The following is a 922,746-nucleotide window of genomic DNA, read 5'->3' as shown; positions in this document are numbered from 1 at the left end:
CGTGGCTAACTCGGGACGGTCCGACAGGTTGCGTTGCTCGCTCACCCAGCGCACCTTGGCAAATGCGGCCGGCGCAGCAGCGCTGGTAATTTCCGCATTGGCACCATTTGCAGCAGCCTCAAACGAGGTCGCGCGTACGGTGACAACCTGCACAGCATCGCTGCTTTGCACGGTTGCCAGAATATTGCCGGCATAGATCGGGCGCACATAGGTAGCAGGCGCCTGAATCTCGACCACGTCCGACACCATGCCCACATCCAGCAGCGCCGCTACACGTGGCAGCACGCCTTTGCCCAGCGTGCTGTGCGCAGCCACGATCACCTGATACTCAGCGGCGATCTGTTGCACAGCAGCCGCCACATCTTCCGCCAGCAGATGCACCAGGTGCGGTGCTTCCACCTTGATTACCTTGGCCACACCGGCAATAGTGGCCGCTTCTGCAGCCACAGCCGATACATCGGCACCTGCCACCAGCAGGTGGATAGGGTGTTGCCACGCCGCCGCTGCGGTCACGGCCTGACGGGTGGATTGCTTAATATGCTGGCCATCGTGTTCGGCCAAAATCAATACGCTCATGCCAATACCTTTTCAATACGCAGTTTTTCGACCAGCTCAGCCACACTGTTGAGTATCACACCGGGCTTTCGCGGGGCAGGCTCGGCAACATTCAGCAGGCTGAGGTGCGAGGCAAAGTCCACGCCCAGCTCAGTGCCTGCAATCACGTCAATCGGCTTTTTCTTGGCCATCATCATGTTGGGCAGCTTGATAAAGCGCGGCTCATTGAGGCGCAAATCTGCCGTCACAATGGCGGGCAGTTGCAAGGCGACGGTTTCGGTACCGCCATCCACTTCACGGTTCACTTCGATTTCGTTGCCATTGACCTTGATTTCAGAAGCAAATAGGCCTTGGCCCGCGCCGAGCAAGGCGGCCAGCATCTGGCCTGCCTGACCGGCATCGTCGTCAATCGCCTGCTTGCCCAGCAGAATCAGGTCAGGCTGCTCGCGACCTGCCACCGCCTTCAGCAGCTTGGCCACACCCAGTGGCTGCAGCTTGCCTTCGGCTTGCACCAGCACGGCACGGTCCACACCCATCGCCAGCGCGTGACGCAAGGTGTCCTTGCTGTTTTCAGCGCCGATGGACACGGCCACGATTTCCGTGGCGATGCCTTTTTCCTTGAGGCGCAGCGCTTCTTCCACTGCGATTTCATCGAAGGGATTGATGCCCATCTTGACGCCGCTGATCTCGACGTCGGAGCCATCCTGCTTGACGCGAGGCACGATGTTGTAATCCACCACGTGCTTCACTGCCACCATAATTTTCATGCACATACTCCTGGACTGTATTGCCGTGTATTTTAAACGACACTAAAATATCTATTAAATTGATTATATTAATAATCTATATCTGCAAAACCTATATGCGCTATACCCTGAGACAACTGGAAGTATTTGTCGCCATCGCGCGCCTGGAGAATGTCTCCCGGGCGGCAGAGGCGCTATCGCTGTCGCAATCGGCTGCCAGCACGGCCTTGGCCGAGTTGGAGCGCCAGTTTGATTGCCAGTTCTTTGATCGTCTTGGCAAATTGCTCAAGCTGAACGATCTGGGGCGTAGCCTTTTGCCGATGGCGGCCGCATTGCTCGATCAGGCTTCGGAAATCGAACATGTTCTGCAAGGCAAGACCACACTGGGTCTGCTCAGGGTGGGCGCCACATTGACAATCGGCAATTATATCGCAACTCTGCTCATCGGTTCCTTTATGAAACAACATGATGAGTGCCAAATTGAGCTGCACGTACAAAATACCAATGCAATTTTGCAGCAAGTCGCCAATTACGACCTCGATCTGGGGCTGATCGAAGGCAATTGCCAGCACCCCGACCTTGCCGTGGAGCCGTGGCTGGATGACGAACTGGTGGTGTTCTGCGCCCCCGATCACCCCTTGGCCAACAAGCCCGGCGTCAGCCTGGAAGACCTGCTGGAAGAGACCTGGATTTTGCGGGAAGTGGGCTCCGGCACCCGCGAAACTTTTGACCATGCGATGCGCCATCATCAATCTAGGCTTAAAATACGCCTGACGCTGGAACATACCGAAGCCATCAAACGCGCGGTGGAATCCGGCCTTGGTATAGGCTGCATCTCGCGCCTGGCGCTGCGCGATGCCTTCCGGCGCGGCAGCCTGGTGCCGATTGAGATGCCCGAGCTGGATCTGCGTCGCCAGTTCATGTTTGTCTGGCACCGCAAAAAGTACCTCACCGCCAGCATCCGCGCCTTTCTGGATTACTGCCGGGCGTTTACCGTGGATGCCGGGCGCAGCGACCAGATTGCCTTACCCATTATCAAATAGCATTTTGATTTAAATACTGATTTAACTGAAAGACCACCATGCAACGCGATGTCATGAATTACGATGTACTGATTGTTGGCGCAGGCCCGGCCGGGCTCTCTGCCGCCATCCGCCTCAAGCAACTGGCCGCCGCCGAAGAACGCGAAATCAGTATCTGCATCCTGGAAAAAGGCAGCGAAGTGGGCGCCCATATTCTTTCGGGCGCGGTCATCGACCCCATCGCATTGAATGAACTCTTCCCCGACTGGAAAGCCCTGGGCGCACCCTTGCACACCCCTGTGAGCGAAGATCACTTTCTGTTTCTGACAGAAAAAGGCGGCTTTACCATTCCGGAAAAACTGCTGCCGCCGCTCATGAGCAACCACGGCAATTACATCATCAGCCTGGGTAACCTCACGCGCTGGCTGGGCGAGCAGGCCGAAGCGCTGGGCGTGGAAATCTACCCTGGCTTTACCGGCTACGACCTCCTGTATGACGAATCCGGCGCGCTTAAGGGCGTCGTCACCGGCGACATGGGCGTGGCACGCGATGGCACCGAAAAGCCTGGCTTCGCGCCCGGCATGGAGTTGCATGCCCACTACACCCTGATTGCCGAAGGCACCCGCGGCTCGCTCACCCGCAAGCTGGAGCAGCAATTTCAGCTGCGCGACAAGGCCGAACCGCAAAAGTACGGCATCGGCTTCAAGGAGCTATGGCAGCTTGACCCCAGCCAGCACAAGGCGGGGCTGGTCATGCACGCACAAGGCTGGCCGCTGGACAACGACACTGGTGGCGGCGCCTTCATCTATCACCTCGAAGACAATATCGCCGCCATCGGCTATGTGGTGCATCTGAATTACAGCAACCCGTACCTTAGCCCGTTTGAGGAATTCCAGCGCTTCAAGACGCACCCGAAAATCGCCCCCATGCTGGCAGGCGCCAAGCGCATCAGCTATGGCGCACGCACCATCAACGAAGGTGGCCTGCAATCGCTGCCCACGCTGGTGTTCCCCGGTGGCGCGCTGATCGGCTGCGCAGCGGGCCTGGTGAATGTGCCCCGCATCAAGGGCAGCCACAATGCCATGAAATCCGGCATGCTGGCCGCCGAATCCGTATTTGAAGCCCTGGGCAGCGAACGCTCGCACGACATTCTCAGCAGCTATCAGGAAAAACTGCGCGCCTCCTGGATCTGGCAAGACCTCGACGCCGTGCGTAACGTCAAGCCTGCCCTCTCGCGCTTTGGCAGCCTGCTCGGCTCGGCTTATGGCGGCTTTGAAATGTGGCTCGCCCGCGCTGGCATTCGCACGCCATGGACACTCAAGCACGGCAAGGCCGACAACGAATGCCTGCAAACCAAAGACCAGGCCACGCGCATCGCCTACCCGAAACCCGACGGCGTGCTGACCTTTGATCGCCTGTCGTCCATCTTCCTCTCCAACGTGCAGCACGATGAAGACCAGCAAGTTCACCTGACGCTGAAAGATGCTTCGGTGCCCATCACCGTGAACCTCGCCAAATACGACGCCCCGGAGCAACGCTATTGCCCGGCGGGGGTGTATGAGATCGTGGAAGAAAACACCGATCCGCGCCTGCAGATCAACGCCGCCAATTGCATCCATTGCAAAGCCTGCGACATCAAGGACCCGACGCAGAATATCGTGTGGGTAACGCCGGAAGGCGGCGGCGGGCCCAACTATGTGAATATGTAGGCATGTTCGCAACAGGGATGGCGGTGATGCCGCGCCATCCCTGTCCACGCTCTAATGACTGCATAGATGCCACATACCATCAACCCCATAAAATCAAAACGATAAGAGATCCAACATGAGTCAAATCCCTCCCTGTCCCCAATGCAGTTCCATCTACGGCTATGAAGACCGCAATATGCTGGTCTGCCCGGAATGCGGCCATGAATGGACGCCCGGTGAGGCAGCCCCTACCGCAGCCGATGGCCTGGTCGTGCATGATGCCAATGGCAATTTGCTGGCAGATGGCGATACCGTCACCGTGATCAAGGACCTGAAAGTCAAAGGCTCCTCACTGGTGGTCAAGGTCGGCACCAAGGTCAAGAACATCCGTCTGGTCGATAGCGACCACAATATCGACTGCAAGATTGATGGCGTAGGTGCCATGAAACTGAAATCGGAATTTGTTAAAAAGGCCTGATCAAGCGGCCATCACACCCGCCACCACCACAAAGGGATGATATGGAAGCCAGCTTTTGGCATCAGCGCTGGGAAAGAAACGAGATCGGCTTTCATGAAGCAAGCGCCAATGCCTTGCTGGTAAAGCATTTGCCCAGCCTGTCGCTGGCCCCGCAATCGCGCGTGTTTATCCCGCTCTGTGGCAAAACGCTGGATATTCACTGGCTGCTGAATCAGGGCTTACGCGTGGCCGGGGCCGAGTTGAGTGAATTGGCTGTCACACAATTATTCGCCGAGCTAAAGCTCACCCCGGAAATCACGCAGCGGGGCCAACTCAGACACTACCACGCGGAGCATATCGATATTTTTGTCGGGGATATTTTTGATGTCACGGCTGATATCCTGGGCCAGGTAGATGCCATTTATGACCGCGCTGCCCTGGTTGCCCTGCCCGCGCCACTGCGGGAGAAATACGCCGCGCATCTGACGGCCATCAGCCACGCGGCGCCGCAACTGCTCATCTGCTACGTTTACGAGCAGTCGCAATTATCCGGCCCGCCGTTTTCCGTAGAAGATGCCGAGGTAAAACAGCATTACCAGTCGCAGTACACGCTTGAACTTTTAGAAAGCCCGGAAGTTGCCGGTGGCTTCAAAGGCCGCGTTCCGGCGCAGGAACATGTCTGGCGATTGAGCCGCCAGACACCCGTTTAAAATTGCCTATCAGTATCAGGAAACCTGTCATGCGCGTCATTGCCCTGCTTTGCCTGTGTCTTTTCAGCCCCCTGCTTCTCGCCGCTGGACCCGCCTGGCAGGCGTTTGGCCAGAATCCGGATGGCTGCCAGGTCTTCAGCAACACTATGGTAGAAAAAGTCACGCTGGATAAGGATCAATACCTGCGCATCACCTTTCGCACCGAGTGCAAAGCGCCGCAGACCGAGACCATCGAAGGCAAAACCTATCGCTACTACACCAGCGAAATGCGCGTGTTTTTAAGCTGTGGCGAAGAAGAATGGTGGCCGGAATGGCATCGCTATTTTGACCAGACCGGCAGGGAAGTATGGTCAGGCCCGCATACCGTCAAGGGCGTGCCAGTGACTGGCCCAGAGCAGGCAGAGAACGCCATCATGGGCACAGCCATCACGGCAAGCAGCCCCATGAGTGACCTGCTCAATCGTTATTGCCCCTAGTGTAAAAACCATCATCCGCGCTGGTGTTTGCATTAAGCTGCCACATTGCGCAGTACGATCACCTTCAGATCAATGACACCTGATTTTTTCGCAACATTCATTTACGCAAAAGGCCTTCAGCATGAGTTACGTCATCGTCAAATACCTGCACTTCATCGGCATTCTGGTGCTCGCTTCATCCCTCATGGTCGAGCATATGCAGCTCAAGGCCGACATGTCCGCCGAAGCGTTGAAAAAGGTCGCCCTGATTGATCTGATTTACGGCATATCCGCTGGCGTGATTCTGATCACAGGCTTGCTGCTCGCCTTTGCTGTTGGCAAGCCCGCGGCGTTTTACACTGCCAATCCCGTCTTCCATGCCAAAGTGACGCTATTCGTGCTGATCGGCCTGCTGTCCATCCACCCCACGCTGTTCCTGTTGCGCCATCGAAACAGCACGGCGGCCAGTATCAGCGTGCCCAAAAGCATCATCATGGTCATCCGCCTGGAAATGTTGCTGCTGCTGATTATTCCATTGCTGGCGGTGCTGATGGCGCGAGGGATAGGCCTGGCACAATAAATCATCCGTCGCTTTTCCTGAAGAGGGGCTGGCACCGCTACAGCCCCGTCTAAAACCTGCTTTCCCATCAACACCCATTCGTCATCCTGCTGGTCAACCAGCAAGTCATTTTTGCATAAAAATTAATAACTTATTGATTTAAAACAAGCTTAAACATGGCACGCTCCGTGCCTATATACCCTCGATTTGCCAGCTTGCCTGCACCGCAGCATTTGCAGGCCACGGCGATGACGTTTTCACCATCACTATCAGGAGTTAATCAAGCGATGAAGATACCCACATCGCGGCCACTTGCGTGGTCTCAGGCTCTATACGCATAAACAAACCGCCAAAATCCGTTCTGTTTCAGCCTTTGCCCGACCGCCTCGCTGACTATGATGCAAGGCTGGCGCATGGTGTATGCGATCAACCAATAACAAGAAGTCGGGGAGTCCTGCATGAGTATCAGCCCATTCATCACTGCCACGCCGCTGGGAGCAGCGGCGGCTTATCGCACGCGCGTGGAGAGCAGCCAGGCAAAAGCGCTGGAGCTGAGCACGCAAACTGCCGAAGAGAGTACCCAGCAGACCACCAGCAGCGTGGTGGCCTCCGAAAAACCGCTGGAGAACAGCCAGGTCAAGAGTGATCCCGCCCAGGAGTTGCAGGATTACATGAAGATGTCGTACGCGGAAAAGCTGCAGTGGTCATGGATGAACGCGCACGGCATCAGCAAGGAAGAGTTTGAGGCCATGAGCCCGGAAGACAAGCAGAAGCTGCTGGATCAGATGCGCGAAGAGCTGAAGCAGAAAGCCACCAGCGCAGAGGTGGACCGCAGCCAGAATCCCCCTATTGATGTGTATGTTTAAGGCATAACACGCTTTGCCAACAAGTCCACTTGTCTCCCATGGCGCTCTGCAGTCATCTCAATTTGGCAGCCCGTTTTAAACGATCCATTCACGCCAATCTTTGCGACAAGGCCGTAACCACCTCCAGATAGAGTTTTTCAGGTCGGTGGTAGTGCCCTCATGGCCACTTTCTATCATGTCTGCACTTGTATGCAGTGCAGATAACGAAGTTCGCACGGCAAGCTTCCTGATAACAATCATCGCCAAAACATCTGGGAGATACCCCGACCAGGGGTTTTTTGCCGTAGCTAACGCTTAAAGTCCACCTTGCATAAGTCGTCACTTAAATCTTTGTAAAGTTTATTGATCAAACGTTTGTTTGATGTATGATCCCAGCTCGTCTATTGTCTGGTTGATGCCTCATGTCACCCCCCACCCCTCAAACAGCAAGCCGCACTGACGGTGCAGAAGCGCGGCAGAAAATCCTGCTCTGCGCCCTCAAGCTGTTCGCTGAAAAAGGCTATGCCAAAACCAGCGTGCGGCAGATTGCGCAGGCTGCCCAAGTCAATGTATCTGCCATCAGCTATTACTTCACGGATAAAGCGGGTTTGTATCGCACGGTGTTTTCCATGCCGGATCTGATTGCACGTCCCTGCGAATTTGCCTTTGCCGCCCCTGGCCTGTCCCTGGCCAGCGCCTTGCAGCAGTTCTTTGTGGAGTTCTTCCAGCCCCTGAAAATGGGCGATGTGGTGCACGATGTGGTGAAACTCCGCCACCGCGAGATGCTGGAGCCAACCGGCGTGTGGGAGCAGGAAATAGAATGCGAAGTGAAGCCACATCATCTCGCCATGGCGAAGCTGCTCTGCCAGCACTTGGACGTAAAAGAGCCGGATGATGAGATTCGCAGCCTGGTGATGGCTTGTTTTGGCATGGCCGTACATATGTATATCGGGCAGAAGGTCATTCGCCATATGTCGCCACAGCTAGTGGAAAACCATGCCGCGCTGGACCGCATGGCAGAACGCTATGGCCGCTATGCGCTGGCCATGGTGCTGGACGAAAAAGCGCGCCGCGCGGGCGCCGGGGAGCAAGCATCATGAGCACGACATCACGCAAGATTCTCCTGTCGGCGCTCATGGCGAGCTTGCTGGCAGGCTGCCAGGGCTGGCCCATGGTGGGGCCCGATTACCAGAAACCCAAGACGGTGACGCCCGATACCTGGCAGGTACAGACTCCCGTGCCAGCCGCCCAGACCGCGGACTGGTGGCGGCAATTCAATGACAATGTGCTGCTGGAGATCATCACCGCTGCCGAGCGCAATAGCGCCAGTGTGGCCGATGCCTACAAGAATATCGCGTCTGCCCGTGCCAATCTGGTGGCGGCGCGTGCCATGGGGTTTGATGGCCTGAGTGCCACGCCATCGATCAGCCGCAAGGCTTTCTCCTTCGGCGGCGATCCTACCCTGCTCACGCAGCAGCAGATCAGCTTTGATACCTCGTGGGAGATCGACCTGTTTGGTGGCTTGCGCCGCGAACGCGAATCCTCAATGGCCGATTACGATGCCAAACGCAATCTGCTGCAGGATGCGCGGCTGTCCGTTGCCGCGGAGAGTGCCAAGGCCTATAACGACTACCGCTTCTGTCAGCAGAAGGTGCGGCTGTACGAGCGCTATCTGGAATCCAAGACCCGCAGTGCAGAGTTGACGGCCTCGGCTGCTGCCCATGGCTTCAAGTCCGACTCTGACAATGCGCTGGCGCAAGCCACGCAGGCCCAGGCCGCCAGTGACCTCAATGACCAGCAGATGCAATGCGAATTGCAGATCAAGGCCATGGTGGCGCTGACTGGCATGGCCGAGCCACAGCTGCGCGAACGCCTGGCGCCGCGCGACTTTACCGTGCTGCAACCCGGCAGCTTTGACGTGCCCTCGGTACCGGCTGTGCTGCTGGAGCAACGCCCCGACCTGCTGGCCGCGGAACGTGACCTGGCCGCCGCTACGGCTCAGGTAGGCGTCAAGGAGGCCGACAGGTACCCCAAGATCACCCTCAGCGGTAATATCACGCCGGTACGCTACCTCAATTCCGGCGTCACCAATAATGCCCTGACCTGGTCTTTCGGCCCCACCATTGATATTCCGCTGTTTGACATGGGGCAGCGCAAGGCCAATGTCTCCGCCGCCTGGGAAAGCCTGCGTGCTGCGGACAGCAATTACCGCAGCAAGGCGCGCACCGCCATCAAGGAAGTCGAGCAGAAACTGCTGACGCTGCAAAGCTATAACGCACGCCAGCCCAGCCTGCAGCAGGCCGCCGACAATTACGCGCAAGCCTTGCAGGCCATCAGCCAGCGTTATGAAGCGGGGTTTGATAATGCCATCGACCTCGAAACCACGCGGCGCAATGCGCTGGAAGCCGACTATGCGCTCACCCAGCTGAACCAGAACCGCATTACCACCCTGATTGAACTCTACATTGCCGTGGGTGGTGGCTGGCAAGGTGCTGATACCCCACTTGCCGCCAACACTCCCGATTCCACCGAGAAACAACCATGAAAAACCGCGCTCCTTACGTTTCCCTGGCCCTGTTGCTGACCACTGCCTTGCTGACGGCCTGCCACCCTAGCAAATCCGGCTCGGAGGCCGGTGAAACCAAACCCGCGCTCACCGTACGACTGGTCAGTCCGCAGGAAACGGCAGCCGCCACCAGCATCACCGCCAATGGCAACATCCTGGCCTGGCAGGAAGCCATTATCGGTAACGAAGTCAGCGGTTTGCGGCTGAAAGCGGTGTACGTCAATGTTGGCAACAAAGTCAAAAAAGGCCAGCTGCTGGCCGAGTTTGACGATGAAACGGTCAAGGCTGACCTCGCCCAGAAAGAAGCGGACGCACTCGAAGCCGAAGCCAATCTGCGTCAGGCCGAGCTGGATGCCAACCGGGTAAAAGGGCTGGCCAAAGGCGCCCTCAGCGAGCAGCAGATCGTGCAATACCTCACCACGGAACAAACCGCCAAGGCCAAGTTTGAGTCTGCCGTGGCCGCGCTGGAAAGCCAGCGCCTGCGGCTACGCCGCACCCGTATCGTGGCGCCCGAGTTTGGCACCATCAGCAGCCGCACGGCCACCGTGGGCAGCGTGGTCAACGCCGGGGAAGAGCTGTTTCGCCTGGTGATGCAGGACAGGCTGGAATGGCGCGGTGAAGTCGGCGCCACTGAGCTTGCCAGCGTCAAACCTGGCCAGGCCGTAACCCTGACGCCAACTGGCAGCCAGGCCCAGGTAACAGGCAAGGTGCGTGTGATTGCCCCCACCATGAACCAGGACACCCGCAACACCCTGGTGTATGTGGATATTCCGCAAGGCGTGGATGGCCCGCTCAAGAGCGGCATGTTTGCGCGCGGCAGCTTTGCCGTCGGTGAGCAGCGTGGGCTCAGCCTGCCCAGCAGCGCCGTGCTCAACCGCGATGGCTATGAGTATGTGTTCACGCTAAGTGACCAGCAGCATGTGGAGCGCCGCAAGGTCGTCAGCGGCGGCCATGTCGGTGACCGTATCATCATTCGCGAAGGCATAGACCCCAAGGCCCGCTATGTGGAAAGCGGCGTGGGCTTCCTGATCGATGGCGACATAGTGCGCGTAGCGCAATAACGGGGCCGCCATGAATATTTCCGCCTATTCCATACGCAACCCGATTCCGGCGATCCTGCTGTTTGGCCTGCTCAGCATCGTCGGCCTGTTTGCGTTCAAAACCACCAAGGTGCAGGATTTTCCGGATATTGAATTACCGGCCGTCAGCGTCACCGCAACGCTGGAAGGCGCCTCGCCCAGCCAGCTGGAAAACGACGTCGCCCGCAAGATTGAAGACTCCATCGCCTCGGTGGATATGGTCAAGCACATCACCACCAAGATACTGGATGGCCAGGTGACGATCTCGGTGCAATTCCAGCTGGAAAAATCCGTCTCGGACGCTGAAAACGATGTGCGCTCGGCCGTGTCACGTGTGCGCTCCGAGCTGCCCGCGGATACCAAGGACCCCATCGTCTCGCGCATCACCACCTCGGGCTCGGCCATTGTCAATTACAGCGTCACCGCCAAGGACCTGGACGAGAGAGACCTGAGCTGGCTGATCGACAATGAAATTGCCAAGAAAATGCTGTCGGTGGTGGGCGTCGGCAAGTTTGAGCGCGTCGGCGGTGTGGATCGCGAGGTACGCATTTCGCTCGATCCGGACAAAATGCTGGCCTTGGGTGTCAGCGCGTCCACCGTCTCCTCAGAATTGCGCCGCATGCAGCTGGAAAGCTCGGGCGGCCGCACCGACCTAGGCGGCATACGCCAGCAGGTGCGCACACTGGGCACGGTCAAGGAAGCCCGCCAGCTGCGCGATCTGCAACTGCCCACGCTGACCGGTACTTACGTCACGCTGGGACAAGTGGCCGATGTGCAGGACACCATTGCCGAACGCAGTCATATCGCGCTGATGGATGGCAAGCCGGTGATTGGCTTTGAAATCACCCGCAGCAAGGGCGAGAGCGAAACCGGCCTCAAGGCGCGGGTTGACAAGGCCGTGGCCGAATTCAATGACAGCCACCCCGGTGTCAAGATCACCCCGGCCTGGGAAAACGTGACCCCAGTGCAGGACAATTTCGATGGCTCCATGCACCTGCTGTATGAAGGTGCAGTGCTGGCGGTGCTGGTGGTCATGCTGTTCCTGCGCGATTTCCGCGCGACCTTTATCGCCGCCGTGGCACTGCCGCTCAGTGTGCTGCCAACCTTTATCGGCATGAGCGTGTTTGGCTACACCATCAATACCGTCACCCTGCTGTCGCTGGCGCTGGTGGTGGGGATACTGGTGGATGACGCGATTGTAGAAATCGAGAATATCGCCCGCCACCTCAACATGGGCAAATCGCCGCGTGAAGCCGCCATGGAAGCAGCCGATGAAATTGGTATGGCGGTGATTGCCACCACCTTTGCCCTGATCGCGGTGTTTTTGCCGACGGCCTTCATGTCGGGCATCGCTGGCAAGTTTTTCAAGCAGTTCGGCTGGACCGCGGTATTCGCCATCTTCGCCTCGCTGGCCGTCGCCCGCCTGATTACGCCGATGATGGCCGCTTACTTTCTCAAGCCCAAGCCAGAAAAAGCCGAAACCGATGGCCGGATCACCCGTCGCTATCTGGCGCTGGTCGCGTGGTCAGTACGCCATCGCGGGATCACGGTCAGCCTGGCCCTGCTGTTTTTCGTGGGTTCGCTCATGCTGATTCCGCTGCTGCCCAAGGGCTTTGTGCCGCCCGCAGACCGCAGCATGACGCTGGTGAATATCGAACTGGCGCCGGGCGCCCATCTGCAGGAGACCGCCCAGGCCGCCGAACAGGTGCGTGCGCTCGTCAGCAAAAATCCCAATGTGCGCCATGTGTATAGCAGCATAGGCAATGGCACCTCAGGCCAGGGCTTTTCGGCAGGCTCCACCGCCGAAACCCGCAAAGCCGTACTGACCGTGGTAATGGTGCACCGCAAGGAGCGCAGCATCACCCAGCAGAAGATTGAAAGCGAGTTGCGCGAGGCCCTGGGCGCATTGCCCGGCATGCGCATCAAGGTGGGTTCGCTGGATACCGGCGTCAAGATGGTGTTGAACCTGCAGAGTGATGATCCGCTGGCGCTGAGCGAGGCCACCACCGAGGTCATGCGCGGCCTGCGCACCCTGCGTAATATCGGCAATGTGTATTCCAACGCCAGCCTGGTCCAACCTGAAGTCATCATACGGCCCGACACGGCACGGGCAGCGGCCCTGGGCGTGACGACTCGCGATATTGCCGATGTGGTGCGCATTGCCACCGCGGGCGATTACGACATCAATCTGCCCAAGCTCAATCTGGCTGACCGTCAGGTGCCTATCCGCATCCAGTTTCCCGAGAACTTCCGCACGGATATAGATGCGATTGCACGCCTGACCGTCAGCGGTACCAATGGCCCGGTGCGCATAGGCAACATCGCCGACATTCACCTGGGCAGCGGCCCGGCGCAGATTGACCGCTTCAAGCGCGTGCGCAATGTATCTATCGAGGTGGAGCTGGGGCAGCGTGAACTGGGCGCGGTGTATGCCGAAGCCATGCAATTGCCTGCCATCAAGAATCTGCCACCCAGCGTGCATATCGTGCCCTCCAGCGATGCCGAGAACATGAACGATCTGTTCCAGAGCTTTGGCCTGGCGATGGCGATTGGCGTGCTGTGCATTTATGCCGTGCTGGTGCTGCTGTTCCGCGACTTCATGCAGCCCTTGACCATCCTCATGGCCTTGCCGCTCAGCATAGGCGGCGCCTTTGTGCTGTTGCTTCTGACCGGGAAAAGCTTCTCCATGCCATCGCTGATTGGGCTGTTGATGCTGATGGGCATTGTGAGCAAGAACTCCATTCTGCTGGTGGAGTACGCCATCATGGCGCGCGGGCAGCGGCAGGATGGCCAGAATCCGCCATCCCGGCTGGAAGCCCTGATTGATGCCTGCCGCAAACGCGCCCGCCCCATCATCATGACCACGCTGGCCATGGGTGCTGGCATGGTGCCGATTGCCATGGGGCTGGGGGCCGACCCCAGCTTCCGCTCGCCGATGGCGATTGCGGTGATCGGCGGGCTGATCACCTCCACCATCCTCAGCCTGATCGTGATTCCCGCCGTGTATACCTTTGTGGATGATGCCGAGCAGTGGCTGAGAACCCGCTGGCAGAAGCGTAGCAAGGCAGCAAGTTAACTCTGCCATGCCGGGCCGAAATGCGGCCCGGTATATCAAGCCTTGGCAAAAGACGCTGTTTCGCTGGCGTCTGTCAGGGTAGCCGCTAACTGGTAGCGCGTTTGCGCCAGTCCTGCACAAAGGTCATGAACTGATCAAACGGCAAGGCCGGCGAGAACAGATAGCCCTGGGCAAAGTCACAGCCTGCGCGCTTCAGCAGTTCGAGCTGGGCTTCGGTTTCCACGCCTTCGGCAATCACGCGCATGCCCAGTCTGTGCGCCATATCCACAATCACTTCGCATAGCACCATGTCGTCATTGCCGGCGCCCAGGTTCTGCACGAAGGAGCGGTCAATCTTGACGAAGTCGATATGAAACTTCTTGAGATAGGCCAGCGAGGAATAGCCAGTGCCGAAGTCATCAATCGAGGTGGCAATACCGGCGTCGCGGAATTGGGTCAGGGTGGCTTTCACCTGATCAGACGCTTCCAGCAGCAGGCCTTCGGTAATTTCAATGGCCAGGCATTCCGCAGGCAGGCCTATCTGGTCGAGATAGGCTTGCCAGGTCTGCAACTCCTGGCTGCTCTGGAATTGCAGCGGCGACACATTGATGCTGACCTGGAAGATGGTCGCATCCACCACATTGCCCTCAGGCGGCGCACTGCGCGAGGCCAGCGATTCCTGCACCAGCGTCACCGTATCGCGTGCTGACTGGCGGAACACCCAGTCGCCCATGCGATTGATCATGCCGGTTTCTTCCGCCACCGGAATAAACTCGAAGGGCGGCACCAGTCCGCGTGTGGGATGCTGCCAGCGCACCAGCGCTTCGGCCTTGTGTATCTCGTTGGTCGCCAGATCCACAATCGGCTGGTAGTACATCACCAGCTCGTGCCGGTTGAGCGCATGCCGCAAATCATTGCTGACCTGCAACTTGTGTGCGGCCAGCTCCTGCATGGATGGCGAGAAAAACTGGTAACGGTTGCGGCCCAGACGCTTGGCTTCGTACATAGCCTGGTCGGCATATTTCATCAGTGTTTCCACATCCCGGCTGTGCTCGGGGAAAGACGCAATGCCTATGCTGGTGGTCACATACACCACGTGGTTTTCAATGGTGAATGGCAGCGAGACCTGGCGCAGAATGCGCTCACACAGCCACTCCACCTGCTGCTGGTTTTGCACATTGGAAAGCACAATGGTGAATTCATCGCCACCCAGACGTGCCAGCAGGGTGCAATCGCGGGCGACGGCGGCAATACGCGCGCCGGTTTCCACCAGCAGCTTGTCACCGATGGAATGCCCCAGCTGATCGTTGATCTGCTTGAAGTTATCCAGATCGAGAAACATCAGCACCAGCGGCTGCTGGTGTTGCAGCGATTTATGGATTTCTTCCGCCAGCTGTTTGTGGAACATGGGACGATTGGGCAAGCCGGTCAGAAAATCGTAATTGGCCTGTTTCCAGATCAGTTTCTGCGAGGCGGCCGCTTGCCTTGCCACTTCACGCTTGAGCCGGTAGCCGCGCAGCACAATGATGGTCGCCAGCAACAGCAGGCCTGCCAGCAGGAAAGGCAATAAACCGGTTTTGCTGCCAGGCTGCAGGCGCCAGTCATTCAGAATGTCGCTACGCTCTGGCTCCAGATGCTTCAGTGTTTTCTGCAGGATACTGGCCAGCTCTGGCCAGTCCTTGCGCACCGCCATGTTCACGCTGGCTTTGTAAGGCGTGGACCCAGCTTTGGCCAGATAGCGTATGCCCTGCACATTCGAGACATAATCCACCACCAGCGGATTGCCGATGTAGGCATCTACCTTGCCGGTTTCCAGCGCCACAAACGCCTCTTCGGCGATATCCACCTTGAATAACTCGATACCCTGCTGATCCTTGGTCAACAAGCCAGCCAGGGGACCATTCTTGAATACCGCGACGCGCTTGTGCTGGAGGTCGGCAAAGGTGCGGATGGTGTCGTTTTTCTTGTGGATATAGATGGTGTAAGGCACCGAAATCACAGGCTCAGGCAGCGCCACAAAGCGGCTGCCATTAAGCGATTTGACGCTGGCGATACCGGATAGCATGTCGGCGGTTTCGGTCGCCGGATTTTCAGAGTATTCGCTGCGTTGAAAACGCACGCCCAGAAGCCGCTCGAAGCGCTTGAGGTAATCCACGGTGATTCCGCGAAACTCGTTGCCCTCCGACAGGAACTCGATCGGCATCCAGCCGTGATGCACACCTACAGTAATGACCGGATGGGCCTTCAGCCAGGCAAATTCCTGCGTCGTCAGTTCCAGTGTATCTGAGGCCAAAGGCTTGCTGGCAAAGGGCAAGCCACCACTTTCCAGCTGCTCTGCACTGACCGCATAGACTGCGGCCGAAATGCATACCAGTGCCAGCAGGCTTTGCATCAGCATGCGCAGTGCAGAGCCTGCCGTGATGGCATGTCCTGAATATTTGAATTTAGCTAGTCGCATCCCGCACTCAATAGTTCTTGTTTTGCCGTTAAGACCGCGAGTCAACTTTGGCTACATAACACGCTGGCGTGTGATGAATTTACGGTCCGCAGGATTAAATCTTGACCCTGAATAATTGTGTCTTGAATCACATTTGAAGGATGGGAGGATTGTATTGCCGATTCAAATAATAGCAATGACTTATCGCATATGGGGTGACCAGACTTGCAGCCTGAGGGCCGCATATCGAAGACTCTGGATGATTTGATTCCCTTTAGCGCCCAAACAGGCTTAATATGCATCTGGCACCCAGCAGTAAGCAACTGAATAATATAAAATAAACCGGGTGCGCGCATGCACTGCATTTCTCATTTCAGCACACGCACAGAAGTTGCACCGCACCGGGGCAAAACGATACGCAAGACTTGAAGCTGCTTTACAGATCAACACTTTCAGGAGGATTGAGATGAAAACAATTTTAAGCATTGATGGGGGTGGTATCCGCGGCTTGATCCCGGCACTGATACTGACCGATATCGAGGCCCATCTGGGCAAGCCGGTCTGGCAATTGTTTGACCTGATTGCGGGCACGTCGACCGGCGGCATTCTGGCGATAGGCTGCGCCAGGAAAGATGCCTCGGGCAAGGCAAGATATGCGGCGAAAGATCTGGTGAATATCTATGAAACCCGTGGCAAGGAGATCTTCTCGCGCTCGCTGTGGAAGGGCGTGTCCTCCATAGGCGGGATTGCCGATGAGCTTTACTCCGCCGATGGCATTGAGCAGGTGCTGCAGGAGTATTTTGAAGACGACGCGCTGCAGGACTGCCTGACCAACACCCTGATCACCAGCTATGACCTGCAAAACCGCGAGCCTATTTTTTTCAAGAGCTGGAAAGATGAACACAAACCGCTGCTGCTCAAACACGTGGCGCGTGCCACATCGGCCGCGCCTACCTATTTTGAACCCACCCAGATCGAAGTAGCAGGCTCGCTGAAAACCCTGGTGGATGGTGGCGTATTTATCAATTCGCCCTCGGTATCGGCTTATGCCGAAGCCAAACGCATTTTCCCGGATGAAACCGAGTTTCTGCTGGTTTCGCTAGGCACCGGCGAGCTGATCAGGCCGATTACCTTTGATGAGGCGAAAGACTGGGGCAAGGCTGGCTGGGTGCTACCGCTGTTGAGCTGCATGTTTGATGGCGTGGCCGATGCCGCCAATTACCAGATGCAGATGATACTGGGCGACCATTACTACCGGCTGCAAACGGAATTGAGCATCGCCTCGGATGACATGGATAACGCCACCAAGGGCAATATTGAAAACCTGAAAGCGGAAGCCAAAAAACTGATCAAAGCCAACAAGGCCACGCTGGAGACGATCTATCAGGCGCTGGCGCGCTAAGCGCTGCCAGCATCACCATGCAATGCCCCGGCTAACTGCACAAACGTGACAGGGAATCAAAATCAAACGCCTGTCCGCTGATGCTCTTCTGAAACACATCCTGCTGCTGAATCCGCTGCGGGGTGTTGAAAGTCGCGCTATTCAGCTTGTCGATAAACCCATCGTCCACCAGCATGGCACAAGCCAGGCTGCGGGAGTATTCCGACTTCAACACGGACAGCATCTGGGCATGCTCAAAATCAAACTCCACGATCTTTTGCAGCGATTTCGCATAGGTCGTTCTGACCGAAATCACCTCAGGCAAGCTGGAGGATTGCGCAATCAGCGGCTCAATATCATCGCGTATGCCATCCCGGTTTTTGTCTGGCCCCGAGAGTGGGCTGGTCTTGACCTCAGTATGCAGCAAGGCAGCCGCCCAGCCGGGCAGTTTGTCGCAGGCAGATAGCGTCAACAGCAGTCCGGCAGCGCCAAATAGCGGCACCAGCCGGGCAAGCTTCGCGGATATAAACAGAAGGTTCATGCGCACAATAATTAAGAGAGTTTCACGAGCTGAAAGGCCTCATGTAGCCAGATCAAGACTTATGCAGAAAGTATACAGCCCATGCAAAATCCGTCGATCCAGGGGTGACAGAATTGTCACCTTCTCCTGCCAAAGGCCCACTGCGCGTGCCTCTTAACATTTCTTAATACTTATTCAAGCTTCCCCTTTATAATCTATGCACACTGCCAGGTGCCTGCCCTCTCGCTCGAGGGGAAAGGTGAAACGGGAAACAGGTGAAATGCCTGTGCTGCCCCCGCAACGGTAAGCGAGTATGGATGTGCCATCGACGCCACTGGGCCTTGTGCCTGGGAAGGCGGTGCATCAAGCCTCGCGAGCCCGGAGACCGGCCTGCCAGTCACGAAGGAACTACCGCGGGGCGCGGTGTTTGGGCAAGGCTGATCAGCCATCTCATACTCAGGCTCTGTGGTTTTTCCATGATGAATCGGCATGCGGGGTCGCATGCGAACATTTAGGAAACGCCCATGAAACGCACTGCCATGGCGAGCCTGACCGGCTTGCTTTTTTCCGTGTCCGCTTACGCTGAAGATATTCAGCCGCTGGAAGAAGTCGAAGTATCCGCACAAAGCCTCAAACCCGAATCCCGCCTCAAACAGCCACTTTCCACCGGCAGCCGCCTCGGCCTGACGCCATTTGAAACGCCCGCCAGCATTGAGGCTGTGGATGCCGACACCATACGCCGCCGCGGCGATATCAGTATCCGCGAAGCCATATCACGCAGCACCGGTATCAGCGACATCAGCAATCTCGGCGTGGGCAATGCCTTTTCAGCGCGCGGCTTTAGCGGCAATGATTCCATCGGTCAGGCAGAAGATGGCGTACGGCTCTTGACCGCCGCCAGCACGATCACGTTTCCCTCCGACACCTGGGGCTATGAACGCATCGAGGTGTTGCGCGGGCCAGCTTCGGTGTTGTTTGGCACCGGCACCGTGGGTGGCATCATCAACAGCATACGCAAGGCGCCGAGCCGTGAAGCTTCATTTGAAGCACTGACCGGCTGGGGCACCCGCGGCGAATACCGCGCTGGCGTGGGAGGCACCGGGGCCGTGGGCGAGATAGGCGCATTCCGCATTGATGCCTCCGCCACCGGCGGCAATGGCTATGTGGACCGTGGCGAGCATCAGAGCCGCAAGCTCATGAGCGGCCTGCAACTGGTCCCCAGCGATCGTCTGCGCGTCGATTTCACCTTTGATCATAGCAAAGACTCCCCGACCACCTACACCGGCATCCCTTTGCGCGATGGCCGCATCGACAGCAGCCTGCGCAAGCAGAATTACAACGTGCAAGACAGTGCCATGGATTTTGCCGATGACCGCCTGCGCGCCAAGGTGGAATGGGATATTTCAGATAGCCTGAAACTCACCAACATCAGCTACTGGTTTAACAGCCGCCGCCACTGGCGCAACCTGGAATACTATGCTCTCGATAGTGCCAGCAATACCGTAACGCGATCGGGCTATACCGAGATCAAACACCAGCTGAAACAGCTGGGCAACCGCTTGGAACTGGCCAGCATAGCCGATGCCTTCGGCCACAAGAACCGCTGGGCCATGGGCTGGGAAACCACGCGCGTGGATCTGCGTTATATCGACAACTTTTATGATGGCACGGATGGAAGTAACACCGTGCCGGCCAAGGGTTTTGCGCCGGGTTACTACTCCGATGCCGCGCTGGACCCGACCATCCCCGAATTCAAGGCACGCACCTTGCAAAACGCCCTGTTTGTGGAAGATGCGCTGGACCTGACCGAGCGACTGAAACTCACCGCAGGCTTGCGCCAGGACTGGATCAATGTCGATCATCAGAACTTCATCAAGGGCACTTCCTTCGACAAGGATTACTCGCCCTTTTCCTATCGCCTGGGCACGGTGTTCACCGCTACTCCTGGCCTGGCCGTGTATGGGCAATACAGCCAGGGCTCGGACCCGGTATCGTCCATCGTCTCCTTGCGTCCCGGCAGCAAAGCCTACAAGCTGACCACCGCCAAACAGGCCGAAGTCGGCATCAAGCACATGCTGGATCACGGCAAAGGCGAAGTGACGCTGGCGCTGTACCACATCGCCAAGGACGACATCCTGACACGCGACCCTGCCGATCAGCGGCTGACAGTGCAAGGCGGCAAGCAGTCTTCACGCGGTGTGGAGCTTTCCACCCTGCTGCTGCCAAGCGCACATTGGCGTGTAGACGCCAATGTGGCACTGCTGAAGGCGCGCTATGACGAATTGCTGGAAAGCGGTGCCTCACGCGCAGGCAATACGCCGACCAATGTACCGGAGAAAGTCGCCAACGCCTGGGTTTACTACCAGCTGGGTGACTGGTCCATGGGTGCGGGGGCCCGACTGGTAGGGCAACGCTACGCCGACACGGCCAACACCTCGGTCATGCCGGGCTATACCGTGTATGACGCCAACATTGCCTGGCGTGCCAACCGCCACACCACCCTGCGCCTCAACGCCCGCAATCTGGGTGACAAGCTCTACGCCAGCACCTATTACGACACCAGCCAGTTTATCCTCGGCCCCTCACGTAGTCTGGAACTAACGGCCGAAGTCAGCTACTGATTACTGCCGGAGAAACGCGACACTGACGCCCTGCCCTGCCGCCAAGCACCCCTTGCCGCAGCGCGGGGCGTTTTCTTTAGTGGGCGGCAGGCTTGAGCCAGCAGGCCATGCCTATCATTAACCCGGCAATGCCAATCAGCATATAGAGCGAACTGGCATAGCTGCCTGTTACATCGCGCAGATAGCCGAATGCCAGCGGACCAGTCGCGGCGACCAGATAGCCAATGGTGAGCACAAACGCGGTCCATGCGTTGGTTTCACTCGCGTTGGCGGTGTTATCCAGCGGCAAGGTCATGCCCAGGGTAAAGGCACCGCCCAGACCAAAGGCGGTGATGGCGATCACCGGCACAGGTGCCCATAGCGGCGCTATGGTCATCACCATCAGCCCCAGCAAGGTAATCACGGTGCTGGACACCAGCCAGACACGGCGATCCAGCGATTTGCTGTAAGCCCCGAACACCGGACTTGCCAGCATGAAGGCCGCAGTAAAGCACCCCAGCAGCACACCGGCCATGCTGCTGGAGAGGCCATGTTCCAGAAACACCGCCGCCGTCCACGTCACCATGGCATAAAAAATCAGGTTAACGCAGGCAAAAAAAGCGGCAACCCGCCAGGCCAGGGCATTGCGCCATGGCAAGGGCGCCCGCACAGCCACGGTCTTCTGGCTGGCATCGTGCGTGCGCACATGCTGCCAATAGACGTAGCCCCAGGCCAGCGTCGCCAGCAGCCCCAGCACAGACCATATACCGGCGGGCAGGCGCCAGCCACTCACACTCTCTGCCATGGGCGCGGTAATCACGGCAGACAGCGTGCTGCCAAAGGACAAACCTGTCACATAAATGCCCATCACCCACGCCGCGCGGGTCGGGTAATTCACCTTGATGTAGCCCGAGAGCAGCGTGCCGGTGACGGCGATGCCTGCGCCAACACCGACAGTACTCAGCAGCAAGGCCAGCGTATCCGGCGCAAAAGCACGGGCCAAGGTAGACAGACACAGTATCGCCAGGGCTGTCACGATGGTTTTGTCGCGGCCAAACCGGTGCGCCAGCCAGGGCGCGGGCAAGGCCAGCAGGCCCATCAACAAATCAGGTATCGCCGTCAGCAGAGAAGCCTGCGCATGCGACAAGGCAAACGCATCGATAATGCGCGGCAAAATCGGGCCGACAGAGACAATCGAAGGTCGCAGTGCAAGGGCCACCAGCACGATGGCGACAATGCCAAGGCCCAAAGCTGGCAAGGGGGATTCTTTTGTAGCTGGATGCATGCAAGGCCTCAACGGGGAGTTTCAAATGACGATGAATCAAGCCGCCCACAGGACGGTTCATCATGGAAAAGAAACTAACAGACGCCGGCAAATGCGCTCCATACGTCGAATGACTGAGCGCAAGCCTTATGCAGACGCAGGGCGGGCATTGGAGCCTGTCGATCACGCCGCGCCGACGCGCTAGCGCAGGCAACGCACCTTGCTTTCTGCTGTGGGAAATTGAAGAAAATATTTGGCATCCACCCCTTAATTCTCGGTGGATGCTGTCGTTATCAGTAAACAGCAAGGCCTAATAATAGTTAGTGACTTTTCAGGAGATCATCATGTCATCCGCCGTAGGAAGCTCAACCAGCACCAGCTATACACCGCCGCCGCCACCTGCGCAGCAGGCACAGCCCAAGCCGCCAGTAGACGAAAACGAAGCCAGCAAGAAAACGAATGAGGCTCCTCCTCCACCAAAGCCAGCGCCATCGGCTACGGTAGGAACGCAGATCGACACCACGGCTTAAGCCTGCCGCAATAAAAAACCGCCTGTTTGGCGGTTTTTTTATATCCCCTGACAAGAGCCCTCTCTGATTCCACAATCAAAGCAACCTCTGATTCATATCCTCAGTTAGTAATGCAGCTCCACGGAGATTTCCGTCGCGCCACTCAACTCAAATGCGCTGGGCTCAAACGGCGGCGGGCCGGATACCTTGGGATTGTTCGATAGCCCATAGCCTTCGGTGGGGAACATGCCAAAGCGGCGGTTCAGTTCGCCGTTGGCATCTTCGTCGTGATACACCACCACGGCGTAGCGGCCGGGCTTGAGATCATTCCAGCGCAAGATGACTTCGCCAGGGCTGGCAGCTTGCTGCACGACAGCGACAGCTTCGGCTTCCTTGCGGAAGGTTTGGGCCTTGTCATATAAAGCCGCCCGGATATTGCCCTTGTCATTCTTCACGCCTTCTACCTTGACCACCAGTGGCAGCCCTTCTGCCGAGGCATGCAGCGCAAGGCTTGCGAGGATAAGACCAATATATAAACGGGGGTAACGCACGTAACACTCCTTGCTGTGGGTATCTTTCGCCAGGGGCCAAGGCGGCATGATGGCCGCCTTGGCCTCATCCTGCATCAGCGTATAACGGTTTTGCTTTCCTCATGGTCGGCCAGTTGGCTCGATGGCAGCGCTGGCTGCTGAATCTCGCGCATGCCAGCGCGGAAAGTCGGATCGCCCACCCAGGTCGGCCGCTGCACAAAGGCGGTATTGACCAGGCTCTTGCTGGGGTCAAAACCGGTGTAATGCAGCCCAGCCAAGTCAGACCAGGTTTGCTCAAAATACGCCGTGCTGTATTCACGATTCAAGGCAAAGCCCAGATCCTGCGGGTTGTCCTGTTTCCACTGATCCGAGGTCCAGACAAACATGGGGATGGCAAACATGGGCAAGGTAGGATTGCCTTCATTGCGGCCGACAAACTCATGTGGCGGCGTATCGTAAACATCTTCGCCGTGGTCGGACATGAAGGTCAGCATGCTGCGCTCGCCCTTGGCCTGCAGGGTTTTCAACAGGGTGGCCAGCACGTAATCGTTGTAGCGCACGGCATTGTCGTAGGTGTTGACGACCTGGGCCTTGGGGTCATCCAGCCAATCGGGCAGACCGGTGCGATCCTTGAAGTAATCGAACTCGGGCGGATAGCGGTATTCGTACTTCATGTGCGTGCCCAGGAGGTGGACGACGATGAATTTGCGCTGTGCCGGGTCAGCCAGCGCGGACTCGAAGGGCTTGAACACATTGCTGTCGTATTCGCGCGAGTTCTGGTAGCGCGTGTTGTTGGTGTAGCGCTGCACATCGGCCAGCTGCGAGAAGTAAGCCAGCATGGTGTTGCGTTTGGTAATGGTCTGCTGGTTGGTGATCCAGAAGGTCTTGTAGCCCGCCTGCTTCATGAGATTCATGATCGAAGGCTTGGTCATGACGGCATCGGGGTTGTCTCGATCAGCAAAAGTCAGCGCCTGCTCCAGTACTTCGATAGTCGAGGCACGTGGCGACACCACACGGGTAAAGATGCTGAGCTGGTCTTTCATCTTGTCGAGATTGGGCGTGGTATCGCGCGGATAGCCATACAAACCCCAGTGCAGGCGGGTGGATGACTCGCCGATCACCAGCACCAGCGTGCCAGGTTTGCCTGCGTATTGATCCTGCAGGTTGGCGAGTGGCGGCAAGGCGCTGTTTTTTTCCAGCAGCGCCTGCATATTGCCGAGCTGGCGCCGATACTGGAAATAGCCCATGACCAGTTGCCACGGTTCGGCAGGCTCCATACGGCGCTGCATGTGGTCGATGACCCGGTCCCAGCTCTGATGGCTGATTAAGCGATCCTGTATGACCGGCAGCACGTGTATGGGCACAATGATCAACAGGCAGGCCACCAGCTTGCCACGCCATGAAAATTCCAGCGGCTGCACGCGCCGCCATAACAGCCAGGCTACCAGCGTGTGCGCCAGATACACCAGTGGCATCCACCACTTGAAGTACTGCGAGACATATTCGGAGGATTCGGCAGGGTTGGACTCAAACAGGATATACAGCACGCTCTGCGAGAACTCCTGGTGATACACGCAGAAATACGCGAGGCTCAGTAAAGACGTCACCCACAGCACAACACCGATGACGGCGGCGATCACCCTGGTATGGCGGGGGAACAGCAGCACGGGCACCAGCCAGAGAAAACTCATGTACACCGCCTGGCGGAAGCCGATAAAAATCGTCGCATCCGTCATTTGCAGGAGCACATGCGTGACCCCTGAAAAATAGAAAAAGAACAGGTACAGATTGATAAAGCGCAGGAAAGACGAACTCCCGGCCTTCTGCGCGTGCGTGTTGTCAGGGCTTGCTATTGTGTTCATGCATCACTCTTGGGTCAGTTGTTTTTATTGTTTTCAGGCGCTATCCCATTGATAGCCTGCAATATGTATCAAGGACCGTGCCCGCGAATGCTAAGAGAGCATGTCAATTAAATATCTTTAAAAATCATTATCTTAGTTAACAAAAAACCTGGTTGTGAAAAAATGAGACTGCAGATTGCCTGAAAATCCCGCAAAAAGAGGGAAAGCCACCCAGGCAAGCCTGCATTTATTGCAGGATTTCCGCCGCAAACCATCGGGCGCATGGTCATGTGAACATCCCTTGTCCTGACCATGCCTATGCAAGCGCGGGGCTTGCACTCAAGGCCATGAATTCACGCTATTATCTTTATCAACCGCGCTGCCAGCCGTAAGGCTGGTGGCACGATCTTCCGGCATCAATAACGTCAAATAACATCCGGTGGGGGCTTGGGGAATGGAGGTACAGCCACATATCAGGCATTCTTTGCGCATGCGGCGTGCGCTGCTGCTCGGCTCTGCTGTGCTAGCCGGCATTTCCGTGTTCTGGGGCATCTACTTTGCATTTCATCAAAACTGGCCCATCTGCTGCCTTAACCTGTTCTCCATTCTGGTCTCCGCCATCACGGCACGGCTGACCTATCTTGGACGCATCAAGGTTGCGGCCATCCTGCTTTTCTCCTCGGTATATACGGTGCTCTGCCTGTTTTGCCTGTTTCTGGATGTGCCCAGTGCTGAAGCACCGCGTTCCAATCAGAACTACTTTCTCGTCATTGCGCTGTTCGCATCATTAGCCTTCAAGGGAGAAAGCCCCTGGCTCAGGCACGGCATGGTCACGGCAGGCCTCATCGCCTTTGTCTGCTTTGCCAGCAGCAACTGGGGCATCACCTCCCCCTATATGCTGGGCAATGATGTGCGCATCCCCGGCACCTGGTTTCACAACATCATCATCACCGCCGTACTGTATGCCATGGTCTGGGTCATGCAGGCCAATCTCGCCGAGCGCAATGCGCTGGAATCGGACCTGCGCAAAGCTCTGCTCGCCAACCAGCTCATTCTTTACTACCAGCCACAAGCCGGTGACGATGGTCGTATTGTCGGCGCCGAAGCCCTGCTGCGCTGGCGGCATCCGGTCAAAGGCATGGTCTCGCCCGCTGACTTTATACCGCTGGCGGAAGAAACCGGGCTGATCTTGCCGATCGGGCACTGGGTGCTGGGCATGGCCTGCGCGCAACTCATGGCATGGTCAAAACATCCGTCTACCGCGCATCTGTCCATCGCGGTCAACGTCAGCGCCTTGCAATTCAAGCAGCCGGATTATGTGAGCCAGGTGGTATCGGTGATTGAGCGCTCCGGCATCAACCCGGCCCTGCTCAAGCTGGAGCTGACTGAAAGCATGCTGGTTAATGATGTGAATGACATCATCTCGAAAATGCACGCCTTGAAAGCAAAAGGCGTGGGATTGTCACTGGATGACTTTGGCACCGGCTATTCCTCCCTCAGCTACCTGAAAAAACTGCCGCTGGACCAGCTGAAGATAGATCAATCGTTTGTGCGTGACATGCTGACCGATGCCAACGATGTGGCGATTGTGCAAACGCTGGTGGCTCTGGGCCAGGCCATGCATCTGCATGTGATTGCGGAAGGCGTGGAAACCGAACAGCATCGCCAGTTTCTGGCGGATATGGGCTGCTTGTCGTATCAGGGCTATCTGCTCAGCAAACCGGTGCCGATTGCCGAGTTCGACGCGCTGTTGGCTGCGCATCAGGCCAGCCTCACAGGCTAAAAAAGAATGGCTGGGGGCGGCGAATCCCCCAGCCATCTTCTCCTTACTTTAGCGCAATCCATTCTATAGAAACCGCGGCGGTTGGGAATGCGGCATAGTGTCGCAGCCACCCACCCGCATTTTTAAGCGACCAGTGCTTGCGGCGCGGGACGGGCGAGCAATAAAGCCGCCTGCTCAAGCGCCACATCAATGCGCTGCTCGATGGCTTCGCTGGTCAGTTTGTAGTTGGTGAATTCCGAGTCCTTGGCATAGATGGCCGTGGGCACGGTGTAGAGACCGAAGAAGCTGGCCAGGATGCGCAACTGGTAATCGAGAATGGAGGCATGCTGATCGCTGCCGCCCGTGGCCGCCAGAATCGCCACCTTGCCATTCAGCGCCTTGGGGTCGAGCAGATCAAAGAAATGCTTCATCAAGCCGGTATAAGAAGCCTTGTATACGGGGCTGGCAATCACGATCAGCTCTGCATTGCGCAATTTGTCGTGCGCCGTCTGAATCGCCACCGGAAAGTCATTAAAACTGACGGTGGTTCCCAGTACATCAATCAGCTGCGCAATATCCACTACATCGCCGGATGCGTGCAGCCGCTGGGTGGCCTTGGTGACAATGGTTTCGACCAATGCCCTGGTTCTGGATGGGCTGGTAATGCTGCCTGACACCCCAATAATGTTTGCCATATATGTTTCCACTAAATAAATTGATCAACCCCAACTGCATGGCAAAGATCGTGCCTGAGGAAAAACCCACGTGAGTTCGGCATATTACCGAAAAAAACGGCCATGACTGTTCCTGTCGCAACAGTTTTTCTGCACCGCAACTGTTGCCATGGCAACAATTGACCAGGCGGGCAGCATCATAGTTGCTTCAGCATGAGCCAGTGCGAAATGCCGATCTCCATGAACGGCTCGCCTTGCAGGCGGTAGTCCAGGCGTTGATAAAAAGGCACGGCGTTTTCACGGGCATGCAGCCGCATCGTGGTATAGCCGTGCTGGCGGGCATAGGCCTCGGCATGGCTCACCAGTTGTCGGCCTATGCCCTGACCTTGCAGTGCCTGCTCAACCGCTACCTGGCGCATCTGCAGCTCACCGGACGCCAGCGGTTTGAGTAGCAGGCAGCCAACCAGGCGACCATCAAGAAAAGCACCCAGATGCCAGGCATCGGCCTCTGCCGCCAGCTGCTCCGCGGTGAAAGCCAACCCAAGCGGCGCGCGCAGGATGGCATGACGTAGCGCGACGGCTGCCGTATAGGCGGAGGAGTTGTGCGCGATGGGGATGAGTTCGAGCACGTCGGGCAGGCTTACTGCGGCCTTGCCTGTGGCGATATTTTCTTCATGCATGGGCTGGCTTTCGGCCCCGGCTTAACGGCAGCTTGCCGTCTGGCTGCTGGCCCATGCCTGCGCCTGCTCGGCTACACGGGCAGCCAAGGCCGCAATGCTGCGCTGCTGGGCTTGCACCAGCTCGGCATAGCCACCGGCAGCAGGCTCCTGAAACTGGCCGTGACAAAGGAAACGCGGATTGCCGGGCTGATGGGCCATGCCCAGGCTCCAGTCTGCCTCCAGTTGCACTGATTGGCCCGGCCAGGCATCCAGCCGACGCACCTGCACCTTGATGCGCAATACGGGCTGATCCTTGGGGGCGGCCAGCCCCGCCACATCCTGCGTCTGCAGGCGTTGGGTCAGTTGCGCGGAAAGCGCATTGCGGAATTCATCGGCCAGTGGTCCCGCCCAGCGTTCGCCATCCACCACGGCGACCTGGCTGCTGCCTTGCCTGACCACCAGCTGCGATTGATCGAGCTGCGGTGGAATGCCCACGGGCAGCACTTCAATCAGAAAAGGGGCACCAGCGGACGCCACTTGCGTGGGCGCCACCGGTGCCAGCAATGTGTGGTAATGCACTGGCGTCGAAGATGCACAGGCACCCAGGGCAAGGGCGGCCAGGCAACTCAGGGCAAGACGGTGGATCATGGCTTGGACTCCTCTTGTGGGGATGGTGCGACGGGCTTGCTCACCAAGGCAGGATCAGCCGGTCGCCCACGCAGCAGCGATTCAGGATGACGCCCCAGCAGATCGGTCAGCTCGCGCAATGAGCGGGAGGCGCGCTGCACCTCTTGCAGGGTTTGCCCCAGATTCTGCGACAGGGGAGCATCGTCCGCCAGCACATTATCCACCCCACTCAGGGTTTGTCTGGCTTGCTGCATGGTCTGGCCGGCATCCTGCATGGTTTGACGTGTTTGCTGCAGGGTCTGCGTGGTTTCGGGCAAGACATGCGTATTAACCTGGGTCAGGGTCTTGTCCAGATTCACCAGTGAGGCATCCAGGTGCTTGGCGATCGAATCCAGTGGCATTTTTTCGATTTTGGTGACGATATTGGCAATCTGCTCCTGCATGCGGTCAAAGCTGCCATTCACGGTGGGCATGCTGATCGGGCGGGCGTTGACATCCAGCTCCACCTTGGGCGCATTCGGCACAAAATCCATGGCGATGTAGAGTTGGCCGGTAAGAATATTGCCGAGCCGTGCCTGGGCGCGCAGCCCCTGCTTGACCATGCTATGCATGAACAAGGCGGCCTGCCTGTCGTTATCACCTTCCAGTTTCGGCAACTTGTCCAGCACGCGCCCCATGCGCTCCGGATACACCAGCACCCCGACTACCGTCGGAAAGCGATGTTTGACCGGGTCATAATCCAGGTTGATGGAAACCACCCGCCCCAGATCCACCCCTGAGAACTGCACGGGCGCCCCTACGGAAAGTCCGCGCAGCGATTGATCGAATTTGAGCTGGATGTATTGCGCCTGACCGTCGGGCGGCGCCATCGCCGTATCCTGATCGGCCGTCAGGGTAAATTCGGTATCCTTGTCTGCCGGACTGGCCTGACTGCCCATGGGCGAGGCAAAGGCCACGCCGCCCGCCACAATGGTCGCGACGGATTGGGTCTTGAGCTTGAGGCCATCGGCGCCCAGCGATACATCGACGCCACTCGCATTCCAGAAGCGGGTATCCGTGGTGACATAACGGTCATAAGGCGCGTCAATGAAGATTTGCAGCTTGATGTCCTGACCGGTTTCGCCCAACTGATAAGATGCCACACGTCCAACCTGAATCCGCCGGTAATAGACCGGGGAACCAATATCCAGCGAGCCCAGATCCTCACTCTTCAAGATGAAGGATTTGCCCGGCATATCGCCCACCACCGGCGGTGGCATTTCCAGTCCGGTAAATTCACTGGCGGTTTCTTCGGCCTGCCCCTTGTCCACGCCAATATAAGCGCCTGACAGCAGGGTATCCACCCCGGAAATTCCGCTGGCACCGATGCGCGGGCGCACGACCCAGAAGCGGCTATCCTTGCTGGTCAGGCTTTTGGCGCTTTGCATCAGGGCGACCTTGACCTTCACGTGCGAGCCATCTTCACTGAGGGTAATGGCGGTGACGGCACCGACAGTGACGTCCTTGTATTTGACCGGGGTTTTGCCCGCTTCCAGACCGGTGGCCGTGCGAAAGAGGATGGTGATCTCGGGCCCCTCTGACAGCCAGGCATGCACCAGCATGGAGATGCCGATGGCAGCCGCCACGATGGGCACGATCCATATCAGCGAAATCCCCCAGCGTCGGCGGTGGATGGCGGGTTGGCCAGGTTGCAGCTGTGTATCCGTTATGTTGGTCATTCGTTGTCACCATCCCATATCAAACGCGGGTCAAAACTCATGGCAGAAAGCATGGTCATGATGACGACCATGCCGAAGAAAAGAATGCCGATGCGCGGCTCAATGTCACTCAAGCCCTGAAACTTGACCAGGGCCGCCACAATGGCCACGACCAGCACATCCAGCATGGACCAGTAGCCTACCAGTTCCACCAGCCTGTAAAGCTTGGCGCGCTCCTTCATGGCCCAGCGGCTGCAGCGTTGCGATGTGGCAAACAGCACGCCCAGCACCACAAACTTGGTACACGGCACCAGCACGCTGGCAATAAAAATGACCAGCGCAATGCCATAGGAGCCGGATTTCCAGAACTCGATAACGCCTTGCATGATGGTGTTCTCGCTGCCACTGCCCATCAGGCTGGTGTACATCACCGGCAGCACATTGGCCGGGATGTAAAAAATGAGGCCCGCCAGCAGCAAAGCCCATGCCCGCGGGATATTGTTGGGGCGCCGCCGGTGCAAGGGGGCGCCGCAGCGCGGGCAGTCCACATGGGGGTCTGTCTCGGGCGCAAGACGGGATGACGCAGTCTGCCTGGTGAGCGTATCTTCGCACACCAGCCCGCAGGCATGGCAGCTGATAACACCCAGGCGATGGGCGGATACCGGGCCTGTCATGCCCTTGCCTCCTCGGCGGCGCGGGCCGGTTCGGTGATATCCCATAGCCAGTGAATATCGCGATTGGCGATGATGGTCAGCAAGATCATCAGCAAGGCGGTCGCCCAGATACCCGCGCCCGGCGCCACCTGCAAAAAGCCGGAAAGCTTGATGAACGCCACCAGTATGCCCAGCAGGCAGACTTCGACCATGCTCCATGGCCGCAATGCCACCAGCATGCGCATGGCGCGCTCAAAGCCCGGGGCACGTTTTCCAAAGCGCGCATACGACAGCACCCAGCCAAGCAGACTGATCTGCAAAAATGGCACGATAATGATGGACATGGCCGTGGGCACCGAAATCGGCGCCGCCGGGCCATGCGCCAGTGCTGCTGCGGATGCCCATAACGTGGCTTCGTTATGCAGGCCCTTGAAGCTGATGTAGATCACCGGACAAACATTCGCCATCACAAACACGATGGCTGCGGCGATGGTCAGTGCCAGCCAGCGATCCACATCCAGCCGGCTGGCGCGATAAAGAATCGCATCGCAGCGCTCACAGCGTGCGACTTGCCCGGCTGCCAATGGGGCACGCGTGTAAATGCTGTCGCAATGCTCGCAAGCCACCAGATGACGGTAAGTTTTCATCAGCGCGTGCGGGTCCAGTGCATCAGGGGTAAAAGCATCATCGTGATCGTGTTTTCCTTATGAAAGGGCAAGCGCATGGTGTTTTCTTCGGACGGCATCAAAGCGATTCTGCCAGCACACGGCATTGTGCAGTATGTCCGTTTTTCACGGCCTCAGTTCTGCCACGCGCCATTTTTACTCACCGCCACTCAGCTTGAGCGATCATTCTAGAATGATCGCTCAAGCTCGGCAACCGCTTATTTTGCTGTCCCGGTGGTATCGAGCGCTGACGCGCATTGCGGCATCATGGTGAGCAAGCTGGGCCACACGCCCTCCCACCCGCTCTGGTGATCCGCATCCGCCACATTGACTATGGTGTTATCGGGGCTGCATGCGGTGTGTGTGATAAAAGCGGCACTGATGGACGGCGGAATAACGCGATCACGCCCGCCAATGAAGTGCCGCTGCGGCAGATGGGCCAGCGCGCTGGCATAGGCAATGGGGTTTTGCGACAAGGGCATGGCGCTGACATGGTGATATTGATTCACCGCTTCTGAATCCAGATTACCCGCCACCGTACGCAGGCTGATGACATCATGACGCCGGGCTGCCAGCATCACGGCAATCGCTGCGCCTCCGGAGTAGCCCACCAGTTCCAGGCGCGGGGATGGCATGCCCTTGATCAGCTGGTCCAGCGCCTGATTCATGGCCGCCACCACCTCGGCAGAATAGCGTTTATCCGTCCAGTAGGCCTCGTTGCAGGCAGGACTTTTCTCCCGCGTATATTGGCAAGGCCGGGCAAGGTAGACCACATTCGGCAGAGGATCGAGCAGCGCGAGCCGCAAGCCCACGGCATAGCGTGGAGTAGGATCTGCGGCAGGTTCCCAGCGGGTCGACCAGGCATGTCCATCGCCTTCAATATAGACGCGGATCGGAGTATCGGGACGCTCCATGCGCTTATAGCTCTGCAAGACAAAACCATCGCTCTCCAGCTCCACGGGCGTCATGCGCGCAGCGAGCAACATGCCGGGGCTCACCGGCTGAGGAGGGTTCATGGCACAGGATGCCAGTATCAAGAAGCAGCACGCGAGGCTGAGGGGTTTCAACATGGCGTCATCCAAATGGCGCAATACAAAAAAAAGCGGGGTGTTGCCACCCCGCTTTGCTGACTTTACTTGAGTCGAGCTAATTAAAAATCAAACCTCGCCTGCAACAATGCAGTTTGGCCGAGGTATTGATTGCGGATTTCAGCATCGTAGCTCAACAGCAAGCTTTGCTTGAGGGTATTGTTGCCCACAATGCGGTAGCTGATGCCGAGATTGGCGCTATCACGCTCCTGGCTCACCGCCGAAGTACGGAAGGTGCTGCCACCCGCGGCAAAGCGTGCGGTCGTATCCTGATCCGTATTCGCAAACTCATGCTGCCAAAGGGCGCGGAGTTCGATGCCAGACTTCAGGCTGCCGATTTCCAGAGGCACAACGGCTTTGACACCCAGGCCAGAACGCAAGGAATCTGTGTCACGACCACTGATGCGCAATGCGCCTTCCCCATGCTCGGTGTAGCCATTTTCATCCAGACGGCTATAGGCAAGCGAAGCTACCGGAATCAGCGAAGACTTGCCGATGCTGATCGGCTTGCCAGCATCCACCTTGGCGGTATATTGCCATGCTTCATGGCTGCCACTGACGGTGTTGTTGATGATGACACGACGGCTGTCATACTCATGGCGGCCAAGACCTACTGCGCCATTCAGGTACCAGCCATCCATCAGGCGTGTGCCATACAGGGTAGCCTGATAGCTATCGATATCCAGACGGTTGGACGATGTCACGCCCTTGCCGCTGACATCGGAATTACCGTAGCTGATCGCAGCACCGACGCGCGTATTGCCGTCGCCCACCAAGGTATCAGCACCAGCCGCGAAACCAAATGCATCGGCATCATAACCATCCACCCCTTTGCGCTTATCCTGATCGCCGCGGAAACCAAAGGTCTGGAACCAGATGCCAGAAGACGTCGCCTGCTCACCTGTTGCCACGCCGCTCTTGCCACCGAGCTGGGCGATATTCAGGTTTTCCAGATGCTGACCAATCAGCCCGAACACCTTGTCGGTTGCAGATACTACGGCCTGGTAGCCTGCGTTATTGACCTCAGGCTTCAGTTGCTCCGCTGCCTTTTGTACCGCCGCATCGCCTTCCAGGTTTTGTACCTGGCTACCCAGCGTGCTGTCAAAGGTCAGCAGGTTGTTCAATGCGCTACGCGCACCCTGGGAAATACCGGTGATACCGGTTGTGCTGGTAGAGGACTCCAGTACCAGACTGCCATTTGCATTCACCTCGGCCGTCCAGTTGATCAAGCTGTTTGCGCTGCTGACTTCAGGTAGGGTAGTAGCGCCTGCGCTCACTGTGGAGCCATTGATTTGATAGGTATTGGCAACGGTGAAAAACTCGCCATTCTTCACCACGACACCGCTTGCGACTTTGGGAGCCAGCGTGATGTCAGATTCATCGCCGCCTGCGGTGGTGACGATATTGAGCGTGTCACCCATGCCAGCGATATTACCGGAAGGGTTCAGCAGGCTGCTGCCAGCACCACTGCCGAGAATGGTGGGTACCAGGGTAATGCTGCTTTCTACCAGACTACCGGATGCACTGCTGGATGCAGTATGGATCACCAGGTCTCCGTCAAAATCGCCTGCATTTTCAAAGGTGAATTGCTTGGTGCCGACCACGGTCCAGTTGCTGCTAACACCCGCTGTCCCGCCAACGGTATTTTCACCAGCGCTAGACGTGTTGCAGCTGCTGCATGTGGTATCCCGCTGATCAAGATCAATGTTTCCTGACAAGGTGCCCGTATTGACCAGGGTGTGCGTGCCATTGCTGTAGTAGAGATTACCGTTGATAGTGCCACTATTGGTAATCGCACTGTCAGCCTGACCCCATTGGCTATTGATGTTAAGTCGCGAATCAATGGTCGCGCTACCGGTCGCTTCGCCATTGGACAAAGACCACCAACGCAGGGCCGCGCCGTTGACGGAAAGGATATCGCCATTGATGGTGCCGCCGTTATTGAGTGTCATGCTGCGGACTTCGCCGCTGTCGGATACATGAGCAACACCGATTGCCGTTCCGGAAATAACACCATCATTGTTAATTACGGATTCAGCCGCGCGGGTATAGATACCACTGGCATAGGTACCAGTGCCGCTGATGGTGCCGGTGTTGTTGATGGTGACGCTGGCAGCCTCTTCTTCGGAATAGATACCTGCGGCCACCCCTATATTGGCAGCCGAAGTCGTGGAGGAATCGCTAAGGGTAACCGTGCCCTGGAATGAGGTTGCCGTGCTGGTTGTTTTGGTGATGGCATGCGATTGCACACCTGCAATCGTGCCACTATTGGTAATGACCATGCTCTCAACATCACCACCCACCTCGACACCATTGACCCGGCCAACGCCGTTATGAGTCGCGGTAATAGTGCCCGAATTTTTAAGCGTGTATTCGCCTTCGACATCGGTGCCGACACCGACGACTGCCGCTGTATTCAGCCGGGTCTTGTTGGTCAGCATATTGGCATCGCTGATGGTGGCACTAATGGTGCCGCTATTGGTAATGCGGTTAACTTCATCCCCAGTGGCCGAGCCAGAGCCGATGTATACGCCATATTTCTGCGAGGCATTGGCCGTGGTATTGGTATAGACAGAATCATTGACCAGGGTACCGGCATTCACAAATGTATTACCGTTCCCTTCCATCTGCACCACGCTGCTCGTGGTTCCTGTAGTCGAAATGGTGGCGGTATTGCTGAGCGTCGAACCTGCCGCATTGTTATACCGGCTGCCGTCGGTACAGGTGACATTATTCGCGTCTGTCGACGGTGCAGAGCCCGTTGTACAGTCGGCAAACGCTTCATTACCCAACACCATCATGGGCAATGCCATGGCTACTGCCAGCGCTATCCCCTTACGTTTTACTCCACGATCATGATTGTTTTGCACTGATTGTTCTCCACTGAATTTTTTTATAGGTTTACTTATGACGAAAAGCGGAGGGATTGTCAGAGAAGGTTCACAAAATACGTACAGATAAAATCCCGAATTAATTCGGGATAATTTCCCGGGAACTCACATGATGTGACGCCTGATCGATTTCTGGCCTGGCACCCACAAATATCGGCAGTTCAAAGGCCTGATTTGCCGGTCTCATGATGGTCATTCATGTGAAGAAAAGGGCGATGTAAGCCGGAAGCGCTTGCATACGCTATATTCATGGAAGGTGGCGCGCTGACATGCATGATCAGCACCATGGGACATTGACGCGCTTATTTAACGTTTAACGAGAACCCCATCATGATCTCATCCTCAAACTGGCTACTCTGGGCTTTGCTCTCCGCGGTGTTTGCCGCGATGACAGCCATTTTTGCAAAAATAGGCATACAGGGTGTCGACAGTGACCTGGCAACGCTGGTGAGAACCGGGTTCATCGTTGTGATTCTGTCGCTTTTTGTTGTCATGGCGGGCAAGTGGACGAATCCCTTGAACCTGTCTGGCAAAACCTGGGTATTTTTGGGATTGTCCGGCCTGGCAACAGGGGCATCCTGGGTATGCTACTTTCGGGCATTGCAGATAGGCGATGCCTCCAAGGTGGCGCCGGTGGATAAACTGAGCCTGGTGCTGGTGGCTATTTTTGCCTTTGCTTTCCTCGGTGAGCGCCCCATTGCCCGCGAATGGGCAGGCATTGCATTGGTAGCGGCAGGCGTTGTGTTATTGGCATTGAAGCGATGAGCGGCATCACCGATATCGGCAACATCGCCCAACAGCGGATCGGCCACCAAGCTTTCATGGCCACACTGTCACAGCAGCGTATAGGGAGCCGTAGCACATGATCAACAAACTGCAACGTAGTCTGGGAAAGCTTGGACCCGGACTGGTGACAGGTGCCGCGGATGATGATCCAAGCGGCATCGCGACCTATTCCCAGGCCGGCGCGCAATTTGGCTACTCCATGCTGTGGACCATGATCTTTACCTTGCCGCTGATGGTCGCCATCCAGATGGTGAGCGCCCGCATCGGCTATGTCACGCGGCAAGGCCTGGCTGCCAATATCAAGACCAGTTTCCCGCGATGGGTGTTGCTGACCGTGGTCAGCATGCTGCTGATCGCCAATACGCTGAATGTGGCCGCCGATATTGCCGCCATGGCAGAGGCTTTGCGCTTGCTGGTAGGCGGTTCAGCGCATCTCTATGCCGTGGCGTTTGGGCTCATTTGCCTGCTGCTGCAGGTGTTTCTGCCTTATCGCACTCATGTGCGCTGGCTCAAATGGCTGACATTGGCATTGTTATCGTACGTGGCGGTCGTTTTCACGCTGCATCTGGATTGGGGCATGGTCGTGGGGAAAGTGATCCATCCGGGCATCTCCATCAACCATGACATGCTGCTGATGATCGTGGCGGTGTTTGGCACCACCATCAGTCCGTATCTTTTTTTCTGGCAGGCCGCCCAGGAAATGGAAGATACGGCAGACCTTCCCGCCCCCACCACTCAGGAGGTAAAGCGCAAGCTGCGACACATCAGGCTCGATACCATTATCGGCATGAGCTTTTCCAATCTGATTGCATTTTTCATCATCCTCAGCACGGCTGCCACGCTGAATGCCGCCGGAATAACGGACATCCAGACCTCCGCACAAGCGGCAGAAGCCTTGAGACCTCTTGCTGGAGAATTTACTTTTATCCTGTTCAGCATGGGCATCATCGGCACTGGCATGCTGGCAGTTCCCATACTGGCGGGTTCAGCAGGCTATGCGGTAACGGAGGCAGCAGGATGGCAAGGAGGTCTGAATTCCAGACTGGACCGCAACGAGGGACGTGGTTTTTACGGCGTGATTGCCGCCGCGACCGTGGGTGGCGTGATTTTCTGCTTTACGCCCATGGACCCCGTTAAGGAATTGTTCTGGGCCGCGGTCATCAATGGCGTGATTTCTGTCCCCATTATGGTGGTCATGATGCTGTTGGCATCCCGGGGCAGCATCATGGGGCCTCATGTCATCAGCCTGCGCCTGTGGTGGCTGGGCTGGGCAGCAACGGCGGCCATGGCGCTAACCGTTGCAGGTATGCTCGTAACCTTATGAAGCCGTTCAACACATCGTTTCTGGTGTATCAGCCCCTTTGCATCTCACCCATAAGCCCCGCTAATAACCCCATACACATCGTTAACCATAACTTATTGATAAATATTGATTTTTCGGTGCAACACGCCCCAAACGTGTACTTTCCAGCCGTCCATGTCGATTTTATTTCCGCTAAAAATTACTGCAAGCAACTGATTTATATCCACTAACCCTTAGCATTCCCCCATGGCACACGCTTTGCTTACACAGGGCGGTAGCACGCTTCAATGACATTGAAATAAAAAACAACTTCATTCGGAAATGCCATATAACAAGGGGGTTCACCATGAAATTCACGATCGCAGCACTCGCTTTGCTATGCAGCCTCAACGCTCAAGCCACCACTATCGACTTTGAGTCGCTGGCAGTCGCAGACAGCGCCGTGCATTCACAAGGAGCAAGCTATACGGAGGATGGATACACATTGGTAGACAATGCATCCAGCCCTGACCTGCAAACATTGGGCACTCAACACATTTACTACACACAAAGCACCGCGTTGGTAAAAACCACTTCGTACCAGCAAAGCACAACCCTCACAAATAATGCTGGCAGCTCCTTTGATCTGCTTTCCCTTGATCTGGCTGAGTGGGGCGGTTTACCACCCACCCAGGTCAAAATCGTGGGTTACTTCGTGGCAGGCGGCAGTATCAGTCAGTTACTGACACTTGATCAGTTGTATGGCTTTCAGACATTTACCGTAGCCGGGTTTACCAATTTGCTATCCCTCACCATTACCCAATCAACCGGCAAGCTCTTTCAGCTGGATAATATCAAGGTTGTCTCTGCGGTGCCTGAGGTCGGCACCACGTTGATGCTGTTATCGGGATTAGGCCTCATTGGGACAATATCGCGTCGTCGTCGCACAAGCATGGCCAGCTAACTGGTTTAATTTCCTGCAACTCTTCAGCCTTGGCTGGCTGAAGAGTTGCCTCCCTAATCCAACGAGTTCGCCACTCATCGCGACTTTGACATCGATCGCAATGTAACTGCCTGCCAAATCATCTTGCTGCCTCTCAAAGGCCTGGCAATTAAACACAAAAGCTCACAGCAAAATAAAACTGAACTCGCCTTCGCTTATCAGTCAAATGAATTTGACCGGATAAGCTCATGATTACTGCCATATGTGATGTATTGAAGGAATGTTATAGCCGCGGATGGATATCGACACGGGATGGTAATGGATCTGTTCGCCGCAAAAACGAGAACTGGATATACGTCACGCCATCGGGTTCCAAAAAGCACCGGCTGGAAGCCGAAAGCCTGATCAAGCTTGAGTTTCAGCCTGACCACTCGCTGATACGACTCAACCCTGAGGATGGCGGCAAACCCAGCGGCGAAATCGAGCTGCACAGAAGGCTGCTGAAGGAGATTCCGGACACCCGTGCCATTATCCACGTGCATCCCACCTATACCATCGCCGCCATGTATGCCGGGCTGGACTTGCAGGCATTGTCACTGGATTTCCCCGAAATCCATCGTTACACGCGCGTGGCGCCCAATGTGCCGAACGTACCGGCGATCAGCCTGGAATTGGCCATGGCCACCTGCCAGGCACTCGATTTGCAGCCGGATGGGCATGTCTCGGCGGATATTGTGGGCTTGGACCGGCACGGCGTGATTGCCTTGGCGCGCGATCCCTGGGGAGCTTTTGAACATATTGAGCGACTGGAGCATATCTGCCAGATTGTGCTGGCCAGTGGCAATCTGCCCAAACATCGCATCGCCACAGACGTGCAAGCCCATGAGCCAGCCACGCACGCGCATGCCGATGTTGAAAAAACCGAGCAAGAAGAAACCCTTAACCCGGGCTTGAACAGCAGCAATGATATTTGACGGCATGGGCAGTGTTATCCGGGATGGATAACACTGCCCATGAATGACATCAAGCCTTGGCGTGAATATCTCGGTTGCAGCTGCTGCAGTCGTAAACTCGCGCCATACGGCTTGGAGTTTCAACCCAGCATAGACAATTGCTCAAGCTTGCCCTGTTGCAGGCTGCAATAATCGCTCTGGAGTTCCAGAGGCGACGACCTTTCCTCGCTCAAGTACCACTATGCGGTCCATCTTTTTCAAGAGAGCCAGGCTGTGGGTGGCGAGAATGACTGTTTTGCCCCGGGTTAATTGATCGACCGCGTCGACCAGCTTCGCTTCTGTCTCGCCGTCCACTCCGGCGGTAGGCTCGTCCAGCAAAAAAACCCGGGGGTCTTCGCTCAGGCTTCTTGCCAACACCACAATCTGGCACTGCCCGGCCGAAAGCCGTGGGCCCATGCCAGCAGACACGACCTGATCCCGCCGCAACTCGCCGCTTTTGAGCGCTGCTGCCAAGCCTGTCAGCAGCATGGCCTGCTCGGCGCGCAGGCTATCCATGCGCGCGAGATTATCCTGCAAGCAGGGGCCAAGCAGGTAAGGCTCCTGAGGTTTGTAGGTAATGGCGAGGGCACGCTGATCTGGGCTGTATGCCTCCACGCGCATCGCATTCAGCAATACCTGCCCTTCAGACGGGGTCTGTACACCGGCCATGCAACGCAGCAATGTCGATTTGCCCGAGCCTGGCCGGCCGATCACCGCAATGCGTTCGCCCGGGCCAAATGCAAGATTGACATGATCAAGAGTAACGTCGCCATCCTGGTTATGGCATGTCAGCTGGGTAACGGAAATATCGCCTTTGCCGCTGGCAATCGGCATCTGAACATAAGATGCATTTGCTTCAGGTTGCGCGGCAGCATCCAATTCTGCCTGCGTGCGGTTAAGGTCCTTCCACCCCAGTAGCAAGGAAGCCGCGGAGGATAATTGCAGCATGGCCCGAAGCTGAATCAGGGAGCAGGCAATCAGCGCGCCCACACTGATGGCGCCCGCCTCAATGCGGTAAACGCCGACGGCGAGCAAGGTAACCGAGGCCAGCCCAATACACATGCCCACCCAGGCCTGCCCAGCCGTTTGCCAGAATCGCTGGCGTCCGCGCAAGATGGCCCCTTGATACATTTCGCTCTCCCAGCGATCGGCCAGCAGGTGACGCAAGGGCGATATCTGCAGAAATGCGAGATTGCCCGCCAGCTCAGACAGCAAGGAGGCCTTGCGAGCCGCCACGCCCAGGGTGCGACTGCTGTAGTCGCGCTCAGGTTTATTGCTCAGCCACTGCCCCAGGAGGATAGGCAAGGCGAAAAGGATGGGAATCATCACCAGCCATCCTCCGATCAAACCTTGCGCGAGCAGAAAAAGCAACATGAAAGGCATATCGGCCGCCACCACAGCATACTGGGCCAACAAGGCATCCCGGGCACTGGCAAGATCGCGGTATCGCGACATCAATACCCCAGGCGATGCCACCTGCTGCGCGTTGGTAGTCAGCAAGCGATCGATGAAGCGCCCTTCCATATGCAACTCGGCTATCGCGCCCAACCGTTGCGTGACATAGGCACGGATGGTGCGCAGGGTAAATTCCAGTACTAACACCAGCAGCATGCCGGCGACCAGGGTCCACAAGGTTTCGACGTTGCCATTCCCCACGACCTTGTCATAGATCAGCATGGAGAATAGCGGCATTAGCAGACCACAGGCATTGATGATGAAACTGGAAAGTCCAATTTCGAGGCCATAAGGGGCCATGGCCCGCAGCACCTGCAAATGAAGAGATGACGGGACACCTGCCGCGGAAGGGACGCCAGACAAGGCGTCAGGCCGTGCTGACATTGAGCTGCGCAATCTGGGTCGCGCCTCCGAGAGTAGGGTCAGAATTATAGAAGGTGTACACAGAGCCGCTCGCATTCGTGGTGTAGTAGCTGCCAGACTCAATCACGATACTGTCATTGGAGTCCAACACCAGGCTGAATGTGGAACTAGTCCCCTGGCCCACGATGCTCTGAATGGCGGAAGCGGATATCTTGATAAACTCACTGCTGCCATCTGCCACGTCCATGGCTTCGGTATTGGTGACATTTGCCGCCAGGGAGCTCAGATTAATGACCGTGCTGCTTGCCAGACCGGTAATTTTGAGTGTGTCCGTTCCGCTCCCTCCATCGGCAATGGCAGAGAGATAATTACTGCTGTTGAATACCATCTTGTCGTTGCCAAGCCCACCGATGAGGGTATCGGCATATGTACTGGACGTCAGAACGTTATCCAGGGTGTTGCCCGTGAGCGTCTGCGCGCTGACGTTATTAAGCAGAGTTCCGTTCTCTACGTTATCCGCCAGCGTGCAAGATACGGTGGTGCAAATCAGATCAGTGCCCGCCCCAGCCGCTTCGGTGACCACATCACTGGTGCTGTCGACATAATAGGTGTCGTTACCAGCGCCACCGGCCATGGCATCAGCACCGGTACCGCCATCGAGAATGTCATTGCCTGCCCCGCCGGTCAGGGTGTCATTGCCGGCCAATCCATACAGGGTACTGCCAGCGCTGTTAGCGGTGAGGACATTGTCCAGCGTATTGCCAGTCGCGGTAAGTCCGGCGGTACTCCCACTCAAGGTCAGGTTTTCAACATTGGCACCCAGCGTGTAGCTAACGCTGCTGGATACCAGATCTGTGCCTTCCGATACATACTCTGTGACCACATCGCCGACGTTATCGACATAGTAGGTATCGTCCCCGGTTCCACCCAGCATGGTGTCGGCACCCGTGCCACCATTAAGGGTGTCGTTGCCTGCCCCACCACTCAGGGTATTGGCACCACTGTTACCAGTGATCACATTATCCAGCTCATTGCCTGTGCCATTCAGGTTGGATGAGCCCGTCAGCGTGAGGTTTTCAACATTGTTGCCCGCAGCCAGGGTATAGGTGATGGAGGCAGAGACCAGATCGGTCCCTTCCGACATATACTCGGTGACCACATCGCCGACGTTATCGACATAGTAGGTATCGTTCCCGGTTCCACCCAGCATGGTGTCGGCACCCGTGCCACCATTGAGGGTATCGTTGCCTGCCCCACCACTCAGGGTATTGGCACCACTGTTACCAGTGATCACATTATCCAGTTCATTGCCTGTGCCATTCAGGTTGGATGAGCCCGTCAGCGTGAGGTTTTCAACATTGTTGCCCGCGGCAAGGGTGTAAGTGATGGAGGCATAGACCAGATCGGTCCCGGCACTGCTGGCTTCCGTCACTACATCCCCCGCATCATCCACATAGTAGGTGTCATTACCCAAGCCGCCCGCCATGGAATCGGCACCCGTACCTCCATTCAGCGTATCGGCGCCCGCGCCACCAATCAGCGTGTCATTGCCCGCCAGGCCAGACAGGGTGCTGCCAGCGCTATTCGCCGTCAGGATGTTGTCCTGGGTATTGCCGGTGGCGGTGAGGCTTGCTGTGGTACCCGTCAGCGTCAGGTTCTCCACATTGGTCGACAAGGTATAACTCACCGTGCTGTATATCAGGTCGGTTCCCGCACTGCTGGCTTCGGTCACCACATCACTCGTGCTGTCGACATAATAGGTATCGTCTCCTGCACCACCCGTCATGGTGTCATTCCCGCCTCCGCCATCCAGGATGTCGTTTCCGGCGCCACCGATCAATGTGTCGTTACCCGTCAGGCCATACAGGTTACTGCCGGCGCTGTTGGCTGTCAGCACATTGGCCAGGGTGTTGCCCGTGCCGGTGAGACCCGCGGTTGTACCGGTCAGTGTGAGATTTTCGACGTTAGTTGTTAAGGTATACGTGATCGTGCTGTAGACAAGGTCAGTTCCGGCACTGCTAGCTTCGGTCACCACATCACTCGTACTGTCGACATAATAGGTGTCATTACCGGCACCGCCAGCCATGGTGTCGTTGCCGGCACCACCATCCAGAATATCCGCCCCAGCCCCGCCGGTCAGGGTGTCGTTGCCCGCCAGGCCATACAGGGTGCTGCCGGCGCTATTCGCTACCAACACGTTGTCCAGGGTGTTGCCCGTGCCACTGAGGCCCGCTGTCGTCCCCGTCAGCGTCAGGTTCTCCACATTGGCGGAAATAGTATAGGTCACCGTGCTGTATACCAGGTCGGTGCCTGCACTTGCTGCTTCGGTAATCGTGTCTGCCGTATTGTCGACGTAGTAGGTATCGTTACCCGCACCGCCCGCCATGGTATCCGTGCCCGCCCCTCCATCGAGGATGTCCGCCCCTGCACCTCCGTTAAGAGTGTCATTTCCGGCTAAACCATACAGGCTGCTGCCAGCACTGTTGGCGGTAAGCACGTTGTCCAGGGTATTACCGGTGCCGGTCAGACCGGCGGTAGTGCCAGTGAGGGTGAGGTTTTCCAGGTTGGCACCCAAAGTGTAGCTGATGCTGCTGGCTACGAGATCGGTGCCTTCGGCGGCGTTTTCAGTCACGAAATCGCCGGTGCTGTCGATGTAATAAGTGTCGTTGCCTAAGCCGCCTGCCATGGTGTCGGTGCCCGTGCCGCCGTCCAGAATGTCATTGCCCGCGCCGCCGGTGAGAGTATCGTTTCCGGCCAGACCATACAGGCTGCTGCCGGCGCTGTTGGCGGTGAGCACGTTGTCCAGGGTATTGCCCGTAGCAGTGAGGCCAGCAGTGGTGCCGGTGAGGGTGAGGTTCTCGACGTTGTTGGCGAGGGTGTAACTCACTGTGCTGTACACCTGGTCGGTGCCGGCATTGGATGCTTCGGTAATCGTGTCGGCGCTGTCGTCAACGTAGTAGGTGTCGTTGCCTGCACCACCGGCCATGGTGTCGGTGCCCGTGCCGCCGTCCAGAATGTCATTGCCGGCACCGCCGATGAGAGTGTCGTTTCCGGCCAGGCCATAGAGACTGCTGCCGGCGCTGTTGGCGGTGAGCACGTTGTCCAGGGTATTACCGGTGCCAGTCAGACCGGTGGTGGTGCCGGTGAGGGTGAGGTTCTCGACGTTGCTTGCGAGGGTGTAACTCACTGTGCTGTAAACCTGGTCGGTGCCGGCATTGGATGCTTCGGTAATCGTGTCGGCGCTATCGTCAACGTAGTAGGTGTCATCGCCAGTGCCACCGGCCATGGTGTCGGTGCCCGTACCGCCGTCCAGAATGTCAGCGCCAGCACCTCCTGTCAGCGTGTCATTCCCTGCCAATCCATAGAGGCTGCTGCCAGCAATGTTGGCTACCAGAACGTTATCTTGAGTGTTCCCGGTGCCTGCCAAACCAGCTGTCGTACCTGTCAGGGTCAGGTTTTCGACATTAGCAACCAGCGTGTAGCTGATACTGCTCAAGACCAGATCGGTGCCTTCTGCTCCACTTTCTGAAACTCCATCGCCGACATCATCCACATAGTAAGTATCATCGCCAGCGCCACCGGCCATGGCATCCGTACCAGTACCGCCATCCAGAATGTCAGCGCCCGCGCCTCCGGTCAGCGTGTCATTCCCGGCCAATCCATACAGCATGCTGCCTGCGGCATTGGCTACCAGAACATTGTCCAGAGAGTTGCCAGTGCCAGTAAGACCGGTAGTCGTGCCGGTTAAGGTCAGGTTCTCGACGTTGGCGACCAAGGTGTAATCGATGCTGCTGAAGACCAGATCGGTGCCTTCGGCGGCGTTTTCTGAAACGACATCGCTCACATTGTCGACATAGTAGGTGTCATTGCCTGCACCACCTGCCATGGCATCCGCACCAGTACCGCCATCCAGAATGTCAACGCCCGCGTCTCCTGTCAGCGTGTCATTCCCGGCCAGGCCATACAGGCTGCTACCAGCACTGTTGGCTACCAGAGTATTGTCCAGCGAGTTGCCGGTGCCGGTAAGACCAGCAGTCGTGCCAGTTAAGGTCAGGTTCTCGACATTGCTTGCAAGGGTATAACTCACCGTGCTGTACACCAGGTCGGTGCCTGCACTTGCCGCTTCGGTGATGGTATCTGCCGTATCGTCGACGTAGTAGGTGTCATTGCCTGAACCACCGGCCATGGCATCCGCACCAGTACCGCCATCCAGAATGTCATTGCCGGCGCCACCGGTTAACGTGTCATTCCCTGCCAGTCCATACAGGCTACTGCCAGCGCTGTTGGCGGTGAGCACGTTGTCCAGGGAGTTGCCTATGCCGGTAAGACCAGCCGTCGTGCCGGTTAAGGTCAGGTTCTCGACATTACTTGCGAGGGTATAACTCACCGTGCTGTACACCAGGTCGGTGCCTGCACTTGTCGCTTCGGTGATGGTATCTGCCGTATCGTCGACGTAGTAGGTGTCATTGCCTGAACCACCGGCCATGGCATCCGTGCCAGCACCGCCATCCAGAATGTCAGCGCCTGCGCCTCCTGTTAGCGTGTCACTCCCTGCCAATCCATACAGCGTGCTGCCTGCGGCATTGGCTACCAGAACATTGTCCAGAGAGTTGCCTGTGCCAGTAAGACCGGTAGTTGTGCCGGTTAAGGTCAGGTTCTCGACGTTGGCGACCAATGTGTAGCTGATACTGCTGGATACCAAGTCTGTACCCTCTGCTGCATTTTCTGAAACCACGTCGCTCACATTGTCAACATAGTAGATATCATCGCCAGCACCACCGGCCATGGTATCCGTCCCAGTACCACCATCCAGAATGTCAGCGCCCGCACCTCCTGTCAGCGTGTCATTCCCTGCCAATCCATACAGGCTGCTGCCAGCACTGTTGGCGGTGAGCACGTTATCCAGGGTATTGCCGGTGCCGGTCAGGCCGGCAGTGGTGCCAGTGAGGGTGAGATTCTCGACGTTGCCTGAGAGGCTGTAGCTGACGGTGCTGTACACCTGGTCGGCGCCTGCATTCGAGGCTTCGGAAATGGTGTCGGCGCTGTCGTCGACGTAGTAGGTGTCATTGCCTGCACCACCGGCCATGGTATCGGTGCCCGTGCCGCCGTCCAGAACGTCATTGCCAGCAGCGCCGGTCAGCGTGTCATTGCCGGCCAGGCCATACAGGCTGCTGCCGGCGCTGTTGGCGGTGAGCACGTTGTTCAGACTATTGCCCGTGCCGGTCAGACCGGCGGTGGTACCCGTCAGAGTCAAATTCTCCACATTCGATACCAGCGTATAACTGATGCTGCTCAAGACCAGATCAGTGCCTTGACCGGCGTTTTCCGTAACGACGTCGCCGACATTGTCGACGTAGTAAGTATCGTTGCCAGCAGCCCCCACCATGGTGTCAGCGCCGGTGCCACCATCCAGAGTGTCATTGGCGGCGGCGCCGTAAAGCACATCATTGCCTGCTCCCGCTTCAATACTATTGGGAAGCCCGCGGGCCGGCAGTACGAAGGTATAGTCTGAACCTGAACTTACCAGCAGATCGCTAGCGGAATTCACTTCCTTCACAATCACGGTGACTGTCTTTTCGAAGGTAACGGTGGCACCGGTAAGGTCAACCACGGTAATGTTGATGGTCAAGACAAAACTTTTTGCAAAGCCTGAGCTGTCTACATCCAGCGTCGTGGGATAAAGCAGATTATTTGTGATGACGTAAGTACCATCAAAAGACGAATCGCTTTGTGTAGTGGGGGTATTCAGCGTCCAGCTACCATCGGCATTCTGGGTGCCGCCTTCAAAACTAAAACCCGATGGCAAGCCGCTTACTGTATAGCTAGTGACACTTTTGGTGTTGTTGAGCGTAAGTGACATTTCCTTGGCAAAGCCGGACCCCATCCGCTGGGAGTCATCGCCATAAATAATGTCATCGCCGGAAGTCCCGGTAATGGTCTCGGCTGCGGACTGTGCTTCAAAACTGGCGTCTGTACCGCTTGAAGGGGTACCGCCGGCGCCGTATATCGTAGAGCCATCCACGCGTTCGCCGGTAACATTGAATAATGTAAATGTCCCTATGTCAGCAGGACCGACCGTGTGAACCGGGACAGGCACACTCCCCGCGCGCTCGGTCGGCAGGGTGATTTGCTGCACTACCCTCTCTGGCGTAAGTTGTGCAATTTCCTGATGATAGTTGAGACCGCTGACGACTTTCAGGGCATCAGCGGCCGCATTGTCTGTCTGCGTTATGTCGACCGCCTGGGCGGGAGGAGCAGCTGGTGCCTGAGATTGCTGTTGCTCATCGACCACTTGCTGATCGGATGGTGTCATTTGAGAGGTCGCTCCCCCCTGATGATCCGCATCAGGAGCAACAAAAGGCGAGTCCGTGGCAGTGGTTCCGAACTCACTCACCAGACCCAGCAACTTGCTGAGAAGCAGGGTTGATCCATCCGCGAATATCCCCTCTGGCGTTTTTACCGACATGGCATCCAATGCCCCACCCACCAGCACAAAGCGCTCCCCAGTCTTGAGTACGACCACCAAATCAATGTCCAGGACCGATACTTGCGAAATTTCGCTCTGGGCAAAGGGAAGCTTGAACTTGCCTTCGAAATTATTGATCATCGAGAGAGTAGCCATCAGAACGTCTCCTTCACTGTAGAATCAGTTTCAGAATAGTGTCTTGTTGCTTTGCGATGCAGTGCCAGCACGGCGCCAAGGCCGGTGCGTAACTCCACTTCCAGCCGCTCGAAAGCACGGGAAATTTCCTGCCCGATCTCAATCGTTACCAGATCGTGGCGCAGGGTTGAAAGACTGGCTTGAATTTTTTCGGTGTTGGCGACGGATTGATTGGCCATCTCCACGACAGCGAGCTGCAGATCCACGATGGCCTGTATATGAGCTTCTGATGCGGCTTTCTGATGTTGCAGCGTGGTAGCGTTGATAGCATGGGCTTCTGAAATTGCATTGAAAATGCGCTCAAAAATGGCATGCTGGTGCATGACCGCCTGCTGCGCGATATCCGCCTCCGCATTTCGCACTTCGACAGCGGAAATTCGCTGTTCCAGCATTTCACTGAAGAGCTGATGGCTTTGCCGGGCATGCTCGCCATACGCTGTTTCCACCTGCGCAACCAGCAGAGACAGGTGTTTGATCAGGGTTTGCGCCAAACTCTGCTGCTGTAAATCCGACTGCCGCTGTGCATGCACAACCGTCCCGGCGAGTTGCTCAACAGAGTGCCCCATCCTGTCCGTCAGCTGGATCAAGGCTGGCAGAGATGCCAGGTGTGCGTTCATGCTTTCCGCGTTTTGGGCCGATTTCTCGTTAATGGATACAAACCTTTCCATGCCTGCTAAAAGCTGGGAGATGCGCATTTCGTTGTCCGCGCCTTGTCTTGTCAGGGCACGCACTTCGCCTTGCAATCCCTGATGCAATCGTTGCAGCTCTGCCATGCGGGATAGGAGCAAGGCATGATCCGCTTCCATTTCCGTGCTGGCTGCGGGAGTGGCTTCTGCGATCATGCCTTCCGTCATGGCACGCGAAAATTGCATGAAATCGGCCTGGAACGCACGTACCGACAGCAGCATGATGCCCAGCATGAGCGAGCAGAGAAGACCAAACATCGAGGCGCTGAATGCCGTGCCCATGGCAGTCAGTGGGTACTGCAAGGTAGCTATCAGCTGGACCAGGGCCTGATCTATATTCTGCGAGGTGTCTGCCTTGCCAAAGCCGCCGATCAGATCCCCCACAGCAATCAGGGTTTCCAACAGGCCAATGAAGGTGCCGAGAAGACCCAGCGCAATCATCAAACCGACGATATATTGCGCGGCTTCCTGTCGGCTATCGAGCACCTCCTGCATGTGCTCCAGCGTCTCCTGGACTTGCCCCTGCTCAATGACGGATGCGTGCCGTGAAAGGCGAATTTGCTGAAGGCGCAAGATCAGGCCCGAGACAAGCGACTTGCCAGCAGATGGCTCGGCAGAGCCGCTGGAGACAAAGCTTTCAAATATCTGCCACTCAGATCGAATATCCCTGACTCTTAATAGCATCAGCATCACACCAAACGCTGCGGTGGCAATAATGATGCTGTTGATCGCGATATTCGTCAGAATCGAATGAATCACAAACGCATGAAAAGTGACGGCGCCGGCCATCGTCATTGCCAAAGGCAAAAGCACCAAAATAAGATGTTTTCTATACGTAGGCTTGAGAGTTTTCATCATGAAATTGGCTTCATTCAAATAGTAATGGGGCCTTTAGCGAGGCTCACTAAGGGCGGCTCGTGCAAAGCGGGTTAGCGGGGAAATCAGGTAGGCAAGCACCGTGCGGCTACCCACCACAATATCTGCGGTGGCGACCATGCCCGGCACAATAGGACGACCAGCAAAGGCGCGCTGGTTGCCATCCAGTCCAACACGCACGCGATAAAATCGCTCCCCTTTTTCATCAGGCATGGTGTCTGCGCTCACCTCGGTCAAACGCCCCTGGGTTGTGCCAAAAGAAGCATAGTCATAGGCTGACAGGCGGACATAGACCGGTAATCCTGGATGAAGCTCAGCACGATCTGCTGGCCTGACGCGAGCTTCAACCACAATGTGTTCATCGGAAGGTGTGATTTCAACAACGGCGTCGCCCGGGCGAATCACCCCACCTATGGTCGTCACATTGACGCGATTCACAATGCCTGAGACTGGTGCCCGCAACTCCGTGCGTTCTACCCGGTCGCTGCTGGCTTTCAGCTCTTCTTGCACGCGCTGCAAGTCAGTTTGCGCGGCCGTCAGATCGGTGCGGGCTTCAGCGCGAAACCGCGACTCCAATTCACGGCTCCGCCCTTCAGCTTCAGCGATGGCTGCTTTTAACCTGGGCAGCGATGTATCCGCATCGGATAACATGGTGCGCAAGCGTTGCACTTTTGCCTGGGCATCCAGCACCTCCAGCTTTGAAGCGGCCTCGCGCTGCATCATCTCATTCGAAATTTGCTGCTGGCGTTGTGCCAGCTCGAGCTCTGCCGCCAGGTTGCTGCGGCGCGCCATCAGCTCTGCGAGTTCAGAGCGCTTCTGCGCCACCTGTTCAGTGGTGACGCGCTGGTCCTGCTCCAGCCGTTGGCGACGTGCCAGAAAAGCCTCACGTTCTGCCCGTATGGCATCGGATGCGTCCAGCGCATGAAAATCAGCAATGGCACTGCCGCTTGCTTCCGCCTTTAGCCGCAATACTCTGGCAAGCAGGGCTTGCTCTCGAACCCGGCGCTCGCCCATTTGCGACGCCCCCTGCACATCGCTGATGCGCGCCAGCACATCCCCCTTCTGCACAAACTCGCCTTCTGCAACATCAATCGAAAGCACGACACCGCCTTCCAGATGCTGCACTACCTGGCTATGGGTAGACGGGATGACACGCCCCTCTGCACGGACCACCATACGAACAGGTGCCCAGGCCGCCCAAACAATCAACAGAACTACCATGACCGTAATAAGCACTACCCAGTGCCTGGGGGTACGAAGCTCCTGCAATAAATCCGCTTGCTGGCGATGACGGTTCGCCAGGCGTTGGGGGATATTGGGGAAATCCGGCGTCATTCAGTTGATCTTCTAATTTGAACGTCGACGTGACTGCGACTATCAGGACTTGGGGTATCAAGAATGACCGTTTCGATGTGTTGCGGTAATACACCCTGGGCAACCAGGTGATCCCGTATGACAGCAATACGGTAAAAAGCCAGGCGCCGAGCTTCGCTTGGAGCGGGCTCGGCCATGGTTGCCTGCAATAAAACGTGCCACTGACTGGCTTTATCAAAATCGCCGATCACTCCATCCAGCGCCTGCATCAGTTTTTTCTCCAGCGCCGTTACTCCAAGGGCGTAGCTCAGGCTGATATTCGGCATCTTTCCGGAAATCACGACCGCAGGAGCCATCTCGGAATGCGCCTGGCGCGGGCGTGCCTTCCCCACTGCTTGCTGTTGACCTATCAACTCGGAATGAAGACGCTGGTTCTCCTGCTGCAAAAGCTCGGCGCGTTCATGTTCCCGCTTGGCCTCAGCCCGGGCCTCCTGCAAAGACTGCTGAATGGATTGGTTTTTTTCATGCATCCGTTCCGCAAGGTTACGTTGCAGATGGGCATTCGAAAGCTTGATCAATGCACCAAACATCGAAATGGCAAAAACAACAATCACAAACACCATGACCAGCACAACGTTGGTCAAGGCATCAACAAAACCAGGCCAGTAATTTTGCTCGCGTGAAGAGGAGTCGCCCGCCATCGCTATCCCTCTCCATTCATGGGCAAGGTATTTCCCAAACGGCCCGTGACCCGCAGTATCTGCTGCTCAAGCAAAATTGCCTGGACGCTGGTACGCACCAGCTCGAGCTGGGACTGGTAATATTGTTGATATGCATCAAACACATCCAGCAGATTGCGGCTGGTAATGGCAAGCTGGGCATCAAAGGCCTCAACTACCTTTGCCTGGGCCTGCGCCTGTTTGGTAAGGGATTTGATTTTCTGTCGTGCCGAGCTCAAGCCACTATAGGCAATTTGCAGGCTGCGCCGCGCGGTGCGCTCTGAATCAAGACGTTCGAAGGCGTATTGCTCCTCCTTGTTATGCGAGGCACGCTGCTTGAAATAATCCCCACCACCAGCAAACAGTGACATATTCAACACCAGCATGGCCCGCTCATCCTTGCGCCAGCCCATGACACCGCCAGCATTGTCAATATTGGTGGTGGATAGCTCAAACTTTAAGGTGGGGGTGAAACGTGCCCAGTATCCCAAGCGCTCCTGCTTCGATGCCTCCTCGTTTGCCCGGGCAGTAAGCACCGCAGGGTTGGCATGGGAAACCATGGCCAAGGCATCTTCCAGGGAGCCAACCGGTTCATAGCTGCCCAGACTGGGAAGCACAAGTTGACGCGGAAGTGTGCCTGTCAGCTGGCTGAGGGTGATATAAGCCTGGTTGGCTTGTGAGATGGCATCTTCAACGTTGGACTTTGCAGACAGCACTCGCGCATTGATACGCTCGCGATCCGCCCCACTCGCCCCTCCAGCCTCGGCTCTGGCGGACATCCAGATACCCAAGCGCTCAAGCCGCTGCTGCTGGGCCAGGGCGAGCTTTAGTGACAGCTCTGCCTCCACTGCGCTGAAAAATGCCGCACTGCTGTCGTAGGTAACATCACCACGTACGCCACTTTCATCAAATTCGGACGCTTTCCTGACTGCCGCGGTACGACGAATCTCGGAGACGGCCGATAAATCAAGCAAGGGCTGGCTGATGACGGCATAGACCTCTTTGCGGATTTGAGTACTCTCTGCCAAGGCCTCCCCTGTCGTATCGTCCAGGCGTGAGGATGGGGTTGAGTTCTCGCGACCGCGCGCGGTGCGCAAATTCACAGACGGCAAGACTCCCGAATATGCCGCCCGCGCGAGATTGGCTGCAGCACTGGTCTTAGAGCGTGAGGCTCCCAGGGAGTAACTGGATTCATGGGCTTTGCGACGAGCGTCTTCCAGGGTCAGACTATCAACCTGCTGCTCCCCCATCAGTTCGGCAAGTGCTACTGGCTGAGAAATCGGCACATAGCCATCCGGCGAATTTGCGAACAATCGCAATTGCTGCAAACCGAACAGTGACTCATTGACATCAACATCCGCCACTGCCGTGTTTGAGAAAAGAAATAAGGGCAGCAGGAGCGATTTGGCGACCTTGCGCCAGAACACGCGCTTGAGTAAGCGGTAACGGCAGGCATACGCTTGTGTTGATCCCTGAATAGCCAGCTTACGGTGCATGACTACAGAAGTTGCGCTCACAAGATTCAATATGGCCTGATCTGTGTGGTGAGTGCAGGGGCTAATGTTGCCATGAGCACTCACCGTGATATTTCGGCATTCCACCATACCTAGCTTGCCAATTTCATTATTAACTACCCGTTCCCTGTGTCATTTCGCACGCTGTCAAAGCCGCGCCACTCGCCAGCATGAGCACTTCATGCCCCGGCAAATTTAATTAGTGAGCGATGATGCACAGGAATGGGAAGTTTAAACATTACCCCAAAGGGCGATAGCAAGCAGGTAACGAGGCGGCACTATGGCTTGGCTACCAGGCTTCAGTCTGAAAAATGCTGGGGTTACGCGCTAGTTTGGGAAATGCCGTATGGGCTTATGCATTCAAATTTATTCAGTGACTCATCCAGATGTTGCCAAATACAAACATACTAGTTAGTATGGTAAATAGCATACTAACTAGTATGCACCACTCAAAAACAACTACAGGAGAACAAGATGAAGCATGCAGTATTAGCAGCTCTGGTATTGGGCGGTCTTTCTTCCGGAATCGCATTTGCAGCAGGTAGTCTGAAAGCGGAACAATCGATTGAGATCAATGCAAAGGCAGACGATGTCTGGGCAACATCGAGTAATTTTGGGGACTTGGGTGCATGGCACCCTGCCGCAACCAAAACCGAAATCGTAGAAGGTACGAACAATCAAGTCGGTGCGGTGCGTGTGATTACCTTGCCAGATGGCGGAAAGCTGAAGGAAAAGCTCGAAGCCTATGATGCGAAAAAGCACACATACTCTTACACCATCCTTGAGGGTGTGCTTCCCGTCAGTAACTATCACTCCACTTACACCGTGCATGCCATCGGTGCCAATAAAACCAAGGTCACCTGGAAAGGCACATTCAATGCGGCGGGAGCAAGCAACGCCGATGCCGTCAAGACGATTAACGGTGTTTACAAAGGCGGCTTGGATAACTTGAAAAAAATCAGCGAAGCCAAGTAATCGCTGGGAAATGGCGCCTCCGACTATCGAGGCGCCATTTATCTAGGGGGCAGATGCTATCAGTATCCTGGCCATGTCTTTGGCATGCGTGATGGCCTCCGTCTTGATCTGTACTTCACTACTGACCGAAGCACCTTCGATCACCATCTGCAGTTGCAGGGCCAGAACATCGGCATTCTTTTTACCGGCGGCATTCGCCAATTTGGCAAGCTGGTTTCGCAAATTGCGTGAAAATTCGACCGATGTCTGATGCACCGCGCTATCACTTTGCGGAAACTCAACGCCAGCGTTGATAAACGCAAACCCCTTGAAATCAGGGTCTCCGATCAAATCCAGAAGATTGCTGACCAGATTAGTCAATTGCGTCTCGGCATCGGCGTGCTCATCGCCTTTGGCGAGGATACTCCATAGCTTATCGTCATAATCCTTCAGGTACTCAAGTATGAGTTGTTCCTTGGATTTGAAATATTTGTACAAGGTTACCTTCGCGATATCGGCTTTGGCGACGATCGCATCCACACTCGTGGCGTTGATCCCTTGCGTCAGAAAGAGATCCGAAGCGACCTCCAGAATATATTCGCGCATCTTAGTAGCCATATTGTTTTCCTGTGGGAACCCAAGAGACAGCCGTATGGCCGTTTGACGGAGGGAAGTAACACTCCCATTCACGATTCTGTTTATACCAAACCAGAAATTTGGTGAGCCTTTCGCTATCCTGCAAAGGATGCATGGATGCTCGATAGGTAATGGTATTCATGTAGGCAGCCGCCTGATCCTGCGGCATGGCAAAGAGTTGGGGAGCAGGACAATGCCCGGAATCGATCTCCGCTTGCAGAGCCATTACTTTGGCAAGCAAATCGGGACTGATGGGCGAAGTCTCCAACATGGCTCTGTTATATGCAGCTTGATAATCAGCAGAAGCTTCCACTGCTATCTGCGACCCGACCAGGTAGCCTCCCATGGCGATTAGCACGCCCGCCACAGCCCCACCGCTCCAGTACGTCCATGTTGATTTCAACTTCGGTCGTTTGACGGCATCCTCAAGTATTGCCTTTGCCGCAATTCTGGCCGCATTGAGCGCTCCCAGGCCCGGGTTGCGGACCTCCTCCGTCAATGCCCCTTGCAGAAGAATCAGCACTTGCGCCACGAACACATCCGGCTTTGCTATTCTGGCCTGGCTGGCCAGCTCTGTGAGCCTTGCCGCGAGCGCTGGGCATTGCTGGTTAAGCATATGCTCGGCTTTAAACTCGGAAACAAACTGCTCCCTGATGCCAGGCGCACCAAGCCATGTTTCCAAACAGGAAAAAAGCGAGAGAAGCTTATCGGCAGGTTTTTTCGCGCTGCTATCCAGCATGCGCAGCAACCATGAACTGTTCAGTATTTCCATGCGCAAATACTATACTGTTTAGTATGCTTTTTCAAATAGTATGAATACCGCATTCATTCAAAAAAAGAGATGGAAACTCACTCATGCGGATTCTTATCAATCCGGCCTCACCTCTGCATGAGACTCATGCGTTGGCGGCGAAATCATCGACAAACAATCCATCGAAAATAAGGAAACTTTTCACCACTAGCACTCTCAAAGAGGGAGTGCTAAAATCAATTTCATGAGCGAGATTAACCCTATGACAAATGCCCTGACAATTCCTTCAGTGTCTTCACTGGACAGTCTTGATCAGTACCTACGTACGATCAAGGCGTTTCCTGTATTAAGCGCCGAGGAAGAGTACGATCTGGCAACCCGCCTGCGCAAGGACAATGACATTGATGCTGCCAAAGGCCTCATCGTGTCGCATTTGCGTCTGGTCGCCAGCATTGCCCGCGGTTACTCTGGTTATGGTCTGCCACAAGCTGATCTGATTCAGGAAGGCAACGTCGGTCTGATGAAGGCTGTACGTCGCTTTGATCCTGATCGTGGCGTCCGTCTGGTCTCATTTGCCATGCATTGGATCAAAGCCGAGATTCACGAGTACATCGTGCGCAACTGGCGCCTGGTCAAAGTCGCTACCACCAAGGCTCAACGCAAGCTGTTCTTCAACCTGCGCAGCATGAAGAAAAACAGCCATACCCTGAGCCCAGACGAAGTAGCGGATATCGCCCGTGAACTCAAGGTCAAGCCAGAAGAGGTCGTGGAGATGGAGTCGCGCATGGGCGGCCATGAGATTTCGCTGGAAGGTAATAGCGATGATGACAGCGAAGACAGCTTCAGCCCGATTGCGTATCTTGAAGATCAACAGCCTGAGCCTTCCGAACTGCTGGCCGAACGCGAAGCGGAGCATAACCAGACCGTAGGCTTGGCTCACGCGCTGGAAAGCCTGGATGATCGTAGCCGCCGGATTGTGCAAGCCCGCTGGTTACAGGAAAACAATAGTGCAACGCTGCATGATCTGGCAGCCGAGTTTGGTGTATCGGCAGAACGTATTCGTCAGATTGAACAGAAAGCCATGCAAAAAATGAAGGGCATGCTGAGTGCAGCCTGAGCCTGGCATTTAAAATGCCGACTCAAAAAACCCGGCCTCGTGCCGGGTTTTTTCTTGGCCGACGGGGCCATGCATGGTGATCAAGTTTCGTAACAACACGCAATAAAAAAGCTGCCCGAGAGCAGCTTTTTTATATTCTGAATCCAGTACCGTCTTAGCCGAAAATCATGACCGACAAAGCGCTCATCCAGGACCATGTAATGAGCAAAACAACAATGGTCAGCGGCAGATTGGCAAAGGTGAACCAGGACTTGTAATCCTTCATTTCAAAAACCTCACAAGTTGTATTGTTATTCGTCGATTTTAGTATTTTTAGGCGCTTGCTTCAAGCGATTAAATGGAATCATGGGGTCATCATCGTCCATGAGGATACGCTGGGCGGGCCCTTCCATATCATCATACTGTCCACTTTTGATTGCCCACAGAATACCAAACGCGGCGATTACAATGAACACCACGGTCATGCCAAGCAGGAAAAGGAGCGTGGTGACGTTCATGCGGCTTGCGTCAAGGGAGCATCATCCTGCACGGATGCGAGCGCGGCATACATCTGCCGCCGCAGGTTTTCAAGATCGGCCAATTGCTGGCGGATACCGCTTTCAATACTCTCCAGCTCACCGATGCGGTCTTCCAAAGTATCCGTGGCTTTATAAATACGCTTGATGCTTTCCAGCCGGCGCTTGAGTTGCAGCTGGTGCTCGCGCACTTGCGATTCCATGGGCGCGATCACGGCCTTAAGCCAGTTTTCCACATCGCGATTGGCAATTTCATAGACGTGAATAACGCGGGTTGCCAGCGTTTCGAAAAACTTGGAGGTGAGCGTCATTTTTTCATTGGTGATCATGTTGAGCGTGGTATTGAACTGCTCCTTGTACGCACGCTCCAGCTTTGCCAGCTCTTTCTGGTAGCGCAGCATGGAGAATGACGGCGCATCGGACTTGCGCAGGCCATGATCCTGATTGAATTTCTCGTACATCGCGTCCATCATTTTCTTGATCTCTTCGATCTGCGTTTCCGAACTTTGCATGCGGGTTTTCAGATCCGCAAAAAACTCATCCATGGCACTGCGGATGTTTTTGGTAAAGGTGGCGGCAATCATCTTGTTGCGGGTGGTGGTCACCTGTTCGCGCAAGGCTTCCATGCCCAGCAGGCTGAACAGCCGATTGGTCTGCTGCGAAAATACGCTGCGTAGCGCCTGAAAGCGCTGCAAGCCTTTCTCGAAGTTTTCCTTGTCGACCTTCACCTTGTTCATCATGTGCTCAACCACATCCTCATTCTTGCCGCGCAGGCCCTTGAGCTCATCGAGCTGCTCGCTGAGCCCTTGCAGACGCGAATCCAGAATCAGGCTCGAATTGCCCAAGAGATCATCAATTTCGCTCTGGGTGGACTCCTGCACAATCTGTTTCTTGGAAGGGATAAGCTCATCCGACAACGCTTTTTCCAGCTCAGGCAAGCGACTGCGCTGCAACAGCGCCGCGTCGCCATTCACCTTGGCAAGCAGACCCTTCTGCGCCGAGATCGGAAAAATCTGGCCTGCGTCCAGCCCAAGCAATTCTGCGCTGGTCTGCACCTGCTTCTTGATTTCATCTTCGATACTCTGGCTATCCTTGAGTTCATCCCACAAGCCATCAATCTTGTTCAGCACCGCCAGACGGCCCTTCTGCTTCCAGCGGGTACCGCTGATGTATTGGCGCCAGACGTCGATTTCCGATTTGGTGACACCGGTATCTGCCGCCAGAATAAAGAGCACGGCATGCGCGTTGGGCAGCATATTCAGCGTCAGTTCCGGCTCGGTACCAATCGCATTCAGGCCAGGGGTATCCAGGATGACCAGGCCCTGTTCCAGCAAGGGATGGGGGAAGTTGATCACGGCATAGCGCCAGCAAGGCACATCTACGGTGCCGTTGGCATTCAGGTTAAGCGCATCTTCCGGGTTATTCCGGTCAAACAGGCCATAACGCTCGGCTTCTTCCGGGCTGACCGACTTGGTGGTGCTGACCTCCTTGAAGGCCTCGATCATGCTGTCGCTATCGTCAATCTTGAATTCGATCACACGCCACTCTTCAGGGTAGCGCTTGTATTCGGTGGTGGTCGCGTCAGAAGCGCGCGTTTCAATCGGCAACAACTGCAGGCAAGCGGGCTTGGCGGGGTCGTAAAGCAGTTCGGTCGGGCACATGGTGGTACGGCCAGCACTGGATGGCAGCAGGCGCTGTCCATAATCGGCAAAGAAAACGGCATTGATGAGTTCAGACTTGCCACGGGAGTATTCGGCGACAAAAGCGACATTCAGCTTGTCTTCACGCAGACGCTCGAGCAGCTGTTGCAAACGCTGATCAATCTGGGCGTCGTTCAGCTCCTGTTCGTTCAGCCATTGGCGGTAATCCTGCACCGTATTCATCAGGGCTTTGCGCCATTCGCTATAGGCCGCGAACTGATGCGCCAATTTACTCTCTGCCATGGTACCCCCACCACACTTTATTATTCACACCACTCTAGCATGCCCGATTTTTAAGTCAAACAAATCAGGCGTATATTGTCAGTTCCTGCCAATCTCCCGCAACACGAAAGTCCTTATCTGGCGTGCTTATGCACGGGCTGGAAAGGGGAGATATCTGAATCCAGATTCGATGATTCTGCTATCATCAACTTTTTAGCCCAGTCACACGTCTCATGAGTGGATTAACCCCGGATTCCCCACGCCCAACCGACATTCGCCTGCATCAGAAATCGCGCCTGCTCGAGATTACATTCGATGACAACACGACCTGCATGCTGTCCTGCGAATTCCTGCGTGTTTACTCCCCTTCCGCTGAAGTACGCGGACATGGGCCCGGGCAGGAAACCCTGCAAATCGGCAAGGAAGACGTCAACATCACCGCCATCAGCCCGGTGGGCAATTACGCCGTCAAACTGACATTCTCGGATGGCCACGACACCGGGCTTTACTCCTGGGATTATCTCTACGAACTCGCCAGCCACTACGAAGCCCTGTGGCGCGACTACATAGGCCGACTTGAGATGGCCGGCGTAAAACGCAAGACAGACAGCAACGCATAAGGAACACACGATGACCGATAAAACCCATTTTGGCTTCCAGACGGTGGAAGAACACGAAAAAGCCCGCAAGGTAGGCGAAGTGTTTCACTCCGTGGCACGCAAATATGACCTGATGAACGACGTGATGTCAGCGGGCTTGCACCGCACCTGGAAGCGTTTTGCCGTCGAGATCAGCGGTGTGAAGGCAGGCGACCGTGTGCTGGATGTCGCCGGCGGCAGTGGCGATCTGTCACGGCTTTTTTCGCGCAAGGTCGGCAGTGAAGGTACCGTGGTGCTCACCGACATCAACGCCTCCATGCTGGGCGTAGGTCGTGACCGCCTGATGGATGAAGGCGTTGCCGTCCCTGCATTGCAATGCGATGCCGAGAAACTGCCCTTCCCTGATCAGCATTTTGACTGTGTGATTGTCGCCTTTGGCCTGCGCAACATGACGCACAAAGACCGTGCCCTGGCCGAAATGCACCGTGTACTCAAGACCGGCGGCCGCCTGCTGGTGCTGGAATTCTCGCAAGTATGGAAGCCTCTGGCGCCGCTGTATGACGCCTACTCTTTCAAGCTGCTGCCGCTGATGGGCAAGCTGTTGGCGCAGGATGCCGCCAGCTATCAATATCTGGCCGAGTCCATCCGCATGCACCCCGATCAGGAAACCCTGAAGCAAATGATGCTAGATGCCGGTTTTGGCAAGGTGGACTACTACAACCTGTCTGCCGGTGTGGTCGCCCTGCACAAAGGATGGAAAACCGCATGATCAAACCGCTGCTGACACGTCTGCTGGGCCATCTCATCAAGCAGAACAGCTGGGCACGGCCGCACCTGCAACCTTACGCTGGCAAGCATATCCGCTTGCAGCTGTTTCCGGTCAGCGCCACGCTCGTGGTGCTGGAGGATGGCGGTCTCGCCATGGCTGGTGACACCGCGGTTTATGATGCCAGCATGCGCATCAGCCCTTCCCTCGCTTTGCGCCTGCTGGCAAAAGATGCCTCTGCCCATAGCGAAATTGTGCTGGAAGGCGACACCGAATTTGCCATCGCGCTGGGCAAAGTCCTGCAAGCCATGTCGTGGGATTACGAAGAAGACCTGAGCCACGTCGTGGGCGATGTGGCCGCCAGCCAGATCAGCCAACGCCTGCAGGAAGGCGTAGCCGCCACGCGCAAGCAGGCGGTGAATCTCACCGAAATGGCCGCTGAATTCTGGCAGGAAGAACAGCCGCTGATCGCCAAGAAGCGCCATGTGGAAGCGTTCAACCGTGATGTGGACACCCTGCGCGACGACGTCGGCCGCTTGGAAAAGCACATCGAAAAACTCAGCGCCCGGCTGGATGCCTTGCTGCAAAAGCAGTCCTGAGCGGGTCAACCTTTCACGCTCATTACCCCAACCAACCTCAAGAATAACGGCATGCGCTTTTTCAGACTGCTCAAGATTATCGTCATCACCCTGCGCTACGGCCTGGATGAATTCATCCTCGGCCACAGCCGCTTGCGCCCGGCACAAACGCTAATTCGCGCCCTGCTGTTCTGGCGCCCGATAAGCGCCCCGCGCGGTGAACGCCTGCGACTGGCACTGGAAGCGCTGGGGCCCATTTTCGTCAAATTCGGCCAGATGCTTTCCACGCGCCGCGACCTGATTCCGCTGGATATTGCCGATGAGCTCGCCAAACTGCAGGATCGCGTGCCGCCCTTCCCTTATAAACAAGCCGCCGCCATCATGGAAGCAGCCTATGGCATGCCGGTGGCGCAGGTGTTTGAGCGCTTTGACATTACCCCCATCGCCAGCGCTTCGGTGGCGCAGGTGCATTTTGCCAGCCTGCCTGGTGGTCGTGAGGTTGCCGTCAAGATTCTGCGCCCGGGCATAGGCACGATCATTGAAAAAGACCTGGCCCTGCTGGATAGCGCGGCATGGCTATTCCACAAAGTATCTTCCGATGGCCGCCGCCTGAAACCGCGCGAAGTGGTCGCCGAGTTCGCCAGGCATATACACAGCGAACTCGACCTGATGCTGGAAGCCGCCAATTGCAGCCTGCTCGGCCGCAACTTCAAGGACAAACGCCTGCTGCTGGTACCGGATGTTTACTGGGACTGGTGTCGCGAACAAGTGATGGTGATGGATCGCATGAACGGCATCCCCATCAGCCAGGTAGCCCATTTGCGCAGCATAGGCGTGGATATTCCCAAGCTGGCGCGGGATGGCGTGGAGATATTCTTTACCCAGGTATTCCGCGATGGGTTTTTCCATGCCGACATGCATCCCGGCAATATCCAGGTGGCACCGGATGGGCGCTATGTGGCGCTCGATTTCGGCATCATGGGTAGCCTGACAGAAATAGACAAGCAATATCTGGCACGCAATTTCCTGGCTTTTTTCCGCCGGGATTACCGTGAAGTGGCGCGCGCCCACATCGAATCTGGCTGGGCACCAAAAGATACGCCGCTAGAAGAATTTGAAACCGCCATCCGCGCCGTGTGCGAGCCGATTTTTGATAAACCGATCAGCGAAATTTCATTTGGCCGCGTGTTGTTACGCCTGTTTCAGACCTCGCGTCGCTTTGGTGTGGAAATTCAGCCGCAACTCACCATGCTGCAAAAAACCCTGCTGAATGTGGAAGGCCTGGGGCGCGATCTTGACCCGCAACTCGATCTCTGGAAAACAGCGCAGCCTTATCTTGAGCGCTGGATGTCGGAGCAGATAGGCTGGCGCAGTGTGTTAAAACGCGTACAACAGGAAGCGCCGACCTGGGGTGCCATCCTGCCCATGTTGCCGCGTCGGATTGATGATTTTCTGCTGCGCGAGCAGAACCCGCACCTGGTCAAGGAGCTGCATCAACTGCGCCGTCAGCAGCAGCGTCAGACCTGGGTGCTTAGCTTGCTGGCACTGGCGCTTGTCGGCCTGCTGGTACTGGAAGCCGTTCGGTTTTTCTAACAGGTTTTTTATAACAGACAGAATACGCAGCGGGCCTGGTATGACTACCAGGCCCGCTGTGATGAATCCGACTTCACTGACCCAGCCCATCACGACTATTCGCCGATGGCCGGGGCTCCCACCCAATGTCGCACCTTGGGTACATCCACCCGCAGCAACTCCGCAATATCGCGATAATCATCCGGCAAGGCAGCATCATCCCAACCATGCGCGGCATGGCGGGCAAGATTGACCGCCAGCGTGACATTGCGCACCCGCTGTTCACCACTGGCGCCATCTTTCATCAGCCTGAGCAATAGCGGGGGCAATTCGCACACCTCGGCCAGCTGCAGTTGCAAATCCAGCAGACGGAAGCCCAGAACCTCCTGTTGCACAGCCTGGCTGCGCAGGGTTTTATCGGCGTGCTGCCGTTCAAAAATCTCCATCATCTTGTCCGGGGCAAAGCACCACATCAGAATTTCGGAAAGGTCATGCAGCAAGGCTGCGATACGGATTTCTTCGGCGTGCAGGTCATACAGGCGCACGGCCCAATCCAGTGCATAATGCGCGGCTTTATGGGCCCGGTGCACCAAACGCAGCAAATGCGTCAGGGCTGGCAAATTGTCGTGCAGCACTTCTTCAACGATGGGTTTGGCCGGAATATCCTGAAAAAACTTTTCGGTCCCGAGCATCATGACGATATGCTCAATCTGCACCAGGTCTTGCAGCTGGCTTTTGTGCTTGTGCGTTTGCATATAACGCAGCAGGCGGAACACCATCATCGGGTCTTGAATCACCACAGAAAAAATGGCACGGCCACTCAGGGAATCTTCATCCAGCTGAAGTCTGGCAAGCTCTCGCGAGGTGTACTTCAGCACCGGGATATCCGCGTGGCTGAGAAAATCTACCCATTCGCTCAGAGATTTATTCGTGTTTGGCATGATGTCGTGGGCTCCTCATATACCTGTAACGACGTTTTTTCAGCACAGTTTAGACTTCGATCCATGCAATTCATTAGCATACCGCAGACCGCGTCCTGACATTTCATAAAATAGATGGGGAAACCGCATCAATTAAGGCGCGCAAAATACTCGCCCAAGCATAGTTTTTGCTAGAATCCATGTTGAAAAACAGCCCTCGAAAAACCAGCCTGAACTCGACATGAGACGGCGCACTTTGAGTGGCGAATGCCTTTACTTCCGTCAGTTTGAATGACGGCTTTATCAGGAATAAGGACATGAAAGCGTGCTGATCTGGTTTGTGGTTCTTTATCTGCTGGTTTCCATCAGCATCGGTCTCATTGCAGCCACCCGCGTCAAGAATACCAAGGACTACGCCGTCGCCGGCCGGCACCTGCCATTACCCGTGGTCATGGCAACCGTATTCGCTACCTGGTTCGGCGCCGAAGCCGTCTTCGGCGTTTCTGCCACCTTTGTAAAGGAAGGTCTGCGCGGCGTGGTGGCAGATCCCTTTGGCTCCAGTCTGTGTCTGGTGATCGCCGGTTTCTTCTTCGCTACCCAACTGTACAAACTCAACATCATCACCCTGGGCGATTTCTATCGCATGCGCTATAACCGCACGGTAGAAGTACTGACCACGCTAGCCATTGTGGTGTCCTACCTCGGCTGGGTTGCCGCGCAGATCAAAGCGCTGGGGCTCATTTTCAACATGATCACGCAAGGCGCTGTCAGCCAGGAGGCTGGCATGATACTCGGTACCGCCATTGTGCTGACCTACACCACATTCGGCGGCATGCTCTCCGTCGCCATTCTCGACTTTGTACAGATGACCGTCATCATCGGCGGCCTGCTCTACATCGGCTACATCGTATCTGGCATGACAGGTGGCGTGGCGCCGGTGATTGATCACGCCCGGGCCGCTGGCAAACTCGAATTTTTCCCGCCACTGGATATCTGGCAATGGGTAGGCTTCCTCGGCGCATGGATGACCATGATGCTGGGGTCCATTCCCCAGCAGGACGTATTCCAGCGCATCACCTCGGCCAAAAGCGCCAAGGTCGCCATCTGGGGTTCGGTACTTGGCGCATCGGTCTACTTCTGTTTTACCTTTGTGCCCATGTTTATTGCCTATGCGGCCACCATTATCGACCCCGCCTTCTTTAATGGCCTGATCGCCGAGGACTCGCAGCGTGTACTGCCAACGCTGGTCCTGCAGCACACACCATTGCTGGCACAGGTGATTTTCTTTGGCGCCGTGCTGTCGGCCATCATGAGCTGTTCGTCAGCCACGCTGCTGGCGCCCTCCATCTCGTTTGCCGAGAACATCGTGCGTGGATTTCTGCCACACCTCACCGATCGAGGCTTCCTTAAAGTCATGCGTATCTGTTTGATCGGTTTTGCAGGCTGCGTGCTGTTTTATGCGCTGAATTCAGAGCTATCCATTTTTGGCATGGTGGAGTCCGCTTACAAGATCACCCTGGCAGGCGCGTTTGTGCCGCTATTCTTCGGCGCCTTCTGGAAGCGCGCCAACAGTCAGGGCGCGCTGGCAGCGATTATCGGCGGCGTCAGCAGCTGGATATTGCTGGAAGTGCTGCTGGGAGAAGACAGCCTGATACCGCCGCAGATGATAGGGCTGGCCGTCAGCGCCATCGGCATGGTGGTGGGCTCCCTGTTACCGCAGAAGATAGGCAAACCTGGCCACACGGAAGCGGAATACCTGCATCGGCATGCGGCTCACCCACACACGCCGGCAGGCCACGCTGGCCAATCCGGGCATCTGCCAGGTCACTAAAAACTAGGGTTTGGGCTGGCAGCGCGGGCAGAAGAAAGTCGAGCGCTGCCCCAGCCGCACGTTCTGGATAGGCGTGCTGCATATCTTGCAGGCCTCGCCTGTGCGGGCGTAAGTGAAGTACTCCTGCTGAAAATACCCCGGATTACCATCTGCGCCAAAGAAATCACGCAGGCTGCTGCCTCCGGCTGCCAGCGCATCGGTCAGGGTAGCCTTGATCTCCGCGGCCAGTCGGTCACATGCCTGCCGACTCAGCTGGTTGGCAGGCGTTTGCGGATGTATGCGCGCGCGAAACAGCGATTCACTGGCGTAGATATTGCCCACGCCGACTACCAGATGACTATCCATGATGGCATTTTTAACCGGGGCACTGCGCGTGCGAAACTGGCGATACAGCCAGTCGCCATCAAAGGCGGATTCCAGCGGCTCCGGCCCCAGCACACTTAACAGGGCATGCTGCTCAGGCTCCGCACCCGCCCATAGCACTGCCCCAAAACGCCGCGGATCCCGCAACCGCAGCACCTGGCCATCGGCAAAATGCAGGTCAAAGTGATCATGCTTGGCGGCAGGCTCATCCTGCGCGAGCAGACAGATGCGGCCCGACATGCCAAGATGCAGCATGAGATAACCGGTATCAAATTGCGCCAGAATGTATTTGGCTCGACGCGTCAGCGATTTCAGGGTCTGCTGCGGAAGGGTATGCACCAGATCGGCCGGGATGGGCCAACGCAGCGTGGGATGACGGATGACAACCTTGGCTACCGGCTGGCCGACCAGCGGGGCCAGGCCCCGCATGGTAGTTTCGACCTCCGGTAGTTCAGGCATAAAGCTGCTTACTTGCTGTTGGTGGTAACAGGAGGGTTGAGCAGCGTAAAGCCAAAGTCGGCAGGCAGGTGATACATCATGCCTTCATCCGGGCGACCAAGGATGACCTCAGGCGCCTCCTGGATGCGGTCAAAATGCACCTTGGAGCCATCCTGCAGCTTCACCTCGAACGAGGCATAGCTCGCCTTGCGATCAGGGGTATATGGCTCCACCGATTTGACATCCACATTTTTCCAGTAGGTATCAAACCACTCGTTCATGTCGTTTTGCGTGAGCTTGGCATCCGGCACCGAGGTCGTCCACTTGCCGTCCTTGATATCCACATTCAGGCGCACAGACTCCCACTGCTCCAGGCGCGAGAAATCAAAACCGGCGACTTTTTCGGTGGGTTTCAGCAGATTCTTGTCGATGGCCTCTTCAACTTGCACAGAGGCAAAGTCGGAGTAAGAACTGGAGACGAGATACACCGCATCCTTGTATGCCACGTATTGATCACTGCTGACCGGGTTGTAAGTGCCGAACAGGAACTCTTCGTTATCCAGCTTCACCTTGATCTTGGGCTGATCCAGGCCATAACGCCCGAGATCGGTCGCCGGAAATTTATCGTTACTCTCGGCCGCAACGATGGCCAGAATGCGTTGCACCGCCATCTGGTCTGCGCGAGCCTTGAATGGTTTGACGATGTGCCAGTAGCCATCAATCTTCTCGAATTCCACGCCAGCCCGGGCCGGAAACTCGATGCTGACATGGCTAAAGCCACCAATCTTGAGATTGGAAATGGCGATGGCCTGCTGGGCTTTCTTTTCCTCCACCGGCTTGGGGCGCAGGTAAAGAAAGCTCACGATACCGGCAACCAGTGCCAGCAGAATCAGATTGACTATCCAGCGCGATCTCATGCCTTGCGTCTCCGCCACCAGATGCTCACACCAGCCACCAGCAAGGCGAGCGGCAGAATGAACTGGAACAGGCCCAGCGATACGCCAAACACAGGGATAAAGACCACTTGTGCAGCAAAGTGACCCCAGCCTTCCTTGGGAATGGAGATATTCACGTCCTTGAGGGGTTTGGGCTGAATGGTGATCAGGTTATCGTCACCCGCCAGCCAGTTCACGATATTGATGCCCAGGTCCAGGTTGCCGCCATTGCCAACAAAGGTGTTGGACAGGAAGTTGCCGTTACCGACCACGACCACGCGCTGGCCCTTCTTGCCATACTTGCGCTCCATGGCGACCGCCACATTGATCGGGCCGTGGATGTCCTTCTTGTCATCAAAGCTCACCTTGCCATCGATCTTGCCGGTTTCCAGCCAGCCGTTCGGGGCCACTTCCACCAGATGGCTGACTTGCCAGCCATTCTCATCGGTACCACGCGCATCCAGCATGCGTGCTTCAGGGAACAAGGTGCGCAGCATGAAGTTCTTGGTAATCGGATGTTCACCGTACTGGCTGGCAAAGGCGATCTTGGAATCCGCACCGTACTGGGCAGACGTCAGGTCAATCACCATGCCCGGCGTGATTTCCAGGCCCAGGTATTCGGCAATATTCTGCAAGCCATGGGTGTTTTCATCGTCCAGCAACCACAGCAGATTGCCACCTGCATCCAGGTATTCCTTGATCTTCTTGGCTTCAACTTCGGATACATCCACCTGCGGACTGGCAATCACCAGCATGGCGCCATTGGTTGGCACGCCCTGCGCAATGGTCAGGTCAGGATTGGCCAGCTTGAAGCCCTTCTTCTGCAGCTGACGGCCAAACTCGCCCAGATCATGATTCTTGATGCCGATCAGATTGCGCTCGCCATGACCATCCAGATACATCACGGCACGCTGGTTGGTACGCGACAGGCGCACCAGCAGATTGGTCATGTCCTGCTCAACATACGGTGGCGTCAGGTGTTCGGTACGCTTGTTGAAGTCCACCACCAGTTCGCCCTCGGCCTTGATACCGGCATCCTGTGCCAGCTTGGGTTCTTCGGCGGGGTTTACCCAGGTGATCTTGATATCAGGCTTGGAGCGCTGATAACGCGAAATGAAGTCATTGATGGTCTTGCGATAGGCCTCGTCCTTGGAGACGAACACGGTGATTTCCACCGGACCCTTCATCTGCTTCAGGACATTAACGCTGCCTTCGGTCAGGGTGTTGCGTGAACTCTGGGTGATGTCCTGCGCCACATGGTATTCATGCGACAGATAGCCCAACAGGAAAATAAGAGCCAGAAACAGCAAAACAAACACACTGTTTTGCATGAACAACTGGAAGCGGAGTTTACGATTCGTTTTCATAGGGGTACCCAGTTAGCCGCGCAGACGATCAGCGTCCAGGCGACGCACTGTCAAGGTCAGGAAAGTGACGATAAACAACAGGAAATAGGCCACATCACGTGTATCCAGCAAGCCGCGAGAGAACGGCTCAAAGTGGCGCATCAGCGACAGGTAAGACATGGTCCCGGTAGGATCGCCTGCCATGAAGTTATCCAGCAGCAGCAAGGCAAACAAGGCAATAAAACTGATGATGCCGGCGACTATCGGTTGCTGCGTCAGGCTGGAAACATACAGCCCCAGCGAAGAAAAACTCGCAACCAGCAGCCACAGGCCTATCACGTTGGCAGCAATATACCCAAAGTCGATCTCAGCCCAGAAATTCAGGGTGGACATCATGGCCGCCAGGAAGAAAATCACAATGGACAGAAACGTAACCAGGCCCAGGAATTTACCAACCACGATTTCCGTCAGCGACAAGGGTGCACTGAACAGGAAGGTCAAGGTCTGCTGGCGACGCTCATCACTGATCAGGCGCATCGACAACAAAGGCACGGCAAACAGCATCACAAACGAAGCAATGCCGAAAATACTGCCGCCGACGAACTCGGTCACGCCAATCCGCTGCTCAGGACGAATAGCCCCGGACATGGTCTGGAAGTATTGTTCGATACCATTCAGGAAGAAGGTACCGAAGACGAATTGCAACAAAGCCAGCACCACCCAGCCCATGGGCGAGGAGAACAGGCTCTTCAATTCTTTTCTGGTGATATTGAAAATCATGACAAACGCTTTCTATCAGCAGAGCGGGCTTAAGCAGCCTGCTCCTGGAAGGTGAGTTGAACGAAGACTTCTTCCAGACTGGTCTGGTCAGGATTGATCTGGTAAAGACCCCAGTTCTGATTAACCGCCGCCTGCACCAGCAATTCGGCCGGGGCGCCGCCTTCGGCATGACGCACACGCAAGAGGCCGCTAGGCAGGGATTCCACCGACGTGATTCCGGGGATTTTCAGCAATTCTTCATTGGCAGGAGCGCGGCTCAGACCCACCAGGAGGCGGTTGCCATGACGCTGCTGTTTCAAGATATCAATGGAGCCATTGAACACCATCTGACCTTTGTGAATGATCTGTACGCGGTCACAGACCATTTCAACTTCAGGCAGGATATGCGTAGAGAGGATCACGCTGTGCTCGCCACCCAATTCCTTGATCAGGTTACGAATATCACGAATCTGAATAGGATCAAGACCGACGGTAGGCTCATCCAGAATGACGACCATGGGATTGTGGATGATGGCCTGGGCAATACCAACGCGCTGCTGGTAACCCTTGGAGAGATTTTCAATCAGGCGGCCACCCATCTCTGTCAGACCACATCGCTCTTTGGCAATGCGCACGGCCTTTTTGACATGACTGCCACTCACCCGGTGCAACCGCGCCGCAATCGCCAGAAACTCATCGACGGTCAGCTCGCGATAAAGCGGTGGCTGCTCTGGCAAATACCCAATCAGCGCCTTGGCTTCCTTGGGGTTCTCGATCATGTCGATACCACAGATCTTGACGCTACCCTTGCTTGGCGCCAGGTTGCCGGTCAGCATTTTCATGGAAGTGGACTTGCCCGCACCATTCGGCCCGAGAAAACCCAAGACTTCCCCTTTGTTCAGGGTAAAACTCACATCGCGAACTGCTTCGCGCCCCCCATAGATGCGCGTAAGCTCGCGGGCCTCAACGGTTACAGTAGTCATAATTGAAGTTGGTACACTCCGGGTGAAGGGCTGCTAAATTAAAAAAACGCCTGACAACTGTCAAGCGTTAGGGGTCATATATTCAAAGTACATGCAAATAGAATTAAATTCTATTGGAAAGTTCTATCCAAAAAGCTATAGTCAGAAATCATTATGGATGAACTTGCCAACACTGTCACGGACTAAGCATTTAAGCCATCAGCCAGAATTTATCGCAACCACACCGAGTATCGAGAACACTTTTCACTCATGCCTAATCCCCGCAAACTCACGCTAGCTGTTTTGTTAAGTCTGGCCTCCATTGCCAGCCTCTCTGCTCAGGCAGCCGAACCATCCAAATCAGAATCTGCCAAGTCCAAGCCCGCCCCCGTTCCACAAACAGAGCTGACGGGCGCCTTCGTTTATAAGTATCTGATTGGCGAAGTCGCCGGGCAACGGGGCGATCTCGAACTTGCCAGCTCGATTTTTCTCGATCTGGCCAAATCCAGCCGCGACCCGCGCCTGGCTGAGCGCGCTGCCAAAGCCGCCGTGTACGGCAACAAGCCGCGCCTGGTCACACAAGCGGTGAGCCTGTGGAGCGAGCTGGACCCCAGTTCAACCGAAGCGCAGCAAGCCAGCACCGAATTATTCGTGAATGCGGGCAAGCTCAATGAAGCCAAGCCTTTCTTGCAGAAACTGCTGGCGAAAGAAGATACCCGTGCCAATGGCTTTCTTTACCTGAACAGCCTGCTGGCAAAGCAGACCGACAAAAACGCGGTGCTGACGCTGGTGCAGGAGCTGGCAGCGCCCTACCCTGATCTGCCGGAAGCGCATTTCACCATTGCCAATTCGGCACTTGCCGCGGGCAAGGTAGAGCTTGCCATGAGCGAGCTTGATACCGCAGAGAAGCTGAGCCCAGGCTGGGAAATGAGCGCGCTGCTCAAAGGCCAGATTCTGTATTTGCAATCGCCAGACGCTGCCATCAATTTCTACAAGCAATTCCTCAGCGCCAATGAAAATGCCAACGAAGTCCGGCTGACCATGGCGCGCCTGCTGATCAACCAGAAACGCTTTGACGAAGCCAAACCTGAGTTCATCAAGCTGATTTCCGCGTCCAAGAACAATCCTGAAATCATGGTTGTTGTTGGTCTGCTGTCGATTCAGGCGAATGAACTTGGCGATGCGGAAAAGTATTTCCAGGACGGGCTGGCCGCTGGTTTCAAAAACCCCGATCAGGTGTTTATCTACCTGGGGCAAATCGCCGAGAAACAGAATGACGACAAGCTGGCGCTGGCCTGGTACAACCGTGTGAAGCCGGGTGATCGCTATCTGGATGCGCAATTCAACATTGCCGGCATTGTGGCCCGCACCCAGGGTATTGATGCCGCCTTGCAGGTACTGCGCAATATTCCCGAGTTGACCAACGAGCAGGAAGCGCTTTCCATGCAGATGCAGGCCAGCCTGCTCGGCAAGATGAAACGCTATCAGGAAGCTTACGATCTGCTGGGGCAAACCGTTGCAACGCTGCCTAACACCCCCGAGATCATTTACGACTACGCCATGGCCGCCGAGCGCATCGGTCAGTTTGATATTGCTGAAAAAGAACTGCGCAAGCTGATCAAGCTGAAGCCGGATTTTGCGCAAGCCTACAACGCCCTCGGCTACAGCCTGGCGGATCGCAACCTCAAGCTGGATGAAGCCCACAAGCTGATTCAGCAAGCGCTGGCCTTGAGCCCGGATGATCATTACATCCTCGATAGCATGGGCTGGGTGCAATACCGCATGGGCAAGCTGGACGCTGCAAGCAATTACCTGCGCCAGGCCTACTCGCAGCAGCCTGACCCCGAAATTGCCGCGCATTTGGGCGAAGTTTTGTGGCACCAGGGCAAGAAGGACGAAGCCGTGCAAACCTGGGAATCCGCCCTCAAGGTATTTCCCGATAATGAAGTTCTGATCAAGACAGCGCAGAAGTTCAAGAACTGATGAACGTGCGTGTGCTTCTGCGGGGGCCGCTTTTCATGGCGGCCCTCTTGATTTCTGCCTGTACCACCACGCCATCGCGCCCGGTGGCCAATGAAGAGGTGCATCGCAAGCACCTTGCCAGCCTGCAAACCCTGCAAGCGTTCGACCTGAAAGGCCGCATAGGCGTGCAGACGCAAAAGCAGGGCTTCTCCGGCGGCTTTACCTGGAATCACCAGCCCGCCACTGACCAGGTGGCGCTATTTTCGCCCCTGGGCTCGCAAGTCGCGACCATAGATAAAGACCCAGGCGGCGTCACGCTAGTGACCAGTGACCAGAAAACCCTGCGCGCGCAGGATGCCGAAACCCTGACCGAACAAAACCTGGGCTGGCGCCTGCCCATGCAAGGTTTGCATGACTGGGCGCTGGGCCGCCCCACCGCTGCGCCCCATGAAGCGATATGGGATGAACAGGGCCGCCTCACCCGCCTGAAGCAGGATGGCTGGGACATTGAATACAGCCAGTACCAGCGCGTTGGCCAGTACGACCTGCCCCACAAAATTTACATGAAAAGCCTGCAACTGAATCTCAAGCTGATCGTCGAGCGCTGGAATATCGATGACAGCAATGACACCAGCGCATTGCAATCCAAGCCATAACGCCATGACCGACTTTCACACCTATCCGGCCCCGGCCAAAATCAATCTCTTCCTGCACATTACCGGTCAGCGCGCTGATGGCTACCATTTGCTGCAGACCGTATTCCGCCTGCTGGATTTTTCCGACACGCTGCAACTGCGCGTACGTGAGGATGGCGAGGTAAACCGCATTACCGACGTCCCCGGCGTGCCGGCTGAGCGCGATCTGTGCGTGCGCGCCGCCCGCCTGTTGCAACAGCACACGGGCTGTAAACGCGGCGTCGATATCAAGATTGAAAAGCGCATCCCCATGGGTGGCGGCCTGGGCGGCGGCAGTTCTGACGCGGCGACCATGCTGCTGGCGCTGAACCATCTATGGGATCTGCAGCTTGATCGCCAGACCCTGATCACCCTCGGCCTGCAACTCGGCGCCGATGTGCCGGTATTTGTTTTTGGACAGAATGCCTGGGCAGAAGGTGTAGGAGAAAAATTATCACCTATCTCCTTGAATCCAGCGTGGTATGTGCTGTTGACGCCACAAGTCAACGTCTCGACTGCTGAAGTTTTTGCGTCGAAGGAATTGACAAGGGATACAAAACTCACGACAATAGCGGACTTTTCAAGGGGCATGGTTCACAACGACCTTGAAACTGTAGTTTGCCAGCAGCATCCCGCAGTCGGCGCCAGTCTGAGTTGGTTAAATCAATTCTCACCGGCACGCATGAGCGGATCAGGCGCTTCAGTGTTCATCAGCGTTGATAGCCAGGCAGAAGCAGAAGCGATTCTTGCTCAGGTGCCATCGAAAATAGCGGGTCTTCCGGTGTTTTCATGTGTGGCAAAAGGGTTGGAAAAGCATCCACTTTATGACCTTGTAAAAAACGTGTAGATTTAAGATCAAATGGGGAGTCGCCAAGCTGGTTAAGGCACCGGATTTTGATTCCGGCATGCGAAGGTTCGAATCCTTCTTCCCCAGCCAGAATGCATTAAAAGCGTGTAGCTATACACGCTTTTTTATTTTTTTGACCTACAAGGAATCCCGACTGTGGCCAATGGCGACATGATGGTATTTACCGGCACAGCCAATCCAAAGCTAGCCGAAGCAGTAGTCAGCCACCTGGGTATCGGCCTTGGCCGTGCCACGGTAGATCGCTTTAGCGATGGCGAAGTCATGATTGAACTGCTCGACAATGTGCGCGGCAAGGATGTCTTCGTTCTGCAATCCACCTGCATGCCCACCAACGACAACCTGATGGAAGTCATGGTGATGGTCGACGCGCTGCGTCGCTCCTCTGCTGGCCGCATCACCGCAGCGATTCCTTATCTCGGTTACTCACGTCAGGATCGCCGCCCGCGTTCCGCACGTGTTGCCATTACCGCCAAGGTCGTTGCCAACATGCTCACCAGCGTAGGTGTTAACCGCCTGCTGACCATGGATTTGCACTCTGACCAGATTCAAGGCTTCTTCGATATTCCCGTCGACAATATCTACGCGACCCCTATCCTGCTGGATGATCTGCTGAAGCAAAAGCACGAAAATCTGGTGGTGGTATCGCCCGATGTTGGCGGTGTAGTGCGTGCCCGTGCGGCCGCCAAGCAACTGGGTTCCGACCTGGCGATTATCGACAAGCGCCGCCCCAAGCCCAATGTGGCCAAGGTCATGAATATTATCGGTGATGTTGCCGGCCGTACCTGTGTGCTGATGGACGACATGGTCGACACCGCCAACACCCTGTGCGAAGCCGCCATTGCCCTGAAAGAGCAAGGCGCATCCAAAGTGGTCGCCTACAGCACCCACCCGGTATTGTCCGGCCCGGCTGTAGAGCGCATCACCAGCTCGCAACTGGATGAACTGGTGGTCACCGACACCATTCCATTGCGCGCCGATGCCGCTGCATGCCACAAGATTCGTCAGCTTTCAACCGCTGAGCTGTTTGCCGAAACCATCCGCCGCATTAGCCGCGAAGACTCGGTCAGCTCGCTGTTTATGGATTAAGTTTCGAGCGCAGAGCTCACAAGGCCCTGCACTCACAACCCTGTTATCTGGTCGCGGATAGCAGTTAATTAAGGAGTAGTACCATGCAAATCGAAATTACCGCCGTTAAGCGCGAAAACCAAGGTACGGGTGCGAGCCGCCGCCTTCGTCGCGCAGGCAAGGTGCCTGGCATCGTCTACGGTGCAAGCAAAGACGCAGTTAGCGTTGAGTTTGACCACAAGGCGCTGTTCCTGGAATTCCGTCACGAAGCTTTCCACGCTTCCATCCTGACTCTGAACCTGGATGGCAAGAAGGAACAAGTTGTTCTGCGTGACTACCAGATGCACCCCGTACGCAACACCATTCAGCACATCGACTTCCAACGCGTAAGCGCTACTGAAAAGCTGCACGTTAAGGTGCCATTGCACTTCATCAACCAGGACATCGCTCCTGGCGTGAAGCTGTCTGGCGGTGTGGTAACCCACATCCTGACCGAAGCTGACGTAAGCTGCCTGCCAAAAGACCTGCCAGAGTTCATCGAAGTTGACCTGGCAACCCTGGAAGCCGGCCACAGCATCCACCTGTCACAAATCAAGCTGCCTAAGGGCGTTGAATTTGTACAACTGGCACACGAAAACGATGCAGCTGTTGCATCCATCTCCGTGCCACGTGGCGGTGCAGCTGCTGAAGAAGAAACCGCTGACGCACCAGCAGCAGAATAAGTTTTTTCTGCAAGCGGCTTAAAGCGCGCGTTCCGAGCCCATCACTGGCACACTCGGACCGCGCGTCTTTATTTATACTGCTGCACAGACAACCCAAGCTGATTTAACCCATGAACGGCATCAAACTCTTTGTTGGCCTCGGCAACCCCGGTAGCGAGTATGAAGACACGCGCCACAATGCCGGTTTCTGGTGGATAGACCGCGTGGCGGCATTATCCGGCAGCAAGCTCGCCAATGAAGCCAAGTTTCACGGGTTGGCAGGCAAACTCAAGCACAGCGGCACAGAAGCCTGGCTGCTCAAGCCCACCACATTCATGAACGCCAGCGGCCGCTCGGTAGGCGCGCTGGCCAAGTTTTACAAAATAGAGCCGCATGAGATCCTGGTGATCCATGACGAGCTGGATATCCCGCCCGGCCAGGTCAAAATGAAAAAAGGCGGCGGCCACGGCGGGCACAATGGCCTCAAAGATATTGCCGCGCACCTCGGCACCAATGAATTCTGGCGTTTGCGCCTGGGCATTGGTCACCCCGGCGAACGCGCAGCCGTGGTCAACTTTGTGCTGCATGCGCCAGCCAAGGCCGAAATGAGCCTGATAGAAACCACCATAGAAGATAGCGTGGCCCTGCTCGACCAGCTGCTGGCCGGCAGCTTTGAACAAGCCATGCTCAAGTTACACACCAAACCCAAAGCAGTTTAAGCAAAAAAGGCGAGCCATATGAAATGCGGAATTGTCGGTCTACCCAACGTTGGTAAATCCACCCTGTTCAATGCCATTACCCGTGCCGGTATTGCTGCGGAAAACTACCCCTTCTGTACCATTGAGCCCAATGTCGGCATTGTGGAAGTGCCCGATCCGCGCCTCAAACCGCTGATCGACATCGTCAACCCGCAAAAAGTACAACCCGCGATTGTTGAGTTCGTCGACATCGCCGGTCTGGTGGCAGGCGCCTCCAAAGGCGAAGGCCTGGGCAACAAGTTCCTCGCCAACATCCGCGAAACCGACGCCATTGCCCACGTGGTGCGCTGCTTTGACGATGGCAACGTCGTACACGTCGCAGGCAAGGTAGACCCGCTCGACGACATCGAAACCATCAACACCGAGCTCGCCCTTTCCGACATGGAAACCGTAGAAAAAACCCTGCAGCGCGAAGGCAAAAAAGCCAAGTCTGGCGACAAAGAAGCCATCGCCCTGTGCGCCGTACTCGAAAAAATCCAGAAATGGCTGGACCAAAGCAAGCCCGTGCGCACCCTGGGCCTGGATGCCGACCAGCTGCAACTGATCAAGCCCCTGTGCCTGATCACCGTCAAGCCAGTCATGTATCTGGCAAACGTGGACGAAAGCGGCTTTGAGAACAACCCGCTGCTGGATAAGGTTGTGAACCTCGGCAAAGCAGAAAACGCCCCCGTGGTCGCCATCTGCGCCAAGATCGAATCCGAAATCGCCGATCTGGAAGACGAAGACAAAGCCATGTTCCTCACCGAACTCGGCCTGGAAGAACCCGGTCTCGATCGCGTTATCCGCGCCGCCTACAGCCTGCTCGGCCTGCAAACCTACTTCACCGCCGGTGTGAAAGAAGTGCGCGCCTGGACCGTAAAACGCGGCTCCACCGCCCCGCAAGCCGCTGGCGTCATCCACACCGACTTCGAACGCGGCTTCATCCGCGCCGAAGTCATCGCCTATGAAGAGTTTGTGAAAAACAAAGGCGAGCAAGGCGCCAAGGAAGCCGGAAAAATGCGCCTGGAAGGCAAGGAATACATCATGCAGGATGGCGACGTCGTCCACTTCCGCTTTAACGTGTAATTCGCCGCCAGGCCAATAAAAAAGCGCAGTTTGGCTTTGACAAAGACCCGCTCAGAAAATACAATAGCGGGCTTGTTTCAACAGTACCCGGTGATGTAGCTCAGCTGGTTAGAGCACAGGATTCATAATCCTGGGGTCGAGGGTTCAAGTCCCCCCATCACCACCAATACCCTGTCTTAGGGTGTCCTAAGCAGTATCAAGAAGCCCCGTAAATCCTAGAGATTGCGGGGTTTTTTGTTGCCTGCCGTCTATTCCCGTCTATTGCTATGTACCAACTATTGTGGGTATATTTAGAGCACTTGTACCAACATTTCAATTTTGGTACCAACAAAGGGCTACCATGAAGCTATCAGATATAGCAGTCAGAAAGGCAAAACCAGAAGCCAGACCTTACAAAATGGCGGATGGAGGCGGTCTGTTTTTGTTGGTACAACCTAACGGCTCGAAGTATTGGCGGCTAGCTTATCGTTACCAAGCTAAACAAAAACTGCTAGCCCTTGGGGTTTACCCCGATGTTTCCATATCCTTGGCACGAGAACGGCGCGACGATGCGCGCAAACTGTTAGCCCAAGGCATAGACCCCAGCGAGACAAAAAAAGCCACCAAAGCAGCCACAACCGATAAAGCTGCAAATAGCTTTGAAGTGGTTGCGCGTGAATGGTGGGCTTCTCACATGGCAACCAAGGCAGATACCCACAAAGACAAGGTATTACGACGCTTCGAGCTGTATATATTCCCATGGCTAGGCAGCAAGCCTATTGCTGACATTACCGCCCCTCAAGTGCTGGAAGTCATCAAACGCATCGAGAAGCTAGGCATTCTTGAAACAGCCCACCGCGCATTACAAACATCAGGGCAAGTTTTCCGTTATGCGGTCCAGACAGGCCGAGCTGTCCGAGATGTAACAGCAGACCTTAAGGGAGCACTGCCGCCAACTTCGGTTAAGCACATGGCAGCATTTACAGATGCAAAGGATGTAGCAGAACTGCTGCGAGCCATTGAAGGTTTTAAAGGCACATTTACAGTGCAATGCGCCCTACGTATTGCCCCGCTTCTTTTCGTGCGCCCTAGCGAGCTGCGCACAGCTAAATGGTCAGACATAGATTTAGATGCTGGCGAGTGGCGCTATATCGTGAGCAAAACCAAAACAGATCACCTAGTACCATTGTCACGGCAGGCAGTAGAGATATTGCGAGAGCTGCGCCCTCTTTCAGGCCATGGGCAATATGTTTTCATGGGTGGGCACTCCCCCTTAAAGCCCATGAGCGAAAGTGCTATTAATGCGGCTCTAAAACGTATGGGCTACGACACTAAAACCCAGATAACCGGGCATGGCTTTAGAGCAATGGCGCGTACCATCTTGCATGAGCGTTTAAACATTGATCCGCATATCATTGAGCACCAGCTAGCCCATAAGGTGCCAGATGCGTTAGGGGCCGCCTACAACCGAACAAAGTTTATCGACCAACGTCGAGCCATGATGCAGCAATGGTCGGACTATCTAGACGAGTTAAAAGCCGGAGCAAAGGTATTGCCCTTCAAGCAGGCATAGACTAACAATTACTAACAGAGTATTACTGTCGCTCATACACGTTATCACGTGGATTTATTTTGAAGGTTTGAGATAAAGGGGAAAAGATGCGAAACATACACATAATACCGCTTGTATTACTTCTAACTGGTTGTGCAACAAGTAGTCCAACATATGCACCTGATGGATCAAAGGCTTTTAGCCTTGACTGTTCGGGAGCTGCTAGAAATTGGGGAATGTGCTACGAGAAAGCAGGACAGCTATGCAAGGAAAAGGGATATGAGATTGTTGCAGGCGGAAGCGACTCAAACTCAACCGTGGTTGCAAATCAAAATGGAGTATATGCAGGATCAACGCAAACAAGAAGTATGGTTATCAAGTGCAAACAATAATTTCACTTTACGAAAAAGCATTTAATGTTTAGCCGCACCTAGCCCGACGGCGTGAAAACTAGACACCCCTAGCCTAGCTAGGCGGTTTCCTTAATAGGGGGTGGGAGGGGAGTTATGGAAAGTAGCGAAGAAAAAACAAAATTTTATCACTTCTGCCCTATCAAGACCTATTCCCATCCTGAATCGAAATTTTTTATTCAGAAAAATGGAACGGAATTTTGTTTATCAAGAAATAGAAACTCTTCCGACCTTAATGAGATTTTTCGACTAGGGAAAGAAATATTTAGAAGAATTTCATTATTACAGAAAAACGGTAGTTTTGAGGATTTTCTATCCACTTATGATATGGATATTCAACTATTCAGAGAAATGGCGATTTATCTTCATCAATCTAAAAAAATAGTATTAATAGGAGATATTTCTGGAGAAAGAATAGAAAATCCTGATTGGTATGAAATGAACCATGCCGAGATAATTAATATATGCTGGAATGTCGCAACATCGACGGATTGGTTATCAGATAATGATTTCTCTTCTCTTTATTACTCTTGCTTATTAGGTTGCGCATTAATTGAGGTTGATCGAACACTACTTAATTTAATGATGGGTGAAGGTGCTGTTGAGTCTTCAATTTCTGCGGCAAATTTACTTTCTAATGCTATGTCCATTGATTCAAATAATAAAAGTTTTGAATTGTCCCGTAAAAACTTTGCTCTTTCTGGAGCTATTGGACGCTTAAATGCAGACCCTCGTCAAAAAGAAAAATCATTTGTTTTCGATTGCTGGAAAAAGTGGAAATTAGATACTAGCAGATACCAATCAAAAGCTTCATTCGCACGAGACATGTTAGAAAAATGTGAGCACCTTACCAGTCAAAAGAAAATCGAGGATTGGTGTCGAGTTTGGGAACGCAACACAAGTGTTTAGAAAATACAAAGACAAGCTATGACATACTTTAAACACTTTGATCCAGCTATTTATTTAGGGTGCGATGGTGGTTGCCCAGTGCATAACTCTGAGTGGGGAAATTGGTGTGCTGGCGATGAGCCAAAATTCCCTTCTGGATTTGCCCTTTTTCAGTGGTGGCATTTATGTGATGTAATATCCACTTATATTCAATGGGACGGGAAATGGCCCAAAGAATTTCATTATAGCAATCATGCAATTGCAAGGCTGAGATTGGAGTTTACAGCTTCATTATCTATTGTAAATAATTTGCTCGGAAAGTATCTAGAAATACCGCATCCATTTTTATTAGAAAGTAATCTACATGGAGATGCTAAATTTAACATCCAAACTATGTGTGTTTATTCATTATTTTGTTTGGATGAAGCTATTGACGGAATTATAAATAACATCTCGACGAAGGCTTCTTTAGGATTTAGTTACGCAAATAAAGCTCTAGAATTGGCGCATGAATATCGAAAAGATGCAGTAAATAATCAATCATCATCCTCTCTTAGTGCGGCTAGAGCGCAGTTTGCACGTAGCGGAGCGATTGCGAAACTCGCTAAAGACCCGAAACAAAAGGAAAAATCTTTTATCTATGAGTGTTGGCTAGAGTGGAAAAATAATCCTCTTTCCTACAAAAGCAAAGCATCGTTTGCCCGGGATATGCTTCAAAAATGCGAACATCTAACCAGCAATAAAATAATTGAAGATTGGTGTAGAGATTGGGAAAAAGCTCACTCTGCTAGCTGAGTGAGCATCAAGCTAGATCAGAGGTTTTTCATCTTTACGATAAGAATAAATATATGGACATGTTCAACCACACCCAAGGAGGGTGAGACATGTCGCAAACAGTCCAGCAGCCTACACCACAGTTCTATCGCCTACCTCAACTCAAAGCCCGCTTGAATGTTTCAGGGTCTAGCATATGGGCTTGGGTGAAAAAAGGCTCTTTTCCGGCTCCGGTAAAACTCGCTGAAAACACTACCGCATGGAGCGCGGCAGATGTTGAAGCATGGGCGCAATCTCGCATTGCAGCCAGTAAATAAGGGGCCATCATGGATAAGAAAAAAGGCCACCCAGAGGCAGCCCCAAACAAGCAATTACAGTTTAGCGATAACTCCGCCAGTTCTCAACGTCAAAGGCTGGTGGATTGGTTAAAGCGTATCGGCTCAATCACCACCATTGAAGCTAGGAGCCTGCTAGACATCATGGCACCTGCCCCACGCATATTCGAGCTGCGCGCTATTGGTTATGACATTGCAACTGTCTGGACCAATGGCATTACCGACCAAGGTAAAAAACACCGCGTAGCCAGGTATATCTTGCGAGGTGTCAGCCATGAGTGAGGAACACTGGCTAGAACGCCTAGAAACGCTCATAGCGCGCTTTTCATATCTTGGGGTAGCCTACGACCTAGGCAACCTGACAAAACCTGAAATATGGGCGCTATATCTTCACCTTTCCCGGCTGGTGGATAGCTAGGAATGGCTGCCAGCTTTTTATTCAGGCTGGGGCGGGTGAAAGGTAATACGGGCATTCTGGCAGCGCTAAAGCACAACAAGCGCACTCTGCAAGCTGAACGCGGAGCGGGGCAGAACATCGACCCTGCCAGAACCAGCCTCAATTACTGCCTATTGGGAGACGATACGCCAGAGCAAATAAACAAAGCCGCCAAAATAGCCTTGCTTGAGGCGGGCATTGAAAAGCCGCGCAAAGATGCCGTGATGGCGGTTGAGGTGCTTTTTAGCTTGCCAATTGGCCGTCACCAGCAAGATACACGGCAATACTTCGTGGACTGCCTGCAATGGACGCAAAAACATATCGCGGGGCAACTGCTATCCTTTGATGTTCATCTGGATGAGGCGGCCCCACATGCTCATGCAATCATCCTGCCGCTGGTGGACGGACGTTTAAAAGGCCGGGATGTCATCGGCAATATTGGCAATTTAAACCGCTTAATCAGTTTATTTAATATTGAGGTGGCGAGGCATTACGGACTAGCCCGCAGAGAAGATAAACGCCTATCTGCTGCCGAAGCAAAGACACTAGAACGGCAGATATTGCAAAAGCTAGCGGGTGATCCGGTGATGAAGTCAAATGTATGGGTGTGCGTGCGTGACGCCATCCACAGAGACCCTAAACCCTTTGCACAGACTTTGGGCATATCCCACCAGCGCCCAAGGCAGGAAAAGCGGTCAGCGGTCCAAATTATGACCTCGAAGGGAAAAGGCAAAGCATAAAACGCTATATAGCGTTTAGAGCATAAAAATGATCAAACGCTATCCTGTGTATAGCGTTCGGTTATCGGCACCTCAAAGACGGTAAGTAAACGGCAAAGGGAAGGCACCGTGCTCTCAACAAAATATAGGCATTTACTGAGGGGTAACATCTAAAGTAGATAAATTGTAGATAGATGAGATAATGATATAATATCGATAAATATCAATGCTTTGACCTTAGTTAAATGGCATTGTCAAACCAGTACGCGCGCGAGGGTATGTCAGTTGACAATAAACCAATACATTCATTAAGTTGCGAACTGACTCCCTAGCAATGCACTGCATTACGTGACCAATACACGCGCGTAGGAATGAAGCATCGTCACATTCAGTCACAGCACGTCACGAAGAAAATAATTTTCTGACTCGATAAAAGGTTTTCAGAGTCCTTAAAAGGTGAGTTTCCTTAGTCCTTAAAAGGGATAAGCATTATAAAAATGTTGGTACATTTGTTGGTATATCAATATTTAAAATCATCATAACCGTTGGTATTAAAGGCTTTCAAAGGTTTGTTCGGTTGACCCCATCCCACCAATACGCCTCAAGTTCTTGATCTACCTAGGACTTGAGGCAATTCAATAAGTTACATCTCGTTTTTCCCCGGTGGGTGTTACACTTCAACTCAATGAAAGAGCCAAAGTTGACAACACACCTATCCAAGCGTAACGGCGTCTACTACTTCCGCCGAAAAGTCCCCCTAGATTTGCAACACATATACTCGGGAAAAGCCGAGATCATCTTCTCGCTAAAAACCAAGAATCGGGCAGAAGCTGAGACGCTCGCCCGTAAGCACAGCGTGGAGTATGATGAAAAGTTCAGGCAGGCTCGCACAATCGCCGCCCAGGCCACGAACGGCCCCGCCCCTATACCATCCCCCACCTCAAGCTCATCCGTGCGCCCTAGCGTTGTTGACGGTCTTGCAATCGATGACTTTGATATTCTTGTTGCCCGTCATGTCAGACGACTGCGACAATTCCGCGAACGTTCTGCTGAGAACGGCACCTATGAGAATTTCAAAGCTCGCCTACGTTCCATCATCAATGAGAACAAGGAGTTCATCGAACTAGGTGAACATCCACTTGATGATGTTGATCGTCCCTTATGGCACGTCGAAGCAGAGCTTAAAGCAGCCAAGATAGTTCTCAAGGGTAAGGCTTTCAACTCTCCGGTACATGAGCTAGGTTCTCTAGCTTCTGACATTACTAAAGATACACAGTCATTATCGTTAACAGAACTGCTTAACAACTGGGCCTTGGAACGCAAACCTGATCCTCGTTCAATTACTTACTACGGAAGAGCAGTTGCCAAACTCATTGAGTATTGCAACGTACAGCATGTCCGGCAAGTAACAAAGAGCCATATCGTCACACTGAAGAATAGACTGCTCGAAGAAGGAACGACTACTGTAACAACCAATAACTATCTTACTAACCTGACTACGCTCTTCAGCTTCGCTACTGGCAATAATGTGATTGAAGTGAATCCGGCGAAAGACATTCGGGTGCAGGTAAGTAGAGATGATAAGAAGGAACGCCTTCCTTTCACGGTCGAGCAACTCAATCAGCTCTTTTCATCAGAGGTTTACAGTAAGGGCGCTCGACCATCAGGAGGCAAGGGCGAGGCGGCGTACTGGTTGCCATTGCTGGGCCTTTTCACTGGAGCTCGATTGAATGAGCTATGCCAATTATTAAAAGTCGATATTAGGCAGGAGTCATATTACGATCAAGCGCAGCAAGAGCATGTTTGCTGGGTAATGGAGATTACCGATGCTGGAGAAGGCCAGAAGCTTAAAAACTCCGCGAGCTGGCGCCGCATCCCGATACATCCAACCCTCATTGAGATGGGCTTTATCGACTTCGTGCGCTTATCTCCGGGACCCAGAGTTTTCCATGAGCTGACAGCATCAAAAGCATACGATTCCATTAGCGCAAGCTGGTCGAAGTGGTTCTCAAGATACCTTACCAATATCGGCCTTAAATCTGATGCACTCGTTTTCCATAGCTTCCGTCATACATTCAAATATTTTTCTCGACATAACTCATTACCGGATAGCCTACAGTACGCAATCTTAGGCCATACTAGCGGCAAAACTGGGGATCATTACGGTGGGCCCACTTTTCCACTAGCCCCACTCGTGCAAGCTATGAATAACTACATTTTACCGCGATTGCAACTACCTCCAAGACCTTAGTTATTTACATTTAAGCTAAACAGCTCACTATCAAATCATGAACAAATTGGATTATAAGTTCACACCTGAACAGTGTGATGTACCAGAGTCTCGAAGGAAGGCCCTCATAGTGTACAGAACTTTCCGGAGCCAATGCCTGGAATATTTGAATGGAGATTCGGATATATCTATCAGTAGACAAATTCATAATCTAGGTTGGTATACCGCAGTATTCAGAACGATAAATGAGGCGCGTAGAATTGAAGGCCATGACCGAGTTAATAGCGCACATTGGGACTTAACATCCGCCGGTTACGCCTCGCTTATTACCGTCGGTATTCGTAGGCTTGTAGATTACCACTCTGGCACTAGCTCCCTTCGCTGGCTCATTGGGAAACTACAGAAAAACTCACACCACCTAACGCGTGAAATGTTTGTATGCCACGATGGTTTACCTTTTGACTACGCAGCAACCGAAAGAAGGTTATTAGACTTACCTCCAGATCAAAGAACCAAAGTACGGTGGGGGAGCATGGAAGGTCCGGATGCATATAATGCATCAGGATTTGCGCATCGATCATTTGATGCCCTATCGTCAACTCCAGACCATTCATGGCGACTTGAGAAAGTCGACTCCCAAATCTTAGACTGGCTTCTTAAGCAACTTTCACACCCTGCCATCACCAAAGTTCACGATATGGTAGATAAGATAGTTGCTCATTCTGAGAGAATCCCCAGAGGTTCCAAGACCGTCGAAATAGCGACGTACAACGATGTAGATGAAGCTTTAAAACGGATAGTACAAGTTGCTACATTCGTATCAAAATTCTTCCATTCTGGGTTTGGGGATGTGGTACCTACACCCCAATTTAATGTGCTTGAATACCTTGATGAACCATGGGCAACATCATCCTCTTTAGATGCACTTCAAGACGAATGGGACAAGCTGACTACGAATATGAACTCATGGTCGAATGAAGAGCTAATCTACTCTCAAGAAGTAGTTGGAAATTGATGCAGCACTACTCTTTACTAGCGTTGCTACGAAGTAATTATCTTGCCACCTAAAGGAAAGAACAGTCGTATGTTAACGATGGGGTACCCCAGAGTAAAACATACATCTAAGTAATAAGTACTCTGCGAGCAAGGCAATACTTCTGCATAACATAATGCAAGGAATCCTGCGGTAGCTCTCAGGATAAGTAATGGCAATACAACCTAGCTAATTGAGATGCTTAACCAAATACTTCCATGCATGATAAGCTAACCTAATAGAGAGATATTCTCAGTAAGTAAAGCTGAAGTACTCCAATAATAAGTACATCACTCAACTCCAAAAATCTCTTCGCAATTCCGTACACTCACCTCAAGGATGCAGAGTACCTAACCCCCCCTCCGGCCTACTCTCTTGAACTCACCGCAGTACTGCTTAAGCACTCACTAAAGTACTTATATAAAACTATGCGGTATACATGCATGCGCTGTCTTAAAAGGTGTACTTCAGCTATACAGCTCACCAGCCTACTAGATGTGTATATTTAAAGTCACATTAAGTATTTATTGACACATTCTGTATAGAGCTATAGAGTTAATTAAGACACTATCGTCAATAAGCTGGGGTACTAAGATGAATAACAACAAAGGCCATCTCGTTGCCTACATACGGGTATCTACTCTCGATCAGAACATAGATAGGCAACGCGAGGTACTCTCTGATTACTCACTTGATGAAACATTTATCGAACATGCCAGCGGTAAAGATGCGGATAGACCTCAGCTCATCGCCGCAATGAAGCACTTACGCAAAGGGGATACCTTACTCGTATGCTCTATAGACCGACTAGCACGCAATCTAGATGACCTGCGTAAGATAGTTAGAGAGCTTACAGATAGAGGTGTTGTAGTTAAGTTCATCAAAGAATCCCTGACCTTTGGCGGTGATGATTCCGCTATGTCCAAGCTGATGCTATCAATGATGGGTGCCTTTGCTGAGTTCGAGCGCTCCCTGATTAAAGAACGCCAGCGAGAGGGCATTAAGCTAGCCAAGGAACGCGGTGCATTCAAGGGCCGTAAAGCTGCTTTAGACGCTGATAAGCTCATCGCACTCAAAGCGAGAGATAAAGCTAACCACCAGAAGAATCGCGCTCAATTGGCGAGGGAGTACGGCATATCAAGAGCGACCCTATACAAATACCTGAGCGCTGAGACTCAAAATTAATCCGCGGCAATACACTGCCCTAGGCATGGTCGAAATAATCGCTCTCAGGTCGATTTTGGAGGTCTGTTTTTTAGTGATTCTAGTAGAGAATTGAGGACTACCGCTCGTGTATTCGACGGGATGGCACTAAGGCTGAGATGTAGCTCTTGCTCGTCGCTTGGGCAGACAAACCAAGCAAGCGGCCTATTCAGCTCCTTAGCCAATCTCTCAAGCATTTGGAATGGAGGAGCATGCTTGCCATGCTCATATTGATGTATGCGTACTTTGGCAGTCTCCTCCTCGATACCCACCGCAACGCCAAGGGCTTGCTGAGACATACCCGATGCCTCTCTAGCCTCTTTCAACCTCGCCGCGATGACTGCCTCTAGTTTCATACCAACTCTTTAACTAAGAGTCAGTTTTGTACACTTTTAGGCTTGCGCATGAGTTAAGTTAAACTTAACATCAGTCCTCTTTGATACTTTTGGAACTGCGATGCCACGCTATATCCTACTTCTCGCTTTGGCACTTATCGGCGTCAACATCGCAGCTGCAAATGACACCGCACCCCCCACCCAACTGGAGAGTATTAACGGCATATTGGTTGTTCCGTCAGCAGTTGGAAAAGACGGAAAGCCCCTCACGGAGTTACAGCGTGAAATAGATGCAGCAGGGGAAATATCTATACCTGACACCGTAACAGCAGCCCCCTTGCCTAGCATCTACTCTCCATTAGCCCGCACAGATGAACAGCAACGTGCAGGAGAGCGGGAGCGTGTAAGGTACAACAGCTCGACGCCAGCATGGGATGCATTCAAGGCCACAGCCGGCGGCTATACCCGTTCAGCACTACGAATGCTTACTAAAGAGGAAGGCTCAACAAAGGATGCAGACCCATCTTACGATGTAGGTAAGGGCCGCTTCGACTTTCGTAGCAAGTACCCGATGGCCTATTGGGATGAGTACGAACACACAGTTAACGAGGGTCAGCGGCAGGTACTAGTTGCGAGCTTGGACATGGAGGCAGAACGCGAGGCAATAAAAAGCCGCTCTCTACTTGGCACTGCGCTAGGTTATTTATGTGATCCACTACTAGTCTTAGGAGCTGTACTCGTCTTTATGCACCGAAGGAAAACACGCAGCGCCCACTAATAAAACAACAGCAGCATCTTGCCAAGCTCTAGCAATGGCTATTGGCGATGCAATGCGTGTCTGGTAAATGATGCCACGTCCATTAACCAAGATTGCTGCTTGTTGCTATAGGTCGAATGCAACCCTCTTGGCAATACTAGCTGCACACGCTCCGCAATCATTTCATTGGTCTGGTTCTCACTAATGCTAGGCTCCAGAGTCAGGAGATGCTTGGTGGGTGTTCGTATGGCTTCATTAAGAATCTGACGCCATCGGTCCTTACAGGTGGATTTCGATGCAAGCATGGTAAGTCGGTCTTGCGGAAACAATGCATTGTGATAGTGATGAATACCGGGGAAAATAAAATCTGGTTTATGGTTCTTCTCGGTTACACCTGTCCGGGTATACGTCACACCATGATCAGCAAAGACCTGCTCTAGATGGTTCTCAAGCGCTGAGCCTGCTCGTGATTTTCGGCGTTGCAATGCGCTTTGAACCAGTTTTATAAAAGGCTCAGTATCATCTACTCCGTCTTGCGTAAGACGTCTTAACCTCTCCCCTAGCAGATGTTTTTCAAGAGTACGGAAAAGTATTTCTTCTCGCTCCATCCAAGCGACTAATGCCGCGTCGGGGTCATCCCGACTCGACAGATCATTTAGTGTGCTTCTTGCGTAAGAGGAGAAATCAACCGTTTTCGGAAAAGTACCTTTGAACTTCATGAGCATCTGATCGAGATAATTAGGGGCCTCCTCCTCGGGCTCAACACCAATCTGCTCAAGTACGACCCTTGCTGCGAATCCAATACGGTCCTGTTCTGTTTCCAGCTCAGACTTGATCGAAAAGCCAGGATGAGTAAGATCAGAAAATCCAAACAGCCAAGTAATTTGGCTTTCGATGGTTGTCCCCTTTTCAGCTACGATAGCCAGCAAGGTGCCGTCGGGATGCTTGGCAATAAGGAGCAGGTCCCCCTCTGCAGCGCTCTGAGAAACCAGATTTGTAGGAAAATACAGGCGATACTCCCAGCGCATAACCCCTCTTTCCTCGCGTGCTTTTTGACGTGCGTCATACCATGTAAGGAATCCGTCTTCAACAATTGGCTCATCGTCTTGATCACTAAGGTAAAGAAACTTGGCTGGAAATTGCTGCCTGCCTTGGGGATCGCCAAGCATGCTTCGAAGACCCTCAACTCCGTTAAACTCGTGCTGATTTGAGCGGATAACATCGGCTTCAACAGCACTAAGCCGCTTCATCGCCACGCCTTCGAAGTACTGCGATAGATACCCCCTCTTCATAACATCACCTCTATAGTTTGTTTTTCGCTTCTGATCCATTCGGCCAGCCGCAGCCCTATAGCTGCCACATCTTTTCCCGAGCCTCTAATAGCACACTCCCAGACCACGGCTACTCGCCAGCCCCCCTTTGACAGAGCATCTGCTGCTTTCTTATCATTTTGCTGGTTCCGGAATATCTTTTCTTTCCAAAAATCTTGGCGAGTACCGGGAAGCTTAAACAGATGGCAAGCATGTCCATGCCAGAAACAACCATGTACGAAAACAACCGCGTTATAACGAGGAAGGACTATGTCTGGCTTCCCCGGTAAATTCCGAACATGCAGCCTAAAACGAAAACCCAGCCGATGCAGAGCCTTTCTTATTTGAAGCTCGGGTTTTGTATTAGCCCCTCGAATACCGGACATCATCCGGCTCCGAGTTACTGGATCGACTATATCTGTCACGCGAATAGTGAATGCTGGGATATACCCACCTGTTCATGTTCAATCATGGAGTGAATGTGAGGCGTCATAATACGCGCCACCTCCTTCATAACAGGCATGACAACGCTATTACCAAACTGCCTATAAGCCTGCGTATCACTTACTGGGATCCTGTAGCTATCCGGAAAGCCCATGAGACGTGCACACTCTCGGGGAGTAAGCCGGCGAGGGCGTATTTTATCGCCCTGCCATACAAGAATTTCGGAACCGTCCTTGTAATACCTTGCAGATAAGGTGCGGGTTACACTATCGGGGTACGCCAATCCAAAGCCAAAACCATTTCCTGCAGCCTTATGTTTCTCAGCATAAGCCTGAAGGTAAGCCCAGAGCTTTGGGGTTAAAGTGTACTTGGCCTGAACCTTCTGTTTTTCGTGATCAAAAAATCTATTCTCATCCCAAGGCAGCACAGGTTCACTACCATCAGTCTTATGCAGGATGCTGCCCAATCGCGGACCTTCAGAAGAAAGCTGCAAGTCCTCCCACGAAAAATCTGTCTTATCCCTAAAACCAACGATAATGATGCGCTCCCGATGCTGAGGTGTGAAGTGCTGGCCATCAATAACACGGTGATGCACCTCATAGCCAAGCTCGTCACGCAACGTCTGCAAGATGACTGCAAACGTGTTTCCTTTGTCATGCGAAAGCAGGTTCTTTACATTTTCAAGAAGAAAAGCTTTGGGACGTTTTGCCGCGATGATACGAGCTACATCGAAGAACAGTGTTCCTTGTGTTGTGCATTCAAAGCCATGAGGACGACCTAAAGAGTTCTTCTTGCTGACCCCTGCGATACTAAATGGCTGGCAAGGAAAACCTCCCAAAAGCACATCGTGATCAGGTATGCTTTCTGCGGGGTATGGGACTATGTCGCCAACGAATTGATGACCATCACCAAAATTCTCAATATACGTTTTCTTCGAAAAATCGTTCCATTCGCTAGTAAAAACGCATTGCCCTCCATGAGCCTCGAAGCCCAACCGGATTCCTCCTATTCCTGCGAATAAATCAATGAACCGAAAATGAGCGTCACCACTGGACGTTGGTATGAGATTGGTATTCATAAGATTGCGCAATGCTGGTTCTAGTAATAATGGACATGGAGTTTCGCCTTTTTCCCAACGTCGCACGGTTTTGGTATCCCTACCTAAACGATCGGCTATCTCTCGCTGGGTATAGCGAGTGCGGGCTAGCTTAAGAAGCTCAAAGGACTGTGCAGATGACATCGCATTCTCATTCTGGGAATATTTGCGGACATTATGACCTGTTTCGTTCCCTTTTAATAGTCGCCTCTCGCGACAGCGGATTGTATTTTTCCAAGTAAAATTGATGCAGGACAGGCATTCATACTCCTTGGTTAAACACCTCTACTCTTAATTAACGGGCGTGCATGTGTATACATTGCTAGCTCGCACGAATACCCTTATCAAGCATAGGCATAACCGTTCTTGCATATGTCTTGATGTTGAAAGCAAAATCTCAAGATCAGTTTAAAAGATATGAGAGATACATCGAAAAAGCGTAAGTCTCAAGAATGCAAAGCACAGCTTTTAAAGCTAACAGCCCAGACCTACCCACTACAGAAAGGATGAGAAAGCGTGAACATAAATCTGAACGAACCAAAAGTAGGGGATTCAGTCAAATTTTTAACGTAACATTAGGTGGCCAGTAGGGCCTCGTTCGCACTGCTAGCTAGCATGACATCAATACATTCATGCATTCAAAGTTATTGTAAGTTATTGAGAAATTAGGTAATATCATCTCGTTTTAACCCTGCCATCCTGTAATGGCAACCTCTGGAGAAAAACATGGATGCATCAAAAGCACCCACCACCATCCGTGATGTTGTGGATTACATCATCGGGCGGCATGCAGATGAAGATGGAAGCCTTAGCATTCTGAAGCTCCAAAAACTTTTATATTATGTGCAAGCATGGCATCTAGCGTTCGGCCGCGGTCCATTATTCGCAGGTAAATTTCAGGCGTGGGTACATGGTCCTGTGAATCGCGAAGTATATGACCGATTCAAAGGCACACACTCTCTCTTTTCTACAGTAAGTCGTGCAGACATGACCGAAGGTTTTAATATCAGTTTGTTACCTACCGCGGCCCGAGATCACATAGACGAAATTCTTGAGGCCTATGGAGAATTTTCAGGAAACCAGCTAGAAAACATGACGCATGAGGAACGTCCTTGGATAGAAGCTCGAGGGAGCTTGAGTCCGTTTGATCGTTGCGAAAAAGAAATCAAAGAGGAACTGATGACGAGTTTTTACGCATCCCTTCTTCAAGAGGACTCAAAAGCAACTCAATAAATTACTTTCATGTCTAATGCAGCTGTTAACCGGATTGCCCGAACTCGTGCCCAAGCGCATCCGACGAATGATTCAGTTCAGGGCATCAAAAGGTTAACTCGGGCCACGAAAGAGCCCCGAGATGCCCTCTGGAATTTCTCTCTACGCTACTGGACTCAGCTTAACTTCTTTGGACTCAATGGCAACGGGATCGACTCTCAGTGGCTGGTGTCAGTGCTTGAGCGATTCAAGCACCTCTCATCCGAACCAATCGAAAGAGTCTTCAAAGACCCTTTAATGCGCGACAATATGCGTTTTCACCCCATTAACTGGAACGCACGAAAAATCCCAATCGAGAAAAAAGATATACCCGGAATCCCCAAACAGTATGCAGATAATCCAGAATTTGAACTTCACCAATTTCAGGTATCTATGGGCAAAGGCCGAATTGTTGGTTTCTTTGATGAGAAATGGGTGTTCAATATTGTACTTCTAGACCCTTTACACAATTTGCAGCCATCCAGATCTTTCGATTATAGAGTTGATCCCTGTTCACCCTTGAGCTGTGAAATAACAAGTTTGAGAGAGGAAATTGTGAGCAGCATTACCAAGTGTAAAGAGACCGACTGCGAAGCTGCACAAAAAGTTTTAGCTCTTGCGCAAGGTCATATAAAGCATGCTGAACAATTTGAAATCCTGATGGTACAGATGAAGGATCCGGAACAGCTAAAATGGGCAAAGGAACTTGTTGCTGAGGGATATGTGACATCATTAGTAGAGATTTTCGAAGCAGGTCTAGTTAGCCTCGATGATGCTAAAGCAAAGCAAGAAGTACTCAAAAGTAGTGCCGAATGACAATAAGGCACTATTCGCAACACGAAATTGATTTAAATCTCGTACGCAAATGCCGAGATGAGAAGTCCGCCGAAACCATAACCACCTAATTCCTAAATATATTAAAAAAATAAACAGTACAGATTAATCGCATATTTTCCCAATCATGTGCTTTAAATCATTCAAACATGAAAAGGACAGTGTTACACTGAGCCTTATCAAGCGTAACACCTCCATTTGGTAAGTATATGATTTATTGAGCATGGTGGAGTATCCCCCCATCACCACCAATACAGCTTCTTATGAAGCTATAAAAGGCCCAGTAACTTACAGTTACTGGGCCTTTTTCTATTTGAATCGAGCCACTAAAAGTTAATGAGCCCCCAAGCTCAGGTTGTTTATCTAAGGTGAACAGAATTCAGAATTAATTGATCATCTGCTTCTCGGGCGTCCCCATTTTCCCGTTAAAATTATCAGAGAAATCCTTAGCTAATAATTAAATTACTCATCCTTTGGGATAGATTTCTCCGTAAAGGTGAGACAATTTGAGATCTCTGGAGATGATTGCTTATAAAAATCATCTACGTTTGAAGTATTTTTCGAAATTGGATAAATGTGCCGGTAGCGTTAGAATCAACCATATAATACAAGCAATAGGAAGTGATAATTATGAGTCTGGACGATAAAACTGAAAACCTGTGTGAGGCATTTGCCAACCAATTATCTTTTCCTGCTTGGTATCAAACCGTAAATACAGATGAAGCCAAAAAACTAATAGATTTTATTGCTACCATAAAAAAAGATATTCTCGACCCTCATGATGCACATGAAGTATTAGTAGATTCGTTATTTCAATTAATAATTGTAAATAAAATTAATGTAAAAGAAAGCAAGCTCGAAGAGCTTCCAAAATATAAAAATTGGTTAAAAATATATGTTAAAGATTATATTCAAAGCCTACCAAGAAATTATAAATTAATTATTAATCTTCCGAGCTTTCAAACATGGGGGAAATTTGATTTTGAACTTATCGACTTTATACATTTTAGAGCCACTGAAAATTTAATTATTGATCAAGATGAAAAGAAAACATTAGCAAATTTCTTAAAGGATCAAGCAGTCTAAACTCCGAAGTAATAATTAGCTTTGATGGCTATACAAGCGCCGAGGTTTCTTCTAAGGGGATGATGTATGCCTTATCTGTTACCAAGCAGTTAGCGTTTTTACTCAATGCTTTCAAAATAACACATCCAGAATATAGTTTAAAAACGTCAAAAGCAGATCTTAAAATTTATGAAAGATCCACAAGCCGTGTAGAACCTATCTCACTACCTCATGGGATGAGTAAGACCTTTGGTGTAATGAAGATTAATGAATCAAAATTAACCATTCCAGACGACTCAAAAAAACTTCAGTCATTGTTAGCCATAGGGGCCACAAAGCCTGCTACCACCAATGAAGAGTATATAGAGGGATTTAAATCCAGCCTTTCTCCAATTAAAGAATATTTTTCTCATCAAGAGCATCCTGATTTTCCTGCTATTTCTGCAGCGATAGAATGGTATCAAGACTCAATTGAATCTGATAATCAAACTTTCTCATATTTAGCCGCATGTATTGGATTGGAGGCACTAATTGGAACAGAAGACCATATGGATGCAATGTCAAAACGCTTGACAGACAGGTATGCTGCGTTAATGGGTAAGGGTAGAACAGATCGCAATGCTCTTGCGATGAAATATCAAACGGTCTTACGCCTTAGAGGAGAAATTGTTCACGCAAAATCGGCAAGACTAACTGCGAAACATAGCAGCTCTTTAAGTGATGTCCAAAAAATGCTTTGGGATGTGATATGGCATGAAATAAAACAAATGTATAAAGGTAACGAAAAAATTTAAAAATTATAATAATTTCAGATTCCGCACTTTCCTGGAATCGGATCAAACACTACGTTAGCAGTGCCATACTTATAGATTTTTACCCAGATAAATTAATCTTAATTAAGCTGAGGAGCAATTATTTTTTGGTATCAACATGCCCGCGTGACCAAGTCCTAAGTTAAGGACATATACTCCGGCCTCCCCGCCAGCAATTTCTCCAACGCCTCAATCCGATGCCGGTGTGGCGTCGTAATCGCATAAAACCGCTCCTGCAATGCCGCTGAGTGGCCCACCGTCACCAGCACTCCAGCCCGTAATTCATCCTGTACTACCACTTCAGGCAATAACGTCAGCCATCCGCTATCGCGGGCGATCAGGCGCAGCATGGCCATGTCATCCACCTCGGCTCTTAGCCGGGGGGCGACGCCTGCGGTGGCGCACAGGGCATCGAACTGGGCGCGCAGGGCATGGCGTGGGCCAGGCAGGGCGATATCCACGCCATCCAGATCTTCGGGAATGCGCAAACTCTGCGATGCCCAGCGGCTGGCGGGGCCGACCAGCGAGATGGATTGGCTGCCCAGAAACAGGCAGTGCATGGGGCGGTCCGGGTCGGCGGGCACGGTTTCATTACTCAACACCACATCGAGCTGGTGTTGCACCAGGCGGGATACCAGGTCATTCAGCAGGCCAGACTCCAGGGTGAGTACCACGTCAGGGTCGGCGAGTAGCGGGCGTATCCAGTTTTCCTGATAGTTGCGCGACAGGGTACCCACGCTGCCTACGCGCAGGCGCGTTAGCCCGGCGGTGCGGCCTTGCAGGCGCCCGAGCATTTCTTCCCCCAGCCCAAAAATATTGTCGGCATAGGCAAGCACGAGCTGCCCGGTATCGGTGAGGATGAGCTTGCGGCCTTTGCGGGTGAAGAGATCATCGCCAAAGCGTTCTTCCAATTGGCGAATCTGTGCCGAGACGGCGGATTGCGAGGTATGCAGCTCCTCGGCGGCGCGGGTGAGGTGCCCGAGTTTTGCCACCCGCCAGAAATACAACAGATGATGAAAGTTGAGTTGGTCGAGCTTCATTGTTTTATTTTTAATATCAAATCGTTCTTATCAATGTATTTAACAGAACACGCAGTGTCAAGCATGATACGCCCCATCAACTTTGAAGGTTTATGGGATGGGATTTTTCCAGGTGTTATACAAGGTCAGTGCATTGGCGCCACTGGTGCTGATGGCTGGAGTGGCGCTGCTGGCATGGCTGGGGCGCTTTTCAGATGCCACATTATGGCGAATATTGCGCGTGGGCTCGTTTGCCGCGCTGGCGATGACGGGGCTTGCCATCGTCACGAGTTCTCAGGGCATGCTGTGGCCGGGCGTGATCAAGGCTACGGGCCTGAGCATGGTGATGGCCGCGCTGGTGCAAATGCTGGGCACGGTGATTGGCGGGTTTTCCAGCCGCTATCTGCAGGGGGAGTCCGGTCAGGCGCGTTATGTCGCTGCCCTGGCGGCGGTGCTGGCGGCCGTGCATCTGCTGGTGCTGGCAGATCACTGGCTGCTGCTGATAGGCGCCTGGGCCTTCGTCGGTGTGGCATTGCAGTCACTGCTGTGCTTTTACCCTGACCGGCCGTTTGCCTTGCTCGCCGCCCATAAAAAACGCATCGCGGATCGCCTGGCCGATGTCATGCTGATCATCGCGGCTGCGCTGGCATGGGTGGAAGTGGGCAGCGGCTCGCTCTCCGCGCTGATGGCGCACCTGAGCCAGCACACCATATCACCAGCATTGCAGGTCAGCGCCGTGGCGCTGGTGCTTGCCGTTATCCTGCGCACGGCTTTGTTGCCTATGCATGGCTGGCTGATACAGGTGATGGAAGCCCCCACGCCCGTCTCCGCCCTGCTGCATGCCGGGGTGGTGAATCTTGGTGGCGTGGTGCTGATCCAGTTTGCGCCTTTGCTTGAGCAGGCAACACCGGCGCGCCTGCTGCTCTTGGTAGTGGGCCTTGCCACCGCGGTGCTGGCGGGCATGGTCATGCTCACCCGCATCAGCATCAAGGTGCGGCTGGCGTGGTCTACGGTCGCGCAGATGGGCTTTTTGCTGATGGAATGCGCGCTTGGCCTTTACACGCTGGCGGCCCTGCATCTGCTGGGGCATTCGCTTTATAAGGCGCATGCGTTTCTTTCGGCATCGGGCATTGTGCGCCAGACCCGTTTGCAAGCATTGCATGGCGACAGCAAGCCGAATGCGCTTAGCCTGCTATGGGCGCCCTTGCTGACAATTTCTGCCGTGCAGCTGACCACGGGCCTCTCGGCACATGCGGCCTGGCCATGGTGGTGGAGTGCGGTGCTGGGCCTGGCCTGGGCACCCATGATCTGGCAGCCAGCGGCACCTGCCGGGTTTGCTTTTCGCGCGGGTCAGCTGCTGACTGGCTTATTGATGATATTAGGCCTTGCCTTGGCCGCCATGCTCGCCCATACCCTGCCCCTGGGTTTGCATAATGCGCCGCACCCGTTGCTGGGGCTGATCGCGCTCACTGGCATGGCCACCTTGTATCTCTGCCAGGCCATGTTGCAGCGCTGGCCGCACCTGCTCTCCCGCTGGCGGCGGTGGAGTTATGCCGGCTTTTATGTCGACGAGGCCTACACGCGCCTGGCCTTGCAGCTCTGGCCCACCCGGTGGATACCGCATGCGGGCACCCATATCAAGCAGGAGGCAATCACTGATGTCTCACGCTAACACGGAGGAAACCATGATGAATACAGCAGTCGCGCAGCCGAGCACCTCAAAAGCCAAAGCCGACAAAGACATATTGCATACGCAGATTGCCCAGGCCTGCGAACAGGCTTGCCAGGCTATCGCGCCCACCTGGCCGCTGGACCGCGCCATTGCCGTTAACCCCCATTGGTCGCGCATCGGCATGCCGGTGAGAAAAGTGGCTGCCCGCATGGCAGTGCTGGGGGGGATTCAGGTGTTCCCGCCGCGCAACTTGCAACGGCAAGCCTGGGATGAGGGGCGCATTAGCGCGGCTGACCTGGCGCAGGCGCTGCAGCAGCTGCCCGAGGCGCAAGCGGCGGGCCTTAGCCCCGGCGATTGCATCGCGGCAATGCACAGCGAGCCAGCACTGGAACATTTGCCCCTGCTGATTGACGTGCTGGATAACGACCCAAATCGCCATACCCGCTTGTCATGGCGGCAAGCGATTACGCATCAGGTGAGCCAGACCTGCGCCGCGTATTTTGATGAGCATCAGGCGGATTGGCACCCGGAGCGCACGCAAGGCTTGTATGCCTTCTGGCGCGAGACCCTGCAGCATGACCATGGCATCGGCTTGCTGATGGGCCTGCCGCACATTGGTCAAGCCATCGATGCGCTGCCCGTCACCGCCCAGGATGCAGAACACTGGGTGCTGGAAAGGCTGGGCCTGCCACAGGCGGTATGGGCAGATTATCTGGAATCGGTGCTGCTGACGGTGAATGGCTGGGCTTCGTGGTGCGCCTATCTCGGCTGGCAGGCCAAGCTGGAAAATGGCGAAGATGCCCACCTGGGCGAACTGCTGGCGATCCGGCTGGCGTGGGGCGCCCTGTTGCTGGAATGCAAGGATGACAAGGCCAATGATCAGGCTTTTGTGACATTGCAACGCGCCTGGGAACATGCGCCACTGCTCTTGCTGGCCGCCGAGCGGGCCTTGCTGGTGGATGAAGTGTGGCAAGTGGCGCTGGAGATAGGTTATCAACGCGAACTTGCTGGCAAGCTGATCTCGGCTGGCAAAACTGCGCCTGGGTCGCAAGCCATTGAAGTGCAAGCCGCCTTTTGCATTGATGTGCGGAGCGAACCCTTGCGCCGCGCGCTGGAAACCGCGTGGCCGGGCATTCAGACGCTGGGGTTCGCTGGTTTCTTTGGTCTGCCCGTGGCCTACACGCCGCTGGCGACACAAGCGCGGCGCCCGCAGTTGCCTGGCTTGCTGGCACCCGCGATGGAAGTGGTCGATAGCATCATCAGCGCTGAGCCGGAAAAACGCGATGCCGATGCCACCCTGCAACGCGCCTCCGTCCGCAGCCGGCAATACCGCTTTGCCGTGACGGATCAGTGGAAAGCAGGCAGCCGCTGGCCGGGTGCCGCCTTCTCCTTCGTGGAAGCGGCAGGCCTGGGTTATCTGGGCAAGATCGGCCAGTGGCTATGGCCAGGCTTGCAGCCCCGCTCGCGGGATGATCTGGCAGGCTTGCCTGCGCGTCACCAATCCATTTGCCGCCCGCACCTGATCGGCGTGGGGCTGGAAGCCAAGATTGATCTGGCCGCCCGGGTGCTGCAAGGCATGGGATTGACCCGCGAGCTTGCGCCCATGGTGCTACTGGTGGGACATGGCAGCCAGTCTGCCAATAATGCCCATGCCGCCGGGCTGGATTGCGGTGCATGTTGCGGGCAGACCGGCGAGGTCAACGCGCGCAGCCTGGCCTTGCTGCTGAATGAACCCGAAGTGCGCGATGGCCTGCAGGCAAAAGGCATCGCCGTTCCATCGCACACGGTATTTGTCGCGGCGCTGCATAACACCACCACCGATGAGATAGAGGGGTTTGATCTAGACCTGCTGCCGGAAGAGGCCCGCGCCCGCTGGGAAAAGCTGCAACAGGTGTTTGCGCAGGCAGGCGACCAGGTGCGCCGCGAACGCGCGCCCGGCTTGCAGCTGGATGCGCAAGCTTCAGATGATGCATTGCTGGAGCAATTGCGTCGCCGCGCCAACGATGGCGCCCAAACCCGCCCCGAATGGGGGCTTGCCGGCAACGCGGCCTTTATCATCGCGCCACGGCAACGCAGCCTGGGCATCGGGCTGGAGGGTCGCAGTTTTCTGCATGACTACGATGCCAGCCAGGACCCAGACGGTAGCGTGCTGGAGCTCTTGATGACGGCGCCCATGCTGGTCACGCACTGGATCAACTGGCAATACCACGCCTCCACGTGCGATCCGCAGCGGCTGGGCAGTGGCAACAAGCTGCTGCACAACGTGGTAGGTGGCATCCTTGGGGTATTTGAAGGTAACGGCGGCGATTTGCGGGTAGGCCTTTCGCGGCAATCGCTGCACGATGGCAAGCGCTGGATACATGAGCCTTTGCGCCTCACCGTGGTGATCGAAGCCCCTCAAGCCGCCATTGAGGCGGTCATTGCCAAACACGCGGTAGTGAAGCAGCTGGTGGACAATGGCTGGCTCCACCTCTGGCATGTTGAATCATCGCATCTGCAACGTTACGACCATGGCACGTGGTGCGAAGTGGAGCTGGAACAGGCTTGATGGCAGGGCGATCGCGTTATGACGGATGTCGTGTAGCCCTGCTCACCCAGCACGGCAAGGAAAAGGTGATCGCCCCCATGCTGGAGCCCGCGCTGGGATGCCGCATCGAACTGGTCACGGGGTTTGATACCGACCAGCTGGGCACCTTTACCCGCGAAACGCCGCGCCCAGGCACCCAACTGCAAGCGGCAAGACAAAAAGCGCGCAAAGGCATGGAGCTGGCGGGCACTAAACTTGGCATCGCCAGTGAAGGCAGTTTCGCTGCTGATCCGTTTTCCGGCATGCTGCCGTGGAATGTGGAGCTGGTGACCTGGATAGACGACGAGCTGGACATTGAAGTGACAGGCATCGCACAGGGCGCGGATCGCAAGGGACACATACTGAGCGGCCATTGGCAGGACATCGCCACCTTTGCCGAGCGCGAAGGCTTTCCCGAACAGCATTTGGTATTGCGGCCCGATAGTCAGGATGATCCCCGCATCTACAAATCCATTACAGACTGGGCGAGCCTGCAACAAGGCTTTGAGCACTGCCTGGCGCAATCTGCCAGCGGCCAGGTATTTGTCGAGCGCGACCTGCGCGCCTTTGCCAACCCGACCCGCATGCAACGCATACAGGAAGCGACAGCCGATCTGCTGCGCCGCCTGCAATCCCTATGCCCGGCGTGCGATACGCCCGGCTTCTGGATCAGCGAGCACCTGCCGGGGTTGCCGTGTGCAGCCTGCCGATGGCCGACTTCACTCGCGCATAGCGAGGTTTGGGCCTGCCTGCGCTGTGATCATCGGGACATCATCCCCCTGGCAGAGCGCTCGCTGGCTGATCCGGCGCATTGTGCGTACTGCAATCCCTAGGGTACTTTTGGCTGGCTAGTGAACACGTGAATGCAGCCGATAATTGTCAGCCCGCCTGTCGAGTTATCCATTAGCAGCTAAAATTCATGCTTACCATTCGATAAAGCAATCCTATGATGTTCTTGAAGAATGCATTGAGATTTCTGGCGCTCGCTAGCCTGCTGGCGTTGGTTGCCGGTTGTGGCGGAGATACTTACGACAGCTATGTGTACCCCGACAAGCTGGAGCTGGATGACCCCATCGCCCTGGGGCAATTCCCCTCGCTGCAAGCCTGCCGCGAAGCCTCGCTGGCCAAGCTGAAGGAGCTGAATGCCGAATCCGCCGGTGACTATGTGTGCGGGCAGAATTGCCATGACCATGCTTGCCAGTCGGCCCAGAAATAAACCCAACATACATGATTCACTACCGTGAAAACCATCCGCTGAACCCTGCCGATGTGGCGCGGGTATTCAAGGCGTCGGGCATTAAGCGGCCAGCGGATGACTTAGCGCGCATAGCGGCGATGTTCACGCATGCCAATCTGGTGTTTTCTGCCTGGGATGGCGACACGCTCATAGGTGTAAGCCGGGCGCTGACGGATTTCAGCTATTGCTGCTATTTGTCTGATCTGGCGGTGGATGCGGCGTATCAGCGCCAGGGCATAGGCGAGGAACTGGTGCGGTTGACGCGAGAAAAAACAGGCGATCAGGTATCGCTCATTTTGCTATCCGCACCGGATGCGATGGACTATTACCCCAGGCTGGGGTTTACACTGGCGGATAACGCTTACGTGATTCGCCGCCTGACCTGATGTTTGCCCTTCCCCCTATCCGTTTTGTATTGCCATGGCTGTGTTGCCTGGCGCTAACCGCGCATGCCGATGTCAGTGGCAAGGTGGTGTATATCGCCGATGGCGATACGCTCACCGTGAAAACTTCGGACAATCTGAAATATAAAGTGCGCTTGCAGGGCATTGATGCGCCGGAGCAAGCACAGGCCTTTGGCAACAAGGCCAAGCAGGCGCTGGCCGAGTGCGCGCGCGGCAAAGAAGCGATGATAGAGAGCCAGGAGACCGACCAATATGGCCGACTGCTGGGCAAGGTATGGGTGGATGGCACGGACTGCAATCTGCGCCAGCTTACGCTGGGCCTGGCGTGGCATTACAAGCATTTTGCCCGGGAGCAGACCGAGGCAGACCGTGTGAGTTATGCCGCCGCCGAACATGCCGCCCGTGATGAAAAGCGCGGCCTGTGGGCGGATGCCAACCCCACCGCGCCCTGGGATTTTCGCCAGCAGGAAAACCTGCAAAAGACGCAGGATGCCTTCAAGCAGCAATGGATGATGCATAACCACCGCTTCCGATAGCGCCAAGGTTTTCCGCCGCCATCTTTACCAAAATATGCAGGCTGTAAAAACAGGGTGTGAAGGTATTTGCAGGGTAAGCAGATAGCCTCTTCCAACACCGCCACACACACCTCATCAAGCCATTGATTTTTAAACTATAAAATCTTGGCACCCCACCCTGCTCTTTAAAGCGGCACTGGTACGAATCGTGCCACGTAGTAGTGAAGCCCAGCGCTAGCCGGGTGTTCACCACCCGTTTAAAGAGTCCCATGTTTTCTACTTGTAACCGTAAAACCTTGCTGGTTGCCCTGTTTCTGATGGCAACCGCCAATATCAGCCTGTTTCAACGCCTGCTGGAGGTGTATCCGCCCAGCCTGGGCAATGTGCCGCTCCTGATCTCACTGGGTTTGTTTTTCACGTTTGCCACCGCGCTGTTTCTGCTGCTGGTAGCGCATACCCGTGGCGCACGCTGGCTGCTGGCCTTGCTGGTGCTGGTGGCATCGCAAGCGGCGTATTACATGGATACCTACGGCGTGGTGGTCGATACGGTGATGATCGACAATATTTTTCATACCGATACGCAGGAGTTTGCCGGGCTGCTGAGCTGGGGACTGGTGCTGCGCACCTTGTTGCTGGGCGTGTTGCCCGCATGGCTGATTATTCGCTACTGGCCAGCGGGCAAGGGATTCAAGGCGGAATTCAAGTCCAAGCTGTCGCTCACGCTGCTGCTCGTCATTGGCATGGTGTTGGTCGTGGCGCCGTTTACCGCGCATTACGCCTCGTTTATTCGTGAGCATAAAATCACCCGCGCCTATTCCAACCCGATTTACCCCATCTACTCACTGTTTGGGTATGCGCGCGAAAAGTTGACGTCATCCGCGATTACCAAGCTGACAGCCACCGCGCCCGATGCGGTGATGATAGGCACGCCATCGCGGCATGAGCTGATTATTCTGGTGGTGGGCGAAACCGCCCGTGCCGATCGCTTTTCATTGAATGGCTACCCGCGTGACACCAACCCCGAGCTCGCCAAGCGCGACGTGCTGAGCCTGCGCAATGTCACCTCCTGCGGCACCTCCACGGGCGAATCCGTGCCCTGCATGTTTTCAGCCCTCGGCCGCAAGGATTTTGACCGCGAAAAAGCCCTGCATTATGAAAACGCCCTGGATGTGCTGTTTGAGCATGGCGTGCAGATTCTGTGGCGCGACAACAATTCCGACTCCAAAGGCGTGGCTACACGCATGACCTACGAAAACTTCAAAAGCCCCACGCTGAACAAAGTCTGCGACACCGAGTGCCGCGACATCGGCATGCTGGGCGGGCTGGACAAATACATCGACAGCCACAAAAACAAGGATATCCTCATCGTGCTGCACCAGATGGGCAACCACGGCCCCGAATACTACCGGCGCTACCCGCCCGAATTTGAGCGATTCAAACCCGCCTGCAAAAGCAACGAACTCAGCCAATGCACGCAGCAAGAACTCGATAACGCCTACGACAACGCCATTCTCTACACCGATTACTTCCTGGCGCACGTGGTGGATTTTCTCAAGCAATACAACGAAACCCACGCCACCGCCATGCTTTACGTGAGCGACCACGGCGAATCGCTAGGCGAACACGGCATCTACTTGCACGCCGCGCCCTACATGATCGCCCCGCAAGAGCAAACCCACATCCCCGCCATCGTGTGGATGGGCAAGCACTTTGACTACAAACTAAGCGACCTCAAACCCTATCAGGATCACCCCTTCAGCCACGACGACCTCTTCTGCACCCTGCTGGTCTCGTATGAACTCAACAGCAAAACCTGCGACAGCAAACACGACGTCCTCATGCACAACGCCGACGTCATCAGCATGCTGCAGCAACAAGGCCAGCTACAGCTACATACGGCCATGCAGTGAGAGTCAGCATCGTGCTGATGAGAAAAAGCCCGCTCATTGAGCGGGCTTTTTGTTTGGCTGAAAGACTAAAGGATTAGTCAGCTTTTACACTGTGCGGGCCGCTGCCATGCAGCAGCACAAACAGCAGGCCACCGGCCATGCTATTTGCACCCTCGCTGCTTAAACGCCTTGCGCGCATCGGGGATGGTCTCAAATTTGTTTGGGTTGCCCAGGCAACTATCGTCTTGTGTTACCACCAGCTCACCATCTTTCTCTTGCAGCCTGAACAGCAGCGTGCTGCGTAGCCAGTTGGAGCCCAGTTGTGAGGCGGTTTTGGCAACAGGGGATTCGGTATTGAAATACTGCACAGTGACCATCAAGGCAGGCGCTGTTTTATTGGCAGCCCCTACGCCTAATACCGTCTGGCAAAACGGCGGGCGGCTGGACTCAGGGATTGAGAGCTTGGCGATATGCACCGCCTTGATCTGACTATCGTCGTTGACGAAATAAAAGTGGCAGTCGTAGTGTACCCACTGTCCTTCGGCGCATTGGTAACGCGGCAGCCCCATATCGCGTCCCTTTTGCCGTGAGCAGACTTCGTCGGGCCAGGACTTATGCATGAACGTGTTAGAAAACATGGAGTACATATGCCCATTAAGAGAAAAACGCACACTTGAGCCGCCGGACCAAAGTTCCACCTCACTGGACAATGCTGGAAATATCGCGTCGTTTTTAAATACATACGGCTTAACGGTTTCCTCTCTCAGCATATCTAGTCGGGTATCGTATTTAGGATTCGGAGAGGACTTATCCCCAGCCCAAAAATCTCCCTTTTCATTTTGTGGTGTCATGATCATGATGTCATCAGCTAAAATAAAGCAGGGGTAAAACAATATAGCAACAATACATAGCGAAGATTTAAAGCTTTTCATAGGCTTCTTTCAGTTTGATCTGATAGTGATTTTCGGCATACTTGGGGCCGTTGTAGTGATAGGCGATTTTGTCCCAGTCTTTGTCCTGTACCGCCTTGCGCAGGCGAGAATTTTTATCAATAAACTGCCGGAGAATTGTTAATTGCTTTGCCTCTGATGTGCACATATCTCTGACAAATGTCTCAACAAAACGATATTCACCAGCAACCTCATAATTCATCCCCAATATCTGAAATGCACCCCAGGAGCAGGCCTTTAGGGCAGCCTCCGGGTTGAGTCGATAGGCTTTCAGCAATTTGAAATAGTTGGCCCGTTCATTTCCATACAGGTCGCTTTGCTCGACTACGCCATCCGGCATGCGGGCATTTTCTTCGCCCAGTTTTTTTCTGCTCAGAATGTAGCCGCTGGGCCAACAAATATCGGGGTCTTGATCATGCGGGGATTGGCAGCCCGGCACACCGATACCATGGCGCTTGTGTTTTTTGCTATTGGGCAAGGGGCCATTGCCACAGGTAAGGCGATGAAACAGATGACGCTCAAACAAAATTTTAGGCAGGCGTGTGCCATCTTTTAATTGCATCTGGCTGAAGCCTGAACCACTCGATTCGACATGGTGAATAGCCTTTAGCACTTTGGGATCGCATAACAGAGTATCGGCTTCGTCTTGCCAGTTTTTTTCCGTTACAGGCTCATCCCGATAGTGTTTAAACAGGTCGATCAGGCCTTGAGGGACTTCCATCTCTAGCACTTCGGTATTGTGTGCTTGGCTCTTGCGCTTTTTAACAGGGTGCCCGGGTTGGATGGCTTGCCCTTCGGCTTTTCCATGATGCAGTTTTTGCGGACTATTGGCGGGGGTGATCTTTTTCTGCGCTTGCCCCTCATCATGGGCGGCCAGTTCGGCCATTAACTTGATACCGGGCGAAATCAGCGTAAACCACTGATGCCCAAGCCCCGAGACGGTGCTGCCTATTTTTTTTAATGCGCTGGCCTTGTTTTCAACCCAGACCTCAACAGCAGACACGATGTTTGCCGTGATTATTTTAGGCAGCATGCCACGAGCGTCCGTCTTGGCAACGATAACTTTGTCGTCGAATTTAAGATGGCATGTCAGCCCCTCGATGGGATAACGAAGGGCGCTATGCAATTTCAAGGGGGGTTGGAAAATCACTAAAGCGCTTGTTATCATTGGACAAAAGCGTAATCAGCATTCTGTGGTAAAGATTATTTAGGATGTTTTACTCGCTCGATTTCATCCGCGCTAGGGGGGAAATATGTGAATACCAAAGCTCGCATGTCATCTGGATTTTTAGTATTTTCAGGAATGTCCGCACTAGTATCTGAGCGCGACTTATAAATACGCCAGCCATCTGGTGTATTTTTCAGATAAAAACGTACCCGACTTGGATCATGTTTGAAGAGAACCAACACCTCTGCAAGATTATCTTTGACAACTGGCATTTTAATAATCGGCTTAGGTAAGGGATTAAATGATGTTTCCTTGGAATAGTCTTCTGGCCCAGCCGTTGGATAAATTTCTGGAGTTAAACAAAACCCTTGATTATCTTTTAAAATAATCTCTTTCGCCAAGAACTCACCTACCAGCTGACAATGTTTTGTAGGAATATATTTCCCTCCAAAATTAGCGTTAATTAACTTATCAGTATCTGTTGAGTATAGTTTTACAATTAACGCTCTTGCTGACTGCTGATCTTCATTAAAACTTTCCGAGTTAGCATTCAATGATATTCCAGAAAATATAGAAATCACCAAGCCAATTAAAACACTTATATTTCTCATATCAAGCATCCTTTTTCATTTCTTCATTTAAGTAGCTATTAAATAGAGAACTAAAATAATCCATATCCATAGGTTTTCCATCTACTGTTTTGCGTCTAACATTCTCTTTAGCTCCAGGCAAGCTAGTCCACTCTGTTTGCAAAAGCTGAATCGCCTTTTCAATGTCACCGGTCCGAATACTAGCAAGCGCCTTCCTGCTCTCTAAGATAGCGACAGCAATACGGTCTTGCATTTTTTGATCGAAAAGCAACTCACCCGATTTGGGGACAATACGAATGGTTTGTGGATCAAAAAGAATTGCATTCCAAGTTTTAGGAATGATTTGATAAGCTCCAGCAGCCCCTGAGCTTTTAATGGGGAGCCCATCCCAAGGGTGTTTAGAAAAATCATTAAAGCGCTTGTTACCATTGGGGAGTGGCGTATTCAACATCTGGTAGCGCTTAGCATCGTCTCGCTCGGCCTGACATTCGTATTCTCGGAGACAATGTAGAAATGCCTTAATACGAAGCGTGGGCATCAGATCATATACTTTTCGATAAATTCTTATATCACTATAATTTTTCCATTCTGGATGTTTATTTCTTGGAGTGTAGTCACTGATGTAATCATCATAAGAACGTATGTCGATATGCCCGAAATTAGGTAATTTCGGATTTTGGTATTTGTCCTTTCTTTGCTTCCAAGCAGCTTCGTTCCATTGATACACAATAACGTCGCCTGCCGCTGCCCAGCGAGGGTCAGGAAGGGTGTCAGTTACATCACGGAAGCCTAGCTCCACCAATTGTGGCCCAGCCACAGAAGCATAAGGCAGATTCATATGGCCATTGATAATCTGCGCTTGCTTGAGCGCGATATTGACGTAACGAGCGCAGAAGCCTTTGCTGGTAGTTGCTGGCTTTCTAGCATATTTACTTCGGTCAAACTTGCCTTTTGTCATGTTTGCCAGCACGGTAGTGGCGCTGTCTGTGATGATGATGTTGGTGTTTTCGGTAGCGATATCTATCAGCTCTTTAACCGCTGCTGGAGCCGGTGGGGGATTTTTCAATACCAGACCAGCGCGTGTTGGCTTGCCTTTACGTTCCGGGGTGAAATCGGCCCAACTCCATAACCAATGAATACCGGCGCGCACGCCTGCCCCGGCTTTTTCGTACCAGTCTCCTTTGTTGTGCAACACGACTGCTAAAGGTTTGCCGGTTTTATCGCGGCCCTGCTTGATAATGGGTTTGGCAGAGGTACCGAGGTTTTGACTGAGCTTGCGCTCACGGGGCTTGGCTGGCTCTTTGCCCGGCGGTGCGGGTGGCGCTACATATATCTGATTGGGTTCTATGCTGATGATGTCTGGATCGCAAACGATATCGGGTATTTCATCTTCTATCGTGCCGGGCTCCCCCTCTCGTAACATCATCGGCGGCAAGGATATTTTGACTTTAGGGCTAATGGCAGTCGCTGTCACTAAAGCTGTATTCAACACGGCTTCACCGACTGTGCGATATTGACCTGCGTCGTTCTTGACTTCTATCAATGCGGTACTGCCGAAGGGAAGGTTTTCTATGGGGGCAAGATTTCCCTCAGCATCGGTGGACGCTTCCGTCACTTGTTGCTGCCCATCTTCCGCCGTGAAGGTTACTTTGCAGCTTAATCCCTCTATTGGCTCGCCAATAAAATCCAGAAAGTTGAGCTTGAAAGTGCAGCTTGCCACGTCCTCCCGCCCTTGCTCCTGATTTTCCATCTCCATTTCTGCTTCACTCATTTAGGCTGGCTCCCTTCCAAGATCAGGCACCATGTGCCGTGACCGACATAACTTTCAAGCTTGATTTCCTGATCGCGGAATACATCCACGCTGGCGCCCTCTTCATCTGTATTGCCATCGGCAACAAGTTGACCTGTAGCATTTTTGAATCTGGTAGTGGCGTCGTCATACAGCACCATGTTTTCACTGGCAGTTGATAGCAAAGAAGTCACATTCATACTCTGGCTATACGGCCCATCCGGATGAATATTCGGCAACGTGGGCATGCTGACCGGCTGGCTCTTGGCCTGTGGCATGCTTTGCGATGCGGAATACACAGACCATTTGCCCAGGGTGGCGCTCTCAATACTGGCTGCAGTCCAGTGCGTGCTGCTGCCACCGCCGTTGATGACGATCTCTTTGTCGGCGGTGAGGTGGATGCGGTTGGCGTGGTAGGTGATGTTGAGTTTGGAAAAAAGCCGGATATTGCGTTGCAGGGCTTTGAATTCGATATTCATGCCTGCGGCAATCAGGCGTAGCCCGCCGTTGTAGGCAAATAATTTGATCGCCTCTTTAAAGCTGCCAATCAAACTGCGATTCGCACTCAAACTGACATTGCTGCCCGTGGTAATGGCATGGTCTTCGCCGCTGTGCTGATGGGTGCTGCCCGGGGTGGTGCTGGCAATGCCGGATGGGCTCGCCAACACGAGGTGCGGTTGCTGCAGTTCGGGGAAGGCGGTGTCGGTGGTGTTTGTATTGCTGGTATTGCTGGTATTGTTGCCGGTAATACCGTCATTCTGCCCCTGCAGTCGCTCGCTCACCTTGCGCTGGTCGTCGTTGTCCTGCGCCTGGTGCTGGCTGGCGAGCTGGCCCAGGTCGGCATGCTGGGCTTGTGCCTGTGCTAGTCTTGCCGTGGTCTCGCTGAGGTCGGTCAGGTGGTTCTGCGCTTCTCTTCTCGCTTCGGTGGTGAGGATAAGCCCTTGTCTGGCGCGGATCGCCCCATGCCCATCGGTGCGGAGTTCCAGGCCTTCACCGCGGTAGTCCAGTCGTCCGGCATTGCCGTCGATACGGGTGATATGCCCCAGGCTTAAGGAAGAGCTGTCATGGTCGCTCTTGAGCTGCAGCTGGATCTTGCCATCGGTGTCATCCAGGATGAGATGATTGCTGCGGCCAGCCGCCCCATTGCCCCCACCAGGGATGAGCTCGCGCGAGCGGATGCCGCTCAAGGCCTGCTGAGCCGGGAGCTGCCACGGCGGCAGGTTGAGCTGGTTGTAGAGACGGCCGGTACATACGGGTAAATCCGGATCCCCGCCGAGGAAGTCAATCAGCACTTCTTCGCCTATGCGTGGCAGGTGCATGGCGCCCAGCTGGTTGCCTGCCCAGGCTTGCGATACCCGTACCCAGCAACTGCTGTGCTGGTTCTTCAGCCCATAGCGGTCCCAGGGGAACTGCACCTTGATGCGGCCATACTGGTCGGTGTAGAGGTTGCTCTCGGCGGTGTCGCCGGTGGGGCCGGTGACGAGGGCGGTCTCCGGGCCATGGGTACGTGGCTTGTGGCCGGGCGCATGCGGCAGCAGCACATCGGGGCGCAGCACTTCGCGGGTGGGCTGGCCGCTGAAGTGGGTTTCCATGCGCCAGGTGCCGGTGAGTTCTCCCGCGATGGCGCCACTCACTCTATCTACGATGGCGGCACGCACCGTTGAAGCTGAAGAGGACACGGTCTCTTCGCTCACGTTCTCAATCAACAAGGTGGTGCTGAGGATCAGGTACTCCTGATTGGCCTTTGCTCTGGGGTGCTCTTTGAGGGTAAAGGTATGGCCGGGCACCACACCCCGGATATGGCCTTCGCCGGCCACCCGGTGGCCGGGCTGGCGCAGGGCTTCCATGCGCAGCCGGGCCAAGAGCTCGCCTTGCGGCTCGGTCTGGTTGGCTTCGCGGTCCATGCCGGCATTGGGCTGGCTGTAGTCACTGCCATGGTCGGTGCGCCATTGGTAGACCTCGTTATCGACATGGGCGGTGTTACGGGGCTGGGCGTTGCGGGCGGCAAGTTCGGCCCTGGGACGGGTGTAGTCGTAATCGCGGCTGGCATAGCTGCCTGAAGTCAGTTGCTCGGCATCGCTGAAGTGGTGCAGGTACTCTGCATCGGTCTTATGGTCTGGCGGGTAATAGGCAATGGTGTGATAGCCACTGGCCGGGTCATCGGGCTGGAATGGCGTATAGGCGCCATTGTGATCGGCCAGTACCAGGGTATGGCGCTCGTCGTCATGGCGGAAATGAAAGCTGATGCCCCACTCCCGCCACAACCGGGTGAGGAAGGCAAAGTCGGATTCGTTGTATTGCACGCTGTAGTCCCGGGCGGGATAGGTCTCGATCAGCCGCTTCTCCAGCGCATAGGGATAGTCCACCAGTACGGCTTCGGTGATCTCCACCACGGTCTTGTCCTGAAACACCTTGCAGTCGGTGGTCAGCGTAGCAAGGTGGAGCCAGGGGCGTAGCGTAATGACATAGAGCGCATGGCGGCTGTCTTCGCCAGCGTGGCGTATGTCGGTGATGAGTCCACTGACATACCGTGTGCCCGCCCCCTGATTCGCCATGCCGAGATCGCCCAGCGCACCGGGCAGGAACTGGCCGTGGCCTTCGAGGCTGATGCCGCAGGTCAATACTTGACCCATCAGCGGACCGAAGTCGAGATCACTGCCGACCTCCTCCCCCAGACGGCTACGTACCGTGAGCTGGTAGTCAAACAGGGTGTTGATGCCCTCTCCCCCGGCAAGACGGACGGGCTCCAGCCCATCGGGCAGGATCTGATGGAGCGCGGGACATTGCAGGGTAAGCAGGCGACGGGAGGATAACAGCGAGGGCAGCATGACAGGGAATCCGTGGCTAAAGGCGGGTTCGATCATGCACAGGATTGCGAAATCAGGAAATTGCCCTTAAGGGTAGAAATGACGCCGGGCGTAGTCCTTTCAACACCGATAATAAAAAAGCCCGCCAATGATGGGCGGGCTTTTTGTTTGGCTGAAGACTAAACGATTAGTCAGCTTTTACACGGTGCGGGCCGCTGCCATGCACCAGCACAAACAGCAGGCCACCGGCCATGGAGATGTTTTTCATGAAATGGATCATCTGGTTTTGCGCCATGTCTGGGCTTGCTGCCCAGAAGTCATGGAACAGGAATGCGGCGGCCAGGGTGAACAGGAACAGGGCGGCGGCGGCCAGACGTGCACGGTAGCCGACGACGATCAGCAAGCCGCCACCCAGTTCAATGATGATGGTGAGGATGGTGACTAGATCTGGCAGCGGCAGGCCTTTGCTGGCGATGTAGCCGGAGGTGGCAGCAAAGCCGCCGATCTTGGAGAAGCCGGAGAGAATGAAGATCAGCGCGATGAGGATGCGGCCGATCAATGGACCGTGACGATGTAGTGCTTGCATGATAAAACTCCTTTTAAAAGTAAAAAATAAAAACCGAATGCTTCTGAAAATGGCCTGACTCACCCAGGTGAGGCTGAGTCAGGCAGTGCTAACACGATGGATAAACCCAGCATATTTTTTATGCCAGGCGGCCTTCGCGGTAATCGTGAATCGCCTCAAAAATCTGCTCCTGAGTGTTCATCACGAAGGGGCCATATTGCGCGATGGGCTCCTTGAGCGGACGACCGGCAATCAACAACAGACGCGTCGCTTCTGGCGCTGCAATAACAACGCCATCGCTGTCGTTCGTGGTCTTGAGTATCGCCATGCGCTGCTGTGGCACCTGCCGTTCGCCAATGACCGCCTCACCGCGATACACATACACCAGGGCATTGAACTCGGCAGGTATCTGCTGGGTAAAGCGTGTGCCTGCTGGCAAATGCACATCCAGGTAGAGCGGCTCGGTGGTACCACGCTGGATGGCACCGGCAACGCCGTGACTTTCGCCAGCGATCACCCGCACCGTGACGCCATCGGCCGTGATGATCTCCGGAATCTCGTCCGTTTGAATATCCCGGTAGGCGGGGTCCACCATTTTGTCCTTGGCGGGCAGATTGAGCCAAAGCTGGAAGCCTTCCATGGCGCCTTCTTCCTGCTCGGGCAACTCGGAGTGAATTACGCCCTTGCCAGCGGTCATCCATTGCACACCGCCGGGGGCTAGCAGGCCTTCGTTGCCAGCACTGTCGCGATGACGCATACGGCCTTGCAGCATGTAAGTCACGGTTTCGAACCCGCGGTGGGGGTGATCTGGAAAGCCGCCGATGTAATCTTCCGGCTGATCGGTGCCAAAGGCATCCAGCATCAGGAAAGGGTCAAGCCGGCGTTGCAGGTGTTGCGTCAGCACGCGTGTCAGCTTGACCCCGGCGCCATCCGACGTGGCTTGGCCGATGACGATCTGCTCAATCGCTCTTGGCTGTGTCACGACTTCGTTTTGCAATGCAACGTCAGGTCTTGTGCTCATGGTTGCTCTCCTTTTTATACGATTAAATAGGCCTTAGGCAGGCACCAGTTCTTCCAGTTGGCGATAGGCCGTATCCAGCGCGGCTTTTTCCGCGTCAGGGCCCATGGCCAGGCCTTCGGCATGAATGAACTCGACATCATGCATGCCCAGAAACCCCAGCACAATTTTCAGGTATGGCGTTTGGGTATCCGCAGGCGTATTGCGATAAATGCCGCCGCGTGCCAGTACCACATATACCTTCTTGCCGGTCAGCAAGCCTTTGGGCCCGTTGGCCGTATATTGAAACGTTACCTGTGCACGCGAGATGGCATCAATCCAGTTCTTGAGTTGCACAGACACCCCCAGGTTATACATGGGTACGCCCAAGACTACGACATCGGCAGCCTGAATTTCGCTAATCAGCACATCATCCAGCGCGACACGCGCAGCCTGCTCGGCATTGCGCTGGTCAGCTGGCGTAAATAAGGCCTGCAGGGCTTTTTCGTCCAGGTTTGGATGTGGGTTGCGGCCCAGGTCGCGCACCGTCAATGTGGCATCGGCATGCTGGGCAAGCAGGCGCTCCACCAGGGCATTAGCCAGATGCGTGGAGTGGGAGCCGACCGTACGGGCGCTGGAATTCACTTGCAGAATGTTCATGATGATCTCCTTGCTTAAGTTGAAATGACGATGGAGACACTTTACATATTCCCAAATAATTGATTAAGTCGTTAAAATGGATATTATTGTTCCATCAATGGAAATATAAAATGAAGCTGGAAGCCAATGACTTGCTCTTGTTTGCCCGTGTAGTGGATGAAGGAAGCTTCAGCCGCGCGGCGGACCGGCTGCATATTCCGAAATCTACCCTCTCGCGCCGCATGGCGGCCCTGGAGACGCAACTGGGCGAGCGCCTGCTGCTGAGAACCACGCGCAAGCTGACGGTGACCGACTTTGGCAATGCCGTGTTGGCGCATGCGCATCAGGTAACGGCGGAGGTAGAAGCCACGCTGGCATTGACGCAACACCGGCAAGTAGAGCCTAGCGGTCGCCTGCGACTGTCGATGCCGGGCGATTTTGGGATCGATATCCTGCAAGCCTTGCTTGCCGAGTTTGCCATGCGCTATCCGGCGATTTCTCTGGAGATGGATATCTCGCCACGGCGGGTGGATCTGATCGGCGAAAACTTTGACCTGGCGATTCGCATGGGCGATCTGCCAGACGACACATCGCTTGCGGCACGGCGCATCGCCACCTTTGAAACCGGGCTCTATGCCGCACCGGCTTATCTCAAAAAACGCGGCACACCGCACGAACCAGAAGCGCTGATGGAACATGATGCGCTGCATCTACTCACCCGACGCGGCGAACCCATGCTATGGCAACTCAAACGTGACCAAGCCCAATGGCAAGGCACGCCTATTGGCAAAGTATCCGCCAATTCGCCAGCCATTCTGGTACGCATGGCGATTTCGGGCCTGGGCATTGCCATGCTGGGTGAGCCGTTTGCCGAGCCTTACGTCAAGGCAGGTGAGCTGGTACGTATCCTTGAGGACTGGCATTTGCCCAGTGTCACGGCATGGGCCGTTTTTCCTGGCCGACGACTGATGCCAGCTCGCACCCGTGTTTTTCTGGATGCGCTCATGGCACGCTTTGCCGAGGCGGACTGCGAAAAGCACAAACGGTAACGTGAAATGGAGAAGCCGCCCCCAGGCGCCTGATGGGGTGAATCGTGCAAACGCATGCGTTTCGAGCACTCTGGAGATACCCATGCCCGCCCAGACACTTAAGCACACTATCCAGTATTCATCCGCGTAGTTATCCACAGAAATTGTGGAGTAGCCAGCAGGCAGGCAATGGCCTCAATGCCGCTTCCCATCAGGTGTTATGCATGGCGCCAAGCAACAAAAAAGCCTGGTCAGGTCTGACCAGGCTTTTTGAATCGGCGCTTTGATAGCGCCGGAATACAACTCGGAGCGCCGCTTTAATCGTATTTACGGAACTGGCCTACGACAACGCCAAAGATCTCCAGATTGCCTTGCGGGCGAATCACCGGATACGCTTTATTGGCGGGCAGCAATACAAACTGGCCTTTTTCGCGCCCCAGGGTTTTGAGGGTAAATTCGTTGTCCACAATGGCCACCACGATATCACCCACATTAGCCACCTGCCGCTTTTCCACGATCACCACGTCATCCGGCACGATGCCTGCATCGATCATGGAGTCGCCCTTGACCGTAATCAGCACGGTTTGTGAGGGGCGCTCGATCAGATAGTCATCGATGCTGAGGGTGTCGTGGCGATCGCCACTGGCGGCGGAAGGGAAACCGGCTTGCACGGTACTCTCAGCCAAGATGCGCTCGAAAAAGCGCTTGCCGGGCTTGAGCCGCCGGTCGGCCGTCGCATCAAGAAAGCCTTGCAGCTTGAAGCGGGCAACCAGCGCTGTCACCGCGTTTTTGGATTTGAAACCAAGCATATCCGCAATCACCGAATAGGATGGCAGCGTTTTATGCTCGGCGTAGTAGTCCTGGATGCGCCCCAGGTAGTCAATGTCGTTTCCCATACGCGTTACCATAATGTACGAACGTACACAAAGTCAAGCGTCGCGTGCTTGCTCAATCGCGCTAATTGGCGCGATAAGGCGCGCGCTCTTCCAGTTCGTCCTGATATTGCTGCATATTGCTGGCTTCCATGGCAACAAAGCGACGAATCGCGGATTCAAACTCGGGATTGGCAATACGGTGGAACGAACAGGTGGGCCGTGGCATGAAACCCCGCGCCAGCTTGTGTTCCCCCTGCGCGCCGCCCTCAAAAAAGCGGATGTTGTGCTCCAGGCAGAACTCTTGCGCCTGATAGTAGCAAAGCTCGAAGTGCAAGCCGGGTATATAGCTCAGCGCCCCCCAATAGCGCCCGTACAGAGTGTCTTCGTCGTACAGGTTAAGCGCCGAGGCAATGGGCTTGCCATCCAGCTCCGCAATAATCAGCAGCAGGTGTTCAGGCAGGGTATGGCCGATCTGCTCAAAAAATGCGCGAGTCAGATAAGGCGATGAGCGATGCTCATGGTAGGTATTGACGTAGCATTCATAGAAAAAATCCCAATCCGCAGGCTGGATATCCCGGCCTTGCAAGCGTCGGCATACCACGCCGGCACTGAGGATTTTTTTACGCTCCTGTTTGATTTTTTTGCGTTTGTCATGCGAAAGCTGAGCAATAAACTCGGGGAAATCGCGAAATCCGTCATTTTCCCAGCGGAACTGCACGCCATCGCGCTGCATCCAGCCTTCCGCTTGCAAAGCCTCTGCCGAGGCAGCATCGGGAAACAGAATATGACTGGAGGACAAGGCATTCTGCTCCATCTGCTGCTGCACTATGCGCGCAAGCAGTCGCTGCACCTCCTGCCGCTGACTCAGCAGCCGCGGACCGCTGATGGGCGTAAACGGAATCGCCACCAGCAATTTAGGATAGTAATCAAGGCCATTCTGCTCATAGGCATTGGCCCAGGCCCAGTCAAACACATACTCGCCGTATGAATGCTGCTTGAGATAAAGCGGCGCAGCGCCTATCAGCTTGCCCTGCTCATGCACCGTCACGGGATAAGATTGCCAGCCTGTGCCCTCGCCTATACAGAGCGTATCTTCCAGGGCGCTGAAAAAACGGTGACTAAGCAAGGGGGAACCATCGGTCAGTCCATCCCATTCTTGCGCTTTGATCTGCGAAAAGCCGGTCGCTATATTCACTTCTATCGTCATAGCATTCCCATCACATGGCGAGGTTACAGATGAAAGAGAGTTGTTGAAGGCAAGAGTTCATTGCCTTGCCATGCAAGATGACATAAAAAAGCGGCTGATGCATCACATCAGCCGCCCTGCTTGTCGCCAATTCACGACAGTGTTTTATATCTCATCAAAATACACATACACGTCAATAAGATAGGGTATGTGAAAAAACGACAGCCTATTTCTTCTTGCTTGTTGCGCTATCCACACCATGTCCAATGACCCCGCCGATGGCGGCGCCGCCCACTGTCCCAAGGGCACTTCCACCCGTGAGCACAGCACCTGCTACGCCACCAATACCAGCCCCGACAGCAGCGTTCTTTTGCTTGGTACTCATGCCTGAGCAGGCGGTGAGCACACCGATAAGCAATGTACTAATTACCAATTGTCTAGTAGCGACCATATTAATTCTCCTTATTACACTATCAATCAATCCTGAACAAAACCACTTTATCCAGGCACTGCTGACTGACTGTATGCAAGGATGATGCCAATAAAAAATGCCATTTAAATTCATATATTTAAATGGCATTTAAAATTCGGGGGATGAAATGAGGATTACAAGGCGCGCTTTCGGCTATTCACCATGGCGCCTTTTTCCTTTACCTTCGGGGAGGGCAATACCTGTACTTCTTCCCGGACAACCGGTATAGGACGTTGCTGGCGTTCAATGGCTTTTGCCTGCGCGGATTCCAGTTCTTCCATGGTAATCACGCCATCATTATTGGCATCTACCTGGCTGAAATGACGTGCGATCTGTGGCAGCAACTCAAATGCCTCGATACGGGAAATGGCGCCATCGTTATCCTTGTCCGCCTGGTCAAACCTTGCCTGCAGACGCTGGTGCATCACGCGACGACGTTCTTCAATCTGAATATGAGCAGGATCTACGGCGCGCGAATATTCATAGAGATCGCGGCGCAAACGCATGTTTTCTTCAATGCTGATGTTGCCGTTTAAGGATTTGGCAGGGGCACTGCTATCGGGGGCCACGACCAGGGATGGTTTGGGGCCATCATCGTCAGCGTTATCGTTTGCATCCTTGGGAGCGGCGTACAACACATCCATAGCGCCAATCACCAGACAGGCGGCAATCGCAACGTGCATGCATCCAAACCGGGAAACCGATGAAAGAGACATCATAGGATGGAAAATCAGGCCAGACAGGAGCGACAGTCAGACGCCCGACAAAGATTGAAATCAACTACGTTCATTGTTCCATTTCTCCACTTCTTGGGGGAGCCTTGATAGCTCCTCGCCTGATTCCGCAAACCATATTGCTTTGAGTGTTGGTGCGCTTGAGAATTCCGCATATTATTATTTGGCACTGCAGCCGTGATTATAATGAAGCAGGAATGTAAATCGAGTGTTTCACTGTGCCGTCCGAATGTAACAATTTGTGACAATCGCCACATTTATATTCCCCAACAGCAACTACCTAACCGTATAATATTCAACATAATAAATCTCGCCACATTAGACCACATATTGCTATGAACGCCATGCAGACCAATCCAAAAAAAATCCTGATGGTTGACGATGATTTGCGCATGCGTGAGCTACTGCAACGCTACCTCAGCGAACAAGGCTTCAGCGTAAAAACCGTTTCTGATTCAACCGAGATGAATACCGTATTAAGTAGCGAACATATTGATTTACTGGTGCTTGACCTGATGCTGCCCAGCGAAGATGGTCTGGCCATTTGCCGCCGTTTGCGAGCCGCAGGCAGCACCATGCCCATCATCATGCTGACCGCCCGCGGTGATGAGGTAGATCGCATTATCGGGCTGGAAATGGGTGCGGATGATTACCTGCCCAAGCCTTTCAACCCTCGCGAGCTGCTGGCGCGTATCAATGCCGTCATGCGGCGCAATGAGCGCCCTGTGCCCGGCGCACCAGCCAATAGCACCGAAACCATCAGCTTTGGCGAATTCGTCTTTGACCCTTCCACCCGCAGCCTGCTCAAAAATGGCGAGCAGATCACGATTACCAGCGGCGAATACGCATTGCTGAAAGTGTTTGTTGATCACCCGCGCCAACCCTTGTCGCGCGATCGTCTCATGCAGCTGGCGCGTGGCCGCGAACTGGATGTATTTGACCGCAGCATTGACGTGCAAGTCTCGCGCCTGCGCCGCCTGATTGAAGCAGATCCTACACACCCCCGCTATCTGCAAACCATGTGGGGCTTTGGCTATGTATTCATCCCCGACGGCGAAACCATCAAGCACTAATCAGGGCCGTGCCTTGATCACTGCTTGTCACGACTGTTTGTATTTCAATTGAGATTATTCCCGCGCACCCTGCTCGCCAGGGCCATGCTACTGATTGCCATTCTGCTGGTGATCGGCCAGTACGCTTCACTCAAAATCTTCGATTACTTCGAGCGCAAACCACGCGCCACAGCGGTTGCGCTGCAAGCGGTAACCGTCGTGAATTTCACGCGTGCATCGCTGCTTGCTGCTCATGAAAACCGCCGCCTGGCGCTTTTATCCGAGCTATCCGGCAAAGAAGGCGTGCGCATTTACGCCGCCGACCTGCTGGAAGAGATCGAAAAGCTGCCAGATGATCCGGTAATTGCGCTGATAGCCGCCAAGATCAAGGAAAAGCTGGGCAATGAAACCATTGTGGCGGTGAATCACTTCGGCATCCCTGGTCTGTGGGTGAGCTTCACCATTGGGCAGGACGATTACTGGGTGGTTATTCCGCGCATACAGGTGGATAGACCCTTCCCCTGGCAATGGCTGGGCTGGGGCGCGCTGGTCATCCTGCTGTCACTGGCGGGGGCCTATTTGCTGGCAGCCCGCATCAACCGGCCGCTCAGCCTGCTTATTCGTTCGGCAGACCGTCTGCGTAAAGGCGAGCAACCGCCGAAGTTGCCAGAAGATGGCCTGGATGAACTGAGCGATGTGAACCATGCCTTTAACGATATGATGGAGGCCCTGGCCCGGCTGGATTCCGAACGTACCCTGCTGCTGGCTGGGGTTTCGCATGATTTGCGCACGCCGCTGGCGCGTTTGCGCCTGTCAGTGGAAATGCTGCCGAATGAACTGGGCGACAGCCTGAAAAATGGCATGATCCAGGACATCACGGACATGGATAACATCATCCACCAGTTCCTGGATTTTGTACGTGGGGTGGAGGGCGAACCGACGCAGATGATCGATATCAATGCCCTGCTGAAGTCGATTTACGATCGCCACACTCGCGCTGGCCGCCGCATGATCTTGCGACTAGCACCCACGCATCTGATACCGCTGCGTCCCCTTGCCATGCACCGGCTATTGGGCAACCTGATTGATAACGCCTTCAAGTATGGCAGCAGTGAAGTCTCCGTTGAGACCAGAATCACCGCCGGCACCATTATACTGAGCGTACTGGACAATGGCCCTGGCATTCCTCCATCGCAGATCAGCCGCCTGCTGCGACCTTTTGAACGTCTGGATACCGCACGTGGCAATGAGAGTGGCAGCGGCCTGGGCCTGGCGATTGCAGACCGCATCGCCCGCCTGCACAAAGGTCACCTGGAATTGATCAACCGCCAGGAAGGCGGTCTGGAAGCGCGCCTGATATTGCCTATCGTCAAGAACGTGGCAAATTAACTTCGTAAAACGCATGCAAGGCGATTAACTCATCTCTGCAATTCCCTGCAGCTATCAGACTTCAGTCAGCCCTGCCTTCAAACCACGCCAGCTTGCTGCGCAAACCAACCACACCACCAATCACGATCAAGGATGGCGACTTCAAATGCGCCTCCGCCACCTTTGCTGCCAGATTCTGTAAGCTTTCTGTCACCACCCGCTGACTTGGTAAGGTACCGTGCTGTACAACCGCGGCGGGAGTATCTGCGGAAAGGCCATGGGCGATGAGCTGCTGGCATATCTCGGGCAGGGCAGCCAGGCCCATGTAAATGACGACTGTTTGCTGCGGCCGCACCAGTGCCGGCCAGTCTAGGTCCACCGTACCATCCTTCAGGTGTCCGGTGGTAAAGATGCAGGTCTGGGCAAAGTCACGGTGTGTCAGCGGGATACCGGCATAACTCGCCACGCCAGAAGCCGCCGTTACCCCAGGCACTACCTGAAAAGGGATGCCATGCGCCATCAGGGTTTCAATCTCCTCCCCACCGCGCCCAAAGATAAAGGGATCGCCGCCCTTGAGGCGCAAGACGCGCTTACCCTCTTGCGCCAGTCGTACCAATAATTCGTTGATCTCTTCCTGCGGGAGGGTGTGCTGATCACGCGCTTTGCCCACATACACCAGCTCGGCATCGCGCCGCACCAGTTCCATGACTTCCGGGCTCACCAGTTTGTCATACACGCATACATCCGCCTGCTGCATCAGGCGCAACGCCCGAAACGTCAGCAAATCGGGATCGCCAGGGCCCCCACCGACCAGATAAACCTCGCCTCGCGGAGCACGGGCAGGTTGTTCAAGCTTTTGCACCAACGCAGCCTCGGCTGCGAGTTCCTGTCCGGCCAGCACTTGTTCACCGATGGGGCCTTGCAGAACCTCCTCCCAGAACATCCTTCGTTGCTGGGTGGTAGGAAAATGCTGCTTCACCCGATCGCGAAAGCGCGCGGCGAGCGTCGCCAGCCGGCCATATGTCGCTGGCACCATGGTTTCGATCTTGCTGCGTATGCTGCGTGCCAATACCGGCGCTGCACCGCCGCTGGAGATCGCAATCACAATAGGAGAGCGGTCGACAATCGATGGCATGGTGAAGGTACACAAGGCTGGCGCATCCACTACATTGACCGGAATATTGCGCGCTTGCGCCTCCTGCGAGACCGCCTGATTGACGTCTTCATCATCGGTGGCAGCCACCACCAGGCGGGCACCATCCAGCTGCGGCGGTTGAAATGTATCTGCTATGTGCAGAATATCGCCCTGTTCAGCGAGGGTCTGCAATTCAGGATAAAGCTCAGGGGAGTACACCTCAACGGCGGCGCCCGCCTTGCGAAGCATCAGCACCTTACGTGCGGCAACCTCTCCGCCGCCTATCACTACGCAGCGCTGTTGCCGGATATTCATGAAAATTGGGAGTGCGTCCATCCCGCCATTTTACACTGCGGCTATTCTCCCTCGTTCCAATTTTTCTGGCGCGTTTGCCGTTACCGAAGCAGAAGATGGCTTGCACAAGCACCCTGAAAGCTATTGCATAGACATGTAGAGGTGGCTTGATAGCGCAACAAGCCACCCATGCCGCATTGTTGTAATAAGAACCATTCTCATTATATAATCATGCATCACCAACCCATGGCGCAGCCACTATCGCTAGCCATACCCGCACCAGCCAGCGCTTGCCAGCCCGTGACTCATCGGAGGACACCATGCACGCCAGGCAGGACGCCATCATTGAAGCTTTTAGCCGCATGCGGCGCGAAAGCAGCTTACGCCACAGAGAAATTGCCGCCACTCTCGAAATCAGCGAAGGGGAATTGATTGCCGCGCATTGCGGAGTGGATGCCATCGGCTCGGATAGCGACATGCACGCCACTCGGCTGCGACCGGAATTCCCCGCGATCATTGCCGCGATTGAACCCTTGGGTGAAGTCATGGCACTGACCCGCAATGAAAGCTGCGTACATGAAAAATCCGGTGTTTATCGCAAGGTAAGTCATCAGGGGCCGGTAGGACTGGTTCTGGCAGGCAGCATAGACCTGCGCTTGTTTTATCAGCAGTGGCGCCACGGCTTTGCGGTAGAAGAACACACCAGCAAAGGCTTGCAACAAAGCCTGCAGTTTTTTGATAGCACTGGCATAGCGCTGCATAAAATCTTTTTGAAACCCACCAGTCAGCAGGCGGCCTACCAATCCCTGCTTGCACAATTCCGGGCTGAGGATCAATCCGGCGACATGGTGGTGGAAACACCACGCCTGCCGCCTGCAGCCCTTGACGACAGCGAAATCGACATTGCCGGATTCCGCCGTGACTGGGCCGTCATGCGGGACACGCATGAATTTTTCGGGCTGCTCAAGCAATACAAGGTGACGCGCACGCAAGGCTTGCGACTTGCGGATACCCGCTTTTCAATCCCCGTGGCACCCGATGTCATCACCCGCCTTTTGCAGGATGCCGCCGCCGAAAATGTGTCCATCATGGTGTTTGTTGGCAACCCGGGCATCATTCAGATTCATAGTGGCCCGGTAAGCAATATCAAGCTGATGGGCCCCTGGATCAATGTGCTCGACGAAGGCTTTAATCTGCATTTGCGGCAGGATCTGATCGCCAACGCCTGGGTGGTAAAAAAACCTACCGAAGACGGCATCGTCACTTCGCTCGAATTGTTTGATGCACAAGGCGAAAATATCGCCATGCTGTTTGGGGAGCGCAAACCCGGCAAGCCCGAGCTGGAATCCTGGCGCGCCTTGATTGCCGATATTACCGAGGCCTGCACGGCATGAGCATCGCGCACCAACCAGCCATGCCCTCCCGGCGGGAACACTTGAAACAGTGGCTGGCCCTGGGGGCGCTCCCCGCATTAGGCTGGCTACCACAGCCGGCGCATGCCGCCAACCGACGCCTGGTATGCGTAGGCGGTGCTCTCACGGAAATCGTCTATGCCCTGGGCGCTTCGGCCGAACTGGCGGGCGTAGACACCACCTCGCTTTATCCGCCAGCGGCACAGGCGCTGCCCAGCGTGGGTTATGCGCGCACTCTGTCTGCCGAGGGTATTCTGGCGCTGGCGCCGTCCATGGTATTGGCAACCGAAGATGCCGGGCCATCCAGCGTATTGCGGCAGCTGGAAAATGCGGGTATTGCGGTGCATATCCTCGCCGCCAACCATCAATTTGAGGGCTTGCTGCAGCGCATACAAAAAGTGGGCGAACTCACGGGTCGCGTAGCGGAAGCGAGTGAGCTGCAAGCGCGCCTGCGCAATGAGTGGCAGGGGGTGCGCACAAGTGTGGAGGCGCATTCAGCGGCGTCGCCTCGCGTGCTGTTTATTCTTTCGCACTCCATGTCGCAAATCATGGTGGCCGGGCAGGAAACCAGCGCAGATGCCATGCTGCGCTATGCCGGTGCCAGGAATGCCATGCAGGGCTTCACCGGATTCAAGCCTCTGACGCCGGAAGCGGTGATCGCGGCGCAACCCGACATCATCCTGCTGACCGACCTGGGGCTGAAAGCGGCAGGCAGCAAAGCAGCGATTCTCAAGCTGCCTGGCCTGGCGCAAACACCTGCCGGGCGCAAGCAGCGCATCGTCAGCATGGAAACCATGCTGCTGCTCGGCTTTGGCCCGCGCTTGCCGCTGGCGCTGAAAGAGCTGGACCGCTCCCTGCAATCCGCCATGCAGGCAGGATAAGGTGGAAACCGGCGCTTTCAATCATGCATCTTGCATCTGCGGTATCCAAAAATTACCCCTCCGGGATTTGCCAGAAATACCACAGCGAAATAGCGACTTATGCCATCCGGATACTCATCATGCCTGCTCGCCATGGGCGACACCCCGCCGCAGATGCTGAACTTTTCTATGCATATGCATGACGAACATAGAGTGAAAATCGATGCAAGCTGCACAAGTGTTAGTCCGGCGCGGGCATGGCACAGGGCTGAACGATTGATCCGGGCCTGAGAAATGCGCATTCCCTTTCGCTTTGCCCCACGCTCAAAATGGGGTAACCCATGGCCTGTTGTATTACTGCTCGCCATCACCCTCTTGGCGCTTGCCATGGCAAGTTCCATAGGCGCTGTGCCCATAAGCTGGCGCGATTGGCTGACTCCCTTGCATGGCGAAAACACGGGCAATAGCTATGTCCTGTGGGAACTTCGCCTGCCAAGAACCCTGCTCGCCCTGTTGGCGGGCGGCATGCTGGGGATAGCGGGCGCGCTGGCACAGGGCCTGTTTCGCAACCCTCTGGCAGACCCCGGTTTGCTGGGCGTGAATAGTGGCGCCGCATGTGCTGCCGCCTTGACGATTGTTTTTGCGGACAGTTTGCCTTGGGCATGGCCAACGGGCCTGCGTCCGTGGTTGTTGCCACTAGCGGCGTTTGCTGGCGCATTGCTGGTCTGTTTTACGCTGGATCGCGTGGCGCGCTGGATTACGCCAGGCTCCATCGCCGGACTACTGCTGACGGGGATTGCCCTCAATGCGATCGCGGTAGCGGTGCTGGGACTATGCACCTATTTATCCACGGATGAACAGCTGCGCAGCCTGAGCTTCTGGACCCTGGGTTCACTGGCTGGCGCAGGCTGGGTCATCGTCGGTGTGGCGCTACTCATGTTGCTGCTGGCCACATGGCAGATTCGCAGGCTGGCCCGCGCCATGAACGCACTGGCGCTGGGAGAAGCGGCGGCAGCGCATGTGGGGATAGAAGTGGAAACATTGCGCGCCCGTACCATTTTGATGGTCGCGTTGCTGGTCGGCGCCACGGTGGCCTGGTGCGGCATGATCAGCTTTATCAGCCTGATCGCGCCGCATCTGGTACGCACTTTGCATGGTTCAGACCAGCGACGGGTTTTACCCTTGTCCATCGTATTTGGCGGATTGCTATTGCTGATCGCCGATACGCTGGCAAGGACACTGGCAACACCTGCTGAAATTCCGGTGGGCATCTTTACCGCCCTGCTTGGCGGGCCATTTTTTCTGATGCTGCTTAATCAAACACGTGAACGGATAGGATGAATCCAGCTACCATCAACCTGATCAACCAGCCACTCCTGGTCATGGAGGCAGCCAGCCTGCGTCTGGGGCGCCATCACTTTGGCCCTTATACCCTGACCTTGCATGCGGGCGAGCGTGTAGCGGTGCTGGGCCCCAGCGGCGCCGGCAAATCCACCCTGCTCAAGCTGGCATCGCGCGAGCTTCATCATTCAGGCGGCCACATCAGCCTGCTGGGGCGCGATATCCGCCATTACAGCCTGCGCGAGATGAGCCGTCGACGTGCTGTGCTGGCGCAAACCACCCATGTCGCCTTCGGCATGCAGACCGAGCTGGTGGTGTCTCTGGGCCGTGCGGCACTGGAGATTGACCCGCACCTGACCACCATCGTGCACAACGCCATGCAACTGGCGCATGCTGCCCATCTGGCGGGACGCAAGATGGATCAACTATCCGGCGGCGAGCAGGCCCGCATTCACCTCGCCCGGATATTTGCGCAACTATGGGATATAGAACAAGGGCTGGTGATGATGGATGAACCACTGGCAGCGCTAGACCCCGGTTTGCAAGGTGAGCTGCTGGACAGCATGCAGAGCTATGCCGAAGCCCGCGGTCATGCGCTGCTCGCCATCCTGCATGACATCAACCAGGCACTGCATGCGTTTGATCGCCTGCTGCTGGTGAATAATGGTCAACTGGAAAGCCAGGTAAAAGCTGATCTGCACGCACTGCCCGCCTTGCAGTCCCTGTACGGCATCCATCTGGGCAGCCTGATGACGCCAGACGGCCAGGCCGTGGTTTACCGCAAGAAAAACGCTGCCCCGACAGCACGCCCACAGGCACACAGCCACCTGAACAGCTGAGTGTATGCCTGCTGCCATGACCTTGATTGGCATTTAGCCTTGGGCTGGGCTACAATTAGGCCTTAGCGTACTGTTTTTTTAAGATATTTTGCACCGAAACCTCCAGCTCTCCCCCCTTGTGCCGGCCATGTGCACATCCTCTGACTTGCGGTTGTACACGCAATCATGAACACGCCAAAAAAAGTTTTCATCAAGACATTCGGCTGCCAGATGAACGAGTATGACTCGTCGCGCATGGCCGACATGCTGAATGCGGCCGATGGCATGCAGCCCACCGATAATCCGGAAGACGCTGACGTCATCCTGCTGAACACCTGCTCCGTGCGCGAAAAAGCCCAGGAAAAAGTATTCAGCCACCTGGGCCGTTTCATTCCGCTCAAAGAAAAAAACCCGAATCTGGTTATCGGCGTCGGCGGCTGCGTTGCCAGCCAGGAAGGCCAGCATATTGTCGACCGCGCGCCTTATGTCGATGTGGTCTTCGGCCCGCAAACCCTGCATCGCCTGCCGGAACTGATTGCCAACCGGCGCAGCAGCGGGCTGTCGCAAGTGGATATCAGCTTCCCCGAAATCGAAAAGTTTGACCATCTGCCACCGCCACGTGTGGAAGGTGCCGCCGCGTTTCTTTCCATAATGGAAGGCTGCAACAAGTATTGCAGCTTCTGCGTGGTGCCATATACCCGCGGTGAGGAATTCTCGCGCCCATTTGAAGATATTCTGGTCGAGGCCATCCAACTGGCGGAACAAGGCGTCAAGGAAATCACCCTGCTGGGCCAGAACGTCAATGCCTACCGCAGCACCAGTGCCGATGGCACGGCGGCGGACCTCGCCATGCTGATTGACTACATTGCCGAAATCCCGCAAATTGAACGCATACGCTTTACCACCTCGCACCCCAATGAAATGAGCGAAGCTCTGATCGACTGCTTCGCGCGCATTCCCAAGCTGGTCTCGCATCTTCACCTGCCGGTGCAGGCCGGGTCTGACCGCGTGCTGATGGGCATGAAGCGCAATTACACCGCGTTGCAATACAAATCCATCATCCGCAAGTTGCGCCGTGCGCGTCCGGATATCTGCATCACTTCCGACTTCATCGTGGGGTTTCCGGGCGAATCCGAGCAGGACTTCGCCGCCACGCTCAAGCTCATGCAGGATGTAGGATTCGACTTCAGCTACAGCTTTACCTACAGCGCACGTCCCGGTACGCCCGCATCCTATCTGCCGGATGACACCAGCGAAGAAATCAAGCTGGAGCGCCTAAGCCGCCTGCAGGAACTCAATGAAGCCCAAGGCAAAGCCGTGAGCGAATCCATGGTCGGCAGCGTGCAACGTGTGCTGGTTGAGAGCCTGTCCAAAAAAGACACTGGCGAACTGGCTGGCCGCACCGATAACAACCGTATCGTCAATTTCCCCGGTGACGCCAAGCTGATCAACCAGTTTGTCCATGTGAAAATCACCCAGGCCATGCCGCACACCTTGCGTGGAGAATGCCTTGCCTAAGCGCCTCCCTGCCCTTTTAACTGATGCACTTATTGCCCCACGGGCGGTCACCCCATAATGGAAATTACCCTTAGTCCCGAAGACAATCTGCGTCTTGCCAACCTGTGTGGCGCGCTGGATGAAAACCTCAAGCAGATCGAAGATGCCCTGGATGTTGGCATCGCACGCCGCGGTGCGCACTTCCGTTTTTCTGGCGAGCAAAGCAATGTGCGCATTGCCGCGCAGCTGATCGAAAACTTTTATGATCGCGCCAGCAAACCCGTGAGCCTGGAAGAGATACAGCTGGGGCTGGTCGAGATCGACCGCATGAAGCCAGAAGATGTACAAAAGGAAATGCCGGTGCTAATGACACGCCGTCAGGATCTGCATGGCCGCACGCCGCGCCAGGTCAGTTATCTGCAACAGATTCAGGACTTTGACATTACTTTTGGCATTGGCCCGGCGGGTACGGGCAAAACCTATCTGGCGGTGGCCAGCGCGATTGATGCCATGACCCGCGACAGGGTAAAACGCATCGTACTGGTGCGTCCGGCGGTGGAAGCGGGCGAGCGACTGGGCTTTTTGCCAGGCGATCTGGCGCAGAAAGTCGATCCCTATCTGCGCCCATTGTATGACGCCTTATACGACTTGGCAGGCTACGACACCGTAAACAAGATGTTCGAGCGCGGCGCCATTGAAGTCGCGCCATTGGCCTATATGCGTGGTCGCACCTTGAACCAGAGCTTTATCATTCTGGATGAAGCGCAGAACACCACGCCGGAACAAATGAAGATGTTCCTCACCCGCATCGGCTTTGGCACCAAAGCCGTGATCACGGGCGACGTGACCCAGATCGACCTTGGGCGCGGCCAGAAGAGCGGCCTGGTGGAAGCCAAGCAGGTACTGAAAGACGTGCGCGGCATTGCTTTTACCCACTTCCTGTCTGAGGATGTGGTGCGCCATCCGCTGGTGCAGAAGATCATCAATGCCTACGAAACCTTTGATAGCGAGCGCCATGCCCAACCGCATGACACAGATCGCCGAGGCCGTTCCGATGCCTAGACTGGCAATGGATGTGCAGGTGGCGAGCGAGGCTGCCAATATTCCCGCGGACAAGCTGTTTCGCAAATGGGCGCGTGCCACCCTGCGCGTTGACACGGAACTTGCTTTAAGAATTGTGGATGAAGACGAAGGCCGCGCGCTCAACCGCGATTATCGCGGCAAGGATTACGCCACCAATGTGCTGACCTTTCCGTTGACGGAAGAGCCGCACCTGATGGGCGATATTATTTTGTGTGCACCGGTGGTTGCCCGCGAAGCCGCAGAACAAGGCAAACCGATTGAAGCGCACTACGCCCATTTGACCGTACATGGCGTGCTACACCTGCATGGCTACGACCATGAAACCGAGCCGCAGGCCGAGCTGATGGAAGGCCTGGAAACAGAAATCGTCACAAAACTCGGCTACAGTGACCCTTACGCCGCCGAAAAAACAGAATTGACCAAGAAAGCAATCGCCTAAGATGGCCGAAACCGACAAACCACGATGGCTGGAACTGATCAGCAACTTTTTGCTGCGCGAACCGGAAGACCGTGAACAACTGATCGAGCAGCTACACTCTGCCTACGAAAAAAACCTGCTGGACGCCGACGCCCTCTCCATGATTGAGGGCGTGCTGCAAGTGTCTGAAATGCAGGTGCGTGACATCATGATTCCCCGCTCGCAGATGGATGTCATTGACATCACCGATGCGCCCGAGAAGTTTATTCCCTTTGTGATTGAAGCCGCGCACTCGCGCTTTCCGGTCATTGATGACGACAAGAACCATGTGATCGGCATTCTGCTCGCCAAGGATTTGCTGCGTTATTACGCTGGCGAAGATTTTGATGTACGCGACATGCTGCGCCCCGCGGTTTTCATTCCCGAATCCAAGCGCCTGAATGTGCTGCTGAAAGAGTTTCGCAGCAATCGCAACCATATCGCCATCGTCGTCGATGAGTACGGCGGTGTGGCAGGCATGGTCACCATTGAAGACGTGCTGGAACAGATCGTCGGCGACATTGAGGACGAATACGACTTTGATGAAACCGAGGACAATATCATTCGCGATGCGCAGGGCCGCTATCGCATCAAGGCGCTGACCGAAATCGCCGACTTTAATGAAGCACTGGGCACCCAGTTCAGCGACGAAGAATTCTCCACCATCGGCGGTCTGGTCGTCAGCAAGTTTGCCCATCTGCCCAAGCGTGGCGAACAGATCAGCTTTGATGGTTTGCACATCACCGTCTTGCGCGCAGACAGCCGCCGCCTGCATTCCATGCTGGTGGAGATTCAGGCAAAACCCGAGAGTGCAATCGAGTAGGCCAAGCTATTGAATAAGCTTGGAATTGATGCATGGAACCAAGCGTAAAAAAACATCTCATACCCTTTGAAGCTGTACCACATTTTTAAGGGGATACATCATGAAAACCTTGTTACTGGCACTGATGCTGGGAATTGCCGGGCAATCGATTGCAGGCGCTGCACAGGCGCCCAACATACAAGTACCAAACGCTAAAGCCCCGAATTCAGCCACTGGCGATATTGCGGTTTCGGAAAAAGAGTTCGTCGCCGGCATCTCCGGTATCGACAAATCGAAAATCGTGGAACAGTTTGGCGAGCCCAGCAAACGCGACGACATCACCAACCCCGATGGCAAGGTGATCGCCTCCGTGTGGCACTACCATTATCTGAATACCGATGAAAAGGGTGCTTATTACAAGACCACTGAACTGGATATCGTGGATGACAAGGTCGTCATGGTGGTGTTCATGAACCATGATGGTGAGAGCAGCCCAGATGCTTCACCTGCACCGGCTCCAGGCAGATCGACAGATTCGGATATCTGAACGCCAGGAAAACTTTGGCGCATTTATCGCTGATTCCAAGCCGTACTGTATGACAAACAACAAGCCCCGCATTGCGGGGCTTGTTGTTTATGAGGATATGGCAAGGGTGTCGTAACAATCACCCGCCGCCAGGACGCCTATTTTTTCAGCGAATCGCGAATCTCGCGCAGCAGCAGCACGTCTTCTGGTGTGGGTGGTGCCTCTGGCGTCAATTGATCGCGGAAGCGATTCATTTGCTTGACCAGCAGGAAAATCACAAACGCCAGAATCACAAAGTTAAGTGCCACAGTGAGAAAATTACCATAGGCCAATAAAGGCACACCAGCGGCCTTAAGGGCGGCATAGGTCGGCGGCACGCCAGCCGGGGCATCGGATAACTGGATAAACATATTGGAAAAATCGAGCTTGCCAACCAGCATGCCCACCACTGGCATGATCAGGTCACCCACCAGTGAGTCGACGATTTTGCCAAAGGCGGCGCCGATGATCACACCCACCGCGAGATCCATTACATTGCCGCGCAGGGCAAATTTCTTGAATTCTGTCAAAAGGGCCATGCGTGATTTCTCCTGTTGTGAATATGAAAAGGGATGTTTTTGACTGCTCTTTGACTCGAATATAGGGGCTGCCACGGTGAGCTGTCAACCAGACGGCACCAGATAATTCAGCTTCCTGCTGCCGGTTCAGCCGTCCGCCATCAGGTATACTGGCAGCCAATTTCATCTCTCTGCACTCACGACTTTGCTTACCCTATTCAAGCCCTTATGGGCCAGACATGTGCTGGCCATCCTGCTAGGCGCATCTACCGTCATCGGCTTTGCTCCCTTTTATATTTACCCGGCTGGTGTATTGTCACTCGCCGGATTTTTCTACCTGGTAACCACCGCGGCACATGGTCGACAGGCCGCATGGCTGGGATTCACCTACGGCCTGGGATTGTTTGGCGCTGGCATTTACTGGATCTACATCAGCCTGCATGATTTTGGCGGCATGCCGTTCTGGATGGCCGGGCTGGCGACGTTCCTGCTTTGTGCGTTCCTGGCACTTTTCCCGGCAATCGTCGCCGCGCTCGCGCGCAGTCGACCTACGCACCAAGTGCTGATCGCGCTACCCTTGCTATGGGCGCTTTCTGAATGGGTAAGAAGCTGGATATTCACCGGCTTCCCATGGCTGAGCATAGGCTATACGCAAGTACCCGACAGTCCGCTGGCAGGTTATGCGCCGATTATCGGCGCGTATGGCGTATCGCTGGTGGTAGCGCTGCTGGCCAGCCTGCTGGTTAGCGTGTACTTGCATCCGCCCCGCAGGCGCCCAGGCGTCGTTTTAATGGTCGTACTGATAGGCTGCGGCTGGGCCTTGAAACAGATCGAATGGAGTCAGCCTGAAGGTGAGCCGGTCAGTATCGCCTTGCTGCAAGGCAATGTGTCGCAAGATAAAAAATGGAACGAAGAAGAAGTGCTGCGCAGCATGCGCCAGTATTACGATATGGCGCTGGCGAGCCAGGCCAGACTCATCATCCTGCCGGAAACTGCCTTATCCGTTTTGCTGCAGCAAGTCCCGCAAAACTACCTTGATGGCCTGAAAAAGCATGCCCAGACCAATGGCGGCGATATTCTCATCGGGGTGGTGGAATACGAGCACGAGCAGTACTACAACAGCATGATGAGCGTAGGCAGTGCCGATACCCAGTTTTACCGCAAATCGCACCTGGTGCCATTTGGCGAGTTCATTCCCCTGAAGCGGGTATTCGGCTGGATCTACCGCGACTGGCTCAATATGCCACTGGCGGATGTGGCCCGTGGCGGGCTGGATCAGCAACCCATGCAGGTCGCCGGGCAGCGCGTGGCAGTCAATATCTGCTACGAAGATGTGTTTGGTGAAGAAATCATCCGCCAGCTGCCACAGGCCAGCGTGCTGGTGAATACCAGCAATGACGCCTGGTATGGCGAATCCATTGCGGCCTACCAGCATTTGCAGTTCTCCCAGATGCGGGCAATAGAAACGGCGCGCATGATGCTGCGCAGTACCAATACCGGCGCCACCGCCATTATCAACCCCAAGGGCGAGGTGCTGGCACATGCGCCGCACTTTATCGCCACGACACTTGAGGGCGAGGCGCAAGCTTACGTGGGCACCACGCCTTATGTGCGCTTTGGCAACTGGCCCTTGCTCATCCTGCTGGCGGGCAGTCTCGCTCTTTTGTGGGGCCGTAAAACCAAGTAGAATTAGCGGTTATTTGCCTTGCATGCAGGCCGTTAAAACACCATGAAAATCGGCCCGGCCAACACTGTCTGGCAGCCCGCTGGCTGCCGGATCATTCACCAAGATTCAGAAATGGAAATATGCTGACATTTCAACAGATTATTCTCAAGCTGCAGCAATACTGGGATGCCCAGGGCTGCGCCTTGCTGCAACCTTACGACATGGAAGTCGGCGCGGGCACCTCGCATACGGCCACCTTCCTGCGCGCCCTGGGCCCTGAGCCCTGGAAAGCCGCCTATGTTCAGCCCAGCCGCCGCCCCAAGGATGGCCGCTATGGTGAAAACCCGAACCGCCTGCAGCATTACTATCAGTTCCAGGTCGTGCTTAAACCTGCACCTGACAATATTCTGGAGCTTTACCTGGGCTCGCTGGAAGCCCTCGGTTTCGATCTCAAGAAAAACGACATCCGTTTTGTGGAAGATGACTGGGAAAACCCGACACTGGGCGCCTGGGGCCTGGGCTGGGAAGTCTGGCTGAATGGCATGGAGGTGACGCAATTCACCTACTTCCAGCAAGTCGGAGGCATCAACTGCAAACCGATCACGGGTGAAATCACCTATGGTCTGGAGCGTCTCGCCATGTATCTGCAAGGCGTGGAAAACGTGTATGACCTGGTCTATGCCAAAGGCCTGCATGGTGCCCGCGACCTGTCTTATGGCGACGTGTTCAAACAAAACGAAGTCGAGCAATCGACTTACAACTTTGAGCACAGCGATGCCGACTTCCTGTTCACCGCGTTCAACGCCCACGAGAAGCAGGCGCAACATCTGATGGAACATCAATTGGCGCTGCCCGCCTACGAGCAAGTGCTAAAAGCCGCCCATACCTTTAACCTGCTGGATGCGCGTGGGGCCATTTCGGTCACGGAGCGCGCTGCGTACATCGGCCGCATCCGCAATCTCGCCCGTGCTGTCGCCGCAAGTTACCTGGATAGCCGCGCCCGCCTCGGCTTCCCCATGGCCCCAAAAGCATGGGCAGATGAAGTATTGGCACAGTTGGATAAGAAGGCCGCCGCATGAAGCAGAATCTGTTAGTTGAATTGTTTGTAGAAGAACTCCCACCCAAGGCCCTTAACAAGCTGGGTGACGCATTCTCCACCACCCTGTTCGAGGTACTGAAATCGCAGGGCTTGACCAGCGAGACATCGCAGGTCACGGCCTATGCCTCGCCGCGGCGCCTGGCGGCGCATATCAGCGATGTGGTCGCCAAGGCAGCAGACAAGTCCTTGTCCCACAAACTGATGCCTGCCACAGTAGGCTTGGACGCCAACGGCAAGGCCACGCCCGCGCTGCTAAAAAAACTGACCGCACTGGGCGCGGATGAATCTGCTGTCAGCCAGCTCAAGCGTGAGCACGACGGCAAGGCAGACATTCTGTTTCTGGAAGGCACTGCCGCGGGCGCGCCCCTGAGCGAAGGTCTGCAGAAAGCGCTGGACGAAGCGCTTGCCAAGCTGCCTATCCCCAAGGTGATGACCTACCAGCTGCAAGATGGCTGGACCAGCGTCAATTTTGTACGTCCCGCCCATGGCCTGGTGGCGCTGCATGGCAGTGAAGTCATCCCGGCCAGCGTGCTCGGCTTGCAGTCTGGCAACACCACGCAAGGCCACCGCTTTGAAGCCAAGGTCAGCCCGGTGACGCTGCGTCATGCAGACCACTACGCCGAGCAACTGCACACTGAGGGCGCCGTGATTGCCAGCTTTGCTGAGCGTCGCGCCGAGATCGTTCGCCAGCTAACAGCCGCTGCCGCCAAGGCCGGTCCCCAGTTAACTCCCATCCAGGATGAAGCCTTGCTGGATGAGGTGACCGCGCTGGTAGAGCGCCCCAATGTCTTGCTGGGCCAGTTTGAAGACGAATTCCTGCAAGTACCGCAGGAATGCCTGATTCTGACCATGAAAGCCAACCAGAAGTACTTCCCGCTGCTGAGTGCAGATGGTCAGCTGAGCAACAAATTCCTGATCGTCTCCAATATTTCACCGGAGGATGCCAGCGCCGTCATCGGCGGCAATGAGCGCGTAGTACGCCCACGTCTGGCCGACGCCAAGTTCTTTTTTGACCAGGATCGCAAGAAAACCCTGGAAAGCCGTCTGGCTTCGCTGGATAAAGTGGTTTACCACAACAAGCTGGGCTCGCAAGGCCAGCGCACTACCCGCGTTGCCAGCATTGCCAGCGCCATCGGCCAGCAACTGGGCGGTGACGCACTGGCAAGCAAGGCCGCGCAGGCAGCACGCCTCGCCAAGGCCGATCTGGTAACGGACATGGTGGGTGAATTCCCCGAGTTGCAAGGCATCATGGGACGCTACTATGCGCAGCATGAAGGGCTGGACAATGATGTTGCCTACGCGATTGAAGACCACTACAAGCCCCGTTTTGCTGGCGATGAATTGCCGCGCAATCAGGTAGGCGTGGTGGTGGCGCTGGCGGACAAGCTGGAAACGCTTGTCGGGTTGATTGGTATTGGTGAAAAACCCACAGGTGATAAAGATCCTTTTGCATTACGTCGGCATGCGTTAGGTGTAATACGATTACTGATTGAAACAAACCTGCCTCTCAAACTGAATGAGCTTTTAACTATTGCTTATGATCAACTTGTAGGCGTTGATGCCCTACAAAATATTACTCAAAATAATGGGGCAAGCTCGACAACATTCTTCGCCCCAGAGACTCCTTCGATCCTTGCTGGCTTTATTTACGACCGCCTCTCTGGCAGCCTGCGTGAACAAGGCTATAGCGTGCAGGAGGTCGATGCCGTGCTGGCGCTTGAGCCACAGCAGTTATCCGATATTGCCAAGCGCCTGGAAGCTGTAAGAGCGTTTGCGGCCCTGCCCGAAGCCGAAAGCCTGGCCGCTGCCAACAAGCGCGTTGGCAATATCCTGAAAAAAGCGGAAGGCGATGTGCAAGCCAGCATTAATCAATCACTGCTTGTCGAGCCTGCCGAGCAGGCCTTGGCGCAAGCACTGGCCAGTGTTACGCCGCAGGCAGATGCCGCCTTTGCCGCCGGGGATTACCGTGCATCATTGCAGGCATTGGCCGCCTTGAGAACGCCCGTCGATGCGTTTTTTGATGGTGTGATGGTGAATGCAGAAGACCCAGCGCTGAAGGCCAATCGTCTTGGCTTGCTGGCCAGCTTGCACCAGGCCATGAACCGCGTCGCCGACCTGTCCAGACTGGCAGGCTGATCATGAAGCTGGTGATCCTGGACCGCGATGGTGTCATCAATCACGACTCCCCGCACTTCATCAAAAGCCCCAATGAGTGGGTACCCATTGCGGGCAGCCTGGAAGCCATTGCGCTGCTGAACCAGAGCGGATTCCGCGTCGCACTGGCCACCAACCAGTCCGGCATTGGGCGTGGCTTGTTTGATATGGCCACCCTCAATGCCATTCACGACAAAATGCACCGCAGCCTCAGCCAGCTGGGCGGCCGCATTGATGCCTTGTTTTATTGCCCGCATGCGGCGGAAGCCAAGTGCGATTGCCGCAAGCCAAAAGCTGGCATGCTGGAGGAAATCGGCCGTCGCTTTGGCATGGATCTAAAAGGTGTGGCATGCGTAGGCGACTCCCTGCGCGATCTGCAAGCTGGTGTGGCATGCGGCTGCCAGCCCATTCTGGTCCGCACTGGCAAGGGCGAAGCTACATTGCAAGCTGGCGGTCTGCCCGAAAACACCTGGATTTGCGCGGACCTGGCCGAGGCGGTTCAACGCATCATCGCTGAAGACAAATAAATGCTCGTTCTGCGCTCCTTACTTTATACCCTGGGCATGTGGCTGCTGACGCCCATCTATGCCTTCATCGCCATCCTGACTTTCCCATTTCCGCCCATCTGGCGCTATCAGATCATCTCGGGCTGGGCTCGCAGCATGCTCTGGTGGCTGCGCGTTACTTGCGGCATCCGTTATCGCATCATCGGTCAGGAAAACATCCCCACTACCCCCAGTATCATTCTTGCCAAACACCAGTCAGCGTGGGAAACGCTGGCCTTTCAGCAGATATTCCCCCCGCAGGTCTGGGTGCTGAAACGCGAGCTGTTGTGGATTCCGTTCTTCGGCTGGGGCCTTGCCATGACGTCGCCGATTGCCATCAACCGCTCGGCCGGTCGCGAAGCGCTCAAACAAATGGTAGCGCAGGGCAAGGACAGGCTGAAAAAAGGCTTCTGGGTAGTGATTTTCCCCGAGGGCACGCGCATGGCCCCGGGCACCAAGGGCAAATACCATATAGGCGGGGCCTGGCTGGCGACGCATACGCAAAGCAATGTGGTGCCTGTTTCGCACAATGCGGGCACGCTGTGGCCCAAGAACTCCTTTCTAAAAAAGCCTGGCACCATTACTGTTCACATTGGCCCGGCCATTGCCAGTGCAGGCTTGAAACCTGACGAGTTGAACCAGCGCGTAGAAGCCTGGATAGAATCCGCCATGACGGAGCTGCCTGCCAGCAATGCCTGAACTTGCATTGGCGGATGGCACTCGCTTGCCATATGAACTGAAGCGCAGCAGCAAGCGGCGCTCCATCGGGCTCCGTATCAGCGAGCAGGGCCTGGTTGTCTCTATTCCGCAGCGACTCAGCCTGCGCGAACTTGAAGCCCTGCTTTACAGCAAACGTGACTGGATACAGCAAAAAGTTCAGCAGCAGGCCGCCGCCAAAGTCCCCGCCCTGAGCTGGCAAAACGGCGAAACGCTATGGCTGCTGGGCAACAGCCTGCCGCTTTACCTTGCCGTAGATAGCCGCAATCGTGCGATCAGTTGCGATGGCAGCCGCATGGACGTCCGCCTCACGGACATCAGCGATACCAGCATGATCAAGCGCCGTGTCACTCAGTGGTATAAACAGCAGGCACTGGTCGATTTCACCCGCCGTACAGAATTGCTGGTGCAGAAACTGGGCCTGCCCATGCCGCCGATTGCCTTGTCCAGCGCGCGCAGTCGCTGGGGAAGTTGCAATTCCAAAGGTGAAATCCGGCTGAACTGGCGGCTAATTCAAGCACCGCCGCATATCATCCAGTATGTGATTGCGCATGAATTGGCGCATCTCAAGGAAATGAACCACTCTGCCCGTTTCTGGGCGATTGTCGGGCGACTGTACCCCAGCTACCGCGATGCCGAAGCTGAGTTACGGCAACTTTCGCGGCAACTGCACCGCATCGATTAATATCTCCGCATTCAATTGTTGCAATTTAAAAGCAACAATATTATGATGCCGCTCATGCAACTGACTAAATTCACCGATCTTGGCTTGCGGGCACTCATGTATGTGTCTCAGAGCACGCATACGCGCATGGTTTCCATTACCGAGCTGGCCCAGCAGTTGAATGTGCCGCGCAACCACCTTATCAAAGTCGTGACTTTCCTCAACAAGACCGGCTGGATACAGGCAACGCGCGGCCCAGGGGGCGGTTTGCGCCTGGGCATGGATCCCGCCAACCTGTCATTGGGATTGGTAGTGCGCACCCTGGAAGGAAAACAATCCCTGGTGGATTGTGCACAACCGGCCTGCCCTTTGGCCGGCAGTTGCGGCCTGAAGGGGGTGCTGGATGAAAGCCTGGATGTCTTTTACCGGCATCTGGACAACTACACACTGGCGGACGTCACCCCCAAACATACCAGTGAAATTATCGTACGCCTGCAACAGAAACACCTTCAAACCATGACGGCATAAGTACATGGACCAGTACCCCGGGATATCCCGGTTTTTTTATAGCCATATTGTTTCATATTAAATACAACATAAGGAGTGATGATGCTTTCAGCGACCGCCAGACCCTATATTGACGCCAGCGTACCGATACTTCGCGAGCATGGGCTTGCCATAACCACCACGTTTTATCGCAGCATGTTTGCCGCGCATCCCGAGTTGACCAATCTGTTCAATATGGGAAATCAGGCGAATGGCTCGCAGCAGCAATCGCTCGCCGCAGCCGTCTTTGCCTACGCCGCCAATATCGATAATGCCGATGCCCTTGCCCCCGTTGTGAGCCGTATTGTGCACAAGCACGCCGCGGTGGGATTAACGCCTGACCATTACCCTATTGTTGGCGAACACCTACTGGGCGCTATCAAAACCGTGCTGGGGGATGCCGCCACTCCCGCCCTGATCGATGCCTGGGGAGAGGCGTATTGGCTGCTGGCCAATCTGCTGATTGATGAGGAAAAGAAACTCTATGCCCAGAGTGGCGCGGAGGCAGGTGCACTCACCAGACTCAAGGTGGTGAGACGCGTACAGGAAAGTGCGGACATCGTGTCTTACTACTTGCAAACCGAAGATGGCAGGAGCCCCGGAGCATTCTTGCCTGGCCAATACATCACGGTAGAAGCTCAATTGGATGAAGATAAGCGTCAGTTGCGCCAATACAGTCTGTCGGATTCGCCGCAACAGCCATGGTGGCGTATCAGCGTAAAACGCGAGACCGAACATACTGGAAAACCGGAGGGTACAGTATCCAACTGGCTGCACACGCATATCAAGGAAGGTGATGTCATTAACGCCAGCAAAGCCTTTGGCGACCTTCAGGTGGATTTGTCTTCCGCAAAGCCTATCGCATTGCTGTCAGCAGGTATAGGCATCACCCCTATGCTCTCTATTCTGAATACCTTGCGCGACCTCGGCAGCACGCGCCAGATATTGTTCTGTCATGGCAATCGCGGTACAGAACAGCATATTCTGCAAGACGAACTGGAAGCTGCAAAACGCAAACTGCCCGGTTTAATTGTCGAGCGCTTTTACCAGGCGGGGAATGCCATATCGTCAGGCGATGAAATGCGCCCCACTGCAGCGTGGCAGCCGTTTCTGACGGATGGCGAGTTTTACTTGTGCGGGCCGGCCGGATTTATGCAGCAGCAACGCCAGTATCTGCTGCATGCAGGTGTGAGCGCTGAACGCCTGCACAGGGAAGTGTTTGGACCTGAGTTACTGGAGCACCTGCTTTAATTTTTGACAGGCTCACAAGCCGAATGCAAAACGCCAGCTTGAAGCTGGCGTTTTGCATGGAAAAAGGTAATGTAATCAGTCGAAAGACGAGATCTCGATATGCTAGGTTAAGCGTAGCCCAAGCCCGGCGCATGCAAAGGAATGATCTTGGCGACAGTCGCGGCCTCTTGATGTGCCTCGCGCAGGCAATCCTTGGCGCAGCTCGCACAACGGCCGCACTCGGCAGCAACGCCCAGTTCGCGCTTCAAGTCTTTGAGATTTTTTGCCCCGGCACGGGCTGCTTGAAAAATTTGACGCTCAGTTACCGCACGACAAACACATACATACATATAATTTTAGGCCGACTATATATCAGTTAAAATAAATTGAGAACCATTATCATTCATAGAGCAAAGCGTGTCAATATAGTTCCAAGTAACTGACATATTTGAGCAATAAAAAAACCGCAGACGGGCTGCGGTTTTTTTATTCTGCGACATCGACCGGATTAATCGGATTCGATATGCGCCTGCAGGTAATTCGGCAAGCTCACATCCGCAATCAGGGTTTGCTGGGTTTCCAGCCAGTCAATCGCTTCCTCGCAGTGCTCCAGCAGATCCTGCAGCAAATCGCGGCTGACATAATCCTGCACCTCTTCGCACAGGGCGATCGCTTCAATCAGCAGTGGGCGCTGAATGTCCTTTTCGTACTTGAGGTCACCATTCAGGCATTCCACCACGTCTTCGCCAATGAGCAATTTGCCGAGGTTCTGCAAGTTGGGCAGGCCTTCCAGAAACAGCACGCGCTCAATTACCTTGTCGGCTTCCTTCATTACGCGTATGGACTGCTTGTACTGGTAGTCATTCAGCTTTTCCAGACCCCAGTTGCGAAACATGCGAGCATGCAGGAAATACTGATTGATGGAGGTAAGCTCGTTCTTGAGCACCTTGTTCAGTATTTCAACGACTTTCTTGTCACCCTTCATCTTTTACTCCTTCACGCTCAAACCGCACCAGATGTCTTCATCTGGCTTTGCAGGTAGTTTTCCAGACCGACCAGATTGATCAGGCGCAATTGCTGTTCAAGCCAGTACGCATGGTCCATTTCGGTATCGTCGAGTTGGGTCAGCAGCATGTCGCGCGTGACATAATCCTGTGCTTTTTCGCACTCTGCCATCGCCTTTTTCAGCGAGCCCACCACATGGTATTCAAGAGCCAGGTCGGATTTGAGCATGTCGGGAATAGACTTGCCGATGTTCAGCGGGTCGCGCTTCTCGAGATTGGGCTTGCCTTCGAGAAAGAGGATGCGCTGAATGATGGCGCGCGCATGGGAGCGCTCATGCTCGGATTCATGCAAGCTTTTATCCGCCAGTTGCTGCAAACCAAAATCCGCATACATCTCGCCATGAATCAGATACTGATCGACCGCAGTCAACTCGCCCGCGAGCAAGTCATTCAGTATCCCGACTATTTTTTTATCACCTTTCATACCAGCCTCCATTCCAAATTTGCATCATGCAAAGCATAACATTGGGGTGGATGATAACGTAAAAAGCTTAAAAAAGCACTCGGAAAAATTCACTATCTTATTGTTTATAAATGGATTTTGTAACAATAACACCAATAGCAATCATTCCTGCTAAGATCAGGCAAGGGATGGGGTCGCGATGAATTCCGGACAAGCGCCTGATAAAACAAGCATATCCTGAACAAAGCTACCGAAGGCGTAAGGCATTGATCACCACGATCAGCGAGCTGATGGACATGCCAATCGCAGCCATCCATGGCGACAGCAACCCACTGGCCGCAAAGGGCAAGGCGACCAGGTTGTAGGCCAGGGCCCAGGCAAAATTCTGGCGAATGATCTGTATGCCGAACCGACTGGTTTGTAAGGCATGTTCAATTTCCGACATGTGTTCTGTCAGCAACACAATATCCCCGCTGGCTCTAGCCATTTGGGTACCGCTACCCATGGCAATCGAAACCTGCGCACCGGCCAGCACAGGCGCATCGTTAATGCCATCGCCCACCATGACCACCACTTCGCCCTGCTCCTGCAATGCCTGCAGGGCCTGCAATTTCATTTGCGGCGACATTTCAGCGCGTCGGTCTGTCACGCCCATTTCATCGGCAAAATAATCCACCGAGGCCTTGGCATCCCCGCTGAATATCGACACCCGCAGGCGTTGATTGAGCAGGCGCTGTATCAGCAAATCCGCCTCAGGACGTGGCTGATCCGCCAGCACAAAGGCGGCCAGCAATTGACGACTGTCACTCAGCCAGACAACCGAAGCCCCTGCTGGATATTCATCCAGTGGCAGTTGTATGCCTGCCGCCGCAGGATTAAGGCGCACATTACCCAAGCTGTAACGCTCTCCCTCAATCTCACCCACCACACCCTGCCCGGGAATATTGGCATTGTCAGTCACCGTGAATAAGGGCTGCGCCTGAATCGCTTCAATAAAACTGCGCGCCAGCGGGTGTTCAGAACTTTTTTCCAGGCTGGCGGCGATGCGCAGGCAAGTTTGCGCGTCCATATCGGCATAACACTGTGTATGCACCAGCACGGGCTTGCCCATGGTCAACGTGCCCGTTTTATCGAAGACAAAATGCGTGGCCCGGGCCAGGGTTTCCAGCGCATGTCCACGCGTGAACAAAACCCCGCGACTCACCAGATGCGAACCCGCAGCGGCAAATGCCGCGGGGGCCGCCAGTGAAAGCGCGCAAGGGCAGCTCACCACCAACACCGCCAGCACGATATCCAGCGTGCGCTCTGGGTCGATACGCCACCAGATCCAGGCAATCAGAATAACCGCCAGCAGCAGCGCCGTTGTAAAGTAGGCTGCAACACAATCGGCCACATGCGCTAGCCTAGGTTTTTCAGCTTGCGCGCGGTCCAGCAAGCGGGAAATACCTGCCAGCATGGTGTTCTCGCCCACACCGGTCACTTCAATGACGAGCGGGCTCTCATAATTGATGCTGCCCGCGTAAACGGTATGACCCATCGTTTTGTGAACCGGCTTGCTTTCGCCACTCAGCAAAGATTCGTCTGCACTGCTTTCACCCTCGATCACCACGCCATCGGCTGCCACGGATTCTCCCGGACGCGCCAGTATATGGTCTCCGGTTTTCAGTTCCACCACCGGCACGATTTCCTGCTCCTGCCCGCGCAAACGCGTCGCCATGGCAGGCGCCAGTCTGAGCAGATTTTCTGCTGCCTCTATGGATTTCAGCCGGGCATTTCGTTCCAGATAGCGCGTGGATAACAGAAAGAAAATCAGCATGGTCAGGGTGTCGTAATACACTACGCCATGCCCCTGCAAAGTGGCCCATATGCTGCCAGCAAACCCGGTCAACAGCCCCAGCACAATCGGTACATCCATGCCTGGGCTGCGATTGGCAATACTGCGCCAGGCAGCGCGATAGAATGGCCACGCAGCATAGGTCATGGCCGGCACGCTCATCAGCAGGCTGAACCACCGCAGAATCTGGGCAGTAGCAGGCTCCAGCCCCTGTGCAGGTCCGGCATACAGGGCCACGGCGATCATCATGACCTGCCCGGCAGACAGCCCGGCCACTGCCAAGCGACGAAAATCGCGTTTTTTCTGCTGCTGGCGGACTTCATCCTGCTGCTGGGCACTGAAGGGATGGGCGTGATAGCCCAGCTTGCGGATTTCGGCGAGGATTTCGCTCAGATGAATCTTGCTGTCATCCCAGCTGATACGGGCGCGCTGCGATGCGTAGTTGAAAGAGACACTTTGCACACCGGGCAATTGCTGCAGATGGCGCTCATTCAACCAGATACAGGCCGCGCAGGTAATGCCCTCGATGATGAGAGCCGCTTCTTTTAAAGAACCTGCCTCATGGACAAAGCTTTTCTGCACATCGGGATGATCATACAGGGAGAGCTTGCGCAGCTCATCGGGAACCAGTTCTTCGGCAGTTTTGGGAAGTTCGGTGCGATAACGGTAATAATCTTCCAGTCCATTTTCGACAATCGAACTCGCCACCGCCTGGCAACCGTGACAACAAAGGCGACGGCGCGCGCCCAATACATCAAGCGCATAACGCTCGCCCGTCATCACGGGCAAGCCGCAATGATAGCAATCCACCACGTCCGTCATACGCGCAGCTTAATCGCCATCGATGTAAAGGGTTTGCTGCTTGATGTAGGTATCTTCACCATGCTGGATATAGAGATCCAGTATCCATCGGCCAGAGTCATTCAATGTCATCGTGGTCTGATAAACGCCGGGGCTCACTTCGGACAAGGTAAACTTCTGATCATCACGGCTATTGGCCATACGCCACAAACCCATCGTCACTTCCGCACCGGCAATGCCAGCGCCTTGGGCATCATCAAGCTTGAGAGTAATAGTCGAGGGAGTCTTGCTTCTCATGGTATCCCAGCCCTCAATGCCAATTTTCCAGCCGAGATGACGCTGCTGCTCAAGTCTGGCAAGATGCGGCTCGTAAAGTTTGTTGCGATCATGAGGAATGAGGCCAGGAAAGGCGGTATGCACTGTTTCATTGGCCGGGTGCGGCAAGAACAGGTTGCTGATGCTATCCGGCAAGCCACGGCTGGAAATGGATAACAACACGGCATTCAGCACGACCAGGCCAATAAAAAACCCGATGATGAGTCGCGGCGCCCAGTGCAGCTTCTGCTTTTTCTGCTGCATGCCACCGAACACCATCAGTAGCCCCGCATTCGCCAGATAAACCGCAAAGTGGATTGCCAGCACATCTCCGCCAGTCCAGTGCTGCTGGCTATAGGCCAGATACAGCAAAAATGGCAAAGCACCACTCAGAATGCCCGCCCAGAAATTAGGCAAGCCCAGGCGTCGACTGACAAAAAACAACAGGGCCGCCAGTAGCAACCCGCCAAACAGGGTTTCCGTCATGGACACCTGCGGCAAGACAAACAAATTCACGGATTAACTCACTTACTGTTGAAGTTGGTAGGAAGAGTGATGGTTTCAGCACCGGCCGTCTGCGGCTGAACGACAAAGTTAAATGTCTTAGTCCGCTCGGCCAGCTCATGCTCAAGATTGACCTTGGCGTTCACCGTCAAATCCTTGCCCGCACGCACATGCACTTGGGGAATATTCCCCATATCCAGCGCATCTGCCGGTATTCCGCTGACACTGATCTTGTATGTCTCGTCGTGCTCGGTCTTGTTGACGATATGAATCTGATAGCGGTTACGGAAACTGCCATCCGACAACATGATGAACATGGGTTGCCGTACCTGTTGTACAGACACTTCGACATTGGTACGGGTGCCGATATTGTAAAAAAGCGTCCCGGTCATCACTACAATCGCAACGGCATAGCCCAGGACTTTCAGGCGCTTCCACTCCAGACGCGGAGCATGTGGCGTTGCATCTGCCAGGTTTTTCTCGGAGTCATAACGAATCAGACCTCGCGGATAGCCAACCGAGTCCATGATGTTGTTGCAGGCATCAATACACAGGCCGCAGGAAATACACTGGTATTGCAAGCCATTACGGATATCAATGCCTGTGGGGCAAACCTGCACGCAGAAGCCACAATCAATGCAATCGCCATGGCCTTTGGCCTGGCGCTCTTCGCGGGTTTTCAAGCCCGCGATCGGCAGCGTGCGCCCAGCCAAGCCTTCGCCACGTTTGGCGTCGTAACTCACCGCCAAGGTATCTGGCTCATACATTACGCCCTGGAAACGCGCATACGGACAAGCCAGCGTACAGATATTTTCACGTAACAGGCCAGCAGCCACATAGGTAGTCACTGTTAAGGCGGCTACCGTGATATAGGCGGCATCTGCGGCATGCCCCGTAAACAGGTTGACCAGAAAATCCGGAGCGTAATTGAAGTAAGCGGCAAAGGTAAATGCCGTCCAGAAGGAAATAAGCAGCATCAGGAAATGCGATGAGCCTATCTTGAGAATTTTTTCTGCATTCCAGGGTTGCTTGTATAAACGCAAGCGCGCAGGACGCTCCCCCTGAATGGCCTTTTCCACCATGATGAAAAGATCAGTCCACAAGGTCTGAAAACAGAAGTAACCGCACCAGGCACGGCCTATCAGGCCAGTGGCAAAAAACAGCAAGGCAGCCGCGATGAACAATAACATCGCCAGCCAGAAGATATCCTGCGGGTAAACAATCAGGTCAAAAATAAAAAACCGGCGGGTGCTCAGGTCAAACAGCAAGGCCTGACTAGGGGAGCTGGCGCGCTCCCAGGGCATCCACGGCAGCAGGAAGTAAACGCTATACGCCACGATCATGACCGCGGTCTTGAAGTTGCGGTATTTGCCTTTTACCGAGCGCGTGAAAATGGGAATGTGCTTGGCGTAAAGGGCAGATTGACTAGCTTTGCTTGCTTCCATGGCTGTTTCTGACTCGCTTTGAAAATTACCGCTAAAAAACGACAAAGGCCCACATTAGGGCGTGAGCCTTTGATTAAGTTGCATCGTTCAGATGGTACTTGGAGTAAAACGTATTACTTACCGCCACCCAGACTATCGTGCACGTACACGGTCAACAGTTTGATCTGCTCAGGCTTCAGGCGGTGATCCCAGTTAGGCATCACACCACGGTCCAGACCACCCGAAATCACATGCTTGACGGCATCCAGCTTGGCTGCTGCATCCTTGGCTGCAGGCACATCGGCCCATAACCAGATCTTGTCTGTCAGGTTGGCTGAACCCAGCTCGATGCGGCCTTTGGCATCAGCACCATGGCAGTAGTAACAAGCAGCAGAGTCGCCCTTGAAAATATTGGCACCAGCAGCGGCAGCCGTTTCATCATGCGGTTCGCCAGACAGGCTCAATACATAATTGGCCAACTGGGTAATCTGCTGATCATTCAAGACTTCCTTGAAAGGAGGCATATAACCGCGACGACCACCCACAATCGTGGTGTGAATCTGGTCATAGGTACCACCATATTGCCAGTGGTCATCGGTCAGGTTGGGCGAGAAGCCGACTTTACCCTGACCACCAGATTGGTGACATGGTGCGCAGTTGTCCGAAAACAGGGTCTTACCGGCCGAGTTAACGAACTGCATCAGGTCAGCATCCTTGGATACATCTTCATAAGAAGCACCCGCTACCTTGTCGAACCATTTCTTTTGCTCGGCTTGCTGTTCATTCATTTCATGCATGAACTTGGAGCGCATGTTCCAGTGCGTGGTTTTCTCTACTTCCTTGCCATCCACTGTTGTAGCCGTGTAGGTAATGCTGTTCCAGCCAGGGATACCCTTGGTGTAGGTATGACCAATCGGCCAGGCTGGGTAAAACAGCCAGTACACAATGGTGAATACAAACGTAATGTAGAAACCCCATACCCACCAGTTAGGCAATGGATTGGTAAGCTCCTGAAGATCGTCGTCCCACACGTGTCCTGTGGTGGTCGGTGTCTTGATTTTGTCCTGACTCATGATTCGTCCTAATTAAATCTAATCGTCTTGCAGAGGAATGTTCTTGAAGTTTTCCAGCTTCTCGCCGCGGGAACGGCTACCGTAAAGGTAGACCATGACCCCGCAGAACAGGACAAAGAAAATAACCAATGAAACCGGCTTGGTATTCTCAAACTTGGTAAACCACATCAACCATTCCATCATGAAGCCTCTTGCAGTCTATTAACGGAATTTAACGAAGTAATCGTCGTCGTATTTCTTGAAGTCGACCATGGTACCCAGCACCTGAAGGTAAGACACCAGGGCATCCATTTCACTCAACTTGCCAGGATCCGTGTCGTAGTTACCCAGCTGGGCCTGCGCTACCAGATTCTTTTCAGCATCAGGAATATGCAGGCTCTTGGCAACGTCTTCACCAAACTCCTTCACATTACGGTCGTATTCGGCCTGAGTGAGGGAGTAAGGCACGCCAGTCGTACGCAAGGCTTTCATGCGCAACTCGATATCGGAATAATCGAGATCGGTCTTCAGCAGCCATGGATAGTTAGGCATCACCGACTGTGGCACCAGCGAGCGAGGCGCATTCAAATGCTGGGTTTGCCAGTCATTCGAATATTTGCCACCAACGCGGGCCAGATCTGGACCAGTACGCTTGGAACCCCATTGGAACGGGTGATCGTACTTGGACTCGGCAGCCAGCGAGTAGTGACCATAACGCAGCGCTTCATCGCGGAATGGGCGAATCATTTGCGAGTGGCACAAATAGCAACCTTCACGCACATAGATATCGCGGCCACGCAGTTCAAGAGGACTATAAGGACGAACACCCTCTACCTTCTCAACCGTTTCCTTGATAAAAAACAGGGGAACAATCTCAACCAGGCCGCCAGCACTGATAGCCAGCATAGTCAGTACCAGCAGGATGCCTAGGTTGCGCTCAATATTATCGTGTTTCATTTTGACTCCAATACCCTCTATTCCGTATTAAGCAGCCACTGGGCTGATCTCAACCTGCTGCTCGGTACTGCCTTTGCGGATGGTTTTGTACATGTTGTAGCACATCAACAACATACCGCTCAGGAAGAACGCACCACCCAATGCACGCATGACATAGAAAGGATGGGCTGCCGCAACAGATTCCACGAAGGAATACTGGAGGTTGCCGAAATCATCAAACGCACGCCACATCAGACCTTGCATGATGCCGGAAATCCACATGGCAACGATGTACAGAAGGATACCGATGGTCGCCAGCCAGAAGTGAACGTTGATCAGCTTTTGGCTATACATAGGCGTGTTCCACAGGCGTGGTGCCAGGTGGTACAGCGAACCGAAGGAAATCATGGCTACCCAGCCCAGAGCACCGGAGTGCACGTGACCGATGGTCCAGTCAGTGTAGTGCGACAGGGCGTTTACATCCTTCAGGGACATCATCGGACCTTCGAAGGTGGACATGCCGTAGAACGACAGCGCCACAATCAGGAATCGCATCACAGGATCAGTACGCAGCTTGTCCCAGGCACCGGACAGCGTCAGGATACCGTTGATCATACCGCCCCAGGATGGCAGCAACAGCATGATGGAGAACGTGGCAGCCAGCGTGGATGTCCAGTCAGGAATCGCCGTCCAGTGCAAGTGGTGCGCACCGGCCCACATGTACAGGAAGATGATCGCCCAGAAGTGCAGCACTGACAGACGGTATGAGTAAACAGGGCGACCGGCCTGCTTGGGCACGAAGTAGTACATCATGCCAAGGAAAGCAGCCGTCAGGAAGAAGCCCACGGCATTGTGGCCATACCACCACTGTGTCATGGCATCCTGCGCGCCAGAGAACAGGCTGTAGGACTTCATGGAGAACAGGCTGATAGGCACGGCCAAGTTGTTAAAGGTATGCAGCAAGGCAGTTGCCAGGATGAATGCGAGGTAGAACCAGTTGGCAACGTAGATATGAGGTTGCTTGCGCTTCATCAGGGTGCCAACGAAGATGATCAGGTAGGTTACCCAGACAACTTCAATCATCAAGTCGATCGGCCATTCCATTTCCGCATATTCACGGCCCTGGCTGTAGCCCAGAACGTTACCCAGTGCAGCACAGACGATAATCGCTTGCCAGCCCCAGAAGGTAAAGCTTGCCATGCCATCGCTGAACAGGCGCGCCTGACAGGTACGCTGAACCACATAGTAAGACGTAGCAAACAGCGCGCTACCGCCAAAGCCGAAAATCACAGCACCTGTGTGTACAGGACGCAAGCGACCAAAGGTAATGTAAGGAATATCAAAATTGAGGAAGGGATAAGCCAGTTCCGAGGCGATATACACCCCGACAAACATACCTATCGCACCCCATACCAACGTCATGATGGTGAATTTGCGAATAACATCGTAGTTATATTGTTCGCTCACTGCACTCACATTGACGCCAGAAGTTGCGACGCTCGCCGTTGCCATTACTACGTCTCCCGATCAAAAACCGCTAAAGTAAAGAGTTGCGATTATATTCTGTAACAGCTTTACAGAACAACATAAAAACCCTTTTTACTACATGAGTTTTCACACATTCATATTCCAGACTTGTGCAGATTTGCCCAAAGGGCCCCTTGCGTCAGGCTTTTGCAAATCGTGACGGGCGTCACTTAAAGGCAACACCCGCCCCGCTGATGTCATGCGTGAAGTTTTTTTATATTAGAACTTCTTGCCGAAGCCAATGCCGACCACCCATGGGTTGATGTCGAGACTGTCAATTTTGGTCCATTGATTGCCGTTGCGCATTTTCACATCCGTATCAATCCAGAGGTATTTGACATCGGCATTGATCAGCCAGCCACCTTCCAGGTTGATATCAAAACCCGCCTGCAACGCTGCTCCTACGCTATCGCGATCAATCTTGATCTTGGTGCCGTCGGTAGCACCCGAAGAAAACTGCAGATTGCGATCCAGCATGGCGGTGTAATTCAAGCCAGCACCGACATAAGGATCAAATGTCTGATCAGGCCGGAAGTGCCATTGCACGGTCAAAGTTGGCGGCAACAAGTTAACCGAGCCCAGCTTCTGGTTGCCAATTACGCCAGCAGAATCCCCATGAACACTCACATCGTGACGTGTACCCAGTGCCAGAATCAGCTCGGCAGCGATATGCTTGGTGAAGTAGTAAGAGATGTCCAGTTCAGGAATAGTATTGCTATCCACCTCGAGCTTGGCGCCTGGGCTCATGATATTGCCCAAGCCGATACCGTTTACAGTACGGCCCAGCTTGCTATCTTCGTTTGGGCTGACATTCACCGCACGGGCGCGTACCACCCAGTCACCCGCCTCGGCCATCGCAGCCACGGGTGTCAGTAAAGCCAGCAAAGAAACCAGAATTTTTTTATGCATGATAATCCCCTCTTGAAATGACCATAAAAAGAACATGGATTAAACTTTACACGTATTAACCATATTTTAAAAGTGGTTTATACTTGACCATAATGCTCGGCTTTAGCCGTTCGAGCGGCAGACACCACATTCCCGACCAGTCAATCTTTGACTACACCGCTACATAGCGCCGATTTCCGCTATTCAAATACAAGGGCTTGCGATTACAATGATGCTTTTAATAGCTTTAGTATTGATGGAGAACTGAAGATGTCGATGGCTGACCGTGATGGTCTAATTTGGTATGACGGCAAAATGGTGCCATGGCGTGAGGCAACCACGCATGTTTTAACCCACACATTGCATTATGGGATGGGGGTTTTTGAAGGCGTGCGCGCATACAAAACCGATAAAGGCACGGCCATTTTCCGATTGAAAGAACATACGGATCGCCTGTTTCGTTCCGCGCATATTCTGGGCATGAAAATGCCTTTCGACAAAGCGACTGTTGTGGAAGCGCAAAAAGCCGCTGTGCGCGAAAATAATCTTGAGTCAGCCTACATGCGCCCGATGGCATTTTACGGTGCTGAAGCCATGGGCATTTCGGCCAAGACACTGTCTACGCACCTGATCGTTGCCGCATGGAAATGGGGCGCCTACATGGGTGAAGAAGCTCTTGAGCGTGGCATTCGCGTCAAGACCTCGTCTTTCTCGCGTCATCACGTGAACATCACCATGTGCAAAGCCAAGGCAAATGGCAACTACATGAACTCCATCCTGGCACATCAGGAAGCCGCCGCTGACGGCTATGATGAAGCCCTGCTACTGGACGTGGATGGTTTTGTTGCCGAAGGTTCCGGCGAGAATATTTTCATCGTACGTAATGGCAAGATTTACACGCCAGATCTGACCAGTGCGCTGGAAGGTATTACCCGCGACACCATCGTGCAACTGGCTGCCGAGCTTGGTTACACCGTGATTGAGAAGCGCATTACCCGCGACGAAGTCTACTCCGCTGACGAAGCGTTCTTCACTGGCACCGCCGCTGAAGTCACGCCGATTCGCGAGCTGGATAATCGCGCCATCGGCTTGGGCAAACGCGGCCCGGTTACCGAGCAGCTGCAGAAGATGTATTTTGATGTGGTTACCGGAAAATCCGCCAAGCACATGGACTGGCTCACCATCGTTTAAAGCAACAAAGGGAACATCATGGCATACGAAGCAAAAGAGATTGAAGTCACAGCTAGCGACCTGCCGCTGCACTGCCCGACCAAGGAAGTCTCGTTATGGTGTTCCCATCCCCGCGTATTTCTTGACATCACCGCTAGCGGTCAAGCCATGTGCCCCTATTGCGGCACCAAGTACAGGCTGAAAGCAGGCGAAGCTGTCGCCCAACATCACTAAAACAATATTGGCCAGTGCTTAAGCTGGCAAGCGCATCACTTCAACGGGTGTACCCCACAACAGGCTGGTCACCGACTGCGCTGATAACCCATCGGCGTTACTCCAGAACTCCGTTACGCCAGGCATCTTGTAAGAGTCATCTTTGAGCAAGTCTGCTTCTTGCAGACGGTGTTTCAAGTGCCGCGCGACTGCCGCTCCGGTATCGATAATGGCTACCTCCGGCCCGGCAAGCTCTTCAATCAGCGGTCGCACAAAAGGATAATGCGTACACCCAAGCACCAGGGTATCTGCACCAGCCTCGAGCAAAGGTTGGATATACTTTTCCAGTAATTGCCGTGTAGCAGCCGTTTGCAATTCCCCACGCTCAATACACTCTACCAGGCCAACGCAAGCCTGCGTTTCCACCCGCACCTGACGGCCGTAGCTCTCAAGCAAGGCGGCAAACTGCGCACTCTGCAGCGTACCACTGGTCGCAAGCACGCCGATCACGCCCGAGCGTGTGGCAGCAGCAGCTGGCTTAACCGCGGGCTCCATGCCAATAATCGGGATCGCATAACGGCTTCTTAGCTCGCTGATGGCCGCAGCCGTGGCCGTATTGCATGCCACCACCAAGGCCTTGGCGCCACGCGAAATGAGAAAGTCCGACAACTGGATGGCACGATCAATAATAAATGCCTGCGATTTGCTGCCATAAGGCGCATGCATGGAGTCGGCAGCATAGATCAGCGACTCCTGCGGTAGTGCCTGGCGAATATGGGCAAGCACCGACAAACCGCCAACGCCGGAATCAAAGACACCAACCGGGGAATCATGGCCGGCGGAAGATAAGGTAGCGACCACAGTAAAATATGTCGTGAAAAAATAATGAATCGCGCCAGTGTAGCTGAACTTGCAAAGGCGTGACACAGTCATTCAGCCGCGTACTACAATTCAGCCTTCTTCAGGAGATCATCATGGGCAATCGACTTAGTAAAATCTACACACGTACCGGCGATGAAGGCGATACAGGCTTGGGCGATGGCTCACGCATTGCCAAAGACAGCCTTCGGGTAAATGCCATGGGCACAGTAGATGAGCTGAATGCCATCATAGGCATCTTGCTGACAGAGTCACTACCCGCGGACATCGCCTCGCACCTGACGCGCATCCAGCATGACCTGTTCGATCTGGGCGGCGAACTCTGCATTCCTGGCCACAGCATGGTCAAGGCTGAGCGTGTAGATGACCTGGAACACACACTGGACGCGCTTAATGAGCATCTGAGTCCACTCAAGGAATTCATTCTTCCCGGGGGATCGCGCGCTGCCGCGTATTGCCACCTGGCGCGCACGGTCTGCCGCCGAGCTGAACGCGAGGTGGTCGAACTTTCCCGTACCGAACAAGTGACCCCCATCGCGCGCAGCTATCTGAATCGGCTGTCAGACTTGCTTTTCGTACTCTGCCGCTACCTCAACAAGGTGCAAGGTGTCGCTGATGTTTTATGGCAGAACGACAGCCGCCAATAAATACCCTATCAAGCACTAAAATTAAGAGCCAAGCCCAACAGATCTGTTGGGCTTTTATTTTGAGTTTAATATTCTTTTAAATTATAAAATTATAAAAACAAATTATTTTTTATTATTAAATTAGCTTGGTAAAGTGCGCAGCATTCGATTCATATTGCTGGAGCAACGTGCCATGTCCCAACCGTTCAATACCTCACTCTCTTCCGAGGTCGTACAGGAAATCCTGCGTGCCGTGGAGCAATTGCGCTTTGGCGCTGTAGAGATCACGGTACACGATGGTCGCGTCACTCAAATCGAGCGTCGCGAAAAAGTCCGCTTCGGCAATGAACAGCAAAAGTCCAAGCCTACTGCAACCGCAGCGGCCGCAATCTAGTTTAAAAATATCGATGACCTGACCGGACCGCCGGAAGCAATAAATTTACAGGGGCTCATCATGCAATTCAAAATCAACAAGATCACTTCCGCACTGCTCGCTAGCGGGCTTTTACTGGCCACGCACAGTGCATTCGCTGCCGATCCAGAAATCGAAGCATTGCGTCAAACCATTCTGGACCTTGATCAAAAGATCAAAGTCCTGGAGCGTAAAAATGAAATCGCTGCTGAAGAAGCAACCGCTAAAAAGAAAGAAACACCCGTCGTCGTAGCCGGCCCAACGGGTTTCGGTATCAAGTCTGCCGATGGTCAGTTTGAATACAGCCTGAAGGGCTTGATTCAGCTGGATTACCGTCACTTTGACAAGCCTGATCATACCGCAAATTCCGATGACGGCTTTACCGCTCGCCGTATCCGCCCCACATTCCAGGGCACCTTGTTTGGCAAATATGATTTCCGGTTCACCCCTGAGTTTGGTGAAACATTGAATAACAATGCAACATCACCATCCAGCAATAACTCGCGCGTCATTGATGCCTATTTCGATGCTCGCTTTGATCCAGCATTCAAAATCCGCGCTGGTAAATTCAAGCCGTTCGTAGGCTTGGAGCGCTTGCAAGGCGGCGGCGACATCAAGTTCATCGAGCGCAGTTATGTCAGCAACAACTTCCTGCCTAACCGCGGCCTGGGCGCCTCGATTTATGGCGATGTACTGGATAGCAAAGTGAGCTACGCAGTAGGCGTTTTCAACGGCACAGTAGATGGTGGCGAAGAAAACACACGCATCGACACTGACAATGACAAAGATTACACCGCCCGCATTTTCACTACCCCATTCAAGGGTAGCGATAGCGTGCTGGAAGGTCTGGGCTTCGGTATTGCCGGGACATACACCGACTCTGCCACAGGTGCATTGCCAAACTACAGAACCCCCTCGCAACAGCTAAACTTCTTCACATACACCACAGGTACCGTGGGTGATGGTAGTCGCGTACGCGTTTCGCCACAGGCTTACTACTACTACGGCCCATTCGGTGTGATTGCCGAATACGCCCGCACTTCCCAGGAAGTTCGCAATGCCGCAAATACTGTGCATGACACCCTGAAGAATAATGCCTGGCAGATCGCAGCCTCGTGGGTACTGACCGGCGAAGATGCTTCCTTCAAGAGCGTCAAGCCGAAGAACCCATTTGAAACCGGCAAGGATGGCTGGGGCGCATGGGAACTGGTGGCCCGCTACCAGGAAAACAGCATCGACAGCAGCGCATTCGGTACAGCCGCTTCTGGCGTGGCTGCACGTTTTGCCAACCCGACCACCAGCGCCAAGGAAGCAAAAACCTGGGGTATTGGTGTGAACTGGTACCTCAACCAATGGGTACGCCTGGCAACCAACTACGAGCAGACCAAGTTTGACGGCGGTGCTGGCACCTTTGCCAACATCCGCGACCGTGACGACGAGCGCATTCTGTTCAGCCGTTTGCAGTTCCAGTTTTAACCAGACAACTTGAAAGACAGGAAAATATCAATGAAAACGATTATTCAACATTTGCGTAGCGCTGCAGTAGCGCTTGCCCTGGCGGCGCCTCTGGCGGCGTCGGCGGCCGACGTCAGCCTGCTGAATGTGTCTTACGACCCAACCCGCGAACTGTATCAGGACTTCAACGCGGCATTTGCCAAATACTGGAAAGCCAAGACCGGCGACAATGTCACCATCAAGGCTTCACATGGCGGCTCTGGCAAACAAGGTCGTGCCATCATCGATGGCCTGGAAGCTGACGTTGCTACCCTGGCACTGGCGTATGACATTGATGCGCTGTACGAGAAAGGCAAGCTGATCCCAAAGGATTGGCAAAAACGCCTGCCACACAACAGCTCGCCTTACACCTCCACCATCGTATTCCTGGTGCGCAAGGGTAATCCGAAAAACATCAAGGATTGGGATGACATTGCACGCCCTGGCATCTCGGTCGTGACCCCCAACCCCAAGACTTCTGGCGGCGCACGCTGGAACTACCTGGCAGCATGGGCCTATGGTCAGCGCAAGTTTAACAACGACGAAACCAAGACCCGCGAGTTCATCGGCAAAATCCTGAAGAACGTGCCGGTACTGGATTCCGGTGCACGTGGTGCCACCACCACCTTTGTTGAACGTGGCATCGGCGATGTTCTGCTGGCCTGGGAAAACGAAGCCTTCCTGGCACAAAAGGAACTCGGTCCGGACAAGTTCGAAATCGTAGTGCCTTCGCTGTCCATCCTGGCTGAACCGCCTGTCACCGTGGTCGACAAAGTGGTCAACAAGCGTGGTACCCGTGCCGTAGCTGAAGCTTACCTGCAATACCTGTATACCGAAGAGGGTCAGGAAATTGCGGCCAAGAACTACTACCGCCCTACCCTGGAATCCGTAGCCAAGAAGTACGAAAAGAACTTCCCCAAGCTGAATCTGGTAACGGTGGATAGTGAATTCGGTGGTTGGCAAAAAGCGCAGAAAACGCACTTTTCTGACGGCGGTACGTTTGACCAGATTTACCTGAAGTAAACACACTTCCAACATCAGGGGCCTTCCGGACAAAATTCGGTGGCCCCTTTCAACAGGAGACTCTCACCATGAGTACAGCATTGATAGTAGGCGGCGACCAGATAGACGGCATTAAACAAGTGCTAGCCCAGCACGGCATTACCCGCATTGACCATTGGTCTGGGCGCAAAGTCGGCGATGGCAAGAAAACCATCCCACACAACACAGAACTCATTGTGCTAGTCACCAACTGGATCAGCCACACCTTTACCCACAAAATCAAGCAGACGGCAGCCAAACGTGGTGTGCGGATTGTCTACACGCCTAATGGTCCGGCTGCTCTGCAGGCCAGATTGGAAAAGCTGAATCTGGACAACCTGTCGGAGGGCGAATGTCCATCCGGCAAACATCACTGGGCCATCGCAGCCTGATCACCCTCAGCGCAACACCCCCGAACTGTCTTTTACTGCCGCAAAGGAGGCTCCCATGACCATCAAAGCCATTAATGTGCGCAACCAGCTACGGGGACGCATTGTTGAAATTCTCACCGGACCGGTATTATCCGAAGTGGATATAGAAACGGCTGGCGGCATTGTCACGTCGGTGATTACCACCCGTTCAGTCACCGAGTTGAATCTGCAAGTAGGAACGGAAGTGCTGGCGCTGATCAAGGCCACCGAAGTTTCCATCGCCAAGATATAAATCTCAGCGTTTAAATTAAGCAAAACAAAAAGCCGATGGCAATACGCCACCGGCTTTTTGTTTTGCTGCTTGATTTGTTTTGCTACTTGAGTAGCACAGCTGGAGAAGCTTGCTTAGCGGGTACGGGCCAGCTTTTGTAATACATCCACCATCACATCGACTTCCTGTGCGGTGTTGTAAAACGCCAGCGATGGTCGCACCGTCGTTTCCACACCAAAGCGACGCAGAATAGGCTGAGCGCAATGATGCCCGGAGCGCACGGCAATGCCCTCTTCGTTCAAGGCGGCACCGACTTCCTCACTCTTATACCCAGGCAAACTGAAGGACAACACGCTGGCCTTTTCACGTGCGGTACCAATCAGGCGCAAGCCCGGCACCTTGCACATGGCAGCCGTGGCATACACCAGCAAGTCATGCTCATACCGTGCAATGTTGTCGATACCCAGACGCTCTACATATTGCAGCGCCGCCCCCATGCCCACCGCATCGGCGATATTGCCCGTGCCAGCTTCAAACTTGGCGGGCGCTTCGTGATACACGGTTTTTTCAAAGGTGACATCCTGAATCATATTGCCGCCACCTTGCCATGCGGGCATCTCGGCCAGCACATCCGCTTTGCCATAGAGCGCACCAATGCCCGTCGGGCCAAACACCTTGTGACCAGAGAACACAAAAAAGTCACAATCGAGGGCCGTCACATCGCTACGCATGTGCGATACGGACTGCGCACCATCCAGCAGGACTTTTGCGCCAGCGGCATGCGCCATCTGGATCATTTCGCGGGCGGGCGTCACGGTACCCAGTGCATTGGAAACCTGGGTGAATGACACCAGCTTGGTACGTGAAGTCAGCAGCTTCTGGTATTCATCAAGCAATACCTGGCCACTATCATCCACGGGGGCCACACGCAGCCTGGCACCGGTTTCCTGACATAACTGCTGCCAGGGCACGATATTGGCATGGTGCTCCAGATGCGAAATCAGGATCTCATCTCCCTCGCGCAGATGCTTCTTGCCCCAGGTTTTGGCCACCAGATTAATCGCTTCGGTCGTCCCGCGCACAAACACCACATTATTGACCGAAGGTGCGTTGATGAATCGACGCACTGTTTCGCGCGCCTCCTCATACGCATCGGTAGCGCGCGCAGCCAACGCATGCGCGGCCCGGTGAATATTGGAGTTTTCATGCTGATAGAAATACGCCAGGCGGTCGATAACGACTTGTGGCTTTTGCGTGGTCGCCGCATTGTCCAGCCAGATGAGTGGACGGCCATTCACCTGCTCACGCAGAATCGGAAAATCCTTGCGGACCAGATTCGCATCAAAGGGAGGATGCGCCGAAGGTGCCAAAGCGCCGCCTTGCTGCACGCCAGGATTCAGTGAATTGACCGATGCACCCTGCAAAAAGTAATACGGACTGACCGCAGGCTGCGCGCTCGCCGTTGATGCAGGCGTACTCGACGGTGTCAGCAAGCCCTGCAGATCGCTCGCATAGGGAATCTCAACGCTGCCCAGCAAACGACTGATCTCCAGATCGCCGCCAAATGGCACGCTCAGTGCAGGTTGATATTGCCCAGCACTCGCTGTCGCCGCTGCACTTGCGATATCCAGTTGCGGCGGAACCAAGGATGGATCCGTTAACTGAATGCTTTCGAGTCCGACCGGAGAGGCATGTGGATGCGAAGTCACTGGAGCAGCAGGGCCTGGTGAGCCGGTACGAATCCCGGCTGCCTGGCCTGAGCTATCGGGCAAAGCAGTGGTGGTGTACACATCTGGCGTACTGCCAAAGGGCGCTCCTGCGGGAAAACCCTCGGCGTAAAGCTCATTGGCAATACGTGCCAGCTCGCTCACATCCAGGTGTCCGGACTCTGATGCGGCCCGGCCAACTGCCAGGCCCGCCGCCATGCGGGGATGCTCCCCCGGCAATGCAGCCAGAATGGCTTCCGGCTCAAAGGCCGAAAGATCGTTGAAGTTACTTGTAGTCATAGTAGTTGTCCACGCTGACATTCTCCAGCACGGCAATCGCATCATCGGTCAGCACAGCGACCGAGCAATACAGGGACACGAGGTAGGAAGCAATCGCCTTGTGGTTGATACCCATGAAGCGCACCGACAGGCCCATGCTTTGCTGACCTGGCAGATTAGGCTGATACAAGCCCACCACACCTTGACGGCTTTCACCCGTACGCAACAGCAGAATATTGGTTTTGCCCTTGGTGATCTTCAGCTTGTCGCAAGGAATCAGCGGAATACCACGCCATGTCAGGAACTGCGAGCCAAACATCGCCACGGTAGGTGGAGGCACGCCACGACGTGTGCACTCACGACCAAAAGCCGCAATTGCTTGTGGATGGGCCAGGAAGAAGGCTGGCTCTTTCCATACCTTGCTGATCAGCTCGTCGAGATCATCTGGCGTCGGAGCGCCAGTACGGGACTTTACCTTTTGCGAGTCAGCTACATTGTTCAGCAAGCCATATTCGGCATTGTTGATCAGTTCGCTTTCCTGACGCTCTTTGACTGTTTCAATGGTCAGGCGCAACTGTTCGCGGATCTGGTTGTGCGGGCTGCTGTACAGATCGGACACGCGGGTGTGTACATCGACCACGGTATTCACGGCGTTCAACACATACTCACGGCCCCATTCTTCGTAGTCAACAAAGGTGGCGGGCAACTCGCGCTCATCCTTGTTGGAACAATCCACTTCAATCGCATTCGGATTCTTGGCCTTGTTAACGCGATAGATACCAGCTTCTACAGGCACCCATTGCAGCAAATGCACCAGCCAGCGCGGTGTAATCGTGCTGAGCATGGGCACCGTTTTGGTGGCATTGGCTAGCGTACGGGCCGCTACATCTCCAAGTGCGGTTTGTCCTTCATGAATATCTGCCATTTAAATCTCCTGTCTAGTGTGGTTTAGTGTTTCAAGGGGTATAACAGGCCTAGCCGTATTGGGCAGGCCCAGAGGGATTGGCGCCTGGAATGGCATTGGCGGCCATCTGGCCTTCTGGCAGAGGCAGCACACCGCTGCGCATTTGCGCCTGGGTGATATTGCTGCCTGGTGGCACGCTGTGGGTCAGCCAGACATTGCCACCGATGGAGGAGCCGCGTCCGATGGTGATGCGGCCCAGTATCGTCGCGCCGGCATAAACGACGACGTCATCTTCCACAATTGGATGGCGTGCATTGCCTTTGATAAGCACACCACTTTCATCCGCAGGAAAGCGCTTTGCGCCCAAGGTCACTGCCTGATAAAGCCGTACGTGATTGCCAATGATGGTGGTCTCACCGATTACCACTCCGGTGCCATGATCGACAAAGAAACTGTCGCCAATCGTGGCGCCGGGATGAATATCAATGCCAGTACGTGAATGGGCAATCTCGGCAATCATGCGCGCGACGAGTGGCACACCCAGTTTGTAGAGCTGATGGGCAAGACGGTGGTGAATGATGGCGGTGATACCGGGATAGCACACGAGCACCTCATCGACGCTACGCGCAGCGGGATCGCCCTCATACGCTGCAAGAATATCGGTATCCAGGGTTTGGCGAATGCCGGGAAGCGCGGCAGCAAACTGACTGACGATGGCACGCGCTGAAGGCGCCTCCTCATCCGTGTTGTCAGACTCAAGAGTAGACGCAAATGCCAGCTCCAGCCGAATTTGCGTATGCAGGTCCTTTAATGCGACATCCAGGGTGTGGCCGACAAAATAATCGAGACCGTCTTCTTTCAAATCGGGCAAGCCGAGACGGTTGGGGAACAAGGCGGCGGCCAGGCCATCCACAATAGCCTCCAGCGCTTTGCGCGAAGGCAGTTTTGGCGGGTTTTGCCTGCGCTTGCGATGCTCCAGCGCATTCAGCCGCACCGTGCGAAGTGCATCCACAATACTGGCAATATCCCAATCAGCACCCGCTGGGGCGACTGTCAAATCCACTGCATCGGTCATCTCGTTATTCCCAAATTGGCGGCCCTAAAAAGCAAAAAAGCCAGCGGCCTCGGCATGAGGCGCACTGGCTTCCGGTTGTCCGGTCAGCAACTGGCTATAACAATCAGTTATAAGCTAATTCTATTTAGTTATTTAAAAAACCGCAAGGTTTATAGAAGTAAAGCTACGCTAAAAAATGCATTGTTTCATGACAAATTGAACGACTTATAATAAATTTTATGAATATAAATATATTTTTATATTCTTTTACATTATTACAATGGCTGATTATGATGGCGTCCATTCCAAATACAACATTCACGGAGTCCGCATGTTCAAGCGCATCGCCCTCATTGCCCTGCTGTTTTCACAATCTGCCTGGGCTGACACTACCCTGCTAAATGTCTCTTATGATGTGACGCGCGAATTCTATAAGGATTTCAACCCGGCATTTGCCAGCTACTGGAAGCAAAAAACCGGCGAGACGGTGACCATCAACCAATCCCATGGTGGCTCCAGCAAGCAGGCGCGTGCCGTGGCCGATGGCCTGGATGCGGATGTCATCACCATGAACCAGAGCAATGACATTGATATTTTGTACGAGCGCGGCAAGCTGATCCCCAAGGACTGGCAAAAACGCCTGCCTTATAACAGCTCCCCGACGGCCTCCACCACGGTATTTCTGGTGCGCAAGGGTAACCCCAAGAAAATTCAGGATTGGAACGATCTGGTGAAACCTGGGATTGCTGTCGTGGTACCGAACCCGAAGACATCCGGCAATGGTCGTTACAGCTACCTTGCCGCCTGGGGATATGCCGTGCGTAATGGCGCAGACGAAACCAAGGCCAAGGACTTTGTCGGCAAGCTGTTCCGCAACGTACCTGTGCTAGATACCGGCGGCCGTGGCGCTACCACGACCTTTGTGCAACGCGGCATTGGTGATGTCTTGCTGACCTTTGAAAATGAAGTGTTCCTGATCAAGAAGGAGTTGGGTAATGATCAATTTGATGTGGTGTATCCGTCATCCAGCATCCTCGCTGAAAATCCGGTAAGCGTCGTCGACAAAGTCGTCAACAAGCGCAATACCCGTGCAGTTTCTGAGGCATACCTGAATTACCTGTACTCAGAAGAAGGTCAGGAAATCGCAGCGCGCCACTATCTGCGCCCCAAGCTGGAGAGCGTGGCTGCCAAGCATAAGGCCGACTTCAAGGCGATAGACCTCTTTACGGTAGAAGACGTATTTGGCGGCTGGGCCAAAGCACAGAAAACGCATTTTGCAGATGGCGGCATCTTTGACCAAATTTACGCAAAATGAAGGAGCATCACTATGAGTATTCCCCCACAAGATCTGAGTTATCTTGAGACCCTGAAATCCCAACTGCGCGAATCGCTGCATCTGGACCTAGACGATTATGGCCTGGATGAGCTGTCACGCGGTGAGTTCAGCAATACCTTCCTGGGTATTCAGTTGCATACGGCTTTCCAGCCGATTTATGACAGCGAAGCAGGCGACCTGTTTGGCCACGAAGCTTTCCTGCGCCCGTCTCTGGGTGGCGTACAGGAAGTCAGCCCGCACTTTGCGTTTTACTACGCCGAGCAATCAGGCAAGCTGGTGAAGTTTGACCGCGTCAGCCGTACCTTGCACGTGCTGAATTTCCGCCAGCTGCATGCCGAAAACGGTCTGTTGTTCCTCAATGTGCACACCAAGCTGCTGGCGAGTGTAAATGCCCATGGCAAGGTGTTTGAGCGCATTCTGCACAGCAATTCGGTGCCGACCAACCGCGTGGTGATTGAGATTCAGGAAAGTGCAGTTGACCAGGAAAAGCCTCTGGTGGAAGCCGTGGAAAACTACCGCGATCGCGGCTACAAGATCGCGATTGATGGATTTGGCAGCAAGCATTCCAATCTGGATCGCTTGTGGACGCTCTCCCCTGATTTCGTGAAACTGGATATCCAGTTGATTCAGGAAGCGGAACGCAACCCACGCGTACGCAAGATCATCCCCAAACTGCTCGGCATCATCAGCGACCTGGGCACGCAACCAGTGATTCAGGGTATCGAAACGCAGACGCAATTTGATATTGCCATTGAATCGGGCGCCAGCCTGTTGCAAGGTTACTTCTTGGGCAAGCCAGTCACGGCAAAGGAACTGCAACCTGTGTCGGTTTTCAAGCCCACCATTCGCGTCGCCGCTTGATGCCCGTTTTTACCATTAACATCTCCTCCTCTGAACCGGTGTGCATGCCAGGCATGCCCCGGTCCTTTTTCACCGCATTCTAGTTATATCAATATAAAAACATAGTATTTTTACTATATAAGCCGATTTGTTACATTGACGGCCGATTCAAAGCAAAACTTATTGCAAAGACAACGACGATAAAAATGGCGAAAAGACACCACGTTCTACCTGGATTCAACCTCTCCCTCGGGTACACCATCCTCTATTTGAGCCTGATCGTGCTGATCCCGCTGGGGGCAGCATTCCTGAAAACCACCGAACTCAGCTTTGCCGAATTCTGGACCACCGTCACGGCGCCACGCGTGCTAGCCTCCTACAAGCTGACGTTTGGCGCCTCCTTGATCGGCGCCTTCATCAACGCGATATTCGGCCTGCTGACTGCCTGGGTGCTGGTGCGCTACACTTTCCCCGGCAAACGCCTGGTGGATGCTTTGGTAGATCTGCCCTTCGCACTGCCGACAGCCGTCGCTGGTATTGCGCTGACAGCGATCTATGCAGGCAACGGCTGGATAGGTTCATTGCTGGAACCGCATGGCATCAAGGTCGCCTTCACCCCATTGGGTGTAGTCGTCGCCCTCACCTTTATTGGCCTGCCGTTTGTGGTGCGCACGGTGCAACCCGTGCTGGAAGATCTGGAAGCGGAAACCGAAGAGGCCGCCGCCAGTCTGGGCGCCAACCGTTGGCAAACCTTCCGCAAGGTGATTCTGCCTGCGATCTGGCCTGCCCTGCTCACTGGTTTTGCATTGGCCTTCGCCCGCGCCGTTGGCGAATACGGCTCGGTGATTTTCATCGCCGGCAATATGCCCATGGTGTCTGAAATCACACCGCTGATCATCATCACCAAGCTCGAGCAATACGACTACACCGGTGCCACCGCGATTGCCGTGGTCATGCTGGTGATCTCCTTCATCCTGTTGCTGGCGATCAATGGCCTGCAGTGGTGGAGCAGCCAGCGTAACGCCAAATCCGCCGAATAACACATACCAAGTCAAAGGCAAGCACGCATGTCATCTACTGTTTCTCATCTCGGTCATTACCAGGCCAAGGTTGCCCGCAGCCGCGCCACCTCTGAACCAGCGTGGATACGCTGGTCATTGATCGCCATTGCACTGGCGTTCCTCAGCCTGTTCCTGTTCATTCCGCTGGCAGCGGTATTTACCGAAGCCCTGCGCAAGGGCTTTGAAACCTATATCGCGGCCCTGGTCGAGCCAGATGCGTTGTCCGCCATCAAGCTCACCGTGATCGCTGCGGTCATTTCCGTCCCCCTGAATCTGGTATTCGGTGTGGCAGCCGCCTGGGCCATTGCCAAATTCGACTTCAAGGGCAAAAGCGTGCTGATCACGCTGATTGATCTGCCATTTGCCGTATCGCCGGTGATTGCCGGTCTGATCTATGTACTGATCTTTGGGTTGCAAGGCTGGTTTGGCGAATGGCTGATCGATCATGATTACAAAGTGATTTTTGCCATCCCCGGCATTGTGCTGGCCACCGTTTTCGTCACCTTCCCGTTTGTGGCGCGTGAGCTGATTCCGCTGATGCAGGCGCAAGGCAAGGAAGAAGAAGAAGCCGCCCTGGTACTGGGTGCCTCCGGCTGGCAGATACTCTGGCGTGTGACCCTGCCCAATATCAAATGGGGCCTGCTGTATGGTGTCATCCTGACCAATGCCCGAGCCATGGGCGAGTTTGGCGCGGTGTCGGTGGTCTCTGGCCATATCCGCGGCCTGACCAACACCATGCCGCTGCATGTCGAGATTCTCTATAACGAATACAACTACGCTGCCGCGTTTGCCGTGGCATCGCTGCTGGCTTTCCTGGCGCTGGTCACCCTCGCACTGAAAACCTTCATCGAATGGCAATCCGCCCGCAGTGCACGCACTACCGAACAATCTTCTGAAGAATAAAAGAGGCCGCAATGAGCATCGCAATTCGCAATATCCATAAACGCTTCGGCAAATTCAATGCCCTGAACAACATCAACCTGGATGTTCCTACGGGTGAACTTGTGGCCTTGCTCGGCCCGTCCGGTTGCGGCAAAACCACATTGCTGCGCATTATTGCCGGTCTGGAAGCCGCCGATGAAGGCAGCATTCTGTTTCATGGCAATGACGCTACCAGCCGTGATGTGCGCGAACGCGAAGTCGGCTTTGTGTTCCAGCATTACGCCCTGTTCCGCCACATGACCGTGTTTGAAAATGTAGCCTTCGGCCTGCGCGTACGTCCACGCAAAACACGCCCATCCGAGGCTGAAATCCACCGTCGCGTGCATGCCCTGCTTGAGCTGGTACAGCTGGACTGGCTGGCTGGCCGCTATCCACCGCAGCTCTCTGGCGGTCAGCGTCAGCGTATCGCCTTGGCCCGCGCCCTGGCAGTGGAGCCCAAGGTATTGCTGCTGGATGAGCCATTTGGCGCGCTGGATGCCAAAGTGCGTAAAGACTTGCGTCGCTGGTTGCGTCGCCTGCATGACGAACTGCACATCACCAGCGTATTTGTGACCCACGACCAGGAAGAGGCGCTGGAAGTCGCCGACCGTATCGTGGTCATGAACCAGGGCAATATCGAGCAGATCGGCAGCCCGCAGGAGGTGTATGACAAACCGGCTTCGCCTTTCGTCTACAAGTTCCTGGGCAACGTCAACCAGTTCCATGGCCGTGTGCACGCCGGCAAGGCGCATATCGACACGCTCGCACTGGATATCGACGACCATCACGAGACCGACAACACGCCTGCCCATGCCTTTGTTCGCCCACATGATATTGAAGTGCTGCGCGAGCGCGGCACCCAGCCCGCATTCAGCGCCGTGGTCAACTATATCAATGCCATCGGCCCACTGGTGCGCATCGAGCTGCAGCGCCAGGACAACCAGAGCATCGTCGAAGCCGAGCTGACTCGCGAACGTTTCCGCGAGCTGGCCCTGCAACAAGGTGAAGCGGTGTATATCCAGCCGCGCAATGTCCGCGTGTTTCTGGATGTGCCCAATTAAACACACCAGCTAAACACCTGACCTGAATCCCAGGCCAACCAGACCACTGGAGGCTAGTACGCAAGTACTAGCCTCTTTTTTTTCGAGTCGCGCTATCAAAGCCGACCGCACATAACACCAATCAACAGGGAATCATCATGAGCAAATCACATCCGGTATTCCAGGCATTGTCTGCCTCTTCGTCTTCTTTACTATGGCTGGCTCTGGGCACAGCCATTCCCCTGCAGGCCCACGCCACCGATGGCTATTTTTCCCATGGCTATGGCGTCAAGGCACAAGGCGCGGGCGGCGTCGGCATTGCATTGCCGCAAGACACCTTGAGCATCGCCGCCAACCCGGCAGGCCTGGCCGCCATTGGCAATCGCCTGGACATCGGCGCCACCTGGTTCAGACCGGTACGCGATGCTGAAATCGAGGGCAGTACATTCCCCATCAATGGCAAGTACGACGGTAATGACACCAAGAACTTTCTGATCCCGGAGTTTGGTTACAGCAAGCAGCTGAGTGACACCACTACCATCGGTGTCGCCCTGTATGGCAATGGCGGCATGAACACCGACTACAAAAATGGCTTTCCCCTGTTTAATAACACCGGTAGCCGGGTAGGGGTCAACTTCATTCAGGCCTTCGTCACGCCCACCATTGCCTGGAAACTGAGTCCGACCCAATCCATAGGTATCGGCCTCAACCTGGCCTATCAGCGTTTTGAAGCCAAGGGCCTGCAAAACTTTGCCAATAGCTCCTTTTCATCATCGCCGGACCATGTCACCAATAAAGGCGCAGACAGCTCCTACGGCGCAGGCCTGCATCTTGGCTGGCAAGGCAAGATCAACGACCAGGTGACCCTGGGTGCGCATTACCAGACCCGCACCTACATGACCAGGTTTGACCGCTACAAAGGCCTGTTTGCCGAACAGGGCGATTTTGACATTCCCGCCAACTTTGGCGTGGGCATTGCCGTCAAGGCCACCCCTGCGCTCACGCTGGCGGGCGACATCCAGCGCATACGCTATAGCGAGGTCGATGCGGTCGGCGCCAGCATCGCCAACTTCTTTACCGCGCAACTAGGTACGGATAACGGCGCAGGCTTTGGCTGGAAAGATGCCACCGTCTTCAAACTGGGCGCGCTGTATGCCTACAGCGAACAACTGACCCTGCGCGCAGGTTACAACCACGTCAACCAACCCATCCCCAGCAGCCAGACCTTGTTCAATACGCTGGCCCCGGCAGTGGTGGAAGACCATGTCTCCCTTGGCGCCACCTGGAAATTTGCCAATAGCAGCGAGCTGTCATTCAGCTATACCCATGCCTTTGAAAACGAAATCAAGGGTAGTGGCTCCATTCCTGCCGCGTTTGGGGGTGGCGACGTCAACCTCAAGATGTACCAGGATTCGCTGGGCGTTGCTTACAGCTGGGCACTGTAAAAAGCATGGACAAGGTGTGCGGACAGATGGCGTGCTTTGGCCTAGAATAGCCGCCATCCGCCGTCCCTTTATTTAGGAACCCTCATGATAGCCTGGGCAAACTTCACCCCTGTCCCCGCCTTTGTTGGCGGCTTGCTGATTGGCGTGGCCGCCGCCATGCTGATCCTCCTCAACGGCCGCATTGCCGGGGTAAGCGGCATATTGGGCCGCCTGCTGCAAGGCTGGGGCAAGGAAAGCGCCTGGTCCCTGCTGTTTGTATTGGGCCTGGTGTTGGCGCCATGGTTTTACAGCCTGGCAGCCCCACTGCCGGAAGCCCAGATAGAAGCAGGTCATGCGCGCCTCATCATCGCCGGTTTGCTGGTCGGCATAGGCACACGCCTGGCTTCGGGCTGCACCAGCGGGCACGGCGTATGCGGCCTTTCACGGCTGTCATTGCGCTCCCTGGCGGCGACCATTACCTTCATGCTGGCAGGCATCGTCACTGTGTCTGTCATTCGCCACCTGCTGGCATAAGCTTCCCTGACTGGACAACCACCATGCGCTTATTGACCGCGTTTGTTTCCGGCCTGATCTTCGGACTGGGCCTCATCATTTCCGGCATGACCAACCCAGCCAAGGTCATCGGCTTTCTGGATATTTTCGGCCATTGGGACCCTTCGCTCGGCCTGGTGATGGGCGGTGCCATCCTGGTCGGCGTGTTTGCATTTGCTTATGCCAAATCGCGCAAAACCAGCTTATTAGGCAATACCATGCAGTTGCCCACCAGTCAGGAGATTGATAAAAAACTGCTGGGCGGCAGCCTGCTGTTTGGCATCGGCTGGGGGCTGGCTGGCTACTGCCCAGGCCCGGCCATTGCCAGCCTGTTGAGCGATTACACCCAGCCCCTGATTTTCACCGCCGCCATGCTGGGCGGCATGTGGGTCAGCAGCAAACTTTCCTGAGAGCCATCCCCCTCGCGAACCGGCGCGCAGGAATTAGCCTGCGCTGCCAACATATCCGCAACACCTTAGGCTATAATCGCATCATTTAGCGCTTCTGGACCTCAGGCTAAACTTCATAATGATCAGAAAACTGCTGCAACGCGTTTTTAAAGGCTCACCCTCTTCCCCCAAAGCTGGCACGCGTACCGCTAAAACCAGCGGTTCCGTCAATCGCATTCCGGTCAAGACGCATAAAATCAACCGCAAACTGCTGAGTACAGGGGCTATCAAAACCACCGAAGGCCTGCAAAAAGCCGGGTTTGAGGCATTCATCGTCGGCGGCGCCGTGCGCGATCTGCTGCTGAAAAAGCGCCCCAAGGATTTTGATGTCGCGACCAATGCCACGCCCGAGCAGGTAAACCGCGTGTTCCGTCGCTCGCGCATCATTGGTCGGCGCTTTCGCCTCGTGCATGTCCTGTTTGGTGATGAAACGGTGGAGGTATCCACCTTCCGCGGCAGCCACCTGAATGACGATGGCGATGCCAAGATTGCCGACAGCGGCCGCATTCTGCGCGATAACGTATTCGGCAGCCAGGAAGACGATGCCCTGCGGCGCGACTTTACCGCCAACGCCTTGTATTACGATCCCTCCAGCGAAGATGTGCTGGACTTTCACCATGGTTACGAAGATATCCAGGCCGGCATCCTGCGCATGATAGGTGACCCGGTCACGCGCTACCGCGAAGACCCGGTGCGCATGCTGCGCGCCATCCGCCTGTCGGCCAAGCTCGGCCTCAAGCTGGATAAAGCCACCGAAGCGCCTATCCCCAAACTGGCTGACGAACTGCAGGAAGTCCCCGCTTCGCGCCTGTTTGATGAAATGCTCAAGCTGTTCCTTTCCGGCCATGCCATGGAAAGCGTCAAGGCCTTGCGTCAGCATGGGCTGCATCATGGCTTGCTGCCTCTGCTCGATGTCGTACTGGAACAGCCCATGGGTGAGCGTTTTGTCACGCTGGCGCTGAAAAATACCGATGAGCGCGTGCTGCAGGACAAGCCAGTGTCGCCCAGCTTTCTGTTTGCCACACTGCTCTGGCATGAGGTTCTCACCGCCTGGCAGCAATATCAGGACAATGGCGAGCGCCCTATCCCTGCGCTGCATCTCGCCATGCATGAGGTGTGCGACATTCAGGCGGAGAAACTCGCCATACACAAGCGCTACAGCACCACCATGAAGGAAATCTGGGGCATGCAGCCGCGCTTTGAGCAACGTTCGGGCAAGCGTCCCTACGCATTGCTGGAGCATCCACGTTACCGTGCCGCTTATGACTTCCTGCTGTTGCGCTGCGAGTCAGGCGAGTTACCCATGGAACTGGGCCAATGGTGGACTGACTTTGCCAATACCGATGGCGAACAGCGCAGCACCATGCTGCAGCCTGCCACCGCCGAACCCAAGAAACGTCGCCGCCGTTCACGCAAAAAACCGGCGGCCAAACCTGAAGCGGCATGAGTCGCGCCTTTGTAGCACTGGGCAGCAACCTCAAGGATCCGCAAGCGCAGGTGAGTTCGGCGCTAACCGCGCTGAACACCTTGCCAGAGACGCAGGTGGTTCGCCCTTCATCGCTTTATCGCACCGCGCCTGTGGGTTACGACAACCAGCCTGATTTCATCAACGCGGTTGCCGAGGTAAACACCACGCTGACGCCGATTGCCCTGCTGCGCGCCCTGCTGGCACTGGAAAACCAGTACGGCCGCGAGCGGCCTTTCCCCAATGCGCCGCGCGTGCTGGACCTCGATCTGCTGCTATATGAAGATGTGCAGATGCAGACCACCGAGCTGACGCTGCCGCATCCGCGCATGCATGAACGTGGATTTGTCATGCTGCCGCTGGCCGAGATTACGCCTGAGCTCAGGATCGGGCAATACGGCACGGCCAGCGAGCTGGCTAAAGCTTGCGGCGATCAAGGCGTTATCAAAGTAAAGGCTGAAGGTTAGCACCATGAGTTTGATCGACAAATTTCCCTATATCGTCATTGAAGGCCCGATAGGCAGTGGCAAAACCACGCTTGCGCGCAAGCTGGCAGATAAATTCTCCGTCAATTTGCTGCTGGAAAATGCCGAGAGCAATCCCTTCCTGCCGCGGTTTTATCTGGATGCGCCACGTTACGCTTTGCCTACGCAGCTATTCTTTCTATTTCAGCGTTGCGAACAAATCCGCGACCTGAGCCAGCGCGACCTGTTTGGCAAAGCCACCATCGCCGATTTCTTTCTGGAAAAAGACCCGCTGTTTGCCCGCATGAATCTGGATGACGAAGAGTTTGCCCTCTATCGCCAGATCTACCAGCACCTGCAAGTGCAGGTATCGACGCCTGATCTGGTGATCTACCTGCAAACCCCCGTCGATGCGCTGGCTGAACGCGTCAATCAGCGCAATATCAGCTATGAGCAGGAGATTCCGCGCGAATACCTGAAGCGGCTGGCCGATGCTTACAGCGAATTTTTCCACCAGTACGATGCCGCGCCCGTGCTCATCGTCAATAATGAAAATCTCGACATCACCAAGCGCGAAGGTGCGCTGGACCTGCTGATCGAGCGCACCTTGCAGATGCGGGGCCGTCGCGAATTTTTCAACCCCAACCTGGAATAGGCGTGACCGTACACGATTTACAGACCATGGCAGCGCGCGGCGAAAAAATCGCCATGCTGACCTGCTATGACGCCAGCTTTGCCAAGCTGATGGAAGCCGCTGGCGTGGATGTGCTGCTGGTCGGCGATTCACTGGGCATGGTATTGCAAGGCGCAACCGATACCCTGAGCGTGAGCATGCAGGATATGGTCTACCACACCCGCAGCGTAGCCGCCGGTAGCCGCCACACCCTGATCATGACCGACATGCCATATGGCAGCTATGAAAGTAGCCCCGAAGAAGCGCTGGATAACGCCAGACAATTGATCGCCGCGGGTGCCCATATCGTCAAGATCGAAGGCGGCGGCCACATGGTGGCGACAGCCCGCCATCTGGTCGCGCATGGCATACCGGTGTGTGCGCATCTGGGCTTCACCCCGCAATCTGTCAAGCAGCTGGGCGGCTACAAGATTCAAGGCAAAACCGAAGATAGCGCCAGCCAGATCATGGCGGATGCCGAGGCCATGAGCGCAGCAGGTGTATGCCTGGTATTGATGGAAATGGTGCCCGCCGCGCTGGCTGCCGAAATTACCCGGCGCATTGCCGCGCCCACCATAGGCATAGGCGCAGGTGCGGACTGTAGCGGCCAGGTGCTGGTGATTCAGGATCTGCTGGGCATTTACACCGGACCGGCTGACAAAGATCCGGGCAGCTTCAAATCGCCGCGTTTCGTGCGCAATTTTCTGCAGGAAAGCACCAGCATTCAGGAAGCCGTTAGCCGTTACGTGCAGGCGGTCAAATCCGGCGAATTCCCCTCCGTGGCCCACGCTTACTAAGCCTGGCCATTCTCCATCGAGCATTTATGGACATCCTACACAGCGTTACCGAACTCCGCGCCCGCCTCGCTGGCGAAACCCGCATCAGCTTTGTGCCCACCATGGGCAATCTGCATGATGGGCACATCCATCTGGTCAACCTGGCGCGCCAACATGGCGACTGTGTGGTCGTCAGTATTTTCGTCAATCCGCTGCAGTTTGGCCCCAACGAAGATCTGGACAACTACCCACGCACGCTGGAGCAGGATTGCGCCCGGCTGCAAGCGGCCGGTGTCGATGTCGTGTTCGCGCCCTCGGTCAGCGAGATGTACCCCACCGCGCAAACCATGACCATCAGCGCCCCGCCTATCGCCGACAGCCTCTGTGGTGCCAGCCGCCCCGGCCATTTTTCCGGGGTCGCCACCGTGGTGATGAAGCTCTTTAATCTGGTACAGCCGCAAGTCGCCATATTCGGTAAAAAAGATTACCAGCAGCTCAGCGTCATTCGCGAGCTGGTGCAGCAATTCAATCTACCAATCAGCATCATCGGCGGCGATACCGTGCGCGAGGCCGATGGCCTGGCCATGAGCTCACGCAATGGCTACCTCAGCCCGGCGCAACGGCAAGAGGCCAAGCGCCTGCATGCTGCATTGCAGCTGGTAAAGCAGGCTATCCAGAAAGGCAATCATGATTACCCCGCCATCTGCGAGCAGACGCGCCAGTATTTGACGCAGCTCGGCTGGATCGTTGATTATATTGAGGTGCGTGCTGCATCTACCCTGCAGCCTGCTACCGCCAAGGATACCCAGCTGGTCGCACTGGCCGCGGCCCGCCTGGGCAAAACGCGGCTGATCGACAATCTGGAATTTGGCGCAAGCCACCAGGCTTGATGTATCGCAGCCGGCCGCGGCCAAAGCGGGCTGGTCGCGCTAACCCTCTCACCCGGGAGCTCACCATGCGTTTGCTGGCATTGGTTTTAAGCAGTCTGCTCTTGCTCAGCCATATGGCGGAGGCAGGCCCCCTGCGCGACCTGATCAACAAGCGCGCCGATGCCCGCAGCAGCGAGATGGAAGAGGAAGATGCCGCAGACGGCAGCACAGCACTTCCCGCAGGCGTAAAGCTACTGGCCGACATTGCCTACGGCCCGGACAAGCTGCAAAAAATGGATGTGTATCTGCCGCCGCCATCCGCGCAGGCGCCCACTGCTCAAGCCCCGATCATTGTCATGGTGCACGGCGGCGCCTGGCGCATAGGCGACAAAACCCACAGCAAGGTAGTCACCAACAAAATAGCCCGCTGGGTTCCCAAAGGCATCATCCTCGTCTCGCTCAACTACCGCATGCTGCCCGACACTGCGCCCCTGGCACAAGCTGAGGATGCCGCCCTCGCCCTCTCGGTGATCCAGCAAAAAGCGCCCGGCTGGAAAGGTGATTCCGGCCAGCTCATTCTGATGGGCCATTCCGCAGGCGCGCACCTGGTGAGCCTGCTTTCATCACAGCCGTCCATCGCCACCGCCTTCGGCGCCAAGCCCTGGCTGGCAACCATCTCGCTGGATAGTGCCGCACTGGATGTCCCCACCATCATGCAGCGCCGTCACCCACGTTTTTATGACCAGGCCTTTGGCAAAGACGCCAACTACTGGCGTGCCACCTCCCCGCTGCAGCAGCTCACCCAGCAGTCACTTCCCCTGCTTGCCGTATGCTCCACCCAGCGTCGGGACAACCCCTGCGAACAGGCCTATGGCTATCAGCGCCGGGCGCAGGAACTCGGGGTGCGCGTTGAGGTGCTGGAGCAGAATCTCAACCATGGCGAGATCAATGGTCAACTTGGCCTGGAAAACCCCTATACCAGGCGCGTGGAAAAATTTATATCCGCGCAATCCGCAGGCCTATCTGAAAAACTGGGCAGCAAGCCCTAGCCCTCCTGCAAGGCGGCATCCGCGCCATTCATGATGCGGCGATCATCAGGGGCAAGGCCGCGTTTGTCGGCGCCGCGCTAAAAACTTCGTTTATTCAGCGTGTTGTTTACCTTATAATGATCGGCCGAATTGAACAAACCCAGACCAACCATGCAAAGAACCATGCTCAAATCCAAATTGCACCGTGTGCGCGTGACGCACTCGGAGCTGGACTATGAGGGCTCCTGTGCGATTGACGAGGCATTGCTCGACGCCGCCGATATTCGCGAGTACCAGCAGATCGACATTTACAACGTCAACAATGGCGAGCGCTTCACCACCTATGCCATTCGTGCCGAGCGCAACTCGGGCGTGATCTCGGTCAATGGCGCAGCTGCACGCAAGGCAAGCCCTGGCGATTTGCTGATCATTGCGACCTATGCCACGTACAGCGAAGTTGAGCTGGAAAAATTCAAGCCCCAGCTGGTGTATGTTGATGCGCAAAACCGCATCAAGGACCAGCGTCAGGCAATCCCCGTACAAGTATCTTCACAGGCCGCCTGAATGTTAGAACTAGAAGCAATGAAACTGGCCGTCATCGACGCGCTGGAAGATATCAAAGCCTTTGATATCACCGTGATGGACGTGCGCAAGCTGACCTCCATGACCAATTACATGATCGTCGCCAGCGCCAATTCCACGCGCCAGGCCAAAGCGGTTGCAGATAACGTGCGTGAAAAGCTGCGCGAAAAAGGCGTGCCACTGCGTGGTACCGAAGGCGAAAAAGAAGGCGAATGGGTGCTGGTTGATCTGGACGATATCGTCGTTCACATCATGATCCCGACCGCCCGCGCCTACTACAATCTGGAACAGCTCTGGGGCGAAACCGAGAGCCGTCGTTCCGCCTCCCAGGCCAGCAACGCCTGAGTCTTTCCCCTTGAAACTGCGTATTCTCTCGGTCGGCCACAAAATGCCCGACTGGGTTGAAACAGCCTGCAGTGAATACCTGAAGCGCATGCCGCGCGAAGCAAGTGTCGAGATTGTTGAAATCAAGCCTGACAAGCGCGCCTCTGGCAAAAATGCCGAGGTAGTGCAGGAAGCGGAAGCCAAGCGCATTCTGGAAGCCGTGGGCAAAGACTATCTGATCGCCCTCGATGAGCGCGGCCAGGAAGTGACCACGGTGCAGCTCGCTGCCCGCATGGAAACCTGGCTGACCAGCGGGCGGGATATTGCCCTGGTCATTGGCGGCGCCGACGGTTTGCATGCCAGCGTCAAATCGCGTGCCGACTGGTTGTGGGGCTTGTCCAAACTTACCCTGCCTCATGGCATGGTGCGCGTATTGCTGGCCGAGCAACTTTATCGCGCCTGGACAGTCATTCAGCATCATCCTTACCACCGCGAATAGCGGGCACTCTCCTTATGACAACCTCGTCCTACGCCCTGGTCTGGTTTCGCCGCGACTTGCGCGACTTTGACCACGCCGCGCTCTACCATGCCCTGAAAGCGCATACGCATGTCTATTGCGCCTTTGTGTTTGATACCGACATTCTGGATGCCCTGCCAGACCGCGCCGACCGCCGGGTCGAGTTTATCTGGGAAAGCGTACGTGAGTTGCAACAGGCCCTGCGATCACAAGGCGGGGATCTTATTGTGCTGCATGCCTGTGCCAAAGAAGCCATCCCGGCATTGGCCGTTAAACTCAAGGCCAGCGCGGTTTACAGCAATCGCGACTATGAGCCTGATGCCGTCGCGCGCGATGCCGAGGTAGCAGCCAAGCTCGCCAGCCACGATATTGCGTTTCATCAGTACAAGGATCAGGTGATTTTTGAACAGGATGAGGTGCTGACGCAGGCAGGCAAACCTTATGGCGTATTCACCCCCTACAAAAATGCCCACCTGAAAAAGCTCAATGACTTTTATCTGCAAGCCTATCCGGTAGATCGCTATCGTCAGCATCTGGCCGCTGCTGACAAAACGGACATGCCGACTCTGGAATCCATGGGCTTTGCCCGTACCAATCTGGCGGAGATGAAATTACCCACCGGCATGTCCGGCGGCCAGCAGCTGTTTGCGGAATTTCAGGAGCGCATGGCCCGCTACAAGGACGCGCGGGATTTTCCCGCCGTCAAAGGCCCTTCGTATCTATCGGTGCATTTGCGCTTTGGCACGGTGTCCATCCGCCATCTGGCGCGCACCGCCTGGCAACAACACAATGCGGGCGCGGAAACCTGGCTGAATGAACTGATCTGGCGCGATTTTTATTTCCAGGTATTGCATCACCATCCACAGGTAGCCGCTGGCCGGGCTTTCAAGCTGGAATTTGATGCGATTGCCTTCCCCAACCAGCAGGCACTGTTCGATGCATGGTGCGAAGGCCGCACCGGTTATCCGCTAGTGGATGCCGCCATGCGCCAGCTCAACCAGACCGGCTACATGCACAATCGCCTGCGCATGGTCACCGCCAGCTTTCTGGTCAAGGATCTGCTGATCGACTGGCGCTGGGGCGAACGTTATTTTGCCGAACGATTGATTGACTTTGATCTTGCTGCGAATAATGGCGGCTGGCAGTGGGCGGCCTCGACCGGCTGCGATGCCCAGCCCTGGTTCCGCATTTTCAACCCCGTCACGCAATCCGAAAAATTTGATGCGCAGGGCAAATTCATCCGCAAATATGTACCGGAATTGGCAGCCTGCCACGAGAAGGAAATTCACGCGCCGTGGTTGATGCCACCCTTGCGCCAGCAGAGTCTGGGCTTGGTCATCGGCAAAGACTATCCCGCGCCTGTGGTAGAGCATAGCGTGCAGCGTGAAAAAGCGCTGGCGCTATACAAAAACGCCTCTGCCACCCAAGCGCCTGAGCGTTAATCGCCCAGCGAGCGCAACGATTTTCCACTGAAGAGATTGCGCTCGATGCGCTCCAGCGATACGCCACGCGTTTCCGGCACCAGCAGCAGAGTCAGCAAAATAAACAGCAGATTGCACCCGGCGTAGAACCAGAAGGTATGGGCACTGCCCAGCACATTGAGCATGGTGAGGAAGGTCGCACCAACCACCATATTGGCAATCCAGTTGGTGAAGGTGGACACGGCAATACCAAAATCACGGCCGCGCAAGGGCTGTATCTCGGAACACAACACCCAGACCAGCGGACCGGCAGACATGGCAAAGCCGGTGATAAAGATCAGCAGCATCGCCACCGCCGCCATCTGCTGCGCCTGGCTATCTATGCCGATATGCATCAGCAGGCCCAGCACGCCTATGCCCAGGCCCATGGTCAAAAAGCCGACATAAAGCACCGGTTTGCGACCCCAGCGGTCCACCAGCGCAATGGCAATAAAAGTGGCCAGCACATTGGTAAGCCCCACAATCACCGTGCCCCACATCTGGGCCACCGGGTCGTTAAAACCCGCCAGGTCAAAAATGCGCGGCGCGTAGTACATGACCACATTCATGCCGGTCAACTGCTGCATGATCTGCAACAGCATGCCAAGATATACGGCCCGGCGCACGTGCCGGTTGGCAAAGAACAAGCCCCAGCCCTGCTGTTTTTGCGCGAGCTGCTGGCGGATTTCATCCAGCTCGTGTTCAACCTCGGTTTCATTGACACGCAACTGCTGCAAGACGCGGCGGGCATGCGCTTCACGTCCGCGCAGCATGAGCCAGCGCGGACTGCGCGGCAGCAATAAAACCCCGAAAAAGAGAATCACGGCCGGGATGGCAATAATGCCCAGCATCCAGCGCCATGCGCCGCTATAACTGAAGAAGGTATTGGAAAGAAAGGCCAGCAGAATGCCGAGCGTGATCATGAGCTGATAAAGCGAGATCATGGAGCCGCGCACCTTGCCAGGCGCGATTTCGGACAAATACAAAGGCGCGGTAAACGAGGCAATACCCACCGCCAGCCCCAGCAGCACGCGCGCCAGTATCAGCGGAACTGGCCCCCAGGCGAGCGCGCATAACAACGAGCCCACCACAAACAGCAATGCGCCCAGCAACAGGGAATATTTTCGCCCGAGACGGTAGGATAACCAGCCCGCAGCCAATGCGCCGAAGGCGGCGCCAAACATCATGGAACTGACGATCCATTCCTGCACCTGGTCGGGCACATCAAACTCGCGGGCAATAAACGGCAGCGCACCGGAAATCACCCCGATATCGAGTCCGAACAACAAACCCGCCAGGGCACCTAGCAGGCCGGTCATGAACACCTTGCGCCTTACCTGCGTGGCATGACGGCTGGTAGCAGAGAGTATTTCGCTCACACAACAACTCCTGTGCCGGGATGATGCCGCATGTTAGCATGGGCTGCGTCAAAAGCTTCTGAACAAAGCGCGCTTTCCAGAGTCATTCAGACAACATTCGTAAACCTACAGGAGTCTTTATGTCACACAATCAAGCCGCCATTGAAGCCATTGCCGACCGTTTTACCGAACTGGTGCAGCAAGCCTTTGATAACGCCTATGAAGTCAACGATACCGACACCACCTTCAGCGAGTTTGTGGAAGAGCTGTTCGAAAACATTGAACAGGTATTCTCTGAACATGTCGCCACCGAGGTGCTGCAATTTACCGACAAAGAAGTCGAAAGCTATAACGGCGGCAGCGGTCTTTATCTGGACGACATTCAACCCCTGCTGGACGATGATGAAGACGACGAAGAAGTCGAGGATGATTACGACGACGAGACCGAGCACTAAATCGTACGCCGGTGCTTTTGTTACTCGGCGCTGAAATAGTCCTGCACACGCTCAACCTCATGGCGCGAGCCCAGAATCACCGACACGCGCTGGTGCAAGGCATGCGGCACAAGCTCCAGCAAACGCTGGCGTCCTGTGCTGGCCAAGCCACCAGCCTGCTCCACCAGCATCGCCATGGGGTTGGCCTCATAGAGCAACCGTAACCTGCCGCCCTGTGCGGCATTTTTATTGTCCATGGGGTACATGAAAATGCCGCCGCGCAACAGAATACGGTGCACCTCAGCCACCATGGACGCTACCCAGCGCATATTGAAATCCACACCGCGTGGCCCGCTGGCACCCTGCACGCACTCGTCTACATACCGCTTGATGGCGGGCGGCCAATGGCGCTGGTTGGACATATTGATGGCAAATTCGCGGCTATCATCAGCTATCCGCATTTGCGGATGCGTCAGCATGAATTCACCAGTGCCATGATCCAGCGTAAACCCATCCACCCCACTCCCGGTCGTGATCACCAGCATGGTAGAAGAACCATACAAGGCATAGCCCGCGCATACCTGCTGCACACCGGGCTGCAAAAAGTCTGCCAGTTGCGGCTGGACGACGCCTTCCGGGCAACGCAATACCGAAAAAATGGAGCCCACTGAAATATTGACGTTCACATTCGATGAGCCATCCAGGGGATCAAACAGCAACAAATACCGGCCATGTACTCCCTCCGGCATCAGGTATGGATCGTCCATCTCTTCGGAGGCCATGCCAGCCAGCAATCCACTTGCCTGATTACTTTCCAGGAAAATCGTGTTGGCAATCACATCCAGCGCTTTTTGTACTTCACCCTGCACATTCTGGCTGCCGAGGTCGCCCATGGTGCCCAGCAAGGCCCCCTGATTGACCGCCTGTGCCACGCGCTTGCAGCTGGTGACAATATCGTTAAGTATCAGCGTCAGTTCACCGGTCGCCCCGGCATGCTGCTGCTGGGCGCGCGTCAGGTAGTGTTGTATGGTCATCAATGACATGCGACAAGGTTCCTTGAATAGACAATAATGAGCGGCACTCACCAGCAAAAAGGATCACCCGGGGTGCAGTGACCATTCTCGTCACCAGTGTCAGATTTTCGCAACTGAATCTCTGGTGAAGCACAGCAAAAAAGTGGACAATGCACAGGCCGTCGGTTAAAGTCCGATGTGGTTTCCGGCCCGGGCCGGTCGTCCAACGCAATAATATCAATCATACAGTTTGGAACAACGCATGCGCACCAAATCATATGCCGTCATTGCCAGCCTCGTCTTGGCCTCCCTGTTATCAGGCTGTGCCTCGCAAGCCAACAAAGACCCGCTCGAAGGCCTCAATCGTGGCGTTTACAAATTCAACGACACCGCTGACAAAGCCGTCATCAAGCCAATCGCAGGGGCATACAAGGCCGTGATGCCATCTCCCGTGCGCTCTGGCGTAAGCAACTTCTTCAACAACCTGGGTACCTTTGTATCCGTGATCAACAATCTGTTGCAGTTCAAGATTGATAATGCCATGAGCGAAGCTGGCCGCTTCGTCATCAACAGCACCTTCGGTATTGCTGGTCTGATTGATGTAGCATCCAAAGACGGTATTGAGCGTCACCCTGAAGACTTCGGTCAAACCCTGGGTTACTGGGGTGTAGGCAATGGCGCCTATCTGGTGCTGCCTTTCCTCGGCCCAAGCACACTGCGCGACACTGGCGGTCTGGTCGTCGACACCGTGGCCTTTGATCCGATCAGCTACGTAGACAATCCACGCACACGTAACCAGGCGCGTCTGCTGAACCTGATCGACAAGCGTTCACAATATCTGCCAGCGAGTGACTTGCTGGACGATGCAGCACTGGACCCATACGCCTTCATGCGTGATGCCTACCTGCAACGTCGTGCCAACCAGATCAATGATCACGTCACCGCAACCGATGACGACGATGATGATCTGCCACAGCCTAACGTGAATGGCGACAAGAAATAAGTCAGACCTGATCTGACCCAGCAAAAAGCCCGGCATGCCGGGCTTTTTGTTTGTCTGGATACTTGCTTTCCCTGCTTGCGGGCAAGAACCTGCGCTTAATCCCCCGCCACCGTCATCTGCTCAATCAGGATAGAGCCAACCTGCTTGGAGCCCTGCACCAGCACATCATTACCGATGGCTACGATCTGCATGAACATATCGCGCAGATTGCCGGCAATGGTGATTTCTTCTACTGGATGAACAATCACACCATTCTCTACCCAGAAACCGGCAGCGCCACGCGAGTAATCGCCTGTCACCATATTGATGCCGTGCCCTAGCAACTCGGTCACCAGCAAGCCGGTACCCATTTGGCGCAGCAAGCCATTCAGATCTTCGCCAGGCTTGCCTTGCTGGCTCACCAGCAGATTATGGTTGCCACCGGCATTACCTGTGGTTTGCATGCCTAATTTACGCGCGGAATAACTGGAAAGCACATAGCCCTGCAGCACACCGTTTTCCACCAGCATGCGGGACTTTGTGGCAACGCCTTCGTTATCAAACGGGGCACTGGCGAGTGCGCCGCGAATATGCGGCTGCTCGCTGATATTCACAATTGATGACATCACCGGCTTGCCGAGAGAATCCAGCAAAAACGATGACTTGCGATACAGACTGCCGCCAGAAACAGCGCTGATCAGATGTGAAATCAGGCCGGATGCCAGCGAGGCATCAAACAGCACCGGCACTTGCGCGGTCTTGATGCGGCGGCAGCCCAGGCGACGCACGGTGCGTTCCCCTGCCAGTTGGCCAATGTTTTTCGGGCTATCGAGCCAATCTGCGTTGCGGGCCGTGCTGTACCAGTAATCACGCTGCATGGCATCGGCTTCTTCGGCGATCACCGAGCAACTGATGCTGTGCCGTGAACTCAGGTAGCCGCCGGAAAATCCATGGCTATTGGCATAGGAGAACAGGCCTTCATAGGTAGAGACAGAAGCCCCTTCCGAATTGGTAATGCGCTTATCCACTGCACGCGCCGCATCTTCACATTCGGTAGCCAAACGCACGGCATCATCCACCGAAATCGTCCAGGGATGATGCAGATCCAGATCCGGCACGTCGCGCGCCATCAGCGCCGCGTCAGCCAGACCACAAAACTCGTCTTTAGCGGTGTAGCGGGCGATATTGCAGGCTGCCGCCACGGTATCCTGCAAAGCTTGCGGATTCAGGTCCGAGGTACTGGCATGGCCTTTTTGCTGGCCAAAATACACGGTGACCGACATGCCTTTATCGCGGTTGTACTCAATGGTCTCCGTCTCGCCCATGCGCACGGACACATTCTGCCCGACACCAAAACTGACCTCCGCCTCAGCGGCACTGGCGCCCGCGGCCTTGGCCAGTGCCAATACGCGCGCACTCATCTCGCGCAGATCATCCAGCGTATGACTGAATCCGGTGGTTGGGGCAACGTGGGTTACGCTCACATTAAGTCTCTTGGGGAAAAACTGCTATCATACCCCAGCATGAAACCTAATGAGACAAACAACGCCGCCGAGGCGGATATCGAAGACAGCCCGCTCAGCAAGACCAAGCGCAAAGCGGCCATGGATGCACTGCAGGATCTGGGCGTGACGCTGGTCAGCCTGCCCAAGGAAAGACTGGCCAAGCTGGACCTGCCAGAAGCGCTGAATGATGCGATACGGGAAGCCAAGCGCATTACCGCCAATGGCGCGATCCGTCGCCAGATGCAATACATCGGCCGCCTGATGCGCAATGTGGATACCGCCCCCATCATCGACCAGTTGCAACGCTGGGAGGGCAAGCACAACGCCGAAACTGCCTATTTTCACCAGTTGGAGCGCTGGCGCACTCGCCTGATCGAAGAAGAAGCCGCGCTGCAAGACTTCATGTCGCATTTCCCGGCAGTCGATATCCAGCAATTGCGCACACTGATACGCAATGCCCGCCGTGAAGCCGCGGCTAACAAACCGCCGAAAAGCAGTCGCGAACTGTTCAAACTGCTGCGTGAAGTCACCGCGCCCGGCGCAGCGCCTGAGGAAGAACCCGAAGACGAAGCGGAAGAGTGACGAGCCAGCATACCCAGGCTCCACATCGCCGCATAAAAAAAGCCCGCTTGAACCAGCGGGCTTTTTTTACATGGCATTAATGCCCATGACCAGATTCCGTCTCCGGCTCACTCCTTGGCGGTGGCAGGAAAAACTTGCCGGGCTCATTGTTCAAGCGCTTGAGCAAGGTGACCAGAAAGCGGCGCCATTGCACAAAGCTCACCTTACGCGACTTCATCGCCACATACAGCGCCAGACTGAAACTCACCAGCAGATTGACCGTGCCGATCAGCAACACGCTCACGGCGGCAATGACAGCCAGTTGCCAGGTAATATTGAAATCGAGGGCGGTAAACGAGAAGCCGACAAACGCGGATGAAAAGGCAATATGCCGAATATCAATCGGCAGGCCCAGCAAGACGCCCAGACCTGACATGCCGCCCAACAGGCAACCGAAGTAAAAGTTACCCGCCAGCGCCCCCAGGTTGTTTTCCACATACTTCGCCACACGCTCCAGTCGTGCAGGCCCCAGCAACACCCGCAACCAGCCGAGGGCTTTCAGGCGTTGCGGGATCTTGTTATAGATGGCGAGATTGTCGTGATAGCCCGCAATCAGCCCAGAGAGGAACAGGCAAACCCCGGCGATACCGGCGTAAATCAGCGCGCCGCTGTGCCACGGGTGAATATCCGCCAGCAACTTGTGCGCTTTTTCCGGGGGAATAAAATGACTGCCGGTGAGGGTATAGATCGCCCAGCCAATCAGCATCGCCACCGGCACGGCGAGTGACACATTGCCGATAATGGCAATGGTCTGGCTGCGTATGGTTTGCGCGATGATATTGACCAGATTATCCATCTCCCGGCTCTTGCCATCACTGGCATCAATACTGGCGGCAATGGCGGCGGCGGTCATTGCGGGCTGCTTGGTCGCCACCGTAAAGTGCAGGATATGAATGATGACAAAGCCCAGCCCGTAATTGAGGCTGAACAGGATGGCCTCGGTCAGCGGGGCATAATGTTTGCCCGCGGTGAAGATCTTCAGCATCGCCATGAACGCGATGATAATGCCCGCCCCCATGGCCGAGCGCATCAGGCCATAGTATTCACGGCGATTGTTGGTGATGTAATGCTCGCCGGTGCGGCTGGCATTTTCGGTCACGCGCAGGGCCAGCAGCTCCATGTTCTCGCGCCAGTGCTTGCGCACATCATTTTTGTGGCACTCGGCGGAGACCAGCTCTTTCAACAGATGCACAAACTCAAGATTCGCGCTCTCCCCGGCGCGCTGGCTGGCAATAATGCGTAACAGGCGCTCCAGGCGGCGTATCTGCTGCGTCATGCGTTGCAGCAGAAAGGTCAGGTGAATGCTGGTCCCGGTTTGCGAGCTATTGCGGCGTATCTTGCCGATCACTTCACCACACTGATCCAGCATGACCAGAATATGCCGTATGTCGTTTTTGTCATCCTCGGGCGCCTCAAGAAAATTGCCCAGCTCCACATTCTGGATAATGAAGGGCGAAGCATGGTTTTCCAGCTCAGGATGACTGCGTATCAGCTCAGGCTCCAGGCCAGAGGCTGACAGGCGATAGGAAAGCACCTGCACGGCATCCAGCAGGCCACGTTTGCAGGCTTCCAGCAGGCGCGTATCCGCCTCGTCAAACCGCATGGCTTCCAACAGTTGCAGCCAGACCTCGTCGGGCACGGCAATGACCCACAGCTCATCCTGCCGGCGCCGGAAAATCTGCCCGAAAACATCTTTCACATATTGCGGGTCTACGGCTTCGGGCAATAATTTATGGCCCACGCGCCGGAACATTTCAGTAAAGAATCCGCTGCTGGGCTGAATGCCCGCATCCACATACAGCGAGACCGGGCGACGGCCGCCCAGCAAGCCCAGCACGGCTTCATGCAAGGCCTGGGCAAGCTCGGGTTCGCGATTCAGCACATGACATAGCGCCTGGATGGCATGCGCAGCATGGTCGCGGTGGTCGCCACGTGCCGGGCGTATCTGATCCACCAGATCGGCCAGCAGACGCACAGGCTCGCTTTTGTGTTGCAGGTAGTCGTGGAGGATTTTATCCATCATGGCTTATTGCTTTTGTTATGGGGTTAGCTGGATTGTAAGCATGCACGAACGTGCCTGCCAATGGGAATAAAAAGCGAAACAGGTCCGGCACACAGCGGATGTGCCGGACGGCAAAACACTACTGCGGACGCTGATTCAGGGTGATCATGGCTTTGCCCGGGCTGCCGCTACGGCGGAAATCCACCTCGACGGTTTTACCGGCATACTGTCTGGCGGCGCGCGTCAGGGACTCGGGCTTGTCGAGGTTGACTTCCCCCAGACGGGTCAGCACATCACCATCCACTAGCCCAGCCTTGTCGGCAGGCGACTGCTTCACCACGGCCACCACAGGCAAACCAGGCTGATCTGGCGCCACCGGGCCATTCACATGCACACCGATTAATGGCGGGGCCAGTTTCACCCAGTACGAGGCAAAGTAATGATAGCGCTGCTTAGCCTCATCCACGGGTGCAGGAGCATCGCCTGCCGCTTTCGGTTCTGCCGCTGCTGCTTTTTGGGCCGCAGCCTGCTGGCGCAATTGCTGCAACTTCATGCTGGCAGGCGTGCTGCCAGTCAGCTGGGTATAAACCAGCACCAGATCCGCCTTCACCTGCTTAGCCTGCTGGGTCGCAAGCTCTGGCGCCACGTCACCGGATTCAAAACTGGAATAGCCCAGCATGTCATAGCCCTGCTCCAGCATGCGCTTGTAATCGTCCTCTTTTTTATCGCCCAGATAGAGCTTGGGGCCATTTGGATCTGGAGCCAGCAGCGTCGCGGGCTGCGGATGGCTGACATAGGTCTCGGTATAGGGATTGCCATTGCTGGCACGGGTATTATCCACCGGCACCGGTTGCGGCTTCTGGCTGGCACAGCCCACCAGCGCAAGGGCTAGTAACAGGCTCGTGATGTAATGCATGGTGACTCTCCTCGGAGGTTCAGCCGAAAGCACATGTCGGCTGATGTTATGATAATGGCATTCTTGATTTTGTTATTACGATTGCGTAGACAACCACTATGTCAGAACAATTCCTTACTGTCGGCTTAGTTTCCGTGAGTGATCGCGCCTCCGCTGGCGTGTATGAAGACAAAGGCATCCCCAGTCTCAAGGCATGGCTGGACAATGTACTCATCACCCCCTGGCAGACGGTGGCACGCGTGATTCCTGATGAGCAAGCCGAGATTGAAGCAACCCTGCGCGATCTGGTCGACCATGAAGGCTGCGATCTGGTGCTCACCACCGGCGGTACTGGCCCAGCGCTGCGCGATGTGACGCCTGAAGCCACCCTGGCTGTCGCCGACAAGGAAATGCCAGGCTTCGGCGAACAGATGCGGCAAATCAGCCTGCATTTTGTGCCCACCGCCATTCTTTCGCGCCAGGTAGCGGTTATCCGCAAGCAGAGCCTGATCATCAACCTGCCCGGCCAGCCCAAAGCCATACAGGAAACCCTGGAAGGCCTGAAAGACGCCGATGGAAAGACCGTGGTGCCCGGCATTTTTGCCGCCGTGCCTTATTGCCTGGACCTGATCGGTGCACCGTATATCGAAACCAAAGAAAGCATCGTCAAGGCGTTTCGCCCCAAATCCGCCATCAAACCGCAAGCCTGAACACCCGCTGCATGACACCTGAATTCGACCTGATCGCCCGCTACTTTACGCGCCCACAGTTGCACACCGAGCTGGGCATAGGCGACGATGCCGCCCTGATCGCCGTGCCTCCAGGCCATCAACTCGCCATATCTGCCGACATGCTGGTCGCGGGCACGCATTTCTTTGCAGATGCCGCCCCTTACGGCATAGGCTGGAAATCGCTGGCCGTCAATATCTCGGACATGGCCGCCATGGGGGCGGAAGCCCGCTGGGCCACGCTGGCTATCGCCCTGCCAGAGATCAAGGAGGCCTGGCTGGCAGAATTCAGTCGCGGCTTTTTTGATTGCGCAGACCGTTTTGGCGTATCGCTGATCGGCGGTGATACCACCCGCGGCCCGCTCACCATCAGCGTACAAATCATGGGTATCGTGCCGCAGCAGCAGGCCCTTACCCGTAGCGGCGCCAAGCCAGGCGATGACATCTGGGTCTCAGGCTCACTCGGCACTGCCGCATTGGCGCTCGCCGCCATGCAAGGTCACTACCCGCTGACAGCCGATGCGCTGGCCGAATGCAGCATGGCGCTGCATCAGCCACAGCCTCGCGCAGCACTCGGGTTGGCATTGCGCCAGCTAGCCCACAGCGCCATTGATATTTCCGATGGTTTGCTGGCCGATCTCGGCCATATTCTGCAAGCATCGCGGCTGGGGGCGGATATCCGGTTTGCCGATATTCCCCTCTCACCCATCACTCGCCAGCATATTGCAGACAACGCGGTGCAATCCTTTGTGCTCGGCGGCGGTGACGATTATGAATTATGCTTTACCGCGCCATCCGCCAAGCGTGAACAGATTGCCACACTAGGCAGGCAGCTGGGCTTAAGCCTGGGCGTGATTGGCCAGACGAGAATTCAGGCAGGTGTGGATGTTTACGATGCAGATAACACGCGTCTGGAGATCAAAAAAACAGGGTTTGATCATTTCGAATGACTCCATTGACATAACAAATCAATACCTTACGTTTGATATATTCTTTTAGAGCAAGATTAGTGCATTAGGGCTATACCCGTAAACTTCAGACAGGCATACGATCAGTTTCTTGCGTTATCCGGGGAGACTTATCATGAAAGTGATTTCTGGAATTGCACTAGGCCTTATTGGACTGCTGGCGTCCGTCAGCAATCTGCAGGCTGCACCAAGTTACAACCTCACCTCGATTTACAACCCCTCCTTAAGCAATCCCTATGGCACCCCGTATATCAATGACTTGGGGGAAATTGCCGTCAGCAATGGCGTTCGCAGTGCGTCAGGCAATTGGAGCTACCTTAACCCCCTAGGCTCATTTGACTCCGGGGATGGATATGCCTATGTCACTGGCATTAATAATCTCGGGCAAACCGTAGGCTCATCGACGACCACGGGCATGTATATGGGTGCGGTGGTCTGGAATGGCACCACCCCCACTGGCATTGACGATGGCGCAGCTCGGGGAAGCACCCTGACGGACATCAACAACCATGGACACTGGGTCGGGTATGGAGAAAACCACGAGTTTGCCTACCCCTTGGCAGAAGGCATCACATTAGGGTCTGCCACCTATTATGGAAGAGCAACACTGCACGGTCTTAACGATATGGGGGTTGCGGTTGGCCAAGCCATTACGCATGAACAGATCCCCGCGACCCAGGCAATATCGTGGTCTGCTTCTGGCATGCAACTCTTGGACAATCGGGTTATTACGGATGTCGATAACAATATTGTGGCGTATTGGCAGAGTATAGCCAATGACATCAATAACGCCGGACAGGTCATCGGCCAGGCGGAATACGAAGCCGGTCTGCATGCCACCTTATGGGAAAACGGCAGCATGCTGGATCTTGGCACACTGGGAGCATCCGACTATAGCAATGCCTATAAAATCAATGAGGCGGGAATCGCGGTAGGCGACTCCAATGACCGGGCGGTCTCTTTTCATGCCGGTCAGGTGCTGGACCTTAACCTGCTGGTAGACCCGGCCATTCTGGCGAGTGGCTGGATACTCAGCAAAGCGACAGACATCAATGAGCTGGGGTGGATAGTCGGGATCATGAACAACACGCTTACAGGGCAATCCGAATTGTTTCTGCTCAAACCCATCAGCGCGGTACCTGAGCTCAGTACATGGCTGATGATGCTGATTGGGGCAATAGTGGCTTTGCGAAGACGCCCTATGGCATAAGGCCGCCCATGTCATATTGCTGAGCAGGGTTGGCAGCACCTGAGATGAATGCGCTATGATGACCAATCATGCACCTCATTCAGGAACAAAGATTGATCCACTGGCCAGACCGTCATTTTCTGCTGCGACACCCAGCGCACTTCCTGGCGCTGGGTTTTGGCAGCGGCCTGCCTCGCAAGGCGCCGGGCACCTGGGGTACGCTGGTTGGCATCCCCTGTTTTATCGGCCTGATGCAACTGGCCGAGCCCCTGCACTACCTCGTTCTCGCTGGCATGTTTCTGCTCGGCATCTATATCTGCGGCATTGCGGGCAAGGCACTTGGCGCCTCTGATCACGGCAGCATTGTGTGGGATGAGATTGCGGCCTTCATGCTGGTGCTGGAATTCACGCCGCTCAGCTGGCAGGCATGGCTCGCCGCGTTCCTGCTGTTTCGTCTGTTCGATATCTGGAAACCCTTCCCCATCAACCTGAGCGATCGGCATATCAAGGGCGGCCTGGGAGTCATGCTGGATGACTTGCTGGCAGCAGGGTATGCCATTGCCTTTTTGCAAGGCGGCTTATGGATAAAACTGAATTACTGGAGCTGACACGCAGCCTGGGCAACACCCTGCAGCAACAAGGCTTGCTGCTGTCGCTGGCGGAGTCCTGTACAGGCGGCATGGCCGCCAGTCTGATTACCGAAATCCCAGGCAGCTCAACCTGGTTTGAGAGCGCGCATATCACTTACAGCAACGCGGCAAAAATCAGCATGCTGGGGGTTAATCCGGCGACTCTGGAAACTTATGGCGCAGTAAGCGAACAGACGGCAATTGAAATGGCCCACGGGGCGTTACATCGTGGGCGCGCCCACATAGCAGCGGCGATTACCGGCATTGCCGGTCCGGGCGGCGGCACGCAGGCCAAGCCGGTGGGCATGGTGTGCTTTGCCTGGGCCACACCGGGTAATATTGTCAGCACTACCCGTCATTTCAGTGGCAATCGCCAGCAAATCCGGGCACAAGCCGTGCAAGCTGTTTTCGAAGGTCTGCTACAGCTGCTCAAGCAACCCATGCAAGCTTAAAAGCAGCTGAGGATCAGGCATAAAAAAAAGCGACTGCTTTTCAGGCAATCGCTTTTTTACCTTATGGGCGAAGACCGCCCTTTTTAGCGCCAGCCACCATGCCGACCACGGTCATGATGGTGGTAGCGGCCACCGTCATATTCCCGGTAGTAAATCCGAGGCTCATATGGCCGGTAGTACACAGGAGGTGGTGCGCCAAAATACACGACTGGCGGCGCACGATAAATCACTGGAGGGGGTGCGTAATAAGCCCCGGGCGGCGGACCGTAATAACCTGGCCCACCAATGTTGAGGCCAATACTGAAAGAATCGTGGGCGTGGGCAGCACCCATGCTAGCCAGTGTCAGCATCAGCCCCAGCAGCAAGCGTTTGAATAATCTCATGTTCATCTCCTCATCACTTCCATGGTGTGGAAGTCATGCTTAAAACGTGTTTGCCCCGAATTCTGTTTACAGCTTTAAAACGCAATACTTTAATTTTTTTATACCTACCGTTGTGTACCTATGACCGCAATCTGCGCATGAGGTTCGCTGGCAGTGACGCATGTCATTTATCTTGAGCCAGAAGAGCGGAAAGGCGATAGCAATGCGCGTCTTTGCTTACCTTAAGTACTGAATTATGAAATAATTACAGGCTTTATCAGGCACACCAACAAAGGCAGATTCATGGACGAAAACAAAAGCAAAGCGCTCGCCGCGGCCCTCTCGCAAATCGAGAAGCAATTCGGCAAAGGTTCTATCATGCGCATGGGCGATACGGATGTCGCAGCCGACATTCAGGCCGTATCGACCGGCTCGCTCGGCCTCGACATCGCGCTGGGCATTGGCGGCTTGCCTCGCGGCCGCATCATTGAAATCTACGGTCCGGAATCTTCCGGCAAAACCACACTGACACTGTCTGTCATCGCTCAAATGCAAAAAATGGGCGGCACCGCAGCCTTTATCGATGCCGAACATGCACTCGACCCACAATATGCCCAAAAGCTCGGCGTTAACGTTTCCGACCTCCTGATCTCGCAACCGGATACCGGCGAGCAAGCTCTGGAAATCGCCGACATGCTGGTACGCTCAGGCTCGGTGGATATCGTGGTGGTGGACTCGGTGGCTGCACTGACACCCAAAGCCGAAATCGAAGGCGAAATGGGCGACTCCCACATGGGTCTGCAAGCCCGCCTGATGTCGCAAGCGCTGCGCAAGCTGACTGCCAACATCAAGCGCACCAATACCCTGGTGATTTTCATCAACCAGATCCGCATGAAGATCGGCGTGATGTTCGGCAACCCCGAAACCACCACCGGTGGTAACGCCCTGAAGTTTTACGCATCGGTTCGCCTGGATATCCGCCGCACCGGCGCGATCAAGAAGGGTGACGAAGTCATTGGCTCCGAAACCCGCGTCAAAGTGGTCAAGAACAAAGTTGCGCCGCCATTCAAGCAGGCTGAGTTCGATATTCTGTACGGCGAAGGCATTTCGCGCGAAGGCGAAATCATCGAGATGGGCGTTAACCTGAAACTGGTTGAAAAATCCGGTGCCTGGTACAGCTACAAGGGTGAAAAGATTGGTCAGGGCAAGGATAATGCCCGCGAATACCTGCGCGAGCATGCTGACATTGCCAATGAAATTGACGCCAAAATCCGCGCCAATTCCAATCTGGCCGGTGCCGCCATGACCGTCGCCCCGGATGACGACGGCGAAGAGTAAAGCCATAAGCGCGCTGCGTGAGCGTGCCCTGGCCTTGCTGGCCAGGCGCGAACATACAGCGCTGGAACTGAAGCGCAAGCTGATGCGCAAACCGCAGCAGCCTGGCAGTAGACGTTTCCCCCGGCAAGATGCTGAAGATTTTTCGGCGGACGCCGATGTAGTAGCGCAGGCCGATGCCCCTGAGCAGCCCGCAATACCAGACGATGAGCTGGAAGAGCACGTGGATCAGCTGCTGCAGGACTTCAAACAGCGTGGCTGGTTATCCGAGCAACGCTTTACCGAGCAGGTGGTACACGCGCGCCAGCAGAAGTTTGGCAGCATGCGCATTGCGCATGAGCTCAAGCAAAAAGGCGTGGATGACACGCTGATTGCCGAAGCCATGCAGCAGGTAAAGCAGGATGAATTCAGCCATGCGCTGCAGATTTATCGCAAGAAATTTGCGCAGCCGCCAGCCAGCCGCGAAGAATGGGCGAAGCAGGCGAGGTTCATGCAGAGCCGCGGTTTCAGCATGGACATGATCAAGCGGGTGATCAACGCGGGTAATCAGGTCGAAACAACAGACAGTGAAGACAGGTAGCGCAGTGCGCTGCCAAGCATAAGGCACAACATGAAGAGCAAAGAAATACGTCAGCAGTTTTTGGACTTTTTCGCGTCCAAGGGGCATCAGGTCGTGGCATCCAGTTCGCTGGTGCCGCATGGCGACCCTACCCTGCTGTTTACCAATGCGGGCATGAACCAGTTCAAGGATGTGTTCCTGGGTTTTGACAAGCGTCCCTATACCCGCGCAGCCAGCAGCCAGAAGTGCGTACGCGCAGGCGGCAAGCACAATGACCTGGAAAACGTTGGCTACACCGCCCGCCACCATACCTTCTTTGAAATGCTGGGCAACTTCAGCTTTGGCGATTACTTCAAGCGCGATGCCATTGCCTATGCCTGGGAGCTGTTGACCGAAGTCTACAAGCTGCCCAAGGAAAAACTGCTGGTCACGGTCTACGCCGAAGACGACGAAGCCTATGACATCTGGACCAAGGAAATGGGCGTGCCTGCCGACAAGGTGATCCGCATTGGCGATAACAAAGGCGCGCGCTATGCCTCCGACAACTTCTGGATGATGGGCGACACCGGCCCCTGCGGCCCCTGTACCGAGATTTTCTATGATCACGGCGCGCACATCTGGGGCGGCCCTCCAGGCAGCCCGGAGGAAGACGGCGACCGCTTCATCGAAATCTGGAACAACGTGTTCATGCAGTTCAACCGCGATGAGCAAGGCGTAATGCATCCCTTGCCCAAGCCATCGGTGGACACCGGCATGGGTCTGGAGCGTATCTCCGCCGTGCTGCAAGGCGTGCATGCCAATTACGAGATTGATCTCTTCCAGGCACTGATCAAGGCCGCCGCCCGCGAAACCAAAACAACCGACCTGGAAAGCCCATCGCTCAAGGTATTAGCCGACCATATCCGCGCCTGCAGCTTCCTGATTGCCGATGGCGTGATTCCCGGCAATGAAGGTCGAGGCTATGTGCTGCGCCGCATCATCCGCCGCGCCATTCGCCACGGCTACAAGCTGGGCGTGCGGGCTGCCTTCTTCTACAAGCTGGTGCCCGACCTCGTGATCGAAATGGGCGAAGCCTATCCCGAGCTGGTGAGCAACCAGACTCGCGTGATGGATACCCTGAAGCAGGAAGAAGACCGCTTCTTTGAAACCATCGAAAACGGCATGGCGATTCTGGAAACCGAACTGGCCGACATCGCCGCCAAGGGTGGCAAGACCTTCAATGGCGAAACCGCCTTCAAGCTGCACGACACCTATGGCTTCCCGCTGGACCTGACCGCCGACGTCTGTCGCGAGCGCGACGTTACCGTTGATGCCGCCGCCTTTGACGCCGCCATGGCGCGCCAGAAAGATCAGGCGCGTGCCGCTGGCAAGTTCAAGATGTCCGCCAACCTGGAATACGACGGTGCCGCCACCCAGTTCCATGGCTACGAAAAGCTGGAAAGCGATGCACTGGTGCTGGCGCTGTACAAAGACGGCGCGGCCGTTGACAGCCTGAGCGAAGGCGAAGTTGGCGTGGTCGTGCTGGACAACACACCGTTCTACGCGGAATCCGGCGGCCAGGTGGGCGATAGCGGAGAACTGCGCGCCAGCGACGGCATCTTTAGCGTGGAAGATACCCAGAAAGTACAAGCCAGCGTGTTCGGCCACCATGGCGTGGTCACCACCGGCAAACTGAGCAAGGGCGATAGCCTGAAAGCTCGCGTCAACACCCGCGCCCGCGCTGCCACCATGCGTAACCACTCCGCCACCCACCTCATGCACAAAGCGCTGCGTGAAGTGTTGGGCGGCCACGTGCAGCAAAAAGGCTCGCTAGTGGATAGCGAAAAAACCCGCTTCGACTTCGTGCACACCGCGCCTTTAACCGATGACGAAATCCGTCAGGTCGAAGCACTGGTCAATGCTGAAATTCTGGCCAATGAAGCCACCCAGGCCCGCGTGATGGGCATTGAGGATGCGCAGAAAACCGGCGCCATGATGCTGTTCGGCGAAAAGTACGGCGATGAAGTGCGCGTGCTGGATATCGGCAGCTCGCGCGAGCTGTGCGGCGGCACCCATGTCAGCCGCACCGGCGATATCGGCCTGTTCAAGATCACCGGCGAAAGCGGCGTGGCCGCAGGCGTGCGTCGCGTGGAAGCCACCACGGGCGAAAATGCGCTCAAGCTCATGCAGCAGCAGCAAGCCTTGCTGGGTCAGATCGCCGCAGAGCTGAAAGCCCCGGCCAGCGAAGTCCCGGCCAAACTGGGCCAGCTGATGGATAACGTCAAAACGCTGGAAAAAGAACTCGCCCGTCTCAAATCCAAGCTCGCCTCTTCGCAAGGGGATGATCTGGTGAATCAGGCGGTGGATCTCGGCGGCATCAAGGTGCTAGCAGCCACGCTGGAAGGCGCAGACGCCAACACCTTGCGCGAGACGATGGACAAGCTGAAAGACAAGCTGAAATCGGCTGCCATCGTGCTGGCAAGCGCCAACGACGGCAAGGTCAGCCTGGCAGCGGGCGTAACGCCTGACTTGATCGCCAAACTAAAAGCGGGCGAACTGGTCAACTTCGTCGCCGGGCAAGTGGGCGGCAAAGGCGGCGGCAAACCCGACATGGCAATGGCAGGCGGCACCGACGCCAGCCAATTGCCACAAGCACTCAGCAGCGTTGAAGGCTGGGTAAAAGCAAAGTTGAATTAAGCTCCCGCATCGACAAGGCTTCACGCCCTGTCGGTAAAGGCGCGCATCTGCAGTTTAATTAATTAGGCTACAAGACACATGGCACTTATCGTACAAAAATACGGCGGCACTTCAGTCGCCAACCCAGAGCGGATCAAGAACCTGGCGAGCCGCGTGGCCCGCTACAAAGCGCTTGGTCATCAGGTCGTGGTCGTGGTTTCGGCCATGTCTGGCGAAACCAATCGCCTGATTGCCCTGGCCAAGGAAATCATGCCCACACCAGACCCACGCGAGCTGGATGTGATGGTCTCCACCGGCGAGCAAGTCACCATCGGCCTCACCGCCATGGCGCTGATGGACCTGGGCCTCAAGGCCAAGAGCTACACCGGCAGCCAGGTGCGCATTGTGACCGACAGCGCCTTTACCAAAGCGCGCATCCTGAATATCGATGAATCTCGCATCCGCGCCGACCTGAATGCAGGTTATGTCGTGGTCGTTGCTGGCTTCCAGGGCGTGGACGAGCAAGGCAACATCACCACCCTGGGCCGTGGCGGCTCAGACACCACTGGCGTGGCGATTGCCGCTGCGCTCAAGGCCGATGAATGCCAGATCTACACCGATGTAGACGGCGTCTACACCACCGACCCGCGCGTGGTGCCCGAGGCCCGCCGGCTCAAATCCATCACCTTTGAAGAAATGCTGGAACTCGCCAGCCAGGGCTCCAAGGTATTGCAGATTCGCTCGGTCGAGTTTGCAGGCAAATACAAGGTCAAGTTACGCGTGCTGTCCAGCTTTGAAGAAGAAGGCGACGGCACCCTGATTACGTTTGAGGAAAATGACAACATGGAACAACCTATCATCTCCGGCATCGCCTTCAACCGCGACGAAGCCAAAGTGACCGTGCTCGGCGTGCCCGACCGCCCAGGCATCGCCTACCAGATCCTCGGCCCCATCGCCGATGCCAATATCGACATCGACATGATCATCCAGAACGTCAGCGCCGATGGCACCACCGACTTCACCTTCACCGTTCATAAAAACGAGCTGAGCAAGGCCCTGGACATCCTGCGCGGCGTACAAGCGCACATCAACGCCCGCGAAATCGTGGGTGACGACAAAATTGCCAAGGTATCGGTAGTTGGTGTTGGCATGCGTTCGCACGTCGGCATCGCCAGCCAGATGTTCCGCACCCTGGCCGAAGAAGGAATCAATATCCAGATGATTTCCACCAGCGAAATCAAAATCGCCGTCGTCATTGACGAAAAATACATGGAGCTCGCCGTCCGCGTTCTGCACAAAGCATTTGATCTGGAAGAAGCTTAAAAAGATAAGCGCCACGAGCGTTGATTTTTGGGGCGTAATCAAGTATTGTTACGCCCTCGTGCGGAGAGCTGGCCGAGTGGTCGAAGGCACTTCCCTGCTAAGGAAGCATACGGGCTTAAACCTGTATCGAGGGTTCGAATCCCTCGCTCTCCGCCAAAGTTTCAAAGGCACATCATCAAGTTTTACTGGAATAAAATCCTGCTTCTTGTATAATGCACGCCTCACGCGCCCGTAGCTCAGCTGGATAGAGTACTTGGCTACGAACCAAGGGGTCAGGAGTTCGAATCTCTTCGGGCGCACCAAACAAACAAAAGGCTAGCTTATGCTAGCCTTTTGTCATTTCTGGCACTGCTGTTGCCTTGCGATGCGTTAACTTATCAGGCAACGTTTAAACACCCGACTTTTCATCTGACTTTTCCCGGTAGGTTTCAGACAGATCAATGCGCCTGGCTATTCCTTAGCTAAGTAATAGTCCGCCACTTTTTCCTCACAAATTTCCAAATTTGCAGAGGCCAAATCCAGGGATTGGTTCGGTGTCACGGTGTAATCATGGTAATGAAAGCTATCGGTTGCGTGGACATAGACCAGTTTCCCAACGATATTTTCATAAGAATAAGCGTCATAAATCTCATCTGCTATTTCTGAGTTTCTGACAAATTCCAAATGCTCTCTTGGATTGGATTCCATGGGTTCTCCTGAATTGGTTTAAATCGATTTCTAGAATTGTAGATCTGAGTAGGTTAATTATCTTTGCTAACTAAATCAAAACGCATCCAGCACAATATGATCATTCGTCCAATCTAACACCATTTGCGAGCGTCTGCTATTGACCGATAGCATATCCAAAGGGGCAGGAGTTCGAATCACTTCGGCGGCACCAATATAAAAAGCCACCTTCGGGTGGCTTTTTACTTTTGCATAATTTAAACGTCAGTCCCCTTCCCTATGCACAACACAGTACGACAAATACCTATTAAGCCAGATGCTCGGCTGAGAAATGTGCAGCTGCACTATCTCAGGCTAAGCCCAGCCGTCTAGCCGTCGCAATACATTCAATGGCGCTCCTTCCTGGGCGTGCCAACTTGCCCATGTATGACGAAAATCGTGTCACTAAAATCTGGGACATTTCAGCTGCTGTTTGTTGCACCCCGCCAGGTTTTAGTTAATTTCATGCGTTACATGACTACTACAATGTGGAAACATTCATGTTGAGCGTTTACCCTTCGCTCTCTTCAGGGTTGCCACAGCCTGATCCGACAAAGGGACGCAGATAGCTTATTCTCAACTTTCGCTTAATCAGGATGTATGCATGCAACGCGCCGTTGATCGTGCACGCATGGTAGCTATAAAAGGCATTAGCACTCTATTGATGACTACCGACCTGCAGAGGAAGCACTTCCCCTATTAAAAGCTTATTGCTGCACTTTCCATTTGAAGGTAGCTTGAAAATCCTCAAAGCAACTTTCGCATATCCAGTAATACGAATCGGCAGTCGAATACCCTGAATGCAGAGTTTCAGGTGTTGACTCAGTGAACATGGCCCCACAAAACTCACAATGGTCATGATCCCAGTTATCTTTATGCTTTCTGTACTGGTGTTTGAACAGACTTAAACCCAACAAGTATGTATCTTGACCTTGCATTCGCCAATCAGTCATTTCTGTCATTTAGCCACCTTAGTCAGCCTAAATAGAGGCTAAGCCATTTTCCATTTAAATAGTTATAACCCAAGTGCGGACCAATAGGCTCGGTTTGATTTAAATCCGGACTGCAACTCACCAGTACAGTGATTGTAACAGTTGCCATTGTCATTCAAGTGACGCCAAAATCTGAATATAGTGTGAATTGAGAATTTGTTTTTTGGATGATAAGCATTCATAATGTTTACACGTTCATGCGTAAGCTAACGATCGAAAGTGGAGATAACATATTTTTTTATGCCGCTATCCAACCAAACTACTTTATGAGTAGGCTATAATTTTCTAGAAGAGTATCAATAATAAAGAGTATCTAATTTGCAACAAATTAAACCATAGGGGATATATGAAATTATTTCTAGTAAGTACTACCACTCTATCACTCTTGTCTTCCCTGGCACTAACAGGATGCGCAAGCGACCCAGTTGCCATTTCAAAAATTTTACAAGACAAGAAGGCGTATTTTAATCAGAATTTCAGCAAGCAATCCATTTCGGAATCAGTATTAAAACAAATTCCAAAAGAGGATTATGCGACTTTAAATAAAGATACTAGATTTGATTTCGAAACCAAGCTCACCAATGGCGATAAAATCGTTAATAAAAAACAAACGATGAACTACTCCAGCATTGGTAATGGATTATTCCAACTTGAATCAGAGTATTCATCCAATGACATCACGACAGGCTTTAATTTCCTCCTCAATTACAGAGGTTTATTCAACCTTAAGTGGGTATCTGCATCTACCTCAAAAGGTTATTCAGACATGCCTTATGAGATAAAAAGTGTTGACAGATGGGACAAGCTTGGACTAAACCCGGGAGAAGAATCCATTATTAATTTCAAATGGGGAAATGTTGTTCAGTTGGTGAACTATCATGACGGACAAAATAAGTGCACATTGAGTAAATTAACGAAGGCAAACGAATTATACCCAAAACTATCAGGACAGATTAGGGAGTTTGAATGTCAATTGATAAAAGATGGAGCAATTTTCTCACGTTCCAAATATGCATATATTGCAGACTGGGGAGTTGCCATTCCACTCGAGATAGTTTATGCAGACTACAAAATAGAATATAAACTTGTCGATATTCATTAGCGTGGTAAAAAAGGCACCAGATAAAAGAATCTGGTGCCTTCGGAGCTATATCCCCGATACATCAACTACTGTTAATGTTTCTTTGAGACTTGAGGTAATAGTATCTACAGGTACAGCAAGTCCTAAATCCTGAATGAATACTTTGTGGCTTTTTAACGCAACGAGCCCATTAATTGAATAGATGCACTCAAGATTGAATGCATTTCCAGAAAATTTTGGATGTAAGTTTTTTGCGTTGAATTTTTCGCCAACTTCGCAAATGGTTTTATTACTATCATAATTAGCGATTTGCATTACCCTTCCCGATTTGAAAATGGCGGTATATTTCTTCCCAGTATCAAATCTACTCCATGTTGTTATTTCTTTTATTTCCATGGGCATACGTGTATTTAATTCCCCAGGTAATGCATCCAGCCATTTGATCTCTTCCAAACCTTCGTAAGAAATAGAAAATCTGTAGAAATTTGGTATCTCATTTGAAGAATACTCTTCCATAATTTGCACAAGGCCATTTCCAAGAATCGAATATTTATTTATTAATTTTCGATCCAAAGCTTTGCCACTAACACCCTCTACATGAGATTTAAAATATATCTCAATATCTTTTTTTTGTTTTTCGGTTCTATCTAGAGGCAGTTTTTTGAAAACACTCTCAGATATCGAGGTTGGAGCATAATTTTTATTTATGAATGAATTTCGATCGCTCAAAGCCTCTGAAATAGGAACTGGATCCCCTGCGCATCCAGTTAAGATTAACACACTACCAATAAGTAGAATTGAAGAACTCTTTTGATTGAATTTTTCCATTTTTTATCACTTTTTATATGTTTGTATACAAGTAGTAAATTTCATTTTTGCAAAAAATGTAATATTAAATTAAAGATTACCAACATTCCTTCTTCAGCCTAAGGTGACATTCCCTTCTTAGTCCCTCTGACTTCCCATAACTCCTGAACTGCTAGCTTGAGCAATGGAGTTAGGTAACGAGGGATAATATACGAAAGTTGTAAACTTTAATTACACATGTAGTTAAAAAAGCAAATTCATTTTTTTAAATGCATTCAAAAGTAACGTTCCCCCATAAAGTAGTTTTCTGCCCCCCATCACCAAATCCTCCTACACCCCTTTAAGGACTTTACCGATGAAAGGGCATGGTAGTTCCGCCTATGCTCGGGGTCTCTTGCGGCAACGCATTCCCAACTTCATAAGGAACTGTCATGGCGTCTCAACGTAAGGCTAAGAATTCTATTGGTACGGGGGCAGCGCAGGGCACGGTGTCGGGCCCTTCCACGCATACTCCGCCGGATACTCCCAAGGCGGCCGGGCCGGCCAAGCTGGTGGAAAAAGTCGCGGGTACCGATCAGCTGTCGGCTTCGATTCCGCACAACCCATCCAAGGCCGAGGAGTATGGCGAGGCGGCGCGTTGCCCTTACACCGGGGCATTCAGTTTGCCGGATTCACCTGCGGCTACCAGTAGCACGGTGAATGAAACGGTAGCATCGCCCAAGACTGGCGAGGGCAAAGCGCCTGCCGGTGAAAACCGCATGAAGGGCGATCTGGACCGAGTGCGTGTAGATTCCGCCGGGCAGATGCTGACCACCAATCAGGGTGTGAATGTCGCCAGCAATCAGGATTCGCTGAAGATCGGTCTGCGCGGACCGACGGCGATGGAAGACTTTATCCTGCGTGAGAAGCTCACGCATTTTGACCATGAGCGCATCCCCGAGCGCGTGGTGCATGCGCGTGGCTCCGCTGCCCATGGTTATTTTGAGAATTACAAACCGCTCACCGACCTCACCAAGGCCGCGCCGTTTAACGAAGCAGGCAAGCAAACGCCGGTGTTTGTGCGCTTCTCCACCGTGGCCGGCGAGCGTGGCTCCATGGATACCGCGCGCGATGTGCGCGGCTTTGCCGTCAAGTTTTATACCGACGCAGGCAATTGGGATCTGGTCGGCAACAACATCCCCGTGTTTTTCATCCAGGATGCGATGAAATTCCCCGACCTGGTTCACGCCGTAAAACCCGAGCCGCACTTTGGCATGCCGCAGGCCTCCAGCGCGCACGATACCTATTGGGATTTTGTTTCGCTGATGCCCGAATCCACCCACATGCTGCTGTGGCAGATGTCGGACCGCGCCATCCCGCGCAGCTACCGCATGATGCAGGGCTTTGGCGTGCACACCTTCCGCCTGGTGAATGACAAAAACGAATCTGTGTTCTGCAAGTTTCACTGGACGCCCGTCGCTGGCGTGCACTCGCTGGTGTGGGATGAAGCCGTGAAACTGGGCGGCGCCGACCCCGACTTTCACCGCCGCGATTTGTGGGAAGCCATCGAAGCAGGCGCCTACCCCGAGTGGGAGCTGGGCGTGCAGGTCTTCACCGAAGCCCAGGCCGAGGAATTCAGCTTTGACGTGCTGGACCCGACCAAGCTCATTCCCGAAGAAATGGTGCCCGTCACCCCCATCGGCAAGATGGTGCTAAACCGCAACCCCGACAACTTCTTTGCCGAAACCGAGCAAGTGGCGTTTTGCACCGCCCACATCATCCCCGGCATCGACTTCAGCAACGACCCGCTGCTGCAAGGCCGCATCCACTCTTATCTGGATACGCAGATCAGCCGCCTCGGTGGCGTCAACTTTCACGAGCTGCCCATTAACGCCCCGCTCAAGCCCGTGCACAACAACCAGCGCGATGGCATGCACCGCCAGTCCATCCCGCGTGGCCGTGTCGCCTATGAGCCCAACTCCCTGGCGGGCGGCTGCCCATTCCAGGCTGGCATGCAAGGTTTCACCAGCTTCCCCGAAACCATTACCGAAGACAAAGTGCGCGGCCGCCCAGAGAAATTTGCCGACCACTACTCACAAGCGCGGCTATTCTGGATCAGCCAATCCCCGCCCGAGCAGCAGCACATCATCAACGCCTTCCGCTTTGAGCTCACCCGCGTGCAAACCCAAGCCATACGCGAGCGCGTCGTCTCATTGCTGGTAAATGTGGATGAAGAGCTGGCCGCAGGCGTCGCCGCCGGGCTAGGCATTGCCCTGCCCGAGGCCGCCCCGCTCGCCAGCAGCACAGACTTCCCCGTGCCACCACCCTCCACCGCCCTCTCCGAGCAACACTTCCCCGGCAATGGTATGCTGCTCGGCCGCCGCGTCGCCATACTCGTGGCGGATGGTGTAGATGGTGACAGCGTACAAACGCTTTACGACGCCATTCTCGCCGAAGGCGGCGTGCCCCGCTTGCTCGGCCTGCAGCTAGGCCCGGTAAAAGCAGATAGCGGCGCAGCACTCAATGCCGAAGGAAGCATAGAAACCATGCCCAGCGTATTGTTCGACGCCGTCGCCCTGCCAGATGGCAAGCTCGTCGCCGAAAACCTCGCCGCCAGCGGCCAAACCCTGGAATTCCTGCGCGACCAATACCGCCACTGCAAACCCATGCTCGCCATCGGCGCCAGCCAACAGCTGCTGCAAACCGCCGGCATCCCGGAAACCCTGGTCGATGGCTCGCCAGACCCCACCCTGCTGGCGGTGAATGCTTTGGAAGATGCACTGCAGAACTTTGTGCAGCTAGTGGGCAGCCCGAGAAGCTTTGCGCGGGAGACGGATCCGCCTATGGTTTAGCTAGATTAGTTCGAACCACTTAAGCACCACCACAACGCCAAAGGGCTAGCTTCTGCTAGCCCTTTGGCTTTTGTTAGATTTGATGTTTATCTAACTACCCCTTATCAAGCATCTAGAAAAAAAACGTAATAAGCGTATAGTTTTTCTGTAGAAATTGTCTGAACATAAAGTTGAAGGCTTAATGCGATTGCCTCATTAAAGAGTTATTAAATGGATAAATCATTATTTAAAGATTTGCTAAAGAGTCTGAAGGAAGCCAATTCCATCAAGTCAAAGAAAATAGAGTTTGAAAAAAAATTAAAGCTCACACAAACCAAACAGCAGGGATATAAGAAATAAAATAGGATCCAGAATGAAATAGTTAGCTCGAGGGGATATAACCTTACCATTCCATCTACCAATGCATTAAAACGAAGTTATGAATTTTTTCATATCATCTCAAAATAATATCCAAAAATAACATTCTTTACACAGGGGATATCTTATGGCAACTCATTTTTCTACTGAATTTCCAATCGACAATAGCAAATCAATTTCGCAGGTAATTCAGTTAGCTTGCGATTGGATTTCCGGGAGCCCCCATACTCTTCTAGAGATAGAACCCTTGAATGATATATCAACAGATGTAGAGAAAGAGTTTAATAATAATGGAGAAAAGGCAACTATAATTATTGCTAATGGCCAACAATCATCAATCGCAGGTCTTCGTTATATAAAACAAGAAAAAGGATTAGAGTGGACAACATCAATCGTATGTCGAAAAAATATAGATTCTACTACCCTAAGCATTCAGGTTTCTTGCGAAGCATTACTAACTGCCGTACAGCTACCCCCACCTAAAAAACCAGTTTTTATTGGTCAGGCATTATCTAAACTAGGTGGTGGAATGGATGGCCAAGTTCCAGTAACTAATAGACCATTCACTTTGAGTAAAGGTGATGAGGAAATAGCTGCAGCATTAATAAATGGAAATGCGAACAACAAACTACCAATAATTTATGTAAGTGTTAATTTTGATAATACCGTACCCATAAATCCCGAAGAGCTTGCAAAATATGTTGCAGGAATGGCTCACGTGGTAGTCGAGCCAAGTCGAGAATTTTCACTTAAGCTAAAAACATTAACTTCATCAAAAAATGGATACGGTGGCTCAGTATGTATATATTGGCCTGATAGCAACATAAAAACCTCTCATTTCTTAAATGAAGAAACTCCAAACCCTAGATTACTACAGCTGGAGATTGCAAAAAATATTCGTCTTGCCTTAGCCAATAGGAGATTAATATCAAACTGCTCATGGTCACATCTTATTGAGGAATCATCTAGAAAGAAATTAGAGCAACTTAAATCCATAGGTTCTACAGAAATAAATGAATATATGGAAGCTTTTGACGCTGAAATTAACGCAAAAGACCGGAGAATATCAGAAGCAGAAAATGAAATATCTCGCCTTAATAGCGAGTTAAGAAAACATTCAAACTTCACCACGTCAACATCCTCTGGAATCTTAAAAATAGGAAGTGAAGTTGAATTTTATAGTGAGGAATTTCAGGACATTCTTGCTTGCAATCTAAGAGAAAGGCTAAATTCCTTACGCGAATCATCTCGTGACTACCACGTCATCAAAGATTTAGTTTCATCAAACACACCATCTTCAAAAAGAGATGAAATAAAAAGCAGCATCAAAAGAATATTTAAGTCCTATTCTGGATTAGATGCTCGCACAAGATCCGAGTTAAATGATATTGGATTTACAATAACTGAAGAGGGAAAACATTACAAACTAGTTTACAACAATGATGGTCGCTATACTTTCTCTATAGCAAAAACTCCAAGTGACCATCGTGCTGGGATGAATATCGCAAGCGATTTGAATAATATAATTTTTGGATAAAAACTCAAAGGGTGACATAAAGTGACACCTCCCCAAAGCTGAATACGCTCTTTCACACTTCTGTAACACCCCCTCCACAAACTAGTCTCCTAATCTGACCCCCTCCCCGCCCCTGCGGGGACTTAGGAGCACTATCATGAACATCCCCAAACTCACCGTGAACAAACGCATGCTGATCTTGCTGTTTGCGGCGTATCTCGGCCTGGCGGGCTTTGCGGGCTGGGCGTATGCGTACTTAAGCAAGTTGCAGGCGGGGGCGAGTGTGGTGAATCTGAATGCGGTGCCCAGCCTGGAAAGCCTGGGGCGGGAGAAGGCTTTGTTTGGTGATCTGCGTTTGCAGATTTCGGCGTTTATTCTGAATAACGACACGGCCAAAAAAGCCACGCTGGATAAGGAAATTCAGCAATCCATCACAGAACTCAAAGCGGGGCTGGCAAATTACCACCGCCTGATTGCGGACCCGCAGGATGCGGCGTTGCTGAAAAACGCCGAGCAGGCGATGCAGCGTTATCTGCCGCGCATTGATGAGTCGTTGCAGTTTTCGCGTGATAACTCGTTTTTTGAGGCGCGTGAATCGTATATGGATAACATGGAATACGCTGGCCGCGTGGATGCGGCGCTGAAGGCGCTGTTCAGCTACAAGAGCCAGCTGGCGCAGCAGGCGGTGGCGGCCACGCAGGCGGCGTTTGCGCGCACCATGCTGATAGGCGGCATTGTCACACTGGGCTTGCTGATTGTGCTGAGCCTGATTGGCTACTGGGTGATACGCTCGGTGGAGCGCGAGCTGGGCGGCGAGCCGCATGCGGCGGCGCAGATGGCGCGGCGCATTGCCGATGGCGATTTGTCGGCGCCCATTACCATTGCCGCGCAGGACAAGCAGAGCCTGATGGCCTCGATGCGGGATATGTCGTACACGCTGCAGCGGCTGATACACGATATGCGCGATCTCTCGGACCGCCACGAGGCGGGCGATATGGATGCGCGCATTGATACCACGCCTTACACCGGCGAATACCAGGCGCTGGCGGAGGGGCTGAACCGCATGCTGCTGAATTATGTGCAGCTCATGCAGCAATCCATGGCCTGCGTGCATGCCTTTGCCGAGGGGGATTTTGATGCGCGGCTGCCGGCTTTCCCCGGCAAGCAGGCGATGATCAACACCGGCATTGAGAAGCTGCGGCACAACATTCGCCAGCTGATGGCAGACATGCAGCGCATGGCGCAAGACCACGATGCCGGGCTGATGGATAGCCGGATTCCGGCGGCGAATTACCAGGGCGATTTTCAGCGGGTGGCCGAGGGCGTGAATGCCATGGTGGCGCAGCATCTCACCATTAACCACAAGGTGCTGGCCTGCATACAGGCCTTCAGCCGTGGCAATTTTGATACGCCGCTGGAGCGCTTCCCCGGTCAGCTAGCCTCGATCAACGACAATATTGAAGGCGTGCGCGCCCACCTGAAGGCAGTGATCGACTCGCTCTCGCAGCTGGCCGCGGCGCATGCGCGTGGCGAGATCGACCAGATGCTGAACCCGGAGGCGTTTGAGGGCGACTATGCCCTGATCATGCAGAGCATGAACCGCACGCTGGAAAACCACATCACCATCAACCGCAAAACCCTGGCCTGCATGGCGCAATTCAGCGAGGGGGATTTTGATGCGCCGCTGGAAAACTTCCCCGGCCAGCAGGCGTACATCAACCACACCATGGACACCATACGCCACAAGCTGCAGGCGCTGAACGAAGATGCGCAGATGCTGGCAGCCGCGGCCAAGGCGGGCAACATCATGACGCGGGCCGATGCCAGCCGCCATCAGGGCGATTTCCGCCGCATTATCGAGGGCGTGAACAACACGCTGGAGATACTGGTGCAGCCCATGCTGCAGGTAAAAACCTCGGCCGAGACTATTCACGTAGCCGCGCAGGAGATCGCGCAGGGCAATGCCGATTTGTCTGCCCGCACCGAGTCGCAAGCTTCGGCGCTGGAAGAGACGGCATCCAACATGGACGAACTGGCCGATACCGTGCGGCAGAACGCCGCGCGGGCCCAGGAGGCCAATGGTCTGGTGAAAACCGCCGCCAGCGTCGCCAAGCAAGGCGATATTGTGGTGAACGATGTGGTGGCGACCATGACGGCGATCAACCAGAGCGCGCAGAAGATTGAGGACATCATCGGCGTGATTAATGGCATCGCTTTCCAGACCAATATTCTGGCGCTGAATGCCGCCGTGGAAGCCGCACGCGCGGGCGAGCAGGGCCGTGGCTTTGCTGTGGTGGCGGGCGAAGTACGCTCGCTGGCGCAGCGCTCGGCCTCTGCTGCGACGGAGATACGCCAGCTGATAGAAGACTCGGTGAGCAAGGCCAACCAGGGCAGCGCGCTGGTGGCACAAGCAGGCAGCACCATGCAGGAGGTGATGACCGCCGTGCAGCGCGCCAGTGAATTCATGGACGATATTGCCGCCTCATCGCACGAGCAGAGCCTGGGCATACAGCAGGCGCGCATGGCGGTGAACCAGATGGATGGCGTGACGCAGCAGAATGCGGCACTGGTGGAGCAAGCGGCGGCCGCAGCGGAATCACTGTTGCAGCAATCGGATCAGCTGTTTGCCACGGTGAGCGCTTTCCGCCTCAGCGCACGCAGGCCGGAGCTGCCCATGTTGCGGGCGCCGCTCAAGCTGGTGAATAGCTAGGGTTCAGCGGGCGCGAGACGCCCCGGGTGCCATCACATCCAGCTTCCGTTCAAATATCAGCAGGCTTACGCAACCGCCGCTGCCATCTCGGCGCGGGCGGCCTCGGCTACGGCGCCCGCTACTTTCTCCAGCAATCGCGGGTCAAACGGCTTGGGGATAATGTAATCGCGGCCAAAGTGCAGCTCGCTAATGGCATAGGCATCGAGCACCGCCTGCGGCACCTCTTCACGCGCCAGTGCTGCCAGCGCATGGGCGGCGGCTACCTGCATGCCGGTGGTGATCTGGCGTGCCTTGGCGTCCAGCGCGCCGCGAAACAGATAGGGAAAACACAGCGCGTTATTCACCTGGTTGGGAAAATCAGAACGGCCGGTCGCCATGATCAGATCGTCACGTACGGCCATCGCGGTGGCGGGCAGTATTTCCGGGTCCGGGTTTGCCAGGGCAAATACCACGGGGCTGGGCGCCATCAGCTTGAGCAGGTCTGGCGGCAGCGCATTGGCAGCTGATACACCGATAAACACATCGGCACCCGGCATTACATCAGCCAGCGTGCGGGCGGAAGTCTGGCGCAACAGGTCGCGGCCATAGTCGCTGATGTCATCACGGCCGGAGTGCAGCACCCCGGCAATATCCACCAGCACAATATCCTGCGCGCCCATGGCCTTGAGCAGCCGGGCGGTTGCCATGCCAGCAGCGCCCGCGCCGAGAAACACGATGCGGGCCGTGGGGAGCGTTTTGCCTTGCAGCTCCAGGGCATTCAGCAGCGCCCCGGCAATAATCGCCGCCGTGCCGTGCTGGTCATCATGAAACACAGGGATATCGAGCCTGGCCCGCAGCTCGCGCTCTATGCGAAAGCAATGCGGGGCGGCGATATCTTCCAGATTGATGCCGCCAAAGGTGGGGGCAATATTGACCACGGTCTCGATAAAGCTTTCGATGCTGGGTGCGGTGACTTCAATATCAAACACATCAATATTGGCAAAGCGCTTAAACAGCACGGCCTTGCCCTCCATCACCGGCTTGCCCGCCAGTGCACCGACATTGCCCAGGCCGAGCACGGCGGTGCCATCGGTAATCACCGCCACCAGGTTGCCTTTATTAGTATAGCGGTACGCGGCGGCGGGATCCTGATAGATGGCCTTGACCGGCTCGGCGACGCCGGGCGTATACGCCAGCGCCAGATCAGCGGCGGTGGCGCAGGGCTTGCTCGACTCTACCGAGAGTTTGCCCGGCGTGGGTAATGCGTGGTAATCCAGGGCGCGCTGTTTCATATCCGGCATAAGCTTTTCTCCACGGCATTGATAAGACACCTTAGCCTGTAAGCATCAACCCTGCCAGCTTAATCGCGCTGCGTAGCAGGCGTGTATTGCCCGGCCAGCAACAGCGGCAACACGCGGTATTCCACGGGGAAAGACAGCGCGCCCTGCCCCAGCCCGGCGGCCAGTGCCTGCAGATCGGCAGCCTCGGCCTGCACGCTAAAGAGGCAGCGCCGCGTGGTGCCCAGCACTTGCTCGCGCAGGGAAAGCCCACCTTCGGGCTGACCATGCAGGCTGATCATCTGGCTGCTGAAGCGCACGCCGGGGAGCGTCTGGATCAGGTAATCCACCATCTGCTCTTCGTGCTCGGGCTGTACGCTTACTTGCAGCACAGCCATGGTTGTCGTCGACTCTTGCATTGTTGTTTTTCCTTATTTGGCATGCGCAAAGCGCTGGTAAAGCATGGGCAGAAGAATGAGCGTGAGCACGGTGGAGGTAAACAAGCCGCCGATCACCACAATCGCCAGCGGGCGTTGAATCTCCGAGCCGGGGCCGGTGGCAAACAGCAAGGGCAGCAGGCCAAAGGCGGCAATGCAGGCCGTCATCAGCACCGGCCGCAGCCGACGCTTGGCGCCTTCGGTCACTACCTCCAGCATGGGCAGGCCTTGCGCGTGCAACTGGTTGAAATACGACATCATCACTACCCCATTAAGCACGGCAATGCCCAGCAATGCAATGAACCCCACCGACGCGGGCACCGACAGGTATTCGCCCGACAGCCACAAGGCAAACACGCCACCTATCATGGCAAACGGGATATTGCACAGAATGAGCGTGGCCTGCCGCACCGAATGGAAAGTGGCAAACAGGATGAGGAAGATCATGGCAATGGCCGCAGGCACCACAATCGCCAGCCGCGCGGCGGCCCGCTGCTGGTTTTCAAACTGGCCGCCCCAGGTCATGGAGTAGCCTTCGGGTAGCTGCACCTCTTTTTGCACGCGGGCTTTGGCTTCTTCCACAAAACCCACCAGATCGCGGTCGCGCACATTGCTGGTGACGATCACCATGCGGGCGCCGCGCTGGCGGTCTATCTTCACCGGGCCTTCCACCCGCTCCAGCCTGGCGACGGCAGATAGCGGAATGTTGCGGCCATTGGGCAATGTCAGCATCAGGTTGCCAAAGTCAGCGGCGGACTGGCGCAGGCTCTCGCCACCGCGCACCAGCAAGGGCGTGCGGCGCTGGCCTTCCTGCACCACCGAGAGCACTTTGCCTTCGAGCTGCGCACGCAGGATGGATTCGATCTCGGTCATGTTGAAGCCCATGCGCCCTGCCGCAAGACGATCAATGGCAATGCGCATGTATTGCACGCCGCTGTTTTGCGGGGTGTAAACATCCTGACTGCCGGGGATGCCTTGCAGGATATGCACCAGCTGCTGCGCTTTCTGATCCAGCACATCCAGATCATTGCCGAAAATCTTGATGGCGAGATCGCCGCGCACGCCCAGGATCATTTCATTCACGCGCATATCAATCGGCTGGGTAAAGCTGTAAGCCAGGCCGGGCAGCTCTTCCATTACCTTGCGCAGGTCGTTGATCAGGGCGGCCTTATCCGGCTGGCGCCATTCGGATTGCGGCTTGAGGATGAGGAAGTTATCGGTCTGGTTCAGGCCCATGGGGTCCAGCCCCAACTCATCGGCGCCGGTACGCGAATAGATTTCCTTCACCTCCGGCACATTCTGCAAAATGGCGCGCTGCACATTCATGTCGGTGGTCAGGCTCTGCTGCAAATTGATCGAGGGCAGCTTTTCCACGCCGACAATAATGTCGCCTTCATCCAGCGTCGGCATGAAAATCTTGCCGATCTGCAGATACACCACCGCTGTCAGCCCCAAGGCAACAAACGCAGCAATGACAAGGGCTCGGCCGTGAGCAAGCGCCCACCTCAGCGCCGGTTCATACAGCGCCAACGCCTTGCGCACCACCCAGGGTTCTTCGTGGGGCATCTTGCGCAGCAGAAAAGACGCCAGCACCGGAATCACCGTCAGCGACAGCAGCAGCGAGGCGGAAAGCGCAAATACAATGGTCATCGCCACCGGGCGAAACAGCTTGCCTTCGAGCCCTTCCAGCGTCAGCAATGGCAGGAATACCGTGATGATAATAAGCACGCCCGCCGCCACCGGTAGGCTGACTTCGCGTACCGCACGGTAGATGAGATGCAAACGCGGCAAGCCGGCGCCACGTTTGTTATCAGCCAGATGCGAGGCGATGTTTTCCACCACCACCACGGCGGCATCCACCAGCATGCCGATGGCGATAGACAGCCCGCCCAGACTCATGAGATTGGCGGAGAGGCCAAACTCCTGCATGAGCAAAAACGTGGACAAGGCCGCCAGCGGCAGGATCAGCGCCACGGTAAGCGCCGCCCGCAGATTGCCGAGGAACAGCAGCAGCAACACCAGCACCAGCACAATGGCCTCCACCAGCGCCTTGGACACGGTGTACACGGCTCTATCGACCAGGCTGCTGCGGTCATAAAACACATGAATGCTGACACCCTTGGGCAAGGTCGGCTGCATCTCGGCCAGCTTGGCCTTGATGCCGCTCACCACCTGCCGCGCATTGGCGCCACGCAAGCCCAGTACCAGGCCTTCGACCACTTCTTCCCTGGCGTTGCTGGTCACCGCGCCATAGCGGGTCAACGCGCCTAGCTGGATGGCGGCGACATCGGCCACCCGCACCGGAATGCCATCTTCGGTGCGGATCACGGTGTTCTGCACATCTTCCAGCGTCTTGAGGCGGCCTTCGGCGCGCACCAGCAGCGATTCCTCACCATCATTCAAGCGGCCAGCGCCATCGTTGTTGTTGTTTTCGATCAGGGCATTTTGCAGGGCATCGAGCGTCACGCCGCGGGCATACATGCGCGAGTTATCGGGAATAATCTCGAAACTGCGCACCAGGCCGCCCAGCGAATTCACATCCGCCACGCCTTGCACCGTGCGCAGCTGGGGCCGTATCACCCAGTCGAGCAGACTGCGGCGCTCGGCCAGGCTGAGATGGGGCGCTTCCACCGTGAACATGAACATCTCGCCCAAGGGTGTAGTCATGGGCGCCACGCCACCCGACACATCTGGCGGCAGGTTGGGCAGCACCGCACTCAGCCGCTCATTGACCTGCTGGCGCGCCCAATAAATATCGGTGCCCTCGGCAAAGTCGATGGTGATATCGGTGAGCGCGTACTTCGCCACCGAGCGCAGCATGGTCTGCCTGGGCAAGCCCAGCATTTCCACTTCGATTGGCGCGGTGATGCGGGCTTCCACCTCTTCGGGGGTCATGCCCGGCGCCTTCATGATGATCTTGACCTGGGTGGATGAAACATCCGGAAAGGCATCAATCGGCAGTTGTTGAAACGCCTGCACCCCGGCAAAGGAGAGCATGGCGGTAAGGACCAGCATCAATACGCGCTGGGTCAGGGATAAGCGGATCAGGGCTGCCAGCATCACTCAGCTCCCAGTCCCAGCCAGCGCCCCTTGATGGCGGCCTGGCCGCTGACGGCAACTTGCTCCTTGCCGGTGAAATCGCCATTGATGACGACTTCTTCAAACTGCTCGGACACCACTTCCACCGGCATAGCGCGGAAACCCTGCGCAGTTTTTACAAACACATAGGTTTTGCCATCGTGGCGGGCAATGGCCGGGCGCGGCACGCTGAAGTGCGTGCTGGTGCCCAGCCCGCCAATTTCCGCCTCGACAAACTGGCCGGGCGCCAGCTTCTCAGTACCGGTGGTAATCGTGGCGCGCAAATGCACGGTCTGGTCGTTCTTGTTCACACTGCGCACGATGTGGATCAGCTTGCCGCTGGCGCCGTACTTGGGCACGCTCACCGGCATGCCAACGCTGACATAGGGCAGCACTTCCAGCGGTGCGCTGATTTCCAGCCAGAGCGGATGCAGGCGGCCGATACGGTATATCGGCGCCGACAGATCCACGCGCTGGCCAACGGCGGCGAGTTGCTCCAGCACCTGCCCGGCGGCCGGGGCGGTGAGCGTAATGCCACTCGTCATGCGGCCGGATTTCTCCAGCTGGGCAATCCCGCCCGCTCCCATGCCTGCCAGTTGCAAGGCCTGCTTGCGCTGATTGAGCAGCGCGCTCAGTTCTTCCTGCCCGCTTTGCGTGGTCTGGAAACGACGCTTGGCGATGATGCCATCCTGATAAAGCTCCTGATCACGCTTGAGGTTGTTTTGCGCCAGGCGATATTGCGTGAGCGCCTGCAGGTAATCACGCTGCAGGGCAATCAGCTCCGGGCTGCTGATATGCGCCAGTGGCTGCCCGGCTTTGACATCTTCACCCGCAGCCACATACAGGGTATCCACCAGGCCGGATTGCGGGGCGGAGACCATGCGCTCCTGCCCGATGGGGATCATGATTTCGGCAGGCAGGCGATGGCTGCTGACGGGGGTATTGCGCCCCAGAGCGGCCACGCGTATGCCCAGGGTATTCTGTTGTGTTTCGGTAAAGGCGATATCCGCCGCTTGCACCCACTGGCCGGGCAACAAGCCCAGCATCAGGGTGCATATCCACATGGTCTGTTTCATGGTGTTCTTAATAGTGTTCTTCATGGTAATACTCCAACCGCCTGGTTATATCGGGCAATGTCCCATTGCAGCTGTATGCGACGGGTAGTGAGTGCGCGCTCGGCCTCGTAGGCCAGCGCCTGTATGCGCATGAGGCCGACCAGATCGGTCTCGCCGAGCTGGAATGCCTTGTTGGCAAGGCGCAGGTTTTCCTGGGCCAGCGCCTGCTGACGCGTGACCATCTCCAGCTCGGCGCGGCTCACCGTGAGGTTGTGCTCGGCCTCGTGCATGGCGGTTTCGAGTTGATAGATCAGGCTGTCGCGGGCACTCTGGGCGCGGCCGACTTCCATCTCGGCGGCAGCCTCAATGGGTGCCGCGCGCACCGGGCTATCCAGCGGGATACGCAGCTTGAGGCCTATGCTGTCGTTAAAGGCATTTTCAAACGGGCCGCGCTGGCTGCGCGCATTGAGGATGACTTGCGGATTTTCGCGCCGCTCCAGCCGGGCCAGCTCGCGGGCCTGCTGGGTGAGGCCCAGCCGCGACATGGCTTCGCGGTAGTAGGGATGCTGCTCGCTGTAATCTTCCTGCGCAGACTGCGCTTCATCCAGCTGCTGCGGCATGGTGTGCAAGCCGGTGAGTATGATGTAACGATGCCGCGCATGCATGAGCTCAGCCTCGGCACGCAAGCGGCCGGTTTCGGCAATGATGCGCTCGTTCTGCGCCAGCATGAGGTCGGTCTTGGCGAGCTCGCCCGCCTCAAAGCGCCGCTGCACATCGTGCTCCAGCGCCATGGCGGTGTTCAAGCGCAGGTCGGCCAGTTCCAGGGCATTGGCATTCATGCGGATATCCCAGATGGCCTCGCGCACATAGCCTGCCACCTGCAACTTGAGGCTGTCGCGGCTGGCCGCGAGGTCTTCATCGGCGGCATCGGCCACATGTTTGCGGGCATTGCGCTGGCCCTGCAGCCAGACGGGCAACTCAAGCTCGGCCTGCCAGTCGCGCTCACCGCGGCCACTGCCAACGGCGTCGTTCTGCGCGCTCATGCCAACGGCAGGTGCCTGTGGCAGAAACGATGTTGCCACGGTGCGGCGCGCGCGCACTTCGGCCATGCGGGCGGCCAATATAGGCTGGGTGGGGTTACGGGCATACGCTTTTTCAACCACGTCATGCAGGCTCAAGGCCGCATCGGGGTCGACAATATCGGTATGCTGGATGTCGGTATGCCCGGCATCCGCGGCCAAAGGCGCGGCCTGCACAATAGGGGCAACCAAGCTGCTTCCCATGCAGAAAATACATAGGAAAGCACGCCCAAACAGGCGTTTCTGGTACATGTCATTCTCCTGAAGCTATCATCTGGCGCAGCAGTCGCTGCGTTCAAAGCAATAACTCAGGCGACAGGGGGCGCTCGGGAAAGATAAGGCGAATAAACCTGTGATCGACCGGCATGCGTGCCAAACACAGGCGAGAAAAGACGCTGAATGGCAGGCAATGCCAGCAGCAGGAGGAACACCAGCGCCATCATGGGCGCCTGGATCAGGAGATCCTGATCATTCTTGAGGCCATGCTCCACGGTCACGGTATGCAAGGCAGCATGGCCCATGCTGACATGGTCAGCCGCGCTATGCATCTCCGGCACATCAATATCCACCGCATGCATGTGCAGACCGTGGCCCTGATCTTCTGCATTCAATTCCAGATGCCCATGAATGAACGGCGCAAAGACTTGCAGCAGGGCAAGCCAGAGCACGATGACAACAGACATGGATTTGAATGGACGGCGCAACATGCGGCAAATCTACCAAATTCAGGGGGCACTGGCAAATGAAGTCTGCGTCACAAGGCCGTTTATTTTTTTATTAAAAAATAATGACATACCCAACAGTATTCAGGATGGCAGCCGATACTGCCTGTAATACCGCAGGTTTTGCAGGAGGCCCCGGTCTGCCTGTACCCCTGCCATGGCGCTTGAAGTAGCCAGGCTATTTGCTGCCATTATTTTTATGGGTAGCACGCAGGCCGCAAGTTGGCTACTATGGCGCTTGTAACAAATCTTTACAATTGGCTTTACCGCATTAGAAACAGCGTTACCTCATTGCAGGGAGATTGTTTTGACATGAATCCGGTAATCAAGCAGTTGCTCACCTCGATTGGCATGGTCGCCGCCATGATCCTGCTGGCGAGTATCGCCTATCTGTCCTACACCCGCACCGAACATTTTGTAATCAGCTCACGCTGGGTAGACCATACCTACACCGTGCTCATACAGCTGGATAAAGTCACGGCTGACATCAAGGAAGCCGAATCCAGCGAGCGCGGGTATCTGCTGACCAATGACATGCATTTTTTCCGGCTATATGAACAAGCGGCCCAGAAGCTGCCCGCAGACATGAAAACACTGCAGATGCTGACTGCCGACAACCCGGTGCAGCAACGTCAGGTGGAGGCATTCAATGCCCGGGTGCAGGACAAGATCGATTCCATCCATGCCATTATTAACACCAAACGCGAAAATGCGCGCCTGGCGACCGACCCGATCTTTCTCGGCATGCTGGATAAAGGCAAAGGGATCATGCAGGACATCCGGATTCAGGCCACAAGCATTCTCAATACCGAGCAGGCCCTGCTCCGGCAGCGGCTCAAAGCCATGGAGGAGGAAGCCACCTCCACCCGGCAATGGATACTGGTCGGCAATCTGCTGGCGGCCTGCATGCTGCTGCTAAGCTTCTGGCTATTGATCAAGGAAATCCAGAGCCGTGCCCTGGCACAACGCAAAGCCGAGGCCACCGCTTCGCAGCTGGAAATCACCAACCGCGAGCTGGAGAGTTTCAGCTACTCCGTCTCGCATGACTTGCGGGCGCCCTTGCGCGCGATTGACGGTTACTCGCGCATGTTTGAAGAGGACTACAGCGACAAGCTGGATGCGGAAGGCCTGCGCCTGCTGTCGGTGGTGCGCACCAATAGCCGGAAAATGGGTCAACTGATTGACGACCTGCTGCAATTTGCCCGCTCGGGCCGCAAGCAGATTGAAGCAGAACCAATCAATATGTCGCCTCTCATCAACGAAGTGTGGCAGGAGGTGACGGCGGATCAGATGGCGCACAACACCCAGCTGGAATTGCAGCAGCTGCTGACGGTGCATGCAGACCGGGCCTTGATCCGGCAGGTGCTCATCAACCTGCTTTCCAATGCGGTGAAGTACAGCAAAACCAAGCCGGAACCCAGGGTGATTGTGCGCTCCACCCACAACCGCGACATGGTGACTTACGAAATCGAAGATAACGGCGTTGGCTTTGACATGCGGTATTACAACAAATTGTTTGGCGTCTTTCAGCGTTTGCATAACGCCGATGAATTTCCCGGAACCGGCGTGGGGCTTGCCATAGTGCAGCGCATTATCGTGCGGCATGGAGGTCAGGTCTGGGGGAAAAGTAACTTAGGCGAAGGTAGTGTGTTTGGATTCAGCTTACCCTGGAAGGAACCTCATCATGGATGATTTGCAACAAGTACAGATCCTGCTGGTCGAAGATAGCGAGACCGACGCCGAAATGACCCGACGTGCCCTCAAGAAAATCGGCCTGACCAATGAAATACTGTGGCTGAAGGACGGGCAGGAAGCGCTGGATTACGTATTCCGGCAAGGTGCATTTGAACATCGCGTCAAGCACTCACCCAAGCTGATACTGCTGGACCTGAAAATGCCCAGAGTAGATGGCATCGAAGTATTGCAGCAGATCAAGAAATCCGAACAAACACGCATGATCCCGGTGGTGATGCTGACGTCCAGCGCTGAGGAACGCGATATCGTCAAAAGCTATGAGCTGGGCGTGAACAGTTATCTGGTCAAACCGGTGGAGTTTGACCAGTTTGTGGAGGAAGTGTCCAAAGTGGGTTGCTACTGGGCAATATTGAACAAGATTCCGCAATACCAGTAGGTGCCTGAAAAACATGCCTGGGCCACAGAGTCCGGGCAAGAGGGGGAACCAAATGTTGCGTATCCTGATGGTGGAGGATAGTCCGACTGATGCCGAGCTCTCGCTGCGCGAGCTGAAGCGCGCCGGGATGACGTGCGAATTCATGCGGGTAGAAACCGAGCAGGATTTTCGCGACCAGATTCAGGATTACCACCCCCAACTCATTCTTTCCGACTATTCCCTGCCGCAGTTTGACGGCATGTCAGCGCTGCACATTGCGCGAGAACTGGCGCCGGAAATCCCCTTCATCTTTGTTTCCGGCACCATAGGCGAAGAAACCGCCATCCACTCCCTGAAAAATGGCGCCGCCGATTACATCATCAAGAACAATCTGAGCAGACTACCCAGTGCGGTGACCTCGGCGCTGGAGCGCGCAGAAGAAAAGCTCATGCACAAGCGCATGGAGCGCGAGCTTGAAAACAGCAACCGCCTGTTCCGTGTGTTCATGCAAAATCTGCCGGCGATTGCGTTCATCAAGGATCAGCAGGGTCAGTATATTTTTGCCAATGCCAGCACGGTAGATGCCCTGCAATTGCCGCATGAGGAGATCATAGGCAAGCACGACACCATGCTGTTTCCGCCCCAGCTTGCGCAGGAAATGCGCACGGCCGAACAACAGACGCTAGCCCAGGGTGAAGCCATACAGCATGTCCGCCAGTTTCCCCAGGCAGATGATGTCAAGCTGTGGCTGCTCACCACCTTCCCCGTGCAGGACATGGATGGCAATTTCAATCACATCGGTGGCATCGGCATCGACATTACCGAGCAACGCAAGGCGGAAGAAGCCCTGTTGCTGCGTAACCATGCGATTGAAGCCAGTGCCACGCCCATCCTGATCGTGGATGTGGCGCAACCGGCCATGCCGCTGATCTATGTGAACCGCGCGTTTGAGCTGGTGACAGGCTATTCCTCGCAGGAAGCCGTCGGCCGCAATTGCCGCTTTTTGCAGGGGCATGACCGCGAACAACCCGAGCTGGAAAAGATACGCACGGCGATACGCGAGCGTTGTCCCGGCTATGCCATCCTGCGCAATTACCGCAAGGATGGCAGCCTGTTCTGGAACGAGCTGTATGTGGCACCCGTGCCTGACCCCCATGGCGGCGAGCCGCGCTATTTTGTCGGTGTGCAAAAAGATATCACCGAGATCCGGCAATATCAGGAAGCGCTGGAACGGCAGGCGAATTACGATACGCTGACCGGGCTGGCCAACCGCAACCTGCTGAAGGAACGCATGCAGCAGGCCATCAGCGAAGCGCGGCGGCATAACTGGACGTTTAGCGTGGCGTTTATCGACATCGATAACTTCAAGCGCGTGAACGACAGCATGGGCCACAGCGCGGGCGATGAGTTGATTCGCCTCCTCGGGCAGCGCCTGCAATCCTGCCTGCGCGATGGCGATACCGTGGCGCGGCTGGGTGGCGATGAATTTGTCCTGCTGCTCACCAGCCAGTCGCTGGATGAAAGCATTCATACCGTGGTGCAACGCATACGCAACACCATCATCAACCCGTTCATCATTACCGGCAGGCAGCTCACCGTCACCTGCAGTATCGGGCTGGCCAACTTCCCGCATGACGGCCGCAATGCCGATACGCTGCTCTCGAATGCCGATAGCGCCATGTATCAGGCCAAAGCCAGTGGCAGCAATAATTTCCGCTTTTATGCCAAGGAAATGAATGCCGAGCTGGGCCACCGGCTGTCGCTGGAAAACGATTTATGGCACGCGCTGGAAAACCAGCAACTGGTGCTGCATTACCAGCCGCAGGTCTGCATGCGCAACAGCCAGATCATCGGCATGGAAGCCCTGATACGCTGGCAGCACCCCAAGCTGGGCATGATCCCGCCACTGCAATTCATTCCGCTCTCAGAGGATGATGGTCTGATTGTGCCGATCGGCATCTGGGTCATGGAAACCGCCGCGCATCAGAATCGCCAATTGCAGCTGGCAGGCTACCCGCCTATCCGGGTGGCGGTGAATCTCTCCGTGCGACAGCTGGAACAAAAGGATCTGGTGCACTGCATAGAAAAAACGCTGCAGCATTCCGGCCTGGACCCGCAATGCCTGGAGCTGGAGATTACCGAGAGCATGCTGATGCACAACATCGAGGAATCCATCATCACCTTGAACCGGATCAGCGACCTCGGGGTGCAATTGTCATTGGATGATTTTGGCACGGGCTATTCCAGCCTGTCTTACCTTAAGCGTCTGCCCATCAATCGGCTGAAGATAGACAAATCCTTCATCAATGACATCACCACCACGTATAACGATGCCATTATTGCGCGCTCCATCATCGCCCTGGCCCATAGCCTGGAGATACAGGTGATTGCCGAAGGTGTGGAATCCGCAGATCAATATGCCTTTTTGCTGGAGAATGGATGCGACGAGGTGCAAGGATATCTGCTGAGTCGCCCACGGCCATTTGAGGACATGGAAGCCCTGTTGCGCGATGGCGGCCGCTTGTTGCCAGCGTCGTGATCCTGACCGCCGCGGCGCCCGTGTGGACGCGACGGCTTATTCCGACATCAGTAACTGGTTGTGGTCTGTCTTGAGGTAAAAGCGGCCATCGGCATCAATCTTCACCACGCGTATGCGATACCCGCTCAACACCGGTTCGGCATACACCAGGCGGTGCCCTTCTTTTTTCATGTGATACAGCGTGGTGGTCGCCATGCCTGCGACAAAAAAGCTGTTTTCCCAGTAGGCATTGCGGCCAGACTTGGGATAGCGCGCAATCGACCCCACACCAATAGAGGGCACAAAGGTAAAGATAGGCTTCTCGTAACCATCATGTCCGTTATAGCTGTTGCCGTAATAATCGCCGTTGCCCTCACGCTCGTACATGGTGCCGTAGCTCACCAGCGGCCAGCCATAGTTGGAGCCTTCGCGTATTAGGTTGATCTCATCGCCACCGCGCGGGCCGTGTTCGGTTTCCCATAAATCACCGGCTTCATGGTCAAAATACAAGCCGCCGGAAGGTGAGCGCAGGCCGGAAGCATACAGGCTCACCGTGCCGGACTTGGTATTGATCTTCATCAGCTTGCCGAGCGAGGTAGAAGTATCCTGCACGCCTTGCGGTTTGCCGAAATCGCCAATCGCCAGATAGACGATCTCGTCGCTCTCGCCCAGTGCCAGCTTGCCGCCCGCCTGCATGCCCAGAAAAGGCTCTTTGATGGCGGGATTACTGGTAAAGATGTCGCGCTTGTAAACCAGGCGGCTATTGACGATATCGAGGGTAAATTCCGACACCGCGAGGCGCGCGCCATTCTGCATGTCGTCCCAGACGATGTAGCTGACATAGAGCGAATTATTCACCCGCAGGCTGTCCTTGACGCCGGATGAGCCCTGGCAATACACCAGCGGCTTGGCGTCATCGTCGTCGTCATCGGATTTGCTCAGGCGCTGCGGTGATTGCGTGCGCTCAATGTCATTGTCATCCAGCGCGGTAAAGTAGGCCTCGCCACATTTGCTGATAAACAGAAAGCGCTTGTTGCCCAGGATCTCGAATGGCCCGGAGGGAAACTCGTCGTCAATTGGCAGGTTATACACGCGGAGGTTTTCGGTGCCGAACACCGAGCCTATTTTGGCATTCTGGTCCGGCAGGATTTCATCAATGCTGAGGCTTTCAAAGCCATCTTCAAATGGCCACCACTTCATGCGGTATTGGTTGGCGCCCAGCATAAAGAGGCCGACCACCATCAGGATAAAGAGCAGAACTTTAATAATTTTTTTTCGGTTGATATGCATGCTTTCAATCGCCATGCGCAGCCAGCGCTGCCTGTGGCTTTATTTATTGTTGTTATTACCGACCACCCACTGCCGGCTTAGTTTCCTCAATGGCCGGATTTTACCGGTGGCATGCACCATTCTAGTGCCGCTACGGTTAAAATACGGCTTCCGCTTTTGGCCTTGCCTGATTTCATGAATGCCTTGATGCAGTTCATGCGGCGATTTCGCCCGCAAACCAATATTGTCAGCCACAGCGAGCGCTTGCGGGCCTGTTGCGGCGCCCTGCTAGGGATATTGATCACCGCCAGCGTCAGCGCCCTGCTGGTAGATAATGCCAGCCTGCCTTTCCTCATGGCGCCTATAGGCGCATCGGCCGTCTTGCTTTATGCCGCCCCCGCCAGCCCGCTGGCGCAACCGTGGTCCATCATGGGCGGCAATATGCTTTCGGCCATCGCCGGTGTCCTCTGTGCCAGCTGGATACCCTCGCCATTGCTGGCCGCCGCGGCGGCGATTTTTCTGGCGATAGGGCTGATGTTTGCCATGCGCTGTTTGCATCCTCCCGGCGGCGCCGTTGCCTTGACGGCGGTCATCGGCGGCCCGGCCATCCACCAGCTGGGCTGGGGCTATGTGCTGATGCCGGTGGGCTTGAATTCATTGCTGTTGCTGGTTGTCGCGCTGATCTACAACAATGCCACCCGGCGCCCTTACCCGCATGCCCAGCAGCTGGAGCCGGAACGTTCGCTGCATGAAACCCAGGATATTCCGCCACTGGCACGCATGGGCTTTACCCACGCCGACATGGATGCCGTGCTCAAGGATTACAATCAGGTGCTGGATATCAGCCGCGATGATCTGGAATCGTTATTCCTGCAGACCGAAATGCACGCGTACCGGCGCCGCTTTGGCGAAATACGCTGCCAGGACATCATGTCGCGCTCGCTGATCACGGTGGAGTTTGGCACCACGCTGGAAGAAGCCTGGCAGCTGCTGTTGCGCCATCACCTGAAAGCCTTGCCGGTGCTCGACAAGGCACGGCGCGTGAGTGGGATTATTACCCAGGGCGACTTCATGCGGCAGGCGGACCTGGCTGGCTATCAGGGCATTGCCAGCAAGCTGAAACAGGTGGTGCAACGCATTCCCTTTACGCATACCGACAAACCGGAAGTGGTCGGCCAGATCATGACCAATCGCGTGATCACCGCCAGCACCGACATGCACATTGTGGAGCTGATCCCGCTGGTATCCGAGCATAATCTGCACCATATCCCCGTGGTGGATCAGGAGCGCCGCCTGGCGGGCATGATCAGCCAGTCTGACCTGATCGCCGGGCTCTATCGCGGCCGCCTCAACAGCATGGCGAGCGGATGATGCAAGCTGCAGACTTGCATGGTTTCCCAGCGGCTGAGGGATGGTTTACACTGCCCGCTCCATCAAGCCCAGATCGCCATGCAAACTGAACTCCGACAAGCCGCCCTCGCCTGGCTGGCCGAACCCGACCCCAGCCGCAAAGTCGCAGGCGTCACCGACTTGCATAGGGCATATCAATGCGGGGAGGTTTTGCTGGATGGCACGGTAGACCTGAGGACGGCTACGCCCGGATCCGGGCTGTCGATTCCAGGACGGCCACAGCAACCCGAGCTGGTGTCGCCGCTGGCCGTCAAGCGCCGCAATATGCGCACCGTGGAAGGCCGCGCCGCACTGATACACGCGCTGGCCCATATCGAATTCAATGCCATCAACCTGGCACTGGATGTGATCTGGCGTTTTCCCGGCATGCCGGATGCCTTTTATGCCGACTGGCTGCAGGTAGCGCAGGAGGAAGCCCTGCACTTCAGCCTGTTGCAACAGCACCTCGTGACACTGGGCTACGGTTATGGCGATTTCCCCGCCCACAACAGCCTGTGGGAAATGGCCACCCGCACCGAACACGACATCCTGGCACGCATCGCGCTGGTCCCGCGCACCATGGAAGCCCGCGGCCTGGACGCCTCACCGCCCCTGCGCGCCAAACTCGCCCAGGCTGGCGATATGGCCGCCGCCGCCATTCTGGATATTATCCTGCGCGATGAAATTGGCCATGTCGCCATAGGCAACCGCTGGTTCGGCTGGTTATGCGAACAAGGCAATCTCGAGCCTCTGGCAACCTATGCCGAATTGGCCGCCCGTTACAGCGCCCCCACGCTGCGCGGTCCTTTCAATATGGAAGCCCGACGCGCCGCTGGCTTTAGCGATGCCGAGCTCGAGTTATTGGGGGATATCCCCATGCGGCAACCCTCTTTCCCATAAAAAACTCTCATTTCCCCATATAAAAAAAGCTCCCACTGGGAGCTTTTTTTGCAGTAGCGTCAGGCTTTTAACCGTACTGACGAATCGGCACGCGGATCTTTTGCAGAATCACCGTGGCCAGCTCTTCAATCGAACGATGTGTGGAGTCGATCCAGGTAACACCGGCACGCTTCATCAGGTCTTCTGCCTTGGCAACTTCATCCCGGCAGTTGTCCAGCGAGGCGTAGAAGCTGTTGGGGCGGCGCTCGCTACGCACGGAGTGCAAACGCTCAGGGCTGATGCTGAGGCCGTAGAGTTTTTCCGGATAGTTTTCCAGCACGGCTGGCAGGCGCATGCGGTCAAAGTCTTCGGGAATCAGCGGGTAATTGGCGGCCTTGATGCCAAACTGCATGGCGAGATAGAGGCTGGTAGGCGTTTTGCCACAGCGTGAAACGCCCACCAGTATCACTTCGGCTTCTTCCAGACCGGAGTTGGTCATGCCGTCGTCATGGCCCAGCGAGAAATTGATGGCATCAATACGGTTGTTATAGCCTTGGCTCGCTGCACCGTGGGTAATACCGACGCCTTGAGAAGGCTCCAGCCCCAGCTCGCTCGCCAGCGGATCAATAAACGTACCAAACAAGTCGAGGAACATGGCGTCCACTTGTTTCAGCTTGGCGCGAAACTCCGGCTTCACCAGCGTCATGACGACAATCGGGCGCACGCCGTCTTCCACACTGGCTTCCTTGATACGGTCAATGGCGACCTGAAGCTTGTCCAGCGTATCAATAAACGGAAAGCGGAGCTGACGCAGTTTGACGGTAGGAAAGTGCGCCAGCAAATGGCCTATGGATTCAGCCGTAATACCGGTGTTGTCCGAAACAAAAAAAACGGAACGGTCATGGGTCATGATCAGGGCGCTCTGTAGATGGTCAAGTAAAAGGCCAGTATAGCGCTAGCCAACAGTAAAGGGCTGCCGCGGCAGCACGGAATATCAACAAAAAGGCTGCCCGAGACAGCGCGATGTATCAGTAAAAAGGGCTGCCTCTCGGCAGCGCGGTGTATCAACGAAAAGGGCTGCCTTACGGCAGCCCTTGGACTATAACACTAATTACTATTTGTTGGCGGCGGCCAGGCGTTGCCAGGTGGTCACGACGGTATCGGGGTTGAGCGATACCGACTGGATGCCTTCCTTGACCAGCCATTCAGCGAAGTCTGGATGGTCCGATGGGCCTTGGCCGCAGATACCGACATACTTGTTGAGGCGGTTGGCGGTGGAAATTGCCATCTTCAACAGTACCTTGACGGCATCGTTACGCTCGTCGAAACCGGCAGAGAAGAAGCCGGAATCGCGGTCCATGCCCAGCGTGAGCTGGGTCAGGTCGTTGGAGCCGATGGAGAAGCCATCAAACAGCTCCAGGAACTGCTCGGCCAGCAAGGCGTTGGATGGGATTTCGCACATCATGATGAGGCGCAGGCCATTCACACCACGCTTGAGGCCATGGCTTTCCAGAATCTCGATCACGGCACGGGCTTCATCCAGCGTACGCACGAACGGCACCATCAGCTCGACGTTAGTCAGGCCGATTTCCTCGCGCACCTTGCGCATGGCGATACATTCCAGATCGAACGACTTGCGGAAATCGCCATCGATGTAACGCGACGCGCCACGGAAACCGATCATCGGGTTTTCTTCATCGGGCTCGTAGATATCACCACCGACCAGCTTCTTGTATTCGTTGGACTTGAAGTCCGACAAACGCACGATCACAGGCTTGGGGTAGAACGCAGAGGCGATGGTAGCCACACCTTCCACGACCTTCTCAATGTAGAAGTCGCGTGGGCTGGCATAGCCATTGGCACGGCGCTGTACTTCTGCCTTCATATCGGCTGGCAAGGTGTCAATGTTCAGAATGGCCTTGGGGTGAATGCCAATCATGTTGTTGATCACGAACTCAAGACGGGCCAGGCCAACACCATCATTAGGTGTCTGCGCAAAGCTGAATGCCATGTCAGGGTTGCCCACGTTCATCATGATCTTGACCGGAGCCTTGCCCAGTGCAGCGGCTTCCTGGCTGGAAACTTCATAGTCCAGCGCGCCGGCATATACATAACCGGTTTCGCCTTCTGCACAGGAGACGGTCACGATGTCGCCATCTTTCAGCACATCGGTTGCATCCACGGAACCCACAATCGCGGGGATACCCAGTTCGCGCGCGATGATCGCGGCGTGGCAGGTACGGCCACCACGGTTGGTCACCAGGGCAGAAGCGCGCTTCATCACCGGTTCCCAGTTCGGGTCTGTCATGTCAGCCACCAGCACATCGCCGGGCTGCACGCTGTTCATTTCAGCCGGGTCGCGCACGATACGCACAGGGCCTACGCCCACTTTTTGCGTCACGGCACGGCCAGTCACGATTGGTGTGCTGCCATGCTTGATCTGGAAGGTCTCGATCACATTGCCGGTTTGCGACTTCACGGTTTCAGGGCGGGCCTGCAGGATGTACATCTTACCATCCACGCCGTCCTTGCCCCATTCGATATCCATCGGGCGACCGTAGTGTTGCTCAATGATCACGGCATAGCGTGCCAGTTCCAGCACATCTTCGTCGGTCAGGCAGTACTTGATGCTGAGGGCAGGGTCTACATCCTTGGTGACCGTGCTTTTGCCAGCCTGCTGCACATCGCCAAACACCATCTTGATGGCCTTGGAACCCAGCGTGCGACGCACGATGGCGGGACGACCCTGGGCCAGCAATGGCTTGTGTACATAGAATTCGTCAGGATTCACCGCACCTTGCACCACGGTTTCACCCAGGCCGTAGGAAGCGGTAATGAAGGCGACATCCTTGAAGCCGGATTCGGTATCAATGGTGAACATCACGCCAGCGGCGCCAATGTCACTGCGCACCATGCGCTGGATACCTGCGGACAAGGCCACATCAGCGTGCAGGAAGCCCTTGTGTACGCGGTAGGAAATCGCACGGTCGTTATACAGGGAAGCGAATACTTCCTTGATGGCGTGGAGGATATTGTCCAGGCCCTGAATATTGAGGAAAGTTTCTTGCTGACCGGCAAAGGAGGCGTCAGGCAAGTCTTCCGCGGTAGCCGAAGAACGCACAGCGAAAGTAACATTCTCACCGGAGGAAGCGGTCAATGTGGCGTAATGCTCGGCAATGGCGTCGTTCAAGGCTTTCGGGAAAGAGGCCTGCATGATCCATTCGCGGATCTTGCTGCCACAGGCTGCCAGTGCGGTCACATCTTCCACGTCCAGCTTGTCGAGCTCGGCATTGATGCGATCTGCCAGACCATCTTGCGCCAGAAACTCGCGATAGGCATGGGCCGTAGTCGCGAAACCAGTAGGCACGCGAACCCCTTTTGAAGTCAGCTGGCTGATCATTTCCCCCAGCGAAGCATTCTTGCCCCCAACTTCAGGCACATCCGTATTTCGCAACTTTTCAAAAGCAATGACGTATTCCGACATATTTTCCTCATGCGTTCATAGCGTTTTTAAGGCGCGTATGAATTTCATAATTTCAAGGTTGAGTTAGCAAATGCATAAACACTGCTGACAGGCTTGTTAAAACTGGGCTTAAATTAATTGATATCACTATTGAGTGCACTGAACGCACAACCGCGAGAATATTGCCTTGAGCAGGCGACGTGTGACGAGCCGCTCCCCAGCTCATTCCCACATTCGACTAAATCATTTGTCCTGCCATAGTCCTTATCTATTCTTGACGGCAGACGCCAGCTACACAAGTGCAGCAAAACCATGCTGATTCAGATTGAAATAATACAGTAAAAACGGCTGAGTTCACCAGCCTAAAACGTATTTAGGCCGAAAGGACTAATCCATTCGCAAGCATTGTCTGGGGTTGGCGACAGCTGCTTGCAAATAGCAGCACAAAGCCGGAGCGCACGGTGTGACAGACGGCTCTGCGGCCGGAAAAATGTGCTGTTATAATTTGCCGCCCTCCCCTGGCGGAACCTCCAGCGGCCGGGTGCATCCAAACTTGCCCCTTGATGTTGATTAGCGCGAAGGACGCTCATGATACTGATATTTCTGGTCCTACTGCTCGCCCTGTTGCCGCTGGTACTCACCACCTCGTTTCCCCATCTGGTGGTCGTGAGCATATACAGTGGGCTGGCGCACCTGCTCGCCTTCGGCTGGGCCATCATGATCATCATCATTCTCCTGCGCCGCCGCCGTATCCGCGAATGGCGCGAGGCGCGCAAGCTACGCAAGCAGTCGCGGGCCAAACAAAAGAAAACACCATCCAACTAAGCCTTACCAGGCGTAGCCCGCGCTGAACAACAGGGTGGAATCAATCTCCTTGCGGCCTGGCGTCGGGCTTCCATCCCAGGTGACATTCCACTGGGTGGAGGCATTCAAGCGCTCGGTAAGCGGGAACCGGAAGCCGGTTTTGGCATAAATCAGCATATCGCGTGTATCTTCCAGGCTCATGAGCGCTTCGTGCTCATGGAAAAACTGGGTAAATCCATTCAGCAGTTTCTGGTCATATTTCACCGCCCAGCGCAGTGCCGCATAGTTTTTGTCAGGGTCGGTGTAATGACGCTCGCTCACATAGGCCAAACCGCCTTCAAGCGACAGATTGAGGTTGGGCGATTCATACATCTGGTAACCCGAGCCGCCACCAATGGTCGTCAGCAATTGCAGGTCACGAAACCTGTCCTGCTCCAGTGACGTCACGCCGTAGGCATACCAGCGCCGACTCCAGAAATGGTCGTACTTGGCGTAGCCACGGCTATTGAATTGCGTGCTGTTGCCTCTATCCTCTGCCCGGTTGAAGATGGCCCCGGCGGTATACCGATTCTGCAGCGTACGAATAATGGTTTCCGTATCCAGCCGCAAGGCCTGAGTTTCGGAGTTACCTTGCGTCCAGGTGCCGCCAACATTGATACGCCCGGTCCATTTGTAGCCGCCGCGCACCAGTTCGGGCGAAGGGTTGATGTAGCGCAGCTCTGCCAGCTCAATATCGCGGTATTGCTCATTCTCAAGCTTGATCCACGCACGGCCGTCTTCCACGTCATCCAGACTGACAAACGCGCCTTCCACGCGCTCTTTGTCATTCAGCACGATATCCAGCGCCTTGGCAGAGTCCAGGCTGGCAATTTCCGCCCACACGACTTTGATCACGCCTGCATAGGCGGTTCTGAACTCGACGGCATCGCCTTCTTTTTTCAGCACCTCGCCGGTCAATATATCGCCATTTTTGAGGCGCAACTGATCCGCCGCCGCATGGCATGACAACCCGATAAGAGACGCCGCCACCATGGCTTTTGCATAAGCAGTTACCTGCATGTAGTTCCTCCTGATGTTATTGCTTGATGTCGACATGCCTGCAGGCAGTGACTTTATTAAAGTTCGCTCGCACCCCACGGGGAGCCTTGAAACTGACATTGATTAGTGAGTTAGCAGAACGGCACGCTTGCCGGGCTTCTTATTCAAGATGACTACATAAGGCCGAAAAAATTCGCTGACCCCGGCATGCGGGGTCGGCAAATGGCGACAATCGCGCCACTAAATCCCCAGCAAATCGGGAAATTCGCGTATGGATGGAATCACCCGATCCGGGTGAATAGTGGAGGCATCACAGTATGCCTGGCGATACTTGCCGGTCTGCACCAGCACGCCATGCAGACCTGCCTGCTGGGCACCGCCAATGTCGGCATCAATGTCATCGCCGATCAGCACGGCATCGCATGCCGCCACACTCATACTGATCAGCGCCATGGCAAAAAAATCCGCCGAGGGCTTGCCCATCAGCGTGGTCTGCGCGCCACTTGCATATTCCAGACCGGTGATAAAGGCGCCAATATCCATTTGCAAGCCATGCTCGGTTTGCCAGTAGCGGTTCTTGTGGATGGCAATCAGCTTGGCGCCACGCATCAGGCAGTTGAACACCTCATTCAGCAACCGGTATGACCAGGCATCGCCAATATCGCCAATCACAATGAATTCGGCATCGGTATCTGACTGGCGAAAATCGGCAAAATCCTGCATCACATCTTCCGCCAGCAGGAACCGGCAGACCGGGTCGCCCTGCCGCATCAGATATAAACGCGCGGCCTGGGTGGCACTGATGATTTCCTCTGTTTCCACCGCAAAGCCCAGACTGCCCAGTTTTGCCTGCAATGAAGCCAGCGACAGCGTGCTGGTATTGGTAACAAACCGGCACGGCAAACCGGCGTTGCGGATACGGTCTACCGCATCCATCGCGCCCTCCACCGGCTTGCCGCCGATATAGAGCACACCGTCGAGATCAAACAGCACGCCCTTGATGGCATTTAGCGGCTCCATGATGACTCCTTTCTGCATACGGATAACACTTGCATGCAAGCATCAACGATGCCAACCCTATCCACGTTTACGTTCCTTCAACACGGCCAAGCGGGTAGCCCAATAAACCAGCATGCCGATATAAGTACCGGCGATCACATCGCTGACATAATGATAGTTGGTAGCCACCAGCGCCACCGCCAGGAGTGACATGCCCGCCAGATACCACCGGCGCCAGCGTGGATAAAACTGCCACAGCGCCATGAACACCGTCATGAACACCACCATGTGACCTGACGGAAAAGCGTCGTACCCACGCTTGCCTATCTGAAACCAGTGCGCCTGATGAGCCTCGGGATTGGACAACCAAAAGCGAACCTCGATACGCGCGAACATGAGCTTGAGCACATGCTTGGCGAGGAACGCCATGGGCAGCACCACACCGATCAAAAGAAAAAAGTCACGCCTTGGGCTACGCTCGCCCAGCCTGCGCAAGTAAAAATAGAAGGAAAAACTAAAGGTAGAGCCGATCAGCACCACCCAGAACAAATGGCTGGGAAGGTTATTGGTATAGTCATGAAACGGGGCATAGCTCAGCAAATGCGCCTTGATCCACAAGGCCGCTGGCGCATCCACAAAAAAAATCGCCAGCAGGCTCAATACGGTTACCAGCAGCATGAGACCCAGGCTACGCATAGATCCCCACGCCATATATCCTGACCTCATTCGCCACCAAGCACTCAAAAAATATCCTGACCATGCCTGAAGTTTAGACTAGCGATACCCACGCGTCGATGATCCAGCGCCGACGGGACCAGATTTGCTTTTATCTCGCACGCAGACGGCCATGAAAAAAGGCCGACATTGCTGTCAGCCTTTTTCCGGTGACCGGCAAAACCGGCAACCCGTTATCGCGAGAAATTACTCAGCGACAACAATTTCATTCTTGACGGCGGTCACGCCCTTGACGCCCTTGGCGAGCAACACTGCTTTTTCAGCTTCTTTCTTGGTTTTTGCAGTGCCGGACAATTCGACCAGGCCATTGCTGTCAGTTTCAACCTTGATATCACTGGCACTTACCAGCTTATCCTTGGCAAACGCAGCCTTCACCTTGGTTGTGATCACGGTATCGCTCAACTTGGTGGAAACGGCATCACCGTCTGCAGCAAAGCCACTCAAAGGCATTGCCAGAGCACTTACCAACAGCAGAGCTTTAAAATTCGTTTTCATATCGTTTCCTTATAATGGGTTGTTGTTGAAGACGAATCCATTGTGAAAGAAACCGGCATGATGGCGAATACGTTGGTCGCTGATTCTCGTGTCAGAGAACGCTTACTGGAGTGTAGGCGTAGCGCCCTACTTTAGGGTAGCGCGGGTGACTTCCACGCTCGCCTCCCCATCGCTTAACCACACCTGACCATCCTGGATGGTGCATTGCAGATTCATGCTGCGTTGCGCCAATGCGGCCAGAGCCTGGGTTGTTTCCTGCGGCAGACTGTAAACCCGCAGATTGCTGAGCCTGGCAAAACCGGAAGCGTTCTGCGCAAACCACATCTCTGCCGTACGCCCGCCATAGGCATACACCACCACCTCATCGGCACGGCCACATGCCTTGCGTATCAGCTTCTCGTCCGGCAGGCCGACATCAATCCACTGCTCAATGCGGCCAGTCAAATCGCGGCGCCAAAGGTCCGCCTCTTCATCGTCCGTCATACCCTGACCAAACGCCATCTGCTCATCCGCATGCAGGGCAAACGCCAGCAGGCGCACCATCATGCGCTCATCCGTCTCCGACGGATGCCGCGCCAGGGTCAATGCATGATCATGATAATAATGCCGCTCCATGTCGGCAATCTGCAGACTGGCTTTGAATACGGTGGATTTAAGGGCCATAAAAACAATCTTGATAAGTAATGTAAAAAACCAACTTTTTATAAACGGCGACGCTCAATCCATTAACGGCAACCCCAGCCAGGATTGAACTAGACTTGGTCAAGGCTACGTTGCGCTTTAAAAAAGGTGCGTATGGCAAACTCATTCTCATCGCCAAAAAAGCGGGTCGAATGTGTGACTTTCTTTTTATTCGCTACCAGAGTCGCGGGTGAGTCAGGCAAACCTCGCCACCGTAGCCCCATCGGAAAACTCCCCGTTGAGAAGTCACCATGCTGCATTCCTACCGCACGAACAAGCAGGCCAAAAATCTGATCCTCTTGCAGTTCGCTCCAGAAAAATTCTTTGCGTGCCAACAACTGGTGTCGCACCAGGCGTCGAATACATTCAGCACTGACAAAATACGCGCCACCAAGACAGTGCTCACCGGGCTCATACCCGTATTTGATACTGCGACGAGACACACGGTAGATAAACCACCAGCTTCTCCATGCTCCTGGATGGCGTAACAAAGCCAGGTTGACTTTGAGCTTCTGCGTCAGCTTGCGGCGCGGCCATGAAAAGTCTCTCGGATCCCCATTGCAATCCACCCGGTACGAACCCAGCATCCCAAGCTCTGGATGCTGATCAAAACATTCGATGGCATCTTTTTCCGGGTCAGGACCAATGACCAGAGCATCCGTATCAAGCCGTAGCAGCACCTTGAATTCGTAATGCTCATGGGCATAAGCAAACCCATGCGAGAGATTGATGTACAGGCCTGCTTCTTTCCCCATATTGCCTTGGGTAGCAATGACGTCAACGTTATCAAACACATCTGGAAGACCTGCGCAAAGGGACTCGCCACTATCATCCAGCACAATGATCACATGGGATGAGCGAATGTAATATCGGATGCTTTCTATCGTATCCACAACATACGCTAACTGGCATGTGGGGCCCACAGGGAGCACAACAGCAAGCTCAACATTTTTCCTGGCAGCATTTCGCATGGGATGACCCGCCTCTTAAGGTAGTTATCTGCGGCAAACAGCAATAAAAACCAAAACGACATCATCGCCCTATTTGGGCGTTAAACCACACTTCCAGCCAAACATTAGCATAAACTTGAATCCCTATGCTGCTCTTCCAGGGCTTGATGGCGGGCTATTCATTACGGGCTTTATGAATATCAATGCCAGCATTCAAAATACATAAAAAAAGGGGTTACGATTTCTCGTAACCCCTTTTTGGTGTTGGTGGGCTGTGCGGGGATCGAACCCACGACAAACGGATTAAAAGTCCGCTGCTCTACCAGCTGAGCTAACAGCCCGGAGACTTTCGTCCCGATGTTTTCCGTTGCTTTGGAAAGCGCGCAATTATCCTGAAAAGGGCGTAGCGCGTCAACCAGAAATCAGGGAAAGTTTATGCAGCATTCATTTAGCGTAGACACTGCGCCTTAGCGCATGCCGGGAAACCGACCTTGCATGGCGCGCATCATCTTGCTCATGCCGCCTTTGGAGAACATTTTCATCATCTTCTGAATTTCTTCAAACTGGTTGAGCAGGCGATTGACTTCCTGCACCTGCACGCCTGCGCCAGCGGCAATACGGCGTTTGCGGGTCGCCTTGATGATCTCGGGCTTGCGGCGCTCTTCGGCCGTCATGGAATTGATAATGCCTTCCATCCGACGCATGGCTTTATCGCCGGTTTCGCTGTTGATCTGGCCGGCCATGCCCGCCAGCTGTGCAGGCATTTTGTCCATCAGCGCGCCCATGCCACCCATTTTGCGCATTTGCAGCATTTGCGACTTGAAGTCTTCGAGGTCAAAGCTTTTGCCGGACTTGAGCTTGTCGGCGACTTTTTGCGCCTCAGCCATGTCGACATTCTTTTGCGCCTGCTCAATCAGGGACAGCACGTCGCCCATGCCCAGCACGCGGGAGGCCATGCGCTCTGGATGGAACACTTCCAGCCCGTCCACTTTCTCGCTGACACCGACGAATTTGATCGGCTTGCCCGTGATATGGCGTACCGACAAGGCGGCACCGCCACGCGCATCGCCATCCAGCTTGGTGAGGATAACGCCCGTCAGGGGCAAGGTCTCGCCAAAGGCGCGTGCCGTATTCACGGCATCCTGACCTTGCATGGCATCGACCACAAACAGGGTTTCCACCGGGTTCAGCAAGGCATGCAATTGCTGGATTTCGGCCATCATGGCTTCATCAATGCCCAAGCGGCCGGCGGTATCGAAAATCACGACATCGTAAAAATGACGCTTGGCAAAATCGAGTACATTGGCGGCAATATCCTGCGGTTTCTGGCTGGCGTTGGAGTCAAAACAGTCGACCTCCAGGCTCTTGGCCAGGGTTTTCAATTGCTCGATGGCGGCAGGACGATACACGTCGGCACTGGCCAGCAATACTTTCTTCTTTTGTTCCTTTAACAGGCGCGCCAGCTTGGCTGAGGTCGTCGTTTTACCTGAACCCTGCAAACCTGCCATCAGGATAATCGCCGGAGGAACTGCTGCCAGGTTGAGCCCTACATTCTGCTCGCCCATGAGGCGCGTGAGCTCTTCATGCACCACCTGAATGACAGCCTGTCCGGGCGTCAGGCTCTGCAGCACATCACGACCTACCGCCCGCTCCTTCACCTGAGCGATGAATTCCTTGACCACGGGCAGGGCGACGTCAGCCTCGAGCAGCGCCATGCGCACTTCACGCATGGCGTCACTGATATTTTCTTCGCTGAGACGGGCCTGCCCGCGCAGCGTCTTGACCACCTGTTGTAATCTACCGCTTAAATTTTCAAACATAATCCGTGCCGAATGTAATGCGGGCCAGCGTTTAGGGGCTGAAACCGCGTGTTATAGTATTTACTTAATTCTAACCCAAGACCTGAAGACACAAGACAGCTAAATGGTTGCCCTTATTCCTTTTCTGCTCACAGCCCTGATTTACAGCCTGGTCGCCATCGACTTCTGGCGTAGCGTAAAAACCTCAGACCCTGCCTCACGCCGCAAGCTGCATAGCCGGGTGCTGGCCATCGGCCTCTTGCTGCATGCGGGCCTGCTATATAACGCCATGTTTACCGAAGGCCTGAACCTGAGTTTTGACAATGCCCTGTCGGCGATTGCCTGGCTCACGGTGTTGATCTATTGGGTCAACAACCTGCGCTACCCGCTGCAAAGCCTGCAAGCTTTTGTGCTGCCACCTGCGGCGTTTTTCGTGCTCTTGCAGTACGGCATGCATGAAAACCACGTGCTTCCTTATCTGGGCAATCCATTGTTCATGACGCATCTGGTCATCGCGATTCTGGCTTACAGCCTGTTTACCTTTGCCGCCTTGCATGCGGGCCTGATGGCGTTTGCCGAGCGCAAGCTGCACCAGAAATCCAGCCTGAGCCGCCTGCCGGAATTTCCGCCGATTATCGTCATGGAAAAGCTGCTGTTCCGCGTCATTGCGCTGGGCTTTTTCCTGCTCACGCTCACGCTCCTTAGCGGCGCGCTGTTTTCCGAACAGATTTTTGGCCAGGCCTTGAAGTTCAATCACAAGAACCTCTTCGCCATTATCTCGTGGCTGGTTTATGGCGGCCTGCTGCTTGGCCGCCAGGCCTATGGCTGGCGCGGCAAGACCGCTATCCGCTGGACACTCAGCGGCTTTGTGATTTTGCTGCTCGCTTACGCAGGGACCAAATTCGTGCTGGAAGTCCTGCTGAATCGTTAATCCCCACAGGCGGCCTGCATGGCAGGCCTGCCCCGCTCAACACACAATATTAAATACTAACGCAGACTGATGACTGGCCAGCCCGCCCCCTCGGCGTAAGCTTTCAGCGTAGGGTCCGGATCGACTGCCACGGGCTTGTCCACCAGTTTCATCAGCGGCAAGTCATTGTGCGAATCGCTGTAGAACCAGCTCTGCTCAAAATCCTTGAGGGTTTGCCCGCGTGCCTCCAGCCAACTGTTCAGGCGCGTAATCTTGCCTTCCTGAAAACTCGGCACGCCGGTGCTACGCCCGGTGAATTGGCCGTCAATTTCCTCAGGCAGCGTTCCAATCAGGTTATCAATGCCGAATGCCTTGGCAATCGGGCCAGTAACAAAGCTGTTGGTCGCGGTAATGATCATGAGCAAATCGCCGTTGGCTCTATGCTTTTCTACCAGCGCCCGCGCTTTGTCGGTGATCATGGGGGCAATTTTTTCCTGCATGTAGCGCGTGTGCAATTCATCCAGAAAGCTGCGCGGATGCTGGCTTAATGGCTTGAGCTGAAACTCGAGAAACGCATAGATATCCAGTTTCCCGGCTTTATAGTCTTCGTAAAACTGCAGGTTTTTTTCCAGGTGCTCCTCGCGGTTGAGCAATCCCTGTTCGATCAGGAACTGGCCCCATTGAAAATCACTATCCCCGGCCAACAGGGTGTTATCCAAATCAAAAAGTGCAAGCTGCAAAATCATCTCCGTTCTGTTACGGCGTTTCAAAAATAGGTAAAGTACAAGACTTGTGCATCGCATTGCGGAGAGCTTGATGCGGCAAGAACTCACTGCCCCCATCAAGGTCATTACGATATGAACTTCCCCGACCATTTACTACCCACCGAGCTTTGCTGGGCCGCCAATGCATTAAGCCTGGCGATTATCCTGGCCTGCGTGAAAAGCGCCCCTTGGCGTCATCTGAAAGACACCAGCCTGTTGAATGTGTTCATGGCTGGCATCGTCGGGCTCATGCTGGTGTGGGCAGTTAACGCCGGGATCAAGCCTGGTCTGAATTTTCATTTGCTGGGCGCTACGCTGCTCAGCCTGATGTTTGGCCCCCAACTTGCGATTATCGCGCTGGCCCTGGTACTGCTCGGCATTACCGCCTTTGGCATGGCTGGCTGGCTCAGTTATGGACTCAATCTCATGCTCATGGTGGTGATTCCCGCCATGTTCAGTTGGGGCGTATTCCGCTGGGTAGACCGCAAACTGCCCAACCATTTGTTTGTGTATATTTTTGTGGTCGGCTTTTTCTGTGCAGGTGTCGCCATTACCCTGTGCGGACTCGCCAGCAGCTTTGTACTGACCGAAAGTGCTATCTACAAGCGTGAATATCTGGGCGAGCATTACTTGCCCTACTACATTTTCATGGCCTGGTCCGAAGCCATGCTCACAGGGATGGCGGTAACGCTGATGGCGGCTTTCAGGCCCAGCTGGCTATCTACCTTCAACGACAAACGTTATCTCAAAACCAAATAGGCCCGCCTGCATACTGGCCCAACCCCATCAACAAGGCGCTACCTACAATACCCGGAAGCGCGAGGCTGAAATTACAAGGGCTGCGGATGTGCCCGTTCAGCGTTGGATTGCAGCTTGTTCAAGCCATTCAAGTAAGCTTTGGCCGAGGCAATCACGATATCGGTATCTGCCCCTTGGCCGTTCACAATGCGGCCACCCTTGGACAGGCGTACGGTCACTTCGCCTTGCGCATCGGTACCACTGGTAATGTTGTTGACCGAGTAGAGCTGCAACTCGGAACCACTGTTGACGATGCTTTCAATGGCTTTGAACGCCGCATCCACTGGGCCGCCGCCATTCGACTCCGCCCGTTTTTCCACGCCATGCTCGGTAACAGTGACAATCGCATGCGGAATTTCGCCCGTCTGCGAGCATACCTGCAGGTAGACCAGCTTGTAACACTCACTGGCTTCGCCCATCACATCTTCGCTAACCAGGGCATGCAGGTCTTCATCAAAAATCTCGGATTTCTTGTCCGCCAATTCCTTGAAGCGGGCAAAGGCAGCATTCAGGGCCTCTTCGCTATCGAGCTGGATACCCAGCTCATTCAAACGGGTGCGGAAGGCATTGCGGCCAGACAACTTGCCCAGCGTGAGCTTGTTGGCGCCCCAGCCCACATCTTCAGCACGCATGATCTCGTAAGTCTCGCGGTGTTTCAGCACGCCATCCTGGTGAATGCCAGATTCGTGGGCAAAGGCATTGGCGCCAACCACCGCCTTGTTCGGCTGCACCGGATAACCGGTAATGGTAGAGACCAGCTTGGAGGTAGGCACGATCTGCGTAGTATCAATGCTGGTGTCGAGGTTGAATACATCGCGGCGAGTGCGTACCGCCATGACAATTTCTTCCAGACTGGCATTGCCTGCGCGCTCGCCCAGGCCGTTGATGGTGCATTCCACCTGCCGCGCGCCGCCCATGACGGCCGCCAGCGAATTCGCCACCGCCATGCCAAGATCATTATGGCAATGCGTAGACCAGACCACCCTGGATGAATTAGGCACGCGGGCAATCAGTTGCTGCATGCGCTCACCCCACAAGGCAGGTATCGAATAGCCCACGGTATCCGGCACATTGATGGTCTTGGCGCCCGCATTAATCACCGCGGTAAAGACCTGCACCAGGAAATCCATGTCCGAACGCACCGCGTCTTCCGCGGAAAACTCCACGTCGTCGGTATATTCCAGCGCCCATTTAACGGCCTGCACTGCACGCTCCAGCACCTGCTCCGGCGTCATGCGCAGTTTGTTCTGCATGTGGATGGGGCTGGTGGCAATAAAGGTATGGATACGGCCTTTGGCAGCTGGCTTGATGGCTTCGCCTGCGCGGCGGATATCGTTTTCATTGGCACGCGCCAGCGAGCAAACAGTCGATTCCTTGATGATTTCGGCGATGGCATGAATCGCATCAAAATCTCCCGGGCTCGCTGCGGCAAACCCGGCTTCAATCACATTCACGCCCAGCTTTTCCAGCTGACGGGCAATGCGGATCTTTTCTTCCTTGGTCATGGCAGCGCCCGGGCTCTGCTCGCCATCGCGCAAGGTGGTATCAAAAATGATTAACTGCTTGTCTTTTATCGTATCTGACATGGTGTCTGGTCCATAAACTTGGTGATCGCTGCATTATTTGTGGCAGCGAAATGCATTTGCGGAGATAACTAAATTCAGTTGGCGGAAGGCGACGCGGGCGGACGCTTCAGCTTGCGGTATGCCCACAAGACATACCCTGACAAGCCGTAGAGCAGGGAAACTGCAAACAGGACTTCAGCAGGACTGTATGAAATGAGCACAAAAGCCAGCACGATGAGCAGAATCACCACAAACGGTACGCTGCTACGCAGATTGATGTCCTTGCCGCTGTAAAAGCGCAGGTCGCTCACCATGGAAATACCGGCAAATACGGTGATGCTCCAGGCCAGCCATTTCATTTTGACCCAGCCAAAGAAAATCTCGTCCCCGGCAATGCCATTATCAAAGGAAATCCACACCAAGCCGGCCAGCAATGCGGCCGCAGCCGGACTGGGCAAGCCTTGGAAATAGCGTTTGTCACTTTCATCGAGCTTGGTATTGAAGCGGGCCAGGCGCAAGGCAGCACTGGCGCAATAGATAAAGGCCGCAATCCAGCCCAGCTTGCCCATGGGTTGCAAAGCCCACACATACAGCACCAGCGCCGGGGCCACGCCAAAAGACACCATATCGGAAAGGCTGTCGTATTCGGCGCCAAAGGCACTTTGGGTATTGGTCATGCGGGCGACACGCCCATCGAGGCCATCCAGTATCATCGCAATGAAAATAGCGACCGCTGCATGCTCAAAGCGACCACTCATCGCCTGCACGATGGCATAAAACCCGGCAAACAGTGCCGCCGTCGTAAACAGGTTGGGCAGCAGATAGATGCTGCGCTCGCGCAGACTCTGTTCAACCAGTGGTTTGGTGCGGCGCAGACGGGGTTTGGCATCAGCCATTGCGAAACTTCCTGAAATTAAACTTCGGCTAGTATATCAAAGCCGCATGGATTGACTATGTTAGACTCGCGTATTGATTTCAACACGCTTAGCACCATGCAATTCACTCTGCACAAACAGGATGGCGCCGCCCGCCGCGGCACCGTCAGCCTGGCCCACGGCGAGGTACAAACACCCGCCTTCATGCCAGTCGGCACTTATGGCTCAGTCAAGACGCTCTCCCCGCAAGAGGTTCACGACATTGGCGCGCACATTCTGCTCGGCAATACCTTTCACTTGTGGCTGCGGCCCGGCCTCGATGTCATTGAGGCCCATGGCGGCCTGCATGGCTTCATGGGCTGGGATGGCCCTATCCTCACTGATTCCGGCGGCTTTCAGGTATGGAGCCTGGGCGACCTGCGCAAGATCAGTGAAGAAGGCGTCAAATTCCGCTCTCCGATCAATGGCGACAGCTGTTTCCTGACCCCCGAGGAATCCATGCGCATCCAGCGCGTGCTCAATTCCGACATCGTCATGATTTTTGACGAATGCACACCTTACCCTGCCACTCACGAGCAAGCCATGACATCCATGCAGCTCAGCCTGCGCTGGGCACGGCGCAGCAAGGATGCCCATGCCGGCAATCCGAACGCGCTGTTTGGCATTATTCAGGGCGGCATGTATGAAGACTTGCGCGACATCTCGCTGGCGGGGCTAACTGACATTGAATTTGATGGCTATGCCATAGGCGGCTTGTCGGTAGGTGAACGCAAGGAAGACATGCTGCGCATTCTGGCTCACACCACGCCGCAGATGCCGCAGGACAAACCCCGCTATCTGATGGGTGTTGGTACGCCAGAAGACCTGGTGGATGCGGTAAGCCACGGTGTGGACATGTTTGACTGTGTGATGCCTACCCGCAATGCCCGCAATGGCTGGCTGTTCACGCAATATGGCGACATCAAGCTCAAGAACGCCCGCTACAAACTGGATACCGGCCCCCTGGATGCCGACTGCAGCTGCTACACCTGCCGCCATTTCAGCCGCGCCTATCTGCACCATTTGCATCGTACCGGCGAGATTCTGGGCGCCCGCCTCAACACCCTGCACAATCTGCACTATTACCAGCAACTGATGGCGGGTATGCGCAAGGCTATTGAAAACGGCACATTCAGCAGTTTCGTTGCGGAGTTCAAGGCCAAGCGCCAGCAGCTTAAAGCCGAAAGCCTGGCAACGGCTTCAAATTAGAGGTGACCGCAATCACATAGCGAGGCCGCCACAAGATGGCTGATAAATTTAGTGAGAACACCACAAGGCGCTCTATGCTAGAATTTTTGGCTTTAGTATCAACAGTATCAATTTTATTTAAAGTAATAGAAAGGTAGCTTCCGTGTTAATCAGCTCAGCTTATGCCGCATCGGCCTCCCCGGCTCCGGAATGGACCAGTTTTCTTCCTCTGGTCGTGATCTTCGTCCTGTTCTGGTTCATGCTGATTCGTCCGCAAATGAAGCAGGCCAAAGAACAGCGCCGCATGCTGGAAGCCCTGCAAAAAGGCGATGAAGTCATCACCGCTGGCGGTATCGTCGGCAAGGTCACCAAAGTTGGTGATGCTTATGTCACGATTGAGATCGCACCTGAAGTCAACATCAACGTGCAAAAGCAAACCGTCCAGACCCTGCTGCCCAAGGGCACCATCAAGTCCATCTGAATTTAAACCATCCCGCCATTCCGTCCCATGCTCCGCACCCATCCATACATTGCAACACTTTCATGTATGACCGAGCCTGAGGACGGAATGCGTTTTTTTCGAGCCGCATTATGAATCGTTACCCCTTATGGAAATACATACTCGTGCTGATCACCCTGGTGCTCGGCGTGGTGTATTCGCTGCCCAATCTGTTTGGTGAGTCACCAGCCGTCCAGGTATCCACCGCCAAGAGCTCCGCTAAACTCGACCCGGCATTGCTGGGCCAGGTGGAAGATATCCTGAAGCAGGAAAAAATCACCTATGAAGCGGTGTTTCTTGACACGAATGGCGTCAAGGTACGATTTGAAAATGCGGACACGCAAATCAATGCCAAGGATGTGCTGCAAGGCAAGCTGGGCAAGGATTACGTCGTTGCACTCAATCTGATCTCGCGTTCACCTTCCTGGCTGCGCAGCATCGGCGCGCTGCCCATGTATCTGGGTCTGGACTTGCGCGGCGGCGTTCACTTCCTGCTGCAAGTTGACATGAAAGCCGCGCTGGATAAGGCCGCTGAGCGTTATGTCGGCGATTTCCGCAGTGCGTTGCGCAAGGAGCGCGTGGCTTACATGGGTGTCAGCCGTGAAGGCCAGGCCGTGCAGGTGCGCTTCAGCAGCGCAGCCGAACTGGCAAAAGCGCAGAAAATCCTGAACAAGGAATACCCTGACCTCACCTTCCGCACCCTGGATAGCGGTAACGACAAACTGCTGATCGCTACACTGAATCTGCAGGCACAAAAACGCATTCAGGAATTTGCTCTCAAGCAGAACATTCAAACCCTGCACAATCGCGTGAACGAACTCGGCGTTGCCGAACCGATTATTCAGCAGCAAGGCCTGGATCGCATCGTGATCCAGTTGCCAGGCGTGCAGGACACAGCCAAGGCGAAGGAAATTCTCGGCCGTACCGCGACGCTTGAAATCCGCATGGTGGACGAAGAGAAGAGCGACATGACCACGCTGGACAAAGCCAGCAAGGGTCAGGTGCCATTTGGTGACGAGTATTATGTGGAACGTAACGGCCAGCCTATTCTGGTGAAAAAGAATGTCGTGCTGACCGGTGACTACATCACCGACGCCGGTCCTGGTCTGGATCAGCAAAACGGCGAATCCGTTGTGCATGTGACACTGGATGGTCGCGGCGCCCGTATCTTCAAACAGGCCACCAAGGAAAACGTCGGCAAGCGCATGGCGATTCTGCTGATTGAAAAAGGCCAGGCAGAAGTCATTACTGCTCCTGTCATCCGCGAAGAAATTGGCGGCGGCCGCGTGCAGATTTCCGGCATGGCGAACGTGCAGGAAGCTACCGATGTTTCATTGCTGCTGCGCGCTGGCGCGCTGGCTGCGCCAATGGACATCATCGAAGAACGTACCGTTGGCCCAAGCATGGGTGAAGAAAACATCAAGCGCGGCTGGCACTCCACCCTGTGGGGTTTCGCTGCGATTGCCGTGTTCATGATCATCTACTACATGTTGTTCGGTAGCGTGTCGGTGCTGGCACTGGGCGTCAACCTGCTGCTGCTGACCGCGGTGCTGTCGCTGCTGCAGGCCACGCTCACACTGCCCGGTCTGGCGGCGATTGCGCTGACGCTGGGGATGGCGATTGATGCCAACGTGCTGATCAATGAGCGTATTCGTGAAGAGCTGCGCAATGGCAACACGCCTCAGGCCGCCATTCACGCCGGCTATGACCGCGCCTTCGATACCATTCTGGACTCCAACGTCACCACCATGATCGCCGGCCTCGCCCTGTTCATGTTCGGCTCCGGCCCGGTCAAGGGCTTTGCCGTGGTGCACGTGCTGGGCATTTTGACTTCCATGTTCAGCGCCGTGGTGGTTTCGCGCGCGCTGGTCAACCTGATTTACGGTTACCGCCGCAAGATCAGCAAGCTGTCCATCGGCTGATGCGACCTCACGTAAACGACTAGATACGAGTAAAGATCATGGAAATTTTCAAGATTAAAAAAGACATACCGTTTATGAGCTACGGTCGCCTGACGACCGCGATTTCGCTCATTACCTTCCTGCTGTCGGTGTTCTTCCTCGCACACCGCGGCCTGAACCTTGGCGTCGACTTCACTGGCGGCACCATGATGGAGGTCAGCTATCCGCAGGCCGCTGATATCGGAAAAATCCGCGAAGCCGTCGACAGCGTGGGCCTGAAGGATGCTACCGTACAAAACTTCGGTACCAGCCGCGATGTGCTGATCCGCTTGCCGCTCAAGCCTGAGCTTTCGATCTCGGCTTTGTCCGAACAAGTGCTGACCGCCCTGCAGAAAGCCGACCCCAACGTCAAAATGAATCGCGTTGAGTCCGTGGGCGCCCAGGTAGGGCAAGAGCTGTATGAAAATGGCGCACTGGCCCTGCTGCTGGTGTCCATCGGCATCATGGCCTATCTCGCCCTGCGTTTTGAATGGCGCTTTGCGGTAGCCGCCGTTATCGCCAACATGCATGACGTGGTGATCATTCTGGGCTTCTTTGCCTTCTTCCAGTGGGAATTCAACCTCACCGTGCTGGCAGCCGTGCTGGCCGTGCTCGGTTACTCGGTAAATGAATCCGTGGTGGTGTTTGACCGTGTGCGTGAAAACTTCCGCAAGATGCGCAAGGCCAGCGTATCCGAGGTGATCAACAACGCCATCACCCGTACCATGTCCCGTACCGTCATCACCCACTTCTCGACCCAGCTGATGGTGCTGTCCATGCTGTTTTTTGGTGGCGAAGTGCTGCATAACTTCTCATTGGCACTGACCATTGGCATTCTGTTCGGCATTTACTCATCCGTACTGGTCGCCAGCCCGATTGCCATGTACCTGGGTGTATCGCGCGAAAATCTGATGACCAGCGCTGAAAAGAAGCCAGCCACAGCCGACGCTCAACCTTGAGCAAACTGACATTGTCAGGCGCAGCCTTTCCTGGCTGCCTTGACAATAGCGCTCCATCAAAGGGAAACTAGCGGTATCGCTTAACGCCTGTTCCCCCTTGGACACCATTCCCTTACCCATGCAGCTCGGCGCTCTTGCCGTGCTGCTTTTGATTTCCGCCTTTTTTTCCATCGCTGAAACCAGCCTGATGTCGCTTAACCGCTACCGGTTGCGCCATCTGGCAAAAAGCGGCCACCGCGGCGCCCGCCTCGCCAGCCACCTGCTGAGCAAGACGGACAAACTGCTAGGCGTGATACTGCTCGGCAACAATTTTGCCAACGCCGCCTCGGCCACCCTGGTCACCGTCATTAGCGTGCAGCTGCTGGGCGAAGGCGAGTGGGTGCTGATGATAGGCACCCTGAGCGTCACCTTCTTCATTCTCGTGTTCGGCGAAATCTCCCCCAAAGTCATTGCAGCGGCCTACCCGGAAAAACTGGCGTTTGCTGTCAGCTATGTCCTTTACCCCTTGTTGAAGGTGTTATACCCGGCCGTCTGGTTCGTGAATCTGTTTGTCAGCGGCCTCTTAAGATTGCTGGGAATACGCGTCAACTTTGCCGACCATAGCCATGCTATCTCCATGGAAGAGTTGCGTACCATCGTCAGCGATTCAGCCAATTACATTCCCAAGAAGCACCGCACCATATTGCTGAATCTGTTTGAGCTGGAAAAAATCACGGTAGATGATGTGATGACCGCGCATACCCTGATCGATACCATCGACATGGATGCTCCAATGGATGACATATTGCAGCATATCTCCAGCAGCCATCACACCCAGCTGCCGGTCAAGCAAGGCCCCGGGGAAGAAATTATTGGCTTTATCCATGTGCGCAGAGTCATCAACCAGCTGCGCGGTGGTGAGCTGGACAAGGAAGCCTTGCAGGAGATTATCGCCGAACCCTACTTTGTGCCTTCCGGCACCCCGCTATATACCCAGATGCAGCAATTTCAGGAGCAGCAGCAACGCATGGGGCTGGTGGTGGACGAATACGGTGAACTGAAAGGCCTGGTCACGCTCGAAGACATACTGGAAGAGATCATTGGCGACTTCACCACCCAGTCGCCATTGCGCACCAGCAAGTATATACACGAAGAAGATGGCAGCTGGCTGGTGGATGGTTCCAGCAGCCTGCGCGATTTAAATCGCAAGTTGGGCTTGAATTTACCGCTGGATGGCCCCAAAACATTAAATGGATTGATACTTGAGCATTTTGAGGATATTCCGGAGCCGAGCACCAGCTTCAAGATTGGCACGCACGCGCTTGAAATCGTGCAAACCCATGACCGTATCGTCAAAAGCGTCCGCATTTACCCCTAGCACCCCGGCCTGCTTCGCCTTGGGAGGCTAAGGCGGGCGCGAAATTTGCATTCATATCATCAAACAGTCGAACTGGCCGGATTACCCACACTTAATTCAGGCTTGAATTATTTCTGATTCGGCTCAAAATAGGCATCACTATGGCAAGTACGAAGCATCAAGAGGGAATCGTCACAGAAAAGCAAACGGCTCGGCCAAAACCGCCGTCCATGTATAAAGTGATTCTGTTGAACGATGACTACACCCCCATGGAATTTGTTGTAGAAGTGATTCAGCGTTTTTTTAACAAAAGCCGTGAACAGGCGACGCAAATCATGCTCAAAGTTCATACGGAAGGCGCAGGTATCTGTGGCGTTTATCCGCACGACATCGCCGAAACCAAAGTAAATCAGGTATTGGGCTATGCCCGTGAATATCAACATCCGCTGCAATGCGCAATGGAAGAAGTCTGAGGAAGTGCAAAATGATCGCCCAGGAACTTGAAGTCTCACTACATATGGCCTTTATGGACGCCAGGCAAAAACGCCATGAGCTAATCACGGTGGAGCACCTGCTGCTGGCCATGATAGACAACCCGACAGCGGCGGACGTGTTGCGCTCCTGCGGTGCCAATCTCGACACTTTGCGTTCCGAACTGGTGCACTACATCGAAGAACACACTCCGATTGTAGAGGGCTCGGATGAGGTAGACACCCAGCCTACCCTCGGCTTCCAGCGCGTGATTCAGCGCGCCATTCTGCACGTGCAGTCTTCCGGCAAGAAAGAAGTCACTGGCGCCAACGTGCTGGTCGCCATCTATGGCGAAAAGGATTCGCACGCCGTTTTCTTCCTGCATCAGCAAGGCATTACTCGCCTGGATGTAGTGAATTTCATCGCCCATGGCGTTGCCAAGGTCACCGACAACACCAGCAAGCGCGCAGAAACCGAGCAGGAGGCTGAAGCCGAAGCTGCGCCTGGTAGTGCGCTGGAAAGCTTTACGCTCAACCTTAACCAGCAAGTGCTGGCAGGCAAGATCGATCCACTGATCGGGCGTGGCAATGAAATCGAACGCGTCATTCAAACCCTGTGCCGCCGTCGCAAGAACAACCCGCTCTTGGTAGGCGAAGCTGGTGTGGGTAAAACCGCCATTGCCGAAGGTCTGGCACGCCGCATTGTCGAAGGCAATGTGCCTGAAGTGCTGGCCAATGCCGTCATCTACTCACTGGACATGGGTGCTCTGCTGGCCGGTACCAAATACCGCGGCGATTTTGAGCAACGCCTCAAAGCCGTGATGAAAAAACTGGCAGAGCAGCCCGATGCCGTCTTGTTCATTGACGAGATCCATACGCTGATTGGCGCAGGTGCTGCCAGCGGCGGCACCCTGGATGCGTCCAATCTGCTGAAGCCTGCGCTGTCCAATGGCTCGCTCAAATGCATAGGTGCGACCACCTATCAGGAGTACCGCGGTATTTTTGAAAAAGATCACGCGCTTTCCCGCCGCTTCCAGAAGGTGGATGTGGTTGAGCCTACCGTGGCTGAAACCGTGGAAATCCTCAAAGGCCTGAAGTCGCGCTTTGAACAGCACCACAGCGTGAAATACACCATGGCTGCCTTGAGCACTGCAGCGGAGCTTGCCGCCAAGTACATCAATGACCGTCACCTGCCAGACAAGGCGATTGACGTGATTGATGAAGCCGGTGCTGCGCAGCGCATCCTGCCGAAGTCCAAGCAGAAGAAAGTCATTGGCAACAAGGAAATCGAAGACATTATTGCCAAAGTGGCACGCATTCCGCCCAAGAACATCTCCAGTGATGACCGCAATGCGCTGAAAACGCTGGAACGTGATCTCAAGGCCACCGTGTTTGGTCAGGACAAGGCCATTGAGGCATTGTCTGCTGCCATCAAGATGGCGCGTAGCGGCCTGGGTAGCACCAACAAGCCTATCGGTTCCTTCCTGTTCTCCGGCCCCACCGGCGTCGGCAAGACCGAAGTGGCACGCCAGCTGGCCTACACCCTGGGCATAGAGCTGATTCGCTTTGACATGTCCGAATACATGGAGCGTCATGCGGTATCGCGCCTGATTGGTGCGCCTCCTGGCTACGTGGGCTTTGAGCAGGGCGGCCTGATGACCGAGGCCATCAACAAGCATCCGTATTGCGTACTGCTGCTGGATGAAATTGAAAAAGCCCATCCGGATATTTTCAACATCCTGTTGCAGGTGATGGACCATGGCACGCTGACCGACAACAACGGCCGCAAGGCGGATTTCCGCAATGTCACCATCATCATGACTACCAATGCGGGAGCAGAAGCCATCTCCAAGACGGGCATCGGCTTTACGCTGGGTAAAACAGCGGGTGACGATCTGGCTGAAATCAAGCGCCTGTTCAGTCCCGAGTTCCGCAATCGTCTGGATGCCACGGTATCGTTTGCACCACTGTCGCAGGAAATTATCATGCGTGTGGTCGACAAGTTCCTCATGCAACTGGAAGATCAGCTGCACGAGAAGAAGGTCGAAGTCACCTTTACCGATGCACTCAAGGCTTATCTCGGCAAGAAGGGCTTCGACCCACTGATGGGCGCACGTCCGATGGCACGCCTGATTCAGGACACCATACGCCGTGGTCTGGCCGACGAGTTGCTGTTTGGTCGCCTGGCCAATGGTGGTCGCGTCGAAGTGGATATCGACGAGAACGATGCCATCCAGCTGCATTTTGAGGATGGGGATGCCAACAACAGCCCTGCCCTGGAAACGCATACGGCAGACTGAGTTCAATCCACACAAAAAAGCCCCCGCTCCAGCGATGGACGGGGGCTTTTTAATATGGCGGCTATGATTTACAGAGGCGTCAGCCCCGGAACTGGAGGACGCTCAGGTGACACCTGAAGACTCAGCTACCGGCTCTTGCCAGGTGGGATATTTTTCCATGATCGACTCAAACAGCGGGCTTTGTATCCGCTGCGCCAGCCACGTCTTCAACCGAGGGTAAGGCGCGACCACAAACCAGTCCGGTTCCACCATGGAAAACTGCCGTATAAACGGGAATATGGCGATGTCAGCATACGTCGGGCTGGTACCAAACAGGCATCCATGCAGATGCAAACTGGACTCCAGCACCTGCAGAAAGCGTTCGCCATCCGCGCGGTAAGTGCTTTGTGGATGTTCCGGATAACGATCCGGATATTTATAGCGATCCAGAGCTCGCTTGAACTCTTCGTCGTTCTGTTTCACCAGCGCATGCATGGCAGCGTCACTCTGCCCCAGCCATTGTTCGGGATCATGCTGCGCCAGCGCCCATTGCATGATATCCAGGCTTTGATCAACCACCTGGCCGTCGGGCAATATCAGGACCGGAACAGTAGCCTTGGGAGAGACCTGGCGTAAGTGCTGCGGTTTATCACGCAGCGAAATTTCACGAATCTCAACGTCAATGCCCGCATAGCGCAAGGCCATGCGAGCGCGCATGGCATAAGGGCAACGACGATAGGAATACAGAACAGGCAGCAGCATCACTCGTCGACAGGTGGCGTACAGGTACTGACGCCGAACAAGGCATAGGCCGGACACCAGCGCAATATGCCGGTAATGAGGTAAGCAATGCCCAACAAGCCCAGCCAGCGCCAGGGCGACTCGACCCAGTACATCGCCCCCAGCAATGCCGCACCGGACAATATTCTCATCACGCTATCATTGGAACCCACATTTTTGCGCATGACGTTCTCCCGACATTAACCGATCGCGGTACATGCCTCCTTGACCAGCGCTGGACCGCGATAGACCAGTCCGCTGTAGAGTTGAACCAGGCTGGCACCCGCCTCGATCTTTTCGCGGGCATCCTCCCCCGACAAAATACCGCCGACGCCGATAACAGGCAATGCGCCCGCCAGCTGCGTCGCCAATGCATGAATAACCCTCGTGGAAAGATTACGCACGGGAGCTCCGGACAAGCCGCCGGTCTCGCTGGCATGTGGCATGCCCTCCACGGCGGTACGCGACAAGGTAGTGTTAGTCGCAATCACCGCATCCATCTGATGCTGCATCAACAAGCGGGCAATTTCGCTGATCTGCCCATCCTGCAAATCCGGCGCAATTTTCAGGGCCACTGGCACATAGCGGCCATGCTGATCAGCCAGCACTTGCTGCTCGCGCTTCAAGGCAGCCAGCAGTTGTGAGAGGGCTTCTTTTTCCTGCAGCTGTCGCAGATTCTTGGTATTGGGTGAAGAAATGTTCACCGTGATGTAACTGGCGTGTGCGTAGACTTTACGCATGCAGATCAGATAATCATCTACCGCACGCTCATTCGGGGTATCGAAATTCTTGCCGATATTGATGCCGAGAATGCCGCGATATTGCGCTTTCTGCACATTTTCCAGCAACTGATCCACGCCGTGATTATTGAAACCAAAGCGGTTAATGATGGCATTCGCCGCTGGCAAGCGAAACATGCGGGGCTTGGGGTTGCCGGGCTGCGCGCGCGGCGTGACCGTTCCTACCTCAATAAAGCCGAAACCCAGCCGGGCCAAGCCATCAATGCATGCGCCATTTTTATCCAGACCTGCTGCCAGGCCCACCGGATTGGGAAAATCCAGGCCCATGACACGCCGCGGCGTGGCGGGCAATGCGCCCTGCCCCAATATGCGATTTAGGCCATAGCGCTCGCCAGTACGCAGCGCTTGCAAAGTCAGGTCATGGGCACGCTCGGCATCCAGCGTGAACAGCAGGGGTTTAGCCAGGGAGTAAAGATTCATGGCGCAATTCTACTGCAAAATCCCGGAGATTCCGGAGTAAATATAGGTGCAGACTCGCGCCAGCCAAAGCGCATAGCCAGCATGATCATGCACGCGAAACACAGCACAAAGGCCCGCTGGGGGCCTTGGGTACTCATGCATAAAGAGTCCAAACGGCAGGACTCAGCACTCCAGCACGGTGATCTGTTCTGACAGGCGGATCATGCGCTCTACCGGGGTGACCCAGACGATGCCGTCGCCCACCTGACCAGTATGACCAACTTCCACCAATACCTGCAACACACCCTCCACCAGTTCATCAGGGGTGACCAGCTCAATGCGCACCTTGGGGCTGTAATCGGTCAGTTCTTCTCGTATCCCGCCTGAAGGCTTGGCTACAAAGTGGCCGCAACCGTCTACCTTGCTCACCGTCATGCCTGGAAACCCCTTGATATTACGCAAGGCGGAGCGAATTTTGGGCAACCGGTTGGGTTGCACCACGGCTTTAATTTCTTTCATCCCTAAACCTCTATTCTGGTCATGCCTGAATGTGCTCAGGCTTCTATTTTTTTCTCTTCAAATTTGCGATACAGCGTAGGCACCACCACCAGGGTCAGCAAGGTGGAGGTGATCAGGCCACCGATCACCACAATCGCCAGCGGCCGCTGAATCTCGGAACCCGGGCCAGTTGCAAACAGGAACGGCACCAGGCCAAGCATGGCCACGGTAGCCGTCATCATCACCGGGCGGAAACGCTGCTTGCAGCCCTGCATAATCGCTTCCATCTGGGGCAAACCTTCGTCGCGCAGGCTGCGTATGTAAGATACGAGTACCACGCCATTCAGTACGGCAATGCCCCACAGCGCAATAAAGCCGACCGATGCCGGTACGGACAGATATTCGCCTGTGACAAACAAAGCAATAATCCCGCCTATGGAGGCAAATGGTAGCACCATGATAATCATGGTGGCGTAGCGCAATGAGTTGAATAACAAAAATAACAGGAAGAAGATGGCGCCGATGGTGACCGGAATAATCACCATCAAATGGCTCATGGCACGCTGCATGTTCTGGAACTGCCCACCGTATTCGATATAGTAGCCATCAGGCAGCTTGAGCTGCTTGTCCAGCGTCTTCTGCAACTCGGCCACAAAGCCACCCAGGTCGCGGTCTTTCACGTTTACACCCACCACAATGCGACGCTTGGCCAGCTCGCGGCTGATCTGGGCCGGACCATCCCGCACTTCGATGTGCGCAAGGTCGCGCAACGCCACGCGTGAACCATTGGGTGAGGTGATCAGGATATTGCCGATGGCATCCACATTGTCACGGAAGCTTTCAGGGAAACGAACCGCGGCGCTGAAACGGCGCTGACCCTCATAAATTTCGGTCGCCACCTTGCCGCCAATCGCGGTTTCAATCACATCGTGAATATCCGATGCATTGATGCCATGCCGGGCAATCGCCTGCCGGTCAATCCGGATATTCAGGTATTGCTGGCCGGAGACTTTTTCCACCTTGATTTCAGTGGCACCACGCACGGTCGAGGCAATGCGCGAGATTTCATCGGCCTTGGCTTTCAGCACCACCATGTCTTCACCGAAGATTTTGACAGCGACATCCGCCCGCACGCCGGTCAGCAATTCATCCACGCGATCGGAAATCGGCTGCGCCATGATGATCTGCACACCTGGCAAATGTTCAGCCAACACACTGCGCATTTTTTCGGCAATATCATCTTGCGTCCAGCCTTCCGGCCATTCGTTGCGGGGCTTGAGGCTGATGATAGGCGTGGACTCATTCTGCGCCTGCGGATCCGCCGGACTTTCGCCACGCCCCACGCCCGACACCGCCGATTTCACGCCGGGCACCTTTTCCATGATCAGGCGCATGGCTTCGCTTTCCATCTTGATGGATTCTTCCAGCGAGATATTCGGCACGCGGTTGATGCCGGGCACAATCGAGCCTTCCTTCATCTCAGGGATAAACGAGTTGCCGAGCAACGGCACAATCGCCAGGGTGCCAATAAACACCAGCACCGCCAGCATGATGGTTTTCTTCTCGTTGGACAGTGCCCAACTCAGCATGCTGACATACGGGCGCTTGATCAGCTGGATCATGCGGGTATCTTCACCACTGCCGCCTTTGAGGATGAACGAGCACATGGCCGGCGTCAGCGTCAGCGACAATACCAGCGACACGAACAGCGCGATCGCAATGGTGTAGGCCAGCGGCGCAAACATCTTGCCCTCCATGCCCTGCAAGGTCATGAGCGGCAGGAATACCAGAATGATGATGCCAACGCCAAACAGCACTGGAGTCGCCACCTCAGCCGCCGCTTCGAATACCACGCGAATCTTGCTTTCATCCTTGCGATGCCCCAGATGGTGGAAGGTATTCTCCACCACCACCACCGAGCCATCGACCATCAAACCAATCGCGATCGCCAGACCTCCCAGCGACATCAGGTTGGCGGAGATGCCGTAGTAATTCATTGCCATGAAGGTAATCAGCGGCGTCAGGATCAGCGTCCCCACCACAATCAGGCTGGAGCGCACGTCCCCCAGGAACAGGAAGAGGATAACGATCACCAGCACGATGCCTTCGATCAATACCTTGGTCACCGTATGCAGCGCGGCATCCACCAGCTCGCTACGGTCGTAATACGGCACGATCTGCAAACCACCCGGCAGCATGCCTTTTTCGTTGATTTCTTTCACGCGTGCCTTGATGCGGCTCACCACTTCTTTGGCATTGCCACCACGCATCATCATCACCACACCACCTACCGATTCGGTATCGCCATTCTTGAGAATCGCGCCTACTCGCACCTCATAGCCCAGCTTAACCTCGGCCACGTCGCGCATATACACCGGCGTGCCGTTCTGCTCTTTGAGAATGATGTTGCGGATATCGTCCAGATTCTGGATCAGGCTGATGCCACGGATGAGGTATTGCTCGGCGTAATGGGGCAGCACACCGCCGCCGCTATTGGCGTTGTTGCGTGCCAGCGCCTGATACACATCATGCAGCTTCACGCCGTAGTGATTCATGCGATCAGGATTCACCAGCGCCTGGTATTGCTTGACGTAACCGCCTTGCGAATTGATTTCTGCCACACCGGGGATACCGCGCAGCAGAGGCCGCACTACCCAGTCCTGCACCGCGCGACGCTCGGTCAACTCGTTCACCGAGAGCTCTTTTTTACCGTCGGTAGGTTTATCCAGCGTGTACTGATACACCTCACCCAGACCGGTGGACACCGGCCCCAGCACCGGCGTCACGCCTTCCGGCATGCGGTCCATCACCTCCATCAATCGCTCCATCACCAGCTGGCGCGAGAAATAGACATCGGTATCGTCGGTAAACACCAGGGTGATCAGTGACAGGGCATTCTTGTTGAGGGAGCGCATTTCGGTCAGGCCAGGCAGACCGGTCATGGCGATTTCGAGCGGCACGGTGATAAAGCGTTCGACTTCCTCCGGTGACCTCCCCGTGGCCTGGGTGGCAATCAACACCTGCACATTGGTCACATCCGGGAAAGCATCCACCGACAGTTTTTTTACGGCAAACAAGCCGGCAATCAGGAGAGCTACAGCGATAACAACGACGACAATACGCTGCCGCAAGGCACCACGGATGAGAGATTCGATCAAAACTTACCTCATGATTCATGCAAGGAATTCAAGCACGGCAACATGCATGCTTCATCCCCCTGCGAGTTGATGTGCCCCAAAGAGTACAGGATAAGCCGTCGGCTTAGCAATCATCATGCGGCAGACATGCAAAAGGCCCACAACGGGGCCTTTTGCATGGTGTTACAACGAGAAACGCTTACTCAGCAATCATGGACGATGATCTTTTCCGAGAGGCGTATCATGCGCTCAACCGGAGTCACCCAGACGATACCATCGCCATGCTGACCGGTATGCCCCACTTCCACCAGCACCTGCAGGATACCCTCGACCAGCTCGTCCGGTGCCACCAGCTCAATGCGCACCTTGGGGCTGTAATCGGTCAGCTCTTCGCGCACATTGTGCGTGTTGGACAGATGGTGACCGCAACCATCTGCCTTGCTGACCGTCATGCCGGGGAAACCCTTGATATTGCGCAGGGCGGAGCGAATCTTGGGCAAGCGGTGTGGCTGCACTACAGCTTTAATCTCTTTCATGGTTCACTCCTCATGCTTCAACACGGGGTTCTTCAAACCAGCGATACAGCGTTGGCAATACCACCAGCGTCAGCACGGTGGAGGTGATCAAACCGCCGATCACCACAATTGCCAGCGGCCGCTGGACTTCCGAGCCAGGCCCGGTGGCAAACAGGAAAGGCACCAGACCCAGCATGGCGACCGTGGCGGTCATCATGACCGGACGGAACCGCTGGGCGCAGCCCTGTTTGATGGCTTCCAGCTGTGATTTTCCCTCATCACGCAAACTGCGTATGTAGGACACCAGCACCACCCCGTTCAGCACCGCAATACCCCACAGGGCGATAAAGCCCACCGAGGCAGGGACCGACAGGTATTCGCCCGTCACAAACAGGGCAATCACCCCGCCGATAGAGGCAAATGGCAGCACCAGAATAATCAGCGTGGCAAACCGTACTGACTTGAACAGCAGGAACAGCAGGAAGAAAATCGCGCCGATGGTAATCGGAATAATCACCATCAGATGGCTCATCGCCCGCTCCATGTTCTGGAACTGACCGCCCCAGACAATGTAATAGCCTTCGGGCAATTTGACCTTTGCTTCCACCTTTTGCTGCAACTCGGCGACAAAGCCACCCAGGTCGCGGTCTTTCACGTTAACGCCCACTACAATACGGCGCTTGGCAGACTCGCGGGCAATCTGGGTCGGGCCATCACGCACGGTAATATCCGCCAGATCTTTCAGCGCTACGCGCGAACCGTTGGCCGAGGTCACCATGATGTGGTTGATGGCATCCACATTGTTCCGGAAAGCCTCAGGGAAACGCACCGCAGCTTCAAAGCGGCGCTCGCCCTCGAATACCTCGGTCGCCACCTTGCCGCCAATCGCAGTTTCAATCACATCGTGGATATCCGCCACATTGATGCCGTGACGGGCAATGGCTTCGCGGTCAATATCAATGGTCAGATATTGCTGGCCGGTCATCTTCTCCACCCGCATATCCTGCGCGCCGGGGATTGTGCCGGCAACGCGGGCAATTTCATCCGCCTTGGCTTTGAGCACGCCGATATCCGAACCAAACACCTTGACGGCGACATCGGAACGCACGCCCGTCACCAGCTCGGCTACCCGCGCGGCAATCGGCTGCGACATCACCACCTGGATGCCAGGAATGTGCTTGATCTTCTCGCGGATGGCATCGGCAATGCTGTCCTGATTCCAGCCTTCAGGCCATTCATCACGTGGTTTCAGGCTTACAATCGGCGTGGATTCATTCTGCCCCTGCGGGTCTGCCGGGCTCTCGCCACGGCCCACACCAGACACCACCCCACGCACGCCATCCACCTTGGCAATGCTCGCCAACGCCTCCTGCTCGAGTTTCAGGGATTCTTCCAGCGAAATATTCGGGGTACGGATGATACTAGGCACGATCGAGCCTTCCTTCATCTCGGGAATAAACGCCGTGCCCAACAAGGGGAACAACATCAGGGTACCAACGAACACAGCCCCGGCGATGCCGACGGTCTTCTTGGGGTTGCTGACGGAAGCATCCAGCAGCCGCAGATAAGGCCGCTTCATGGCCTGGATCATGCGCGTATCTTCGCCGCTACCGCCCTTGAGGATGAACGAGCACATGGCCGGCGTCAGCGTCAGTGACAATACCAGCGATACGAACAGCGCAATCGCAATCGTATACGCCAGCGGCGCAAACATCTTGCCCTCCATGCCCTGCAAGGTCATCAGCGGCAGAAACACCAGAATGATGATGCCCACGCCAAACAGCACCGGGGTCGCGACTTCAGCCGCCGCTTCGAATACCACGCGGATCTTGCTTTCATCCTTGCGATGCCCCAGATGGTGGAAAGTATTCTCCACCACTACCACCGAGCCATCGACCATCAAACCAATGGCGATCGCCAGGCCCCCCAGCGACATCAGGTTGGCGGAGATGCCGTAGTAATTCATTGCCATGAAGGTAATCAGCGGCGTCAGGATCAGTGTGCCCACCACAATCAGGCTGGAGCGCACATCCCCCAGGAACAGGAACAGCACGATGATCACCAGAAAAATACCTTCGATCAGCACCTTGGTCACCGTGCTTAATGCGGCATCCACCAGCTCGCTACGGTCGTAAAAAGGCACGATCTGCAAACCACCCGGCAGCATACCTTTGTCGTTGATTTCCTTGACGCGCTCCTTGATGCGGCTGACGACTTCTTTCGCATTGCCGCCACGCATCATCATGACAATACCGCCTACCGACTCGGTCTCGCCATTCTTCAACAGCGCACCGACCCGTACCTCATGGCCCAGTTGCACTTCGGCCACATCCCGCATGTAAACCGGTGTACCGTTCTGCTCCTTGATCACGATACGGCGGATGTCTTCCAGGCTTTTCACCAGACCCACACCACGGATCAGGTACTGCTCGGCGTAATGCGGGAGAATGCCGCCACCGCTATTGGCATTGTTGCGTGCCAGTGCCTGATACACATCGTGCAGTTTCACACCGTAATGGTTCATGCGGTCGGGATTCACCAGCGCCTGGTATTGCTTGACGTAACCGCCTTGTGAATTGATTTCTGCCACACCGGGGATACCGCGCAGCAGAGGCCGCACTACCCAGTCCTGCACCGCGCGACGCTCCATCAGCTCGGAAACGGAAAGCTCCTGCTTGCCATCCGCCGGTTTATCCAGCGTGTACTGGTACACCTCGCCCAGGCCGGTAGAGACGGGCCCCAGCACAGGCGTCACGCCTTCCGGCATGCGTTCCATCACCTCCATCAGACGCTCCATCACCAGCTGGCGCGAGAAGAACACATCGGTGTCGTCAGTGAACACCAGGGTGATCAGCGACAAACCATTCTTGTTGAGGGAGCGCATTTCGGTGAGGCCGGGCAAGCCGGTCATCGACATTTCCAGCGGCACGGTAATGAAGCGCTCGACTTCTTCAGGCGAGCGACCAGTGGCCTGGGTAGCGATTTGCACCTGCACATTGGTCACGTCGGGGAAGGCATCCACCGACAGTTTATTCACTGCAAAAAGACCAGCCACCATCATGGCGAGGGCGAGCACCACCACCACGATGCGCTGTTGCAGCGCAGAGCGTATTAACGACTCAATCATGGTTTACTCCAATTCTTTGCGCTTACGCTCGTTGTTCACGTGGAAAGCACCGTCTGCCACCACGACATCACCGGCAACAACGCCACTTTCGACGGTGGCCATGCCCTGAAACTCTGGGCCCAGCACGACTTCACGCAAGCGGAATTTGTTAGGCGCGATCTGCACGAATACATGGTCACGATCATTTTCACGCACGATGCCTTGCATGGGCACAGCGAGCTTGGGCGTAGGCAACGACTGCACCACCATGGAAACCAGCATATCGGGCTTGATGGTATCGTCCGCGTTTTCCAGGTCGGTACGCACGGTCACGGTCCGGGTTTGCGGATTGACGATGTCGCCGACATAAATAAGCTTGCCCTTGAACTGGCGGTTGTTCAGCGCGGGGATTTCAATCATGACTTCCTCCCCTTCCTGAATCAGGCCCACTTGCTGTTCAGGCACTTCCGCTACCGCCCAGACATGCGACAAATCGGCCACGATAAACAGCTCTTCGGCTGGCTGTACCACCTGACCAAGATTGACCTTGCGGCTGATGATGGTGCCGGCAAGACGTGCCGATACACTGCTGAACGAGTGAATCTGACCCGACTTCGACAACTGGGCAATGGCGGAAGAGCTCATGCCCAGAATCATCAGCTGATCGCGCGCAGCATTGAGCTCTGCCTGCGCAGCGCTCAATTCGGCTTCGCGGCGCTGTACTTCAGCTGCGCTGATCACATCGGCATTCAGCAACAGGCGGGCGCGCTCCACGGCCTTGGTTTGCAGGGAAATCTGCTGCATGGCCTTGATATAAAGCAGTTGATTCTGCGCGAGCTCGGTACTGTTCACCGTGGCCAGCACCTGCCCCTGTTTCACATCCTGGCCCAGCACAACGTCAATATCCGTGATACGACCAGTCACCGAGGCGCCGATACGCGCCATGCGCTGCTCGTCCACCTGCACACTGCCCGGTATGCGCAATGTTTCGCGGATATCGGACATGCCCACCGTTTGCAGCTTGACCTGTTGTTGCAGCGATGGCGTGAGCTCGACAATATTGGGGTCGACCGCTTCGGCGGCCGGTTTTTCCTCTTCAGCAGGTTTACAGCCGACGAGGCTCATGCCCATTAAAAGGCTTAATACCAGAATGCTGGCACGGGTTGTTTTTTGTACTGCGGAATAAGAAACCATTAAGACTTAACCTCCAGAAGTTCAGTGCCAAGCAGACGCTCAATCTCAAGCATCGAGTTAACGTAATCGTAGCGAGCGGCTAGATAATCCTTGCGCACGGCGCGGTAGGTGCGCTGTGCATCCAGGTAATCCAGAATGCCGCGCTCGCCAAAGCGGTAGGCGGATTCGGCCACCTTGAGTGCTGATTCAGCCTGGTTCAAGAGGCCGCTCTCAAAGGAATTCACCTGCCCTTGTGCAATCAGGTAGCGCTGGTAAGCGGAATCCACATCGCGCTGCAAAGAAAGCTCGCGCTCACTCAGTGCTGCCGTTACCTGACGCACACCTGCAGCAGCTTCAGCGATCGGGCCTTGCCGCTGATTCCACACAGGCAAGGGAATCGCCACACCAAGACGGACGGTGGAGTAATCGGGATCCTGCTCAAAGCCACCTTTAAGGGTCAGGCCAGGGTTACGCAGCTTTTCTTCCAGACGAAGGCGTGCCTCGGCAGCTTCACGTATGGCACGAATCTGCGCCAGTTGCGGGCTTTCATCGATTTTCTGGCGGAGTTGCTGGAGCGTAGGCAGGGTATCGGCCAGCGGCAGCTCGCCCTTCACATCAAACTCCATGGGCATGCCGGGGCCCACCAGACCTCGCAAATAGGCTTTGGCTTCGGAGATACGCACCAGGGCAGCCTGATAATCGCGCTCTGCGGCGAGTGCTTCAGTATCGGCCTTGATCAGCTCATACTTGGCCGCTTCGCCAGTATCGACACGCAACTTCACCCGCTCGCGGATTTGTTGCAGCAGATTGCGATCACCTTCTACCAGTCGCAGCACAGCTTGTCGCTGCAGCACGTCGTAAAAGGCAGATTTCACACGCGTCCGCAGCTCAATGCCTGTCAAGGTGCGGCTAACGCCAGCGGCCCGGACATTGGACTCGGCCATTTCACGACGGGCACCTCTCACACCAGGAAACTCCAGCGGCTGCGAAATGCCGACATCCCACTTGGTGCCCACCTCATTTGAGCCAGTGCGGCTTCGGCTTGGCCCACCAGCGACTTCAAACTCAGGGTTGATGTAAGCCGTGGCGGTGGTCACTGCGGCGTTAGCAGCATCTTGCTGTGCCTGAGACATGGCCATGACCGGATTTTGCGCCATGGCATTGTCCAGAACATCACGTAATCCCAGTTCGGTTTGTGCTTGGGCAATGCTGCCATATAAGGCCATCGCCAACGTCAGGCTAATGATCAGACTCTTGTTTTTTATATTCGCCATCGACGAACCCCCTGCACCATGATGGTGCTTGATACTCATGTTTTGTGTATTCATAGCTTCCGTGTCTTCATTACTGAGGCTAATGACAACTGCAACAGTAATACAAAAATGCGGCCACAATAAGCCTTGGTGTTGATATCAACACGCTCGAGACAGGCGCAACCGTTTGCAAACCGTTAATTGGTTAGCAAAGGTTACGCCAACCTTGTACAGGTTGGGGATTTAAAGCAGAGGGGGTCGGAGGAACCGGGTGATAGGGGGAGAAATGTAAAGGTTGCTCAGGGCAGCGCTGGTTGCCGTCACTGCCACATAAAGAGCGGTGGGCTGCAAGGGAATCACGACAGGATCATTGAAATCCAGCTTGTCGTCACTGCCGACTTGAGGAGCATCGTTGAACACCACCGCCACATCGTCATAGTCCATTTCATAGGCGTAATCAGCCTGTTGTGAAAACAGGCTGAAGCAGAGCACGAGGCTCAGGATTACCAGAATGGACTTGCGTAAGGTCATGCTGCGATTATATCTCTATTTTTCCGTAAACTTGCCAATGGATCAGGCACGACGCCAAGTGGTGCCCTGTGGACTATCTTCCAGCAGGATGCCCTCATCGGCCAGTTGCTTGCGTATGCGATCCGCCTCGGCAAAGTTTTTCGATTGCCGGGCTTGCAGGCGCAATTGTATGAATTGCTCAATCTCATCCGCAGAGCGTCCTTGTGCAGACTCGCCTCCCTGCAGAAAAGTTTCAGGATCGCGTTCCAATAACCCCAATAAACCGGCAAGCGCCTTGAGCAGTGCAGCGTCAGCCAGTGACGCAGTCCGGTTAACCTCGCTCGCCAGCTCAAACAGGACGGCAAAAGCTTCTGAAGTGTTGAAGTCATCGTCCATGGCTGCCTTGAAACGAGCCGCCTGTGGCTGCTGCCAATCGATGGTGAATGTCGGCAATGCCAGCCCGCGCAGGGCGGTATAAAGGCGGGTCAGGGCCTGGCGCGCATCATCCAGATGATGATCGGAATAATTCAACGGGCTACGGTATTGCGCGCGCAGAATGAAAAAGCGCACGACCTCGGCATCATATTTTTCCAGGACCTGGCGTATCGTGAAGAAATTGCCCAGTGATTTGGACATTTTTTCATCGTCCACGCGGATGAAGCCGTTATGCATCCAGTAATTGACAAAGGTGCAGCCATTGGCCGCCTCTGACTGGGCAATTTCATTTTCATGGTGCGGGAACTGCAGATCCTGTCCGCCGCCGTGGATGTCAAAATGCGGGCCCAGATGGCAGGCGCCCATGGCGGAGCACTCGATATGCCAGCCTGGCCTACCCTTGCCCCAGGGCGAATCCCAGCTCGGCTCGCCGGGTTTGGCTGCTTTCCACAGCACAAAGTCCATGGGGTCACGTTTGTATTGGTCAATTTCGACGCGCTCGCCCGCACGCAGGTCTTCGAGTGACTTCCCCGAGAGCTTGCCATAGCCCGCAAAGCTGGAGACGGAATAAAACACATCGCCATTGTCCGCAGGATAGGCAAAGCCTTTTTCAATCAGGGCGGCAATCATATCCAGCATGCCGGTAATATGCTCTGTGGCCTTGGGCTCCAGATCCGGGCGCATCACGCCCAGGCGCGCGGCATCCTCATCCATGGCGGTAATAAAACGGCTGGTGAGGGCCTGGATGGATTCGCCATTCTCCTGGGCACGCTTGATGATCTTGTCATCGATATCCGTAATATTGCGCACATAGGTAACGTCATACCCCGATGTGCGCAGCCAGCGGTTCACCATATCAAACACCACCATCACACGGGCATGCCCCAGGTGGCAATAATCGTAGACCGTCATGCCACACACATACATGCTCACTTTGCCAGCGACAATAGGCACAAATGTCTGTTTTTCACGAGCCAGGGAATTGTAGATTTTTAACATGGTATGATGGCGCTCGAATCCAAGGTCATCATCAGGCAGCATACTGAGGTAAATCAACGGTCTGCATGGCGAGCTATTGGAGGTTGAACCTGCTATTGATAGAATTGTTGCACTGAAAAGAAATCGCGAAAAGTATAACACAATGCCTGCCCTGCGCACTTTACCCCCCCTGTTTGTTGTACTGGCATTGATCCTTCCTGTCGCCGCTCAGGCTGACGAACTCAAAGACATTAGCCAGCTGGCGCAACTTGGCCAGGCCCCTCAGGCCCTGACCAAGCTCAATGCCTACATCGCCAAGAATCCCAAGAGTGTGGACGCGCTCTTTTTGCGGGGTGTCATTCTCACCGATAGCGGAAAACGCGACGAGGCCATGAAGGCTTTTACCGAGATGACGGAAAAATATCCTGCATTGCCAGAGCCTTATAACAACCTGGCAGTGCTGTACGCCGAGCGCGGAGAATATGACAAGGCGCGCCAGGCCCTTGAAAGCGCGATCAAAACGCATCCCAGCTATGCCACCGCCCATGAAAATCTGGGTGACATCTACGCCCGCATGGCCTCACAGGCATATGACAAGGCTCTGCAACTGGATAATGGCAATGCCCGCCCACAGAGCAAACTGGCCTTGATCAAGTCACTGTCCACATCTGCGCCTCCCACCCAGTTGGCAAGTCAGTCCAATTCGGCAACCAGCTTTGTATTAGCGCCGGCTCCGTTGGTCAATCTGGGCAACGGCCAAGTACGGGCGCTGGAACAGACCAAGCCAGTGGTGAAATACGAAATACCGGCAAAACCGGACACCACCTCCAGACCTGCCTCCGTGGTGACGGAGATCAAGACACCCGATGCCAAACCAGCGGCTCCCAAGCCTGAGATGCCAGTCGAGACTCCGCCCAAACCAACGCCCGTGCCGCCCAAGACTGCGGAAACCAGCAAGCCAGCCGCCGAGCCAGCCAAACCTCAGGATCAGGCTAAATCCGGTAGCAATAAATCAGCTGGCAATCTGGATGAGCAAGCCATAGAGCAAGCCGTGCGTCAGTGGGCAAAAGCCTGGTCCGATAAAAATGTGCCGGCTTATCTGGCGAGTTATGGCGCGAGCTTCAAGACTCCGGATGGACAATCGCGCCAGGAGTGGGAAAAAACCCGCAAGCAACGCATCAGCGCACCCGCCAGTATTTCAGTGGAAGTCAGCAACCTGCGCTTCAAGCAGGATGGTGACCTGGTACGCGCCAGCTTCAAGCAAAGCTACCGCGCAGGTGGCACTGCCATGCGCACCAGCAAAACACTGGTACTGAAAAAAGGCGGCAATCGCTGGCTGATCGAACAGGAGCTGACCGACCGCTAGCCGCCGGTGACTGATACTGCATGAATACGATCAAAACCTTCTTACAGATACTGCTCATGGCCTCCATCATGGTGCCCTGGAATGTGCCTGCGCTGGATAGACTGGACTACACAGGCACACTCAGCAATAGCAGTTTCGGCCCGAATTACCCGGAAAGCCTGGTTGTGAAGGGCTTGTTGCAGATCACGCGTGGTCAGTTGCAGCAGGCCTTGAACACGGTGGATGAGCTCATCTCGATTGCGCCTAACTTCAAACTGGCCTATCTGATACGCGGCGACCTGTTGATGGCCAAGTCCCAGCAACTGGAAGGCTTTGGCAACACGCCACAAAACAATCCAAGCTCGGTGGAGGATTTCAAGGCCGAAGCACGCATGCGTATTGAGCGCTATCTGGAAAGCCACGCCCCCCAGGGCATTCCCGAACCGTTGTGGCAAATCGACCCCACGCAAAAATACGTCATCGTGGTGGATGCCGATAAATCACGACTTTATCTCTATCAGAATATTGGCGGCAAACCGACATACGTCGCGGACTATTACGTGACCATCGGCCGTAATGGCAGCGAGAAATCCAGCGAGGGCGACAAGCGCACCCCCCTGGGCGTTTATACCGCCAGCAGCAAATTGACCAGCAAACTGCCTGATTTTTACGGCAGAGCCGCTTATCCCCTCAGCTATCCAAATGAGTGGGACAGGCAGCAAGGCAAAAAGGGTCACGGCATCTGGCTGCATGGCACGCCCAGCAACACCTACAGCCGTCCGCCACGCGCCAGCGATGGCTGCGTCGTGATTTCCAATCCTGACCTGGAAACCCTGGGGCCGATATTGCAGCAAGGGGGCACGCCATTCATCATCGTCTCCCAGCTGAAATGGGTTACCCAGGCAGCGCCTGAACAACCCCAGCTGCAAAAGGCGCTGGACCAATGGCGCCAGGACTGGCAAGCACAAGATACCGACCGCTATCTCAGCCATTATTCGGATCGGTTTTTCAGCCAGACCAGCGACATCAATGGCTGGTCACGCGAGAAGCGCCGCATCCAGTCTGACAAGAAGCCCGTCAGCATCGTGCTATCCAATATCAGCATGATCCGCTATCCTAATAGCCAAATTCCAATGGCAGTAGTCAGTTTTGATCAGGAATTCAAAAGTGAATTCCTGGACAGCCGCATGCGGAAACGCCAGTACTGGATCTACGAAGGACAGCGCTGGAAAATATTATACGAAGGGGCAGCTTGACCCTTTCAGAGGAGCCTGATCAATGCAAACACGATGGGAAGCGTGGCTATTCCTTTTTCTATTAATGTTGACGCCTGCCGCCATGGCCGACGGCGTTCACAGCCAAAAACCGCAACTGGAGTTTCAAACCAATCTGGGCAGCTTTATTGTTGAGCTGTATCCTGACCGCGCGCCCAAGACTGTCGCCAACTTCATGCAATACGTGCAGAGCGGCTTTTATACGGGCACCATGTTCCATCGCATCATTGACCGCTTTATGGTGCAAGGCGGAGGTTTCGCCGTGGACTTTCAGGAGAAAAGCACCTACAACCCGATTGAGAACGAAGCCAACAATGGTCTGAAAAACGAGCCAGGCACCTTGGCCATGGCCCGTGCATTTGACCCGAATTCGGCGCGTTCCCAGTTTTTCATCAATCTTTCGGACAATAAATTTCTCAACTTCTACAAACCTGACCCGGCTTATTTTGGTTACTGCGTGTTTGGCAAAGTCATTCGCGGCATGTCCATCGTGGAAAAGATGGCCAAAATCCCCACCAGAAGCGTAGGCAAGTTTGACAATGTTCCGGTTGAAAACGTGGTGATTGAAAAAGTCACCACGCTGGATACCCCTGTGGAGCCTGAACAGCCCGTGCGCGCAGTGCCCACCACCCCCTCTTCAAAACCTGCACTTAAAGGAAAAAAACGTGGTTAAACTTCATACCAACTTTGGTGAAATCACTCTGGAACTGGATGCGGAAAAAGCACCGGCAACCGTTGCCAACTTTCTGGAATACGTGGAAAGCGGCTTTTACAACAACACCATTTTCCATCGCGTGATTGATGGTTTCATGATTCAGGGTGGCGGCTTTGAGCCCAGCATGAGCCAGAAGCCAACCAATGCCCCGATCAAGAACGAAGCCAACAATGGCTTGGTGAACAAGGCCTATACCATTGCCATGGCCCGCACCCCGAATCCGGATTCGGCAAGCAGCCAGTTCTTCATCAACGTGGCAGACAATGACTTCCTGAACTTCACCTCGCCAACCGCCCAAGGCTGGGGTTACTGTGTATTTGGCAAGGTAACGGCCGGTACTGAAGTGATCGACAAGATCAAAAAGGTAAAGACCGGTAGCCGCAATGGTCACCAGGATGTGCCCGTGGAAAGCGTCATTATCGAGCGCGCCGAAGTCGTTTAATTCAGGCGCCCCACCCTGATGTCAGATGGAAATGCATTGAGCGCTACCCTGCCGTATAGCCTGTTCATTTCCGATCTGCATCTATGCGATGCCCGGCCGGAAATCAGCCGGGCATTTTTGCATCTGCTGCAAGGCGAAGCCCGCCATGCCGAGCGGCTTTATATTCTGGGCGATCTGTTCGAATACTGGGCGGGCGATGATGAGGTCAACGATCCGCATCACCAGACCATCATTCACGGACTGCGCGCACTCACGCAATCCGGCACCGCATGCTACTTCATGCATGGCAATCGTGACTTTCTGATCGGCGAGCGCTTTGTTGAAGCGTCTGGCGTGACGCTGTTGGCAGATCCCGTGTTGCATGAACTTTATGGCAAGCGCGTCTTGCTGAGCCATGGTGATCTGCTGTGTACCGACGATGTGGCCTATCAGGAGTTTCGTCAGCTGGTGCGCAAACTGGACTGGCAGCAGGTTTTTCTGCAACAGCCCCTGGCAACACGCAAAATGCAGATTGAAGCCATACGCATGCGCAGCGAATCCGAAAAATCCATCAAGCAGGCTGACATCATGGATGTCAATGATGAGGCCGTTGCTGCTTTATTCTCTGATTGGGCATATCCCGAATTACTGATTCATGGCCATACCCATCGCCCTGCTTGCCATCAGCTCACGCTGCATGGACACAGTTGTCAGCGCTGGGTATTGGGCGACTGGTATGAACAGGGCAGCTATCTGCGCCTGGACGCCACAGGCTGCAACAGCAGCCTGCTCTAACTAACAACCGCCGGGCTTGCAGGCTTAAAGCGCGGTTTCATCCGCAGCCAGATAAAACTCCATTTTTACGCCATCGTAGGCGATCAGATCATGATCCTGCAGTTGCAGGCCTGGCTCGCCCGCCATATTGCCCGCTAGCGGGCGACCATTCACCGTCAGTGACTCGCCACCTTCCACAGGCTGAATCCGGTAATCAGCTCCATCCTGCAAGATCATCGCCACGGGCATATCGGAGCTACCCAGGTGGGTGACAGCCTGGTTCAGCAAAATATCCTTGCCGAAATCCGGGCCACTAATGACATAGAGCCGACCCGCGCAGGTGCCTGCCGACGCGGCCCTCTCCCCGGACGGCCATACACGAGAAAATGGATGTGATTCATCTGCCTCAGGCGCAACCGCTGAGGCATCAACGGGAACAGGATTGCCGGAGGCGGCTGCCTCGTCCCAATAGCGCAATTGGTAGTGCCCCAGCATGATGATGTCGCCATGCTGCAATACATGCTGCTTCACGCGCACTCCATTAATCATGGTACCGTTTGTACTATCCAGATCCTGCAACAAGGCATTCCGGCCGATCGACATGACTTGAGCATGCTCGCCACTGATCATGAGATTATCGATGGCAATGTCGTTGTCCCGACGGCGGCCAATCCGCAGCAACGGTTTGTCCAGGGGATATTCGCCGAGCAGATTGCCATCCAGAGAGAAGAGCAGCTTTGCCATGTGAAATTTTCCAAATCTGCGGGCCAGGAATTAAGGATGGGAAATACAGCAGCACCCTTTTACTGGTCAGCAGAGGTCTGACCAGGCGCTTGATCTTACATGGGAGACAGGGGAAATTGAAGCTTGGCAGGACGAGATGTGACACGTCCTGCCAAGCGGATGATGACTAGCGGGTGTGACGGCTGACTTCGCCCGGACGGGCTTCGGCAGCCAGCTTGTCGAGCACGCCATTAACGTATTTATGGCCATCGGTGCCGCCATAAATCTTGGCAAGTTCGACGCCTTCATTGATCGCGACGCGATAGGGAATGCTCAGGTCAAAAATCAGCTCATAGGCCGACAGGCAGAGAATGCCATGTTCGATCGGGCTGAGTTCCTGCATGGGTCTATCCACAAACACGGCAATCCGGCGATCCAGCTCTTCGCGCTCCGCCAGCACACCGTCCAGCAATTTGCGCAGGTATTCCTGGTCGGCCTTGTCAAATTCCGGCTCGTCCGCCAGCTCACGCAGGATGGCGCGAAAATCGGCCTGATTCATCAGGTTGCGATAAATGCCTTTCAGGGCCAGTTCGCGCGACTTGCGACGATTTCTCGAGGCTTTTACCGGCTTGGCATCGCTAGGCTTTTGATCGGTATCGCTCATAAAGCCTTCAACAGGTTAACCATCTCAATTGCAACCGCTGCAGCTTCAGCACCCTTGACAGCCACACGCTCCAGCGCCTGCTCGTCATTCTCGGTGGTGAGGATAGCGTTGGCGACAGGAACGCCAGTATTCAGCTGAACCTCGGAAATACCGCGCGCGGATTCATTTGAAACCACTTCAAAGTGATAGGTCTCGCCACGAATAATCGCACCCAGGGCGATAAGGGCATCGTATTTCTGGCTATCTGCCATATGGTGCAATACCAATGGGGTTTCCAGCGCGCCTGGCACGGTTGCCAGGGTAATGGCATCTTCCGCCACGCCACGCTTCAGCAGTTCGGCCTTGCAGGCTGCCAGCAGGCCCTGACCCACATCGCTGTTGAAGCGAGACAGGACAATGCCGATTTGCAAACCGGAACCGTTTAAATCAATCGCGAGTTCTCTCACATTTACTCCACATACTTTAAATTTAGAAAGGCCAAGGCCGAGAATTACGTGATGTCCAATGCTGGATGACGCTATGCCATTGCACTTTAAAGACAAGCACATGCGTCAAACGGGAAAATTAAGGCTGAATTATAGCCTAGCCGCATACGCTTGGGAAACGGCAGCCCGGGCATATGCCCAGGACTGCCGGAGACATGAGGTGAAAACCGTGACTTAGTGGAACAGTGCCCAGGCTTTTTGCAAGGTACTCCAGATGCCATAACTCACCGGAATGCCCACTGCGAGCCAGGCAAATACTGCCAATACGCGTGAACCGCCGCTGGCGGCTTTTGCTTGCGACTCGTTACCTGGGAGCACTTTTTCATGTGCCAGCTTCTTCTCCTCTGCCAGTTCGGCATCGGTCATGAAGTGCTTGCTGGCAACAGGGCGCACCAGCAAATTCGCCACAAAGCCAATCACCAGCATGCCGGCGAGCACATAGAAGATAGGGCCATACACCTGATCAAACGGCACTTGCGCTTCAAGACGCATATCGTGCATGTAGTTGACGATGACTGGCCCGACGATACCGGCTGTAGACCACGCGGTCAGCAGACGGCCATGTATCGCGCCCACGAATTGCGTGCCAAACATATCGGCAAGATAGGCCGGAATGGTGGCAAAGCCGCCGCCGTACATGGAGGCAATAATGCAGAACGCGCCCACGAATACCGCCAGGGACTTGGCACCTGCAGCCCATGCCGCCGCCATGTACATCAGGGCACCGAGGATGAAGAAAATCGAATAGGTGGTTTTGCGTCCCAGCTTGTCCGAAGATGTCGCCCAGGCAAAGCGCCCGAAAATATTGAACAAGGACACCAGACCGACAAAGCCGGCACCGACTGCAGCCAGACTGGCAATCAGGACTTCGTCCTTCTTGATATCGGCAAAGCTCAAGGAGCCCTGGTCAATCAAGGCGCCACCAAAAGTCTCCTGCAGCATAGGCGCCGCAGCCCCGATAATGCCGATACTGGCAGACACATTCATGCACAGGATCAGCCACAACAACCAGAACTGTGGCGTTTTGTGAGCGTGGTTAATATGAACATGGCGCGTGGCGATCATGCCTGAGCTTGCGTTCTTGACGGGTGGCACCCAGTTGGCAGGCTTCCAGTCCGAGGCGGGTACGCGATATCCCAGTGAACCGCAGAGCATGAAGACGGTATAGATCAGCGCGAGCATCACAAAGGTTTGCCAAACGCCGGGCGCTGTTGGCGTGGCAAAATAGCTCATCAGCTTGGTAGCCAACGGCGAACCGATCATGGCGCCGCCGCCAAAGCCCATGATGGCCATGCCGGTTGCCATGCCACGACGATCAGGGAACCACTTGATCAGGGTAGATACTGGCGAAATATAGCCCAGCCCCAGCCCGATGCCACCGATCACCCCCGAGCCCAGCCACATCATCCATAACTGGTGGGTATAGACGCCGAGAGCGGAGATTAACAAGCCGCCACACCAGCAGACAGTGGCCACCAGGCCCGCCTTGCGTGGACCGGCCCGTTCCAGCCAGCCGCCCCACAAGGCAGCGGAACAGCCCAGCAGTACAAAGAACAGGGTGTACATCCAGCCCAGGTCAAACTGGGTCCAATTACAATCCGTGGCAAACAGGGCGCGCCATGTACCGCTCAGTTTGTCCGCTACCGTCACAGCGCCCGCAGCACAGACAGCCAGCGGTTTGCCATCTTCACCTACCAGCGCATTGCCCAACGGCTTCCAGAAAACGGAAAAGCCATAGGCCATGCCGATACATAGATGCACCGCCAGCGCCGCGGGTGGAATAAGCCAGCGGTTAAAATTACCGCCGGTAATAATACGTTCCTTAGAAAGAAATCCAGCCATCTCCGACTCCCTGATTTTTTATTATTTCAAAGATTAATGAGTAACAAATACCTGACAGCCAAGATCATCATATAAAAAAACAGGGTTGGCAATCTGCATTAAAATTCGGGTTTATCAAGTGTCATCAATCTGTCATATTAACGTCATATAGTAAGCAGCACTGCAAAAGCCAAGGATAAATGAAATGCCCGCTAACATATTGATTGTTGAAGATGAACCTGCCATTCAGGAGCTTCTTGCCCTTAATCTGACCCAGGCCGGTCACAACCCGATTCGCGCGCTCAGCGTTGAGCAAGCACAAATGCTGATTCGCGAAGCATTGCCTGATCTGATCATACTGGACTGGATGCTACCGGGCATGAGCGGCATTGAGTTTGCACGCAAGTTAAAGTCGGATGAATTCACCAAGGCTATCCCCATCATCATGCTGACGGCACGCGGCGAAGAAGCCGACAAGGTAAAAGGCCTGGAAGTGGGGGCCGATGACTATGTCACCAAGCCCTTCAGCCCGCGTGAGCTGAATGCCCGTATCAAGGCCGTGTTGCGTCGACGTGCACCGCAGATGACGGATGACCCGATCGAAGTCGGTGGCTTGCGTCTGGACCCGGTAACGCACCGCGTCACCGGCAACGGCACCACGCTGGACCTTGGCCCGACTGAATTCCGCCTGCTGCATTACCTCATGTCAAACCCTGAGCGCGTGCACTCGCGCAGCCAGGTTCTGGACCGCGTGTGGGGCGATCGCGTATTTGTCGAAGACCGCACGGTAGACGTGCATATTCGCCGTCTGCGTCTGGCGCTGGCTGACTCTGGGCACGAAGACCTGATCCAGACCGTCCGCGGTGTTGGCTATCGTTTCTCGGCGCACTAGCTCATAATAACGCTTTGCCAACGTCGCACTTGTCGGGGCTGCCGAATGCTCCAGCAAGTGATTTATTAATTTGTGGAATGGTAGCCGCGTGCACGATATTCGTTGGAGAGCTTTCTGGCTCGGCTTTTTGTTAGTGACCGTCAGCCTGGTGGTGTGGGCTGTCGTCGATGAAATTGCAGCATTACTGGTATTTGGCGTGGGCGTCGTGCTTTACCTCGCCACCCACCTTTACTGGATACACAAACTCCTGCAGTGGTTCAACAAACCCGATCTCGCCACCATGCCGCTGGGCACTGGCATCTGGGAAGATGTATTCGCCGCCATCTACCATCAGCAGCGTCGTTACAGCCGCAGCCAGACCCAGCTGAGCTCGGCGCTCGATCGCTTTCGTCATGCCGCCAGCGCCCTGCCAGATGGCGTGGTGCTGTTGAATGGCCATGACCTGATCGAGTGGTGCAACCCGCCTGCGGAACGGCACCTTGGCCTTTCCATGAAGCAGGACGTCGGCCAGCCTATCAGTTATCTGGTGCGTAGCAGTGACTTCATCAGCTACCTCGATTCACACAACTACACCGACCCGATCAAACTCAAGTCCTGGCGACTCGCCGATACCACCCTTGAATTGCAGATCATCCCGTTCGGCATCAACCAGAAACTGCTGATCAGTCGCGATATCAGCCAGCTGGAAAAAGTCGAGCACATGCGGCGCGATTTCATTGCCAATGTCTCCCATGAGTTGCGCACACCTTTGACGGTAGTAGGCGGCTTTCTGGAAACACTGAGCGACATGGATGGCGCGGTACCCGATAGCACGCGCAGCTACTTTGACATGATGCAGGAGCAGACAGGCCGCATGCGCAGGCTGGTGGAAGACCTGCTGACCTTGTCGCAACTGGAAAATAGCCCCACCATCCCGCAGGATACCGAAATTGATATCAATGCCCTGCTGAGCATGGTGATGAACGAAGCGCGTGGCCTCAGCAATGATCGCCATACCATCACCCTGGAGGCGGACACCACGCTGAACCTGACAGGTGCGTTGGAGGAACTGCACAGCGCTCTGGGCAATCTGGTGAGCAATGCCATTCGCTATACACCAACGGGTGGCAGCATTCATATCAGCTGGAAGACGCGTGGCACCGATGGCGTATTCAGCGTCAAGGACACCGGGCTGGGGATTGAACAACAGCACATCGACCGGCTGACTGAACGCTTTTACCGGGTAGACCGTAGCCGCTCCCGCGAGACCGGGGGCACGGGTCTGGGGCTTTCCATCGTCAAGCATATCCTGACGCGCCACCAGGCAAGATTGGATATTGAAAGCGAATTCGGCAAAGGCAGTACCTTCAGCGCCGTATTCCCCAAGGCGCGCCTGGTGCACAAAACCAGCTCCCCATCAAATCAAGCAGCCCGCACCGCCTGACCCGCTGCAAAACGGGCATCGCCCGAGCGCAGCTTAATCCACGACAGGCGGCAACGGTTTTCTGTTGCCGGTGACATTCCCTGCATCTGGACTGGCCTTGGACTTTGGCAAGGCTGGCTGCAAACTCGGCACCACCTCAATACTGTTCTTGCGCATCACAACCGGCGGACCACCCTCACTTGGCAATGGCACCACCAGCGTACGTGGCTCCAGACTCTCGGGTGGCAACACAATCACCGGTGACAGGCGCGAGCGGGTATTCAGTTGGGCAGGCGGGCTGACAGCCACACCGGAGGATGCATTATTACTATTGGATAATGCCGGAATAGCACCCAGCGTGCTCTCTTCCGCCATCGATTGACCAACAGGGATGAACACCATGCTGGCCAGCAAGAGTCGGGCAAACCTGGTCATTGCAACTCCTTCACCTGTATCAGTTCAAGCTACTATACGCTGGCAAAGCGCCCTGTAAACCCTAAACTTTCCCGCATAACTCACAATAAAAAAGCGCAAGGCATAGCCTTGCGCTTTTCATATCAACGACCGCAGACCGTGTTATAGCAAGACTTTTTCAATCCCGCCATTATTGGCCTTGTGCACGAAATCCTGCATCCAGTTTTCGCCCAGCAGGTGCTTGGCCATTTCCACTACGATGTAATCCGCCTGCACCCCGGTATCTTCGCCATAACGCGCGAGACCTTGCAAGCAGGATGGGCATGAAGTCAGTATCTTCACATCCTGCTCGGGCGCACCAGGGGTCAAGCCCAGCTTGGCCATGCCTTTTTCCAGTTCTTCCTGCTTGCGCATTTTGACCTGGGTCGCGATATCAGGACGCGACACGGCAAAGGTGCCAGACTCGCCGCAGCAACGATCATTCAGTGCGACATCCTGCCCCATCAGAGCATTGGTCACCTTGAGCGGCTGATAGGTCTTCATCGGGCTATGGCAAGGATCATGGTACATATAGCGCGTACCCGTCACGCCTTCCAGCTTCAGGCCTTTTTCCATCAGATATTCGTGAATATCCAGCAAGCGGCAGCCCGGGAATATCTTCTCGAACTCGTATTTCTGCAGCTGATCCATACACGTGCCGCACGAGACGATCACGGTCTTGATATCCAGATAGTTCAGCGTATTGGCAATGCGATGGAACTGCACGCGGTTTTCTGCCGTGATTTGCTGCCCCTTGTCGTGATTGCCGCTGGATGTCTGCGGGTAACCGCAACACAGATAGCCAGGCGGCAACACGGTGGTAGCACCGGTTTCATACAGCATGGCCTGGGTAGCAAGACCCACCTGCGAGAACAAGCGCTCCGAACCACACCCCGGGAAGTAGAACACGGCATCCGATTCTTCCGTCGTCTTCTGCGGATTGCGGATGATCGGCACTATCGTGTCATCTTCCAGACCGAGCAGCGCACGCGATGTCTTGGTCGGCATGGCCTTGGGCATGGGACGATTGATGAAGTGAATCACCTGCGCCTTGATCTCGGGCTTACCCAGGGTAGCGGGTGGTTTCTTCTTGATGTTGCCAATCAGCCCCAGCTTCTTGAACACCTGATGTCCCAGCCGCTGCAGCTTGTAACCCCAGCCTATCATGGCCGTGCGCATCAGCTTGATGGTGGCCGGATCCTTGACGTTAAGGAAGGCCATGGACACGGTAGTGCCGGCATTGAAATGCTTCTTGCCCTGCTCGCGCAGGAAGTTGCGCATTGCAATCGACACATCGCCAAAATCGATATCGACCGGGCAAGGGTTCAGGCATTTATGGCATACCGTGCAATGGTCGGCCACATCGTTGAACTCGTCAAAGTGCTTGATCGAAATACCACGGCGCGTCTGCTCCTCATAGAGGAACGCCTCAATCAGCAACGAGGTACCGAGGATCTTGTTGCGTGGCGAATACAGCAAATTGGCGCGGGGCACGTGTGTGGTACATACCGGTTTGCACTTGCCGCAACGCAAGCAATCGCTGATCGAGTCGGCAATATCGCCGATCGCCGATTGCTCCATGATGATGGATTCCTGCTCCAGCAACCCAAACGATGGCGTGTAAGCCCCATCCAGGCCAGAGCCTGCCATCAGCTTGCCTTTGTTAAAGCGCCCTTCCGGATCCACCTTCTGCTTGTAATCAGCAAAGGTCGAAATGGTTTTCTGGTCCAGGAACGCCATCTTGGTAATGCCAATGCCGTGCTCGCCGGAAATCACGCCATCCAGGCTTTCGGCCAGCTTCATGATGCGCGCCACGGCTTCGTGCGCGGCATGCATCATTTCATAGTCGTCGGAATTGACTGGAATATTGGTATGGACGTTGCCGTCGCCCGCATGCATGTGCAGCGCCACGAACACGCGGCCCTTGAGCACCTGCTTGTGGATTTCATCCGCCCGCTCCAGGATCTTCTGATATTCACGGCCGGTGAATATCTGGTGCAGCGGCTTCTTCAGTTCGCGCTTCCAGGAGACGCGTACCTGATGCTCCTGCACGGCGCGGAAGACGTTTTCAGTGGCAATGTCCGCGTATTCGCTACCCAGAATGCTGACCGGCGCATCCAGGTTTTCCAGGATAGTGCGCCAATGGGTACGCACCTTGTCCACCAGCGCCAGAGACTGGGCCCGCTTGGCAACCAGCATTTCAGGATCGGCCTGCGTATCGTCGTCCTGATACAAAGGCAGATCGCCTTGCAGGAAGGTTTCCAGTGCATCGGCCAGTTTGAGCTTGTTCTTGATCGACAACTCGATATTGATGCGCTCGATGCCGTCCGAATAATCGCCCAGGCGTGGCAATGGAATTACCACATCTTCATTGATCTTGAAGGCATTGGTATGTTTGGCAATCGCCGCCGTACGGCCACGATCCAGCCAGAATTTCTTGCGCGCTTCACCCGAGACTGCGATAAAGCCTTCACCGCCGCGCGCATTGGCCAGCCGCACGATATGCGATGCGGCTTCGCCTACGCCGTTTTCATCGTCACTGGCAATATCGGCCAGCAACACCATCTTGGGGCGCTCGTTGCGGGTTGCCTTGGTGGCATAGCCCACGGCCTTGAGATAACGTTCGTCCAGATGCTCCAGACCCGCCAGCAAGGTATTGGGGTGCGCATCTAGATAATCCTTGATCTCGACAATCGCAGGCACACCGAGCGCCACATGGCCGAAGAACTCCAGGCAGATGGTGCGCACATGCTTGGGCATGCGATGCAGAATGAAGGTAGCCGAGGTGATCAGACCATCGCAGCCTTCTTTCTGTATGCCAGGCAAGCCGGAGAGGAATTTGTCCGTCACGTCCTTGCCCAGTCCGGTCTTGCGGAAGCTGGGGCCGGGGATTTCCAGAATTTCCGGTTCGGCGAGCATGGTTTTGCCATCCTCGGCAAAGCGCGTGATGCGGAAGCGGGCGACCGGAATGTCATGGATCTTGCCGAGGTTATGGTCCAGACGCTCCACCTCGAGCCAGTTGGCATCGGGCGTCACCATGCGCCATGAGGCGAGGTTATCCAGTGCCGTGCCCCAGAGCACGGCTTTCTTGCCACCGGCATTCATGGCGACGTTACCGCCGATACAAGACGCATCAGCAGAGGTAGGATCGCAGGCAAATTCAAGCCCGGCGGCCGTAGCGGCCTCCATCACGCGGCGCGTCACAACGCCAGCGCCGCAATGGATGGTCGGCACCTGGCGACCTACGCCTGGCAGGGTACGCATTTCAACGGCACCCAGGGTATCCAGTTTTTCGGTATTGATCACAGCCGACAATGGTGTCAGCGGCACAGCGCCGCCGGTATAACCAGTACCACCGCCGCGCGGGATGATCGTCAGGCCGAGTTCGATACAGGCACGCACCAGCGCTGCCATTTCGTGCTCGGTGTCAGGGGTCAGCACCACAAACGGGTATTCAACACGCCAGTCGGTAGCATCGGTCACGTGCGAAACGCGCGCCAACCCATCAAACTGGATATTGTCCTTGCGCGTGATCTTGCCCAGTCGGGACAAAGCTTTTTTACGCAGACTTTCGGTTTGCTTGAAATCCTGCTCAAACACATCCACCGCTTTGCGCGCCGCGGCAATCAAGCGCAAGACCAGAGGATTGCCCTGGCTACGCTCGTCAATGGCCTTGATGCGGTGATGCAACGCGCTGATCAGGGCTTGGCGACGTTTTTTGTTCGCCAGCAGATCATCCTGCAGATAAGGATTGCGGGAAACAACCCAGAGGTCGCCCAGCACCTCAAACAGCATGCGTGCGGAGCGGCCGGTTTTCCGTTCGCCGCGCAATTCGTTGAGAACGTTCCAGATATCTTCACCGAGGAATCTGATAACGATTTCGCGGTCTGAAAACGAGGTGTAGTTATACGGGATTTCGCGTAAGCGGGTGGTCATGAATTTGGAAGGTAACCAAAAGCGCAATTATACCATGGGCAACATTGCAGTTTATTAGCAGACTGAATTTGTCAGGTATTAAGCTTATGCGTGATGCAAAATTCATACAGTCGTCCATTTACAGGCGCAGATTCCTGATGACAAGCTCCAGCAAACCCACGACAATAACGCGTGCATCGCAGATCGCTCATATTTAAAGATGAAATCCTTATTTAACTCCCCTCGCAAACTGCTATTCCCCTTGTTGCTGGTCCTGCTGCTGGGCTTTCTTGCCTACACGCTGGCCAGCAAGCCCACTGCGCCGAATATCAGCTTTACCACCCTGGATGGCAAAACCTCCAGCATGCAGGATCTGCGTGGCAAAGTGGTGCTGGTCAATTTCTGGGCGACGGATTGCCCCGGCTGTATTGCGGAAATGCCAGCTTTGATCCAGACCTGGCATCAATATCATGAGCGTGGCTTTGAGGTCGTGGCGATCGCCATGCCCTATGATCCTATTGATCAGGTCAAAAATTACACCGCCAAAAATTCCCTGCCATTTAAAGTCACTCATGACGACACCGGTGACATGAGCATGCAATTCAACGAAGTACGCGTCACGCCTACCACCTTCGTGCTGGACAAAGATGGCAAAATCATCCGCAAAGCCATAGGCGAGCTTGATTTCAAATCCCTGCACGAGCTGCTGGATCAACAACTGGGCAAAAAAGGCTAGCCATGCTCTGGATCAAGGCGTGGCACATCATTTTCATGGTGACCTGGTTCGCAGGGCTGTTTTATTTGCCACGGCTCTTCGTTTATCACGCCATGTCCAGCGACGAGACCAGTAACGCCCGTTTCAAAATCATGGAGCGCAAGCTGTTTTACGGCATCATGACTCCCGGCGCGGTGCTGACCATCGCCTTTGGGCTGTGGCTGTGGCTGGGATACGGCTTCAGTGGCGGCTGGCTGCATGCCAAGGTATCGCTGGTAGTATTGCTGGTGCTCTACCACCTCTATTGCGGCAAGCTCGTGCGTGACTTCGCCCACGACCGCAATCAGCACGGCCATGTGTTTTACCGCTGGCTTAACGAAGCTCCGGTGCTGTCGCTAATTGCCATTATTATTCTGGTTGAGGTGAAACCCTTCTAGCCATGTCAGCCCATCCATTATTCAACTCGGAGCTGCTGATCGCCAGGATACAAAAATCCTCGAGCGACCCTGGCCAGCGCCTGCTGAATGCGTTTGATCTTCTGGCAGAAGCCGCCAGCAATCCGATAGCACTGCCTGGCGAAGCAGACATTGCCGCAGATAGCGCCATGCTACGCTTCATGCAAATCCAGACGCAAGCCATGGCGATAGAAATGCCGGACCTGCTGGCGCAGCAACTCTACTTCATGATGCAGCAAGCGCTTGAAACGGAGCTAGCCTCCCCCACCTCACGCGCGCTGCACCACGCCCGTATTGCAGCCGACGCCATGTTACAAGCTCAGGCACCTGAGCATAAGCCTGCAGGCAAGGTGCTGGCTTACGCCATGGCAGCAGGTTTGTTTACCTTGCTGGGCAGCACCAGCATCGCTTTGCAAAGCGAATTCCAGCCCTCAGGGCCATTTATCGTCGCGGCCTTGAATGCTTCGGCAAAACCCGCGGAGACGCGCATGGCCCCTGATTTCTCGGTCGCCAATCCGGCCCGCACGGCAGCCATGTACGCCAAAATTGAACAGATGCGCACAGGAAGCTGCGACTACCCGCAAGCACTGGTGCTGCCCGAATCGGAACGTGGGATTTATATTGAGTATGTCGTGAACGGCAAGGTATCGACCAAGGTCAGCGATCAGGATGTTGTAAACAAACTGTTGCAGCAAGTCAGCTGCAACTACACGCCGATGCTGATGAAAAACTCAACGAGTTAGTGACAAATAATAAAGCCGGCCATTGCCGGCTTTATTACGTATAGCGGGCAGTATTATTTTTCGGAAAGTGCTTTAAGATTTTGCAGGCCGCTTTGATAAATGGAAGTCACCGTATCACGTGCAGTCTTGTCATCCTCCCCGGCTTTGGGCTCATGCGCTGGATCCTTGCGCTTGAACATGCTCTTCCAGGTCACTTTGGTTTTGCCTTCGCCCACCGCTTGCACCTGCAGCGTGGAGTCATATTCACGCAGCGGCAGCACGCTTTCCGTGATGGTGTATTTCAACACATGATTCGCATCATCAAACTCCGTGAGCGTTTCGTGAATGGTGCCGCCATCTTTGAGCACGAGTACACGCTGGGCGCCTGCAGCATTGGCAGTGCCACCGGACAGCGTGGTTTTAGCCACAGCGGGATGCCAGGACATATCGGCGAAGTTTCCGGCATGCGCCCAAACCTTGTCAGCAGGGGCATTGATTTCGATGGTTTCACGGATTCGCAGGGTTTCATCAATCGCCGCGATTGATACCACCGGTAAAGCAAAAGCAGCCAGAACTAAAGCTCTTTTAAGTGTACGCATACATACCTCGGTTAATAAATGAAAATGGCCGCATGACTTACGGCGCAAGGACTGTACATGACTTTTTCGCCTGGCGCCTGTGAAAAAATCCCGTTCTTATGGATGAATAAGGGCGCCGCATAAAAATATACAGATTTGTATATTTATTGAATGCTTTACGATAGAATTTAATCATCATCAGGAAACACCAGACCATGTCTCCATTACGGGCAAAAATACTTAGTGTGGCTACCGATCTCTTCCAGACACGGGGCATCAACTCTACCGGCGTCGACACCATTGTCGCCGTCGCCGGCACCACCAAAATGACCTTGTACAAATACTTTCACAGCAAGGAAGACTTGATTCTGGAAGTATTGCAGCAAGGCCATCAGGACTTTCAATCCTGGCTGCAACAGAAGTTCGAGACCAACACCAAAAAGCCCGCCGAAAAACTGCAAAAGCTATTCGACTTCATTGAAGAATGGGTAACGTCGCCTGACTTCCGCGGTATGGCCTTTCTCAAAGCGTCTGCCGAGTTCCCCAATGAAGAGAATCCGGTGCACCGCCTGTCGGCCGAGCAATCCCGGCAGTTCCGGCAGTATCTGGCAACCCTTGCCACCGAAGCCGGCATTCAGGATACCGAGGGTCTGGCCCTGCAACTGTCGCTGCTGATTGAAGGCGCCATGCAGGCTGAACAGATGAAGCGCGGCTCAGGTGCAGTGAAATATGCCAAAAAAGCCGCCAAAGTCCTGATCGATAACGCACTTAAAAGCTGACATAGCGCGTCAGCGCACTTGCCCGGCGAGCCGCTACTCGCTGATAATGTGGCTTTATCTTCTTAGCCCACATAATGAAAACTCTGATCTGCGGCTCGATGGCTTACGACACCATCATGGTGTTTGGGGACAGCTTCAAGAATCACATCCTGCCCGAAAAAATTCACATGCTGAATGTCTGCTTTTTTGTGCCGGAAATGCGGCGCGAATATGGCGGCACTGCCGGCAACATTGCCTACAATCTGCAACTCCTGGGCGGCGCACCCTTGATCATGGCGACCGTCGGCGAAGACTTTCAGCCCTACAGCAAATGGCTGGACAAACAGTCGCTGGATAGCGCGCACATTAAGGTGATTCCCGATACCTTCACCGCACAGGCCTTCATTACCACCGATCAGGATGACAACCAGATCACGGCCTTCCACCCTGGCGCCATGAGCGCAGCGCACAGCAATAGCGTGCACGATGCCAAAGATGTCAGCCTCACCATTATTGCGCCTGATGGCCGCGATGCCATGTTCCTTCATGCCAAAGAATGCAGCGATGCGGGCATCCCCTTCCTGTTCGACCCAGGCCAGGGCCTGCCCATGTTTAATGGTGAAGAACTGCTGCATTTCATTGAGCTGGCCGACTATGTGGCCGTCAATGACTATGAGGCGCAACTTCTGCAGGAAAAAACCGGTCTTACCCTTGATACCATTGCTGGCAAGGTAAAGGCATTGATCGTAACCCTAGGTAGCGAGGGGTCACACATATACACGGAAGGTAAACGCCTGCATATTCCATGCGTTGAAGCTTCAGCCGTGACCGACCCTACCGGGTGTGGCGATGCCTACCGCGCTGGCTTGCTTTACGGCATCAGCCAAGGCTGGGACTGGCAACAGAGCGGGCAGCTGGCTTCGGTGATGGGGGCAATTAAAATTGCGCATCGCGGTGCACAAAACCATCAGCCAAGCCGCGAAGAAATCGCACAGAGGTATCAACAGGCATTTGGCAGCTCAATCAATCTGGGTTAAAGGAGTCATTAAGTGAATACAGTGAAATTAGTGGGGATTGCAGTCATGCTGGCCATGCTGGGCGCGTGCGCCAGTTCAAACTCTGGCAGCGTGTATAGCCGGGATGAAGCCCGCAAGGTACAAACGGTCAAAATGGGTGTCGTGGAAAGCGTACGCACGGTCAAGCTGGAAGGCACCAAATCGCCGGTCGGTACTGCTGGCGGCGCCGTGGTCGGTGGCGTGGCAGGCAGCACCATGGGCGGCGGCAAAGGCCAGGCAATTGCTACCGTATTGGGCGCGATTGTCGGCGGCCTGGCAGGCTCAGCGGCAGAAGAAGGCCTGACCCGCAAGGATGGTCTTGAGATCACCGTCAAGCTGGATAGCGGCACGATGATCGCCGTAGTGCAGGAAGCGGACGACCAGTTCCAGCCTGGCGAACGTGTGCGTATCCTGGAAAGCGGCGGTACCACTCGCGTCAGCCACTAAGCAGGCATTATCTGCACCCCATAAAACCCGGCGAGAGATTGCCGGGCTTTATTTTGCCCGTTGCCGCCATCACTCCCGACGGGCAATTCATGCAAGCTTCAAATGGCCGTCACCGTTCCGTCATAAAAGATTCGTAAATTCTCTCCTATCTTAAATCAGCAGGAGAGATTCAATTGCTAGAAAAGCATGTCTCAACCGGCTTGCACAGCGAGCCCAGCCATCTGCACGTGACTCTGGCGCGCAATCCTTCCGAAATTGCAGAAGCACAACGTTTGCGCTACAAGATATTTGCTGAAGAAATGGGCGCCCGCATCAATGGGCAGGACGGTCTGGACCGTGATGGCTTCGATGCCTTTTGCGATCATTTGCTGGTACGTGAAACAAAAAGCGGCGAAGTCGTTGGCACCTATCGTATTCTGAACCCCAGCATGGCCGCTGAAGCCGGTGGTTACTATTCCGCTGGTGAATTTGATCTGAGCCGTTTGCAACATCTGTTTGATCGCACCGTGGAAGTAGGCCGTGCCTGCGTACACCCGGACTATCGCATGGGCGGCACCATTACCCTGTTGTGGGCAGGCCTTGCCAAATACATGCAAACGCACCGCTATGAATACATGATAGGCTGCGGCAGCGTGGGCATGGCCGATGGCGGCCACATGGCAGCCAGTCTGTATACACAGCTGGCGCAGGATCACCTCAGCCCGCCGGAATATCGTGTTTTCCCACGTTGCCCATTGCCACTGAACGCGCTGCAGACCTCGCTTGACGTGAATTGCCCACCGCTGATCAAGGGCTATTTGCGCCTGGGCGCCTACATCTGCGGCGAGCCAGCCTGGGATCCAGATTTCAATACCGCAGACATGCTGGTCATGTTACCTTTGTCGCGTATCAACAAGCGCTATGCGGCTCACTTCTTCAAATAATTGGAAAAACCAAGCTCCCCTATCACCCGCATTTTCCGGGTAATCCGTATCGTCCTGCACATGTTCAATGGCATGCTGATTGCCACCCTGCTGTTGCCGCGCCTCAGTGCGCGGCAGCGCGACCGGGTGATCAGCCGCTGGGCACGTGGTTTGATGCAGGTCATGAACATCCGCGTGGTGGTGAAAGGATCGCCACCGCATCCGGACATGGCCTCCGCCATGCTGGTTGGCAACCATGTTTCCTGGGTCGATATCCATGCGCTTAACAGCGTGCGCACGGTGCGTTTTATCGCGAAATCTGAAGTGCGGGACTGGCCGGTATTTGGCTGGTTTGCGCGCAAGGTGAATACATTCTTCATAGACCGCCAGCGCAAGCAGGATACGTCGCGCATGGTGGCTGAAGCGGTAAGCAGCCTGCAGGCGGGCGATTGCCTTTGCTATTTCCCCGAAGGCACGACGACGGATGGCACCGAGCTGAAACCCTTCAAGGGCAGCCTGATGCAAGCCGCGATTGATGCCGACAGCATGGTGTGGCCGGTAGCGATTCGCTACCCGCGGGAGGATGGCAGTGCAAATACCGAGATGGCATATTGGGGAGACATCACCCTGATGCAGTCGATTGCCAAGGTACTGGCATGCCGCAAACCTGTTGTCGAGCTCGACTTTGCGCCGCCCATCAGCCCCGCCGGGCATGACAGGCGCAGCCTGACGCTACAGGCCAGGCAAGCGATTGCCAGCCGGCTTGATCTTGCGGGGTGAGTCTTCCGGGCTGCAGGGCACCTGAAAAATGGTCCGGTCTTCCAGGCGCATGGCGGTAAGGCTGCCACCCCACAAGCATCCAGTGTCGAGCGCGAACAGATTATCCCGCTGCTGCAAACCCAGGGCTGACCAGTGCCCAAACACGATGGCGGTATCGGCAGAGCGCCGTTGCGGCACCTCAAACCACGGCACATAACCTGCAGGAATCTCATCCAGCTCGCTCTTGAACTTGAAGTCCATTTCCCCCGCCAGCGTGCAGATACGCAAGCGCGTCATGGCGTTGGTGATCATTCGCAGCCGGTCCATGCCATGCAAGCTGTCATCCCAGGCGACCGGATGATTGCCATACATATGGCGCAGAAAATCACGATAGTCAGGCCCACGCAGGGCTTCAGCCACCTCGGCACCCAGAGTCAGTGCGTCCGTAGCGCTCCATTGCGGCAACAAACCCGCATGCACCATCAGATACTCCGCCTCGGCATGCACCAGCGGCAAGCTGCGCAGCCAATTCAGAAGGTCATCGCGGTCGGGCGCGTCCAGTATTTCCTGCAAGGTATCACTGCGGTGCGGCTGCACAAACCCTTCGGCTACTGCCAGCGCATGCAGATCGTGATTGCCCAGCACGGCAACGATGGATTGCCGGTGCTGATGCAACCAGCGCAACACTTGCAGGGAATGTCCGCCACGATTGATGAGATCGCCCACCAGCCACAGACGATCGCGGGCAGGGTCAAATTGAATATGGCTCAGCAGATGCTGAAATGAAAAATGGCAACCTTGCAGATCACCGATTGCGTAGGTTGCCATAGCATGAACTCACTTAAGCGATGCTGCATGGCAGCACCGCATGATCAAATTAGTCGGCCTTGAAGTTGGCGCCGCCCTGGTTTGCCATATAAGCCACGGCACGGGCAACTTCCGCATCACTCAAGCCAGGATTGCCACCCTTGGCTGGCATCATGCGAATACCATGAATCGCATGTTGCACCAGAGTATCGTAGCCTTGCGCAATACGTGGCGCCCAACCATCCTTGTCACCAATTTTAGGAGCGCCCATCAGGCCGCCAGCATGGCACATGGCGCAAACGCCCTTGACCACTTCTTCGCCAGACTTGCCACTGGCAGCAGGTTTAGGAGCTTCTGCAACCACGGCTGGCTTGGCTTCTTCCGCCGGAGCAGCAGCAGGAGCCGCTGGGGCTGCAGCCTTGGCTTGTGCAGCAGGAGCTGGTGCAGGAGCGGCAGCAACAGGAGCCGCGGCTGGCGCAGCAGCAGGGGCAGCTTCAGCGGCGGCGGCAGGCGCTGCGCCACCATGTGAGGCACCACCCAGCTCAGGCGATTTGAAACTTGCACCAGCCTGATTTGCCATATAAGCCACGGCATTGGCAACTTCATTGTCGGTCAGGTCCGGGTTGCCGCCACGCGCAGGCATGGAACGAATACCCTCAATGGCGTGCTTGATCAGGGTTTCATACCCTTGGGCAATACGTGGGCCCCAGGCAGCCTTGTCGCCAATCTTGGGCGAACCCAATGCACCGGCAGCGTGACAGGCAGAACAGACAGCCGTCACAACTTGTTCACCCGTTTTGTCCACATGCGGACCGCTGTTGTCAGCCACTTCCACCTGCGCAACCGGCTTGATACGCTCTTCAACCACGGCTTGCTGAATAGCAGGGTCTGCATCCACCAGATGCGAAGCCTGTATACCAAACAACATCTTAACAATCAGAAAAATCACCAGCGCGGGTGCAAACAATCCCCCCAAGGTAGCCAGCACCACCTGCGTCACTGTTGTTTTTGGAAATTCGTGATGATGCTCACCCATGACGATAAACCCTTATACCCATACGAAAAGTAGTGATTATACGTTGAAGCGCCTACAGGTAAAAGGACAAGCTAGCGTGCATTTGCTATAATCTTGTTCGCAGTATTTCTATACGCGCCCGTAGCTCAGTTGGATAGAGTGTTGGTTTCCGAAGCCAAAGGTCACAGGTTCGACTCCTGTCGGGCGCGCCAGATTTTCCTATAATTTCAATATGTTGTCACTTTTCCAATTGCTTCCTCGTGTTCAGGAATGCATCATTTTGCATAGTTCATTGTGGTAAATTTGCAGTAAAAAAATACATACCCGCATAGCATCAACTATTAAGCACCATCTTGAGAATTAATCATTTTCATATTCGATCCAATTTAACAATTAATGGTGTGTTCAATTGAAATTTACCGAAATTAATTCTTGGATAGCAGCATTTCATTTAACGCAAGATAAGATGTCATTTGATCAGCCGGGAGAGGTTTCGATAATGAGAAGCCTTGTAAGACATCGCACCCAGCTTGTTCTAGCAAATTAATCAACTGTGCATCTTCAATACCTTCGGCGACAACTTTCAACCCTAGAGCATGCCCCAACATGACTAATGCTTGGACCAACTGAAAGGAATTAGAAGAGGATTGAATATCCCGGATCAGTACGCCATCTATCTTGAGTTCATTGGCAGGAAATTTCCTTAAGCTGGATAAGCTTGAGTCCCCTGCTCCGAAGTCATCTATAGCAATATTAATTCCTTTATCTCTAATCGCCTTGAAAACATCGAACTCCTTCGGTTGATATTCCATGGCCAATGCTTCATTTATCTCAAATGTTATTAACTGAGCGTCTATAGGGTACTTTTCAAGCAATTGATGAGTTCTGTCGAGAAAGCGTGGATCTCGCACTTGCAAAGATGTGAGATTAATAGAGATGGAAATGGGTATGCCAAGTTTCTGCCATTTCTCTAACTGGGCGAATGCATTTTCAATCACCCATTGACCGATGGCTGCAATCAGGCCTGCTTTTTCCGCATAAGGAAGAAATTCATTTGGTAGCCATACTCGTCCATTTGAATCGTGCCATCTTATAAGTGCCTCAACACCGACTGTGCGATGCGTATGTGCCTCATGCTTGGTTTGGTAATATAGGCGTAATTCGTTGTTATCTATTGCTTTACTTAGCTCGGAAAAAATTTGGTTGGAACGTTTGGTGATATCCTCAAGCTCACTGGTGTACATTACCCAGCGGTTTTTCCCCAATCGTTTCGACTCATACATGGCCGTATCAGCTTTAACGAGCAACATTTTATGATCTGATGCATGTTCACTTCCTACCACGCCGAGTGAGCCTGTCAGATGAACCAGCGCGTTACTAAGCTGCATCGAGTTTTGCATGACCTCCAGAATTCGGTCCAATACATGGTGAAGCGAGTCTAGATCAATGTCTTCAAGTATGATGACAAACTCATCCCCACCCATGCGAATCACCTGATCATTGTCTCGAACACTCTTGACTAGTCGCTCAGCTGCCACTTTCAGCACTTCATCTCCAACGTCATGCCCCCAACTGTCGTTAATGAGTTTGAAACCATCCAAATCTAAAAACACGAGATAATAATTTGTAGACAACCCACTATTAGTTGCTTGCTTTTTGGCCAAGTATTTTTGAAGATAAAGCCGATTCTTAAGCCCTGTCAGCGCATCCGTTTCTGCGAGCCTCATATGCTCGATCCTGCGTCGATCGTAATAAGCGATCAGAATAGACACTAACAAGAGAAGAATAGTGGGTAGACCCACTAAGGCAGGTAAGAAACGGTGATTGATTTTGTTCGCCGCTCGGCAAATCGTACCAAATGGAAAATGCGCTGCCCACATGCCTGTGTAGTGCATGGCGCATATTGCTCCGCCCAAAATGATGGCTATAAGCAATTTTATTTTGAAAAATTCGCGGTCTTGAGAAGCCAACATTCGCATGACGAATATTGCTAGCCCGCTCAAGCTGACGGCGATTGCTATAGACAACAATACTAAAGGCCACGAATACACAATTCCCGGAGCCATCTCCATTGCCGACATTCCCAGGTAATGCATTACAACGATGGCGAATCCCATGGCTAGGGAAGCCAGAAAGAGATCTTTGGTACTGAGCGTGGCTTTATGCACAAGACTCAATGCACAGCCTGAGAAAATGACCGGAGCCATCCAAGAGACGAATGTTTTGAAAGGATCAAATCCTATTGGGATGGGCAATTTGAATGCCAACATTCCTACGAAATGCATGGCCCACACGCCAGTTCCAGCCGCAATGGCGCCGGCCATGATCCAGAGGATTTTTTTTGAGGAGTCAGTTGTGTTGACTCTGGCAGACAGCTCAAGAGCAGAGTAACTTGCTAATATTGCGATGAAAAAAGATAAAATTACGAGTGCTGGAGAATAAATCCCATTCATAGGCTTCTCTAGTTCTGTAGCTATTTAGGCGGCGAAGATCAATATCGGAAGACCTTGACCTACATCTCATCTTTGAAGTGTATAGGAGTTTATAAAGAATCTTTGTAAACAATATGCAAATAGAGCCTAACTTCCACTTCCCTCCAAGTGGTGGAAAGATCGTTTATGTCGATGAGCTAAGTATGAATTAGGCTATCCCAGTCGGTCGTATACCCCGGACTCTTATTCCCCTGCTTCATCGCCCATGGCGCCTGGTATCCCTGAGCCGCCGACCTCAGTGCCCCCTTCCCCATCTTACGGTTTACCGCATCCAGGGCGGCCATTAATCTGGCCGATTTCCCAGCTTCCACGGTGAAGCCGAATAGGTCATTCTGCTGCCCGCCTGCAGGCACGATTTCGCCCAGCATAACGCCGGCCTTCTGATAACGAAAGCCTGGCTTATATATATGCTTCAGGATCCAAAGCGCCACGCTGATCAGCTGCATCGTATCGTCGGTGGGCGATGGAAGCGGGACCGTCATGCTGTTGGAATATTTGGGACCATCACCGAACGGCGATGTGTGGATGAACGCATGCAGCGTGCCCGCATAACCTTGCTGGGCGCGGAGTTTCTCGGCCGCCCGGCTGACATACAGGCTCACCGCTTCAGCGATACTCTGGTGGTCAGTGACCGGGTAGCCAAAGGACCGGCTGGAGATGATCTGCTGTTTGTCCGGCACCAGGTCCTCAAGCTCCATACAGGCATGCCCCTGGAGCTCCCGTACGGTCTTTTCCATGACGACACTGAACTGTTGCCGCATGTACTCCGGATCCTGCTGACGCAGATCCAGGGCGGTCTTGATGCCCAGGTCAACCAGCCTGGCCGACAGCTTCCGGCCAACTCCCCAAATGTCACCGACCTCAATCCTGGCCATGGTGGCCTCCAGGATATCTATGGGCAGCACATTGAAGTCACATACTCCGGTTTCATCCAGGAGCTTCTTCTTGGCCGTGTGGTTGGCCAGCTTGGCGAGTGTTTTGCTGGGGCCGATCCCGACACATACTGGGAGCCCCGTCCATTGCCGGATCCGCTCGCGCATGTCTTGCGCGATACCTGTGTGTTTGCCCGGGATGCCAGTGAGGTCCAGGAAGGATTCATCGATGCTGTAGACCTCCTGCGTGGGAGCATATTGGCTGATGATCTGCATGACGCGGTTGCTCATGTCGGCGTAGAGGGCGTAGTTGCTCGATAGCGCCACGATCTTGTGGCGCCTGGCTTCCTCCTTCAGCTGGAACCACGGCACGCCCATTTTGATGCCCAGTGCCTTTGCCTCGGCACTCCTGGCTACCACGCAGCCGTCGTTATTCGATAGAACCACCACTACGCGGCCTTTCAGGGCTGGGTTGAACACGCGTTCACAGCTGGCGTAGAAGTTGTTGACATCGATCAAGGCTATTGCGCGATTGAGCATCTCTATCTATGATTTCTCAAAAAAAAGTTCTATGGAGAAGTCTGCCCATATCCAAGGGGAGTCTTAAAGTGAAAAAGTCTGAAAACTTCGATGAGCCCACAAAGCCAATCGGAGAAAAGAAGTGGTATGTACTCCATGCCGCTGAAATAGCAATTCTGTTTTGGGTGGTCATTATGGGTACGCTTTTAATACTGATAGACTAGACAAATCGTCTCATCGACCCAGTTACTACCCCAATAATTTCTACTGTCTGCCCCTCTTTGAAAAAGATGGATTGATAGCTGCTGTTCGCTGGCAGCAGCTTGCCGCGCCCCAAATACTTCACCGTGAACTCGCCGTCCACCTCGGCAAGCACCACATGGCCAAGGCTGGGCGTGATGGAGCGGTCGACCACAAGCACATCGCCGTCGAATATCCCGGCATCTATCATGGAATCACCTTTCACCCGGACAAAGTAGGTCGCCGTCGGGTTGACCACCAGGTAATCGTCGGCGCTAAGCCGGTCCTCAACGTGGTCCGCAGCTGGGCTGGGGAATCCCGCGGCGACGGGGTTGTCGTAAAGTGGAATCGTGGCGGCGGTGAGCACCGGCACTCTGTCTAGTAACTTGGTCATCATATAGGCTGGCATTTACTGTACGAACGTACATTATATGCCCTAAGCCTAGATGCTGTGGAGTGATCTAGGGTTATTCAAAATAACCCGTAGTACGCTCAGTCCTTTATCAAGCAGGCCGGATGGTTGCCAGCGGCAGGAATAGGTTTAGCGGCGATTCTGGCAAAGCGATAAAGCCATGATGCCGATAGAAATCTGCAGCAGCTTCATCCTTGGCGTCCACCATCAGCGCGAAGGCGGCAATCTCAGAACGGGCGGCACGGTCGAGCGCATCGGCCAGCAGAGCTCCGCCAAGACCTTGGCCTTTGAATGCCTGATCGACAGCCAAGCGGCCCATACGAACGGCAGGAACGGTCGGATAGCGCGGCAACTTCTTGCCGGTGATGCTGGGCAGATCGGCCAGCAGCAGACTTGCCGATGCCAAGGTGTAGTAGCCTGCGATACGCTGCCCGTCTGCCAAGGCCACGAAACAAGCGGCCACCCGGCGTCGAATGTCTTGGGTGACTTGCTCTCTTAGATAGCGGTTTAGGGGCTCCGAATCGCTGCGGAACGTGGTGCGATCATGCGCCGCATCAAGCGGCGCAAGAAGGAATGGCGCACCACTCATTCAGTACGCAAGAGCTTACTACGTCGAGCGAAAGCACGCTCCAAGGCCGGCGTCGGTTTCGGCGGCGACAACAGGGCTTGCGCAAAGCATTCCTGATCTGCCAGTGACAGGCGCATGACTTCTGCTTGCTCTATAGCGTGCTGCGCCGCATCCTGGACAGCGGCCACGACAAAATCCGTCATGGTTCGCCCCTGAAGTTCGGCGGCACGCTTGAGCATCGAATGCAGATCGGTGCTGATCCTGGCTTCGAGGCGGGCGGTAGAGACAGATGCGGGCATTGTTTGTATCCTCCTGATATAATCATACGGCAAATTGCCGTACGCATCAAGATGAACTCGATGCAGAGGTGCGGATGGCATTAGAGAGGGGCGGCCCCGGCCCAAGCCGGGCACTCCGTGAAATCATGATGGATTACCGCAACAAGGAGTGGGAGGCCCGCTGCGCGCTGGATGAGTTTATTGCTGAGCAGTTTGGGATAATTTAGACTTGAGAAATATGTAGCGGCATAAACATGCGGTTGCGCTTGAATACATGCTCGCTACACCTGCAAGTACGTGCATTACAGCAATTTCGCGATCATTGTGAAATTGACTGATTAGAAATTCTGATTCCGCTAAAAATGTTGTTGTTGGAATAATAAAAAAAGCTTCCTTAGGAAGCTTTTTTCACTTTACTGGCTGCAATGTCTGATATGCCCACTTAGGATCAATGAGCAAAATAAATGCCAACCCTATGAATGCCAGCGCAAGCAAGAAAAGGGCTATGACAACCGCATTCCAGCGCCAACCTGGATTAGTGGCGAAGTTTTCCTTATTATCGTTATTCAGTTCCATACTCCTACTCCTCTCGGGTAAGATTGTTTACTAAAATTTACAGGTATGTGATTGAGTCTGGTCTCATATCTGATCCAGGTCAACAATATGTATTTAAGCCCGAAAACGAGGCGGAATCAAGACGGACCTCCCTCATGAACCATCTGCCACTTCTCAGCAACACTAACATTGAAGTGTTCATGATGCACACCTGCCGGTATCAGTTCGCACTCGTAATCCGCCTGACAAGCGCTCCTTCTCATATCTTTCACTGGGTGGAGGTAACTGGTTGCGAGAGCAGCATAGGAGGAACACGCTAATCAATCATCGCCACATTGCCCCCCCCTTGAGCGCTTCTAGTTAATTACATCAACATCAAAGCACCCATCAAGGAAATGATCCAATTCATTCCTAAGATTAGACTCAAGCTTACGCTGTTGGACAAGGCGTATCCTCAGAGCATTCGTGGGGCCTCTACTTTTTCCCATTAAAACAAGCTCTGTCTCTTGATCGACTGTATCTTGATATTCAGCCAGTATTGCCTTCTCCACTTCCCATTTTTCATGCAGACGCTGCCAGTCTTTCAGTTCCATGATCCACTCCCGCTGAGGGATGAATTGTGAATTATTATGCTTCTTCAACAAGATAGATATAGCAAAGTCGCTGAAAACTGCGTCGGAGGATTTAGTTATTGGCTGAGGGCATCGACATAGAGGGCGAAGAATCTCCTGACGTTTTATGTATCAACTTAACCACAGACTCCATATCCCTTAGGACTTTTTTAGCAAATTTGTCGTCACTGGTCAGGGCCTCCCATTGCTCTTCCGGTACATCGCCGACCAAAAACTGAACAAACGAGGGAGGATCAATATTCGAGGATGACTCTTCCTTACGATATGCCGTATTCACATGGGCGATGTTGTTTCGGAAATTGTAGAGCTTGATAAGTGTCTGAAACGCTTCAAGCCCTTGCTTGGTATGTACTTGAATATCAAGTTTCCCATAGATCACCTCAAGCTTCTCAATAGGGGACTTCCTACCATGAAGATGACCCCACTCACCCTTTCCATAGATGACATTGCCTATGTGATTCAGGTACGCCTCGAATGCAAAGGATGTCAGCAGGATGCTGGAAAGGAACTGCCATGTACTTCCTGCGGGAACCGCTTGACCCACTGCCAGCACACTTTTAGCAGCGTGCCAAAGATGGGCGTATGTGTTGGTATGGATTACTCCTTGAGTGCTATCTTTTGAATTAGTCATTTGGACACTCCACTTAGCAGTTGCTCCCCTTTTTCAAACTCTTACTCGGGACACTTCGCCCGTATATACTTACCTACAATATGCGGTAGTACCATGAAAGGAATATGATGAGTTTTGTGAATTCAGTCAACGAACTACCTAATAAGGTTGAAAGCCTTCAGCTGCCTATTCGCTGTGCGGAATGTGGGGAGCCTATTCTGAAAGCAGTGACCTCGTATGATATTCAGTCAACCGGGCCCTATAAAACCATCCACTTTCATCCCAGATGTGCCCTGATTGCTGGTCAGAGACTAATTTCCGATTCGTACTTACATAGAGATGAAGGATAGCTTTGAGCGTCTCATGAGTTTTCCAAGGAATGTCAGAGCTGGGCTGCGATAGCTCCAACATCGATCACCGACCACACCTTTTCAATCTTCTCCTCACGAAAAACATAGAACACATTCTCTGAAAATGAAATCCTCTTGCCATTCACTGGTATCCCAAACGGCTCGCCATGAGGCGTGCAATCGAAGAGAAGGCGAGTTGCAACTATAGGAGGCTCAGCGACAAGGATTCCAATCCTATACTCCAGGTCGGGAATATCTTCATAGCTCTTTCTCAACATAGCCTCATAGCCTTCAATCCCCAGTTTTTCACCATTTCGCTGGACATCTGAATGCACATATCGCCCTAGCTCTTGCCAGTTTTGCTTATTAAGACATGAGATGTATTCTCGATAGATGGCTGCCAGTTGGTATTTATCCATACGCCTCCCATTCATTATTGATGTACACATAGGCCTAAGGTTCGAGCCCATACAAGGCGATGCGTTCCCGCCTTACCCCACCCTGTACAGCTCCTTCCAAGCACCCGTGTAGTTCGGGCTCTTGAAGACCTGCGCATTTTCAAGAGCGCATCATCGCCTACATTAGCGCGAAGGAATTGCCTCCACATAAGCCGACTGTAGCCTAGCTTTGTGATCGGGCGAGCGGTTGCTTTTCAGGTCTTGGGTATTGCTTAGGGGCCTAATGGAAGCATATGGTTGCCCCTTGTCTTTAAGGGGACAACTTTTAATTTCAAACTGCAAAAAACGTCGACCTTTAGACATAAGAGATGAAAATTGCACTTTAATTTTATAAACACAAATTTATAAAATAAATAATATCTTTTAAATCAATCAGATATAAAAGAATAGGGTTTGGCATAAAACATGCGATATTAACCCTCTTTACAAAAAACTCAGTCAATATCTCCATGGCCTCTTACCTCAGCAATCTACCGGCTCTACTGGCAAATAAGCTTCCTCATGCTTGGAAAAATGAAGAGAGGGGGATAAGTGATCGACTGCTCTGGAATATCTTTGAGTATGCTCCCCTTGGCATGGCCGTTTTAGATTCTTCTTTAAATTATCTATTGGTAAATAGCGCATTCTGCGAAATGCTTGGATATAGCAGAGATGATTTTAAAGTGCTTACACCATTGGATATTACATTTTCGGATGATGTCGAACTTAGCCGCCAGAAACTTGAGGCATTGATACATGGAAATATAAATGTTTATCAAATAGAAAAACGCTACGTCAGAAAAAATGGCAATGTGGTTTGGATGAACCTCACCATTTCGATGGTGAGGAATCCAGATGATGAAGCAAACTTGTATGTTGCCCAAATTCAGGATGTATCTGGTCAAAAAGCATTGGAAGAAAAGCAGCGTCTAGCCACTGCGGTTTTCAATCATAGTAACCAAGGGATTATGGTCACTGATTCTGACAATAAGATTGTCACTGTTAATCCCGCATTCACGGAGTTAACCGGGTATTCTTTGAAAGAAGTGATTGGATCCAACCCTAATCTGCTGAGCTCTGGTCAGCAGTCAAAAGAGTTCTACCAGAATATGTGGAAAACCCTACAAACTCTTGGTCATTGGGAGGGGGATGTATGGAACAGAAAGAAAACGGGAGAAGTGTACGCCGAATGGTTATCTATCAGTACGGTCCGTGATAGTAATGACAACGTATCCAGTTATGTGGCTATGTTTTCTGACATTACTGAAAAAAAGAAAGCTTCCGATAAGATATTGGAATACGCCAATTACGATCCTTTGACACGTTTACCCAATCGGAGATTATTTAATGATCGCTTACAGCAAGCGATTATCAAAGCAAAACGTTCCAATCAGAAGCTCGGACTGGTTTTTATTGATCTTGATCATTTCAAAGAGGTAAATGACGAATTAGGTCATGCCGCTGGTGACGAGCTCCTGATCCAGGTTGCGAAAAAGATTATGAATAAGGTTCGTGCGGCAGACACGGTTGCAAGACTGGGCGGTGATGAATTTGTAGTTATTCTAAATGATCTTAATGACCGAGATGCCATTGAGTTAGTCGCTAACTCAATAGTGTTGGCATTGCGAGAACCTTTTAATATTTTTGGAAACATTGTCCATGTTTCTGGCAGTCTAGGCCTCATAACTTATCCAGAAGGTGCAGAAGATTCAGAGAATCTGCTGAAGGGTGCCGATGAGGCCATGTATCAAGCAAAACAATCCGGGAAAAACTGCTACAGAGTTTATCAGGATAATCATGGATGATCTTTTCGGCAAATTTAGCGTCCTGATTGTCTTATAGGTGTGTCGCACCAACTTCCTTAAGATCCTGGATGTCGGCGCGACCCTGGCCAGATTAGCGAGAGATCCAAAATTATGGATCGCTATCTCGTCATTAAATGAGTTTTAATTTACTGACATTAATAGAGGCCTAATACTCTGATGTGTTTGATTTTCCTCAATTCTGTAGCGTGAAACAGCTTCCATTAGAATATTGGCCTGATCCGCCAGTGACATAGCCGCTGCTGCGGCCTCCTCAACCAAGGCTGCGTTCTGTTGCGTGACTTGATCCATGTTGCTGACCGCAACATTCACTTGTTCGATGCCAGTACTCTGCTCAGACGAAGCATGAGTAATCTCTGTCATTATTGTAGTAACATTTTTCACAGAAGCGACAATATCCTCCATCGTTGAGCCTGCTTCAGCCACAAGCTTGGAGCCATCTTTGACCTTAGCAACCGAGGCAGTTATCAATTGTGTAATTTCCTTGGCTGCAGAAGCCGAGCGCTGGGCCAGATTGCGCACCTCACTTGCCACAACGGCAAATCCGCGTCCATGCTCCCCTGCTCGGGCCGCCTCCACGGCAGCATTCAACGCCAGGATGTTAGTCTGGAAAGCGATACCATCGATGACGCTAATGATATCCACGATTTTGTTCGAGCTTTCACTTATGCCTGACATGGTATGAATGACTTCGTTAACCACTTCGCCGCCCTTCATTGCAATCTCTGAGGCCTCATGAACAAGCTGATTGGCTTGATTTGCATTGTTGGCGTTCTGTCTCACCGTAGAGGCCAGCTCTTCCATACTTGAAGCAGTTTCTTCCAGCATGGATGCCTGCTCTTCAGTGCGCTGGGATAAATCATTATTACCCGTCGCGATCTCATTGGCAGATGTAGAGATGGTATCGCTTGAGCGTTTGATCTGCGTAATGATCTCGGCCATGTTTCCGATCAATGCATTGACACCTTCACAGAGTATGCGTAATTCATTGGTTTTATCGGCAAGTGAAATTCGCTTGGTCAAATCACCAGCTTTTGCTTGAGCCACAATTTCCTGGGTTTCTTCGACCGTACGACTCATTGCTTGGGTACTTAGCACTTGCTCCGTAATATCAGTCGCATACTTGACCACCTTGAAAGGTTTGCCATTCAAATCGAAGATGGGGTTATAGGAAGCTTGCAACCAAACCTCTTTACCGTTTTTCGCAATTCGCTTGTAAACGCCTGCATCAAACTGACCAGCACGCAATCGCTCCCAAAATTGCTGATACTCGGCGCTTTTCCGGGTCTCAGCATCAACGAACGTGCTATGTGGCTTGCCTGCCGCCTCTTCAAGGCTGTAGCCCAATATATCTAGAAACTTAGTATTCGCCGTAATTACCGTACTATCTAAATTGAATTCAATAACACCTTGAGACTTGGCAATAGCAGCTAACTGGCCAGAAAAATCTGCATGCTTTAACTCTTGCTCAGTAATATCAGTCGCGTACTTGACCACTTTGAAAGGTTTGCCGTTCATATCGAAAATTGGATTGTAGGAGGCCTGCAACCAAATCTCTTTTCCATTTTTGGCAATTCGCTTGTAAACCCCTGCATCATATTGACCAGCACGCAGACGTTCCCAAAACTCCTGATATGTCTTGCTGTTACGCGTCTCGTCATCTACAAAAGTACTGTGAGGTTTGCCTATCGCCTCCTCCATCGTATACCCTAATATTTCTAAAAATTTGGGATTAGCAGTAATAACGGTGCCATCAAGATTGAATTCGATAACGCCTTGCGCCTTACCGATGGCTGCGATCTGGCCAGAGTAATCTGCGAGTTTTATTTCAAGATCCGTAATGTCAGAAGCATACTTCACAACCTTGAATGGCTTTCCATGCAAATCGAAGATGGGGTTGTAGGACGCTTGGAGCCATACCTCGCGCCCGTTTTTAGCTATCCGCTTATAAACCCCTGCATCATAATTCCCGGCACGCAACCTCTGCCAAAACTCCTTATAAGTAGAACTATCGCGAGTCTCGGTGTCAACAAAAGTGCTATGTGGCTTACCCTTTGCTTCTTCCAAGGTATAACCAATGATGTCGAGAAATTTCTGATTGGCCGTAAGAACGGTACCGTCGAGATCGAACTCAATCACTCCTTGGGATTTTGAAATGGCTTGCATTTGACCAGTAGCATCTGCTTCTTTTAATTGCTGAGCTGTGACATCCATCGCATATTTAACTATCTTTATGGGATTTCCATCTAGTCCTAAGATAGGATTGTAAGAGGCTTGAAGCCAGACTTCCCGACCATCTTTGGCAATACGTTTGTAGATGCCAGTCTGGTAGTTCCCTGCACGTAATGATTCCCAAAAGGCTTGATAGGCACTACTTTGGCGATCTTCCATGTCAACAAAAGTAAAGTGAGGCATGCCAATGACTTCTTCAAGCGAGTATCCCAGTATGGACAACATATTGGGATTCGCAGTGATAACACTACCTTCGAGATCAAATTCGATAACACACTGAGATTTATTTATTGCGGAAATTAGGCTACGCATATAAATATGCTCAGCTTCTGTTTCTTTATTTTTAAATATATTAACGAAAAGCATTACCATCCCCTCTACTGATACTCAGTCAATACTATCTATCGACCTGAAATTAAAAATCTTTAAGCTGAATAGGTTAACCCTTATTCATTAAGAATTAAGAGACATTAAATATTTTTTACATTGTAAGACATTGTTTTTAATTAATATATTTAGAAATAATGCTATTCATTTCCACCTCTTAATCGATAATGACTCTCATCTACGTTGATTCATTTGTGTTTTTAGTTGCGAAGATTATATTTCAAACATACTATAACCATAATAATAATAGGGCTATCCTAGCTCAAAGTGGTTTTAAATGCGAAATATAAAATTATTCGAAAATAATGAGCACAGATTTATTTTGTTAAATGAAAGTGAGCCAGGCGAAGAAGACGGTATACGTTCAAATCAATATTTGATCGCCCATGGGGATGTAGGCGTGCTTTTGGATCCAGGTGGTTTTGGAGTCATGCCCCGCGTTCTAGCTGAACTACTACGGTATCTTCGTCCGGACCAAATAAAAGCCATCTTCCTTTCACATCAAGATCCTGACATAGTCGGTGGGATTTCTACTTGGTTGGAACTGACGGACTGCCCTGTATATGTATCCAAGATTTGGATGCGATTTCTACCTCACTACGGGCTGAAAGACATGTCATGCTTCTCAGGGGTACCTGATGAAGGCATGGAATATAAATTAGCTCCAGATTTCACTCTCAAGGTTATCCCCGCCCATTTCCTTCACTCTGAGGGGCAAATCAATGTCTATGATCCGATCTCTAAAATACTATTCACTGGAGATATTGGAGCTGCGATGCTGCCCATGGAAAAAGACGATCCATATGTGGATGATTTCCAAAGTCACCTACCATATATAGCTGGGTTTCATAAACGGTATATGTGTTCAAACAAAGCAATACGATGCTGGCTAGCCAATATTGCTGATCTTGATATTGACATCATTGCTCCGCAGCATGGGCCAGTTTATCGGGGCGCTGCGGTCAAAGAGTTTCTTGAATGGTTTCGGGATCTTCAATGTGGAGTGGATTTAATGAGTCCTGGCGGCTCATTCTCATCAGGTGAGTTTGCATAAAATGCCAGGGATTGAGACCACAACTTTAGAGACTGTGCGGCAACGCGTCATTGATCGTCTTGCTGCATTAATGGAGAGTCAAACACGTACCAAAGCCTTTGGTGGTGAAGTTGTACAACTTATCCGCAGTGTCCACCAGGACACTGTGAGTGCATTGAAGGCAATTGCAGAACATGCAAAAAATCAGGACACATTATCTTCTGTCGAAGGAATCATCCAAACTTTCAGCCGCTTGGATTCCACCCTCAATATCTTATTCCAAGAGCGAAACAGGCAATGGTATCGCAACGGTGATTATGTCCAGGCACTAATGGGAGAATTCCATACTACTCTTTCAGACTTATCTGACACATTAATAGAGAAGGATTTGCTCGAACGCCAAAGCGCCGTTTTAGAGAGAATTATTTTGTCTCATGAGCATGTGTCCCATTGGCAAGAGTTCGTTCAAGAGATCCTTGCAGATTTCCATTCGATTTTTCCATTTAACTTCTTTTATATCGCCTTCTCTGAAGAATCCGGGTTATCGCTCTTTTTATATTTCATTGGAAATCATTCAGAAAATTCAAAAAAAATCGCAAGAGAGCTTTGTACCACTCAAGTTCTGAATAGCATGAATATCACTAGCTCTGTAGCGCTAGATATAGAAGAGTTTTATATCAAAGCGACAGGGGATAACGACAGCTCCGATGATTTACGGATGATCACGGTGACTGTCCCACAGCACACGCCTAAATTAGCCGGCTTGCTGGGCGTTGCATATGTTTCGACCGCTAACCTGACGCCTCAGGAGGACAGTGTTCTCAGATCGATTCTTTCGGTCATGGTTATGGTTGTTGGGTCAAGCAAGGTTCTATCTCGGTCTCTTGCTGAGCTTGAGTACTACTCCATGCATGATCCGCTCACGGGGCTTTATAACCGTCGACAATTTAATCACATGCTGGAATACGAAATTGGGCGTTCAGCACGCCATCAGCATGAGTTCTCGTTGCTTCTACTTGATTTAGACGATTTTAAAGACATCAACGATACCTATGGTCATTTAACAGGGGACGAGGTTCTAAGAGGGGTTGCCGAGATATTGCAGAGCAATATTCGCATGGGTGATTTGGCAGCGCGTATCGGGGGCGATGAGTTTGTTGTCATTTTAACTGAGACAAACCGGGAAGGTGCCAGGGTTGTCGCTGAGGCCCTTGGTAAATGCTTAAGAGATAAATCGTTTTTCTCTTCTGACAATCGAGAGTTTCATCAGACAGTTTCGATTGGTATAGCTAACTACCCTAATGATACGAACAACCTGACTGACCTCCTTGCTGGGATGGATGTCGCGATGTATCGGGCAAAAGAAATGGGTAAAAATGGATCTTGCACGTTAGACGCATTGAAAGATCGTGTAGAGACTAGCCGCCTTACCCGAGATTATGCTGAAAAATTACGGAAGGCATTACAAGAAAAAAGATTCATCCCATATTATCAGCCAATTGTAAATTGCCGTACCCAAGAGGTTTTTGCCTATGAAACACTGGCAAGACTAGTAGAACCCACTGGTGAAACAATCTCTGCAGGCATATTTATAGAGGCAATTGAGAAGTACGGTCTAGCAAGAGAGTTGGATCGTGCCATTATAGAACATGCTTTTAATGACAAATATCAACTACACAACACTGCGCATCCTGAGGCTAAATTATTTCTGAATCTATCGGCACAGGAAATACAAGGCCGAGGAATATTAGGCTATGCGGAAGAGTTGTGTCATCAATTGAAAATACCCCCTTCTCATGTTGTATTTGAAATATTAGAACGCGACGCGATTAGCGACATGACTAATATGCGAAAATTTCTTGCGAAATTACGCGATAAAGGATTTGCCTTTGCCCTTGATGATTTTGGGAGCGGTTACAACTCCTTTCATTACCTGAGAGAGTTGCGATTTGAATACGTCAAAATAGACGGAGCGTTCGTTCGTAATATATTGAACTCAAAGGTTGACTATGCTCTTGTCAGCAACCTTTCTCGCCTATGTCATGATCTTGGGATACAAACGATTGCTGAGTTTGTGGAAAATCAAGAGATACTTGAAGCACTTCAGCATATGAAAATTGATTATGTTCAAGGCTTTCATATAAGCCTACCGAAGCGTGAAATGAATTAACTTTCCCGAGTTAATTAAACGATCATGATTTTGGATGGTTTTGAAATTTGTGCAATAAGTGAAAACACAGAGTTTTCAAAAGCACTTATGAAAACACCAATTTCAAAGCAGCTTCAGAAGCTTGCTAGCAATGGTTCTTTGACTGGCTTCTGGGTCATCGATTTTGAATATAAAAAAATATTCTGGTCGAAAGAATTAATACAAATTTATGAACTCTTTTCCGAGATTTCGACCACTCAATCCAACTGGATCAATAGTTTCGCTACGGAATTTCAAACTACTCTAAAAAGTAAAGTAATTCAGTTTATGACAACAAGTGATCCATTTATATTTTCTGGTTTGTTAAACTCTCCATCCCACAGCTCAAAATGGCTACTCATGCTAGGCTATAATTTGAAAAACTCTTACAGCCCTCTTCCTCATGCGTTTGGATTTGTATCTGACATTACACCTAAATCTAATCAGTAAGAAATGAAATTTAAATTCGATAATGCATTGGATATCATTTCAAAAATTAAAAGAGGTAATAAAGTTGGACTATGATTCTTTGAAAAAAATCAAGCCTTAAGCAGCCAATTTGATAGTCGGTTCCATCGATTTATTTACTCGCTGCTTTAACTCTATTCCAGCTTTAAAATGTGGGGCTGCTTTTTCCTCAACATAAACTGCCTCACCAGTTTTAGGATTACGAGCATTGCGAGCGAGCTTATATTTAACCACAAAGCTGCCAAACCCTCTTATCTCTATTCGATCATGATTACCTAGGGTTTTGGTCATGGCATCCAGAATCACATTAACTGCCATCTCAGTATCATCATGGGGGATTTCTTGGAATTTCTCGGCCAAAATATTTATAAGTTCTGATTTAGTCATATTTACTTTGAGTAAAATTAAGCAAAAGTACGGTAATAGTATTTACGCAAACACCCCAGCATGAATTTTCTTAATCATGCCAGAAACAAGTTTAAATCCCTCAGCAGACTCCACAATACTTGCCGGCACAACACCTCCCAGCGCAGGAGCCGGGGTTTGTAGCCATTCCTCTAGCCAGGCCGCAGCATCGAAATCCTTCACATCCGGATCCCCGGCATCCGTCAGGATCGCCTCCACTTGGGAAACCAGTTTTTCGTAATTAGTCATGGACCGCCACTCTCATGCCATCTGCCGGATACTGCCGCAGATAATGCCGGGCATCCTCTGCGGTTGAATTGAGCCATCCATCATACTCATCCTCATGCAGGATCACCACCATGCGCTTTTCGTCGTCAGGCTTGTGAAAGTTGCGCATGAACGAATGATCATCGGCATTCACCGTCAGCATTGAAAAACTGCGTAGGATCTCCCCGTTAGCCGGGTTCTTCCACCCGGTCCATATCCCGGCAATCCCCATCGGTTTCCCGTCCGTCCGGACTATCCGGGTGGCCACTCCTTTACCGGATCGCCAGTCGGGTTCGAAGATCGCCTCAGCCGGAATGATGCAATGGCGATTCAAGCGCCAGGAATCCCGGAATGCCGGTTTCTCATGGACGGTCTCCGACCTGGCGTTATAGGTTTGCCGGGCAATCTTGGTATCCTTGGCCCAATGGGGGATCAGGCCGAAGGAGCCAACCATCAATTCTTTGAATGGTACGGCTTCGTCACCTACATCGGCATGCTCGTGCTTGCGGAGGAATGGTCCCACATAGGTAGGCCATAGGCTGGGCTTGAGACCTGGCGGAAGATCATCGACGCCGAAGTGCTGCTTCAGCTTTTGGGCGTTGAGGACGGGGTCGTAGTGGGAGCACATGGGCTTATCGATAATTTCTAATAACTACGATTGCTTGATTGAAAGTCATTTTTCCAAGGAAGCAACATCTTCAGCGCCCCTCTCTATCACAATTACTATTCGTTGACCTAAGGACATTTTTTTCATTTCATTTAACTCATCTATTAAACACCACTAATTTACTAAACAGCTGCAAGTCCTACAATCGCAATATCTAATATGTATTTCGTTTATTATCTATCCGCGTGGTGCGGCATTCAAATGCTTGCCTTATCTCGCAGTTTCAGGTCGTTAAAATAACAAAGGGATAACACTTTGTCTGACATTAATTACGAAAAGCAAGCTCAGGACTATTACGGCAAGGCTCCCATCATTATTTTGGGTAGCGGAGCCTCGGCTGCACATGGAATTTCTGGCATGTGGGGGCTTGGGCAACATTTGATTAAAACAACTGATGTTTCAGGACTATCTGCTTCCGAGATGGGGTCATGGCAGATTTTCTGTCAGACACTGAGGGACGGTTTGGATTTAGAAGCGGCACTTCATCAAGTTGATTTATCTAAGGAGTTGACTTGCAGAATCATAAATTCTACTTGGTCACTTATAAACGCTGAAGATCGCAGCATCTTTAAGAGTGGCTTGCAAAACCGCTCAATGTTCCCGTTGAGCCGCTTGCTTGAGCACATGTTTGAATCAAGCCTGAAAAAGATAAATATCATCACTACAAACTATGATCGCTTGGCAGAGTACGCATGCGACCAAAGCAGAATTCATCACTACACTGGGTTTACACACGGATTTTTCCGTCAAATAGCCACGCCCGATGAATTAACCTGCTCACGTAGGGTGAATATTTGGAAGGTACACGGATCTCTGGACTGGTTTCAGTCTCCTCTAGAAGACACCATCGCAATTTCAGGCGCCAATGAAATCCCTGAAAATTACAGCCCTCAGATTGTGACACCTGGCACGCAAAAGTACCAAAAGACGCACCTTGAGCCATTCCGGTCCATCATCAATAATGCCGACATAGCTATAAATGAGGCAGGCTCATACTTGTGCATTGGATATGGATTCAATGATGAACATATTCAGCCAAAACTTATGGCCAAATGTCTGCGTCAGGGGGCGCCAGTCACCATCATCACATACGCGCTCTCGGAGTCAGCAAGAAAGCTTATCCTTGGCGGAAAAGCACAAAATTACTTAGCCATAGAGCGAGGAGCAACAGATAACCAGTCTGTTGTTTACTCTTCTCTTGCCAGCTCCTCTCTTAAAGTAGAGAAAAATATCTGGAGCCTTGAAGGCTTCATGTCAGTCATTATGTAGAGAGAACATATGCCAATATTCAACTTTAGGGATCAAGACGCGCTCGGAAAGGTTGCCTCCGTTGATACAACGAATGTCATTGTGGATGTTGAGAATATCTCTCATCTAAAAAGACTTCAGGTTAATCATCTCGCTGTACTTCAGAGTAGCAAGCCTGGGCAGCACCTTATCGGCCTTATTACACAAGTGACTAGGAAACGAGGCATCGAGGTTCTTTCGGATGACGGTGTCATGGAACAAAATTCAGAATTGAATCTGTGCCGAATTGCTTTGATTGGAACCCTGTTGGATCGTGATGGATCCAGGGAGAATGTTTTCCGCCGAACACTCGAAAGCGTCCCTGAAATAGATGCGAATTGCTTCGCGCTCGAAGGCGAGAACCTCACAGGATTTATGCGTACACTTTCAAGTGTATCAGCGGACGGCAATGCCTTGACGCTAGGAAAGTACACCCTGGATGAAAATGCAGTAGCCTATCTTAATGGCAATAAATTCTTTCAGCGCCATGCCTTTATTGGAGGGAGCACAGGCTCTGGAAAATCTTGGACAACTGCCAAAATCATTGAGCAAATGTCAGGGCTTTCTACCGCGAATGCCATTGTCTTTGACCTTCACGGCGAATACGCTCCATTGATAGGCCCTGGCATTGAACATTTCAAAGTTGCAGGCCCAGCAGATGTTGAAGCCAAGCGCACTATTTCTGACAATGTGCTTTATCTTCCTTATTGGCTGCTTTCTTATGAGGCGCTCGTTTCAATGTTTGTAGATCATAGCGATCAGAATGCCCCTAACCAAGCCATGATTATGGCGCGAGAAATTAACCAAGGCAAAAGAAAGTACCTTGAAGACAATGACCAGCAGGCATTGCTAAGGCACTTCACTGTTGATAGCCCTGTTCCGTTCGATCTCGATTTCCTTATGGAGAGGTTGAATTCGATTAACGTCGAAATGGTTCCAGGCGCCAAACCCGGAAGCGAAAAGCAAGGTGATTTCTTCGGCAAGCTCGCACGTATGATCTCCAGACTTGAAAACAAAATTTCCGACAAACGACTCGGGTTCATGTTCAATGGTGGCGTAGACATTCTTGACTTCGCGTGGCTTGATAAATTTGCCAATGCCGCCCTTGGAAGCACGGGCGAGAATGGAAAGGCTGGTATCAAGATCATCAATTTTTCAGAGGTTCCCTCAGATGTCCTTCCTCTGATCGTCTCCCTTGTTGCGCGAGTGACATTTTCTGTGCAGCAGTGGACTCCATCAGAACTTCGCCACCCCATTGCACTTCTCTGTGACGAAGCTCACCTATATATGCCTCAGCGTAACATGGCCGATTCTGCCGACAATATTTCGTTGGATATATTCGAGCGCATCGCTAAGGAGGGACGTAAATATGGCGTTAGTTTAGTTGTAATCAGTCAGCGCCCATCCGAAGTGAACAAAACTCTGCTTAGCCAATGTAGTAACTTCGTATCTATGCGCCTAACCAATGCTGAAGATCAGGGTGTTATTAAACGTCTCCTTCCCGACAGCCTTGGCGGCTTTAGCGATATCCTTCCAACGCTTGATACTGGAGAGGCTTTGGTTGTTGGCGATGCCAGCTTATTGCCAAGTCGCATCAGAATCGACGAGCCACGGAATAAGCCAAATAGTGGCACGGTGAATTTCTGGGATGAATGGCAGAATGCAGTTAAAGACAACCGGCTGATAATTGCTGTCGATAATTGGCGTAAACAAAACATCCAATAGTTAAAGTGTATCTTCGTCAGCGACCCTATCGTCTGCTATGGTTTAGGATTTTCACTGGGATTTTGATGCTACATCATGTGTCGCCGCCGCATTAAGCAGTGGGGGAGATCTTGACCGCTATGGGCGGGTATATTGACATGCCCTTACTCCCCATTTCACTTATTACCCCAGCTTCTTCACCAAATCCTCAATCTTCGGGTGGTAGTATCGTTTCAGCATCTGCAGGTCCTTGTGCCCCGTCACACTGGCCAGCTCAACAAGGTTATCCACTTTGTCGGCGATCCGGCTTGTCGCCTCATGCCGATTGTCATGGAAGGTAACGTTCGTTAGGTAGCCTTTCACCGGTTGGATACCTCCATCCTGGCACTTTTGCTCGTACTTTTCCCGAGCCCGCTCCTTTGCTCGCGCGAAGGCCTGGGTAATGCTGTCCGGACGCATCCGGAAGACCCGATCGTCACTCCATTTCTTCTGGGTTAAATCAGGCTCAATCTTCTTCAATCGTAGCTTCTCAATGGCCAACCGTCGGGCCTCAGACTGGTCTTCCCGATGCTGTTTCAGGGCAGCCGAGGCTGCTAGACTGAGGGGCACTAGACGGTTTTCACCGTTCTTGGTGTCCTCCAGGAAAATTACACGGCGCTCCAGGTCGACTTGATCCCAGGTGAGCTTGGCCATCTCGCCTCGGCGCATGGCGCTTTCGAGCGCCAGCCGAACGATTGCGGCGAGAGCGAAGCTCTTCGTCTCGGCTAATATTGCCTCGATTTCATCATCCTCGATACGCCGGCTTCGGCCTGGAGGTTTAGTGGGCTTGGTAACTTCCGGAATTCCGCCTGGGATGGGGATCTCCCATTCGCGCACGCAGGCCTTAAGCACACGGTTGATTAAGCCCAGCTCGTGAATGACAGTTTGTTTCGAAACCTGTTTTAATCGGTTATCCCGGTAACTGGCCAGAACAGCTGATGTGATAGAAGACAGCTTGAGATGGCCAATGCGCTCCTTTATGTTGAGCAGTCTGGACCTGTCTGGCGCGGCTCCTTTTAGCCTGGGAAGCACCTCTTCTTCGTACCGATCGCAGGCATCGGCCATCGTTGTTTTTTCGGCCTTGGCCCGGCTTTGATAAACGCCTCGGGAAATCTCAGATTCCATTTCCGCGGCCCAGGCCTTTGCGTCTTTTTCCCTTGTGAAAGTTTTGTACGCTTGGACGTGGCCCTTCCTCACTTGAACGTGATAAGTTACCTTCTGAGTTGCTGCAGAGACTTTCTTTGTAATGGTGGCCATGTGGTTGTGGTGATATCGCAGTAACACCACAATTATGAAACTTATAATATTTTATTTCAAATAGTTAACACATTATTTTTTTGGTTTCCGAAGCCAAAGGTCACAGGTTCGACTCCTGTCGGGCGCGCCAGATTTTACGCTCCAGAATTTCTTTTCAAACGTCATCTATCCGCCGCTTGCCGAGGCTTCAGCGTACTCAGCAGCACGGGCGCATGGTATTCAATCCGATCCGGCCATTCACGGATGGGGAGTACGAACCGGTCTCCGAGCAACTGGTCGCCGTGATTAAAATGCAGGGTGACGTCCGCGTTGGGGTTATTAATCTGCACGCCCAGACGTTGAGCCAGCCACAGGCCAAGCTCGTAATGACTGACCCATGAATCCTGAACGAGGTCCGCGGGTTGCGCGGTATTGCCACTGAGGACCATCATCGGGATCTCAACCACCTCCGGTTGCAGGCGGTTATGGCCCCAGCGGCCCTCCTCTCCCAGTAGCTGCCCATGGTCGGCGGTAATAATCAGATACTTCTCGCCATCGAGCTTTGAAAAAGCACGCAGGATACGATCCATGACGTCATCCCAATGCAGCATGGCGTTATCGTAGGCGTTAAGCATGCGGGTTTCATGGCTGATTTCACTGGTCGTGGGCCAGGGCGGTGTAAAGGCGCGATCCTGCTGGTAGTTTTCTTCGTAGGGAAAATGCACGGCGCGCATATTGAAAACGGCAAAGCTTTTATCCGTGGGCATTTGCTTTTCAATAATATCGGCCAGCAGAGCATCGCGGCGCTGCATAAAGCCGACCATGCGATTTTCTTTGGTCACCACGTGATCGATGAAAGGTCGACCCAGGTAGGTGAGCAGCTTGGACTCCTGCGATGACAGCCAATAGGTTTCATAGCCCTGCTCTTGCGCCAGACGGAACAGATTATGCCGCTTGTCTTTCATCCAGGCTTCCTGCCCGGGCTCGCGTATCACATTCATTAATGCAGGCAGGCTGACCGCCGTGCTCACCCCGGCGGCAATGCCCTTCAGCCGTATCCCGTTCATCTGGCGCATCCAGCGTTGCAGATGCGGCGTGGTCTGGCGGCTGGCGCCGTAGAGGCTCATGCGGTCCGGTCGCAAGGAGTCGGCCACCACCAGCCAGATATGCCGTGGCATGGAGGGCGAAGCTTGCCGCGTCATGCGATAAGGCACCATGGCGTGCATGTCGGAGGCGGGCGCTGTGGTGTCACCTTGCAAGCCCTTGACGGCAAAAAATGAAAAGACATTCATGCTGTTGTGCAAAGCGCTGCGCGTGGGGCCGGGCAAAAAGTCTTCCAGATCGCGGTAACTCGCGCGTATCGGCTTTGCCGCCAGAATGAGCAATATGAGTAACCACGCCAGACTGAAATACGGAAGCCCCAGACGCGGTTGCAGCCAGCCATGCAACAGAAACAGTGCCCCATACGGCAACCCCACTACCACCAGCACCCAGGCATAAGGCGCCCAGCTGGCCTGCAGCGCCTGGTGGATATCCTCCGGATTTTGCAGGGCGTTTTGCAGATCACTGACGCTGAGCGGCTCGCCGGTAAACGCCAGGTTGGCAAACTGGATGATTTGCATGAAGACGAACAGCATAAGCACCAGTGCCACCAGCCATCGCTGGCGACACAACCAGAACCCCAGCGCCAACAGCCAGATGACCAGCCCATAGACAGGCTCAAACACGGCATAATGCGCGCCACCCATCGCATGAAACAGCAGATCGTCCGCCATTAGCAGGGCGGCGCTTAGCAAACTGAGCAGCAGGATAAAAACAAAAGGACGCCAGCCTGCATTGCGGCCGCGCCCGACAAAAGAAGAGAGAAGTAAACTGGGCATGCTGCATGTGCTTGCAACGAGCAGGCCTACAGTGAGTTTTTAAGCAAGCATATGATTTAATGAATGTTATTTTAAAATACCGGTGCATCGCCATGGCATTTTTTGCAGACCCGGCAACCACATCCTGCAAAAAACGTCTCAAGCGCATATCCGCGGAATTCCATAGGCACGCGCCCGCCTGCATTCCGCTTACTCCATACTCGTTAAAGGATAAGCAGCAGATATCTCATGAGTCGTGATCTTTTTGCCTCAGACGCACCGCAAGCACTGGCAGCGGCCACATTTATGCTTGCTGGATTTGCACTCGCCCGGCAGGACATTCTGTGGCGTGATATCCAGGCTATCCTGCGTCGCTCGCCCCTGCGCCACATGCAGACGCCTGGCGGCTTTACCATGTCGGTGGCGATGAGCAACTGTGGTCCGCTGGGCTGGGTCAGCGACCGCAAAGGCTATCGCTACAGCCCTATCGATCCACTGACAGATCAGCCGTGGCCAGCCATGCCACTCGCCATGCAGCAGTTGGCCACCGAAGCAGCTGCGCTCTGCGGCTTCGACGGGTTTTTGCCGGATGCCTGCCTGATCAATCGCTACGCGCCCGGCACACGCATGAGTTTGCATCAGGACAAAAACGAGGTGGATTACAGCGCGCCCATCGTCTCGGTATCGCTGGGTGTAAGTGCGGTGTTTCAACTGGGAGGCATGCAGCGCAGCGACAAAACATCGCGTATCAACCTGCAGCATGGCGATGTCCTGGTGTGGGGCGGTGAAGACCGCTTACGGTTTCATGGCGTGTTGCCTATCAAGCCGCAGCAGCACCCGCTGACCGGCGAAGACCGCATCAACCTGACGTTTCGCAAGGCGGGCTAAACACGTGAGTGCATGTCACCTGGAGGCAAGATGAAGTAAGCATTTGGCACGCCAAAAACGCGAAAATTCAGCGTCTTGCTAGCGACTTGGAACTACTGGGGAACATTATAAAACGAGAGATTTACAACAGGATCGTTATTTTTAAGCCATTGTTTATTATGGTAAAATAACTTTTTGTGGTGCCGGGGGGGGGACTCGAACCCCCACACCTTGCGGCGGCGGATTTTGAGTCCGCTGCGTCTACCAATTCCGCCACCCCGGCTGAGTGGAACGCGATTATAACAAAGCTTGAGCAATATGCGAACCGAAGATTTTGATTTTTTCCTGCCTGAAGAACTGATCGCCCAATTCCCTGCCGCCGAGCGTGATGGCAGCCGCCTTTTAAGGCTGGATGGCAATAGCGGCGCCATTGCCGACCATCAGTTTCGCGAACTTCCGCAGTTTCTAAACGCGGGCGATGTGCTGATATTCAATGATACGCGCGTGATCAAAGCCCGCTTGCAAGGCCACAAGGAAAGTGGCGGCAGCATTGAGCTGCTGATTGAGCGGCCGCTGGATACGCATAGAGCGCTGGCGCATATTCGCGCATCGCGCTCGCCCAAGCCTGGCAGCCGCATCTTTATCGGCGATGGCATTCCGGCACGCGTGATCGAGCGTCAGGACGACCTGTTCCTGATTGAAGTGGAGCATGCCACCCCCTTGCTGGATCTGCTTGATCAATATGGTGCCCTGCCCTTGCCACCGTATATTACCCATGCGGCCGATGCCGAAGACGATGAGCGTTACCAGACCGTTTATGCCAGAACCCCGGGGGCAGTTGCCGCGCCCACGGCCGGGCTGCATTTCAATCAGGCCATGCTCGATCGCCTGCAGGCGGCGGGCATACAGATCGCCTACGTTACCCTGCATGTAGGCGCGGGTACGTTTCAGCCCGTGCGTGTAGATGACATCAGCGAGCATCGCATGCACAGCGAGATTTATACCGTACCGCCTGCCACCGTCGATCTGATCAATACCGCGCGCGCTGCCGGCCACAAGATTACTGCCGTTGGCACCACCGCCCTGCGTGCCCTGGAAAGCGCAGCGCGCTCAGGGGCTCTGGTCGCGGGCAGTGGCGAAACCGACATTTTCATCACACCCGGTTACCGCTTTCAGGTGGTCGAGCGCTTGCTGACCAACTTTCACCTGCCCAAAAGCACGTTGATGATGCTGGTATCGGCCTTTGCCGGGGTGGAACATATTCGCGCGGCCTATGCCCATGCCATTGCCAGCCGTTACCGCTTTTTCAGCTACGGCGATGCCATGCTGCTGGAACGTCGGGAATCCACCGACCAAGCGCCCACCCCCGGTTAGCAGCCGCAAAAGCAACAAGCTGTCCACGCCCAGGGTGGGCAACGGAACTCCTGCTGCCTGTGCGCTTCATAATCGGGTATTCTTCCCAATCCTGAGCGGGACTGAATCCCGACAGATGACCCAGGCCATGACCACAATGCGCCGTGAATTTGAGAGTGAGATGAGAGTTGCCATGACGTTAAATCGCTTTACTGCCATATCCGCCTTGTTTGCCAGCCTTTGGCTGGTTCTGCCTGCTAGCGCCCAGGTGCTGCCAGAAGCCCAGATCGGGGTACGCATCCCGCTGGCAAAGAAACCAACTACCCGGCCGATGGGCGTTGCCTATTCGCCACTGCATCAGCGTTATTTTGTCGCCGATGGCGGGTTGGGCCCGGTACCGGGCTCCATGGACATCACCACCTCGCGCTCGGAGGTACATGTGTTTGACGCCAGCGGCAAATACCTGCAATCCGCCCTGCCCGGCCTGGATAACCGCGCCATCTATTTCAATCCCAACACCCAGCTCATCGAAACCATTACCTACAATGTTTCAAGCAATGCAGGCTTTACCCCGGGTACTGGCATTTACTCGCTGGAAATCAATGACAAGGGGGAGCTGACGGAAAATACGCGCGACATTATCAGCTTCAACCCGGCGTTTGGCGATGCGGCCACCATGCCAAGCTACGATGCAAAAACCCAGCGCTACTATGCCAAGCAAGAGCGCAGTAACCGGGTGTGGGTCGTAGACCCCAAGCAACGCGAAAAAGTGAGCGAAATCGTGCTGGATCTGGATGCCGCGGGCGCCAGATATGATGACATCAGCGATCACTTCATTGCCTACACAGGCATTGCAGGCGAAGAACTGGCCGTGCTGGATGTCGACCACAAGGCCGTGCTGGTATTTGATCTGAATGGCAAACTGGTGGGCAAGAGCGCGCTGCCACCCACGCTCAAGCTGTTATCGCAAAACCATTACAACGGCGTTGGCTACAGCAATGGCATGGTGTTTGTGTACGCGGAACGCGAAGGAGAGTTCGGGACGTATCTGGGCTTCAAGGTCTCGGACCAGGTCGCCCCCTGATCCAGATGCCTGGTGCTAGTAACCGGGGCGATAGCTCCAGTTGTTGCGCCAGGCGCTTAATACCATGTTGGGATATTCCGGCTGCCCCAGGCTGCCGTTGTAGCGGCCAAGCGCCCGGTACAAATCCCCATTTTCGATATCCAGATAATGCCGCAGGATGGTACAGCCATAGCGCAGATTGAGGCGCAGGTGAAACAGGTTATGCTCCGGCGAGCCTATGCTGCGAACCCAGAACGGCATGACCTGCATGAAGCCGCGCGCGCCGACTTCCGACACCGCATATTTCTTGAAGCCGCTTTCCACCTGAATCAAGCCCAGCACCATTTGCGGATCCAGCCCCGCACGCGATGCCTCGTAATGCACAGACCGTAAAAAATCCTCGCGCATGGTCTGGTCCGGCATGCGCTTTTTCAGACGTTCCGACATGTCCTGCATCCAGCGCTGGCCTTCCACCTCACTGGCAAACACCAGCCTGGGCGCGGCCAGATCGCTGACGGACTTCTGCATCAGCGCCCGTACACTATTCGAGAGCGGCTCTTCTTTCTGCGCACCGGCGTGGGCAGGCAACGCAATTAAGAGTGCCCAGGCCAGCCAGCCGGATATACAGAGTTTATTCAATGCGCGCATCCTCATCATCAGTCTGTTACGGCGCAACACGCTGCAGGTTTAGCCCGCAGCCCACATAAAAGCCAAACCTCAGGCCAGTGCCTGCTTCAGCTTGCTGACAATTTCGCTCAGCGCAACAGACTGCGCCTGTTCGTCACTACGTGCCTGATACTCGACCTGGCCTTCCTTCAGGCCGCGGTCACCAATCACCACACGGTGCGGGATACCGATCAGTTCCAGATCAGCAAACATGACGCCAGGCCGTTCGCCACGGTCATCCAGCAACACATCAATGCCGGCCTGCTGCAGTTCTGCATACAGCGCCAGCGCAGCGTCTTTGACGGCATCGCTTCTATCCATGCCGATAGGCGCAATCGCCACACTGAAAGGCGCCATGGCGGCGGGGAAAATAATGCCGCGGGCATCGTTGCCCTGCTCAATTGCCGCGCCCACGATGCGGGATACACCAACACCGTAGCAGCCCATTTCCATGATCTTGAGCTCGCCATTTTCGGCCTGGTAGGTCGCGTTCATGGCTTCAGCATATTTGGTACGCAACTGGAAAATATGGCCGACTTCAATGCCACGGCACAGTTCCAGCACACCCTTACCATCCGGACTGGGGTCGCCATTGATCACATTGCGGATATCCGCCACCAGCGAAGGCTCAGGCAAATCGCGACCAAAGTTGACGCCCGCCAGATGGAACTTGGGTTTGTTGGCACCACAGACAAAATCACTCATGGCAGCCACGGTGTGGTCGGCAATAACGCTCACTTCGGCGCTCACGCCTACCGGGCCGATAAAGCCAGGAGGGCAACTCAGATGCGCGCGGATTTCTTCTTCAGTAGCAAAACGGAAATCGGCAAAGCCAGGCTGCTTGGCCAGCTTGATCTCATTCAGGCTATGGTCGCCGCGCAGCAACGCCAGCACAAAGCGGGATTGGCCTTCACCATGGGCCACCATCAGGGCAATTGCCTTCACCGTGCGGGTGACGCTGATACCCAGCAAGGCGGCGACATCTTCGCAGGCGGTCTGCTTGGGGGTATCCACTTCACGCAGGGTTTCCTGCGCGGCGGCCCGTGGTGCGCTGGGTGGCAATGCTTCTGCCAGCTCCACGTTGGCGGCGTAGTCAGAGGCAGGGCAGTAAGCCAGCGCATCTTCACCTGAATCCGCCAGCACATGAAACTCATGCGAGCCATCACCACCGATGGCGCCAGTATCGGCACGCACCGCGCGGAATTTCAGGCCCAGACGATTGAACACATTGCTATAGGCCTGATACATGGTGGCATAGGTTGCCTCCAGCGATTCCAGGCTGGTATGGAAGGAATAGGCATCTTTCATGATAAATTCACGCGCACGCATCACGCCAAAGCGGGGGCGGATTTCATCGCGGAACTTGGTCTGGATCTGGTAAAAGTTGAGCGGCAATTGCTTGTAGCTCTTGATTTCGCGCCGCGCCAGATCGGTGATCACTTCTTCGTGCGTAGGGCCGAAACAGAAGGAACGCTCGTGGCGGTCAGTAATCTTCAGCATCTGGGGACCAAACACATCCCAGCGCCCGGTTTCCTGCCACAGTTCGGCAGGCTGCACAGCAGGCATCAGCAGTTCCAGCGCACCGGCCTTATTCATTTCGTCACGCACCACGGTTTCCACCTTGCGCAATACGCGCAACCCCAGCGGCATCCAGGTATAGAGGCCAGAGCCCAGGCGCTTGATCAGGCCGGCTCGCAGCATCAGTCTATGGCTGGGCAGCTCGGCTTCCTGTGGGGCTTCTTTTTGGGTGGCAATAAAAAACTGAGAGGCGCGCATGAGTAACTCTTAAAAAAAATGGGGAATGGAAGAAAACTTAAGGTGTGGATTTTATAGAGAAATGCCCGCGAAGTCAGCCGAGAGGCGTTTCACGAGGCAAAAACGGCCCGGATTGCGTGCGGGATTAAATCAAATACAACGAAAAACACGCTGAAAGCCCGCGCGCGATGCTCAGCGGGCGGGGCTGTTTTCTGGCTTCCAGCCCGACTTCCATTGCTCCAGCGGAACAATCACCGCCGGCTGGCCGTTATCGTAAAACCAGGAATCCACGGCGAAGCGCTCGCCCGAGGCGCGATCAAGTATGACGGCGGTGGTATGCGGCCAGCCATTGAGAAAGAAGCCGCGACGCTTGGTATCCAGAATATCGTGAAAACGGATCAGGCCCTCTTTCAGCATCAGCTTCATGTAGGCGGTGCTGTTGGCTGCCTCGTCATTGCAATCCAGCTGGCCGGGCTTGCCCCAGACACCAAAGGTCCCCGCCTTGTCGACCGATGTACCGGTTTTGGCTCCCACCATCTTTTCCATTTCCCCCAGCGCGTGGCTGATGGCCACACGTTCGGCGGCTGCATTTTCCGGGGTGGGGGTAAAGACCTGCACCACGCGCTGCCATTCTTCGGCGCTCAGCGTAATGCGCGCCATGGCGGCACAGCCGCCGCCGTAGCACATGTCAAAGCCTTCCAGCGTGGGTTTCTGTTGCAATACCTGCGTCAGTGCTGCGCTATCGGCCCAGACAGGGGACGATAACAGCAGGCAGAACGCGGCAAGCGCACTGGCAAATCTGGCAACTGAGGCGCCAGAATCAGAGAACCAGCGGCGCATCGGGCAACTCGTTTTGATCATCAGAAGTGGGGGGAAAGTGCTGCTCCAAGGCGGCGCCTATGCGGCTAATCCCATGCAGTACGCCGGTTTCGAAATGCCCCTGGCGAAACATGGCTTCCATTTCGCGGCAGATTGCTTCCCAGCCCGCTTCGCCCACATGCTGGTGGATGCCGCGATCAGCGATGATTTCCACATCGCGATCCGCCAGCAACAGGTAGATCAGCACGCCATTATTGGCCGCGGTATCCCAGACCCGCAGTTGCGAAAACAGCTCAATGGCGCGATGACGCGGCGTGACCCCTTGCAGGATATGCATGGGCGAAAGACTACCCTCCACCACCACACGAATTTCGCCATTATGTGAGCGTTCGCTCGCGGCCGTGGCCTTCTCAATATTGATAAGTGCCTGCTGGCTGAAGTGGCGCTTGAACTGCCATGGCGTTGCCAGCAAGTGGGAAATGAAACGTGAAAATCCGGATTTTTTCAGCATGATTTACCAGTCTCCCGAAGCCCCGCCGCCGCCGAAGCCGCCGCCTCCACCAGAAAAACCGCCACCACCGCTACCGCCGCCAAATCCGCCGCCGCCATAGCCACCAAATCCACCCAGACTGCCAATACCGGCCAGCGTGACGACAAAGGCAATGAAGGCCAGCACCAGCGCCATGATGAGGCCGCCACCCAGGATCCAGACCGCGGCGCCTATCAGGCCACCGGTGGCCACACCACCAAAAAAGCTGCCCAGCACGGCGCGCAACATGGCACCGGCAATCAGGCCGCCAAAAAGCAGAATCGGCAGCATATCGCCCCAGTCATGCTCGCCACCACGCGCTTGTTGCGGCGGCGCAGGCAGGGCTTCACCATCGATTAGCGCAGCGATACGCTCCACGGCCGCATTCAAGCCGCCGTAAAAATCGCCCTGCCGGAAGTATGGCGCCATGACATCGCTGATAATGCGTTTGGTGGTGACATCGGGAATCGCCCCTTCGAGGCCATAGCCGACTTCAATGCGCATCTTGCGATCATTCTTCGCCAGCAAAATCAGCACGCCATCGTCCTGCTTCTCGCGCCCCAGTTTCCAGGCTTCCACCACGCGGATGGAATACTGGGCGATATCTTCAGGCTGGGTCGTCGGTACGATCAGGATGGCAATCTGGCTGCCTTTTTGCTGCTCAAATGCCTGCAGGCGCGCTTCCAGCCCGGCCTGCTGCTCGGCCGTCAAGGTCGACGTCAGGTCGGTCACGCGCTGGGTCAGCGGTGGAATGGCTTCCAGCGCCTGCGCCGCCCCCGCCTGCCATAGAGAGGCAAGCAACAGCAGGGGCAGGCACCAGCGCAGCAAAGCGCTCAACTTCTTCACGTAGCTTACTTGTCGAAGTTAACAGCAGGGGCCTTGGAGATTTCCTTCTCGTTTTCCACGCTGAAGTTAGGCTTGGGTTTGTAGCCAAACATGCTGGCGGTCAGGTTATTCGGGAAGGTACGAATCGCCACGTTGTATTCCTTCACGGCCTGAATGTAGCGATTACGTGCCACGGTCACACGGTTTTCGGTGCCTTCGAGTTGGGCTTGCAGATCACGGAAGCTGGCATCCGCCTTCAGTTGCGGATAGTTTTCTGCCACCACCAGAAGGCGGGACAATGCCGATGTCATCTGGCTTTGTGCCTGCTGGAACTTGGCAAATGCGGCTTCGTCGTTGATCAGCTCAGGGGTTGCCTGAATGCTGCTGACCTTGGCACGCGCTTCGGTCACTTCGGTCAGCACTTTTTCTTCATGGCTGGCATAGCCTTTGACGGTGCTCACCAGATTGGGCACCAGATCGGCACGGCGCTGATACTGGTTCAGCACTTCGGACCAGTTGGCGTTCACTTCTTCATCCAGTTGCTGGAAAGTGTTGTAGCCGCAGCCGGTCAGGTTCAGCACCAGCAGCAGTGTCGCCAGTTTAAGCATCAGGGATCGCATGTTGTGTCCTCGTTAGTGTTAAATGAATTCAGTCTTTAGATGAGGGTGCCACTGCCGATTGCAAGGCATCTTCCTGCAGTTTGCGCATGGTCGCGCGCGCCAGACACAAGTCTTCCCATGCCTTGGCCTTATCCATCAGGTTGCGCAGCAGATAGGCCGGGTGATAAGTCACGATGACCGGCACACCGTTATATGCATGCAGACGACCGCGCATGCTGCCGATGGTCGCTTCCGAGTTCAGCAGAGACTGCGCGGCAAACTTGCCCAACGCTAGGATCAGTTTGGGCTTGATCAGTTCCACCTGACGCTTGAGAAAAGGATCGCACTGCTGGACTTCCTCGCCCTGCGGATCGCGATTTTGCGGCGGGCGGCACTTGAGCACATTGGCAATGTACACATTCTGCCCGCGCTTGAGCTGTATCGCCCCCAGCATGTTATCCAGCAGCTGCCCGGCCTGGCCGACAAAGGGCTCGCCACGCTTGTCCTCTTCGGCGCCCGGCGCTTCGCCCACAATCAGCCATTCGGCGGCAGGATCGCCCACGCCAAACACGGTCTGCGTGCGGGTGCGCGAAAGACTGCAAGCCTGGCAATTCGCCACGCAAGACTGCAGGCCTTGCCAGTCCAGCTGGGCAATGCTGTCGCGACGGCCCTGGCCCAGTGATGTTGCCATATCAGGCAAGTGATCATCGTCATCGAAGATAGGCAGCAGCATCTCATCCGGAGGAGGAATGTCATCATCCCAGGGCGGCGACGTGCTCAATGCATCGTCCGCTGTATTTGTGTCTGCAGTAGTGGTATCCGCCGCCACGCCAGCGGCAACAACAGTGTCTGCATCGGGCAGGGCATAGGCAGCATGGCTTGTTGCATCCGCGTTCAAAGGAGAAGCGGCGCCGTTATCCATTGCGCTTAAAGGCGTGATGGCAGCAGCGCTTACAGGCTCATCCGTGAGTACTTCCTCACTTGCTGGCGTGGGCAGAGTTGCGGTTACTGGCTCCGCGGCATGCTGCGCTTCAGGTGACGGCAAGGGAGTTGATGCCGGGATTTCAACGGAGGCTGCAGGCGCCGCTTCAAGGGGTGCCGCAGGCATCGGAAGCGGCTGCCGCAGATGCCAGGCCGGCAGCAGCTCCAGTTCGCGCAGCATGTCTTCGCGCGTCAGGCTCATAGCGCTGCTCCCATCAGCACGGCATCTTCGCGGCCGTGCTTGGCCGGGTAGTAATTGCGGCGGATGGCCATTTCATTAAAGCCCATGCTTTCATACAAACGCAATGCCGAGGTGTTGGATGGCCGCACTTCCAGAAACATATTGAGGCCACCATACTGACGGCCGATCTGCATGACATGCTCCAGCAGCAGGCGGCCCAGCCCCCTGCCCTGCATGGCCTGCGCCACACTGATATTCAGGAGATGCGCTTCATCCAGCACCATCATGACGATGGCATAGCCGACGATAGTCTCATCCTGTTGCATAACCCAGCAGCTGTGGCCCGCATTCAGCGAATCCATGAAATTGCCGCGGGTCCATGGGTAAGGAAAAATCACCTGTTCGATGGCGACGATGGTATCCAGATCGCCTTTCTGCATGGGGCGGAATGCCACACGGGGCTTGAGCACGGCGTTCATTTCAGCCCTGCCATCTTGGCGCGCTCGCTGGTTTTGAGCGCGACCTTGTTACGAATATACAAAGGCGCTGCTTCAGCTGCCGGGCGCCCTTCACCCGCGGCAAACACCGGCAAGGCCAAAGCCACAATTTCCTGCGCACGTGGATAGCGGTCTGGCTGCGTGCTCGCCACTTGTTCCGAATAAGCGGCATGGAGCGCATCGGCATAACTGGCCCAACCGCTGCCAATCCCGACCCAGCCAGCACCCTCGACGGCGGGCACGTCTTCCGGCTTGTATAAGCCTGGGGCGATGGCTTCATGCCAGGCATCGCCTTGCCGACGATACACGGCGTGGTACACCTCGCCCATGCGCGCATCCAGGCAGGCAATCACCTGGTCAGCGTCGCTGGCCTGGGCCAGAGCGAGCAGAGTGCAGACACCCACCACCGGCAGACCCGCGCCAAACGCAAGGCCCTGCGCCACGCCACAGCCTATGCGCAAGCCGGTGAACGAACCGGGCCCGGCGCCAAAGGCAATGCCATCCAGATCGGTCATGGCGAGTCCGGCTTCGTCCAGCAACTCGCGCAGCAAAGGCAGGATGCGCTGGGAATGCGTCTGTCCGGCATGCAGCTCGCGCGTCAACACGCGGCCATCCAGATAGAGCGCCAGGGAAAGGTATTCGGTAGAGGTATCGAGTGCGAGCAGCCGCATAAAAACTTCAGTCTGTTATTCAGCCGCTATTTTGCCACGCATTGCCTTGATATGCCCGCGCCGCGTCTTGCCCTCCAGCCTTCTTTTGCGCGAAGCCAGTGTGGGCCGTGTGGCATGGCGCACGGCGGGCGGCCGCGCCACCTGGTTTACCCAGGCATGCAGACGCTCGATGGCATCCTGCCGATTAAGCAGCTGGCTGCGATGGCGCTGCGCCTTGATGATGAGCACACCTTCGCTGCTCACCCGGGCATCCCGCAGCGCCAGCAGTCTGGCCTTGTGCGCCTCATCCAGCGAAGAGGCGCGGATATCAAAGCGCAAATGCACCGCGCTGGAGACCTTGTTGACGTTCTGCCCGCCCGCGCCCTGCGCCCGCATGGCGGTCAGTTCAAATTCGCTGTCAGGAATCACGATGGGCTGCATGAAAATGTGCTCGGCATTCTGGGGTACCAGGCATTGTAACGCAGGGCTGCCGCACCGTTGGCGTGTCACCCTGACAGCAGCAAACGGGTTGCCAGCAGGCAAGGGCATGGTTACCATGCGGGCATGTCCCCTAGCCCCGCTCCTGCCCACCCACATTGGCCCGCGATTGTGCATTTTGATGGCCAGCCCGAGCTGGCCTACATTGGCAGTCTGGCGCAGTGGCAAGCTGCGGCCGACCTGCAGCACCATATTTATCATGCACGCGATCGTCTGATTGATGCCGATGGCGCCATTTATACGCTGCTGCCACGGGCGCAGCAGCGGGTCAGCCCCCAGGCCACCGGGCAGTATCTGTCGCTGGATCAGGTGCTGGAACTGGTACGCGCACATCTGGCACGCGAAGGCCAGGCCTGCATCGCCAAGCTCTATGCGCCTTCCATCGCAGCCGCCATCGCCATGGCGAATGATGACGAGCACACTGCGCCATGAAGCCCGAAGACCTGCACCGCCTGGTGACCATGCAAATGCCCTATGGCAAATACAAGGGCAGACTGCTGGCAGACCTGCCGGGTAATTACCTCAACTGGTTTGCCCGCGAAGGCTTTCCGCCCGGAGAGATCGGCCGCCTGCTGGCCCTGATGCAGGAGCTGGACCACAATGGCCTGAAACCCCTGCTGGACCCGTTGCGTGTCCCCGGCCAGCGCTAGGCGCACTGCAATATATACAGACTATACCCAGGAAACTATATGATCAGCCCTCAGCTGCAACAGGCACTGGATGCCTTTGATGCCCGCAACGCCCAGGACCCCAAGCACACGGTGGTGGATGGCAATGCCATCCCCAATGAGCTGCTGTATGCCCAGCGCATGAGCGCCATGCTGCAGCGCTACCGGCCCGATGCCAGCGAGGTGCTGCAGCTGGCCGCCCGCTGCCAGCACATCTGCCGCTGGAGCATTGCGCGCGACAGCTACCCCATGACCAAGCCTGGCTATCATCAATGGCGCAACGCCCTGAAAGCCATGCATGCCCAGCTTGCCTCCAACATCCTGCGTGACGTTGGCTATGACGACATCACTATCCAGCGCGTGGCCCAGTTGGTGGGCAAGGCCGCTCCGCTTAGCGATCCGGATATGCAAACGCTGGAGGACGTGATCGTGCTGGTGTTTGTGGAGGACTACCTGCAAGCCTTTGTCGAGCAGCACCCGGATTACGACACGCCAAAACTGCTGGATATTCTGCGCAAGACCTTGCGCAAGACATCGCCACAAGGCCGCGAGGCCGCACTCACCATCATCCGCCTGCCGGATGCGTTGGTGCCGGCCATTACCCAGGTGATGCAGGAAGAAGGCTGGCTGCCCGCCTGATATGCGCATCGAGCCACAAAGCCGGCAGGCCGCCATCCTACATCTGGAGAATGGGCGCCAGCTTGCCTTGTGCGTGGAGTCACATGCCCTTGTTTTTGCCTGGGCTGGACAGGTTATAATCCGCCTGCATTTCCGCACTCTGCGCTCTGCCAACTCGCCAGAAGAAACCCCGCTGTTCAGCCTGGAATCTGCCGAAGCCAGCCCCGAGTGGAAAGCCCAGCTGGCACCCTGGCTCGCTCCAGCCCTGGCGTTATTCAGCCAATACCATGGCGGGCGAGTGATCATTGCCAAATCGCTCGCCATCGACCTTGACCTTCCGGCCTGAGCTGCCGCCACCTCATCAGGAACCTTGCCCTTGAGTCTCGCTTTTACTTATTTCTGTGTCTTGTTCGCCGCCATCCAATGGGGCGCCAACTTCAATCTGGCCATTCCCGTCGTGGCCGAAATGCCGCCGGTAGTGGCAGGTGCCACGCGTTACCTGCTGGCCGCACTGATCATGCTAACGCTGACCTACATCCGTGGCGAACATGTTCCCCTACGCCATGCCCGTGCCTATATTGTGCTGGGACTGGTAGGCGTATTCGGCTTCAACCTCCTGTTTTTCCTCGGCATGCAAAGCACTTCGGCGGTCAATGGCGCCCTGATCATGGCGCTGAATCCATTGCTGACCGCGCTCATTGCCTGGGTCACCATAGGCGAGCGCCTGCACATGCGCCAGTGGCTGGCGTTTCCCATCGGCTTGCTGGGCGTGGCGATTGTAGTGCTCGGCGCAGGCGCGCATCTGGAAATATCGCACGGCGACATCCTGATTTTCCTCGCCAGCCTGAGCTGGGCGGCTTATAACGTCTGCGTCAAAAAAATGATGCCGACCGACACCAGCGGCATCGCCAGCACCGCCGCCATCATGACCGTGGGCGCCCTGGCGCTAACGTTAGTGGCGCTGCTCTCGGGCGAGCAGTTCGTTATGCCGGGCCAGCATGCCGCCATAGCGCTGCTGATCATGACCATAGGCGGTGGCGTGCTGGCTTACTTGTGCTGGAACGCGGGGATTCGCCGCCTGGGCGCAGGCCGGGCCGCCATCTTCCTGAATCTGGTACCGGTCACCTCCATGGTGATCGCGGCGATGGAAGGCGTGCCGCCCACGACGATACAACTGACCGGGGCCGCCCTGGTGATTGGCGCTGTCAGTTTTGCCAGCTGGCCGCGTCAGCAGCCGACAGCCAGCCCAAGCGCCACCACCTGAGTTGATCAGCCCATAAAAAAAGCCCTTCCAGCGGATACTGGAAGGGCTTTTTTCATCCTGCCGGCGTGATCACCGTGACAGGATGTCGTCTCAGGCCAGGCTTAGTAGCCCATGTCCGGCATGGCCGGAGCAGCGGCCTTTTCCTCTTTTGGCAGCTCGGCAATCGAGGCATCCGTGGTGAGGATCAGGCTGGCCACCGAGGCCGCATTTTGCAGCGCGGTGCGGGTAACCTTGGTGGGGTCTACCACGCCGGTTTCCACCAGATCGGCATACTCGCCGGTGGCGGCGTTGTAGCCAAAGTTACCAGAGCCAGCCAGCACCTTGTTGATGACCACCGAAGGCTCATCACCGGCATTGGCGGCAATCGCGCGCAGCGGCGCTTCAATCGCACGCAGCACAATGCGGATACCGGCATCCTGATCGGCGTTGTCGCCCTTGAGGTCCGCAATGCGGCTGCGGGCACGCAACAGCGCCACACCACCGCCAGGCACGATGCCCTCTTCCACCGCAGCGCGGGTGGCATGCAGGGCATCGTCTACGCGGTCTTTCTTCTCCTTCATCTCCACTTCGGTGGCAGCGCCGACCTTGATCACGGCAACACCGCCAGACAGCTTGGCCACACGTTCCTGCAGTTTTTCGCGGTCATAGTCGGAGCTGCTTTCCTCAATCTGGGCCTGGATCGCCTTGACGCGGGCTTCGATGGCTTTTTGCTCGCCAGCGCCATCAATGATGATGGTGTTTTCCTTTTGCACTTCCACGCGCTTGGCGCGGCCCAGGTCTTCCAGTGTGGCTTTTTCCAGCTGCTTGCCGGTTTCTTCCGAGATCACGGTGGCACCGGTAAGGATGGCAATGTCTTCCAGCATGGCCTTGCGGCGATCGCCGAATCCTGGTGCCTTGACCGCCGCGACCTTGAGAATGCCACGCATGCTGTTCACCACCAGCGTTGCCAGGGCTTCACCTTCAAGGTCTTCGGCGATGATCAGCAAAGGCTTGCCGGCTTTCGCCACATTTTCCAGGGTGGGCAGAAGATCGCGGATGCTGCTGATCTTCTTGTCGTAAAGCAGGATCAGCGGATCATCAAACTCGACGGTCTGCTTTTCCGGATTATTGATGAAGTAAGGGCTGAGATAGCCACGGTCGAACTGCATGCCTTCCACCACATCCAGCTCATTTTCCAGCGACTTGCCATCTTCAACGGTGATCACCCCTTCCTTGCCGACTTTTTCCATGGCATCGGCGATGATCTTGCCAATGGCATGGTCGGAGTTGGCGGAAATGGAACCTACCTGGGCGATTTCCTTGTTGGTGGTAATCGGCTTGGACAGCTTGTGCAGCTCATCCACCACAGCATTCACGGCTTTATCAATGCCGCGCTTCAAGTCCATGGGGTTCACACCGGCGACCACGTGCTTCATGCCTTCCTGCACAATGGCCTGGGCCAGCACGGTGGCGGTGGTAGTGCCATCGCCAGCGATGTCCGCCGTCTTGGAGGCCACCTGCTTTACCATCTGGGCACCCATGTTTTCAAACTTGTCCTGCAGTTCGATTTCCTTGGCGACCGATACGCCATCCTTGGTAATGACCGGAGCGCCAAAACTGCGCTCGATCAGCACGTTGCGGCCCTTGGGGCCCAAAGTCACTTTCACGGCATCGGCCAGTACATTGACGCCCTGGACGATGCGCGTACGTGCGTGGTCATGAAATTTGACTTCTTTTGCAGCCATGTTGATGTTCTCCTGATATATCCAGAATTAAACGGTTAACAATGAGGATCAAGCGACTTTCTTGAGCCTGGCATCACTGGACTCGACCACGCCGAGAATATCTTCCTCGCGCAGCACCAGCAGTTCCTCGCCATTCAGCTTGACGGTCTGCCCGGCATACTTGCCAAACAGCACCTGGTCACCGATCTTCACTTCCAGCGGCACTTGCGTGCCATCTTGCAGACGGCGGCCGTTGCCGGTGGCAATCACCTCGCCCTGCTCGGGTTTTTCGGATGCCGTATCCGGAATGACGATGCCGGAAGCGGTCGTACGTTGCGCTTCAATTCGCTTGACGACGACCCTGTCATAAAGGGGACGAATGCTCATTTCTAATCTCCTTAGCGATATCAACGTTAGTCAACATTAGGTTCAGCCCAGGGCGGTGCCTGACATGAGAACAACCGCCGCCGACGCTGACAGTTTTTTTGATATGGGTGGGGGAAAAGGATTTCAAGAGGTTGCTGAAAAAAATTATCAGCAACCTCGCCAAGCCAGTCACGGCAAGGGTTTCAGGGCAGGATGATGCGCTCTACGCGGCCAAGGCGATAGGCCACATGCAGGTTTTTGGAGGTGTAGGTAATCGGGTTGACCGGGCATGGCGTATTGCGGCCGCCAACCTCATCCAGCGTGTCGTCCTCGGCGGTCTGGCGCCAGATGCTGTCTTTCACCGGGCGGAACATCCAGCGCACATAGCCGACGGCAGCGGCCAGATGCATCATCTCCAGGCGGTCGGGGGCCTCTACCAGCAGGTGGTCTTCCTGATCGCCCAGTGGTGAATAATCGCCAAACGCCTGCCGGCACTCCAGCGCCTCCTGCTCGCTGGCGCCTATCCAGTTGCAGCCACGCCGTGCATCGCGCACCACATCCCAGGCGCCGAGTTTCCAGCCGGCTTCCAGCATGGCTTCGTCCAGCATTTCCATGCGGTTCCAGCGTTCATTAAGTTGCAGCGCTGAGCCCGGCACGGCATAGAGCGGCGCAAAGCGTGAAGGCAGGCCCTCCACTTCTTCACGGCGAAAGCCATGCCAGTGCAGCATGAGTAACAGGGGAGTATCCGCTCGGGGAACAGCGGTCAGGGTGACGGCATATAAGGGCATGCCAAGGGCGTTCATTTGTGCATTTACCACTTGCAGGATATCCATCGTCGCAACCTCCATAGTACAAGCGCTTCACGATAAACAATCTAGCAAATTGGATACCAGCCGCAAGCGGCCAGCGTCATAAAATGTCAGTCTGACATGACAGAAAAATGCGCATGCCTACTGCCGCAAGCACGCGCAGGCCTTACTTACCCCAGCGCCAGATAGATCGCCAGCAGCACGCCACACAGCACCACCGACAGTGAAAGGGCCACCGTCATCCAGGGCAGTGCCATGGTGGGCACATCATGTTCCGGCAAGGTGCGTACATACAGATGATGGTTGTACTGTGCCCCAAGAATCACCAGCGCTCCCGCTGCCACCAGCATCACGCCCAGGGTATCTGTCCAGGCATGATGATGTACCAGGTGCGTGGCGCCAGAAGCTGCACTCATCAGGGTGAGAAACAAACCAAACTTGGCCACCACAAAGCCCAGTGCCATGATGGTCACGCCGGAGCGCACCCAGGCCAGCAAGGTACGCTCAGCGGCAAAAAACACACGTGGATCAGACATACTCACCTCTTGAATTCAGAACTGGCGCTGCACCGGCAGGCCTGCATCATGCCGGGCATTCAGCGCAATCGCGCTCCAATCCTGGCCTTCACGCCCCTCGGCCATGGCACTCAGGTAGCGTTGCTGCACAATACCAAGAAACGGCATCGGCGTCGCGCTCTCCAGCGCCACCTTCTGAATCAGGTTCATGTCCTTGAAACCCAGCGAAAGCTTGAAGCCGGGCTCATACTGCTGCTTCAGTATCAGTTCACCATAGCGCTGGTACATGGGGCAGGCAAAGATGGTGCTGGTGAGCATGCCCAGGACTGCTTCGGGCTTGATGCCATTTTTCTCGGCCAGCGTGGCGACTTCGGCCATAGTTTCCACACAGGAGGCAATCATGAAATTGCCGCTGAGCTTCACCACGTTGGCGGCACCGGGGTCATCACCAAATTCAAAAATGCCCTGGCTCATGGCCTCCAGCACCGGGCGGGCAATGGTAATCGACGGCGCATGGCCCGACACGCAGATCCACAACTTTTTGGCGGCCGCCATGTCTGGTCGGCCAAACACCGGGGCGGCCAGCAACTGCGCCCCTTTGTCCGCATGCAGTTCGGCCAGCTTGCGCGAGGTGTCAGGCGAAACCGTACTCATGGACAAATGCACCGCACCTGGCTTCAGCGCCGCCAGCACGCCGTTTTCAGCCAGGGTGACCGATTCCAGCACCGCATCATTCGATAGCATGGTAATCACGACATCGGCATCCTGCGCGGCGGCAAAAGGCGTATCGCTCAGCACGGCCCCTTTGGCGACCGAGGCGGCGGCTTTTTCAGCGCTGCGGTTATACACGCGCACCGCATGCCCTGCGGCCAGCAGATTGGCCACCATGCCCTCGCCCATGGCTCCCAGGCCTATGAAACCGATCACCAGATTATTGCTTGTTACATTCATCTCATCATTCCTTCATGTTAATCCCATGGCGTGTCTGACCATGGTTCTGTGCAAACGTCACACCCGAAATTCTCAGGCAGGCGGGGCCACCGTCAGCGCCACCAGCTTCACCACGACCGGACGTACCATCAGTACACAGCAGAAAGCCACCGGCATCGCCATCGAGTAAGCGTGGAATACGCTGGCGATATAGTGATGCCCTATGCCGCCATTGATGGCCACAATGACGAACGACATCAGCAAGGCCATGATGCCCGCCATGTAAAAGGCAAAAGCCACGGGGGTATAACGCGCTGGAATTTTAGGCAGGCGCTGCGCCTTGATTTGAATATCTTGCATGATCTTTCCTTTCCATTAATGCTGCACTGTTGATGCCACTTTATCGCAAAGCCTGCCCGCGCAATAGATAGCTGGAGCTTGTTACATTCGCAAGATAAACTATCGAATCATATCAATATTGGCAGCCAATAGATTATGGATACCCTGCGCAGCATCGAGACCTTTGTCCGCGCCGTGGAGCACGGCAGCATTGCCGCTGGCGCCCGCCAGATCGGCATTACGGCGGCGGCCGCCAGCCAGAATATTCAGCGGCTGGAAACCACGCTGGGCATACGCCTGCTCAGCCGCTCCACCCGCAGCATGGCGCTGACGGACGCCGGACAGCTTTACTACAACGCCGTGAAAGATATTCTGCGCGATCTGGAGCTCGCCAAATCCAGCATCACCGAATTTCAGGGCGAACCGCAAGGTCGCCTGCGCATCGCCTGCTCGGCCGCATTTGGTCGCAATGTCATTGCCGACATGATTCCGCCCTTCATGCGCCGCTATCCGCGCATCTCGGTCGAACTCATCACGACCGATAACCCCATCGACCACATCACCGAAAACATCGACATCAGCATCCGCTTCAAGCAGCAACTGGAGCCCGGCATGATCGCGCGCCATATTGCCCGCGTGCCCATCCTGTTTTGCGCATCGCCCGACTACCTCGCCCGTGCCGGACGCCCTACCCAGCCTGAAGAGCTATCGCACCACGCCTGCCTGACGTTTCGCGTGCCCGCCAGTGGCCGCATGCTGGGCTGGGGCTTTCTGCGCGATGGCTTGCGCTTCGAGCCAGACATCACCCCCACCGTCAACAGCAATGACATCGACGCCCTCGCCCGCCTCGCGGTGGGTGGTGCAGGCATTGCCCGCCTGGGCGCTTTCGTCGCCCAACCGCTGATCGACAGCGGCCAGCTGGAAGCCTTGTTTACCGGGCATGCAACCAGCGAAGGCGCCGTGACCGCCGATATTGAACCGCTGGATTTTTATGTGAGCTATCAGGACAAGCACGCCATGACCCACAAGCTGCGGGTGTTTGTGGATTATCTGGTAGAGGTGATGCCGGAGGAGTGGAAGATGGCCTAACCCTGAAGTCAGGCTTTGCCAGCCTCTGCGAGCGCATCGTCTGCAGCCTGCTCAAAAAACGCCTCCACCTCGGCAATATCCCGCGTGCGCTTGAAAGGGGGCAGGCTTTGCCAGATACGGCGGCCGTAGTGTTTGGCGATCAGCCTGGGGTCGCAGATCATCAGCACGCCGCGGTCGGCTTCGTCGCGGATCAGGCGGCCGGCGCCTTGCTTGAGGGTGATCACGGAATACGGCAGCTGGTATTCCATAAAGGCATTGCGGCCTTCGGCGTTCATTTTGTCGATGCGCGCAGCGAGCACCGGGTCATCGGGCGGAGCGAAGGGCAGCTTGTCGATAATGACGGCGCTCAAGGCTTCGCCGCGGACATCCACGCCTTCCCAGAAGCTTTGCGAGCCCACCAGCACGGCGTTGCCCAGGGCGCGAAAGCGGTCCAGCAGTTCGGTACGGGCGCTTTCGCCCTGCATGAGCAACGGATATTCCATGCCTTCGCTTGAGAAAGCATCCTTGAGCAGGGCATGGATTTCGCGCATGGCACGCAGGCTGGTGCTCAGCACAAAGGCGCGGCCACGGCTGGCGCGGATCACCGGCAAGGCGGCGGCCGCAACGGCGGCGCTGTAGCCGGGGCTGTTGGGCTCCGGCATGCCATTCGGCACATAGAGCAGGGCTTGCTGGCCATAATCAAACGGGCTGTTCCAGTAGCCGGTGGTAGCTTCTTGCAGGCCCATCTGGCCAAGGTAGTGGCTGAAATCGCTTTTGACGGCGAGCGTGGCCGAGGTGAATATCCAGGCGCGCGGCTGGGCGTTCAGCTGCTTGCCAAAGCCTTCCGCCACGGAAAGCGGTGTGGCATGCAACTGCACGGATTGGCTGAAGACTTCCACCCAGCGCACAAGGTTGGCGTTGTCGGCTTTTTGCCAGGCTTGCAGTTTTTGCTGCAGGGCCAGACCACGCTGCCAGCAGTTTTCAATGGCAGGGTCGCGCTCGGCCTGGCTTTCCAGCACTTGCGCCAGCACATTGAGCTTTTCCTGCATGGTGGCGTAGGCCGAATCAAAGTTTTTAAGCGCCTGGGCTTTTTGCACCGGCATGCGGCTGCCTTCAAAACTGAACACCAGCCGAAAATCGCGCACGGCTTTTTCCAGCGCAGCGGTGGCTTCGGGCAAGGCGGTGCAATCCTTGGCGGTGGTGATGTATTCGGCATGGGCATCGCGTGCCAGCTCCATCAGCTGACTGGTGGAAACATCTTCACCAAAAAACAGCCCGGCGACTTCCGGCAGCTGGTGTGCCTCGTCAAAAATCACGGTATTGGCGCTGGGCAACAGTTCGGCTACGCCTTCATCGCGCAGCATCACATCGGCAAAAAACAGGTGATGGTTGACCACCACCACATCGGCAGCCAGCGCGCGCTTGCGCGCTTCCATGACAAAACATTCCTTGTAAAAAGCGCACTCCTGCCCCATGCAGTTATCGCGGGTGGAAGTCACCGCGGGCCAGATGGTGGCGTTTTCCGGCACATCGGTCAGCTCGCTTTTGTCGCCGGTGGAGCTGTTGTCGGCAAAGGCGCGAATCTTGTGCACATAATTGGCATCTTCACGCGAGATAAATCGCCCCTCGTTCATGGCGCGTTCAAGGTGAAAGTGGCAGACATAATTGGCGCGGCCCTTGAGCATGGCGACGGTCACGGGCACCTTGAGCGCATCGCGCACGGCGGGCAGATCGCGATTGAACAGCTGATCCTGCAGGGTTTTGGTGCCAGTCGACACAATGACCTTGCCACCGGAGAGCAGAGCGGGCACCAGATAGGCAAAGGTTTTGCCGGTCCCCGTGCCCGCTTCGGCCACCAGCTGGCGACCCAGCTTGATGGCTTCTTCAATGGCCTTGGCCATTTCCAGCTGCTGCACGCGGGTGCGGTAGCCGGGAATGCTGGCAGCCAGCGGACCTTCAAGGGAAAAAACAGAATCCAGATCGCTCAAGCCGAACTTTCAGAAAAAAGAGGTGCTCATAAAATCAGGTGCAATCGCCCAGGCGGGCGGCTGACCCAAGGTAGTATTATATTGATCCGTCCTCATCAACCCCAAGGGTTTTCTCATGAGCACAGCCACGCTTTCCTGCATTATCAGCATCGTGATCCAGCGGCCATGGCAAGAGGTCTACCGCTTTGCGGCACAACCGGAGAATCTTTCTGCATGGGCCACCGGGCTGGGCCGTGGCATCCGCCGGGTGCAGGATGACTGGGTGGCGGACGGACCGGAAGGTCCTATCCGTATATGTTTTTGCGAAGCGAATGACCATGGCGTGCTCGACCACTGGGTTTACCCGGATGACGATAACGAGATCTACATCCCCATGCGGGTGATCGCCAACGGCAATGCCGCCGAGCTGATGTTCACCCTGTTTCGCCAGCCCGGCATCAGTGATGAACAATTTGCCGAAGACGAGGCCTGGGTGCTGCGCGACCTTGCCAACCTGAAAAGCCTGCTCGAAGCACACGCTGCGTGAGGCCTTGCGATATCCACACATCCGCCTTCGCATGCCATCAGACAGCGCCATTATCTTGAGTTCAACTGCCGCAGACATCATCAGTACAACGAGCATTGAGGAGATGGCCTCGCACACCACCGCCTGCCGCGCTGATAACTTTGTACGCTGGCATCTGGGCCGACCGTTTTATGCGGTATGGATAGTGGAGGCGGATACGGCAGAGATGCGCGCCCACATCAGCGCGATGCGCCGCCATCTGGGCGACTGGCTGCTGCCGGACTATCGGCGCCAGCCGCATATCACGCTGGCGGTGTGCGGTTTTCCGCAAGCCTATGCCACGGACGCGCACAGCTACACCGAGGCTGACTTTCATCGCGACATCGCCGGTTTGCAGACTTCATCGCCCGCCTCGCTGCAGCTGAGCACGGGGGCGGCTGACAGCTTTACCACCGCGGCTTACCTGGGATTGAAAGGCGACATCGAACCCTTGCACGCGATGCGCGCCAGACTGCGCGCGGCCGAAACACAGTCTTACGTGCCGCATATCACGGCGGGGTTTTACCGTCGGCGCCTCCCCATGAACGACGTGCAGCAGAAACTTGCCGGATTGGCATTGCCGGAAATATCACTGGAAATAAACACGATCACGCTGGCCGTATATGCCAGCGCCGAGATTGCAGGAGGCCTGTTTCCCGTGTGTCGATATCATCTGCACGAGAACAAGCTGCAGATGGTGAAGTCAGGCTACCTGCCCTGGCACATGCCGGATACCGCGTAAGCGAGCACTAGCACCAGTCTGGACTGGGCAAGCCGCTGAAGACGGATTTCAGGCCTTCCGACCAGCCCTGACGGATGGTGGCGTAGTACGGGTCTTTTTCTTCTATGCGCTGGCGACAGTTGGCGTTAAGGCTATCGACGCGATACAGCATGAGGTCGATAGGCGCCGCCACCGAGATATTGCTGCGGATGGTGGAATCGAACGAGATCAGCACGCACTTCACTGCATCCATCATGTCGCTGTTGTACTTCACTACGCGGTCAATGATGGGTTTGCCGTACTTGGTTTCGCCAATCTGGAAATACGGGGTTTCGCGACAGCTTTCAATAAAGTTGCCGGCGGCGTAGATATTGAAGAGTCTGGGCTTTTCACCCTGGATCTGGCCGCCCAGCAGGATGCTGGCATTGAAATCGGTATTGTGGTTCTTGAGATGCTCGGCATCGCGCTCAAACACTTCGCGCATGACATCGCCCACCAGCTGGGCGGCCTCAAACATGCTGCTGACATTATTGAGGTGTGCACCGTCTTCGGCCTTGATGGCTTCGCGCAGGCGATTGACCACGGCTTGCGTGATCGCCAGATTGCCCGCCGTCAGCAAGGTGATCACCCGCTCGCCCGGCACTTCAAAAATATTCATCTTGGGGAAGATGGCAACCTGATCCACACCAGCATTGGTGCGGGTATCCGAGGCAAACACCAGACCTTCATCCAGCAGCAGGGCAACACAATAAGTCATGAGATTGATCAGCAGATTTGAACAGAACTAGCATCATACTCACCCACCCTGCGGGCAACAACCCGTGACCGGCCCGGTTTCAGCTTTCTACGCAAATTGACGTACACTTTGGTTTTTACGCAACGCGCCCATATCCCATGCAATTACGCCCACTCGCCCACACCGACCTGCACGTTTCGCCCATCTGCCTGGGCACCATGACCTATGGCGACCAGAACACCGAGGCCGAGGCGCATCAGCAGCTGGATTACGCCATCGCCCAGGGCATCAATTTCATTGATACCGCCGAGATGTATCCGGTGCCGCCCAAGGCCGAAACCTACACGCGCACCGAAACCATGGTGGGCAACTGGCTGAAACACCAGCCGCGCGACAAGATTATTCTGAGTGGCAAGGTGGCAGGCCCCCGGCGCGGCCTGGGCTGGATACGCGGCGGCCCGCCATCGCTGGATCGCGCCAACATCCGCGCCGCCATTGAGGGCTCTTTGCAGCGCATGCAAACCGACTATATTGATCTTTACCAGCTGCACTGGCCTGAGCGCAATGTGCCGATGTTTGGTCAGTATCAATTCGACCCCGCCCAGGAGTTTGAAAACGGCCAGCAAAAGGAATGGGTAAGCATACGCAACCAGCTGGAAACGCTGGCCGAGCTGGTGAAAGAAGGCAAAATCCGCTACATCGGGCTGTCTAACGAGCAGCCCTGGGGGTTGATGGAGTTTCTGCGTATTGCCAAGGAATACGATCTGCCGCGCGTGGCGACGGTGCAAAACTGCTACAACCTGATCAACCGCGGCATGGAATTCGGCATGACCGAAGTGCTGTATCGCGAAAACGTCGGCCTGCTGGCCTACTCGCCCCTGGCGTTTGGTCACCTCACCGGCAAATATATTGATGACCCGCAAGCCGTGGGCCGGGTCACCATGTTTCTGGGCTACGCCCAGCGCTACAAAAAACCGAATGTCGGCCCGGCTAGCGCCGCTTACGCCGCACTGGCACGCCGCCATGGCCTGACCCCCACGCAGCTGGCGCTGGCGTTTGTCTATCAGCGCTGGTTTGTCAGCAGCACCATCATTGGCGCCACCAGCATGACCCAGCTGCAGGAAAATATTGCCGCCTGGCAAACCCGCTTAAGCCAGGAGATCCTGCAGGAAATCGAGGCGCTGCATCTTACCTACATGAATCCGGCGCCTTGAGCTTTTTCATGGCTGGGACTTAGAACCCGAGCTGACCCGACAGGTACCAGCCGGTCTGGTTATCCTTGTCGGCGATGCGGCCCAGATCCAAATAGGCTGCGGTAATCGAGAAGTTGCGGTGGGCAAACCAGGTGAGGAAGATATCCTTGGCGTCGTCTTCGCGATACACGCTGAGATTATTGGGCTTGCTGCGATACTCGGCCCCCAGCAGCGTGCGGTCGGTGAGCATCACCGCGGCTGACACCCCCAGCTGCGCACGGTAATCATCATGGCGGTCGCCGCCAAAACCCAGCAGGCCAAACTGATTGGCCTTGGTCGCCTGCAAGGTCGCCCCCAGCAGCAGGTTATGTCCCCCCACAGCGTCCAGATACAGCTTGGTGGCGGCGACATAAAAATCTGTCCCGCTGGCATGCTTGGCGCCGAGCGCGGTGGGAATGCGATCAAAATCCTCGTTGTGCTTGAGATGCATGCCCACCGCCACCTGCGGCCACCAGCGATCCTGGTCATACACCGCATCGCCAAACAGGCGCAGCTTGATGCCCGCCGTATTCATGCGTATGGTCTCGCCGTGCACCGTACTGCCCAGGCCAAAATGCTGCTGAGACAGCGACAGCTCAAGCCGGTTGGCAATGCCCACGCTGACCCCGACCACATTCAGATCAAAACCGCCGCGCGTGCGGGCCTCGGTATAAAAGCCGGTCGCGCTGACCTGCTGGTCGGTGCTGTAGCCTGAAATCAGTGCCCAGGGCACCAACCCGCCGCCACCAGAACCCTCCACCTGACTGACACCACCGGTTGCCAGCAGACGATCACCCGCCTGTGCTTGCCCAGCCATTGCCAGATTGAGCAACAGGCACATCCCCCATTTTTTCCATCGTCTTGCCATCATTTTTTCACGCACCATACTTATTCAATATCCGACACAATTAATTATTCGTTATGATGCCAAGGCATCACACACGGGAAATCCATCATTTCAGGCTTGGTGCTGCGCCAGAATTGGCAGCATTCCCGTCGAAATCCATCATTTCAGTTACGGCATAAAATGCAAAACATGAAGCCATTCTCTATCGCCAGCCTCATCTTTTTAGTCGCCTTTGTATGTGCCTGCAGCCCGGTCAAGCCCGAGCGCAGTCTGTATGATCGTATCGGCGGAAATGCGGTGTTGACGGCGGTGGTCGATGAAACCATAGACAAGGTCAGCCAGGACCCCAAAACCAGCCGCTCGTTTGATGGCGTCAAGCTGCCAGTGCTGAAAGAGAGCATCGTCAGACAGCTTTGCTCACTCACCGGCGGCGGCTGTCAGTACGAAGGTGAAACCATGGAAAATGCGCATGCCGATGCCAGAATTACCAATGCGGAATTTGAGCTGATGGTGGATGCTATGCGCACTGCGCTGGATCACCAGCACGTGGGCACACGCGAAAAGAACGAGCTGCTGAAAATACTGGCGCCCATGAAACGCGATATCGTCGCGCATTAACCCTGTCAGGAATCCCCTATGCAGCCTTCCCTTCTCCGTCGTTCCCTCAGGCTGCTGACAGTAGCATTCCTGCTTGTTGCATACAGCACATGGGCAGCGGAGCTGACCATCACCGTCACCGATGCCAGTGGTACCCCGCTGCCAGATGCCGTGGTATGGGCAGAACCCAATACCAAACTCGCCTTGCCCGTTCCAGGCACCGCAGCCGTCGAACAGAAAAACCGCCAGTTTCTGCCGCTGGTCAGCGTAGTGCAAACCGGCACCAGCGTAAGCTTCCCCAATCGGGACAAGGTGAAACATCATGTTTATTCCTTCTCGCCCGCCAAAACCTTTGAGCTGAAGCTGTATTCTGGCGTCCCCAGCACACCGGTAGTGTTCGACAAGGCGGGGACGGTGGTGCTGGGTTGCAATATCCACGACCAGATGCTGGCCTTCATTCGCGTGGTGGATACGCCTTATTTCGCCTTGAGCGACAGCACCGGCAAAGCCACCCTCAGCAATGTGCCCAACGGCCCTTACACCCTGGCTGTCTGGCATTACGCGCAAAGCAACGAAAATGCCCTCTTTGAAAAAGCGATGGTAGTTAAAGCCGACGAACAAACTGCCGTTAAACTGGATATCAATACGAGCGCCCTCCAGAAACGGTAAAGAAACGCGATCACCATGCAGTTCAAAAGCCTACAAAGCCGCATGGCGGTGATCTTCCTCACGCTCATCCTCGCCATTCAGGTTGCGGGGTTTCTGGCGATCAAATACAGCATCAACAAAAACTCGCGCGCCGCGGTCAATGAGCAGCTGGAAATTGGCGAACGGGTATTCCTGAACCTGCTCAAGCAAAATGGCGACAGCCTGAGCCAGGGCGCCAAGATACTGGCGAGTGATTATGGCTTCCGGCAGGCCATTGCCAGCGTGGATTACGAGACCATCCTCTCCGCACTCAGCAATCACCAGTCGCGCATAGGCGCCGACATTGCCATGTTCGAATCCTCATCCACCGGCAACCTCACGATTTCCGGCAAGGTGTCGCATGTGGAAGCGGGCCCGATTGTCGACAAGCTGATCCAGGATGGGCGCCAGCAAGGCTATGCGCAAAGCTATGCCATCTTCAATCATCAGCCCTATCAACTGGTGGCCGTACCAGTCAAGGCACCGCTGACCATAGGCTGGATTATCATGGGCTTTCAGATCGACGATACCCTGGCCCAGAACCTGCACAAACTGAGCAATCTGGATGTTACCTTCATCAGCCGCTCCAATGGCAGCGACTGGAACTCCATGGCCTCCACACTCGGGGCGTCTCTCACCGAAAAACTGCTGGAAAAAGCCTCGGCCGGCCGCCTCACCGAATTGAGCATGGGCAATGCTGACTATGGCACGCGCTATGTCCCCATCATGGAGCATGGCGATGAGTCACTGGTCGCCATCCTGCAGCGCTCGATTGATGAAGCCACGGCGCCTTATCTCGTCCTGCAGCGCAATCTGCTGCTGCTCACCATGCTGGGCGCGCTGGTGTTCGCTTTGGTCATTTTTTATGTTTCCCGGCGCATCACCCAGCCGATTACCGAACTGGCCGCTACCGCCAGAAAGCTGGAAGAAGGCAATTTTGCCATCCGCCTCAACAGCAGCCGGGAAGATGAGCTGGGCAAGCTCAGCCGCGCCTTTGGCAGCATGGTGGATGCCATTGCCAGCCGCGAGCAAAGCATTACCCGACTGGCTTACTGGGATGAGCTGACCGGCTTGCCCAACCGCGCCTCGTTCCTGCGCGAATTGGGGCTGGCGTTGCAACAGGCGCAGGATCAGCAAGAGCATCTGGCGGTGCTGGTGATGAACCTGAACCACTTCAAGCAGATTAACAAAGTGCTGGGCCACGCCGCGGCAGATGATTTGCTGAGAGGCGTTGCGCAACGCCTGCAAAGCTCCATCCGGCAGGAGTCGGACCTGGTGGCGCGCCTGGGCGGTGATGAATTTGCTCTGCTGCTGCCGCGCACCGGCATAGCGAATGCCACCCATGTGGCGAACATGCTGCTGCAAAAACTGGAAGCCCCTATCAACATCGCGAACCAGTCGGTAGATATCAGTATGGGCATAGGCATTGCCTGTTACCCCGAACATGCCAGTGCCCAGGAAAAACTGCTGGGCAATGCCGAGATGGCCATGCATGTCGCCAAGGCCAAGCAATCTGGCGCGGTGCTGTTTGATCCGGCATTTGATATCAGCAGCCAGGGCAATTTATCGCTTGCCTCGGAGTTGCGGCAGGCCATTGCCACGAATGAGCTGGCCTTGTATGTGCAACCCAAGATTGACCTGCAGAATGGCAAGATCAGCGCGGTAGAAGCCCTGATCCGCTGGCGCCACCCGCAAAAAGGCCTGATGTTCCCGGATCAGTTCATTCCGTTTGCCGAACAGTCTGGTCTGATTTCACTTGTAAGCCTGTGGGTGCTGGCCGAAGCAGCCCGGGTAGAAGTAGCGTGGCGCAAGCTGGGTATTGATGCGCCGATTGCAGTCAATCTCTCAACCCGCGACCTGATTGACCAGGACTTGCCACACAAGATTCTGACCTTGCATCAGGATGCGGGGCTGGTACTCGGAGGCATTACGCTGGAAATCACCGAGAGCAGCATGATGGATGACCCGCAACGTGCGCAGCAAACACTGGAGCGCCTGTCGGACATGGGTCTGCAACTGTCGATTGACGATTTCGGCACCGGCTATTCATCGCTGGCCTATCTCAAGCGCCTGCCGGTGAGTGAGCTCAAGATCGACAAATCGTTTGTGCTGAAAATGGAAGAGGACGAAAGCGATCGCAAGATAGTCCGCTCGACCATAGACCTTGGCCATAACCTCAATCTCAAGGTGGTAGCGGAAGGGATTGAAAGTCGCGCCGCGTGGGACCTGCTAGCCAGCATGGGCTGCGACTTTGGTCAGGGTTATCACATCAGCAAGCCCATGCCAGCGGCGGATTTTCCGGCATGGCTGCAACGCTGGCAGGCACAGGAGCTACAAACCGCCTGATCCGGCCTGACTTTGGCAGCCCTTGGTAGCTGCCAATCTGGCTAAAGCAAACGCCAGCCTATGCTTTGACCTGCGCGTAATGGCACCAGTCGCTCCTCGCCCAGGGGCAAGTCGTCGGGCACCTGCCAGCTTTCTTTCACCAGCGTCACCGTGTCGGTATTGCGTGGCAGGCCATAAAAATCTGCCCCGTAGAAACTGGCAAACCCTTCCAGACGATTCAGCGCACCCGCTTCCTCAAAGGCTTCGGCATACAGCTCAATGCCTGCATGCGAGGTGTACATGCCCGCGCAACCACAGGCAGATTCCTTGGCAGATTGTGGATGCGGCGCGCTATCCGTTCCCAGGAAAAAATTGGGCGAACCCGAGGTTGCCGCCGCGACCAGCGCCAGCCGGTGATCCTCGCGCTTGAGGACGGGCAGGCAATAATGATGCGGTCGCATGCCGCCGCTGAACATGGCATTGCGGTTCATCAGCAAATGGTGGGCAGTGATGGTGGCCGCAATATTGTCCGGCGACTCCGCCACAAACTGCGCGGCTTCCCGCGTGGTGATATGTTCAAACACCACACGCAGTGCGGGGAAGCGCTGCAACAGCGGCCGCATATTGCGCTCGATGAATACCTTCTCGCGGTCAAACACATCCACATCGGCATCGGTCACCTCGGCGTGCACCAGCAGCGGCAGGCCCAGCTCCTGCATGGCTTCCAGCGCCGGCACACAGTGGCCGAGGTTGGTCACGCCGGAGTCAGAATTGGTGGTCGCGCCAGCAGGATACAGTTTGACGCCATGCACGATGCCACTGGCCTTGGCGAGGCGGATTTCTTCGGCGGAGGTTTTGTCGGTGAGATACAAGGTCATCAGGGGTTCAAAGCGATCCCCAGGTTGCAAGGCGGCCAGAATGCGCTGGCGATAGGCTTGTGCCAGGTCGGTGGTCGTCACCGGCGGACGCAGGTTGGGCATGACGATGGCACGGCCAAAGCGACGCGCCGTGTCGGGCAAAACCGCCTGCAGGGCAGCGCCATCGCGCAAATGCAAGTGCCAGTCATCCGGGCGGGTAATGGTGAGGGAGGAGGTCATGTCAGGCTTCCACTATCTTTCAAATTCAACAAAATAATTCAACTTCAATTCACTCAGTCTTGCGCGTCATTCAGCTGCAAGGCGAGTTGGTACAAGGCGTTCTTTTTACCACCGGTAATATCCACTGCCAATTTTACCGCCTGTTTCAGCGGCAGGTCAGCCAGCAGCAGGCGGAGTATGCGCTCAGCCTCGCGCGCATCGGCATCGTCTTCGGCTGGCGGTGCTGCTTCCACCAGCAGCACAAACTCCCCGCGCTGGCGATTGGCATCGGCCAGCAGCCAGTCATGCGCCTCGCCGAGCGGGCAACGGTGAAAGCTTTCAAAGGTTTTGGTCAGCTCGCGGGCAATGGTGATGCGTCTGAGTGGGCCCAGCACGGCGGCCATGTCCTGCACGCTTTCCAGCACACGGTGCGGGGCTTCATAAAACACCAGCGTGGTCGGTTCATGTTCCAGGGCCTGCAGCTGTTTTTTGCGCTGGCTGCCGCTGGCGGGCAAAAAGCCGACAAACCGGAATCCGTTTTCAGTAATGCCCGAGGCGGATAAAGCGGCAATCACCGCACTGGCGCCCGGCACGGGCACCACGGTCACCCCGGCTTCACGCAGAATATCCACCACCACGGCACCCGGGTCACTGATACCAGGCGTGCCGGCATCGGTAATCAGGGCGACGGACTGTCCGGCCTGCAAGCGTTCCAGCAGGATTTCCGCCGAGCGGTGCTCATTGTGCTCATGCACGGCCAGCAGCTTTTTCTGGATGGCATAGTGGGCAAGCAGGCCGCCACTGTGCCGGGTATCTTCCGCTGCAATCAGGTCTACCGTTTTCAGGGTTTCCAAAGCGCGTAAAGTAATGTCCTGCAAGTTTCCAATTGGCGTGGCTACAACATATAATGTGCCGATATGATTCAACGCTTACTCACTCTGCTGTTCATGTGCTTGTGGCTGAATGCGGGCCCGGCAGCCGCCGATACCGTCGCTACTGGCTCTCCCCTCAAGAAAACGCCCGAGACGCAATTCCGTCTCGGCATGGGCTGCCTGAAGAAACAGGATATTCCATGTGCGCAGCTGGCGCTGGCGAGCATTCCGGCCATGTCGCCGTATGCCAAGGTGTTGTCAGGCAACATCGCCGCCAGCCAGCAGGATTACGATCAGGCCTTGCTGATTCTGCTTCCCTTGCAAGCGGACAAATCGATATCCGCTGAGGCAAGCGCAAGTTTACACACAAGCTTGGCTCTCGCCTACGAAAACCAGGACGATCCATTGCGTGCGCTGGAGCAGTATGTCCAGGCGCAATCAGGCCTGGCGGGCGATGCACTGCTCACTGCACAAAAGCAACTGTGGCAGTTTTTGAGCAAAACCAACAAGGTCGATCTGATTGCCATGCGTGGCAATATCACCGACACCACCCTGCAGGGCTGGATAGACCTGGCGCTGGCTGGACAGGATGGCTTGAGTCAGGATGACGTCAACCAATGGCGCAACGCCTATCCAGACCATGTTGCCATGGATGAATTGCTGGCGGCGCTCATCGTCAGCAGCGCGACCAGCTCCGCTGCCAATACAGCCGCTCCCGCCGCCAACACCAAGGCTTTGAGCGGTCAGATTGCGCTGATCCTGCCGTTTTCTTCCGAAGCCTATTACCCGGCATCCGATGCTATCGAACGTGGTTTCGTTGCCGCACAGACCATTGCCAACAGCAATGCCGAAGTCAAGATTTACGCCTCCACAGGCGGGCGTGATGATTTCGCTGCCGTCTACCAGCAAGCCGTCAGCGAAGGCGCCAACTATATTGTCGGCCCGCTGACGCGGGATGAGGTGACAGCGCTGAGCGAACTGCCCGTTAGCCTGCCCACGGTGGCGCTCAATCAGAGTGACCTTGCCACCAGCAACCGCAATATCCATTTTTACGGGTTGGCTGTCGACAGCGAAGCCCAGCAGGTGGTGCGCATCGCGCGTGACCTTGGCATGCAGACCGCCACTATCGTCGGTACCGAAAGCAGTCTTTCGAACCGCATGATCAAGACTTTTAGTGATGCCTGGATAGCCGATGGCGGCCAAGTTAGCCAGCAATTTGGCGTCAATGAAGACACCGATATGAAAGCCCTGAAAAACGATATTCAGGCTCATCCCACCGACATGATCTTCCTTGCCACCACGGCCGATAATGCCCGCCAGATCCGCCCGGCACTGGATGCCGCGACGCCGACCTTTGGCCTGTCGCACATCTACGCCGGTGTGCTGGATAATGCGGATGATGCGCCGCTGCTGGCTGTGCGCTTTGTCGACATGCCATGGCTGCTGAGCCCGGACACCTTTGCCGCTTACAAACCGGCCGCACAGGATTTACCCAGCGGTGAAATGCAGCGCTGGTTTGCCCTGGGCGCGGATGCTTTCAGCCTGTTGCAAGCCGTGGTACAGCACCCTGGCTCGCCCGCCACCATCAAGGGTCTGAGCGGCACCTTGCGCCTGAATGCCGATGGCAGTGTCAGCCGCGAGCTGGCGGTAGCCCGATTCGGCCGTAATGGCATCACCGTAGAGCGCCTGCCTTAATCCACGTGAACACCCAGGGCACCGAAGCGGAAGAGCGCGCTGCCATCTATTTGCAACAGCATGGGCTCAAACTGCTGGCACGCAATTACCGCTCGCGTTTTGGGGAAATAGACCTGATCATGCGCGATGGTGTGAGCCTGGTGTTTATTGAAGTCAGGATGCGCAAAAGCGAGCGCTTTGGTGGTGCTGCTGCCAGCATAACGCCGGCCAAGCAGAAAAAGCTGGTTCTCACGGCTGAACACTATTTGCAGCAACATGGCGCCAGCGCTTGCCGCTTTGACGCCGTTCTGCTGGATCAGGCATACAACATCGTATGGATACGCAACGCTTTTGAAGCTTGAATGAAAACCCACAAGTCATGGACATCACAGAACGCATAGTCGGCCACTTTACCGAGAGCGCCAATCTCAAACTGCAACTGGGCGACCTGCTGGCGCGCCCTATTGTGGCGGCGGCCGAGATGATTGTGCAGGCCCAGCTCAACGAGAAAAAAGTGCTCGCCTGCGGCAACGGCGGTTCGGCGGCCAGCGCGCAGTATTTCGCTTCGCGCATGTTGAACCAGTTTGAAATGGAGCGCCCAGGCCTGGCCGCTGTGGCTATCAGTGCAGACAATTCGACGCTGACGGCCATTGCCAACCATGGGCATTTTGACCATATCTTTTCCAAGCAGGTGACGGCACTCGGCCACACCGGCGACGTATTGCTCGCCATCAGCACCAGCGGCAACTCCCGCAATATCCTGCGCGCCATCGAGGCGGCCAAGGACCGCAACATGACCGTGATAGCACTCAGCGGTGGCGATGGGGGAGAGCTGGTTGAACTTCTGACGGATGAGGATATCCACATAGGCGTCCCGCACGACAATGCATCGCGCGTACAGGAAGCCTATATTCTGATATTGCATTGCCTTTGCGATGCAATTGATTGCACTTTACTAGGAGTCAACTAACCATGCGTTTCATCACCAAAGCGTTTATCGCTACCGCCCTCGCCACTCAACTGGCGGGCTGCTTCCCTGCGATTGTCGGTGGCGCCGCTGCCACCGGTGTCATGGCGGCAGACCGCCGTACCTCTGGCATTTACATTGAGGACGAAGGCATTGAGCTGAAAGCTTCACAACGCATCTCCTCTGAGCTTGGCGAAAACATTCATGCCAACGTCACCAGCTTCAACCGCAATGTGCTGATCACCGGCGAAGCATTCAATGCAGAAACCAAAGCCAAAGCCGAGTCGATTGTGAAGGAAGTGGAAAATGTCCGCAGCGTGACCAATGAACTGGTGGTTGCGCCCAAGAGCTCATTGAGCTCACGCAGCAATGACACTTACATCACGTCCAAGGTCAAAGGCCGCCTGGTGACCGAAAACCGCTTCCCCGCCAATTACGTGAAAGTGGTGACTGAGAAATCCACCGTATTCCTGATGGGTCTGGTGACCAAGCAGGAAGCTGCCGATGCTGTGGATATCGCCAGCGGCACCTCAGGCGTGGAAAAAGTGGTCAAAGTTTTTGAATACATGGACTAAGAGCGCACTGCTATAATCCGGATATTATTGAAATTTTTGGCAAAACGACCATGAGCTTACCTGACGAAATCATCATTGAAGGCCTGACCCGCGCAGGCAAACCGTTCCGGCCCAGCGACTGGGTGGACCGTATGTGCAGCACCTACGCCACCTTCGGGCCAGATCGCAAGCTGCGCTATTCACCTTACCTCAAGCCACGCGTCGTCAATGGCGTGCGTTGCCTGGCGGTGGATCTCAAGCTCAAGGTGGTGAATCCGGAAGGCTATACCCAGCTCATGCATTTTGCTGAAGAGAACCAGCTCAATGTTCTGGATTCCGCAGGCAACAGCATTCCAACGCCAAACTAAGCGGTAAACACCATAAAAAACGCCACGTCGCAGCCTGCTGCGCGTGGCGTTTTTTTATGGGTGTATGCTTTATGGGTGCTATGTATAGACGCCGTCCGGCAGCAAAAACTTATTTCCCCGAAAGCACGCTTTCAATAAAGGCACGCGTGACCAGACCGCGCTTCACCTTCACCAGTTGTCCCTGCGGGTTATAAAAGTAGGTAGTGGGCAGTACGGTATTGGGGCCAATCTGGGCAGCAACCTCCGCGTCTCCCAGCACTATCGGGTAAGACATCAGCATGTCATCCACAAAATGGGCCACTTCGGCGGGGTTTTTGTATTCCCAGGCAACGCCGATCACGGCCAGGTCCCGCTTGTGCCGCTGATCATGCAGGTTAACCAGATCCGGGACCTCTTCCAGACATGGCGGGCACCAGGTCGCCCAGTAATTCACCAGCACCCATTTTCCCTTGTAATCCGATAAACGCTGCACCTTGCCAGAGGTATCGCGCAGTTTGAACCCGTCTTCCGCCATGCTGATGCCACTCAGCATGAGCAACATAAAGGCAAGCAGAAGGCGGGCGTACATGGTCAGGATTTCTCTGTGGTATGTGGCTGATGCTCGGCACTATGCTGAACAGGGTGCGGTTCACCATGGTGAGGTTCAGCATGCTGGGCAGAGGCGGGATGATGCTCGCCGCGATGCATCAGGAATAAAGCCAGCCCGATGAGGGCGATGCTACCGCCGAAAGTGAGAAGATCCTGCGGGTCGGTCATTTTCATTTTGAGCGCATGTTCAAACAGCGAAACAATCATGATCATGACGATGACCTTGGCCAGACGGTTCTTGAGATCATCCAGATCGTGAATCACCAGCACACGGCTGGATGCCTTGCTACCTTGGGCCGCATCAATATCGCTGATGAAGAGCTCATAAAGACCCAGCGAAAAAATCAGCATGATGGTAGCGAGCAGATAGCCATCCACCACTTCCACCACATGCGAGACGGTGTCATCGTGCAGGGTTTTGCGTATTTCATTGGTCAGGTCCGGGTCAGCGTAATGCGCGACATGCTTGATCAGGAAAAACACATCGACGGTGGCGATGTAGAAAATGGCAAAGCCCGCGAGCAAACTGGCAACCACCGCCAGCATCACGACAAAACGACTCTTCCATAAGATGCCCTCAAATACCTGTTCCAACCATTTCATTGCTGATGTTCCTATGTGATCCCTTGTTGCGGGCTATTCTAACTCATGACTGACAGAGCTTGCCGGGTTCACCGTGACAAAAGGCATCATAGGTCTTAACATTGGTTTACATACTCGTGGAAGGCAATATGGCATTAACACTCACTATTCCAGCACTTACCGACAAGCCCCTGATCCCTGCCGAGACACAGCCGCAAAAGCTGCAAACGCTGATGGGCCAGTGGCTGAAGTTGCCCATGCTGGAGGCCTCATCTGCCATGGCCGACGAGTTGGAAAACCTCAATCGGCAGGTCGTGCCTGCGGATGCCCGTTTTCGGGCGCTGGAAACCTATCGCCCGCTGGTTATCAGTATGAATCGACGCCTGGCAGGCATTTATGGCAAAGCCAGCCTGCCCTTGCCTGTGGAAGCACGTGCTTATGTCAAAATCGCGGAATCCTTGTGGCTGGAAATGGCGTATGGCTACAAAATTGCGCTGATCGACGAACAGCAGAAACTGTTCAAGATCAACAGCAACCCCAAGCACATGGCACTGCTATTGCTGCGCGCCTTTGAAGCCCTCAATGGCCTGATCCATATCTATTTTCAAACTTACTTTCCGGCGCCGGGCAGTGTATGGAGCGATATTCATCAGTTGTATCGCTATGCTGTCCAGGCCGAACTGCAAGACCTGCCCATTGAACAGGGTGAACGCAAAACCACCAGCATCAGCACGCAGTTCAAGCAGATATTGCTGATGGCACTGGCTGAGCCACAGAACCTGACACCGTCTGAGATTCGTCGCGTCGCTGACTATATCGAGCGCCACGCCGCCCTGGCAGAACTGCATGCCACCGGGCGCATTGAAAATCCGGCGGCGGTATTTCTGGTCAAGCTCAACACCGATATGCCACCCATTGCCTACAGCAAGCATGAGAGCCTGCCACCCACCGGCAGCGACCTTCTGCTGCTGACCATCCGCCTGGCGCGCATGGTGCATCAGCATATCCAGTTATTGCAGAAGAAAAACGCCATCATCAGCACGCATGAATTGCCGGATGATGCCACCGATGGGCGTTATATCGATCTCTTGCGCTACTTGCTGCAGCATTGGGGAAAAGTGCCCAAGCGCGTGTTCAAGCGCTCGCGCAAGAGCAGCAGTGTATCCATGGTTATCGGCATGCCTGCCGCGCATGCCCTGGCGAATCGCGCGTGGCAGGGCAGCAAACCTGCCAGTGTCGGCCGTACCGGTCTGCTGACAGAGCAACTGCAGGCGGCCCGCTGGGCGGTAGTCAACGTCAGCGCGGCAGGCATGGCCTTGCGCAAACCAGCCAAGCTCACCAGCCAGTTGCATGTGGGAGAAGTGATTGCAGTAAAAGAAGACCATATGCAGGGCTGGGCGACGGGCGTCATCCGCTGGGCCATGCATGATGAAAAGGACAATCTGGATATTGGCATCCAGCTCATTGCGCCGACCGCCAGGGCCATCGGCTTGCGCCGTCCGTCCCAGCCGTCTTTCGAGTTTGCGCTATTGCTACCCGCCATCCATGCCTTGAAGCAGCAGGCCAGCATTGTCGGGGCGGTAGGCAGTTATTCACCGGACCGTATCATGGAGCTGGATTATGATGGCCGCACCCGGCGTATTGTACTCACCAGACTGGTGGAGCGTACGCATGGCTTCGAGCGCTTTCAGTTTACCGCGCTGGATTAAGCGCTGACATCCCAATCCAGATCACAACACAGTACTTGCACAACGCCCATGGGCTTGATGGCGATGGATATCGTCAGGCAAAGCTCGCCAGTCGCAATGGACAGATATGGCCGCGTCATCTGCACCTCACCGGGATTGCCCAAGGCGCGACGCAGGTAAGGCCGCCGGATCCAGTTGGCTCCTGAGCCATCGGCCAGGGGCTGATAGCGCACGCTCATGATGGAGCGGCGACTTGGTGCTACTTCACTGGTGCCTATCTGCACGCCTTGCTGGTTAAGCAAATAGCAACGATCAACGCCAGGAATAGCCAGCAAGGTTTGCACGGCGCCGGATAGTGGCGCGCCAGCCTCTAATTGCTCAGACGCTTTGAGAAATGCAGCCACGGCATCCTGCATTTTCTGATGGCGAATCTCAGGCACGGTGGATTGCCGATAACCCTGGAATAATTTGGCAATAGATTCGGAGCGGGTTTCCTGCAGCAGATAGGGCGCAGGCCGACCGAAATAATAGCCTTGTACCAGGTCTACATCGGTATCCATGGCGATAATGGCTTCCTGCTCCGTTTCCACGCCTTCGATTAACACCAGGCTACCTGCCTCGTGTATCAAAGACACCACGCCAGGCAATACGCGACGTGCCACGGCCGTGCTCGCCGCCTGCGTAATCATGGAGCGATCCAGCTTGACGATATCAGGAGAAAGCCGCCATATACGCTCAAAATTGGAATGGCCAGCGCCGAAATCATCAATCGCCACCAGACAACCGAGATTCTTGTAAAACTGCACGGACTCGGAGAGTTGCGATTCATCTTCTATCGCTCCCTCAATGATCTCCACCACCACCATGGAGGGCGACACACCATAATGTTCCAGCAGATCCTGAAAGAACTGCCCATAGTGCCTGCCGTTCACAATCACCTGCGGATTGATATTCAGGAACAGCCATTGCCCGGCTTGGCCCTGCTGCATGAAATTATGCATGTGCAAGGCACGCGACAAACGATCCAGCTCGACAATCTCCGCCTCGGTTATCGCCTGCTCAAAAATCCGCCAGACCGGCAGCGCCTGCTGTTGCTCATCAAACGCGCGGATCAGGCCTTCATAACCCACCACCCGGCAATGCGAAAGACTGAAAATAGGCTGGAATGCACTACTTAAGCGCATTCCCTTGTAATTTGCTTGTGAATGCCCCATGTTGGGGATAGTGGCATCCTCGATCAGTTCGAGAATATCCATCAGAATTCTATTCATTTCGACAACACATGATTTTAGTATTGAACCTTCCCTGTAACCCGGCAATCATCAGCAATTATCATGCCGACATGAATACTTCACTTACGCGTCTTTTTTCGCTAGGATAGCGCAATACTTCGTTTTCACTATCTTAATTACAAGTCCCATTTTCTATAGAGGTTCACACATGAGCGACCATATTACCCATATTAGCGACAGCGCTTTCGAGCAGGAAGTGCTGCAATCCCAAGTGCCCGTGCTGGTTGACTACTGGGCTGAGTGGTGCGGCCCATGCAAGATGATTGCCCCTATCCTGGATGAAGTCGCAAAAGAATATGAAGGTCGCCTGAAAGTCGCCAAACTGAACATTGACGAAAATCAGCAAACACCTCCCAAATATGGCATTCGCGGCATCCCTACCCTGATGCTGTTCAAGAATGGCAATGTAGAAGCCACCAAAGTGGGCGCCCTGTCCAAATCCCAACTGACTGCTTTTATTGACAGCAATATTTAATACCGCTACGCTTGCGCCTGATTTTGTGTTACCGTGATTCTTAACTCCACGCGTCATTCATCCAATTAGAAATCAGGCGCTAATTCCCTAGCAGTTCACTGCACTCCCTGCAGTTTCGATTTTCAGCGAGCCCTCCTCTTATGCATTTATCCGATCTAAAACATCTTCCCGTGACCGAACTGGTCGAAATGGCGATCGCCAACGAGATTGAAGGCGCGAGCCGCATGCGCAAGCAGGACCTCATCTTCGCTCTGCTGAAAAACAAAGCCAAAAAGGGAGACAGCATTTTTGGGGATGGCACGCTGGAAGTATTGCAGGATGGATTTGGGTTTTTACGTTCACCCGACACTTCCTACCTGGCAGGTCCGGACGACATCTATGTTTCCCCTTCGCAAATTCGACGCTTCAACCTGCACACCGGCGACTCCATCATGGGGGAGATTCGCACCCCCAAAGACGGCGAACGCTACTTTGCCCTGGTAAAAGTCGACAGCGTCAACGGCGAAGCCCCAGAAAACACCAAGCACAAAATCCTGTTTGAAAACCTCACCCCCCTCTTCCCCACCAAGCCTCTCGTACTCGAACGCGATATTCGCGGTGAAGAGAATGTGACCGGCCGCGTCATTGACATGATCGCGCCTATCGGCAAAGGCCAGCGCGCCTTGCTCGTAGCCCCGCCGAAATCCGGCAAAACGGTCATGATGCAACACATTGCCCATGCCATTACCGCCAATCACCCGGACGTCAGCCTGATCGTGCTGCTGATTGACGAACGTCCGGAAGAAGTGACAGAAATGACCCGCTCGGTGAAGGGCGAAGTGGTTGCCTCCACCTTCGACGAACCCGCTACCCGCCACGTTCAGGTTGCCGAAATGGTGCTGGAAAAAGCCAAGCGTCTGGTCGAGCACAAAAAAGACGTGGTGATCCTGCTGGATTCGATAACACGTCTGGCGCGTGCCTACAACACGGTAGTACCAGCCTCTGGCAAGGTACTGACTGGCGGTGTGGATGCCAATGCATTGCAGCGTCCCAAGCGCTTCTTTGGCGCTGCCCGCAATATTGAAGAAGGCGGCTCGCTAACTATCATTGCCACCGCGCTGGTCGATACCGGCTCCCGCATGGATGATGTGATTTACGAAGAATTCAAGGGTACTGGCAATATGGAAATCCACCTGGATCGCCGTATGGCCGAAAAGCGCCAATACCCCGCCATCAACGTCAACAAATCCGGCACCCGCCGCGAAGAGTTGCTGATTGAAAAAGACATCCTGCAAAAAATCTGGGTACTGCGCAAACTGCTCTACCCCATGGATGATCTCGAAGCGATGGAGTTCCTGCTGGACAAGCTCAAGGCCACCAAGAACAACGCCGATTTCTTCGACTCCATGCGTCGAGGCTAAAAATCAGGGCAGCTTGCTGCTCGATCAGCGGAAAATCCCCTTTTTCTGTCACAACAGGCAACTTGCAGGCGAGTATTGCAAAAGAACTATTGAATCAATATAATGCTCACCTTTCGCAGTTGTCGCATGTGAACCACTACCCGCCGCACATACCGGCCAATTTGAGGTAAATGATTATGAAATCAGGCATTCATCCTGAATATCGCGAAGTTGTTTTCCAGGACATCGGCGCCGATTTTAGCTTTATTACACGTTCTACCATCTCCACACGTGAAACCATCAAGTGGACTGACGGTAAAGAATATCCACTGGTGAAGATTGAAGTTTCTTCGCAATCGCACCCGTTCTACACCGGCAAGCAAAAGATTCTGGATACCGCTGGTCGCGTTGAGAAATTCCGCCAAAAGTACGGCATGTAATTTCTTGTGCACATGCACGCAAAAAGGCAGCCTGGGCTGCCTTTTTCATTTGTGTCGCACCAAGCCCGGCCTATCGGCAGACTGGGCGCATGACATCGTATACACTGCAGCAGTAACCTCTTGAGATAGCACATGGCTTTTGAGCTGGAACATGACTGGCAAGGCAATCTGGCCACACCACGCGCCCGCATAGGCGAGAGCGCAAAAACGCGTTTGCTTATCCTCCTGTGCGCAGTGTGGGTATGCCTGGGCCTGATCAGCCACGCCCCCTGGAAGCCTGACGAATCCCAAGCCATCAATATCGTCAAATCCATGTTGCACGGCCATGCCCTGATTGCCCCCGTAGTCGCGGGTGACAGCACGATAGAAAATCCACCGCTGTACTACCTCAGCGCCGCTGGCATGGCAAAACTGCTACAACCCTGGCTACCTATGCACGATGGCGCACGCCTGGTAAGCGGCTTGTGGATGGCACTCACCCTGTTGCTGGTTGGCATGCTGGGCCGCGAATTATGGGGTCGCGGTGCCGGGCGCCAAACCACGTTTATCTTCCTGGGATCGCTGGGGCTGGTTGTTTCCGCCCACTTGCTGATGCCAGAGGTGGCAGCCCTCACGGGCTCCGCCATGGGCCTGTATGCGCTGGCACTGGCCAAGCGTCGTCCGTATCGCGCCAGTGCCTTGCTGGGCTCAGGCATAGGCATCTGTTTCCTGACGACCGGCTTGCTGTATGCCATTCCGATTCTGTTCACCGCCCTGCTGCTGCCCATTCTCTTCAGCACCTGGCGTACCCGAAGCTATGCCATTGTTCTCGGCCTGAGCATACTGGTGGCGGCCCCCTGGCTGGCCATATGGCCGCTACTGCTCTGGCACACATCGCCTGACCTGTTTGCCGCATGGCAACATTCCAATAGCGAGCTTTTCACGCAATCCAGCCATGTGTACTTCCTGAATACGCTGGCATGGTTTTCGTGGCCAGCACTGCCCATTGCGCTTTGGGGCTTATGGCGCTATCGCACGGTACTGCTGCTAAAACCCCGTTTTCAGTTACTGATTACATTCTTTGCCATCAGTTTTATCGTGATTGGTTTTGGTGCCAATACGCGCGAGATTTACGCCCTGCCCTTATTGTTGCCATTAGCCGTATTGGCCGGCGGCAGCGTTGAAACGCTGAAGCGCGGTGCCGCCAGCGCATTGAACTGGTTTGGTCTCATTCTGTTCGGCATGATCGGCTTCCTCATCTGGCTGGGGTGGTTTGCCATGATGACGGGCTGGCCGGAAAAGCTGGCCGAGCGCATGCAGTTTCTTTCCTCGATTCACCATCCGGTATTCAACTGGATTGGCTTTGCCGCCGCGTTCCTCATCACGCTGATCTGGCTGGCCGTTGTCATTAACGCCAAACGCTCAATACGCGCTGCGGTGACGGACTGGGCCGTCGGCATCACCATGGCCTGGAGCCTGCTGATGGCATTATGGTTACCGTGGATTGATACTGCCAAGAGCTATGGCCCGGTGATGAGCAGCATGCAAAAAACCCTGCCGGCCAATTACCACTGCATGGTGGAGCGGAATCTGGGTAGCTCCCAATACGCCTTGCTGGATTATTACCTGGGCATTCGCCCTCACGCCGCGGAATCGCATGCAGGTCGCCGCTGCGATCTTTATCTGATTCAGGATGAACGTGGCCGTGCCAAGTTCCAGCCTGGCCCGGAATGGAACATGATCTGGCACGGCAAACGCGCGACAGACCGCCGCGAAAGCTTCAGGCTATATCAGCGCAATTAATATTAACCGGGCCTCAAATGCCCGGTTTTCACATCCGCGACAACGCTCCTGCCCCTCACAAGGCCTGACCGTATAGGTGCAAGGCCTGGGTTTTAATCAGCGCATGCACCTTCATTCCCGGGCTTAGGGCCAGATCCTGAATGGCCTTTGCACTTACCTCAGCCACCAGCGTATGTGCATCCAGCGCCACATCGACCAGCATGCGGTGATCCACCTGCCGCATCTGGCCCAGCGTGCCAGGCAGCTGATTCTGTATGCTGATGCCTGAAACCGGCTCGCTCGCCAGAGCGACATTGGACGCCGCCGTGGAAATGGTGATGCGATCGCCCACCGCCCCTGCGGAAAGCGGGATAAACAGCGATTGGGCGCCGAGCCTGGCGACTGAGTAGCCTTCTGCCGGATGATGCGAAAGCAATTCCACCTGCAGCACATTTTCCATGCCCAGTGAGCGCGCCAGAGCAAGCACCTGGGTATCCCGCATCACATCGACAAAATCACCATAGCCAATCACGTGCCCCTGCTCCAGCACCAGCATGCGCGAGGTCAGTTGCAGCACCTCATCAATGGCATGGCTGACATACAGCATGGGGATATCAATCTCGTCGCGCACGCGCTGCATGAACGGCAGAATCTGCATCTTGAGCCTGACATCCAGTGAGGCCATGGGCTCATCCAGCAACAAGAGACGCGGTGAGCTCAGCAACGCTCGCCCAAGTGCCACCCGCTGCCGCTGACCACCCGAAAGTTGATGCGGCTTTTGCCGCAGCAAAGCGCCTAGCTCAAGCAGCTCAACAATCTGCCCTAGGCTGAAGCGACGCTGCTCACGAGGCAATCGATGGTAGCCATATTCCAGATTGCGGCTGACAGTGAGATGCGGGAACAGCCGGCTATCCTGAAACACCATGCCTATCCTGCGTTTGTGCAAAGGCAGGTCAATGCCGCGTTCGGTATCCATCAGGCATTCACCATCCAGCACCAGCCGCCCGGCATCCGGCTTGACCAAGCCTGCCAATGTCCCCAGCAAGGTCGTTTTGCCTGCGCCGGACGGGCCAAACACGCCGGTGACGCTATCATCGAGCGTGACGTTGACGCGCGTGGCAAACTCCCCGCGGCACATCGCATAATCAAGCTCTATCATCGCCACTCCCGATGCGACGCAAGGCGCGCTGTTCCATGACATTACTGAAATAAAGCGCCGCAAATGCCAATAACAAACTCAACAAGACTAGGCGCAGCGCAGGTATATCGCCTCCCGGTATTTGCGTATAGGTGTAGATCGCCAGCGGCAATGTCCGCGTTTCCCCTTCAATATTGCCCACAAAGGTAATCGTGGCGCCAAACTCGCCCAGGCTGCGGCTGAACGCCAGCACCATGCCCGTGAGAATACCGGGTAAAGCCAATGGCAGGGTGATACTGAAAAATACACGCACCGGATGTGCGCCCAATGATTGCGCAGCCAACTCCAGACCGCGATCAACCTGGCTGACGGCCAGACGCGCCGATCGCACCATCAAGGGCAAGGCCATGATAGCCGAGGCGACCACCGCCCCGATCCAGGTAAACGCGATACTGATGCCAAATGTCTCCTGCAGCCATTTGCCCAGGAAGCCCTGACTGCCAAACAGCAGCAGAAGCAGAAAGCCCGGCACCACCGGTGGTAGCACTAATGGCAAATGCACCACACTATCCAGCAAGGCCTTGCCGAAAAAGCGCTTGCGGGCCAGCAGCCATCCCAGCAAGACGCCGGGGATGAGAATCAGCATGGTACAAAAGAAAGCAACCTTGGCGGATAGCCATAAGGCCGCCATTTCCTCAGGAGTTAACTGCAATATCGACACCAGAACACGCCTTTAAAATAAGGGGGTAAATCCATATTTGCGGAAGATATCGGCAGCAAACGGGCTTTTCAAATACGTGAGAAAAGCGCTGTCGGCATTTTTTGCCCCCGCCACCCGCGCAACAGGATACACCACTGGCGCATGGGTCTCTTGCGGAAACACGCCGACAATCTCCACCTTGTCACTCACCTTGGCATCGGTCTCATACACAATCCCGGCCGCACACTCGCCACGTGCGACAAACGCCAGTGCCGCGCGCACATCCTGCGCGCCGACAATACGCGTTTTCACGCTATTCCACCAATTGAGATTGCCCAGCGCCTGCTTGGCATAAATACCGATAGGCACCGCCTCCACATCCCCCGTGCACAGCCGCCCATCAAACGCCTTGGCAAAGTCAAAGCCTGCATTAAAGTCGACCTTGAATCCACGCCCCTTGGGCGCAATCAATACCACTTTATTGCCGAGCAGATTGCTGCGTGAGGCGGCCTCAATGCGTTTCTTGTCCTGCAGATAATCCATCCACTTGGTATCCGCCGAAATAAAAATATCGGCCGGAGCACCATTTTCAATCTGCTTGGCCAAGGCGGAGGAGGCGGCATAAGACTGAGTCACTTTGGCCTCCTTCTCCTTTTCATAGGCCGCACTTATCTCGGCCAAGGCATTGGTGAGGCTGGCTGCGGCAAATACCGTCACCTTGTCCTCTGCAAGTGCCGAGGAGGTGATGAGCATGGCCAACAGGCTCCATGCAAACGTCATCTTTTTCATAAGATATTCCTGGGGTTGAAATTAGAAATCGTATTGCGCGCGCATGACCATGGCGTTTTCATGATCACTGCGCGTGCCATTCACCAGCACTGGTGTATCAAAATCCGTATGGATGTAATTCAGCATCATGCGGGCATTGGGCGTCATGATCCACTTCAGGCCTGCCGTCCATGAATCGGCCTCCGCGGTATAAATGTTGGTAGAAGTGTTGGCCAGCATGTTTTTGAAATCCGAAGCGTCAAATTTGCTGTAGCGAACGCCAACTTCCCAGGCCCCCCAACCATCTTTGCCCATGGCCATGTTGTTTTTGGGTTTGATACGCCCAAAAACGCCGCCTTTGTAGCTGTCGGCATACGACTCTCCTGTCAGCATCCAGGTGGCATTGATATACCAGGCCTTGATGTCATTATCGAAATTGCCGAGAGGCGCTGTGAGTTTGGTGCCCTCAAAATTGGTACGGATATATTCAGACTGCAATTTGATGGGGCCATAAGTAAGCGCGGTTTCCAGCCCCGCACGCCTGCGATCTGCATGCCCCAACTGAATGCCGGACACACTGAAAAACTGAACCCCGTTAGCTTCGGTGGACTGATTAATGGCTTGGGTAAATGCCGTAGAGGCTGGCGTGGTGGCCGGTGACAAACTACCGTCACTGAAAGAGGCGCCAATGTGAATGACGGCGTTGTCTATATTCCAGAGCTTGGCCAGGTTGGCATTGACGCGCCCCCCGACATCCTTTGTATTATCGACCTTGGTCGCTGGCGTATTTCCCGTACTGTTAATTTCGTCGTCGTTCTGCCCGGTACCATTCACGACATAGGCGTTGTAATTAAGCCATGGTAAAGGATCACCAAACACCATGACGCCGCGGTCATAGGTCGAGTTAAAAGAGGATCCATTATTGGTGGCGAGCGAAAGCTCGGTAAAGTCAGTGAAATTGGTGCCATAGGCACGCTCGAGCCCAAAAAACGGCTTGAATTGACCAATACGAATACGGGCCTGTTTCCACCAGTTGATATCCAGATACCCGTAGGTAAGCGCTGTAGTTCCGCGTGAGCCATCCGTGGCGTTGGCATACTCGCCTTCGATGCGCACGGCATAGTCTTTCAGGAAGGTAAATGTGCCGCCAAAACGCGCACGCCGAATACTGAACGTATCTTTTCTCCAGTCATTTTCCTCATAGTCGCGGTAATCCATTTGGACCCGCCCATTGATCTGCAACTTCCAGTTGCCACTGGCATCATCAAACACCAGACCATCTTTGAATGCTGCATAGACGGGGCTTCCCTCGCTCTTGCCCTTTTCTTCGGTTTTGGCGATTTTGGATTGGCTGATCTGATTTTCAATGCCGACCAGCTCTTTGGTGAGCATCTCAATTTGCTTGTCTTGCTCAGCGCGTTGCTGCTGCATTTGCTGCATCATCTGTTCAAGCTGGCGAATGCGGGTTTCCGGATCCGCCTCAGCCGCCATTAGCGCAGGGGCAAGTGTGGAGAAAAGACTGGCTACCATGAAAGAAATCGTGCGTCGTTTGTACGTTTGCATATTGACTCTCCCTGAATGTATTTATTAAGAAATTAGGTACAGCATCATACTACCGCTATTTCCATTCGGGAATAGCGATTCGTATTGGAACAGCACATCAACTACCGCAGACTATCTTGTTACCCCTATACTTAAACGGCAAAATCCATGAGTTGCTGTAACTCGGCAGCCGCTGCCAGCTCACTTTTGCGCACCAGCTCTTCATAGCATCGAAGAATATGAAAACCGAATTCCGTCACTTTGGCGCCGCCGCCATTTGCCCCACCCATCGCGGTTTCCACCAGCGGCAATCGATAACATGCATTCATCGCATCCACCAGCTGCCAGGCACGGCGATAGGACATTTTCATGGCTTTTGCTGCGCCTGAAATGGATCCGGTAGATTCAATCGCACGCAGCAGATCGGCCTTGCCTGGGCCCATGGCAGTGACATTGCCGTGGGAAATCCGGATTTTTAACTTGGGCATAGGCGTGATCTCCGTTTTTTGCGTTTAATCATTATGAGCATAATGCCAAATTCGTGGTCCAACATCATAACTCCCGGTGCCGCATTGCGTCGTTTTGCATTGTGCTGACGGGGGTAAAGTCTTAAAATTCAAGGTCTCGCTGCAAGGCACTGGCATTTTATGGGTAAACAGCTGCACATTCCGGACGCATTGATAGACCAGTTTGGTCGCAAGGTGGACTATATACGCCTGTCGATCACGGATCGCTGTGATTTTCGTTGCGTCTACTGCATGGCAGAAGACATGACCTTCCTGCCTCGCGATGAAGTGCTGAGTCTGGAAGAATGTGCCCGCCTGGTCAAAATTTTCGTGCAGATGGGGGTTAGCAAAGTGCGTATTACCGGCGGTGAGCCGCTAGTGCGTAAAAATGCCCAATGGCTGTTTGAAGAAATCGGCCATCTGCCCGGCTTGAAAGAACTGGTGGTCACGACCAATGGTTCACAACTCGAACATCAGGCTGCCGCATTGCGCAAAGCGGGGGTGAAACGCATCAACATCAGCGTGGATAGCCTCAACGCCGAGCGTTTCCGCAACATCACTCGCGTCGGCGATTTGAGTAAAGTGCTGCGTGGCATTCAGGCAGCGAAAGAAGCCGGCTTCGACAATATCAAACTCAACAGCGTGATCATGCGCGGCGTCAATGATGACGAAGCGCTGGATCTGTTGCATTTTGCCATTGATCAGCAGATTGATATTTCCTATATCGAAGAGATGCCTTTGGGCGCGGTGGATCATGCGCGCGGCGACACCTATGTAAGCAATGCCGAAACCTTGAAACGGCTGCAGCAGCATTACTCCATGATCAGCAGCACCGAAAGCACCGGCGGCCCGGCCCGCTACTGGCGGATTCCAGGCACGGCAACGCGCGTGGGGTTCATTTCGCCCCACAGCCATAATTTCTGTGAGTCCTGTAACCGGGTGCGCATTACCTGCAAGGGCGAACTTTACCTGTGCCTCGGGCAAGACCATATGGTGGAACTGATGCCCTTGCTACGCGAGCATCCCCACGATGACCAACCGGTGGTGGATGCGATTGTGAACAGCATGCAGATCAAACCTAAGGGTCACGACTTTGATCTGGCACGCGCACAACCTGCCGTTGTGCGCTTCATGTCGGTCACCGGCGGCTAAGCGCCAACCGGCTTTTATCTGACGAATAACTAAACAGGGAAACTTAATTATGTCCATTACCGCAGTTGTACTGGCCGGGGGCAAAGGTCGTCGCATGGGTGGTGTCGACAAAGGCATGGTCGAATTTCTCGGCAAGCCGATGGTGGCGCATGTCATCGAGCGCCTGCGTTCGCAAACGCCGGAAATTCTGATCAATGCCAACCGCGAAATTGAACGCTATGCGGCGTTCGGTTTCCCCGTGATTCAGGATGACATTCCAGACTATGCCGGCCCGCTGGCAGGCTTGCACAAGGCCATGACCACCACCGAATCCGCCTACATCCTCACCGTGCCCTGCGATGCGCCATTGCTGCCCCGCAACCTGCTGGCCAAGCTGATGGATAGCATGATGGCGCATGATGCCGATATTGCCATCGCCAAAACCGGCATGCAGGCACATCCGGTCATCAGCCTCTGTCGTCGCGCCCTGTTGCCCAGCCTGACAAAATACCTGCAAGAAGGCGGTCGCAAGGTCGATACCTGGCAGCAAGGGCATGAAGTCGTGGAAGTCCAATTCAGCCAGCATCCGCTGGCATTCAGCAACATCAACACCAGCGATGAGTTGCTGACCCTGGAACAGGCAGCCTGAGCCATGCCCAATGTTGCCGCCCATCACCAGCGCCCCAGACTTCTGGGCTTTTGCGCGCAGGCGAGCGGTAGCGGCAAAACCACCCTGCTCACCGCCCTGATACCGGTGCTGATCGCCCGTGGCTTGCGTATTTCCGTCATCAAGCATGCCCACCATCAGTTTGATATTGATCACCCGGGCAAAGACAGCTATCGCTTGCGCGAAGCTGGCGCCGTGCAAACGCTGGTTGGGTCCAGCCGTCGCTGGGCGCTGATCACCGAGTTGGAGCGGGCGGGCAAGCCTGAGCCTGAACTGTTTGAGCTGGTCGATCATATCGACCCTACCATGTGCGATCTGGTACTTGTCGAAGGCTTCAAGCTGGCGAATATCCCCAAGATCGAAATTCACCGCCCTTCTCTCGGGCACCCACTGCTGGCAGATCAGGATCACAGCATTATTGCCATTGCCAGCGACGTGCCTTTTGAACATACCCTGCGCGTGCTTGACCTCAATCAGCCCGCCGAGATCGCCGACTACATACGTCTGTGGCTATCGACCACCCCTCATTAATTTCACTTTAGCGCCCATCCAAGATGTCCGAAAAACCCCTCGCAGACCTTGCCCGTAGCCCCAGCTGTGCCGATGACTACGACCCCAACTCCATGTCCGTTGAAAAGGCGCGCGACTATATCAGGCGCTACCTCAGCCCGGTAAGTGAAACAGAAACCCTGCCCGTACGGGAAAGCCTGGGCCGCATTCTGGCTGCCAGCATTAGCTCGCCCGTGAATGTCCCCAACCATGACAACTCCGCCATGGATGGCTATGCCGTGCGCACGGCGGACGGTCAAAGCGACGGCGAAACCCGCCTCAAGATTGTCGGCACGGCCTATGCCGGCCAGCCCTGGGCAGGTAGCCTGCAAGCGGGGGAATGCGTCCGCATCATGACTGGCGCAGTGATACCGGCAGGTGCCGATGCCGTCATCATGCAAGAGCGCGTGGTGCAGGAGGGTGACACCATGCGACATGCTGAGCAGCCCAAACCCGGCAGCAATATCCGTCTTGCCGGGGAAGATCTGCGTGCAGGTGAAGTAGTACTACCGCAGGGGCATCTCATGCACAGTGCCGACCTGGGTTTGATAGCCTCGCTGGGGATTGGCGAAGTCAGTGTCTATCGCCGTCTCAAAGTCGCTTTTTTCTCCACCGGCGATGAGCTGGTCAGTGTCGGCCAAGCCTTGCAGGCAGGACAAATATACGACAGCAATCGCTACACCCTGCACGGCATGTTAACCCGCATGGGGGTCGAGATCATCGATCTGGGCGCCATCAAGGATGATCCGCAGCTGCTGGAGCAGGTGCTGACCAAGGCGGCGACGGAAGCCGATGTGGTCATTACCAGCGGTGGGGTTTCCGTGGGCGAGGCCGACTACATGAAACAATTGCTGCAAAAGCTGGGCTCGGTGCTGTTCTGGAAAATCGCCATGAAACCCGGCCGCCCGCTGGCGTACGGCAAAATTGGTAGCGCGCATTATTTCGGCTTGCCTGGCAATCCGGTCGCTGTCATGGTGACCTTTTACCAGTTTGTGCGCGAAGCCATGCTGGTGCTGATGGGACAAGCATCGCCGCCGCCATTGCCAATGCTGCAGGCCATTTGTGTGGAAGAGATACGCAAAGCCAAAGGCCGCACCGAGTTTCAGCGCGGCATTTTATTTGCCGATGCAGATGGTACCTGGAAAGTCAAAACCACAGGCGCGCAAGGCTCAGGCATGCTGAGTTCCATGTCGCGCGCCAATTGCTTTATTGTGCTGGATGAAGACACGGGCAGCCTGCCCGCGAATCAACTGGTCAGAGTGCAGTTGCTGGAAGGCATTATTTAAAATTCACTATCAGGCTGGCCTATCCAAAGGCCAGCCCGGCCTTAACTCTCGTCGAAGTTAAACTCAACGCCGTTGCCAAACGGATCCTTGAAAAAAATCTGCCTGACATTGGTCGCCTTGACGACACGGCTGCCAAACTGAACGCCATGGGCCTGAAGATGTTGCTCCATGGCGGCATAATCCGTGCAGGTAAAAGCCACATGATCAAACGTGGTTTGCACATTCAACGCGGGTTCCACCCCCTCTTTCACTTCCGACAAATGCAGCACGTCTTTGGCACCGGCATATAACCAGTAGCCAAAGCTGCTGAGCCCAGGACGCTCGCCCAAGGTCAAGCCCACCACCCTGGTGTAAAAGTCGAGCAACACTGCCATCTGCTCGCGCGTCGCCCGCAAGTTGTAATGATTAAATCCGGTAACGGCCACAAGATGTCCTTTTTGGTAGGTCAGGCTGAATATTCTACACCTCCAGGGGCACCGCCTGCTTGACCCAACACTATCCACTACAGCTTCGAATCATAATGAAGATTCATGATTATCCTGATGCGCTCAAGCCACCGAATGTACTATGCTCCGCCCATTACAAAAATTAACTTTTCAAGGGAGCATCATGTTCATCCGAAAAACACTGCCATACGCCGTTTTGAGCGCATGCGCCTTTGCCCAACCCGGCATGGCCGCTGAAACCACCGATACCGGTCACGAAGAGCGCATTTCCATCCTGGCCCCCATCGTGGTCACCGCTACCCGTCAAGCGCAGGATAGTTTCGACCTGCCGGTGGCGATTGATGTTGTTGAAAAAGAAAACATACAGGACGGTCAGGCCCGCATGACGCTGTCAGAAAGCCTGATCCGCGTCCCCGGCATCACCGCACAAAACCGCACGCAGATGGCGCAAGACCCGCAAATCTCCACCCGTGGCTTTGGCGCCCGCTCATCGTTTGGTGTGCGTGGCGTGCGTGTGTACGTTGATGGCATTCCGCTGACCATGCCCGATGGCCAGGGCCAGCCAGGGATAATGGATCTTGGCGTTGTAAACAATATCGAAGTCATGCGCGGCCCTTTTTCTGCTCTTTATGGAAACTCCTCTGGCGGTGTTATTCAGATGCTCACTGAAGATGCTCCAAAAACGCCAGAAGTCTCCGCAGGCGTCATGTTTGGCAGTTATGATACCAAGCAGGAGAATGTTCGGGCCGCAGGTAATGCTGACGGCATGGAATATCTGATTAACTATTCTCAATATTCATCTGATGGGTACCGCGACCATAGTGCCAATGACAAAAAGCAAGGCACTGCCAAATTCAAGTTCAATCTGAATGAGGACACCAAGCTAACTACTCTAGTCAATTGGTTTGATCAGGATGCTCAGGACCCTCTCGGCTTAACCAGAGAGCAAGCCTTCAGCAACAGGAAAAGTGTGGTCAACGCCGCAAACAATGCAAACACGAAAGTCAGCCGAAGTCACACGCAAGTTGGTTTCAAACTTGAACATCAACTTAATGCAGACAATGCTCTCGTTTTAACTAGCTATGTTGGCTCACGTGAAAACCAGCAGTATCTGCCAAGAAATCCGCTTGGGACACTGGGCCGCATAAGCGAGATATCTCGTGAATTCTGGGGGACGGACGCCCGATGGGACAATCAAGGTCATCTGTTGGGAAAACCGTATGCTTTAAGCGTAGGTACCACTTACGGCAAAATGAACGATGATCGGGTAGACACCAACACCGCTAATGGCGTGAGTACCGGCATTCTGAACAGAACCGAAAAAAACATTGCGAGCAATTTCGATCAATATATTCAGGCACGCTGGTCTGTTCTCGAAAGCTTGGACTTGCATGCGGGGATACGTCGCACAAAAGTCAGCCTTGAAGTCGATGACCAATTACTAACCAATGGCGACAGTAGCGGGAATGTATCCTACCGAAAAACAACCCCCGTCATCGGCGCCATTTGGAAAGTAACCCCGACCCTGAATCTCTACGCCAACTATGGAAAAGGATTCGAAACACCTACATTCGTTGAGGTGGCTTATGCCAGCACTGTTATCAGCAGCACCCCAAATTTAAATCTCAAGCCCAGCGAAAGCCGTAATTTTGAAGTTGGTGCAAAAGCATTTCTTGGAGATAACACACGCGCCAATCTTAGCCTGTTCAAGATCATGACTGACGATGAAATCGTGCTTGCAAATACAGTTAATGGCATTTCTGTATATACGAACGCAAACAAGACATCACGTAACGGTGCGGAGTTGTCAGTTGAATCAAAACTGCCACATAACTTCACCTTATATGGTGCGTACACTCTGCTAAACGCAAAATTTGATTCGGATTACACCACCGTAGCCAATGGCCTTATTGCATCGGGCAACGTCATTCCTGGCACTTACCACACGCAGATTTACGCCGAAGCCGCCTGGAAGCATATCGAGTCCGGTTTCCGCACCGCATTCGAAGCGCGTCACAACAGCAAGGCGTATGTCAACGATACCAATACCGATAGCGCACCGTCGTACACCATCTTCAATGTACGCGCAGGCTTTGAGCAACAGCTCAAGAGCTGGCGCTTCAGCGAGTTTGTCCGTGTTGAAAACATTTTCGACAAGGATTACATTGGTTCTGTACGGGTAAATGATGGCAACAGCCGCTTCTTTGAACCGGCAGCTGGCCGTAACTGGCTGTTGGGTCTGAACGCCAATTATCGTTTTTAATAGACGGTAAAACGACTGGGCTGGCTTAAGTAACTTCAGTCACAGACGCCATCTGCCAAAGTCGGCTAAGCTACAAGGCATCTCTATCATCGTATAGTGATGCCTTGTGTTTTTTTAAGGCTGCTACACGCAAAAACGATGCAAGCGCGACTGCCGAATGTCATCGCCATTCTTATGTCTAAGCGCTATCTATTATAAAAACAGTGTTCTAAGGAGAAGAGGCCGTGGTCAAGCATAGTGCAGGTAATTCCAACATGATGTTGGGCAAATGGGTAATGGCAGGCATGCTGCTGGCATGTAGCACAGGGGCTTGGGCCGAGGCCTCGGACAAGTTGTGGCCTGTGGTGAAGGAGGCGTTTTTTGCCAACCGCACCATCGAAGAAGTGCCCTTCATACAACTCACCGGCCCGCGTCGTGCGGAAAGTGGCGCCCAAGTACCCGTCACCCTGACGGTGAACCAGTCACAAAGCCCGGCCGCCATCAAGAATGTGTACATCATCGTGGACGCCAACCCGATTCAGCTGGCGGCGACCTATCACCTGACGGAATTGCTTGGCAATCTGCAGCTCTCCACCCGCATCCGCATGGAAACCGACTCTTTTGTGCGCGCCATTGGCGAAACAGCGGACGGCAAGCTGTATATGTCCACCATCCAGATTCGCGCGGCGGGCGGCTGTGGTGGCTCGGTCGATGGCGATGAGGCTGCCATACGTGCGGCTTCTGGCAAGATCAAGCTGAATGTGGAATCGCCCGTGAAGTTTGGTCAGGCCACGCCCGCGACCTTTATCATCAAACATCCCATGTATACCGGCTTGCAACGCGACCTGGTTTCGCAAGGCTTCCGCCCTGCCTTCTATATCCAGAAAGCAGCATTCACATATAACGATCAGCCGGTGATGAGCGTGGATTTTGGCGTGGGCACCAGCGAAGACCCCTATTTGCGCTTTGATTTCACACCTGCGGCACCCGGCACACTGGAAGTCCAGGCTGAAGATAACGAGGGTGCCAAATTTTCGCAGCAGCTTGATGTCAAAAACGCCTCCTGATCATCGCAATTAACCATCAGGCCATGGCAAAGGGCAAATAAAAAAGGCGTCCTCAAGACGCCTTTTTTAATGGGATCCCCTTTTACAGCATGCGCTTCAGGGTTTCATCCTTATCCAGGAAATGATGCTTAAGAGCCCCCAATACATGCACGATAATGACTACCAGCAAGATCAAACCGATGACCTCATGCACTTCGGTAAACACATCCCGCAGCGCTTTGTCATCCAGGCCAGGGATCAGGGGCAGACCGAACCACTTGACGCCGAACTTGCTGAACGCACTCATGATCAAGCCGCTCACTGGTACCAGCACCATCAGCAAATACAGCGAATGGTGCCCAGCTTGTGCCAGCTTGCGCTCCCATGCCTTCAGGGTGCTCACCAAAGCGGGAGGTTTGTGGCCGATACGCCAGAAGAGGCGGAACAGCACCAGGGCAAACAGCGTAACGCCTATCGATTTATGCAGATTGAAGTAAAAGGCACGGTCTGGGGTTTCACGCGGCAGATCCGTCATGAACCAGCCGAGCGCGAACATTCCAAAAATTGTCAGCGCAATCAGCCAGTGGAGTATTTTGGCAGTCGTGGTATAGCGGGCAGCACTCATTTCCATTCTTTCTTTTGTAGGTTGGGGTTCTCGCACAAAAAACCATTGCATCCTGACCATGCAATTAAAGGTGGGTGCGCATACGCCAGCATAACAGCCGCACTGGCATTATGTGTTAAACCCGGGATTATCGGGAAAAGTTCCCTATCTTCCCGGCGCCAATTGACCATCGTCAGGCTTAATGCCAAGATGCCTGCCTGCCATGCCTTGGTGACATCTCATGTCGCCGCACGACACCGGTCATCATAACGAGGAGACTTTCAGGATGTGGCGATTTCTTCAGGGCTTGATTTTACTCGCGGTAATGCCGTATGCACAGGCAACCGCACTGACATTGACCGAAATCAGTCCAGGCGTGTATGTGCATCAGGGTGTACATGAGGACCTATCGGAAGGCTATCACGGTGACATCTGCAATATCAGTGTCGTGATAGGCAAGAACGGTGTCGCCGTCATTGATACCGGCGGCAACCTCAAGGTGGGGCAGGCCTTGCATGAGGCCATACGTCAGCTGACTCCGTTGCCTATTCTATATGTGATCAACACCCATGTGCATCCTGACCATGTTTTCGGCAACGCTGCATTTATTGCCGATCATCCGCAATTCATAGGCCATGCCAAACTGGCCGACGCGCTTGAGCGGCGCCGCGACAGCTATCTCCGCAGCAACCAGCAGTGGCAAGGCCAGGATTTTGCCGGCAGCGAAATCATCAAGCCAACGCTACCGGTATCCGACGCGCTTGAAATCGATCTTGGTGGACGCCAGCTGGCACTCAAGGCCTACCCTCCCGCCCATACCAGTACCGACCTCACTGTTTACGACACCCTCAGCCAAACCCTGTGGACGGGCGACTTGCTGTTCATTGAACGCACGCCCTCCCTCGATGGGGATATCAAGGGCTGGATCAATGCCATCAACCAGCTTAAGGAAGTTCCGGCAGCGCGTGCCGTCCCCGGCCACGGCCCGGTAAGTACCCATTGGAAAGAGGCGCTGAATGATGAACAACGTTACCTGCAAACCCTGCTGAACGATGTGCGTGCCAGTATCAAAAAAGGCGAGGTCATGGAAAAAGCCATGGATACCGCCGCCAGCAGAGAAAAAGGCAAATGGGCGCTGTTTGATATCGTCAATCGACGAAATGTGAATATTCTTTACCCGGCACTGGAGTGGGAATGATCGTAGAACTCAGGAAGACAAGAGAAGCCATGGCAGGCAGGCTGCAGAACTCCAGTTTCTATGGCAGAATCAAGGCCTTGCCCCAGGCAAACCAATACAATAAATCATAATAACGATGGCCTCCCGGCCCCTATCTGACTATTTTTGAGCGTGTGAACTTGGCAACTTACTCACCCAGCATCTCGGTGCCCTCTTACCGGCTTCAATGGGCGCTGATTATTTCCATTGCCGTTCATGCCATCCTGATCTGGCAGTTGCCCAATCTCAAATTTGACAGCCCGCCTGAACCGCAGGTGTTACAGATTGAACTCGCCCCACCAGTCAAAAAGCAACTGGAATCGCCAGTAGAAGCGCCAGCCCCTGCGCCTGAGCCGCCAAAGCCAGAGCCCGTGGTCAAGCCGGAAGTAAAACCCCAGCCCAAACCGGTGATCAAGCCCTCACCCGAGGTTGCCCCTCCCCCTGTGGAGCGCAAGCCTGACCCCAGCCCACCGGTGATGACCGCGACGCCGCAGCCCGAGGCCCCGAAAGCCGAAACGGCACCTGCTCCAGCCCCAGTTGCAGCAGCCCAGCCCGCTCCAGCGGCCCCGGCTGAACCACCGAAAGTAGCCGCGCCCAGTCAGCAAGATCTGGATGCAGCCAAAAATGAATTCGGAAACAGCGTGTTTAACGTGCTGGCCAAATACAAGAAGTATCCCAACATCGCACGGCGCAACAATATGCAAGGCACCCCTGTATTGGAGCTGGAGCTGGACGCCCAGGGGCACATCATCAATGGCCGCATCAAGCAGTCTGGGGGCTATGAGGTGCTGGATCGCCAGGTCCTGGATATGTATCGTCAGGCCCTTTCCTCGCTGCCGATTGCTCCCTCTACCTTGCAGGGCAAGATCACCACACTGAGCATTCCCATTTCGTTCCGCCTGGAAGAACGTTAGTCATGGCAAAACCAAAATCGCTGAAAGACCTGCTGCTGATACACGAGCTTGCTTTCATCATGCTGGTTTGCCTGGCTGGGGCGGCCGGCGGTGTGGGCATTCATCTGTGGGATAAATCCTCCCATGAATCGCAACGTATCAATCTGCTGATTCAGGAAATCCAGCAGACGCGGGGGGACCTGTATCGCCAGATGAAAGAGCTGTTCGATGCTTACTTTCTCAAAGACCCACAAGCCAAAGATGAGTACGACGCGTATACCGTCTCGGTGGGCGCCCACTTCGTCAAACTGAACAGCCTCGCCGTAGGCGACGAGGAACGCGCTGCTATCGACGAACTGAGAAAAAGCTATGCGACCTTTATCACGGAAACCAGCACCATCTTCAATCACCAGAATGAAGTTTCTGACGAGCTGATTGAAAAAACGCTGAACTCCAACCTGGAATCCGGCATTTTCCAGCGCTACGAGATTGTGTCAGCACGGGCTGAACGCCTGCTATCCCTGAAGCAGCAGGAATTGCAGCAACGGCTGGATGAATCCAAGCGCACCTCCCTTACCCTGCTGACCATCCCTATCCTGCTGGCAACATTGCTGCTGCTGTTTTCACGGGTATTTTTGAAGCGCGCTATTGTTCTGCCCATCAAGGCCTTGCTGCACGCGACCACCGAAATCAGTGCAGGCAGGCTGGAGCATAAAGCGCCCCGCAGAGGTGCGGAGGAGTTAGCCACACTCTCCGGCGCGATCAATGACATGGCCGACAAGCTGACACAAAGCCAGGATGCGCTGATTCGCACCGAGAAGCAGGCTACACTGGGCTTGCTGGTGCCCATGCTGGCGCATAACATTCGCAACCCGCTCGCCAGCATTCGTGCCTCGGCGCAGGTCGCAGACAGTGCCGAGCTGGATCAGGATACCCGTGAATCGCTGCGCGATATCATCAGCACCGTTGACCGGCTGGAACGCTGGACTGGCTCGCTGCTGTCCTACCTGCACCCCATGCAGCCGCAACCCACACTGAGCAAGCTCAGCCAGATCATTCAGGGTTCGCTCTCGCCCTTGCAACAAAAGCTGGCAGAAAAATCCATCGAACTGGAATTACCGGCATGGGAAAAACAGGATGACAGCATTTACACCGATGAACACCTGCTTGAACAGGCGCTTTACAACTTGTTGCTGAATGCCATCGAAGCCGTGCCTAACCACTCCAAGCTGGAAATACATGCCGATCTAAGCCGCGAAACCGTGCGCCTGATGATTGCGGACCGCGGCCCGGGCATGCCGTTCACACCAGACCCCCATGCCATCAGCCCTGGCCCTTCGACCAAGCGCTTTGGGACCGGGCTAGGCATTCCCTTCGCGTTCAAGGTATGTGATTCCTTGCTGGGGCGCATCACCTTCAGCCCGCGCAAAGGGGGAGGCACCTTGATCGAGATCGAGCTGCCCCGCTTCCACCAACCCGCTGTTTCTTAACGCCTGTAAAAAATCTTTTCGATTCACCCATATCGGGCTTGCCTTATAGCGCGTTTTTAACAACAATGGAGACGTGTATATGCCACCCCATACTTATGTTGAACCAACCCGTTCCTGATTTTGAATTACCTTCGACCAGTGGGCAGTTCAAGCTTTCTGAGTTCCTCGGCAAAACCCTCATTGTTTATTTTTACCCCAAGGATGCAACGCCAGGTTGTACTACGCAAGGTATGCAATTCCGCGATCGCTACCCGGAGTTTCAAGCTCTGAACGCAGTGATTGTGGGTATCTCGCGCGACACCCTTAAATCCCACGAAAAATTCAAAGCCAAGTTCGAGTTCCCCTTCGATCTTCTGGCCGACACGGATGAATTGGCGTGTTCTCTGTTCAATGTAATCAAGATGAAAAAGATGTACGGCAAGGAAGTACGCGGCATTGAGCGCAGTACCTTTGTCATCGACAGCTCGGGCAAGCTGGTGCACGAGTGGCGCGGCGTCAAAGTGGAAGGCCATGCGGCTGAAGTACTTGATTTCATTAAATCGCTTTAACGCACACTCAATCTCAACCTGGGGAATATAAGCTCATGGCTAAAAAAAGTGTCACAAGTACCAAACTGTTTGTCCTTGATACGAACGTACTAATGCATGACCCTTCCAGCCTGTTTCGCTTTGAAGAGCATGACATTTACCTGCCCATGGTCACGCTGGAAGAGCTGGACAACAACAAAAAGGGCATGACCGAGGTTGCCCGCAATGCCCGCCAGGCGAGCCGTAACCTGGAAGAGATCGTGGGCACCAGCCTCAACAATCTGGATGATGGCTGTCCGCTGGCGATCAATGGCAACAAACACCTGAGCGGCCGCTTGTTCATGCAGACTTCGGCAGTGAGCATCGACCTGCCTATGCTGGCCGGTAGCAAGGCTGATAACCAGATTCTGGGCGTTGCGCTCGACCTGCAGAAAAAGCAACCTGAACGCCAGGTTATCCTGGTCAGCAAGGACATCAACATCCGCATTAAGGCCCGCGCTATCGGCGTGGCTGCAGAAGACTATTTCAACGACAAAGTACTCGAAGACACCGACCTGCTGTACACCGGCATGCGCGAACTGCCAGCCAATTTCTGGGAAAAGCACAGCAAGGAAATGGAATCGTGGCAGGATGCCGGCCGCATGTTTTACCGCATCACCGGACCGATCTGCAAAAGCCTGCTGGTGAATGAGTTTGTCTATTACGAATACGAGAAACCTTTTCATGCCATCGTCCGCAGCCAGCAAGGCAATACCGCGGTGCTGGAAGTGGTCAAGGATTACACCCAGCACAAAAACAGCATCTGGGGCATTACCGCCCGCAACCGTGAACAGAATTTCGCGCTTAATCTGCTGATGGATCCGGATGTGGATTTCATCACGCTGCTGGGCCAGGCGGGTACTGGCAAAACACTGCTCACCCTGGCTTCTGCCTTGACGCAAACGCTGGACAAGAAAATCTATAGCGAAATCATCATGACTCGCGTAACCGTACCAGTGGGGGAAGACATTGGCTTCCTGCCAGGTACGGAAGAGGAAAAGATGGCACCATGGATGGGCGCTCTGGAGGATAATCTGGATGTACTCAACAAATCCGACGAAGATGCCGGGGAGTGGGGCCGCGCGGCGACACAGGATCTGATACGCACCCGTATCAAGATCAAGTCGCTCAACTTTATGCGCGGACGTACCTTCCTGCACAAATTCCTCATCATTGATGAAGCGCAGAACCTGACCCCGAAACAAATGAAAACACTGATTACCCGTGCCGGCCCCGGGACCAAGGTGGTTTGTCTGGGCAATATTGCCCAGATTGATACGCCTTACCTGACAGAGGGCAGCTCTGGCCTGACCTATGTTGTCGACCGCTTCAAGGGTTGGCAGCATAATGGCCACGTTACCCTGGTACGCGGTGAACGTTCACGCTTGGCAGATTTTGCTGCCGAGGCTCTTTAGCCAGCTCTAAGCTGAAATGGAATTAAAATCGCCCGCGCTTCGGCCGGGCGACACCCTGCGATGAATCTAGGTTTTTATATCATACTGCTGGCGCAGTTTTTGTCTGCATTGGCAGACAATGCTTTGCTGTTTGCCGCTATTGCCCTGTTGCAGCAAATGCAATCCCCTGACTGGCATACGCCACTGCTGCAGGAGTTCTTTGTTATCTCCTATATTGTGCTCGCCCCCTTCGTCGGTTCCATTGCCGATGCTTTCCCCAAAGGGCGAGTGATGTTTATTTCCAATGGCATCAAATTCATAGGCACCATTGCCATGATTTTCGGTTTGCCACCGCTTTATGCCTACGGCATCGTCGGCATAGGCGCAGCGGCTTATTCGCCGGCCAAATATGGCATTCTCACTGAATTTCTCCCCCCCAACATGCTGGTGAAAGCCAACGGCTGGATGGAGGGCTCTACCGTGCTTGCCATCATTCTGGGGGCGATCATCGGCGGTAAACTGGCGAGTATTGATGTACAGATGACGATGTGGATTATTACGGGCCTGTATCTGGCCGCCGCCACATTCAATATGTATATCCCCAAGCTACCTATTGACCACAAGCTGCCCAAACGTAATCCACTGTATATCTTCAAGGATTTCTGGCACTCATTCAAAGTGTTGTGGAAAGACCCCATGGGGCAAGTATCATTGGCCGTCACGACGCTTTTCTGGGGCGCTGGTGCCACGCTACGGCTGGTTGTACTGGCCTGGGCCGCTGTAGCACTGGACTTCGGCCTGGAGCACGCCACCCAGCTTACGGCTATGGTGGCGGTGGGGATTGCTGTGGGGTCGGTATTTGCTGCCAAGTACATCAAGCTTGAAGACTCTATCAAAGTATTGCCAGCCGGCATTCTGATGGGCTTGCTGGTGATGGCGATGGTGCTGATTCATGACTGGCGTGTCGCCAGCGGCCTGCTGTTCTTGATTGGGGCATTGAGTGGATTCTTCGTGGTGCCGCTCAACGCCTTGCTTCAGCATCGGGGACACTTGCTCATCGGCGCAGGTCACTCCATCGCAGTGCAGAATTTCAATGAAAACCTGGGAATACTTGTACTGATCGGCGTGTATGCCCTCATGGTCAAGGCTGAGCTTTCCATTAACCTGATCGTGATTGCCTTCGGCTTATTTGTCAGCCTCAGCATGAGTGGGATCTATCGCCTCTATAAGCTGAAAACATTTTGATGCTTAGCCAATAACCAGCTAACACACCATCAAAAGCCCAATAAAAAAGCCTCAGTTTCCTGAGGCTTTTTTATTGCTAACCGCAATCGTGCATTAATGCAGTTTGACGTGCGGCTCGGTACGACGGGTAATCATACGTGCCAATGTCTGTAAGAACACGGTGAAGAAGCCATGCAGTGCCATCAAATGCATCTTGTAGAGCGACTGATACATAAAGCGCGCAAACATGCCTTCAATGAACAGGCTGGAACCGCCTACGGAGCCCATCAGGTTACCAACGGTCGTGTATTTGCCCAGGTTAACCAGTGAGCCATAGTCGCGGTAGGTGTACTCAGGCAGGGCCGTAGCCTTGCCTGCCACACGCTTCTTGACTGTCTTGACCAGCATGGAAGCCTGCTGGTGAGCAGACTGCGCACGCGGTGGCACATTCTCATCATGCCCAGGCCAAGGACAGGCGGCGCAATCGCCAAAGGCAAACACATCATCATCCAGCGTGGTTTGCAAGGTGCGACGCACCACGAGCTGGTTGATACGGTTGGCCTCGAGCCCATCCAGCTGGCTCAGGAAATCCGGCGCCTTGATACCTGCCGCCCAGACCACCAAAGAAGACGGGATAAAACGCCCGCTATGGGTGTAAATGCCCTTATCGGTCACTTCGGTGACGCGCTCACCCGTGTACACATGCACGCGCAGCTTGCGCAACTCGAGCTCTACCGACTGGGAGAGACGGGGAGGCAAGGCAGGCAGCACGCGATCACTGGCTTCAATCAGCGAGATTTTCACATCGCGATCTGCGTTGATCTTGTCCAGGCCATAGGCCGCCAGTTCGCGTGTGGTGTTATGCAACTCCGCAGCAAGCTCAACGCCGGTAGCACCAGCGCCGACGATGGCGACTTCAAGCTGCCCCGCTTGCAATGGGACATTTTGCGTATGGGCACGCACCAAGGCATTATGCAATCGCCGGTGGAAACGCTCCGCCTGATCCTGGGTATCCAGCGCAATGGAATGCTCTCTTGCGCCAGCGATACCAAAGTCATTCGTCGTACTCCCGATGGCAATGATCAGCGTATCGTACTTGAAGGTGCGGCGCGGGATGATTTCCACGCCATCTTCATCGTAAAAAGGCGCGATATACACTTCCTTTTTAGCACGATCCAGACCGTCCATGCTCCCCAGGCGAAAACGGAAATGATGCCAGTGCGCCTGAGCGAGATATTCCAGCTCATGCTTGTCCGGGTTCATACTGCCTGCTGCGATCTCATGCAGCAGAGGCTTCCAGACGTGCGTACGGGTACGGTCAATCAGCGTGATTTCCGCCTTACCCTTGCGCCCCAGCTTATCTCCCAGGCGAGTAGCAAGCTCCAATCCACCTGCACCACCGCCGACAATGACGACGTGGTGCAAACCCGAACCTGACTCTACTTGCGATTGCATAAATGATGCCTTTCTTATTTGCTATGACTCGTTACCTGTCGCCGTGCCGTGGCTACGTATCCAGGCTATTATTTTTAGCAGTTCGTCCGGGGACAAACCATTTGATGGATCGGTAGGATCCATCAAGCCCTTACCTTTTGCTCCCATACCACCGTTGGTACCATGCCACACGGTTTCAAACATACCCTTATTAGTGGCATCCTTGGCGTAATTATAGTTGGGACCTGTCAGATTGGGGCCAACCTGACCTTGCGCGTCAGCACCGTGACATTGTGTGCATGAATACAGTTGGAAGAGTTTTTTACCCTTGGCGATCGCGTCTTGATTACCGATGTAGGGGTTTTTGCCTGTCGTCATAAATTCTTTGGCTTCAGCCGTATCAAACAACTCGGCTTTGATGGTGAGTGGAGAACCATCTTGAGTAGTAACAAACTTGATCATTTCACCAGATGAGGCTGCGGCTGCCTTATCACCACCGCCTGCGCTATCGCCTGATTTACCACAGCCAGCCAAACTAGCCAGCAAGATAATACCCAGAGTGCTTAGTGTCGTTTTTCGCATTGATACTCTCCTCTAACGTTATTGATTTTACTCCAACAGGTATTGCTACACATAAAAAAAGCGGTCACCGCTTTTAACAATGACCGCTTTTATTTTAATTAGTGCCGAATTTTAGCGATAAGCGCTTATTCGTTACCAGTGAATGTCTTGCTGTGAGTTCTCACCCAGGCAACAATCTTCAACACTTCATCTGGTGTCAGGCCGTTTTCTGGATCGGAAGGATCCATCAAGCCTTTACCCTTGGCACCCATACCGCCGTTAGTACCGTGCCAGATCGTTTCAAACATACCCTTGTTAGTGGCGTTCTTGGCATATTTGAAGTTAGGACCATGCAAGCTTGGGCCTACAGCGCCTTCAGCCTGACCGCCGTGACATGCAGTACATGAATACAATTGGAACAACTTCTGACCGCGTTTTGTTGCAGCTTCATTGCCAATGTAGGGGTTCTTACAGGTATCCAGGAATTGCTTTGCTTCTGGAGTATCAAAGGCATCAGCCTTGATGTCCAGCGGCGAGCCGTCCTGAGTCGCAACCAATTTACATTCGGCGCTAGCTTGCAGTGGAAGAGTCAATCCAACCAGAGCAAGCATAGAAACAAATAACGTCGCCTTAACTACCTTATTGCCTAACATGTCATCTCCTCGTTTGAAAATAGAGCTACAGTTTGATCATGCCAAACCATGACCAACTTGTAATACGTATAACGAACAGGCGTTATGTACGGTTGACCCAAGCAACCTGATAACGCCAATTCATTATTCGAATTTCGGAATTACATCACCGCGCGTTTCGCGTTTCTTTTCAACGCTATCACCGGGAACGACATCCAGATGTGGAATACCAAAATCATCCAGAATCTTCATGATGTCCGCATGCCGACGATCCAGCACTTCCTGAATCATGGCCAGACGTTCCTTGTCTTTCTTGCGCACAGCCACTGAAATATTCCAGTACTCCTTGCCATGCACATTCGTATCTTCATACTCAGGTACTGGCACAACGACCAATGGAACTTTGGACTGTTTGGCATAATACCCACCAATTGGTCCCCAGACAATGGCGATATCAATATCGCCTTTGACCAGATCGTCAATCATGAAACTGGGCGGCAGATTCAAGTCACGTTGAATACGATAAGGACGGGCGTTTTCCATCAGACCTTTATCGTAAATTGGGCGAGATGGCGGGGTTTGACCAACCACACCAATGATGCCTTTACGCAGATCAGGGGAGTCCCAATCCGTGATGTTCAGATTGCTCTCCTTACGTGTAACAAAGACATAGCCCGAACGGTAGTATGGCTTCGAAGTCAGCACCATATCGTTGCCGGCCACGGTCCCCATAATCACATCACATCGGCGCGCATTCAATGTGTTTCTGATGTAGCCCATACGGTCATACCAGAATTGATACGATAATTTTTTGCCCAGATCCTGCGCAATCAACTGGGCAATTTTATTCTCAAAACCTTCTTGTCTTGAGTTTGAATAAGGCAGGTTATCCTGGTCTGCACAAACTTTGAATTCGGTTGGATCATCAATACGGGAAGGTTCACCACCACGACCAACGTTCGGATCGACTTCCAGCGTATTTTCATCTGCAGCAAATGCACTATTTGCCAGAGCAGTGAAAAGTAAAACCAGTGATACTTTTTTGAAATTAATCAGCATTACCTTTGTCCTCGTGTCTGTTAGCGGCCTATTTTATCTTCTTATAATAATAAAAAGCACCCCGCCGGAGCGGGGTGCTTATATGACACACTAACTAACGGTTAGTTCTGTAAATATTTGAATTTCTTCAACTATTACAGGCTGAACACGTTCAGTGCACCGCCGCCAGGAGCAGCGTTGTACTTGGTCAGTTCCTTGTAGCCACCAGCAGCACCCAGTGCGTCGGTGTCATTGGTCATACCAAGGTTCATCGCTACGCCAGCCCAACCGCCGATACCGGACAGTACGCCAACGTATTGCTTACCCTTGTGGCTGTATGTGAAGGCATTGCCGATCACACCAGAACCAACTTGGAACTTCCACAACAGCTTACCAGTTTGTGCATCAACTGCCTTGAAGTCACGTTCCAGTGTACCGTAGAACACCAGGTCAGAAGCAGTAGTCAGAACACCACCCCATGACGAGAACTTCTCTTTGTTGTACCAAACTGCTTTACCCTTCAATGGATCCCAGGCTTCGAAACCGCCCATTACGCCATCTGGACCAGCAAACATGGTCAGAGTAGCGCCAACCCATGGTTGACCAGCAACGTACTTGGACTCAACTGGCTCGTAAGTCATACATACGTGGTTCAATGGGATGTACATCAGACCAGTGCGTGGCGAGTAAGCCATTGGCTGTTGGTCCTTAACACCCAGAGCTGCTGGGCAGATGCCCTTGGCATTGTAATCTTGGTGAGTAGAAGCCTTAGCATCCTTATGAGGAACGCCGGACTTCAAGTCAACGTGGGTAGCCCAGTTGATGAAGGGGTGAGCTTTTTCAGCAACCAGCAGGGTGCCGTCAACAGCGTCAAATGTGTAGTTGAAACCGTTACGGTCAGTGTGGAATGCGTACTTCTTGCCACCCTTTTCGAACAGAACAACTTCGTTGATGCCGTCATAATCCCACTCATCGTGAGGAGTCATTTGATAACCCCACTTAGCGATACCGGTGTCCAGATCGCGAGCGAAAATAGTCATGGACCACTTGTTGTCACCAGGACGTACGTCTGGGTTCCAAACAGATGGGTTACCAGTACCGTAGTACACCAGGTTCAACTTAGGATCATATGGCCACCAGCCCCATACGGAACCGCCGCCGTGTTCCCAGCCGTTTTTAACAGCTTGTGGCTTCAACCAGGTCTTAACGCCCAGGTCTTTTTCAGGGAACTTCAGTTGGTCTTTGGACAGAGCCTTGAAAGAACCGCCTTCTTTGTTACCACCGTTCACGTCTTGGTATACAGACAGAGCGCTGTAGTGTGGGTTAGCGCTGTTGAAATCAGCACCAATCAGCACTTCGCTGTCAGGACCAGTGGAGTAGGCCTTCCATGCCAGGGAGCCGTCTTTCAGGTTGTAAGCAGCGATAAAGCAGCGAACACCGAATTCAGCACCGGAGCAACCGGTCAGAACCTTGTCCTTGATAACGTGAGGAGCGTTGGTGTTAGTAGCACCGACCTTAGGATCAGTGTTCTTAACATCCCAAACCTTGGCGCCAGTCTTAGCGTCAAGAGCAACCAGCATGCCGTCATTTTGTTGCAAGAAGATCTTGCCGTCGCCGAAGCCCAGACCGCGGCTTACGTTATCGCAGCACAGAACAGCTTGTACGGATGGGTCTTGCTTAGGGAAGTACGACCAGATGATCTTTTGGTTGTCGTTCAGGTCCAGAGCGTAAACGTTGTTTGGGAATGCAGTGTGAACGTACATCACACCGTTAATCACCAGTGGGGAGCCTTCGTGACCACGGTTAACACCGGTAGCGAATGTCCAGGCAGCCTTCAGGTTCTTAACGTTACCCTTGTTGATTTGATTCAGGGTGCTGTATGCATTGTTGTTGTGCTGACCGCGTGGGTGTGCCCAGTTGTTTGGGTTGGCCATCGCAGCCTCTTGGTCTGCAGCAGCAGAAGCAACCATAGGAAGAGCCATGCTCATACCGATTGCCACGCCCAGAGCCAATTTAATCTTGCTCATCTCCATTTTAAATCTCCATAGTTGTTACTACTAAGGGTTTAATCAAAGCGCTAACTAGATAACAGCCACCTATTTATTGTTATAGGTTTTTACGGCATATTTAGTTGTTGCTCTCACTCACCTTATAAGTGAGTTGATCCGAATATTAGATCACTCCAAAATGTTTTGCAATACTCTATTTACATTTTATTTACAATTAAGTTTTTCCCTTGTGCAGAATGAGTTTTTCCCTAAATTCCCAAATAATCATCACCAAATAAAACAAAGAGTTACCTTATACCCACATGAATAATTCGCATACTTACAATTTGTTTCCAGAAATTCTCCCGTACCGCAGTGACTGGCTAAATGTATCAGCCAGGCACCAGATCTATTTTGAGGAGTGCGGCAACCCTGCCGGCCCTGCGGTGATATTTCTGCATGGGGGTCCAGGCAGCGGCTGCAATCCGGCGCAGCGCCGATATTTCGACCCGGCGCATTACCGCATTATTCTGCTGGACCAGCGGGGATGCGGGCGCAGCCACCCTCATGGCGGCACGGAAGAGAACACAACGGATCTGCTCGTCAGCGATATCGAGCAGCTGCGCGAACACTTGGGCATTGATCGCTGGCTGGTGTTTGGCGGCTCCTGGGGTAGCACGTTGGCACTGTGTTATGCGATTGCACATCCTGACAAAGTACGCGGTCTGATATTGCGCGGCATCTTTCTCAGCCGACCATCAGAGCTCGATTGGTTTCTGGGCGATGTGAAACACTTTTACCCGGAGGCGTGGCAAAAGCTGCTGGCCTATCTGCCAGAAGAGGATCGTGGCGATGTGCTGCAGGCTTACGGCAAACTTGTCTTTAATGATGATCCCGCCATCAGCGCCCCAGCCGCCACGCGCTGGAATGCGTTTGAAGGCAGCATCATGACGCTGTTGCCCGGCAAGAATGAAGGCTCGGCCAGCAATGAAGTGCAAATTGCACGTGCCAGAGTGCAGATCCACTATATAAAGAATCTGTGCTTTGTCGGCCAGCGGGATTTGCTGCAAGAGGCCAAAGTCCTGGCACACATTCCCACTGTGATTGTGCAAGGCCGCTACGACATGGTGTGCCCGCCGATTAGCGCCTATGAACTGCATGCAGCCATGCCTCATGCAGCGCTGCATATGGTGCCGGATGCCGGGCACTCTGGCATGGAAGCAGGCACGCTCTCGGCATTGGTGGCGGCCACCGAAGAGTTTAAAAAGCTGTAAGCATGACGAGCCAGCTTATACACTTGCGGCTGGCTCGTTATCTAAGGTTTAATGCAGCCAGCATTTCCATCCACGCAACTGGCGCAAGGTTACTTTGGCTATCAAGCTCAATCAGGTAAAAGACATAGGCAATCACCCGGCACTTGCCATGCCGCTCAACGCCTACGCCAGGCGGCGGTATCGCACGCCCTTTTTCATCTTTCGCGAGACCCTGAGCGCCTTCCAGCTGCATAACGGCTTCAGCATTTCGGCATCGTTATCCTTTTATGCCATGTTTGCGCTGATCCCCATGGCGCTGCTGATTTTTTTCATGCTGAGCCATCTGGTGGTGTCATCCAACTACGCCATCGTCAAGCTGGCCATCCTTACCAGCAACCTGGTGCCCAAGTTCAGCCACCGCATCATGATCGAGGTCTATAACGTATCCAAACACCAGGCAGTGTGGGGGGCGTTTGGCATGTTCGCGCTATTCTGGATTGTGACGCCGCTGGCAGGCGCATTGCGCTCGGCCTTTCACACCATAGCCTCCATGGTGGAAGAGCCCTCCTTCATCAAGCGCAAATTCAAGGATGTGATTGGCGTACTTGGCATTCTGCTGCTGTTCTTTATCTTTACCCTCATGGGGCTGGGGCTGGAAAAGGTGATTGATTTTTTCAATCCATCCGCCACGCACACCAAGCTGATTGATAACGTCAGCTCCATTGTCATCTGCACCGTGCTGATCGCCATTTTTTATCGCATCTTTTTCCCGGCACGCATTTCACTTAAAAACATCCTGATCGGCTCAGCCATTACCGGCATCATGTGGATTGCCATGCGCCCAGCCTTCGGCCTTTTTCTTTCGCTGAATCAGTCTTATGACACGGTGTTTGGCGGCATGAAAAACATGTTCATTTCCATCGGCTGGCTGTACTACACGTTTGCTGTATTTCTGCTCGGCACCGAGCTGATCTCCACCCTGCACAAAAAAGACGTGTTATTGCTGCGTGGTTTATTCGGCGAATTGCCCAAGGACAAAGAACACTACCTGCAGGAGCTGATGAACCGCTACGGCAAAATCTACCAGCGCGATGAATATGTCTTCCGCCAGGGCGAGCATGGACTGGATCTTTATTACATCGTCATGGGCAAGGTGCAGCTGATCTTCCCTGGCGGCACCATTCGCGAGATTGGGCCTGGAGACTACTTTGGTGAAATGGCCCTGCTTACCGATAGCCCACGCGTGGCCGATGCCAAGGTAATCACCGACCATGCCGATGTTGTGATTATCAGCGCCGACAACATCGAAACCCTGCTCATGGGTGAGCCCAAGGTCGCCATGCGCTTTCTCAAGCACATGGCGCGCCGCCTGCAGCATAGCAACCACACGCTGTAAGCCTGCGATTTTTCAGTATAAATTCCGGTAAAATGCCGACCTTAACCCGCCAAACCATTTAACCTTGTTTCAAACATGGATTATCATAGCGGGATTACGCAGGAGACCTTTGCAGTGCCCGATATTATTGTTGCCGCCCTATATAAATTTGCCCCGCTGGATGACTACCAAACCATGCAGCCCGGCTTGCTCGATCTATGTAACGCCCAAGGCCTGAAAGGCACATTGCTGCTGGCCGCTGAAGGCATTAACGGCACTGTGGCCGGTAGCCGTGAAGGCATCGATGCCATGCTCGCCTATCTGAAATCAGACCCGCGCCTGGCTGACCTGGAGCACAAAGAATCCTTCGCCGAAGAAATGCCGTTTTACCGCATGAAAGTGCGCCTGAAAAAAGAGATCGTCACCCTCGGCGTGCCTGGCATAGACCCCAATAAAAAAGTCGGCACCTATGTGAAGCCCGAAGACTGGAATGCGCTGATCAGCGACCCGGATGTCATCGTCATCGACACCCGCAACGATTACGAATACGACATCGGCACCTTTAAAAACGCGCTGGATCCGCACACCACCACTTTCCGACAATTCCCCGAGTATGTGAGCAAGAACCTCGACCCCAACAAACACAAAAAGGTCGCCATGTTCTGCACCGGCGGCATACGCTGTGAAAAAGCCAGCGCCTTCATGCTGGAGCAAGGCTTTGAGAACGTCTACCACCTGCAAGGCGGCATTCTCAAATACCTGGAAAACGTGCCCAAGGAAGAAAGCCTGTGGGAAGGCGAATGTTTTGTGTTTGATCAGCGCGTGGCCGTCGGCCATGGCTTGGCATTAAGCGAGTACGACCAGTGCTACGCCTGCCGCCACCCCATCTCGCCCGAAGAAAAAGCATCCCCGCACTACATGGCCGGCGTGTCTTGCCCACACTGCTACGACAAAATCTCAGACGAGAAAAAAGCCCGCATCCTGGAGCGGCAAAAGCAGATAGAGCTGGCAAAAAAACGCGGCGAAGCCCATATCGGCGACGCGGCCAAAACCAAGCTGGAGCAAATCAAAGCCACCAAGCATCACGAAGAATAGCCTCACAAGCTTCACCAATAAAAAAGCGCTGCATAGTCAGCGCTTTTTTATTGGGATGTACTGCACTTTCAAAAAATTGATCTAAGGCGTGGTGACTGGAGGCGCACTGGGATCACTCGTCACGGGTGGCGCACTGCCATCAGGCGAACTGACCGGCGGAGCACTACGAATAGTCGACGTCGCCGGCGCCGTTTTACCGGACACAGGTGGCGCGCTGGTCCCGGTCACGGGAGGCGCACTTGCTGGGGCCTGGTTGGAAGGAGTGGCCGTTGGATTTGCAGGTGAAAAAGTATCCGGCGAGGTAGAGTCTGTCCCGGGCGAACGCTGTGAGCCAGCAGGCGCAAAAGTATCGGGTGAAGAAGGCTCAGTACCCTGACGCGTGCCAGTCCCTGCAGGGGCCACAGTATTAGGCGAAGGAGATGTCGTTGGCGCGGGAGAAGTCGTCGCCCCTGTGCCACCACCGCCGGCTGGCGCCCCTGCCGCACCACCGCCCGCCGCCACGCCACCCGCCTGCAGGCTGGCGCTCCATATCAATATCATTCCAATAGACCATAAGCGAATCAACTTCACGGCGTGCTCCTTAAGGTTTCGTTTCGTAAAAACTAAACCTTGAAGAGGCAGGGAGCCATAAGCTAAACGCTGAAGTGGCTGTCAGAAAGTGTTAGCTCTTCAATAAAATTCGAGCAACACCGTTGGTGGAGAAAAATTCCCCCAGCATCTTCAACCTCTTATTAATTCAAGATGTCTTGTTAGTTGAGATTATGCAATGACGAAATTTTCGTGAAGATTCGCAACAATTTCATAAGACCGAAGACGGGTAGCATGATCGAAAATTTGCGATGTAATCATTAATTCATCCGCCTGAGTTCTGGCAATAAATGCATCGACTTCCTCTTTGACCTTATCTGGGCCACCTATCGCTGAGCATGAGAGTATTTGGCTGAGGAGTGCACGTTCAGCCCCGCCAATTTTCTCCAGGTAGTTATTAATCGGCGGAGGAAGCTTTGAGGGATTTCCTGTGCGCAAGTTAATGAATGCTTGTTGCATTGACGAAGCTAGCAAATTTGCGTTTTGGTCAGTATCCGCTGCGATGACATTAAAGCCGAGCATGACATAGGGTTTGCTTAAGAATTTTGAAGGCTTAAATGTAGCTCTGTAAACCTCAATGGCCTGCATCATTTGTGCTGGAGCAAAATGAGATGCAAATGCGTACGGCAAACCAATCGCTGCGGCGAGTTGGGCACCATAGAGACTTGATCCAAGAATCCATATGGGAATGTTAAGCCCCGTTCCTGGCACAGCCCGAACAGGCCCTCGCGGTTCATCTGAGAAATAATCTATCAGCTCCATGACATCTTCAGGAAAATCGTCTGCGTCAGAGGATAGATTGCGCCTCAGCGCACGTGCCGTCATTTGATCCGATCCTGGTGCCCGTCCGAGCCCAAGATCAATCCGTCCCGGGAATAAAGACTCCAATGTGCCAAACTGTTCCGCGATGACTAATGGTGAGTGGTTAGGTAGCATAATGCCACCCGCCCCCACGCGAATCGAGAAAGTCCCCGCTGCTACGTGGGCAATCAAGATAGAGGTAGCTGCGCTGGCGATACCTGGCATTCCATGATGTTCAGCCAGCCAAAAACGACGAAATCCCCAGCGCTCCGCATGCTGCGCAAGATCCAATGTGGCTTGAAAAGATTCGGCCGCAGTACGGCCTTGTGCAATGGGAGATAGATCCAGTACAGAAAAATGAGACATTCGGCTTCATGTGCGTCGTAAGTGAATGTTTGGACAATGATTATGTTAGAAAGGTCTATTCACGTGAAAGTATCGCTGTGGAACTGCACTCCTCTTAATTGCTTTCAGAATTCCCAATATTGGGTTGGTGGCACACCACCTCAATGTTGTGGCCATCCGGACCAAAGACAAAGGCAGCGTAATAATTCTCGTGATAATGCGGGCGCAAACCCGGCGGCCCATTGTCTTTTCCGCCTGCTGCCATTGCAGCAACATGGAATGCGTCTACCTGACTGCGATTTTCCGCCGTAAAAGCAAGGTGCATGTGAGAGGGTTGCACCTTTGTCTCGGAAAGCCACAGCGAAGGCTTATTATTTCGGCCAATCCCTACGCTGGATGGCCCTTCCATCGCGATTTCACCCCCTAACGGCTTAAGCGCTTTTAGATAGAATGCCGTGCTCTCGGCCAGATTTGTAACACCAATACCGATGTGATCGAACATTGCGACCTCCATATCATGGATAGATATTATGAGCTCCCAGCTCAATTGGATGTTCTGTCATCCAGATAAAACTTTTCCAAATTAAAGAGGATGGTTTTAATTTGTACTGTCGACGCAAAGAAGCCATTTGCGATTTAAATGGCTGACCACCGTTTTGCTAAATCTTGCTTCCTGAAATGTTCAATGACAAAGTCAATGAACACTCTCGTTTTGGCGGGCATCAGTTTTTTCGCGGTAAAGTAAATGGATATCTCACCTCCTTCGCTATACCAGCCCGGCAACACCCTCACCAGGCTACCATCTCGCAAATAGGGCGTAGCGTGCGGCATTGGTACATGAACTATGCCCAAATCCATTAACGCCGCGCGGCAAAGTGCTTCTGGATCATTCAAGATCGCGCGTGGCAATGGCTCTACAGTCACTTGCTCACCCGTCTTCGTTCGGAGGTGCCAAGGCGTTACACGATTAGTAGTCTGAGAAAAGCGCATCAAGGTATCAAATGTATATAAATCCTCAGGGGTCTTGGGCAAGATTTTATTCTTGAGATATCCCGGCGATGCCACGAGGATGAGATGCACTTTCGCCAACTGTCGCATCACAATACCCGGCGAAATCTGAATGCCGCCGCCTATAGCCACATCAAACCCTTCTGCAATCAGGTCTACCTGTCGATTATCAAAACGCCAGTCTGGTTTTATATCCGGATACAACCTTAAGAATTCCCCAAGTAAAGGAAGTATCTGATCACGACCAAATGCCATCGCCATTCCTACTTTAAGCGTGCCCGCTGGCTTGCCTCCTGCATTGCTAGTATTGGCTATCGCGGCCTGGATCGTATCCAACCCTCCAGCCACTTGTTGCAAGAACTGCTCGCCGGCCTCCGTCAGTGTCAATTTTCGGGTGCTACGCTGAAACAATCGGACTCCCATATCCGCCTCAAGTTTCCCCACGTTTTTGCTAACGCCACCCGCCGTCATACTTAACCTTCGGGCGGCCGCTGAAAAGCTACCCAGTTCTGCACTTCGTACAAATGATTCAATGCCACGTAGGGTTTCCATAATGACCTTCTACTTTTGGTATAAAGTCATTCTACTTATACATGACTAGTACGCAAGCAATAACATGCCCATACTGAACTCATCATTCATCACAAGGGAGTTCTCATCATGAATCGTTTTCAACATAAGGCAGTATTAGTGACAGGCGGCAATAGCGGCATCGGCCTTGCAACGGCTCAGGCTTTCAGTAAAGAAGGCGCCCGCGTTGTGATTACAGGAAGAGATCAGAAAACATTGGATGAAGCTAAGAAGTCGCTGGGAGAATCCGCCATTGCATTGCAAAATGATGCAGGCGATCTCGCCGCAGCTAAAGCATTGGCAGAAGTCATTTCTAATGCGAATATCAAACTTGATGCCATTTTTATCAATGCCGGCGTGGCCAAATTCGCATCCCTGGAAGACGCGGATGAAGGCCTGTGGGATATGACATTCAATACCAATATCAAAGGTGCCTATTTCACCATCCAGGCACTACTCCCCTATCTCAATAAAGGCGCGGCCATCATTCTGAATGGATCCATCAATGCCCATATTGGCATGCCTAATTCCAGCATCTATGCTGCCAGCAAGGCCGCATTGATTTCTTTGGCTAAGACCTTATCCGCTGAACTTGTTGGACGTGGCATCCGCATCAATGTAGTGAGTCCAGGGCCAGTGGTAACGCCACTATATGGTAAGTTGGGTATTCCTGCAGAACAGCTGGATGCGGTAGCTTCAAGCATAGAAGCTCAAGTGCCGCTCAAGCGGTTTGGTACACCAGAAGAAGTAGCAAGTGCAGTGACTTATCTTGCCTCTACGGATGCAGCATTTATTGTAGGGACCGAGCTGATTGTAGATGGCGGCATGAGCCAATTGTAAATCCGCAACTTATCTGACCCATCAATATAAATAGTCGATTTCGCGCATTCCCACCTGTTACATATTTTCAAAAGGACATCATCGTGGATCTTAAATTAAATGGAAAACTGGCATTAGTAACTGGCAGTACAGCCGGCATCGGATATGCCATCGCTGCCACTCTGGCACGCGAGGGGGCCAAAGTCATCATTAATGGCAGGACACAGTCAGCTGTTAACAAAGCAATAGCTGAAATCAAAACCAGCACCAATACTGAAGTCCTTGGTTTCGCAGGCGACTTAAGCACAGCAGATGGAGCCGACGCACTATTCAAACAATATCCCAATGTAGAAATCCTGGTGAATAATCTAGGTATCTTCGAACCTAAGCCGTTTGAAGAAATCCCCGATGCCGACTGGATACGATTTTTTGATGTAAATGTATTGAGCGGAATACGGTTATCACGCATGTACCTACCCTCCATGAAACAAGCAGACTGGGGCCGCATTATTTTTATCTCCAGTGAAAGTGCGATCCAGATACCCGCCGAAATGGTGCATTACGGCATGACCAAGACCGCCCAGATTGCCGTAGCAAGAGGCGTGGCTGAAACCGTGGCAGGCACAGGCATTACCGTCAATAGCGTGTTACCGGGGCCAACAAAAACGCGAGGCGTGGTAGATTTTGTGGATGCTCTGGGACAAGACGGACAGACGTTTGAAGAATTCGAAAAAGAGTTCTTTGAAAAAGCGAGACCCACCTCATTAATCAAGCGCTTTGCCAGCCCTGAGGAAGTCGCCTCTCTCGTGGCCTATGTCGCTAGCCCGCTAGCATCTGCAACAACAGGCGCAGCCTTGCGGGTGGAAGGTGGCGTATTGAAGGGGGCGTTTTAACATCCTTTGCAGCACCTTGAAGCCCCTTCACAGTTGATTGTGCAAGAAGGGAAGCCCATCTTGCATGTGCCGCTACCAGTGCTTTCTTTTTTAAAATTCTCACCTGATCACTATCTATGCTTTACGGTGACTAGCTGCATACGCTGGCTCTATTAAAAAAAAGCAAAGTACAAAAGAAAAAGGGGTTACGCTTTCACGTAACCCCTTGTTTATTTTGGTGGGCCTCCTCGGAGTCGAACCGAGCACCAACGGATTATGAGTCAGAAGATAACACATTAAACCATTGATTATAATATGAAATCAATATTATCTAAGGGTAACCAACATTAATTTAATATCAGTAATTTAGCGTAATTGTTATTAACCTAAAAAAACTGAGTGGTGTACTGAATTTGCACTGGCATCCTTTAATGAAACGATACAGTGTACCGGCAGAAATGGACCAAAAGGCATCCAGTCAGCACCCAGCATTTCGTCGTTTAAAGACGGAGACACATTCGCATTTTGCTATCATAGCCTACCGTAGCGCATGAAAAGCATTGTTTGGAGAGGCTTTAGACTGTCCAAAAATAGTGGCGATTCAAATTTCAATGGTAATCCATCGGTTTTTTGTCCTAATGTGAGAGACAACTCAAGAAAGCGAATCAGTGAGCTACTCTAATAACTCACTTCACCGGGGCGTGGTGCGCAAACTCATTGTTTTTATGTTATCCGGGGATTACCGTTCATGACCGCGAACACTTCTATATACTTAGCACGCGGCCTTGGGCTGCTATTCGCCGTAAGTGCAGCAGCAACTCTCTTCATTATGTTCAAAGCGGGGTGCGCCGGGGACACGAAAGGAGGCTCGCTGGGCAACCCGGCTCGTGCAGTAGAGCTTGAGGAATTAGCTCTCTTTCCACTGCTGATCAGTGCAGCCGCGAGTGGTACAGCTATCTGTTTTGGGTCGCAATCCATCTATCGCATTGCACATGGCGCAGGATTTGCAATACTCGTACTGATTTTTCTATGGTTTGTAGGCATGTATATAGAAGCTTGGAGCTTTAAATCATGTTTTTAGTTTTAATTTGGCGTTCGATCTCGCTCTCTTTCATGACTAAACTCTGCGCTCACGTTAAAGGTAAGAACTAATGGGACTACGCCAGTCTTTTCGATTCCAGTTTCAATCCAAAGATGAACTCCTCTCCGTTCTGCGCTCCTTTTCGCACAGCGCAATTGTTACTGAAAACATTGATTTCTTTGTATTCTCGCAATTAGCAGGTAAACCGGAATTTACTTTTGATTGTGAGTTAGTTCCTGAAGGCCTTAAATGCGACAGGTCTGGAAGCTACTTTGAGTTTTTAGGCATATTCATTGAAGTGATTACTGGGGAATTCGGCCAAGTCGAAATTGAAGATTTATGACAGCGATTTTTTAACAATCGAAATGCTCATATAGCCAAAGAAATGAAAACAAAATCTTAGCCGTCCTTACACTCCTGGTTTCGCTTGCTTCGCTATGTTCAAGCGGAGGGTTTTCTTCATTACTATTTGGAATTAGAGTCTCGTTGCCATCAGATGAGTTTATTGGAACAATTCTAATGACAATTGACGGTGTAATTCTTACAATAATATTTATAACTCCATTGTAAATTCAATTTGATAAATGACTTAAGGATGCTTTTATAAGGATGAATGTTAGAAAAATTTTAATTTTTAGTGGAGTAGTTTTGGTTACCTTAAGTGTGATTGCTAAACTTATTAATGGTGTTCACGCTAGCAGCGGTTTGGAAAATTGTGTGGAAACTTGCACCAAAAAAGGTAAGTTCTATGAATATACTCCGCCAGAACTAGGGTTTAGAAATAAGCAAATAAAACCTGAATATTGTAGGTGCTTCTAACCTGCCACTCTTCGTTGAGCAACCCCTATTTCCATCCAATAAAGCCAATAGCGTGAACAATTAGCACTCACTTAACACTTGTTTATCATTAATTTAACAGTTTTTTAGCACTTCAACTTCCATGCATCTTCCTCCATGATGGGACTGCAAGAGATTCGAGTAACTTTAGGCAACATTGCTATCGATTACTTAAAGTGGCAACAATGACAATTTATTTTAAATTATTTTTGTATGTAACTTTTATATTAATCAACGTATTCACCTTCGCCTTTTATTATTATTGATGGATGATTTCGTCATATTTTGAAGTGCTTATTTGTTTATTAATTATTTCTATAATAGTTGGGATACATATTTTATTTATACCTGGGTCGCGTTCCACTATAATATGGTTTGTTTTTATTAATTTGGCTTTGGGACAATGGTGGTTCTAGGAAAAAATAACGACTTTTTTATTATGGAATATATATGCCCCAGCGCCCTAGTCATAGGAGGTGCCATTCTTACCGCTCCCTTTGCAAAATGAGTCAACTATGAACTACTCTCAAAGTTTGAAAAAAATCCAATTGGGTGATTTTGTCAGAATAGATTTCGATACTGTTGGTATTGTTGTTTGCGACTTTGATTCGTGGAAGTGCCTTGAGGGATATGACTATTGGCTTATTAAAGATGAGCTGGTTGGGGGTGGCTATTTAACCGGAGTAATGATTAAAACCGAAGAGCTTGGTTTTTTGCATTGTGCAGATGGAGCTGTAAACATACAGCCGCAGTAAGAAGCAAGTCGAGAAGGCATTTATGATCTTCAAAGTATTAAGCAAGCCAGTCTCAGAAAGCTGTTATATCAGGCTGAAGAATGGTGGTAGTTGAGAATGAGGTCTCAAGGCGCTGCAACGAGAGTACTTGATGGACTATAAAAAAGATAAGCATTGCTGTCAGAATATGAGCGTTCATTTAGCTAGAGGAGAATTATCGATTCGATATACCCCTAAGTTCCGTGAGTATGGAATTCTTTACAAAAATGAAAACAGTATTCAGCAAATAAGTTTCTGTCCATGGTGCGGGACCAAATTACCTTCGACATTGAGGGAGTTATGGTTTGAGCAATTAGATGAATTGGGGATTGAGCCAGAAGATGATATTCCAGATGAATATAACAGTGATGAATGGTGGAAAAGAATGGCTGGACTTTAAATATTATAAGGGACCGCCTACTTGGTTTACCGATGCCTCCGGATGCTACCTTCATTGGCTCCACCTCTTTGGCCAACGATTCCTGCCAATGTGGTGACACCATGAGTCAAGATAAAAAAGTACAAGGTCATCTCTACACAGTAGAACTGAGATTCTCAGGTGATCAATTGGAGCCATCTGAAATCTCAGCTCGATTGAATTTACGGCCGAGTAAGGCATTTAGCCAATTGCAAAACCAGTCAACTATAAGCAAACGCCTCCCATATTGGGGATACAACGGACAAGGAGAGGGTGGATTCAAGCCGGAGTGGGAGTCTTTGGAAGATGGCTTGGATTTCCTTCTTAAAAGTTTGAGATCCAGAAAAACTGAAGTTATTACTCTTGCCCATGAGTTTGATGGGCTATGGTGGTGCGGTCATTTCCAAGCCAGCTTTAACGGCGGTCCTACTCTATCTCCGAAATTATTAACTGAAATAGGCAGCTATGGAATGCCTTTGAGCATCGATAATTATTTCGCTGAAGAATAACCAAGACGCACTACAGTTGTTCCTCTTGGATATCGGTTGGTCACGGCGAAAAAATCTTTTGGACACTGTTTGTAGTCTGCTGCACCCTCCTCTGGACACGAGCACTCATTTCTTCAACACCGCAGCCTGGGCCACAAGGTCAACGATTTTCCACCCTTGAGCCATGGCAGGCCCTATCAGCGCCGCTGCTTCGGATTTGCGCAACGCCAGGCCAAGCAATTCCCGCGGTCGAGTTACACCCACGAAAACATTTGTCGCGGCGGTGAGCCCCACCCCCGTAAATGGCTGGTCAGTAACGCCGAATGCGCGGGGAAGCACCGTGGTAAGATCGATGCACTGCTCGTCTGCGCTGCTGCCTTTCCATATCTCGCTCTCGACAACGAGAATCCCGTCCACGCTCTTTCCCTTGACCGAGTGGATCGATCCCAGCCGCAGTGTGAGTTCGTCGAACCGCACCTGTTTCGTGGAGCGGCGTTCAGGGTCGGTAAGGTCGGCCTTTTGCTCGGAGACGAATCCGCAAAATCCGGCGACATCACCCTCGGCGCCATCAGGATGCGGGGCGAAGAGGGGCAGCAACTGTTCCATAAACACCTGCCATGCTCCCTGATCCCAGACGGCATCGCCGGCAAGTACATGGTCCCGCAAAAGTCGGCGAACAGCGCGCGGCAACGCGAGGTCGCGATGCGATAGCGCCGCCCACACATTGTGCGCAGTAATCGGACGATCATTCGCCGCCCTCCACCCATAGGCGCGCGCCAAACCGGAAATGCCGACTGCGAGCATCTCGCTGACCTCAGCAGGAGGGCGCGATGAGGCATGGTGTACCGCAGCCTTCTGAAGCTGCCGGCAAAGGAGGTTGGCCTTCTCGCGAGAACCAGCTTCGCTGCGATACGCCGGATGATAGTCGACGAGACTCTTAGGCTTCCACGCCCCCTTCTTGCCGGGAAGATTGTGACGCGATGCGACCGCCCAGACGTCGCGCCTGCTGCAATCGTCGCCCCACAGCGCGCGCGCTTCATCTGCGAAGGCTCCGAGAACCCCACCGATTGTATCCTCGTCGAACAGGAATATCACTCGCGACGCCGGCCGTATGCCCAAGCCCACAATCGTCTGAGCCTGGCGCGCGGTGAGTCGGCTTGCAAAACCGGCGATCTCCCCACCGAACCTACGGCTGGTATCCAGAGGGATGCAGCCGGGGCCTGGCATCCAATAGGCCGGGGATGCTCCATAGTCCTCGTAGAGCGTTTGATTGCTGTCCCCGAGGCGTTGGAACGCTGTCCCGTCCTGCTTGAAGACATGCTCCAGCAGTCGGAGCTGCTCGCCATGAGTATCCTGCGCCTCATCAAGAATGACGAGCGGGAATCGATCACGCAGCCGCTCAGCAAGAGCCGGGTTTTCAAGGATCGCACGCCACGCGAGCGCGGTCATATCGGGGTAGCGATAGAGTCCGCTCCGGACCATCGAGGCTTTTAGGGACTCGAGGGCCTTCCCGCAATCGGTGTGGGAGCCCCATTGTCCTTTGCGACACCGCACTGCGAGGGCCTTGGGCTCTGCACGTATGTCAGTAAACTCCGGATCCAAATCGAGGAACGCAATCCACTCTTCGAGCCTCCGCTTCAGTTTGAGCTTCTTGTTCTTGGCAAGGTTGTCGAGGACGCCCCAACCCGGATATCGGCGCAACGCCTCCGCCGCGAAGGCGTCGTCATCAATCTGACGCACGCTCCAGCCCATGCCACGGAGGTAAGGCAATGCAAGGTACTGGTTTATAAAAGCCGTGACCGTGCCGGTAAAATGGGGATAGGTGATCAGCCGTGCCGCGGTCGGGTGGCGGGCGATTAGGTCTTGGACCTCCGTCCGTGCGGCATTGGTATGCGAGATCACGCAGACGCCTCGCCTGCGGGTCAACCAGTTGCGCGAAAGCAACGCGAGCTTCGCCGCCAACAGCGTCGTCTTACCATTGCCGGGCGCCGCCTGAACATCGCATGAGATGGCTTTTGCCAAGAAGTCGGTCTGGCTCGGATCGGTGAAATCGCAACCGCCCAGCTCATCGCCAAGTTCGGCAAGCAGTTCGGGCGTTAGCGGCAGGATCTCGAACATGAAGCTACACCTCCCCCTCCGCCGCGCCGTCTATCTTGGCAACGATTTCTTCGCCTTCGACATCCGGCTCGGGAGCGATGGCCGGTGTCCCGGGGACATAGCCCCCCGTGACGTAGTGGATCGCGCGTACAAGGTAGGGCGGGAGCCGATTGCCCATCTGCTCCGCCGTATCGTCGCGCTTACGCAATATTGCAGCGAGTTGCTCGGCGACCTCTGCCTTGGAGGCCTCTTTGTCGTATATAGGCTGGTAGATTTTGACTGCGATATCGGTCGCTGAGAGCCCAGCCGCTTTCCAGCCCGCGTAGGTTTCGCTGGCCATCTTCCCGATTTTCGCCAGCCACTCAGGCTTGCGACTGCTGGTCTTGGCAAGTTGGACGGCCTGGTGAACGCTCTCGGCAAGCTCAGGTCGGAGCGCGAGATCGAACTCAAGTGTCCAGCTATCGGCGATAAAAGCGTCGACGGGATCTCCGACGTCGCGCCGCAGCGTCTTCAGCTTCGCTGCAATCTCGTCTGGCGTCAACTCGTTCTCGGTCTTGCGCTCCCCGACAAGGCCTTTCGCCTCAGACGGAGGGATGTCCCTGTCGGGGATCAACGCCACTGGCACCGGGATCACGTCCCCGGCCATACGCTGCAGAATCCGGCTATAGCGGAATAAGCCGCGGTGACCGACATTGATGATCGACACACCGTGGCGGCTGAGCGGACGGCCAAGCTTCTCGGCGATTGCCGGCAATAACAGATGCTCGCCGTCACCTTCAACGACAATCAGTGCACGGGCGAAGAACAGGTTGGCCTTAGTGGCATCGAGGAATCGACGAAGGAACTCATAGTCGTCCACCTCGAGTCGGGTATGGGCAGCTCCCAGCGGGAAGGCGCGGTGACCGACGATCATCGTCATGGTCTCAAGCTCAGCGCCGGCCGCAAGCTGAGGGCTATGGGTGGTCAGTAGCACCTGGACCTGCTGATGGACCTCGCCCTTGTCGGGGTCGGGCTTGGCGGCACGGGCCGCGAGCACTTCCATGAAGAGCGTCTGGTGCTGCGGATGCAGATGCGCCTCGGGCTCCTCGATCAGCAAAAATGGCACCTGATCGGGATGGGATTGGAGTAACAACAGCTCCGCGGCCATGAATAGCAGGTTGTTGTAGCCCAGACCGCGCTGGACACGCTCGGTGCCCGCCTTGGCATTCAGGTAGAGTTCGAACCGTTCAAGAATCTGATCGAACGAACCGCCAGCGCCCAGGTCCAGCGTTGCAACGAGACGATCGTCCACGAATGACAGCTTGTCGAGGAAATCGGTGTTGACGCTGCTGGCGATGCCGCCAACCGCAGCGTTGTTTCGGACCGCCACATCAGCCGCAGTGAGCGTGTCATGGAGCGTTGCATCCCCGCCTTGCGCGGCGGGTTTGCTTTGCAGTCCCATCGTAGGCATCGCACCGAGAATCCGCGACAGCCGAGAACGGCGCCCTGCTCGCATCTCGCGCTCGGCGTCTCGCAGAGGCTTGAGATAGGTGGCCTTCAGATACTCGCGCAGTTCTCCATCGAGCGGCAAGCCTTCGCCTTCGGCGCCGGCGCGGTGCTGGCTGGATATGATGCTGCCACCGCCAGGAGAAACGCGCCGAGCACCCCGCATACAGACGTGGAGACGGAGCTTTCCCTTTTCGTTGGCGCACCATTCAAGGAACCGAGCCTCTTCATCTGCGCTGAGATCGTCGAAGGTGCAGCGAACGATGAAGTCGCACCCCCGTGCGCCATCGGCGTCGACGTGAAAATCTTGCTCGTCCGGGCGGATATAGTCGTCGCCACGGGTCCACAGTACGTAGCGAGCCGCATCGATAATCGCACTCTTTCCGGCGTCGTTCGGTCCCACGAGAATATTGAGACCAGGCGAGAGCTTAAGCTGCAAAGGTGCGGCCGTATCGAAACAACGGAAGCCGCTCGCATAAATTTCGGAAATGTACACCGTCGTCTCCCCGCTTTTTTTTCCTGCCGCTCTGTTGGCTCGCCCTGCGCTGGCCCAGCGCTTTTTCTAGCTCCGTGTCTGCGGCAGTGGCCCCAGCCGCACTGTTCGCGAGTAGATTGATAACCAATTAAACAATTGATTATTATTAATAATTAACACTATCAACCGTTGCCAATATTAATTTAATATCAGAAATTTAGCGTAATTTTTATTACACTAAAAAAACTAAGCACTGTACAGCGTTTGTAGCCTTTAAGATAAACCATAGTAAAACTAAAGTGCGCCAGATCAAAGTTATAGCTTAGTTAAACTCGACCGGCCTTATACCAATGCTGACTCCTCTTTACGATCCCAATCATGAAGATATGATTAGTCTCAATCTGTAGTCGAAATAATTCTGCGAGCGATGATTTCTAAAATTTCCTCAATAACTTCATTTTTTATATTGTGGCGTGAGTGCGCGCGAGGAATTACACATCGTTGTACTTCATCAATACTAACCTTGGAAGCGAATCCTTGAATTTTCTTTCCTGCGATAAATGCAGCTTCTTTGCCCATATCCTCTGCGACCTTTATACAATCGCCACAAGCAAGTGTATCAACTCGGCACCGCGGCGCCGCAGTATTAAACAAAAATCTTTTCCCCACAGGAAACGACCATTCCCCATCTTTGTTTTTTCGCACCAATTCTCGTTTTTTTCTTTGGCATCCCGGACATTTCCATTCCTCATTAAGTTCAGCCCAGAAACGAGGATTCCCGACAACTCCTGCATGCTCAATCTCATTCTTATGGGGAGTTTCTTTAATAGCAGGGTATTGAGTATGCCTCCAAGCTGAGATTGATCTACTAGGTATGATTTTGCGCGGCCCTTTCAATTCTTGCTGAACTCCATAAGCCCCCCACCTGAAAATGATATCCGAAGCTGTCCGAGAAACGCTTTCTGAGGTGCTCCCCCATCCCCCAGGTTGAAACCAATGCTCATTATTTGCAGCGATTTGCGCTATACGATCAGCTATTCTTAATCTAAGCTCAAATGTACGCTCACGTTCTCTCCATAATGCTTTCGCAGCTTCCCTGTCGATGTTATGTGATCGGTTAGATACCGGTTTGATAATTTGGCGAAGCTCTTGCGGGGAAAATGAAAAGTCACTATGGGCCTTCGCCACTTTTTTCGCGATAGTGTCAGCATTATTACAATCAACACACACAATTGTGTTCTCAAAAGAAGCAATCATCATTGATGAACGTTTTGCGAACCCCTCGGCTTGCTCGTCAGCAATCACGTCTTCTCGATTGATTGAAATTTCTCGAAATCTACGCTTTAACACATCCCTCATATGATCGTGATGCTCTACCAAGTGGCACATAATCTCTCCATTGGCATTCAATCTTGCAATTTCTAATTTAGATCGACCGCACGCAGGGCATTCCCATTTGGTGGGCGTTTCTACCCACCATGAATTCATATCAAATTGTGCAGTTCCTAGTCGATTAGCTATAGATCTTGAAACAGGTGACATTACGCCATCAAGTAGAGAAACGGTGCCATCTTTAATAGCCTTAATTAATGCCGCTTGCCTCTCTTTGAGATTGTCTGACTCATTAATTTCGCTATTCATAGAATCTTCATTATGCAAGAAAGTGAGTTAATACTTAAAATTTCCCGAAATACGGAATTGGTTCCCCGTGAGCTTCTTTCATACGATTTTTGACATTATCTTCTCTCATCTGCAGTCATAGCTACACCCTCACTCATAACCGCAAGATTGCACTTTCATGATGACATATCATAAATACCGGCGATAGCCTATCCTGCACTAGGAAGGAATGCTTTAAATGCGTTGATAATATCAACACTTTTGAAGTCCTGCGCCAGCCTCTGGCGCAGATATTTGCAAGCAGCAAGAATATCCTGCATTGCCCTGCAATGACTCAGGAACCAGCGCCACTTTTGCTAATAAGTACTTAACGATCACAATACCTATACATCGCGCCTAGGTGCCATCTCAGTTGGAGAGGTTAATATGAAATGTCCTATTTGTGGTCAAGCAGAGCTTGCTAGTGATACTAGAGATACCCCTTATATCTATAAGGGGCAAAAGAATACCATCCAGAATGTTACGGGGGGATTCTGCCCAGCATGCAATGAATCCGTTCTTAATGCAGACGAATCGCGTCGAGTTATGGACTTGATGCTGGATCTCAATAAAGAGGTCAATTCTTCGCTTGTATCCATTTCAGGAGCTCTTGAACCGACTGCTTAGCCTCCGCCTCCTGAAGTAAGGAGCCAATTCTGATTCTCTGGCTCCCATAATCAAAGCGACTGAGCCGATCCCGGGTCCATAAAGGGGCAGCAAACCTCGTTGACTATTCCCTTTCAAATGTTACTTTGTAAATTGGTTTTGGGCTTTGCCAGAAAAACAACTTTAAATCTTCTTGCTTTGATATCTCAAATACTGAAAAAGTGTATCGCCCAACCTTACCCTCTAAATAGTTCTTTGTTATCAAATTTAATATTTTCTCTAACGTCCTATTATTTGTTACCCCATACAACTTGACATCTATTCCATTAGTAGCCGGACTGCAAAAAAAATACTGTCGACTCGCACATTCATTCTTTGAGGAACATAATTTATCTTTAATTAATATTGAATAAATATTATCACTCAATAAGAGTCTCTGACTTTCGAATGTTCTATCCTCTCCTGCTAAAGACGAAAAACTCAAAAAGAACAACACCAATGACAAGAATATTTTTCTCATATATTTCCTTTAGCAATAGAACCTGAGCCGAATGAACATCGATTAAACAGCCCTTCTGAAATGAAAATTTTTGATATGGGTTTAGATGAGTGATTTCATCACACCAGAAAGCAAATCAGCAAGCTTGAATGCTTGCTGTGTGTCGGCGTAATGACGATATTGCTGCTTTTTAAATTACTCAAATCAGCTCAACTCCCACCAGTGGGCTATCGAGCTCATCCCAGCCAGATAAATCGGGCTCGGGAAACTGGCGATCACAGCGTGCCAGCAAATCTCCCAGCGTAGGACGCTTTTTGAGCTGCGCCTGCGTAATAACAAGCTTGTCTTCTGCCTGGAAAATTTGGCCAGGTGCACCCACCTCAGTATCCAATTGGTGGATTAATGCTGCCGGCAAAGCGTTGATCAATTTCTTAACTTCAAGTTTTTGAATTCTTGTTTTCTTTGACATGATGGATCTGCGCCGATTGGGCAATAATAGCTCGCTGCATAATTGCAACTCTAGTTAAAGCTCGTTTAGTAACCTCTTCATATATACCTTCCTTTTTCAGGAAAGCATCAAAACTGCTGCCCCGATGGGGGTTATTTGAGCCGGCCATTGATAGTCACCCCTTCTTCAGTATTTCTATAATGCGAAGCAATAATTTCTGATGCTCTACGGGCTCTTGCTGAGCATTCCAGACTTCACGGACATCTACGCCTAAAGCTTCTGCAACCGTTAGAGCGCCTTTAGCTTGGAATAATATCAGTAACCCTTCGGTAAGCGCTCCGAGCTCCCCTTCCTCCTCTAATACATCAAGGTATGCCTTAAAGTCCTCTTTGTCAGTGATATATTCTGCAGGGTTAACATCTCTAAGAGATGCTACATCGATTTTTTCGGTCATACACCCATCCTTAAAAAATGCTTTGTGAAAAGCGTTGATATTATCAACGCCTTGAGAGAGGTTATTGGTAAGGCCGCAGGATGACCTCGCATGCACTGGATTTCAAGAATTGCCAATGCTTACGCCTTTCACCGAATAGTATTGCTATTACCAGAAAAAGCATGCCGTTCAGCAAAAGGCCCGTTGTTACCCCGAAGAATGATGGGGTATTCATGTTTACGGCTAATACAACCACAGACAAGCCTAAAATAGCCGAAGAATAGGCCGTATCGTTAAATCCGCATATTCTTTTAGTGTTTCTATGCCAGCGCAATACTCCAGCAAGACCGCCTCTCCGATATACCCAAAAATGAGTCACGAGGATCCATAAGGCACATGACAAAACCAAAGCGGTCGTCACCCAGTTCAGGCAGTAATCGAGAAAAATTCCAAATTCTTGTATCGCTTGCAACATGTCGCACTCCTCACTTTTTCATGATGTCATCACGTCGTTTAGCCATCGCTTTAATGCGTTCAACATTGGATTGGCTCGACGTCATAGGTTTGGCTTCTCCTCCAGAGGATGGCCCCCACCCATTTTGCATATTCATGGCTGCCTTCTGCCTATATGCTGGATTGAGCGCTGTATTACCCCTCGCAATATGAGATGCACGACTCGCATACTCTTGCTGACCAGTGACGGCATTTGTTCGAGAAGACTGCCCGTTGAGGTATCTCATTGCAGAAGTAGCGGGATAACCTGCCATTCGAGCTGCAGCCATGATGGGATTGCTTACGGCTAGCGCCACACCTCCCGCCAACTCGGATGCAAGTGACCCTGCGCTCCAAATTAATAAGCCACATACAATCACAGCAATGAGCAATTCCCAGGCAAAGGCTAAAGGTTGCGCTGCGTCCGTGTAACCTGCCGCGACCCCGCTGAAGATATCTAAAGCAAAGCCCAGGACCATGGAAATAACGAGGATGTAGACAATTCTATTAAGGACCGTCGTTATAAATGCATCGAAAATTTTGCGCGTAGCTGGAAACATGGCGCAAGCAATGGCGATCTGTCCAAAGGCTAGTGCAATAGCAAGACTTGCTTTTGCAATCATGATTGATCCGGCCGCCATGGTGGTCAGGACAACTGTTCCGCCATAGATGATCAAAGAACCTACGGCCCATCCATAGAAGGATTCGAACCCGGTGATCGAGGTTTCATGGGAAAACTCCGTTGCCAAATCCAACCCTCTTTGCAATGCCGCATCAGCCGCTTTATATGGGGTGGTTTCAAGCCCGGAGACCGCACTTAAAAGTGCATTTTGAAGCGCGTCAAAATCGTTCAGGATTTCGACCTGGTATATCGATGAGCCAAAAGCAATGGCTGCAAGAAAAGTGATTGCGCCACATCGCTCGACAACATTGATAAATGGCGCCTGCAGCCTTCCCGAGATGGTCTGAAAGCCCATGATGGTGAGCCAGACCAGAATGCCACTTGAAACATATGGAAAAATGGCCAGCGCTAATGCGGCCGAATGCTGACTTGCATAATGCTGGGTTGCACTTTCAAGTGTTGCCCCAAGCACTTCAAAAATATTAGTCATAATCGCTCCTATACCAAAAAGGTATTTACTTGCCTGGTTGCCGAATGGTGAAGTCAAAGTGCGTTCCCACAGGTCTCATCGCGTCTAGCTGGGGAATGAAGTGCAACTCTTCAGCAGACAGAACCTTGCAAGCAACTCGCCGAGACACGCCTTTGGGTGAGGCACATGCCATGATTCTTTTCTCAGTGACATTCAGCTGACTACAAGCGGCCATCTGTTTATTTCCATCCTTGCCAAATGCACATTCAGCGATCTTATCCACATCCACCTGATCGACTAGGGGCTCCTTACCGCAGGCGCCCAACATCAGCACAGCCACGGTGACAATGTATAAATTCACTTTCATTTCGTACTCCCAGCTCGAATTTTGGGATGCAACATCACGGTCAGCTGATCTACCCCTGGAACCATCTTCAGAAACTCAACAAAGGATTCATCTTTGAATAAAGCAGGTCCGGATGAATCACCATCCATCACATAAACGGACCGTTTTTTATTTTTTGCGACAAGCATCACTCCCTCACGGGTTTGTCGGCCAATCAATTCCATTCCGCATGGCACGCCACGCTTCATCAAATCATTGATAGTTATTACTCTCATCTGTCCACTCCCTTATCTTTTTTCTTCTGGTTGATCTGCGCTCGTAATTGCTGCTCCAAGCGCTCGCCTATGCTCTCGGCTGGAGGCAGGGCCTCGACAAATGCCTTTACGTCTGAAGACAGCTGGCCTTCTCCTTGGCCCTGCAGGGCATGGCCAATAGCGTTCCAGCTAGCCACCACGAATTGCCGTGCGCGTAGAATTTGAGGCCGAAGCGGATTAGAGAAAGGGCTGCCATTCCCATTCCGGATGAATGCAGTGGCAGCCTGTGTCAAAGCTTCGCGATGGTGAGACTTGAAACCTCTTTTTTCGAGATGCACCACCGCCTGTTTTCTGGGGCGTTTGGTTACACCTCTCACAGGACGCCTGGTTGCGTTCGCCTCAATGCCATTTGCGCGAAGTCTATCAGCGAATATCTCTCTCCATCGCTGAAGATCAGCTTTGCGTGGATTAAGCCTTACACCATCTTTACCCATTGCTTTAACGCATAAATGCACGTGAGGGTGCTTTTCATCATCATGCGTAGCAAATACATAACTGTAATTTAACCTAAATTCCTGATGAGCAAACTCTCGTGCAGCTACAGTTACGGCTGCTCGATCCGTACCAGGTGGCATGGAGAGAATAACGTTGAAAGCCTGCTTGGAAGTATCTTCGACGATCGGATAGCCGCCATAGCGCCACTGGTCCTGCAGGTCTTTTAACTCATCCTTGCCGCCCCAAATAGCGCCGTCTTCCGATTCAAGCTTGAGTTGCCCATTACGCGAGATATACTCAAGATGCGCTTTGATATGTGCCATACCTTTCGGCCCTCCACTTATCTTCACCATTACCTCGGGGAATCTCCTGGCTGTGAAGCTAAGCTTTCTCTGGATGTAATGGACGTCCCTCTTGACGGGCTGATGCTTGGGCAACCGAAAAACGCCTGTCATGGTCCTCCGTGGCATTTGTTTTATCGGCCTCACAGTCTCATAGAAGAGACGGTCACCAATTTCTTTAAGCACGCCATCAATCACTACTGGATGATCAATACTGGCCATGTTATTTAACCTTCCAGCGTTGCAAATTAGCCTGGATAAGCATGGCAACAGAACGTGTATGGTCCTTGATATGGCTGCTGATATCACTCATCAGGTCAACCCTAGCAAGGTCAGTCTCCAAGGGATTGCGATTTATTGCCCGAGCAATTTGATTGAGGTTAGAACCAATTTTCATTAGCTGGGCAGTTGATTCCGTTACTGCATCTAGCTCATATTGGTGAAACTGTGGGGCTTGCGTCAGGTGGCTCCTCAATAAGTTAGCCACGTACCGATTAACGTTGGCACCCGTTACGTCAGCCAATACCTTGGTCGCTTCATATTCGCTGGCACTCAACCTCAGTTCCAGCCGGACTCTAAAGGTATCTGGAGTATTCACGATTTCTTGAAAATTTTGTGGGCGGATATTTTTACTGAGAAGATAAACAACGACATCTTTCACTGCTGTTGAGGATCGTACATTTTGAGATTTGCAGTGGGCATCCCACTGCGAGCGTAAGGCGTTTCCCAAATAAACCGATAGCACTGGAGAGGTCATTTTGCGTCCCTCCTTAGCGCGGCCCTCATGGCTTCCCGCTCCTCACGCCTCGGCTCATACCGCGCTTCGGTAGAAGGTTTCTTCTTGAGGTTTTGTTTTGATTGTGCCTGCTCGGCTATCCGCTGCTCACGCTTTGATTGCACTTCTAAAGCGAGGTTTGGAGTAAATTTTCCTTGATGATAACTATTCAGCAGTCCTTTTAAGACCGAAATCGGCGTTACCTTAATACGTTTTCTAAGCGCTATGCCAGACAGCTCATCCAGCAACAGCTGAGCAAGCTCTAAATCAAGACCATTCAGCATGAGTAGAGCTTGCGATCGGATAGCCTCTGGAAAACTATAAAAAAATTCGAGCTCAGAAAGGGAGGTGGGTTTGGTAGCTTGTTGTAGTGGTAGTTTAATAAACTCTGTATTGAGTGGATTTGTTATATCTATATCGGGGCTTTTTTCATCGATGGATGAGCCATCGATGGCTTTTCCATCCATGGCCTCCCCCCCGGTGGATTTATGATCTTCCTGGAAGCTTTCACCCTCATTCGGTTCATTAGCTTTTAAAGCGGAAGTCGGAAATACCGTGAAATTCCAATCCCATGTCCCGTTCAAGTTTCGAGATTGGCTGCGCTTGATATATCCAGCGTCTATTAGCTCTTTGAAAAGGCGCTTTCTTAAATCAGGCCCTACGTGAAGAATTTCTCTTTCAAGCGGCCCGATCCGAATTTCCCAATCATTGGGCAGAGATAACATTCTTACCAACCCGCCTAGAGCGCTAAGAGACAGCCTGGAGTCTTGCAATGTCTCGCGAGCCAATAACTCAAACCCTGAGTCAAATTTGGCCAACTTCACGATACTCATGATTGGCCCCTTAAGCTTGTGTGCAATTTCTCTTTTTTAACGGCTCGATTAACTGGAAAAATCGTTATCACAGTCATGTTCAAGCCCCCTCTTGAGAAAGCTGATTAATAACTTGAGCGATTGCTTCCGTGCGAAAGTAACAACGGCGGCCCATCTTGAATCTGGCTTTCCGCAATAGCCTTGAAGTCTCGTTATCTCGTGAGAGGCTCACACGAAGGCCATTAATGGACCGATTAAAACACTCAGCCAAATCAGGAAGGGTCATCAATGGCCCATAGGTGCTGATGAGTAACGACTCAGTAGTTGTCTGAGATTGCATATGAAATCCTTACTTAATCTATAGCGCTAGCGCGCACGTGAATACGTTCCCCTTGAGGGGTGCGAAATGTCGATTAATTAAGGATTTTTAAGAGCGGAATGCGAGTGGAGCAGCTGGTACAGGCTGTGCCACAGAGAAAATCAGATTCAAATTCACTTCTGGAAGCGAATTTAACAGAGCTGAAATTTGCGAGAAAATTTGGAGGCAGAGCTTGAATAGATATGAAGCGAATGACTTCGCCTCAGTTATAGCCTTTGCTATGGAGGTATAAGCATGGGCTGCCTCATGGTTGGCCTGACTAAAGGCACCACAGAGCCCAATTACCACACCATAAATAGCCACAGCCGATTCTGGCGATACCAAGCCAAAGAATAACAAACAAAAAAACAACACGGTCGACATAGCGTATAGCACTTGCATCAATGGGACTTGGTGCCCCAAAGCTGCCTTAGCATACCTATTTGCTTGACGTGTATTCATGGCAATTAAATTAACACAATTGACGCCTCATTTTCAATAAATTTCGCTAACCTACGATATCTTCGATTTTATCGAGCTTGGCCACCAAATCCTCGGCTCTAAGGTGGGTGTACCTACGCAGCATCTGCATGGATTTGTGCCCGCTTATCGATGCCACTTCCTGATCACTCAACCCAGCCTCAACTAAGCGGCTCGTAGCCTCGTGACGAAGATCGTGGAAATGCAAATTCCCAAGACCGATGCTCTTCTTAACATCCATCCAGACCTTATTAAATTGGTAGGGTGATCGTTTTTTGTCTCTACCAGGTTCACCAAAAAAGATTAGTTCGCAGTCATTCGGCCTCGCGGGATTTTCTAGCGCCTCTTTGAAGACCTCCACAGCCAACTTAGTTAAAGGTACTGTTCGAGACATACCATTTTTGGTGTCAAAGAGCGACACGATACGGCGCTCAGTATCAACGTGCTGAATCTTGAGATTGAGAATTTCCCCCTGCCTCATACCAGTCTCTATTGCAACCTGAAATATCCAAGCAAGCATCGGATTTGAATGAGTTTGCAACGCTATCAGCAAGCGTTGCTGTTCCGTGCGATTTAGCCTGACGTTCCGACCTGCACCAGGGCTAGGTTTTCTAATGTTGGCTACAGGGTTGGCAGGTAATGCGATATGCCATTCCTTAATGGCGGTGGAATAGAGATGGCCCAGTAAGGCTAGCTCTAGCCTGACAGTGTTGTTTGACTTGCCAGTTGCCAAACGCTGATCCCTGTAATCAGCCACAATATCCGAGGTCAATGCAGCCAGGGAATATTGGCCAAACTTTTCCTTGAGAAGTTTTACCCGCAGCTCTTCACGTTTTTGAGTAGATGCTTTCTTTGTCGGCGACACCTCCCGCTCATACCGTTCAAATGCCTCTTTGATCGACATCTTCTCAGAAGGAGTACGTCGAATGTAAACGGATCGGATCATCTGGTCCTCGATTTGCCTAGCCCAGTCTTGCGCATCACGCTTAACACGAAATGTTTTTGAGGCAGAAGGCCAGCCAGTTTTACGAACCAATGCTTTCCAAGTGCCAGAATCAGTTTTTACGATGGTAGCCATGAATTTTCAATGCAGTCGAAGATTACTTACTGTACTGAATTTGCACCTTGAGCGCAAAGTACAAAATAAAAGGGGTTACGTTTTCACGTAACCCCTTGTTTATTATGGTGGGCCTCCTCGGAGTCGAACCGAGCACCAACGGATTATGAGTCCGCTGCTCTAACCAGGCATGAGCTAGAGGCCCTGTAACTTAGGCGTTTAGTCGTTGCCGGTTTCGAGGAAGCTGCGCAGGCGCTCGGAGCGCGTTGGGTGGCGCAGCTTGCGCAGGGCTTTGGCTTCGATCTGGCGGATACGTTCGCGGGTGACGTCGAATTGCTTGCCGACTTCTTCCAGCGTGTGGTCGGTGTTCATTTCAATACCGAAGCGCATGCGCAGTACCTTGGCTTCTCTCGCGGTGAGGGATTCCAGCACTTCCTTGGTGGCTTCACGCAGGCTGGCGTAGACAGCAGCGTCTACCGGGGCGAGCGTGGTCATGTCTTCGATAAAGTCGCCAAGATGGGAGTCGTCGTCGTCGCCGATCGGGGTTTCCATGGAGATGGGCTCCTTGGAAATCTTGAGGATCTTGCGAATCTTGTCTTCCGGCATTTCCATCTTTTCTGCCAGGGTGGCTGGGTCTGGTTCCAGACCGGTTTCCTGCAGAATCTGACGGCTGATGCGGTTCATCTTGTTGATGGTTTCGATCATGTGCACCGGGATACGGATGGTGCGGGCCTGGTCGGCGATCGAGCGCGTAATGGCCTGACGAATCCACCAGGTAGCGTACGTAGAGAACTTGTAGCCACGGCGATATTCAAATTTGTCCACGGCCTTCATGAGGCCGATGTTGCCTTCCTGAATCAGATCAAGGAATTGCAAACCACGGTTGGTGTATTTCTTGGCGATAGAGATCACGAGACGCAGGTTGGCCTCGATCATCTCGCGCTTGGCACGACGTGCACGGGCTTCGCCGGTGGACATCTGCTTGTTGATTTCCTTGAGTTCCTTGATAGGGATACCCACGCGGTCTTGCAGGTCCAGCAGGCGTTGCTGCTGATCCACGATGGAGTGCTTGAAGCGCTCCAGCCGCTCAACGTATGGCTTGTTGACAGTCAGCTCGCCAGCGAGCCAGTCCAGATTGCCTTCATTGCCAGGGAACACCTTGATGAAGTGCGCACGTGGCATGCCGGATTTGTCGACGCAGAATTCCATGATCTTGCGCTCGTGGCCGCGGATTTCTTCCACCATGTTGCGCACCTGGTCACACAGGGCTTCAACTTGTTTGGCTGAGAAGCGGAATGCGGTCAGCTCTTCCAGAATGGCGTTTTGCAGGGCTTGATATTCTTTATCCTGAGAGCCGCGCTCTTGCAGGATGACCGTCATTTTCTGGTGTGACTGACGGATAACGGCGAAGCGGGTGAGCACTTCTTCCTTCAGCTTGGCCAGCGCCTCAGCGGAGATGGCAGCGGCCTTGGCGCCGTCTTCGTCGCCGTCGTCTTCTTCATCGTCCTCAGGCTCTTCTTCTTCGGCTTCAGCGGCTTCTACCGGGATGTCTTCTTCCAGGCCGACGTCAGAGTCAATCAGGCCATCTACCAGATCATCAACACTGAGTTCGTCTTTTTCAACTTTTTCCACCATGGCGAGCAATTCGGCAATGGTGGTAGGACAGGCGGCAATCGCCTGCACCATGTGCTTGAGGCCATCTTCAATGCGCTTGGCGATCTCGATTTCGCCTTCACGCGTGAGCAGGTCTACCGTACCCATTTCGCGCATGTACATACGCACAGGGTCCGTGGTGCGGCCAAACTCGGAATCCACAGTAGAAAGGGCCTGTTCGGCTTCTTCCACGGCATCTTCATCGGCCACTGGCGGTGGAGCATCCGACATCAGCAGTGCTTCGGCATCGGGTGTCTCTTCGTACACCTGAATACCCATATCGTTAATCATGCCGATAATGCCGTCGATCTGTTCAGAGTCCTGAACGTCGTCCGGCAAGTGGTCATTGATTTCAGCGTAAGTCAGGTAGCCGCGTTCTTTACCCAGAACGATCAGCGACTTAAGCCGTGTACGACGTATATCAGCATCGCTGATCTGCGTTTCTACTTTATCGTTGACCTTATCGTTTTGCTCATTAGCCATGCTTGACCTCAAATCCATTAAACCTGTTAAATGCGGTTACGGAAAAACCCGGCATTATACCTTAAATCACGACCTATTTTTAGTCGCGCCTACCATCGCTTTCAGCAATGCCTTTTCCTGCTCGGTCATATCGCTGATTTTCTTTTCCTGCATGCGTGCCAGTAGAGTTTTTCCTTGCCGCTCGGCGTACATATCCCTTAATTGCTTGCGCGCGCCCTCAAATTCAAGAGAGTAATCGACTTGCTCATCCAGTAAATGAATCTCGCGCTCCAGCTCGCGCATCAGCCTGGCATCCACCCGATTTTGCAATTGCAGCAACAAGCCCGCAGGCTTGGCGCTTGGGTAGGCTACCGCGGCTTCCAGCGCGTGTTTTACCAGGGCATCTTCCTCACTCTCATGCAGAACCCATGCCAAGTCATCGGGACTGACCAGCGCGGGTTGCATCAGCACCATCAATACAAAACGACGCTGCAATGAGAGCGTGCTGCGCGTCTGCCGTGGCTGGCTGCGGCGAGGGCGCTGCACCTCGGGCAAGCGGATCATGCTGCGCATTTCTTCATCCGAAAGCCCGGCCAACTCGGCCACGCGTTTGCGCAATAACAGTGCAAGCCGCGGTGCCTGTATCTGTGCCAGAATGGGTTCTGCCTCATTCAAAAAGCGCACCTTGTCTTCCTGCGACTGCAGTCCGTTGTCTTCACTCAAATGTTGTATGAGATATTGCGACAAGGGCAATGCGGTTTGCATGGCCGCCTCAAACGCTTCCTTGCCGTGTTCACGCACATAGCTGTCCGGGTCATGCTCGGCTGGCAAAAACAGGAAGCTTAATCGCAAGCCATCCGTCAGCGCTGGCAAGGCATTCATGGCCGCACGCCAGGCAGCTTTGCGGCCGGCGGCATCGCCATCAAAACAAAACACGATTTCATCGGTCTGCCGCATGAGCTTGGTGATGTGCACCGGCGTAGTGGCGGTGCCCAGCGCGGCAACGGCATATTCAATGCCGTATTGCGCCAGCGCAACCACGTCCATATAGCCTTCCACCACCAGCACACGCCCAGCATCGCGAATCGCACGGCGGGCCAGAAACAGGCCATATAACTCCTGACCCTTCTGAAACAAAGGAGTTTCGGGAGAATTCAGGTATTTGGGCCCATCATCATTACCTTCCGTGCCCAGCACGCGACCGCCAAAGCCAATCACCTGGCCTTTTTGATCGTGAATGGGGAACATGACGCGATCCCGAAAACGGTCATAGCGCCGCCCCTGTTCGTTTTCAATCACCAGGCCGATGGACTTCAGCACATCGTCCTGATAATCGCTGAATACCTCCTGCAGGTTTTGCCAACCAGAGGGGGCATACCCCATCTGAAAACGGGCGGCAATCTGACCGCTCAAGCCGCGCCCTTTCAAATACTCAATGGCGCGCTGGGATTTCTTGAGCTCGCCCCGGTAATACAACACGGCCTGCTGCATGGCTTCCACCATGCCGGGCACGGCTTTTTTCTGGGGAGCATCCGCATCGCGCTCGCGCGTCTCTTGCGGCACGATCATCCCCACTTGCTTGGCCAGCTCGTTAATCGCTTCAACAAAGCTGAGACCTTGATATTCCATCACAAAACCGATGGCGGAGCCGTGCGCTCCACAACCAAAACAGTGATAAAACTGTTTGGTGGGACTTACCGTAAATGAGGGTGATTTTTCGTTATGAAAGGGGCAGCAGGCAGAATAGTTGGCCCCGGCTTTTTTCAGCGGGACACTACGGTCAATGACATCGACGATATCAACGCGATTGAGCAACTCTTGGATAAACGACTCAGGAATCATTTAAAGACAATTAGCACCCAAAAACCGTAATGCAGAAATCATAGCCTAAACCCATTCCATTAAAAGCAAAAAAGGAGCCAAAGCTCCTTTTTTAAATTACCAAGCTGTCAGGGTCAGGCGCTTAATCTGGATTTGATCAACCCGGATATCTTGCCCATGTCGGCGCGGCCTACAACCAGCGGTTTAACCGCGGCCATGACCTTGCCCATATCCTTGATGCCAGATGCGGATGTTTCCGCCACCACCTGCTCAAGTATCGCCTTGATCTCGTCTTCGGTCAGCGCTTGTGGCAGATACTCCTGCAACACGCTTACTTCAAACTTCTCGACATCTGCCAGGTCATGCCGATTGGCTGCCTCGTACTGGGAAATGGAGTCGCGACGCTGCTTCAGCATCTTTTCAATCGCCTCGATGACTTGCATGTCATCAAGCTCGATGCGTTCATCCACTTCGCGCTGCTTGATAGCAGCCTGCAACAGACGAATGGCACCCAGTCGCGCGCTGTCTTTGGCACGCATAGCCGACTTCATATCCTCGCTAATGCGAACCTTCAACGACACAACAGGCACTCCCTATAAAACCAGTACAAGCAACGTTTCACAGCACACTACAAAACTCACAGCCGAATATACGGCTAACGAATCTTAGTAGAGCTTAGGTGCCAGAGTCTGGTTGCGAATACGACGATAGTGACGCTTAACAGCAGCAGCAGCCTTACGCTTGCGCTCCCAGGTAGGCTTCTCATAGAACTCGCGGGCACGCAAGTCGGTCAACAGACCAGTTTTTTCAATCATGCGCTTGAAGCGGCGGAGAGCCACGTCAAACGGCTCGTTTTCTTTAACACGTACGCTGGACATTAGATCACTTTCCTTGAGAAAGGGCGAAAAAGTCTGCTATTCTAGCGGCACATTACGGTTTTATCAATCGTTATATTGTACTTTTGCCTCACTCAGCCCCTTATCCCAGCGCACTGCAAGCCCAGCCCACTATGATTATTCTCGGCATTGAATCCTCCTGCGACGAAACCGGCATTGCCCTGTATGACCAGGAACAAGGCCTATTGGCTCATGCGCTGCACTCGCAGATAGATATGCATGCCGAATACGGCGGCGTGGTGCCAGAGCTGGCATCGCGCGACCATGTGCGTCGCACCCTGCCCCTCATACAGCGCGTGCTGGATGAGGCCAAACTGACGCTGGCAGATATTGGCGGCATTGCTTACACGCAAGGCCCAGGCCTGGCTGGCGCGCTTCTGGTCGGCACCAGCATTGCCGAATCACTGGCGTTCACCCTCAATGTGCCCACCGTAGGCGTGCATCACCTTGAGGGCCATTTGCTCGCTCCATTGCTGGAAGCCAATCCACCTGCATTTCCGTTTGTAGCTCTGCTGGTTTCTGGCGGGCATACCCAATTGATGCGCGTGGGCGGCATAGGCGATTACACATTGCTGGGCGATACGCTGGATGATGCCGCCGGCGAAGCTTTCGACAAAACCGCCAAACTGCTGGGCTTGAGTTACCCCGGTGGCCCGGCAGTATCGCGCCTGGCCGACCTTGGCACGCCCGGACGTTTCAAACTGCCACGCCCCATGCTGAACAGTGGCGATCTTAACTTCAGCTTCAGCGGACTTAAAACTGCGGTATTGACGCTGGTGAATGACCACAGCGATGCAGACGGTATATTGGATGAACAGACCAAGGCAGATATTGCACTGGAATTTCAGGAAGCCGTCACGGAAGTATTGACCGCAAAATGCATGGCCGCTTTGCGCGAGACCGGGCTGGATCAACTGGTGGTTTCTGGCGGTGTAGGCGCCAACAGGCAACTGCGCGAAAAACTCAACCGCGCTACCAAACGACGGTTATGCCATGTGCACTACCCACGCCTGGAGTTCTGCACTGACAACGGGGCCATGATTGCCTTCGCGGGTGCCATGCGCATGCAGCACGAGACTGCGGGCGACCATGGTTTCAGCGTACGCCCCCGCTGGGATCTGGCCAGCCTGCAGCGACCAGCAGCCTCCGCTTAAAGGCTATTTTTTGCCGAAGCCCGCTTCGGTACCTGCCAGCAGCTTGCTGATATTGCTGCGATGGCGCCAGATCAGCAGCAGTGCCAGCACCAGCGCTGTCCACACATAACTCTCGCTGGGCAACAAATACCATGCATACAGCGGTGCCATCGAAGCTGCCACCAAAGCTGCCAGGGAAGAATATCGCCAGATGGCAAACACCAGCGCCCAGGTCAGCAGCACCGCCAACCCTAGCCAACCTGAAAATGCCAGCAGCACTCCCAGTGCAGTTGCTACGCCCTTGCCGCCCTTGAAGCCGTAATACACGGGGTAAAGATGGCCGATGAATACGGCCAGCGCAACAAGGCAAATCATACCCGCGTCGAATCCCCAACGCTGCGCAATGAACACCGCCAGCCAGCCTTTGGCTGCATCGCCCAGCAGGGTAAGCAGGGCTGCCAGCTTTTTGCCACTGCGCAATACATTGGTCGCCCCCGGATTACCGGAGCCAACAGTGCGCGGATCAGGCAAACCAAACAGCTTGCTGATGACAATGCCAAAGGAAATGGAACCCAGCAAATAGGCTGCCAGAATAAAAGCGCTATCAATCATCATAAATACTTTAAAATTCCTGAAATTTTTACGGTGCCAGTCGCATGAACCACGCACAAAAGCAGGAATATACTGGATTACCGCACCGCCGTGAACGCAAACCTTGATGCAATAGCCTGTGGCAAAGCATGCATCACCAGAAACAAGCCTGGATCAATGAAGGATATCCCCGCATGGACATGATTTTCTTGAGCGAAGTCAAAGTGCAAACCCGCCTCGGCGTACCGGAGTGGGAGCGTATGGTGCCACAGACCATCGTGCTGGATCTGGAAATCGCCATGCCACACAGCCGCTCGTGCCAGACGGATGAAATCGACGACACCATAGACTACGGCATGGTAGTCGCTCGCATACGCGAAACCCTGAGCGAGAAGTCATTCAGACTGGTTGAGGCGCTGGCTGAACATATCTGTCAGATTGTGCTGAATGAATTCGGCGCCCCTTGGGTCAAGATCAAAGTAGCCAAGCCAGGCATTTTGCCCGGGCTGAAAGCACTGGGTGTAGTCATCGAGCGAACGAAATAGTATTAACCCAGCCCAACGCTCAAGCTCAACCTTATATTTCATCATGTTGATATCCACCCGCTTTGCCAAGACAGCCACCCTGTTCAGCCTCAGCTGCCTGCTATCATTCAACGCACTCGCAGCGTCCACGCCCACACGACTGGGACCTGCCAACCTTGCCGTCATCGTCAATGAAGCGGACCCAAACAGCGTGGAGGTGGGCGAGTATTATCTGCAGGCGCGCCAGATTCCCCAGCAAAACCTGGTCAAGGTGAAACTGCCTACCGGCAAGGTCAAGTTAAGCGCCTGGGAATTCGCCGGTTTGCGCAGCAGCATCCTGCCGCGGCTTGGCCCGGAGATACAAGCCATGGTGCTGATCTGGACCACCCCTTATGCAGTCGAATGCAACAGCATTACCTCTGCCATGACCTTGGGCTACGACGCCGAGCAGTGCAAAAAAACCTGCGACCCCGGCAAGCCGAGTCCGTATTTCAATAGCTCCATCAGCCAGCCTTACACTGCTCTTGGCATACGCCCCACCATGTTGCTGCCAGTCGAGTCTGTGGAGCAGGCAAAAGCCCTGATTGACAGGGGCGTGTTCAGCAGTTTCCGCCTGCTACCCAGCAGCGCTTATCTACTGACGACCTCGGACCAGGCACGCAATGCACGTGCGCCCATGTTTCCCAAACCCATGCAGATTGCCGCCAGCCAGCTGAGCATTCAGCGCATAGAGGCCGACAGCATTCAGGACCGCAAAGATGTGATGTTTTACTTCACCGGCAAAATTTCCGTGCCGCATCTGGATACGCTGGCATTCAGGCCGGGCGCCATTGCCGACCATCTGACATCCAGTGGCGGCGACCTGTTGGGCAAAGCCCAGATGTCCAGCCTGCGTTGGCTGGATGCGGGTGCCACGGGCAGCTATGGCACAGTGTCCGAACCCTGCAATTACTGGCAGAAATTCCCGGCACCCAGCATTGTGATGAAACATTACCTCGAGGGCGAAACCCTGATTGAAAGCTACTGGAAAAGCGTAGCATGGCCAGCGCAAGGGCTTTTCATCGGTGAGCCTCTGGCTGCCCCCTATGCCAGAACACAGGGTGCACCGGGCCCATGAAACCAGCGCCATGCCCTTGCCACAGTGGCGCGAATTACACCGCTTGCTGCCAGCGCTGGCATACCGGCAGCCGTGAGCAACAATCTCCTGTCGAGCTGATGCGCTCCCGTTATGCGGCTTATGCGCTTTTGCTTGAAGATTACCTGCTGGCGACCTGGCATCCCGACACCCGTCCGGCACAGCTTGGCTTAAGCGACGACGCACCCACCAAATGGACAGGCCTGCGCATCTTGCGCAATGAAGTGCAAGGCGATAACGCGATCGTGGAGTTTGAAGCGCGCTACAAGATCAACGGCAAAGCGGAAAAGCTGCATGAAATCAGCCGATTCATCAAACTGAATGGCGATTGGTACTATCTGGATGCAAGCGGCGAGTAGAACCTGAAGTACATCACCACACCCTAGCCACGCGGGTGATGCATGGCATGCAACTGCTTCAGGCGCTCACGCGCGACATGCGTATAAATTTGCGTGGTTGAAATATCCGAATGCCCCAGCAGCATCTGCACCACCCGCAAATCTGCCCCGTGATTCAATAAATGGGTGGCAAAGGCATGGCGCAACACGTGGGGCGACAGAGGTTTGTGTATGCCCGCCTGCAAAGCATAGCGCTTGATCAGGTACCAGAATGCCTGGCGCGTCATCGCCTCGCCACGCTGCGTCACAAACAGACTATCCGACACGCGCTGCTGCAGAATCTGCGGCCGGCCTTCGCGCGCATATCGCAACAACCAGTCGACGGACTCCTCCCCCAATGGGACAAGACGGGTCTTGCTGCCTTTACCGGTCACGCGCACCACGCCCTCATTAAGGCTGACCTCGGTATAGCGCAAGCCCACCAGTTCAGAGACACGCAGGCCACACGCATATAGGGTTTCAAGCATGGCCCGGTCACGCAACCCGATGGGCTGTGCAATATCCGGTGCGTTCAACAAGGCAACCACCTCGTCCTCATTCAGGCTTTTTGGAAGTGATCGCGGCAGCTTGGGGGTATCAATCAGCAGCGTGGGATCTACACTAATCTGCCCCTCCCGCAAGCCATAACGATAAAAGCGCCGCAAGCTCGCAATCAGGCGGCTGACACTGCGCGGCTTGCTGGTTGGAAAGCGGAAGGCAAGATACTGCTGAAGATCGCCCTGATCCGCCTGATTAAGCAACTTCGCATGTTCAGACCATAGCCAGTCAGCAAACAGGGCAAGATCACGCCGGTAACTTTCCAGGGTATTTCTCGCCAGACCATCCTCCAGCCAGAGATGATCCACAAAACTATCAAGCAATGCAGTATTCGCTGCACTCATGCCAAGCCCTCATGCGCCAACAGCCATTGCTTGATGGCAAGACCATGCGGATTGCCCTGCATGAAGCCACCCAGACCGCTCTTGGCGACCACGCGATGGCAAGGAACCAGCAAGGGTACCCTGTTCGCCCCGCATACGTTAGCGACGGCCCTGGGGCCAGAGCTGACGCGTTGGGCAAGCTGGCTGTAGCTTAAGGCTGCTCCCGCGGGGATATCGGCAATGGCCTTCCAGACGCGCTGCTGAAACAAGGTGCCACCGGTGACATAGGGGAGATCGATCGCGAACCTCGCATCTCGCAGATACCGCTGTAGCTGATGCACGGCATGCTGCACAAACGGTGTGGGCGCGGCATATGTCGAGCTGGTCTCACTCAACAATTCGATGGCAACCACAAAGTCATCCTGAACGCGCAGGCCAATGGCGCCAAACGGCGCGGCAATCAGGGCATCGTAATCGCGTGAGCTTGATTGGGAATTCATCAGGCTATGGTAACGCAATCCTTGAGGGCGCATCCAGTTCGCTCACTATGGGCTACGCAAAAAAGCAAAAAGCCCCTTGCGGGGCTTTTTGCAGACAGCTCAGGCTGAAATTTATTCAGCGCTAACTGGCTTGTCACGCAGCTTGAGCTTTTCCTTGATACGTGCAGACTTGCCTGAACGCTCACGCAAGTAGTACAGCTTGCTGCGACGTACGTCACCACGGCGCTTCACTTCGATAGAAGCGATCAGTGGGGAGTAAGTCTGGAATGTACGCTCAACGCCTTCACCAGAAGAAATCTTGCGAACGATGAAAGAAGAGTTCAGGCCACGATTGCGCTTGGCAATCACAACACCTTCGTAAGCCTGTACACGCTTACGTGTACCTTCAACCACGTTCACACCAACGATGACGGTGTCACCAGGTGCAAATTCAGGAATGTTCTTGCCGAGACGGGCAATTTCTTCCTGTTCCAACAACTTGATAATGTCTGCCATTTTTCAGTTCCTTTTAATTATGAGGATTCTTGTTCCTGCTTCAGCGTTTGCTCAACATCAAGCTCCGCCAGCAGCCGAGATTCCTCTTTCGTCAACGACCTTTCGGCCAGTAAATCCGGGCGTTTAGCCCTTGTTTGCGCCAGCGACTGCTTGAGCCGCCAACGCTTGATCTTTGCATGATGCCCGGACATCAGAATCTCGGGCACCGCCACGCCTTCGTATACTTCCGGGCGGGTGTAATGGGGGCAATCCAGCAAGCCATCCACAAATGAATCTTCCAGTGCGGAATCCATATCGCCCAGACTGCCGGGCAATTGGCGCACAATCGCATCTATCAACACCATGGCGGGTAATTCACCGCCCGATAGCACATAATCGCCTATCGAATATTCTTCGTCGACCACACGGTCAAGCAAGCGCTGGTCTACACCTTCATAGCGACTGGCCAGCAATATCAAGCCAGGCTCCTGCACCAGCTGCATCACTGCGGCATGGGTAAGCGGCTTGCCTTGCGGTGACAGGTGTATCACCTTGGGCACTGCCACTCCGGCTTGCTCTTGCCTGGCCTTGGCAGCACTTATGGCTTTTTCCAGAGGCTCGGCCAGCATCACCATGCCAGGGCCACCACCGTATGGCCGGTCATCCACTGTCCGGTAATTGTCGCTGGTGAAGTCGCGCGGATTCCATACATGCAGGGCATAAATGGCTTTCTCCAGCGCTCTTGCCGTAATGCCAAACTGACTGACAGCTTGAAACATCTCCGGGAAAAGGCTGACCACGTCAAACTGCCTGGTGGCGGATTGTGTGGCTGCAGGCTCCTGCACCGACATTAAAACTCCGGATCCCAATCCACCAGCATGGTGCCTGCCTCAACATTCACCTCAGGCACGGCTTCTGCGGTAAACGGCACCAGACGCTCACGTCCGGCATCATCTTTCACCACGACCACATCATTGGCCCCGGTTTCGAATACATCCACCACGGTGCCAAAATCCACCTGCTGCAAATTGCTGACGCGCAAACCAATCAGATCGGACCAGTAATACTCGCCCTCTTCCGCTTCCGGCAATTGCTCGCGCGGCACTGACACCTGCTTGCCTTTGGCTGCAAATGCCGCATCACGATCGTCAATGCCGACCAGCTTGACCAGCAAGGTCTTGCCATGCACTTTCGCTGCTTCGACCGGATATTCCTGCCACTTGGGGTCACGCCCCAACCACCAGTTATCGTAATCGAACAGGCTATCTATGGTCTCGGTATCTGGCTGAATTTTCAGCCAGCCATAAATGCCATAAGGGGCGACAACGCGCCCCATGACGACCATATCCTTCACAGTTATTATCGCCCGCTAAAAGGCGATACCCCGCTTAGGCAGCTGCTTTGGCAGATTGCTTTACCAGACGTGCAACGCAATCAGACAACTGTGCGCCATTGCTTTGCCAGTGAGCAATACGCTCACCGTTCAGGCGCAGGCCTTCTTGGCCTTCTTTAGCCAAAGGATTGTAAAAACCTACACGCTCAATGAAGCGACCATCGCGACGATTGCGCGAATCAGCTACCACTACGCTGTAAAAGGGGGATTTCTTCGCGCCACCGCGTGCGAGACGAATGATCACCATAATAGTTGTTCTCTTTTAATTGACACAGAAAGGCGCGGATTTTACGTTATTTATGAGGGGCTTGGCAAGGGGAATATCAGATTATCTGCATTCTTGCGCTGTCAGCCCCTGCTATGCGGGCTGGTAGCGTGTAGGGTCCGCGAGGCCCGCCGCGAGAAAACCTTCGCGGCGGAAGCGGCATGAATCACACTTGCCGCAAGCCCTGCCCTCTTCATCGGCCTGATAGCACGAAACCGTCATCCCGTAATCAAAGCCTAACGCACTGCCGCGCTTCACAATGTCCGCTTTGGACAAATCAATCAGCGGTGCATGCACGGTAATGGTATCGCCCTCGACGGCAGCCTTGGTCGCCAGATTGGCCATAGACTGAAAAGCCCGCACATATTCGGCTCGGCAATCAGGATAACCGGAGTAGTCCAGCGCATTGACACCGATAAAAATATCGCGTGATTTCAACACCTCGGCCCAGGCAAGCGCCAATGACAACATGATGGTATTGCGCGCTGGCACATAGGTCACCGGTATGCCTTCCGTGGGGGACTGCGGCACATCAATGCGATTATCGGTAAGCGCCGACCCCCCAAACAGAGAAAGATCCAGCTGTACGGTCTTGTGCTCCGCTGCCCCCAGGCATTCGGCTACACGCTGTGCCGCCAGCAGCTCAGCAGAATGGCGCTGATGGTAATCCAGGCTCAGGCAATAACACTCATAGCCCTGGCTACGTGCAATCGCCAGCACAGTGGCGGAATCCAGCCCACCGGATAACAGCACAACCGCTTTTTTACTCATATCAAACTCCGGGCCTTTCGCCCCACAATATCTTGTGCAACTGCACCTGCATGCGCACGGGCAACTTGTCAGCCAGTATCCACTCAGCCAGCTCTGTCGGGTTCACCTGGCTGTATACCGGCGAAAACAGCACACTGCAGGTACGATGTAGCGGTTGTTTATCCAGCAGCTCTTTGGCCCAGAGATAATCCGCATGATCGCAAAGCACGAACTTCACCTCATCCTGCGCCTTGAGATGCGCAAGATTGCCCCACAAATTCTTTTCCAGCTCGCCGGAACCAGGAGTTTTGATATCCAGGATGACAGAAACGCGTGGATCAACATTTGCGATATCCATCGCACCACCTGTCTCAAGCGACACGCTGTAACCCGCATCGCACAGCCGGGTCAGCAGCACATGGCAATCGCGTTGCGCCAGAGGCTCGCCCCCCGTCACCGTCACATAATGCGCACCGTACTCGGCCACCTTCTGCATGATGTCGTCGATCTCCATACTGCCGCCGCCATGAAAGGCATAGGCCGTATCACAATAAACGCAGCGCATGGGGCAGCCAGTCAGCCGCACGAATACCGTGGGCAGGCCAACGCGCGATGACTCGCCTTGCAGCGAATGGAAGATTTCGTGGATTCTAAGTTTCATGGCCGTATAAATGGACAATAGCCGACAACGAAATGTTGTCGGCCATCAATAGACGTTATTTTACTTGAAGTTAGGCAAGTTCTGGCGAATTGCCTGCGCGTTTAGCGCTTGATGGACTCCAGCACCTTCAGACGACTTTGTGCGCGAGGAATAACATCGCTCTTGGGATACTTGCTGATCAGGTCGCGCAAGGTCTTCTTGGCGCCATCAATATCCGCCAGTTGAATCTGGCTATTGGCAATGTTAAAGCTGGCTTCTGGCGCTTTGGCACTGTCCGGATACTGCTTCAACAGCTTCTGCTGCGTAGCAATCGCAGCCTTGTAATTCTTGAGAGAGAATTGTGAGAATCCCAGGCCATACATCGCGTCTGCGGCGTGAGTGCTGGCAGGATATGCCTGCAGAAACTTCTGATAGGCATCAAATGACTCTTTGAACTTGCTGGCCTGCAGCAAGGCATTGGCCGCATCCAGATCCTTGGCTTCCGAAGAGCTGGCAGGCGCATCTGCGACAGCACCTGAGGCAGGCTGTGCTGCATCGGCAGTCGCCGCTGGCGCCCCACTCTCCAGTTTGCGCAGACGACCATCGGTGTCTGCGTATAAATCCTTTTGACGCTGTTGCGTCATGTCAATATTGTGGTTGGCCACTTCCAGTTGGCCTTGCAGACGACTGATCTGCTGATTGAGTGCATCAATCTTGCCCAGCATGTCAGTCAGGCTCTGGGTATAACGTTGCTCCAGAGCCTGCTGATTTTTCTTCAACTCATCTATCGCAGCTTGCGTGGCCTGATTCTGGGTTTGCACCTGTTGCTGAAGGTCAGCAATTTTCCTGCGTGCCTCATCATCCCCAAACAGCGCAGCATGCGCCACTTGAGAAACACCCATCAACAGTCCCAAACCTACTATCAAACCACGCATTGTCAATTACTCGCCTTGGTAAACGATGTCAGCACGACGGTTCTTGCTGTAAGCAGCTTCGTCGGAACCAGCAGCTTGTGGCTTTTCTTCGCCGTAGCTGATAGTTTCGATTTGCTTGTCAGAAACACCTTGCAGGTTCAGCACTTGCTTGACAGCAACAGCACGACGTTGACCCAGGGCCAGGTTGTACTCGCGGGTACCACGTTCGTCGGTATTGCCTTGCAGGATAACCTTGGCATCTGGGTGCTCAACCAGGTACTTGGCATGGGCATTTACCAGATCACGGTATTCAGGCTTCACTTCATCCTTGTCGAAATCGAAGTAAACACTGCGCTTGGACAGGATGTTGTTTGGGTCAGTCAATGGGTTAACCGCCAGGTTGCTGTTCTGTACGCCGCTGGTAGAAGCAGAGTCAGAGCTTTGGCTGGTGGTGGTTTGTGCTGGGCTCTTGTCTTCAACAACAGGGGCATTCTTTACAGGCTTGCTTGAGCAAGCAGCCAGCATCATGGCCAGCAGTACGCTTGTTACTAAACTTTTATTCATGTTTTTCTCTCCTTTAAAATCAATAAAATACAACCAAAATTCACTACTAAAAAATCTACTCCGTCACAAAACGGCTAATTCGCTGCGGGTCCCCAGGCGGGCTCACGCACATCGCCGCCGGTTTCGCTCAGACGCTGCTTGACGCGACCATCTGCAGACACGGCAGCCAATGCACCACGTCCACTAATGCTGGTCGCATACAAAATCATGCGGCCATTGGGCGCAAAGCTGGGCGATTCATCCTGCGCAGTATCGCTCAACACCTGCACTTGTCCGCTGGCAACATCCTGCACCGCTACGCGGAACTTGCCGTTATCCTGCTTGATGTATGCCAGCGTCTTGCCATCAGGCGAGATGCGCGGGCTTACGTTGTAATTGCCATCGAATGTCACACGCTTGGCGTCGCCACCGGTACTGGCCATGCGGTAGATCTGCGGGCCACCACCACGGTTGGAGGTAAAGTAAATCGCCGAGCCATCAGGTGTCCACACGGGTTCCGTATCAATGGATGTTGTGTAGGTCAGCTGCTTCAATCCGGTGCCATCGGCATTGATCACATACACCTGCGAGTTGGCGCTGTGCGTCAGCACAATCGCCAGGCGATTGCCATCAGGCGACCATGCCGGGGCGCTATTGTTGCCCTTGAAGTTTGCAACCACATTACGTTGACCTGTCACCAATGACTGCACAAACACGATGGGTTTCTTTTTCTCGTACGAAACGTAAGCCAGTTTCGTGCCATCGGGAGACCAGCGTGGCGAAATCACAGGCTCATTCGAAGACATGACGGTTTGCGGATTGAAACCATCGGCATCGGCCACCTGCAAGGCGTAGCGCCCTGCGGTCTTGGTAATGTAGGCAATGCGCGTGGAGAAGACACCCGGTTCACCAGTCAGTTTTTCATAGATGATGTCGGCAATCTTGTGCGCGGTTGCACGCTGCTGCGAAGCCGCAATGTTGAATTCAAGACCGGCGAGCTGATTCTGTTTCAACACATCCAGCAGGCGGAAAGACACTTTCAGGCGACCGCCAGGCAAGGTTTCCACAGAGCCGATGGTCAGCGCCTGCGCTTGAATCGCCGCCCATTCCGGATATTTCACCTCGGGCAGATCGTGCGGCTGATTCACCACACCACGCGTTTCCAGCACACGGAACAGGCCGCTACGGCGCAGGTCAGCGCCCACCACCGTGGCAATATCGTCCTGCGCTCCCGGCGTCTTGGCAAAAGGCACGACAGCAATCGGGATTTGCTGTGCAGCGCCGCCAACGATTTCGATTGTCAATGCGGCTTTACCGGCAAGCGGCAAGGCCAAGAGGAAAAAGCTAAGTAGTAGGCGTAGTTTGTTCATGGGTAATTAGGGTAAATATGTTTTGCAAAGTTCCCTTATGCAAACTCTGTCATTCTAGCAAACTTATGCTATTCGTTCGGCCTGAACTTGAGTTCCAGGTTACGAAACTGTGCAAGCAGGTCGGGCTGCGTCGGCAATGGCAAGGGCTGAGACTGCAAAATCGCCCGTTCTACCGCATCGTCGCAGGCAGGAATACCGCTGCCCTTTACCAGCCGTGGCGCACCAATCAGCTCACCCGTCGGCATGAGATTCAGGTTAAACGTCAACTCAGGCTTGCCACTACCGCACAATTGCGAATTCACATTGCGGCGGATCTTGTTCGTGATCAGGCCGATATATTTGGCCACCTCGCTAGGATCCACCTTGGGCGAAGCAGACGCTGCCGGACCCGTCTTGGGAGCGGCGGCCTGTGTCGCCTTCGCGTCCTCTTCCAGCATGGCTTGCTGCAGTTTTTTCAGCATGTCCACTTTAGGCTTTTCGTCCTTCTTTTTAGGCTCAGGCTTGGGCTCTTCTTTCGGTTTTACCGGCTTTTCTTCCTTGGGTTTGACCGGTTCCTTTTTCACCTGAATCTCGGCCTTGGGCTGTGGCTCAGGTGCGGGATCGGGTTTAGGCTCTGGCTTGGGTTCAGGCTTTGGCTCGGGCTTGGGTGGCTCTGGCGTCGGTTCCGGCTTGGGTGGCTGCACCGCTTTTTCAGCGGGGATCGCTTCCCATAGCTCCACCTGAGCCACGCTCATGGGTTGCACGGTTTTCCAGTGAAAGGAAAACAGCAGCAACATCAACAACAGGCCATGCACCAGCACCGACAGGGCACCAGCACGTATGGCAAATGAATTTTCACGCTTGCGTATCATGCCAACCTATTTTGCGGGTTTGAGCAGCAGCCCAACCTTGTATTGCTTGAGGCCATCCATCAGGCTGACCACCTGGTCGTATTTCACATTTTTATCAGCGGCGATCACGATGGCACGCTCTGGCGTTTTTTCCAGCATGGTGCGCACTTCAAACAGCAGCTGATCGCGCTCCAGCGCCTTGCCTTCAATTTCGACCTGATCATTGGCCTTGACGGTAATCACGAGTGGCGCCGCGGTTTGCTTCAGCGTCTGACCAACTTGCGGCAGTTCCACCACCCCAGGATTGGTCATCGGTGCGGTGACCATGAAGATCACCAGCAGCACCAGCGTCACGTCGATATAGGGAACGACGTTGATCTGGTTCATCATCCGCCGTTTACGGGTTCTCGCCATGATGCCCCCTTACTTGTTGCGCTGCAGGATGTTGGTGAACTCTTCCATGAAGCTTTCATAGCGCACGGCCAGCCGGTCAACCGCAGAAGCAAACCGGTTATAGGCGATGACGGCAGGAATGGCGGCAAACAGGCCAATTGCCGTTGCCACCAGCGCTTCGGCAATCCCCGGTGCTACATGGGACAAGGTCGCCTGCGCCATATTGGATAGGCCACGAAATGCATTCATGATGCCCCACACCGTACCAAACAGACCGATATAAGGGCTGACTGAACCAACGGATGCCAGAAAGGGCAAATGCGAGTCCAGATCATCCATCTCGCGGTTGTAGGACGCACGCATGGCACGCTGTGCACTTTGCGTCACATCGCTGATTTCCAGGCCGCCCTGGCGTTTCAACTTGGCATATTCCTTGAACCCGGCCTCAAAGATGCTGGCCATGCCCTGCGCACGTCGACGGCCAGCGTTCACACTGTCATACAGCTTGTTGAGATCACCACCGCGCCAGAATTCTTCTTCAAATGCCAGCGCATCACGCTCGGCACTGCGAATACTGAACACCTTGATGAAGATGTACCACCATGACACCAGGGAAGTGAGAAGCAAGATGGCCATGACAATCTGCACCGGCACGCTGGCGCCGGCAATCAGGGTATATAGGGACATATCCTCGCTGAGGTTCATTACTGCTCCATTTTTTTCATTGACTGTTGGATGGGGACTGGAATCGTCACCGGCGTGTAGTTGACTGCATCGATGCAGACCACTTCGACATCGGCTTCGGTAAGAACTTGCCCGTCACGGAAAATTTTTTGTTCAAACACCATGCGGCTGCGGCCCATGCTGGCAATCTGGCTATGCACCACGATGGCGTCATTGAAACGGGCGGGCTTTTTAAATTTGATCTGAATGTTACGCACAACAAAGATGATGCCAAACTGCGCGGTTAGTTCCGTCTGCTCAAAGCCGAGACTGCGCAACCACTCGGTGCGGGCGCGCTCCATGAAGTTGAGATACTGGCTGTGATAGACAATGCCACCAGCATCGCTATCTTCATAATAAACCCGGATCGGCCATGCAAACTGATCCGTGGGCATGTTCTCACTCATTCCTGCCATAAGCTTCCATTTTGCATGCTGGCCGGGGCAGGCAATCCAAAATGCTGGTACGCCTGCTGGGTAGCAATACGGCCACGCGGCGTGCGCATCAGGTAACCCTGCTGTATCAAATACGGCTCCAGCACATCTTCTATCGTGTCGCGCTCCTCGCCTATGGCCGCCGCCAGATTATCCAGACCAACCGGACCACCGCCGAATTTCTCCAGCACGGCAAGCAACAGCTTGCGGTCCATGACATCAAAGCCCAGTTTATCGACATCCAGCATTTGCAATGCTGCATCGGCAATCGCCGATGTCACGATGCCATCGGCCTTGACCTGCGCGTAATCGCGCACGCGGCGCAGCAAGCGGTTGGCAATACGCGGCGTGCCGCGGGAGCGTTTGGCAATTTCCAGCGCACCCGCCTCCTGCATGCTGACATCCAGCAAGGTGGCAGAGCGATGCACGATGCGCGCCAACTCTTCCGAGGTATAAAACTCCAGCCGCGACACAATGCCGAAGCGATCGCGCAGCGGATTGGTGAGCATGCCGGCGCGCGTGGTGGCGCCCACCAGCGTAAACGGCGGCAGATCAAGCCGCACTGAACGCGCGGCCGGGCCTTCGCCTATCATGATGTCCAGGCGATAGTCTTCCATGGCGGGGTAAAGAATCTCTTCCACCACCGGCGACAAGCGATGAATCTCATCGATGAACAGCACATCGTTGGGCTCAAGATTGGTCAGCAAGGCTGCCAGATCGCCTGCGCGCTCGAGCACCGGACCGGAAGTCTGACGCATGTTCACGCCCATTTCGCGGGCAATGATGTGCGCCAGCGTGGTCTTGCCCAAGCCGGGCGGACCAAACAGAAGAACGTGATCCAGGGCTTCGCTGCGGCCACGCGCAGCATTGATGAAGATTTCGAGTTGACCGCGGGCTTTTTCCTGACCGACATACTCGTCCAGCACCTTGGGGCGCAGGGCACGCTCCAGCGCTTCTTCCTCCCGGCCCAGCGGCTCGGCGGCGATCAGTCTGTCGGTTTCTATCATGGGCCTGTCAGGCGGTCTTTATCAGGATTTGGAAAGGGATTTGAGTGCCAGACGGATACCGTCGGCCACCACGACATCGGCTGGCAATTGCTTGACGGCTGCCATAGCTTCCCGCTCATTGTACCCCAAGGCGAGCAAGGCGTTGAGCACATCACCACTGGCCGATTTTGCCTGGCCTGCGGGCGCGGTAAGACCATCGACGCTGAACTTGTCTTTCAGCTCCAACAGCAAGCGCTCGGCTGTTTTCTTGCCTATGCCAGGCACGCGGGTCAGCAGCGCGGTTTCCTGCAAGGCCACCGCTTGCGCCAGATCATCCACCGACAAGCCGCTCAATATCGACAACGCCGACTTGGCGCCTATGCCATTCACCTTCAGCAGCTGGCGGAATGTCTGCCGCTCGCGGTCAGTGCCAAAACCATACAGCAGCTGCGCATCCTCACGCACGATGAATTGCGTCAGCAGCACTACTTTTTCGCCCAGGGCAGGCAGATTGTAAAAGGTGCTCATGGGCACCTCGCATTCATAGCCGACACCATGGCAATCAATCACCACTTGCGGCGGTGCCTTTTCAATCAGGACTCCGCTGATTCGGCTAATCATGAACAAACTCCCACAGGTGCTGCTACTGCAACACGATTAAATTTTAAATGCCGTGCCAGAAATAAAACATGACTCACACCAACCGTCCGCCCCGTACGCGGAACCCGGCAGTTGCCAGCAACCCCAATCCCTGACCACCATGTGCGTGGCAGATGGCACAGGCCAGGGCGTCGGCCGAATCCGGCTTGGGCACACCAGGCAGCTTTAGCAGACGTTTCACCATTTCCTGCACCTGCTCCTTGGCGGCATGGCCATTGCCCACCACCGACTGCTTGACCTGCAGCGCGGTATATTCCGCCACCGGCAGATTCTGGATCACCGCCGCGCAAATGGCAGCACCTCGTGCCTGCCCCAGCAACAACGTGGATTGCGGGTTCACGTTGACGAATACTTTTTCAATCGCCACCTGCTCCGGGGCATAGGTGGCAATCACCTCGGCCAGGCCATCGAGTATGATTTTCAGGCGCGAGGGCAGATCTTCAATCTCGGCACCCTTGCCCTGCGTGGTCTTGATCGTACCGCTGGCGACATAACTCAGCTTTTCACCGGTTTTTTCAATGACGCCAAAACCGGTCAAGCGCAAGCCTGGATCAATGCCAAGGATGCGCATCAGCGGCGTCCTGTCGCCAATAACGGCGTCACTCTTCGATTACCGCCGTGGTGTACACGTCCTGCACATCGTCCAGATCTTCCAGCGCATCGAGCAGCTTCTGCATTTTGGCGGCATCGTCGCCGGTAAATACGGTTTCATTGAGCGGCTTCATGGTGACTTCGGCCAGCACCGCCTTGAGGCCTGCTGCCTCCAGCGCTTCCTTCACCGCGGTGAAATCGGCTGGCGGTGTAATCACTTCAATACTGCCATCGTCATCGGTAATCACGTCTTCTGCGCCGGCTTCCAGCGCTGCTTCCATTACCTGCTCTTCACTGGTGCCAGGCTCAAACACAAGGGTGCCGCAATGCTTGAACATGAAGGCCACACAGCCGTCAGTACCCAGGTTGCCACCATTTTTGGACAGGGCATGCCGCACATCGGCCACCGCACGCTGCTTGTTATCCGTCATGCAGTCGATGATGATGGCGGCGCCGCCAATGCCGTAGCCTTCATAGCGAATTTCTTCGTAATTCACGCCTTCCAGCTCACCCGTACCACGCTTGATGGCGCGGGTGATGTTTTCTGCTGGCATGTTTTCTTCTTTGGCTTCCGCCACCGCGGCACGCAGGCGCGGGTTGAAATTGACATCACCGCCGCCCAGACGGGCCGACACAGTAATTTCCTTGATCAGCTTGGTAAAAATCTTGCCGCGCTTGGCATCCTGACGGCCCTTGCGATGCTGAATATTGGCCCATTTGGAATGACCTGCCATGACTAAATCCTCTAACCCTTTAAATTCGCCGGATTTTACCATAGCCGGGCCTGCTGCTGGCAGTCGCTCGAGCAAGCAATCCACGATAAAACGCGAAGAAAGGTGAGGCTAATCCTGCCCCATGGCGGGGTCTATGGCTTCGCGACTGCGCATGCTGCGCAGCGAGATAATGACGAGCGCAGCGCCAATCAGCAGCATGCCGATCGATTCCCCCGGCGTGGGGCGCTCGCCCAATTGCCACCAGGCAGCCAATACGCCGATCACCGGCGCCAGCATCGAAGTCATGCTGGCAATACCGGCAGGCAGACGCTGCAAGGCATACAGCCACAGCATCCAGGCCAGGGCATTACAGAGTATGGCATTGAAGGCGACAGCACCGATGAACTGGGGCGTCCATTGAATAGGACCAGCGGGCACAATCAAGGCCACCGCTACCAATGGCAGCGAGCCAAAAAACATCTGCCAGGCAGTGAGCGAGAGTAAATCAAGCTCGGGCGAACGCTGATGCAGCTTCTTGGCGATGATTACCGACAGGGCCCAGAACACACCACCGAGCACCGCCAGCGCCATGCTGAAAAGGTCAGCGCCCAGATGCAACGGGTCCAGAATGAAGAGCAGCCCCATGATGGAACAGGCCACCGCCAGCCACTGAGTACCGCGGATTTTCTCACCGAGCAAAGGCCAGGCAAGGATCATCACCCAGAATGGCATGGTGTACGTCAGCACGGCCGTCTTGCCCGCGCCGCCTTCCACCAGTGCCCAGATGATAAGGCCGGTAAATCCGCAGGTTTGCAACACGCCCAGCAACAGCAAGGTGGGGATTTGCCGTGGACGGATCGGCCGCCGCAAGATCGGCAACAGGATCAGCAGACAGAGCGCGCCCAGAAATGTGCGGAGCGCGCCAAACTGGAAGGCGCCCGCATATTGCAAGGCATGTTTCATGACCACCCAGTTATACCCCCACAGTACAGCGAGCAGAAGCAGAGCCAGGAAGGCGCGCACCGTGGCGCTGGCGGAGGTATTCATCTTGGCAGTATCAATTCCAGGTGTGGGTATACAGCTTCCAGCTGCCATCGGCCTGACGACGATACAGCAGATGCACATTGCCGCTGAACTCCTGGCGTTCACCCGCGGCATTCACGGCAGCAGCGCTCCAGCGACCACGTTGAAAAGCCAGCGTTTCATCCGCGCCCACTTCCAGCAGTTCCAGCTTGTGATCGACCACGCCTTGGCCGATCAGGTCACGCCAGAACTCCAGAATGGCCTTGCCGCCCGTCACCTGGGCAGCGCCGGATGGCAAAAGACTGGCCTCATCGTCGTAAAAAGAGGCTACCAGAGCGGGCTGCTGGCTGTTGAAAGCCGAATCCCACGCCTGGTTCGATGTGCTGAATTGCGCCTTTAATGCGTCATTGGTTTGCATGGTATTGCTCCTTGGGTTAGTAACGAATCGAATTGGATAAAGTGAGGAATCAGGCCTGGACCATGGCGGGAACGCCCGCGACGATCAGGTGCAGCATCTCATGCAGATGCTTGCGCCCCGCCTCATCGAGGCCTGCCATGCATTGCTTGAGTCGGCTGTAGTAATCCGGCATCACCTGGTCCAGCTTGGCTTGGCCTGCAGGGGTGAGCCGCACGCTGATGTTGCGGCGGTCTTCACCGGCGTAGATGCGCTCCACCAGGCCATCGCGCTCCAGACCGTCAATCAGGCCGGTCATGGTGGCGCGTGAAACGCCCGCTTTTTGCGCCAGTACCGAGGGCGTTGATGTCAGGGTTTCTTCGCGCATCAGCAGAATCAGTACCCACCAGCGCCCTTGCAGCAAACCATGCCGACTGAGGCAGGTATCAAGCGCAATGGACAGGTCGGTGGCGACCCGCAACAAATGCAGGAAAGACGAAATCGCCGAGACATCAGCCTCGGGATAGCGCTGGGCAAATTTCTCCAGCACTTCAGGGGTAGGGAGATCGCGTAGTTGCAACATGATTAGGATCATTATAGTTAGCTGGCTAACTATGTCAAGCCCATGATGGGATTTTAGGTTCAACTACGCAGCTGATAGGTGTATATTCAAATTTCGAAACAAGCCCTTGCGTGCACCAAGCGCGGGCCGAAAAAAAGAACAGGCAGTTTAATAAGCCTTAAAAACGTTCGAGGAGGATGTATGAAAACAGTACGGCAGTTGCTGGAAGAAAAAGGTAATACCATCTTATCCGTCGGCCCCGATAGCCTGGTTTACGACGCCCTCAAGATCATGGCCGAGTATCGCGTAGGTGCTCTGCTCGTGATGCGCGGACAGGCACTGGTTGGTATTTTTTCCGAGCGGGATTATGCGCGGGAAGTGGTGCTCAAGGGCAAGACCTCCAAAACCACGCCGGTCTCCGACATCATGTCGCACCAGGTGATTACGGTATCGCCAGACCAGACCGTGGATGAATGCATGAACCTGATGTCAGGCAAACGCATACGCCACTTGCCGGTGATTGAACATGGCCAGGTGGTGGGCGTGTTGTCGATTGGCGATCTGGTCAAGGCGACCATCGAATATCAGCAATTCCTGATTCAGCAGCTGGAAAGCTACATCCAGAGCTAAGCCAGCGCCCGGGCACAACACCACCCGGGCTAAGCCGCTGGCATCAAGTTCAGCTGCGGTCTGCCTCGGTACGCCCCACCTGCTCCCAGCCCTGGTTGATGCGTTCGCGTTTGTCATCGCCCTGCTGTTCTTCGGTGAGGATGCGGGTGAGGTCATTGCGCATGCGCAGGCTGTTGACCACCACTTGCTGCATGTCATTGCGTATCGGGTGGCTGGCCCACATCAGCTTTTCATCGTGCTGACGGAAACGCCAGGCGGTGCGGTAGGCATGAAAGCGGCTGTAGCCTAGCTCGGTCAGCACCTTTTCGCCCAGCTGCAGGGCTCCGGCAAACGTCTCCCGCACAAAATCCACTTCCAGGTCCATGTACTCAAAGGCGTAGCTGCGGTTACGGGCACGCGCCAGTATCGTCACCTGCGGATAGTGTTTGCGCACATAGCGTGCGGTCTCCAGCGCATCCTCGGCATTATCAATCGCCAATATCAGGAGTTTGGCCTTGGCAATACCCGCCGCTCGCAAGACATCGGGCCGGGTGATATCGCCGTAATACGCCTTGTGTCCAAACTGCCTCATCAGGTCTATCTGGTTCGGGTCAAAATCAATCACGGTGGGCGGCTGGCCCACGCTGCTCAGCAAACGCGTGACCACCTGCCCCACGCGCCCGAAGCCGGCCACGATGACGGCGCGCTGCTCTTCAAATGCATCGTGGCTGGAGGATTTGCGGTTAAGCCGCTTGCGCAGGTAAACGCCATGCGCCAGCATGAATAGCGGCGTGGTCAGCATGGAAATCGCCACCACGGAATTCAGCAGGCTGGCCGTATTGTCGGTAAAAATCCGCGCATCGGCGGCGGCATTGAAAATCACAAAGGCAAACTCGCCCACCTGCGACAAGGTCAGCGCAAACAGCAGCGCATCTTGCGACTTGTGGCCAAATGCGCGCGCCAGGCCAAACAACAACACCAGCTTGAGCATGACAAACCCCAGGCCTAGGCCGAGCACCAGCCAGGGTTGCTGCATGATCAAGGGCAGGTTGACCGACATGCCGACCGCGATAAAAAACAGCCCCAGCAGCAAGCCCTTGAATGGCTCGATATCCAGCTCAAGCTCCTGCCGATATTCAGAATCCGCCAGCAGCACGCCAGCGATAAAAGCCCCCAAGCCCATGGACAAGCCAACCGAGGTCATGAGGATGGAGACGCCGATGATCAGGAACAGGGCAAAGGCGATAAAAATCTCGCGCAAGCCGGTATTGGCGATATAGCGCAGGATAGGCCGCAGCAGGTATTTGCCGCCGACAATGAGCACCACCACCAGCGCAATCGCCTTGGTAATGGCGAACCAATCCATATGAAAACCGCTAGCGGTTTCGGTGCCAGGCGCAATCACCAGCAGCAGAATCATCAGCGGAATCACCGCCAGATCCTGGAATAACAACACCGCAAACGCCGACCGGCCAGAGGGCTGGGCCAGCACGCCCTGTTCCGCCAGCACCTGCATGGCGATCGCGGTGGATGACATCGCCACGCCCATGCCCGCCACCAGCGCCAGGCGCCAATCCAGATGCAGAAAGAGTCCAAGCGCCACCACTAGGCCTATAGTCAGCAACACCTGCAAGCCGCCCATGCCAAAAATCGGCATGCGTAACTCCAGCAGCTTATCCAGCTCGATTTCCAGCCCGATGAGAAACAGCATCATCACCACGCCGAATTCGGAAAAATGCAGCACAGTTTCAGTCTCGGCAATCAGCCCCAGCCCCCATGGGCCAATGAGAATACCGGCGATGAGATAGCCCAGCACGGAGCCCAGCCCCAGGCGTTTGGACAAGGGCACGGCCAGCACGGCGGCCCCCAGATAGACAGCGCCCTGAAGGAGCAAGGCCGGGGTATGTGCTTCCGCCATGCTTATGCTCCTTCCAGGAAATCAACTTGTGGCGCATGCGCGGTATGCACTACCGGCGGCAAGTCACCATCGACCAGCGCCTGCACCCAGGCTGCATATTGCGCGGCACGTTTTTGCAGCGCAATTTCATCGAGCTGATTCACGTCCTGCGTTAAAAAAGGCTGCAAATATGGCATGCCACACAAGGTGGCGGTCTGCTCAAAAGGACGCAGCAATTCGGCAATGGAAAACTGGTTGTACGCCATGCGCTGATACACATTGGCAGCGCCACCGCTGGTGATGGCATGCACCCAGGGCTTGCCGCGCAGGGCATCGCCATCATCGCCATAGGCCCAGCCAAAGGTCAGCACCGTATCCAGCCAGCTCTTCATCAGCGCCGGGCATGAATACCAGAACAGCGGATGCTGAAACACCAGCACATCATGCTCCGCCACCAGCGCCTGCTCATGCTCGACATCAATCATTTGCTCCGGGTAATGCTGATACAGGTCATGCACGGTGACATCCGGCAAGTCGAGCACGGCATTCAGCAAGGCGCGGTTTACACGCGAGGCTTCGGCGTAGGGATGCGAAAACAGGATGAGGACACGTTGCGCCATCAGGGAGCTTCCTTCTTGGGCATTTCCATGCGATAGCTGTCATAGCTGCGATTGGCCGCATCCATGCAGTTCTGCCATTGAATCGGATCGGTGAACAGGCGGCACTCTGCCTGGCGGGTGGCTTGCGCGCTATCGTATAGCTGGCGTCCGGTACAACCAGCCAGTAGCGCAATGAGCAGCAGGCAGAGGATACGTAACATAGCCTTTACTCGCCGATGATCTTGACCAGCACGCGTTTTTTGCGGCGGCCATCAAACTCGCCGTAGAAAATCTGCTCCCACGGGCCAAAATCCAGTTGGCCTTCGGTAATCGCCACCACCACTTCGCGCCCCATCACCTGACGCTTCATGTGGGCATCGGCATTGTCTTCGCCGGTATCGTTATGGCGGTAATTGCGGATAGGCTCGTGCGGTGCCAAACGCTCCAGCCACTCTTTGTAATCGTGGTGCAGGCCGGATTCATCGTCATTGATAAACACACTGGCGGTGATATGCATGGCATTCACCAGGGCAAAGCCTTCGCGCACGCCGCTCTCGCGCAGGCACTCGCGGATTTGCGGGGTGATATTGATAAAGGCAACGCGGGTGGGAGGATTGAACCAGAGTTCTTTGCGGTAGCTTTTCATGGAAGCGCCTTTCTGCAATGGAGGATTATTCAAGCTGCATTATAGCCAGCGCTTCTGGCGAGTAAACACGCACAAGAGGCCAGCGCGGCCTCCTGCATGTGTCCAATGAGGGGAAACCGAACGCTAGATTTTGCCGTCCAGGCCCATCTGGTAGTACTTGTGCACGATCTTTTCCTGGTTTTCCAGCAGCCAGTCGATGCTGGGCTCGTTGCTCATGGCTTTATGGATGGCCTGGGCCGTGGCCTTGCGGTGCAACTCAAACAGCACCTTGTGATCAAGGTCATCCTTGTCCGCCACGCTGGGGTGCAGCCACACCGAGACAATAATGCCGATGTCATTCACCTTGTCTTTGGGGATATCGCCATTGCGCACGGCATCCAGCACGCCATTGGCAATCGCCGCCTGCACGGTGCCCATCAGAATATTGGTGTAACGGGAGTTATCCACCGTCACCTTGCTCACCATCAATGTCGCCGGGCGTACCATCACATCGGTATTCAGAATCGCCAGCACACGGGTATGCCCCTTGACCTGGTCTCCCAGCAGATTGGCAAACGCCACGCCCATAGGCCCGCTCATTTCGCCAATGGCGACTTCCGGTTCGGCTGCCGTGCCTGGAGGGCCACCTGCTACCAACGCTTCACCTACCCGCATAACAATCGGATCACTCATACCCTGCTCCTTGAGATGGATTAAAAAAAGAAAGCGGGCCCGCCTTCAAGCAGGCCCGCCGATATGTGACGCATGATGTTGGATACGACGCAGGTTGCGGCGCGAAGTTGCAGCGCTCTTGCGCGAGTTAGTGCTTGAGCCCGGTGATCCAGCGACTGTATACCGCACTCGCCACCTGATTGAGCGCCGCCACCTGATCGGGCGCGGCCTCCATGATGGCTTGCGGCGGTTGCACGCTGGGCTGGTGCAAGGCGGCTTCGATCTCGTGCGCGCTGGTGGTGCACCAGGTATTGACCAGGTCCACCGTCATTTCAATATGGCACTGAAAACCAATGTGCTTGCCCATGACAAACGCCTGGTTGCAGCATTGGGCATTGCCGAGCAAGGGCTTGGCATTGGGTGGCATGCTGAAGGTCTGGTAATGCCATTCAAAGGTCGTGAATTCGCGCACGCCGCCCAGCCATTCCTCCGCCAGTTGCGCATCTGCCGCCTGCACCGTGTGCCAGCCGATCTCTGCGCAATGGTTATCGGTGATCTGCCCGCCCATGGCGCGCGACAGCAACTGTCCGCCCAGACAATGCCCCAGCACAGGGATATCCTGCGCCACGGCATCCTGAATAATCTCCAGCAAGGTCGGTATCCACGGCAAGGGATCATTCACGCTCATGGGGCCGCCCATCATCACCAGCCCACTGTATTCGGTGATGGGCTGGGGCAAGGCATCGCCTGCATGCACGGAAATGCGGCGCCATGGGATCCCCATGCGATTCAGGTAATGCGCAAAAAAGGCGGGCGTATCATTGGCGGTAAACTGGACAACGGCAACGGGCTTCATGACGAATTTCGATTTCAAAAACAGTAGGTGAATGATACACCGAAAGCATGCACGAATCGTGCCGCAGCAGGCTTGAATAAGGCCACATCGGAATATTTATCGATAAAAAATGCATCCGGGGGAGATGCATTTTTTATCCTGAGAGTAGCGAAGGCTTAGTTGATGGCGAACCGTACCTTGTGAAGATGGTAGCCCTGCTGGTCTATATCCCGGATGGCATCGGCCGCCAGGGAATCCTCACCGATCTCCACACCCGTCTTCTGCCGGATCAGCTTGGCGTAATCCGGGTCATCCACGGCAATTTTTGATACATCTGCGCCCGACAATACGGAAAGATACTTCTGACTGCTGCTGGCGCTCTGGTAGATATCGATTTTCATGTTTATCCCTCCTTGTAAGTACCGTACAAACTGCATAGCATTAGAAACGTGAAAAGCTGCCAGGTTCACATGATTTTTAAGCTTTTAATGGGCCGGTCATATTCTGAATATTGCCGCGTGGTATACATAGGCGCTTCCGGTTGTCGCAGCACATAAAATCAATTCATCCATCACGAGTCACTCAATTAAACAAAGGGGACAGCACCCGCTTGGGCCGGTGCTGAAAAAACATGCACACATTCTTCCGTTTACTTTTCGGCCTGCTTTTACTGGCCTTGGCCGGTTGCGTTTCTGTTGGCGAACTCAAGCAGGAGCTCAACAATCGCCAATCGGTGGCGACCTCGCTCGATCAACTCGACTACCGGCCCCTGGCATCGGAAGTGCCGTTGAGTATCAAGATGAACGAGCAGCAAGCCTATCTCTTCCCCAGTGGTAAAAGCTTTGCCGCCGGGCTGGCCGTGCCAGATGTAAAAAACCCGCACAAGCTGGAAATCAGCACCTATCTCACCAGCAGTTACATTCCATCTGCGAGTGTGTTTGTCCCGCGTTTTCTGTTCCTGGATGCGCAGAAACAGATTGTCGGCGAGCTTGGGAAATACCGGCTGACCCGGGAGAGCGACTTCTGGAAAGGCGGCTATTTCCATGCCAGCGTCGCGATTCCCGCGTCTACATCCTTCGTCGTGATGTATACCGATGAAAACCCCGAACCTGTGCTTGGCACGATGACGGACAATGGCATTGAGCATGCGCTGCCGCATGCGCCTTCAGGCAGCGTCAGCCTTACCCTGAGCAAGCCTTTTCCAGCCGACTATGATTTTTCCACGGCGGTGATCAAAGACTCCGTACAAACCTACAGCAGCAGTAAAGCGGACTTCTTTGTCGTCTCCAGAATTCAACAGGCCGCAACCAATAACAGTCTGCAGAAAACCCTGCAGCTGAATCAGGGCCGAGGGCTGACAATGACGCCTTACCTGGTGGATCAGGAAGTGCCCACGCAAAAAGTCAGCGTACAGCTACTGGGCAGAACGCATTACGCGGCGCCGATTCTGGCACTCACCAATACGGTGTACGAGATCAAGGGCGATGTAGAATTCACACCGCAAGCCAACAAGGTTTACGTAGTAAAAGGGGTGCTGGGAGAGGACTACTCTGCCATCTGGCTGGAGGAGCAAGGCACCGGTAATATAATGGGCAACAAGGTTGAAAAGCACGGCTCCACCGCGCTTGGCATCCTGGAAAAATAAAAATAGAAAACAACATCATGGGCATGGCCATGCGGCTGTGCCCTCTTACTGACTGAAACTGGGGAAATCACCATAATGAGCATCACCCGACTCGCCTGCGCGCTTCTGATCAGCGCCCTGAGTTTTCACGGCACCGAGCTACTTGCCGCCACCAAAAACGACAAAGCAAACAAAGCGGCGACAAACGCCAACGCCATAGTCTCGGAAGGCTTTCGCTACGACATCACGCCCGTTCCCAGCTTTGTTCAACCGATAAACCGGCCAGTCCAGAAATCAGCGTCTAGCGATAGCGACCAGGAATTTTTGCTGCAGGAGCGGCAAATATCCCTGCTCAACAAAACGCCGCAGCGCTATGTGCACACACAAACCACGGCTTATTCCAGCAATGCGCTTGAGTCGGTTTCCCAGGTTTATATTCAGTTCAACCCGGCCTTTGAACAATTGGCCTTGCATGCCATTCGTGTGTGGCGCGATGGCAAAGCCATTGATCTGACGAAAAAGGTCAAGCTGGATCTGCTGCGCCGGGAAAGCAATCTGGAAAAAAGCATGTATGAGGGCGATGTCACCGCGATCGGCATTCTGCCGGATATTCGCGTGCAGGATATTGTGGAGCTTGAGTACACCGTCTCTGGCAGCAATCCGGTATTTGGCAACCACTACGCCGACCTGTTCTACATGATGCAGATGAAGCCTGTCAGGGAATACCGTTTCCGCATGCTATATCCCGACACCCGCCAGATAGCATGGAGGCTTCCGCCCGGCGTGACCGCCAAGGAAAGCAGCCAGGCCGGCATCAAGCAGATCGACATCAGCCAGTCGAACATCAAACCTTACGTTCAGGAAGACAAAACCCCAGGCTGGTATCTCCCACAACAGCTGATCGAGATCAGTGAATACAAAAGCTGGGATGAGGTGAATCAATGGGCAAGCGGCTTATTTGCCTATAACGCTCCGTTGAGCGGCGAACTGCAGCAGAAAGTGCAGGAATGGCAGAACCGCAAGCTGTCGCAGGCCGAACTTGCGGTTGAAGTGCTGCGCTGGGTGCAGCAGGACATACGCTATTTCGGCATTGAAATGGGCGAAAACTCGCATCTGCCCGCCACGCCGGATGTCACTTTCAGCAGAAAGTATGGTGACTGCAAGGACAAGAGCCTGCTGCTTGCCACCATGCTGCGCGCCCTGGGCATTGAGGCACACCCCACCCTGGCCTCCTTGTCCATGAACCGCAATGTGGAAAAAATGCTGCCCTCGCATGCGGTGTTCGACCACGCGATTGTGCAGGCCGTGATCGAGGGGAAAACCTACTGGCTGGATGCCACCCGCCCCCCGCAATATGGCAAGCTATCGAATCTGAGCTTTGCCGATTATGGTTATGTGCTGGTGCTTAACAGCCCGCAATTGCTGCAAGACACGCGTCTGCCGGACACCTACGAATCGCTCTACCAGCGCAATGACACCATCAAATTGCCAAGCTTCAAAGGGGAAGCCACGCTGGTGTCAGTCTACAAGGCAACACGCAACGCCGCGGATAGCCTGCGACAAATGCATGAGCAGCTGCCTGCCGAGCAATTCAATCACGCATTTCAGGATACCCTGTTGCGCCTCTACCCCCATGCCCGCACAGATGGCAATGTGGAATACGCCGATGACCAGACCAATAACCAGGTCACCATCACGACCAGGCTCAATATTGCCGACCTGCTGAGCTATGAACCAGGCCGCCTGGTCGGTGCCTTTTATGCCACCGAAGTCGCCAGCTGGGCCGAGCTGCCACAAAACACGCAGCGTAGCGCACCCTTCGGCCTTGCCAAGAATATGCGTGTTGTGCAGACATTTGAGCTGGAGTTTCCGCTCTCGCCTCAAATCCAGCCAGCCAAAACCAGTAATAACAAGCCTGGCGAGTTTCTGAGCATGACCGCAAGCTCGAACACCACGCCACAAAAATATTCCCTCTCGCTCTCACTGAAAGCGAACAAGGAAGCCGTACCCGCGCAAAGGATCAACGACTACACCGCCGAAACCCGCAAGCTGCGGGATCAAATGGGCATGACCTACAGCATCCCCATCAACACCTATGACATGGACGATTTAAAGGCACTGCAACGGGTGATTGCGCGGTTTGACCAGAAATACGGCAACAGCAACTCAGGCCGTGCTGCCGTGCGCAAAAAGGACCAGATCAACCTGATTGTCGTCAGCCGCGACATTGCCTCAGGCAAACTCACCAACGGCAATCTTGCCAAGGCCTACAAGCTGCGTGCCAATGCGTACGATGACAAAGGCGATAGTGCTCAGGCACTCAAGGATATTCGCATGGCGCAGCAACTGGATCCTGAGAATCCTGAATATCGCCTGTTTGAAGCCGCGACCCTGCTCGGCAATGGCGAATATCAGGCTGCCATCACCCGCTTTGCGGCACTGGCACCCAGCGAGCCGACCATGTCCATCAGCGACCAGTGGATGCTGAACCAGCAATATGCCCAAAGCCTGCTCATGAGCGGCAAACCGCAGGAAGCCAGCGAAAAATTCTCTATCGCCATCGGCCTGGCAGACAACAGCGCAGCAAAACTGCAAAGCGCCATCTGGCAATTCATTGCCAGTGGATCACCCGCAGCAGGCAAAGCCGCGCTGACATCCGTGCTGGATACCATGCCCGACGATGACTGGCCGCGCGCCGTGGCCGAGATGCTGACTGGCAAGATCAGCCCCGACGAGCTGATTGCAAAAGCCGCCTCTACCGATATCGGTGTCAGGGAAGATCAGTATTCCGAAGCCTACTTCTACCTCGGCAAGTATTACCAGATGACCAACCAGCCAGAAAAAGCCAAGGAAGCTTTTGGCAAATGCCTGGCCCAAGGGGTCACCGAGTTTCAGGAGCATAACTTCGCCACGCTGGCGCTGGGTAAGCCCAAAACCATACGCAAAGACGAGGGTAGCGGCTTTTTTGACTAGGCCAGACCTCACAATGCCCCAATGACAAAAGCCCGCTTGCGCGGGCTTTTGATTTCACGCCACCCCGGCAGCAAGCGGTAGCTGCCGGGATGAGATGAACTAGTACTGCACCTGGCCTGGAATCCAGCTGGTGCCAGCAAGCGGCACCTTGGCCATGGCGGCGGATTCGACGGTCAATGCGACCAGGTCTTCCGGCTCCAGATTGTGCAGATGGGATTTACCGCAGGCACGGGCGATTACCTGGGCTTCCATGGTCATCACGGCCAGGTAGTTGGCAAGGCGACGGCCTGCTTTTACCGGGTCGAGACGCTTCATCAGCTCGGGGTCTTGCGTGGTGATGCCTGCAGGGTCCTTGCCTTCATGCCAGTCGTCGTAGGCGCCAGCGGTGGTGCCCAGGGCCTGGTATTCGCTTTCAAGGCGTGGGTCGTTGTCACCCAGCGCCACCAGCGCGGCGGTACCAATCGCCACGGCATCGGCACCCAGGGCCAGTGCCTTGGCCACGTCGGCACCGTTACGGATACCACCGGACACAATCAGCTGCACCTTGCGGTGCATGCCCATATCCTGCAGGGCTTGCACAGCGGGACGAATGGCGGCGAGCGTAGGAATGCCGACGTGTTCGATGAACACTTCCTGCGTGGCGGCAGTACCGCCTTGCATGCCATCCAGCACCACGACATCGGCACCGGCTTTCACTGCCAGAGTAACGTCGAAGTATGGACGAGTCGCGCCGACCTTCACGTAGATGGGTTTTTCCCAATCGGTAATTTCACGCAGCTCGGCAATCTTGATTTCCAGATCGTCGGGGCCGGTCCAGTCAGGGTGACGGCAGGCAGAACGCTGGTCCACGCCCTTCGGCAGGCAGCGCATCTTGGCAACACGGTCACTGATCTTCTGGCCCAGCAGCATGCCGCCGCCGCCCGGCTTGGCCCCCTGCCCGATCACGACTTCAATCGCATCGGCCTTGCGCAGGTCGTCCGGGTTCATGCCGTAGCGCGATGGCAGGTATTGATACACCAGAATGGAGGACTGACCACGCTCTTCCGGTGTCATGCCACCGTCACCGGTAGTGGTGCTGGTGCCAACGGCGCTGGCGCCACGGCCCAGGGCCTCTTTGGCGGGGCCGGACAAGGCACCGAAGCTCATGCCCGCAATCGTCACCGGCGTTTTCAGGTGTATCGGCTTCTTGGCGAAACGGGTGCCGAGTACAACATCGGTACCGCATTTTTCACGGTAGCCTTCCAGCGGGTAACGGCTGACCGAAGCGCCCAGGAACAGCAGATCATCAAAGTGCGGCAGCTTGCGCTTGGCACCGGCACCACGGATGTCGTAGATGCCGGTCGCGGCAGCGCGGCGGATTTCAGACAGGGTGTAAGGGTCGAACGTCGCGGAGAACCGTGGCTGCGTCTGAGGGGTTTTTGGGGTATCGCTCATATTAGTAAGCTCCTGCGTTATCGACATGGAAGTTATACAGCGTGCGGGCGGAGCCGAAGAGCTTGAAGCTGTCCGGGCTGACATCGGCATGGCCGGACTTGGCCAGCAGGTCCACCAGAATCTGGCGGGCTTCGTCATCCATCGGTTTTTCTTCGCAATCGGCACCCAGGCTCTTGACCTCGCCGCGCACAAACAGACGGGCTTCGTACAGGGAGTCACCCAGGGCTTCGCCAGCATCGCCCAGCACCACCAGGTTACCGGCTTGCGCCATGAAGGCGGAGAAGCTGCCGACCGAACCGCCGACCACGATATCGGCGCCCTTGAGCGAGATACCGCAGCGCAGGCCAGCATCGCCATCAATAATCAGCAGGCCACCTTGTGCCGTGGCACCGGCTGCGTTGGAGGCAAAGCCTTTGACGTGCACCACGCCGGACATCATGTTCTCGGCCACACCGGTGCCGGCGCTGCCGGTTACCACCACGCTGGCCAGCTGGTTCATGCCTGCGGCGTAATAACCAGCGTGACCATCAATTGTCACCTTCACATCGGACTTGAGGCCGACGGCGATATTGTGGGCGCCATTCGGGTTATCAATCACCACATGCTTGCCGTTCAATTCGGAAGCCGGGCTGTGCAGGTACTGGTTAACCTCGCGCAAAGGCGTTGCCGCCAGATCAAATTTTAGACTTTCCATACATACATCTCCTTGGGCGAAGGTTCAAACACGTGCGCATTCTTCACATCGGGCAGGTGGGCCAGCGAGCGGAACTCGGAGGCAATCGCCACGTAATCATCATGCTCGGCCACCACGGCTGGTTTGCAGGCAAACGGATCGCGGATCAGGGCCAGCTGGTCCTTGGTGCCCATCAACAGGGTGTAGAAACCATCCAGCTCATCAAAACCATGCTCCAGCGCGGTCTTGAGATCGTCGCCTTCACGCATGCGCCATTCCAGGAAACGACAAGCCGCTTCGGTATCGTTATCGGTTTCAAAGTCGATGCCTTCGTGCTGCAGCTTGCGGCGCAGGCTGTTGGCGTTGGACAGTGAACCGTTGTGCACCAGGCACCAGTCACGGCCAGCGGTGAATGGGTGGGCGTGGGCCGGGGTAATGGCAGACTCTGTGGCCATGCGGGTATGGCCCACCAGATGGGTACCGCTTAGTTGCGGCAAGTCATAACGGGCGGCGACATCAGCTGGCAGGCCGGTATCCTTGTACACATCAATCGACTGGCCGACGGACAGCATGTGAATCTGTGGATAGTGTTCCTTGATCCAGGTCTTGATGGTCGGGGTTTCCAGATGCGAGATCAGGATGGCGTGGTTGCCCTTGGTGCTGAGGCTGACCTTGCTGCCCAGGTGCGCATCAAAATCATGCGCCAGGCCTTGCCAGTTGAAGTCCATGGTCGGGGCATACAGGCTGTACTTCAGCTCGTTGCCTGCCACAGGCGCCGTAAACACTGCCATACCGGCAGAGTCAGGGCCACGTTCTGTCATGCCGATCAGCATCGGCATCATCAGCTCGCCAATGTTGGCGCGCATGCTGGGGTTTTTAACCAGCAAACCTACAATTCCACACATGATGTTGCTCCTTTCAAATTCATTCATCAGGTGGCGGATATGCCCTACTCCGCCATGCGCTGCCGGGCAGCGCGCTCAAAGTCCAACCTAGTAAAACTGTACGTAGCGATTGATTTCCCAATCCGACACATGGCGCATGTAATCCACCCACTCCATGCGCTTCAGCTCGACGAATTCCTTGCTAAGGCCGGGGCCCATGGCATCCATGATCACCTGGTCGGCCTCCAGCGCATCCAGCGCCTCGCCGAGGTTTTGCGGCAGGATGTTAATGCCGAATTCGGCCAGCTGTTCCAGGCTGTAGTCGTAGAGGTTGTCATCACGGCCGGTGCCGGGGTCAAGCTCGCGGGCCACGCCATCCAGACCGGCGGCGATCACGGCTGCGGTGGCCAGGTAAGGGTTGCAGCTGCCATCGGGCAGACGCAGTTCCAGGCGGCCGTAGGGAATACGCACCAGCGTTGAACGGTTGTTGTTGCCATAGGCGATGTACGCCGGTGCCCAGGTGGCGCCAGACAGCGAGCGGCCCACCACCAGGCGTTTGTAAGAGTTGACGGTCGGTGCGCACACTGCCGCCAGCGCCGGAGCGTGGGCCAGGATGCCGCCGAGGAAGTGGTAGGCCAGCTTGGAAAGGCCCAGGCCGCTAGGGTCACTGTCGTCCTGGAACAGGCTCTTTTTGCCGTCACCGATGGACATGTGCATGTGCATGCCATTGCCCGGACGATTGCTGAACGGCTTGGGCATGAAGGAACAGATAATGCCCAGCTCGTTGGCAATCTCGCTCGCCGCCATCTTGAACATGATGTAGTCGTCAGCGCTCTTCAGGCAGTCGGCATAGGTGTAGTTGATTTCAAACTGGCCGTTGGCATCTTCGTGGTCGATCTGGTAAATATCCAGGCCCACTTCCACCAGTGATTCGGTCAGCTTTTCCAGAAAGGGCGAGTGGCGGGTAATGCCCTTGTAGTCATAACAGGGCTTTTGCAGCGTGTCGCTGTCATCAAACGGATGCACCGCACCATGCTCGTCTTTTTTCAGCAGGGAGAATTCAGGCTCAAGGCCGGTGTAGAGCGTCCAGCCTTTTTCCGCCAGGCGGGCAATCTGCTGTTTCAGCACAACGCGGGTATCAAATTCGTAAGGCTTGCCATTCACATGGCCATCGCACACCAAGCGGGCATAACCCGGCTGCCAGGGGATCAGGCTCAAGGTGCTCAACTCACCAATCGCCATGTAGTCAGGGCCGTTAGGCGCAATACCCGTACCCCAGATGGCGCCACCGGCAAAGCCGGCGCCGGTAGTCAGGATATCGTTCAGATGCGAAGCAGGCACAGACTTCACCTTGGCCACGCCATGTATATCGACAAACTGCGCCAGCACGTATTTAACGTGGTGGTCTTCCAGAAACTTCTGTGCTTCTTCCAGTGACTTCATCGTGTGATCCCCTTGTAGATGCTGCAATGTTTGGTAACTTGAATATGCTTACTTGAAATAAAAGGAGAGGCCCACCGGACCGCCTCCGAATTCTTGGGCCATGGCGGTCAGTTCATGCCACAGATAGGGGCCGTAGGTGCCATCGCACCACAGGCGGTAAACCGTTTCGCCATTCAGTGTCTGGCTGAGCAGGGTGACCGAAATATTGGCGACTTGCGTCATCAGCAGGCGCTGGTTATTGGCCAGCTCGGCGGCCACATCCAGCGCGCAGACTTCGGCCAGTATCGACAGCGCATGCTGACCACTCAGCACCAGAGCGGCATCGCTGCGCGCCACCGGATAAAGCTTGGCGCCCACCGGGGCAGGGCCTTGCGCCAGACGGCTGGCGTGACCCGCCACAAACTGGTCCTCCAGCAAGTACTCGCTATTGCCCAAACGCAGTACCAGCGTGGAATCCTGCATGAGCCAGCTGTTGGCTGCCGGTGGCAGTGTGATGCCCTGCGCACTCAGCCATTCGGCAGCGCCTGCGCCCTTGACGGCGAAGCGGGCAAAGGCGCTGAACTCGGCGACACCGGCCAGCGCTGCCTGGGCTTGCTGGATTTGCGGGGTACCAAATTCCAAGGCGATTTCCATGCAATTCAGGCTGCCCATGACCGGATGTGCATGGTGCTGGGCGTGGCTGACAGGAGAGGTCTGGATAAAAGTCATGATCAGGCTTCCGATTGCAGTTGAACGAATGGCGTGGCCGCAACACGGGCCATGACCAGACTGTCGCTATCTGTGCGGATATTGAAGGCAGCGCCCTCGGCGACATTGGCCGGGTCCACATAGGCAAAACCGATAAAGCGGCCGACCGTGGGGCTGAAGGCGATGCTGGTAACGCGGCCCTTGATGTTGCCGTCAGCACCTATCACCAGATTGCATTCGTTGATGGTTTCGCCCTGATAGCCTTCGGACAGGGTGAAGGGCACCAGACGCTTGTTGAGCGGCTTGCGGGCGATAATCTGCAAACTACGCTGGCCGATGAAGAAGGGCTTGGCAAACTGGATCGCACCGTCGCTACCCGCTTCAAACGGCTGGGTCAGGCCATCGGTGTCCTGACCAATCAGGTGATTGCCCATCTCCAGGCGCAACAGGCGCTGGGTATCGGTACCAAACGGACGCAAGCCCTCAGCCACGCCGTTTTCCAGCAGGGCATTCCATACATGCTGGGCGCTGCCAGCCGGTACGTGCATTTCAAACGCGAGGTCAGATACAAAGCCCACGCGGATCAGGCGGGCCGGAACCCCGGCAATCTCGGTATCGCATACCGCGCCAAATGGCAGGCTGGCATCGTCCAGCGGACGCAAGGTGAGTTTGGACAAAATACCACGCGCAGCCGGACCAGCCAGGTTGATGCCACCATAGGCACCAGTGACATTCACCAGACCGACATCCAGTTGCCAGATCTGCAGCCAGCGCTGCATTTCACGGTAGACGGCAGCAGCATTGGTGGTGCTGGCCGTGATGTAGAAGTAATCCTCGGCGATGCGGCAGGCAATGCCGTCGTCGACCATCACACCGGCTTCGTCCAGCAACAGGGCATAGCGGGTGCGACCAATCTTCTGCGTCTTGAAAGACCCGGTGTAAAAGCGCTCCAGGAACTCAGCCGCATCGGGGCCACGCACTTCCAGCTTGCCCAGCGTGCCGACATCGATCATGCCAGCGGCTTTGCGCACGGCCAGGGCTTCTTCGTAAATGGCCTGCTGTTTTTCCAGACCGGCGCGGCGATACCAGGCCGGCCGTTTCCACACGCCGACATCGGTAAACTCGGCGCCATGCGCTTCGTGCCAGCCATGCAGCGTGGTCAGGCGATGCGGGTGCAAGCCACGTCCGGCCAGGTGACCAATCGGCGTGGGGTGGAAGAACGGACGCGCGGTCGTGGTGCCAATGCGTTCCACCGGCAATTGACGGATACGCGCCAGAATGCGGATGGCATTCATATTGGAATGCTTGCCCTGGCTGGGGCCCATGCCGACCGTGGTAAAGCGCTTCATCAGCTCGATATTGTCAAAGCCTTCCTGCGCGGCATGCACAAAATCCTTGATGCTGATGTCTTCGTCGAAGTCGACAAAATTCTTGCCCTTGGGATGCTCCACCATGGGGTAAGGATGGCTGGGGCTGGCGATGTACTCGCGGTCCACGGTGACGCTGGGCACTTGCTTGCCCAGGTAGGTCAGCGCTTCAGATGCCGCACGCGCCCCATCCTGCAAACGTTGCGCCAGATCAAAAATCCCATTCACCTTGCCCGCTGCAAACATGCCAGCAGGCAACTTGGCAGGCACGAACTGCTCGGCGGATTTTTCATAGCGCATGCCAGTGCCTGCCTGATACAGCAAGGCAGCGGCCGGTGCCCAGCCTGCGCTCATGATGATGCCGTCGCAATCTATGGTGAAACGATCATGCAGCAGCGGCTTGGCGCTGGCTTCGTCGTAACTGCAGATCACCGCACCCTTGACGCCAAACTTGTTGGCCGCAGGCAGCACTTCATAGACACAGGCGCCGTTGTAGATGGCTACGCCACGACTCTTGATGGCATCCACCAGGCTGCAGGGTTCACCCTCAGCCCGCAGGTCGACAATCGCCTTGACGGTGACACCGGCATCCAGCAGATCCATGGCGGCACGGTAGCCTTGCTTGTTGGCGGCAAACACCACGGCGCTTTCGCATGGCTTGGTGGCGTAGCGAGCCAGCAGGCGTTGGGCGGCAGTCGCCAGCATCACGCCGGGCAAATCGTTATTGCGGAACACGGGAGGCTGTTCAAACGCGCCACTCGCCACGATCACGGCTTTGGCACGCACCTTGGTAATGCCGGTGGTTTCCACGATTGGAATCAGGTGATCGGTGTAATAGCCAGCGGCATAAGCGCCGGTGCGCAGCGTGACATTTGGATACTTGGCCAGCTCGGCCAGCAGATCAGCAAGACGCTTGGCCGACTCGTCGGAGCCGCCCAGGTCATAGCTCAGGCTGCCGCCCGCTTGCGCATTTTCATCCACGACGATGATATTGAGGCCATGCGGAGCCGCCATCAGCGCAGCGGTGAGGCCGGTGGGGCCAGCGCCGATGATCAGCAGATCGCAATGCGTATGCAGCTTGCGCTTGAGTTCACGTGGGTAGTTGAAGTTGACCACGCCCAGGCCTGCCGACTTGCGGATGATGTTTTCCCAGAACGGGAACAGGCTGCGTGGCGTATGGAACGCCTTATAATAAAAGCCCACAGGCAATATCGATGAAATCGCATCAATAAAGCGCTTCTTGTCGTTCTTCACGCCGCCATCGGTATTCACCACGGTCAGCTGCATGCCATCCTGCACCGGCAATACATCGCCGCGCATATTGGTATCGGTGCCATCGGCCAGCATGACGTTGACATCATGATTGGCCAGGCTCAACACGCCACGCGGACGGTGGTATTTGAAACTGCGACCCAGCACGGTTTCACCGGCGGCCCACAGGGCACTGCTGATGGTGTCGCCTTCATAGGCCTGGTATTTCTGGCCTTCGAAATAAAAGCTGATGGGCTTGTCGCGCTTCAGCCATTCACTGGCACGCTGAGGTAAACGCTTGCTCATGCCTTGTCCTCCTGGCCGTAAAGATAGGTGCGCGCCACCTGATCGGTCAGGGTGTTGCGCTCGGCGACAAACCAGGTGCCGCTTGGGCTGTGATACCACCACTCTTTTTTCAGGCCGGGGGCGCCACTGCGGTTGTACACATAGGCAGCCCAGGCGCTATCGCTTGCCTGCGCGGGGTCAGGCATATTGCGAATCTCGCCACCGAAGACAAACTCACTCAGGGGACGGGTTCCATTCACGGGACAAGTCAGTAATTTCAAAACAGCATCCTTAACTTAACAATTCGCCAAACAATCTGCCCCGTGCCTAGTGGCCGACGGAAGCAGCGCCCTTTTCGCCTGTCAGGTCGTAATCTTCAAACCGGCTCAAGCGGAATGGCTTGATCAGTTCGGGAGCCTGGTCGTTGGCCATGGTGGCGGCCATGGTCTTGCCGCTGATCGGCGTGGCCTTGAAGCCCCAGGTACCCCAGCCAGCATCCAGGTAAAAACCCTCCACCGGCGTCGTGCCCATGATGGGTGAGAAGTCAGGCGTCATATCCGCCATGCCTGCCCACTGGCGCACGATCTTCACGTTGGAAAGGAAAGGGAACATATCGAGCATGTGCGAGGTGAGGCCTTCGACGAAATCCAGCGAAGAGCGCGTGGAATGCACTTCGTAAGGATCCAGCGAAGAGCCCATGACCAGCTCGCCGCGCGAGGACTGGCTGACATATACATGCAGGCTGCCGGAGACCAGAATCGTGTCCAGCCAGGGTTTCATCGGCTCGCTGACACAGGCCTGCAGCGGATGAATGACGATAGGCGTATCGACGCCCGCCATATTGGTGATGCGCGGGGTAAACCCGGCCACGGCCGACAGCACCTTGTTGGTGGCGATATAGCCACGGCTGGTGTGCACGCCCTTGATCTTGCCAGACTGGATGTCGAGGCCGGTCACTTCGGTATTCTGGAAAATTTCCACGCCCATGCTGTCTGCACCGCGGGCATAGCCCCAGGCCACGGCATCGTGACGGGCAATCGAGCCTGGTCCGTGGTACAGCGCACCCAGGATAGGCGCCTTGCCGCTACAGCTGATATCCAGCTGCGGGCAGGCACGGGAAATATCATCCGGCCCCACCACATAGCTATCAACGCCCACATGCTTATTGACCTCGGCACGCCAGCGCATGGTGCGCAGGGCAGATTCGGTGTGCGCCAGGGTGAAGTGGCCGCGGGTGGAGTAGAACAGGTTGATGTCCAGCTCTTCGGACAAACCTTCATATATCTTGACGCTGGCGTCGTAAAAATTGACGCCTTCCGGTGTCAGGTAATTGGAACGCACGATAGTGGTATTGCGGCCGGTATTGCCGCCGCCGATATAGCCTTTTTCCAGCACCGCCACATTGGTAATGCCATGGTCCTTGGCCAGGTAATAGGCCGCTGCCAGGCCGTGGCCGCCGCCACCAATAATCACGGCGTCATAGCTTTTCTTGGGCTCGGTACAGTCCCGGAAAAAGCGGGGGGCCGGGTGCTTTCGGCTCAGGGCGTATTTCAGCAGTCTTAAGGGCATCGATTGTCTCCATTGCTCATGCCGTACATAAGCAATAAATATTCCTGTTTAATAACTTTGTTTACTGTGGTGAAACATTTGTTGCTATTTAAGCATTCCCGGAATTTCGCCGTCAACAGTTTTTTGCAACTTTTTTTCTTCACAGGAAACTTATCGTGGCTAGCCCCCTGTTTTTCTTGTACACTGAACCCTGATTTGCAACCCCGGAGAGCCCATGGCAACCCCATCCAATACTGCTTCCGCCGACATTGCGCCGGTGATGAGCGACAGCGACGCCCGGTCGCTGGGTCGCCATCTGGGCAACGTCATACGCCAGATTCGCCTGCAGCATGGCCTGACCATTGCGGATATTTCCGAGCGTGCCAGCATCAGTCGCGGCATGTTGAGCAAGATAGAAAACGGTCTGGTGTCCACCAGCCTGGAAACACTGGAACAGATTGCCAATGCGCTGGGCGTGACGCTGTCGCGGCTATTTCGCGACTACAACATCCAGACCAGCAGCGCACAGCTGGTGAAGCACGGACAGGGCATGGAAGTGGTGCGCCGTGGCACCAAACGTGGGCACACCTACCACCTGCTGGCCTATGATCAGGGCCCGAAAAAAACCTTCGAGCCCTTCCTGATTACCCTGGAAGATCCGGGCGAGGAATTCCCGCCCTTTGAGCACAGCGGCACCGAGTTCATCCACATGCTGGAAGGTGAGGTTGAATATAAAGTGGGCAATGAGACCTTTCTGCTGCAGCCAGGTGATTCACTGACCTTTCGCGGTGAGCAGCCACATCGGCCCGAGCGGCTGGTGAGCGCGCCGGTGAAGTTCCTCTCCATCATCCATCACGACTTTCCTGACACGCCGGAGGAATAGGCATGCAGCTGCAAGCAACCAGCATTTCTATTGATAACGCCGTCGCCGCTGACATCCCCACGCTGTGCCTGCTGCTGGAAGACCTGTTCGGCATAGAAGCTGATTTTGAAGCGGACACCGAAGCCCAGCGGCGCGGGCTTGCCATGCTGATTGCAGCGCCGGATCGCGGCATTATCAAAGTGGCCCGCACCGCCGAAGGCAAGGTGATCGGCATGGTCAGTGCGCAGCTCATCATCTCCACCGCCCAGGGCACGCCTGCCGCCTGGCTGGAAGACATGATCGTGGACAAGGACTATCGCCATGCCGGCATCGGCCGCACCCTGCTCGATGCCGTATTGCAATGGTGCAAGGATCAGGGCGTCACCCGCGCGCAAATCCTGGTCGATACTGAAAACACGCCCGCCGTGGGCTATTACCAGCACCTTGGCTGGCAACCCACCCAGCTGCAGGCGCGCCGCATGTTTCTGTAAGCGCCCTGTTTTCAGCCGTCCGGGTTCCATCCCGCCCCTGCCCCGCCATGTAGGACAATCCCGACTTGTCGCCCTCTGCCAAGTCGGGCATTGTTGAGCTCATGATATGAATCAGTGTCACTGTTGAACCAGTGTCGCTTGCGGCCTGTCCCTTGAGTGAGGCAATTACTTCACCCGCCGGATGCCAGACAACAACAAGACACATCTCCACCTGTATACGTTTTGCAATGCGGCACCCCGCTTTCGGGGCGTTCGCAAGGGGTAAACATGGCAGCTGCCAGTTTCGAAATTGATCAGGATGCAAAAGGCCGTCGTCGCGTGCGCCTGCTGGGGCAATGGTCCTTGCGCGCGCTGGACAACGACTTTGCCGAACTCAAACAGGCCTTGCAGCCTTTCTTCTCTGACCCCTTTACGCAGTGGGATCTGCTGGCCACCGAGCAACTGGACACGGCGGGCGCGACCATCCTGCTGAACGGCTGGGAGGGCAAGCTGGATGCCCGCATGCAGGTAACGGAAGAGCAGCGCGCCCTGTTCACCACACTGCAGGGATTGCGCGTGCCAGCACGCACCGGCTCCCACATCGACTGGGCGTTTCCACTGGTAGCGACGGGCGAGCTGGTCATGAAATTTGCCCAGCATTTGACCGATTTCGTGCAGCTGATCGGCCTGTTGCTGCTGGAAATGCTCTATCTGGTGCGTCGTCCATCGGCGTTTCCGTGGCGCGAATTCATGGCCAATATCTACAAGAGCGGCGTCACGGCATTGCCGGTCACCGGCCTGTTGGGCTTCATGATCGGTGTTGCCATGAGTTACCTGATGTCGTCACAACTGCGCACCTTTGGCGCGGACATTTTCATCGTCAATATTCTCGGCCTGAGCATGATCCGCGAGCTGGGGCCCATCCTGATGGCGATTCTGGTGGCAGGCCGATCAGGCTCCGCCATGACGGCGCAGATAGGCGTGATGCGAGTGACCGAGGAAATCGACGCGCTGACCACCATGGGTGTCTCGCGCATCTTGCGCATCGTGCTGCCCAAGGTACTCGGGCTGACCTTTGTCGCGCCTTTTCTGGTGTTGTGGACTTCCTTCTGGGGGCTGGCGGGCGGAGCGCTGTCGGCCAATACCGAGCTGGGCCTGAGCTTTCGTTTCTTTTTTGACTATCTGCCCATGGTGGTGGAGCCGGTCAACCTGACGCTTAGCCTGTTCAAAGGCCTGCTGTTTGGCTTTGTGGTCACGCTGGTGGCTTGCCACTTCGGCCTGCGCATCATGCCCAATACCGAAAGCCTGAGCGCCAGCACCACCAGCTCGGTGGTCACTGCCATTACGTCCGTCATCCTGCTGGATGCGGCATTTGCCATTTTGACGAGTGGAATTGGAGTATGAGCGAGACCCCGAATAACATCCCCAGCCCGCCACCCGCACCGCCAGTATGCGAAGCGCGCAATGTCTGGACCGAATTTGGCGATGTGGTGATACATCGCGACCTCAATCTGGTGATGGAGCGCGGCGAAATCATGGCCCTGGTCGGTGGCTCCGGCAGTGGCAAGACCACCCTGCTGCGGCACATCGTCGGGCTGACCGAACCGTCACGCGGCGATATTTTGCTGTTTGGCGAAAACCTGCACGCGCTGGAGCGTGAGCGGCGGCAACGCCTGATGACGCGCCTGGGCATGCTGTTTCAGCAGGGCGCGCTGTTTTCGGCATTGTCGGTATTCGACAATATCGCCTTTCCCCTGCGCGAGCTGAAGCAGTTTGACGAAGACACCATCCACACCCTGGTCATGCACAAGCTGACTCTGGTGGAGCTGGAGCCGCAGCATGCCAGCCTGCTGCCCGCCCAGCTTTCCGGCGGCATGATCAAGCGCGTGGGCTTGGCACGCGCCTTGGCGCTGGAGCCTGAGCTGCTGGTGCTGGATGAACCCACCGCCGGGCTGGACCCCGACCGCAGCAGCAAATTCGTCGCCCTGATCAAACAGATCAAGCAAACACTGGGGCTCACCGTGCTTTTCGTCACCCATGATATCGACACCCTGATCGCCATGAGTGACCGCGTGGCGGTGCTGGCGGACAAGCACATCATCACCGCCTGCTCGCTGCAGGCATTGGGTGAAGTCGACCACCCCTTCGTTACCAACTTCTTTCAGGGCATACATGCCCGCATGGAAAGGTCTTAATCAACCATGGAAAATCGCTCGCACGCCATTGCCGTCGGCCTGTTTACCCTTATTCTGGGGCTCGCGGCCATCTTCGCCTTCTGGTGGCTTTCCGGGTCGCGCGAAGAAAAAACGCATTACACCATCAACTCCAATCGCCCGGTCAGCGGGCTCAATCCGGAAGCCTCGGTGAAATTTCGCGGCGTGGAAGTCGGCAAGGTGTTGCATATCTCGCTGGATGACAACACGCAGAATGACATCCATGTCGACATCGAAGTCACCAAAACCCTGCAACTGAGCAAGGCCGCCTATGCCGAGCTGCGCCTGCAAGGCGTGACCGGCCTCGCGTATATCGACCTCAACGATGACGGCAGCAGCCAGCAGCGACTGGGGCCGGATGACACCATTCCGCTACGCCCCTCGTTCGTGGATCGCTTTACCGAACATGCGCCAGAGATCATCGAGCAGGTGGAAACCCTGGTAAAAAGCAGCAGCCAGCTCGCCGCCACCGCGCATGAGATAGTCCAGAAAATAGACACCGACCAACTCAACCGCACCATTGCCAATCTGGAAAAAGCCTCGGCCCAACTGGAGCCGCTGCTGCGCACCAGTACCGCCACCATGAACCGGCTGGGCAGCTTTGCTTCCGAACGCAATCGCCAGCAACTGGAAAGCACGCTGCAAAGCCTGCAGCAAACCTCGGACGCCGTACGCCCGCTGATGGATACCCTGGGCCAAAGTGCGCGTGATTTCAGCAGCATGACGGGCACACTCACGCAAAGCAGCCAGCAACTCAGCGACAGTCTGCAGCAAGACACCCTGCCGCGCCTGAATGCGCTAACCGACAGCCTGCAGCGTGACTCCCAGCAGTTTGAGCAATTGATGGAAACGCTGGAAGACCACCCGCAAAGCCTGCTGCTGGGCAAACCCAAAGCCCAGCCCGGCCCCGGCGAAGCTGGCTTCAAGCCTTAACCCCGATAAGAACAAATGAGGAACTGACATGAAACGATGGATCACATTACTGATACTGGCGGGCAGCCTCAGCGCCTGCCTCAGCCTCAATGGCAACAAGCCACAAAGCGGCCCACAGACCTTTGACTTTGGCCTGGGCGAACCCGGCGACCGCATCGCCACCCAGACCAGCATTGAAAACATACGCAGCGGCGACGCCCTCAACAATAAGCGCATACGCTACCGGCTGGCCTACCAGAATGCCCAGCAGGTGGCCTACTACGCCGACAGCCGCTGGACCGCCCCGCCCGCCGAACTGCTGACGCAAAAACTACGCACCCGGCAAGCGCCCGCCGCGACCAGCAACGGCTGCCTGCTGACACTCTCACTGGATAGTTTTGATCAGGTATTTGACAGCCCAACCGCAAGCCACGGGCTGGTACAGATCAGCGCCAGCCTGCAGCAAAAGAAATCGCGCCAGATCGTGGCAAGCCGCACATTTCAGGCTAGCAGCACCGCCCCCACGGCCGACGCCGCTGGCGGAGTTGCAGCCCTGAGCAAGGCCAGTGATCAGCTGCTGACGGAAACCCTGACCTGGGCCGAAAGCCAGGCCAGCACTGCCTGCCAGCCTTGATGCCTGCCGCTTAACCCCGACACTGAGGGCCAAGACAAAAACAGCCCGCTCAGGAAGGCGTTGGCCAGTTCTGCAGCAACAAGGCAAATTCGTCAGCGGGTACCGGACGGCTGGCGATAAAGCCTTGCATCTGGTCGCAGCCTTCTTTCTTGAGGAATTCGAGCTGGTTGATATTCTCCACACCTTCCGCGATCACGTTCAGGCGCAGGCCGTGGGACATGCGGATGATGGCGGTAATGATGGTGGCATCGTCGGGATCGGTCTCGATATCGCGGATGAAGCTTTTGTCGATTTTGACGTTGTTGATCGGCAGGCGCTTGAGGTAGGAAAGACTGGAGTAGCCGGTGCCAAAATCATCCAGCGCCAGTTTCACGCCCATGCTTCTTAGCTTGTGCAGCCAGTTGATGACTTCGGTTTCGGCATGGATGGCCACGCTTTCGGTAACTTCCAGCTCCAGATAATCCGGCTCCAGCCCACTCATGAGCAGAATCTCGCTGACCTCTTGCAGGAAGTTGTGCTGGCGCAGTTGCACGGTGGAAAGATTTACCGCCACCGGAATGCGAGCGAGACCAGCCGCTTGCCATTCCTGATTCTGGCGGCAGGCTTCGCGCATGACCCACAGGCCTATCGGCCGGATCAGGCCGCTGTCTTCGGCAATCGGGATAAAGCGATCCGGTGCCACCAGGCCCCAGCTGGGGTGTTGCCAGCGGATCAGGGCTTCGGCCCCCACCACCTGCCCGGTGCGTATATCGATCTTGGGCTGGTAATACAGCACAAACTCGTTACGCTCCACGGCACGGCGCAGCTTGCTTTCCAGCTCGGCAATCTCCATCACGCGCTCGTTCATGGCACGGGTGAAGAACTGGTAATTGTTGCGCCCCAGCGATTTGGCGTGGTACATGGCGGCATCGGCATTTTTGGTCAGGAGCTCGCCGTTTTCACCATCGTCGGGGAATACGGCAATGCCGATACTGGCGGAGACGGTGATTTCGTGCGCGCCAATTTCATAAGGCACAGTGGCCGCGGCTAGCAGTTTTTCGGCGACCTCGGCGGGTGAGAAATAATTGGTCAGCTCAGGCAGCAGTATCATGAACTCATCGCCGCCCTGGCGGCTGATGGTATCGCTGGCACGCAGGCAGCTTTCCAGGCGGCGTGCCACCATTTTCAGCAGCTGGTCGCCTACTTCGTGGCCCAGGCTGTCGTTGATATTCTTGAAGTGATCCAGATCCAGGAACATGAGGGCGATGAATTCCTGGTCACGCCGGGCGATGGTCAGCGCCTGATTCAGGCGGTCATTCAGCAGCAGGCGATTGGGCAGGCCGGTGAGGTAATCATGCTCGGCCAGATAGGTCATCTTGTTGGCCATGTTGCGGGCTTCGCTCACATCGTGGAACACCAGCACCACGCCCAGCACATTGCCATCCTGATCGCGAATGGGGGCAGCGGAATCTTCAATGGCATATTCGTTGCCGTGGCGGCCTATCAACGCCGTGTGGTTGGCCAGCCCGTAAATTTCACCATGCTGCAGCACCACATCCACCGGGTTGGGTACCAGCTTGCGCGAGCTTTCATTCACAATGCGGAACACTTCCAGCAAGGGCTTGCCCTGCGCTTCGGCATTGCTCCAGCCAGTCATGCGCTCCGCCACAGGGTTGAGATAATTCACCCGCGACTGCTTGTCGGTGGTGATCACACCATCGCCGATGGATTGCAAGGTAACCACGGCGCGCTGCTTCTCGGCATACAGGGTTTGCTCGGCTTCGCGCCGCAGGTCAATTTCCAGCTTGAGCAGGCGGTTGATTTCCTCCAGCTCGGCGGTACGTTGCTGCACCAGAGTTTCCAGGGTGTCATTGAAAGCTGCCAGCGAGCGCTCGGCCAGCTCACGTTCTTCCACTTCGTGTTCCAGCCGCTCTACCGTCTCCTCCAGCTGGCGAGTGCTGGGAATACGCAAGGCTTGAGGCATGAGCCGCCACAGCATGATGGCTGTCACCAGCGAGGCAACCCCGGTCACGGCTTTCATCGAGGCATCGGCCCAGTAATCCGGATTCCAGATGGTCCAGAGCGAGAGTAGATGGGTAGTGCCGCAGGCAAAGATAAAGATGGAGAACATCACAAAAATCCAGTTGAACTGGAGATCAGGACGCTTGCGAACGAAATACACCAGCGCCATGGGGATGGAATAATAGGCGACGGCGATCATGAGATCGGAGATGATGTAGGTCCACAGCAAAGGCGGCTGCCACAGATAACAATGGCCATGCGGCATAAAGCCATCGGTACTGAAAAAAATGGTTATGACGTCCATCGCGGTTCCCTGTTGTTAGATTGCCGTAAAGGCGTTATACACGTTTTCTTATGCACGCGGCTCTGATGAACATAAACATCAGGAACTATGGGCAAGCTTTTCCATCACATCAAATATAATTAGCAACCTTACCTTCGTACGCCAGTTTTCAACTAGAACAATCGCCTCACTGGATACCATGTCGACAAGCACACCACAGCACGCCCCGTTCTTTGTGATCCTCAATGCCGGCTCCGGCCGGCACGACTGCAACGAAGTCCGGAACACCATCCAGCGCATCATGGATGAAGCAGGCCGCCAGTGCACCATCATCGAGGTGGCCCAGCCGCAAGACCTGAGCCGCATTGCCCGCGAAACGGTCGCTACCGCCATGCAGCAGGGCGGCATTGTCGTGGCCGCCGGGGGCGATGGCGCCATCAATGCCATCGTGCAGGAGGCCTGGCAACGCGATTGCCCCATGGGCATCCTGCCGCAGGGCACCTTCAATTACTTTGGGCGCACCCACCATATTCCCGAAGACACGGCCGAAGCCACGCAGGTATTGCTCGCTGGCCGCCTGCAACCGGTGCAGATCGGCCTGGTGAATGACAAGGTATTTCTGGTGAATGCCAGCGTGGGGCTTTACCCCCAGCTGTTGCAAGCACGCGAACAATTCAAGCGCCAATATGGCCGTAGCCGCGTGGTGGCCCTGATCGCGGGCTTTTTCACCCTGCTGCGCCAGCACCGCGTACTCAAGATCGAGATGAACACCAAAGGCGTCTCGCGCAAATTGCGTACGCCTACTCTCTTTGTCGGCAACAATCAGCTACAACTTGAGCAAATTGGCATTCCATTGACCGATGCGCTGGCGTCGGGTGAGCTGGCCGCCATCATGCTGAAACCCACCAGCAAGCTGGCGATGCTGGGCCTGATGCTGAAAGGGGCGCTGGGACGCCTGGGCGAAGCCGAGAATATTGTCAGCTTCAGTTTTTCCAGCATGGGCATACGCCAGTTTTCGTTTCCGCGCCGCCGCATCAAGGTAGCGACCGATGGCGAAATCGTGCGGCTCAAATCGCCCTTGCAGTTTCAGGTGGCGCCGCGTCCGCTGCAATTGATCAAACTCGACGAGCCTGTCTGAGCCCCTGGAACCATGACCTTGATCGCCCATCTTTCTGACCCGCACTTCGGCACCGAGCAGCCCGCCGTGATGCAGGCACTGCAAACCTTGTTGTGGCAGCAGGCGCCGCATCTGCTCATCCTTTCCGGGGATATCACGCAGCGCGCGAGGCGCAGCCAGTTCAAGCATGCCCGCGCCTTTGTCGACAGCCTGAACATTCCGCACCGGCTGGTGATTCCCGGCAACCATGACATCCCGCTGTTCAATCTGCTGGCACGCGTGCTGACGCCCTATCGCCGCCATCGCCATGCCTTTGGTCAGGAGCTTGAGCCGGTGTATCGCGATGACAAAACGCTGGCCATTACCGTCAACACTACCCGGGCCTATCGGCATGAAGACGGCGAGGTCTCCCCTGCGCAGATCAAGCGGGTATGCGAGCAGTTGCAGCAAGCCAGCCCGCAGCAACTTCGGCTGGTGATTACGCATCAGCCGGTATACGTGACCGAAGTACGCGATGAAAGCAACCTGCTGCATGGCTATCAGGCCGCCGTCCGCGCCTGGGCAGAAGCCGGCGCCGACCTCATCTTGGGCGGGCATATCCACCTGCCATTCGTGATGGCCCTGCACGAAAAACGGCCAGACATCCGCCACCGCATCTGGGCGGTGCAGGCTGGCACGGCGGTATCCACCCGCATCCGCCGCAATGCGGGCAATTCCATCAATCTTATTCGCTACCAGGCGCGACAAACGCCCTGCATGGTGGAGCGCTGGGATTACACGGCAGCGCAGCAGCAGTTTGTGCAAGTCTCTGCTGAGGCACTGACACTGGAGGCGGCATGAGCACACCGTGGTGGATACACGTTGCCACCCACGCCGCTGAGTATTATGCAGTGGCGCTGGTGGCAATATGGATAATCGTGACCATGGCGTATCGGACACATTTGGCGAGCGCCGATGGCGAAAGTCGCTGGTTCACCACCAGCCTGATCGTCATGGCGCTGGCGGGCTCCATGTTTAGCTGGATTGCCTATCTGCTGCAAACCGGCAATCTGGAGCAATTGGACGCCGAATTCAGCGCGACGGTGCGGCAATACGCCAACCCTTACGTCATGCTGTATTTCCACGTGGTGACCCATTTGGGCAATACCTCCACGCTTACCATCATCTGCGTACTCACGGTGCTCCTCATGCTCTTGTTGCGGCAATACAAGCTGGCGTTCGGCAGCCTGCTGGCCATAGGCGGCAACAGCATACTGAATGTGAGCCTGAAAGATATCTTCGAACGGTTGCGGCCGATCAACCCCTATAGTGAACCTCTCGATAGCTGGAGCTTCCCCAGTGGGCACAGCTCGGGGTCGCTGGTGGCCTATGGATTGCTCGCTTACCTGGTGCTGCGCCTGCTGCCGCCGCGCTATCACCTGCCCGCGCTGCTGCTGGGCAGTTCGATTGCCTTCACAATCGCCACCAGCCGGGTGTTCCTGCATTACCACTATGCCAGCGATGTGCTGGCAGGCTTGATGTCGGGTTTGCTCTGGCTCACCTTCTGTATTGCAGTGATGGAATACGCCCGATCTCACCCGTCACCGCATCAACCCTCTCCGGATAAGGGTTGAATGCACGCATCAATCCCCCTATGCTGCGGTTATTGATGAGTAAGAAAGCCATATGAAATCAGCCACCTTGCCACCAGATGAAGCAGAACGCATCGCCATGCTGCATGCGCTCGGGCTGCTGGATACCGACCCCGAGCCCGTGTTCGACAGAATCACGCAACTGGTTGCCCTGACCCTGAACGTTCCCATCGCCCTGATTTCGCTGGTGGATACGGACAGGCAATGGTTCAAATCCCGCATTGGAGTCGAGGCGGAAGAGTCGCCCCGTGACGTCGCTTTTTGCGCCCATGCCATCTTGCAGACCAAGCCCATGGTGGTGAATGATGCCCTGCTGGATGAGCGGTTTGCCGACAATCCCATGGTGCTGCAATTTCCGAATATCCGCTTCTATGCAGGCATCCCCATACGCACCACGGCGGGCTATGCCCTTGGTACCCTGTGCGCCATTGATGCCCAGCCCAGAGAGCTGAGCAAACACGAGCTGGAAATATTGACCTGCCTTGCCGACCTGGTCAGCAAGGAAATCCGCCTGCGCGAAGCGCTGGCACTGACAGAGTCGCACCTCAAGCTCTCGCAAACCGTGCTGCATGCCAGCGAGGCGCGCTTCCGCACCATCTTTGAAAAAGCGGCGATTGGCATTGCGCTGGTCGCCCCCGATGGCGGCTGGCTCAGTGTGAATGAGGAGCTTTGCCGGTTTCTGGGCTATCGCCAGGATGAACTGCATTTGCTGAGCTTCAGGGACATCACCTACCCCGATGACCTGCCAGCCGACCTGGATTTGCTTAAGCAATTGGCCGAAGACAAGATAGACCGTTACCAGATCGAAAAGCGGTATATCCGCAAGGATGGCGAGCTACGCTGGGCCAGCCTCAGCGTCACCAAACAGATCAATACACGTGGCGAGCTCGAGTATTTTGTTTCGATTGTCAAAGACATACACGACAAAAAAGTCGCCGAGCAGGCGCTCAACGAGTTGCAGCATGAACTGGAAAACCGGGTGGCCCAGCGCACCTTTGAACTCAACAAGAGCAATGAAATGCTGTCATTTGCCATGGCCAAGCAAACGCTGGCCGCGCAGGAGCTGAAGGAACGCGAGCTGGAAATCAGCATGGTGATCGAGAATGCCAACGACGCCTATGTCAGCATCAATCAATCCGGCATCATCACCGCCTGGAACCGCCAGGCCGAAATTACCTTTGGCTGGTCGGCGCATGAAGCCATCGGCCAGCGCCTGGATCAGGTCATCATCCCGCCCCATATGCAGCAAGCCCACCTCAATGGCATGCAGCGCCATATGGACACCGGCGAGGCCGTGGTGCTTGGCAAGCGGCTGGAGCTGGAAGCCAAACACAAGGATGGGCATATCGTTCCCGTCGAGGTGCGCATCAGCAAAATCGAGGTGCATGGCAAGCACATCTTCAGCGCCTTTCTCACCGATATCAGCGAACGCAAACACCTGCAAAGCCTGCTGGAAAAAGAAGCCAAGCACGATGTGCTGACCGGCTTGCCCAACCGCCGCGCCTTTACCGAAGCCCTGCCGCTGGCCCTGGCCCGCGCCGACCGCACGCAGCAGTGGATGGCCTTGATGTTTATTGATCTGGATGGTTTCAAGCAGATCAACGACGAGCTGGGCCACGACGCTGGCGATATGCTGCTGCGCGAAATCGCCAATCGCCTGAACAGCGCCACGCGGCAAACGGATACCGTCGCCCGCTTTGCGGGAGATGAGTTTGTGGTGCTGCTGGAAAACATGCCGGAAAAGCAGCACGCAGAAGGCGTGGCCCAGAAAATCCTGACCCTGCTGCGCGACCCTGTGATGTTGGGCGGCGAGCCACGTCAGATCAGCTGTAGCCTGGGCCTTGCCTACTATGCGCCGAACAGTCATGTGCAACCGGACATGCTGTTGAAAGAGGCCGACAATGCCATGTACGAGGCCAAACGCAGCGGCAAGAACCAGATACGCATCTCTGCATGACCGCGCCAGCTTCAGCGCCTACCGCTAACCTGACTCCGCGTATGTGAGCCCATAAAAAAAGCCCCGCGAGCGGGGCTTTTTCATATTACCAGCAATCTCAGGCGCGACGGCGACGGGCAACAAAGCCCATCAGGCCCAGACCCAGTGCCATCATGGCGTAGGTGTCAGCCTCCGGCACGGCGGAAACAGTGGGGGGGCTGGCGGTGTACCAGGCGCTACCACCTTGTGCATTGGTCAAGCCTTGCACATGCAGCGCAAACGAGGATGCGCTCAGCTCAACGGCGCTAGCAAAGGTGGCTGTCCAGGTAACGCTTTCACCATCAGTCAAACGTGCCTTCTTGGGGCCTGTCAGATCAAAGCGGAAATCAAAACCACCACCAGCACCACCGCCAGCAGCAATCGATACTGGCGCATCGCCTGATACATTTGATACGGTTGGCGTTACCGCAGAATCTACAGCCACGGCACCAATAAACGCATCGGTAGTGAACAGGGTATTGAGGTCATTTGCAGTCAAAGTGAAGGTATAGACGTTACCAACATTGCTGTAAGTCAAGGTGGCGAACGAACTTGAAGGTGTGAATGAACCCGACAGCAGCGTACCGTAAGTGTCAGTTGCCGCATTGGCTGCCACACTTGCCAGCAGGGCCAGGCTGGCAATCAGGCCCTTGAAAAAATTATTGAACATTTGGCTTCCCCATAGTTGGCTAATCTGTTTTTGTAGTATTGCTTGATGCTGCGCCATTGTAGAGATCGGCAGGGTTAGCACAATAGTACCTTGGTACTAGTCACCTGCTTGGTACTAGTCACCTGCTTGGTACTAGTCACCTGCTTGGTGCTCCTCATATTTGCCAGGGCGGCATGCAGGTATACGTCATCGTGCTTATAAAAAAAGTGGCCGGTTTGTGGTTGAATCTGCCTGTGTCTATCTAAATAATCCACGCATGTCATTTCCCCCTGAATATGTGGCCTCCTCATGGGGTCGCATATGGACCATCGGCCTGACACTGGCATGCGCTATGTCGGCGTATGGCAGTGAAGCTCTGACGCTAAGCCCGGTCAGCATTACCAGCCATTACGACAACGCCATCGGCACCTCGGATGCCGCCAGTGAAGGTAGCGTGACGTCGACATTGATCGCCAACCGCCCTACCCTGCGCACCGGCGAAATACTGGAGTTTGTGCCGGGCATGATCGTCAGCCAGCACTGCGGCGATGGCAAGGCCAACCAGTATTATCTGCGCGGATTCAATCTGGACCATGGCACCGACTTTGCCACCTATGTAGACGAGATGCCGGTCAACATGCGCTCGCACGCGCATGGTCAGGGCTATACCGATCTCAATTTTCTGATTCCCGAACTGGTCGAGCGCATTCACTACCGCAAGGGCCCGTATTACGCTGAAGAAGGGGATTTTTCATCTGCCGGAGCGGCGCATTTGCAGCTGGCTAATACCTTGCCGCAGGGCGTGGCCTCGATTTCGATTGGGGAAAATGCATACCGGCGTTATCTGCTGGCGAACTCCATCTCCGCAGGCCAGGGGCAGCTGCTGTATGGTCTGGAAATCAACCGCAACGATGGCCCGTGGGATAGCCCGGAAAACCTGCGCAAGGTGAATGGCGTGCTGCGCTACAGCGAAGGCGATGCCGCCAATGGATTCAACGTCACGGCGATGGCTTACCACAATCACTGGAACGCCACCGACCAGATACCCGCGCGCGCCGTCTCGTCCGGCCTGATTAGCCGCTATGGTGCAATAGACACCACCGATGGCGGCGAGTCTTCCCGCTACAGCCTGTCTTACGGCTTGCACCGGCGCAACCAGCAAAGCGCGTTTGAGGTGAATGCCTATATGGTGCAATCGAAGCTCGACCTCTACAGCAACTTCTCTTACTTTTTGAATGACCCGGTGAATGGCGACCAATTCAACCAGCGCGAGCAGCGGCGCATGGCGGGGCTTAATGTCAGCCAGACCTGGTTCAGCACATGGGCGGGGCTGGATGTGCAAAACAAGCTGGGCATGCAGACGCGTTACGACCGCCTCTCCCCGGTAGGGCTCTACAGCACCGTGGCACGGCAACGGCTTGCCACCATCCGCGAAGATCAGGTGAAAGAAGCCAGCATCGGCCTTTTCGCCGAAAACACCACGCAATGGCTGCCCAAATTCCGCAGCGTGACCGGCGTGCGCTATGACAGCTATGCCTTTGATGTGGAAAGCAGCATTCAGGGCAACTCCGGCACCGCGCATGACGACGTGGTCTCGCCCAAACTCTCGCTGATCTTCGGGCCATGGGCCAATACCGAATACTTCGTGAATATCGGCAAAGGCTTTCACAGCAACGACGCCCGCGGCACCACCCAAACCCAGCTGCCCAATGGCGGCGGCGCCACCAGCGCCGTCACACCGCTGGTCAACACGCGCGGCATGGAGCTGGGGCTGCGCACCGAAGTCATCCGCGGCCTGCAAAGCTCACTCGCAGTATGGCGGCTGGATAACGCCTCCGAGCTGGTGTTTGTCGGCGATGCCGGGGAAACCGAAGCCAGCCGCGCCAGCAAACGGGTGGGCGTGGAATGGAACAACCACTACATCGCCAACGATTGGTTGCTGCTGGATATGGACCTCGCCGCCACCCACGCCCGCTTCACCGAGCATGATGCAGCAGGTGACTACATCCCCGGCGCCATCAATCAGGTCGCCTCGCTCGGCGCCACGGTCACGCGGCTGGGTAACTGGTCAGGCGCCTTTCAGCTGCGCTACTTTGGCCCCAGACCCTTGCTCGAAGACAACAGCGTGCGCTCCAACGCCACCACCATCGCCTACCTGCGCGTGGGCTATAAAGTGGATGCAAAAACCCGGCTGACCCTGGATATATTCAACCTCTTCAACCGCAAAAACAGCGATATCGACTACTACTACGCGTCACGACTGCAAGGCGAAGCGCTGACGGGAGTGGATGATGTGCACTTTCACCCGGTGGAGCCGCGCACCGCCAGGCTGACGCTGACTTATAATTTTTGATCATGAGCTGCGTACAGCTACATACCATGATCCTGGCTGAAAGATTAAGGTTCAGATAAATTCCGGGGGTATTCAAGTAAGATTTCATAATGACCTCCCCAACCAAAAAACTAATCTGCATGCTTGCAGGAATGATCATTATCATTTTGAGCATACTGTCTTTTTATCCTGAAACAGCATCGCAATCGATAACATCTGATTTAGCCATGGGCCCCACTCGCCATGTAACCCTGGTAAGAGTTTTTAAAAGCAAACAGACCTTGCAGTTGCTCAATGATGAAGAGGTGGTTAAAGAATTTCATGTGGCGCTTGGAAGAAACCCAAAGGGCCACAAGATAGAGGAGGGAGACAAGAAAACTCCAGAGGGGCTATATATCCTGGATTACAAGAAAGAAGACAGCGCTTTTTACAAAGCCATTCATATCTCATATCCAAATACTCAAGATATAAAAAACGCCGCCAGCCTCAACAAAAAAACTGGCGGCCAGATCATGATTCATGGTCAGAAAAATGGGCTGAGCTGGCTATCCGCTGTTAGCCAAAAATTCAACTGGACCAACGGCTGCATCGCGTTAACAAACGAAGACATGGATATTGTCTGGTCTTTTGTTGAAGCGGGCACCCCCATAGAAATACTTCCTTAGAAAATAAAAGAAATTTTTCCATATCACCTGATGAGCGATTCACGATACAAGGATTGGGGGGATGAATATTAAGAAAAATAAACCTATCTTATTCAGCCAAAAAGGTTTATCTTGAAATGTCTTCATCTTGTTGAAGATACGCTACTCATGTTTTGATAAATTTTAAATAGTTTACTGTCCTCTGCAGTGCTCCATTAAATACCGGCTTTTAAATCCCGTACTTTACGATCTAGAGGAAATTTGTAGTATTCAATTGCATGCGTACTGTTCCTTTTAACTTTATAAAAAGGAAGTACCGCCTTGAATCAGAAAAATCCAGACTGGTTAGGCTCAGCACTCATTACCTTGGTGATCGTGGTGTTGGGAATTATGTTTACACTAAAGTTGTGGTGGTTCTAACAATAAAGCTCCGAAAGGGGCTTTTTGCTTTTTTCATTTAATACCCTAGGCATGTTCATATGCCCAGTTCGGGTCTATCACCAATACGAATCCCAGCACGATAAAAACCAGAACAAGCAGTAATACAATCGCAACCACCATATGCCACCGCCACCCATGGCGTGCAGGCAAGCTCTCGTTTCTCTTGTCCATATTCAAGCACTCCTCGTGTCCATCATGTGTTTTATTAAATTTATAATGATGTGAATAAAGTCTGTTCTTACGTAGCGGACAGGTCAAAAAATTTACATTCGATGCATCGTCAGCATGGTTTCGATCCATCTGTCTGTTCGACAAGTAATATAAGGCGGCGTTGTATTGTTTTTGCAATATAAATCCGCACCGCACGTTATCTTGTATAGGATAAAAAAACGACTTTGAAAACCCGGAGAAAACAGGAGTGGAATAACATTGAATAACTGTGGAGATAGCTATGAAACAAACGGCTACAAGCCACTGTTTACGAGGGTAAAGCCGAAATGAAACTGAGCAGTACCGCCAAACATACCGTCAATATGTTTAGGTGTCTTTTTAAGAAGTTTCTAAGCCCAATCAGGCTGGAAGGTAAAAGCCAACGATATGATAATAAAAGAGAAAACTAAAAATACAAACAATATCCTATATACTTGGGACTCGAATTGCATATTATGCGTTAACCGACATTGCTGGTTCGATGCGACGATATTGGATACGCATAAGCAAGCCTAACAGAACACAGACTGGCAGCACAATAAATACGAATGCATTCAAACCAGCAATCAAAATCACACCTATAGCCGATATACATCCAAAGAGAATTGCCAATCGTAGCCGCCAAGAGAACAACACTTGCTCTTCTCGGATGGTCGCAATGGCGAACGCCCAAAATTGCCAAATTGCAAAAAGGCCAGTGGGATAGCTTAGTGTGAGATAGAGGAATTCGTAATCTATGCCGCCATTTAGCAAGATAAATTTGTTATCGAAAATGGCTGCAATAGCTCCTACAAAGAAGATTAAGCCTGCAGCAAGGAACACTGTAGCAGGAAGCAACGCCGCGAACGTATAAATCGCAAGCAGCCTAGAAGACCAAACTTTCATAGTGCTTTCGCCTCAGTTATGGTTTGTATGTGCCAGCATACCATCCAGGGCCCAATGATTGACCAATAAGGCCAATCAGCCAATTCCAAATTTTGGCCGCGTGATTTGTATTCTATGAAGCGTGTCTTGGTTGTATTGTGTCCGTAATATAAATTTAGGCGGCGCTTCGCGCCGGGCTACGCTCCCGGCACCAAGCACCGCCTTAGCCCCTATAAAAAAAGCGCCTCATGGGCGCTTTTTTCTTCTCCTGGCTGTATCAACTTCCGGCGTAAGGTTGTGGCTGGTTTGGGAAGCGGTTTTGAGACTGCGACTCACGCACTCGATTCGCCGGGCTACGCTCTGATTCCTCATCCGAGGGATAAGGAATCACGTCTACCGCCGTAGGGAACTACCGGCTCACCCTTCGTGCGCAGCTTTAGATCGTTTGGGGGAAATGGTGCCGGAGATAGGAGTCGAACCTACGACCTTCTCATTACGAATGAGCTGCTCTACCAACTGAGCTACACCGGCACTTGAAAGAACTGCATGAGGAATGCAGGGCTTGAATTATAAGGGCTTGCGGCGGCGAGGGCAAACCGCGGCGTGACATTGCCCACGCTAAAACCTAGTGCTGATTGCCGTAGCCGATGAGGCCGAGGATGAAACGGACAGCGCCGAAGACCAGCCAGGAGAAGCCGCGGCGGATGAAGTGGCCGCGCTGCCATTCTTGTGGGCGTACTTGCACGGCGCCTTCTTGAATCGCCAGCTCCAGATCGTGCTTGAGGGTGAGGGCAAAGCCGTTGTCCATGACGGCGACATTGGCCTCGCGCGCGAGCAGAAGGCTGAATGGGTCGATGTTGGAGGAGCCGACGGTGGCCCATTTGCTATCGACCACAGCGACTTTGCTGTGCATGAAGCTTTTGCGGTATTCGTAAATCTCGATGCCGCTATCCAGCAACTGGTGATAGATGGCGTGGGTGGCGGTCATGAAGACGTATTCGAGCCGCCCTTGCAGCAGCAGCCGCACACGCACGCCGCGCTGGGCGGCGGCGATGAGGGCGCGGCGAAAGCGGCGGCCGGGCAAAAAGTAGGCATTGGCGATGATGATGTCATCGCGCGCGCGGCCGATGGCTTGCAGGTACATGCGCTCGATATCGCGCCGGTGCAACACGTTATCGCGAATGACAAAGGCGGCGCGTACGTTGCCGGTGATGCCGGGTTTGGTATCGCCATCCACCGTGGAAGCATAGCGCACTTGCAGGTGCATCCAGGCGATGCGCCGCCACAGGCGCTCTACGCGCAGCTGTATTTCGGGCAGCAGCGGGCCTTGCACCCGCACGGCATAATCAATGCGCGGACCCATGTTGCCCGGCACGTCCATGTCGTCAATGATGTTGATGCCGCCGACAAAAGCCACTTGCGCATCTACCGTGACCAGCTTGCGGTGCAGGCGTCGAAGGCGGTTGCGCTTGAAGGTCCACGGTGAAATCCTGGGGCGGTAAAACAGCACCTGCACGCCTGCCTGCTCCAGTTGCTCGCGGGTGTTTTCCGGGAAAGATCGCGAGCCATACCCATCCAGCAGCAGATGCACCTGCACGCCGCGGGCGGCCGCATGCATCAGCGATGCGGTCACCTGCTGGCCGATGTCGTCCATCTCGTAAATATAGGTTTCGAGGAAAATCTCGTAACGCGCGCTATCCAGCGCTTGCAACAGCGCGGGGAAATATTCCGTGCCATTGCGCAGCAGGCGTATATCGTTACCCCGGCTGTAGCGCGGTCTCATCGCTTTTCCAGCACGGCAGAAAGAGCGGCGTGGTCGGAGGTGAGTGCAGTGCGGGGGCCACCGTGCACATGCGCGCTATGAATATTGAAGCCGCGTACATAGATGCGGTCCAGCCGGAATAGCGGAAACATGGAAGGAAAGCTGCGCGCGGGTTTGCCATGGGCATGCTCAAACACTTCGCGCATGTTCAGCCCATCCATCACCTGATGCCCGGCCGAGAGCCGCCAGTCGTTAAAATCACCCGCGATCACCAGCGGGGCATCTTCCGGAATCACCGCGTGGATGTAATCACGCAGGGCGCCAAACTGCTTGAAACGCCAGCGCGCCAGCAGGCCAAGATGCACGCAGATGCAATGCAGGGTTTGCGGCCAGCCTTCTATCGCGATTTCACAATGCAGCAGGCCGCGCTGCTCGATTTCATGCGCAGAAATATCATGGGTGGTGGATTGCAGGATGGGAAACCGCGACAGCACCGCATTGCCATGATGGCCGCCGGGGTAAACCGCGTTTTTGCCATAGGCGTAGTTGGGGCCGCAGGCATCCGCCAGAAAATGCGTTTGCCCGGCAGCGGGCCAGTGCTTGAAGCGCAGGCCGTTGCCATGGTGCTCATCCTGCACTTCCTGCAAAAACACCACGTCGGCCTGCAGGTTGCGGATCATCTCGCGCTGATCGTGCAGGGCCAGACGCGCGTTGAAGCTCGTCAGCCCTTTGTGAATATTGAATGTGGCTACGCGCAGCGTGGGCAGCATGGAATCCCGATTAAGTGAACACGCAAGGTGCGACGCTGAATCGGCATCAAGGTTCCTCGCTTATGAGGCATCCAGCATGCGTTGCAGCGTGAGCTTGGCCAGCTCAGCCTCGTGTGGCGGCACGCTGATGCGGTTGACCACAGTGCCATCCGCCAGGTTTTCCAGCGTCCAGGCCAGATGTTGCGGGTCTATGCGCGCCATGGTCGAGCACTCGCAGATCACGTGCGACATGAATTGCACCAGCTTGCCTTCAGGCTTCATCTGCTCGGCCAGGCGGTTCACCAGATTCAGCTCGGTACCCACCAGCCACTTGGTGCCCGCAGGCGCTTCGGAGACGGTCTTGAGGATATATTCGGTAGAGCCGACATAGTCAGAATTCAGGCACACCTCAAACGGCGACTCGGGGTGCGAGATGACAAAGCCATCCGGATGCTCGGCGCGGAAACGGGTGATGTTCTGTTCGCGGAACATCTGGTGCACGGCGCAGTGGCCTTTCCACAGAAGAATCTTGGCATTCTTGATCTGCTCTTCGGTGAGGCCGCCCATGGGCTGGTCCGGATCCCACACTGGCATTTGCTCCAGGGGGATGCCCATCTTGTACCCGCTCCAGCGACCCAGGTTCTGATCCGGGAAGAACAGGACCTTTTCGCGCTGGGCAAACGCCCATTCCAGAATCTTGGGCGCATTGGTCGAGGTGCAGACGATGCCGCCGTGCTCGCCGCAAAAAGCTTTGAGGTCAGCTGCGGAGTTGATGTAGGTGACTGGCGTAATGGTGGCATCAAAATCCAGCACCTTGGCCAGCTCGCGGCGCGAACGCTCAACCTTGGCGAGGTTGGCCATATCGGCCATGGAGCAGCCAGCCGCCAGGTCAGGCAGAATCGCGATCTGCTCAGGACGCGACAGAATATCCGCCACCTCGGCCATGAAATGCACGCCCAGGAACACGATGTACTCCGCATCCGTCTGCGCGGCAAACCGCGACAGCTTGAGCGAGTCACCGGTGTAATCGGCATGGCGGTAAACGCTTTCCTGCTGGTAATGGTGACCCAGGATCACCAGGCGTTTGCCCAGCTTGGCCTTGGCCGCCAGAATGCGTTCCTGGCAATCATCCTCGGCGGCATGTTGGTAGCGTTCAAATTTGATGGATGCAACTTGCATAAAATTATTCCGATGATTAGGTAGCTGTTGGCTGAGTTACAACACGACGTGTTTTTTTATAACCGGCCAATAACAAATAAAAACATAATCCATAAAGTATAACGGCCGCAGCATAACGGTAACCGCTATTGCATAAACCCATCACCAGTTGATAAAGCCCCTGGCCGCTGAAGAATGGGTAATCCATAGAGGCAAGGCATGTGCCCCCCATGGCAACAAAGGTAGCAAACATAGCAATCGCCAAGGCCAATAAACAATGAAAGCGCATGATCAGTGACGCAGTATTATCCGGACGCCCGAGCGGTACTATCAAAAAAATAAATCCAAGATATAGCAGTCCAACCACCGCCATTACTGTGAGTGATGGAAAACTACCCGAAGCTGCTATTGCAATAAACATTGCGGCAACCATCGTAAAAACAAGAATCAGCATCCATTTAATCACTGTCATGTTTTACAGCTGCTGGTTGTAGCGCAAGCCCAGCATGCGCAGGGCTTCGACATTGGTCCATGAAAATACTTTTTTGGCGGCCTCGCGCCAGTCCACCCACTCATAGCGGACGTGCTCATCCGGCGCCAGCTGCACCGGCAATGGGGCAGGCAACTCAAGGCCGAACACATGCTCGGTATTCTCCGTTACCCCCGGCGCATAGCGATAACGCCAGTGCGGGTAGATTTCGTACACATTCGATGCCTGCCAGTCGCTGAATGCATACTGCCGGGCATCCAGTCCGGTTTCTTCCGCCACCTCGCGTATGGCCGCATCAAACGGCGCTTCCAGCGTGCCATCGGGCAGACGTTCCACACTGCCCGTCACCGATTGCCAATAACCCACCTTGTCGGCGCGCTCCATCAGCAGCACCTGCAAATCCGGCGTATGAATCACGATCAGGGCCGATACCGGAATTTTAAAAGAAGACATGGGCTAGTGACAGGCTAAAAGTTAAGTGGAATCGAACTATACCAGCGGGTGAATGGCAACAGCTTGGCTCTCCCCAAAATCAGTCGCCCTCAAATTCGCACAGTGCATAAGCTTTGAGGCCCAGCGCGGCCAATCGTTTCATCCCACCCAGATCCGGCAGGTCGACAATAAACGCACATTCGGTCACTTCGCCGCCCAGCTGCCGTATCAGCATCACCGCCGCCTCGGCGGTGCCACCCGTGGCAATCAGATCATCCACCAGCAGAACCCGTTCACCCGGCGCAATCGCATCGGTATGAATTTCCACGCGGTCGGTGCCATATTCCAGCGCATAGTCATGCCCCAGCACCTCGCCCGGCAGCTTGCCGCGCTTGCGCACCGGCACAAAGCCCACGCCCAGCTGATACGCCAGCGCTGCGCCGACAATAAAGCCACGCGACTCAATGCCCACCACCTTGGCTATGGCCTGGTCACGATAGCGCGCCGACAACTGGTCTATGGTCAGCCGCAAGCCCTCGGCATCTTTCAGCAGCGTGGTGATATCACGAAACTGGATGCCCGGCTTGGGGTAGTCGGGGATAGTACGGATAAGAGATTTGATGGTCATGAATATTTTTGCGAAAAATCAGCTCAATGAGGCAATAGCAACCAGCCTGTGACGATGTATTTCGAACCCTGGGAAACCACTTCGCCAGCATGCGCATGCGTCCACTCGGCTGGCCAGATCAGGGTTTTGCCTTTTTCAGGTTTGATTCTGAGTTGCTGATGCACAAAGTGGGTGTGGCCATCCTCAAAATCATCGTTGAGATACGTCATGAAGGCAAACAGCCTGTGCAAAGAGGCAATGTCCGTGCGCTCGCTGTGCACATGGGCAAAATGGCCGCCCGGATTGTATTTCTGGATATTGAATCGGCCAATATCCAGCACGGGAAAGGTCTTCTCCAGAAAAGGCCACTGCTTGGCGTAAGCGGTATAGCACGCATAGAGCTGAGCAATATACGCCTTGATGCAGCGATGGCTGGGTGTATTGATATCCGCCGGAGCAATGGACATATCCAGCGAGTTTTTGATATTCGGATCAAAACCTTCCAGCGTGACACCCTGGCGCTGCCTGTCCTGGTGCTCCTCAAAAAAACGGATGAGCTCATCACACAAGGATACGTCATCCAGCTTCCAGGCACCGATAAAATGTGGGCTGGTCTCACAGCTAATATTGAGTTGTTCCATGTCATTCACGCCTATACCGTGGCGTACCCCTTCCCCAGCCTGAATCGTATAAACCCGGAACCCTTGCGTATGGTTTCCAGCCCCTTGGCATGCATGCCTTGCGATAAATAGAGGTTGCCCAGGTTATCAAAAGCTTCCTTGAAATTCTTGTGCGCCTTGATCAGACGCTCATAGGTTTCAATGGCACCCGCAATATCACCGCTACCCTTGAGGGCTGTGCCCAGGTTGAGCAGGATTTCCGGTTTATCAGCGATGTGTTGCAAGGCCGTACGGTAGCTTGTGATAGCGTCGGCATATTGACGCTTTGCCAGATAGGCGTTGCCCAGATTGATATACGCTGTATGAAAATCCGGATGCCCAGCAATAATCGCCTGCAAGCGCTGGATGGCTTCATCCGTCTTGCCGGCATTCAGCAAGGCATTCGAGAGATTGAACCTGGCCTCCAGGTGATCACCCTGCATCGCCAGCACCCGCTCATACGATTCAATCGCCGCCGCATACTGCCCGGCTTGCGCCAGGGTATTGGCGAGATTGAAATGCGCCTCCCATACCTGCGGATTGCTCGCAATCACATAGCGAAAACTGGCGATAGCCTCGGTTAACTGATCCAATGCTTTTTGCTGCACTCCCAGCAGAAAATAGGCCTCTGCATATTGCGGATTGGCCTTGATCGCCGCCTGCAGACTGGCAACCGCCTCTTTGATTTTCTTCTGCTCTACATAGAAGACCGCAAGGTTGTAATACGCATCGGCAATATCAGGATGGATGGCCAGCGCCTGCTTGCACATCGCAATCGCCTGCTGCAAGCGCCCGCAGACATAATGTAGATTGGCATAGTTGAGATACACCGCCGGGTTGCGCGAACGCATGCCGACCAGCTGGCGAAAAACGGCTTCCGCCTCCTTGAACTGCCCTCGCTGTTGCAAGAGCAAGGCCTGATCCAGCAGCTGGTTCTCGTTCACCATGGATTGAGCCTAGCAGTGTTTGTATTTTTTACCGCTGCCGCAAACGCAAGGATCGTTGCGGCCCGGTTTTGCTGCTGACATCAATCTCGCTCAGGCCTTTGCTAATCGCAACATCAGGCTGCAGCGTTCTGTTGCCGCACGCGGATATGCAACTCGCGCAACTGCTTCTCGTCGACTTCGTTGGGCGCATTGGTCATCAGACATTGCGCGCGCTGGGTCTTGGGGAAGGCAATCACGTCGCGGATGGATTCAGCACCGGCCATCAGGGTGACCAGGCGGTCGAGACCGAAAGCCAGGCCGCCATGCGGAGGTGCACCGTATTGCAGAGCGTCGAGCAGGAAGCCGAATTTCTCCTGGGCTTCTTCTTTGCTGATCTTGAGGGCGTCGAATACCTTGGACTGCACTTCCTGCTTGTGAATACGCACGGAACCGCCACCGACTTCCCAGCCGTTGAGCACCATGTCGTAGGCTTTGGACAAGGCGGCACCGGGGTTGGTGGTGAGCAGGTCTTCGTGACCATCTTTGGGGCTGGTGAATGGGTGGTGCAGTGCGACCCAGCGGTCAGCTTCTTCGTCGTGTTCGAACATGGGGAAATCCACCACCCACAGCGGTGCCCAGGCACGGCCATCGACATGGCCTTTTTCGTGGCCGACCTTGGTACGCAGGGCGCCCAGGGCTTCGTTCACCACCTTGGCCTTATCGGCACCGAAGAACACGATGTCGCCATTTTGCGCACCGGTGCGGTCGATAATGGCTTGCAGCGCGTTAACGTGGATGTTCTTGACGATGGGGCTTTGCAGGCCTTCTTCGTTGAGCTTGGTGATGTCGTTGATCTTGATGTAAGCCAGACCCTTGGCACCGTAGATCTTGACGAACTCGGTGTAGGCATCGATCTCGGAACGGCTGATAGCGGCGCCGTTTGGCACGCGCATGGCGGCCACGCGACCACCCACCATATTGGCGGCACCGGCGAACACCTTGAAGTCCACATCCTTCATGATGTCTGTCAGCTCGGTGATTTCCAGCGTCACGCGCATGTCGGGCTTGTCGGAGCCGTATTTGTTCATGGCTTCGGAGAATGGCATGCGCGGGAACTGCGCAGGCAGGTCAATATCCTGCACGCTCTTGAACATCTTGCGGATCATGTCTTCCACGATGTTCATGATCTCTTCTTCGCCAAGAAAGGAGGTCTCGATATCGACCTGGGTGAATTCAGGCTGACGGTCCGCACGCAAGTCTTCGTCGCGGAAACACTTGGTGATCTGGAAGTAGCGGTCAAAGCCCGACACCATCAGCAATTGCTTGAACAGCTGAGGCGATTGCGGCAGCGCGAAGAACTGGCCGTGATGCACGCGGGATGGCACCAGGTAATCGCGGGCACCTTCCGGGGTGGAGCGCGTCAGCATGGGCGTTTCGACTTCAATAAAGCCGTTGCTGTCCAGATGGTCACGCAGGGTCTTGGCAACGCGGTAGCGCAGCATCATGTTTTTCTGCATGGCGGGGCGACGCAGGTCGATATAGCGATGCTCCAGGCGCACCATTTCGCTCAGGTTGTCGTCGTCCAGCATAAACGGTGGCGTCAGCGATGGGTTGAGAATTTCAATCTCGGTCGCCAGCATTTCAACTTCGCCAGTAGGAATATTGGCATTCACCGTGCCTTCAGGACGGGCGCGCACCTTGCACACCACCTTCAGCACAAACTCGCTGCGTACGGTTTCGGCCAGCTTGAAAGCTTCCGGCGTATCAGGGTCGATCACGATCTGGGCCATGCCTTCGCGGTCGCGCAGGTCGATGAAGATCACGCCACCATGGTCACGGCGGCGATGCGCCCAGCCGCACAGGGTAACAGTCTGGCCAATGTGTTCGCGGTTCAGGTGACCGCAGTAATGAGTACGCATAGTGAATATCTTATTTTGTCGGGTTGGTGATGATAGGGGATTTGTCGGCAGGTGCCACCACCCCCATGGAAATAATGTACTTGAGCGCTTCGTCCACACTCATGTCGAGCTCGACCACATCTTCGCGCGGCATCATCAGAAAGAAGCCGGACGTCGGGTTGGGCGTGGTCGGCACATAGACGCTGACGTAATCGCCCTTGAGATGATTCGAGACATCGCCGCCGGGCTGACCAGTGAGGAAAGCCACGGTCCAGCTGCCTTCACGCGGGTATTGCACCAGCAGTGCCTTGCGAAAGGCATTGCCGGAATCGGAAAACAGCGTGTCAGACACCTGCTTGACGCTGTTGTAGATGCTTTTTACCACCGGCACACGACCCAGCAGGTTTTCCCAGAGGGCGATCAGCTGCTTGCCGAAAAAGTTGGTCGCCACCAGCCCCGTGACGAAAATAATCAGCAGGGTCAGGATGGCGCCAATGCCTGGAACGCTGCGGCCAAACTGGGCTTCAGGGCGCCAGGCCAGCGGCAGCAGCAGCAGGCTCTGGTCCATCAGGCCAATCAGGGTCGCCAGCACCCAGGCAGTAATGAACAGCGGCACCAGCACCAGAAGGCCGGTAATAAAATAACGCTTCATGTAGGGATTCTTGATTTAGGGGTTAGTGGCAAGCACAGCCGGGGTTGCAGGCGGCAGCGGCCGCCTCAGTCTTTTTTTCGGATTTGCTGCTCCCACCCTTGAAGTCAGTGGCATACCAGCCCGTGCCATTCAACTGAAAGCTGGGGGCCGACACCTGCTTGGCAAAGGTTTCCTTGCCACACTCGGGGCAAGCAGTGGTCATGGTCGCTTCACTGACCTTGCGCATGACTTCTTTTTTGAATCCGCAACTGGTGCATTGATAATCGTAAATAGGCATGACGAATCCTATATATAAACGTAAATGATAAAAAACGTAATTATACCCGAACACAAGCCCATACATAGGGCGATTAGGGCGAATTATCAAGTGCTTGGCTCAGGCATGCCACAATAAAAAAACCGCCAGCCCCAGGGCTGGCGGTTTGGTATGGCGGCCGCTTTACATCAGGATGAAAGCGGAAACACGCGGACTCAGGCAAGCTGGGCTTGCAGCTCCTCCTGTATCTCGAAGATATCCGCCACAATGCCGTACTTGGCAATGGTGAAAATCGACGCGCCGGGATCGGTATTGACCGCCACAATGGTGCTCACATGCTTCATGCCTGCCATGTGCTGGATGGAACCGGAAATCCCCATCGCCACATACAGCTTGCACGCACTCACCACCTTGCCAGACTGCCCGACCTGGCGCGACTTGGGCAGCCAGCCAGCATCGGCAATCGGCCGCGAGCAGCACAGGGTGGCGTCGATGTTATCCGCCAGCTCGCGGAAGTCTTCCACATTGGCTTCTTCGCCGATGCCACGGCCGATGGACATGATGAACTCGACCGTGGTGATGTCGATATCGCCACCACCGCCCTGCTCAATGAACTCCAGCGGACGGCTGCGGGCGCTCAGTTCACTGCGGTCATCCACCGTCAGCAGCGGAGCCGCTACCGTTTCTACAGGCTTGAAGGCGCCGCCGCGTATGGTCATCACCGCACAGGCATGACCGGGGAAATCCACCTCGACATTCACCTTCTGGTTATAGCCGCCACGGGTGGCAACCAGCGCGCCGCCATCGTAGGCGAGCTTGAAGACATCGGTGGCATAACCATAACCGCCCTTCACCGCCACCGCTGTGGCGTAGCCCAATGAATCCACACTGTGCGGCAACAGCACGGCAATGGGTTTGCGCGAGACAATCAGCGCAGACACTGCCTGTTCGGCCAGCTCAGGTTCAAACTCAGCACTATTGGTCTTGCAGGCAATGATTTCGTCTACACCTGCCCATTGCAGCTGGCTGGCGAGCGACTCCGCCTCTTGACCAATAATCGCCAGCAGCACACGGTCATCTGCCGCGGTTTTCAGTTGCTGGGCAGCGGTGATCAGCTCCAGCGTCACCGGGCGCACTTCGCCACGCCGGTGTTCGGCTACTACAAGAATAGTGTTCATGCAGCTTCTCCCTTGTATTCCTTGATGATTTCAATCAGCTTGGCAGCTTGTTCGGCGATCGTGCCTTCTATCATCTGGGCGCGACCCTTGACCGGAATTTCCATGCGGCGCACGCGGGATAGCGCAGCGGTGGCGCCTACTTGCGTAGCATCCAGCCCCAGGTCACCCAGGCTCCAGTGTTCAATCGGCTTGGCGGCGGCCTGCTTGATGCCCCGCAGCGAGGCATAGCGTGGCTTGTTGATGCCAAGTTGCAAGGTCAGCACGGCCGGGCAATCAATCTCCACCGCCTGCAGCATGCCGCCTTCCAGCTCGCGCTTGATGCGGGCCGTGGCAGCACCGGGCTGATAATCCAGCTCGGCCACCACCGCGGCATGCGGCCAATCGAGGCTGGCGGCGATCGCCATGCCAGTGGCAGCATTGGCCTGGTCTGAGGACTGCACCCCGGCAAACACCATGGCAGGCGCTTCCTTTTTCACCACGCCCGCCAGAATGCGGCCTATGGTCACGGCATCCGAGCCTTCCATGGCGTCATCCCACACACGGATGGCGCGATCAGCGCCCTTGGCCAGGCACTTGCGCAGGCTTTCATCCACACGCTCCGGGCCCACCGAGACGGCAATCACTTCCACCGCGCCCTCGGCAGCGGCTTCCTTGATCTTCATGGCCTCTTCCAGCGAGTAGTCATCCCACTCATTGAGGTCATACATCAGAAAATCCTCATCCACATCCAGGCCATCGGCGCGTATCTCGAAATCATCATCGAGCGCGGCCACCTGTTTTACTGCCACTACTATTTTCATGCCTTCCTCCTGTAGAAATACCGGTCGGCCACCGGGCGCAAGGCGCGCGCGGCCAGCCATTGAAATAAGGCAAAACGCACCCGTGCATCGGGGTCGTCCCGCAGTTGCCATTTGTCCTGGTCGCTGAGCTTTGGGCTGCTCGCCAGCATCACGCGATGCAGGTAATACGGGTCTTGCAGCAGCGGCAGCAAAATCTCAGGGCCCGCTGCCGGATTCAGGATCACACCGCGCCGCACGTCCAGCTCCTCGGAGAACACCAGGCGCTTCAGCAGCGCGGGCGCCGTGTGTGGATTAGCCGCCACGCCGGACAGCACATCCACCGCGCTATCGCGCGCCAGGCTCGCCATCAGGCAGGAAGTGACATTGGGCTGATACGCCACCGCTGCACGCACCCAGCTTCTATGGTCAGAAGCCAGTTTTTCCAGCAGGGTGATGGGGCAATTCGGGTTACGCGCCACGGCACGGCGCACATCTTCATGAATATCCAGCGCGAGCTTTTGCAACACATGCTTGCCCGCCATGGGGTTACGGCCCAGCCATTGCCGCACCCAGGGGTCGTGGTCTTCCGCCAGCATCTGCATGAGCGTAGGTGCAAGGTCGGCGCGGCAGGCCACCGCGCGGCGCACGCTATCGCTTTCGTCCAGCGCCAGGCGCGCAGTCAGGTGCACAGGCAAATCTGCCCGCGTCGCCAGGGCCGCACGTATGGCGTTGTCTTTGTGCTGGCTCAGGGTATCCACCAGGGCAGCGGGCAACTGCGGATGCTTGACCAGGGCACGCAAGATCAGGGTTTCGGTGGATTTGGCCGCTTGCAGCAGCAGGGCTTCCGGCACATGCTTGTGCGCCAGCACAGCGGCCCGCACAAACTTGTCACCACGGTGGTAGAGCGTGGCCAGGAGGTCCACCGGCACTGCCGCATGGCTGGCGATTTCCTTGTCAAAACGCCTGGGGAAACGCTGCGCCAGCAGGCGCAATACCTCAGGCTGCGCACTGGGATTGCGCGCCAGCCCTTTCAACACCACCTGATCGTGATCGCCCATGGCAATCTGCAGCAGCAAGGGCGCAGGCGTATTGGCATGCAGGGCGAGGAGACCTGTCAGCGCAGGGTCGTCCGACTGGCTGAACTGATGCTTGAGCGTGCTGCCACCGGTATTGCGGTGCTTGACCACGCGCCGTGCCAGCGGCATATGCTCCAGCCGCGACAGGGCATCCAGCACATTGGCGGGCGTATGCTCCCAGCGCGCCAGCATCAGCACATCGCGGCGACTGCCAAACAAGCGTTCCTCCAGCCGCTGCCTTTGCCTGGCATCGGCGATACCATGCACGGCCACCGCCGCATAAAAATCACCACTCTCCAGCACATGCGCCACCAGCGCCTGTGCGGTCATGGGGACCTGTGACTCAGACTTCGACAGAAAGCGCTGGGGACTCATCGTATTCCACACATTCTTCTATCAGTTCAATCAGCTCACGCACCACAAACTTGCCCTCGTAGCCCGAGGTCTTCAGGGCATCTTCAAACATGGTGAGATCCTTGGGGCAGGACACCACGAACACTTGCAGGCCTTCGATGGCGCCCGCTTCGTGCATGCGGTTCTGCGAGGGCTTTTCCGTGCCCGGCGCATCCGGTATCCAGATACGGCCGCCACCCGCCCCACAGCAGAAGGAGTTGTCGCGATTGCGCCCCATCTCCACCAGCTCGCAACCCAGCATCTGCAGGATGTCGCGCGGTGCATCAAAGCCCTTGTTGTAGCGGCCCAGATGGCAAGGGTCATGAAAGGTCACGCGGTAGCCCAAGGGTTTACGAAGGCGCAATCGGCCTTGCAGCAACAGCTCGCGCACCACGGTGGTGTAATGCTGAATCTCGAATTCGCCACCAAAGTCCGGGTATTCGTTACGAATGGTGTTGTAGGAGTGCGGGTCGGTGGTGACCACGGACTTGAACTCGCAATCCCGTATCGAGGTGATGTTGGCAGTGGCGAGGTACTCATACAGCCCCTCCTCGCCCACGCGGCGCACATCGTTGCCCGCGTTCATTTCACCTTCAAACAGCAGGCCAAAATCCACACCGGCCTGATGCATCAGCCGGGCAAAGGCACGGGTGACTTTCTGGTTGCGCGGATCAAACGAGGCGTAATCGCCGACAAACCACAGCATGTCCACCGCTTCCTTGCGCGCATCCTTGATGGTGAATGGCAGCTCCTTGGTCCAGGCGGCGCGCTTGCGTTTGGATTCGCCAAACGAATTGCCGGTCTTGTGGATGGTCTGCAGGGTTTTCTCCAGCAGCGGTTCCATGTTGCCGTCTTCCACCAGCTTGCGGCGCATCTGCACAATAATCGGCACATGCTCCACAGCCACCGGGCAGATTTCCACGCAGGCCAGGCAGGTACGGCACGACCACAGAGTCTCCATGAACACCTGCCCCGGGCCTTTGCCATGCACATCCAGCTCGGCTTTTTCCGGCAGGGTGGCGGCATTGAGGCTCTGGTTGGCAAACTCGCGCAGCGACAGAATCACATCACGCGGGGATAGCGGCGCCCCCACGGCATTGGCCGGGCAAGCCTCGTGGCAGCGGCCGCACTTGGTGCAGGCATCCAGATGCAGCAGCTCTTTCCACTTGAAATCGGTGATGTACTGATAGCCCGCGCTGGCTTGCTCTTCCGGCACCTTGGGCAGGCGGCGGCCCGCCAGAGGATCGCGCAGCATCAGCGAGGTGGGCGCGGTGACAATATGCTTAATCTTGCTGTAGGGAATGAGCGCAATAAAGGTCAGCGCCAGCAGACCGTGAAACCACCACAGGCCGCTGCGGAACAGCCCGGCACCTTCCGGTGACAAGCCCATCCATTGCATGGCATGCGCCATGACAGCACCGACCGGTGACCAGAAGCGCAGGTCCCACACCGTGGGCTGACCGCTCAGCCAGACCAGACGGGTGGCTTCCAGCACAAAGCCGGTGACGCCGATCAGGATCAGCGCCCACAGAAAGGCCCAGTCCTCACGGCGATAGCCACTGCGATCGTAATCCGGATCTTGCGGGCTGCGATCCGGCCGCGCGTAATCCAGCTTGGGCAGCTTCAGCCACTGGCGGCGATACATCATGTACAGCACGCCGGCGATCAGGCCGGCGCCGGCAATATCCAGCACCAGCGAAAACCACAGGTAGAACTCGCCATGCCAGAAGCGCCAGCCAAACAGCGGCTGCAAAATGTCATATTCAAGCGTGATGGTTGCCGTGCCAATGAACAGCAGGGCAAAGCCGAAGAAAATTAGCGCATGGGCGCGCCCTGCCTTGCGATCCCGCCGCACCAGGGTACGGTGCGTGAGCATATCCTGCACCATGTTGACGGCACGCTGGCGCCAGGCGCCGATGTCCAGCGGACGGCCGCGCCGGTATTTACGCACCTGGGTGTACACACCGTGTGCAAAGATGCCGATGGCGGTGTAGCCCAGGAGGTAAAACAGGGTGATGCTCCAGGAAGAAAAATCCTGAAAAAGAATGCGGGTGACCAGGGTGGTATCGCTCATGAACTGTCTCTTTTGCTTTTCGGTTCTTCAAGGCCCGGGCGGCTGACCTGCAAGCCAGCGGGAAGCCCTGCCTCCCGCTGCTGCACTGGGCTGTGAAGTGATCCCTTGACTAAACCTTGTACTCGATCTTGAACTGACCGCCCGGCATGTGCGGCGCGCCCCACACCGCCACCTCGCGCTTGTAAGGCAAGGGGTATTGCGGATTGGCTTCTTCGATCTCGCGTGCCACGCGGTGGCCGGTAAAGGTCGCGTCGGCAATCAGGCGGGGAGCCTCGGCATCGCCAATCAGGTACACACCCTTGATGCCATTGGCCTCCCACTCGCTTTCGCGGGCTTTCAGGTCGTTGAACAGGGCATTCTCGGAATGACGGCCGGTGACCAGAATCAGCGAATCAAACTCCAGCCAGCGGTGGGTCTTGTTGGCATCACGCGGAGCCACGCCCGGACCGCGATAGGTGCGCTTGGAACCATCGCCCCAGATGTTGTAGATCTCGAGACGACCCGGCTCAATGCGTGAGCAGAAGTGGTCGCCCAGTTCTTCCACACCCAGCTCATGCAGGCGACGCATCATGTTTGGGTACTCCAGCGTGAAGTGCATGTAATTCGCCAGATGCACACCCGATACGATAGTGACCTCGTGCCCTGCCACGGCCAGCTTCTCGGCCAGGCTGGGTGCCATGAAATAGGTATCGGCATTCAGAATCACCACGCGCTTGCCGATGGCCTTTTTGCCTTCCATCACCTGCTCAGGCGTGAGTTGATCAGCACGTGAAGCATCGGCGCCGGGGATGGCATCGTGCGTCAGGCAATTGGTACCATCGGTATTCCAGCTGGAGCCAGTGGCAATCACCACCTTGTCGGCGCCGTATTGCAGGATATCGTCGGCGCTCAGGCGTTTCTGGCCCAGGGCGATCACGGAATCCTTGTTTTTCTTCACCAGCTTGTTGAGCTGGGTTTCGCGGTAATCGCGGTGGTAGCTCCATTCACCCAGGCCAGGCAAGGTCGCGACACTATTCAGGTGGCCGCCGACTTTTTCAGCGCTGTCGTACAGGTGCACGGTGTAGCCACTTTCCATCAGCACCCGTGCGCACTCCGAGCCGGAAGGGCCAGCCCCAACCACGAGAACGGCATCGCTGGAGGTGGTCTTGCGGAATTTTTCCGGATGCCAGCCACGGCGGTATTCTTCACCTGCCGTTGCGTTCTGGGTGCAGATCATCGGTGGGCCACCGATTTCCCAGCGCGAGATACACACGTTGCAGCCGATGCAGACGCGAATGTCGTCATAGCGGCCTTCTTCAATTTTCTTCGGCAGGTAAGGGTCGGCAATCGATGGACGGGCGGCGCCAATGATGTCGGCATAGCCCTTGGTCACGATCTCGGTCATTTTTTCCGGATCGGTATAACGGCCCACGCCCAGCACCGGCTTCTTGGAAACCTGCTTCACAAACTTGGTCCAGGGCACCTGATGCCCCTGCTGGTAAAAGCGCGACGGGCCTGCATCTTCGCCCCACTCGGCAATGTCACCGACATCCACGTCCCACAAATCCACCAGCGGATCGGCCAGCTCAATGAACTTCATGCCATCCACTTCAACTTCGATCTGGCCAGGGCCATACACGGTGTCCACAGCAAAGCGCGTGGCAATCGCGCAGTCATCGCCCACGGCGCGGCGTACCTTTTCCAGCGTTTCCAGCCAGAAGCGGGCGCGATTTTCCAGCGAGCCGCCATAGCCATCGGTACGCTTGTTGTAGTAAGGATTCAGGAACTGCAGCGGCAGGTAGGAGTGCGCGCCGTAGACATACACAATGTCAAACCCGGCATCGCGGGCGCGGTAGGCAGCGTCCACATAGTATTGCTGCACCATGGCGATGTCGTTCAGGTCCATTTCCTTGCAATAGGTCAGGGTCTCGAACTCGGAAGCGTACTGGCTGGGGCCGCGTGGCGTGGCGCGGGACTCCATGCAAGGCGCATGCGCGCCGCCGTACCACATCTCGATACCGGCCAGGGCGCCGTATTTATGCACTTCATCGGTCATGGCGCGCAGGTTGCGCACATCGCCTTCATCCCATATACGCGCGGACAGGCGGTGGGTATCGTCAGACTCGGGGTGGATGGAGCAGTATTCGGTATTCATCGCGCCCCAGCCGCCTTCGGCCTTCATGGAGCGGTGCGCCGCCTGAAAGCCAGGCTTGTCCGAACCGGCGCCGATACAGTGCGGCACCTGGTAAAAGCGGTTGCGCAGGATTTTCGGCCCAATCTGAATGGGCTCAAACAGAATGTCGTGCTTGGGATCGCGTGCCATGAAGTGTCCTCTCGAAATAGGCGAAGTGAATCGTTGTTGTGAAGCTATTTTCGAGGGGCAGGCGCGGTCTCACAATTCTCCTTAGGGCTTACCACCTAGGGAGTATCACCCGCATAAACTTTCATTAATAATCAACTGTTTAAATAAAAAACGGGCCGCCTTGCGGCGACCCGTCTCATGCCCGGCTAGCGCGGAATACTAACCGAGATGATGGAACACATAGACCACCACCACACCCGCCACCAGCGCGACGTAGGGCAGGATACCGGCACGGCTGGAGACACCGGCTTCATCGGCAATATGCATGTCTTCAAGCATGGCCTTGGGGAACTGGCCTTTGTCTTGCACATAGTGACGGTAGATGAAGACCGGGATGATCAGCGCGCCGAAGATCAGGCCTGTCATCAGGGTACCTTCGCCCCAGATATCGGCACCAAAGCCCATCAGTGCCAGGTTGACGAAGCTCAGCACGCCACCGGCTGCCAGCAGAATGGTCGGCGCCTTGTAAGGGCGCATCCAGTTGGGGCGGTCCAGGCGATGTATCCAGCCAGAGTTAAGGTTGAGGAAGTTGAAGATGATGTAGCCGACATTCGATGCGGCCAGCACGAACACATAGTCGGACAGCAGGAGCAGCAGCAGGTTGAAGCAGAGGTCGGTCCACATGGCAGGGGTAGGCGCGCCGTGCTCATTCACCTTGGACAGGTACTTGGGCAACCAGCCATCCACCGATGCCTGATACAGCGTGCGGGAAGAACCGGCCATGGAGGTCATGATGGAAAGCAGCAGTGCCAGCACCAGCATGATGACCATGACATTACCGATGATCTTGCCGCCGCCAGCCATGTCGGACAAGGCACTGGCAACGCCCATGCCGCTGTAGATTTCTGGGGCCAGCATGCCGCTGTAAACCGCAGGGGTGACGGTAGTGCCTGCAGCGTCAACCACGGCAGGCGTCACCAGTTGACCCAGGCCCAGGTGCGCCTGGAAGGCAATCGGTACCAGGGTAAACACGGCAATACACAGCAAGCCGGAGTAGAAAATAGCCTTGAAGGTATCGGTCTTGGGGTTCTTGAACTCCCGGGTATAGCAGACAGAGGTTTCGAAACCATAGGTGGACCAGGCGGCAATAAAGAGACCACCGGCCATCAGTTTCCAGCCCTCGATGCCCCACACGCCATCGACCACATTACCTGCAGCGTCATAGCTCAGTGGTGCCATGGGGAAGAAATTCACCTGAGGTACATCGCCAGTGAGGATAGGGATGAGGCCAATCAGCATCAGGGGGATCAGCGCGGTAATGCCCAGGATCATGGTGACGCGGGCGGAACGCAGAATGCCGCCATGCTGCACGGCAAATACCGACATCAGCACGGCAGCGCCGAGGATGAAGGTGGCGTTGATGCGCAAGGCGAGGTCTGTCTTGATGAAGCTCAGATCAAGCAGCGTAATCTGCCAGGTATTGATCACCGCATCCGGCGCAAACAGCGCACTCAGGATATAGCCCGCCGCGAGGCCGGAGCCAATCGCCAGCACGGGTGACCAGGCAAACCAGTTACACCAGACTGACACGGGGGCGATGAATTTGCTGTAACGCACCCAGGCCACGGCGCCATAAACGGAAGCGCCGCCGGATTTGTGTGGAAACAGGCCGGCAATTTCGGCATAGGTAAAGGCCTGGATAAAACCGAAGGCAATGGAGATCATCCATACCATCCAGGAAGGTTTGCCAACGGTGGCGGCAATGGCGCCTATGGAAAAAAGCACCAGTGCGGGTACACCGCTGGCAACCCAGAACGCACCCTGCCAGCCGATCTTGCGGTGCAGGGTAGAGTTCTGGGCGACGACATCGCCGGATAAATCGGCGCCTATCGCGTCTACGGGCGGATTACTGTTCAATTTAATTCCCCTTATCGAAAAGTCATGCAGTCAGCAGGCCCACGGGCAGCACGCACGATGCTGGCATGTCCTGCATTGGGCACCATTGAATACCCGCCGCCCCCGCCTCACAATTCTCACTACGGATTACTACCTAAGAAGTAGCAAGAAAATGGTGCGGTACGCGGGATCTGAAGCAGGTTCCGGTCCAACTTGGGGCATCTGCGCAGCATGCGTCTCAACTGGCGGCGGCCTACTCCCTCAGGAGTATGGAAAGACGCCCTGCCCGGCCATTACCATCTCCTGCAAATACTGCTTATTAAGGAATCCGCCTCATGCACGCCCCGCCCTATGCCGCCAGACTGCAAGCCACGCTGCAACGCCATTACAGCCGCAACCAGCGCTGGGGATTCATGTGGGCCTTGTGGACGGCGATACTTTGGGGCGCGTGGTATGTGCCAGGCACGGCGCTGTGGTATGAAGCGCCGTATGTCGATATCCCGCAGGATCAGCAATCATTGCGGCTGGCCGCCACCGCAGTGATGACCTGGGTGCACGCGCTGGCGGTGTTTGTGTTTTTGCTGCTGTGGAATGGTGTGCTGGGCAAGGTGGGGGATTACGCCCGCACCATGGTGCGCTTTCGGCGTATCTCGAAATGGTATGCGCTGGCGTCGCTCTGTGGCGGGCCGATGGCGATCTTCGGCTCCTATATGGCCATGGGCTATGTGGGGCCGGTATTTGCCGCGGTTACTTCGCTGTTTTACCCAGTGATAGGCGCCGTGGTGGCGCGCCTGTGGTACCGCGAAAAAATCTCCACGCGTGCCGCGCTGGGCATGCTGATCATCATGATGGGTGGCCTGGTGATTTATGGCCCTGGCCTGTTTGGCGAGGTGGGTGGCGATAACAGCCACGCCTGGCTGGGCTATCTAGGCGGCATCATGTCTGCACTGGGATGGGGCATGGAAGGTGCCGTGGCAGCGCGCGCCATGGATGTGACCGACCCGGACGTGGGCATTCATTGCCGCTTCAGTTTCGAGATCCTTTTCTGGGGCATATTGATCCTGCCGGCACTGGCGCTGTTCACCAGCCTGCCGATAGGTGAGCTACTGCTCACTACCGTGCAAAACCCCAAGGCCATGGTGTGGATAGTGTTGGCCTCGGCCTGCCATGCTTATTGCTACACCGCGTTTTACAAGAGCTTCAGTCTGATCGGCGTGGGCCGCGGCGAAGCCATAGGCAACCTCTACGCGGTATTTGCCCTGCTGTTTATTGCGGCCTTTACCCTGCAGATGCCACCGTGGTATTTCCTGGTCGGGCTCATCCTCACCGTGGCGGGCAGCTTTGTCATGTTTGGCGAATCGGCTGAAGACGTGGCCCAGTTACGCGACAACCCAGCGGGAGAACACGCATGAAACTGCACATAAAAGGATTTTTGCTGACACGGCTGCATCAGCTGGGTGGCATGCGCGATCAGGCGCTGATCGAACTGACCCTGAACGCCTACAGTCTGCGGGGACGTTATGCGATCAACAGCTTGCATGTGGCGCTGGATGAGTTATCCGCCGCTGGCCTGGTGGTGCGCAATGAACCGCAACTCATCACCGAAACCGTAGGGGATATTCTGCCGCGCGAGGCCTTGTCGTTTTATTACCAGCTGACACCGTTTGGACTCACCCGCATGGAAGACACTGGTTTGTTAAGCAAGGATGGCACTGCCATGGAGGAGTACTGCGCATGAACAGTTTCTGGGGATATGCCGGGGCCGATGTGCTGGCCGTCATCATCATCGGTCTGGCTAGTCTCATCTGCCTGATTTCTGCCCGGCTGTTTGTCAGCCGCCGCTAGGCCAGGCAAGGCCAGCCAGCAGAGCAGGTGCTTACTTTTTACGATGGGCCCATACGGCAGCTTCGAGCCGGCTGGTGAGCTTGAGCTTGCTCAGCAGATGCTTGATATGCACTTTGACCGTGGTATCGGAAATGCCCAGCTTGCGCGCGATGGTCTTGTTGTTGAGGCCATCGGCCAGACACTGCAGGATTTCCTGCTCGCGGTCGGTCAGCGCCACGTCATCATCCGCCTTGCGCGTGCGCGGTTCCAGCAAAGCCTGCTTCAGCACTTCGGTCAGGCTATCCTGTATCACCGTCATGCCGGAAATCACTTTTTTCAGGCTGGCACAGAGGTCTTCCGGCTCCATGTCCTTCAGCAGATAGCCATCCGCCCCGGCGCGCAGGGCTTCCAGCAGATCATCCTCCGCATCCGACACCGTCAGCACCACAAAGCGCGCCTGCAAACTGCTTTCGGTTTTGAAGCGGCGCAGGGTTTCAATGCCATTCAGGCCCTTCATGTTGAGGTCGATCAGCACCACATCGGGCTGCAGAGGTGGAGCCAGCAACAAGCCTTCGCTCCCGGAAGCGGCCTCGCCCACCACCCGGAATGCCGGGTCGGCTTCTATCATCTGGCCGACGCCCTTGCGAAACAGCGCATGGTCATCAATCAGGAACACCTTGGTCGGAGTGGCGCCGCCGGATGTCAGCTCAGAAGTCGGGTTACTGGAGGTCGGGTTACTGGGGATGCTCAAGGTCGTACTCTCCTGTCATTGTGCCAATTGCGGCGTAAATACCAATCTTACCCGCGTGCCGCCAGTGCGGCGACGCAAAACTGCCAGCTCGCCTCCCAGGCTGTAAGCACGCTCCTGCATGATGCTGTGGCCGTAATGCCCAGGCTCGCCGGGCTTGCTGGCATAACCGATGCCGTCATCATCAATGGTGACGATGACCGAGCCATTGCTCTGATACACCAGCGCCACCGTCACCGTGCTGGCGCCGGAGTGACGCACGATATTCGACAGCGCCTCGCGGATCACATGCAGGATATGGAATTCCTCATTCACCGTCAGGCGGCAATTCACCAGCCGGTTATCCAGCGCAATCGAGAGATTGGAGCGCTGCATGAATTCATCAATCGCCGACTGAATGGCGAAGCGCAGCCCGCGCACATCCATGTGCACGCGGAAAGTCGACAGCAACTCGCGCAACTCGCGGTAGGCATTATCCAGCCCCTGGCGCAACTCGTTCACGATGCCGCGCAAGTCGGCATGCTGGGTCTGCGGATGACTTTGCAGACGGAAAATCTGGATTTTCATGAACGACAGCGACTGTGCCAGCGAATCATGCAGCTCGCGGGCAATGGCGGCGCGTTCATCCAGCAGCGCAGCACGACGGCCTTCCTGCTCGCGGTTCTGCGTGCCCATCACCATGGACAGCAATTGCGCGGTCATTTCCACCAGCTCGATGTCGGTTTCATCAAACACATGGGTAGCCTCGGCTTCTACCGTCAGCATGCCCAGCGTTTCCCATGGGCTGGTAAAGGCGGCCACCACGCCACTCGCGCCTTCCTGCCCGTCGCTGGCTGGCAGCTGATAACTGGCAGCCTGGCTGGTACTCAGCTCGGCAAGCAGGCCGGGAGGTATGGCGCGTGGCAGATGCTGCGAAAACAGTGTGCGCTCTACTGTCTCCCCGCCCGATTTTTCAGCAAACAGCAGGGCAACATTCTGCACATCCAGTGCGCTTTCCAGCATGTACAGCACCTTGCGCAACAGTGCCTCGCTGAGGTCGGGCGTGTTGATCATGCCCACCAGCTGGTGCAAAAACCCCTGCGCACGCAACACGCGCCGCAAGCGCTCACTGCGGGTCTGGTTGAACCACTCGCTCTCGGCGCGGAAGCCTTCCAGACGGGCTGCGATGCGGTAAATGGTCTGCTCCAGCCGGGCAAATTCATCGGCATAAGGCTGGTCATCTTCCAGCTGAAATTCCTCGGGCAGCAATCGCGTCAGGTGGCCGATACGGTCAATCAACAGATGCTTGGCTTTAAGCGCCAGCGCAAACAGGCAGCTCACCAGCAGCAAACCACTCACCAGCTGCAACAGCCCGATGACGGATTGCTTGACCTCCACATCGCGCTGCAACTCCTCGGCCACGCTATCGTAATCGCGCAACACCTGGTCGACCGCCTGCAGCCAGCCCGCGCTATGTTCCGGTTGCGGGTAGTGGGCGACGAGATTGGCGGTGTCGGCTTCCAGCCGCGAAATGACGGGTGGCAGGCGCGAGCCCAGTTGCTGCCTGAACCACGAAAATTCAATGACACCGGCATCCGGATTCAGCCCATGCGCGGGCAGCCGGCTGCCTGTCGGACGCGCCGTCACCTCCGCCCGCAGTGCCTGCCAATGGAATTTTTGCGCGTAGAGCTGGCGCATGGCAGACTGATTGCCGGGAATGTAATCCAGCAGAAAAAGGGAGCCCACCTGCATCATGATGATGAGCAGCAGCACGCAAAACAGCAGCACCACCAGTCGCAGGTAAAGCGTATGACGCAGCAAGGCCTTGATACCGGCCAACTGGTAAAGATTTTTCAACCAGCGCATATCAGGACAAGGGCTCCCCTAACCCCCAAAGATCACAGGACACAAGCATGAGCATATACGTATTCAGCACCCTGATCCTCAGTATCATCTTTCTCTTCGTGTTCAACACCTGGTGGGCGGGCACCGCACCCTTCAAAATGCACCTGGCGGGCATGGTGATCATTGCCACCACCGCCTTTTCGGCGCTCCTGATGCTGGCGGTATACCCGCTGTTACGCCACCGCCCGCTCCTGCGCAATACCACCCCGGGCTTTGACCGCCGTGCCTGGGGCATCAATGTCTCTTCATTGCTGGCCACACCGGCTGCCGTGATTGAAGGTTACACCGTCATCTTTGCCAACAATGCCTTTCTTGCCGAGCTGGGCATGCAGGGCATCTCGGACCAGATTCTGGGCATGCCGCTGACCAATGTCATCCACCCCGGCGATCACCAGACCCTGGCGGCCCTGCTGGCATCGCCCGAGCATGATAAAAAATCCACGCAACGGCTACGCCTGTTATGCCTTGATGGCTCGATACTGCCGGTACACATCTCGGCCTCGCCCATCAGCGAAGCACCGGATAACGAGCAGCTGTTGCTGCAGTTTTCAGCCGTGTCCGCACATGACACCCCGGGCGCCAGCTTTCGCGAGCAGTTTCCTTATCATCTGCTGGTCAACCAGATCGAGCAAGTCGTGTTCCAGGTCGACACTGCGCAGAACATTCTTTTCCTCAATCCCTCATGGCAGGGCCTGCTCGATTTCAACGTGGAGGATTGCCTGCAAAAACCGCTGCTGAGCTTTATCCACCCCGAAGACAAACCGCTGGTGGAAGCCCGACTGCATTCGCTGATTCAGGGCAAGCGCAGCCGCTGCCTGCTGGAAGCGCGCGTCATCAGCAAAAACGGCGATTCGCACTGGGTAGAGCTGCGCGCGCGCAACACTTCCTCGGTCAAGGGCGAGCGTTCCAGTGTCGTCGGCACGCTCACCGACATCAGCCATAGCAAGCAGGCCGAAGCCAGCCTGCGCACCAACCGCCGCTCGCTCAGCATGCTGATCAACAATGCGCCCTGCATGATCTATCGCTGCAAGAACGACAGAAACTGGAGCTTTGAATTCGTCAGCGATGGCTGCGCCGAAGTCACGGGTTACGAAGCGCACGAGATGATCAACAACCTCAGCTTCTCCTATGTGGAAATCATTCACCCGGAAGACCGCGAAACAGCCTGGCAGCATGTGCAGGAAAAAATCGCCATGCAGGATAAATTCCAGCTGGTGTATCGCATCATCACCCGCGCAGGCCACATCAAATGGGTGTGGGAACAGGGCAAGGGCGTCTACTCCAGTGCGGGCGAGTTGCTGGCGCTGGAAGGCTTTATTGCCCACATCAGCGATGACGATGCACCCACAGGCCTGATTGCCGATATTCAGCAGCTGATCCAGTCCCAGCCTATTCCCGGCGGCCAATAAAAGAGGGCGTTTTGCAACGCCCTCTTTCTAGCCATCCAATCTCAGTCCAAACAGATTAGAACGTGCGCTTGATAAACAGCACCAGGTGATCATCACCCGTCTTACGGCCTTTGGCATCTACCCACAGATCGCCATCGGCATTGGTACCGGTGTAGTTGAAGCCGGCATTCCAGCCTTCACTCTTGCCAACTGAGAAGTCCTTGTTGAGGCCAATCAGGTAATCGCTGTAGCTCAGGTCACCGTAGTTTTCCACGCGCTGATGACCGGCGTGCGCCACCAGATTAATATCCTGCACGGGCAGCTTGTAGTTGAAATTCAGCTCAATGTAATCCGTACCCTTGGTATCGCCATGGCCCAGCGTGCCGCCGATGGACTTGGTGTTGTAGCCAAAGAAATCGGTCACGGCACGCGAGTACTTGAGGGTGAACCACTTGTAGCCCAGCGCGCCGTTCAGCTCGGTGGTGTTGGCAGACTGCCCTGCAATCTTTTCATTGTCAGGATAGTAGAACTGCAGGAAACCGACATTCAGGCTGAGGTCAGGCGTGAACTGGTGCAGATAGCCGCCGTAGATATCGACTTCGAGCGTATTGCCGTAGAGCGCATTCTTGTCGACATTGGTGCCCCATACGCCCAGGTAAAGACCGCTGGAATGGGCATAGTCAAAACCGCCTTGCACGGCAGGGCGCTCGTTGGTGTAGGTGATGCCACGAAACACATACTGACCGAAGAAACCGATATTGGTGGTCAGGGTGTGGGGTGAGGCTTCGGCGGCGGCTTCATCCGCAGCAAACGCCGGCAGGTTGAAAAGACTGCAGGCCACAAGACCGGCCACACTCAGACGCTTTACATGGTTCATTACGTTCCCCTTATGATAAAGATAGATGCAAATGGAATTGCCCGGTAACCACGGTGCCATGGCTTAAGCCTTATTCAGGCTGGGTGCCAGTGCCGATATCGGCGCCGTCGTCGAATCTGGAAAGCCAGGCCACCACGGCCTGCTGGTATTTGGTGATGCCCTTGTACTCCACCAGGTCGGGGTGAAGATCGCGCAGCACACGGTGAAAGCGCTTGGCCCAGCGTGGGTAGGTCGCCATTTCCTGCATGCTGATCAGGTAACAGCGGATGCTGAAGACAATCGCATTGCTACGTGGCATGCGGAACAGGGTTTGCAGCTCCACACGCAAATGTGCGAGTTCGCCTGCATTCTGTTCGGTGACCTTGTTGCGGTCGCCGCCCCACAGCGGGTAGTTTTCCGGCGAAGTATCCAGGCGCGGATTGATGGTCATGGTCCAGTTGAGGCGGCGTACCGGATTGGCCTGCTGCAGGCTCATCAGGAATTTCAGCGCACGGTCCATCACGCCCAGCTTGGTGACTTGCGGCACCGGGCCATGCCACTCATGCCACGACATGCCGACATTGAATGCCAGCGACCAGTCCGCCTGGCTGGTGACAATGCCCGCATCGGCAAACAGCGTGTCTTCACGCTGATCCAGCAGCACAAAGTCGCCCTGCACCTGGCGGCCCATGTATTCAAACGGGCCCATGGGCAGAGTGGCGACATCGCCAAATACAAAGGATTGTTCCAGCCCCAGCGGACGATTGACCCAGGTCCAGGCCTTGCCGTTTTTGCTCAGGCTGAATTGCTCGGGATAATCGCGCGCCAGGCTTTCCATGGTGAATTCCAGAAAATCCCACTCGGCATCCATCATGTGTGGCAGGGAGGCACAGCGGCCGGGATCCTGCTCCAGGGTAATCGCCTTGTCGCGGCACTCGGCCACGTAGTGCTCGTCCACATCCAGCGTGAATTCGGTCACCGCGCCCTTGGGGCCGGGCGTGTGCGGCTCGATGTTGACCGAATACATATACTGGTCTTCGGGAAACGGGAAGGGAAAACGGCGTATGGCTTCCGGCGAATTGCGGAAGGTATAGTCGTCGCGAAAGGTTTCCTGCTTGAAAGCGAGGCTCATGGGAGCATTCCTCAAAGGTTGAGTTCCAGATAACCGCATTTGGCCCGTGACACACAGGGCATGATCTTGCGGCCGCTAGCCTTGTCGGCGTCGCTCAGGTAGTGATCGTGATGTTGCAGTTCACCGTCGGTGCCCAGCACTTCCAGCTCGCAGCGGCCACAGGCGCCACCGCGGCATAGCGAAGGTGCATCCACACCAGCGGCCTCCAGGGCCTCCAGCATGCTCATGTCGCCCTGCACGGTAATTTCCAGCTCGGACTTGCTGAGTTTGAGCGTGAAGGGCTCGCCCACCGGCGGAGCGAGGAACTGTTCGCTATGAATGTGGTGCTCGGGCCAGCCGAGTGCACGGGCAGTCGACACCAGCGCTTCGACCATGCCTTGCGGGCCGCAGGCATACACATGGGTACCCAGCGGCTGGGCGCGCAACAGGGCGTCAAAATCCATGCGCTGGCCCAGGCTTTCGTCATAGCACACCGCGCGCTGGCTGACGCGCCCCTTGAGAGCATCGGCAAACGCGGCATGCTCGCGCGAGCGAAAACCATAGTGCAGGCTGTAATCGCCGCCCAGACGCTCCAGATCATGAATCTGCGCCATGAAGGGCGTGATGCCAATGCCCCCGGCTATCAGCAGGTGATGCTTGGCTACGCGCGACAAGGCAAACAGATTGACCGGATAGCTGATGTCGAGCACGCTGCCGACCTTCACTTCTTCGTGCATATAGATGGAGCCACCACGCGACTGTGGCTGGCGATGCACGGCAATTTCGTAATGCGCGCGGTCTTCCGGCGAACTCAGCAGCGAATAGGCATTGCGATAGGTGCGGCCGGGCGCCGGCATGGTGACCACAATATGGCTGCCGCCAGAAAAGGCTGGCAGTTCGCCGCCATGGGCATCCACCAGCGTGAAGTGACGCACGCCAGCGCTGACGTCCTGAATGGACGCCACTTTGACCTGTAACTGACTCATGGATAAATCTCCTCGATCTGGGGCACTTCGCCGGGGTTTTCGGCATCCACCATCAGCCCCATATAGGCGCCCATGCGCCGCGAAAAGTGGTCGCGCACAAACAGCTTGCGGCCGCAGCCGGAGCAGGTGGCGATGTTGCTGGTGACCTCATGCGTGAGCGACTTGCAATGCACGCAATACACCGAGCGCGCCAGTGAGCCGGTCAGCTCTTTCATGACGTCCTGATTGAGAATGCCGAAGTCGGCGGCGGCATCCGTCACATCCCACATGAATTTCTCAGTGCCTGCGGTGTAAATGCGCAGGCCCATGCGGGCGGTGGCAAGATAATCTGCCCAGGCAGCCAGCAGCTCGGCTGTCGTCTCAAACACCCGCAGATCCGCATCCACTGCGGCCTGCAAGGCAGGCAGGTAATCCTTGTCGGCACCCGCCGGGCTGTAAAACACCGTGATCGGCTGCTCAGGCAAAGCCTGTTGAAAGAGCTTGAGCACAGCCAGCCCGCCGTCGCCCGCTGCCAGCACGGCGTGCGCCGTGGCTTTATCGTTCCAGAGCAGCGCCGTGTAGACCGGCTTGCTGCGTATCCAGTAACCGCGTTCCATCTTGAATGTCCTCTTAAACTGCTGAACCTGATCCTGCTGAGTTAGCTGCTGACTCAGACGCCTTCGGGATGCGTGCGCAAACGCAAGGGGTCGTAAAACGGCGTAGGCGCGATATAGGCCTTGCTGACGCCGCTGCTGTTGTGCACTTCCAGCGTAGTGCCGATGGCCGAGAGCTCGGGCTTCACATGTGCCATCGCCAGCGAGAGCATGAGGTAGCGGCTGTAACTGGCGCTGGTGATGACGCCGATTTCCTTGCCATCCTTGAACAGCTTGGCGCCGGCTTCCATCGCCGATGCGCTGCGGCAGATGAGGCCAACATGGCGCACGCGCTCGCGGCCCTTGAGCTTGAGGACGGCCGCCTTGCCGATGTAATCGCCCTTCTTGTCGAGGTCCACGCCCCAGCCCATATTGACCTCCCATGGCGTGGTATCGCCTTCGGGCATTTCAAACGGGAAGAACAGCAGGGCAGCTTCAATACGGGTCAGCTCCAGCGAATTCCATGAGGTGGGAATGGCACCGAAAGGCGCGCCGACTTCCAGAATCTTGTCCCACAGGAAAACGGCATCGGCGGCGGTACAGTAAACCTCGTAGCCACGCTCCCCAGAGTAGCCACCGCGGGCAATCACGATATTTTTGCCAAACAGCACGGTTGGCACATGGCGGAAGTAAGGCAGCCCTGCCAGATCAAAGCTCAGATGCGGTGCCAGGATGTCCAGCGACAACGGGCCCTGCAGGGAGAGAATATGCACATCCAGATCAGGCTCCACCTTGACGTTTTTACCTGCGGATAACAGCTTCAGTTGTTCCGGCGTTTTGCCACTGCCATGCGAGAGACGGAAATCCGTAGCGGAATCGCGGATGACCATGATGTCATCGCACAAGGCGCCAGTTTCATCGACCTCGGCGGCCAGCAAGGAACAGCCGGGCTCCAGTTTGGTGATATCGCGGGCCACCAGCTGGTCGATCACGGCTTCGGCATCCGGACCGCTGACCTTGACGATATTCAGTGCCGATACATCATACAAACCTGCCTTGCTGCGCACCGCCACCACTTCGTCATGCACGCTGGTGTTATAGCTCCACGGAATCGGCATGTCGTTCCAGGTGTCGCCATCGAGCTTGGAGCCGAGTGCGCGATGCCGTTCATTCAGGATGGAATTTCTTGCCATGTGGATGTCCCCTTTTAAATTTGATGCGGTGTTGAACTTGGCATCACGATAGCCAAATCACCTGGGGACCAAAATTCTCTTGAAGGCGTACTACCAAAGAAGTACGAATAAGAAATCTAAGCTTTTAGATGTAAAACCTTAAACAAGCCAATGAAAACACTTTAATTCTTCGCATTAATTCTATATATTCGCGATTAGTATGCGCGAATATCGGTCTGGCTTAGTTGCCCTGTTCGCGTCCAGAGTAATCATGACAAATCGATGGGTTTTGCCGCGCCAATGAAATTCCGAACGTCAGCGTTGGATATAACTACAAGGCTCTTCTGGTGCACAAAACTGGTAGTGCTAATCTGCCTTTTTACGCCGCCTGCCTTTGCAGAGGCCTCCAAAGTCAACCTGCAGCTCAAATGGCATCATCAGTTCCAGTTCGCAGGCTATTACGCCGCCCAGGCCAAGGGGTTTTACAAAGACGCCGGGCTGGATGTGAATATCATCGAAGGCGGCCCCGGCAAACCAGCCCTTGATGCCGTACTGAACGGCTCCGTGCAATACGGCATCAGCGATGCCGATGTGCTAATGGCCCACATGCATGGCAAGCCCGTGGTCGCCATGGCCGCCATCTTCCAGCATTCGCCGTTTATCATCATCAGCCGTGAAGACAGCAATATTCACCGCCTGGCCGACCTCATGGGCAAATCGGTCATGATGAAACATGACCTCAGTGCCGTGCAGTTTGATGCCATGATGCTGAAAGCCGGGCTGGACCCCACCAGCGTGCGCTTCGTCACCCACACCGGGCAGCTGGATGACCTGATCAATCGCAAGGTGGATGCCATGGCGGCATATGCCACCAATGAGCCCTACCGTTTGCGCGCTCGTGGCGTCGAGCCGGCCATCATCAGCACCATTGATTACGACGTGGATTTTTACGGCGATACCCTCTTCACCTCACGCAGGGAAATCGAGACGCACCCGGAGCGTGCAGATGCGTTCCTGAAAGCCACGCTCAGGGGTTGGCGTTATGCCTTCGACAACCCGGAAGAAATCGCCAACCTCATCCTGCAACTGCCGGGCGTCAAACAAAGTGGTGCCACCCAGGAATCGCTGCTGGCCGAGGCCAAGAGCATGCGCCCGCTGGTGATGCCGGATATCGTGGACATGGGCCACATGAATACCGATCGCTGGAGCCATATCGCCCAATTGCTGGTGCGATTGAAACTGGCTCCGGATAGCTACGAGCCTCGCAAGTTCATCTATCACTACGCCACCACCCCCAATACGCTCAATACGCGGTGGATTGCCTTTGGCGTAGCCGCCACCTTGCTCTGCGTGATGCTGGTGATTTTGTGGAACGTGCAGATGCGGCGCCAGGTACGCATGCGCACCGAGGCCTTGCATGCCGAAATTGCCAGACGCGAGCAAACTGAAGCCTATCTCAAAATATCCAGCCGCATGGCGCGCGTGGGCAGCTGGGTGCTGAGCCTGCCAGAAAAAACCCTGTACTGGTCTGAAGAGGTGCTCGACATACACGAGTGTCCACCCGAGTTTGCCCCGACGCTGGATAGCGCGCTAGCGTTTTATCCCGAAGAATGGCGCAGCCGGATTGTGCAGGCGCTGGAAGAATGCCTGCAAAAGGGCGACAGTTTTGATGAAGAGCTGCCCATTCTCACCTGCAAGGACAAGCTGCTGTGGATACGCATCATTGGCCAGGCCGTGTATGACCTGCATGGCAACATCACCCGCCTCGAGGGCGCGATTCAGGACATCAGTGCCCAGAAGGTGGCAGAAAGCCGCATTCAGCATCTGGCGTTTTATGATTCCCTGACCAGCCTGCCCAATCGCCAGCTGTTCATAGACCGGCTGGAACATACCCTCGCCTATTCGGCACGTACCAGCAAATCCGGCGCCGTATTGTTCATTGACCTGGACAACTTCAAAACCCTGAACGACACCATGGGCCATGACCTGGGTGACATGCTGCTGCAACAGGTAGCCATGCGCATTGCCGGTTGCCTGCGCGAAAGCGATACCGTGGCGCGCTTTGGCGGTGACGAGTTTGTCGTGCTGCTGCATGAGCTGAGCGGCAATCATCAGGAAGCCGCCGCCCAGGCGCGCCTAGTCAGCGAAAAAATACTGATCAGCTTTGCCCACCCATTCCAGTTCAGCGGCTATGAGCATCACACCAGCGCCAGCATAGGCGTCACCCTGTTTGACCAGCAGCCGACCACGGTGGATGAAATCCTCAAGCGCGCTGATCTGGCGATGTATCAGTCCAAGGCGGCGGGTCGCAATGTCATCCGCTTTTTTGATCCGGAAATGCAGGCGCTGATTGCCGACCGCGTCGAGATGGAAGAAGACTTGCGCAATGGCCTGCGCAATGACGAGTTCTTCTTGTGCTATCAACCCCAGGTGGATAACCAGGGCCGCCTGCTGGGCGCTGAAGCGCTACTGCGCTGGCGCAATCCCAAGCGCGGCATGATCCCGCCCAGCACCTTTATTCCGCTGGCAGAAGATAGCGGGCTGATTGTGAGCGTGGGCAACTGGGTCATGTATGCCGCGTGCAAGCAGCTGGTACTGTGGGCACAACAACCGCTCACCTCCAGCCTGACCCTTGCAGTGAATGTCAGCGCCAAACAGCTGCGCCAGATGGATTTTGTCGATCAGATTGTGGAAGTGCTGAATGTCACCGGCGCCAACCCCAAACGCCTCAAGCTGGAACTGACCGAAAGCCTGATGGTGAACAATATTGAAGACGTGATCGCCAAGATGACCGAGCTTAAAAACATCGGCGTCGGCTTCTCGATTGACGACTTCGGCATCGGCTACTCATCGCTGTCCTACCTCAAGCTGCTGCCACTGGATCAGCTGAAGATTGACCAGTCTTTTGTACGCGATGTGCTGACTGACCCCAACGATGCCGTAATTGCGCGCACGATTATTGCGCTGGGCAAGAGCCTGAATCTGCAGGTGATTGCGGAAGGCGTGGAAACGCTGAGCCAGCGCGAGTTTCTGGATAATTACGGCTGCGATGCCTATCAGGGGTATCTGTTCAGCAAGCCTGTTCCCGCCGATGAGTTTGAGCGGGATGTGGTGCAAACCTTCGAGCACTTTTAGCCAGCGCCTGCTTGCCCTAGGCCAATGCCCGGCACCAGCCTTGCCGGGCTAACCTGATGCCTGTATCAGCTTGCCGCTACCGGCGCCTCTGCGCTGCGATCCGCAAAGCGCAATGAGATACGCAAGCCGCCTTCCGGCGTCGCATCCTGCATCTGAATCGTGGCCCCATGCACCTGGGCAATTTCCAGCACAATCGCCAAGCCCAGGCCACTGCCTGGCTGCTCGGTGCCTATCACCCGGTGAAAGCGTTCGAATACCTTTTCGCGCTCATCCTCCGGAATCCCCGGCCCATCGTCTTCCACGCTGAGCACAAAACCCTGGTCATCCCGCGTCAGACTCACCGTGACCCGTCCACCTTCATCGCTGTACCGGATGGCATTGTCCACCAGGTTGGAGAGCATTTCTTCCAGGCTGGTCGCATCCCCCAGCACCCAGGCATGGGTCAGTTCGCTTTCAAAGCCCAGATCAATATTCCGGGGCAAGGCCAGTGATATCAGGTCGCCCGTCACATGCTGTGCCAGGGCGCGCAGATCCAGTACATGCATCTGGATGGCACGCATCACCTCGGGCTCGGCACGCGCCAGAATCAGCAGCTGATTGACCATATGCACCAGCCGCTCGGTGCTCATGGCGATATTGGCCAGACTTTTTTGCAAAGCCTCCGGATTGGTTTCATATTGCGCGAGCTCCGTCTGCGCCATCACGCCCGCCAGCGGTGTGCGAAGCTGATGGGCGGCATCGGCAATAAAGCGGTTTTGCGATTCCAGCAAGCGTTGTACCTGTTGCATGAGCTGATTGATGGACTCGACCAGCATGCTGACTTCTTCTGGCACCTGCGTAAGCTGCACCGGGCTGAGGTCGCGCGGGGTGCGCTGGGCGAGGGCCGCATGCAGATCCCAAAGCGGGCGCAAGCCGCGGCCAATGCCAAACCACATCAGCACCACGGCAACCAGTAACAGCAGCAATTGCGGGATCAGGATGCCCAGCAGAATCTGGCTGGCCAGGTGCTGGCGCCGGTTACGGGTTTCGGCGACCTGTATGCGTACGGACTCATCACCCTGATCGCCCGGAATCACCGCCGGCATCGAGACCACGCGCACATCGTGCCCAGCCACATGTCCGCCAACAAAATACATGACTTTGCGCTGCCAGCTCTGCGGCGCCTGATACGCCAGCGCCTTGTCGCCGCCCAGAAAGCGGCCCTGCGGGTCATACACGCTGTAATACATCTCGTCATCCTGGCTGGAGAGCAGCATGCTGCGGACTTCCGGCTTCAGCTCCAGCTGGGCGTTATTCAGGCGATTCTGGGTAATAATCTGCGAAACATCATAGGCAGTGTCGTACAGCGCATGGTCGAACGCCTTGCGCAGGAAGTGCAGCGAAATGCGATAAAGAATGGTGGAATCCACCGCAATCAATATCAGCAATGGCACCAACAACCATTTGAGCAGCTGACGGCGTACCGAAAAGCGCGACTTCATGCCGACTGCTTTTCCAGGAGATAACCCAGACCACGCACGGTGCGGATCAGGATGCCGTAGGGCTCCAGCTTTTTACGCAGGCGGTGGACATACACCTCGATGGCATTGTTGCCGACGTCGACATCCCAGTTGCACAGATTTTCCACCAGCGACTCCTTGCTCACCACGCGCCCGCTGCGCAAGATCAGCGCTTCCAGCACGCTCAACTCCCGCTGCGAAAACTCCACCAGCGCACCATTGACCGTAACTGTGCGGTCAGTACTATCGAAGCGCATGGGGCCAAAATCTATATACGACGTCACCACCTGATGACTGCGACGTATCTGCGCCCGCAACCGCGCTTCCAGCTCGGGCAGCTTGAAAGGCTTGATCAGGTAATCATCCGCGCCCAGATCCAGTCCGTGCACCCGGTCATCCAGGCCCTCGCGCGCCGAGAGTATCACTACCGGCACCAGCTGTTTGCGCTGACGCAGGCGCCGCAACACCTCGAGGCCATCCATGCGCGGCAGACCCAGATCCAGCACCACCGCATCGTAGACTTGCTCATGCAGCGCGACATCCGCCTGCTGCCCGTCCTGCGTCCAGTCCACCGCATAGCCGGATTTGATCAGCGAGCGATGAATGGCATCACCGAGTACGGCGTCGTCTTCCACTAGCAAAACCCGCATGACGATCCCCTTGCCAAAATAAACCAAAAGCGTATTTCCGCCGACTTACAGTCGGCTTACATTAACCTATCTTAACACCCGGCCTTATGAACACAGCCTCAGCAGCGCGGCAAAAACCTGCATTTCCTCGCATGTGCAGCCTGCGCTAAACTGCCTGTTCTTTTATATCCATGCAATGAAAGGAGTATGTCTCATGACAACCGGTACCGTGAATTTGCATCGTGTATTTCAGGCGCCACCGCAGCGGGTATATCAAGCCTTTCTCAATGCAGACGCCCTGGCGAAGTGGCTGCCTCCTTACGGCTTCACTTGCAATGTTCATCATCTGGAAGCCAAAACCGGCGGCACCTTCCGCATGTCCTTCACCAACTTCAGCTCAGGAGACCAACATGCCTTCAGTGGCGAATACCTGGAGCTGATTCCTGATACAAAACTGCGCTACACCGACCGCTTTGATGATCCCAACCTGCCTGGCGCGCTGGAAGTCACCGTCACCCTGACCGAAGTCTCCTGTGGTACCGACATCGCCATCCAGCAAACGGGCATTCCCGCGGCGATCCCAGTCGAGAGTTGCTATCTGGGTTGGCAGCAATCGCTGGCGCAACTCGCTACGCTGGTAGAGCCTGATATTCCGGGATAGCCAGCAAGACCAACTCGCGGATAATACGCAATATTCCGTCCGGCATAAGGCCCTTTACATGAAACACATACGATTATTTGTCATCGGCTTGTTACTTGCATCCTCACCTTTGTACGTACAGGCATCAGAAGCATATATGGGCCAGTTCCTTTATCAATATGAAGGCGGCAATGTTTACCGGGTGACGGTGAACGATGCCAAGTCCATGGCGTGGACATGCATCGCTGGCTCGGAAAAAGGCGCGCATGGAATGGAAACACCTGAGCGCATCAAGGTGGATGAAAATATCTACTTTGCCACATGGCGCGAGAAGACAGGCATCAACGTCACTCAGGTGATCGACCTGAAAAACATGAAGGTGTACTCCACCATTATTGATGGCAAAGAACGTTATGTTCTCTCGGGCAAGATTGTTCGGGAAAAGTGATGTTGGCCCATACGGCGTGAGCGTCTGACAGACATGAAAAAAGCCCGTTGAACTGAATCAACGGGCTTTTTGGTATTGGCGGAGTGGACGGGGCTCGAACCCGCGACCCCCGGCGTGACAGGCCGGTATTCTAACCAACTGAACTACCACTCCATTCGTTAAGGATTTGGTGGGTGCTGACGGGGTCGAACCGCCGACATTCGCCTTGTAAGGGCGACGCTCTACCAACTGAGCTAAGCACCCGTTTCCTCACGAAGGCCCGCATATTACACAAGGCCGGGCCGTTTGCCAAGTACAACGTGCAAGCTTTATCTGGAAGCTCCGCTGGGCAGGGTGGTGCGCGTTTGCACCAGGTCGCTGGTTTCGAACAAGGCGGCGGTCCAATCAATAAACGCGCGCACCTTGGATGAGAGGTGGCGGTTTTGCGGATAGAGCACATACAGGGGCAAATTTTCCGATAAATGAGTCCCCAGCACGACTTGCAGTTCGCCACTGGCAATGTGCTCCTGCACCATGAAGGTCGCCGCCTGAAAAACGCCCAACCCGGCCAGACAGGCGGCCAGGCAGGCATCGCCATCGTTGAAGATCATTTTCCGATGGCTGGACACTTCATAGCGCTCGCCGTCGCGCTCAAAATCAAATTCGTACACCTTGCCAGTTTTGGATGAAAAATAATGGATGCCGGTGTGGCGCTCCAGATCGCGAGGCTGCATGGGGATGCCATGTTTGCGCAGATAGCCCGGCGTAGCACAGGTAACAAAGCGCAATGAGGCAACGCGCCGCGCTACCAGCGATTGATCCAGCGGATCGCCACCGCGAATCACGCAATCCACCCCTTCTTCCAGCAGATCCACCGGGCGGTCATTGCAGCCCATTTCAAGGATGATGTCGGGGTATTTTTCCGTAAAGTCCGCCAGTGCCGGGATCAGGATGCGCCGCCCGATAGAGCCCGGCACATCTACCCGCAGCCGCCCACTGGGCCGCGATGTGGCCTGTCGCAGAGCGGCCTCGGTTTCTTCCAGTTCATTTAATAGCGCCACAGCCCGCTCGTAATAGGCGGCGCCGTCCGTCGTCACACTCACATGCCGTGTGGTGCGGTTGAGCAATTTCACCCCCAGCCGGTTTTCAAGTGCCTGCACCTGGGCAGAAATCGTGGTTTTGGGGAGATTCAGCGACAAAGCCGCCTTGGTAAAACTCGCCAGCTCCACCACGCGGGTAAAGGCCTGCATTGCCTCAAACCTGTCCATTGCCATGTTTACACCCCCTATTGTCCTGTTTTATTGCACAGTGATTCTGATTTTAGCCTATTTATCTGGATTTATGCTCAATATAAAGTGCGACTAACACTTTTGCAGTCTTCATTTTTAAAACTTCAAGGAGCTTCATCATGGCAAACAAACTGATCAACAAGGTGGCAGTGATTACAGGTGCATCCAAAGGCATAGGCGCTGGCATTGCCAAGCTCTATGCTGCAGAAGGCGCCGCTGTGGTTGTTAACTACGCCTCCAGCAAGGCTGGTGCCGAACAGGTAGTGGCAGACATCACCGCCGCAGGTGGCAAGGCGATTGCCGTGCAAGCCGATGTGGCAAAACAGGCCGATATCCAGCGCCTGTTTGCTGAAGCGATCAAGGCTTATGGCAAGATCGACATTCTGGTCAACAATGCCGGCGTTTACGAATTCTCCCCGCTGGAAGCCATCACCGAAGAACACTTCCACAAGCAGTTCAACCTGAATGTGCTGGGCCTCATCCTCACCACCCAGGAAGCCGTGAAGCACTTCCCCGAAGCAGGCGGCAGCATTATCAACATCAGCTCCGTGGTATCCAGCACCTTTGCACCGGCACAAGGTTCGGTTTACAGCGCCACCAAGGGCGCGGTGGATGCCGTGACGCGTTCGCTCTCCAAGGAACTGGGCCCTCGCAAGATCCGTGTCAATGCCATCAACCCTGGCATGGTGGAAACCGAAGGCCTGCATAGCGTGGGCTTTGCAGAAGGCGAATTCCGCAGCCACATCGAAAGCCAGACACCGCTGGGCCGCATTGGTCAGGTGCAGGATATCGCGCCTGCTGCCCTGTTCCTGGCATCCGACGATGCTGCCTGGATCACTGGCGAACCGCTGTTTATCTCCGGTGGCTTGCGTTAAACCCGCCGGAAAGCCCCTATCGCCAACATTCAGGAACAGCCGTAAATGAAACCCGTAGCCGATCATCAACCAAGCCAGCCGTGGAGCACCAGTTTTATCTCTGCGCATACCGACCGCCTGGTCGGTATCCAGGTCTTTGGCCATGGCAAGCATGAAATCGCCAAACCGGTGATCGTGTACTTTCACGGCGGGCTGTTCAACTGCGGTTCGGTGGAAGATGCCGCCGGACTCGCGCGCATGCTGGCCGACGACTGCGTTGTGGTGTGCGTGGATTATCCGCTGGCGCCGCAGCTGCATTTCCCCGATACCGTGGAAGTGGTATTTGATGCCACGCAATGGGTACACAAGCAGGCAAAGAAACTGGGCGCAGACCCCAAACAGCTGTTTGTCGCGGGGGATCAGGCCGGTGGCAATCTGGCAGCTGTGGTGGCCATGATGGCACGCGACCGTGGCCTTGGCCGCGGCAGCCACCTCAAGGGACAAATACTGATTAACCCCATGCTGGATCCGGGGCAGTCCACCCTCTCCATGCGTGCCGCTGAAGACTGCCCTTGCCGCAAGGCCTGGGCCGATTACCTGCCGGTGGCGAGCGATGCCTTGCATCCGTATGCCGCGCCTTTGCATTCCAAACGCCTGGCCGAGCTGGCACCCGCCTTGATCCTGACTTCCGACAACGACCCCTTGCGCGATGAGGCCGAGCTTTATGCCTCGCGCCTGATCGCGGCAGGTGTCTCAGTCAGGGTGCGCCGCATGTCATGCAACAAAGAGAAAGACAGCCTCGCCAGCCCTCGCTGTCAGGGGTTTCACGAGGTAACGCAACTGCTGACCCAGTTTATTACCGAGATGGCATAGCCAGCGCACGCCAGCCAGGCGCCACCTCAAGTTTCACGCATTCACCATTTTTAAAAATAGGGAGTTACACATGAACGCAGCATCCCCCCGCTTTAACCGCAAACTGATATGGCTCGCCCTGGGCGTGGCGCTGATCGGCACGGCAGGCATCGTCTCGCACAACAGCCAGGCCGCCCGACCTGCAGCCACCGCTGCTGCCCCCGCCCCGGTGACGGTTGCCACTGTCATTGAAAAATCCGTCATCGAATGGGATGAATTCTCTGGCCGTGTAGAGGCCGTGGAATATGTGGAGATACGGCCGCGCGTGACCGGCACTATTGATGTCATTCACTTCCGCGATGGCCAACTGGTGAAAAAGGGCGACCTGCTGTTCACCATAGACCCTCGGCCATTCCAGGCTGAACTCGCCCGCGCCGAAGCCGACAAGGCCAGCGCTGAAGCCGCCCTTGAACTGGCGCGCACCGAGCAGGAGCGTACCCGCCGCCTGATCGAAGACCGCGCCGTGGCTCAACGCGAGCTGGATGAACGCAACAACACCTATCTGGTGGCCAATGCGCGTCTGAAAGCGGCCGAAGCCGCCGTGATGACCGCCCGCCTCAACCTGCAATACACCGCCATTACCGCGCCGGTGAGTGGTCGCGTATCGCGCGCTGAAATCACCGTGGGCAATCTGGTCGGGCCGAATGGCAATTCCCCGGCGTTGACCACACTGGTGTCTGTATCGCCCATGTATGTGAATTTTGAAGTGGATGAGCAAACCTACGGTCGTTACCTGGCTCATGGGGCTGGCAACAATTCGCATAGCGATCGCATTCCCGTCGCCATTGGTCTCGCCAGCGAAACCGGCTATCCGCACCAAGGCCAGATCCGCTCGTTCGATAACCGCCTGGATACTGCCTCGGGCACCATCCGCGTGCGTGCCGTGCTGGATAACCAGGATGGGGCGCTGACACCCGGCATGTATGCCCGCGTGCGCACCGGTGGCGGTGGCGAGAAGCCCGCGCTGCTGATTGACGACAAAGCCATAGGCACCGATCAGGACAAGAAATTCGTGATGGTGGTGGATGCCGACAACAAGGCCAACTATCGCCCGATCAAGATCGGCCCCATGGTGGACGGCATGCGCATCGTGCGTGAAGGCCTGAACGCTGGCGAACGCATCATCGTCAACGGCTTGCAGCGCGTACGCCCGAACGATGTTGTGGCGCCCACACCTGTCGCCGAATCGCCTGCTGCGCCAGCAGCCAAGTCGGCCAGCCTCGTACCGGTGCCCACCAGCACCGCCGCCAAGAAAATCCGCATCTGAGTCGGCACCACTGACCAGTACAGGGAGAATGTAACGTGAATATATCCAGATTTTTTGTGGACAGGCCTATCTTTGCCGGCGTGCTGTCCGTTCTTATTTTTATCGGCGGCTTGATCTCCATGTTCAACCTGCCGATTTCGGAATACCCCGAAGTCGTGCCGCCATCCGTCATCGTCAAGGCGCAATTCCCCGGTGCCAATCCGCAAACCATCGCGGAAACCGTGGCAGCGCCGATTGAAGAGCAGATCAATGGGGTGGAGGGCATGCTGTACATGGCATCGCAAGCCACCTCCGATGGCCTGATGACGCTGACCATCACCTTCAAGCTCGGCACCTCGCCCGACTTGGCCCAGCAACTGGTGCAAAACCGCGTCAACCAGGCCTTGCCCCGTTTGCCGGAAGAAGTGCAACGGCTGGGTGTGACCACGGTGAAAAGCTCGCCGGACCTCACCATGGTCGTGCATTTGCTGTCGCCCAATGGTCGCTACGACATGACCTACCTGCGCAATTACGCCCTGCTGAATGTGAAAGACCGGCTGGCGCGGATTGAAGGCGTAGGCCAGGTGCAGCTGTTTGGCGCAGGCGATTACTCCATGCGTATCTGGCTGGACCCGCGCAAGGTGGCCGAGCGCAAGCTCACCGCCAATGATGTGGTCACCGCCATCCGCCAGCAGAATGTGGACGTGGCTGCCGGTGTGATCGGCGCATCGCCGTCTCTGCCTGGCACCGATTACCAGATTTCGGTGAATGCACGCGGCCGCCTCAATACCGAAGAAGAGTTTGAGAATATCGTCATCCGCACCTCGCCCGATGGCGTGGTCACGCGCCTGAGCGATGTGGCGCGTGTTGAGCTGGGCGCCAGTGAGTATGCCCTGCGCTCGCTGCTGGATAACAAATCCGCCGTTGCGATTCCGATCTTCCAGGCACCGGGTTCCAACGCCCTGCAGATTTCGGAAAACGTGCGCAAGACCATGGCCGAGCTGCAGGAAGACATGCCGGAGGGTCTGGAATACCACATCGTGTATGACCCGACGCAGTTCGTCCGCGCATCCATTCATGCCGTGACCGAAACGCTATTGATCGCCGTGGGTCTGGTGGTGCTGGTGGTGATCATCTTCCTGCAAACCTGGCGCGCTTCCATCATCCCGCTGCTCGCGGTGCCGGTGTCGGTCATCGGTACCTTTGCCGTGATGATGGGCCTGGGCTTCTCCATCAATACCCTCAGCCTGTTCGGGTTGGTACTGGCGATTGGTATCGTGGTGGATGATGCCATCGTGGTAGTGGAAAACGTGGAGCGCAACATCGAGCGCGGCCTCTCGGCCAAGGAGGCCACCTATCGCGCCATGCGTGAAGTGTCTGGCCCGATTGTCGCCATTGCGCTGACCCTGTCGGCCGTGTTTGTACCGCTGGCGTTTGTGAGCGGCCTGACTGGCCAGTTCTTCAAGCAGTTTGCGCTGACCATCGCCATCTCTACCGTGATTTCGGCATTCAACTCGCTGACGCTGTCGCCTGCCTTGGCCTCCTTGCTGCTGAAGCGCCATGACGAAAAGAAAGACGCGTTCCAGCGCACGATTGACCGTCTGTTCGGCTGGTTCTTTGTGCGCTTCAACCGCGTGTTCCATCGTGGCTCGGAAAAGTACGGCAATGGCGTCACTGGCGTGTTGCGCCACAAGAGCGTCATGCTGGTGCTGTATGGCGCGCTGATCGGCTCCACCATGCTGCTGATTCACCTGGTGCCTACCGGCTTTATTCCGGCGCAGGACAAGCAATACCTGGTGAGCTTTGCGCAATTGCCGGATGCCGCCTCGCTGGATCGCACCGAAGACGTGATCCGCCAGATGAGCGAGATTGCGCTTAAGCATCCTGGCGTGGAATCGGCCGTGGCCTTCCCTGGCTTGTCGATCAACGGCTTCACCAACAGCCCCAACTCCGGCATTGTGTTTGCCACGCTGAAACCGTTTGATGAGCGCAAGGGCGCGGACCAGTCCGGCTTTGCGATTGCCCAGCAGCTGAACCAGCAATATGCCAGCATTCAGGGCGCATTTATTGCCGTGTTCCCGCCACCTCCGGTACAAGGTCTGGGCACCATAGGCGGCTTCAAGTTCCAGATTCAGGACCGTGGTGCGCTGGGTAACGTAGCGCTCAACGATGCCCTGCAGGCCTTTATGGAAAAAGCCCGCAAGGCGCCTGAACTGGCCGGCATGTTCTCCAGCTTCCAGATCAATGTGCCGCAACTGTATGCCGATGTAGACCGCACGCATGCGCAACAACTCGGCGTTTCCATCCCGGAAGTGTTCGACACGCTGCAGATTTACCTGGGCTCGCTGTACGTCAATGACTTCAACAAGTTTGGCCGTACCTATCAGGTGCGTGTGCAAGCAGATGCGCCTTTCCGGGCGCATGCGGAAGACATAGGCCTGCTCAAGACCCGCAATGCGCAGGGCGACATGGTGCCACTGGCTTCGGTGCTGAAGATGACGCAAAGCTACGGCCCAGACCGCGCCATGCGTTACAACGGCTTCCCGTCGGCTGACGTCAATGGCGGTGCTGCGCCGGGCTACAGCACAGGCGAAGCACAGGCCGCGGTGGAACGCATTGCCGCTGAAACCCTGCCACGTGGCATCGGCTTTGAGTGGACGGAACTGACCTATCAGGAAAAGATTGCCGGCAACACGCTGTTCGTGATCCTGCCGCTGTCCATCCTGCTGGTGTTCCTGGTGCTGTCTGCCCAGTATGAAAGCCTGACCTTGCCGCTGGCGGTGCTGCTGATTGTGCCCATGGGTCTGCTGTCTGCCATCTTTGGCGTGTGGCTGACCAATGGTGATAACAATATCTTCACCCAGGTAAGTCTGGTGGTGCTGGTCGGCCTTGCGTGCAAGAACGCCATCCTGATTGTGGAGTTTGCCCGTGAGCTGGAGCTGGAAGGCCGCAAGATTTATGCAGCCGCCATTGAAGCCGCCCGTCTGCGCTTGCGCCCCATCCTGATGACGTCGATTGCCTTTATTGCAGGCGTGGTGCCCCTGGTGGTATCCACTGGCGCGGGCTCGGAAATGCGCCATGCCATGGGGATAGCGGTGTTTGCCGGGATGATAGGCGTGACGGTATTCGGCCTCTTCCTCACCCCTGTGTTCTACGTACTGATTCGTACCATGGTGACCAAATGCCAGGACTTCGGCCATGCGCATCACGCTGCCGCACCTGCCATTGAACCAGCACCTGCCTTAGAGAAAGGAACCCAAGAATGAACAAGCACAGCCTGAAACTCAGCTTGCTGGCAACAGCGCTGGTGCTGGCCGGATGCTCCACCGCCAAGCCGCCGGAGCAGATCAACCTGCAACTGCCAAACCAGTATCGCGAAACTGCGCAGCTGGATGGTGCCTGGCAAGCGGGCAACCCGGCCGACCACATTGACCGTGGCGCCTGGTGGACGGTGTTTAACGATACCGAGCTGAATAACCTGATTGAAGCCGCCACTGAAACCAGCCCAACGCTGGCGATTGCCCTGGCCCGGGTGAAAGAAGCCCGCGCCAATGCCGGCGTGGTGGATGCTGATCGCAAGTTCCAGCTGAATGGCGGCGTGGGCCCTACCCGCCAGCGCGATCCGGATACGCCCGCCAATACCGAGTGGCGCGCGCAGGTAAATGCCTCGTATGAGGTCGACCTGATTGGCCGCCTGTCTGACCAGAGCCGCGCCGCCCGTCTGGATGCGCAAGGCCAGGAAGCCGCCTACCGCTCAGTATTGCTGGCGCTGCAGGCCGACATCGCCCAGCAATATTTCACGCTGCGCGCACTGGATTCGGAGCTGGAGATTCTGCGCAAGACCATAGACCTGCGTCAGGAAGAGCTGCGCATGGTGCAGCGGCGGTATGATCTGGGCGATATCGGCGAGCTTGACCTCGCCAAGGCCAAAACCGAGCTGGCCACCGTGCAGGCCGAGCAGGAGTCGGTTGTACGCAACCGCGCCCAGCAAGACCACGCGCTCGCCATTCTGTTGGGCAAAACCCCGGCCGAATTCACCTTGGCCGCAGCGCCACTGCAACTCAACGTAGTGCAGGTGCCGGTTGGCCTGCCATCGCAACTGCTGGAGCGTCGCCCGGACATTGCCCAGGCACAACGTGCACTCGCCGCCGCCAGTGCCCGTGTGGGTGCGGCCAAGGCCGCGTTCTTCCCACGGCTGGTGCTCACCGGTACTGGCGGTTACGAGTCGAACGAACTGCATGAGCTGTTCAAATGGTCCAGCCGCAGCTGGCTGCTCGGCCCGCTGGTCGGCACCGCGCTCACGCTGCCGATCCTCGATGGCGGCCGCAACAAAGCCAACCTGTCGCGCGCCGATGCCGTCTATGAACGCGAAGTCGCCAACTACAGGCAACAAGTGCTGGTCGGCTTTCAGGAAGTGGAAAACAACCTGAGCGGCCTGCGCACGCTGGACCGGCAGATCGACTACCAGCGCCAGGCCATCGCCTCCGCTAGTGTCGCCGAGCGCCTCGCCAACACCCGCTACAAAAACGGCTCTGCCAGCTACTTTGAAGTCATCGACGCGCAACGCACCAGCCTCTCCGTGCAGCGCGCCGAAGTGCAAACCGCCGGGCTCAGGATGCTGACCTCCGTGGGCTTGATACGGGCACTGGGTGGGGGATGGTCGGAAACGACAGAAAAGTCCTCATGATCTAAAACGGACTGATGCAAAAACAAAGGTGCAAGAGACTCTCATCTCTTGCACCTTTGTTCTTTTACAGACAACCCTTATTTCAGTGGTAAGTAGATGTCTGTTATCAACTCGGCTTCAGGCGTCTCCGGCAACAGATTCACGTAATGAAAATAAAGCGGAAAATCACGCAGCTCCTCACCACTATCCGGCAACCACTCCCGGTACAAGGGATAAATACTTTCCCCAATCCGCGTATGCGAGCCATGGTGACGCACTCTTGCACAACGTCCGCCCGGAATAGACTTCACCACAATACCTTGCTCATTCACTGCGATATCGGTTTTGATTTCCCCGGCAATATCAAAGCGAAATGCTGAAGGCTCCGTCGTATCGGGGTTGTCATATGCAATACCAAATGTCCTGGAGCTGTTTTTAGGGGAAGACCCCGTCTGTTTGCGCCACGCAATGAAATCCCCAACAGAATGATTCAATTTATCGGGTGCGCCGCGATGCTCCTTTACGGCAATCATCGTCGTTTCAACATTCACAATCTCGACCTGCATTATTTTATTTCCTTCTGGTAATCGGAACCCATACACCACATGCCAAGCCTCCCAATCAGGATTTTTCCTGAACGCGGACGGGGATTGCCCAAAAATATTCCCGAAGGCACGGGTAAACGATTCCGGAGTTTCAAACCCGGCATTCAAGGCGATGTCGATAACTTTCACTTTGGAATCGAAGGCGAGCTGATAAGACGCGTGTCGCAGACGAAGCAGCAAAATATACCGAGCAACCGTAATGCCGATGTAATCGGCAAATTGCCGGTGGAAATGGAATCTGGAAAACCCCGCGATATCGCATAAAGCATCCATGCTCAAAGATTGATCCAGGTGCTGCTCAATGTGATCAAGCACCTTTTGAAATCTCATTGCATACACTTCTGCCCTGCATTGACTCATGTTGGCTCCGTTCTCCACAAACCGAACTATGCCTAAGATGTTGGGCGAAAACCTGACCGAAATTGCTAATTTGGATTTAATCGCGAGTTACAGAAGTCATGAGCATGTGCTCGCAGAAGGATTGATTGAAGGCAAATCAAGAACACCCTCAAAAAAATTGCCCTCAACGCCGGATAACGTTGAGGGCAACTTGATATGCAGCTTTCAAGAAGCTGAGTAGTACAAAGTTAGAACGGAATATCGTCATCAAAGTCATCAAAGCCGGAACCACCTGCTGGCTTGGATGTAGCCGCAGCTGGGGCCGGACGGGCTTGGGCTGGGGCGGCGGATTGACGTGGTTGGTAGGAAGCGGACTGGTCTTCGTCCATGACTTCGTAGGCATTGCCGCCGCCGCTGCGGGCGCCGAGCATTTGCATGCGGTCGGCAACCACTTCGGTGGTCTGGCGTTCGTTGCCTTCTTTATCTTGCCATTTGCGGGTTTGCAGGCGGCCTTCGATGTAGACGCTGGAGCCTTTTTTCAGGTACTCCCCGGCGATTTCGGCTTGCTTGCCAAACATGGAGATGCGGTGCCACTCGGTGCGCTCCTGTTTCTGGCCGTTTTTGTCTTTCCAGGTGTCGGTGGTGGCGATGCTGAAGGATGCCAGCGCGTCGCCGGATGGCATGTAGCGCATTTCGGGGTCACGCCCCAGATTGCCGACCAGAATAACTTTGTTCACAGATGCCATGGTTAATCCTCTATTAATCTCAAAACTTCAGCTTCATCGAATGCGTGTTGCAGATCGACCTTGAGCATGAGCATGCTTTCGTCCGGCAGCACTACCACTTCGCGCACGCCACTGACGGCGGCCAGGCGGGTGGAAAGCTGCTGCGCATCCGCTGAACTCATATCGCGTAAATGATACATTTTACTCTTAACTGCGGGCGGGCTTGTCATACTCAAGGCAAAAATTAACCAAAGGCCCATCAGCACACTACAGAAAATGAAGACCGCGGCAAAGCCATGGTAGTGCGATAAATAACCGCCCATCACGCCGCCGAGAAACACCCCGAAGGATTGCGAGGTGTTGTAAACACCGATGGCCGTACCTTTGGAGGCGGCAGGCGCAATCTTGGAAATAATCGATGGCAATGTGGCTTCAAGCACATTGAAGGCAATGAAATAAAGCGCCAGTGAAGCGACGATGCCCCAGAAGTGGCTGATGGAGTTTGCCAGCATGAGCTGGGCAAGCAGCATGAGGCCAATCGCAGAAACAAATACCTGCTTGAGCTTGGCGCGTTTCTCGCCATAAATAATGGCGGGCACCATGAGGATAAAGCCCACCAGCACCACCGGCAGGTAAATCTGCCAATGGTCGTTTTCGCCCATGCCGCTGCTTTGCTTGATGGCAAAGGGGACGACGACAAACATGGCCATCTGCGCGGCATGCAGGGCAAAAATGCCGTAATTGAGGCGCAGGAGCTGGGTGTTCTTGAGTACATCGCGCAGCTTGGAAGTCGAGGCTTCGGCATCGGAGTGAAAGCGGCTGACAATGGGGTCAGGCACCATGAATTTCACATCCAGAATCGCCAGCGCGGCAAGTGCACCGGTGAGCAGGAATATGCCTGGCACGCCTATCCATTGATTCAGCGCGGGCCCCAGCACCAGCGAGGCGGCAAATGTCACGCCTATGGTGCCGCCTATCATCGCCATAGCCTTGGTGCGGTGTTCTTCACGCGTGAGATCGGCGACCAGCGCCGTCACCGCGGCAGACACCGCCCCGGCGCCCTGAATGGCCCGGCCGATAATCACGGTGGTGAGGTCATGGGCAAAGCCTGCCACCAGACTGCCAATGACGAACAGAACCAAGCCTGCATAAATGACTTTTTTGCGGCCGAAGTGGTCAGAGGCCATGCCGAACGGCAGCTGGAAGATCGCTTGCGTCAAACCATAGGCGCCCAGCGCCAAGCCTATCATCAGATGGCTATCGCCCCCGGGCAGGGTTTCGGCATAAATGGCAAAAATCGGCAGGATCAAAAACATGCCCAGCATGCGCAATCCATAGATGGATGCCAGGCTCATGCTGGCGCGCAACTCCTGGGCGGACATACGTTCATTAGATGACATGGAAATAGATTGGGTTGGGACCGAAAATTGCGTATATTAACAGGTTGCCTCCACTCAGCCCTAGATTCACTCGGGCTATTTTGGTTGCCGCCGAATATAAGCGCCTGGGGGCAGACCAGCCAGGCCGAATACATCAACAGTCATGGCCTGCACAAACATTAGTCCACAATTAGGGAAGCCTCTTCGGCTGCGGATTTTCACGGATTTGATTAGGTGATTGGATTTGCATGGAATACATACGGATACGCGGCGCTCGCACGCATAACCTGAAAAACGTTTCACTCGACCTGCCACGCAACAAGATGATCGTCATCACCGGGCTTTCCGGTTCCGGCAAATCCTCGCTGGCATTCGACACGCTGTATGCCGAAGGGCAACGCCGGTATGTGGAGTCACTCTCCGCCTACGCCCGCCAGTTTCTGGCCCGTATGGATAAACCGGATGTTGACCTGATTGAAGGCTTGTCACCCGCGATTTCGATTGAACAGAAATCCACTTCGCACAACCCGCGCTCCACCGTGGGCACGGTGACGGAAATTCATGATTACCTGCGGCTGCTGTATGCACGCGCGGGCGACCCGGAATGCCCGGATCATGGTATCAAGCTGGAAGCACAAACCGTCTCGCAAATGGTGGATAGCGTGCTGGCCTTGCCGGAAGAAACCAAGCTGATGATCCTGGCGCCCGTGGTCAGCAACCGCAAGGGCGAACAGGTGGACCTGTTTGAAGAGCTGAAGGCACAAGGCTTTGTGCGCGTGCGGGTAGATGGCGAGACCTATGAGCTTGACGCCGTGCCCAAGCTGGCCAAAACCACCAAGCATAATGTGGATGTGGTGGTGGACCGCCTGAAGGTGCGCGCCGATATGAAGCAACGCATTGCCGAATCCTTCGAAACCGCGTTGCGGCTGGCAGAAGGCAAGGCGATTGCGGTGGAAATGGATACCGCCAAGGAACATCTGTTCTCGGCCAAATTCTCCTGCCCGGTGTGCGATTACTCGCTGGCCGAGCTGGAGCCACGCCTGTTTTCGTTCAACAACCCCATGGGCGCCTGCCCCAAGTGCGATGGCCTGGGCCAGATCAGCTTTTTTGACCCCAAGCGCGTGGTCGCCTTCCCGCATCTTTCGCTGGCGAGTGGTGCCATCAAGGGTTGGGACAGACGCAACCAGTTTTACTTCCAGTTGCTGTCTTCCCTGAGCCAGCATTATGGCTTTGACCTGGAAACCGCCTTTGAAGAGCTGCCCGCCCATGTGCAGCATATTTTGCTGCATGGTAGCGGCAAGGAAGAAATCAGCTTCAGATACCTGAACGAGCGCGGTAATTTCTATCAGAAAACCCATACCTTCGAAGGCATCCTGAATAATCTGCAGCGTCGTTATCACGAGACCGACTCGGTGACCGTGCGTGAAGAGTTGGCGAAATACCTCAACTCGCAGGCTTGCCCGGAATGCGGCGGCACCCGCCTGCGCCGCGAGGCCCGCCATGTCAAAGTCGGTGGTCGCAATATTCACGAAGTTTGCGAAATCGCGCTCAAGCATGCGCTGGTGTTCTTTGACTCATTGGAGCTCACCGGCCAGAAACTGGCGATTGCCGACAAGATCGTCAAAGAGATCAGCAGCCGCCTCAAGTTCCTGACCAACGTCGGGCTGGAGTACCTTTCGCTATCCCGCTCGGCAGAAACCCTGTCCGGTGGCGAGGCGCAGCGTATTCGCCTGGCGTCGCAGATAGGCTCCGGCCTCACCGGCGTGATGTATGTACTGGATGAACCTTCCATCGGCCTGCATCAGCGTGACAATGATCGCCTGCTGGAAACCCTGATGCGCCTGCGCGACATCGGCAATAGCGTGATCGTGGTAGAGCATGATGAAGATGCGATCATGGCGGCGGATTATGTGGTCGATATCGGTCCGGGCGCCGGTGAGCACGGCGGCCATATTGTGGCGGCGGGCACGCCGAAAGAAATCCAGGACAATGCCAACTCGCTGACTGGCCAATACCTCAGCGGCAAAAAAGCCATCGCCATTCCCAAGAAGCGCCACCAGCCTGACCCCGAGCGCTGGCTCAAACTGACCCATGCCACCGGCAACAACCTTAAAGACGTCGATCTGGCGATCCCAGTCGGCCTGCTGACCTGCGTCACCGGCGTCTCGGGTTCAGGCAAATCCACGCTGGTGAATGACACTCTGTATCGTGTGGTGGCCAAGCATCTGTATGGCAGCTCCACCGAGCCGGCTGAATTTGCCGAGATTGATGGACTGGCATTTTTTGACAAAGTAGTCGATGTAGACCAAAGCCCGATTGGCCGTACACCACGCTCCAACCCGGCGACCTACACCGGCCTGTTTACGCCCATACGCGATCTGTTTGCCGGCGTGCCGGAAAGCCGTGCGCGTGGGTATGGCCCTGGCCGTTATTCGTTCAACGTCAAAGGCGGCCGCTGCGAAGCTTGCCAGGGCGATGGCGTGCTGCGCGTGGAAATGCACTTCCTGCCGGATGTGTATGTGCCTTGTGATGTCTGCAAGGGCCAGCGCTATAACCGCGAAACCCTGGAAATCCAGTACAAGAGCAAGAACATCCACGAAGTGCTGGGCATGACGGTAGAGCAGGCACGCGCCTTCTTTGACGCCGTTCCCGTCGTGGCGCGCAAGCTGCAAACCCTGCTGGATGTGGGCCTGGGCTACATTACACTGGGCCAATCGGCCACCACACTTTCCGGTGGTGAAGCCCAGCGCGTCAAGCTGGCGCTGGAGTTATCCAAACGCGATACCGGCCGCACGCTGTACATTCTGGATGAGCCGACCACGGGGCTGCACTTTGCTGATATTCAGTTGCTGCTGGACGTGATTCATCGCCTGCGCGATGCGGGTAACACCATCGTCATTATCGAGCACAACCTGGATGTGATTAAAACCGCGGACTGGCTGATCGACATGGGCCCTGAAGGTGGGGATGGCGGCGGCATGGTCGTGGCAGAGGGCACACCCGAGCATGTGGCGACCATTGCCAAGAGCTATACCGGTAAATACCTCAAGGATTACCTCTAGCCATCAACAAAAAAGCCCCATGCGGCTCGCGCTGCATGGGGCTTTTTTTAAAACGGTAACGTCAGCTTTTAAAGAAAGCTTTCTGCTTCCGGGATCAGCGGACGATAACTGTCGATGCGCTCTATCCATTCAATACGGTCCACGCCCAGCGCTTTTGCCACTTCCGGCTTCAGCGTTTCGGCAATGTGGGCTGATTCTTCCAGATTTTCCAGACCAAACGCGATGTGCGCTGCCATAAACACCACCGGCGCCATATCGCACGCCATTTTATCCAGCGGGTCAGCGTAGTAGCGAATCACGCGCTGAATATCCTCAGGGAAATTCCAGCGACGTGCCAGCTCGGCACCAACCTGGCAATGATCCAGCCCCAGCGTGGCATTTTCCAGGGCTTTGCGTTCAATGACGCTCAGGCCTTTGCACTCTTCATCAATCTCGGCTGCCTGGATGGGGAACACGATATGAATGAGCAATTGGCCGATGCTGTGCATGAGGGCCGCAAGGTAGGCCGTCTCGGTGGGCTTTTTCAGCTCCTGACTGATTTTGCCGGCAACGGCTGCGGTCACCAGACTGTGACGCCAGAAGCGATTGATATCGAGCCCGGGCAAGGTGGTAAAGGTACCGGTCACGCCAGAGGCAATCACCAGCGTGCGCAGCTTGCTGACCCCAATCACCGAAATGGCATCGGGGATCGTCTTGATGGTGCGGCTGACACCGTAATAGGAAGAGTTGGCCATGCGCAGCACTTTGGCCGAGAGCACCTGATCATGGGCAATGCGTGCGCCCAGCTCGCCTAAGTCCACATCTTCATTGTCCAGCATCAGAATGACTTCCTGCACGACCTTGGGCAAGGTTGGCAGGTTGAGTATTGAATGGAAAAACTTGTCTACCACGTCCATGTTGAGATCACCCCCACTAATTGTTGTTGCCGGGATTGCTTCCGGTCTTCTGATTACGGCTGGCGCTCAAGGAACACTAACAGCATTCATCCGCGCCTGGATGATGCCCGTTTTTTTAAGCAAGCCGCGCGCATTTCGATGGCTGTCATAATAGCGCGGATTTGGCACCATGGCAGCGAGTTTGGCGGCTTGCGCTGCTGTCAGGCCTTTTGCAGAATTATGAAAGTAATACCTTGCAGCGGCTTCGGCACCAAATACGCCATTCCCCCACTCAATCACATTCAGGTAAATCTCATAGATACGCCGCTTGCTCATCATTTTTTCCAGCATGAGCGTGATCATGGCTTCTTCCAGTTTGCGCCAGGGTGTGCGGCGCGTCGACAGAAACAGATTTTTGGAAAGCTGCTGGCTGATGGTAGAGCCACCCGCCACGATACGGCCTTTTTTCAGGTTTTTCTCATAAGCCTTCTGGATACCATCCCAATCAAAGCCTTCATGCTCGACAAACCGGGAATCCTCGGCGGCGATTACCGCCCGTTTCAGATGGATGGATATCTGGCTGTAAGGCACCCACTGATGCCGCAACTCGGCACCGGGTTTATCTTCCTGCAGCAATTCCAGGCGATCGCGCATGAAAGCACTGCTATCCGGATTGTGCTGCACCCACCAGCAGATATGCAGGAATATCCAGAGCTGATACAACACGATCAGCAGCAGCAAGGCCAAGAGGCCGCGCCATATCCATTGGCGCCATGTCATGATTTGAAATGTGCAATCACGGGGGTGGTATCAGGCCGCACCTGGCGCCACAGATAAAACGATTCGGCGGCCTGCTCAATCAGCATGCCAAGACCATCGACCACATGCTCAGCGCCATGCGCGCGGGCAAAGGCCATGAAGGGGGTCTCCCGACCATACATCATGTCGTAGGCCAGGGATCCTGCCGCAAACATGCTGGGCGGCAAGGGTAACTGAGAGTCGGTCAATCCGGCAGAAGTGGCATTCACGACCACATCAAACGCCTGGCCCGGCAGATCTTCAAAGGCCAGCGCCTGTACCGAGACATACAGCAGCTCGCCCTGCGCTTCCACTTTGCGCACCATGGCAAGCGCCTTGTCCAGCGTACGATTGGCCACGACCAGCAGAGCAGGCTGCTGGGCCAGAATGGGATGCAACACGCCTTCGGCAGCACCGCCAGCCCCGATCAGAAGCACGCGCTTGCCGTGCAAGGGAATCGCCAGGTTGTGCTGAATATCCCGTACCAGGCCAGCGCCATCGGTGTTATCGCCAATGATGTGCTCGCCCTGAAACATCAGAGTATTAACGGCACCGGCATCGTGGGCACGCTCGGTCAGCTGCGTTGCCAGAGCATATGCCTGCAGCTTGAATGGCACCGTAACGTTGGCACCTTTATAACCTTGGGCCCGCATGGCCTGCACGGTCTCAACAAACGCATCAAGGGGAGCCAGCACACGGCCGTATTCGAGTTGCTGCGAGGTTTGCTCGGCAAACATGTGGTGTATCAGCGGCGACTTGCTGTGCTCGACCGGGTTGCCGATCACGGCATAACGATCCATCATCACGACCCTGTCTGTAATTTAGCTATTTGTCCAGGGCAGGCCAGCCGCTTTCCAGCCATTAATCTTGCCACGCTGACCCGTTTGCGGATCGGTCGCGCCTTCGAAACCTTCCAATACGTTGTAAGCCTCGGTGTATCCCATGGAGTTAGCCAGCACTGCGGCATTGTGCGAACGGCCACCCGTGCGGCACAAAAACATCACCAGCGCTTCGCGATCCACCTGCTTGTCCAGATGCGCAGCAAAATCAGGGTTGGCTACCATGCCGGGATAAAATGCCCACTCAATGCTCAATGCCTGAGGAACGCGCCCCACCAGCTCAAGCTCGGCGCGGCTTCTTACATCTACCAGACAGGCGCCCGGAGCGGATGCCATCAGCTGCTGGGCTTCCTCTGGGGTGAGAGCGCCTGCATAAGGCAAATTGTTTACCTGAGCGCGCTGCTTGGCTTTTTGTAATATTTGATTGATAGTTTCCATGGTGCACTCGATTATTTTGTAGATTTACCCCGAAGTATAGCGAGAATTTTGCGGCCTGAGCCAAAAGCACCAATTTGGTGCATTTGCCCCAATGATCGCCCGAATTCGGTGCCCCGCTTTTTTATTCTCTTTTCTAAGTGATTATGTGAAAATGAGAATCTCGGGGTTTCCGATGGCACGTTTCCTGCTAGATACATTCAGCAGTTTTTCTATCAAACCATGGGGTTTGATTACTTAATTTACGCTTTTACGTTTTAGGAGAATGAAATGGCGGTAGCCGACGTAATGAAAATGGTGAAGGAAAATGACATCAAGTTTGTTGATTTCCGTTTCACCGATACCAGAGGTAAAGAACAGCACGTAACTGTACCCATCTCAGCGTTCGATGAAAGCAAATTTACCGAAGGCCACGCATTCGACGGTTCATCTATCGCCGGCTGGAAAGGTATTCAAGCTTCCGACATGCAACTGATGCCTGATCCTGAGACTGCCAATATCGATCCGTTCATGGACGAACCTACACTGATTCTGAGCTGTGACGTGGTAGATCCTACCGACGGCAAGGGCTACGACCGTTGCCCACGCAGCTTGGCAAAACGCGCTGAGGCTTACCTGAAGTCCAGCGGCCTGGGCGACACCGCCTACTTCGGCCCAGAACCCGAATTCTTCATTTTCGACTCCATCCAGTGGAATGCCGGCATGGAAGGCTGTTCCGTCAAGATCAACTCCGAAGAAGGTGCATGGGCATCTGGCGAGAAGTTCGAAAGCGGCAACACTGGTCACCGTCCTGGCGTAAAGGGCGGCTACTTCCCAGTACCTCCAGTCGATTCCTTCCAGGATCTGCGCTCAGCCATGGTCATCGCCCTTGAAAACATGGGCGTGCCTGTTGAAGTGCACCACCACGAAGTGGCAACGGCTGGTCAATGTGAAATCGGCACCAAGTTCAGCACTCTGGTACAACGTGCCGACTGGACCCAATTGCTGAAGTACGTGGTGCTGAACACCGCTCACGCTTACGGCAAAACCGCCACCTTCATGCCTAAGCCTATCGTTGGCGACAACGGTTCCGGCATGCACGTGCACCAATCCGTATGGAAAGATGGCAAGAACCTGTTCGCAGGCAACGGCTACGCTGGCCTGTCCGAGTTCGCCCTTTACTACATCGGCGGTATCATCAAGCACGCTCGCGCGCTGAATGCGATCACCAATCCAGGCACCAACTCCTACAAGCGTCTGGTTCCAGGCTTTGAAGCTCCAGTTAAGCTGGCCTACTCTGCCAAGAACCGTTCAGCTTCGATCCGTATTCCTTTCGTGCACTCCGACAAGGCTCGCCGCGTTGAAGCTCGCTTCCCTGATCCTACTGCCAACCCATACCTGGCATTCAGCGCCCTGCTGATGGCTGGTCTGGACGGCGTACAGAACAAGATTCACCCAGGTGAGCCAGCAACCAAGGATCTCTACCATCTGCCTCCTGAGGAAGATGCAGCGATCCCAACCGTTTGCTCCTCGCTGGAACAAGCACTGGAATATCTGGACAAGGATCGCGAGTTCCTCACCCGTGGTGGTGTGTTCTCCGATGACTGGATCGACAGCTACATCGCATTGAAGATGGAAGAAGTCACCAGAATGCGCATGACACCGCATCCTATCGAGTTCGCCATGTACTACAGCTGCTAATCACAGCATGTTAAAAAAGGCGGGGCAACCCGCCTTTTTTATTGCCTGCCACTCTTGCGCACCTGTTAACTGGCGTGCGTTGCCACCTCGTGGCTTCTCATCTAAACTCAATGCATGAAATTTCTATTGCTGTGTTGCGGCTTGCTAGCTGGATTGACGGTGCAAGCGGCCGATATCTATAAATGCGTTGATGAGTCGGGCCAACCGACATTCACGGACGCCAAAACGCGGACCCTCTACAAGAATTGCCAGCTTTTCCTGAAAGGCGACAATGCCTTGCCCGTGCCCTCAGGCAAAAAAGAGCGGGCAAGAACGCCTACGCCTTCGGACTTTCCCAAGGTAGACAGGAGCACGCAAACCCGCCGGGATGATACCCGCCGGCAGATTTTGCAGGATGAACTCGCCACTGAGAAAAAAGCGCTGGAAGAAGCAAGGCAAGCTTATAACGAAGGCAGCGCGAACCCAGAGGTGTATCGCACTGCCGATGGCAAGACCTGGAGAAACGTCACAAAATTTGAAGAAAAAATGCGCCGGCTGAAAGCCGATGTCGACACGCACGAAAACAATGTAAAGCTGCTGCAAAAAGAGCTCAATGGCATGAAATAAGCTGAATTTTCATGGTGTTGCGTGTTAAAGATGCAGATTCAACATCCTTAAGGTCAATCTTATGCAACGCTTTTTCACCGCCTTGACGCCATGCTCTGGCCTGGCTTTTGCTTAACCACTGCCATGGTACATATTATTCCTCCCACATTCGCTGGTCTCGAACATCTCGCCACTGCCGTCATCCTGCTGGATGATTCCCGCAAGGTCATATATGCCAATCCGGGGGCTGAAATCCTGTTTGCATTAAGCGCCAAACAGATTACCGGGCTGGATATTTTTCAGGTATTTCCAGAATGCGAAATCCTGCATTCAGCGGTGGAAAATGCGATCAGCAATCGCAGTCCATTTCGCGAACATGAGTTTCTCATCACCACCATGCGCCAAAGTTCTGTCGCTGTCACTTGCACGGTGACCCCGGTGGATGTGAATCCGGCCTGCCTGGTACTTGAGTTCCAGCAGATGGATCAACAATTGCGCATTGCGCGCGAGGAACGCATGCTCATCCAGCAGCAAGCGAACGCTGAGCTGCTACGCAATCTTGCCCACGAGATCCGTAATCCGCTGGGCGGACTGCGCGGGGCGGCACAATTGCTGGAGCATGAACTGCCACAGGTCAATTTGCGCGAATACACCCAAGTCATCATCAAAGAAGCGGATCGCCTGCAGTCGCTGATGGATCGCTTGTTGGTGCCGCACCGGGTTCCCAAATACGAGCCAACCAACATCCATGAAGTGCTCGAGCGCGTGCGCAGCCTGTTGCTGGCGGAGTCACCCAAAGCCATTATGGTAAAGCGCGACTACGATACCAGCCTGCCCGAGCTGATTGGCGATCGTGAGAAACTGATACAAGCCGTACTTAATATCGCCCGCAACGCTGCACAGGCCATGCAGGGGACGGGGCAGATCACACTACGCACCCGCGCCGAACGGCAGGTAACGTTAGCCAAGAAACGCTACCGGGTGGCGATACGCCTGCAGATTATCGACAACGGCCCTGGGATTCCTCCTGATATCCGCGACCGCATTTTTTACCCACTGGTCTCCGGCCGCGAAGGTGGCTCCGGCCTCGGGCTGACGCTGGCACAGACATTCATCACCCAGCATCACGGCATGATTGAATGCGAGAGCGAACCAGGCAAAACCTGTTTCACCATTCTGCTACCCATCGAAACGACCGCCATGAAAGGCTTTATTGCCAAGCAGTAAACTCACGTAGAACACATGAACGATTTTAAACACACAGGCAAGCTATGAAACCTATCTGGATTATTGACGACGACAAATCGATACGCTGGGTCTTTGAAAAAGCGCTGGCGCGCACCGACATGGATTTCAAGACCTTTGCCTCCGTGCCCGAGGCACTCAATGCGCTTACCCGGGAAGAACCACAAGTGATTGTCAGCGACATTCGCATGCCCAACGGTTCTGGCCTCGACTTCCTTGATGAGGTGAAAAAACGCCTGCCTGAGATTCCTGTCATCATCATGACGGCATACTCCGATCTCGAAAGTGCCGTTGCGGCATTTCAGGGTGGCGCTTTTGAATATCTGGCCAAGCCTTTTGATGTAGATCAGGCGATTGAGATCATCCGGCGCGCCGTTGAAGAAAGCATGCGTCAGGCCACGGAAGCCGTTACACCAGAAGCGACACCCGAAATCATTGGCCAGGCCCCGGCCATGCAGGAGGTATTTCGCGCGATTGGCCGCTTGAGCCGTTCGCATGCCACCGTACTCATTAATGGCGAATCAGGCACCGGCAAAGAGCTGGTTGCCAGCGCACTGCATCGGCATAGTCCACGCGCAGATAAACCGTTTATCGCGATCAACACGGCAGCCATCCCCAAGGATCTGCTGGAGTCCGAGCTGTTCGGCCATGAACGCGGCGCTTTCACCGGCGCGCAGGCAGCACGACGCGGCCGCTTTGAACAAGCCGATGGCGGCACCCTGTTTCTGGATGAAATTGGCGACATGCCTTCTGATCTGCAAACGCGCTTGCTGCGCGTGTTGTGCGATGGCCAGTTTTATCGCGTCGGCGGGCATCAACCCGTCAAGGTCAATGTGCGCATCATTGCCGCCACGCACCAGGATCTGGAGGAGCGCGTGAAGCTAGGCCTGTTCCGTGAAGACTTGTTCCACCGGCTGAATGTGATACGCCTACGTCTGCCGCCTTTGCGCGAGCGTCGTGAGGATGTGCCTCTGCTGGTCAAGCACTTCCTGCAACAAAGCGCGCAAGAGCTCGGCGTAGAAGCCAAACAACCGTCTGCAAGTGCGCTACGTTACCTTGCCACCATGAGCTGGAGTGGCAATGTGCGGCAGCTTGAGAATGTGTGTCATTGGCTAACCGTGATGGCACCGGGCCAAAATATCGATGTCGCCGATTTGCCTCCAGAACTGAAGGAAGACAGCAGCAAGCCAACCACCGCCACCTCCTGGCAAGAAGCGCTGGCAGCGGAAGTAATGGATGCGCTCAATCGCGGGGAGCAGGAGATTCTGGAAACACGCACCAAGGAATTCGAGAAAATCCTGATCAGCCGTGCGCTGAGCCATACCGGAGGCCGTCGCATCGAAGCAGCGACACAACTCGGCATGGGCCGCAACACCCTGACCCGCAAGATTCAGGAGTTAGGAATAGAGGAATAACAAAACGAAACGATAAGGATACGGGGACACCGGGCCAGTGATCAGTGCTGGCCCACCTCGGTAATCTTCACCACCACCTGCTTGGTAAAGAAACTCACCGCCAGATATTCGTAGCGCCAACCATAAGCAACGACCGCCTCCTGGAAAGCCTTGTACTCATCCTCGCGCCAATGCTCGTTACCGATGTATTCATCGAACACGATCACCGTACCCGGGACAATACGCTCTGCCAGCGTATCCAGCACAGTCTTGGTTGAGCTGTAGATATCGCAGTCGATGTTGATGAGGCGAACAGGGCCTTCGTGTTTTGCCACGAATACAGGCAAGGTTTCATCAAACCACCCTGCATGCAGTTTAACCATAGGCGGCACTTTGGGTATCACGCCCTTGGTCGAGTAACTTCCACGCGATTCGGCATGCCAATCCTCAGGCAAGCCCTGAAAGCTGTCAAAACCATGCGCTTCTTGCCCGGCCAGCTGTACAAGTTGCCGAATACTATTGCCATGTCGCACCCCAAACTCCATTACCAGGCCCTTGATATTGGCTTGAGCAACGGCACGTTTGAACGTCGCAAGGTTACTCCCCGTAATCAGCGGCTTCTCTGGCAACGCACGGAAATAATGCCAGGCATCCAGACGCGCTTTCATCAGCTGGCTCGTAACATCCAGCATCTGTTCCACCTGCAGGCTTTGATCCGGCTTGCCTGCATACTCCAGCAGAATCGCCAGCATCAAGCGCGCCTCCTGGTCATGTGGATTCAAGGCCAACACCTTGTTCAACGCCTCACAAGCCGAAAGGTAATCGCCGGGCCGGATCAACAAAGCATGCAGGTTATACCAGGCGTCCAGATAACGGGCATCCAGTGTAATCGCCTGCTTATAGCACTGCTCAGCCTCTTTGAGCTTACCCTGCTCGTGCCAGGCCAAGCCTAAATTGCTATGGAATTGCGGATTTTTGCTATTGATCTTGATGGCTTTTTGAAAATGCTGTGTCGCCTTTTCCATATTGCCATCCTGCAGCTCTATCACTCCAAGCAAATGAATAGCATCTGCCTGCCGGGGCTTCACGGAAAGTATCTGCTGGCACAAAATTGATGCATCTTTTGCATTACCTGACGCTTGCCACTGATGCGCAGTGCGCAATGCCTGTTGCAAATTTGAGGAGGTTATCGTGAAAGCCTGTTGTTGATGAAATACCATACCTGCTTAAATCCACTCAAGTGATGTCCGCCATGACGACACGCTTGTCCGTCGCCATGGCGCGATTACTACCGACAGCAAAATATGAAGACTGATCTCAGCGTACGCACTGGAACGTCAATTCACGACGGCCGCCTACGGCACTTTCATTCTTCTTGATCGTTGCATATTCGCCAGCACAAGCCTTGCGGGCTTTCACGTGACAGGAATTCCAGTCCTCGACCGCCCCACTGCATGAAGTGTAATACTCGCCATTCCCCTGGGCCACCACAGGCTGTTGTTCGCCATGCATCAACTGCGCACAGCCAGATAAACCTAATGCAAACAAACCAATAAACACTAATTTCATTTTATCTTCCTAAATAAAAACGGCACCCGAAGGTGCCGTTTAAGCTTCAATTCAACTAAGAATAAATCTTAGAAGAACAGGATCGCGCCCAGAGACACGGTCTTAGCCTTGCCGTCTTGACCAGCGCTGTAACCGATGTTTTCAAGCTTGTTGTCGGTGTATTCAGCAACCAGGTTCAGGCTCTTGGTCAGAGGGTGGTAAGCACCAACGATCCAAGACTTGTTCTCGAACTCAACGTTAGAAGCGGCAGCTTCAGACTTGCTTACACCGTAAGACAGACCCAGCTTGGTGCCAACGCCTGGCAGAGCGTAAGTAGCTTGTACATAGCCACCCTTGTCGTCAGACTTTTGACCAGCCAAGAACAGCAGACCGTTAGCAGCAGTGCTCAGGCTAGCAGCGGTAGAACCGGACAAGCCCTTGCCATCGTAGTAGTAACCAACCAGGCCTACACCAGCCAGGTTAACCTTACCACCCAGATCCCAACCGCGGGAAGTGTAGCTGTCTACAGAACCGGTGTCAGTGCTGTGCTTTTGAGTGATAGCACCCAACCAAACCTTACCAGCGTAGTCGCCAGTCCACTCATAGCTAACTTTACCTTCGTAGCCCATGTCGTTACGGATGTCGGTGTTGCTGGAACCATTAGACCATGGCTCACGAGCGCCAACAGCAAAGCTGAAACCGTTCCAGTTTGGAGAGATGTAGGAAATTTGACCTACCCAGTCAGCGTACATGTAACCAGAACCAATACGGCCCAGAGTTGAGGAACCACCGCTACCAGCGCCAATACCAACGCCCAGCAGAGTCATGTCAGACAGGATAGCGTCAGAACCGAAAATGCCCAGGTCACGACCAGCCTTGATAGTACCCCAGCTCTTGTCACCGAAAGTCAAGTAAGCTTGACGAATGTTCAGGCTGTTGTTGCCACCGGATTGACCGTTACCGGAATCAACACCAGTAAAGAATGTGAACTGGAACGCGATGTCCAGATCGTTTTGACGAGTCTTACCACCGATACCCAGAGCGGAAGGCAGCAGACCGGTTTGCACGGTGTTAGCTACGTCTTCGGTACCTGCAGTCTTCAGGTCGCCAGAGAACTTGGTGTGAGTGTAGTAAGCGTTAACGTTACCACCGATGTCGATTGTCCAATCACCAGCAGGGATGGTGATCGCAGCGTTAGCAGCAGATGCGCCGAATGCCATTACAGCACCAGCTACTGCCAGGCCCAGTTTCTTGTTCATATAAATCTCCTAATGCGTTTTATATTAACTTTCGTACACTTTTTGCATGTGCATCGAAAGAGTTCGCGAACTCCCCTTGCGAGAAGGTAGATGCAGTATGCCAAAGTCTAAAGTTGCGCCGCAAGACAAATATACGATTTCGTTACAATTTATTAACAAATGTTGTTTTCATGCAACATGCTGTAGCTTTGTGTAAATTTGCACTGAAAATAAGGGCTGAGTGTTGGAAGAAATTAATAATGTCATCAGCGCCTTAGGAGATTCTTTTAAGAGATTAAAAGAGATGGCGCGCACCATCGAGATGACAATGCAGAATTCAGCAAAGAACCCCAACCCCACTGGCATGAGGCCCTCAACCCGCTATTTAAAGCTCGCGCTCTGAGATCGAAAACATGCGCTGGTATTCACGCATGGCATATCGATCGGTCATGCCTGCTATATAGTCAGCCACCGCGCGAGGCTTGTCTTGTTCAGCACGTTGTTGAAATTCGTCAGGCATGATGGTGCTGTCCAGCATGAACTCGCGAAACAGCTCGGTAATGATGCGATGCGCCTTATTGCTCATGCGATTAACGCGGTAATGGCGGTAAAGCTTGGTGCGCAGAAACTTTTTGAGCTCGGCCTGCTGTTTGGCCATGCCTGCACTGAAACTGATCAGCGCTGGCGTTTGACGTACTTCTTCAATGGAAGAAGGTGCATGTTCGGCAATATGACGGCTACTTTCACTGCACAAATCGACGATCTGGGTATTGATCATCCGACGTATGGTTTCATGGATCAGACGGCGATCCGCCAGATTGGGGTATTTATCTTTGACCTGTTGCAGGTGCTCGGCAAAAATGGCGACTTCAGCCAGCTGGTCTAGCGATATCAGGCCGGAGCGCAAGCCGTCATCCACATCGTGATTATTGTAGGCAATCTCATCGGCCAGATTCGCTACTTGCGCCTCGAGTGAGGGTTGCGTCTTGTTGATGAAGCGTTCGCCCACATCGCCCAGCTTTCTGGCGTTTTTCAGCGAGCAATGCTTGAGTATGCCTTCGCGCATTTCAAAGGTCAGGTTCAGGCCATCAAACTCGGCGTAGCGCTGCTCAAGGTGATCAACCACGCGCAGGGATTGCAGGTTATGTTCAAACCCACCGTAGTCGCGCATGCATTCATTCAAGGCATCCTGCCCGGCATGGCCAAATGGTGTATGCCCCAGATCGTGGGCCAGGGCGATCCCTTCGATCAGGTCTTCATGCAGATTTAAATTACGCGCAATGGCCCGACCAATCTGCGCCACTTCCAGGCTGTGCGTCAGGCGGGTACGAAACAAATCACCTTCGTGATTCACGAAGACCTGGGTTTTATATTCCAGCCGACGGAAGGCGCTGGAGTGAATGATGCGGTCGCGGTCGCGTTGAAACTGGTTGCGACCCTGCGGGTCTGGCTCGGCATGACGCCGCCCCAGGCTGCGCTCGGGATGGGCTGCGTAGTCCGCCAGGCGGCTCATGCTGCCAACGCCAGCGTTGCTTGCAAGGCGGCTTTATCGTAATCGCTGGTGACCAGGGATTTGCCTATGCCTTGTTGCAGGACAAAACGAATCTTGCCGTCTACTACCTTTTTATCCAGCCCCATGAGGTCCAAATAACGCTCCACACCCAGAGCCGGCGCTTCCACCGGCAATCCAGCCGCTACAAAAATAGCACGCATGCGGGCAATATCCGCATCGGACAACCAGCCCATGCGCCGCGACAAATCAGCCGCCAGCATGGTGCCAGCCGCCACTGCCTCACCATGCAGCCATACGCCATAACCCATGGCATTCTCCACGGCATGCCCGAAGGTATGGCCAAGATTCAGCAGGGCACGCTCACCAGACTCGCGCTCATCTTTGGCAACCACTTCGGCCTTGTTTTCGCATGAGCGATAGATCGCGTAACGCAAGGCATCTTCATCCAAGGCCACCAGCTCGCCCATGTGAACCTCTAGCCATTCAAAAAATGGCAAGTCGCGAATCAGGCCGTATTTGATAACCTCGGCAAGGCCCGCAGATAACTCACGCGCTGGCAGGGTATGCAAGGTAGCAATATCCGCCAGCACCAGCTGCGGCTGATAAAACGCGCCTATCATGTTTTTGCCCAGGGGATGGTTGATCCCGGTTTTGCCACCTACAGAGGAATCCACCTGCGATAACAAGGTGGTGGGAATCTGAATGAAAGGCACACCACGCAGATAGGTGGCCGCAGCATAGCCCGTCAGGTCGCCAATCACTCCGCCGCCCAGCGCGATCAGCGTAGTGCTGCGCTCGCAACGGTGCTGCAGCAAGGCATCGTAGATCAGGTTCAGGGTATCGCTGTTTTTGTACTGCTCACCATCGGGCAGGATGATGGGGATAACAGCAACACCCGCGGCCTGCAATGTTTGCGACAGCTGTTCCAGATACAGCGGCGCGACCGTGGTATTGGTCACAATAGCCACCTGCTTGCGCTTGAGATGCGGCAGGATCAAATCCGCCCGCGCCAGCAAATGACTGCCTATGTGGATAGGATAGGCGCGCTCGCCCAACTCAACCTGTAATGTCTGCATATTCCTTAACCAATCAATGATTCAATCTGGTGAACAATGGTGTTAACCGACTGGCCGCCTGTATCCACCACATGATGCGCCACTTCGCGATACAAAGGGTCGCGCTGCTCGAATAATTGCTCCAGTCGCTTGCGCGGGTCTGCCGTTTGCAGCAATGGGCGATTTTTATCGTTGCGCGTCCGGATCCACAGCTCGTTCACATGCGCTCTCAGGTAAATGACGGTGCCATGCTGCTTAAGGTTCTTGCGATTTTCATCCAGCAGTACAGCGCCGCCGCCGGTGGCAACCACCACATCGGGCATGCGCACCAGCTCATCTATCATGGCGCTTTCACGGCGACGAAATCCCGCCTCGCCTTCCACTTCAAAAATGTAGGGAATGCTGACGCCAGTGCGGCGCTCAATCTCGTGGTCGCTATCGTAGAACGCTTTATGCAGATGCTTGGCCAGCACACGGCCCACGGTGGTTTTGCCTGCACCCATCAGCCCGACAAAAAAGATGTTCCCCGCCATAAAAAATGCCTGTTATTTTCATAACAGGCATTTTAAGGGATTACGTTCGGACTGTCAGATATTGTCTAGCGGATAGACAGATTGTCATCCATGATCTTGGGCGTGATGAAAATCAGCAGTTCGGTTTTGTCATTCTGCTTCACTCGGCGCTTGAACGCGTTACCCAGGAAAGGAATATCGCCAAAGAAGGGCACCTTGTCCACGTCATTACGCTCGGTCTGCTCGTAAATGCCACCCAGGACGGCGGTTTCACCGTTGGATACCAGGACCTGGGTATCTACACTCTGCGTTTCAATCGATGGCACACCGGAGAAAATCTGGCCGACACGGTCTTTCTTGATGGTGAGATCCATGATGATCTTGTCATCCGGCGTGACTTGCGGGGTCACTTCCAGACTCAGCGTCGCATCCACAAACTGCACGCTGGTTGCACCACTGCTGCTGGCACGCAAATACGGAATCTTGGTACCTTGCTGGATCTGGGCTTTTTTCTGGTTGGCCGTGGTCACACGCGGACTGGACACCACCTTGCCACGCTTGTCTGTTTCCAGTGCAGACAACTCAAGGTTGAGCAGCAAACCGGCTGGCAGGCGCAGCAGGGTAAACGCCAGATTACCGTAGGCATTGGAAACCGGCAGGTTCGACATCAAATCGGGCTCGCCATCAGAACTGGTCGCCGTGCTGCCTGTGGTCGCGGTCTGGATGGTTCCGTTATGTGTACCTTGAGTGATGGTGCCATCGCTGGACACTTCAGTAATACGGTTACCCAGGGTGCCGCCAATCACGTTTCTGCCATCGGCACTTTGCTGGGTCATGCCAAAACGTGCCCCCAGGCTCTTGCCAAACTTTTCATCCGCAATCACCAGGCGCGATTCGATCATCACCTGCTTCACAGGAATATCGGTCTTGTTGATGATCTGCTGGATTTCTTCCAGATGCTTGGCGGTATCCTGCACAAACACGGTATTGGTTCTGGGGTCCAGCACGGCACTGCCTCGCTTGGACAATATCTTCTGCTTTTCATCGGTGAGGATATTCTTCAGCGATTCGGCCTTCATGTACTTCAAGGTGAAGACTTCCGTACGCACAGGCTCCAGATCCTCAATCTGCTGGCTGGCTTCCAGACTCAGCTTCTCCTTGGCGGCGACTTCTTCCATCGGCGCCACCATGATCACATTGCCGGATTTACGCTGGGTAAGGCCCTTGCTGGACATGATGATATCCAGCGCCTGATCCCAAGGCACATCTTTCAAGCGCAAAGTCAGATTGCCAGATACCGTATCGCTGGTGATGATGTTCAAGCCGGTGAAGTCGGCAATCACCTGCAGCACAGAGCGCACGTCAATATTCTGGAAGTTCAGGGAAAGCTTTTCACCGGCATAGCCAGGCTTGCTGCCTTGTACCAGCTTGTTGGGATCTTCCACCACCGGACGTACATCAATAATGAATTTCCTGTCAGCCTGATAGGCAGACTGCTCCCAGTTGCCTTTGGGCTCAATCACCAGGCGGGTATTCTTGCCCTGCTGCATGGCATCGACATACAGCACAGGCGTATTGAAGTTGATGACGTTAAGCCGACGTTGCAAGGAAGCGGCAATATCGGTATTCACAAAATCCACCACGATGGTTTTGCCTTGCTGGCGGATATCAATCCCGGCGGCAGGATCAGACAAATCCACCATCACGCGGCCTTCGCCATTCTTGCCGCGCATGAAATCCACATTGGTCACACTATGCGATTTGTCGCCCGCCTTGGGCTCGGCAAAGCGGGTCACCGTGGTCTGGTTGGCAGCAACTTCGGTGGTTTGCAACAGAATAATCGTGGCATTGCCATCGGTACTGGTGCTATAGCCCACAGACTTGCTGAGATTCAGCACCATCCGGGTTCTGTCTTTTGCCTGTGCCAGGCTCACACTTTTCAGCACACCCTGCTCGGCAGGCAAGCTGTTGCGCTGCAGGCCATTGCCCACACCGGGGAAATCCAGCGCGATACGGGAGGGATTGGTCAGGGTAAAACCGGCAGGCACATTCGAAAGCGGCTGCGTAGTCTGAATACGTACGGCGACACGCCCACCGGGCATGGCTGAAAACTCGACCTTTTCAATTTTGTTGAGGAATGCGTTCTGCTCATCCGCAGCCGCTGCCGGTGAAACTAGCGTCAACATCACGAAGATGCCCGCCAGGCCGCTAAAAAATTTGCTGTATGTCATTTCACCACCCTATTCCTGCAATCCCATACTTGAAGTTCTTTCCGTCCAGTCGCCGCTGAGCTCGTCCTGTACGATTTCTTTTAATACCACTGCGTCATCATTTATATCGGTCACGATCCCGAAATTTTGACCCACGTAATTGCCTATTTTTACTTGCTGGATATTTTCATCTGGCGTTTTTATCAAGGCATACTTCAAATTGGCTTTGCTGAGCGAACCCACATACTTGAGGCTTTCCAGCGGATAACCCTCAAGCGGCTCACGTGCACGACTGAGATTGGGCTGCAAACCTCTTCCGGACTGGGCCTTGCGTGCCTTGAATGGATCATGCAAGGTGCCATCCGCGTTGTATTCAAACGGGCTGTAAGGCTTCACTTCGGGGATAGGTTCGATCTTGACTTTCATGTCCTTGGCCGCGTTCTGCATGAACTGGTCAAGGTCATCGCCCTGATCACCGCTGCAGGCACTGAGCACCAATGCCAGACACATGGCGCAAAACACGCGCAGCGATGCCAGGGTGGAGGTTGGGGAATTATTCATCATGATTGGCCGCATCCTTATTTCTTGATCGCTTTGTCAGCGGCTTTTTTGGCGGCCACTTCATTGGCATCCAGATAGCGGTAGGTCTTGGCGACGGCTTCCATGACCAGCTTCGAATCCTTGCTATCCTTGTTGGCGCTGCTGATCGCAATGTCGTTCAAAGTCACGATGCGGGAAAGGCGAGATACATCCGCCGCAAACAGGCCAAGATCGTGGTAATTGCCTATCACCTTGATGGAAATGGGCATCTCGGCATAAAAATCCGCCACCACTTCCTGACCGGGTTTGAACAGCTCAAACTCCAGGCCACGCTCCAGGCCCACCTGGTTGATATCGGTGAGCAAGCCATCCATCTGCGATTTATCCGGCAACTGCTTCAGCAGTGCGCCAAATGTTCGCTCGATTTCCACCATCTGCTTTTTGTACGCCTCCAGATTGATGGCCTGGCGCTTTTTGGTGACAAACACTTCGCGCAATTGCCCTTCTTTCGCTTTGGCCTGATCCAGTTCTTCCAGCGACGGGCTCCAGACAAACCAGTAGCCAGCCGCCACAATCAGCAGCAACATCACGCCCAGCAATACCGCTTTCACCGGCAAAGGCAGGTTGCCAGCGGTCTTCAGATCAATCTGGTTGAAATCCTGTAAATTCATGAGATTTTGCCCTTGGGCTCATCAGCGCTGTCAGGCTGCCGGATCTTGATATTGACGTTCATGATGAAGTCGTTCTGCTTCATGCCATTGACGGTAGCGGATTTGATTTCGACCAGGCTGGGCGACTCCATGGCAGGCGAGCTGGAAAGGTTACGCACCAGGGCAGCCACACGCGCATTGGTATCCGCGATGCCTTCAATGGTAATGACGCTGCCTTGCTGCTTGATCGACTTGAGGAACATGCCCTCTGGCAGCTCACGTGACAATTCATCCAGCACCATCACTGTCTGGCTACGGTTGGTTTGCAGGTTTTCCACCACCTGCTTGCGCTCAAGCACCGCACCGATCTCGTTCTTCAGCTCCTTGATTTCGGCAATCTGCTGGTCAAGCTGCGTGTTCGCCTGCTCAAGCCGGGTATTGCGATTAACCTGGGAGTCAATATTGGCACCGATAAAGGTCTGCACCATAAACACAATGACGACGCCCAGAATCAACGTACCCACCAGCATGAGGTTGAATTCACGCTGACGCTCGGCGCGTTTGATCTGCCGGTGTGGCAGCAGGTTGATTCTGATCATGCATGCACCCCGCGCATCGCCAGCCCACAAGCAATCAGCATGGATGGCGCATCGGCCATTAATTGCTGCAGCTTGATCTTGGGGTTGATCGTCATGCCCGCAAACGGGTTGGCGATCATCGCATTTACCTGGGTGCGCTCCTGCACCAGGGCATCAATGCCGGGAATCGCCGCACACCCGCCCGCCAGAACGATATGGTCGACGCGGTTGTACTGGGTTGAACTCGTGAAGAATTGCAGGGCGCGCGCCACTTCAAGCGCCAGGGTCTGCATGAAGGGCTGCATGACTTCGGCCTCGTAGCTTTCTGGCAGGCCACCCTTGCGTTTGGAGATTTCGGCCTCTTCTGGCGTCAGGCCAAAGCGACGCTGGATTTCCTGGGTAAGCTGGCCGCCACCGAACGTCTGTTCGCGGATGTAAACCGATTGATTGTTGTGCAGCACATTGATGTGGGTCATCACCGCGCCAATATCCACAATCATCACAGTCTGCTCACGCCCCTGATTGGGCAATTGATTGGCGATCAGCGTATAGGCTGCCTCGGTAGCGTAGGTTTCCACATCCACCACCAGCGCCTTGAGTCCAGCGCCTTCCACCGCGGCAACGCGATCTTCGATTTTTTCCTTGCGGGAAGCGGCAATCAGGACTTCAACTTCTTCGGCACTGCTGGGAGCGGGGCCCAGCACTTGAAAATCGATATTGACTTCATCCAGCGAGAACGGGATGTATTGATTGGCTTCGCCCTCGACTTGCAGCTCCATCTCTTCTTCGCGCAAGCCGCCAGGCATGATGACTTTTTTACTGATGACAGCCGCAGCTGGCAATGCCAGTGCTGTGCGTTTTTCGCGGGAACCGAGCAGCTTCCAGGCGCGCTTGACGGCATCTGCCACCTGCTCAAGACCGGCAATGTTGCCATCGACGACAGCATCTTTGGCCAGCGAGGCGATAGCGTACCCCTCCAGGTGGTAACCACCCTTGCTTCCCGTCGACAGCTCGACCATTTTGACGGAGCTAGCGCTTATGTCCACCCCCACCAACGGCTGCGTCTTTTCTTTGAAAAAGTCGAATTTCAAAATGAAATTCCCTTTCTATATTGAGTAGTTACGCGCAACACTAATAATTTACATTAAATGCTAGCAACAAGTTTAAATAGTGTAAAGCGAATTATATTTTTCCATTTGGCCGATCAGACTCATATAATGTCCCCACATCGTTTACTGATTAAATCTCTCCATGCTTCCCAAAAAATGGTGGCAGTTTCTGATTCTGATTGCCCTGGTACTCGGATTGGTTTTCACTGCGCTCATCGGCCTCGCGGCCACCCTTATCTACCCGGAACTACCCTCGCTTGATGCACTGACGGACTACAAACCCAAGGTGCCATTACGGGTATATTCCGAGGACAATTACCTCATCGGTGAATTTGGTGAAGAGCGCCGCGCCTTCATCAAAATCGAGGATGTACCCGCTTCACTCAAACACGCCATTCTTGCCGCTGAAGATGAACGCTTTTACAAGCACGGCGGGGTAGACACCATGGGCATCCTGCGCGCCGCCATTGCCAACGTCACCTCCGGCAGCTTCAAGGAAGGCGCCAGCACCATTACCATGCAGGTCGCCCGCAACTTCTTTCTCTCCAGCGAAAAAACCGCTTCGCGCAAACTCAGTGAAGCCCTGCTGGCCATCAAGATTGAACACAACCTGACCAAGGATCAGATCCTTGAGCTTTATATCAACCAGATCTACCTGGGGCAGCGTTCGTATGGTTTTGCCGCAGCTTCACAAGTCTATTACGGCAAGCCTTTAAATAAATTGAGTGTGGCGGAAGCCGCCATGCTGGCCGGATTGCCAAAAGCACCTTCCCGCTACAACCCTTTTGCCAATCCAAAACGCGCCACAGCGCGCCAGCACTACGTTTTGCGGCGCATGCAGGAATTGCGCTACATCGATGAAATTACTTACAACAATGCTTTAAAAGAGCCGCAAAAATTCCGTCAGACCAAGCAAGTGCGCGACCTGTCTGCCGATTATGTGGCCGAAATCGCCCGGCAAATGATGTATCAGCGCTACAAGGATGACATCTACACCAGCGGCCTCAAGGTCTACACCACCATCCGCAAATCCAACCAGGAGGCCGCGAACAAGGCCGTGCTGCAAGGCATACTGGATTACGATAGCCGCCATGGCTATCGCGGCCCGGAAAAAGTGATTCATCCTCCGGCACACGGCACCGAAGAGGAAGCCAACTGGGTGGACAAGGCCCTGGATGAGATAGAAGTATCGAATGGCCTGATCCCCGCCATGGTCATCAACCTGAGCCCCAAACTGGTGACCGTGCATTCGCAGAGCGGCGAAGATATCCAGATCACCGGCAACGGCCTGTCACTGGTGCAAAAAACCTTGAATGAAAAAGACCCGACCAAGCGCAAGCTGCAACCGGGGGCCATTGTTCGCATCGTCAAGACCACGGATGGCTGGCAGATTACGCAACTGCCCCAAGTGCAGTCGGGCTTTATTGCGCTGGACCCTTCCAACGGGGCGGTACGTGCGCTGGTCGGCGGTTTTGACTTCAACCGCAACAAGTTCAATCACGTGACACAGGCCTGGCGCCAGCCGGGTTCCAGCTTCAAGCCATTCATCTATTCAGCCGCGCTGGAAAAAGGCTACACCCCAGCCAGCATGATTGAGGATGAACCGCTCACGCTCTCGGCGGCCGAAACCGGTAGTGGCTCGGCATGGGAACCCAAAAACTTCGACAACACCTACGAAGGCCCGATGCGCATGCGTACCGCGCTGACCAAGTCCAAGAACATGGTCTCCATCCGCATTTTGCAAAGCATAGGCGTGCGTTACGCGCAGGATTACATTACCCGCTTTGGCTTCTCGCCCAAGGATCACCCTCCCTATCTGGCCATGGCGCTAGGTTCCGGCTCAGTGACGCCCTGGCAGATGGCAGGTGCGTATGCCGTGTTTGCCAATGGCGGCTACCGCGTACGCCCTTACATCATCAGCAAGATTGTGGACCCACGCGGCAAGGTAATCGAAGAAACCAAGTTTGATGAAGTTGGCAAAAATGCCGTGCGGGTAATTGATGGCCGCAACGCCTTCCTCATGACCTCCATGATGCAGGACGTGGCACGCATCGGCACCGCCGCCAAGGCCCGCCAGATTGGCCGTTATGACCTTGCGGGCAAGACCGGCACCACCAATAGCCAGGTCGATGCCTGGTTTGCAGGCTTTAATCCGAAACAAGTCGCCATCACCTGGATCGGTTATGACCAGCCACGCTCGCTCGGCAGCAATGAAACCGGCGGTCGTGCCGCATTGCCGATCTGGATAGACTACATGACCAGCGCCTTGCGCAATATGCCGGATGAGCCGTACTCTGTGCCTCAGGGCATCACATCGGTGAAGATCAACCCCCACACCGGCATGCGGGTGAGCGATGATGAAAGCGGCATATATGAATACTTCTATCAGGAATTCATGCCACCAGAAGCGGAAGACAATACCTTCAGTCCGATTCCAGGCTTCCCGACCAGCAAACCGCCAGAATCCACGGCGACGGACCCCACCCGGGCTGATCAGTTGTTCTAGCGTGACGAAAGTCTGGGGTTAGGGAAGATTCGTTGTTCTGGCGAGCGGTTTACAGAGATTTTATAAAGCGTTAGCAATGCCCTCACGGGCGAGGTAGAGCAGGCATCATGGCAAAAGACAGTTCAGGCCGACAGCAGCATCTGAGACAGCTGATTGCACAGCAGGCGGCCCGCATGATGGCCGAAGAGGGCATCACCGACTTCAGCCATGCCAAGCGCAAGGCGGGCAAGCAGCTGGGGGCCACTGACATCAATTGCCTGCCGACCAATAGCGAGATCGAGGAAGAAATCCGGCTCTATCACGAGATCTACAACAGCGAAGATCAGCCGGAAAACCTGCGCCAGCTAAGGGCCGACGCCGTGATTGTGATGCGGCTGCTGGAGCGCTTCAATCCGCACTTGACCGGCCCGGTACTGGACGGCACCGCCGGCAAATTTGCGGAAACCCATATCCATCTCTTCGCCGACAGCCTCAAGGATGTCGAGATGTTCCTGCTGAATCAGCAGATCCCGTATGAAACCAACGAAAAATCCTACCGCGTCAGCGAAAGGCGCAGCAGTGACCGTAAAGGCGGGGACCGCAAGAAGGTCCCGGTATTTACACTGGAAGGGCCGCATGGCCTGATCCGGCTCAGCGTATTTGAAATAGACGACCTTCGCACCCCCACCCGCAGCCCGGCAAACGGACAAGCATCTACTCGTGTCAACCTGGATGGCCTGAAAGCGTTGATCGCTTTGTCCCGGTTAAATCCGGAACTTGAAATGTAGTTGTTGAATTGGCGCGTTTTTGAAGAAATGCGCTAGCCACGCAACCAGCGCGCTACATCCATCGCAAAGTAAGTCAGGATTCCGTCAGCACCTGCACGCTTGAAAGCCAGCATGGCTTCCATGACGCAGGCCTGCTCATCGAGCCAGCCATTTTGCGAGGCCGCTTTCAGCATGGCATATTCGCCGCTGACCTGATAGGCATAGGTCGGCACCCCAAATTCATCTTTGACACGACGCACAATATCCAAATATGGCATACCGGGTTTCACCATCACCATATCCGCCCCTTGCTCTAGATCTAGCGCAACTTCAACCAATGCTTCATTTGAATTGGCAGGGTCCATCTGATAACTGTACTTGTTGCCCCGTCCCAGATTTGACGACGAGCCAACCGCATCCCGAAACGGCCCATAAAACGCTGATGCATACTTAGCCGAGTAGGCCAGGATGCGGGTATGTATATGCCCGTGTTGCTCCAAGGCCTCGCGAATGGCGCCTATGCGGCCGTCCATCATGTCCGATGGTGCCACTACGTCAGCACCTGCCTCAGCATGGCATAGCGCCTGGCGGATCAGCACTTCCACGGTTTCATCGTTCAGCACATAGCCGCTGTCATCAATCAGGCCATCCTGACCATGCGTGGTGTAGGGGTCCAGCGCCACATCGGTAATGATGCCGAGCTCAGGGTGCGCCTCTTTGAGTGCACGCACGGCGCGCGGCACCAACCCTTGCGGGTTATAGGCTTCATTGGCATCCAGGCACTTGCCTGCCTGATCCACCACCGGGAACAAGGCCAGTGCAGGAATCCCCAGACGCACGCATTCAGCCGCTGTTTGCAGCAGATGATCTATGCTCTGCCGCACCACACCCGGCATGGAGGCTACTTCCTCCTGGCGCTGCTCACCATCCAGCACAAACACCGGATAAATCAGGTCATTGGTCGTGATGACGTTTTCGCGCATCAAGCGACGTGAAAAGGCATCACGGCGCATGCGGCGCGGACGGCTCATAAGGAATTGTTTGCTGGATGCGGACATGGGGTGATACTCCTCAGGCAAATACACGGGCGAGTTCGGCACCTGGCTCAGGCTGGCGCATGAACGCCTCGCCCACCAGGAAGGTATGCACCTCATGCTGGCGCATCAGGGCTACATCTTCCGGCGTGAAAATACCGGATTCGGTGACGACGATTTTGCCCGCCGGAATGCGCGGCAATAATCCCAGCGTGGTATCCAGTGTCACTTCAAACGTGCGCAGATTGCGGTTATTGATCCCGAGCAAAGGCGTCTCCAGCTGCAGCGCCAGATCAAGCTCTTCCCCGTTATGCACTTCCACCAGCACCGCCATGCCCAGATCATGGGCAATGGTTTCCAGCTGGCGCATACGAGGCAAGTCCAACGCTGCAGCGATCAGCAGTATGCAATCGGCACCCATGGCACGGGCTTCGTAAACCTGATAGGCCTCGATCATGAAATCCTTGCGCAACACAGGTAAGGCACATGCGGCCCGCGCCTGCTGCAAATATTCTGGCGAGCCCTGAAAGAAATCGCGATCGGTCAGCACGGAAAGACAGGCTGCACCGCCCTTTTCATAGCTTGCCGCAATCTGGGCTGGCTGGAAGTCTTCGCGAATCACCCCTTTGGAGGGGCTGGCCTTTTTGATTTCGGCAATCACCGCGGCCTGGCCTGCATTCATCTTCTGGCGAATAGCGCCCACAAAGTCACGCGGCGCTGGCATGGCCTGCGCGTCGCGCTGCACCATGACGAGCGGATAGGCGGCCATGGCGGCCTGCACTTCCGCCTGCTTCACGCGGAGGATTTTATTCAAGATATCGGACATGCTGGTTCCAATTGAAAAATACGCTAATGGATATACGCTTGCTACTGGTACGTTTTGCCCTGGTATTCGAGCCAGCCTGGCGTATGGCGCTGCTGCGGGTCATGGTGCGTCCAGTGCACCACGCCGCCCTTGGCATTCCAGACATATTCGCCATAAAACGCCAGCTCGTCGCCAACGCCCAGTGCGGGAATACGCGGGGCGAGGTCAATATTATGGGCAATCAGCACCGTGATGCCGTTTTCAAGGCGAACCAGTATGCGCTGATGCCGCGTACCGTCGTTGTCATCCTTGAGCACCTTCACTACGCGGCCACGCGCCTTGACCTGCACATGGCTGAGCCTGTGGTCAAACGCCTGCTGTATAACCGCATCGCCATCCTGCCAGGTCGCTGGGCGTGCCAGCTCGATGGGCTGGGCAACAGGCGCTACTTCAGTCGCGACGGAGGAAAAATGCCAAATGGTATACCCAGCGGCAATCGCCGCTGCCAGTATCAAACGCTTCATGCCGATGCAGCCAGGCTACGCAGGGCTTCCAGTTTCTGCATGGCGGCACCGCTGTCGATCGCCTCGGCAGCACGCTGAATCCCCGCCTGCAAGGTAGCGGCCTGACCGGCCACATAAATCGCCGCACCCGCATTCAGCAGCACGATATCGCGCGCAGGGCCTTGTTCACCACGCAGTACAGCCTTGATCAACTCGGCAGATTCCGCCGCATTTTCCACGCGTATGCTATCCACATCATGCAAAGGCATCCCGAAATCACGCGGGTTCAAGGTGTACTCCGTGACCACCCCGTCTTTCAGTTCCGCCACATAGGTATCGCCAGAGAAAGAAATTTCATCCATCTCATCGGCGCTGAATACCACCATGACATGCTCGCTGCCCAGTCGCTGCAACGCATGCGCCAGCAAGGGCACCAGGTCTTTGTGGAATACGCCCATCACCTGGCGTTTGGCCCCTGCCGGATTGGTCAGCGGACCCAGGAGATTGAACAGCGTGCGCACGCCGAGTTCACGCCGCACCGGACCCGCATGCTTCATGGCGCTATGATGATTAGGGGCAAACATGAAGCCGATGCCGACCTCATTCACGCAGCGGGCGACCTGCTCCGGCTGCAGGTTGATATTGACGCCCAGTGCCTCCAGCACATCGGCGCTGCCGGTCTTGGATGAAGCTGCCCGATTGCCGTGCTTGGCAATGCGAGCCTGCGCACCGGCGGCAACAAACGCCGAGCAGGTCGACACATTGAAGGCCTTGTTCACCGCCCCGCCCGTGCCACAGGTATCGATCAGATAAGCATCATCTGCCACCACCACCTTGGTGGACAGCTCGCGCATGACTTCGGCAGCCGCGGCAATTTCATCCACCGTTTCGCCCTTGACGCGCAAACCAATCAGCAGACCGGCAATCTGCGCAGGCGTGAGTTCGCCGCCCATCACCTGCCGCATGATGGAGAGCATTTCACCGTGGGTGAAATTCTGATGCTGGATCAGCTTTTGCAGCGCGGCCTTGACGGTCATGTCCATCAGTAGGCTTTCAGGAAATTATTCAGGAGATCGTGCCCGTGCTCGGTCAGGATGGATTCCGGATGAAACTGCACGCCTTCCACCGGCAGGGTTTTATGCCGCACGCCCATGATCTCGCCGTCATCAGTCCATGCCGTGATTTCCAGGCAATCGGGGATCGTCTCGCGCTCAATCACCAGCGAATGGTAACGAGTCGCCGTAAACGGATTGGGCAAACCGCTGAACACCCCGACATTGTTATGGGATACCTGCGAGGTCTTGCCATGCATCAGTTGCTTGGCGTGAATGATGCGTCCGCCAAACGCCTGCCCTATGCTCTGGTGGCCGAGACATACCCCCAGCAGGGGAATCTTGCCAGCAAACTCATGGATCAGCGGCACTGAAATACCTGCCTCATTGGGCGTACAGGGGCCGGGCGAAATCACAATGTGATCCGGCTTCAGTTCAGCCACCTTGGCCAGGTCAATTTCATCGTTGCGATAGACTTGCACATCCTGGCCCAGCTCACCCAGATATTGCACCAGGTTATAGGTGAACGAATCGTAGTTATCGATCATCAGCAGCATGATTATTCCTTCCCTTGAGCCAGTTGACCGGCATTGCTGTCCAGACCGGCGAGCACAATCTCGGCGGCGCGAATCACGGCTCTTGCCTTGTTCTGCGTTTCCATCCATTCGCTCTCGGGCACCGAGTCGGCCACAATACCGGCACCGGCCTGCACATAAAGCGTCTTGTCCTTGATCACGGCGGTCCGAATGGCAATCGCCAGGTCCATATCGCCATTGAAGCCAAGATAACCAACAGCACCCGCATAAATCCCGCGCTTGGAAGGCTCCAGTTCATCTATGATTTCCATGGCGCGCACCTTGGGCGCACCGCTCACCGTACCGGCAGGGAAAGTGGCTTTCAGCACATCAATCGCCTCCATGCCTGGCTTGAGCTTGCCTTCCACGTTGGACACGATATGCATCACATGCGAATAGCGCTCAATCACCATGCTGTCTGTGACCTTGACCGAACCCGTCACCGCGACGCGGCCCACATCGTTACGGCCGAGGTCCATCAGCTGCACATGCTCGGCACGCTCCTTGGGGTCAGCCAGCAGCTCTTCGGCCAGCGCAATGTCATGCTCGCGCGTCTTGCCGCGAGGACGGGTGCCGGCAATCGGGCGGGCAGTGACCATATCGTTTTCCAGCCGCACCAGAATTTCAGGTGAAGCACCCACCACATGGTGATCGCCCATATCGTAATAAAACATGTAAGGCGATGGGTTAAGGCTGCGCAATGCGCGGTAAAGCGACATGGGGGATGCAGCAAACGGTTGCGACAAGCGTTGCGCCAGCACCACCTGCATGATGTCGCCATCAAAAATATAGCGCTTGGCCTGGTCGACGGCTGCCTTGAAATTGGCTTCGCCAAACTCCGACACCGCTTCGCTCGGCGCCATCGCAGGCGCTTGAGGAATGGCGACCGGCTGGCGCAGCTGCGTCAGCAATTGCTGCAGGCGCTGATGCGCTGCTTCATAGGCGTTATCCGTCGCGGGGTCCGCATACACGATGAAATAAAGCTTGCCTGACAGGTTATCCACCACAGCCAGCTCTTCGGACACCATGAGCAAAATATCGGGCACGCCCAGCGCATCGGTCTTGGCATGCGCGTTGCGCGTGAGCCGTGGCTCGATGTAGCGCACGGTTTCGTAGCCGAAATAACCGGCCAGACCGCCGGTAAAGCGAGGCAAACCCTGGTAAGGCGGTGTTTTGAAACGTGCCTGATACTGTTTGACGAAATCCAGCGGATTAATATCAGCGGCGGACTCAATCACGACATCGTCCTGCAACACCTTGATATCGCGATCATGCGCCACGATACGGGTACGGGCAGGCAAGCCTATGATGGAGTAGCGGCCAAATCGCTCACCGCCCTGCACAGATTCCAGCAGGTAGGAGAAAGGACGATTCGCCAGTTTGAGATAGAGAGAAAGCGGGGTATCGAGGTCGGCGAAGGTTTCGACGACCAGCGGAATGCGGTTATAACCCTGGTCCGCCAGGGCCTTGAACTCGTGCTTAGTGATGGTTTGTAACATAGTAATTCCCAAGTCTTGTATGTGCGTCAGGCGCAGGCATGCGCCCTCTAGATGCGTCCCGCAGGACGTTCGTCAGAGTTCAGCGCCACCATCGCCAGCTGAGCTGGCATTTAAAGTCCTGGAAATTCATCAATTTACCTTGGATCACACGTGTTGATCATACGTTAATAAAAAAGCCGCTTCTTGCAGACTGTCGATCACCGCGTCCGCCCCCAGCATATCGGCAGGCTGCCCGCGATTATACCCATACGAAACCGCAATCGCCGCACATCCCGCGGCACGCGCTGCACCCACATCGGCAGAGGAGTCGCCTATCATCACCATCTGCGCGGGGCTGACGCCAAACATTTCGGCCATATGCAGCAAGGGCAACGGGTCCGGCTTTTTGCGCGGCAGGCTGTCTCCTGACAGCACCAGCGAAAAATACGGCAACATGCCCATCGCTTGGAGCAGTGGCAACGTAAAGCGTTCCGGTTTATTGGTAATACAGGCCAGCTTGTAGCCGGCCGCATGCAATTGCTTTACCCCATCCATCGCGCCGGGGTAAGGCGCACTGCGCCGCGTCAACACCTCGGCATAGTGCTCAAAAAACAGGGCCTGTGCCTGCTCAAACGCCGCGGCATCAGGCTCCGCTTCCATCTCCCCCGTCAGCAGACGCTTGACCAGCCGCGCCGCGCCATTGCCCACATAGGTCATGACCAGCGCTTCTGGCAGGGCTGGCCGCCCCAGGGCGAGCAGCATGCGATTCGCCGCATCCGCCAGATCTGGAGCGGTATGCAGAAGCGTACCATCCAGATCGAGCGCCACGGCGCGCACCGGGATCGGGAAATTCACCACGGGGATTCCGCAGGGCACTCCATGTGCCACCGCTTGCGCGATGGCAGCAGGATTACACCTTGGCCAGCTCGGCGCGCAGGTTGCCGATAATGGTGTCGTAACGGTTAGGATCGGTATCCTTGCCAGCACCGAACACGGCGGAACCAGCCACGAAAGTATCAGCACCAGCACGCGCGATCTCGGCGATATTGGCCGTATTCACACCACCGTCAATTTCCAGCCAGATTTCACGGCCAGTCTTTTCGGTGTAGGCATCAATGCGGGCGCGGGCCTGACGCAGCTTGTCCAGCGTGCCAGGAATAAACTTCTGACCGCCAAAACCAGGGTTAACCGACATCAGCAGAATCATGTCGACCTTGTCCATGACGTAGTCGAGGTAATCCAGCGGAGTAGCAGGGTTGAACACCAGGCCGGACTTGCAACCCAATTCGCGCACCAGCGACAGGCTGCGGTCAATGTGGTCGGAAGCTTCAGGGTGGAAGGTAATGATGTTGGCGCCAGCCTTGGCAAAATCAGGGATGATGCGATCAACAGGCTTGACCATCAAATGCACATCAATAATGGCATCGGTCACTGGGCGGATGGCCTCACAGACCAATGGACCAATGGTCAGGTTGGGAACGTAGTGGTTGTCCATTACGTCGAAGTGAACGATATCAGCACCGGAAGTGATGACATCGCTGATTTCCTGGCCCAGCTTGGCAAAGTTGGCGGAAAGAATACTTGGGGCAATTCTGAATGGTTTGGCCATGGCTACGAATCAATCAGTTGAAAAACCCGCATTTTACCCGGATTTGTGACGTCTAGACAGCCCTTTAGCCCCGCCAGAGGTCAACATTTCGCCCAACTGGCCGTTACTAGGGAAGATATCTATCTGACTGAAATTGTTGCTTATGCTGGCGCGATACTGGAAAATTACGAAATGCATCTATTCACCGTCGGTGTGAACCACACCACCGCCCCCATTGCGATCCGCGAGCACGTAGCCTTTCAGAGCGAAACCCTGGAAGAAGCCCTGCGCGATCTCAGCACGCATGGCGTGCGCGAGGCGGCCATCTTGTCCACCTGCAACCGGACAGAGCTTTACTGTAATACCGACGATCCGCAAAAAGCCCTGGACTGGCTGGCAAAATACCACCAGCTGCAAACCCACAATATCCAGCCTTACATGTATACCCTGCCCAGCGAAGATGCCGTAAAGCACGCCTTCCGCGTGGCCGCAGGGCTGGATTCCATGGTACTGGGCGAAGCGCAGATTCTGGGGCAGATGAAGCAGGCGGTAAAAATCGCCGAACACGCAGGCACCCTCGGCACCCTGCTGCACAAGCTGTTCCAGCGCACCTTTGCCGTCGCCAAGGAAGTCCGCACCACCACTGATATTGGCGCCAGCTCCATTTCCATGGCTGCCGCCTCGGTCAAGCTGGCGCAGCGCATTTTTGGTAATCTGCATGGCCTGCATGTGCTGTTCATCGGCGCGGGTGAAATGATCGAGTTATGTGCGGAGCACTTCGCCACGCACAAGCCCGCCTCCATCACCGTCGCGAACCGCACCATGGAGCGCGGCAGCGAACTGGCTGCCCGCATCGGCGGCCACGCCATGCTGCTGGGCGATATTCCGGACCGCCTGGCCGATTTTGATATTGTCGTCACCTCCACTGCCAGCCAGCTGCCCATTGTCGGCCTCGGCATGGTGGAGCGTGCCATCAAGACCCGCAAACACCGCCCCATGTTCATGGTCGACCTCGCCGTACCGCGCGACATTGAAGCCGAAGCAGCCGAGCTGGATGACGTCTTCCTCTATACCGTGGATGACCTGGCGCAAGTGGTGCAGGAGGGCCTGGTGAATCGCCAGGAGGCCGCGCGCGAAGCCGAGAAGATTATTGCCCTGCGCGTGGACAATTTCATGCACTGGCTGAAAACCCGCGATGCCGTCCCCACCATACGGGCGCTGCGTGATCAGGCCGAGCATTTCCGCCGCAGCGAGCTTGAAAAAGCCCAGAAACTGATCGCCCGCGGCGAAGACCCGATTGCTGCCCTGGAAGCGCTAAGCACCGCGCTCACCAACAAACTTCTGCATGGCCCCAGCCACGCACTGAATCAAGCCCATGGCGACAACCGCGAACAACTGGAAAGCCTGTTGCGCCAACTCTACCAGCTCCACCACGATTAAGAATCCGTAATGAAACCCTCCATGCTGAAAAAGCTCGCCACCCTGAGCGAGCGCCTTGATGAATTGAACCGCCTGCTATCCAGTGAAGACGCCACGTCGGATATGGACAACTACCGCAAGATTTCGCGCGAGCACGCCGAAATCACGCCCATCGTCGAGCAATACCGTGCTTACGAGCAGTGCGAGAACGACCTCAAGGAAGCCCATGCCATGCTGGCAGACCCTGAGATGAAAGCCTTTGCGCAGGAAGAAATCGAGGCAGGCAAAGCACGGCTGGAAGAGATTGCCATGGCGCTGCAGAAACTGCTGCTGCCCAAGGACCCCAACGATGAACGCAACATCTTCCTCGAAATACGTGCCGGTACTGGCGGCGATGAGTCGGCGCTGTTTGCCGGTGACCTGTTCCGCATGTATTCGCGTTATGCCGAACGCCAGCGCTGGAAAGTGGAGGTAGTATCCGCCAGTGAATCCGAAGTCGGCGGCTACAAGGAAATCATCGCCAAGATTGAAGGCTTCGGCGCTTACTCCAAACTCAAGTTCGAGTCGGGCGGGCATCGCGTGCAGCGCGTGCCGGAAACCGAAACCCAGGGCCGCATCCACACCTCGGCCTGCACCGTGGCGGTATTGCCTGAAGTGGACGAAGTCAGCGATGTCACGATCAACCCCGCTGATATCCGCATTGATACCTTCCGCGCCTCCGGCGCCGGTGGTCAGCACATCAACAAAACCGACTCCGCCGTGCGCATTACGCACTTTCCCACTGGCATTGTGGTGGAATGTCAGGATGGCCGCAGCCAGCACTCCAACAAGGCACAGGCCATGCAGGTGCTGGCTGCCCGCATCAAGGCCAAGCAGGTCAACGAGCAGCAGAGCAAGATTGCCAGCGAACGCCGCAGCCTGATCGGTAGCGGGGATCGCTCCGAACGCATCCGCACCTATAATTACCCGCAAGGCCGCATCACCGACCACCGCATCAACCTCACGCTGTACAAGATTGATGCGATTACCGAAGGCGATATGGACGAGCTGATCAACGCCCTTGCCAATGAGCATCAGGCCGACCTGCTGGCCACGCTGGGCGAAGACAACTAAGCGACCATGAAATCTGCCGCCAGCCTGCGCAGCATCGCCCTGCTGGAAGCCGCCAAAGGCGCCCTGATCCTGCTCACCGCCCTTGCCGTGCTGACGCATCTGCATACCGACTGGCAGGCCGCTGCGGAGCAACTGGTGGCGCATTTCCATTTAAATCCCGCCCGACAAACCCCGCGCTTTTTATTGCAACTGGCCGCCGATGTGAGCCAGCCGCGCCTGCTGGCCATCACCGCCGGGGCACTCGCGTATGTGGGACTGCGCTGGGCAGAAGCCTATGGACTATGGTACGACCGGCCATGGGCCAAATGGCTGGGGCTGATCAGCGCGGGCGTCTACCTGCCGTTTGAAGCGGTGGAAATCCTGCGGCAACCATCGGTGCTGAGCTATGCCCTGCTTCTGATCAATCTCGGCATTGTCATCATCCTCTGGCGTCACCTGCGCAAGTAAGTCATGTCCACCATTCAGCAAGCCCTGCGGGAAGCCCAGCAGCAACTCGGCTCCAGGCTGAATCTTGAAAGCCGCGAAGCCCGCAATGAAGCTCGCATGCTGATGAGTCAGGCATTAGGCAATGTGGAGCATGCCTGGCTGATCGCCCATGAGAGCGACGCCCTGCCCTCGGCGGTCGCATCCGCATTTCACGATTTACTGCACAGGCGTCTGGCGGGCGAACCGGTCGCCTACATTCTCGGCAACCGCGAATTTTTTGGATTACGTCTCGCGGTATCGCCAGCCACGCTGATTCCACGACCGGATACCGAAACGCTAGTAGAAGCCGCCCTGGCGCGCATCCCCCGTGAAGAACCTCGTCAGGTGCTGGATCTCGGCACCGGCACTGGTGCCATCGCACTAGCCATAGCTGCGCACCGCCCGCAATCCAGGGTGATAGCGGTCGACGCCTCCGCGGCGGCCTTGCAGGTTGCCAGGCAGAATGCGGAAGCACTGGGGTTAGCCATCACCGAACCCGACACCCATGGCATAACAAAAGGGAATGTGGAATTCAGACTGGGCAGCTGGTTTACCCCGCTCGCCGATTTGAAGTTTGATGTTATCGTCAGCAACCCACCCTACATCCGCATGGACGACCCGCATTTGCAGCAGGGTGATCTTCGCCACGAACCCCTCAGCGCACTGGCTTCCGGAGCGGATGGGCTGGATGACATTCGCATCATCGTTCAGCACGCTCCGGCGCACCTCCAGCCATCAGGCTGGCTGCTGCTGGAGCATGGCTACGACCAAGCCGACGCCGTCGCCACGTTGATGCGAAATACTGGCTTTAGCGATGTTCAACATGCGCACGACCTGGCAGGCATCGCCCGCGTGACGCTCGGGCAATGGACTGGCTAGATCCTGCTGGCATAGCAATATGCCGGCAGCCGAAGCCACCAGCATTCAACAGTAAACAGGGATCGAGAAATTCAGATACCCACACACCGAAACACCCCCGGCGTGCAGGAAAAAGAGAATTAGTGCAAGCGACGGCGATCACTGCCGCCAGGTGTCAGGCCTACACTGAAATCATTGGCTTGCAGGGCATGGCCCTGACGCCGGAACAGCTGATCGACCAGCCCCAGCACCTCATCGATTTCACCCTGACCAAAATGCCGCGCCAGCAGACCACCTACATCCGCCAGCATTTCGCGGCGCTGCGCATCCAGAATCGCGGCTGCGGTCGGGCCGACAAAAATCAGTTGCAGCTCATCGCGCCCATCTTCATGGTAAGTACTGACTTCCACCGGTGCCGCTTTGTCGCACAAAGGCCCCAGCGCTACCATGGCCGCTTCCAGTGCCTTGAAGAAAGTCTCTTCCACTTCCAGCGTGCAGCACATCTCCAGCGCCCAATTGCCTGCATTGTAGAAAAAGCCGGGCTGCTCAGGCTCCATGCTTTTCAACTCACTCAGGTGCGCCACTTCCATTTCCTGCAGCAGAGGACGGCAAGCATCCTCCACCTGGCGCGCGCTCACGCCCTCAACCAGCTCAAGATAGCCATGCACATGGACTTCGGTAGGCATGCCCACTCCTTCATTAAAATCAAGGGGATGATTATACCCGATCAGGCCGTGGCATCCGGATGCAGATAGCGATCCTTGAGCCGCATGTAGTGCTGGGCGGAATAACTGAAATGGGCGATTTCGGCCTCGGTGAGGGCACGTACTTTCTTGGCGGGGCGGCCGATATACAAATAGCCGCTTTCCAGAATCTTACCCTCCGGCACCAGACTGCCCGCGCCCAGCAATACATGCTTTTGCACCACGACTTTGTCCATGACAATACTGCCCATGCCGATCAGGCACTCATCTTCCAGCGTGCAGCCATGCAGGATCACGCTATGGCCGACAGTGACATGGTTGCCGATAATGAGCGGGGCGCCGGGTGGATCCCAGCTCGATTGATGGCTGACATGCAGCATGCTGAGATCCTGGATATTGGTGCCATGGCCGATGCGGATGAAATTCACGTCACCGCGTATCACCACGCCCGGCCAGACGGAGGCGTCATCGCCCAGGCTGACCTGACCAATAATGGTGGCAGCATCATGCACAAACACGCGGGAACCGAACTCGGGAAAATGGCTCTGAAAAGCACTGATAGACATGTTGTTATCCAGATAGGGCATAGGGCTTTAGCCATAGTATAATCGCGAAATGTCAGAATCCTCCTCCATCGGCATTGTAGCCCCACAGATTGCGCACTTCACTGACCCGCTGCCCCTGAAAAGCGGCGAAGTCCTTCCGCAATACGACCTCGTTTATGAAACCTATGGCACGCTGAACGCCGACAAATCCAACGCGGTGATGATCTGTCACGCGCTGTCCGGTCACCACCACGTGGCGGGCAAATACGCCGAGACCGACAAACATGCCGGCTGGTGGGATAACCTGATCGGCCCCGGCAAGCCCCTGGATACCAACCGCTTTTTCGTCATTGGCCTCAACAATCTGGGCGGCTGTCATGGCAGCACCGGCCCATCGAGCATACATCCGCAAACCGGCAAGCCATGGGGCTCGGCATTCCCGCTGCTCACAGTGGAAGACTGGGTCACTTCGCAAGCCCGCCTGGCCGATTACCTCGGCATCAAGCAACTGGCCGCCATCGTCGGTGGCAGCCTGGGTGGCATGCAGGCCTTGCAGTGGACCATCAGCTACCCCGAACGCGTGCGCCATGCACTGGTGATTGCCGCGGCGCCCAATCTTACTGCGCAGAATATCGCCTTCAATGAAGTGGCTCGCCAGGCCATCATCACCGACCCTGAATTCCACGGCGGCGATTACTATGCGCACAAGGTCGTGCCGCGTCGCGGCCTGCGCATTGCCCGCATGCTGGGGCATATTACCTATCTGTCTGACGATGCCATGGGTGCCAAGTTTGGCCGCAAACTGCGCGAAGGCGAGATCAAGTACAGCTTTGACGTCGAGTTCGAGATGGAGTCCTACCTGCGCTATCAGGGCGATAAATTCGCCGGTGAATTTGATGCCAACACCTATCTGCGCATGACGCGCGCGCTGGATTATTTTGATCCCGCCCTGGCGCACGATGGCGATCTCTCGCAGGCTTTGGCGCCGGCTCAGGCCGACTTTCTGGTAATTTCATTCACCAGTGACTGGCGCTTCTCGCCAGCACGTTCTCGCGAGATCGTAAAAGCACTGCTGGATAACGAGCTGTCGGTAAGCTATGCCGAAGTGACTGCAGCGCACGGCCATGATGCCTTTTTGATGCAGGATGCCCACTACCACGCCATTCTGCGCAACTATCTCAAGAAAATTAAAGTCGGAGGCCAGGCATGAGCAACACCTCCATCAAGTTTGCCGATGCTGCAAAATCAAGACACGACTTTGCGCTGATCGCAAAATGGATTAAACCTGGTGCCAAGGTACTGGATCTGGGATGCGGCGACGGCACCCTGCTGGGCTATCTGCGCGACACCCTGCAGGTACGCGGTTATGGCGTTGAGAAAGATGACGCCAACTGGCTGGCCAGCATGAGCAATGGCGTCGATGTGATTCAGATGGACCTGGAAGCAGGCCTGTCCGGCTTTGAAGCCAAGTCATTTGATGTGGTGATCTTGTCGCAGACCTTGCAGGCGGTGCTGAATACCGAAGGCATCGTGCAGGAAATGCTGCGCGTAGGCCATGAGGCCATCGTCACTTTCCCCAATTTTGGTTACTGGCGCCACCGCTTTCAGCTGATTGCCGGGCAGATGCCGGTTTCCAAGAATCTGCCCTACCAGTGGTATGACACACCTAACGTACACCTGTGCACCATCAAGGATTTTGACGAGTTCTGCATCAACCACCATATTGAAGTGATGGAGCGGCTGGTGCTGACAGAGCAGGAGCCCATCAACATGATGCCCAATCTGCGTGGCAGCCTGGCCATGTACCACCTCAAGCCCGCAGAGTAAGCATCGCCTTTGATGCTTGCCCTGCGCGCGCTCACAGCAGCACGCGGTAAAGCCCGAACAAGCCAAACAGTATTACCGCCAACCCGCTCAGCTTTCTGAGCCAGCCCTGCTGCAACACTTTTTTCAGCTTAACCGCCGCCATACCCATCGCCAGCAAGGTAGGCAAGGTGCCCAGACCAAACGCCAGCATCAGCAACCCCCCTTGCACGGCATTGCCAGCCGCCAACGCAGCCACCAGCACGCTATAAACCAAACCACAGGGCAACCAGCCCCACACTGCCCCCAGCAATATGGCCTGCCAGGGCGATTGCACCGGCAACAAGCGTCTGGACAAAGGCTGCAATTGCCGCCAAAGCACGCTGCCCAGCCGCTCAACATAGGTCACGCCATGCCATACACCTGCCAGGTACAAGCCCAGCAACACCAGCATCACGCTGCTGAGTCCGTAGAGTATTTTCTGAATGGGAAGAATATGCCCCAGAAAAAAGCTGCTGGCGCCAAGCGCCCCCGCCAAGACCCCGGCCAGGGTGTAACTCAAAATACGCCCGCCATTGTAGGCAAGCAGAAACGGCAGGCGTGGTCGCGCGCCCGGCAAGCTCATGCTGACCGCGCCGACAATGCCACCGCACATCCCGGCGCAGTGGCCGCCACCGAGCAAGCCCACCATGAACACGCCAAATAAAGTGAATTCCAACATCCTGATATTGTGGCATGCGGCACCCGATTTCGGGTAATGTGTCGCCCATGAACGCACAACCCACCTGGCTTAAGGCGCTGCTCAATCGGCGCATGCTGATTTGCATTTTCACCGGCTTCAGCTCCGGACTCCCCTTATTCATACTGATCAGCCTGCTACCGGCATGGCTGCGTTCTGAAGGGGTCGACCTCAAGGCCATCGGCCTGTTTGCCCTGATCCAGCTGCCCTTCACCTGGAAGTTCATCTGGGCTCCGCTGTTTGATCGCTATATTCCGCCCATGGGCAGGCGGCGCGGCTGGCTACTGGTGACGCAAGTTGCTCTGCTGGTCAGCATTCCCCTGTTCGGCAAGCTGCATCCCGTGCTGGATATCTGGACCATCGCTTACCTGGCGGCCGTGGTGGCTTTTTTCAGCGCCAGCCAGGATGTGGTGATTGATGCCTATCGCCGTGAAATCCTGCCTGATGCCGAGCTGGGCCTGGGCAATGTGATTCACGTAAATGCCTACAAGATTGCCGGCCTGATCCCCGGCTCGCTGTCGCTGATTCTCGCCGACCATATGGCGTGGGATAGCGTATTTCTGATTACCGCGCTTTTCATGCTGCCCGGCATGGTGATGACGCTGCTGGTCAAAGAGCCCGAGCTCAAGCCCGGACGGCCAAGAACGCTCGCCGCTGCCGTCGTCGAGCCTTTCAATGAATTCATCCACCGCAATGGCTGGCGCTCCGCCCTGCTGATTCTGGCGTTTATCTTTTTGTACAAGCTGGGCGACAGCATGGCGGTGGCGCTCGCTACGCCGTTTTATCTGGACATGGGATTCAGCAAAACGGAAATCGGCCTCATCGCTAAAAATGCCGGGCTGTGGCCGAGCGTGATAGGCGGCCTGCTGGGCGGCATCTGGATGGTCAAGCTCGGCATACACCGCTCGCTGTGGCTGTTTGGCGCAGTACAAATGCTGGCGATTCTGGGCTTTGCCTGGCTGGCCGTCGTGGGGCACGACCTGCTGTGGCTGGGGGTTGTGATTGGCGTGGAAGCCTTTGGCGTAGGCCTGGGCACCGCCGCCTTTGTCGCCTATATCGCCCAGACCACCCACCCGCTCTACACCGCCACCCAGTTTGCGCTGTTCACCAGTCTGGCGGCCGTGCCGCGCACCTTTGCCAACGCCACTACCGGTTATCTGGTGGATATACTGGGCTGGGTGAATTTCTTCCTGCTGTGTTTTGTGGCGGCAATCCCCGGCATGCTGTTGCTGCTGAAGATCGCGCCCTGGCATGGCAAGCCGCTTGCCACGCCCACCATCAGCGACCCCAAGTAACGCATACCCAAGGCAGCTTAGCGCTGGTAATCAATAATCAGCGGCGCGTGATCGCTAAAGCGCTCCAGCTTGTAGATGCTGGCTGCTATCGCCTTGGCAGCGAAATCCGGCGTCGCAATCTGGTAATCAATACGCCAACCCACATTCTTGGCCCAGGCCTGCCCGCGGTTGCTCCACCAGGTATAGCATTCGTCGGTGGTATCGGGATGCAGCACCCGGTAAACATCCACCCAGCCCACGCGATCAAACAGATCGGTCAGCCAGGCGCGTTCCTCTGGCAAGAAACCTGAGTTCTTTTTGTTGCCCTTCCAGTTTTTAAGGTCAGCCTCTTTGTGCGCGATATTCCAGTCACCACAGATCACCACATCGCGACCGTTGGCACGCAAGGTCTCGAGATGCACCAGAAAGCGCGTCATCACACTGAACTTGAAGGCCTGACGCTCTTCGCCACTGGAACCTGAGGGCAGATACAGCGACACCACGCTGAGATTGCCGAACTGCAACTCCAGATAGCGCCCTTCGGCATCAATATCGGCTATCCCCAGGCCCACAATCACGGCATCCGGCTGCACGCGGGTATAGATGCCGACGCCGCTGTAGCCTTTCTTTTCGGCGTAGTGAAAATAGCCAAAGTACCCTTCGGGGTTCAGCATTTCCGGCGTCATGTCCGCCAGCTGCGCCTTCAGCTCCTGCATGCAGACGATGTCAGCATTCTGCTGTTGCAGCCATGGGTAGAACCCTTTATTGGCCGCGGACCGGATGCCATTCAGATTTGCAGATATAATTCGGTACAAGCTCAACCCCTTTTCCATACTCTCATGTCTGATCAAGCCCTCGATTTTACGCAACAATTCATCGCCTTTGCCATTGATAAGCAAGTATTGCGCTTTGGCGAATTCAAAACCAAGGCCGGCCGCCTCAGTCCCTACTTTTTCAATGCGGGTCTGTTCAACGATGGCGAAAGCCTGATGAAGCTGGGCGAATATTATGCCGCCGCCATTGTGCAGTCCGGCATCCCCTTCGACATGCTGTTTGGCCCCGCCTACAAAGGCATCACCCTCGCCGCCAGCATCTCGATTGCCCTGGCGCGCCGTGGCGTAAATGTGCCCTACGCCTACAACCGCAAGGAAGCCAAAGACCATGGCGAAGGCGGCACCATTGTCGGCGCCCCGCTCAAGGGCCGCGTACTGATTGTGGATGATGTGATCTCGGCTGGCACCTCGGTGCGGGAGTCCGTGGAGATGATACGTGCGGCAGGTGCCACGCCCGCGGCGGTTGCCATTGCCATTGACCGGCAGGAACGGGGCCTGGGCAGTTTGTCGGCTGTGCAGGAAGTTGAGCAGCAATCCGGCATGCCCGTCATCAGCATCGCGAGCTTGAGCAGCCTGATTGATTACCTCAAACATGCGCCGGAACTTGCCACATTCCAGCCCGCGATTGAGGCCTACCGCAACGAATACGGCGTCAGCTGCGCTTAATCTCCGACACGGCGGGCATCCTTGCACCATGGCCAGCATTGAAGGCTTCCCCGCCGTTGCCCAGTCGGATGCCCGCGTCCTGATTCTGGGATCCATGCCTGGCATTGCCTCCCTCACACAACAGCAATATTACGGTCACCCGCACAATCTGTTCTGGCCCATCATGGGCGAGCTGGTCGGGGCCCACCCCCATCTGCCCTATGCCGAGCGCCTGGCCCAGCTATGCCGCCACCACATTGCGCTGTGGGATGTCATGCATCAATGCTTCCGCCCCGGCAGCCTGGATAGCGCGATTGATGAAGGCAGCATTGTCGCCAACGACTTCGCCGGTTTTTTTGCCACACATGCGCAGATCCGCCATGTGTTTTTCAATGGGCAAAAGGCGGCGCAGGCATTTCAGCGCCATGTGATCAAAGCAGAAAAATTAAGCAAGGAAGCACTGACGAGCCTGAGTTTTAGCACCTTGCCATCCACCAGCCCGGCAAATGCCAGCATTCCGCAAACGACAAAACGGCAGCAATGGCAAAGCATCCTGCAGGCACTAGCAGACAGCGCGATGCAAAAATGAAAAAAGCCGGGACATCCCGGCTTTTTTCATGCGCGCAAACTATTGCCAGTTAATCAGGCGCCCAGTTTGCGGCGCAACGCCTCATTTACCTGTGCCGGGTTGGCCTTTCCCTTGGAAGCTTTCATGGCCTGGCCCACCAGCGCGTTGAAGGCTTTTTCCTTGCCAGCGCGGAACTCTTCCACCATGGCAGCGTTGGCAGCCAGCACTTCATCAATGATGGCTTCGATGGCACCACTATCCGTCACCTGCTTCAGGCCTTTTTTCTCGATGATGCTGTCGGCATCGCCTTCGCCAGCCCACATTGCCTCGAATACTTCCTTGGCGATCTTGTTGGAGATGGTGTTGTCGGCAATACGCTTGAGCAAACCAGCCAGTTGCAGCGGGCTCACCGGCGATGCGCTGATATCCTGATCCTGCTCGTTGAGCTTGGCTGCGACACTGCCCATGACCCAGTTGGCGGCCATTTTAGGCTCGGCAGCCTGCGCTACCACGGCCGTAAAGTAATCGGCAATACCACGCGAGGATGTCAGGCCAGATGCGTCATAAGCCGAGAGCGAATACTCACGTTCGAAGCGTGCCTTCATGTCGCCGGGAAGTTCTGGCATCACGGCCTTCACCTTGGCGATATCTTCCACTGTGATCTGCAAAGGCAGCAAATCAGGATCAGGGAAGTAACGATAGTCGTTGGCTTCTTCCTTGCTGCGCATGGCGCGGGTTTCGCCGGTATCCGGGTTGAACAGCACGGTGGCCTGCTGGATGGTGCCGCCGTCTTCCAGGGTCTCGATCTGCCAGCGGGTCTCGTATTCGATTGCCTGCTGCATGAAGCGGAAGGAGTTGAGGTTTTTGATCTCGCGGCGCGTGCCGAGCTTGTCGGAACCCTTGGGGCGTACCGAGACGTTCACGTCACAACGGAAACTGCCTTCCTGCATATTGCCATCGCAAATGCCTATCCACTGCACCAGCTCGTGCAGCTTTTTGGCATAGGCCACGGCTTCAGCGGCTGAGCGCATGTCCGGCTCGGTCACAATTTCCAGCAGCGGCGTACCGGCACGATTAAGGTCTATGCCGGACATGCCAGCCGACGCGCCGTGTACCGACTTGCCTGCATCTTCTTCCAGATGCGCGCGGGTAATGCGGATAGTCTTCTCCTGATCGCCCACTTGCACGGTGAGCGAGCCCTTGCCTACCACCGGCAGCTCGTACTGGCTGATCTGGTAGCCCTTGGGCAAGTCAGGGTAAAAGTAATTCTTGCGGGCGAAGACCGAACGCGGCGCGATCTCGGCATTCACTGCAAGGCCAAACTTGATGGCGCATTGCACGGCTTCCTGGTTCAGCACCGGCAACACGCCAGGCAGGGCGATATCCACCGCGCTGGCCTGCGTGTTGGGCTCAGCACCGAAGGCAATGCTGCTGCCAGAAAAAATCTTGGATTTGGTTTGAAGCTGGGTATGCGTTTCCAGCCCGATAACAACTTCCCACTGCATGATTAAAGCCCCTCCGGCATACGGCTATGCCAATCCGTCACTTGCTGATAGGCGTGGCCTACATTCAGCATGCGCGCCTCGTCAAAATAGTTACCGATCACCTGCAGACCGACTGGCAGTTGCTTGCCATCCACACTGGCGAACCCGGCAGGAATACTCATGCCAGGCAGACCGGCCAGATTGACGGCAATCGTGTATAAGTCTTCGAGGTACATGGCGACAGGATCATTGGCTTTTTCACCGCTGCGGAAGGCAGTACCAGGCGCGGTTGGGCCCATGATCACATCGCACTGGGTGAATGCCTTGGCAAAGTCTTCGGCAATCAGGCGGCGAATCTGCTGCGCCTTGAGGTAATAAGCATCGTAATAACCTGCCGACAGCACATAGGTGCCGATCAGGATGCGGCGCTTGACCTCGGCGCCAAAGCCTTCGGCGCGGCTCTTGCAATACATGTCCAGCAGATCGTCATACTCTGCAGCGCGGTGCCCGTAGCGCACACCATCAAAGCGCGACAGGTTGCTGGAGGCTTCCGCCGGCGCCAGCACGTAGTACACCGGGATGGATAACTGGGTATTGGGCAGGCTGATCTCGACAATCTCGGCACCCAGCTTGCGATATTCGGCAATGGCGGATTCCACCACGGCCGCAACTTCACTGCTGAGGCCGTCGGCAAAAAACTCCTTGGGCAGACCTACGCGCAGGCCTTGCAGCGGCTTGCCCAGCTCACGCTCGTAATCTTCCTTGTCACGTTGCAGGCTGGTGGAGTCACGCTCATCAAAGCCGGTCATGACATTCATCATCAGCGCCATGTCTTCACAGGACTTGGCCATGGGGCCCGCCTGGTCCAGGCTTGAAGCAAAGGCGATCATGCCGTAACGCGACACCAGGCCGTAGGTCGGTTTCAGGCCGGACAAACCGCACAGCGAGGCTGGCTGGCGAATCGAGCCACCAGTATCGGTACCGGTCGCCGCCGCACACAGACGCGCGGCCACGGCAGCCGCACTGCCGCCTGAGCTGCCGCCAGGTACGCGCGTGCGATCCCATGGGTTTTGCACCTTGCCGTAGTAACTGGTTTCGTTGGAAGAACCCATGGCGAACTCATCCATATTGGTCTTGCCCAGGTTCACTGCGCCCGCTTCATCAAACAGCTTGATCACGGTGGCGTCGTAAGGGCCGATAAAGTTGTCCAGCATTTTGGAGCCACAGGTGGTTTTCCAGCCATTGGCAACAAAAATGTCTTTCTGGGCAATGGGAATACCAGTGAGCGGCTGCGCAGTGCCAGCGGCGATGCGGGCATCGGCGGCTTTGGCCTGCGCGAGGCTGCGCTCAGCGTCTATGGTGATATAGGCATTGATCTCGGGGTTATGCTGATCAATGCGCTGCAGGAATGCCTGCGTCAGTTCGGTACTGGATATCTGCTTCGCCTGAAGCATGGCACCCAGCTGTTTGAGGCTGCTGTTTATCATGGAGTTGATTCGCGAACGTTAGGGTTATTCGATGACTTTGGGAACGAGGTACAGCCCGTTTTCAACGGCAGGCGCGATCGCCTGGAAAGCGGCGCGATGATCGGTTTCGGTGACCACATCGGGACGCAAGCGCTGCACCACATCCTGCGAATGCGACATGGGAACGATGCCGGTGGTATCCACCGCCTGCATCTGCTCGATCAGCCCAAGAATGCCGGATAATTTCTGCAAGGTGGCTTCGGCTTCCTGATCGCTCACCTCAATTCGCGCGAGATGCGCGATGCGCTTTACATCTGAACTGCTCAGTGACATGGGTTTATTCCAGAACGCTTGAAAAATTAAACCGCCTTGGCGGCCAGTGTGAACGGGGAGCAACAGTGCCCGCCAGCCCAAATTTAAAACTAGTCTTAAAATTCGCGACTATATCGGGTATTATAACTTGATTTTATGCACATCTTCAGCCGCGACTTGCCTCAGCCAAGTCGCGGCCGTTCGTTCAGGATACAGACAACCATGTTCGGTCTTTTAAATAGTTACTTCTCCAACGATCTTGCGATCGACCTCGGCACCGCCAACACCCTGATTTACGTCCGCGGCCGCGGCATCGTCCTCGACGAACCTTCCGTTGTAGCCATCCGTCAGGAAGGCGGCCCGGCAGGCAAGAAAACCATGCTGGCAGTTGGCCTGGAAGCCAAGCGCATGCTGGGTCGCGCCCCAGCCAACATCACCGCGATCCGCCCGATGAAAGACGGCGTGATTGCCGACTTCACCATTACCGAGCAAATGCTCAAGTATTTCATCCGCAAGATTCACGAATCCCGCCTGTTCAGCCCCAACCCGCGCATCATCATCTGTGTGCCAGTAGGCTCAACCCAGGTAGAGCGCCGCGCGATCCGCGAATCCGCGATTGGCGCTGGTGCCCGTCAGGTTTACCTGATTGAAGAACCGATGGCCGCCGCGATTGGCGCCGACATGCCGGTAGCAGAAGCCACCGGCTCCATGGTGGTCGATATCGGCGGTGGCACTACCGAAGTGGGCGTGATCTCGCTGGGTGGTATTGTTTACGCCAAATCCGAACGGGTAGGCGGTGACAAGTTTGACCAAGCCATCATCGATTACATCCGCCGCAACTACGGCATGCAAATTTCCGAGCCAACGGCCGAACTGATCAAGAAGAAAATCGGTTCCGCCTTCCCTGGCTCCGAAGTGCTGGAAATGGAAGTGACCGGCCGTAATCTGGCAGAAGGCCTGCCACGCAAGTTCACCATTTCCAGCAATGAAATCCTGGAAGCGCTGACCGAGCCATTGAACTCCATCGTGGGTGCAGTGAAATCGGCACTGGAACAAACCCCGCCTGAACTCGGCGCCGACATTGCCGAAAAAGGCATGGTGCTGACCGGCGGTGGCGCCTTGCTGCGCGATCTGGATCGTCTGCTGGTGGAAGAAACCGGCTTGCCCGTGATCGTGGCAGAAGATCCATTGACCTGTGTTGCCCGCGGTAGCGGTCGTGCGCTGGAAGAAATGGACAAGCTCGGCAATGTGTTTGCCAGCGAGTAAGCAGATACACGCATCTGCATAACCGTAACAGGCCGGCAACGGCCTGTTTTAATTGATAAGCGTAGTTTGTTTGGCGCCCAGTCTGATGGGCCCTTCACTACAGGATAGACTCAGGGCTGAACCTATCGATGCCGCGTCCGCTTGAACCTCAACACTCACCGGCCTTCTTTGTCCGCGGCCCCAGTCCGTTTGCCCGCCTCATTTTCTTCGCCGCCGTCTCGCTCACCCTGATGGCGACCGACTCGCGCCTGCATTATCTGGTCGAGGTGCGTCAGGGCTTCAGCGCCTTGATGCATCCTTTGCAAGTACTGGCCAATGCGCCATCCGACCTGATGCACGATGCCAATGAATACCTCACCACGCACAGCAGCCTGCTCAAGCAAAACGGCCGATTGACCGAGCAGGCCCTGCTGCAAAGCGCAGAACTGCAACGCTTCCGCGCGCTGGAGCAGGAAAACGAGCACCTGCGCAACCTGCTGGGCGCCGCCCGCAATTCACCCCAAAATGCGCGCCTGGGCGAGATTTTGCATATCGGGCGCGACCCCTTCACCCACCGGGTGGTCATCAACCTCGGCAGTCGCCATGAGGTGGTGGCAGGACAAGCCGTGATTGATGGGGATGGTGTGATCGGACAGGTCACACGCGTCTACCCGTTTACCAGCGAAGTCACGCTGATTACCGACCGCGAACTTTCGGTACCGATTCAAGTGGAGCGCAACAGCCTGCGCGCCATTGCCTTTGGTCATGGCCGCGACACCATGCTCGACCTGCCCTATCTGCCCGCCAACGTCGATATCCGCCGGGGCGACAGACTGGTCACTTCCGGAATTGATGGCGTTTATCCCATGGGACTGGCGGTCGCTGAGGTAGTCACGGTCGAGCGCAATCCCAACTCACCTTTTGCCCATATCGTATGCAAGCCGCTGGCCGGCATCGAAAATCACAAACAGGTGCTGTTGCTGGATATGCCCAAACCCGAGCCCGTGGTCGTGCAGAAGAAAAATACAGCGCCTGCCGCAACCCTGCCCGCAAAAAAAGCGCCTGCCGTCAAAAATCCTACAGTACCCGAATAATCTGACATGCGCCCCAATCTCAGCACCATCTACCTGACTCTGCTCGCGGCCCTGCTCTGCCAGCTTCTGCCCTGGTCGGGCGTGGCATTGACCATACGCCCTGACTTTGTGTTGCTGGTCCTACTGTACTGGCTGTTGCGGGCGCCTCATCTATGCAACATTGGCACGGCCTGGTTCGCCGGACTGGTGATTGATCTGGCGACGGGTGGCCTGTTTGGTCAGGCCGCGCTGGCCTATGCCTTAACTGCGTTCTTTGCCTTGAGTTATCAGCGCCGCCTTACCCTGTTCAATATCTGGCAACAGGCTGCTTATGTATTTGCCCTGCTGGTGTTCAATCAGCTGACATTACTCATCCTCAAGATGTTTGCCGGTGGCGAGAGCCCGGGCTGGGGCTATTTTTACCCTTGTATCAGCGGCATCATGCTATGGCTCGCGGTGATCTTGACCCGCCTTGGCATTCAAGGCCACACGGACCAGGACTAAGCCCGATTGAACTACCGCTCCGAGCTCCGCAACTACCAGCTGGAACAGCATAATTTCCGCCTGCGCCTGGCGTTTATGGCCGTGCTGGTGCTGGTCTGCTTTAGCATTCTGGGTAGCCGCTTTTTCTTCCTGCAGATGATGAAGTACGACTACTTCCAGACGCTGGCAGAAAACAACCGCATCTCGCTAGTGCCTATCGTGCCTAATCGCGGGCTGATCCTGGATCGCAATGGCGTGATACTGGCGCATAACTTCTTTGCGTACACGCTGGAAATCACGCCATCCAAGGTCAAGAATGTTGAAGACACTATCAATGAAATCAGCGAATTCATTGAAGTCAGCGCGGCGGATCGCAAGCGCTTCAAGAAGCTGCGTACGCAGAGCCACAGTTTTGAAAGCGTGCCGATACGCACGCACCTGAACGAAGTTGAAGCGGCGCGCTTTGCCGTCAACCGTTACCGTTTCCCCGGGGTGGAGATACGCTCGCGCCTGTTCCGTCACTATCCGGAAAACAATCTGGGTGCCCATATGCTGGGCTACATTGGCCGCATTAATGATCGCGACCTCGCCTCCCTGTCCGAGTCCAACGAGCTATCCAATTACAAAGGCTCGGATCACATCGGCAAAAGTGGCCTGGAGCAATATTACGAACGCCAGTTGCACGGCACGACGGGCTTCCAGCAAGTGGAAATTGATGCGGATGGCCACGCTGTGCGCGTATTGTCGAGCACGCCACCGGTACCCGGCGACAACCTGATCCTGAGCATAGACAGCAAGCTGCAACGCATAGGCGAAGAAGCGTTTGGCGATCACCGCGGCGCCCTGGTCGCCATCAATCCCAAGAATGGCGAAGTGCTGGCGTATGTCAGCCAACCCACCTTTGACCCCAATCTTTTTGTAGACGGCATCGACAGCGAAAGCTGGAAAGCGCTGAACGAGTCCATCGACAAGCCATTGATCAATCGCCCCATGCGCGGCATTTATCCCCCCGGCTCCACATTCAAACCCTTTGTTGCCCTGGCCGGATTGGAAGCGGGCAAACGCGAGCCCCCTTTCACCATCAGCGATCCTGGCTATTTCATGCTCCCCGGCAGCTCACATCGGTACCGCGACTGGAAACCCGGTGGCCATGGCCTGGTGGATGTGCAACGCGCGATTACCGTCTCCTGCGATACGTTTTTTTACGGCTTGGCGCTGGATATGGGCATAGACCGCCTGACCTCCTTTGTCAGCCACTTCGGCTTTGGCCGCAAGACTGACATTGATATGAAGGGCGAAATGAGCGGTCTCTTGCCTACGCCAGAATGGAAATGGAAGCGCTGGAAGCAACGCTGGTTCCCCGGCGAAACCGTGATCACCGGCATTGGGCAAGGCTACACGCTGGTCACGCCATTGCAGCTGGCCCAAGCCACTGCCATTCTGGCGAATAAAGGCGTCGCCATGCGACCCCGTCTGGTGAGCAGCATTCAGGAGGCGCGCAACGGCGTCATCACGCCCAACCCGGCGGTGGTGGTGGATCGCGTTGCGCTGGATCCGCACCATGTGGAAATCGTGACTCAGGGCATGGTCAATGTGACCTTGCCTGGTGGTACAGCCGCGAGCGTGGGCGCAGGCAGCCCGTATGCCATTGCAGCCAAAACCGGCACAGCCCAGGTGATCGGCATCAAGCAGAATGAAAAATACAACGAGAGCAAAATCAACGAACGGCATCTGGACCATGCCTTGTTCATAGCCTATGCTCCCGCCGATGACCCGACGATTGCGGTAGCGGTGATCGTGGAAAATGGTCGCCACGGCGGCTCGACGGCCGGCCCGATAGCCCGCAAGATCATGGACTACTACCTGCTGGGCAAAGAACCGCCACCGCCGGTTCCCGCAGTTGATGCCGCGGCGGTCAATGCACCGGAACCCGCACACGAGGAAGAATTGCATGATTAATCGCTTCGGTTCCTACATCGTCAGGCATATCGACTCCTTCCTCATGGGCAGCCTGCTGTTCACCATGCTGGTAGGCCTGTTTGTGCTCTATAGTGCCTCCGGGCAGAATGTGGATCGCGTGCTGTCGCAAGCGGCCAACATGGGGGCAGCGCTGGCCATTATGTGGATCGCAGCCAATATTGCACCCCAGCATCTGGAACGGCTGGCCTTGCCGCTTTACATCCTGGGCATGGTATTGCTGGTCGGGGTGTTCTTTTTCGGCGAGATCAGCCACGGTGCAAGACGCTGGCTGCATATCGGAGTCGCACGCATTCAGCCATCCGAGCTGATGAAAATCGCGGTGCCCATGCTGCTGGCCTGGTATTTTTCCAGACGCGACAACACCCTGCGTCTCAGCAACCATGCCATTGGTGCGTTGCTGCTGGCAATTCCAGTCGCGTTCATCATGAAGCAGCCGGACCTTGGCACCTCGCTGCTGATTGCCTCTTCCGGCTTTTATGTCTTGTTTCTGGCGGGTTTGAGCTGGCGCCTGCTGGTTGGCCTGGCCGTGTTTGCCGGTGTCATGGCGCCCATCTTCTGGACCATGCTGCATGACTATCAACGCAAGCGTATTGAAATCCTGTTTGACCCGTATCAGGATCCATTGGGCGCGGGCTACCACACCATACAGGCGACTATTGCGCTGGGCTCGGGCGGCATGGCGGGCAAGGGCTGGTTGCATGGCACGCAGTCGCAGCTGGATTTTCTGCCGGAACGCACCACCGACTTCATCTTCGCCGTGTTCGGGGAAGAGTTCGGCCTGATGGGCAATCTGCTGCTATTGCTGTTGTTCACGCTACTCATTGGCCGTGGCATGGTGATCGCCGCCCAGGCACAAAACATGTTCTGCCGATTGCTGGCAGGCAGTATCACGCTCACCTTTTTTACCTATGTTTTCGTCAATATCGGCATGGTCAGCGGAATTTTACCGGTCGTTGGCGTTCCATTACCTTTGATCAGCTACGGCGGCACCTCGCTGGTGACCCTGTTGCTGGGTTTTGGTATTTTGATGAGCATACACACCCATAAAAAACTGGTGACTTCCTGATGAGACTACCTCGCTATCTGATTGCCCTGGCCATTCCCCTCTGGCTAAGCGCGTGCGGTGGCAGTACCACCGTCAAACCTGACAACACGACTCCGGGAGCCAGCACATCCGGCACCCCCACAACGCCAGCCCCCAAGCGCGGTGGCTACTATCTGGATGATGGCCCGGGGGACAATCCTCCGGCGGATATCGATGCGATCCCTGACGCCGTGCCACGGGCAGAAGCGCTCTTGCCACGCGCCAACCGGCCTTACATCGCGCTCGGCGTGTCGTATAAACCCATGACCGAGTATCAGCCATACAAACAGCGCGGCATTGCTTCCTGGTATGGCCGACGCTATCACGGGCAGAAAACCTCCAGCGGTGAAATCTACGACATGTACGGCATGACGGGCGCGCATACCACCTTGCCGCTGCCCAGCTATGTAAGGGTAACCAATCCCGAGAATGGCCGCTCCGTCATCGTGCGTATCAATGATCGCGGACCGTTCCATAGTGACCGCCTGATTGACCTCTCCTATGCGGCGGCCTACAAGCTGCGTCTGAGCCAGAAAGGCAGCGGCCTGGTGGAAGTTGAAGCCATCGACACGCGTCCCGGCGCAAAACCATTACCCTCCGTCGTAACGCCTGCCCCAGCCACCCCCATGCCGCCACCGAGTGCTCCAGTCAGCGATACGCCATTGCCACAACCGGCCACGGCCAATGCACTGCCACAAGTGGACAATACCGCCAGCATTGCCAGCGGCGATTACGTGCAGGTTGGCGCATTCAAATTACAATCCAATGCCGATGCATTGAGCAACAGAATCAGGGAGCAAGGCTTGGCCGGCAATGTCGCCACCCAGAGCTGGTATAATAATGGCACCTATCGCGTGCTGCTGGGTCCATATAGCAGCCGGGCAGAAGCTGACCGCGCTGCAGCCAACATCAAGCAGACGCTGGGCACGACCGCCATCGTTATCCGCAAGTAATTTTCAAAGTAGGAAGCCATGTCTTATATTTCACGCATTTTCACCCTGGTTGCCACTGTTTGCAGTCTCACTGTGCAGGCCGCCGAGATTCCACCACCGCCTTCACTCGCAGTTAAGTCCTATGTTCTGCGCGACTTCAACAGCCAGTCCACCATCGCCCAGCAAGCCGGCGATGAGCGCGTAGAGCCAGCTTCACTGACCAAGCTGATGACGGCTTATCTCTCCTTCAAGGCCGTGAAAAATGGCCATCTGCAATTGACCCAGACGCTGCCAATCAGCATCAAGGCCTGGAAGGTGGAAGGCTCCAAAATGTTTGTTGAGCCTAATCGCCCAGTCACCGTGGATGAGCTGCTGCATGGCATGATCATTCAGTCTGGCAATGATGCATCCATTGCGCTGGCGGAAGGCATTGCGATCACCGAAGAAGCCTTTGCTGACCTGATGAACAAGGAAGCAGCACGCCTGGGCATGAAAAATACCCATTTCATGAATGCCACGGGCCTGCCTGATCCACAGCACTACACCACGGCGTATGACCTGTCGCTGCTGGCATCGGCGCTGATCCGCGACTTCCCTGAAGATTACAAGCGCCTGTATTCGCAAAAGCAGTACAGCTACAACAACATTACCCAGCCTAACCGCAACCGCCTGTTATGGCTGGACCCCTACGTTGACGGCATGAAAACCGGCCACACCAAGACCGCTGGCTACTGCCTGATCTCATCCGCCAAGCGCGGCGAAACGCGCCTGATTTCCGTTGTGCTGGGCACGCCTTCCGATAGCGCCCGTGCGACTGAAAGCCAGAAACTGCTGAACTATGGCTTCCAGTTCTATGAATCACACCTGGTATACAAGCGCGGCCAGCCAATCAACCAACTCAAGGTCTGGAAAGGCCAGGATAATCTGGTGGCTGCCACTGTCCCCACTGACCTGTCGATCACCCTGCCCAAGGGCGAATATGCCCGTGTCAAAGCCAAGGTGACCAGCCGTCAGCCTTTGATCGCGCCGATCAGCGCCGGGCAGGACGTCGGCACCATTGAGTTTTTCCTGGATGACAAGCTGATCGACAAGCGCACGCTGGTCGCTGCCAAGAACGTAGAAGTTGCCGGCCTGTTTGGTCGTCTGTGGGATACCATCAAACTCTGGTTTGCCTGAGTTCATGTCGCAGATCGTGTACCTGAACGGCGCCTTCATGCCGATAGAAGAAGCCCGCATTCCGGTACTCGATCGCGGCTTCATCTTCGGCGATGGCGTGTATGAACTGATCCCGGTTTACTCGCGCCACCCCTTCCGTTTGCAAGAGCATCTGCGCAGGCTGAGCACCAGCCTCAGCAGTCTGCGCATACCCAATCTGTATGACAGCGCCGCCTGGAGCCGCCATGTGGAAGAGCTGGTCAAGCGCAATGAAGCAGAAGACCAGTCCATCTACATTCAGGTCACGCGCGGGCCTGCACCACGCGACCATGCATTTCCTGCGCATGTGGAGCCTACCGTTTTCATGATGAGCAATCCGTTGATCACGCCGCCTGCGAGTCTGGTGGAAAGCGGCGCCGTTGCCATCAGCAGCCAGGATATCCGCTGGGATCATTGCGACATCAAAGCCATCTCATTGCTGCCCAATGTGTTGCTGCGCCAGATGGCCGTCGACGAAGGTGCGGTGGAAACCATTCTGTTCCGCGATGGCATGCTGACCGAAGGCGCTGCCAGCAATATTTTTGCCGTGGATAAAGGCGTGATACTGGCGCCGCCCAAAGACCAGCACATGCTGCCTGGCATTACCTACGATGTGATTCTGGAACTGGCCGAGAGCGAAGGTATCCCCGTTGATATTGGCTATTTCCCTGAAGCGCGCATCCGTAGCGCCGATGAGCTGTGGATGACCTCTTCGACCAAGGAAATCCTGCCCATTGTGCAGCTGGACAACACCCCCATTGCAAACGGCCTGCCCGGCCCCATATTCAAGCGCATGTATAAAGCGTATCAGCTTTATAAAAACCACATTATGCGTAGCGCGGAGACACCTCATGGCTGATCAAGACACTCTGATTGAATTCCCTTGCGACTTCCCCATCAAGGTCATGGGAGAAACGCATGAGACCTTTTCCGACACCGTGGTGGACGTTATCCGGGTGCATGCGCCTGAATTCGACGCTACACGGGTCGAGATGCGCGCGAGTTCTGGTGGACGCTACATCAGCCTTACCTGCTATGTTTACGTCACCTCCAAACCACAGCTCGACGATATTTATCGCGCATTGACTTCACATCCTAGCGTCAAGGTTGTGCTCTAAGCATGCCCTTGCATATTCGCCGGCTCGGCCTGAGCGGGTATGAAGATACCTGGCATGCGATGCAGGACTTTACCGCCCGCCGCGACGCCGACACGCCCGACGAGTTGTGGCTTACCGAGCATGCGCCGATCTACACGCTGGGACTCAACCGTCGCGATGCGACGCCGCCCCTGCGCAATGACATTCCGCTGCTGCCGGTCGACCGTGGTGGCAAGATCACCTACCACGGCCCCGGGCAAGTGGTGATGTACCTGCTGCTGGACCTTGCGCGGCAAGGCTGGACCATACGCGATGTGGTCAATGCCATGGAACAAAGCATCGTCGACTTGCTGGCACAGCATGGGGTCACCGCCTACGCCCGCGCTGACGCCCCCGGCGTTTACGTAGGCGATGCCAAGATCGCCTCACTGGGCCTGCGCATCAAGCAGCAGCGCTGCTATCACGGCCTGGCATTGAATGTGGACATGGACCTGGCCCCCTTCAGCGCGATAGACCCTTGCGGCTATAAAGGCATGCCCGTTACGCAAACACGTGACCTGGGCCTGCCCCTCACCCCCACGCAGGCTGGCGAGCGCCTGCTGGAATTGCTGGCGGGCAAGCTGGGGTATACTGAAAACGAATTCTTGAGAACCGAAGCCCTATGAGCGATACCCTGGAAATCACCCCGCCCCCCGCCACGCCGCCGCGCAAGGTAGCGGGCGTCAAGGAAACCGGCGCGGCCAAAACAGCGCGTATTCCCATCAAGATTGTGCCGCAACCCGCCATGCGCAAGCCGGAATGGATACGCATGAAAGTGCCGGACAGTGCGCGCTTTCAGGAGATCAAGCAGGTATTGCGCGAGAACAATCTGCACACGGTGTGCGAAGAGGCATCCTGCCCCAATATAGGGGAATGCTTCAGCGGCGGCACTGCCACCTTCATGATTCTGGGCGACATCTGCACGCGCCGCTGCCCGTTCTGCGATGTTGCACACGGCAAGCCACTTGCGCCAGATGTTAACGAACCAGAAAACCTGGGGCGTACTATCGCGCAGATGCGTTTGCGCTATGTCGTCATCACCAGTGTAGACCGCGACGACCTCAAGGATGGCGGCGCGCAGCATTTTGTCGATTGCATAGAAGCGGTACGTCGCTATTCCCCTGCAATCCAGATCGAAATTCTGGTACCGGATTTTCGTGGGCGCCTTGACCGTGCCATGGAGATTCTTACCCAGGCGCCACCGGATGTGATGAATCACAACCTTGAAACCGTGCCACGGCTTTACAAACAGGCACGCCCAGGCTCGGACTATCAGAACTCACTCGACCTGCTCAAAGCCTTCAGCGAACAACATCCCAATGTCCCAACCAAGTCTGGCCTTATGCTGGGCCTGGGGGAAACCGACGAGGAAATCCTCGAAGTTATGCGCGACTTAAGAAAGCATGGCGTAACCATGCTGACACTGGGGCAATACCTGCAACCCAGCCCACACCACCTTCCCGTATTGCGCTTCGTCACCCCTCAACGCTTTGCGCAATTTGAGCAAGAAGCGCTGGCCATGGGCTTTACCCATGCGGCATGCGGCCCCATGGTGCGCTCCTCTTACCACGCAGATCAGCAGGCTCACGCAGCGGGCGTATAACAACAAACATAGGGCTGGTGGAGTTGCAAAACTGCGCCAGCCTGACCGCCCGCATCCACTGCGCTTAACGAGCTCTCGCTTAAGCCAACGCCACACACTAAATATCCCCTGACGCATCACTCGCAAAAAAAAACCGTTGAACCCACCATCGTTAGCAATATTCGCAGCGGGAAATGACTAAAAATTAAATTTTATTAAATAGCTCGCCAGCACATTTTGCTCAAGATTGATGAAGCACGGATTTCCTGAAATATAAACTTCACAAATAACTTCCCCACCATAGTTGAATAGGTATTTTATGCATCAAAATTTGTTCACTAAATTTCAAAAAGATATTGTCAAGATATAGATATATTGAAGAAAGTCATTAAGGAGAATTTCCGTAGAATTATTACCAAAATAATCTACATTATTACTCGACTTAAAATTAACAATGGGAGAAGTCAATGTGCGAAATATTTAATCAGCTTTACACAATAAATCACTCAGTAAAAACAATTAAAGGAGAATAATTCTTGCTTTAACACCAACACTGCCCCAAGGGGATATTACCCTGCAGGGCAGACCCATCTAATGTTCAAGAACTCAAGAATAAAAATCCCTGGGCTACCATGCACCACGATCCTGCACACTTTGATTTGTTATTAACGTCGATTGCAAATTACCTGCTCCCTATTGTCATGTGGGCATTGATGGGGAATAGACGCACCGCAGGCACTCACTGCTGGTGCCTGGGGCAATGGATACTTGCCGGGCTGCTGCTGGCAATAGGGATACACGATACCGCTGGAGGAGTGGAGTCGAGAATCGGGTTTCTTGTGATCAATGTGGCTTTTATTTTTTGCGCCCAGGCACTGCAGATGGAGCTTGGCAAAAAAATGGACATAAAAATTCCCCTGTTTTTTTCCATCGCGGTTTATCCATGCTTCGAATTGACGCGTCAATATGGTGAGGGTGCACTCATTATTGCCTTTATTCAGTTTGTGTACGCAAGCTGGCTTTGCTACCTATCCTTTCTTGCCTTCAGCATTTACAAGCAAAAAAACGTCCAGAGTGCAAAGTGGCTAGCCTATACCTACATCCCGGCCTTGCTGGGCATGTTGCAGCTTTCCAGCCTGGAGGGCCTGCATGCCAATGCGTTTTACACACTTACACATGAGCATATTGTCTTGTGCGGATTGCTGTTATCAGCCGTGATCAGCCAGTTCGTATACCTGGTCATGTTTTTTGAGCTCCACTCGGCCAATGCTGCGACAGCCAAAGCCCTCCCCCATGACCTCTCCACCGGGAACTCCCCGGAAAAAAACATGCTGCTTTCCCAAATTGCGCGCTCAGACCGGCAAAAGATCCTGTCCGAGCTAACACCTTACCTCGCCCATGAAATCAGCCAGCCAGTGTCCACCATCCTGCTCGAAGCCCAGCTGACAGAACGCCTGCTGCTTCAATCAACCCATCCAGACCCGGATATTGTCTCTGCCGCCAAACGCATCACCCTCTCGGCGCAAGTTGCATCGCGCATCCTCAGCAATATCCGTTCATTTATCAAACCAACGGCTACCACGCCCACCCAGGTGGATTTAGTGGAACTGATCGCGTCTGCTTATGAGCTGATCTCCGCCTATGCAAAGAAGTCGGATGTGGATTTCCTGTTCAGCATCTCGCCCAAGCGCATCATGGTATTGGGCGATTCCGTCCCCCTTACCCAGGTGTTGATCAATCTTTACCGCAATAGTATTGATGCCTGCAAAACCTCTAGCACAAGGTTGGTGTATGTGAGCGCGGGGATAGAGGATCAACAACCATGCATAGAAATACGAGATACCGGGCCGGGCTTTTCAGACCCAAGCGCGGCGGGGACGGCGTATCTCACCACCAAGGAAAATGGATTAGGCCTGGGGCTGGCTATTTCCAAATCCATCATCCTGGAGCACGGCGGTGACATTCAATTTACGAACAATGAGGAAGGAGGAGCAAAAGTCACCATACGATTCAATAAGCAGATTAGCGTATAGCAATACATCCATTTTTAAGAATAATTAAACGGGAAAGTATGTATCAATATGGAATCTATTAACACTAATAGCAAAAATGTCATCATCATTGATGACGATCCAGCATTTAACACATCCATCTCGCGCTTTCTCACACTCACGGGATACAACTGTCACGTGTTTGATTCTGCCATCGGGGTAATCAATTTCATTAAACAAAGAGAAGAGCTTTTCACTTCTCCTTCTTGCATCATTTGCGACAACCAGATGAGCGGAATGACGGGGCTAGAACTGCAGGACGCGCTGCACGACACCAACATTCATCTCCCTTTGATTTTAATCAGCGGTGCCAGCGATGTGCACGAAGTGGCCAGCGGATTTCGAAAAGGAGCGATTGACTTCCTGATTAAACCGCTGGATGCAAAAAAACTGGAAGAGGCCTTGCCTGGAATTTTTCCAGAAATCCTTGGTAGGCTTACAGTTTTCACTTTAATTTCTCCCAAAGTGGTTAAAGATGAGTTCGGCTACTGAAGAGATGCCAGAACGGATTACACGAACAATTGCCATCGCTTGAATGCCCTTCCAAGCATCACTTTGCAGTGGACTTCACCGCCGCCAATGCCGGAGTCTTGGCAGAAAATGCCTCGACCTTGGCACGTGCGACGACTTCAACCGAAGCGCCAGGTGCCAGGGTGCCAAGGTCCCAGCGGACGTGACGGTATTCGTTATAGGGGACCAATTTGGTGGTCCCATCAGATTGTTTTTTTGCCAGGGGCTCGCGGCTGTATGTTGCGTCTTCTGCAGCCACGACTGCATTGCGTGATGGTTTTGCGCTGCTGGCCTGATATTCAAGGCCATCAGGAATGGGGAGATTGGCGATCAAACCTTTAACTGGCTTGTCTGTGACGTTCTTGTAAGTAACGCGGTACTCAATAACGTCATTGGGTTTTACAGAGGAGGCCTCGATGCGCTTCTCGATGCCTTTTTCATCCTTGATGACTTTGTTCTGGATGAGATTAACGGTCACGGCTTGTTGAGATGCGGTAGCAGCTGAGACTGGCGCCTCAGCGAATGACACCTGTACTGCCAACATGCATAGAACTGCTACTAATAATCTGGATTTCATATGAACACTCCGGAGGGATTTATTTACGATGCGGAGTATTCCCAGATACAAAAACAGGATAAATAGCCCCAAGGGGCAATGTGGCGGATGGAAATTTAAGAAAAATGGGCTTGGCAGAGGGGGTGATACACCGTGATTACTCGCTTACTTTCCGCATCCGAAAACACGGCTGAGTGCTCACTGTTCGAGCATTTTTAGACTGTCACAATTCTGAAACCCAACTTTACTCATCGGGTTGATCAGTTAGTTAAAATCTCTCAAAAATGAAATGAGAATAAACTTACAACATGATGATTTTAATTAATTTAATTAGATTCAATGCACAAATGGCATTCATCAGAAAACGCAGGAAGAAGAAAAGCTGAAAATGAGGCGAAGGAATAAAAAATGGCTTTTTTTGCCAGTGAAAAAATTGACGGCGACTGTATGTATATTTTTTTGCTGAGGAGCGTTTTTTCAGCCGTAAGGAAGTGGCTGTTTTCAGCCATCTTTCAGGAGGGGTAGTTTCTTGTTTTTTAGTGACCTAAATCACTCACCAAAGGGAACCAGAATTTGTTTGATTTTCTGGATAAGTTCTTTCATTTGAAAATCATCCAGATGTGAATATCCAAGCAGCAAACCTGGCACTCTGCCGCTATCACCGGCATAGTGGATATGCTGGATCAGCTGAATGCCCGCTTGCTCGGCTTTATCAATCAACTCCTGAACCGGGACAGGTGTTTTCAGGGTCAGCCAGAAAAACAGGCCGGCCTCTGGCATATGAAACGACACCAGATCATCCAGCTGCTCTGCCAGCAAATTTGCCGTATTGAGTCGGCGAAGGTTGTAGATGCGCGAGGCACGACGCGCAGTACGATGAAACTCCCCGGTCTGGATAAGCTCGGTGATTGCGGATTGACTGACGGGATCATCCACTTGGCCCATCAACTGACGTTGGCGCGCACATTTATCAATAAACTGGGGAGTATTGGCAATATAGCCGACTTGCCTGTCTGCAGGCAGGATGCTGGGCAATGCGCCTATGTAGATGATGCGCTTGCGCATATTGCCCGTCGCCACTGGCGCCATGGCGGGTCGATTGAAATAGAGTTGCTGGGAGTAATCCGCCGCGAGGATGTGAAAATTGAGTTCCTCAGCCAATCTGAGTAGGCGCTTGCGTCGCGAAACCGGCAGAGAGACTGTGGTGGGGTACTGCACCTGATGCGTCACGAAAATGGCCTTGACCGGATGGTGTCGGCACAGCATTTCGACATCGTCATCCCTTACACCGGCGCCATCCATATCGGCGAACAGAATACGCGCACCCAATGACTCGAAGACACTGAGTGCCTCGGATGGGCACCATCGCTCAAAAATGACGTAATCACCTGGCGAGATAAGTGCGCGCGCACTGATATAGATGCTCTGTTGCAAACCGCGTGTCAGGCAAAGATGCTCAATGCCAACATTGAATCCACATTCCTCATGCAACAGGGAGGCGACAGCCTCCCGGAAGATGGGCTGCCCTTTGTAATCGGGTGTATCCATCGTGGCAGTGCGCGCGACTTTTGCCATGGCCCGTTTGGAGGCCCGGATATATTTGTCATAGGGAATTACGCGTTTGTCTGGCAAGCCCTCACTCAACAGCAGCATGTACTTTTGCGTTGGTAAGGTGGTCATGGCCTGGCCATGGGATGAAAACGCCAGATCTTGCTCAGGCACTTCCAGCAGCTGGGTTTTGGCAGGGTATGGAAGCGCCTCGGAAACAAAGGTGCCGCGGCGATGCTGGGTGGTGAGCCAGCCTTGTGCAATCAGTTCATCGTAAGAAAGCACAATGGTTTTGCGATTGACGTTCAGCATGGCAGCCAGCTCGCGACTACCGGGCATGACCGTTCGGGGCGGCAAGCGGCCCTGGCGGATTTTTTCGATGATCTGCTCAGCAATCTGCAGATACAGCGCGGTACCTGGCTCAAAGGGCCTGAAGTCTATATTCAGGTTCCAGGTGCGCCGCATTTCCGGGGCAACGGATGGCATCATGCGGGGCATGCCTTTTGCACCTTGAGGTGATCAGGAATGATCAGATTTACAACATCCAGCATGGAACATTTCATTGTGAAGTCAGCTTATGAATTGTCGCTCATTGGCCGCTGTTTTAAATGTAGCAATTTGTATATCAAATGTTACAATTTGTACTTGTTGTGACTGCCGTTTTTGCATGTAGTTCGGCATGTCAACCGCGCTCAAGCCCGCCTGATCGCCCTGCCAAGGCAATCACTCTTCGTGAGATGCAGCATGCTGCCACCTATTCACTGCACCTGGCCCATGTGATTAATATCACACTGGACCATGTGGACCCCAAAAGTTATTTCATCTGGCTCACGCCATCCAATTTACGTTTCGTTACAGTCCTTCGCTTCAAACCTTAATTCTCGTTACATATTAAGGTTTGGTCAGAAAAAGGGGCTCAACCCCGTTACCCCAGCTATGGTGGCGCAAGACTTAAACAATGGAGATTTTAAAGATGAGCAAGATGAAATTGGCACTGGGCGCCGTGGTCGGTATGACCGTTGCCCTGCCCATGATGGCATTTGCTGCAGCCGACCAGGAAGCCGCAATGGCTAACCCTGCCAACTGGGCTGGCCCACGTGGTCAGTACAATGGCCAAGGCTACAGCACGCTGAACCAGATCAACAAATCCAACATTAAGAGCCTGAAATCCGCATGGACTTTCTCCACCGGTGTTAACCGTGGTCACGAAGGTTCCCCACTGGTGATCAATGGTGTGATGTATGTGCACACTGCGTTCCCGAACAACGTTTACGCGCTGGACCTGAACGACAACCAGAAGATTCTCTGGACTTACTTCCCCAAGCAAGACCCATCCGTACAAGCTGTTCTGTGCTGCGATAACGTCAGCCGCGGCCTGGGATTTGGCGATGGCAAGATTTTCCTGCAACAGAATGACGGCATGCTGGTTGCCCTGGATGCCAAGACCGGCGCCAAGATCTGGGACGTAAAGAACACAGACCCCAAGCTGGGCGCCAGCAACACCAACGCACCTCACGTCTTCAAGGATAAAGTGCTGACCGGTTGCTCTGGTGGCGAATTCGGCGTGCGCTGCTTCCTGGCCGCTTACAACCTGAAAGATGGTTCGCTAGCCTGGAAAGCTTACTCCACAGGTCCTGACAGCGAAGTGCTGATCGGCGAAGACTTCAACAAGGCTAACCCGCACTACAACGCGCTGTCTGTTTACCAGGACGTGAATGGTGGTAACAAGGAAGGTGGCTCGTTCAAGGCACTGACCAAGGACCAGCTGAAGTACCCTGAAAAAGAACTGGGCACCCGCACCTGGCTGAAGCCACAAGCCACCAAGAATGGCTGGGAACACGGCGGCGGTTCCGTATGGGGCTGGTTCTCCTATGATCCAAAACTGAATTACGTGTACTACGGTACTGGTAACCCATCCGTCTGGAACCCTGACGTACGTCCTGGTGACAACAAGTGGTCCATGACGCTGTTCGCACGTGACTTGAATACCGGCATCGCCAAGTGGGGCTATCAGATGACCCCTCACGACGAGTGGGACTATGACGGCATCAACGAAATCGTGCTGTTCGACAAGGGCGACAAGAAGTACGCTTTCCACACTGACCGTAACGGCTTCAACTACACCCTGGACCGCACCAACGGCACCCTGCTGGTGGCTGAGAAGGCTCACCCCTTCATCAACTGGGCAACCAAGGTTGACCTGAAGTCTGGCGTGCCACAAAAGGATGCGCGCTACTCCACACACGAAGACTACAACGCCAAGGGTATCTGCCCAGCCGCGCTGGGTGTCAAGGACCAACAGCCTATGGCTTACTCGCCACGGACTGGTCTGATGTACATCCCACTGAACCACGTTTGCATGACTTACGAGCCAGTGGAATCCAAGTATGTGGCTGGTCAGCCATGGGTGGGTGCAAGCCTGACCATGTTTGCTGGTCCTGATGGCGTAATGGGCGGTTTCGAAGCCTGGGATCCATTGAAGGGCAAGGCCGTCTGGTACAACAAGGAGAAGTTCTCCTCATGGGGCGGCGTACTGGCAACAGCTTCTGACCTCGTGTTCTACGGCACTCTGGAACGTGACTTCAAGGCAGTGGATGCACAAACCGGCAAGCTGTTGTGGAAGTTCCAAGTTGGTTCTGGCGTGATCGGCAATGCCTTCACCTACAGCAACAAGGGCAAGCAATACGTTGGCGTACTGTCCGGTATCGGCGGTTGGGCTGGTGTTGCGATGAACCTGGGCCTGGATAACGACTCCGACGCACTGGGTGCAGCGGGTGGTTACAAGGAACTGACCAAGTACAACGCTGCTCCTGGCGGCGGTGCACTGAACGTGTTCAGTCTGTAATCAAGCGGCTGTTTCAATCGCCTGGCAACAGGCATTGATAAATAAAAACCCGCCTCACATTGAGGCGGGTTTTTTTATGGCGTGAAACTATACAGCCACGAGCCGTGGCTTCAGTTGGGCTGTGTCAGCCATTCCGACACTGCGCGCTTTTCGTCGCACGAAAGTTTCACTTCAGCATTATCGGTAGAAGCCACCCAGTCCTTGGGGATGTAATGATGCTGGCCCTGCTCATCCTTGGTGAGTTTGATGAGATTGGTACCCTCGAGACCATCGACGGTACCCACTTTGGTGTTCTGGGCGGAAAGCACCGGCATGCCGGGCAAAATAGCATGAGAAACTGACATATCAAAACCTCCATATCGTCTAAAAATCATCTGGTAAACAGTGCTGTTGCATGCGGACATGCAAACCATGCATTCACAATGACAGATCAGACGCATGCTCAGCGAGAGAGTCAGCTCCTATAGTGCTGTAGGACTTTGTTAGCCCGTTTCGCCCGATTTAGATTTTCCTACAGCACAATAAGAAATACCTTGATGTTGCCCGTCGCGCTTAGCTTTCACGATACATCCTTGCACAGTCAATACATTCCATAACTCAAGACTTCAAGGAGAGCATCATGAAAACCAATATCCATGGAAAACACCTAGTCCTTGGCATCCTGCTCGCATGCCTGCAAACGCCATTGGCCTTTGCCGGAGGCACCAACAGTGGCTCGAATACCAACGCCACCCCGGGCGATAACAGCACCTCCACATCGACCCCGGCCGACGGCAGTGGCAGCCAGCGCAAGGGCACCCACCAGCCAGAAAAAACACAAACCCCAAAGCGTTCGGATGAATTGAATTCAAACCGCGCCGGAACAGGAACAAGCAGCAGTTCTGGCACCGGCAGCAGCTCGTCTGGCAGTTCCAGTGGTTCAGGCAGCAGCTCGGGCTCGCATTAAGCAAGCACTTGCCGCCTGCGGGGTTTCTGGCAGGCGGCAGTCAACAATTCAGCCAATCTCATTTCAGGAGAATACGTATGGGTTTGTTCTACATAAGCGCGTGGGATAAATCCGCCCATCGTGATACCCCCATCTGGGAGCATTCGCTGTCTGCCAAGGATATTGATGAAGCATATCGCGTAGGCAAAGCGCAATTTCAAACCGAACGGCCAGAGCTGGACCTGCGTCAGTTCCGATTTGAGGCCACCTGGGGTTCTGTTGAAAAGTAACAGCGCAAAGGGGGTATATAGAACGCATGATCAGGCGTCGATATATCCCCATTTGCGCAACAGCTCCAGCTCGCCATTCGCCAGGCGCCGACCTATATCGTTGCGGTAACGCACATTCGGCACAATCACCTTGCCCGCCAGCGCATAAGCACTGGCGTTGGCTTGTTGCACCGTCAAACCGGTGCCGGTCGCCACGCAGATGTAGCCGCTCACGCCACTGGTCACCAGATAGTCCCCCACCTTCTCCACTTCCGCCAGAAACACGCGCTGGCGCTCTGCATCGCTGATGTCTGGATGAAAAAGCACAGGCATGCCCTTGGCCAGCTGCTCGTAACCATAGGCATAGGGGAAAGGCGGCACGGTCAGCACCACGCCAGTCGCAAAGCCCGGTGCAGTCTCCAGGGTGGTGGAATCAATATCCAGCATGGTTTTGAATATGGTGGCCCAGGACTGGCGATGCAAAGCACTGCAGATGGCAAATCCGGGGTAACCAAAGCGGCTGGTGAATTCCAGCGGCCAGATATGCGATTCATTCACGATCATGTTCAGATTGATATAGCCACAATAGCCGCTCTCGGCGAGTGCCTCTTCCAGATGCGCCAGGGTGCGCTTGAACAGCGACTGTCCACCCGTGTAAGTCACCACTGTGCCCATCTCGCCGGTCAATTCGCCGAGGTCACCCGGGAAGAAATGCTTGTGCTCCCAATCAAGACAGACCGGTGACAAAAAGCGGGTACCATTGAAATACGCGCCTATGCCCATCTCTATGCCCTGCACATGCTCCATCAGCATGAAATCCACCGGCGAAGTCTCGGTAGCAGGTGAGTGCTGACGATAAAACTCCAGCAGGGCGATGACATCACTGCCATCATCCAGCGTTCCGACAAAATTGCGTGTGCGCTCGCTATCCGCACCATTGCTTTTGTATACATAGCGGGCGGGGTGGGTTTCGATAAACCGTATCGCCGCCTCCATATCGTAAAAGCGCTCGCAACGCGCTATCTCCAACCCCATGTCCTGCATGACCTGCTGCCCAAACAGCCTATCCCCTTCCAGGCGATCGCCGTATGCGCTGCCGCCAATCACATTAAATCCATCGCGCCGCAATGCATCCTGCCACTCGCCTTTGGTCGCAGACTCAAACACGATGCAGCCCTCCTGGCCTGCTTCGCGCACCCAGTCCAACTCATCGTGCCAGTCATCGGTAAACGGCAGGAGGCCGCGATGTATGCCGCGATAGGCTTCATCTTCCACCCATACCCGTACCTCGTGCCCTTCCTGCACCAAACGGCTGTACATGCCAGCAAGGTCACAATATTCGCCTATCCCCAATATGCGCATGGCGGCTATGCCTCGCGCTTCAGCGTAAGCACCACGGCCGCGATACGGTCCGCGATGTCATAGGGTGGCAGGTCCAGCTCCTCGCCAAAAATATCGGGGTCAATTTCCTCGTAATGCCAGGAAAATCCAGACCGGTTTTGCAGACGCGCCTGCACGTCAGCAAGGAAAGGATCAGCCCCATCCAACATGGCTACTCCGGTATACAGCACTAGCGCACCACCCGGCGCCAGGCGCGTCAGGGCGGCATCGACCATGCTTAGCGAAAGCTCGGCCCCTAGCGCCCCTCCGCCATGGCGGTAACTGCGCTGAGCGGCATCGACCAGATACGGCGGATTGGCAATAATGAGATCAAACTCGCCCGCCACATCCCGCAATAAATCACTGTGCAGCATCTGCACCCGCTCGCAGCCATTGGCTGCAGTATTCACCCGTGCCAGCGCCAGCGCATGCGGATTGATATCCACACCGAACACCTCGGCATCGGGGAACAAACCGGCCAGCGCAATCGCGCCGACGCCGCTCCCTGTCCCGATATCCACTGCTCGCCTGACCGTCGGCTGCCGGGTCTGCGCATACTGCTGCACAGCCCGGACAAAGCGGTAAGTGTCCGGACCAAAAAATACTGACGACGCCTCCAGCGTTGGATAAGCCGAATGCAGGAAGAGCTGGCCGTTCAGGGAAGCCACCCGCACCTTGCTACGCCAGCCCATTTCCACGGGTTGCAACACATCAGCGGCTTCCATCAGGCCAAACAACGGCTCACCAGCAACGTCCGCATGAAAGGGCCGCCCCCAGCCCACGATGTCGCGTACCGTTTTAGCCCAGGCCTGGGCATCTCGCTTGTAAATGCGCGAGTGGCTCAAGGGAGTAATCGCCACATGCTGGTAATTCACGCCTCGTAGATAAACAAGCCAATCCCGCAACGCGGTGGCTTGCGTGGAAGACATGATCTGTTCGGGATTGACGGGCTCTGGCTGGTTCGCGGGTTCATCGGGGTTCAAAGCTGGCCTCTGGTTTCAATGGGGTGATCAAACAGCGTCCTGGCACCCTTCTGGAGCTTGAGGCGCCGACCTATTCATGACTCAGCTTAACAAAAGCCACTGGCACCGTCTGTAAGCCCCGTCTTACAGCAATCTCGGAGCCGGGCGGATAAGCAGATGAGGCGACTCCCCCCATACTTTTCGCATTAAGGAGAAGGAACCAACATGCCCGGAGACCCAAGAATATTTGACGAGGAAGCTGTCACGCCACCTGCGCCTGCCGAGGCTCCCCTCGCCATTAAAACGCTGTATTTTGATTTGCTTAATCCCGACCTGTCGGCAGAGCGCCATGTGGAATCTTCACACCAGGCTAATGCCTTTCTGACCCAGCAACTGGCGCACATAGATGCGTCGTCCATGGAGTCAGATCCCGAATTAATCGATGCCCTGCTGGCAGACTCGCCCCATGCCCTGCAGGCGTGGATACAGCGCAATGCACAGGCCACAGGTCGGGAGTATCAGGAATACCTGGAAGGCCGCAAACGCGGCGAGCCCCGTCGCTATTTTTCATGTAAATCGCATGCACTGAATTTTCTGTTGCAGGTGGCCCCCACCAAAATGGTGGACGGTGCCTGGCTTTATGGCCTCACACGGCAGTGGGATGATCCGCGCTACGCCTCCCTCATCAAGACTTATCTGGAAGAGCTGGGCGAAGGACGCAGCGACAAGAACCATGTCGTGCTGTATCAGCAGCTATTGCGCCGTTATGACCTCGATACCGAGTGGCATGCCCTGGATGACAGCCATTTTGTGCAAGGACTCACGCAGCTGGCGCTGGGCCATCATGCAGAAAGCTATCTGCCAGAAGTCATCGGCTTCAACCTGGCCTATGAGCAATTGCCGCTCCATCTTTTGATCACCACGCACGAGCTGGAAGAGCTCAATATCGACCCCTATTACTTCATGCTGCATGTCACGGTGGATAACGCCATGACCGGCCATGCCATGCGCGCCGCCTGGGCGGTATTTGAAGCCTTGCCCAGACGCCAGCAACGCCAGGCACTCATGATGCGCATATTGCGCGGCATGGCGCTTAACTCGGTGGGGCTGGCAACGCCTGCGCTGATCCAGCAGTTTGATGCCGAAACCGAGATCACTGCCGTGTTTCGCAAAAAAGCCTCGGTGGGGAAATTCATGCATGCAAGTCAGTGCAAACTCGGCGCTTACAGCATCAATGAATGGCTATCTGATCCGCAAAAAATCCCTCAGCTGCTGCCTGCGCTGGTGGATGCTGGCTGGATGACGCGACACCAGGACCCTGCGCAATCACGCTTCTGGAAATTGATGGAAGGGGAACATGCCAGCATGTTCGGGGTATTCACTCCCTATGAAAAACAGCTGATGTATGACTGGATGGCCGGCGAGGTGCTGGAGACGCTGCCACGCCAGGCCAGACTTGGCGAGCACTGGCGCAAGAGAAGCATGACGGAAAGCAGGCAACGACCGGCGGATACCTCCTATGCCACCTTGCAGTCGCTGATAGAGCCTGCCCTGCTGACCCAACCGAGCCGCCAGATGCACAACATGGCGAAATGGCTGGCTCCGGGGCAGCATCACACCTCTGCCGGTCTCGCCGCTACGAGGCTTTACATGCAGCAAACGGGGCTGAATTAAGCTCCGGAATACAAAGCAAGGCAGCATGCCTTGCTTTTTTTGACGCTGCTCTTCATCGCTTGATGTCATCCACGGAAGCCTATGTGGCGGGAGTAAACCATGCGCTTTACACTGGCACGCATTATTTCATCAGCAAGACAGCCCCGCCTATTCGCACACGATAGATGGATGAGCGTGTGCCTACTGCTATGCGCCCTGCTGAGCGCTACGACTGCGCATGCCCACAGCCGCCTGATCACGGCGCAACCGCGCCACGGCGAAATACTGGCTAATTCTCCTGCCCAGGTTGTTCTGGATTTCAGCGCACCGGTGGAGCCGGCCTTCAGCCGTATTGAGATACTGCAGGGCGACAAATGGTCCATATTGAAAGAGACATCGGTTCAGGGAAAACGCATGCTGGCGGCATTGCCACGCTTGCCCCCCGGCAAGCATCATTTGCGCTGGAGCATCCTGTCCGCCGATGGACATCACCAGACCGGCACCCTGAGCTTTACCATCCGGCCTTGATCCATGGAAGAACTGCTGGCGCATGCACACCTGCTGGATGGAACCCTGGGGCGGGCGCTTGCTTATACCGCAGTAGCAGTAATGATGGGCCTTCGCATCTGGCAACAGCTCGGCGTCACATTGGCAGCGCGCAAGGTCTGGGCAGGCATCGCCTGGGGGCTGGGCGCCATCGGCGCTCTCATGGTGCTGCACGGCATACTGGCTGATCAGGCCGATCCATTTCAAAGCCCTGCCCGCATGGGTAACAGCGTGATTACCTGGCAACAGGCGAGTGACTTGCTGATGCATACCCATATCGGCCAATGGTGGATGGCTTACCTGCTCATTCTTACCCTGGCCTGCCTTCTCCTTTACCACTCCTCAGGACCGCGCGCCTTTTTGATGCTGCTAGCGGGGCTGGTGATCTCACTCGGCGCGACAGCACATGCCGCCGAGCAGGGACTGTGGACTGTACTCTTCTGGGTGGATGTTGCGCATCTGGCGCTAGCGCTAAGCTGGCTGGGAAGCCTGATGGTGCTCGCGGTGAACCGCCTTGGCGGGCAGGCATGGGTGGGCTTGCCTGCATTGCGGGCATACTCCCGGTTTGCCTTGCCTGTTTTCACCGGCATCTTGTTCACCGGCACCTTGCGGCTGGCACTGCAATTTGCCGTGGATAAAGGCCTGGCATGGACGTATCTTGGGGTATTGCTGATCAAGATGTTGGCGCTCACTGGCGTGGTATTGGCCGCTGCCAGGCTACGCGGCATATTGGGGCAACTCGCTCCGGAATATGCGGATTATGACCACTACCTCAGCCATGAGGTGTTTTGCGCTTGCATGCTGTTACTGGCGACCACCATGCTTACGCAGTTGCCGTCATGGTAAGGGAGTCAGGCTCGGCTTCTACCTGACTGGCCCCATGGGCTTTAAGCACGCCCTCGATGATGCGGGCTTCCTGCACGGACAATAAATGCACCAGCATGAGCGCACTATCGCGACGCTGGCTGACGCGCTGCAATTGCGGGCTCACCGTCACCGGTTTCAGCATGCCGTAAAGCGCACCGAGCGCGGCTCCGGCAATCACGCCGATATCCGGTCCCAGCAATTGCACTACGGCCATGCTCCGCGACGTAGCGTAACCCGGCAGCATGACCAGTATCAAGGAGACAGCCGCGGTCAACAGCAGGCCGGCCAATGCGCCACGCCCGGCCCATGAGAACCAGCTATCGCGGGGCTTGCCCGTCTTGCCTCCAAAAAAGCGCGGAGCGGCTTGTGGCGATACCGCCACTTCAATCAGATCGCGCGGAATCCCGCGTTGCAGACAGCCATGCATGGCTTGTTCTATGGCCTGCTCGTTATCAAAGAACCCGGAAACGGCGAGCGAGATCGGGGGTGTTTCGGACGTCTGGATCTGGGCTTTCATCGTAAGCTCCTGTGCAGATGACGCAAATTGGCAAGCTTGCTCATGAACCACCGCTCTTCACTTGAAGCTCCTGCGCGGTCCATGGCGTGGTTCGCTGACTGTTTTCCTGCCGAAGTCGTGCCACCAGATCCGGGGCAACTACAGCGGCTTTGTTACTGCCCAGGCTAGTGCGCACATGGGTGGCAACAGCCGCAATTTCATCGTCGTTGAGCTGGCTTGCCCAGGCTGGCATGACGCCGTTATAGCGCGTGCCTTCGACCTCCACCTCCCCCGTCAGGCCATAGAGCAATATCTTGACCAGCACCTCAGGCTCACCCAGCACATAAGGGGATTCCACCAACGGTGGGAAGGCACCCGGGACGCCTTTGCCATCTGCCTGGTGGCAACTGGCGCAGCGGCTGGTAAAAATGGCAGCCCCTGATACCTGGGGCTTGGCCGCATTGTTCGCCATGGCCGGGCCTCCCACGTGTTGGGGCGGCTGGTAACCCAGGTGGGGCATGGTGCTGAAATCACCATAGTGGCGCCCCAGATAAAAGCTGGCCGCGACGATCGCCACCAGGCAGAAGAGATAAAACAGCTTGGGGCCGGGATCAAATGCTTCATGCGGGTCCGCGGTTTCCCGCATGACTTCCTCATTGACCTCCAGCGTGGAGATTTCACCCTCCGGGGCGGCCTGAGGGATACCCTTGTTCTGCATATCGGGAGTTTCGCTCACGGCTTGCCCTCCTGCGATCCGGATATTGGCAAGGCGTCTTTCTCTGTTTCTGCTTTATCTCCGGCGACCGGCACCGCATAGTCATGCTTGAGCGCGAGCAGATACGCCACCAGCGCATCGGCATCGGGCGTCGTCACGATAACGCCATGTGCAGGGGCATACGCCGGCGGCAGATTAACCACCGTATCACCCGACTCGGCCACCGCCTTGTGCTGAAACAAAAAAGGGAAAGCAGGCATGATGGACCAGCTGACCAGCGCCCGTGGCTGATAAAGATGTGCCAGATGCCACTCTTTGGCAGGCAGGCGACTGCCCACATTGAAGAGGTCTGGCCCGGTGCGCATGGTGCCCAGCAGGTGAGGTTTGTCATGCACATAATCCTCTGGCACCGAGGCACGGTTACCCAGGCCCTTGGCGATATCGGTGGTGATGTTGGGATCACGCACTTGCTGCGAGTGGCAATAAATGCAGCCATTGGCGATATACACTTCGCGCCCGCGTGCTTCCTCCAGGGTATAGGGTTTGAGTTCAGGCGGCGCTTGCAGCTTGCCCAGCATGCTCTGCGGCAGGATCACCAGCACAATGAGGGCAAAGATGACCGTGGCCAGCGCGCCAAGGATAAGGACCGTCAGCCGCGTCATGATGGCTTGCCCTCATGGGCGCCGGTACGATCTTCCACCAGCACCGGGATGATGGCATGAAAAGGAGACGCAGGCCTGGCGCCGGGCTCCGTCTTCATCAATAGCAGCCACATGACATGCATGAAGAACACGATATGCCCCAAGGTAATGATCACGGCGGCAACACTACGGGTCAGCAACCAAGGCTTGGCTGCCTCCACCGATGCCTGGAATGATTGGCTGGCATCCAGCAGGCTCAGGCCTTGCAGCACACCGCCTATGCCCAGCGCCACCACATACAGCACCATGCCCGCCACAATCAGCAGGATGTGTGCGCGTATCAGCGCAGCACTTGGCCATTCACGCTGCAGGATTTTGGGCAGGATGTAATAAATGCCGCCAAACAGTGAAAAGGTGACAAACATGTACAGCCCCAGGTGGGAATGCGCGATGGTCCAGTGCGTGAAGTGGGTTACCCGGTTGATGTTCACCAGCGCCGTCATGATGCCTTGCAACGACACCGCGGTGTAAGCCATGGCAGCGAGCACCAGCAGGGTCAGCGCCGGGGAATAGCGCATGGCACCAAAGCGGCCGACCACGGTCATGTGCTGATTAATACCCACCGCAACGACCGGAATCACCATCAGAATGCTCGCGGTAATGGAAGTGGCGATCATCCACGATGGCATGGGGCCGCCGATAAGATGATGCATGCCATTCAAGGCATAAAATAAAGCCAGCCCCCAGAACCCGATTAGCGACAACCAGTAGGAATACACCGGACGCCCCAGTATCTTGGGCATGAGGTAATAGATCAGCCCCAGGTTGATGGTGGTAAGCCAGAGGCCCAACGCGTTATGCGCATAAAACCAGTTCACCGCGGCTGACTCCACTCCCTGGTATAGCGGAAGGTTGCCTGCGGTAAAGATGATCACAAACCACGGAAACGAGGCCGCCACATACCATACCGATACATACAGATGATGTACCTTGCGGGCGAGCAGGGTTTTCCAGACACTCATGCCCACCAGCAGCGCGCCGGCTACCATCATGGGGTCAGCGCTGTAGCGGTCAAACTCCAGCCACTCCAGGCCATCGCTGGTTCCCAGCAATAGCAGCAGCACGCCCATGAATACCCCCATGTTCCAGATCGCAATGCCTGCCAGTGCCACCCGCTGCCAGTGCAGCCGGGTATGACAAAGACGCGGCATGATCCAGAGTGCCACCGCGAACATCGCATTGCTGGCCCAGCCATACACCATGACATTGAGATGCGCGGGGCGCAGGCGGCCAAACGTCAGGTACGCCTCGGAAACCAGCAGGTCCGGCCAGTCAAACTTGAAGCTGCTGATATCGCCTAGCCAGGTCCCCACCATCAGCCATAACAGGGCAATCACAAAGCCGAACAGCACTGGCGTGCGTGATGACGCATCCCATGCCTGGGTCTGGGCGAGGGTAATGCGGTTGTGGTCATGCTCCTGTACCGTGTCGCGTCGCGCATCTTCATAGATGGGATTGGCTTCAGCGGCAACAGGCTGGCGCGCTGCCTGCCCGGCTTCATTTTTCATAGCCACGGCTCCCAGCGCTGATCCACCTGCAGGGTATCTTTTCCTGCGAGCCGCATGCGCTCCTGCTGTTGCGCAGGTTTTTCCCATGGGCGGTAACTTTGCAGTTCGTTCTCATCAAAAATGCTCAAGGCGGCACGCTCGGTATGATCAAACTGGCCGGTCCTCACTCCCCACACCAGAAAATAAAGCGAAGGAATGCCGGTAATCAGGCTCAATAAAATGAGGGTGGTGGTATCGATATACACATGGGCTCCCAAGGGCAAGGTCGCGTGTGAGGCATACACACATTCCGTATTGTTACCCCAGACAGCAAAGCAGCCCTGTCAGGGAATGCGCCAATGTTTTGTCAGAACTTTTTGTCAGGCGTAAGGGTGAGATCCGCCATGGGTTTTACCTCAAACTATCCTTACATACGTTTCCAATTTTCTCCTACAGCCCTTCCCATCCCCAGCCTTTAGGCTACAAGTGCAAGCCCTGCGGCCCGAGTCAGGCAATGAATACCGCACTTAACTTGAGGTGATGCAACGCTTAAGTTGATGCATTCCACCTGACGCATCCGGCCGAATTACTCCAGCCCCTTCGCATGCAGTGTCCGTCATGTGCCTCTGTCCGCAGAGCCATGGCAGGGGAAAAGGCGGCTTGCGAATGACCCCTCATTTTTTCAACAGGATCTCAGCCTGGGAAAGCATTGAAGATGATGTTACCGGAAGACCTAGATCACACCCCCGACCCCTTGCAACAGAGCAAGGAAGCGGCCGTACTGGAATATCGCTTTGCGATATTGCATCGCTCGCGCATTGCCATTGAAAACGTCACCCCCTGCGTGGATGGCGGGCGATTTGCCGTCAAGCGCCAGCAGCAGGAAGCCGTGGTAGTGAGTGCCGACGTATTCATGGATACCCATGACCTGTTGCGCGTGTGCCTGGCCTGGCATAGCGGAGAGGACGGACGGCCGCACTACATCGCCATGCAGAGTCTGGGAAATGATCGCTGGCAGGCGAGTTTTGTACCGCCAGACATTGGCTGCCACTATTTTTTCATTGAAGCCTGGCACGACGAATTTGGTACCTATGTATCCAATCTGCGCAAAAAAGCGCAAGCACGGCTGCAAGTGGAACTTGAAATTGAAGAAGGCCGCCTGCTCATTGCCAAATACCTCGCCCATTCGAATGGCGGCCCTGCCGATCACCGCAATGCGCTGAACGCCAAGGAGTTTCTTGCGCGGCTGGTGTGCGCCCTGGAATCGCCCGAAATCACTGCTGCTTGCGCCATGCAGGCTGAGTTGCAACAGGTGGATAGCAGCGGGCTCGATCTCTCCAGCTATTCGGGGCGCGATCAGGTCAAGCTCAGCCTGCTGCTGTCCGGCGATGTCGCCCACATGATGGAAACGCTGGACCCCAGAAACTTCATGGCGCGCAGCATCAAATTTCCCCTTATGGTGGAGCGCACTGCCGCCGCCTTTGCCAGCTGGTATGAGATGTTCCCGCGTTCACAAAGCGGGGATACCGAGCGTCATGGCACCCTGCAGGATGTCGTTGCCCGTCTGCCGGCCATCCGCGACATGGGCTTCGATGTGCTGTATTTCCCGCCCATACATCCCATCGGCCTCACCCATCGCAAAGGCCGCAACAATGCGCTGATCGCCCAGCCCAGCGACCCCGGAAGCCCGTATGCCATCGGTTCACATGAAGGCGGGCATGAAGCCCTGCATCCGCAACTTGGCACCTGGGAAGACTGGGATCACCTGCTGGAACAGACGCGCCTGCACGGTATGGAAATCGCGCTGGATTTTGCCATCCAGTGCTCGCCTGACCACCCGTGGATATCGCAACACCCGGAATGGTTTGACTGGCGGCCGGATGGCTCGCTGCGTCATGCCGAAAATCCGCCCAAGAAATACGAAGACATTGTGAATGTGGCGTTTTATGCGCCAGAGGCGATTCCGCATTTGTGGCTGGCCTTGCGCAATATCCTGCTGCACTGGATTGCCAAGGGCGTGAAGATATTCCGCGTGGACAATCCACACACCAAGCCGCTGCCGTTCTGGGAATGGTTGCTGCGCACCGTGCGTGAACAACACCCGGATGTGGTGTTTCTGTCCGAAGCCTTCACCACGCCAAAAATGATGTACCGGCTGGCGAAAACCGGCTTCAGCCAATCCTATACCTACTTCACCTGGCGCAATGACAAGCAGGGCTTGACCGATTACCTGCAGGAAATGGCGCAGGGCGAAATTGCCGATTTCTTCCGGCCCAATTTCTTTGTCAACACTCCAGATATCAATCCGGTCTTCCTGCAGGAATCCGGCCGGCCAGGCTTTCTGATCCGCGCTGCACTCGCCGCCACCCTGTCAGGCTTGTGGGGAATTTCGTCCGGCTTTGAACTATGCGAAGCCGATGCCGTGCCCGACAGTGAGGAATTCAACCATTCGGAAAAGTATGAAATCCGCGCCTGGGACTGGCAGCGCCCGGGCAATATCGTGGCCGAGATCAGCCGACTCAACCAGATTCGCCGCGAAAACCCGCAACTGCAAACGCATCTGGGGGTGCGCTTTCACCCCAGCAGCAATGATCAGGTGCTGTTTTTCTCCAAGACCGGCCAGCGCGACGTCACCCGCCCCAGCGCAACGGTAGTACTGGTCGCCATCAATCTGGACCCGCACGCCACCCAAAGCGCCACGCTGCAGATACCGCTTTACCTGCTGGGCCTGGTGGACGACGCCGATGTGGACGTGCTGGACCTGTGGGAAAACCAGCCCACCCGCTGGCAGGGAAAATTCCAGACCATCACCCTGGACCCTGCTGATCGCCCCTTTGCCATTTGGCGTCTGGACGCCGGGAACCGATAAATGCCTACCTCCAAACATACAGACAAAAAGACCACCGACAAGAAACGGACCGACCGCCGGAGCAGCGCACTGCAATTCACGCGCGACCCGCTTTGGTACAAGGATGCCGTGATTTACCAGGTGCACGTCAAATCCTTTTTTGACGGCAACAATGACGGCATAGGCGATTTTGCCGGCCTGATCCAGAAGCTGGATTACATCGTCAGCCTGGGCGTGAATACCCTGTGGCTGTTGCCCTTCTACCCGTCACCGCGCCGCGATGATGGCTACGATATTTCCGATTATCGCGGTGTGCATCCGGATTACGGCAACCTGTTTGACGTCAAGCGCTTCATCGCCGAAGCCCACAAGCACGGGCTGCGCGTCATCACCGAGCTCATCATCAACCATACCTCGGATCAGCACCCTTGGTTTCAGCGTGCACGGCAGGCCAAGCGGGGCTCGGCTGCGCGCAACTTTTATGTGTGGTCCGATACCGATACCGCCTACAGCCAGACCCGTATCATTTTTACCGATACCGAAAAATCCAACTGGACCTGGGACCCGGTGGCCAATGCCTTTTACTGGCACCGCTTTTTCTCGCATCAGCCCGATCTCAATTACGACAATCCCCGCGTATTCAATACGGTCATGAGCATCATGGAATTCTGGCTGGACCTGGGGGTGGATGGCCTGCGACTGGATGCCGTGCCCTACCTGATTGAGCGCGAAGGCACCTCCAATGAAAACCTGCCGGAAACCCACCAGATCCTGAAAAAAATCCGGCAGTTCATAGATCAGCGCTACCCCGATCGCATGCTGCTGGCTGAGGCCAATATGTGGCCAGAAGATGTGCAGTATTACTTCGGCAATAACGATGAATGCCACATGGCATTTCACTTCCCGCTCATGCCGCGCATGTACCTGGCACTGGCACAGGAAGACCGTTTCCCCATTACCGATATCCTGCAGCAGACGCCGGATATTCCGAGTGATTGCCAATGGGCGATTTTCCTGCGCAATCACGATGAACTGACGCTGGAAATGGTCACCGACAATGAGCGGGCCTATATGCTCAACTTTTACGCCGCGGATAACCGGGCACGGCTCAATGTTGGCATACGGCGCCGCCTCGCCCCGCTGTTGCAGCGTGATCGCCGCCGCCTGGAGCTACTGAACAGCCTGCTGCTTTCCATGCCTGGCACCCCGGTGATCTATTACGGTGACGAAATTGGCATGGGCGACAACATCCATCTCGGGGATCGCGATGGTGTGCGCACCCCCATGCAATGGACACCGGATCGCAATGGCGGCTTTTCCCTTACCGACCCGGCGCGGCTGGTGCTGCCCCTGAATATGGATACCCTTTACGGCTACCAGGCCGTGAATGTGGAAGCACAAAGCGCGGACCCGCATTCCCTGCTTAACTGGATGCGCCGCCTCTTGGCCGTGCGCAAGCAGTTCTATGCCTTTGGCCGCGGCAGTTTCCGGCTGTTATACCCGGCCAACCGCAAGATTCTCGCTTATCTGCGCGAGTACAAGCCGCAGGACATTCTGGAGCATGGCAGCCCCAATACTGCGTTTGACCCGACGGCGGATGCACGTGCGAATAGCGCCCCGCCACCGGAGAAAACCCAGGGAGAGGCCAAGCCGGGCGAGACACCCTCTGACCAGCCAGCCAGCATCAAGGCCCTGAGTGACGAGATTTTGCTGTGCGTGGCCAATGTCGGCAGTACCGCGCAGGCGGTGGAGCTCGACCTCTCGGAATATGCAGGCTATACGCCCACCGAGCTGATGGGGGGGGAGAAGTTTCCCGTGATCGGCCCCTCGCCATATGTGCTGACGCTGGCGCCCTACGACTTTTACTGGTTCCGTCTCAGCAACGAGCAAAGCCCGCTGGCCACGCCATCGCGTCTGAGTGCCGTGCCTTTCATCGCCCCCGAATACCGCACCCTGGTGCTCAACGCCGGCATACATGACCTCATGCAGCCCCGCTTGCAGCAACGCCTGGAAACCGAAATATTCCCGGCCTACCTCGCACGTCAGCGCTGGTTTGCCAGCCACGCCGACACTGGCAAAAAAGCTGCCGGTCAGGCCAAGGGGCCAATGACCGTGCATCTGCAATACCTCAGCCATTTGCCAAGACCAGACAACAGCGCCGCGGATTTTCTGCTGGTGAGCGTTGCCGCCAGCAATAGCGATGCCTGGTTTTTCATGCCGCTGGGCATAGTGCCGGAAGAGATGTCCACTTCCACGGTGATACAGCAACATGTGATCTGCCGGGTACGTCAGGGCGCCAAAGTTGGCTTGCTGGTCGATGCCTATTGCATGGATGAGTTTGCGCTTACCCTGCTGGAGCAGTTCCGGCATTCCGGCCAGTATCGTGAAGGCGCCCGCGAGCTGCGCTTTGAATCCACCGCCAGCTTTGACGCGCTGGATTTCAAGACCAGCGAGGGCAAACCCGGGCTCGATATCCGTCGCCCGCATGCAGAGCAATCCAACAGCTCGCTGATTATCAATGATCTTGCCATCGTCAAAATGGTGCGGCATTTCCAGCCCGGCACGCACCCCGAGCTGGAAATGGCCCAGCGGCTGGATGAACTGGGTTACCACAACACGCCCGCCTTGCTAGGGCATATGGCGTTTACCAATGCCGAGGGTGAAAGCTACACCCAGATTGTCATGCAGGCCTATGTGCACAATCAGGGCGATGCCTGGCAATGGACCATCGATCGCCTGGGCATTGCCATCCAGCAGCTGAATGCCGCGGATATCGCCGCGCAAGCCCTGGCACCGGAAGACACCAATGCCATGAAAGAGCTGCAGAATTTTGCCGCCACGCTTGGCAAACGGCTGGCCGAGCTGCACAACCTGCTTTCACTGCCCACTGTGCACGAAGCCTTCAAGCCGCAGCAGATGGGCAAGACCGACATTACCGCCCTCAAGCAGCGCATCGTTCAGCAATGGCGCGAGGCATTTGCCGGGCTGGCGCATTTCAAGGCAGACAATCTGGCAGATCCGCAATTGCTGCCCGACATGCTAGGACGTCAAAAAGAAGTGTTTGCCCGCGTGGAGGCGCTGATAGACCAGGCCCGCGGTCAAGCGCTGACACGCATTCATGGCGACTTTCACCTCGGTCAGGTTCTGGTGGTGGGCGAAGATGTGCTGATCATTGACTTTGAAGGTGAACCAGCCCGCCCGCTGCCCGAGCGGCGGCAGAAAGACAACCCCTTGCGCGATGTCGCCGGGTTGATCCGCTCGTTTTCCTATGTCGCGGCCTTTATCGAAAAAAGCGAACTCTACGCCAGCAGTGGTGGCAGCTTGCCCCGCCGGCAGATTCTGCAACGCTACAAGGACATTTCCGAAACGGCCTTCCTGCAAAGCTATTTTGACCACGCCCTGCCTCACCCATTGAGTCAGCCAGAGCAGAGCCTGAATGCAGGGGCTTATGCCCATGCCTCGGATATGGCGCTGCTACAGCTCTACAAGCTCGAAAAAGTGGGCTATGAAATCGCCTACGAACTGATGCACAGGCCCTCCTGGACTGAGGTGCCACTGGAAGGACTGAAGTCTTTGCTGGAAGAGTTGGCGCATGACAAACCTCACCATGATGAAAAGTAACCCCAAGGAAAACGTAATGCCCACCTCAGCCCACCCCTGGCTCGATCACGCATCTGACCCGCCATCGCGCAATACCTTCCGCTATCGGCTTGCCGGTGGCGCCCAGCTGCTCAGTCTGGCCGAAACCGAGTTCCGCCTGTGGGCGCCCCATGCACGCCAGGTCGACCTGATTCTCGACAAGGGCACCGTCATCCCCATGCAGCAGGAGGCCAATACAGGCTGGTTCAGCACACAGGCCGAATGTGGTGCGGGCACGGAGTACCGTTATCGCGCCATCAACAAGGAAGGCAACGAACTTCTGGTGCCCGACCCTTACTCGCGCAGGCAAACGGGCAGCGTACATGGCAGCAGTGTGGTGGTCGATCCACAAGCCTATCGCTGGCGCCATCTGCAATGGAAGGGCCGTCCATGGCATGAAACCGTGATTTATGAAGCCCATGCCGGCGTGATGGGCGGCTTTGTCGGGGTGCGTGCCAAACTGGCTGAACTGGCCGGCATGGGCTTTACGGCGATTGAGCTGATGCCGATTGCAAGTTTCCCCGGGGCACATAACTGGGGGTATGACGGCGTGCTGCAATTTGCCCCGCATGTGAGCTATGGCTCGCCGGATGAACTCAAGGCACTGGTGGATGAAGCCCACGCACTGGGGCTGTCGATCTTCCTGGACGTGGTTTACAACCATTTCGGCCCCGATGGCAATTACCTGTGGCACTATGCGCCCGAATTTTTCAATCATGCCTACAAAACGCCCTGGGGCGATGCCATTGATTTTGCCGAGCCGCATGTCCAGCAGTTTTTTGTCGACAACATTTACTACTGGCTGGAAGAGTATCGCTTTGACGGCCTGCGCTTTGATGCCTGCCACGCCATCTGGAACAAAGCCTGGCTGGGCGATACCATCAAGCAGGTACGCGAGCACTATCAGGGCAAACGCCATGTGCATCTGGTCGCAGAAAACGACGACAATGCGGCCAGCCTGTTGGGGGACCGCTTTGTCGCCCAATGGAATGACGATGGCCACCATGTGCTGCACGTGCTGCTGACCGGTGAAACCGAAGGCTATTACTCGGACTACGCAGAGCATGCGGCGGAAAAACTGGCGCGCTGCCTGGCGGAAGGGTTTGTCTATCAGGGCGAAGTCTCGCAACATCGGCAAGGCGAAGTGCGGGGCGAAAACAGTCAGCATTTGCCACTGAGCTCCTTCGTGCTGTTTCTGCAAAACCATGACCAGATCGGCAACCGCCCTTTTGGCGAGCGCCTGACCACGCTGGTTCCCGAACCGGCCTTGCGGGCGGCCATGGGATTGGTGCTGCTAAGCCCGCAGATTCCGCTGCTGTTCATGGGCGAAGAGTTCGGTGCTACCCAGCCCTTTCTGTACTTCACGGATCATGAAAATCCCGAGCTGGCAGCGGCAGTATGGGAAGGGCGGCGCCGTGAATTCTCCACCTTCGAGAAATTTACCAAGGCGAGCTTTGCGGAAAAAATCCCCAACCCGAATGACATCGAAAGTTTTAACGCCTCCATTCCCCGGCCAGCCGGCAGCCACGACCCGGACATCAATCGCGCGTCGGAATGGCAAGCGTGGATACGGCAGCTGCTGAGCCTCCGCCACCAGCATATCGTCCCTTATCTGGAACACACCAGAACCTTGTCGGCCTATGCCATCGGCCCGGCAGCGGTAAAGGCACGCTGGCGTCTGGGCAATGGGGCCACGCTGGAAATCCTGCTGAATCTGGGCGATAGCCCCGTGCATTTCGGCGAGCAGTGGCCCGAAGACAAACTGGCGCAAACCCTGCTCAATGTGGGCAACCGCCATGAAGCATTAATGCAGGGCACTCTGGGTGCTTATAGCTGCCTGGTATTGCTGGAAGGCCCGCTGGGCAGGGATAACGAGGCCAGCCCAGTCGCCGGAGAATCGCGACCATGACACCCCAGCATCCGCTATCCACGCTGCGCCTGCAGTTTCACAAGGGCTTTACCTTTGCCGATGCCCTGGAACATGTGGGGTATTTTTCCTCCCTGGGTGTCAGCCATATTTATGCGTCGCCGATTTTTACGGCGCGACCCAATTCCAGCCATGGCTACGACATTGTGGACCCGACGCAGATCAACCCCGAGCTGGGCGGGCGCAAAGGCCTGGCCCGGCTGGTCGAAGCGCTGCGCCATGCCCACATGGGGCTGATTGTGGACATCGTGCCCAATCACATGGGAGTAGGCGGTGCCGATAACCCGTGGTGGCAGCATGTTTTCGAGTGGGGGCGCCATAGCCCGTATGCCATGTGGTTTGATATCGACTGGCATTCGCCCGACCCTTATCTGCACAACAAGATTCTCGCGCCTTTTTTAGGTGATGCTTATGGCGTGGTGATCGACCAGGGAGATATCCATCTGGAGTATGACCGCCAGACCCAACGCATACAGGCGCGCTATTTTGACAATGCCTTTCCCATTGCGCTGGCCGACTATGCGGATATTTTGCAAGGGGCCGATCACCCTGGCGTTGCGGGACTGCTCGCGCAGTTTAGACGCATAGACTACAGCCTGCCCTTTCTGGACATACAGTCACAGGTCAACCAGGTGCTGGCCGCGCTGGCGACCCTCAGTCTGCATCCGGAAGTCGAGGAGGCCATCAATACGGCCCTGGCCAGCTACTCGGACCAGGGCATAGAAAAACTGCATCCCTTGCTGGAAAAACAGCACTACCGCCTTACTTGGTGGCGCAATGCCTCGGACCAGATCAACTGGCGCCGCTTTTTTGAAGTGAGCGAGCTGGCGGGGGTACGGGTAGAACTGGATGAAGTGTTTGAAGCCACGCATTCGCTGCTGTTTGAGCTGTACGCGCAGGGCCTGATTGATGGGGTGCGACTGGACCATATTGATGGGCTGGCCCAACCGCAGGATTATTGCCGCAAGCTGCGGGCGCGACTGGAAGGCCTGATGCCTAACCGGCCGCCGCATCTGCGTACGCCGGTCTACATGATAGCCGAAAAAATCCTGGCGCCCGGCGAATGGCTGCGCGAGGGATGGGGGCTGGACGGTACCACCGGCTATGAGTTCATGGATCAGGTATCGGCGTTGCTGCATGACCCGCAAGGGGTTCAGCCATTGAACGCCCTGTGGCATCAGTTAAGCCAGAATGAAAAATCCTTTCATCAGCATGTGGAGCAGGCGCGTCGCCAGTTGCTATCCGAAAATCTGGTGAGCGAATTCGAGGCAGCAGTACATGCCCTGCATGCCATCGCCCGCGCTGACCTGCATACGCGCGATTATTCGCTGGCCTCGATCCGGCGCGTGTTTACCGAGATACTGGTGCACTTTCCGGTGTATCGCAGCTATGTCACGGTGGGTGGCATGGATGCCCAGGATGAGGAACTGTTTGAAAGCACGGCCATCAAGGCCAGACGCACATTGGGCCATGTCGACAAGCCACTGGTGGACATCATTTTCAGCTGGTTGCGTGGGGATCTGATCCATGACGCGCCGTCGCCGGAAATATCCGACCTGTCGCAGCGAGCGATTACCCGCTTCCAGCAACTGATGCCGCCTTTATGCGCCAAGTCCATGGAAGACACGGCGTTTTACCGCTTCGGCCGGCTGGTATCCCGCAATGAAGTGGGTAGCGACCCCGATATGTTCACGCTGGATATGGCCGCCTTTCATGATGCCTGCCAACGGCGGCTGGCGATGTATCCGGCCAATTTGCTCGCCACGGCGACCCATGATCACAAGCGTGGCGAAGATGTGCGTGCTCGCATTGCGGTCATCAGCCAGGTACCCATGCAATGGGAGCAGCAGGTAAAGCGGTGGATAGAAATGAACCAGCGCTTTCACACCCGCGTATTCCCCCAGGAAATGAAATTCGTGGCGTATGACGCTCCGCGCGTCACGCATGAGTACATGCTGTACCAGATGCTGGTAGGCGCATGGCCGTTTGATTTGCAGGTGAACGATCCCGCAGGCTTGAAGGCATATGGCGAGCGCATGGAAGCCTGGTTTATCAAAAGCATACGTGAGGCAAAATGGATGTCTAGCTGGGTGCAGGCCAATGAGCCCTATGAGGAAGCATGCGCCGACTTTTTGCGCCACCTGCTTGATCCGGTGGAGAGCAGTGAATTTTTGCATTCACTGGTTCAATTCACGGAGCTGATTGCGCCCGCCGGGGCGATCAATAGCCTGGCGCAGACGGTATTGCGCATGACGGTACCCGGCATCCCCGACTTGTACCAGGGCACCGAATTCTGGGATCTGAGCCTGGTTGATCCGGATAACCGTCGCCCGGTCGATTACGCCCTGCGCGCCCAGACCTTGCATGCAACCACGCATCATGCGACTTCTAACCATGCGCCGACCAACCCGGTCTTGCTCGCCAACTGGCGCCAGGGCGGAATCAAGCAAGCCATCATCCACCGGCTGCTTGGCCTACGCAAACAGCATGCTGCGCTGTTTGAAGCTGGCGATTACCAGGCGCTGTATGCGCAAGGCATGCATGCCGACAAGGTGGTGGCATTTCAGCGCCAGCATGATGAGCAGTGCCTGCTGGTGGTGGTACCGCGCTTTTGCCATGCCTTGCTCGCCGACCATGGCAGCCTGACTCTGGCCAACTGGCACGACACCCGGCTGGAAAAGGGCTTGCGCGTGCCCGGCCGTTATCGCGATATCCTGACGGGCAAGGTGCACCTGGCGGAGGACAACACCCTGCCCCTGGCAGAGCTGTTTGCCACTTTACCGCTGGCCGTTCTGCTGCTGGAACCGGAATAACTGGCCAGGCAGTTCATCGCGCGACGCATCGACATTGCCTGCCTGGCGCCGCGCGGGATTGCAGTAAGGGCTTATTCGTGTCATAAAAATCCTTAACCGGTGGCTGGCAGACATCAGCTAGCCCTTTAGGGCAATGCCGCCGTTTAAAAATCCTATGCATCATCGTCTTGCGTAGGCCAGTCACGTTGACTCGCCTCTCAATTGACGGAGACGATGCATGCCCTTCCTGAGAACTCTGCCTCCCCTTGTCACTCACCTGCGCCTGCCTTTATGGATGGCAGGTCTCGGCCGTCATGCCCTCCCTGGCAGGAGGCCGTGACGATGTGGGAACAGCTGAAGGTGGCACTGGCAACCCTGAAAGCCGCTCCAGCCGGCTGGGTGGATGGCATTAATGAGGGCAGCGAGCAGACAGTGCAGTGGCTGTGGGAAGTCTTGCAGGGAGATTTCGGCGAGACTGATCAATCGAACGCCCAGCTCGCAACCGGCACCATCATTTCGATGGTGCCGCTCATTGATCAGGTCTGCGATGTGCGCGACCTGATCGCCAATTGCAAACAGATCAATAAAGACCCCAATAACGGCTGGCACTGGTTTGCACTCTGCCTCACGCTTTTGGGTCTCTTCCCCACCCTGGGTTCGCTGCTCAAGGGCTGCCTCAAAATCCTGTTTGGCTATGCGAGGCATGGCGTTCCCAAGGCCATGCGAGCCAATACGCATGTGTGGGATGCACTATCTCCCTTTGTAGAGCGCAGCATTCAGCGGCTGAATGTGCACATGAGCAGCGGCATCGTCAGAAAAACGCTCAAAACCATGCGAATCACCAACCCCTATGGCTGGCTGGCAACCCAGGTGAGGGCGCTCTCCAAAACCATCACCGCAAACGAATTGCTGACGGCATTCGACAACCTGCATCAGACATTGAACGAACTGCTGGATTACGTCAGCCGCTATGGCAATACCACCACCCAGCACAAGGTCGTGCAACTGCAGCGCGAGATCAAGGCCGTACGAGAACGCGCCAATGGCATCATGGGGCGCATTGTGAGGCCCTTGCTGGAATGGCTGGAGAAACTGGCCAAGCGACTGGATGAGGAACAGGCACGGGCGCTGAAAACCGCCGCCCCTGCAGCCCAGGGTCCCCGGCTCATGCACATGGAAAAAGAAGCCATGGACAAGGCCAAGCCGGTCTGGGTGGACAAGGGCCTGGTGCGCCCCCAATACCCGGGGCTGGATGAAATGCCGGCGAATGCCGACGAGATGATACAGAAGGGATACCCGCGCAATATCCAGTACGAGTTTGCCAATTTTCACGGCAATGTGATGCCAGCCAAATTTCCTCCGGGCACCGTGCTGTACCGGATTGTAGATCCGACAGAAAAATCATTTGCCAGCGGTCAGTGGTGGACCAGCAAAGACGAGTTCGACGCCATCACCAGCAAAGACGAATGGCGGCGTAAGTTTGGCGTGTGGCGCATCTGGAAAAGTAATGGCGAGTTCATGACATACCAGGTGCCGGAAGGCACCACGCTCAAAGGCTGGCAAGGTATCAGCGCCTCGCAGGAGATGTACGGCACTGGCTATACCCTGGAAGGCGGAGGCCTGCAGATACTGCTCGATCCTTATGATCTCAAGAGTGAACACTTGCAAAAGCGGTGGCCCACACACTGGGGTTACAACCCTTACAACCCAGGCAACCCCAGGCTCATCGGCGTGCCTGTCTTGCAACACAAATGGCCCACCACGTCGGACAAGGACTCCAAATGAGCAGCATGGACCTCAAAACGCCTTTGATCCCGCAGGAAATCTGGCTGCAAGAGCAATACAGCAGTCCGCGTTATTTCGCCAGGATGCTGAACGCCTGGGAATGCATGGTAGATGTAGCCGAACTCGCTTATGACGACTACATGCGGCATATCCCTTCCAACTATCGCCAGCGCGAACCGGGCACACAGGTGGATATCGTATGGGGTAACCGGGTCTTACCCAATCTCATCCGCACATTGCTGCACATGCGTGAAATCCACCATCGCATCAGCAAAGGCGATCCAGGTGTGTGGGCACCTGCAGCGATTCAGAGCGATATCCGCGGTGCCAGCGATTACTGGCATGGCTGGATGGAAGAGCCTGCACTGGTTGCCCGCCTCGGCTTCAACCCCTTGCAGGAGTTTTATCGACAACAGGGCATTGCCCAAAAATACGCGGCCAATATCGGGCCTACGTTTCGTTATGGCTGGAAACGCGGCGACCTGCTGGGCGACCTGAAAGAAAACCTGCGGGGTTGGGATATCACACTTCCCAAGGAGTGGCCCACCTACCAGCTTAATCCGCTTTACCAGTGCGCCACCGGAGAAGATGTGCCAAAGTCCGGGGTTTATCTGCCGGATGTCGCATACAGTTGTGCCCAGTTCATCCCGGCGTTGCCAGACGCGCCCGAAGCCAGCATGGCCAATATAGGCCGCACTCCAGATGGTATTCGTTACAACCATCTCGAACCTGCAGTATGGACGCTGGTAGAGCGCGTGGCCGATACCGGCGGTGGTCTGGTGGATACCCGCCTCGTCACGGCGGCCCAGCAAAACGCAGCGGGCGATGAACCCTGGCTTTCCGCATTATCCGGCGAGGCTTGCCCACGTGAGGGCGTCTGGCTGTGCCCGCGCATCAACATGCGGGAAGTACGCCTGCGTCTGGGCGAGCCCATGCCGGGAGCGGGGGAAGCAGGCTTGTCAGGCAGCCTGATCTGGTACTGGAAATCCGGGCTTTGAGCAGCCGATGTCAACCCTGTCTTACGGGCACAATGGCAGGTATAGGATTTAGTCCAAACACGATACAGGCGTCTATGCCTACATAAAATCTGACGCACAGAGCAGCCACTCTCTGATGCCTCGTCTCCCTGTCCCCATTTAAGGTGAATGCTGACTTCCACCCTTTCTGGAGACCATCATGCATTCATCCTACATAGCAGGCGCGCCTGCTTCCCGCTTTCAACATCCTCCGCGCTGGCAATTCCCGTCTGATCATTTCCTGAAGGAATTCGGCATTTGCCCGGCTGATGCCGATGCCCGCAATGACGACGATAATCTGGAAAATGAAAACGTATCCGGAGGGCAGGCTTTCCCGGATGCTGGAAAACATCCGCGTGAAAAACAACCTGAAACGCCGCCGCCACAGGATCCTGATGTACTGGATCAACCCAATCCGCCCACTGCGGACCCTGATTATCGGCAGCATCCACCAGAAACCGTGACCCCCGATCCGCACAAGGCGTATCCGCCAACTGACCCGGCCCCCACCGAGCCGCAACCGGAGATCATTGATGAAAAACCCGATACCCCAGCCAAGGATATTCCCGAGATAGCACCTCCACCGGGTGGTTTTGTGATCCGCGAAAACGCCAAGTAAATAGCAAGCCGAGTCAAGTAAACAAAGTACCCACTTCTGCCCGCCTGGAGAATCCGAGAGACAGACAAAAAAACAGGAGCCCAAAGGCTCCTGTTTTTATTTGCGTCGCACCTAGTGCTTGGGCATGGCTTGCTGAACCGCCGCTTTCAGCTTCTTGATATCAATGCCCCCTTCGGCATTGACCACTTCCGCCATGAGTTGACCACGGCGCTTGCTTACTTCGACTTCCAGCTCTTCCAGATCAACCTTGGCCTTTTTGACCTTGGGAAACATTTCTGTTTCTTCCTCTTCCACGTGATGGTCAATGTACTCGCTAAGCACGGTCATCTTGGCGTCATACATGGGATCAGAAGGATTCATGGACTGAATCTGGCCAATCAGGCTTTTGGCGGTGCTGTGTTCTACCACCGCCTCATTCAGCAGATCGTCGTCATGAATCGCCGCACGCGCAGCCGGATAGAAAATTTCCTCTTCCACACGGGCGTGCACGGTAAGCTCCAGACAGATCTGGTTGGCAACCAGGGTTTTGCCTTCGATGTCTTCTTTCTCGGCCAGCTTGGAGTATTGCTTGAACAGCTTTTTCACATTCTTGTGATCATCAACCAGTTGCTCGATCACGTCTTTCTTCTGCGCTGTGCGGCGGGTGGTGGATTTCACGGTCGCATCTGCTTGTCGTGGTAACGTCATTTTCATCTCCTCAAGGTGGGTTTTTAATGCCCCTTCAGAGTGTCACCAGCGGTCAGTCTCAACCAGCAGATAAAGCTGATTGCCATGTAGGAAATACTGTAGAGATTGATACGAAAAAGCGTCAGTGGCAGATACGGATGCTCATCCGAAAAAATGATTCAGCAGTGCCATGAACAGCAGAAATATGGCAATGCATAACTCCACGAAATAGATGTGATACCACTTTGCAGGTTTTTCGTTTGGCTCGGGATCGTCGTTCAACATGATATGCAGAATGCCTTCTCATTCCTGATTGTTGAATAAGGTGCGCGGCTAACTTGCATAATATTTTAGTTATTCAGCGATCAGGCTGGCAAGTCCTGCCCACCCAGCCTAACCTTTACATTCTTGAAGATAATGTTCTTTTGCGCATGCGATTTGTATTGCGCCAGTTCGGGGTTTCCTATTCAAGCCATTCGGCCTGTTAGGGATATTCCGACAGAGATTTCAGCCCAGGACTACTAGGGACTCGCTCTACCAAAGAATAGGATTGCAGCATGCAGTCACTTTGCGCTGCCGGTTTCTCTACCGTATTTACTCCGTCTGTTAACGCTCAGGAAACGATATGCCACGTGCTCTATGGAAAGGGGCCATCAGTTTTGGCCTGGTACACATCCCGGTGGAGCTTTATCCCTCGCACAACGCGCCGGGCATAGATCTGGACATGCTGGACCGGCGTGACTTTTCGCCTGTGGGGTACAAACGTTATAACAAGACCACGGGCAAGGAGATTCACACCGAAGATATCGTCAAAGGTTATCAGTATGAAAAAGGCGAGTATGTAGTGCTGACCGATGCCGAAATTCGCCAGGCAAACAAGGAAGCCACCCAGACCATTGATATTCAGGCCTTCGTGAAAGTGGATGAAATTTCCCCCCTGTATTTTGAGCAGCCCTACTACCTCAAGCCTGCCAAAGGTGGCGAGAAAGTGTATGCCTTGCTCCGCGAAACCCTCAGAACCACCGACCGCATTGGCATTGCGCAGATCGTCATGCGCACCAAGCAGCATCTGGCCGCCCTCATGGTGGTGGATCAGGTCATCGTGCTCAATATGCTGCGATATGCAGAGGATATCCGTCCGCCAGAAGAACTGGGGATGCCCGGTGAAGATGCGCCCAAGGTGCGCGTAAGTGACAAGGAAATCAAGATGGCTCATGCCCTGGTTGAAGACATGACGGAACCGTGGGACCCGGAGCAGTTTCACGACCGTTTCCGCGAAGACATCATGGCGCTGGTGAAAAAGAAAATCCGCAACAAGCAAACCCATGCGCTGATGGAGCCGGAGGATGAAACACCTGCCGATACATCCACCAGCAATATTGTGGACCTGATGGCGCTACTGAAAGAAAGCATAGGCGGCCGCATCAAGCCGGCAAAAGAGTCGTCCGGCAACAAGGCGGAAAAAGCTGAGGAACCACCCGCACGCCGTAAAGCCACTCGCCGATAGGAGCGCATCATGGGTCTGAATCATTACTGGCAAAAGCGTAACTTCAATATCACCCCGGAACCGGCTGGCCAGGTCGCCGAGACTGGCGACACGCTGGCTTTTTATATCCAGCGCCATCATGCGCGGCGCTTGCACTATGACTTCCGTCTGGAGCTGGATGGCGTGCTGAAAAGCTGGGCAATACCCAAAGGTCCCACTCTGGACCCCAAGGAAAAGCGACTGGCGGTACATGTGGAAGATCATCCGCTGGAATACGGGCACTTTGAAGGGCAGATTCCCGAACACCAATACGGCGCGGGCAAGGTCATCTTGTGGGATTGTGGTACCTGGGAGCCATTGGAAGATCCCCACGTTGGTTACCAGAAAGGTGCGCTCAAATTCATGCTGCATGGTGAGAAGCTATCCGGCAAATGGGCACTGGTGCGGATGGGGGGAAAGCCTGCCGAGGGTTCTTCCGAAAAGGAAAACTGGCTGCTGATCAAGGAAAAGGATGACGTGGCGCAAAGCGGTGAGCAGGCCAACATCACCGAAAATCGGCCGGAGAGCATACGCAAACTGTTCAGTGGCGATACTCACCGGCCATTGAAAAGTTCGGACAAGGTCCGCCGCGTCTCGGTAGCCTCAACATCGAGTAGCCGCCGGTCTGCTGGCGCGCACCAGGCATCCCCTGACCTTGATGGCGAAGTCGGAAAAACGCAGCCCATGCCCACCACCATGCAACCTCAACTGGCGCTGCTGGCGAAAAAAGCACCCATAGGTGAGCACTGGCTTACAGAAGTAAAATTTGACGGCTACCGCATGCTGGCGCGCTGTGAAGATGGGGAGGTAAAGCTTTACTCGCGCAATGGCCACGACTGGACGGCAAAGTGGAAAGGCATTGCCGATGCGCTCAAACAATTGCCAATCGATCAAGCCTGGCTGGATGGCGAACTGGTGGCGTTGCAACCCAATGGCAAGATCAGTTTTCAGGCGCTGCAAGACGCCATGCAAGCCAATAGCGCCGCGACACTGGCGTATTTTGTATTTGACCTCATGTACCTCAACGGTCACGACTTGCGCTCCCAGCCGCTGATCAAGCGCAAAGCGCTACTGAAGACAGTGCTTCAACGCGCAGCTGACGATAGCCAGGCCCCCTCTCCCTTACACTTCAGCGACCATATTGTCGGCAATGCTCCTGAAGTATTCGACCATGCCTGTCTGCATGATCTTGAGGGCATCATAGCCAAGCGCGCGGAATCCCCTTATCAGCCGCGACGCACGGAGGACTGGCTGAAAATAAAATGTGGCTTGCGGCAGGAGTTTGTCATCGGCGGCTATACCGATCCAGCGGGTAGTCGCCAGGGATTTGGCGCCCTGCTGCTGGGAGTGTATGACGCCGAAGGTGCCCTGCATTATGCCGGGCGCGTGGGAACAGGCTTTACCGAAACCACGCTAGCCCAGGTGAGCAAGCAGTTCAGCCGCCTGCAACGCGCAAGTTCGCCGTTTACCGGCAAGCTGACCGGCTTGCAAATGCGAGGCGTCCATTGGCTCACGCCCAAGCTGGTAGCCGAAGTGCGTTTCGCACAGTGGACAGACAGCCAGATCGTGCGGCACGCGGCTTTTGTCGGCCTGCGCCAGGACAAACCGGCCCGTGAAATCGTGCACGAAACCCCGGCCAACCCGCCGCCGTCAACCGAAGATGCGGCATCTTCCCCAGAGCAATCCGGCCAGCAACGCCCACAGCGCAGTGGCTCCGTCCGCGAAATCGCCAGTGTGCGGCTGACCCATCCGGGCAAGATTCTGTTCGCGCAGGCCGGACTGACCAAGCAGGATCTGGCGCATTACTACGAAGAAATCGCCCCATGGATATTGCCGCAGCTGCAAGGTCGCCCCTTGTCGCTGGTGCGCTGCCCGACAGGCGCTGGTCAGCAGTGTTTTTTCCAGAAACATGCCGCCATGACCATCCCCGACAATGTCAGGCGCATACAGGTGCCGGTAAGCGGATTTTCAGATGACTACATGGTGGTGGATGATCTGCCAGCGCTTATTTCCCTGGTGCAAATGGGCGTGCTGGAGATACACACCTGGGGCTCGCGCGAGGAGCATCTGGAACAACCGGATCGCATTATTTTCGACCTTGACCCGGATGAAGCCCTCCCATGGACGACCGTGGTGGAGAGCGCACAACTGGTGCATGCATTGCTGCAGGCGCTAGGCCTGGAGAGCTTCGTCAAAACCACCGGTGGTAAAGGCGTACACGTCGTGATCCCGATTGTGCCCGAACACAGCTGGCAGACAATCAAGGCATTCAGCAAATCGGCAGCGCAATATCTTGAAAAGCAATTACCCGATCGCTTTACTTCCAATATGTCCAAGGAAAAGCGCACCGGCAAAGTGTTCATCGACTATCTGCGCAATGCGCCTGGGGCGACAGCGATTGCCGCTTACTCCAGCCGGGCCAAACCAAGCGCTACCGTGTCGGTGCCTATTTCATGGGAGGAGCTGAACATGGGGGTACGCTCGGACGCTTTCACTATCGCCAATCTGCCAGAGCGCCTTGCGCGTCAGAAACAGGATCCCTGGCAGGATTATGAACGCCTGCGGCAACACATCACCACGGCCATGCTGGAGATGTTTACCTGACGAGAGCGCTGGTCGTTTATAAAAGAAAAAGGGGCAGTGTTGCCCCCTTTTTTTCACGTTGGTCAGCGCAGACTAACTACGATTAGGGCGTATCCGCTCCCACAAATAACGCAGGCTGAATTTATCGCGCGGGCGTGGCTTGTAGTTGGTCTTGTGCACTTCAATGTCTTCGTAAATGCGCTTGGACGCCGTGTAGTAATAAAGCGCCATGGATTTACGGGTAATGCCGTCCGGGGTATTGAGCGGTTCAGGGTGCCCGTGATTGCTATCTTCGTCGGTATTGAACACCACACAGCGATTGAAAATGGGCGCGACTTTTTTCAGGCACTTGGTCATTTTCGTGTCCCACAACTCCAGGTCGCCACCGTACTCCGGCTGCCAATCCTTGTTGAGATAAATGATCATGTTGAGCCTGCGCTCCAGATGCATGGACTTGTTGATACGAAAATCCGAATGCACGCCGAGCAGCCCACCGCGACTGGTTTCATGAAAACCGCCACCGTTGAAATAGGGGTCAGGAATAAGGCCATCTATGCCTGTCATTTTTTGCAGGAACAGCAACACAGGCGCCGAGTTTACAAAGGCAAACACCTCACGCAGCTCGCGGTTGCAGGCATTCGGGCTGATCTGCCGCTTATGCAGGCCACGGTAACCACGCTCATAGACTTTTTCATTGCTGGTCTGCTCGCGCGGAAACTGGTCAAGGATGGATTGAGCCAGCGCTTCCGGTAAAAAATTATCAATGACGATATGCGGAAATGGCTCCCCTGACTGGTACTGGCTGGCCAGTGTTTCCCCGCAGGCGATGGCTTGTGACTCTTCCAGATAGGGCCCATCCTGTGTATCAATCGGAAGGGTCAGGCTGACTGTTTGCATCAATGCTCCTTGCGTCTTTCGTAGTGCAGGCACACACCATGATGTGCGATAGACGGGTTATTAAGCGGGCTTACGCCCTGTCGATAAAGCAAAGCCCCTCACATGCGCAAGGGGCAGAACCGTTATCCATCGGATATACGGCCATTACATCTGCAAAAACCGTAGCGCCAGCAACTGCTTGCTGACACAACAGCTAACGAAATTATCCCACCAAACCCTCTCAGCTTAGAACAGAAATTACAGCTTCCGGCGTTAAATAATGTCTGGCGAGAGGGGCAAGGATCAAGCCCCCTTGCACTCCAAGCCAGGGTTCAGCATTTTAAGCTGCTCAATGGCGGCGGCAATCGCGCCCTCTGCGCCGCCGGGAGCCGGCACTTCATCGGGCACCAGCGCCGGGGCATCGTCCGACAGGGGGGCCACCTTGGCCACACCATAGCCACTGGGGGCTTCATTTGGCAGGGCTGCACGACCGCTGATCTGGTAACTGCGGTAAATGGAGGGAATGCCTTCTTCATCCAGCGTGTCGCTAGTGAAAAAAATGCGTATGGATACGGCGGGCACTGAATTTTCGGCTGTCATGTCATACCTCCATAAAATGAATAATGATCGCTGCGCCTGCACTGCAAGCTGAATAAAACATCATACTACTGATTGAACAAGGGGCGTTTTAGTCGCGCGCGCGGGCTCTGGTCTCAAGCAGATAAGCGGTGGCCTCGCCTTAGCTGTGAGTCCTGCCTGGCGCTTGCGTTCCCTGCAGGCACCGGCAAAGATGGCAAGCCCTGCATTTGCAGGCTGCTCATGGCATGGCAAATGAGGTTAGAATGCCTGTCCAGTCGTTTAACCGTTGGTTTTTTGGAGGGTGAACATGAGTGATCTTTATGGCGCGCAACACCGCGTGTTGCAGCAACAGTTTGATACCGTCAGCATGGCTGACCGGGTAAGCGAGTTTATTGTCGTTCCCGAGATCAGCGATGAGCACCGTGGCTTCATCGAAAGTCGCGACATGTTTTTTCTCTCCACCATTGATCACAGAGGCTTCCCCACCTGCTCTTACAAAGGCGGCAGCACTGGCTTTGTGAAGGTGCTGGACAGCAAGACCCTGGCCTTCCCCAGTCTGGACGGCAATGGCATGTACCTTTCCATGGGCAACATGACCCTCAACCCGAAAATCGGCATGCTGTTTATTGATTTTGAGCACCCGCACCGCGTACGCGTGCATGGCACGGCGCAAATTGTGCCCAATGACCCTTTGCTGCAGGAATATAAAGAAGCAGAGCTGGTGGTGCGCGTGACGATAGAAGAGATATTCATCAACTGTCCGCGCTACATCCATCCTCATCAGCGCGTTGCCACCTCGCGCTATGTACCGCAGCCGCATTGCCCGACGCCATTGCCACAATGGAAGCGGATTGACGGCCTGCAGGATGCCTTGCCAGCGCGCGACAAGGATGTAGCGGAATCGCTGGGCGGCACGATCAGTTTTGAAGAGTATGCCGAGCTGGTGATGAAAGGCGAAGGTTAAGCGACAGTCTTACCGCCCATCTCGCCCACCTATGCGCAACGGCGGCAGGTGGGCGTTATAATGCCAGCTGGCATATCAGGCGCGTCAGGTGCCAGAAATAACAGGGATAACAATGGCAAGTTGTGAATTATGTGCAGTGCCAGGGGGCGAGTTGCAATGGCAGGATGAATTCTGCCGGGTGGTACGGGTAGAAGACCAGGATTACCCGGGCTTTTGCCGGGTGATACTTAACCGTCATGTGAAAGAAATGACGGATCTTGCCAGCGAAGATCAGCTGCGCCTGATGCAAGTGGTGCTCAAGGTGGAACGAGCAGTGCGCAAGATCATGCGGCCAGACAAGATCAATCTCGCCAGCCTGGGCAATATGACGCCGCATGTGCACTGGCACGTTATCCCGCGCTATAAACGTGACCGGCATTTCCCTGCTGCGATATGGGCGCCTGCCCGCCGCGAGACCATGGGCCATCCACTGGATGCCGCCACGGCCAGCGCACTGAAACAGGAAATCCAGCAGATTCTTGGCTAGCCAGTTGCAGGGCCGGCCACCTGAAACGGGCTAGCCCTGCAATATCAGCCGCTCAACCGGCTTGCCATTGATGAGATGCGACTCGATGATTTCATCAATGTCTTCGTTGTCGACAAAACCGTACCAGACCGCTTCTGGGTAAATCACCATCAGCGGGCCCTCGCTGCAGCGATCCAGGCAGCCAGCACGGTTGATACGGACATTGCCCTTGCCGCTCAGCTTGAGCTTCTTGATACGCGATTTCATATAGTCAAAGGCGGCCTCGGCACCGTGATTGGCGCAACAATCTGAGCCATCCTCGCGCTTGTTGAGGCAGAAAAACACGTGATGCTGAAAATAGGGTGTCATGGCGTTCATTTTCATGAGGCTAGGTTATGAAGGCATGGCCGCATAAGGCGGCTACTCCGTGGTCAGACTGTCCTGACGGGTAAAGTTCCAGGTGCGGGTCACACTCAGGATATCGGTATCGGCGCGCACATTTTCCGGGAACGGGGCAAACGGTGCCGCCAGTTCTACAATCCGACGCGCACCATCATCCAGTTCCTTGTAGCCTGAACTCTGGTTGATTTCGATCTTGTCCAGACTGCCATCGGCGCGGATGGAGACGGTCATGGTCAGCTTGCCATACAGTTTTTTATCCTTGGCGGCTTCGGGATAATTGAGGCTACCAACCTTCTCAACCTTCTGCCGCCAGTTATCCACGTAAGCGGCAAAGCGGTATTCCTGAGCACGGGCACCGATAAACTTGCGCTTGGGGCGCTTCTGATACTCATCCTGCTGCTTGGCAATCTGCGCTTCCAGTCTCGCCATATCCAGACTGCTGGCCAGCAAATCGGCGGCCTTGAGCGACTTGCTGCTGGCCGACTGCTCGCCGGTTTCCGGCTTGACTGCGGCGGCTTCCTGCGCGGGGTGGGTCTCCACCTTGTTGGTCGATTGCAGCTGATGCATCAGCTCTTGCACCTGCTTCTCCAGTTCAGCCACTTTTTGCTGGCGACGCTCCGCTTCAGAGGTAGTAGAAGACGCTTGCATGGCACTCTGGCGTGACTGCGCTTCCGGCTTGGGAGTGGTTTGCTTGGGTGGCTGGTCAGGCGGTGGCAATGCCGATTTCATGCGACGATCAGCATCAGTATTACCGCCGCGATTCAGGTTGGCCTGGGCCAGTGCATCGGCTTTCTCTGGCTTGCTTTCGGTTTTGGTGTTGACCAGCACAACATCCATGGACGACATTTTGTCCTTCAACACCTGCAAGTCAGGCGCCTTGAAATCCAGACTGGCAATGATCGCGATATGCAGCACGGCCGACACCAGCAAGGTGACGCCCAGCGCATCAAGGCGACTCAACATGCGCAGATTCAAGCGGCCAGCCTTTCCAGCAGTTTTTGATGGATACCGCCAAAGCCACCATTGCTCATGACCAGAATATGGTCACCGCTGCGGGCTTCGCGGGCGATGGCTTCCACCAGCTTCGTCATGTCGGTTTCCACCTGGGCAATCTCGCCCATGTCGTGCAGGGCCTCGGCCGCGTCCCAGCCGAGGTTGGCCCCATAACAGTAGACACGGTCAGCTGACTTGAGACTGGCGGGCAAGGCGGCTTTCATGACGCCCAGCTTCATGGTGTTGGAGCGTGGCTCCAGCACCGCCAGAATGCGCGAGGCCCCGACCTTGGCGCGCAAGCCTTCCAGCGTGGTGGTAATCGCAGTCGGGTGATGCGCGAAGTCATCGTAGACCGTAATCCCCTTCACCTCGCCGCGCACTTCCATGCGGCGTTTCACATTCTGGAATTCGGCAAGCGCCGCAATACCGACCTCAACGGGCACGCCCACATGGCGCGCAGCCGCCAGCGCGGCCAATGCATTCATGCGGTTATGCTCGCCCAGCAGGCTCCATTGCACGCGGCCCAATACCTGCTCGCCTTGTATCACATCAAAACTGCCCTCGGCATCGGCGGCGCCGGCATGCCAGCCCTGAGCATCGCCAAAGGTTTCCACCGGGGTCCAGCAGCCACGTGCGATCACACGCTGCAGGCTTTCTTCCCGTCCATTGGCTACCACCAGGCCCTGCTGCGGCACGGTGCGCACCAGATGGTGAAACTGGGTTTCAATGGCGGCCAGGTCGGCAAAAATATCGGCATGGTCAAACTCGAGATTGTTTAGCACGGCCGTGCGTGGGCGATAGTGGACAAACTTGGAGCGCTTGTCGAAAAACGCCGTGTCGTATTCATCGGCCTCAATCACGAAAAAGGGCGAGCGCCCCTGTGGCTCCTGCCGCGGAGCGCCGGGCAAGCGCGCAGAGATATCAAAATTCTGCGGCACGCCACCAATCAGAAAACCAGGCGCCAGCCCGGCGTATTCCAGTATCCAGGCCAGCATGGAACTGGTGGTGGTTTTGCCATGCGTGCCGGCGACTGCCAGCACCCATTTATCGCGCAATACATTCTCGGCCAGCCACTGCGGGCCCGAGACATAGGGCAAGCCACGATTGAGGATTTCCTCCATCAATGGGTTGCCACGCGAGACCACATTGCCAATGACGTAAATATCAGGATTGAGTGCGGTTTGCTCTGGGGAGAAACCTTCGGTCAGGTCTATGCCCTGCGCCTCCAATTGTGTGCTCATCGGCGGGTAGACATTGGCATCGCAACCGGTCACGCGATGGCCTGCGGCTTTGGCCAGCACTGCAATGCCGCCCATGAATGTTCCGCAAATGCCGAGGATGTGAATATGCATGATGTGTTCTTAACGAATGATGACGGGAATAGGGAATGTATCCGAGTTGTAAAAACTATTGCTTAATGATCCCGTTAGCTTTTAAAGTATTTAAAAAATAGTGTCCTGTACCATTTTATGCATAATGATAAGCGATAGCAGGACTAAAAGGCAGTCAGTATCACTTGAATATGGGGAGCACCGTTGATGAGTAGCGCAGTAATCGAGCCATTAGGCTCAGGAGGGGCCGATGTCTTTCTCGGACGCCAGCCCATATTGACTGCGAACCGAAAAATCATAGCCTACGAGCTGCTGTTCCGATCGGAAGCCAGCCTCTCGGCAGACGTGGTGGATGATGTGCTTGCCACCTCCACCGTCATCGTCAACATGCTGAGTGAATTCGGCCTTGAGCTGGTGCTTGGCAATGAAGATGCCTTTCTGAATGTCTCCGCCAGCCTGCTGATGAGCGAGACGCTGGAGTTGTTGCCACCAGACCGCGTGATCCTCGAAATCCTGGAAGATGTCCCCATCAATGCGCAAATCGTGGAACGTTGCGCCGCCCTGAAGGAAATGGGCTTTCGTATCGCACTGGATGACTTTCTCTACCGCCCGGAATACGACCATATCCTGCCCCTGGTCGATATTGTGAAAGTCGACCTTACCATCACCCCGCTCAAGCACATGGCACCATCGCTGACCGTGTTGCGCAAACATAATCACATTCAACTCCTCGCGGAAAAAGTCCAGAACGAAGAAGAATTTGAAGCTTTCAAGAAGCTTGGCTTTGAGCTGTTTCAGGGCTATTTCTTTGCACAGCCGGTGATCCTGCAGGGCAAAAAACCCCAGCCTAACCAGATGACGCTGATGCGCATCATGGGCATGCTGATCAGTGACGCCAACCTGCAAGCGCTAGAAGAACCCTTCAAGCAAAGCCCCGACCTCTCGGTCAGCCTGCTGCGGCTGGTCAACTCGGTCGGTATCAGCGGTGGTCGTCAACAGGAAATCGGCTCCATACGCCAGGCGATTGCCGTGCTGGGCCAGCGCCAGCTGCTGCGCTGGGTGCAGCTTTTGCTGTATGTTTCACCCGAAGCTGGCAATGCCAGCAACCTGATGCAGCAAGTTGCCAGCCGTGCCCGCCTGATGGAACTCATCGCGCTCAAGCTGCAATCACCCGAGCCGCGCTTCAGTGATCAGGCCTTCATGGTCGGCATGCTGTCGCTGGTTGATGCCGTGTTGCAAGTACCCATCGAGAAAATCCTGAATGAAATCGGCCTGATGGAGCACCTGAAACAGGCGATCCTTGCGCACGAAGGCCCGCTGGGCCAGCTCTTGCAACTGGCGCAGGAAATAGAACGCACCGACTTTGAGGCCGTGCGTGCCGATCTTCATGCATTGGGGATCAGCGTCGGTGACTTTACCGCCATCCAGCTGCAAGCCATGCAATGGGCCGCCGAGCTTAACAAACAGGCGGCCTGATCTGGAGGATAAAAGTCTTGCGGTAAGGCGCCACAAAAAAGCCGGCAATCTGCCGGCTTTTTCTTTTCGATGGTGCTAATTGGCTAAATACAAAATCAGAACTTGAGCCGCAAACTCAGCAACGCACTACGTGGCGCTCCTGGGGTGTTGTACAAATCAGCGCCGCCATGGGCAGAAATGTAATACTCCTTATCTAACAAGTTGATCAATGTCAGGCGCAAGTCGTAGCGTTTGGTCTCATAAAAAGCGCTGGCGTCAAAGCGGGTATAGCCGGGCAATTTCACGACATTGCTGGCAGAGGCATACTGATCGCCCACTAACACCACGCCCCCGGCCAGGCCAAAACCATTGCCAAATCGGTGCGATACCCAAAGGTTGGCACTATGCCGCGGCGTGAGGCTGGCGCGATTGCCTTCAAGTGCCACTCGCGCAGGTTCGCCGACGATATTGACGGCCATGGTCGAGGGCGAGTCCGTAATCTTGGCATCCATATAGGCATAACCAGCATTGACGTCCCAGCCTTCCGCCAGGCGTCCCATGGCGGATAACTCCAGTCCATCGGTGCGTTGCTCACCCACCGGTATCAGTCGATTATTGTTGGCGGGATCTGCGCTCTTGATGTTGGTGCGCTCAAGCCGGAACAGGGAAACCATGGTCGACAGATTGCCATTCAGCCAGTCCAGCTTGGCACCCACCTCATAATTGGTGGTTTCTTCAGGTGCCAGCTGAGCGGCATTGTTGGTGAACGCCAGATTGAAGGTTTCCTGCGATGGCTGGAACGACTTGGTATAAGAGCCATACAAGCTGACATCATCCGCCGGCTGATAAACCAGCCCAGCCCGCGGGCTCCACTCTTTGTCCACGCGATCAAGCTTGGCCGAGCTCAGATTGTCTTTTGTTTCCTGATTGAAGCGATCATAGCGGGCGCCTACCAGCGCTTTCCAGCGCTCGGACAACGTGACCAGATCCTGCATGTAAAACGCCGCCGTCGTGCTGGTGCCAGTAGAATCCGAAGGGCTTAGGCCCACGCGGGCAGAAGGCGTCAGTATCGGGTTGTAAAGGCTCACCGAGGCAGGGTTCTGGTAGTTTCCAGACAGAGCATCTTTCTTCTGTTCGCCAAACTCCATGCCAAACAGCAAGGCATGCTCAAGGCCGAATGCGCGCGTTTTGATACTGAGATCGGTCTGATTGAAATAGCCATCTTCTTCACGCTGCACCGTGCTGTAGCGCCGATTAGCTATCGGGTTGCTGATGGTACCGGTAATGCTGCTAACCACGGTGTTGTTGCGGTCAAGATCATAGTGATACATGCGGAAAGCATTGCGCAGTTTCACATCCTCACTGAATTTGTGCTCCAGCACAAAAGAGCCCGCGCTGACGCGGCTTTGCACATAGTCATCGCGCCGCGCATTGGCCGAACCATAATACGTATCTATATTGACCTTGACCGGACGACCATTGATGGCAGGCACGCCAAAGTCATTCAGACGCCGATCATCCAGATATTCCGCCTGCAATAAAAGGCGTGTTTTTTCGGAAATATCAAACTGGATGGATGGCGCAATAAATTCACGATCAGTAAAGGATTGATCGCGGAAACCATCGCTCTTCTGGCGAGCACCAGTGATACGCAAAGCCACATTGTCCCCTAGCGGCTGGTTGATATCTGCTTCGTAGCGCTGGAAATCATAGCTGCCAATGGTCGTGGTGAGATTAATCATCGGCTTGTCAAACGGCTTCTTGGTAATGCGATTAATCAGACCCCCAGATGAGCCGCGGCCATACAGCACCGCTGCCGGGCCTTTCAAGACCTCAATCTGCTCCACATTGGCAAGATCACGGAAGTAAAGCGCATCATCGCGGATGCCATCCACGAACTGATCGGCAATCGCGCTGAATCCACGAATATTTACCTGGTCACGCTGACCATCGCCATTGCTGAAGCCAATGCCGGGCACATTGCGCAGTGCATCCTGCAGCGATATGGCCCCCTGATCTTCCATCAAAGCCTTGGGGATCACGTTCACCGTCTGCGGAATATCACGCAAAGGCACATCGATTTTTGCTGCTGTGGTGCTGACAACAGCCTGATAAGGAGAAGACACTTCTTTTTGCGCCTTTACCTTCACTTCCTCCAGTTCGCTGGGGCTGTCTTCGGGATTTGGCGTGGCGCCGAATGAAGCTGTGGAAATACTGCTGAATACAAACATTAATGCTAAATGCAATTTGGAATGGCGATACATGGCCCCCTGAGCCTTTCTGGTTTTTTAGTAACTGATGAGATGAATTGCATTGGGCAGAAGAGATCTGCTGGGTGGGGACCGCTGAACTACGTCGGTGGGTGGTGACTTGCCTATCCAATGATGTTAATTATTGTAAATGACAATTGTTCTCAATTGCAACATAAGTATTTTTATGCTGGTGTCTGATCAGCAACCAGAGCTGACAGGCATGTAAAGCATGTATCAAAGAGCAAGATATTGAGGGACGATGGCAGGGAACAATGCAAAACGAAAGCAAGGCAGGACGATAGAGAACAAGGCCGTTGAGAAAGGACAAATAAGAAAGGAAGATAGAAAAAAGCAGCAGTAGCCAGCTAGAATAAGGCATCACCATATGGAGAGTATTGCGCTCCCCACATGGTGGCATCCAGTCGTTGCTATAAATTGGGCGCGAGCCAGCGCTCCAGATACTCCTCCGAGAGCCCGCGTCTTGTCGCCATGTCCTTGAGCTGATCCTGACCTATCTTGTCCACGCTGAAATACTTGGCATCAGCATGCGCCAGATAAAACCCGGAGACGGCAGCGGCAGGCATCATGGCCAGCGACTCGGTCAGCGTCATGCCGATTTCATCGCACTGCATGACCTGGAACATATCGGGTTTGACCGTATGATCCGGGCAGGCCGGGTAACCTGGCGCCGGACGAATGCCGCGGTATTGCTCCTTGATCAGCGCGTCATTATCCAGCTGCTCGTCTGCGGCATACCCCCAGAGGTCGGTCCGTACCCGGGCATGCAGGTATTCGGCAAAGGCTTCCGCCAATCGATCAGCCAGCGACTTCAGCATGATGCTGCTGTAATCGTCATGGTCGTTCTCGAAGCGTTCCAGGTATTTGTCGATGCCCAACCCACCTGTCACCGCAAACATGCCGATGTAATCGGCCACGCCGGATGCCTTGGGCGCAATGTAATCGGCCAGACACTGATTGGGGCGCGCCACGCCATCAATCACCGGCTTGGCGGTCTGCTGGCGCATGCCATACCAGGTAAAGGCCACCTGGCTGCGGGTATCGTCGGTGTAGATTTCAATATCGTCATCATTGACGGTATTGGCAGGCAATAAGGCAACAACGCCATTGGCGGTCAGCCAGCGGCCTTCAATGATCTTTTTCAGCATGGCCTGGCCTTCTGCCAGCAGCTTGGTGGCTGCTTCACCAACCACGCTATCGGTCAGGATGGCCGGATAAAAGCCAGCCAGATCCCATGTCTGGAAAAACGGACCCCAGTCTATGTATTCGGCAATGGTGGCCAGATCAATATTCTTGAACACGCGCCGACCAATAAACTTGGGTTTCACCGGAGCATTCGCCCCATCAAACCTGGCTTTGACCTTGTTGGCCCGCGCTTCGGCCAGGGTCAGCATGGTCGGGCCTTTTTTATTGGCATGCTGAGTACGCGCGCGGTCATAATCCGCGGCAACTTCATTGATGTAGCTCTCACGCTGCTCGGGCGTCAGCAGCGACTGCATCACAGATACCGAGCGCGAGGCATCCGGCACATAGATCACTGGCCCATCATAATTCGGTGCAATCTTGACTGCAGTATGCGCACGCGAAGTCGTCGCGCCACCAATCAACAGCGGTATCTTCAGCATACGGAAGTGCGGGTCGCGCTGCATTTCCTTGGCGACATAGGCCATTTCTTCCAGCGACGGCGTGATCAGGCCCGACAAGCCGATGATGTCGGCGTTTTCAACCTTGGCGGTCGCCAGAATTTCCGAGCACGGCACCATCACGCCCATGTTCACCACCTCGAAGTTGTTGCACTGCAGCACCACCGACACAATATTCTTGCCGATATCGTGCACATCGCCTTTTACTGTCGCAATCACCACCTTGCCCTTGGGCTTGGCGGCCACGCCGGTGCGCTTTTCTTCCGCGGCTTTTTCTTCCTCAATAAAGGGAATCAGGTGGGCTACGGCCTGCTTCATCACGCGCGCAGATTTCACGACCTGCGGCAGGAACATCTTGCCCTGACCAAACAGATCACCCACCACATTCATGCCATCCATCAGCGGGCCTTCGATCACATTGATCGGGCGGCCCCCGGCGGCCATCACTTGCTGGCGCGCTTCCTCGGTGTCTTCCACAATAAATTCGGTAATGCCATGCACCATGGCATGTTCCAGCCGCTTGCCCACCGATACCGGCTGCTCGGGCGTGCCGCGCCACTCCAGCGTGGGCGCTTCTTTCTTGCCGCCCGCCGTGAGGGTGGCCGCAAACTCGATCATGCGCTCGGTGGCATCTTCGCGACGGTTCAGCACCACATCTTCCACACGCTCACGCAGCTCGGCAGGCAGATCATCGTACACACCGACCATGCCGGCATTGACGATACCCATGGTCATGCCCGCCTTGATGGCGTGATACAGGAACACGGTGTGGATGGCTTCGCGTGCCGGGTCATTGCCGCGGAAACTGAAGCTCACATTGGAAACGCCGCCGGAAATCTTGGCATAAGGCAGGTTTTCCTTGATCCAGCGGGTGGCATTGATGAAATCCACGGCATAGTTGTTGTGCTCCTCAATACCGGTGGCAACAGCAAAGATATTGGGGTCGAAGATAATGTCTTCGGGTGGGAAAGACGCCTCTTTTACGAGCAAATCATAAGCGCGTTTGCAGATCTCGATCTTGCGCTCATAGGTATCCGCCTGGCCTTTTTCATCAAAGGCCATAACGATGACTGCGGCGCCATAGCGACGGCACAGGCGCGCCTGCCGCAGAAACTCGGCTTCGCCTTCCTTCATGGAGATGGAATTGACGATGGACTTGCCTTGCACACATTTCAAGCCCGCCTCGATCACTTCCCACTTGGAAGAGTCGATCATGATGGGCACGCGGGCGATATCGGGCTCGGAGGCAACCAGATTCAGGAAGTGCGTCATCGCCTTCACGGCGTCCAGCATGCCTTCATCCATGTTGATATCGATCACCTGCGCGCCGTTTTCTACCTGCTGACGCGCCACCTGCAGGGCATCCTCATACTGCTCGTTCAGGATCATGCGGGCAAAGGCTTTGGAACCGGTGACATTGGTACGCTCACCCACATTCACAAACAGGGAGCTGTCATCAATGATAAAAGGCTCAAGACCGGCCAGCAGCGTGGCATGGCGAGGCGCAGGCACCTGGCGTGGGGCGATGTTTTTCACCGTCTCGGCAATGGCCTGGATATGGGCAGGGGTGGTGCCGCAGCAGCCGCCCGCCACATTCACAAAACCGCTCTCGGCAAATTCTTTCAGCAGGCTGGAGGTATCCTGCGGCTCCTCGTCAAAGCCGGTGTCCGACATCGGGTTGGGCAAACCGGCATTGGGGTAGATGCAGACAAAGGTATCGGCGATCTTGGACAACTCTTCGGCATAAGGCCGCATCAGCGCGGCACCCAAGGCACAGTTAAGGCCTATGGTCAGTGGCCGGGCATGGCGCACGGAATGCCAGAAGGCAGGTACCGTCTGACCAGAGAGTATGCGGCCGGAAGCATCTGTTACCGTGCCGGAAATCATGATGGGCAGCCGCTTGCCGCTTTGCTCAAAGTAGGCATCAATCGCAAATAGCGCGGCTTTGCAGTTCAGCGTATCAAAAATGGTTTCCACCAGCAGGATATCGGCACCGCCTTCCACCAGCGCAATGGTCTGCTCCAGGTACGCCTTTACCAGCTGATCGAAGGTGATATTGCGGGCAGCCGGATCGTTAACGTCGGGGGAAATGGACGCGGTTTTTGGCGTAGGGCCGAGCGCGCCTGCCACAAAGCGCGGTTTGTCCGGCGTGCTGTATTTGTCGCAAGCAGCGCGTGCCAGCTTGGCGGCTTCCACGTTCATCTCAAACGCAAGATGCGCCATGTGGTAATCCTCCTGCGCAACCGTGGTCGCGCCGAAGGTATTGGTCTCGATAATATCGGCACCTGCCGCCAGATATTGCTCGTGGATTTCCTGAATGATGTGCGGCTGAGTCAATGTCAGCAGCTCATTATTGCCTTTGACGAACAGTTCGCGCGCCTCGCCCTCTGCAGGCGCTGCATGCGGCTGACCACACCCACAGCCATCGCCATTGGGGCAAAATGCCAAGCCTGGCTTGAAATCGGCAAACCGGCCCTGCGGGCCCCCGCGATAATCTTCCTCTGTCAGCTTGTAGCGCTGAATCATGGTCCCCATGGCGCCATCCAGAATCAGGATGCGCTCTGCCAGCAGCTCGCGCAGGCGAACCTCAGTGGCAGAGATGGGAATGGCAGTGGATAACGTAGACGGCTGGTTCATGGGGCGCTCATATAGTGATGGCTAGTCTGGCATGACAGCCATGCGCAGACCTTGCGGTCAGCAGGTGTTAAGACAAAGGCGTCATTATAAAACAGGCACTGCTTTCAGGCACAGGCGATTGTTTATGCGCAGCTTTCCTTGGCTCATGGCAGACAACGAGGGTCATAGGACTGCAATTGCGATAACGGGTTCAGATCAAGGCATTTTGAGACATCATTTGCCTGTCACTGCCTGACACCAGTTCTGGTTCAAACCACCGACGTGCCCAGCAAGCTGCCTATCCAGTAGGTCATGGCACCTGCAGCGCTACCAATCAACAGCATACGCAGCCCCCCCTGCCAGGCATTTCGCCCGGTAAACAGGGACAAGGCAGCGCCTATGCCAAACAGGGCCAGCGCCGTCAGGGCAATCGCCCCCATCAGCGCATGGGCACCGCCGCCCAGCAGATAGGGCAACAGTGGCACCACCCCGCCAAAAGTAAACGCCAGGAAGGAGGACAGGGCCGCCGTCCACGGCGAGCCCAGCTCATCGGGATTCAAACCCAGCTCTTCCCGCGCCAGGGCATCCAGGCCTTTTTCCGGGTCGGCCACCATGCGCTCGGCCAAGGCCCGCGCTTCGGTTTCATTCAAGCCTCGGGCCTGATAAATCAGCTGCAGCTCACGCGCCTCTTGTTCGGGGTATTGCGCCAGCTCATCGCGTTCCAGCCCGATCTGATACTCAAACATTTCACGCTGCGAACGCATAGAAATATACTCGCCCGCTGCCATGGAAAATGCCCCGGCCAGCAAACCAGCCACGCCGGTCATGAGGATGGTCGACACATTGGCCGCCGCTCCGGCGACGCCCATGACCAGGCATGCAATCGAGACCAGACCATCATTTACCCCAAACACGGCAGCGCGCAGGCCGCCGCTGGTACCCGCATTACGATGACCAAGCTCGACGTCATTAATGGAAAGCGGCGTCGGATGTTCATTCTGCTGCCGCGGCTGACGGTAAACGGATAGGCCGCGTATCTTGATGGCAGCCAGCAAGGGCTTCAATCGCCGGCCTCCCAGGCTACGCAGCAACAACAGCACCACACGAGTGCGCAACTCGGGCTGATAGGACTGGGGCATAGCCACACCCTTGGCTATGCCTTGTTTATGCCATATGCCGGCTTGAGACTCCGCCTCGGCGGCCAGCTGTTTGAACAGTTCGCGATGGGCCTCGACGGGCTCCTGCACTGACATTTGCCTGTAAATGCAGGCGGATCGCATTTCTTCAAGCCAGGCGGAATGGTATTTTTCCATGAGATTTAAGCCTTTATATTTCGTGCTTGCGGTACTGAATCGCCTCGGCCACATGCGCAGTCGCGATATCCCTGGCACGCGCCAGATCGGCAATCGTGCGGGCCAGCTTCAATATCCGATGATACGCCCGGGCGGACAGGTTGAGACGATTGATGGCCTGCTTTACCAAGGCTTGGCCCTGGGCATCCAGCTCGCACCAGATATCGATCTCATGACTTTCCAATAGTGCATTGGCTTTCCCCTGGCGTTGCACTTGCAGCGCACGCGCAGCCTCGACACGGCGACGCACCACATCACTGCTTTCACTGCTCTCACGCGCCAGCAATTCATCGTCGCGCAAGGCAGGTACTTCTATATGCATGTCGATACGATCCATCAGCGGGCCGGAAAGACGATGGCGATAGCGCGACACCTGGTCAGGCGTGCAGCGGCATTTATTGTTGTAATGCCCCAGATACCCGCAAGGGCAGGGATTCATCGCGGCTACCAGCTGGAAGCGCGCGGGGAAGTCCGCCTGCCGGGCAGCTCGGGAGATGGTGATGCGTCCGGATTCCAGCGGCTCGCGCAGCACCTCAAGCACCTTGCGATCAAACTCCGGCACTTCATCCAGAAACAGAATGCCGTGGTGCGCCAGGGATATTTCGCCCGGGCGTGGCACACTGCCGCCTCCCACCAGCGCCACCGCCGATGCCGTGTGGTGTGGCGCTCGGTAAGGCCGCTGCCGCCAAGCGCTTGCTCGAAACGCGCCGTTGAGCGACTGAATGGCGGCGGATTCCAATGCTTCTTCTTCGGTCATCGCGGGCAAAATACCTGGCAATCTGGCGGCCAGCATGGACTTCCCAGTGCCCGGCGGTCCTTGCATCAAGATACTGTGCCCGCCTGCCGCCGCCACTTCCAAAGCACGCTTGGCATGCGCCTGCCCTTTCACGTCGGCGAAGTCAGCATAAGCTAGCGTGGTGGATGGCACTTCCGGCTGCTGCAATGCCAACGGCGACTGACCAAGCAAATGCGCGCATACCGCAAGCAAGCTGCTGGCGGGCAGTATCTGCGCATCCGTCACCAGCGCAGCTTCCGCTGCACTGGCTTCGGGCAAAATAAAAGCCCGGCCATCGCGCCAGGCTTTATAGGTCATGGCCAAGGCCCCTTTGACGGGGCGCAGCTCCCCGGTGAGAGCGAGCTCTCCAGCCATTTCATATTGCGCCAAACCCTCTATCGGCAATTGGCCGGACGCCGCCAGAATCCCGATCGCGATCGGCAAATCATAGCGCCCACTTTCCTTGGGAAGATCGGCGGGCGCTAGGTTGACCGTAATGCGGCGAGCAGGAAATTCGAACTGCGCCGTCTGCAAGGCAGCGCGTACTCTATCTTTGCTCTCCTTCACCTCAGCTTCGGGTAAGCCGACTATCGTAAAGCTGGGCAATCCATTGGCAAGGTGCACTTCCACATCCACTGGTGGTGCATCCATGCCACACAATGCACGACTTTTAATGACCGCAAGTGACATGATTCACATCTAACTGTTGGTTTTTTGCAACAAAACTTCCAGTTCTGTCAGTTTTTGTTCCATTTTTTCCAATTTAATCTGCGCCTCATCCAGCTGTTGCCTTGCAACCCGCAACAAATCGGCCTGTACGTCAAATTCCTCTCGAGAAACCAGCTCCAACTTGGTGAACGCGCCCTGTAATAGTGCATTTAAATTCTTTTCCAGATCGCCCAATGGGGATGATTCGGAAATTTCCTTTATTTTCAATGACAAATCATTCAAAAAAGCCGTATTCATGTTTCATTTACCTCCATCCATTACGCCATATCGGCTGTTATTCAGTGCGCGCATACATATGTAAACGCACCATCGGGGTGCCGCAAATTATTGTAAACAAGGAAATACTCTCATTGTTTCACCCAGCTCATTACTTTAGCATTGTAACTCAATGTTTTTCCGTGCTTTGTCTTTTTGGCACGAGTGTTGCTTTATGTTTGTTGCTCGTTTTATGTTGTTTTTTTACTCTGAAAGGAAATTCAATGCGTAAATCGCTTTTACTGGTAGCCGTTCTTGGCACCTTCGCAGCACCTGCTGCCGTTTTGGCCGCCGACGCTGCCGCTGAAGAAGCTACTTCGCCACACACTTTCTCTTACAACATTGGCCTTTACAGCCAATACATTTTCCGTGGCTTGACCCAAACTGGTCGCGAGCCAGCTCTGCAAGGCGGCGTTGACTACTCCCACTCCAGCGGTTTCTACCTGGGCTCCTGGGGTTCTAACGTTAGCTGGGTAAAGGATGGCGGCTACAAGCAAGATTCCAGCTTGGAAGTTGACGTTTACGGTGGTTACAAGAATACCATTGGCGACACTGGCATTACTTACGACATCGGTGCCCTGCAATATTTCTATCCAGGCTCCAAGGAAAGTGGCCTGGGCGCTGCTGGCCTGACCGATCCTAACACCACTGAAATCTACGGTGCTTTGGGCTGGAATTGGATCACTGTAAAGAACTCTTATGTTGTGTCCAAGGGCGCTTTCGGTGTTGAAGATGGCCGTGGTTCCAACTATGTTGAAGCTAACGTTCTGTACCCATTCGCTGACACTGGCTACTCGCTGATCGCTCACGTTGGTTATCAGTACTTTGATGGCACTTCCACTGCCGGTGCAACTCGCATCGACAATGACAAGGTGTATACCTACACCGATTGGAAACTGGGTGCAGTTAAGACCTGGGCTAACGGTGTAAACGTAGGTGGTTACTACACTGGTACCGATGCTGGTGATGACGGCTGGAAAAACGCTGGCACCAACAACCGCAACCTGGGCCGTGATGCATTCACGTTCTTCGTTCAAAAAACCTTCTAAATTCATTTAACCCTCAAGGTTAAATTGTTTAGTTAAACTGGGATGAGGCGGCTGAGCAACCCGCCTCATCACTTTCAACACTCATCAGGAGACACGCATGAAATTCGTATCCGCGATCATCAAGCCATTCAAGCTTGACGAGGTACGTGAGGCTCTTTCCGCCATCGGCGTACAGGGGATCACCGTTACTGAAGTCAAGGGTTTTGGACGTCAAAAGGGCCACACCGAGCTGTATCGTGGTGCCGAATATGTCGTCGATTTTCTGCCAAAAGTAAAACTCGAAGTCGCCATTAAAGACGACATGCTCGATCAGGTGATTGAAGTGATTGAGAAGTCCGCCACCACCGGCAAAATCGGCGATGGCAAAATTTTCATTTTTGATCTTGAGCAGGTTTATCGCATCCGTACCGGTGAAACCGGTCCTGACGCGCTCTAATAGGGGACAGCCATGAAACGATTTTTATCTCTGATTACATTAGTTGGTATGTTGGGCCTGGGCACACTGGGCGCCAGCACCATTGGTTTTGCCGAAGATGAAGCTCCGGCAGCCACCACCACCGAGGCAGCACCTGCAGCTGCCCCAGCTGAAGCAGCGCCTGCCGCTGAGGCAGCCGCTCCTGCAGAAGCCGCACCTGCCGCTGCTGCTGAAGAACCAAAACTGGATACCGGCAGCGCTGCCTGGATGATCACTGCCACTGTGCTGGTCGTGATGATGGCGGTACCTGGCCTGGCTCTGTTCTACGGCGGCCTGGTTCGCACCAAGAACATGCTGTCCGTGGGCATGCAGGTATTCGTTGCCTTCTCCCTGATCTCCGTGTTGTGGGCCGTATATGGCTACAGTATGGCCTTCTCGGAAGGGAACGCGATTGTCGGCGGCCTGAGCAAAGCTTTCCTGGCAGGTGTGACGCCTGACAGCCTCAGCGGTGTTATCCCTGAGTATGTCTTCATCACCTTCCAGCTGACCTTTGCTGCCATTACGCCAGCCCTGATCATCGGTGGTTTCTCCGAGCGTACCAAGTTCCCAGCCGTGCTGCTGTTCCTGGCACTGTGGGTGACCTTCGTTTACATCCCAATCGCCCACATGGTTTGGGGCGGCGGTCTGCTGAGCGATGCTGGCCCACTGTTTAACGGTCACGGCGCCAAGGACTTTGCTGGTGGTACTGTTGTGCACATCAACGCTGGTATTGCAGCGCTGGTAGGTGCCCTGGTTATCGGCAAGCGTATTGGTTACGGCAAAGAAGCCATGCCTCCACACAACCTGGTGATGACGCTGATTGGCGCCTCCTTGCTGTGGGTGGGTTGGTTCGGTTTCAACGTAGGTAGCGAACTGGCTGTTGATGGTGTTGCTGGCCTGGTTCTGATCAACACACAACTTGCTACTGGTGCCGCTGTTGTTGGCTGGGTATTTGCTGAATGGCTGTTCAAGGGCAAACCAAGCATGCTGGGTGCTGCTTCTGGCGCGATTGCTGGTCTGGTTGCCATCACCCCTGCTTGCGGCTTCATCGGCCCTATGGGTTCCATCATCCTCGGCTTCCTGGCCAGCTTCATCAGCCTCTGGGCCGTTACCAAGCTGAAGAATGCACTGGGTTATGATGACTCTCTGGATGTGTTCGGTGTACACGGTATCGCCGGTATCCTGGGTGCCATTGCAACTGGCGCACTGATGTCTGCAGACTTCGGCGGTGTTGGTTATGCTGAAGGCGTGACCATGGGCCAGCAAGTAACGACCCAAGCCATCGCAGTAGGTATTACTGTGGTATGGACTGGCGTTATCAGCTACATCCTGTTCAAGATTGTTGACATCGTCATCGGCCTGCGTGCAAGCGAAGAGTCCGAGCGCGAAGGTCTGGACACCACTGAACATGGTGAACGTGCTTACCACTACTAAGCCTTGACGCTTAAGTAGCAGTTAGTCAAAACGGGCGCAGCAATGCGCCCGTTTTTTATTGTTCATTAAACTCTTCACAATGTGGCGACCTAAACCGCAGCCACATCCGTAGATTGGCATAACGTCATCAAGCCATTGCGTGGGTTTGCACATTCATGGTGCACAAATGCACATTTTTCAGCTTTGGCACCCCGTTTGCCCCAGGAAAATAGCAGAGAATGCCGCCTCAAGAGCTGGCACAGCGTTTGCTTATGTATGATCAGGCATAAATTGCTCCACACCTCGGTGTTTCGAACATTTTATTGCTCGGTTTCCATGCATTATCTCCTCCTCTTCGGGCGCAATCTGCGCCCGTTTTTTTTAGGCAGATGGATGCAACTAAGCTAAAATCCTACGGACTCATACAATTTGATTGAATATGGTCCCTCATCTTACAACGGCCTTGACCGGCCCCCTGTTATCCCTTGAGCAACGCATGCTGGCAGCCATGCCACAAATCGAACATTGGTTTCGCAGCCAGTGGGCCGAATACAGCGTTCCTTTTTATGCTTCCGTTGATTTGCGCAATGCCGGTTTCAAACTGGCTCCGGTAGATACCAATCTCTTCCCCGGCGGATTCAATAACCTGAATCCCGAATTTCTCTCGCTCTGCGTGCAAGCCGCCATGAGTGCAGTTGAGAAGATCTGCCCGGATGCCCGGCGCCTGCTGGTAATTCCCGAGAACCATACCCGTAATACCTTTTACCTTCGCAATGTAGCAGCGCTAACCAACATCCTGCGGCATGCTGGCCTGGAAGTACGCATTGGCAGTATCTCGCCCGAAATTACCGAGCCGACCTACCTGGAAACGCATGATGGTGGCAGCATTCTGCTCGAGCCTGTGCAGCGCAAGGGCAATCGTCTGGTGCTCGATAATTTCGACAGTTGCGCGATTTTGCTCAATAACGATTTATCCGGTGGCGTGCCGGAGATTCTGCAAGGGCTGGAACAGAACCTGATTCCCCCTTTGCATGCTGGCTGGGCTACCCGCCGCAAATCGCAGCACTTCAGTGCCTACAACCGCGTTGCCCAAGACTTCGCCAATCTGCTTGGCATTGATGAGTGGTTGGTAAACCCGTATTTCGATACCTGTAGCGGCTTGGATTTTCATGCGCGCGTAGGCGAAGCCGAGCTGGCTGAAAAAGTGGAACAGCTGCTCGCCAAAATTCGCATCAAATATGCGGAATATGGCGTTGAGCAAGAACCGTTTGTCATCGTGAAAGCCGACGCTGGCACTTACGGCATGGGCATCATGACGGTGAAAAGCCCGGATGATGTCAAAGACCTCAACCGCAAGCAGCGCAATAAAATGGCCGTGGTCAAAGAAGGCCTGCAAGTATCCGAAGTGATCCTTCAAGAGGGCGTATACACGTTTGAATGCATCCATGATGCGGTGGCTGAGCCCGTGGTCTACATGATGGATCACTTTGTGGTGGGCGGTTTCTATCGTGTGCATACCGGACGTGGCGTGGATGAAAACCTCAATGCCCCTGGCATGCACTTCGAACCCCTGGCCTTTGAAAAACCTTGCTCGCTGCCCGACTGCGCAGGGGCGCCCGATGCGCCACCCAATCGCTTCTATGCCTATGGCGTTGTCGCGCGACTAGCCTTGCTGGCAGCGGCAATTGAGCTGCAAGAACACGATCCAGACCAATAATATGCAGCTACTCTTTATTCTGGATCCACTGGACAAGCTGGTCACTTACAAGGACACCAGCCTCGCCATCATGCGCGAGGCTGCGCGTCGCGGCCACGCGCTGGCCGTATGCGAACAGCAGCAAGTGCTGCTGCGACATGACAAGGTCACCGTGCAATATCGCGACTTTGCCTTTGGCGAGCATGGCTATGTGCTGGGGGATTTGCAGGAGAAAGCGCCTGAGCAGTTTGACGCAGTGCTGATGCGCAAAGACCCGCCCTTTGATAACGAATTTCTTTATAGCACCTACCTGCTGGAAATCGCCGAACGGCAGGGAGCGCGCATTCTGAATGCGCCACAAGCGGTGCGTGGCTGGAACGAGAAACTCTCCATCACCCGCTTCCCGCAGTTTGCACCGCCCTTTCTGGTGACACGCCAGCGTGGGCTTATTCGCGAGTTTCTGGCGATGCATGGCGATATCGTAGTCAAGCCGCTGGATGGCATGGGCGGTAGCAGCGTGTTCCGTTTGACGCAGCAAGATCCGAACATAGGCGTGATTCTTGAAACCATCACCGACTTCGAAAAGCGTACCGTCATGGCCCAGCGCTATCTGCCAGAGATCGTTAAAGGCGACAAACGTATCCTGATCATTGACGGGGAGCCGGTACCTTACGCCCTGGCACGCATCCCGCAAAATGGCGAAACACGCGGCAACCTGGCAGCAGGCGGCAAAGGTGTAGCGCAAATGTTAACCGAACGCGATCGCGAGATTGCCACTACCGTCGGCAAAGTCTTGAAAGCGAATGGGCTATTCCTGGTTGGGCTTGATGTAATTGGCGACAGCCTCACAGAAGTGAATGTCACCAGCCCGACCGGCATGGTAGAGATTGCCGCACAAACTGACTGCAACCCGGCGGCATTGATGGTGGATGCGCTGGAGAAACTTCAGACCAGCTAGTTTTTTGATGCTGCCGGCTGCCTTTCAGCATTCGAGCTGAAAGGCAGTCCCCTAAAGATGCCTTACTCCGTTGTAATTTCGCGCCAGCTGGAGCGCGTTGGCGTCAAGGAGCTACCCGATGTCGCAACCGAGCCACCTGTAGTTATGGTTTTCGTTGTATCGCCGCCCACTGTCGAGGTGCTGTAGCGCAAGGTGCCATTGGGAAGTGTATATAGCGATAGGCCTGTGACCAAACCACCAGAAGAATTATAGGTGCCCTGCGCACTAGTTCCCGATGTGGTAAACCGTCCGGTTTTGTAATCAAAGAAATATATCCAGCTATCCCCACCCGGGCTACATGCATCGCCACTGGGAATACCACTCGCCACCACCAGCGTCCCCAAACCTAACTGTGGGTTAACAAAGACGCGCTCCCCCGTTGTCGGAAGATCGGCATACCAACTGCCGTTAACGCCCGTGCCACTGACGGTGGCGGTATTGCCGGATTTTGAGATGGTGATGGGATTGGTACGCGCATTGCTAATGGCAGTCCCTGTATCACGCAGGGCATAAATGGTTTGCACGCCCGTCGTGGTCAGATCCGTCAGCCCCAGATATGAGCCCGTTGCCACATATACGATATGCGCAGTGCTACCGGAAATGGCGGCCAACTCAGGTTTGGTGGTAATCGGCTGGGCGGTATTGCCGTACTTCAGCTGGGCCAAGGTGGTGACATTGTAATCGCTCATGTTAAAGCGCCAGACATTCCCGAGAAGGTCGCCACCATAGACCTGCGTAATGGTAGCATCTGCGTTGCCGTTATCCGACCAGCCACTGATTCTGGACAAGCCGCTAGGGGTAGTGGTATCTCCCACTCCGGTCGATACTTTCCTGATCAGTGCGCCTGTCAGGGCATTCAGCACATACAAATAGCCTTTGCCATCCCCTGGGGTCACATTGTTGTAACCGGAAGTCACCATCACCACCCAAGTACCATTGGGCAATTTTCCTATCACAGGATTGCCAAAGGTATAGCCCAGATTTTCATCCGCGACATCGCACACATTGCTGTCACTGCAGAACTCCCATAAGCCTTTGGGGTCAGCTGGGTTTGTGACATCCAGCGCGTAATAGCCACGACCGCCGCCATTCAGGCCACCGACCAGGATGGTTTTCCAGCCACCACCCGCAAAAATATCCATGACGATAGGCGAACCATCGACATAATACTTGTGTTTGGATGAGTAGTTTTTATCTGCCAAGGCATACATGTTGGACATGACCGTACGCGGCACAAACGCCCAGCGCTCGGCGCCTGTATCGGCGTTGAACGCGTGCAGCATGCCGTCATTCCCCCCTACATACAAGGTCGCGGGACGATTGATATTGGCAGTCTTGAACGTGCCATAACTAGGGGAAACATAGTCACCAAAGTTATAGCGAGGTGCTTTGACATAAGCCGGGATCGAGTTGGCCAGATCACCCAGCACATGCTCACGATCGCGGAAAGCCTTGCTGGCCTGCGGAGTGGTGCCTACATTTTCGTGCTGACTCTGTCCGCGCAGAAAGTTGATAAGGTTAGTCGCATTGTTAGCGATCGTTTGTGTCGTCGAATTCAAGACCGGACATTGCGATAGCTTGCTACACTGATTCGTAAACAGCAGCAACTCAGTAGAGGTCAGGTTAGCCGCATTGAAAGGTACCAATGTACGGCTAGCGTTCATTTTGAAAATGGTACGGGTATCCGCATCAATACCGCCCTTGGCGTCCAGTTGAGCTTGAGCAGACCACAGGTTTGATGCGTTGGCCAAGCCTGTTGTCAAATCTATGGTACTAGCGACGACCTCGCCATCCCATTTCACCGTGCGATAAGTTGAATTGAAGGCATAATTGTCGCCGGATGTCAGATTGGGTGTGCTGGTCGTAGCTGCCGATGCGTCGGTAGACTTGGTGTTGACTGCGGCCAGAGCTGTTTGCAATCCCGAGGTCACCGCAGATGGATCCGAAGCACTGAAATACCTGCCCCGACCGTTTACTGCCGCATGCCACAAATCATCCACAGCAGTGAGGGTATCAGCCACCGGTACAGGCCAGTTCTTGACGCCATCGATAATATCCTTGAAGTCGCCTTCCGGAGTCTGATAGTAAGGGTCGTACTCCAACTCTCCATTCAGCCCCAAACCCAGGGTAAACGTGACCATATGCTGCTGATTGTTACTATCCGTGGGCGATTTCAATAGGTCGCTAGCGGCCATGGAAGGCCGCAAGTCTGTCTGGTAGTAATACAGGGCGACATCCGCCAGAGTGTTGGTAGAGCCTGCAAGGCCGCCATCATATACACCATCCTCACGCTTGGCATAGCCAGTGTTGGTATTGTCCTGATTACCTATGGCGCTTGTGCCGTCCAGTTGCACACCTGCATTCCCGTTCCAGTAGCCATCTGTAGTGAGGATCGTGAAATTCTGCTGGCAGGAGTACTGTACCGGATCGTCCGTCGTCATGGAGTTGATACCATTCGTTTTACCACCGTAGTAACGCCCTACTCGAGAAAGCGCCTCGCGCAGAGGAGTACCACCGCTAGGATCCATGCCATACAAGCGTTGGTACCAGGTTTTCTTGTTGCTAGCGTTAAAGGTATCCAGTTTGAGGAATTTGCTGGAAGCAGTATTCAGCGTAATAAACCCCACCCGATAAGCATCATCCAGCGAGCTGAACGCACGGCCTGCCGAGCTTTTCATGTTCATCATGCGGGTGCGGTAATAGGCATACCAGTTGGCAAAATTGTTCATTTCTTCGGTATAGCTGCATGTGCTGCCACTGCAATCCGAGCGACTGTCAGCCTTGGGGAAAGTGGCGCCCGAGACGATATTCACGCGCCGGAATTTGCCGTAGCGCGCATAGCGGAAACCAGCGCTAAGGTTGAAAGCCGCCTGGCAGCTATTCGCTGCAGGATTTCCAGAAGCACCGGCATTGGTATTGTTGTTGCAATAGCGCACATAGGCCGGAAAACTATAGGTGCTGTTAGCAGCGGTTTGTACATTGCAGGTTTTCAAGTCGGCACGTGTGCAGTACTCGATCGGAGTAATGGTGTAGTAGTGCGGATTCGAGTTTATGGTGGTCGGATAACGGTAAGTGCCGGTGGTCGAAGTGTAGGGATTTGTTCTATCGTTATCGGGAAAATCATAATCATCGTAAGAGCCGGAGCTACGATAATCGATACCGTTACGCTTGCAGGTCGTGCCATTGGAGTTGCAGTAAACCCGTTCCGGAAATGCGGTCTGAATATTCACCGTTCCCGATGTTTGCCCACAACTGGTATTCATCGTATGCCCATTGGTACGCACTGCTGTCCAGGTGGTTTGACTAGGCAGGTTAGAAGTCGGATCGCAGGGATTTACCGGCGGCGTATAAGTAATATTAGGGTTGTAATAGGTAGCGTTATGGTAGAAGCTGTAAAAAGGCGGATCACCGCCTTCGGTCATGGCAGCACCATCATCGCGACCACCTGCACACTCAGTGGATCCACTGCTCATGCGCCGGCAGTTGTAGATGGTACCCGCAGAGTTACTGTTCCCCACATTATCCGGCAGGTAATTGAAGTCCATACTGCCAGAGTCATCCAGCACGAACATAACGTTAGGCTTCACTACAGTGCCCGAATTATTCGAGATAGGCGCCGCTGCAATATCAGTCAATGCTGCGCTAACATTCGTTGCACTAAGAAAAGTAAGCACGGTCAGGAAAACAGCAAAGACAATGTGAGATTTTCTGTTAAGCATTTTCCTGGCTCCTAAGGCTTCACTGTAATGGTACTCTGGGTAATGCTCACCGCATTACGGGGACCTTTTACCCGGGTGGTGACCCGGTAATACACCATAAACTGACCATTCAAGGTATTGCTGCCCCCACCTTCTATCCCCACATTGCCTTGCGAGTTACCGCTGGCAACCGTGCGTTTCACACAGGACTGTCCTTCCGCGTTATAAGCCGCGCCTGCCACCTTACACATGCGCTGAATAACATATTGCGTAGTGTTGCCTGCCCCATCAGCCGCCAAGGTAATGGCTCTGCTCCATGCAGACTCAGCGACCCAGTTGCGGTCATTCCATGCATCGACAGTAGAGCCCGGAGAGCCTCCATTCGCAGGCAATGATGAGAAATAGCCATTCCCTGGACTATCCGAATTCAGTGAGCTCTGATTGGCGGAAAGCCATTGATAGGCAATCTGGATGCCACGGTCTGAGGACATCAGGGCAGACTTCTTGAAAGCCACATTACCGGCGATGATGTTGCCGGTATCCACCGACCGCACCAAGGCGATACCGGCAAGCGTCATTGCCACCAGAAAAATCAGGGCGAGGAACATCACCACACCGCGCTGTGCGTTAGGCGTTGTATACATTATTCGGGATTCCATACCAGGTTACGCAAAACGTTGGTCGTTTCAAACACGCGATAGCGATAGCATTGCCAGTCGCTATTGGTAGAGATATTGCTGAAGGATTTTGTCGTCACCCCATCGGGCCGCCAGACGGGCAAGCTAGTGGTGACATTACAGGCAGCTTCACGCTTGATGCTACGGGCCACAAGACCATAGCGTATCGCCTTGACCTGCATCCAGGCATCATTCAATGCGGTGACGTTCGCACCAGTAGGGGTCACCGTATCCCAGGTTTCAATGACGCCGTCGTTATCCATATCTTTGCCATACTCGGCCTGCAAGTCGACGATATCCGTGGCGAGAATGCTCTGCGTGCCCAGCATGTTATTGGTCTGCACCAGATTGCTGCGGCCAGAGCTGTCCTGCACAATGCTGTAGATATTGTTGACAGGGGTCTGGCCGAGATTGAACAAAAGGCTGTTGATCGGGTAAGCGGCAACACTGCCATCGTTATAGCGAAAGCTTTGTGTGACGGGCCCCAACTGGTAGGAGCCGCTCTCATGTTTGATGCGATTGTCTACTGTGTCAGAGCCGCTGAACTGAATCACCTCTCCAGTACCAGTAGTGGCATCCGCCACCACCATGACGTCTGCCATACTGAAGCCATATATATTATTTACATTAATGTCATAAGAACCAGCGGCCATCGGCGTGCGCAAATATTCTGGCACGCTGGTATTCGAAGCATTGCCATAGCTGATGATGATGGTATCAGGCGCGTTTGCAGCGCCTTGCACAATCAGGATAGGGGCAAACACAAAAGGCATGGCGGCAACTGAACGAGCACCAGAATCGTTAATGGTAATGGTGCCGCCCATGAAACCAGATGACGGACAAACCCCTGAACACGCCGTCACATTCATGCCATAGCCTGCCTGCCGGAGGTCCTTGTCCATCAGCAGCATGGCCAGCGCGCCATTCTGCTGCGCATCGCTGCCACTAGTGGTGGTCTGCTTGCTTTGCTCGGTAATAGAAAACACCTGGGTGATCACAAGGCTGCCCAGCAACGCGATGACAATACCCACCATCAACTCGACCAGACTGAACCCACGGGAAAAATGCTTGATTGTCATGGTTATTGCCGTGCGCTGATGTAGGAGACTGAGCGGAAATTGTGCCGCCCTTCATTGGCCGTCGCACCAGGGGCCTGCCAGAAAATATTGACAGTCACCGTCCAGCCATTAGCGGCGCTGCCAGCGACAGTGATAGTAGGAGCATTGAGGTTGCCCTGCACGTTGACACCGGGCAAGGTACCAATATTTGCCAGCCAGGGCGTGAGGGCAGCTGCTGAGCCACCCGGGTAGGTATAGGTCGAAATATTGGGGACATCTGCCCACATCAAAGAAACAATACGCTCTGCATAAAGGCTGGCTTCAAGGCGATACTGGGCGTCGGCGACGGTTTTGATGGCCGAGGCATGCAGGCCTACGATTGCGAGTATCCCTATCGAAAAAATCAGAATGGCAATCAGGCCCTCCAGCAGAATCGAGCCTTGCTGGAAAGAACGTTGTTGAGAGGGGGCGGGCATTAACATCTTCTGCCATCTCCGGTTAATGTGACATTCGGGTCACAGCTGCGCACTGTGGAGCCGCGGATCTGGATGCGCAATTCACGGCTTTGCTCCGAAGTGATGTTGTCGTTATCAATCGTGATGTCGCTGATCGAGCTGGCCAATGACACACCACCAACATCCGGATCAGGTATACGTCCCATCCCATTAAATGTAATAGTCGCAGCACCGCCGGGAGTGACCGTTGTCTTAACCGCACTGGCGCTTTCTGAAGCATCGCGGCTCTGAATCACCGCGGGACAATCCTGCAAGCCGTCGCCATCGTTATCGCCCACCACAGTCAGGCAACCTACGCTCCATCCGGTCTGGCCTATCAGGGTAAAACGCACCTGGGCATTGCGACGCACTGCCTCGGCCCGTGCCAGTTGCAAGCCATTCAAAATGGCTTCGGACGCTGACTTGATTTGTACATTGGCCATGAAAATACGAAAACTGGGAATCGCCACGGCTGCCAGAATGCCAACAATGCTGATCACGATCAGCATTTCAATCAGCGTAAAGCCTGGCGCATGACGGGTTGGCATCAGCAACTGCTCCCTGCCTTGGTCAACCAACATGTTGCCGAAGTCTGAGTCGTACTCCCGAACTTGGTCTGTGAAGTTTTGGCGTTGTTCTGGTCTATGGTGTAAACAAAGCTGTCCATTGGGCCGTTGCCGGTCGCCGTAATCAAATAAGACTGCCCTCCATTGTTGGTAGCACATGCCACAACAAAATGATCCACAGTGGAAGGCACCGCGCCGCAAGCCCCTCCATTCGCATAGGTGCGATTATCCTGATAGTAGCGCTCCATGCGATTCCGCATTTGCGACAACTCGCCCGTTGCCTGCGGAATCTGGGCGCGCTTCACGTAATCGGTATAACTGGGATAGGCAACGGCAGCCAGGATGCCGATGATGGCAACCGTGATCATCAACTCAATCAATGTAAAGCCAGCTTGCTGGCAATCTCTGAATACTTGGCGCATGGCGGAACCTTTCTAGGTAACTGAATCATGCTTATCTTAGCGTGCAAACGCTAGTCTCGCCCGACGTATGGTCAATTTTGGGCGATAAGCGGCGCGCAAGGCCTCCGCCATGCGATATAGAGGCTTTGTGTTAAAATACGCAGGCTTTTCACTTGTACAGGCACACCCCATGCGCGCAGTTCTCCTCGGCCTTTTATTTACCATCAGCCTCGCTGCCTGCGGCACCAAGGGGCCGCTTTACATCCCTGAAAAGCAATATCCGCTCGATCCGGCGGAACGAAAAGCGGTACCCAAACCCGCCAAGCAAAGCAGCGACCAGGCGCCCTGATGCAGTTTGGCAGCTGAAATTCTTTGTAATCCCTTATACCTACACGGCATAGATCAACTCACGTGAACGCATTTCAACTCAAGAACGGCCAACTGCACGCCGAACAAGTGCCGCTGAACCAGTTGGCAGAGGAATTCTCCACCCCTTGCTACGTCTACTCGCGCCAGGCGCTGGAAACGGCCTATCGCGACTTTCAGCAAGGCTTTGCGGGGGTAGACCACCTCGTGTGCTTTGCGGTCAAAGCCAATCCCAGCCTGGGCGTGCTGAGCGTATTCGCCAAGCTGGGCGCCGGGTTTGATATTGTCTCCGGTGGTGAGCTGGCGCGCGTACTGGCAGCGGGCGGTGATGCCTCCAAAGTGGTGTTTTCCGGCGTGGGTAAAACCGCCGATGAAATGCGGGCTGCTCTGACTGCGGGGATTTTCTGCTTCAATGTGGAGTCCGCAGCCGAGCTGGAACGATTGAATGAGGTGGCAGGCAGCATGGGCAAAATCGCCCCGGTATCGCTGCGGGTCAACCCTAACGTGGATGCCAAAACCCACCCTTATATTTCCACTGGCCTTAAGAACAACAAGTTCGGCGTTGCCTACGAGCAGTCACTGGCGCTTTATCAGCAGGCGGCGGCCATGCCCAACATTGACGTGCACGGCGTGGATTGCCATATCGGCTCGCAGCTGACTGAGCTGTCGCCGTTTCTGGATGCGTTTGACCGTGTATTGGCGCTGGTTGACCAGCTGGAAGCAGCTGGCATTGCTATCCGCCACATCGATGCAGGTGGTGGTATCGGCATTTGCTACAACGAAGAAACACCACCGGATTTTGCCGCCTATGCCGCGGCGATGTTAAAGAAGCTGGGTGATCGCAAGGTCAAGCTGGTGTTTGAGCCTGGCCGTGCACTGGTAGGGAATGCTGGCGCCTTGCTGACGCGTGTGGAATACCTCAAGCACACCGAAGCCAAGAACTTTGCGATTGTGGATGCCGCCATGAATGACCTCATGCGGCCTGCGCTTTACGATGCCTATCACCAGATTGCCGAAGTCAGCCCCGATGCCACGCCCAAAGAGATATACGAGATTGTGGGCCCGGTCTGTGAAAGCGGCGACTTTCTGGGCCATGACCGTGAACTCGGCCTGAAGCAAGGCGATCTGCTGGCGATCCTGTCGGCAGGCGCTTACGGCATGAGCATGAGCTCCAATTACAATACTCGCCCCCGGGCGGCGGAAGTCATGGTGGATGGTGCAAGCTATCAGCTGATCCGCAAGCGGGAAACCATTGCCGAGCTGTTTGCGCTGGAAAATGTCGTAAAAGACTGATCTCATCCATCTGCAAACAACAAAAAAAGCGAACGGTTGCACGTTCGCTTTTTTGTTTGGCTTTACGACTGGTAGCCGCTTAAATGCAGCCGCCTAATCAAAAATCACCGTCTTGTTGGCGTAAAGCAGGATACGGTTTTCAATGTGCCAACGCACGGCGCGCGACAGCACCACGCGTTCCAGATCACGTCCCTTCTGAATCAGGTCTTCCACCTGGTCGCGATGGGAAATACGCGCAATGTCCTGCTCGATAATCGGGCCTTCATCCAGCACTTCGGTCACATAATGGCTGGTCGCCCCGATCAGTTTGACGCCGCGCTCAAATGCCCGATGATACGGACGCGCGCCAATAAACGCCGGCAGGAAGGAGTGGTGAATATTGATGATGCGCTGCGGATACCGCTGCACAAAAGCAGGCGACAATATTTGCATGTAACGCGCCAGCACGATGAGGTCCACGCCGTATTGGTCAAACAACGCGAACTGCTTTGCTTCGGCTTCGGCCTTGTTGTCACGGTTAACTTCCACATAATGGAAAGGGATGCCATGGTACTCAGCCAGTCGCTCGGTATGGCGGTGGTTGCTGACAATCAGCGGAATCTCGCAAGCCAGTTCACCACTTTGGTGACGGTGCAGCAAATCGACCAGGCAATGATCGTATTGCGACACCATGATGGCCATGCGAGTGCGCTTCTGACCCAGCTTGAGCTGCCAGGTCATGCTGAAACGCTCGGCGATTGGCGTGAAATGCTCAGAAAAATTATCGGCATTGATGGCAGAATCGCTGAGATCCCACTCAACCCGCATCAAAAACAGGCCGTTTTCAGCGTCCTGATGCTGGTCAGCATGCAGGATATTGGCATTGTGGCGGTATAAAAAATCCGCAATACCTGCAACGATCCCTTTCTGGTCCGGGCAGGTCACCAGCAATGTGGCGGTATTCTTCATCATGGTCAGGTCGGCGATGCCGTCTTTTTTCGAAAAAACAGGATTATAGCAACTAAGGCCAGCACAAACGAATAGGCGTAAGCTGAATCAGTGCAAGGCAGGCAGGGTTGTGGTATCTTTTACCTTGATTATTGCTTCTCATGCCGCCACCCGCCTCAAGCACCTATACCCGTGAAAAAACAGCTACCCATTATTTTTATCGCCTTCATTCTGCCCATTACTGCCATGCTGTGGTGGTGGGGGCTTTTCAGCACCCCCAAGCTGCAGATTGAACAGGCCGGTGATTATCACTATGCGTATCTGGAGGCGCAGGGTGTTTATTCCAAACTCGGCGAAACGCTGGCAGAGGTCAAGCAGGAGCTGGACAGACAAGGTATCAGCCACGGCGCTGAAGTTACTCTGGTCATGACCGACCCCCGCAAAACCAAGCCCGCCGACTTGCTGGCACGCACCGGCTATATGATTCCAGCAGATGCAAAGCTGCAATCTCCGCTTAAAAGCGCGACCATTCCCAAACGTGAAGTGGTGGCTGTCAGCATCAAGGCGCACCCGCTGCTCGCCTATGGCAAAACCTACGGTGCCCTATTGGACTATACGAATCAGCACCACTCTTCATTACAATTACCTACGCTGGAAATTTTCGAAAACAGCGTATTACGGGTAGAAATGCCGTTATCGCATGAACCGCAGGATGCATCTCCATGAATTTCATTGTTCTGGTCAGCGCGCTCGCTCTCAGTTACTACCGCCCGCATAAAAGCCTGGACTGGCTTTTTCATATTTGCACGCCTTATGCACAATTGCTGGAACGCAACTTCAATGGCGGGAAAAACCGGCACGGCGTTGTAGCCTGGACCCTGGGCGCCCTGCTGCCTTCCATCGTCATCGGCTTTCTTTATTACGGCCTGATGGAGCTTAACGTCATCATTGGCATGGTGTTCGGCATTGCCGTGCTCTACCTCATCCTGCGCTTCAGCCGGTTCAGCCAGCGCGCCGAGCGCATTGCCACCGCCCTTGCTGACAAAAACATAGATGAAGCCCGCACACTGCTCAGCCAGTGGGAGCCCCCGCTGGAAACCAGCCATTACAATGCTGCTGAAGTCGCCCGTGTCAGCATTGAAACCACACTACGCCGCGCCCACCAGGGGCTGTTTGGACCTATTTTCTGGTTTGTGCTGCTGGGCCCCGGCGGCGCTCTGCTTTATCGGCTTTCGCACCTTTTCATGCAAAGCTGGGAACCCCATCTGGATAACCACTTCCATCGTTTCGCCCATCGCGCATTCGAGTGGCTGGACTGGCTGCCTATTCGTATTTCGGGCGCCTGTTTTGCCATTGTGGGTGACTTTGAAGATGCCGTTTATTGCTGGCGCACACAGGCTGCTGGCTGGCCAGAGCAATCCCTGGGGATCATTCTGGCGAGTGGCGCAGGTGCCCTGGGCGTAAGATTGGGTGAGCCGCTGCCATATCGCGGCGTATTGCAGTTCCGTCCGGAGCTCGGCCTGGGTGATGAGGCCGATGCCGATTATCTGAAAAGCGCGGTCGGTCTGGTCTGGCGCGTGCTGGTCTTGCTGGTCGGCCTGCTGTTGCTGTTAACCTTTGCCCACTGGCTGGGCAACTAGGGCAGCCATGGGCTGCCCATCATTGTTAAGCTGAATCGAAGACACTCTATGGATATCGTACTTGCCAACCCGCGCGGCTTCTGTGCCGGCGTCGATCGCGCCATCATCATTGTGGAGCAGGCGCTGGAGAAATTTGGCGCGCCCATCTACGTGCGCCACGAAGTCGTGCATAACAAATTTGTCGTGGATGAACTCAAGCGCAAGGGCGCCGTGTTTATCGAAGAACTCGAAGAAGTCCCGCCAGGCAATACCGTGATTTTCAGCGCACACGGTGTGTCGCGCGAAGTCCGAACAGACGCCGAGGCGCGCGGTCTGCGCGTATTTGATGCCACCTGCCCGCTGGTTACCAAAGTCCATAATGAAGTCGCCAAAATGCGTCAGGATGGCAAAGAGATAGTCATGATCGGTCACAAGGGCCACCCTGAAGTAGAAGGCACCATGGGCCAGTCCGACGGCGGCATGTATCTGGTGGAAAAACCGGAAGACGTGGATAGCCTTCAGGTCAAAGACCCGGCCAAACTCGCCTATGTCACGCAGACGACGCTCTCCATTGATGACGCTGCATCTATCGTCACCGCCCTCAAGGACAAATTCCCCCTCATCAGCGCGCCCAAAAGCGACTCCATCTGCTATGCCACGCAAAACCGGCAAGATGCCGTGAAGGCGATGGCCAAGGATTGCGATCTGGTGATCGTGGTGGGTTCACCGAATAGCTCCAACTCAAACCGCTTGCGTGAAGTGGCGCAGAACCAGGGCATCGAGTCTTACATGGTCGATAACGCCAGCTACCTGAACGCCGAGTGGCTTGCAGGCAAAAAGCGAATCGGTGTTTCCGCTGGCGCCTCCGCACCCGAGATTCTGGTGAAAGAAGTCATCCAGCGCCTGCAGGAAATGGGCGCGGCCCAGGTCACGGAGTTGCAGGGTGTGGTTGAGAATGTGGTATTCCAACTGCCTAAAAACCTCAAATCCGCCTGAAATAAACCCAAAAAAACCTATAAAAAAAGCCCCGCATTGCGGGGCTTTTTTATGCAGAAGTACTCACTTGCCTGTTACTTTTTGAGGTTGTCCAGGCTGAACGCCGTTTTGGGATTAACCGCGAGAATGATCATGCCACCCGCAATCGCCATGTACTGCATAAAGACGATAGGTTCATTGAACTTGAGTATGACCGCGACAAATACGGAATAAATGGCCAGGGTAATCGCCGCGCCACGGGTTTTGAAGCCCAGGAATAACAGGCTACCTGCCACCAGTTGAACCAGTATCATGATGGGAGCGAATATGGTGCCCAGTCCGTGTTGTGCCAGAAAGTCCTGATATGCCGAATAACCATCCGGATTCTTGAAAATCAGCATCAATTGGATAATGATGGAAACCAGATAAATTTGCGCCAGCAGCAGACGACCGATCAGACTGAAAAATTTGTTCATACACACTTTCCTGAGTTGGTAACATGGCAAAACGGCATGATGCCTGCAAGCCTGACTGGCCGCAAGCCCGCAACACGAAGGAGCAAGCATGAAAATCCTCATTATCCTTGGCGCATTACTGCTTGTTGCATGCAGCCCCGAGCCGGATCACAGCACGCCCAAAGTCGCGGAAGAAGCGCGTGCGGCGCTGGATAAAGCCAAGCAGGTGGAAAATACCCTGCAGCAATCGGAGCAGGCACAGCGCGAGCAGATTGAGCATGCCTCCGAGTAATACCTGCCCTGGTTACATTATCAAGCCAGTGTGCTGGCAGCAGGCAGGGGCATCCCTGATGTATGTGCGCCGCACGGTGTTCATGCAGGAACAACAGGTGCCAGAATCACTGGAGTGGGACGGGCTGGATGAAGAGGCCCACCATCTGCTGGCCTGCACCTTTGGCCATGAGGTGATCGGTTGCGCGCGCATACTGCCGGATGGACATATTGGCCGCATGGCGGTGATGCCTGGGTGGCGCGGCCATGGGGTTGGCCGGGCACTGCTCGATAAAGCCGTCATGCATTGCAGCCATCTGGGCCTGCGCGAAGTAAAACTTTCCGCGCAAACCCATGCCATCGCGTTTTACCAGAAAGCCGGTTTTGTGGTGTGCAGCGCAGTCTACATGGATGCGGGCATCCCGCATTGCGACATGATCCTTACGCTGTAAGCCCCGCAACGACTGTTTGCCCCACCCTGCCCGCTTGGGTAAAATGCAGGGTCAAGATTTTCTTCAAACCCCTCTTTTTCTTATCCCACAAAAGGAATTCCGCATGTCAAAAATTATCATGAAAGCTGGTGAAGCTACCGTATTCAGCGAAGGTAAAGACGTTACTGCAGCGATGCCAGAAATCGTCATTGGCGCTGTAGACGGCCCAGTAGGTACCGCATTTGCCAACATGATGGCGCAGAGCAAGGGTCACACTGCCATGTTCGCCGTACGCGACATCAACCAGCTGGTACGCCCTGCCACCATGATGGTGCCTAAAGTCACGCTGAAGGATTCCACCAACATCGAACTGTTCGGTGGCCTGGTACAAGCCGCGACCGCTGATGCGATTCTGGACTGTGTGATCGAAGGCATTATCCCCAAGGACCAAGTCAACGACCTGTGCATCATCAGCCTGGTATGGATTGATCCGGGCTGTGCAGCCCTGGCCAAGGAAGGCACGCTGGACAAGGCAGACATGTACAAGAACAACTACGATGCCACCAAGCTCGCCATCAAGCGTGCACTGAACGATGAGCCGACCATTGATGAACTGATCGCCAATCGTCACAAGATCAAGCACTGCATGTGGGAAGACAGCTGGGATCAGAAGTAATCATCCTCGCTGAGCTTTAAGAAGGAAGTCCAGGCATTATGCGCTGAGACTCCCAGCATCAAAAAACCCCGGAAATTTTTACCTTTCCGGGGTTTTTTATTGGCGTGCAGCCTGAATCCAGTGATGCCGATTCAGGCCTTGGCTGTCAGTGCTTAATACTTCTTCACCAGCTCGGGGGAGAATGGCTCCAGCACGCAACGCAGCTCCAGCACTTTTGCCTTGTTAGGGGCTTTATCTGTGGTCGCGTCAAATTCAATCACGCTCTGGTCACGGTTGGTCCAGATGAAGCCACCGCCTTTGTTCACGTTACCTGCCATGTATTGGACAGCTTCGGAGCATGCACTCACATCATCGTAAACGCCTGTTTTGATGAGGTAGTGATTATCCAGATGGTCAAGTATTGCGACCATACTGCTCCATTGGCCCGCACGTGGTTGGGGAACACTCACCTCGGCGGCCATGGCATTGCCAGCCAACATCAGAATAGCGGCAGCAGTCAGGGTTTTCATAGCTTGCATCGTCTTCTCCTTTTTATATCAACATTATCAATCAAGCATAGGTACGACCATGCCAGGCTTGAAAAGTTGAGATATTTATCGGGAGACCCGTCAGATGCCGCTCTGAAAAGCGTTGCCGGGACTTATGTCAGTTGCGTCAGATCATCAATGACATTGGCTGCGCCCAGCTGGCCTAACAAGCCAGCGCGTTGCAGTTTGTAACGCACATTAGTACGCATTCCACATAACACCAGGCGCGTATCGTGTTTATTGCAGGTATCGCGCAAATCCCACAAAGCCTGCATACCCGTGGCATCCACAAACGGCACATGCTCCAATCGCAACACCAGCAAGCGTGCATGGGCATGCACATGCTCAAGCGTGGTTTCCAGCCGCTCGGCAGCAGCAAAGAAAAAGGCCCTTCCATATCGAACACCACGGTTTGTGGCGGCAAGGTGTAGCCATGGTGAGCGGCATGCTGCTGCACTTGCTCATCGGTCTGCTGAGTAAGTACCACGGCATCGGACATGCGCTTCATGAACAGCAGAGCAGCCAGCAATACGCCAATATTGACCGCAATCACCAGATCGCCAAAGACCGTCAGCAAGAAGGTAATCAGCAGCACTGCCACATCCGCACGGGGAGCCGTCGTCAGCATATGGCGGAAGCGCCCTATTTCACTCATGTTCCACGCCACCACAAACAGAATGGCCGACAACGCGCACAAGGGAATATGCGCCGCCAGCGGCGCCAGTATCAATACAATCAACAGCAAGGTGAGTGCATGCACCAGCCCAGAGAGCGGACTGGTGGCCCCATTGCGGATATTGGTCGCCGTACGGGCAATCGCCCCGGTGGAAGCAAAGCCGCCAAACAGTGGGGAGAAGATATTGGCAATGCCCTGGCCCACCAGCTCCTGATTCGAATTATGGCGGGTTCCTGCCATGCCATCGGCCACCACGGCAGATAGCAGGGATTCAATCGCCCCCAGCAAAGCTATGGTAAAGGCGGGCCCGATCAGATGAAGCACTTCAGACAGGCTGGTCTCCGGCCAGGCAAATTGCGGCAATTGTTGCGGTATACCGCCGAAGGCACTGCCTATGGTGGCTACGCCAACCAGCCCCAGAGCGGCATGCAGCAGAGTTGCCGCCAGCATGGCGACCAGGGGCGCCGGAATACGCTTTAGCACGCGCGGCGAATACAGCAGGACGATCAGTGTGAATGCAGCCAGGAGCAACGTGGGAACATGGGTCTGCGGAATGGACTGCAGCAGATGCCAGAGCTTCTGGTGAAAGTGCTCCGCACCCGGTTGCACAGGCAGGCCGAGAAAGTCTTTCCACTGCCCGACGAAGATAATGACAGCAATGCCGCTGGTAAAGCCAATGATGACGGGATCCGGGATATAACGGATAACACCGCCCATACGCGCCAGGCCCATGCCAATGAGCATGAATCCCGCCATCAGCGTGGCAATCTGCAAACCTGAGATACCGTACTGTGCGGTAATCCCCGACAGAATGACAATAAAGGCACCGGTGGGCCCGGCTATCTGCAGGCGGCTTCCGCCAAAAAGTGAGGTCAAGGCTCCGGCGATGATCGCGGTGTACAAGCCTTGCTCGGGTTTGGCGCCGGAAGCAATGGCAAAGGCCATGGCCAGTGGCAACGCCACTACACCGACTATGACACCAGACACAATATTTGCCACCCAATGCTCCCGGGTAAGCAATCCTGCACGTTTGGCTTCAAGTATCGCAATCATGGTGGTGCCCCCATTCTTGCACACAATACCCGCTAACTTCAAATGGGTATTACGCTATCCGGGGAGAATTAAGCAATGAAGAAATAGGCACTGGCCCAAGTGCGCCTTCGCGCATGTAAGGCGGATCAGAGCAAGGCGGTTTGCTGCCAGCGCAACTGCTCCAGCAGTACACGCACGGGCGCGGGTATGCCCGCCTGCACGGCGGCTTCCAGCGTCAGCCATTGAATATCGTGGGTTTGATTTGCCGTGAGTGCCGCTTCAACCGCCAGAGGCTGCGGCAATATATGCAGCTTGAAATGGCTGAACACATGGGTGAGCGTGCCGAAGGGTGGTAACTTCTGCGTCTGAAAGCCATAGCGTTCGACGGCGGCCTGCTGCGCATCCAGCGTGCTATCGACTTCCGGCAGGCTCCATAAGCCGCCCCAGATGCCTGAACCAGGGCGCTTTTCCAGCATGACCTGATTGTCGTGCAGCAATATCAGCATGGTGGTGGATTTTTCCGGGATCGCCTTGCGCGGTTTGGAAGCAGGCAGTTCACGCGTGCGCCCTTCACGGTATGCCAGACACGTCGTCTGCAAGGGGCAGGCATCGCAGCGTGGGCGGCTGCGCGTGCACAAGGTAGCGCCCATGTCCATGAGTGCCTGAGCGTAGGGACCGTGCTCTTGTGCTGGCTGCAGGCGCTCTGCGAGTGCCCACATCTGCTGTTCCACGCGCGGCAATCCAGGCCAGCCCTCAATGGCAAAATGCCTGGCAAATACGCGCTTTACATTGCCATCCAGTATCGGATGCGGCGCCTCGAATGCAAATGAGGCGATAGCCGAGGCGGTTGAGCGACCTATGCCAGGCAAAGCCTGTATGGCTTCCAGCGTTTGCGGGAACACGCCGCCATGCACTTCCATGACCTGCTGGGCTGCCTTGTGCAGATTGCGCGCGCGGGAGTAATAACCCAGCCCGCTCCAGTGCTCCATGACATCATCCTGTGTCGCCATCGCTAGGCTGGCAATGGTAGGAAAGCGCTGCATGAAGCGCTGGTAATACCCTATCACCGCCGCCACCTGGGTTTGCTGCAACATGATTTCCGACACCCAGACCGCATAAGGGTCGCGCGTTTGCTGCCACGGCAGATCATGGCGGCCATAGCGCTTCTGCCAGCTAATCAACTTGCTGGCAAATGTGACCTCAGAGTCTGAAGGTACAGGCCCTGGCGAGAGAGTATGTACTGACTCAGGCATGCCTATCCCCTGCATGCAGTACCCTCATGCTCGCCCCGTTTGCAGAGAGCGCGGCTCTTGGGCAAATGCGCCTGGAGTCACCATCCGCAACCGCCTTGTCAGGCGATACAGGCAAGTCGGTCGGCAGTTGCATCAATAAATGATCCAAGAATCAAAACCCCAGCAATTTGTTGAGTTTTTTCTTGGCCTTTTCTTCCGGTGTTTCTTTTGGCGTGGCATCGGTATTGGAAGATTGGCCATCTGCAGGCGCCGTGGTGGCGTCTTTCTTGCCACCCAGCAAGGATTTCAGGGCTTCCTCCTTATTGCCGCCCATGAGGTTCTTGACGGCTTCACCTTTGGTACCACCCACGCCCTCCAGCAGCTTGTTCTTGGCAATGGCAGCGCCCAGGCCAGCGAAGTCGATGGCATACGCGGGCTGGGCAAACGTGCCACTGAGCTTGATGGGAATGGTCAGGCCATTCATCTCGGACAAATCGGCACCGCCCTGGCCCTTGAGGGTATTCACCACCGTCGGCTTGGCCACGTAATCCAGGGTTTCATTGGCAATATCGATATCGCCACTGCCGGTAATGCGGAACAGGGGCGCTTTCATGCTGAGGTCTTCGTTATGCGCCACGCCATTTTTGATCGTGAAGCTGGCGGACATTTCGCTGAAATCGGTCTTCTTGCTCTTGTCGCCCGTCACACTGCTCTGGCCCTTAAGCACATTCAGCTTGTCTTTCACACCCCGCAATGTGCCCGCAACATCAATCCCTTTGACGGCACCATCGGCAAGGTTAAGCGCGGCCTTGCCGTTCAGGGCTTTTTTTAGGGCACTGACGGTCCCTCCCTGCGTCGTGATATCGAGATTGAGCGTGCCCTTGCCGCTCAACATATCGTTATTGATGGCATCGGTAAGCAAGGGGCCAATGGCGATGCCTTTCATGTCCTGCCTGACGGTGATGCTGGGGGTAGTGCGAGCATCCACTTTCAGGCTGCCATTCACACTGCCTTCATACAGATTGGCCGACAAGGGCGCCAACTCAGCCACGCCATCCTCTGCCTTGAGCTTGAGACGCACGTTGGTGGACTTGATGTTCGCCACTTTCAGCCAGCCTATGCGCAGCTCGCCATTGGCATTGAATTGCTTGAGCGCACTCAGATCAATGGGCGCATCGGTCTGCGGCTTTTTAGCGGCATCACCAGGCTTGGCGGGGGGAGCATCTGATTTTGTGATGTATTTGTCGGCATCAAGCTTGTCGATGTCGATATCAAAGCGGTAGATGGGGTTGGCAAAGCGGCTGATACCAAGGCTACCGGCAATCTGGCTGTCATCCAGCTTCACGCTCAGCGGCTTGATATCCAGGGTCTGCCCGTCGGCTTTGACACCAAGTTTGAGATTACTCAGCTGGTATTTGTCATAGACAATGTGGCCCATCTGCACATTGCCCTGCAAGCGCAAATTCGCCAATGCTGAAAGATCTGCAGGTTTGGCGGGGCTGGATTTATCCACTGCTACGGGCTTGCTGCTGGCTTTGCTGGCGGGGCTACCCAGCAGGGCATTCAGATCCAGCGCATCGCCAATCAGATTAAAACGGATGTCCGGCTGGTCAAATTTGCTCACGGCCACATCGCCCTTGAGCCGGGTGGCATCCAGATTCAGCGTGAAGTCACTATTCACCAGCTGCTGTTTGGCATCCGCATGCAGCTTGAAGGCAAAATCGCCCTGCATTTCGCGCTTGGGCAAGGCAGGGTCATTCACGTTGATCTTGCCCACCAGCCTGGGCAGATCAAACACCTGGGTTTCAAGATTGCCAGTGAAGGGGGAGTTGAAGGTGCTTTGCAGCTGATGCTCGCCCTGCTTCACATTCACTTCACCGCTGATACCGCTACTTTGCACCGCCTTGGGCGAGCCTTTGAGATCGGCCAGCACCAGCTTGGCGCTGAGGGTGTCGCTGCCTTTTTCCTGGCTGAGATTGATGCTGGCCTGCTTGCCGCTGACCGTGTCCTGCTGCACGCGGATTTGAGGAGCATCCAGCGCCACTTTCAGCTTGGCGCCATCCTGCGTGGCTGCCAGAACAAGCTTGAGGCTATCCACCAGCAGTTCCATGTGCTCCAGACGGGCATCCACATCGCCACTGAGCGTCAGGTCAGCATCCTTCAAGGTGGCAATATCTCCCTTGATGCCGGCATCTAGGCCCTTGACGGCAAAATGCTGTTGCTCGGGGTCGGCCAGCACATTGCCCTTGATGCTCACGCTGGCCTTCACGGCAGGATTATTCGCCTCCAGCTCAAAATCACTTGCCAGGTCAAAGGGGGTGCCCAGCGCCACATGGCCGGTCTTCAGATTGAATTTGCGCAGTGCCAGCTGTTTGTCCGTCATCTCGTCGCGCACGTTCAAGGCGGCATTGGTAACGTTGATGCCATCAATATCAAACTTGATCTGCTCGGATTCTTCCTCATCCTTACTCATCAGATCGTCAAAGTTGGTAGTGCCATCCTTGTAGCGCACGATATTGGCACGCACGCCGTCCACATACACCGTATCCACCACCAGCTGCTTTTTGAGCAATGGCAGCAGGGCCAACGAGACCTTGAGGCCATCAACAGCAGCAAACTCCTTGTCACTGTTGTGTTCGGAAATTGAAATGCGCCCGAGATCCGCCCCTATGCTGGGCCAGAAGGCAAGCTTGATATCGCCATCCAGATGCAGGGTGCGTTGTTTTTTCTCTTTGACCAGGTTGATCACGGTTTGCTTGTAGTCGTTTGGATTGAAGGTCGCGGCCACAATACCCACCACCACCAGCAAAACGACCACCACAGCGGCCAGGCCTATCAGGCCGAATTTGAGTAGTTTATTCATGCACAACGCCTCCTCGTATTTGCAGCCTGCCTGGCATGGCGGCTACTTATTCGTGATTTCACACCGCTAACAATCAGGTGCAGCAGCGGGGTATCAGCCACCCCAACCGAATCTGGACATGGCCTCCACCCCCAGATAGTAAATGCCAAAGAAGAAAAATCCAAAATAGACGGTGGTGAAAATCAACCAGAAAAAAGCGATCATCACCATCAGGCCATCCTGCTCAAGCTGGCCTATGCAGTAAAACAGCACGGCCAGGCCGGGCAGCACATTATTGAGTGGCAACACGCCAAAGGGAATCGCCATCAACAGACCTGAGGCGATGAGGATGAAACCGCCTATCTTGCGGCCTCGCTCCCCCTCCACCAGGCGTGGATATCGCTGCGGGCGACTGAAGCGGCGACAGAATCCGACCACCTTGAGGCTGATTTTGGCCAGCATGCGCCAGCTTTTTTCGCTCATGGTCACGCCACGAATTTTTTGCGGCAGCACTGGCGATTCCGCCCCACGCCACAGTTGCCAGCCCAGGGCAGCAAACGTGAAGCCCCCCAGCACTGTGAGCGGCCCCAGCGGGATAGGCTGCAACAGCGGCAACACCAATATCAACGCGATCAAGCCGAAGGCGGCATGATCCAGACTATCCAGCGCCTCGCCCAGACTCAGCGGACGCTGCTGCGCCGTCTCGGCAAAGCCACTCAATATCTCAACGACACGTTCGTAGCTATGCATGCCTTAAGCGAACTTGAGGAAGTAGATCAGCACCAGCGTGCCAAATACGATGCGGTAATAGGCAAATGCCCGGAAATCATGGTTAGCCACATAGCGAATCAGGGTTTTTACCGCGATCAGCGCGGCAATGAATGCCATGATGAAGCCCACGGCGAACATGGGAATGTCATCGGCACTGAATAAAGCGCGGTTTTTGAACACATCGTAACCACTGGCCGCCAGCATGACCGGGATCGCCAGGAAGAACGAAAACTCGGTGGCCGCCTTGCGCGACAAGCCAAACAGCATACCGCCCAGGATGGTGGCTCCCGAACGCGAGGTGCCGGGAATCATGGCCAGCGATTGGGCAAACCCGACTTTGAGTGCCTGCAGGGGCGTAATGTCATCCAGCGTGGCCGCCTTGTGCACGACGTCCTTGCCATCAAAATGGCGTTCAATCCACAAGATAAGGAAGCCGCCGACGATCAGCGCCACTGCGACATTGATGGGCGAAAACAGATGGGTCTTGATAAAGCTGTGAAAGACCAGACCCAGCACCGCTGCTGGCAGAAAACCGATAAATACGTTCAGGACAAAGCGTTGTGATTTCGGGTTGCTGGTCAGCCCCTGAGCGATCCCGGTCAGGCGCGTACGGTATTCCCAGCATACGGCGAGAATCGCCCCAAGCTGGATCACGATCTCAAACACCTTGCCTTTGTCATCGTTGAAATTGAGCAAATCGCCTGCCACGATCAAGTGGCCGGTACTGCTGATGGGGAGAAACTCGGTGGCGCCTTCGAGGATGCCGAGAATGGCGGCTTTGAGGAGTAACAGCAAATCCATGGATATTATTTCTCTTGTTCAGTGTTGTAATGAAAGGCACAGCGTAAGCCTGCAACATGACTGCCATATTGCGCTTAAGACCCAAGCAACTTATGGGCCTGCGTATTGAGCTGCAGGATTACATGCGTCGCCAGGCCGACAAGGCCTGCGCCATCAGGTCGGATTGGGTTTGTGGCACCTTGCCGTCGGGGCTGAGCTTGTCCACCACCTTGGGCAGATAATTTGCCAATGTTTGCGCGACTTCATCCAGCGACATATGAAATTTTTGCGCGATATCGGTCAACACCTGTGTGCCAAGAGCCGCTTCTATCTGATCTGGCGCCAGCGGCAGATTTTCACCATTCGCCAGCCAGGAATCGACTTCTTCGGCCATGCCGGCATCGCGGAATTTCTGCAGCACGCCAGGCGCGCCACCATTACGCTCGATGATTTCCAGGGCAACCTGGAACATGCGGCCTTGTTCGCCACCCATTTTTGCGGCCACGGAGCCCGCAATGCTGCTAAATAAACCCATGATTCAGCTCCTTACTGTTCAGTCTGGCGTCAACGTCGTTGACTTCGTATGCGCTTTTTCCACTGAAAGATAAAGCCTGGTCAGCATTAAAACCGTTCGCCGGGACGCAGGTAACGCCATTGCCCCGGAGGCAATTTACCCAGGGCCACACTGCCGATACGCACGCGCTTCAAGCCCACCACATGCAGGCCTACCAGCTCGCACATGCGGCGAATCTGACGCTTGCGACCTTCGCGCAGCACAAAGCGCAACTGGTCTTCATTCTGCCAGGAGACTTTGGCTGGCTTGAGTTGAACACCATCCAGGCTCAAGCCATGGTTAAGCTTGCGCAAACCTTCATCCGACAAGGTACCCTCTACACGCACCAGATATTCTTTTTCGGTTTGTGAATCCTCGCCAATCAGCTGGCGTGCCACGCGGCCATCCTGCGTCAGCACAAGCAAACCGGTGGAATCAATATCCAGGCGACCAGCCGGGGCCAGACCTTTCAGGAATCCACGTCTGAACTCTTTTTGTACCGGGTCTTCTGCCCAGTGATTATCGGGATGCACCAAGACGACAGCGGGTTCATACCCGTCTTCTGCCTGACCCGAAACATAGCCCACCGGCTTGTGCAGCAGGATGGTGACAATCTCGGACTGATGTTTCTCTGCCTCTTTACTGACTTCGATGTTGGCGTCGGGTTCCACACGGGAGCCCAATTCGTCCACGACCTGGCCATTTACGCGCACCCAGCCATTCACAATCCACTCGTCTGCTTCGCGTCGCGAGCACAGGCCAAGCTCCGCCATGCGCTTGGAAAGCCGCGGCAAATCAGGCTGCGACGCCACAGGCTTGGGCGTGAACATCGGGTTCTGCGTGCGATCGCGATTGAAATCGCCCGCCACAAAACCATCGCGTGCCTTGCCACCCCGGCGCGGGGTATCACGATCACTGGCAAGCCTATCAGCGCGATCAGCTGCAGGGCGGCGTGGGCGCTCGCTACGCTCAGCCGGACGCTCGTCGCGCTGACGATTCTCGGGGCGTGCATTATCCGCAAGGGGGCGCGATTCGCCGCTACGCGCCGGACGATCTGATGCAGAGCGCCTTGCTGGCTGGCGCTCACTGGCGTCACGATCCGCGGCTACGCGGCGTGGGCGATCATTTTCAGCCGGGCTGTCGGCGACCTGATGTTCATGCAAGGTGCCATCGTGCCGATGATTGCGCTGACGCTTGGGCGCCGCACGGTCAGCAGCTGGGCGCGCACTGACGGCTCGCGCCGGCTTGTTGGCAGGAACGCGGGCTTCTGCTTCCTTGACCGGCACATGGGCCACCGGTTTTGACGCCGCATCACGCGGACGCTTGGCCGGGTCTGCGCGCCGCACCGGTTTACGACCGGAAGGTGCATTGGAATCAGCGGGTGTTGCTTTGGGGGGGAGTTTTAGAGTGGTCACAGCTAGGGTCTCGTAAGACAAGGCTAGATTTTACCTTGATCGTGGGGTGCATGCGCAGAGGAATCGCAAGAAATAAAAAAGCAGGCGCGAACGCCTGCTTTCCAATTCAAGGGCTTAAGGTATGCGAAAAGGGTTAAACCTTCTGATATACCTCGGAGCCCTTCTTCACGAACTCAATCGCTTTTTCCTGCATGCCCTTGCTCAGGGCTTCTTTTTCATCCACGCCCAGCTTGTCGGCATAATCGCGCACATCCTGCGTGATCTTCATCGAGCAGAAGTGCGGGCCACACATGGAACAGAAGTGGGCCTGCTTGGCGCCTTCCTGCGGCAGGGTTTCATCGTGGAATTCCTTGGCTTTTTCCGGATCCAGACCAAGATTGAACTGGTCTTCCCAGCGGAATTCGAAACGTGCCTTGGACAAGGCATTGTCGCGAATCTGCGCACCGGGATGCCCCTTGGCCAGGTCAGCGGCGTGGGCAGCAATTTTGTAGGTGATGATGCCCACACGCACGTCTTCCTTGTCTGGCAGACCCAAATGTTCCTTGGGCGTCACATAGCACAGCATGGCGCAACCGTACCAGCCGATCATCGCAGCGCCGATGCCGGAGGTAATGTGGTCGTAGCCTGGAGCGATATCGGTGGTCAATGGCCCCAGTGTGTAGAACGGAGCTTCACCACAGTGTTCCAGTTGCAGGTCCATGTTTTCCTTGATGAGGTGCATGGGCACGTGGCCTGGGCCTTCGATCATGCACTGCACATCGTGCTTCCAGGCGATCTGGGTCAACTCACCCAGCGTCTTCAGTTCGGCAAACTGGGCTTCGTCGTTGGCATCGTAGATGGAGCCAGGACGCAGGCCATCGCCCAGACTGAAGGACACATCGTACTGCTTCATGATCTGGCAGATGTCTTCGAAATGCTCGTACAGGAAGCTTTCCTTGTGGTGAGCCAGACACCATTTCGCCATGATGGAACCACCGCGCGACACGATACCGGTCATGCGCTTGGCTGTCATCGGGATGTAAGCCAGACGCACACCCGCGTGGATGGTGAAATAGTCGACGCCTTGTTCGGCTTGCTCGATCAGGGTGTCACGGAAGATTTCCCAGGTCAGGTCTTCGGCTTTGCCGTCAACTTTTTCCAGGGCCTGGTAAATCGGCACGGTACCAATCGGCACCGGGCTGTTACGGATGATCCACTCGCGGGTTTCGTGGATGTTTTTACCGGTGGACAGATCCATCACGGTATCGCCACCCCAACGGGTACCCCAAACCATTTTCTCGACTTCTTCCGAGATGGAGGAACCCAGCGCGGAGTTGCCGATATTGGCGTTAATCTTCACCAGGAAATTGCGGCCTATGATCATGGGCTCGATTTCAGGGTGGTTGATGTTAGCGGGGATAATCGCGCGGCCACGGGCCACTTCATCGCGTACGAATTCCGGCGTAATCACCTTGGGAATGCTGGCACCGAAATGCTGACCGGCGTGCTGGGTTTGCAGCAGTTCGCTCATGTTTTCGCGGCGCTGGTTTTCGCGGATGGCAATGTATTCCATTTCCGGGGTGATGATGCCGCGGCGGGCGTAGTGCATCTGGCTCACGTTCATGCCGGGCTTGGCACGCAATGGCTTGCGCGTCAGGTTGAAGCGCATTTCGGCCAGCTTGGGGTCTTCCTTGCGTTGCTTGCCGAAGTCCGATGTCGGGCCATCCAGCTGCTCGGTATCGTTACGCTCGGCAATCCAGCCAGCGCGCAGGGCGGGCAAGCCATTGCGGATGTCGATCTTCACATCAGGATCGGTGTAAGGGCCGGAGGTGTCATACACAACAACCGGTGGATTCTTTTCTGCGCCAAACGCCGATGGCGTGTCGGACAACGAGATTTCGCGGAAAGGCACGCGAATATCGGGACGCGAGCCTTCCACATAAATTTTGCGCGATTTGGCAAATGGCTGCGTCGCACCCGCGTCTACTTCGGCGGTCTCGTTCAGGAATTTGTTCAGGTTTTTATCAGTGGCGTTCATGTGATGCTCCAAAAGATGCAGGGAGCACGAACAGGCTTCACGGGGAGATGTACAGGAGGTACGGTGTGAGGCTTATCAGTGGCTTCCCTACGGCGGGATTATCCGCGTCAGGTTCAAAGGGTAACTCTCACTCTATAACCCTGATTAGATAAAGGATTAAGAGACCCCCAGCAATAGGCGAAACTTACGCGAAACCAGCAATAAAAGCAAGTTTGAAGGACTTCTGCTTGAAGGGGGCAAGCATCATAAAAAAAGGCACGGGCATGCGAAATTGCATACCCGTGCCCAAAGACGCAAAGCGCCAAGGGGGCCAGCGCTAGCGTTTCTTTTCTGCGGCCTTCAAACCTTCTTCCACGTCCTGCCGACGACCGGAATCGGCATCTTCACGACCGGGGCGGGCAGGCGCAGCCAAAGCTTTTTTGTAATATTCCACGGCCTTGGCATATTCGCCCTGCCCACTCAGGAAATCGGCATAGAAGTAGTTGGGGTCTATGCCTGTGGGGTTGAGTTGCAGTGCTTTTTCCAGGTACTCGCGGGCCTTTTTCTTGTCACCAAAACCGATGGGCCAGCCTGGCACCTTGTAATAGAGCGAACCCAGCGAGGTATAAATCGAGCCATTCAGTGCATTCGGATTGATTTTCTCGGCGGCAAGCAACAGATCACGTGATTTTTCAGCGAGCTTGAGCGCGCCCAGACCACCCTTGGCCTTGGCGTAGGTACTGAGAATAATGGCTTCCCAGATCATGGGTTCAGCTGCGCCCGGATTGGCTGCACTTACCTGATGCGCTTCTTCCGACAGGGTTTTCAGCGCCGCTTCCTGCTGGGCATCGGGTATCTGGTAATTGGCATGCGCCCAGTCATGCTGCAGCTTGACGATGGCAGGGTCTACCTTGTCATCCGCATATACCGGGGCGGCAAGCAGCGCTGTGCCGAGCAGGCAAAGCGCAAGAAAAGTGCGTTTCATTGAATTTCTCCTAAGGAATGGGAATGACGATTCACAAAAGGGGCGGCCAGGCGCGCCTGTTTTTTCATGCCGATGTTGACCAGTTTGGGCAGAGCGCTATTCAGCCAGGCAAAAAAGGATTCCGGCTGGCCGATGTAATACTCCTCGCACTCGCGGGCAATGGCACACACAATCTGGCGCGCGACGTCTTCCGGGGCATCCAGTGAAATATTGGCAGCGCGCAGCATGTGCGTGGTGGTGGCATCGTTAAGCGGAGTATCCACTGCTCGCGGGGCAATGTAGGTCACCCGCACTGGCGTATCGACCAGCTCGCGCCGCAGCGATTGAGAAAATCCGCGCATGGCAAACTTGCTGGCGCAATAGCTGGCGTAATGCGGAAAACCAATACTGCCGAAAATGGATCCGATGTTGACCAGCTGCCCTTGCTGCCTGGTCAAAAAGTGCGGCAGCACTGCTCGGGCCAGCAAAAGCGGGGCGGTGACATTGGTCTGGATAATCTGCGCAATGCGTTCCGGGCTCTGGTCTTCAAACTGGATGAAATCCATGACCCCGGCATTGTTGATCAGGATATCCAGCCCGCCCAACTGTTGAATGGCAGTATCCACCACGCCCTGCGGGGCATTGGCATTTTCAAGATCAGCCACGATGGAAATACGCTCGCCGGGCATGCCGCTCAGTGTATGCAGCAGTTCCTGCAATTTACCGGGGTGGCGCCCCACCAGCGCGAGATGGGCGCCCTGCGACGCCAGCTCGACTGCCAGGGCCTGGCCGATACCGCCGGTAGCTCCCGTCAGCAGGATACGGGCATTCTGGATATTCATGCGGCCTCCTGATACGCCGCGGGCAGGAATCGCTCACCCAGCTCGCGGAAAATATTGCCATATAGTAGATAAAACACACGGGCACTGTGGATCAGTTGCGCCCTGTCATCCGCATCTTCAATACAGTTGACCAGGCCTTCATAAAAAGCGGTGTGCCCGACATCCAGCGCGCCATGAGAAGTGAGATAGGTGAAGCTACCCTTGCCCAGGCCCAGGCTGGTACGGATGGCTTCGCCTGCCTGAGTTGCCAGCGCGGTACTGGTACCTTCCAGCACCAGCACCATGCCGAAGAAACCGATCGGATTAACACGCTGTATGGTGTCGTGGGCATAGGCCACCATGATCTCGGTAGCCAGGCCGGGCTTGCCATGGCGCACGGCTTCGGCATCGCCACCACTGGCCTTGATGTCATTCAGAATCCACTCCTGATGCCCCAGCTCTTCTTCAATATATTCGGCCACCGCCTCGCGCAGCCACTCATAACGCTCAGGCAGGCGCGCACCGCAGGCCATCAGCAAGGGCACGGTATGCTTGACGTGGTGATAAGCCTCGGTCAAAAACGCGATATACGCATCCAGGCTCACCTGACCGCTGGCACCCGCACGAATCAAGGGCAGGCTGAACAGCGCATTTCGTTGCGACTCTGTCGCAGCAAGCAATTCATCATAAAACTTCATGGTGTTCTCTTTCATATAAAGGATTTATACGCGCAGCATATTGCTGCCAGATGGCATCGCGCCGCAGCCTGCCATTCGGGGTGAGCTGCTGGTTTTGCGGGCTAAAAGGATGTTCGGCCAGAATCCATTGCTGCACGCGGGCATAGTCCGGCAGCGTCTGATTTGCTTGTTGCACGGCAGCTTCAATCTGCGCCGTTATATCGCCGGATACGTGCGGCACAATCACCGCCACGCTCCAGGGGCGCGCCTCGCCAAACACGGCAACCTGCGCGATCACCGGCGACAGGGCCAGTTCGCTTTCCACCCATTCCGGCGACACATTGCGTCCGTATGAGGTGATGTAGATATTCTTTTTGCGGCCCGTGATATGTAGATAGCCATCCTTGTCCAGATAACCAATATCGCCGGTAGGCCAGTACGTGACATGTATGGCTGGCTGGGCGGCATAGCCAAGCAGGGTGCTGCCTGCCACCAGCAGTTCGCCATCACTGGCAAATGCAAGCTGCACGTGGGGAAGCAGCTTGCCCACGCTACCCGGGCGCTGCTGGCCGGGCGCATTGAACGCCACCACCGAAGCACATTCCGACAAGCCATAGCCCTCACACACTGGCAGGCCCAGCTCTACAGCCCGCTGCAGCAACCGCGGTGCCACGCGGGCGCCACCCACGGCAATCAGGCGCAAGCTCGCGGGGGGAACCCAGCCAGACTCGGCAGCCATGACCAAGGCACGCAGCAGCTCGGGAATCAGCAGCAGAGTGGTCGGATTGGTTTCCTGTATGGTGCGCAGCAACTGCGGCACATTGAGGCCAGACGCCCCACTCAAGCCCACACGGCTAGATGAATACAAGGTCGTGGTTGCCCCGACCAGCAAGGGCAGATAAAGCCCGGCGATGTTTTCCAGCAAGGTCGACAAGGGCAGGATGCTGAGATGACTATCCTCGGCAGAAGCCGCCGTGGCATCGGCGAGCGAGCGACTGACCTGCTCCATGGCCTGCGCACTGAGGCATACCCCTTTGGGTTGACCCGTCGTGCCGGAGGTATACGTCACCTTTGCCGTGCCGGCTGGCAAGGCTCTGGGTTCGGGGTTTTCAAACTGCAAGCGGCTGACCAGTTGCCCACCCACCAGCTGGTGATGCTTGCGGACGATGCGATAGCCCTGCGCCAGCAACAGTTGCTCCATGACCATGGGCTGCTGGCAGAACAAGGTATCGATACCAGCATCCTGTATGGCGTGCATGATTTGCTGCGGCGAGAAAAATCCAGGCAAGGGCACCACAGGCAGCTGCAGTTGAAGGCAAGCCAAATCAAGCACGGCCCAGGCAGGGTCATTCTCCATGGCAATCGCCACCGCCTGTGGCCGCTCTTGTGGGAGACCGGACTGTTGAATGAACGCCGCTGCTGCATTGATTTCAGCAGGGAGTGATTTATATGGGATGCTGACATGGCTGCCACGCAGGGCCGTATGGTCTGGCCTGGTTTCTGCGTGCTGCTGAATGGTGGTCAGAATAGACATGCCAGCTCCTACTGCATGCGACGCACAGCAAGCACTTGCGGTGCATTGTCATAATAACGGCCCCAGTCAGGGCGCTCTTCGGCGGGCAAGCGCTGAATATCGGCCGCCCCCAGATGCACCAGCTGCATGTTCAGCTTGAGCAGGGCATTGCGCAGGGCAGGTGTGGCGGTAAACACGGCCCACTCGGCCTGGCTGCCATGCAGGTAAAGGCTCACGCTGGCGAGCAGATGGCGAATATGCACAGGCTGAAATACCGCCAGATTGCCCACCTCCAGAATCTGGTCGCGCGCGACCTGCTTGCCGGTCGAAGCACTCAGGATCAAGTCGACCGGCTGATCGAGATAGGTTTCCAGAAACAGGGGCTGCTCGGCTGCATGTCGCACGCCACATACTGCATGCAAATTGCCCTCGTCATCGCGCAGGCTCATCAGCGTCGGCATGAAATGGCGTATGCGGGCGCCATGCACCAGTCGGAACACGCTGCGCACAAACTGCTCCAGCTCCGCGCGATCCTGTGCATCCGGCCCGGCCAGCGTGGTTTGCAAGCCACCCGCCATATGCAAGGGCACAATCGCTTGCTGGCGCTTGGTCGTATATGACTGATGCGCTTGTGTTATTTTCTGGGGATCAAAGCTCGGTGCCGGCAACATGACGACTCTCCTGTAAGTGGTAGTCATCATGTCGCAATCGGCATGCCATGTTAAAAAAATGGCAACTATTTTTTATAAATCATATACTTATATATTTCATCGCAAATAGTCGAAGCGCAGGAATTGTCAGGTGCAAGCCAAGACCATACAAAAATTGCAGGGTTTATCGCGCCAGGGAGTTTACGGCCCTCGCGATTGATCAAAAAAATCGCTATGCGGCAAGCACTTAAGGGGGGCAGTTCAGGGCGGGCGGGCTGGTAGTAAACGATCCATCTCCCAACAGCCAGGCCACAGCTTTGACCCGGGAATCCACCTTGCAGGCGTCGACATAGCCTATGCCACCCGGTGTATCCGCCACATAGCGCAGGACCGCCTCTTGCGAGGAAACCACATGCGGCGGCGTAGTGCCGTGGTAATACACTTCGTTCCAGTATTCGGCTTGCGTCTCGGGCAAGCTGCCCAGCACGCGCTGCGAGAACTGTCGGCGCTGGGGACTATCGGTCGGCAGGTTCACCGGCTGCATACGCACCCCTTCTGACCAATACAGTTTTTTGCGCCAGTAAATCAGCGAGAGATCGACCAGGCTGCCTATCTTGCCGCTCTGCGTCTTGGGCACCACCACCGCCAGCGTATCCGCAGGGGCTGCCAAGGGCTGGCCCATGGATAGCATGCCGGCGAAGACGAGCGCGAGCACCGCCATGCACGGACGTGACACCCACACCGTCAGAAGGTCTCGATAGCGCAACATGCCAGGGCGGGAGAGCATCAGAACAGGATGGCAAACGAAGTAAACAGGCCCTTGGGCGCGTCGGCACGCTCTTCATCGCCACCCACATACTCGAGCTTGAACACCCGGTTAGGCTGCAAGCGCCATGCGGTGCCCACGACCCAGCGTTCGGCCGAGCCTTCTGCCGGGCGTTTGAAGTTTTCCAGCCGACCGACGGCAAACCAGCGATTGCCCAGAGGCGCTACCGCCTGCAGATAGGCGCCACTGCCGCCATCACGGTTATTGCTGTAGTAACGCTGATAGGCTTCTCCGCTAAACTCCCAGTCATCATGCTTGACCATGAAGTCGGCCCCCATCATCCGGAACTGCGGCGTGCCGGGGATATCCTCGGTAAATTCCATCAGGGTGAGGCCAAGATTGAGCTTGCCGGTAAAGGCAAACCGCGCGCCATGGGTATCGCGATACTGAATCTCGTCGCCGTCCAGATGCTGGTCTTCCAGCGCCTCCATGAAAAACGTATATTCAAAGGCACGGTTATCAAACGACTTGGCACCATACAGCATGATGCCGTTGGTAGATTGCGGGAACAGGCGGCTGGTCGCCAACGGGCGGGTGGTAGTCCATACCAGCGGCGCAGCATGGATAAGATTCCAGCGGCCAGCCGGGGTCAGGAAGCGGCCAGCGCGCAGATTATATTGTTCGGATATGTTGTAATCGAAGTAGAAACGCTCCAGGTCTATCCTGGCACCATCGTTGGTGAGTCCCTCGCCGGACTTCCAGCTCACGGGTTTTTCCTGCTCAAGTTCTGCGAAAAACCGCCAGCGGCCTTCGCCTTCCCAGCGCAGCAAAAAGCTCACCTCTTCCAGGCTGGCTTCTGATTTACCACCGGGATGCACATTCAGATAGGCACTGGAATAACCGCCCAGCTTGAAGCCATCGAGAAAACCGCCTGCCGTATCGTCCGCCGCAGCAGACTTGCAGAGGCTGAGTGCGACGACTACACTCAACACCCCATAGCAGCTTAATGCACGCATACATTCCCCAGCGTATGAATCACCAAAAATACACCTTCCCTTGCCTCAGGCGCGCTGCGTTTTGCGAAGAGCGCCTGATGCCGATTTGCGGATTCTCGCACTGAAATCATGCTCAGCAAAGCGCTACCGATACGATACATCCTGTTAGGGGCGTTTCTACTGGCAGGTTTGCTGCCCACCCTGCTGATTACCGGCATGGCGTTTTACGAGGCCCGGAGCGCCCTCAAGACCGAAATCAAGCGTGACATGACAACGCGCGCGATCGCCACGGCCGATGAAGTGGATCGCATGATGTTTGAACGCTTGCAGAACGTGGCGTCGTGGAGCCAGCTCGAGATCATGCAGGAAATCCGCATTGACGATGTCGACAAGCGACTGTCCAAATTCCTGAGCGACCTCAAGCAAAGCTACCGCGATATTTATGTTGAGCTGTATGTGGTCAACAACCAGGGCATGATTGTGGCATCGAGCAATATCCAGCGCATTGGCCAGCCTCACAAGCCCATCCAGCCCTGGCAAAAGGCCAGCCTGCCGCAAACGCAGATCAGCCTGGGGGCGATAGACCATGACCGCTTGCCTATACTCGCCACCATCTACAGCACCTCCACCGAAGCGCCGGTCGGGCAACTGGTGGCCGTATTCGACTGGCTGCAGGTGCAGCATGTGCTGGAAAGTGCAGTCACTGGCCGCAGTGCCGCCGCGCTCTACGATAATCAGCAGCATCTCCTCAGCAGCACCAGCCGCTGGCATGCGATTCATCTGGCAAAAAAACTGAGCAGCCATGCCAAGACCAATGGTTACCAGAACTTTGCCGGCTTCGACTGGCGCGTGGACATTCTGCAAAACCGCGCACAGGCCATGACGCCGGTGCGTCAAATGGCGTTTATCTTCCTGGCCCTGCTGCTGGTGACCGTGGCGCTGGCGACGCTCATCGCCGTGCCGGTTGCCCGCGCCATTACACGCCCCATCGCCAAGCTGACGAATTTTGCCCTGGGCTTTATGCGTGCACCTAGCAATTTGGCCCCACCGCGCGGTGGCCCGGCCGAGATTGATGCCATGTCACACGCCTTTGCCCGCATGATCGAAGACCTGGAGCGCTCCAAAGAAAACCTGACGCGCGCCGCCAAGCTCGCCGTAGTCGGTGAAATGGCAGCCGCCATGAGCCATGAAGTGCGCACGCCGCTAGGCATTTTGCGCTCCTCAGCCCAGGTGTTGCTGCGCGAACCCACCCTCAGCGAAGAAGGCCGCGAAGTGTGCGGGTTCATCATCAGCGAAACCGAGCGCCTGAACAAACTGGTATCCACCCTCATCGACTCGGCCCGGCCACGCCTGCCCAATTTCACGCCCGTGGACATCAGCCAGCTGTGCTCCCAGTCGGCCGCCATGCTGCGCATGCAGGCCGAGAAAAAACATATCGCGCTGGAAACCCAGCTGGATGCAGGCCTGATTGCCATCTGCGACCCGGAACAGATGACACAGGTCTTGCTCAACCTGCTGCTGAATGCCATTCAGGTATTGCCGGAGGGCGGCCGCATCGTGCTGGGTAGCAGCACAGCTGGTGAGCATGCCTGCATTACCGTATCTGACAATGGCCCGGGCATACCCGAAGAACAGCGTGAGCAGGTATTTGACCCCTTCTTTACCAAGCGCAGCGGTGGCATCGGCCTCGGTCTGTCCGTCGTACGACAAATTGTGCAAGCACATCATGGCAGCATACGCGCCATCACCAGCACGCTGGGCGGCGCTGAATTCCGTATTTTGTTACCTCTTTCCGGAGTAGAAAAATAATGTCCCCCCTCAAACGCATCCTGGCACTGGACGATGAACCCAATATGCGCCGCTTGCTGGAGATCAGCCTGCGACAAGCCGGTTACCAGCCGGTAGTGGCCGAAAATGGCCGGGAGGCGCTGGATATCCTGCGCGAAGGCGGCGCTGACCTGGTGGTGAGTGATTTGCATATGCCGGTGATGGATGGCCTGCAACTGCTGCAAGCCATGCAGAAGGAAGGGCTGCAGGTGCCGGTGATCATCGTGACGGCTCAGGGCGAAATCAGCACCGCCGTTGCAGCCATGAAGCTGGGCGCGTCGGATTACATTTTGCGGCCGTTTGATCTGGAAACCCTGGAAATTGCCATTGAGCGTGCGCTTTCGCTGAGCCGCCTCAAGCTGGAAAACCAGTTCCTGCGTGAAGAGGCGCACGGCGATGACGGCATGGTCGGCCAGAGCCCGGCCATGCAGCGCGTGCAGCAAGCCATCCGCCAGGTCGCCCCGGAAAAAGCCACTACCCTGATTGTCGGCGAGACCGGTACCGGCAAGGAGCTGGTGGCGCGTGGTGTGCACCAGCTTTCGCCGCGCAAGGATGCGCTGTTTGTCGCGGTGAATTGTGCCGCCATCCCCTCCGAAATGCTGGAGTCGGAATTGTTTGGTCACGAACGCGGCGCTTTCACCGGCGCCATCAAGGAGCGCATAGGCAAATTCGAACTGGCCGATGGCGGCACCTTGTTTCTGGACGAGGTGACGGAAATGCCGGTCAACCTGCAGGCCAAACTGCTGCGCGCACTGCAGGAAGGCGTGATCGAACGTCTGGGCAGCAACCGCGCCACCGCCGTGGACATCCGCGTGATTGCCGCCACCAACCGCGACCCGATGCAAGCCGTCAAGGAAGGCAAGCTGCGCGAGGATCTGTATTACCGCCTGAATGTGTTCCGGATAGACTTGCCACCCTTGCGCGATCGCAACGGCGATATTCCCCTGCTGGTGTCGCATTTTCTGCAGAAACGCCAGGCCAGCATCAGTGAGGCTGCCCTGTTTGCGCTGCAATCGTATGCGTGGCCGGGCAATGTACGCGAGCTGGAAAACGTGCTGGAACGCTCATGCATCGTTTGCGGAAAATCCGCCATTGAACCGCAACACCTGCCTGCCGATATTCTCAGCGCCAGCCCCTTGTCGGCGTCTGTATCGCCGGAGAATGCCACTGCCGTATTGTCCTTGCCACTGGCTACCGAAGCGCTGGAGAAAAAACTGATTGAAGCCGCCCTGCGGCAGAGCAAAGGCAATAAAAGCCGGGCCGCCAAGCTGCTGGATATCAGCGAGCGTTCGCTGTGGTACAAGCTCAGCCGTTACAAGCTGGATGATGAGCCCGCATCTGATTCAAGTCATTGAAATCAGCCAGAGAAAACGGGATTGAACCGTATTGATTGAAACTCGGAGTGCAGGCGCTATAATCAAGCACTCACTGACCATGCGACGGAAGCAAGATGATGCATAAGGATGTAGAACAAGCACGTTTTAACATGATTGAGCAGCAGATCCGCACATGGGAAGTGCTGGACGCCCGCGTACTGGACCTGTTAAGTCAGGTACCCCGCGAGGATTTTGTGCCGGAACAATATCGTGGTCTGGCGTTTGCTGATCTGGAAATCCCCATCGGCGCTGGTCAGCAAATGCTTTCACCCAAGATGGAAGGCCGCATCGTGCAGGCGCTGGAAATCAGCAAAACTGACCGCGTGCTCGAAATCGGCACGGGCAGTGGCTACCTGACCGCCTTGCTGGCAACGCTCGCCAAGGAAGTGGTCAGCCTGGAAATTCATGCTGACCTCAGCGTTGCCGCCCAACGCAAACTGCAACAGCACGGCATACACAATGTGAACCTAGAAATTGCCGATGGCAGCCAGGGCTGGGCCAATGGCGCACCGTATGATGTCATCGTGTTCACCGGCTCGCTGCCTTTGCTGCCCGTGATTGCCGAACAGCAACTCGCCATCAACGGTCGCCTGTTTGCCGTGGTAGGCGAGGGCCCTGCCATGGAAGCCACCATGATACGTCGCGTCAGCGCCGACAGTTTCCGTCACGATGTGCTGTTTGAAACCTCGGTGCCCCCTCTGCAAAACGCGCCTCATCCAGCTCGCTTCGAATTCTAAGCTCCATCATGCGCTTTTATTGGTATGTACTCGTGCTGGCAGCGTACAGCCTGTCGGCTCAGGCTGCTCCTGCCCAGCAGAATCTGGTGGACCTTTACCAGCTCGCCCTCAGCGGCGACCCCAGCTGGGCTGCCGCCAAAAATGCCCATCTCGCGGCGCAGGAAAAACTGGAGCAGGGCAAATCCCTTTACCTGCCGACCGTTACTGCCAGCAGCAATGCCAGCCACTCGGAAACCGACATCCGCTACATGGGTAGCGCCACGGTATTTCGCAATGGCGGGCGTGAATCGTTTGATACCTTTGGCTATGGCGTCAGCGTCAGCCAACCGATTTATCGCAAGCAGATCAGCGCTCAATTTGCCCAGGCAAAAAGCCAGGTAAGCCAGGCAGATAAACAGCTGGTGCTTGCCAGACAAACGTTGATGCTGCGTATTTCGCAGGCCTATTTTGATACCCTGCAGGCGCAAGACAGGCTCGACCTGATCAATGCCCAGAAATCGGCCATCGGTGGTCAGCTGGAGCAAGCACGCGCCAACTTTGAAGCAGGCACGGCCACCATTACCGATGTTAATGAAGCGCAAGCCCGCTACGATCTGCTGCAGGCGCAGGAGATTGCCAGCCTGAATGATATGGAAGTAAAACGCCGCACGCTGCAAGCCATCACAGGACAGCAACCGGCTATCCGACTGGCCCCTGCCATGGCCGACCTGCAGCCGGCATCACCCGAACCCGCTAATATGGAAACCTGGGTTAGCATGGCCGAGCAGAGCAACCTGAACATCCTGATTCAGCAGCAGCTGCTGGATATTGCCACGCAAGAGATTGAGCGCCAGCATGCCGGTCACCTACCCACGCTGGATGCGGTAGGCAACTACACCGACACCCGCGCCAGTAGCGGAATTAACGGCTTTGGCACCGATCTGCAAAACGCCACGATAGGCGTGCAACTGCAAATCCCCCTGTATCAGGGCGGGCTGGTAAATTCGCGCGTACGTGAAGCCGTCGCCAACAAGAACAAGGCGCTAGACGACCTGGAAGCCGCACGCAGACAGGCCGAGCTGGATACGCGCGAAGCTTACTTAACTCTGGTCAGCAGCATCGCTCAGGTGCGTGCTTACGAACAGGCACTGAGCTCAAGCCAAAGCCAGCTGGACTCTACCAATCTCGGCTACGAAGTTGGCGTGCGCAATAGCGTGGATGTGCTCAACGCCCAGCAGCAGCTTTTCAGCGCCAAGCGGGATTTGCTGCAAGCCCGCTACAACTACCTGCTAGGGATGCTCAAGCTCAAATCTGCCACAGGCCAGCTTTCGGATGCCGACATGATCACCGTCAACCAGCATCTGGCATCCGGAGAATTGGCAAAGCCATGACCAAGCCACCCCACCTTGCCCAGCGCCACTTGAGCCAAGTGGTGGTGATTGATGTGCAAGAAAATCTTTGCGCCGCCATGCTTGCCGGGGAAGCACAAACGGTGGTTCGTAACATCGGCATATTGCTGCAGGCAGCGGCCTTGCTGGAAGTACCACGACTGTATACCGAGCAATATCCGCAGGGGCTTGGACCTACCCTGGAAGTATTGCTGCCTTGGCTGGGCGATGTTCCCCGCATTGAGAAAACCGTGTTTTCGTGCTGGCAGGCGCCGGGTTTTCGCCAGCACCTAACGAGTGACAGGCCGCAAGTCATACTCACCGGCATGGAAGCGCATATCTGCGTATTGCAAACCGCGCTTGACCTGCAAGCCCATGGGCATCAGGTGATCATCGCGGCCGATGCAGTTCTCTCCCGCCGCAGTGCCCACAAGGAGAATGCCTTGCAGCGGCTGATGCAAGCTGACGTCATCGTCAGCAATACCGAGTCTATCGTCTTTGAATGGCTGGGCGCCGCTGGCAGCGATGCCTTCAAGCAGATCAGCAAGCTGATCCGTTAACTGACCATGTCGTTTGCAGGCCTTTCCTGGCGACGTCTTGCGTTTATCCTGCTGATCGCCTGGGGCGCCTATCACCACTGGCAGCAACGTGCCGAGCAGCATGGGCCGGGCGTCATCGCTGCCGACAGTCCGCAACAGCAGAGCATCTCTCACCCAAGCTCCTTTCTGCTTAACAACTACACCATTACCCCATTGGCAGACTTCAGCCTGCAAGCCCGCGTACTCTCCACCCAGCGTTACCAGCTGGATCGCGCGGCGCAACTGGCACCCGTAGATCTGGCGCTTGGCTGGGGCCGAATGTCCGATGAGACAGTGTTATCCCAGATCAGCATCAGCCAGAGCGGTCGCTTCTATTTCTGGCGCGTTGAGCAGTTTCCCATCCCGCGCGAAGAAATCCAAAGCCATAGCGCGAACATGCACATGGTGCCTGCCGACGACACCATTGCCCAGCAACTGAAATCCATACGAGTGGGGCAGCGCGTGAATATTCAGGGCCAGCTGATTGAAGCCAAAGGCGCCGATGGCTGGACCTGGCGCAGCTCCCTCACCCGCACCGATACTGGCAATGGTGCATGCGAACTGGTGCTGGTGAAGTCACTGGCCGTGGAATGAAAATTTATACAATTGACGCGTTTTATGGCTGAGGAGGCTCAGCCATTCAAGGGTTAGCAGAGGCCTTATTTCGCTTTCCGGGGATCATCCTTGGCATCAATATAGGTGATATCCCATGGACCTGTGGCAATCAACTCGACTTCAGTTTCTTCGTCTTCTGTCCACACGTAATGAGCATGATTCGTTGGTAATACAAAACTATCCCCAACATGCAATATTTCTCCATGTTGCTTATTAAGTTTGTTTCCCATCCCATTCCCAAGTTTGCCTTTGAGCACAGTAATGACTTCAGTAAAAGGATGCGTATGGGCAGGAATGGGATAATGAGCAGGGAATTTCAATCGGACTATAAACACGCCGGCTTTGGTAGGATCACCAACCAATAGTGCGCTTTTTGCACCTTTAGGAAGGATAGGCTCATCTTTCCACTGAAGACTGGCCGATCGAAAAGACTCCATCTTTTCTGCATGCATGCGTTCAATTGAATCTTCGGCATTCACTATACCCGTTAGACATAGACCAATAATTAACCATACTGCCTTCATGAGGAACTCCTTCATATAAAAATGGATTGATAATGCACGCACCACTTAATAAAATATACTAAATAGTACATTTACATACTAAACAGTATACTTTTATTTTGCTAGGAAATTTATTACCCTTATGAGTATCCATCAGTTAACCCTCTGATTAAATTAATAAGTATTCATGTTAAAAATCGACAGCACGAGTCTTTTTCATATGATAGAGAGCAGTGCGACCTCTCCTTATGCCAAGTTACTATGCGTATATTCATGCATGGAGGCATGGCTAAACTCCCCTGGTATGCGTGAGAACATCGCTGACGCAGTTACTCCAGATCGTGCTTTGGCAGACTGGTGTCCCGAGCTCGCGCCCTATCTTCTTGCATTAGCCTCTCAGGCGAAAATTGGGGCTCCCGCCAGATATGTGAAACAGACGCTGATACTATTGCAAGGTGCAATTGCAGAAGATCTCAGAAATCCTGGTTCAGGGGCATTTCTTAAAGCACGCGAGGCAACGCAATCCATCATGCAAACATATAAGCTACAGCCCTCCCGTACTGGAGTTCTGTCAGTTCAGAGTGTCGTATTCCCAGCCGGGATACTTTGCCTCATGCTGAGCTTGACCCCAGCCCCAGCCTTACTTCCTGTCACGCAGCAAGAGCCGATAGCGCCAATCTTGATTGAACCAGAACATCATCCAACGATGAGTCCTGGCCTCATGGGACGTACGATCGCCCTTAAGGAAAAATTGGATGCAGGCTCTTGCCCTGCACCGCAGTTGATCAACATGCCGCCAGATCGTGTGAATGGCTATATCAATGTGATAAACGCAAATTTTTCTGACCGATCCAAATTTGAAAGTGAAAAATTGAATGCTTTCCTGAACTGGTATGACAATTACATGGCCAGGGAATGTAAAGTGGAGAACAACCAAAAAATTGTTTTAGGAATGACCCAATAATGTCAGCCCGCATGCGCCAATACATACTGGACGTGGCCAGTGATTTGTTTTCCCGTCAGGGGATCAATTCAACCAGCGTAGACAAGATCGTGGCCCAGGCCCAGATTGCCAAAGTGACTTTATACAAGTACTTCACTTCAAAAGAGCTTTTGATTATTGAATACCTGCGTGATCACAACACAAAACTTTGGAAGCGGATTGAAGAAATTCCTCAGCAGAAAAATGCGTTAGCTGACCTTCAAAGCTTTGTTAATTCGATGTTGGAAATGATGGCTGAAAAAGATTTCAGGGGGTTTGCATCTATCAATGCTTCCGTTGAGTTCCCTGAGATTGAAAGCATCGTTCATCAGACCTCAAAAGAATTTTCCCGTGATCTGAGAGCAAAGCTTTCGGATATGGCTAATAAAGCAGGATTGAAGAACTCCGAAGCCTTGGCCATGCAATTACAGCTCATCATTGAAGGTACTTCGATTTCCGACATCTCGGAAGGGAGCAAAGGTACCATTCGGCAGGCAAAAGAGATGGCGAAAATTTTGATCCTATCATCGAGCTGATGATAGTCCGTGAGTGCATGTTTAATGGATGTTACCGCTATGGAAGCGTTGCAGCCTACCTCAGGAAACGCCTCACCAGATCGCACACCTTCTGCACGGCCCCGCCAGCACTGCGGCTGAACTCAATCGCCGCCCACCCCATGGCCTGCCTGGCCTCAGCATCGCCCAGCAAGCGCTGCATGGCCTTGGCCAGTTCTCCGGAGTCGCGCACGCGCCAGGCGGCACGGTCCGCAATCGCAAACTCAGCGGCGGCTTCAAAATTAAAGGTATGTGGTCCGACCAGCACCGGCTTGCCCATGGCGCAGGCCTCAATCAGATTCTGCCCGCCGTAGGGCAGCAAACTGCCACCGATAAACGCCAGATCGCAAGCCGCATAGTAGGTAAACATTTCCCCCATGCTGTCGCCGAGGATCACTTCAACATTCAGGGCTGCGGCCTCTTCCGCGGTGACATGCGCCAGCCGTGAGCGCTGCAGGTAGGAAAACCCGCGTTTTTTCAGCAACTGGCCGACTTCCGTAAACCGTTGAGGGTGGCGTGGCACCAGTATGGTCAACAGCTGCGGCACATCGGCCGCGCGTATGGCATCCAGAATCTGCTCTTCTTCGCCTTCGCGCGTGCTGGCCGCCAGAAACACCGGACGATTGCGCCCGACCAGCTCGCCCAGCCGCTCGCGCAGCGCGGTTCCCAGCGCATCTGCATCAGCAGGGGGTTCTACATCAAACTTGAGATTGCCGCATATGCTGACATTCTGCGCCCCCAGTGATTGCAGGCGCTGCTTGTCCTGCTCGGTCTGGGCGGCAATGGCACTCAGGCGGGCCAGGCCTTGCTCGGTGAGCCTGGCCACCTTGCCATAGCCATGGGCGGATTTGGCCGACATGCGGGCATTGACCAGCAACAGCGGAATCTGGCGTGCATGGCAGGCTGCAATAAGGTTGAACCACAACTCGGTTTCCAGGATCAAGCCTATCTCGGGCTTGAAATGGCGCAGGAAACGGGCAACCGCTCCCGGCGTATCGTAAGGCAGGTAAACGCGGTCTACCTTGTCGCCAAACAGCTGCTCGCTGGTGACGCGGCCGGTAGGGGTCGTATGAGTGAACAGGATGCGGTGACGTGGATAGCGTGCCTGCAAGGCCAGCACCAGCGGCGCCGCAGCACGGGTCTCGCCCACCGATACGCAGTGCAGCCAGATCACGGGTTGCGCCGGCACACCGCCATAAAAACCGAAACGCTCGCCCCAATGGTGCAGATACTCTGGCTGGCGCCGCAAGCCACGCCACAACAGCTTGATGGGGGCAAATGGCAACAAGCCATACAGCAATAGGGTATAGAGGAAACGAGGCATAAGGCTATTTTCGCACATATCCATCCTGCGTTTCATCCTGGATGACTTGGACATGTGTTACCGCCCCTCTATCGGGCGAAATCAGGCATGCAGCAATGGCTGAAAAGGTCAATATCACGAACAAAAATTTATTTTTCCGCTCGTTAGCAAGGGCTCACCTTTACGCTAACGCCTGCCCGCTGGCGTCTTGTCATTTGATGCACAAAAGCAGGCACTGAAATGGCGCGGATGCACCGAAAAATCTGCTTGACCATCACAAGGAAATGACATAATTTTGCACAAAAGCACAATATATTGTGGTCTTGCCTTAAATCAGACCTAGAAGGCCAGGCCTAAAATAACCAGCTTGATTAACCCATCAAGCATCGCCACAAGGAAGGATCCCCATGCTAAAAGCTGTGAAAGCTTCAGACAACGCCACGCAAGAAGTCCCCATGCAACCTGTTTCACTCGACATCTGGGACAAGAAATATCGCCTGAAGACCAAGCAAGGCGATCATATCGATGCGGACATGGACGACACCTACAAGCGTGTTGCCCGTGCATTGGCAGATGCTGAAGAAACCGATGCCAAGCGCAGCTTCTGGTATGAGCGTTTTCTGTGGGCACTGCGTCGCGGTGCCATCCCCGCCGGCCGTATTACCTCTAACGCTGGTGCGCAAGAGCACAAGCCCGCTACCAGCACCATCAACTGCACCGTGTCCGGCATTATTGAAGACAGCATGGACGGCATTCTGGAAAAAGTGCACGAAGCTGGCCTGACGCTGAAGGCTGGTTGCGGCATTGGCTATGAATTCTCCACGCTGCGCCCCAAGGGTGCATTCGTGGCCGGTGCTGGCGCTTACACCAGCGGCCCGCTGTCGTTCATGGATATCTACGACAAGATGTGCTTCACCGTTTCAAGCGCTGGCGGACGCCGTGGCGCGCAAATGGCGACCTTTGATATTTCGCATCCGGATGTCACTGACTTCATCAAGGCCAAGCGCGAAGCTGGTCGCCTGCGCCAGTTCAATCTGTCGACCCTGATCACCAAGGAATTCATGGAAGCGGTAAAGGCGGATGCCGAGTGGAAGCTCGCATTTCCTGTCACCGAAAAAGAAGCCAATCAGGACAGCCTGAATCTGGAAGATCCTACCCAGGTGGTATGGCGTGAATGGCCCGTCAAGAACAAGTACCTGACCCGCGAATCTGACGGCAAAGTTGCTTGCCGCGTGTACAAGACCATCAAGGCGCAACGTCTGTGGGATGTGATCATGTCCTCCACCTACGACTTCGCCGAGCCAGGTTTCATCCTGATCGACCGCGTCAATGAAATGAACAACAACTGGTTCTGCGAAAACATTCGCGCGACCAACCCCTGCGGTGAGCAACCACTGCCACCTTACGGCGCCTGCCTGCTGGGCTCGGTCAACCTGACCAAGTTCGTGCGTGAGCCTTTCACGGACAAAGCCTGGTTTGACTGGGAAGAGTATCGTGAAGTGGTCGCGACCTTCACCCGCATGCTGGACAACGTGGTGGAAGTCAACGGCCTGCCACTGCCACAACAGCAAGCTGAAATCATGCGCAAGCGCCGCCACGGCATGGGCTACCTGGGCCTGGGCTCTACCCTGACCATGCTGAAAATGAAATACGGCGATGATGCATCGCTCACCTTTACCGAAGAAGTGACCAAGATCATGGCCGAAGTGGGCTGGCAAGTCGGTGTGGAACTGGCCGAAGAAAAAGGCCCGGCACCGATCATGGACGAAGAGTTCGTGGTCACCGCCGACCTATTGGCAAAACGTCCGGAAATGGTCAAGGACGGCATCAAGCTGGGCGACAAGGTCAAAGGCAAGGTATTGATGGGCCTTTACAGCCGCTACATGCAGCAGTTCCCCGACAAGCTGCGCAAGCAGATCGCCAAGAATGGCGTGCGCTTTACGCACCACAGCTCGATTGCGCCAACCGGCACCATCTCGCTCAGTCTGGCTAACAACGCCAGTAACGGCATTGAGCCATCCTTCGCTCACCACTATGCCCGCAACGTGATCCGCGAAGGCAAGAAGTCCAAGGAAAAGGTCGACGTATTCTCGTATGAACTGCTGGCCTACCGCGAGCTGATCAATGCCAGCGCCATGCCTTTCTCGGATAAACCCGAAGAGCAGTTGCCGGAATACTTCATGGACTCCTCCACCATCAGTGCCAAGGCACACGTGGACATCCAGGCCGCCGCCCAGAAGTGGATCGACAGCTCCATCTCCAAAACCATCAACGTCCCTACGGACTACGACTTTGGCGATTTCAAGGACATCTACCTCTACGCCTACGAAAAAGGTCTGAAGGGCTGCACCACCTTCCGCTTCAACCCGGAAGCCTTCCAGGGCGTGCTGGTCACCGAAAAAGACCTCGAAAACACCACGTACAAATTCACGCTGGATGACGGCTCGGTAGTCGAAGTCAAAGGCAATGAAGAAATCGAATACGACGGTGAAATCCACTCAGCAGCCAATCTGTATGACGCGCTGAAAGAGGGTTACTACGGCAAGTTTTAATCGTAGCGCGTGAAGCGCTACGGTATGGGCACGGGATATCGATCCCTGCCCGACTGACAGGAGAACAATATGGCTATCAAAATAGAAAAAAAGATCACCGGCTACAGCGTAGTCACCGAAGAAGACAAGGCCAAGGAAGCCGCAGCCGCCGCTCAGCAAGAAGCGCATGAGCAGCAAGCCGCCCAGAAAATGGCCCAGATCGTGCAACTCGGCGAGCCGCTCAGCCGTCCGGAAATGCTGGTAGGCAACACCTACAAGATCAAGACCCCGGTCACCGAGCACGCGCTCTACATCACGATTAACGACGTGATCATGAACGAAGGCACCCCACAGGAACACCGTCGCCCATTCGAAGTCTTCATCAACTCCAAAAACATGGAGCACTTCCAGTGGATCGTCGCCCTCACCCGCGTGATGTCCGCCGTGTTCCGCAAGGGCGGCGACGTGACTTTCCTGGTTGAAGAGCTACGCAGCGTGTTTGAACCCAGCGGCGGCTACTTCAAAAAAGGCGGCAAATTCATCCCCAGCCTGGTGGCTGAAATCGGCGAAGTGCTGGAGCAACACTTCTACCAGATCGGCATGCTGAAAAAACCCGGCCTGGACGAGCACCAGAAAAAACTGATCGAGGAAAAGAAAGCCGAATACCTCGAAAAACACGCTAACGAGCCAAAGAACGAAGAAGGCTTTCCACCTGGTGCGCAGCTCTGCAACAAATGCAACACCAAAGCCGCCATCGTCATGGATGGTTGCCTGACCTGCCTCAATTGCGGGGATAGCAAGTGCGGTTAATGTGATGTGAAAAAGCCCGCGAAAGCGGGCTTTTTTATCGTGCATATTCCGGAAATCATAAACTGCAAAATTGCATGGTAGATACAATATCTTGTGAAAGATAACCCGCCAGGTGGATAAAACATACCTATATGTTTGAGGAACACGAGCTAAAAAACAGTCGTGTATGCCAAGCAGGACTAATGTCAGCAAGCTTGGCGACTTCTGGTTTATAAATTCTATGAACTTAGAAAATCGTAGCCTAACAGGTCAGAAGTAATTTTCCGTACGGTGTTGCGCATATGTTGCAGACATTCATGAAGTTGAGCTTCATTGCGCCAGCCAGTGATGTAAGTTGTGCCGATGCCAGCAATTGGATATCCACTGTCGTCACAAATTGCCATGCCTACCCCACTAGTAGTGCGATCCAAAACAATCCCATCATAGGTGCTATACCCATTTTGGATAGCCTCATCCACGGCGGCGTAAAATCCCGTCTCATCAAAACCTTCAATGCGGTGGTAGCGACTTAAATTGGTTTGGATGATATGTTTGATATCTGCCGCGGGCAATTTGGCAAGGATGGCCATGCAGCTGGGACTTAAGCCTAAGGGACCAAGCAAGCCCACATGCCCCTTTCCGACCTGTATCAGCGAAGTACTTTCGTAACGGCCTATGCAGACCATGTCCATACCCGAACGAACCCCCAGGTACACTACCTGACTCAGCTCTTCTGCCAATTGACTTAAGTGCTTTGCTGCTATGCGCTCTATGGGGTTTCGGCTAATGGCACAATAACCAAGCGCTGCAAGATTGACGCCAATATTGAAGCGCGCCGTGGTGGGATCACGTACCACCCAACCAAGTTCTATTAGCATATCCAGAACTCTGTGGATAGTTGGACGAGGCAATGCGGTCTTGGCTACCAAGTCGGTGAGCAGGCTGCCGCGACGAGAGCCTTGGGCAATTGCCCGAAGCAAAATCGCGGCACGATTCAGACTGCCAGGTGGCAGGTCTTGCGGTAACGCTACCTCTGGCTTGGCAGACGGATTAGACATGCGGCGATTATCCATCTATTGGATGGCAATATCCAGCACCGGTACAGGTAGCCAAACCATTCCACTATCTAGCGAATTTCCTGCCGTTTAATCCCTTTGCGTGCGATAAATAGTCTCAATGCGCTGCAGCGCTCATGACTCTCTGCTCCGTGGCGTCTGCGATATCCATGATCGCCGTTATCCGTCCCTCCCGCATAACCACAATGCAATCGGCTAACCTGAAGACTTCAGGCAAGTAGGAGGACACCACAATCACTGTACTTCCTTGTTCGGCAAGTTCATCGATAACTTGATGTAACAATACGATTGCGCCTACATCCACGCCATGAGTGGGCTCATCCAACAAGATGACCTCAGGATGCTGCAACATCGCTCGCGCCACCGTTACCTTCTGCTGGTTGCCCCCGGAATATAAGCTTAGAGGCTTGCCAGACTGCAAACCGGCAATCGCCAGTCGGGCGCTCCACTCACGGGCCAACTGCTCTGCTTGCGTACGTGAATACCAGAAGCGCCATCCGGTCGGCGTCGCCAGTTGCGCCAGATATAAATTGGCAGCGACATCCATTGTGTTGAACAGACCATCGATATTGCGATTTTCAGTCACATAGACCACACCGTCGGCGATGGCCTGCCTGGGCGTGCGATAGCGCACCTCCCTGTCGTCACGCAGCATCTGGCCACGATAAATGCTATTAGATTTCAAGCTGCCCGCCACCAGCCTGGCCAGTAGCGTACGACCGGAACCCACCAATCCGGCCAATGCCGTCACCTTGCCGGGAAGGAACGTCACAGTGATATCTTTCAACGTAGGCTCCAGCGTCACCCCACGCAATTGCAGCCCAACCGGATTGCTGCCTGAAGTGCCAGCAATATGCGGATCGCTACGAGGCCCTGTCGGCAGTTCACGCCCTACCATCAAGTGCACCATGCTTTCGCGATCCAGCGTATGTGATAGAAGGCCTGCGGCGACACAAACACCGTCGCGCAGAACGCTGATGCGATCTGCAGATGCCAGCGCCTCTTCCAGCGCATGGGTAATGAATATGATGGCCACCCCCTGTGCTTTGAGTGTTTGCAGCAATGCCAGGAATCGCTCAATCTCCGGCGGGGTGAGACTGGCGGTAGGTTCGTCAAAAATAAGCAGTTTGGCCTTTCGATTGATGGCACGCGCAATCTCCACAAGCTGGCATTGCGCAAGGCTCAGTTCGCCGGCCTCAGTGCCAGGATCAATATCCAGACCCACCTGGAGCAGCAACTCCCTGGCAGCATAATGGCTGTGCGTGCCCCAATCGAACCAGGGCTCGTCACCCAGACGCAGGTTCTGCGCCACACTCATGCTGGAAATCAGGCTGCTTTCCTGATAGACCATGGCGATTCCTGCACGTAATCCGTCTTCGGGGGAGTGCAATACCAGCGGCTGGCCGTTCAGTTCCAGCTGGCCTGCAGTGGGAGAAATTGCCCCCGCGATGATCTTGCACAGCGTACTCTTACCAGCCCCGTTTTCGCCAATCAGGGCATGGATCTCAGCGCTATTGATAGCCAGGCTTATCTCACGCAATGCGTAACTGGCACCGTAGGTCTTGCTTAACCCCGTCACGTTTAGCAAGGTCGATGCTTGAGCCACGGCTGTTGTTGCAGACTGAACTGCGGGTGGAATTCCGTAGGCGTGCCCTTCATGCGACTGTCCATGCCGCGCCTTTAGCGTCCGCCCAGACAAGGCGACTGCGCCCAGCAGTATCGCCCCGGTAACTGCCGAGGACATGCTGCCGGACATATCCATACGCAGCAAACCATTCATCACCAGGAACAGCAGCAACGCTCCCAGCAGTGCTCGCAAGACGCTGCCGCGCCCTCCGCTGAGGCTGATACCGCCCAATACCACTGCAGCGATAGCGGCAAGCTCCATGCCGCTGCCTGTGTCTGATCCGGCACTGTTCTGACGAGAGGCATACAGCAATCCGGCTATCGCAGAGATGGTGCCACTCGCTACATAAGCGAGGCATAGACTGCGGTTGATAGCGATACCTGCATAACGGGCTGCCTTGCGGCTGGCCCCAACGGCACGGATATGGTTACCGCTGCGTGTATGCGTCATGAATACATGTGCAAGTATTGCGACCGCTATCAAAACCCACATGCTTAGGGGCAAACCCAGAAAATTACCGCTGCCCAGCAATTCCCAGCCCGCGCTGTCATGCATTGCCTCTGCTAGCTGCACGGCATGGCTATCTGCTGCCAGGTCGTAACCGGCGCGCAAGATCAATAGCGTCGACAGCGTAGTCAGGAAAGGACGGGTGCGCATATAGCCGACAAGCACGCCATTGAACATGCCAATCAGCAAGCCGCTTAGAGCGGTGAGCACGATCGTCACTGCCAGTGGGCAGGCATGCACCTTGAACAGGTATAAGGCAACAAAATTGGCAATGGCGAAGGTGGCGCCTATCGAGAGGTCTATCCCTCCTGAGAGCACCACGATGGTCAAAGCCAGAGCGATCAAGCCAGGCTCGGCGAAATCGCGCATGAGCTGCTGCAGATTCACGCTGCTCAGATAGTCGGGGACGGTATAGGCGAAGCCTGCGAACAGCAATACCACCGCGACCGGCAGTAAGGCTGCTTCTAGTACACGTCGAAAGCGTTGCCGTGTACTAGATACCATGCATATTGCCACTAGCCGCCATTAACAAAACACTCCCAGCCTGGTTACGGTCATCCTGCCCGCCTCACTTGGGGAGGTCGTAGCAATAGTTGCGCTCGTTCTTGCCGCTGACCCAGTAGTTATTGGACAGCAGCGTAATGCGCTTGCTACCCGGTTTATTACCGCTCTGCAGCAGGCTCAATACGGCATTGGATATCTGTTCCCCCTGCACGTCGGCACGAAACGATAATATCTTGTGGAACAGCTTCTGTTCCACAAGGTCGCAATCCGCACGCGGACCGTCGCTGGAAGCGTATACCTTGACCTTGCCCTGTAGCCCTGCCGTCTTGACTGCCTGTGCCGCACCCTGCTGCATGGTGCCCCAGAACCCATAAGTAGCACACAGATCCGGATGCTGCTGCAGGGTGGTCGCAGTCAATGCATTGGCCTTGCTGCTATCCCATTTGGCCGCCTGTGTGGAGACTACTTTGATAGATTTATCCTTGTTGAATACCTCCATGGCGCCTTTCATCTGGTCTATGCTGTCGGTGGCGGTTACCTCACCCTGCACCAGCGCCACTTTTCCTGAACTCTTGCCACCCCCGCACTCTGCCACGATATCGGTAGCTATCTGCCTGCCTACATCGACATAATCCACCCCGACATAGGCATCAGACGCCTGGTTGGACAGCAGATTGACCTGTATCACGTATATGCCGTTATCCATGGCGCGCCTTAACTCCTTGGTCAGCAGGGATACATTGGCATTCTGCACAATAAGTACGTCAGGTTTCTGGTTGATTAGGCTGGTAACCGCCTGCAGTTGCGCACTGCTGCTGAAATTGGGATCGCGCACAAGGAACTTGATACCATACTTGGCGAAGTTCTCGCGCATAACGGCAGTCCACATATCGCCTATGGGATTTCCTAGCGTGATGGGCACCCAGGCGACAGTCTTGCCTTTTACCTCCTGGTCGAAATCCAGGCGCATCTGTGCGCGTGGGTTGTTGTCCGCCATGACCATCGGGCTGGCGGTTGCACCTATGGCCAGAGCCAGTACCGATATGCCTGTTTTTATTGTCATTTTTATTGTCGCGTTCATTTTGAGTCCTCAGCTTTTCTGATTAAACACTTTGCCTGGCATCTTCCTCGTCGTACGGGTGGAGCCAGTGATCCACCATAATGACCGTCAGCAATACGCCACCCTTGATGATATTCTGCAGTTGCGCATTGACATCCATCAGCGTCATTCCGTTGAGCAGCACACCTATCAGCAGCAGGCCGGCCAGGACGCTGGCTACCCCTCCACGTGCGCCAGCAAGGCTGCCTCCGCCAATGACCACCACCAGGATAACGTCGAAGATCATGGTGGAATTGACTGTCTTAAGATCCACCATCGCCGTCGTGGATACCATCAGGAGACCGGCCACGAACCCCAACAACGCGCACAGTACATATTGGGTAATCACGATGGCGGTGACCGGCATGCCAGAGAGCCTGGCGGTCTCGGCATTGTCCCCATAGGCATAGATGAAGCGGCCCATCGTTGTTGCATGCAGGAATAGATGCGTCAGCAGTGCACACGCGCCGAATACCATGACCGGGATAGGCACGCCATGCCAGTTCTGCCCCACCGCAACCAGGCCCGTTTGCTGCGATGGCAGGTTAATGATCATGGAAGGCAGGATACTGACGCGGGCCAGCCCGACAAACACGAAGACGCTGGTCAGGGTAGTGAATAGCGGAGGGATCGCCAGTGCATGGATCAGCGCCGCATTGATCGAACCCATCGCCATCGCTGCCACCAATCCGGCCAGCAGTGCAAGCGGCAGAGTCATGCCGGCCACCAGCAGCTTGACGGAAATGGCGGCCGACACCATACCGATGGCAATCTGCGACAAGTCGATGCCACGACCAATGATGACGATGATCATGCCAAGGGCAAACACACCCAATATCGCCATGCTACGCATCAGCGCTATGGCATTGCCCCAACTGGCATAGCCATCGAGACTAAGGCTGAAAGAGAGTGCCAGAATCACCGCGATCAGCACTACCAAGCTTTCCTGCTTAAATGATCCTAAGATATGCATGTCAGTATGGATAGCATGTCGATTAGCGACCCAGCTGATTGTCCTCTATGAAGGTGGTCTTATTGTAGCGCACACCGTCAGTGCGTACAGGCGGCCACGGGTCACTGGGCTTGCTGGTCAGATAGCTGACCACTTCGGCAATACTTCTGGCCTGCCGCAAATCCACCCAGGCCTTTTTAAATAAATGAAAACTGATAGTGACAGGATTATTGCTGCGTATCGGCTCTACCAGACCGTATTCAATCTTGATATCGTCGCGCTCCGGCATATAGGTTCCGAATATCCTGTCAAAAATCACGGTAAGCGCACCGAAATTGGCACCCTCCTTTTCGCCGATGTATTCCGGGTTTCGCGCATGGTGTACACGATGTGCCGATGGCGTGCTCAATATTCCTTCCAGCGGGCCCAGCTTTCCTATCCAGGTGGAATGATTCCATAAAGCAATAGCCCCACCTATGGCGGCCGCGCCGAGGATGGTGATGGGGTCGAATCCAAGCAGGCTCAAGGGGATGACATGGAACAGCATTGCACCCATGAGTATCTCCCCTACCGAGACACGGAAAGCGACCGATAGATTGAGATGATTCGCCGAATGATGTACTTGATGGCTGATCCAGAACCAGCGTGTCTGGTGTGCGAATCTATGCCTGAAATAAAAGCCGAACTCATACCCGATAAATAACAATAGATAGGATATTGCTCCATAGTTGGATAAGTCCACAACCGGATGCCTGCTCAACCAGTAGCCCACAGGCACAGTGACTAGCAGAGGAATGGACTGCGAGAACACACGTACAATCTTCAGCGAAAAAGAACATGCCGCCCCAGCGAGGTCATACTCCTGTTTCAAAACATATTTGAGTACTACCGCCTCCACTACCGCGAGTGAGAAGATGATCCATGTGACATATACAGATATATGTGCAAGCGTGCGTAAGCTTTCTTGAATTTCAGTCATAACGTCTACCTTATAAATACCGCAGCCATGTAATGTCTTACCCGTTCCCTGCAAGCCTATCGCTCAGGCTTGCCCCTGACTCACCATATATTCGTATTCCTCCGGCGTGATGGTACCGCCCAGGCTTTGTGCAATATGCTGGTCGCGCGATGGCAACGCTTCCTGCAACCCATCTATGCGCTTCCACTGGGGTAGCGGCGTGCTCTTTCCTTGCACAGGCACATAGCGCGAATCGGCAAGTTTCTGGTATTGATGGATATAGCGCGAACAGTTAACAAATATTTCCAGCACCTTGACTCTTACCACCAGTTCGGCTCCGGCGAATTGCGCCAGCAATGGATCATCGCGACTGACGCTGGCGTTACCGTGGATACGTATGCGATGCGGTGTCTCGATGTCCACCAGCAGCATGCCAACCTTGCTATTCAGGCTGATATTGCCCATGGACAGGAACATGCCGTTGCCGTCGTAGCTTGGAAAAGCCAGGGTATTCTGATCAAGCGCTTTGATGAAGCCGGCATGCCCGCCCTTGTACGAGCAGGTGGGATATCCTCGATGATCGATGGTGCTCAGGAAGAACATGTCGCGGCTTTCTATGAAGTCCTTGTGCCTGGCGTCTATCTCATGGCTGACAATGTTGTTATGAACAGCATTGGCAAGTTTCACTGTCTCGAATTGCTGCTGAAATGCACGATGCTGTTTGCCATAAAACTCATCCACGATGATTCCCCTTTTCAAGCCTGGTCATATTGAAAGGCCAGCGCATGGGCCTGAAAAAGCCAGGGCCGGCTTGTCCCAGATAAACTCCGGTTAGCCCCATCCCAAGAGCGATGCCGTGGTAAAGATGGAATGACTCCCCCAGCGTCAGGACGGCACAAAGCGCTCCCAGCGCCGGCACCAGGCATGGGAAGAGACTTGCGCGTGACGGGCCAATCAAGTCCACGCCTCGCATATAGGCAAGCTGGGCCGTCAATGTCGGCCCGAACGCCACAAACAGCAGCACCCACCACCCAGTAACACTGGGCCAGTAGGCATAGCCTGCAGCTATCTCACCGATTGCCAGCGGCAATGCCGAGGCCAATGCCGACAATGACAGTCCGAAAAAAAACTGAAGCGCAGGAATGGAGGGTCTGCTTCTCAGCGATAAGGTATATCCCGCGTAGAGGATGCAGGCAGCGATGATCGCTATATCGCCGATATTGAAATTCATGGTGGCCAGTGTCTGCATGTCGCCGCGGGTGGCGATTAACACCATGCCAGCCAGAGCCAGCAGCATGCCTGCGAGCCTCCATCCAGTCACTTCCTCTTTATAGAACAACAAAGCGCCCAGCATCACCATGGGCGGCATCGAGGTCTGCAACAAGGTGATGTTGACTGCAGTGGTCTTGTAGGCAGCAAGATAAAACAGGGCACTGAAGCCGGTGAATCCGGCGAAGCCCATCCAGATAAACCTTCGCCATGACATTCGCATCATCGGCAGGATTTTTCCAAGGGTACCGTGCATGCAGGCAAACAGGATGGAACATACGATCAGCCACCTGAGCAATACCAGGCACATAGGCGAAATATTGCCCGCGGCGAGCCTGGCAGCTACCGCGTTACAACCCCATATGCTCGCGGTATACATCAAGAGAACAATCGGGCTGTGCCATAGCCATTTTGCAAAATTAGAGGCTATCCTGATCATCGCTGGTATTGGCTGGTAGCAATCGATTGACGCACAGGCGTATCTTGCCCACCTGTCGGATGCTGGCGCAAAACCCGATGCAGATGCCTGGAGATTGTGCGTGAGGCAAACCCAGCCCCGAGAGCGAATCGCATCACTGGGCCAAAAGTATTCGCAGTGGACGGGCCGGCAAAATAAAGACCGGGCACCGAAGATTCGAAATTGGCCGATAACCTGGGGGTCTTATCTATCAGCTGGATTGCCAGCTCGATTTCCGGAGCGAGGAAACGGATAGTGTTGACCTGCGCCTTGTATCCGGTAGCGGCGATCACATGCTCGACCTGGATGCTGTGCTGTTCGCCTTTAACATCGATAAACTGCAACTCGGCTTTGCCTTGCACAGATTTTGCCGATAGCAGCTTATACCCGAGAAGGATGGGGATATCCTTCATACGCGGCTTGATGAACCAGCCTCCCGACGGCCCAAGAAATTCCTTGACCACCCTGACACGGAAATTCGCCGGCAGATAGCGGAACAAGCCCGGCATCGCTGCGCAAAACAGGTTTTTCCAGCCCGGGCCCAATCCGGACATGGGAGCCACTAAGCGGCTCAGCCGTGTACGTACCCGCCCCTCTTTCTGTCCGAAATTCAGTGCCTGCCGTCGCGCTACCAAGATAGGCTTGGCCTCGATCTCATGCAGCAAGACTGCCATGTCTATGGCGGAAGAGCCGCTGCCGATGACCACGACCTCCTTGCCCCTGAACTTCTCCAGGTCATGATGCTCGGCGCTGTGCGAGTAATGGCTTTTGTCCAGGCCATCCAAAGGCTGCGGCAGGTACCTGAAATAATCAATGCCCACGGCCAATATCACCTTGCGCGACAGGAACGTTGACCCATTTTCTAAAACCAGCTCGAACATATCACCCTGCTTCCGCAAGCACTGTAATTTGGTCTCTTCCAGGTTAGGAGCAAAGCGCCGCTGGAATGCCATGCCGTATTGGGTGAATAACTCCAGTGAAATAGGCAAGCCTTCATCTTCATACGGGATGTTGTTTTGCCGGCAATATTGTTTGAGCGTGAAGCTGTGTTCAGGATCAAACAAGGTCGCGGATAAGCCGGCAGACTTAAGATGCATTCCCTTGGGCATATGCGTACGCCAGGTATGCATGGGGCTGCCAATAATCCGGAAGTTCACATTCATGTGGCGCAGGTGAGCAGCGATGGAAAGGCCGTATGGTCCAGCGCCGACAATAGTGACTTCAGTGGTTGTATTCATTGCTATCTCCAGTGATTGCGACTGTTGTTCTTGAACACATATCCCGTAGGGAATATGAAGTCTGTGCCTGCCCTGGAGGCAGCCAGAAACGCTTCTATGGTCGGCGTGGTGTAACCCACCGCGCCCTCTCGTATGGCAGTCGCCGAAATGCAATCGGAACGAATAACAGGATAGGGATAAATACCGCCAGCGATCTCGAAGATATTCCTGACCCATATGCCCCCGAGATCACTGCCATGAATGCCGTGTATGGGAGTACCGGCAGGCAGGGAGCGCCTTATCTCGGCAATCACGCCAAAAAATCCCCGACTGTCATATACATCGGGCCAGTCCAGCACTTCTACTATCTCCTCCAGCCCCGCATCGCTGACGCCGGCTCGCAAAAGCTGGTGCCGCACCTCGTAGGGATAGAATTTACGGCCCGTTGGAAAGTAGTTTTTATTTTTATCTGCAAGTTCGGTCTTGTGATAAACCCGCATACCCTCCTCTTCAGTCATGGCGATTTCGCCATGACTGAGCGCGAGCCTGTGCAGTTTGGGTACCGTGGTGGGATGCAGGTATACCTTGCTTAAACCCCTGTCGGAGATGGCCTCTTGCAATATTTTGATATGCGTCTTATGCACCGGATTGAAGGTGCCGAAGAAGACACCTACGCCTTTTTTAGGATGTAGCCAGGTACGCATATCTGAGAGCGCACCCAAAGCGAGATGCAGGCACAAGGCAGCCACACCGAGGTATACAAGGCTCCACGCACCCGGGTATAGCACGCTGGCACTCATTGACCCGGACACAAGCAGGAACGCCAGCAAGGAATTCGATACACGATCCCCCCAGCCACGATAAGCCGCAGTGATTGCCCATGATTGAATACCGGTAGACCCGGCAATATACAGAAGACAGGCTTGGGCAGAAAACGAGGACTGGCTCAACACGACCATTGCCCCATAGAGAATGCCCACTACGGGAACATGCAGTGGCACCCGGCAGATTCTGGCAGGCGTGACCAGGCCCAACTTCAAGTTAATCCGGTCTTCAATCGCCAGCATTCCCTTAACATAGGCGGAAAAATGTCTGCTTAACACGATGACAATCACTGCATATGCTAACGGTAACCAGAGCGGCACAGCCTGGTATGCCAGCAGCATGGACAGCGGAAATAACCAGGCCAGCATCGAATACAGCTGGGACTTATAGCGGAGCAGCATGGAAATCTTGAAGTTAACTTTCATGGCCGCTCCTATCGTCTCACCATGGCGATATGCGGGATCCTGTCCTCAATATACATTTCGCCGACCGCAACAAAACCAAAGCGTGAATAGAAATTTTTCAGGTACAACTGCGAAGATATCTTGACCGGAACATTGCTCCGTATTGAGTCAAGGTGCTCCATGCCACGCCTTACCAACTCATGCCCAATACCGGTGCTGCGTAAATCCTGCCTCAATACCACGCGGCCCATGCTGAAAAAACCGGCTTCAAAAAGTCCGACTGGCAGAATGCGCATGTAGGCGACAAGCTCCCCATCCAGGCAGCCCAGCAAGTGAGTGCAGTGCAGGTCTTTTCCATCAATGTCCGTATAAGGAACATCCTGCTCGACAATAAATATGCTTTCACGCAGAGCCAATAAGGCATACAGATCGTGATTGGATAACTCATTGAACGCTAACAGCCGCCACTGAATAGCTTGCGCGTCTGTTTGCTCATCGCCCGCAAGTGTCTGGGGATTCGCTTCGTGTTTACTACTTGCCGCCATATGGGATTCGCTTATTGGGTTCATACGCACCTCAACTCCTTGGTGGAAATAGAACTAATCGGTAACAATAGGCGCTGCGGTTACAGGCATACCGTAAAGCAAATCCGCGGTATTCCCATAATCGACGCAGGCCATGGACTGAAATGCAAGATTGACGACAGAGCGCCTATCTCCAATGTTCTTCAGTGGCGAAACGCGATGCAGATTCTTGTCTGCGCGCAAAAGGTAGGCGTCGCCCGACTGATGGTTATGCCTGTCTACCAAGCCATTAGCATCTGCCCACTCCACCAAATCCAGGATGTCCTTATCCGGACTTCGCTGCTTGCGACGGCACAAGTCGGTCCAATTGGCAATGAATTCGACCTCCCCACCCCCACCTTCCTGTGGCGTCTCGGCAAAGATAATCAGCGCATAGGCAGGGTCATCCAGATGCCACCCATGCGTATCACCGCTGTTATGCAGGAAATTTGCCACCATATATTCTTCAGGGTGTGTGCAGGTATATATGGGCCGTCCGACAATAGTTTCGATGCATTTGCGCAACGCAGAATGGTGATAAAGACTATAAAGCAATGGGGAGTGGTGCCTTATAAGGCTGCCGCCCGCCACCGACAATCTGCGCGGTGACAAATAGCCAGGCATCTCGAATTTCTTGCGTATGGCGACTTCTTCAACCTGCTCCATTTCTTCGCGGAATACAGTTAAAGCCTGCTGATCAAGAAATGTGGGCAGTTTTACATAGCCGGAACTGGCAAACTGCTCGCGCACATCGAGTAACGCATCGTGATCGAATATCTTAAAAGTGATGAGGTCATGGATGTCTGTCCACCTGCTCGGGCTAACTAATGGATTGGTTTGACTTAGTATGGCTGAGGTATTTTGCACGACTTGCCCCTTTGAAACTTGGATCGTTTGTCTGGAATGGCGTGTAGCAAAAACATGCGGTTCTTAGTCTGCAAGGCAAACAGAAGAAACTTACAGAACTGAGTGAGACGGATTATATGAAGCTGGAGGTGGAGGCGAACCTAGCAGATTTATCAGGTTGCAAAGGGGGTTCGATTTCCTAAGATACGTTAATCACACAAGTGGGGACGATGATGGATGATGAGCTATTCGCGCAACTTCAGATTCCTATCATAGACATCGAAGGATTGCGCAATGGAGACTCTCAAGCCGTGCAGGCAGTCGCTACTCAGCTAGGCGAAGCATGCAGAGAGGTAGGGTTTTTCTATATCAAAAATCATGGCATCACCGATGACCTGATACAACAGACATTTGATTTTTCCAGCCAGTTTTTTAACCTGCCTCTCCAGGAAAAACTGCGGTATTCCATGGAAAGACACAGTCAATGTTTTCGTGGATATTCGCCAGTCCTATCAGAACTTGCAGATGGCAAGCGCAACTCGTACGAACTCATGGAATTCAGTGTGGATTTCGCACCCGACAGTATGGAAGTAGCGCAGAAGAAACCCATGCATGGGCCTAATATCTGGCCGCAAATAGCCGGATACCGAGAGGCGATCAATGCTTATATAGACGAGATGAACAAGCTGGGTTTCGACTTAATGCGAGGTATTGCCATCAGCCTCGATCTCGACCCCGACTACTTCAGGAATGCTTTCGATGACCGCTCTTTCTGGCAGTTTCGCACCGTTAATTACCCCGTATCGCGCGATGTCGACCGCATGTCGGGGCAAATGCCTGAGCTGGAACAGAGGATGCAAGGTATACAGGTGGGCGATCATAATTGCGGCGCACACACCGATTATGGCTGCCTCACCATTTTATTAGCCAATAGCCCGGGGCTGCAGGTGCTGGGCAAGAACGATACGTGGTTCGATACCCCGGTAATCCCTGGCGCTTATATCTGCAATATCGGTGACATGTTGCAATACTGGTCGAGGGATACCTACATTGCCACAAAGCATCGCGTACTTACCGGCAAGCCGCGCATTTCACTGCCATTCTTCTTCCAGCCTAACTACCATACCCTGATTAAACCGGTGAATACAGTGAAGGGGCTAGCGGGCAAAGAATATCCTGCTATCGAATACGGCCCTTATGCCTATCGCAACTACCAAGGCATTTATCCTGCATGTGCGACTTATGAAAGTTCATGATGAATACTCCAACACTAGCATCATGCATGATCGACTCAGTTGAATCAGACACGATTGGTCAAGAAGACTTCAGCGTAATACGGCGATCACTACATGCATGGCCAGAAATTGGATTTGAGGAGATCAATACCAGTCAATTAATTGCCGAAAAACTACGCTCGTGGGGCATAGAGGTACATTGCGGAATTGGAGGCACTGGAGTTGTAGGCGTGATTCATGGCCGGGATGGAGGCAAGCGCATTGGGCTTCGCGCAGACATGGATGCACTCAAGATAGAAGAAGATAATCAGTTTGCACACCGTTCGCGAAACCCTGGGAAGATGCATGCCTGCGGACACGATGGCCATGTGGCCATGCTGCTTTCTGCGGCAAAAACACTCGCCGCTAGCCGCAACTTCTATGGCAAAGTTAATCTTATCTTTCAACCTGCAGAGGAAGGGGGCTCGGGTGCAGAAGCGATGATAGCCGATGGTCTTTTTGACCGCTTTCCTTGCGATGCCATTTTTGCACTTCACAATTGGCCTGGTTTGAAAACCGGAGATTTTGCAACTTGTCCTGGGCCCATTATGGCATCTTGTAACGAATTCAGAATTCGCATTACTGGCAAGGGAACTCACGCCGCACTGCCGCATCTTGGTAACGATCCTATATTCGCGGCTACCCAGATTGTCTCAGGCTTGCAGGCAGTAATCACACGTAATAAACGTCCCATCGATAATGCGGTGCTTTCCATAACCCAGTTACAAGCAGGAACCAGCTTTAATGTCATTCCAGACACCGCTAGCATAGGCGGAACGGTTCGCACTTTCAGCGACAAGGTATTGGACATGATAGAAGCGCGCATGCGCAGCATCAGCATATTGACTGCAGAAGCCCATGGCTGCAGGGCAGAGTTCGACTTCATACGTCAATCGGGCGCTACCATTAATGATGAAGTACAAACCGAGCTTGCTGGCAAGGTTATGAGAAAGGTGGCGGGGGCAGGAAACGTGGACACTCAAGTCGAACCGACCATGGGAGCAGAAGATTTCTCTACGATGCTACGACTGGTACCGGGTTGCTATGCCTTTATTGGCAATGGTAATGGTGAACATCGTGCGTCAGGGCATGGTCTGGGGTCGGCGTCATTACATAATGCGAGCTACGACTTTAACGATGCACTTATACCGCTAGGTAGTCGTTACTGGGTCGCATTAGCCGAGGAGTTTTGCTCCCAAGAAAAATGAAATCCCCAAAAAATGGGAATTGCTTCAGACATGGATGATGCCCTGTTGAATAGCCTTGATCACAGCTAATTGTGTAGTGCTGACATCGAATTTATGACGCACGTTCAGAAGATGAAAGTTTACTGTCGATTCGGAACAATTTAGTATTTTGGATATCTCCCAGCTGGATTTACCGGCAGTCGACCATTTCAACACTTCCGTTTCGCGCGTAGTCAAGCATACAGGCTTAGCACTTGTCTTATTAGGAATAAATTTTAGAGATGATTCAAAAACATGGTCTTTCAGTATAGATAATGTTTGTACTACTTGCTGGAACTCTTTATTGCTTTTGGCTAATTTGGCTTTGGGTGCCACAAAACTCATCATTCCAAACTCGCCACGCGCTCCATGGATAGGAAAAACTAGCCCAGAGCATAATCCATATTGCTTGGCAGTCTCATATAACTCCTTCTGAGCTGCTCCGCTGAAGGATTTGTCTTCCCAAATTAGTGGCAGATTACTGGTCAGGCAGTGATGTACAGTGGGATCGACCAAGGCAAGATGCTTTTCATCATATGTTTTATGCCAAGCAGGGGAATAGTTGCTCTTAATAAAAGCATTTTCCATGGCTTCGTGTTTATTGTTTAAAACAGAATACAGGCATTTATCAAAGCCATAGCTTTGGGCGAGGCTAAACACGGTGCTGGCCCAAGCGTCCAAGGTATTCATTTCAAACAGACTAGCGTATTGGCTGAATAACATTCATCTACTTTGATCTGTTGCCACCATTAGGGGATTTGCAATGTATTTTTATGCCTCGAAAGGCTTAGATGATAATCAGTTGCAACTGCCGGTCAATACGATGCCATCATTTATGTGTCCGATTATCGGACACTATTACCTGATGTAAGACCTAATCAATGGCTAATATAGAAACCACTACAGGAAGCCTGAAGAGAGCCCATATCCTGCTCAGCGCGATTGCTAGTGGCTCAAATAAAGGCAGTACATTAGTCGAAATCGTGAACAGCACTGGCCTGCCCCGCCCTACCATACATAGGGTAATAGGCATGCTGATCACCATGGAATGGATTAGGCGGAATAATGAAGATGGTAGATATAGACTAGGTACTGCTATCGCAAAACTTGGTTATTGTGCTATGAATTATCATGTACCGGAAAAACTTATATCTGAAGAACACGAAAGCTCGGAATAGTTAAATTTTGGTGTTTTGAGAAAATTGCAACTTTTGCTCTAACCCACACGGGCTCTTTCTCTCAAATTCTGCTGTAATCCAAATTAACTGGGAAATGAGATGGACGCCATTCTAAATGGCCAAGCGCCTATTTATACGGATGAGCCCAGAAGCAAACCTACTATCTCCGCCCTCACCGCAGCCAGTGGATATATCGATGGCTATATGACCAAAAACCATATGATAAAAATCATATCCCGAGTGCCTGGAAAATGCATCTATAGTCCATAAATCATTATCAAATAATCTAATGGGTTCTTCTAAGTGAATGCGAGCTAGTTCATTGGAGTAAAGGGTAGAAATTTTGCAATTAAAATGCTCGCCAACTAATGTATGCGAGCTGGCTTCAAGTATCTCAAATTCAAGCTGCTTGCCAACTGGCGTCCATCCAAAATTTTGGACTAATCTGGATACTATGCTCACTATAAAAAATTCCCCTGCACAATATTCAATACAATCAAATTGATCAATTTGAGAGAGACCGAAAATGAAAAAGGGCCTTTTAGGCCCTTTATAATTATGGCACTGGATTCTTGCACTAGCCAAATGCTCACCAGAGCCGGAATCAGGTGGTTTTAGCTATAAATCAATCTTACGTCGAGCAGTAAATCCTACCAAAGCAAGACCAGCTATAAGCATGGCATATGGAAATGGTTCGGGGACGGCAGAAACCTGAGAAGATATCCAGGCACCATTAAGCCCTGACTTGGTTATTCCGATGTCACTATCTGTTGCAGTAATAAAAATATTGCTATAGCTGAGAGTTAAGTCTACCCACAGAGGCAATGCGTGATCTTGTGAGAACGCTGTAAAAACATTGGTCAATTGCCCATTATTAAAAGTAAATAGCCCATAAACTAGTGTGGAATTGCTTGGCGTTAGCGTGACAGAGCCCGTTTTAAATGCCCAATCACTAACATCAGCGACACCGACCATGCCTGTAAATGCTGATGTAACCAAACTACTAAAGCTCAGAGAGGATACAAGATGGGTACCTATAGCTGGAGCAACTGACAACGCATCAGCGCCGAAGTCAGTATACTAAGTTTATATGACAGAAGTATGCAAGCGGGCGCAGGCAATAACAGTCTAATTTGTGCAATTGCTGTCTTTGCCAGGCCGACAGGAGTGGATCTCAGGGTTCATAAGCACAAGGCTTACAACGTGATTGCGCTTTCTGCGTGACCCCATGTAGAAACTTGGAGGTTATGGCGCTGAGTGTGGTGCCATGAGACTAATCCTGCTGTTACTCCCATTGCATCTTGAAGCGTGATGCCAATATGACTTTTCAACCTGTAACTGCATCAAAGGATAGTTCAAGGGGGGAATATGCGTTATCTGAAAACAGTATTTGTTGTGGCTTATATACTGATAATGACAGCTTGCGCGCCCGCGGACCCTTATTGGACGGTGAAGTGTGATCAGAAAGAAAACTATGCTGCCAATGGCGTGAGTTGTCCCAGCCAGATCAGCCACAAGCTTTTAAAGCCCGGGGATGAAGGATTCCCCAAACCCACCACGCCGCACACAGATGCCCAGACAATTTCACCCGCCGATAGCAATTACTATCTGGGCGTGGTGGAGTTTGACGAATATGGCAACCTTTTCAATCGTCGACAATTAGAAGACTTAATGGCGCAACTTGCGCTCAAGGATGCGGAAGAAGGACCGCCCCTCATCGTGGTCTTCACGCATGGCTGGCATCACAACGCGGGTAAGCAGGATGGCAATCTGCTGTCTTTTGCAAATGACACCTTGTCTGAAATCGCGACACTGGAGAAAAAAGTCTACGGAAGCAAGGCCAGACCAGTGGTCGGGATTTATGTGGGTTGGCGGGGCGAGTCGATCAACGTGGAATACCTGAACAACTTCACCTTCTGGGATAGAAAGAATGTAGCGCATGCCGTGGGCGATGGTGGATTGCAGGAATTATTCGTTAAGCTAGATGAGTTTCGGTATGACTCCAAGCGGGCGGGGAAATCGCGGCTGGTGATTATCGGGCACAGTTTTGGTGGAGCTGTTACCTATTCAACCCTGCATCATCACTTTGTTGAAAAGCTCTCCTCAGATCAGCCATTGCATCCGATAGGCGATATGGTGGTATTGATTAATCCTGCATTTGAAGCCATGAAGTTAAAGCCCCTGCTCGATATTGCCTGGTCGAAAGAAGAATATCAGCAAAGCACGCGCCCGATGCTGATGATAGTGACCTCTGAGGCCGATACGCCAACACGCCATTTGTTCAAAGCCGGCCGCACGCTCTCCACCTTATTCTGGGATTACCACTCCGCGGAGGAGCGCGCCCTGAATACAACCGCAGTCGGGCATTACGTGCCTTTTATTACGCATAGCCTGGTCACGCTCAAGGCTGGCCAGGAATGCAAGGACCAAGCCGCCGCGGAACCCATTGATAGAAATGCCGTGAATGTGGGTTTGCCAGCCAATAAATATTGCTTTGATGAAATTAGGAAAATGCAAATCAAGCAGGGCCTGCCGGATGATCTGGTGGCAAAACCGATATTGCTGACACGATGCGACAACCCCAATGACTGCACCAACATTGATGGCAAGCCGTTTCTACCCAAAGGCAGCTATGAGGAAGGCAAAGTCCCGGTCGGCACGCCCATCCTGAACATCCGCACATCGGCAGGGGTAATGGCGGGACACAATGACATCTGGAACCCCACCATGCGCGCCTTTATTGTCGAAGTGGTCAGTAGCTCTTTAATCAATCTGCCTCGTGCTAATCACGCGCCAGTGCCCACGCGCCGGGACCCGGCCTTACCTGAGCGCAGTAAATAAAGCGAAGCCTGGATCATCCGACTGCTTATTCCAGTCGGATGATGATCAACACACCACTCGGCGCCAAGCCTTGTTCCTGCTGAAACCGCTACCCGGCTTATTGCCATTGCGCATCACTGATAACAGTGGGATCAGAACCGCACAAACAAGGCCGACGTCCATACGCGTGACTGATCGCGCTGTCTTGCCGTAATAAACAGCGGATGTTCGCGACTGGGGTCCAGTTTCAAGGCGTCGAGCTCAATCTTTCCTGACAAATCGCGTGGCAGAGGCTTATCCGTCACGCGTTCGATCATCACTTGCAACTCGGCCCCTGGTAACTCCTTCACAAGGGCTGGGCGGGCCAGCAGGTCATCTCCATTCAGTTCCAGAGCGACTTCTGGGGCATGCACATAGGCTTGCGGTTGCAGCGGGTCGCCGACTTTGATGTAGCTGTCGATGCGCGAAAAGAAGCTGATTTGGCAGCGGCTCAGCTGGGAGAGCTGAATCTCGATAGTATCGCTGTCGCCATTGGTGTCGGTGCGAAAGCCGATGGTGGTGGCGTTTTCGCGCCAGCAGGCTTGCTCGGGATGATCCAGTCCATAGGCGGTAAAATCCTGAATTACGGCGCCGCTGATCCTGATTTCCCCGGTCCAGTAGGCACCACGGTAGCGGTCCTTGATTCTGGCGCCACCGAGTTTGATGCGGATGCGGCTGTTCGCCAGCCCCATTTCCTCATGCAGGTTACGCGTCCAGATGCACTGGTCGCCGTCATACAGGCTGACGTCTTCCCAGCCTCCGTCGCCCAGCAGTTGATACTCCAGCGGAACAGAGGTATTGGTTTGGTAAGCATCGCCCATCAGGTATTCGCCCTGGCGCAAGCTGGCAAAGCTGCGTTCACCGGTGGTGGCGAAGGTATGCCGTGCGCGCAAGGCTTTGGCGACGCCTTCGCGGTCAAATGTTTCGGCCAGCACGCCTGTTAATCCACCACGCGATCCAAACACCGCGGTGGCTGGCACGCCGCCGCCACAACGGCCTTGGTGCTCATCGCTATTGGCAGCCGCGCCTACGCGATAGCCACGTTGCAAGGCTTCGGCGTATACCCAGTGGAATTGCCCCCAGGCCGAGCTGACTTCGATGAGGCGCTCCAGTTCGGGGTGGTGCCAGTCCAGGTTGCAACGGCGCCCGCCCACATGCGGCATCATCAGGTGACCTTCAGGGTCGTGCGCATAGGCCGCATACAGATCATCCACCGGCCAGGCGCCGGGCTTCAGTGTGCCGTGGGTAAATTCGTTCCACTCGAAGGAGCGCACCATGCGGCCCTGATCATCAAACGGGAACAGCGGTTTGCTATCACGCAGGAACACGATATTGCGATCGCCCCCCGCGCAGGAGTTGCCGCACCACTCGGTGCCCGGGTAGCACACAAAGCGCCCCGGCTCATTCAGGCTATGGATAAGCGCCACCGCTTTATCCCAGCGCTGCTCGGTAATATTGAAATCATTGGCGGTATAGCCCAGCACATCGAGCCCGGCAATATCGCGCCCATAGCTCAGGTTGTAGAGGGTATCGTTAGTGCCCACCGTATCATCCGAATGCACATGCAGATCGGCATATAGCGGGCGCAATGTGCCAGCACGGCTGGATATATTCACGTAAGCATTGCCAGCTGCCACCCTGGCGTCATGCACCTTGGCTTGTATTTTCCATTCGCCCGGCGTCCCCAGCTGGATGCTGCCAAGACGCACCACCGCCCAGCCTTGCTCGGCCAGGGTAAATGGCAACTGGAGGGTTTCATTGCCCGGCCCCTGTAATTCCACTTGCCCGGTTAGTGGCAGCTGACGGCAGGTATTACCCCACAGATCATCCGCCCGCACGATGATGTCGAAAGGCTCATCGCGATTCACCAAGCGCGGCGCTACAACATGCAGCGCCGTGGGTTCGCCGGGGATAATATCCAGCAGCACATCGCCGGGGACTTCGGCAAACTTGGAACTGCCCAGTGGATCGATAAAGAGCCGGAACTGGAAATCCTTCTCCACAAAACTTTGCACACGCGTTCCTGCGCCACCCTGCCGACGGTCGCCCAGGCGGATGACGATGCGATCGCCCGGATTCAGATAGCCATCGACAATATCCACAATCACCGTTTTCTGAAAAGGGCGCTCATGCCCTTTCTGGTCAAAGCGGACCTTAAGTGCCTGCACCGTGGCCGGGCTTTGTCCCGGCACCAGCTCACCCGCGTGATATTCCGCGGAAATATAGTTGGCGGCCGTGGGGTCGCTGGTCTGGAACAAAGCCCAGTCCGAATAAAACTTGAATGCCAGCTTGAGCCAGGCGCCATCGGCCAGGCCAGAGCCACCCACCTCATAGGTCAGCTGCAGTTCCGTCCATTCCCCCGCCACGATCTCGCGCCGGTTGCACGTGAGGCTGCCCAGGAAAGGCTTGCTTTTGTTGCGCTCATACAGCCCTTGCGGGGCTATGTATTCACCAGCTTCAGTTTTTGGGTCAAAAGTGTTCACGATAATCCTTTAATGCGCACGCCAGGTTTGGTAGTGCTTTTCTAACCGTTTGAATACCAGGCTTTCCATCAGCCAGGCGATCAGGCCGATGATGGCGATGCCCAGCAACACCTGATTGGTATTGCCAACTTGCCCGCCCATGGACACCATCCAGCCTATGCCTTTGGAAGCGCCTATCATTTCTGCCGCCACCAGCGCGCGCCATGCCTGGCTGAAGCCGATACGCAGCGCCGCAGTGAAAAAGGGCAGGGACGCCGGCGTGTAAACATGCACGATCATTTGCAGCGGTGTCGCGCCCAGCGTGCGGGCAGCGCGCACCTCGCCATTGCGTATGCTTTGTATGCCTTCCTGCATGGTGATCGCCATGGGAAACACCGCCGCAATGAAGATCACCATGACAATCGACCAATAGCCCAGGCCAAAAATGATCATGGTCAACGGCGCCCACGCCACGGGAGGGATCGCCATGAACAGGCTATTGAGCGGCGAGATGAAATCACGAAAGCGGCGAAATAGTCCGGCCGTAGTACCCAGCAGCAATGCGACCAGCGTTGCCAGGGCAAAGCCACCGGCCTCTTCCAGCAGGCTGGCTTTTAAATGCTTGAGCAGGCTGCCATCGGCAATCCATCGCTGCGCTTCAGCCATCACCTCCCACGGCTGGGGCAGAATGTAGGAAGGAAACCGGCTCGCCACCAACACCCAGCACAGCAGCAGAAATGGCAGGGAAGCCCAGCCCCAGTTGAATTTTTCCAAAAGACGCATCATCAATTACCGCAGCGATTGCTCGGCTTTTTGCAGGTACGAAGTCTCGACCACCTGCTCAACCTTGAGCGGCTTGCTGATAAAACCCAGGGAAGAGGAATAATCCATCAGCCGCTGGATAAACTGCAGATCGGCCGCATCCAGGCGCGAGGACCAGCCCATGCGCTTGCGCGCCTCTTTCACAATATCTTCCGGCTTCACGGTCTTGCCATCCGCGCCCTGCACTGGCTCCAGCTTGAATGCTTCGGCGATGATCTGATTCGACTCCTCCGGGTGGGACTGCAAAAAGGCAATCGCCTTGAGGTGTGCGCGCAGCAATTTCACCACGTCGTCTGGCCGGTCTTGCAATACTTTGGGAACGCCGATAATCACGTACCAGGGATACTGCGGCAGGTCCTTATTCACATCCAGAATGAGCTTGCTGGTGCCACGCAACAGGGATTGGCTGACAAAGGGTTCCCAGGAGAACGCAGCATCCACGTCACCATGCTCCAGCGCGGCGTTCATATTGCCGGGCGGCATCGCCACGATGGTGAGATCCTCATCCGGGTCCAGCTTGGCCTTTTCTTTCAGCACATAACCGCGCAGCAGCACATCCATGCCACTGCCCTTGGCCACACCAGCCAGCTTTTTATTGCGCAGATCTGCCACGCTGTTGATCGGGCTTTTTGCGTTGGCAATGACGGCCGCCTGGCCGTAATTCACTTGCGCCAGGATTTTGCTCTTGAGACCGCGCGAGAACCAATGGTAAACCGGCGGCGAACCCACATACGCAATATCCAGATCCCCGGCTGCCACCGCTTGTTGCAGCAGCGGACCATCCGTAAAGGGTTTGCTGTCGACATTCAGCCCTTCAGCCGCATAAAAGCCCTTTTTCTCGGCAATCACGGCGGGCGCATTTGCCATGGCGTACACCCAGCCTATGCGCAGGGGCTTTTCCTCCGCGGCGGCGGATAAGGTGGACAGAGATAATACGGCGAGCGTAAGCAGGCTGGTAATCACGGTTTTCTTGATCATTTTTTGGTATTTTCTAATCGGGAAAAGAAGTTAAAGAACACTCAGGTTGGCATGGACCACGTCTGAGATTTCCTCCATCAGCGCGGTGCGGTACTCAACAAAACGGGGAAGTTTGCGCGTGTCGAGATTGGTGCGCGGACGCGGAATATCGATCGCCAGCTCGCTATGAATACCGCCGGGCGCGATTTCCAGCACCACTACCCGGTCCGCCAGAAAGATGGCTTCGTCGATATCATGGGTAATGAACACCACGGTTTGGCCCAGCTCGGACCACAGACGCAAGGTCTCTTCATTGAGGTTATTGCGGGTAATCGCATCCAGCGCGGCAAACGGCTCATCCATCAACAGCAAGGCAGGCTCAAGCGCCAGCGCACGGGCGAGCGACACGCGCTGCTGCATGCCGCCTGAAAGCTGGTAAGGCAGCTTGTCGGCAGCCTGATCCAGCCCCACCAGCGCGAGGTAATGCAGCGCTTTTTCCGTTTGCTCTTTGGCATTGAGGCGGTTTTGCATGCGCAGGCCAAAGCGCACGTTTTCCAGCACACTCAGCCAAGGGAAGAGCTGCGGGGACTGAAACACATAGCCCAGCTCGGGCATTTCCGGACGCACTGGCGCACCGTTAATCGTGATTGTTCCCGAGGCCGGTTTCTGAAAGCCGGAAAGCAGATTGAGCAGCGTGGTTTTGCCACAACCGGAAGGCCCCAGCAGCACGATGAACTCGCCCGGTTTGGCGTGTAAGGAAAACGTGCGAAAAACCTCATGCCCATTCGGATAGGAAAAATTGATACTATCGACGGACAAGGCCGCCGCAGGGCGTTGCACAGCCTGTGAATGGCCCCCGGTGAGGCCGTGGTGATTTGTCATCTACGATCAACCCTGTAAAATTCAACCGAATAATACAAGTTAATACAAGATGAATAAAATATTAAAAACTTATATTGTTATAAGTAATTATCCCGCCCCTGTCTCCAGTAGCGAAAAATGGGATTGCATGCTGCCGTCATCATCGACAAAGTGAATTGGGACTAACACATTGAAACCGTCATCTTCCACCCTGGCGCGCGAGAATGCCGCCTCTCTTTACTTGCAAATAGCATCGCTATTGCATGAGGAGATCAACCGCGGCGTGTATGACCCCTCCGGCAAGCTGCCCTCTGAGGCCGCCTTGTGCCAGCGGTTTTCCGTTAGCCGCGTCACCGTCAGACTGGCGCTGGATAAACTCACGGAAGAAAATGTAGTCGAGCGCAAGCAGGGCAAAGGGACCTTCGTCGCCGGCAAACAACTACGCCATGGGCTCGATACCCTGCGCAGCTTTCACGAGTCGCTGGTCATTCAGGGCTTGAAACCGGAGATGCGCATCCTCTCGCGCCATATCGTCCACACGCCGGACAATGTGCGTAACTCACTGGGCGTCAATATGGAAAGAAGCCTGCTGCTGGAACGCCTGCATGTGGTCGACGGCGAGCCGATTGCCCTGGGCAGAAGCTATTTGCCAGTCGAAGTGGAAACCCTCAGCTGGGAGCAAACCGAGCAGCAACCCACCTACGCCATTCTTGAATCGCTCACCGGCTTGCGTGTGGTGCGTGCCGACATAGGCATCAGCGCCCAAGCCGCTGACAAACCGCTCGCCGATAGCCTCAAGATCACCGTCGGCATGCCTTTACTGGTCATGCGGCGACTCTCGTATTTATCCAATGAAGACTGCTGCGACCATTCGGTGTTCTACATTCGGCCGCAGCATTATGAGTTTGTGATGAGCAGCTATTTCAAGCCCGTGCTTAAATGAGAATGCCGCTCGCGGATAGCCTGCTTGCGATGCTCCAGGCCCGGGCTTGATTAGCAACACTCAGCGAGCCCACCATCATTTCTGCTCTTCCATGACGCTAAAACGCTGACCATTTATCTCGATATCATTGAAGCGAGGCGGTATCACCCTGGCCTTGCCTAGCGCGATATCTTTCAACACCTGATCAACACGTTTAGCATCCCCGGCTTTGCGGAAATTAACTTGGCCAGCATACTGATATTGCCCTGAAGGCAAGGCCTGATAGAAATAAGCATCGCCCACCCACGGGGCGGGTTTTTCCTGCACGATTACCGCTTCTTTTGCTCCATCTCCATTGATATCCACCATCCAGATGAAGCATTGTGCATTGGTTTCCAAGCAACGCTGCTCATTCCAGCGCGTCGCTGTCTGGATGGTCTTGAGCAAGGCGTCATCCGCTACTTCGCCTTGCGGCAATACCCTGAAACGCAGGCGCATCTGCTCCAGGGTAATAGTATTCTGAGCATCGACAGCGGAATAGCGTTCTTTCTGCTTCAGTGCCTGGCTCGCCTTGGTGGCAATAAGGGCTTTATCCTTATGCGCGATGCCTGCCGCCAGTGTTTTGAGGGCATCCAGCCCGTAACGTCCCGCCTGCCAGCGCAAATAGCTATAGTCGATGCTGTTTGCAGAACCATTCAGCAGGCGGTTCATTTGGCTTTTAACGGCGATGCGCCTGGCATCTGCAATCGGACTCAACAGTAGCGCAAGCCCCGCAACCATCACCAAGGCCGTTGCAATGTTGGTATTGCCGATATTGCCCAGCCAGCCGCGGCGGCGGCGCAGTGAATAGGCATAGCCCAGGGTATACACCGTGGCAAGCACCAGAATAAAGGTTGCCCAGACGCGATCCTCCGTCCAGCCATATTGGGCAATACGCTGCTTCATCGCCAGCCAGGCAATCACCACCAGCACGACGAGGCTTAACCAGGCAAACTCCACTAATCGGCTCAGCCGTCGTCCATAGGGTTGCGCCTCATTCCCCTCCTGATAAGCGGCGTTGGCAAAACCTACCGACAAGGCAATAAACCAGAGCAGGATAAAGGCGGCATTACCCGTTTTGAATAAAGGCGCAAGGCCAGTGAACGGCAAGGCTATCACCCACATCAGGCTGAACATCAGCAAGAGTGGCAGCAACCAGGCAAATACCGAAAGGCAGAAACGGCGCAGAGTAATGATCCAATCCGTCTTGGCCAGGGTCAACGCGCATGCGGCGGCGAAGGCAATACCGGTAACCGGGATAGCGAAGATGGATTTCTTTATCAGATCCTCTACAAAATTGAGCCCTATGCTTTTCATAAGCATGGAGCCTGCAAACAGCACCACCCAGAACACCCCCGTCAGCAGGGCAGCATAGGAAAACATCAAGCCATTGCGCCAGGCGGTCTCAAACAACGCGTGATAAGACCAGCGTGCCCGGCCGCCCTCGTAATGAGCAATGACAGGGATCAGGATGAAGCCCAGTATCGCCGCAGCAAACAAATCAGAAGGCCGTGCGGGTGGAAAATTCCATTCACTTCCCAAGGCATCTATATGTGTATAGTCTGCCCAGCCACTGTAGGCGCCCAGCCCTGCGAACAATAGCCCTATGCCCAGCAGCAGGGCGGTCCGTCGACGATTGTCTGGCAGGGTGAGGTTTTCAGAGAGGTAATAGGCAAATGGCAAGGCGAGGCTCACATACAACAGCATCCGCTCGCTTATGGGATCCATTGAAGGCCAGACTTTCACCTCCCGCGCTTTCCACAATCCCCACAATGCCCATCCCTGCAGGGCGCCTATCAGCAGCAATATCCGGTTCATTTTTTAATTTTTAAGTCCGTGTTGATTGAACAAAATTATAGGTCTGGCGCAGAGATAAGGCCAATGCAGGCTTACTTGCCTGCAACAAACGCATGTTGAATAGCCTGCCTGGCTTCACGAAACCTCCACCTGCTTCAACCATTCTGTCGGCGCCTGCCCGAGGCGTTTGGCAAACACACGGGCCAGCGCAGCCTGGCTCTGGTAGCCCACCGCAGCCGCGACAGATTTGATGGGGCGTCCGCTTTTCAGCATGCTCTGGGCGACGGACATGCGCCAGTTGGTGAGGTAATCCAGCGGCGTCACCCCCACGGTCTCGCGAAAATTCACGGCAAAGCGGGCGCGCGACATGCCGGCCATATCAGCCAGTTCATCCAGGCTCCAGGGATGACCGGGGCGCTCGTGCATGGCGTTGACGGCGTGTTTCAGTCTGGAATCGGCCAGGGCGGCGAAAATGCCGCCATTGAGCTGACCCATGGCCAGCACATGCCGCAGCATCTGAATCAGGAAATATTCAATCAATCGGTCGAGGGCTGCCTGCCGGCCAAAACTCTCTTGCAAGGCTTCGCGGAATAGCAACTCCAGGGTGGGTTTGACCAGGCTCATGTCATCCATGGGCAGCACGATGGCCTCGGGCAGGGAGAGCGCCAGCGGGCTGCCTACCTTGGCACCCAGGTCTACATAGGCACAGAGCAGCTCTGCGTTTTCGCCCTCAGGCACCAGCGCGTGCGGACAGGTTCGGGGGAAGAAAATAACGCTGGGTTGGGTGATGGATTGCGGCGGGCCATTGCGCACGGTCATGGTGACCTTGCCGGACCGGACGATGTGTATATAGCCGGCGTTTTCATCAAACGCCACCAGCTGGCATAGCTCGCCGCTGTGAAAAGATTGGGCGGAAAAGGTGATTTGCCTTAATAAAGGCGCGAGCTGATCCATAGCGATACTTTCGGTCAAATAGTCGATACCAATTGTATTCATGAGTATCGCATGATGTCTCCAGCGCACAAAGCGCACCCACCATTACCCAAAAGGAGATTCATCATGGCACGTATTCCCGCAGTAAACCGCAACGAAGCCACCGATCCACTGGCAACCACATTCAATACGGTAAAGGCCAAGATCGGCATGGTACCCAATCTTTACGCAACCTTTGCTCAGTCGCCCGCTGTGCTGGATGCCTACCTGGCATTTTCCACCGCATTGACCAAAGGCCAGCTGACGGCAGCACAGCGCGAGGTATTGGCTCTGGCGATTGGGCAAACCAATCAATGCCAATATTGCCTTTCCGCCCACTCGCTGCTCGCCAAGGGTGCAGGCCTGAACCCCGAGGCGATCAAGAATGCAAGAAACGGCAGCTCGGCTGAGCCCTTGAACGATGCGCTGGCCCGGTTTGCGGTCAAGGTTGTAGAGCAACGTGGCGTGCTCAGCGATGAGGAATTCAACGCCGCCAAGGCCGAAGGTCTGAGCGATGCGCTGATCATTGAGGTCCTCGCGCATGTGGCCCTGAATACATTGACCAATTACACCAACCACATTGCGGCGACGGATATCGACTTTCCAGTTGTACCACTGTGAGCATGTAACGCGATGCGCCTGATTACCCGACCGGCGCTGTCCGGTCGGCCAAAAGCGCAGGAGAAAAGCATGAAAACCATCCCCATACAAATACCCGCCAGCAGTGGCATTTCACTCGCTGCGCGGCTCGATCTCCCTGATGATACTTATCGGGCTACCGTACTTTTTGCCCATTGTTTTACCTGCGGCAAGGATGTGTTGGCCGCCAGCCGTATCTCCAGAGGGCTGGTCGCGCAGGGATTTGCCGTATTGCGCTTTGACTTTGCCGGCATAGGCGCCAGCGAAGGCGAGTTTGCCGACACCAATTTCTCATCCAACATCCAGGATGTGGCGGATGCCGCCGACTGGCTGCGTGCTCATTACAAGGCACCTGATCTGGTTATTGGCCATAGCCTGGGCGGCACCGCCGTGCTCGCCGCGTCATCGCGGCTGCCTGAAGCCAGGGGCTATGTCACCATAGGTTCGCCTAGCGATCCGCGCCATATGCTTGAGCTGATTGGCGCCCCCAGCCTGCAGGTGATCGAACGTGAAGGCGCCGCCGATGTGAATCTGGAAGGGCGTATTTTTCATATCAGAAAACAGTTTCTGAATGACGTACAGGAGCAACAGGTGCTGCTGCAGGTGAGGCGGCTGCAAAAGCCGTTGCTGATCATGCATGCCCCCGCTGACAAGACGGTGCCGATAGGCCATGCCACCGCATTGTTTCAGGCTGCCGCCCACCCCAAGAGCTTTATTTCGCTGGGGGAGGCGGATCACCTGGTGACGAACAAAGTGGATGCGGAATTTATCGCCGAGATGATCTCGGCGTGGAGCAAGCGTTATATTGAAGGCGCGCTGTAATGTCATCGAGACAATTCCTGGATGGTCTTCGAATGCAGCGCCTTCAGGTTTACCCCCTGGACCAGAATCGACGCAGCTGTGGCAACATCACGCCGAGGATAACCAGCGCGCCACCGATGAGGTGATAACCAGCAAGATGTTCATTTAACATCAGCATCGCCAATATTGCAGTAAAGATGGGCAGCAGATTCATCATCATGCTGCAGCGATTGGGTCCCAGTGCTTCGATACCCTTAATCCAGAAATAGGGCAGCAATACCGAAGCCAGCACGCCTGCATACAAAATCAGTGGAATTGATTGTGCATTCAGCCGGGCCTGGTCCGCCGGCACACGCAGCAGCATGGGAACCATGAATACCAGCGCGGATAGCGCCTGCATGTAAGTGGATTGCCAAGCCGGCAGAGGCAGCTTCCAGTACTTTAAAAGCACGCTGTATACCGCATAGCTGGTCACTGCTCCCAGCATCAGCAGATCACCCATACGCCAGTGTCCATGCCACAAGGTCGACGGGGAGCCAGCACTGATGAGATATGTGGTGCCAAAAAAGGCTATCCCTGCCCCAAGCAACATCTCGGCAGAAGGCGGATCCCTTAACAGCAGGCTGCTTGCAAGCAAGGTCGCCAGTGGCGTCATGGCCGTGATGATCGCCATACTGGTGGCGGTCGAAGTATCTGCAGCCCAATATGACAAGCATTGATAAAACGCCATGCTCAAAAATCCCAGCACCACCAGCTTGGGCAGCAGAGGAATAATGATCCGGCGATTTCGCCATACCGGCAGGGCGACGAACAAGCTCATCAGGCTGATCGCCACCAGCAGGCGGTAAGCGGTAATAGCAGGTGGTGCAATGATCCCTGAGGCCAATTTCGACACAATCACATTGCCAGCCCACAGCATGATGGTCAGCAGGGGGTATATCCAGAGTTTCATTTTAATCATCCATGCAAACGAGAAGGACTTGCATGATGAAGCTCGCACCAGCGGCGGTCTCACGATAATATGCCAAGCATTATCTTGAAAGTGACAACCGTATGCGGGCAGTCGATTCACACCTTCCTTATGAACATGCCACGATGCCGGTGACCGCAATGGCAGAGGACTATCCGGATCGCCATTTCATTCAGCCTCACACGCATCGGCGAGCGCAGTTTCTCTATGCCACTCAGGGGGTGATGATTATTGAAACCAGCACCGGACGCTGGGTGGTTCCGCCCAGCCGGGGCGTCTGGCTGCAAGCCCATGTTGAGCATACGGTCCGCATGCGCGGGGATGTATGCATGCGCACCTTGTTTGTAAATCCCGATGCCGTCCCTGAATTGCCTCAAGGTAACGCGGTAGTGGCCGTTTCGCCTCTGTTGCGCGAGCTGATACTGGCCGCCACTTCGGTGCCTCTGGAATATGAAACGGAAAGCAGGAATGGCCGATTGATGCGTTTCTTGCTGGACGAGTTGCAAGCGCTACCCGTGCTGCCATTTCATATTCCCTGGCCTACCGATGCCAGGCTGGCTGCTCTTTGTCACCATATCTATGACACGCCCGATGATCAAACACAGATAGCCGTATGGTCGGGCAAGCTTGCCATGAGCGTGCGCACATTTCACCGGCGGTTCCGTAGCAGCACGGGCATTACCTTTGCGCAGTGGCGACAGCTAGCAAGACTATTGCGCTCGCTAGAGCGGCTTGCTGAGGGAGCCTCTATTATCCAGGTCGCGCTGGAACATGGTTATACCAGCCAAAGTGCCTATGCCGCCCTGTTTAAACGGCACTTTGGAGTATCGCCCTCCATGTTTTATCGCTAGCTGGCCATGCACTCGACATATTGACCTGGCGTCAGGCCTCTACCGGCAAATTGAATGGAGAAGCGTCGAGATACTCCCATTCCAGATGCTGCGGTACCTTGCGCAATATCCACTGCGCTATGTCGAACTCCCAGAAGCGCCCGGTGCCACCGCTCAGATTATGGGGATCGTCCTGATCCCATAACAGACGGGATTTTCCGCTGAGCTGCAATAGCTGCTGCCCGGCAAAGTCAGGAATGCATACTCCAGTGCGTGCATCGATCTCCATATTGCCCAAGGTATTGAACATGCTGTTGCCGTGGTAATCCGGGATGCGCAGGGTACTGTCGTTGATGATCTGCACAAAGCCTGGGTTGCCGCCACGATGCGAGGCATCCGCCCCGGTCTCGGCATAATGAGTGGCCACAAACATGGTGTCCGCGTTGCGCACCAAGGCTGCAATGTTTGCCTGCAACTGCGTGCCGACTAAAACTTCATGCGGGGCGGCCGCCTTCTCGAATTGCTGCAGATGGCGACGCTGTATGTATTTCGGGCAATTGGGATAGGCTTCGTTCACGCCAATGACGATCCCTTGATCGTGCATGTGCTGAATCATGCCGTTAATACGGTAGCGCAGGCGCGAGCCAAGCTCGATAAAGAGCAGACCGACGGCAGGGTGATGGTCGATATTGGTCCAGAATGGGTCAGACATATCCCGCTCATCCACAGGAATATGCAGGGCAAGGGCAGCATCGCCCTCGGCCCTGGCAAACCCAGGCTCGGCATACAGCACGGAAGACCACACCGCACCATCGGCCGCGACGCTGCTCGCGACGACCATGAACTGCGCCGCAATAAAGGGACGAGCGCCGCCCAGTATGGTGTCTGCAATCATTGCCGCATTTCTATCGGCAATAAAGGCCTGGCCCGCATGCCTCTGTACGGCGCGCTCCCCGGCATGAAATTGGAATCTGGTTTGCATGGCATTCTCCTGATGGAAACACGGCCTCCGGCTTTATCGCCTACGCCGTTGTTGATGAGGCCATTCTAGGAAATAATGCACCTGATAGAATCAGCTCTGCCCGCAATTCATTATTTCGCCTGGAGTAACGATCATCGACCACATTCACCTGATGCGTGTACTGGTAGCCGTTGGAGAACAAGGAGGATTTGCCGCCGCCTCCCGCCAGCTGGATATATCGCCCGCAGCGGTCACCCGAGCCGTAGGCGCACTGGAAGAGCAACTGGGCGTACAGCTGGTGCAACGCACCACGCGCAATGTGCGCTTCACCGATGCTGGCCTCCGCTATTACGATGACGCACGGGCCATACTGCAGAGTATCGCCGAAGCCAACGAGGCGGCCTCGGGCATCAATGCCGAGCCGCGCGGCACGCTATCGGTCACGGCCCCGGTGCTGTTCGGGCGCATGTTTGTCATGCCCACTATCATTGAATACATGCAGCGCTACCCTCTGGTGAAGGTCAATGCGAATTTTGTAGACCGGGTGACCAATCTGGTCGAGGAGGGCATGGATGTTGCAATCCGCATCGGCAACTTGCCCGATTCCTCGTTACGAGCCGTCAAGGTCGGGCAAGTGCGCCGCGTGCTATGTGCATCGCCTGCTTATCTGGAAGCCCATGGCACGCCACAAATCCCGGCCGATCTCCTGCAGCATTCCATGATCGTTTCCAATGCGCTTTCACCCCGCGTCGAGTGGCGTTTTGAAGGCGGCGATGAACCAGAACTGGTACAGATAAATCCGCGACTGGTGGTCACCAGCAACGACGCAGCCCTGTCAGCCGCGATTGGTGGGCTTGGCATCACGCGGCTGCTGTCTTACCAGGTACGCAGCGAAGTCGAGCGCGATAGCTTGCGTCTGTTGCTTGAGACCTTTGAAGAATCCCCCTGGCCGGTGCATGTGGTGCATCGTGAAGAAAAATATGGCTCCTCCAAGGTGAGGGCTTTCATCGACCTCATGGTCGAGCGCCTGCGCGCGCATCCCCATCTTTAGCTCCCTCAGTGGTACGTCAGACGCGGCTGGCGCTGGCATAAGCGCAATCAGAATTCAGACACATCCCCTGAAATTAAAAAAGCCACTGGCCTGCATGAGTCTCAGGCCAGTGGCTTTCCATACGAACCCCGTTTAAGGTCCAGCCAACATCAAGGTTTTACGTTGCGGTCCAGGAAGTTACCCATCAGTCTGGCAATCTCATCGCCATCCTCCTCCAAGGCAAAGTGCCCGGTATCCAGCAGATGTAGTTCGGCGTTCGGCAAATCCCTCAAGTAAGGTGTAGCGCCCGCAGCCGGGAAAATCTTATCGTTTTTGCCCCACACAATCAGCATCGGAGGCTGATATCGGCGGAAATAAGCCTGCCACTCAGGATAGTGCGGCGGATTAGTACCGTAGCTATAGAACAGTTCCAGCTGAATATCCTTGTTGCCAGGACGATCCATATACGCCTGATCCATCATCCAGGCATCCGGACTCACATGCGCTGCGGGATTGCGAAAGCCTTCGGTATATTGCCATTTGGTGGCAGCCAGCTCAAAAAACGGCCGCAGCTTGGCTGCATTCGCTTCGGATTTATCCTTCCAGTAATCCTTCAATGGCGCCCAGAACGCGTTGTCTATGCCTTCGTCATAGGCATTACCATTCTGCACAATAATGGCGCTTATCTTGTCGGGATGAGCGCTTGCGATACGGTAACCCACAGGTGCGCCGTAATCCTGCACATAGATGGCAAATTTGCCCAGGCCAAGCTTGATGGTCAATTTATCCATGACCGTCGCCAAATGATCAAAACTGTATGCAAATTTATCCATGGCGGGCTGATCACTTTGGCCATAGCCGGGATAATCCGGCGCAATGACATGATAGCGCTCGGCAAGTTGTGGAATCAGGTTGCGGAACATGTGCGAGGAGCTGGGAAAGCCATGCAAAAGCAATACCACCGGCGCGTTTGCAGGGCCGGCTTCCCGATAAAACACCTTCACACCGTCAATATCCACCGTGTGATAGGAAACAGCCTTGGTGGCAGCGGACCCTTGGCTGGAAACCGTTGGAGCCGCCTGGGATGAAAGGGGAATCGCAGTGGCAGTAGCAATTAAGCCCAGGGCGATAGTCAGTTTGGCAATACGGAGGTAGCGCAGCATCTTCATTCCTTTGGTTTGTTTTAGACGCTTCCAGTTTTGCCCAGATACCTCTTGATTAGAATCGCCGCACGGAGAAATTCACCATTGCACGCCAAGAAACAATACGCTTCGCCCGGAAATAACAGGCTGATTTTTATACTATTCTACCAACCCCTGGAATTCGTATATCAAACGCCATGACTAGTCGCCAGGCAGTAAAAAAACGCCCGATGATGTTCGTCGGGCGTTGCGATGCTCAACGCACGATTTTGATGGCGGGCTCGGCTGATGTAGCATCGCCAGACCGTTTCTCATATTCCCTTGCTGAAGATACCTGAATCGATGCGATATCAAGGTCGAATTACCACATGGAAAGATAAGGAGGGCTTTGGTTTCATTACCCCGAATGGCGGGGGTGAGCCGGTCTTTCTGCATATCAGCGCATTCAGCGATCGCAAGCGGCGCCCAGAGGGCGATGAGCTGGTTACCTATGAGCGCACGCTGGATGCCAAAGGGCGCCCACATGCGTTGAAAGTGGTGTTTGTGGGTCATAGGCCAGCGCCTGCCTCATCCCAGCGCAGCCCTGTACTGCCACTGTTTGCCTTTATCTTTCTTTGCGGCGTGGCAGGGGCGGTCTGGGCGGGGCAGCTGCCTGCCGCTTTACTGGGGCTCTATCTGGCGGCGAGTGTCGTTACCTTTGGGGCGTATGCCATCGACAAGTCTGCAGCCCGACATCATCGCCAGAGGACAGCTGAAAACACATTGCACCTGCTGGCGCTGCTGGGTGGCTGGCCGGGGGCGATCGCCGGGCAACGGCTATTCCGGCACAAAACCGCCAAGCGTTCGTTTCTGATCATCTTCTGGGCCACGGTGCTGATCAATAGTGGCGTGTTGCTGTGGGCATTGTCGCCCGCAGGTGCCAGCGTGCTGCAGTCACTGGGGCATTGAATTACAAGCTGGCCGGACGCGCAGCAGGCCTCCATCACAAAATTAACGTGCTATGTGTAGTTGCGCACAGACCAAACCTGCCTGAAACCCTAATCTGGGTTAAGCACTGAGAGCAAGCCCCCTTTCACCGCGGTAAACGCTCCTTTCTGCCATGTGTGGCTGCCCTGAGACTGAGATTCGCAGTCGCGGCTGCCAAACCACAAAAAATATCACGCTCCATGAGCAACACGCCTGGACACCACGGCCATTAGGACGTGCACTGCAAAGATGCCATCCATGGCAAGAGCTATTGAGCACACCCCGCATATTTCAACCCCACTTTACCCATCACACAAGGAATACCCCATGAAAGCACTAAAACTGATCGTCGCCTTCAGCATGGCATTGGCCCTGATCACCTCTGTCGGCTGCGCATCCACTTCCAAAAAAGAAGGCACGGGCGAATACATGGATGACAGCGTCATCACCACCAAGGTGAAGGCAGCCATTTTCAACGAGCCCACCCTGAAATCGGCTGAGATCAATGTCGAAACCTTCAAGGGCGTGGTGCAGCTGAGCGGTTTTGTTAATTCACAGGAAGACATCAACAAGGCGATTGCCGTGGCAGGGCGCGTCGGTGGTGTCAAGTCAGTGAAAAATGATATGCGGCTCAAAGCCAAATAGTCGTTAAGCATCCCCTTTAAAGGAACCATCATGCTGGAAGCCTTTGCATTTGTTTTAGTTGCCCTGTGTCTGCTGGCCATGGGGGCGTCGGTCACCATGGGCGGCCTGATTTATCTGCTGCCTGTGATTGCGCTTGGCATTCTCACGGAACGCAGCATCCATATCTGGCGCCCGCGGCTAACGTTGAAATGGCATGCCTATCGCATGGCCCACACGGCATAAATACCCACCCCACCACTTAAGGAGCACCATATGGATGAAATCAAGACAACAAACAGCCGCGAACAATTGATTGCGGATTTTCAGGTCGCCGTGGCGGATGCCGAAGCATTGCTCAAGGCTACCGCCAACCAGGGCGGAGAGCAGCTTGCGCAGATTCGCGACAAGGTGGAAAAATCGCTGGGCGTGGTCAAGGTCAATATGGCCGAAGCACAGACCGCCATCATCGCCAAAACCCGCGAAGCCGCCAAAGCCACCGATGAATATGTGCATGAAAACCCATGGGAAGCCATCGGCATAGGCGCGGCGGTGGGTGTTGCCATTGGCTGGTTAATTGGGCGTCGGGCGCCTTAGCCCATGGCCAACGATGCAGCCACTGCCAGTCCTGGCGTACTGGGTTCGCTTACGGCCCTGAGCGGCGCCCTGCTCGCCATCCTCTATACCCGCCTGGCACTGCTGCGGGTGGATATAGAAGAGGAGCGGCTGCACTTTTTTTCTTTGCTGGTCACCACGCTGGCGCTGCTGTTTTGCCTGGGTATCGGCGTGATATTGGCATGCATACTGCTGATCGCCTTCTTCTGGAATACCTATCCCTTGCGCGTGCTGGCGATCCTGAGCGCGGGGTTTATTACCATGGCCGTGCTGCTTGGGCTGCTGGCACTGCATAAAATCAGGCACAAGCCTCAGCTGTTTTCCACCAGCATGGATGAGCTGGGCAAGGATATTCAAGCCATGAAAACGCCGCCGTGAGTACCCGCATGCAAGCTCTGGCAAGGCGGCGCGCCCAGCTGTTGCAGCAATCTGCGCAACAGCGCACGCTGATCGCCCTGCACGCCGAGGTATGGCAAGCCAGGCTGGCAAGACTGGACCATAGCTTAACCGTCCTGAAATTCATGCGTAGCCATGCCGTTTTTCTGGGGCCCGGGGTTTGGCTGCTGCTGCGTTGGCAACGCAACCCTACCCGCCACTGGTATTACCAGATGTTCAAGCTGTGGCGCTATTACCAGCAATGGCGGGCCTTGCGCTCGCCGGCACCGGCAAGCACCGACATGGATAACCGACCCGCTGAAATGCATACCCCATTTGTGATTAACCCACCCTAGGAGTCATCATGTCTCACGTCGGCCCAGAGTTCAGTTGTGATGCAAATACCCAGGCACTCATGCATGCCTTTAATCAGGCGGTGGCCGAGGCAGAGTCGGCAATTGCCTTGACGGCCAATGAAAAAGACCCGGCCGTGGCATCGCTGCATGCCAGGCTGAAAAACTCCTTGCAGCTGGTCAAACAGAGCATGACCACCTCCGGGCTGTTGCCTTCCTGAATGAGCCAGCGCGGCTATCGGCCGCGACCTGCTAGCACACCAGCAAGCGGGCGTAGACTGCTTTATCCGTCTCATAGCAACTGCATGCCGCCGCTTCCAGCCCGGCGGCATCATCTATCCTTACCACCCCGCGGCGATAGCTGATCAAATGCTGGGTATGCAAGGCGCCCGCAGCCTTGGTAACGCCTACGCGCCGCACGCCCAGCATCTTCGCCAGCAATTCATGGGTGATGTAAAAATCCTCCGAATGCATGCGATCCCGCGTCATCAACAGCAGGCGTGCAAGGCGCTTCTCCACCACATGATAGCGGTTGCATATGGCAATCTGCGCAAACTGCTGGCAGGAGACATGCACATAGCGTTTTACCAGCTCGTGCAATTGCGGATGGCGCTCCAGCTCTTCCAGAAACAGTGGCGCTGAGCTGCGCAAGGCAAGGCCATGGCCTTGCACCGTGGCGCCGAACGGACTCTGCGCCACGCCCAGTATCAGGGAAGCGCCGACCATGCCTTCATTGCCGATCAGGGCGACCTCCATACCCTCGCCCTCTTCCAGATTGAGGGTCAGGGCCACCATGCAGGTCAGGGGGAAATACACATATTCAACGGTGTCATCCGGCTGGTTGAGTACCTGGGTCAAGCCCAGCTCGACCGAATCACATGTGCTGATAAAACTGAGTCGTTCGGGAAGCGGCAACGCCTCCAGCAGACAATTAAAAGGGGACGTAGACATATGAAGCATCTGGGGGAGGCACCTTGCAGAGAAACGTACACATGGGCAACAGACATCACCAGACGGACTCGGCAATGGCAAGGAATAGCGCGATGTCTTCAAGCTAACGAATCAGCCGGGCAATATCTGTGCGATACCACGCATACCCCGCACGCCCCTTGGAGATCAAGTATGCGCTGATGGGATGGCGATGCGTTAACACCCCCTGAAAAACTTGAAATTGTTGCGTCCCTGCTTTTTTGCCTCGTACATGGCGCTATCGGCATGATTGATCAGGGTCTGGGCATCACGGCCATCGTGCGGATACAGACTGATGCCGATGCTGGCGGTCAGATGCAACTCCTTGCCGCCAATGGCGTGGGGCTTTTCCAGGGCGCGTAATATCTTGCTGGCAATCAACGCCGCATCCTCGCCATGTTTGCTTTCGTCCACCAGCATCAGAAATTCGTCGCCGCCTTGCCGGCTCACGGTATCTGACTTGCGGACCAGCTCGATCAGGCGTTTGGCCACCGACTGCAAAATCGCATCCCCCACCACATGACCCAGGGTATCGTTGATCTGCTTGAAGTTGTCCAGATCCATGAACAGCACGGCCAGCTGGCTGGTGCCACGCTCAGCCAGGGTGATGGCCTGCGACAGCCGGTCATTCAGCAACATGCGGTTGGGGAGATTGGTCAGGTAATCATGCTGCGCCAGATGCGCCATTTTGCTCGCCATGGCACGCGCCGCACTCACATCATGAAAGACAATCACGGCGCCGGTGAGCTTGCCGCTGCCATCGTGAATCGGCGAGATGGAATCTTCGATCGCCACTTCGCTGCCATCCCGGCGTATCAATATCGTATCGGGGTTTAGCCCTTGCGTTATGTCCTGCGTAAGCACGCGGTGTACCGGGTTCTGGTCATGCAGGCGGGTGACGCCGTTAATCAGCTGAAAGACCTTGACGATGGGCAAGCCATTGGCCTCTTGCCGCGACCAGCCGGTGAGGGATTCGGCCGCGAGATTGAGGTAATTCACCTCGCCCTGCATGTCGGTGCAGATCACGGCATCGCTGATCGAGTTGAGGGCTATTTCTGCCCGCACTTTTTCCTGCTGCATAAAACGCTCGAACACACTGCGCTGCAGCACATTTTCCACGGTCTGGATAATCTGGTCCGGGGTGAAGTGAGCATGCGTCAAATACCCCTGCGCGCCTCGTTCAGAGGCCGCCTTGATAAGAGCCGCCGCTGCAGCGGTATCTTCTGTCTGCAAGGTGATGATCGGCGTGTAGGGTGCCACCGCAAACAAGGCCTCAAAGGTGGGTATGCCCTCGCTGTCTGGCAAGCCCAGGTCCACGATAATGGCATCCACTTCTTTTGTCTTGAGGAAACGCATTGCCCGCGCCAGGCGACGCACCCAGGTGAGTTTGAAAGGATGCACGCGCACGCGGCCAAATACTGTTTTTAGCTGATGTCCGTCCCTGGCCTTATCGGTAATCAACAGTATTTGTCTTGGCAGCACCATGGCAGCTCCTGAAAAGGCGGATGGAAGCCTTGGCGCCACTGGGGCGATAGCATCCTGTGATGCCTGGCTGCTATCAGCTTATTCCACTTGCAGAGGCTGCACCGTGCCCTTGCGAACATTGGCGCAAAGTAGTTCCGGGAAGGCTAATCAATCACCGATTTGTGCAGCGAAGGCAGCAAGCGGTCAAATTCGGTCTTGACCACCTGATAGCACTCGCAAACCCGCGTCTCCAGGCCGGGCCGGTCCAGCACCATGATATGCCCACGGCTGTATTCGATCAGGCCATCGCGCTGTAGCTTGCCCGCGGCCTCGGTCACGCCTTCGCGGCGTACGCCCAGCATGTTGGCGATCAATTCCTGCGTCATGCTCAATTCGTTGCCTGGCAGCCGATCCAGACTGAGCAATAGCCAGCGGCAGAGCTGCTTTTCCACCGAGTGGTGCCGGTTGCAAACGGCGGTTTGCGCCATCTGGGTAATCAAGGCCTGGGTATAGCGCAGCAGCAGACGCATGACCGGTCCGGCGCGGTTGAATTCATCCTTGAGCAACTGCGCCTTGAGCCGGTAACCATAACCTTCACTCTGCACGACTGCGCGGCTGGGCGTGGTTTCGCCTCCCATGAACAGCGCAATACCCAATATGCCTTCGTTACCTACCACCGCAATCTCGGCAGAGGCGCCATCGGCCATCACATAGAGCAGCGACACAATGGCGGTGGTCGGGAAATAAACATGGTGAAGCTGCCCTCCGGATTCGTACAGGGCCAGGCCCAGTGGCATTTTTACCAGCTCGAGATGAGGTTGAAGACGGGCAAGCTCGGGGGCTGGCAGGGCATCGAGCAAATGGTTCTGGTGTGGGGTGTGCTGTATAGACATAGGCTCCCCTTTCTGAGATGCAGCGCCTTGTTAGACAAGGCTATCTTTAGCCTCTACTTTAGTTCAAGACAATAGCACTGATATGTACGCTACCGTACATAGACCAGGCGCGGCAATCAAGTGTGGCAATCCACCGCCTGTCTGTCTGGTGGCGCACAGACAGACCTGAAAATTCAGGCTAAAAGTAACAGCTCGGAAAGCTGCCCGGGCAGATCCATTCCCTCCCTGCCAATCTGGGCATTCCCTATGCATTCCCTTCCCTTTTCAGGAGTATCGAGCATGAGCAAGGAACAGAAAAGCAACAAAGCCGACAAGAAAAAACCCGTGATGAGCGCCAAGGAAAAGCGCGCCGCCAAAAAAACCAAAAAAGATGACATCAAGCCATTTTTAACGCCCGACAAGCACTGATCTCATCGGCCATGAAACGCAGGCAAGCATGCCTGCTTCATGGCAATCGCAACCCACTCGTCCCTTCCGCAAGCCAGCAACACTCTGCCATTCAATAACCGCGCCGCTACCTTCGCACGGTGATTGGCCGCACTTTCACCAGGAGCAGATCATCATCAAGGAACTCGGCTTTTCGTCGCGACCCCGCCATCCCCGGCATAGTGAGCAGGATACGGAATTGTTGCGCTCCGAATTGTTCAGCATAGAACAGCTGAAACGGCATGCCGCCATGCTGGCCACCCAGCATGTGCTGACGCCGGGGCCGGGCCCGGACCACCTGCTGCCCCGACTGGCAGACAATGCACGAGTGCTTCTGGCTGCCTATGAAGTCGTGACCACCGCCGCCACCGAGGGCCAGCATCTGGTGCCCGCCGAAAGCTGGCTGCTGGATAACTTTTACCTGATCGAGCAACAGATCAGCCTGGCCAAGCGGCACTTGCCGCGCGGCTATAGTCGCCAGCTGCCACGGCTGGCGAATGGCATCTCGGCCGGGTTTCCGCGTATTTATGATCTGGCGCTGGCGCTGATCTCGCATATGGATGGCCGCGTGGATAACGACAACGCTAGCCAGGTAGTGGAGGCTTACCAGAGCGTGGAGGTATTGCGCTTGGGCGAGTTGTGGGCATTCCCCATCATGCTGCAACTGGCGCTGCTGGAAAACCTGCGCCGGGTGGGCGTACGCATTGCCCGCCGCCGCGAAGAGCGCGATGCTGCCATCGCCTGGGCAGACCGCATGCTGACGACGGCAGAGCAGGAGCCGCAGCTGTTGATTCAATTGCTGGCCGAGTTTGCCAATGCCGACGTGCCGCTGACCGCGCCGTTTGTAGAGGAGTTTTACTCGCGCCTGCAAGCGCATGGCTCGGCCATGGCTTTTGTGCAAGCGTGGGTAGAGCACAAGCTGCAGGAGCAGGGCGTCACCGCCACCCAGCTTTCCGAGGCAGCCAGCCGTACCGCCGCTGCCAACCAGATTTCGATTGCCAACAGCATCAGCAGCCTGCGCTTTATCGGCACCATGGATTGGCGTAATTATGTGGAGTCGCTCAGCAAGGTCGAGCAGGTCTTGCGCAATGACCCGGCAGCCATGTATGCCGTGCAAGATTTCACCACGCGGGACCGTTACCGGCATGTGATTGAAGATGTGGCACGCCGTTGTGGCAAAGCCGAGCCTGTGGTCGCCGAAGCCGCCATTGCGCAGGCCAGACTCGCTGTAGCAAGCCTGGGAGCGGCACACCGCACCGCCCATGTCGGCTATTTTCTGGTCGATCACGGCTTGCCCGTGCTGGAAAAAGCCATGGGCCGCCCACCCTCCTGGAAGATACTGGCGCGACAGTTTTATCTGCGGCACCGGCTGCTGGTGTATCTAGCGCCAATGGCGCTGCTGACGGCGCTCTCCGCGTTCATCGTACTGCGCCAGCTGCAACCGCTGGCGCTGGGCAGCATGTATTACTGGCTGTTTGCCGTGCTCAGCATGATTGGCCTTTCCACCTTGTCGGTCACGCTGGTCAATCTGGTAGCCACCTGGATGCTCAGACCGCGTGTATTGCCGCGGCTGGATTTTTCGCAAGGCATTCCGCCCGAGCATTGCACCATGGTCATCGTGCCCACACTGCTCACCTCGATGGCCGCGATTGATGCCTACATGGAAGCGCTGGAAATACGCTATCTGGGGAATCGCGATGCCCAGCTTTACTTTGCCCTGCTCACCGACTTTCCCGATGCACTGACCGACAGCCTGCCGACGGATGCGGCCTTGCTGGCCCATGCGCATCAGGCGATTGCCACGCTCAACACGACTTATCGCGATGACCGCCCCTGCATCTTTTACCTGCTGCATCGCCCGCGCACCTGGAACCCGGTGGAACGTTTATGGATGGGCTATGAACGCAAGCGCGGCAAGCTGGAGCAGTTCAATGCGCTGCTGCGCGGCAGCGGGCAGGCCGCGTTTGCGGAGATTGTCGGCGATACATCGCTGTTCCCGCACGTGCGCTATGTGATCACCCTGGACACCGACACCCAGCTGCCGCGCGATACCGCGCGCACTCTGGTCGGCAATATGGCACACCCGCTGAATCGTCCGGTGTACGACACCAGGCAGGGCCGTATCGTGGAGGGCTATGCGATTTTGCAGCCACGCGCCGCCACCAGCCTGACCAGTGCCACATCCTCCTGGTTTACCCGGCTGTTTGCCGGGGAATCCGGCATAGACCCTTATACGCGCGAGATATCGGATGTGTATCAGGATCTGTTTGGTGAGGGCTCCTTTATCGGCAAGGGTATCTACGATGTGGATGCCTTTCGCCAGGTGGTGGACCAGCAGTTTCCGGACAACCTGATCCTGAGCCACGATCTGCTGGAGAGTGGCTATGCCCGCTCGGCGCTGGTGAGCGATGTGGTGCTGATTGAGGATTACCCCGCCAGTTATCTGGCAGATGTCAGCCGCCGCCACCGCTGGATGCGCGGCGACTGGCAGCTGGTGGGCTGGCTTTTCCCGCGCGTACCCGGCCCGGCAGGCGAAAGCGGGGAGCGCGGACAACGCGCCGCTAATCCGATCAACGCGCTCTCGATATGGAAAATCTTCGACAATCTGCGACGCAGCATGGTGGCCCCGGCCTTGCTCATGCTGCTGGCAAGCGGCTGGCTGCTCGGGGTAGGCGACGCCATATTCTGGACCAGCCTCATCCTCATCGTGCTGTTTGCACCCATGCTACTGACCAGCCTGGTTGACCTCTGGCATAAACCCGATGACCGCGACTGGCTTGTGCACCTGACGCAGACCGGCAAATCCATCATGCCACCGCTGTCGACAGGTCTGCTGACCCTGGTATTTTTGCCTTATGAAGCCCTGATTGCGCTCGATGCGATACTGCGCTCCGGCTTGCGCATGCTGTTTACCCGCCGCGGGCTGTTGCTATGGCATACCCGCGCCTATGCCGTGCGCAATGCCAAACGCACCCTAGGCGACTTTGTACAGGAAATGTGGATAGCGCCTTTCCTCGCCATCGCGCTGTTTGCCAGCCTGCTCGGCCTCATGCAACAAGGGCAAGTGATTGCCTGGCAAATCATCCTGCCTGTCTTGCTCGCGTGGTTCATCGCGCCCGTCATCGCCTGGCGCATCAGCCTGCCGCTGCCCAAGACCACAGCCGAGCTTACATCCGAACAGCGGCTGTTCCTGCGCAAGCAGGCGCGGCGCACCTGGCAGTATTTCGCCACGCTGGTCGGGCCGGATGATCACTGGCTGCCGCCGGATAATTTCCAGGAATTCCCCGCGGGCATGATCGCGAGCCGCACCTCACCCACCAATATCGGCATGGCCCTGACCTCCAATCTGGCGGCCTATGACCTGGGCTATCTTTCGGCCGGGGAGCTGATCACGCGCAGCGAGCACACGCTATCCACCATGGCCTTGCTGGAGCGCTATCGCGGCCACTTTTACAACTGGTATGACACCCGCACGCTGGAAGTACTGCGCCCGCACTATGTCTCGTCCGTGGATAGCGGCAATCTGGCGGGCTGCCTGCTAACCCTGCAAATGGGCCTGCTGGAGTTGAAAAAGCAGACCACGCTACCGTCGCAGACATTCCACGGCTTGCAGGATACCTTTCTGGTGCTGGAGGAACATGTGCCCGCCACCGCTGGCGCTGATGCCCAATCGCACCTCGGCTGGCTGCGCAAGCAGCTGAACGCGCTTTGCGCACCTGGCCTTGCCTTACCCAGTCCGACTGCGGCCTTCACGATACTGGAGCAACTGCACGACAGCGCCGCCGCGCTGGCGATATCGCTGGCTAACGAAGGAACCACCGACGCGCAGCTCGGCACCTGGCTAGATGCACTGGACAAGCAATGCCTGGCGGCCTATCAGGAGTTATCGCTGCTGTCATCCAGCCCTCATCATGTGCCGGATGACGGGAGCGCACCCCACGAAATCCAGTCGCGCCATGCGCGTATTGATGACCTGATGGCGCAATGTGCCCAATTGGCGGTCATGGATGCCGACTTCTTGTATGACGCCGAAAGTGGTTTGTTGAGCATAGGCTACGACGTGCGCGAACGCAGGCGCGACCCCTCCTGCTACGATCTGCTGGCCTCGGAAGCGCGCCTTGCCAGCTTTCTGTTCATCGCCGAAGGAAAGCTGCCGCAGAAGCACTGGTTCACCCTCGGCCGCCTGCTGACGAGCCAGGGTGGCGAACTGAGCCTGATCTCATGGAGCGGCTCCATGTTTGAATACCTGATGCCGCGGCTGATGATGCCCAGCTACGACAACACCCTGCTGGACCAGACCTGCAAAGCCGTGGTGTTGCGCCAGATTGAATATGGGCGGCAGCGCGGCATCCCCTGGGGTATTTCCGAATCCTGCTACAACGCTACTGACGCCAGCCATGTCTATCAGTACCGGGCATTTGGCGTGCCGGGGCTGGGCTTCAAGCGCGGCCTGGCAGATGATTTGGTGATTGCCCCTTACGCCACGGCGCTGGCGCTGATCGTCATGCCACGCGAGGCCTGCCGTAACCTGCAAGCCATGGCGGGCCTGGGCTTTAGCGGGCAGTTCGGCTTTTATGAAGCCATCGATTACACACCCTCACGCGTGCCGCGCGGCAAAACCCATGCGGTGGTGAAGTCTTACATGGTGCACCATCAGGGCATGAGCTTGCTGGCGTTTGACCATGTGCTGCGCGATGCGCCCATGCAACGCCGCTTCATGGCGGCCCCTGCCGTCCAGGCTACGGCCTTGCTGCTGCAGGAGCGCGTGCCCAAGAAGGGCGACACTCTGCATCCGCATGCCGCAGAAGTAAGTGCGGCTGCCAGACCTCCGGTGACAGATCGTGGTTCGCTCATGCGAGTGCTTACCAACCCGCACACCACCCTGCCAGAAGTGCATTTACTTTCCAACGGCCATTACCATGTCATGGTCACCAACTCCGGTGGCGGCTACAGCCGCTGGCGTGATCTGGCCATTACCCGCTGGCGTGAAGATGCCACCATGGATGGCTTTGGTACCTTCATTTACCTGCGCGATCGCGATACCGGCTATTACTGGTCAAGTGCTTACCAACCCACCCATGGCAAAACCGATAGTTTTGAGGCGATTTTCGTGCAGGGGCGAGCCGAGTACCGCCTGCGCGATCAGGCCATTGAAACCCACACCGAGATCAGCGTTTCGCCGGAAGATGATGTCGAAATCCGCCGCGTGACGCTGGCGAATCTATCCTCACGGCACAGGCGCATTGAAATCACCACCTATGCCGAGGTGGTGCTGGCCCCGCTGAATGCCGATCTGGCGCACCGGGCGTTCAGCAATCTGTTTGTGCAAACCGAGATTCTGGCAGATCGCCAGGCCATTCTCTGCACGCGCCGCCCGCGCACGCCTGAGGAACAGGTGCCATGGATGTTCCATCTGCTGGCAGCCCCCGGAGCGGTGGCGGGCACCTTGTCGTTTGAAACAGACCGCGCCCAGTTTATTGGGCGCGGACGTACCGCCAGCCATCCGGTGGTCATGGATAGTCGCGCCGGACCAGCACTGCTCTCCAATAGCGCAGGTTCCGTGCTGGATCCTATCGTCGCCATCCGTTGCAATATCAGCCTGCCCGCCGATGCTTCGGCCGTGATCCAGATTATTTCCGGCGTGGCAGATACCCGTGAGCAGGCACTTGCTCTGCTGGATAAATACTGTGATCGCCACTTCGTGGACCGCGCATTCGAGATGGCCTGGTTTCATAGCCAGGAAGTATTGCGCCTGATCAATGCCAGCGAGGCCGATGCCCAGACCTATGCACGCCTGGCCGCCTCCATCATTTACGCCAGCGCTTTGCGCCGGGCTCCGTCTGCCGTCATCCTGCGCAATCAGCAGGGGCAATCCGGCCTGTGGCGCTTTGGCATTTCCGGTGATCTGCCGATTGTGCTGCTGCGGGTGGGCGATATCAGCCGCCTGAATCTGGTGAAGCAGGCGCTACAAGCCCATGCCTATTGGCGCATGAAGGGGCTGGTGGTCGACCTGGTGATCATCAATGAGGATTTTTCCGGCTATCGCGCCCTGCTGCACGACCAGATCATGGGGCTGATCAATACCGGCTCCGAAGCGCAGGTCATGGATAAACCGGGCGGCATTTTCATTCGTCGGGCGGAGGAGCTGTCGGAAGATGCCCGTGTACTGCTGCTCTCGGTCGCCCGTGTGGTGTTGCACGATACGGCAGATACCTTGATTGAGCAGATTGATCGCCGCGTCTCCAGCGAGCGGGTATCCGATATGCTGCAGCCGGTATTGCCGCATGAAAGCACCCCCAACGTACCGCTGCTTGCACCATCGCGCCAGTTCTTCAATGGCCTGGGCGGATTCTCCGAGGATGGACGCGAATACATCATCACCTTGCCGCCCGGTGCCACGACCCCGGCACCATGGTCAAATGTGATCGCCAGCCCGCATATCGGCATGGTGATCAGCGAAAGCGGCAGCAGCTATACCTGGGTTGAGAACGCCCACGAGTTCCGCCTCACCACCTGGCATAACGACCCCATGAGCGATAGCAGCGGCGAGGCTTTTTATGTACGCGATGAAGAATCCGGCGCTTTCTGGTCACCGACACCCTTGCCGGCGCGCGGCCTGTCGGGCTATGTCTGCCGTCATGGTTTCGGCTATAGCGTATTCGAGCATGAAGAAGCGGGCATACGCTCCGAGCTGACCACCTTTGTCGCCATGGATGCGCCCGTCAAGTTTGTGGTGATCAAACTGAGCAATCACTCGGGTCGCGCACGCAAGCTATCGCTCACTGGCTACTGGGAGCTGGTGCTGGGGCAGTGGCGCCATGCCAACATGATGCACGTGGTGACTGAAATCGACCCCCACAACCACGCCTTATTGGCACGCAACCAGTATGGCCAGGAGTGTGCGAATCGCGTGGTATTTGCCCAGGTTAACCTGAGTGAGCGCTCCATGTCGGGCAACCGCGCCGAGTTTATCGGGCGTAATGGCACACTCGCCAAGCCCGCTGCCATGCAACGCAAGCGCTTGTCAGGCCGCACCGGCGCCTGCCTGGACCCTTGTGCCGCCATTCAGGCGCCACTGGAGCTGGCCGAAGGTCAGACACGCGAAGTCGTTTTTGTATTCGGCGCAGGCGCCAATACCGACGAAGTGCACCACTATATTCAGCAATATTGCGGACCTGCCGGTGCCGATGCTGCCCTGGAAAAGGTGAAGGCTTACTGGGAAGTGACCCTGGGTGCGGTGCAGGTAACGACGCCTGATCGAGCCATGGATATTCTCACCAATGGCTGGCTGCTTTACCAGACGCTGGCGTGCCGCATATGGGCACGCAGTGGTTACTACCAATCCGGTGGGGCTTATGGTTTCCGTGACCAGCTGCAAGACACCATGGCGCTGGTGCACACCACGCCAGGGCTGGCACGTCAGCAGCTTATCACCTGCGCCGAACGCCAGTTCAGTGAGGGCGATGTGCAGCACTGGTGGCATCCGCCCGCCGGGCAAGGCGTACGCACCCACTTCTCGGATGATTATCTGTGGCTGCCCTACGCCACCTGCCGCTATGTGCAGACCACGGGCGATGTCGCCGTGCTGGATAGCCGCATTTCCTTCCTGGAAGGGCGTCTGCTGAATCAGGAAGAGGAATCCTATTACGACCAGCCGCAGCGCTCGGCCGAAGAAGCCACGCTTTACGAGCATTGCGTGCGGGCCATCCGCCATGGCTTGCGCTTTGGCGTGCACCAGTTGCCGCTCATGGGCTGTGGCGACTGGAACGATGGCATGAATCTGGTCGGCCGGGCAGGTCAGGGCGAGAGCGTGTGGCTGGCCTGGTTCCTGTTTGACAATCTGACCCAGTTTGCCGCCCTGGCGCAAAGCCGCCACGATAGCGCCTTTGCCGAATTCTGCACCGGGCAGGCCGCCCTGTTGCGCCAGCATATTGAAGCCCATGCCTGGGATGGCAGCTGGTATCGCCGCGCCTATTTTGACGATGGCACACCACTGGGCTCCAGCAGCAATAGCGAATGTCAGATCGACTCCATCAGCCAGAGCTGGGCCATCATCTCCGGCGGTGGCAATCCCATGCGCGCCCGCATGGCGATGAAAGCGGTGAATGAACGCCTGGTCATGCGCGATGAAAAGCTCATTCGCCTGCTGACTCCGGCATTTGATACCTCCAGCCTGCAACCCGGCTATATCAAGGGCTATGTACCCGGCATCCGCGAAAATGGCGGGCAATATACCCATGCCGGCGTGTGGGCCAGCATGGCCTACGCCATGCAAGGCGACACCGAGCAGGCCTGGGCGCTATATGGCATGCTGAACCCCATTCACCATGGCAGCCACCCGCAAGACATGCTGCGTTACAAGGTGGAGCCTTATGTGATGAGTGCAGATATTTATACGGCAGAAGCGCACATGGGCCGTGGCGGCTGGAGCTGGTACACCGGCGCGGCAGGCTGGATGTATCGCCTGGGCCTGGAAACCCTGCTGGGGCTGGAGTTACGCGAAGATCGCCTGCTCATCCATCCGCGCATTCCTGCTGACTGGACCACGTATCAGATCCGCTATCGCTATCAGCAAACGCATTACCAGCTCAACTTCCGCTGTACCGGCAGCCACCACAACGTCATGAAGCAGATATGGCTGGACGGGCAGCTGATGGAAGGCTGGCCGCCCAACACCCTGATGCTGGTCAATGACGGGGTAGACCATGTGATGGAGATTCATCTGGAGGGGTGAATCGTGCGGGCCTGAGACATGACCGAGCCTCGTCATGCACACCATGCAACGGGGCAGCAGCCATGTGCGGCCCCAGGGTTGTATTACTCCTGGGATTTGTCGAGATTGCTGCCCACCTTCTTCAGCAAGCGCAACAATTGCTGATGCTCTTCTTCGCTCAAGCCCTGTACCGCCTGGGCCGACAGTGCATGCTCGGCTTCCTGCAGTCCGTGGATGATGGCAGCCCCCTGCGCAGATAGATTAAGCCGGGTGCTGCGGCGATCGTGTTCATCGGGCTGGGCATCCAGCAGGCCTTTTTTGCGAAGGTCCGTGATCAGCCGTGCGAGCTGGGCTTTATCGCGTCCCGAGTGGGTGACGAGATCGCTCAATGTGGCATGGGGATGCCGCGCAAAAAACCCCAGCGCCTTGTATTCCATATGCGTCATGTCCAGCGCCTGTTCACGAATCAGACGGAATTGCTGTGCGCGAAACACATGCATCAGGAGATGCAATTGCTCAAAAAGGCCATGAGCATCGCTCAACTTATAGTTGACATTGTCTACTTTGTTTTGCATTATGGTTGATATTATCAACTAAAAAGAGTGGATATATGGAAACATTAATCACTGAGCGCGTATTTGAAAAGGTGCGCTTCCCCATCGAGTTTAGAGAAGTTGTCGTGTCTCGTGTAGAAAAACCCACGCCGGGCTTTGTCGCGGTGACCTTTGCAGGCGAAAGCCTAGCAGGTTTCAACAGCTTTTCGTTTGATGACCACATCAAGTTTATCTTCACCAACCAGCATGGCGAGCGGGTGCGGCGCGACTATACTCCCCGCTCCTTTAGTGCAGTTGACCGTACGCTGACCATCGAGTTTGCCATGCACGCGGATGGCGATGCCGCTTATTGGGCGGCGCTTGCCAAGCCTGGTGATCAGGCGACCATCGCAGGCCCCAAAGGCTCCATGATTATCCCCAAGGATCTTGACTGGCATGTCTTGATAGGGGATGCCTCCAGCCTGCCAGCGATTGCGCGTCGACTGGAGGAACTGCCGGTGGATGCGCATACCATCGCCCTCATTCAAATCGGGCAGGCAGAAGACCGCCGCCAACTCAAACGGCCTGCGGGCGCCATTATCAAATGGCCGGAAACGCCTGCCATGCTGCATGAAATGCTGGAAGCACTGGCTTGGCCAGAGGGCGAGGGCTTTGTCTGGGCCGCGGGGGAACACAGCAGCATGCTTGAGGTGCGCAGCAGACTGCTGGCGCTAGGGCTGCCCAAAGAACGCATGAAAGTAGCTGCCTACTGGAAAAAAGGCGCGCGCGATTTTCACGAGAAAATCTAGGCAGCCGCTTCGCAGCGCCGGGCGCCAGATAGCCATCAAGTTGGCGCTCTGGCGCAAGAGAAAACTAACCGGGGGTTTGGTTAAGGGATAAAACCCGCCACGATACCCTCCGTTTTATCGCCCCACCACTGCCAGCAAGGGGCGGGCAGATAGGGCGCTACCGGCCTCGACCTTGTATCGCGCGACAGTTTCCATCAGGATACCCGCCTGATCGGCCAATGACATGGCTGCAGCAGCTGCCTCCTCCACCAGGGCTGCATTCTGTTGCGTCACCTGATCCATATTGCTGACGGCTACATTTACTTGCTCAATGCCGGTGCTTTGCTCCGTAGACGCATGGGTAATTTCCGCCATGATATTTGCCACGCTCTGTACTGAGGCCACAATATCACTCATCGTTGAACCGGCTTCTGTCACCAGCGTGGATCCTTCCTTAACCTTTGCTACAGAAGCGGTTATCAGCTGCGCGATCTCTTTGGCCGCCGATGCCGATCGCTGAGCCAGATTGCGCACTTCACTTGCCACGACAGCAAAGCCCCGTCCATGTTCTCCGGCACGCGCGGCCTCTACCGCCGCATTAAGGGCAAGAATATTAGTCTGGAAAGCAATCCCATCAATGACGCTGATAATATCGACGATTTTTCTCGAGCTTTCACTAATGCCGGACATGGTAAGTATGACCTCGTTGACCACTCCGCCGCCTTTCACGGCAATCTCGGAAGCATTATGTACGAGCTGATTTGCCTGTCTGGCATTATTGGCATTCTGTCGCACGGTGGAAGCCAGCTCTTCCATACTGGACGCAGTCTCTTCCAACATGGAAGCCTGTTCTTCCGTGCGTTGGGACAGGTCATTATTACCAGTAGCAATTTCATTTGCCGACGTTGAAATGCTATCGCTGGAACGCTTGATCTGGGTAATGATGCCCGCCATATTATCGATCAGTGCATTGACTCCTTCACACAGCGCGCGTAACTCACTGGTTTTATCATCTAATGATATCCGGTTTGTCAGATCCCCCGTCTTGGCCGTCGCCACCATCGCCTGGGTTTCCTCCACCGTGCGGCTCATTGCCTGAGTGCTCAGCACTTGTGCGGTAATGTCTGTCGCATATTTCACAATCTTGAATGGTATTCCGTTCAAATCGAAAATAGGATTGTAAGAAGCCTGCAACCAGACTTCCCTGCCATTTTTGGCCATGCGTTTATAAACACCGGCATCATATTGCCCGGCACGCAAGCGCTCCCATAATTTCTTGTATTCGTCACTGTTGCGTGTTTCAGCATCGACAAAGGTGCTGTGTGGTTTGCCTTTGGCTTCTTCCAGCGTATATCCCAGAATATCGAGAAATTTCTGATTCGCGCTGAGAACCGTACTATCCAGATTGAACTCGATGACGCCTTGTGACTTGGCAATGGCGGCAAGCTGTCCTGAGAAGTCGGCATGCTTGAGTTCCTGCTCAGTAATGTCTGTGGCGTATTTAACGACTTTGAATGGCTTCCCATTCATATCCAGTATGGGGTTATAGGAAGCTTGCAGCCAGACTTCCTGACCACTCTTGGCAATGCGTTTATACACACCAGCATCATATTGCCCGGCACGCAATCGCTCCCAGAATGCCGTGTATTCGCCACTGTTGCGTGTTTCAGCATCGACAAAGGCGCTGTGTGGTTTGCCTTTGGCTTCTTCCAGCGTATATCCCAGAATATCGAGAAATTTCTGGTTCGCCGTAATGACCGTACCATCCAGATTGAATTCAATCACACCCTGCACTTTACTGATGGCCTCGAGCTGGCCGGAAAAGTCAGCATGCTTGAGTTCCTGCTCAGTGATATCGGTCGCATATTTGACCACCTTGAATGGTTTGCCACTCAAATCAAAAATGGGATTGTAGGAAGCTTGCAGCCAGACTTCTCGGCCACTCTTGGCAATGCGTTTGTACATCCCGGTATCGTATTGCCCGGCACGCAACCGCTCCCAGAATTTCTGGTATTCGCCACTGTTGCGTGTTTCAGCATCGACAAAGGCGCTGTGTGGTTTGCCTTTGGCTTCTTCCAGCGTATATCCCAGAATATCGAGAAATTTCTGGTTGGCCGTAATGACCGTCCCATCCAGATTAAACTCAATGACACCCTGTGCTTTGGCAATGGCCTCCAATTGACCGGCCGCGTCAGCAGTTTTCAATTGTTGCGCAGTAATGTCTGTCGCGTATTTAACGACTTTGAATGGTTTGCCACTCAAATCAAAAATGGGATTGTAGGAAGCTTGCAGCCAGACTTCTCGGCCACTCTTGGCAATGCGTTTGTACACACCAGCATCATATTGCCCGGCACGCAATCGCTCCCAGAATGCTTTGTATTCGCCACTGTTGCGTGTTCCAGCATCGACAAAGGCGCTGTGTGGCTTGCCCTTCGCTTCGTCCAGCGTATACCCCAGAATATCGAGAAACTTCTGGTTCGCCGTAATGACCGTACCATCCAGATTAAACTCGATGACTCCCTGGGATTTGCCAATCGCTGCGACCTGCCCTCGGAGATTTAATAGCTCGAGGTCATATTCTGTTTTTTTTGAGAATAGTTTTGATAGCAACATGAATGACTTCCGGTAATAGATGAACGCCCTCTATTTACGTCGGATTTTTCATGATATTTAAACTGAATCGTTACTGACTGCACAGGTACTCTTGGCTTTGCTATAACGAAGGCAAACGTCAGCAAGCCAAGATCGTTTGCTAATGCACAAGGTTGCAGCATCGCGTTTGCCTTTGGATTGCAAGGCACCAGTTCAAACGCGCTACGATACGCATCAGCTTGGCCGGGCAGGATATGATTACTGCAGCCTGGCGATGCTGGCCACCCACTCCTGTGCCACCGCATCAAGCTCGCTGCGGGCACGTTTCAGAGCCTCTTCACGAGCTACCTGATCCGAAAACTGCAGCGGCTGCGCGTCAACAAACCAGGGATTTTCCACGCCCAGAAAGGCAAAAGGGGATTTCAATGCCGGGGTGAGGGCATCCATATGCGACCAGGGGCTGAGGCCGGGCCGGAGGTCGGCACCCCTGGCGGTGATGAACAGGGTTTTCTGGCGGGTGAGATTGCCGGTCGTGGTGCCGTCTTCATGAAAGTTATAAGTGAGGTTGGTGCGCACCAGATTGTCGATAAACGCCTTGAAGCTGGATGGCATGGAGAAGTTGTACATGGGCATGGCGAATACCAGCAGGTCCGACATCAATACACGCGCACAGAGCTGGTCCGAATATTCCAGGGTCTTTTTCATGGCGTCGGTGCGCTCAGCGGCAGGCGTATACGTTGCCTTGGCAAAGTCCCCGCTCACATGCGGCGGTGTCTCAACTGACAAATCAAGGTAATCGACAGTCAGTCCGGGAATACGCTTTTTCAGGGTTTCCACAAAATACGCGGACAACATTTTCGAGTTGGAAAGCTGGCGCTTGGGGCTCGCGTCTACATGCATCAGTCTCATTTCAGTCACTGCCTTTTCGTCATGATTAAACATGTGACCATGGTAGGGAGTGCACCGTAACGGATACAGAGCCAAAAAATGCGTATTTGGGTAGGCCATGAATGGTGCCGGATATCTAAGGCGGCACCAGGAAGCAGAAATGCTCAGGCAGGCAAAAGAGGATCGGACTCAGGTAAAAAATGTTTGCAGCTGCCGCGCGGCAAGCTCCGCCGTCCTGGCATTCGGGATATTGGTGAAGCCGATGATGAGGCCGTTATGCGGAGAGTGTATGCCGGGCAAATGCGGAGAGTGTATGCCGGGCAAATGCGCCGACTGACCGGGATTGGCTGTCCAGCGGGACAAGGCATGTATGCCATAGCCCAGCCGGTTGAAGCCGTCGGCAATAGCCTGATCCGCATGCTGGCTGATGATCCTGGCGGCGAAGTGCATGCCGTTCTTGTGCGCGTTGATTTCAATGAGGTCGCCCAGTACATCCATCAACACCTTGCTGGTCATCTCCCGCCGTTCAGCATACAAAGACCGCATTTTTTTAAGGTGCCGTGAAAAATGCCCCTCAGCGATGAAGTCGTTGACGACGAGCTGGGGGCCGATGGAGCTGCCCAGCGGATAGAGCTGGGCTTTCTCGGTGCAACTATCCACCAGGCTCTGCGGCATCACCAGATACCCCAGGCGCAGGGCAGGGAAGAGTGTTTTACTGAAGGTGCCCGCGTAGATCACGCGGTCATATTGATCCAGGCTTTTTAGCGAGGGCAAGGGGTAACCGGAATAACGAAACTCGCCGTCGTAGTCGTCTTCAATCACCCAGGCGCCCGTGCTGCCTGCCCAATCCAGCAACTGCATGCGGCGCGACCAGGACAAGGCCATGGCGAGTGGACTTTGATGCGATGGCGTCACGATCGCCAGGCGGGCCTTGGGCGACATGCGTATGCCTTCTGACACCACCATGCCCTCCTGATCCACCGGCACCCGCACCAGATGCGCGCCCAGGTCGGCCAGCATGCGGGTTGCCAGGATATAGCCCGGGTCTTCCATCCAGACATCGGCACCCCGCAGATTCAGGCAGCGCGAGAGAAAATCCAGCGCGCCCTGATACCCCACCGTGATAAATACCTGCTGGGGCTCACAAACCACCCCGCGCGACAAGCGAAGGTAAGTGGCTATCGATTGCCGCAGCGGCAAATAACCCAGGGGATCGCGATAAGAAAAATCATGGGCCGACAGACTGCGCATTCGTCTTGAAGCCAGTCGGGACCACACTTTTCTGGGAAAGGCATCATACGCCGGGCTGCCAGGGAGAAAGACATGCGAAGGCCCGCTTGCCACCGGGCCGGAACCCGCATGCGATAAAGAGGAAGCCTGAGAGGGCCGCACAGGCGCAGAGGTGGCTTTGCCCGCGGGCCGAAAGGGTGCATGCACAAACGAACCCGCCTGCCCCTTCGAAACAAAAATGCCCTCGCCCAGCAGCATGGAATACGCCGTTTCCACCGTGCCGCGCGCCACGTTAAGCGCGCTCGCCAGCACCCGGGTGGAGGGCACGCGGTCCCCATCATTCAGCAGGCCGCTTTCAATGGCCTCTTTGAACCGCGTGTAAATCTGCAGGTGTATGGGCTCAGCAGCCGCCTTGTTCAGCGTAATTAATGTGGCTGACTTTTCCACCATGGCCCAGTGCAATGCATAAATAATGAAGTTTTCATTATGCCTTGCAGGCCAGTGATTGGCGATCTGTCAGCCAAACACTCAGAACGCTCCGCCCCCTAACACCTTGTACAGCGTGACCTGGTTGGACACATCCGACAGCCGCACCGTAATGAGATTCTGCTGGGCAGAGTAATAGCTGCGTTGTGAATCCAGCATGGTCAGGTAATTATCCAGGCCTTTTTCGAAGCGCAGGCGGGAGAGCGTGAAGCTTCTTTCCGTCGCATTCACCAGCGCGGTCTGGGCGGACAATTGCTCTTCCAGCGTGGCGCGCTGGGCCAGCGAGTCAGATACTTCCTTGAAGGCCGTCTGGATGGCTTTTTCGTATTGCGCCACGCTGATATCGCGGTTCACTTCCGCAACTTTCAGATTGGCTTTATTGAGCCCGGCATTGAAGATGGGCAACACGATTTGCGGTGCAAAACTCCAGGCCCGATTGCTCCCGTTAAACAGACTCCCCAGCTCATTGCTGGCCACCCCAGCGCTGGCGGTGAGCGAAATCGTCGGGAAAAACGCAGCCCGCGCCGCGCCAATATTGGCGTTATAGCCTTGAAGATCGCGCTCGGCTTCCAGCACATCGGGGCGGTTTTGCAACACGGTGGAAGGCAGGTCATCAGGGAGGGTCGCAGTTTGAGACACCGCCTGCAGTGACCTCTTGTCGTCAAGATTGACCTCGGGAGAAGTGCCGACCAGCAGTACCAAGGCATTTCTGTCCTGATCCACCTGCGTCATGTATTTGGCGACATCGGCCCGTGCGGACTCCACACTGGTTTCAGCTTGCCGCAAGGTGAGCTCGGTAACGCTGCCAAATTCCAGCTGGCGCTTGGTCATGTCGTAGGATTCGCGCTGCGTGCGCAAGGTCTGCCGGGCCAACTCCAGGCTTTCCATATCCGCCACCATGGTGAGATAGGCATTCGCCACCTCGGCCACCAGCGTGATTTGGGCGCTACGCTTGGCTTCTTCGGTCGATAGATACTGGTAGACCGCCTGGTCACGCAGACTGCGGACGCGGCCAAAAAAATCCAGCTCATAAGACGAGAAACCCAGGTTTGCCGAATACTGATGGGTCAGCAACGTGGAGCCAGTGGTAGATGCTGCCGCTGGCGTACGTTGGTTGGTGCCGCTACCTGTCGCATTGATCTTGGGGAAAAGATCGGCGCGCTGAATCTGATACTGCGCGCGCGCCTTTTCGATATTCAAGGTACTCACGCGCAGGTCGCGATTGTTTTCCAGCGCCTGCCGTATCAGTTTTTTCAGGTCCGGGTCGGTGAAAAACTGCTCCCAGCCCAATACCGCAGGGGCCGTGGCCTGCTTCTGCACGGCATCCGCCGTGGCTGGCCACTGGGCGGGAATCGGCGCCGCTGGCCGTTCGTATTTGGGCTGCATGTTCATGCAACCCGCCAGCATAAGGGCGGCGATTCCAAGAGGATAACGATGCTTGTTCATGTTCATTGTTCCTTTTTGCTGCGCTTGTTTAAGCGCTCAACACCTCTGCGCACCGCCACAAAGAACAGCGGTACAAACAGGACTGCCAGCACGGTAGCGGTAATCATGCCGCCGATTACGCCGGTACCCAGCGCGTTCTGCGCACCAGAGCCTGCTCCACTGGAGACGGCCAGTGGCAATACACCGAGGATGAACGCCAGCGAGGTCATCACAATCGGCCGGAAGCGCAGTCGCAAGGCTTCCAGCGTGGCTTCCACCATCTCCTTGCCTTGTTCCATCTGCTCCTTGGCAAACTCCACGATCAGAATCGCATTCTTGGCCGACAAGCCTATGGTCAATAACAGGCCGACCTGGAAATACACATCATTGGAAAGCCCTCTCAGTGAGGCGGCGATCAAGGCACCAACGACCCCCAGCGGCACCACCAGCATGACCGCAAACGGGATAGACCAGCTTTCATACAAGGCCGCGAGGCACAGGAACACGATCAACAGTGACAAGGCATAAAGTGCTGGCGCCTGCGAGCCTGTCATGCGCTCCTGATAGGAAAGACCAGTCCACTCGTAGCCTATACCGGGGGGCAATTTGGCAGCCAGTGACTCCATGATGGCCATGGCTTCGCCGGTACTATGCCCGGGCGCAGGGGAGCCCATGATTTCGGTCGACGACAAGCCGTTATAGCGCTCCAGCCGTGGTGAGCCATACGCCCAGTGCGCGGTGGCAAATGAGGAGAATGGCACCATTTCACCGTTGGCATTCTTGACGAACCATTTGTCAAAATCCTTGAGGTCCATGCGGGATGAAGCATCGCCTTGCAGGTAAACCCGCTTGATACGGCCACGGTCAATGAAGTCGTTGACATATGAGCTGCCCCAGGCAGTTGATAGCAAGGAATTGATATCCGCTAGCGAAATACCCAGCGCATTGGCTTTGGCCCGATCAATATCCAGCTTGTATTCAGGAGCGTCTTCCTGCCCGTTGGGCCGAACGCCGACCAATGCCGGGTTGGCTGACGCCATGCCCAGCATCTGATTGCGAGCCTGCATCAATGCTTCGTGGCCCAGACCGGCGCGGTCCTGCAATTGCAGGTCAAAGCCCGTGGCATTGCCCAGTTCCACCACGGCCGGCGGAATGAATGCAAAGACCATGGCTTCGCGGATTTGCGAGAAATAGCCCATGGCCTTGCCCGCCACGGCGGATATTTTCAGATCGGGGCGCTTGCGTTCAGACCAGTCCTTCATGCTGACAAAGGCAAGACCGTTGTTTTGCCCGCTACCGCCGAAACTGAAGCCGGATACGGTAAACACCGATTTAACCGCTTCTTTCTGATCTTGCAGAAAATGCCGTTCCACTTGCTGCAATACAGCTTGGGTGCGCTCGGTGGTGGCGCCTGCTGGCAATATCACCTGGGTAAACAGAATGCCCTGATCCTCATCCGGCAAGAAAGACGAAGGCAAGAGCGTAAAGAGCACGCCCATGACCAACACGATCAGGCCATACACCAGACCATAGCGGCCCAGACCATTCAGCATGCGTCTTACCAAGGATTGATTCAGCCTGGTTGTACGTTCAACACCACGATTGAAACCGCCGAACAATCGGCTGGCCAGGCTGCGTTTTGTGTCGCCATGACGATGGGGCTTGAGCAAAGTGGCGCACAAGGCGGGGGTCAGTATCAATGCCACCAGCACGGAAAGCGCCATGGCCGACACGATGGTGATGGAGAACTGGCGATAAATCACGCCGGTGGAGCCACCGAAAAATGCCATGGGCACAAATACCGCGGAAAGCACCAGGGCAATACCGATCAAGGCCCCCGTGATTTGCTCCATGGAACGGCGTGTGGCCTCCTTCGGTGATAGCCCTTCTTCCTGCATCACCCGCTCTACGTTCTCGACCACCACAATCGCATCATCGACCAGTAAGCCGATCGCCAGCACCATGGCAAACATGGTGAGCGTGTTGATAGAGAAACCTGCTGCAGCCAGCACGCCAAACGTGCCAAGCAGCACCACGGGAACAGCAATGGTCGGGATAAGAGTGGCGCGAAAATTCTGCAAGAACACATACATCACGATGAACACCAGAACAATGGCTTCGATCAGTGTTTTCACCACTTCTTCTATCGAAATTTTGACAAAGGGAGTGGTGTCATACGGCAGCACCGCTTTCATGCCTTGCGGAAACAAAGGCTCCAGTTCGGCCAGTTTGGCTTTGACAGCTTCTGCCGTATCCAGCGCATTGGCACCCGTGGCGAGCTTGATCGCCAGACCTGTGGCCGGTTTGCCGTTATAGCGGGCCACCACATCATAACTTTCGCCACCCAGTTCTACACGGGCAACATCACGCAGCCTCACAGCCGCGCCATCCGTGGTACTTTTCAGAAGAATGTCGCCGAACTGCTCCGGGGTCTGCAGGCGGCTTTGCGCCGTCACTGTCGCGTTCAAGGCCTGCCCTTGAGTGGCGGGCATGCCCCCAATCTGACCTGCCGACACCTGGGCATTTTGTGCTGTGATGGCGGCGCTGATATCCGCTGGGGTCAGGGCATAGTTATGCAACTTGGCAGGATCCAGCCAGATGCGCATGGCATATTTGCTGCCGAACAGCTGGGTATCCCCTACGCCATTCACGCGACTGAGTATGTCCTGGATATTCGAACCGACATAATCGCCGAGGTCGATATTGGACATGCTGTTGTCTTCGGAAATAAAGCCCACCACCATCAGGAAGTTGCTGGAAGCCTTGGCGACTTGCACCCCCTGCCGCTGCACATCTTCTGGCAATAGCGGCGTCGCTAGCGCCAGTTTGTTCTGCACCTGCACCTGGGCAATATCAGGATTGGTGCCTGCATCAAAGGTAAGGGTAATGGTCACGCTACCAGATGAGTCACTGGTGGATGACATATATGTCAGGTGATCAATACCTTTCATCTTTTGCTCGATCACCTGCGTGACGCTGTCTTCCACCGCTTTGGCTGACGCGCCCGGATAAGTGGCCGTAATGGAAACCGCGGGCGGGGCAATCATTGGGTATTGGGCAATCGGCAGCGAGCGGATGGCAAGCACGCCCGCCAGCATGATCACGATGGCGATCACCCAGGCAAAAATGGGACGATCAATAAAGAATTTTGACATGATCAGCCCCTAGATTTGCTTGCTAGCGCTGGTTTTATTGGGCGAAACCACCTGTGCCGGCATGCCCGGACGTATCTTTTGCAAGCCGCTCACAATCACCTGATCACCGGCATTCAGGCCTTTATGCACCAGCCATTGATCACCATGGGTCTGGTCTGCCTCGATATTGCGGATTTCCACCTTGCCATCCCGCAGAACAAACACGGTGGGATTACCTTTGGAGTCGCGGCTCACGCTGCCTTGAGGCACGAGGATGGCACTGTCATCCACGCCTTGTTCCAGCACGGCACGCACATACATACCGGGCAGCAATACGCCCTTGGGGTTAGGGAAGACCGCACGCAGGGTGACGGTGCCAGTGGTCTGGCTCACGGTAATATCGGTAAAGGCAAGCTTGCCGTTCAGGCTATAAGTGCTGCCATCTTCGAGGACCAGTTTTACTGCGGCCTGATTTTCACCCGCCTTTTTCAGCAGACCGCTTTCCCATTGATGACGCAGCCTTAACAGTTCGGCACTGGATTGGGTTACATCCACATAGATGGGATCAAGCTGCTGAATGGTGGTCAGCGCGGTCTCCTGGTTGGCGGTCACCAGCGCCCCTGGCGTAACATTGGACTTGGCCACGCGACCAGAAATCGGGGCGATGACGCTGGTGAATCCCAGGTTGATTCTCGCGGTCTGCAAGGCTGCCTTGGCAACATCCACATCCGCCCGCCCTTGTCCCAGCGAGGATTGGGCGTCTTCCAGATCCTGTTTGCTGACGGCCTGTATGGTCGACAATTCACCATAGCGCGTTGCCTTGCTCTTTGCCGCCACCAGATTGGCCTCGGCCTTGTTCAGGCTGGCCTGCGCACTATCCAGTGTCGCCTTATAAGTCGCCGGATCAATTTGATACAAGGGCTGACCAGCTTTCACATCAGCGCCCTCTACAAACAAGCGTTTCTGCAGAATGCCGCCAACCTGTGGACGTACCTCCGACACCAGGAAAGGTGAAGTGCGTCCGGGCAGTTCGGTCGTCAGATTGACCGACTGCGGCTGAACTGTCACGACTTCAACCTGTGCCGCGCCTGAAGAGGTTTGTGCGGGCGCGCCTCCCTGATGACATCCTGCCAGGAGCGCATTCCCAGCGATCAATATCAGCAATATGGCTGACAGGCGTATGTGTTTTACATTGGATTTCATTTGGCTTTCCTTTAACCCCGTGAAGGCACGAATTGCACAGAACACGTAAAATTTAGATCAATCATTCTAGATTGAGCGATCATTCTAATATAAACTACGCAAAAGGCAAATTTTTTACATTTTTTGAAGTTATTTGAAGTTAGGAGAAGCAATGACCACTTCCCAGCCCCCCATCAGCCGCGCCGACCTAAGGCGTAACCAGGTGCTGACGGCCGCCACGGAATGCTTCCGCGCGCATGGTTTTCACGGCACCAGCATGTCCCAATTATCCAAAGCCTCCGGCATGAGCGTCGGCCACATTTATCACTACTTTGAAAATAAAGAGGCCATCATTGAAGCGATTGTGGAAAATGATCTGCTGAAAATATTGCAGATCCCGGAGCGCATAGAGCAAAGCCGAGGCAAGAGCGATATTTTTGATGCCCTGGTGGCAGATGTGGAGCAAAGCGCTGCCGATGCATTTTATGATCCCGATGCGGCGTTACTGCTGGAAATCGTGGCCGAGGCTGCGCGTAATCCTCGCATCGCCAATATCATCCGGCGGGCAGAGGCCACCGCCATGGAAAGCATCAAGAATTATCTTCGAAAAGGATTGCAACAGCGCGAGACCACATTCTCGGAACAATCGCTGGATACCGCCTGCAATCTGCTGGCAGCGTTATTCGAAGGCCTTACCATTAGGCTGATCCGCAACCCCGACCTCTCCCTGCAACACAGCATCCCCATGATGCGCAGGATCATCCGCTATATGCTCGAGCAGGAGATTCCCGAAACTGCCAATCGCTGAAATAGGCAGAAAAAGACTTCCAAGGGCCGTAAGGCCCTTTTTTATTTGGAATATGCCCTCGTGCCGGCTTTAAGTACTGTCAAAAAATGCCGATATCATCACAGCCAGCCAGTTTGTACTGGTAGCGTTTATAAAAACCACAGGTCAGCCAGATAACCTCTAAAAGCCGCCAAATCATGCCGTTCATCCACAATGCCATCGTAAAAACAACATTGCGTTTCCGAAACGGTGATCTTTCGAGATGGCAATGGGGCCATGCACGATGGTAAGCACGCTGGATCCGAATGACATCCCGCACGCAGGCAAGAGCAGCCTGATGAAGAGCTTTATTACTTTCGGCATTTCATCGCTGCTTATACTGATCAGCCTCGCCGCCTTTCTAATTACAGTGGAGTGGCAGGAGTTCAGACGCGCCAGTGCAGCCCATCAGTCCACCGTCAAACTCAAGCTTTTGTTGCTTTATGCAGAAAAACTCTCGCGTGAGCGCGGGCCAACCAATGCCATTCTTGGAAATGCCGATGCTGATGACAGCCAACTGCGACAACCTCTGAAGCTTGCGAGACAGGAAACGGATGACGCTTATGCACGTCTCTGCGCTTCGATAGGCTGTAACAAAACGCCAAACAAACTGATCAGTGAGCTTGGCATGCTGGCGCAGGAACTCGAGCAAGAGAGGAAAACGATAGATAGGCTGGCAAGCCTTCCGCTGAAGGAACGCGGAAATGAGCAAGTCAGCGCGCAGATCGAACGCATGGTTGGCTTTATAAACACCATAAGGCCGTTGATCACGACCCTTAGCAACGATGTCATCATCTCGTCATCGGATATCAGTCTGCTGATTACCGAAGCTCGTCTGGCTGCAACATTGCGCGAATATGCGGGACAATTAGGATCGGCACTTACCCTCTCACTCAGCTTCAAGCGCGAAAGAACCCTGAAAGAACAGCTTAAGTTGGAGCGCCTGAAGGGACATATTGAAGAGTTGCATATGCGCCTTTCCGCTCATTTGGCCGTGGCAGCGCTGCCGGCTGAAATTGCCGATGCAAAAGCCAAAATGGAAGAAGAGTATTTTGTAGAAGCCACTGCCTACCTGGACAGTATCGAAGCATCCACGAATCTGCAGACACTCCCCAGCCCTGACACATTCTATAAAACCTATGTGCCCTTGATGGATTCGATTCTGACCCTGCGGGATGCGCTGTTGGCGGAAGCCGAAGCCAGTACGATCAAGGCCAAACAAGATGCATTGCTTGCTCTCAGTGTGGTGAGCATTCTGATGCTGGTCTTTCTGGCATTGACCATCAAGAAACTGCGCATTATTCATCAACAGGTCGTGGTTCCGATGATGCAGGCCTCTCACGCGCTCAGATCGATCAGTGCTGGCCATTATCAGGAAATTAGCCATTCGAACAATCTGCCGGAAGAAATTGACGAGGTAATGGAAGGCATCAACACCTTGAACCGTCAGATCAAAGCCCGTATTGGCCTGGAGCAGGAACGGGATGAGTTGGTGAAGACACTGACCCTGCAGTCTTCAACGGACTTCCTGACCGGCTTGAAAAATCGTCGTGGCTTTTATGAGGCTGCCAATATCGAATACTCCCGGGCACAACGGCATGCCAGCGAAAGCTGCATCATGCTCATCGACATTGATCATTTCAAGACGGTGAATGATACCTACGGGCATTCCGCAGGCGACTGGGCACTGACCTTTATTGGCGGCATTCTGAAAGATAATTCACGCATACACGACATCTCGGCGCGGCATGGTGGGGAAGAGTTCATCTGCATGCTGGGCAACAGCAATCTGGAGGAGGGCTGCCTGTTTGCCGAAAAAATCCGCACGCTGATTCAAGCCGCCATGGTCGACATTGGACCAGACTTAACGCCGATCAAACTCACGGTCAGCATAGGCATCACCAGCAGCCAGTTTCAGCACCCGCCACTGGATATGATGATCGAGCAGGCAGACCGTGCGCTGTATATGGCCAAAAACCTGGGGCGTAACCGCGTACAGCGCTTTGACGACAGTGCGCTTGCCGCTACGGCACAATATCCGCTGCTGTGACGGTGTTCCGCCCCGACCATTCCAATGTGTGCGGCAGCTGTATTTAAATCATGCTAGATTAGACATTGGACTGGGCAAGACAATGCATTGGAGACAGATACATGGGTAGATTAGAAAACTTCGTTCCGGTGGGCTGCAAGGCATGCCGCGACAAAACCAAGCTCGGCATCGACTTCACCATGGCGTTTCAGCCGATTGTAGATATTTCGGACAGCAGTATCTTCGGTTACGAGGCCCTGGTGCGCGGCATCAATAACGAAGGCGCCGCCAGCATTCTTTCCCAGTTGAACGATGAAAACCGCTACCTGTTTGACCAATCCATACGAGTCAAAGCGATCGACCTGGCACAACAGCTGAATTTGCAGGGCATGCTCAGCATCAATTTTTTGCCCAATGCCGTCTATAAGCCGGAAACCTGCATACGCGCCACGCTGGAAGCCGCGGCCGAAGTCAACTTTCCCACCGACAGGATCATGTTTGAAGTCACGGAAGGCGAGCGCGTCATCGACAACGAGCACCTGCGCAATATCTTCATTGAATACAAAAAACACAACTTCACCACCGCCATCGATGACTTTGGGGCGGGCTATGCCGGGCTCAACCTGCTCGCTGACTGGCAACCGGACATCATCAAGCTAGACATGGCGATGACCCGAAATATCCACCAGGACCGCGTTCGCCGCGCACTGGTATTCGGCATTCTGTCGATTTGCCGCGAGCTGTCTATCAAGGTGATTGCAGAAGGGATTGAAGTCCGAGAAGAATGTCTTACCCTGGCCGACGAAGGCGTGACCTTGTTCCAGGGGTATTTCTTCGCAAAACCCGGCTTTGAATGTCTGCCTACAGTTCCTGACGAGGTCTGGCCCTTGGTCAAATCGCGCCGGGTTCGGGATAGCAGGAGATAGCACCCGCACCCATATCCCGTGGCTGCGTTTTACTTTTCAAATGGACTGATCAAATAAACAAAATTGATCAATCTGCCATATCGCGTAATACTCATGCTCAGCAATACCTTACGGGATCACCCGTGGTGCCAGGCAAGGCTGCAGTGCGAGCCGCCATTGCGTTAGCCCGGTAGAGCAAAGTCAATTTTATTCAATACATTTGAGTTGGTTGCCTCTACCCTTTGTAAAAATAAATATCATTGGGAGCTTCCATGAACATTGCCTTAAAACCTTTGCTTTTAGTCCTGCTGGCGGGCTTATCCGGCAGTGCATTTGCCGAAGAAACGACCAAACCTGTCACCGAACAACTGGTAGATACCCTGACCCAGTTATCAGGCGGACCACATGCCAAGTTTCGCGCTAACCATGCCAAAGGCATTGTCGCCGAAGGCGTATTCACGCCAGCCGCCAGTGCCGCCGAAATTACCAAGGCCAGCATTTTCACCACATCCAACCCTGTCACCGTACGTTATTCCGATGCGACTGGCGTACCGAATATTCCAGATGCCGATGGCAATGCATTTCCCAAGGGTATCGCCATTCGCTTCAACCTGCCTGACCAAAGCCTGGCTGACCTGGTATGCATCTCGGTAAATGGCTTCCCTTCGGCAACGCCTGAAGATTTTCTGGGTCTGCTGAATGCCGTGGCCGCCTCCGGCAAGGAAACAACCAAGCCCACAACGATTGAAAAGTACCTGGGCAGCCATCCAGCCGCGCTGAAATTTGTCACTACGCCCAAGCTGCCGCCTGAGAGTTTTGCCACCCAGGCGTTTTTTGGCGTGAATGCCTTCAAGTTCATCAATGCCAAGGGCGAAACCCACTATGGCCGCTATCGCATCGAGCCGGTGACTGGTCAGAAATTTCTCTCGCCAGAAGCTGCCAAGGCAGCCGATGCCAATTACCTGATGAACGAGCTGCCAGCCAGACTGAAAAATGGCCCATACAGCTACAAGATTTCAGTACAGATTGCTGACGCCGGCGATACGCTGAATGACGCTACCGTGACCTGGCCAGACACCCGCCGCGTGGTGGAGCTGGGCACGTTACAGATCAAGAACATCAAGGCAGACGGAGCGAGCTATGAACGCCAGGTGATGTTCAGCCCGCTCAATCTGGTCGATGGCATTGAACCTAGCGATGACCCCATCCTGCTGGCACGCCCAGGGGCGTATGCCGTGAGTTTTGGCCGCCGCTTGCAGTAATCCAGTTCAACCATACGGGGTCTTGTTGCCAAGACTCCGAGTAGGAGGCAAGCCTGTGTCCCAAGGTAGTACCGACACCCCGACGCTGAGCAATCTGCTCTGTTATGCGCTGTATTCCAGCTCGCTGGCCATGTCGCGGGTTTACCGTCCTTTGCTGGCAGGCCTGTCGCTGACATATCCGCAGTATCTGGTGCTCATGGTGTTATGGACGCAAGATGGATTAACCGTCTCGGATATCGGCGAGTCACTTTCTCTCAATTCGGCGACATTAACCCCCTTGCTGAAGCGCATGGAAACCACCGGCTACATCCACCGTGCGCGTTCTTCCGATGACGAACGCCAAGTGGTGGTCAGCCTGACGGGTAAAGGTCAGCAGACACGTCATGAATCCGCCCGCATCATGGCCTGCATCAGTGAAGCATCAGGGCTGAGCGATAAAAAAATGGCAGAAATGTGCTTACAGCTCAACAGCCTCAGGGATCACTTGAACCAGACGGCATAAGCACGATTTTTTTTAATCAACTGCATCGCACGCGATTTAATCGCACATGAAACACATATCACACAGGAATGCCCAGCGGGCATGTTCTGGAGTGGCATCCTGAAACGTGGTGATTTACCTGAAGGCAAAAGTGCCGTCTTCATCAGGTAGCCAGAACTGCAGCAGGGGGGATGATGGGCAAGGCAGCAGACACAAAACTTACACATATCGCGCAGGATGGCCTGCACCTTTACCGCTATGACATGGCGGCGGGTGCGCGTATCAGCATGGAAAAAGTATTCCATGAAGAAATCGCCATCATCGGCTTCGAACGCTGCGCCTGGCATAGCTCGCAAAATGGCCGCTATTATTTTGAGACCCCTGATTGCCTGGTGATCCGGGATGCAGGTCAGATATTTTCCCTGGAGTCTGCGTATATTTCCCCCAGTGGCGCGGTTTGCCGCGAGTTGCGATTTACGCCGGAATATCTCGACGCATTGTGCGCGCAGCTGGAGCTGCCCCAACCAACGCTGGATTACAGCAACCCATTGCTAGCCTTCGAGCCGCTGACTCGACTGTTCATGCGCACGCATAGCCTGATGGAAAGCAACGATTGTGCGCTGGCAAAATCCAGCTATCTCGCGACCTTTTTCTATGCGCTGCTCAATATCAAGCTGCCACCCCAGATCGCGCAGCAGGGGCAGACTAATCCCAAAAAACTCAACTTCGCCATTGAATACCTGCGCGCATATTTCAGTGATGCCATTACGTTGCCGGCGCTGGCGGCCCATATCGGCATGAATCCGTTTGTGCTGATTCGCCAATTCAAAAAACATCTGGGGATCACCCCACATGAGTATTTACAGATATACCGTGTCATTCAGGCCCGCAAACTGATCGCGCAAGGCCACAAGCTCAGCGAGGTGGCACCGCTGTGCGGATTCGCCGACCAAAGCCACCTGACCCGCAGCTTCCGCAAAAAAATGGGAGTAACGCCGGGGCGCTACTATTCGCTTTGATCAGGGGAAACCTTTACCGTTAGCGCTCTGGTGTAGGCTATCTGCCCACAGGCGCGCCACGATATCAGGGGATTCTTTCATCCGGGCAATCCACCACTTGAGGCCTTCGCCTGCTTCTGCCGTGCGCCATGCGAGACACACAGGTTCTGGCGGGCGCGGCTCCTGTACTTGCCTGGCGACTAGCAGGCCCTGATCCAGCGCTGGTTGCGCAAGAGGAAGTGGCAGAAAACCAAAGCCCAGCCCCGCCACCTGATAATCCAGCTTGGCCTGCATGGTAGGAACGGACAAGGTATCCTGCCCCAGTAGCAAGCCCACAGTACGCGGCGCCAGACGTCGCACCGAATCGCTCACCACCACGGCTCGATAAGGCGCCAGATCATTTTTGCCCAAAGGCTTATCGATCGCAGCGAGTGGATGGCTGGGAGCTACGCAAAATACAAACTCCGTCATACCCAGTACTTCCCTGGCATACCCGCCACCCGAGGGACCTTCACCGGCAGCCCCAATCAGGATGTCCACGCGCCCTTCCAGCAAACTCTCCCAGGTCCCGGACAGGGATTCCTGCACCAGCTTGATCCGTGTTCCGGCAATAGCACAGAAGGCCGTAATGTCTAGAATCAAGGTCCGCGTGGAAAACATGGTATCCATGCCGATATTGAGTTCCGTCTCCCAGCCAGAAGCCACGCGCTTGACCCGCTGTTCAAGCTCCTCCGCCGCGCGGATCAGATGGCGCCCCTCCGTGAGCAATTCGAGTCCCACCTTGGTCAGCGTAACCTTGGGGCCCTGCCGTTCATAAATCTGCACGCCCAGATCCTGCTCCAGCTTGCTGATGGTGTAGGAAATCGTCGACGGGACTTTGAACAAGGCGCCACCAGCGGCAGCAAACGATCCAAGGCGATCTACCGCATCCAGTACCAGCAAGGCATCCAGGCTAATTCTAAACATTCGAAAATTTCGATCCTATATGGGTAATTTTTCCGTTTTTCTTCGCATTAAAGCGCGTTCATACTGGCCCCCATGCTAAACGAAACGCGAATATCCAGCAATTAATGATATTCGAAAAAACTGCATCACAAATTAACCATTACCCAAAGGAGCACACCATGTTAGAGCTACTCAAGAATTCGCAACGCGGCGCAGCAGACCACGGTTGGCTGCAATCGAACCACTCTTTCTCGTTCGGCCACTACTGGAATCCCGAGCAGATGGGGTTTGGCCCGCTGGTGGTGATCAATGAAGACCGTGTACAGCCTGCCCAGGGCTTTGGCACTCACGGCCACCGTGACATGGAAATTATCAGCTACGTGCTGAGCGGCGCGCTTGAGCATAAAGACAGCATGGGCAATGGCTCGGTGATTCGCTATGGCGATGTGCAACGCATGAGCGCAGGCACCGGTGTGCGCCACAGCGAATTCAACCACTCAAAAACCGAGCGCGTGCACTTCTTGCAGATCTGGATAGAGCCGAGCGCCAAGGACATTAACCCTGGCTATGAGGAAAAGCACTTCCCAGTGGAAAGCAAGCAGGGACAGTTGCGCCTGATCGCCTCGCCTGACGGCCGCGATGGTTCGGTCGTGATTCATCAGGATGCGCTCATGTTCGCCAGCATCCTGGATACGAATGACGCCGTAACTTACCAGATCGAGCCAAACCGCACCGCCTATCTGCACCTGATCAGAGGCGCACTGGAAGTCAACGGCCAGAAGCTGACCACTGGTGACGCCCTCAAGATCAAGGACGTTGCCAGCCTGAGCATCGGCCATGCCAGCCAGGCGGAGTTCCTGCTGTTTGATCTTCCTTATTGATCACTGACTGTCATTGAGATCACCGATTTTTAACTTAGGAGTACTGCCATGAAAAATGAAACCATCCTGCTTATCGGGGCTGCCGGCAATAACGGCCAGGCCACCCTGAATGCCCTGCTAAGCTCACCAGGCGATCACATCCGCATTCGTGCGGCGGTGCGCAGCGAAGCCCGAGCCCAGGCACTACGGGCCAAGTATCCGACCATCGAAACCGTCGTGGTCGATCTTGACCAAGCCGCCAGCCTGGCACCCGCATTTATTGGCGTGGATCGGGTATTCATGATCCCCGGCAATGTGGAAAACCGGGCGCAACACGCCAAGTATGCGGTGGATGCAGCCAAAGCCGCCGGTACGGTCAAGCAGTTCGTGCTGTATTCGGTTGTGGGGGCAGAGTGGGAGGCGATACTGTTTGCCCGCCAATTCCGCGAAGCAGAAAAATACCTCGAAGCCTCCGGCCTGCCATGGACGCATCTGCGCACGATCTGGTTTCAGGAAAACTTTCTTAACTGGGCCGCGGGCATCAAGCAGGGTGCGTTTTATTTCGGGGTGCGCGAAGGCCGTTTTGCACCACTCAATGTGCAGGACATCGGCGCCATTGCCGCCCGGGTGCTGACGACGGAAGGTCATGAGCGCAAGGCTTATAACATCACCGGCCCCGAGCTCCTGTCCGGCCATGACATGGCCGCCATTTTTACCCGGGTCACCGGCCGCCAGGTGGACTATGTGTCGCCTCAGGCAACCAGCACCTATGAGTCCCTGATTCAGGATGGCTGGCCAGAGTGGCAAGCCAAAGGCGTGCTGGAGCTGTTTGAGGTCTTTGCTTCCGATCAGGCGGCGGTGATTTCACCCGATGGCGAAAATCTGCTGGGGCGTCCGCTCACCCGGTTTGAAGACTTCGTCCAACAGCACAAATCCACCTTTATTTAAAACAGATGGCCTGCCATGCAGCACTGGCAGGCCACCTTAACAAGGGCGGTCAATTTCATTCAATACACCCGCTCGAGCACTTGTTATAAAGCATTCAGGCACACCACATCACCTTTATTTTCATCTTGAGGAGAACACCATGTCAGCAGCAACCGAAAAACTGATCACCCCGGACAATTGCGTCTTTGTCTTTATCGATCATCAGCCACAAATGTCATTTGGCGTAACCAATATTGACCGCCAACTGTTGAAAAACAATACGGTTGCCATTGCCAAAGCGGCCAAGCTGTTCAATATCCCCACCATCCTCACCGCGGTGGAAACCGAGTCTTTCAGCGGTTACATCTGGCCAGAACTGATGGATGTGCTGCAACAAGATCCCATTGAACGCACCAGCATGAATAGCTGGGAAGACCCGAAATTTATCGAGGCTCTCAAAAAAACCGGCCGCAAGAAACTGGTAATTGCCGCGTTATGGACCGAAGCCTGCCTGGTATTCCCTACCTTGTGTGCGCTGGCTGAGGGCTACGAAGTGCTCATGGTCACCGACGCATCCGGTGGCACTTCGGTAGAAGCACACAATGCCGCGATTCGTCGCTGTGAAAGCCATGGCGCCGAATCCATTACCTCTATCCAGGTATTGCTCGAACTGCAACGCGACTGGGCACGCAAAGAAACCTATGTCGGCACAACCGATATCGCCCGCGAGCACTTTGGCGCCTATGGCATGGGTATCGACTATGCCGCCAGCCTGCTGCATGACTATGGTCAACGTGCGAAATACCCGCACAAGGTTGTGAAGTAAGTCTGTTTATGGCGGCCAGGCCTTCGCCTGGCTGCATTTCGCCCCATGTTGACCCGAGGTACCCATGTCGATCGCCTATGCTGACATCGTTTTATATAACGGCCGCATCACCACACTCCATGCAGAACAGCCCGAGACCAGTGCGATCGCCCTCGCCGCAGGCAAAGTGCTCGCTATCGGCAGCGACCAGGAAATGCACGCTCATGCCGGCCCAGACACGGTGATCATCAATCTGGCCGGCAGGCGCGTCTTGCCCGGGCTCAATGATTCGCACCTACATCTGATCCGTGGTGGCCTTAATTACAACATGGAACTGCGCTGGGAAGGCGTGGGCAGCGTGCAGGATGCGCTAGCCATGCTGCGACTTCAGGCGGCACGCACACCAGCACCGCAATGGGTAAGAGTGGTTGGCGGCTGGAGCGAGTTTCAGTTCAAGGAAAGACGCATGCCCACGCTGGCGGAGATCAACGCCGCCGCGCCTGATACCCCCGTTTTCATTCTGCACCTGTATGACCGCGCCCTGCTGAATGCCGCTGCATTGCGGGCAGCGGGGATTACAAAGGAGACACCGGACCCGGCAGGTGGCCGCATTGAGCGTGATGCCAGAGGCAATCCCACCGGCATGCTGATTGCCGAGCCGAATGCCATGATCCTTTATTCCACGTTGGCAAAAGGCCCGAAATTGCCGCTCGAGGATCAGATCAATTCCACTCGCCATTTCATGCGCGAGTTGAACCGGCTGGGTGTTACCAGCTGCATTGACGCGGGCGGGGGCTTTCAGAATTATCCGGAAGACTATCAGGTAATCGATCAGCTGCATGCCGAGGGAAAAATGACGTTGCGCATTGCCTACAACCTGTTTACCCAGAACAAGGGCGGCGAGCTGGCAGATTTCCAGAAATGGAGCGGCATGGTGACGCCATACAGCGGCGACAGCTATCTGCGACATAACGGCGCAGGCGAGATGCTGGCATTTTCTGCTGCCGACTTTGAGGACTTTTTGCAGCCGCGACCCGAGATGGCATCGCACATGGAACAGGACCTGGGCGAGGTGGTGCGCTTTCTGGTGGAAAAACGCTGGCCATTCCGCCTGCACGCGACTTACGACGAAACCATCGGTCGCGCACTGGATGTGTTTGAGTCGATAGACCGAGACACGCGCTTTGGCGATTTGCGCTGGTTTTTCGACCACGCCGAAACCGTCTCGAGTAAAAACCTGGAACGGATCAAGCGTCTGGGGGGCGGCGTAGCCATCCAACACCGCATGGCCTTTCAGGGCGAATATTTTGTGGATCGCTACGGTAAAAAAGCGGCCGAGCACACTCCGCCTATCCGCAAGATGCTGGAACTCGGGGTACCCGTTGGCGGCGGCACCGATGCCACCCGTGTGGCCAGCTTCAACCCCTGGGTATCGCTTTACTGGCTGGTCACAGGCAAGACGCTGGGCGGCCTCGCGCTTTATGGCGAAAGCAATTGCCTGGAGCGTGAGGAGGCACTAAGACTGTGGACCAGCGGCAGTGCCTACAAATCGCATGAAGAATCCGTGAAAGGAACGCTCGCCCCCGGCATGTATGCCGACCTCACGGTACTGTCCGCCGACTTCATGACGATTCCTGATGAAGCCATCAAGGCGATTACCTCGGTCATGACCATCGTCGGCGGCAAGATTGTCTACGCGGCGGGCGATTATCAGCAGCATGATGCGCCACTGCCCCCGGCGAGTCCCGACTGGTCTCCCGTGCGCTACTTTGGCGGCCACCAGACACCGGACACGCACTATGCCACTCACTCAGCATGCGCTTCTCCAGGCTGCTCAGTACACGGCCATGCTCATCATCATGGTCACGATGGAAAACTTTCCCGCTGGCTGGGGCTGGACCAGGATAGTCAGCGCCCCAGTTTCGATAACCCCTGGGCCATTGGCTGTGGCTGCTTTGCTTACTAGGACATCATGACAACTCCCCAGACTCAGGCCACGGCCGCCTCCGCATTTGCCCCATTCAAATACCGTATTTTCACGGTGTTATGGATGGCAACCCTCATCTCCAACATCGGCACCTGGATGTTCAACGTCACCTCCGGCTGGATCATGACCGAGCTTTCACCATCGCCATTCATGGTGTCGCTGGTGCAGGTGGCCACGGCCTTGCCCATCTTTATCTTTGCCCTGCCGGCTGGCGCACTGGGCGATATTTTTGATCGTCGCAAATTGCTGCTCGTCACCCAGATTGCCTCTGCAGCAGCATTGTTCGTCTTTGCGGCCATCTTGTGGGCAGGCCATGTAAGCGCATGGGGCTTGCTGTTGTTCACCTTTTTCACCGGCGCGGGCTCGGCCTTTGCCATGCCGGCCTGGCAGGCGATTGTGCCACGCCTGGTCGCTAAGGAAGCCCTGCAACCAGCCATCGCGCTGAATGGGGTAAGCGTCAATATTGCCCGGGCGATTGGTCCGGCATTGGGTGGGTTTATTCTGGTGGCCGCGGGGGCGACGGCCACCGTACTGTTTGATGCCGTTACCTATCTTTTTGTCGCCGCAGCCCTGCTGTGGTGGCGAGCCAGTGCAGGGAAAACCGACACCTTGCCACGCGAGCACATGGTAGGAGCCATGCGTGCTGGACTGCGTTTCTCCCTGCGCAGCCAGGCCTTGCGCAGCACCATTATTCGCGCGCTGGCCTTTTTCACGTTTGCTTCGGCATATTGGGCTTTGCTTCCGCTCATCGCCAAAGAGCTTCTGCATGGGGGGCCCGGCCTTTACGGCATCATCCTGACCGCGCTCGGCGCGGGTGCCGTAGCTGGCACTTTCCTTATCGGCAAATTGCGCAAGCAGTTGGGTGCCAATGCCGTGGTCGCTCTGGGTACGCTCGGAACCGCGCTCGCCATGGGATTCTTCGCCTATGGCGGTAACGCTACTCTGGGCGTACTGGCAGGCGTACTCGCCGGATTGTCATGGATCATGGTGATTTCATCGCTGAATGTATCTGCACAAACCGCGCTGCCAGACTGGGTAAGGGCTCGCGGGCTGGCCATTTTCCAGATGATGTTCTGGGGTGCGATGACGGCGGGATCCTTGCTCTGGGGCAAACTTGCCATGAGCCTGGGGTTGCCCCACGCGCTGGTATTGGCTGCCGCCATTTCCCTGCTTTGCATCCCCCTGACCTGGCGCTTCAAGCTCAACCTGGGGGAGCATGACGATTTCGTACCATCCGGCCATTGGCCAGAACCCGTGCTATCAACCCCGGTGGCGCATGACCGTGGGCCAGTGCTGGTCAGCATTGAGTATCACATTCGCCAGGAAGACAGCCATGCCATGCATCACCTGATGCGCGAGCTGGGCGCCTTGCGTCGACGCGATGGTGCGGTGCATTGGGGCGTGTTTGAAGATGTGGCGCGCCCCGGCACGTTTATCGAGATTTTCATTGAAGAATCCTGGGTAGCGCACATGCGCCAGCATTTGCGCGTATCCGGCACGCACAAGCAATTACAGGAAAAAATTCGCGCCTTGCATCAGGGCGATGCCGCGCCCATCGTGCGTCATGCGGTAACGCCAGAGCATGGGGCAGATAGCATTCACTTGCCGGAGGATCATCATGATTAAGATTGTGCTGGGTTTGGTGCTGGGGTTTGGCATAGGCTTTTTCTGTCGCTGGGCAGGCGTCCCAGTACCAGCGCCACCGGTGCTGGCCGGCGCCTTGCTGGTGCTGGCCATGACCATCGGCTTTTTGCTGGCAGACAATATCGCACAACATCGCAAAAGCACTACCCGCCATTTGTGCGGCGGCCCAACTGGCAAGCCGGCTTCGGCAGATGACAAGGAGAGTGCTTGATGGAAACCCTATTACTCGGCATTGTCCTCGGACTGGCGATTGGCTTTGGCTGCAGGTGGTTTGATATTCCGCTGCCTTCGCCACCCAATCTGGTGGGCGCGCTCCTGGTTGTATCCATGACCCTGGGCTTTCTCACTGCCAACACCTTGCTTGCGCCATCGCCAGCGAATGTACACGCCAGCCACGGCGCTTCAACGCTCCTTGCTGGATTGAAAGCCAGCGCTCACTAATTGCCATACAAATAAGGACGCATCATGCCTATTTTTCGACTTGCCCCGCTCGCGGCCTGCCTTTTCAGCAGCCTGTTCACCCTGAACGTATTTGCCGATACACCGCAGACTTCCTTCCCCTCACCCCATGGCGTGACCGTGACGGTCAAGCAGATAGGCCCGGTTACGCAGACTACCGATCTGCAAATCATTACCTTGCTGAAGCATAACCCGCAAGGCGATCAATATATTGAAGCCATGCAGGATTTCAATGACAAGCAGGGCGGTCTGCTACAGGCGCTGCGTGAGCGTGGCGATTTTATTGGTGAACTTGGAGAAACCTTTTTGTATACGCCACCAGGCCAATCCATCACGCCCAGGCAAGTGCTGCTGATCGGCGTGGGCGATGAGAAGAGCCTTTCGCTGGAAAGCTTGCGCCTGGCTGGGCGCATTGCCATTCGTGAAGCCGTACGCCTGAATGCCCATCATGTGTCATTTGCCCCCACGCTACGTGATCAAGGCAGCAGCGTGATTGAAGTTGGCGCAGGCGATGCTGCGGTGGTGGAAGAGGGGCTCCTGGCTTATGACACGGAGAAGCGCTTGCAGGCGCAAGGACTGGCTCCCGCCTTTGACATTCAGGAATGGGTGATCGAAGCAGGCCCCAAATACTATCAAAGCGTGAATACGCAAATTGACCGTGCAATCCAGCAGGTAAGCCTAACCCTTCAGAAAAAGGGCACTGAACCTTATGTGGCCGCCAGCAAAAAATAACCTGGCGCTCGCCGGCGTGCTCGGCAGCCTGATCACGGCCTGCCCGGCTTTCGCGGATGACTACGTGACACCCTTGGACCTCAAAACCGGGAAGGTACTGGTATTGCCCGAGGATTCAGCCTTGGCAGAGGATGCCACCACCGGGCATCCCAGCCGCCATCCACCACCGTATACCTTGTTGCGTTATACCGAGCGCTATTCCTATCTGGCAGAACCGGGCTATGCCCGTGATGGGCTGGATTCGCTTAAATATATTCCCCTTACGCCGAACAATCCTGAGAGCTATCTAAGCCTGGGCGGCGAGGTACGCGAGCGCTATGAGAGCTACCATAACCAGGGGTTCGGGGTTTCTGGCCCCAAGCAGAATGACTACGGTTTACAGCGCCTGCTGTTGCACGCGGACCTGCACTTCAACGAACGCTTGCGCGTGTTTGCCCAAGGGATTTCCAGCGTGCAGTTTGGTGGCGAATTCAAGAGTCCGATCAACCAGAATCCGCTAGACCTGCAACAGGCGTTTGTCGATTACACCTGGGGCGAACCTACCCCCAATGGAGAGCGCCTGACCTTGCGTGGCGGGCGATTTTCCATGGCATATGGCTCAAGCCGATTAGTTGCCACGCGAGCTGCTCCCAATACTCCGCTCAAATTTGATGGTGTGCAGCTAATCGCCTCGGCGGGCGGTAAAACCAAACTGTATGCCTTTGCGGTCCGCCCGGTAGAAGAGCAGCGCTACCGGCCAGATGCGGCAAATGAAGAGCAGACGTTTTATGGCGTGTATGCATCCCGCCCCCTGACTCCCGAACTTAGCGCAGATCTTTATTATCTGGGCTTTCGCGATGAAAAAAGCGCCTATGTGGATGCCAGCGGCCTCGAAAACCGCCATTCCATAGGTAGCCGCTGGTTTGGCAAAAGCGGCAATTGGGACTATGACATCGAGCCCGTCTACCAGTTTGGGCACGTAGACAACCAGGATATACGGGCCTGGACATTGGCAAACGACATTGGCTACACTTTCCTGCAGCATCCCTGGCAGCCCAGGCTGGGACTCAAGCTGGATATCGCCAGTGGCGATCGCCACCAGGGCGATGGTACGGTTGGCACCTTCAATCCGCTTTTTTTCAAGGCAGGGTATTTCAATGATGCCAGCTTGCTGCGACCCGCCAATATCAAGGATCTGCATGTCTCCTTGCAAACCCAGCCCCTGGAAAACCTTACCGCCACTCTGGGCGTCGATGCGATCTGGCGCTTCAGCAAGGAAGACGCGGTATATGCCACCAATGGCGCCGTCAGTCTGCCCGCCAATGTACAAGGCATGTATGTGGGCACCACGGCAGAAGGCTCATTGCAATGGAAGGCCAGCCGCCATATGGTCGCCACGCTGTCTTATGTACATCTTTATGCCAGCAGTTATGTGAAAAATGCAGGGGGTGGCGATGTGGATTATGTGGCGACGTGGCTCAGTTTTTTATGGTGATGGCATGAAAAAGTAAAACGCAAGGGATTCCATATATACAGACCTGTATATATACTAGCTTCTCCATTCACAACACAAGGGAGAAGATAATGAATGTTTTACTCATAGGATCAGTTGCTTGCATCACCGCATTAATTTCATCCGCCTGGTTGATGACCTTTGCCAAATGGTTTCCGTTACCAGGCGTAGATGCTTTCGTGGTCGATTACAAAACCATGATACGCGCACACGTGGACTATGCCTTGATGGCGTTATTCGGCCTGGGATTTTATGGCGCGGGCGTCGAGCTCCCCGTCATTGCCTGCTGGTGTCTGGCGATAGGCGGTTTCACCAACCCCACGATTTTTACCATTGCAGCGTTTGATCCCGACTTCTGGAGCAAGAAAAAGTGGAAGGTATTCTCAGCGCTGAGTTTCGTGATTTCCACCATTGGCTTTATGTGGATAGCGTATACCCTGCTGATGCACGCTTTGGCGTGAGTGGGTATTAACACCCGCTGCAACCCAACCCCGGCAAGGGCTGCCTGCGTAGCTCTTGCCATTCTCATGTTGAATAGGGGATGCCTCCCCGACACTCAACGCGCATCCCAATAAGGCTCCGGACCGTAACGTTCCAGCAGAAAATCTATAAAAGTACGCGCCTTGAGCGGCAGAAAGCGATTGGGCAAATACATGGCGTACACATGCTGCTCGACTGGAATGTAATCAGACAGTACCGATTGCAGATGCCCGGATTGCAGGTGATTACCGACAATAAAAGTTGGCAATAGCGCCAGCCCGAAGCCCCCCAGCACCACCTGCGACAAGGCTTCATCATCATTGATGCGCACACGGCCAGATACCGGCACCGCAATCTCGCCATCCGGCCCGCTGAATCGCCAATAACCTTTATCCCCTGAATGGATATAGTCCAGGCAATTGTGCGCCGTCAGCGCCATGGGCGAAGCGGGCAAACCATGCTGCCGGAAATATGCCGGGGTACCACACACCTGGCGCCGTACGGGCGCGAGCTTGCGCGCCACCAGCGCGGATGGCGGTTCCTGGGCAACCTTGATAATCACGTCGTAGCCCTCTTCCGCCATATCAATCGCTCTATCTGTAACAGTCATATCCAGCTCCACCTCAGGATACTGTTGTAGAAAATCCGCCATGGCCGGCGCCACATGCAAGGTGCCAAAAGCCACAGAAGCAGCAACGCGCAAGGTGCCGCTGGGCTTGCTGTTAAGGTTTTCCACCACCTGACTGGCGCGCTCGGACTCTGTGACGATGCGCGCGCAGTGTTCCAGCATGCCAGCACCCACTTCCGTGAGGCTGAGGTGGCGCGTGCTGCGATTGAGCAAGCGGGCGCCCAGAGCAGTTTCCAGTTTGGCAACCGCCTTGCTGACCGCGGAGCGCGACATGCCCAGCTTTCTGGCGGCGGTGGAAAAACTTTGCTCCTGAGCCACATGGGCAAAAATAGCCATCAAATTGAGATCATGCATGTTTATTGTATCCATTAAGGAAACTTACCTTTTCCAGTATAGCGGCTTATGGCGGGCTTGATATGCGCTTATGATGTGATGGCATGCCCCTGCCATTTGGCGGGGGCTTTCGTTTTTAAAGGATATTTAACATGCAAGACAGGTATTTATATATATCAGAGCCGGATTATGCCGTGCTGCACACCCTGACCCGACATCATGCCCTGAGCGACGAGCTGGATCGCGCCATTGTTGTACCAAGTGAAAAAATGCCGCCGGATATCGTCGGCCTCAATTCGCGCGTCACCTATGTGGATGAAAGTAACGGCGTTAGTCGCACCATTGAGCTGGTGCTGCCAGAAGAAGCCAATATGGAACAGGGCAAGATATCGGTGCTGGCTCCGGTAGGCACGGCGCTACTGGGGCTCAAAGCCGGACAAAGCATTGAATGGCCTTTCCCCAATGGCATGCCACGTCGCTTGCGCGTGGTGAGCACCTTATCGGCATAAAGCGCATACTGGCCCGATGTGAGGCAAAATTTGGATGCCTCGCAGGAGGATCGGGAAAATTTCCCGTTTACAATATACAGACCAGTATATAAGATGAGGCAAGAACTCCCTTTACAACGATTTTTAAGGACGCAGAATGACTCCCGGATTGGACACGCAGCTCGCCGATTGGCGCGACAAAGCCCTCAAGCTTGAAAACAGCGTCAAGCACGTCATTGTTGGGCAGGATCATGCCATCCGCCTGATGAACCTGGCGATCTTCGCACGTGGCCATGTGCTGCTGGAAGGTGGCGTGGGCGTTGGCAAAACGACCTTGCTGCAGGCGATCACCCGGGCGATTGGCGGCGCTTATGAACGGATTGAAGGCACCGTCGACCTGATGCCGAATGACCTGGTGTATCACACCTTTCTCGGGCCCGAGGGTCGGCCGCAGATCGACGAAGGCCCGCTGTTGCGTGCGGGGGAAAACCTCTCGGTATTTTTCTTCAACGAAATCAACCGGGCCCGGCCGCAAGTGCACGCGCTGATGCTGCGGGTGATGGCGGAGCGCAGCGTGCACGCCTTCAAGCGTGAATACAAGCTGCCGCATATGCTGGTGTTTGCCGACCGTAACCAGGTGGAGAAAAACGAAACCTTCGAAATTCCCTCCGCCGCGCGTGACCGCTTCATGATGGAAATCCCGATCGAGATTCCTGAAGATCGCCAGCTGCGCAAATCGCTGGTGTTTGATACCCGCTTTCAGCATACCGATCGTCTGACCGCCGAAGTGCAGGAAGACCTGCTGCATTTTGATCAGATGAATGACTTTTCTGACCTGCTGCAAAACCATATCCGCTCCAGCGAAGCCATTGAAGACTATGTGCTGGATTTGTGGGATGCCACGCGTGACCCTGCCAAGTTTGGCATACACCTTGATAGCGTGGATGTGGCCCGCCTGGTGCAGGCGGGTGCCAGCCCGCGCGGCATGGGCATGCTGCTGAAAGCTGCCCGTGTGCATGCCTGGCTGCAGGAGCGCGACAGCCTGTATCCGGAAGACATTCATGCCGTATTCCACGAGATCATCTCTCACCGCCTGGTGTTCAACCCTATGTACGAAATGCGGCGCACCGTGCTGGCACGCGAGTTGAGCTCGGCCATTCTCAGGACCGTTGAAGTCGCCGCCAAGGCCTGAGCGGATGGCACACGATCACGAAAAAGCGTTCCGCTACCGTATCCCGTGGCGCACAAAAAGCATGCACCTCGGCGACCATCGCGGCACCGAGCGTGGCCTGGGATTTGAGTACCGCGGCAACCTGCCGTTTGTCGAATATCCAGATGCCCGCCGCATGGACTTCCGGCAATCGGTGCGCGACCCTTTTGAGCAGGTTCAGGTCAAGCTGTTCAACCAGGACAACACCACACCCGTGTATGCCGTGTGCGATTTATCGAGCTCCATGCAATACGGGACCAACCCGCGCAAGCTGGATAGCGCGATTGCCATAGCCGAAAGCGTGGCTTACTCCGCCTGGCAAGCAGGCGATGTCTTCAGCCTGGTGAGCTATCACGACCAGGTGGACGAAGCCTACAGCCAGCCGCTCTCGCATCACCTGGCATCGTCGCTCGACCTGCTGGCCGAGCTGCGCCAGTTTCGCCGCATGCAAATGGGCGCGCGCGGCGCGCTGGAGGTATCGCAATATCTCAGCCAGCAGCGCGGACTGGTGTTCTGGATCTCGGATTTCCACATGCCGCTGCACTTGATTGAAGAAACCCTCAACTCGCTGTCGCGCCATCAACTGGTACCCGTTGTACTGTGGGATGAGGCCGAATTCAGCAAGCTGCCCAAATTCGGCATCGGCAATATGCTGGACCCGGAAACCGGCGCCATGCGCACCGTCTTCTTTCGAGATTATGTACGCAAGCAATTCATGGCGGCCTTCGCCGAGCGCAAAACCGCGCTGGAGCAACTGTTTCTGCAGTTCGACAGCCAACCGCTTTTTCTCTCTGAAAGCTTTACGCCGGATGTCATGACCCGGTACTTTGACCAATACGTGAGCTTATGAAAAATCGATTCCTTGTTTCCCTGCTACGCGGCCTTCTATTGGTGGCGCTGGCAACGCCCATGTGGGCAGCAGCGTCAGCACCAACCCCCATCAATGCCCGTGACATCCGCATCGAAAACCCATCCCGCAATGTCGGGCTCACTATCGGCGATGTGCTGACACGCACCGTGTCCGTGGATCTGCCACCAGGCTTTCGCATTGCCAAAAGTGCGCTGCCGCAAAAGGGCAGCCAGCAGCAAGGCATAGAGCTGGTAGACGTGAAGCTGGAGGAAAAATCTGCAGGCAAGGGCATGCATTACACGCTGACCCTGCGTTACCAGATATTTGCCCATCGCACCCAACCCAGCGTGCTGCAACTCCCTGCAGAAACCATCGCCGCGACTGGCGACAAGCAGGCAGTGACCATTCCCGTGCCCGCCTGGCGTTTCTGGCTATCGCCACTGGCCGCCAGCACCATGGCCTCAGCCAAGGCCAATGTCATGCCTGAACTGCCGCCCGCGCCTATCGCCACTCAGGAGCACAAACTGCGCCTGTATGCCTGCCTCGGTCTGCTAGCGGCGGGTGTACTTGGCTTGCTGTATATCAATGCCGAGCGCGCCTGGCTGCCGATGATGGGCGGACCATTTGCCCAGGCTTATCGCCGCCTGAAACGCCTGCCTGCCGCATCAACGCAAGCGGCCTATCTGGTGCTGCACCAGGCGTTTAACCGCACCTATGGTAGCAGCCTGTTTGCGGCAGATATCCCCGCCTTCATCGCGCAGCATCCGCGGTTTGCCCCGCTGCAGGCAGACATCGAAGCCTTCTTCCAGGCATCGGCTGCCAGCCTGTTTGCCGGGCGGCAAAGTGAGACCGAGAACAAGGTCAAGGCTGGCTTGCTCCACCTCTGCCGCCAGCTGCGCGACTGCGAGCGGAGGGCAAGATGACGTTTTTGCATCCGTGGAGCCTGCTCCTGCTGCCGCTGGCCCTGATCCCGTTCTGGCTCAAAAGCAGCCAGGGGCAGATGTATTCGTGGCTGGATATCGCACCTAAAGATACCTTGTCCGATATCGTGGACTGGACCATCAAGGCCGCGACCGCACTGCTGATTGTCTGCATCATTCTGGCCATTGCCGCCCCGCAGGGCTCAGAACGCCAGGTCGTGCGGGTAGGCAAGGGCGCCCAGACCGTGCTGGTGATTGACCGTAGCGTCAGCATGGATCACCCGTTTGCGGGTGATTCCACCAGTGGTCGCGTCGCCGAGATCAAATCTGCCGCTGCCCGCCGCCTGATTACCGGCTTTATTGATGCGCGGCCGGACGACATGATGGGCGTGGTGGCGTTCACCAACTCGGCATTGTATGGCACCAAGATCACCGCCAATCGCAAGGCCATCCATGCCGCGATTGCCGCCGCCACCAGCGCCGGCATCAACCAGACCAACATCGGCGCAGGGGTGACCGAGGCCGTGGCCCTGTTTGACCAGATTCAGAGCTCAGGCTCGCGTGCCATCATTCTGTTGTCGGATGGGGCAGGCAAACTGAGCCCACGCATCAAGAACAAAATTCGCGAGCAGGTGACGGCACGCGGCCTGAATCTCTACTGGATCGTGTTGCGCGAGCCCGACGACATCAGTATTTTTTCATCGGACCGGGTGTATGAAGAAGGCAATGAGCCACCCGCCATCGCCCTCGATCTGTTTTTCAAATCGCTGAAAATCAAATACAAGGCGTATGAGGCACACAACCCCACCACCTTGCAGTCGGCGATTCAGGACATTGATGCCCGCGAGAAAAACATCATCCAGTACTCGGTCACCATTGCGGGCCGCGATTACTCCCGCATTTTTATTCTGGTAGCACTGGTCCTGGGACTGGCGCTGCTCATCACCCAACACTTGAGGGTTCCTGCATGGCAATCGGCTTGAAAACTAAAAACGCACTGCTGTCCGTCCTGGTGCTGACAGGCGTGATCGGCAGTGCCTATGAAGCAACGCAGCTATGGCAGATTGAGCGCTTCAATACGGCACTGAAGCACAACGCCACCCTGCCTCTTGATCAATATCCGCTGACCGAAAAGTTTGCTGCCGCCCATCGGCAAGGCAACTCAGGCGAATACAAGCATGCCATCCAGACCTATGGACAATTGCTGGAAATGGCGCCGGATAACGAGATGCAAGCCAGAGTGCATTACAACGTCGGCAACAACCTGCTGCGGTTTGGCTTGAGCCGCCGTGTAAACGACGATGGCAGCCTGATCGAAGATGCGCGCTATGCCTTGATGCAGGCACGCGCCTCCTATGAGCAAGCCTTGCGACTCAATCCCGCATTGCTGCCGGCGCGTTTCAACCTCGACCTCTTGCTGTCCATTCTGCCAGCCAGGATGCAACAGTCAGAAAAAGAGCAATCCGGCGTACAACTCAGCAACCTGCCGATAGGCTTGCCATGATGCGCCTGATCCATGCCCTGAAAGCCAACTATGCCACCGTGCTGTATGTGCTGGCACTGGCCCTCATGCTGCTCGCCCTGTTCAAGCCGCAAATTCAGCTCAAGCAGGATGTACATAACTATCTGCTGATTGCTGATGTGTCGCAGAGCATGAACGCGGAAGACGCCATGCTGGCTGGCAAGCCGGTAAGCCGCATGGTCTATACCCGCCATCTGATGAAGCGCATTGTGGAAACATCGCCCTGCGGCACGTATTTCAGTGTGGGCGTATTTGCGGCCGAGAACGTAGGCCTGCTCTTCATGCCGCTGGAAGTTTGCGCCAACTACGACATCATTACCGACACCATCAACCATCTGGACTGGCGCATGGCCTGGCGGGGCAACAGCCGCCTCAGCTTTGGCGTGAAGTCGGGCGAGACCGTGCTGGACTCATTGAATGCGCCTGCGCAGCTGGTGTTCTTTACCGATGGTGACGAAGCCCCCAAGGTCAATGCCATCAACAAGCTGGACCTGGGCGCGATGGATGGCAGCCACTGGCTATTTGTCGGCGTGGGCGGACATGAGCCGGTGCCTATTCCCCGATTCAATAGCGAGAACAAATGGGTGGGATTCTGGCCGTCAGATGCCAAGGAATTCTCCGCCGGTGCGGTGGGCGTTACCTATAACGACACTTCCAAGGACGAACCCGATCCTATCGTGGCCTATGCCGAGTTTGACCGCTACCTCTCCCAGTTGGAAGACGGCTATCTCAAGGAACTGGCAAGCGAGATCAAGGCGAAATACATCGAAGGCAAAGATGAAGCCGGGTTTTATGACTATATCCAGCAGCAGAAACCGGCCGCTGTATTTGTCACCGATTACAACATCCGCTGGCTGTATCTGGGCCTCGCCTTGGTGCTGATTCTGGGCGTGTATACGCCAGCCCTGATGAAGACCTGGCTGCGCTATCGGCAAAGGCCAGGCCGTCCGGTTTCCTCACGATAGCTCAGGGGGCCGCCTTTGCCAGCGACCCGATCTGCTCAACCTGCGGCAAGCCCTAGAACCCTTCCAGCACAATCTTGCCGCGCGCCTGCCCGGACTCTAGTAGCGCATGCGCGCGCCGCAGGTTTTCTGCCGTAATACGGCCGAAATTCTCCGCCACCGTCGTGCGCAGCACCCCGTTATCCACCAGGGATGCCACTTCACTCAGGATGTGATGCTGTGCCTGCATATCCGGGGTGGCAAACAGGGCACGGGTAAACATCAGCTCCCAGTGCAGCGAAACGCTCTTGCGCTTGAGCTTGATCACATCCAGCGGCGTGGCCGGATCATCAATCAGCCCAAACTTGCCCTGCGGCGCGATCACTTCTGCAATCTGATCAAAGTAAGACTCGGTATGGGTAAGGCTCACCACATAATCCGGCGCAGGCAGGCCGATCTCCGCCAGTTGGGGAGCAAGCGGGGCATGATGGTCAATCACATGATGCGCGCCCAGCTGGCGTATCCAGGCCTGGCTTTCGGGGCGCGAAGCGGTCGCTATCACCGTCAGACCGGTCAAGCGGCGTGCCAGCTGCACCAGGATAGAACCAACGCCGCCTGCTGCGCCTATGACCAATAGCGATTTGCCATAGCCCTCGCCGCCACGCTCGATTTGCAAGCGATCAAACAGCAGCTCCCACGCCGTGATACTGGTCAGTGGCAGGGATGCCGCGGCGGCAAAATCCAGCGTCGCTGGCATGGAACCTACTATGCGCTCATCCACCAGTTGCAGCTCACTATTGCTGCCAGCCCGGTTAATCGCCCCGGCATACCAGACCGTGTCTCCAGGTTTGAACATACTCACCTGCGGCCCCACGGCGCGCACCACACCGGCCGCATCCCATCCCAGCACTTTCCATTCGCCCGCAGGTGGCTGCTGGCCGCGACGTATCTTGGTGTCTACAGGATTCACGGCAATCGCCTTTACCTCGACCAGCAGATCGCGCCCGCTGGCAATGGGATCCGCCAGCGTTACGTCGACGAGCGACTCGGCCTGGCTGATGGGCAGCGAATGTTGATATGCAATGGCTTTCATGGTGGCTCTCTCTCATAAAAATGAATATGGCGCCAGTTTCATTGATTTGATCCAATTGATAAACTAGCCATGAATTGTTTGAACTTCAATATTATTTTGAAAATAAAAAATCTGGCAGACCTCGAGCTTTTCATCACCACGGCCCAGTATGGAAGCCTGTCTGCCGCTGCACGCAGCCTGGAGATTTCCCCGGCCGTGGCCAGTGCCGCACTCAAACGGCTGGAGAGCGAGCTGGGGGTATTACTGTTCGTACGCACCACGCGCAGCCTGCGACTGACGGCAGAAGGCGAGCGCTTGCTCGCGCGCAGTCAGCCCCTGATCAATGAGCTGCGCGACTTGGCCGATGAACTGGTCGCCGGGCATAGCCTGATACGCGGTGAGCTCAGCCTGTCCTTGCCTTCTGATCTAGGGCGCAATGTCATACTGCCCTGGCTGGATGAATTTCAGCAGCAGCATCCAGACCTCCACTTGCGTGTGCAATTGTCAGACCGCATTGCCGATGTCATGCGCGAGCCGGTGGATGTCGCCATTCGCTACGGGCAGCCGCCTGATTCCAGCCAGGTGGCCTTGCCGCTGGTCACCGACAATCGGCGCGTGCTCTGCGCTGCGCCGCACTATCTGGCAACGCATGGTACGCCCAACAGCCCTGGCGAGCTGAGCCAGCACAACTGCCTGTGCTTTCGGGTGGGCGATGCCCTTTACAATCGCTGGCGCTTCACCCGCGATGGCGAAGTACTGGACATCGATGTCCACGGCAATCGCTCGGCGGATGACGCAGATGCCGTACGGCACTGGACAGTCTCCGGCTATGGCATCTGCTACCGCTCATGGCTGGATGTGGGCCGCGATGTCACCGCCGGGCGACTCACCGTCATCTGCCCGCAATGGCAAGGAGAGTCCTTGCCGCTGAACCTGATTTGCCCCGATCGGCGCCAGCTATCACCCACCATACGCTTGTTGCGTGAACATTTGCAGCATCGCTTTGAGGCCTATGTCCTCCAGGTAAACGCATATCTTTATCGCTAAGCATCCTTCACGCGCGCCTCTTTACCCACCGTCATTTCGCGCAATTCTGCGTGGCTTTACTGGCGTTTCTGACATTTTCTGCAGACCAGAGAACGTCGCCAGGCAGCCGCACTCATCGACTAAGCCATTCAATACAGATAGTTAACGAAGGTTATCCCAGGCATTGCTGTCGGGCCCTTAACTTGCAAATGCATCATGTTAGGAATTTGTAAGCTTGCGTCTTTACCATCACGCAACTCCTTTACGCATTTGTTTAATGTTGACCGGGTGTATGCACAATCGTCGTTTTTCTTCCACGCATCTACTCATGATGCTGCTCGTGGCAGGCCTGCTGATCAAACTGATCAGCCTGGGCCTGTTTCCCTTGTTTGACTCCACGGAATCGCGCTACGCCGAAATCGGCCGCAAGATGTTTGAGCTGAATGACTGGATCACCCCCTGGTATGACTACGGGGTTCCATTCTGGGCCAAGCCGCCGCTTGCCTTCTGGCTGACTGCCGGCAGCTATCATCTATTTGGGGTGAACGCCTTTGCCGCTCGCGTACCGCATTTTCTGCTGGGTGTGGCGATCCTCTGGGTGATCTGGGGCTGGCTTGGCCCGCGCCGGCCCGCAGAGCGTTTGTATGCCTGCGTGATACTCAGTGTCTCGGTGCTGTTCTTCATCTCCATGGGCGCCGTCATGACCGACATGGCGCTGGCGCTAAGCTGTATCCTGATGATGCGCGGCTTCTGGCAAGGCATGCATGGCCCGGAACAAAGCCGGGCAAAAGAGCGCTGGCTACTCTTCATAGGCGCGGGCATAGGTCTGCTGGCAAAAGGACCTATCGCCTGTATTTTGACCGGTGTGCCTATTGTGCTGTGGTGTCTGCTGGCAGGACGGTTGCAGGAAGCTCTGCGTAGCTTCCCCTGGGTGCGCGGCACCTTGCTGGCACTCGCCATGTCGCTGCCCTGGTATATCGCCGCCGAGCTGAAAACCCCAGGATTTATCGATTATTTCATTGTGGGTGAGCACTGGCATCGCTTTCTCACACCGCACTGGCAGGGTGACCGCTACGGCCATGCCCACGCCTTTCCACACGGGGCCATCTGGATTTTTATACTGATCGGCACCCTGCCATGGTCGTTGCTGCTGCCGCTCTTTATAGGTTGGAAAAAACCGCTGGCGCTGCGCGATATCCACAACAAAGCCCGCCTGCGGCAATGGTATTTTCTGATCTGGGGTTTGAGCCCGGGGATTTTCTTCACGGCGGCCGCCAACATCATCTGGACCTATGCCCTGCCTGGCCTGGCAGGACTTGCCATGCTGGCGGCCAGCTGGCTTGCGCGGCGCGGACCAGCTCGGCGCGTGGTACGCATACTGGCAGCGGGCATGCTGATCGTGGTACTGGGCTGGTCAGCCTATCTGGCAACTGAATATCGCGAGGGCTGGGGCAGCTTCAGCACCACACGTGATCTGGTGTGGCAATATCAGAAGAAAAAACAGCCCGGCGAACCGCTGGTTGGCTACCCTTTCCTGGATTATTCCACCGAGTTTTATACCCAAGGTAAAGCCATCAAGGCGGCTACCGAGCCTGAGCTTGAGGCGGCCATGCAACGTGGCCATGCCTATGTTGCCATGCACAAAACACCGTATAAAAACTTGCCAGACAGATTCAAGCAGCGCCTGCATGTGGTCGCCACGCATGGGGATTATTTGCTGCTCAAGAATTAAGCAGCATGACCGCTCGCAGAGCTGGTCGGTCTCAGCCTGCAGCGGCTTCGGCCAGCTGCGTCGTTGATAGACTGCTTGCCAGCCAGGCGACAAAGTCCTGCTGCGGCAATGGGCGCGAGATGAAATAGCCCTGGCCCAGATCGCAGCCTAGCGCGGCGAGCAGGTGCAATTGCTGCTCCGTTTCTATGCCTTCGGCGATTACCTGGTAACCCAACTCATGCGCCATGGTGATAATGGCCTTGCACAGTGCCTGGTTCTTGCTCGAGGTGGTGAGGTTGATAATGAAGGAACGATCAATCTTGAGGTAATCGATTTCATACGAGCTCAAATATGAGAGGGAGGAATAGCCAGTCCCAAAATCATCCAGCGAAATGCTCATGCCGGTATCGCGGATTTTCTTGATGCGCGCGTTGACCTCCTGACTTTGCTGCAGGAGCAGGCCTTCGGTAATTTCCACCGAGATCGCCTTGCCAGGCAGGTCCAGATTTGTCAGGAATGCAGCCCAATCCAGCTTGCCCACCGTGAGGAACTGGATAGGCGATTTGTTGACGCTGATCTGGAAATCCGGCGCATAACTTCCACGCAAAGCCTTGGCGAACATGGCCGCCTCTTTAAACACCCAATCGCCTATCGCATTGATCAGGCCGGTAGATTCCGCCAGTGGAATAAATTCCGCCGGGCTGACATAGCCGCGCTCAGGATGTTTCCAGCGCACCAGCGCCTCGGCCTTGACGGTCTCGCGTGTATCCAGCCTGAAAATGGGCTGGTAAAACACCTCGAATGCCTGCTCTTCAACGGCAAAACGCAGCTCGGTCGTCAGTTTGGAACGTTTGAGCGCCTCCTCTTCCAGCTCGTGGGAGTAAAACGCATATTGTCCGCGCGCCGTGCTCTTGGCGAGATATAGCGCCTGATCGGCATATTTCATCAATACATTGGGCGAGAGCGTGTGCTGCGGATACAAGGCAATGCCGATACTGGCGGCACAAAACACCACCTCAGACAGCAGCTCGTAACTCTGGCCAAGCACCCGCAGCACATTGGTCGCCGTATTCTCAAGCTCAGCGAGGCTGGCCGCCGTGGTGACGATAATGAATTCATCGCCCCCCTCACGCGCCACGATATCCGCTGGCAACACCGCGGCCTGAATGCGGCTCGCCGCCTCCATCAGCAGCATATCGCCATAGATATGGCCCAGGGCGTCGTTCACATCCTTGAAGTTATCAAGATCCACAATCATCAGCGCGACCATGTTGTTGGCGCCATGATCGCCATGGATGCGCTCGCTCAGCAGCTGATTCAGGAGGTGTTTGTTCGGCAGGCCGGTCAGCGCATCAAAATTGGCTTGCTGCCAGATCAGGCGCTCGCTTTGTTTGCGAGCCGTGATGTCGGTGTTGGTGCCTATCATGCGGCGGGGACCTTCGTGGTCCTTGCCTGCCATGATCATGCCTTTGGAGAGTATCCAGCACCACTCATTGGTCTTGGTCAGCAAGCGGTATTCGCAGATCAGGCTTTGCGCTTCGCCTGATTTCACGGCATCAATCAGGGTCTTAAAATGCGCAAGGTCAGCCGGATGCACGCGCGACAACCAATCCTGGCAATCGTCGCCGATGTCCTGCTCGTCGTAACCCAGCATGGTTTTCCACTGCGTGCTGAAGGTCACCCGGTTACTGCCCAGATCCCAATCCCACACGCCATGACCCGCACCATCCAGCGCAAATTTCCAGCGCGCATTGCTCGCCGCCAGCGCCTGATTCTGCAACGCCATGCTCAACCAGCGGGCGGCAGTATCCGCCATAGCACGCAGGCTGGTTTGCTGGTGCAGGGCCAGTTGTCTGGGTTCGGGATGCAACAGGAACAGCCAGCCCAGGCAGGCGTGGTTTGCATCCCGCAAGTGGCAGGCGGCAAAAAACCGGATAGAGGGGTTTGCCTGCGCAGCAAATACCGGCTCAAACGCCGGGTTAAGCTGTGTATCTTCCACCAGCATATGGTCAGGCAGCTGCTGGGCCAGCTGACAAAAAAGCGAAGCCTGCTCGCGCAAGTGCGCGCTGACATTCGCGGGCGCATGCACCACCACATGCCCCTGCCCAGTCACCAGCACAGCCGCCATCATCTCAAACTGAAGGCAAAGCGCGGTCAACAGGCTGTCTATGCCTTGCTCCAGCGGCGCTTGTGCTTCAATCTCGTTAGTGGGCAGTGTCATGCTGATGCTTCTTCATTCCTGTCAAAAGTTAACGATGCATGGCTCCATAGTTCTGGATTTCGGCGGCAATCGCATCCAGCGCGATGCTTTTGTTGACCCCGCCCAGCTTCACGGCTTCCTTGGGCATGCCATACACCACACAGCTGCGCTCATCCTGGGCTACGGTCGTCGCCCCCACCTCATGCATTTCTTTCATGCCCTGGGCGCCATCATCTCCCATGCCAGTCATGATGATGCCGAGAGCGTTTTTACCGGCAGACTGCGCCACCGAACGGAACAGCACATTGACCGAGGGTTTATGACGACTAACGGGCGGCCCATCAATTACGTCGACAAAATACTGTGCGCCACTGCGTTTCAGCACCATATGCTTGCCGCCTGGAGCGATCAGCGCACGGCCCATCACCACGCGGTCACCTTTGGCCGCTTCTTTTACTTCAATGGCACAGAGCTGGTTAAGGCGGGCGGCAAACGCCGCCGTAAAGTTTTCCGGCATATGCTGCACAATCACAATACCCGGACATACCCGGGGCAGCGCCGTCAGCACGCGCTCCAGCGCTTGAGTACCTCCGGTGGAGGTGCCAATGGCGACAATCTTTTCGGTCGTCTGCGCCATGGCAGCGGGCTTGGGCGCCAGCACCGCATCCGCCGTCAGTTTGGCCGGTGTTTTTAGCACTGGCTGAGGGTCATGATGCAGAATCTTGCGCACATTGGCCTTGGCCGCAGCCTTGATATGCTGCACCAGATCATCCGCCGACTCGGTCATAAAGGATTTCAAGCCGGCCTTGGGTTTGGTAATAATGCTGACCGCCCCTGCTGCCAGGGCTTCCATGGTAGTCTCAGCTCCTTTTTCGGTCAGCGTCGAACAGATAATGACCGGTGTGGGGCGCTGCGCCATGATTTTTTTCAGGAAAGTAATGCCATCCATGCGCGGCATTTCCACATCCAGAATGATCACATCCGGCCATTCCTTCTGCATTTTCTCAATGGCAAAAATGGGGTCGGAAGCCGCCCCGATAATCTCCACCTCTTTTGAAGCTTCAAGATAGCTCGTCAGCACTTGCCGCACGACGGCCGAATCATCCACGATCATGACTTTTATTTTATTCATTATTGAATCCCGTTTAAGGATGTACCCCTACATTTTCACGTGCCGCATCCAGACATGGCCGCTCCACACGTCGAACGAAATATTGCGATGACCCGAGCCACCCAGGTGACTGGCCTTGCAACGAAACCCATGCTTTTTAAGAATGCTCTCCACCGCCTGTATGTTTTTGCAGCCTATGGTCTTGCTGAATTCCTTGGCGGTTTTCGGGAACATATTGCCGCCGCCAAAAATCTTGACGTGGTAGTTCTTGTCGAACGCCTTGAATTTCTTCATTTCCTCGAACATCATCGCGATCGCATCATCCGCATACCGCCCATCCAGTTTATGCACTGAAGGTATATCCAGCTTGGGTGGCATCATGATATGCGTCATGCCCCCCAACAGCTTTTCCGGGTGCCAGAACACCACCGAGACGCAGGAACCCAGCACCGTGCGAATGCGCGTGTGGCGATCACCAAAATACAATTCGCCTGGCTGCAAAAAAATATCAATGACGAAAGGTGGCTTTTCCGGCTTTACCACCATCGTTATAACGGCCTTTGATAAATCGAAGGTTGCACAATCTGAAACTTTTCACTGATGCCATTCAAGCTTTCCGAATGGCTGATAAACAGGTAGCCGCCTGGCTTCAGCAGGCTGTACATGCGGTCCAGCAAGGCCCGCTTGGTATCGTTATCAAAATAAATCATCACATTGCGCAGAAAAATCATGTCGAGCTCCCCCAGCTTGGGCAGCGGATGCATCAGGTTGATATGCTGAAAACGCATCTGGCGCCGTAATTCCTTCGAAATCAGCACCACGCCATCCTGACTGCCTGTCCCTTTCAGACAATATTTCACCAGGTAGTTTCGCGGAATATCCTCAATCACATCCTGCGGATAGCGGCCACGGGTCGCCGTTTCCAGCACGCGCGTGCTGACGTCGGAGGCAATGATCTCCCAAAGCTTGCTCTGCAGATGCTCGGCCAGCACCATGGCCAGCGTGTAGGGCTCCTCGCCACTGGAGCAGGCTGCGCTCCACACGCGGAATATCTTGGTTTTATTGTGCTTGGGCAGCACCTTGTCCCGGATAAAATCAAAGTGCTTGGGCTCGCGGAAAAAGTAAGTCTCGTTGGTGGTCAGAAAATCCACCACCACCTGCTGCTCCGCCTCATTGCCTTTTTGGTGGATGAACTCGTAGTACTGCTTGAACGTATTGAAGTTGTAATACTTGAGACGTTTCGCCAGGCGACCGCTCACCAGCGACTGCTTGTTATCGCTAAGACTGATGCCCACTTGCCCGTAAATAAACTTCTTGAAAAGCTGAAATTCAGGCTGCGTAATGGAGCGTATATCCATCCTAACCTCCATTGGATCGATGCGGGCCAGGCATCAGCATCATGCCCGGCCTGCCATCGAAGATTTTTAATTCAAAACCAGCTCCGCCATCTCATCGGCAGATAACACCTGGTTCACATTCAGGATAATCACAAACTTATCATTCACCTTGCCCATGCCATCAATAAAGTCCGTCCGAACTTGCGTCCCGAACGAGGGCACAGGCTCAATCTGGCCGTTGGCAATTTCCAGCACTTCATTCACGGCATCCACCAGCACGCCGATCACCTGCTGTGCCCCGGCGCGATCCACCTCCAGAATCACAATGCAGGTCCTGCGCGAGATTGCCGCTTCCTCCCGGTCAAAGCGCGCGGCGAGATCAATCACCGGCACCGCCGCTCCGCGCAGGTTGATCACCCCACGGATAAACGATGGCATCTGTGGCACGCTGGTGAGATTGCCATACTCAATGATCTCTTTGATTCGGAGTATGTTGATGGCAAAAATCTCGGCCCCCAGCATGAAGGTCAGGTACTGCCTGTCATCGTTGTTATCGCTCAGCGGCTGCAGCTGCTGGCCCCGGCTAGCCCGGACCAGGCCAGGCGCGCGAACTGTTTCATGCGTCATTGTCTGCGTCATCATGGCCCCTTAGAACTTCACAAACTCGGCATCCTCGGTTTCATCAAATGAAAAGGAGGTTTCGGCGTTTGCCGATTTTTTAACGAGTTGAGGCTTGGCATGTCGCTTGGCAGCCGTCCGGATGCCGCTATCGGATTGGCCTATATTGAAAAAGCCGATGAGCTCCTGCATCTGCTCGGCCTGCCCGCTCATTTCCTCGGCAGTGGCAGCCAGTTCTTCGCTGCCGCTGGCGTTCTGCTGGGTGATCTGGCTCATCTGGTTCATTGCCACATTGATCTGCGCCGCCCCCGTACTTTGCTCCTCGCTGGCAGCCGTAATCTCCTGCACCAGATCGCTGGTCTTGTTGATGTTGGGCACCATTTCTTCGAGCAGCTTGCCCGCTTTTTCGGCCGTCCCGACGCTGTTCTCAGCCAGTTCGCCGATTTCCTGCGCGGCCACCTGGCTGCGCTCTGCCAGCTTGCGCACCTCAGCGGCCACCACGGCAAAACCCTTGCCATGTTCGCCAGCACGCGCTGCTTCAATCGCCGCATTCAGCGCCAGCAGATTGGTCTGATAGGCAATGTCATCAATGATGCTGATCTTGTTGGCAATGCTCTTCATCGCTGCCACGGTCTGCACCACTGCCGCGCCGCCTTCATTGGCGTCCGCCGTCGCCTTGGCCGAGATGCTCTCGGTCACCTTGGCATTTTCAGCGTTCTGATTAATCGAAGCACTCATCTGCTCAATCGACGCACTGGTTTCTTCCACGCTGGCGGCCTGCTCATTGGTCGCCTGTGACAGGCTCTGCGCTGTCGAGCTCACCTGATCCGCTGCACTGGCAATGCCATCTGCCGAATTGCGCACCTCAGCCACCACTTGCGAGATCTTTTCGATGGTGTTGTTGACCGTTTGCTTGAAGTCTTCCAGCTGGCCTTTGTACTGGCCTTTTACCTTGACGGTCAAATCTCCCTGTTCCATCGCCTGCAACACAGACACCGCCTCGTTGACCGGCAGAATGATGTTGTCCAGCGTGGTATTGATGCCTTGCACGATGGTGTTGTATTCGCCCTTGTGCTTGGAAGCATCGGCACGATAATCCAGCTGGCCCTCGGCAGCAGCCCCGATCAGCTCGCGCGTATCGGCAGACACGGCTTTCAGGTTTCGGCGCACTTGCTCAATAGTGTCGTTGATAAAGGCTTTCTTGCCAGGCAACTGTTCCATGGGTGCTTCAAAGTTACCTTCGCCAAACTCCTTGATAACCGCCATGGCTTTTTTCTTCACGGCAATATGGCCCGCCACCATGGAGTTGACCCCGGTAGCCATGGTTTTGAAGTCGCCCTGCAGCTTGTCGACATTCATCATGACATCAATGTCGCCTGCATCATGCTCTTGCGACATATGATTCATGTCGGCAATAAAGCCTTTCAGATTGCCGCGCATTTTTTCAATGGTGTCGTTGATGAAGGCTTTCTTGCCGGGAAGCTGTTCTAGGTAAGCATCAAAGTTACCTTCACCAAAAGCCTGCACGACTGCCATGGCTTTTTTCTTCACGGCAATATGGCCCGCCACCATGCTGTTGACACCCGCCGCCATCACCCTGAAATCGCCGTGAAATTTGTCTGTACTCATCATGATGTCGATATCACCGGTATCGTGCTCGTGAGACATATGGCTCATGTCCGCGATAAAGCCTTTCAAATTCCCACGCATCTTTTCGATGGTTTCATTGATAAAGGCTTTTTTGCCTGGCAGCTGCTCCAGCGGCGCATCAAAATTGCCCTCAGCGAAGGCCTTGATCACGGCCATGGCTTTTTTCTTCACCGCAATATGTCCGCCGACCATGGTGTTGACGCCAGCGGCCATGGTGCGGAAATCGCCCTGGAATTTTTCCGTGTTCATCATGACGTCGATATCACCAGCGTCGTGCTCTTTCGACATGTGACTCATGTCGGCAATAAAGCCTTTCAGGTTGCTGCGCATCTTTTCGATGGTCTCATTGATAAAGGCTTTCTTGCCTGGCAGCTGTTCCATCGGCGCATCAAAATTGCCTTCACCGAAGGCCTTGACCACGGCCATGGCCTTTTTCTTCACCGCAATATGTCCACCGACCATGGTATTGACCCCGGCCGCCATGATCCTGAAATCGCCCTGGAAGCGATCGGTATTCATCATGACATCGATATCACCCGCATCGTGCTCCTTGGACATGTGGTTCATGTCCTGCACAAAAGAGGCGAGATCCTTTTTCTGCTGGTCCAGACTGACCTGCAATCGCTTCAGGCTTTCCATGACCGGACTCAGTGCATCACGCTCCGCGTCATGAATCTGTATCACGGTGTTGCCCTGTTGCAATTGATTCAGTGCATGTACCACTTCATCAATGCGCTCTTGTTTGACTCTTATGCCTAGAAAACCCATGATCAATACCTCGAATTAGAAAATCACTGCAAAATCCACTCCATAAGTTAGTTGCGCGGTATCTGCTAACGCTCATGCCGACGCATGCCACCCCACACTGCCATTACAATTGAAAAACCACACTACACCTGCACCAGCTCCGCCATTTCATCCACGGACAAGACCTGGTTTACATTGAGGATGATCACAAACTTCTGATCAACCTTGCCCATGCCATTGATGAAGTCGGTGCGTATCTTGGCCCCGAACGACGGCACTGGCTCAATCTGATCGCTGGCTATTTCCAGCACTTCATTCACGGCATCCACCATCACGCCGATGACCTGATGCACCTCTTCGTGCTCCACTTCAATAATCACGATGCAGGTTTTGCGTGACAGCTTGGCCTCGCCTTTTTCAAAGCGCGCGGCCAGATCAATCACCGGCACCACGGCCCCCCGCAGGTTGATCACCCCGCGGATAAACGAGGGCATTTTGGGCACCACGGTCAGATTGCCGTACTCGATAATCTCCTTGATGCGCAGGATATTGATGGCGAATATCTCTGCCCCCAGCATGAACGTCAGGTACTGCTGATCGTCATCTTGCCCATCCAGCAATGCGCCGCGCGGCACCACGCTACGGCCTTGCGCCACTTCATTGACCATCGCATTCATGATGGCCCCTTAGAACTTCACAAATTCAGCGTCGTCGGCATCCTCTAAACTCGATGTCACAGCCTCAGAGGGCGGGGTGTAAGCCGCTGTTTTGGGCTTGGCCGCTTTCTTGGTGTTGACGCGCTTGGATGAGGAGTCACTGTTCGAGATGCTGAAAAAGCCGATGAGCTCCTGCAGTTGCTCGGCCTGACCGCTCATTTCCTCGGCAGTGGCAGCCAGTTCTTCGCTGCCGCTGGCGTTCTGCTGCGTGATCTGACTCATCTGGTTCATGGCGACATTGATCTGCGATGCACCGCTGCTTTGCTCCTGGCTGGCGGCGGTAATTTCCTGCACGAGATCACTGGTTTTGTTGATGTTGGGCACCATTTCTTCCAGCAGCTTGCCGGCTTTTTCTGCGGTACCGACGCTACTTTCAGCCAGCTCGCCAATTTCCTGCGCCGCTACCTGGCTGCGCTCGGCCAGCTTGCGCACTTCGGCGGCCACCACGGCAAAGCCCTTGCCATGTTCGCCAGCACGGGCGGCTTCAATAGCAGCGTTCAATGCCAGCAGATTGGTCTGGTAGGCAATGTCATCGATGATGCTGATCTTGTTGGCAATGCTCTTCATGGCAGCGACTGTCTGCAATACAGCAGCGCCACCTTCATTGGCATCTGCGGCCGCTTTGGCCGAGATGCCTTCGGTCACCTTGGCGTTTTCGGTGTTCTGGTTGATGGAAGCGCTCATCTGCTCAACCGATGCACTGGTTTCTTCCACACTCGCTGCTTGCTCGTTGGTGGCTTGCGACAGGCTCTGCGCCGTGGAGCTCACCTGCTCGGAAGCGCTGGCGATGCCGTCCGCCGAATTGCGCACTTCTGCCACCACCTGCGAGATTTTTTCGATGGTGTTGTTGACCGTTTGCTTGAAGTCTTCCAGCTGACCTTTGTAATGGCCATCCACGGTCTTGGTCAGGTCACCTTTTTCCATGGCCTGCAGTACCGAAATCGCCTCGTTCAAAGGCACAATGATATTGTCCAGCGTGGTGTTGATGCCTTGTACGATGGTGTGGTACTCGCCCTTGTGCTTGGAAGCATCGGCACGATAATCCAGCTTGCCCTCGGCAGCAGCGCCAATCAGCTGACGGGTATCGGCAGACACGGCTTTCAGATTGCGGCGCACCTGCTCGATGGTCTGGTTGATAAACACCTTTTTGCCGGGCAATTGCTCCATAGGCGCTTCAAAGTTACCCTCGCCAAATTCCTTGAATACCGCCATGGCCTTCTTGTTCATGGCAATGTGGCCGCCCACCATGGCATTCACGCCACTCGCCATGGTCCTGAAATCGCCCTGGAATTTATCCGCTCCCATCGTCACGTCAATATCACCGGCATCGTGCTCATGCGACATGTGATTCATGTCGGCAATAAACCCTTTCAGGCTTTCCAGCATGGTTTTCATGGCACCCTGCAATTGGCCGATTTCATCCTGGCTGGTAATGGCAACATCACTGGAAAGATCGCCGCGGGCAATGGCTTCCGCCACGGATACGGATTTATTGAGGCCGGTGACAATGCCCTTGGTGATAATGAAGCCAATCACAATCATCAGCACCAGGATGCTGACCGCCACGATGTTGGACATGACTTTGGCACTGCTCTTGGCTGCCAGGGCTGCTTCTGCCGACTTGGTGGCAATCTCAATGTTGTATTCCATCTGGGCGATCAGGCTGGTGGAAACCTTTTCGGCGTTGGGCACATTGGCGTTCAGGGCTTCGCGCGCACCTTCCTGATTGTGCTGGCGGGAAAGCTCCACCGCTTTTTCAAGCCCGGGCAGGTAGTCGTTCAGGGCTTTGACGTTTTCTTCCAGCATGTCGCGGTCTTTATCATCGGCGATCATGCCTTCCTTTTCGTATCTCTTGAATTCCTTGAGAATATTGTCCCGCGCTTCTTTGATCTTGGTTTCGATCTCGGCCATCTTGGCATCATCGTTCATCAAGGCATGCCGATACGCTCGGGCGCGCAGGTAACCAAAATTTTCGTTGGCGCGGCTCAGCGTCACGATGCTGGGAATACTATTGGTATTGGAGACATTGGTTGCGTCAAATACGTAATCCATCCGGTTCTGGCCCAGCCACGCCAGAGTGATCAGGCCGATCAAGGCCACAATTACCAACAAACTCATTTTTTTCGCAACAGTCATTCTCATTTTCAATCTCCAACCCATAAATTTAGATTTATAAAATATGCTCAGAACATTTCTGTGTCCGCTTAAAAATTGACATTCAACACCCCTGACAAGGTATGGTTCATACGGTCATCCGTCGATGTGCGGATGTACTGGTTCAGATAGCCCCACTCGGTCTTGACGCTGGCAGACAAATCATGGGATACGCCCAGGAAAAGCCGGTTTTGATCAAAGCCACTGCGTGCGCCCCAATCGGTATGATTGGTATTGAAAAACACCTCATCCCAGACCACGACCCCCCATCTCTCGGACAAGGGATGGGTCATGCGCAGCATCTGCCGCAGCCGGTAACCGGTATCTTCAAACTGCTCCACCCGCCGCTCTTCCAGACGCAGGCGGGCAGACAACGAGGTTGAGCCGATAGGCTCGAATGCATAGAGCAACTGCTGCCACAGGCGATGCTCATCGCGTATATCGCCACTCACCAGGTAGTTGCGGATATAGCCATAACCCAACCAGGCACTGAGGTTTTTGGATACCTTGTAATTGATGGCGGGGCGCAGCAGCAGGCTATCAATGTGCTCGGCATTCTCACGAAAGCGTGGCTGGATTTCGGCATACCAGCGCCAGCCATCGGCAGGCAGCTTGCCCTGCAGGGTCAGGTTGAGCCACAAGCGATTGTCCTCATCCGTCGCAGCGGCAGCCAGGCTGGCAAAGCCCAGGCTAGCGATGAGCAACAGCGATGGCAGGACAAAGCGCGTGGACATCATGCTAGGCCTGCACCAGCTCAGCCATCTCATCCACGGACAAGACCTGGTTGACATTGAGGATGATCACAAACTTCTGGTCGACCTTGCCCATGCCATCAATGAAGTCGGTGCGTATCTTGGCCCCGAACGACGGCACTGGCTCAATCTGGTCGCTGGCGATTTCCAGTACTTCATTCACCGCATCCACCAGTACGCCTATCACTTGTTGTACGTCTTCGTGCTCCACTTCAATGATCACGATGCAGGACTTTCTGGAGATGGCGGCCTCACCACGCGCAAAGCGCGCAGCAAGGTCAATCACCGGGACCACGGCTCCACGCAGGTTGATCACCCCGCGGATAAACGAGGGCATTTTGGGCACGATGGTGAGATTGCCGTATTCGATAATCTCCTTGATGCTGAGGATATTGATGGCAAAGATCTCCGCCCCCAGCATGAACGTCAGGTACTGCTGCTGATCTTCCAGCGCCCGGCCGCCCGCCACCAGGCTCTGCCCGGTGGCTACTGCATGTTTGACTGTTTCCACCATGATGGCTCCTTAGAACTTCACAAACTCGGCGTCTTCGGCCTCATTAAAACCAGGCGAGGCCTGAGCGGCTGGTGGAGCGTAGGCGCCGCCTTTGGACTTGGGCGCTTTTTTGGGTGCGGCACGCTGGAAGGATGAACCTGTTTCCTTGATATTGAAGAAGGCGATCAGCTGTTGCAATTGCTCGGCCTGACCACTCATTTCCTCGGCGGTGGCGGCCAGCTCTTCACTGCTGCTGGCGTTCTGCTGCGTGATCTGGCTCATCTGGTTCATCGCCACATTGATCTGCGCAGCACCACTGCTTTGCTCTTGGCTGGCAGCGGTGATTTCCTGCACCAGATCACTGGTCTTGTTAATATTGGGCACCATTTCTTCCAGCAATTTGCCGGCTTTTTCGGCAGTGCCTACGCTGTTGGATGCCAGCTCGCCGATTTCCTGCGCGGCAACCTGGCTGCGCTCTGCCAGCTTGCGCACTTCGGCAGCCACCACGGCAAAGCCCTTGCCGTGCTCGCCAGCGCGGGCGGCTTCAATCGCGGCATTCAGCGCCAGCAGGTTGGTCTGGTAAGCAATGTCATCAATGATGCTGATCTTGTTGGCGATGCTCTTCATGGCTTCCACGGTTTGCACCACGGCAGCACCACCTTCGTTGGCATCGGTAGAGGCTTTAGCCGAAATTCCTTCAGTGACCTTGGCGTTTTCGGTGTTCTGGTTGATGGAAGCACTCATCTCTTCCACCGAAGCACTGGTTTGCTCCACGCTGGCGGCTTGTTCGTTGGTGGCTTGCGACAAGCTCTGAGCAGTCGAGCTCACCTGCTCGGATGCACTGGCAATGCCATCGGCTGCGCTACGCACTTCGCTGACAATACCGGAGAGTTTTTCCACCATGGCCTTCATCGCGGCCAGCATGCTGGTAGTGTCACCTGGCTTGGTTTCCACCTGCATGGAAAGATCACCGGATGCCACTCGGGTTGCGACTTCAGCAGCGTAATTTGGCTCGCCACCCAATTGCTTGAGCAGGTCCCGCGTAATCAGAACGCCGATGATGGCGACCACAATCAATACGACCACGGTAATGATCATGGAATTGAGAACTGCGGTACGCTGAATCGCCACCGCTTCGGCAGAAGCGTTATTGCCAATTTCGACGTTGTATTGTCGATCGGCATTAATCATCTCGTGGACTTTTGCGAATACGTCCTTGGAAGCAAACGTGTATTTGCGTGCTTCCTCAATTTTGTTTGCCCGTGACAAAGAGAGTAACTGCTCTCTCACCGGGTCATATTCCTTCAATGCAGAACGAATGTCTTTGATGAGCGAAGCGTCCTTGGCATCTGTGATGTTGTTTTTTTCGTACTTGTCGAGCGCCTCATCCATTTTTGCGCGATGTTCCAACACTGTCTTATCCAGCTGAGCCATGGTGGCGTCGTCAGTATTGATCACGTGCTGATAAACCGTTTCCTGCAAGTCAGAGTAGGATTTGCTCAGATCATCCAGCACGATAATACTGGGGACGGTATTGATCGTGACATAGTTGGTTTTCTCAAAAACCTGATTGATGTAGTACTGCCCGCTGAAAGCGAGAACGATAAGTCCAATAACGGCAATGGACAGTAACAGGATCATTTTTTTCGCAACTGTGAGTTTCATTTTGGTCTCCAGAGACAAGAGTTTTTAGGATTAAGTAGTCGTTGCTAAATACGTTATTCAGCTGGCATCAGAAATTTGTGCGTTTGCCGCATGTTCAGCCTCCTGCATCATGCTGGGCACATCGACAATCAGGGCAACACGGCCGTTGCCAAGAATGGTGAAGCCACCAATTCCCCTGATTTTGTTGAGTACTTTGCCAAGCGGCTTGATCACGGTCTGTAATTCCCCCATTAATTGATCTACGACTATCCCCATTTTGCGATCACCAAACTGAACCACGACCACATTCTCCCGACGAGGTGGCTCGCCAGTTATCTCAAAGTGTTTCCGCAAACGCAGGTAAGGCAGCACCTCGCCACGCAGATTGATAAAGTCGGCGTCGTTTTCCGCGTTGTGACCGGCTTGCGTTACGGGTAGCTCAATGCACTCGATCACCATATCCAGCGGCACGACGTAGGAAGAATCACCGACCTCTACCAGGAAGCCATCAATGATGGCGAGTGTGAGTGGCAAACGTATGCGCATGGTGGCGCCTTCGCCCAGCACCGACCGGATTTCGACCGTGCCACGCAAGGCTTCGATATTGCGACGCACCACATCCATGCCCACACCACGGCCGGAAAGATTGCTGACCGCATCGGCGGTTGAAAAACCGGGCTCGAATATCAGGTTGTAAATTTCATTTTCGCTAAGTATCTGGTCTGGCTTGATCAGCCCGCGCTCCACAGCCTTGGCAAAAATCTTGTCTTTGTTGAGGCCGCCACCATCGTCACTGACTTCGATGATGATATTGCCGGAGTCATGATAGGCATCGAGCTTGAGCGTGCCCACCACGGGCTTGCCGCGCGCAACACGCACATCCGCTGGCTCAATGCCATGGTCCATGGAATTACGCACCAGGTGGGTCAGAGGGTCGCCGATTTTTTCCACCACGGTTTTATCGAGCTCGGTTTCTTCACCGCTGATTTCAAGCTGGATGTCTTTGCCCAGCTCGGCCGATACATCACGCACCACGCGCTTGAACTTGCTGAAGGTGCCACCAATCGGCACCATGCGCAGCGAAAGTGCGGAGTCACGTATGGTTTCCACCAGACGCGAAATGGTGGAGGTAGATTCCAGCAGATGCGGCAAGGCTTCTTTCTGGGCGATGAGGCTGGCTCCCGAGCTGGCAATGATCAGCTCGCCCACCAGGTTGATGAGTTGATCCAGCTTGTTGGCATCCACGCGAATCAGGCTGGCTTCTGCCGTTTTCACGTCCTTGACAGCTTTTTGCTTGTCGAGGGCGGCGGCCACTACCACCGGCTGCACCACATTCTGTTCGATCAGCACTTCGCCGATCGGCTTGGCTTGATCAGGGGACTCGACCTGTCGCTGGCTGGCAAGACCATCTTCCAGCTCCTGGCGGGTGAGGGTGCCGCATTTGATCAGCAACTCGCCCAGACGCATATCGTCGGCGGGCATGCTTTGTATCAGTTCTATGTATTCGGAGATCTTGCTGCGCGGTGGCAGGATATGGATCAGGCTGCCTTCGCGCACGAAATCAAATACGCTTTCAATCTCGGCTTTGTCGGCGTTGGAACTGAAGCTGATCTCGAAACCGAGATAGCAGGTTTCAGGGTCCATGGCGTCCAGCGGCGGCAGGGTGTCGGTGAGGGTGATGATGCTGACCACTTTGCCCAGGGTGCCCAGATAGCGAATGAAGGACAGGGGGTCCATGCCATTGCGCAAGACATCCTGATTGAAGCGCAGCGAGAGGTGCCAGTTATCGGTTTCTACCGGCGTGCCGCCTTCGGATTCGTAGGGGGCTTCATGTTCCACCGGCAGGGTGGAGGCACTGGGCGGCGGGGTATCACTGAGGTAGATGGAGAGGCCGGCTTGCAGGATGGCAGAGCCTTCCAGCAGATCGTTATCCGGTTCCTTCAGCTGTTCCAGATAGCTCACCAGAAGGCCAATGTGGTCGCATACCTGCAGCATGAGGGCAACCAGTGGCGGGTCCAGCGGGATTTCGTTATTGCGTACCTTGTCCAGCACGCTTTCGGCCACGTGGACAAAAGACACGATGTGGTCGAGACCAAATAACCCGGCAGAGCCCTTGATAGTGTGAGCCGCGCGAAAAATGGCGTTGATCGCTTCTTCGCTGGCCGGGGCTTCTTCTGCCGACAACAAGGCAGCTTCCATGCTTTCAAGCAGCTCGCGACATTCAATGATGAATGTCTGCATTGCGTCATCTAAACTCATTACAACCCCCAAAAACTATCGTTATTATTCGCTTGCAGTCAGTACAACCTGATCGCCGAAAAAGCCTGCCAGGTCGGTCGCGTCCAGCACTTGCTGCACTGTCTCGCTATGGCCGGTAATGCTTAATGTGGACCCGGTTTGCTGCGATCTCAGCTTGGCCGAGACCAGCAACTGCAAACCCGATGTATCAATTTCCGTGACATTGGTAAGGTCGAGCTCCAGCGTGTGGCACTGGGTGACCGGGGGCAGGAGGGCGGCGTGATATTCGGCTGCCTCGAAAATCGTCATTTCACCTTCAATGACGACATGGCCCATGGCTCCATTAATGTTGACAGTAATCGTCATGGCATCGCTTTCGTAAGTATCGAAGCCTGAGAAATGCTCAGGGCATGATGAGCTTGGAAACCGCCATGAGAAGCTGCGCAGGCTGGAATGGCTTGACCACCCAGGCCTTGGCGCCAGCAGCCTGGCCTTCCAGCTTTTTGCTTTCCCCGGCTTCGGTAGTCAGCATGATCACCGGTGTGAATTTGTAAGCAGGCAATTGCTTGACGGCTTTCACAAAGGTAATGCCATCCATATTCGGCATATTCACATCACTGACAATGAGGTGCACTTTCTGACCGGTAAGCTTGGACAAAGCGTCCTTGCCATCAGCACCTTCCAGCACGCTGTATCCCGCGCCTTCCAATGCCAGTCGAACCACTTGCCGCAGCGTCGTTGAGTCATCGACGATCATGACTGTTTTGGACATTTACTTCCCCTCTTTGAACATGGACTAAAAATGGGCTAAAAAAACGTGATTTCGTTATCTGCATCGTTATTCGGCAACGCGGCAACCGAAGCATGACCACTGTGGATATTGGTCTGCTCGGGCATGGTGTAACTGTTCTGCATGCGGCCCAGCCAGGATTGCGGATCAATGTAAGCAGTGCCGGAGGCCACCTCCTGATGCAGCATGTTCAGCTGCTCAGACACATTGGCCAGAATCTGGCTTACCCGATCCTGGAACTGCAGCGATACCAGCACTTGCGCAATCTCGCCGCCGATATGCTTGCTCTCGCTGCGGGCGGTCTCGGCAGATGCCGTCAGCTCATCGGCCTGATGCTTGAACTTGCCGAGCACATCATTGATGGCGGTTTCGGCGTTTTGCACCATGAGCTGGTCGTTTTCGGAATACTGCTTGGACATGGCCAGGGTTTCGGCAATACCGCCATTTACGCTCTGCACCTTGTCGGCAATGTTTTTGCCCACACGGGCCGAGTTGCTTGAAAGCTTGCGCACTTCATCCGCCACCACGGCAAAACCACGGCCCAGCTCACCGGCGTGGGCGGCTTCAATGGCGGCATTGATCGCCACCATATTGGTCTGCTTGGCGATCTGGCCCACGGTATTGGCCAGCTCTTGCAACTCGCGCGTTACATTGGCAAGTTGCTGTACAGTGTTGAGCAGGATCTTTTTTTCTTCGAGGGAATTACGCAGGCTGGAGGTGATGTCGTTCAGTTGGGTCTGGCTGTCCCGTAGCAGGCTAACGATGCCATGTTCACTTTCATTGCCCTGCGAGGATTTGATGGCGTTATTGATGCGCTGTGAGAGATTGGAGAAACGACTGACGAGCTGGCCGACCTCCTCCTCGGTATGCTGCCGGGCAAACTCCACCTGCCCCGACCATATCGGCAAAACGCTGTAGCAGAGATCTGAAAGCCCTACGATTTCAGACTGCCCAGCCTCCTGCATGCCATCTTGCATGGCGGTCATGCTGTTGTCGTTTCCACTCACAATTAAATCCTTATTTATCTGGCAGCATAAAAGCTGCTCTTATCGGATGACAGGATGCCACCCAGTCTTCATGTCAGGATTTTCCCCGTATCCAATATTTTCAATTTCTTGATAAGACTCAGGAAAAGAGTGCAGTTTGCGTGTTTGATGCAATTAGCCGACATTCCTCATGCATTGGATGAAGAGTCGGATATAACTTGCCCACGTCTTAAAAGGCATTACGGCAGCTAGGCCAGCTTTCTTTAATGATTCGTGAGGCCTGTTACAAAAAAATGATGCTATCCCAGAAAGAACCGGGAGTTGTGCGGATGAGCTTGAGCCGGGCTTGAATGCCCGACGGTGGAAAAGCGCGGCTGACGACCACTCAGTGGCCGCCAAGCGCCTTGTAAAGATTGATCTTGTTGACGAGGCCGAGCTGCTTCAACTGCACCAGTTGCTGCTCAGAGTCATACAGGCTGCGTTGCGCATCCAGTAGTTCGAGATAGTTAGCAACCCCGCGCTCATACCGGCGCGTCGCCAGGCGCAAGCGTTCGCGGTCCGCCTCGGCAATGCTGGCTTGCAGGGCAATCTCGTCTTCAATCTGGCGGCTGACCACCAGCACATCGGCGACTTCGCGAAATGCGGTCTGTATGGTTTTTTCATACTCGGCCACGGCCACATCCTTGCGTACCACGGCCAGATCAAGACTGGCCTGATTGCGACCTGCATTGAAAATCGGCAAGACCAGCTGCGGCGTGAAACTCCACACACGATCACTGCCGCCGCCAAACAGGCGCAGCAAATCGTCATTGATCAGCCCGGCACTGGCGGTGAGCTGAATGCGCGGGAAGAACGCCGCACGGGCAGCGCCGATATTGGCATTGGCCGCCAGCAGGCGATGCTCGGCCGCCCGGATATCCGCCCGCTGCTCCAGCAGTTGCGAGGGCAAGCCTGCCGCAACGGTTTCCATCTGCACATCATTGAGCGCTTTGGGTGGCAAGGCCTCTGCCGGGGTGCCATCGCCGACCAGAAGCTGCAAGGCGTTGATGGCCTGCGCCTGCTCACGCGCCAGCGCCGAGGCACTGGCTTCGGCCGTCTTGGCCTGAATCTCGGCGGTTTTAAGCTCTATGGCGTTATCCAGACCGCCTTCATAGCGCCGCTTGATTCGGCTGAGCGATGCCTGGCGCGATTTCAGCGTCTCCTGCGCGACGGTTAAGCGTTCGTTCAGGGCCAGCAGGTTTACATACGCGGTTGCCAGCTCGGCCACCAGGCTGGTTTGCACGCTCTCGCGGGCATCCTGCGTGGATAAGAATTGCTCCAGTGCAGCCGCGGAGAGATTCTTTACCCGCCCAAAAAAGTCGAGCTCAAAATCGGTGACATTCACCCCCGCCCGGTAGAAATCGGTATCAAACTTCTGCCCCTGCGTGAGTACGCTGCGGCTGCGCTCATAGCCCAGCGTGCCATTGACCGTAGGCAGGCGATCGGCTTTCTGGATGCCATATTGCGCGCGCGCCTCTTCAATGCGCAGCACCGCCACGCGCAAATCCCGGTTGTGTTGCAGCGCCCGCTGAATCAGCGCCTGCAGCTCAGGATCAGGGAAATACTGCGCCCATTGCAAAGCATTGGCGCTGGCTTGCGCTTCGGTGGCGACCGGGTAGGAAGACGGCACAGGCAAGGCCGGCCGGGTATAGTCTGGCGCCAGCGAGCAGCCACCCACACACAGCCATGCCATACCGGCCATCCCCCAGGCTAAGGTAGTTCTCATACGGATGCGACGTCCTTGTCAGGCGGTGGCGAGCGTTTGATATAACGCCCGATCAATGCAAAGAAAAGCGGTACCAGGAAGATCGCCAGCACCGTGGCCGAAATAATACCGCCCAGCACACTGGTGCCGATGGCGGACTGCGCGCCGGAAGCCGCACCGGTGGCCAGTGCCAGCGGCAATACGCCCACGCCAAACGCCAGTGAGGTCATCACGATGGGACGCAAGCGCTGGCGCGAGGCTTCAACGGTGGCATCGATGATATTCATGCCGCCCGCATAAAGATCCTTGGCAAACTCCACAATCAGAATGGCGTTCTTGGCAGACAAACCTATGGTGGCAATCAGGCCGACCTTGAAGTAAATATCATTCGGCATGTCGCGCAGGGTCACGCCGAGCAGGGCACCCAGTACGCCGAGTGGCACCACCAGTATCACGGATAGCGGAATCAGCCAGCTTTCGTACAAGGCGGCCAGCGCCAGGAACACGATCAGTATCGATACCCCGAACAGCATGCTGGCCTGACTGCCGGAGAGTTGTTCTTCATACGACTGGCCCGCCCACTGAAAGCCGATGCCCTTGCCCAGTTCGCGGCTCAGGCGCTCCATTTCAGCCATGGCCTCTCCGCTGCTGCGGCCCGGCGCCGCGCTGCCGTTGATGGTAAACGCTGGATAGCCATTAAAGCGTGTGAGCTGGGGCGCGCCCGTGGTCCAGCTCATGGTCACAAACGACGACAGCGCAACCAGCTCGCCCTGGGCATTTCTTACCCGCAGATTATTCAGATCATCCAGGCTCTGGCGACTATGGCCCTGGGCCTGCATGATCACGCGCCGGATCTGGTTGCCATAGACAAAATCGCCGATGTAATTGGAGCCGAACATGGTGGCCAGCGTATCGTTGATGTCATCCATGCTCACACCCAGCGCGCTTGCCTTGCGGCGGTCGATATCCAGCCGCACCAGCGGTGCATCCGGCAGACCGGCAAACATGAGGTTGGTGACAGCCTCGCTTTTGGCACCGTTGGCCAGCAGTTTGTCTCGCGCTGCCGCCAGCGCTTCCTTGCCGATATTGCCACGGTCCTGCAAGCGCAAATCAAAGCCGCCAGTGGAGCCAAGCTCGGGCAGCGGAGGCGCATTCAGGGCAAAAATGGTCTGATTGGGCCGCCCGTAAAACCGCATATTGACGCGGTCCACAATCGCCTTTACCTGCTGCTCAACCGCCGTGCGTTCTTTCCAGTCGCGCAATGTCACGAACAGCATGCCGCTGCTGGTGCCGGTACCGTAGATACTGAAACCACCGACTTCGAATACATATTCAATCGGCTCGTTCTTTTGCAGGTATTGGCTGATTTCGCTCAGCACGGCATCGGTTTCGGCCATGGTCGCCCCTTGCGGCAGCATGACCACCACCATGAAGTTGCCCTGGTCTTCATCCGGTAAAAATGCCGTCGGCAAGCGCACAAACAACAGCGCGACCACCGCCAGTATGCTGCCGTACACCACCATCCAGCGTATGGGCTTTTGCAGGATTTTTTTGGTACGGCCCTGGTAATGATCGGTCAGCCAGGCAAAGCGGCGGTTAAACCAGCCGAAGAAGCCGCGACTGCCATGCGCATCGCCTGGGGTAATCGGCTTCAGCAGGGTGGCGCAGAGCGCGGGTGTGAGCGACAGCGCCAGAAACGCCGAAAAGGCGATGGAGACTGATAGCGACAAGGAGAACTGCCGGTAGATATTGCCAACTGCACCGCTGAAAAATGCCATGGGGATAAACACCGACACCAGCACAACCGTAATACCGACGATCGCCCCGCTGATCTGCGACATGGCCTTGACGGTAGCGTCGTATGGCGAGAGCCCCTCTTCTGCCATCAGGCGCTCGACGTTCTCCACCACCACAATCGCATCGTCCACCACGATACCAATCGCCAGCACCATGCCAAACATGGTCAGCACATTGATGGAAAAGCCCAGCGCGTACATGACGCTAAAAGTGCCCATGAGCGCAATCGGCACCACCACGGTAGGAATCAGCGTGGCACGGAAATTCTGCATGAAGAGATACATCACCAGAAACACCAGCACGATGGCTTCGAGCAAGGTGTTGAGTACCTTTTCAATGGAGATGCTGACGAAGGCCGAGGTATCGTACGAAATCTGGTAAGTCACGCCCGGCGGGAAATACGTCTGCAGCTCATCCAGCGCGGCGCGTATGCGCTTGACGGTGGCCACGGCATTGGAGCCCGGCGCCATCTTGATCGCCATGCCTGCGGCATTTTTGCCATTAACCTTGGATGAGAAGGAGTAATCGCTGCTGCCCAGCTCCACCTTGGCGAGGTCTTTGACCAGCAGCGCCGAGCCATCGCCATTGGTACGCAGTTGCACATTGCCAAAATCCTCCGGCGTGGCGAGCACGGCATCCGACTCAATGGAGGCGCTGATGGGGGAATTTTCCGGCACGCCATTGGCGCCGATCTGGCCCACGGTCACCCGTGCGTTGTAGCTGCGAATGGCCGAGGCAATATCCGCCGCTGTCACGTTGAGCGCCGCCATTTTCTTCGGGTCCGGCCAGATGCGCATGGCGTATTCCGGGCTGAAGGATTGCACCTTGCCCACGCCCTGCACGCGGCGCAGCGTCTGGATCACATTGGCCGAGGCAAGCTCGCCCAGGTCCACTTCGCTGGTTGAAGCGTCATCCGCCGTCAAGGAGACGATCAGCTGAAAACTGTCAGCCGACTTTTCCACGGCAATACCATTGCGGCGCACAATTTCCGGCAGCCGCACTTCGATGGTTTTCAGGCGATTCTGCACATCCACCGCGGCAAGGTCGGGATTCACCCCTTGCTTGAAGGTGAGGCTGAGGCCAGCCGAGCTCTGGCTGCTGGTGGCCGAGATGTACATCAGGCCCTGCACGCCATTCATCTCGCGCTCGATCACCGAGGTGACGGTTTCTTCCACCACGCGTGCCGAAGCACCGGGGTAGCTCGCGCTGATATTCACCACGGGCGGCGCAATGTCCGGGTACTGGGCTATCGGCAGCCCGCGTATCGCCAGGATGCCGGAGAGGATGATCAGGAGGGCGATCACCCAGGCAAACACCGGGCGATCAATAAAAAATCTGGCCATATCGTTGCCTTGGGTTCTTTAAACGGCTTGCATCATGGGTTCTGGGCTGCGGCAGGCGTGACTTTTACCTGCGCTCCCGGGGCCAGCGTGGCGACGTTGGTTGTGACGACGCGGTCACCCGGTTTCAGCCCTTTCACCACGACCCACTCGCGACCCTGCATGCCGCTGGTCTGCACTTCCACCGGCACTACCTTGTCATCCTTGTCCAGCGTCATCACCTGGGCAGCTTGGGCGGTTCTGATCAGCGCATCGCGCGGGATCAGAATGGCATGTGGATTCACCGCCTGATCCAGCTTCACCTGCACATAGGCGCCGGGGAAAAGCTCGCGGTCCGGATTATCAAACAGGGCACGCATGGCCACAGAGTCCGTCGTGCTATTGACGGCAAGATCGGAGAAGTAAAGCTTGCCTTTGCGCGCGTATTCCGAGCCATCAGGCAGGATCAGCCGCACGGTAATCTGCCCCTGTTTCTTGCCTTGCACCTGGCCAGCACGCATCGCCCGTTGCAGCGCCATGACATCTGCCGCCGGTTGCGAGAAATTCACGTAGATCGGATCGATCTGGTCTATGGTGGTCAGCGGGGTGGGGCTATCCTGCCCGACCAGGGCGCCTTCGGTGACCAAAGCGCGGCGGGCAATACCATCAATCGGCGCCGTTACGCGCGCATACCCGAGGTCCAGATTGGCACGGTTGAGCCGGGCTTTGGCAGACAGCAGGGCCGCGCGCGCCGCCAGCTCTTCAGATGCAGCTACCTTGTAATCGCGCTGGCTCACCGATTGATCACTGACCAGATCCTTGTAGCGCTCCAGCTTGTCCACGGCATTCAGATGATTGGCTTCGGCCTGCGCCAGCGCGCCTGCAGCGTCCTCACGGGCGGCGGCCAGGAGTTCGGGGTTGATCAGAAACAGCGGCGTGCCTTTTTTGACTTCCTGACCTTCCTGATAAACCCGCTGGGTGACGATGCCCGCCACGCGGGCCCGCACTTCCGCCTGGCGATAGGCTTCAAGACGGCCGGGTATCTCGGCTTCCATGGTTACCGGGGTTTCGGTCACCTGGATGGCCTGCACTTCTATCGGGGCAGCGCCCGACGATGCGGCCTGATCACCGGAAGAGCAGGCGCTCATGAGCCCGAGGACGGACATCGCAGCCAGCAGCTTGCGCCGCTCTCCTGAAAAAACACCCATAACTGACATTTCCAACGGATAAAGAATGGGGCATGATAGCCCAGCCCCGATAATCAATCAATCGTGACTGATTAATTATCGGGTGTATACTACGCGCTTCGATTCCTTCGAGTTAATGCCTTGGCACGCAAAACAAAAGAAGACTCCCAGCGCACCCGCGACCTGATCCTGGATGCCGCCGAACACGTGATTTACGAGCGCGGCATGAGCCTCACCACCATGGCCAATATTGCGGATGCGGCCAATGTGTCACGCGGTGCGGTGTATGGACATTACAAAGGCAAGGTGGAACTGGCGATTGCCATGGCCGAGCGTGCCATCCATACCGCTCCCTCACTGGAGCGCGGCCCGGAAGAGCCCGCCCTGGTTTACCTCAAGCGCTACTGCCTGCACGAAGTACATTCCTATATCGACGCCAGCTCGCTGCAGCGCGTGCTGTTCATTCTTTACGTGCGCATAGACGACACGCCGGAACTGGTGAGCATACGCGAGCGCTGGGAACAAAAACGCGCCGCCGTCATTGCGCAGTGCCTGCAAGCCGCCATACAGGAAGGCAGTCTCGCCGCCGATAGTGATGTCGCGCTTTATACGCTGTATGTGCAGGCGCAGATCGAGGGCATCTTCAGCATTCTGTTTTTCAATCACGACACCACGATAGACAAATGGGATATCGCCGAGCGCCTCTGTTCCATGGGGCTGGAACGGCTCACCCTGCCGGCGAGACCCTAGCGCTGCAGCGCCACCCGGCGGCATGCATTGTCCCGTTACCACACCCGTCAGCCCAGTAGCGCGAGAAACTGCTCCAGCGGCAAAGGCTTGCTGAACAGGTAGCCTTGCGCTTGCGGGCAACCCATCTTATGCAGGTAATCGGCCTGCTCCAGGGTTTCCACGCCTTCGGCCACCACATTTTTATTCAGATTGCGGGCCAGGGAAACGATAGCCTGCACAATGAGCGCCCGTTCGGCGTTGTCCGTAATATCGCTGGTAAACGAGCGGTCGATTTTCAGTTCGCGCACCGGAAAGCGATGCAGATAACTCAGGGCAGAATACCCGGTGCCAAAATCATCAATCGAGATACACAAGCCCATGGCACTGAGGCTTTGCAGCATGCGCTGGATGTTGTCGGTATTTTCCAGCAGCAGGCTTTCGGTGATTTCGAGCTTGATCCAGTCCGTATGGCAGCCCGTCTCGGCAAGAATGGCTTGTATGGAAGACACCAGATCATTGTGCAGGAACTGGCGCGTAGATAAATTGACCGCCACCGTCACCGGACGCGGGCGACCACGATTCAGCGCCACGGCCACCTGGCAGGCAGAACGCATGACCCATTCGCCTATCGGGATAATCAGCCCAGTCTCTTCAGCGATACCAATGAACTTGTCTGGCATGATGAGTTTGCCAGACTCATGCTGCCAGCGCAGCAAGGCCTCGGCACCAATGATCTCGCGGGTGGCAAGGTCCACCAGCGGCTGGTAGTGCAGCAGAAATTCCTCTTTTTTGAGGGCGAAGCGCAGGTTGGTTTCCACCTCACGCCGTTCGGCGGCTTTGATGGTGAGATCTGCCGAGTAAAACTGGAAATTGTTGCGCCCCAGGTGCTTGGCGTGAAACAGCGCAGAGTCGGCATATTTGAGCAGATCATCCACGGCCTGGCTGTCCGACGGGTAAGCCGCAATGCCCAGGCTGGCGGTGACAAACACATCATGACCATCCACCACAAAAGGTTGGTCAAAGGCCTGCAGCACCTTGTCGGCGACGCGGGTGATGTTTTCCGGCACACGCATTTCGGAGACCAGAATACCGAATTCATCCCCACCGAGGCGGGCCACCGTATCGTAAGGGCGCACGCATTTTTCCAGGCGGTTGGCCACTTCACACAGCAGCACATCGCCCAGGGTATGGCCCAGGGTATCGTTGATTTCCTTGAAGCGATCCAAATCCAGCATGATGAGGCCAAACGGATAGGCATGGCGCTCGGCTTCGGCAATGGTCTGTTCGACACGGTCGATGAGCAAGGCCCGATTGGGCAGCTTGGTCAGGGTGTCGAAATAGGCCAGATGATGTATGCGTTCCTGATACTCGTAGGTCTCGGTGACATCCTGACCCATGCCGATCACGGCGATAGGCAGGCCGCTGGCATCCAGCTCGGCCGCCAGCCAGATATGGATGATCCTGCTGGTGCCATCGGGTGCATGCCAGTGCAAGTCCATGGCCGCTGAGCGCCCACTCTTGAACACCTCTTTGACCACCTGCTCATAGCCATAGGCAGAATCGCCCCCGGGAAATTCACTTGGCGTTTTGCCCAGCAAGACATCTTCGGCAACCCCGTAAAGGTTGGCGGTTTTCTGGTTCACAAAGGTACGTCGGCATGCGGTGTCAAACCGCACTATCAGATTGGGGGAGTTTTCGATCAGGGAGTGGTATTCGCGTTCACGGCGTATGGCATCGGTCACATCACGCGCATAGCCCAGGGTGCCTTCGATGTTGCCGTCAATTACCAGGCGGGACTTGTAAGATTCAATCCAGATATCCTTGCCATCGGCGGTCCGCAGGCGGTTTACCGTGCCTACCGGCAGCTCGCTCTCCATGGCTTGCCTGTCGCCTTCGACATACTCCTTAGCCAGCTCCGGATCAAAAAAATCAAAATCCGTTTTGCCTTCCAGTTCATGCGGAGAGGACACGCCGGCAACGCGGGCGTACTCCGTGTTGGCTGCCAAGAGACGACTTTTCGTGTCTTTCAGCCAGACCATGAAAGGAAAGTTATCCAGCAAGGTGCGCAGATATTTTTCTCTAGCCGTTATTTTTTCTTGCGCACTATCCAGCATCAAGAACCCTTTTGAGCAAATACACAGCAATAAAAGAGGACAATCCTGTGATGAAAATCACAAAATTTTTAGCAATGTAATACGTTATAGGACATTTAGTGAACAACTTTTATGAGGTCGCTGCGCAAATATGTCAGCCCTGGTTATTACGCAGGATAAGGTCCTGTGGCTGAACAGCCTGATTTCATGCATCTCTCCGGGATTAAGTCCCCGAGCCACGTTTTCGGATGCCTGAGTTTGGTGTATGGCGATCAGGCAAGGGGATTACTGACAGGGATCCGGACGATCCTGTGCGGGGGTGATCCAGAGATAATCGTATTGCCCGCGCAAGCCATCGAGCCGGGCCATCTGTTCGGCGTTATCTTCCACAAAGCCGACCACGCGCACGCGGCGTTCCGGCAGCAGCGCATGGAAGATCACGGGTATTCCATAATCGCGCCGCACATGGTTATTGCCCGCCACCAGCACTGCCATGCCAGAACCCGCATCGCGCAAGGCACTGAACATGGCCGCATCGCGCGCGCGTTGCGCCAGCTGCATGGCAGGCAAATGCTCGGGCTTGAGCTGGCCACAATGACCATCCAGCAGATCCTGGTTCAGCGTCGCTGCCGCCGTCGCGGATAAGGGAGCCTGCTGGAGGATGCCGGCCAGCGGGGCTGGCAAAGCGGACGCGCCCTGACGCGCCACATTCCTGACTTGTTCCGGCGCAAGATTGCCGCCCACGAGTGGCAATCCGGCCTCGCGAACCGCGGCAAACAGGCTCTCATGCGCAGGCCACTGCCAGCTGTTGGCATTGAATCCGGCACGCTCCAGATCCGCCAGCAGCGGTCCCTGCCACTGCACACGCTGGCCAGCTTGCAGATGTTCGGCGACCACGTAGAAACCAGGCGCATCCACCCGCGCTTTGAGTTGTTTCAGCAGTTCGCCACGTCGTTGATGGTGCAACGCATTGTCATGGACTTCGCCCAGCAACAGCACATCCTGCTGCGCGAGATCATCGACAAGCGCTTGCGCCGAAACCACCTGCCCGGTTGCCAGGTTGATAATGCGCTCGGCCGCCACCGCAGGCGCCGCGATCAATGTGCCCATCACCAGCCAGCTCCATACAAGCGTACGTTGCCACATCACCTCTCTCCTTGTTTCCACCGATACTGACCCTGACGCACACTATGGCGTATGGTTCAGCCAGGGCAATGCACGCAGAAGTTATGCAGGCCGCCGGCATGGAACCGGCCATGGACGCCCTGCTCCTAAACACACAAAATAAGCTGACAACATAAGCAGCCCGCCTAGATGGCGCAACAGGAGAATCTCATGGATCAGGAAATAGCTGGCAAGCTGGATGACATCAATACCACGCTAAAACATATTCATCGGCATATGCTGTGGGTGTTCTGGCTGGTTGCCGTGTTTGCACTACTGTACTTCGGGCTGCTCATATACCTGCTGGCCTGAGCTGGTGCCACACCAGCGTGATGGATCAGCCCATCCCCCATCACCACAACAACGAGAGCCCATCATGACTGCATTACCGATCCCCGACGAACAAGCCGCGCTGGCTGCCTTGTTGCGCCAGCAACAAGCCGAAGGAGGAACCGAATCGCTATCCACCGAAACGCTAGGGCAGTACATCTGCTTTTGCAAACTGCGCGGGTTTTGCGCGGACAAGAGCGCGGAGAGCTGCCTGCGCGAGCGAAATCTCTATCAGGCGTTTGTTGACGCCGGGCGTTGAGCAAGGCTTGAAAGGGTAGTCAGGGATTACTCAGACGCCACAATGCATTCCACCAGACGCCCGACCAGAGGCGCCACCAGCAGAATCGCCAGAAAAACTACAGGCCATGCAGTGCAGAAGGCATGCCACCACTCCTGCATGAAACCGGCATGCCAGCCCCAATGCCGCAGTGTGAGCGTGCCGGAAACCAGCATGACACTGAAAGCGGACATCACCGCGGCAAACACAATCGGCCGAAAACGGCGCGGTATTTTCCAGGACATGAGCTACCTCTTAAGCAATATCAAAAGCACATGAAAAAACATGGGCTCAGGAGCGTGCCCGAGCCCATGCTGCTCAGCAGAATTACTGACGCACGGCTTGCAGGTAGCGCGCGGCAGGCTGTTTGTGCGAAAGGTTGGGGCGCAGATGATTGCGCGCATCCACCAAGCGCGTCCAGTCGGCCGCTTCGGGCAGGGAAGGAATAGTCACCACTTCGCCCAGATCAAGCCCGACCAGCGCTGCATCGACCATGGTTTCTGCTGGCATGACGATCTCTTGTGGCAGATGGTTGACGGAGAAACCGGCACGATCCCACAACTCGGTATGTGTGGCGCCTGGCAATACTGCCTGCACACGCACACCCTTGCCAGACAACTCGTGATGCATGGATTCGCTGAGATTCAATACATAGGCCTTGCTGCCACTGTAGCTGCCATTCAGCATGTCCGGCGCCAGCGCCACAATGGAGGCGATATTGATGATGGTGCCATTGCCGCGCTTGACGAAGCTGGTGGCAGCCGCCGCGGCCAGATGTGTCAGCGCCGTGATATTGAGCGAAATCATGGTGTCGATCTGATCCAGATTGGAATCCAAGAGCGAGGTCACCGCTGCAGTACCGGCATTATTCACCAGCACGCTGATGTCGCTATCGGCGAGCAGCTTTTGCTTTACCTGCTCAAGGTCCTGCTTGCGTGTCAGGTCAGCGCCCAGGATTTCTACGTGGCGACCAGTGGCAGCGTGCAATTTGTCGGCCAGCGCTTGCAGACGGGTGGTATCGCGCGCCACCAGCACCAGATCGTAACCGCGCCTGGCCAGGCGATCTGCATAAACAGCGCCGATGCCGGAAGATGAGCCCGTAATGAGAGCCTTGCCTTGAGTAGATGTCGCCATGTGTTTCTCCTTGATGAATAAATTTAAGTGGGTGTTTAAACAAGCGATTGACGAGAGTTAGTATATGCACGTAAGCTATGGCTTAAATGTCATTTAACCCACTTTTTAAGACATCATGATGCGTATCGGATTTGTCGTGTTCCCCGGCTTTCAGATTCTGGATCTGGCGGCCATGACCGTATTTGAAATGGCCAACGTGGTGAGTCATCAGGCGGTTTATGAGCTGCATCTGGTATCCGAATTGGGGGGCGCCGTGACCAGTTCGGCCGGGGTTGCCGTACACACGGAAGCCTTCGATGAGCAGGCATACGATAGCGTCATCATGATGGGCAGCATCGGTATCCATACCCCCAGCCCGGGCCTGCTCGGCTTTCTGCAACAGGCACACATCGGCAGCCGTCGCATTGCCAGCATATGTACCGGCGCGTTCATCCTGGCTGAAGCGGGCCTGCTGGACGGGCTGCGCGCCAGCACGCACTGGCGCCACGCGCGTGAATTGCAGCGCCGCTATCCCAAGATCAAGGTGGAAGAAGACCGTATCTTCATTCGCGAGGGCAAGGTATGGACCTCGGCAGGCATGACGGCCTGCATTGATTTATCGCTGGCCCTGGTGGAAGCCGATATCGGGCTGGATGCTTCGCGCACGATTGCCCAGCGCATGGTGGTCTACCACCGGCGCACCGGCGGCCAATCGCAGTTCTCGGCACTGCTGACGCTGGAACCCAAGTCCGACCGCATCCAGACCGCGCTGACCTACGCCCGCAGCAACCTGCACAAACCTTTGTCCGTGGAAGACCTGGCCGATGTCGCGCACCTGAGCCCGCGCCAGTTCAGCCGGGCTTTCCGCGCCGAGACCGGGCAATCACCCGCCAAAGCCATTGAAAACCTGCGCGTGGAAGCGGCCAAATCCATGATAGAAACCGCACGGCACCCGATTGACGTAGTGGCGCGGGAAACCGGTTTTGCCGACCCCGAGCGCATGCGCCGTGCCTTCATCCGCACCCTGGGGCATCCACCTCAGGCCATCAAGCGCATGGCCCGCATGCAAACACATTAAGCGCAGGCCTCTCCTTATCCGCACGGCGGATATCACTCTATCTAACCCCCCATACGGCTGGGTCTGCATATTGGTCTAAAATATGCAGACACAGCCCATGACACAGGACAACGCGTCACCCGCCAATATGAGCAACCCGGTTAAACCCCCTGAAGCAGACAGCACCGTCTATAAAACCCTGCTGGAATCCACCAAAGCGATTCCCTGGAAAATAGACTGGCGCACCATGACGTTCAGCTACATCGGCCCGCAAATCGAAACGCTGCTGGGCTGGGCGCCTGAGAGCTGGGTGAGCGCAGGCGACTGGGCCGCGCGCATGCATCCGGAAGACCGTGAATGGGTAGTGGATTATTGCGTGTCGCAATCGCGCTCCGGGATTGATCACGAGGCGGATTACCGGGCGCTGACCAAGGATGGCGAATACATCTGGATCCGCGATGTGGTGCATGTGCTGCGCAATGCGGATGGCGAAGTCGAAGCGCTGATCGGCTTCATGTTTGATATCAGTGAGCGCAAGAAAACCGAAGAAAAACTGCTGCAACTGCAGAAAGAACTGGAAGAGCTGTCTTTCCAGGATGGCCTGACACGCGTCGCCAATCGCCGCATGTTCGATTCCATCATTCAGGTGGAATGGACCAATGCCAGGCGCAACAGCCAGCCGCTGTCCCTCATCATGCTGGATATCGATTACTTCAAACAGTACAACGATCATTACGGACATATTCAGGGCGATGATTGCCTGAAGCAGGTGGCGGAGATACTGAGCAGTGCGGGTACACGGGCGAACGACTTTTTTGCCCGCTTTGGCGGAGAGGAGTTTGTTCTGGTGCTACCGCAGACGGATAGCGATGCCGCCAAAAAAATTGCAGAACGCTGCCGCAAGCTGATTTTCAAGGCGCAGATTCCGCATGCAAAATCCCTGATCGGCCCGGTACTCACCATCAGCGTGGGTGTGGGCACCGTGATTCCTGGTTACCAGGATGAGTCTGTGGATTTTATCAACAGCGTGGACCAGCGCCTCTATCAGGCCAAGCAGCTGGGCCGCAACTGCATCATCGGCGGCAACTGAACCTCAAGGCGCGCTTCTGGGCTCCCACAGCGGCTCGCCGCCCGCATCGAGATAGGTGAGATACACCCGCAAATCGAACTCCAGCTGGTGGTAATGCGGCTCCATATAGCAACATAACTGGTAAAACGCCTTGTCGTGGTCGCGCTCCTTGAAATGCGCCAGTTCATGTACCACGATCATGCGCAAGAATGCCTCCGGCATGCTGCGAAATAACCCCGACACATGCAGCTCGCGCTTGGCTTTGAGCTTGCCGCCCTGCACCCGCGAGATGGCCGTATGCGTGCCCAGCGCATGACGCACGATGTGCAGTTTGCTGTCGTATGCTACCCGGCTAAGTTGTCCGCTATTGCGCAGGTACTCGTCTTTTATTTTCACCACAAAATCGTACAGGCCTTTGTCGGTTCGGATGGTATGCGGCTCAGGGTATTTCGCCAGAAAAATCTCCGCGAGTTTTCCCTGCCGAATAACATCAAGCGCCTGTGTGACAAGGCTGGCGGGATACGCAGCAAGATAATGGGAAGTGGGCGTCAAGGGCAGCATGATAGGCAGGCGAAGTGGGCTGCTGCATTTTACACCGCCCCATGCCGATCGCAGACTATTGCACATCCCCGGCAACTTGTTTAGGCTTGCAGCTCACGCACCCGAAGGGCCTAAAAATAATAAAGCAGGGCATGGGGTTTGCTCACTTCAGGCTGGCTCAACGCCGCCCCATCTCTCTTGAATATTGGCACAACTACATTGCGCGTCGCTCTCGACATCAGCCCTAAAAGCTACGCTACCGGTGCATTAAACCGCGTAGTGGCAGGTTGGTTGTTGCCTCAAACCCGGCGTCTGGCCAACCGCATGTGCATGGCGCACATCATGGCACTGGCGCTGCTCGGTTTTTCTGCCATCTCCGCACACGCCCAGCCACAAACCTTGCGCGTCATCTCGGATGATAATTACCCGCCTTATCTGTTTCGCGATGCCAGCGGAAATCTGGAGGGGTACCAGATGGATATCTGGAAACGCTGGGAGCAGGAGACCGGCATCAAGGTCGAGCTGATCGCCACCCACTGGGATCAGGCCCAGCAAGCGTTGCTCAACGGAGATGCGGATGTCATCGACATGATGTTCCGCACGCCGGACCGCGATGCGACTTATGACTTTTCACAGCCGTATGCCAATCTCCCCGTCGCCATCTACAGCCATGCCAGCATTCCCGGCATTGCCTCCGCGCATGACCTGCGCGGGTTTCTGATCGGGGTGCAGGCAGGCGACGCCTGTATTGAAAGACTGCGGGCGGACTCCGTTACCAACTTCAAGCTCTACCCGGATTACACATCCCTGATCAAAGGCGCGCTGGATGAGCAGGTCAAGCTGTTTTGCATGGATGAGTACCCGGCCAATTACTACCTTTACAAACTGGACCCTACGCAAAAATACCGCAAGGCGTTCCAGCTGTATCAGGGGCAGTTTCATTATGCGGTGAAAAAGGGCGCCACCGACACACTGCAGCTGATTGAAAGCGGCATGGCGCGGATTCCGCGTGAAGACAAGATCGAAATGTTTCAGAAATGGGTAGGGCAATCACCGGTGCTGCTGCCTTACAGCCGCTATATCGCGCCGGCACTGGGCTTGTTGAGTCTGGTGGGGGCCATCGTCCTGCTGTGGATTTTCCTGTTGCGCAGAAGCGTCAAAACTAAAACTGCCGAGCTGGCCAATCAGCACCAGCGATTACAGCAAATTATTGATGGCACGGCGGCTGGGACCTGGGAGTGGGATATCCGGAGCGGCGACTGTATCGTCAATCCGCGCTGGGCGGAGATGCTGGGATATACGCCGGATGAGCTGGAGCCTTGCACCGCGGACAGTTGCCGCGCGCTCTGCCACCCGGATGATCTTGAGCAGCTGGTACAGGCACTGGAAGCGCATCTCAGGGGGGAGACCGATTACTTTGCCAGCGAGTCGCGTCGCCGCCATAAAAACGGCCACTGGATATGGGTGGCAGATCGCGGACGGGTGACCCGCCGATCGCCACAGGGTGAAGCGCTGACCATGAGCGGCACGCGGCTCGAGATCACCAAGCTCAAGCTGGCCGAAAACACACTGAAGCAGGCGGTGGAACAGCAAAAAATGTTTATCCAGCAGGCGCCCATCTGTGTAGCCATGTTTGATCGTGACATGCGTTATCTGGCCTGCAGCAACCAATGGCAAGAAGAATTCGGTCATCAGCAGGGCAGCCTGCTGGGGCTGAACCACTATGATGTGCATCCCGACATCCCGGAAAAATGGCGCCAGGCGCATCAACGGGCGCTGGCCGGCGAACGGCTGGAAGAGGAGGAGGATCTCTGGATAAGAGCGGATGGCCAGCATCTCTGGACCCGCTGGATGATCACGCCATGGATGGATGACAGTCAGACCATACAGGGCATTATCATTTCCTCCGAAAACATTTCCGCGCGCAAGCAGGCCGAAGAGGAGTTACGCCTGGCGCATACCGTATTCGAGCACAGCAGCGAAGCCATGCTGGTGACCGATGCCGATAACAACATCATCACCATCAACCCGGCTTTTAGCGAGATGACGGGCTATTCACTGGAAGAAGTCATCGGCAAGAATCCAAAAATCCTGAGCTCGGGACGCCAGGGCAAGGAGTTTTACCAGGAGCTGTGGAATACCCTGGAAACCTCCGGGGAGTGGCGTGGTGAGATCTGGAACCGCCGCAAGAGTGGGGAAGAGTATGCCGAATGGCTGGCCATCAATAATATTTACGGCGAGGACGGCAAGCTGTTCCGCCGGGTAGCGCTGTTCTCGGACATCACCGAGAAAAAACGCGCCGATGCCCTGATCTGGAACCAGGCCAATTATGACCTGTTGACGCAACTGCCCAACCGCCGCCTGTTCAGCGACCGCCTGCAACAGGAGATCAAAAAATCGCAGCACGATCATAGCCAGTTTGCGTTGCTGTTCATTGATCTGGATCGCTTCAAGGAAGTGAACGATACGCTGGGTCACAGTCACGGGGACTACCTGCTGATTGAAGCATCCCACCGCATTCAGCGGCACCTGAAAGAAACCGATACCGTCGGGCGGCTGGGTGGCGATGAATTTACCGTGATCATTGCCAACCTGCCTGACCCCAGCGTGATGACACTGATTGCCCAGCGCGTGCTGGACGCCCTTGCCGCACCATACGACCTGGAAGGCGAAATCGTCTATCTCTCCGCCAGCATAGGCATTACGGTTTTCCCTGAAGATGCGACCACCAGCGCCGAGTTGCTGAAAAATGCCGATCAGGCCATGTATGAAGCGAAAAAGAATGGGCGCAACCGTTTCAGTTTCTTTACCCCCATGATGCAGGCCATGGCGCAGGCCCGCATGCGCATGATGCGCGATCTGCGCAATGCACTGGCCTTGAGCCAGTACACGGTCTATTTCCAGCCGATTGTCGATCTCAGCAGCCAGCGCATTCACAAGGCAGAAGCGCTGATACGCTGGCAACATCCGGAACTGGGTTTTGTCAGTCCCGCTGAATTCATTCCGCTGGCCGAAGAAACCGGCCTGATCCACGAGATAGGCGACTGGGTATTCCAGCAGTCTGCGCAGCTGGTCAAACAATGCATCCCTATCGTGGGCGACGATTTTCAGGTGAGCGTGAACAAATCGCCCGTGCAGTTCCGCGACCGCACCCAGGCGCATCAGGACTGGATGGAATACCTGAGCGGACTGGGTTTGAGCGGGCACAATATCGTGGTCGAGATTACCGAAGGCCTGCTGCTCAATGCCGATAGCGGCATCTCGGACAAACTGCTGCATTTCCGCGATGCCGGCATGCAGGTGGCGATTGATGACTTCGGCACGGGCTACTCGTCACTGTCCTATCTCAAGAAGTTTGATATTGATTACCTCAAGATAGACCAGTCATTCGTGCGCAATCTGTCGGGCGACGGCGAAGATCTCGCCTTGTGCGAAGCGATTGCCACCATGGCGCACAAGCTGGATTTGCGCGTGATCGCCGAAGGTGTGGAAACGACCGCACAACGCGACCTGCTGGCGCAGATCGGGTGTGATTACGGCCAAGGCTACCTGTTCTCCAGACCGGTGCCAGCCGATGAATTCATGCAGCTGCTGGAACGATCTGCTGCCTGACCGTGCCCAACAGGCATGGGCTGCATATCAGCCGTCGCCAGACAAAAACGACAACAAGAGAAGGGAGACACCATGCCCTACAAGTTTTTGATGTTTTACTTTATTTCGCTCGGCATCTGCTCGCTGTCCACCATCTACAAAACCAGCTGTTTCAAGAACATGCTGTGCCGCCAGATACTGGGCAATATGTTCTGGAGCCTGATCCCCATCGCCAACACCTTCAAGGCTGTGTTGTGGATTTACTCCATGATCGTCGATGCCTGGCGGCGGCGCCGTGGAACAACGCCGCCAGGCTGATGGCGGTATTTATCGGGAAAAGCAGCGTATACGCTTAGGCCGCCATGTAGGCATGCACTTTTTGCGTCAGCCATTCCATGAACGCCAATAAACGCCGCGACAAGTGACGTCGGTGCGGATAAAGCAGGGACACCGGCATAGGCTCTGGCTTGAATTCCGGAAGCAGTTCTAACAGTTCGCCCCGCTGCAGATAAGCCCGAACCGCCACGAGCGGCACCTGGATAATACCAAGCCCGGCCAGACAGGCCATGCTGTAGGCGGTGGAATTATTGACCGTCACCCGCGCAGGAACCAGGCAATGCCGGCTCACCCCTGCCTCCAGATATTCGAACGCGGAAGGTTTGGCGCCGAGCACCGAAACATAGTGCACCATGTAATGCGCGGCGAGGTCTTCCAGGGCCATCGGCATTCCGTATTGGCGAATATAGGCGGGGCTGGCGCAATTCACCATCTCCAAGGTGCCTAGATGCCTTGCTACCAGCCCGGACTCCGTTAGCACTCCCACCCGTACCACGCAGTCAAACCCTTCACTGATCGGGTCTACCCGCCGGTCCGTACTGCTGAGCTCGATTTCAATGCCAGGATGGCGCTGCATGAATTCAGGCAATTGGGGAATCACCAGGTTATGCGCCATGTTGAGTGGCATATCCACCCGCAAGCGTCCCCGCAGCAGGGTTTCTGTTTGCTGGAAAAGACTCTCCACTTCGTCCACCTCGGCCAGCAGATCTTTGCAGCGCTCATAAAACCGCTGACCATCCTGCGTGAGTTGCACTTTGCGCGTCGTTCTATGCAAAAGCCTCGCCCCCAAGCGGGCTTCCAGCTGGGTTACTGCATTTGAAATGCTGCCTTTGGGCAATCCCAGGCTATCGGCCGCCTGGGTAAAACTCGCCAGTTCCGCCACCCGTACAAATACCTGCATGGCATCCAGCTTGTCCATACGCACTCCATTGGCATGAAATTTTGAACAGTATAACTATTTTTCGGCAGTTTATTAGCGCCAAAGATGGCAATAGACTGTTCACCAGCACGATTCATCATCCACTTTCAAAGGAGCATCATCATGACAAGCAAGATTGCGATAGTGACGGGAAGCAGCCGCGGGCTGGGTAAAAGCATGGCACTCAGCATCGCCGCCAAGGGTCAGGACGTCATCCTGACCTATCGCAGCCAGCGCGCGGAAGCAGAAGCCGTGGTCAGCAGCATTGAGGCCATGGGCAGAAAAGCGGTGGCACTGCAGCTGGATGTAGGCGACAGCACTTCTTTTGCCCGATTTGCCCAGGAAGTGAAACAGGTGCTGCAGTCCCACTGGCAGCGCGATACCTTTGATTTTCTGGTCAACAACGCGGGTATCGGTATCCATGTCCCGTTCACCGAAACGACAGAAGAAGCCTTTGATACGCTGGTGAATATCCATTTCAAAGGCGTATTTTTCCTGACGCAGAAGCTGCTGGGGCTGATGGCAGATCAGGGACGCATCATCAATATTTCCAGCGGCCTGGCGCGTTTTTCCTTGCCGGGCTACTCGGCATACGCCGCCATGAAAGGCGCCGTGGAAGTGCTGACGCGTTATCTGGCAAAAGAGCTGGGGCCACGCGGCATTGCGGTGAATGTAGTGGCCCCAGGCGCCATTGAAACCGACTTTGGTGGCGGCACGGTACGCGATAACGCCGAGGTCAATAAATTTGTGGCCAGCCAGACTGCTCTGGGGCGCGTGGGCTTGCCCGACGATATCGGCCCCATGGTGGCATCGTTGTTATCGGAAGATAACCGCTGGGTAAATGCCCAGCGCATTGAAGTCTCAGGCGGGATGTTTGTATAACGCGCCCTGAGTATTGCTCAAGGCTCTATCTTGAAACCGGCATCGACCCAGGCATCGATGCCGCCCTTGAGTGGCCGCACCTTGTGATACCCCCGCTTGATGAGGAGCTTGGCCATTTTTGCCGCAGTGACGTCATTGGGGCATGAACAGTAGAGCACGATATCCGTATCGATATCGGTATCAATAAACACGCTATCAATGGTGTCTTCGGTCATGCTGAGCGCACCGGGAATACGGCCATCACCTTGCAGATGGGCAGGTCTGGCATCCACAATCACCGGGCGTGAGCCGCTTTTGAGCATGGTATCCAGCTCATCCACCGAAATGCGCGCCATGCGCAGCGATTTGATAAAGCGGTGCCGCTCCCACCATTTGTTGAGTATAAAGGCCACCAGGGCAATACCCAGCAATAGCGCGCCCCATTTGCCCATCTCGCTCAGAATATCCAGCAACTCATCAATGGCGCTGCTGAACAGCGTGCCCAGCACTATGGCTGAGCCCGCCCAGATGGCAGCTCCCAGGCTGTCAAAAATGATAAAGGTCGTGGCCCGTGTACCCACGGTACCGGCCAGCGCGCTGGACACCGAGGCAAAGCCGGGAATGAATTTGCAGAACAGCAGGGCAGATGGCCCGATGCGCAGATACACCGACTCGGTCTGCCGCACACAGGAATCGGGCGACAGGGAAATGCGGCATAGCTTGCTCATGACCCGGCGGCCGAAGCGGCGTCCGGCAAAATACCAGGCCAGGTCTGCCAGCAGCGAGGCAATCACGGCCGTCAACAGCAGTTGCGCCGGGCTATATTGCCCCTGCGTGAGCATGGCGCCCGTCACCAGCAGGGTGGGGTAAGCCGGAATAGGTAAGCCGATCTGCTCCAGAAACACATTGGCAAACACAATCAGCAAGCCGTATTGCTGAAGCAGATCAAGCAAATGTTGCATGGACTATCTCGACTTCAGTGCGTCGGCGATCTTCTGATCGGTCTTGTACTGGCTGAGCGCATAAACCGCCCAGATGGTGGCGGGCAGCCAACCGATGAGCGTGGCTTGCAGAATCAGACAGACGATGCCTGCGATGGGACGGCCAATGGTGAAAAATGTCAGCCAGGGCAGGATGAGGGCAATCAGTAAACGCATGTCAGCGACCTATTTGAAATGTTAACGCCCACTATATTAACAGCGTCTGCTGCCTTGCGGACCTGCAAGCTGGACAAGATCGCACATGTATTGCCATGACTACGCGACCTCACCCGCCATGCCGGACGCGTACCCAGTGCTCATAGCGCTGATCATGCATACAAGTTTCCAGGAAATCAGGATAATGCTAGCGCTCGCAAGATAACCCTCGCTATAAAAGGAGCCCTCTGTGGAAGCCTGGCAAAACATCAACCTCCTCTCGCTACTCGATACCCTGATCAGCCTCAGTACGGCGTTTGTACTGGGCAGCCTGATCGGCTTTGAACGTCAGTACAGACAGCGCACAGCCGGGTTACGTACCAATGTGCTGGTAGCGGTGGGCGCCGCCATTTTTGTCGACATGGCGAACCGACTGACCGGGCATGAGGGATCTGTGCATGTAGTGGCGTATGTGGTGTCGGGCATAGGTTTTCTCGGCGCGGGCGTCATCATGCGCGAACAGGGTAATGTGCGTGGCCTGAACACCGCGGCCACCTTGTGGGGCTCCGCGGCGGTGGGCGCCTGCGCTGGTGCCGATCTTCTGCTGGAATCCCTGCTGGGAGCGCTGTTTGTCCTGGCCGCCAATACCCTGTTACGTCCCGTGGTCAACCGTATCAACCGCCAGCCCATGGATACACCGGCAGTGGAGCTGACCAACACGGTATATGTCATCGCCGCGCGCACCCATCAGAAAGAAGCCATGTATCTGCTGGAGCAGGCTCTGGAGCAAACCGGTTATCCGCTGCAAGCCCTGGTCATGCATGCCTTTGGTGAAAACGAGATTGAAATTGAAGCAACGCTGGCAGCCACCTCGGTCGATGGTCTGGTGCTGGATCAGCTGATCGATCAACTCAAGCAGAGCCCGCATGTTGGGCAGGCTTTCTGGAGCCCCAGCACCACGGATTAAGCGAGCGCCTGCTAGCGCGAAAACCAGCGACTGGCATAGAGCGCCAGGCCACTGGCCACGCCGCCGTGCATATTGCCGGTCACCAGCGGCATGTCATCGCCCATCACATTGCGTATCGCCTGCTGTATCACGGGCGATACCGCCGAGCCGCCGGTCAAATAGGTTTTATCAATGCGCACGCCAGCCCCGGCACGGGCCTCTTCAATCACCTTGCGGATTTTTTCGGTGGCCTGGGTAATGGCCTGCTGCATCTGGTCACGGTTCATGCCGAGTTGCAGCTCTGGCGCTACAAAATCCACATTGATATGGGTATCAGCCGCATCCGTCAGCCGAATCTTGGCCTGCTCGGCGCTACGCACCAGACTGTGGGTCAATCGCTCACGCCAGACCTTGTATAACCGGCGGCGCGCTTCATCCGGCTCGCCATGCACCGGCATTTCAAACCGGTTGTAAAAGGCATGCTGGCTGGGAATGCTGTTGACGGAAATGGCATCAAACGCCTTGTGGTGCAACTCTCCATCCTTGCCAAAGTACGGCATGATCTGATGCCAGCCGATGTGAATATCGAGATCGGTACCGCCGATACGCGTACCGGCATAGGACAGCAGGTCATTACTCCGGTCCGCACTGGCGCTGGCATGAGGCCCGACGCGCACCACGGAGCAATCGGTCGTGCCACCGCCCACATCCACCACCAGCAAGACCTCGTCATTCACCAGGCCATTTTCGTAATCCAGCGCAGCGGCCAGCGGCTCATACATGAAGATCACATCCTTCAAACCCGCTGCCTGCGCGGCTTCGCGCATAATTGTGAGTGCTTGCTCATCTCCGCGTTCGCCGTATACGCCATGGTAGCGAATGGGGCGGCCTATCACCGCCTGCTGCAAGGACATGCCGCTCGCCGCGCGCGCCTGTTGCATGAGACGCTCCAGCATGCGGCTGATGATGACGGTGAAAAACTCCAGCTGGTCACGGCTGAGGTCGCTCCCCAGAAACACCTTGGGTGACTTCACATACAGCCCATCGGTGGGGCCTTCGGTATGCGCTTGAATGGCGGCACGGCCAAACAGCAAGTCCCGTGCATCGCCCAGCTGCTGACGCAGCGTCATGCGGGCGTCGTCTTCTTCGTCCAGATGGTCCGGGCGTTGGCGATAGACCGCCGACGGCAGATAAACACTCTCGCCCTCCAGCGGCAACAAGGTCACCACGCCATTCTGCGCAACACCCACCGAAGAGTTGGATGTCCCGTAATCGATCCCGCAATGCATGCGCAGCCCCATCAGACAAAAGAGCAGAATTCTACCATTGGTCGGGCGCGCAACGCCGCCTTGGCGTGCCATCAGCCCACAGTCAGCATCACATGTCCAAGCGTATGCCTAGCGCCATTTGGCGAGGCTGGCAAGCAATCAATTTTTAAGCCGCATGCCGATCAAGCCACAGGAAGAATAGGCGACTGGGGTAAAATCCCTTGTTTTTGAGTACGCACCATGTGGTTCAAAAACCTGCAGATTTATCGCATCTCCCAATGGAATACCCCTGTCGAAGCGCTGGAAGACCAACTGGCACGCCACGCCCTGCCAGACACCCCCACCTCTGAAATGCAGCAGGCTGGCTGGATTGCGCCAGCCGGTCCCGGCAAGCCATTTGTGCATGTGCAAGCTCAGCAAGTGCTGATTGCACTGTGTGTGGAAAAGAAGATACTGCCCACCAGCGTGATCAACCAATATGCCAAGGCCCGCGCGCTGGAACTGGAAGAACAGCAGGGCTACAAACCGGGGCGCAAACAGATGAAAGAGCTGAAGGAAGCCATTGCCGATGAGCTGCGGCCACGTGCTTTTTCATTGCGCCGCACTATTTATGCATGGCTGGACCTTGCCAATGGCTGGTTTGTGGTGGATGCCGCCAGCGCCGCCCTGGCGGATACCTTGTTGGAGCAACTGCACAAATCGGTGGATGGCTTTTCCTTGCGCCTGATCAAGACCAATCTCTCGCCCACCAGCGCCATGACAGGATGGCTGGCTGGCAGTGAAGCCCCGCACGGCTTCAGTGTGGATCGTGATTGTGAATTGCGCGCACTGGGCGATGACAAGGCCACCGTGCGCTATGTAAGGCATGACCTTGAAGCCGAGGAAATCCGTAAACATATTCAGGGCGGCAAACAGGTGACCCGCCTGGCCATGACCTGGCGTGACCGCATTGCCTTTGTGTTGAACGATGTGCTGCAGATCAAACGCCTGGAAGTACTGGATGTGCTGAAAGAAGCGGCGGCAGATGTCGCTGCCGAAGAGATGTTCGACAGCGACTTTGTCATGATGAGTGGTGAGCTGAGTCAGCTTTTACCCGAATTATTGGCAGCCCTCGGCGGCGAAGTCGACACCGCACCCAAACCCCAGGCTGCAGCCGCTTGAACGCTCAAGCGTCGGTGGAGACCGCCTGATCGCTGTGTTGAGGCAGCACGATACCGGATGCCGGATCCTGCAAGGCCTCAATCTCGATCAGCGGCGCCCAGGAATTAATTGCACCAAACACCGTAGCAAATGAGACATCGGCGGCATCACGACCCGTACCCAGGCGTATCAAGCCCAGACGCGGCGAGATGCCTGTGGGTTCAAATACATACCAGCGATCGCCCAGATAAACTTCGACATAGGCATGAAAATCATGCGGACCACTGGCCGGGTCTGAACCGTAATCCACGCCTGTTACAAAGCGGGCAGGCATATTCAACGCGCGGCACAAGGCAATCATCGCATGTGAAAAGTCACGGCATACCCCGGCCTTCTGTTCGATGACATCCGTCGCGGCGCTCATGCTGTTGGTGCTGCCCGGCAAATAGGCGAGGTTACCATGCACCCAGTCACATACCGCCTTTACGCGGGCATAACCGCGTGGCAGGTGACCGAACTGCTGGTTGGCAAATGCTTGCAACAGATCTGATTGGCAATAGCGGCTGGGGTAAAGGTAGCGCAGATATTGAATGGGGATATCGGTGATCGCCACTTCCTGCAAGGTGTCGGGAGCCTCCAGCTGATGGTCGACTTCCACCGTCGCCGAATAATGCACTTCCAGCGGGCCGGCCTCTGCCTGGCAACGCACATAGCGCGTGCCATAGAACGTATCCTCGTAGAGTTCATATTGCAATGGCTGGCTGAATTGCAGGTGCTCGTTCATGACAGATTGATTCGCTGTCTGCGCGGCATGCAGATTGAGGATGAAATCGGCCCGGGGGTCCAGCACTTCATATTTGAGGCTGATGGCCAGTTGCATTTTGATCATGATGGTATCTTGAAATAGGGATACCCCATGATACGTTAGTACTTACTCAGGCAGCATCGGCATTTCGCCGATAAGTGTATCCGTGCCATCCTACAAACTGGCAGGTAACAGGGATAGGGGAAGGTCAGGCAGTGGTATTGATATTCTGGCCGAGATGATCAGGCAGGTTCTGTATTTTTGGCAAGGCTTCTATCATGCCAGCGGCGGCAGTGGCCTGTGCATCCAGGGCTTTTTTAAGCACTTCCATGCTGACGGCTTGCCCGGCCTTGGTCTCGGCCATGCTGGCGGCTACGGTGGCACTGGTCACGGAATCCATACAATTCTCCTCATCTACACTACTGTATCGGCAGGCTTTACGCGTTCTTTAGGGCTATCATGAAAAAAACTTGCTCAAGCCCGGCAAACTTGTTTTTGCACTGGTGGTCTTTTGATTGCAGGGCCTGCTTCATCGCGAGCTTCTGCTAGACTTCGCAAGAAGCACTGCCCGTCATGGATACTTCACAGGCTGGCAACGCATTCAACAACCGCCACCGCCCAATAACCCCTAAATCCAAGGTCATGATGCTGTCATTCGATAATCGCCTGCTAAACGAACTCCCCGGTGACCCCATACAGGGCGCCCAGCTGCGCCAGGTGCATGGCGCCCTCTGGTCGCGGGTGGATGCCACGCCTGTAAGCGCGCCCCGGATGCTGGCGTGGTCACCTGAAATGGCGACCACGTTAGGACTCACTGCGGCGGATATGCAATCAGACGCCATGCTGCAAGCACTGTCCGGCAATGGCTTGTTGCCCGGCATGCAGCATTACGCGACCTGTTATGGCGGCCATCAGTTTGGCAACTGGGCCGGGCAGCTGGGCGATGGCCGCGCCATTTTTCTGGGGGAGACCGTGAATGCCGCTGGCGAGCGCTGGGAACTGCAACTGAAGGGCGCAGGCGCCACCCCATATTCCCGTCGCGCCGATGGCCGGGCAGTATTGCGCTCCTCCTTGCGCGAATTCTTGTGCAGCGAAGCCATGTTCCACCTGGGCATCCCCACCACGCGGGCACTGAGCCTGGTGGCAACGGGCGATAGCGTGATACGTGACATGTTTTACGATGGTCACCCGGAACGCGAGCCCGGCGCTATCGTCTGTCGCGTCGCCCCATCGTTCATCCGCTTTGGGCATTTTGAGCTGCCCGCATCGCGCGGGGATATTGATCTGCTACGCCGCCTGACCGAATTCACCATGCAACGCGACTTTGCCGACATGGCTTTCCCCGCCGATATGCCGCTGCATGAGCGCGTGCCCATCTGGTTCGGCGAGATCTGCCGCCGCACGGCCCTGCTGATGGCGGAGTGGATGCGCGTAGGGTTTGTGCATGGCGTCATGAATACGGACAACATGTCCATTCTCGGGCTCACCATTGATTACGGCCCCTATGGCTGGATAGACAATTTTGATCCCGGCTGGACTCCGAACACCACGGACGCCTCCGGCCGCCGCTACTGCTTTGGTCGTCAACCCGATATTGCGCACTGGAATCTGGAACGGCTGGCAGAAGCGCTGGCGCTGTTGTTGCCCGATCCTGCGCCGCTTGTCGAAAGCCTGGGCATGTTTGACAGCACCTATGGGCAGGCATGGAGCCAGGGCTTGGCCGCCAAATTCGGGCTGCGCGACTGGCAGGACGATGATGCCGCCTTGATGAGCGAAATTTTCGAATTGATGACAAGGGCGGAGGTCGACATGACTATGTTCTTCCGCCTGCTGGGCGATATGGATATGCAAGCCCCCAAAGCAGAAGCATTGCGCGCAGCGTTTTATCGTGAAGAGTTGTGGCAGGATTTCCACCCGCCCCTGTATTCCTGGCTGCAACGCTACGGCGAACGACTCAAACACGACAACCTGTCCCAGGAGGCGCGACGAACCGCCATGCACAAAGTGAACCCACGCTTTGTCCTGCGCAATTATCTGGCGCAGCAGGCGATTGACCAGGCTACTGAAGGCGACACCACCATGCTGCAGCAACTCTTCAGCGCCATGCGGCAGCCCTATGATGATCTTCCGCAGTATGCGGCGCTTTATGCCTTGCGGCCGGATTGGGCACGGCAGAAAGCCGGTTGTTCCATGCTGTCTTGCAGCTCATAAAGCGCCTGCCTGCACACATCCACATTTTCTGTGGATAAGTATGTGGGCTCCTTGCGGAAGGCGACGCCAAGTACATGATGCAATAGCGATGCCTCGCTATTGGTCACAATTGTGTCATCTCAGGCCAGCTTGCAGCCACGATAATGCTGGGTCTGGCAGGCTTGTGCCAGGGTTTTGGCTTCCGCCAGCTGATCCGGCGTCATCTTGGCCTCGAGATACATGAGTATTTTCTTGCGCTTGGCACTGCGTCCGTGGGCATCCTGCGGATTTTCAGCCGCGAGCCAGATCCACATATAACCATTCACCATACTGGCTAGCACGCCTTCCCCCTCCAGATACATATTGCCGAGATTGAACTGGGCATCGCTGTCACCCTGCTCGGCCGCCAGGCCAAACCATTTCAGGGCTTGTGGAATATCCTGCGGGACGACATCTCCCCGCAAGTAAACAATGCCGAGGTTAAGCTGCGAACGCACATGGCCTTGCTCGGCAGCCTTGCGATACCACTTGATCGCCTCGTCGTAATCCATGGCAACTCCGCCATCGCGACGGAAGTAAATCACGCCCAGTGCATATTGCGCCTCAGCAAAGCCTTGCTCGGCTGACATACGGTACCACTTCACCGCTTCCTGAGGATTTTCCTGAACACCATCGCCCCGGGCATACATGAGGCCAAGGTTATACTGGGCCTTGGCATCACCCGCCGCCGCCAATCCGCGATACATAGCCGCGGCCTGCGCAAACTTGCCGGCGTCTACCGCCGCCTTGGCTTCGTCCAGACTGGCCGCAATACTGGTAACAGGCAATAGCAAAGCCACACATACGAGATACCCCAATAAACGTTTCACCATCGCCTCCTGCAGCGTATAAGTCATTTTTTTAGCCATCGCCAACCCGCTGGGTCTGGTGGCAGCCCTGTATACAGCTCTGTATGGGCAAGCCATCTTGCCCAATAGTTCCGCCAGCGGGATCCACAACGATGTTCAGCGAACAGGTCTGTGGCATGCAGGCCGCGCCAGTGCTTAACTAGGCGCAGTCACCGCTTTTAATGGATAATCTGGGCTGTGCCTGTTTGCACAATTTTCCCGCACTACTGCTATTGATCCAGGAACCTCGTTCCCGAAAGCCAACGCGACATGCTGACCGATGTATTACTGATAATTTTTGCCGGATTGCTGGTGTTGTTAAACGGATTTTTTGTGGCCGCAGAGTTCGGCCTCGTCAAACTCCGTGCAACCCGCGTGCGCGCCATGGCCAAGACCTACGGCTGGCGCGGCCGCATACTCACTCGCGTGCATGGGCAGCTGGATGCCTATCTCTCGGCGTGTCAGCTGGGCATCACCCTGGCCTCGCTGGGACTGGGCTGGGTAGGCGAACCAGCGTTTGCCGAGCTGCTTACGCCATTACTACAGGCAGCAGGCATTGAGAGCCCGCGCATTGTCCATCTGGTGGCATTCTCGCTGGCGTTCTTCATTATTTCCTTCCTGCATATCGTGGTGGGCGAGCTGGTGCCCAAATCACTGGCGATTCGCTCCGCTGAAAAGATTGGCCTGTGGACGGCACCTGCGCTGTATGGGTTTTACTGGGTCATGTACCCGGCAATCTGGATACTCAATCACAGTGCCAATCTGGTATTGGGTGTGCTGGGGCTGCAAAGCGCAACCTCCCACGACTCGCATTATTCGGCAGATGAGCTCAAGGTCATCCTGCGCAGCTCGCGTGCTGACGATAAATTCAGCCGTAGCGAGTGGCGCGTGCTGGCACAGGCTATCGACTTCCGTGAGCTGGATGTGGCGGATGTGATGCGCCCCTTCCACGAAGCCGTGGTCTTGCATGAGGGCGACAGCCTGGAAGCCAATCTGCAAAAAATCGTGCAGCAGCGCTACAGCCGCTATCCCTATATGGAAACCTCCGGTGAGGTCATCGGCATCATCCACCTGAAAGACCTGTTTGTAGCCCAGCACAAAGGCCGCCTGGAAGATATCGAAGACCTGGTAAGGCCGATTGCCATGGTGTCGCCCGAGCTGCCTGCGACGGAGCTTTTCAGGCGCTTTCAGCAGGGTGCGCCGCACTTTACCGTGGTGGGTTATGAGGGCAGCCCGCCGGTCGGCTTTGTCACGCTGGACAACCTGCTCAGTGCGCTGGTGGGCGAGATACGCGATGAATTCAGGCAATCGCTCAGCGAATGGACCAAACTGGATGATGGCTCGCTACTGGGCAAGGCCAGCCTGCCTATCCCCACGCTGGAGCGCACGCTGGGCATCGATATAGACTCCAACGCGGCCGATAGCGTCGGCGGACTTATCCTGTGGAAACTGGGGGATTTGCCCGAGGAAGGACAAAAGATCGAGTTCGACCAGTTCAGCATTGTCGTCAAGAAGATGGTGGGGCCGCGCATATTGCTGGTGCGGGTTTACCCAAAATTTGATGATGAGCTGGGGTTGGGTGGCTAACGTGAATATGGCTGGGGAATCAGCCGCCAAGACGTTGGTGTAGTGAACAACAGGCAATAAAAAACGGAGCACTAGGCTCCGTTTTTCACATCAAACCTAATACAGGATTAGGCTTTTTGAATGTTCGATGCTTGCTTGCCTTTAGGGCCATCGATGACTTCGAAAGAAACGCGATCGTTGTCTTTCAGGCTCTTATAGCCGGTGTCGGCAATTGCCGAGTAGTGCGCGAACAGATCGCTGCCACCGTCATCGGGAGTAATAAAGCCGAAGCCTTTAGAATCATTGAACCACTTCACAATACCTGTTGCCATTTTGATACTTTCTAACTAAAAGGGAGGCTCCCCGAAAGTTTGAATAAAAACCATATAAAACAAATTATTAATTCTTAATTACAAACGCCTGAAAAAGGTTTTACGCAGTAATCAGCACCCTGTCAATCAATATTTAAATTTATTTGCCTGAGCGCGAATCAAAAACGGCTTAATAAGTACGGCGGCGCGGCACGAATGCACCACGGTTTTCAATGTGACGGAAGGTGATACGGCCCTTGCTGACGTCATAAGGCGACAGTTCCAGCGTCACCTTGTCGCCCGCCAGAATGCGGATATTGTTCTTGCGCATCTTGCCGGCGGTGTAGGCCACCAGTTTGTGACCATTTTCCAGGGTGACCAGAAAACGGGAATCCGGCAGGATTTCGGCGACTACGCCGCTCATTTCAATTAGTTCTTCTTTTGCCATCGCTGACCCATCCTTTTAGTAAATTAAAGTTCGTGTTGTGAAAATGTTGTCGACCGATACAACATCCGGGACAAACACGCGAGGCAAGAAAGCGAAGACATGTGCACCAGAAATGGCAACGCACAAGGAAGACTATTTTTTACCAAGTGCAGCACTATGCGCCAACTTGACTACTTAAGCAATGAAAAAAGCCATGACAGCTTAAATAATCAGCAGCTTAGCCGCATAACCCTTATGTTTTCATGGGGTTTGCGGCGGGCTTGCGCTAGAATGGCGACTGGATTATTGGCCGGACTGATTCCGGCTTTCACTTGACTATCTGACACGCCGCCATGAGAAAAGAAACCTTTATATTCCTGTCCAGTTCCGCTGTGGTCCTGATCATTATCGGCATCATGCTGGAGCTGGGTGTGGCCCAACAACGCGCATCCATCATCACCACCCGCTATGCCCATTGCGAAGAAGCACCTTCGCTGCCTGGCACGCCGTCGAGTGAGGGTTGCCAGCTGGAGGTAAAGGACTATACGAAAAATGGCGACCTGCTGGTTTTTCTGGACAAGGACAACAAGCAGGGCATGCTGCCCAGCAGTGCAGTTAAATCCATCGTGGCGCAAGCTGCACCACCATTCAGCATTTTCCGCAACATCTACCTGTTGATCGGCGTGCTGCTTCTGCCGCTCAGTATTGTCTTATATCTGTTGAGCAAACGCGGCAAACCCCGCGCCTGATGCCCTGCCATGGCAGGATGGGCGCCATTTCATGGCCCATTTAAAGTGGCACGCACTCATCGCTGAAAATCATCTTTAACCTGACTGTCATCAATCTGGCACAAAGTCTGCTTATGCTTAAGCGTCATCCATGTTTAAGCAATGTCAGTTAGGAAGGAGTGATCATGATTATTACCCACACCTATAACGGCTACGAACTTAGCGCTACGTTTTACCAGAAAGCCGAACGTTACTATCCCTCTGTCAGCATCATGGCGCTGCATGACAGCCAGCGGAGCTCTGTCATGGCACCTCCATGCCCGGGCAACGGCTTTGGCAACAAGGACGACGCCTTGATGCTGGGCATTGGGTTTGCGCGAGATGCGGTCGATGGCAAAGTGAAGAACTTTTGCATGGAAAGCCTGCAGTTCAAGAAATCGGCCTGATCGTCCTGCTCTCACCCTTGTCTGCGACATTATCCGTCGCCGGCTAGCGACTGCGCGAAAAAACCCCTCAACAAGCGGGCTGCCAAAAGGCAGCCTTTGTTTTTTCACTTTAACGATCACGCCTAAGTTAGCATTTTGTAACATTTTTACACACGCTCGAAAAAACTCTTACAAAGCGTTACACCGCTGTCATCGTTAAGCAATAACCCCCCGCTAATATGCATACATGGTTTCAGTTGGTTAAGCATCCAGCAGAAACCGGCTGATCTGGCCATGTCATCCAAACTGACTACAGATCACCTGATTGCTTATCTCTCTCTTCAAGTTGTTTGTTCCACGCCTCCGCCCGGGTTCCCGGGCATTTTTTTGCCTGTCGTTCGCGTAACGAGCCAGGTTAACAATGAAGTTCACATCTTCAAATGGCTCTGTTTATAATTAAAGCCGTTCATCACCCTGGATCCCCATCATCAGCTCGCTCCCTGACCATATCTGGAAAACACTGGCTCTCAGCGCTGACCCGGACAGCTCTGACCGCCCGGTGGTGGCGCTGAGCGTGGATCACGCCAAAGGCCAAAGTGTGCAAACGCACACGCACGAGCGTGGGCAACTGATGTTTGTGGTGTCGGGCAGCATGCGGATTACAACGCGAGAAGGCACCTGGGTAACCCCACCGGGGCGGGCATTCTGGATACCAGCGGGGATACACCACAGTGTTGTCTACCCCCAACCAGCCCGGCTGCATACGGCTTATATCCGCCACGATCTGCTGCATGGCCTGCCCGCACGCTGCCGTGTGCTCAAGCTTTCGCCTTTATTGCGCGAGCTGGTGATACGGGCCGCGGCTTCAGGATGGGAATATACGGATGACAGCCCGCAGGCACGGCTGATGCAGGTGCTGATAGATCAGATTGCTGAGGAAAAAGAGGCGCCACTGTTTCTGCCGGAGGCCCGTGACCATCGCGTACGTCGCGTCACGCAGGCCTTGCAGGAAAACCCCGGCGATACGCGGCCGCTGGAGCAATGGTGTCATCTGGCCGGGGCCAGCTCGCGCACGCTGTCGCGCCTGTTCATGCAAGACACCGGCATGACCTTCACCGCCTGGCGCCAGCAGCTATGCCTGATTAGTGCTGTTGAGTTGCTGCTGGAAGGGCAGAGTGTCACGCAGATTGCCTTGCGGCTTGGTTACGCCAGCACCGGCAGCTTTACCAGCATGTTCAGCCGTGTGATGGGGGCGCCACCCACGGCCTATCTCAATCGCTGGGAACAGGCCTAGCCCGCTTTCTTTTCGGATGCGGCAGCATCCTGCTTGATCAGCACCTTGGTACCGTCGGCAATGCCATCTGGCGGGTTGTCGATGATCTGGTCAGTCGCCGATATGCCATCGCTGAGCTCCAATGCACTGCCCAAATCCCGGGCGACGGTAATCGCTTTGCGCTTGACGGTGCCATCAGCATCCACCACGGCAACCTGCATGCCTTTCGCATCAAAAATCAGGGCACTGGCAGGGATGCTGAGCCGCGATGCCTGACCTTGCAGATTAAAGCTGACGCGTGCGTAACTTCCTGGCAGCAGCTTGCCATCGGCATTGTTCAGGCTGAGCTGCATCAGGCTGGTACCTGAACCAGCATCTACCGATTGAGAAGCAGACACCACTTTTGCCTGAAATACCTGGCCGGGTTGCTCCGGCACCGTCACATCCGCGGTATCACCCGGCTTGATGCTGCTCAGATAAGCCTGCGGCACACTCACATACAAGCGCAGGCGCCGATTGTCAGACACCACGAACAACGCAGGCCCGGTACCGCTTCCGACATTAATCAGTGCACCGGTATCGGTATTCCGCGAGGTCACCACGCCATCAAACGGGGCCACAATCCGCGCAAATGCCTTGGTCGCCACCAGGCGATCGAGATTGGCCTGCGCTGATTGCAACAGCGCCTGCTTGGCAGCATAATCGCCCACCTTCTCATCCACTTCCTGATGCGATACCGAGTTGGTATCCAGCAAGGATTGCAAACGCTTGGCGGTGATCGCAGCCAGATCGGCATTGGCCTTCGCTGTTGCCACTTCCGCCCGCGCCTGTAACAGTTGCTGATCCAGATCAGGCGTTTCAATTTCGGCAATCAATTGCCCGGTTTTCACCGGCGTGCCGATATCAGCCTTCCAGGATTTGAGATAGCCACTGACACGCGCATACAACGGCGCAGCAGCATAGGCCTCAAATCGTCCAGGCAATTCCAGGGGTTTGCCACCCGTAATTTCGGTCGCGTTGATCACGCTGACTGAAATCGCCGCCTGCTGCTCGGTCCAGCTCTTGAGCGTGCGTGCGTTCTGCGCACGGGCGGTAATACCAACGATCAATACGCCCAGCAAGACAACGCCGACAATAACGGCGCCTATGCGTAATGAGGGTGGCGTCTTATTAGTTTCAGATGACATGCGGCTCTCCATTTACATGTGGCTGGGACGCAGCAGGTTTAAAGCGTGCGTGCACCATGCTAAATACGACAGGTACAAAAATCAGGGTAGTGGTGGTGGCAAACAGCAAGCCACCAATCACGGCACGGCCCAGCGGCGCATTCTGCTCACCGCCTTCACCCAGGCCCAACGCCATGGGCGCCATGCCGATCATCATCGCCAATGCGGTCATCAGCACCGGACGGAATCGTACAAAACCGGCCTCAAGCGCGGCAGCCGTGGCATCGCCCAGCACCTCCAGACGCTCGCGGGCAAAGCTGATCACCAGCACACTATTGGCCGTGGCAACCCCCATGCACATGATCGCCCCGGTCAGCGCCGGAACGGACAACGGTGTAAAGGTCGCAAACAGCATCCAGATAATGCCGGCAATTGCCGCTGGCAAAGCGCTGACGATCACGAATGGATCGCTCCACGACTGGAAGTTGACCACGATCAGCAGATAAATCAGCACGATGGCGCCGAGCAGACCGAACAACAGCCCGTTGAATGAGCGCTCCATGGTCTGCACCTGGCCCATCAGCGCCACGGTGCTGCCTTTCGGTACATCCTGCGCGGTCTCATCCAATATCTTGCGGATATCGGCGGCCACGGCACCCAGGTCTCTATCCTGTGTGCTGGCATGCACCTGGATCATGGGCTGGATATCGTACTGGCTGACGATGGCATTGGCCCGATCGCGGGTAAAGGTGGCTACACCGCCCAATATCGGCGTGACTTCACTCGCACTGCCGCTCATGGGCAGATTTTCCAGCTTGGAAAGCGAATCCATCTGGTACTGCGGCGTCTGCATCACAATCGGGTACGACACGCCATTGGCAGGATTAAGCCAGTAGGTAGGTGCCACCTGACTGCTGCCGGCCAGATTGACGATGACGTTATTGGTGACATCGCGCGCGGTCAATCCAAGCTCCTGTGCCCGCGTGCGGTCGACATCGATCTTGAATACCGGACTGCTGCGCGACTGCTGAATACGCGCATCGGCAATGCCGGGCACCTGGCGTATGCGCTCCAGCAGCTTGTTGGCATAGTCAAAATTGGCCTCGCGGTTGGCCCCGCGAATCTGGATATCCACCGGCGCTGGCGAACCAAAATTCAGGATCTGGCTGACGATATCGGCAGGCGGGAAGGAAAAGGTGGTGCCCGGGAACTGCCGCGGCAAGCGTTCACGCAGGGCTTTCACGTAGTCCGCCGTTGGCTGGTGGCCTTCTGCCAGCGCAATCTGGATATCGCCATCCTGCGCGCCAATGATGCCGGTATTGTTGTAGGTCAGGTTGATCGAGCTGATCGGCTGGCCGATGTTATCCACCATGGTCACAATCTCATGTGCCGGAATCACCTCGCGGATCGCCGCCTGAATATCGGCAAACTGCGCAGCGGTTTCTTCCAGGCGTGTGCCTACCGGCACGCGCACGTGCATCAGGATCTGCCCACCATCCACCGCTGGGAAGAAATTGCGGCCGAGGAAAGGCACCAGCGCAAATGACAGCATGACAAAAGCCATAAAGCCAATGACGAACTTCTTGCGGTTGCGCATGGCGACATGCAACCAGCCGTGATACCCCTCGCGCACGCGCTCGAAGCGCGCCTCAAACCCACGCTGAAACCTGACCAGCGGATTGCGTGATGGTGGCAGGGTGGCATGCGTACCGTGCAAATCCGTATGCGGCGCATGTGGCTTGAGCAAGTACTTGGCCATGGTAGGCACCAGCGTGCGCGACAGGATGAACGAGCTGACCATGGCAAAAATCACCGCCTCGGCCATAGGCACAAACAGGAAGCGCGACACGCCTTCGAGCAGGAACATCGGCACAAACACGATACAGATACAGAGCAGCGACACGAACGCGGGCGTCACGATCTGTGCCGCACCATCGAGAATGGCCGGCTCCACCTGCTTGCCTTGTTCCAGGTGCCAGTTGATATTTTCGATAGTCACCGTCGCATCGTCCACCAGAATACCTACCGCCAGCGCCAGGCCGCCCAGCGTCATGATATTCAGCGTTTCGCCAAAGGCATTCAGCGCAAAAATGGCGCCAAGAATGGACAGCGGAATAGACACCGCAATAATCACGGTAGAGCGCCAGCTGCCCAGGAAAAGCAGGATCATCAGGCTGGTCAGCACCGCCGCAATCGCGCCCTCAAAGGCTACGCCCTTGACCGCCGCGCGTACGAAGATGGACTGGTCATTGATAGGCACCGCTTCCAGATTATCTGGCAAGGTTGGCTTGATTTCCTGCAAGCGTGCCTTGACCCCGGACACAATATCCAGCGTCGAGGTCGCGCCGTTTTTCAGTACTGACATCAGCACGGATTTGGCGCCATCCACGTGCACGATATTGCTTTGGGGCGGGTTGCCATCGCGCACGGTGGCGACATCGCGAATGTACACGGTCGCGCCATTGACCACCTTGATCGGGAAGTTGCCAATGTCATCCATGGCACCCGCTGCATTATTCAGCTGCAAGGTGTATTCCTGCACACCGATTTTCTGCGTACCGACTGGCAAGATCAGGTTCTGGGCAGCCAGCGCATTGGCGACATCCTGCGCTGCCAGGCCACGCGCCTGCAAGGCGGTCGGATTCAAGTCAATTTGCACCTGCCGCGTCTTGCCGCCGAATGGATACGGCACCGCAGCCCCCGGCACGGTTACCAGCCGCGTACGTATGGTATTCAGGCCAAGATCGCCCAGCTGCTGCTCGGACAAGCCCTTGCCGGAAAGCGCAATCTGCAGGATAGGCACCGTGGAGGCGCTGTAGTTGAGGATCAGCGGCGGCGTCACCCCCGTGGGCATCTGGCGCAATATCACTTGCGATACGGCCGTGACCTGCGCGTTGGCCGTGGCGATGTTCACACCGGGCTGGAAGAAAATCTTGACGATGCCAAAGCCGTTATAGGAATTGGCTTCGATGTGCTCAATGTCATTCACCGTCGTGGTAAGCACGCGCTGATACACCGTGGCGATACGCCCTGCCATTTGATCTGGCGGCATGCCGGTGTATTGCCAGGCCACCGCAATCACCGGAATGCGAATCTCCGGGAAGATATCCGTCGGCATGCGCAGCGCAGACAGAATGCCCAGTATCAGCAGCAGGATAGCCATCACGACAAACGTATACGGGCGCTTAAGCGCAATCTGAACAATGCTGAACATACGAACTTTCAAAACGCCCTGAGGCGTCTACACAAGTGATCAATAGGAAATACCACGAGAATAATGCCAGGATTCCATGACAGGATGAGCATTACCGCAGCTGAACATTATGCGCATTCAGCCCGTCTCGTGCTTGGGCAATCCTGCCATATTATTCAACTTTTACGCTAATTATTATCGTTACGCGCTGGATTTTGGATGGGGAGCGTTTTATTGCGCGAGGCCGGCCTCTTGAGGAATCAGCTCCTGTGCCATGTCAGGCGACAAGGCCTGCAATTGGCTAAGCAGAGTCAGCATGCGATTGGACTCACCCTGCTGGCGCGCTATCCGTGCATCCGCCAGCAAGCTGGCGCTATGCCGGGGATTGGCCTGCAGCACCTGCCGGTACAAGGCATCGGCCGCCTTCAAATCGCCCAGATGCTCTTCCGCCAGCGCCTTGTAGTAGATGGCTTCTACCGTCTGCGGCTCCTGCAGCGCCCATTCACTGGCTATTCTCAACAAATCATCCCATTCCTCATTTTGCATGGGGATCACCACCCGCATGAGGTAAGGACGCTGATTTTCAGGCGCATCCCATAAGGGCCTGCCGTTCTGGCTGACATGCTCCGTCTCGGGCGCCTGCAGCAGTGCCTTGATCCACTTCACCGGCATGCTGTAATAATAGCTATGACGCCCAGGGCTTTTGAAGGTATTGAGCCCGATCAGCTTGCCTTCGCTGTCAAACAGCGCGCTGCCGCTGGCGCCTAGCACAAAGGAAGAAGACGTGCGGATAATGGCTGCATCATCCAGCGGATAGAGGGCCTTGATGGTACCGAAGGTGGTTTGCGGTTTGGGTGGTCCGCCGGGGAAGCCGATGGCAAAGACATCCTGCTCGTATTGCAACTGCTCGTCATCGCCGAGCACTACCGGTTTTAATGGCAAATACTCCACGCGCAACACGCAGATGTCGTGACGCCAGTCCTCGCGTACTGACACGGGCGCATAGGTTTCACCTCGCGCCGCCACGTTGATGCCATTCGCATCTGCCAGCACGTGGCAGTTGGTCGCCACCAGATTCTCGGCAACAACCACGCCTGAACCTATGCCATGACCGCCACTTTTGGTCACAGTATGTATTTTGACGATGGATCCTTTGAGCGCAAAAATCAGCTCGGCGGGAGGCTCGGCGTCCGCCCAGGATGGCAGGCTGACGAGCGTTAATAGCACGCACAGGGATTGGTAAATTCGCATGGTCGCTCTCCAGCCATACTGCGCATTTCAGGGCATGCACGCCGCTCAACTGGGAGAGCGTGGTTGCAGTCTAAGGGATTATATTTATGTTATGAGGCCGCCCCATCCTGCAATCAACGCATGAGATGAGGCGGCCTTGAAGCCGCTGACCGCAGAACCGGGGAGACCGCAGCTAGCGACTACATAGTAATGGACTACCTGCTGACGCCCAGGTTCAATTTAAGCGGCACCTGCCCGCTATCCCCGCTCACTGCATCGATAGCACTTTGTGCAAGCCGGGACGGCGCCAGGCCGGCTGATTGCTGCAAATATTGTTGCACACTGGCGGCACGTGCATTCGCCAGGTCTTGCAAGGCACTGTCCGGAATATTCACGCCATCTTTAAGTTGCTGCAGCATGCTGTCATACGCCGCGGGGTCTTCCGGTTTGGCGATTTCCAGATAATCCTTGAGCTTGCCCAGCACGCCGCGCTTTTTGGCATCCGGACCGCGCTCTTGTGCCAGCTGGAATACCGCCGACCGCACTTTGGGATTATGCAGATCAACCGGACCTGGCTGCTCATTCGGCGCCAGTTTCATCCCCATGCGCTGCGCCACGTCCCGGCGAATCGCCTGCTCCTGCAATGCCTTGCGATCGGCTGCCGCGTCATAGGCGGGGGTCACGGTCAGCGTCAATGCCGGGCGTTTTGCCATGGCATTTGCCACTGCCTGCAATTTTTCCTGCTCGGGGGGCGCCAGCACCGCACTGGCAGGATCAAACACCACCGCCTCCAGCTTGTCAGATTTGATGCCCAGCAAATTGCCGAGCGCACGGAAGGGAGCCGTGGCAATTTTGCCGAGCACATTCACAAACGCTTTCCAGACGACCTTGCCGTAGCTGAACTGCGGATCATCCAGGCTGCCAGATACCGGCAAATTGAGATCGATGATGCCATCGCTGTCTTCCAGCAGGGCAATCGCCAGATCCAGTGGCAGATTGACTGCATCCGGGCTATCCACATGCTCCCCGAGTCGGAGCTTGTTGATGACAAACTTGTTTTCGCCGGTCATCTGCCGCTGTTTGATCTTGTATTCCAGATCTACCGACAGCTTGCCCGACTCAATGCGGCGCCCGGCAAATTTGCCGGAATACGGCGTCAGGCGGTTCATTTCCAGATTGCGGAATGTCAGCTTGAGATCGGTAAAGTCGGTCGCCTTGAATGGCTGCAAGGAGCCACGAATGCGGGCCGAGCCATACTCATCCACCTTGCCGTCCAGCTCCACCTGCGCGGTGGTATTGGCGTCTGTCGACAGGCCATTGATCACGCCTGACAGGCTGTTGATATAGGTACCAAACTGTGGCTTGAGCGAGTAATCCGCAAACTCCAGACGTGCGCGATCTATGCGTACCCGCGAAATGCTGACCGGGAAGGTGGATGAATCCTTTGCACCGGCTGACGCCGTTTTGCTTGTGGCCTTGGCTGGCGCTTTACTTATGGTGGCTGGGGGCGTATTCGCTTTTGCCGTCGCAGGCGGATTCACAGGCTGAGTGCGCATCATGCGCTGCACATTCAGCGTTTTGTCTTCATGAATAATGAACTTGCCCTGCGGCTCCACAATCCGCAGTTCGTCCATATGCAAGCGGTCTGGCCCCAGGCTGAGCTTGAGGCTATCGCTGCCCAGGGTTTTCCAAGCCAGAAAGGTCGCGCCGCCATTTTCTTCGGCAATCGCCAGCCGGTCCACGGCAAAGCCGCCTTTGAATTGCGCACTGAATGCCTGGTCGGTCTTGAGACCTAGCTGGCCATTCAGCCTGACAGCACCGTCATTCAGCCGCAAGAGGGCGAACTGATTTATATAGGGGGCCAGCGGCTTCAGCGACAAGGCATCCAGACCCAATTTGAGGTCGGCCTTGAACGGCGACAGCGTGAGCTTGCCATCCGCATTGAACTGCCCGCCCTGCTTGATCTTGAGGCCAGCCTTGACGGGGATGCTGCGGCCAAGATCCAGCGACACATCCTGCAGCTCTATCCCTGCACGCTCAATATCCAGCACCACCGGCTTGCCGGGCGTATTGTCTTCCACGTGCACGCTGGCATCCTGCAATGCCAGCCTGGGCAGGCTCAATTTCCAGGCAGCGTTTGTTTTTTCTGTGGAACTCGCAGGGCTGGTTTTATGTTTGACCGGCGCTGACGTGACAGCGGGTGCACTGGCAGCCTCGTTTCGAGTTTCCAGCATGGCCTGCCAGTTCAGCGGCTGACTGGTGGAGCGCAAGACCTGGGCCTGCAAACCACTGAGCACTACCGCACCAAGCGTGACCGATTTCGCATCCACATCGACGGCACCATCGTGCACCTGCAGGCTGGACAATGTAGCTGCTGGCTGAGCATAGAGCGCCGATTTGAGTTGCACCGGCCCTACCCGGCTTTGAATATCCCGTACCTGCAGCTTGCCATCTTTATTCCCCAGCCCCAGCTCCAGATTAAACGCATTGAGCGCCACATCCATGGGGTGCACAAAACTGGCATCGCGGTACTCGGCCCGCCAATCCGCCAGATGCAAATGGGCGATATCGAATGTAAATGGCTGCTTGGCGGCAGCGGCCTCGGGAGCCGGGCTGGATGTTGGCACGGGTTCACCGGAAGCGGGTGGTATCAGCGATTGCCAGTCCAGGCTGCCATTAATGCTACGGGCGGCCTTGATATGCCCTGCATGCAAAACAGCATCCGCCACTTGCAAATGCTGGCGCGCAAGGTCGTAATCGATACCTTGTACATCAATGGCATCAAGTTGAAACAGGGGTGTTTTTGCCTGCTGCAGCACCAGTTTTTGCAGGCCCAGACGCATGTTCTTGAATGTCAGCTCCGTGCCTTTGCGCATGGAAAAATCCAGGCGCGGCATGGCCACAGATACCTGTTTCAGATGCAACTGCGCAGGTCCATACTGACCTTGCACTTCAGCTGCTACATTTTCAAGCGAGAGGCTGAGGTCCTGCACGATGGCTTCTGGCGTTGGATCCTGCTGATCGGCGCCTTTTACCATGGCAAAGCTGTAGGTCAGCCGGCTTTGCAATTCGCCCTGCGTGAGGCGCACGGGCAGTGCCTGATGTTTGACGATCTGCATCAAGGGGGCGAGCTTGATGCCTTGCAACTCCAACACACCCCGCGACACCAATGGATTAAGCCCGATATCGCCCTTCCATTTCAGGCTGCCACCGTCGGCAGGCAATTTCGCCACGATCAGATAGTCGCCCCTATCTTCAGGCAGGGTAGACAAACCATCCAGCTCCAACCCCAATGGTTGCAGGGCCAGTTCAAATGGCTGCGGACGGTTGCGTTCCACATAGGCCACATCCCCGCCTTCGATCAGAATATGATCAATCAGCAAGCGCGGCATGCTGGTGGATGGCGTGTCATCCTTGTCTTCATTCAGCTTGGCAATGAGATCCGCCCAATTCAGCCGTCCATCGGCGCCAACCTCAACGGCCACATGGGGAGCGGTCAGGCGTATATCCTTGATACGCCATGCAAAGCGAAACAGCCCGCTGGTTTCAAGATTGACATAGAGGCGGTCAAAGCTTGCCAGTGGCGCGCCATTTTTCTGGTTCAGCTTGAGTTGATCGATCGTGAGGATCAATCGCAAAGGATCAAACTTTACGTGCTCAACACTGGCCTGACTGGCCAGCTTGTTCTCGGCAAACCAGGGCAAGATGCGGCGTGCCAGAGGATCTACAGCCAGATAAGCAAACAGCAGGTAGGCGATAACGACGCCAGCAAAAATCTTGAATGGGGTAGTGAGCAGTAGCGTCCTGATTCTGCTTAACATGGCAGTCTCCTTCTTTTTCGGCAGTATAAAACATGCACCGGTCTGGGGCGACCTTGCTTTTGCAGAAGGAAGCTCGCGGCTTGAGGATTCTTGCCTATCGCCGAAAGCGTTGACGCCTGATGCTGGCAACCATAAAATGAGAACCATTCTCATTAAATGCCCATCGCATGTCTGCCCACCATCACGCCACCCTGCACGCACTTTATCGCGACCACCATGGCTGGCTTTCCCATTGGTTGCGAAACAAGCTGGGCTGCACCCAGCAAGCGGCAGACCTCGCCCAGAACACCTTCATGCGTGTACTGCAGTCGCGACAACTCATGCAGTTGCAGGAGCCACGGGCTTTTCTTACCGTATTGGCCAAGCGCGAACTTTATACCTTCTGGCGACGGCGCGACCTCGAGCAAGCTTATCTTGACGCGCTTGCCCAGCAGCCTCAGGCCAACCAGCCATCTCCTGAAGACATGCTGCTGATTCGCGAAGCTATCGCTGCACTGGATCAGCTATTGAATGGCCTGCCGCCCAAGGTCCGGCAGGCTTTTTTGCTGAGTCGGCTGGATGGCCTTACGCACGTCCAGATAGCTGACACCATGGCCAAATCGGTCACCACCATTGAGCGTTATATGAAGCAGGCCCTGCTGCACTGCTATCTGGCGGCTCGATGAACAACAGAAACGCCTTGGCCAGTGAGGCGGTAGATCCCGTGGTACTGACGGCCATCGACTGGATGGTGAGGCTGGACAATGGTCATGCCCCGGCAGACGTGAAAGCGGCGTTTGAGCGCTGGATAGCGGCGAGCGATCGCCACCAACAGGCCTGGCAGGAGATGACGCGCGCCTTGCAACCCGCCAGTCAATTGCAGTCAGCCCAGCATCAGTCACCTGCGCAGCTTGCTGTTATTCGTGAGGTATTAAGCGCGCCACCATCGCCTCAGCGCCGACGCCTGCTTAATGGCATGGCCCTGGTGCTTGTCGGCCTGGGAACCGCTTATCTGCTCAAGCGCTCGCCAACAGGCATGGCGCTGACTGCCGATATCGCGACTAGCACGGCAGAACGAAAAACCGTCATTCTGGCGGATGGCAGCCAATTGACGCTGGATGCCGAGTCGGCCATCGACATTCACTTCAGCGCAGGCAAACGATGGCTCACACTGCATGCTGGCGCCTGCATCGTACAGGTCGCGGCAGATCCGGCTCGCCCCTTCACCGTCGCCACAACTCACGGCTCTGTCACGGCTCTGGGCACTCGCTTTATGGTACGCCGCCAGCCAGATCGCAGCCTCGCCGTGGTGTTGCAGCACAGCGTGCTGCTTGCCGCCGGACCGCACCAGCAAGTCCTGTCAGAAGGCGAGTCCGCCTGGTTCGACAGTAACGGAATTGCACCAGCACGCGAGGACATGCGCTCTTATGCGGCATGGGAGGATGGCGTGCTTGATGTACGCAACCAGTCACTGGGCGAGGTCGTGGATGCGCTGCGCGCCTATCGCAAGGATTATCTGCGAGTATCGCCTGCGGCATCGAAACTGCGGGTATTCGGAGTATTTCAGTTGGATGACCCAGAGCGCAGCCTGCGTACGCTGGCGCAAGCCCTGCCCATACGCATCACGCACTATGGGCCATGGCTGACGCTCATTGATAACCGTTGATTGCAACATTCTGATGTCTTTTTGAGGGGTTTTGCCCGGCTCGCTGGACATGGTGTTTGTAAATCCAAATCACCAATCGCTTCAGGGAGCTATACATGACACTATCCTATTTCAAACCCAGGCTAATCCCGCTGGCCATCTCGCTAACCCTTGCAGGCATGCCTGCCTGGGCCGAGCCTCACAGTGCCAATCAAACGACGGGCCTGCACGCCACACACCAGTACGATCTGCCAGCGGACAAACTGGATGAAACGCTTATCCGTATTGCCCGGCAAAGTGGAAAGTCCATCGCCGCCGACCCGGCCTTGCTAAAAGGCAAGTCAGCCCCCGCCATTCATGGCGCGATGACTGCCGAACAGGCACTGGACAAGGCGCTCTCCGGCAGTGGATTGCAAGCCGTGACAACAGAGGCTGGTTTTAGCCTGAAACCGGTGGCGACAGACGCAGGTGCTGCCGTCGAAACCCTGCCAGAGGTGTCGGTGCTAGCGGCGGCGGAACAAACCGCCACCACCGAAAACAGCCACTCCTACACGTCCAACATGGTGTCCATCGGCAAAGGCGAACAGCGCCTGCGTGACATTCCGCAATCGCTAAGCATCGTGACGCGCCAGCGCATGGACGATCAGAACATGACCACCGTGGCAGATGCCATGCAACAAACCACCGCGATGACGGTGGTGAATTACGGCAGTAATACCGCCGGCATTTCCGTACGGGGTTATGGGCTGGACGTGATTCAAATTGATGGCATTCCGGTGCAGGATAGCCAGGGCGCATGGGGAACCAGTTCACTCGACCTGACAACTTACGATCGCATTGAAGTGTTGAGAGGCCCGGCAGGGATGCTGCAAGGAACCGGCGAGCCCGGTGGCACGGTGAATCTGGTACGAAAACGCGCGATGGCAGACTACGCGATCAAAACCAGCGTGCAGGGCGGCTCCTGGGATAATTATCGCGGCGAATTTGACGTGACGGGTGCGCTCGATAGCGAGGGCAAAGTGCGTGGACGCGTGGTTGCCATGTATCAGGACAAGAAATCCTTCATTGATCATGACTATGCACGCAAACCGCTTATCTACGGCACGCTGGAATTCGACCTGACGCCGAGAACCACGCTATCCATGGGTGCCACCATTACCAGCATGGATTCCCGTCCGACCTTTGGTCTTCCCACTTATGCGGATGGGCGTGTGGCCGATATCAGCCGTTCAACGTATATCGGCTCCGGTTGGGATAACAAGCACGAGAACAGCAACAGCTATTTCCTGGAAGCGGAGCATAAACTCGTCAGCGGCGGAGAACTCAAGGTACGCGCCAGTGCTCTGGAGCGCCGTTACGGTCTTGAAACCAGCGCCTTTGGCGACTCCTATATAGACGCCGCAGGTAACTTTGACCGTGTTTTGCTGGCCAGCAAAGGCAAAACCAGCGATTACGGTCTGGATGCCTACCTCACCCAGCCATTCACGGCGCTGGGTAAAGAACATAACCTTCTCGTCGGCCTGAACTCGCGCGTGTTTAATGCCAATACCGCCTATGCCCAGGTGTATGGAGCGACACAAAATATCTTCACTCCAGCGCGCAGTGTGGCAAAACCCGATTTTATCTACGAACCTGCCGATGTTTACCAAACCAGCCAAACGGGTATTTATGGTCAAACCCGCTTGCAAGTGCTCGACAACACCAAATTGATACTGGGCGGACGTCTGAGTAACTGGAAAAACGAAAGTAAAAGTTCGGCCGATGGCGATGCCAGCATCACGCATGAGTTCACCCCTTACGCCGGGCTTGTCTTTGATATCAACAAGCAATACTCCTTGTATGGCAGCTACAGCGATATCTTTCAGCCACAAACCGCCTTGAGTGCTGATAAAAAAATCCTGAAACCACGCACGGGCAAACAGTATGAAGTCGGCATCAAAGGCGAATTGCAGGATGGAAAGATTAACCTGCACGCGGCCCTGTTTCGCATCAACGATGAAAACCGCGCGATGACAGATCCCAACAATCCGAATTATTCCATTTCGGCGGGAGAAGTCCGCAGTCAAGGTTTTGAGTCCGAGATCAGCGGTCGCCTGCTTTCAAACTGGGATGTCATGGCAGGCTATGCCTATACCGAAACCAAATACCTGAAAGCGGATGAAGCCAACCAAGGCTTGGTATTCGCCACCGCCACACCCAAACATAACTTCAAGCTCTGGAATAAATATCGGCTTTCAGAAGCATGGGCAATTGGTGGTGGTTTGAATATCAACAGCGGTGTTTATGCATCTGATGGCACCACAAAATGGGAACAGGGAGGATATACACTGGCCTCGGCCCAGGTCAGTTATCGCATAGACCCGCACTGGGAGTTAAGCCTGACGGGGAATAACCTGTTCGACAAATCCTACTATTCACGCATGGAAGGCTGGTCACGGCAGAGCTATTTTGGCGACCCACGAAATGTAATGTTGACCTTGCGGGGCAATTTCTAGCGCCTGATGCTTGCAATTAGGGTAATAAAAAGTCGACTGCAAAGCGTGTTAAGCAAGAATTTTTCACAATCTCAACTATGCAATTGACAATCATTCTCAACTGGAGCATGATGAATTCACCAAGACATCATCTCCCGTCAAGGTAAGTCAGAAACTGGCTGGTGACCCTTAAACGCCAGCCAGCTTTCTGATCCTCTTTACTCTCTGGCAAAACACTTCCCGGGTACATTTCCTGTCTAGCACCCGAAAATTCCATTTTTTATCTCATGAAAATCATGAGCCCTGTTTCATGAGTTTGTCTCTGCCGCAGATACCCTGGTCCAGCACATAATGGTTTCGTCAAACGCCCAAGCGTTTAACTCTCCTAAGTTTGAATTTCAACGGTTACAAGGGCTATCAATATGTGGATCAAACCAGAAGTAACAGAAATGCGTTTTGGCTTTGAAGTGACCATGTACGTTTGCAATCGCTAATCTGCCAAAGAGCAGGGACATAACTGGCACATTGTTGCTGGCGTGGAACAGGAGCCTAGGCTCCTGTTTTTTTATCTGAAAAAACGCCATTCTCTTGCATTTTAATTTTCCGAAAACCTGTCTCAGCAAGCTAAAATAAAGAACATTACATAAAAAACCGTTTTATTACTTTAGCTGGAGGATTCTCATGCTGATTCAAAGCCACATCGTTGACCTGCCTACACCCACCGGTGTGATGCGTACCTATGTACACCGTCCTAAAGGCGAGGGTCGCTTCCCGGCTATTCTGTTCTATTCAGAAATTTTCCAGCAGACCGGCCCGATTGAACGCGCGGCCAAAATCATGGCTGGCCATGGTTATGCCGTGTTGGTGCCCGAAGTGTTCCATGAGCTTAATCCGATTGGCACCGTGCTGGCCTATGACGATGCAGGTCGCGACAAAGGCAATGCAGACAAGTCAGCCAAGGATGTCCAAGGCTACGATACCGATAACGTAGCGATGATCAGCTACCTGAAACAACAAGCGTGGTGCAGTGGTGACATTGGCGCCATGGGCTTCTGCATTGGCGGCCATCTGGCATTCCGTGCAGCCCTTCAGCCTGAGATCAAGGCAACCGCCTGCTTCTACGCCACCGATCTGCATACAGCGGTTATCCCGAACAAACCAGGTCAGCACAGCATGGAGCGCCTGGCCGATATCAAGGGTGAGCTGCTGATGATCTGGGGCAAGCAGGACAACCATATTCCGACCGCTGGTCGCGCCGAGGTCTATCAAAAACTGACCGAAGCCAACCTGTCATTCACCTGGCATGAGTTCAATGGCCAGCATGCCTTCATGCGTGATGAGGGCGAGCGCTATGACCCACAACTCGCCAATACAGGCTACCAGCTGGCACTGCAGCTGTTTGGCAACACGCTGAAAAAAGCCTGATGCCGCCACTAGGCTGGCATAGCAAGCGGTAGAAATTGACAGTCCATAAATGAAAGGCCGGGAAATCCTGAGTGGTTTTCCGGCCTTTTATGCATGGTCACAAGCGCATGTGACATTTTTTGACCACTCCTGATTTTTTGTACTCCCCCTCATGTCGATAAGACATCGGCGCGCCACAAACTGAGAAGTTCGAAAAAAAGCATTTAAAAATCATTAATTTAATAAATACTTATGCAAAAAGACGAGCGATTGCTGGTTTGCATAAGTATTCACCGGAAGTGGCTTACGCTTCGCAAAAATATTCAATGTGACCAATCACAGGAAATTTTAAAAAAATTTGTATATGAAGTGCCGCAAAGCTTGCCAGACTAGGTTAAGATAGGCGCTCCATCCAACAACCTTGATTGAAAACACTATGAACAAACAAGAATTGATTGAAGAAATTGCAACAAGCGCTGGTATTAGCAAGGCTGCCGCTGGCAAGGTGATTGATGCATTCACCAGCAGTGTGACTGGCGCTTTGAAGAAGGGTGACTCCGTAACCCTGATCGGTTTCGGTACCTTCGCAGTTTCGGAACGCGCTGCCCGTACTGGCCGCAATCCGCAAACCGGTAAAGAAATCAAGATTGCTGCACGCAAGGCTCCAGCCTTCCGCGCCGGCAAGGCTTTGAAGGATGCCCTGAACTAAACTGAACCACGGTTCTTTCAGTCAGGTAAAAACGCCAGCATATGCTGGCGTTTTTTTATGGTCGTGATGCATGGGAATTGATCAGAGCTTGCCGGCCGGTTTTGTACACTTCTCTGTCTTCTCGCTTTCGATTTCTTTAGCCAGTCCGTTCTTGTGTTCCACCTCAACACAAGCGCCAATGGCCAGCGGACCATGGTCGTCCTCCAGTTTGGTTTTTTCATTCACCTCTATCTGCTGGTCACCGATCACCCAGACACCCAGGTTGTTATCCGGCTTGCTCTGGATGGTGCCATAGAACTCGGTATCGGCCATGGCTGCCATGGGCAAAGCCAACAGACCTGCGATCACAAGACACGATTTCATCATGGTCTCTCTCCTTATTTATCGGTATGAATGTATTTGTAGGTGTACGCGCTGAGCGATTAAGTTCCACCCAGCGCCAATTGCACCTAGCGATGTCTAATGAAAATCATGAGGCGTGAATCATGAATGGCAGCAGGGGTTTAATAAAACCGAAGGCGCATACTGCAGTCATACGAATACAGCAAGTTATCGCTGATTCATTACCCGGATGACTTAACCAAACCAATGAGGAGAACTATCATGTGGACCAAACCAGAAGCTACCGAAATGCGTTTTGGCTTTGAAGTAACGATGTACGTTTGCAATCGCTAAACGTCACTCACATCCAAGCGCCCGCTTGTAGCGCCTGATGAGAATAAAAAAACGGAGGTTTCCCTCCGTTTTTTTATGGGCGAAAGCTACGTAAGGCTAGGACTGCACGAAACGATCCAGTATGTGCTTGGTCATGCCCTTCGCCAGCTCCTCCTCGCCATAGAACACTGTGCCTACGCCATCCTTTCTCAGCAGGGTAGATTCCTCTTCATTATGGGTGCGCACCACAATTTCAATGCTGGGTTGCAAGGTGGAAGCCGCCTCGGACATTTTGCGGAAATCGATGGTTTCCGGCGTGGCAATTACCAGCATGGACGCATTCTGAATATGCGCCTGCACCAGAACGGCAGGATCGGCGGCATTACCCGACACTGCAGCGATGCCTTTTTTGCGCAGACCTTCCACAATCTCACGGTTCTGCTCAGCAATCACAAACGGTATGCCTTGCTCGGTCAATGCCTGGGCAATACGCCGCCCGACACGGCCATAGCCCACCAGCACCACCTGGCCTTCAAGCAGCTTGCGTTCGGTGCTCATGGGCAGTTCGGCAAACGGGTCGGTACGGCGATCGAGATGCCGCGCCAGTTTTGAAAAGCTCAGCAGCCATTTTTCGATGGGTTTCGCCATAGAAAATACCAGAGGATTGAGCGCAATCGAAATCAGCGCCCCCGCCAATACCAGGCTCATGCCCTCGGCGGGCAGGATACCCAGGCTCATGCCAAGCCCGGCGAGAATGAAGGAAAACTCGCCAATTTGCGCCAGGCTGGCAGCCACCGTCAGCGCCGTATTCAGCGGATAGCGGAATGCCAGCACGATCGCCATGGCGGCAATGGATTTGCCAACAATAATAATCGCGACCACCGCCAGCACACTGAATGGCTCCTTGACCAGAATCACGGGGTCAAACAGCATGCCGACCGACACAAAAAACAGCACGGCAAACGAGTCGCGCAAGGGCAGGGATTCTTCTGCGGCACGATGACTGAATTCGGATTCGCGCATCACCATGCCCGCAAAGAAAGCGCCCAGGGCAAAGGACACGCTGAACAGCTTGGCTGCGCCAAACGCAATGCTGATGGCAGCCGCAATCACCGCCAGGGTGAATAACTCACGTGAGCCGGTCTTTGCCACATGCCACAGCAACCAGGGCAACAAACGCTTGCCGGCCACCAGCATGAATGCAATGAAAAATGAAACCTGCAAGAGGGTAAAGCCTATGGTTTGCCACAGCGGGGCGGCGCTTTCCACCTGAGCGGTACCGCCCAGTATGCCGGCCAGCGGTGGCATCAATACCAGCACCAGGACCGTGGCAAGGTCTTCCACTACCAGCCAGCCCACGGCGATTTTGCCGTTCATGCTGTCGACGATGCCCCGCGCCTCCAGCGCCTTTAGCAGCACCACCGTACTCGCACATGACAGCGCCAGGCCAAAAATCAGCCCCTCGCCCAGAGTCCAGCCCCACCAATAGGCCACACTGGCGCCCAGTACGGTTGCCAGCGTCATTTGCACGACCGCACCAGGCAAGGCAATGCGTTTGACCGCCATGAGATCCGCAATCGAGAAATGCAGGCCCACGCCAAACATGAGCAGCATGACGCCGATTTCAGACAATTGGGAAGCGATGCCGGTATCGGCAACAAAGCCTGGGGTGGCCGGGCCAATCAGAATACCGGCCAATAGATAGCCCACCAGAGCGGGCAACTTGATTTTTTCAGCAATAAAGCCGAACACCAGCGCCAGGCCGAAGCCCGCCGCAACGGTGGAGATGAGAGTGATGTTATGGTCCATAGCGCAGTTTTTTGTGAAGATTGTTATTGAACATCACTGCATTGAAAATCAGCTACAGTGCGGTAAGCGGGGCCGCATTTTATCGGTGAAGGATCCCATTGCATGCAAAAAAGCCTGTATTGACCAGCCCGCCAGGCTAAGCACTTGCAGAGCCTAACTCTGCTGTCTTCCCGTTTTTTTATTGATGATGCTTCACTAAAAAGTGATTCCCCAACATAAGGGAGTCTCATCATTAAAAATGGTTCGCATCTGATTCAAGGATTATGAACGATGAATAGCAGGGCGCCCCAGATCAGGGCTCTGCCGCGGGCTACCACTGGAAATCTTTGATCAGGAAATCTTCCAGGCCATCATTGTCTTGGGGACGTGCAGACAAAGTCACCACCCGCCCGAGACGCTTGGACTCCCAGGTAAAATCCCCTTTGTAATCACGCCGGATAATCTCGATCATCCGTTTGACCACCGCCCGGCGGATATCGCCATCAGGTGGAGCTTCCACCTCGATATATTCGGTGCGGGGGTTGCTGAAGTAGCGCCAGCCGCGGAATACAAATTTGGCTCCGCGTGAGCTCATCTGGGTAATCTGGAACACACCGCCGCCGGCTTCCTTCAGGTTGCGCTGAATATTGGCCTCGCGAATCTCGTCCGCTGTGGGGCCACGATCCTTGGCCGCGGCGTCTTCATTCAGGATGGAAGGATCGCCCTGCGCACGTCGCCTGTCCTGCTGCTGTTTGACGTAGCTCATCATGTCGGTCGGTGGAGGCGACATATCCGGCTCCGGCGCAGGCTGGGGTGGAACGCGCCTATCCAGCGGAGTGGGAGCTTGATCGCGTGCAGGCGGCTGAGCCGCCATGACGGGAGGCGAAGTCGGTTTGCTTGGCTTGCTTACCGGTTTGCTAACAGCCTTCGGGGGCGCTTTAGGCGCCGGGGCGGGCTCAGGCTCGGCCTGCGTACTGGGTTGCGGCGTCTCCGCAGCTTTGGGCGCCGCCTTGGGGCCCAGCTGCATCACAATCTGGCTGGATTCGGCAGGCTCCGCTTCCGGGCCCGAATCCAGGGGATGAATAATGACAGTAAACAGCAGAATCGCGTGTATCAGCAGCGAAATCACAATCGCGATCAGCGTATTGCGGCTGATACGAATCTGCAGCATGCGATCACCCTTGGGACGTTTATCCCAGGAAAAAGCGGCCGCGGCAGAGGTGGGCAGTTGCGAAGAGGGCTGTTTGTTAATCAACACGGGTTCTTGTGAGCTTGATGCTGGTCTAAATCGCCATATTGGAGCCATGCCACCCGAGATGGTTGCATGAACGACCATAAGCTTAACATCAAGCGTAATCGCGTAATGTTAAAAAAAGTAATCATCACTTGGTGGCAGATGGCGCCATATTCGTTTGCGAGCTTGGGCTCGTGTTGCCTGCTTTTAAAAAAAATCGAAACTTTGCCGCCCAAAAGCCTACTAAAAGGTAACAGGGGAAACTTACAACACCCTGACCATCCCACCATGTCAGGAGTGGCTGAATGTAGATTATCTTTTAAAAACAACAGCAAAAGGGAACTCCATTGCAATTACAACCTCACCATAAAGACATGGGCTCATGCGTTGCCTTGTTTGGCGAAGTATTAGCCGATGTTTTTCCTGATGGCCATATTCTCGGCGGCGCTCCTTTCAATGTGGCGCGGCATCTGCAGGGCTTTGGTCTTAACCCCGTGATGATTTCCCGCACGGGAAACGATGCCCTGCGCGAAGAATTGCTGGCCGAGATGAACGCCCGCGGCATGGATACCTCCGGTATCCAGTGCGATCCCCAATATCCCACCGGCCAGGTCACTGTGCATATGGATGCCGGTGGTCATCGCTTTGAAATCCTGCCGTATCAGGCATACGACTATATCCACGCGGGTGTGACGCACATGCTGACCATGTCCATCAAGCCTGACCTGGTCTACTTTGGCACGCTGGCCCAGCGCAATATGGAGTCGCGCCTTGCCCTGGATAATTTTCTCAACGACGCCCGCAGCCCGCGCTTTCTTGATCTCAACCTGCGTGCGCCCTGGTATGACAAACATACGGTGCGACGTTCGCTGTTGCGTGCCGATATTGTCAAGATGAATGAAGACGAACTGGGCGCGCTGGCAGTGCTGCTGCGCCTGCCCGGAAAGTCGTTGCCTGAGCTGGCAATGGCGATGCTCAAGCGCTTCAATCTCAAACTGGTGGTGATCACACGCGGCGAGCAGGGCGCGTGGCAATTGAATGCCAGCGGTGAGTTGCAGGAAACCGGGCCACAAGCCATGGCGCAGCCTTTGCAGGATACGGTAGGCGCGGGCGATGCCTTTGCCGCCGTCTATATACTGGGCCATCTGCAGGGATGGGAAGCCAGCCTCACCCTCACCCGCGCCAACCAGTTTGCCAGCGCGCTCTGTGCCATCCGTGGCGCTGCGCCGCATGACCTCGGGTTTTACCAGCCCTTTGTGCAGGAGTGGCTATCATGATCACCGCCAGCGATAGCCCGCTGTATGTATTGATGATCAGCCTGCATGGCTTGATCCGGGGTTACGACCTGGAGCTGGGCCGCGATGCGGATACCGGTGGCCAGATCACCTATGTGGTGGAGCTGTCGCGCACGCTTGCTGCGCACCCCGAGATCGGCAAGGTCGATCTGCTGACCCGTGCCATCCTTGACCCTGCGGTCTCGCCCGAATATGCCCAGCCGGAAGAAGTACTATCGGCAGGCGCCCGCATTATCCGCCTGCCCTTTGGCCCCAAGCGCTATCTGCGTAAGGAGCTGATGTGGCCTTATCTGGATGAGCTGGTGGATCGTTGCCTGCATTATCTGCGGCAACAGGGCCGCCTGCCTGATCTGATCCATACCCACTATGCCGATGCCGGCTATGTCGGCCAGCAATTGTCACTGCTGCTGGGGATTCCCCAGGTGCATACCGGTCATTCACTGGGCCGCACCAAGCGTGAGCGCCTGCTGGCAAGTGGCCGCAAGCAGCATGCCATTGAACGCCAGTTCAATCTGGAGCGCCGCATTGCGGTGGAAGAAGACATTCTCAAGCACGCCGCGTTTGTAGTGACCAGCACGCGTCAGGAGATCGACTCGCAGTACGGCATTTATCACAACGTTGACCAGCAACGCTTTGTGGTGATTCCGCCGGGCACCGACACCAAACGCTTCTCACCCCCGGGCAGGCGCAAGATTCAATCTGACCCGCAGCAACAGATAGACCGTTTTCTCAGCGACCCGGACAAGCCCATCATCCTTGCCATCTGCCGCCCCGACCTGCGCAAGAACCTAAAAGGCCTGGTGAATGCCTACGGGCAATCACAGGAACTGCAGGAAAGGGCCAATCTGGTCATCGTCGCCGGCACGCGCGAAGATATACGCGCCATGGAAGAGTCGCAGCAACAGGTGATGCAGAACCTGCTGCTGGATATCGACAAGTATGACCTGTGGGGCAAGGTCGCCATTCCCAAGCAGATATCGCAGGATGCGATTCCCGAGCTTTACCGGCTGGCCGCCAGAAGACGCGGTGTATTTGTGAACTCTGCCCTGACCGAGCCATTTGGCCTGACCCTGATTGAAGCCGCCGCCAGTGGCCTGCCCTTTGTGGCACCGGATGACGGTGGCCCGCGCGATATCGTGCGCAATTGCCGCAATGGCCTCTTGGCCAATACCCTGGAATGCGAGGCGATAGGCCAGGCGCTGACCACCGCACTGGCAGACCGCAAGCAATGGCGCGCCTGGTCGGCCAACGGCCTGCTCGGCGTCAAACGCCATTACAGCTGGGATGCGCATGTTGCCAAGTACATGAAGGAGATACGGCAGGTACTGCGCCGCAACCGTAAAGGTGTGCGCCGTCATCACGCGCTGCTGCTGGATTCTGGCAAATCGCAAATGCCCTTGGTCGAGCGCACCCTCATCAGCGATATCGATAACACCCTGCTGGGCGAACGCGCTTCTCTGCAACAGCTGATGCAGTGGTTGAGCCGCAACAAGGGCAAGCTGGCGTTTGGCATTGCGACCGGACGGCCAGTGGAAAGCGCGATTGCCATCCTGAAAAAATGGCAGGTGCCGCAGCCGGAAATCCTGATTACCTCGGTTGGCAGCGAGATTCATTATGGCGCCAAACTGATTCCGGATATGGGCTGGGCCAACCATATTCGGCATATGTGGCGCCGCGATGATCTGCAACAAGCCCTCACCGGCATCCCCGGGCTCACCTTGCAAGCGCCGGAAAACCAGCGCGAATTCAAGCTGAGTTATATCGTAGACCCCGAACGCATGCCGACCATCAAGGAGCTGTACCGCCTGCTGGGCGAGCGCAAGTTACGGGCTCAGTTAATCTATTCGCATCAGGAGTTTCTCGACATTTTGCCTATTCGCGCCTCCAAAGGGCATGCCATCCGCTATCTGGCCTACAAGTGGGGCTTGCCGCTGGAAAACTTCCTGGTGGCTGGCGACTCCGGCAATGATCAGGAGATGCTGGTCGGCAATACCCAGGCCATCGTCGTCGGCAATTACAGCCCCGAATTGCAGACGTTGAAAGGCATGCACAGCGTGTATTTTGCCTCAAGGCATTTTGCCGCCGGCATACTGGAAGGGCTGAGTCATTATGGTCTGCTGGGCATCCCCATCAGCACAGCCCCGCAAATCCCGGATGCGGAAGAGAGCGAGGTGCCGCATGTATGAGCAGGTCTCGCATTCCCTGCTGAATGACATCCTGATCGGCCTGAAGCCCGAGATCAAGAAACACAATCTTCAGCATTTCTATATCCGGCTGGGCGCCAATTTTTACGCCATTTATTCGCTTTTTCATACCCTGTATGGCGAACGGCCGGATTACAAACAGCAATTGGGCAAGCTGGTGGAAACCCTTACGCGGCAATACCTGAATCGTGCGCCGCATCTGCGCGAGCAGGATCTGGCGCGGGAAAAAGACCATACCTGGTTCCTGAGCCAGAAATGGGTGGGCTTCGCCATGTATTGTCAGGAATTCGCCGGTGATCTGCAGGGCGTACAGCGTCATCTGCATTTCCTGCAGGACCTCGGTATCAACCTGCTGCACATCATGCCCATCATGGATTGCCCTCAAGGCAAGAGCGATGGCGGGTATGCCGTGCGCGATTTCCGCCAGCTGGATCCGCGCTATGGCACGCTGGCCGATCTCGATGCCCTGATCAGCAACCTGAAAAAGCGTGACATGCTGCTGGCGCTGGATGTGGTGGTCAACCACACCTCGGACGAGCACGAGTGGGCGATCAAGGCACGGCAGGGCGACCCCAAATACCAGGATTACTACTACATGTTCGACAACCGCGAGTTGCCGGATTTATATGAAGAATCCATGCTGGAGGTCTTCCCGGAAACGGCGCCGGGCAATTTCACCTGGAATGCAGAAGCCAATAAATGGGTGATGACGGTATTCAACCAGTTCCAGTGGGATCTGAACTACCGCAACCCGGCGGTGCTGATCGAGATGATCGACATCATTCTGTACTGGGCCAATCACGGCGTGGATATTTTGCGGCTGGATGCCGTGGCCTTCCTATGGAAAAAAATCGGCAGCAGTTGCCAGAATGAGCGCGAGGCCCACCTGATACTGCAATTGATGAAGGATTGCTGCCAGGTAACCGCCCCCGGCGTTTTGTTTATTGCGGAAGCGATTGTGGCGCCACCCGAAGTCATCAAGTACTTTGGCGAAGATGCCATCAATGCCAAGGAATGCGAGATTGCCTATAACGCCACCCTCATGGCGCTACTGTGGGAAGGCGTTGCCACCAAAAAGGCCTCGCTGCTCAACAAGGGCATACGCAATATTCCCAACAAGCTGGAACGCGCTACCTGGCTTAACTATCTGCGCTGCCATGACGACATCGGCCTGGGCTTTGATGATAACGATATCCGCCAGGCAGGCTATGAACCCTGGGCCCATCGGCAATTCCTGATCGATTATTACACCGGCAACCGGGACGACTCCATCGCCCGCGGCGTCGCCTTTGGCCGTAACGATAAAACCGGCGATGCCCGCATTTCCGGCTCGCTTGCCTCCCTGGCCGGGCTGGAAACCGCGCTGAACCGCCAGGACGAGACCGCGATTGATACCAGCATACGCACCATATTGCTGTTGCATAGCATCATCCTGTCTTTCGGCGGCATTCCCCTGCTGTATTACGCGGACCCACTGGGCACGCTCAACGATACCTCGTATCTGGAAGACGAACTCAAATACAACGACAGCCGCTGGGTACACCGGCCCCGCATGAACTGGGAAAAGGCTGAACTGCGCCAGCAGCCGGGCACGGTGGAATATCGGATTTTCAATGGATTGAAAAAGTTGATTGCGCTGCGCAAGGAACTACCCGCGCTGGCCGATCTGAACAATCGCGAGCTGTTTGAGCTGGAAAACCCGCATCTTCTGGTGTATTCGCGCTTTGACCCGCTGAACAGCCAGGCCCGCGTGCTGGTGGTCAACAACTTTGACCATAACGCCCAAGCCATGCCGCTGGAGCAACTGCGGCGCGCCGGTTTTTTCACCCACGGCACCGTGCAAGAGACGATCTCGGCAGATAGCTATGCATGCGCTGAAGACAGTTTGCTCATCCCGCCACTCACCGCGTGCTGGTTCAAGACCTGAACCACACCGCCCGGCAGGCCTGATGATGGCACACCATGCTGATCATCGCCCGCCAACACATGCAACAGGAGACACCATGGAACACTATCTCATTCAGCTTGGCATTGAAGACTTTCAGAAATTCTGGGAGATCGCCAAGGTATTTCTCAAGATTGTCCTGATACTGGCTATCGCCTGGCTGGCGATGCGCGTCTTCAACCGCATGCTGCTGGCACTGAAAACGCACCTGCTCACGCATGCGCAGGACAACCCGGAAGAGATCAAGCGCGTGCAAACCCTGGGGCGCGTGTTCCGCTACATTGCCACCGTGCTGATTTCCGTGATCACCATCATGGAGATACTGAACGAGCTGGGCGTATCCATTGCGCCTATTCTGGCGGCAGCAGGGGTGGTAGGTGTGGCAGTCGGCTTTGGCGCACAGAGTCTGATCAAGGATTATTTCACCGGCTTTTTCCTGCTGCTGGAAAACCAGATCAGGCAGGGGGATGTGGTGGATGCCGGCGGTAAAAGCGGCTTTGTGGAAGAAGTGACGCTACGCTACATCAAACTGCGCGACTATGATGGCAATGTGCATTTCATTCCCAACGGCGTTATTTCCACCGTGACCAATATGAGCCGCACCTTTGCTTTTTCCGTGATTGATGTGCGCGTGGCTTTCCGCGAAAACGTGGAAACCGTGATGACGCTGATGCGCGAAGTCGCACATGATCTGAAAGCGGACCCAGACTTTAATCAGAAAATACTGGATGATCTGGAGATGGCCGGGGTGGATCGCTGGGATGATTCAGCAGTGATCATCAAATGCCGTTTCAAGGTGTTGCCATTGGAGCAATGGACCGTGCGTCGCGAATACCTGAAGCGCCTGAAGCACGCTTTCGATGATGTCGGTATCGAGATTCCTTATCCTCACCTGACCATTTCGGCGGGCCAGATGCGGGGCGAAAACAGCCCTGCCATGGACAGCATGAATTAAATAGCAGAGGTGTCAGAGATGCGCCGGGAGCTTAATGCGGAAAAGCCAAAACCTCAGCTGCATTCGGCGCCAGGCGCCAGCAATGTCAGACGCAATCGCCGCTGGCTAGCGTCATCTTGACGATTTCGCGGCGTAGCTCAAGCTCGCGTTGCTGGGTTTTATACAGCGTGGTTTGCGTGAAGCGGTCGGGGATTTCCAACACATTCAGATACTCCGGCTGAAACGCAGGAGCGGGGATCAGATAGTCAAAACTTGCGGCATGCATGTCAATTCCTTGTGGGATATCGGGTTAATACTCGGGCTGAAATTGTGTTTCAGCGCCATTAAGAGCACACGAAAATCAAAAGATTCCCGCGCACTCGCAGTTTATTTGGAATTTGCGGATAGCAAACCGCCAAACTAAGCTGATATCGTCCAGCAAATTGATTTCTTTAGCGTATTGCCAGAATTATTTGCCTAAGAAGGCGTCCGGCAGGCATTAATGCAGTTCATGCAAGTGCAAGCGGCGCAACCGCGGCGCCAGGCGGGCCGTGGCGGCGACGACTGCCAGGGTCATGGTGCCACCAAAAATCACCGAGGGCACCAGCCCCATCAGCCGTGCGCTGACGCCGGACTCAAACGCCCCCAGCTCATTGGATGAGCCGATGAAGATGCCGTTGATGGCAGACACGCGGCCACGCATGGCATCCGGCGTCATCAACTGCATGATGGTGGTGCGCAGCACTACCGAAATCCCGTCAAAGACGCCCGAGAGTGCCAGCAAAAAGGCGGCCAGCCAGAAATGCGCCGTCAGGCCAAACAGGATAATGCTGACGCCAAAGCCAGCCACTGCCATCAGCAGGTATTTGCCCGCATGCCGATTCAGCGGGTGACGCGCCAGCACGATACCAATGATCACCGCGCCGACCGCAGGTGCGGCCCGCAGTATGCCCAGACCTTCGGGGCCATGATGATACACATCATGTATGAACGCAGGCAGCATGGCGACCGCGCCACCAAACAGCACCGCGAACATGTCCAGCGCCTGGGCACCCAGCACAATCTGGTTGCTAAAAACAAAGCGCAAGCCTTGTCCTATGCTGGTAAACACCGGCACGCTCTCGGCCGGGGGTGGCTCAACCACCCGTATGCTAAGGATAGCGACCGCGGCCATCACGGCGAATCCGGCAGACACCAGGTAGGCCACGCTGACCGTGGTCCAGCCTACCAGAATGCCACCCAGGGCAGGGCCCATCACCAGCCCGATCTGAAATATGGAACTGCCCACCCCGGCCGCACGGCCAAATTCGCTACGCGGAATTACCAGGGCAAACAAGGCGCTGAAGGAAGGGCCAATAAACGCCCGGGCAAACCCGACACATACAATCGAACCATAAATCCAGTAGGTCGGATTCCCCGGCAGATAGCCTGCGGATACCGCCGCCAGCGTCAGGGCATTCAACATCAGCACGCCCCCGGCCATGGCGCCAAAAAATCGCCGGGAGTGATGGTCTACCGCGTAGCCAGCGAACAAGGCGGTGCAGATATAGGGCACCACTTCGGCCAGCCCGATAAGGCCCAATGACAGCGGATCGCGGGTGAGTTGGTAAATATGCCACCCCACGACCACAGCCACGATCTGGTAAGAAAAAATCACCGAAAGGCGGAAGGCCATCAATTTCAGGAAAGAAGGGGTCTTGAGCAGGGGAAATTGGGCAGAATCTGTGGAAGAGGTCATAGCAGCGTTCGGTCTAAAAACGCATTTTACGGGAAACTGGAGCGAAATATGCTTGAAATTCCGTGTGACATTGGCGTCATGGGCATCACATCAACGCGATAGTCAGGCCACAGGCTGTGCAGAGATAAACATATGCAGCTAACGGTATGGTTTACACCTGTTAACGATTGGGGTTAAATGATGCAACAGCATAATTATAAAAAGAACTTGATGATGTCAGGCAGCGCAAAAGGGGTACTTTTTGGTGCAGTGACGGTGGTGATGTTAGCCATCATCGGTTCTTTTTTTGTACCCCAGCCATGGCTGCCCTGGCTTGATAATCTGCACTGGACCGTCAGCAGTGGCGCCTCCTTCATCCTGACCTGGATAGGTTACCGCCAGGCATACCCAGAACAACGTGAGCCGCGCCGCTGGTTCCTGCTGGGCATAGGCTCTTACTTTGTGGGACAGCTGTGCTGGGACGTACAGTACGCTATCGGCTGGAATCCATTTCCCGCACCTGCTGACTTCTTCTATCTGATGCTGGGGCCCTGCTGCATCCTGGGCCTGCTAAGCGCACTCAAGCTGCATCTTTCCCATGCAAAACTCACCGCCGCCAAACTGGACATGGCGGTGATGACCATTGCCGTCATTGGCCTCATTCTGCTTATTTATCTGGGGCGCCAGTCAGATAGCAATGCGCTGCAACTGCTGGTGCTGGTGTTTTATCCAGCAGGCTTGCTCAGTGCTGCCTGCTTTGCGCTCTTGCTGGTGCCGTTTTTGCGGTTGCGCTTGCAGTGGGGCTGGCTATTGTTACTCGGCGGGCTGGCATTGGAGGGCGGCATCTGGATGCAATGGAATCTGAATGTCATCGACCAGGTGAACATAGACGGCTCCCTGCTTAACCATGTTTTTTCCGCTTCTGATTTGCTGCTCGGCCTGGGCGCCATGCACTGGATGGCAACGTCATCGTCCAATCACACCTACATTCGTATCTGCCAGGGCATACAACGCGCGATTCCGTTGATGGCCATGCTGATCGCGATCAGCACCATTTATTTCATGATGATGGATACGACAACGCCTATCGCCAAATCCATTGCCCTGGGTTCCTGCCTTAGCATCATCGCGCTGGCCATGGTCAGGCAGAGTATTCTTCTCGCAGAAAGTGAGCGCCTGCTGACAGCCGAGCAGTTGATAGAAGAGGGGCAAATGCGCTACCAGCACCTGGCCCATCATGACATTCTCACTGGCCTGCCCAATCGCCTGCTTTTTCAGGACAGGCTGACCCATGCTCTGGCCTTGAGTGCGCGCAACAATAATCGGGTAGGCATGCTGTTTATTGATATCGACCACTTCAAGAATATCAATGACAGTCTGGGCCATGTGATAGGGGACGAGCTACTGGTCGCGATCGTGGAACGCCTGAAACTCCGCATACGCGAACAGGATACGTTTGCGCGCCTGGGCGGCGATGAGTTCGTACTGCTGATCGAGCAATTACAAAATGCCAGCGAAGCCGCCACCATTGCCAGCAATCTGCTGGAAGCGCTCAAAACCCCGTTTCACCTAAGCGGCAATTGTGAGGTTGTCATCAGTGCCAGCATCGGCATCAGCGTGTGTCCGGAAGACACCCAGGATGCCACCCAGTTGATCCGCAATGCCGACTCCGCCATGTACCGCGCAAAGGATACGGGCCGTAACCGCTATCAGTTTTACACCGAGGAACTGACACAACGCGCGCAGGAAAGGCTGATGACAGAAAGCCGCCTGCGACAGGCAATACGCGACAAAGCCTTTGTCTTGCATTACCAGCCCATCTACTCCAAAGGGGAAGATGGCGGGGCTCCCTCCATTTTCAGCTGCGAATGCCTGATCCGCTGGCAACAGGACGATGGCAGCCTGATTTACCCTGATCTGTTCATTCCCTGCGCAGAAGAAACCGGATTGATTATCCCCATAGGAGAATGGGTACTGGACCATGCCTGCGCTCAGCTTGCCGAGTGGGATACCCGGCTGCCGGACAATACGCTCAGCATGGCGGTGAATATCTCGGCCCGGCATTTCTGCGATGCGAATTTCGTGATGACCGTGCATGAGGTATTGAAACGTCATGCCATTGCCCCGGGGCGACTGATCATCGAGATTACGGAAAACGCGGTGATGGACAGAATGGATATCGCCATTCCCACGCTGGAAACGCTCGTTAGAACCGGCGTACGCATCGCGTTGGATGACTTTGGCACGGGTCACTCATCGCTAGCCAAGCTGAAAACCCTGCCCATCCATGCGCTTAAAATTGATCGCGAGTTTGTGAAGGATATCCCCGACAGTACTGATGATATGCAGCTTGCCGCCAGTATTATCCGCATGGCACAAGGGCTGCATCTGCAAACCGTGGCCGAGGGAGTGGAGACGCAGGAGCAGTATGATTTTCTGGCACAGGCAGGTTGTGACAAATTTCAGGGTTACCTGCTGTCACGCCCGGTGACGGCAGAAAAGATTTACACCCTGCTTGCCGCTTCAGCAGAGCTGGCGACAGCCTGAGTAGTAGCGCCAGCACTCACATCTGGCCGATCAACCTGATTCAGGGAAGGCCGACATCCTGGGCAGACAAGGGCCCGTACACCAGCTCATCCATTCCCCAGAAGCCGCCGGTGGCATCGAGGTAATAAGCTCCGCCGTCTTCATCCTGATACAGGGTAAATACGTACACCTTGCTGTTGTAATACTTGCCGGGCTCCTGATACACCTGACGCAAGGCTTTTTTCTCGCGCATGCGCTTCCAGTCCTGCTTGTCGATGGCAGGCAGTGGCAGCAGAGAGTTGCTGTCTGCCCCGAAAAACGTCTGGTACCGCTGATTGAATGCCGCCTGAACTGCGGCTGCGTCCACCGCCGCGGCACTCATGGCATGCATTGCCAGAGACGCTGACAGCACCCAGGCTGAGATGGATTTAAGCCGCATTGTTACCGTTAGCCTCTGCCGCACTGGCATCGGTAATTTCACGTATCTCGGGCTCTTCCAGCAAGGCTTCTGCACCAATCACCTGATTGCGACCGCTGTGCTTGGCCTTGTAGAGCGCGGCATCAGCACGCGGCACGATGGTTTCCGGCCCCTCGCCCGGTAGCCGTTCGGCCACGCCGGCACTAAAGGTGATCAGCACACGCTCGTTGCGATGCATGAAGAAGTTTTTGGTGAGATCCCGCTGTACGCGTTTCATGATGTCCATGGCCTCATCCTGCTTGGTACTGGGCAGTATGATGATGAACTCCTCGCCACCGTAGCGCGCCAGCACATCGGTATTGCGCAGCGAGTATTTAACGATGCGCACCAGATGGATCAAGGCCTGGTCGCCAGTCGCATGTCCCAGGTTATCGTTGAGCTGCTTGAAGTGGTCGATATCCATCATGGCAATGCTGAGCGGCGTACCATGCCGGTCGGCCCGTGCAAATTCGCGCTCCATGGCTTCATCCATGCCGCGGCGGTTGAGTGTGCCGGTGAGGTAGTCTTCATGCGCCACTTCGCTGATATGGTCCAGACGGCGCGTCAGCTCATCAATCAGCTTCTCAGCCTCGTCAGCGCGTTGCTGCGCATCCACCAGCGCATCCTTGGAACGCTGTATGCTCAGGCCTATGCTGCGGGTATCGTTGAGCAGGCTGTCGATCACCGAGTTGAGTTCCACCAGATCTTCGGTCGAAGTGATGCGGTCGCGATAACCATTCAGTTTGTTCTGGTATTCACCAGTATCGGTGTCCATCTCGGCCAGTCTGTCCACAAAGATTTCGGCCATGCGCTTCAGCGAGTCCTTGGCTTCAATCAGACGTGGCTTGATCTGCCCCTGCTTATACAGCAACTCTTTCAAGCTGCTTTCGGCGTCATAGAGCCGGGTAAGATCCAGCGGTTTTTCGAGGATATCCTGCACGATTTTGGTCTGCCCATGCAGCCATTTATCCTCCAGCACCAGCTCACCCATGCTGTTGTTCAGCAGTCGCAATAACTGCAACAAGGCTTCATGCAGGCGGTTCTGCTGATCGCCATGCATCTCCAGGGTAAACAGTACGCTCTTCAATTCTTCAGCAATACGCTTGATCTGGGTTTCATTGGTGGCGGCATTGATATCCTTGACCAGCTGTTTGGCCTTGGCTTCCGGCTCGGGCAGGGAATGCAGTTGCGGAATCAGCACCAGCTCCATGGTACGCACCAGCATCTCGCGCCAATATTCGGCGGGCTTTTTGCCATACAGCGACTTGCTGGGTGCAGGGGTGGGCGTTTCGCCTATGGTTTCCGCTTCGCCTTCCAGCACCTGCGGCCCGTCGCCAGGCACATGATCGGCCACCGAACCTTGGCCCCATGAATTGACCAGGGATTGAATCTTTTGCGGCAAGACATCGGGGTCACTGCCGAAGTTGGTCAGCACCCGGTTAAGGCCTTCTTTCTTGCGCGTCAGGGTGACGCCCTTGTGGCTCACTTCCAGCTGCTTCAGCAGGTTGCGGATGACCACGGGCCAGCTGGTTTCATCGCCACCTGCTGCGCCCAGGGGCAATAGCTTGATGAGCTGGTCTTCCAGCCTGGACCAGTCTTTTTTCTCGATGAGCGTGGCGATGGATTGGGCGGCGGCAATGTACTTGGGGCGTTGCTTGCCCGCATCGTGCAAAACCTTGTCCAGCACATGGGCCAGTTCCAGGGTTTCATTGGTAGATACGACGCCGGCAATCTCGTCATAAACCGTGCGGAAATTATCCGGCGTAGGCGGGACTTTGCGCGAGGCAAGCTGCATCAATGCCTGCCTGGCAATCTCGATGGGGGTCGGTTTTTCTTGCATACTGGCTCGCGCTTAGCTCCATGGCCGATGCCGCAGCACCGGAGTTTCAAACAGCATTCTGGCTTTTGTCAGCATACGCTACCACAACTGTGTTAAATGACGTAAACAGAGCCGCCATTTAACGCCTGTTCATGCACGGGCAGCTTATTTGGCGCGAAAGGTAACCACCAGCACGTCACGATAGGCAGGATGCGCCGGATCGATCTGCTCGACCGGCGTCACGCCATGCATGCAGCGCCTGTCGTTAACGATGGCGCAATCCAGCGGCTTGGTCAGGGTAAAGCTGTCCAGGGTTTTGTGTTCGAGGTCGTGCATGGTGGTGGTGCCGCTGGAAATATTCACGCGCTTCACCATCATGACCAGCACAAAATCGACACCATCCCGATGTATGCCTTCGGGGGTTGGTTTGCCATGTAGCTCAGCACTGGCTTCAATGCGGAATTGATGGCATTCGATATGCCACGCCTTGTCAGGCAGCATGCGGCTGAACATCTTGCGACAGAAGCGCAGGATGTTACGCATGCTGTTACCCTGCATGATGTGCGCTGGTATGGGCTCAAACTCGCGCGCAACACCGCCATTCAGCGGGTTGTAGTCCAGGCTCTGGTAATGCGGCTGATGCGGCTCGAGCACAATGTCACCACCTTGCGCTGGCGCACTGAGGGTGGCATAGCGACGGCGGCGATATCGTCCACCATCGGCCATGTACTGATCCAGCGGCATGGCTTCCCAGCTGGCAGCAAACGCAGACCAATCACTCAGGGCATCTTCGGCCTGCGCCAGCAACCACGCTTGCATGGCCTCGCCTGCCACAAAACTGAAGCCCGCCCGGGCTATATTGTCCAACAGTTCGGATTGTCGCAGTAAGGGTGCCACGCAGTATCGCTATCTATGAAATCATGAAAGATAAGCATCTTAGCCGCTTGCAGAGGCAATCTCAACGTTGGCAGAGGCGGATTGGGGTGGTTTGAATAATATACTTGACGAACATAACTAAATAACTAATTATTTAGTTATGAAAACCATCTTGCAGATTCCATCTGAATGGGCAGATACCTCGAAACTGTTCATCGCCCTGGGCGATGAACAGCGCCAGCGCATACTGCTGGCCTTTGAGCCCGATGAGCGCCTCAACATCGGCCAGATCGTGGCCGCGTCGACCTTGAGCCGCACCGCAGTGAGCCATCATCTGCGCGTATTGCGCGAAGCAGGCGCGCTGCAAAGCGAGAAAATCGGCAAGGAAGTGTTTTTCCATATTAATAAAAAGATGATGACAGAAGCGCTTGAGGGCGTGCTGGCTTACATCAAGACTACGATCTGAAGGGAGATTTCATGGTGGCCAAGATATTAAAACTGCTGTGCGGAATAGTGTTTCGGGTTGAAGTGCGGGGCAGGCAACATCTGCCGTCGCAAGACCAGGAACAGCAAAAGCTGCTGATTGTGGCCAATCACGAATCGTTTCTTGATGGCCTGCTGCTCGGACTGTTTTTGCCATTGCGAGCGACCTTTGTGGTGCACACCACCGTATTGCAGAGCCCGCTGTTCCGCCTGATTCTGCGCATGGTGCCGCACCTGGCGGTCGACCCCAGCAATCCACTCGCCATGAAGAAAATCATCCGCCTGCTGGAGGCAGGGGAGAACGTGGTGATTTTCCCCGAAGGCCGCATCACCCTGACCGGTAGCCTGATGAAAGTGTATGACGGCCCGGGCTTCGTCGCCGCCAAAACCGGCGCCACCATCCTGCCAGTACGCGTGGATGGCGCCGCCCGCAGTTACTTCAGCCGCCTCTCCGGTGGCAATTATCCACGCCAGCTTTTCCCCAAGGTATCGCTCACCATTTTGCCGACCACGCACCTCCCCATGCCAGAAGCCGCCAATGCCAGAGCCCGCCGCAAGCTGGCAGGCGAGGGCATGCGCGACATCATGCAGGATATGCTGTTCAAGTCGCGCCCGGTCAAAACCTTGTTTGGCTCGCTGCTGGACGCCATTTCCATTCATGGCCGCCGCACGCGGCTGGTGGAAGACATGCAGCAGATTGAAGAGTCGTATGGCGATCTTTTGAAAAAAAGCCTGGCGCTGGGGCGCCTGAGCGCCAAGATTACCAGTGCTGGCGAAACCGTTGGCGTGCTGATGCCGAATGTCACCAATACCATCTGCCTTATCTTTGGTATGAGCGCCTTCAGGCGCGTGCCCGCCATGCTGAATTACACGGCGGGCAGCTCGGGACTGCAGAATGCCATCATCGCCGGTAATATCCGCACCGTCATCTCATCACGCAAATTCATCTCCGCCGCCAAGCTGGAGGAGACGGTAGCAGGTTTGGAAAATGTGCATCTGGTCTATCTGGAGGATTTGCTGCCCAGCCTGAGCGGTTGGGACAAGCTGTGGCTGATAGGCTTTGCACTATGGTTGCCGCGACTGGCCGTGCCGCATGCCAACCCGCATGACCCGGCCGTGGTGCTGTTCACTTCAGGTTCCGAAGGCAAGCCCAAGGGCGTGGTGCATTCGCATCACAGCATCTTGTCCAATATTGCCCAGATTGCCGCCATCATCGATTTCTCGCCTGCCGATAAATTCATGATGGCACTGCCGCTGTTCCATGCCTTTGGCTTTACCTGCGGTGCCATCATGCCGCTGGTCACCGGCAGCAAGCTGTTTGTCTACCCATCCCCGCTGCATTACCGCGTGATTCCGGAAGTGATTTACGACCGTGGCTGCACGGTGCTGTTCGGCACCAGCACCTTTCTGGGCAACTATGCCAAATTCGCGCACCCCTATGACTTCTACCGCTTGCGCTACGTAGTCGCTGGCGCAGAAAAACTGAATGAAGAAGTCCGCAAAGTCTGGGCCGATAAATTCGGCATTCGCATTCTGGAAGGGTATGGCGCTACCGAGTGCGCGCCCGTGCTGGCGGTCAATACACCCATGGCAAACCAGACCGGTAGCGTGGGCCGCATGCTGCCAGGCATGGAAACCCGGCTGGAAAGCATCCCCGGCATAGAGCAAGGCGAGCGCCTACTGGTGCGTGGCCCCAACGTCATGCTGGGCTATTACCTGTATGACCAGCCAGGCGTGCTGCAAACACCCGCGGATGGCTGGTATGACACCGGGGATGTGGTGGATATTGATGCCCAGGGCTTTATCCGCATTCTGGGCCGGGTAAAGCGCTTTGCCAAAATTGCCGGCGAGATGGTGTCGCTGGAAACCGTGGAGGCCCTGGCACATGCAGCCTCGCCCGAGCATCAGCATGCCGCCAGCACCCAGCCGGATCCACAGCGTGGTGAAAACATCGTGCTGTTCAGCACCGATAGCAGCTTGACCCGCGATAGCCTGCAGGCCGCAGCCCGCAAGCTGGGGAGTCCGGATCTGGCGGTGCCGAAAAAAATCATTACCCTGGAAGCACTGCCTTTGCTGGGGACGGGCAAAACCGATTACGTGACATTGCGTACCATGGCGGCCGAAGCATGAGCCGGATAAGCCTGCGACCCGCAATAAAGCCCCATCCTTTGTCGATGCGGGCTTAAGTCACCCTTAACCATTTAAGCCATCCATTCAAGCCAACCATAAAAATCAGAGAGTTTGCATGCATTCCACCTCCACCCCATCGGCGATTCCCGCGCGCGGCATGACCGCCGTCCTCATCGCCCAGTTTATTTCGGCTCTGGCGGATAACGCCTTGCTGTTCGCCGCGATTGCGCTGCTTAAATCGCAATCTGCCCCAGGTTGGCAGCTGCCCTTGCTGCAGGAATTTTTTGTCGTGGCCTTTATCGTGCTCGCCCCTTTCGTCGGCCCACTGGCCGATGCGTTGCCCAAAGGCCGCGTGATGCTGATTGCCAATGGCATGAAGTTCATCGGTGCGGCTGCCATGCTGTGCGGCCTGCACCCCCTGCTGGCTTATGGCATGGTCGGGCTGGGTGCTGCCGCCTATTCCCCAGCCAAATACGGCATCCTCAGCGAGTTGGTCGGGCCCCAACATCTGGTCAAAGCCAATAGCATGATGGAAGGCTCCACCATCGTCGCCATTCTGCTGGGCGCCGTATTGGGCGGCTGGCTGGCCGATCACTCCGTCACCGGAGCGCTCGCCGCCATTGCTGCCTGTTATCTGGTCGCCGCCGTCGCCAACCTCTTCATTCCACGCCTGCCCGCCGCCCATGCCCTGAGCCGGGTATCGCTGCCAGCATTGGTCAGGGATTTTGTCATCGCCACCAGCACGCTGCTGAAAAATCCGGACGCGCGCTTTTCACTCATTGGTACTAGCATCTTCTGGGGAGCAGGCAGCACCCTGCGCTTTCTGCTGGTGGCCTGGGTGCCAGTGGCGCTGGGCATTGCCGACCTCAGCACTCCCGCCAACCTGAGTGGCGGTGTCGCCATCGGCATCGCGCTCGGCGCATTTGCCGCCGCCCGCTATGTACAGCTGCATTCGGTGAATCGTGCCTTGCCCGCTGGCGTGCTGATCGGTTTGCTGATTGTGGGCTTTGCCTATGTGTCCAATCTTTACCTGGCGATAGCCGCGCTGATACTTATCGGCGCTTGCGGTGGTTTTTATGTGGTGCCGCTGAATGCCTTGCTGCAGGAACGTGGCCACGCCACGGTAGGGGCAGGGCACGCCATTGCCGTGCAAAACCTGTTTGAAAATATCTGCATGCTGCTGATGGTAGGCCTGTATACCATCCTGGAAAAAGAAGGTATGCCTGCCATCCATTCCACCGTAGCCGTGGGTCTGGTGGTCTTTGCCGCGATTGGCTTGCTGGCAGCGCAACGACTGTGGGGGAAAAAGTAGGCGCTGTCTGACAGCGATTTCAGCCACGCGCTGAATGTTGAACGGCAGAGGTCCCGTTACATTGAGCGGGTGTAAATACCCCCTCAATTCGCGACTGGAGAATAAATCATGAATAAAATCGTCAGTATCCTCTGCCTCTGTTCCTTCATGTTGTTGACCGCCTGCAATACCATGAGCGGCGCCGGCAAAGACATTCAGAAGGGCGGCGAAGCCCTGGAAAACTCTGCAGACAAGAACAAAGGCTACTAACCCTCCACGTGCATCATGACGGAATTCTCATGAAAATCATGAGCTCCATTTCATGACTAACACAATGCAAGCCGTTCTACAGGAGCGTACAGTTTGTCTCACGTTAGAAGCATGTGAGTGCATCGGACGAAAACTAAACGAAAGGAGAAACGACTATGTGGACCAAGCCAGAAGCTACCGAAATGCGTTTCGGTTTTGAAGTAACTATGTACGTTTGCAATCGTTAATATTAACGTTGCGATCACATGAACGGGAGCCAAGTGCTCCCGTTTTTATTTGCATGTCGTACATCGGCCTGCCTTAACAGCCTGCCGACCAATACCCTTTGCAGCGATGGGAAAACCTCCCTGTTGCCCTCTGAATCTCCCCCCATCTTCGCTTTGCCGCTAAAATGCCAGGGCAGCATCCCACAATCTCAGGAGATTAAGCATGAACCCTTGCAACCGTTGGCTCACCTTTGCTGGACGAGTATTGCTGTCACTGATTTTCATCATTAGCGGCCTGGGGAAAGTCGCCGCGCCCGATGCCACCATAGGCTATATCAGCAGCGTAGGGGCGCCGTTTCCCGAGGTGGCTTATGCGATCGCCCTGGTGGTGGAGCTGGGCCTGGGCCTGGCATTGCTGTTGGGCTTCAAGGCAAAGTTTGCCGCGGCAGGTATCGCCATTTTTACGCTGGCGGCAGCCTTGCTGTTTCATACGGATTTCAGCAATCAGATACAGCTGGTGATGTTCATGAAAAACTTCACCATCATTGGCGGTTTGCTGCTGATCGTGGCTTATGGCGCGGGTGGCTTCAGCCTGGATAATCGCAAGTAAGCCTCATTCATTTTTCATAAAGTAACGCCGCAGGACACGGTCATGACAACGCTATTTATTTCACATGGTGCGCCTACCCTGGCGATGGAACCGGGGAAGACCGGTGAGATGTTGCATCAGCTAGGCCTGTCATTGCCGCGTCCGCGGGCCATTCTGGTGGTATCGGCACATTGGGATACGCCAGAACCGCGCGTCAGCTTTGTCCAGCAACCGGAGACCCTGCATGACTTCAGTGGCTTCCCCAAAGCCATGTATGACATGCATTACCCGGCACCAGGCTGCCCGCCATTGGCAGAAAAAGTGGTGGAGTTGCTGACGGCGGCCCAATTCAACATCCAGCGCGACCCCAAACGCGGACTCGACCATGGCGCCTGGGTGCCCTTGATGCTGATGTACCCCGATGCCGATATCCCGGTGACCCAGCTTTCCATCCAGGGCCACCGCGATCCTGCCAGCCACTACCGCATGGGGCAAGCACTGGCATCGCTGCAGGATAGCGGCGTCATGCTGCTATGCTCAGGGGCCATCACCCACAACCTGCGCCATCTGTTTGAAGTGCAACGCACCACCAGCTCGCTGGCCTATGTCACGGAGTTTGCCAACTGGGTGGGGGATAAGATTATCGACAAGAACGACGAGGCTCTGCTGAATTACCGTGCGCAGTCGATCAATGGCGTACTGGCGCATCCGGAAGAAGATCACATCCTGCCGCTGTTTGTGGCACTGGGTGCGGCACGAGGCCCCGCGGTACGTTATCAACCCGAGCACACTTATGGGTTTCTGGCGATGGATGCTTACGCCTGGGCGGCGTAGCAAGAAAACACACCGCAAAAAACAAAGCCGCTTAAAAGCGGCTTTTTGATTAATCCAAACAATCAAGGTGCTGGAGCCGCCGTTGGCAATGGGAAGCCGTGCGGCAGCAATACCCAGATCTTGCCGCGCTGTTTCATGGCACCCGCTTGCCGCCCTGCATCATTGCCCGCCCCCCAGAAAAAGTCAGCACGCACGCCACCTTTGATGGCACCGCCAGTGTCTTGCGCCATCATCAGGCGGTTAAGCGGCTTGCTGCTGTTGGGGTAAGTGGTAGACAGGAATACCGGTGCGCCCAGTGGCACAAAGCGCGGGTCTATCGCCACCGCACGCTCGGCCAGGATAGGCACACCCAGCGCGCCCAGCGGACCGGGCAGGCCCGGTGGCAATTCACGGAAAAAGACATAACTGGGGTTGCTGTTGAGCAGCTCGCGCAACTTGTCAGGATTATTGCTTGCCCAGTTTTTGATGCCCTGCATGGACGCCTTGTCCGCGGTCAATTCTCCACGCTGTATCAAGAGCTTGCCTATGGATTGGTAGGGGAAGCCATTCTGGTCGGCATAACCCACATGCACCTGCTCGCCATTGTCCAGGCGTATCACGCCTGAGCCCTGAATCTGCAGGAAAAACAGCTCGACAATATCGTCCACCCAGAACAGCTCGCGCCCCCGCAAGGGGCCCTGCGGGGATTCAATCTCGCCCCGGTCATAATAGGGAATCAGCTTGGTACCCACTACGCGGCCACGTACGCGCTTGTTGGCAAGCTCGGGGAACAGGCTCGTCAACTCTACCGTAATCAGATCGTCCGGCCGACTGTAAAGCGGATAGCGATAGGCGGCTGTCGGCAGGCGGCTGCCACGCAACAAGGGCTGGTAGTAGCCGGTAATCAGGCCTTCCTCGGTGCCATCCACATTGGTGGTCTGGTAGACATCAAAGTAGGTTTGCAGGTAACTGCGGATGCTGGCCTGATCGGGATTCACCATGTTCTGGGCAGCGGCGCAGGCAGCTTGCCAGGGCTGGCGTGTTTTCAGGGTGGAGCAACTCTGCAGCCAGGCAGGCCAGGCTTGCACGAGGTTGTCCTGCTCAAGCGCACTTAATGCATCCCAGCTGGAAGGCTTCAGCAGGCCATAGTCTGGGATTTTGGGCGCTGTTGGTTTTTCCGGGGCGGGCTTGGGCTCTTCCGGCAAAGGAATCGGCAATGCGGGGCAATCGCATGCAGGTTTGGGGCTGGGCTGAGCAGGCTTTTGCGGCTGGCTGCCGCAGGCGGTCAGCAATAAAGCCAGTAAAACGATCAAACGAGCATGCATGCGTAAACCTTAATGCAGAACGCGGGGGGTAGAAAGGGTAAAGGCGGGAATCTCGGCTTCGAATTCGGTGCCGTCTTCCGCCACCAGCTGATAGCTGCCACGCATGAATCCGACCGAGGTACGCAGCACGGTGCCACTGGTGTACTGGAATTGCTGACCAGGTTTCAGGGTCGGCTGTTCGCCCACCACGCCCGGGCCACGCACTTCCTGCACCGACTCATCGGCATCGGTAATGACCCAGTGCCGGCTGATGAGCTGGGCGGTTTCGGTGCCGGTATTGATAATGGTCACCGTGTAGGCAAAGGCATAGCGTGGTTCGGCTTCATCGGATTGATCCGGCAAGTAGGCACTCACCACGCTGACGGTAAACTGGTAACGGCGGGATGACTCCACGCTTATCCAATCATGCCGGTGGTAGGGGAGCTGGGCGTCGCCGAGTAAAGTTTTTTCGGCATGCGCCCGGCCAGATAAGCTTCACGCCCGGCTTCCACGGCTTTTTTCATGGCACTCGCCATCAATACTGGATTGTGCGCACCGGCAATCGCGGTGTTCATCAGTATCCCCTGGCAACCCAGCTCCATGGCAATGGCTGCGTCCGATGCTGTACCCACACCCGCATCCACCAGCACGGGCACCTTGGCGTTTTCGATGATGATCTGCAGATTCCAGGGATTGAGGATACCCATGCCAGAGCCAATCAGCGAGGCCAGCGGCATGACTGCACAGCAACCGATTTCTTCGAGCTGTTTGGCGATGATGGGATCATCCGAGGTGTAGACCATGACGTCAAAGCCTTCTTTCACCAGGGTCTCGGCAGCCTTCAGGGTTTCAACGACATTGGGATACAGCGTGGTCGGGTCGCCCAGCACTTCCAGCTTGACCAGCTTGTGACCATCCAGCAGCTCGCGCGCCAGACGCAGGGTACGCACCGCATCGTCCGCCGAGTAGCAGCCCGCGGTATTCGGCAGGTAAGTGAATTCTTCCGGCGGCAAGTATTCCAGCAGGGAAGGCTCGCCAGCATGCTGGCCGATATTGGTACGGCGGATCGCCACGGTGATGATTTCGGCACCGCTGGCATCAATCGCCGCGCGGGTTTCGGTAAAGTCCTTGTACTTGCCTGTGCCCACCAGCAGTCGTGACTGATAAGCCTTGCCAGCAATATTAAGTGTATCCATAACGCGTTAACCGCCTCCTACAGCGCCTACGATTTCAAGTTTATCCCCGTCCTTCAGGGCTGTTTCGGCAAACAGGCCGCGTGGCACGATGTCGCCATTACGCTCTATCGCCAGACGCTTGCCCGTGAGGCCCAGGGTTTGTACCAGCTCAGCCACCGAGAGGGTTGCCACATCGAACTGCCGGGGATTACCGTTGATCGTCAGATGAATCAATTGAATTACAGCCTACTCTTTAGTAAAACCGGGATAGGGGGACCGCTGTTTAAAAAACCGCGAAGAAACGCTATTTTACGTAGGTTCATGGGCAATTAGCAAATCATCCACACTCGCATCCGCCCCTTGGGCGATCGCTTGAACAAGAGCACTTTTAGACGCGTGCTGCATTGTTTGTTCATCGGTTTTTTCGATTAAGCTTGAATAGAATAGTCCATGCATTACACGAGTAATTGGCTTGACGCTATATCCCCAAGGATATAGTCTTCGCCAGAGTTGGGGCGCATCGAACGCTCCTTCATGACAACAGACCAAGGCCCAAACATCAACGTGTCTCAATCGCCCTCTTCGAAGTCTGCCGCATTATTTCAGGAAGCGCTCAACGCTGAAGCGAGACAGGACTATTTTGAGGCCTTGAGCAAATACACCGCCTCGCTCTCCCTCGACGGCAATCAAGTCCCCACCTGGGTGCGTATCGGCAAGATCTTCCTGCGCACCATGAAATACCAGCAAGCGCGCGAGACCATGGAATTTGTGCTGGGCATGGATCCGCACAATGTGGATGCCATTTACGGCCTGGCGATTTCGTATTTTTACCTGGGCAAGCTGGAAGAAGCCCGCGCCTTTATTGATCAGGCGGTAGAGATGCAGCCGGATAACGCGACCTACGCCATAGACCGCGCCAATATCTACTCCATCAGCCAGCCCGACCCCGAACGCAAGCGCCAGCTTTACCAGGCCTGGGGACAGCGCTTTGCCGATCCGCTGGCCCGTCAGAGCCCGCCACTGCTGAACAACCGCAACCCGGATCGCGTGCTGAAAGTAGGCTATGTATCCGGCGACATGCGCGACCATGCCATCGCTTTTTTCATGGAGCCCGTCTTCCGGCATCATGACCCGTCACAAGTGGAAGTGCATGTGTTCTCCACCGCGATGCAGGAGGACGACACCACCGCCCACCTGAAGTCCCTGGTGCCACATTGGCATGATGTGTCCAAGCTGGACGACGATGCCTTGTTCAAACGGATACGTGCCCTGCAGATCGATGTGCTGGTTGACCTCTCCGGCCATACCTACGGTCACCGCCTCTACGTATTCGCCCGCCGCGCCGCACCTGTGCAGGTCACCTGGCTGGGTTACATGGGCGGCACGCTGGGTATGCAGGCCATGGATTACCGCCTGACGGATTACAGTGCGGATCCGATTGGGCATGAATCCTATTACCTGGAAAAGCTGTATCGCCTGGCATGCATGGCCAGCTATATTCCGCCAGCCCATGCCCCTTTGATGGAAACCCCACCCATGTTGCAGGGCAATCCGCCCACCATCGGCTGCCTCAACAGCTCGCGTAAAGTCACCGATCACATGCTGCGATTATGGAAACGCATCATGGAACGACGCCCTGACATCCAGCTTCTGCTGCATGTGCAGGAAAACACCATCGACGATGCTATCCACACCATAGAGCCACGTCTGGTCGAGCTGGATATGCCGCTGGATCGGATTATCGTATCGCCCATGGTACCGCTGGATGAGTTCATGGAACGTGGGAGCCTGGTAGATGTAGCGCTGGATACTGCGCCGGTGTCAGGTGGCACCACCACCCTGCATACACTCTGGATGGGCTTGCCGGTGGTAACGCTGGATGCAGACGAAGCAGTCTCTTCCGCCACGGCATGCACCCTGACCGGCCTGGGGTTCAGCGACTGGATCGCCCAAAGCGATGACGACTATATCGAGATCATACTGAGATTACTGGATGACCCCGAGCAGCTTGCCTCCATGCGAAGCGTTATTCGCGAGCGCATGCTGGGCAGTGTATTGATGGATTACCAGACACGCTGCACCGAGCTGGAAACAGCCTATCGCAGGCTTTGGCATAACTACCTGCTGGGTGAACACCTGTTTCAGGACTTTCAGGTGGCGACCCCCGCGCAGGAAGAAAAAATGGCGGCATTGCGGGCCAGTGGCAGCCCTGCCAAAGGATAATGCATGTCCCATCCCCAAGGCATCCCATTACTGGTTCCCCAACTGCCCGACCGGCTGGCACTGCAACCCTTTCTGGACAGGATAGATCTTAGCCGCCACTACTCCAATTTTGGTCCCTTGGTACAAGAGCTGGAACAACGCCTGGCGACAGACTATTCCACCCACGCATCGCTGCCCCTTGAGGTGGTGACCGTGAGCAGCGCAACCGCGGGACTTGAGCTGGCACTGAGCAGCCTGGAGTTACCGCCGGGGTCACGTGTGCTGGTGCCGGCGCTCACCTTTGTCGCCAGCTTGACCGCCATTTTGCGCGCGGGTCATCTGCCGGTGATTTGCGATATTGATCCGGACAACTGGTTATTGACCCCAGACATTGCGGACGACTGCATGCGGGAAAGCGATTGCCAGGCCGTCATTGCGGTGGCGACCTTCGGCCAGGCGCAGGACACGCGAGCCTGGAGTGCATGGCAGCAGCGCCATGGCGTAAGGGTGATAATCGATGCCGCAGCGGCCTATGGATCACAATGGGTAGAGGCGGTGGATATTCCAGTCGTTTTCAGCATGCATGCCACTAAATCGCTGGCGGCAGGGGAAGGCGGCTTTGTGGTGACGGGCCAGCCCGGCCAGCGCCGCATGATCAAGGAATTGAGCAATTTCGGCATTAACCTCAGTCCGGATACGGATCATCCGGTGGGCCACCTCAGTTACGCCGGCACCAATGCCAAACTATCCGAATATCACGCAGCAGTCGGGCTTGCCAGCCTGAATAGCTGGCAAACCCAGGCGGACCTGCGGCATGCCGTGTTTCTGCAATACCGGGAAACCCTGCAACAAGCGTGTGGCGATGCATTGATCTGGCAACAGGGGCCCGCTCCCGCCGCTCCCACGACATTCAGCGTGCGGCTGGGGAGCAGTGGGCGTCGCAGCAAGCTTGAGCAGTTATGCGCCGTCAGCAGGATCAGCACGCGACGCTGGTATCAACCCTTGTTGCATCAGCATGCGGCCAAGGTGGGCCCGATTGTCCACCTGCCCACCCCCACGGCAGAAGCGGTAAGTGCAGACCTGATTGGCCTGCCATTTTTCCCCATGCTGACCAGGGGGCAAATGGCAGAAGTGAGCCAGCATGTGGCCATGGCGGTGACCGCATGAGCCTGCCAATCAAGCGCATCCACGGCCAGGGTTTTCATGAAACCGAACGCTTTGCGTCGACGGGCATGGCCTTCAAAGGCACGTTCCACAAGGCACCCGCTCAAATACCCCTAAATAAATCCGGTATATTGTCGATAACAAATTTAAAGACGACAATAAATTCAGACTCTTCCTTCTCACTCTATAAATCGTATAAAGGTCGCTATGAGCACAATTGAAACATTCATCGAAAAATTCAATGAAGCAGTGGATTTTCAGGAGCCTGTCGAGGTATCGGCAGATACCAGACTGGAAACCTTGCCCGAATGGGATTCGCTCGCAGCGCTGGGGGTAATCGTGATGTGCGATATGGAATACAAAAAAACCATCACCGGCAATGATCTTTCCAACTGCCAGACCATCACCGATATTTATAAATTGGTTGCCTAAGCCATGGCTCAATCCGTCCTCCACAATGTCCGCTACCGTGGACTTACCACATGTGTCCCGGAACGTGCTTTCTCCAATGTGCAGGATTGTCCGCCGGAGCAACGCTCTGAACGTGAACGCCTGGTTCGCAATATTGGGATAGAAACCCGTCGGGTTTGCCTGGAGGGCGTGGTATTTTCCGATTTGGCCCTGGTCGCTGCTGAAAAACTGATTGCCGGCCTGGGGTGGGAAAAGTCATCGATTGACGCCCTGATTGTGGTGACACAATCGCCGGATTATCCGATTCCGGCCACGGCGATCATTCTGCAGGACAAGCTTGGCCTGCCACATAGCACCATCGCATTTGATATCAACCTGGGATGCTCAGGATACGCCTATGGCCTGTTTACCCTGGGCTCCATGCTGTCTGCCCATGGCTTGAAACGCGGCATCATGCTGGTGGGCGATAAATCCTCCAACCCGCTGTCGCTGGACAACGGCCTGCTCTCGCTGTTTGGCGATGCTGCTACCGCCACCGCCCTTGAGTTTGATGAAACAGCCCAACCCATGTATTTCAATATGGGGAGCGATGGCAGCGGCCATAAAGCCATCATTATCGAAGCCGGTGGTCAACGCGTGCCCATACAGCCGCACCATCTGGAGCGCCTGCCCGGTGCCGATGGTATCTCGCGCAAAGGCACTGACGTGATTCTGGATGGTCCTTCCATTCTCAATTTCTCGATACGCGAAGTACCTGTCTCGGTCGCACAACTGGTTGAATTCTCGCCATTCAGCCTGGAAGACATTGATTATTTTGTTTTCCATCAGGCCAACCGCATGATCAACGAAACCATACGTAAAAAACTGGGCCTGCCAGCCGAAAAAGTCCCCATGTCGCTCAAGGATTTTGGCAACACCAGTTCGGCATCAATTCCGGTCACCATCAACACGCGCCTGCAAGAAGCGCTGGCCCAAGGCCCTCAGCGCCTCTTGCTGTCTGGGTTTGGCGTCGGATTATCCTGGGCATCCTGCATTCTGAACATTGAGAACGCTTATCTTCCACCCTTGATTGAAATATGAGCGAACTCAACCTTGAAGCATTCAGCCTGCATGGCAAGCGGGTATTGGTCACAGGCGCTTCGTCCGGACTAGGACAAGCCGTGGCGATTGGCGTCGCCGCCGCTGGCGCCCAGGTAGTGCTCACCGGACGCGATAGCGCACGCCTGGAAGAAACACGCGCCGCCATGACGGGTGAAGGCCATATCTGCGTGGCGGCTGACCTTACCAGCGCCGAGCAGCGTGCAGCCTTGGTAAGCCAGGCGGGCGTGATTGATGGCCTGGTACATAGTGCAGGCACAGCCGCCGTGCGGCTATTCCGGCAGATTGATGAAGACTTCATCCATCGCGACTTCAGCATCAATCTGGATGCACCCTTGCTTCTTACCCAGCAATTACTGGCCAAGAAACAAATTGCCCAAGAAGGCTCCATCGTTTTCATAGGCTCCATTGCTGCCCATATCGGCACCAAAGGGTCCAGCATCTACTCCGCCAGCAAGGCTGCATTGCGTCCCGCAGGGCGTGCCCTTGCTCTGGAAGTGGGGCCCAAACAACAGATACGCGTGAACTACATGGCGGTGAGCTACATTGAAACGCCTATGCTGAAACGCCTGGCTGAACAAGGCATGGGCGGCAGCATGGCGACCGTAACCGAACCACCCTTGGGGAAAGGCGTGCCGGAAGATGTCGCCAACAGCGCCGTGTTCCTGCTCGCCCCGGCTTCGCGCTGGATTACGCGCGCCACCCTGTATGTAGATGGCGGCCTGACTTGCCAGATTAGTGCCCAATAATCATGACCCAGATCAACAATCCTTTTTCCATGGCGAACAAACGCATTCTGGTCACCGGCGCCTCATCGGGCCTGGGCCGACAGATTGCCATTTCTTGTGCAGCGGCTGGCGCCACGCTAATTATCTGTGGCAGAAATCCGGAACGCCTGCAGGAAACCCTGAGCCAACTGGCAGGCAGCGGTCACGTCACCATACTCGGCGACTTGACCACTGATGATGCGATCACGGCCACCGTCGAGCAGGCTGGCAACATCGACGGCGTGGTGCATTGCACCGGTATTTCCATCCCCATGCCAGCCCGCATGGCCAAACGCGAATTCATAGAGCGCCTCTACAACATCAATGTGTTCACGCCGCAATTGCTCACCAACCAGCTGCTGGCGAAGAACAAGATCAACAAGGATGGCGCCGTTCTCTTCATGTCCTCCACAGCAGCCGTGCGAGGCGTGCACGGCACCAGTATTTATGCCGGTACCAAGGCCGCCCTGATTGCCGCCGCCCGTTGCCTGGCCCTGGAAACCGCCAAACGTGGTATCCGGGTGAACTGCCTGGCACCCGACCTGGTGGAAACCCCCATGCTGCATGGTTCCGGCGCCAATATGCCTACTGGCGAATGGCTGGATCAGCAGCGGGCCATTCATCCTCTGGGTCTGGGGACGCCGGAAGATGTCGCCAATGCCGCCATTTTCTTTCTCTCGCCTGCCAGTCGCTGGATCACCGGTACCACGCTGATCATGGATGGCGGGATCACCCACTGATGATGAGCTGACCTAGCGCATGAAAAATTTAATCATTATTGGCGCCAGTGGATTCGGTAGAGAAGTATTGATGATGGCCATTGATAACCCATCCCACCAGTTGGACTGGGTTATCAAAGGCTTTCTGGATAACCGCCCCGGCATTCTGGATGGCTTTGCAACACACGCGGCAGAATTGCCTGACGCCATGGACTATACGGAAGAAAAACGGCTGCGTTACCGGCGTGATTACCCGGTGCTGGGGGATCCCTTGAGTTATGTACCAGAAGCAGACGATGTGTTTTTGTGCGCCATAGGCAACCCGGCGGATCGTCGAAAATATACGGAACCCCTGATTGAAAAAGGCGCACAATTTATCCGGCTGGTGCATCCGCTGGCAGCAGTCTCCACCTTTGCCGCGATTGGCAAAGGCAGCATCATCGGCCCTTATGCCAGTTTGTCGCCGGATAGCCGCATCGGCCAGCATGTGACCGTCAGCAGCTACACCGCGATTGCCCACGATACCGATGTGGCCGACTGGGTGGAAATCGGCGCCCACTGCCTGATTGCAGGGAATGTAAGCATTGCCAGCGGCGCCCGCATTCATCCAGGCTCAGTCGTTACTGCCAAATCCCGTATAGGGGAAAATGCCGTCGTCGCGGCGGGCAGTGTTGTCTTCAAACATGTTTCTGCCAATACCACGGTTATCGGAAATCCAGCCCATCGATTCGACTGGAAACCGGAAACCAATAGCGAAAGCAAAGCCCTATGAGCGCATTACCAAAACCCGATAACGCCACCCAGCTGGCCCGCGATAACCTGCTGAAGATCCATGCCCGCTGCCAGGAAGACCGGCATGCCTACTTCCCGGAAACGGCAGGGGAATTGATCAACAATACCGCCGAAATGCGCGTGATTGTCTTCAGTACCCGCGGCCTGGGCTTTTGCCAGCAGCTGGACCAGATTGAAGCGGCAGTGCGCCTGAAAGGGGGGCGCATTGAAGCCTTGGTGCATGACGTAGATGACAAGGACAACCTGCAAAATCCGCATATCGCCGGATATACCCAGCTGAACGCCGATACTTTTTTTGCCAATCCGGAAGCATACAAAGGCTGCCTGATTGTTGACCGCACCTGCACCTGGTATCCGGGCATCCGCTACAAAGTCCGGCTCAAGCAAGCGGGCTTTACCGTATTGCGCGTTGAGCAATTCCTCAATGCACCGGGGCTGGAAGCCGCGGGTGGCTCTTATCGCCTGCATGCGGATGTCATGCTGGAGCGCTTTGATGAGTTCCTGGCGCTGGAACGCCACTGGGTCGATGATCTTTCGCTGCAGACTTACTACTACACGCTCGCCGCCTTCATCAGCATGAATCACCAGTATTTTGCTTTCCACTGCGGTGATTATCGCCAGCGTTACTTTTCGCCTGACATTGATCTCAAATTGAATGCACAGACCGTCTATGCCGACTGCGGCTCACATGATGGTCAGGAAGTCCTGATTTTTGCCGAGCGGGTTAAACACCAATTCAAGGCAGTACACGCCTTTGAGCCCGACCACACCAACTTTATCAATCTCTCCAACAATATCGCCAACTACACGGCACGTCATGGCGCCAAGCCAATTTACTGCCATGAGCTCGGGGTGTTTGATCGCAATGCCTATCTGTATGCCGAAGGTTATGACTCTGGTGTCACCATAACGGATCAGGCTTCCTCCTCCGGTTTTGGCCTGCATGTGTGCCGCCTGGACGATATGCTGGACGAGCTGACCCACTTGCGCCTCGAAATTGAGGGGGCTGAACTGGAAGCCCTGCACGGCGCCAACCAGCTGATTTTGAAAAACCGGCCGACCCTGACCGTATCTGCCTATCACAAGGCAACCGATTTCCCTGATCTGCTCAAGTACATAGAAGAAACCGGGCTGGATTACCAGTTATCGCTCCGTCACCAGTCCCTGGAGCCGGGCGTGTTATGCATCTACGGCGTGTGATCTTGCCTCAAGAGGATATCGTGCCAGCATGCGCCCTTTATTAAGCCCACAGCATTACACGTCGAAAGCATGGTTCGACACGGAGCTAAAGACGATTTTCAATCGTCTGTGGCTCCTGGCTGGCGTTACCCCCATGCTGCAAAAGCATCTTGATTATCGAACGCTCACCCTCGCTGGCAAGCCTGTCGTGCTGCAAAACCATGGCGGGGTGATACGGGCGTTTTCCAATATCTGCCGTCATCGCATGGCACGCATACAGTCAGAAGAATTTGGCAACCGCGGCCTGGTGTGCCCTTACCATCACTGGTGTTATAACCAGGATGGCCAGCTTACGCATACGCACAAAGATCCCAAGGTATTCAATTTTGCCGCGGAGGAAACGCAAGACATCCGGCTCGCGCAATACCCGGTAAAAGTGATTGGCAGCCTGATTTTCGTCAATCTCAGTGAAGACCCTTTGCCGATGGAAGAGCAGTTTGATGCGCACACCGTATCGCTGCTGGAGACCTATACCGGACAAATGGATTCTGCGTTCATTTACACGCGGTATGAAGGTGACTTCAACTGGAAAACCGGCATGGAAAATATCAAGGATGCTTTGCATGTGCCCTGCCTGCATAAATCCACCTTTCCCAAGCATTTTCGGGTCGATATCCCCAGTGACCCGTCCATTCAGGGCAAGGACGCCATTTACCAGTCGCAGAACGCCAGCTTGCCGCAAGCCACCACCATAGGCGGCATTGCCATGCAGTCTGCCCCCGAGCTGGACTGGCAAACCCTGGTCGCGCATCTGGATAGCAAGGGGCGCTACCAGACCTTCCATCTGTTCCCCAATGTCAACCTCATGATCGTGGATGGCACCTCGTTTGCGATTCAAACCTATAACCCACTCGCTGCTGACAAAACAGAAATGCACATGATGGTGGCATTAACCCGCCCCCTGGCAGACTTCCCGCACAAGCCGGTCGTGCTGTGGGAACACTTGCTGAGTGACATGACCGTTTTGCAGGAGGACATCGAGTGCCTGGAAGCTTTGCAGCGCAATCTGGCGTCCAGCGATAGTGATTTCATCCACGGGGCTTATGAAACGGGTATTCTTGATTTTCATGCTGCCTATCTGGCCCAGACAGGCGCCTCCGAGCCCAGCACTACTCGATGAAAAAACTGCTGATTTTTGGTGAAAGTCCTTCACTCGCCCGCCTTGTCCATGAAATAAAGCACGCGGCTTTATACGACATCGTGGGCATCGTGGTCGAGAATGCCACCACGGCAACGCGACATGGCATCCCGCTGTATACCCTGGCCACACTGCCTGCCTTCGACAAGCAAGACGTCAGTGCCTTTATTGCCGGGGATGAGCAGCATCTCAACCAGCAACGGCTGGCGGCTTATATGGATGTCAAACGGATGGGCTATGCGATTGCGGCCATCTGCAGCTCCACGGCATCAATCTCAGATGGCGTGAAGCTGCGCGAAAATGTCTTCATTGACCATGGCGCACGCGTTCTCGCCCCCGCCAATATAGGCGCCAATACCTGGATTATGCAGGGAGCCCAGATTGATGCGGAGGCCAAGATTGGCAGTTCGTGCTGGATAGGCGCGCAGAGCGTCATTTCAGAAGGCGCCAGCATCGGCAAGAACTGCACCTTGGCTCAGGGCGTCGTCATTGGCCCCGGCGTGGTGTTACCCACATGGTCCACCATCCATTATCCAACCACGCTAACCGCATCGCCCCCAAACGCCGTGTTCCTGGATGCCCGCTTTCGGGCCCCGGTCTATTTTTTCCAAAAATAATGACGCCTCTTTCGACACGCTAATCGCTCCCATGACAAACGCCCCTCACATCTATTGCGATCCTGCCATTTTTGCCCGCGAGCAAGCCGAGCTTTTCGCCCAGCAATGGCTATATGCGGGTTTGACGCATGAGCTGGCAACGCACAACGATTTCGTGCGGGTAAATCTGGCCGGGCGTGATGTCATCATTCAGAATCTTCATGGCGACCTGCATGCCTTTATCAATGTCTGCAGCCACCGGCATTCCATCATCCATGACACCCCCTGTGGCAATCGGCCATTGACCTGCCCATACCATGGCTGGCACTACAACGCAGAAGGCACCCCGGTCGGCATTCCGTGCAAAAAAGCGTTTCCTGCCGTCACCGCCAATCCTCAGGCCTTCAATCTGCAAAAACTGGAAGTAGCAAAGGCGGGGGATTTTGTGTTCGTGCGCATGAACCCGGGAGACTCCGACCTGCCCACGTTTCTGGGGGATGCCTATGATTTCCTGACCAAGGTATCGGCGGGGCTCGATCAATGTATTGATACCCACGAATCCCATATTCAGGCGAACTGGAAAATCGTGATCGAAAACTCCCTGGAGGGATATCACGTACCCCTGGTGCATCGCTCCAGTCTGGCAAAAGCCACCGAAATACAGTTCAGCCAGGAGAATGAAGACTCGCTGGAATTTATGCCGCCGACCGGTCACAGCTCCGTCAATAACAAGGCGAATAAAAAGTGGCTGGAACGCTGGTCGCGCTACCAGAACGACATAGGCCAATGGCCTTTTATGTTCGAGCACTACGTACATAGACTGGTATTTCCCAATCTGACCGTTACCTCTTTTCTGGGATACAGTTTTCACGTCCAGCATTTCCGCCCGAATGGCGTTGACTCCACCACCGTCTATTCCAAGATATTTTCTGCCAAATTCGATAATCAAACGCCACGCGGCAAAATCATCATGCAGTCCATCATGAAGGAAAACATACACTTCACCCATCTTATCTTTCAGGAAGACAAGCTGGCATGTGAGCGCACCCAGCAAGGGTCGGCACAGGCTACACGGCCATCCATCCCTGGCGAGATCATAGAACAGCGGGTTTCCGATTTTCGTAAGACATACGCGCGCTTGCAACCGCTCGAATAACACTGGTGCTGTACCGGCTTGCCTAGCACCAGGCAGGCTATGTAAGGATTCTCCGACAATTAATTCAGTCCGCTCCGACTACCTCCCTGCGCTCGCGCCCTCTAATCTGAACACTCACCAAGCAGTATTCCTCTCTCATTAAAAGCAAAGGAGATCAGCATGAACTGGGACCAAGTAGAAGGTAACTGGAAACAACTGAAAGGCAAGGTGCGTCAGCAGTGGGGCAAGCTCACCGACGACCAGTTTGAACAGATCAAGGGCAACCGCGAAATGCTGTCAGGCAAGTTGCAGGAGCTCTATGGCATTTCCAAGGAAGAAGCCGAAAAACAGATTGAGAGCTTTAGCCGGGACTCTACCTGGCATTAAGCCGTAAGGAGCGTGCATGCAGACTCATCATCTGATTCGCCATGCCAGCCTGCTCCTGTTGCTGATTGGCGCGGTCGCCCATGCGGCCCCCATCAGCAAACCCAATTACGAAGCGGGCAAAGTGCGGGTGCAGGAAGCTTATCAACAAGAGAAAGCCCTGTGCGACCACGTTAGTGGCAATGACAGCGAAGTCTGCCTTGAGCAGGCGCGCGCCAACCGCAATATTCAGCTCACCGAGCTGGAAGCGCAGTTCAAAGGCAGTCAGGCGGCATGGATAGAAGCCGAGCAGGAAAAAGCCGAGTCCAATTACAACGTGGCCAAGCAAACCTGCCAGGGCATGATAGAAGAGGACACCAAGCGCGTATGCATCAGCAAGGCGAGGGGTGAGCGCGACAGTGCATTTACCGCCATCGCTGCCGAACGCATGCCCGACAACCGCACCGAAGCCCAGCTGGATGATGCCCTCAAGAAATGTTCAGCCTTGAGTGGCAACGAACAGAATGCCTGTCGCGAACAGGCAAAAAAACGCTACGGCAAAAGCTGAGTCCATCATCATGGAATACACGCCAAGCGTGAGCCCAGCCGATAAATATGCAGGATTCGTTTGCAACGACACCAGCCCGCCATTTAGAATACGACCCCATGCGGGCGTAGTTCAATGGTAGAACGCTAGCTTCCCAAGCTCGATACGCGGGTTCGATTCCCGTCGCCCGCTCCAGTTTTCTGCCCCTCACATGCCAGAACAGCTGGCTGCAGCTCCACCCAATATTCCCTTGACTGCACGCTTGAAGACACCATGGTTGTGCCTGTCACCAGACATTTGATATTAGCAGTGGCTTTGGCCAGCTCTCTCAGCAGAAGCTTGTAGGTATCCAGATCAAACATCAGATCCGCCTTTGAACTGGCGAGACTGTGCAGGCTGGCTTCATCGTCAACGCTACCCAGCGCACACCAATGCTCAAACACATGCAGCTGGCTTTGTCCGGTGAGGGGATTTCGCTCATGAATGCCGATCTTGCCCGGGTAGGGCCAGGTTTTCATGCGATGCGCGGCCAGCGCCTGCTGCAGACGGAGGTAATGCAGTTCTGCCGCTTCCTTGCCTGCGCATACCCCTTTGCATTTGCGGAGCTGGTGGGCAAAGCAGGGGCCTTTGCCGCTTTCCAGACCCAGCACTTTCGGGCAGAGGGCATGGTTCTCGGCAATCTGCCGCAACACCTCTACCGCTTGGCGCTTGCTGCGAAAGGTGCCAAACAGTTGCCCGAGCTCTGGCGGATCAATTTCTTCTTCACGTACCAGCGTAAGCAGGGGCCTGGCGTCATGACTGGCTGCCAGTCGCCAGGAGCATAGCTGACGCTCCCGACGTAACCGACGGTTGTAGATGGGCTGGCGTTCTTTTACCAGACGCGACTCCAGCATCAGGGCACCAAACTCACCTGCGGTTTCTATCCACTCAATATGCTTGACCTCTTGCGAGATGCGCATCTCCTTGGTGGAGGCATGATCACCACTGAAATGCGATAGCACACGACTGCGGATATTGATGCTTTTGCCGATGTACAAAGGCATCTGGTTATCGCCATAAAACAGATAAACGCCGGGGCCTTCGGGAATATCCTCCAGGATGCTGGCGTCAATCCCGCTGGGCAGGGTATGGCCTTTGAGCAACTCGCGTGCGGCTTGCGCGATGACTACCGGGCCCAACTCCGCTTCCGCTGCACGAAGAAAATCCACCAGCGCCACAACATCACCCATGGCGCGATGGCGGGCGCCGCATTGCAGGGAGTGGCGCTCGATGATGCTATCCAGACTGTGGCTGCGGTGTTGCGGGTAAAGTTTGCGCGACAGCTTGACCGTGCACAGCACTTTTTGCCGCAGGTCTATACCGATGCGCTTGAATTCATTTTTAAGGAAGCCGTGATCAAAGCGGACATTGTGCGCACACAGCACGGCGCCTTCGAGATGGTCGAGCAGCTCACCTGCCACTTCCCTGAAGTGCGGAGCGGTTGCCACCATGCCATCGTCTATGCCGGTCAAGCGTTGAATAAACGGCGGAATGGCGGTCTCGGGATTCACCAGCGTTTGCCAGCGGCTGACTTCCTGGCCGTTTTCAAAGCGGATGAGGGCGATTTCGGTGATACGGTCCACCAGCGGCGTGGCACCGGTGGTTTCCAGGTCGAGCAATACGTAAGCAGGTAACATCCGGGCGAGCTAATCCTTATTCAATACGGTCGGCAGAAGTCTCGGGCAAGCCCAGCTCCTGGCAGGCGAGGCGTTTGGCGGTTTTGATCATCGAGTCTGAAAACATGGTGATGTCGGCATCCGCCAGGGCAATTTGCTGGTATTTCTGCAAGGCCAGATCAAACGGCGCCTGGTTGATCATCTCGATCAGCTGCATGTAGCGGTCGCGTTGCCTGGTGTCTTTGCTGCCGGTTATCTGCAAGTGGATGTTTTCCAGATGCATGGAAAAATAAGCAACAAACTCCAGCTGAAAGCTGTTTTGTATATCGGTCATGAAAGATTGCGCATATGCCCCACCACGGCTAGCGTAGCGGCTGGTGAACAGTGGTGGCAATGAGATTTCACCAGCGCAGGCAAGTTCAGCATGCTCAGATTTCGATCATGTCGAAGTCTTCCTTGCGGGCGCCGCATTCCGGGCACGTCCAGTTGGGGGGCACGTCTTCCCAGCGTGTGCCAGGCGGAATGCCATCTTCCGGACAGCCTTTTTCTTCTTCGTACAGCCAGCCGCAAATATTGCACATCCATGTTTTCATGGGCTTTTCTCCTCGTTTATTGTTAGCGGGTAATTTAAGTTAAAATAGCATTCTTGATAGCAGAACCAGCGCTCTGTCAGCGCCTCTAAGCATCTCACCGCCCACCTTGATACGGTCAACACCCGGAACCAACACCATGAATCTGATGCCCCCTACCGTGATGACCTTTGCCGCTACCGATCCCAGCAGTGGCGCAGGCTTGCAGGCTGATCTGCTGACATTGGCCAGCATAGGCTGCCACCCGCTTTCTGTTGTAACAGCAATTACTGTACAGGATACCGTGGGCGTCGAAAATGTCATGATGTTTGATGCCGACTGGGTCAATGACCAGGCGCGCACCATCCTGGAAGACATGCAGGTTTCCGCCTTTAAAATCGGCATGCTGGGTAGCGTGGAAAATGTCGCCGTCATTGCCGAAATCGTGGCTGATTACCCGGATGTGCCTTTGCTGATCGACCCGGTTTTATCCTCTGGCCGTGGCGACGAACTGGCAAACGAAGAAATGCAGGCAGCCATGATAGACCTGCTGTTCCCCCAGGCCACCATGATTACGCCGAATAGCCTGGAAGCACGTCGCTTGGCGTTTCACGATGATGATTCCGATGCCATCGAACATGCCTCGCTGGACGAAAGCGCCGACCGCCTGCTCGGCATGGGATGCGAATACGTGCTGATCACCGGCACCCACGAACGCTCACAGGAAGTCATCAATACGCTGTACGGCGAAAGCGGCCTGATCAAGGCCTATAACTGGGAACGCCTGCCGGGCAGCTACCATGGCTCCGGCTGCACCCTGACTTCCGCGATTGCTGCGTGCATCGCTCATGGCTTGTCCATTGAAGAAGCCATTCTGGAAGCACAGGAATACACCTGGAAAACCCTGAAATACGGATTCCGTCCGGGCATGGGCCAATACATTCCTGATCGCATGTTCTGGGCAAGGGATGAAGAGGATGACGCCAATTAAAGGGCTGTACGCTGTCACCCCGGACCTGGACGATACGGAGCGCCTCTGCGAGATAGTCACCGAGGCTATTCTCGGCGGTGCGACGCTGGTGCAATACCGCAACAAACAGGCTGGACACGTGCTGCGCATTGCGCAGGCGCAAGCCTTGCTCGCCATCTGCAGGCAACATGGCGTACCCCTGATCATCAATGATCACGTCAAGCTTTGCCTGGCGCTGGATGCTGATGGCGTGCACATCGGCGGTACCGATGGCGATATTGCGGCCACGCGCCAGCGCATCGGCAACAAGCTACTGGGCGCGTCATGTTACAACCGCATTGACCTTGCCTTGCAAGCACAAGCGGCCGGCGCAGACTATGTCGCATTTGGTGCCTGTTTCAGTTCGCAAACCAAACCCCAGGCGCCAGAAGCGGCCCTCAGCCTGTTCAATATGAATCCGGCATTGACCGTGCCCAAGGTTGCCATCGGCGGCATCACGCTGGACAACGCGCCTCAGGCCGTTGCCGCCGGTGCCGACATGCTGGCGGTGATTGGCAGCCTCTGGGGATCCTCCGATATCCGCCGTACCGCGCAACAATTTTCCCGACTTTACAATGGACCGAGCTCATCATGACCTCTCGTAACCAGCAACTCTTCGAACAATCCCAAAAACTCATTCCCGGCGGCGTCAATTCGCCCGTTCGTGCTTTTCGCTCTGTCGGCGGCACGCCGGTATTTTTCAAGCGCGGCGCTGGCGCCTGGCTGTGGGATGAAGATGACAAAGCCTATGTGGATTATGTGGGCTCCTGGGGCCCTATGGTACTGGGCCATGCCCATCCGCAAGTGATCGAGGCCGTGCGCACGGCTGCGGGCGACAGCCTGTCGTTTGGTGCGCCAACTGCGCGCGAGCTGGATATGGCCGAGCTGGTAAGCAAGCTGGTCCCCAGCATGGAGCAGTTACGGCTGGTCAGCTCCGGCACCGAAGCCACCATGAGCGCCATTCGCCTGGCGCGTGGCTTCACGGGCCGCAGCAAGATCGTCAAGTTTGAAGGCTGCTATCACGGCCATGCCGATGCCCTGCTGGTGAAGGCGGGCTCCGGTCTGTTGACCTTTGGTACCCCAAGCTCGGCAGGCGTGCCACCTGAAGTCGCCGCGCATACGCTGACGCTGGAATACAACAACATCGCCGCCGTCGAACAGCTGTTTGCGGAGATTGGCAACGAAATTGCTTGTGTAATCGTAGAGCCGGTTGCGGGCAACATGAATCTGATCGCCCCGGCAGCCGGTTTTCTGGAAGCATTGCGGGCGCAATGTACCCAGCACGGTGCAGTGCTGATTTTTGATGAAGTGATGACCGGTTTCCGCGTGGCGCTGGGTGGCGCACAGGCGCGCTATGGCATTACCCCGGACCTGACAACACTGGGCAAAGTCATTGGTGGCGGCCTGCCCGTAGGGGCTTTCGGCGGTCGACGCGACATCATGCAGTGTCTGGCGCCCGTTGGCCCGGTTTACCAGGCAGGCACTTTATCTGGCAATCCGGTGGCCGTTGCTGCGGGCATGGCCACGCTGAAACTGATACAGGCACCTGGCTTCCACGCAGCGCTGGAAGCCAGCACCCAGCGTTTTGTGCAGGGCCTTGCAAATGCAGCAAAAGCGCACGATATTGAATTTAGTGCACAAAGTGTGGGCGGGATGTTCGGCCTGTATTTCAGCGCCGAGGTGCCGCAAAGCTATGCTGACGTGATGCAGTCTGACAAAGAAGCCTTCAACCGCTTCTTCCATGCCATGCTGGATGAGGGCGTTTATCTGGCACCTTCAGCGTTTGAGGCTGGGTTTGTATCAGCAGCGCATGGCGACAAGGAAATCGACCTCAGCATCGCCGCTGCAGAAAAGATTTTTGCCAGCTGGAAAAAGTAAGCCGCTTTAACTACATAGGGTTTCATGCTTTTTTAGCCCTATGTGATTGAACTTATAACCCTTTAACGGTAACATTGAAGGTTCCGCTAAATATTTTATGGCCCAGCGATAATTTCGGCCACGCAGGACAGCAAGCACCAATAAAAAACTCCACGAACCCCCTCGATTAGCGCGACGGGATGAGGGAAGAACAAGGCGCCCGGTTCTAATTAGTGCCTTACAAAGATGCAGCAGTGTCGAAAGATGAGATGGAGACATGAGTTTGGTAACGCGAGTGAATACGCCAATGAATGAAACAGCAACAGTGACGAACCCTGAAATGCAGGGCCTTTACAATCCGGGCAATGAGCACGACGCCTGTGGCGTCGGCATGATCGCGCACATCAAGGGCAAAAAAAGCCACAAGATCGTGGAGCAGGGCCTGCAGATTCTGGCTAACCTGACCCACCGTGGCGCCACCGGCTACGACCCCAAGCTGGGCGACGGTGCTGGCATCCTGATTCAGTTGCCCGATGCCTTCCTGCGCAAGGAAGCCACCAAGCTCAATATCACGCTGCCTGCCGAAGGCGAGTACGCCTGTGGCATCGTGTTTCTGCCGCAATCGCAAAACGGTCGCGAAGCCTGTGAGTCGATCATTGCCCGCATCGTGCACGAAGAAGCCCAGACCCTGCTGGGCTGGCGCGATGTGCCACGCGATAACAGCAATATCGCCGATCAAGCGCGTGCGGTTGAACCTGTCATGCGTCAGGTATTCATTGCGCGCGGCCCGGCCACAGCCGACCAGAACGCCTTCGAGCGCAAGCTGTTCGTTATTCGCAAACGCGTTGAACATGCCGTTCGCGCCCTGAAGCTGGAAGACGGCAACCAGTTCTACATTCCTTCCTTGTCCTCACGCACCCTGGTTTACAAGGGCATGCTGCTGGCAAATGAAGTCGGCATCTATTACCAGGACCTGCAGGACGAGACCATGGTGTCCGCCCTGGCACTGGTACACCAGCGTTTCTCGACCAATACCTTCCCAGCCTGGGATCTGGCGCACCCATTCCGCATGATTGCCCACAATGGTGAAATCAACACCATGCAGGGTAACGTCAACTGGATGGCTGCCCGCCACGAGTCCATGCGCTCCGCCCTGATGGGTGAAGACCTGGAAAAACTGTGGCCACTGATCGTGGAAGGCCAGTCCGACTCCGCTGCATTCGACAATGCGCTGGAACTGCTGGTCGCTGGTGGCTATTCATTGCCGCACGCCATGATGATGCTGATTCCGGAAGCCTGGTCCAGCAACACCTTGATGGACGAAGACCGTCGCGCTTTCTACGAATACCACGCTGCGCTGATGGAGCCATGGGATGGCCCTGCCGCCGTGGCCTTTACCGATGGCCGCATGATAGGCGCCACGCTGGACCGTAACGGCCTGCGCCCCGCCCGTTATCTGATTACCGATGATGACCACGTCATGCTGGCATCCGAAATGGGTGTGCTGACCTTCCCGGAAGAAAAAATCGTCAAGAAATGGCGTTTGCAACCCGGCAAGATGTTCCTGATCGACATGGAACAAGGTCGCATTATCGACGACGCTGAAGTCAAGCAAAGCCTGGCACAAGCCAAGCCATACCGTGAGTGGATTGAAAAATCCCGTTACTTCCTGGGCGATCTGCCCAAGGTAGAAACCAAGCTGGAGCTGAATGCCAACCTGCTCGACCTGCAACAAGCCTTTGGCTACACGCAGGAAGACCTGAAGTTTGTATTGCAACCCATGATCACCAATGGTGAAGAGGGTGCAGGCTCCATGGGTAACGACAGCGCTCTGCCAGTGCTGTCCAACAAGCCCAAGCCACTCTACACCTACTTCAAGCAGCTGTTTGCGCAGGTCACCAATCCGCCTATCGATCCGATCCGCGAAGAGCTGGTCATGTCGCTGGTCACCTTCATTGGCCCCAAGCCTAACCTCTTGGGTATTGATGAAACCAACCCGCCTATCCGCCTGGAAGCGAGCCAGCCTGTATTGACGCTGGACGAGCTCGAACAGCTGAAAGCGATCGACAGCCTGACCCAGGGCCGTTACCGCACGCTGACGCTGGACATCACCTATGCTGCCGCACAAGGCAAGCAAGGCATGGCTGCCGCGATTGAATCTCTGTGCAAAGCTGCGGCGGATGCCGTGCACAACGGCTTCAACCTGCTGATCCTGTCTGACCGTCAGGTAAGTCCTGACCGTATCGCCATCCCGGCATTGCTGGCCTGTTCTGCGACCCACCAGTCTCTGGTACGCGCTGGCTTGCGCACCAATACCGGCCTAGTCATCGACACCGGCTCTGCCCGCGAAGTGCATCATTTCGCGCTGCTGGGCGGCTATGGCGCCGAAGCAATCTGCCCATGGCTTGCTTTTGAAACCATCAGCAACATGCTGAGCGCAGAAGGCAAAGGCGGCGACATCAAGGAAGGTCACAAGAAATTCGTCAAGGCGATTGGCAAGGGCCTGCATAAGGTCATGTCCAAGATGGGCATTTCCACTTACCAATCCTACTGTGGCGCGCAGATCTTTGAAGCGATCGGCCTCAACAGCCCGTTCATCGCCAAGTACTTTACCGGCACAGCCACCACCATTGAAGGTATAGGCCTGAATGAAGTGGCCGAAGAAAGCCTGCGCCAGCATCAATCGGCGTTTGGTAACGACCCGGTTCTGAGCAATGCGCTGGAAGCAGGCGGCGAGTACGCCTTCCGTGTACGCGGTGAAGAGCATATGTGGACGCCTGATTCCATTGCCAAGCTGCAGCATGCCACTCGCACCAACAGTGCCAGCACTTACAAGGAATACGCCAAGCTGATCAACGATCAGACCCGCCGTCACATGACGCTGCGCGGCCTGTTCGATATCAAGTCAGCCGGTGCACCTGTGCCGCTGGAAGAAGTGGAACCCGCCAAGGAAATCGTCAAGCGCTTTGCCACTGGCGCCATGTCCCTGGGCTCCATCTCTACCGAGGCCCATGCCACGCTGGCTATCGCCATGAACCGTATTGGCGGTCGCTCCAACACCGGCGAGGGTGGTGAGGATCCCAAGCGTTTCATCCCGGTGGCCAAGGCCAGCTCGCTGGCAGAAGTACTGGGCAAGGATCGCATTGAGAAAGACGTGCCCATGCTGGCAGGCGACTCCCTGCGTTCCAGCATCAAGCAGGTTGCGTCTGGTCGTTTCGGTGTTACCGCAGAATATCTGGCGAATGCTGACCAGATTCAGATCAAGATGGCGCAAGGTGCCAAGCCGGGCGAAGGCGGTCAGCTGCCAGGCCACAAGGTTAGTTCCTATATCGCCCAGTTGCGCTTCTCGGTGCCAGGTGTTGGCCTGATTTCGCCACCACCACACCATGACATTTACTCGATTGAAGATCTGGCTCAGCTGATCCATGACCTCAAGAATGCCAATCCCAAGGCTTCAGTATCGGTCAAGCTGGTATCGGAAACCGGCATCGGCACCGTTGCCGCCGGTGTAGCAAAAGCAAAATCTGACCATATCGTGGTTGCAGGTCATGACGGTGGTACCGGCGCATCGCCGATTTCCTCCATCAAGCATGCCGGCACCCCATGGGAACTGGGCCTGGCCGAAACACAGCAGACCCTGGTGCTGAACCAGTTGCGCGGTCGTGTGGTTGTTCAAGTGGATGGCCAGATGAAAACCGGTCGTGACGTCATGATAGGCGCCCTGCTAGGTGCCGATGAGTTCGGCTTTGCCACGGCACCGCTGGTGGTTGAGGGCTGTATCATGATGCGCAAGTGTCACCTGAACACTTGCCCGGTCGGTGTGGCTACCCAGGATCCCGTCCTGCGCCAGAAATTTACCGGCCAGCCTGAGCACGTCGTGAATTACTTCTTCTTCGTTGCTGAAGAAGTACGTGAACTGATGGCCAGCATGGGTATCCGCAAGTTTGAAGACCTGATCGGTCGTGCTGATCTGCTGGATATGCAAGCAGGCATTGACCACTGGAAGGCCAGTGGCCTGGATTTCACCAAGGTATTCCACCAGCCCAAGGTTGATGAAACCGTGTCCCGTCGCAACAACGAGACGCAAGATCACGGCCTGGTAAAGGCGCTGGACAACAAGCTGATTGCCCAGGCAGGCAACGCGCTGGAAAAAGGCGAGAAGACCGTCATCGAGACAGCTATCGTCAATACCAACCGTACCGTGGGCACCATGCTTTCGCACGAAATTGCCCGCCGTTATGGCCGTGCAGGCTTGCCTGACGACACCATCACCGTGAAGCTGAGCGGCACCGCAGGGCAGAGTTTTGCTGCCTTCCTGACGCAAGGCATCACTTTCGAACTGACCGGCGAAGGCAACGATTACGTGGGCAAGGGCCTCTGTGGCGGCCGCATTGTGATCAAGCCGCCCAAGGCGTTCCGTGGTGTACCGGAAGACAACATCATCGCGGGTAATACCGTGATGTATGGCGCCACCTCCGGCCAGAGCTATTTCAATGGCGTGGCAGGCGAGCGTTTCTGTGTGCGCAACTCGGGTGCCACCGCGGTAGTTGAAGGCGTGGGTAACCATGGCTGTGAATACATGACGGGCGGCACAGTCGTTGTATTGGGGCAGACTGGCCTCAACTTTGCAGCGGGTATGTCGGGTGGCGTAGCTTATGTTTACGACATCGATGGCATGTTCGCCAAGCGTTGCAACATGAGCATGGTCAGCCTGGAAGCCGTGGAAGCCGCGGGTCACGCGCCTGCTGGTGCCGGTCACCACATGGGTCAGCACGACGAAGCCACGCTGAAATCACTGATTGAAAAGCACGCCGAATACACCGGTAGCAGCCGCGCGAAGGCAATACTGGCAGATTGGGATCAGGCACGCGCCAAGTTCATCAAGGTGCTGCCTAATGAATACAAGCGCGTTCTGAATGAACTGGCTGCTGCAGAAAAGAAGGAAGCCGCATAAATGGGCAAAGTAACAGGATTTATGGAATATGGCCGTCTGTCCGAGGCCAACCTGCCAGTCAATGACCGGGTCAAGAATTACAAGGAATTCGTTCTTCACCTGAGCGATGACCAGGCCAAGACTCAGGGCGCTCGCTGCATGGATTGCGGCATTCCGTTCTGTATGAGCGGCTGCCCGATCAACAACATCATTCCTGACTGGAACGACCTGGTGTATCGCCAGGATTGGCGCAATGCGATTGACGTGCTGCACTCCACCAATAACTTCCCGGAGTTTACTGGCCGTATCTGCCCCGCACCCTGTGAAGCGGCCTGTACGCTGAACATCAACGCTGATGCCGTTGGCATCAAGTCGATTGAGCACGCCATCATCGACAAGGCTTGGGAAAACGACTGGGTGAAGCCTCAGGTTCCTGCCAGCAAAACCGGCAAGAAAGTCGCCATCGTTGGCTCCGGCCCGGCAGGCCTGGCAGCGGCACAACAACTGGCTCGCGTAGGCCACGACGTGGTGGTGCTGGAAAAGGAAAGCCGCATTGGTGGCCTGTTGCGCTATGGCATCCCTGACTTCAAGATGGAAAAAAGCCATATTGATCGCCGCATGGAGCAAATGCGCGCGGAAGGCGTTGAATTCCGCACAGGTCAGAATGTGGGCGAAAACGTCAGCGCTGATGAGCTCACCAAGGAATTTGACGCGGTCATTCTGGCGGGCGGCGCCGAATATCCTCGCGACTTGCCAGTGCCTGGCCGTGCACTGGACGGTGTGCATTTCGCCATGGATTTCCTGACGCCACAAAACAAAGTGGTCGCAGGCGATACCATCCCCAACCAAATCATGGCAACCGGCAAGCATGTCGTCGTGATTGGTGGCGGTGATACCGGTTCCGATTGCGTGGGGACTTCCAACCGTCATGGTGCTGCTTCCATCACGCAATTTGAACTGATGCCACAACCGCCTGAAAAGGAAAACAAGGAACTGGTCTGGCCGAACTGGCCACTCAAGATGCGCACTTCCAGCTCCCATGAAGAAGGCTGTGATCGCGACTGGTCCATCACCACCAAGGAATTGATTGGTGAAAACGGCAAAGTCGTCGCACTCAAGGGCGCACGTGTAGAGTGGAAAGACGGCAAAATGGTCGAGATTCCAGGTTCCGAATTCACCATCAAGGCGGATCTGGTGCTGCTGGCTATGGGCTTTGTCAGCCCGGTACAAAAGGTACTGGACGCATTTGGCGTTGAGAAAGATGCGCGCGGCAATGCCAAGGCAAGCACCGATGGCGAAGGCTGCTATGCAACCTCGTCTGCCAAGGTATTTGCTGCTGGCGATATGCGCCGCGGTCAATCCCTGGTGGTATGGGCCATCCGCGAAGGTCGCCAATGCGCGCGCGCTGTGGATGAGTTCCTGATGGGATCGTCCACCCTGCCAAGATAAGGCTAACCAGGCATGACACAAGGGGATACCGCTGGTATCCCCTCATTTTTTTGAAAAGCCCCCACCATGACAGCTCTCAAGAACGACACCTTCTTACGCGCACTTCTGCGGCAGCCTACCGATTACACCCCCGTCTGGATGATGCGCCAGGCTGGACGCTATCTGCCGGAATACCGTGCCACGCGCAAGAATGCCGGCAGTTTCCTGAGCTTGTGCAAAAACACCGACTTTGCCACCGAAGTCACCATGCAGCCATTGGATCGCTATCCGCTGGATGCTGCCATCCTGTTTTCCGACATCCTGACAGTCCCCGATGCGATGGGGCTGGGGCTGTATTTTGTCGAAGGCGAAGGCCCGAAGTTTGAACGCCCGGTGCGCGACGCCGCCGCGATTCACAAGCTGCATGTGCCGGATATCGCCACTGATCTCGGTTATGTCACGGATGCGGTCAGCCAGATACGCAAAACGCTGGATGGCCGCGTACCGCTCATCGGCTTTTCCGGCAGCCCCTGGACGCTCGCCACCTATATGGTCGAAGGCCAGGGTGGCACCGACTTCCTCACCATCAAGAAGATGGCCTATGCCGAGCCTGCGCTCTTGCACCATTTGCTGGATATCACCGCGCAAACCGTCACGCTGTACCTCAATGCCCAGATTGAAGCGGGCGCCCAGGCTGTGATGATATTTGACTCGTGGGGTGGCGCGCTCTCGCATAACGCATACCGCGAATTCTCCCTGGCTTACATGGAAAAAATTGTCGCGGGCCTGATCAAGCAACGCGACGGCAGCCCTGTGCCCAGCATTGTATTCACCAAAGGCGGCGCCCTGTGGCTGGAAACGCAAGCGGCCATCGGCGCGGATGCATTGGGATTGGACTGGACGGTGGATATTGGCGAGGCAAGAAAGCGTGTAGGCGGCCAAGTGGCGCTGCAAGGCAATATGGACCCGGCCATCCTGCTCTCGACCCCGGAAGCGATTGAAAAAGAAGTCGCCAGCATACTGGCGAGTTACGGCCATGGTCACGGCCATGTGTTCAACCTCGGCCACGGCATCACGCAGCATACCCCGCCAGAAAATGCGGAAGCCATGATCAAGGCCGTGAAGGCCCTGAGCCCGCAGTACCACGTTTAAATCAAGAAGACGCCCTGGGTTCCTGCTAACGCGGCATTGCCGTGACAAACAAGCGCTAGAACTCCAGGGGGTCTACATCGACCGTCCAGCGCAGCTTGCTGGCTAATGGATGGGCGCGCAATTGCGGTACCAGCTGTCGCAATAATTGCTGAATCTGCAAACGGCTTTCGCCTTGCATCAGCAAGTAAGCCCGCTCCATACCCTTCAATTTTTCCATCTGGGGCCGCACGGGATCATATGTAAGCACATGCTCACTCAGCTGCCTTGCCAATACCAACGCATCATTCAGGAAATCCTGCACTAGTGAATACTGATTGGCCTCAGCACGCAGCAGGGCTAGAAAAGCATAGGGCGGAAATTGCGCGAGCTGCCGTTCCTGCAGCTGTGAATCTGCGTATGCCACATAATCGTGCTTACGCAGAGCATTGAATAGATTGTGCTCGGGGAAGGTGGTCTGTATCAGCACTTCACCTGGTTTGTCAGCCCGACCCGCCCGACCAGAGACCTGCATCAATTGGGCAAAAAGGCGTTCAGCCGCCCGAAAGTCCGGGCTGAATAGCGCACTATCGGTATCTACCACCCCCACCAGCGTCAGATTGGGAAAGTCATGGCCTTTGGCCAGCATCTGAGTGCCCACCAGAATATCAATCTCATCGGCGTGCACCGCCTGCAGGATATCTGCCAGGGCTTCCTTGCGCCGCGTGCTGTCGCGATCCACCCGTTGAATGCGTGCCGTGGGGAACAGGCGCGCCAGGGTTTCTTCCAGACGCTGCGTACCATGGCCGGTAGGGTGCAAATCCGCATTGCCACAGCTTGGGCACTGCCGCACGATCTTCTGCTCATGTCCGCAGTGATGGCATCGCAAGCGGCTCTGCCGCAGATGCACCACCAGCCGGCTGCTACAGCGGGTGCATGAGGCTATCCAGTGGCAGGCATTGCACAACAGCACTGGCGAATAGCCACGCCGATTGATGAACAGCAGGCTTTGCTCCTTGCGCTCCAGGCGTTGGCGCAGCGCTTCGATCAGAGCGGGCGATAACCCATCCTGCAATTCAACGCGATTGGTATCGATGCAACCGATACGGGGCAACTGCGATTTGGCGACAGCCCGGTTTTGCAGCGTCAGCAAGCCATATTTGCCGGTTTGCGTGTTGTGCCAGGTTTCCAGGGATGGCGTTGCCGACCCCAGCACGATGGGCACTTTCGCCCGTTGCGCCCGCACCATGGCCACATCACGGGCATGGTAGCGCATGCTGTCCTGCTGCTTGTAAGAGCCATCGTGCTCTTCATCCACAATCACCAGCCGCAGCTTGGGCAGAGGGGTAAATACAGACAGGCGGGTGCCCACCACGATACGGGCGATGCCAGACTGGGCCAGACGCCAGTTCTGCAAGCGCTCGGCCTCACCGAGGTTGCTATGCAACGCCACCATGGGCAGATGCGGCAAACGGCTGCGAAAGCGCGCTTCCAGCTGCGGGGTCAGATTGATTTCAGGCACCAGCACCAGCGCCTGACCATCATTGTCCGCCAGCATCTGTTGCAGCCACTGCATGTAAACCTCGGTTTTGCCACTGCCGGTGATGCCATGCAGCAGCCATGCCTTGAATCCCTCGCTGGCCTGCATGCGCTGCAGGGCAGCAGTCTGGTCTTCGTTCAATGGCGGCGGCGGTACGGCGGCTGACACCGAAGCCGACAACCCGGCCAGCACCTCATCCGCTTCTACCCAGCCAGACTCCTGCAAGCCCTGCATGGCGCCGCGCCAACTGGCAGAAATCTCCGGCAACGCGCTTTCATGCAGTACGCCATGCTCCCGCAAGGCGGCATATAGCTTGCGCTGGATAAGCTTGCGCCGGGGTAATTGCTCAATATCGGCGGCCAGGCCCACGGCCGACAGGCGAAAAGCATATTGCTTGCGTGACACCGCAGGCTCGGTCTGGCGTAAACGCCCAGGCAAACTGGCCAGCAAAGCTTGTCCCAACGGGTATTGGTAATAATCCGCACAAAAGCGCAACAGGGCAAAGGTATCCGGATCCAGCGGTGGTTCATCAACAAACGCCGTTTCGATCGCCTTCAGTTTGGCAGAAGGCACCTCGCTGACCGCGATCTTGCCCACCACAATGCCAATTTGCCGCCGACGGCCGAAGGGCACTACCACGCGCTGCCCCACGGCGACATCAAGGCCACCGTCCAGGTAATCAAACAGGCTGTCGATAGGCACATCCAGTGCGACTTGCAGGATGCCCATGGGAGGTGGGGTAGGGATCATTGAAACAGATATTGAATCGGGTGGTGAGCGTTGTTGGTCAATGGGTTAGAATAGCGACTTTCGTCATATTGTATAGACTTCACTCTCTTGAAAGCACATCTTACCGAATTACTGACCCAGGCCGCAAAAAGCCTGGGGGTCGATAGCGCAAGTCTTTCGATTCAGCTGGAACGCCCGAAGTCTGCCGACCACGGCGATTTTGCCACCAATCTGGCCATGATGCTGGCCAAACCCCTGCGCCAGAACCCACGTGCTATTGCAGAGAGCCTGATCCAGGCACTGCCTGCCTCTGAGTATGTTGCCAAGGTAGAAATCGCAGGCGCTGGCTTTATCAATTTCTTCCTGAATGGCCAGGCACGCCATGGCGTGATTGCGCAGATACGCGAGCAGGGTGACCGTTTCGGTCACAATAACGCAGGGCAGCAGCGCAAGGTACAAGTGGAGTTTGTCTCCGCCAACCCCACGGGGCCATTGCATGTCGGCCACGGCCGTGGTGCGGCAGTCGGTGACTGTCTGGCGCGGCTGCTGGCAGCCAACGGCTGGGATGTCACGCGCGAATTCTATTACAACGATGCTGGGGCGCAGATCGACAATCTGACCAAGTCCGTCCATGCGCGTGCGCAAGGGCTCACCCCCGAGCACCCGACTTTCCCTGAAGAAGGTTATCGTGGCGAATACATCATCGACATTGCCAAGGCCTACCTGGCAGGTGAAACCGTGGTGGCAGATGACCAGCAGGTAACTGCCAGCGGTGACGTCAATGATCTGGAATCCATACGCCGCTTTGCCGTGGCTTACCTGCGGCATGAGCAGGATCTTGATCTGCAGGCATTCCAGATCAAGTTTGATGTGTTCTCACTTGAATCCAGCCTCTATACCGAAGGCAAGGTGGAAAGCACTGTACAAGCCCTGATCAACAGTGGCCACACCTATGAGCAGGATGACGCGCTCTGGCTCAAGACCACCGACTTTGGCGACGACAAAGACCGCGTCATGCGCAAGCGCGAAGGCGGGTATACCTATTTTGTGCCTGACGTGGCCTACCACGTGGAAAAATGGAAACGTGGTTTTGAGCGCGTGATCAACGAGCAGGGCGCCGATCACCACAGCACCATTACCCGTGTGCGCGCAGGTTTGCAGGCACTCGACATCGGCATTCCGCAAGGCTGGCCAGATTATGTCCTGCACCAGATGGTGACCGTGATGCGCGGTGGCGAAGAGGTCAAACTGTCCAAGCGTGCGGGCAGCTATGTCACTCTGCGCGACCTGATCGAAGAGGTAGGCTGCGATGCCACACGCTATTTCCTGGCTGCGCGTCGTGCTGATTCGCAACTGGTATTCGATATCGATCTGGCACGGGCACAAACCAACGACAACCCGGTGTATTACATCCAGTATGCGCATGCCCGTATCTGCAGCGTGCTGGGGCAATGGGGCGGCGACGAAAGCAGCTTGGTTGGCGCAAACCTTAGCCGCCTGGATGCACCGCACGAGGCAGCGTTGCTGCAGCGTCTGGATGAGTTCAGCGATGTTGTGAAAAATGCGGCAGATGAACTGGCTCCGCACATGGTCGCCAATTACCTGAAAGAGCTGGCAAGCGATCTGCACAGCTATTACAACGCACAGCAATTCCTGGTAGAAGATAGCGCACTCAAGCTCGCCCGTATGGCCTTGATCAGCGCTACGCGCCAGGTATTAAAAAATGGCCTTGATCTTCTGGGCGTGAGCGCTCCGGAAAAAATGTAGGCCATATAGAAAGCAAGCAAGGAGATAATGTGAGCAGAGATTACAAACCCCGCAGCGCCCCATCCAGCAAGAGCGGCAGCAAGTCCAAGGGCAGCCCGTTCTTTTCCGGTCTGCTGGTTGGGCTGGTTCTGGGCGTTGGCCTGTCGGTCGCAGTAGCGATCATGGTCAAAGGCAGTGACAGTCCGTTTGTCAGCCGTGCTACGGAAAAAGCGCCAGAAGAAACCGCCAAGGCAGATACCAGCGCCTTGCCCAAGGCCGAAAAGAATGCCGATACCCCTGAAAAGCCACGCTTTGATTTCTATACCATCCTGCCTGGCAGCGAAACCCAGGTAACGGAACAGGAAATCAAGCAGAAACCGGCGGCACCAGAAGCCACCAAAGTACAGGAAAGCTACTTCCTGCAAGTGGGCGCGTTTCAGACCGAGCAGGAAGCCGACAACATGAAAGCCAAGCTGGCCTTGCTGGGGCTGGAAGCCATCGTGCAAACCGCCACCATCCCTAACAAGGGGGTATGGCACCGCGTGCGTGTTGGCCCGTTTGCCAATGTCGACCAAATAAATAAATCCCGTGAAGAGCTGGTGCAGAACGGATTTAAGGTTGACCTGATCAAAGTGAATAGCAGTACGCCTGGATAAAGCCTGTCAGCCGCAACCAGCTTAATGCGTTAGTCGATTACAACTTACATCAACAAGGATTCGAATCATGAAAAAATTCCTGGCGGCTTTGCTGCTCCTGGTTTCCACCCATGTCATGGCAGCAGACCCGCAAGCCGGCACCGATTACAACCTGACGGTGCAAAGCATCCCCAGCGATAGCAACGGCAAACTCGAAGTTATTGAGTTGTTCTGGTATGGCTGCCCGCACTGCTATCAGATGGAGCCTTCCATCAACGCCTGGGTAAAGAAGCTGCCCGCCGATGTGGTGTTCAAGCGTATCCCTGGTGTGCCACGCCCTGACTGGGCGCCCATGGCCAAAGCCTATTACGCCATGGAATCCCTGGGCGTACTGGAAAAACTGCATAGCCCTTTGTTCGAAGCCATCCACAAACAACATGCTTTCCGTCCTGACGACGAAAAAGCCTTTGTAGACTGGCTGGTCAAGCAAAGCGGCCTGGATCGCAAGAAAGTAGAAGAAGCCTATAACTCCTTCTCCACCAACACCAAAATCATGCGCGCCATCCAGGTATTCCGTGCTTCTGGCGCAACTGGCGTTCCCACGCTGATTGTGGATGGCAAATACATCACTTCCAGCAGCATGGCCGGTGGCAATGACCAGGCTTTGCGCGTGGCTGATTTCCTGATCGCCAAGGCCAAGCAGGAACGCGGCGGCAAGTAATCTAGCCCGTGAGTTCCACGCTTATTTCACAGCCCGCCACGGCTCCCGCCCGGCGGGCTGATACTTTAAACGTCTTCATCACCGGCGCATCCAGCGGTATCGGCATGGCGCTGGCACAGCACTATGCCGGGCTGGGGGCGACACTGGGCCTGGTGGCGCGACGCGCGGAGCCCTTGCTGGCATTCCGCGATCAGTACGCGGGCGCTTGTGAAACCTATGCGGTGGATGTGCGCGATGCTGACGCCTTGGCACAGGCTGCCACTGACTTCATCAGCAAGCATGGTGTACCCGATATCGTCATTGGCAATGCCGGCGTCAGCCGGGGCACGCTCACGGCGATCAAGGAAGACAGCACGGCATTTGCCGCCGTCATGGCGATTAATGTGCAAGGCCTGGTACATACCTTTCAACCGTTTATCAACGCTATGCAGCAGCGTGGTCAAGGCCAGCTGGTGGGCATTGCCAGTGTAGCCGGAATCCGCGGCCTGCCCGGGGCAGGCGCTTACAGCGCCTCCAAAGCGGCCGCAATTGCTTATCTGGAAAGCCTGCGCATCGAAATGCTGCCGCATGGGATTGCCGTGACTACGATTGCACCAGGCTATATCCGCACCCCCATGACCGATATAAACACCTATCCCATGCCGTTTTTGATGGATGTGGATGTGGCCGCCAGCAAATTCGCACAGGCGATTGCCGCCAGAAAGCGCTTTGTGGTGATTCCCTGGCAGATGGGCTGGGTCGCGCGTTTGCTGAGAATATTGCCGTGCTGGCTGTGGGATGGCCTGATGCGCCGCGCCCCGCACAAGGCGCGGATAGACGTGGAATAAATAGTAGCAGTGATGGCCTTAACGCATGCCTAGGGCGTAGTGAGCATCAAGCGATGCCCAGCAACTCAGGCCTGAGTTGCTTTAATTCTTCCAGCAGCATGGGTTTCCCCAGGAAAAACCCTTGCGCCATGGTGCAGCCTTTTTCACGCAAAAAGGCGAGCTGACTGGCACTCTCTACCCCTTCTGCCACCAGCTCCAGATGCAGCGCCTGGGCAATCCGGATAATCGCATTCACCAGCTCGGCCCTGTCTTGCTGCTGCACCACATCCTGCATGAACAAGCGGTCAATCTTGACCTGACGTACCGGGAACTGCCCCAGATAACTGAGTGCTGAATAGCCCGTGCAAAAATCATCAATCGCGATAGTGATGCCCATGGCCTTGAAGGCATTGAGCACCGCCATGACGTCGGGATTTTCTTCCAGCAGCAGACTTTCGCGGATTTCCAGCTTCACCCATGCGGGTAAACAACCGGTTTTCTCCAAGAGGCGGCTCACCGCTGCCAGCAAGTCGTTATAGAGAAACTGTCGTGCAGAAAGATTGATGGCAACGGTGAGTTTATCGTCGCGTAGCCGGTTCAATTCGACAATGGCGTTAAAGGCATTTTCCAGCACCCATTCGCCAATTTCGACAATCAATCCGCTTTCTTCCGCCACCCCTATAAAATCATCAGGCGGCAACAGGCCACGCAGGGGGTGGTTCCAGCGGAGCAAAGCTTCTGCGCCCAATAGCTTGCCAGTGAGGAGATCCATCTGTGGCTGAAAATGCAGGACAAACTCGTTGTTGCGCAATGCCTGCCGCAACGACGTACCAATCGCAATGTATTCCGATGCTTTTGAGCCCAGATCATGACTGTAGAACTGGTAGTTGCTCCGCCCCATGCTCTTGGCGTGATACATCGCCGCGTCTGCACATTTATACAATGCCTCCTGATCCTCCCCATCAAGCGGATAAGTGGCAATGCCAACGCTGGTTGATATAAACAGCTCTTTGCCCTGAATGTGGAAAGGCTGCGCAATCACCTGCACGATTTTATTGGCAATGGTGGCCAGATCGTCTGGCTTGCGTATATCGGGTAACAGAATGGCAAACTCGTCGCCACCCATGCGCGCGACGGTGTCATAGGTGCGGATGGCCATCTGCAGGCGATCCGCCGTGGCGCACAATAACTCATCGCCAACCAGGTGCCCGAGACTGTCGTTGATGCTCTTGAAATGGTCGAGATCGAGCACCATCACGCCGAACTTCTGTTTGCTCCACTGCGCTTCCATCAGCACCTGGCTGATGCGGTCATTGAACAGGGTGCGATTGGGCAGATTGGTCAGTGAATCATAGTAGGCAAGATAGTAGACCCGCTCGCGATAGGCCACCAGTTCGGTAATATCGCGCTCCACCGCCAGAATATGTTGCACCTGCCCCTGTTCATCCAGCTCCGGCACAATGCGGATATGGGAATGCCAGGTTTCTCCTTCAGGGGTAGTGCCGGTCATTTCCATGAATCCCGGCTGACCGGTAGCGACCACATCCAGTATTTTCTGTTCGTATTGAGAAAAAACAGTGCCGCCAGGGTATTCGGAAGGTTTTTTACCGAGAATGGCATCGCGCTCCATGCCCAGTTTTTCCAGTTTGCGATTATTGACGAAGATGCGCCTGGCGTCGCGATCAAATCGGGTAATCGCATCAGGGGTATTATCAATGAGCGTGCGCAGCTCAATTTCGCGATGCACGATCTCCAATTCGTTGAGCTTGGCCTCGGTCACATCACGGGCATAGCCCACAATACCCTTCAGTTCGTCATTCACACGCACTGGCGATTTGTAGATTTCCATCCAGCGTTGGCGACCATGCTGGTCTTTCACCTGGTCCACCGCATGCCATGGCTTGCCGCTTTCGAGCACTACCTGATCACTGGCAATATGCGCTTTGGCAATTTCCTCCGGAAAGAGATCAAAGTCGGTTTTGCCATCCACATCCCGGGTAGACGCGGCTTGTGCCCACTCGGCATAGGCCGTATTGGCTGCCAGCAGGTGACTCTGACGATCTTTCAGCCAGACCATGAAGGGGAAATTATCGATAAGTGCACGCTGATATTCATCGCGCAAGCGCAAGGCATTCTCGGCGGCCCGCCGTTGCGAAATATCCCGCGTAATGCTGAGCACACTGACCACATCGCCATTTGCATCGAACTCCGGGGCTATCTGCAATGACTTGCAGACATACTGCCCGTCATCGGCCACCCACTGCAATTCGATATTGCCGGGCTTGCGTGAGCGCATGATCTCTTGCAGCTGACGTTCGTATTCTGCGGGCGTCATCCATGCTTTGCCCCACACCTCAGTGGGCTTTTTGCCCAGCGCTTGGGTTAAGGGTATGCCATACACCTCTTCATAGGCCTGACTGATAAAAATCCGACGACACTCCCGGTCATAGCGGATAAAAATATCCGGGGCGTGCTCGACCAGATCGCGAAATTTAGCTTCACTCGCCTCCAGTTGGTCCTGCAGGTTCTTGCGTGTTGAAATATCCCTGACCAGCGCGAGGTTGTATGCGGTTCCCGCGTATTCAAAGTAATTGGCATTGATTTCTACCGGCAGGAGTTTGCCTTGCCTGGTAAGGTGCCGGCTTTCGAATGTGAGCGAAATTTCTGCTGTGAGCGCTTGCCAATGATCACGCCAGACCGTTTGGTCCACAGTGGGATCAATGTCAGCGACCCTCATGGCAAGCAAATCCTGCTGACTATACCCCAGGGTGCGACAACATTCCTGATTGACGTAGCGGATCCGGGAGGAAGCATCGATCAGGAATATGGACTCCGTCACCTTATTGAGAGCGAAGCTCAATATGGCGGGAATATCCACCGCGTCCCCTGCATCAGTGTGTATTTCAAGCCTGCTCATGTTTAGTGCGCCACTTGCCCTGATTGTCGTTCTGCTGGCGCTCGCGCTAGCACTCTTTATTGGGCCTATCCCAATGACAAGATATTCCTGCCCTCCATCCAGGCAAACCGCGATTACCGGGGTATATGCATGCCTGATCCCGAAGATGGCGATACAAAGCCTATTCTGCTGGATGAGCCTTGGCAATACATCTGCCAATAATGATCGCGCTATAAACCAAAGTGCATCGTTTAAAGCCGGGCATATCTTATTCAGCAAGCAATCTGCATGCCGATCAGTGTGAGCTGATCTGGGGAAGATGAACTAAAACGTCCTTCATACTGGATCAACGTACGGGCACTATTCCTGAACTGATTGCCCAATGTTGATCCAGCATGCGAGGTGAGACGGAAGCAAGCTCCGTGGTGAGACTATTCCACCGTGACGGATTTGGCCAGGTTTCTGGGTTTATCCACATCGGTGCCTTTAAGCAAGGCAGCGTGATAAGCCAGTAGCTGGACGGGGATAGTGTGAAGAATAGGGGAGAGCACGCCCACATGACGTGGCGTGCGAATAACATGCACGCCTTCACTTTCCGTGAAGTGGCTATCGGCATCGGCAAATACAAACAACTCGCCGCCGCGCGCTTTCACTTCCTGCATATTGGATTTTACTTTTTCCAGCAGCACGTCATTCGGTGCAATAACAACTACCGGCATATCGCGATCTACCAGGGCCAGTGGGCCGTGTTTCAATTCGCCCGCAGGGTAGGCCTCGGCGTGGATATAAGAGATCTCCTTGAGCTTGAGAGCGCCTTCCAGGGCGATGGGGTAATGAATGCCACGACCGAGAAACAGGGCGTGCTGCTTGTTGGCAAAGAACGTGGCCCATTCGCGGATCTGCGGCTCAAGATTAAGCGCGTACTGCACACTGCCCGGCAAATGACGCAAAGCATCCAGATAATCCTGTTCCTGGCCGTCTGCCAGGCGATCATGCTGTTTGGCCAGCGTCACAGCCAAGGTAAACAAGGCCACCAACTGGGTTGTGAATGCCTTGGTGGAGGCGACGCCAATTTCAGCCCCTGCGCGGGTATACAGGATAAGGCGCGATGCGCGTGGGATAGCACTTTCCTGTACATTGCATATTGCCAATGTCCGCGTATGACCCAGGGTTTTGGCATGCTTCAGCGCTTCCATGGTATCCAGCGTTTCCCCTGACTGTGAAATTGTCACGATCAGCTGCTTGGGGTTGGGCACGGATCGGCGATAGCGGTATTCACTGGCGATCTCTACCGAGGTGGGAACCTGTGCAATGCTTTCCAGCCAGTACTTGGCTGTAAGTCCCGCATAATAACTGGTCCCTGCCGCCAGTATCAGTACACTCTCGACCTCAGCGAATACTTCTTCCGCTCCCTCACCAAACAGGGCAGGCGAAAAGCTGGCATCGTCTATCAGTGCCTCTATCGTATCTGTCAGCGCCCGGGGCTGTTCGTGTATCTCTTTTTGCATGAAATGCGAGAAGGGGCCCAGTTCCATGGAAGCCAGGGAAACGTCGCTCATATGAACTTTGCGGTCTACCACCTGCCCGGCGCCATCATAGATAGTCACACCATCCTCACGGATCTCGCCAACATCGCCGTCTTCAAGGTAGATCACACTACGGGTTACCGACAATACAGCCGACACATCGGAAGCTATGAAGTTTTCGCCTTGACCAAGACCAATCAACAATGGGCAACCCTGGCGGGCGCAAATCATCAGCTCTGGTGCGTTGATAGAGATAACGCTGATTGCAAAGGCTCCGGTTAACCCCTTTACCGCAGCCTGTACTGACGATAGTAAAGACTTACCTTGTGCATGGTGGTAATGCACTAGATGGGCAATGACTTCGGTATCCGTCTGCGATTCGAAGAGATAGCCCAATGCGGTCAAGCGCTGCCGTTGCTCATCGTGGTTTTCAATGATGCCATTATGTACAACGGCGATTTCGCCTTTGGATACGTGCGGGTGGGCATTGGATTCAGTAACGCCACCATGTGTAGCCCAACGCGTGTGCCCAATGCCCACAAAGCCGCTCAGCTGTTGCGCATTGGCTTTGTTCTGCATTTCACTCACCCGGCCCACGGCGCGCACACGCTGTATGCCCTGATTCAGCACAGCAATACCCGCTGAATCGTATCCGCGATATTCAAGCCGACTCAAGCCTTCAATCAATATTGGCACTACATTGCGTTTGGCTACTGCACCTACGATACCGCACATGACTTGCTTTCCTTGTGGTGGGTTACTTCTTGATTTTTTCCGGGCGTTTCCAGCCGCTGACCGTGACTTGGCGACCGCGCGCGACTGTGAGCTCGCCCGCTGGGGCGTCTTTGCTGATGGTAGAGCCTGCCCCTATAGTGGCGCCAGCGCCTATGGTGACGGGCGCAATCAGCTGCGAATCCGAGCCGATAAAGGCATTGTCGCCAATCACCGTGCGGAATTTGTTAACACCATCGTAATTGCAGGTAATGGTACCAGCACCGATGTTCACCTGTTTACCTACGGTGGTATCGCCTACATAGCTAAGATGATTGATTTTGCTACCCACATCGACCTGAGCGTTTTTGAGTTCAACAAAATTGCCGACATGCGTTTCGTCCTGCAGAACCGTGCCAGGGCGCAGGCGCGCGTATGGGCCAATCTTGGCTTGCTTGCCGATCTCAGCATCATCAATATGTGTAAAAGCCGCAATTGCGGTGCCAACGCCAATGCTGGCATTGCGGATAACGCAGTATGGACCAATCCGCACGCTATCAGCGAGGTGTACCTCACCCTCAAACACACAACCCACATCGATGCTGACATCACGCCCAACGCTCAGCTTTCCGCGTATATCAATTCGGGCAGGGTCGCTCAGGGTAACCCCTTGCTGCAGCAACTGCGCAGCCTGCTGCTGTTGATAACAGCGCTCAATCGCCGCCAGATCTGACTTACTGTTTATTCCTGTAATTTCTGGCTCATTGGGTGCCAATACACCACCAACAGCGATGCCTTGCTGGCTTGCCATGCCGACTATGTCGGTCAGATAGTATTCGCCTTGGGCATTGTCATTGCCAAGGTTTTTCAGCCATTCCGACAATGCATGATTGTCCACTGCCATGATGCCAGTATTGATTTCATTGATTTGGCGCTGCTCTTCGCTGGCATCCTTGTGTTCAACAATCGCCACTACCTCGTCCTGCGCATTCCGCACGATACGACCGTAACCTGAAGGATTGGCCTTGGCAAAGGTCAGTAAAGTCAGCTTGACTTGATTCTTCAGCAGTTCCTGGCAAGTCTGCACGCTGATCAATGGCACATCGCCCAGCATGATTAAGGTTTTGGCATCTGGGTCAAGGAAAGGCAGAGCCTGCATTACCGCATGGCCCGTGCCCAATTGCTCAGCCTGCTGTACCCAGTGAATGTTTTCATCGCGAAACTGATCAGGCACTGCATCGCCGCCAAATCCATATACCACCAGAATCTTGCTGGGAGAGAGTTGCTTGGCGGTTTCAATTACATGCGCCAGCATCGGTTTGCCAGCGACGGGATGCAGGACTTTAGGCAAGTCACTATGCATGCGGGTGCCTTTACCCGCGGCCAGTATGAGTATATTCAGCATGGTGGAGTGTGATTTCTGATGTTTCAAGTATAAACAAAAAAGGCAGCCAGAGGCTGCCTTTCCGTGAGCTACTCGCGTTGCTCTTTAATGCGACTTCTTGCGCAAACGCTCAATGGCGTGGAGCTGTGCCATGGCTTCTGACAGTTCAGCCTGGGCGCGGGCATAATCGATTTCAGAAGCATTGTTTTTCATTGCTTCTTCTGCTGCTGCCTTGGCTTCAGCGGCCTTGGCTTCGTCCAGATCATGACCACGAATCGCAGTGTCAGCAAGGACAGTAATAATGCCAGGCTGCACTTCCAGCATGCCGCCAGAAATATAAATCGCCTGCTCTTCAGCCTCGTTTGCCACCTTGACGCGCAACACGCCAGGCTTGATCGTCGTAATCAGCGGAGTGTGGTTGGGGTAAATACCAACCTCACCCAGCTTCGCAGGAGCCACCACGAATTCGGCTTCACCCGAAAAAATGGAAGCTTCTGCGCTGACGACGTCTAGATGTATTGTGGATGCCATATTTAAGTTTCCTTAAGACTAGCTTAGTTTAAGGTTTTTGCCTTTTCTACGGCTTCTTCAATCGCGCCTACCATGTAGAACGCTTGTTCTGGCAGGTGATCGTACTCACCATCCACAATCGCCTTGAAGCCCTTGATAGTGTCCTTCAGCGTTACGTATTTGCCTGGAGAACCAGTAAACACTTCAGCTACGTGGAAAGGCTGAGACAGGAAGCGCTGAATCTTACGTGCACGAGCCACTGCCAGCTTGTCTTCAGGAGACAGTTCATCCATGCCCAGAATCGCGATAATGTCACGCAGTTCCTTGTAGCGCTGCAGGGTTGATTGCACAGCACGTGCCACGTTGTAGTGCTCTTCGCCCACGATCAATGGATCGAGCTGACGTGAGGTGGAATCCAGTGGATCAACAGCAGGGTAGATACCCAGCGCTGCAATATCACGGGACAACACAACGGTGGAGTCCAAGTGCAAGAAGGTGGTAGCTGGGGATGGGTCAGTCAAGTCATCCGCAGGTACGTAAACGGCCTGGATCGAGGTAATGGAACCCACCTTGGTGGAGGTAATACGCTCTTGCAGGCGACCCATTTCTTCAGCCAGGGTAGGTTGGTAACCCACTGCAGAAGGCATACGACCCAGCAACGCGGATACTTCGGTACCAGCCAGGGTATAACGGTAAATGTTGTCAACGAAGAACAGAATGTCACGGCCTTCGTCACGGAAACGCTCTGCCATGGTCAGACCAGTCAGCGCTACACGCAGACGGTTGCCTGGTGGTTCGTTCATCTGACCGAACACCATGCCTACCTTGTCCAGAACGTTGGAATCCTTCATTTCGTGGTAGAAGTCGTTACCTTCACGGGTACGCTCACCTACACCGGCAAACACCGACAGACCGGCGTGCTGCTTGGCGATGTTGTTGATCAGTTCCATCATGTTCACGGTCTTGCCTACACCGGCGCCACCGAACAGACCCACTTTACCGCCCTTGGCAAACGGACATACCAGGTCAATCACCTTGATACCGGTTTCCAGCAAGTCAACGGAAGGGGAGAGCTCTTCAAACGAAGGAGCCTTCTGGTGGATGGAACGACGCTCATCACACTCAATAGGACCGGCTTCATCAATAGGGCGGCCCAGAACGTCCATGATACGACCGAGGGTGCCGTGACCAACGGGAACCTGAATCTGGTTGCCGGTGCTCTTCACCTTCATGCCGCGGGACAGACCATCGCTGGAACCCATGGCAATGGTACGAACCACACCATCACCCAGTTGTTGCTGAACTTCCAGCGTCAGACCAGCTTCTGCTGTGGAGTTCTCTTCATCTAAAACAAGTGCCTCATATACCTTAGGCATCTGGTCGCGTGGGAATTCAACGTCAACCACCGCACCAATACACTGAACAACTTTACCTTGACTCATCTTGGTATCCTCAATCTTTATCTTAATTCGTTACACCGCTGCTGCCTTAAACGGCAGCCGCACCACCGACAATTTCTGAAATTTCTTTGGTAATCGCAGCTTGGCGGGCCTTGTTGTAAACCAGTTTCAGCTCGCCGATGACGTTCTTGGCGTTGTCGGATGCGGCCTTCATCGCTACCATCCGGGCGCTTTGCTCGGATGCCATGTTTTCGGTAACAGCGTGATATACCAGCGACTCGATGTAACGCGTCAGCAACTCATCAATGACTTCACGTGCTTCAGGCTCGTAGATATAGTCCCAGTGGCCTTGTGCGGTGCCCATCTGCTCACCGTTCAATGGCAGCAACTGCTCCATGACCGGCTCCTGTTTCATCGTATTGATGAAACGCGTAAAGCAGATGTGCAACTGGTCGATTTCACCAGCCACATAGGCGTCCAGCATGACCTTGATCGTACCGATCAGCTTTTCCAGGTGAGGAACATCACCCAAGCCAGTGATATGCGATTTAACGTTGGCCCCAACACGGTTCATGAAACCGAACCCTTTGTTGCCAATCGCGCTTACCGCAATACCCTTGCCAGCCGATTCCCATGCTTTCATCTGATTCAGCGACAAGCGCAGTACGTTGGTATTCAAACCACCGCACAAGCCCTTGTCGGAGCTGACCACAATCAGCCCCACATTCTTGACTTCAGCGCGCTGAATCAGGAAAGGGTGCTTGTACTCAGAGTTTGCATGAGAAAGGTGAGCCGCCACATTGCGGATCTTTTCAGCGTAAGGACGACCAGCCCGCATCCGCTCCTGCGCTTTGCGCATTTTGGATGCGGCGACCATTTCCATCGCCTTGGTGATCTTGCGTGTATTTTCAACACTCTTGATCTTGGTACGAATTTCTTTGCTACCGGCCATTGTCTCGTCTGCCTGTCTCGTGAATACTTAAATCGCCAAAGGCTTAGTAAGCATTCGTTGCTTTGAAGTCTTTAATTGCGGCTTCCACAGCCTTCTCGTCGTCACCGCCAAGATCCTGGGTAGTTTCAATCTTATCCAGCAGGTTCTTGTACTTGGACTTCAGGAAAGCATGCAAGGCGGATTCGAATGCCAGTGCACGGGCAACCGGCACGTCATCGAAGTATCCCTTGTTGGCTGCCAGCAAGGTTACGGCCATGTCAGAGATGTTGAGCGGGGCGTATTGAGCCTGCTTCATCAACTCGGTCACCAGGCGACCACGCTCCAGCTGCTTGCGAGTGGTTTCATCCAGATCGGAAGCAAACTGCGCAAACGCTGCCAGTTCACGGTATTGAGCCAGTGCCAGACGAATACCACCGCCCAGCTTCTTGATAACTTTGGTCTGGGCTGCACCACCTACGCGGGATACCGAAATACCAGCGTTGATCGCAGGACGGATACCAGCGTTGAACAGATCAGTTTCCAGGAAGATCTGACCATCGGTAATCGAAATTACGTTGGTAGGAACGAACGCGGAAACGTCACCAGCTGCGGTTTCAATGATAGGCAGAGCGGTCAGGGAACCTGTTTTTCCCTTGACTTCACCGTTGGTGAACTTCTCTACGTAATCTTCGTTCACGCGAGCTGCACGCTCAAGCAGACGGGAGTGGATGTAGAACACATCACCTGGATAAGCTTCACGGCCTGGTGGACGACGCAGCAACAGGGAAATCTGACGATAGGCCCAAGCTTGCTTGGTCAAGTCATCATACACAATCAGTGCATCCTGACCGCGGTCACGGAAGTATTCACCCATGGTGCAACCAGCGTATGGTGCCAGGAATTGCAGGGCGGCAGAGTCAGAAGCAGAAGCGGCTACAACAATGGTGTATTCCATTGCGCCGTGCTCTTCCAGCTTGCGTACCACGTTGGCGATAGTGGAAGCCTTTTGGCCGATCGCAACGTAGATACAGGTCATGTTCTGACCCTTTTGATTGATGATGGCATCAACGGCAACAGCGGTCTTGCCTGTCTGACGATCGCCAATGATCAGCTCGCGCTGACCACGGCCAACTGGCACCATGGAGTCGATAGACTTCAGACCGGTTTGTACGGGTTGCGAAACCGACTTACGGGCAATAACGCCAGGAGCAACCTTTTCAATCTTGTCTGTCAGCTTGGCATTGATAGGACCCTTGCCATCGATAGGCTGGCCCAATGCATTCACCACGCGACCAACCAGTTCAGGACCTACTGGCACTTCCAGAATGCGACCTGTACATTTGCAGATGTCGCCTTCGGTAATCTTTTCGTAGTCACCCAGAACCACGGCACCCACAGAATCACGCTCCAGGTTCAAAGCCAGACCGTACGTGTTGCCAGGGAATTCGATCATTTCACCGGCCATCACATTGGAAAGGCCATGAATACGAACGATACCATCAGTCACCGAGATAACCGTACCTTGAGTACGCGCTTCGGCACTGGTGGAGAAATTCTCTAACCTGCTCTTAATCAGCTCACTGATTTCTGATGTAGATAACTGCATAATTCTCTCCTAACCTTTCAGCGTGTAGGCCAACTGTTGTAATTGGCCACGTACGGATGCGTCTATTACCGTATCGCCGACTACAATCTTGATGCCGCCTAATAATTCCGGATCCACTTTAACGCTTGCTTCGACCTTCTTACCAAACTTGGCTTCCAGACGCTTCACCACGCCGGCAATATCGGCGTCGCTAGGTTGGGATGCGGCGGTAATTTCAGCTTCAAGCACGCCTTCATCTTGCGCTTTCAGTTCATCAAACGCAGCGGCGATGTCTGGCATGACAGCCAGGCGACGATATTCCACCAGCAGCTTGATCAGGTTAGTTACCTGGTCATCAATTTTGCCGCCGGCCACGGTCAGTACAGCCTTTTCAATATCAGCTGCATTGACCTTCGGATCATCGATATAAGCCTTCATCTGCTCATTCGCTACGACTTGCGCAACGAAATTCAGCATGTCAGACCAATTCGCGAGTGCGTTCTTTTCCTTTGCCAAGCGGAAAGCCGCTACGGCATAAGGTCTTGCAATGGTTATCGCTTCAGCCATGATCTTCCTACAGCTCGTTAGCGATGGTGTTCAGCATGTCTGCGTGAACCTTGGCATCGATTTCCTTGCGCAGGATTTTTTCCGCACCGGCAACAGCTAATGCTGAAACCTGAGCGCGTAAACCTTCCTTCGCACGGTTAACTTCCTGATCGATTTCTGCCTTGGCACCAGCAAGGATGCGATCACCCTCAGCTTTAGCGTTGTTTTTCGCTTCTTCGATGATGTCAGTTGCACGCTTTTCAGCCTGCGCGATGATCGAAGATGCCTTCAGCTTTGCCTCTTCAACAGCAGCTGTCGAACGCTGCGTTGCGGCTTCAAGCTCTTGTTTACCACGTTCACCTGCAGCCAGACCATCCGCGATGGTCTTTTGACGCGTCTCAATAGCCTTCAAAAGAGGAGGCCAGACAAACTTCACTGTGAACCAGATCAGAATGGCAAAGGAGACGGCCTGCGCAAATAGTGTCAGGTTGATGTTCATATTTGCTCCCGAGCTGTTAGTTCAATCCGCTTATTAACTATCAAACGTTATTGAGCAACAACGGCAAGGAGTGGGTTTGCGAAAGCAAACATCATAGCCAGACCAACACCGATAATGAAAGAAGCGTCGATCAGACCCAGCAGCAGGAACACTTTACCTTGCAAAGCTGGAATCATTTCTGGCTGGCGAGCTGCACCTTCCAGGAAGCTAGCACACATGATACCGATACCTACGCAAGCGCCAGCTGCGCCAAGACCAATGATCAGACCGATACCAACACCGGTGTATGCTTGAATCATGGCTAAAAGTTGCAAGTTCTCCATTTAATTTCCTTTCGGCTTTCGAGAGTTGTAGTTGATTAAAACGTTTAAAGACTTAGTGACTTTCATGCGCCATCGAAATGTAGACAACGGTCAGCATCATGAAGATAAATGCCTGCAGCACAACGATCAGAATGTGAAAGATCGCCCAGCCAGCGCCCAGCAATGCACCAAAGAAGGTACCTGCCAAGCCCGTTGCCGCCCACATACCCAGCAGCAAGAAAATGATTTCACCCGCGTACATGTTACCGAACAGACGCAGTGAGTGAGAAAGAGGTTTGGAAATGTATTCGATGAGGTTGAACGCCAGATTGGCTGGCCAGATCAGAGGGTTGGTACCAAAGGGGGAACAGAAGAGTTCGTGTATCCAGCCACCCAGGCCTTTGACTTTGATACTGAAGAAAATCATCAGCACCCAGACCGACAACGCGAGCGCAAATGTTGCATTGATGTCGGAAGTAGGGACGCTACGCCAGTGCTCAAGGCCGATTACATGATAAAACTTGGCCATGATGTCGACAGGCAGGAAGTCCATGGCATTCATGAACAGGACCCATACAAACACCGTCAGTGCCAGCGGCGCCAGAAATACATGACGGTTGCCGTGGAAAATACTTTTGACCTGATCATCAACGAACTCGACTGCAAGCTCAACAAATGCCTGACGCTTGCTAGGTACGCCAGAAGTAGCGCCACGCACTACCCACCAAAGGAAGCCAAACACGACCACACCCAGGATGGCTGACATGATCAGGGTATCGTAATGCAATACCCAGAAGCTGCCGTCGCCTACGGACTTGGCATTGAATGACAGATGGTGACCGATATATTCTGATGGGGTAAGTTTTTCTGCAGCCATTGCGTCAACCTAAAGGTTATTCTTTTCGTTTAAAGTAAAAATTGCTGCTCCCGACATGATCGCCGCTGAGCCCAGACCAAAAATCAAGGCCAACGGTATCAAATTCCGGTAGAGCGTGAATACAAGCAACAGTGCGATGGCAATCACCGCGATTTTGATGACTTCTGCCACCAGTAAATTAGCCAATGCGGAACCTGCCGTATTTTTAGCAGTGCTGGATTGCAGTTTTTTTGCAGCAGCCAAACTACCCAATATGGCGGCGCCACCACCTGCCAACGCCGAAAGGGCACCATGCAAACCGATGAGCAAGTAAGCCACCAGTGCAACCAGGGCAGTCGCCACTACCTGCCTTTTTATCATCTGACTGAGCACTGCATCCATACGACGTAACCCTGCATTAGCATCTTATGTGCCAGACACGCTGCGCCTGACCATAAAAACCCAAGATTTTCTTGTTTAATCAGCTGCAAGTCAAGCTAAATTACGACTAGCCTGCTTTCAGACGTTTTAGAAAATCATCCAGCTGATCCAGATTGGCGTAATGGATTTTCACAAATCCGGCACCTTTTTTGCTCGCTTTGATTTCAACCTGTGCACCAAGGGATTGCGAAACCTCCTCCTGCAAGGCAAGCACATCACGATCAACCGTTTTTTCAGGCTTGGCTTTTGGCTCACTGAGCATCTGCTTTACCAGGCGCTCAGCCTCACGCACCGACAGGCTTTTCTGGGCAATATGCTCAGCCACTGTAATTTGTTTCACCTCGGGCAAGGTGAGGAGGGCACGCGCATGCCCCATATCCAGCTTGCCTATCATCAGCATCTCCTGCACATTGCCATGCAGGTTTTGCAGCCGCAAAAGATTGGTAACAGCGCTACGCGACCGGCCAACCGCCTGAGCGGCAGCCTCATGTGTCATGCTGAACTCTTCAATCAGGCGCTTGATGCCATTGGATTCTTCAAGAGGATTCAGGTCTTCGCGCTGAATATTCTCGATCAGCGCCATTGCCAGCGCGGCTTCATCCGCAATTTCCCGCACCAGCACAGGAACCTCTTCCAGACCAGCCAACTGGGCAGCGCGCCAACGACGCTCACCGGCAATAATTTCGTAATGCTCATCGCTCAACAAACGCACGACGATAGGCTGCATGATGCCTTGCGCCTTAATCGAGTCAGCCAAACTGGAGAGTGACTCCTGATCCATATGTGTCCGCGGCTGATATTTGCCGGGCTGCAGTTGCCCGACCTTGAGGGAACGCAAGGTATCGGCATCGCGTACCGTTTCCATATCGCCTGACAATAATGCATCCAGGCCGCGCCCCAGACCTTTGTGTTTTACCATGGGAATTCCTTAACTTACAGCCGGACTGGCAGTCGGCTTACGATTGATGATTTCACCTGCAAGAGCGAGGTAGGCTTTTGCCCCTTTGGAGGCTTTGTCATAGAACAGCACAGGAACGCCGTAGCTAGGAGCTTCAGCCAGCCTGACATTACGCGGGATCACGGTTCTGTAGACTTTGTCGCCAAAATGCTTGGCGAGCTCGGCAGATACCTGCTGGGCCAGCATATTGCGGTTATCGAACAAGGTACGCAACAAACCTTCGATTTCCAATGTTGGATTTAGATAAGCCCGTACTTTTTTGATGGTGTTAACCAGATCCGACAAACCTTCGAGCGCGTAGTACTCACACTGCATGGGGATCATGACGGCATGCGCTGCTGTCAGTGCATTCACGGTGGTCAAACTCAGGGAAGGAGGGCAGTCAATCAACACATAGTCGTATTCGCCATCCAGCAATGTCAGCGCATTTTTGAGACGTACCTCGCGGGCGATTTCGCTTACCAGCTCGACTTCGGCACCTGCCAGATCGCGATTGGCCGGGGCGACATCAAATCCGCCCTTTTCCGAGCGCTGGATAACCTCTTTCAGGGATTTCTGCCCGATCAGCACGTGGTATACCGTATTTTTAACAGCGGACTTATCGATACCACTACCCGTCGTCGCATTTCCCTGAGGGTCCAAATCGATCAACAGCACACGACGCTTGGTCGCCGCCAAGCTGGCTGCCAGGTTAACGGAAGTCGTGGTTTTCCCCACGCCACCCTTTTGATTCGTTATCGCTAAAATCCGCATTATTTAAGCCGTTCTGCTAAGAGGTGTGAATTTCATTTCCCGGGCAGGCAAGGTCACCAGATGTCGCTGCGCATCCAGACCCGGTACAAGCAAAGGAGTCACCTTGGCTTCTGGCATGCCTATTCCTTCTAACTCTTCAACCGGATTTACGCCTTTCATTGCAAGCCATTGACCACTTTCTGCTATCAAATGGCGCGTCAATTTAATAAACAGGGCAATTTCTGAAAAGGCGCGTGAAATCACAATGTCGTAAGCTTGCGAAGGCCGATGCTGCTCGACCCGACCGGCTATCACCTCCAGATTGGCAATGCCCAATTCAGCCTTGGCCTGCCGCATGAAACTGGCTTTTTTTTGCACGGCATCAATGGTGGTGACTTTCAGATCCGGCATGCAAAGCGCGAGTATGATGCCAGGCAGACCAGCGCCGCTGCCCACGTCCAGGAGACGCGATGGTGATAGCGCCTGAACATGAGGCAATACCGATAGACTATCAAGCAAATGCAAGGTAACCATCTCATCTGGATCCCGCACAGCAGTGAGGTTATGGACCTTGTTCCACTTTTGCAAAAGCGCCAGGTAATCAAGCAACTTCTGCTGTGTGGCCTGTGAGACGTCCCATCCGGCATTTGCTATGCCTGAGGCTAGTATTTCCGCCTGACTCATGCGGCGACGTCCGACTTTTTGCTACGATTGCGACGCTTGAGATGCACTAACAGCAAGGAAATGGCTGCTGGGGTTATCCCCGAAATGCGACTGGCCTGCCCAACGGTTTCTGGCTTTTGTGCATTGAGCTTCTGCTGAGCCTCAATGGAAAGCCCATGCACTTCGCGGTAATCCATATCGGCAGGGAGACGGGTATCCTCCTGACCGCGCTGACGTTCAATTTCATCCGCCTGACGGTCTATATAGCCTTGATATTTGGCAGCTATTTCAATCTGCTGACGTACTTGCTCATCCTGCTCACCATCCCCTTCTGCCAGCGTGAGCAAAGCCTCATAACTCACTTCCGGGCGACGCAAAAGCTCGAACATCGAATACTCTCGATCGATTTGCTTTCCCAACACTTTTTCCATGACATCCGCACTCACCTGGCCCGGATGCACGTATGTTTTACGCAGCCGCTCCTGTTCGCGCAGTATGGCTTCCTGTTTGCGGGAGAAGGCCTCCCAACGCGCATCATCTACCAACCCTATCTTGCGACCGGCTTCGGTCAAGCGCATATCGGCATTGTCTTCACGCAGCATCAACCGGTATTCTGCGCGGCTGGTAAACATACGGTAGGGCTCACTCACACCGCGGGTAATCAGATCATCCACCAAAACCCCAAGATAGGCTTGATCACGCGCTGGGCACCAACTATCTTTTTCTTGCGCATAGAGTGCCGCATTTGCGCCCGCCAACAGCCCCTGAGCAGCGGCTTCTTCATAGCCTGTGGTGCCGTTAATCTGACCGGCAAAGAACAAGCCTTGAACAGCCTTGGTTTGCAGCGAATTTTTTAAACCTCGCGGGTCGTAATAATCGTATTCAATCGCATAGCCAGGCCGCAAAATATGCGCATTTTCCAGGCCTTTTATAGATCTAACCAATTGATATTGAATATCAAATGGCAAGCTTGTCGAGATGCCATTTGGATAGATTTCGTTGGTCGTCAAGCCTTCAGGCTCGAGGAAAATCTGGTGAGATTCCTTGTCGGCAAAGCGGTGGATTTTATCTTCGACGGAAGGGCAGTATCGCGGACCCACCCCTTCAATAACGCCGGTGTACATCGGTGAACGATCCAGACCGCTGCGTATGATGTCATGCGTGCGTTCATTCGTGCTGGTAATCCAGCAGGGCAGTTGGGCGGGGTGTTGACTGGCGTTGCCCAGAAAGGAAAACACAGGAACTGGATCATCTCCAGGCTGCTCAAGCATCACACTGTAGTCGATGGTGCGCCCATCAATGCGTGGCGGAGTGCCTGTTTTCAAGCGTCCAGCCGGCAAACCAATTTCACGCAACCTGGCTGCCAAAGAGACTGCAGGCGGATCCCCGGCACGGCCGGCCTGATAGTTGGCCAAGCCCACATGCACCAGACCAGCCAGAAATGTGCCTGCCGTCAGCACTACTGCTTTGGATTCAAATCGCAATCCTAGTTGGGTGACCACACCCGCAGCGCGCGTTCCATCCAGAATAATATCGTCAACAGCTTGTTGAAATAGCCACAGATTAGCTTGATTTTCCAGGCGACGGCGAATGGCGGCCTTGTACAGCACGCGGTCAGCCTGTGCTCGAGTGGCCCTGACCGCAGGGCCTTTGCTTGAATTTAGGATGCGAAACTGAATGCCACCTTCATCTGTTGCGGCCGCCATGGCGCCGCCCAGCGCATCCACTTCCTTCACCAAATGGCCTTTGCCTATGCCACCGATGGACGGGTTGCATGACATTTGGCCTAAGGTTTCGATATTGTGGGTAAGGAGCAAGGTTTTTTGACCCATACGTGCGCTAGCTAGTGCGGCTTCGGTGCCAGCATGACCGCCACCAACCACAATAACATCAAATTTTTCAGGGAATTGCATGAGAATCCGAGAGTTGCAAATATGCTGGCAATGATACCGCATTCGCACATGCAATGTCAGGATGTTTCACGTGAAACACAAATGAATCATTTGTGAATGCGATATATCACCATGATACTAAAGATATTTTTGATTTATTTACAAAAAATCTACTTGCCTATGCAGAAACGGCTGAAAATTTCGCCCAATAGATCATCCGGTGTAAATTCCCCCGTAATTGAACTCAACGCGTGCTGAGCAAGGCGCAACTCTTCCGCTAATAATTCTGGCTGCTCCAGATATACAGCTGCGTTTTGCAAATGGCCTTGCACCATTTGCAAGGCTTGCAAGTGACGAGTGCGTGCCATAAAAATACTTTCACCCGCGGGTTGCCAACCTGCAATCTTCAGCAAATGTGCCTTAAGGGCATCAAGCCCCAAGCCCAGCTTGGCCGAGATATACAGATGCAGCTCACCCTCGTGCTCTCGCTGGCGAGGCTGCTCCGAATGCAGATCAATTTTGTTGTGGACCCATATTTTGGGTAAATTCGCTGGCAATCGCTCTAGAATCGATTTTTCTGTCTCGGTAATACCATGGGCTGCATCGACCAATAATAATGCGGCATTCGCGTTTTCTAGAGCTCGCCATGTTCGCGCAATTCCCTGCTTTTCGACTTCGTCTTCGGTTTCGCGGAGGCCGGCGGTATCAATCAGGTGCAGGGGAACACCTTCAATTTGCACCACATTCTTTATAGTGTCACGGGTCGTACCAGCAATAGGGGTAACAATCGCGACTTCTTCCCCAGCCAATTGATTCATCAAACTGGATTTACCGACATTCGGCTGACCTACCAGTACTACCTGTATTCCTTCGCGCAGCAGATTCCCTTGGCGTGCCCCTTTGAAAACCAGTTCAAGTGCATCGGCAATGTTTTGCAGTTTTTCTGCAACACGGCCTTGGCTTATAAAATCGATATCCTCCTCGGGAAAGTCCAGGCAGGCTTCTACGTACATGCGCAGATTAATGAGCGACTCGAGAAGATCTTGAATATAGCGGGAAAATTCGCCAGAAAGAGAACGAACAGCACTTCGGGCTGCTTCTGCAGTAGCGGCATTGATCACGTCAGCAACCGCTTCAGCTTGTGCCAGATCAAGCTTGTCATTCAGGAATGCGCGCCGGGTAAATTCCCCGGGTTCAGCCTGACGTGCGCCCAATTGCAAGCAACGAAGCAGTAGAAGCTGCATGAGCGCGGGGCCGCCATGGGCCTGCAACTCAAGCACATCTTCTCCCGTGTAGGAGTGAGGCCCTGCATAAAAGATAGCGATGCCACTATCGATTAGCTGGCCATCTGCTTCTTTAAATGGCAGATAGGCAGCATGCCGGGGGGGAGGGCAGTGGCCCAGCACCGCAGCAGCAATCTGTGCGGAGGCCGGGCCGGAGATGCGAACCACGCCTATGCCCCCAGAACCAGGGGCAGTGGCAATGGCGGCTATCGTATCAACGACGGCCATTTCCTTTTTTCTTCAGCGCAGTGGCACGCTCCGTACTACGATTGATATGCCATTGCTGAGCAATCGACAACACGTTATTTACCAGCCAGTACAGCACCAGACCTGCCGGGAAGAAGAAGAAGAAGACGCTGAATACGATAGGCATGATCATCATGACCTTGGCCTGGACCGGATCCGTAGGTGTCGGGTTCAAGCGCGTCTGGATAATCATGGTGGCGCCCATGAGGATAGGCAGCACATAGTAAGGATCAATGGCGGAGAGGTCATGTATCCACAGCATGAAAGGAGCATGCCGCATTTCCACACTACCCAACAGTACCCAGTAAAGGGAGATAAACACAGGAATTTGCACCAGGATGGGCAAGCAGCCGCCCATCGGATTGATCTTCTCCGTCTTGTACAGTTCCATCATGGCAACTTGCATCTTTTGGCGGTCATCGCCGTATTGCTCTTTCAGGCGTTGCAAGCGAGGTGCAAGTTCACGCATGTGCGCCATGGAGCGATAACTGGCCGCAGAGAGAGGATAGAATGCGAGCTTGATCATGACGGTAAGCAGGATAATCGCGACACCCCAGTTGTGCACCACGCTCTCAATCTTGGACAGAATCCAGAATAGCGGGGATGCAATGATCGTAAGCCAACCGTAATCCACCGTGTATTCAAGACCAGGGGCAACTTGCTTCATGACTTCCTGATTTTGTGGGCCGGCGTAATAGCGGGCTTCAACCTCGGCGCTAGCTCCTGGAGCAATCACACCGATATCACTTTTGGTACCAATAGAATAGATATTGTCAGCCAGCTTCTTGCTGTAAAACTGACGTGTCACGCCTTCCTTGGGAATCCAGGCACTCACGAAATAGTGTTGCAACAAGCCTACCCAGCCATCACTGGTAGTCTTGGACAAGTCGTTCTTGCCCATATCCTTGAAGGATAGCTTTTTGAATTTGTCAGCTTGGGTGAAATAAGCTCCACCGGTAAAGGTAGGCATCATGTGTGAGCCCTGATTGGACTCCGTGTCATGCACCACCTGGTAGTAAACCGTAGGATCAATCGGGCTGGCGCTTTCGTTATGAATTTCATAACGCAGATTGATGACATAGCTGTCACGGTGGAAGGTATAGATTTTGTCGACCTTGACGCCATCGGCACTCGCCGCCGTCAAACGTACTTCAAGCGTATCGCTACCCGCTGCCAGTTGGTAATTGCTAGCTTCGGCAGTAAATACCGTTTTGTGATTAGGCAAGCCCTGACCAATCAAGCCACTCTGCGCAACATAGACCATAGGAGCCGCACGGTCATCCAGCAGCACAAAGTTTTCTGTCGTGGAATTATCAGCACGGTGCTTCAGCAACTCCAGACGACGCAAATCTCCGCCAGTAGTGTCGATGACCGCTTTATAAACATCCGTTTCCACTTGAATACGATCTGCTGTTTGCAGACGGAAACCGGACTCTTTAGGCATATCAGCCGCCGCTTTGGCGCCTGGTAATTTTTCAGCATGGGGAACACTATTGTCGGTGGCCGCTTCAGCTGTCACCGTCTCGGGCGGCGGCGTATGCTCGCGTTGCCACGCATCCCACAACATCAGGATAGAGAAAGAGAAAATAACAAATAAAATCAGACGCTTGGTATCCATAACTCACTTATCTTAATGTTGAAATGCATGAATGACTTGCTTGATTTCCTGCAAATATCAGGGCACAGGATCATGCCCACCTGGATGCCTGGGATGGCATTTTCCGATACGACGGACACCGTAGGCTAAGCCGGATAAAGCACCGTGCTTATTAATCGCCTCTATCGTATATTGAGAACATGTCGGGCTGAACCGGCACTGTTGCCCAAAATAAGGGCTTAAGGCTACCTGGTAAAGCCGAATGATAGCGACCAAGGCTTTCGCCAGTAAGCTCATGACATTGATTTCCGCTTTTCGATCTGTTTTCCCAGTTTTTGCAGCAACTCGCAAAACTCACCAACAAGGCTAGGGTAATCGCCTGGTTCATAGGCACGCTGGACTCGCACGACCAGATCCAGAGAAGCAATATCGTGCTGATGTAGCCGAAACTGCTCTCGAAGAACGCGCTTCATATAATTTCTGTCTACAGCGCGCTTGGCTATTTTCTTGCCTACAATCAGGCCAAGCCTTGGCGTGTTCAGGGAATTATATTGGTAATGTATGGCGAGATAATGACCAGAAATACGCTTGCGGAAATTAAAAACGGATGAAAAATCATCCGTTTTAATAATTCTAACTCGGTTAGGAAAACCAAACTTTGGCTTAGCCAAAACTGGATTAACCGATATCGTCACACACTTATACAGCTAGACGAGCACGACCCTTGGCACGACGCGCTGCAATTACTGCACGGCCACCACGGGTTTTCATGCGCACCAAGAAACCATGAGTGCGAGCGCGACGAACTTTCGAAGGCTGGTATGTACGTTTCATTGTGAATCTCCGACTTCTGTGCGTTTCTAAACAAAGGGCGTAATTTAACCTGATATAACAGCACCCTGTCAATGTTTATTTCAAGTTAATCCTTATCCACATTTGCTTATGGATTGCTTGTGGATAAGTTTAATTAAACCCGCTAGAATGAATCCCTTGCCGTCACGCCGTCTCCAATCGGTGCCAGTGGCGGCTCTGGTGCTCGAAAACAAGAATACAAGCATTCGGGCAAATTCCATATTTGCTATCAGTTGAGGAATCGGGCAACCGATGGAAAATTTTTGGTCTATCTGTCTGGGCCGCTTTGAGCAGGAACTGTCAGCTCAGCAATTCAATACCTGGATCAAGCCGTTACATTTTGAGACGCATAACCATACCTTGCGGTTATTTGCGCCGAATCGCTTCGTCCAGCAATGGGTGAAAGACCGCTTTCTACCTCGTATCCAGAATCTCGCCGAAGAGCTGATACAGCATCCCGTTGAAATCGAACTGGGGCTGCAAGACCCCTCAATGAAGAAGCAAATGGCAGCCCCAGTCGTTAAGACTTCCTCTGCTGACCTTAAGGTAGAAGAGGCTGCAGCGCCGTTCCTTCAGGAAACCCCTGCAAAAAAACCCGCTGCGAAAAATGTTGAGTCCAAAAAAAGCAAACCGCACGGTAATCCTAGCGGTCTCAACAGCGCCTTCAATTTCGATAACTTTGTGACGGGCCGTGCCAACCAGTTAGCGCGCGCAGCCGCCCTGCAAGTGGCGGAAAATCCCGGGACTGCCTATAACCCTTTATTCATCTACGGTGGCGTGGGCTTGGGTAAAACGCATTTGCTGCAAGCGATAGGCAACCATCTGAAAATGAATCGCCCGGATGCCAAGATCCGTTATCTGCATGCGGAGCGTTATGTGTCTGATGTGGTTAAAGCCTATGAACTGAAAGCGTTTGATGAATTCAAACGCCAATATCATTCACTGGATCTGCTATTGATCGATGATATTCAATTCTTCGCCAAGAAAAGCCGGACCCAGGAAGAGTTCTTCTATGCATTCAACTCATTAATTGAAGCGAAAAAGCAGATCATCATTACCTGCGATACCTATCCCAAGGAAATCGTGGATGTGGATGAACGCTTGCGCACCCGCTTCAGCTGGGGATTGACCGTCGCGGTAGAGCCTCCGGAACTGGAAATGCGTGTTGCCATCCTGCTGAAAAAGGCCGAGGAAGCGAAGTTTGTACTGCACGAGGACGTCGCCTTCTTTATTGCGAAGCAAGTAAGATCCAGTGTGCGCGAACTGGAAGGGGCGTTAAACCGGATTGTGGCCATGGCCAACTTTACTGGTAACCCGATTGATGTTCACCTGGCAAAAGATGCGCTGAAAGACCTGATTGCGGTACGTGGGCGTCAGATCACGATGGAGAATATCCAAAAAACCGTCGCCGACTACTACAAGATCAAAGTTGCTGAAATGTATAGTAAAAAGCGCTCACGCAACTTTGCACGTCCCCGGCAGATCGCCATGGCACTCGCTCGGGAACTGACCAACCACAGCTTTCCAGAAATAGGAGAAGCCTTTGGTAGTCGGCATCACACGACTGTCATGCACGCATGTGAAGAAGTTGAGCAGTTACGCCAGAATGACCCCAATGTTGCACGAGATATCGCTTTTCTTACCCAGGTGATTCGTGATTAAGGCGATAGAGTAGGGTGATCTGAGCTAAGTTAAGCCGTGGATAAGTTGTGTATGTAAATGCAGGTTAGGCGCGATTTTAATAAAAGGGTAGAATAAGTAACATTTTATCCACAGCAGTATTGCTAGTTTTACGCAGACATAAAAGTTAAATAATAAATTGATTTAATTATAAAAAAACGAGTTATCAACAGAAGTTCACACCATTATTGTTATTACTACAGAATTTATTATTTAGATTGTTATAAAACATGAACATCAAAATAAATCGCGATACCTTGTTAAAACCCCTGTCTTCTGTGACGAGCATCGTAGAAAGAAGGCATACGTTGCCTATACTTTCCAACCTTTTGCTGGAAGCAAAGGACGAGAAGATCGTTCTGACCGCAACTGACTTGGAAATGCAAATATCGCTAGCCTTACAAACTCCTGTAGGTGGCGAGTTGTCCACCACCATATCCGCCAAAAAATTGCTGGATATCTGCAGATCCTTGCCAGAGAATGCCGAGATCACGATGGCAACGGCAGATAGCCGTATCCAGGTAAAAACAGGGAAAAGCCGGTTTAACCTGCAAACCTTGCCTGCTGCTGATTATCCGGTCATGACGAAAGCGACCGGTACGACATACACCGTAGTAACCATCGATCAGAAATCGCTCAAGCGCTTATTCAAGCAAGTAGAATTTGCCATGGCGCAGCAAGATATACGTTACTATCTGAATGGATTACTGTTCGAGGTCAACGGTAATCGCCTGAATGTCGTGGGTACAGATGGCCATCGATTGAGTTTTACCTCAACGGAGCTCGCACAAAGCTACGAAAAACAAGAGCTTATCCTCCCACGCAAGACAGTGATTGAGTTAATCAAACTGCTGGATGACAGCGAAGAAGATGTCACTATTGAGATTGCCAGTGGGCAGGTGAATTTTTCGTTTGGTGATATCAAACTCATCTCCAAAGTAATTGATGGCAAATTCCCTGATTACACACGCGTAATTCCGGTAGGGCACAAAAACAGCTTTAACGTTGATCGCATGACCATTCTGCTGGCCATGCAACGTGCCTCCATTCTGTCAAATGAAAAGTATCGTGGTATTCGCATGGTGCTTGGAAGCGACAGTCTGCGTTTGATCAGCACGAACAGCGAGCAGGAAGAGGCAGAAGAGGAACTGGAGATTGCCTACGCAGGAGATTCACTGGACATCGGCTTCAATGTGACCTACATGATTGATGTGCTGAATAATGTGAATTGCGATAGCGTGACTTTCTCGTTTGCGGACGCAAACAGCAGCTGCCTGGTAACGGTAGCAGATGACGAAACCTACAAATACGTTGTTATGCCGATGCGAATTTAAATCATCGGTTTAGAGACTTGCAGTAGATTTCATTAGATTTAAGTGTTTCACGTGAAACTTTGAAAAGACAAAAGCATGACAGACTACGATTCATCCAGTATTAAGATTCTTGAAGGTCTGGACGCAGTACGCAAGCGTCCTGGCATGTACATTGGTGACACGTCCGATGGGAGTGGATTACACCATATGGTATTCGAGGTGCTGGATAATGCGATCGATGAAGCATTGGCCGGACATTGCGATGACATCAAGGTGATTATCCATCCGGATAATTCCGTCAGCGTTTCTGATAATGGTCGCGGTATTCCTACCGATATCAAACACGATGACATCAAGGCGGTAAAACGCTCGGCTGCTGAAATTGTAATGACGGAGCTGCATGCAGGCGGCAAGTTCGATCAAAACTCTTACAAAGTGTCTGGTGGTCTGCATGGCGTGGGTGTTTCCGTCGTAAATGCCTTGTCTGACTGGCTTAAGCTAAAAATTTACCGTAATGGCCAAGTGCATCAGATGGAGTTCCGCCGTGGTGAAGCTGTTGCTCCACTGGCGATTACCGGCACCACGGAGCGTAAAGGCACTGAAGTCCACTTCCTGGCCTCTATCGAAACCTTTGGTCTGGTGGAATTTCACTTCGAAATACTGGCCAAGCGTATTCGTGAACTGTCCTTCCTGAATAACGGTGTCAAGATCGAGCTCATTGACCAACGCAATGGCAAGTCTGAAAACTTTGCCCATTCTGGTGGTGTACGCGGCTTTGTGGAATACATGAACCGCAGCAAGACGGTGCTGCATCCCAAGCCGTTCTATGCAGTGGGCGAAAAAGATGGCATGACCATTGAGGTTTCCATGCAGTGGAATGACTCCTATGCGGAAACCGTGCAATGCTTTACCAACAACATTCCGCAACGCGATGGTGGTACTCACCTGACCGGCTTGCGCACGGCGATGACACGGACACTCAATAACTACATTGAGCAAAACGAACTCGCCAAAAAAGCGAAAATTGAAACCACGGGCGATGACATGCGCGAAGGCTTGACCTGCGTTCTGTCCGTCAAAGTACCTGAGCCAAAATTTTCTTCACAAACCAAAGATAAACTGGTGTCTGGCGAAGTTCAGCCAGTGGTGCAGGAAGTAGTGGCCGCCAAGCTTGCCGAGTTTCTGCTGGAAAACCCAGTCGATGCCAAAGTGATCTGTAACAAGATCATTGATGCTGCCCGGGCACGCGATGCTGCCCGCAAGGCGCGTGAAATGACACGCCGCAAGGGCGCTATGGACACCATGGGTTTGCCGGGTAAACTGGCCGACTGCCAGGAACGTGACCCAACCAAATGCGAGCTGTACCTGGTGGAGGGTGACTCCGCGGGTGGTTCTGCCAAGCAAGGCCGTGATCGCAAATTCCAGGCCATTTTGCCGCTGAAGGGTAAGATCCTGAATGTGGAAAAAGCCCGCTTCGACAAGCTATTGTCCTCGCAGGAAATTGCCACCCTGATTACTGCCATGGGCACAGGCATAGGCAAAGACGACTTTAGTGCCGACAAGCTGCGTTACCACCGCATCATCATCATGACCGATGCGGACGTTGATGGTGCCCACATCCGTACCTTGTTGCTGACATTCTTCTACCGTCAAATGACGGAACTGGTGGAACGCGGCCATATCTATATTGCCCAGCCACCGCTCTACAAGGTCAAGCAGGGCAAGGACGAACGTTATCTCAAGGATCAGCAGGAGCTGGATCAATACCTGCTGCAATCTTCGCTCAAGGGTGCCGAGCTGTTGACACGAGAAGGTGGAGAAACGCTGGCAGGTGAGCAACTGGCTGAAATTGCCAAGCAAATGGTGCTCACCGAGGCGGTTATCCGCCGCCTTGCCTCCCTTTACGATGAAAGCGTGTTGCGAGCCCTGCAAAATGTAGAAGGCACCGTCGAGCTGGATACAGAAGCCAATGCCAATGCCGTCGCTGAAAAATTGCGGCCATTGCTGGGTCACACCGGATCTGAAGTCATTGTGGCACAAGACCTGGAAACCGGGACTTATCGCCTGGAAGTGAACAAATACGTGCACGGTAATTTGCAATCCTGCGTAGTTGATACCGACTTCCTCGCCAGCGGCGATTACCGCCAGATCAGCAAGATGTCGGTCATGCTGCAAGGCCTGCTGGGTGAAGGCGCCAGCATCAAACGCGGTGAAAAATCGCAACCTGTCAGCAACTTCAAGGCAGCACTTGACTGGTTGCTGGAGGAAGCCAAGCACAACCTCAATATCCAGCGCTACAAAGGCTTGGGCGAAATGAACCCGGAACAGCTGTGGGAAACCACCATGGACCCGACAGTGCGCCGCTTGTTAAAAGTGCAGATTGACGATGCGATTGCCGCGGACGAGATTTTCACCACCTTGATGGGCGACCAGGTAGAACCACGCCGTGCCTTTATTGAAAGTAATGCACTTGGTGTAAATAACCTGGATATTTAAGCACTTAGCTTGATTTAGCCATTAAAAAAGCGGCCTAAAAGCCGCTTTTTTACGTTCAGTACTATTGATAGAACTAGTCAGACAGTTTTTGCTGCAATCTTTCCAATACCGAAGCTTCACCACATATCTGGAAGAATGTTCCTTGCTCATCCGATCGCTCGCCCCTAACCTGGCAGGTCGCATAGATTTCGCCTAACAGTTGTTGCTGGGCCCAGGGAACAAAAATTTCCGTCTCAATCAGGTCACGCTGGAAAAACGCCACGATCATCTTGTGCAGCCTGGCGACATCGTCAGGCCGACGGGCGCTCATGACCACACAGTCAGGGTATTGGGCTTTGAGGGCGGCTTCGCGCTCGGCCTGCGCTGCTGCATCGCCTACATGGTCAATTTTATTGAAGACGCGAATGCGCGGGACATCATCGGCGTTGATTTCCTCAAGCACCTTGTCCGTTATTTCCAGCTGGCGTTCAAAACCGGGGTCGCTGGCGTCGATCACATGTAGCAGCAGGGCGGCATCCAGCGCTTCATCCAGTGTGGATTTGAAGGACGCGACCAGACCGTGGGGCAGGTTTTTGATGAAGCCTACGGTATCGCTCACCAGCACGCGCGGCACACTTTCCGGATAGAGCGTACGTACGGTGGTGTCGAGTGTGGCAAAAAGTTTGTTGGCCACCAGCACTTCACTGCCGGTAAGGGCACGCATCAGGGTAGATTTGCCGGCATTGGTATAGCCTACGAGCGCAACGCTGGTGAGGCCTTGTCGCTGCTGCCTCCTCGCGCGCTGTGTTTTGCGTTCAGCCTCCATCGCCAATATTTCCAGCTGTAGCTCGGCGATGCGGTCGCGTATCTTGCGGCGGTCCAGCTCAGTAGAGGATTCCCCCGCACCGCGGCCGCCGACACCGCTACGCTGGCGGCCCTGTGGCCCAGCAAGCTTGGCGGCTTCACGCAGTCTGGGTGCCATGTATCCCAGGCGTGCAATCTCTACCTGGGCTTTGGCCGCCCGGGAACGGGCATTCCGATGGAAGATTTCCAGGATCACCATCGTGCGGTCCATGACTTCACAGCCCGTTTCTTTTTCCAGGTTGCGCGCCTGGGAGGGCGAGATTTCATGGTCAACCAGAATAGCCTCGATGAGATGGCTATCTGCGGGAGCGTCTTCCTGCTCGGCGATTTCGTTTTCATGGCTGACCCAGGCCTGGATTTCCTGACGTTTGCCGATGCCGAGATAAGCCGTGGTATCAAAACTGCCGCGCTTTTGCACAAAGGTATGGACCACATGGTAGCCCAGCGTTTTGGCAAGTTCCCGCAGTTCGGTGAGGGATGCCTCAAACTCAATGTCGCTGACACTGGGTAATTGCACGGAGGCGACAATGGCGTACTTTGGAGCGTCTTTTACTTCTGTTTGCATAGTCAGGGGTAGGGTGCCTTGAAAAAAATCGCCTGAGCGATCAGAAATGCGTATTGGGAAAAATGTTATTAACTATGTTGTGGTCGAATTTTATGTGCGGGTGTTTCGGTGGCGCGGGCCTGCTTTTTTTCTTCTTCCTTGCGCACATCATCAATCACGCGCAGCACGCTCTTCAAATCCACCGGTATAGCATCTGGAGCTACCTGCCCGCTAAGTGAGGATTCGGTGCTCAGGTCGCCATGCGCATACAGGGACCAAATTTCCTTGCCATATTGCGTGCCGAGTAGCGAAGGGGCAAAGCGGCCGAAATAAGCAGCCAGGTTATCCACATCGCGCTCCAGCATGCTGCTGGCGTGGTTGTTACCAGCTGCATTTACAGCCTGCGGCAAATCGATGATCACGGGGCCATCAATACCCAACAGGATGTTGAATTCGGAAAGGTCGCCATGCACGATACCCGCATTCAGCATGCGGATGACATCCACCAGCAAGCTTTGGTGATGCTGCAGCGCTTCTTGCTCGGTGAATTCGACATCGTTGAGGCGAGGAGCGGCGTGGCCCGCGGCATCCGTTACCAGCTCCATCAGGAGCACACCCTCGTAAAAATTGTATGGCTGGGGTACGCGTACGCCAGCCGCCGCGAGGCGATAGAGCGCGTCGACCTCGGCACTCTGCCAGGCTTCTTCCTGCAGCTTGCGCCCATAGCGCGAACCTTTGCCCATGGCACGGGCCTGGCGGCTGCTTTTAACCTTGCGGCCCTCGGTGTAATCCACACTCTGGCGAAAGCTGCGTTTATCGGCTTCCTTGTAGACTTTGGCACAGCGGACATCATCGCCGCATCGCACCACATAAACGGTGGCTTCCTTGCCACTCATGAGCTGGCGCAGCACTTCATCAATCAGCCCATCTTCAATCAGGGGCTCCAGGCGTTTGGGAGGTTTCATTGGCCCCATCATACGGGGCTGCAAGCGCCCCGGCAAACTTGCGGGTAGCGTGTTAACCCGTGGTACCGAATTCAACCGGGGTTTTGACGTAAAACAGGGAAAGCGCATGTTGCGCCAAAACAGCAAAAAGCTGGTCAGCTTCGCTAGCTTGAACAATCATGACCACCAGTACCGGTTGATCTGCCAGTTCAAAAAAATGCGCGGCATGCAAAACGCCATCATGTCCATAACCCTGCCTGGCAGGAATAATAGTGGCACCTTTGATCCCCAGCTTGCGTGCTTCATCCAGCAACCAGTCGTGCATGGGCCGCTGTTCATGATGGCGGTTTTGTGCGGTGTAAAACGTGAGTTGAAATCCTTGCATGGCGGGCTCCTCTTTTCTAAAGCGATTTGATCGCGTTGATGGTGGCAAAGCCGAGCAGTGTCATGCTGATCGAGCCCACCACATGCAGCAGAATGGCAGCGCCGGCCCAGCTAAGGCGACCCTGCTGCAGCAAGGCAGTTACCTCGGCAGAAAAAGTGGAGAAAGTCGTGAGTCCACCTAAAAAACCAGTGATGGCAAACAAGCGCCACTCGGGAGACAACTGCGGCAGGCTGGCAAACAGCGCCAGAAGCAAACCGATCAGATAGCCACCAATCAGGTTGGCAGCCAGTGTACCTGGCGGTATGGCCGGAAAAAGGGCATTGAGTGTCGAGCCCAGCCACCAGCGCGATATAGCCCCTAATGCCGCACCGAGGCCGATAACGAAAATAGAGTTAATCATGAAAACTGTCCTTCAGGATTGGCAGATTGCAAAGCCGGGACAGGGGGCGTGTACCTACGCACCCTGGCCAGGGTGTTATCGTAGGCATCATCAGCTGCAAGGCAGCGGTTAAGGGAGGAATGCCATCTCCACCGCCTGTAGTATAGCCGTCGGCTGGGAAAAAATCTAACTGTCGAACCGGATAAAGCCGCGAACGCAGAAATATTCAAAAAAGCGATTAATCACTTCATAAGTTGATGATTTATAGGTGGATTGTTTACACAACTTTACACGGGGAACAAGAACTGCATATTCCGCAATCCAGTCTTATGAGTAACCCGCATTTCGACGGGTAGACAGGATTAACAATATGCATGGCTTTAAAAATATCATCTTGGCATTAAGTGTGGCTGCAGGTTTGCTGGGCAGCGGAGTCGCATTGGCTGATCGTGGACATTTTCACGGGAGTGTAGGTGTTTATGTCGGTCCGGGTTTTGGTCCCGGTTGGGGACCTGGCTGGGGTCCTTATTATCCCCGGCCGTATTACTACGATCCTTTCTATTATCCTTATCCCTTGCCTCCTGCTGTGATTGTGCGTCCAGCACCTCAGCCTGAAGTGTATGTGGAGCAACCACAAGCCCAGGTTGCTCCCGCACCGGCTCAGGCGCCCGCAGCCCCTGCTACGGATAATTACTGGTATCACTGCGCGCAACCCGAAGGCTATTACCCTTATGTGAAGGAATGCCCACAAGGCTGGCAAAAGGTGGCTCCACAACCCCCTGCACCCGCCAAGTAGGGAGAGAACATCATGAAGATTCCATTATGTTTATTGCTCGGCGGTAGCCTGGTGGTGAGTGGTTGCGTGACCGTACCGGATGGTCCTAGCCGTATGGCTTTGCCTGGCAGTACCAAAACATTTGACCAATTCCGCGCCGATGACGCCAGTTGCCGTCAATATGGTCTGGAACAAAGCGGAGCCTCGGCAAAGCAAGCTGGCAACGATAGCATGGTGAAAAGTGCGGCTGTGGGTACGGCGGTAGGTGCGGTGCTGGGTGCTGCCATCGGTGGGCATGGCGCCACAGCCTTCGGTGCAGGCACCGGCTTGCTGGTAGGCACAGCAGCTGGCGCAGATGCGGCACAGGCCTCCTCTTATACTGTGCAGCAACGCTACGATAATGCGTATTTGCAATGCATGTACGCCAAGGGACATCAGGTGCCAGTGGCGGCTAGCGAAGCAAATCAACGCCGTGTGGTGCAGACTTACAGTCCCCCGCAACCTGCTTACTATCCACCTCCACCCCCTCCGCCAGGGTACTACTGAGCGCATTTATCTAGCGCTACATGATCAGGGCTGCATGCTGCAAGGTATGCAGCCCTTTATACGCCGGTCTGCACCGAGCAGGCCAAGCCCCAAGCAGTTATAATAGCGCCGCTATTCATCATGCAATCGACGGATGCGCATCAAGCGCTTGGGGAGAGACGTGGCAGACAGGCAGGTTGATATATTGTTGGTAGGCGGGGGTGTGATGAGCGCCACCCTGGGCACCATGCTGCAACAGCTGGATCCCACCTTGACCATCTTGATGGTGGAACGTCTGCCACAGGTCGCCGCCGAGAGCTCGGATGGCTGGAATAATGCCGGTACCGGCCATGCAGGCTATTGTGAGCTCAATTACACTCCACAATTGCCGGATGGCAAGGTGGAGATCAAGCGCGCCCTTGGCATTAATGCGGCATTTGAAGTTTCCTTGCAATTCTGGTCCTGGCTGGTCGAAAACAAGCTATTGCCTGAGCCCCAGCAGTTTATTCGTCCCACCCCGCATGAAAGCTTTGTCTGGGGCGCGGAGAACGTCGAATTTCTGCGTCAGCGCCATGCGGCGCTCAGCCAGCACCCTTTGTTCAAGGATATGGAGTTCAGCGATGATCCTCGCGTGATTGCGGAGTGGATGCCATTGGTCATGCGTGATCGCCCGGCCTCGCAGCCAGTAGCTGCTACGCGCGTGGCCTATGGCAGCGATATTGATTTTGGTGCACTGACCCGCCAGCTGGTGCAGTCGCTGCAAACGCGTACAGGGTTTGAGCTCAAGACCCATACCAGCGTGAAAAGTCTGCGTCAGCTGTCGAGTGGCCGCTGGCGCGTGCAACTGAAAGGCAAGCAAGCCGCCAATAGCCAGGTGGTGGAGGCTGGCTTTGTATTTCTGGGTGCGGGCGGCGGTGCGCTACCTTTGTTGCAGAAGTCAGGCATTCCCGAAGCACGTGGCTATGGCGGTTTTCCGGTCAGTGGTTTATGGCTGGTGTGCAACAAGCCGGAGATCATTCGTCAGCATCAGGCCAAGGTCTATGGCAAGGCCCCGCTGGGCGCGCCGCCCATGTCGGTACCCCATCTGGATACCCGCTATATTGATGGCAAGCCCGCCTTGCTGTTTGGTCCATATGCCGGGTTCACCACCAAGTTTCTCAAGCAAGGCTCCTGGTTGAACCTGCCGGCCTCGGTGAAGCCACGCAATCTCAAATCCATGCTGGGGGCCGGTCGGCACAATCTTGACCTGACGCGGTATCTGATAGGCGAGGTGTTTCAGTCACACAGCAAACGCGTCGAAGCGTTGCGCCAGTTTTACCCGCAAGCGCGTGATGAAGACTGGACGCTCGCCAAGGCAGGTCAGCGCGTGCAGATCATCAAGCGCTGTGAAGATAAAGGCGGCAAGCTTGAATTCGGCACGGAGATAGTCGCCTCGGCCGACGGTACGCTGGCAGCATTGCTCGGGGCTTCCCCTGGGGCATCCACCTCGGTACAGGCCATGCTGGATGTGCTGCAGCGCTGTTTCAAGGCGCGCCTGCAAGATACGGCATGGCAACAGCAATTGAAAGCCATGGTGCCTTCCTGGGGCGAGTCTTTGATTGAGGATGCGGACTTGCTTGCGCAAGTGCGTACTCGCACCTTGCACACTCTCAAGCTGAAAGCTTGATCAGTCAGGCGGCTTCCTAAGGGGCGACAGTAAACCGGTAGCGGTTGCTGCCGAGCCGCTTGCCCTGGCTATCCTGTAACTCTGCCTGCAGCTCGTACTGGCCTGGTTTGGCTTGTTCCAGGCGGTAATCTTCCAGCTTTTTGCCGCTATCGGCGGCCATATCCAGCATCCATTCGCGTTGATCTACGGCCTGACCATCTCGCAACAGGCTGATGGTGTACTTCGCCTGCGGGTATGGCTGCCAAAGATCGTTAATGGCCCATAAACCAATGATGATGGTTTCACCACTCGCGTATTGGTCTTTCACCCATTGCAGGCTGGGCAGCACGGGTTGAAAAGCCGTGCGCAGGGCCTCATAGCCGGGTTTGGGCTGGCGCCAGTAATCCACGACCCCCCAGTTGATGGAAGGCCAGTTTTCTACAAACATGAATTGGAAAATGGCGGATACCGGGGCATAGCGCTGTCGCCGGTAGTTTTCGGCAGCAAACTGAATCAGACGCGATTGATACGCCTGGGTATTTTCCATCAGCTCCTGCACATTGTTGCCGCGCGGCACATGGGCAATATTGAAGGTTTCATGTGGCTGAAAGTTATGGAATTGCCATTTTTCCCATTGTGGCTCCGTTTGCGGCCACATCTCTGCATCTGTAAACAGGCGCTGAAGGCTGCTCATAACGGGCAATGCCTGCGCACCAAACTCGGTAATCCATGGGTTAGGAGCAGGGCGGGCGAAGGCATGCCAGTTGTCCGAGTACCAGCCCAGCCATTCATGCTCCTTGGTGCCGGATTCGCGGCGTGTGATGCGGGTGTCGTCCAGCGCCCGCACGTCCTGATAAAGCGCATTATCCAGCGCGAGATTCTGATCAGCGCGATAGTCCGGATACTTGCTCACCATCCATGGGGAATCCCAGGGCGGTTCGTTGTGCATGGTCCAGGAAACCACTGAGGGATGGTGGTACAGGGTGCGGACCATGTCTGCCGCCTGCGCGCGTGCGGTACGATGAAAAGCCTCGTCATCGCTATATCCCCAGAGCAGGGGGAAATCCTGCATCACCAGCATGCCATTGCGATCGCAGGCGTCGTAAAACGCTGCCGATGCGATATGGGCATGCACGCGGATGGCATTCACATGGGCGTCGCGCATCATGCGGATATCGCGCTCATAACGGTCGGGCGTCATTTCCGCCAGCCACTGGCTGCCAATATAGTTGGTGCCACGGATGAACATGCGGTGATTATTGATGTACCACTGCTGAGTGGTTTCATCGACACGGATCTCTCGCAGACCGAGCACCTGTTCTCGGGAGTCCAATACACGACCATTGTTGGTGATACGCAGCTTGAAGCGATACAGATTGGGTTTGCCATAGTCGGCTGGCCACCAGAGCTCGGGCTGGGTGAGCGCATACTGCATGTTAAAGGTCTGGCTACCAGGCTTTAACTTGAGGGGTTGTGCAAAACGATAGCTGCGGCCTGCAAAATTTTCTGGCACCAGTTCGGCTTCAACCTGAACCAAGGTTTCATGTGAAACATCTCCTGCCACTGCGACTTCGCCATCCAGGCGCCAGGCATTGCCATGGCGGCGTGGTGTGAGCTTGAGACCCTGTATCGCAAGCTGATCACTGAAGGCGACGCTGACCGGCGCCCAGATGCCGCCAGTATTCTGTTCTTGCCCACGCACTGACCACGCGCCGCCAGGGCGAGTGTCGTGGTGACTGAATATCCCTTTCACCAGTCGTTTATGCAAAGACCAGTCTTCAGGTTTTTCCAGCGGGCTGTCCACCAGCACGGTAATGACATTATCGCCATCGCGCAGATGCGGCGTAATATCAAACGAAAATGGCTGGAAATAACCTTCATGGTGACCCAGATACTGGCCATTGACCCAGACATCTGCCAGATAATCCACCCCTTCAAACTTCAACTCGGCATGCTTGCCGCGCATGCTCTCATCCAGTTTGAAGCGCGTGTTATACCAGGCTTGCCCAGAGATATCCTGACCTTGCCGGAACCAGTTGTCAGGCACATTGATGGTTTTCCAGCCTTCTGCAGGCGGTATCAGGGGCGGCGTGACGGGGATGCGATTGGTGGGCATGAACTGCCAACTGCCCGATAAATCGAGTACTTGCGGGCCACTGGATGGCGCTGCCTGCGCAAGCCCGGGATTGATGGCCAGCCAGCACGCCGCCATCAGTATCAGAAAAAAGACGGCAGGCCCGAGCGGGCGCCCGTTGTGAATGTTCTTTATCAACGTGTATCCCAGTCGAGCCTGTTAATGTGAAGTGATAATGCAGGGTAAAACGGACAGGGGGCAAGCCCCTGATATTACAGGCGCCCCATGCTGGCGGGCGCCCGATTGTGCTGCAGTCAGCTTATTCTGCGATTTTCGCAGGTTCGCGATGCAGGTAAGACTTTGCAACACGCTTAACGATATAACCAACCACCAAAGTCTTGATCAACAATCTCATGATGCTCTCCTTGTGATGAGTGACGAAGTCGGTGAAAACCAACATAACGTCTGAGTACATTATTGCGAGTAAGTTGCCGCTATCTGATCCATGCAGCAACAGTGAATACTCAGTCTAAAGGGCATGGCATCGGCTGGCTATCAGGCCTGGTCTGACATGGCTGTCGGACTAGCGCTTTATTTGATGGTTTCCCAGGCATTCAGCTTTTCAGCTTCCAGTTGCTGGCTGTGACGATAATAACGTTGCCCAGCCAGCCATAAGACGAGGCCAATCAGGCTGAAGCCCAGTTGGCCTGCTGCCAGCCACAATACCGAATGAGACAGCACAGGCGCAAGCGCACCTGCTACAACGGCCGACAGCATGGTTTGCGTGAAGGACTGGCAGGAAGCCACGGTCCCGCGGATGGCGGGGAATAGATCCAGCACAAACAAGGTGATACCAGGCGCGGCCATGGACATGCCTATGGTATAGAAAAACAGCGGCATGACCGACCAGGGCAGGGCAGGCGGGAAAATGGCATGGTAAATCACGTTGGCCAGGCCGGCGCCCACCATGAAGATAAAGCCGATGTGAACCTGGCGCTGCACGGGCAATTTGCCCGCCATGCGATTGGCGGCCAAGGCCCCCAGAAAAATACCCGACACCGCAGGAATAAACTGCCAGCCGAACTGGTCAGGCCCCAGATGCAAATGTTCGGTGAGAAAGACGGGTGCCGCAGCCACATATAAAAACAGACCGGCAAAATTGAAGGCCAGGGTACCGGACTTCAACTGGAACAAAGGCGAGCGGAATACCTGCTTGTAGCTGGCCCATAAAAAATGCGGATTAAACGGCTGGCGTTTGGCCAATGGCAAGGTTTCGGGCAATAACTTGTAGCAGGCCCAGAACAGCAGAATGGTATAGACAAACAACACCAGAAATATGGTGCGCCAATCAAACCATTTCACAATCCATCCACCAAGGATAGGCGCGATGGCCGGGGCAATGGAAAAGATCATCGTCACCAGGGACAACAGGCGCGCAGCAGGCACATCGTCGTAGCGGTCGCGAATGATGGCACGCCCCACCACTACGCCCGCCCCGGCCGAGACCCCCTGCAGAATGCGAAACGCCCACAGGTATTCCACACTGTGGGAGGCGGCACAGCCCAGCGAACCGATGGCAAACACAGCCAGCGCTACCAGCACGATATTGCGACGGCCAAACGCATCAGACAGCGCTCCATGCCAGAGAATCATGACGGCAAACGCGAACATGTAAGCCGTCAGGGTTTGCTGCACCTCAATCGGCGTCGCATGGATGGAGGCCTGGATGGCTGGGAAAGCGGGCAGATAAGTGTCCACCGAAAAAGGGCCCAGCATGGCAAGTGCGGCAAGCAGGATGGCGAGTGTGGTCGAGCTGGAAAATAATTTATTGCGAGGAATCAGTGGCATATATCCATGGGAGGGGCGATTGCCCGGTTAGGTTTTCTTGGTTGATAAGGACGAGATGATATGGCCGGACACATGCTGGGTTGGTCAATTTGCAGGTGAAAAAGTTTTAAAGTGGGCATGTGGTAGGCATCGCGTCAGCCGGGTGTCAGCCCTGGGCATTTTACCCTGAGCCGCGCATATTTAAATTGGACACTCAGCAGCAATTGGGATAGTTTTATAAGGGGTTGTTTGCATAATAAGTTCTTGCGTCATGAGCTCCGTTACAGGGATATATCGACGGCGGTTTAATGACCATGAGAATAATGGGAAGAGCACATCGCAATGATGACCACATATCTCGTTGACGCCCAGAAGGCGCTGGCTGACAGCAAACAGTTGCTCGCCATGGCCGGTGATCTTGCGCGCATCAGCATGGCGATAGTCGATACCGATGGGCATTGGCTTGCCGCCAATACCCCCTGTTGCCAGCAATTGGGCTACGACGAAGCTGAACTGCTCAATACCAGTTATTGCGACCTGGTCCACCCCGAGGACAGGAGAGCTGAAAAGCTCACCTGGCGCGAGGTCCTCGCTGCCTGTTGCGCCCAACCGCTGGAGCACAGGTTCAAACATCGCTCTGGGCGTCATGTCTGGCTCAGCAGCTCTTTTTCTCCCATACGCTCCCAAGATAACACCCTGCTGTTTTATCTTCTGCGCATTGAAAATATCACTGATCGCAAACTGGGGGAGCAGCATCGTGTACTGATGAATTTTGCGCTCAACCAGGTGAGCGAAGCCGCCTACCTGCTGGATGAAAATGACCGCCTGACCTATGTGAATGATGCGGCCTGCCATGCTCTGGGCTATAGCCGGGAAGAGCTGCTACAGATGGAGATGGGAGATATTCATCGGGATGGTTGGCCGGAAATAACCCGTACCACACTCAACAATTCGGCGCCTCATCTGGTGGCAGAAGCCATGCACACCCGTCAGGATGGCAGCCAGTTTCCCGTGGAAATTCATGCCAGCCTGTTTGAGTATGAAGGCGTACCCTATCGTCTGGTCATGGTCCGGGATATCGGCGATCGCAAAGCGGCAGAACAGCAATTACGCAGTCAGGAGCAGCTCTACCACACGCTGGTGGACCATTTGCCGGATCCGGTCATTCGTTATGACAGCGAAGGCAAACGGGTTTTTCTGAATCCGGTTGCCGAGGCCCTGTTACAGCGGCCAACAGCCGAGTTGCTGGGGAAAACCAGTCTGGAACTGAATCCCGCCTCCCAGGCATTGCAAGAATATGTGGAACGGGTGAAGCACGTGGTCGCCACCGGCGAGGCGAGCGACTTTGATTTCTTTATGGACAGGCAACCTAGCGATCTTCAGGTGCACAACAAGGTGATCGCGGTGCGCATGGTGCCGGAACGTGATCCTGAGGGCCGGATTGCCGGCGTGCTGGCGGTGGGGCGTGATGTGAGCATGTTGAAGGAAGCCCAGCGCAAATTCAGCAGCCTTCTGGAAAATATCCCGGATCTCATCGCACGCTTTGATCTGCAGGGGCGTTACCTGTATGTGAATCCGACGTTTTGTGAAACGTTTGGCAT

855 protein-coding genes, 12 tRNA genes, 3 pseudogenes and 3 riboswitches (2 of these 873 running past the window's edge) are annotated in these 922,746 nt (G+C 55.1%); of the genes and pseudogenes, 415 read left to right on the top strand and 455 right to left on the bottom strand.

Annotation, left to right across the window (positions count from 1 at the left end):
* Both FNL37_RS04600 and FNL37_RS04595 read right to left on the bottom strand, forming a co-directional pair.
* Positions 1–576, bottom strand: partial view of an electron transfer flavoprotein subunit alpha/FixB family protein gene (locus FNL37_RS04600; protein WP_159355294.1) — the 5' portion only. The gene continues 351 nt to the left of window position 1, outside the view; 576 of the gene's 927 nt are visible here — the first part of the coding sequence; its start codon is at positions 574–576; its stop codon lies beyond the left edge, outside the window.
* Positions 573–1,322 carry an electron transfer flavoprotein subunit beta/FixA family protein gene (locus FNL37_RS04595; protein WP_159355293.1) on the bottom strand — a complete coding sequence of 250 codons (750 nt, stop codon included), beginning with the start codon at positions 1,320–1,322 and terminating at the stop codon, positions 573–575. Before FNL37_RS04595 ends, FNL37_RS04600 begins: the two co-directional genes overlap by 4 nt.
* Before the next feature lie 95 nt (positions 1,323–1,417).
* Here FNL37_RS04595 and FNL37_RS04590 point away from each other — a divergent pair, with 95 nt between their 5' ends.
* The 11 genes from FNL37_RS04590 (at position 1,418) to FNL37_RS04540 (ending at position 13,758) form a co-directional block, all read left to right on the top strand.
* Complete coding sequence (locus FNL37_RS04590; RefSeq protein WP_013442720.1) at positions 1,418–2,344, top strand: LysR family transcriptional regulator; 927 nt, start codon at positions 1,418–1,420, stop codon at positions 2,342–2,344.
* Positions 2,345–2,382: 38 nt separating this feature from the next.
* Entirely contained in the window at positions 2,383–4,032 is a 1,650-nt protein-coding gene (locus tag FNL37_RS04585) for an electron transfer flavoprotein-ubiquinone oxidoreductase (RefSeq protein ID WP_159355292.1), read from the top strand.
* Between the two features lie 115 nt (positions 4,033–4,147).
* Positions 4,148–4,489 carry a zinc ribbon domain-containing protein YjdM gene (locus FNL37_RS04580; RefSeq protein WP_159355291.1) on the top strand — a complete coding sequence of 114 codons (342 nt, stop codon included), beginning with the start codon at positions 4,148–4,150 and terminating at the stop codon, positions 4,487–4,489.
* Positions 4,490–4,530: 41 nt separating this feature from the next.
* On the top strand, positions 4,531–5,178 hold the full coding sequence (gene tmpT / locus FNL37_RS04575; RefSeq protein WP_159355290.1) for a thiopurine S-methyltransferase: 648 nt from the start codon (positions 4,531–4,533) through the stop codon (positions 5,176–5,178).
* Positions 5,179–5,207: 29 nt separating this feature from the next.
* Positions 5,208–5,654 carry a hypothetical protein gene (locus FNL37_RS04570; protein WP_159355289.1) on the top strand — a complete coding sequence of 149 codons (447 nt, stop codon included), beginning with the start codon at positions 5,208–5,210 and terminating at the stop codon, positions 5,652–5,654.
* A 121-nt stretch (positions 5,655–5,775) separates the two neighbouring features.
* Complete coding sequence (locus tag FNL37_RS04565; RefSeq protein ID WP_159355288.1) at positions 5,776–6,213, top strand: DUF2214 family protein; 438 nt, start codon at positions 5,776–5,778, stop codon at positions 6,211–6,213.
* A 437-nt stretch (positions 6,214–6,650) separates the two neighbouring features.
* On the top strand, positions 6,651–7,058 hold the full coding sequence (locus FNL37_RS04560; protein ID WP_159355287.1) for a hypothetical protein: 408 nt from the start codon (positions 6,651–6,653) through the stop codon (positions 7,056–7,058).
* 401 nt (positions 7,059–7,459) lie between these two features.
* The gene (locus FNL37_RS04555; RefSeq protein ID WP_159355286.1) at positions 7,460–8,137 is read left to right on the top strand and encodes a CerR family C-terminal domain-containing protein; all 678 of its coding nucleotides are present in this window, start codon (positions 7,460–7,462) and stop codon (positions 8,135–8,137) included.
* Positions 8,134–9,582 carry an efflux transporter outer membrane subunit gene (locus tag FNL37_RS04550; protein WP_159355285.1) on the top strand — a complete coding sequence of 483 codons (1,449 nt, stop codon included), beginning with the start codon at positions 8,134–8,136 and terminating at the stop codon, positions 9,580–9,582. The genes FNL37_RS04555 and FNL37_RS04550 overlap by 4 nt, the downstream gene beginning before the upstream one ends.
* Complete coding sequence (locus FNL37_RS04545) at positions 9,579–10,664, top strand: efflux RND transporter periplasmic adaptor subunit (protein WP_159355284.1); 1,086 nt, start codon at positions 9,579–9,581, stop codon at positions 10,662–10,664. The genes FNL37_RS04550 and FNL37_RS04545 overlap by 4 nt, the downstream gene beginning before the upstream one ends.
* Before the next feature lie 10 nt (positions 10,665–10,674).
* Positions 10,675–13,758: an efflux RND transporter permease subunit gene (locus FNL37_RS04540; protein ID WP_159355283.1), complete on the top strand. Its 3,084-nt coding sequence runs from the start codon at positions 10,675–10,677 to the stop codon at positions 13,756–13,758.
* Between the two features lie 85 nt (positions 13,759–13,843).
* Here FNL37_RS04540 and FNL37_RS04535 read toward each other — a convergent pair whose 3' ends face one another.
* Positions 13,844–16,195 carry an EAL domain-containing protein gene (locus FNL37_RS04535; protein WP_159355282.1) on the bottom strand — a complete coding sequence of 784 codons (2,352 nt, stop codon included), beginning with the start codon at positions 16,193–16,195 and terminating at the stop codon, positions 13,844–13,846.
* A 445-nt stretch (positions 16,196–16,640) separates the two neighbouring features.
* Between FNL37_RS04535 and FNL37_RS04530 the strand changes: the two genes are divergently transcribed.
* Positions 16,641–17,576 carry a patatin-like phospholipase family protein gene (locus tag FNL37_RS04530; RefSeq protein ID WP_013442753.1) on the top strand — a complete coding sequence of 312 codons (936 nt, stop codon included), beginning with the start codon at positions 16,641–16,643 and terminating at the stop codon, positions 17,574–17,576.
* Between the two features lie 31 nt (positions 17,577–17,607).
* On the opposite strand, the gene FNL37_RS04525 is transcribed toward FNL37_RS04530, so the two are convergent.
* A complete protein-coding gene (locus FNL37_RS04525; protein WP_159355281.1) occupies positions 17,608–18,096 on the bottom strand; it encodes a hypothetical protein in 489 nt (162 codons plus the stop codon).
* A 191-nt stretch (positions 18,097–18,287) separates the two neighbouring features.
* Positions 18,288–18,483: riboswitch (cobalamin riboswitch) on the top strand.
* A gap of 116 nt (positions 18,484–18,599) precedes the next feature.
* Here FNL37_RS04525 and FNL37_RS04520 point away from each other — a divergent pair.
* Positions 18,600–20,696 carry a TonB-dependent receptor gene (locus FNL37_RS04520; protein ID WP_159355280.1) on the top strand — a complete coding sequence of 699 codons (2,097 nt, stop codon included), beginning with the start codon at positions 18,600–18,602 and terminating at the stop codon, positions 20,694–20,696.
* A 76-nt stretch (positions 20,697–20,772) separates the two neighbouring features.
* Here the strand turns inward: FNL37_RS04520 and FNL37_RS04515 are convergent, their stop codons facing one another.
* A complete protein-coding gene (locus tag FNL37_RS04515) occupies positions 20,773–21,960 on the bottom strand; it encodes an MFS transporter (protein ID WP_159355279.1) in 1,188 nt (395 codons plus the stop codon).
* Positions 21,961–22,283: 323 nt separating this feature from the next.
* Between FNL37_RS04515 and FNL37_RS04510 the strand changes: the two genes are divergently transcribed.
* A complete protein-coding gene (locus FNL37_RS04510; protein ID WP_015830562.1) occupies positions 22,284–22,469 on the top strand; it encodes a hypothetical protein in 186 nt (61 codons plus the stop codon).
* A 104-nt stretch (positions 22,470–22,573) separates the two neighbouring features.
* On the opposite strand, the gene FNL37_RS04505 is transcribed toward FNL37_RS04510, so the two are convergent.
* The 3 genes from FNL37_RS04505 to FNL37_RS04495 form a co-directional block, all read right to left on the bottom strand.
* Positions 22,574–23,047: a DUF2141 domain-containing protein gene (locus FNL37_RS04505; RefSeq protein WP_244948202.1), complete on the bottom strand. Its 474-nt coding sequence runs from the start codon at positions 23,045–23,047 to the stop codon at positions 22,574–22,576.
* Positions 23,048–23,073: 26 nt separating this feature from the next.
* The gene (gene cptA, locus FNL37_RS04500) at positions 23,074–24,840 is read right to left on the bottom strand and encodes a phosphoethanolamine transferase CptA (RefSeq protein ID WP_159355277.1); all 1,767 of its coding nucleotides are present in this window, start codon (positions 24,838–24,840) and stop codon (positions 23,074–23,076) included.
* 107 nt (positions 24,841–24,947) lie between these two features.
* Complete coding sequence (locus FNL37_RS04495; RefSeq protein WP_159355276.1) at positions 24,948–25,109, bottom strand: hypothetical protein; 162 nt, start codon at positions 25,107–25,109, stop codon at positions 24,948–24,950.
* Positions 25,110–25,309: 200 nt separating this feature from the next.
* On the opposite strand from FNL37_RS04495, the gene FNL37_RS04490 reads away from it, so the two are divergent.
* Positions 25,310–26,602, top strand: coding sequence for a putative bifunctional diguanylate cyclase/phosphodiesterase (locus FNL37_RS04490; protein WP_159355275.1), 1,293 nt, complete (start codon positions 25,310–25,312; stop codon positions 26,600–26,602).
* A gap of 122 nt (positions 26,603–26,724) precedes the next feature.
* On the opposite strand, the gene FNL37_RS04485 is transcribed toward FNL37_RS04490, so the two are convergent.
* From FNL37_RS04485 to FNL37_RS04450, 8 genes are all read right to left on the bottom strand, one after another.
* Positions 26,725–27,276, bottom strand: a complete 552-nt coding sequence (locus FNL37_RS04485; protein WP_159355274.1) for an NADPH-dependent FMN reductase — start codon at positions 27,274–27,276, stop codon at positions 26,725–26,727.
* 176 nt (positions 27,277–27,452) lie between these two features.
* Entirely contained in the window at positions 27,453–27,935 is a 483-nt protein-coding gene (locus tag FNL37_RS04480) for a GNAT family N-acetyltransferase (RefSeq protein ID WP_159355273.1), read from the bottom strand.
* Positions 27,936–27,956: 21 nt separating this feature from the next.
* Positions 27,957–28,562, bottom strand: a complete 606-nt coding sequence (locus tag FNL37_RS04475; RefSeq protein WP_159355272.1) for a PqiC family protein — start codon at positions 28,560–28,562, stop codon at positions 27,957–27,959.
* Complete coding sequence (locus FNL37_RS04470; RefSeq protein ID WP_159355271.1) at positions 28,559–30,259, bottom strand: PqiB family protein; 1,701 nt, start codon at positions 30,257–30,259, stop codon at positions 28,559–28,561. The genes FNL37_RS04475 and FNL37_RS04470 overlap by 4 nt, the downstream gene beginning before the upstream one ends.
* The gene (locus tag FNL37_RS04465) at positions 30,256–30,912 is read right to left on the bottom strand and encodes a paraquat-inducible protein A (protein ID WP_159355270.1); all 657 of its coding nucleotides are present in this window, start codon (positions 30,910–30,912) and stop codon (positions 30,256–30,258) included. Before FNL37_RS04465 ends, FNL37_RS04470 begins: the two co-directional genes overlap by 4 nt.
* Entirely contained in the window at positions 30,909–31,538 is a 630-nt protein-coding gene (locus tag FNL37_RS04460) for a paraquat-inducible protein A (protein ID WP_159355269.1), read from the bottom strand. The genes FNL37_RS04465 and FNL37_RS04460 overlap by 4 nt, the downstream gene beginning before the upstream one ends.
* A gap of 236 nt (positions 31,539–31,774) precedes the next feature.
* Positions 31,775–32,572 carry an alpha/beta fold hydrolase gene (locus FNL37_RS04455; protein WP_244948201.1) on the bottom strand — a complete coding sequence of 266 codons (798 nt, stop codon included), beginning with the start codon at positions 32,570–32,572 and terminating at the stop codon, positions 31,775–31,777.
* Positions 32,573–32,706: 134 nt separating this feature from the next.
* The gene (locus FNL37_RS04450; protein WP_244948200.1) at positions 32,707–35,514 is read right to left on the bottom strand and encodes an autotransporter family protein; all 2,808 of its coding nucleotides are present in this window, start codon (positions 35,512–35,514) and stop codon (positions 32,707–32,709) included.
* 351 nt (positions 35,515–35,865) lie between these two features.
* Here FNL37_RS04450 and FNL37_RS04445 point away from each other — a divergent pair, with 351 nt between their 5' ends.
* The 4 genes from FNL37_RS04445 (at position 35,866) to FNL37_RS04430 (ending at position 39,520) form a co-directional block, all read left to right on the top strand.
* A complete protein-coding gene (locus FNL37_RS04445; RefSeq protein WP_015830574.1) occupies positions 35,866–36,300 on the top strand; it encodes an EamA family transporter in 435 nt (144 codons plus the stop codon).
* Positions 36,301–36,397: 97 nt separating this feature from the next.
* Positions 36,398–37,645, top strand: a complete 1,248-nt coding sequence (locus FNL37_RS04440) for an NRAMP family divalent metal transporter (protein WP_159355267.1) — start codon at positions 36,398–36,400, stop codon at positions 37,643–37,645.
* Positions 37,646–37,970: 325 nt separating this feature from the next.
* On the top strand, positions 37,971–38,567 hold the full coding sequence (locus FNL37_RS04435) for a PEP-CTERM sorting domain-containing protein (protein ID WP_159355266.1): 597 nt from the start codon (positions 37,971–37,973) through the stop codon (positions 38,565–38,567).
* A gap of 227 nt (positions 38,568–38,794) precedes the next feature.
* The gene (locus FNL37_RS04430; RefSeq protein ID WP_159355265.1) at positions 38,795–39,520 is read left to right on the top strand and encodes a class II aldolase/adducin family protein; all 726 of its coding nucleotides are present in this window, start codon (positions 38,795–38,797) and stop codon (positions 39,518–39,520) included.
* Between the two features lie 141 nt (positions 39,521–39,661).
* Here the strand turns inward: FNL37_RS04430 and FNL37_RS04425 are convergent, their stop codons facing one another.
* From FNL37_RS04425 to FNL37_RS04400, 6 genes are all read right to left on the bottom strand, one after another.
* A complete protein-coding gene (locus tag FNL37_RS04425; RefSeq protein ID WP_159355264.1) occupies positions 39,662–41,293 on the bottom strand; it encodes a peptidase domain-containing ABC transporter in 1,632 nt (543 codons plus the stop codon).
* Between the two features lie 67 nt (positions 41,294–41,360).
* On the bottom strand, positions 41,361–47,978 hold the full coding sequence (locus FNL37_RS04420) for a calcium-binding protein (protein ID WP_159355263.1): 6,618 nt from the start codon (positions 47,976–47,978) through the stop codon (positions 41,361–41,363).
* Positions 47,978–49,492 carry a hypothetical protein gene (locus FNL37_RS04415; RefSeq protein ID WP_159355262.1) on the bottom strand — a complete coding sequence of 505 codons (1,515 nt, stop codon included), beginning with the start codon at positions 49,490–49,492 and terminating at the stop codon, positions 47,978–47,980. The genes FNL37_RS04420 and FNL37_RS04415 overlap by 1 nt, the downstream gene beginning before the upstream one ends.
* 102 nt (positions 49,493–49,594) lie before the next feature.
* Positions 49,595–50,914 (bottom strand): HlyD family type I secretion periplasmic adaptor subunit, encoded by a 1,320-nt coding sequence (locus tag FNL37_RS04410; protein WP_015830583.1) that lies wholly within the window; start codon positions 50,912–50,914, stop codon positions 49,595–49,597.
* Positions 50,911–51,594, bottom strand: a complete 684-nt coding sequence (locus tag FNL37_RS04405; protein ID WP_159355261.1) for a hypothetical protein — start codon at positions 51,592–51,594, stop codon at positions 50,911–50,913. Before FNL37_RS04405 ends, FNL37_RS04410 begins: the two co-directional genes overlap by 4 nt.
* A gap of 2 nt (positions 51,595–51,596) precedes the next feature.
* Positions 51,597–53,129 (bottom strand): TolC family protein, encoded by a 1,533-nt coding sequence (locus FNL37_RS04400; RefSeq protein ID WP_244948199.1) that lies wholly within the window; start codon positions 53,127–53,129, stop codon positions 51,597–51,599.
* Positions 53,130–53,600: 471 nt separating this feature from the next.
* Here FNL37_RS04400 and FNL37_RS04395 point away from each other — a divergent pair, with 471 nt between their 5' ends.
* Entirely contained in the window at positions 53,601–54,101 is a 501-nt protein-coding gene (locus tag FNL37_RS04395; RefSeq protein WP_013442788.1) for an SRPBCC family protein, read from the top strand.
* Between the two features lie 42 nt (positions 54,102–54,143).
* On the opposite strand, the gene FNL37_RS04390 is transcribed toward FNL37_RS04395, so the two are convergent.
* Together FNL37_RS04390 and FNL37_RS04385 are read right to left on the bottom strand one after the other, a co-directional pair.
* Complete coding sequence (locus tag FNL37_RS04390; protein ID WP_015830586.1) at positions 54,144–54,698, bottom strand: TetR/AcrR family transcriptional regulator; 555 nt, start codon at positions 54,696–54,698, stop codon at positions 54,144–54,146.
* Positions 54,688–55,488: a hypothetical protein gene (locus tag FNL37_RS04385; protein ID WP_015830587.1), complete on the bottom strand. Its 801-nt coding sequence runs from the start codon at positions 55,486–55,488 to the stop codon at positions 54,688–54,690. The genes FNL37_RS04390 and FNL37_RS04385 overlap by 11 nt, the downstream gene beginning before the upstream one ends.
* 241 nt (positions 55,489–55,729) lie before the next feature.
* On the opposite strand from FNL37_RS04385, the gene rpoH reads away from it, so the two are divergent.
* The gene (gene rpoH, locus FNL37_RS04380; RefSeq protein ID WP_015830588.1) at positions 55,730–56,584 is read left to right on the top strand and encodes an RNA polymerase sigma factor RpoH; all 855 of its coding nucleotides are present in this window, start codon (positions 55,730–55,732) and stop codon (positions 56,582–56,584) included.
* A gap of 290 nt (positions 56,585–56,874) precedes the next feature.
* On the opposite strand, the gene ccoS (FNL37_RS04375) is transcribed toward rpoH, so the two are convergent.
* Together ccoS (FNL37_RS04375) and FNL37_RS04370 are read right to left on the bottom strand one after the other, a co-directional pair.
* Positions 56,875–57,081, bottom strand: coding sequence for a cbb3-type cytochrome oxidase assembly protein CcoS (gene ccoS, locus FNL37_RS04375; RefSeq protein ID WP_013442793.1), 207 nt, complete (start codon positions 57,079–57,081; stop codon positions 56,875–56,877).
* On the bottom strand, positions 57,078–59,042 hold the full coding sequence (locus FNL37_RS04370; protein ID WP_159355259.1) for a dynamin family protein: 1,965 nt from the start codon (positions 59,040–59,042) through the stop codon (positions 57,078–57,080). Before FNL37_RS04370 ends, ccoS (FNL37_RS04375) begins: the two co-directional genes overlap by 4 nt.
* 212 nt (positions 59,043–59,254) lie before the next feature.
* Between FNL37_RS04370 and FNL37_RS04365 the strand changes: the two genes are divergently transcribed.
* Genes FNL37_RS04365 through ubiB form a run of 4 tightly spaced genes read left to right on the top strand, consistent with a single transcriptional unit; the run spans position 59,255 to position 62,557 of the window.
* Positions 59,255–59,641, top strand: a complete 387-nt coding sequence (locus FNL37_RS04365; protein ID WP_013442795.1) for a gamma-butyrobetaine hydroxylase family protein — start codon at positions 59,255–59,257, stop codon at positions 59,639–59,641.
* Positions 59,642–59,651: 10 nt separating this feature from the next.
* On the top strand, positions 59,652–60,389 hold the full coding sequence (gene ubiE / locus FNL37_RS04360) for a bifunctional demethylmenaquinone methyltransferase/2-methoxy-6-polyprenyl-1,4-benzoquinol methylase UbiE (protein ID WP_013442796.1): 738 nt from the start codon (positions 59,652–59,654) through the stop codon (positions 60,387–60,389).
* Entirely contained in the window at positions 60,386–60,985 is a 600-nt protein-coding gene (locus FNL37_RS04355; protein ID WP_159355258.1) for a ubiquinone biosynthesis accessory factor UbiJ, read from the top strand. The genes ubiE and FNL37_RS04355 overlap by 4 nt, the downstream gene beginning before the upstream one ends.
* Before the next feature lie 51 nt (positions 60,986–61,036).
* Positions 61,037–62,557, top strand: coding sequence for a ubiquinone biosynthesis regulatory protein kinase UbiB (gene ubiB / locus FNL37_RS04350; protein WP_159355257.1), 1,521 nt, complete (start codon positions 61,037–61,039; stop codon positions 62,555–62,557).
* A gap of 95 nt (positions 62,558–62,652) precedes the next feature.
* Here the strand turns inward: ubiB and FNL37_RS04345 are convergent, their stop codons facing one another.
* Complete coding sequence (locus tag FNL37_RS04345; RefSeq protein WP_159355256.1) at positions 62,653–63,477, bottom strand: HDOD domain-containing protein; 825 nt, start codon at positions 63,475–63,477, stop codon at positions 62,653–62,655.
* 304 nt (positions 63,478–63,781) lie between these two features.
* Between FNL37_RS04345 and FNL37_RS04340 the strand changes: the two genes are divergently transcribed.
* Complete coding sequence (locus tag FNL37_RS04340) at positions 63,782–65,287, top strand: high affinity choline transporter 1 (protein ID WP_159355255.1); 1,506 nt, start codon at positions 63,782–63,784, stop codon at positions 65,285–65,287.
* A gap of 3 nt (positions 65,288–65,290) precedes the next feature.
* On the opposite strand, the gene mutM is transcribed toward FNL37_RS04340, so the two are convergent.
* From mutM to FNL37_RS04315, 5 genes are read right to left on the bottom strand one after another with little or no spacing between them, the layout of a single operon-like run.
* Positions 65,291–66,109: a bifunctional DNA-formamidopyrimidine glycosylase/DNA-(apurinic or apyrimidinic site) lyase gene (gene mutM / locus FNL37_RS04335; protein ID WP_015830596.1), complete on the bottom strand. Its 819-nt coding sequence runs from the start codon at positions 66,107–66,109 to the stop codon at positions 65,291–65,293.
* Positions 66,110–66,117: 8 nt separating this feature from the next.
* Positions 66,118–67,005: a DUF4340 domain-containing protein gene (locus FNL37_RS04330; protein ID WP_015830597.1), complete on the bottom strand. Its 888-nt coding sequence runs from the start codon at positions 67,003–67,005 to the stop codon at positions 66,118–66,120.
* Positions 67,002–68,390, bottom strand: a complete 1,389-nt coding sequence (locus FNL37_RS04325) for a GldG family protein (RefSeq protein ID WP_013442803.1) — start codon at positions 68,388–68,390, stop codon at positions 67,002–67,004. The genes FNL37_RS04330 and FNL37_RS04325 overlap by 4 nt, the downstream gene beginning before the upstream one ends.
* 12 nt (positions 68,391–68,402) lie before the next feature.
* Positions 68,403–69,149 (bottom strand): ABC transporter permease subunit, encoded by a 747-nt coding sequence (locus tag FNL37_RS04320; RefSeq protein ID WP_015830598.1) that lies wholly within the window; start codon positions 69,147–69,149, stop codon positions 68,403–68,405.
* Between the two features lie 29 nt (positions 69,150–69,178).
* Complete coding sequence (locus tag FNL37_RS04315) at positions 69,179–70,111, bottom strand: ABC transporter ATP-binding protein (RefSeq protein ID WP_159355254.1); 933 nt, start codon at positions 70,109–70,111, stop codon at positions 69,179–69,181.
* A gap of 249 nt (positions 70,112–70,360) precedes the next feature.
* Between FNL37_RS04315 and FNL37_RS04310 the strand changes: the two genes are divergently transcribed.
* From FNL37_RS04310 to FNL37_RS04225, 18 genes are all read left to right on the top strand, one after another.
* Positions 70,361–72,073 carry a tetratricopeptide repeat protein gene (locus FNL37_RS04310; RefSeq protein WP_159355253.1) on the top strand — a complete coding sequence of 571 codons (1,713 nt, stop codon included), beginning with the start codon at positions 70,361–70,363 and terminating at the stop codon, positions 72,071–72,073.
* 35 nt (positions 72,074–72,108) lie between these two features.
* A complete protein-coding gene (lolB, locus tag FNL37_RS04305) occupies positions 72,109–72,708 on the top strand; it encodes a lipoprotein insertase outer membrane protein LolB (protein WP_244948198.1) in 600 nt (199 codons plus the stop codon).
* Between the two features lie 4 nt (positions 72,709–72,712).
* On the top strand, positions 72,713–73,573 hold the full coding sequence (gene ispE, locus FNL37_RS04300) for a 4-(cytidine 5'-diphospho)-2-C-methyl-D-erythritol kinase (RefSeq protein WP_013442808.1): 861 nt from the start codon (positions 72,713–72,715) through the stop codon (positions 73,571–73,573).
* A 13-nt stretch (positions 73,574–73,586) separates the two neighbouring features.
* A tRNA-Gln gene (locus tag FNL37_RS04295) sits at positions 73,587–73,663 on the top strand.
* A gap of 81 nt (positions 73,664–73,744) precedes the next feature.
* A complete protein-coding gene (locus FNL37_RS04290; protein ID WP_159356154.1) occupies positions 73,745–74,680 on the top strand; it encodes a ribose-phosphate pyrophosphokinase in 936 nt (311 codons plus the stop codon).
* An 83-nt stretch (positions 74,681–74,763) separates the two neighbouring features.
* Complete coding sequence (locus FNL37_RS04285) at positions 74,764–75,381, top strand: 50S ribosomal protein L25/general stress protein Ctc (RefSeq protein WP_013442810.1); 618 nt, start codon at positions 74,764–74,766, stop codon at positions 75,379–75,381.
* A 110-nt stretch (positions 75,382–75,491) separates the two neighbouring features.
* Positions 75,492–76,079, top strand: a complete 588-nt coding sequence (pth, locus tag FNL37_RS04280; protein ID WP_013442811.1) for an aminoacyl-tRNA hydrolase — start codon at positions 75,492–75,494, stop codon at positions 76,077–76,079.
* Positions 76,080–76,097: 18 nt separating this feature from the next.
* Positions 76,098–77,183 (top strand): redox-regulated ATPase YchF, encoded by a 1,086-nt coding sequence (ychF, locus tag FNL37_RS04275; RefSeq protein WP_159355251.1) that lies wholly within the window; start codon positions 76,098–76,100, stop codon positions 77,181–77,183.
* 89 nt (positions 77,184–77,272) lie between these two features.
* Positions 77,273–77,349 (top strand) — tRNA-Met (locus tag FNL37_RS04270).
* Between the two features lie 174 nt (positions 77,350–77,523).
* Positions 77,524–78,735: a tyrosine-type recombinase/integrase gene (locus FNL37_RS04265; protein ID WP_159355250.1), complete on the top strand. Its 1,212-nt coding sequence runs from the start codon at positions 77,524–77,526 to the stop codon at positions 78,733–78,735.
* A 485-nt stretch (positions 78,736–79,220) separates the two neighbouring features.
* Positions 79,221–80,033, top strand: a complete 813-nt coding sequence (locus FNL37_RS04260; protein WP_159355249.1) for a hypothetical protein — start codon at positions 79,221–79,223, stop codon at positions 80,031–80,033.
* An 18-nt stretch (positions 80,034–80,051) separates the two neighbouring features.
* Entirely contained in the window at positions 80,052–80,807 is a 756-nt protein-coding gene (locus FNL37_RS04255) for a hypothetical protein (RefSeq protein WP_159355248.1), read from the top strand.
* 89 nt (positions 80,808–80,896) lie between these two features.
* The gene (locus tag FNL37_RS04250; protein WP_159355247.1) at positions 80,897–81,103 is read left to right on the top strand and encodes a helix-turn-helix transcriptional regulator; all 207 of its coding nucleotides are present in this window, start codon (positions 80,897–80,899) and stop codon (positions 81,101–81,103) included.
* 9 nt (positions 81,104–81,112) lie between these two features.
* Positions 81,113–81,403 carry a helix-turn-helix domain-containing protein gene (locus tag FNL37_RS04245; RefSeq protein WP_159355246.1) on the top strand — a complete coding sequence of 97 codons (291 nt, stop codon included), beginning with the start codon at positions 81,113–81,115 and terminating at the stop codon, positions 81,401–81,403.
* 138 nt (positions 81,404–81,541) lie between these two features.
* Complete coding sequence (locus FNL37_RS04240) at positions 81,542–82,297, top strand: plasmid recombination protein (protein ID WP_159355245.1); 756 nt, start codon at positions 81,542–81,544, stop codon at positions 82,295–82,297.
* A 679-nt stretch (positions 82,298–82,976) separates the two neighbouring features.
* Positions 82,977–84,527 (top strand): DUF6538 domain-containing protein, encoded by a 1,551-nt coding sequence (locus FNL37_RS04235; RefSeq protein ID WP_159355244.1) that lies wholly within the window; start codon positions 82,977–82,979, stop codon positions 84,525–84,527.
* Between the two features lie 511 nt (positions 84,528–85,038).
* Positions 85,039–85,521, top strand: coding sequence for a hypothetical protein (locus FNL37_RS13955; protein WP_244948197.1), 483 nt, complete (start codon positions 85,039–85,041; stop codon positions 85,519–85,521).
* Between the two features lie 612 nt (positions 85,522–86,133).
* Entirely contained in the window at positions 86,134–86,724 is a 591-nt protein-coding gene (locus FNL37_RS04225; protein ID WP_159355242.1) for a recombinase family protein, read from the top strand.
* Positions 86,725–86,768: 44 nt separating this feature from the next.
* On the opposite strand, the gene FNL37_RS14130 is transcribed toward FNL37_RS04225, so the two are convergent.
* The gene (locus FNL37_RS14130) at positions 86,769–87,098 is read right to left on the bottom strand and encodes a helix-turn-helix domain-containing protein (RefSeq protein WP_159355241.1); all 330 of its coding nucleotides are present in this window, start codon (positions 87,096–87,098) and stop codon (positions 86,769–86,771) included.
* Between the two features lie 100 nt (positions 87,099–87,198).
* Here FNL37_RS14130 and FNL37_RS04215 point away from each other — a divergent pair, with 100 nt between their 5' ends.
* Positions 87,199–87,855: a hypothetical protein gene (locus FNL37_RS04215; RefSeq protein ID WP_159355240.1), complete on the top strand. Its 657-nt coding sequence runs from the start codon at positions 87,199–87,201 to the stop codon at positions 87,853–87,855.
* A gap of 38 nt (positions 87,856–87,893) precedes the next feature.
* Here the strand turns inward: FNL37_RS04215 and FNL37_RS04210 are convergent, their stop codons facing one another.
* Genes FNL37_RS04210 through dcm form a run of 3 tightly spaced genes read right to left on the bottom strand, consistent with a single transcriptional unit; the run spans position 87,894 to position 90,828 of the window.
* The gene (locus tag FNL37_RS04210) at positions 87,894–89,084 is read right to left on the bottom strand and encodes a type II restriction endonuclease (protein ID WP_211371940.1); all 1,191 of its coding nucleotides are present in this window, start codon (positions 89,082–89,084) and stop codon (positions 87,894–87,896) included.
* Positions 89,085–89,122: 38 nt separating this feature from the next.
* Positions 89,123–89,569: a very short patch repair endonuclease gene (locus FNL37_RS04205; RefSeq protein ID WP_159355239.1), complete on the bottom strand. Its 447-nt coding sequence runs from the start codon at positions 89,567–89,569 to the stop codon at positions 89,123–89,125.
* A complete protein-coding gene (gene dcm / locus FNL37_RS04200; RefSeq protein WP_159355238.1) occupies positions 89,566–90,828 on the bottom strand; it encodes a DNA (cytosine-5-)-methyltransferase in 1,263 nt (420 codons plus the stop codon). Before dcm ends, FNL37_RS04205 begins: the two co-directional genes overlap by 4 nt.
* Positions 90,829–91,410: 582 nt before the next feature.
* On the opposite strand from dcm, the gene FNL37_RS04195 reads away from it, so the two are divergent.
* The 4 genes from FNL37_RS04195 to FNL37_RS04180 all read left to right on the top strand — a co-directional run bounded on the left by FNL37_RS04195 (position 91,411) and on the right by FNL37_RS04180 (position 94,628).
* Positions 91,411–91,917: a Panacea domain-containing protein gene (locus FNL37_RS04195; RefSeq protein WP_159355237.1), complete on the top strand. Its 507-nt coding sequence runs from the start codon at positions 91,411–91,413 to the stop codon at positions 91,915–91,917.
* A gap of 9 nt (positions 91,918–91,926) precedes the next feature.
* Complete coding sequence (locus tag FNL37_RS04190; RefSeq protein WP_159355236.1) at positions 91,927–92,751, top strand: hypothetical protein; 825 nt, start codon at positions 91,927–91,929, stop codon at positions 92,749–92,751.
* A 648-nt stretch (positions 92,752–93,399) separates the two neighbouring features.
* Positions 93,400–93,855, top strand: a complete 456-nt coding sequence (locus FNL37_RS04185) for a hypothetical protein (protein ID WP_159355235.1) — start codon at positions 93,400–93,402, stop codon at positions 93,853–93,855.
* A 59-nt stretch (positions 93,856–93,914) separates the two neighbouring features.
* Entirely contained in the window at positions 93,915–94,628 is a 714-nt protein-coding gene (locus FNL37_RS04180) for a HEPN domain-containing protein (protein ID WP_159355234.1), read from the top strand.
* Between the two features lie 155 nt (positions 94,629–94,783).
* Here FNL37_RS04180 and FNL37_RS04175 read toward each other — a convergent pair whose 3' ends face one another.
* Entirely contained in the window at positions 94,784–95,686 is a 903-nt protein-coding gene (locus FNL37_RS04175; protein WP_159355233.1) for a LysR family transcriptional regulator, read from the bottom strand.
* A 97-nt stretch (positions 95,687–95,783) separates the two neighbouring features.
* Between FNL37_RS04175 and FNL37_RS04170 the strand changes: the two genes are divergently transcribed.
* The 7 genes from FNL37_RS04170 to FNL37_RS04140 all read left to right on the top strand — a co-directional run bounded on the left by FNL37_RS04170 (position 95,784) and on the right by FNL37_RS04140 (position 103,969).
* Complete coding sequence (locus FNL37_RS04170) at positions 95,784–97,337, top strand: NADH-quinone oxidoreductase subunit L (RefSeq protein ID WP_159355232.1); 1,554 nt, start codon at positions 95,784–95,786, stop codon at positions 97,335–97,337.
* Positions 97,338–97,353: 16 nt separating this feature from the next.
* Positions 97,354–99,885 (top strand): YbcC family protein, encoded by a 2,532-nt coding sequence (locus FNL37_RS04165; RefSeq protein WP_244948277.1) that lies wholly within the window; start codon positions 97,354–97,356, stop codon positions 99,883–99,885.
* Positions 99,885–100,736, top strand: coding sequence for a DUF6671 family protein (locus FNL37_RS04160; protein WP_159355230.1), 852 nt, complete (start codon positions 99,885–99,887; stop codon positions 100,734–100,736). Before FNL37_RS04165 ends, FNL37_RS04160 begins: the two co-directional genes overlap by 1 nt.
* A 113-nt stretch (positions 100,737–100,849) precedes the next feature.
* On the top strand, positions 100,850–101,119 hold the full coding sequence (locus FNL37_RS04155; protein ID WP_015830684.1) for a hypothetical protein: 270 nt from the start codon (positions 100,850–100,852) through the stop codon (positions 101,117–101,119).
* A gap of 11 nt (positions 101,120–101,130) precedes the next feature.
* Positions 101,131–101,526 carry a GNAT family N-acetyltransferase gene (locus FNL37_RS04150; protein WP_159355229.1) on the top strand — a complete coding sequence of 132 codons (396 nt, stop codon included), beginning with the start codon at positions 101,131–101,133 and terminating at the stop codon, positions 101,524–101,526.
* Positions 101,526–102,080, top strand: a complete 555-nt coding sequence (locus FNL37_RS04145; RefSeq protein ID WP_159355228.1) for a thermonuclease family protein — start codon at positions 101,526–101,528, stop codon at positions 102,078–102,080. Before FNL37_RS04150 ends, FNL37_RS04145 begins: the two co-directional genes overlap by 1 nt.
* 248 nt (positions 102,081–102,328) lie before the next feature.
* Complete coding sequence (locus FNL37_RS04140; RefSeq protein ID WP_159355227.1) at positions 102,329–103,969, top strand: phosphoethanolamine transferase; 1,641 nt, start codon at positions 102,329–102,331, stop codon at positions 103,967–103,969.
* Between the two features lie 140 nt (positions 103,970–104,109).
* Here FNL37_RS04140 and FNL37_RS04130 read toward each other — a convergent pair whose 3' ends face one another.
* From FNL37_RS04130 to FNL37_RS04095, 8 genes are all read right to left on the bottom strand, one after another.
* The gene (locus FNL37_RS04130) at positions 104,110–104,880 is read right to left on the bottom strand and encodes a hypothetical protein (protein ID WP_159355226.1); all 771 of its coding nucleotides are present in this window, start codon (positions 104,878–104,880) and stop codon (positions 104,110–104,112) included.
* A complete protein-coding gene (locus FNL37_RS04125; protein ID WP_159355225.1) occupies positions 104,867–106,030 on the bottom strand; it encodes an N-acetylmuramidase family protein in 1,164 nt (387 codons plus the stop codon). The genes FNL37_RS04130 and FNL37_RS04125 overlap by 14 nt, the downstream gene beginning before the upstream one ends.
* Before the next feature lie 71 nt (positions 106,031–106,101).
* The gene (locus tag FNL37_RS04120) at positions 106,102–106,677 is read right to left on the bottom strand and encodes a hypothetical protein (RefSeq protein WP_159355224.1); all 576 of its coding nucleotides are present in this window, start codon (positions 106,675–106,677) and stop codon (positions 106,102–106,104) included.
* A 1-nt stretch (position 106,678) separates the two neighbouring features.
* Positions 106,679–108,427 carry a lysozyme family protein gene (locus FNL37_RS04115; RefSeq protein WP_159355223.1) on the bottom strand — a complete coding sequence of 583 codons (1,749 nt, stop codon included), beginning with the start codon at positions 108,425–108,427 and terminating at the stop codon, positions 106,679–106,681.
* Entirely contained in the window at positions 108,424–111,309 is a 2,886-nt protein-coding gene (locus FNL37_RS04110; RefSeq protein ID WP_244948196.1) for a type VI secretion system Vgr family protein, read from the bottom strand. The genes FNL37_RS04115 and FNL37_RS04110 overlap by 4 nt, the downstream gene beginning before the upstream one ends.
* A gap of 130 nt (positions 111,310–111,439) precedes the next feature.
* The gene (locus FNL37_RS04105; RefSeq protein WP_159355222.1) at positions 111,440–111,838 is read right to left on the bottom strand and encodes a DoxX family protein; all 399 of its coding nucleotides are present in this window, start codon (positions 111,836–111,838) and stop codon (positions 111,440–111,442) included.
* A gap of 118 nt (positions 111,839–111,956) precedes the next feature.
* A complete protein-coding gene (locus FNL37_RS04100; RefSeq protein ID WP_159355221.1) occupies positions 111,957–112,838 on the bottom strand; it encodes a pirin family protein in 882 nt (293 codons plus the stop codon).
* Positions 112,839–112,871: 33 nt separating this feature from the next.
* Positions 112,872–113,474 (bottom strand): FMN-dependent NADH-azoreductase, encoded by a 603-nt coding sequence (locus tag FNL37_RS04095; RefSeq protein WP_159355220.1) that lies wholly within the window; start codon positions 113,472–113,474, stop codon positions 112,872–112,874.
* Between the two features lie 110 nt (positions 113,475–113,584).
* Between FNL37_RS04095 and FNL37_RS04090 the strand changes: the two genes are divergently transcribed.
* Entirely contained in the window at positions 113,585–114,502 is a 918-nt protein-coding gene (locus tag FNL37_RS04090) for a LysR family transcriptional regulator (RefSeq protein ID WP_159355219.1), read from the top strand.
* Between the two features lie 296 nt (positions 114,503–114,798).
* Here FNL37_RS04090 and FNL37_RS04085 read toward each other — a convergent pair whose 3' ends face one another.
* The 4 genes from FNL37_RS04085 to FNL37_RS04070 all read right to left on the bottom strand — a co-directional run bounded on the left by FNL37_RS04085 (position 114,799) and on the right by FNL37_RS04070 (position 117,697).
* Entirely contained in the window at positions 114,799–115,377 is a 579-nt protein-coding gene (locus FNL37_RS04085) for a LexA family protein (RefSeq protein ID WP_013442831.1), read from the bottom strand.
* A gap of 61 nt (positions 115,378–115,438) precedes the next feature.
* Complete coding sequence (locus FNL37_RS04080; RefSeq protein WP_159355218.1) at positions 115,439–116,563, bottom strand: GNAT family N-acetyltransferase; 1,125 nt, start codon at positions 116,561–116,563, stop codon at positions 115,439–115,441.
* Between the two features lie 205 nt (positions 116,564–116,768).
* The gene (locus tag FNL37_RS04075; protein WP_013442833.1) at positions 116,769–116,993 is read right to left on the bottom strand and encodes a glycine zipper 2TM domain-containing protein; all 225 of its coding nucleotides are present in this window, start codon (positions 116,991–116,993) and stop codon (positions 116,769–116,771) included.
* A gap of 155 nt (positions 116,994–117,148) precedes the next feature.
* Complete coding sequence (locus FNL37_RS04070) at positions 117,149–117,697, bottom strand: EF-hand domain-containing protein (RefSeq protein WP_159355217.1); 549 nt, start codon at positions 117,695–117,697, stop codon at positions 117,149–117,151.
* A gap of 395 nt (positions 117,698–118,092) precedes the next feature.
* On the opposite strand from FNL37_RS04070, the gene ompR reads away from it, so the two are divergent.
* The gene (gene ompR, locus FNL37_RS04065) at positions 118,093–118,821 is read left to right on the top strand and encodes an osmolarity response regulator transcription factor OmpR (protein ID WP_041362827.1); all 729 of its coding nucleotides are present in this window, start codon (positions 118,093–118,095) and stop codon (positions 118,819–118,821) included.
* A 48-nt stretch (positions 118,822–118,869) separates the two neighbouring features.
* Positions 118,870–120,189 carry an ATP-binding protein gene (locus tag FNL37_RS04060; RefSeq protein ID WP_015830699.1) on the top strand — a complete coding sequence of 440 codons (1,320 nt, stop codon included), beginning with the start codon at positions 118,870–118,872 and terminating at the stop codon, positions 120,187–120,189.
* Positions 120,190–120,250: 61 nt separating this feature from the next.
* On the opposite strand, the gene cysG is transcribed toward FNL37_RS04060, so the two are convergent.
* Positions 120,251–121,639, bottom strand: a complete 1,389-nt coding sequence (gene cysG, locus FNL37_RS04055) for a siroheme synthase CysG (RefSeq protein WP_159355216.1) — start codon at positions 121,637–121,639, stop codon at positions 120,251–120,253.
* 278 nt (positions 121,640–121,917) lie between these two features.
* Between cysG and FNL37_RS04050 the strand changes: the two genes are divergently transcribed.
* The 9 genes from FNL37_RS04050 (at position 121,918) to FNL37_RS04010 (ending at position 130,414) form a co-directional block, all read left to right on the top strand.
* A complete protein-coding gene (locus tag FNL37_RS04050) occupies positions 121,918–122,991 on the top strand; it encodes a hemin-degrading factor (RefSeq protein ID WP_159355215.1) in 1,074 nt (357 codons plus the stop codon).
* Positions 122,988–123,890 carry a heme/hemin ABC transporter substrate-binding protein gene (locus tag FNL37_RS04045; protein ID WP_159355214.1) on the top strand — a complete coding sequence of 301 codons (903 nt, stop codon included), beginning with the start codon at positions 122,988–122,990 and terminating at the stop codon, positions 123,888–123,890. Before FNL37_RS04050 ends, FNL37_RS04045 begins: the two co-directional genes overlap by 4 nt.
* A gap of 273 nt (positions 123,891–124,163) precedes the next feature.
* Positions 124,164–125,210: a FecCD family ABC transporter permease gene (locus FNL37_RS04040; protein WP_159355213.1), complete on the top strand. Its 1,047-nt coding sequence runs from the start codon at positions 124,164–124,166 to the stop codon at positions 125,208–125,210.
* A complete protein-coding gene (locus FNL37_RS04035; protein WP_013442842.1) occupies positions 125,207–126,049 on the top strand; it encodes an ATP-binding cassette domain-containing protein in 843 nt (280 codons plus the stop codon). Before FNL37_RS04040 ends, FNL37_RS04035 begins: the two co-directional genes overlap by 4 nt.
* Positions 126,050–126,214: 165 nt before the next feature.
* Entirely contained in the window at positions 126,215–127,546 is a 1,332-nt protein-coding gene (gene miaB / locus FNL37_RS04030; protein WP_159355212.1) for a tRNA (N6-isopentenyl adenosine(37)-C2)-methylthiotransferase MiaB, read from the top strand.
* Positions 127,547–127,603: 57 nt separating this feature from the next.
* Positions 127,604–128,587 carry a PhoH family protein gene (locus FNL37_RS04025; protein WP_159355211.1) on the top strand — a complete coding sequence of 328 codons (984 nt, stop codon included), beginning with the start codon at positions 127,604–127,606 and terminating at the stop codon, positions 128,585–128,587.
* On the top strand, positions 128,580–129,047 hold the full coding sequence (gene ybeY, locus FNL37_RS04020) for an rRNA maturation RNase YbeY (protein WP_015830705.1): 468 nt from the start codon (positions 128,580–128,582) through the stop codon (positions 129,045–129,047). Before FNL37_RS04025 ends, ybeY begins: the two co-directional genes overlap by 8 nt.
* Before the next feature lies 1 nt (position 129,048).
* On the top strand, positions 129,049–129,888 hold the full coding sequence (locus FNL37_RS04015) for a CorC family transporter (RefSeq protein WP_013442846.1): 840 nt from the start codon (positions 129,049–129,051) through the stop codon (positions 129,886–129,888).
* A 100-nt stretch (positions 129,889–129,988) separates the two neighbouring features.
* A complete protein-coding gene (locus FNL37_RS04010; RefSeq protein WP_013442847.1) occupies positions 129,989–130,414 on the top strand; it encodes a hypothetical protein in 426 nt (141 codons plus the stop codon).
* 137 nt (positions 130,415–130,551) lie between these two features.
* Here the strand turns inward: FNL37_RS04010 and mscL are convergent, their stop codons facing one another.
* Entirely contained in the window at positions 130,552–130,971 is a 420-nt protein-coding gene (mscL, locus tag FNL37_RS04005) for a large conductance mechanosensitive channel protein MscL (protein ID WP_159355210.1), read from the bottom strand.
* A 184-nt stretch (positions 130,972–131,155) separates the two neighbouring features.
* On the opposite strand from mscL, the gene lnt reads away from it, so the two are divergent.
* The 8 genes from lnt (at position 131,156) to FNL37_RS03965 (ending at position 139,592) form a co-directional block, all read left to right on the top strand.
* Positions 131,156–132,637 (top strand): apolipoprotein N-acyltransferase, encoded by a 1,482-nt coding sequence (lnt, locus tag FNL37_RS04000; RefSeq protein ID WP_159355209.1) that lies wholly within the window; start codon positions 131,156–131,158, stop codon positions 132,635–132,637.
* 119 nt (positions 132,638–132,756) lie between these two features.
* Positions 132,757–133,695, top strand: coding sequence for a glycine--tRNA ligase subunit alpha (gene glyQ / locus FNL37_RS03995; protein WP_159355208.1), 939 nt, complete (start codon positions 132,757–132,759; stop codon positions 133,693–133,695).
* Positions 133,692–135,851: a glycine--tRNA ligase subunit beta gene (gene glyS / locus FNL37_RS03990; protein WP_159355207.1), complete on the top strand. Its 2,160-nt coding sequence runs from the start codon at positions 133,692–133,694 to the stop codon at positions 135,849–135,851. The genes glyQ and glyS overlap by 4 nt, the downstream gene beginning before the upstream one ends.
* A gap of 2 nt (positions 135,852–135,853) precedes the next feature.
* The gene (gene gmhB, locus FNL37_RS03985; RefSeq protein WP_159355206.1) at positions 135,854–136,396 is read left to right on the top strand and encodes a D-glycero-beta-D-manno-heptose 1,7-bisphosphate 7-phosphatase; all 543 of its coding nucleotides are present in this window, start codon (positions 135,854–135,856) and stop codon (positions 136,394–136,396) included.
* Positions 136,397–137,113, top strand: a complete 717-nt coding sequence (locus FNL37_RS03980; protein WP_159355205.1) for a lysophospholipid acyltransferase family protein — start codon at positions 136,397–136,399, stop codon at positions 137,111–137,113.
* Positions 137,106–137,816, top strand: a complete 711-nt coding sequence (locus FNL37_RS03975; RefSeq protein ID WP_159355204.1) for a M48 family metallopeptidase — start codon at positions 137,106–137,108, stop codon at positions 137,814–137,816. The genes FNL37_RS03980 and FNL37_RS03975 overlap by 8 nt, the downstream gene beginning before the upstream one ends.
* 54 nt (positions 137,817–137,870) lie before the next feature.
* On the top strand, positions 137,871–138,323 hold the full coding sequence (locus FNL37_RS03970) for an Rrf2 family transcriptional regulator (RefSeq protein WP_211371938.1): 453 nt from the start codon (positions 137,871–137,873) through the stop codon (positions 138,321–138,323).
* Positions 138,324–138,404: 81 nt separating this feature from the next.
* Positions 138,405–139,592, top strand: a complete 1,188-nt coding sequence (locus FNL37_RS03965) for a globin domain-containing protein (protein ID WP_159356152.1) — start codon at positions 138,405–138,407, stop codon at positions 139,590–139,592.
* Between the two features lie 107 nt (positions 139,593–139,699).
* Here FNL37_RS03965 and FNL37_RS03960 read toward each other — a convergent pair whose 3' ends face one another.
* The 11 genes from FNL37_RS03960 to FNL37_RS03910 form a co-directional block, all read right to left on the bottom strand.
* Positions 139,700–139,921, bottom strand: coding sequence for a (2Fe-2S)-binding protein (locus tag FNL37_RS03960; RefSeq protein ID WP_159355202.1), 222 nt, complete (start codon positions 139,919–139,921; stop codon positions 139,700–139,702).
* A 158-nt stretch (positions 139,922–140,079) separates the two neighbouring features.
* Complete coding sequence (bfr, locus tag FNL37_RS03955) at positions 140,080–140,556, bottom strand: bacterioferritin (protein ID WP_013442858.1); 477 nt, start codon at positions 140,554–140,556, stop codon at positions 140,080–140,082.
* A gap of 17 nt (positions 140,557–140,573) precedes the next feature.
* A complete protein-coding gene (gene bfr, locus FNL37_RS03950) occupies positions 140,574–141,059 on the bottom strand; it encodes a bacterioferritin (RefSeq protein ID WP_159355201.1) in 486 nt (161 codons plus the stop codon).
* A 226-nt stretch (positions 141,060–141,285) separates the two neighbouring features.
* A complete protein-coding gene (locus tag FNL37_RS03945) occupies positions 141,286–143,694 on the bottom strand; it encodes a heavy metal translocating P-type ATPase (protein WP_159355200.1) in 2,409 nt (802 codons plus the stop codon).
* A gap of 9 nt (positions 143,695–143,703) precedes the next feature.
* The gene (locus FNL37_RS03940) at positions 143,704–144,504 is read right to left on the bottom strand and encodes a FixH family protein (RefSeq protein ID WP_244948194.1); all 801 of its coding nucleotides are present in this window, start codon (positions 144,502–144,504) and stop codon (positions 143,704–143,706) included.
* An 8-nt stretch (positions 144,505–144,512) separates the two neighbouring features.
* Positions 144,513–145,937, bottom strand: a complete 1,425-nt coding sequence (ccoG, locus tag FNL37_RS03935) for a cytochrome c oxidase accessory protein CcoG (RefSeq protein WP_041362313.1) — start codon at positions 145,935–145,937, stop codon at positions 144,513–144,515.
* Between the two features lie 113 nt (positions 145,938–146,050).
* Positions 146,051–146,989, bottom strand: a complete 939-nt coding sequence (gene ccoP, locus FNL37_RS03930; protein ID WP_013442863.1) for a cytochrome-c oxidase, cbb3-type subunit III — start codon at positions 146,987–146,989, stop codon at positions 146,051–146,053.
* Positions 146,990–147,007: 18 nt separating this feature from the next.
* The gene (locus tag FNL37_RS03925) at positions 147,008–147,169 is read right to left on the bottom strand and encodes a cbb3-type cytochrome c oxidase subunit 3 (protein ID WP_015830719.1); all 162 of its coding nucleotides are present in this window, start codon (positions 147,167–147,169) and stop codon (positions 147,008–147,010) included.
* A gap of 21 nt (positions 147,170–147,190) precedes the next feature.
* Positions 147,191–147,925: a cytochrome-c oxidase, cbb3-type subunit II gene (gene ccoO / locus FNL37_RS03920; RefSeq protein ID WP_013442865.1), complete on the bottom strand. Its 735-nt coding sequence runs from the start codon at positions 147,923–147,925 to the stop codon at positions 147,191–147,193.
* Between the two features lie 27 nt (positions 147,926–147,952).
* A complete protein-coding gene (ccoN, locus tag FNL37_RS03915; RefSeq protein ID WP_013442866.1) occupies positions 147,953–149,416 on the bottom strand; it encodes a cytochrome-c oxidase, cbb3-type subunit I in 1,464 nt (487 codons plus the stop codon).
* Between the two features lie 234 nt (positions 149,417–149,650).
* The gene (locus FNL37_RS03910) at positions 149,651–150,340 is read right to left on the bottom strand and encodes an OmpW/AlkL family protein (protein ID WP_159355199.1); all 690 of its coding nucleotides are present in this window, start codon (positions 150,338–150,340) and stop codon (positions 149,651–149,653) included.
* Between the two features lie 249 nt (positions 150,341–150,589).
* Between FNL37_RS03910 and FNL37_RS03905 the strand changes: the two genes are divergently transcribed.
* Together FNL37_RS03905 and FNL37_RS03900 are read left to right on the top strand one after the other, a co-directional pair.
* Positions 150,590–151,510, top strand: coding sequence for a branched-chain amino acid transaminase (locus FNL37_RS03905; RefSeq protein ID WP_013442868.1), 921 nt, complete (start codon positions 150,590–150,592; stop codon positions 151,508–151,510).
* 18 nt (positions 151,511–151,528) lie between these two features.
* A complete protein-coding gene (locus FNL37_RS03900; RefSeq protein WP_159355198.1) occupies positions 151,529–151,723 on the top strand; it encodes a zinc-finger domain-containing protein in 195 nt (64 codons plus the stop codon).
* 18 nt (positions 151,724–151,741) lie between these two features.
* On the opposite strand, the gene murI is transcribed toward FNL37_RS03900, so the two are convergent.
* Entirely contained in the window at positions 151,742–152,563 is an 822-nt protein-coding gene (murI, locus tag FNL37_RS03895; RefSeq protein WP_159356150.1) for a glutamate racemase, read from the bottom strand.
* A gap of 113 nt (positions 152,564–152,676) precedes the next feature.
* Here murI and FNL37_RS03890 point away from each other — a divergent pair, with 113 nt between their 5' ends.
* The 6 genes from FNL37_RS03890 (at position 152,677) to FNL37_RS03865 (ending at position 156,817) form a co-directional block, all read left to right on the top strand.
* Complete coding sequence (locus tag FNL37_RS03890) at positions 152,677–153,228, top strand: cob(I)yrinic acid a,c-diamide adenosyltransferase (RefSeq protein ID WP_159355197.1); 552 nt, start codon at positions 152,677–152,679, stop codon at positions 153,226–153,228.
* Between the two features lie 172 nt (positions 153,229–153,400).
* Positions 153,401–153,601 (top strand): YezD family protein, encoded by a 201-nt coding sequence (locus tag FNL37_RS03885; protein WP_013442872.1) that lies wholly within the window; start codon positions 153,401–153,403, stop codon positions 153,599–153,601.
* Between the two features lie 60 nt (positions 153,602–153,661).
* Positions 153,662–155,095, top strand: coding sequence for an OprO/OprP family phosphate-selective porin (locus FNL37_RS03880; RefSeq protein WP_159355196.1), 1,434 nt, complete (start codon positions 153,662–153,664; stop codon positions 155,093–155,095).
* Positions 155,096–155,125: 30 nt separating this feature from the next.
* Positions 155,126–156,136, top strand: coding sequence for a sulfate ABC transporter substrate-binding protein (locus FNL37_RS03875; protein ID WP_013442874.1), 1,011 nt, complete (start codon positions 155,126–155,128; stop codon positions 156,134–156,136).
* Positions 156,137–156,204: 68 nt separating this feature from the next.
* Positions 156,205–156,546 (top strand): DUF2325 domain-containing protein, encoded by a 342-nt coding sequence (locus tag FNL37_RS03870; RefSeq protein ID WP_013442875.1) that lies wholly within the window; start codon positions 156,205–156,207, stop codon positions 156,544–156,546.
* 55 nt (positions 156,547–156,601) lie between these two features.
* On the top strand, positions 156,602–156,817 hold the full coding sequence (locus tag FNL37_RS03865) for a TOBE domain-containing protein (protein WP_013442876.1): 216 nt from the start codon (positions 156,602–156,604) through the stop codon (positions 156,815–156,817).
* A gap of 113 nt (positions 156,818–156,930) precedes the next feature.
* Here the strand turns inward: FNL37_RS03865 and FNL37_RS03860 are convergent, their stop codons facing one another.
* Genes FNL37_RS03860 through epsC form a run of 3 tightly spaced genes read right to left on the bottom strand, consistent with a single transcriptional unit; the run spans position 156,931 to position 160,760 of the window.
* The gene (locus tag FNL37_RS03860) at positions 156,931–158,802 is read right to left on the bottom strand and encodes a family 2A encapsulin nanocompartment cargo protein cysteine desulfurase (protein ID WP_159355195.1); all 1,872 of its coding nucleotides are present in this window, start codon (positions 158,800–158,802) and stop codon (positions 156,931–156,933) included.
* Positions 158,789–159,706, bottom strand: coding sequence for a family 2A encapsulin nanocompartment shell protein (locus FNL37_RS03855; RefSeq protein WP_159355194.1), 918 nt, complete (start codon positions 159,704–159,706; stop codon positions 158,789–158,791). Before FNL37_RS03855 ends, FNL37_RS03860 begins: the two co-directional genes overlap by 14 nt.
* Before the next feature lie 49 nt (positions 159,707–159,755).
* Positions 159,756–160,760, bottom strand: a complete 1,005-nt coding sequence (gene epsC, locus FNL37_RS03850) for a serine O-acetyltransferase EpsC (RefSeq protein ID WP_159355193.1) — start codon at positions 160,758–160,760, stop codon at positions 159,756–159,758.
* 310 nt (positions 160,761–161,070) lie between these two features.
* On the opposite strand from epsC, the gene FNL37_RS03845 reads away from it, so the two are divergent.
* The 18 genes from FNL37_RS03845 (at position 161,071) to FNL37_RS03760 (ending at position 176,502) form a co-directional block, all read left to right on the top strand.
* Positions 161,071–162,054 carry a sulfate ABC transporter substrate-binding protein gene (locus FNL37_RS03845; RefSeq protein WP_013442880.1) on the top strand — a complete coding sequence of 328 codons (984 nt, stop codon included), beginning with the start codon at positions 161,071–161,073 and terminating at the stop codon, positions 162,052–162,054.
* Positions 162,055–162,066: 12 nt separating this feature from the next.
* Entirely contained in the window at positions 162,067–162,936 is an 870-nt protein-coding gene (locus tag FNL37_RS03840) for an EAL domain-containing protein (protein ID WP_159355192.1), read from the top strand.
* A gap of 185 nt (positions 162,937–163,121) precedes the next feature.
* Positions 163,122–163,955, top strand: coding sequence for a sulfate ABC transporter permease subunit CysT (gene cysT / locus FNL37_RS03835; protein WP_015830730.1), 834 nt, complete (start codon positions 163,122–163,124; stop codon positions 163,953–163,955).
* 27 nt (positions 163,956–163,982) lie between these two features.
* Entirely contained in the window at positions 163,983–164,879 is an 897-nt protein-coding gene (cysW, locus tag FNL37_RS03830) for a sulfate ABC transporter permease subunit CysW (protein ID WP_013442883.1), read from the top strand.
* A gap of 11 nt (positions 164,880–164,890) precedes the next feature.
* Complete coding sequence (locus FNL37_RS03825; protein WP_013442884.1) at positions 164,891–165,958, top strand: sulfate/molybdate ABC transporter ATP-binding protein; 1,068 nt, start codon at positions 164,891–164,893, stop codon at positions 165,956–165,958.
* A gap of 137 nt (positions 165,959–166,095) precedes the next feature.
* A complete protein-coding gene (locus FNL37_RS03820) occupies positions 166,096–167,382 on the top strand; it encodes an OmpP1/FadL family transporter (RefSeq protein WP_159355191.1) in 1,287 nt (428 codons plus the stop codon).
* Between the two features lie 84 nt (positions 167,383–167,466).
* Entirely contained in the window at positions 167,467–167,895 is a 429-nt protein-coding gene (locus FNL37_RS03815) for a YeeE/YedE family protein (RefSeq protein WP_013442886.1), read from the top strand.
* Between the two features lie 23 nt (positions 167,896–167,918).
* Entirely contained in the window at positions 167,919–168,323 is a 405-nt protein-coding gene (locus FNL37_RS03810; RefSeq protein ID WP_159355190.1) for a DUF6691 family protein, read from the top strand.
* A gap of 118 nt (positions 168,324–168,441) precedes the next feature.
* Positions 168,442–169,809 (top strand): polynucleotide adenylyltransferase PcnB, encoded by a 1,368-nt coding sequence (pcnB, locus tag FNL37_RS03805; RefSeq protein WP_159355189.1) that lies wholly within the window; start codon positions 168,442–168,444, stop codon positions 169,807–169,809.
* The gene (gene folK, locus FNL37_RS03800; protein ID WP_159355188.1) at positions 169,806–170,294 is read left to right on the top strand and encodes a 2-amino-4-hydroxy-6-hydroxymethyldihydropteridine diphosphokinase; all 489 of its coding nucleotides are present in this window, start codon (positions 169,806–169,808) and stop codon (positions 170,292–170,294) included. The genes pcnB and folK overlap by 4 nt, the downstream gene beginning before the upstream one ends.
* Before the next feature lie 4 nt (positions 170,295–170,298).
* A complete protein-coding gene (locus FNL37_RS03795) occupies positions 170,299–170,946 on the top strand; it encodes a deoxynucleoside kinase (protein ID WP_013442890.1) in 648 nt (215 codons plus the stop codon).
* A gap of 2 nt (positions 170,947–170,948) precedes the next feature.
* Positions 170,949–171,761, top strand: a complete 813-nt coding sequence (gene panB / locus FNL37_RS03790) for a 3-methyl-2-oxobutanoate hydroxymethyltransferase (RefSeq protein ID WP_159355187.1) — start codon at positions 170,949–170,951, stop codon at positions 171,759–171,761.
* Positions 171,762–171,787: 26 nt separating this feature from the next.
* Positions 171,788–172,630 carry a pantoate--beta-alanine ligase gene (panC, locus tag FNL37_RS03785; protein WP_159355186.1) on the top strand — a complete coding sequence of 281 codons (843 nt, stop codon included), beginning with the start codon at positions 171,788–171,790 and terminating at the stop codon, positions 172,628–172,630.
* Between the two features lie 65 nt (positions 172,631–172,695).
* Complete coding sequence (locus FNL37_RS03780) at positions 172,696–173,658, top strand: alpha/beta hydrolase (RefSeq protein ID WP_244948193.1); 963 nt, start codon at positions 172,696–172,698, stop codon at positions 173,656–173,658.
* Between the two features lie 150 nt (positions 173,659–173,808).
* Positions 173,809–174,201: an aspartate 1-decarboxylase gene (gene panD, locus FNL37_RS03775; protein WP_015830742.1), complete on the top strand. Its 393-nt coding sequence runs from the start codon at positions 173,809–173,811 to the stop codon at positions 174,199–174,201.
* Positions 174,202–174,564 (top strand): ribosome silencing factor, encoded by a 363-nt coding sequence (gene rsfS / locus FNL37_RS03770; protein ID WP_015830743.1) that lies wholly within the window; start codon positions 174,202–174,204, stop codon positions 174,562–174,564.
* A gap of 10 nt (positions 174,565–174,574) precedes the next feature.
* Complete coding sequence (rlmH, locus tag FNL37_RS03765; RefSeq protein ID WP_159355185.1) at positions 174,575–175,042, top strand: 23S rRNA (pseudouridine(1915)-N(3))-methyltransferase RlmH; 468 nt, start codon at positions 174,575–174,577, stop codon at positions 175,040–175,042.
* A gap of 14 nt (positions 175,043–175,056) precedes the next feature.
* The gene (locus FNL37_RS03760) at positions 175,057–176,502 is read left to right on the top strand and encodes a cryptochrome/photolyase family protein (RefSeq protein ID WP_159355184.1); all 1,446 of its coding nucleotides are present in this window, start codon (positions 175,057–175,059) and stop codon (positions 176,500–176,502) included.
* Here FNL37_RS03760 and FNL37_RS03755 read toward each other — a convergent pair.
* Positions 176,499–177,899, bottom strand: a complete 1,401-nt coding sequence (locus tag FNL37_RS03755; RefSeq protein ID WP_159355183.1) for a sugar porter family MFS transporter — start codon at positions 177,897–177,899, stop codon at positions 176,499–176,501. The two genes, FNL37_RS03760 and FNL37_RS03755, sit on opposite strands and share 4 nt — an antisense overlap.
* Before the next feature lie 119 nt (positions 177,900–178,018).
* Here FNL37_RS03755 and FNL37_RS03750 point away from each other — a divergent pair, with 119 nt between their 5' ends.
* The gene (locus tag FNL37_RS03750) at positions 178,019–178,333 is read left to right on the top strand and encodes a hypothetical protein (RefSeq protein ID WP_013442899.1); all 315 of its coding nucleotides are present in this window, start codon (positions 178,019–178,021) and stop codon (positions 178,331–178,333) included.
* 20 nt (positions 178,334–178,353) lie between these two features.
* Here the strand turns inward: FNL37_RS03750 and FNL37_RS03745 are convergent, their stop codons facing one another.
* Entirely contained in the window at positions 178,354–179,355 is a 1,002-nt protein-coding gene (locus FNL37_RS03745; RefSeq protein ID WP_159355182.1) for a class 1 fructose-bisphosphatase, read from the bottom strand.
* Between the two features lie 232 nt (positions 179,356–179,587).
* Between FNL37_RS03745 and FNL37_RS03740 the strand changes: the two genes are divergently transcribed.
* Positions 179,588–180,328: an MlaA family lipoprotein gene (locus FNL37_RS03740; RefSeq protein WP_013442901.1), complete on the top strand. Its 741-nt coding sequence runs from the start codon at positions 179,588–179,590 to the stop codon at positions 180,326–180,328.
* Positions 180,329–180,423: 95 nt separating this feature from the next.
* Here FNL37_RS03740 and pmbA read toward each other — a convergent pair whose 3' ends face one another.
* Positions 180,424–181,791, bottom strand: a complete 1,368-nt coding sequence (pmbA, locus tag FNL37_RS03735; RefSeq protein ID WP_159355181.1) for a metalloprotease PmbA — start codon at positions 181,789–181,791, stop codon at positions 180,424–180,426.
* A gap of 39 nt (positions 181,792–181,830) precedes the next feature.
* Between pmbA and yjgA the strand changes: the two genes are divergently transcribed.
* Complete coding sequence (gene yjgA / locus FNL37_RS03730; RefSeq protein ID WP_159355180.1) at positions 181,831–182,394, top strand: ribosome biogenesis factor YjgA; 564 nt, start codon at positions 181,831–181,833, stop codon at positions 182,392–182,394.
* 76 nt (positions 182,395–182,470) lie between these two features.
* Here the strand turns inward: yjgA and FNL37_RS03725 are convergent, their stop codons facing one another.
* Both FNL37_RS03725 and FNL37_RS03720 read right to left on the bottom strand, forming a co-directional pair.
* Entirely contained in the window at positions 182,471–184,456 is a 1,986-nt protein-coding gene (locus tag FNL37_RS03725) for a site-specific recombinase (protein WP_159355179.1), read from the bottom strand.
* Positions 184,457–184,574: 118 nt separating this feature from the next.
* Positions 184,575–185,351 carry a PDZ domain-containing protein gene (locus FNL37_RS03720; RefSeq protein WP_159355178.1) on the bottom strand — a complete coding sequence of 259 codons (777 nt, stop codon included), beginning with the start codon at positions 185,349–185,351 and terminating at the stop codon, positions 184,575–184,577.
* 98 nt (positions 185,352–185,449) lie between these two features.
* Between FNL37_RS03720 and mog the strand changes: the two genes are divergently transcribed.
* The 5 genes from mog (at position 185,450) to FNL37_RS03695 (ending at position 189,296) form a co-directional block, all read left to right on the top strand.
* On the top strand, positions 185,450–186,040 hold the full coding sequence (gene mog / locus FNL37_RS03715) for a molybdopterin adenylyltransferase (RefSeq protein WP_159355177.1): 591 nt from the start codon (positions 185,450–185,452) through the stop codon (positions 186,038–186,040).
* Positions 186,041–186,051: 11 nt separating this feature from the next.
* Positions 186,052–187,008, top strand: coding sequence for a thiamine-phosphate kinase (thiL, locus tag FNL37_RS03710; protein ID WP_159355176.1), 957 nt, complete (start codon positions 186,052–186,054; stop codon positions 187,006–187,008).
* A gap of 133 nt (positions 187,009–187,141) precedes the next feature.
* Positions 187,142–188,236 (top strand): hypothetical protein, encoded by a 1,095-nt coding sequence (locus FNL37_RS03705; RefSeq protein WP_159355175.1) that lies wholly within the window; start codon positions 187,142–187,144, stop codon positions 188,234–188,236.
* A 68-nt stretch (positions 188,237–188,304) separates the two neighbouring features.
* A complete protein-coding gene (locus FNL37_RS03700; RefSeq protein WP_159355174.1) occupies positions 188,305–188,823 on the top strand; it encodes a phosphatidylglycerophosphatase A family protein in 519 nt (172 codons plus the stop codon).
* The gene (locus FNL37_RS03695) at positions 188,796–189,296 is read left to right on the top strand and encodes a CinA family protein (protein ID WP_015830755.1); all 501 of its coding nucleotides are present in this window, start codon (positions 188,796–188,798) and stop codon (positions 189,294–189,296) included. Before FNL37_RS03700 ends, FNL37_RS03695 begins: the two co-directional genes overlap by 28 nt.
* An 83-nt stretch (positions 189,297–189,379) precedes the next feature.
* Here the strand turns inward: FNL37_RS03695 and FNL37_RS03690 are convergent, their stop codons facing one another.
* On the bottom strand, positions 189,380–189,679 hold the full coding sequence (locus tag FNL37_RS03690; protein WP_244948192.1) for a hypothetical protein: 300 nt from the start codon (positions 189,677–189,679) through the stop codon (positions 189,380–189,382).
* A 282-nt stretch (positions 189,680–189,961) separates the two neighbouring features.
* On the opposite strand from FNL37_RS03690, the gene recA reads away from it, so the two are divergent.
* The 6 genes from recA to FNL37_RS03660 all read left to right on the top strand — a co-directional run bounded on the left by recA (position 189,962) and on the right by FNL37_RS03660 (position 195,832).
* A complete protein-coding gene (recA, locus tag FNL37_RS03685; RefSeq protein WP_013442912.1) occupies positions 189,962–190,996 on the top strand; it encodes a recombinase RecA in 1,035 nt (344 codons plus the stop codon).
* Entirely contained in the window at positions 190,977–191,573 is a 597-nt protein-coding gene (locus FNL37_RS03680; RefSeq protein WP_159355172.1) for a regulatory protein RecX, read from the top strand. Before recA ends, FNL37_RS03680 begins: the two co-directional genes overlap by 20 nt.
* Before the next feature lie 30 nt (positions 191,574–191,603).
* Complete coding sequence (alaS, locus tag FNL37_RS03675) at positions 191,604–194,228, top strand: alanine--tRNA ligase (RefSeq protein WP_159355171.1); 2,625 nt, start codon at positions 191,604–191,606, stop codon at positions 194,226–194,228.
* A 78-nt stretch (positions 194,229–194,306) separates the two neighbouring features.
* Positions 194,307–195,530 (top strand): aspartate kinase, encoded by a 1,224-nt coding sequence (locus FNL37_RS03670; RefSeq protein WP_013442915.1) that lies wholly within the window; start codon positions 194,307–194,309, stop codon positions 195,528–195,530.
* A 62-nt stretch (positions 195,531–195,592) separates the two neighbouring features.
* Positions 195,593–195,686 (top strand) — tRNA-Ser (locus FNL37_RS03665).
* A gap of 69 nt (positions 195,687–195,755) precedes the next feature.
* Positions 195,756–195,832 (top strand) — tRNA-Arg (locus FNL37_RS03660).
* Between the two features lie 148 nt (positions 195,833–195,980).
* Here FNL37_RS03660 and FNL37_RS03655 read toward each other — a convergent pair.
* On the bottom strand, positions 195,981–196,217 hold the full coding sequence (locus FNL37_RS03655) for a hypothetical protein (RefSeq protein ID WP_159355170.1): 237 nt from the start codon (positions 196,215–196,217) through the stop codon (positions 195,981–195,983).
* A gap of 1,356 nt (positions 196,218–197,573) precedes the next feature.
* Here FNL37_RS03655 and FNL37_RS03650 point away from each other — a divergent pair.
* Positions 197,574–198,329: a hypothetical protein gene (locus FNL37_RS03650; protein WP_159355169.1), complete on the top strand. Its 756-nt coding sequence runs from the start codon at positions 197,574–197,576 to the stop codon at positions 198,327–198,329.
* 45 nt (positions 198,330–198,374) lie between these two features.
* Here FNL37_RS03650 and FNL37_RS03645 read toward each other — a convergent pair whose 3' ends face one another.
* On the bottom strand, positions 198,375–199,136 hold the full coding sequence (locus FNL37_RS03645) for a hypothetical protein (RefSeq protein ID WP_159355168.1): 762 nt from the start codon (positions 199,134–199,136) through the stop codon (positions 198,375–198,377).
* A gap of 410 nt (positions 199,137–199,546) precedes the next feature.
* Here FNL37_RS03645 and FNL37_RS03640 point away from each other — a divergent pair, with 410 nt between their 5' ends.
* The 3 genes from FNL37_RS03640 (at position 199,547) to FNL37_RS03630 (ending at position 206,529) form a co-directional block, all read left to right on the top strand.
* Entirely contained in the window at positions 199,547–201,946 is a 2,400-nt protein-coding gene (locus FNL37_RS03640) for a catalase (RefSeq protein ID WP_159355167.1), read from the top strand.
* Between the two features lie 484 nt (positions 201,947–202,430).
* A complete protein-coding gene (locus tag FNL37_RS03635) occupies positions 202,431–203,840 on the top strand; it encodes a hypothetical protein (RefSeq protein WP_159355166.1) in 1,410 nt (469 codons plus the stop codon).
* A gap of 136 nt (positions 203,841–203,976) precedes the next feature.
* A complete protein-coding gene (locus FNL37_RS03630) occupies positions 203,977–206,529 on the top strand; it encodes a methyl-accepting chemotaxis protein (protein WP_159355165.1) in 2,553 nt (850 codons plus the stop codon).
* 65 nt (positions 206,530–206,594) lie between these two features.
* Here FNL37_RS03630 and FNL37_RS03625 read toward each other — a convergent pair whose 3' ends face one another.
* From FNL37_RS03625 to FNL37_RS03600, 6 genes are read right to left on the bottom strand one after another with little or no spacing between them, the layout of a single operon-like run.
* Positions 206,595–207,809: a malic enzyme-like NAD(P)-binding protein gene (locus tag FNL37_RS03625; protein WP_015830768.1), complete on the bottom strand. Its 1,215-nt coding sequence runs from the start codon at positions 207,807–207,809 to the stop codon at positions 206,595–206,597.
* A gap of 59 nt (positions 207,810–207,868) precedes the next feature.
* Positions 207,869–208,204, bottom strand: coding sequence for a DUF3240 family protein (locus FNL37_RS03620; RefSeq protein ID WP_015830769.1), 336 nt, complete (start codon positions 208,202–208,204; stop codon positions 207,869–207,871).
* A gap of 12 nt (positions 208,205–208,216) precedes the next feature.
* Complete coding sequence (locus FNL37_RS03615; protein WP_159355164.1) at positions 208,217–211,282, bottom strand: efflux RND transporter permease subunit; 3,066 nt, start codon at positions 211,280–211,282, stop codon at positions 208,217–208,219.
* Complete coding sequence (locus FNL37_RS03610) at positions 211,282–212,400, bottom strand: efflux RND transporter periplasmic adaptor subunit (protein WP_159355163.1); 1,119 nt, start codon at positions 212,398–212,400, stop codon at positions 211,282–211,284. Before FNL37_RS03610 ends, FNL37_RS03615 begins: the two co-directional genes overlap by 1 nt.
* A complete protein-coding gene (locus FNL37_RS03605) occupies positions 212,397–213,686 on the bottom strand; it encodes a TolC family protein (RefSeq protein WP_159355162.1) in 1,290 nt (429 codons plus the stop codon). Before FNL37_RS03605 ends, FNL37_RS03610 begins: the two co-directional genes overlap by 4 nt.
* Before the next feature lie 56 nt (positions 213,687–213,742).
* Entirely contained in the window at positions 213,743–214,141 is a 399-nt protein-coding gene (locus tag FNL37_RS03600; RefSeq protein ID WP_159355161.1) for a hypothetical protein, read from the bottom strand.
* A 327-nt stretch (positions 214,142–214,468) separates the two neighbouring features.
* Here FNL37_RS03600 and FNL37_RS03595 point away from each other — a divergent pair, with 327 nt between their 5' ends.
* From FNL37_RS03595 to FNL37_RS03585, 3 genes are read left to right on the top strand one after another with little or no spacing between them, the layout of a single operon-like run.
* On the top strand, positions 214,469–215,848 hold the full coding sequence (locus tag FNL37_RS03595; RefSeq protein WP_159355160.1) for a sensor histidine kinase: 1,380 nt from the start codon (positions 214,469–214,471) through the stop codon (positions 215,846–215,848).
* Positions 215,841–216,287: a response regulator gene (locus tag FNL37_RS03590; RefSeq protein WP_013442933.1), complete on the top strand. Its 447-nt coding sequence runs from the start codon at positions 215,841–215,843 to the stop codon at positions 216,285–216,287. The genes FNL37_RS03595 and FNL37_RS03590 overlap by 8 nt, the downstream gene beginning before the upstream one ends.
* Positions 216,288–216,339: 52 nt before the next feature.
* The gene (locus FNL37_RS03585; RefSeq protein ID WP_159355159.1) at positions 216,340–218,805 is read left to right on the top strand and encodes an EAL domain-containing protein; all 2,466 of its coding nucleotides are present in this window, start codon (positions 216,340–216,342) and stop codon (positions 218,803–218,805) included.
* 36 nt (positions 218,806–218,841) lie between these two features.
* On the opposite strand, the gene FNL37_RS03580 is transcribed toward FNL37_RS03585, so the two are convergent.
* Positions 218,842–220,074 carry a PQQ-dependent sugar dehydrogenase gene (locus FNL37_RS03580; RefSeq protein ID WP_244948191.1) on the bottom strand — a complete coding sequence of 411 codons (1,233 nt, stop codon included), beginning with the start codon at positions 220,072–220,074 and terminating at the stop codon, positions 218,842–218,844.
* A gap of 174 nt (positions 220,075–220,248) precedes the next feature.
* Between FNL37_RS03580 and FNL37_RS03575 the strand changes: the two genes are divergently transcribed.
* Entirely contained in the window at positions 220,249–221,424 is a 1,176-nt protein-coding gene (locus FNL37_RS03575) for an HPP family protein (protein ID WP_159356148.1), read from the top strand.
* 78 nt (positions 221,425–221,502) lie between these two features.
* On the top strand, positions 221,503–222,342 hold the full coding sequence (locus FNL37_RS03570) for a ferritin-like domain-containing protein (protein WP_159355157.1): 840 nt from the start codon (positions 221,503–221,505) through the stop codon (positions 222,340–222,342).
* 67 nt (positions 222,343–222,409) lie between these two features.
* On the opposite strand, the gene ppsR is transcribed toward FNL37_RS03570, so the two are convergent.
* A complete protein-coding gene (ppsR, locus tag FNL37_RS03565) occupies positions 222,410–223,231 on the bottom strand; it encodes a posphoenolpyruvate synthetase regulatory kinase/phosphorylase PpsR (protein WP_013442940.1) in 822 nt (273 codons plus the stop codon).
* A 204-nt stretch (positions 223,232–223,435) separates the two neighbouring features.
* Positions 223,436–225,805: a phosphoenolpyruvate synthase gene (gene ppsA, locus FNL37_RS03560; RefSeq protein WP_013442941.1), complete on the bottom strand. Its 2,370-nt coding sequence runs from the start codon at positions 225,803–225,805 to the stop codon at positions 223,436–223,438.
* Positions 225,806–226,372: 567 nt separating this feature from the next.
* On the opposite strand from ppsA, the gene FNL37_RS03555 reads away from it, so the two are divergent.
* Positions 226,373–226,609 carry a hypothetical protein gene (locus FNL37_RS03555; RefSeq protein WP_159355156.1) on the top strand — a complete coding sequence of 79 codons (237 nt, stop codon included), beginning with the start codon at positions 226,373–226,375 and terminating at the stop codon, positions 226,607–226,609.
* 3 nt (positions 226,610–226,612) lie between these two features.
* Here the strand turns inward: FNL37_RS03555 and FNL37_RS03550 are convergent, their stop codons facing one another.
* From FNL37_RS03550 to ffh, 8 genes are all read right to left on the bottom strand, one after another.
* Positions 226,613–227,647: a DUF481 domain-containing protein gene (locus FNL37_RS03550; protein ID WP_013442943.1), complete on the bottom strand. Its 1,035-nt coding sequence runs from the start codon at positions 227,645–227,647 to the stop codon at positions 226,613–226,615.
* A 219-nt stretch (positions 227,648–227,866) separates the two neighbouring features.
* Positions 227,867–228,646 (bottom strand): TIGR01458 family HAD-type hydrolase, encoded by a 780-nt coding sequence (locus FNL37_RS03545; RefSeq protein ID WP_159355155.1) that lies wholly within the window; start codon positions 228,644–228,646, stop codon positions 227,867–227,869.
* A 57-nt stretch (positions 228,647–228,703) separates the two neighbouring features.
* A complete protein-coding gene (locus FNL37_RS03540) occupies positions 228,704–229,336 on the bottom strand; it encodes a phosphatase PAP2 family protein (RefSeq protein ID WP_159355154.1) in 633 nt (210 codons plus the stop codon).
* A gap of 210 nt (positions 229,337–229,546) precedes the next feature.
* Positions 229,547–229,855 (bottom strand): BON domain-containing protein, encoded by a 309-nt coding sequence (locus FNL37_RS03535; protein ID WP_013442946.1) that lies wholly within the window; start codon positions 229,853–229,855, stop codon positions 229,547–229,549.
* 126 nt (positions 229,856–229,981) lie between these two features.
* Complete coding sequence (locus FNL37_RS03530) at positions 229,982–230,518, bottom strand: YaeQ family protein (RefSeq protein WP_159355153.1); 537 nt, start codon at positions 230,516–230,518, stop codon at positions 229,982–229,984.
* Between the two features lie 89 nt (positions 230,519–230,607).
* Entirely contained in the window at positions 230,608–231,507 is a 900-nt protein-coding gene (locus FNL37_RS03525; protein ID WP_159355152.1) for a hypothetical protein, read from the bottom strand.
* Between the two features lie 244 nt (positions 231,508–231,751).
* Positions 231,752–231,827 (bottom strand) — tRNA-Lys (locus FNL37_RS03520).
* A gap of 126 nt (positions 231,828–231,953) precedes the next feature.
* Positions 231,954–233,306 (bottom strand): signal recognition particle protein, encoded by a 1,353-nt coding sequence (gene ffh, locus FNL37_RS03515; protein ID WP_159355151.1) that lies wholly within the window; start codon positions 233,304–233,306, stop codon positions 231,954–231,956.
* Between the two features lie 103 nt (positions 233,307–233,409).
* Between ffh and FNL37_RS03510 the strand changes: the two genes are divergently transcribed.
* Positions 233,410–234,216, top strand: coding sequence for a cytochrome C assembly family protein (locus FNL37_RS03510; protein WP_015830786.1), 807 nt, complete (start codon positions 233,410–233,412; stop codon positions 234,214–234,216).
* A gap of 56 nt (positions 234,217–234,272) precedes the next feature.
* Here the strand turns inward: FNL37_RS03510 and FNL37_RS03505 are convergent, their stop codons facing one another.
* Positions 234,273–234,941: a histidinol-phosphatase gene (locus tag FNL37_RS03505; RefSeq protein WP_170291267.1), complete on the bottom strand. Its 669-nt coding sequence runs from the start codon at positions 234,939–234,941 to the stop codon at positions 234,273–234,275.
* A 111-nt stretch (positions 234,942–235,052) separates the two neighbouring features.
* Here FNL37_RS03505 and FNL37_RS03500 point away from each other — a divergent pair, with 111 nt between their 5' ends.
* Positions 235,053–235,718, top strand: coding sequence for an energy-coupling factor ABC transporter permease (locus tag FNL37_RS03500; RefSeq protein ID WP_013442952.1), 666 nt, complete (start codon positions 235,053–235,055; stop codon positions 235,716–235,718).
* A gap of 71 nt (positions 235,719–235,789) precedes the next feature.
* Here FNL37_RS03500 and FNL37_RS03495 read toward each other — a convergent pair whose 3' ends face one another.
* Both FNL37_RS03495 and pssA read right to left on the bottom strand, forming a co-directional pair.
* Positions 235,790–237,343, bottom strand: coding sequence for a 2-isopropylmalate synthase (locus FNL37_RS03495; protein WP_159355149.1), 1,554 nt, complete (start codon positions 237,341–237,343; stop codon positions 235,790–235,792).
* A 74-nt stretch (positions 237,344–237,417) separates the two neighbouring features.
* Positions 237,418–238,218: a CDP-diacylglycerol--serine O-phosphatidyltransferase gene (pssA, locus tag FNL37_RS03490; RefSeq protein WP_013442954.1), complete on the bottom strand. Its 801-nt coding sequence runs from the start codon at positions 238,216–238,218 to the stop codon at positions 237,418–237,420.
* A gap of 96 nt (positions 238,219–238,314) precedes the next feature.
* On the opposite strand from pssA, the gene tgt reads away from it, so the two are divergent.
* The 7 genes from tgt to clpA all read left to right on the top strand — a co-directional run bounded on the left by tgt (position 238,315) and on the right by clpA (position 246,928).
* Positions 238,315–239,445 (top strand): tRNA guanosine(34) transglycosylase Tgt, encoded by a 1,131-nt coding sequence (tgt, locus tag FNL37_RS03485; RefSeq protein ID WP_159356147.1) that lies wholly within the window; start codon positions 238,315–238,317, stop codon positions 239,443–239,445.
* Positions 239,446–239,587: 142 nt separating this feature from the next.
* The gene (yajC, locus tag FNL37_RS03480) at positions 239,588–239,905 is read left to right on the top strand and encodes a preprotein translocase subunit YajC (protein ID WP_013442956.1); all 318 of its coding nucleotides are present in this window, start codon (positions 239,588–239,590) and stop codon (positions 239,903–239,905) included.
* 110 nt (positions 239,906–240,015) lie between these two features.
* Positions 240,016–241,845, top strand: a complete 1,830-nt coding sequence (gene secD, locus FNL37_RS03475; protein ID WP_015830791.1) for a protein translocase subunit SecD — start codon at positions 240,016–240,018, stop codon at positions 241,843–241,845.
* Positions 241,846–241,883: 38 nt separating this feature from the next.
* Entirely contained in the window at positions 241,884–242,822 is a 939-nt protein-coding gene (gene secF / locus FNL37_RS03470; RefSeq protein WP_013442958.1) for a protein translocase subunit SecF, read from the top strand.
* A 118-nt stretch (positions 242,823–242,940) separates the two neighbouring features.
* Positions 242,941–244,179 carry an HlyC/CorC family transporter gene (locus tag FNL37_RS03465; RefSeq protein WP_159356146.1) on the top strand — a complete coding sequence of 413 codons (1,239 nt, stop codon included), beginning with the start codon at positions 242,941–242,943 and terminating at the stop codon, positions 244,177–244,179.
* 140 nt (positions 244,180–244,319) lie between these two features.
* Positions 244,320–244,631, top strand: coding sequence for an ATP-dependent Clp protease adapter ClpS (gene clpS, locus FNL37_RS03460; protein ID WP_015830794.1), 312 nt, complete (start codon positions 244,320–244,322; stop codon positions 244,629–244,631).
* A gap of 11 nt (positions 244,632–244,642) precedes the next feature.
* Positions 244,643–246,928 (top strand): ATP-dependent Clp protease ATP-binding subunit ClpA, encoded by a 2,286-nt coding sequence (gene clpA / locus FNL37_RS03455; protein WP_013442961.1) that lies wholly within the window; start codon positions 244,643–244,645, stop codon positions 246,926–246,928.
* A 102-nt stretch (positions 246,929–247,030) separates the two neighbouring features.
* On the opposite strand, the gene FNL37_RS03450 is transcribed toward clpA, so the two are convergent.
* The 11 genes from FNL37_RS03450 to cysS all read right to left on the bottom strand — a co-directional run bounded on the left by FNL37_RS03450 (position 247,031) and on the right by cysS (position 260,512).
* A complete protein-coding gene (locus tag FNL37_RS03450) occupies positions 247,031–247,669 on the bottom strand; it encodes a glutathione S-transferase (protein ID WP_159355148.1) in 639 nt (212 codons plus the stop codon).
* The gene (locus FNL37_RS03445; RefSeq protein ID WP_013442963.1) at positions 247,669–247,872 is read right to left on the bottom strand and encodes a YgaP family membrane protein; all 204 of its coding nucleotides are present in this window, start codon (positions 247,870–247,872) and stop codon (positions 247,669–247,671) included. Before FNL37_RS03445 ends, FNL37_RS03450 begins: the two co-directional genes overlap by 1 nt.
* A 15-nt stretch (positions 247,873–247,887) precedes the next feature.
* On the bottom strand, positions 247,888–248,907 hold the full coding sequence (locus FNL37_RS03440) for a quinone-dependent dihydroorotate dehydrogenase (RefSeq protein WP_159355147.1): 1,020 nt from the start codon (positions 248,905–248,907) through the stop codon (positions 247,888–247,890).
* Between the two features lie 162 nt (positions 248,908–249,069).
* Positions 249,070–249,405, bottom strand: a complete 336-nt coding sequence (locus FNL37_RS03435) for a P-II family nitrogen regulator (protein WP_015830799.1) — start codon at positions 249,403–249,405, stop codon at positions 249,070–249,072.
* A 35-nt stretch (positions 249,406–249,440) separates the two neighbouring features.
* Complete coding sequence (locus FNL37_RS03430) at positions 249,441–252,542, bottom strand: efflux RND transporter permease subunit (RefSeq protein ID WP_159355146.1); 3,102 nt, start codon at positions 252,540–252,542, stop codon at positions 249,441–249,443.
* Positions 252,543–252,724: 182 nt separating this feature from the next.
* Positions 252,725–253,057: a P-II family nitrogen regulator gene (locus tag FNL37_RS03425; RefSeq protein ID WP_013442967.1), complete on the bottom strand. Its 333-nt coding sequence runs from the start codon at positions 253,055–253,057 to the stop codon at positions 252,725–252,727.
* A 10-nt stretch (positions 253,058–253,067) separates the two neighbouring features.
* The gene (locus FNL37_RS03420) at positions 253,068–256,163 is read right to left on the bottom strand and encodes an efflux RND transporter permease subunit (RefSeq protein ID WP_159355145.1); all 3,096 of its coding nucleotides are present in this window, start codon (positions 256,161–256,163) and stop codon (positions 253,068–253,070) included.
* A gap of 3 nt (positions 256,164–256,166) precedes the next feature.
* The gene (locus FNL37_RS03415; protein WP_159355144.1) at positions 256,167–257,336 is read right to left on the bottom strand and encodes an efflux RND transporter periplasmic adaptor subunit; all 1,170 of its coding nucleotides are present in this window, start codon (positions 257,334–257,336) and stop codon (positions 256,167–256,169) included.
* On the bottom strand, positions 257,336–258,589 hold the full coding sequence (locus FNL37_RS03410; RefSeq protein WP_244948189.1) for a TolC family protein: 1,254 nt from the start codon (positions 258,587–258,589) through the stop codon (positions 257,336–257,338). Before FNL37_RS03410 ends, FNL37_RS03415 begins: the two co-directional genes overlap by 1 nt.
* A gap of 222 nt (positions 258,590–258,811) precedes the next feature.
* Positions 258,812–259,099 carry a hypothetical protein gene (locus FNL37_RS03405; protein ID WP_013442971.1) on the bottom strand — a complete coding sequence of 96 codons (288 nt, stop codon included), beginning with the start codon at positions 259,097–259,099 and terminating at the stop codon, positions 258,812–258,814.
* 42 nt (positions 259,100–259,141) lie between these two features.
* Positions 259,142–260,512 (bottom strand): cysteine--tRNA ligase, encoded by a 1,371-nt coding sequence (gene cysS / locus FNL37_RS03400; protein ID WP_159355142.1) that lies wholly within the window; start codon positions 260,510–260,512, stop codon positions 259,142–259,144.
* 142 nt (positions 260,513–260,654) lie between these two features.
* On the opposite strand from cysS, the gene FNL37_RS03395 reads away from it, so the two are divergent.
* Genes FNL37_RS03395 through FNL37_RS03375 form a run of 5 tightly spaced genes read left to right on the top strand, consistent with a single transcriptional unit; the run spans position 260,655 to position 265,041 of the window.
* A complete protein-coding gene (locus FNL37_RS03395) occupies positions 260,655–261,857 on the top strand; it encodes a nuclear transport factor 2 family protein (RefSeq protein ID WP_159355141.1) in 1,203 nt (400 codons plus the stop codon).
* A 20-nt stretch (positions 261,858–261,877) separates the two neighbouring features.
* On the top strand, positions 261,878–263,092 hold the full coding sequence (locus tag FNL37_RS03390) for a L,D-transpeptidase Cds6 family protein (protein WP_159355140.1): 1,215 nt from the start codon (positions 261,878–261,880) through the stop codon (positions 263,090–263,092).
* Positions 263,093–263,114: 22 nt separating this feature from the next.
* Positions 263,115–263,783: a peptidylprolyl isomerase gene (locus tag FNL37_RS03385; protein WP_015830806.1), complete on the top strand. Its 669-nt coding sequence runs from the start codon at positions 263,115–263,117 to the stop codon at positions 263,781–263,783.
* Positions 263,776–264,267: a peptidylprolyl isomerase gene (locus FNL37_RS03380; RefSeq protein WP_013442976.1), complete on the top strand. Its 492-nt coding sequence runs from the start codon at positions 263,776–263,778 to the stop codon at positions 264,265–264,267. Before FNL37_RS03385 ends, FNL37_RS03380 begins: the two co-directional genes overlap by 8 nt.
* A gap of 18 nt (positions 264,268–264,285) precedes the next feature.
* Entirely contained in the window at positions 264,286–265,041 is a 756-nt protein-coding gene (locus FNL37_RS03375; protein ID WP_159355139.1) for a UDP-2,3-diacylglucosamine diphosphatase, read from the top strand.
* 24 nt (positions 265,042–265,065) lie between these two features.
* Here the strand turns inward: FNL37_RS03375 and FNL37_RS03370 are convergent, their stop codons facing one another.
* From FNL37_RS03370 to FNL37_RS03355, 4 genes are all read right to left on the bottom strand, one after another.
* Positions 265,066–265,764: an FHA domain-containing protein gene (locus FNL37_RS03370; RefSeq protein ID WP_159355138.1), complete on the bottom strand. Its 699-nt coding sequence runs from the start codon at positions 265,762–265,764 to the stop codon at positions 265,066–265,068.
* 166 nt (positions 265,765–265,930) lie between these two features.
* Positions 265,931–266,407 carry a transcription antitermination factor NusB gene (gene nusB, locus FNL37_RS03365; RefSeq protein ID WP_159355137.1) on the bottom strand — a complete coding sequence of 159 codons (477 nt, stop codon included), beginning with the start codon at positions 266,405–266,407 and terminating at the stop codon, positions 265,931–265,933.
* A complete protein-coding gene (gene ribH, locus FNL37_RS03360) occupies positions 266,404–266,853 on the bottom strand; it encodes a 6,7-dimethyl-8-ribityllumazine synthase (protein ID WP_013442980.1) in 450 nt (149 codons plus the stop codon). Before ribH ends, nusB begins: the two co-directional genes overlap by 4 nt.
* A 213-nt stretch (positions 266,854–267,066) precedes the next feature.
* The gene (locus tag FNL37_RS03355; protein WP_159355136.1) at positions 267,067–268,734 is read right to left on the bottom strand and encodes an OFA family MFS transporter; all 1,668 of its coding nucleotides are present in this window, start codon (positions 268,732–268,734) and stop codon (positions 267,067–267,069) included.
* A 184-nt stretch (positions 268,735–268,918) separates the two neighbouring features.
* Here FNL37_RS03355 and phoB point away from each other — a divergent pair, with 184 nt between their 5' ends.
* Complete coding sequence (phoB, locus tag FNL37_RS03350; protein ID WP_013442982.1) at positions 268,919–269,605, top strand: phosphate regulon transcriptional regulator PhoB; 687 nt, start codon at positions 268,919–268,921, stop codon at positions 269,603–269,605.
* 88 nt (positions 269,606–269,693) lie between these two features.
* Positions 269,694–271,028, top strand: a complete 1,335-nt coding sequence (gene phoR, locus FNL37_RS03345; RefSeq protein WP_013442983.1) for a phosphate regulon sensor histidine kinase PhoR — start codon at positions 269,694–269,696, stop codon at positions 271,026–271,028.
* Positions 271,029–271,061: 33 nt separating this feature from the next.
* Here the strand turns inward: phoR and FNL37_RS03340 are convergent, their stop codons facing one another.
* The gene (locus FNL37_RS03340; RefSeq protein WP_159355135.1) at positions 271,062–271,442 is read right to left on the bottom strand and encodes a hypothetical protein; all 381 of its coding nucleotides are present in this window, start codon (positions 271,440–271,442) and stop codon (positions 271,062–271,064) included.
* Positions 271,443–271,583: 141 nt separating this feature from the next.
* A complete protein-coding gene (locus tag FNL37_RS03335; RefSeq protein WP_159355134.1) occupies positions 271,584–275,396 on the bottom strand; it encodes a DUF3683 domain-containing protein in 3,813 nt (1,270 codons plus the stop codon).
* Between the two features lie 199 nt (positions 275,397–275,595).
* On the opposite strand from FNL37_RS03335, the gene FNL37_RS03330 reads away from it, so the two are divergent.
* From FNL37_RS03330 to FNL37_RS03320, 3 genes are read left to right on the top strand one after another with little or no spacing between them, the layout of a single operon-like run.
* Entirely contained in the window at positions 275,596–276,111 is a 516-nt protein-coding gene (locus FNL37_RS03330; RefSeq protein ID WP_159355133.1) for a peroxiredoxin family protein, read from the top strand.
* A 2-nt stretch (positions 276,112–276,113) separates the two neighbouring features.
* The gene (gene hemJ, locus FNL37_RS03325) at positions 276,114–276,527 is read left to right on the top strand and encodes a protoporphyrinogen oxidase HemJ (RefSeq protein WP_159355132.1); all 414 of its coding nucleotides are present in this window, start codon (positions 276,114–276,116) and stop codon (positions 276,525–276,527) included.
* A gap of 2 nt (positions 276,528–276,529) precedes the next feature.
* Positions 276,530–277,288, top strand: coding sequence for a hypothetical protein (locus tag FNL37_RS03320; protein WP_159355131.1), 759 nt, complete (start codon positions 276,530–276,532; stop codon positions 277,286–277,288).
* 53 nt (positions 277,289–277,341) lie between these two features.
* Here the strand turns inward: FNL37_RS03320 and FNL37_RS03315 are convergent, their stop codons facing one another.
* Positions 277,342–277,866, bottom strand: coding sequence for an SRPBCC family protein (locus FNL37_RS03315; RefSeq protein WP_013442989.1), 525 nt, complete (start codon positions 277,864–277,866; stop codon positions 277,342–277,344).
* Between the two features lie 194 nt (positions 277,867–278,060).
* On the opposite strand from FNL37_RS03315, the gene FNL37_RS03310 reads away from it, so the two are divergent.
* From FNL37_RS03310 to FNL37_RS03290, 5 genes are all read left to right on the top strand, one after another.
* Entirely contained in the window at positions 278,061–278,624 is a 564-nt protein-coding gene (locus FNL37_RS03310; RefSeq protein ID WP_159355130.1) for a TetR/AcrR family transcriptional regulator, read from the top strand.
* A gap of 74 nt (positions 278,625–278,698) precedes the next feature.
* Complete coding sequence (locus tag FNL37_RS03305; RefSeq protein ID WP_159355129.1) at positions 278,699–279,640, top strand: carbohydrate kinase family protein; 942 nt, start codon at positions 278,699–278,701, stop codon at positions 279,638–279,640.
* A 45-nt stretch (positions 279,641–279,685) separates the two neighbouring features.
* A complete protein-coding gene (locus FNL37_RS03300) occupies positions 279,686–280,105 on the top strand; it encodes an outer membrane lipoprotein (protein WP_374189356.1) in 420 nt (139 codons plus the stop codon).
* A 173-nt stretch (positions 280,106–280,278) separates the two neighbouring features.
* On the top strand, positions 280,279–281,028 hold the full coding sequence (locus FNL37_RS03295) for a GNAT family N-acetyltransferase (protein WP_159355128.1): 750 nt from the start codon (positions 280,279–280,281) through the stop codon (positions 281,026–281,028).
* Positions 281,029–281,787, top strand: a complete 759-nt coding sequence (locus tag FNL37_RS03290) for a lysophospholipid acyltransferase family protein (protein WP_244948188.1) — start codon at positions 281,029–281,031, stop codon at positions 281,785–281,787. It begins immediately after the preceding gene.
* On the opposite strand, the gene FNL37_RS03285 is transcribed toward FNL37_RS03290, so the two are convergent.
* Positions 281,740–282,594, bottom strand: coding sequence for a symmetrical bis(5'-nucleosyl)-tetraphosphatase (locus FNL37_RS03285; RefSeq protein WP_159355127.1), 855 nt, complete (start codon positions 282,592–282,594; stop codon positions 281,740–281,742). The genes FNL37_RS03290 and FNL37_RS03285 overlap by 48 nt on opposite strands.
* Positions 282,595–282,643: 49 nt before the next feature.
* Positions 282,644–283,609, bottom strand: a complete 966-nt coding sequence (locus FNL37_RS03280; protein ID WP_159355126.1) for a c-type cytochrome — start codon at positions 283,607–283,609, stop codon at positions 282,644–282,646.
* Between the two features lie 114 nt (positions 283,610–283,723).
* Here FNL37_RS03280 and FNL37_RS03275 point away from each other — a divergent pair.
* Positions 283,724–283,800 (top strand) — tRNA-Arg (locus FNL37_RS03275).
* 213 nt (positions 283,801–284,013) lie between these two features.
* Here the strand turns inward: FNL37_RS03275 and FNL37_RS03270 are convergent.
* The 9 genes from FNL37_RS03270 to FNL37_RS03235 form a co-directional block, all read right to left on the bottom strand.
* Positions 284,014–286,041: a putative bifunctional diguanylate cyclase/phosphodiesterase gene (locus FNL37_RS03270; RefSeq protein ID WP_159355125.1), complete on the bottom strand. Its 2,028-nt coding sequence runs from the start codon at positions 286,039–286,041 to the stop codon at positions 284,014–284,016.
* A 176-nt stretch (positions 286,042–286,217) separates the two neighbouring features.
* Positions 286,218–287,492: a Y-family DNA polymerase gene (locus tag FNL37_RS03265; protein ID WP_159355124.1), complete on the bottom strand. Its 1,275-nt coding sequence runs from the start codon at positions 287,490–287,492 to the stop codon at positions 286,218–286,220.
* 199 nt (positions 287,493–287,691) lie between these two features.
* Complete coding sequence (locus FNL37_RS03260; protein WP_159355123.1) at positions 287,692–288,108, bottom strand: LexA family protein; 417 nt, start codon at positions 288,106–288,108, stop codon at positions 287,692–287,694.
* Between the two features lie 106 nt (positions 288,109–288,214).
* The gene (locus FNL37_RS03255) at positions 288,215–288,712 is read right to left on the bottom strand and encodes a GNAT family N-acetyltransferase (RefSeq protein ID WP_159355122.1); all 498 of its coding nucleotides are present in this window, start codon (positions 288,710–288,712) and stop codon (positions 288,215–288,217) included.
* Positions 288,709–288,990 carry a type II toxin-antitoxin system TacA family antitoxin gene (locus FNL37_RS03250; RefSeq protein ID WP_159355121.1) on the bottom strand — a complete coding sequence of 94 codons (282 nt, stop codon included), beginning with the start codon at positions 288,988–288,990 and terminating at the stop codon, positions 288,709–288,711. Before FNL37_RS03250 ends, FNL37_RS03255 begins: the two co-directional genes overlap by 4 nt.
* Before the next feature lie 387 nt (positions 288,991–289,377).
* On the bottom strand, positions 289,378–289,545 hold the full coding sequence (locus FNL37_RS13885) for a hypothetical protein (protein WP_170291266.1): 168 nt from the start codon (positions 289,543–289,545) through the stop codon (positions 289,378–289,380).
* Between the two features lie 335 nt (positions 289,546–289,880).
* Positions 289,881–290,117 (bottom strand): hypothetical protein, encoded by a 237-nt coding sequence (locus tag FNL37_RS03245; RefSeq protein WP_159355120.1) that lies wholly within the window; start codon positions 290,115–290,117, stop codon positions 289,881–289,883.
* Positions 290,118–290,208: 91 nt separating this feature from the next.
* Positions 290,209–290,787, bottom strand: a complete 579-nt coding sequence (locus tag FNL37_RS03240; protein WP_159355119.1) for a hypothetical protein — start codon at positions 290,785–290,787, stop codon at positions 290,209–290,211.
* 361 nt (positions 290,788–291,148) lie between these two features.
* Entirely contained in the window at positions 291,149–291,535 is a 387-nt protein-coding gene (locus tag FNL37_RS03235) for an ester cyclase (RefSeq protein WP_159355118.1), read from the bottom strand.
* Positions 291,536–292,023: 488 nt separating this feature from the next.
* Here FNL37_RS03235 and FNL37_RS03230 point away from each other — a divergent pair, with 488 nt between their 5' ends.
* On the top strand, positions 292,024–293,358 hold the full coding sequence (locus FNL37_RS03230; protein ID WP_159355117.1) for a sensor domain-containing diguanylate cyclase: 1,335 nt from the start codon (positions 292,024–292,026) through the stop codon (positions 293,356–293,358).
* A gap of 141 nt (positions 293,359–293,499) precedes the next feature.
* On the opposite strand, the gene FNL37_RS03225 is transcribed toward FNL37_RS03230, so the two are convergent.
* Positions 293,500–295,974 carry a methyl-accepting chemotaxis protein gene (locus FNL37_RS03225; RefSeq protein ID WP_280526108.1) on the bottom strand — a complete coding sequence of 825 codons (2,475 nt, stop codon included), beginning with the start codon at positions 295,972–295,974 and terminating at the stop codon, positions 293,500–293,502.
* Between the two features lie 298 nt (positions 295,975–296,272).
* Between FNL37_RS03225 and FNL37_RS03220 the strand changes: the two genes are divergently transcribed.
* The 3 genes from FNL37_RS03220 to FNL37_RS03210 are packed head-to-tail and all read left to right on the top strand — an operon-like array spanning position 296,273 to position 299,666.
* Complete coding sequence (locus tag FNL37_RS03220; protein WP_159355115.1) at positions 296,273–297,049, top strand: oxygen-binding di-iron domain-containing protein; 777 nt, start codon at positions 296,273–296,275, stop codon at positions 297,047–297,049.
* A gap of 1 nt (position 297,050) precedes the next feature.
* Positions 297,051–299,198 carry a putative bifunctional diguanylate cyclase/phosphodiesterase gene (locus FNL37_RS03215; protein WP_159356144.1) on the top strand — a complete coding sequence of 716 codons (2,148 nt, stop codon included), beginning with the start codon at positions 297,051–297,053 and terminating at the stop codon, positions 299,196–299,198.
* A 30-nt stretch (positions 299,199–299,228) separates the two neighbouring features.
* Positions 299,229–299,666 (top strand): hypothetical protein, encoded by a 438-nt coding sequence (locus FNL37_RS03210; RefSeq protein WP_159355114.1) that lies wholly within the window; start codon positions 299,229–299,231, stop codon positions 299,664–299,666.
* 96 nt (positions 299,667–299,762) lie between these two features.
* Here the strand turns inward: FNL37_RS03210 and FNL37_RS03205 are convergent, their stop codons facing one another.
* Genes FNL37_RS03205 through FNL37_RS03195 form a run of 3 tightly spaced genes read right to left on the bottom strand, consistent with a single transcriptional unit; the run spans position 299,763 to position 300,984 of the window.
* Positions 299,763–300,071 carry an integration host factor subunit beta gene (locus tag FNL37_RS03205; RefSeq protein ID WP_159355113.1) on the bottom strand — a complete coding sequence of 103 codons (309 nt, stop codon included), beginning with the start codon at positions 300,069–300,071 and terminating at the stop codon, positions 299,763–299,765.
* A 42-nt stretch (positions 300,072–300,113) separates the two neighbouring features.
* Positions 300,114–300,338, bottom strand: coding sequence for an MbcA/ParS/Xre antitoxin family protein (locus FNL37_RS03200; protein ID WP_159355112.1), 225 nt, complete (start codon positions 300,336–300,338; stop codon positions 300,114–300,116).
* Positions 300,331–300,984 carry an SOS response-associated peptidase gene (locus FNL37_RS03195; protein WP_159355111.1) on the bottom strand — a complete coding sequence of 218 codons (654 nt, stop codon included), beginning with the start codon at positions 300,982–300,984 and terminating at the stop codon, positions 300,331–300,333. Before FNL37_RS03195 ends, FNL37_RS03200 begins: the two co-directional genes overlap by 8 nt.
* A gap of 294 nt (positions 300,985–301,278) precedes the next feature.
* Here FNL37_RS03195 and FNL37_RS03190 point away from each other — a divergent pair, with 294 nt between their 5' ends.
* Together FNL37_RS03190 and FNL37_RS03185 are read left to right on the top strand one after the other, a co-directional pair.
* The gene (locus FNL37_RS03190) at positions 301,279–302,292 is read left to right on the top strand and encodes an SIR2 family protein (RefSeq protein WP_159355110.1); all 1,014 of its coding nucleotides are present in this window, start codon (positions 301,279–301,281) and stop codon (positions 302,290–302,292) included.
* A gap of 9 nt (positions 302,293–302,301) precedes the next feature.
* The gene (locus FNL37_RS03185) at positions 302,302–304,035 is read left to right on the top strand and encodes an ATP-binding protein (protein ID WP_159355109.1); all 1,734 of its coding nucleotides are present in this window, start codon (positions 302,302–302,304) and stop codon (positions 304,033–304,035) included.
* A 162-nt stretch (positions 304,036–304,197) separates the two neighbouring features.
* On the opposite strand, the gene FNL37_RS03180 is transcribed toward FNL37_RS03185, so the two are convergent.
* The gene (locus tag FNL37_RS03180) at positions 304,198–305,310 is read right to left on the bottom strand and encodes an integrase (RefSeq protein WP_159355108.1); all 1,113 of its coding nucleotides are present in this window, start codon (positions 305,308–305,310) and stop codon (positions 304,198–304,200) included.
* A 161-nt stretch (positions 305,311–305,471) separates the two neighbouring features.
* The gene (locus FNL37_RS03175) at positions 305,472–307,169 is read right to left on the bottom strand and encodes a sulfatase-like hydrolase/transferase (protein WP_159355107.1); all 1,698 of its coding nucleotides are present in this window, start codon (positions 307,167–307,169) and stop codon (positions 305,472–305,474) included.
* A 228-nt stretch (positions 307,170–307,397) separates the two neighbouring features.
* Between FNL37_RS03175 and alkB the strand changes: the two genes are divergently transcribed.
* Positions 307,398–308,036 (top strand): DNA oxidative demethylase AlkB, encoded by a 639-nt coding sequence (gene alkB, locus FNL37_RS03170; protein ID WP_159355106.1) that lies wholly within the window; start codon positions 307,398–307,400, stop codon positions 308,034–308,036.
* Positions 308,037–308,213: 177 nt separating this feature from the next.
* On the opposite strand, the gene FNL37_RS03165 is transcribed toward alkB, so the two are convergent.
* Positions 308,214–308,298 (bottom strand) — tRNA-Leu (locus tag FNL37_RS03165).
* Positions 308,299–308,333: 35 nt separating this feature from the next.
* Here FNL37_RS03165 and queA point away from each other — a divergent pair.
* Entirely contained in the window at positions 308,334–309,389 is a 1,056-nt protein-coding gene (gene queA / locus FNL37_RS03160) for a tRNA preQ1(34) S-adenosylmethionine ribosyltransferase-isomerase QueA (RefSeq protein ID WP_159355105.1), read from the top strand.
* Positions 309,390–309,561: 172 nt separating this feature from the next.
* Positions 309,562–310,452, top strand: a complete 891-nt coding sequence (locus FNL37_RS03155) for a hypothetical protein (protein ID WP_159355104.1) — start codon at positions 309,562–309,564, stop codon at positions 310,450–310,452.
* Between the two features lie 15 nt (positions 310,453–310,467).
* Here FNL37_RS03155 and FNL37_RS03150 read toward each other — a convergent pair whose 3' ends face one another.
* The 10 genes from FNL37_RS03150 to arfB form a co-directional block, all read right to left on the bottom strand.
* A complete protein-coding gene (locus tag FNL37_RS03150) occupies positions 310,468–311,079 on the bottom strand; it encodes a lytic transglycosylase domain-containing protein (protein ID WP_159355103.1) in 612 nt (203 codons plus the stop codon).
* 69 nt (positions 311,080–311,148) lie between these two features.
* Positions 311,149–312,873, bottom strand: coding sequence for a proline--tRNA ligase (locus FNL37_RS03145; protein WP_159355102.1), 1,725 nt, complete (start codon positions 312,871–312,873; stop codon positions 311,149–311,151).
* Between the two features lie 171 nt (positions 312,874–313,044).
* Positions 313,045–313,692 (bottom strand): hypothetical protein, encoded by a 648-nt coding sequence (locus FNL37_RS03140; RefSeq protein ID WP_159355101.1) that lies wholly within the window; start codon positions 313,690–313,692, stop codon positions 313,045–313,047.
* Positions 313,673–314,182 (bottom strand): TPM domain-containing protein, encoded by a 510-nt coding sequence (locus FNL37_RS03135; RefSeq protein ID WP_159355100.1) that lies wholly within the window; start codon positions 314,180–314,182, stop codon positions 313,673–313,675. The genes FNL37_RS03140 and FNL37_RS03135 overlap by 20 nt, the downstream gene beginning before the upstream one ends.
* Positions 314,183–314,185: 3 nt before the next feature.
* Entirely contained in the window at positions 314,186–315,046 is an 861-nt protein-coding gene (locus tag FNL37_RS03130; RefSeq protein ID WP_159355099.1) for a TPM domain-containing protein, read from the bottom strand.
* 5 nt (positions 315,047–315,051) lie between these two features.
* Positions 315,052–315,645: a LemA family protein gene (locus tag FNL37_RS03125; RefSeq protein WP_015830831.1), complete on the bottom strand. Its 594-nt coding sequence runs from the start codon at positions 315,643–315,645 to the stop codon at positions 315,052–315,054.
* A gap of 28 nt (positions 315,646–315,673) precedes the next feature.
* A complete protein-coding gene (locus FNL37_RS14095; protein WP_159355098.1) occupies positions 315,674–316,807 on the bottom strand; it encodes a uracil-DNA glycosylase in 1,134 nt (377 codons plus the stop codon).
* Positions 316,804–317,265, bottom strand: coding sequence for a ribosomal protein S18-alanine N-acetyltransferase (rimI, locus tag FNL37_RS03115; protein WP_159355097.1), 462 nt, complete (start codon positions 317,263–317,265; stop codon positions 316,804–316,806). The genes FNL37_RS14095 and rimI overlap by 4 nt, the downstream gene beginning before the upstream one ends.
* On the bottom strand, positions 317,262–317,954 hold the full coding sequence (gene tsaB, locus FNL37_RS03110; protein ID WP_159355096.1) for a tRNA (adenosine(37)-N6)-threonylcarbamoyltransferase complex dimerization subunit type 1 TsaB: 693 nt from the start codon (positions 317,952–317,954) through the stop codon (positions 317,262–317,264). Before tsaB ends, rimI begins: the two co-directional genes overlap by 4 nt.
* Before the next feature lie 15 nt (positions 317,955–317,969).
* Positions 317,970–318,491: an alternative ribosome rescue aminoacyl-tRNA hydrolase ArfB gene (gene arfB, locus FNL37_RS03105; RefSeq protein WP_159355095.1), complete on the bottom strand. Its 522-nt coding sequence runs from the start codon at positions 318,489–318,491 to the stop codon at positions 317,970–317,972.
* Between the two features lie 6 nt (positions 318,492–318,497).
* Between arfB and FNL37_RS03100 the strand changes: the two genes are divergently transcribed.
* Genes FNL37_RS03100 through FNL37_RS03080 form a run of 5 tightly spaced genes read left to right on the top strand, consistent with a single transcriptional unit; the run spans position 318,498 to position 320,981 of the window.
* Complete coding sequence (locus FNL37_RS03100; protein WP_159355094.1) at positions 318,498–318,863, top strand: DUF4144 domain-containing protein; 366 nt, start codon at positions 318,498–318,500, stop codon at positions 318,861–318,863.
* On the top strand, positions 318,860–319,081 hold the full coding sequence (locus FNL37_RS03095; protein ID WP_013443012.1) for a DUF3820 family protein: 222 nt from the start codon (positions 318,860–318,862) through the stop codon (positions 319,079–319,081). Before FNL37_RS03100 ends, FNL37_RS03095 begins: the two co-directional genes overlap by 4 nt.
* A 39-nt stretch (positions 319,082–319,120) precedes the next feature.
* Positions 319,121–319,738, top strand: a complete 618-nt coding sequence (locus FNL37_RS03090) for a DUF4202 domain-containing protein (protein WP_159355093.1) — start codon at positions 319,121–319,123, stop codon at positions 319,736–319,738.
* 1 nt (position 319,739) lies between these two features.
* Positions 319,740–320,063 (top strand): hypothetical protein, encoded by a 324-nt coding sequence (locus tag FNL37_RS03085; RefSeq protein ID WP_159355092.1) that lies wholly within the window; start codon positions 319,740–319,742, stop codon positions 320,061–320,063.
* A 30-nt stretch (positions 320,064–320,093) separates the two neighbouring features.
* Entirely contained in the window at positions 320,094–320,981 is an 888-nt protein-coding gene (locus tag FNL37_RS03080) for a DMT family transporter (RefSeq protein WP_159355091.1), read from the top strand.
* Between the two features lie 101 nt (positions 320,982–321,082).
* Here the strand turns inward: FNL37_RS03080 and groL are convergent, their stop codons facing one another.
* Positions 321,083–322,705 (bottom strand): chaperonin GroEL, encoded by a 1,623-nt coding sequence (groL, locus tag FNL37_RS03075; protein ID WP_159355090.1) that lies wholly within the window; start codon positions 322,703–322,705, stop codon positions 321,083–321,085.
* Between the two features lie 48 nt (positions 322,706–322,753).
* Positions 322,754–323,071 carry a co-chaperone GroES gene (groES, locus tag FNL37_RS03070; protein ID WP_015830840.1) on the bottom strand — a complete coding sequence of 106 codons (318 nt, stop codon included), beginning with the start codon at positions 323,069–323,071 and terminating at the stop codon, positions 322,754–322,756.
* A 64-nt stretch (positions 323,072–323,135) separates the two neighbouring features.
* Here groES and FNL37_RS14060 point away from each other — a divergent pair, with 64 nt between their 5' ends.
* A complete protein-coding gene (locus tag FNL37_RS14060) occupies positions 323,136–323,267 on the top strand; it encodes a hypothetical protein (protein ID WP_280526107.1) in 132 nt (43 codons plus the stop codon).
* Here the strand turns inward: FNL37_RS14060 and FNL37_RS03065 are convergent.
* The 4 genes from FNL37_RS03065 to FNL37_RS03050 form a co-directional block, all read right to left on the bottom strand.
* A complete protein-coding gene (locus FNL37_RS03065) occupies positions 323,254–323,883 on the bottom strand; it encodes a hypothetical protein (RefSeq protein ID WP_013443019.1) in 630 nt (209 codons plus the stop codon). The genes FNL37_RS14060 and FNL37_RS03065 overlap by 14 nt on opposite strands.
* 146 nt (positions 323,884–324,029) lie before the next feature.
* Positions 324,030–324,395 carry a YidH family protein gene (locus tag FNL37_RS03060; protein WP_013443020.1) on the bottom strand — a complete coding sequence of 122 codons (366 nt, stop codon included), beginning with the start codon at positions 324,393–324,395 and terminating at the stop codon, positions 324,030–324,032.
* 15 nt (positions 324,396–324,410) lie between these two features.
* Positions 324,411–325,325, bottom strand: coding sequence for an NAD(P)-dependent oxidoreductase (locus tag FNL37_RS03055; RefSeq protein ID WP_159355089.1), 915 nt, complete (start codon positions 325,323–325,325; stop codon positions 324,411–324,413).
* Between the two features lie 72 nt (positions 325,326–325,397).
* A complete protein-coding gene (locus tag FNL37_RS03050) occupies positions 325,398–325,664 on the bottom strand; it encodes a DUF2798 domain-containing protein (RefSeq protein WP_159355088.1) in 267 nt (88 codons plus the stop codon).
* Between the two features lie 135 nt (positions 325,665–325,799).
* On the opposite strand from FNL37_RS03050, the gene FNL37_RS03045 reads away from it, so the two are divergent.
* Positions 325,800–326,732 (top strand): LysR family transcriptional regulator, encoded by a 933-nt coding sequence (locus FNL37_RS03045; RefSeq protein WP_159355087.1) that lies wholly within the window; start codon positions 325,800–325,802, stop codon positions 326,730–326,732.
* A gap of 8 nt (positions 326,733–326,740) precedes the next feature.
* Here FNL37_RS03045 and yoaA read toward each other — a convergent pair whose 3' ends face one another.
* Complete coding sequence (yoaA, locus tag FNL37_RS03040) at positions 326,741–328,699, bottom strand: DNA repair helicase YoaA (RefSeq protein ID WP_159355086.1); 1,959 nt, start codon at positions 328,697–328,699, stop codon at positions 326,741–326,743.
* Between the two features lie 115 nt (positions 328,700–328,814).
* Between yoaA and FNL37_RS03035 the strand changes: the two genes are divergently transcribed.
* Complete coding sequence (locus tag FNL37_RS03035) at positions 328,815–329,225, top strand: SRPBCC family protein (RefSeq protein WP_159355085.1); 411 nt, start codon at positions 328,815–328,817, stop codon at positions 329,223–329,225.
* A gap of 103 nt (positions 329,226–329,328) precedes the next feature.
* Positions 329,329–329,985 (top strand): 2'-5' RNA ligase family protein, encoded by a 657-nt coding sequence (locus FNL37_RS03030; protein WP_244948187.1) that lies wholly within the window; start codon positions 329,329–329,331, stop codon positions 329,983–329,985.
* A gap of 7 nt (positions 329,986–329,992) precedes the next feature.
* Here FNL37_RS03030 and FNL37_RS03025 read toward each other — a convergent pair whose 3' ends face one another.
* Positions 329,993–330,721, bottom strand: coding sequence for a proteasome-type protease (locus tag FNL37_RS03025; protein WP_013443029.1), 729 nt, complete (start codon positions 330,719–330,721; stop codon positions 329,993–329,995).
* A gap of 137 nt (positions 330,722–330,858) precedes the next feature.
* On the opposite strand from FNL37_RS03025, the gene FNL37_RS03020 reads away from it, so the two are divergent.
* Positions 330,859–331,914: an aldo/keto reductase gene (locus FNL37_RS03020; protein WP_159355083.1), complete on the top strand. Its 1,056-nt coding sequence runs from the start codon at positions 330,859–330,861 to the stop codon at positions 331,912–331,914.
* 19 nt (positions 331,915–331,933) lie between these two features.
* On the opposite strand, the gene FNL37_RS03015 is transcribed toward FNL37_RS03020, so the two are convergent.
* On the bottom strand, positions 331,934–332,818 hold the full coding sequence (locus FNL37_RS03015) for a DUF3034 family protein (protein WP_159355082.1): 885 nt from the start codon (positions 332,816–332,818) through the stop codon (positions 331,934–331,936).
* 141 nt (positions 332,819–332,959) lie between these two features.
* Here FNL37_RS03015 and FNL37_RS03010 point away from each other — a divergent pair, with 141 nt between their 5' ends.
* From FNL37_RS03010 to FNL37_RS03000, 3 genes are read left to right on the top strand one after another with little or no spacing between them, the layout of a single operon-like run.
* Entirely contained in the window at positions 332,960–333,397 is a 438-nt protein-coding gene (locus tag FNL37_RS03010) for a group I truncated hemoglobin (RefSeq protein WP_159355081.1), read from the top strand.
* 18 nt (positions 333,398–333,415) lie between these two features.
* Positions 333,416–334,045, top strand: a complete 630-nt coding sequence (locus tag FNL37_RS03005; RefSeq protein WP_159355080.1) for a methylamine utilization protein — start codon at positions 333,416–333,418, stop codon at positions 334,043–334,045.
* Positions 334,046–334,060: 15 nt separating this feature from the next.
* Entirely contained in the window at positions 334,061–336,409 is a 2,349-nt protein-coding gene (locus tag FNL37_RS03000; RefSeq protein ID WP_013443034.1) for a bifunctional diguanylate cyclase/phosphodiesterase, read from the top strand.
* 41 nt (positions 336,410–336,450) lie between these two features.
* Here FNL37_RS03000 and pyrC read toward each other — a convergent pair whose 3' ends face one another.
* Together pyrC and rsmI are read right to left on the bottom strand one after the other, a co-directional pair.
* On the bottom strand, positions 336,451–337,485 hold the full coding sequence (gene pyrC / locus FNL37_RS02995) for a dihydroorotase (protein WP_159355079.1): 1,035 nt from the start codon (positions 337,483–337,485) through the stop codon (positions 336,451–336,453).
* A 53-nt stretch (positions 337,486–337,538) separates the two neighbouring features.
* A complete protein-coding gene (gene rsmI, locus FNL37_RS02990) occupies positions 337,539–338,390 on the bottom strand; it encodes a 16S rRNA (cytidine(1402)-2'-O)-methyltransferase (protein ID WP_159355078.1) in 852 nt (283 codons plus the stop codon).
* Here rsmI and FNL37_RS02985 point away from each other — a divergent pair.
* From FNL37_RS02985 to FNL37_RS02965, 5 genes are read left to right on the top strand one after another with little or no spacing between them, the layout of a single operon-like run.
* Complete coding sequence (locus tag FNL37_RS02985) at positions 338,382–340,031, top strand: penicillin-binding protein activator (protein ID WP_159355077.1); 1,650 nt, start codon at positions 338,382–338,384, stop codon at positions 340,029–340,031. The two genes, rsmI and FNL37_RS02985, sit on opposite strands and share 9 nt — an antisense overlap.
* Positions 340,032–340,036: 5 nt before the next feature.
* Complete coding sequence (locus tag FNL37_RS02980) at positions 340,037–340,372, top strand: YraN family protein (RefSeq protein WP_015830855.1); 336 nt, start codon at positions 340,037–340,039, stop codon at positions 340,370–340,372.
* 17 nt (positions 340,373–340,389) lie between these two features.
* Entirely contained in the window at positions 340,390–340,980 is a 591-nt protein-coding gene (locus tag FNL37_RS02975) for a phosphoheptose isomerase (RefSeq protein ID WP_159355076.1), read from the top strand.
* Between the two features lie 2 nt (positions 340,981–340,982).
* The gene (locus FNL37_RS02970) at positions 340,983–341,552 is read left to right on the top strand and encodes a BON domain-containing protein (RefSeq protein WP_159355075.1); all 570 of its coding nucleotides are present in this window, start codon (positions 340,983–340,985) and stop codon (positions 341,550–341,552) included.
* A 50-nt stretch (positions 341,553–341,602) separates the two neighbouring features.
* Positions 341,603–341,899 carry a DUF3579 domain-containing protein gene (locus FNL37_RS02965; protein WP_013443041.1) on the top strand — a complete coding sequence of 99 codons (297 nt, stop codon included), beginning with the start codon at positions 341,603–341,605 and terminating at the stop codon, positions 341,897–341,899.
* Positions 341,900–342,008: 109 nt separating this feature from the next.
* Here FNL37_RS02965 and FNL37_RS02960 read toward each other — a convergent pair whose 3' ends face one another.
* Both FNL37_RS02960 and FNL37_RS02955 read right to left on the bottom strand, forming a co-directional pair.
* Positions 342,009–342,467, bottom strand: coding sequence for a TlpA disulfide reductase family protein (locus FNL37_RS02960; RefSeq protein ID WP_159355074.1), 459 nt, complete (start codon positions 342,465–342,467; stop codon positions 342,009–342,011).
* Between the two features lie 2 nt (positions 342,468–342,469).
* The gene (locus FNL37_RS02955) at positions 342,470–343,090 is read right to left on the bottom strand and encodes a YqhA family protein (RefSeq protein WP_159355073.1); all 621 of its coding nucleotides are present in this window, start codon (positions 343,088–343,090) and stop codon (positions 342,470–342,472) included.
* A 128-nt stretch (positions 343,091–343,218) separates the two neighbouring features.
* Between FNL37_RS02955 and FNL37_RS02950 the strand changes: the two genes are divergently transcribed.
* Positions 343,219–344,778, top strand: coding sequence for a hypothetical protein (locus FNL37_RS02950; protein WP_159355072.1), 1,560 nt, complete (start codon positions 343,219–343,221; stop codon positions 344,776–344,778).
* On the opposite strand, the gene FNL37_RS02945 is transcribed toward FNL37_RS02950, so the two are convergent.
* The gene (locus FNL37_RS02945) at positions 344,775–346,028 is read right to left on the bottom strand and encodes a sensor domain-containing phosphodiesterase (protein WP_159355071.1); all 1,254 of its coding nucleotides are present in this window, start codon (positions 346,026–346,028) and stop codon (positions 344,775–344,777) included. The genes FNL37_RS02950 and FNL37_RS02945 overlap by 4 nt on opposite strands.
* A 169-nt stretch (positions 346,029–346,197) precedes the next feature.
* Here FNL37_RS02945 and trxA point away from each other — a divergent pair, with 169 nt between their 5' ends.
* The 4 genes from trxA (at position 346,198) to FNL37_RS02925 (ending at position 350,125) form a co-directional block, all read left to right on the top strand.
* The gene (trxA, locus tag FNL37_RS02940) at positions 346,198–346,524 is read left to right on the top strand and encodes a thioredoxin TrxA (RefSeq protein WP_013443046.1); all 327 of its coding nucleotides are present in this window, start codon (positions 346,198–346,200) and stop codon (positions 346,522–346,524) included.
* 140 nt (positions 346,525–346,664) lie between these two features.
* The gene (gene rho, locus FNL37_RS02935) at positions 346,665–347,924 is read left to right on the top strand and encodes a transcription termination factor Rho (RefSeq protein ID WP_013443047.1); all 1,260 of its coding nucleotides are present in this window, start codon (positions 346,665–346,667) and stop codon (positions 347,922–347,924) included.
* 176 nt (positions 347,925–348,100) lie between these two features.
* Entirely contained in the window at positions 348,101–348,343 is a 243-nt protein-coding gene (locus FNL37_RS02930) for a type B 50S ribosomal protein L31 (protein WP_015830863.1), read from the top strand.
* 132 nt (positions 348,344–348,475) lie between these two features.
* Positions 348,476–350,125 carry an ArnT family glycosyltransferase gene (locus FNL37_RS02925; RefSeq protein WP_159355070.1) on the top strand — a complete coding sequence of 550 codons (1,650 nt, stop codon included), beginning with the start codon at positions 348,476–348,478 and terminating at the stop codon, positions 350,123–350,125.
* A gap of 55 nt (positions 350,126–350,180) precedes the next feature.
* Here FNL37_RS02925 and modC read toward each other — a convergent pair whose 3' ends face one another.
* The 5 genes from modC to FNL37_RS02900 all read right to left on the bottom strand — a co-directional run bounded on the left by modC (position 350,181) and on the right by FNL37_RS02900 (position 354,740).
* Positions 350,181–351,263 (bottom strand): molybdenum ABC transporter ATP-binding protein, encoded by a 1,083-nt coding sequence (gene modC, locus FNL37_RS02920; protein WP_159355069.1) that lies wholly within the window; start codon positions 351,261–351,263, stop codon positions 350,181–350,183.
* Positions 351,250–351,963: a molybdate ABC transporter permease subunit gene (gene modB, locus FNL37_RS02915; protein ID WP_159355068.1), complete on the bottom strand. Its 714-nt coding sequence runs from the start codon at positions 351,961–351,963 to the stop codon at positions 351,250–351,252. Before modB ends, modC begins: the two co-directional genes overlap by 14 nt.
* 12 nt (positions 351,964–351,975) lie before the next feature.
* Positions 351,976–352,731 (bottom strand): molybdate ABC transporter substrate-binding protein, encoded by a 756-nt coding sequence (gene modA, locus FNL37_RS02910; RefSeq protein WP_159355067.1) that lies wholly within the window; start codon positions 352,729–352,731, stop codon positions 351,976–351,978.
* Between the two features lie 21 nt (positions 352,732–352,752).
* Positions 352,753–354,273 (bottom strand): OprO/OprP family phosphate-selective porin, encoded by a 1,521-nt coding sequence (locus tag FNL37_RS02905; protein WP_244948186.1) that lies wholly within the window; start codon positions 354,271–354,273, stop codon positions 352,753–352,755.
* Positions 354,274–354,404: 131 nt separating this feature from the next.
* The gene (locus FNL37_RS02900; RefSeq protein WP_013443054.1) at positions 354,405–354,740 is read right to left on the bottom strand and encodes a winged helix-turn-helix domain-containing protein; all 336 of its coding nucleotides are present in this window, start codon (positions 354,738–354,740) and stop codon (positions 354,405–354,407) included.
* 159 nt (positions 354,741–354,899) lie between these two features.
* Between FNL37_RS02900 and moaA the strand changes: the two genes are divergently transcribed.
* The 4 genes from moaA to moeA are packed head-to-tail and all read left to right on the top strand — an operon-like array spanning position 354,900 to position 358,391.
* Positions 354,900–355,910: a GTP 3',8-cyclase MoaA gene (moaA, locus tag FNL37_RS02895; protein WP_159355066.1), complete on the top strand. Its 1,011-nt coding sequence runs from the start codon at positions 354,900–354,902 to the stop codon at positions 355,908–355,910.
* Positions 355,911–355,959: 49 nt separating this feature from the next.
* The gene (gene mobA, locus FNL37_RS02890) at positions 355,960–356,538 is read left to right on the top strand and encodes a molybdenum cofactor guanylyltransferase MobA (protein ID WP_013443056.1); all 579 of its coding nucleotides are present in this window, start codon (positions 355,960–355,962) and stop codon (positions 356,536–356,538) included.
* Positions 356,539–356,541: 3 nt separating this feature from the next.
* Positions 356,542–357,087, top strand: coding sequence for a molybdopterin-guanine dinucleotide biosynthesis protein B (gene mobB, locus FNL37_RS02885; protein ID WP_013443057.1), 546 nt, complete (start codon positions 356,542–356,544; stop codon positions 357,085–357,087).
* Positions 357,088–357,110: 23 nt separating this feature from the next.
* Complete coding sequence (gene moeA / locus FNL37_RS02880) at positions 357,111–358,391, top strand: molybdopterin molybdotransferase MoeA (RefSeq protein ID WP_159355065.1); 1,281 nt, start codon at positions 357,111–357,113, stop codon at positions 358,389–358,391.
* A 41-nt stretch (positions 358,392–358,432) separates the two neighbouring features.
* Here moeA and FNL37_RS02875 read toward each other — a convergent pair whose 3' ends face one another.
* Positions 358,433–358,816 carry a VOC family protein gene (locus tag FNL37_RS02875; RefSeq protein ID WP_013443059.1) on the bottom strand — a complete coding sequence of 128 codons (384 nt, stop codon included), beginning with the start codon at positions 358,814–358,816 and terminating at the stop codon, positions 358,433–358,435.
* A gap of 184 nt (positions 358,817–359,000) precedes the next feature.
* Here FNL37_RS02875 and FNL37_RS02870 point away from each other — a divergent pair, with 184 nt between their 5' ends.
* Together FNL37_RS02870 and FNL37_RS02865 are read left to right on the top strand one after the other, a co-directional pair.
* Positions 359,001–361,100 (top strand): TonB-dependent receptor family protein, encoded by a 2,100-nt coding sequence (locus FNL37_RS02870; RefSeq protein ID WP_159355064.1) that lies wholly within the window; start codon positions 359,001–359,003, stop codon positions 361,098–361,100.
* A 224-nt stretch (positions 361,101–361,324) separates the two neighbouring features.
* Positions 361,325–362,146: a quinoprotein dehydrogenase-associated SoxYZ-like carrier gene (locus FNL37_RS02865; protein WP_159355063.1), complete on the top strand. Its 822-nt coding sequence runs from the start codon at positions 361,325–361,327 to the stop codon at positions 362,144–362,146.
* 82 nt (positions 362,147–362,228) lie between these two features.
* On the opposite strand, the gene FNL37_RS02860 is transcribed toward FNL37_RS02865, so the two are convergent.
* Positions 362,229–362,756 (bottom strand): cytochrome b, encoded by a 528-nt coding sequence (locus tag FNL37_RS02860; protein WP_015830872.1) that lies wholly within the window; start codon positions 362,754–362,756, stop codon positions 362,229–362,231.
* Positions 362,757–363,015: 259 nt separating this feature from the next.
* Between FNL37_RS02860 and FNL37_RS02855 the strand changes: the two genes are divergently transcribed.
* From FNL37_RS02855 to lplT (FNL37_RS02830), 6 genes are all read left to right on the top strand, one after another.
* Positions 363,016–363,927 (top strand): quinoprotein relay system zinc metallohydrolase 2, encoded by a 912-nt coding sequence (locus FNL37_RS02855; protein WP_159355062.1) that lies wholly within the window; start codon positions 363,016–363,018, stop codon positions 363,925–363,927.
* 158 nt (positions 363,928–364,085) lie between these two features.
* Positions 364,086–364,859: an energy transducer TonB gene (locus FNL37_RS02850; RefSeq protein ID WP_159355061.1), complete on the top strand. Its 774-nt coding sequence runs from the start codon at positions 364,086–364,088 to the stop codon at positions 364,857–364,859.
* Between the two features lie 2 nt (positions 364,860–364,861).
* Positions 364,862–366,328 carry a sensor histidine kinase gene (locus FNL37_RS02845; RefSeq protein WP_013443066.1) on the top strand — a complete coding sequence of 489 codons (1,467 nt, stop codon included), beginning with the start codon at positions 364,862–364,864 and terminating at the stop codon, positions 366,326–366,328.
* Between the two features lie 95 nt (positions 366,329–366,423).
* A complete protein-coding gene (locus FNL37_RS02840) occupies positions 366,424–366,876 on the top strand; it encodes a peroxiredoxin (RefSeq protein ID WP_015830876.1) in 453 nt (150 codons plus the stop codon).
* A gap of 35 nt (positions 366,877–366,911) precedes the next feature.
* Positions 366,912–368,309 (top strand): PhoH family protein, encoded by a 1,398-nt coding sequence (locus FNL37_RS02835; RefSeq protein ID WP_015830877.1) that lies wholly within the window; start codon positions 366,912–366,914, stop codon positions 368,307–368,309.
* A gap of 60 nt (positions 368,310–368,369) precedes the next feature.
* On the top strand, positions 368,370–369,533 hold the full coding sequence (gene lplT, locus FNL37_RS02830; RefSeq protein WP_013443069.1) for a lysophospholipid transporter LplT: 1,164 nt from the start codon (positions 368,370–368,372) through the stop codon (positions 369,531–369,533).
* A gap of 93 nt (positions 369,534–369,626) precedes the next feature.
* Here lplT (FNL37_RS02830) and FNL37_RS02825 read toward each other — a convergent pair whose 3' ends face one another.
* The 5 genes from FNL37_RS02825 to FNL37_RS02805 all read right to left on the bottom strand — a co-directional run bounded on the left by FNL37_RS02825 (position 369,627) and on the right by FNL37_RS02805 (position 375,210).
* Entirely contained in the window at positions 369,627–370,967 is a 1,341-nt protein-coding gene (locus tag FNL37_RS02825; protein WP_159355060.1) for an NAD(P)/FAD-dependent oxidoreductase, read from the bottom strand.
* A gap of 21 nt (positions 370,968–370,988) precedes the next feature.
* Entirely contained in the window at positions 370,989–371,528 is a 540-nt protein-coding gene (locus FNL37_RS02820; RefSeq protein ID WP_159355059.1) for a c-type cytochrome, read from the bottom strand.
* Between the two features lie 125 nt (positions 371,529–371,653).
* Entirely contained in the window at positions 371,654–372,160 is a 507-nt protein-coding gene (locus FNL37_RS02815; protein ID WP_015830879.1) for a c-type cytochrome, read from the bottom strand.
* A gap of 123 nt (positions 372,161–372,283) precedes the next feature.
* The gene (locus FNL37_RS02810) at positions 372,284–373,198 is read right to left on the bottom strand and encodes a substrate-binding domain-containing protein (protein WP_159355058.1); all 915 of its coding nucleotides are present in this window, start codon (positions 373,196–373,198) and stop codon (positions 372,284–372,286) included.
* A 134-nt stretch (positions 373,199–373,332) separates the two neighbouring features.
* A complete protein-coding gene (locus FNL37_RS02805) occupies positions 373,333–375,210 on the bottom strand; it encodes a methanol/ethanol family PQQ-dependent dehydrogenase (protein ID WP_015830880.1) in 1,878 nt (625 codons plus the stop codon).
* 278 nt (positions 375,211–375,488) lie between these two features.
* Here FNL37_RS02805 and pip point away from each other — a divergent pair, with 278 nt between their 5' ends.
* From pip to trhO, 3 genes are all read left to right on the top strand, one after another.
* Positions 375,489–376,439 carry a prolyl aminopeptidase gene (gene pip / locus FNL37_RS02800; protein ID WP_159355057.1) on the top strand — a complete coding sequence of 317 codons (951 nt, stop codon included), beginning with the start codon at positions 375,489–375,491 and terminating at the stop codon, positions 376,437–376,439.
* A gap of 94 nt (positions 376,440–376,533) precedes the next feature.
* Positions 376,534–377,814: a YhjD/YihY/BrkB family envelope integrity protein gene (locus tag FNL37_RS02795; RefSeq protein WP_159355056.1), complete on the top strand. Its 1,281-nt coding sequence runs from the start codon at positions 376,534–376,536 to the stop codon at positions 377,812–377,814.
* Positions 377,815–377,928: 114 nt separating this feature from the next.
* The gene (gene trhO / locus FNL37_RS02790; RefSeq protein WP_041370559.1) at positions 377,929–378,888 is read left to right on the top strand and encodes an oxygen-dependent tRNA uridine(34) hydroxylase TrhO; all 960 of its coding nucleotides are present in this window, start codon (positions 377,929–377,931) and stop codon (positions 378,886–378,888) included.
* Between the two features lie 81 nt (positions 378,889–378,969).
* On the opposite strand, the gene FNL37_RS02785 is transcribed toward trhO, so the two are convergent.
* From FNL37_RS02785 to FNL37_RS02770, 4 genes are all read right to left on the bottom strand, one after another.
* Entirely contained in the window at positions 378,970–379,458 is a 489-nt protein-coding gene (locus FNL37_RS02785) for a hypothetical protein (protein ID WP_159355055.1), read from the bottom strand.
* Positions 379,459–379,647: 189 nt separating this feature from the next.
* Entirely contained in the window at positions 379,648–380,643 is a 996-nt protein-coding gene (locus tag FNL37_RS02780) for an LLM class flavin-dependent oxidoreductase (protein ID WP_159355054.1), read from the bottom strand.
* Between the two features lie 94 nt (positions 380,644–380,737).
* Positions 380,738–381,124 (bottom strand): VOC family protein, encoded by a 387-nt coding sequence (locus FNL37_RS02775; RefSeq protein WP_159355053.1) that lies wholly within the window; start codon positions 381,122–381,124, stop codon positions 380,738–380,740.
* Between the two features lie 134 nt (positions 381,125–381,258).
* Positions 381,259–382,182 (bottom strand): LysR family transcriptional regulator, encoded by a 924-nt coding sequence (locus tag FNL37_RS02770; RefSeq protein ID WP_015830887.1) that lies wholly within the window; start codon positions 382,180–382,182, stop codon positions 381,259–381,261.
* A gap of 108 nt (positions 382,183–382,290) precedes the next feature.
* Between FNL37_RS02770 and FNL37_RS02765 the strand changes: the two genes are divergently transcribed.
* The 7 genes from FNL37_RS02765 (at position 382,291) to FNL37_RS13910 (ending at position 387,509) form a co-directional block, all read left to right on the top strand.
* Positions 382,291–383,040 carry an SDR family oxidoreductase gene (locus FNL37_RS02765; RefSeq protein WP_159355052.1) on the top strand — a complete coding sequence of 250 codons (750 nt, stop codon included), beginning with the start codon at positions 382,291–382,293 and terminating at the stop codon, positions 383,038–383,040.
* Positions 383,041–383,123: 83 nt separating this feature from the next.
* Positions 383,124–383,912, top strand: a complete 789-nt coding sequence (locus tag FNL37_RS02760; protein ID WP_159355051.1) for an SDR family NAD(P)-dependent oxidoreductase — start codon at positions 383,124–383,126, stop codon at positions 383,910–383,912.
* 727 nt (positions 383,913–384,639) lie between these two features.
* Positions 384,640–384,972, top strand: coding sequence for a hypothetical protein (locus tag FNL37_RS02755; protein ID WP_159355050.1), 333 nt, complete (start codon positions 384,640–384,642; stop codon positions 384,970–384,972).
* A gap of 70 nt (positions 384,973–385,042) precedes the next feature.
* Complete coding sequence (locus tag FNL37_RS02750; RefSeq protein ID WP_159355049.1) at positions 385,043–385,315, top strand: hypothetical protein; 273 nt, start codon at positions 385,043–385,045, stop codon at positions 385,313–385,315.
* A 1,009-nt stretch (positions 385,316–386,324) separates the two neighbouring features.
* A complete protein-coding gene (locus tag FNL37_RS02745) occupies positions 386,325–386,564 on the top strand; it encodes a hypothetical protein (RefSeq protein ID WP_159355048.1) in 240 nt (79 codons plus the stop codon).
* 130 nt (positions 386,565–386,694) lie between these two features.
* Entirely contained in the window at positions 386,695–386,982 is a 288-nt protein-coding gene (locus FNL37_RS02740) for a DUF6980 family protein (protein ID WP_159355047.1), read from the top strand.
* Positions 386,955–387,509 carry a DUF4279 domain-containing protein gene (locus tag FNL37_RS13910; RefSeq protein WP_211371936.1) on the top strand — a complete coding sequence of 185 codons (555 nt, stop codon included), beginning with the start codon at positions 386,955–386,957 and terminating at the stop codon, positions 387,507–387,509. The genes FNL37_RS02740 and FNL37_RS13910 overlap by 28 nt, the downstream gene beginning before the upstream one ends.
* 105 nt (positions 387,510–387,614) lie before the next feature.
* Here FNL37_RS13910 and FNL37_RS02730 read toward each other — a convergent pair whose 3' ends face one another.
* From FNL37_RS02730 to FNL37_RS02720, 3 genes are all read right to left on the bottom strand, one after another.
* On the bottom strand, positions 387,615–389,606 hold the full coding sequence (locus tag FNL37_RS02730; protein ID WP_159355046.1) for a UvrD-helicase domain-containing protein: 1,992 nt from the start codon (positions 389,604–389,606) through the stop codon (positions 387,615–387,617).
* A gap of 4 nt (positions 389,607–389,610) precedes the next feature.
* On the bottom strand, positions 389,611–391,566 hold the full coding sequence (locus FNL37_RS02725) for an ATP-dependent nuclease (RefSeq protein WP_159355045.1): 1,956 nt from the start codon (positions 391,564–391,566) through the stop codon (positions 389,611–389,613).
* 375 nt (positions 391,567–391,941) lie between these two features.
* On the bottom strand, positions 391,942–393,186 hold the full coding sequence (locus FNL37_RS02720; RefSeq protein WP_159355044.1) for a hypothetical protein: 1,245 nt from the start codon (positions 393,184–393,186) through the stop codon (positions 391,942–391,944).
* 405 nt (positions 393,187–393,591) lie between these two features.
* Here FNL37_RS02720 and FNL37_RS14125 point away from each other — a divergent pair, with 405 nt between their 5' ends.
* Positions 393,592–393,831: a type II toxin-antitoxin system MqsA family antitoxin gene (locus FNL37_RS14125; protein ID WP_159355043.1), complete on the top strand. Its 240-nt coding sequence runs from the start codon at positions 393,592–393,594 to the stop codon at positions 393,829–393,831.
* 677 nt (positions 393,832–394,508) lie between these two features.
* Here FNL37_RS14125 and FNL37_RS02710 read toward each other — a convergent pair.
* The 15 genes from FNL37_RS02710 to rpsU form a co-directional block, all read right to left on the bottom strand.
* The gene (locus FNL37_RS02710) at positions 394,509–394,778 is read right to left on the bottom strand and encodes a hypothetical protein (protein ID WP_159355042.1); all 270 of its coding nucleotides are present in this window, start codon (positions 394,776–394,778) and stop codon (positions 394,509–394,511) included.
* A gap of 154 nt (positions 394,779–394,932) precedes the next feature.
* Positions 394,933–395,211, bottom strand: a complete 279-nt coding sequence (locus tag FNL37_RS02705) for a helix-turn-helix domain-containing protein (protein ID WP_159355041.1) — start codon at positions 395,209–395,211, stop codon at positions 394,933–394,935.
* A gap of 61 nt (positions 395,212–395,272) precedes the next feature.
* Positions 395,273–395,665 carry a hypothetical protein gene (locus FNL37_RS02700; RefSeq protein ID WP_159355040.1) on the bottom strand — a complete coding sequence of 131 codons (393 nt, stop codon included), beginning with the start codon at positions 395,663–395,665 and terminating at the stop codon, positions 395,273–395,275.
* A 10-nt stretch (positions 395,666–395,675) separates the two neighbouring features.
* Positions 395,676–396,794 (bottom strand): TrbL/VirB6 family protein, encoded by a 1,119-nt coding sequence (locus FNL37_RS02695; protein WP_159355039.1) that lies wholly within the window; start codon positions 396,792–396,794, stop codon positions 395,676–395,678.
* Positions 396,795–396,819: 25 nt separating this feature from the next.
* The gene (locus tag FNL37_RS02690; RefSeq protein ID WP_159355038.1) at positions 396,820–397,140 is read right to left on the bottom strand and encodes a hypothetical protein; all 321 of its coding nucleotides are present in this window, start codon (positions 397,138–397,140) and stop codon (positions 396,820–396,822) included.
* A complete protein-coding gene (locus FNL37_RS02685) occupies positions 397,137–397,394 on the bottom strand; it encodes a hypothetical protein (RefSeq protein ID WP_159355037.1) in 258 nt (85 codons plus the stop codon). Before FNL37_RS02685 ends, FNL37_RS02690 begins: the two co-directional genes overlap by 4 nt.
* Entirely contained in the window at positions 397,391–398,431 is a 1,041-nt protein-coding gene (locus FNL37_RS02680; protein WP_159355036.1) for a relaxase/mobilization nuclease domain-containing protein, read from the bottom strand. The genes FNL37_RS02685 and FNL37_RS02680 overlap by 4 nt, the downstream gene beginning before the upstream one ends.
* A gap of 1 nt (position 398,432) precedes the next feature.
* Positions 398,433–398,966 carry a plasmid mobilization relaxosome protein MobC gene (gene mobC, locus FNL37_RS02675; protein WP_159355035.1) on the bottom strand — a complete coding sequence of 178 codons (534 nt, stop codon included), beginning with the start codon at positions 398,964–398,966 and terminating at the stop codon, positions 398,433–398,435.
* Positions 398,963–399,817, bottom strand: coding sequence for a hypothetical protein (locus tag FNL37_RS02670; protein WP_159355034.1), 855 nt, complete (start codon positions 399,815–399,817; stop codon positions 398,963–398,965). The genes mobC and FNL37_RS02670 overlap by 4 nt, the downstream gene beginning before the upstream one ends.
* Positions 399,818–400,662: 845 nt before the next feature.
* The gene (locus FNL37_RS02665) at positions 400,663–401,712 is read right to left on the bottom strand and encodes a site-specific integrase (protein ID WP_159355033.1); all 1,050 of its coding nucleotides are present in this window, start codon (positions 401,710–401,712) and stop codon (positions 400,663–400,665) included.
* A gap of 105 nt (positions 401,713–401,817) precedes the next feature.
* Positions 401,818–401,896: transfer RNA gene (locus tag FNL37_RS02660), tRNA-Ile, on the bottom strand.
* Between the two features lie 14 nt (positions 401,897–401,910).
* Entirely contained in the window at positions 401,911–403,827 is a 1,917-nt protein-coding gene (rpoD, locus tag FNL37_RS02655) for an RNA polymerase sigma factor RpoD (protein WP_013443084.1), read from the bottom strand.
* Between the two features lie 66 nt (positions 403,828–403,893).
* Positions 403,894–405,648 carry a DNA primase gene (dnaG, locus tag FNL37_RS02650; RefSeq protein ID WP_159355032.1) on the bottom strand — a complete coding sequence of 585 codons (1,755 nt, stop codon included), beginning with the start codon at positions 405,646–405,648 and terminating at the stop codon, positions 403,894–403,896.
* Positions 405,649–405,761: 113 nt separating this feature from the next.
* Positions 405,762–406,208: a GatB/YqeY domain-containing protein gene (locus FNL37_RS02645; protein WP_041362379.1), complete on the bottom strand. Its 447-nt coding sequence runs from the start codon at positions 406,206–406,208 to the stop codon at positions 405,762–405,764.
* Between the two features lie 84 nt (positions 406,209–406,292).
* Positions 406,293–406,505, bottom strand: a complete 213-nt coding sequence (gene rpsU, locus FNL37_RS02640; protein WP_013443087.1) for a 30S ribosomal protein S21 — start codon at positions 406,503–406,505, stop codon at positions 406,293–406,295.
* A 131-nt stretch (positions 406,506–406,636) separates the two neighbouring features.
* Between rpsU and tsaD the strand changes: the two genes are divergently transcribed.
* Complete coding sequence (gene tsaD, locus FNL37_RS02635) at positions 406,637–407,677, top strand: tRNA (adenosine(37)-N6)-threonylcarbamoyltransferase complex transferase subunit TsaD (RefSeq protein ID WP_015830909.1); 1,041 nt, start codon at positions 406,637–406,639, stop codon at positions 407,675–407,677.
* A 3-nt stretch (positions 407,678–407,680) separates the two neighbouring features.
* Here tsaD and plsY read toward each other — a convergent pair whose 3' ends face one another.
* Positions 407,681–408,271, bottom strand: coding sequence for a glycerol-3-phosphate 1-O-acyltransferase PlsY (gene plsY, locus FNL37_RS02630; protein ID WP_159355031.1), 591 nt, complete (start codon positions 408,269–408,271; stop codon positions 407,681–407,683).
* Positions 408,272–408,441: 170 nt separating this feature from the next.
* Between plsY and folB the strand changes: the two genes are divergently transcribed.
* Genes folB through FNL37_RS02615 form a run of 3 tightly spaced genes read left to right on the top strand, consistent with a single transcriptional unit; the run spans position 408,442 to position 410,265 of the window.
* Positions 408,442–408,792 (top strand): dihydroneopterin aldolase, encoded by a 351-nt coding sequence (gene folB / locus FNL37_RS02625; RefSeq protein ID WP_041362882.1) that lies wholly within the window; start codon positions 408,442–408,444, stop codon positions 408,790–408,792.
* Between the two features lie 43 nt (positions 408,793–408,835).
* Positions 408,836–409,888 carry a TIGR03790 family protein gene (locus FNL37_RS02620; protein ID WP_159355030.1) on the top strand — a complete coding sequence of 351 codons (1,053 nt, stop codon included), beginning with the start codon at positions 408,836–408,838 and terminating at the stop codon, positions 409,886–409,888.
* Positions 409,885–410,265, top strand: a complete 381-nt coding sequence (locus FNL37_RS02615) for a YchJ family protein (RefSeq protein WP_159355029.1) — start codon at positions 409,885–409,887, stop codon at positions 410,263–410,265. The genes FNL37_RS02620 and FNL37_RS02615 overlap by 4 nt, the downstream gene beginning before the upstream one ends.
* 23 nt (positions 410,266–410,288) lie before the next feature.
* On the opposite strand, the gene xerD is transcribed toward FNL37_RS02615, so the two are convergent.
* The 22 genes from xerD to FNL37_RS02505 all read right to left on the bottom strand — a co-directional run bounded on the left by xerD (position 410,289) and on the right by FNL37_RS02505 (position 425,343).
* Positions 410,289–411,185, bottom strand: coding sequence for a site-specific tyrosine recombinase XerD (gene xerD, locus FNL37_RS02610; RefSeq protein ID WP_159355028.1), 897 nt, complete (start codon positions 411,183–411,185; stop codon positions 410,289–410,291).
* Positions 411,182–411,664 (bottom strand): methylated-DNA--[protein]-cysteine S-methyltransferase, encoded by a 483-nt coding sequence (locus FNL37_RS02605; protein ID WP_244948185.1) that lies wholly within the window; start codon positions 411,662–411,664, stop codon positions 411,182–411,184. The genes xerD and FNL37_RS02605 overlap by 4 nt, the downstream gene beginning before the upstream one ends.
* A gap of 111 nt (positions 411,665–411,775) precedes the next feature.
* Complete coding sequence (rplS, locus tag FNL37_RS02600; RefSeq protein ID WP_013443095.1) at positions 411,776–412,159, bottom strand: 50S ribosomal protein L19; 384 nt, start codon at positions 412,157–412,159, stop codon at positions 411,776–411,778.
* Positions 412,160–412,176: 17 nt separating this feature from the next.
* Positions 412,177–412,989: a tRNA (guanosine(37)-N1)-methyltransferase TrmD gene (gene trmD / locus FNL37_RS02595; protein ID WP_159355026.1), complete on the bottom strand. Its 813-nt coding sequence runs from the start codon at positions 412,987–412,989 to the stop codon at positions 412,177–412,179.
* Positions 412,989–413,474: a ribosome maturation factor RimM gene (gene rimM, locus FNL37_RS02590; protein WP_013443097.1), complete on the bottom strand. Its 486-nt coding sequence runs from the start codon at positions 413,472–413,474 to the stop codon at positions 412,989–412,991. Before rimM ends, trmD begins: the two co-directional genes overlap by 1 nt.
* A gap of 52 nt (positions 413,475–413,526) precedes the next feature.
* Entirely contained in the window at positions 413,527–413,778 is a 252-nt protein-coding gene (gene rpsP / locus FNL37_RS02585; RefSeq protein WP_013443098.1) for a 30S ribosomal protein S16, read from the bottom strand.
* Between the two features lie 111 nt (positions 413,779–413,889).
* Positions 413,890–414,567 (bottom strand): 7-cyano-7-deazaguanine synthase QueC, encoded by a 678-nt coding sequence (gene queC / locus FNL37_RS02580; protein ID WP_159355025.1) that lies wholly within the window; start codon positions 414,565–414,567, stop codon positions 413,890–413,892.
* 1 nt (position 414,568) lies between these two features.
* Complete coding sequence (queE, locus tag FNL37_RS02575) at positions 414,569–415,207, bottom strand: 7-carboxy-7-deazaguanine synthase QueE (protein WP_013443100.1); 639 nt, start codon at positions 415,205–415,207, stop codon at positions 414,569–414,571.
* A 101-nt stretch (positions 415,208–415,308) separates the two neighbouring features.
* Positions 415,309–416,121 carry a YbgF trimerization domain-containing protein gene (locus tag FNL37_RS02570; RefSeq protein WP_159355024.1) on the bottom strand — a complete coding sequence of 271 codons (813 nt, stop codon included), beginning with the start codon at positions 416,119–416,121 and terminating at the stop codon, positions 415,309–415,311.
* 6 nt (positions 416,122–416,127) lie between these two features.
* Positions 416,128–416,664: a peptidoglycan-associated lipoprotein Pal gene (gene pal / locus FNL37_RS02565; RefSeq protein WP_159355023.1), complete on the bottom strand. Its 537-nt coding sequence runs from the start codon at positions 416,662–416,664 to the stop codon at positions 416,128–416,130.
* A gap of 74 nt (positions 416,665–416,738) precedes the next feature.
* Positions 416,739–418,013, bottom strand: a complete 1,275-nt coding sequence (gene tolB / locus FNL37_RS02560) for a Tol-Pal system beta propeller repeat protein TolB (protein ID WP_041362382.1) — start codon at positions 418,011–418,013, stop codon at positions 416,739–416,741.
* Between the two features lie 68 nt (positions 418,014–418,081).
* Positions 418,082–418,864 (bottom strand): energy transducer TonB, encoded by a 783-nt coding sequence (locus FNL37_RS02555; protein WP_159355022.1) that lies wholly within the window; start codon positions 418,862–418,864, stop codon positions 418,082–418,084.
* 6 nt (positions 418,865–418,870) lie between these two features.
* On the bottom strand, positions 418,871–419,257 hold the full coding sequence (locus tag FNL37_RS02550) for a biopolymer transporter ExbD (protein WP_015830922.1): 387 nt from the start codon (positions 419,255–419,257) through the stop codon (positions 418,871–418,873).
* Between the two features lie 9 nt (positions 419,258–419,266).
* Positions 419,267–419,941 (bottom strand): protein TolQ, encoded by a 675-nt coding sequence (tolQ, locus tag FNL37_RS02545; RefSeq protein WP_013443106.1) that lies wholly within the window; start codon positions 419,939–419,941, stop codon positions 419,267–419,269.
* Entirely contained in the window at positions 419,941–420,354 is a 414-nt protein-coding gene (gene ybgC, locus FNL37_RS02540; RefSeq protein WP_148211257.1) for a tol-pal system-associated acyl-CoA thioesterase, read from the bottom strand. Before ybgC ends, tolQ begins: the two co-directional genes overlap by 1 nt.
* Positions 420,355–420,362: 8 nt before the next feature.
* Positions 420,363–421,400, bottom strand: coding sequence for a Holliday junction branch migration DNA helicase RuvB (gene ruvB / locus FNL37_RS02535; RefSeq protein ID WP_013443108.1), 1,038 nt, complete (start codon positions 421,398–421,400; stop codon positions 420,363–420,365).
* 21 nt (positions 421,401–421,421) lie between these two features.
* Complete coding sequence (gene ruvA / locus FNL37_RS02530; protein WP_159355021.1) at positions 421,422–422,000, bottom strand: Holliday junction branch migration protein RuvA; 579 nt, start codon at positions 421,998–422,000, stop codon at positions 421,422–421,424.
* Between the two features lie 73 nt (positions 422,001–422,073).
* A complete protein-coding gene (ruvC, locus tag FNL37_RS02525; RefSeq protein ID WP_013443111.1) occupies positions 422,074–422,610 on the bottom strand; it encodes a crossover junction endodeoxyribonuclease RuvC in 537 nt (178 codons plus the stop codon).
* Positions 422,611–422,638: 28 nt separating this feature from the next.
* The gene (locus FNL37_RS02520; RefSeq protein WP_013443112.1) at positions 422,639–423,364 is read right to left on the bottom strand and encodes a YebC/PmpR family DNA-binding transcriptional regulator; all 726 of its coding nucleotides are present in this window, start codon (positions 423,362–423,364) and stop codon (positions 422,639–422,641) included.
* Between the two features lie 108 nt (positions 423,365–423,472).
* Positions 423,473–424,390: a DMT family transporter gene (locus FNL37_RS02515; protein ID WP_159355020.1), complete on the bottom strand. Its 918-nt coding sequence runs from the start codon at positions 424,388–424,390 to the stop codon at positions 423,473–423,475.
* 10 nt (positions 424,391–424,400) lie between these two features.
* The gene (locus FNL37_RS02510) at positions 424,401–424,784 is read right to left on the bottom strand and encodes a YybH family protein (protein ID WP_159355019.1); all 384 of its coding nucleotides are present in this window, start codon (positions 424,782–424,784) and stop codon (positions 424,401–424,403) included.
* 49 nt (positions 424,785–424,833) lie between these two features.
* A complete protein-coding gene (locus FNL37_RS02505) occupies positions 424,834–425,343 on the bottom strand; it encodes a MarR family winged helix-turn-helix transcriptional regulator (RefSeq protein WP_013443115.1) in 510 nt (169 codons plus the stop codon).
* Positions 425,344–425,523: 180 nt separating this feature from the next.
* Here FNL37_RS02505 and FNL37_RS02500 point away from each other — a divergent pair, with 180 nt between their 5' ends.
* A complete protein-coding gene (locus FNL37_RS02500) occupies positions 425,524–425,952 on the top strand; it encodes a CBS domain-containing protein (protein ID WP_013443116.1) in 429 nt (142 codons plus the stop codon).
* Between the two features lie 49 nt (positions 425,953–426,001).
* Here FNL37_RS02500 and FNL37_RS02495 read toward each other — a convergent pair whose 3' ends face one another.
* From FNL37_RS02495 to FNL37_RS02465, 7 genes are all read right to left on the bottom strand, one after another.
* Positions 426,002–427,849: a monovalent cation:proton antiporter-2 (CPA2) family protein gene (locus tag FNL37_RS02495; protein WP_159355018.1), complete on the bottom strand. Its 1,848-nt coding sequence runs from the start codon at positions 427,847–427,849 to the stop codon at positions 426,002–426,004.
* Positions 427,850–427,851: 2 nt separating this feature from the next.
* Entirely contained in the window at positions 427,852–428,448 is a 597-nt protein-coding gene (locus FNL37_RS02490; protein ID WP_159355017.1) for an NAD(P)H-dependent oxidoreductase, read from the bottom strand.
* Positions 428,448–428,648 (bottom strand): hypothetical protein, encoded by a 201-nt coding sequence (locus tag FNL37_RS02485; protein WP_015830929.1) that lies wholly within the window; start codon positions 428,646–428,648, stop codon positions 428,448–428,450. Before FNL37_RS02485 ends, FNL37_RS02490 begins: the two co-directional genes overlap by 1 nt.
* A gap of 5 nt (positions 428,649–428,653) precedes the next feature.
* Positions 428,654–429,073 carry a secondary thiamine-phosphate synthase enzyme YjbQ gene (locus tag FNL37_RS02480; RefSeq protein ID WP_013443120.1) on the bottom strand — a complete coding sequence of 140 codons (420 nt, stop codon included), beginning with the start codon at positions 429,071–429,073 and terminating at the stop codon, positions 428,654–428,656.
* A gap of 123 nt (positions 429,074–429,196) precedes the next feature.
* Entirely contained in the window at positions 429,197–429,745 is a 549-nt protein-coding gene (gene fae / locus FNL37_RS02475; protein WP_013443121.1) for a formaldehyde-activating enzyme, read from the bottom strand.
* 127 nt (positions 429,746–429,872) lie between these two features.
* Positions 429,873–430,580, bottom strand: a complete 708-nt coding sequence (locus tag FNL37_RS02470; RefSeq protein ID WP_015830930.1) for a type 1 glutamine amidotransferase — start codon at positions 430,578–430,580, stop codon at positions 429,873–429,875.
* Positions 430,581–430,735: 155 nt separating this feature from the next.
* On the bottom strand, positions 430,736–430,960 hold the full coding sequence (locus FNL37_RS02465; RefSeq protein WP_013443123.1) for a hypothetical protein: 225 nt from the start codon (positions 430,958–430,960) through the stop codon (positions 430,736–430,738).
* Positions 430,961–431,190: 230 nt separating this feature from the next.
* Between FNL37_RS02465 and FNL37_RS02460 the strand changes: the two genes are divergently transcribed.
* On the top strand, positions 431,191–432,204 hold the full coding sequence (locus FNL37_RS02460) for a MalM family protein (protein WP_159355016.1): 1,014 nt from the start codon (positions 431,191–431,193) through the stop codon (positions 432,202–432,204).
* A gap of 75 nt (positions 432,205–432,279) precedes the next feature.
* Complete coding sequence (locus FNL37_RS02455; protein WP_159355015.1) at positions 432,280–435,156, top strand: DUF3857 domain-containing protein; 2,877 nt, start codon at positions 432,280–432,282, stop codon at positions 435,154–435,156.
* Between the two features lie 99 nt (positions 435,157–435,255).
* Here the strand turns inward: FNL37_RS02455 and FNL37_RS02450 are convergent, their stop codons facing one another.
* From FNL37_RS02450 to FNL37_RS02415, 8 genes are all read right to left on the bottom strand, one after another.
* Positions 435,256–436,590 (bottom strand): FMN-binding glutamate synthase family protein, encoded by a 1,335-nt coding sequence (locus tag FNL37_RS02450; protein ID WP_013443129.1) that lies wholly within the window; start codon positions 436,588–436,590, stop codon positions 435,256–435,258.
* 1 nt (position 436,591) lies between these two features.
* Positions 436,592–437,284, bottom strand: a complete 693-nt coding sequence (locus tag FNL37_RS02445) for a GltB/FmdC/FwdC-like GXGXG domain-containing protein (protein WP_013443130.1) — start codon at positions 437,282–437,284, stop codon at positions 436,592–436,594.
* Complete coding sequence (locus FNL37_RS02440) at positions 437,272–438,168, bottom strand: class II glutamine amidotransferase (protein ID WP_159355014.1); 897 nt, start codon at positions 438,166–438,168, stop codon at positions 437,272–437,274. Before FNL37_RS02440 ends, FNL37_RS02445 begins: the two co-directional genes overlap by 13 nt.
* An 87-nt stretch (positions 438,169–438,255) precedes the next feature.
* The gene (glnT, locus tag FNL37_RS02435; RefSeq protein WP_013443132.1) at positions 438,256–439,590 is read right to left on the bottom strand and encodes a type III glutamate--ammonia ligase; all 1,335 of its coding nucleotides are present in this window, start codon (positions 439,588–439,590) and stop codon (positions 438,256–438,258) included.
* A 48-nt stretch (positions 439,591–439,638) separates the two neighbouring features.
* Positions 439,639–440,298 carry a sarcosine oxidase subunit gamma gene (locus FNL37_RS02430; RefSeq protein WP_159355013.1) on the bottom strand — a complete coding sequence of 220 codons (660 nt, stop codon included), beginning with the start codon at positions 440,296–440,298 and terminating at the stop codon, positions 439,639–439,641.
* A gap of 2 nt (positions 440,299–440,300) precedes the next feature.
* Positions 440,301–443,201 (bottom strand): 2Fe-2S iron-sulfur cluster-binding protein, encoded by a 2,901-nt coding sequence (locus FNL37_RS02425; protein ID WP_159355012.1) that lies wholly within the window; start codon positions 443,199–443,201, stop codon positions 440,301–440,303.
* A complete protein-coding gene (locus tag FNL37_RS02420; protein ID WP_013443135.1) occupies positions 443,198–443,461 on the bottom strand; it encodes a sarcosine oxidase subunit delta in 264 nt (87 codons plus the stop codon). Before FNL37_RS02420 ends, FNL37_RS02425 begins: the two co-directional genes overlap by 4 nt.
* 46 nt (positions 443,462–443,507) lie before the next feature.
* Positions 443,508–444,749: an FAD-dependent oxidoreductase gene (locus FNL37_RS02415; protein ID WP_159355011.1), complete on the bottom strand. Its 1,242-nt coding sequence runs from the start codon at positions 444,747–444,749 to the stop codon at positions 443,508–443,510.
* Between the two features lie 214 nt (positions 444,750–444,963).
* Between FNL37_RS02415 and FNL37_RS02410 the strand changes: the two genes are divergently transcribed.
* The 6 genes from FNL37_RS02410 to FNL37_RS02385 all read left to right on the top strand — a co-directional run bounded on the left by FNL37_RS02410 (position 444,964) and on the right by FNL37_RS02385 (position 449,819).
* Positions 444,964–445,611, top strand: a complete 648-nt coding sequence (locus FNL37_RS02410) for a helix-turn-helix domain-containing protein (protein ID WP_013443137.1) — start codon at positions 444,964–444,966, stop codon at positions 445,609–445,611.
* A gap of 2 nt (positions 445,612–445,613) precedes the next feature.
* On the top strand, positions 445,614–446,081 hold the full coding sequence (locus tag FNL37_RS02405) for a GNAT family N-acetyltransferase (RefSeq protein WP_159355010.1): 468 nt from the start codon (positions 445,614–445,616) through the stop codon (positions 446,079–446,081).
* A 267-nt stretch (positions 446,082–446,348) separates the two neighbouring features.
* Complete coding sequence (locus tag FNL37_RS02400) at positions 446,349–447,464, top strand: MlaE family ABC transporter permease (RefSeq protein WP_159355009.1); 1,116 nt, start codon at positions 446,349–446,351, stop codon at positions 447,462–447,464.
* Positions 447,461–448,255 (top strand): ABC transporter ATP-binding protein, encoded by a 795-nt coding sequence (locus FNL37_RS02395; RefSeq protein WP_015830937.1) that lies wholly within the window; start codon positions 447,461–447,463, stop codon positions 448,253–448,255. Before FNL37_RS02400 ends, FNL37_RS02395 begins: the two co-directional genes overlap by 4 nt.
* A gap of 6 nt (positions 448,256–448,261) precedes the next feature.
* A complete protein-coding gene (locus tag FNL37_RS02390) occupies positions 448,262–449,206 on the top strand; it encodes an MlaD family protein (RefSeq protein WP_159355008.1) in 945 nt (314 codons plus the stop codon).
* 28 nt (positions 449,207–449,234) lie between these two features.
* Entirely contained in the window at positions 449,235–449,819 is a 585-nt protein-coding gene (locus FNL37_RS02385) for an ABC-type transport auxiliary lipoprotein family protein (protein WP_159355007.1), read from the top strand.
* Between the two features lie 49 nt (positions 449,820–449,868).
* Here FNL37_RS02385 and FNL37_RS02380 read toward each other — a convergent pair whose 3' ends face one another.
* Positions 449,869–452,124, bottom strand: coding sequence for an EAL domain-containing protein (locus FNL37_RS02380; protein WP_159355006.1), 2,256 nt, complete (start codon positions 452,122–452,124; stop codon positions 449,869–449,871).
* A gap of 178 nt (positions 452,125–452,302) precedes the next feature.
* Here FNL37_RS02380 and FNL37_RS02375 point away from each other — a divergent pair, with 178 nt between their 5' ends.
* From FNL37_RS02375 to FNL37_RS02360, 4 genes are read left to right on the top strand one after another with little or no spacing between them, the layout of a single operon-like run.
* Positions 452,303–453,241, top strand: coding sequence for a diacylglycerol/lipid kinase family protein (locus tag FNL37_RS02375; protein WP_159355005.1), 939 nt, complete (start codon positions 452,303–452,305; stop codon positions 453,239–453,241).
* A gap of 12 nt (positions 453,242–453,253) precedes the next feature.
* Complete coding sequence (locus FNL37_RS02370; RefSeq protein ID WP_159355004.1) at positions 453,254–454,060, top strand: metallophosphoesterase family protein; 807 nt, start codon at positions 453,254–453,256, stop codon at positions 454,058–454,060.
* Positions 454,057–454,833, top strand: coding sequence for a phosphatase PAP2 family protein (locus FNL37_RS02365; RefSeq protein ID WP_159355003.1), 777 nt, complete (start codon positions 454,057–454,059; stop codon positions 454,831–454,833). Before FNL37_RS02370 ends, FNL37_RS02365 begins: the two co-directional genes overlap by 4 nt.
* A gap of 52 nt (positions 454,834–454,885) precedes the next feature.
* Positions 454,886–456,808 (top strand): diguanylate cyclase domain-containing protein, encoded by a 1,923-nt coding sequence (locus FNL37_RS02360; RefSeq protein ID WP_159355002.1) that lies wholly within the window; start codon positions 454,886–454,888, stop codon positions 456,806–456,808.
* A gap of 97 nt (positions 456,809–456,905) precedes the next feature.
* Here FNL37_RS02360 and FNL37_RS02355 read toward each other — a convergent pair whose 3' ends face one another.
* Positions 456,906–457,496 (bottom strand): FxDxF family PEP-CTERM protein, encoded by a 591-nt coding sequence (locus FNL37_RS02355; RefSeq protein ID WP_159355001.1) that lies wholly within the window; start codon positions 457,494–457,496, stop codon positions 456,906–456,908.
* 256 nt (positions 457,497–457,752) lie between these two features.
* On the opposite strand from FNL37_RS02355, the gene FNL37_RS02350 reads away from it, so the two are divergent.
* Positions 457,753–459,828: a TonB-dependent receptor gene (locus FNL37_RS02350; protein WP_425325799.1), complete on the top strand. Its 2,076-nt coding sequence runs from the start codon at positions 457,753–457,755 to the stop codon at positions 459,826–459,828.
* 89 nt (positions 459,829–459,917) lie between these two features.
* Complete coding sequence (locus FNL37_RS02345; RefSeq protein WP_159355000.1) at positions 459,918–460,472, top strand: L,D-transpeptidase family protein; 555 nt, start codon at positions 459,918–459,920, stop codon at positions 460,470–460,472.
* Between the two features lie 1,083 nt (positions 460,473–461,555).
* Here the strand turns inward: FNL37_RS02345 and FNL37_RS02340 are convergent.
* The 20 genes from FNL37_RS02340 to FNL37_RS02245 all read right to left on the bottom strand — a co-directional run bounded on the left by FNL37_RS02340 (position 461,556) and on the right by FNL37_RS02245 (position 481,253).
* Positions 461,556–461,987 carry a hypothetical protein gene (locus FNL37_RS02340; RefSeq protein WP_159354999.1) on the bottom strand — a complete coding sequence of 144 codons (432 nt, stop codon included), beginning with the start codon at positions 461,985–461,987 and terminating at the stop codon, positions 461,556–461,558.
* A gap of 434 nt (positions 461,988–462,421) precedes the next feature.
* Positions 462,422–462,497, bottom strand: a tRNA-Thr gene (locus tag FNL37_RS02335).
* 94 nt (positions 462,498–462,591) lie between these two features.
* Positions 462,592–463,749: a cardiolipin synthase ClsB gene (clsB, locus tag FNL37_RS02330; RefSeq protein ID WP_159354998.1), complete on the bottom strand. Its 1,158-nt coding sequence runs from the start codon at positions 463,747–463,749 to the stop codon at positions 462,592–462,594.
* Positions 463,746–464,498, bottom strand: a complete 753-nt coding sequence (locus FNL37_RS02325; RefSeq protein WP_015830950.1) for an endonuclease/exonuclease/phosphatase family protein — start codon at positions 464,496–464,498, stop codon at positions 463,746–463,748. The genes clsB and FNL37_RS02325 overlap by 4 nt, the downstream gene beginning before the upstream one ends.
* A gap of 60 nt (positions 464,499–464,558) precedes the next feature.
* On the bottom strand, positions 464,559–465,656 hold the full coding sequence (nadA, locus tag FNL37_RS02320; protein WP_159354997.1) for a quinolinate synthase NadA: 1,098 nt from the start codon (positions 465,654–465,656) through the stop codon (positions 464,559–464,561).
* Positions 465,657–465,672: 16 nt separating this feature from the next.
* Positions 465,673–466,107: a hypothetical protein gene (locus FNL37_RS02315; RefSeq protein ID WP_159354996.1), complete on the bottom strand. Its 435-nt coding sequence runs from the start codon at positions 466,105–466,107 to the stop codon at positions 465,673–465,675.
* 3 nt (positions 466,108–466,110) lie between these two features.
* On the bottom strand, positions 466,111–466,578 hold the full coding sequence (nudB, locus tag FNL37_RS02310; RefSeq protein ID WP_159354995.1) for a dihydroneopterin triphosphate diphosphatase: 468 nt from the start codon (positions 466,576–466,578) through the stop codon (positions 466,111–466,113).
* Between the two features lie 79 nt (positions 466,579–466,657).
* On the bottom strand, positions 466,658–467,185 hold the full coding sequence (locus tag FNL37_RS02305; protein ID WP_159354994.1) for an adenine phosphoribosyltransferase: 528 nt from the start codon (positions 467,183–467,185) through the stop codon (positions 466,658–466,660).
* Positions 467,186–467,208: 23 nt separating this feature from the next.
* Positions 467,209–467,805 carry a 2OG-Fe(II) oxygenase gene (locus tag FNL37_RS02300; RefSeq protein WP_159354993.1) on the bottom strand — a complete coding sequence of 199 codons (597 nt, stop codon included), beginning with the start codon at positions 467,803–467,805 and terminating at the stop codon, positions 467,209–467,211.
* An 11-nt stretch (positions 467,806–467,816) separates the two neighbouring features.
* Positions 467,817–468,770 (bottom strand): tetratricopeptide repeat protein, encoded by a 954-nt coding sequence (locus tag FNL37_RS02295; protein WP_159354992.1) that lies wholly within the window; start codon positions 468,768–468,770, stop codon positions 467,817–467,819.
* A gap of 9 nt (positions 468,771–468,779) precedes the next feature.
* Positions 468,780–468,851, bottom strand: a complete 72-nt coding sequence (locus FNL37_RS14120) for an SEC-C metal-binding domain-containing protein (protein WP_083801086.1) — start codon at positions 468,849–468,851, stop codon at positions 468,780–468,782.
* 32 nt (positions 468,852–468,883) lie between these two features.
* Positions 468,884–470,668 (bottom strand): aspartate--tRNA ligase, encoded by a 1,785-nt coding sequence (gene aspS / locus FNL37_RS02285; protein ID WP_015830955.1) that lies wholly within the window; start codon positions 470,666–470,668, stop codon positions 468,884–468,886.
* Between the two features lie 10 nt (positions 470,669–470,678).
* A complete protein-coding gene (locus FNL37_RS02280) occupies positions 470,679–471,299 on the bottom strand; it encodes a DUF502 domain-containing protein (protein WP_159354991.1) in 621 nt (206 codons plus the stop codon).
* A 22-nt stretch (positions 471,300–471,321) separates the two neighbouring features.
* Positions 471,322–471,576, bottom strand: a complete 255-nt coding sequence (locus tag FNL37_RS02275) for an FmdB family zinc ribbon protein (RefSeq protein WP_013443164.1) — start codon at positions 471,574–471,576, stop codon at positions 471,322–471,324.
* Positions 471,577–471,770: 194 nt separating this feature from the next.
* The gene (locus tag FNL37_RS02270) at positions 471,771–472,733 is read right to left on the bottom strand and encodes an electron transfer flavoprotein subunit alpha/FixB family protein (protein ID WP_159354990.1); all 963 of its coding nucleotides are present in this window, start codon (positions 472,731–472,733) and stop codon (positions 471,771–471,773) included.
* On the bottom strand, positions 472,730–473,533 hold the full coding sequence (locus FNL37_RS02265; protein WP_159354989.1) for an electron transfer flavoprotein subunit beta/FixA family protein: 804 nt from the start codon (positions 473,531–473,533) through the stop codon (positions 472,730–472,732). The genes FNL37_RS02270 and FNL37_RS02265 overlap by 4 nt, the downstream gene beginning before the upstream one ends.
* Positions 473,530–474,963: a hypothetical protein gene (locus FNL37_RS02260; protein ID WP_159354988.1), complete on the bottom strand. Its 1,434-nt coding sequence runs from the start codon at positions 474,961–474,963 to the stop codon at positions 473,530–473,532. The genes FNL37_RS02265 and FNL37_RS02260 overlap by 4 nt, the downstream gene beginning before the upstream one ends.
* A complete protein-coding gene (locus tag FNL37_RS02255; protein ID WP_159354987.1) occupies positions 474,932–477,055 on the bottom strand; it encodes a heterodisulfide reductase-related iron-sulfur binding cluster in 2,124 nt (707 codons plus the stop codon). Before FNL37_RS02255 ends, FNL37_RS02260 begins: the two co-directional genes overlap by 32 nt.
* Before the next feature lie 109 nt (positions 477,056–477,164).
* Positions 477,165–479,357 (bottom strand): oxidoreductase, encoded by a 2,193-nt coding sequence (locus FNL37_RS02250; protein ID WP_159354986.1) that lies wholly within the window; start codon positions 479,355–479,357, stop codon positions 477,165–477,167.
* Positions 479,358–479,555: 198 nt separating this feature from the next.
* Entirely contained in the window at positions 479,556–481,253 is a 1,698-nt protein-coding gene (locus tag FNL37_RS02245; RefSeq protein ID WP_013443170.1) for an APC family permease, read from the bottom strand.
* A 314-nt stretch (positions 481,254–481,567) separates the two neighbouring features.
* Between FNL37_RS02245 and FNL37_RS02240 the strand changes: the two genes are divergently transcribed.
* Together FNL37_RS02240 and FNL37_RS02235 are read left to right on the top strand one after the other, a co-directional pair.
* Positions 481,568–482,644: a DMT family transporter gene (locus tag FNL37_RS02240; RefSeq protein ID WP_159354985.1), complete on the top strand. Its 1,077-nt coding sequence runs from the start codon at positions 481,568–481,570 to the stop codon at positions 482,642–482,644.
* Entirely contained in the window at positions 482,641–482,970 is a 330-nt protein-coding gene (locus FNL37_RS02235) for a hypothetical protein (RefSeq protein ID WP_013443172.1), read from the top strand. Before FNL37_RS02240 ends, FNL37_RS02235 begins: the two co-directional genes overlap by 4 nt.
* Positions 482,971–483,108: 138 nt before the next feature.
* Here the strand turns inward: FNL37_RS02235 and narL are convergent, their stop codons facing one another.
* Together narL and FNL37_RS02225 are read right to left on the bottom strand one after the other, a co-directional pair.
* Positions 483,109–483,762, bottom strand: a complete 654-nt coding sequence (gene narL, locus FNL37_RS02230) for a two-component system response regulator NarL (RefSeq protein ID WP_159356140.1) — start codon at positions 483,760–483,762, stop codon at positions 483,109–483,111.
* Positions 483,763–483,822: 60 nt separating this feature from the next.
* Complete coding sequence (locus tag FNL37_RS02225; RefSeq protein WP_159354984.1) at positions 483,823–485,649, bottom strand: histidine kinase; 1,827 nt, start codon at positions 485,647–485,649, stop codon at positions 483,823–483,825.
* Between the two features lie 47 nt (positions 485,650–485,696).
* Between FNL37_RS02225 and FNL37_RS02220 the strand changes: the two genes are divergently transcribed.
* Positions 485,697–487,097 carry a PAS domain-containing protein gene (locus FNL37_RS02220; protein ID WP_015830965.1) on the top strand — a complete coding sequence of 467 codons (1,401 nt, stop codon included), beginning with the start codon at positions 485,697–485,699 and terminating at the stop codon, positions 487,095–487,097.
* A gap of 55 nt (positions 487,098–487,152) precedes the next feature.
* Here FNL37_RS02220 and FNL37_RS02215 read toward each other — a convergent pair whose 3' ends face one another.
* The 5 genes from FNL37_RS02215 to FNL37_RS02195 all read right to left on the bottom strand — a co-directional run bounded on the left by FNL37_RS02215 (position 487,153) and on the right by FNL37_RS02195 (position 491,794).
* Positions 487,153–487,953, bottom strand: coding sequence for a TorF family putative porin (locus tag FNL37_RS02215; protein WP_013443176.1), 801 nt, complete (start codon positions 487,951–487,953; stop codon positions 487,153–487,155).
* Between the two features lie 70 nt (positions 487,954–488,023).
* Entirely contained in the window at positions 488,024–489,064 is a 1,041-nt protein-coding gene (locus FNL37_RS02210; RefSeq protein ID WP_159354983.1) for a heme-dependent oxidative N-demethylase family protein, read from the bottom strand.
* Between the two features lie 11 nt (positions 489,065–489,075).
* Complete coding sequence (locus FNL37_RS02205; RefSeq protein WP_015830968.1) at positions 489,076–490,029, bottom strand: PDR/VanB family oxidoreductase; 954 nt, start codon at positions 490,027–490,029, stop codon at positions 489,076–489,078.
* Positions 490,026–490,625: a dimethylamine monooxygenase subunit DmmA family protein gene (locus FNL37_RS02200; RefSeq protein WP_159354982.1), complete on the bottom strand. Its 600-nt coding sequence runs from the start codon at positions 490,623–490,625 to the stop codon at positions 490,026–490,028. The genes FNL37_RS02205 and FNL37_RS02200 overlap by 4 nt, the downstream gene beginning before the upstream one ends.
* Positions 490,626–490,678: 53 nt before the next feature.
* Positions 490,679–491,794: an aminomethyl transferase family protein gene (locus FNL37_RS02195; protein WP_159354981.1), complete on the bottom strand. Its 1,116-nt coding sequence runs from the start codon at positions 491,792–491,794 to the stop codon at positions 490,679–490,681.
* Positions 491,795–492,136: 342 nt separating this feature from the next.
* Here FNL37_RS02195 and FNL37_RS02190 point away from each other — a divergent pair, with 342 nt between their 5' ends.
* Positions 492,137–494,908, top strand: coding sequence for an EAL domain-containing protein (locus tag FNL37_RS02190; RefSeq protein ID WP_244948182.1), 2,772 nt, complete (start codon positions 492,137–492,139; stop codon positions 494,906–494,908).
* 65 nt (positions 494,909–494,973) lie between these two features.
* Here FNL37_RS02190 and FNL37_RS02185 read toward each other — a convergent pair whose 3' ends face one another.
* Entirely contained in the window at positions 494,974–496,389 is a 1,416-nt protein-coding gene (locus FNL37_RS02185; protein WP_013443182.1) for a sensor histidine kinase, read from the bottom strand.
* Positions 496,386–497,057, bottom strand: coding sequence for a response regulator transcription factor (locus FNL37_RS02180; RefSeq protein WP_159354979.1), 672 nt, complete (start codon positions 497,055–497,057; stop codon positions 496,386–496,388). Before FNL37_RS02180 ends, FNL37_RS02185 begins: the two co-directional genes overlap by 4 nt.
* A gap of 193 nt (positions 497,058–497,250) precedes the next feature.
* Between FNL37_RS02180 and FNL37_RS02175 the strand changes: the two genes are divergently transcribed.
* Both FNL37_RS02175 and FNL37_RS02170 read left to right on the top strand, forming a co-directional pair.
* Complete coding sequence (locus tag FNL37_RS02175; RefSeq protein WP_159354978.1) at positions 497,251–497,697, top strand: SRPBCC family protein; 447 nt, start codon at positions 497,251–497,253, stop codon at positions 497,695–497,697.
* 58 nt (positions 497,698–497,755) lie between these two features.
* Positions 497,756–498,124 (top strand): MoaF-related domain-containing protein, encoded by a 369-nt coding sequence (locus FNL37_RS02170; protein ID WP_159354977.1) that lies wholly within the window; start codon positions 497,756–497,758, stop codon positions 498,122–498,124.
* Positions 498,125–498,200: 76 nt separating this feature from the next.
* On the opposite strand, the gene FNL37_RS02165 is transcribed toward FNL37_RS02170, so the two are convergent.
* The 3 genes from FNL37_RS02165 to FNL37_RS02155 all read right to left on the bottom strand — a co-directional run bounded on the left by FNL37_RS02165 (position 498,201) and on the right by FNL37_RS02155 (position 499,377).
* Positions 498,201–498,277, bottom strand: a tRNA-Asp gene (locus FNL37_RS02165).
* Positions 498,278–498,291: 14 nt separating this feature from the next.
* Positions 498,292–498,367: transfer RNA gene (locus FNL37_RS02160), tRNA-Val, on the bottom strand.
* Positions 498,368–498,432: 65 nt separating this feature from the next.
* The gene (locus tag FNL37_RS02155; RefSeq protein WP_244948181.1) at positions 498,433–499,377 is read right to left on the bottom strand and encodes a LysR family transcriptional regulator; all 945 of its coding nucleotides are present in this window, start codon (positions 499,375–499,377) and stop codon (positions 498,433–498,435) included.
* A 134-nt stretch (positions 499,378–499,511) separates the two neighbouring features.
* On the opposite strand from FNL37_RS02155, the gene FNL37_RS02150 reads away from it, so the two are divergent.
* From FNL37_RS02150 to FNL37_RS02130, 5 genes are all read left to right on the top strand, one after another.
* Positions 499,512–500,267 carry an SDR family NAD(P)-dependent oxidoreductase gene (locus FNL37_RS02150; protein ID WP_159354976.1) on the top strand — a complete coding sequence of 252 codons (756 nt, stop codon included), beginning with the start codon at positions 499,512–499,514 and terminating at the stop codon, positions 500,265–500,267.
* 45 nt (positions 500,268–500,312) lie between these two features.
* The gene (locus FNL37_RS02145) at positions 500,313–501,119 is read left to right on the top strand and encodes an alpha/beta hydrolase (protein ID WP_159354975.1); all 807 of its coding nucleotides are present in this window, start codon (positions 500,313–500,315) and stop codon (positions 501,117–501,119) included.
* Between the two features lie 70 nt (positions 501,120–501,189).
* On the top strand, positions 501,190–502,425 hold the full coding sequence (locus FNL37_RS02140) for an efflux RND transporter periplasmic adaptor subunit (protein ID WP_159354974.1): 1,236 nt from the start codon (positions 501,190–501,192) through the stop codon (positions 502,423–502,425).
* A 35-nt stretch (positions 502,426–502,460) separates the two neighbouring features.
* A complete protein-coding gene (locus tag FNL37_RS02135) occupies positions 502,461–505,670 on the top strand; it encodes an efflux RND transporter permease subunit (protein WP_013443191.1) in 3,210 nt (1,069 codons plus the stop codon).
* Positions 505,667–507,091 (top strand): efflux transporter outer membrane subunit, encoded by a 1,425-nt coding sequence (locus FNL37_RS02130; RefSeq protein ID WP_159354973.1) that lies wholly within the window; start codon positions 505,667–505,669, stop codon positions 507,089–507,091. Before FNL37_RS02135 ends, FNL37_RS02130 begins: the two co-directional genes overlap by 4 nt.
* 77 nt (positions 507,092–507,168) lie before the next feature.
* On the opposite strand, the gene FNL37_RS02125 is transcribed toward FNL37_RS02130, so the two are convergent.
* From FNL37_RS02125 to FNL37_RS02115, 3 genes are all read right to left on the bottom strand, one after another.
* A complete protein-coding gene (locus FNL37_RS02125; protein WP_159354972.1) occupies positions 507,169–508,035 on the bottom strand; it encodes an AraC family transcriptional regulator in 867 nt (288 codons plus the stop codon).
* 227 nt (positions 508,036–508,262) lie between these two features.
* Positions 508,263–508,760, bottom strand: a complete 498-nt coding sequence (locus tag FNL37_RS02120; protein ID WP_013443195.1) for a single-stranded DNA-binding protein — start codon at positions 508,758–508,760, stop codon at positions 508,263–508,265.
* Positions 508,761–508,762: 2 nt separating this feature from the next.
* Positions 508,763–510,139: an MFS transporter gene (locus tag FNL37_RS02115; RefSeq protein WP_159354971.1), complete on the bottom strand. Its 1,377-nt coding sequence runs from the start codon at positions 510,137–510,139 to the stop codon at positions 508,763–508,765.
* A gap of 227 nt (positions 510,140–510,366) precedes the next feature.
* Here FNL37_RS02115 and uvrA point away from each other — a divergent pair, with 227 nt between their 5' ends.
* A complete protein-coding gene (uvrA, locus tag FNL37_RS02110) occupies positions 510,367–513,180 on the top strand; it encodes an excinuclease ABC subunit UvrA (protein WP_159354970.1) in 2,814 nt (937 codons plus the stop codon).
* 68 nt (positions 513,181–513,248) lie between these two features.
* Here the strand turns inward: uvrA and FNL37_RS02105 are convergent, their stop codons facing one another.
* The 4 genes from FNL37_RS02105 to FNL37_RS02090 form a co-directional block, all read right to left on the bottom strand.
* Positions 513,249–514,076, bottom strand: a complete 828-nt coding sequence (locus FNL37_RS02105) for an HDOD domain-containing protein (RefSeq protein ID WP_159354969.1) — start codon at positions 514,074–514,076, stop codon at positions 513,249–513,251.
* Positions 514,077–514,142: 66 nt separating this feature from the next.
* Positions 514,143–514,835, bottom strand: a complete 693-nt coding sequence (mtgA, locus tag FNL37_RS02100; protein WP_015830986.1) for a monofunctional biosynthetic peptidoglycan transglycosylase — start codon at positions 514,833–514,835, stop codon at positions 514,143–514,145.
* A complete protein-coding gene (gene aroE / locus FNL37_RS02095) occupies positions 514,832–515,656 on the bottom strand; it encodes a shikimate dehydrogenase (RefSeq protein ID WP_159354968.1) in 825 nt (274 codons plus the stop codon). The genes mtgA and aroE overlap by 4 nt, the downstream gene beginning before the upstream one ends.
* Before the next feature lie 18 nt (positions 515,657–515,674).
* Positions 515,675–516,130 carry a rhodanese-like domain-containing protein gene (locus tag FNL37_RS02090; RefSeq protein WP_015830988.1) on the bottom strand — a complete coding sequence of 152 codons (456 nt, stop codon included), beginning with the start codon at positions 516,128–516,130 and terminating at the stop codon, positions 515,675–515,677.
* Positions 516,131–516,397: 267 nt separating this feature from the next.
* Between FNL37_RS02090 and glnA the strand changes: the two genes are divergently transcribed.
* The 4 genes from glnA to ntrC all read left to right on the top strand — a co-directional run bounded on the left by glnA (position 516,398) and on the right by ntrC (position 521,052).
* Positions 516,398–517,807, top strand: a complete 1,410-nt coding sequence (gene glnA / locus FNL37_RS02085) for a type I glutamate--ammonia ligase (protein WP_013443202.1) — start codon at positions 516,398–516,400, stop codon at positions 517,805–517,807.
* A gap of 114 nt (positions 517,808–517,921) precedes the next feature.
* A complete protein-coding gene (locus FNL37_RS02080; protein ID WP_159354967.1) occupies positions 517,922–518,413 on the top strand; it encodes a DUF4124 domain-containing protein in 492 nt (163 codons plus the stop codon).
* Positions 518,414–518,536: 123 nt separating this feature from the next.
* A complete protein-coding gene (glnL, locus tag FNL37_RS02075) occupies positions 518,537–519,619 on the top strand; it encodes a nitrogen regulation protein NR(II) (protein ID WP_013443204.1) in 1,083 nt (360 codons plus the stop codon).
* Positions 519,620–519,663: 44 nt separating this feature from the next.
* Entirely contained in the window at positions 519,664–521,052 is a 1,389-nt protein-coding gene (gene ntrC, locus FNL37_RS02070) for a nitrogen regulation protein NR(I) (RefSeq protein ID WP_013443205.1), read from the top strand.
* Between the two features lie 41 nt (positions 521,053–521,093).
* On the opposite strand, the gene FNL37_RS02065 is transcribed toward ntrC, so the two are convergent.
* The 11 genes from FNL37_RS02065 to FNL37_RS02015 form a co-directional block, all read right to left on the bottom strand.
* Positions 521,094–522,251, bottom strand: a complete 1,158-nt coding sequence (locus tag FNL37_RS02065; RefSeq protein ID WP_159354966.1) for a tetratricopeptide repeat protein — start codon at positions 522,249–522,251, stop codon at positions 521,094–521,096.
* Positions 522,252–522,348: 97 nt separating this feature from the next.
* Positions 522,349–522,600 carry a hypothetical protein gene (locus tag FNL37_RS02060; protein ID WP_159354965.1) on the bottom strand — a complete coding sequence of 84 codons (252 nt, stop codon included), beginning with the start codon at positions 522,598–522,600 and terminating at the stop codon, positions 522,349–522,351.
* Positions 522,601–522,668: 68 nt separating this feature from the next.
* Positions 522,669–523,838, bottom strand: a complete 1,170-nt coding sequence (locus FNL37_RS02055; protein WP_159354964.1) for a porin — start codon at positions 523,836–523,838, stop codon at positions 522,669–522,671.
* A gap of 364 nt (positions 523,839–524,202) precedes the next feature.
* Complete coding sequence (locus tag FNL37_RS02050) at positions 524,203–525,330, bottom strand: deoxyguanosinetriphosphate triphosphohydrolase (protein WP_159354963.1); 1,128 nt, start codon at positions 525,328–525,330, stop codon at positions 524,203–524,205.
* Positions 525,327–526,406, bottom strand: coding sequence for a 3-dehydroquinate synthase (gene aroB, locus FNL37_RS02045; RefSeq protein ID WP_159354962.1), 1,080 nt, complete (start codon positions 526,404–526,406; stop codon positions 525,327–525,329). Before aroB ends, FNL37_RS02050 begins: the two co-directional genes overlap by 4 nt.
* A 5-nt stretch (positions 526,407–526,411) precedes the next feature.
* Complete coding sequence (locus FNL37_RS02040; RefSeq protein WP_013443212.1) at positions 526,412–526,918, bottom strand: shikimate kinase; 507 nt, start codon at positions 526,916–526,918, stop codon at positions 526,412–526,414.
* Between the two features lie 65 nt (positions 526,919–526,983).
* Positions 526,984–529,128: a type IV pilus secretin PilQ gene (locus FNL37_RS02035; RefSeq protein ID WP_159354961.1), complete on the bottom strand. Its 2,145-nt coding sequence runs from the start codon at positions 529,126–529,128 to the stop codon at positions 526,984–526,986.
* 9 nt (positions 529,129–529,137) lie between these two features.
* Positions 529,138–529,671, bottom strand: coding sequence for a pilus assembly protein PilP (locus tag FNL37_RS02030; protein WP_159354960.1), 534 nt, complete (start codon positions 529,669–529,671; stop codon positions 529,138–529,140).
* Between the two features lie 14 nt (positions 529,672–529,685).
* Positions 529,686–530,318 carry a type IV pilus inner membrane component PilO gene (locus tag FNL37_RS02025; protein WP_013443215.1) on the bottom strand — a complete coding sequence of 211 codons (633 nt, stop codon included), beginning with the start codon at positions 530,316–530,318 and terminating at the stop codon, positions 529,686–529,688.
* Positions 530,315–530,896, bottom strand: a complete 582-nt coding sequence (locus tag FNL37_RS02020; RefSeq protein WP_159354959.1) for a PilN domain-containing protein — start codon at positions 530,894–530,896, stop codon at positions 530,315–530,317. Before FNL37_RS02020 ends, FNL37_RS02025 begins: the two co-directional genes overlap by 4 nt.
* A complete protein-coding gene (locus FNL37_RS02015) occupies positions 530,893–531,966 on the bottom strand; it encodes a pilus assembly protein PilM (protein ID WP_159354958.1) in 1,074 nt (357 codons plus the stop codon). Before FNL37_RS02015 ends, FNL37_RS02020 begins: the two co-directional genes overlap by 4 nt.
* Before the next feature lie 160 nt (positions 531,967–532,126).
* On the opposite strand from FNL37_RS02015, the gene FNL37_RS02010 reads away from it, so the two are divergent.
* Both FNL37_RS02010 and FNL37_RS02005 read left to right on the top strand, forming a co-directional pair.
* Complete coding sequence (locus FNL37_RS02010) at positions 532,127–534,490, top strand: penicillin-binding protein 1A (RefSeq protein WP_159354957.1); 2,364 nt, start codon at positions 532,127–532,129, stop codon at positions 534,488–534,490.
* A 107-nt stretch (positions 534,491–534,597) separates the two neighbouring features.
* Positions 534,598–535,257, top strand: a complete 660-nt coding sequence (locus tag FNL37_RS02005; protein WP_015830998.1) for a hypothetical protein — start codon at positions 534,598–534,600, stop codon at positions 535,255–535,257.
* A gap of 32 nt (positions 535,258–535,289) precedes the next feature.
* On the opposite strand, the gene hemB is transcribed toward FNL37_RS02005, so the two are convergent.
* The 8 genes from hemB to rpe all read right to left on the bottom strand — a co-directional run bounded on the left by hemB (position 535,290) and on the right by rpe (position 542,292).
* Positions 535,290–536,294: a porphobilinogen synthase gene (gene hemB, locus FNL37_RS02000; protein ID WP_159354956.1), complete on the bottom strand. Its 1,005-nt coding sequence runs from the start codon at positions 536,292–536,294 to the stop codon at positions 535,290–535,292.
* A gap of 13 nt (positions 536,295–536,307) precedes the next feature.
* Positions 536,308–537,096 carry an indole-3-glycerol phosphate synthase TrpC gene (gene trpC, locus FNL37_RS01995; protein WP_159354955.1) on the bottom strand — a complete coding sequence of 263 codons (789 nt, stop codon included), beginning with the start codon at positions 537,094–537,096 and terminating at the stop codon, positions 536,308–536,310.
* Positions 537,097–537,137: 41 nt separating this feature from the next.
* Positions 537,138–537,599 carry a DUF3465 domain-containing protein gene (locus FNL37_RS01990; RefSeq protein ID WP_159354954.1) on the bottom strand — a complete coding sequence of 154 codons (462 nt, stop codon included), beginning with the start codon at positions 537,597–537,599 and terminating at the stop codon, positions 537,138–537,140.
* Positions 537,596–538,621 carry an anthranilate phosphoribosyltransferase gene (gene trpD / locus FNL37_RS01985; protein ID WP_211371935.1) on the bottom strand — a complete coding sequence of 342 codons (1,026 nt, stop codon included), beginning with the start codon at positions 538,619–538,621 and terminating at the stop codon, positions 537,596–537,598. The genes FNL37_RS01990 and trpD overlap by 4 nt, the downstream gene beginning before the upstream one ends.
* Positions 538,621–539,187, bottom strand: a complete 567-nt coding sequence (pabA, locus tag FNL37_RS01980) for an aminodeoxychorismate/anthranilate synthase component II (RefSeq protein WP_013443224.1) — start codon at positions 539,185–539,187, stop codon at positions 538,621–538,623. Before pabA ends, trpD begins: the two co-directional genes overlap by 1 nt.
* Positions 539,188–539,189: 2 nt before the next feature.
* Complete coding sequence (gene trpE / locus FNL37_RS01975) at positions 539,190–540,704, bottom strand: anthranilate synthase component I (RefSeq protein WP_159354953.1); 1,515 nt, start codon at positions 540,702–540,704, stop codon at positions 539,190–539,192.
* A gap of 144 nt (positions 540,705–540,848) precedes the next feature.
* Positions 540,849–541,541, bottom strand: a complete 693-nt coding sequence (locus FNL37_RS01970; protein ID WP_159354952.1) for a phosphoglycolate phosphatase — start codon at positions 541,539–541,541, stop codon at positions 540,849–540,851.
* A 52-nt stretch (positions 541,542–541,593) separates the two neighbouring features.
* Positions 541,594–542,292, bottom strand: coding sequence for a ribulose-phosphate 3-epimerase (gene rpe / locus FNL37_RS01965; RefSeq protein ID WP_013443227.1), 699 nt, complete (start codon positions 542,290–542,292; stop codon positions 541,594–541,596).
* A gap of 171 nt (positions 542,293–542,463) precedes the next feature.
* On the opposite strand from rpe, the gene hemA reads away from it, so the two are divergent.
* The 4 genes from hemA to prmC are packed head-to-tail and all read left to right on the top strand — an operon-like array spanning position 542,464 to position 546,147.
* Entirely contained in the window at positions 542,464–543,711 is a 1,248-nt protein-coding gene (gene hemA, locus FNL37_RS01960; protein WP_013443228.1) for a glutamyl-tRNA reductase, read from the top strand.
* 9 nt (positions 543,712–543,720) lie between these two features.
* On the top strand, positions 543,721–544,803 hold the full coding sequence (prfA, locus tag FNL37_RS01955; RefSeq protein ID WP_041362408.1) for a peptide chain release factor 1: 1,083 nt from the start codon (positions 543,721–543,723) through the stop codon (positions 544,801–544,803).
* A gap of 6 nt (positions 544,804–544,809) precedes the next feature.
* Positions 544,810–545,250: a DUF2127 domain-containing protein gene (locus FNL37_RS01950; RefSeq protein WP_159354951.1), complete on the top strand. Its 441-nt coding sequence runs from the start codon at positions 544,810–544,812 to the stop codon at positions 545,248–545,250.
* Between the two features lie 3 nt (positions 545,251–545,253).
* On the top strand, positions 545,254–546,147 hold the full coding sequence (gene prmC, locus FNL37_RS01945; protein ID WP_159354950.1) for a peptide chain release factor N(5)-glutamine methyltransferase: 894 nt from the start codon (positions 545,254–545,256) through the stop codon (positions 546,145–546,147).
* Between the two features lie 119 nt (positions 546,148–546,266).
* Here prmC and FNL37_RS01940 read toward each other — a convergent pair whose 3' ends face one another.
* Both FNL37_RS01940 and FNL37_RS01935 read right to left on the bottom strand, forming a co-directional pair.
* Positions 546,267–546,812: a DUF6806 family protein gene (locus FNL37_RS01940; RefSeq protein WP_159354949.1), complete on the bottom strand. Its 546-nt coding sequence runs from the start codon at positions 546,810–546,812 to the stop codon at positions 546,267–546,269.
* Between the two features lie 41 nt (positions 546,813–546,853).
* Positions 546,854–547,417: a gamma carbonic anhydrase family protein gene (locus FNL37_RS01935; protein WP_159354948.1), complete on the bottom strand. Its 564-nt coding sequence runs from the start codon at positions 547,415–547,417 to the stop codon at positions 546,854–546,856.
* A gap of 28 nt (positions 547,418–547,445) precedes the next feature.
* Between FNL37_RS01935 and metX the strand changes: the two genes are divergently transcribed.
* Positions 547,446–548,585: a homoserine O-succinyltransferase MetX gene (metX, locus tag FNL37_RS01930; protein WP_159354947.1), complete on the top strand. Its 1,140-nt coding sequence runs from the start codon at positions 547,446–547,448 to the stop codon at positions 548,583–548,585.
* Positions 548,582–549,202: a methionine biosynthesis protein MetW gene (gene metW, locus FNL37_RS01925; RefSeq protein ID WP_159354946.1), complete on the top strand. Its 621-nt coding sequence runs from the start codon at positions 548,582–548,584 to the stop codon at positions 549,200–549,202. The genes metX and metW overlap by 4 nt, the downstream gene beginning before the upstream one ends.
* Positions 549,203–549,233: 31 nt before the next feature.
* On the opposite strand, the gene FNL37_RS01920 is transcribed toward metW, so the two are convergent.
* A complete protein-coding gene (locus tag FNL37_RS01920) occupies positions 549,234–549,899 on the bottom strand; it encodes a sulfite exporter TauE/SafE family protein (RefSeq protein WP_159354945.1) in 666 nt (221 codons plus the stop codon).
* Between the two features lie 47 nt (positions 549,900–549,946).
* On the opposite strand from FNL37_RS01920, the gene FNL37_RS01915 reads away from it, so the two are divergent.
* Positions 549,947–551,212 carry an AmpG family muropeptide MFS transporter gene (locus FNL37_RS01915; protein WP_159354944.1) on the top strand — a complete coding sequence of 422 codons (1,266 nt, stop codon included), beginning with the start codon at positions 549,947–549,949 and terminating at the stop codon, positions 551,210–551,212.
* Between the two features lie 17 nt (positions 551,213–551,229).
* Here the strand turns inward: FNL37_RS01915 and FNL37_RS01910 are convergent, their stop codons facing one another.
* Positions 551,230–552,024 (bottom strand): exodeoxyribonuclease III, encoded by a 795-nt coding sequence (locus FNL37_RS01910; protein WP_159354943.1) that lies wholly within the window; start codon positions 552,022–552,024, stop codon positions 551,230–551,232.
* A 6-nt stretch (positions 552,025–552,030) separates the two neighbouring features.
* Between FNL37_RS01910 and pyrE the strand changes: the two genes are divergently transcribed.
* Positions 552,031–552,690: an orotate phosphoribosyltransferase gene (gene pyrE / locus FNL37_RS01905; RefSeq protein ID WP_013443240.1), complete on the top strand. Its 660-nt coding sequence runs from the start codon at positions 552,031–552,033 to the stop codon at positions 552,688–552,690.
* 28 nt (positions 552,691–552,718) lie between these two features.
* Entirely contained in the window at positions 552,719–553,258 is a 540-nt protein-coding gene (locus FNL37_RS01900) for a DNA-deoxyinosine glycosylase (protein ID WP_159354942.1), read from the top strand.
* A gap of 53 nt (positions 553,259–553,311) precedes the next feature.
* On the opposite strand, the gene gatB is transcribed toward FNL37_RS01900, so the two are convergent.
* The 3 genes from gatB to gatC are packed head-to-tail and all read right to left on the bottom strand — an operon-like array spanning position 553,312 to position 556,520.
* Complete coding sequence (gene gatB / locus FNL37_RS01895) at positions 553,312–554,742, bottom strand: Asp-tRNA(Asn)/Glu-tRNA(Gln) amidotransferase subunit GatB (protein ID WP_159354941.1); 1,431 nt, start codon at positions 554,740–554,742, stop codon at positions 553,312–553,314.
* A 2-nt stretch (positions 554,743–554,744) separates the two neighbouring features.
* Positions 554,745–556,208, bottom strand: a complete 1,464-nt coding sequence (gatA, locus tag FNL37_RS01890; protein ID WP_159354940.1) for an Asp-tRNA(Asn)/Glu-tRNA(Gln) amidotransferase subunit GatA — start codon at positions 556,206–556,208, stop codon at positions 554,745–554,747.
* A gap of 24 nt (positions 556,209–556,232) precedes the next feature.
* Positions 556,233–556,520: an Asp-tRNA(Asn)/Glu-tRNA(Gln) amidotransferase subunit GatC gene (gene gatC / locus FNL37_RS01885; RefSeq protein ID WP_013443244.1), complete on the bottom strand. Its 288-nt coding sequence runs from the start codon at positions 556,518–556,520 to the stop codon at positions 556,233–556,235.
* A 201-nt stretch (positions 556,521–556,721) separates the two neighbouring features.
* On the opposite strand from gatC, the gene FNL37_RS01880 reads away from it, so the two are divergent.
* The 13 genes from FNL37_RS01880 to FNL37_RS01820 all read left to right on the top strand — a co-directional run bounded on the left by FNL37_RS01880 (position 556,722) and on the right by FNL37_RS01820 (position 569,751).
* Positions 556,722–557,765: a rod shape-determining protein gene (locus FNL37_RS01880; protein ID WP_013443245.1), complete on the top strand. Its 1,044-nt coding sequence runs from the start codon at positions 556,722–556,724 to the stop codon at positions 557,763–557,765.
* A gap of 128 nt (positions 557,766–557,893) precedes the next feature.
* The gene (mreC, locus tag FNL37_RS01875; RefSeq protein WP_159354939.1) at positions 557,894–558,838 is read left to right on the top strand and encodes a rod shape-determining protein MreC; all 945 of its coding nucleotides are present in this window, start codon (positions 557,894–557,896) and stop codon (positions 558,836–558,838) included.
* Positions 558,839–558,844: 6 nt separating this feature from the next.
* Positions 558,845–559,321, top strand: coding sequence for a rod shape-determining protein MreD (gene mreD / locus FNL37_RS01870; RefSeq protein WP_015831018.1), 477 nt, complete (start codon positions 558,845–558,847; stop codon positions 559,319–559,321).
* A gap of 6 nt (positions 559,322–559,327) precedes the next feature.
* A complete protein-coding gene (gene mrdA, locus FNL37_RS01865) occupies positions 559,328–561,259 on the top strand; it encodes a penicillin-binding protein 2 (protein WP_013443248.1) in 1,932 nt (643 codons plus the stop codon).
* Positions 561,252–562,346, top strand: a complete 1,095-nt coding sequence (gene rodA, locus FNL37_RS01860; protein ID WP_159354938.1) for a rod shape-determining protein RodA — start codon at positions 561,252–561,254, stop codon at positions 562,344–562,346. The genes mrdA and rodA overlap by 8 nt, the downstream gene beginning before the upstream one ends.
* Positions 562,346–563,317: a septal ring lytic transglycosylase RlpA family protein gene (locus tag FNL37_RS01855; RefSeq protein ID WP_013443250.1), complete on the top strand. Its 972-nt coding sequence runs from the start codon at positions 562,346–562,348 to the stop codon at positions 563,315–563,317. The genes rodA and FNL37_RS01855 overlap by 1 nt, the downstream gene beginning before the upstream one ends.
* A gap of 18 nt (positions 563,318–563,335) precedes the next feature.
* On the top strand, positions 563,336–564,472 hold the full coding sequence (locus FNL37_RS01850) for a D-alanyl-D-alanine carboxypeptidase family protein (protein WP_015831020.1): 1,137 nt from the start codon (positions 563,336–563,338) through the stop codon (positions 564,470–564,472).
* Between the two features lie 4 nt (positions 564,473–564,476).
* A complete protein-coding gene (locus FNL37_RS01845) occupies positions 564,477–565,349 on the top strand; it encodes a D-amino acid aminotransferase (RefSeq protein WP_159354937.1) in 873 nt (290 codons plus the stop codon).
* Positions 565,342–565,608, top strand: a complete 267-nt coding sequence (locus FNL37_RS01840) for an HP0495 family protein (RefSeq protein ID WP_013443253.1) — start codon at positions 565,342–565,344, stop codon at positions 565,606–565,608. Before FNL37_RS01845 ends, FNL37_RS01840 begins: the two co-directional genes overlap by 8 nt.
* Before the next feature lie 2 nt (positions 565,609–565,610).
* On the top strand, positions 565,611–566,252 hold the full coding sequence (lipB, locus tag FNL37_RS01835) for a lipoyl(octanoyl) transferase LipB (RefSeq protein WP_159354936.1): 642 nt from the start codon (positions 565,611–565,613) through the stop codon (positions 566,250–566,252).
* Entirely contained in the window at positions 566,249–567,229 is a 981-nt protein-coding gene (lipA, locus tag FNL37_RS01830) for a lipoyl synthase (RefSeq protein WP_159354935.1), read from the top strand. Before lipB ends, lipA begins: the two co-directional genes overlap by 4 nt.
* 611 nt (positions 567,230–567,840) lie before the next feature.
* Complete coding sequence (locus FNL37_RS01825) at positions 567,841–569,241, top strand: sensor histidine kinase (RefSeq protein WP_159354934.1); 1,401 nt, start codon at positions 567,841–567,843, stop codon at positions 569,239–569,241.
* Positions 569,242–569,289: 48 nt separating this feature from the next.
* Positions 569,290–569,751: a response regulator transcription factor gene (locus FNL37_RS01820; protein ID WP_159354933.1), complete on the top strand. Its 462-nt coding sequence runs from the start codon at positions 569,290–569,292 to the stop codon at positions 569,749–569,751.
* Between the two features lie 58 nt (positions 569,752–569,809).
* Here FNL37_RS01820 and FNL37_RS01815 read toward each other — a convergent pair whose 3' ends face one another.
* Together FNL37_RS01815 and FNL37_RS01810 are read right to left on the bottom strand one after the other, a co-directional pair.
* Positions 569,810–570,346 carry a DUF11 domain-containing protein gene (locus FNL37_RS01815; protein WP_015831025.1) on the bottom strand — a complete coding sequence of 179 codons (537 nt, stop codon included), beginning with the start codon at positions 570,344–570,346 and terminating at the stop codon, positions 569,810–569,812.
* A 528-nt stretch (positions 570,347–570,874) separates the two neighbouring features.
* Entirely contained in the window at positions 570,875–572,362 is a 1,488-nt protein-coding gene (locus FNL37_RS01810) for an aminotransferase-like domain-containing protein (protein WP_041370206.1), read from the bottom strand.
* A gap of 484 nt (positions 572,363–572,846) precedes the next feature.
* On the opposite strand from FNL37_RS01810, the gene FNL37_RS01800 reads away from it, so the two are divergent.
* Positions 572,847–574,718 carry a methanol/ethanol family PQQ-dependent dehydrogenase gene (locus tag FNL37_RS01800; RefSeq protein ID WP_015831030.1) on the top strand — a complete coding sequence of 624 codons (1,872 nt, stop codon included), beginning with the start codon at positions 572,847–572,849 and terminating at the stop codon, positions 574,716–574,718.
* 110 nt (positions 574,719–574,828) lie between these two features.
* On the opposite strand, the gene FNL37_RS01795 is transcribed toward FNL37_RS01800, so the two are convergent.
* A complete protein-coding gene (locus FNL37_RS01795) occupies positions 574,829–575,062 on the bottom strand; it encodes a DUF2171 domain-containing protein (protein WP_013443261.1) in 234 nt (77 codons plus the stop codon).
* Between the two features lie 275 nt (positions 575,063–575,337).
* On the opposite strand from FNL37_RS01795, the gene FNL37_RS01790 reads away from it, so the two are divergent.
* Positions 575,338–575,664, top strand: a complete 327-nt coding sequence (locus FNL37_RS01790; protein ID WP_015831031.1) for a hypothetical protein — start codon at positions 575,338–575,340, stop codon at positions 575,662–575,664.
* A 77-nt stretch (positions 575,665–575,741) separates the two neighbouring features.
* Positions 575,742–575,933, top strand: coding sequence for a hypothetical protein (locus FNL37_RS01785; RefSeq protein WP_013443263.1), 192 nt, complete (start codon positions 575,742–575,744; stop codon positions 575,931–575,933).
* A 30-nt stretch (positions 575,934–575,963) separates the two neighbouring features.
* On the opposite strand, the gene FNL37_RS01780 is transcribed toward FNL37_RS01785, so the two are convergent.
* Together FNL37_RS01780 and FNL37_RS01775 are read right to left on the bottom strand one after the other, a co-directional pair.
* Entirely contained in the window at positions 575,964–577,274 is a 1,311-nt protein-coding gene (locus tag FNL37_RS01780) for a phosphoribosylamine--glycine ligase (protein ID WP_159354931.1), read from the bottom strand.
* A gap of 5 nt (positions 577,275–577,279) precedes the next feature.
* Positions 577,280–578,221 carry a methyltransferase gene (locus FNL37_RS01775; protein ID WP_244948179.1) on the bottom strand — a complete coding sequence of 314 codons (942 nt, stop codon included), beginning with the start codon at positions 578,219–578,221 and terminating at the stop codon, positions 577,280–577,282.
* A gap of 258 nt (positions 578,222–578,479) precedes the next feature.
* On the opposite strand from FNL37_RS01775, the gene FNL37_RS01770 reads away from it, so the two are divergent.
* The 3 genes from FNL37_RS01770 (at position 578,480) to FNL37_RS01760 (ending at position 581,299) form a co-directional block, all read left to right on the top strand.
* Entirely contained in the window at positions 578,480–579,928 is a 1,449-nt protein-coding gene (locus FNL37_RS01770; RefSeq protein WP_159354929.1) for an iron-containing redox enzyme family protein, read from the top strand.
* Positions 579,929–580,102: 174 nt separating this feature from the next.
* Positions 580,103–580,435, top strand: coding sequence for a copper resistance CopC family protein (locus FNL37_RS01765; RefSeq protein ID WP_159354928.1), 333 nt, complete (start codon positions 580,103–580,105; stop codon positions 580,433–580,435).
* 3 nt (positions 580,436–580,438) lie between these two features.
* Positions 580,439–581,299: a hypothetical protein gene (locus tag FNL37_RS01760; protein ID WP_159354927.1), complete on the top strand. Its 861-nt coding sequence runs from the start codon at positions 580,439–580,441 to the stop codon at positions 581,297–581,299.
* On the opposite strand, the gene FNL37_RS01755 is transcribed toward FNL37_RS01760, so the two are convergent.
* Genes FNL37_RS01755 through ccoS (FNL37_RS01735) form a run of 5 tightly spaced genes read right to left on the bottom strand, consistent with a single transcriptional unit; the run spans position 581,277 to position 585,024 of the window.
* On the bottom strand, positions 581,277–581,837 hold the full coding sequence (locus FNL37_RS01755) for a hypothetical protein (RefSeq protein WP_159354926.1): 561 nt from the start codon (positions 581,835–581,837) through the stop codon (positions 581,277–581,279). The two genes, FNL37_RS01760 and FNL37_RS01755, sit on opposite strands and share 23 nt — an antisense overlap.
* Before the next feature lie 40 nt (positions 581,838–581,877).
* Positions 581,878–582,552, bottom strand: a complete 675-nt coding sequence (locus tag FNL37_RS01750) for a c-type cytochrome (protein WP_015831038.1) — start codon at positions 582,550–582,552, stop codon at positions 581,878–581,880.
* Complete coding sequence (locus tag FNL37_RS01745; RefSeq protein WP_159354925.1) at positions 582,549–583,193, bottom strand: cbb3-type cytochrome c oxidase subunit II; 645 nt, start codon at positions 583,191–583,193, stop codon at positions 582,549–582,551. The genes FNL37_RS01750 and FNL37_RS01745 overlap by 4 nt, the downstream gene beginning before the upstream one ends.
* On the bottom strand, positions 583,190–584,740 hold the full coding sequence (locus FNL37_RS01740; RefSeq protein ID WP_159354924.1) for a cbb3-type cytochrome c oxidase subunit I: 1,551 nt from the start codon (positions 584,738–584,740) through the stop codon (positions 583,190–583,192). The genes FNL37_RS01745 and FNL37_RS01740 overlap by 4 nt, the downstream gene beginning before the upstream one ends.
* Positions 584,737–585,024, bottom strand: a complete 288-nt coding sequence (ccoS, locus tag FNL37_RS01735) for a cbb3-type cytochrome oxidase assembly protein CcoS (protein ID WP_159354923.1) — start codon at positions 585,022–585,024, stop codon at positions 584,737–584,739. Before ccoS (FNL37_RS01735) ends, FNL37_RS01740 begins: the two co-directional genes overlap by 4 nt.
* 410 nt (positions 585,025–585,434) lie before the next feature.
* On the opposite strand from ccoS (FNL37_RS01735), the gene FNL37_RS01730 reads away from it, so the two are divergent.
* From FNL37_RS01730 to FNL37_RS01700, 7 genes are all read left to right on the top strand, one after another.
* Positions 585,435–587,588, top strand: a complete 2,154-nt coding sequence (locus tag FNL37_RS01730) for an alpha-1,4-glucan--maltose-1-phosphate maltosyltransferase (RefSeq protein WP_159354922.1) — start codon at positions 585,435–585,437, stop codon at positions 587,586–587,588.
* Positions 587,589–591,188 (top strand): maltose alpha-D-glucosyltransferase, encoded by a 3,600-nt coding sequence (gene treS, locus FNL37_RS01725; protein WP_159354921.1) that lies wholly within the window; start codon positions 587,589–587,591, stop codon positions 591,186–591,188.
* A complete protein-coding gene (gene treZ, locus FNL37_RS01720) occupies positions 591,160–593,115 on the top strand; it encodes a malto-oligosyltrehalose trehalohydrolase (RefSeq protein WP_159354920.1) in 1,956 nt (651 codons plus the stop codon). Before treS ends, treZ begins: the two co-directional genes overlap by 29 nt.
* The gene (gene treY / locus FNL37_RS01715; RefSeq protein WP_159354919.1) at positions 593,112–595,946 is read left to right on the top strand and encodes a malto-oligosyltrehalose synthase; all 2,835 of its coding nucleotides are present in this window, start codon (positions 593,112–593,114) and stop codon (positions 595,944–595,946) included. The genes treZ and treY overlap by 4 nt, the downstream gene beginning before the upstream one ends.
* A gap of 321 nt (positions 595,947–596,267) precedes the next feature.
* Positions 596,268–597,710, top strand: a complete 1,443-nt coding sequence (locus FNL37_RS01710) for a hypothetical protein (RefSeq protein WP_159354918.1) — start codon at positions 596,268–596,270, stop codon at positions 597,708–597,710.
* A complete protein-coding gene (locus tag FNL37_RS01705) occupies positions 597,707–598,708 on the top strand; it encodes a hypothetical protein (protein WP_159354917.1) in 1,002 nt (333 codons plus the stop codon). Before FNL37_RS01710 ends, FNL37_RS01705 begins: the two co-directional genes overlap by 4 nt.
* A 178-nt stretch (positions 598,709–598,886) precedes the next feature.
* Positions 598,887–599,345, top strand: a complete 459-nt coding sequence (locus tag FNL37_RS01700; RefSeq protein WP_159354916.1) for a hypothetical protein — start codon at positions 598,887–598,889, stop codon at positions 599,343–599,345.
* Between the two features lie 111 nt (positions 599,346–599,456).
* Here FNL37_RS01700 and FNL37_RS01695 read toward each other — a convergent pair whose 3' ends face one another.
* On the bottom strand, positions 599,457–600,032 hold the full coding sequence (locus FNL37_RS01695; protein WP_013443275.1) for a hemerythrin domain-containing protein: 576 nt from the start codon (positions 600,030–600,032) through the stop codon (positions 599,457–599,459).
* 604 nt (positions 600,033–600,636) lie between these two features.
* Between FNL37_RS01695 and ku the strand changes: the two genes are divergently transcribed.
* Both ku and ligD read left to right on the top strand, forming a co-directional pair.
* On the top strand, positions 600,637–601,518 hold the full coding sequence (gene ku / locus FNL37_RS01690; RefSeq protein ID WP_159354915.1) for a non-homologous end joining protein Ku: 882 nt from the start codon (positions 600,637–600,639) through the stop codon (positions 601,516–601,518).
* A 9-nt stretch (positions 601,519–601,527) separates the two neighbouring features.
* Positions 601,528–604,140 (top strand): DNA ligase D, encoded by a 2,613-nt coding sequence (gene ligD, locus FNL37_RS01685; RefSeq protein ID WP_159354914.1) that lies wholly within the window; start codon positions 601,528–601,530, stop codon positions 604,138–604,140.
* Positions 604,141–604,212: 72 nt separating this feature from the next.
* Here the strand turns inward: ligD and FNL37_RS01680 are convergent, their stop codons facing one another.
* Entirely contained in the window at positions 604,213–605,016 is an 804-nt protein-coding gene (locus tag FNL37_RS01680) for a 2OG-Fe(II) oxygenase (protein WP_159354913.1), read from the bottom strand.
* Between the two features lie 282 nt (positions 605,017–605,298).
* Complete coding sequence (locus FNL37_RS01675; RefSeq protein WP_159354912.1) at positions 605,299–605,595, bottom strand: hypothetical protein; 297 nt, start codon at positions 605,593–605,595, stop codon at positions 605,299–605,301.
* A gap of 286 nt (positions 605,596–605,881) precedes the next feature.
* Here FNL37_RS01675 and FNL37_RS01670 point away from each other — a divergent pair, with 286 nt between their 5' ends.
* The gene (locus tag FNL37_RS01670) at positions 605,882–606,538 is read left to right on the top strand and encodes a pyridoxamine 5'-phosphate oxidase family protein (protein WP_013443279.1); all 657 of its coding nucleotides are present in this window, start codon (positions 605,882–605,884) and stop codon (positions 606,536–606,538) included.
* A gap of 112 nt (positions 606,539–606,650) precedes the next feature.
* Positions 606,651–607,064 (top strand): HIT family protein, encoded by a 414-nt coding sequence (locus tag FNL37_RS01665; protein WP_159354911.1) that lies wholly within the window; start codon positions 606,651–606,653, stop codon positions 607,062–607,064.
* A gap of 30 nt (positions 607,065–607,094) precedes the next feature.
* On the opposite strand, the gene FNL37_RS01660 is transcribed toward FNL37_RS01665, so the two are convergent.
* Genes FNL37_RS01660 through mpl form a run of 3 tightly spaced genes read right to left on the bottom strand, consistent with a single transcriptional unit; the run spans position 607,095 to position 609,790 of the window.
* Positions 607,095–607,412 carry a (2Fe-2S) ferredoxin domain-containing protein gene (locus FNL37_RS01660; RefSeq protein WP_013443281.1) on the bottom strand — a complete coding sequence of 106 codons (318 nt, stop codon included), beginning with the start codon at positions 607,410–607,412 and terminating at the stop codon, positions 607,095–607,097.
* A gap of 51 nt (positions 607,413–607,463) precedes the next feature.
* Positions 607,464–608,408 (bottom strand): energy transducer TonB, encoded by a 945-nt coding sequence (locus FNL37_RS01655; RefSeq protein ID WP_015831058.1) that lies wholly within the window; start codon positions 608,406–608,408, stop codon positions 607,464–607,466.
* Between the two features lie 8 nt (positions 608,409–608,416).
* Positions 608,417–609,790, bottom strand: a complete 1,374-nt coding sequence (gene mpl, locus FNL37_RS01650) for a UDP-N-acetylmuramate:L-alanyl-gamma-D-glutamyl-meso-diaminopimelate ligase (protein ID WP_159354910.1) — start codon at positions 609,788–609,790, stop codon at positions 608,417–608,419.
* 186 nt (positions 609,791–609,976) lie between these two features.
* On the opposite strand from mpl, the gene FNL37_RS01645 reads away from it, so the two are divergent.
* The gene (locus tag FNL37_RS01645; RefSeq protein WP_015831060.1) at positions 609,977–611,245 is read left to right on the top strand and encodes an EAL and HDOD domain-containing protein; all 1,269 of its coding nucleotides are present in this window, start codon (positions 609,977–609,979) and stop codon (positions 611,243–611,245) included.
* A 95-nt stretch (positions 611,246–611,340) separates the two neighbouring features.
* Here FNL37_RS01645 and FNL37_RS01640 read toward each other — a convergent pair whose 3' ends face one another.
* The 5 genes from FNL37_RS01640 to FNL37_RS01620 all read right to left on the bottom strand — a co-directional run bounded on the left by FNL37_RS01640 (position 611,341) and on the right by FNL37_RS01620 (position 620,846).
* Entirely contained in the window at positions 611,341–613,455 is a 2,115-nt protein-coding gene (locus tag FNL37_RS01640) for a TonB-dependent receptor (protein ID WP_244948178.1), read from the bottom strand.
* A gap of 449 nt (positions 613,456–613,904) precedes the next feature.
* Complete coding sequence (gene metH, locus FNL37_RS01635; protein ID WP_159354908.1) at positions 613,905–617,774, bottom strand: methionine synthase; 3,870 nt, start codon at positions 617,772–617,774, stop codon at positions 613,905–613,907.
* A 248-nt stretch (positions 617,775–618,022) separates the two neighbouring features.
* Entirely contained in the window at positions 618,023–619,066 is a 1,044-nt protein-coding gene (locus FNL37_RS01630; protein ID WP_015831062.1) for a VIT1/CCC1 transporter family protein, read from the bottom strand.
* 13 nt (positions 619,067–619,079) lie between these two features.
* Positions 619,080–620,570, bottom strand: a complete 1,491-nt coding sequence (locus tag FNL37_RS01625; protein ID WP_159354907.1) for a YifB family Mg chelatase-like AAA ATPase — start codon at positions 620,568–620,570, stop codon at positions 619,080–619,082.
* Positions 620,571–620,579: 9 nt separating this feature from the next.
* Positions 620,580–620,846, bottom strand: coding sequence for an accessory factor UbiK family protein (locus FNL37_RS01620; RefSeq protein ID WP_015831064.1), 267 nt, complete (start codon positions 620,844–620,846; stop codon positions 620,580–620,582).
* A gap of 242 nt (positions 620,847–621,088) precedes the next feature.
* On the opposite strand from FNL37_RS01620, the gene FNL37_RS01615 reads away from it, so the two are divergent.
* The 5 genes from FNL37_RS01615 to gshB all read left to right on the top strand — a co-directional run bounded on the left by FNL37_RS01615 (position 621,089) and on the right by gshB (position 626,434).
* Entirely contained in the window at positions 621,089–621,913 is an 825-nt protein-coding gene (locus tag FNL37_RS01615; protein ID WP_015831065.1) for a TorF family putative porin, read from the top strand.
* Between the two features lie 97 nt (positions 621,914–622,010).
* Positions 622,011–622,349, top strand: coding sequence for a P-II family nitrogen regulator (glnK, locus tag FNL37_RS01610; RefSeq protein WP_013443291.1), 339 nt, complete (start codon positions 622,011–622,013; stop codon positions 622,347–622,349).
* A gap of 12 nt (positions 622,350–622,361) precedes the next feature.
* Positions 622,362–623,801 (top strand): ammonium transporter, encoded by a 1,440-nt coding sequence (locus FNL37_RS01605; protein ID WP_013443292.1) that lies wholly within the window; start codon positions 622,362–622,364, stop codon positions 623,799–623,801.
* A 418-nt stretch (positions 623,802–624,219) separates the two neighbouring features.
* The gene (gene gshA / locus FNL37_RS01600; protein WP_041362419.1) at positions 624,220–625,497 is read left to right on the top strand and encodes a glutamate--cysteine ligase; all 1,278 of its coding nucleotides are present in this window, start codon (positions 624,220–624,222) and stop codon (positions 625,495–625,497) included.
* Between the two features lies 1 nt (position 625,498).
* Positions 625,499–626,434 carry a glutathione synthase gene (gene gshB, locus FNL37_RS01595; RefSeq protein ID WP_159354906.1) on the top strand — a complete coding sequence of 312 codons (936 nt, stop codon included), beginning with the start codon at positions 625,499–625,501 and terminating at the stop codon, positions 626,432–626,434.
* Positions 626,435–626,496: 62 nt separating this feature from the next.
* Here the strand turns inward: gshB and FNL37_RS01590 are convergent, their stop codons facing one another.
* The 6 genes from FNL37_RS01590 to FNL37_RS01565 form a co-directional block, all read right to left on the bottom strand.
* The gene (locus FNL37_RS01590) at positions 626,497–630,060 is read right to left on the bottom strand and encodes a pilus assembly protein (protein ID WP_244948177.1); all 3,564 of its coding nucleotides are present in this window, start codon (positions 630,058–630,060) and stop codon (positions 626,497–626,499) included.
* A gap of 143 nt (positions 630,061–630,203) precedes the next feature.
* Entirely contained in the window at positions 630,204–630,815 is a 612-nt protein-coding gene (locus FNL37_RS01585) for a pilus assembly PilX family protein (protein WP_159354904.1), read from the bottom strand.
* The gene (locus FNL37_RS01580; RefSeq protein ID WP_159354903.1) at positions 630,815–631,927 is read right to left on the bottom strand and encodes a PilW family protein; all 1,113 of its coding nucleotides are present in this window, start codon (positions 631,925–631,927) and stop codon (positions 630,815–630,817) included. Before FNL37_RS01580 ends, FNL37_RS01585 begins: the two co-directional genes overlap by 1 nt.
* A 2-nt stretch (positions 631,928–631,929) precedes the next feature.
* Entirely contained in the window at positions 631,930–632,382 is a 453-nt protein-coding gene (locus FNL37_RS01575; RefSeq protein ID WP_244948176.1) for a type IV pilus modification PilV family protein, read from the bottom strand.
* The gene (locus FNL37_RS01570; protein ID WP_159354901.1) at positions 632,382–632,948 is read right to left on the bottom strand and encodes a GspH/FimT family pseudopilin; all 567 of its coding nucleotides are present in this window, start codon (positions 632,946–632,948) and stop codon (positions 632,382–632,384) included. The genes FNL37_RS01575 and FNL37_RS01570 overlap by 1 nt, the downstream gene beginning before the upstream one ends.
* On the bottom strand, positions 632,948–633,388 hold the full coding sequence (locus FNL37_RS01565) for a type IV pilin protein (protein WP_159354900.1): 441 nt from the start codon (positions 633,386–633,388) through the stop codon (positions 632,948–632,950). Before FNL37_RS01565 ends, FNL37_RS01570 begins: the two co-directional genes overlap by 1 nt.
* 169 nt (positions 633,389–633,557) lie before the next feature.
* Between FNL37_RS01565 and lptM the strand changes: the two genes are divergently transcribed.
* Together lptM and lysA are read left to right on the top strand one after the other, a co-directional pair.
* Complete coding sequence (gene lptM, locus FNL37_RS01560; RefSeq protein WP_159354899.1) at positions 633,558–633,716, top strand: LPS translocon maturation chaperone LptM; 159 nt, start codon at positions 633,558–633,560, stop codon at positions 633,714–633,716.
* A 62-nt stretch (positions 633,717–633,778) separates the two neighbouring features.
* Complete coding sequence (gene lysA, locus FNL37_RS01555) at positions 633,779–635,026, top strand: diaminopimelate decarboxylase (RefSeq protein WP_013443302.1); 1,248 nt, start codon at positions 633,779–633,781, stop codon at positions 635,024–635,026.
* Positions 635,027–635,119: 93 nt separating this feature from the next.
* Here the strand turns inward: lysA and purU are convergent, their stop codons facing one another.
* Complete coding sequence (purU, locus tag FNL37_RS01550; RefSeq protein ID WP_041362903.1) at positions 635,120–635,974, bottom strand: formyltetrahydrofolate deformylase; 855 nt, start codon at positions 635,972–635,974, stop codon at positions 635,120–635,122.
* 171 nt (positions 635,975–636,145) lie between these two features.
* Here purU and FNL37_RS01545 point away from each other — a divergent pair, with 171 nt between their 5' ends.
* Genes FNL37_RS01545 through ispH form a run of 3 tightly spaced genes read left to right on the top strand, consistent with a single transcriptional unit; the run spans position 636,146 to position 638,568 of the window.
* On the top strand, positions 636,146–636,679 hold the full coding sequence (locus FNL37_RS01545; protein WP_015831076.1) for a GyrI-like domain-containing protein: 534 nt from the start codon (positions 636,146–636,148) through the stop codon (positions 636,677–636,679).
* On the top strand, positions 636,676–637,593 hold the full coding sequence (locus FNL37_RS01540; protein ID WP_159354898.1) for a CobD/CbiB family protein: 918 nt from the start codon (positions 636,676–636,678) through the stop codon (positions 637,591–637,593). Before FNL37_RS01545 ends, FNL37_RS01540 begins: the two co-directional genes overlap by 4 nt.
* A 48-nt stretch (positions 637,594–637,641) precedes the next feature.
* Positions 637,642–638,568, top strand: a complete 927-nt coding sequence (gene ispH, locus FNL37_RS01535) for a 4-hydroxy-3-methylbut-2-enyl diphosphate reductase (RefSeq protein ID WP_159354897.1) — start codon at positions 637,642–637,644, stop codon at positions 638,566–638,568.
* Positions 638,569–638,642: 74 nt separating this feature from the next.
* Here the strand turns inward: ispH and FNL37_RS01530 are convergent, their stop codons facing one another.
* A complete protein-coding gene (locus tag FNL37_RS01530; RefSeq protein ID WP_015831078.1) occupies positions 638,643–639,023 on the bottom strand; it encodes a DoxX family protein in 381 nt (126 codons plus the stop codon).
* 88 nt (positions 639,024–639,111) lie between these two features.
* Here FNL37_RS01530 and FNL37_RS01525 point away from each other — a divergent pair, with 88 nt between their 5' ends.
* The 3 genes from FNL37_RS01525 (at position 639,112) to fae (FNL37_RS01515) (ending at position 640,379) form a co-directional block, all read left to right on the top strand.
* Complete coding sequence (locus FNL37_RS01525) at positions 639,112–639,294, top strand: hypothetical protein (RefSeq protein ID WP_013443308.1); 183 nt, start codon at positions 639,112–639,114, stop codon at positions 639,292–639,294.
* Positions 639,281–639,724 (top strand): GNAT family N-acetyltransferase, encoded by a 444-nt coding sequence (locus FNL37_RS01520; protein ID WP_244948175.1) that lies wholly within the window; start codon positions 639,281–639,283, stop codon positions 639,722–639,724. Before FNL37_RS01525 ends, FNL37_RS01520 begins: the two co-directional genes overlap by 14 nt.
* A gap of 103 nt (positions 639,725–639,827) precedes the next feature.
* Positions 639,828–640,379, top strand: coding sequence for a formaldehyde-activating enzyme (gene fae / locus FNL37_RS01515; RefSeq protein ID WP_013443310.1), 552 nt, complete (start codon positions 639,828–639,830; stop codon positions 640,377–640,379).
* 152 nt (positions 640,380–640,531) lie between these two features.
* Here the strand turns inward: fae (FNL37_RS01515) and FNL37_RS01510 are convergent, their stop codons facing one another.
* The 17 genes and pseudogenes from FNL37_RS01510 to FNL37_RS01435 all read right to left on the bottom strand — a co-directional run bounded on the left by FNL37_RS01510 (position 640,532) and on the right by FNL37_RS01435 (position 658,610).
* A complete protein-coding gene (locus FNL37_RS01510) occupies positions 640,532–640,897 on the bottom strand; it encodes a hypothetical protein (protein WP_013443311.1) in 366 nt (121 codons plus the stop codon).
* Positions 640,898–641,019: 122 nt separating this feature from the next.
* Positions 641,020–641,247, bottom strand: coding sequence for a sodium-independent anion transporter (locus FNL37_RS13945; protein WP_244948174.1), 228 nt, complete (start codon positions 641,245–641,247; stop codon positions 641,020–641,022).
* A gap of 299 nt (positions 641,248–641,546) precedes the next feature.
* Positions 641,547–642,527, bottom strand: a pseudogene (locus FNL37_RS13940) (SulP family inorganic anion transporter); the annotation flags it as partial.
* A gap of 233 nt (positions 642,528–642,760) precedes the next feature.
* Positions 642,761–643,867, bottom strand: a complete 1,107-nt coding sequence (gene mutY / locus FNL37_RS01500; protein ID WP_244948173.1) for an A/G-specific adenine glycosylase — start codon at positions 643,865–643,867, stop codon at positions 642,761–642,763.
* Positions 643,868–644,018: 151 nt separating this feature from the next.
* Positions 644,019–646,709, bottom strand: a complete 2,691-nt coding sequence (locus tag FNL37_RS01495; RefSeq protein WP_159354895.1) for an AsmA family protein — start codon at positions 646,707–646,709, stop codon at positions 644,019–644,021.
* Positions 646,710–646,802: 93 nt separating this feature from the next.
* Positions 646,803–647,438 (bottom strand): exopolysaccharide biosynthesis protein, encoded by a 636-nt coding sequence (locus FNL37_RS01490; protein WP_159354894.1) that lies wholly within the window; start codon positions 647,436–647,438, stop codon positions 646,803–646,805.
* A gap of 3 nt (positions 647,439–647,441) precedes the next feature.
* Positions 647,442–648,260, bottom strand: a complete 819-nt coding sequence (locus FNL37_RS01485) for an undecaprenyl-diphosphate phosphatase (protein ID WP_013443316.1) — start codon at positions 648,258–648,260, stop codon at positions 647,442–647,444.
* 118 nt (positions 648,261–648,378) lie between these two features.
* Positions 648,379–648,774 (bottom strand): YidB family protein, encoded by a 396-nt coding sequence (locus tag FNL37_RS01480; protein WP_159354893.1) that lies wholly within the window; start codon positions 648,772–648,774, stop codon positions 648,379–648,381.
* Between the two features lie 86 nt (positions 648,775–648,860).
* On the bottom strand, positions 648,861–650,207 hold the full coding sequence (locus FNL37_RS01475) for a pseudouridine synthase (RefSeq protein ID WP_170291265.1): 1,347 nt from the start codon (positions 650,205–650,207) through the stop codon (positions 648,861–648,863).
* A gap of 133 nt (positions 650,208–650,340) precedes the next feature.
* Positions 650,341–652,224 (bottom strand): phosphomethylpyrimidine synthase ThiC, encoded by a 1,884-nt coding sequence (gene thiC / locus FNL37_RS01470; protein WP_013443319.1) that lies wholly within the window; start codon positions 652,222–652,224, stop codon positions 650,341–650,343.
* 67 nt (positions 652,225–652,291) lie between these two features.
* A riboswitch (TPP riboswitch) is annotated at positions 652,292–652,403 on the bottom strand.
* 137 nt (positions 652,404–652,540) lie between these two features.
* Positions 652,541–653,188 carry a tetratricopeptide repeat protein gene (locus tag FNL37_RS01465; protein WP_159354891.1) on the bottom strand — a complete coding sequence of 216 codons (648 nt, stop codon included), beginning with the start codon at positions 653,186–653,188 and terminating at the stop codon, positions 652,541–652,543.
* A complete protein-coding gene (locus FNL37_RS01460; RefSeq protein WP_015831088.1) occupies positions 653,185–654,009 on the bottom strand; it encodes an SDR family oxidoreductase in 825 nt (274 codons plus the stop codon). The genes FNL37_RS01465 and FNL37_RS01460 overlap by 4 nt, the downstream gene beginning before the upstream one ends.
* Complete coding sequence (locus FNL37_RS01455) at positions 654,006–654,686, bottom strand: iron-containing redox enzyme family protein (RefSeq protein WP_159354890.1); 681 nt, start codon at positions 654,684–654,686, stop codon at positions 654,006–654,008. Before FNL37_RS01455 ends, FNL37_RS01460 begins: the two co-directional genes overlap by 4 nt.
* Complete coding sequence (locus tag FNL37_RS01450) at positions 654,673–656,199, bottom strand: AMP-binding protein (RefSeq protein ID WP_159354889.1); 1,527 nt, start codon at positions 656,197–656,199, stop codon at positions 654,673–654,675. The genes FNL37_RS01455 and FNL37_RS01450 overlap by 14 nt, the downstream gene beginning before the upstream one ends.
* Before the next feature lie 8 nt (positions 656,200–656,207).
* On the bottom strand, positions 656,208–656,849 hold the full coding sequence (locus FNL37_RS01445; protein WP_159354888.1) for a thermostable hemolysin: 642 nt from the start codon (positions 656,847–656,849) through the stop codon (positions 656,208–656,210).
* Between the two features lie 226 nt (positions 656,850–657,075).
* Positions 657,076–657,615, bottom strand: coding sequence for a type 2 periplasmic-binding domain-containing protein (locus FNL37_RS01440; protein WP_159354887.1), 540 nt, complete (start codon positions 657,613–657,615; stop codon positions 657,076–657,078).
* The gene (locus tag FNL37_RS01435) at positions 657,615–658,610 is read right to left on the bottom strand and encodes a hypothetical protein (RefSeq protein WP_159354886.1); all 996 of its coding nucleotides are present in this window, start codon (positions 658,608–658,610) and stop codon (positions 657,615–657,617) included. Before FNL37_RS01435 ends, FNL37_RS01440 begins: the two co-directional genes overlap by 1 nt.
* Positions 658,611–658,718: 108 nt before the next feature.
* Here FNL37_RS01435 and FNL37_RS01430 point away from each other — a divergent pair, with 108 nt between their 5' ends.
* From FNL37_RS01430 to FNL37_RS01405, 6 genes are all read left to right on the top strand, one after another.
* Positions 658,719–660,398, top strand: coding sequence for a sensor histidine kinase (locus FNL37_RS01430; protein WP_159354885.1), 1,680 nt, complete (start codon positions 658,719–658,721; stop codon positions 660,396–660,398).
* Complete coding sequence (locus tag FNL37_RS01425; protein WP_159354884.1) at positions 660,398–661,771, top strand: sigma-54-dependent transcriptional regulator; 1,374 nt, start codon at positions 660,398–660,400, stop codon at positions 661,769–661,771. The genes FNL37_RS01430 and FNL37_RS01425 overlap by 1 nt, the downstream gene beginning before the upstream one ends.
* A 95-nt stretch (positions 661,772–661,866) precedes the next feature.
* Positions 661,867–662,529: a protein-L-isoaspartate O-methyltransferase family protein gene (locus FNL37_RS01420; protein WP_013443330.1), complete on the top strand. Its 663-nt coding sequence runs from the start codon at positions 661,867–661,869 to the stop codon at positions 662,527–662,529.
* An 8-nt stretch (positions 662,530–662,537) separates the two neighbouring features.
* Entirely contained in the window at positions 662,538–663,899 is a 1,362-nt protein-coding gene (locus FNL37_RS01415) for a TolC family outer membrane protein (protein ID WP_159354883.1), read from the top strand.
* On the top strand, positions 663,896–664,456 hold the full coding sequence (locus tag FNL37_RS01410) for an isochorismatase family protein (protein ID WP_159354882.1): 561 nt from the start codon (positions 663,896–663,898) through the stop codon (positions 664,454–664,456). The genes FNL37_RS01415 and FNL37_RS01410 overlap by 4 nt, the downstream gene beginning before the upstream one ends.
* A gap of 6 nt (positions 664,457–664,462) precedes the next feature.
* A complete protein-coding gene (locus tag FNL37_RS01405) occupies positions 664,463–665,068 on the top strand; it encodes a hypothetical protein (RefSeq protein WP_159354881.1) in 606 nt (201 codons plus the stop codon).
* Between the two features lie 65 nt (positions 665,069–665,133).
* Here FNL37_RS01405 and FNL37_RS01400 read toward each other — a convergent pair whose 3' ends face one another.
* Entirely contained in the window at positions 665,134–665,613 is a 480-nt protein-coding gene (locus FNL37_RS01400) for a cupin domain-containing protein (RefSeq protein WP_015831099.1), read from the bottom strand.
* Positions 665,614–665,779: 166 nt separating this feature from the next.
* Here FNL37_RS01400 and FNL37_RS01395 point away from each other — a divergent pair, with 166 nt between their 5' ends.
* Positions 665,780–666,556: a hypothetical protein gene (locus tag FNL37_RS01395; protein ID WP_159354880.1), complete on the top strand. Its 777-nt coding sequence runs from the start codon at positions 665,780–665,782 to the stop codon at positions 666,554–666,556.
* Positions 666,556–667,110 carry a TetR/AcrR family transcriptional regulator gene (locus FNL37_RS01390; RefSeq protein WP_015831101.1) on the top strand — a complete coding sequence of 185 codons (555 nt, stop codon included), beginning with the start codon at positions 666,556–666,558 and terminating at the stop codon, positions 667,108–667,110. Before FNL37_RS01395 ends, FNL37_RS01390 begins: the two co-directional genes overlap by 1 nt.
* A gap of 55 nt (positions 667,111–667,165) precedes the next feature.
* On the opposite strand, the gene waaA is transcribed toward FNL37_RS01390, so the two are convergent.
* Positions 667,166–668,470: a lipid IV(A) 3-deoxy-D-manno-octulosonic acid transferase gene (waaA, locus tag FNL37_RS01385; protein ID WP_244948172.1), complete on the bottom strand. Its 1,305-nt coding sequence runs from the start codon at positions 668,468–668,470 to the stop codon at positions 667,166–667,168.
* A 368-nt stretch (positions 668,471–668,838) separates the two neighbouring features.
* Between waaA and FNL37_RS01380 the strand changes: the two genes are divergently transcribed.
* Together FNL37_RS01380 and FNL37_RS01375 are read left to right on the top strand one after the other, a co-directional pair.
* Entirely contained in the window at positions 668,839–670,983 is a 2,145-nt protein-coding gene (locus FNL37_RS01380) for an adenosylcobalamin-dependent ribonucleoside-diphosphate reductase (RefSeq protein WP_013443334.1), read from the top strand.
* A 69-nt stretch (positions 670,984–671,052) separates the two neighbouring features.
* Complete coding sequence (locus tag FNL37_RS01375; RefSeq protein ID WP_013443335.1) at positions 671,053–671,772, top strand: TSCPD domain-containing protein; 720 nt, start codon at positions 671,053–671,055, stop codon at positions 671,770–671,772.
* Positions 671,773–671,990: 218 nt separating this feature from the next.
* On the opposite strand, the gene FNL37_RS01370 is transcribed toward FNL37_RS01375, so the two are convergent.
* The 11 genes from FNL37_RS01370 to FNL37_RS01320 form a co-directional block, all read right to left on the bottom strand.
* Complete coding sequence (locus tag FNL37_RS01370) at positions 671,991–672,809, bottom strand: IclR family transcriptional regulator (RefSeq protein ID WP_159354879.1); 819 nt, start codon at positions 672,807–672,809, stop codon at positions 671,991–671,993.
* Positions 672,810–672,924: 115 nt separating this feature from the next.
* Complete coding sequence (locus tag FNL37_RS01365; RefSeq protein WP_159354878.1) at positions 672,925–675,465, bottom strand: ATP-binding cassette domain-containing protein; 2,541 nt, start codon at positions 675,463–675,465, stop codon at positions 672,925–672,927.
* Positions 675,466–675,529: 64 nt separating this feature from the next.
* Positions 675,530–676,528 carry a sugar ABC transporter substrate-binding protein gene (locus tag FNL37_RS01360; protein WP_159354877.1) on the bottom strand — a complete coding sequence of 333 codons (999 nt, stop codon included), beginning with the start codon at positions 676,526–676,528 and terminating at the stop codon, positions 675,530–675,532.
* Between the two features lie 40 nt (positions 676,529–676,568).
* Complete coding sequence (locus FNL37_RS01355; RefSeq protein WP_244948274.1) at positions 676,569–677,498, bottom strand: ABC transporter permease; 930 nt, start codon at positions 677,496–677,498, stop codon at positions 676,569–676,571.
* A 61-nt stretch (positions 677,499–677,559) separates the two neighbouring features.
* Positions 677,560–678,495 carry a sterol desaturase family protein gene (locus FNL37_RS01350; RefSeq protein WP_159354875.1) on the bottom strand — a complete coding sequence of 312 codons (936 nt, stop codon included), beginning with the start codon at positions 678,493–678,495 and terminating at the stop codon, positions 677,560–677,562.
* A 63-nt stretch (positions 678,496–678,558) separates the two neighbouring features.
* Complete coding sequence (locus tag FNL37_RS01345; RefSeq protein WP_159354874.1) at positions 678,559–679,215, bottom strand: pyridoxamine 5'-phosphate oxidase family protein; 657 nt, start codon at positions 679,213–679,215, stop codon at positions 678,559–678,561.
* A complete protein-coding gene (locus FNL37_RS01340) occupies positions 679,208–680,182 on the bottom strand; it encodes a DMT family transporter (RefSeq protein ID WP_159354873.1) in 975 nt (324 codons plus the stop codon). The genes FNL37_RS01345 and FNL37_RS01340 overlap by 8 nt, the downstream gene beginning before the upstream one ends.
* The gene (locus FNL37_RS01335) at positions 680,179–681,438 is read right to left on the bottom strand and encodes an NAD(P)-binding domain-containing protein (protein ID WP_159354872.1); all 1,260 of its coding nucleotides are present in this window, start codon (positions 681,436–681,438) and stop codon (positions 680,179–680,181) included. Before FNL37_RS01335 ends, FNL37_RS01340 begins: the two co-directional genes overlap by 4 nt.
* A 2-nt stretch (positions 681,439–681,440) precedes the next feature.
* On the bottom strand, positions 681,441–682,667 hold the full coding sequence (locus tag FNL37_RS01330) for a hypothetical protein (RefSeq protein ID WP_159354871.1): 1,227 nt from the start codon (positions 682,665–682,667) through the stop codon (positions 681,441–681,443).
* Positions 682,668–682,675: 8 nt separating this feature from the next.
* Positions 682,676–683,215: a GNAT family N-acetyltransferase gene (locus FNL37_RS01325; protein ID WP_159354870.1), complete on the bottom strand. Its 540-nt coding sequence runs from the start codon at positions 683,213–683,215 to the stop codon at positions 682,676–682,678.
* Between the two features lie 30 nt (positions 683,216–683,245).
* Entirely contained in the window at positions 683,246–684,076 is an 831-nt protein-coding gene (locus tag FNL37_RS01320; protein ID WP_159354869.1) for a HalD/BesD family halogenase, read from the bottom strand.
* Between the two features lie 209 nt (positions 684,077–684,285).
* Here FNL37_RS01320 and FNL37_RS01315 point away from each other — a divergent pair, with 209 nt between their 5' ends.
* Positions 684,286–685,311 (top strand): isopenicillin N synthase family dioxygenase, encoded by a 1,026-nt coding sequence (locus tag FNL37_RS01315; protein ID WP_159354868.1) that lies wholly within the window; start codon positions 684,286–684,288, stop codon positions 685,309–685,311.
* Complete coding sequence (locus FNL37_RS01310) at positions 685,308–686,537, top strand: M20 aminoacylase family protein (protein ID WP_244948171.1); 1,230 nt, start codon at positions 685,308–685,310, stop codon at positions 686,535–686,537. Before FNL37_RS01315 ends, FNL37_RS01310 begins: the two co-directional genes overlap by 4 nt.
* Before the next feature lie 24 nt (positions 686,538–686,561).
* On the opposite strand, the gene FNL37_RS01305 is transcribed toward FNL37_RS01310, so the two are convergent.
* Positions 686,562–687,245 carry a LuxR family transcriptional regulator gene (locus tag FNL37_RS01305; protein ID WP_159354867.1) on the bottom strand — a complete coding sequence of 228 codons (684 nt, stop codon included), beginning with the start codon at positions 687,243–687,245 and terminating at the stop codon, positions 686,562–686,564.
* Positions 687,246–687,436: 191 nt separating this feature from the next.
* On the opposite strand from FNL37_RS01305, the gene FNL37_RS01300 reads away from it, so the two are divergent.
* Positions 687,437–687,733, top strand: a complete 297-nt coding sequence (locus tag FNL37_RS01300; RefSeq protein ID WP_159354866.1) for a helix-turn-helix domain-containing protein — start codon at positions 687,437–687,439, stop codon at positions 687,731–687,733.
* Between the two features lie 618 nt (positions 687,734–688,351).
* Here the strand turns inward: FNL37_RS01300 and FNL37_RS13935 are convergent.
* Positions 688,352–688,708, bottom strand: a complete 357-nt coding sequence (locus FNL37_RS13935; RefSeq protein WP_244948170.1) for a PEP-CTERM sorting domain-containing protein — start codon at positions 688,706–688,708, stop codon at positions 688,352–688,354.
* Between the two features lie 393 nt (positions 688,709–689,101).
* On the opposite strand from FNL37_RS13935, the gene FNL37_RS01290 reads away from it, so the two are divergent.
* A complete protein-coding gene (locus FNL37_RS01290; RefSeq protein ID WP_159354865.1) occupies positions 689,102–690,574 on the top strand; it encodes an alpha/beta fold hydrolase in 1,473 nt (490 codons plus the stop codon).
* Positions 690,575–690,705: 131 nt separating this feature from the next.
* On the opposite strand, the gene FNL37_RS01285 is transcribed toward FNL37_RS01290, so the two are convergent.
* Genes FNL37_RS01285 through FNL37_RS01270 form a run of 4 tightly spaced genes read right to left on the bottom strand, consistent with a single transcriptional unit; the run spans position 690,706 to position 695,715 of the window.
* The gene (locus tag FNL37_RS01285; RefSeq protein ID WP_211371934.1) at positions 690,706–693,075 is read right to left on the bottom strand and encodes a hypothetical protein; all 2,370 of its coding nucleotides are present in this window, start codon (positions 693,073–693,075) and stop codon (positions 690,706–690,708) included.
* Between the two features lie 9 nt (positions 693,076–693,084).
* Positions 693,085–693,840 (bottom strand): ABC transporter permease, encoded by a 756-nt coding sequence (locus FNL37_RS01280; RefSeq protein WP_159354864.1) that lies wholly within the window; start codon positions 693,838–693,840, stop codon positions 693,085–693,087.
* A 3-nt stretch (positions 693,841–693,843) separates the two neighbouring features.
* Positions 693,844–694,854, bottom strand: a complete 1,011-nt coding sequence (locus tag FNL37_RS01275; protein WP_159354863.1) for an ABC transporter substrate-binding protein — start codon at positions 694,852–694,854, stop codon at positions 693,844–693,846.
* A gap of 30 nt (positions 694,855–694,884) precedes the next feature.
* Entirely contained in the window at positions 694,885–695,715 is an 831-nt protein-coding gene (locus FNL37_RS01270) for an ABC transporter ATP-binding protein (RefSeq protein ID WP_159354862.1), read from the bottom strand.
* Between the two features lie 169 nt (positions 695,716–695,884).
* Here FNL37_RS01270 and FNL37_RS01265 point away from each other — a divergent pair, with 169 nt between their 5' ends.
* The gene (locus tag FNL37_RS01265; protein WP_015831108.1) at positions 695,885–696,637 is read left to right on the top strand and encodes a GntR family transcriptional regulator; all 753 of its coding nucleotides are present in this window, start codon (positions 695,885–695,887) and stop codon (positions 696,635–696,637) included.
* 75 nt (positions 696,638–696,712) lie between these two features.
* Here FNL37_RS01265 and FNL37_RS01260 read toward each other — a convergent pair whose 3' ends face one another.
* Together FNL37_RS01260 and FNL37_RS01255 are read right to left on the bottom strand one after the other, a co-directional pair.
* Positions 696,713–698,473, bottom strand: coding sequence for a DUF4153 domain-containing protein (locus tag FNL37_RS01260; protein WP_159354861.1), 1,761 nt, complete (start codon positions 698,471–698,473; stop codon positions 696,713–696,715).
* Positions 698,474–698,587: 114 nt separating this feature from the next.
* Positions 698,588–699,448 (bottom strand): AraC family transcriptional regulator, encoded by an 861-nt coding sequence (locus FNL37_RS01255; protein WP_244948169.1) that lies wholly within the window; start codon positions 699,446–699,448, stop codon positions 698,588–698,590.
* A 63-nt stretch (positions 699,449–699,511) separates the two neighbouring features.
* On the opposite strand from FNL37_RS01255, the gene FNL37_RS01250 reads away from it, so the two are divergent.
* Positions 699,512–700,045, top strand: coding sequence for a carboxymuconolactone decarboxylase family protein (locus tag FNL37_RS01250; RefSeq protein ID WP_159354860.1), 534 nt, complete (start codon positions 699,512–699,514; stop codon positions 700,043–700,045).
* A 69-nt stretch (positions 700,046–700,114) separates the two neighbouring features.
* On the top strand, positions 700,115–700,885 hold the full coding sequence (locus FNL37_RS01245; protein ID WP_170291264.1) for an alpha/beta hydrolase family protein: 771 nt from the start codon (positions 700,115–700,117) through the stop codon (positions 700,883–700,885).
* A gap of 49 nt (positions 700,886–700,934) precedes the next feature.
* Here FNL37_RS01245 and FNL37_RS01240 read toward each other — a convergent pair whose 3' ends face one another.
* A complete protein-coding gene (locus tag FNL37_RS01240) occupies positions 700,935–701,816 on the bottom strand; it encodes a DMT family transporter (protein WP_159354858.1) in 882 nt (293 codons plus the stop codon).
* A gap of 143 nt (positions 701,817–701,959) precedes the next feature.
* Here FNL37_RS01240 and FNL37_RS01235 point away from each other — a divergent pair, with 143 nt between their 5' ends.
* Positions 701,960–702,685 carry an AraC family transcriptional regulator gene (locus tag FNL37_RS01235; protein WP_202943913.1) on the top strand — a complete coding sequence of 242 codons (726 nt, stop codon included), beginning with the start codon at positions 701,960–701,962 and terminating at the stop codon, positions 702,683–702,685.
* A 31-nt stretch (positions 702,686–702,716) separates the two neighbouring features.
* Here FNL37_RS01235 and FNL37_RS01230 read toward each other — a convergent pair whose 3' ends face one another.
* On the bottom strand, positions 702,717–703,646 hold the full coding sequence (locus tag FNL37_RS01230) for a PNPOx family protein (RefSeq protein WP_159354857.1): 930 nt from the start codon (positions 703,644–703,646) through the stop codon (positions 702,717–702,719).
* A 151-nt stretch (positions 703,647–703,797) separates the two neighbouring features.
* On the opposite strand from FNL37_RS01230, the gene FNL37_RS01225 reads away from it, so the two are divergent.
* Positions 703,798–704,676: a LysR family transcriptional regulator gene (locus FNL37_RS01225; protein WP_041370223.1), complete on the top strand. Its 879-nt coding sequence runs from the start codon at positions 703,798–703,800 to the stop codon at positions 704,674–704,676.
* 149 nt (positions 704,677–704,825) lie between these two features.
* On the opposite strand, the gene FNL37_RS01220 is transcribed toward FNL37_RS01225, so the two are convergent.
* Positions 704,826–705,818 (bottom strand): alpha/beta fold hydrolase, encoded by a 993-nt coding sequence (locus tag FNL37_RS01220; protein ID WP_159354856.1) that lies wholly within the window; start codon positions 705,816–705,818, stop codon positions 704,826–704,828.
* Positions 705,819–706,139: 321 nt separating this feature from the next.
* Between FNL37_RS01220 and FNL37_RS01215 the strand changes: the two genes are divergently transcribed.
* The 7 genes from FNL37_RS01215 to FNL37_RS01185 all read left to right on the top strand — a co-directional run bounded on the left by FNL37_RS01215 (position 706,140) and on the right by FNL37_RS01185 (position 708,948).
* Positions 706,140–706,745, top strand: coding sequence for a DUF1294 domain-containing protein (locus FNL37_RS01215; RefSeq protein WP_159354855.1), 606 nt, complete (start codon positions 706,140–706,142; stop codon positions 706,743–706,745).
* Positions 706,746–707,090: 345 nt separating this feature from the next.
* Entirely contained in the window at positions 707,091–707,408 is a 318-nt protein-coding gene (locus FNL37_RS01210; protein WP_013443355.1) for a BON domain-containing protein, read from the top strand.
* A 30-nt stretch (positions 707,409–707,438) separates the two neighbouring features.
* Positions 707,439–707,630 carry a hypothetical protein gene (locus FNL37_RS01205; RefSeq protein ID WP_159354854.1) on the top strand — a complete coding sequence of 64 codons (192 nt, stop codon included), beginning with the start codon at positions 707,439–707,441 and terminating at the stop codon, positions 707,628–707,630.
* A 30-nt stretch (positions 707,631–707,660) separates the two neighbouring features.
* Entirely contained in the window at positions 707,661–707,981 is a 321-nt protein-coding gene (locus tag FNL37_RS01200) for an ElaB/YgaM/YqjD family protein (protein WP_159354853.1), read from the top strand.
* Positions 707,982–707,984: 3 nt separating this feature from the next.
* A complete protein-coding gene (locus FNL37_RS01195; protein ID WP_013443358.1) occupies positions 707,985–708,377 on the top strand; it encodes a phage holin family protein in 393 nt (130 codons plus the stop codon).
* On the top strand, positions 708,374–708,730 hold the full coding sequence (locus FNL37_RS01190; protein ID WP_244948168.1) for a YqjK family protein: 357 nt from the start codon (positions 708,374–708,376) through the stop codon (positions 708,728–708,730). Before FNL37_RS01195 ends, FNL37_RS01190 begins: the two co-directional genes overlap by 4 nt.
* A gap of 8 nt (positions 708,731–708,738) precedes the next feature.
* A complete protein-coding gene (locus tag FNL37_RS01185; protein WP_015831123.1) occupies positions 708,739–708,948 on the top strand; it encodes a hypothetical protein in 210 nt (69 codons plus the stop codon).
* 31 nt (positions 708,949–708,979) lie between these two features.
* On the opposite strand, the gene FNL37_RS01180 is transcribed toward FNL37_RS01185, so the two are convergent.
* From FNL37_RS01180 to FNL37_RS01170, 3 genes are all read right to left on the bottom strand, one after another.
* A complete protein-coding gene (locus FNL37_RS01180) occupies positions 708,980–709,678 on the bottom strand; it encodes a Crp/Fnr family transcriptional regulator (RefSeq protein WP_244948167.1) in 699 nt (232 codons plus the stop codon).
* A 195-nt stretch (positions 709,679–709,873) separates the two neighbouring features.
* A complete protein-coding gene (locus FNL37_RS01175; protein WP_015831125.1) occupies positions 709,874–711,181 on the bottom strand; it encodes a diguanylate cyclase domain-containing protein in 1,308 nt (435 codons plus the stop codon).
* 143 nt (positions 711,182–711,324) lie between these two features.
* Complete coding sequence (locus FNL37_RS01170; protein WP_159354851.1) at positions 711,325–712,053, bottom strand: Crp/Fnr family transcriptional regulator; 729 nt, start codon at positions 712,051–712,053, stop codon at positions 711,325–711,327.
* A 279-nt stretch (positions 712,054–712,332) separates the two neighbouring features.
* Here FNL37_RS01170 and FNL37_RS14055 point away from each other — a divergent pair, with 279 nt between their 5' ends.
* Both FNL37_RS14055 and FNL37_RS01165 read left to right on the top strand, forming a co-directional pair.
* The gene (locus tag FNL37_RS14055) at positions 712,333–712,461 is read left to right on the top strand and encodes a hypothetical protein (RefSeq protein ID WP_013443364.1); all 129 of its coding nucleotides are present in this window, start codon (positions 712,333–712,335) and stop codon (positions 712,459–712,461) included.
* Between the two features lie 28 nt (positions 712,462–712,489).
* Positions 712,490–721,213: a GH36-type glycosyl hydrolase domain-containing protein gene (locus FNL37_RS01165; protein ID WP_159354850.1), complete on the top strand. Its 8,724-nt coding sequence runs from the start codon at positions 712,490–712,492 to the stop codon at positions 721,211–721,213.
* 83 nt (positions 721,214–721,296) lie between these two features.
* Here FNL37_RS01165 and FNL37_RS01160 read toward each other — a convergent pair whose 3' ends face one another.
* Entirely contained in the window at positions 721,297–721,767 is a 471-nt protein-coding gene (locus tag FNL37_RS01160) for a MarR family winged helix-turn-helix transcriptional regulator (RefSeq protein WP_013443366.1), read from the bottom strand.
* A gap of 35 nt (positions 721,768–721,802) precedes the next feature.
* Between FNL37_RS01160 and FNL37_RS01155 the strand changes: the two genes are divergently transcribed.
* Positions 721,803–722,534 carry a siderophore-interacting protein gene (locus tag FNL37_RS01155; RefSeq protein ID WP_159354849.1) on the top strand — a complete coding sequence of 244 codons (732 nt, stop codon included), beginning with the start codon at positions 721,803–721,805 and terminating at the stop codon, positions 722,532–722,534.
* Between the two features lie 114 nt (positions 722,535–722,648).
* On the opposite strand, the gene FNL37_RS01150 is transcribed toward FNL37_RS01155, so the two are convergent.
* The 6 genes from FNL37_RS01150 to FNL37_RS01125 all read right to left on the bottom strand — a co-directional run bounded on the left by FNL37_RS01150 (position 722,649) and on the right by FNL37_RS01125 (position 733,471).
* Positions 722,649–725,126, bottom strand: a complete 2,478-nt coding sequence (locus FNL37_RS01150; RefSeq protein WP_159354848.1) for a methyl-accepting chemotaxis protein — start codon at positions 725,124–725,126, stop codon at positions 722,649–722,651.
* 237 nt (positions 725,127–725,363) lie between these two features.
* Entirely contained in the window at positions 725,364–726,014 is a 651-nt protein-coding gene (locus FNL37_RS01145) for an FMN-dependent NADH-azoreductase (protein WP_015831129.1), read from the bottom strand.
* A 168-nt stretch (positions 726,015–726,182) separates the two neighbouring features.
* The gene (pdxR, locus tag FNL37_RS01140; RefSeq protein ID WP_159354847.1) at positions 726,183–727,673 is read right to left on the bottom strand and encodes a MocR-like pyridoxine biosynthesis transcription factor PdxR; all 1,491 of its coding nucleotides are present in this window, start codon (positions 727,671–727,673) and stop codon (positions 726,183–726,185) included.
* Positions 727,674–727,751: 78 nt separating this feature from the next.
* A complete protein-coding gene (locus FNL37_RS01135) occupies positions 727,752–729,155 on the bottom strand; it encodes an efflux transporter outer membrane subunit (RefSeq protein ID WP_159354846.1) in 1,404 nt (467 codons plus the stop codon).
* A gap of 2 nt (positions 729,156–729,157) precedes the next feature.
* Positions 729,158–732,289: an efflux RND transporter permease subunit gene (locus FNL37_RS01130; protein ID WP_159354845.1), complete on the bottom strand. Its 3,132-nt coding sequence runs from the start codon at positions 732,287–732,289 to the stop codon at positions 729,158–729,160.
* Positions 732,290–732,298: 9 nt separating this feature from the next.
* Positions 732,299–733,471, bottom strand: coding sequence for an efflux RND transporter periplasmic adaptor subunit (locus tag FNL37_RS01125; RefSeq protein WP_159354844.1), 1,173 nt, complete (start codon positions 733,469–733,471; stop codon positions 732,299–732,301).
* A gap of 151 nt (positions 733,472–733,622) precedes the next feature.
* Between FNL37_RS01125 and FNL37_RS01120 the strand changes: the two genes are divergently transcribed.
* The 6 genes from FNL37_RS01120 (at position 733,623) to FNL37_RS01095 (ending at position 739,972) form a co-directional block, all read left to right on the top strand.
* Positions 733,623–734,258, top strand: coding sequence for a TetR/AcrR family transcriptional regulator (locus tag FNL37_RS01120; RefSeq protein WP_159354843.1), 636 nt, complete (start codon positions 733,623–733,625; stop codon positions 734,256–734,258).
* Positions 734,259–734,520: 262 nt separating this feature from the next.
* Complete coding sequence (locus FNL37_RS01115; protein ID WP_244948166.1) at positions 734,521–736,326, top strand: GGDEF domain-containing protein; 1,806 nt, start codon at positions 734,521–734,523, stop codon at positions 736,324–736,326.
* Between the two features lie 101 nt (positions 736,327–736,427).
* Positions 736,428–737,231, top strand: coding sequence for an EAL domain-containing protein (locus FNL37_RS01110; RefSeq protein WP_013443377.1), 804 nt, complete (start codon positions 736,428–736,430; stop codon positions 737,229–737,231).
* Between the two features lie 251 nt (positions 737,232–737,482).
* On the top strand, positions 737,483–738,472 hold the full coding sequence (locus tag FNL37_RS01105) for a catalase family peroxidase (RefSeq protein ID WP_159354841.1): 990 nt from the start codon (positions 737,483–737,485) through the stop codon (positions 738,470–738,472).
* A 55-nt stretch (positions 738,473–738,527) separates the two neighbouring features.
* On the top strand, positions 738,528–738,974 hold the full coding sequence (locus FNL37_RS01100) for a MarR family winged helix-turn-helix transcriptional regulator (RefSeq protein WP_013443379.1): 447 nt from the start codon (positions 738,528–738,530) through the stop codon (positions 738,972–738,974).
* 170 nt (positions 738,975–739,144) lie between these two features.
* Positions 739,145–739,972, top strand: a complete 828-nt coding sequence (locus tag FNL37_RS01095; RefSeq protein ID WP_015831137.1) for a helix-turn-helix transcriptional regulator — start codon at positions 739,145–739,147, stop codon at positions 739,970–739,972.
* Here FNL37_RS01095 and FNL37_RS01090 read toward each other — a convergent pair whose 3' ends face one another.
* Positions 739,973–740,917 (bottom strand): LysR family transcriptional regulator, encoded by a 945-nt coding sequence (locus FNL37_RS01090; protein ID WP_159354840.1) that lies wholly within the window; start codon positions 740,915–740,917, stop codon positions 739,973–739,975.
* A 158-nt stretch (positions 740,918–741,075) separates the two neighbouring features.
* Here FNL37_RS01090 and FNL37_RS01085 point away from each other — a divergent pair, with 158 nt between their 5' ends.
* From FNL37_RS01085 to FNL37_RS01040, 10 genes are all read left to right on the top strand, one after another.
* Positions 741,076–741,777 (top strand): pirin family protein, encoded by a 702-nt coding sequence (locus FNL37_RS01085; RefSeq protein WP_159354839.1) that lies wholly within the window; start codon positions 741,076–741,078, stop codon positions 741,775–741,777.
* A gap of 48 nt (positions 741,778–741,825) precedes the next feature.
* Positions 741,826–742,704, top strand: coding sequence for an SDR family oxidoreductase (locus FNL37_RS01080; protein WP_159354838.1), 879 nt, complete (start codon positions 741,826–741,828; stop codon positions 742,702–742,704).
* A gap of 139 nt (positions 742,705–742,843) precedes the next feature.
* Positions 742,844–743,509 (top strand): hydrolase, encoded by a 666-nt coding sequence (locus FNL37_RS01075; protein WP_013443384.1) that lies wholly within the window; start codon positions 742,844–742,846, stop codon positions 743,507–743,509.
* A 64-nt stretch (positions 743,510–743,573) separates the two neighbouring features.
* Positions 743,574–745,454 (top strand): amidohydrolase, encoded by a 1,881-nt coding sequence (locus FNL37_RS01070; RefSeq protein ID WP_159354837.1) that lies wholly within the window; start codon positions 743,574–743,576, stop codon positions 745,452–745,454.
* 6 nt (positions 745,455–745,460) lie between these two features.
* On the top strand, positions 745,461–747,101 hold the full coding sequence (locus FNL37_RS01065; protein WP_159354836.1) for an MFS transporter: 1,641 nt from the start codon (positions 745,461–745,463) through the stop codon (positions 747,099–747,101).
* Positions 747,094–747,330, top strand: coding sequence for a DUF1427 family protein (locus FNL37_RS01060; RefSeq protein ID WP_015831144.1), 237 nt, complete (start codon positions 747,094–747,096; stop codon positions 747,328–747,330). Before FNL37_RS01065 ends, FNL37_RS01060 begins: the two co-directional genes overlap by 8 nt.
* Complete coding sequence (locus FNL37_RS01055; RefSeq protein ID WP_159354835.1) at positions 747,330–747,560, top strand: DUF1427 family protein; 231 nt, start codon at positions 747,330–747,332, stop codon at positions 747,558–747,560. The genes FNL37_RS01060 and FNL37_RS01055 overlap by 1 nt, the downstream gene beginning before the upstream one ends.
* A 24-nt stretch (positions 747,561–747,584) precedes the next feature.
* Positions 747,585–748,310, top strand: coding sequence for a M17 family peptidase N-terminal domain-containing protein (locus FNL37_RS01050; protein ID WP_159354834.1), 726 nt, complete (start codon positions 747,585–747,587; stop codon positions 748,308–748,310).
* A complete protein-coding gene (locus tag FNL37_RS01045) occupies positions 748,288–749,784 on the top strand; it encodes an alginate export family protein (protein WP_159354833.1) in 1,497 nt (498 codons plus the stop codon). Before FNL37_RS01050 ends, FNL37_RS01045 begins: the two co-directional genes overlap by 23 nt.
* Positions 749,785–749,873: 89 nt before the next feature.
* Positions 749,874–750,263, top strand: a complete 390-nt coding sequence (locus FNL37_RS01040; protein ID WP_013443391.1) for a hypothetical protein — start codon at positions 749,874–749,876, stop codon at positions 750,261–750,263.
* 95 nt (positions 750,264–750,358) lie between these two features.
* Here the strand turns inward: FNL37_RS01040 and FNL37_RS01035 are convergent, their stop codons facing one another.
* Positions 750,359–751,264, bottom strand: coding sequence for a LysR family transcriptional regulator (locus tag FNL37_RS01035; RefSeq protein ID WP_159354832.1), 906 nt, complete (start codon positions 751,262–751,264; stop codon positions 750,359–750,361).
* Positions 751,265–751,395: 131 nt separating this feature from the next.
* Between FNL37_RS01035 and rnk the strand changes: the two genes are divergently transcribed.
* The 7 genes from rnk (at position 751,396) to FNL37_RS01000 (ending at position 757,198) form a co-directional block, all read left to right on the top strand.
* The gene (gene rnk / locus FNL37_RS01030; RefSeq protein WP_013443393.1) at positions 751,396–751,752 is read left to right on the top strand and encodes a nucleoside diphosphate kinase regulator; all 357 of its coding nucleotides are present in this window, start codon (positions 751,396–751,398) and stop codon (positions 751,750–751,752) included.
* 136 nt (positions 751,753–751,888) lie between these two features.
* A complete protein-coding gene (locus FNL37_RS01025; protein WP_159354831.1) occupies positions 751,889–752,923 on the top strand; it encodes an AAA family ATPase in 1,035 nt (344 codons plus the stop codon).
* Positions 752,924–752,927: 4 nt separating this feature from the next.
* Positions 752,928–753,791 (top strand): DUF58 domain-containing protein, encoded by an 864-nt coding sequence (locus FNL37_RS01020; protein ID WP_159354830.1) that lies wholly within the window; start codon positions 752,928–752,930, stop codon positions 753,789–753,791.
* A complete protein-coding gene (locus FNL37_RS01015) occupies positions 753,788–754,714 on the top strand; it encodes a nonribosomal peptide synthetase MxaA (protein ID WP_159354829.1) in 927 nt (308 codons plus the stop codon). The genes FNL37_RS01020 and FNL37_RS01015 overlap by 4 nt, the downstream gene beginning before the upstream one ends.
* Positions 754,711–755,694: a VWA domain-containing protein gene (locus tag FNL37_RS01010; RefSeq protein WP_013443397.1), complete on the top strand. Its 984-nt coding sequence runs from the start codon at positions 754,711–754,713 to the stop codon at positions 755,692–755,694. The genes FNL37_RS01015 and FNL37_RS01010 overlap by 4 nt, the downstream gene beginning before the upstream one ends.
* Positions 755,691–756,215, top strand: a complete 525-nt coding sequence (locus FNL37_RS01005) for a hypothetical protein (RefSeq protein WP_244948165.1) — start codon at positions 755,691–755,693, stop codon at positions 756,213–756,215. The genes FNL37_RS01010 and FNL37_RS01005 overlap by 4 nt, the downstream gene beginning before the upstream one ends.
* On the top strand, positions 756,212–757,198 hold the full coding sequence (locus tag FNL37_RS01000) for a vWA domain-containing protein (protein WP_159354827.1): 987 nt from the start codon (positions 756,212–756,214) through the stop codon (positions 757,196–757,198). The genes FNL37_RS01005 and FNL37_RS01000 overlap by 4 nt, the downstream gene beginning before the upstream one ends.
* 52 nt (positions 757,199–757,250) lie before the next feature.
* Here the strand turns inward: FNL37_RS01000 and FNL37_RS00995 are convergent, their stop codons facing one another.
* Positions 757,251–758,267, bottom strand: coding sequence for a zinc-binding alcohol dehydrogenase family protein (locus FNL37_RS00995; protein ID WP_159354826.1), 1,017 nt, complete (start codon positions 758,265–758,267; stop codon positions 757,251–757,253).
* A gap of 96 nt (positions 758,268–758,363) precedes the next feature.
* Here FNL37_RS00995 and FNL37_RS00990 point away from each other — a divergent pair, with 96 nt between their 5' ends.
* A complete protein-coding gene (locus FNL37_RS00990; protein ID WP_244948164.1) occupies positions 758,364–759,293 on the top strand; it encodes a LysR family transcriptional regulator in 930 nt (309 codons plus the stop codon).
* Positions 759,294–759,600: 307 nt separating this feature from the next.
* Positions 759,601–761,004 carry an ArnT family glycosyltransferase gene (locus FNL37_RS00985; RefSeq protein WP_244948163.1) on the top strand — a complete coding sequence of 468 codons (1,404 nt, stop codon included), beginning with the start codon at positions 759,601–759,603 and terminating at the stop codon, positions 761,002–761,004.
* A 31-nt stretch (positions 761,005–761,035) separates the two neighbouring features.
* On the opposite strand, the gene FNL37_RS00980 is transcribed toward FNL37_RS00985, so the two are convergent.
* The 18 genes from FNL37_RS00980 to FNL37_RS00895 all read right to left on the bottom strand — a co-directional run bounded on the left by FNL37_RS00980 (position 761,036) and on the right by FNL37_RS00895 (position 784,487).
* Positions 761,036–763,204: a putative bifunctional diguanylate cyclase/phosphodiesterase gene (locus FNL37_RS00980; protein WP_159354823.1), complete on the bottom strand. Its 2,169-nt coding sequence runs from the start codon at positions 763,202–763,204 to the stop codon at positions 761,036–761,038.
* A 28-nt stretch (positions 763,205–763,232) separates the two neighbouring features.
* On the bottom strand, positions 763,233–764,315 hold the full coding sequence (locus FNL37_RS00975; protein ID WP_159354822.1) for a protein-glutamate methylesterase/protein-glutamine glutaminase: 1,083 nt from the start codon (positions 764,313–764,315) through the stop codon (positions 763,233–763,235).
* A 27-nt stretch (positions 764,316–764,342) separates the two neighbouring features.
* Positions 764,343–764,840 carry a chemotaxis protein CheD gene (locus FNL37_RS00970; protein WP_013443406.1) on the bottom strand — a complete coding sequence of 166 codons (498 nt, stop codon included), beginning with the start codon at positions 764,838–764,840 and terminating at the stop codon, positions 764,343–764,345.
* Positions 764,841–764,842: 2 nt separating this feature from the next.
* Positions 764,843–765,652, bottom strand: a complete 810-nt coding sequence (locus FNL37_RS00965) for a CheR family methyltransferase (RefSeq protein WP_159354821.1) — start codon at positions 765,650–765,652, stop codon at positions 764,843–764,845.
* 66 nt (positions 765,653–765,718) lie between these two features.
* Positions 765,719–766,270 (bottom strand): chemotaxis protein CheW, encoded by a 552-nt coding sequence (locus tag FNL37_RS00960; protein WP_159356131.1) that lies wholly within the window; start codon positions 766,268–766,270, stop codon positions 765,719–765,721.
* Positions 766,271–766,279: 9 nt separating this feature from the next.
* Positions 766,280–768,538: a methyl-accepting chemotaxis protein gene (locus tag FNL37_RS00955; protein WP_483403615.1), complete on the bottom strand. Its 2,259-nt coding sequence runs from the start codon at positions 768,536–768,538 to the stop codon at positions 766,280–766,282.
* A gap of 251 nt (positions 768,539–768,789) precedes the next feature.
* Complete coding sequence (locus FNL37_RS00950; protein ID WP_159354819.1) at positions 768,790–769,323, bottom strand: chemotaxis protein CheW; 534 nt, start codon at positions 769,321–769,323, stop codon at positions 768,790–768,792.
* A gap of 9 nt (positions 769,324–769,332) precedes the next feature.
* On the bottom strand, positions 769,333–771,504 hold the full coding sequence (locus tag FNL37_RS00945; protein ID WP_159354818.1) for a HAMP domain-containing methyl-accepting chemotaxis protein: 2,172 nt from the start codon (positions 771,502–771,504) through the stop codon (positions 769,333–769,335).
* 62 nt (positions 771,505–771,566) lie between these two features.
* The gene (locus tag FNL37_RS00940) at positions 771,567–772,253 is read right to left on the bottom strand and encodes a DUF2490 domain-containing protein (protein WP_159354817.1); all 687 of its coding nucleotides are present in this window, start codon (positions 772,251–772,253) and stop codon (positions 771,567–771,569) included.
* 1 nt (position 772,254) lies between these two features.
* On the bottom strand, positions 772,255–772,782 hold the full coding sequence (locus tag FNL37_RS00935; RefSeq protein ID WP_013443413.1) for a chemotaxis protein CheW: 528 nt from the start codon (positions 772,780–772,782) through the stop codon (positions 772,255–772,257).
* A gap of 9 nt (positions 772,783–772,791) precedes the next feature.
* Positions 772,792–774,426 carry a methyl-accepting chemotaxis protein gene (locus tag FNL37_RS00930; RefSeq protein ID WP_159354816.1) on the bottom strand — a complete coding sequence of 545 codons (1,635 nt, stop codon included), beginning with the start codon at positions 774,424–774,426 and terminating at the stop codon, positions 772,792–772,794.
* Between the two features lie 57 nt (positions 774,427–774,483).
* Positions 774,484–776,646: a chemotaxis protein CheA gene (locus FNL37_RS00925; protein WP_013443416.1), complete on the bottom strand. Its 2,163-nt coding sequence runs from the start codon at positions 776,644–776,646 to the stop codon at positions 774,484–774,486.
* Between the two features lie 42 nt (positions 776,647–776,688).
* Entirely contained in the window at positions 776,689–777,009 is a 321-nt protein-coding gene (locus FNL37_RS00920; RefSeq protein ID WP_015831167.1) for an STAS domain-containing protein, read from the bottom strand.
* A 37-nt stretch (positions 777,010–777,046) separates the two neighbouring features.
* Positions 777,047–777,415, bottom strand: a complete 369-nt coding sequence (locus tag FNL37_RS00915) for a response regulator (RefSeq protein ID WP_013443418.1) — start codon at positions 777,413–777,415, stop codon at positions 777,047–777,049.
* 35 nt (positions 777,416–777,450) lie between these two features.
* The gene (locus FNL37_RS00910) at positions 777,451–778,440 is read right to left on the bottom strand and encodes a methyl-accepting chemotaxis protein (protein WP_013443419.1); all 990 of its coding nucleotides are present in this window, start codon (positions 778,438–778,440) and stop codon (positions 777,451–777,453) included.
* Positions 778,441–778,804: 364 nt separating this feature from the next.
* Positions 778,805–780,184: an efflux transporter outer membrane subunit gene (locus FNL37_RS00905; RefSeq protein WP_159354815.1), complete on the bottom strand. Its 1,380-nt coding sequence runs from the start codon at positions 780,182–780,184 to the stop codon at positions 778,805–778,807.
* Positions 780,181–783,303 carry a multidrug efflux RND transporter permease subunit gene (locus FNL37_RS00900; RefSeq protein ID WP_159354814.1) on the bottom strand — a complete coding sequence of 1,041 codons (3,123 nt, stop codon included), beginning with the start codon at positions 783,301–783,303 and terminating at the stop codon, positions 780,181–780,183. The genes FNL37_RS00905 and FNL37_RS00900 overlap by 4 nt, the downstream gene beginning before the upstream one ends.
* A 32-nt stretch (positions 783,304–783,335) precedes the next feature.
* Positions 783,336–784,487, bottom strand: a complete 1,152-nt coding sequence (locus tag FNL37_RS00895) for a MexX/AxyX family multidrug efflux RND transporter periplasmic adaptor subunit (protein ID WP_015831170.1) — start codon at positions 784,485–784,487, stop codon at positions 783,336–783,338.
* A gap of 120 nt (positions 784,488–784,607) precedes the next feature.
* Here FNL37_RS00895 and FNL37_RS00890 point away from each other — a divergent pair, with 120 nt between their 5' ends.
* Positions 784,608–785,216, top strand: a complete 609-nt coding sequence (locus FNL37_RS00890; protein ID WP_015831171.1) for a TetR family transcriptional regulator — start codon at positions 784,608–784,610, stop codon at positions 785,214–785,216.
* Positions 785,217–785,263: 47 nt separating this feature from the next.
* Here FNL37_RS00890 and FNL37_RS14050 read toward each other — a convergent pair whose 3' ends face one another.
* The gene (locus tag FNL37_RS14050; RefSeq protein ID WP_159354813.1) at positions 785,264–787,309 is read right to left on the bottom strand and encodes a sensor domain-containing protein; all 2,046 of its coding nucleotides are present in this window, start codon (positions 787,307–787,309) and stop codon (positions 785,264–785,266) included.
* Between the two features lie 264 nt (positions 787,310–787,573).
* The gene (locus FNL37_RS00880; RefSeq protein WP_159354812.1) at positions 787,574–788,434 is read right to left on the bottom strand and encodes a ChaN family lipoprotein; all 861 of its coding nucleotides are present in this window, start codon (positions 788,432–788,434) and stop codon (positions 787,574–787,576) included.
* A 189-nt stretch (positions 788,435–788,623) separates the two neighbouring features.
* Here FNL37_RS00880 and FNL37_RS13880 point away from each other — a divergent pair, with 189 nt between their 5' ends.
* Together FNL37_RS13880 and FNL37_RS00875 are read left to right on the top strand one after the other, a co-directional pair.
* Entirely contained in the window at positions 788,624–788,764 is a 141-nt protein-coding gene (locus FNL37_RS13880; RefSeq protein WP_013443425.1) for a hypothetical protein, read from the top strand.
* A 64-nt stretch (positions 788,765–788,828) separates the two neighbouring features.
* On the top strand, positions 788,829–789,041 hold the full coding sequence (locus FNL37_RS00875) for a hypothetical protein (RefSeq protein WP_013443426.1): 213 nt from the start codon (positions 788,829–788,831) through the stop codon (positions 789,039–789,041).
* 26 nt (positions 789,042–789,067) lie between these two features.
* Here FNL37_RS00875 and FNL37_RS00870 read toward each other — a convergent pair whose 3' ends face one another.
* Together FNL37_RS00870 and FNL37_RS00865 are read right to left on the bottom strand one after the other, a co-directional pair.
* Positions 789,068–789,304 (bottom strand): DUF2798 domain-containing protein, encoded by a 237-nt coding sequence (locus FNL37_RS00870; protein ID WP_013443427.1) that lies wholly within the window; start codon positions 789,302–789,304, stop codon positions 789,068–789,070.
* Positions 789,305–789,386: 82 nt separating this feature from the next.
* Positions 789,387–790,193: an SDR family NAD(P)-dependent oxidoreductase gene (locus FNL37_RS00865; protein ID WP_013443428.1), complete on the bottom strand. Its 807-nt coding sequence runs from the start codon at positions 790,191–790,193 to the stop codon at positions 789,387–789,389.
* Positions 790,194–790,308: 115 nt separating this feature from the next.
* Here FNL37_RS00865 and FNL37_RS00860 point away from each other — a divergent pair, with 115 nt between their 5' ends.
* Both FNL37_RS00860 and FNL37_RS00855 read left to right on the top strand, forming a co-directional pair.
* Positions 790,309–791,250 (top strand): GlxA family transcriptional regulator, encoded by a 942-nt coding sequence (locus tag FNL37_RS00860; RefSeq protein WP_159354811.1) that lies wholly within the window; start codon positions 790,309–790,311, stop codon positions 791,248–791,250.
* Between the two features lie 97 nt (positions 791,251–791,347).
* Positions 791,348–792,319, top strand: coding sequence for a GGDEF domain-containing protein (locus FNL37_RS00855; protein ID WP_159354810.1), 972 nt, complete (start codon positions 791,348–791,350; stop codon positions 792,317–792,319).
* A 3-nt stretch (positions 792,320–792,322) separates the two neighbouring features.
* Here the strand turns inward: FNL37_RS00855 and FNL37_RS00850 are convergent, their stop codons facing one another.
* Positions 792,323–792,859 carry a YgjP-like metallopeptidase domain-containing protein gene (locus FNL37_RS00850; protein WP_015831177.1) on the bottom strand — a complete coding sequence of 179 codons (537 nt, stop codon included), beginning with the start codon at positions 792,857–792,859 and terminating at the stop codon, positions 792,323–792,325.
* Positions 792,860–792,997: 138 nt separating this feature from the next.
* Here FNL37_RS00850 and FNL37_RS00845 point away from each other — a divergent pair, with 138 nt between their 5' ends.
* A complete protein-coding gene (locus tag FNL37_RS00845; RefSeq protein ID WP_159354809.1) occupies positions 792,998–796,450 on the top strand; it encodes an EAL domain-containing protein in 3,453 nt (1,150 codons plus the stop codon).
* Between the two features lie 72 nt (positions 796,451–796,522).
* The gene (locus FNL37_RS00840) at positions 796,523–796,747 is read left to right on the top strand and encodes a hypothetical protein (protein ID WP_013443433.1); all 225 of its coding nucleotides are present in this window, start codon (positions 796,523–796,525) and stop codon (positions 796,745–796,747) included.
* A gap of 34 nt (positions 796,748–796,781) precedes the next feature.
* Here the strand turns inward: FNL37_RS00840 and FNL37_RS00835 are convergent, their stop codons facing one another.
* A complete protein-coding gene (locus FNL37_RS00835) occupies positions 796,782–797,684 on the bottom strand; it encodes a LysR family transcriptional regulator (protein ID WP_015831180.1) in 903 nt (300 codons plus the stop codon).
* 123 nt (positions 797,685–797,807) lie between these two features.
* On the opposite strand from FNL37_RS00835, the gene FNL37_RS00830 reads away from it, so the two are divergent.
* Entirely contained in the window at positions 797,808–798,566 is a 759-nt protein-coding gene (locus FNL37_RS00830) for an SDR family NAD(P)-dependent oxidoreductase (protein WP_159354808.1), read from the top strand.
* Between the two features lie 17 nt (positions 798,567–798,583).
* Here the strand turns inward: FNL37_RS00830 and FNL37_RS00825 are convergent, their stop codons facing one another.
* Both FNL37_RS00825 and FNL37_RS00820 read right to left on the bottom strand, forming a co-directional pair.
* Positions 798,584–799,507, bottom strand: coding sequence for a DedA family protein/thiosulfate sulfurtransferase GlpE (locus tag FNL37_RS00825; RefSeq protein ID WP_159354807.1), 924 nt, complete (start codon positions 799,505–799,507; stop codon positions 798,584–798,586).
* A gap of 3 nt (positions 799,508–799,510) precedes the next feature.
* Positions 799,511–799,702, bottom strand: a complete 192-nt coding sequence (locus tag FNL37_RS00820; RefSeq protein WP_013443437.1) for a YqaE/Pmp3 family membrane protein — start codon at positions 799,700–799,702, stop codon at positions 799,511–799,513.
* Between the two features lie 229 nt (positions 799,703–799,931).
* Between FNL37_RS00820 and FNL37_RS00815 the strand changes: the two genes are divergently transcribed.
* Positions 799,932–800,648, top strand: a complete 717-nt coding sequence (locus FNL37_RS00815) for an MgtC/SapB family protein (protein WP_015831184.1) — start codon at positions 799,932–799,934, stop codon at positions 800,646–800,648.
* Positions 800,649–800,659: 11 nt separating this feature from the next.
* Here FNL37_RS00815 and yegD read toward each other — a convergent pair whose 3' ends face one another.
* Positions 800,660–801,916, bottom strand: coding sequence for a molecular chaperone (gene yegD, locus FNL37_RS00810; RefSeq protein ID WP_170291263.1), 1,257 nt, complete (start codon positions 801,914–801,916; stop codon positions 800,660–800,662).
* A gap of 219 nt (positions 801,917–802,135) precedes the next feature.
* On the opposite strand from yegD, the gene FNL37_RS00805 reads away from it, so the two are divergent.
* Complete coding sequence (locus tag FNL37_RS00805; RefSeq protein ID WP_159354806.1) at positions 802,136–803,056, top strand: recombination-associated protein RdgC; 921 nt, start codon at positions 802,136–802,138, stop codon at positions 803,054–803,056.
* Between the two features lie 4 nt (positions 803,057–803,060).
* On the opposite strand, the gene FNL37_RS00800 is transcribed toward FNL37_RS00805, so the two are convergent.
* Together FNL37_RS00800 and FNL37_RS00795 are read right to left on the bottom strand one after the other, a co-directional pair.
* A complete protein-coding gene (locus FNL37_RS00800; protein ID WP_013443442.1) occupies positions 803,061–803,924 on the bottom strand; it encodes a transglutaminase-like domain-containing protein in 864 nt (287 codons plus the stop codon).
* Between the two features lie 124 nt (positions 803,925–804,048).
* Positions 804,049–804,240 (bottom strand): YjfB family protein, encoded by a 192-nt coding sequence (locus FNL37_RS00795; protein WP_013443443.1) that lies wholly within the window; start codon positions 804,238–804,240, stop codon positions 804,049–804,051.
* A gap of 245 nt (positions 804,241–804,485) precedes the next feature.
* On the opposite strand from FNL37_RS00795, the gene FNL37_RS00790 reads away from it, so the two are divergent.
* Positions 804,486–806,051 carry a protein adenylyltransferase SelO gene (locus FNL37_RS00790; protein ID WP_425325801.1) on the top strand — a complete coding sequence of 522 codons (1,566 nt, stop codon included), beginning with the start codon at positions 804,486–804,488 and terminating at the stop codon, positions 806,049–806,051.
* 119 nt (positions 806,052–806,170) lie between these two features.
* Here FNL37_RS00790 and FNL37_RS00785 read toward each other — a convergent pair whose 3' ends face one another.
* The gene (locus FNL37_RS00785) at positions 806,171–806,926 is read right to left on the bottom strand and encodes a tetratricopeptide repeat protein (RefSeq protein WP_244948162.1); all 756 of its coding nucleotides are present in this window, start codon (positions 806,924–806,926) and stop codon (positions 806,171–806,173) included.
* A gap of 261 nt (positions 806,927–807,187) precedes the next feature.
* Here FNL37_RS00785 and FNL37_RS00780 point away from each other — a divergent pair, with 261 nt between their 5' ends.
* Positions 807,188–808,504, top strand: coding sequence for a hemolysin family protein (locus FNL37_RS00780; RefSeq protein ID WP_013443446.1), 1,317 nt, complete (start codon positions 807,188–807,190; stop codon positions 808,502–808,504).
* Between the two features lie 107 nt (positions 808,505–808,611).
* Here FNL37_RS00780 and FNL37_RS00775 read toward each other — a convergent pair whose 3' ends face one another.
* Positions 808,612–808,815, bottom strand: coding sequence for a cold-shock protein (locus FNL37_RS00775; RefSeq protein ID WP_013443447.1), 204 nt, complete (start codon positions 808,813–808,815; stop codon positions 808,612–808,614).
* Positions 808,816–808,984: 169 nt separating this feature from the next.
* The gene (gene infA / locus FNL37_RS00770) at positions 808,985–809,242 is read right to left on the bottom strand and encodes a translation initiation factor IF-1 (protein WP_013443448.1); all 258 of its coding nucleotides are present in this window, start codon (positions 809,240–809,242) and stop codon (positions 808,985–808,987) included.
* Positions 809,243–809,574: 332 nt separating this feature from the next.
* Here infA and FNL37_RS00765 point away from each other — a divergent pair, with 332 nt between their 5' ends.
* From FNL37_RS00765 to FNL37_RS00755, 3 genes are all read left to right on the top strand, one after another.
* Positions 809,575–809,970, top strand: a complete 396-nt coding sequence (locus tag FNL37_RS00765; RefSeq protein ID WP_159354804.1) for a hypothetical protein — start codon at positions 809,575–809,577, stop codon at positions 809,968–809,970.
* A 164-nt stretch (positions 809,971–810,134) separates the two neighbouring features.
* Complete coding sequence (locus tag FNL37_RS00760) at positions 810,135–810,395, top strand: hypothetical protein (protein WP_013443450.1); 261 nt, start codon at positions 810,135–810,137, stop codon at positions 810,393–810,395.
* 538 nt (positions 810,396–810,933) lie between these two features.
* Positions 810,934–811,668, top strand: coding sequence for a helix-turn-helix domain-containing protein (locus FNL37_RS00755; protein WP_148211196.1), 735 nt, complete (start codon positions 810,934–810,936; stop codon positions 811,666–811,668).
* Here the strand turns inward: FNL37_RS00755 and FNL37_RS00750 are convergent.
* From FNL37_RS00750 to FNL37_RS00735, 4 genes are all read right to left on the bottom strand, one after another.
* Positions 811,665–812,834, bottom strand: coding sequence for an efflux RND transporter periplasmic adaptor subunit (locus FNL37_RS00750; RefSeq protein ID WP_159354803.1), 1,170 nt, complete (start codon positions 812,832–812,834; stop codon positions 811,665–811,667). The two genes, FNL37_RS00755 and FNL37_RS00750, sit on opposite strands and share 4 nt — an antisense overlap.
* Complete coding sequence (locus FNL37_RS00745; RefSeq protein WP_159354802.1) at positions 812,824–816,027, bottom strand: efflux RND transporter permease subunit; 3,204 nt, start codon at positions 816,025–816,027, stop codon at positions 812,824–812,826. The genes FNL37_RS00750 and FNL37_RS00745 overlap by 11 nt, the downstream gene beginning before the upstream one ends.
* A gap of 210 nt (positions 816,028–816,237) precedes the next feature.
* Complete coding sequence (locus FNL37_RS00740; RefSeq protein WP_159354801.1) at positions 816,238–817,257, bottom strand: S1 family peptidase; 1,020 nt, start codon at positions 817,255–817,257, stop codon at positions 816,238–816,240.
* Between the two features lie 194 nt (positions 817,258–817,451).
* Entirely contained in the window at positions 817,452–821,057 is a 3,606-nt protein-coding gene (locus FNL37_RS00735; protein ID WP_159354800.1) for a DUF748 domain-containing protein, read from the bottom strand.
* A 167-nt stretch (positions 821,058–821,224) separates the two neighbouring features.
* On the opposite strand from FNL37_RS00735, the gene FNL37_RS00730 reads away from it, so the two are divergent.
* The 6 genes and pseudogenes from FNL37_RS00730 to FNL37_RS00705 all read left to right on the top strand — a co-directional run.
* The gene (locus FNL37_RS00730) at positions 821,225–821,722 is read left to right on the top strand and encodes a sigma-70 family RNA polymerase sigma factor (RefSeq protein ID WP_159354799.1); all 498 of its coding nucleotides are present in this window, start codon (positions 821,225–821,227) and stop codon (positions 821,720–821,722) included.
* Positions 821,719–822,702, top strand: coding sequence for a FecR family protein (locus tag FNL37_RS00725; protein ID WP_159354798.1), 984 nt, complete (start codon positions 821,719–821,721; stop codon positions 822,700–822,702). Before FNL37_RS00730 ends, FNL37_RS00725 begins: the two co-directional genes overlap by 4 nt.
* A 95-nt stretch (positions 822,703–822,797) precedes the next feature.
* On the top strand, positions 822,798–825,176 hold the full coding sequence (locus FNL37_RS00720) for a TonB-dependent siderophore receptor (protein WP_159354797.1): 2,379 nt from the start codon (positions 822,798–822,800) through the stop codon (positions 825,174–825,176).
* Between the two features lie 401 nt (positions 825,177–825,577).
* The gene (gene pqqA / locus FNL37_RS14045) at positions 825,578–825,649 is read left to right on the top strand and encodes a pyrroloquinoline quinone precursor peptide PqqA (RefSeq protein ID WP_013443459.1); all 72 of its coding nucleotides are present in this window, start codon (positions 825,578–825,580) and stop codon (positions 825,647–825,649) included.
* 187 nt (positions 825,650–825,836) lie between these two features.
* A complete protein-coding gene (locus tag FNL37_RS00710; RefSeq protein ID WP_159354796.1) occupies positions 825,837–826,580 on the top strand; it encodes a dienelactone hydrolase family protein in 744 nt (247 codons plus the stop codon).
* 397 nt (positions 826,581–826,977) lie between these two features.
* Positions 826,978–827,268 (top strand): annotated as a pseudogene (locus tag FNL37_RS00705) (HU family DNA-binding protein); the annotation flags it as partial.
* An 81-nt stretch (positions 827,269–827,349) separates the two neighbouring features.
* Here the strand turns inward: FNL37_RS00705 and FNL37_RS00700 are convergent.
* A complete protein-coding gene (locus FNL37_RS00700; RefSeq protein ID WP_013443463.1) occupies positions 827,350–827,634 on the bottom strand; it encodes a DUF5666 domain-containing protein in 285 nt (94 codons plus the stop codon).
* A gap of 237 nt (positions 827,635–827,871) precedes the next feature.
* Here FNL37_RS00700 and pqqA (FNL37_RS14040) point away from each other — a divergent pair, with 237 nt between their 5' ends.
* Positions 827,872–827,943, top strand: a complete 72-nt coding sequence (pqqA, locus tag FNL37_RS14040; RefSeq protein ID WP_013440845.1) for a pyrroloquinoline quinone precursor peptide PqqA — start codon at positions 827,872–827,874, stop codon at positions 827,941–827,943.
* Between the two features lie 96 nt (positions 827,944–828,039).
* Here the strand turns inward: pqqA (FNL37_RS14040) and FNL37_RS00690 are convergent, their stop codons facing one another.
* Both FNL37_RS00690 and FNL37_RS00685 read right to left on the bottom strand, forming a co-directional pair.
* Entirely contained in the window at positions 828,040–829,731 is a 1,692-nt protein-coding gene (locus FNL37_RS00690) for a cation:proton antiporter domain-containing protein (RefSeq protein ID WP_159354795.1), read from the bottom strand.
* Positions 829,732–830,041: 310 nt separating this feature from the next.
* Positions 830,042–830,968 carry a hypothetical protein gene (locus tag FNL37_RS00685; RefSeq protein ID WP_159354794.1) on the bottom strand — a complete coding sequence of 309 codons (927 nt, stop codon included), beginning with the start codon at positions 830,966–830,968 and terminating at the stop codon, positions 830,042–830,044.
* 350 nt (positions 830,969–831,318) lie between these two features.
* Here FNL37_RS00685 and FNL37_RS00680 point away from each other — a divergent pair, with 350 nt between their 5' ends.
* The 4 genes from FNL37_RS00680 (at position 831,319) to FNL37_RS00665 (ending at position 837,343) form a co-directional block, all read left to right on the top strand.
* A complete protein-coding gene (locus tag FNL37_RS00680) occupies positions 831,319–832,221 on the top strand; it encodes a carbohydrate kinase family protein (protein WP_159356127.1) in 903 nt (300 codons plus the stop codon).
* Positions 832,218–834,425, top strand: coding sequence for an HAD-IIB family hydrolase (locus FNL37_RS00675; protein ID WP_159354793.1), 2,208 nt, complete (start codon positions 832,218–832,220; stop codon positions 834,423–834,425). The genes FNL37_RS00680 and FNL37_RS00675 overlap by 4 nt, the downstream gene beginning before the upstream one ends.
* On the top strand, positions 834,418–836,370 hold the full coding sequence (locus FNL37_RS00670) for an alpha-amylase family protein (RefSeq protein ID WP_015831204.1): 1,953 nt from the start codon (positions 834,418–834,420) through the stop codon (positions 836,368–836,370). The genes FNL37_RS00675 and FNL37_RS00670 overlap by 8 nt, the downstream gene beginning before the upstream one ends.
* A 76-nt stretch (positions 836,371–836,446) precedes the next feature.
* Positions 836,447–837,343, top strand: a complete 897-nt coding sequence (locus FNL37_RS00665) for a mechanosensitive ion channel family protein (protein WP_159354792.1) — start codon at positions 836,447–836,449, stop codon at positions 837,341–837,343.
* 85 nt (positions 837,344–837,428) lie between these two features.
* Here FNL37_RS00665 and FNL37_RS00660 read toward each other — a convergent pair whose 3' ends face one another.
* Positions 837,429–837,608 (bottom strand): hypothetical protein, encoded by a 180-nt coding sequence (locus FNL37_RS00660; RefSeq protein WP_013443470.1) that lies wholly within the window; start codon positions 837,606–837,608, stop codon positions 837,429–837,431.
* A 213-nt stretch (positions 837,609–837,821) separates the two neighbouring features.
* On the bottom strand, positions 837,822–839,060 hold the full coding sequence (locus FNL37_RS00655) for an MFS transporter (RefSeq protein WP_015831206.1): 1,239 nt from the start codon (positions 839,058–839,060) through the stop codon (positions 837,822–837,824).
* Between the two features lie 261 nt (positions 839,061–839,321).
* Here FNL37_RS00655 and FNL37_RS00650 point away from each other — a divergent pair, with 261 nt between their 5' ends.
* A complete protein-coding gene (locus tag FNL37_RS00650; protein ID WP_244948161.1) occupies positions 839,322–841,586 on the top strand; it encodes a putative bifunctional diguanylate cyclase/phosphodiesterase in 2,265 nt (754 codons plus the stop codon).
* Between the two features lie 40 nt (positions 841,587–841,626).
* Here FNL37_RS00650 and FNL37_RS00645 read toward each other — a convergent pair whose 3' ends face one another.
* The 3 genes from FNL37_RS00645 to FNL37_RS00635 form a co-directional block, all read right to left on the bottom strand.
* The gene (locus tag FNL37_RS00645) at positions 841,627–841,947 is read right to left on the bottom strand and encodes a hypothetical protein (RefSeq protein ID WP_244948160.1); all 321 of its coding nucleotides are present in this window, start codon (positions 841,945–841,947) and stop codon (positions 841,627–841,629) included.
* Between the two features lie 46 nt (positions 841,948–841,993).
* Complete coding sequence (locus FNL37_RS00640; RefSeq protein WP_013443474.1) at positions 841,994–843,862, bottom strand: GGDEF domain-containing protein; 1,869 nt, start codon at positions 843,860–843,862, stop codon at positions 841,994–841,996.
* A gap of 144 nt (positions 843,863–844,006) precedes the next feature.
* Entirely contained in the window at positions 844,007–844,738 is a 732-nt protein-coding gene (locus FNL37_RS00635) for a 2OG-Fe dioxygenase family protein (protein ID WP_159354789.1), read from the bottom strand.
* 139 nt (positions 844,739–844,877) lie between these two features.
* On the opposite strand from FNL37_RS00635, the gene FNL37_RS00630 reads away from it, so the two are divergent.
* The 7 genes from FNL37_RS00630 (at position 844,878) to FNL37_RS00600 (ending at position 850,520) form a co-directional block, all read left to right on the top strand.
* A complete protein-coding gene (locus FNL37_RS00630; RefSeq protein ID WP_013443476.1) occupies positions 844,878–845,183 on the top strand; it encodes an ArsR/SmtB family transcription factor in 306 nt (101 codons plus the stop codon).
* Between the two features lie 11 nt (positions 845,184–845,194).
* A complete protein-coding gene (aas, locus tag FNL37_RS00625; RefSeq protein ID WP_159354788.1) occupies positions 845,195–847,330 on the top strand; it encodes a bifunctional acyl-ACP--phospholipid O-acyltransferase/long-chain-fatty-acid--ACP ligase in 2,136 nt (711 codons plus the stop codon).
* Positions 847,331–847,445: 115 nt separating this feature from the next.
* The gene (gene lplT, locus FNL37_RS00620; RefSeq protein WP_015831211.1) at positions 847,446–848,642 is read left to right on the top strand and encodes a lysophospholipid transporter LplT; all 1,197 of its coding nucleotides are present in this window, start codon (positions 847,446–847,448) and stop codon (positions 848,640–848,642) included.
* Positions 848,643–848,750: 108 nt separating this feature from the next.
* Complete coding sequence (locus FNL37_RS00615; RefSeq protein WP_013443479.1) at positions 848,751–848,891, top strand: entericidin A/B family lipoprotein; 141 nt, start codon at positions 848,751–848,753, stop codon at positions 848,889–848,891.
* A gap of 155 nt (positions 848,892–849,046) precedes the next feature.
* Positions 849,047–849,118: a pyrroloquinoline quinone precursor peptide PqqA gene (gene pqqA, locus FNL37_RS14035; RefSeq protein WP_013440845.1), complete on the top strand. Its 72-nt coding sequence runs from the start codon at positions 849,047–849,049 to the stop codon at positions 849,116–849,118.
* A gap of 202 nt (positions 849,119–849,320) precedes the next feature.
* Positions 849,321–849,707, top strand: a complete 387-nt coding sequence (locus FNL37_RS00605) for a DoxX family protein (protein WP_013443480.1) — start codon at positions 849,321–849,323, stop codon at positions 849,705–849,707.
* Between the two features lie 42 nt (positions 849,708–849,749).
* Positions 849,750–850,520, top strand: coding sequence for a DODA-type extradiol aromatic ring-opening family dioxygenase (locus FNL37_RS00600; RefSeq protein WP_015831213.1), 771 nt, complete (start codon positions 849,750–849,752; stop codon positions 850,518–850,520).
* A gap of 62 nt (positions 850,521–850,582) precedes the next feature.
* On the opposite strand, the gene mltA is transcribed toward FNL37_RS00600, so the two are convergent.
* Genes mltA through thiS form a run of 4 tightly spaced genes read right to left on the bottom strand, consistent with a single transcriptional unit; the run spans position 850,583 to position 853,212 of the window.
* The gene (gene mltA, locus FNL37_RS00595) at positions 850,583–851,824 is read right to left on the bottom strand and encodes a murein transglycosylase A (protein ID WP_015831214.1); all 1,242 of its coding nucleotides are present in this window, start codon (positions 851,822–851,824) and stop codon (positions 850,583–850,585) included.
* Between the two features lie 9 nt (positions 851,825–851,833).
* Positions 851,834–852,217 carry a Co2+/Mg2+ efflux protein ApaG gene (apaG, locus tag FNL37_RS00590; protein WP_013443483.1) on the bottom strand — a complete coding sequence of 128 codons (384 nt, stop codon included), beginning with the start codon at positions 852,215–852,217 and terminating at the stop codon, positions 851,834–851,836.
* A gap of 2 nt (positions 852,218–852,219) precedes the next feature.
* On the bottom strand, positions 852,220–852,999 hold the full coding sequence (locus FNL37_RS00585) for a thiazole synthase (RefSeq protein WP_013443484.1): 780 nt from the start codon (positions 852,997–852,999) through the stop codon (positions 852,220–852,222).
* Between the two features lie 6 nt (positions 853,000–853,005).
* Positions 853,006–853,212 carry a sulfur carrier protein ThiS gene (gene thiS, locus FNL37_RS00580; protein WP_015831216.1) on the bottom strand — a complete coding sequence of 69 codons (207 nt, stop codon included), beginning with the start codon at positions 853,210–853,212 and terminating at the stop codon, positions 853,006–853,008.
* A 300-nt stretch (positions 853,213–853,512) separates the two neighbouring features.
* Here thiS and FNL37_RS00575 point away from each other — a divergent pair, with 300 nt between their 5' ends.
* The 14 genes from FNL37_RS00575 to FNL37_RS00510 all read left to right on the top strand — a co-directional run bounded on the left by FNL37_RS00575 (position 853,513) and on the right by FNL37_RS00510 (position 865,344).
* Positions 853,513–855,201 carry an O-linked N-acetylglucosamine transferase, SPINDLY family protein gene (locus tag FNL37_RS00575; protein ID WP_159354787.1) on the top strand — a complete coding sequence of 563 codons (1,689 nt, stop codon included), beginning with the start codon at positions 853,513–853,515 and terminating at the stop codon, positions 855,199–855,201.
* Between the two features lie 3 nt (positions 855,202–855,204).
* Positions 855,205–856,347, top strand: a complete 1,143-nt coding sequence (locus tag FNL37_RS00570) for a DegT/DnrJ/EryC1/StrS family aminotransferase (protein ID WP_159354786.1) — start codon at positions 855,205–855,207, stop codon at positions 856,345–856,347.
* Between the two features lie 204 nt (positions 856,348–856,551).
* Positions 856,552–856,776, top strand: coding sequence for an acyl carrier protein (locus FNL37_RS00565; protein ID WP_013443488.1), 225 nt, complete (start codon positions 856,552–856,554; stop codon positions 856,774–856,776).
* Positions 856,777–856,779: 3 nt separating this feature from the next.
* A complete protein-coding gene (locus tag FNL37_RS00560) occupies positions 856,780–857,835 on the top strand; it encodes a ketoacyl-ACP synthase III (RefSeq protein WP_041362464.1) in 1,056 nt (351 codons plus the stop codon).
* A complete protein-coding gene (locus FNL37_RS00555) occupies positions 857,832–858,602 on the top strand; it encodes an SDR family NAD(P)-dependent oxidoreductase (RefSeq protein WP_013443490.1) in 771 nt (256 codons plus the stop codon). Before FNL37_RS00560 ends, FNL37_RS00555 begins: the two co-directional genes overlap by 4 nt.
* Before the next feature lie 2 nt (positions 858,603–858,604).
* A complete protein-coding gene (locus tag FNL37_RS00550; RefSeq protein WP_013443491.1) occupies positions 858,605–859,360 on the top strand; it encodes an SDR family NAD(P)-dependent oxidoreductase in 756 nt (251 codons plus the stop codon).
* A gap of 19 nt (positions 859,361–859,379) precedes the next feature.
* Complete coding sequence (locus FNL37_RS00545; protein ID WP_159354785.1) at positions 859,380–860,111, top strand: acetyltransferase; 732 nt, start codon at positions 859,380–859,382, stop codon at positions 860,109–860,111.
* Complete coding sequence (locus FNL37_RS00540; protein ID WP_159354784.1) at positions 860,108–861,331, top strand: FkbM family methyltransferase; 1,224 nt, start codon at positions 860,108–860,110, stop codon at positions 861,329–861,331. Before FNL37_RS00545 ends, FNL37_RS00540 begins: the two co-directional genes overlap by 4 nt.
* A gap of 28 nt (positions 861,332–861,359) precedes the next feature.
* Positions 861,360–862,490 (top strand): aromatic ring-hydroxylating oxygenase subunit alpha, encoded by a 1,131-nt coding sequence (locus FNL37_RS00535; RefSeq protein WP_159354783.1) that lies wholly within the window; start codon positions 861,360–861,362, stop codon positions 862,488–862,490.
* Positions 862,487–863,125, top strand: a complete 639-nt coding sequence (locus tag FNL37_RS00530; RefSeq protein WP_159354782.1) for a DapH/DapD/GlmU-related protein — start codon at positions 862,487–862,489, stop codon at positions 863,123–863,125. The genes FNL37_RS00535 and FNL37_RS00530 overlap by 4 nt, the downstream gene beginning before the upstream one ends.
* Positions 863,126–863,156: 31 nt before the next feature.
* The gene (locus tag FNL37_RS00525; protein WP_159354781.1) at positions 863,157–864,260 is read left to right on the top strand and encodes an aromatic ring-hydroxylating oxygenase subunit alpha; all 1,104 of its coding nucleotides are present in this window, start codon (positions 863,157–863,159) and stop codon (positions 864,258–864,260) included.
* Between the two features lie 159 nt (positions 864,261–864,419).
* The gene (locus FNL37_RS00520) at positions 864,420–864,626 is read left to right on the top strand and encodes a CsbD family protein (RefSeq protein WP_013443497.1); all 207 of its coding nucleotides are present in this window, start codon (positions 864,420–864,422) and stop codon (positions 864,624–864,626) included.
* Between the two features lie 16 nt (positions 864,627–864,642).
* On the top strand, positions 864,643–865,170 hold the full coding sequence (locus FNL37_RS00515; protein ID WP_159354780.1) for a hypothetical protein: 528 nt from the start codon (positions 864,643–864,645) through the stop codon (positions 865,168–865,170).
* 100 nt (positions 865,171–865,270) lie between these two features.
* Positions 865,271–865,344: transfer RNA gene (locus FNL37_RS00510), tRNA-Gly, on the top strand.
* An 89-nt stretch (positions 865,345–865,433) separates the two neighbouring features.
* Here the strand turns inward: FNL37_RS00510 and FNL37_RS00505 are convergent.
* The 3 genes and pseudogenes from FNL37_RS00505 to FNL37_RS00495 all read right to left on the bottom strand — a co-directional run.
* Positions 865,434–866,825, bottom strand: a pseudogene (locus tag FNL37_RS00505) (exonuclease domain-containing protein); the annotation flags it as partial.
* 16 nt (positions 866,826–866,841) lie between these two features.
* Positions 866,842–867,138 (bottom strand): hypothetical protein, encoded by a 297-nt coding sequence (locus FNL37_RS00500; protein WP_015831230.1) that lies wholly within the window; start codon positions 867,136–867,138, stop codon positions 866,842–866,844.
* Between the two features lie 94 nt (positions 867,139–867,232).
* Positions 867,233–867,397, bottom strand: coding sequence for a rubredoxin (locus FNL37_RS00495; protein ID WP_013443501.1), 165 nt, complete (start codon positions 867,395–867,397; stop codon positions 867,233–867,235).
* Between the two features lie 136 nt (positions 867,398–867,533).
* Here FNL37_RS00495 and thiD point away from each other — a divergent pair, with 136 nt between their 5' ends.
* The 6 genes from thiD (at position 867,534) to hemE (ending at position 877,752) form a co-directional block, all read left to right on the top strand.
* Positions 867,534–868,364: a bifunctional hydroxymethylpyrimidine kinase/phosphomethylpyrimidine kinase gene (gene thiD / locus FNL37_RS00490; protein WP_013443502.1), complete on the top strand. Its 831-nt coding sequence runs from the start codon at positions 867,534–867,536 to the stop codon at positions 868,362–868,364.
* Positions 868,351–868,977, top strand: coding sequence for a thiamine phosphate synthase (gene thiE, locus FNL37_RS00485; RefSeq protein ID WP_159354779.1), 627 nt, complete (start codon positions 868,351–868,353; stop codon positions 868,975–868,977). The genes thiD and thiE overlap by 14 nt, the downstream gene beginning before the upstream one ends.
* Entirely contained in the window at positions 868,974–870,260 is a 1,287-nt protein-coding gene (gene hemL / locus FNL37_RS00480; RefSeq protein WP_159354778.1) for a glutamate-1-semialdehyde 2,1-aminomutase, read from the top strand. The genes thiE and hemL overlap by 4 nt, the downstream gene beginning before the upstream one ends.
* A gap of 256 nt (positions 870,261–870,516) precedes the next feature.
* Positions 870,517–875,193, top strand: coding sequence for a glutamate synthase-related protein (locus FNL37_RS00475; RefSeq protein WP_425325798.1), 4,677 nt, complete (start codon positions 870,517–870,519; stop codon positions 875,191–875,193).
* On the top strand, positions 875,194–876,621 hold the full coding sequence (locus tag FNL37_RS00470) for a glutamate synthase subunit beta (RefSeq protein WP_159354776.1): 1,428 nt from the start codon (positions 875,194–875,196) through the stop codon (positions 876,619–876,621).
* A gap of 66 nt (positions 876,622–876,687) precedes the next feature.
* A complete protein-coding gene (gene hemE / locus FNL37_RS00465; protein ID WP_159354775.1) occupies positions 876,688–877,752 on the top strand; it encodes a uroporphyrinogen decarboxylase in 1,065 nt (354 codons plus the stop codon).
* Between the two features lie 55 nt (positions 877,753–877,807).
* Here hemE and FNL37_RS00460 read toward each other — a convergent pair whose 3' ends face one another.
* Positions 877,808–880,018: a primosomal protein N' gene (locus tag FNL37_RS00460; protein ID WP_159354774.1), complete on the bottom strand. Its 2,211-nt coding sequence runs from the start codon at positions 880,016–880,018 to the stop codon at positions 877,808–877,810.
* Positions 880,019–880,105: 87 nt separating this feature from the next.
* On the opposite strand from FNL37_RS00460, the gene argS reads away from it, so the two are divergent.
* From argS to FNL37_RS00440, 4 genes are all read left to right on the top strand, one after another.
* Positions 880,106–881,764, top strand: coding sequence for an arginine--tRNA ligase (gene argS / locus FNL37_RS00455; protein ID WP_159354773.1), 1,659 nt, complete (start codon positions 880,106–880,108; stop codon positions 881,762–881,764).
* Between the two features lie 29 nt (positions 881,765–881,793).
* Entirely contained in the window at positions 881,794–882,399 is a 606-nt protein-coding gene (locus FNL37_RS00450) for an SPOR domain-containing protein (protein WP_159354772.1), read from the top strand.
* 67 nt (positions 882,400–882,466) lie between these two features.
* Positions 882,467–883,099, top strand: a complete 633-nt coding sequence (locus tag FNL37_RS00445; RefSeq protein WP_159354771.1) for a thiol:disulfide interchange protein DsbA/DsbL — start codon at positions 882,467–882,469, stop codon at positions 883,097–883,099.
* Positions 883,100–883,107: 8 nt separating this feature from the next.
* Complete coding sequence (locus FNL37_RS00440; RefSeq protein ID WP_159354770.1) at positions 883,108–883,926, top strand: SDR family oxidoreductase; 819 nt, start codon at positions 883,108–883,110, stop codon at positions 883,924–883,926.
* A 46-nt stretch (positions 883,927–883,972) separates the two neighbouring features.
* On the opposite strand, the gene FNL37_RS00435 is transcribed toward FNL37_RS00440, so the two are convergent.
* From FNL37_RS00435 to rpmH, 21 genes are all read right to left on the bottom strand, one after another.
* Entirely contained in the window at positions 883,973–886,822 is a 2,850-nt protein-coding gene (locus FNL37_RS00435) for a bifunctional diguanylate cyclase/phosphodiesterase (RefSeq protein WP_159354769.1), read from the bottom strand.
* A gap of 410 nt (positions 886,823–887,232) precedes the next feature.
* On the bottom strand, positions 887,233–889,062 hold the full coding sequence (gene glmS / locus FNL37_RS00430; protein ID WP_159354768.1) for a glutamine--fructose-6-phosphate transaminase (isomerizing): 1,830 nt from the start codon (positions 889,060–889,062) through the stop codon (positions 887,233–887,235).
* Positions 889,063–889,084: 22 nt separating this feature from the next.
* Positions 889,085–890,443, bottom strand: coding sequence for a bifunctional UDP-N-acetylglucosamine diphosphorylase/glucosamine-1-phosphate N-acetyltransferase GlmU (glmU, locus tag FNL37_RS00425; RefSeq protein WP_159354767.1), 1,359 nt, complete (start codon positions 890,441–890,443; stop codon positions 889,085–889,087).
* 84 nt (positions 890,444–890,527) lie between these two features.
* Positions 890,528–890,953, bottom strand: coding sequence for a F0F1 ATP synthase subunit epsilon (locus FNL37_RS00420; RefSeq protein ID WP_013443516.1), 426 nt, complete (start codon positions 890,951–890,953; stop codon positions 890,528–890,530).
* Between the two features lie 23 nt (positions 890,954–890,976).
* Positions 890,977–892,374 carry a F0F1 ATP synthase subunit beta gene (atpD, locus tag FNL37_RS00415; RefSeq protein ID WP_013443517.1) on the bottom strand — a complete coding sequence of 466 codons (1,398 nt, stop codon included), beginning with the start codon at positions 892,372–892,374 and terminating at the stop codon, positions 890,977–890,979.
* 46 nt (positions 892,375–892,420) lie between these two features.
* The gene (atpG, locus tag FNL37_RS00410) at positions 892,421–893,284 is read right to left on the bottom strand and encodes a F0F1 ATP synthase subunit gamma (protein WP_013443518.1); all 864 of its coding nucleotides are present in this window, start codon (positions 893,282–893,284) and stop codon (positions 892,421–892,423) included.
* A gap of 43 nt (positions 893,285–893,327) precedes the next feature.
* Positions 893,328–894,869, bottom strand: a complete 1,542-nt coding sequence (gene atpA, locus FNL37_RS00405) for a F0F1 ATP synthase subunit alpha (RefSeq protein ID WP_013443519.1) — start codon at positions 894,867–894,869, stop codon at positions 893,328–893,330.
* 9 nt (positions 894,870–894,878) lie between these two features.
* On the bottom strand, positions 894,879–895,415 hold the full coding sequence (locus FNL37_RS00400; protein WP_159354766.1) for a F0F1 ATP synthase subunit delta: 537 nt from the start codon (positions 895,413–895,415) through the stop codon (positions 894,879–894,881).
* Between the two features lie 7 nt (positions 895,416–895,422).
* Entirely contained in the window at positions 895,423–895,893 is a 471-nt protein-coding gene (locus FNL37_RS00395; protein ID WP_013443521.1) for a F0F1 ATP synthase subunit B, read from the bottom strand.
* A 47-nt stretch (positions 895,894–895,940) separates the two neighbouring features.
* The gene (gene atpE, locus FNL37_RS00390) at positions 895,941–896,216 is read right to left on the bottom strand and encodes a F0F1 ATP synthase subunit C (RefSeq protein ID WP_015831243.1); all 276 of its coding nucleotides are present in this window, start codon (positions 896,214–896,216) and stop codon (positions 895,941–895,943) included.
* Positions 896,217–896,268: 52 nt separating this feature from the next.
* The gene (gene atpB / locus FNL37_RS00385) at positions 896,269–897,072 is read right to left on the bottom strand and encodes a F0F1 ATP synthase subunit A (RefSeq protein ID WP_015831244.1); all 804 of its coding nucleotides are present in this window, start codon (positions 897,070–897,072) and stop codon (positions 896,269–896,271) included.
* Between the two features lie 9 nt (positions 897,073–897,081).
* Positions 897,082–897,453, bottom strand: a complete 372-nt coding sequence (locus FNL37_RS00380) for an ATP synthase subunit I (RefSeq protein WP_159354765.1) — start codon at positions 897,451–897,453, stop codon at positions 897,082–897,084.
* Positions 897,454–897,559: 106 nt separating this feature from the next.
* Entirely contained in the window at positions 897,560–898,411 is an 852-nt protein-coding gene (locus FNL37_RS00375) for a ParB/RepB/Spo0J family partition protein (protein ID WP_013443525.1), read from the bottom strand.
* A 9-nt stretch (positions 898,412–898,420) separates the two neighbouring features.
* Positions 898,421–899,203 (bottom strand): ParA family protein, encoded by a 783-nt coding sequence (locus FNL37_RS00370; protein ID WP_159354764.1) that lies wholly within the window; start codon positions 899,201–899,203, stop codon positions 898,421–898,423.
* Between the two features lie 3 nt (positions 899,204–899,206).
* On the bottom strand, positions 899,207–899,866 hold the full coding sequence (gene rsmG / locus FNL37_RS00365; protein ID WP_015831245.1) for a 16S rRNA (guanine(527)-N(7))-methyltransferase RsmG: 660 nt from the start codon (positions 899,864–899,866) through the stop codon (positions 899,207–899,209).
* On the bottom strand, positions 899,863–901,758 hold the full coding sequence (gene mnmG, locus FNL37_RS00360) for a tRNA uridine-5-carboxymethylaminomethyl(34) synthesis enzyme MnmG (protein ID WP_159354763.1): 1,896 nt from the start codon (positions 901,756–901,758) through the stop codon (positions 899,863–899,865). The genes rsmG and mnmG overlap by 4 nt, the downstream gene beginning before the upstream one ends.
* A gap of 149 nt (positions 901,759–901,907) precedes the next feature.
* Complete coding sequence (mnmE, locus tag FNL37_RS00355) at positions 901,908–903,248, bottom strand: tRNA uridine-5-carboxymethylaminomethyl(34) synthesis GTPase MnmE (RefSeq protein ID WP_159354762.1); 1,341 nt, start codon at positions 903,246–903,248, stop codon at positions 901,908–901,910.
* Positions 903,235–904,884: a membrane protein insertase YidC gene (gene yidC, locus FNL37_RS00350; protein ID WP_013443530.1), complete on the bottom strand. Its 1,650-nt coding sequence runs from the start codon at positions 904,882–904,884 to the stop codon at positions 903,235–903,237. The genes mnmE and yidC overlap by 14 nt, the downstream gene beginning before the upstream one ends.
* Positions 904,885–904,941: 57 nt before the next feature.
* Positions 904,942–905,160, bottom strand: coding sequence for a membrane protein insertion efficiency factor YidD (yidD, locus tag FNL37_RS00345; RefSeq protein ID WP_159354761.1), 219 nt, complete (start codon positions 905,158–905,160; stop codon positions 904,942–904,944).
* A complete protein-coding gene (gene rnpA, locus FNL37_RS00340) occupies positions 905,157–905,558 on the bottom strand; it encodes a ribonuclease P protein component (protein ID WP_244948159.1) in 402 nt (133 codons plus the stop codon). Before rnpA ends, yidD begins: the two co-directional genes overlap by 4 nt.
* A gap of 4 nt (positions 905,559–905,562) precedes the next feature.
* Positions 905,563–905,697, bottom strand: coding sequence for a 50S ribosomal protein L34 (rpmH, locus tag FNL37_RS00335; RefSeq protein ID WP_045751845.1), 135 nt, complete (start codon positions 905,695–905,697; stop codon positions 905,563–905,565).
* A gap of 270 nt (positions 905,698–905,967) precedes the next feature.
* On the opposite strand from rpmH, the gene dnaA reads away from it, so the two are divergent.
* The 3 genes from dnaA to gyrB all read left to right on the top strand — a co-directional run bounded on the left by dnaA (position 905,968) and on the right by gyrB (position 911,204).
* Entirely contained in the window at positions 905,968–907,377 is a 1,410-nt protein-coding gene (gene dnaA / locus FNL37_RS00330) for a chromosomal replication initiator protein DnaA (protein ID WP_159354760.1), read from the top strand.
* Between the two features lie 248 nt (positions 907,378–907,625).
* Positions 907,626–908,729, top strand: coding sequence for a DNA polymerase III subunit beta (gene dnaN / locus FNL37_RS00325; RefSeq protein ID WP_159354759.1), 1,104 nt, complete (start codon positions 907,626–907,628; stop codon positions 908,727–908,729).
* Positions 908,730–908,804: 75 nt separating this feature from the next.
* Complete coding sequence (gyrB, locus tag FNL37_RS00320) at positions 908,805–911,204, top strand: DNA topoisomerase (ATP-hydrolyzing) subunit B (protein ID WP_015829058.1); 2,400 nt, start codon at positions 908,805–908,807, stop codon at positions 911,202–911,204.
* Positions 911,205–911,277: 73 nt separating this feature from the next.
* Here gyrB and hflX read toward each other — a convergent pair whose 3' ends face one another.
* The 4 genes from hflX to crcB form a co-directional block, all read right to left on the bottom strand.
* A complete protein-coding gene (gene hflX / locus FNL37_RS00315; RefSeq protein WP_159354758.1) occupies positions 911,278–912,612 on the bottom strand; it encodes a GTPase HflX in 1,335 nt (444 codons plus the stop codon).
* A 68-nt stretch (positions 912,613–912,680) separates the two neighbouring features.
* Positions 912,681–913,556, bottom strand: coding sequence for a PA4780 family RIO1-like protein kinase (locus FNL37_RS00310; RefSeq protein WP_041369855.1), 876 nt, complete (start codon positions 913,554–913,556; stop codon positions 912,681–912,683).
* A 52-nt stretch (positions 913,557–913,608) separates the two neighbouring features.
* Positions 913,609–913,920 carry a DUF190 domain-containing protein gene (locus FNL37_RS00305; RefSeq protein WP_159354757.1) on the bottom strand — a complete coding sequence of 104 codons (312 nt, stop codon included), beginning with the start codon at positions 913,918–913,920 and terminating at the stop codon, positions 913,609–913,611.
* A 16-nt stretch (positions 913,921–913,936) separates the two neighbouring features.
* Positions 913,937–914,320: a fluoride efflux transporter CrcB gene (crcB, locus tag FNL37_RS00300; protein WP_159354756.1), complete on the bottom strand. Its 384-nt coding sequence runs from the start codon at positions 914,318–914,320 to the stop codon at positions 913,937–913,939.
* A gap of 74 nt (positions 914,321–914,394) precedes the next feature.
* Positions 914,395–914,459: riboswitch (Fluoride riboswitch) on the bottom strand.
* Between the two features lie 210 nt (positions 914,460–914,669).
* Between crcB and FNL37_RS00295 the strand changes: the two genes are divergently transcribed.
* The 3 genes from FNL37_RS00295 to mqo all read left to right on the top strand — a co-directional run bounded on the left by FNL37_RS00295 (position 914,670) and on the right by mqo (position 917,265).
* Positions 914,670–915,095, top strand: coding sequence for a hypothetical protein (locus FNL37_RS00295; protein WP_015829062.1), 426 nt, complete (start codon positions 914,670–914,672; stop codon positions 915,093–915,095).
* Positions 915,096–915,107: 12 nt separating this feature from the next.
* A complete protein-coding gene (locus FNL37_RS00290; RefSeq protein ID WP_013440834.1) occupies positions 915,108–915,620 on the top strand; it encodes a YMGG-like glycine zipper-containing protein in 513 nt (170 codons plus the stop codon).
* A 133-nt stretch (positions 915,621–915,753) separates the two neighbouring features.
* Entirely contained in the window at positions 915,754–917,265 is a 1,512-nt protein-coding gene (gene mqo, locus FNL37_RS00285; RefSeq protein ID WP_159354755.1) for a malate dehydrogenase (quinone), read from the top strand.
* A gap of 16 nt (positions 917,266–917,281) precedes the next feature.
* On the opposite strand, the gene FNL37_RS00280 is transcribed toward mqo, so the two are convergent.
* Both FNL37_RS00280 and FNL37_RS00275 read right to left on the bottom strand, forming a co-directional pair.
* Entirely contained in the window at positions 917,282–919,516 is a 2,235-nt protein-coding gene (locus FNL37_RS00280) for a glycoside hydrolase family 2 protein (RefSeq protein ID WP_244948158.1), read from the bottom strand.
* Positions 919,517–919,909: 393 nt separating this feature from the next.
* Complete coding sequence (locus FNL37_RS00275; protein ID WP_159354754.1) at positions 919,910–921,166, bottom strand: multidrug effflux MFS transporter; 1,257 nt, start codon at positions 921,164–921,166, stop codon at positions 919,910–919,912.
* A 321-nt stretch (positions 921,167–921,487) separates the two neighbouring features.
* Between FNL37_RS00275 and FNL37_RS00270 the strand changes: the two genes are divergently transcribed.
* Positions 921,488–922,746: the start of a sensor domain-containing protein gene (locus FNL37_RS00270; RefSeq protein WP_159354753.1), read on the top strand. Its footprint extends 2,452 nt past the window's final position; the window shows 1,259 of its 3,711 coding nt (coding positions 1–1,259); it begins with the start codon at positions 921,488–921,490; its stop codon lies beyond the right edge, outside the window.

The sequence above is a fragment of the Methylovorus glucosotrophus genome, assembly GCF_009858335.1.
GTDB classification, from domain to species: domain Bacteria; phylum Pseudomonadota; class Gammaproteobacteria; order Burkholderiales; family Methylophilaceae; genus Methylovorus; species Methylovorus glucosotrophus.
This window is presented reverse-complemented; position numbering and strand designations above follow the sequence as displayed.

What these genes read in the sequence shown, in the direction of transcription:
- FNL37_RS02280 (WP_159354991.1), bottom strand. Translation starts at nt 471,299, where the DNA reads ATGAAGCGTTATTTTATTACCGGCCTTCTGGTGCTGGTGCCGCTGTTC.
- FNL37_RS01450 (WP_159354889.1), bottom strand. Translation starts at nt 656,199, where the DNA reads ATGTCTATTCTGACCACCATTCAGCAGCACGCAGAAACCAGGCCAGAC.
- bfr (WP_159355201.1), bottom strand. Translation starts at nt 141,059, where the DNA reads ATGAAAGGTGATAAAAAAATAGTCGGGATACTGAATGACTTGCTCGCG.
- mog (WP_159355177.1), top strand. Translation starts at nt 185,450, where the DNA reads ATGTCAGAACAATTCCTTACTGTCGGCTTAGTTTCCGTGAGTGATCGC.
- rpmH (WP_045751845.1), bottom strand. Translation starts at nt 905,697, where the DNA reads ATGAAACGTACATACCAGCCTTCGAAAGTTCGTCGCGCTCGCACTCAT.
- folK (WP_159355188.1), top strand. Translation starts at nt 169,806, where the DNA reads ATGAGTCGCGCCTTTGTAGCACTGGGCAGCAACCTCAAGGATCCGCAA.
- FNL37_RS01350 (WP_159354875.1), bottom strand. Translation starts at nt 678,495, where the DNA reads ATGACTGAAATTCAAGAAAGCTTACGCACGCTTGCACATATATCTGTA.
- FNL37_RS00630 (WP_013443476.1), top strand. Translation starts at nt 844,878, where the DNA reads ATGAAAACCATCTTGCAGATTCCATCTGAATGGGCAGATACCTCGAAA.
- FNL37_RS03745 (WP_159355182.1), bottom strand. Translation starts at nt 179,355, where the DNA reads ATGTCATTGATGACCATACAACACTACCTGACGCGCGCCCAGCAGCAG.
- FNL37_RS01820 (WP_159354933.1), top strand. Translation starts at nt 569,290, where the DNA reads ATGGAATCTATTAACACTAATAGCAAAAATGTCATCATCATTGATGAC.
- FNL37_RS00960 (WP_159356131.1), bottom strand. Translation starts at nt 766,270, where the DNA reads ATGACGCAGACAATGACGCATGAAACAGTTCGCGCGCCTGGCCTGGTC.
- FNL37_RS01605 (WP_013443292.1), top strand. Translation starts at nt 622,362, where the DNA reads ATGAAACGATTTTTATCTCTGATTACATTAGTTGGTATGTTGGGCCTG.
- FNL37_RS02395 (WP_015830937.1), top strand. Translation starts at nt 447,461, where the DNA reads ATGAGCGAGACCCCGAATAACATCCCCAGCCCGCCACCCGCACCGCCA.
- FNL37_RS04025 (WP_159355211.1), top strand. Translation starts at nt 127,604, where the DNA reads ATGGAAATTACCCTTAGTCCCGAAGACAATCTGCGTCTTGCCAACCTG.
- yjgA (WP_159355180.1), top strand. Translation starts at nt 181,831, where the DNA reads ATGAAACCTAATGAGACAAACAACGCCGCCGAGGCGGATATCGAAGAC.
- FNL37_RS04120 (WP_159355224.1), bottom strand. Translation starts at nt 106,677, where the DNA reads ATGAGAAATATAAGTGTTTTAATTGGCTTGGTGATTTCTATATTTTCT.
- ybeY (WP_015830705.1), top strand. Translation starts at nt 128,580, where the DNA reads ATGCCTAGACTGGCAATGGATGTGCAGGTGGCGAGCGAGGCTGCCAAT.
- FNL37_RS01020 (WP_159354830.1), top strand. Translation starts at nt 752,928, where the DNA reads ATGGCACACGATCACGAAAAAGCGTTCCGCTACCGTATCCCGTGGCGC.
- FNL37_RS03225 (WP_280526108.1), bottom strand. Translation starts at nt 295,974, where the DNA reads ATGCTTTTCGTTAATATATTTAAAAATAAAGAAACAGAAGCTGAGCAT.
- FNL37_RS03415 (WP_159355144.1), bottom strand. Translation starts at nt 257,336, where the DNA reads ATGGTTTCTTATTCCGCAGTACAAAAAACAACCCGTGCCAGCATTCTG.
- FNL37_RS02620 (WP_159355030.1), top strand. Translation starts at nt 408,836, where the DNA reads ATGTTGATATCCACCCGCTTTGCCAAGACAGCCACCCTGTTCAGCCTC.
- metH (WP_159354908.1), bottom strand. Translation starts at nt 617,774, where the DNA reads ATGAACCAGCCGTCTACGTTATCCACTGCCATTCCCATCTCTGCCACT.
- FNL37_RS14095 (WP_159355098.1), bottom strand. Translation starts at nt 316,807, where the DNA reads ATGAGCCTGACGCGCGAAGACATGCTGCGCGAACTGGAGCTGCTGCCG.
- FNL37_RS01395 (WP_159354880.1), top strand. Translation starts at nt 665,780, where the DNA reads ATGTTAAAAATCGACAGCACGAGTCTTTTTCATATGATAGAGAGCAGT.
- FNL37_RS04405 (WP_159355261.1), bottom strand. Translation starts at nt 51,594, where the DNA reads ATGGCGGGCGACTCCTCTTCACGCGAGCAAAATTACTGGCCTGGTTTT.
- FNL37_RS03250 (WP_159355121.1), bottom strand. Translation starts at nt 288,990, where the DNA reads ATGCCCGCATCTGTCTCTACCGCCCGCCTCGAAGCCAGGATCAGCACC.
- FNL37_RS02410 (WP_013443137.1), top strand. Translation starts at nt 444,964, where the DNA reads ATGGCAACCCCATCCAATACTGCTTCCGCCGACATTGCGCCGGTGATG.
- FNL37_RS01280 (WP_159354864.1), bottom strand. Translation starts at nt 693,840, where the DNA reads ATGATGCGTCTTTTGGAAAAATTCAACTGGGGCTGGGCTTCCCTGCCA.
- FNL37_RS01405 (WP_159354881.1), top strand. Translation starts at nt 664,463, where the DNA reads ATGTCGTTTGCAGGCCTTTCCTGGCGACGTCTTGCGTTTATCCTGCTG.
- FNL37_RS02855 (WP_159355062.1), top strand. Translation starts at nt 363,016, where the DNA reads ATGTGGCGATTTCTTCAGGGCTTGATTTTACTCGCGGTAATGCCGTAT.
- FNL37_RS01225 (WP_041370223.1), top strand. Translation starts at nt 703,798, where the DNA reads ATGCGTGTACTGGTAGCCGTTGGAGAACAAGGAGGATTTGCCGCCGCC.
- yidC (WP_013443530.1), bottom strand. Translation starts at nt 904,884, where the DNA reads ATGGATACCAAGCGTCTGATTTTATTTGTTATTTTCTCTTTCTCTATC.
- FNL37_RS02215 (WP_013443176.1), bottom strand. Translation starts at nt 487,953, where the DNA reads ATGAACCATGTAAAGCGTCTGAGTGTGGCCGGTCTTGTGGCCTGCAGT.
- FNL37_RS14130 (WP_159355241.1), bottom strand. Translation starts at nt 87,098, where the DNA reads ATGAAACTAGAGGCAGTCATCGCGGCGAGGTTGAAAGAGGCTAGAGAG.
- FNL37_RS04425 (WP_159355264.1), bottom strand. Translation starts at nt 41,293, where the DNA reads ATGGCCCCTTATGGCCTCGAAATTGGACTTTCCAGTTTCATCATCAAT.
- FNL37_RS00850 (WP_015831177.1), bottom strand. Translation starts at nt 792,859, where the DNA reads ATGCTGCCCTTGACGCCCACTTCCCATTATCTTGCTGCGTATCCCGCC.
- FNL37_RS01010 (WP_013443397.1), top strand. Translation starts at nt 754,711, where the DNA reads ATGACGTTTTTGCATCCGTGGAGCCTGCTCCTGCTGCCGCTGGCCCTG.
- recA (WP_013442912.1), top strand. Translation starts at nt 189,962, where the DNA reads ATGGACGAAAACAAAAGCAAAGCGCTCGCCGCGGCCCTCTCGCAAATC.
- FNL37_RS04075 (WP_013442833.1), bottom strand. Translation starts at nt 116,993, where the DNA reads ATGGTCGCTACTAGACAATTGGTAATTAGTACATTGCTTATCGGTGTG.
- FNL37_RS01790 (WP_015831031.1), top strand. Translation starts at nt 575,338, where the DNA reads ATGAAAACCAATATCCATGGAAAACACCTAGTCCTTGGCATCCTGCTC.
- FNL37_RS01910 (WP_159354943.1), bottom strand. Translation starts at nt 552,024, where the DNA reads ATGGAAAAGGGGTTGAGCTTGTACCGAATTATATCTGCAAATCTGAAT.
- FNL37_RS00915 (WP_013443418.1), bottom strand. Translation starts at nt 777,415, where the DNA reads ATGTCCAAAACAGTCATGATCGTCGATGACTCAACGACGCTGCGGCAA.
- FNL37_RS03370 (WP_159355138.1), bottom strand. Translation starts at nt 265,764, where the DNA reads ATGGCAAAGCTGCTCTTCTCTCTGGATGGCAATCTGCTCGGCGAATAT.
- FNL37_RS03905 (WP_013442868.1), top strand. Translation starts at nt 150,590, where the DNA reads ATGTCGATGGCTGACCGTGATGGTCTAATTTGGTATGACGGCAAAATG.
- FNL37_RS00970 (WP_013443406.1), bottom strand. Translation starts at nt 764,840, where the DNA reads ATGGTGGTAAAGCCGGAAAAGCCACCTTTCGTCATTGATATTTTTTTG.
- FNL37_RS04265 (WP_159355250.1), top strand. Translation starts at nt 77,524, where the DNA reads ATGAAGCTATCAGATATAGCAGTCAGAAAGGCAAAACCAGAAGCCAGA.
- FNL37_RS00805 (WP_159354806.1), top strand. Translation starts at nt 802,136, where the DNA reads ATGTGGTTCAAAAACCTGCAGATTTATCGCATCTCCCAATGGAATACC.
- FNL37_RS02825 (WP_159355060.1), bottom strand. Translation starts at nt 370,967, where the DNA reads ATGCAATCGCAAGTAGAGTCAGGTTCGGGTTTGCACCACGTCGTCATT.
- yegD (WP_170291263.1), bottom strand. Translation starts at nt 801,916, where the DNA reads ATGCATTGCGGGATCGATTACGGGACATCCAACTCTTCGGTGGGTGTT.
- FNL37_RS02975 (WP_159355076.1), top strand. Translation starts at nt 340,390, where the DNA reads ATGGACATCACAGAACGCATAGTCGGCCACTTTACCGAGAGCGCCAAT.
- FNL37_RS04410 (WP_015830583.1), bottom strand. Translation starts at nt 50,914, where the DNA reads ATGACGCCGGATTTCCCCAATATCCCCCAACGCCTGGCGAACCGTCAT.
- FNL37_RS02020 (WP_159354959.1), bottom strand. Translation starts at nt 530,896, where the DNA reads ATGATCAGAATCAACCTGCTGCCACACCGGCAGATCAAACGCGCCGAG.
- mutM (WP_015830596.1), bottom strand. Translation starts at nt 66,109, where the DNA reads ATGCCTGAACTACCGGAGGTCGAAACTACCATGCGGGGCCTGGCCCCG.
- FNL37_RS01740 (WP_159354924.1), bottom strand. Translation starts at nt 584,740, where the DNA reads ATGAAAAATGAAGCCGGGCAGGCAGCGCGCCAGCCTGTTGCCGCTGAA.
- FNL37_RS03720 (WP_159355178.1), bottom strand. Translation starts at nt 185,351, where the DNA reads ATGCATTACATCACGAGCCTGTTACTAGCCCTTGCGCTGGTGGGCTGT.
- FNL37_RS01090 (WP_159354840.1), bottom strand. Translation starts at nt 740,917, where the DNA reads ATGTTTAGAATTAGCCTGGATGCCTTGCTGGTACTGGATGCGGTAGAT.
- mobC (WP_159355035.1), bottom strand. Translation starts at nt 398,966, where the DNA reads ATGACCTCTCCAGTGCTATCGGTTTATTTGGGAAACGCCTTACGCTCG.
- FNL37_RS01700 (WP_159354916.1), top strand. Translation starts at nt 598,887, where the DNA reads ATGCATTCATCCTACATAGCAGGCGCGCCTGCTTCCCGCTTTCAACAT.
- FNL37_RS01360 (WP_159354877.1), bottom strand. Translation starts at nt 676,528, where the DNA reads ATGACAATAAAAACAGGCATATCGGTACTGGCTCTGGCCATAGGTGCA.
- FNL37_RS03740 (WP_013442901.1), top strand. Translation starts at nt 179,588, where the DNA reads ATGCGCACCAAATCATATGCCGTCATTGCCAGCCTCGTCTTGGCCTCC.
- gatB (WP_159354941.1), bottom strand. Translation starts at nt 554,742, where the DNA reads ATGCAGTGGGAAGTTGTTATCGGGCTGGAAACGCATACCCAGCTTCAA.
- FNL37_RS04430 (WP_159355265.1), top strand. Translation starts at nt 38,795, where the DNA reads ATGATTACTGCCATATGTGATGTATTGAAGGAATGTTATAGCCGCGGA.
- folB (WP_041362882.1), top strand. Translation starts at nt 408,442, where the DNA reads ATGGACATGATTTTCTTGAGCGAAGTCAAAGTGCAAACCCGCCTCGGC.
- FNL37_RS03405 (WP_013442971.1), bottom strand. Translation starts at nt 259,099, where the DNA reads ATGACCTTACGCAAGTCCATTCTGGTAATCCTGAGCCTCGTGCTCTGC.
- metW (WP_159354946.1), top strand. Translation starts at nt 548,582, where the DNA reads ATGAGCAACACCTCCATCAAGTTTGCCGATGCTGCAAAATCAAGACAC.
- FNL37_RS03200 (WP_159355112.1), bottom strand. Translation starts at nt 300,338, where the DNA reads ATGACTAATTACGAAAAACTGGTTTCCCAAGTGGAGGCGATCCTGACG.
- FNL37_RS01305 (WP_159354867.1), bottom strand. Translation starts at nt 687,245, where the DNA reads ATGAATACCTTGGACGCTTGGGCCAGCACCGTGTTTAGCCTCGCCCAA.
- FNL37_RS00925 (WP_013443416.1), bottom strand. Translation starts at nt 776,646, where the DNA reads ATGCAGACATTCATCATTGAATGTCGCGAGCTGCTTGAAAGCATGGAA.
- FNL37_RS01675 (WP_159354912.1), bottom strand. Translation starts at nt 605,595, where the DNA reads ATGACAGCCGAAAATTCAGTGCCCGCCGTATCCATACGCATTTTTTTC.
- mobA (WP_013443056.1), top strand. Translation starts at nt 355,960, where the DNA reads ATGTCCATTACCGCAGTTGTACTGGCCGGGGGCAAAGGTCGTCGCATG.
- FNL37_RS00955 (WP_483403615.1), bottom strand. Translation starts at nt 768,538, where the DNA reads ATGGAAAGCCTGAAGCGATTGCAGGTCAGTCTGGACCAGCAGAAAAAG.
- FNL37_RS01630 (WP_015831062.1), bottom strand. Translation starts at nt 619,066, where the DNA reads ATGGAAAAATACCATTCCGCCTGGCTTGAAGAAATGCGATCCGCCTGC.
- glnL (WP_013443204.1), top strand. Translation starts at nt 518,537, where the DNA reads ATGGTACATATTATTCCTCCCACATTCGCTGGTCTCGAACATCTCGCC.
- FNL37_RS00290 (WP_013440834.1), top strand. Translation starts at nt 915,108, where the DNA reads ATGAAGATTCCATTATGTTTATTGCTCGGCGGTAGCCTGGTGGTGAGT.
- FNL37_RS03870 (WP_013442875.1), top strand. Translation starts at nt 156,205, where the DNA reads ATGAGTACAGCATTGATAGTAGGCGGCGACCAGATAGACGGCATTAAA.
- FNL37_RS01920 (WP_159354945.1), bottom strand. Translation starts at nt 549,899, where the DNA reads ATGTTGGAATTCACTTTATTTGGCGTGTTCATGGTGGGCTTGCTCGGT.
- ccoS (WP_013442793.1), bottom strand. Translation starts at nt 57,081, where the DNA reads ATGAACGTCACCACGCTCCTTTTCCTGCTTGGCATGACCGTGGTGTTC.
- FNL37_RS02705 (WP_159355041.1), bottom strand. Translation starts at nt 395,211, where the DNA reads ATGACCGAAAAAATCGATGTAGCATCTCTTAGAGATGTTAACCCTGCA.
- cysG (WP_159355216.1), bottom strand. Translation starts at nt 121,639, where the DNA reads ATGGACGCACTCCCAATTTTCATGAATATCCGGCAACAGCGCTGCGTA.
- thiC (WP_013443319.1), bottom strand. Translation starts at nt 652,224, where the DNA reads ATGAACGCCACTGATAAAAACCTGAACAAATTCCTGAACGAGACCGCC.
- FNL37_RS00800 (WP_013443442.1), bottom strand. Translation starts at nt 803,924, where the DNA reads ATGATCAAAATGCAACTGGCCATCAGCCTCAAATATGAAGTGCTGGAC.
- lplT (WP_015831211.1), top strand. Translation starts at nt 847,446, where the DNA reads ATGCATTCCACCTCCACCCCATCGGCGATTCCCGCGCGCGGCATGACC.
- FNL37_RS03965 (WP_159356152.1), top strand. Translation starts at nt 138,405, where the DNA reads ATGCTTTCAGCGACCGCCAGACCCTATATTGACGCCAGCGTACCGATA.
- FNL37_RS01530 (WP_015831078.1), bottom strand. Translation starts at nt 639,023, where the DNA reads ATGAACAAATTTTTCAGTCTGATCGGTCGTCTGCTGCTGGCGCAAATT.
- panD (WP_015830742.1), top strand. Translation starts at nt 173,809, where the DNA reads ATGCAAAGAACCATGCTCAAATCCAAATTGCACCGTGTGCGCGTGACG.
- treS (WP_159354921.1), top strand. Translation starts at nt 587,589, where the DNA reads ATGCCTACCTCCAAACATACAGACAAAAAGACCACCGACAAGAAACGG.
- FNL37_RS01625 (WP_159354907.1), bottom strand. Translation starts at nt 620,570, where the DNA reads ATGTCACTTGCGGTCATTAAAAGTCGTGCATTGTGTGGCATGGATGCA.
- FNL37_RS03535 (WP_013442946.1), bottom strand. Translation starts at nt 229,855, where the DNA reads ATGAAAACGAATTTTAAAGCTCTGCTGTTGGTAAGTGCTCTGGCAATG.
- FNL37_RS02950 (WP_159355072.1), top strand. Translation starts at nt 343,219, where the DNA reads ATGGCATTAACACTCACTATTCCAGCACTTACCGACAAGCCCCTGATC.
- FNL37_RS04215 (WP_159355240.1), top strand. Translation starts at nt 87,199, where the DNA reads ATGCCACGCTATATCCTACTTCTCGCTTTGGCACTTATCGGCGTCAAC.
- FNL37_RS03390 (WP_159355140.1), top strand. Translation starts at nt 261,878, where the DNA reads ATGAATACGATCAAAACCTTCTTACAGATACTGCTCATGGCCTCCATC.
- FNL37_RS03840 (WP_159355192.1), top strand. Translation starts at nt 162,067, where the DNA reads ATGAGTATTCCCCCACAAGATCTGAGTTATCTTGAGACCCTGAAATCC.
- FNL37_RS01205 (WP_159354854.1), top strand. Translation starts at nt 707,439, where the DNA reads ATGCTGGAAGCCTTTGCATTTGTTTTAGTTGCCCTGTGTCTGCTGGCC.
- treZ (WP_159354920.1), top strand. Translation starts at nt 591,160, where the DNA reads ATGACAAACCTCACCATGATGAAAAGTAACCCCAAGGAAAACGTAATG.
- FNL37_RS01310 (WP_244948171.1), top strand. Translation starts at nt 685,308, where the DNA reads ATGATGAATACTCCAACACTAGCATCATGCATGATCGACTCAGTTGAA.
- FNL37_RS00985 (WP_244948163.1), top strand. Translation starts at nt 759,601, where the DNA reads ATGATGCTGCTCGTGGCAGGCCTGCTGATCAAACTGATCAGCCTGGGC.
- pyrE (WP_013443240.1), top strand. Translation starts at nt 552,031, where the DNA reads ATGTCTGATCAAGCCCTCGATTTTACGCAACAATTCATCGCCTTTGCC.
- treY (WP_159354919.1), top strand. Translation starts at nt 593,112, where the DNA reads ATGACACCCCAGCATCCGCTATCCACGCTGCGCCTGCAGTTTCACAAG.
- FNL37_RS13910 (WP_211371936.1), top strand. Translation starts at nt 386,955, where the DNA reads ATGGTGGAAAAGAATGGCTGGACTTTAAATATTATAAGGGACCGCCTA.
- pth (WP_013442811.1), top strand. Translation starts at nt 75,492, where the DNA reads ATGAACGGCATCAAACTCTTTGTTGGCCTCGGCAACCCCGGTAGCGAG.
- FNL37_RS03945 (WP_159355200.1), bottom strand. Translation starts at nt 143,694, where the DNA reads ATGACGGACGTGGTGGATTGCTATCATTGCGGCTTGCCCGTGATGACG.
- FNL37_RS04460 (WP_159355269.1), bottom strand. Translation starts at nt 31,538, where the DNA reads ATGAAAACTTACCGTCATCTGGTGGCTTGCGAGCATTGCGACAGCATT.
- FNL37_RS00835 (WP_015831180.1), bottom strand. Translation starts at nt 797,684, where the DNA reads ATGGACAAGCTGGATGCCATGCAGGTATTTGTACGGGTGGCGGAACTG.
- FNL37_RS02845 (WP_013443066.1), top strand. Translation starts at nt 364,862, where the DNA reads ATGGCAAAACCAAAATCGCTGAAAGACCTGCTGCTGATACACGAGCTT.
- FNL37_RS00930 (WP_159354816.1), bottom strand. Translation starts at nt 774,426, where the DNA reads ATGAAACTCACAGTTGCGAAAAAAATGATCCTGTTACTGTCCATTGCC.
- FNL37_RS02945 (WP_159355071.1), bottom strand. Translation starts at nt 346,028, where the DNA reads ATGAATAGAATTCTGATGGATATTCTCGAACTGATCGAGGATGCCACT.
- FNL37_RS00575 (WP_159354787.1), top strand. Translation starts at nt 853,513, where the DNA reads ATGACAACAGACCAAGGCCCAAACATCAACGTGTCTCAATCGCCCTCT.
- FNL37_RS02805 (WP_015830880.1), bottom strand. Translation starts at nt 375,210, where the DNA reads ATGGAGATGAGCAAGATTAAATTGGCTCTGGGCGTGGCAATCGGTATG.
- FNL37_RS00740 (WP_159354801.1), bottom strand. Translation starts at nt 817,257, where the DNA reads ATGCGAATTTACCAATCCCTGTGCGTGCTATTAACGCTCGTCAGCCTG.
- modA (WP_159355067.1), bottom strand. Translation starts at nt 352,731, where the DNA reads ATGAAAAAGATGACGTTTGCATGGAGCCTGTTGGCCATGCTCATCACC.
- rpoH (WP_015830588.1), top strand. Translation starts at nt 55,730, where the DNA reads ATGACAAATGCCCTGACAATTCCTTCAGTGTCTTCACTGGACAGTCTT.
- FNL37_RS02695 (WP_159355039.1), bottom strand. Translation starts at nt 396,794, where the DNA reads ATGACTAATATTTTTGAAGTGCTTGGGGCAACACTTGAAAGTGCAACC.
- FNL37_RS04285 (WP_013442810.1), top strand. Translation starts at nt 74,764, where the DNA reads ATGCAAATCGAAATTACCGCCGTTAAGCGCGAAAACCAAGGTACGGGT.
- FNL37_RS02495 (WP_159355018.1), bottom strand. Translation starts at nt 427,849, where the DNA reads ATGGCGGAAGCACATACCCCGGCCTTGCTCCTTCAGGGCGCTGTCTAT.
- FNL37_RS03900 (WP_159355198.1), top strand. Translation starts at nt 151,529, where the DNA reads ATGGCATACGAAGCAAAAGAGATTGAAGTCACAGCTAGCGACCTGCCG.
- rsfS (WP_015830743.1), top strand. Translation starts at nt 174,202, where the DNA reads ATGTTAGAACTAGAAGCAATGAAACTGGCCGTCATCGACGCGCTGGAA.
- FNL37_RS03005 (WP_159355080.1), top strand. Translation starts at nt 333,416, where the DNA reads ATGCAGCCTTCCCTTCTCCGTCGTTCCCTCAGGCTGCTGACAGTAGCA.
- FNL37_RS03570 (WP_159355157.1), top strand. Translation starts at nt 221,503, where the DNA reads ATGCAAACTGAACTCCGACAAGCCGCCCTCGCCTGGCTGGCCGAACCC.
- FNL37_RS00860 (WP_159354811.1), top strand. Translation starts at nt 790,309, where the DNA reads ATGATGCGTATCGGATTTGTCGTGTTCCCCGGCTTTCAGATTCTGGAT.
- FNL37_RS03000 (WP_013443034.1), top strand. Translation starts at nt 334,061, where the DNA reads ATGCAGTTCAAAAGCCTACAAAGCCGCATGGCGGTGATCTTCCTCACG.
- rpoD (WP_013443084.1), bottom strand. Translation starts at nt 403,827, where the DNA reads ATGGCTAATGAGCAAAACGATAAGGTCAACGATAAAGTAGAAACGCAG.
- FNL37_RS01215 (WP_159354855.1), top strand. Translation starts at nt 706,140, where the DNA reads ATGCGATATCAAGGTCGAATTACCACATGGAAAGATAAGGAGGGCTTT.
- FNL37_RS03960 (WP_159355202.1), bottom strand. Translation starts at nt 139,921, where the DNA reads ATGTATGTATGTGTTTGTCGTGCGGTAACTGAGCGTCAAATTTTTCAA.
- FNL37_RS03865 (WP_013442876.1), top strand. Translation starts at nt 156,602, where the DNA reads ATGACCATCAAAGCCATTAATGTGCGCAACCAGCTACGGGGACGCATT.
- FNL37_RS00435 (WP_159354769.1), bottom strand. Translation starts at nt 886,822, where the DNA reads ATGAGCAGGCTTGAAATACACACTGATGCAGGGGACGCGGTGGATATT.
- FNL37_RS04415 (WP_159355262.1), bottom strand. Translation starts at nt 49,492, where the DNA reads ATGGCCGGCGCCGTCACTTTTCATGCGTTTGTGATTCATTCGATTCTG.
- trpE (WP_159354953.1), bottom strand. Translation starts at nt 540,704, where the DNA reads ATGTTACAAACCATCACTAAGCACGAGTTCAAGGCCCTGGCGGACCAG.
- infA (WP_013443448.1), bottom strand. Translation starts at nt 809,242, where the DNA reads ATGGCAAAAGAAGAACTAATTGAAATGAGCGGCGTAGTCGCCGAAATC.
- aroB (WP_159354962.1), bottom strand. Translation starts at nt 526,406, where the DNA reads ATGCAGACATTACAGGTTGAGTTGGGCGAGCGCGCCTATCCTATCCAC.
- FNL37_RS01115 (WP_244948166.1), top strand. Translation starts at nt 734,521, where the DNA reads ATGGTAAGCACGCTGGATCCGAATGACATCCCGCACGCAGGCAAGAGC.
- mtgA (WP_015830986.1), bottom strand. Translation starts at nt 514,835, where the DNA reads ATGACATGGCGCCAATGGATATGGCGCGGCCTCTTGGCCTTGCTGCTG.
- FNL37_RS03820 (WP_159355191.1), top strand. Translation starts at nt 166,096, where the DNA reads ATGAGCAAATCACATCCGGTATTCCAGGCATTGTCTGCCTCTTCGTCT.
- FNL37_RS02305 (WP_159354994.1), bottom strand. Translation starts at nt 467,185, where the DNA reads ATGACCATCAAATCTCTTATCCGTACTATCCCCGACTACCCCAAGCCG.
- FNL37_RS02820 (WP_159355059.1), bottom strand. Translation starts at nt 371,528, where the DNA reads ATGCGAAAAACGACACTAAGCACTCTGGGTATTATCTTGCTGGCTAGT.
- FNL37_RS01275 (WP_159354863.1), bottom strand. Translation starts at nt 694,854, where the DNA reads ATGATCAAGAAAACCGTGATTACCAGCCTGCTTACGCTCGCCGTATTA.
- FNL37_RS04565 (WP_159355288.1), top strand. Translation starts at nt 5,776, where the DNA reads ATGAGTTACGTCATCGTCAAATACCTGCACTTCATCGGCATTCTGGTG.
- rpsP (WP_013443098.1), bottom strand. Translation starts at nt 413,778, where the DNA reads ATGGTGATCATTCGTCTCGCACGCGGTGGCGCGAAGAAATCCCCCTTT.
- FNL37_RS02500 (WP_013443116.1), top strand. Translation starts at nt 425,524, where the DNA reads ATGAAAACAGTACGGCAGTTGCTGGAAGAAAAAGGTAATACCATCTTA.
- FNL37_RS03310 (WP_159355130.1), top strand. Translation starts at nt 278,061, where the DNA reads ATGTCTCCATTACGGGCAAAAATACTTAGTGTGGCTACCGATCTCTTC.
- FNL37_RS01640 (WP_244948178.1), bottom strand. Translation starts at nt 613,455, where the DNA reads ATGTTTGTATTCAGCAGTATTTCCACAGCTTCATTCGGCGCCACGCCA.
- FNL37_RS04155 (WP_015830684.1), top strand. Translation starts at nt 100,850, where the DNA reads ATGATGTTCTTGAAGAATGCATTGAGATTTCTGGCGCTCGCTAGCCTG.
- FNL37_RS01050 (WP_159354834.1), top strand. Translation starts at nt 747,585, where the DNA reads ATGCCTATTTTTCGACTTGCCCCGCTCGCGGCCTGCCTTTTCAGCAGC.
- FNL37_RS00515 (WP_159354780.1), top strand. Translation starts at nt 864,643, where the DNA reads ATGCAGACTCATCATCTGATTCGCCATGCCAGCCTGCTCCTGTTGCTG.
- queE (WP_013443100.1), bottom strand. Translation starts at nt 415,207, where the DNA reads ATGAAACTTAGAATCCACGAAATCTTCCATTCGCTGCAAGGCGAGTCA.
- rodA (WP_159354938.1), top strand. Translation starts at nt 561,252, where the DNA reads ATGATTAATCGCTTCGGTTCCTACATCGTCAGGCATATCGACTCCTTC.
- FNL37_RS01465 (WP_159354891.1), bottom strand. Translation starts at nt 653,188, where the DNA reads ATGAAACGCACTTTTCTTGCGCTTTGCCTGCTCGGCACAGCGCTGCTT.
- queA (WP_159355105.1), top strand. Translation starts at nt 308,334, where the DNA reads ATGCGAACCGAAGATTTTGATTTTTTCCTGCCTGAAGAACTGATCGCC.
- FNL37_RS00670 (WP_015831204.1), top strand. Translation starts at nt 834,418, where the DNA reads ATGTATGAGCAGGTCTCGCATTCCCTGCTGAATGACATCCTGATCGGC.
- aroE (WP_159354968.1), bottom strand. Translation starts at nt 515,656, where the DNA reads ATGATGGATCGTTATGCCGTGATCGGCAACCCGGTCGAGCACAGCAAG.
- FNL37_RS01085 (WP_159354839.1), top strand. Translation starts at nt 741,076, where the DNA reads ATGTTAGAGCTACTCAAGAATTCGCAACGCGGCGCAGCAGACCACGGT.
- FNL37_RS02145 (WP_159354975.1), top strand. Translation starts at nt 500,313, where the DNA reads ATGAAACCCGTAGCCGATCATCAACCAAGCCAGCCGTGGAGCACCAGT.
- FNL37_RS03245 (WP_159355120.1), bottom strand. Translation starts at nt 290,117, where the DNA reads ATGGAACTGAAAGACTGGCAGCGTCTGCATGAAAAATGGGAAGTGGAG.
- FNL37_RS02925 (WP_159355070.1), top strand. Translation starts at nt 348,476, where the DNA reads ATGGCTTTTGAGCTGGAACATGACTGGCAAGGCAATCTGGCCACACCA.
- FNL37_RS02385 (WP_159355007.1), top strand. Translation starts at nt 449,235, where the DNA reads ATGAAACGATGGATCACATTACTGATACTGGCGGGCAGCCTCAGCGCC.
- FNL37_RS02255 (WP_159354987.1), bottom strand. Translation starts at nt 477,055, where the DNA reads ATGAGCGATACCACCCTGGTCACCCGCATTCTTTTTCAGGATTTTTCT.
- FNL37_RS03015 (WP_159355082.1), bottom strand. Translation starts at nt 332,818, where the DNA reads ATGGTGCGTGAAAAAATGATGGCAAGACGATGGAAAAAATGGGGGATG.
- FNL37_RS01235 (WP_202943913.1), top strand. Translation starts at nt 701,960, where the DNA reads ATGCCGGTGACCGCAATGGCAGAGGACTATCCGGATCGCCATTTCATT.
- FNL37_RS02450 (WP_013443129.1), bottom strand. Translation starts at nt 436,590, where the DNA reads ATGAGCGATACCCCAAAAACCCCTCAGACGCAGCCACGGTTCTCCGCG.
- glmS (WP_159354768.1), bottom strand. Translation starts at nt 889,062, where the DNA reads ATGTGCGGTATCGTAGGTGCAGTAGCCAAACGCAATGTAGTGCCAATA.
- FNL37_RS01495 (WP_159354895.1), bottom strand. Translation starts at nt 646,709, where the DNA reads ATGAATAAACTACTCAAATTCGGCCTGATAGGCCTGGCCGCTGTGGTG.
- FNL37_RS04570 (WP_159355289.1), top strand. Translation starts at nt 5,208, where the DNA reads ATGCGCGTCATTGCCCTGCTTTGCCTGTGTCTTTTCAGCCCCCTGCTT.
- FNL37_RS14125 (WP_159355043.1), top strand. Translation starts at nt 393,592, where the DNA reads ATGAAATGTCCTATTTGTGGTCAAGCAGAGCTTGCTAGTGATACTAGA.
- FNL37_RS01160 (WP_013443366.1), bottom strand. Translation starts at nt 721,767, where the DNA reads ATGCAAAACAAAGTAGACAATGTCAACTATAAGTTGAGCGATGCTCAT.
- FNL37_RS01435 (WP_159354886.1), bottom strand. Translation starts at nt 658,610, where the DNA reads ATGCGTGCATTAAGCTGCTATGGGGTGTTGAGTGTAGTCGTCGCACTC.
- FNL37_RS01110 (WP_013443377.1), top strand. Translation starts at nt 736,428, where the DNA reads ATGGGTAGATTAGAAAACTTCGTTCCGGTGGGCTGCAAGGCATGCCGC.
- FNL37_RS00375 (WP_013443525.1), bottom strand. Translation starts at nt 898,411, where the DNA reads ATGGTAAAACACAAAGGTCTGGGGCGCGGCCTGGATGCATTATTGTCA.
- FNL37_RS03550 (WP_013442943.1), bottom strand. Translation starts at nt 227,647, where the DNA reads ATGCAGGTAACTGCTTATGCAAAAGCCATGGTGGCGGCGTCTCTTATC.
- FNL37_RS04165 (WP_244948277.1), top strand. Translation starts at nt 97,354, where the DNA reads ATGAATACAGCAGTCGCGCAGCCGAGCACCTCAAAAGCCAAAGCCGAC.
- FNL37_RS02120 (WP_013443195.1), bottom strand. Translation starts at nt 508,760, where the DNA reads ATGGCATCTGTGAACAAAGTTATTCTGGTCGGCAATCTGGGGCGTGAC.
- FNL37_RS01480 (WP_159354893.1), bottom strand. Translation starts at nt 648,774, where the DNA reads ATGGGTTTATTTAGCAGCATTGCGGGCTCCGTGGCCGCAAAAATGGGT.
- FNL37_RS01845 (WP_159354937.1), top strand. Translation starts at nt 564,477, where the DNA reads ATGTCGCAGATCGTGTACCTGAACGGCGCCTTCATGCCGATAGAAGAA.
- FNL37_RS03545 (WP_159355155.1), bottom strand. Translation starts at nt 228,646, where the DNA reads ATGGAGCCGCTAAATGCCATCAAGGGCGTGCTGTTTGATCTCGACGGT.
- FNL37_RS03645 (WP_159355168.1), bottom strand. Translation starts at nt 199,136, where the DNA reads ATGGAAAAATTCAATCAAAAGAGTTCTTCAATTCTACTTATTGGTAGT.
- FNL37_RS01315 (WP_159354868.1), top strand. Translation starts at nt 684,286, where the DNA reads ATGATGGATGATGAGCTATTCGCGCAACTTCAGATTCCTATCATAGAC.
- FNL37_RS03855 (WP_159355194.1), bottom strand. Translation starts at nt 159,706, where the DNA reads ATGGCAGATATTCATGAAGGACAAACCGCACTTGGAGATGTAGCGGCC.
- pyrC (WP_159355079.1), bottom strand. Translation starts at nt 337,485, where the DNA reads ATGACCTCCTCCCTCACCATTACCCGCCCGGATGACTGGCACTTGCAT.
- FNL37_RS04070 (WP_159355217.1), bottom strand. Translation starts at nt 117,697, where the DNA reads ATGCACGTTGCGATTGCCGCCTGTCTGGTGATTGGCGCTATGGATGTG.
- FNL37_RS04010 (WP_013442847.1), top strand. Translation starts at nt 129,989, where the DNA reads ATGAAAACCTTGTTACTGGCACTGATGCTGGGAATTGCCGGGCAATCG.
- FNL37_RS04515 (WP_159355279.1), bottom strand. Translation starts at nt 21,960, where the DNA reads ATGCATCCAGCTACAAAAGAATCCCCCTTGCCAGCTTTGGGCCTTGGC.
- FNL37_RS01540 (WP_159354898.1), top strand. Translation starts at nt 636,676, where the DNA reads ATGAATTTCATTGTTCTGGTCAGCGCGCTCGCTCTCAGTTACTACCGC.
- FNL37_RS01490 (WP_159354894.1), bottom strand. Translation starts at nt 647,438, where the DNA reads ATGCATAGCTACGAACGTGTCGTTGAGATATTGAGTGGCTTTGCCGAG.
- FNL37_RS01135 (WP_159354846.1), bottom strand. Translation starts at nt 729,155, where the DNA reads ATGAACAAGCATCGTTATCCTCTTGGAATCGCCGCCCTTATGCTGGCG.
- FNL37_RS04290 (WP_159356154.1), top strand. Translation starts at nt 73,745, where the DNA reads ATGATGGTATTTACCGGCACAGCCAATCCAAAGCTAGCCGAAGCAGTA.
- FNL37_RS00585 (WP_013443484.1), bottom strand. Translation starts at nt 852,999, where the DNA reads ATGGATACACTTAATATTGCTGGCAAGGCTTATCAGTCACGACTGCTG.
- lolB (WP_244948198.1), top strand. Translation starts at nt 72,109, where the DNA reads ATGGCGGCCCTCTTGATTTCTGCCTGTACCACCACGCCATCGCGCCCG.
- FNL37_RS03395 (WP_159355141.1), top strand. Translation starts at nt 260,655, where the DNA reads ATGCCTGCCCTGCGCACTTTACCCCCCCTGTTTGTTGTACTGGCATTG.
- FNL37_RS00520 (WP_013443497.1), top strand. Translation starts at nt 864,420, where the DNA reads ATGAACTGGGACCAAGTAGAAGGTAACTGGAAACAACTGAAAGGCAAG.
- FNL37_RS00500 (WP_015831230.1), bottom strand. Translation starts at nt 867,138, where the DNA reads ATGACCGATATACAAAACAGCTTTCAGCTGGAGTTTGTTGCTTATTTT.
- moeA (WP_159355065.1), top strand. Translation starts at nt 357,111, where the DNA reads ATGTCCGAAAAACCCCTCGCAGACCTTGCCCGTAGCCCCAGCTGTGCC.
- xerD (WP_159355028.1), bottom strand. Translation starts at nt 411,185, where the DNA reads ATGAGTGCAGCGAATACTGCATTGCTTGATAGTTTTGTGGATCATCTC.
- FNL37_RS02490 (WP_159355017.1), bottom strand. Translation starts at nt 428,448, where the DNA reads ATGGCGCAACGTGTCCTCATCCTGTTTTCGCATCCCTACGCCGAAGCC.
- FNL37_RS00600 (WP_015831213.1), top strand. Translation starts at nt 849,750, where the DNA reads ATGACAACGCTATTTATTTCACATGGTGCGCCTACCCTGGCGATGGAA.
- atpB (WP_015831244.1), bottom strand. Translation starts at nt 897,072, where the DNA reads ATGGCTGCAGAAAAACTTACCCCATCAGAATATATCGGTCACCATCTG.
- FNL37_RS00820 (WP_013443437.1), bottom strand. Translation starts at nt 799,702, where the DNA reads ATGCGTTTACTGATTGCCCTCATCCTGCCCTGGCTGACATTTTTCACC.
- FNL37_RS02460 (WP_159355016.1), top strand. Translation starts at nt 431,191, where the DNA reads ATGCACACATTCTTCCGTTTACTTTTCGGCCTGCTTTTACTGGCCTTG.
- FNL37_RS03625 (WP_015830768.1), bottom strand. Translation starts at nt 207,809, where the DNA reads ATGCCGGATATGAAACAGCGCGCCCTGGATTACCACGCATTACCCACG.
- FNL37_RS01400 (WP_015831099.1), bottom strand. Translation starts at nt 665,613, where the DNA reads ATGAAGGCAGTATGGTTAATTATTGGTCTATGTCTAACGGGTATAGTG.
- FNL37_RS01270 (WP_159354862.1), bottom strand. Translation starts at nt 695,715, where the DNA reads ATGACAAATCACCACGGCCTCACCGGGGGCCATTCACAGGCTGTGCAA.
- FNL37_RS03705 (WP_159355175.1), top strand. Translation starts at nt 187,142, where the DNA reads ATGAAAGTGATTTCTGGAATTGCACTAGGCCTTATTGGACTGCTGGCG.
- FNL37_RS03655 (WP_159355170.1), bottom strand. Translation starts at nt 196,217, where the DNA reads ATGGAATCCAATCCAAGAGAGCATTTGGAATTTGTCAGAAACTCAGAA.
- FNL37_RS01210 (WP_013443355.1), top strand. Translation starts at nt 707,091, where the DNA reads ATGAAAGCACTAAAACTGATCGTCGCCTTCAGCATGGCATTGGCCCTG.
- FNL37_RS02355 (WP_159355001.1), bottom strand. Translation starts at nt 457,496, where the DNA reads ATGTTCAATAATTTTTTCAAGGGCCTGATTGCCAGCCTGGCCCTGCTG.
- FNL37_RS03095 (WP_013443012.1), top strand. Translation starts at nt 318,860, where the DNA reads ATGAAGCCCGAAGACCTGCACCGCCTGGTGACCATGCAAATGCCCTAT.
- FNL37_RS02930 (WP_015830863.1), top strand. Translation starts at nt 348,101, where the DNA reads ATGAAATCAGGCATTCATCCTGAATATCGCGAAGTTGTTTTCCAGGAC.
- tsaD (WP_015830909.1), top strand. Translation starts at nt 406,637, where the DNA reads ATGATTATTCTCGGCATTGAATCCTCCTGCGACGAAACCGGCATTGCC.
- FNL37_RS01455 (WP_159354890.1), bottom strand. Translation starts at nt 654,686, where the DNA reads ATGAAGTTTTATGATGAATTGCTTGCTGCGACAGAGTCGCAACGAAAT.
- FNL37_RS02470 (WP_015830930.1), bottom strand. Translation starts at nt 430,580, where the DNA reads ATGAAGCCCGTTGCCGTTGTCCAGTTTACCGCCAATGATACGCCCGCC.
- FNL37_RS00680 (WP_159356127.1), top strand. Translation starts at nt 831,319, where the DNA reads ATGGGCTCATGCGTTGCCTTGTTTGGCGAAGTATTAGCCGATGTTTTT.
- FNL37_RS04185 (WP_159355235.1), top strand. Translation starts at nt 93,400, where the DNA reads ATGAGTCTGGACGATAAAACTGAAAACCTGTGTGAGGCATTTGCCAAC.
- FNL37_RS01440 (WP_159354887.1), bottom strand. Translation starts at nt 657,615, where the DNA reads ATGCTCTCCCGCCCTGGCATGTTGCGCTATCGAGACCTTCTGACGGTG.
- FNL37_RS00310 (WP_041369855.1), bottom strand. Translation starts at nt 913,556, where the DNA reads ATGAAACCTCCCAAACGCCTGGAGCCCCTGATTGAAGATGGGCTGATT.
- FNL37_RS02140 (WP_159354974.1), top strand. Translation starts at nt 501,190, where the DNA reads ATGAACGCAGCATCCCCCCGCTTTAACCGCAAACTGATATGGCTCGCC.
- FNL37_RS02240 (WP_159354985.1), top strand. Translation starts at nt 481,568, where the DNA reads ATGCACGCCCCGCCCTATGCCGCCAGACTGCAAGCCACGCTGCAACGC.
- ntrC (WP_013443205.1), top strand. Translation starts at nt 519,664, where the DNA reads ATGAAACCTATCTGGATTATTGACGACGACAAATCGATACGCTGGGTC.
- FNL37_RS01680 (WP_159354913.1), bottom strand. Translation starts at nt 605,016, where the DNA reads ATGCAAACAGTCAGCCTGACCCTTCCGATTGATACACAGGATGGGCCC.
- FNL37_RS02090 (WP_015830988.1), bottom strand. Translation starts at nt 516,130, where the DNA reads ATGGAAACTATCAATCAAATATTACAAAAAGCCAAGCAGCGCGCTCAG.
- secF (WP_013442958.1), top strand. Translation starts at nt 241,884, where the DNA reads ATGGAAATTTTCAAGATTAAAAAAGACATACCGTTTATGAGCTACGGT.
- FNL37_RS04015 (WP_013442846.1), top strand. Translation starts at nt 129,049, where the DNA reads ATGGCCGAAACCGACAAACCACGATGGCTGGAACTGATCAGCAACTTT.
- rpsU (WP_013443087.1), bottom strand. Translation starts at nt 406,505, where the DNA reads ATGTCCAGCGTACGTGTTAAAGAAAACGAGCCGTTTGACGTGGCTCTC.
- FNL37_RS02365 (WP_159355003.1), top strand. Translation starts at nt 454,057, where the DNA reads ATGAGCACACCGTGGTGGATACACGTTGCCACCCACGCCGCTGAGTAT.
- FNL37_RS02730 (WP_159355046.1), bottom strand. Translation starts at nt 389,606, where the DNA reads ATGTTCGAGATCCTGCCGCTAACGCCCGAACTGCTTGCCGAACTTGGC.
- FNL37_RS02235 (WP_013443172.1), top strand. Translation starts at nt 482,641, where the DNA reads ATGAAACTGCACATAAAAGGATTTTTGCTGACACGGCTGCATCAGCTG.
- FNL37_RS03300 (WP_374189356.1), top strand. Translation starts at nt 279,686, where the DNA reads ATGCTGGCCATGCTGGGCGCGTGCGCCAGTTCAAACTCTGGCAGCGTG.
- FNL37_RS02690 (WP_159355038.1), bottom strand. Translation starts at nt 397,140, where the DNA reads ATGAAAGTGAATTTATACATTGTCACCGTGGCTGTGCTGATGTTGGGC.
- FNL37_RS04580 (WP_159355291.1), top strand. Translation starts at nt 4,148, where the DNA reads ATGAGTCAAATCCCTCCCTGTCCCCAATGCAGTTCCATCTACGGCTAT.
- FNL37_RS01195 (WP_013443358.1), top strand. Translation starts at nt 707,985, where the DNA reads ATGGCCAACGATGCAGCCACTGCCAGTCCTGGCGTACTGGGTTCGCTT.
- FNL37_RS00530 (WP_159354782.1), top strand. Translation starts at nt 862,487, where the DNA reads ATGAAAAAACTGCTGATTTTTGGTGAAAGTCCTTCACTCGCCCGCCTT.
- FNL37_RS03595 (WP_159355160.1), top strand. Translation starts at nt 214,469, where the DNA reads ATGAATCCGGTAATCAAGCAGTTGCTCACCTCGATTGGCATGGTCGCC.
- FNL37_RS01125 (WP_159354844.1), bottom strand. Translation starts at nt 733,471, where the DNA reads ATGAAATCCAATGTAAAACACATACGCCTGTCAGCCATATTGCTGATA.
- ispE (WP_013442808.1), top strand. Translation starts at nt 72,713, where the DNA reads ATGACCGACTTTCACACCTATCCGGCCCCGGCCAAAATCAATCTCTTC.
- FNL37_RS01220 (WP_159354856.1), bottom strand. Translation starts at nt 705,818, where the DNA reads ATGCTGCGCTACCTCCGTATTGCCAAACTGACTATCGCCCTGGGCTTA.
- FNL37_RS03315 (WP_013442989.1), bottom strand. Translation starts at nt 277,866, where the DNA reads ATGCGTACACTTAAAAGAGCTTTAGTTCTGGCTGCTTTTGCTTTACCG.
- ccoO (WP_013442865.1), bottom strand. Translation starts at nt 147,925, where the DNA reads ATGAAACACGATAATATTGAGCGCAACCTAGGCATCCTGCTGGTACTG.
- mreC (WP_159354939.1), top strand. Translation starts at nt 557,894, where the DNA reads ATGCCGCGTCCGCTTGAACCTCAACACTCACCGGCCTTCTTTGTCCGC.
- FNL37_RS03795 (WP_013442890.1), top strand. Translation starts at nt 170,299, where the DNA reads ATGAGTTTGATCGACAAATTTCCCTATATCGTCATTGAAGGCCCGATA.
- FNL37_RS02550 (WP_015830922.1), bottom strand. Translation starts at nt 419,257, where the DNA reads ATGGCGAGAACCCGTAAACGGCGGATGATGAACCAGATCAACGTCGTT.
- FNL37_RS03195 (WP_159355111.1), bottom strand. Translation starts at nt 300,984, where the DNA reads ATGTGCTCCCACTACGACCCCGTCCTCAACGCCCAAAAGCTGAAGCAG.
- FNL37_RS01915 (WP_159354944.1), top strand. Translation starts at nt 549,947, where the DNA reads ATGAACGCACAACCCACCTGGCTTAAGGCGCTGCTCAATCGGCGCATG.
- ccoP (WP_013442863.1), bottom strand. Translation starts at nt 146,989, where the DNA reads ATGAGTCAGGACAAAATCAAGACACCGACCACCACAGGACACGTGTGG.
- FNL37_RS01255 (WP_244948169.1), bottom strand. Translation starts at nt 699,448, where the DNA reads ATGAATACAATTGGTATCGACTATTTGACCGAAAGTATCGCTATGGAT.
- lptM (WP_159354899.1), top strand. Translation starts at nt 633,558, where the DNA reads ATGCGCGCAGTTCTCCTCGGCCTTTTATTTACCATCAGCCTCGCTGCC.
- FNL37_RS04325 (WP_013442803.1), bottom strand. Translation starts at nt 68,390, where the DNA reads ATGAAAACGAATCGTAAACTCCGCTTCCAGTTGTTCATGCAAAACAGT.
- FNL37_RS01380 (WP_013443334.1), top strand. Translation starts at nt 668,839, where the DNA reads ATGCTAAAAGCTGTGAAAGCTTCAGACAACGCCACGCAAGAAGTCCCC.
- FNL37_RS03555 (WP_159355156.1), top strand. Translation starts at nt 226,373, where the DNA reads ATGATACTGATATTTCTGGTCCTACTGCTCGCCCTGTTGCCGCTGGTA.
- FNL37_RS13935 (WP_244948170.1), bottom strand. Translation starts at nt 688,708, where the DNA reads ATGGTCGGTGTCGCTGATGTTAGTGATTGGGCATTTAAAACGGGCTCT.
- FNL37_RS02955 (WP_159355073.1), bottom strand. Translation starts at nt 343,090, where the DNA reads ATGAAATGGTTGGAACAGGTATTTGAGGGCATCTTATGGAAGAGTCGT.
- hemB (WP_159354956.1), bottom strand. Translation starts at nt 536,294, where the DNA reads ATGTCCGCATCCAGCAAACAATTCCTTATGAGCCGTCCGCGCCGCATG.
- FNL37_RS01660 (WP_013443281.1), bottom strand. Translation starts at nt 607,412, where the DNA reads ATGACACCCTATTTTCAGCATCACGTGTTTTTCTGCCTCAACAAGCGC.
- FNL37_RS02350 (WP_425325799.1), top strand. Translation starts at nt 457,753, where the DNA reads ATGTCATTTCCCCCTGAATATGTGGCCTCCTCATGGGGTCGCATATGG.
- hemE (WP_159354775.1), top strand. Translation starts at nt 876,688, where the DNA reads ATGACAGCTCTCAAGAACGACACCTTCTTACGCGCACTTCTGCGGCAG.
- ffh (WP_159355151.1), bottom strand. Translation starts at nt 233,306, where the DNA reads ATGTTTGAAAATTTAAGCGGTAGATTACAACAGGTGGTCAAGACGCTG.
- FNL37_RS03125 (WP_015830831.1), bottom strand. Translation starts at nt 315,645, where the DNA reads ATGCGATCCCTGATGCTTAAACTGGCGACACTGCTGCTGGTGCTGAAC.
- rho (WP_013443047.1), top strand. Translation starts at nt 346,665, where the DNA reads ATGCATTTATCCGATCTAAAACATCTTCCCGTGACCGAACTGGTCGAA.
- ligD (WP_159354914.1), top strand. Translation starts at nt 601,528, where the DNA reads ATGGGTCTGAATCATTACTGGCAAAAGCGTAACTTCAATATCACCCCG.
- FNL37_RS04510 (WP_015830562.1), top strand. Translation starts at nt 22,284, where the DNA reads ATGTCATCCGCCGTAGGAAGCTCAACCAGCACCAGCTATACACCGCCG.
- FNL37_RS00920 (WP_015831167.1), bottom strand. Translation starts at nt 777,009, where the DNA reads ATGACGATTACTGTCAACATTAATGGAGCCATGGGCCATGTCGTCATT.
- rpe (WP_013443227.1), bottom strand. Translation starts at nt 542,292, where the DNA reads ATGGCCAAACCATTCAGAATTGCCCCAAGTATTCTTTCCGCCAACTTT.
- FNL37_RS00295 (WP_015829062.1), top strand. Translation starts at nt 914,670, where the DNA reads ATGCATGGCTTTAAAAATATCATCTTGGCATTAAGTGTGGCTGCAGGT.
- FNL37_RS03285 (WP_159355127.1), bottom strand. Translation starts at nt 282,594, where the DNA reads ATGGCAACCTACGCAATCGGTGATCTGCAAGGTTGCCATTTTTCATTT.
- FNL37_RS00535 (WP_159354783.1), top strand. Translation starts at nt 861,360, where the DNA reads ATGCGCCCTTTATTAAGCCCACAGCATTACACGTCGAAAGCATGGTTC.
- lipB (WP_159354936.1), top strand. Translation starts at nt 565,611, where the DNA reads ATGCCCTTGCATATTCGCCGGCTCGGCCTGAGCGGGTATGAAGATACC.
- FNL37_RS00780 (WP_013443446.1), top strand. Translation starts at nt 807,188, where the DNA reads ATGCTGACCGATGTATTACTGATAATTTTTGCCGGATTGCTGGTGTTG.
- alaS (WP_159355171.1), top strand. Translation starts at nt 191,604, where the DNA reads ATGAAGAGCAAAGAAATACGTCAGCAGTTTTTGGACTTTTTCGCGTCC.
- FNL37_RS01565 (WP_159354900.1), bottom strand. Translation starts at nt 633,388, where the DNA reads ATGCGCCAAGTATTCAGAGATTGCCAGCAAGCTGGCTTTACATTGATT.
- FNL37_RS02105 (WP_159354969.1), bottom strand. Translation starts at nt 514,076, where the DNA reads ATGGACGTGGTAGACAAGTTTTTCCATTCAATACTCAACCTGCCAACC.
- FNL37_RS01105 (WP_159354841.1), top strand. Translation starts at nt 737,483, where the DNA reads ATGAACATTGCCTTAAAACCTTTGCTTTTAGTCCTGCTGGCGGGCTTA.
- FNL37_RS13885 (WP_170291266.1), bottom strand. Translation starts at nt 289,545, where the DNA reads ATGGAACTGAATAACGATAATAAGGAAAACTTCGCCACTAATCCAGGT.
- FNL37_RS00615 (WP_013443479.1), top strand. Translation starts at nt 848,751, where the DNA reads ATGAATAAAATCGTCAGTATCCTCTGCCTCTGTTCCTTCATGTTGTTG.
- thiD (WP_013443502.1), top strand. Translation starts at nt 867,534, where the DNA reads ATGAATCTGATGCCCCCTACCGTGATGACCTTTGCCGCTACCGATCCC.
- FNL37_RS03575 (WP_159356148.1), top strand. Translation starts at nt 220,249, where the DNA reads ATGAATGCCTTGATGCAGTTCATGCGGCGATTTCGCCCGCAAACCAAT.
- FNL37_RS03525 (WP_159355152.1), bottom strand. Translation starts at nt 231,507, where the DNA reads ATGCGAAATGCTGCCAGGAAAAATGTTGAGCTTGCTGTTGTGCTCCCT.
- FNL37_RS00570 (WP_159354786.1), top strand. Translation starts at nt 855,205, where the DNA reads ATGTCCCATCCCCAAGGCATCCCATTACTGGTTCCCCAACTGCCCGAC.
- FNL37_RS02250 (WP_159354986.1), bottom strand. Translation starts at nt 479,357, where the DNA reads ATGGCACGCGATCCCAAGCACGACATTCTGTTTGAGCCCATTCAGATT.
- ruvA (WP_159355021.1), bottom strand. Translation starts at nt 422,000, where the DNA reads ATGATTAGCCGAATCAGCGGAGTCCTGATTGAAAAGGCACCGCCGCAA.
- FNL37_RS00980 (WP_159354823.1), bottom strand. Translation starts at nt 763,204, where the DNA reads ATGACACTGCCCACTAACGAGATTGAAGCACAAGCGCCGCTGGAGCAA.
- FNL37_RS03215 (WP_159356144.1), top strand. Translation starts at nt 297,051, where the DNA reads ATGCCAGGGATTGAGACCACAACTTTAGAGACTGTGCGGCAACGCGTC.
- FNL37_RS01655 (WP_015831058.1), bottom strand. Translation starts at nt 608,408, where the DNA reads ATGTTGAGTCGCCTTGATGCGCTGGGCGTCACCTTGCTGGTGTCGGCC.
- FNL37_RS04390 (WP_015830586.1), bottom strand. Translation starts at nt 54,698, where the DNA reads ATGGCTACTAAGATGCGCGAATATATTCTGGAGGTCGCTTCGGATCTC.
- FNL37_RS01670 (WP_013443279.1), top strand. Translation starts at nt 605,882, where the DNA reads ATGAGTGATCTTTATGGCGCGCAACACCGCGTGTTGCAGCAACAGTTT.
- FNL37_RS01665 (WP_159354911.1), top strand. Translation starts at nt 606,651, where the DNA reads ATGGCAAGTTGTGAATTATGTGCAGTGCCAGGGGGCGAGTTGCAATGG.
- FNL37_RS04540 (WP_159355283.1), top strand. Translation starts at nt 10,675, where the DNA reads ATGAATATTTCCGCCTATTCCATACGCAACCCGATTCCGGCGATCCTG.
- FNL37_RS01795 (WP_013443261.1), bottom strand. Translation starts at nt 575,062, where the DNA reads ATGTCAGTTTCTCATGCTATTTTGCCCGGCATGCCGGTGCTTTCCGCC.
- FNL37_RS01325 (WP_159354870.1), bottom strand. Translation starts at nt 683,215, where the DNA reads ATGAACCCAATAAGCGAATCCCATATGGCGGCAAGTAGTAAACACGAA.
- arfB (WP_159355095.1), bottom strand. Translation starts at nt 318,491, where the DNA reads ATGGTAACCATGCCCTTGCCTGCTGGCAACCCGTTTGCTGCTGTCAGG.
- FNL37_RS02605 (WP_244948185.1), bottom strand. Translation starts at nt 411,664, where the DNA reads ATGAATTCCCAATCAAGCTCACGCGATTACGATGCCCTGATTGCCGCG.
- FNL37_RS00730 (WP_159354799.1), top strand. Translation starts at nt 821,225, where the DNA reads ATGTCTGCCCACCATCACGCCACCCTGCACGCACTTTATCGCGACCAC.
- FNL37_RS02615 (WP_159355029.1), top strand. Translation starts at nt 409,885, where the DNA reads ATGAAACCAGCGCCATGCCCTTGCCACAGTGGCGCGAATTACACCGCT.
- FNL37_RS04145 (WP_159355228.1), top strand. Translation starts at nt 101,526, where the DNA reads ATGTTTGCCCTTCCCCCTATCCGTTTTGTATTGCCATGGCTGTGTTGC.
- FNL37_RS00825 (WP_159354807.1), bottom strand. Translation starts at nt 799,507, where the DNA reads ATGCAACATTTGCTTGATCTGCTTCAGCAATACGGCTTGCTGATTGTG.
- tmpT (WP_159355290.1), top strand. Translation starts at nt 4,531, where the DNA reads ATGGAAGCCAGCTTTTGGCATCAGCGCTGGGAAAGAAACGAGATCGGC.
- FNL37_RS00870 (WP_013443427.1), bottom strand. Translation starts at nt 789,304, where the DNA reads ATGTCCTGGAAAATACCGCGCCGTTTTCGGCCGATTGTGTTTGCCGCG.
- FNL37_RS03670 (WP_013442915.1), top strand. Translation starts at nt 194,307, where the DNA reads ATGGCACTTATCGTACAAAAATACGGCGGCACTTCAGTCGCCAACCCA.
- FNL37_RS03815 (WP_013442886.1), top strand. Translation starts at nt 167,467, where the DNA reads ATGATAGCCTGGGCAAACTTCACCCCTGTCCCCGCCTTTGTTGGCGGC.
- FNL37_RS01060 (WP_015831144.1), top strand. Translation starts at nt 747,094, where the DNA reads ATGATTAAGATTGTGCTGGGTTTGGTGCTGGGGTTTGGCATAGGCTTT.
- gatC (WP_013443244.1), bottom strand. Translation starts at nt 556,520, where the DNA reads ATGTCACTGAGCAGTTCAGATGTAAAGCGCATCGCGCATCTCGCGCGA.
- FNL37_RS03690 (WP_244948192.1), bottom strand. Translation starts at nt 189,679, where the DNA reads ATGAGATTATTCAAACGCTTGCTGCTGGGGCTGATGCTGACACTGGCT.
- FNL37_RS02205 (WP_015830968.1), bottom strand. Translation starts at nt 490,029, where the DNA reads ATGAGTCAGTTACAGGTCAAAGTGGCGTCCATTCAGGACGTCAGCGCT.
- gshA (WP_041362419.1), top strand. Translation starts at nt 624,220, where the DNA reads ATGGTCCCTCATCTTACAACGGCCTTGACCGGCCCCCTGTTATCCCTT.
- FNL37_RS01170 (WP_159354851.1), bottom strand. Translation starts at nt 712,053, where the DNA reads ATGTCTATACAGCACACCCCACACCAGAACCATTTGCTCGATGCCCTG.
- FNL37_RS00795 (WP_013443443.1), bottom strand. Translation starts at nt 804,240, where the DNA reads ATGGATTCCGTGACCAGTGCCACCGTAGCCGCCAGCATGGCCGAGACC.
- FNL37_RS01850 (WP_015831020.1), top strand. Translation starts at nt 563,336, where the DNA reads ATGTCTTATATTTCACGCATTTTCACCCTGGTTGCCACTGTTTGCAGT.
- ku (WP_159354915.1), top strand. Translation starts at nt 600,637, where the DNA reads ATGCCACGTGCTCTATGGAAAGGGGCCATCAGTTTTGGCCTGGTACAC.
- FNL37_RS01950 (WP_159354951.1), top strand. Translation starts at nt 544,810, where the DNA reads ATGAAATCTGCCGCCAGCCTGCGCAGCATCGCCCTGCTGGAAGCCGCC.
- nadA (WP_159354997.1), bottom strand. Translation starts at nt 465,656, where the DNA reads ATGCAAGTTGCATCCATCAAATTTGAACGCTACCAACATGCCGCCGAG.
- FNL37_RS01035 (WP_159354832.1), bottom strand. Translation starts at nt 751,264, where the DNA reads ATGCATGATCTCAATTTGATGGCTATTTTTGCCCATGTGGCTCAGGAG.
- FNL37_RS00605 (WP_013443480.1), top strand. Translation starts at nt 849,321, where the DNA reads ATGAACCCTTGCAACCGTTGGCTCACCTTTGCTGGACGAGTATTGCTG.
- hemL (WP_159354778.1), top strand. Translation starts at nt 868,974, where the DNA reads ATGACCTCTCGTAACCAGCAACTCTTCGAACAATCCCAAAAACTCATT.
- FNL37_RS02275 (WP_013443164.1), bottom strand. Translation starts at nt 471,576, where the DNA reads ATGCCTATTTACGATTATCAATGCACCAGTTGCGGATTCAAAAAAGAA.
- FNL37_RS01015 (WP_159354829.1), top strand. Translation starts at nt 753,788, where the DNA reads ATGAAAAATCGATTCCTTGTTTCCCTGCTACGCGGCCTTCTATTGGTG.
- FNL37_RS01840 (WP_013443253.1), top strand. Translation starts at nt 565,342, where the DNA reads ATGGCTGATCAAGACACTCTGATTGAATTCCCTTGCGACTTCCCCATC.
- FNL37_RS01055 (WP_159354835.1), top strand. Translation starts at nt 747,330, where the DNA reads ATGGAAACCCTATTACTCGGCATTGTCCTCGGACTGGCGATTGGCTTT.
- nudB (WP_159354995.1), bottom strand. Translation starts at nt 466,578, where the DNA reads ATGTCTTCTTTTAAAATTCCGGTATCGGCCCTGATCGTGATTCATACG.
- fae (WP_013443121.1), bottom strand. Translation starts at nt 429,745, where the DNA reads ATGAGTGATCCGATTGTTATGCGGGTAGGTGAAGCGTTGGTAGCAGGT.
- pssA (WP_013442954.1), bottom strand. Translation starts at nt 238,218, where the DNA reads ATGGCTGATGCCAAACCCCGTCTGCGCCGCACCAAACCACTGGTTGAA.
- FNL37_RS03045 (WP_159355087.1), top strand. Translation starts at nt 325,800, where the DNA reads ATGGATACCCTGCGCAGCATCGAGACCTTTGTCCGCGCCGTGGAGCAC.
- FNL37_RS04385 (WP_015830587.1), bottom strand. Translation starts at nt 55,488, where the DNA reads ATGGAAATACTGAACAGTTCATGGTTGCTGCGCATGCTGGATAGCAGC.
- FNL37_RS01230 (WP_159354857.1), bottom strand. Translation starts at nt 703,646, where the DNA reads ATGCAAACCAGATTCCAATTTCATGCCGGGGAGCGCGCCGTACAGAGG.
- ubiE (WP_013442796.1), top strand. Translation starts at nt 59,652, where the DNA reads ATGACCGATAAAACCCATTTTGGCTTCCAGACGGTGGAAGAACACGAA.
- plsY (WP_159355031.1), bottom strand. Translation starts at nt 408,271, where the DNA reads ATGATGATTGATAGCGCTTTTATTCTGGCAGCCTATTTGCTGGGTTCC.
- modC (WP_159355069.1), bottom strand. Translation starts at nt 351,263, where the DNA reads ATGATAGAGCTTGATTATGCGATGTGCCGCGGGGAGTTTGCCACGCGC.
- clsB (WP_159354998.1), bottom strand. Translation starts at nt 463,749, where the DNA reads ATGAGACCGCGCTACAGCCGGGGTAACGATATACGCCTGCTGCGCAAT.
- FNL37_RS00880 (WP_159354812.1), bottom strand. Translation starts at nt 788,434, where the DNA reads ATGTGGCAACGTACGCTTGTATGGAGCTGGCTGGTGATGGGCACATTG.
- FNL37_RS04550 (WP_159355285.1), top strand. Translation starts at nt 8,134, where the DNA reads ATGAGCACGACATCACGCAAGATTCTCCTGTCGGCGCTCATGGCGAGC.
- FNL37_RS03635 (WP_159355166.1), top strand. Translation starts at nt 202,431, where the DNA reads ATGGCAACTCATTTTTCTACTGAATTTCCAATCGACAATAGCAAATCA.
- cptA (WP_159355277.1), bottom strand. Translation starts at nt 24,840, where the DNA reads ATGAACACAATAGCAAGCCCTGACAACACGCACGCGCAGAAGGCCGGG.
- FNL37_RS04175 (WP_159355233.1), bottom strand. Translation starts at nt 95,686, where the DNA reads ATGAAGCTCGACCAACTCAACTTTCATCATCTGTTGTATTTCTGGCGG.
- FNL37_RS02265 (WP_159354989.1), bottom strand. Translation starts at nt 473,533, where the DNA reads ATGAAAATAGTAGTGGCAGTAAAACAGGTGGCCGCGCTCGATGATGAT.
- FNL37_RS00400 (WP_159354766.1), bottom strand. Translation starts at nt 895,415, where the DNA reads ATGGCTGAAGCGATAACCATTGCAAGACCTTATGCCGTAGCGGCTTTC.
- FNL37_RS04495 (WP_159355276.1), bottom strand. Translation starts at nt 25,109, where the DNA reads ATGACCATGCGCCCGATGGTTTGCGGCGGAAATCCTGCAATAAATGCA.
- FNL37_RS03510 (WP_015830786.1), top strand. Translation starts at nt 233,410, where the DNA reads ATGGTTGCCCTTATTCCTTTTCTGCTCACAGCCCTGATTTACAGCCTG.
- clpS (WP_015830794.1), top strand. Translation starts at nt 244,320, where the DNA reads ATGGCAAGTACGAAGCATCAAGAGGGAATCGTCACAGAAAAGCAAACG.
- FNL37_RS01370 (WP_159354879.1), bottom strand. Translation starts at nt 672,809, where the DNA reads ATGTCTAATCCGTCTGCCAAGCCAGAGGTAGCGTTACCGCAAGACCTG.
- FNL37_RS02815 (WP_015830879.1), bottom strand. Translation starts at nt 372,160, where the DNA reads ATGTTAGGCAATAAGGTAGTTAAGGCGACGTTATTTGTTTCTATGCTT.
- FNL37_RS04315 (WP_159355254.1), bottom strand. Translation starts at nt 70,111, where the DNA reads ATGACTACTGTAACCGTTGAGGCCCGCGAGCTTACGCGCATCTATGGG.
- FNL37_RS03640 (WP_159355167.1), top strand. Translation starts at nt 199,547, where the DNA reads ATGGCGTCTCAACGTAAGGCTAAGAATTCTATTGGTACGGGGGCAGCG.
- FNL37_RS01585 (WP_159354904.1), bottom strand. Translation starts at nt 630,815, where the DNA reads ATGTATACAACGCCTAACGCACAGCGCGGTGTGGTGATGTTCCTCGCC.
- FNL37_RS03255 (WP_159355122.1), bottom strand. Translation starts at nt 288,712, where the DNA reads ATGAGTGGTGCGCCATTCCTTCTTGCGCCGCTTGATGCGGCGCATGAT.
- FNL37_RS00965 (WP_159354821.1), bottom strand. Translation starts at nt 765,652, where the DNA reads ATGGATATACGCTCCATTACGCAGCCTGAATTTCAGCTTTTCAAGAAG.
- FNL37_RS00725 (WP_159354798.1), top strand. Translation starts at nt 821,719, where the DNA reads ATGAACAACAGAAACGCCTTGGCCAGTGAGGCGGTAGATCCCGTGGTA.
- FNL37_RS03860 (WP_159355195.1), bottom strand. Translation starts at nt 158,802, where the DNA reads ATGACTACAAGTAACTTCAACGATCTTTCGGCCTTTGAGCCGGAAGCC.
- FNL37_RS02390 (WP_159355008.1), top strand. Translation starts at nt 448,262, where the DNA reads ATGGAAAATCGCTCGCACGCCATTGCCGTCGGCCTGTTTACCCTTATT.
- FNL37_RS01040 (WP_013443391.1), top strand. Translation starts at nt 749,874, where the DNA reads ATGAATGTTTTACTCATAGGATCAGTTGCTTGCATCACCGCATTAATT.
- FNL37_RS01425 (WP_159354884.1), top strand. Translation starts at nt 660,398, where the DNA reads ATGTCCCCCCTCAAACGCATCCTGGCACTGGACGATGAACCCAATATG.
- FNL37_RS02740 (WP_159355047.1), top strand. Translation starts at nt 386,695, where the DNA reads ATGGACTATAAAAAAGATAAGCATTGCTGTCAGAATATGAGCGTTCAT.
- FNL37_RS00665 (WP_159354792.1), top strand. Translation starts at nt 836,447, where the DNA reads ATGGAACACTATCTCATTCAGCTTGGCATTGAAGACTTTCAGAAATTC.
- secD (WP_015830791.1), top strand. Translation starts at nt 240,016, where the DNA reads ATGAATCGTTACCCCTTATGGAAATACATACTCGTGCTGATCACCCTG.
- FNL37_RS04225 (WP_159355242.1), top strand. Translation starts at nt 86,134, where the DNA reads ATGAATAACAACAAAGGCCATCTCGTTGCCTACATACGGGTATCTACT.
- thiL (WP_159355176.1), top strand. Translation starts at nt 186,052, where the DNA reads ATGACACCTGAATTCGACCTGATCGCCCGCTACTTTACGCGCCCACAG.
- FNL37_RS01180 (WP_244948167.1), bottom strand. Translation starts at nt 709,678, where the DNA reads ATGTCTACGTCCCCTTTTAATTGTCTGCTGGAGGCGTTGCCGCTTCCC.
- gshB (WP_159354906.1), top strand. Translation starts at nt 625,499, where the DNA reads ATGCAGCTACTCTTTATTCTGGATCCACTGGACAAGCTGGTCACTTAC.
- FNL37_RS04250 (WP_159355247.1), top strand. Translation starts at nt 80,897, where the DNA reads ATGTCGCAAACAGTCCAGCAGCCTACACCACAGTTCTATCGCCTACCT.
- FNL37_RS00975 (WP_159354822.1), bottom strand. Translation starts at nt 764,315, where the DNA reads ATGAATAAAATAAAAGTCATGATCGTGGATGATTCGGCCGTCGTGCGG.
- FNL37_RS04480 (WP_159355273.1), bottom strand. Translation starts at nt 27,935, where the DNA reads ATGCATGAAGAAAATATCGCCACAGGCAAGGCCGCAGTAAGCCTGCCC.
- FNL37_RS04595 (WP_159355293.1), bottom strand. Translation starts at nt 1,322, where the DNA reads ATGAAAATTATGGTGGCAGTGAAGCACGTGGTGGATTACAACATCGTG.
- panC (WP_159355186.1), top strand. Translation starts at nt 171,788, where the DNA reads ATGGACATCCTACACAGCGTTACCGAACTCCGCGCCCGCCTCGCTGGC.
- FNL37_RS04190 (WP_159355236.1), top strand. Translation starts at nt 91,927, where the DNA reads ATGTCTAATGCAGCTGTTAACCGGATTGCCCGAACTCGTGCCCAAGCG.
- FNL37_RS03025 (WP_013443029.1), bottom strand. Translation starts at nt 330,721, where the DNA reads ATGACTTATTGTGTTGCCCTGCTGCTGGATGAAGGTCTGGTGTTTGCC.
- thiE (WP_159354779.1), top strand. Translation starts at nt 868,351, where the DNA reads ATGACGCCAATTAAAGGGCTGTACGCTGTCACCCCGGACCTGGACGAT.
- FNL37_RS04090 (WP_159355219.1), top strand. Translation starts at nt 113,585, where the DNA reads ATGAAGCTGGAAGCCAATGACTTGCTCTTGTTTGCCCGTGTAGTGGAT.
- mreD (WP_015831018.1), top strand. Translation starts at nt 558,845, where the DNA reads ATGCGCCCCAATCTCAGCACCATCTACCTGACTCTGCTCGCGGCCCTG.
- FNL37_RS04455 (WP_244948201.1), bottom strand. Translation starts at nt 32,572, where the DNA reads ATGAACCCTCCTCAGCCGGTGAGCCCCGGCATGTTGCTCGCTGCGCGC.
- FNL37_RS04040 (WP_159355213.1), top strand. Translation starts at nt 124,164, where the DNA reads ATGCGCATTCCCTTTCGCTTTGCCCCACGCTCAAAATGGGGTAACCCA.
- mscL (WP_159355210.1), bottom strand. Translation starts at nt 130,971, where the DNA reads ATGGCCCTTTTGACAGAATTCAAGAAATTTGCCCTGCGCGGCAATGTA.
- rnk (WP_013443393.1), top strand. Translation starts at nt 751,396, where the DNA reads ATGCAAGACAGGTATTTATATATATCAGAGCCGGATTATGCCGTGCTG.
- atpD (WP_013443517.1), bottom strand. Translation starts at nt 892,374, where the DNA reads ATGAGTCAAGGTAAAGTTGTTCAGTGTATTGGTGCGGTGGTTGACGTT.
- prmC (WP_159354950.1), top strand. Translation starts at nt 545,254, where the DNA reads ATGTCCACCATTCAGCAAGCCCTGCGGGAAGCCCAGCAGCAACTCGGC.
- FNL37_RS04195 (WP_159355237.1), top strand. Translation starts at nt 91,411, where the DNA reads ATGGATGCATCAAAAGCACCCACCACCATCCGTGATGTTGTGGATTAC.
- FNL37_RS01430 (WP_159354885.1), top strand. Translation starts at nt 658,719, where the DNA reads ATGCTCAGCAAAGCGCTACCGATACGATACATCCTGTTAGGGGCGTTT.
- FNL37_RS01130 (WP_159354845.1), bottom strand. Translation starts at nt 732,289, where the DNA reads ATGTCAAAATTCTTTATTGATCGTCCCATTTTTGCCTGGGTGATCGCC.
- FNL37_RS01520 (WP_244948175.1), top strand. Translation starts at nt 639,281, where the DNA reads ATGCCTCCGAGTAATACCTGCCCTGGTTACATTATCAAGCCAGTGTGC.
- rimM (WP_013443097.1), bottom strand. Translation starts at nt 413,474, where the DNA reads ATGGGGCGCGTTGTCGCCCCTTATGGCATTTATGGCTGGCTGAAAATT.
- FNL37_RS02700 (WP_159355040.1), bottom strand. Translation starts at nt 395,665, where the DNA reads ATGTTGCAAGCGATACAAGAATTTGGAATTTTTCTCGATTACTGCCTG.
- FNL37_RS01485 (WP_013443316.1), bottom strand. Translation starts at nt 648,260, where the DNA reads ATGGATTTGCTGTTACTCCTCAAAGCCGCCATTCTCGGCATCCTCGAA.
- FNL37_RS03610 (WP_159355163.1), bottom strand. Translation starts at nt 212,400, where the DNA reads ATGAAGAACACTATTAAGAACACCATGAAACAGACCATGTGGATATGC.
- FNL37_RS01415 (WP_159354883.1), top strand. Translation starts at nt 662,538, where the DNA reads ATGCGCTTTTATTGGTATGTACTCGTGCTGGCAGCGTACAGCCTGTCG.
- FNL37_RS02115 (WP_159354971.1), bottom strand. Translation starts at nt 510,139, where the DNA reads ATGTCATCTAATGAACGTATGTCCGCCCAGGAGTTGCGCGCCAGCATG.
- FNL37_RS04485 (WP_159355274.1), bottom strand. Translation starts at nt 27,276, where the DNA reads ATGGCAAACATTATTGGGGTGTCAGGCAGCATTACCAGCCCATCCAGA.
- FNL37_RS02025 (WP_013443215.1), bottom strand. Translation starts at nt 530,318, where the DNA reads ATGAATTTACAGGATTTCAACCAGATTGATCTGAAGACCGCTGGCAAC.
- metX (WP_159354947.1), top strand. Translation starts at nt 547,446, where the DNA reads ATGTCAGAATCCTCCTCCATCGGCATTGTAGCCCCACAGATTGCGCAC.
- FNL37_RS03590 (WP_013442933.1), top strand. Translation starts at nt 215,841, where the DNA reads ATGGATGATTTGCAACAAGTACAGATCCTGCTGGTCGAAGATAGCGAG.
- FNL37_RS01695 (WP_013443275.1), bottom strand. Translation starts at nt 600,032, where the DNA reads ATGACGTTACCACGACAAGCAGATGCGACCGTGAAATCCACCACCCGC.
- FNL37_RS00305 (WP_159354757.1), bottom strand. Translation starts at nt 913,920, where the DNA reads ATGCAAGGATTTCAACTCACGTTTTACACCGCACAAAACCGCCATCAT.
- FNL37_RS02835 (WP_015830877.1), top strand. Translation starts at nt 366,912, where the DNA reads ATGGCTAAAAAAAGTGTCACAAGTACCAAACTGTTTGTCCTTGATACG.
- FNL37_RS01145 (WP_015831129.1), bottom strand. Translation starts at nt 726,014, where the DNA reads ATGAGACTGATGCATGTAGACGCGAGCCCCAAGCGCCAGCTTTCCAAC.
- atpG (WP_013443518.1), bottom strand. Translation starts at nt 893,284, where the DNA reads ATGGCCGGTAGCAAAGAAATTCGTACCAAGATCAAGAGTGTTGAAAAT.
- hemA (WP_013443228.1), top strand. Translation starts at nt 542,464, where the DNA reads ATGCATCTATTCACCGTCGGTGTGAACCACACCACCGCCCCCATTGCG.
- FNL37_RS04130 (WP_159355226.1), bottom strand. Translation starts at nt 104,880, where the DNA reads ATGAAAAGCTTTAAATCTTCGCTATGTATTGTTGCTATATTGTTTTAC.
- FNL37_RS14050 (WP_159354813.1), bottom strand. Translation starts at nt 787,309, where the DNA reads ATGCTGGATAGTGCGCAAGAAAAAATAACGGCTAGAGAAAAATATCTG.
- FNL37_RS03495 (WP_159355149.1), bottom strand. Translation starts at nt 237,343, where the DNA reads ATGTCAGATACGATAAAAGACAAGCAGTTAATCATTTTTGATACCACC.
- FNL37_RS00720 (WP_159354797.1), top strand. Translation starts at nt 822,798, where the DNA reads ATGACACTATCCTATTTCAAACCCAGGCTAATCCCGCTGGCCATCTCG.
- FNL37_RS03330 (WP_159355133.1), top strand. Translation starts at nt 275,596, where the DNA reads ATGAAATCCTTATTTAACTCCCCTCGCAAACTGCTATTCCCCTTGTTG.
- FNL37_RS02860 (WP_015830872.1), bottom strand. Translation starts at nt 362,756, where the DNA reads ATGGAAATGAGTGCTGCCCGCTATACCACGACTGCCAAAATACTCCAC.
- FNL37_RS01940 (WP_159354949.1), bottom strand. Translation starts at nt 546,812, where the DNA reads ATGCCTACCGAAGTCCATGTGCATGGCTATCTTGAGCTGGTTGAGGGC.
- FNL37_RS03085 (WP_159355092.1), top strand. Translation starts at nt 319,740, where the DNA reads ATGCGCATCGAGCCACAAAGCCGGCAGGCCGCCATCCTACATCTGGAG.
- FNL37_RS00760 (WP_013443450.1), top strand. Translation starts at nt 810,135, where the DNA reads ATGATTATTACCCACACCTATAACGGCTACGAACTTAGCGCTACGTTT.
- uvrA (WP_159354970.1), top strand. Translation starts at nt 510,367, where the DNA reads ATGGAATACATACGGATACGCGGCGCTCGCACGCATAACCTGAAAAAC.
- FNL37_RS01120 (WP_159354843.1), top strand. Translation starts at nt 733,623, where the DNA reads ATGACCACTTCCCAGCCCCCCATCAGCCGCGCCGACCTAAGGCGTAAC.
- FNL37_RS04420 (WP_159355263.1), bottom strand. Translation starts at nt 47,978, where the DNA reads ATGGCTACTCTCTCGATGATCAATAATTTCGAAGGCAAGTTCAAGCTT.
- FNL37_RS01045 (WP_159354833.1), top strand. Translation starts at nt 748,288, where the DNA reads ATGTGGCCGCCAGCAAAAAATAACCTGGCGCTCGCCGGCGTGCTCGGC.
- FNL37_RS03425 (WP_013442967.1), bottom strand. Translation starts at nt 253,057, where the DNA reads ATGAAAGAGATTAAAGCTGTAGTGCAGCCACACCGCTTGCCCAAGATT.
- FNL37_RS04170 (WP_159355232.1), top strand. Translation starts at nt 95,784, where the DNA reads ATGGGATTTTTCCAGGTGTTATACAAGGTCAGTGCATTGGCGCCACTG.
- FNL37_RS00475 (WP_425325798.1), top strand. Translation starts at nt 870,517, where the DNA reads ATGAGTTTGGTAACGCGAGTGAATACGCCAATGAATGAAACAGCAACA.
- FNL37_RS03700 (WP_159355174.1), top strand. Translation starts at nt 188,305, where the DNA reads ATGCACCTCATTCAGGAACAAAGATTGATCCACTGGCCAGACCGTCAT.
- FNL37_RS00550 (WP_013443491.1), top strand. Translation starts at nt 858,605, where the DNA reads ATGACCCAGATCAACAATCCTTTTTCCATGGCGAACAAACGCATTCTG.
- FNL37_RS03220 (WP_159355115.1), top strand. Translation starts at nt 296,273, where the DNA reads ATGCGAAATATAAAATTATTCGAAAATAATGAGCACAGATTTATTTTG.
- FNL37_RS02375 (WP_159355005.1), top strand. Translation starts at nt 452,303, where the DNA reads ATGTCGACAAGCACACCACAGCACGCCCCGTTCTTTGTGATCCTCAAT.
- mobB (WP_013443057.1), top strand. Translation starts at nt 356,542, where the DNA reads ATGCCCAATGTTGCCGCCCATCACCAGCGCCCCAGACTTCTGGGCTTT.
- FNL37_RS02685 (WP_159355037.1), bottom strand. Translation starts at nt 397,394, where the DNA reads ATGAGAGTAATAACTATCAATGATTTGATGAAGCGTGGCGTGCCATGC.
- ruvB (WP_013443108.1), bottom strand. Translation starts at nt 421,400, where the DNA reads ATGATAGAAACCGACAGACTGATCGCCGCCGAGCCGCTGGGCCGGGAG.
- FNL37_RS03465 (WP_159356146.1), top strand. Translation starts at nt 242,941, where the DNA reads ATGCAGCTCGGCGCTCTTGCCGTGCTGCTTTTGATTTCCGCCTTTTTT.
- FNL37_RS03500 (WP_013442952.1), top strand. Translation starts at nt 235,053, where the DNA reads ATGAACTTCCCCGACCATTTACTACCCACCGAGCTTTGCTGGGCCGCC.
- FNL37_RS04180 (WP_159355234.1), top strand. Translation starts at nt 93,915, where the DNA reads ATGATGTATGCCTTATCTGTTACCAAGCAGTTAGCGTTTTTACTCAAT.
- FNL37_RS03845 (WP_013442880.1), top strand. Translation starts at nt 161,071, where the DNA reads ATGTTCAAGCGCATCGCCCTCATTGCCCTGCTGTTTTCACAATCTGCC.
- FNL37_RS02425 (WP_159355012.1), bottom strand. Translation starts at nt 443,201, where the DNA reads ATGAGCAAGCGTTTACCTCAGCGTGCCAGTGAATGGCTGAAGCGCGAC.
- FNL37_RS00785 (WP_244948162.1), bottom strand. Translation starts at nt 806,926, where the DNA reads ATGACTTATACGCTGCAGGAGGCGATGGTGAAACGTTTATTGGGGTAT.
- FNL37_RS03180 (WP_159355108.1), bottom strand. Translation starts at nt 305,310, where the DNA reads ATGGCCACCATTACAAAGAAAGTCTCTGCAGCAACTCAGAAGGTAACT.
- FNL37_RS03270 (WP_159355125.1), bottom strand. Translation starts at nt 286,041, where the DNA reads ATGAATGGGATTTATTCTCCAGCACTCGTAATTTTATCTTTTTTCATC.
- aas (WP_159354788.1), top strand. Translation starts at nt 845,195, where the DNA reads ATGGTGGCCAAGATATTAAAACTGCTGTGCGGAATAGTGTTTCGGGTT.
- rimI (WP_159355097.1), bottom strand. Translation starts at nt 317,265, where the DNA reads ATGAACGCCGTGCTCAAGCCCCGTGTGGCATTCCGCCCCATGCAGAAA.
- FNL37_RS03240 (WP_159355119.1), bottom strand. Translation starts at nt 290,787, where the DNA reads ATGACTAATTCAAAAGATAGCACTCAAGGAGTAATCCATACCAACACA.
- FNL37_RS03885 (WP_013442872.1), top strand. Translation starts at nt 153,401, where the DNA reads ATGTCCCAACCGTTCAATACCTCACTCTCTTCCGAGGTCGTACAGGAA.
- gmhB (WP_159355206.1), top strand. Translation starts at nt 135,854, where the DNA reads ATGAAGCTGGTGATCCTGGACCGCGATGGTGTCATCAATCACGACTCC.
- FNL37_RS04490 (WP_159355275.1), top strand. Translation starts at nt 25,310, where the DNA reads ATGCGGCGTGCGCTGCTGCTCGGCTCTGCTGTGCTAGCCGGCATTTCC.
- pdxR (WP_159354847.1), bottom strand. Translation starts at nt 727,673, where the DNA reads ATGGTGGAAAAGTCAGCCACATTAATTACGCTGAACAAGGCGGCTGCT.
- gyrB (WP_015829058.1), top strand. Translation starts at nt 908,805, where the DNA reads ATGACAGACTACGATTCATCCAGTATTAAGATTCTTGAAGGTCTGGAC.
- hemJ (WP_159355132.1), top strand. Translation starts at nt 276,114, where the DNA reads ATGCTCTGGATCAAGGCGTGGCACATCATTTTCATGGTGACCTGGTTC.
- FNL37_RS02755 (WP_159355050.1), top strand. Translation starts at nt 384,640, where the DNA reads ATGACCGCGAACACTTCTATATACTTAGCACGCGGCCTTGGGCTGCTA.
- FNL37_RS02515 (WP_159355020.1), bottom strand. Translation starts at nt 424,390, where the DNA reads ATGAATACCTCCGCCAGCGCCACGGTGCGCGCCTTCCTGGCTCTGCTT.
- FNL37_RS01990 (WP_159354954.1), bottom strand. Translation starts at nt 537,599, where the DNA reads ATGAAGCGTTTGATACTGGCAGCGGCGATTGCCGCTGGGTATACCATT.
- FNL37_RS00775 (WP_013443447.1), bottom strand. Translation starts at nt 808,815, where the DNA reads ATGGCAACAGGTATTGTGAAGTGGTTCAATGATTCTAAAGGCTTCGGC.
- FNL37_RS03615 (WP_159355164.1), bottom strand. Translation starts at nt 211,282, where the DNA reads ATGCTGGCAGCCCTGATCCGCTTATCCCTGACCCAGCGCGTATTGATG.
- FNL37_RS04320 (WP_015830598.1), bottom strand. Translation starts at nt 69,149, where the DNA reads ATGATTTTCAATATCACCAGAAAAGAATTGAAGAGCCTGTTCTCCTCG.
- phoB (WP_013442982.1), top strand. Translation starts at nt 268,919, where the DNA reads ATGCCCGCTAACATATTGATTGTTGAAGATGAACCTGCCATTCAGGAG.
- FNL37_RS03375 (WP_159355139.1), top strand. Translation starts at nt 264,286, where the DNA reads ATGTCAGATGGAAATGCATTGAGCGCTACCCTGCCGTATAGCCTGTTC.
- FNL37_RS00525 (WP_159354781.1), top strand. Translation starts at nt 863,157, where the DNA reads ATGACAAACGCCCCTCACATCTATTGCGATCCTGCCATTTTTGCCCGC.
- FNL37_RS03065 (WP_013443019.1), bottom strand. Translation starts at nt 323,883, where the DNA reads ATGGATATCCTGCAAGTGGTAAATGCACAAATGAACGCCCTTGGCATG.
- FNL37_RS01615 (WP_015831065.1), top strand. Translation starts at nt 621,089, where the DNA reads ATGCGTAAATCGCTTTTACTGGTAGCCGTTCTTGGCACCTTCGCAGCA.
- mnmG (WP_159354763.1), bottom strand. Translation starts at nt 901,758, where the DNA reads ATGCAATTCCCTGAAAAATTTGATGTTATTGTGGTTGGTGGCGGTCAT.
- glyQ (WP_159355208.1), top strand. Translation starts at nt 132,757, where the DNA reads ATGCTGACATTTCAACAGATTATTCTCAAGCTGCAGCAATACTGGGAT.
- FNL37_RS01245 (WP_170291264.1), top strand. Translation starts at nt 700,115, where the DNA reads ATGAAAACCATCCCCATACAAATACCCGCCAGCAGTGGCATTTCACTC.
- FNL37_RS04050 (WP_159355215.1), top strand. Translation starts at nt 121,918, where the DNA reads ATGCACGCCAGGCAGGACGCCATCATTGAAGCTTTTAGCCGCATGCGG.
- FNL37_RS03060 (WP_013443020.1), bottom strand. Translation starts at nt 324,395, where the DNA reads ATGTCTGATCCACGTGTGTTTTTTGCCGCTGAGCGTACCTTGCTGGCC.
- FNL37_RS02340 (WP_159354999.1), bottom strand. Translation starts at nt 461,987, where the DNA reads ATGAAAGTTTGGTCTTCTAGGCTGCTTGCGATTTATACGTTCGCGGCG.
- FNL37_RS01710 (WP_159354918.1), top strand. Translation starts at nt 596,268, where the DNA reads ATGTGGGAACAGCTGAAGGTGGCACTGGCAACCCTGAAAGCCGCTCCA.
- groES (WP_015830840.1), bottom strand. Translation starts at nt 323,071, where the DNA reads ATGAGCATTCGTCCCCTTTATGACAGGGTCGTCGTCAAGCGAATTGAA.
- dnaA (WP_159354760.1), top strand. Translation starts at nt 905,968, where the DNA reads ATGGAAAATTTTTGGTCTATCTGTCTGGGCCGCTTTGAGCAGGAACTG.
- FNL37_RS01855 (WP_013443250.1), top strand. Translation starts at nt 562,346, where the DNA reads ATGAGACTACCTCGCTATCTGATTGCCCTGGCCATTCCCCTCTGGCTA.
- trpD (WP_211371935.1), bottom strand. Translation starts at nt 538,621, where the DNA reads ATGGACATGACCGTCAAGGCCGCGCTGCAAAAGCTGATCCAGCATCAG.
- glnT (WP_013443132.1), bottom strand. Translation starts at nt 439,590, where the DNA reads ATGAAGTCACTGGAAGAAGCACAGAAGTTTCTGGAAGACCACCACGTT.
- tgt (WP_159356147.1), top strand. Translation starts at nt 238,315, where the DNA reads ATGCAATTCACTCTGCACAAACAGGATGGCGCCGCCCGCCGCGGCACC.
- FNL37_RS04080 (WP_159355218.1), bottom strand. Translation starts at nt 116,563, where the DNA reads ATGACGATAGAAGTGAATATAGCGACCGGCTTTTCGCAGATCAAAGCG.
- FNL37_RS00540 (WP_159354784.1), top strand. Translation starts at nt 860,108, where the DNA reads ATGAGCGCATTACCAAAACCCGATAACGCCACCCAGCTGGCCCGCGAT.
- FNL37_RS03620 (WP_015830769.1), bottom strand. Translation starts at nt 208,204, where the DNA reads ATGCAAGAGTCGACGACAACCATGGCTGTGCTGCAAGTAAGCGTACAG.
- FNL37_RS03630 (WP_159355165.1), top strand. Translation starts at nt 203,977, where the DNA reads ATGAACATCCCCAAACTCACCGTGAACAAACGCATGCTGATCTTGCTG.
- FNL37_RS04370 (WP_159355259.1), bottom strand. Translation starts at nt 59,042, where the DNA reads ATGGCAGAGAGTAAATTGGCGCATCAGTTCGCGGCCTATAGCGAATGG.
- FNL37_RS00555 (WP_013443490.1), top strand. Translation starts at nt 857,832, where the DNA reads ATGAGCGAACTCAACCTTGAAGCATTCAGCCTGCATGGCAAGCGGGTA.
- FNL37_RS01390 (WP_015831101.1), top strand. Translation starts at nt 666,556, where the DNA reads ATGTCAGCCCGCATGCGCCAATACATACTGGACGTGGCCAGTGATTTG.
- FNL37_RS03175 (WP_159355107.1), bottom strand. Translation starts at nt 307,169, where the DNA reads ATGCCCAGTTTACTTCTCTCTTCTTTTGTCGGGCGCGGCCGCAATGCA.
- FNL37_RS00700 (WP_013443463.1), bottom strand. Translation starts at nt 827,634, where the DNA reads ATGATGAAATCGTGTCTTGTGATCGCAGGTCTGTTGGCTTTGCCCATG.
- miaB (WP_159355212.1), top strand. Translation starts at nt 126,215, where the DNA reads ATGAACACGCCAAAAAAAGTTTTCATCAAGACATTCGGCTGCCAGATG.
- FNL37_RS02010 (WP_159354957.1), top strand. Translation starts at nt 532,127, where the DNA reads ATGCTTCCCAAAAAATGGTGGCAGTTTCTGATTCTGATTGCCCTGGTA.
- ychF (WP_159355251.1), top strand. Translation starts at nt 76,098, where the DNA reads ATGAAATGCGGAATTGTCGGTCTACCCAACGTTGGTAAATCCACCCTG.
- FNL37_RS02260 (WP_159354988.1), bottom strand. Translation starts at nt 474,963, where the DNA reads ATGAGTCCCCAGCGCTTTCTGTCGAAGTCTGAGTCACAGGTCCCCATG.
- lplT (WP_013443069.1), top strand. Translation starts at nt 368,370, where the DNA reads ATGAATCTAGGTTTTTATATCATACTGCTGGCGCAGTTTTTGTCTGCA.
- FNL37_RS03725 (WP_159355179.1), bottom strand. Translation starts at nt 184,456, where the DNA reads ATGATGGATAAAATCCTCCACGACTACCTGCAACACAAAAGCGAGCCT.
- FNL37_RS01155 (WP_159354849.1), top strand. Translation starts at nt 721,803, where the DNA reads ATGGAAACATTAATCACTGAGCGCGTATTTGAAAAGGTGCGCTTCCCC.
- atpA (WP_013443519.1), bottom strand. Translation starts at nt 894,869, where the DNA reads ATGCAGTTATCTACATCAGAAATCAGTGAGCTGATTAAGAGCAGGTTA.
- FNL37_RS02295 (WP_159354992.1), bottom strand. Translation starts at nt 468,770, where the DNA reads ATGGTGAACGAGAACCAGCTGCTGGATCAGGCCTTGCTCTTGCAACAG.
- FNL37_RS02670 (WP_159355034.1), bottom strand. Translation starts at nt 399,817, where the DNA reads ATGAGTATCGTGAAGTTGGCCAAATTTGACTCAGGGTTTGAGTTATTG.
- FNL37_RS14055 (WP_013443364.1), top strand. Translation starts at nt 712,333, where the DNA reads ATGAGCAAGGAACAGAAAAGCAACAAAGCCGACAAGAAAAAACCCGTG.
- FNL37_RS04330 (WP_015830597.1), bottom strand. Translation starts at nt 67,005, where the DNA reads ATGAGATCGCGCTGGATAGTCAATCTGATTCTGCTGGCACTGGTTGCC.
- FNL37_RS02035 (WP_159354961.1), bottom strand. Translation starts at nt 529,128, where the DNA reads ATGACATACAGCAAATTTTTTAGCGGCCTGGCGGGCATCTTCGTGATG.
- FNL37_RS03320 (WP_159355131.1), top strand. Translation starts at nt 276,530, where the DNA reads ATGTCAGCCCATCCATTATTCAACTCGGAGCTGCTGATCGCCAGGATA.
- cysT (WP_015830730.1), top strand. Translation starts at nt 163,122, where the DNA reads ATGGCGAAAAGACACCACGTTCTACCTGGATTCAACCTCTCCCTCGGG.
- FNL37_RS04535 (WP_159355282.1), bottom strand. Translation starts at nt 16,195, where the DNA reads ATGCGACTAGCTAAATTCAAATATTCAGGACATGCCATCACGGCAGGC.
- atpE (WP_015831243.1), bottom strand. Translation starts at nt 896,216, where the DNA reads ATGGAGAACTTGCAACTTTTAGCCATGATTCAAGCATACACCGGTGTT.
- FNL37_RS02065 (WP_159354966.1), bottom strand. Translation starts at nt 522,251, where the DNA reads ATGGTATTTCATCAACAACAGGCTTTCACGATAACCTCCTCAAATTTG.
- mnmE (WP_159354762.1), bottom strand. Translation starts at nt 903,248, where the DNA reads ATGGCCGTCGTTGATACGATAGCCGCCATTGCCACTGCCCCTGGTTCT.
- FNL37_RS01760 (WP_159354927.1), top strand. Translation starts at nt 580,439, where the DNA reads ATGGAAGAACTGCTGGCGCATGCACACCTGCTGGATGGAACCCTGGGG.
- FNL37_RS04210 (WP_211371940.1), bottom strand. Translation starts at nt 89,084, where the DNA reads ATGAAGCGGCTTAGTGCTGTTGAAGCCGATGTTATCCGCTCAAATCAG.
- FNL37_RS01705 (WP_159354917.1), top strand. Translation starts at nt 597,707, where the DNA reads ATGAGCAGCATGGACCTCAAAACGCCTTTGATCCCGCAGGAAATCTGG.
- FNL37_RS03030 (WP_244948187.1), top strand. Translation starts at nt 329,329, where the DNA reads ATGGCCTCGCACACCACCGCCTGCCGCGCTGATAACTTTGTACGCTGG.
- queC (WP_159355025.1), bottom strand. Translation starts at nt 414,567, where the DNA reads ATGAGTAAAAAAGCGGTTGTGCTGTTATCCGGTGGGCTGGATTCCGCC.
- FNL37_RS02400 (WP_159355009.1), top strand. Translation starts at nt 446,349, where the DNA reads ATGGCAGCTGCCAGTTTCGAAATTGATCAGGATGCAAAAGGCCGTCGT.
- glyS (WP_159355207.1), top strand. Translation starts at nt 133,692, where the DNA reads ATGAAGCAGAATCTGTTAGTTGAATTGTTTGTAGAAGAACTCCCACCC.
- FNL37_RS04085 (WP_013442831.1), bottom strand. Translation starts at nt 115,377, where the DNA reads ATGGGAAACGACATTGACTACCTGGGGCGCATCCAGGACTACTACGCC.
- tsaB (WP_159355096.1), bottom strand. Translation starts at nt 317,954, where the DNA reads ATGCGGCTGCTCGCACTCGATACCTCTACCGAATACCTTTCCCTGGCG.
- FNL37_RS03420 (WP_159355145.1), bottom strand. Translation starts at nt 256,163, where the DNA reads ATGATTGAGTCGTTAATACGCTCTGCGCTGCAACAGCGCATCGTGGTG.
- epsC (WP_159355193.1), bottom strand. Translation starts at nt 160,760, where the DNA reads ATGACCGATGCAGTGGATTTGACAGTCGCCCCAGCGGGTGCTGATTGG.
- FNL37_RS02415 (WP_159355011.1), bottom strand. Translation starts at nt 444,749, where the DNA reads ATGCCCTTAAGACTGCTGAAATACGCCCTGAGCCGAAAGCACCCGGCC.
- FNL37_RS01000 (WP_159354827.1), top strand. Translation starts at nt 756,212, where the DNA reads ATGATGCGCCTGATCCATGCCCTGAAAGCCAACTATGCCACCGTGCTG.
- FNL37_RS04345 (WP_159355256.1), bottom strand. Translation starts at nt 63,477, where the DNA reads ATGCCAAACACGAATAAATCTCTGAGCGAATGGGTAGATTTTCTCAGC.
- FNL37_RS01575 (WP_244948176.1), bottom strand. Translation starts at nt 632,382, where the DNA reads ATGCCCGCCCCCTCTCAACAACGTTCTTTCCAGCAAGGCTCGATTCTG.
- FNL37_RS02180 (WP_159354979.1), bottom strand. Translation starts at nt 497,057, where the DNA reads ATGCGGGTTTTGCTAGTGGAAGACGACGCCGTACTCGGTGATGCCATT.
- FNL37_RS04465 (WP_159355270.1), bottom strand. Translation starts at nt 30,912, where the DNA reads ATGACAGGCCCGGTATCCGCCCATCGCCTGGGTGTTATCAGCTGCCAT.
- FNL37_RS03445 (WP_013442963.1), bottom strand. Translation starts at nt 247,872, where the DNA reads ATGCGCAAAAATGTGGGTTCCAATGATAGCGTGATGAGAATATTGTCC.
- FNL37_RS02505 (WP_013443115.1), bottom strand. Translation starts at nt 425,343, where the DNA reads ATGTTGCAACTACGCGATCTCCCTACCCCTGAAGTGCTGGAGAAATTT.
- FNL37_RS03140 (WP_159355101.1), bottom strand. Translation starts at nt 313,692, where the DNA reads ATGCGCCGCTGGTTCTCTGATTCTGGCGCCTCAGTTGCCAGATTTGCC.
- FNL37_RS01785 (WP_013443263.1), top strand. Translation starts at nt 575,742, where the DNA reads ATGGGTTTGTTCTACATAAGCGCGTGGGATAAATCCGCCCATCGTGAT.
- FNL37_RS03585 (WP_159355159.1), top strand. Translation starts at nt 216,340, where the DNA reads ATGTTGCGTATCCTGATGGTGGAGGATAGTCCGACTGATGCCGAGCTC.
- FNL37_RS00950 (WP_159354819.1), bottom strand. Translation starts at nt 769,323, where the DNA reads ATGAATGCGATGGTCAATGAAGTGGCGCAAGGCCGTAGCGTGGTGCCG.
- FNL37_RS00940 (WP_159354817.1), bottom strand. Translation starts at nt 772,253, where the DNA reads ATGATGTCCACGCGCTTTGTCCTGCCATCGCTGTTGCTCATCGCTAGC.
- FNL37_RS03600 (WP_159355161.1), bottom strand. Translation starts at nt 214,141, where the DNA reads ATGTTGCGCCGTCCATTCAAATCCATGTCTGTTGTCATCGTGCTCTGG.
- FNL37_RS02710 (WP_159355042.1), bottom strand. Translation starts at nt 394,778, where the DNA reads ATGTCAAAGAAAACAAGAATTCAAAAACTTGAAGTTAAGAAATTGATC.
- lipA (WP_159354935.1), top strand. Translation starts at nt 566,249, where the DNA reads ATGAGCGATACCCTGGAAATCACCCCGCCCCCCGCCACGCCGCCGCGC.
- FNL37_RS01810 (WP_041370206.1), bottom strand. Translation starts at nt 572,362, where the DNA reads ATGATGCCATCCGTTGCCCCGGAAATGCGGCGCACCTGGAACCTGAAT.
- FNL37_RS01240 (WP_159354858.1), bottom strand. Translation starts at nt 701,816, where the DNA reads ATGAAACTCTGGATATACCCCCTGCTGACCATCATGCTGTGGGCTGGC.
- FNL37_RS04555 (WP_159355286.1), top strand. Translation starts at nt 7,460, where the DNA reads ATGTCACCCCCCACCCCTCAAACAGCAAGCCGCACTGACGGTGCAGAA.
- trmD (WP_159355026.1), bottom strand. Translation starts at nt 412,989, where the DNA reads ATGTCGGTGCAGGAGCCTGCAGCCACACAATCCGCCACCAGGCAGTTT.
- FNL37_RS01095 (WP_015831137.1), top strand. Translation starts at nt 739,145, where the DNA reads ATGATGGGCAAGGCAGCAGACACAAAACTTACACATATCGCGCAGGAT.
- FNL37_RS03265 (WP_159355124.1), bottom strand. Translation starts at nt 287,492, where the DNA reads ATGCTCAATCGCGCAATAGCCTTGATCGATGTCAACAACTTCTACGCC.
- FNL37_RS04590 (WP_013442720.1), top strand. Translation starts at nt 1,418, where the DNA reads ATGCGCTATACCCTGAGACAACTGGAAGTATTTGTCGCCATCGCGCGC.
- FNL37_RS01825 (WP_159354934.1), top strand. Translation starts at nt 567,841, where the DNA reads ATGCACCACGATCCTGCACACTTTGATTTGTTATTAACGTCGATTGCA.
- FNL37_RS00905 (WP_159354815.1), bottom strand. Translation starts at nt 780,184, where the DNA reads ATGAGAACTACCTTAGCCTGGGGGATGGCCGGTATGGCATGGCTGTGT.
- FNL37_RS02060 (WP_159354965.1), bottom strand. Translation starts at nt 522,600, where the DNA reads ATGAAATTAGTGTTTATTGGTTTGTTTGCATTAGGTTTATCTGGCTGT.
- FNL37_RS01800 (WP_015831030.1), top strand. Translation starts at nt 572,847, where the DNA reads ATGAGCAAGATGAAATTGGCACTGGGCGCCGTGGTCGGTATGACCGTT.
- ubiB (WP_159355257.1), top strand. Translation starts at nt 61,037, where the DNA reads ATGCGCTTTTTCAGACTGCTCAAGATTATCGTCATCACCCTGCGCTAC.
- FNL37_RS02055 (WP_159354964.1), bottom strand. Translation starts at nt 523,838, where the DNA reads ATGAACAAGAAACTGGGCCTGGCAGTAGCTGGTGCTGTAATGGCATTC.
- groL (WP_159355090.1), bottom strand. Translation starts at nt 322,705, where the DNA reads ATGGCTGCAAAAGAAGTCAAATTTCATGACCACGCACGTACGCGCATC.
- dcm (WP_159355238.1), bottom strand. Translation starts at nt 90,828, where the DNA reads ATGTCATCTGCACAGTCCTTTGAGCTTCTTAAGCTAGCCCGCACTCGC.
- crcB (WP_159354756.1), bottom strand. Translation starts at nt 914,320, where the DNA reads ATGATTAACTCTATTTTCGTTATCGGCCTCGGTGCGGCATTAGGGGCT.
- FNL37_RS03695 (WP_015830755.1), top strand. Translation starts at nt 188,796, where the DNA reads ATGGATAAAACTGAATTACTGGAGCTGACACGCAGCCTGGGCAACACC.
- FNL37_RS03680 (WP_159355172.1), top strand. Translation starts at nt 190,977, where the DNA reads ATGACGACGGCGAAGAGTAAAGCCATAAGCGCGCTGCGTGAGCGTGCC.
- FNL37_RS02465 (WP_013443123.1), bottom strand. Translation starts at nt 430,960, where the DNA reads ATGAAAATCGATATCTACCAGAGCGCCAGCAGCAGTCAGAAGTATCTT.
- FNL37_RS02175 (WP_159354978.1), top strand. Translation starts at nt 497,251, where the DNA reads ATGACAACCGGTACCGTGAATTTGCATCGTGTATTTCAGGCGCCACCG.
- FNL37_RS02765 (WP_159355052.1), top strand. Translation starts at nt 382,291, where the DNA reads ATGAATCGTTTTCAACATAAGGCAGTATTAGTGACAGGCGGCAATAGC.
- FNL37_RS03780 (WP_244948193.1), top strand. Translation starts at nt 172,696, where the DNA reads ATGCGTTTGCTGGCATTGGTTTTAAGCAGTCTGCTCTTGCTCAGCCAT.
- FNL37_RS02360 (WP_159355002.1), top strand. Translation starts at nt 454,886, where the DNA reads ATGAAATCAGCCACCTTGCCACCAGATGAAGCAGAACGCATCGCCATG.
- FNL37_RS03185 (WP_159355109.1), top strand. Translation starts at nt 302,302, where the DNA reads ATGCCAATATTCAACTTTAGGGATCAAGACGCGCTCGGAAAGGTTGCC.
- FNL37_RS01330 (WP_159354871.1), bottom strand. Translation starts at nt 682,667, where the DNA reads ATGAAAGTTAACTTCAAGATTTCCATGCTGCTCCGCTATAAGTCCCAG.
- pal (WP_159355023.1), bottom strand. Translation starts at nt 416,664, where the DNA reads ATGAATAAAAGTTTAGTAACAAGCGTACTGCTGGCCATGATGCTGGCT.
- ispH (WP_159354897.1), top strand. Translation starts at nt 637,642, where the DNA reads ATGGATATCGTACTTGCCAACCCGCGCGGCTTCTGTGCCGGCGTCGAT.
- FNL37_RS04150 (WP_159355229.1), top strand. Translation starts at nt 101,131, where the DNA reads ATGATTCACTACCGTGAAAACCATCCGCTGAACCCTGCCGATGTGGCG.
- pcnB (WP_159355189.1), top strand. Translation starts at nt 168,442, where the DNA reads ATGATCAGAAAACTGCTGCAACGCGTTTTTAAAGGCTCACCCTCTTCC.
- FNL37_RS01580 (WP_159354903.1), bottom strand. Translation starts at nt 631,927, where the DNA reads ATGACAATCAAGCATTTTTCCCGTGGGTTCAGTCTGGTCGAGTTGATG.
- cysS (WP_159355142.1), bottom strand. Translation starts at nt 260,512, where the DNA reads ATGTTAAAAATCTACAATTCCCTGGCTCGTGAAAAACAGACATTTGTG.
- FNL37_RS13880 (WP_013443425.1), top strand. Translation starts at nt 788,624, where the DNA reads ATGGATCAGGAAATAGCTGGCAAGCTGGATGACATCAATACCACGCTA.
- ppsR (WP_013442940.1), bottom strand. Translation starts at nt 223,231, where the DNA reads ATGACCCATGACCGTTCCGTTTTTTTTGTTTCGGACAACACCGGTATT.
- FNL37_RS01075 (WP_013443384.1), top strand. Translation starts at nt 742,844, where the DNA reads ATGTCAGCAGCAACCGAAAAACTGATCACCCCGGACAATTGCGTCTTT.
- FNL37_RS01525 (WP_013443308.1), top strand. Translation starts at nt 639,112, where the DNA reads ATGAAAATCCTCATTATCCTTGGCGCATTACTGCTTGTTGCATGCAGC.
- yidD (WP_159354761.1), bottom strand. Translation starts at nt 905,160, where the DNA reads ATGAGCTTACTGGCGAAAGCCTTGGTCGCTATCATTCGGCTTTACCAG.
- trpC (WP_159354955.1), bottom strand. Translation starts at nt 537,096, where the DNA reads ATGTCCGATATCTTGAATAAAATCCTCCGCGTGAAGCAGGCGGAAGTG.
- FNL37_RS04260 (WP_159355249.1), top strand. Translation starts at nt 79,221, where the DNA reads ATGGAAAGTAGCGAAGAAAAAACAAAATTTTATCACTTCTGCCCTATC.
- ompR (WP_041362827.1), top strand. Translation starts at nt 118,093, where the DNA reads ATGCAGACCAATCCAAAAAAAATCCTGATGGTTGACGATGATTTGCGC.
- FNL37_RS02960 (WP_159355074.1), bottom strand. Translation starts at nt 342,467, where the DNA reads ATGTACGCCCGCCTTCTGCTTGCCTTTATGTTGCTCATGCTGAGTGGC.
- FNL37_RS03970 (WP_211371938.1), top strand. Translation starts at nt 137,871, where the DNA reads ATGCAACTGACTAAATTCACCGATCTTGGCTTGCGGGCACTCATGTAT.
- FNL37_RS03305 (WP_159355129.1), top strand. Translation starts at nt 278,699, where the DNA reads ATGAAAACTCTGATCTGCGGCTCGATGGCTTACGACACCATCATGGTG.
- FNL37_RS03540 (WP_159355154.1), bottom strand. Translation starts at nt 229,336, where the DNA reads ATGGCGTGGGGATCTATGCGTAGCCTGGGTCTCATGCTGCTGGTAACC.
- FNL37_RS01755 (WP_159354926.1), bottom strand. Translation starts at nt 581,837, where the DNA reads ATGAAAGCCCAGATCCAGACGTCCGAAACACCCCCGATCTCGCTCGCC.
- FNL37_RS02680 (WP_159355036.1), bottom strand. Translation starts at nt 398,431, where the DNA reads ATGGCCAGTATTGATCATCCAGTAGTGATTGATGGCGTGCTTAAAGAA.
- FNL37_RS00690 (WP_159354795.1), bottom strand. Translation starts at nt 829,731, where the DNA reads ATGGACCATAACATCACTCTCATCTCCACCGTTGCGGCGGGCTTCGGC.
- FNL37_RS03100 (WP_159355094.1), top strand. Translation starts at nt 318,498, where the DNA reads ATGTCCCCTAGCCCCGCTCCTGCCCACCCACATTGGCCCGCGATTGTG.
- FNL37_RS03530 (WP_159355153.1), bottom strand. Translation starts at nt 230,518, where the DNA reads ATGGCCCTTAAATCCACCGTATTCAAAGCCAGTCTGCAGATTGCCGAC.
- FNL37_RS01065 (WP_159354836.1), top strand. Translation starts at nt 745,461, where the DNA reads ATGACAACTCCCCAGACTCAGGCCACGGCCGCCTCCGCATTTGCCCCA.
- FNL37_RS03355 (WP_159355136.1), bottom strand. Translation starts at nt 268,734, where the DNA reads ATGGCTGGATTTCTTTCTAAGGAACGTATTATTACCGGCGGTAATTTT.
- FNL37_RS03035 (WP_159355085.1), top strand. Translation starts at nt 328,815, where the DNA reads ATGAGCACAGCCACGCTTTCCTGCATTATCAGCATCGTGATCCAGCGG.
- FNL37_RS02570 (WP_159355024.1), bottom strand. Translation starts at nt 416,121, where the DNA reads ATGCGTGGTTTGATAGTAGGTTTGGGACTGTTGATGGGTGTTTCTCAA.
- pip (WP_159355057.1), top strand. Translation starts at nt 375,489, where the DNA reads ATGAATAATTCGCATACTTACAATTTGTTTCCAGAAATTCTCCCGTAC.
- FNL37_RS01070 (WP_159354837.1), top strand. Translation starts at nt 743,574, where the DNA reads ATGTCGATCGCCTATGCTGACATCGTTTTATATAACGGCCGCATCACC.
- FNL37_RS03090 (WP_159355093.1), top strand. Translation starts at nt 319,121, where the DNA reads ATGATCAGCCCTCAGCTGCAACAGGCACTGGATGCCTTTGATGCCCGC.
- FNL37_RS02430 (WP_159355013.1), bottom strand. Translation starts at nt 440,298, where the DNA reads ATGACTTTTATCCAGACCTCTCCTGTCAGCCACGCCCAGCACCATGCA.
- FNL37_RS01365 (WP_159354878.1), bottom strand. Translation starts at nt 675,465, where the DNA reads ATGGTATCTAGTACACGGCAACGCTTTCGACGTGTACTAGAAGCAGCC.
- FNL37_RS03340 (WP_159355135.1), bottom strand. Translation starts at nt 271,442, where the DNA reads ATGACCAGGTTTGCCCGACTCTTGCTGGCCAGCATGGTGTTCATCCCT.
- hflX (WP_159354758.1), bottom strand. Translation starts at nt 912,612, where the DNA reads ATGCAAACAGAAGTAAAAGACGCTCCAAAGTACGCCATTGTCGCCTCC.
- FNL37_RS04115 (WP_159355223.1), bottom strand. Translation starts at nt 108,427, where the DNA reads ATGAGTGAAGCAGAAATGGAGATGGAAAATCAGGAGCAAGGGCGGGAG.
- FNL37_RS00855 (WP_159354810.1), top strand. Translation starts at nt 791,348, where the DNA reads ATGACACAGGACAACGCGTCACCCGCCAATATGAGCAACCCGGTTAAA.
- FNL37_RS00565 (WP_013443488.1), top strand. Translation starts at nt 856,552, where the DNA reads ATGAGCACAATTGAAACATTCATCGAAAAATTCAATGAAGCAGTGGAT.
- mutY (WP_244948173.1), bottom strand. Translation starts at nt 643,867, where the DNA reads ATGCCTGAGTCAGTACATACTCTCTCGCCAGGGCCTGTACCTTCAGAC.
- dnaN (WP_159354759.1), top strand. Translation starts at nt 907,626, where the DNA reads ATGAACATCAAAATAAATCGCGATACCTTGTTAAAACCCCTGTCTTCT.
- FNL37_RS03650 (WP_159355169.1), top strand. Translation starts at nt 197,574, where the DNA reads ATGAAATTATTTCTAGTAAGTACTACCACTCTATCACTCTTGTCTTCC.
- FNL37_RS00865 (WP_013443428.1), bottom strand. Translation starts at nt 790,193, where the DNA reads ATGGCGACATCTACTCAAGGCAAGGCTCTCATTACGGGCTCATCTTCC.
- FNL37_RS04100 (WP_159355221.1), bottom strand. Translation starts at nt 112,838, where the DNA reads ATGAGCACAAGACCTGACGTTGCATTGCAAAACGAAGTCGTGACACAG.
- FNL37_RS00995 (WP_159354826.1), bottom strand. Translation starts at nt 758,267, where the DNA reads ATGAAAGCCATTGCATATCAACATTCGCTGCCCATCAGCCAGGCCGAG.
- FNL37_RS01510 (WP_013443311.1), bottom strand. Translation starts at nt 640,897, where the DNA reads ATGCAAGCTATGAAAACCCTGACTGCTGCCGCTATTCTGATGTTGGCT.
- nusB (WP_159355137.1), bottom strand. Translation starts at nt 266,407, where the DNA reads ATGAGCGATACCGATCAAAAGCCTAGCGATGCCAAGCCGGTAAAAGCC.
- FNL37_RS02170 (WP_159354977.1), top strand. Translation starts at nt 497,756, where the DNA reads ATGAAACACATACGATTATTTGTCATCGGCTTGTTACTTGCATCCTCA.
- FNL37_RS00655 (WP_015831206.1), bottom strand. Translation starts at nt 839,060, where the DNA reads ATGACCTCTTCCACAGATTCTGCCCAATTTCCCCTGCTCAAGACCCCT.
- FNL37_RS03505 (WP_170291267.1), bottom strand. Translation starts at nt 234,941, where the DNA reads ATGATTTTGCAGCTTGCACTTTTTGATTTGGATAACACCCTGTTGGCC.
- FNL37_RS03890 (WP_159355197.1), top strand. Translation starts at nt 152,677, where the DNA reads ATGGGCAATCGACTTAGTAAAATCTACACACGTACCGGCGATGAAGGC.
- FNL37_RS02380 (WP_159355006.1), bottom strand. Translation starts at nt 452,124, where the DNA reads ATGGACGTCATAACCATTTTTTTCAGTACCGATGGCTTTATGCCGCAT.
- FNL37_RS04475 (WP_159355272.1), bottom strand. Translation starts at nt 28,562, where the DNA reads ATGATCCACCGTCTTGCCCTGAGTTGCCTGGCCGCCCTTGCCCTGGGT.
- FNL37_RS02370 (WP_159355004.1), top strand. Translation starts at nt 453,254, where the DNA reads ATGACCTTGATCGCCCATCTTTCTGACCCGCACTTCGGCACCGAGCAG.
- FNL37_RS02040 (WP_013443212.1), bottom strand. Translation starts at nt 526,918, where the DNA reads ATGGCGGGGAACATCTTTTTTGTCGGGCTGATGGGTGCAGGCAAAACC.
- FNL37_RS00640 (WP_013443474.1), bottom strand. Translation starts at nt 843,862, where the DNA reads ATGCAAGAAAAACCGACCCCCATCGAGATTGCCAGGCAGGCATTGATG.
- FNL37_RS00645 (WP_244948160.1), bottom strand. Translation starts at nt 841,947, where the DNA reads ATGAGTGCCGCGGCGGTGGACGCAGCCGCAGTTCAGGCGGCATTCAAT.
- FNL37_RS03450 (WP_159355148.1), bottom strand. Translation starts at nt 247,669, where the DNA reads ATGCTGCTGCCTGTTCTGTATTCCTATCGTCGTTGCCCTTATGCCATG.
- gatA (WP_159354940.1), bottom strand. Translation starts at nt 556,208, where the DNA reads ATGATAAACAGCAGCCTCAAACAGCTGGGTGCCATGCTTCAGGCGAAG.
- cysW (WP_013442883.1), top strand. Translation starts at nt 163,983, where the DNA reads ATGTCATCTACTGTTTCTCATCTCGGTCATTACCAGGCCAAGGTTGCC.
- FNL37_RS02210 (WP_159354983.1), bottom strand. Translation starts at nt 489,064, where the DNA reads ATGAGCCTCGCTTTCAAGCAGGAAACCTTTCGCGACGACTATACCTTC.
- bfr (WP_013442858.1), bottom strand. Translation starts at nt 140,556, where the DNA reads ATGAAGGGTGACAAGAAAGTCGTTGAAATACTGAACAAGGTGCTCAAG.
- ybgC (WP_148211257.1), bottom strand. Translation starts at nt 420,354, where the DNA reads ATGCCCACGGATCAGTTTGCATGGCCGATCCGGGTTTATTATGAAGAT.
- clpA (WP_013442961.1), top strand. Translation starts at nt 244,643, where the DNA reads ATGATCGCCCAGGAACTTGAAGTCTCACTACATATGGCCTTTATGGAC.
- FNL37_RS03975 (WP_159355204.1), top strand. Translation starts at nt 137,106, where the DNA reads ATGCCTGAACTTGCATTGGCGGATGGCACTCGCTTGCCATATGAACTG.
- FNL37_RS04105 (WP_159355222.1), bottom strand. Translation starts at nt 111,838, where the DNA reads ATGCAAGCACTACATCGTCACGGTCCATTGATCGGCCGCATCCTCATC.
- FNL37_RS02300 (WP_159354993.1), bottom strand. Translation starts at nt 467,805, where the DNA reads ATGGAACAACTCAATATTAGCTGTGAGACCAGCCCACATTTTATCGGT.
- FNL37_RS02870 (WP_159355064.1), top strand. Translation starts at nt 359,001, where the DNA reads ATGTTCATCCGAAAAACACTGCCATACGCCGTTTTGAGCGCATGCGCC.
- FNL37_RS03925 (WP_015830719.1), bottom strand. Translation starts at nt 147,169, where the DNA reads ATGGAATGGTTGATGTGGTTTACCAAGTTTGAGAATACCAAGCCGGTT.
- FNL37_RS03580 (WP_244948191.1), bottom strand. Translation starts at nt 220,074, where the DNA reads ATGCATATCAACCGAAAAAAAATTATTAAAGTTCTGCTCTTTATCCTG.
- FNL37_RS03750 (WP_013442899.1), top strand. Translation starts at nt 178,019, where the DNA reads ATGTCACACAATCAAGCCGCCATTGAAGCCATTGCCGACCGTTTTACC.
- FNL37_RS04095 (WP_159355220.1), bottom strand. Translation starts at nt 113,474, where the DNA reads ATGAACATTCTGCAAGTGAATTCCAGCGCCCGTACGGTCGGCTCCCAC.
- rsmG (WP_015831245.1), bottom strand. Translation starts at nt 899,866, where the DNA reads ATGAGTCAGGCGGAAATACTAGCCTCAGGCATAGCAAATGCCGGATGG.
- FNL37_RS04445 (WP_015830574.1), top strand. Translation starts at nt 35,866, where the DNA reads ATGATCTCATCCTCAAACTGGCTACTCTGGGCTTTGCTCTCCGCGGTG.
- FNL37_RS02195 (WP_159354981.1), bottom strand. Translation starts at nt 491,794, where the DNA reads ATGGCAAGAAATTCCATCCTGAATGAACGGCATCGCGCACTCGGCTCC.
- mqo (WP_159354755.1), top strand. Translation starts at nt 915,754, where the DNA reads ATGCGCATCAAGCGCTTGGGGAGAGACGTGGCAGACAGGCAGGTTGAT.
- FNL37_RS01570 (WP_159354901.1), bottom strand. Translation starts at nt 632,948, where the DNA reads ATGCCAACCCGTCATGCGCCAGGCTTTACGCTGATTGAAATGCTGATC.
- mpl (WP_159354910.1), bottom strand. Translation starts at nt 609,790, where the DNA reads ATGCATATTCACATCCTCGGCATTTGCGGAACATTCATGGGCGGCATT.
- FNL37_RS01250 (WP_159354860.1), top strand. Translation starts at nt 699,512, where the DNA reads ATGGCACGTATTCCCGCAGTAAACCGCAACGAAGCCACCGATCCACTG.
- FNL37_RS02445 (WP_013443130.1), bottom strand. Translation starts at nt 437,284, where the DNA reads ATGGAAAGTCTAAAATTTGATCTGGCGGCAACGCCTTTGCGCGAGGTT.
- FNL37_RS00790 (WP_425325801.1), top strand. Translation starts at nt 804,486, where the DNA reads ATGCTGTCATTCGATAATCGCCTGCTAAACGAACTCCCCGGTGACCCC.
- glnK (WP_013443291.1), top strand. Translation starts at nt 622,011, where the DNA reads ATGAAATTCGTATCCGCGATCATCAAGCCATTCAAGCTTGACGAGGTA.
- FNL37_RS02225 (WP_159354984.1), bottom strand. Translation starts at nt 485,649, where the DNA reads ATGCGCTGGTTGAAAAATCTTTACCAGTTGGCCGGTATCAAGGCCTTG.
- FNL37_RS03910 (WP_159355199.1), bottom strand. Translation starts at nt 150,340, where the DNA reads ATGCATAAAAAAATTCTGGTTTCTTTGCTGGCTTTACTGACACCCGTG.
- FNL37_RS01150 (WP_159354848.1), bottom strand. Translation starts at nt 725,126, where the DNA reads ATGTTGCTATCAAAACTATTCTCAAAAAAAACAGAATATGACCTCGAG.
- ccoG (WP_041362313.1), bottom strand. Translation starts at nt 145,937, where the DNA reads ATGGAAGCAAGCAAAGCTAGTCAATCTGCCCTTTACGCCAAGCACATT.
- FNL37_RS01175 (WP_015831125.1), bottom strand. Translation starts at nt 711,181, where the DNA reads ATGGTGCTGCCAAGACAAATACTGTTGATTACCGATAAGGCCAGGGAC.
- FNL37_RS03230 (WP_159355117.1), top strand. Translation starts at nt 292,024, where the DNA reads ATGGCCTCTTACCTCAGCAATCTACCGGCTCTACTGGCAAATAAGCTT.
- FNL37_RS01410 (WP_159354882.1), top strand. Translation starts at nt 663,896, where the DNA reads ATGACCAAGCCACCCCACCTTGCCCAGCGCCACTTGAGCCAAGTGGTG.
- FNL37_RS02720 (WP_159355044.1), bottom strand. Translation starts at nt 393,186, where the DNA reads ATGAATAGCGAAATTAATGAGTCAGACAATCTCAAAGAGAGGCAAGCG.
- FNL37_RS01300 (WP_159354866.1), top strand. Translation starts at nt 687,437, where the DNA reads ATGGCTAATATAGAAACCACTACAGGAAGCCTGAAGAGAGCCCATATC.
- FNL37_RS01745 (WP_159354925.1), bottom strand. Translation starts at nt 583,193, where the DNA reads ATGACGCGGCTGACGGTCCTTATCCTTGGCGCGCTGGCCACGGTCATC.
- FNL37_RS04435 (WP_159355266.1), top strand. Translation starts at nt 37,971, where the DNA reads ATGAAATTCACGATCGCAGCACTCGCTTTGCTATGCAGCCTCAACGCT.
- FNL37_RS02455 (WP_159355015.1), top strand. Translation starts at nt 432,280, where the DNA reads ATGAGCATCACCCGACTCGCCTGCGCGCTTCTGATCAGCGCCCTGAGT.
- FNL37_RS02665 (WP_159355033.1), bottom strand. Translation starts at nt 401,712, where the DNA reads ATGGCTACCATCGTAAAAACTGATTCTGGCACTTGGAAAGCATTGGTT.
- waaA (WP_244948172.1), bottom strand. Translation starts at nt 668,470, where the DNA reads ATGTGCGAAAATAGCCTTATGCCTCGTTTCCTCTATACCCTATTGCTG.
- FNL37_RS04505 (WP_244948202.1), bottom strand. Translation starts at nt 23,047, where the DNA reads ATGCCGCCTTGGCCCCTGGCGAAAGATACCCACAGCAAGGAGTGTTAC.
- FNL37_RS04560 (WP_159355287.1), top strand. Translation starts at nt 6,651, where the DNA reads ATGAGTATCAGCCCATTCATCACTGCCACGCCGCTGGGAGCAGCGGCG.
- FNL37_RS00445 (WP_159354771.1), top strand. Translation starts at nt 882,467, where the DNA reads ATGAAAAAATTCCTGGCGGCTTTGCTGCTCCTGGTTTCCACCCATGTC.
- FNL37_RS02810 (WP_159355058.1), bottom strand. Translation starts at nt 373,198, where the DNA reads ATGCTGATTAATTTCAAAAAAGTATCACTGGTTTTACTTTTCACTGCT.
- FNL37_RS01290 (WP_159354865.1), top strand. Translation starts at nt 689,102, where the DNA reads ATGCGTTATCTGAAAACAGTATTTGTTGTGGCTTATATACTGATAATG.
- FNL37_RS00675 (WP_159354793.1), top strand. Translation starts at nt 832,218, where the DNA reads ATGATCACCGCCAGCGATAGCCCGCTGTATGTATTGATGATCAGCCTG.
- prfA (WP_041362408.1), top strand. Translation starts at nt 543,721, where the DNA reads ATGAAACCCTCCATGCTGAAAAAGCTCGCCACCCTGAGCGAGCGCCTT.
- FNL37_RS04545 (WP_159355284.1), top strand. Translation starts at nt 9,579, where the DNA reads ATGAAAAACCGCGCTCCTTACGTTTCCCTGGCCCTGTTGCTGACCACT.
- FNL37_RS04240 (WP_159355245.1), top strand. Translation starts at nt 81,542, where the DNA reads ATGGCTGCCAGCTTTTTATTCAGGCTGGGGCGGGTGAAAGGTAATACG.
- FNL37_RS00750 (WP_159354803.1), bottom strand. Translation starts at nt 812,834, where the DNA reads ATGTCATCTGAAACTAATAAGACGCCACCCTCATTACGCATAGGCGCC.
- mltA (WP_015831214.1), bottom strand. Translation starts at nt 851,824, where the DNA reads ATGCATGCTCGTTTGATCGTTTTACTGGCTTTATTGCTGACCGCCTGC.
- FNL37_RS01770 (WP_159354929.1), top strand. Translation starts at nt 578,480, where the DNA reads ATGCCCGGAGACCCAAGAATATTTGACGAGGAAGCTGTCACGCCACCT.
- FNL37_RS03335 (WP_159355134.1), bottom strand. Translation starts at nt 275,396, where the DNA reads ATGACCACCCGCTTACGCGAAATCCCGTATAACTACACCTCGTTTTCA.
- FNL37_RS04045 (WP_159355214.1), top strand. Translation starts at nt 122,988, where the DNA reads ATGAGCATCGCGCACCAACCAGCCATGCCCTCCCGGCGGGAACACTTG.
- FNL37_RS04470 (WP_159355271.1), bottom strand. Translation starts at nt 30,259, where the DNA reads ATGACCAACATAACGGATACACAGCTGCAACCTGGCCAACCCGCCATC.
- FNL37_RS01935 (WP_159354948.1), bottom strand. Translation starts at nt 547,417, where the DNA reads ATGCCCTATCTGGATAACAACATGTCTATCAGTGCTTTTCAGAGCCAT.
- FNL37_RS14060 (WP_280526107.1), top strand. Translation starts at nt 323,136, where the DNA reads ATGAGAACAACCGCCGCCGACGCTGACAGTTTTTTTGATATGGGTGGG.
- FNL37_RS02480 (WP_013443120.1), bottom strand. Translation starts at nt 429,073, where the DNA reads ATGAAAAGCTACCGCAAAGAACTCTGGTTCAATCCTCCCACCCGCGTT.
- FNL37_RS01645 (WP_015831060.1), top strand. Translation starts at nt 609,977, where the DNA reads ATGAGTAGCGCAGTAATCGAGCCATTAGGCTCAGGAGGGGCCGATGTC.
- FNL37_RS04530 (WP_013442753.1), top strand. Translation starts at nt 16,641, where the DNA reads ATGAAAACAATTTTAAGCATTGATGGGGGTGGTATCCGCGGCTTGATC.
- FNL37_RS00275 (WP_159354754.1), bottom strand. Translation starts at nt 921,166, where the DNA reads ATGCCACTGATTCCTCGCAATAAATTATTTTCCAGCTCGACCACACTC.
- FNL37_RS00380 (WP_159354765.1), bottom strand. Translation starts at nt 897,453, where the DNA reads ATGGATGCAGTGCTCAGTCAGATGATAAAAAGGCAGGTAGTGGCGACT.
- ccoN (WP_013442866.1), bottom strand. Translation starts at nt 149,416, where the DNA reads ATGGCAACGGCGAGCGTCGCAACTTCTGGCGTCAATGTGAGTGCAGTG.
- FNL37_RS03810 (WP_159355190.1), top strand. Translation starts at nt 167,919, where the DNA reads ATGCGCTTATTGACCGCGTTTGTTTCCGGCCTGATCTTCGGACTGGGC.
- FNL37_RS04110 (WP_244948196.1), bottom strand. Translation starts at nt 111,309, where the DNA reads ATGATCGAACCCGCCTTTAGCCACGGATTCCCTGTCATGCTGCCCTCG.
- FNL37_RS03050 (WP_159355088.1), bottom strand. Translation starts at nt 325,664, where the DNA reads ATGCAAGATATTCAAATCAAGGCGCAGCGCCTGCCTAAAATTCCAGCG.
- FNL37_RS00395 (WP_013443521.1), bottom strand. Translation starts at nt 895,893, where the DNA reads ATGAACATCAACCTGACACTATTTGCGCAGGCCGTCTCCTTTGCCATT.
- glnA (WP_013443202.1), top strand. Translation starts at nt 516,398, where the DNA reads ATGGCGGTAGCCGACGTAATGAAAATGGTGAAGGAAAATGACATCAAG.
- FNL37_RS03260 (WP_159355123.1), bottom strand. Translation starts at nt 288,108, where the DNA reads ATGATGACCAAGTTACTAGACAGAGTGCCGGTGCTCACCGCCGCCACG.
- FNL37_RS02050 (WP_159354963.1), bottom strand. Translation starts at nt 525,330, where the DNA reads ATGAGCCGCCTGGCGGACTACGCAGCCCATCCCGAGCGCAGCCTGGGG.
- FNL37_RS02840 (WP_015830876.1), top strand. Translation starts at nt 366,424, where the DNA reads ATGTTGAACCAACCCGTTCCTGATTTTGAATTACCTTCGACCAGTGGG.
- moaA (WP_159355066.1), top strand. Translation starts at nt 354,900, where the DNA reads ATGGGTAAACAGCTGCACATTCCGGACGCATTGATAGACCAGTTTGGT.
- FNL37_RS00875 (WP_013443426.1), top strand. Translation starts at nt 788,829, where the DNA reads ATGACTGCATTACCGATCCCCGACGAACAAGCCGCGCTGGCTGCCTTG.
- FNL37_RS03235 (WP_159355118.1), bottom strand. Translation starts at nt 291,535, where the DNA reads ATGGATAAATACCAACTGGCAGCCATCTATCGAGAATACATCTCATGT.
- FNL37_RS00900 (WP_159354814.1), bottom strand. Translation starts at nt 783,303, where the DNA reads ATGGCCAGATTTTTTATTGATCGCCCGGTGTTTGCCTGGGTGATCGCC.
- FNL37_RS03435 (WP_015830799.1), bottom strand. Translation starts at nt 249,405, where the DNA reads ATGAAAGAAATTAAAGCCGTGGTGCAACCCAACCGGTTGCCCAAAATT.
- FNL37_RS00935 (WP_013443413.1), bottom strand. Translation starts at nt 772,782, where the DNA reads ATGGTGGAAACAGTCAAACATGCAGTAGCCACCGGGCAGAGCCTGGTG.
- FNL37_RS02745 (WP_159355048.1), top strand. Translation starts at nt 386,325, where the DNA reads ATGAACTACTCTCAAAGTTTGAAAAAAATCCAATTGGGTGATTTTGTC.
- FNL37_RS03145 (WP_159355102.1), bottom strand. Translation starts at nt 312,873, where the DNA reads ATGCGCGCCTCTCAGTTTTTTATTGCCACCCAAAAAGAAGCCCCACAG.
- FNL37_RS03605 (WP_159355162.1), bottom strand. Translation starts at nt 213,686, where the DNA reads ATGTACCAGAAACGCCTGTTTGGGCGTGCTTTCCTATGTATTTTCTGC.
- FNL37_RS04440 (WP_159355267.1), top strand. Translation starts at nt 36,398, where the DNA reads ATGATCAACAAACTGCAACGTAGTCTGGGAAAGCTTGGACCCGGACTG.
- FNL37_RS02440 (WP_159355014.1), bottom strand. Translation starts at nt 438,168, where the DNA reads ATGTGTGGAATTGTAGGTTTGCTGGTTAAAAACCCCAGCATGCGCGCC.
- FNL37_RS01460 (WP_015831088.1), bottom strand. Translation starts at nt 654,009, where the DNA reads ATGAATATCCAGAATGCCCGTATCCTGCTGACGGGAGCTACCGGCGGT.
- FNL37_RS02315 (WP_159354996.1), bottom strand. Translation starts at nt 466,107, where the DNA reads ATGACAGTGATTAAATGGATGCTGATTCTTGTTTTTACGATGGTTGCC.
- FNL37_RS00735 (WP_159354800.1), bottom strand. Translation starts at nt 821,057, where the DNA reads ATGTTAAGCAGAATCAGGACGCTACTGCTCACTACCCCATTCAAGATT.
- FNL37_RS02325 (WP_015830950.1), bottom strand. Translation starts at nt 464,498, where the DNA reads ATGCTGCCCACGCTGCGCGTAGCCACATTCAATATTCACAAAGGGCTG.
- FNL37_RS02510 (WP_159355019.1), bottom strand. Translation starts at nt 424,784, where the DNA reads ATGCAAACCAATGACGCATTAAAGGCGCAATTCAGCACATCGAACCAG.
- FNL37_RS00545 (WP_159354785.1), top strand. Translation starts at nt 859,380, where the DNA reads ATGAAAAATTTAATCATTATTGGCGCCAGTGGATTCGGTAGAGAAGTA.
- FNL37_RS03760 (WP_159355184.1), top strand. Translation starts at nt 175,057, where the DNA reads ATGACAACCTCGTCCTACGCCCTGGTCTGGTTTCGCCGCGACTTGCGC.
- pabA (WP_013443224.1), bottom strand. Translation starts at nt 539,187, where the DNA reads ATGCTGCTGATGATCGATAACTACGATTCGTTCACCTATAACCTGGTG.
- FNL37_RS00710 (WP_159354796.1), top strand. Translation starts at nt 825,837, where the DNA reads ATGCTGATTCAAAGCCACATCGTTGACCTGCCTACACCCACCGGTGTG.
- aspS (WP_015830955.1), bottom strand. Translation starts at nt 470,668, where the DNA reads ATGCGTACTCATTACTGCGGTCACCTGAACCGCGAACACATTGGCCAG.
- FNL37_RS03880 (WP_159355196.1), top strand. Translation starts at nt 153,662, where the DNA reads ATGCAATTCAAAATCAACAAGATCACTTCCGCACTGCTCGCTAGCGGG.
- FNL37_RS01420 (WP_013443330.1), top strand. Translation starts at nt 661,867, where the DNA reads ATGATGCATAAGGATGTAGAACAAGCACGTTTTAACATGATTGAGCAG.
- FNL37_RS13955 (WP_244948197.1), top strand. Translation starts at nt 85,039, where the DNA reads ATGGAAGGTCCGGATGCATATAATGCATCAGGATTTGCGCATCGATCA.
- FNL37_RS04525 (WP_159355281.1), bottom strand. Translation starts at nt 18,096, where the DNA reads ATGAACCTTCTGTTTATATCCGCGAAGCTTGCCCGGCTGGTGCCGCTA.
- FNL37_RS03440 (WP_159355147.1), bottom strand. Translation starts at nt 248,907, where the DNA reads ATGAATCTTTACTCCCTGGCTAAACCCCTGCTGTTCACGCTGGATGCC.
- FNL37_RS04365 (WP_013442795.1), top strand. Translation starts at nt 59,255, where the DNA reads ATGAGTGGATTAACCCCGGATTCCCCACGCCCAACCGACATTCGCCTG.
- purU (WP_041362903.1), bottom strand. Translation starts at nt 635,974, where the DNA reads ATGAAGAATACCGCCACATTGCTGGTGACCTGCCCGGACCAGAAAGGG.
- FNL37_RS04035 (WP_013442842.1), top strand. Translation starts at nt 125,207, where the DNA reads ATGAATCCAGCTACCATCAACCTGATCAACCAGCCACTCCTGGTCATG.
- FNL37_RS02780 (WP_159355054.1), bottom strand. Translation starts at nt 380,643, where the DNA reads ATGTCTCATTTTTCTGTACTGGATCTATCTCCCATTGCACAAGGCCGT.
- FNL37_RS02345 (WP_159355000.1), top strand. Translation starts at nt 459,918, where the DNA reads ATGACCTCCCCAACCAAAAAACTAATCTGCATGCTTGCAGGAATGATC.
- FNL37_RS01375 (WP_013443335.1), top strand. Translation starts at nt 671,053, where the DNA reads ATGGCTATCAAAATAGAAAAAAAGATCACCGGCTACAGCGTAGTCACC.
- FNL37_RS00370 (WP_159354764.1), bottom strand. Translation starts at nt 899,203, where the DNA reads ATGCGGATTTTAGCGATAACGAATCAAAAGGGTGGCGTGGGGAAAACC.
- FNL37_RS00830 (WP_159354808.1), top strand. Translation starts at nt 797,808, where the DNA reads ATGACAAGCAAGATTGCGATAGTGACGGGAAGCAGCCGCGGGCTGGGT.
- FNL37_RS03135 (WP_159355100.1), bottom strand. Translation starts at nt 314,182, where the DNA reads ATGCTGAAAAAATCCGGATTTTCACGTTTCATTTCCCACTTGCTGGCA.
- alkB (WP_159355106.1), top strand. Translation starts at nt 307,398, where the DNA reads ATGAGTCGTGATCTTTTTGCCTCAGACGCACCGCAAGCACTGGCAGCG.
- FNL37_RS01620 (WP_015831064.1), bottom strand. Translation starts at nt 620,846, where the DNA reads ATGAATACGGCTTTTTTGAATGATTTGTCATTGAAAATAAAGGAAATT.
- FNL37_RS01445 (WP_159354888.1), bottom strand. Translation starts at nt 656,849, where the DNA reads ATGTTGCCGGCACCGAGCTTTGATCCCCAGAAAATAACACAAGCGCAT.
- fae (WP_013443310.1), top strand. Translation starts at nt 639,828, where the DNA reads ATGTCAAAAATTATCATGAAAGCTGGTGAAGCTACCGTATTCAGCGAA.
- FNL37_RS00745 (WP_159354802.1), bottom strand. Translation starts at nt 816,027, where the DNA reads ATGTTCAGCATTGTTCAGATTGCGCTTAAGCGCCCGTATACGTTTGTC.
- FNL37_RS00895 (WP_015831170.1), bottom strand. Translation starts at nt 784,487, where the DNA reads ATGGGTGTTTTTTCAGGAGAGCGGCGCAAGCTGCTGGCTGCGATGTCC.
- FNL37_RS02775 (WP_159355053.1), bottom strand. Translation starts at nt 381,124, where the DNA reads ATGTTCGATCACATCGGTATTGGTGTTACAAATCTGGCCGAGAGCACG.
- FNL37_RS03155 (WP_159355104.1), top strand. Translation starts at nt 309,562, where the DNA reads ATGACGTTAAATCGCTTTACTGCCATATCCGCCTTGTTTGCCAGCCTT.
- FNL37_RS02905 (WP_244948186.1), bottom strand. Translation starts at nt 354,273, where the DNA reads ATGCAAACGTACAAACGACGCACGATTTCTTTCATGGTAGCCAGTCTT.
- FNL37_RS02555 (WP_159355022.1), bottom strand. Translation starts at nt 418,864, where the DNA reads ATGATACGCAAGCGTGAAAATTCATTTGCCATACGTGCTGGTGCCCTG.
- FNL37_RS01815 (WP_015831025.1), bottom strand. Translation starts at nt 570,346, where the DNA reads ATGAAATCCAGATTATTAGTAGCAGTTCTATGCATGTTGGCAGTACAG.
- FNL37_RS00420 (WP_013443516.1), bottom strand. Translation starts at nt 890,953, where the DNA reads ATGGCATCCACAATACATCTAGACGTCGTCAGCGCAGAAGCTTCCATT.
- FNL37_RS01780 (WP_159354931.1), bottom strand. Translation starts at nt 577,274, where the DNA reads ATGCGCATATTGGGGATAGGCGAATATTGTGACCTTGCTGGCATGTAC.
- FNL37_RS02150 (WP_159354976.1), top strand. Translation starts at nt 499,512, where the DNA reads ATGGCAAACAAACTGATCAACAAGGTGGCAGTGATTACAGGTGCATCC.
- FNL37_RS03410 (WP_244948189.1), bottom strand. Translation starts at nt 258,589, where the DNA reads ATGGCGAATATAAAAAACAAGAGTCTGATCATTAGCCTGACGTTGGCG.
- FNL37_RS01340 (WP_159354873.1), bottom strand. Translation starts at nt 680,182, where the DNA reads ATGATCAGGATAGCCTCTAATTTTGCAAAATGGCTATGGCACAGCCCG.
- FNL37_RS01880 (WP_013443245.1), top strand. Translation starts at nt 556,722, where the DNA reads ATGTTCGGTCTTTTAAATAGTTACTTCTCCAACGATCTTGCGATCGAC.
- FNL37_RS01200 (WP_159354853.1), top strand. Translation starts at nt 707,661, where the DNA reads ATGGATGAAATCAAGACAACAAACAGCCGCGAACAATTGATTGCGGAT.
- FNL37_RS00660 (WP_013443470.1), bottom strand. Translation starts at nt 837,608, where the DNA reads ATGCATGCCGCAAGTTTTGACTATCTGATCCCCGCTCCTGCGTTTCAG.
- FNL37_RS01900 (WP_159354942.1), top strand. Translation starts at nt 552,719, where the DNA reads ATGGCCAGCATTGAAGGCTTCCCCGCCGTTGCCCAGTCGGATGCCCGC.
- FNL37_RS03020 (WP_159355083.1), top strand. Translation starts at nt 330,859, where the DNA reads ATGCAATTACGCCCACTCGCCCACACCGACCTGCACGTTTCGCCCATC.
- FNL37_RS02405 (WP_159355010.1), top strand. Translation starts at nt 445,614, where the DNA reads ATGCAGCTGCAAGCAACCAGCATTTCTATTGATAACGCCGTCGCCGCT.
- FNL37_RS03980 (WP_159355205.1), top strand. Translation starts at nt 136,397, where the DNA reads ATGCTCGTTCTGCGCTCCTTACTTTATACCCTGGGCATGTGGCTGCTG.
- FNL37_RS02750 (WP_159355049.1), top strand. Translation starts at nt 385,043, where the DNA reads ATGGGACTACGCCAGTCTTTTCGATTCCAGTTTCAATCCAAAGATGAA.
- FNL37_RS00945 (WP_159354818.1), bottom strand. Translation starts at nt 771,504, where the DNA reads ATGAGAATGACTGTTGCGAAAAAAATGAGTTTGTTGGTAATTGTGGCC.
- FNL37_RS03055 (WP_159355089.1), bottom strand. Translation starts at nt 325,325, where the DNA reads ATGAATGTAACAAGCAATAATCTGGTGATCGGTTTCATAGGCCTGGGA.
- FNL37_RS04585 (WP_159355292.1), top strand. Translation starts at nt 2,383, where the DNA reads ATGCAACGCGATGTCATGAATTACGATGTACTGATTGTTGGCGCAGGC.
- FNL37_RS02155 (WP_244948181.1), bottom strand. Translation starts at nt 499,377, where the DNA reads ATGGCAATGGACAGGTTTGAGGCAATGCAGGCCTTTACCCGCGTGGTG.
- FNL37_RS02080 (WP_159354967.1), top strand. Translation starts at nt 517,922, where the DNA reads ATGAAATTTCTATTGCTGTGTTGCGGCTTGCTAGCTGGATTGACGGTG.
- FNL37_RS04245 (WP_159355246.1), top strand. Translation starts at nt 81,113, where the DNA reads ATGGATAAGAAAAAAGGCCACCCAGAGGCAGCCCCAAACAAGCAATTA.
- tolQ (WP_013443106.1), bottom strand. Translation starts at nt 419,941, where the DNA reads ATGAACCTCAGCGAGGATATGTCCCTATATACCCTGATTGCCGGCGCC.
- FNL37_RS02220 (WP_015830965.1), top strand. Translation starts at nt 485,697, where the DNA reads ATGAGCATATACGTATTCAGCACCCTGATCCTCAGTATCATCTTTCTC.
- FNL37_RS03150 (WP_159355103.1), bottom strand. Translation starts at nt 311,079, where the DNA reads ATGCGCGCATTGAATAAACTCTGTATATCCGGCTGGCTGGCCTGGGCA.
- FNL37_RS04140 (WP_159355227.1), top strand. Translation starts at nt 102,329, where the DNA reads ATGTTTTCTACTTGTAACCGTAAAACCTTGCTGGTTGCCCTGTTTCTG.
- FNL37_RS00650 (WP_244948161.1), top strand. Translation starts at nt 839,322, where the DNA reads ATGTTAGCCATCATCGGTTCTTTTTTTGTACCCCAGCCATGGCTGCCC.
- FNL37_RS03825 (WP_013442884.1), top strand. Translation starts at nt 164,891, where the DNA reads ATGAGCATCGCAATTCGCAATATCCATAAACGCTTCGGCAAATTCAAT.
- rplS (WP_013443095.1), bottom strand. Translation starts at nt 412,159, where the DNA reads ATGGCAGACATTATCAAGTTGTTGGAACAGGAAGAAATTGCCCGTCTC.
- FNL37_RS04310 (WP_159355253.1), top strand. Translation starts at nt 70,361, where the DNA reads ATGCCTAATCCCCGCAAACTCACGCTAGCTGTTTTGTTAAGTCTGGCC.
- FNL37_RS01775 (WP_244948179.1), bottom strand. Translation starts at nt 578,221, where the DNA reads ATGTCTTCCACGCAAGCCACCGCGTTGCGGGATTGGCTTGTTTATCTA.
- FNL37_RS02485 (WP_015830929.1), bottom strand. Translation starts at nt 428,648, where the DNA reads ATGTTACGTATCCTCTGCCTGCTGCTCATTGCGCTACTGGCTGGTTGT.
- FNL37_RS03205 (WP_159355113.1), bottom strand. Translation starts at nt 300,071, where the DNA reads ATGACTAAATCAGAACTTATAAATATTTTGGCCGAGAAATTCCAAGAA.
- FNL37_RS01335 (WP_159354872.1), bottom strand. Translation starts at nt 681,438, where the DNA reads ATGAATACAACCACTGAAGTCACTATTGTCGGCGCTGGACCATACGGC.
- FNL37_RS02030 (WP_159354960.1), bottom strand. Translation starts at nt 529,671, where the DNA reads ATGATGAATAATTCCCCAACCTCCACCCTGGCATCGCTGCGCGTGTTT.
- ppsA (WP_013442941.1), bottom strand. Translation starts at nt 225,805, where the DNA reads ATGTCGGAATACGTCATTGCTTTTGAAAAGTTGCGAAATACGGATGTG.
- FNL37_RS02970 (WP_159355075.1), top strand. Translation starts at nt 340,983, where the DNA reads ATGCGTTTCATCACCAAAGCGTTTATCGCTACCGCCCTCGCCACTCAA.
- FNL37_RS01165 (WP_159354850.1), top strand. Translation starts at nt 712,490, where the DNA reads ATGCCTGCTTCATGGCAATCGCAACCCACTCGTCCCTTCCGCAAGCCA.
- FNL37_RS02770 (WP_015830887.1), bottom strand. Translation starts at nt 382,182, where the DNA reads ATGGAAACCCTACGTGGCATTGAATCATTTGTACGAAGTGCAGAACTG.
- FNL37_RS01730 (WP_159354922.1), top strand. Translation starts at nt 585,435, where the DNA reads ATGATGTTACCGGAAGACCTAGATCACACCCCCGACCCCTTGCAACAG.
- FNL37_RS04395 (WP_013442788.1), top strand. Translation starts at nt 53,601, where the DNA reads ATGAAGCATGCAGTATTAGCAGCTCTGGTATTGGGCGGTCTTTCTTCC.
- FNL37_RS02965 (WP_013443041.1), top strand. Translation starts at nt 341,603, where the DNA reads ATGAGCTTACCTGACGAAATCATCATTGAAGGCCTGACCCGCGCAGGC.
- FNL37_RS03875 (WP_013442874.1), top strand. Translation starts at nt 155,126, where the DNA reads ATGAAAACGATTATTCAACATTTGCGTAGCGCTGCAGTAGCGCTTGCC.
- FNL37_RS00470 (WP_159354776.1), top strand. Translation starts at nt 875,194, where the DNA reads ATGGGCAAAGTAACAGGATTTATGGAATATGGCCGTCTGTCCGAGGCC.
- FNL37_RS00495 (WP_013443501.1), bottom strand. Translation starts at nt 867,397, where the DNA reads ATGAAAACATGGATGTGCAATATTTGCGGCTGGCTGTACGAAGAAGAA.
- FNL37_RS02270 (WP_159354990.1), bottom strand. Translation starts at nt 472,733, where the DNA reads ATGAACACTATTCTTGTAGTAGCCGAACACCGGCGTGGCGAAGTGCGC.
- FNL37_RS03280 (WP_159355126.1), bottom strand. Translation starts at nt 283,609, where the DNA reads ATGGGTGAGCATCATCACGAATTTCCAAAAACAACAGTGACGCAGGTG.
- FNL37_RS02130 (WP_159354973.1), top strand. Translation starts at nt 505,667, where the DNA reads ATGAACAAGCACAGCCTGAAACTCAGCTTGCTGGCAACAGCGCTGGTG.
- FNL37_RS01080 (WP_159354838.1), top strand. Translation starts at nt 741,826, where the DNA reads ATGAAAAATGAAACCATCCTGCTTATCGGGGCTGCCGGCAATAACGGC.
- FNL37_RS04160 (WP_159355230.1), top strand. Translation starts at nt 99,885, where the DNA reads ATGGCAGGGCGATCGCGTTATGACGGATGTCGTGTAGCCCTGCTCACC.
- FNL37_RS02005 (WP_015830998.1), top strand. Translation starts at nt 534,598, where the DNA reads ATGGCAAAAGACAGTTCAGGCCGACAGCAGCATCTGAGACAGCTGATT.
- FNL37_RS04355 (WP_159355258.1), top strand. Translation starts at nt 60,386, where the DNA reads ATGATCAAACCGCTGCTGACACGTCTGCTGGGCCATCTCATCAAGCAG.
- FNL37_RS01185 (WP_015831123.1), top strand. Translation starts at nt 708,739, where the DNA reads ATGTCTCACGTCGGCCCAGAGTTCAGTTGTGATGCAAATACCCAGGCA.
- FNL37_RS04520 (WP_159355280.1), top strand. Translation starts at nt 18,600, where the DNA reads ATGAAACGCACTGCCATGGCGAGCCTGACCGGCTTGCTTTTTTCCGTG.
- trxA (WP_013443046.1), top strand. Translation starts at nt 346,198, where the DNA reads ATGAGCGACCATATTACCCATATTAGCGACAGCGCTTTCGAGCAGGAA.
- FNL37_RS00460 (WP_159354774.1), bottom strand. Translation starts at nt 880,018, where the DNA reads ATGATCCCTACCCCACCTCCCATGGGCATCCTGCAAGTCGCACTGGAT.
- glmU (WP_159354767.1), bottom strand. Translation starts at nt 890,443, where the DNA reads ATGCTGAATATACTCATACTGGCCGCGGGTAAAGGCACCCGCATGCAT.
- dnaG (WP_159355032.1), bottom strand. Translation starts at nt 405,648, where the DNA reads ATGATTCCTGAGTCGTTTATCCAAGAGTTGCTCAATCGCGTTGATATC.
- FNL37_RS02185 (WP_013443182.1), bottom strand. Translation starts at nt 496,389, where the DNA reads ATGAAGTCGCGCTTTTCGGTACGCCGTCAGCTGCTCAAATGGTTGTTG.
- FNL37_RS02520 (WP_013443112.1), bottom strand. Translation starts at nt 423,364, where the DNA reads ATGGCAGGTCATTCCAAATGGGCCAATATTCAGCATCGCAAGGGCCGT.
- tolB (WP_041362382.1), bottom strand. Translation starts at nt 418,013, where the DNA reads ATGAACAAACTACGCCTACTACTTAGCTTTTTCCTCTTGGCCTTGCCG.
- FNL37_RS02200 (WP_159354982.1), bottom strand. Translation starts at nt 490,625, where the DNA reads ATGGAACGCGGTTACTGGATACGCAGCAAGCCGGTCTACACGGCGCTG.
- FNL37_RS00840 (WP_013443433.1), top strand. Translation starts at nt 796,523, where the DNA reads ATGCCCTACAAGTTTTTGATGTTTTACTTTATTTCGCTCGGCATCTGC.
- FNL37_RS03010 (WP_159355081.1), top strand. Translation starts at nt 332,960, where the DNA reads ATGCAAAACATGAAGCCATTCTCTATCGCCAGCCTCATCTTTTTAGTC.
- FNL37_RS02900 (WP_013443054.1), bottom strand. Translation starts at nt 354,740, where the DNA reads ATGCCCAAGTTAAAAATCCGGATTTCCCACGGCAATGTCACTGCCATG.
- FNL37_RS02985 (WP_159355077.1), top strand. Translation starts at nt 338,382, where the DNA reads ATGATTCAACGCTTACTCACTCTGCTGTTCATGTGCTTGTGGCTGAAT.
- FNL37_RS01260 (WP_159354861.1), bottom strand. Translation starts at nt 698,473, where the DNA reads ATGAACCGGATATTGCTGCTGATAGGCGCCCTGCAGGGATGGGCATTG.
- FNL37_RS04255 (WP_159355248.1), top strand. Translation starts at nt 80,052, where the DNA reads ATGACATACTTTAAACACTTTGATCCAGCTATTTATTTAGGGTGCGAT.
- FNL37_RS00765 (WP_159354804.1), top strand. Translation starts at nt 809,575, where the DNA reads ATGAGAAAAGAAACCTTTATATTCCTGTCCAGTTCCGCTGTGGTCCTG.
- FNL37_RS01025 (WP_159354831.1), top strand. Translation starts at nt 751,889, where the DNA reads ATGACTCCCGGATTGGACACGCAGCTCGCCGATTGGCGCGACAAAGCC.
- FNL37_RS02125 (WP_159354972.1), bottom strand. Translation starts at nt 508,035, where the DNA reads ATGAGTCAATGCAGGGCAGAAGTGTATGCAATGAGATTTCAAAAGGTG.
- ruvC (WP_013443111.1), bottom strand. Translation starts at nt 422,610, where the DNA reads ATGCGCATCCTTGGCATTGATCCAGGCTTGCGCTTGACCGGTTTTGGC.
- FNL37_RS00560 (WP_041362464.1), top strand. Translation starts at nt 856,780, where the DNA reads ATGGCTCAATCCGTCCTCCACAATGTCCGCTACCGTGGACTTACCACA.
- FNL37_RS03385 (WP_015830806.1), top strand. Translation starts at nt 263,115, where the DNA reads ATGCAAACACGATGGGAAGCGTGGCTATTCCTTTTTCTATTAATGTTG.